The sequence below is a fragment of the Sulfuriferula nivalis genome, assembly GCF_009937995.1.
Taxonomy (GTDB): Bacteria; Pseudomonadota; Gammaproteobacteria; order Burkholderiales; family Sulfuriferulaceae; genus Sulfuriferula; species Sulfuriferula nivalis.
In genome coordinates, this window is the sequence record NZ_AP021881.1 from 567,370 (window position 1) to 1,490,115 (window position 922,746).

The 922,746-nt window shown below is 47.4% G+C and carries 875 protein-coding genes, 11 tRNA genes, 22 pseudogenes and 3 riboswitches (2 of these 911 cut by a window edge); of the genes and pseudogenes, 500 read left to right on the plus strand and 408 right to left on the minus strand.

Translation table 11 applies throughout. From position 1 onward, the window contains the following. From rplV to rplQ, 23 genes are all read left to right on the plus strand, one after another. A protein-coding gene (gene rplV, locus SFSGTM_RS03015; RefSeq protein WP_162086181.1) for a 50S ribosomal protein L22 crosses the window boundary here: on the plus strand, positions 1–173 show its 3' portion. The gene continues 160 nt to the left of window position 1, outside the view; 173 of the gene's 333 nt are visible here — the last part of the coding sequence; the start codon falls outside the window, past its left edge; the stop codon is at positions 171–173. A gap of 9 nt (positions 174–182) precedes the next feature. After that, entirely contained in the window at positions 183–893 is a 711-nt protein-coding gene (rpsC, locus tag SFSGTM_RS03020; RefSeq protein ID WP_162083868.1) for a 30S ribosomal protein S3, read from the plus strand. Beyond that, positions 877–1,293, plus strand: a complete 417-nt coding sequence (rplP, locus tag SFSGTM_RS03025; protein WP_162083869.1) for a 50S ribosomal protein L16 — start codon at positions 877–879, stop codon at positions 1,291–1,293. Before rpsC ends, rplP begins: the two co-directional genes overlap by 17 nt. Before the next feature lie 2 nt (positions 1,294–1,295). Beyond that, positions 1,296–1,499, plus strand: a complete 204-nt coding sequence (gene rpmC / locus SFSGTM_RS03030) for a 50S ribosomal protein L29 (protein ID WP_162086182.1) — start codon at positions 1,296–1,298, stop codon at positions 1,497–1,499. Continuing rightward, positions 1,496–1,765 carry a 30S ribosomal protein S17 gene (gene rpsQ, locus SFSGTM_RS03035; RefSeq protein WP_162083870.1) on the plus strand — a complete coding sequence of 90 codons (270 nt, stop codon included), beginning with the start codon at positions 1,496–1,498 and terminating at the stop codon, positions 1,763–1,765. Before rpmC ends, rpsQ begins: the two co-directional genes overlap by 4 nt. A 134-nt stretch (positions 1,766–1,899) precedes the next feature. After that, entirely contained in the window at positions 1,900–2,268 is a 369-nt protein-coding gene (gene rplN, locus SFSGTM_RS03040) for a 50S ribosomal protein L14 (protein ID WP_162083871.1), read from the plus strand. Positions 2,269–2,277: 9 nt separating this feature from the next. Then, entirely contained in the window at positions 2,278–2,595 is a 318-nt protein-coding gene (gene rplX, locus SFSGTM_RS03045; protein ID WP_162083872.1) for a 50S ribosomal protein L24, read from the plus strand. 9 nt (positions 2,596–2,604) lie between these two features. Continuing rightward, the gene (rplE, locus tag SFSGTM_RS03050) at positions 2,605–3,144 is read left to right on the plus strand and encodes a 50S ribosomal protein L5 (RefSeq protein WP_162083873.1); all 540 of its coding nucleotides are present in this window, start codon (positions 2,605–2,607) and stop codon (positions 3,142–3,144) included. Positions 3,145–3,151: 7 nt separating this feature from the next. Next, complete coding sequence (gene rpsN, locus SFSGTM_RS03055) at positions 3,152–3,457, plus strand: 30S ribosomal protein S14 (RefSeq protein WP_162083874.1); 306 nt, start codon at positions 3,152–3,154, stop codon at positions 3,455–3,457. A 15-nt stretch (positions 3,458–3,472) separates the two neighbouring features. Next, entirely contained in the window at positions 3,473–3,868 is a 396-nt protein-coding gene (rpsH, locus tag SFSGTM_RS03060) for a 30S ribosomal protein S8 (RefSeq protein ID WP_162083875.1), read from the plus strand. A gap of 12 nt (positions 3,869–3,880) precedes the next feature. Then, entirely contained in the window at positions 3,881–4,414 is a 534-nt protein-coding gene (rplF, locus tag SFSGTM_RS03065; RefSeq protein ID WP_162083876.1) for a 50S ribosomal protein L6, read from the plus strand. Positions 4,415–4,423: 9 nt separating this feature from the next. Next, positions 4,424–4,777, plus strand: a complete 354-nt coding sequence (gene rplR, locus SFSGTM_RS03070; protein WP_162083877.1) for a 50S ribosomal protein L18 — start codon at positions 4,424–4,426, stop codon at positions 4,775–4,777. A gap of 13 nt (positions 4,778–4,790) precedes the next feature. Further along, positions 4,791–5,300, plus strand: a complete 510-nt coding sequence (gene rpsE, locus SFSGTM_RS03075; protein WP_162083878.1) for a 30S ribosomal protein S5 — start codon at positions 4,791–4,793, stop codon at positions 5,298–5,300. A gap of 3 nt (positions 5,301–5,303) precedes the next feature. Beyond that, complete coding sequence (rpmD, locus tag SFSGTM_RS03080; protein WP_162083879.1) at positions 5,304–5,492, plus strand: 50S ribosomal protein L30; 189 nt, start codon at positions 5,304–5,306, stop codon at positions 5,490–5,492. A 1-nt stretch (position 5,493) separates the two neighbouring features. Beyond that, on the plus strand, positions 5,494–5,928 hold the full coding sequence (rplO, locus tag SFSGTM_RS03085) for a 50S ribosomal protein L15 (RefSeq protein ID WP_162083880.1): 435 nt from the start codon (positions 5,494–5,496) through the stop codon (positions 5,926–5,928). A 3-nt stretch (positions 5,929–5,931) separates the two neighbouring features. Continuing rightward, positions 5,932–7,257: a preprotein translocase subunit SecY gene (gene secY / locus SFSGTM_RS03090; protein ID WP_162083881.1), complete on the plus strand. Its 1,326-nt coding sequence runs from the start codon at positions 5,932–5,934 to the stop codon at positions 7,255–7,257. Positions 7,258–7,275: 18 nt separating this feature from the next. Further along, entirely contained in the window at positions 7,276–7,494 is a 219-nt protein-coding gene (infA, locus tag SFSGTM_RS03095; protein WP_162083882.1) for a translation initiation factor IF-1, read from the plus strand. Positions 7,495–7,533: 39 nt separating this feature from the next. Beyond that, positions 7,534–7,647, plus strand: a complete 114-nt coding sequence (rpmJ, locus tag SFSGTM_RS03100; protein ID WP_087447758.1) for a 50S ribosomal protein L36 — start codon at positions 7,534–7,536, stop codon at positions 7,645–7,647. A gap of 57 nt (positions 7,648–7,704) precedes the next feature. Next, positions 7,705–8,067 carry a 30S ribosomal protein S13 gene (rpsM, locus tag SFSGTM_RS03105; RefSeq protein WP_162083883.1) on the plus strand — a complete coding sequence of 121 codons (363 nt, stop codon included), beginning with the start codon at positions 7,705–7,707 and terminating at the stop codon, positions 8,065–8,067. A 12-nt stretch (positions 8,068–8,079) separates the two neighbouring features. Continuing rightward, positions 8,080–8,469 carry a 30S ribosomal protein S11 gene (rpsK, locus tag SFSGTM_RS03110; RefSeq protein ID WP_162083884.1) on the plus strand — a complete coding sequence of 130 codons (390 nt, stop codon included), beginning with the start codon at positions 8,080–8,082 and terminating at the stop codon, positions 8,467–8,469. Positions 8,470–8,483: 14 nt separating this feature from the next. After that, entirely contained in the window at positions 8,484–9,113 is a 630-nt protein-coding gene (gene rpsD, locus SFSGTM_RS03115) for a 30S ribosomal protein S4 (protein ID WP_162083885.1), read from the plus strand. Between the two features lie 29 nt (positions 9,114–9,142). Beyond that, positions 9,143–10,126: a DNA-directed RNA polymerase subunit alpha gene (locus tag SFSGTM_RS03120; protein ID WP_162083886.1), complete on the plus strand. Its 984-nt coding sequence runs from the start codon at positions 9,143–9,145 to the stop codon at positions 10,124–10,126. Positions 10,127–10,147: 21 nt separating this feature from the next. Then, complete coding sequence (rplQ, locus tag SFSGTM_RS03125; RefSeq protein ID WP_162083887.1) at positions 10,148–10,540, plus strand: 50S ribosomal protein L17; 393 nt, start codon at positions 10,148–10,150, stop codon at positions 10,538–10,540. 170 nt (positions 10,541–10,710) lie between these two features. Here rplQ and SFSGTM_RS03130 read toward each other — a convergent pair whose 3' ends face one another. After that, positions 10,711–14,058 carry a DEAD/DEAH box helicase gene (locus tag SFSGTM_RS03130; RefSeq protein WP_162083888.1) on the minus strand — a complete coding sequence of 1,116 codons (3,348 nt, stop codon included), beginning with the start codon at positions 14,056–14,058 and terminating at the stop codon, positions 10,711–10,713. A gap of 8 nt (positions 14,059–14,066) precedes the next feature. Then, the gene (uvrA, locus tag SFSGTM_RS03135) at positions 14,067–16,874 is read right to left on the minus strand and encodes an excinuclease ABC subunit UvrA (protein ID WP_162083889.1); all 2,808 of its coding nucleotides are present in this window, start codon (positions 16,872–16,874) and stop codon (positions 14,067–14,069) included. Between the two features lie 64 nt (positions 16,875–16,938). On the opposite strand from uvrA, the gene SFSGTM_RS03140 reads away from it, so the two are divergent. Both SFSGTM_RS03140 and ssb read left to right on the plus strand, forming a co-directional pair. Beyond that, complete coding sequence (locus SFSGTM_RS03140; protein ID WP_232526027.1) at positions 16,939–18,345, plus strand: MFS transporter; 1,407 nt, start codon at positions 16,939–16,941, stop codon at positions 18,343–18,345. Next, positions 18,329–18,805 (plus strand): single-stranded DNA-binding protein, encoded by a 477-nt coding sequence (gene ssb, locus SFSGTM_RS03145; RefSeq protein WP_162083890.1) that lies wholly within the window; start codon positions 18,329–18,331, stop codon positions 18,803–18,805. The genes SFSGTM_RS03140 and ssb overlap by 17 nt, the downstream gene beginning before the upstream one ends. Before the next feature lie 58 nt (positions 18,806–18,863). Here the strand turns inward: ssb and SFSGTM_RS17080 are convergent, their stop codons facing one another. The 3 genes from SFSGTM_RS17080 to SFSGTM_RS03160 form a co-directional block, all read right to left on the minus strand. Then, entirely contained in the window at positions 18,864–22,127 is a 3,264-nt protein-coding gene (locus SFSGTM_RS17080; RefSeq protein WP_162083891.1) for a bifunctional diguanylate cyclase/phosphodiesterase, read from the minus strand. A 156-nt stretch (positions 22,128–22,283) separates the two neighbouring features. Beyond that, positions 22,284–24,122 carry a polysaccharide biosynthesis protein gene (locus tag SFSGTM_RS03155; protein ID WP_162083892.1) on the minus strand — a complete coding sequence of 613 codons (1,839 nt, stop codon included), beginning with the start codon at positions 24,120–24,122 and terminating at the stop codon, positions 22,284–22,286. Positions 24,123–24,315: 193 nt separating this feature from the next. After that, positions 24,316–25,614, minus strand: a complete 1,299-nt coding sequence (locus SFSGTM_RS03160; protein ID WP_162083893.1) for a DEAD/DEAH box helicase — start codon at positions 25,612–25,614, stop codon at positions 24,316–24,318. 252 nt (positions 25,615–25,866) lie between these two features. Here SFSGTM_RS03160 and SFSGTM_RS03165 point away from each other — a divergent pair, with 252 nt between their 5' ends. Then, a complete protein-coding gene (locus SFSGTM_RS03165; protein WP_162083894.1) occupies positions 25,867–26,817 on the plus strand; it encodes a hypothetical protein in 951 nt (316 codons plus the stop codon). Between the two features lie 54 nt (positions 26,818–26,871). Further along, on the plus strand, positions 26,872–27,363 hold the full coding sequence (locus SFSGTM_RS03170) for a nuclear transport factor 2 family protein (RefSeq protein WP_162083895.1): 492 nt from the start codon (positions 26,872–26,874) through the stop codon (positions 27,361–27,363). A gap of 3 nt (positions 27,364–27,366) precedes the next feature. On the opposite strand, the gene mutL is transcribed toward SFSGTM_RS03170, so the two are convergent. The 5 genes from mutL to tsaE form a co-directional block, all read right to left on the minus strand. Then, positions 27,367–29,151 (minus strand): DNA mismatch repair endonuclease MutL, encoded by a 1,785-nt coding sequence (gene mutL / locus SFSGTM_RS03175; RefSeq protein ID WP_162083896.1) that lies wholly within the window; start codon positions 29,149–29,151, stop codon positions 27,367–27,369. Further along, on the minus strand, positions 29,151–29,552 hold the full coding sequence (locus tag SFSGTM_RS03180) for a type II toxin-antitoxin system VapC family toxin (RefSeq protein WP_162083897.1): 402 nt from the start codon (positions 29,550–29,552) through the stop codon (positions 29,151–29,153). Before SFSGTM_RS03180 ends, mutL begins: the two co-directional genes overlap by 1 nt. Next, positions 29,549–29,791: an AbrB/MazE/SpoVT family DNA-binding domain-containing protein gene (locus tag SFSGTM_RS03185; protein ID WP_162083898.1), complete on the minus strand. Its 243-nt coding sequence runs from the start codon at positions 29,789–29,791 to the stop codon at positions 29,549–29,551. Before SFSGTM_RS03185 ends, SFSGTM_RS03180 begins: the two co-directional genes overlap by 4 nt. 80 nt (positions 29,792–29,871) lie before the next feature. Then, positions 29,872–31,215: an N-acetylmuramoyl-L-alanine amidase gene (locus tag SFSGTM_RS03190; RefSeq protein ID WP_232526028.1), complete on the minus strand. Its 1,344-nt coding sequence runs from the start codon at positions 31,213–31,215 to the stop codon at positions 29,872–29,874. Beyond that, positions 31,173–31,679 (minus strand): tRNA (adenosine(37)-N6)-threonylcarbamoyltransferase complex ATPase subunit type 1 TsaE, encoded by a 507-nt coding sequence (gene tsaE / locus SFSGTM_RS03195; protein ID WP_232526029.1) that lies wholly within the window; start codon positions 31,677–31,679, stop codon positions 31,173–31,175. Before tsaE ends, SFSGTM_RS03190 begins: the two co-directional genes overlap by 43 nt. Here tsaE and queG point away from each other — a divergent pair. From queG to SFSGTM_RS03275, 16 genes are all read left to right on the plus strand, one after another. After that, entirely contained in the window at positions 31,668–32,723 is a 1,056-nt protein-coding gene (gene queG, locus SFSGTM_RS03200) for a tRNA epoxyqueuosine(34) reductase QueG (protein WP_174237389.1), read from the plus strand. The genes tsaE and queG overlap by 12 nt on opposite strands. 4 nt (positions 32,724–32,727) lie before the next feature. Beyond that, the gene (gene murI, locus SFSGTM_RS03205) at positions 32,728–33,534 is read left to right on the plus strand and encodes a glutamate racemase (RefSeq protein WP_162083900.1); all 807 of its coding nucleotides are present in this window, start codon (positions 32,728–32,730) and stop codon (positions 33,532–33,534) included. A gap of 45 nt (positions 33,535–33,579) precedes the next feature. Then, a tRNA-Thr gene (locus SFSGTM_RS03210) sits at positions 33,580–33,654 on the plus strand. A gap of 135 nt (positions 33,655–33,789) precedes the next feature. Further along, positions 33,790–34,557: a glucose-1-phosphate cytidylyltransferase gene (gene rfbF / locus SFSGTM_RS03215; RefSeq protein ID WP_162083901.1), complete on the plus strand. Its 768-nt coding sequence runs from the start codon at positions 33,790–33,792 to the stop codon at positions 34,555–34,557. After that, a complete protein-coding gene (rfbG, locus tag SFSGTM_RS03220; RefSeq protein ID WP_198420607.1) occupies positions 34,542–35,618 on the plus strand; it encodes a CDP-glucose 4,6-dehydratase in 1,077 nt (358 codons plus the stop codon). The genes rfbF and rfbG overlap by 16 nt, the downstream gene beginning before the upstream one ends. 39 nt (positions 35,619–35,657) lie before the next feature. After that, positions 35,658–36,971, plus strand: coding sequence for a lipopolysaccharide biosynthesis protein RfbH (gene rfbH / locus SFSGTM_RS03225; protein WP_162083902.1), 1,314 nt, complete (start codon positions 35,658–35,660; stop codon positions 36,969–36,971). Positions 36,972–37,090: 119 nt separating this feature from the next. Continuing rightward, the gene (locus SFSGTM_RS03230; RefSeq protein WP_162083903.1) at positions 37,091–37,426 is read left to right on the plus strand and encodes a MarR family EPS-associated transcriptional regulator; all 336 of its coding nucleotides are present in this window, start codon (positions 37,091–37,093) and stop codon (positions 37,424–37,426) included. After that, positions 37,423–38,505, plus strand: a complete 1,083-nt coding sequence (gene gmd / locus SFSGTM_RS03235) for a GDP-mannose 4,6-dehydratase (protein WP_162083904.1) — start codon at positions 37,423–37,425, stop codon at positions 38,503–38,505. The genes SFSGTM_RS03230 and gmd overlap by 4 nt, the downstream gene beginning before the upstream one ends. A 27-nt stretch (positions 38,506–38,532) precedes the next feature. Further along, positions 38,533–40,011 (plus strand): lipopolysaccharide biosynthesis protein, encoded by a 1,479-nt coding sequence (locus SFSGTM_RS03240; RefSeq protein WP_198420608.1) that lies wholly within the window; start codon positions 38,533–38,535, stop codon positions 40,009–40,011. A gap of 14 nt (positions 40,012–40,025) precedes the next feature. Further along, positions 40,026–40,874 carry an FkbM family methyltransferase gene (locus SFSGTM_RS03245; protein ID WP_162083906.1) on the plus strand — a complete coding sequence of 283 codons (849 nt, stop codon included), beginning with the start codon at positions 40,026–40,028 and terminating at the stop codon, positions 40,872–40,874. Positions 40,875–40,911: 37 nt separating this feature from the next. Beyond that, positions 40,912–41,808, plus strand: coding sequence for an FkbM family methyltransferase (locus SFSGTM_RS03250; RefSeq protein WP_162083907.1), 897 nt, complete (start codon positions 40,912–40,914; stop codon positions 41,806–41,808). 32 nt (positions 41,809–41,840) lie between these two features. Further along, positions 41,841–42,875, plus strand: a complete 1,035-nt coding sequence (locus SFSGTM_RS03255) for a glycosyltransferase family 2 protein (RefSeq protein ID WP_162083908.1) — start codon at positions 41,841–41,843, stop codon at positions 42,873–42,875. 1 nt (position 42,876) lies between these two features. Further along, complete coding sequence (locus SFSGTM_RS03260; protein WP_162083909.1) at positions 42,877–43,851, plus strand: GDP-mannose 4,6-dehydratase; 975 nt, start codon at positions 42,877–42,879, stop codon at positions 43,849–43,851. Between the two features lie 14 nt (positions 43,852–43,865). Continuing rightward, positions 43,866–45,107: a class I SAM-dependent methyltransferase gene (locus SFSGTM_RS03265; RefSeq protein WP_162083910.1), complete on the plus strand. Its 1,242-nt coding sequence runs from the start codon at positions 43,866–43,868 to the stop codon at positions 45,105–45,107. After that, positions 45,100–46,224 carry a glycosyltransferase WbsX family protein gene (locus SFSGTM_RS03270; RefSeq protein ID WP_232526030.1) on the plus strand — a complete coding sequence of 375 codons (1,125 nt, stop codon included), beginning with the start codon at positions 45,100–45,102 and terminating at the stop codon, positions 46,222–46,224. The genes SFSGTM_RS03265 and SFSGTM_RS03270 overlap by 8 nt, the downstream gene beginning before the upstream one ends. After that, the gene (locus SFSGTM_RS03275) at positions 46,221–47,186 is read left to right on the plus strand and encodes an NAD-dependent epimerase/dehydratase family protein (RefSeq protein WP_162083911.1); all 966 of its coding nucleotides are present in this window, start codon (positions 46,221–46,223) and stop codon (positions 47,184–47,186) included. Before SFSGTM_RS03270 ends, SFSGTM_RS03275 begins: the two co-directional genes overlap by 4 nt. 205 nt (positions 47,187–47,391) lie before the next feature. Here SFSGTM_RS03275 and SFSGTM_RS03280 read toward each other — a convergent pair. Next, positions 47,392–48,572: pseudogene (locus SFSGTM_RS03280) on the minus strand (IS3 family transposase); the annotation flags it as partial. A gap of 53 nt (positions 48,573–48,625) precedes the next feature. On the opposite strand from SFSGTM_RS03280, the gene SFSGTM_RS03285 reads away from it, so the two are divergent. From SFSGTM_RS03285 to SFSGTM_RS03360, 16 genes and pseudogenes are all read left to right on the plus strand, one after another. Continuing rightward, entirely contained in the window at positions 48,626–50,104 is a 1,479-nt protein-coding gene (locus tag SFSGTM_RS03285) for an MBOAT family O-acyltransferase (RefSeq protein WP_232526031.1), read from the plus strand. Next, positions 50,104–51,123, plus strand: a complete 1,020-nt coding sequence (locus SFSGTM_RS03290; protein ID WP_162083912.1) for an alginate O-acetyltransferase AlgX-related protein — start codon at positions 50,104–50,106, stop codon at positions 51,121–51,123. The genes SFSGTM_RS03285 and SFSGTM_RS03290 overlap by 1 nt, the downstream gene beginning before the upstream one ends. Then, positions 51,110–52,462: a hypothetical protein gene (locus tag SFSGTM_RS03295; protein ID WP_162083913.1), complete on the plus strand. Its 1,353-nt coding sequence runs from the start codon at positions 51,110–51,112 to the stop codon at positions 52,460–52,462. The genes SFSGTM_RS03290 and SFSGTM_RS03295 overlap by 14 nt, the downstream gene beginning before the upstream one ends. A 15-nt stretch (positions 52,463–52,477) precedes the next feature. After that, entirely contained in the window at positions 52,478–53,473 is a 996-nt protein-coding gene (locus SFSGTM_RS03300; protein WP_162083914.1) for a glycosyltransferase, read from the plus strand. 48 nt (positions 53,474–53,521) lie between these two features. Further along, entirely contained in the window at positions 53,522–54,628 is a 1,107-nt protein-coding gene (locus tag SFSGTM_RS03305; RefSeq protein ID WP_162083915.1) for an NAD(P)/FAD-dependent oxidoreductase, read from the plus strand. A 28-nt stretch (positions 54,629–54,656) separates the two neighbouring features. After that, positions 54,657–55,448, plus strand: a complete 792-nt coding sequence (locus tag SFSGTM_RS03310) for an NAD(P)-dependent oxidoreductase (RefSeq protein WP_162083916.1) — start codon at positions 54,657–54,659, stop codon at positions 55,446–55,448. After that, positions 55,448–56,293: a sugar phosphate isomerase/epimerase family protein gene (locus tag SFSGTM_RS03315; protein ID WP_162083917.1), complete on the plus strand. Its 846-nt coding sequence runs from the start codon at positions 55,448–55,450 to the stop codon at positions 56,291–56,293. Before SFSGTM_RS03310 ends, SFSGTM_RS03315 begins: the two co-directional genes overlap by 1 nt. Next, positions 56,290–56,646 (plus strand): SMR family transporter, encoded by a 357-nt coding sequence (locus SFSGTM_RS03320; protein ID WP_162083918.1) that lies wholly within the window; start codon positions 56,290–56,292, stop codon positions 56,644–56,646. The genes SFSGTM_RS03315 and SFSGTM_RS03320 overlap by 4 nt, the downstream gene beginning before the upstream one ends. Before the next feature lie 13 nt (positions 56,647–56,659). Further along, entirely contained in the window at positions 56,660–57,505 is an 846-nt protein-coding gene (locus tag SFSGTM_RS03325; protein ID WP_198420609.1) for a glycosyltransferase family 2 protein, read from the plus strand. Beyond that, positions 57,502–58,650: a glycosyltransferase gene (locus tag SFSGTM_RS03330; RefSeq protein WP_162083919.1), complete on the plus strand. Its 1,149-nt coding sequence runs from the start codon at positions 57,502–57,504 to the stop codon at positions 58,648–58,650. Before SFSGTM_RS03325 ends, SFSGTM_RS03330 begins: the two co-directional genes overlap by 4 nt. An 822-nt stretch (positions 58,651–59,472) precedes the next feature. Continuing rightward, positions 59,473–60,653, plus strand: a pseudogene (locus tag SFSGTM_RS03335) (IS3 family transposase); the annotation flags it as partial. 557 nt (positions 60,654–61,210) lie between these two features. Next, positions 61,211–62,431, plus strand: a complete 1,221-nt coding sequence (locus SFSGTM_RS03340) for a glycosyltransferase family 4 protein (protein WP_162083920.1) — start codon at positions 61,211–61,213, stop codon at positions 62,429–62,431. A 10-nt stretch (positions 62,432–62,441) separates the two neighbouring features. Beyond that, complete coding sequence (locus SFSGTM_RS03345) at positions 62,442–63,296, plus strand: dTDP-4-dehydrorhamnose reductase family protein (protein ID WP_162083921.1); 855 nt, start codon at positions 62,442–62,444, stop codon at positions 63,294–63,296. A 17-nt stretch (positions 63,297–63,313) separates the two neighbouring features. Continuing rightward, positions 63,314–64,324: a nucleoside-diphosphate sugar epimerase/dehydratase gene (locus SFSGTM_RS03350; protein WP_162083922.1), complete on the plus strand. Its 1,011-nt coding sequence runs from the start codon at positions 63,314–63,316 to the stop codon at positions 64,322–64,324. Beyond that, positions 64,317–65,447, plus strand: coding sequence for a non-hydrolyzing UDP-N-acetylglucosamine 2-epimerase (gene wecB, locus SFSGTM_RS03355; protein ID WP_162083923.1), 1,131 nt, complete (start codon positions 64,317–64,319; stop codon positions 65,445–65,447). The genes SFSGTM_RS03350 and wecB overlap by 8 nt, the downstream gene beginning before the upstream one ends. Positions 65,448–65,474: 27 nt before the next feature. After that, positions 65,475–66,440, plus strand: coding sequence for a UDP-glucose 4-epimerase family protein (locus tag SFSGTM_RS03360; RefSeq protein ID WP_162083924.1), 966 nt, complete (start codon positions 65,475–65,477; stop codon positions 66,438–66,440). Between the two features lie 80 nt (positions 66,441–66,520). On the opposite strand, the gene SFSGTM_RS03365 is transcribed toward SFSGTM_RS03360, so the two are convergent. The 4 genes from SFSGTM_RS03365 to SFSGTM_RS03380 form a co-directional block, all read right to left on the minus strand. Beyond that, the gene (locus SFSGTM_RS03365; RefSeq protein ID WP_232526033.1) at positions 66,521–67,501 is read right to left on the minus strand and encodes an OmpA family protein; all 981 of its coding nucleotides are present in this window, start codon (positions 67,499–67,501) and stop codon (positions 66,521–66,523) included. A 108-nt stretch (positions 67,502–67,609) separates the two neighbouring features. Beyond that, positions 67,610–68,161: a molybdopterin adenylyltransferase gene (gene mog, locus SFSGTM_RS03370; RefSeq protein WP_162083925.1), complete on the minus strand. Its 552-nt coding sequence runs from the start codon at positions 68,159–68,161 to the stop codon at positions 67,610–67,612. A gap of 6 nt (positions 68,162–68,167) precedes the next feature. Beyond that, positions 68,168–69,544: a phosphomannomutase/phosphoglucomutase gene (locus tag SFSGTM_RS03375; RefSeq protein ID WP_162083926.1), complete on the minus strand. Its 1,377-nt coding sequence runs from the start codon at positions 69,542–69,544 to the stop codon at positions 68,168–68,170. Between the two features lie 56 nt (positions 69,545–69,600). Next, the gene (locus SFSGTM_RS03380; RefSeq protein WP_162083927.1) at positions 69,601–70,563 is read right to left on the minus strand and encodes a hydrolase; all 963 of its coding nucleotides are present in this window, start codon (positions 70,561–70,563) and stop codon (positions 69,601–69,603) included. Between the two features lie 72 nt (positions 70,564–70,635). Here SFSGTM_RS03380 and ruvC point away from each other — a divergent pair, with 72 nt between their 5' ends. The 13 genes from ruvC to SFSGTM_RS03445 all read left to right on the plus strand — a co-directional run bounded on the left by ruvC (position 70,636) and on the right by SFSGTM_RS03445 (position 80,822). Further along, a complete protein-coding gene (gene ruvC, locus SFSGTM_RS03385) occupies positions 70,636–71,163 on the plus strand; it encodes a crossover junction endodeoxyribonuclease RuvC (protein ID WP_174237390.1) in 528 nt (175 codons plus the stop codon). Positions 71,164–71,312: 149 nt separating this feature from the next. Further along, on the plus strand, positions 71,313–71,894 hold the full coding sequence (gene ruvA, locus SFSGTM_RS03390) for a Holliday junction branch migration protein RuvA (protein WP_162083928.1): 582 nt from the start codon (positions 71,313–71,315) through the stop codon (positions 71,892–71,894). Continuing rightward, positions 71,891–72,919 (plus strand): Holliday junction branch migration DNA helicase RuvB, encoded by a 1,029-nt coding sequence (gene ruvB / locus SFSGTM_RS03395; protein ID WP_162083929.1) that lies wholly within the window; start codon positions 71,891–71,893, stop codon positions 72,917–72,919. The genes ruvA and ruvB overlap by 4 nt, the downstream gene beginning before the upstream one ends. A gap of 1 nt (position 72,920) precedes the next feature. Further along, positions 72,921–73,313: a tol-pal system-associated acyl-CoA thioesterase gene (gene ybgC, locus SFSGTM_RS03400; protein WP_198420610.1), complete on the plus strand. Its 393-nt coding sequence runs from the start codon at positions 72,921–72,923 to the stop codon at positions 73,311–73,313. A 10-nt stretch (positions 73,314–73,323) separates the two neighbouring features. After that, positions 73,324–74,001 (plus strand): protein TolQ, encoded by a 678-nt coding sequence (tolQ, locus tag SFSGTM_RS03405; RefSeq protein ID WP_162086192.1) that lies wholly within the window; start codon positions 73,324–73,326, stop codon positions 73,999–74,001. Beyond that, the gene (gene tolR, locus SFSGTM_RS03410) at positions 73,998–74,420 is read left to right on the plus strand and encodes a protein TolR (RefSeq protein ID WP_162083931.1); all 423 of its coding nucleotides are present in this window, start codon (positions 73,998–74,000) and stop codon (positions 74,418–74,420) included. The genes tolQ and tolR overlap by 4 nt, the downstream gene beginning before the upstream one ends. Next, positions 74,420–75,304 carry a cell envelope integrity protein TolA gene (gene tolA / locus SFSGTM_RS03415; RefSeq protein WP_162083932.1) on the plus strand — a complete coding sequence of 295 codons (885 nt, stop codon included), beginning with the start codon at positions 74,420–74,422 and terminating at the stop codon, positions 75,302–75,304. Before tolR ends, tolA begins: the two co-directional genes overlap by 1 nt. Further along, positions 75,304–76,572 carry a Tol-Pal system beta propeller repeat protein TolB gene (tolB, locus tag SFSGTM_RS03420; protein WP_162083933.1) on the plus strand — a complete coding sequence of 423 codons (1,269 nt, stop codon included), beginning with the start codon at positions 75,304–75,306 and terminating at the stop codon, positions 76,570–76,572. The genes tolA and tolB overlap by 1 nt, the downstream gene beginning before the upstream one ends. A 60-nt stretch (positions 76,573–76,632) precedes the next feature. After that, positions 76,633–77,190 (plus strand): peptidoglycan-associated lipoprotein Pal, encoded by a 558-nt coding sequence (pal, locus tag SFSGTM_RS03425; RefSeq protein ID WP_162083934.1) that lies wholly within the window; start codon positions 76,633–76,635, stop codon positions 77,188–77,190. 3 nt (positions 77,191–77,193) lie between these two features. Continuing rightward, positions 77,194–77,988 carry a tol-pal system protein YbgF gene (gene ybgF / locus SFSGTM_RS03430; RefSeq protein ID WP_162083935.1) on the plus strand — a complete coding sequence of 265 codons (795 nt, stop codon included), beginning with the start codon at positions 77,194–77,196 and terminating at the stop codon, positions 77,986–77,988. Further along, a complete protein-coding gene (gene queE / locus SFSGTM_RS03435; RefSeq protein WP_162083936.1) occupies positions 77,988–78,632 on the plus strand; it encodes a 7-carboxy-7-deazaguanine synthase QueE in 645 nt (214 codons plus the stop codon). The genes ybgF and queE overlap by 1 nt, the downstream gene beginning before the upstream one ends. A 104-nt stretch (positions 78,633–78,736) precedes the next feature. Beyond that, the gene (gene queC / locus SFSGTM_RS03440) at positions 78,737–79,408 is read left to right on the plus strand and encodes a 7-cyano-7-deazaguanine synthase QueC (protein WP_162083937.1); all 672 of its coding nucleotides are present in this window, start codon (positions 78,737–78,739) and stop codon (positions 79,406–79,408) included. A gap of 139 nt (positions 79,409–79,547) precedes the next feature. Then, positions 79,548–80,822: an HD-GYP domain-containing protein gene (locus SFSGTM_RS03445; RefSeq protein WP_162083938.1), complete on the plus strand. Its 1,275-nt coding sequence runs from the start codon at positions 79,548–79,550 to the stop codon at positions 80,820–80,822. A gap of 17 nt (positions 80,823–80,839) precedes the next feature. Here the strand turns inward: SFSGTM_RS03445 and SFSGTM_RS03450 are convergent, their stop codons facing one another. The 4 genes from SFSGTM_RS03450 to SFSGTM_RS03465 form a co-directional block, all read right to left on the minus strand. After that, entirely contained in the window at positions 80,840–81,571 is a 732-nt protein-coding gene (locus SFSGTM_RS03450; RefSeq protein WP_162083939.1) for a 3'-5' exonuclease, read from the minus strand. Between the two features lie 90 nt (positions 81,572–81,661). Next, a complete protein-coding gene (locus SFSGTM_RS03455; RefSeq protein WP_162083940.1) occupies positions 81,662–82,234 on the minus strand; it encodes a TetR/AcrR family transcriptional regulator in 573 nt (190 codons plus the stop codon). A gap of 30 nt (positions 82,235–82,264) precedes the next feature. Further along, entirely contained in the window at positions 82,265–82,825 is a 561-nt protein-coding gene (locus tag SFSGTM_RS03460) for a peroxiredoxin family protein (RefSeq protein WP_162083941.1), read from the minus strand. 1 nt (position 82,826) lies between these two features. Then, positions 82,827–83,834: an NAD-dependent epimerase/dehydratase family protein gene (locus SFSGTM_RS03465; RefSeq protein ID WP_162083942.1), complete on the minus strand. Its 1,008-nt coding sequence runs from the start codon at positions 83,832–83,834 to the stop codon at positions 82,827–82,829. 179 nt (positions 83,835–84,013) lie between these two features. On the opposite strand from SFSGTM_RS03465, the gene SFSGTM_RS03470 reads away from it, so the two are divergent. From SFSGTM_RS03470 to SFSGTM_RS03480, 3 genes are read left to right on the plus strand one after another with little or no spacing between them, the layout of a single operon-like run. Beyond that, positions 84,014–84,334 (plus strand): antitoxin, encoded by a 321-nt coding sequence (locus SFSGTM_RS03470; protein WP_198420612.1) that lies wholly within the window; start codon positions 84,014–84,016, stop codon positions 84,332–84,334. Beyond that, on the plus strand, positions 84,334–84,741 hold the full coding sequence (gene vapC / locus SFSGTM_RS03475) for a type II toxin-antitoxin system tRNA(fMet)-specific endonuclease VapC (protein WP_162083943.1): 408 nt from the start codon (positions 84,334–84,336) through the stop codon (positions 84,739–84,741). Before SFSGTM_RS03470 ends, vapC begins: the two co-directional genes overlap by 1 nt. Before the next feature lie 27 nt (positions 84,742–84,768). Further along, complete coding sequence (locus tag SFSGTM_RS03480; RefSeq protein WP_162083944.1) at positions 84,769–84,972, plus strand: hypothetical protein; 204 nt, start codon at positions 84,769–84,771, stop codon at positions 84,970–84,972. A 50-nt stretch (positions 84,973–85,022) separates the two neighbouring features. On the opposite strand, the gene rsgA is transcribed toward SFSGTM_RS03480, so the two are convergent. The 6 genes from rsgA to SFSGTM_RS03510 all read right to left on the minus strand — a co-directional run bounded on the left by rsgA (position 85,023) and on the right by SFSGTM_RS03510 (position 90,825). Beyond that, positions 85,023–85,901, minus strand: a complete 879-nt coding sequence (gene rsgA / locus SFSGTM_RS03485; RefSeq protein WP_162083945.1) for a ribosome small subunit-dependent GTPase A — start codon at positions 85,899–85,901, stop codon at positions 85,023–85,025. After that, positions 85,898–88,450, minus strand: a complete 2,553-nt coding sequence (gene mutS, locus SFSGTM_RS03490; protein ID WP_162083946.1) for a DNA mismatch repair protein MutS — start codon at positions 88,448–88,450, stop codon at positions 85,898–85,900. The genes rsgA and mutS overlap by 4 nt, the downstream gene beginning before the upstream one ends. Beyond that, positions 88,444–88,968 (minus strand): 1,6-anhydro-N-acetylmuramyl-L-alanine amidase AmpD, encoded by a 525-nt coding sequence (gene ampD, locus SFSGTM_RS03495; RefSeq protein ID WP_162083947.1) that lies wholly within the window; start codon positions 88,966–88,968, stop codon positions 88,444–88,446. Before ampD ends, mutS begins: the two co-directional genes overlap by 7 nt. Next, complete coding sequence (locus SFSGTM_RS03500) at positions 88,965–89,303, minus strand: thioredoxin family protein (RefSeq protein ID WP_162083948.1); 339 nt, start codon at positions 89,301–89,303, stop codon at positions 88,965–88,967. Before SFSGTM_RS03500 ends, ampD begins: the two co-directional genes overlap by 4 nt. Before the next feature lie 3 nt (positions 89,304–89,306). Continuing rightward, positions 89,307–90,374: a hypothetical protein gene (locus SFSGTM_RS03505; RefSeq protein ID WP_162083949.1), complete on the minus strand. Its 1,068-nt coding sequence runs from the start codon at positions 90,372–90,374 to the stop codon at positions 89,307–89,309. Positions 90,375–90,444: 70 nt separating this feature from the next. Further along, the gene (locus SFSGTM_RS03510) at positions 90,445–90,825 is read right to left on the minus strand and encodes a hypothetical protein (protein ID WP_162083950.1); all 381 of its coding nucleotides are present in this window, start codon (positions 90,823–90,825) and stop codon (positions 90,445–90,447) included. A 52-nt stretch (positions 90,826–90,877) separates the two neighbouring features. Here SFSGTM_RS03510 and SFSGTM_RS03515 point away from each other — a divergent pair, with 52 nt between their 5' ends. The 4 genes from SFSGTM_RS03515 to SFSGTM_RS03530 are packed head-to-tail and all read left to right on the plus strand — an operon-like array spanning position 90,878 to position 95,190. After that, complete coding sequence (locus tag SFSGTM_RS03515; protein WP_162083951.1) at positions 90,878–91,549, plus strand: ERCC4 domain-containing protein; 672 nt, start codon at positions 90,878–90,880, stop codon at positions 91,547–91,549. After that, positions 91,531–92,667 (plus strand): FIST signal transduction protein, encoded by a 1,137-nt coding sequence (locus tag SFSGTM_RS03520; protein ID WP_174237391.1) that lies wholly within the window; start codon positions 91,531–91,533, stop codon positions 92,665–92,667. Before SFSGTM_RS03515 ends, SFSGTM_RS03520 begins: the two co-directional genes overlap by 19 nt. A gap of 18 nt (positions 92,668–92,685) precedes the next feature. After that, positions 92,686–92,940 (plus strand): hypothetical protein, encoded by a 255-nt coding sequence (locus SFSGTM_RS03525; protein WP_162083952.1) that lies wholly within the window; start codon positions 92,686–92,688, stop codon positions 92,938–92,940. A gap of 15 nt (positions 92,941–92,955) precedes the next feature. Then, positions 92,956–95,190, plus strand: a complete 2,235-nt coding sequence (locus SFSGTM_RS03530; protein ID WP_162083953.1) for a putative bifunctional diguanylate cyclase/phosphodiesterase — start codon at positions 92,956–92,958, stop codon at positions 95,188–95,190. A 59-nt stretch (positions 95,191–95,249) separates the two neighbouring features. On the opposite strand, the gene clpA is transcribed toward SFSGTM_RS03530, so the two are convergent. After that, positions 95,250–97,502: an ATP-dependent Clp protease ATP-binding subunit ClpA gene (gene clpA, locus SFSGTM_RS03535; protein WP_162083954.1), complete on the minus strand. Its 2,253-nt coding sequence runs from the start codon at positions 97,500–97,502 to the stop codon at positions 95,250–95,252. Further along, positions 97,503–97,811 carry an ATP-dependent Clp protease adapter ClpS gene (gene clpS / locus SFSGTM_RS03540; RefSeq protein WP_162083955.1) on the minus strand — a complete coding sequence of 103 codons (309 nt, stop codon included), beginning with the start codon at positions 97,809–97,811 and terminating at the stop codon, positions 97,503–97,505. It abuts the gene before it with no gap. A 244-nt stretch (positions 97,812–98,055) separates the two neighbouring features. On the opposite strand from clpS, the gene SFSGTM_RS03545 reads away from it, so the two are divergent. After that, complete coding sequence (locus SFSGTM_RS03545) at positions 98,056–98,259, plus strand: cold-shock protein (RefSeq protein ID WP_162083956.1); 204 nt, start codon at positions 98,056–98,058, stop codon at positions 98,257–98,259. Positions 98,260–98,338: 79 nt separating this feature from the next. Here SFSGTM_RS03545 and icd read toward each other — a convergent pair whose 3' ends face one another. Next, positions 98,339–99,580: an NADP-dependent isocitrate dehydrogenase gene (icd, locus tag SFSGTM_RS03550; protein WP_162083957.1), complete on the minus strand. Its 1,242-nt coding sequence runs from the start codon at positions 99,578–99,580 to the stop codon at positions 98,339–98,341. A 36-nt stretch (positions 99,581–99,616) separates the two neighbouring features. Here icd and SFSGTM_RS03555 point away from each other — a divergent pair, with 36 nt between their 5' ends. From SFSGTM_RS03555 to mnmA, 5 genes are all read left to right on the plus strand, one after another. Further along, positions 99,617–100,177 (plus strand): pseudouridine synthase, encoded by a 561-nt coding sequence (locus SFSGTM_RS03555; RefSeq protein ID WP_162083958.1) that lies wholly within the window; start codon positions 99,617–99,619, stop codon positions 100,175–100,177. 101 nt (positions 100,178–100,278) lie between these two features. Next, positions 100,279–100,494, plus strand: coding sequence for a hypothetical protein (locus SFSGTM_RS03560; protein WP_162083959.1), 216 nt, complete (start codon positions 100,279–100,281; stop codon positions 100,492–100,494). A 126-nt stretch (positions 100,495–100,620) separates the two neighbouring features. Beyond that, on the plus strand, positions 100,621–101,064 hold the full coding sequence (locus SFSGTM_RS03565) for an NUDIX hydrolase (RefSeq protein ID WP_162083960.1): 444 nt from the start codon (positions 100,621–100,623) through the stop codon (positions 101,062–101,064). Then, positions 101,064–101,603, plus strand: a complete 540-nt coding sequence (locus SFSGTM_RS03570) for a hypothetical protein (protein WP_162083961.1) — start codon at positions 101,064–101,066, stop codon at positions 101,601–101,603. The genes SFSGTM_RS03565 and SFSGTM_RS03570 overlap by 1 nt, the downstream gene beginning before the upstream one ends. Continuing rightward, a complete protein-coding gene (gene mnmA, locus SFSGTM_RS03575; protein ID WP_162083962.1) occupies positions 101,596–102,663 on the plus strand; it encodes a tRNA 2-thiouridine(34) synthase MnmA in 1,068 nt (355 codons plus the stop codon). The genes SFSGTM_RS03570 and mnmA overlap by 8 nt, the downstream gene beginning before the upstream one ends. Before the next feature lie 34 nt (positions 102,664–102,697). On the opposite strand, the gene orn is transcribed toward mnmA, so the two are convergent. Continuing rightward, the gene (gene orn / locus SFSGTM_RS03580) at positions 102,698–103,246 is read right to left on the minus strand and encodes an oligoribonuclease (protein WP_162083963.1); all 549 of its coding nucleotides are present in this window, start codon (positions 103,244–103,246) and stop codon (positions 102,698–102,700) included. A gap of 46 nt (positions 103,247–103,292) precedes the next feature. Here orn and SFSGTM_RS03585 point away from each other — a divergent pair, with 46 nt between their 5' ends. Then, positions 103,293–104,540 (plus strand): M48 family metallopeptidase, encoded by a 1,248-nt coding sequence (locus SFSGTM_RS03585; RefSeq protein ID WP_162083964.1) that lies wholly within the window; start codon positions 103,293–103,295, stop codon positions 104,538–104,540. Positions 104,541–104,559: 19 nt separating this feature from the next. Then, the gene (locus SFSGTM_RS03590) at positions 104,560–104,868 is read left to right on the plus strand and encodes a c-type cytochrome (RefSeq protein ID WP_162083965.1); all 309 of its coding nucleotides are present in this window, start codon (positions 104,560–104,562) and stop codon (positions 104,866–104,868) included. A 15-nt stretch (positions 104,869–104,883) separates the two neighbouring features. Here the strand turns inward: SFSGTM_RS03590 and SFSGTM_RS03595 are convergent, their stop codons facing one another. Then, complete coding sequence (locus SFSGTM_RS03595) at positions 104,884–105,360, minus strand: DUF302 domain-containing protein (RefSeq protein ID WP_162083966.1); 477 nt, start codon at positions 105,358–105,360, stop codon at positions 104,884–104,886. Positions 105,361–105,376: 16 nt separating this feature from the next. On the opposite strand from SFSGTM_RS03595, the gene SFSGTM_RS03600 reads away from it, so the two are divergent. After that, the gene (locus SFSGTM_RS03600) at positions 105,377–105,727 is read left to right on the plus strand and encodes a winged helix-turn-helix domain-containing protein (protein WP_162083967.1); all 351 of its coding nucleotides are present in this window, start codon (positions 105,377–105,379) and stop codon (positions 105,725–105,727) included. On the opposite strand, the gene moaE is transcribed toward SFSGTM_RS03600, so the two are convergent. From moaE to efp, 4 genes are all read right to left on the minus strand, one after another. Next, positions 105,708–106,172: a molybdopterin synthase catalytic subunit MoaE gene (gene moaE / locus SFSGTM_RS03605; protein ID WP_162083968.1), complete on the minus strand. Its 465-nt coding sequence runs from the start codon at positions 106,170–106,172 to the stop codon at positions 105,708–105,710. The two genes, SFSGTM_RS03600 and moaE, sit on opposite strands and share 20 nt — an antisense overlap. Before the next feature lie 3 nt (positions 106,173–106,175). Next, the gene (gene moaD / locus SFSGTM_RS03610) at positions 106,176–106,433 is read right to left on the minus strand and encodes a molybdopterin converting factor subunit 1 (protein ID WP_162083969.1); all 258 of its coding nucleotides are present in this window, start codon (positions 106,431–106,433) and stop codon (positions 106,176–106,178) included. Position 106,434: 1 nt separating this feature from the next. After that, positions 106,435–107,634, minus strand: coding sequence for a molybdopterin molybdotransferase MoeA (locus SFSGTM_RS03615; protein WP_162083970.1), 1,200 nt, complete (start codon positions 107,632–107,634; stop codon positions 106,435–106,437). A gap of 62 nt (positions 107,635–107,696) precedes the next feature. Further along, on the minus strand, positions 107,697–108,254 hold the full coding sequence (gene efp, locus SFSGTM_RS03620) for an elongation factor P (protein WP_162083971.1): 558 nt from the start codon (positions 108,252–108,254) through the stop codon (positions 107,697–107,699). 125 nt (positions 108,255–108,379) lie between these two features. On the opposite strand from efp, the gene trhP reads away from it, so the two are divergent. The 11 genes from trhP (at position 108,380) to recX (ending at position 117,199) form a co-directional block, all read left to right on the plus strand. Beyond that, positions 108,380–109,732 (plus strand): prephenate-dependent tRNA uridine(34) hydroxylase TrhP, encoded by a 1,353-nt coding sequence (gene trhP / locus SFSGTM_RS03625; protein WP_162083972.1) that lies wholly within the window; start codon positions 108,380–108,382, stop codon positions 109,730–109,732. 550 nt (positions 109,733–110,282) lie between these two features. Further along, positions 110,283–111,008, plus strand: a complete 726-nt coding sequence (locus tag SFSGTM_RS03630) for a YebC/PmpR family DNA-binding transcriptional regulator (protein ID WP_162083973.1) — start codon at positions 110,283–110,285, stop codon at positions 111,006–111,008. Between the two features lie 14 nt (positions 111,009–111,022). Beyond that, a complete protein-coding gene (locus SFSGTM_RS03635; protein ID WP_162083974.1) occupies positions 111,023–111,619 on the plus strand; it encodes a riboflavin synthase in 597 nt (198 codons plus the stop codon). After that, complete coding sequence (ribBA, locus tag SFSGTM_RS03640; protein WP_162083975.1) at positions 111,616–112,704, plus strand: bifunctional 3,4-dihydroxy-2-butanone-4-phosphate synthase/GTP cyclohydrolase II; 1,089 nt, start codon at positions 111,616–111,618, stop codon at positions 112,702–112,704. Before SFSGTM_RS03635 ends, ribBA begins: the two co-directional genes overlap by 4 nt. 4 nt (positions 112,705–112,708) lie before the next feature. Then, the gene (gene ribH / locus SFSGTM_RS03645; protein WP_162083976.1) at positions 112,709–113,176 is read left to right on the plus strand and encodes a 6,7-dimethyl-8-ribityllumazine synthase; all 468 of its coding nucleotides are present in this window, start codon (positions 112,709–112,711) and stop codon (positions 113,174–113,176) included. Continuing rightward, positions 113,173–113,610, plus strand: a complete 438-nt coding sequence (gene nusB / locus SFSGTM_RS03650; RefSeq protein ID WP_162083977.1) for a transcription antitermination factor NusB — start codon at positions 113,173–113,175, stop codon at positions 113,608–113,610. Before ribH ends, nusB begins: the two co-directional genes overlap by 4 nt. A gap of 3 nt (positions 113,611–113,613) precedes the next feature. Beyond that, on the plus strand, positions 113,614–114,573 hold the full coding sequence (gene thiL, locus SFSGTM_RS03655; protein WP_162083978.1) for a thiamine-phosphate kinase: 960 nt from the start codon (positions 113,614–113,616) through the stop codon (positions 114,571–114,573). After that, on the plus strand, positions 114,554–115,042 hold the full coding sequence (locus SFSGTM_RS03660) for a phosphatidylglycerophosphatase A family protein (protein WP_162083979.1): 489 nt from the start codon (positions 114,554–114,556) through the stop codon (positions 115,040–115,042). The genes thiL and SFSGTM_RS03660 overlap by 20 nt, the downstream gene beginning before the upstream one ends. Beyond that, positions 115,039–115,533: a CinA family protein gene (locus tag SFSGTM_RS03665; protein ID WP_162083980.1), complete on the plus strand. Its 495-nt coding sequence runs from the start codon at positions 115,039–115,041 to the stop codon at positions 115,531–115,533. The genes SFSGTM_RS03660 and SFSGTM_RS03665 overlap by 4 nt, the downstream gene beginning before the upstream one ends. A gap of 96 nt (positions 115,534–115,629) precedes the next feature. Further along, positions 115,630–116,667, plus strand: a complete 1,038-nt coding sequence (gene recA, locus SFSGTM_RS03670) for a recombinase RecA (RefSeq protein WP_162083981.1) — start codon at positions 115,630–115,632, stop codon at positions 116,665–116,667. Positions 116,668–116,680: 13 nt separating this feature from the next. Then, a complete protein-coding gene (gene recX / locus SFSGTM_RS03675; protein WP_232526034.1) occupies positions 116,681–117,199 on the plus strand; it encodes a recombination regulator RecX in 519 nt (172 codons plus the stop codon). Between the two features lie 9 nt (positions 117,200–117,208). Here recX and SFSGTM_RS03680 read toward each other — a convergent pair whose 3' ends face one another. The 5 genes from SFSGTM_RS03680 to rnr all read right to left on the minus strand — a co-directional run bounded on the left by SFSGTM_RS03680 (position 117,209) and on the right by rnr (position 122,594). Continuing rightward, positions 117,209–117,958, minus strand: coding sequence for an S-methyl-5'-thioinosine phosphorylase (locus tag SFSGTM_RS03680; RefSeq protein WP_162083982.1), 750 nt, complete (start codon positions 117,956–117,958; stop codon positions 117,209–117,211). Positions 117,959–118,027: 69 nt separating this feature from the next. Continuing rightward, entirely contained in the window at positions 118,028–118,843 is an 816-nt protein-coding gene (locus tag SFSGTM_RS03685) for a Tim44 domain-containing protein (protein WP_162083983.1), read from the minus strand. 130 nt (positions 118,844–118,973) lie between these two features. After that, on the minus strand, positions 118,974–119,516 hold the full coding sequence (locus SFSGTM_RS03690) for a hypoxanthine-guanine phosphoribosyltransferase (protein WP_162083984.1): 543 nt from the start codon (positions 119,514–119,516) through the stop codon (positions 118,974–118,976). Then, positions 119,509–120,249, minus strand: coding sequence for a 23S rRNA (guanosine(2251)-2'-O)-methyltransferase RlmB (gene rlmB, locus SFSGTM_RS03695; RefSeq protein ID WP_162083985.1), 741 nt, complete (start codon positions 120,247–120,249; stop codon positions 119,509–119,511). Before rlmB ends, SFSGTM_RS03690 begins: the two co-directional genes overlap by 8 nt. Before the next feature lie 2 nt (positions 120,250–120,251). Continuing rightward, complete coding sequence (gene rnr / locus SFSGTM_RS03700; RefSeq protein WP_162083986.1) at positions 120,252–122,594, minus strand: ribonuclease R; 2,343 nt, start codon at positions 122,592–122,594, stop codon at positions 120,252–120,254. 38 nt (positions 122,595–122,632) lie between these two features. On the opposite strand from rnr, the gene SFSGTM_RS03705 reads away from it, so the two are divergent. Beyond that, a tRNA-Leu gene (locus SFSGTM_RS03705) sits at positions 122,633–122,717 on the plus strand. A 688-nt stretch (positions 122,718–123,405) separates the two neighbouring features. On the opposite strand, the pseudogene SFSGTM_RS03710 reads toward SFSGTM_RS03705, so the two are convergent. The 32 genes and pseudogenes from SFSGTM_RS03710 to SFSGTM_RS03865 form a co-directional block, all read right to left on the minus strand. Then, positions 123,406–123,702 (minus strand): annotated as a pseudogene (locus SFSGTM_RS03710) (contractile injection system protein, VgrG/Pvc8 family); the annotation flags it as partial. A gap of 535 nt (positions 123,703–124,237) precedes the next feature. After that, positions 124,238–125,203, minus strand: a complete 966-nt coding sequence (locus tag SFSGTM_RS03715; protein ID WP_162083988.1) for a T6SS immunity protein Tli4 family protein — start codon at positions 125,201–125,203, stop codon at positions 124,238–124,240. 143 nt (positions 125,204–125,346) lie between these two features. Continuing rightward, positions 125,347–126,063, minus strand: coding sequence for a phospholipase D-like domain-containing protein (locus SFSGTM_RS03720; RefSeq protein ID WP_269780094.1), 717 nt, complete (start codon positions 126,061–126,063; stop codon positions 125,347–125,349). 12 nt (positions 126,064–126,075) lie between these two features. After that, the gene (locus SFSGTM_RS03725; RefSeq protein WP_162083990.1) at positions 126,076–126,303 is read right to left on the minus strand and encodes a phospholipase D-like domain-containing protein; all 228 of its coding nucleotides are present in this window, start codon (positions 126,301–126,303) and stop codon (positions 126,076–126,078) included. Positions 126,304–126,308: 5 nt separating this feature from the next. Next, a complete protein-coding gene (locus tag SFSGTM_RS03730) occupies positions 126,309–127,421 on the minus strand; it encodes a T6SS immunity protein Tli4 family protein (RefSeq protein WP_162083991.1) in 1,113 nt (370 codons plus the stop codon). 2 nt (positions 127,422–127,423) lie between these two features. Beyond that, entirely contained in the window at positions 127,424–129,880 is a 2,457-nt protein-coding gene (locus tag SFSGTM_RS03735; RefSeq protein WP_162083992.1) for a phospholipase D-like domain-containing protein, read from the minus strand. A gap of 2 nt (positions 129,881–129,882) precedes the next feature. After that, a complete protein-coding gene (locus SFSGTM_RS03740; RefSeq protein WP_162083993.1) occupies positions 129,883–131,991 on the minus strand; it encodes a type VI secretion system Vgr family protein in 2,109 nt (702 codons plus the stop codon). 40 nt (positions 131,992–132,031) lie between these two features. Beyond that, the gene (locus tag SFSGTM_RS03745; protein ID WP_162083994.1) at positions 132,032–132,979 is read right to left on the minus strand and encodes a hypothetical protein; all 948 of its coding nucleotides are present in this window, start codon (positions 132,977–132,979) and stop codon (positions 132,032–132,034) included. A 6-nt stretch (positions 132,980–132,985) separates the two neighbouring features. Beyond that, on the minus strand, positions 132,986–134,644 hold the full coding sequence (locus tag SFSGTM_RS03750) for a T6SS phospholipase effector Tle1-like catalytic domain-containing protein (RefSeq protein WP_198420613.1): 1,659 nt from the start codon (positions 134,642–134,644) through the stop codon (positions 132,986–132,988). A gap of 2 nt (positions 134,645–134,646) precedes the next feature. Continuing rightward, positions 134,647–135,156, minus strand: coding sequence for a DUF3304 domain-containing protein (locus SFSGTM_RS03755; protein ID WP_162083995.1), 510 nt, complete (start codon positions 135,154–135,156; stop codon positions 134,647–134,649). Beyond that, the gene (locus SFSGTM_RS03760; RefSeq protein ID WP_162083996.1) at positions 135,153–135,338 is read right to left on the minus strand and encodes a hypothetical protein; all 186 of its coding nucleotides are present in this window, start codon (positions 135,336–135,338) and stop codon (positions 135,153–135,155) included. Before SFSGTM_RS03760 ends, SFSGTM_RS03755 begins: the two co-directional genes overlap by 4 nt. 2 nt (positions 135,339–135,340) lie before the next feature. Continuing rightward, complete coding sequence (locus tag SFSGTM_RS03765) at positions 135,341–135,670, minus strand: DUF3304 domain-containing protein (protein WP_162083997.1); 330 nt, start codon at positions 135,668–135,670, stop codon at positions 135,341–135,343. 142 nt (positions 135,671–135,812) lie between these two features. Continuing rightward, a pseudogene (locus SFSGTM_RS03770) lies at positions 135,813–136,993 on the minus strand (IS3 family transposase); the annotation flags it as partial. Between the two features lies 1 nt (position 136,994). Then, positions 136,995–137,231 carry a putative periplasmic lipoprotein gene (locus tag SFSGTM_RS03775; protein WP_162083998.1) on the minus strand — a complete coding sequence of 79 codons (237 nt, stop codon included), beginning with the start codon at positions 137,229–137,231 and terminating at the stop codon, positions 136,995–136,997. After that, a complete protein-coding gene (locus tag SFSGTM_RS03780; RefSeq protein WP_162083999.1) occupies positions 137,221–138,087 on the minus strand; it encodes a DUF4123 domain-containing protein in 867 nt (288 codons plus the stop codon). Before SFSGTM_RS03780 ends, SFSGTM_RS03775 begins: the two co-directional genes overlap by 11 nt. Before the next feature lie 11 nt (positions 138,088–138,098). After that, positions 138,099–139,571 carry a type VI secretion system Vgr family protein gene (locus SFSGTM_RS03785; RefSeq protein WP_162084000.1) on the minus strand — a complete coding sequence of 491 codons (1,473 nt, stop codon included), beginning with the start codon at positions 139,569–139,571 and terminating at the stop codon, positions 138,099–138,101. Positions 139,572–139,655: 84 nt separating this feature from the next. Further along, positions 139,656–140,720, minus strand: coding sequence for a T6SS immunity protein Tli4 family protein (locus SFSGTM_RS03790; RefSeq protein WP_162084001.1), 1,065 nt, complete (start codon positions 140,718–140,720; stop codon positions 139,656–139,658). A 1-nt stretch (position 140,721) separates the two neighbouring features. After that, complete coding sequence (locus SFSGTM_RS03795) at positions 140,722–142,380, minus strand: esterase/lipase family protein (RefSeq protein WP_162084002.1); 1,659 nt, start codon at positions 142,378–142,380, stop codon at positions 140,722–140,724. A gap of 3 nt (positions 142,381–142,383) precedes the next feature. Beyond that, positions 142,384–144,135 (minus strand): type VI secretion system Vgr family protein, encoded by a 1,752-nt coding sequence (locus SFSGTM_RS03800; RefSeq protein ID WP_162084003.1) that lies wholly within the window; start codon positions 144,133–144,135, stop codon positions 142,384–142,386. Positions 144,136–144,327: 192 nt separating this feature from the next. After that, positions 144,328–144,672 (minus strand): hypothetical protein, encoded by a 345-nt coding sequence (locus SFSGTM_RS03805; protein ID WP_162084004.1) that lies wholly within the window; start codon positions 144,670–144,672, stop codon positions 144,328–144,330. Positions 144,673–144,694: 22 nt separating this feature from the next. Further along, positions 144,695–146,074 carry a T6SS phospholipase effector Tle1-like catalytic domain-containing protein gene (locus SFSGTM_RS03810; protein ID WP_162084005.1) on the minus strand — a complete coding sequence of 460 codons (1,380 nt, stop codon included), beginning with the start codon at positions 146,072–146,074 and terminating at the stop codon, positions 144,695–144,697. 12 nt (positions 146,075–146,086) lie between these two features. Next, the gene (locus SFSGTM_RS03815) at positions 146,087–146,662 is read right to left on the minus strand and encodes a DUF3304 domain-containing protein (RefSeq protein ID WP_162084006.1); all 576 of its coding nucleotides are present in this window, start codon (positions 146,660–146,662) and stop codon (positions 146,087–146,089) included. A gap of 18 nt (positions 146,663–146,680) precedes the next feature. Continuing rightward, the gene (locus SFSGTM_RS03820) at positions 146,681–147,604 is read right to left on the minus strand and encodes a DUF4123 domain-containing protein (protein ID WP_162084007.1); all 924 of its coding nucleotides are present in this window, start codon (positions 147,602–147,604) and stop codon (positions 146,681–146,683) included. Between the two features lie 4 nt (positions 147,605–147,608). Further along, entirely contained in the window at positions 147,609–150,623 is a 3,015-nt protein-coding gene (locus tag SFSGTM_RS03825; protein ID WP_162084008.1) for a type VI secretion system Vgr family protein, read from the minus strand. A gap of 5 nt (positions 150,624–150,628) precedes the next feature. Continuing rightward, positions 150,629–151,471: a hypothetical protein gene (locus tag SFSGTM_RS03830; protein WP_162084009.1), complete on the minus strand. Its 843-nt coding sequence runs from the start codon at positions 151,469–151,471 to the stop codon at positions 150,629–150,631. Between the two features lie 48 nt (positions 151,472–151,519). Beyond that, positions 151,520–152,563 carry a type VI secretion system protein TssA gene (tssA, locus tag SFSGTM_RS03835; protein ID WP_162084010.1) on the minus strand — a complete coding sequence of 348 codons (1,044 nt, stop codon included), beginning with the start codon at positions 152,561–152,563 and terminating at the stop codon, positions 151,520–151,522. 15 nt (positions 152,564–152,578) lie between these two features. Further along, positions 152,579–153,343: an OmpA family protein gene (locus SFSGTM_RS03840; RefSeq protein WP_162084011.1), complete on the minus strand. Its 765-nt coding sequence runs from the start codon at positions 153,341–153,343 to the stop codon at positions 152,579–152,581. A 7-nt stretch (positions 153,344–153,350) separates the two neighbouring features. Then, on the minus strand, positions 153,351–154,337 hold the full coding sequence (gene tagF, locus SFSGTM_RS03845) for a type VI secretion system-associated protein TagF (protein WP_162084012.1): 987 nt from the start codon (positions 154,335–154,337) through the stop codon (positions 153,351–153,353). After that, positions 154,334–158,116, minus strand: coding sequence for a type VI secretion system membrane subunit TssM (gene tssM / locus SFSGTM_RS03850; RefSeq protein WP_162084013.1), 3,783 nt, complete (start codon positions 158,114–158,116; stop codon positions 154,334–154,336). Before tssM ends, tagF begins: the two co-directional genes overlap by 4 nt. Positions 158,117–158,195: 79 nt before the next feature. Then, positions 158,196–159,593, minus strand: a complete 1,398-nt coding sequence (locus SFSGTM_RS03855; RefSeq protein WP_162084014.1) for a hypothetical protein — start codon at positions 159,591–159,593, stop codon at positions 158,196–158,198. Positions 159,594–159,654: 61 nt separating this feature from the next. Next, a complete protein-coding gene (locus SFSGTM_RS03860) occupies positions 159,655–159,921 on the minus strand; it encodes a PAAR domain-containing protein (RefSeq protein ID WP_162084015.1) in 267 nt (88 codons plus the stop codon). A gap of 79 nt (positions 159,922–160,000) precedes the next feature. Continuing rightward, complete coding sequence (locus tag SFSGTM_RS03865; protein ID WP_232526035.1) at positions 160,001–160,729, minus strand: M15 family metallopeptidase; 729 nt, start codon at positions 160,727–160,729, stop codon at positions 160,001–160,003. A gap of 390 nt (positions 160,730–161,119) precedes the next feature. Here SFSGTM_RS03865 and mtnA point away from each other — a divergent pair, with 390 nt between their 5' ends. Together mtnA and SFSGTM_RS03875 are read left to right on the plus strand one after the other, a co-directional pair. Next, positions 161,120–162,199, plus strand: coding sequence for an S-methyl-5-thioribose-1-phosphate isomerase (gene mtnA / locus SFSGTM_RS03870; RefSeq protein WP_162084017.1), 1,080 nt, complete (start codon positions 161,120–161,122; stop codon positions 162,197–162,199). Next, positions 162,196–162,852 (plus strand): class II aldolase/adducin family protein, encoded by a 657-nt coding sequence (locus SFSGTM_RS03875; protein ID WP_232526036.1) that lies wholly within the window; start codon positions 162,196–162,198, stop codon positions 162,850–162,852. Before mtnA ends, SFSGTM_RS03875 begins: the two co-directional genes overlap by 4 nt. 15 nt (positions 162,853–162,867) lie before the next feature. On the opposite strand, the gene SFSGTM_RS03880 is transcribed toward SFSGTM_RS03875, so the two are convergent. After that, complete coding sequence (locus tag SFSGTM_RS03880) at positions 162,868–163,974, minus strand: S1C family serine protease (RefSeq protein WP_162084018.1); 1,107 nt, start codon at positions 163,972–163,974, stop codon at positions 162,868–162,870. Positions 163,975–164,148: 174 nt separating this feature from the next. Between SFSGTM_RS03880 and petA the strand changes: the two genes are divergently transcribed. From petA to SFSGTM_RS03925, 9 genes are all read left to right on the plus strand, one after another. Beyond that, on the plus strand, positions 164,149–164,742 hold the full coding sequence (gene petA / locus SFSGTM_RS03885) for a ubiquinol-cytochrome c reductase iron-sulfur subunit (protein WP_162084019.1): 594 nt from the start codon (positions 164,149–164,151) through the stop codon (positions 164,740–164,742). Positions 164,743–164,745: 3 nt separating this feature from the next. After that, entirely contained in the window at positions 164,746–165,969 is a 1,224-nt protein-coding gene (locus tag SFSGTM_RS03890) for a cytochrome b (protein WP_162084020.1), read from the plus strand. Next, complete coding sequence (locus SFSGTM_RS03895) at positions 165,969–166,688, plus strand: cytochrome c1 (RefSeq protein ID WP_162084021.1); 720 nt, start codon at positions 165,969–165,971, stop codon at positions 166,686–166,688. The genes SFSGTM_RS03890 and SFSGTM_RS03895 overlap by 1 nt, the downstream gene beginning before the upstream one ends. Positions 166,689–166,761: 73 nt before the next feature. Then, on the plus strand, positions 166,762–167,361 hold the full coding sequence (locus SFSGTM_RS03900) for a glutathione S-transferase N-terminal domain-containing protein (protein ID WP_162084022.1): 600 nt from the start codon (positions 166,762–166,764) through the stop codon (positions 167,359–167,361). Then, positions 167,361–167,756 (plus strand): ClpXP protease specificity-enhancing factor, encoded by a 396-nt coding sequence (locus SFSGTM_RS03905; protein WP_162084023.1) that lies wholly within the window; start codon positions 167,361–167,363, stop codon positions 167,754–167,756. Before SFSGTM_RS03900 ends, SFSGTM_RS03905 begins: the two co-directional genes overlap by 1 nt. A gap of 81 nt (positions 167,757–167,837) precedes the next feature. Beyond that, positions 167,838–167,913, plus strand: a tRNA-Thr gene (locus SFSGTM_RS03910). 134 nt (positions 167,914–168,047) lie between these two features. Then, positions 168,048–169,310: an ATP-grasp domain-containing protein gene (locus SFSGTM_RS03915; protein WP_232526037.1), complete on the plus strand. Its 1,263-nt coding sequence runs from the start codon at positions 168,048–168,050 to the stop codon at positions 169,308–169,310. A gap of 6 nt (positions 169,311–169,316) precedes the next feature. Next, positions 169,317–171,098 carry an N-acetylglutaminylglutamine amidotransferase gene (locus tag SFSGTM_RS03920; protein WP_162084025.1) on the plus strand — a complete coding sequence of 594 codons (1,782 nt, stop codon included), beginning with the start codon at positions 169,317–169,319 and terminating at the stop codon, positions 171,096–171,098. Continuing rightward, complete coding sequence (locus tag SFSGTM_RS03925; RefSeq protein WP_232526038.1) at positions 171,082–172,188, plus strand: molecular chaperone DnaJ; 1,107 nt, start codon at positions 171,082–171,084, stop codon at positions 172,186–172,188. The genes SFSGTM_RS03920 and SFSGTM_RS03925 overlap by 17 nt, the downstream gene beginning before the upstream one ends. Positions 172,189–172,231: 43 nt before the next feature. Here the strand turns inward: SFSGTM_RS03925 and SFSGTM_RS03930 are convergent, their stop codons facing one another. The 11 genes from SFSGTM_RS03930 to murJ all read right to left on the minus strand — a co-directional run bounded on the left by SFSGTM_RS03930 (position 172,232) and on the right by murJ (position 184,865). After that, the gene (locus tag SFSGTM_RS03930) at positions 172,232–172,663 is read right to left on the minus strand and encodes a phosphate-starvation-inducible protein PsiE (RefSeq protein WP_162084026.1); all 432 of its coding nucleotides are present in this window, start codon (positions 172,661–172,663) and stop codon (positions 172,232–172,234) included. Positions 172,664–172,680: 17 nt separating this feature from the next. Next, on the minus strand, positions 172,681–174,924 hold the full coding sequence (locus SFSGTM_RS03935) for a nitric oxide reductase activation protein NorD (RefSeq protein WP_162084027.1): 2,244 nt from the start codon (positions 174,922–174,924) through the stop codon (positions 172,681–172,683). Positions 174,925–174,942: 18 nt separating this feature from the next. Then, the gene (locus tag SFSGTM_RS03940; protein WP_162084028.1) at positions 174,943–175,755 is read right to left on the minus strand and encodes a CbbQ/NirQ/NorQ/GpvN family protein; all 813 of its coding nucleotides are present in this window, start codon (positions 175,753–175,755) and stop codon (positions 174,943–174,945) included. Between the two features lie 135 nt (positions 175,756–175,890). Beyond that, the gene (locus SFSGTM_RS03945; RefSeq protein WP_162084029.1) at positions 175,891–177,270 is read right to left on the minus strand and encodes a ribulose-bisphosphate carboxylase; all 1,380 of its coding nucleotides are present in this window, start codon (positions 177,268–177,270) and stop codon (positions 175,891–175,893) included. Positions 177,271–177,459: 189 nt separating this feature from the next. Next, positions 177,460–177,765 (minus strand): DUF167 domain-containing protein, encoded by a 306-nt coding sequence (locus SFSGTM_RS03950; RefSeq protein WP_162084030.1) that lies wholly within the window; start codon positions 177,763–177,765, stop codon positions 177,460–177,462. Further along, positions 177,758–178,687 carry a 4-hydroxy-3-methylbut-2-enyl diphosphate reductase gene (gene ispH / locus SFSGTM_RS03955; RefSeq protein WP_162084031.1) on the minus strand — a complete coding sequence of 310 codons (930 nt, stop codon included), beginning with the start codon at positions 178,685–178,687 and terminating at the stop codon, positions 177,758–177,760. Before ispH ends, SFSGTM_RS03950 begins: the two co-directional genes overlap by 8 nt. Continuing rightward, a complete protein-coding gene (locus SFSGTM_RS03960; protein WP_162084032.1) occupies positions 178,684–179,124 on the minus strand; it encodes an FKBP-type peptidyl-prolyl cis-trans isomerase in 441 nt (146 codons plus the stop codon). Before SFSGTM_RS03960 ends, ispH begins: the two co-directional genes overlap by 4 nt. Next, a complete protein-coding gene (gene lspA / locus SFSGTM_RS03965; RefSeq protein WP_162084033.1) occupies positions 179,121–179,582 on the minus strand; it encodes a signal peptidase II in 462 nt (153 codons plus the stop codon). Before lspA ends, SFSGTM_RS03960 begins: the two co-directional genes overlap by 4 nt. Beyond that, positions 179,575–182,352 carry an isoleucine--tRNA ligase gene (gene ileS, locus SFSGTM_RS03970; protein ID WP_162084034.1) on the minus strand — a complete coding sequence of 926 codons (2,778 nt, stop codon included), beginning with the start codon at positions 182,350–182,352 and terminating at the stop codon, positions 179,575–179,577. Before ileS ends, lspA begins: the two co-directional genes overlap by 8 nt. Further along, entirely contained in the window at positions 182,345–183,283 is a 939-nt protein-coding gene (locus tag SFSGTM_RS03975) for a bifunctional riboflavin kinase/FAD synthetase (RefSeq protein ID WP_162084035.1), read from the minus strand. Before SFSGTM_RS03975 ends, ileS begins: the two co-directional genes overlap by 8 nt. A 46-nt stretch (positions 183,284–183,329) precedes the next feature. Further along, entirely contained in the window at positions 183,330–184,865 is a 1,536-nt protein-coding gene (gene murJ / locus SFSGTM_RS03980) for a murein biosynthesis integral membrane protein MurJ (protein ID WP_162084036.1), read from the minus strand. Between the two features lie 137 nt (positions 184,866–185,002). Here murJ and rpsT point away from each other — a divergent pair, with 137 nt between their 5' ends. Beyond that, positions 185,003–185,266, plus strand: coding sequence for a 30S ribosomal protein S20 (gene rpsT / locus SFSGTM_RS03985; protein WP_162084037.1), 264 nt, complete (start codon positions 185,003–185,005; stop codon positions 185,264–185,266). Between the two features lie 98 nt (positions 185,267–185,364). Here rpsT and SFSGTM_RS03990 read toward each other — a convergent pair whose 3' ends face one another. Then, a complete protein-coding gene (locus tag SFSGTM_RS03990; protein WP_162084038.1) occupies positions 185,365–185,655 on the minus strand; it encodes a DUF3579 domain-containing protein in 291 nt (96 codons plus the stop codon). Between the two features lie 146 nt (positions 185,656–185,801). On the opposite strand from SFSGTM_RS03990, the gene SFSGTM_RS03995 reads away from it, so the two are divergent. From SFSGTM_RS03995 to SFSGTM_RS04035, 9 genes are all read left to right on the plus strand, one after another. After that, the gene (locus tag SFSGTM_RS03995; protein ID WP_162084039.1) at positions 185,802–186,383 is read left to right on the plus strand and encodes a superoxide dismutase; all 582 of its coding nucleotides are present in this window, start codon (positions 185,802–185,804) and stop codon (positions 186,381–186,383) included. Between the two features lie 70 nt (positions 186,384–186,453). Then, a complete protein-coding gene (locus SFSGTM_RS04000) occupies positions 186,454–187,623 on the plus strand; it encodes an acetylornithine transaminase (RefSeq protein ID WP_162084040.1) in 1,170 nt (389 codons plus the stop codon). 7 nt (positions 187,624–187,630) lie between these two features. Beyond that, entirely contained in the window at positions 187,631–188,551 is a 921-nt protein-coding gene (gene argF, locus SFSGTM_RS04005; protein ID WP_162084041.1) for an ornithine carbamoyltransferase, read from the plus strand. Beyond that, on the plus strand, positions 188,548–189,762 hold the full coding sequence (locus tag SFSGTM_RS04010) for an argininosuccinate synthase (protein ID WP_162084042.1): 1,215 nt from the start codon (positions 188,548–188,550) through the stop codon (positions 189,760–189,762). The genes argF and SFSGTM_RS04010 overlap by 4 nt, the downstream gene beginning before the upstream one ends. Positions 189,763–189,765: 3 nt before the next feature. Beyond that, complete coding sequence (ppnP, locus tag SFSGTM_RS04015; protein ID WP_162084043.1) at positions 189,766–190,083, plus strand: pyrimidine/purine nucleoside phosphorylase; 318 nt, start codon at positions 189,766–189,768, stop codon at positions 190,081–190,083. Positions 190,084–190,097: 14 nt separating this feature from the next. Then, the gene (locus tag SFSGTM_RS04020; protein ID WP_162084044.1) at positions 190,098–190,976 is read left to right on the plus strand and encodes a tetratricopeptide repeat protein; all 879 of its coding nucleotides are present in this window, start codon (positions 190,098–190,100) and stop codon (positions 190,974–190,976) included. 16 nt (positions 190,977–190,992) lie between these two features. Then, the gene (locus SFSGTM_RS04025) at positions 190,993–191,676 is read left to right on the plus strand and encodes a DUF599 domain-containing protein (RefSeq protein ID WP_162084045.1); all 684 of its coding nucleotides are present in this window, start codon (positions 190,993–190,995) and stop codon (positions 191,674–191,676) included. Positions 191,677–191,685: 9 nt separating this feature from the next. Continuing rightward, positions 191,686–192,171 carry a YajQ family cyclic di-GMP-binding protein gene (locus SFSGTM_RS04030; RefSeq protein ID WP_162084046.1) on the plus strand — a complete coding sequence of 162 codons (486 nt, stop codon included), beginning with the start codon at positions 191,686–191,688 and terminating at the stop codon, positions 192,169–192,171. Between the two features lie 70 nt (positions 192,172–192,241). Beyond that, positions 192,242–192,676, plus strand: coding sequence for a CBS domain-containing protein (locus SFSGTM_RS04035; protein WP_162084047.1), 435 nt, complete (start codon positions 192,242–192,244; stop codon positions 192,674–192,676). 72 nt (positions 192,677–192,748) lie between these two features. Here SFSGTM_RS04035 and SFSGTM_RS04040 read toward each other — a convergent pair whose 3' ends face one another. From SFSGTM_RS04040 to SFSGTM_RS04060, 5 genes are all read right to left on the minus strand, one after another. Beyond that, entirely contained in the window at positions 192,749–193,363 is a 615-nt protein-coding gene (locus SFSGTM_RS04040) for a phosphatase PAP2 family protein (RefSeq protein ID WP_162084048.1), read from the minus strand. Continuing rightward, a complete protein-coding gene (locus tag SFSGTM_RS04045) occupies positions 193,360–193,929 on the minus strand; it encodes a DUF4337 domain-containing protein (protein ID WP_232526039.1) in 570 nt (189 codons plus the stop codon). The genes SFSGTM_RS04040 and SFSGTM_RS04045 overlap by 4 nt, the downstream gene beginning before the upstream one ends. Positions 193,930–193,972: 43 nt before the next feature. Beyond that, positions 193,973–194,806 carry a tetratricopeptide repeat protein gene (locus SFSGTM_RS04050; protein WP_162084049.1) on the minus strand — a complete coding sequence of 278 codons (834 nt, stop codon included), beginning with the start codon at positions 194,804–194,806 and terminating at the stop codon, positions 193,973–193,975. Positions 194,807–195,083: 277 nt separating this feature from the next. After that, positions 195,084–195,159, minus strand: a tRNA-Ala gene (locus tag SFSGTM_RS04055). A 63-nt stretch (positions 195,160–195,222) separates the two neighbouring features. Further along, positions 195,223–196,611, minus strand: a complete 1,389-nt coding sequence (locus SFSGTM_RS04060; protein WP_162084050.1) for an FAD-binding oxidoreductase — start codon at positions 196,609–196,611, stop codon at positions 195,223–195,225. A gap of 104 nt (positions 196,612–196,715) precedes the next feature. On the opposite strand from SFSGTM_RS04060, the gene SFSGTM_RS04065 reads away from it, so the two are divergent. Further along, positions 196,716–197,051, plus strand: a complete 336-nt coding sequence (locus tag SFSGTM_RS04065) for an EF-hand domain-containing protein (protein WP_162084051.1) — start codon at positions 196,716–196,718, stop codon at positions 197,049–197,051. Positions 197,052–197,124: 73 nt separating this feature from the next. Here the strand turns inward: SFSGTM_RS04065 and SFSGTM_RS04070 are convergent, their stop codons facing one another. The 3 genes from SFSGTM_RS04070 to dapA all read right to left on the minus strand — a co-directional run bounded on the left by SFSGTM_RS04070 (position 197,125) and on the right by dapA (position 199,700). Further along, positions 197,125–197,511 (minus strand): translational machinery protein, encoded by a 387-nt coding sequence (locus SFSGTM_RS04070; protein WP_162084052.1) that lies wholly within the window; start codon positions 197,509–197,511, stop codon positions 197,125–197,127. A 162-nt stretch (positions 197,512–197,673) separates the two neighbouring features. After that, positions 197,674–198,816 carry an NlpB/DapX family lipoprotein gene (gene bamC, locus SFSGTM_RS04075; protein WP_162084053.1) on the minus strand — a complete coding sequence of 381 codons (1,143 nt, stop codon included), beginning with the start codon at positions 198,814–198,816 and terminating at the stop codon, positions 197,674–197,676. Between the two features lie 8 nt (positions 198,817–198,824). Further along, complete coding sequence (gene dapA / locus SFSGTM_RS04080; protein ID WP_162084054.1) at positions 198,825–199,700, minus strand: 4-hydroxy-tetrahydrodipicolinate synthase; 876 nt, start codon at positions 199,698–199,700, stop codon at positions 198,825–198,827. An 81-nt stretch (positions 199,701–199,781) separates the two neighbouring features. On the opposite strand from dapA, the gene SFSGTM_RS04085 reads away from it, so the two are divergent. From SFSGTM_RS04085 to hrpA, 10 genes are read left to right on the plus strand one after another with little or no spacing between them, the layout of a single operon-like run. Next, positions 199,782–200,816 carry a DUF484 family protein gene (locus SFSGTM_RS04085; RefSeq protein ID WP_162084055.1) on the plus strand — a complete coding sequence of 345 codons (1,035 nt, stop codon included), beginning with the start codon at positions 199,782–199,784 and terminating at the stop codon, positions 200,814–200,816. Beyond that, the gene (locus tag SFSGTM_RS04090) at positions 200,813–201,610 is read left to right on the plus strand and encodes a segregation and condensation protein A (protein WP_162084056.1); all 798 of its coding nucleotides are present in this window, start codon (positions 200,813–200,815) and stop codon (positions 201,608–201,610) included. The genes SFSGTM_RS04085 and SFSGTM_RS04090 overlap by 4 nt, the downstream gene beginning before the upstream one ends. Beyond that, positions 201,607–202,182 (plus strand): SMC-Scp complex subunit ScpB, encoded by a 576-nt coding sequence (gene scpB, locus SFSGTM_RS04095; RefSeq protein ID WP_162084057.1) that lies wholly within the window; start codon positions 201,607–201,609, stop codon positions 202,180–202,182. Before SFSGTM_RS04090 ends, scpB begins: the two co-directional genes overlap by 4 nt. A 38-nt stretch (positions 202,183–202,220) precedes the next feature. Next, positions 202,221–203,192 (plus strand): 23S rRNA pseudouridine(2605) synthase RluB, encoded by a 972-nt coding sequence (gene rluB / locus SFSGTM_RS04100; protein WP_162084058.1) that lies wholly within the window; start codon positions 202,221–202,223, stop codon positions 203,190–203,192. 5 nt (positions 203,193–203,197) lie between these two features. Beyond that, a complete protein-coding gene (locus SFSGTM_RS04105; protein WP_162084059.1) occupies positions 203,198–203,605 on the plus strand; it encodes a hypothetical protein in 408 nt (135 codons plus the stop codon). A gap of 2 nt (positions 203,606–203,607) precedes the next feature. Beyond that, positions 203,608–203,991: a fluoride efflux transporter CrcB gene (gene crcB / locus SFSGTM_RS04110; protein ID WP_162084060.1), complete on the plus strand. Its 384-nt coding sequence runs from the start codon at positions 203,608–203,610 to the stop codon at positions 203,989–203,991. A 2-nt stretch (positions 203,992–203,993) separates the two neighbouring features. Continuing rightward, complete coding sequence (locus SFSGTM_RS04115) at positions 203,994–204,308, plus strand: DUF190 domain-containing protein (RefSeq protein WP_162084061.1); 315 nt, start codon at positions 203,994–203,996, stop codon at positions 204,306–204,308. Continuing rightward, positions 204,305–205,054: a sulfite exporter TauE/SafE family protein gene (locus SFSGTM_RS04120; protein WP_162084062.1), complete on the plus strand. Its 750-nt coding sequence runs from the start codon at positions 204,305–204,307 to the stop codon at positions 205,052–205,054. Before SFSGTM_RS04115 ends, SFSGTM_RS04120 begins: the two co-directional genes overlap by 4 nt. 3 nt (positions 205,055–205,057) lie before the next feature. Further along, a complete protein-coding gene (locus tag SFSGTM_RS04125; RefSeq protein WP_162084063.1) occupies positions 205,058–205,720 on the plus strand; it encodes an energy-coupling factor ABC transporter permease in 663 nt (220 codons plus the stop codon). Continuing rightward, complete coding sequence (gene hrpA / locus SFSGTM_RS04130) at positions 205,717–209,448, plus strand: ATP-dependent RNA helicase HrpA (RefSeq protein ID WP_162084064.1); 3,732 nt, start codon at positions 205,717–205,719, stop codon at positions 209,446–209,448. Before SFSGTM_RS04125 ends, hrpA begins: the two co-directional genes overlap by 4 nt. A 5-nt stretch (positions 209,449–209,453) precedes the next feature. On the opposite strand, the gene SFSGTM_RS04135 is transcribed toward hrpA, so the two are convergent. The 4 genes from SFSGTM_RS04135 to hrcA form a co-directional block, all read right to left on the minus strand. Next, on the minus strand, positions 209,454–209,726 hold the full coding sequence (locus SFSGTM_RS04135) for a hypothetical protein (RefSeq protein ID WP_162084065.1): 273 nt from the start codon (positions 209,724–209,726) through the stop codon (positions 209,454–209,456). A gap of 20 nt (positions 209,727–209,746) precedes the next feature. Beyond that, entirely contained in the window at positions 209,747–210,145 is a 399-nt protein-coding gene (locus tag SFSGTM_RS04140) for a PilZ domain-containing protein (RefSeq protein WP_162084066.1), read from the minus strand. 104 nt (positions 210,146–210,249) lie between these two features. Further along, entirely contained in the window at positions 210,250–211,359 is a 1,110-nt protein-coding gene (gene hemH, locus SFSGTM_RS04145) for a ferrochelatase (protein WP_162084067.1), read from the minus strand. Between the two features lie 5 nt (positions 211,360–211,364). Continuing rightward, the gene (hrcA, locus tag SFSGTM_RS04150; protein ID WP_162084068.1) at positions 211,365–212,384 is read right to left on the minus strand and encodes a heat-inducible transcriptional repressor HrcA; all 1,020 of its coding nucleotides are present in this window, start codon (positions 212,382–212,384) and stop codon (positions 211,365–211,367) included. Between the two features lie 102 nt (positions 212,385–212,486). Between hrcA and SFSGTM_RS04155 the strand changes: the two genes are divergently transcribed. Next, entirely contained in the window at positions 212,487–213,359 is an 873-nt protein-coding gene (locus tag SFSGTM_RS04155) for an NAD kinase (protein ID WP_162084069.1), read from the plus strand. Then, positions 213,359–215,008, plus strand: a complete 1,650-nt coding sequence (gene recN / locus SFSGTM_RS04160) for a DNA repair protein RecN (protein ID WP_162084070.1) — start codon at positions 213,359–213,361, stop codon at positions 215,006–215,008. The genes SFSGTM_RS04155 and recN overlap by 1 nt, the downstream gene beginning before the upstream one ends. Here the strand turns inward: recN and trxC are convergent. From trxC to SFSGTM_RS04195, 7 genes are all read right to left on the minus strand, one after another. Next, positions 215,001–215,429, minus strand: coding sequence for a thioredoxin TrxC (gene trxC, locus SFSGTM_RS04165; RefSeq protein WP_162084071.1), 429 nt, complete (start codon positions 215,427–215,429; stop codon positions 215,001–215,003). The two genes, recN and trxC, sit on opposite strands and share 8 nt — an antisense overlap. A 67-nt stretch (positions 215,430–215,496) precedes the next feature. Then, on the minus strand, positions 215,497–215,751 hold the full coding sequence (grxC, locus tag SFSGTM_RS04170) for a glutaredoxin 3 (protein WP_162084072.1): 255 nt from the start codon (positions 215,749–215,751) through the stop codon (positions 215,497–215,499). Then, a complete protein-coding gene (locus tag SFSGTM_RS04175) occupies positions 215,752–216,165 on the minus strand; it encodes a rhodanese-like domain-containing protein (RefSeq protein ID WP_162084073.1) in 414 nt (137 codons plus the stop codon). Positions 216,166–216,174: 9 nt separating this feature from the next. After that, complete coding sequence (locus SFSGTM_RS04180) at positions 216,175–216,393, minus strand: YgaP family membrane protein (RefSeq protein ID WP_162084074.1); 219 nt, start codon at positions 216,391–216,393, stop codon at positions 216,175–216,177. Positions 216,394–216,425: 32 nt separating this feature from the next. Next, positions 216,426–219,710, minus strand: a complete 3,285-nt coding sequence (locus tag SFSGTM_RS04185; protein ID WP_162084075.1) for an efflux RND transporter permease subunit — start codon at positions 219,708–219,710, stop codon at positions 216,426–216,428. Further along, the gene (locus SFSGTM_RS04190; protein ID WP_162084076.1) at positions 219,703–220,794 is read right to left on the minus strand and encodes an efflux RND transporter periplasmic adaptor subunit; all 1,092 of its coding nucleotides are present in this window, start codon (positions 220,792–220,794) and stop codon (positions 219,703–219,705) included. Before SFSGTM_RS04190 ends, SFSGTM_RS04185 begins: the two co-directional genes overlap by 8 nt. 13 nt (positions 220,795–220,807) lie before the next feature. Beyond that, entirely contained in the window at positions 220,808–222,232 is a 1,425-nt protein-coding gene (locus tag SFSGTM_RS04195; RefSeq protein ID WP_162084077.1) for a TolC family protein, read from the minus strand. A gap of 187 nt (positions 222,233–222,419) precedes the next feature. On the opposite strand from SFSGTM_RS04195, the gene SFSGTM_RS04200 reads away from it, so the two are divergent. Together SFSGTM_RS04200 and SFSGTM_RS04205 are read left to right on the plus strand one after the other, a co-directional pair. Continuing rightward, positions 222,420–223,769 carry a DEAD/DEAH box helicase gene (locus SFSGTM_RS04200; protein WP_162084078.1) on the plus strand — a complete coding sequence of 450 codons (1,350 nt, stop codon included), beginning with the start codon at positions 222,420–222,422 and terminating at the stop codon, positions 223,767–223,769. A 3-nt stretch (positions 223,770–223,772) separates the two neighbouring features. Continuing rightward, positions 223,773–224,081 (plus strand): DUF3301 domain-containing protein, encoded by a 309-nt coding sequence (locus SFSGTM_RS04205; RefSeq protein WP_162084079.1) that lies wholly within the window; start codon positions 223,773–223,775, stop codon positions 224,079–224,081. On the opposite strand, the gene SFSGTM_RS04210 is transcribed toward SFSGTM_RS04205, so the two are convergent. The 3 genes from SFSGTM_RS04210 to msrB (SFSGTM_RS04220) all read right to left on the minus strand — a co-directional run bounded on the left by SFSGTM_RS04210 (position 224,074) and on the right by msrB (SFSGTM_RS04220) (position 226,193). Continuing rightward, positions 224,074–225,027 carry an MBL fold metallo-hydrolase gene (locus SFSGTM_RS04210; RefSeq protein ID WP_162084080.1) on the minus strand — a complete coding sequence of 318 codons (954 nt, stop codon included), beginning with the start codon at positions 225,025–225,027 and terminating at the stop codon, positions 224,074–224,076. The two genes, SFSGTM_RS04205 and SFSGTM_RS04210, sit on opposite strands and share 8 nt — an antisense overlap. Positions 225,028–225,096: 69 nt before the next feature. Continuing rightward, positions 225,097–225,795 (minus strand): ferredoxin--NADP reductase, encoded by a 699-nt coding sequence (locus SFSGTM_RS04215; protein WP_162084081.1) that lies wholly within the window; start codon positions 225,793–225,795, stop codon positions 225,097–225,099. Between the two features lie 2 nt (positions 225,796–225,797). Further along, positions 225,798–226,193, minus strand: a complete 396-nt coding sequence (gene msrB, locus SFSGTM_RS04220) for a peptide-methionine (R)-S-oxide reductase MsrB (protein WP_162084082.1) — start codon at positions 226,191–226,193, stop codon at positions 225,798–225,800. A 79-nt stretch (positions 226,194–226,272) separates the two neighbouring features. On the opposite strand from msrB (SFSGTM_RS04220), the gene SFSGTM_RS04225 reads away from it, so the two are divergent. Further along, positions 226,273–226,566 carry an encapsulin-associated ferritin-like protein gene (locus SFSGTM_RS04225; RefSeq protein WP_162084083.1) on the plus strand — a complete coding sequence of 98 codons (294 nt, stop codon included), beginning with the start codon at positions 226,273–226,275 and terminating at the stop codon, positions 226,564–226,566. Here the strand turns inward: SFSGTM_RS04225 and SFSGTM_RS04230 are convergent. Next, positions 226,563–227,324, minus strand: a complete 762-nt coding sequence (locus tag SFSGTM_RS04230) for an HAD family hydrolase (protein ID WP_162084084.1) — start codon at positions 227,322–227,324, stop codon at positions 226,563–226,565. The genes SFSGTM_RS04225 and SFSGTM_RS04230 overlap by 4 nt on opposite strands. 90 nt (positions 227,325–227,414) lie before the next feature. Here SFSGTM_RS04230 and dksA point away from each other — a divergent pair, with 90 nt between their 5' ends. Both dksA and SFSGTM_RS04240 read left to right on the plus strand, forming a co-directional pair. Beyond that, a complete protein-coding gene (gene dksA / locus SFSGTM_RS04235) occupies positions 227,415–227,834 on the plus strand; it encodes an RNA polymerase-binding protein DksA (RefSeq protein ID WP_162084085.1) in 420 nt (139 codons plus the stop codon). A gap of 27 nt (positions 227,835–227,861) precedes the next feature. Continuing rightward, a complete protein-coding gene (locus SFSGTM_RS04240; RefSeq protein WP_232526040.1) occupies positions 227,862–228,284 on the plus strand; it encodes a hypothetical protein in 423 nt (140 codons plus the stop codon). Positions 228,285–228,348: 64 nt separating this feature from the next. Here the strand turns inward: SFSGTM_RS04240 and pnp are convergent, their stop codons facing one another. From pnp to SFSGTM_RS04305, 13 genes and pseudogenes are all read right to left on the minus strand, one after another. Next, complete coding sequence (gene pnp, locus SFSGTM_RS04245) at positions 228,349–230,472, minus strand: polyribonucleotide nucleotidyltransferase (protein WP_162084086.1); 2,124 nt, start codon at positions 230,470–230,472, stop codon at positions 228,349–228,351. A gap of 107 nt (positions 230,473–230,579) precedes the next feature. Beyond that, a complete protein-coding gene (gene rpsO / locus SFSGTM_RS04250) occupies positions 230,580–230,849 on the minus strand; it encodes a 30S ribosomal protein S15 (RefSeq protein ID WP_162084087.1) in 270 nt (89 codons plus the stop codon). 91 nt (positions 230,850–230,940) lie between these two features. Next, positions 230,941–232,293 (minus strand): exodeoxyribonuclease VII large subunit, encoded by a 1,353-nt coding sequence (gene xseA / locus SFSGTM_RS04255; RefSeq protein WP_162084088.1) that lies wholly within the window; start codon positions 232,291–232,293, stop codon positions 230,941–230,943. Between the two features lie 496 nt (positions 232,294–232,789). Beyond that, entirely contained in the window at positions 232,790–233,995 is a 1,206-nt protein-coding gene (gene purT, locus SFSGTM_RS04260; protein WP_162084089.1) for a formate-dependent phosphoribosylglycinamide formyltransferase, read from the minus strand. Positions 233,996–234,005: 10 nt separating this feature from the next. Next, complete coding sequence (locus tag SFSGTM_RS04265) at positions 234,006–234,383, minus strand: tetratricopeptide repeat protein (protein WP_162084090.1); 378 nt, start codon at positions 234,381–234,383, stop codon at positions 234,006–234,008. Between the two features lie 235 nt (positions 234,384–234,618). Beyond that, on the minus strand, positions 234,619–237,192 hold the full coding sequence (locus SFSGTM_RS04270) for a chemotaxis protein CheW (protein ID WP_162084091.1): 2,574 nt from the start codon (positions 237,190–237,192) through the stop codon (positions 234,619–234,621). A 217-nt stretch (positions 237,193–237,409) separates the two neighbouring features. Beyond that, positions 237,410–237,808, minus strand: a complete 399-nt coding sequence (locus SFSGTM_RS04275; protein WP_162084092.1) for a hypothetical protein — start codon at positions 237,806–237,808, stop codon at positions 237,410–237,412. 25 nt (positions 237,809–237,833) lie between these two features. Next, a complete protein-coding gene (locus tag SFSGTM_RS04280) occupies positions 237,834–238,172 on the minus strand; it encodes a hypothetical protein (RefSeq protein ID WP_162084093.1) in 339 nt (112 codons plus the stop codon). 227 nt (positions 238,173–238,399) lie between these two features. Then, entirely contained in the window at positions 238,400–239,452 is a 1,053-nt protein-coding gene (locus SFSGTM_RS04285) for an amidohydrolase family protein (protein WP_162084094.1), read from the minus strand. A gap of 124 nt (positions 239,453–239,576) precedes the next feature. Beyond that, a complete protein-coding gene (locus SFSGTM_RS04290) occupies positions 239,577–239,870 on the minus strand; it encodes a type II toxin-antitoxin system RelE/ParE family toxin (RefSeq protein ID WP_162084095.1) in 294 nt (97 codons plus the stop codon). Continuing rightward, on the minus strand, positions 239,867–240,091 hold the full coding sequence (locus tag SFSGTM_RS04295; RefSeq protein WP_162084096.1) for an addiction module protein: 225 nt from the start codon (positions 240,089–240,091) through the stop codon (positions 239,867–239,869). Before SFSGTM_RS04295 ends, SFSGTM_RS04290 begins: the two co-directional genes overlap by 4 nt. A gap of 156 nt (positions 240,092–240,247) precedes the next feature. Further along, positions 240,248–240,628, minus strand: a pseudogene (locus SFSGTM_RS04300) (GNAT family N-acetyltransferase); the annotation flags it as partial. A gap of 255 nt (positions 240,629–240,883) precedes the next feature. Next, positions 240,884–241,381, minus strand: a complete 498-nt coding sequence (locus SFSGTM_RS04305) for a GNAT family N-acetyltransferase (RefSeq protein WP_162084098.1) — start codon at positions 241,379–241,381, stop codon at positions 240,884–240,886. Between the two features lie 495 nt (positions 241,382–241,876). On the opposite strand from SFSGTM_RS04305, the gene SFSGTM_RS04310 reads away from it, so the two are divergent. Then, positions 241,877–242,431 (plus strand): CDP-alcohol phosphatidyltransferase family protein, encoded by a 555-nt coding sequence (locus tag SFSGTM_RS04310; protein WP_162084099.1) that lies wholly within the window; start codon positions 241,877–241,879, stop codon positions 242,429–242,431. Positions 242,432–242,611: 180 nt separating this feature from the next. Next, positions 242,612–243,517 (plus strand): NAD(P)-dependent oxidoreductase, encoded by a 906-nt coding sequence (locus SFSGTM_RS04315; RefSeq protein WP_162084100.1) that lies wholly within the window; start codon positions 242,612–242,614, stop codon positions 243,515–243,517. A 151-nt stretch (positions 243,518–243,668) separates the two neighbouring features. Here SFSGTM_RS04315 and SFSGTM_RS04320 read toward each other — a convergent pair whose 3' ends face one another. Then, positions 243,669–244,226, minus strand: coding sequence for a DUF2934 domain-containing protein (locus tag SFSGTM_RS04320; RefSeq protein ID WP_162084101.1), 558 nt, complete (start codon positions 244,224–244,226; stop codon positions 243,669–243,671). Between the two features lie 317 nt (positions 244,227–244,543). After that, a complete protein-coding gene (locus SFSGTM_RS04325) occupies positions 244,544–245,617 on the minus strand; it encodes a hypothetical protein (RefSeq protein WP_162084102.1) in 1,074 nt (357 codons plus the stop codon). 180 nt (positions 245,618–245,797) lie between these two features. Here SFSGTM_RS04325 and SFSGTM_RS04330 point away from each other — a divergent pair. Both SFSGTM_RS04330 and SFSGTM_RS04340 read left to right on the plus strand, forming a co-directional pair. Further along, positions 245,798–246,711 (plus strand): annotated as a pseudogene (locus SFSGTM_RS04330) (tyrosine-type recombinase/integrase). After that, complete coding sequence (locus SFSGTM_RS04340; protein ID WP_162083488.1) at positions 246,708–247,823, plus strand: IS91 family transposase; 1,116 nt, start codon at positions 246,708–246,710, stop codon at positions 247,821–247,823. Before SFSGTM_RS04330 ends, SFSGTM_RS04340 begins: the two are co-directional and overlap by 4 nt. 344 nt (positions 247,824–248,167) lie before the next feature. On the opposite strand, the gene SFSGTM_RS04345 is transcribed toward SFSGTM_RS04340, so the two are convergent. From SFSGTM_RS04345 to SFSGTM_RS04360, 4 genes are all read right to left on the minus strand, one after another. Further along, positions 248,168–248,638 carry a hypothetical protein gene (locus SFSGTM_RS04345; protein WP_162084103.1) on the minus strand — a complete coding sequence of 157 codons (471 nt, stop codon included), beginning with the start codon at positions 248,636–248,638 and terminating at the stop codon, positions 248,168–248,170. Between the two features lie 287 nt (positions 248,639–248,925). Next, a complete protein-coding gene (locus tag SFSGTM_RS04350; protein WP_162084104.1) occupies positions 248,926–250,227 on the minus strand; it encodes a replication-associated recombination protein A in 1,302 nt (433 codons plus the stop codon). Then, positions 250,224–250,841, minus strand: coding sequence for an outer membrane lipoprotein periplasmic chaperone LolA (gene lolA, locus SFSGTM_RS04355; protein WP_162084105.1), 618 nt, complete (start codon positions 250,839–250,841; stop codon positions 250,224–250,226). Before lolA ends, SFSGTM_RS04350 begins: the two co-directional genes overlap by 4 nt. Then, positions 250,834–253,119 (minus strand): DNA translocase FtsK, encoded by a 2,286-nt coding sequence (locus tag SFSGTM_RS04360; RefSeq protein ID WP_162084106.1) that lies wholly within the window; start codon positions 253,117–253,119, stop codon positions 250,834–250,836. Before SFSGTM_RS04360 ends, lolA begins: the two co-directional genes overlap by 8 nt. 106 nt (positions 253,120–253,225) lie before the next feature. Here SFSGTM_RS04360 and trxB point away from each other — a divergent pair, with 106 nt between their 5' ends. The 6 genes from trxB to SFSGTM_RS04390 are packed head-to-tail and all read left to right on the plus strand — an operon-like array spanning position 253,226 to position 257,316. Then, the gene (trxB, locus tag SFSGTM_RS04365) at positions 253,226–254,182 is read left to right on the plus strand and encodes a thioredoxin-disulfide reductase (RefSeq protein WP_162084107.1); all 957 of its coding nucleotides are present in this window, start codon (positions 253,226–253,228) and stop codon (positions 254,180–254,182) included. A 2-nt stretch (positions 254,183–254,184) separates the two neighbouring features. Next, positions 254,185–254,748, plus strand: coding sequence for a Smr/MutS family protein (locus SFSGTM_RS04370; protein WP_162084108.1), 564 nt, complete (start codon positions 254,185–254,187; stop codon positions 254,746–254,748). Positions 254,749–254,758: 10 nt separating this feature from the next. Then, positions 254,759–255,205 (plus strand): peroxiredoxin, encoded by a 447-nt coding sequence (locus SFSGTM_RS04375; RefSeq protein ID WP_162084109.1) that lies wholly within the window; start codon positions 254,759–254,761, stop codon positions 255,203–255,205. A 10-nt stretch (positions 255,206–255,215) separates the two neighbouring features. After that, on the plus strand, positions 255,216–256,616 hold the full coding sequence (locus SFSGTM_RS04380) for a PhoH family protein (protein WP_162084110.1): 1,401 nt from the start codon (positions 255,216–255,218) through the stop codon (positions 256,614–256,616). Then, a complete protein-coding gene (locus tag SFSGTM_RS04385; RefSeq protein ID WP_174237392.1) occupies positions 256,613–257,053 on the plus strand; it encodes a ribonuclease domain-containing protein in 441 nt (146 codons plus the stop codon). Before SFSGTM_RS04380 ends, SFSGTM_RS04385 begins: the two co-directional genes overlap by 4 nt. Then, positions 257,050–257,316, plus strand: coding sequence for a barstar family protein (locus SFSGTM_RS04390; RefSeq protein WP_162084112.1), 267 nt, complete (start codon positions 257,050–257,052; stop codon positions 257,314–257,316). Before SFSGTM_RS04385 ends, SFSGTM_RS04390 begins: the two co-directional genes overlap by 4 nt. Before the next feature lie 89 nt (positions 257,317–257,405). Here the strand turns inward: SFSGTM_RS04390 and SFSGTM_RS04395 are convergent, their stop codons facing one another. Further along, complete coding sequence (locus tag SFSGTM_RS04395; protein ID WP_162084113.1) at positions 257,406–258,674, minus strand: NAD(P)/FAD-dependent oxidoreductase; 1,269 nt, start codon at positions 258,672–258,674, stop codon at positions 257,406–257,408. Between the two features lie 182 nt (positions 258,675–258,856). Here SFSGTM_RS04395 and SFSGTM_RS04400 point away from each other — a divergent pair, with 182 nt between their 5' ends. From SFSGTM_RS04400 to SFSGTM_RS04415, 4 genes are read left to right on the plus strand one after another with little or no spacing between them, the layout of a single operon-like run. Then, positions 258,857–260,218 (plus strand): sigma-54 interaction domain-containing protein, encoded by a 1,362-nt coding sequence (locus SFSGTM_RS04400; RefSeq protein ID WP_162084114.1) that lies wholly within the window; start codon positions 258,857–258,859, stop codon positions 260,216–260,218. A 9-nt stretch (positions 260,219–260,227) separates the two neighbouring features. Continuing rightward, positions 260,228–261,664: a pyridoxal phosphate-dependent decarboxylase family protein gene (locus tag SFSGTM_RS04405; RefSeq protein WP_198420614.1), complete on the plus strand. Its 1,437-nt coding sequence runs from the start codon at positions 260,228–260,230 to the stop codon at positions 261,662–261,664. Continuing rightward, positions 261,661–262,899 carry an ATP-grasp domain-containing protein gene (locus SFSGTM_RS04410; protein ID WP_232526042.1) on the plus strand — a complete coding sequence of 413 codons (1,239 nt, stop codon included), beginning with the start codon at positions 261,661–261,663 and terminating at the stop codon, positions 262,897–262,899. Before SFSGTM_RS04405 ends, SFSGTM_RS04410 begins: the two co-directional genes overlap by 4 nt. Further along, positions 262,896–264,257, plus strand: a complete 1,362-nt coding sequence (locus SFSGTM_RS04415) for an aminotransferase class V-fold PLP-dependent enzyme (RefSeq protein WP_162084115.1) — start codon at positions 262,896–262,898, stop codon at positions 264,255–264,257. The genes SFSGTM_RS04410 and SFSGTM_RS04415 overlap by 4 nt, the downstream gene beginning before the upstream one ends. On the opposite strand, the gene SFSGTM_RS04420 is transcribed toward SFSGTM_RS04415, so the two are convergent. The 15 genes from SFSGTM_RS04420 to SFSGTM_RS04490 form a co-directional block, all read right to left on the minus strand. Further along, positions 264,258–265,460, minus strand: coding sequence for an ammonium transporter (locus SFSGTM_RS04420; RefSeq protein ID WP_162084116.1), 1,203 nt, complete (start codon positions 265,458–265,460; stop codon positions 264,258–264,260). It abuts the gene before it with no gap. Between the two features lie 156 nt (positions 265,461–265,616). After that, a complete protein-coding gene (gene tatC / locus SFSGTM_RS04425; RefSeq protein ID WP_162084117.1) occupies positions 265,617–266,414 on the minus strand; it encodes a twin-arginine translocase subunit TatC in 798 nt (265 codons plus the stop codon). After that, on the minus strand, positions 266,401–266,811 hold the full coding sequence (gene tatB, locus SFSGTM_RS04430; RefSeq protein WP_162084118.1) for a Sec-independent protein translocase protein TatB: 411 nt from the start codon (positions 266,809–266,811) through the stop codon (positions 266,401–266,403). Before tatB ends, tatC begins: the two co-directional genes overlap by 14 nt. 1 nt (position 266,812) lies before the next feature. Further along, positions 266,813–267,025 carry a Sec-independent protein translocase subunit TatA gene (gene tatA / locus SFSGTM_RS04435; protein ID WP_162084119.1) on the minus strand — a complete coding sequence of 71 codons (213 nt, stop codon included), beginning with the start codon at positions 267,023–267,025 and terminating at the stop codon, positions 266,813–266,815. A 14-nt stretch (positions 267,026–267,039) separates the two neighbouring features. After that, a complete protein-coding gene (locus tag SFSGTM_RS04440; protein ID WP_174237393.1) occupies positions 267,040–267,378 on the minus strand; it encodes a histidine triad nucleotide-binding protein in 339 nt (112 codons plus the stop codon). Continuing rightward, positions 267,378–267,698 carry a phosphoribosyl-ATP diphosphatase gene (locus SFSGTM_RS04445; RefSeq protein ID WP_162084121.1) on the minus strand — a complete coding sequence of 107 codons (321 nt, stop codon included), beginning with the start codon at positions 267,696–267,698 and terminating at the stop codon, positions 267,378–267,380. The genes SFSGTM_RS04440 and SFSGTM_RS04445 overlap by 1 nt, the downstream gene beginning before the upstream one ends. Then, positions 267,695–268,090 carry a phosphoribosyl-AMP cyclohydrolase gene (gene hisI, locus SFSGTM_RS04450; RefSeq protein WP_162084122.1) on the minus strand — a complete coding sequence of 132 codons (396 nt, stop codon included), beginning with the start codon at positions 268,088–268,090 and terminating at the stop codon, positions 267,695–267,697. The genes SFSGTM_RS04445 and hisI overlap by 4 nt, the downstream gene beginning before the upstream one ends. Then, a complete protein-coding gene (hisF, locus tag SFSGTM_RS04455; RefSeq protein ID WP_162084123.1) occupies positions 268,087–268,848 on the minus strand; it encodes an imidazole glycerol phosphate synthase subunit HisF in 762 nt (253 codons plus the stop codon). The genes hisI and hisF overlap by 4 nt, the downstream gene beginning before the upstream one ends. Then, positions 268,848–269,591 carry a 1-(5-phosphoribosyl)-5-[(5-phosphoribosylamino)methylideneamino]imidazole-4-carboxamide isomerase gene (hisA, locus tag SFSGTM_RS04460; RefSeq protein ID WP_162084124.1) on the minus strand — a complete coding sequence of 248 codons (744 nt, stop codon included), beginning with the start codon at positions 269,589–269,591 and terminating at the stop codon, positions 268,848–268,850. The genes hisF and hisA overlap by 1 nt, the downstream gene beginning before the upstream one ends. A 26-nt stretch (positions 269,592–269,617) precedes the next feature. Next, entirely contained in the window at positions 269,618–270,307 is a 690-nt protein-coding gene (hisH, locus tag SFSGTM_RS04465) for an imidazole glycerol phosphate synthase subunit HisH (RefSeq protein ID WP_162084125.1), read from the minus strand. A gap of 1 nt (position 270,308) precedes the next feature. Beyond that, a complete protein-coding gene (gene hisB, locus SFSGTM_RS04470; RefSeq protein ID WP_162084126.1) occupies positions 270,309–270,896 on the minus strand; it encodes an imidazoleglycerol-phosphate dehydratase HisB in 588 nt (195 codons plus the stop codon). A 5-nt stretch (positions 270,897–270,901) separates the two neighbouring features. Continuing rightward, on the minus strand, positions 270,902–271,975 hold the full coding sequence (gene hisC, locus SFSGTM_RS04475) for a histidinol-phosphate transaminase (RefSeq protein WP_162084127.1): 1,074 nt from the start codon (positions 271,973–271,975) through the stop codon (positions 270,902–270,904). Further along, positions 271,972–273,276, minus strand: a complete 1,305-nt coding sequence (gene hisD / locus SFSGTM_RS04480) for a histidinol dehydrogenase (protein WP_162086203.1) — start codon at positions 273,274–273,276, stop codon at positions 271,972–271,974. The genes hisC (SFSGTM_RS04475) and hisD overlap by 4 nt, the downstream gene beginning before the upstream one ends. A 219-nt stretch (positions 273,277–273,495) precedes the next feature. Next, entirely contained in the window at positions 273,496–275,472 is a 1,977-nt protein-coding gene (locus tag SFSGTM_RS04485) for an O-antigen ligase family protein (protein WP_162084128.1), read from the minus strand. A 65-nt stretch (positions 275,473–275,537) separates the two neighbouring features. Further along, complete coding sequence (locus SFSGTM_RS04490) at positions 275,538–275,975, minus strand: pilin (RefSeq protein WP_162084129.1); 438 nt, start codon at positions 275,973–275,975, stop codon at positions 275,538–275,540. A gap of 321 nt (positions 275,976–276,296) precedes the next feature. Between SFSGTM_RS04490 and SFSGTM_RS04495 the strand changes: the two genes are divergently transcribed. Continuing rightward, entirely contained in the window at positions 276,297–277,871 is a 1,575-nt protein-coding gene (locus SFSGTM_RS04495; RefSeq protein ID WP_162084130.1) for a peptide chain release factor 3, read from the plus strand. A 67-nt stretch (positions 277,872–277,938) separates the two neighbouring features. On the opposite strand, the gene SFSGTM_RS04500 is transcribed toward SFSGTM_RS04495, so the two are convergent. Continuing rightward, entirely contained in the window at positions 277,939–278,538 is a 600-nt protein-coding gene (locus SFSGTM_RS04500) for a peroxiredoxin (RefSeq protein ID WP_162084131.1), read from the minus strand. Between the two features lie 94 nt (positions 278,539–278,632). Between SFSGTM_RS04500 and SFSGTM_RS04505 the strand changes: the two genes are divergently transcribed. The 11 genes from SFSGTM_RS04505 (at position 278,633) to SFSGTM_RS04555 (ending at position 290,976) form a co-directional block, all read left to right on the plus strand. Further along, complete coding sequence (locus SFSGTM_RS04505; protein ID WP_174237394.1) at positions 278,633–279,649, plus strand: AI-2E family transporter; 1,017 nt, start codon at positions 278,633–278,635, stop codon at positions 279,647–279,649. 59 nt (positions 279,650–279,708) lie between these two features. Then, the gene (locus tag SFSGTM_RS04510) at positions 279,709–281,364 is read left to right on the plus strand and encodes an ArnT family glycosyltransferase (protein WP_232526043.1); all 1,656 of its coding nucleotides are present in this window, start codon (positions 279,709–279,711) and stop codon (positions 281,362–281,364) included. After that, on the plus strand, positions 281,361–281,732 hold the full coding sequence (locus tag SFSGTM_RS04515; protein ID WP_162084133.1) for an SMR family transporter: 372 nt from the start codon (positions 281,361–281,363) through the stop codon (positions 281,730–281,732). Before SFSGTM_RS04510 ends, SFSGTM_RS04515 begins: the two co-directional genes overlap by 4 nt. Further along, positions 281,732–282,856: a DegT/DnrJ/EryC1/StrS family aminotransferase gene (locus tag SFSGTM_RS04520; RefSeq protein ID WP_162084134.1), complete on the plus strand. Its 1,125-nt coding sequence runs from the start codon at positions 281,732–281,734 to the stop codon at positions 282,854–282,856. The genes SFSGTM_RS04515 and SFSGTM_RS04520 overlap by 1 nt, the downstream gene beginning before the upstream one ends. Beyond that, complete coding sequence (locus SFSGTM_RS04525; protein WP_162084135.1) at positions 282,853–283,794, plus strand: glycosyltransferase; 942 nt, start codon at positions 282,853–282,855, stop codon at positions 283,792–283,794. The genes SFSGTM_RS04520 and SFSGTM_RS04525 overlap by 4 nt, the downstream gene beginning before the upstream one ends. A gap of 54 nt (positions 283,795–283,848) precedes the next feature. Further along, positions 283,849–285,165: a YjgN family protein gene (locus SFSGTM_RS04530; protein ID WP_162084136.1), complete on the plus strand. Its 1,317-nt coding sequence runs from the start codon at positions 283,849–283,851 to the stop codon at positions 285,163–285,165. 15 nt (positions 285,166–285,180) lie between these two features. Then, positions 285,181–286,329 carry a M48 family metallopeptidase gene (locus SFSGTM_RS04535; RefSeq protein ID WP_162084137.1) on the plus strand — a complete coding sequence of 383 codons (1,149 nt, stop codon included), beginning with the start codon at positions 285,181–285,183 and terminating at the stop codon, positions 286,327–286,329. Positions 286,330–286,365: 36 nt separating this feature from the next. Next, entirely contained in the window at positions 286,366–287,322 is a 957-nt protein-coding gene (locus SFSGTM_RS04540; protein WP_232526044.1) for a formyltransferase, read from the plus strand. 27 nt (positions 287,323–287,349) lie between these two features. After that, on the plus strand, positions 287,350–288,393 hold the full coding sequence (locus tag SFSGTM_RS04545; protein WP_162084138.1) for a bifunctional UDP-4-keto-pentose/UDP-xylose synthase: 1,044 nt from the start codon (positions 287,350–287,352) through the stop codon (positions 288,391–288,393). Positions 288,394–288,459: 66 nt separating this feature from the next. Continuing rightward, complete coding sequence (locus SFSGTM_RS04550; protein WP_162084139.1) at positions 288,460–289,356, plus strand: polysaccharide deacetylase family protein; 897 nt, start codon at positions 288,460–288,462, stop codon at positions 289,354–289,356. Beyond that, on the plus strand, positions 289,357–290,976 hold the full coding sequence (locus SFSGTM_RS04555) for an ArnT family glycosyltransferase (RefSeq protein WP_162084140.1): 1,620 nt from the start codon (positions 289,357–289,359) through the stop codon (positions 290,974–290,976). Here the strand turns inward: SFSGTM_RS04555 and SFSGTM_RS04560 are convergent. Next, positions 290,973–291,887 carry a LysR family transcriptional regulator gene (locus tag SFSGTM_RS04560; protein WP_162084141.1) on the minus strand — a complete coding sequence of 305 codons (915 nt, stop codon included), beginning with the start codon at positions 291,885–291,887 and terminating at the stop codon, positions 290,973–290,975. The two genes, SFSGTM_RS04555 and SFSGTM_RS04560, sit on opposite strands and share 4 nt — an antisense overlap. Before the next feature lie 130 nt (positions 291,888–292,017). On the opposite strand from SFSGTM_RS04560, the gene dsrE2 reads away from it, so the two are divergent. After that, positions 292,018–292,638 (plus strand): sulfur carrier protein DsrE2, encoded by a 621-nt coding sequence (gene dsrE2, locus SFSGTM_RS04565; protein ID WP_162084142.1) that lies wholly within the window; start codon positions 292,018–292,020, stop codon positions 292,636–292,638. Between the two features lie 112 nt (positions 292,639–292,750). On the opposite strand, the gene prmB is transcribed toward dsrE2, so the two are convergent. The 7 genes from prmB to SFSGTM_RS04600 all read right to left on the minus strand — a co-directional run bounded on the left by prmB (position 292,751) and on the right by SFSGTM_RS04600 (position 299,858). Further along, positions 292,751–293,659, minus strand: a complete 909-nt coding sequence (prmB, locus tag SFSGTM_RS04570; RefSeq protein ID WP_162084143.1) for a 50S ribosomal protein L3 N(5)-glutamine methyltransferase — start codon at positions 293,657–293,659, stop codon at positions 292,751–292,753. Further along, positions 293,656–294,786 (minus strand): succinyl-diaminopimelate desuccinylase, encoded by a 1,131-nt coding sequence (gene dapE / locus SFSGTM_RS04575; protein ID WP_162084144.1) that lies wholly within the window; start codon positions 294,784–294,786, stop codon positions 293,656–293,658. The genes prmB and dapE overlap by 4 nt, the downstream gene beginning before the upstream one ends. 1 nt (position 294,787) lies before the next feature. Then, positions 294,788–295,156 (minus strand): ArsC family reductase, encoded by a 369-nt coding sequence (locus SFSGTM_RS04580; protein ID WP_162084145.1) that lies wholly within the window; start codon positions 295,154–295,156, stop codon positions 294,788–294,790. Then, positions 295,132–295,563: a ferric iron uptake transcriptional regulator gene (gene fur, locus SFSGTM_RS04585; RefSeq protein WP_162084146.1), complete on the minus strand. Its 432-nt coding sequence runs from the start codon at positions 295,561–295,563 to the stop codon at positions 295,132–295,134. Before fur ends, SFSGTM_RS04580 begins: the two co-directional genes overlap by 25 nt. A 134-nt stretch (positions 295,564–295,697) precedes the next feature. Further along, positions 295,698–297,578 carry a potassium transporter Kup gene (locus tag SFSGTM_RS04590; RefSeq protein WP_162086206.1) on the minus strand — a complete coding sequence of 627 codons (1,881 nt, stop codon included), beginning with the start codon at positions 297,576–297,578 and terminating at the stop codon, positions 295,698–295,700. Positions 297,579–297,606: 28 nt separating this feature from the next. Continuing rightward, on the minus strand, positions 297,607–298,293 hold the full coding sequence (gene kdpE, locus SFSGTM_RS04595; protein ID WP_162084147.1) for a two-component system response regulator KdpE: 687 nt from the start codon (positions 298,291–298,293) through the stop codon (positions 297,607–297,609). Further along, a complete protein-coding gene (locus tag SFSGTM_RS04600) occupies positions 298,290–299,858 on the minus strand; it encodes a DUF4118 domain-containing protein (protein WP_162084148.1) in 1,569 nt (522 codons plus the stop codon). The genes kdpE (SFSGTM_RS04595) and SFSGTM_RS04600 overlap by 4 nt, the downstream gene beginning before the upstream one ends. A gap of 213 nt (positions 299,859–300,071) precedes the next feature. On the opposite strand from SFSGTM_RS04600, the gene SFSGTM_RS04605 reads away from it, so the two are divergent. The 3 genes from SFSGTM_RS04605 to SFSGTM_RS04615 all read left to right on the plus strand — a co-directional run bounded on the left by SFSGTM_RS04605 (position 300,072) and on the right by SFSGTM_RS04615 (position 301,816). After that, positions 300,072–300,545: an outer membrane protein assembly factor BamE gene (locus SFSGTM_RS04605; RefSeq protein WP_232526045.1), complete on the plus strand. Its 474-nt coding sequence runs from the start codon at positions 300,072–300,074 to the stop codon at positions 300,543–300,545. Continuing rightward, positions 300,546–301,346 carry a 4-hydroxy-tetrahydrodipicolinate reductase gene (dapB, locus tag SFSGTM_RS04610; RefSeq protein ID WP_162084149.1) on the plus strand — a complete coding sequence of 267 codons (801 nt, stop codon included), beginning with the start codon at positions 300,546–300,548 and terminating at the stop codon, positions 301,344–301,346. A 119-nt stretch (positions 301,347–301,465) separates the two neighbouring features. Then, on the plus strand, positions 301,466–301,816 hold the full coding sequence (locus SFSGTM_RS04615) for a hypothetical protein (RefSeq protein WP_162084150.1): 351 nt from the start codon (positions 301,466–301,468) through the stop codon (positions 301,814–301,816). Between the two features lie 57 nt (positions 301,817–301,873). Here SFSGTM_RS04615 and metE read toward each other — a convergent pair whose 3' ends face one another. After that, positions 301,874–304,180 (minus strand): 5-methyltetrahydropteroyltriglutamate--homocysteine S-methyltransferase, encoded by a 2,307-nt coding sequence (gene metE, locus SFSGTM_RS04620; protein WP_162084151.1) that lies wholly within the window; start codon positions 304,178–304,180, stop codon positions 301,874–301,876. A gap of 98 nt (positions 304,181–304,278) precedes the next feature. Between metE and SFSGTM_RS04625 the strand changes: the two genes are divergently transcribed. The 3 genes from SFSGTM_RS04625 to SFSGTM_RS04635 are packed head-to-tail and all read left to right on the plus strand — an operon-like array spanning position 304,279 to position 305,874. Next, positions 304,279–305,208: a LysR family transcriptional regulator gene (locus SFSGTM_RS04625; RefSeq protein ID WP_162084152.1), complete on the plus strand. Its 930-nt coding sequence runs from the start codon at positions 304,279–304,281 to the stop codon at positions 305,206–305,208. Further along, on the plus strand, positions 305,201–305,524 hold the full coding sequence (locus tag SFSGTM_RS04630; protein ID WP_162084153.1) for a VOC family protein: 324 nt from the start codon (positions 305,201–305,203) through the stop codon (positions 305,522–305,524). The genes SFSGTM_RS04625 and SFSGTM_RS04630 overlap by 8 nt, the downstream gene beginning before the upstream one ends. Further along, the gene (locus SFSGTM_RS04635; protein ID WP_162084154.1) at positions 305,524–305,874 is read left to right on the plus strand and encodes a nucleotide pyrophosphohydrolase; all 351 of its coding nucleotides are present in this window, start codon (positions 305,524–305,526) and stop codon (positions 305,872–305,874) included. Before SFSGTM_RS04630 ends, SFSGTM_RS04635 begins: the two co-directional genes overlap by 1 nt. Before the next feature lie 11 nt (positions 305,875–305,885). Here the strand turns inward: SFSGTM_RS04635 and SFSGTM_RS04640 are convergent. Beyond that, a tRNA-Val gene (locus SFSGTM_RS04640) sits at positions 305,886–305,961 on the minus strand. 191 nt (positions 305,962–306,152) lie between these two features. Here SFSGTM_RS04640 and SFSGTM_RS04645 point away from each other — a divergent pair. Beyond that, positions 306,153–307,442: a GGDEF domain-containing response regulator gene (locus tag SFSGTM_RS04645; protein WP_162084155.1), complete on the plus strand. Its 1,290-nt coding sequence runs from the start codon at positions 306,153–306,155 to the stop codon at positions 307,440–307,442. A gap of 8 nt (positions 307,443–307,450) precedes the next feature. On the opposite strand, the gene SFSGTM_RS04650 is transcribed toward SFSGTM_RS04645, so the two are convergent. The 12 genes from SFSGTM_RS04650 to tmpT form a co-directional block, all read right to left on the minus strand. Further along, a complete protein-coding gene (locus SFSGTM_RS04650) occupies positions 307,451–308,818 on the minus strand; it encodes an efflux transporter outer membrane subunit (protein ID WP_162084156.1) in 1,368 nt (455 codons plus the stop codon). Continuing rightward, the gene (locus SFSGTM_RS04655; protein WP_162084157.1) at positions 308,815–312,030 is read right to left on the minus strand and encodes an efflux RND transporter permease subunit; all 3,216 of its coding nucleotides are present in this window, start codon (positions 312,028–312,030) and stop codon (positions 308,815–308,817) included. The genes SFSGTM_RS04650 and SFSGTM_RS04655 overlap by 4 nt, the downstream gene beginning before the upstream one ends. 7 nt (positions 312,031–312,037) lie before the next feature. After that, on the minus strand, positions 312,038–315,163 hold the full coding sequence (locus tag SFSGTM_RS04660; RefSeq protein ID WP_162084158.1) for an MdtB/MuxB family multidrug efflux RND transporter permease subunit: 3,126 nt from the start codon (positions 315,161–315,163) through the stop codon (positions 312,038–312,040). Positions 315,164–315,181: 18 nt separating this feature from the next. Next, on the minus strand, positions 315,182–316,510 hold the full coding sequence (locus SFSGTM_RS04665; RefSeq protein ID WP_162084159.1) for an MdtA/MuxA family multidrug efflux RND transporter periplasmic adaptor subunit: 1,329 nt from the start codon (positions 316,508–316,510) through the stop codon (positions 315,182–315,184). A gap of 210 nt (positions 316,511–316,720) precedes the next feature. Then, positions 316,721–317,233 carry a Spy/CpxP family protein refolding chaperone gene (locus SFSGTM_RS04670; RefSeq protein ID WP_162084160.1) on the minus strand — a complete coding sequence of 171 codons (513 nt, stop codon included), beginning with the start codon at positions 317,231–317,233 and terminating at the stop codon, positions 316,721–316,723. A gap of 171 nt (positions 317,234–317,404) precedes the next feature. Continuing rightward, a complete protein-coding gene (locus SFSGTM_RS04675; RefSeq protein WP_174237395.1) occupies positions 317,405–319,456 on the minus strand; it encodes a thioredoxin domain-containing protein in 2,052 nt (683 codons plus the stop codon). Between the two features lie 86 nt (positions 319,457–319,542). Then, complete coding sequence (locus SFSGTM_RS04680; protein WP_162084161.1) at positions 319,543–320,043, minus strand: LapA family protein; 501 nt, start codon at positions 320,041–320,043, stop codon at positions 319,543–319,545. 155 nt (positions 320,044–320,198) lie between these two features. Then, positions 320,199–320,930, minus strand: a complete 732-nt coding sequence (locus tag SFSGTM_RS04685) for a GNAT family N-acetyltransferase (protein WP_232526046.1) — start codon at positions 320,928–320,930, stop codon at positions 320,199–320,201. After that, positions 320,923–321,264, minus strand: coding sequence for a YbjQ family protein (locus SFSGTM_RS04690; RefSeq protein ID WP_162084162.1), 342 nt, complete (start codon positions 321,262–321,264; stop codon positions 320,923–320,925). The genes SFSGTM_RS04685 and SFSGTM_RS04690 overlap by 8 nt, the downstream gene beginning before the upstream one ends. Positions 321,265–321,362: 98 nt before the next feature. Continuing rightward, on the minus strand, positions 321,363–321,767 hold the full coding sequence (locus SFSGTM_RS04695) for a hypothetical protein (RefSeq protein WP_162084163.1): 405 nt from the start codon (positions 321,765–321,767) through the stop codon (positions 321,363–321,365). An 80-nt stretch (positions 321,768–321,847) separates the two neighbouring features. Next, positions 321,848–322,867 carry a hypothetical protein gene (locus SFSGTM_RS04700; protein ID WP_162084164.1) on the minus strand — a complete coding sequence of 340 codons (1,020 nt, stop codon included), beginning with the start codon at positions 322,865–322,867 and terminating at the stop codon, positions 321,848–321,850. A 95-nt stretch (positions 322,868–322,962) separates the two neighbouring features. Then, positions 322,963–323,598 carry a thiopurine S-methyltransferase gene (tmpT, locus tag SFSGTM_RS04705; RefSeq protein ID WP_162084165.1) on the minus strand — a complete coding sequence of 212 codons (636 nt, stop codon included), beginning with the start codon at positions 323,596–323,598 and terminating at the stop codon, positions 322,963–322,965. A gap of 139 nt (positions 323,599–323,737) precedes the next feature. On the opposite strand from tmpT, the gene SFSGTM_RS04710 reads away from it, so the two are divergent. After that, positions 323,738–324,163 (plus strand): helix-turn-helix domain-containing protein, encoded by a 426-nt coding sequence (locus tag SFSGTM_RS04710; RefSeq protein WP_162084166.1) that lies wholly within the window; start codon positions 323,738–323,740, stop codon positions 324,161–324,163. Between the two features lie 67 nt (positions 324,164–324,230). On the opposite strand, the gene SFSGTM_RS04715 is transcribed toward SFSGTM_RS04710, so the two are convergent. From SFSGTM_RS04715 to SFSGTM_RS04735, 5 genes are all read right to left on the minus strand, one after another. After that, positions 324,231–325,157 (minus strand): MBL fold metallo-hydrolase, encoded by a 927-nt coding sequence (locus SFSGTM_RS04715; protein ID WP_162084167.1) that lies wholly within the window; start codon positions 325,155–325,157, stop codon positions 324,231–324,233. Between the two features lie 152 nt (positions 325,158–325,309). Continuing rightward, the gene (locus tag SFSGTM_RS04720; RefSeq protein WP_162084168.1) at positions 325,310–326,410 is read right to left on the minus strand and encodes a hypothetical protein; all 1,101 of its coding nucleotides are present in this window, start codon (positions 326,408–326,410) and stop codon (positions 325,310–325,312) included. Positions 326,411–326,484: 74 nt separating this feature from the next. Continuing rightward, positions 326,485–326,787, minus strand: coding sequence for a DUF2288 domain-containing protein (locus tag SFSGTM_RS04725; RefSeq protein WP_162084169.1), 303 nt, complete (start codon positions 326,785–326,787; stop codon positions 326,485–326,487). Positions 326,788–326,797: 10 nt separating this feature from the next. After that, complete coding sequence (locus SFSGTM_RS04730) at positions 326,798–328,249, minus strand: DNA recombination protein RmuC (RefSeq protein WP_162084170.1); 1,452 nt, start codon at positions 328,247–328,249, stop codon at positions 326,798–326,800. A 1-nt stretch (position 328,250) separates the two neighbouring features. Continuing rightward, positions 328,251–330,407 (minus strand): UvrD-helicase domain-containing protein, encoded by a 2,157-nt coding sequence (locus SFSGTM_RS04735; RefSeq protein WP_162084171.1) that lies wholly within the window; start codon positions 330,405–330,407, stop codon positions 328,251–328,253. A 51-nt stretch (positions 330,408–330,458) separates the two neighbouring features. Here SFSGTM_RS04735 and SFSGTM_RS04740 point away from each other — a divergent pair, with 51 nt between their 5' ends. After that, the gene (locus SFSGTM_RS04740) at positions 330,459–330,839 is read left to right on the plus strand and encodes a rhodanese-like domain-containing protein (RefSeq protein ID WP_162084172.1); all 381 of its coding nucleotides are present in this window, start codon (positions 330,459–330,461) and stop codon (positions 330,837–330,839) included. A gap of 55 nt (positions 330,840–330,894) precedes the next feature. Here the strand turns inward: SFSGTM_RS04740 and SFSGTM_RS04745 are convergent, their stop codons facing one another. The 9 genes from SFSGTM_RS04745 to SFSGTM_RS04785 form a co-directional block, all read right to left on the minus strand. Next, the gene (locus tag SFSGTM_RS04745; RefSeq protein ID WP_162084173.1) at positions 330,895–331,734 is read right to left on the minus strand and encodes a transporter; all 840 of its coding nucleotides are present in this window, start codon (positions 331,732–331,734) and stop codon (positions 330,895–330,897) included. Between the two features lie 99 nt (positions 331,735–331,833). Next, entirely contained in the window at positions 331,834–332,952 is a 1,119-nt protein-coding gene (locus tag SFSGTM_RS04750; RefSeq protein WP_162084174.1) for a M14 family metallopeptidase, read from the minus strand. A 54-nt stretch (positions 332,953–333,006) separates the two neighbouring features. Next, positions 333,007–333,744: a pyridoxine 5'-phosphate synthase gene (pdxJ, locus tag SFSGTM_RS04755; RefSeq protein ID WP_162084175.1), complete on the minus strand. Its 738-nt coding sequence runs from the start codon at positions 333,742–333,744 to the stop codon at positions 333,007–333,009. Beyond that, positions 333,741–334,493: a DNA repair protein RecO gene (recO, locus tag SFSGTM_RS04760; protein ID WP_162084176.1), complete on the minus strand. Its 753-nt coding sequence runs from the start codon at positions 334,491–334,493 to the stop codon at positions 333,741–333,743. The genes pdxJ and recO overlap by 4 nt, the downstream gene beginning before the upstream one ends. A 9-nt stretch (positions 334,494–334,502) precedes the next feature. Continuing rightward, a complete protein-coding gene (era, locus tag SFSGTM_RS04765; RefSeq protein ID WP_162084177.1) occupies positions 334,503–335,399 on the minus strand; it encodes a GTPase Era in 897 nt (298 codons plus the stop codon). Between the two features lie 93 nt (positions 335,400–335,492). Continuing rightward, a complete protein-coding gene (locus tag SFSGTM_RS04770) occupies positions 335,493–336,911 on the minus strand; it encodes a DUF4139 domain-containing protein (protein WP_162084178.1) in 1,419 nt (472 codons plus the stop codon). After that, positions 336,908–337,603 (minus strand): 6-phosphogluconolactonase, encoded by a 696-nt coding sequence (pgl, locus tag SFSGTM_RS04775; protein WP_162084179.1) that lies wholly within the window; start codon positions 337,601–337,603, stop codon positions 336,908–336,910. Before pgl ends, SFSGTM_RS04770 begins: the two co-directional genes overlap by 4 nt. A gap of 107 nt (positions 337,604–337,710) precedes the next feature. Further along, positions 337,711–338,799 carry an alkene reductase gene (locus SFSGTM_RS04780; protein WP_162084180.1) on the minus strand — a complete coding sequence of 363 codons (1,089 nt, stop codon included), beginning with the start codon at positions 338,797–338,799 and terminating at the stop codon, positions 337,711–337,713. Positions 338,800–338,817: 18 nt separating this feature from the next. Beyond that, a complete protein-coding gene (locus SFSGTM_RS04785; protein ID WP_162084181.1) occupies positions 338,818–339,516 on the minus strand; it encodes a pirin family protein in 699 nt (232 codons plus the stop codon). A 90-nt stretch (positions 339,517–339,606) separates the two neighbouring features. On the opposite strand from SFSGTM_RS04785, the gene SFSGTM_RS04790 reads away from it, so the two are divergent. Continuing rightward, the gene (locus tag SFSGTM_RS04790) at positions 339,607–340,509 is read left to right on the plus strand and encodes a LysR family transcriptional regulator (RefSeq protein WP_162084182.1); all 903 of its coding nucleotides are present in this window, start codon (positions 339,607–339,609) and stop codon (positions 340,507–340,509) included. Positions 340,510–340,525: 16 nt separating this feature from the next. On the opposite strand, the gene rnc is transcribed toward SFSGTM_RS04790, so the two are convergent. The 11 genes from rnc to SFSGTM_RS04845 form a co-directional block, all read right to left on the minus strand. After that, the gene (rnc, locus tag SFSGTM_RS04795) at positions 340,526–341,209 is read right to left on the minus strand and encodes a ribonuclease III (RefSeq protein ID WP_162084183.1); all 684 of its coding nucleotides are present in this window, start codon (positions 341,207–341,209) and stop codon (positions 340,526–340,528) included. Further along, the gene (locus SFSGTM_RS04800; protein ID WP_162084184.1) at positions 341,190–341,561 is read right to left on the minus strand and encodes a DUF4845 domain-containing protein; all 372 of its coding nucleotides are present in this window, start codon (positions 341,559–341,561) and stop codon (positions 341,190–341,192) included. The genes rnc and SFSGTM_RS04800 overlap by 20 nt, the downstream gene beginning before the upstream one ends. A 12-nt stretch (positions 341,562–341,573) precedes the next feature. Beyond that, positions 341,574–342,380, minus strand: a complete 807-nt coding sequence (gene lepB, locus SFSGTM_RS04805; protein WP_162084185.1) for a signal peptidase I — start codon at positions 342,378–342,380, stop codon at positions 341,574–341,576. A 12-nt stretch (positions 342,381–342,392) separates the two neighbouring features. Continuing rightward, positions 342,393–344,186 (minus strand): translation elongation factor 4, encoded by a 1,794-nt coding sequence (gene lepA, locus SFSGTM_RS04810; RefSeq protein ID WP_162084186.1) that lies wholly within the window; start codon positions 344,184–344,186, stop codon positions 342,393–342,395. A 51-nt stretch (positions 344,187–344,237) separates the two neighbouring features. Further along, positions 344,238–344,483 carry a glutaredoxin family protein gene (locus SFSGTM_RS04815; RefSeq protein ID WP_162084187.1) on the minus strand — a complete coding sequence of 82 codons (246 nt, stop codon included), beginning with the start codon at positions 344,481–344,483 and terminating at the stop codon, positions 344,238–344,240. A gap of 37 nt (positions 344,484–344,520) precedes the next feature. Next, a complete protein-coding gene (locus SFSGTM_RS04820; protein ID WP_162084188.1) occupies positions 344,521–345,906 on the minus strand; it encodes a DegQ family serine endoprotease in 1,386 nt (461 codons plus the stop codon). Then, entirely contained in the window at positions 345,903–346,394 is a 492-nt protein-coding gene (locus tag SFSGTM_RS04825; RefSeq protein ID WP_162084189.1) for a SoxR reducing system RseC family protein, read from the minus strand. The genes SFSGTM_RS04820 and SFSGTM_RS04825 overlap by 4 nt, the downstream gene beginning before the upstream one ends. Beyond that, a complete protein-coding gene (locus SFSGTM_RS04830; protein ID WP_162084190.1) occupies positions 346,391–347,344 on the minus strand; it encodes a MucB/RseB C-terminal domain-containing protein in 954 nt (317 codons plus the stop codon). The genes SFSGTM_RS04825 and SFSGTM_RS04830 overlap by 4 nt, the downstream gene beginning before the upstream one ends. Continuing rightward, positions 347,341–347,880 carry a sigma-E factor negative regulatory protein gene (locus tag SFSGTM_RS04835; protein WP_162084191.1) on the minus strand — a complete coding sequence of 180 codons (540 nt, stop codon included), beginning with the start codon at positions 347,878–347,880 and terminating at the stop codon, positions 347,341–347,343. Before SFSGTM_RS04835 ends, SFSGTM_RS04830 begins: the two co-directional genes overlap by 4 nt. A gap of 9 nt (positions 347,881–347,889) precedes the next feature. Next, positions 347,890–348,489 carry an RNA polymerase sigma factor RpoE gene (gene rpoE, locus SFSGTM_RS04840; protein WP_162084192.1) on the minus strand — a complete coding sequence of 200 codons (600 nt, stop codon included), beginning with the start codon at positions 348,487–348,489 and terminating at the stop codon, positions 347,890–347,892. A 159-nt stretch (positions 348,490–348,648) separates the two neighbouring features. Beyond that, on the minus strand, positions 348,649–349,017 hold the full coding sequence (locus tag SFSGTM_RS04845) for a DsrE family protein (RefSeq protein WP_162084193.1): 369 nt from the start codon (positions 349,015–349,017) through the stop codon (positions 348,649–348,651). A gap of 280 nt (positions 349,018–349,297) precedes the next feature. Between SFSGTM_RS04845 and rlmM the strand changes: the two genes are divergently transcribed. The 5 genes from rlmM to sucB all read left to right on the plus strand — a co-directional run bounded on the left by rlmM (position 349,298) and on the right by sucB (position 356,381). Continuing rightward, on the plus strand, positions 349,298–350,374 hold the full coding sequence (gene rlmM, locus SFSGTM_RS04850; protein WP_198420615.1) for a 23S rRNA (cytidine(2498)-2'-O)-methyltransferase RlmM: 1,077 nt from the start codon (positions 349,298–349,300) through the stop codon (positions 350,372–350,374). A 12-nt stretch (positions 350,375–350,386) separates the two neighbouring features. Beyond that, positions 350,387–351,001, plus strand: a complete 615-nt coding sequence (locus SFSGTM_RS04855; protein ID WP_174237396.1) for a DUF2238 domain-containing protein — start codon at positions 350,387–350,389, stop codon at positions 350,999–351,001. A gap of 305 nt (positions 351,002–351,306) precedes the next feature. After that, complete coding sequence (locus SFSGTM_RS04860) at positions 351,307–352,605, plus strand: citrate synthase (protein ID WP_162084195.1); 1,299 nt, start codon at positions 351,307–351,309, stop codon at positions 352,603–352,605. A gap of 3 nt (positions 352,606–352,608) precedes the next feature. Next, positions 352,609–355,311, plus strand: coding sequence for a 2-oxoglutarate dehydrogenase E1 component (locus SFSGTM_RS04865; protein WP_232526047.1), 2,703 nt, complete (start codon positions 352,609–352,611; stop codon positions 355,309–355,311). After that, positions 355,308–356,381 (plus strand): dihydrolipoyllysine-residue succinyltransferase, encoded by a 1,074-nt coding sequence (gene sucB / locus SFSGTM_RS04870; RefSeq protein WP_162084196.1) that lies wholly within the window; start codon positions 355,308–355,310, stop codon positions 356,379–356,381. The genes SFSGTM_RS04865 and sucB overlap by 4 nt, the downstream gene beginning before the upstream one ends. Before the next feature lie 10 nt (positions 356,382–356,391). On the opposite strand, the gene SFSGTM_RS04875 is transcribed toward sucB, so the two are convergent. Genes SFSGTM_RS04875 through hfq form a run of 7 tightly spaced genes read right to left on the minus strand, consistent with a single transcriptional unit; the run spans position 356,392 to position 362,555 of the window. Next, entirely contained in the window at positions 356,392–357,687 is a 1,296-nt protein-coding gene (locus tag SFSGTM_RS04875; RefSeq protein ID WP_162084197.1) for an adenylosuccinate synthase, read from the minus strand. Positions 357,688–357,737: 50 nt separating this feature from the next. Further along, complete coding sequence (locus SFSGTM_RS04880) at positions 357,738–358,895, minus strand: ATP phosphoribosyltransferase regulatory subunit (protein WP_198420616.1); 1,158 nt, start codon at positions 358,893–358,895, stop codon at positions 357,738–357,740. Further along, the gene (locus SFSGTM_RS04885) at positions 358,895–359,080 is read right to left on the minus strand and encodes a DUF2065 domain-containing protein (RefSeq protein ID WP_162084198.1); all 186 of its coding nucleotides are present in this window, start codon (positions 359,078–359,080) and stop codon (positions 358,895–358,897) included. Before SFSGTM_RS04885 ends, SFSGTM_RS04880 begins: the two co-directional genes overlap by 1 nt. Beyond that, positions 359,081–359,953, minus strand: coding sequence for a protease modulator HflC (gene hflC, locus SFSGTM_RS04890; RefSeq protein ID WP_162084199.1), 873 nt, complete (start codon positions 359,951–359,953; stop codon positions 359,081–359,083). It abuts the gene before it with no gap. Beyond that, the gene (gene hflK, locus SFSGTM_RS04895; protein WP_162084200.1) at positions 359,950–361,140 is read right to left on the minus strand and encodes an FtsH protease activity modulator HflK; all 1,191 of its coding nucleotides are present in this window, start codon (positions 361,138–361,140) and stop codon (positions 359,950–359,952) included. The genes hflC and hflK overlap by 4 nt, the downstream gene beginning before the upstream one ends. 2 nt (positions 361,141–361,142) lie before the next feature. Further along, positions 361,143–362,300, minus strand: a complete 1,158-nt coding sequence (gene hflX / locus SFSGTM_RS04900) for a GTPase HflX (RefSeq protein WP_162084201.1) — start codon at positions 362,298–362,300, stop codon at positions 361,143–361,145. A gap of 12 nt (positions 362,301–362,312) precedes the next feature. Continuing rightward, the gene (gene hfq, locus SFSGTM_RS04905; RefSeq protein WP_162084202.1) at positions 362,313–362,555 is read right to left on the minus strand and encodes an RNA chaperone Hfq; all 243 of its coding nucleotides are present in this window, start codon (positions 362,553–362,555) and stop codon (positions 362,313–362,315) included. A 233-nt stretch (positions 362,556–362,788) separates the two neighbouring features. On the opposite strand from hfq, the gene pgi reads away from it, so the two are divergent. Beyond that, the gene (pgi, locus tag SFSGTM_RS04910; RefSeq protein WP_162084203.1) at positions 362,789–364,438 is read left to right on the plus strand and encodes a glucose-6-phosphate isomerase; all 1,650 of its coding nucleotides are present in this window, start codon (positions 362,789–362,791) and stop codon (positions 364,436–364,438) included. A gap of 56 nt (positions 364,439–364,494) precedes the next feature. Here the strand turns inward: pgi and SFSGTM_RS04915 are convergent, their stop codons facing one another. From SFSGTM_RS04915 to SFSGTM_RS04925, 3 genes are all read right to left on the minus strand, one after another. After that, complete coding sequence (locus tag SFSGTM_RS04915) at positions 364,495–364,830, minus strand: FKBP-type peptidyl-prolyl cis-trans isomerase (RefSeq protein ID WP_162084204.1); 336 nt, start codon at positions 364,828–364,830, stop codon at positions 364,495–364,497. A 119-nt stretch (positions 364,831–364,949) separates the two neighbouring features. Then, complete coding sequence (locus SFSGTM_RS04920) at positions 364,950–365,624, minus strand: hypothetical protein (RefSeq protein WP_162084205.1); 675 nt, start codon at positions 365,622–365,624, stop codon at positions 364,950–364,952. After that, complete coding sequence (locus tag SFSGTM_RS04925; protein ID WP_162084206.1) at positions 365,621–367,084, minus strand: protein adenylyltransferase SelO; 1,464 nt, start codon at positions 367,082–367,084, stop codon at positions 365,621–365,623. Before SFSGTM_RS04925 ends, SFSGTM_RS04920 begins: the two co-directional genes overlap by 4 nt. Before the next feature lie 137 nt (positions 367,085–367,221). On the opposite strand from SFSGTM_RS04925, the gene SFSGTM_RS04930 reads away from it, so the two are divergent. The 13 genes from SFSGTM_RS04930 to SFSGTM_RS04990 all read left to right on the plus strand — a co-directional run bounded on the left by SFSGTM_RS04930 (position 367,222) and on the right by SFSGTM_RS04990 (position 382,571). Further along, positions 367,222–368,309 (plus strand): IS3 family transposase gene (locus tag SFSGTM_RS04930; RefSeq protein ID WP_162083368.1). Its coding sequence is split into 2 segments (ribosomal slippage): positions 367,222–367,474 and positions 367,474–368,309, totalling 1,089 coding nucleotides; the frame shifts between segments, so codons are not numbered across the junction. Between the two features lie 191 nt (positions 368,310–368,500). Beyond that, on the plus strand, positions 368,501–369,865 hold the full coding sequence (locus tag SFSGTM_RS04935; RefSeq protein ID WP_162084207.1) for a hypothetical protein: 1,365 nt from the start codon (positions 368,501–368,503) through the stop codon (positions 369,863–369,865). Between the two features lie 78 nt (positions 369,866–369,943). Beyond that, positions 369,944–372,250, plus strand: coding sequence for an efflux RND transporter permease subunit (locus tag SFSGTM_RS04940; protein WP_162084208.1), 2,307 nt, complete (start codon positions 369,944–369,946; stop codon positions 372,248–372,250). 16 nt (positions 372,251–372,266) lie between these two features. Next, positions 372,267–373,049, plus strand: a complete 783-nt coding sequence (locus SFSGTM_RS04945) for an outer membrane lipoprotein-sorting protein (protein ID WP_162084209.1) — start codon at positions 372,267–372,269, stop codon at positions 373,047–373,049. A 21-nt stretch (positions 373,050–373,070) separates the two neighbouring features. Next, entirely contained in the window at positions 373,071–374,885 is a 1,815-nt protein-coding gene (locus tag SFSGTM_RS04950; protein WP_162084210.1) for a bifunctional metallophosphatase/5'-nucleotidase, read from the plus strand. Positions 374,886–374,943: 58 nt separating this feature from the next. Beyond that, the gene (locus SFSGTM_RS04955) at positions 374,944–375,738 is read left to right on the plus strand and encodes a c-type cytochrome (protein ID WP_162084211.1); all 795 of its coding nucleotides are present in this window, start codon (positions 374,944–374,946) and stop codon (positions 375,736–375,738) included. 4 nt (positions 375,739–375,742) lie between these two features. After that, positions 375,743–376,657, plus strand: a complete 915-nt coding sequence (locus SFSGTM_RS04960; protein ID WP_162084212.1) for a c-type cytochrome — start codon at positions 375,743–375,745, stop codon at positions 376,655–376,657. Between the two features lie 6 nt (positions 376,658–376,663). After that, entirely contained in the window at positions 376,664–377,620 is a 957-nt protein-coding gene (locus SFSGTM_RS04965; protein ID WP_232526081.1) for a c-type cytochrome, read from the plus strand. Positions 377,621–377,622: 2 nt separating this feature from the next. After that, positions 377,623–379,362 (plus strand): SulP family inorganic anion transporter, encoded by a 1,740-nt coding sequence (locus SFSGTM_RS04970; RefSeq protein ID WP_162084213.1) that lies wholly within the window; start codon positions 377,623–377,625, stop codon positions 379,360–379,362. A 20-nt stretch (positions 379,363–379,382) separates the two neighbouring features. Then, positions 379,383–379,808 (plus strand): DsrE family protein, encoded by a 426-nt coding sequence (locus SFSGTM_RS04975; RefSeq protein WP_162084214.1) that lies wholly within the window; start codon positions 379,383–379,385, stop codon positions 379,806–379,808. Positions 379,809–379,850: 42 nt separating this feature from the next. Further along, the gene (locus SFSGTM_RS04980; RefSeq protein ID WP_162084215.1) at positions 379,851–381,611 is read left to right on the plus strand and encodes a bifunctional metallophosphatase/5'-nucleotidase; all 1,761 of its coding nucleotides are present in this window, start codon (positions 379,851–379,853) and stop codon (positions 381,609–381,611) included. 40 nt (positions 381,612–381,651) lie between these two features. Beyond that, on the plus strand, positions 381,652–382,152 hold the full coding sequence (locus SFSGTM_RS04985) for a YeeE/YedE family protein (protein ID WP_162084216.1): 501 nt from the start codon (positions 381,652–381,654) through the stop codon (positions 382,150–382,152). After that, the gene (locus SFSGTM_RS04990) at positions 382,149–382,571 is read left to right on the plus strand and encodes a DUF6691 family protein (RefSeq protein WP_162084217.1); all 423 of its coding nucleotides are present in this window, start codon (positions 382,149–382,151) and stop codon (positions 382,569–382,571) included. Before SFSGTM_RS04985 ends, SFSGTM_RS04990 begins: the two co-directional genes overlap by 4 nt. A gap of 21 nt (positions 382,572–382,592) precedes the next feature. Here SFSGTM_RS04990 and SFSGTM_RS04995 read toward each other — a convergent pair whose 3' ends face one another. The 11 genes from SFSGTM_RS04995 to pdhA all read right to left on the minus strand — a co-directional run bounded on the left by SFSGTM_RS04995 (position 382,593) and on the right by pdhA (position 395,470). After that, entirely contained in the window at positions 382,593–383,288 is a 696-nt protein-coding gene (locus SFSGTM_RS04995; RefSeq protein WP_162084218.1) for an electron transport complex subunit E, read from the minus strand. Then, positions 383,285–383,923, minus strand: a complete 639-nt coding sequence (rsxG, locus tag SFSGTM_RS05000; RefSeq protein ID WP_162084219.1) for an electron transport complex subunit RsxG — start codon at positions 383,921–383,923, stop codon at positions 383,285–383,287. Before rsxG ends, SFSGTM_RS04995 begins: the two co-directional genes overlap by 4 nt. Continuing rightward, on the minus strand, positions 383,920–384,942 hold the full coding sequence (gene rsxD, locus SFSGTM_RS05005) for an electron transport complex subunit RsxD (protein ID WP_162084220.1): 1,023 nt from the start codon (positions 384,940–384,942) through the stop codon (positions 383,920–383,922). Before rsxD ends, rsxG begins: the two co-directional genes overlap by 4 nt. Then, positions 384,939–386,495 carry an electron transport complex subunit RsxC gene (gene rsxC, locus SFSGTM_RS05010; RefSeq protein WP_162084221.1) on the minus strand — a complete coding sequence of 519 codons (1,557 nt, stop codon included), beginning with the start codon at positions 386,493–386,495 and terminating at the stop codon, positions 384,939–384,941. The genes rsxD and rsxC overlap by 4 nt, the downstream gene beginning before the upstream one ends. Next, a complete protein-coding gene (gene rsxB, locus SFSGTM_RS05015; protein ID WP_162084222.1) occupies positions 386,492–387,043 on the minus strand; it encodes an electron transport complex subunit RsxB in 552 nt (183 codons plus the stop codon). The genes rsxC and rsxB overlap by 4 nt, the downstream gene beginning before the upstream one ends. Then, positions 387,044–387,625: an electron transport complex subunit RsxA gene (rsxA, locus tag SFSGTM_RS05020; protein WP_162084223.1), complete on the minus strand. Its 582-nt coding sequence runs from the start codon at positions 387,623–387,625 to the stop codon at positions 387,044–387,046. It lies immediately after the preceding gene. 113 nt (positions 387,626–387,738) lie between these two features. Then, entirely contained in the window at positions 387,739–389,418 is a 1,680-nt protein-coding gene (locus SFSGTM_RS05025) for a transglycosylase domain-containing protein (protein WP_162084224.1), read from the minus strand. Then, the gene (locus SFSGTM_RS05030; RefSeq protein WP_162084225.1) at positions 389,391–390,407 is read right to left on the minus strand and encodes a quinone-dependent dihydroorotate dehydrogenase; all 1,017 of its coding nucleotides are present in this window, start codon (positions 390,405–390,407) and stop codon (positions 389,391–389,393) included. The genes SFSGTM_RS05025 and SFSGTM_RS05030 overlap by 28 nt, the downstream gene beginning before the upstream one ends. A 65-nt stretch (positions 390,408–390,472) precedes the next feature. Then, complete coding sequence (locus SFSGTM_RS05035; protein WP_162084226.1) at positions 390,473–393,418, minus strand: FAD-dependent oxidoreductase; 2,946 nt, start codon at positions 393,416–393,418, stop codon at positions 390,473–390,475. Positions 393,419–393,489: 71 nt separating this feature from the next. Continuing rightward, on the minus strand, positions 393,490–394,473 hold the full coding sequence (locus SFSGTM_RS05040; protein ID WP_162084227.1) for an alpha-ketoacid dehydrogenase subunit beta: 984 nt from the start codon (positions 394,471–394,473) through the stop codon (positions 393,490–393,492). A gap of 37 nt (positions 394,474–394,510) precedes the next feature. Next, on the minus strand, positions 394,511–395,470 hold the full coding sequence (pdhA, locus tag SFSGTM_RS05045) for a pyruvate dehydrogenase (acetyl-transferring) E1 component subunit alpha (protein ID WP_162084228.1): 960 nt from the start codon (positions 395,468–395,470) through the stop codon (positions 394,511–394,513). A gap of 176 nt (positions 395,471–395,646) precedes the next feature. Here pdhA and aroC point away from each other — a divergent pair, with 176 nt between their 5' ends. Continuing rightward, complete coding sequence (gene aroC / locus SFSGTM_RS05050) at positions 395,647–396,747, plus strand: chorismate synthase (protein ID WP_162084229.1); 1,101 nt, start codon at positions 395,647–395,649, stop codon at positions 396,745–396,747. A gap of 34 nt (positions 396,748–396,781) precedes the next feature. Here the strand turns inward: aroC and pelG are convergent, their stop codons facing one another. From pelG to SFSGTM_RS05090, 8 genes are all read right to left on the minus strand, one after another. Beyond that, positions 396,782–398,155, minus strand: coding sequence for an exopolysaccharide Pel transporter PelG (pelG, locus tag SFSGTM_RS05055; RefSeq protein ID WP_162084230.1), 1,374 nt, complete (start codon positions 398,153–398,155; stop codon positions 396,782–396,784). Then, positions 398,155–399,660 (minus strand): GT4 family glycosyltransferase PelF, encoded by a 1,506-nt coding sequence (pelF, locus tag SFSGTM_RS05060; RefSeq protein WP_162084231.1) that lies wholly within the window; start codon positions 399,658–399,660, stop codon positions 398,155–398,157. Before pelF ends, pelG begins: the two co-directional genes overlap by 1 nt. After that, positions 399,657–400,658 (minus strand): hypothetical protein, encoded by a 1,002-nt coding sequence (locus SFSGTM_RS05065; protein ID WP_162084232.1) that lies wholly within the window; start codon positions 400,656–400,658, stop codon positions 399,657–399,659. The genes pelF and SFSGTM_RS05065 overlap by 4 nt, the downstream gene beginning before the upstream one ends. Then, positions 400,645–401,979 carry a PelD GGDEF domain-containing protein gene (locus SFSGTM_RS05070; RefSeq protein WP_162084233.1) on the minus strand — a complete coding sequence of 445 codons (1,335 nt, stop codon included), beginning with the start codon at positions 401,977–401,979 and terminating at the stop codon, positions 400,645–400,647. The genes SFSGTM_RS05065 and SFSGTM_RS05070 overlap by 14 nt, the downstream gene beginning before the upstream one ends. Next, positions 401,976–402,488 (minus strand): penicillin-binding protein activator LpoB, encoded by a 513-nt coding sequence (locus SFSGTM_RS05075; protein ID WP_162084234.1) that lies wholly within the window; start codon positions 402,486–402,488, stop codon positions 401,976–401,978. Before SFSGTM_RS05075 ends, SFSGTM_RS05070 begins: the two co-directional genes overlap by 4 nt. A 17-nt stretch (positions 402,489–402,505) precedes the next feature. Continuing rightward, positions 402,506–406,177 (minus strand): tetratricopeptide repeat protein, encoded by a 3,672-nt coding sequence (locus SFSGTM_RS05080; protein ID WP_162084235.1) that lies wholly within the window; start codon positions 406,175–406,177, stop codon positions 402,506–402,508. After that, positions 406,089–407,690, minus strand: a complete 1,602-nt coding sequence (locus SFSGTM_RS05085) for a polysaccharide deacetylase family protein (protein ID WP_162084236.1) — start codon at positions 407,688–407,690, stop codon at positions 406,089–406,091. The genes SFSGTM_RS05080 and SFSGTM_RS05085 overlap by 89 nt, the downstream gene beginning before the upstream one ends. A 90-nt stretch (positions 407,691–407,780) precedes the next feature. Further along, positions 407,781–408,818, minus strand: a complete 1,038-nt coding sequence (locus SFSGTM_RS05090) for an endo alpha-1,4 polygalactosaminidase (RefSeq protein ID WP_162084237.1) — start codon at positions 408,816–408,818, stop codon at positions 407,781–407,783. Between the two features lie 146 nt (positions 408,819–408,964). On the opposite strand from SFSGTM_RS05090, the gene galE reads away from it, so the two are divergent. Together galE and SFSGTM_RS05100 are read left to right on the plus strand one after the other, a co-directional pair. Then, positions 408,965–409,972 (plus strand): UDP-glucose 4-epimerase GalE, encoded by a 1,008-nt coding sequence (gene galE / locus SFSGTM_RS05095; protein WP_162084238.1) that lies wholly within the window; start codon positions 408,965–408,967, stop codon positions 409,970–409,972. Further along, positions 409,969–410,430: a low molecular weight protein-tyrosine-phosphatase gene (locus SFSGTM_RS05100; protein ID WP_162084239.1), complete on the plus strand. Its 462-nt coding sequence runs from the start codon at positions 409,969–409,971 to the stop codon at positions 410,428–410,430. The genes galE and SFSGTM_RS05100 overlap by 4 nt, the downstream gene beginning before the upstream one ends. 129 nt (positions 410,431–410,559) lie before the next feature. On the opposite strand, the gene SFSGTM_RS05105 is transcribed toward SFSGTM_RS05100, so the two are convergent. Further along, positions 410,560–413,454 carry an Rne/Rng family ribonuclease gene (locus SFSGTM_RS05105; RefSeq protein WP_162084240.1) on the minus strand — a complete coding sequence of 965 codons (2,895 nt, stop codon included), beginning with the start codon at positions 413,452–413,454 and terminating at the stop codon, positions 410,560–410,562. Positions 413,455–413,995: 541 nt separating this feature from the next. Between SFSGTM_RS05105 and SFSGTM_RS05110 the strand changes: the two genes are divergently transcribed. The 7 genes from SFSGTM_RS05110 to SFSGTM_RS05140 are packed head-to-tail and all read left to right on the plus strand — an operon-like array spanning position 413,996 to position 418,184. Beyond that, entirely contained in the window at positions 413,996–414,940 is a 945-nt protein-coding gene (locus SFSGTM_RS05110; RefSeq protein WP_162084241.1) for an RluA family pseudouridine synthase, read from the plus strand. Beyond that, positions 414,937–415,593, plus strand: coding sequence for an HAD-IA family hydrolase (locus SFSGTM_RS05115; protein WP_162084242.1), 657 nt, complete (start codon positions 414,937–414,939; stop codon positions 415,591–415,593). Before SFSGTM_RS05110 ends, SFSGTM_RS05115 begins: the two co-directional genes overlap by 4 nt. A gap of 42 nt (positions 415,594–415,635) precedes the next feature. Beyond that, positions 415,636–416,583, plus strand: coding sequence for a S49 family peptidase (locus tag SFSGTM_RS05120; RefSeq protein ID WP_162084243.1), 948 nt, complete (start codon positions 415,636–415,638; stop codon positions 416,581–416,583). Then, a complete protein-coding gene (locus SFSGTM_RS05125) occupies positions 416,583–416,822 on the plus strand; it encodes a transcriptional antiterminator, Rof (RefSeq protein ID WP_179954406.1) in 240 nt (79 codons plus the stop codon). The genes SFSGTM_RS05120 and SFSGTM_RS05125 overlap by 1 nt, the downstream gene beginning before the upstream one ends. A 2-nt stretch (positions 416,823–416,824) precedes the next feature. After that, positions 416,825–417,379 (plus strand): RNA polymerase sigma factor, encoded by a 555-nt coding sequence (locus SFSGTM_RS05130; RefSeq protein ID WP_162084244.1) that lies wholly within the window; start codon positions 416,825–416,827, stop codon positions 417,377–417,379. A 2-nt stretch (positions 417,380–417,381) separates the two neighbouring features. Further along, positions 417,382–417,762: a DUF3619 family protein gene (locus tag SFSGTM_RS05135; protein WP_162084245.1), complete on the plus strand. Its 381-nt coding sequence runs from the start codon at positions 417,382–417,384 to the stop codon at positions 417,760–417,762. Next, positions 417,738–418,184, plus strand: coding sequence for a DUF3106 domain-containing protein (locus SFSGTM_RS05140; RefSeq protein WP_162084246.1), 447 nt, complete (start codon positions 417,738–417,740; stop codon positions 418,182–418,184). Before SFSGTM_RS05135 ends, SFSGTM_RS05140 begins: the two co-directional genes overlap by 25 nt. A gap of 26 nt (positions 418,185–418,210) precedes the next feature. On the opposite strand, the gene SFSGTM_RS05145 is transcribed toward SFSGTM_RS05140, so the two are convergent. Continuing rightward, entirely contained in the window at positions 418,211–418,651 is a 441-nt protein-coding gene (locus SFSGTM_RS05145) for a NifU family protein (RefSeq protein ID WP_162084247.1), read from the minus strand. After that, positions 418,652–422,611: a phosphoribosylformylglycinamidine synthase gene (gene purL, locus SFSGTM_RS05150; protein ID WP_162084248.1), complete on the minus strand. Its 3,960-nt coding sequence runs from the start codon at positions 422,609–422,611 to the stop codon at positions 418,652–418,654. Positions 422,612–422,838: 227 nt separating this feature from the next. Here purL and SFSGTM_RS05155 point away from each other — a divergent pair, with 227 nt between their 5' ends. Next, a complete protein-coding gene (locus SFSGTM_RS05155; protein WP_232526048.1) occupies positions 422,839–423,045 on the plus strand; it encodes a hypothetical protein in 207 nt (68 codons plus the stop codon). Between the two features lie 12 nt (positions 423,046–423,057). Continuing rightward, positions 423,058–424,797, plus strand: coding sequence for a gamma-glutamyltransferase (gene ggt, locus SFSGTM_RS05160; RefSeq protein ID WP_162084249.1), 1,740 nt, complete (start codon positions 423,058–423,060; stop codon positions 424,795–424,797). 5 nt (positions 424,798–424,802) lie between these two features. On the opposite strand, the gene SFSGTM_RS05165 is transcribed toward ggt, so the two are convergent. From SFSGTM_RS05165 to SFSGTM_RS05190, 6 genes are read right to left on the minus strand one after another with little or no spacing between them, the layout of a single operon-like run. Next, on the minus strand, positions 424,803–425,771 hold the full coding sequence (locus SFSGTM_RS05165; protein WP_162084250.1) for a cation diffusion facilitator family transporter: 969 nt from the start codon (positions 425,769–425,771) through the stop codon (positions 424,803–424,805). A gap of 10 nt (positions 425,772–425,781) precedes the next feature. Beyond that, a complete protein-coding gene (locus SFSGTM_RS05170; RefSeq protein ID WP_162084251.1) occupies positions 425,782–426,015 on the minus strand; it encodes a thioredoxin family protein in 234 nt (77 codons plus the stop codon). A gap of 13 nt (positions 426,016–426,028) precedes the next feature. Then, positions 426,029–426,271 carry a thioredoxin family protein gene (locus SFSGTM_RS05175; protein ID WP_162084252.1) on the minus strand — a complete coding sequence of 81 codons (243 nt, stop codon included), beginning with the start codon at positions 426,269–426,271 and terminating at the stop codon, positions 426,029–426,031. Positions 426,272–426,281: 10 nt separating this feature from the next. Then, entirely contained in the window at positions 426,282–426,587 is a 306-nt protein-coding gene (locus SFSGTM_RS05180; RefSeq protein ID WP_162084253.1) for a hypothetical protein, read from the minus strand. A gap of 12 nt (positions 426,588–426,599) precedes the next feature. Beyond that, positions 426,600–426,809 (minus strand): YgaP family membrane protein, encoded by a 210-nt coding sequence (locus SFSGTM_RS05185; protein WP_162084254.1) that lies wholly within the window; start codon positions 426,807–426,809, stop codon positions 426,600–426,602. Between the two features lie 13 nt (positions 426,810–426,822). Beyond that, positions 426,823–427,872 carry a permease gene (locus tag SFSGTM_RS05190; protein ID WP_162084255.1) on the minus strand — a complete coding sequence of 350 codons (1,050 nt, stop codon included), beginning with the start codon at positions 427,870–427,872 and terminating at the stop codon, positions 426,823–426,825. A gap of 173 nt (positions 427,873–428,045) precedes the next feature. Between SFSGTM_RS05190 and SFSGTM_RS05195 the strand changes: the two genes are divergently transcribed. Next, complete coding sequence (locus SFSGTM_RS05195; RefSeq protein WP_162084256.1) at positions 428,046–428,480, plus strand: OsmC family protein; 435 nt, start codon at positions 428,046–428,048, stop codon at positions 428,478–428,480. A 23-nt stretch (positions 428,481–428,503) separates the two neighbouring features. Here the strand turns inward: SFSGTM_RS05195 and SFSGTM_RS05200 are convergent. Further along, positions 428,504–428,593, minus strand: a tRNA-Ser gene (locus tag SFSGTM_RS05200). Positions 428,594–428,684: 91 nt separating this feature from the next. Here SFSGTM_RS05200 and mltF point away from each other — a divergent pair. The 5 genes from mltF to msrB (SFSGTM_RS05220) all read left to right on the plus strand — a co-directional run bounded on the left by mltF (position 428,685) and on the right by msrB (SFSGTM_RS05220) (position 434,017). Then, a complete protein-coding gene (gene mltF, locus SFSGTM_RS05205) occupies positions 428,685–430,070 on the plus strand; it encodes a membrane-bound lytic murein transglycosylase MltF (protein ID WP_162084257.1) in 1,386 nt (461 codons plus the stop codon). 33 nt (positions 430,071–430,103) lie between these two features. Then, positions 430,104–431,891, plus strand: coding sequence for an ABCB family ABC transporter ATP-binding protein/permease (locus SFSGTM_RS05210; protein WP_162084258.1), 1,788 nt, complete (start codon positions 430,104–430,106; stop codon positions 431,889–431,891). A gap of 12 nt (positions 431,892–431,903) precedes the next feature. Beyond that, on the plus strand, positions 431,904–432,791 hold the full coding sequence (locus SFSGTM_RS05215; RefSeq protein ID WP_162084259.1) for a D-hexose-6-phosphate mutarotase: 888 nt from the start codon (positions 431,904–431,906) through the stop codon (positions 432,789–432,791). Positions 432,792–432,892: 101 nt separating this feature from the next. Next, positions 432,893–433,063, plus strand: coding sequence for a hypothetical protein (locus tag SFSGTM_RS16985; RefSeq protein WP_174237397.1), 171 nt, complete (start codon positions 432,893–432,895; stop codon positions 433,061–433,063). A gap of 465 nt (positions 433,064–433,528) precedes the next feature. Then, positions 433,529–434,017: a peptide-methionine (R)-S-oxide reductase MsrB gene (gene msrB, locus SFSGTM_RS05220; RefSeq protein ID WP_162084260.1), complete on the plus strand. Its 489-nt coding sequence runs from the start codon at positions 433,529–433,531 to the stop codon at positions 434,015–434,017. A gap of 214 nt (positions 434,018–434,231) precedes the next feature. On the opposite strand, the gene SFSGTM_RS05225 is transcribed toward msrB (SFSGTM_RS05220), so the two are convergent. From SFSGTM_RS05225 to SFSGTM_RS05240, 4 genes are all read right to left on the minus strand, one after another. Beyond that, the gene (locus SFSGTM_RS05225; RefSeq protein WP_162084261.1) at positions 434,232–435,011 is read right to left on the minus strand and encodes a fatty acid desaturase; all 780 of its coding nucleotides are present in this window, start codon (positions 435,009–435,011) and stop codon (positions 434,232–434,234) included. Between the two features lie 77 nt (positions 435,012–435,088). Then, a complete protein-coding gene (locus SFSGTM_RS05230; protein ID WP_232526049.1) occupies positions 435,089–435,451 on the minus strand; it encodes a type II toxin-antitoxin system PemK/MazF family toxin in 363 nt (120 codons plus the stop codon). A gap of 8 nt (positions 435,452–435,459) precedes the next feature. Next, positions 435,460–435,714, minus strand: coding sequence for an AbrB/MazE/SpoVT family DNA-binding domain-containing protein (locus SFSGTM_RS05235; RefSeq protein ID WP_162084263.1), 255 nt, complete (start codon positions 435,712–435,714; stop codon positions 435,460–435,462). An 82-nt stretch (positions 435,715–435,796) separates the two neighbouring features. Continuing rightward, positions 435,797–436,558, minus strand: coding sequence for an IclR family transcriptional regulator (locus SFSGTM_RS05240; RefSeq protein WP_162084264.1), 762 nt, complete (start codon positions 436,556–436,558; stop codon positions 435,797–435,799). A 110-nt stretch (positions 436,559–436,668) separates the two neighbouring features. Between SFSGTM_RS05240 and SFSGTM_RS05245 the strand changes: the two genes are divergently transcribed. The 5 genes from SFSGTM_RS05245 to glcF are packed head-to-tail and all read left to right on the plus strand — an operon-like array spanning position 436,669 to position 443,976. Then, positions 436,669–438,861: a phosphoketolase family protein gene (locus SFSGTM_RS05245; protein WP_162084265.1), complete on the plus strand. Its 2,193-nt coding sequence runs from the start codon at positions 436,669–436,671 to the stop codon at positions 438,859–438,861. Positions 438,862–438,868: 7 nt separating this feature from the next. Next, the gene (locus SFSGTM_RS05250; protein WP_162084266.1) at positions 438,869–440,197 is read left to right on the plus strand and encodes a four-carbon acid sugar kinase family protein; all 1,329 of its coding nucleotides are present in this window, start codon (positions 438,869–438,871) and stop codon (positions 440,195–440,197) included. Further along, positions 440,197–441,687, plus strand: coding sequence for an FAD-linked oxidase C-terminal domain-containing protein (locus SFSGTM_RS05255; RefSeq protein ID WP_162084267.1), 1,491 nt, complete (start codon positions 440,197–440,199; stop codon positions 441,685–441,687). Before SFSGTM_RS05250 ends, SFSGTM_RS05255 begins: the two co-directional genes overlap by 1 nt. Then, a complete protein-coding gene (gene glcE / locus SFSGTM_RS05260; protein ID WP_162084268.1) occupies positions 441,687–442,760 on the plus strand; it encodes a glycolate oxidase subunit GlcE in 1,074 nt (357 codons plus the stop codon). The genes SFSGTM_RS05255 and glcE overlap by 1 nt, the downstream gene beginning before the upstream one ends. 1 nt (position 442,761) lies before the next feature. Further along, entirely contained in the window at positions 442,762–443,976 is a 1,215-nt protein-coding gene (gene glcF, locus SFSGTM_RS05265) for a glycolate oxidase subunit GlcF (RefSeq protein WP_162084269.1), read from the plus strand. A gap of 319 nt (positions 443,977–444,295) precedes the next feature. Here glcF and SFSGTM_RS05270 read toward each other — a convergent pair whose 3' ends face one another. Further along, the gene (locus SFSGTM_RS05270) at positions 444,296–444,691 is read right to left on the minus strand and encodes a hypothetical protein (protein ID WP_162084270.1); all 396 of its coding nucleotides are present in this window, start codon (positions 444,689–444,691) and stop codon (positions 444,296–444,298) included. Positions 444,692–445,483: 792 nt separating this feature from the next. On the opposite strand from SFSGTM_RS05270, the gene SFSGTM_RS05275 reads away from it, so the two are divergent. From SFSGTM_RS05275 to SFSGTM_RS05295, 5 genes are read left to right on the plus strand one after another with little or no spacing between them, the layout of a single operon-like run. Then, complete coding sequence (locus tag SFSGTM_RS05275) at positions 445,484–446,365, plus strand: helix-turn-helix transcriptional regulator (RefSeq protein ID WP_162084271.1); 882 nt, start codon at positions 445,484–445,486, stop codon at positions 446,363–446,365. 28 nt (positions 446,366–446,393) lie between these two features. Next, positions 446,394–447,950 carry a hypothetical protein gene (locus SFSGTM_RS05280; protein WP_162084272.1) on the plus strand — a complete coding sequence of 519 codons (1,557 nt, stop codon included), beginning with the start codon at positions 446,394–446,396 and terminating at the stop codon, positions 447,948–447,950. Between the two features lie 41 nt (positions 447,951–447,991). Then, positions 447,992–449,248: a pentapeptide repeat-containing protein gene (locus tag SFSGTM_RS05285; RefSeq protein WP_162084273.1), complete on the plus strand. Its 1,257-nt coding sequence runs from the start codon at positions 447,992–447,994 to the stop codon at positions 449,246–449,248. Then, positions 449,245–449,520: a hypothetical protein gene (locus SFSGTM_RS05290; protein ID WP_162084274.1), complete on the plus strand. Its 276-nt coding sequence runs from the start codon at positions 449,245–449,247 to the stop codon at positions 449,518–449,520. Before SFSGTM_RS05285 ends, SFSGTM_RS05290 begins: the two co-directional genes overlap by 4 nt. Positions 449,521–449,534: 14 nt before the next feature. Further along, positions 449,535–451,043: an AAA family ATPase gene (locus tag SFSGTM_RS05295; protein WP_162084275.1), complete on the plus strand. Its 1,509-nt coding sequence runs from the start codon at positions 449,535–449,537 to the stop codon at positions 451,041–451,043. Positions 451,044–451,366: 323 nt separating this feature from the next. On the opposite strand, the gene SFSGTM_RS05300 is transcribed toward SFSGTM_RS05295, so the two are convergent. From SFSGTM_RS05300 to SFSGTM_RS05325, 6 genes and pseudogenes are all read right to left on the minus strand, one after another. Next, positions 451,367–452,149 carry a hypothetical protein gene (locus SFSGTM_RS05300; protein WP_162084276.1) on the minus strand — a complete coding sequence of 261 codons (783 nt, stop codon included), beginning with the start codon at positions 452,147–452,149 and terminating at the stop codon, positions 451,367–451,369. A gap of 402 nt (positions 452,150–452,551) precedes the next feature. Continuing rightward, positions 452,552–453,010, minus strand: a complete 459-nt coding sequence (locus SFSGTM_RS05305; RefSeq protein ID WP_162084277.1) for a hypothetical protein — start codon at positions 453,008–453,010, stop codon at positions 452,552–452,554. 545 nt (positions 453,011–453,555) lie between these two features. Continuing rightward, positions 453,556–454,736 (minus strand): annotated as a pseudogene (locus SFSGTM_RS05310) (IS3 family transposase); the annotation flags it as partial. 6 nt (positions 454,737–454,742) lie between these two features. Continuing rightward, entirely contained in the window at positions 454,743–455,156 is a 414-nt protein-coding gene (locus SFSGTM_RS05315) for an RWP-RK domain-containing protein (protein ID WP_162083355.1), read from the minus strand. A 320-nt stretch (positions 455,157–455,476) separates the two neighbouring features. Continuing rightward, positions 455,477–457,576 (minus strand): AAA family ATPase, encoded by a 2,100-nt coding sequence (locus SFSGTM_RS05320; protein ID WP_162084278.1) that lies wholly within the window; start codon positions 457,574–457,576, stop codon positions 455,477–455,479. Positions 457,577–457,718: 142 nt separating this feature from the next. After that, positions 457,719–458,657 (minus strand): FtsZ/tubulin family protein, encoded by a 939-nt coding sequence (locus tag SFSGTM_RS05325; RefSeq protein WP_162084279.1) that lies wholly within the window; start codon positions 458,655–458,657, stop codon positions 457,719–457,721. A 198-nt stretch (positions 458,658–458,855) separates the two neighbouring features. On the opposite strand from SFSGTM_RS05325, the gene SFSGTM_RS05330 reads away from it, so the two are divergent. From SFSGTM_RS05330 to SFSGTM_RS05345, 4 genes are all read left to right on the plus strand, one after another. Next, positions 458,856–460,355 (plus strand): DUF2779 domain-containing protein, encoded by a 1,500-nt coding sequence (locus tag SFSGTM_RS05330; RefSeq protein WP_162084280.1) that lies wholly within the window; start codon positions 458,856–458,858, stop codon positions 460,353–460,355. Between the two features lie 3 nt (positions 460,356–460,358). Next, on the plus strand, positions 460,359–461,309 hold the full coding sequence (locus tag SFSGTM_RS05335) for a helix-turn-helix transcriptional regulator (RefSeq protein ID WP_162084281.1): 951 nt from the start codon (positions 460,359–460,361) through the stop codon (positions 461,307–461,309). Between the two features lie 14 nt (positions 461,310–461,323). Then, on the plus strand, positions 461,324–461,872 hold the full coding sequence (locus SFSGTM_RS05340) for a hypothetical protein (RefSeq protein ID WP_162084282.1): 549 nt from the start codon (positions 461,324–461,326) through the stop codon (positions 461,870–461,872). 64 nt (positions 461,873–461,936) lie between these two features. Beyond that, the gene (locus SFSGTM_RS05345; RefSeq protein ID WP_162084283.1) at positions 461,937–462,446 is read left to right on the plus strand and encodes a DUF1643 domain-containing protein; all 510 of its coding nucleotides are present in this window, start codon (positions 461,937–461,939) and stop codon (positions 462,444–462,446) included. A 69-nt stretch (positions 462,447–462,515) separates the two neighbouring features. Here the strand turns inward: SFSGTM_RS05345 and SFSGTM_RS05350 are convergent, their stop codons facing one another. Next, on the minus strand, positions 462,516–463,073 hold the full coding sequence (locus SFSGTM_RS05350) for a hypothetical protein (protein ID WP_162084284.1): 558 nt from the start codon (positions 463,071–463,073) through the stop codon (positions 462,516–462,518). Between the two features lie 111 nt (positions 463,074–463,184). Here SFSGTM_RS05350 and SFSGTM_RS05355 point away from each other — a divergent pair, with 111 nt between their 5' ends. The 8 genes and pseudogenes from SFSGTM_RS05355 to SFSGTM_RS17295 all read left to right on the plus strand — a co-directional run. After that, a complete protein-coding gene (locus tag SFSGTM_RS05355; RefSeq protein ID WP_162084285.1) occupies positions 463,185–464,087 on the plus strand; it encodes an arginase family protein in 903 nt (300 codons plus the stop codon). Positions 464,088–464,126: 39 nt separating this feature from the next. After that, a complete protein-coding gene (locus tag SFSGTM_RS05360) occupies positions 464,127–464,489 on the plus strand; it encodes a hypothetical protein (protein WP_162084286.1) in 363 nt (120 codons plus the stop codon). 5 nt (positions 464,490–464,494) lie between these two features. Next, positions 464,495–465,424, plus strand: a complete 930-nt coding sequence (locus SFSGTM_RS05365) for a 5'-nucleotidase (protein ID WP_162084287.1) — start codon at positions 464,495–464,497, stop codon at positions 465,422–465,424. Between the two features lie 838 nt (positions 465,425–466,262). After that, positions 466,263–467,774: an ATP-binding protein gene (locus SFSGTM_RS05370; protein ID WP_162084288.1), complete on the plus strand. Its 1,512-nt coding sequence runs from the start codon at positions 466,263–466,265 to the stop codon at positions 467,772–467,774. A gap of 21 nt (positions 467,775–467,795) precedes the next feature. Further along, positions 467,796–470,498 carry a Z1 domain-containing protein gene (locus SFSGTM_RS05375; protein WP_162084289.1) on the plus strand — a complete coding sequence of 901 codons (2,703 nt, stop codon included), beginning with the start codon at positions 467,796–467,798 and terminating at the stop codon, positions 470,496–470,498. Further along, positions 470,485–471,447 carry a PD-(D/E)XK motif protein gene (locus SFSGTM_RS05380; protein WP_162084290.1) on the plus strand — a complete coding sequence of 321 codons (963 nt, stop codon included), beginning with the start codon at positions 470,485–470,487 and terminating at the stop codon, positions 471,445–471,447. The genes SFSGTM_RS05375 and SFSGTM_RS05380 overlap by 14 nt, the downstream gene beginning before the upstream one ends. Then, positions 471,437–473,485, plus strand: a complete 2,049-nt coding sequence (locus SFSGTM_RS05385; RefSeq protein ID WP_162084291.1) for an AIPR family protein — start codon at positions 471,437–471,439, stop codon at positions 473,483–473,485. Before SFSGTM_RS05380 ends, SFSGTM_RS05385 begins: the two co-directional genes overlap by 11 nt. 100 nt (positions 473,486–473,585) lie before the next feature. Next, positions 473,586–473,756 (plus strand): annotated as a pseudogene (locus SFSGTM_RS17295) (hypothetical protein); the annotation flags it as partial. Here the strand turns inward: SFSGTM_RS17295 and SFSGTM_RS05395 are convergent. Next, positions 473,742–475,295, minus strand: a complete 1,554-nt coding sequence (locus SFSGTM_RS05395; protein WP_162084292.1) for a DNA cytosine methyltransferase — start codon at positions 475,293–475,295, stop codon at positions 473,742–473,744. The pseudogene SFSGTM_RS17295 and the gene SFSGTM_RS05395 sit on opposite strands and share 15 nt — an antisense overlap. Before the next feature lie 46 nt (positions 475,296–475,341). On the opposite strand from SFSGTM_RS05395, the gene SFSGTM_RS17300 reads away from it, so the two are divergent. The 3 genes from SFSGTM_RS17300 to SFSGTM_RS05410 all read left to right on the plus strand — a co-directional run bounded on the left by SFSGTM_RS17300 (position 475,342) and on the right by SFSGTM_RS05410 (position 477,012). After that, a complete protein-coding gene (locus SFSGTM_RS17300; RefSeq protein WP_162084293.1) occupies positions 475,342–475,791 on the plus strand; it encodes a very short patch repair endonuclease in 450 nt (149 codons plus the stop codon). Between the two features lie 326 nt (positions 475,792–476,117). Continuing rightward, positions 476,118–476,192 (plus strand) — tRNA-Arg (locus SFSGTM_RS05405). A gap of 289 nt (positions 476,193–476,481) precedes the next feature. Further along, on the plus strand, positions 476,482–477,012 hold the full coding sequence (locus tag SFSGTM_RS05410; protein WP_162084294.1) for a peroxiredoxin: 531 nt from the start codon (positions 476,482–476,484) through the stop codon (positions 477,010–477,012). Between the two features lie 18 nt (positions 477,013–477,030). On the opposite strand, the gene SFSGTM_RS05415 is transcribed toward SFSGTM_RS05410, so the two are convergent. After that, the gene (locus SFSGTM_RS05415; RefSeq protein ID WP_162084295.1) at positions 477,031–477,159 is read right to left on the minus strand and encodes a DUF3149 domain-containing protein; all 129 of its coding nucleotides are present in this window, start codon (positions 477,157–477,159) and stop codon (positions 477,031–477,033) included. An 85-nt stretch (positions 477,160–477,244) separates the two neighbouring features. Between SFSGTM_RS05415 and aat the strand changes: the two genes are divergently transcribed. From aat to SFSGTM_RS05465, 10 genes are read left to right on the plus strand one after another with little or no spacing between them, the layout of a single operon-like run. After that, positions 477,245–477,928 (plus strand): leucyl/phenylalanyl-tRNA--protein transferase, encoded by a 684-nt coding sequence (gene aat, locus SFSGTM_RS05420; RefSeq protein ID WP_162084296.1) that lies wholly within the window; start codon positions 477,245–477,247, stop codon positions 477,926–477,928. Beyond that, entirely contained in the window at positions 477,928–478,659 is a 732-nt protein-coding gene (locus tag SFSGTM_RS05425; protein ID WP_162084297.1) for an arginyltransferase, read from the plus strand. The genes aat and SFSGTM_RS05425 overlap by 1 nt, the downstream gene beginning before the upstream one ends. Then, the gene (locus SFSGTM_RS05430) at positions 478,622–479,029 is read left to right on the plus strand and encodes a group III truncated hemoglobin (protein WP_162084298.1); all 408 of its coding nucleotides are present in this window, start codon (positions 478,622–478,624) and stop codon (positions 479,027–479,029) included. The genes SFSGTM_RS05425 and SFSGTM_RS05430 overlap by 38 nt, the downstream gene beginning before the upstream one ends. Before the next feature lie 8 nt (positions 479,030–479,037). Next, complete coding sequence (locus SFSGTM_RS05435) at positions 479,038–479,832, plus strand: thymidylate synthase (protein ID WP_162084299.1); 795 nt, start codon at positions 479,038–479,040, stop codon at positions 479,830–479,832. After that, positions 479,829–481,454, plus strand: a complete 1,626-nt coding sequence (locus SFSGTM_RS05440; protein ID WP_162084300.1) for a response regulator — start codon at positions 479,829–479,831, stop codon at positions 481,452–481,454. The genes SFSGTM_RS05435 and SFSGTM_RS05440 overlap by 4 nt, the downstream gene beginning before the upstream one ends. Continuing rightward, complete coding sequence (locus SFSGTM_RS05445) at positions 481,451–482,107, plus strand: sensor histidine kinase (protein WP_162084301.1); 657 nt, start codon at positions 481,451–481,453, stop codon at positions 482,105–482,107. The genes SFSGTM_RS05440 and SFSGTM_RS05445 overlap by 4 nt, the downstream gene beginning before the upstream one ends. Before the next feature lie 32 nt (positions 482,108–482,139). Continuing rightward, entirely contained in the window at positions 482,140–483,315 is a 1,176-nt protein-coding gene (sucC, locus tag SFSGTM_RS05450; RefSeq protein ID WP_162084302.1) for an ADP-forming succinate--CoA ligase subunit beta, read from the plus strand. Further along, the gene (gene sucD, locus SFSGTM_RS05455) at positions 483,312–484,184 is read left to right on the plus strand and encodes a succinate--CoA ligase subunit alpha (protein ID WP_162084303.1); all 873 of its coding nucleotides are present in this window, start codon (positions 483,312–483,314) and stop codon (positions 484,182–484,184) included. Before sucC ends, sucD begins: the two co-directional genes overlap by 4 nt. Next, complete coding sequence (locus SFSGTM_RS05460) at positions 484,181–485,794, plus strand: NAD+ synthase (RefSeq protein ID WP_162084304.1); 1,614 nt, start codon at positions 484,181–484,183, stop codon at positions 485,792–485,794. Before sucD ends, SFSGTM_RS05460 begins: the two co-directional genes overlap by 4 nt. Next, positions 485,791–486,129: a P-II family nitrogen regulator gene (locus tag SFSGTM_RS05465; protein ID WP_162084305.1), complete on the plus strand. Its 339-nt coding sequence runs from the start codon at positions 485,791–485,793 to the stop codon at positions 486,127–486,129. Before SFSGTM_RS05460 ends, SFSGTM_RS05465 begins: the two co-directional genes overlap by 4 nt. On the opposite strand, the gene SFSGTM_RS05470 is transcribed toward SFSGTM_RS05465, so the two are convergent. Further along, the gene (locus SFSGTM_RS05470; protein ID WP_162084306.1) at positions 486,130–486,999 is read right to left on the minus strand and encodes a diiron oxygenase; all 870 of its coding nucleotides are present in this window, start codon (positions 486,997–486,999) and stop codon (positions 486,130–486,132) included. A gap of 162 nt (positions 487,000–487,161) precedes the next feature. On the opposite strand from SFSGTM_RS05470, the gene SFSGTM_RS05475 reads away from it, so the two are divergent. The 9 genes and pseudogenes from SFSGTM_RS05475 to SFSGTM_RS05520 all read left to right on the plus strand — a co-directional run bounded on the left by SFSGTM_RS05475 (position 487,162) and on the right by SFSGTM_RS05520 (position 493,042). Continuing rightward, a tRNA-Ser gene (locus SFSGTM_RS05475) sits at positions 487,162–487,251 on the plus strand. Positions 487,252–487,589: 338 nt separating this feature from the next. Continuing rightward, positions 487,590–487,991 carry a hypothetical protein gene (locus SFSGTM_RS05480; RefSeq protein WP_162084307.1) on the plus strand — a complete coding sequence of 134 codons (402 nt, stop codon included), beginning with the start codon at positions 487,590–487,592 and terminating at the stop codon, positions 487,989–487,991. Positions 487,992–488,052: 61 nt separating this feature from the next. Next, positions 488,053–488,376: a hypothetical protein gene (locus SFSGTM_RS05485; protein ID WP_162084308.1), complete on the plus strand. Its 324-nt coding sequence runs from the start codon at positions 488,053–488,055 to the stop codon at positions 488,374–488,376. Further along, positions 488,373–488,834 (plus strand): hypothetical protein, encoded by a 462-nt coding sequence (locus SFSGTM_RS05490; protein ID WP_162084309.1) that lies wholly within the window; start codon positions 488,373–488,375, stop codon positions 488,832–488,834. Before SFSGTM_RS05485 ends, SFSGTM_RS05490 begins: the two co-directional genes overlap by 4 nt. 1 nt (position 488,835) lies before the next feature. Further along, positions 488,836–489,798 carry a hypothetical protein gene (locus tag SFSGTM_RS05495; RefSeq protein WP_162084310.1) on the plus strand — a complete coding sequence of 321 codons (963 nt, stop codon included), beginning with the start codon at positions 488,836–488,838 and terminating at the stop codon, positions 489,796–489,798. After that, positions 489,788–490,623: pseudogene (locus SFSGTM_RS05500) on the plus strand (tyrosine-type recombinase/integrase). The gene SFSGTM_RS05495 and the pseudogene SFSGTM_RS05500 overlap by 11 nt, the downstream one beginning before the upstream one ends. Then, a complete protein-coding gene (locus tag SFSGTM_RS05510) occupies positions 490,620–491,735 on the plus strand; it encodes an IS91 family transposase (protein WP_162083488.1) in 1,116 nt (371 codons plus the stop codon). The pseudogene SFSGTM_RS05500 and the gene SFSGTM_RS05510 overlap by 4 nt, the downstream one beginning before the upstream one ends. Positions 491,736–492,070: 335 nt before the next feature. Next, positions 492,071–492,280 carry a hypothetical protein gene (locus tag SFSGTM_RS05515; RefSeq protein WP_162084311.1) on the plus strand — a complete coding sequence of 70 codons (210 nt, stop codon included), beginning with the start codon at positions 492,071–492,073 and terminating at the stop codon, positions 492,278–492,280. 15 nt (positions 492,281–492,295) lie between these two features. Continuing rightward, positions 492,296–493,042, plus strand: a complete 747-nt coding sequence (locus tag SFSGTM_RS05520) for a hypothetical protein (RefSeq protein WP_162084312.1) — start codon at positions 492,296–492,298, stop codon at positions 493,040–493,042. Between the two features lie 227 nt (positions 493,043–493,269). Here SFSGTM_RS05520 and SFSGTM_RS05525 read toward each other — a convergent pair whose 3' ends face one another. Further along, entirely contained in the window at positions 493,270–493,893 is a 624-nt protein-coding gene (locus tag SFSGTM_RS05525) for a YajG family lipoprotein (RefSeq protein WP_162084313.1), read from the minus strand. Between the two features lie 134 nt (positions 493,894–494,027). On the opposite strand from SFSGTM_RS05525, the gene SFSGTM_RS05530 reads away from it, so the two are divergent. The 5 genes from SFSGTM_RS05530 to SFSGTM_RS05550 all read left to right on the plus strand — a co-directional run bounded on the left by SFSGTM_RS05530 (position 494,028) and on the right by SFSGTM_RS05550 (position 497,540). Then, on the plus strand, positions 494,028–494,267 hold the full coding sequence (locus SFSGTM_RS05530; RefSeq protein ID WP_162084314.1) for a hypothetical protein: 240 nt from the start codon (positions 494,028–494,030) through the stop codon (positions 494,265–494,267). After that, a complete protein-coding gene (locus SFSGTM_RS05535) occupies positions 494,264–494,641 on the plus strand; it encodes a hypothetical protein (RefSeq protein WP_162084315.1) in 378 nt (125 codons plus the stop codon). Before SFSGTM_RS05530 ends, SFSGTM_RS05535 begins: the two co-directional genes overlap by 4 nt. A gap of 388 nt (positions 494,642–495,029) precedes the next feature. Further along, complete coding sequence (locus tag SFSGTM_RS05540) at positions 495,030–495,365, plus strand: hypothetical protein (RefSeq protein ID WP_162084316.1); 336 nt, start codon at positions 495,030–495,032, stop codon at positions 495,363–495,365. 23 nt (positions 495,366–495,388) lie between these two features. After that, positions 495,389–497,083 (plus strand): type IV secretion system DNA-binding domain-containing protein, encoded by a 1,695-nt coding sequence (locus SFSGTM_RS05545; protein WP_162084317.1) that lies wholly within the window; start codon positions 495,389–495,391, stop codon positions 497,081–497,083. A gap of 277 nt (positions 497,084–497,360) precedes the next feature. Next, entirely contained in the window at positions 497,361–497,540 is a 180-nt protein-coding gene (locus SFSGTM_RS05550; protein WP_162084318.1) for a hypothetical protein, read from the plus strand. Between the two features lie 70 nt (positions 497,541–497,610). On the opposite strand, the gene SFSGTM_RS05555 is transcribed toward SFSGTM_RS05550, so the two are convergent. The 6 genes from SFSGTM_RS05555 to SFSGTM_RS05570 all read right to left on the minus strand — a co-directional run bounded on the left by SFSGTM_RS05555 (position 497,611) and on the right by SFSGTM_RS05570 (position 499,048). Continuing rightward, a complete protein-coding gene (locus SFSGTM_RS05555; RefSeq protein WP_162084319.1) occupies positions 497,611–497,859 on the minus strand; it encodes a hypothetical protein in 249 nt (82 codons plus the stop codon). Positions 497,860–497,999: 140 nt separating this feature from the next. After that, on the minus strand, positions 498,000–498,146 hold the full coding sequence (locus tag SFSGTM_RS05560) for a hypothetical protein (protein WP_162084320.1): 147 nt from the start codon (positions 498,144–498,146) through the stop codon (positions 498,000–498,002). A 36-nt stretch (positions 498,147–498,182) separates the two neighbouring features. Next, positions 498,183–498,323 carry a hypothetical protein gene (locus SFSGTM_RS05565; RefSeq protein ID WP_162084321.1) on the minus strand — a complete coding sequence of 47 codons (141 nt, stop codon included), beginning with the start codon at positions 498,321–498,323 and terminating at the stop codon, positions 498,183–498,185. 140 nt (positions 498,324–498,463) lie between these two features. Further along, a complete protein-coding gene (locus SFSGTM_RS17170) occupies positions 498,464–498,589 on the minus strand; it encodes a hypothetical protein (protein ID WP_269780085.1) in 126 nt (41 codons plus the stop codon). A gap of 164 nt (positions 498,590–498,753) precedes the next feature. Next, positions 498,754–498,879 (minus strand): hypothetical protein, encoded by a 126-nt coding sequence (locus SFSGTM_RS17175; protein ID WP_269780086.1) that lies wholly within the window; start codon positions 498,877–498,879, stop codon positions 498,754–498,756. Continuing rightward, positions 498,866–499,048: a hypothetical protein gene (locus SFSGTM_RS05570; RefSeq protein ID WP_162084322.1), complete on the minus strand. Its 183-nt coding sequence runs from the start codon at positions 499,046–499,048 to the stop codon at positions 498,866–498,868. The genes SFSGTM_RS17175 and SFSGTM_RS05570 overlap by 14 nt, the downstream gene beginning before the upstream one ends. 500 nt (positions 499,049–499,548) lie before the next feature. On the opposite strand from SFSGTM_RS05570, the gene mobF reads away from it, so the two are divergent. The 7 genes from mobF (at position 499,549) to SFSGTM_RS05605 (ending at position 506,168) form a co-directional block, all read left to right on the plus strand. Next, entirely contained in the window at positions 499,549–502,965 is a 3,417-nt protein-coding gene (gene mobF, locus SFSGTM_RS05575) for a MobF family relaxase (protein WP_162084323.1), read from the plus strand. Positions 502,966–503,129: 164 nt separating this feature from the next. Then, entirely contained in the window at positions 503,130–503,585 is a 456-nt protein-coding gene (locus SFSGTM_RS05580; protein WP_162084324.1) for a hypothetical protein, read from the plus strand. Next, positions 503,567–503,821 (plus strand): hypothetical protein, encoded by a 255-nt coding sequence (locus tag SFSGTM_RS05585; protein WP_162084325.1) that lies wholly within the window; start codon positions 503,567–503,569, stop codon positions 503,819–503,821. The genes SFSGTM_RS05580 and SFSGTM_RS05585 overlap by 19 nt, the downstream gene beginning before the upstream one ends. Next, the gene (locus tag SFSGTM_RS05590; protein WP_162084326.1) at positions 503,818–504,267 is read left to right on the plus strand and encodes a hypothetical protein; all 450 of its coding nucleotides are present in this window, start codon (positions 503,818–503,820) and stop codon (positions 504,265–504,267) included. Before SFSGTM_RS05585 ends, SFSGTM_RS05590 begins: the two co-directional genes overlap by 4 nt. A gap of 11 nt (positions 504,268–504,278) precedes the next feature. Then, positions 504,279–504,782, plus strand: a complete 504-nt coding sequence (locus SFSGTM_RS05595; RefSeq protein ID WP_162084327.1) for an outer membrane lipoprotein — start codon at positions 504,279–504,281, stop codon at positions 504,780–504,782. Positions 504,783–505,477: 695 nt separating this feature from the next. After that, positions 505,478–505,855: a type II toxin-antitoxin system RelE/ParE family toxin gene (locus tag SFSGTM_RS05600; RefSeq protein WP_162084328.1), complete on the plus strand. Its 378-nt coding sequence runs from the start codon at positions 505,478–505,480 to the stop codon at positions 505,853–505,855. Beyond that, a complete protein-coding gene (locus tag SFSGTM_RS05605) occupies positions 505,845–506,168 on the plus strand; it encodes a helix-turn-helix domain-containing protein (protein ID WP_162084329.1) in 324 nt (107 codons plus the stop codon). Before SFSGTM_RS05600 ends, SFSGTM_RS05605 begins: the two co-directional genes overlap by 11 nt. A 241-nt stretch (positions 506,169–506,409) precedes the next feature. On the opposite strand, the gene SFSGTM_RS05610 is transcribed toward SFSGTM_RS05605, so the two are convergent. From SFSGTM_RS05610 to SFSGTM_RS05620, 3 genes are all read right to left on the minus strand, one after another. Next, positions 506,410–506,703 (minus strand): BrnA antitoxin family protein, encoded by a 294-nt coding sequence (locus SFSGTM_RS05610; RefSeq protein ID WP_162084330.1) that lies wholly within the window; start codon positions 506,701–506,703, stop codon positions 506,410–506,412. Continuing rightward, complete coding sequence (locus SFSGTM_RS05615) at positions 506,681–506,974, minus strand: BrnT family toxin (protein ID WP_232526050.1); 294 nt, start codon at positions 506,972–506,974, stop codon at positions 506,681–506,683. Before SFSGTM_RS05615 ends, SFSGTM_RS05610 begins: the two co-directional genes overlap by 23 nt. 142 nt (positions 506,975–507,116) lie before the next feature. Further along, positions 507,117–508,127 carry a site-specific integrase gene (locus SFSGTM_RS05620; protein ID WP_162084331.1) on the minus strand — a complete coding sequence of 337 codons (1,011 nt, stop codon included), beginning with the start codon at positions 508,125–508,127 and terminating at the stop codon, positions 507,117–507,119. A 564-nt stretch (positions 508,128–508,691) separates the two neighbouring features. Between SFSGTM_RS05620 and SFSGTM_RS05625 the strand changes: the two genes are divergently transcribed. From SFSGTM_RS05625 to SFSGTM_RS05665, 9 genes are all read left to right on the plus strand, one after another. After that, a complete protein-coding gene (locus SFSGTM_RS05625) occupies positions 508,692–508,964 on the plus strand; it encodes a type II toxin-antitoxin system TacA family antitoxin (protein ID WP_162084332.1) in 273 nt (90 codons plus the stop codon). Next, positions 508,961–509,455, plus strand: coding sequence for a GNAT family N-acetyltransferase (locus tag SFSGTM_RS05630; RefSeq protein ID WP_162084333.1), 495 nt, complete (start codon positions 508,961–508,963; stop codon positions 509,453–509,455). Before SFSGTM_RS05625 ends, SFSGTM_RS05630 begins: the two co-directional genes overlap by 4 nt. Positions 509,456–509,739: 284 nt before the next feature. Next, on the plus strand, positions 509,740–510,735 hold the full coding sequence (locus tag SFSGTM_RS05635; protein WP_162084334.1) for an ABC transporter substrate-binding protein: 996 nt from the start codon (positions 509,740–509,742) through the stop codon (positions 510,733–510,735). A 34-nt stretch (positions 510,736–510,769) separates the two neighbouring features. Beyond that, entirely contained in the window at positions 510,770–511,735 is a 966-nt protein-coding gene (locus tag SFSGTM_RS05640; protein WP_162084335.1) for an ABC transporter permease, read from the plus strand. A 23-nt stretch (positions 511,736–511,758) separates the two neighbouring features. Further along, complete coding sequence (locus SFSGTM_RS05645) at positions 511,759–512,670, plus strand: ABC transporter ATP-binding protein (RefSeq protein ID WP_162086217.1); 912 nt, start codon at positions 511,759–511,761, stop codon at positions 512,668–512,670. An 80-nt stretch (positions 512,671–512,750) separates the two neighbouring features. Then, the gene (gene glnT, locus SFSGTM_RS05650) at positions 512,751–514,112 is read left to right on the plus strand and encodes a type III glutamate--ammonia ligase (protein WP_162084336.1); all 1,362 of its coding nucleotides are present in this window, start codon (positions 512,751–512,753) and stop codon (positions 514,110–514,112) included. A 9-nt stretch (positions 514,113–514,121) separates the two neighbouring features. Further along, positions 514,122–514,577, plus strand: coding sequence for a nickel-responsive transcriptional regulator NikR (nikR, locus tag SFSGTM_RS05655; protein ID WP_162084337.1), 456 nt, complete (start codon positions 514,122–514,124; stop codon positions 514,575–514,577). A 98-nt stretch (positions 514,578–514,675) separates the two neighbouring features. Continuing rightward, positions 514,676–515,476, plus strand: a complete 801-nt coding sequence (locus tag SFSGTM_RS05660; RefSeq protein ID WP_232526051.1) for a dioxygenase family protein — start codon at positions 514,676–514,678, stop codon at positions 515,474–515,476. Between the two features lie 44 nt (positions 515,477–515,520). After that, positions 515,521–516,072, plus strand: coding sequence for an NADPH-dependent FMN reductase (locus SFSGTM_RS05665; RefSeq protein WP_162084338.1), 552 nt, complete (start codon positions 515,521–515,523; stop codon positions 516,070–516,072). Between the two features lie 83 nt (positions 516,073–516,155). Here the strand turns inward: SFSGTM_RS05665 and katG are convergent, their stop codons facing one another. Continuing rightward, positions 516,156–518,336 carry a catalase/peroxidase HPI gene (gene katG, locus SFSGTM_RS05670; RefSeq protein ID WP_162084339.1) on the minus strand — a complete coding sequence of 727 codons (2,181 nt, stop codon included), beginning with the start codon at positions 518,334–518,336 and terminating at the stop codon, positions 516,156–516,158. A 329-nt stretch (positions 518,337–518,665) separates the two neighbouring features. Between katG and SFSGTM_RS05675 the strand changes: the two genes are divergently transcribed. Next, positions 518,666–519,718 carry an ABC transporter substrate-binding protein gene (locus tag SFSGTM_RS05675; protein WP_162084340.1) on the plus strand — a complete coding sequence of 351 codons (1,053 nt, stop codon included), beginning with the start codon at positions 518,666–518,668 and terminating at the stop codon, positions 519,716–519,718. A 287-nt stretch (positions 519,719–520,005) separates the two neighbouring features. Here the strand turns inward: SFSGTM_RS05675 and SFSGTM_RS05680 are convergent, their stop codons facing one another. Beyond that, positions 520,006–521,358 (minus strand): EAL domain-containing protein, encoded by a 1,353-nt coding sequence (locus SFSGTM_RS05680; protein ID WP_269780096.1) that lies wholly within the window; start codon positions 521,356–521,358, stop codon positions 520,006–520,008. Between the two features lie 134 nt (positions 521,359–521,492). On the opposite strand from SFSGTM_RS05680, the pseudogene SFSGTM_RS05685 reads away from it, so the two are divergent. Both SFSGTM_RS05685 and SFSGTM_RS05695 read left to right on the plus strand, forming a co-directional pair. After that, positions 521,493–522,406 (plus strand): annotated as a pseudogene (locus tag SFSGTM_RS05685) (tyrosine-type recombinase/integrase). Further along, positions 522,403–523,518, plus strand: coding sequence for an IS91 family transposase (locus SFSGTM_RS05695; protein ID WP_162083488.1), 1,116 nt, complete (start codon positions 522,403–522,405; stop codon positions 523,516–523,518). The pseudogene SFSGTM_RS05685 and the gene SFSGTM_RS05695 overlap by 4 nt, the downstream one beginning before the upstream one ends. A 289-nt stretch (positions 523,519–523,807) precedes the next feature. Here the strand turns inward: SFSGTM_RS05695 and SFSGTM_RS05700 are convergent, their stop codons facing one another. The 5 genes from SFSGTM_RS05700 to SFSGTM_RS05720 form a co-directional block, all read right to left on the minus strand. Then, positions 523,808–525,682 (minus strand): bifunctional diguanylate cyclase/phosphodiesterase, encoded by a 1,875-nt coding sequence (locus SFSGTM_RS05700; RefSeq protein WP_162084342.1) that lies wholly within the window; start codon positions 525,680–525,682, stop codon positions 523,808–523,810. 735 nt (positions 525,683–526,417) lie between these two features. Continuing rightward, positions 526,418–527,101 carry a VIT1/CCC1 transporter family protein gene (locus SFSGTM_RS05705; protein WP_162084343.1) on the minus strand — a complete coding sequence of 228 codons (684 nt, stop codon included), beginning with the start codon at positions 527,099–527,101 and terminating at the stop codon, positions 526,418–526,420. A 206-nt stretch (positions 527,102–527,307) separates the two neighbouring features. Continuing rightward, positions 527,308–528,738, minus strand: a complete 1,431-nt coding sequence (locus SFSGTM_RS05710; RefSeq protein ID WP_162084344.1) for an efflux transporter outer membrane subunit — start codon at positions 528,736–528,738, stop codon at positions 527,308–527,310. Beyond that, positions 528,735–530,336: a DHA2 family efflux MFS transporter permease subunit gene (locus tag SFSGTM_RS05715; protein ID WP_162084345.1), complete on the minus strand. Its 1,602-nt coding sequence runs from the start codon at positions 530,334–530,336 to the stop codon at positions 528,735–528,737. The genes SFSGTM_RS05710 and SFSGTM_RS05715 overlap by 4 nt, the downstream gene beginning before the upstream one ends. A gap of 2 nt (positions 530,337–530,338) precedes the next feature. Then, positions 530,339–531,370, minus strand: a complete 1,032-nt coding sequence (locus SFSGTM_RS05720) for an HlyD family secretion protein (protein ID WP_162084346.1) — start codon at positions 531,368–531,370, stop codon at positions 530,339–530,341. Positions 531,371–531,522: 152 nt separating this feature from the next. Between SFSGTM_RS05720 and SFSGTM_RS05725 the strand changes: the two genes are divergently transcribed. Next, positions 531,523–532,422 (plus strand): LysR family transcriptional regulator, encoded by a 900-nt coding sequence (locus SFSGTM_RS05725; protein WP_162084347.1) that lies wholly within the window; start codon positions 531,523–531,525, stop codon positions 532,420–532,422. A 48-nt stretch (positions 532,423–532,470) separates the two neighbouring features. Here SFSGTM_RS05725 and SFSGTM_RS05730 read toward each other — a convergent pair whose 3' ends face one another. Beyond that, positions 532,471–533,346, minus strand: a complete 876-nt coding sequence (locus SFSGTM_RS05730) for a fatty acid desaturase (RefSeq protein ID WP_162084348.1) — start codon at positions 533,344–533,346, stop codon at positions 532,471–532,473. 55 nt (positions 533,347–533,401) lie between these two features. On the opposite strand from SFSGTM_RS05730, the pseudogene SFSGTM_RS05735 reads away from it, so the two are divergent. Together SFSGTM_RS05735 and SFSGTM_RS05745 are read left to right on the plus strand one after the other, a co-directional pair. Beyond that, positions 533,402–534,315: pseudogene (locus tag SFSGTM_RS05735) on the plus strand (tyrosine-type recombinase/integrase). Continuing rightward, complete coding sequence (locus SFSGTM_RS05745) at positions 534,312–535,427, plus strand: IS91 family transposase (protein WP_162083488.1); 1,116 nt, start codon at positions 534,312–534,314, stop codon at positions 535,425–535,427. Before SFSGTM_RS05735 ends, SFSGTM_RS05745 begins: the two are co-directional and overlap by 4 nt. Positions 535,428–535,729: 302 nt before the next feature. Here SFSGTM_RS05745 and SFSGTM_RS05750 read toward each other — a convergent pair whose 3' ends face one another. Next, a complete protein-coding gene (locus SFSGTM_RS05750) occupies positions 535,730–535,930 on the minus strand; it encodes a hypothetical protein (protein ID WP_162084349.1) in 201 nt (66 codons plus the stop codon). 104 nt (positions 535,931–536,034) lie between these two features. Continuing rightward, a complete protein-coding gene (locus SFSGTM_RS05755) occupies positions 536,035–536,877 on the minus strand; it encodes a sugar phosphate isomerase/epimerase family protein (protein WP_162084350.1) in 843 nt (280 codons plus the stop codon). 48 nt (positions 536,878–536,925) lie between these two features. Further along, positions 536,926–537,045, minus strand: a riboswitch (guanidine-I (ykkC/yxkD leader). A 278-nt stretch (positions 537,046–537,323) separates the two neighbouring features. On the opposite strand from SFSGTM_RS05755, the gene SFSGTM_RS05760 reads away from it, so the two are divergent. Genes SFSGTM_RS05760 through SFSGTM_RS05775 form a run of 4 tightly spaced genes read left to right on the plus strand, consistent with a single transcriptional unit; the run spans position 537,324 to position 542,060 of the window. After that, entirely contained in the window at positions 537,324–537,800 is a 477-nt protein-coding gene (locus SFSGTM_RS05760; protein ID WP_162084351.1) for a MarR family winged helix-turn-helix transcriptional regulator, read from the plus strand. Beyond that, positions 537,797–539,260 carry an efflux transporter outer membrane subunit gene (locus SFSGTM_RS05765; protein WP_162084352.1) on the plus strand — a complete coding sequence of 488 codons (1,464 nt, stop codon included), beginning with the start codon at positions 537,797–537,799 and terminating at the stop codon, positions 539,258–539,260. The genes SFSGTM_RS05760 and SFSGTM_RS05765 overlap by 4 nt, the downstream gene beginning before the upstream one ends. Further along, positions 539,257–540,495, plus strand: a complete 1,239-nt coding sequence (locus SFSGTM_RS05770; protein WP_162084353.1) for an HlyD family secretion protein — start codon at positions 539,257–539,259, stop codon at positions 540,493–540,495. The genes SFSGTM_RS05765 and SFSGTM_RS05770 overlap by 4 nt, the downstream gene beginning before the upstream one ends. Positions 540,496–540,497: 2 nt before the next feature. Next, positions 540,498–542,060 (plus strand): DHA2 family efflux MFS transporter permease subunit, encoded by a 1,563-nt coding sequence (locus tag SFSGTM_RS05775; RefSeq protein ID WP_162084354.1) that lies wholly within the window; start codon positions 540,498–540,500, stop codon positions 542,058–542,060. Positions 542,061–542,146: 86 nt separating this feature from the next. On the opposite strand, the gene SFSGTM_RS05780 is transcribed toward SFSGTM_RS05775, so the two are convergent. Together SFSGTM_RS05780 and SFSGTM_RS05785 are read right to left on the minus strand one after the other, a co-directional pair. Continuing rightward, positions 542,147–543,493: a sigma-54-dependent transcriptional regulator gene (locus SFSGTM_RS05780; protein ID WP_174237398.1), complete on the minus strand. Its 1,347-nt coding sequence runs from the start codon at positions 543,491–543,493 to the stop codon at positions 542,147–542,149. Continuing rightward, a complete protein-coding gene (locus SFSGTM_RS05785) occupies positions 543,490–545,292 on the minus strand; it encodes a PAS domain-containing sensor histidine kinase (RefSeq protein ID WP_162084355.1) in 1,803 nt (600 codons plus the stop codon). Before SFSGTM_RS05785 ends, SFSGTM_RS05780 begins: the two co-directional genes overlap by 4 nt. Here SFSGTM_RS05785 and SFSGTM_RS05790 point away from each other — a divergent pair. The 11 genes from SFSGTM_RS05790 to SFSGTM_RS05840 all read left to right on the plus strand — a co-directional run bounded on the left by SFSGTM_RS05790 (position 545,277) and on the right by SFSGTM_RS05840 (position 554,812). Then, on the plus strand, positions 545,277–546,374 hold the full coding sequence (locus SFSGTM_RS05790; protein ID WP_162084356.1) for a hypothetical protein: 1,098 nt from the start codon (positions 545,277–545,279) through the stop codon (positions 546,372–546,374). The genes SFSGTM_RS05785 and SFSGTM_RS05790 overlap by 16 nt on opposite strands. 68 nt (positions 546,375–546,442) lie before the next feature. Further along, positions 546,443–546,859: a type 2 periplasmic-binding domain-containing protein gene (locus SFSGTM_RS05795; protein WP_162084357.1), complete on the plus strand. Its 417-nt coding sequence runs from the start codon at positions 546,443–546,445 to the stop codon at positions 546,857–546,859. A 199-nt stretch (positions 546,860–547,058) separates the two neighbouring features. After that, positions 547,059–547,763 carry a thermostable hemolysin gene (locus SFSGTM_RS05800; RefSeq protein ID WP_162084358.1) on the plus strand — a complete coding sequence of 235 codons (705 nt, stop codon included), beginning with the start codon at positions 547,059–547,061 and terminating at the stop codon, positions 547,761–547,763. After that, the gene (locus SFSGTM_RS05805) at positions 547,756–549,252 is read left to right on the plus strand and encodes an AMP-binding protein (RefSeq protein ID WP_162084359.1); all 1,497 of its coding nucleotides are present in this window, start codon (positions 547,756–547,758) and stop codon (positions 549,250–549,252) included. The genes SFSGTM_RS05800 and SFSGTM_RS05805 overlap by 8 nt, the downstream gene beginning before the upstream one ends. Continuing rightward, positions 549,239–549,889 carry an iron-containing redox enzyme family protein gene (locus SFSGTM_RS05810; protein ID WP_162084360.1) on the plus strand — a complete coding sequence of 217 codons (651 nt, stop codon included), beginning with the start codon at positions 549,239–549,241 and terminating at the stop codon, positions 549,887–549,889. The genes SFSGTM_RS05805 and SFSGTM_RS05810 overlap by 14 nt, the downstream gene beginning before the upstream one ends. Then, a complete protein-coding gene (locus SFSGTM_RS05815; RefSeq protein WP_162084361.1) occupies positions 549,889–550,683 on the plus strand; it encodes an SDR family oxidoreductase in 795 nt (264 codons plus the stop codon). The genes SFSGTM_RS05810 and SFSGTM_RS05815 overlap by 1 nt, the downstream gene beginning before the upstream one ends. After that, entirely contained in the window at positions 550,667–551,380 is a 714-nt protein-coding gene (locus SFSGTM_RS05820) for a tetratricopeptide repeat protein (protein WP_232526052.1), read from the plus strand. The genes SFSGTM_RS05815 and SFSGTM_RS05820 overlap by 17 nt, the downstream gene beginning before the upstream one ends. Before the next feature lie 99 nt (positions 551,381–551,479). After that, the gene (locus SFSGTM_RS05825; protein WP_162084362.1) at positions 551,480–552,061 is read left to right on the plus strand and encodes a porin family protein; all 582 of its coding nucleotides are present in this window, start codon (positions 551,480–551,482) and stop codon (positions 552,059–552,061) included. Between the two features lie 61 nt (positions 552,062–552,122). Then, positions 552,123–552,398, plus strand: a complete 276-nt coding sequence (locus tag SFSGTM_RS05830; protein WP_162084363.1) for a high-potential iron-sulfur protein — start codon at positions 552,123–552,125, stop codon at positions 552,396–552,398. A 307-nt stretch (positions 552,399–552,705) separates the two neighbouring features. Continuing rightward, positions 552,706–554,076, plus strand: coding sequence for a cytochrome C (locus SFSGTM_RS05835; RefSeq protein ID WP_232526053.1), 1,371 nt, complete (start codon positions 552,706–552,708; stop codon positions 554,074–554,076). A gap of 94 nt (positions 554,077–554,170) precedes the next feature. Next, the gene (locus SFSGTM_RS05840; RefSeq protein WP_162084364.1) at positions 554,171–554,812 is read left to right on the plus strand and encodes a c-type cytochrome; all 642 of its coding nucleotides are present in this window, start codon (positions 554,171–554,173) and stop codon (positions 554,810–554,812) included. A gap of 97 nt (positions 554,813–554,909) precedes the next feature. Here the strand turns inward: SFSGTM_RS05840 and SFSGTM_RS05845 are convergent, their stop codons facing one another. Further along, complete coding sequence (locus SFSGTM_RS05845) at positions 554,910–555,524, minus strand: arylesterase (protein ID WP_162084365.1); 615 nt, start codon at positions 555,522–555,524, stop codon at positions 554,910–554,912. Here SFSGTM_RS05845 and SFSGTM_RS05850 point away from each other — a divergent pair. The 8 genes from SFSGTM_RS05850 (at position 555,523) to SFSGTM_RS05885 (ending at position 564,226) form a co-directional block, all read left to right on the plus strand. Continuing rightward, on the plus strand, positions 555,523–556,203 hold the full coding sequence (locus SFSGTM_RS05850; protein ID WP_162084366.1) for an ABC transporter ATP-binding protein: 681 nt from the start codon (positions 555,523–555,525) through the stop codon (positions 556,201–556,203). The two genes, SFSGTM_RS05845 and SFSGTM_RS05850, sit on opposite strands and share 2 nt — an antisense overlap. After that, positions 556,200–558,686 carry an ABC transporter permease gene (locus SFSGTM_RS05855; protein WP_162084367.1) on the plus strand — a complete coding sequence of 829 codons (2,487 nt, stop codon included), beginning with the start codon at positions 556,200–556,202 and terminating at the stop codon, positions 558,684–558,686. The genes SFSGTM_RS05850 and SFSGTM_RS05855 overlap by 4 nt, the downstream gene beginning before the upstream one ends. Before the next feature lie 129 nt (positions 558,687–558,815). Continuing rightward, positions 558,816–561,680: an EAL domain-containing protein gene (locus SFSGTM_RS05860; RefSeq protein WP_162084368.1), complete on the plus strand. Its 2,865-nt coding sequence runs from the start codon at positions 558,816–558,818 to the stop codon at positions 561,678–561,680. Positions 561,681–561,714: 34 nt separating this feature from the next. Next, the gene (locus tag SFSGTM_RS05865) at positions 561,715–562,092 is read left to right on the plus strand and encodes a DsrE family protein (protein WP_162084369.1); all 378 of its coding nucleotides are present in this window, start codon (positions 561,715–561,717) and stop codon (positions 562,090–562,092) included. Positions 562,093–562,094: 2 nt separating this feature from the next. Then, positions 562,095–562,469 carry an HIRAN domain-containing protein gene (locus SFSGTM_RS05870; RefSeq protein ID WP_162084370.1) on the plus strand — a complete coding sequence of 125 codons (375 nt, stop codon included), beginning with the start codon at positions 562,095–562,097 and terminating at the stop codon, positions 562,467–562,469. A gap of 215 nt (positions 562,470–562,684) precedes the next feature. Continuing rightward, on the plus strand, positions 562,685–563,353 hold the full coding sequence (tsaB, locus tag SFSGTM_RS05875) for a tRNA (adenosine(37)-N6)-threonylcarbamoyltransferase complex dimerization subunit type 1 TsaB (protein WP_162084371.1): 669 nt from the start codon (positions 562,685–562,687) through the stop codon (positions 563,351–563,353). Beyond that, complete coding sequence (rimI, locus tag SFSGTM_RS05880) at positions 563,350–563,823, plus strand: ribosomal protein S18-alanine N-acetyltransferase (protein ID WP_162084372.1); 474 nt, start codon at positions 563,350–563,352, stop codon at positions 563,821–563,823. The genes tsaB and rimI overlap by 4 nt, the downstream gene beginning before the upstream one ends. After that, positions 563,813–564,226, plus strand: coding sequence for a DNA polymerase III subunit psi (locus SFSGTM_RS05885; protein ID WP_162084373.1), 414 nt, complete (start codon positions 563,813–563,815; stop codon positions 564,224–564,226). Before rimI ends, SFSGTM_RS05885 begins: the two co-directional genes overlap by 11 nt. A 49-nt stretch (positions 564,227–564,275) precedes the next feature. On the opposite strand, the gene SFSGTM_RS05890 is transcribed toward SFSGTM_RS05885, so the two are convergent. Next, a complete protein-coding gene (locus SFSGTM_RS05890; protein ID WP_162084374.1) occupies positions 564,276–564,599 on the minus strand; it encodes a hypothetical protein in 324 nt (107 codons plus the stop codon). 103 nt (positions 564,600–564,702) lie between these two features. Between SFSGTM_RS05890 and SFSGTM_RS05895 the strand changes: the two genes are divergently transcribed. From SFSGTM_RS05895 to SFSGTM_RS05915, 5 genes are all read left to right on the plus strand, one after another. Then, positions 564,703–565,116: a hypothetical protein gene (locus SFSGTM_RS05895; RefSeq protein WP_162084375.1), complete on the plus strand. Its 414-nt coding sequence runs from the start codon at positions 564,703–564,705 to the stop codon at positions 565,114–565,116. Further along, positions 565,113–565,961, plus strand: a complete 849-nt coding sequence (locus SFSGTM_RS05900) for a CbbQ/NirQ/NorQ/GpvN family protein (protein ID WP_162084376.1) — start codon at positions 565,113–565,115, stop codon at positions 565,959–565,961. The genes SFSGTM_RS05895 and SFSGTM_RS05900 overlap by 4 nt, the downstream gene beginning before the upstream one ends. Positions 565,962–566,045: 84 nt before the next feature. Next, entirely contained in the window at positions 566,046–566,669 is a 624-nt protein-coding gene (gene eda / locus SFSGTM_RS05905; RefSeq protein WP_162084377.1) for a bifunctional 4-hydroxy-2-oxoglutarate aldolase/2-dehydro-3-deoxy-phosphogluconate aldolase, read from the plus strand. A gap of 37 nt (positions 566,670–566,706) precedes the next feature. Next, on the plus strand, positions 566,707–568,521 hold the full coding sequence (gene edd, locus SFSGTM_RS05910) for a phosphogluconate dehydratase (protein ID WP_162084378.1): 1,815 nt from the start codon (positions 566,707–566,709) through the stop codon (positions 568,519–568,521). 55 nt (positions 568,522–568,576) lie between these two features. Beyond that, positions 568,577–571,108 (plus strand): nitric oxide reductase activation protein NorD, encoded by a 2,532-nt coding sequence (locus tag SFSGTM_RS05915; protein ID WP_162084379.1) that lies wholly within the window; start codon positions 568,577–568,579, stop codon positions 571,106–571,108. Positions 571,109–571,161: 53 nt separating this feature from the next. Here the strand turns inward: SFSGTM_RS05915 and smpB are convergent, their stop codons facing one another. Continuing rightward, positions 571,162–571,641 (minus strand): SsrA-binding protein SmpB, encoded by a 480-nt coding sequence (smpB, locus tag SFSGTM_RS05920; protein WP_269780097.1) that lies wholly within the window; start codon positions 571,639–571,641, stop codon positions 571,162–571,164. A gap of 26 nt (positions 571,642–571,667) precedes the next feature. Between smpB and SFSGTM_RS05925 the strand changes: the two genes are divergently transcribed. Both SFSGTM_RS05925 and SFSGTM_RS05930 read left to right on the plus strand, forming a co-directional pair. Continuing rightward, positions 571,668–572,105: a type II toxin-antitoxin system RatA family toxin gene (locus SFSGTM_RS05925; RefSeq protein ID WP_162084381.1), complete on the plus strand. Its 438-nt coding sequence runs from the start codon at positions 571,668–571,670 to the stop codon at positions 572,103–572,105. After that, entirely contained in the window at positions 572,102–572,425 is a 324-nt protein-coding gene (locus SFSGTM_RS05930; RefSeq protein WP_162084382.1) for an RnfH family protein, read from the plus strand. Before SFSGTM_RS05925 ends, SFSGTM_RS05930 begins: the two co-directional genes overlap by 4 nt. A 44-nt stretch (positions 572,426–572,469) precedes the next feature. Here SFSGTM_RS05930 and SFSGTM_RS05935 read toward each other — a convergent pair whose 3' ends face one another. After that, entirely contained in the window at positions 572,470–572,835 is a 366-nt protein-coding gene (locus tag SFSGTM_RS05935) for a hypothetical protein (RefSeq protein WP_162084383.1), read from the minus strand. Between the two features lie 207 nt (positions 572,836–573,042). Further along, a complete protein-coding gene (locus tag SFSGTM_RS05940) occupies positions 573,043–573,978 on the minus strand; it encodes a LysR family transcriptional regulator (protein WP_162084384.1) in 936 nt (311 codons plus the stop codon). A gap of 169 nt (positions 573,979–574,147) precedes the next feature. Between SFSGTM_RS05940 and SFSGTM_RS05945 the strand changes: the two genes are divergently transcribed. The 5 genes from SFSGTM_RS05945 (at position 574,148) to SFSGTM_RS05965 (ending at position 579,615) form a co-directional block, all read left to right on the plus strand. Next, a complete protein-coding gene (locus SFSGTM_RS05945; RefSeq protein ID WP_162084385.1) occupies positions 574,148–575,569 on the plus strand; it encodes a form I ribulose bisphosphate carboxylase large subunit in 1,422 nt (473 codons plus the stop codon). A gap of 72 nt (positions 575,570–575,641) precedes the next feature. Beyond that, positions 575,642–575,998: a ribulose bisphosphate carboxylase small subunit gene (locus SFSGTM_RS05950; RefSeq protein ID WP_162084386.1), complete on the plus strand. Its 357-nt coding sequence runs from the start codon at positions 575,642–575,644 to the stop codon at positions 575,996–575,998. Between the two features lie 110 nt (positions 575,999–576,108). Further along, positions 576,109–576,912 carry a CbbQ/NirQ/NorQ/GpvN family protein gene (locus SFSGTM_RS05955; RefSeq protein WP_162084387.1) on the plus strand — a complete coding sequence of 268 codons (804 nt, stop codon included), beginning with the start codon at positions 576,109–576,111 and terminating at the stop codon, positions 576,910–576,912. Between the two features lie 76 nt (positions 576,913–576,988). Continuing rightward, on the plus strand, positions 576,989–579,316 hold the full coding sequence (locus SFSGTM_RS05960; RefSeq protein WP_162084388.1) for a nitric oxide reductase activation protein NorD: 2,328 nt from the start codon (positions 576,989–576,991) through the stop codon (positions 579,314–579,316). Further along, positions 579,313–579,615: a hypothetical protein gene (locus SFSGTM_RS05965; RefSeq protein WP_162084389.1), complete on the plus strand. Its 303-nt coding sequence runs from the start codon at positions 579,313–579,315 to the stop codon at positions 579,613–579,615. The genes SFSGTM_RS05960 and SFSGTM_RS05965 overlap by 4 nt, the downstream gene beginning before the upstream one ends. A 3-nt stretch (positions 579,616–579,618) precedes the next feature. On the opposite strand, the gene SFSGTM_RS05970 is transcribed toward SFSGTM_RS05965, so the two are convergent. Then, positions 579,619–580,020: a hypothetical protein gene (locus SFSGTM_RS05970; protein ID WP_162084390.1), complete on the minus strand. Its 402-nt coding sequence runs from the start codon at positions 580,018–580,020 to the stop codon at positions 579,619–579,621. A 39-nt stretch (positions 580,021–580,059) separates the two neighbouring features. Here SFSGTM_RS05970 and SFSGTM_RS05975 point away from each other — a divergent pair, with 39 nt between their 5' ends. Together SFSGTM_RS05975 and SFSGTM_RS05980 are read left to right on the plus strand one after the other, a co-directional pair. Beyond that, positions 580,060–580,959, plus strand: a complete 900-nt coding sequence (locus SFSGTM_RS05975) for a class II fructose-bisphosphate aldolase (protein ID WP_269780087.1) — start codon at positions 580,060–580,062, stop codon at positions 580,957–580,959. 391 nt (positions 580,960–581,350) lie between these two features. Further along, on the plus strand, positions 581,351–583,591 hold the full coding sequence (locus SFSGTM_RS05980; RefSeq protein ID WP_162084392.1) for a putative bifunctional diguanylate cyclase/phosphodiesterase: 2,241 nt from the start codon (positions 581,351–581,353) through the stop codon (positions 583,589–583,591). Positions 583,592–583,713: 122 nt separating this feature from the next. Here SFSGTM_RS05980 and yoaA read toward each other — a convergent pair whose 3' ends face one another. From yoaA to SFSGTM_RS05995, 3 genes are read right to left on the minus strand one after another with little or no spacing between them, the layout of a single operon-like run. Next, the gene (gene yoaA, locus SFSGTM_RS05985) at positions 583,714–585,657 is read right to left on the minus strand and encodes a DNA repair helicase YoaA (RefSeq protein ID WP_162084393.1); all 1,944 of its coding nucleotides are present in this window, start codon (positions 585,655–585,657) and stop codon (positions 583,714–583,716) included. Then, positions 585,650–586,876, minus strand: coding sequence for a lysophospholipid transporter LplT (lplT, locus tag SFSGTM_RS05990; protein ID WP_162084394.1), 1,227 nt, complete (start codon positions 586,874–586,876; stop codon positions 585,650–585,652). The genes yoaA and lplT overlap by 8 nt, the downstream gene beginning before the upstream one ends. Positions 586,877–586,884: 8 nt before the next feature. Continuing rightward, positions 586,885–587,436: a TM2 domain-containing protein gene (locus tag SFSGTM_RS05995; RefSeq protein WP_162084395.1), complete on the minus strand. Its 552-nt coding sequence runs from the start codon at positions 587,434–587,436 to the stop codon at positions 586,885–586,887. Between the two features lie 74 nt (positions 587,437–587,510). On the opposite strand from SFSGTM_RS05995, the gene SFSGTM_RS06000 reads away from it, so the two are divergent. From SFSGTM_RS06000 to SFSGTM_RS06020, 5 genes are read left to right on the plus strand one after another with little or no spacing between them, the layout of a single operon-like run. Beyond that, entirely contained in the window at positions 587,511–588,416 is a 906-nt protein-coding gene (locus SFSGTM_RS06000) for a selenium metabolism-associated LysR family transcriptional regulator (protein WP_162084396.1), read from the plus strand. Between the two features lie 4 nt (positions 588,417–588,420). Further along, on the plus strand, positions 588,421–589,161 hold the full coding sequence (locus SFSGTM_RS06005; RefSeq protein ID WP_162084397.1) for a type 1 glutamine amidotransferase: 741 nt from the start codon (positions 588,421–588,423) through the stop codon (positions 589,159–589,161). Positions 589,162–589,163: 2 nt separating this feature from the next. Beyond that, positions 589,164–589,523 carry a hypothetical protein gene (locus SFSGTM_RS06010; protein ID WP_162084398.1) on the plus strand — a complete coding sequence of 120 codons (360 nt, stop codon included), beginning with the start codon at positions 589,164–589,166 and terminating at the stop codon, positions 589,521–589,523. After that, positions 589,514–589,861: an ArsR/SmtB family transcription factor gene (locus tag SFSGTM_RS06015; RefSeq protein ID WP_162084399.1), complete on the plus strand. Its 348-nt coding sequence runs from the start codon at positions 589,514–589,516 to the stop codon at positions 589,859–589,861. The genes SFSGTM_RS06010 and SFSGTM_RS06015 overlap by 10 nt, the downstream gene beginning before the upstream one ends. A gap of 26 nt (positions 589,862–589,887) precedes the next feature. Next, complete coding sequence (locus tag SFSGTM_RS06020) at positions 589,888–590,088, plus strand: ArsB/NhaD family transporter (RefSeq protein ID WP_162084400.1); 201 nt, start codon at positions 589,888–589,890, stop codon at positions 590,086–590,088. Positions 590,089–590,111: 23 nt separating this feature from the next. On the opposite strand, the gene SFSGTM_RS06025 is transcribed toward SFSGTM_RS06020, so the two are convergent. Further along, positions 590,112–590,825 carry an autoinducer binding domain-containing protein gene (locus tag SFSGTM_RS06025; RefSeq protein WP_162084401.1) on the minus strand — a complete coding sequence of 238 codons (714 nt, stop codon included), beginning with the start codon at positions 590,823–590,825 and terminating at the stop codon, positions 590,112–590,114. A 169-nt stretch (positions 590,826–590,994) separates the two neighbouring features. Here SFSGTM_RS06025 and SFSGTM_RS06030 point away from each other — a divergent pair, with 169 nt between their 5' ends. The 13 genes from SFSGTM_RS06030 to SFSGTM_RS06090 all read left to right on the plus strand — a co-directional run bounded on the left by SFSGTM_RS06030 (position 590,995) and on the right by SFSGTM_RS06090 (position 605,002). Beyond that, complete coding sequence (locus SFSGTM_RS06030; protein ID WP_162084402.1) at positions 590,995–591,453, plus strand: DUF4902 domain-containing protein; 459 nt, start codon at positions 590,995–590,997, stop codon at positions 591,451–591,453. Positions 591,454–591,542: 89 nt separating this feature from the next. Next, positions 591,543–592,145, plus strand: a complete 603-nt coding sequence (locus SFSGTM_RS06035; RefSeq protein WP_162084403.1) for an acyl-homoserine-lactone synthase — start codon at positions 591,543–591,545, stop codon at positions 592,143–592,145. A 126-nt stretch (positions 592,146–592,271) separates the two neighbouring features. Further along, the gene (locus SFSGTM_RS06040) at positions 592,272–594,161 is read left to right on the plus strand and encodes a GMC family oxidoreductase (protein ID WP_162084404.1); all 1,890 of its coding nucleotides are present in this window, start codon (positions 592,272–592,274) and stop codon (positions 594,159–594,161) included. A gap of 80 nt (positions 594,162–594,241) precedes the next feature. Further along, positions 594,242–595,423 (plus strand): phenylacetate--CoA ligase family protein, encoded by a 1,182-nt coding sequence (locus SFSGTM_RS06045; RefSeq protein WP_162084405.1) that lies wholly within the window; start codon positions 594,242–594,244, stop codon positions 595,421–595,423. Positions 595,424–595,484: 61 nt separating this feature from the next. Further along, a complete protein-coding gene (locus SFSGTM_RS06050; RefSeq protein ID WP_162084406.1) occupies positions 595,485–596,825 on the plus strand; it encodes an aldehyde dehydrogenase family protein in 1,341 nt (446 codons plus the stop codon). A 66-nt stretch (positions 596,826–596,891) separates the two neighbouring features. Continuing rightward, positions 596,892–597,182 carry a DUF1330 domain-containing protein gene (locus SFSGTM_RS06055; RefSeq protein WP_162084407.1) on the plus strand — a complete coding sequence of 97 codons (291 nt, stop codon included), beginning with the start codon at positions 596,892–596,894 and terminating at the stop codon, positions 597,180–597,182. Between the two features lie 45 nt (positions 597,183–597,227). Beyond that, on the plus strand, positions 597,228–598,286 hold the full coding sequence (locus SFSGTM_RS06060; protein ID WP_162084408.1) for an IS701 family transposase: 1,059 nt from the start codon (positions 597,228–597,230) through the stop codon (positions 598,284–598,286). Positions 598,287–598,323: 37 nt separating this feature from the next. Further along, positions 598,324–599,241 carry a hydroxymethylglutaryl-CoA lyase-like TIM-barrel protein gene (locus tag SFSGTM_RS06065; RefSeq protein WP_162084409.1) on the plus strand — a complete coding sequence of 306 codons (918 nt, stop codon included), beginning with the start codon at positions 598,324–598,326 and terminating at the stop codon, positions 599,239–599,241. Between the two features lie 214 nt (positions 599,242–599,455). Next, a complete protein-coding gene (locus tag SFSGTM_RS06070) occupies positions 599,456–600,262 on the plus strand; it encodes an alpha/beta hydrolase (RefSeq protein ID WP_162084410.1) in 807 nt (268 codons plus the stop codon). Continuing rightward, a complete protein-coding gene (locus SFSGTM_RS06075) occupies positions 600,252–602,396 on the plus strand; it encodes an isocitrate/isopropylmalate family dehydrogenase (RefSeq protein WP_162084411.1) in 2,145 nt (714 codons plus the stop codon). Before SFSGTM_RS06070 ends, SFSGTM_RS06075 begins: the two co-directional genes overlap by 11 nt. 109 nt (positions 602,397–602,505) lie before the next feature. Next, entirely contained in the window at positions 602,506–603,180 is a 675-nt protein-coding gene (locus SFSGTM_RS06080; protein WP_162084412.1) for an RraA family protein, read from the plus strand. Continuing rightward, the gene (locus SFSGTM_RS06085; RefSeq protein WP_162084413.1) at positions 603,173–604,054 is read left to right on the plus strand and encodes a DUF6282 family protein; all 882 of its coding nucleotides are present in this window, start codon (positions 603,173–603,175) and stop codon (positions 604,052–604,054) included. The genes SFSGTM_RS06080 and SFSGTM_RS06085 overlap by 8 nt, the downstream gene beginning before the upstream one ends. 558 nt (positions 604,055–604,612) lie before the next feature. After that, positions 604,613–605,002, plus strand: coding sequence for a YbhB/YbcL family Raf kinase inhibitor-like protein (locus SFSGTM_RS06090; RefSeq protein WP_162084414.1), 390 nt, complete (start codon positions 604,613–604,615; stop codon positions 605,000–605,002). Positions 605,003–605,024: 22 nt separating this feature from the next. Here the strand turns inward: SFSGTM_RS06090 and SFSGTM_RS06095 are convergent, their stop codons facing one another. Genes SFSGTM_RS06095 through SFSGTM_RS06105 form a run of 3 tightly spaced genes read right to left on the minus strand, consistent with a single transcriptional unit; the run spans position 605,025 to position 607,661 of the window. Continuing rightward, on the minus strand, positions 605,025–606,170 hold the full coding sequence (locus SFSGTM_RS06095) for a methyltransferase (protein ID WP_162084415.1): 1,146 nt from the start codon (positions 606,168–606,170) through the stop codon (positions 605,025–605,027). After that, complete coding sequence (locus tag SFSGTM_RS06100) at positions 606,163–606,426, minus strand: hypothetical protein (protein ID WP_162084416.1); 264 nt, start codon at positions 606,424–606,426, stop codon at positions 606,163–606,165. Before SFSGTM_RS06100 ends, SFSGTM_RS06095 begins: the two co-directional genes overlap by 8 nt. A gap of 41 nt (positions 606,427–606,467) precedes the next feature. After that, a complete protein-coding gene (locus SFSGTM_RS06105; RefSeq protein WP_162084417.1) occupies positions 606,468–607,661 on the minus strand; it encodes a pyridoxal phosphate-dependent aminotransferase in 1,194 nt (397 codons plus the stop codon). Positions 607,662–607,741: 80 nt separating this feature from the next. Here SFSGTM_RS06105 and uvrB point away from each other — a divergent pair, with 80 nt between their 5' ends. The 11 genes and pseudogenes from uvrB to SFSGTM_RS06160 all read left to right on the plus strand — a co-directional run bounded on the left by uvrB (position 607,742) and on the right by SFSGTM_RS06160 (position 622,071). Next, complete coding sequence (gene uvrB, locus SFSGTM_RS06110) at positions 607,742–609,775, plus strand: excinuclease ABC subunit UvrB (RefSeq protein WP_162084418.1); 2,034 nt, start codon at positions 607,742–607,744, stop codon at positions 609,773–609,775. Positions 609,776–609,778: 3 nt separating this feature from the next. Continuing rightward, positions 609,779–612,142, plus strand: coding sequence for a DNA internalization-related competence protein ComEC/Rec2 (locus tag SFSGTM_RS06115; RefSeq protein WP_162084419.1), 2,364 nt, complete (start codon positions 609,779–609,781; stop codon positions 612,140–612,142). Next, positions 612,120–614,252, plus strand: coding sequence for a RelA/SpoT family protein (locus tag SFSGTM_RS06120; RefSeq protein WP_232526054.1), 2,133 nt, complete (start codon positions 612,120–612,122; stop codon positions 614,250–614,252). The genes SFSGTM_RS06115 and SFSGTM_RS06120 overlap by 23 nt, the downstream gene beginning before the upstream one ends. 2 nt (positions 614,253–614,254) lie before the next feature. Beyond that, a pseudogene (locus SFSGTM_RS06125) lies at positions 614,255–614,481 on the plus strand (RNA-binding S4 domain-containing protein). Positions 614,482–615,054: 573 nt separating this feature from the next. Beyond that, positions 615,055–615,372 carry a flagellar transcriptional regulator FlhD gene (flhD, locus tag SFSGTM_RS06130; RefSeq protein ID WP_162084420.1) on the plus strand — a complete coding sequence of 106 codons (318 nt, stop codon included), beginning with the start codon at positions 615,055–615,057 and terminating at the stop codon, positions 615,370–615,372. 36 nt (positions 615,373–615,408) lie between these two features. Then, positions 615,409–615,957, plus strand: a complete 549-nt coding sequence (gene flhC / locus SFSGTM_RS06135) for a flagellar transcriptional regulator FlhC (protein ID WP_162084421.1) — start codon at positions 615,409–615,411, stop codon at positions 615,955–615,957. Between the two features lie 5 nt (positions 615,958–615,962). Then, positions 615,963–616,751 (plus strand): class I SAM-dependent methyltransferase, encoded by a 789-nt coding sequence (locus SFSGTM_RS06140; RefSeq protein WP_162084422.1) that lies wholly within the window; start codon positions 615,963–615,965, stop codon positions 616,749–616,751. Between the two features lie 113 nt (positions 616,752–616,864). Next, on the plus strand, positions 616,865–617,725 hold the full coding sequence (motA, locus tag SFSGTM_RS06145) for a flagellar motor stator protein MotA (RefSeq protein ID WP_162084423.1): 861 nt from the start codon (positions 616,865–616,867) through the stop codon (positions 617,723–617,725). A gap of 11 nt (positions 617,726–617,736) precedes the next feature. After that, positions 617,737–618,705 carry a flagellar motor protein MotB gene (gene motB / locus SFSGTM_RS06150; RefSeq protein WP_162084424.1) on the plus strand — a complete coding sequence of 323 codons (969 nt, stop codon included), beginning with the start codon at positions 617,737–617,739 and terminating at the stop codon, positions 618,703–618,705. Between the two features lie 74 nt (positions 618,706–618,779). Next, on the plus strand, positions 618,780–620,048 hold the full coding sequence (locus SFSGTM_RS06155) for a YeeE/YedE family protein (protein WP_162084425.1): 1,269 nt from the start codon (positions 618,780–618,782) through the stop codon (positions 620,046–620,048). Between the two features lie 607 nt (positions 620,049–620,655). After that, on the plus strand, positions 620,656–622,071 hold the full coding sequence (locus tag SFSGTM_RS06160) for a hypothetical protein (protein WP_162084426.1): 1,416 nt from the start codon (positions 620,656–620,658) through the stop codon (positions 622,069–622,071). A gap of 250 nt (positions 622,072–622,321) precedes the next feature. Here SFSGTM_RS06160 and SFSGTM_RS06165 read toward each other — a convergent pair whose 3' ends face one another. After that, positions 622,322–623,377: a hypothetical protein gene (locus tag SFSGTM_RS06165; RefSeq protein WP_162084427.1), complete on the minus strand. Its 1,056-nt coding sequence runs from the start codon at positions 623,375–623,377 to the stop codon at positions 622,322–622,324. A gap of 65 nt (positions 623,378–623,442) precedes the next feature. Here SFSGTM_RS06165 and SFSGTM_RS06170 point away from each other — a divergent pair. From SFSGTM_RS06170 to SFSGTM_RS06185, 3 genes and pseudogenes are all read left to right on the plus strand, one after another. Then, positions 623,443–624,623 (plus strand): annotated as a pseudogene (locus SFSGTM_RS06170) (IS3 family transposase); the annotation flags it as partial. A 234-nt stretch (positions 624,624–624,857) separates the two neighbouring features. Next, positions 624,858–625,771: pseudogene (locus tag SFSGTM_RS06175) on the plus strand (tyrosine-type recombinase/integrase). After that, entirely contained in the window at positions 625,768–626,883 is a 1,116-nt protein-coding gene (locus SFSGTM_RS06185) for an IS91 family transposase (RefSeq protein ID WP_162083488.1), read from the plus strand. Before SFSGTM_RS06175 ends, SFSGTM_RS06185 begins: the two are co-directional and overlap by 4 nt. A 219-nt stretch (positions 626,884–627,102) precedes the next feature. Here SFSGTM_RS06185 and SFSGTM_RS06190 read toward each other — a convergent pair whose 3' ends face one another. Further along, entirely contained in the window at positions 627,103–628,308 is a 1,206-nt protein-coding gene (locus tag SFSGTM_RS06190; protein ID WP_162084428.1) for a hypothetical protein, read from the minus strand. After that, positions 628,295–629,479, minus strand: coding sequence for a DUF3142 domain-containing protein (locus tag SFSGTM_RS06195; protein WP_162084429.1), 1,185 nt, complete (start codon positions 629,477–629,479; stop codon positions 628,295–628,297). The genes SFSGTM_RS06190 and SFSGTM_RS06195 overlap by 14 nt, the downstream gene beginning before the upstream one ends. A gap of 55 nt (positions 629,480–629,534) precedes the next feature. Between SFSGTM_RS06195 and SFSGTM_RS06200 the strand changes: the two are divergent. Further along, positions 629,535–630,448: pseudogene (locus SFSGTM_RS06200) on the plus strand (tyrosine-type recombinase/integrase). Then, entirely contained in the window at positions 630,445–631,560 is a 1,116-nt protein-coding gene (locus tag SFSGTM_RS06210; protein WP_162083488.1) for an IS91 family transposase, read from the plus strand. Before SFSGTM_RS06200 ends, SFSGTM_RS06210 begins: the two are co-directional and overlap by 4 nt. A gap of 840 nt (positions 631,561–632,400) precedes the next feature. Here SFSGTM_RS06210 and SFSGTM_RS06215 read toward each other — a convergent pair. The 4 genes from SFSGTM_RS06215 to yjgA all read right to left on the minus strand — a co-directional run bounded on the left by SFSGTM_RS06215 (position 632,401) and on the right by yjgA (position 634,685). Next, the gene (locus SFSGTM_RS06215; RefSeq protein WP_162084430.1) at positions 632,401–633,063 is read right to left on the minus strand and encodes a cupin domain-containing protein; all 663 of its coding nucleotides are present in this window, start codon (positions 633,061–633,063) and stop codon (positions 632,401–632,403) included. Beyond that, on the minus strand, positions 633,060–633,524 hold the full coding sequence (locus tag SFSGTM_RS06220) for a phosphate-starvation-inducible PsiE family protein (RefSeq protein WP_162084431.1): 465 nt from the start codon (positions 633,522–633,524) through the stop codon (positions 633,060–633,062). Before SFSGTM_RS06220 ends, SFSGTM_RS06215 begins: the two co-directional genes overlap by 4 nt. 156 nt (positions 633,525–633,680) lie before the next feature. Next, entirely contained in the window at positions 633,681–634,067 is a 387-nt protein-coding gene (gene panD / locus SFSGTM_RS06225) for an aspartate 1-decarboxylase (protein ID WP_162084432.1), read from the minus strand. A gap of 72 nt (positions 634,068–634,139) precedes the next feature. Beyond that, the gene (gene yjgA, locus SFSGTM_RS06230; RefSeq protein ID WP_162084433.1) at positions 634,140–634,685 is read right to left on the minus strand and encodes a ribosome biogenesis factor YjgA; all 546 of its coding nucleotides are present in this window, start codon (positions 634,683–634,685) and stop codon (positions 634,140–634,142) included. A gap of 66 nt (positions 634,686–634,751) precedes the next feature. Between yjgA and pmbA the strand changes: the two genes are divergently transcribed. From pmbA to SFSGTM_RS06245, 3 genes are read left to right on the plus strand one after another with little or no spacing between them, the layout of a single operon-like run. Then, positions 634,752–636,089 (plus strand): metalloprotease PmbA, encoded by a 1,338-nt coding sequence (gene pmbA / locus SFSGTM_RS06235; protein WP_162084434.1) that lies wholly within the window; start codon positions 634,752–634,754, stop codon positions 636,087–636,089. Next, positions 636,089–636,604 (plus strand): TRAP transporter small permease subunit, encoded by a 516-nt coding sequence (locus tag SFSGTM_RS06240; protein ID WP_232526055.1) that lies wholly within the window; start codon positions 636,089–636,091, stop codon positions 636,602–636,604. Before pmbA ends, SFSGTM_RS06240 begins: the two co-directional genes overlap by 1 nt. Then, the gene (locus SFSGTM_RS06245; protein WP_198420618.1) at positions 636,601–638,004 is read left to right on the plus strand and encodes a TRAP transporter large permease; all 1,404 of its coding nucleotides are present in this window, start codon (positions 636,601–636,603) and stop codon (positions 638,002–638,004) included. The genes SFSGTM_RS06240 and SFSGTM_RS06245 overlap by 4 nt, the downstream gene beginning before the upstream one ends. A gap of 5 nt (positions 638,005–638,009) precedes the next feature. On the opposite strand, the gene trmL is transcribed toward SFSGTM_RS06245, so the two are convergent. Continuing rightward, on the minus strand, positions 638,010–638,474 hold the full coding sequence (gene trmL / locus SFSGTM_RS06250) for a tRNA (uridine(34)/cytosine(34)/5-carboxymethylaminomethyluridine(34)-2'-O)-methyltransferase TrmL (protein WP_162086225.1): 465 nt from the start codon (positions 638,472–638,474) through the stop codon (positions 638,010–638,012). 67 nt (positions 638,475–638,541) lie between these two features. Here trmL and gshA point away from each other — a divergent pair, with 67 nt between their 5' ends. The 7 genes from gshA (at position 638,542) to SFSGTM_RS06285 (ending at position 645,846) form a co-directional block, all read left to right on the plus strand. Then, the gene (gene gshA, locus SFSGTM_RS06255; RefSeq protein ID WP_162084435.1) at positions 638,542–639,804 is read left to right on the plus strand and encodes a glutamate--cysteine ligase; all 1,263 of its coding nucleotides are present in this window, start codon (positions 638,542–638,544) and stop codon (positions 639,802–639,804) included. Continuing rightward, positions 639,801–640,745: a glutathione synthase gene (gshB, locus tag SFSGTM_RS06260; protein WP_162084436.1), complete on the plus strand. Its 945-nt coding sequence runs from the start codon at positions 639,801–639,803 to the stop codon at positions 640,743–640,745. The genes gshA and gshB overlap by 4 nt, the downstream gene beginning before the upstream one ends. Beyond that, a complete protein-coding gene (locus SFSGTM_RS06265; protein WP_162084437.1) occupies positions 640,733–641,737 on the plus strand; it encodes an FAD:protein FMN transferase in 1,005 nt (334 codons plus the stop codon). The genes gshB and SFSGTM_RS06265 overlap by 13 nt, the downstream gene beginning before the upstream one ends. 9 nt (positions 641,738–641,746) lie before the next feature. After that, on the plus strand, positions 641,747–642,157 hold the full coding sequence (locus SFSGTM_RS06270; RefSeq protein WP_162084438.1) for a PTS sugar transporter subunit IIA: 411 nt from the start codon (positions 641,747–641,749) through the stop codon (positions 642,155–642,157). Next, a complete protein-coding gene (locus SFSGTM_RS06275) occupies positions 642,138–642,407 on the plus strand; it encodes an HPr family phosphocarrier protein (RefSeq protein WP_162084439.1) in 270 nt (89 codons plus the stop codon). Before SFSGTM_RS06270 ends, SFSGTM_RS06275 begins: the two co-directional genes overlap by 20 nt. Further along, positions 642,404–644,131 carry a phosphoenolpyruvate--protein phosphotransferase gene (ptsP, locus tag SFSGTM_RS06280; protein WP_162084440.1) on the plus strand — a complete coding sequence of 576 codons (1,728 nt, stop codon included), beginning with the start codon at positions 642,404–642,406 and terminating at the stop codon, positions 644,129–644,131. The genes SFSGTM_RS06275 and ptsP overlap by 4 nt, the downstream gene beginning before the upstream one ends. An 83-nt stretch (positions 644,132–644,214) precedes the next feature. Next, a complete protein-coding gene (locus SFSGTM_RS06285; RefSeq protein WP_162084441.1) occupies positions 644,215–645,846 on the plus strand; it encodes an alpha-D-glucose phosphate-specific phosphoglucomutase in 1,632 nt (543 codons plus the stop codon). Here SFSGTM_RS06285 and SFSGTM_RS06290 read toward each other — a convergent pair whose 3' ends face one another. Then, a complete protein-coding gene (locus SFSGTM_RS06290; protein ID WP_162084442.1) occupies positions 645,847–646,701 on the minus strand; it encodes a PA4780 family RIO1-like protein kinase in 855 nt (284 codons plus the stop codon). 150 nt (positions 646,702–646,851) lie between these two features. Here SFSGTM_RS06290 and guaB point away from each other — a divergent pair, with 150 nt between their 5' ends. The 9 genes from guaB (at position 646,852) to SFSGTM_RS06335 (ending at position 657,161) form a co-directional block, all read left to right on the plus strand. Further along, positions 646,852–648,312, plus strand: coding sequence for an IMP dehydrogenase (gene guaB / locus SFSGTM_RS06295; RefSeq protein WP_162084443.1), 1,461 nt, complete (start codon positions 646,852–646,854; stop codon positions 648,310–648,312). Between the two features lie 64 nt (positions 648,313–648,376). After that, positions 648,377–649,942 carry a glutamine-hydrolyzing GMP synthase gene (gene guaA, locus SFSGTM_RS06300; protein ID WP_162084444.1) on the plus strand — a complete coding sequence of 522 codons (1,566 nt, stop codon included), beginning with the start codon at positions 648,377–648,379 and terminating at the stop codon, positions 649,940–649,942. Between the two features lie 244 nt (positions 649,943–650,186). Next, positions 650,187–651,176, plus strand: coding sequence for an AAA family ATPase (locus SFSGTM_RS06305; RefSeq protein ID WP_174237400.1), 990 nt, complete (start codon positions 650,187–650,189; stop codon positions 651,174–651,176). After that, entirely contained in the window at positions 651,173–652,075 is a 903-nt protein-coding gene (locus SFSGTM_RS06310; RefSeq protein WP_162084445.1) for a DUF58 domain-containing protein, read from the plus strand. The genes SFSGTM_RS06305 and SFSGTM_RS06310 overlap by 4 nt, the downstream gene beginning before the upstream one ends. Further along, positions 652,063–652,524: a DUF4381 domain-containing protein gene (locus SFSGTM_RS06315; RefSeq protein ID WP_174237401.1), complete on the plus strand. Its 462-nt coding sequence runs from the start codon at positions 652,063–652,065 to the stop codon at positions 652,522–652,524. The genes SFSGTM_RS06310 and SFSGTM_RS06315 overlap by 13 nt, the downstream gene beginning before the upstream one ends. Beyond that, the gene (locus tag SFSGTM_RS06320) at positions 652,521–653,489 is read left to right on the plus strand and encodes a VWA domain-containing protein (RefSeq protein ID WP_162084446.1); all 969 of its coding nucleotides are present in this window, start codon (positions 652,521–652,523) and stop codon (positions 653,487–653,489) included. The genes SFSGTM_RS06315 and SFSGTM_RS06320 overlap by 4 nt, the downstream gene beginning before the upstream one ends. After that, positions 653,480–654,475 carry a vWA domain-containing protein gene (locus SFSGTM_RS06325; RefSeq protein WP_162084447.1) on the plus strand — a complete coding sequence of 332 codons (996 nt, stop codon included), beginning with the start codon at positions 653,480–653,482 and terminating at the stop codon, positions 654,473–654,475. The genes SFSGTM_RS06320 and SFSGTM_RS06325 overlap by 10 nt, the downstream gene beginning before the upstream one ends. Next, positions 654,472–655,404 (plus strand): tetratricopeptide repeat protein, encoded by a 933-nt coding sequence (locus tag SFSGTM_RS06330; RefSeq protein ID WP_162084448.1) that lies wholly within the window; start codon positions 654,472–654,474, stop codon positions 655,402–655,404. Before SFSGTM_RS06325 ends, SFSGTM_RS06330 begins: the two co-directional genes overlap by 4 nt. Continuing rightward, positions 655,401–657,161, plus strand: coding sequence for a BatD family protein (locus tag SFSGTM_RS06335; RefSeq protein ID WP_162084449.1), 1,761 nt, complete (start codon positions 655,401–655,403; stop codon positions 657,159–657,161). Before SFSGTM_RS06330 ends, SFSGTM_RS06335 begins: the two co-directional genes overlap by 4 nt. A gap of 47 nt (positions 657,162–657,208) precedes the next feature. On the opposite strand, the gene SFSGTM_RS06340 is transcribed toward SFSGTM_RS06335, so the two are convergent. After that, complete coding sequence (locus tag SFSGTM_RS06340; RefSeq protein ID WP_162084450.1) at positions 657,209–658,198, minus strand: NAD(P)-dependent oxidoreductase; 990 nt, start codon at positions 658,196–658,198, stop codon at positions 657,209–657,211. Positions 658,199–658,313: 115 nt separating this feature from the next. Continuing rightward, positions 658,314–660,017: an ABC transporter ATP-binding protein/permease gene (locus SFSGTM_RS06345; RefSeq protein WP_162084451.1), complete on the minus strand. Its 1,704-nt coding sequence runs from the start codon at positions 660,015–660,017 to the stop codon at positions 658,314–658,316. 270 nt (positions 660,018–660,287) lie between these two features. On the opposite strand from SFSGTM_RS06345, the gene SFSGTM_RS06350 reads away from it, so the two are divergent. Both SFSGTM_RS06350 and SFSGTM_RS06355 read left to right on the plus strand, forming a co-directional pair. Then, entirely contained in the window at positions 660,288–660,626 is a 339-nt protein-coding gene (locus SFSGTM_RS06350; RefSeq protein WP_162084452.1) for a thioredoxin family protein, read from the plus strand. 273 nt (positions 660,627–660,899) lie between these two features. Beyond that, positions 660,900–664,316 (plus strand): EAL domain-containing protein, encoded by a 3,417-nt coding sequence (locus SFSGTM_RS06355; protein WP_162084453.1) that lies wholly within the window; start codon positions 660,900–660,902, stop codon positions 664,314–664,316. Positions 664,317–664,336: 20 nt separating this feature from the next. Here the strand turns inward: SFSGTM_RS06355 and SFSGTM_RS06360 are convergent, their stop codons facing one another. The 4 genes from SFSGTM_RS06360 to SFSGTM_RS06375 all read right to left on the minus strand — a co-directional run bounded on the left by SFSGTM_RS06360 (position 664,337) and on the right by SFSGTM_RS06375 (position 669,306). Then, the gene (locus SFSGTM_RS06360) at positions 664,337–664,543 is read right to left on the minus strand and encodes a heavy-metal-associated domain-containing protein (protein ID WP_162084454.1); all 207 of its coding nucleotides are present in this window, start codon (positions 664,541–664,543) and stop codon (positions 664,337–664,339) included. A 3-nt stretch (positions 664,544–664,546) separates the two neighbouring features. After that, positions 664,547–665,395: a phosphoserine phosphatase SerB gene (gene serB / locus SFSGTM_RS06365; protein ID WP_162084455.1), complete on the minus strand. Its 849-nt coding sequence runs from the start codon at positions 665,393–665,395 to the stop codon at positions 664,547–664,549. A gap of 4 nt (positions 665,396–665,399) precedes the next feature. Next, positions 665,400–668,807 (minus strand): transcription-repair coupling factor, encoded by a 3,408-nt coding sequence (mfd, locus tag SFSGTM_RS06370; protein ID WP_162084456.1) that lies wholly within the window; start codon positions 668,805–668,807, stop codon positions 665,400–665,402. Positions 668,808–668,934: 127 nt separating this feature from the next. Further along, positions 668,935–669,306, minus strand: a complete 372-nt coding sequence (locus SFSGTM_RS06375) for a MarR family transcriptional regulator (protein WP_162084457.1) — start codon at positions 669,304–669,306, stop codon at positions 668,935–668,937. A gap of 159 nt (positions 669,307–669,465) precedes the next feature. Here SFSGTM_RS06375 and SFSGTM_RS06380 point away from each other — a divergent pair, with 159 nt between their 5' ends. The 3 genes from SFSGTM_RS06380 to SFSGTM_RS06390 are packed head-to-tail and all read left to right on the plus strand — an operon-like array spanning position 669,466 to position 672,047. Beyond that, positions 669,466–670,482: a fatty acid desaturase family protein gene (locus SFSGTM_RS06380; protein ID WP_162084458.1), complete on the plus strand. Its 1,017-nt coding sequence runs from the start codon at positions 669,466–669,468 to the stop codon at positions 670,480–670,482. Positions 670,483–670,495: 13 nt separating this feature from the next. Further along, positions 670,496–671,239, plus strand: a complete 744-nt coding sequence (locus SFSGTM_RS06385) for an SDR family NAD(P)-dependent oxidoreductase (protein WP_162084459.1) — start codon at positions 670,496–670,498, stop codon at positions 671,237–671,239. A gap of 22 nt (positions 671,240–671,261) precedes the next feature. Beyond that, positions 671,262–672,047 carry a creatininase gene (locus tag SFSGTM_RS06390; protein ID WP_162084460.1) on the plus strand — a complete coding sequence of 262 codons (786 nt, stop codon included), beginning with the start codon at positions 671,262–671,264 and terminating at the stop codon, positions 672,045–672,047. A 390-nt stretch (positions 672,048–672,437) separates the two neighbouring features. On the opposite strand, the gene SFSGTM_RS06395 is transcribed toward SFSGTM_RS06390, so the two are convergent. From SFSGTM_RS06395 to tnpA (SFSGTM_RS06425), 8 genes are all read right to left on the minus strand, one after another. Further along, positions 672,438–672,935, minus strand: a complete 498-nt coding sequence (locus tag SFSGTM_RS06395; RefSeq protein WP_162084461.1) for a hypothetical protein — start codon at positions 672,933–672,935, stop codon at positions 672,438–672,440. A gap of 66 nt (positions 672,936–673,001) precedes the next feature. Beyond that, entirely contained in the window at positions 673,002–673,571 is a 570-nt protein-coding gene (locus SFSGTM_RS06400; RefSeq protein ID WP_162084462.1) for a hypothetical protein, read from the minus strand. 248 nt (positions 673,572–673,819) lie between these two features. Next, complete coding sequence (locus tag SFSGTM_RS06405) at positions 673,820–675,013, minus strand: hypothetical protein (RefSeq protein WP_162084463.1); 1,194 nt, start codon at positions 675,011–675,013, stop codon at positions 673,820–673,822. 130 nt (positions 675,014–675,143) lie between these two features. Then, positions 675,144–675,377, minus strand: a complete 234-nt coding sequence (locus SFSGTM_RS17305) for a WD40 repeat domain-containing protein (protein ID WP_353545285.1) — start codon at positions 675,375–675,377, stop codon at positions 675,144–675,146. Positions 675,378–675,395: 18 nt separating this feature from the next. Continuing rightward, positions 675,396–676,127: a WD40 repeat domain-containing protein gene (locus tag SFSGTM_RS06410; RefSeq protein ID WP_162084464.1), complete on the minus strand. Its 732-nt coding sequence runs from the start codon at positions 676,125–676,127 to the stop codon at positions 675,396–675,398. Positions 676,128–676,306: 179 nt separating this feature from the next. Further along, on the minus strand, positions 676,307–677,935 hold the full coding sequence (gene tnpC, locus SFSGTM_RS06415; protein ID WP_162084465.1) for an IS66 family transposase: 1,629 nt from the start codon (positions 677,933–677,935) through the stop codon (positions 676,307–676,309). Between the two features lie 80 nt (positions 677,936–678,015). After that, on the minus strand, positions 678,016–678,375 hold the full coding sequence (gene tnpB, locus SFSGTM_RS06420) for an IS66 family insertion sequence element accessory protein TnpB (protein ID WP_162083704.1): 360 nt from the start codon (positions 678,373–678,375) through the stop codon (positions 678,016–678,018). Further along, on the minus strand, positions 678,372–678,677 hold the full coding sequence (gene tnpA, locus SFSGTM_RS06425; RefSeq protein ID WP_162083703.1) for an IS66 family insertion sequence element accessory protein TnpA: 306 nt from the start codon (positions 678,675–678,677) through the stop codon (positions 678,372–678,374). The genes tnpB (SFSGTM_RS06420) and tnpA (SFSGTM_RS06425) overlap by 4 nt, the downstream gene beginning before the upstream one ends. 1,932 nt (positions 678,678–680,609) lie before the next feature. Here tnpA (SFSGTM_RS06425) and SFSGTM_RS06430 point away from each other — a divergent pair. From SFSGTM_RS06430 to SFSGTM_RS06440, 3 genes are all read left to right on the plus strand, one after another. Further along, positions 680,610–681,299 carry a hypothetical protein gene (locus SFSGTM_RS06430; protein WP_162084466.1) on the plus strand — a complete coding sequence of 230 codons (690 nt, stop codon included), beginning with the start codon at positions 680,610–680,612 and terminating at the stop codon, positions 681,297–681,299. A gap of 150 nt (positions 681,300–681,449) precedes the next feature. Beyond that, positions 681,450–681,668 carry a hypothetical protein gene (locus SFSGTM_RS06435; RefSeq protein WP_162084467.1) on the plus strand — a complete coding sequence of 73 codons (219 nt, stop codon included), beginning with the start codon at positions 681,450–681,452 and terminating at the stop codon, positions 681,666–681,668. Positions 681,669–681,671: 3 nt separating this feature from the next. Next, positions 681,672–683,294, plus strand: coding sequence for a recombinase family protein (locus tag SFSGTM_RS06440; RefSeq protein ID WP_162084468.1), 1,623 nt, complete (start codon positions 681,672–681,674; stop codon positions 683,292–683,294). Here SFSGTM_RS06440 and SFSGTM_RS06445 read toward each other — a convergent pair. The 9 genes from SFSGTM_RS06445 to SFSGTM_RS06485 all read right to left on the minus strand — a co-directional run bounded on the left by SFSGTM_RS06445 (position 683,265) and on the right by SFSGTM_RS06485 (position 691,007). Further along, a tRNA-Arg gene (locus SFSGTM_RS06445) sits at positions 683,265–683,341 on the minus strand. The two genes, SFSGTM_RS06440 and SFSGTM_RS06445, sit on opposite strands and share 30 nt — an antisense overlap. Before the next feature lie 1,095 nt (positions 683,342–684,436). Further along, positions 684,437–685,630 (minus strand): hypothetical protein, encoded by a 1,194-nt coding sequence (locus SFSGTM_RS06450; protein WP_162084469.1) that lies wholly within the window; start codon positions 685,628–685,630, stop codon positions 684,437–684,439. 52 nt (positions 685,631–685,682) lie between these two features. After that, positions 685,683–686,273 carry an energy transducer TonB gene (locus SFSGTM_RS06455; RefSeq protein ID WP_162084470.1) on the minus strand — a complete coding sequence of 197 codons (591 nt, stop codon included), beginning with the start codon at positions 686,271–686,273 and terminating at the stop codon, positions 685,683–685,685. A gap of 99 nt (positions 686,274–686,372) precedes the next feature. After that, complete coding sequence (locus SFSGTM_RS06460; RefSeq protein ID WP_162084471.1) at positions 686,373–687,782, minus strand: alpha/beta hydrolase family protein; 1,410 nt, start codon at positions 687,780–687,782, stop codon at positions 686,373–686,375. 50 nt (positions 687,783–687,832) lie between these two features. Next, complete coding sequence (locus SFSGTM_RS17310) at positions 687,833–688,042, minus strand: TolC family protein (RefSeq protein WP_162086228.1); 210 nt, start codon at positions 688,040–688,042, stop codon at positions 687,833–687,835. 32 nt (positions 688,043–688,074) lie between these two features. Further along, entirely contained in the window at positions 688,075–688,440 is a 366-nt protein-coding gene (locus SFSGTM_RS06470) for a hypothetical protein (protein ID WP_162084472.1), read from the minus strand. 552 nt (positions 688,441–688,992) lie between these two features. Beyond that, a protein-coding gene (locus tag SFSGTM_RS06475) for an IS3 family transposase (RefSeq protein WP_162083368.1) occupies positions 688,993–690,080 on the minus strand; the annotation gives its coding sequence in 2 pieces (ribosomal slippage) (positions 688,993–689,828 and positions 689,828–690,080; 1,089 coding nt in all). Positions 690,081–690,187: 107 nt separating this feature from the next. Beyond that, entirely contained in the window at positions 690,188–690,733 is a 546-nt protein-coding gene (locus SFSGTM_RS06480) for a hypothetical protein (protein ID WP_162084473.1), read from the minus strand. A 100-nt stretch (positions 690,734–690,833) separates the two neighbouring features. After that, positions 690,834–691,007: a hypothetical protein gene (locus SFSGTM_RS06485; protein WP_162084474.1), complete on the minus strand. Its 174-nt coding sequence runs from the start codon at positions 691,005–691,007 to the stop codon at positions 690,834–690,836. 963 nt (positions 691,008–691,970) lie between these two features. Between SFSGTM_RS06485 and SFSGTM_RS06490 the strand changes: the two genes are divergently transcribed. The 6 genes and pseudogenes from SFSGTM_RS06490 to SFSGTM_RS06520 all read left to right on the plus strand — a co-directional run bounded on the left by SFSGTM_RS06490 (position 691,971) and on the right by SFSGTM_RS06520 (position 696,041). Beyond that, positions 691,971–692,381, plus strand: coding sequence for a hypothetical protein (locus tag SFSGTM_RS06490; RefSeq protein ID WP_162084475.1), 411 nt, complete (start codon positions 691,971–691,973; stop codon positions 692,379–692,381). A 93-nt stretch (positions 692,382–692,474) separates the two neighbouring features. Further along, the gene (locus SFSGTM_RS06495; RefSeq protein ID WP_162084476.1) at positions 692,475–692,981 is read left to right on the plus strand and encodes a hypothetical protein; all 507 of its coding nucleotides are present in this window, start codon (positions 692,475–692,477) and stop codon (positions 692,979–692,981) included. Positions 692,982–693,051: 70 nt separating this feature from the next. Then, positions 693,052–693,480: a hypothetical protein gene (locus tag SFSGTM_RS06500; protein WP_162084477.1), complete on the plus strand. Its 429-nt coding sequence runs from the start codon at positions 693,052–693,054 to the stop codon at positions 693,478–693,480. 321 nt (positions 693,481–693,801) lie between these two features. After that, positions 693,802–694,104, plus strand: a complete 303-nt coding sequence (locus SFSGTM_RS06505) for a hypothetical protein (RefSeq protein WP_162083356.1) — start codon at positions 693,802–693,804, stop codon at positions 694,102–694,104. Further along, positions 694,094–694,929, plus strand: a pseudogene (locus SFSGTM_RS06510) (tyrosine-type recombinase/integrase). The gene SFSGTM_RS06505 and the pseudogene SFSGTM_RS06510 overlap by 11 nt, the downstream one beginning before the upstream one ends. Then, entirely contained in the window at positions 694,926–696,041 is a 1,116-nt protein-coding gene (locus tag SFSGTM_RS06520) for an IS91 family transposase (RefSeq protein WP_162083488.1), read from the plus strand. Before SFSGTM_RS06510 ends, SFSGTM_RS06520 begins: the two are co-directional and overlap by 4 nt. Before the next feature lie 888 nt (positions 696,042–696,929). Here SFSGTM_RS06520 and SFSGTM_RS06525 read toward each other — a convergent pair. The 4 genes and pseudogenes from SFSGTM_RS06525 to SFSGTM_RS06545 all read right to left on the minus strand — a co-directional run bounded on the left by SFSGTM_RS06525 (position 696,930) and on the right by SFSGTM_RS06545 (position 702,299). Further along, positions 696,930–698,045, minus strand: a complete 1,116-nt coding sequence (locus SFSGTM_RS06525; RefSeq protein WP_162083488.1) for an IS91 family transposase — start codon at positions 698,043–698,045, stop codon at positions 696,930–696,932. Then, positions 698,042–698,955, minus strand: a pseudogene (locus SFSGTM_RS06535) (tyrosine-type recombinase/integrase). Before SFSGTM_RS06535 ends, SFSGTM_RS06525 begins: the two are co-directional and overlap by 4 nt. Before the next feature lie 754 nt (positions 698,956–699,709). Beyond that, positions 699,710–701,344 carry an electron transfer flavoprotein-ubiquinone oxidoreductase gene (locus SFSGTM_RS06540; protein ID WP_269780089.1) on the minus strand — a complete coding sequence of 545 codons (1,635 nt, stop codon included), beginning with the start codon at positions 701,342–701,344 and terminating at the stop codon, positions 699,710–699,712. 28 nt (positions 701,345–701,372) lie between these two features. Then, positions 701,373–702,299, minus strand: a complete 927-nt coding sequence (locus tag SFSGTM_RS06545) for a LysR family transcriptional regulator (RefSeq protein ID WP_162084479.1) — start codon at positions 702,297–702,299, stop codon at positions 701,373–701,375. A 101-nt stretch (positions 702,300–702,400) separates the two neighbouring features. On the opposite strand from SFSGTM_RS06545, the gene SFSGTM_RS06550 reads away from it, so the two are divergent. The 10 genes from SFSGTM_RS06550 (at position 702,401) to SFSGTM_RS06595 (ending at position 710,995) form a co-directional block, all read left to right on the plus strand. Then, a complete protein-coding gene (locus SFSGTM_RS06550) occupies positions 702,401–703,150 on the plus strand; it encodes an electron transfer flavoprotein subunit beta/FixA family protein (RefSeq protein ID WP_162084480.1) in 750 nt (249 codons plus the stop codon). Further along, entirely contained in the window at positions 703,150–704,094 is a 945-nt protein-coding gene (locus tag SFSGTM_RS06555) for an electron transfer flavoprotein subunit alpha/FixB family protein (RefSeq protein ID WP_162084481.1), read from the plus strand. Before SFSGTM_RS06550 ends, SFSGTM_RS06555 begins: the two co-directional genes overlap by 1 nt. A 12-nt stretch (positions 704,095–704,106) precedes the next feature. Continuing rightward, the gene (locus SFSGTM_RS06560; RefSeq protein WP_162084482.1) at positions 704,107–704,883 is read left to right on the plus strand and encodes a ferredoxin--NADP reductase; all 777 of its coding nucleotides are present in this window, start codon (positions 704,107–704,109) and stop codon (positions 704,881–704,883) included. 289 nt (positions 704,884–705,172) lie between these two features. Further along, positions 705,173–705,367 (plus strand): hypothetical protein, encoded by a 195-nt coding sequence (locus SFSGTM_RS06565; RefSeq protein ID WP_162084483.1) that lies wholly within the window; start codon positions 705,173–705,175, stop codon positions 705,365–705,367. A gap of 55 nt (positions 705,368–705,422) precedes the next feature. Next, positions 705,423–706,772 carry a magnesium and cobalt transport protein CorA gene (locus SFSGTM_RS06570; RefSeq protein ID WP_162084484.1) on the plus strand — a complete coding sequence of 450 codons (1,350 nt, stop codon included), beginning with the start codon at positions 705,423–705,425 and terminating at the stop codon, positions 706,770–706,772. A gap of 193 nt (positions 706,773–706,965) precedes the next feature. Further along, positions 706,966–707,181, plus strand: coding sequence for a hypothetical protein (locus tag SFSGTM_RS06575; RefSeq protein WP_162084485.1), 216 nt, complete (start codon positions 706,966–706,968; stop codon positions 707,179–707,181). A 213-nt stretch (positions 707,182–707,394) separates the two neighbouring features. Then, complete coding sequence (gene tnpA / locus SFSGTM_RS06580) at positions 707,395–707,700, plus strand: IS66 family insertion sequence element accessory protein TnpA (protein WP_162083703.1); 306 nt, start codon at positions 707,395–707,397, stop codon at positions 707,698–707,700. Between the two features lie 62 nt (positions 707,701–707,762). Further along, the gene (gene tnpB / locus SFSGTM_RS06585; RefSeq protein ID WP_232526076.1) at positions 707,763–708,056 is read left to right on the plus strand and encodes an IS66 family insertion sequence element accessory protein TnpB; all 294 of its coding nucleotides are present in this window, start codon (positions 707,763–707,765) and stop codon (positions 708,054–708,056) included. An 80-nt stretch (positions 708,057–708,136) separates the two neighbouring features. Further along, positions 708,137–709,765 (plus strand): IS66 family transposase, encoded by a 1,629-nt coding sequence (tnpC, locus tag SFSGTM_RS06590; RefSeq protein ID WP_162084465.1) that lies wholly within the window; start codon positions 708,137–708,139, stop codon positions 709,763–709,765. A 3-nt stretch (positions 709,766–709,768) separates the two neighbouring features. Further along, the gene (locus SFSGTM_RS06595; protein ID WP_198420620.1) at positions 709,769–710,995 is read left to right on the plus strand and encodes a DUF2252 domain-containing protein; all 1,227 of its coding nucleotides are present in this window, start codon (positions 709,769–709,771) and stop codon (positions 710,993–710,995) included. A 59-nt stretch (positions 710,996–711,054) separates the two neighbouring features. Here SFSGTM_RS06595 and SFSGTM_RS06600 read toward each other — a convergent pair whose 3' ends face one another. Next, on the minus strand, positions 711,055–711,447 hold the full coding sequence (locus tag SFSGTM_RS06600) for a DUF4337 family protein (RefSeq protein ID WP_162084486.1): 393 nt from the start codon (positions 711,445–711,447) through the stop codon (positions 711,055–711,057). 35 nt (positions 711,448–711,482) lie between these two features. Here SFSGTM_RS06600 and tnpA (SFSGTM_RS06605) point away from each other — a divergent pair, with 35 nt between their 5' ends. From tnpA (SFSGTM_RS06605) to tnpC (SFSGTM_RS06615), 3 genes are all read left to right on the plus strand, one after another. Next, a complete protein-coding gene (gene tnpA / locus SFSGTM_RS06605; RefSeq protein ID WP_162083703.1) occupies positions 711,483–711,788 on the plus strand; it encodes an IS66 family insertion sequence element accessory protein TnpA in 306 nt (101 codons plus the stop codon). 62 nt (positions 711,789–711,850) lie between these two features. After that, entirely contained in the window at positions 711,851–712,144 is a 294-nt protein-coding gene (gene tnpB / locus SFSGTM_RS06610; protein WP_232526076.1) for an IS66 family insertion sequence element accessory protein TnpB, read from the plus strand. Between the two features lie 80 nt (positions 712,145–712,224). Further along, positions 712,225–713,853 carry an IS66 family transposase gene (gene tnpC, locus SFSGTM_RS06615; protein ID WP_162084465.1) on the plus strand — a complete coding sequence of 543 codons (1,629 nt, stop codon included), beginning with the start codon at positions 712,225–712,227 and terminating at the stop codon, positions 713,851–713,853. Here the strand turns inward: tnpC (SFSGTM_RS06615) and SFSGTM_RS17085 are convergent. The 3 genes from SFSGTM_RS17085 to SFSGTM_RS06630 form a co-directional block, all read right to left on the minus strand. Continuing rightward, positions 713,845–714,186, minus strand: coding sequence for a DUF4337 family protein (locus SFSGTM_RS17085; RefSeq protein WP_232526056.1), 342 nt, complete (start codon positions 714,184–714,186; stop codon positions 713,845–713,847). The two genes, tnpC (SFSGTM_RS06615) and SFSGTM_RS17085, sit on opposite strands and share 9 nt — an antisense overlap. Before the next feature lie 109 nt (positions 714,187–714,295). Next, complete coding sequence (gene dmeF, locus SFSGTM_RS06625; RefSeq protein WP_162084487.1) at positions 714,296–715,564, minus strand: CDF family Co(II)/Ni(II) efflux transporter DmeF; 1,269 nt, start codon at positions 715,562–715,564, stop codon at positions 714,296–714,298. A 7-nt stretch (positions 715,565–715,571) separates the two neighbouring features. Continuing rightward, entirely contained in the window at positions 715,572–715,847 is a 276-nt protein-coding gene (locus tag SFSGTM_RS06630; RefSeq protein ID WP_162084488.1) for a metal/formaldehyde-sensitive transcriptional repressor, read from the minus strand. 383 nt (positions 715,848–716,230) lie between these two features. Between SFSGTM_RS06630 and SFSGTM_RS06635 the strand changes: the two genes are divergently transcribed. Together SFSGTM_RS06635 and SFSGTM_RS06640 are read left to right on the plus strand one after the other, a co-directional pair. Beyond that, complete coding sequence (locus SFSGTM_RS06635; protein ID WP_162084489.1) at positions 716,231–717,586, plus strand: carbohydrate porin; 1,356 nt, start codon at positions 716,231–716,233, stop codon at positions 717,584–717,586. 430 nt (positions 717,587–718,016) lie between these two features. After that, a complete protein-coding gene (locus SFSGTM_RS06640) occupies positions 718,017–718,667 on the plus strand; it encodes a hypothetical protein (RefSeq protein ID WP_162084490.1) in 651 nt (216 codons plus the stop codon). Between the two features lie 232 nt (positions 718,668–718,899). On the opposite strand, the gene SFSGTM_RS06645 is transcribed toward SFSGTM_RS06640, so the two are convergent. Beyond that, positions 718,900–719,472, minus strand: a complete 573-nt coding sequence (locus tag SFSGTM_RS06645) for a TetR/AcrR family transcriptional regulator (RefSeq protein WP_162084491.1) — start codon at positions 719,470–719,472, stop codon at positions 718,900–718,902. Between the two features lie 84 nt (positions 719,473–719,556). Here SFSGTM_RS06645 and SFSGTM_RS06650 point away from each other — a divergent pair, with 84 nt between their 5' ends. Next, positions 719,557–720,024, plus strand: a complete 468-nt coding sequence (locus tag SFSGTM_RS06650) for a nuclear transport factor 2 family protein (protein ID WP_162084492.1) — start codon at positions 719,557–719,559, stop codon at positions 720,022–720,024. 214 nt (positions 720,025–720,238) lie between these two features. On the opposite strand, the gene SFSGTM_RS06655 is transcribed toward SFSGTM_RS06650, so the two are convergent. The 9 genes from SFSGTM_RS06655 to SFSGTM_RS06695 all read right to left on the minus strand — a co-directional run bounded on the left by SFSGTM_RS06655 (position 720,239) and on the right by SFSGTM_RS06695 (position 728,135). Beyond that, positions 720,239–720,430, minus strand: coding sequence for a hypothetical protein (locus tag SFSGTM_RS06655; protein WP_162084493.1), 192 nt, complete (start codon positions 720,428–720,430; stop codon positions 720,239–720,241). Positions 720,431–720,887: 457 nt separating this feature from the next. Then, the gene (locus tag SFSGTM_RS06660; protein WP_162084494.1) at positions 720,888–722,186 is read right to left on the minus strand and encodes a type II toxin-antitoxin system HipA family toxin; all 1,299 of its coding nucleotides are present in this window, start codon (positions 722,184–722,186) and stop codon (positions 720,888–720,890) included. Continuing rightward, a complete protein-coding gene (locus tag SFSGTM_RS06665; protein ID WP_162084495.1) occupies positions 722,186–722,527 on the minus strand; it encodes a helix-turn-helix domain-containing protein in 342 nt (113 codons plus the stop codon). The genes SFSGTM_RS06660 and SFSGTM_RS06665 overlap by 1 nt, the downstream gene beginning before the upstream one ends. Before the next feature lie 599 nt (positions 722,528–723,126). After that, positions 723,127–723,921, minus strand: a complete 795-nt coding sequence (locus SFSGTM_RS06670; protein ID WP_162084496.1) for a hypothetical protein — start codon at positions 723,919–723,921, stop codon at positions 723,127–723,129. 80 nt (positions 723,922–724,001) lie between these two features. Further along, on the minus strand, positions 724,002–724,406 hold the full coding sequence (locus SFSGTM_RS06675; RefSeq protein WP_162084497.1) for a hypothetical protein: 405 nt from the start codon (positions 724,404–724,406) through the stop codon (positions 724,002–724,004). Positions 724,407–724,488: 82 nt separating this feature from the next. After that, on the minus strand, positions 724,489–726,117 hold the full coding sequence (gene tnpC, locus SFSGTM_RS06680; protein WP_162084465.1) for an IS66 family transposase: 1,629 nt from the start codon (positions 726,115–726,117) through the stop codon (positions 724,489–724,491). An 80-nt stretch (positions 726,118–726,197) separates the two neighbouring features. Further along, a complete protein-coding gene (gene tnpB / locus SFSGTM_RS06685) occupies positions 726,198–726,557 on the minus strand; it encodes an IS66 family insertion sequence element accessory protein TnpB (protein ID WP_162083704.1) in 360 nt (119 codons plus the stop codon). Beyond that, positions 726,554–726,859, minus strand: coding sequence for an IS66 family insertion sequence element accessory protein TnpA (gene tnpA / locus SFSGTM_RS06690; protein ID WP_162083703.1), 306 nt, complete (start codon positions 726,857–726,859; stop codon positions 726,554–726,556). The genes tnpB (SFSGTM_RS06685) and tnpA (SFSGTM_RS06690) overlap by 4 nt, the downstream gene beginning before the upstream one ends. Further along, on the minus strand, positions 726,837–728,135 hold the full coding sequence (locus SFSGTM_RS06695) for a recombinase family protein (RefSeq protein ID WP_162084498.1): 1,299 nt from the start codon (positions 728,133–728,135) through the stop codon (positions 726,837–726,839). Before SFSGTM_RS06695 ends, tnpA (SFSGTM_RS06690) begins: the two co-directional genes overlap by 23 nt. A 364-nt stretch (positions 728,136–728,499) precedes the next feature. On the opposite strand from SFSGTM_RS06695, the gene SFSGTM_RS06700 reads away from it, so the two are divergent. Then, positions 728,500–729,045: a hypothetical protein gene (locus tag SFSGTM_RS06700; RefSeq protein ID WP_162084499.1), complete on the plus strand. Its 546-nt coding sequence runs from the start codon at positions 728,500–728,502 to the stop codon at positions 729,043–729,045. Positions 729,046–729,285: 240 nt separating this feature from the next. Further along, a complete protein-coding gene (locus SFSGTM_RS06705; RefSeq protein WP_162084500.1) occupies positions 729,286–731,454 on the plus strand; it encodes an NHL domain-containing protein in 2,169 nt (722 codons plus the stop codon). A 433-nt stretch (positions 731,455–731,887) separates the two neighbouring features. Here SFSGTM_RS06705 and SFSGTM_RS06710 read toward each other — a convergent pair whose 3' ends face one another. Further along, positions 731,888–733,354, minus strand: a complete 1,467-nt coding sequence (locus tag SFSGTM_RS06710) for an alkaline phosphatase family protein (RefSeq protein ID WP_162084501.1) — start codon at positions 733,352–733,354, stop codon at positions 731,888–731,890. Positions 733,355–733,566: 212 nt separating this feature from the next. Next, positions 733,567–733,845 carry an alpha/beta hydrolase gene (locus tag SFSGTM_RS17180; RefSeq protein ID WP_162086230.1) on the minus strand — a complete coding sequence of 93 codons (279 nt, stop codon included), beginning with the start codon at positions 733,843–733,845 and terminating at the stop codon, positions 733,567–733,569. A 585-nt stretch (positions 733,846–734,430) separates the two neighbouring features. Between SFSGTM_RS17180 and SFSGTM_RS06720 the strand changes: the two genes are divergently transcribed. After that, positions 734,431–735,501, plus strand: a complete 1,071-nt coding sequence (locus SFSGTM_RS06720; RefSeq protein ID WP_162084502.1) for a hypothetical protein — start codon at positions 734,431–734,433, stop codon at positions 735,499–735,501. Between the two features lie 136 nt (positions 735,502–735,637). On the opposite strand, the gene tnpC (SFSGTM_RS06725) is transcribed toward SFSGTM_RS06720, so the two are convergent. From tnpC (SFSGTM_RS06725) to SFSGTM_RS06740, 4 genes are all read right to left on the minus strand, one after another. Further along, positions 735,638–737,266, minus strand: a complete 1,629-nt coding sequence (tnpC, locus tag SFSGTM_RS06725; RefSeq protein ID WP_162084465.1) for an IS66 family transposase — start codon at positions 737,264–737,266, stop codon at positions 735,638–735,640. Between the two features lie 80 nt (positions 737,267–737,346). Further along, the gene (gene tnpB / locus SFSGTM_RS06730) at positions 737,347–737,706 is read right to left on the minus strand and encodes an IS66 family insertion sequence element accessory protein TnpB (RefSeq protein WP_162083704.1); all 360 of its coding nucleotides are present in this window, start codon (positions 737,704–737,706) and stop codon (positions 737,347–737,349) included. Next, the gene (gene tnpA, locus SFSGTM_RS06735; RefSeq protein WP_162083703.1) at positions 737,703–738,008 is read right to left on the minus strand and encodes an IS66 family insertion sequence element accessory protein TnpA; all 306 of its coding nucleotides are present in this window, start codon (positions 738,006–738,008) and stop codon (positions 737,703–737,705) included. The genes tnpB (SFSGTM_RS06730) and tnpA (SFSGTM_RS06735) overlap by 4 nt, the downstream gene beginning before the upstream one ends. Positions 738,009–738,335: 327 nt before the next feature. Next, the gene (locus SFSGTM_RS06740; RefSeq protein WP_162084503.1) at positions 738,336–738,839 is read right to left on the minus strand and encodes a helix-turn-helix domain-containing protein; all 504 of its coding nucleotides are present in this window, start codon (positions 738,837–738,839) and stop codon (positions 738,336–738,338) included. 149 nt (positions 738,840–738,988) lie between these two features. Here SFSGTM_RS06740 and SFSGTM_RS06745 point away from each other — a divergent pair, with 149 nt between their 5' ends. Continuing rightward, positions 738,989–739,522 carry a hypothetical protein gene (locus tag SFSGTM_RS06745; RefSeq protein ID WP_162084504.1) on the plus strand — a complete coding sequence of 178 codons (534 nt, stop codon included), beginning with the start codon at positions 738,989–738,991 and terminating at the stop codon, positions 739,520–739,522. Between the two features lie 456 nt (positions 739,523–739,978). On the opposite strand, the gene kdpE (SFSGTM_RS06750) is transcribed toward SFSGTM_RS06745, so the two are convergent. From kdpE (SFSGTM_RS06750) to SFSGTM_RS06790, 9 genes are all read right to left on the minus strand, one after another. Beyond that, positions 739,979–740,674, minus strand: coding sequence for a two-component system response regulator KdpE (gene kdpE / locus SFSGTM_RS06750; RefSeq protein ID WP_162084505.1), 696 nt, complete (start codon positions 740,672–740,674; stop codon positions 739,979–739,981). Further along, on the minus strand, positions 740,671–743,382 hold the full coding sequence (gene kdpD, locus SFSGTM_RS06755) for a two-component system sensor histidine kinase KdpD (protein WP_162084506.1): 2,712 nt from the start codon (positions 743,380–743,382) through the stop codon (positions 740,671–740,673). The genes kdpE (SFSGTM_RS06750) and kdpD overlap by 4 nt, the downstream gene beginning before the upstream one ends. A 342-nt stretch (positions 743,383–743,724) precedes the next feature. Continuing rightward, on the minus strand, positions 743,725–744,564 hold the full coding sequence (locus tag SFSGTM_RS06760; protein WP_162084507.1) for a TorF family putative porin: 840 nt from the start codon (positions 744,562–744,564) through the stop codon (positions 743,725–743,727). Between the two features lie 26 nt (positions 744,565–744,590). Further along, positions 744,591–744,860: an AP2/ERF family transcription factor gene (locus tag SFSGTM_RS06765; RefSeq protein ID WP_162084508.1), complete on the minus strand. Its 270-nt coding sequence runs from the start codon at positions 744,858–744,860 to the stop codon at positions 744,591–744,593. A gap of 10 nt (positions 744,861–744,870) precedes the next feature. Further along, positions 744,871–745,446, minus strand: a complete 576-nt coding sequence (kdpC, locus tag SFSGTM_RS06770) for a potassium-transporting ATPase subunit KdpC (RefSeq protein ID WP_162084509.1) — start codon at positions 745,444–745,446, stop codon at positions 744,871–744,873. 15 nt (positions 745,447–745,461) lie between these two features. Next, a complete protein-coding gene (kdpB, locus tag SFSGTM_RS06775; protein WP_198420652.1) occupies positions 745,462–747,528 on the minus strand; it encodes a potassium-transporting ATPase subunit KdpB in 2,067 nt (688 codons plus the stop codon). 25 nt (positions 747,529–747,553) lie between these two features. Further along, positions 747,554–749,362, minus strand: coding sequence for a potassium-transporting ATPase subunit KdpA (gene kdpA, locus SFSGTM_RS06780; protein WP_162084511.1), 1,809 nt, complete (start codon positions 749,360–749,362; stop codon positions 747,554–747,556). Then, positions 749,362–749,451, minus strand: coding sequence for a K(+)-transporting ATPase subunit F (kdpF, locus tag SFSGTM_RS17315; RefSeq protein ID WP_162084512.1), 90 nt, complete (start codon positions 749,449–749,451; stop codon positions 749,362–749,364). Before kdpF ends, kdpA begins: the two co-directional genes overlap by 1 nt. A gap of 357 nt (positions 749,452–749,808) precedes the next feature. Next, complete coding sequence (locus tag SFSGTM_RS06790) at positions 749,809–750,054, minus strand: primase C-terminal domain-containing protein (protein ID WP_162084513.1); 246 nt, start codon at positions 750,052–750,054, stop codon at positions 749,809–749,811. Positions 750,055–750,235: 181 nt separating this feature from the next. Here SFSGTM_RS06790 and tnpA (SFSGTM_RS06795) point away from each other — a divergent pair, with 181 nt between their 5' ends. From tnpA (SFSGTM_RS06795) to tnpC (SFSGTM_RS06805), 3 genes are all read left to right on the plus strand, one after another. Beyond that, positions 750,236–750,541 (plus strand): IS66 family insertion sequence element accessory protein TnpA, encoded by a 306-nt coding sequence (gene tnpA / locus SFSGTM_RS06795; RefSeq protein ID WP_162083703.1) that lies wholly within the window; start codon positions 750,236–750,238, stop codon positions 750,539–750,541. Positions 750,542–750,603: 62 nt separating this feature from the next. Continuing rightward, positions 750,604–750,897, plus strand: coding sequence for an IS66 family insertion sequence element accessory protein TnpB (tnpB, locus tag SFSGTM_RS06800; RefSeq protein WP_232526076.1), 294 nt, complete (start codon positions 750,604–750,606; stop codon positions 750,895–750,897). 80 nt (positions 750,898–750,977) lie between these two features. Then, positions 750,978–752,606 (plus strand): IS66 family transposase, encoded by a 1,629-nt coding sequence (gene tnpC / locus SFSGTM_RS06805; protein WP_162084465.1) that lies wholly within the window; start codon positions 750,978–750,980, stop codon positions 752,604–752,606. Between the two features lie 34 nt (positions 752,607–752,640). Here tnpC (SFSGTM_RS06805) and SFSGTM_RS06810 read toward each other — a convergent pair whose 3' ends face one another. The 3 genes from SFSGTM_RS06810 to SFSGTM_RS06820 all read right to left on the minus strand — a co-directional run bounded on the left by SFSGTM_RS06810 (position 752,641) and on the right by SFSGTM_RS06820 (position 755,186). Then, positions 752,641–753,180 carry a replication initiation protein gene (locus SFSGTM_RS06810; protein WP_162084514.1) on the minus strand — a complete coding sequence of 180 codons (540 nt, stop codon included), beginning with the start codon at positions 753,178–753,180 and terminating at the stop codon, positions 752,641–752,643. A 97-nt stretch (positions 753,181–753,277) separates the two neighbouring features. After that, positions 753,278–754,129 carry a helicase RepA family protein gene (locus SFSGTM_RS06815; RefSeq protein WP_162084515.1) on the minus strand — a complete coding sequence of 284 codons (852 nt, stop codon included), beginning with the start codon at positions 754,127–754,129 and terminating at the stop codon, positions 753,278–753,280. A gap of 517 nt (positions 754,130–754,646) precedes the next feature. Further along, positions 754,647–755,186 carry a site-specific integrase gene (locus SFSGTM_RS06820; RefSeq protein WP_162084516.1) on the minus strand — a complete coding sequence of 180 codons (540 nt, stop codon included), beginning with the start codon at positions 755,184–755,186 and terminating at the stop codon, positions 754,647–754,649. Positions 755,187–755,221: 35 nt separating this feature from the next. On the opposite strand from SFSGTM_RS06820, the gene tnpA (SFSGTM_RS06825) reads away from it, so the two are divergent. From tnpA (SFSGTM_RS06825) to tnpC (SFSGTM_RS06835), 3 genes are all read left to right on the plus strand, one after another. Beyond that, positions 755,222–755,527, plus strand: a complete 306-nt coding sequence (gene tnpA, locus SFSGTM_RS06825) for an IS66 family insertion sequence element accessory protein TnpA (RefSeq protein ID WP_162083703.1) — start codon at positions 755,222–755,224, stop codon at positions 755,525–755,527. 62 nt (positions 755,528–755,589) lie between these two features. Continuing rightward, positions 755,590–755,883 carry an IS66 family insertion sequence element accessory protein TnpB gene (gene tnpB, locus SFSGTM_RS06830; protein ID WP_232526076.1) on the plus strand — a complete coding sequence of 98 codons (294 nt, stop codon included), beginning with the start codon at positions 755,590–755,592 and terminating at the stop codon, positions 755,881–755,883. An 80-nt stretch (positions 755,884–755,963) separates the two neighbouring features. Continuing rightward, entirely contained in the window at positions 755,964–757,592 is a 1,629-nt protein-coding gene (tnpC, locus tag SFSGTM_RS06835) for an IS66 family transposase (protein ID WP_162084465.1), read from the plus strand. Here the strand turns inward: tnpC (SFSGTM_RS06835) and SFSGTM_RS06840 are convergent. From SFSGTM_RS06840 to SFSGTM_RS06860, 5 genes are all read right to left on the minus strand, one after another. Further along, complete coding sequence (locus SFSGTM_RS06840) at positions 757,584–757,997, minus strand: site-specific integrase (protein ID WP_162084517.1); 414 nt, start codon at positions 757,995–757,997, stop codon at positions 757,584–757,586. The genes tnpC (SFSGTM_RS06835) and SFSGTM_RS06840 overlap by 9 nt on opposite strands. A 65-nt stretch (positions 757,998–758,062) precedes the next feature. Continuing rightward, positions 758,063–758,782 carry a hypothetical protein gene (locus tag SFSGTM_RS06845; RefSeq protein ID WP_162084518.1) on the minus strand — a complete coding sequence of 240 codons (720 nt, stop codon included), beginning with the start codon at positions 758,780–758,782 and terminating at the stop codon, positions 758,063–758,065. Between the two features lie 110 nt (positions 758,783–758,892). Continuing rightward, positions 758,893–758,985: transfer RNA gene (locus tag SFSGTM_RS06850), tRNA-Ser, on the minus strand. Between the two features lie 66 nt (positions 758,986–759,051). After that, positions 759,052–760,278 carry an aspartate kinase gene (locus tag SFSGTM_RS06855; RefSeq protein WP_162084519.1) on the minus strand — a complete coding sequence of 409 codons (1,227 nt, stop codon included), beginning with the start codon at positions 760,276–760,278 and terminating at the stop codon, positions 759,052–759,054. A 64-nt stretch (positions 760,279–760,342) separates the two neighbouring features. Next, the gene (locus SFSGTM_RS06860) at positions 760,343–761,140 is read right to left on the minus strand and encodes an inositol monophosphatase family protein (protein WP_162084520.1); all 798 of its coding nucleotides are present in this window, start codon (positions 761,138–761,140) and stop codon (positions 760,343–760,345) included. Positions 761,141–761,220: 80 nt separating this feature from the next. On the opposite strand from SFSGTM_RS06860, the gene SFSGTM_RS06865 reads away from it, so the two are divergent. The 17 genes and pseudogenes from SFSGTM_RS06865 (at position 761,221) to SFSGTM_RS06950 (ending at position 774,589) form a co-directional block, all read left to right on the plus strand. Further along, positions 761,221–761,961: an RNA methyltransferase gene (locus tag SFSGTM_RS06865; protein ID WP_162084521.1), complete on the plus strand. Its 741-nt coding sequence runs from the start codon at positions 761,221–761,223 to the stop codon at positions 761,959–761,961. 100 nt (positions 761,962–762,061) lie between these two features. Next, a complete protein-coding gene (gene cysE / locus SFSGTM_RS06870; protein WP_162084522.1) occupies positions 762,062–762,814 on the plus strand; it encodes a serine O-acetyltransferase in 753 nt (250 codons plus the stop codon). A gap of 52 nt (positions 762,815–762,866) precedes the next feature. Next, positions 762,867–763,346, plus strand: coding sequence for a Fe-S cluster assembly transcriptional regulator IscR (iscR, locus tag SFSGTM_RS06875; protein WP_162084523.1), 480 nt, complete (start codon positions 762,867–762,869; stop codon positions 763,344–763,346). Between the two features lie 17 nt (positions 763,347–763,363). Beyond that, positions 763,364–764,575, plus strand: coding sequence for an IscS subfamily cysteine desulfurase (locus tag SFSGTM_RS06880; protein WP_162084524.1), 1,212 nt, complete (start codon positions 763,364–763,366; stop codon positions 764,573–764,575). Between the two features lie 16 nt (positions 764,576–764,591). After that, positions 764,592–764,987, plus strand: a complete 396-nt coding sequence (gene iscU / locus SFSGTM_RS06885; RefSeq protein WP_162084525.1) for a Fe-S cluster assembly scaffold IscU — start codon at positions 764,592–764,594, stop codon at positions 764,985–764,987. Positions 764,988–764,997: 10 nt separating this feature from the next. Beyond that, positions 764,998–765,321 carry an iron-sulfur cluster assembly protein IscA gene (iscA, locus tag SFSGTM_RS06890; protein ID WP_162086231.1) on the plus strand — a complete coding sequence of 108 codons (324 nt, stop codon included), beginning with the start codon at positions 764,998–765,000 and terminating at the stop codon, positions 765,319–765,321. Between the two features lie 9 nt (positions 765,322–765,330). Continuing rightward, positions 765,331–765,867 (plus strand): Fe-S protein assembly co-chaperone HscB, encoded by a 537-nt coding sequence (gene hscB, locus SFSGTM_RS06895; RefSeq protein WP_232526058.1) that lies wholly within the window; start codon positions 765,331–765,333, stop codon positions 765,865–765,867. 3 nt (positions 765,868–765,870) lie between these two features. Continuing rightward, positions 765,871–767,733 (plus strand): Fe-S protein assembly chaperone HscA, encoded by a 1,863-nt coding sequence (gene hscA, locus SFSGTM_RS06900; protein WP_162084526.1) that lies wholly within the window; start codon positions 765,871–765,873, stop codon positions 767,731–767,733. Between the two features lie 10 nt (positions 767,734–767,743). Then, complete coding sequence (gene fdx / locus SFSGTM_RS06905) at positions 767,744–768,082, plus strand: ISC system 2Fe-2S type ferredoxin (RefSeq protein ID WP_162084527.1); 339 nt, start codon at positions 767,744–767,746, stop codon at positions 768,080–768,082. Position 768,083: 1 nt separating this feature from the next. Next, positions 768,084–768,278, plus strand: a complete 195-nt coding sequence (gene iscX, locus SFSGTM_RS06910) for a Fe-S cluster assembly protein IscX (protein WP_162084528.1) — start codon at positions 768,084–768,086, stop codon at positions 768,276–768,278. An 18-nt stretch (positions 768,279–768,296) separates the two neighbouring features. Further along, on the plus strand, positions 768,297–769,070 hold the full coding sequence (merB, locus tag SFSGTM_RS06915) for an organomercurial lyase (protein ID WP_162084529.1): 774 nt from the start codon (positions 768,297–768,299) through the stop codon (positions 769,068–769,070). After that, positions 769,060–769,895, plus strand: a pseudogene (locus tag SFSGTM_RS06920) (tyrosine-type recombinase/integrase). Before merB ends, SFSGTM_RS06920 begins: the two are co-directional and overlap by 11 nt. Next, complete coding sequence (locus tag SFSGTM_RS06930) at positions 769,892–771,007, plus strand: IS91 family transposase (protein ID WP_162083488.1); 1,116 nt, start codon at positions 769,892–769,894, stop codon at positions 771,005–771,007. Before SFSGTM_RS06920 ends, SFSGTM_RS06930 begins: the two are co-directional and overlap by 4 nt. Positions 771,008–771,474: 467 nt before the next feature. Beyond that, positions 771,475–771,879 (plus strand): putative iron-sulfur cluster-binding metallochaperone, encoded by a 405-nt coding sequence (locus SFSGTM_RS06935; RefSeq protein ID WP_162084530.1) that lies wholly within the window; start codon positions 771,475–771,477, stop codon positions 771,877–771,879. A gap of 212 nt (positions 771,880–772,091) precedes the next feature. Continuing rightward, positions 772,092–772,757: a hypothetical protein gene (locus SFSGTM_RS06940; protein WP_162084531.1), complete on the plus strand. Its 666-nt coding sequence runs from the start codon at positions 772,092–772,094 to the stop codon at positions 772,755–772,757. A gap of 155 nt (positions 772,758–772,912) precedes the next feature. After that, on the plus strand, positions 772,913–774,118 hold the full coding sequence (locus SFSGTM_RS06945) for an ATP-grasp domain-containing protein (RefSeq protein WP_162084532.1): 1,206 nt from the start codon (positions 772,913–772,915) through the stop codon (positions 774,116–774,118). Between the two features lie 84 nt (positions 774,119–774,202). Beyond that, the gene (locus SFSGTM_RS06950) at positions 774,203–774,589 is read left to right on the plus strand and encodes a glutaredoxin family protein (protein ID WP_162084533.1); all 387 of its coding nucleotides are present in this window, start codon (positions 774,203–774,205) and stop codon (positions 774,587–774,589) included. Here the strand turns inward: SFSGTM_RS06950 and SFSGTM_RS06955 are convergent. The 4 genes from SFSGTM_RS06955 to mnmH all read right to left on the minus strand — a co-directional run bounded on the left by SFSGTM_RS06955 (position 774,561) and on the right by mnmH (position 780,693). Continuing rightward, on the minus strand, positions 774,561–775,976 hold the full coding sequence (locus tag SFSGTM_RS06955; RefSeq protein WP_162084534.1) for an ATP-binding protein: 1,416 nt from the start codon (positions 775,974–775,976) through the stop codon (positions 774,561–774,563). The genes SFSGTM_RS06950 and SFSGTM_RS06955 overlap by 29 nt on opposite strands. Then, a complete protein-coding gene (locus SFSGTM_RS06960) occupies positions 775,973–776,704 on the minus strand; it encodes a response regulator (RefSeq protein ID WP_162084535.1) in 732 nt (243 codons plus the stop codon). Before SFSGTM_RS06960 ends, SFSGTM_RS06955 begins: the two co-directional genes overlap by 4 nt. A gap of 112 nt (positions 776,705–776,816) precedes the next feature. Continuing rightward, positions 776,817–779,549, minus strand: a complete 2,733-nt coding sequence (mgtA, locus tag SFSGTM_RS06965; RefSeq protein WP_162084536.1) for a magnesium-translocating P-type ATPase — start codon at positions 779,547–779,549, stop codon at positions 776,817–776,819. 94 nt (positions 779,550–779,643) lie between these two features. Beyond that, positions 779,644–780,693 carry a tRNA 2-selenouridine(34) synthase MnmH gene (gene mnmH / locus SFSGTM_RS06970; RefSeq protein WP_162084537.1) on the minus strand — a complete coding sequence of 350 codons (1,050 nt, stop codon included), beginning with the start codon at positions 780,691–780,693 and terminating at the stop codon, positions 779,644–779,646. A 12-nt stretch (positions 780,694–780,705) separates the two neighbouring features. Between mnmH and selD the strand changes: the two genes are divergently transcribed. The 7 genes from selD to gloA all read left to right on the plus strand — a co-directional run bounded on the left by selD (position 780,706) and on the right by gloA (position 786,649). Further along, positions 780,706–781,746 (plus strand): selenide, water dikinase SelD, encoded by a 1,041-nt coding sequence (selD, locus tag SFSGTM_RS06975; protein WP_162084538.1) that lies wholly within the window; start codon positions 780,706–780,708, stop codon positions 781,744–781,746. Between the two features lie 4 nt (positions 781,747–781,750). Continuing rightward, a complete protein-coding gene (locus tag SFSGTM_RS06980; protein WP_162084539.1) occupies positions 781,751–783,226 on the plus strand; it encodes a HAMP domain-containing sensor histidine kinase in 1,476 nt (491 codons plus the stop codon). A 14-nt stretch (positions 783,227–783,240) separates the two neighbouring features. Then, positions 783,241–783,795 (plus strand): hypothetical protein, encoded by a 555-nt coding sequence (locus tag SFSGTM_RS06985; RefSeq protein WP_162084540.1) that lies wholly within the window; start codon positions 783,241–783,243, stop codon positions 783,793–783,795. After that, positions 783,792–785,141: a sigma 54-interacting transcriptional regulator gene (locus SFSGTM_RS06990; protein WP_162084541.1), complete on the plus strand. Its 1,350-nt coding sequence runs from the start codon at positions 783,792–783,794 to the stop codon at positions 785,139–785,141. The genes SFSGTM_RS06985 and SFSGTM_RS06990 overlap by 4 nt, the downstream gene beginning before the upstream one ends. A 228-nt stretch (positions 785,142–785,369) precedes the next feature. After that, a complete protein-coding gene (locus SFSGTM_RS06995; RefSeq protein ID WP_162084542.1) occupies positions 785,370–785,861 on the plus strand; it encodes a BON domain-containing protein in 492 nt (163 codons plus the stop codon). A gap of 7 nt (positions 785,862–785,868) precedes the next feature. Then, positions 785,869–786,189: a hypothetical protein gene (locus SFSGTM_RS07000; protein ID WP_162084543.1), complete on the plus strand. Its 321-nt coding sequence runs from the start codon at positions 785,869–785,871 to the stop codon at positions 786,187–786,189. Between the two features lie 67 nt (positions 786,190–786,256). Then, entirely contained in the window at positions 786,257–786,649 is a 393-nt protein-coding gene (gene gloA / locus SFSGTM_RS07005) for a lactoylglutathione lyase (protein WP_162084544.1), read from the plus strand. Positions 786,650–786,673: 24 nt separating this feature from the next. Here gloA and SFSGTM_RS07010 read toward each other — a convergent pair whose 3' ends face one another. Both SFSGTM_RS07010 and SFSGTM_RS07015 read right to left on the minus strand, forming a co-directional pair. Beyond that, entirely contained in the window at positions 786,674–786,985 is a 312-nt protein-coding gene (locus SFSGTM_RS07010; RefSeq protein WP_162084545.1) for a hypothetical protein, read from the minus strand. Between the two features lie 265 nt (positions 786,986–787,250). Then, positions 787,251–788,654: an ammonium transporter gene (locus SFSGTM_RS07015; RefSeq protein ID WP_232526059.1), complete on the minus strand. Its 1,404-nt coding sequence runs from the start codon at positions 788,652–788,654 to the stop codon at positions 787,251–787,253. A 408-nt stretch (positions 788,655–789,062) separates the two neighbouring features. Here SFSGTM_RS07015 and SFSGTM_RS07020 point away from each other — a divergent pair, with 408 nt between their 5' ends. Both SFSGTM_RS07020 and SFSGTM_RS07025 read left to right on the plus strand, forming a co-directional pair. Then, positions 789,063–790,190: an HD domain-containing phosphohydrolase gene (locus SFSGTM_RS07020; RefSeq protein WP_162084546.1), complete on the plus strand. Its 1,128-nt coding sequence runs from the start codon at positions 789,063–789,065 to the stop codon at positions 790,188–790,190. 128 nt (positions 790,191–790,318) lie between these two features. Continuing rightward, the gene (locus tag SFSGTM_RS07025) at positions 790,319–790,552 is read left to right on the plus strand and encodes a sulfurtransferase TusA family protein (protein ID WP_162084547.1); all 234 of its coding nucleotides are present in this window, start codon (positions 790,319–790,321) and stop codon (positions 790,550–790,552) included. A gap of 434 nt (positions 790,553–790,986) precedes the next feature. On the opposite strand, the gene SFSGTM_RS07030 is transcribed toward SFSGTM_RS07025, so the two are convergent. Continuing rightward, a complete protein-coding gene (locus SFSGTM_RS07030) occupies positions 790,987–791,301 on the minus strand; it encodes an EF-hand domain-containing protein (protein WP_162084548.1) in 315 nt (104 codons plus the stop codon). Between the two features lie 521 nt (positions 791,302–791,822). On the opposite strand from SFSGTM_RS07030, the pseudogene SFSGTM_RS07035 reads away from it, so the two are divergent. The 5 genes and pseudogenes from SFSGTM_RS07035 to SFSGTM_RS07065 all read left to right on the plus strand — a co-directional run. Further along, positions 791,823–792,736, plus strand: a pseudogene (locus SFSGTM_RS07035) (tyrosine-type recombinase/integrase). After that, entirely contained in the window at positions 792,733–793,848 is a 1,116-nt protein-coding gene (locus SFSGTM_RS07045) for an IS91 family transposase (protein ID WP_162083488.1), read from the plus strand. Before SFSGTM_RS07035 ends, SFSGTM_RS07045 begins: the two are co-directional and overlap by 4 nt. 420 nt (positions 793,849–794,268) lie before the next feature. Then, positions 794,269–795,182: pseudogene (locus SFSGTM_RS07050) on the plus strand (tyrosine-type recombinase/integrase). Continuing rightward, the gene (locus SFSGTM_RS07060; RefSeq protein ID WP_162083488.1) at positions 795,179–796,294 is read left to right on the plus strand and encodes an IS91 family transposase; all 1,116 of its coding nucleotides are present in this window, start codon (positions 795,179–795,181) and stop codon (positions 796,292–796,294) included. The pseudogene SFSGTM_RS07050 and the gene SFSGTM_RS07060 overlap by 4 nt, the downstream one beginning before the upstream one ends. Before the next feature lie 311 nt (positions 796,295–796,605). Beyond that, positions 796,606–797,049, plus strand: a pseudogene (locus tag SFSGTM_RS07065) (transposase); the annotation flags it as partial. A 309-nt stretch (positions 797,050–797,358) separates the two neighbouring features. On the opposite strand, the gene SFSGTM_RS07070 reads toward SFSGTM_RS07065, so the two are convergent. The 11 genes from SFSGTM_RS07070 to SFSGTM_RS07120 form a co-directional block, all read right to left on the minus strand. Continuing rightward, the gene (locus SFSGTM_RS07070) at positions 797,359–797,823 is read right to left on the minus strand and encodes a protein tyrosine phosphatase family protein (RefSeq protein WP_162084550.1); all 465 of its coding nucleotides are present in this window, start codon (positions 797,821–797,823) and stop codon (positions 797,359–797,361) included. Positions 797,824–798,116: 293 nt separating this feature from the next. Beyond that, positions 798,117–799,511, minus strand: coding sequence for a glutamate--tRNA ligase (gene gltX / locus SFSGTM_RS07075; RefSeq protein WP_162084551.1), 1,395 nt, complete (start codon positions 799,509–799,511; stop codon positions 798,117–798,119). Between the two features lie 63 nt (positions 799,512–799,574). Beyond that, positions 799,575–801,044, minus strand: a complete 1,470-nt coding sequence (gene tldD, locus SFSGTM_RS07080) for a metalloprotease TldD (RefSeq protein ID WP_162084552.1) — start codon at positions 801,042–801,044, stop codon at positions 799,575–799,577. Beyond that, positions 801,041–801,949: a carbon-nitrogen hydrolase family protein gene (locus SFSGTM_RS07085; protein WP_162084553.1), complete on the minus strand. Its 909-nt coding sequence runs from the start codon at positions 801,947–801,949 to the stop codon at positions 801,041–801,043. Before SFSGTM_RS07085 ends, tldD begins: the two co-directional genes overlap by 4 nt. Beyond that, on the minus strand, positions 801,942–802,262 hold the full coding sequence (locus SFSGTM_RS07090) for a hypothetical protein (RefSeq protein WP_162084554.1): 321 nt from the start codon (positions 802,260–802,262) through the stop codon (positions 801,942–801,944). Before SFSGTM_RS07090 ends, SFSGTM_RS07085 begins: the two co-directional genes overlap by 8 nt. 1 nt (position 802,263) lies before the next feature. After that, positions 802,264–806,046, minus strand: a complete 3,783-nt coding sequence (locus SFSGTM_RS07095; protein WP_162084555.1) for a YhdP family protein — start codon at positions 806,044–806,046, stop codon at positions 802,264–802,266. Further along, positions 806,047–808,005, minus strand: a complete 1,959-nt coding sequence (gene acs / locus SFSGTM_RS07100; protein ID WP_162084556.1) for an acetate--CoA ligase — start codon at positions 808,003–808,005, stop codon at positions 806,047–806,049. Positions 808,006–808,157: 152 nt separating this feature from the next. Further along, the gene (locus SFSGTM_RS07105; RefSeq protein WP_232526060.1) at positions 808,158–810,185 is read right to left on the minus strand and encodes a solute symporter family protein; all 2,028 of its coding nucleotides are present in this window, start codon (positions 810,183–810,185) and stop codon (positions 808,158–808,160) included. A gap of 2 nt (positions 810,186–810,187) precedes the next feature. Further along, complete coding sequence (locus SFSGTM_RS07110; protein ID WP_162084557.1) at positions 810,188–810,508, minus strand: DUF485 domain-containing protein; 321 nt, start codon at positions 810,506–810,508, stop codon at positions 810,188–810,190. A 139-nt stretch (positions 810,509–810,647) separates the two neighbouring features. Further along, positions 810,648–811,262, minus strand: coding sequence for a DedA family protein (locus SFSGTM_RS07115; RefSeq protein ID WP_162084558.1), 615 nt, complete (start codon positions 811,260–811,262; stop codon positions 810,648–810,650). 8 nt (positions 811,263–811,270) lie between these two features. Further along, a complete protein-coding gene (locus SFSGTM_RS07120) occupies positions 811,271–812,593 on the minus strand; it encodes a TRZ/ATZ family hydrolase (protein ID WP_162084559.1) in 1,323 nt (440 codons plus the stop codon). A 134-nt stretch (positions 812,594–812,727) separates the two neighbouring features. Here SFSGTM_RS07120 and gyrA point away from each other — a divergent pair, with 134 nt between their 5' ends. From gyrA to SFSGTM_RS07190, 14 genes are all read left to right on the plus strand, one after another. Beyond that, positions 812,728–815,319 carry a DNA gyrase subunit A gene (gene gyrA / locus SFSGTM_RS07125; RefSeq protein ID WP_162084560.1) on the plus strand — a complete coding sequence of 864 codons (2,592 nt, stop codon included), beginning with the start codon at positions 812,728–812,730 and terminating at the stop codon, positions 815,317–815,319. A gap of 16 nt (positions 815,320–815,335) precedes the next feature. After that, positions 815,336–816,418, plus strand: a complete 1,083-nt coding sequence (serC, locus tag SFSGTM_RS07130; protein ID WP_162086235.1) for a 3-phosphoserine/phosphohydroxythreonine transaminase — start codon at positions 815,336–815,338, stop codon at positions 816,416–816,418. Between the two features lies 1 nt (position 816,419). Continuing rightward, complete coding sequence (pheA, locus tag SFSGTM_RS07135; RefSeq protein WP_162084561.1) at positions 816,420–817,484, plus strand: prephenate dehydratase; 1,065 nt, start codon at positions 816,420–816,422, stop codon at positions 817,482–817,484. Further along, positions 817,484–818,587, plus strand: a complete 1,104-nt coding sequence (hisC, locus tag SFSGTM_RS07140) for a histidinol-phosphate transaminase (RefSeq protein WP_162084562.1) — start codon at positions 817,484–817,486, stop codon at positions 818,585–818,587. The genes pheA and hisC (SFSGTM_RS07140) overlap by 1 nt, the downstream gene beginning before the upstream one ends. Before the next feature lie 2 nt (positions 818,588–818,589). Further along, the gene (aroF, locus tag SFSGTM_RS07145) at positions 818,590–819,606 is read left to right on the plus strand and encodes a 3-deoxy-7-phosphoheptulonate synthase (RefSeq protein ID WP_162084563.1); all 1,017 of its coding nucleotides are present in this window, start codon (positions 818,590–818,592) and stop codon (positions 819,604–819,606) included. Between the two features lie 73 nt (positions 819,607–819,679). Continuing rightward, complete coding sequence (locus SFSGTM_RS07150; RefSeq protein WP_162084564.1) at positions 819,680–820,558, plus strand: prephenate dehydrogenase; 879 nt, start codon at positions 819,680–819,682, stop codon at positions 820,556–820,558. Positions 820,559–820,747: 189 nt separating this feature from the next. Further along, a riboswitch (guanidine-I (ykkC/yxkD leader) is annotated at positions 820,748–820,852 on the plus strand. A 129-nt stretch (positions 820,853–820,981) separates the two neighbouring features. Further along, the gene (locus SFSGTM_RS07155; RefSeq protein WP_162084565.1) at positions 820,982–821,812 is read left to right on the plus strand and encodes an ABC transporter permease; all 831 of its coding nucleotides are present in this window, start codon (positions 820,982–820,984) and stop codon (positions 821,810–821,812) included. A gap of 9 nt (positions 821,813–821,821) precedes the next feature. Next, entirely contained in the window at positions 821,822–822,670 is an 849-nt protein-coding gene (locus SFSGTM_RS07160) for an ABC transporter ATP-binding protein (protein WP_162084566.1), read from the plus strand. 34 nt (positions 822,671–822,704) lie between these two features. Beyond that, the gene (locus SFSGTM_RS07165) at positions 822,705–823,442 is read left to right on the plus strand and encodes an urea amidolyase associated protein UAAP1 (protein ID WP_162084567.1); all 738 of its coding nucleotides are present in this window, start codon (positions 822,705–822,707) and stop codon (positions 823,440–823,442) included. A 13-nt stretch (positions 823,443–823,455) separates the two neighbouring features. Beyond that, positions 823,456–824,094, plus strand: a complete 639-nt coding sequence (locus SFSGTM_RS07170; protein WP_162084568.1) for an urea amidolyase associated protein UAAP2 — start codon at positions 823,456–823,458, stop codon at positions 824,092–824,094. 88 nt (positions 824,095–824,182) lie between these two features. Continuing rightward, positions 824,183–827,785, plus strand: coding sequence for an urea carboxylase (gene uca / locus SFSGTM_RS07175; protein WP_162084569.1), 3,603 nt, complete (start codon positions 824,183–824,185; stop codon positions 827,783–827,785). Position 827,786: 1 nt separating this feature from the next. Next, positions 827,787–829,592 (plus strand): allophanate hydrolase, encoded by a 1,806-nt coding sequence (atzF, locus tag SFSGTM_RS07180; protein WP_162084570.1) that lies wholly within the window; start codon positions 827,787–827,789, stop codon positions 829,590–829,592. A gap of 56 nt (positions 829,593–829,648) precedes the next feature. Then, a complete protein-coding gene (gene glnT / locus SFSGTM_RS07185; protein ID WP_162084571.1) occupies positions 829,649–831,013 on the plus strand; it encodes a type III glutamate--ammonia ligase in 1,365 nt (454 codons plus the stop codon). Positions 831,014–831,015: 2 nt separating this feature from the next. Further along, positions 831,016–832,020: an alpha/beta fold hydrolase gene (locus SFSGTM_RS07190; protein ID WP_174237402.1), complete on the plus strand. Its 1,005-nt coding sequence runs from the start codon at positions 831,016–831,018 to the stop codon at positions 832,018–832,020. Between the two features lie 235 nt (positions 832,021–832,255). Here the strand turns inward: SFSGTM_RS07190 and SFSGTM_RS07195 are convergent, their stop codons facing one another. Then, positions 832,256–832,780, minus strand: coding sequence for an AbiU2 domain-containing protein (locus SFSGTM_RS07195; RefSeq protein ID WP_162084572.1), 525 nt, complete (start codon positions 832,778–832,780; stop codon positions 832,256–832,258). A gap of 35 nt (positions 832,781–832,815) precedes the next feature. Between SFSGTM_RS07195 and tnpA (SFSGTM_RS07200) the strand changes: the two genes are divergently transcribed. From tnpA (SFSGTM_RS07200) to SFSGTM_RS07230, 5 genes and pseudogenes are all read left to right on the plus strand, one after another. After that, on the plus strand, positions 832,816–833,121 hold the full coding sequence (tnpA, locus tag SFSGTM_RS07200; protein ID WP_162083703.1) for an IS66 family insertion sequence element accessory protein TnpA: 306 nt from the start codon (positions 832,816–832,818) through the stop codon (positions 833,119–833,121). A 62-nt stretch (positions 833,122–833,183) separates the two neighbouring features. Beyond that, on the plus strand, positions 833,184–833,477 hold the full coding sequence (gene tnpB / locus SFSGTM_RS07205) for an IS66 family insertion sequence element accessory protein TnpB (RefSeq protein ID WP_232526076.1): 294 nt from the start codon (positions 833,184–833,186) through the stop codon (positions 833,475–833,477). Positions 833,478–833,557: 80 nt separating this feature from the next. Further along, a complete protein-coding gene (tnpC, locus tag SFSGTM_RS07210; RefSeq protein WP_162084465.1) occupies positions 833,558–835,186 on the plus strand; it encodes an IS66 family transposase in 1,629 nt (542 codons plus the stop codon). A 607-nt stretch (positions 835,187–835,793) separates the two neighbouring features. Continuing rightward, positions 835,794–836,707 (plus strand): annotated as a pseudogene (locus SFSGTM_RS07220) (tyrosine-type recombinase/integrase). Further along, complete coding sequence (locus SFSGTM_RS07230) at positions 836,704–837,819, plus strand: IS91 family transposase (protein WP_162083488.1); 1,116 nt, start codon at positions 836,704–836,706, stop codon at positions 837,817–837,819. The pseudogene SFSGTM_RS07220 and the gene SFSGTM_RS07230 overlap by 4 nt, the downstream one beginning before the upstream one ends. 947 nt (positions 837,820–838,766) lie before the next feature. Here the strand turns inward: SFSGTM_RS07230 and SFSGTM_RS07235 are convergent. Genes SFSGTM_RS07235 through SFSGTM_RS07280 form a run of 10 tightly spaced genes read right to left on the minus strand, consistent with a single transcriptional unit; the run spans position 838,767 to position 848,434 of the window. Then, positions 838,767–839,552, minus strand: coding sequence for a hypothetical protein (locus SFSGTM_RS07235; protein ID WP_162084574.1), 786 nt, complete (start codon positions 839,550–839,552; stop codon positions 838,767–838,769). Next, positions 839,549–841,696 (minus strand): bifunctional diguanylate cyclase/phosphodiesterase, encoded by a 2,148-nt coding sequence (locus SFSGTM_RS07240; protein ID WP_162084575.1) that lies wholly within the window; start codon positions 841,694–841,696, stop codon positions 839,549–839,551. Before SFSGTM_RS07240 ends, SFSGTM_RS07235 begins: the two co-directional genes overlap by 4 nt. Positions 841,697–841,703: 7 nt before the next feature. After that, the gene (locus tag SFSGTM_RS07245; protein WP_162084576.1) at positions 841,704–842,483 is read right to left on the minus strand and encodes an N-acyl homoserine lactonase family protein; all 780 of its coding nucleotides are present in this window, start codon (positions 842,481–842,483) and stop codon (positions 841,704–841,706) included. Beyond that, positions 842,473–843,150 (minus strand): cysteine hydrolase family protein, encoded by a 678-nt coding sequence (locus SFSGTM_RS07250; protein WP_162084577.1) that lies wholly within the window; start codon positions 843,148–843,150, stop codon positions 842,473–842,475. Before SFSGTM_RS07250 ends, SFSGTM_RS07245 begins: the two co-directional genes overlap by 11 nt. Positions 843,151–843,152: 2 nt before the next feature. Further along, positions 843,153–843,923 carry a creatininase gene (locus tag SFSGTM_RS07255; RefSeq protein WP_162084578.1) on the minus strand — a complete coding sequence of 257 codons (771 nt, stop codon included), beginning with the start codon at positions 843,921–843,923 and terminating at the stop codon, positions 843,153–843,155. 8 nt (positions 843,924–843,931) lie between these two features. Continuing rightward, positions 843,932–844,822: a DMT family transporter gene (locus SFSGTM_RS07260; RefSeq protein ID WP_162084579.1), complete on the minus strand. Its 891-nt coding sequence runs from the start codon at positions 844,820–844,822 to the stop codon at positions 843,932–843,934. Further along, the gene (locus SFSGTM_RS07265; RefSeq protein WP_162084580.1) at positions 844,819–845,559 is read right to left on the minus strand and encodes an SDR family NAD(P)-dependent oxidoreductase; all 741 of its coding nucleotides are present in this window, start codon (positions 845,557–845,559) and stop codon (positions 844,819–844,821) included. Before SFSGTM_RS07265 ends, SFSGTM_RS07260 begins: the two co-directional genes overlap by 4 nt. 8 nt (positions 845,560–845,567) lie before the next feature. Then, entirely contained in the window at positions 845,568–846,353 is a 786-nt protein-coding gene (locus SFSGTM_RS07270) for an SDR family NAD(P)-dependent oxidoreductase (RefSeq protein ID WP_162084581.1), read from the minus strand. Between the two features lies 1 nt (position 846,354). Then, positions 846,355–847,374: a fatty acid desaturase family protein gene (locus SFSGTM_RS07275; RefSeq protein WP_162084582.1), complete on the minus strand. Its 1,020-nt coding sequence runs from the start codon at positions 847,372–847,374 to the stop codon at positions 846,355–846,357. 52 nt (positions 847,375–847,426) lie between these two features. After that, the gene (locus SFSGTM_RS07280; RefSeq protein ID WP_162084583.1) at positions 847,427–848,434 is read right to left on the minus strand and encodes an ABC transporter substrate-binding protein; all 1,008 of its coding nucleotides are present in this window, start codon (positions 848,432–848,434) and stop codon (positions 847,427–847,429) included. A gap of 48 nt (positions 848,435–848,482) precedes the next feature. Then, a riboswitch (guanidine-I (ykkC/yxkD leader) is annotated at positions 848,483–848,583 on the minus strand. Between the two features lie 371 nt (positions 848,584–848,954). Here SFSGTM_RS07280 and SFSGTM_RS07285 point away from each other — a divergent pair. The 14 genes from SFSGTM_RS07285 to eutC all read left to right on the plus strand — a co-directional run bounded on the left by SFSGTM_RS07285 (position 848,955) and on the right by eutC (position 866,198). Continuing rightward, positions 848,955–851,048, plus strand: coding sequence for a TonB-dependent receptor (locus SFSGTM_RS07285; protein ID WP_232526061.1), 2,094 nt, complete (start codon positions 848,955–848,957; stop codon positions 851,046–851,048). 7 nt (positions 851,049–851,055) lie between these two features. Continuing rightward, positions 851,056–851,721 (plus strand): energy transducer TonB, encoded by a 666-nt coding sequence (locus tag SFSGTM_RS07290; RefSeq protein WP_162084584.1) that lies wholly within the window; start codon positions 851,056–851,058, stop codon positions 851,719–851,721. A gap of 311 nt (positions 851,722–852,032) precedes the next feature. Continuing rightward, positions 852,033–853,259: a formamidase gene (fmdA, locus tag SFSGTM_RS07295; protein WP_162084585.1), complete on the plus strand. Its 1,227-nt coding sequence runs from the start codon at positions 852,033–852,035 to the stop codon at positions 853,257–853,259. Between the two features lie 60 nt (positions 853,260–853,319). After that, positions 853,320–853,673 (plus strand): FmdB family zinc ribbon protein, encoded by a 354-nt coding sequence (locus SFSGTM_RS07300; protein WP_162084586.1) that lies wholly within the window; start codon positions 853,320–853,322, stop codon positions 853,671–853,673. A gap of 558 nt (positions 853,674–854,231) precedes the next feature. Then, on the plus strand, positions 854,232–855,482 hold the full coding sequence (gene urtA, locus SFSGTM_RS07305) for an urea ABC transporter substrate-binding protein (protein WP_162084587.1): 1,251 nt from the start codon (positions 854,232–854,234) through the stop codon (positions 855,480–855,482). Between the two features lie 95 nt (positions 855,483–855,577). After that, a complete protein-coding gene (urtB, locus tag SFSGTM_RS07310) occupies positions 855,578–856,495 on the plus strand; it encodes an urea ABC transporter permease subunit UrtB (RefSeq protein WP_162084588.1) in 918 nt (305 codons plus the stop codon). Positions 856,496–856,508: 13 nt separating this feature from the next. Further along, positions 856,509–857,696 carry an urea ABC transporter permease subunit UrtC gene (urtC, locus tag SFSGTM_RS07315; protein ID WP_162084589.1) on the plus strand — a complete coding sequence of 396 codons (1,188 nt, stop codon included), beginning with the start codon at positions 856,509–856,511 and terminating at the stop codon, positions 857,694–857,696. After that, positions 857,693–858,436 carry an urea ABC transporter ATP-binding protein UrtD gene (urtD, locus tag SFSGTM_RS07320; protein WP_162084590.1) on the plus strand — a complete coding sequence of 248 codons (744 nt, stop codon included), beginning with the start codon at positions 857,693–857,695 and terminating at the stop codon, positions 858,434–858,436. Before urtC ends, urtD begins: the two co-directional genes overlap by 4 nt. A 19-nt stretch (positions 858,437–858,455) precedes the next feature. Continuing rightward, positions 858,456–859,145 carry an urea ABC transporter ATP-binding subunit UrtE gene (gene urtE, locus SFSGTM_RS07325; RefSeq protein ID WP_162084591.1) on the plus strand — a complete coding sequence of 230 codons (690 nt, stop codon included), beginning with the start codon at positions 858,456–858,458 and terminating at the stop codon, positions 859,143–859,145. Between the two features lie 26 nt (positions 859,146–859,171). Further along, complete coding sequence (locus SFSGTM_RS07330; protein ID WP_162084592.1) at positions 859,172–860,212, plus strand: aliphatic amidase; 1,041 nt, start codon at positions 859,172–859,174, stop codon at positions 860,210–860,212. A 5-nt stretch (positions 860,213–860,217) separates the two neighbouring features. After that, entirely contained in the window at positions 860,218–862,461 is a 2,244-nt protein-coding gene (locus tag SFSGTM_RS07335) for a nitric oxide reductase activation protein NorD (RefSeq protein WP_162084593.1), read from the plus strand. Between the two features lie 129 nt (positions 862,462–862,590). Then, positions 862,591–863,973, plus strand: coding sequence for an ethanolamine permease (gene eat, locus SFSGTM_RS07340; RefSeq protein ID WP_162084594.1), 1,383 nt, complete (start codon positions 862,591–862,593; stop codon positions 863,971–863,973). A gap of 48 nt (positions 863,974–864,021) precedes the next feature. Next, positions 864,022–865,419, plus strand: coding sequence for an ethanolamine ammonia-lyase subunit EutB (locus SFSGTM_RS07345; protein ID WP_162084595.1), 1,398 nt, complete (start codon positions 864,022–864,024; stop codon positions 865,417–865,419). Continuing rightward, complete coding sequence (gene eutC, locus SFSGTM_RS07350) at positions 865,311–866,198, plus strand: ethanolamine ammonia-lyase subunit EutC (RefSeq protein ID WP_162084596.1); 888 nt, start codon at positions 865,311–865,313, stop codon at positions 866,196–866,198. The genes SFSGTM_RS07345 and eutC overlap by 109 nt, the downstream gene beginning before the upstream one ends. Here the strand turns inward: eutC and SFSGTM_RS07355 are convergent. Next, a complete protein-coding gene (locus SFSGTM_RS07355; RefSeq protein WP_162084597.1) occupies positions 866,191–867,171 on the minus strand; it encodes a helix-turn-helix domain-containing protein in 981 nt (326 codons plus the stop codon). The two genes, eutC and SFSGTM_RS07355, sit on opposite strands and share 8 nt — an antisense overlap. Positions 867,172–867,549: 378 nt before the next feature. Here SFSGTM_RS07355 and SFSGTM_RS17185 point away from each other — a divergent pair, with 378 nt between their 5' ends. After that, positions 867,550–869,208, plus strand: a complete 1,659-nt coding sequence (locus tag SFSGTM_RS17185; RefSeq protein ID WP_198420623.1) for a methyl-accepting chemotaxis protein — start codon at positions 867,550–867,552, stop codon at positions 869,206–869,208. 73 nt (positions 869,209–869,281) lie between these two features. On the opposite strand, the gene SFSGTM_RS07365 is transcribed toward SFSGTM_RS17185, so the two are convergent. Both SFSGTM_RS07365 and SFSGTM_RS07370 read right to left on the minus strand, forming a co-directional pair. After that, on the minus strand, positions 869,282–871,648 hold the full coding sequence (locus SFSGTM_RS07365) for a sensor domain-containing diguanylate cyclase (protein ID WP_162084599.1): 2,367 nt from the start codon (positions 871,646–871,648) through the stop codon (positions 869,282–869,284). A gap of 89 nt (positions 871,649–871,737) precedes the next feature. After that, positions 871,738–872,598: a type 2 periplasmic-binding domain-containing protein gene (locus SFSGTM_RS07370; protein WP_162084600.1), complete on the minus strand. Its 861-nt coding sequence runs from the start codon at positions 872,596–872,598 to the stop codon at positions 871,738–871,740. Positions 872,599–873,051: 453 nt separating this feature from the next. On the opposite strand from SFSGTM_RS07370, the gene SFSGTM_RS07375 reads away from it, so the two are divergent. The 10 genes from SFSGTM_RS07375 to SFSGTM_RS07420 all read left to right on the plus strand — a co-directional run bounded on the left by SFSGTM_RS07375 (position 873,052) and on the right by SFSGTM_RS07420 (position 880,791). After that, complete coding sequence (locus tag SFSGTM_RS07375; protein WP_198420624.1) at positions 873,052–873,888, plus strand: urease accessory protein UreD; 837 nt, start codon at positions 873,052–873,054, stop codon at positions 873,886–873,888. Between the two features lie 50 nt (positions 873,889–873,938). Beyond that, complete coding sequence (gene ureA / locus SFSGTM_RS07380; RefSeq protein WP_162084601.1) at positions 873,939–874,241, plus strand: urease subunit gamma; 303 nt, start codon at positions 873,939–873,941, stop codon at positions 874,239–874,241. A 9-nt stretch (positions 874,242–874,250) separates the two neighbouring features. Then, complete coding sequence (locus tag SFSGTM_RS07385) at positions 874,251–874,568, plus strand: urease subunit beta (protein ID WP_162084602.1); 318 nt, start codon at positions 874,251–874,253, stop codon at positions 874,566–874,568. Continuing rightward, complete coding sequence (gene ureC / locus SFSGTM_RS07390; protein ID WP_162084603.1) at positions 874,565–876,271, plus strand: urease subunit alpha; 1,707 nt, start codon at positions 874,565–874,567, stop codon at positions 876,269–876,271. Before SFSGTM_RS07385 ends, ureC begins: the two co-directional genes overlap by 4 nt. Positions 876,272–876,280: 9 nt before the next feature. Beyond that, positions 876,281–876,760 carry an urease accessory protein UreE gene (gene ureE / locus SFSGTM_RS07395; protein ID WP_162084604.1) on the plus strand — a complete coding sequence of 160 codons (480 nt, stop codon included), beginning with the start codon at positions 876,281–876,283 and terminating at the stop codon, positions 876,758–876,760. After that, on the plus strand, positions 876,702–877,433 hold the full coding sequence (locus SFSGTM_RS07400) for an urease accessory protein UreF (RefSeq protein WP_232526062.1): 732 nt from the start codon (positions 876,702–876,704) through the stop codon (positions 877,431–877,433). The genes ureE and SFSGTM_RS07400 overlap by 59 nt, the downstream gene beginning before the upstream one ends. A gap of 21 nt (positions 877,434–877,454) precedes the next feature. Beyond that, positions 877,455–878,069: an urease accessory protein UreG gene (ureG, locus tag SFSGTM_RS07405; protein ID WP_162084605.1), complete on the plus strand. Its 615-nt coding sequence runs from the start codon at positions 877,455–877,457 to the stop codon at positions 878,067–878,069. 3 nt (positions 878,070–878,072) lie between these two features. Beyond that, the gene (locus SFSGTM_RS07410; RefSeq protein WP_162084606.1) at positions 878,073–878,894 is read left to right on the plus strand and encodes a HoxN/HupN/NixA family nickel/cobalt transporter; all 822 of its coding nucleotides are present in this window, start codon (positions 878,073–878,075) and stop codon (positions 878,892–878,894) included. Positions 878,895–879,131: 237 nt separating this feature from the next. Beyond that, positions 879,132–879,470 carry a P-II family nitrogen regulator gene (glnK, locus tag SFSGTM_RS07415; protein WP_162084607.1) on the plus strand — a complete coding sequence of 113 codons (339 nt, stop codon included), beginning with the start codon at positions 879,132–879,134 and terminating at the stop codon, positions 879,468–879,470. Between the two features lie 73 nt (positions 879,471–879,543). Next, positions 879,544–880,791 carry an ammonium transporter gene (locus SFSGTM_RS07420; protein ID WP_269780100.1) on the plus strand — a complete coding sequence of 416 codons (1,248 nt, stop codon included), beginning with the start codon at positions 879,544–879,546 and terminating at the stop codon, positions 880,789–880,791. A gap of 58 nt (positions 880,792–880,849) precedes the next feature. On the opposite strand, the gene SFSGTM_RS07425 is transcribed toward SFSGTM_RS07420, so the two are convergent. Together SFSGTM_RS07425 and SFSGTM_RS07430 are read right to left on the minus strand one after the other, a co-directional pair. Further along, on the minus strand, positions 880,850–882,163 hold the full coding sequence (locus tag SFSGTM_RS07425) for a tetratricopeptide repeat protein (RefSeq protein ID WP_162084608.1): 1,314 nt from the start codon (positions 882,161–882,163) through the stop codon (positions 880,850–880,852). A 25-nt stretch (positions 882,164–882,188) separates the two neighbouring features. After that, positions 882,189–883,514, minus strand: a complete 1,326-nt coding sequence (locus SFSGTM_RS07430; protein WP_162084609.1) for a lytic murein transglycosylase — start codon at positions 883,512–883,514, stop codon at positions 882,189–882,191. A 190-nt stretch (positions 883,515–883,704) separates the two neighbouring features. Between SFSGTM_RS07430 and SFSGTM_RS07435 the strand changes: the two genes are divergently transcribed. The 3 genes from SFSGTM_RS07435 to SFSGTM_RS07445 all read left to right on the plus strand — a co-directional run bounded on the left by SFSGTM_RS07435 (position 883,705) and on the right by SFSGTM_RS07445 (position 886,043). Further along, on the plus strand, positions 883,705–884,304 hold the full coding sequence (locus SFSGTM_RS07435; protein ID WP_232526063.1) for a LexA family protein: 600 nt from the start codon (positions 883,705–883,707) through the stop codon (positions 884,302–884,304). Further along, positions 884,301–885,620, plus strand: a complete 1,320-nt coding sequence (locus tag SFSGTM_RS07440) for a Y-family DNA polymerase (RefSeq protein WP_162084610.1) — start codon at positions 884,301–884,303, stop codon at positions 885,618–885,620. The genes SFSGTM_RS07435 and SFSGTM_RS07440 overlap by 4 nt, the downstream gene beginning before the upstream one ends. Positions 885,621–885,854: 234 nt before the next feature. Further along, positions 885,855–886,043, plus strand: coding sequence for a hypothetical protein (locus SFSGTM_RS07445; RefSeq protein WP_198420625.1), 189 nt, complete (start codon positions 885,855–885,857; stop codon positions 886,041–886,043). A gap of 331 nt (positions 886,044–886,374) precedes the next feature. Here the strand turns inward: SFSGTM_RS07445 and SFSGTM_RS07450 are convergent, their stop codons facing one another. Further along, on the minus strand, positions 886,375–886,605 hold the full coding sequence (locus SFSGTM_RS07450; protein WP_162084611.1) for an outer membrane protein assembly factor BamD: 231 nt from the start codon (positions 886,603–886,605) through the stop codon (positions 886,375–886,377). 516 nt (positions 886,606–887,121) lie between these two features. Between SFSGTM_RS07450 and SFSGTM_RS07455 the strand changes: the two genes are divergently transcribed. Then, positions 887,122–888,209 (plus strand): IS3 family transposase gene (locus tag SFSGTM_RS07455; RefSeq protein WP_162083368.1). Its coding sequence is split into 2 segments (ribosomal slippage): positions 887,122–887,374 and positions 887,374–888,209, totalling 1,089 coding nucleotides; the frame shifts between segments, so codons are not numbered across the junction. A 56-nt stretch (positions 888,210–888,265) separates the two neighbouring features. Here the strand turns inward: SFSGTM_RS07455 and SFSGTM_RS17190 are convergent. Continuing rightward, on the minus strand, positions 888,266–888,622 hold the full coding sequence (locus tag SFSGTM_RS17190) for a tetratricopeptide repeat protein (protein ID WP_162084612.1): 357 nt from the start codon (positions 888,620–888,622) through the stop codon (positions 888,266–888,268). Positions 888,623–888,657: 35 nt separating this feature from the next. Here SFSGTM_RS17190 and tnpA (SFSGTM_RS07465) point away from each other — a divergent pair, with 35 nt between their 5' ends. The 3 genes from tnpA (SFSGTM_RS07465) (at position 888,658) to tnpC (SFSGTM_RS07475) (ending at position 891,028) form a co-directional block, all read left to right on the plus strand. Continuing rightward, positions 888,658–888,963: an IS66 family insertion sequence element accessory protein TnpA gene (gene tnpA / locus SFSGTM_RS07465; protein WP_162083703.1), complete on the plus strand. Its 306-nt coding sequence runs from the start codon at positions 888,658–888,660 to the stop codon at positions 888,961–888,963. Between the two features lie 62 nt (positions 888,964–889,025). Next, the gene (tnpB, locus tag SFSGTM_RS07470) at positions 889,026–889,319 is read left to right on the plus strand and encodes an IS66 family insertion sequence element accessory protein TnpB (RefSeq protein ID WP_232526076.1); all 294 of its coding nucleotides are present in this window, start codon (positions 889,026–889,028) and stop codon (positions 889,317–889,319) included. Positions 889,320–889,399: 80 nt separating this feature from the next. After that, positions 889,400–891,028, plus strand: a complete 1,629-nt coding sequence (gene tnpC / locus SFSGTM_RS07475) for an IS66 family transposase (RefSeq protein ID WP_162084465.1) — start codon at positions 889,400–889,402, stop codon at positions 891,026–891,028. 638 nt (positions 891,029–891,666) lie between these two features. Here the strand turns inward: tnpC (SFSGTM_RS07475) and SFSGTM_RS07480 are convergent. The 4 genes from SFSGTM_RS07480 to SFSGTM_RS17320 form a co-directional block, all read right to left on the minus strand. After that, on the minus strand, positions 891,667–892,191 hold the full coding sequence (locus SFSGTM_RS07480) for a hypothetical protein (protein WP_162084613.1): 525 nt from the start codon (positions 892,189–892,191) through the stop codon (positions 891,667–891,669). 101 nt (positions 892,192–892,292) lie between these two features. Then, entirely contained in the window at positions 892,293–892,559 is a 267-nt protein-coding gene (locus tag SFSGTM_RS07485; protein ID WP_162084614.1) for a FaeA/PapI family transcriptional regulator, read from the minus strand. 103 nt (positions 892,560–892,662) lie between these two features. Next, positions 892,663–892,738: transfer RNA gene (locus tag SFSGTM_RS07490), tRNA-Asn, on the minus strand. A 247-nt stretch (positions 892,739–892,985) separates the two neighbouring features. Then, positions 892,986–893,207, minus strand: a complete 222-nt coding sequence (locus SFSGTM_RS17320; RefSeq protein WP_162084615.1) for a helix-turn-helix domain-containing protein — start codon at positions 893,205–893,207, stop codon at positions 892,986–892,988. A 353-nt stretch (positions 893,208–893,560) separates the two neighbouring features. Between SFSGTM_RS17320 and SFSGTM_RS07500 the strand changes: the two genes are divergently transcribed. The 4 genes from SFSGTM_RS07500 to SFSGTM_RS07515 all read left to right on the plus strand — a co-directional run bounded on the left by SFSGTM_RS07500 (position 893,561) and on the right by SFSGTM_RS07515 (position 897,278). Then, positions 893,561–894,847, plus strand: a complete 1,287-nt coding sequence (locus SFSGTM_RS07500; RefSeq protein WP_162084616.1) for a site-specific integrase — start codon at positions 893,561–893,563, stop codon at positions 894,845–894,847. Further along, positions 894,840–895,160: a hypothetical protein gene (locus tag SFSGTM_RS07505; RefSeq protein WP_162084617.1), complete on the plus strand. Its 321-nt coding sequence runs from the start codon at positions 894,840–894,842 to the stop codon at positions 895,158–895,160. The genes SFSGTM_RS07500 and SFSGTM_RS07505 overlap by 8 nt, the downstream gene beginning before the upstream one ends. Next, a complete protein-coding gene (locus SFSGTM_RS07510; RefSeq protein ID WP_162084618.1) occupies positions 895,160–895,336 on the plus strand; it encodes a hypothetical protein in 177 nt (58 codons plus the stop codon). The genes SFSGTM_RS07505 and SFSGTM_RS07510 overlap by 1 nt, the downstream gene beginning before the upstream one ends. Before the next feature lie 115 nt (positions 895,337–895,451). After that, positions 895,452–897,278, plus strand: a complete 1,827-nt coding sequence (locus SFSGTM_RS07515; RefSeq protein ID WP_162084619.1) for an IS1634 family transposase — start codon at positions 895,452–895,454, stop codon at positions 897,276–897,278. A gap of 242 nt (positions 897,279–897,520) precedes the next feature. On the opposite strand, the gene SFSGTM_RS07520 is transcribed toward SFSGTM_RS07515, so the two are convergent. The 16 genes from SFSGTM_RS07520 to SFSGTM_RS07600 form a co-directional block, all read right to left on the minus strand. Beyond that, entirely contained in the window at positions 897,521–898,351 is an 831-nt protein-coding gene (locus tag SFSGTM_RS07520; RefSeq protein WP_162084620.1) for a 2-oxo acid dehydrogenase subunit E2, read from the minus strand. 2 nt (positions 898,352–898,353) lie between these two features. Further along, positions 898,354–899,697, minus strand: a complete 1,344-nt coding sequence (locus tag SFSGTM_RS07525; protein WP_162084621.1) for an aminotransferase class I/II-fold pyridoxal phosphate-dependent enzyme — start codon at positions 899,695–899,697, stop codon at positions 898,354–898,356. After that, positions 899,697–907,274, minus strand: coding sequence for a type I polyketide synthase (locus SFSGTM_RS07530; RefSeq protein ID WP_162084622.1), 7,578 nt, complete (start codon positions 907,272–907,274; stop codon positions 899,697–899,699). The genes SFSGTM_RS07525 and SFSGTM_RS07530 overlap by 1 nt, the downstream gene beginning before the upstream one ends. A gap of 217 nt (positions 907,275–907,491) precedes the next feature. Next, entirely contained in the window at positions 907,492–907,860 is a 369-nt protein-coding gene (locus tag SFSGTM_RS07535) for a type II toxin-antitoxin system PemK/MazF family toxin (protein WP_162084623.1), read from the minus strand. After that, entirely contained in the window at positions 907,847–908,077 is a 231-nt protein-coding gene (locus tag SFSGTM_RS07540; RefSeq protein ID WP_162084624.1) for an antitoxin of toxin-antitoxin stability system, read from the minus strand. The genes SFSGTM_RS07535 and SFSGTM_RS07540 overlap by 14 nt, the downstream gene beginning before the upstream one ends. Positions 908,078–908,408: 331 nt before the next feature. Continuing rightward, entirely contained in the window at positions 908,409–909,599 is a 1,191-nt protein-coding gene (locus SFSGTM_RS07550) for a polysaccharide biosynthesis/export family protein (RefSeq protein WP_232526064.1), read from the minus strand. A gap of 162 nt (positions 909,600–909,761) precedes the next feature. Next, positions 909,762–910,019, minus strand: coding sequence for a DUF2442 domain-containing protein (locus SFSGTM_RS07555; protein ID WP_162084626.1), 258 nt, complete (start codon positions 910,017–910,019; stop codon positions 909,762–909,764). Between the two features lie 5 nt (positions 910,020–910,024). Further along, the gene (locus SFSGTM_RS07560) at positions 910,025–910,282 is read right to left on the minus strand and encodes a DUF4160 domain-containing protein (protein WP_162084627.1); all 258 of its coding nucleotides are present in this window, start codon (positions 910,280–910,282) and stop codon (positions 910,025–910,027) included. Continuing rightward, the gene (rfbB, locus tag SFSGTM_RS07565; protein WP_162084628.1) at positions 910,275–911,345 is read right to left on the minus strand and encodes a dTDP-glucose 4,6-dehydratase; all 1,071 of its coding nucleotides are present in this window, start codon (positions 911,343–911,345) and stop codon (positions 910,275–910,277) included. The genes SFSGTM_RS07560 and rfbB overlap by 8 nt, the downstream gene beginning before the upstream one ends. A gap of 26 nt (positions 911,346–911,371) precedes the next feature. Then, the gene (locus SFSGTM_RS07570; RefSeq protein ID WP_162084629.1) at positions 911,372–913,747 is read right to left on the minus strand and encodes a glycosyltransferase family 2 protein; all 2,376 of its coding nucleotides are present in this window, start codon (positions 913,745–913,747) and stop codon (positions 911,372–911,374) included. Next, entirely contained in the window at positions 913,740–914,768 is a 1,029-nt protein-coding gene (locus SFSGTM_RS07575) for an NAD-dependent epimerase/dehydratase family protein (protein ID WP_232526066.1), read from the minus strand. Before SFSGTM_RS07575 ends, SFSGTM_RS07570 begins: the two co-directional genes overlap by 8 nt. Beyond that, positions 914,689–920,271 carry a glycosyltransferase gene (locus tag SFSGTM_RS07580; protein WP_162084630.1) on the minus strand — a complete coding sequence of 1,861 codons (5,583 nt, stop codon included), beginning with the start codon at positions 920,269–920,271 and terminating at the stop codon, positions 914,689–914,691. The genes SFSGTM_RS07575 and SFSGTM_RS07580 overlap by 80 nt, the downstream gene beginning before the upstream one ends. Beyond that, entirely contained in the window at positions 920,268–920,585 is a 318-nt protein-coding gene (locus tag SFSGTM_RS07585; RefSeq protein ID WP_162084631.1) for a BRO-N domain-containing protein, read from the minus strand. Before SFSGTM_RS07585 ends, SFSGTM_RS07580 begins: the two co-directional genes overlap by 4 nt. 78 nt (positions 920,586–920,663) lie before the next feature. Next, entirely contained in the window at positions 920,664–921,317 is a 654-nt protein-coding gene (locus SFSGTM_RS07590; RefSeq protein ID WP_162084632.1) for an ABC transporter ATP-binding protein, read from the minus strand. A gap of 7 nt (positions 921,318–921,324) precedes the next feature. Further along, positions 921,325–922,116, minus strand: coding sequence for an ABC transporter permease (locus SFSGTM_RS07595; RefSeq protein WP_162084633.1), 792 nt, complete (start codon positions 922,114–922,116; stop codon positions 921,325–921,327). Continuing rightward, positions 922,106–922,746, minus strand: the 3' portion of a protein-coding gene (locus tag SFSGTM_RS07600) for a KpsE/RkpR family capsule polysaccharide export protein (RefSeq protein ID WP_198420628.1). It continues 487 nt past the right edge of the window; 641 of the gene's 1,128 nt are visible here — the last part of the coding sequence; the start codon falls outside the window, past its right edge; the stop codon is at positions 922,106–922,108. Before SFSGTM_RS07600 ends, SFSGTM_RS07595 begins: the two co-directional genes overlap by 11 nt.

The window sequence follows — 922,746 nt, forward strand, 5'->3', positions numbered from 1 at the left end:
CTATTGCTAATGCTGAGCATAATGAAGGCGCTGATATCGACGAATTGAAAGTCGCGACTATCACAGTTGATGAGGGTCCTTCTATGAAGCGCTTCATGGCTCGTGCAAAGGGTCGTGGCAATCGTATTATTAAACAGACTTGTCATATTGCTGTGACAGTCGGCGACGAATAAGGAACGGTAATGGGACAGAAGATACATCCGATAGGTTTCCGTCTTCCAGTAACGCGCAACTGGAGTTCGAAGTGGTTTGCTAACAGCCATGACTTCGCAGCTACGCTAAACGAAGATATTAAAGTTCGCACATTTCTTAAAAAGAAATTAGCTAATGCATCAGTCAGTAAGATTGTGATTGAGCGTCCGGCTAAAAATGCACGCATCACCATACACAGCGCTAGACCTGGTGTTGTTATTGGTAAAAAAGGTGAAGACATCGAAGTGTTGAAAGCGCAACTGCAGAAAATGATGGCAGTTCCAGTGCATGTCAATATCGAAGAAGTTCGTAAACCTGAAATTGATGCTCAATTGATCGCGGCAAATATTGCTGGTCAGTTGGAAAAACGTATTATGTTCCGTCGTGCTATGAAACGTGCCATGCAGAATGCAATGCGTCTCGGCGCTCAGGGTATTAAAATCATGAGTTCTGGTCGTTTGAACGGTGCTGAAATCGCTCGTACTGAGTGGTATCGTGAAGGTCGAGTCCCTTTGCATACACTCCGTGCCGATATCGATTATGGTTTTTATGAAGCGTTAACTACTTATGGCATTATTGGCGTAAAAGTTTGGGTTTATAAAGGCGATATGTTAGCAAATGGTGAACAGCCAGTCGTTGTGCCAACCGAACCAGAGAAACGCGTAAGAAAGCCAGGAGCAAAACATGCTACAGCCAGCTAGAAGAAAGTACCGTAAAGAACAAAAGGGTCGCAATACTGGTATTGCTACCCGTGGTAACAAAGTCAGTTTTGGTGATTTTGGTTTGAAAGCTTTGGGTCGTGGTCGTTTGACAGCGCGCCAAATTGAAGCAGCACGTCGTGCAATGACTCGTTATATTAAGCGTGGCGGACGTATTTGGATTCGTGTTTTCCCTGACAAACCAATTTCAGAGAAACCAGCTGAAGTACGTATGGGTAACGGTAAAGGTAATCCAGAGTATTACGTTGCTGAGATTCAGCCAGGTAAAATGCTCTACGAAATGGACGGTGTTGATGAAGTAATTGCACGTGAGGCATTCCGTCTTGCTGCTGCTAAATTACCAATTCAGACTACTTTTGTAACTAGAATGATAGGTGGCTAATGATGATGGCGAGCGAATTGCGTGCTAAATCCACGGCAGATGTTAAATTGGAATTGATTGAATTGTTGCGTGCTCAGTTCAGCTTGCGTATGCAAGTTGCAACTCAGCAAACTAACAAAACCAGCGAGCTTGGTAAATTGCGTAAAAGTATTGCACGAGTCCGCACTGTGTTACGTGAGAATGAACTGAAAGCGGTGAATAAATGAGTGCAGCTGAAAACAAAGTTGTTCGTAGTATGACTGGTCGTGTAGTGAGCGACAAGATGGATAAAACAGTAACTGTGCTTGTTGAACGTAAAGTTAAACATCCGGTTCTTGGTAAAGTTATTCGTCGCTCTAAGAAATACCATGCTCATGACCAGAATAACGATTATCACGAAGGTGATTTAGTGATTATTGAGGAAAGTAAGCCAATATCCAAGACTAAAACTTGGATGGTTGCTAAATTAATATCTAAAGCGGCAGCTGTATAACACTTGCACTTTTAGTTAAGTGCTGTTATACTCTTTTGCTTTCGTCCTGCCGGTAACGGCATCTTCCCGTACGGGTCCAAAACTAGCTGTCTTGACAGGGAACCCTGGCTCGGCGGGTTAAGTTGGAGAGTTAAATGATACAAATGCAGTCTAGGTTGGATGTGGCTGACAATACAGGTGCGCGGTCTGTTATGTGCATCAAAGTGTTGGGTGGCTCAAAGCGTCGCTATGCAAGCATAGGCGACATTATTAAAGTTGCTATTAAAGATGCAGCCCCTCGCGGCCGTGTCAAAAAAGGCGATGTATATAATGCTGTCGTAGTGCGTACTGCTAAGGGTGTTCGTCGTCCTGATGGTTCTTTGGTTAAATTTGATAACAATGCCGCGGTATTGCTTAACAATAAACTCGAGCCAATTGGTACACGCATCTTTGGGCCAGTTACCCGCGAATTGCGCACTGAGCGATTTATGAAAATCGTTTCATTGGCACCAGAAGTGCTTTAAGGGGGTTGCGTGAACAAGATACGTAAAGGTGATAATGTTATTGTTATCACAGGAAAAGATAAGGGCAAGCGCGGTACTGTGCTGGCTGTAAAGAGCGATACTCATTTGTTGGTTGAGGGCGTTAATACTGTCAAGAAGCACGTAAAGCCTAATCCTGTTAAAGGTGATGCGGGTGGTATTCTTGTTAAAGAAATGCCTATGCAAATCTCGAACGTGGCTTTATTTAATTCCGCTACCCAGCGTGCTGATCGTGTTGGATTTAAGTTTTTAGAAGACGGACGTAAAGTTCGGATTTTTAAATCCTCCAACGAAGTCGTCGATATTTAAGGAATTATAATGGCTCGTTTACAAGAATTCTATAACACCACGGTTGTGCCTGAATTGGTTAAACAGTTCGGTTATAAGTCTGTGATGGAAGTCCCTATGATCGAAAAGATCACGCTCAATATGGGTGTTGGTGAGGCTGTTGCGGATAAGAAGGTGATGGACCACGCTGTTGGTGATATGCAGAAGATTGCAGGTCAAAAGCCGGTGGTGACAAAATCTCGTAAATCTATCGCGGGTTTCAAGATTCGTGATGATTATCCTGTAGGTTGTATGGTTACTTTGCGTCGTGAACGTATGTTTGAGTTTCTCGATCGTTTAGTTACCGTAGCAATCCCGCGTATTCGTGACTTCCGTGGTTTGTCAGGTAAGTCATTTGACGGTCGCGGTAACTACAACATGGGTGTGCGTGAGCAGATCATATTCCCAGAAATTGAATATGATAAAATCGATGCTTTGCGTGGTATGAATATTACCATTACTACAACCGCAAAAACTGATGCTGAAGCGCGTGCTTTGCTTGCTGCATTTAAGTTTCCATTTAAGAACTGAGGATGTCATGGCTAAACTAGCAGTGATTAATCGCGATTTAAAACGTCGCGCCACGGTAGAGAAATTTGCTGCAAAACGTGCTGAAATTATGGCAACAATTGCAAATACTGATTTGTCTGAAGAAGTGCGTTTCGAAGCGCGTCTGAAATTGCAAAAGTTACCACGCAATGCAAGTCCTGTTCGTTTGCGCAATCGTTGTGCGCTGACTGGGCGTCCGCGTGGTGTGTTCAGGAAGTTTGGTCTGGGTCGCATTAAATTGCGTGAACACGCTATGCGTGGTGAAGTGCCAGGCATGGTTAAGGCCAGCTGGTAAGCGGGAGAGTATCGAATGAGTATGAGTGATCCAATTGCAGATATGCTAACGCGTATACGCAATGCACAAAGTGTAGAGAAATCTACCGTTAAAATGCCTAGCTCTAAAGTCAAATTGGCTATTGCTAAAGTTTTAAAAGACGAAGGTTATGTCGATGATTTTTCAGTCGATGATAATTCTGGCAAACCCGAATTGCATATAGGTTTAAAATATTATGCAGGTCGTCCCGTTATTGAAAAAATTGAACGGGTAAGCCGTCCCGGACTGCGCATATATAAAAGCAGTCAGGAACTTCCAAAAGTGATGAATGGACTCGGTATTGCTATTATCTCCACCTCAGGTGGGTTAATGACTGACCGCAAAGCTCGCGCAAATGGCGTGGGTGGCGAAGTTCTTTGCATCGTAGCTTGATGAGGAAATGCAATGTCTCGTGTAGCTAAAAATCCAGTAGCAGTGCCTGCTGGTGTAGAAGTAACAATTAACGCGAATGTTGTCGCAATTAAAGGGCCTTTAGGTACTTTAGAGCAAGCAGCAAACGCAAATGTGGTAATTGCTCGTGAGGGTGACACTTTAACATTTGCGCCCGCTGATGATTCGATTCGTGCAAATGCAATGTCCGGTACTATGCGTGCTTTGTTAGCAAACATGGTTCAGGGTGTTACTAAAGGATTTGAGCGTAAATTACAATTGGTTGGTGTTGGTTATCGTGCGCAAGCTGCGGGCGATGTGCTTAACTTAACCTTGGGTTATTCGCATCCTATTGCACATAAAATGCCTGAAGGCATCAAGGTTGAAACGCCAAGCCAAACGGAAATACTTATTAAAGGTATGGATCGTCAAAAGGTTGGTCAAGTTGCTGCTGACGTTCGCGCATATCGTAAACCTGAGCCTTATAAAGGTAAAGGTGTGCGTTATTCCGATGAAGTGGTTGTGATTAAAGAAACCAAGAAAAAGTAAGGTTAAATCATGGATAAGAATACAGCGCGTCTGCGCAGAGCACGCAAAACCCGTGCCCGCATTGCAGATCAAAAAGCCACACGTTTGGTTGTTTATCGTTCAAATTGCAATATTTATGCGCAAATTATCGATGCAACGGGTGGTAAAGTTTTAGCAAGTGCATCTAGTGTTGAAGTCGATGTTCGTAAAGAATTGGCTAGCGGTGGTAACGTTGCTGCTGCGACTTTGGTAGGTAAGCGCATTGCAGAAAAAGCTAAACAGGCTGGTATTGTTGAAGTTGCTTTCGACCGTTCTGGTTTCCGTTATCATGGTCGCGTTAAAGCGTTGGCTGATGCCGCGCGTGAAAACGGTCTGAACTTCTAATTGGGGTGTACATATGGCAAAGATAGAAACTAACCAAGAGAGTAGTGATGGTTTGCGCGAGAAGATGGTCGCCGTTAATCGCGTTACTAAAGTGGTTAAAGGTGGACGTATTTTAGGTTTCGCTGCATTGACTGTTGTTGGTGATGGTGATGGCGGTATTGGTATGGGCAAGGGCAAGTCCCGTGAAGTGCCAGTTGCTGTACAAAAGGCTATGGATGAAGCTCGTCGTAAATTGACTAAAGTTAATTTAAAGAACGGAACCTTGCACCACGCAGTTATTGGTAAACATGGTGCTGCTGTAGTTTATATGCAGCCAGCGTCTGAAGGTACTGGTATCATTGCTGGTGGTCCGATGCGTGCTGTTTTCGAAGTGATGGGTGTTCATAACATTCTTGCTAAGTGCATAGGATCTACTAATCCTTACAACGTTGTTCGTGCAACGATTAACGGTCTAATGCAAATAAACTCTCCTTCAGAAATTGCTGCTAAGCGTGGTAAATCTGTTGCTGAAATTACGGAGTAAGCGATGACTGCTACTGCAAAAAAAATTAAAGTGACGTTGGTTAAAAGCGTTATTGGTACGAAGCAAGATCACCGTGCTTGTGTTAAAGGCTTGGGTCTGCGTCGCTTAAATCATACCGTAGAAGTGTTGGATACTCCTTCAAATCGCGGCATGATCAATAAAGTTTATTATCTCGTTAAATGCGAGGGTTGATATGGAATTAAATAATTTAAAGCCAGCTGCTGGTAGTAACAAACCTTGTCGTCGTGTTGGTCGCGGTATTGGTAGTGGTCTAGGGAAAACGGCTGGTCGTGGTCATAAGGGCCAAAAATCACGTACTGGTGGATTCCATAAGGTTGGTTTTGAAGGCGGTCAAATGCCTATTCAACGCCGTCTACCTAAACGTGGTTTCGTTTCATTGACAGCTGGTGATACTGCTGAAGTTTTGTTGAGCGTAATTGATAAGTTGCCTATTGATCAGATTGATATTCTGGTTTTGAAGCAAGCTGGTTTGATTTCAGCTAGAGCGAAAACTGCCAAAATTGTTATGACCGGTACTATTTCTCGTGCAGTAACGCTTCAAGGTTTAACTGCTACTAAAGCTGCTCGTGCTGCTATCGAAGCGGCAGGTGGAAGTTTTCAGGACTAAATCTTGACTGCTACTAAAGCTAAAGTTGGTGCTGCCAACAAATTCGGTGATCTAAAGCAACGTCTATGGTTTTTAATAGGTGCTTTGGTGGTATATCGTATTGGTGCTCATATACCTGTTCCAGGTATAGACCCGGTGGCACTAGAGCATTTATTTAAAGCGCAACAGGGTGGAATCTTAGGCATGTTTAACATGTTCTCAGGTGGTGCTTTGTCACGATTTACTGTTTTTGCTTTGGGAATAATGCCTTATATTTCCGCATCTATCATTATGCAATTGCTGACTGTAGTTTCACCGCAGCTAGAAGCTTTGAAGAAAGAGGGCGATTCGGGTCGTCGTAAAATTACACAATATACTCGTTATGGCACTGTAGCTTTGGCGCTGTTTCAAGGGTTAGGTATTGCAGTTGCATTGGAGTCACAGGCTGGTTTAGTTATAGATCCTGGCTTCTTGTTTCGAATTACCGCTGTAATGACTTTAGTTGCTGGCACGATGTTTCTAATGTGGCTGGGTGAGCAGATAACTGAACGCGGTATTGGTAATGGTATATCGATGATCATCTTTGCAGGTATAGTTGCAGGTTTGCCGCACGCAATCGGTGGTACTCTAGAGTTGACTAGTACTGGTGCATTTTCAATTCCTTTGGTGTTGATGTTGTTTGTCGCAGTTATTTTAGTAACGGCTTTGGTTGTATTTGTTGAGCGCGGTCAGCGTAAAGTACTTGTTAATTATGCCAAGCGACAAGTTGGTAATAAGGTTTATGGTGGTCAAAGTTCACATTTGCCTTTGAAGTTGAATATGGCTGGTGTAATCCCACCTATCTTTGCTTCTAGTATTATTTTGTTTCCTGCCACATTGGCAGGGTGGTTTGGTAGTCATGAAAGTATGAGTTGGTTGAAGGATGTGGGTTCTGCACTTTCACCTGGTCAGCCAATATACGTGATTCTTTATGCAACTGCTATTGTGTTCTTTTGTTTTTTCTACACTGCGTTGGTGTTCAATCCAAAAGAGACTGCAGATAATTTGAAGAAAAGTGGTGCATTTGTTCCAGGTATACGTCCTGGTGAGCAAACATCAAAGTACATAGATAAGATAATGACAAGGCTAACGTTGATAGGTGCAATTTACATTACCTTGGTTTGTTTACTACCTGAATTCTTGATAGTGAAGTTTAATGTGCCTTTTTACTTTGGCGGTACTTCATTGTTAATTATTGTGGTTGTAACTATGGATTTCATGGCGCAAGTTCAAGCCTATGTCATGTCGCAACAATATGAAGGTTTGCTCAAAAAGGCAAATTTTAAAGGTAATGGTTTTGTTTCACGTTAATTGTATGGTGGCTTAAGGATGTCTAAAGAAGATACCATCCAGATGCAGGGTGAAATTTTGGAGACGCTGCCTAATGCGACTTTCAAGGTTAAGCTTGAGAATGGGCACGTAGTATTAGGTCATATTTCTGGAAAAATGCGCATGCATTATATTCGTATTTTACCAGGTGATAAAGTAACGGTTGAACTTACGCCTTATGATTTATCTAAAGCTCGAATTACATTTCGAGCTAAGTAAGGTTTCTAACCGTTTAAGCAGTTTTGTTAAGGAGTTGTCATGAGAGTACAGGCATCGGTAAAGAAAATTTGCCGTAAATGTAAGATTGTTCGCCGTAAAGGTGTTGTTCGTGTGATCTGTGAGGATCCGCGTCACAAGCAACGTCAAGGATGATTGTCTTGACAGCGCATTGTATGTTAAAATTTAACGTTTTGATTCTGGAGTAAGCAGATGGCCCGTATTGCTGGGGTAAACATCCCGAACCACCAACATGCTGAAATTGCATTAACTTCAATTTACGGTATAGGTCGCACCACTGCACACATGATTTGTGTGAATGCGGGTGTTGGTACAACGACTAAGATTAAAGATCTTACTGATGCTGACATGGAAAAACTCCGTGAAGGTGTTGCTAAGCACACTGTAGAAGGTGACTTGCGTCGTGAAGTAACGATGAACATCAAGCGCTTGATGGATATGGGTTGTTATCGTGGTTTGCGTCATCGTCGTGGCTTGCCATTGCGTGGTCAACGCACCCGTACAAATGCTCGTACACGTAAAGGCCCTAAAAAAGCTGTTCGTGCATCGAAATAAAGGATAAATGATATGGCTAAAGCTAATATAAGAGTACGTAAAAAGGTTAAAAAGAATGTTGCTGAAGGTGTAGCACACATTCATGCTTCTTTTAACAATACCATCGTTACCATCACAGATCGTCAAGGCAATGCGTTGTCTTGGGCTACTTCTGGTGGTGCTGGTTTCAAAGGTTCACGTAAAAGTACACCATTTGCAGCACAGATTGCAGCTGAAAATGCAGGCAAACTAGCTCAAGAATGTGGTGTTAAGAATCTTGAAGTGCGTATTAAGGGTCCTGGACCTGGCCGTGAATCTGCGGTTCGTGCATTAAATAACGCTGGTTTTAAAATTACCAGTATCTCTGACGTGACGCCAGTGCCGCATAATGGTTGCCGTCCGCCTAAGAAACGTCGTATCTAAGCAGGAGTTGTAAAGTGGCCAGAAATTTAGATCCAAAATGCCGCCAGTGTCGTCGCGAAGGCGAGAAACTGTTCTTGAAGGCTGAAAAATGCTTCACTGATAAGTGTGCTATTGAGCGTCGTCCTTTCCCACCAGGTCAGCACGGTCAAAAGAAAAATAATCGCTTGTCTGATTATGGTGTGCAGTTGCGTGAAAAGCAAAAATTGCGTCGTACATACGGCGTTTTAGAGCGCCAATTCCGTGATTTGTACAAAGAAGCTGATCGTCAACGTGGTGTAACAGGTGAAACACTGTTGCAATTACTTGAAGGTCGTCTTGATACTGTTACTTATCGTATGGGCTTTGGCGGTTCACGTGCTGAATCACGTCAAGTAGTTCGTCATAACAGTATTTTAGTTAATGGCAAACGCGTAAATATTCCATCCTATGCTGTACAGCCTGGTGATGTGATTGAAGTAGCTGAGAAATCTAAGCAACAATTGCGTATTAAAGCAGCTTTAGCGGCTGCTGAACAACGTGGTTTCCCTGAGTGGATAGAAGTTAATGCCAAAGATATGAAAGGTACATACAAAGCGCGTCCACAACGTGCTGAATTGCCTGCAACTATCAATGAGCAACTTATTGTTGAATTGTATTCTAAATAATCCCGAAGCATTTAAGAGGGAAACCATTCATGCAAAGTAGCACTGCTGATTTATTAAAGCCACGAATTATAGATGTAGAAGCTGTAACACCAACACGTGCTCGTGTAATTATGGAGCCGTTTGAACGTGGTTATGGTCATACACTAGGCAATTCATTAAGACGTATTTTGTTGTCATCTATGCCTGGTGCAGCACCAACTGAAGTAAGTATCAGTGGTGTGTTGCACGAGTATTCAACCATTGAAGGCGTGCAAGAGGACGTTGTTGACATTCTTTTGAATCTTAAAGGTATCGCGCTTAAGCTTAACGATAGAAGCGAAGTTACGCTTAAATTGAGTAAGTCTGAGCAAGGTTTAGTGACTGCTGCTGATATTGAAGTGCCACACGATGTTGAAATAGTGAACCCGGATCACATTATTGCGCACCTTACCAAAGGTGGCAAGATTGAAATGGAGATCAAAGTTCAGCAAGGGCGTGGTTACCAACCAGTTTCTGCACGTCGTCAGGCTGAAGATACTCAAACTTTGGGTTCAATTAAAGTTGATTCATCATTCAGCCCAGTTCGTCGCGTGGCTTATGCTGTTGAAAGCGCCCGTGTAGAACAGCGTACTGATCTGGATAAGTTGATTTTAGATGTTGAAACCAATGGCACTATTGATCCAGAAGAAGCAGTTCGTTATGCTGCGCGTATTATGGTTGAGCAATTAGCATTGTTTGCTGACTTGAAGGGAACTCCTGTTGCTGCTGAAGCTCCAAAAGTTCCACAGGTTGATCCAACCTTGTTACGTCCAGTTGATGATTTGGAACTGACTGTGCGTTCGGCAAATTGCTTAAAAGCTGAAAACATTTTTTATATCGGTGATTTAATTCAGCGTAGTGAAAATGAATTGTTGAAAACACCAAATTTAGGCCGTAAATCTTTAAATGAAATTAAAGATGTTTTGGCTTCCAAGGGTCTCAGCTTGGGTATGAAACTCGAAAACTGGCCACCAGTTGGGCTTGAGAAGCCTTAATTAAGGATAAGGAATATAACGATGCGTCACCGTCTCGCCAATCGTAAATTAAATCGTACTAGTAGTCATCGCGCTGCTTTGTTACGTAACTTGACCAATGCTTTATTGCGTCATGAAGTTATTAAAACAACTTTGCCTAAAGCAAAGGAACTGCGTCGTTTTGCAGAGCCATTCATTACTTTAGGTAAAAAACCTAGTCTTGCTAATCGTCGTTTAGCTTTCAATCGTTTACGTGATCGTGAAATGGTTGTTAAGTTATTTGATGAATTGGGTCCTCGTTTTGCTACACGTAACGGTGGATACTTACGTATCTTAAAATTCGGTTTCCGTAATGGTGATAATGCACCTATGGCATTAATCGAAATGGTAGATCGTCCTGCAGACGCTGAATTAGTAGAAGATGTTGCTGCTTAAGGCATCCATACTTGTAAAAAAAGCCGATTTCATCGGCTTTTTTTATGTCTGTAATTTTTAGTGAGTATTAAGCAGCTAGAAATTTAATATTGTTTTATAGAATCGAGTAATATAAATCATCTGCGATTTTAAGTCATTCTTGCTTTAGCAAGAATGACTTTATTAATATTTTAATTTAGTGGTTCGAACAAGCTAATTAATTCGTCTGGACTGAATGCACTGACTCCGACACCTTCATCCCCAAGTATTCCTTGTGCTAACGCACGTTTTCTATCCTGCATTTTAATTATCTTTTCTTCAACGGTTCCAATTGTAGTCAGCTTGTATGCGAATACTGGGTTTAATTGACCAATTCGATGTGCGCGGCCTGTCGCTTGATCTTCAACGGCAGGATTCCACCACGGGTCGTAATGAATAACGGTATCTGCTGTAGTTAAATTAAGACCGACTCCACCGGCTTTCAAACTAATGAGAAATAATGGCACATCGCCATTCTGAAATTGCTGAACTGGTGTGGCTCTGTCTTGGGTGTCTCCAGTTAGGCGTACAAATGGGATTTTTAAACTATTGAGTTCAGGCTCGATTAAATCTAACATTGATGTGAACTGTGAGAATAGCAGCACGCGACGCCCTTCTTCTATCATGTCTGGTAACAATGAAGTTAGCATTTCAAGTTTTGCCGATTGCTGCACGCGATGTGCTGTGGGTAACTTAAGTAATCTCGGATCGCAGCAGACTTGGCGCAATTTTAATAATGCATCAAGAATAACAATCTGACTCTTTTTAAATCCCTTACTGTCAATTTCTCTGCGTATTTTATCTTGCATCACAGCACGTACAGACTCGTATAAGTCACGTTGTGCGCCTATCAGTTCACAGCTGCGAATGATGTCAGTTTTAGGCGGTAATTCGGTAACAACCTGTTGTTTGGTGCGTCGTAACATGAATGGCTTGACGCGTTGTGCGAGTGCAACACTACGTTGTTTATCTTCATGCTTCTCTATAGGGTTACGAAATTGGCGTTTGAACGTATCAGCGCTACCCAGTAATCCTGGTAGCAGAAAATGGAACAAAGACCATAGTTCACCCAGATGATTTTCCATCGGGGTACCCGTTAAAGCCAATCTATGACGCGCCTGAATTTGATGAACTATCTGAGTAGAAAGTGCCTTAGGATTTTTGATAGCATGTGCTTCATCAAGTATTAGCAGGTGAAAAGGTTGTGCGGTTAGAAATTCCTTATCGCGCGCCAATAAAGGATAGGTAGTCAACACTATGTCATATTGAGCTACAGATTCAAAATGTTGCTTACGCTCTTGCCCATGTAAAAGCAGTACTTTCAGATCTGGTGTGAACTTTGCTGCTTCCGCTTGCCAGTTAAACATTAAACTCGTTGGCGCAATGACCAGACTTGGGCGATCGGCGCGCCCTGCTTGTTTTTCAACCAGCACGTGTGCCAGCGTTTGTAGCGTTTTACCTAACCCCATGTCATCAGCTAGGATGCCACCCAGGTTATATTCCCTGAGAAACTGTAGCCAGTTCAGCCCCTCTTGTTGATATCCGCGCAATGTTGCATTTAATCCAGCCGGGATAGGCACAGGAACAATGCCAGTAAAGTCTTTTAGTTTTTGACCTAACGCCAGTAATCTTTCACCTCCTAACCATCTTGGTCGTGCATTGGCTTCCAGTTCGGCTAAACGTGTGGCATGGAGCGCACTTAATTCCAATTTCCCATCGACCGTGAGGCTGTGTTTGCCATCAAACAATTCCACGAGTACTGACAATATTCCTTGTAACCTTTGCAATGGCAACGCCAACATGCGTTTATCTGGCAACATGCAAACCAGTTTTCGTTTAGGGTCACAGTTAGGATTGGTGAGTTCACGAATTTGATCTGGGCTATATTGTTGGAAAGTTTGCGCTAGGATAGGTAATAAACTGATACGTTCACCATCGACATCTATACCCAGATCCAGACTAAACCAATCGTTGCCAGAGCTTTCTTCTATGTCTGCGCTGAATTCATCGCCCACTTCAGCAACGCTGTATGGAAACTCATCAGTCATTTCAACGGACCATCCAAGCTCTCGCAATCTGGGTACGTCTTCTATCATGAAATCTAGCCAATCGGATGGCTGCGCCAGGCTGAGAGTTGTCGCTTGTTCCTTTGTTAATGCCAGAGCAGGGAAGAGTAAATCAACTTGGGTTAAATCAGTGTGCGTCATGATGAGCTTGGAAAATTCACGCTCTTGCTGCAAATCACGGACGGTAGTGTAGCGTGTGTTATCTTTGCGACGGCTAATTGACGCGTTAGTTGAATAGTCATTGACTCGAATTCCATGATATTCAAAAGCGATTTGTGCACATGCGAGTAAGTGCACGCTGGTATCGTCACGTCGTTTCCAGTGATCATTCAGGTTTACTGCGATTTCCTGTAGGATCAGTATGGGGTTAGGTGGGACTTGATCCAAATGCGCAGTCGTTAGTGACTGCGGTTCAGGTAACGTAATGTTTGGTAGGCGCTGCTTTAATGTATGCGTAACTTCAGTTAATGCCTCGCTTGGAATTGCGGGAGAGTTTACCAGTATGCTGGCTAAGTGGTCGGGGATGCCTGTTGCCAGTTTCCCACATTGCATGGTGTGGGTGTTTAGCCACCAAGGTGGTGTGATCGGCAGTACGATTTCATTAGCATCTAGTGGCACACTGAGTTGCTGATTGCCTTCTTCGTCCGCGATCCAGTTAAGCTCACATTCACGCGTTTCGCCAAGAGATAATGTGGGTGATTCACTGTCTTGCCAGCAAGCGCGGCTGCTGCTTATGATGTCGTGGAGTAATTCGCCGCTATGCGCACCGGTAATCTTCGGATCTGATGGCGACAATGGGTTGGATTGAAATATGCGGGCGCATAACTTCCTGTCTAACTCGCTAGCCACGCTGCCACCGCGTCCTAAAGCAACCTCAAAAAACTGAGTGTAGCGCATTGCCTTGCCGAATCCACCATCCTTTTTAAGTCTGGAGCGCATCAGCCGCACAGTTAATCCTGATCCATACATTGCAGGAGCGAGAACGTAAATCAGTCGATATGCTTCGTGAGGTGGATATTCAGGGGCATCTACTTCTGCAAGGGCTTCATCAATTTGAGCTAACCAATTCTGCGCAGTATATGTCGATTTTTGCGCTGGTATGATGGACTTAAGCGTGATGGGTTGCAAGTCTTGTTCATTTGCTGGTGGTGTATGTAGCGTGTGTATGAGAGCCGCGATGACGTGTTTGCAATTACGTCCTATTGGGCAATCACATGCACCATCGATAATAAGTTTGCCATTGCGCATTTGCAGGCTGATACGTTGATGGTAAGGGAGTGCGCGACTTCCCTGAACTTCACCTAATAAAAGGTTGTTGTTGTCATCATAACCAACGTGCTGAACTTTATGTTGTTCATAAATGCTGAGTCCACGATCATAAAAGATGGTCGGGAAGGTTTTTTTAATGTCGGCAAGGGTATATCGAATGTGCATGGGTAGGCTTAAGCAAGTAGAGGTTTAAGATAGCGACCAGTGTGGCTATCCGGATGTTGAGCGATATGTTCGGGTGTGCCGCTGGCGACTATATAGCCGCCACCATCACCACCCTCAGGGCCAATATCGAGTACCCAATCGGCGGTTTTAATCACGTCTAAATTGTGTTCGATGACAACTACGGTATTGCCCTGGTCGGCCAGTTTATGTATCACCTTGAGCAGTAAAGCTATATCGGCGAAATGCAAGCCTGTGGTGGGTTCATCTAATATGTATAAGGTGCGGCCTGTGTCGCGTTTGGAAAGCTCTAGTGATAGCTTTACGCGTTGGGCTTCGCCACCTGATAGTGTTGTCGCTGCCTGACCGAGTTGTATATAACCCAGGCCAACATCCAGCAGTGTGCTGAGCTTGCGTGCGACAACCGGAACTGCGTTGAAGAATGCATATGCATCTTCGACTGTCATCGCCAGTACTTCGGCGATGGTTTTCCCCTTGTAATTAATCTCCAGTGTTTCACGGTTATAACGCTTGCCGTGGCACACGTCGCAAGGCACATAGACGTCGGGTAAGAAATGCATCTCGACTTTAATTACACCGTCGCCTTGGCATGCCTCGCAACGCCCACCTTTGACATTGAATGAGAAGCGGCCAGGACCATAACCACGTTCACGTGCAGCAGGCACGCCTGCGAACAGTTCACGGATAGGGGTAAATAATCCTGTGTAAGTTGCGGGGTTAGAGCGTGGCGTGCGACCGATAGGGCTCTGATCCACGTTAATCACTTTATCAAATAAAGCCAGCCCGTCGATTTGCGTGTAAGGTGCAGGTTCAGCAGACGAGCCGTACAAATGTCGCGCCATCGCGGCATAGAGGGTATCGTTGATTAACGTTGATTTGCCTGAGCCTGATACACCAGTGACGCATACCAGCAAACCCGCTGGCAATGTCAGCGTCACATTTTTCAGGTTATTACCCGTAGCGCCAGTGAGTACTAACTGACGTGTCGGATCAACTGCACGACGTTGTGCTGGAATGGCAATGCTGCGACGTCCTGATAAATAGGCTGCAGTGAGAGAGTCAGGGTGCTGCATAATTTGTTCTGGTGTTCCGCTGGCCACCACATGTCCGCCATGTACACCTGCGCCAGGGCCCATATCCACCACAAAATCTGCCATGCGTATGGCATCTTCGTCATGCTCGACCACGATGACGCTATTACCTAAATCGCGTAGCCGTCGTAATGTCGCCAATAAACGGTCGTTATCACGCTGATGCAAGCCGATAGAGGGTTCATCAAGCACATACATCACGCCGGTCAGACCTGAGCCTATTTGCGAAGCCAGACGTATGCGCTGTGCTTCACCACCAGAGAGTGTTTCTGCAGATCGGTCTAGCGATAAATACTCTAGCCCTACATTATTCAAGAACTGCAAACGTGCGGCAATTTCCTGAATGATGCGTTCAGCGATGGCTTGCTTATTGCCAGCTAATTGCAGATTCGTGAAAAAAGTAAGTGCCTGCTTCAACGGCAGTGCTGATAACTCATACAGCGTTTTGTTTGCCACATAAACATAGCGTGCTTCACGTCGGAGTCGGGTGCCGCCGCAACTTGGGCAGGGCTGGTTATTCAAATACTTGGAAAGCTCTTCGCGTATGGATTGTGAATCGGTTTCTTTATAACGTCGTGCTAAGGTATTTAAAATGCCTTCAAACGCATGCAGTTTAGGCCGACGTTCGCCTGGATAAGTAAAAGCTATTTGTTCTTTACCACTACCAGAAAGAATAATGGTTTTGACAGTGTCCGGCAGTTGTTCAAATGGCGTTTCCAAATCAAAGCCATAATGCAGTGCTAGGCTTTGCAGCAATTGAAAATAAAATGGATTGCGTTTATCCCAGCCTTTGATTGCACCTGCGGCTAGAGATAAATGTGGAAAGGCTACTACGCGCTTGGCATCAAAAAACTGGATGACGCCCAGGCCATCGCATTTGGGGCATGCACCGGCAGGATTGTTAAATGAAAATAAGCGAGGCTCAAGTTCGGTCAGTGCGTAATCGCAGACTGGGCAGGCATAGCGTGCTGAGAATAATGTTTCAGCATTGGTTTCCATATTCACCGCCAGCGCGCGGCCATCAGCATGACGTAACGCAGTTTCAAATGATTCGGCCAGTCGCTGTTTCACATCGGCACGGACTTTCAATCTATCAACGACCACCGCCAGCGTATGTTTTTTATTTTTATCGAGTTTGGGCAGTTCGTCCATTTCATAAACGTTGCCATCAATCCGTACACGAACAAAACCTTGTGCGCGCAACTCATCGAGTAAATCGACATGCTCACCTTTGCGGTCATTGATAATTGGTGCCAATATCATCAGTTTGGTATCTTCGGGCAAGGCCAGAACATGGTCGACCATTTGCGATACGGTTTGCGCGGTGAGTGGGATATGGTGTTCAGGACAATGTGGCTCACCTACGCGAGCGAATAGCAAGCGCAGATAATCATGAATTTCTGTCACTGTACCGACGGTCGAGCGTGGATTATGGCTGGTGGCTTTTTGCTCTATGGAAATCGCAGGCGATAAGCCTTCGATGGAATCCACGTCGGGTTTTTCCATTAACTGCAAAAATTGCCGCGCATACGCCGATAGCGATTCGACATAACGGCGTTGGCCTTCGGCGTAGAGCGTATCAAAAGCCAGGGAAGATTTGCCTGAGCCAGATAAGCCGGTAATCACCACCAGTTTATTGCGTGGTAAATCCAGCTGTATGTTCTTTAAATTATGCGTCCGTGCACCGCGTATGCGGATATTATCCATGCCTGTCATACTCTAGAAAGGGCTAACCTGTTAATATACCTTTTTTTACTCATGTTCCCAAGCAATGAATAAAACAGATGTCGATATCGACAAAATGAATGCCAGCGAAGTCCGTGCCAGCGTTGGTTTGGCGAGTATATTTGGCCTGCGTATGTTGGGTATGTTTTTGATCTTGCCCGTGTTCGCACTTTATGCCGAACACCTGCCGGGTGGTAGTGACCACACTATGGTTGGGTTGGCGCTAGGTGCATACGGACTGACTCAAGCAATGCTGCAACTACCATTCGGCATGGCATCAGACCATTTCGGGCGTAAGCGTGTAATTTATATTGGTTTGATACTGTTTGCTATAGGAAGCTTTGTTGCTGCCAACGCAACCACCATAGAAACGATAATTATCGGTCGTATTATTCAGGGTGCTGGTGCAATCTCAGCCGCGGTTACCGCATTACTGGCGGATTCTACGCGCGAGGAGCATCGTACCCATGCTATGGCGATGATAGGCGGTACCATAGGCGTGACTTTTGCCGTATCTCTGGTGCTTGGCCCCGCGCTTTATCAGTATATCGGGATGCATGGTATTTTTCTGCTTACTGCTGTGTTATCACTTACTGCTATAGCCGTTGTTAAATGGTATATCCCTGACCCTGCTCATAGCCAATTCCATCTTGATGCTGAGGCTAGTCCAGGTAAATTGCGTGAGGTGTTACGTAATACCCAATTATTGCGATTGAATTTCGGCATCTTTGCGCTGCATGCCGCACAAATGGCAATGTTTGTGGTTATTCCTTTCGCGCTGCGCAGCACTGGAAATCTGGATATCAATCATCACTGGGAAGTATATTTGCCTGTAGTGTTGGTAGCTTTTATCGTTATGGTTCCCGCTATTATCTACGGAGAGAAGAAGGCAAAATTAAAACAGGTTTTTGTTGCCGCTGTTGCACTCATGCTTATGGCGCAACTTGGTATGGCAGCCAGTATGCAACATTTCTGGGGCATCGTCGGCGCCTTGCTGGCGTATTTCATTGCTTTTAATGTGCTGGAAGCAACTTTACCCTCACTTATTTCAAAAATTGCACCTGTAGGTTCCAAGGGAACGGCGATAGGCGTTTATAATACCTCGCAGTCGATAGGTTTGTTTGTCGGTGGTGTGGTAGGTGGATGGTTATCGCAACATTATGGTTATGCTGCTGTATTCATGTTCAGTGCCGGCTTAATGGTGTTATGGTTGATTGCTGCAGTTGGGATGCGTACGCCACCCGCAGTTAAAACACGTATGTTCCGATTGGGCGTGTTAACTCCACATCAGGCTGATATTCTTAATCAAAAATTACGTGAAATTCAAGGTGTGCATGAATCCACAGTGATTGCTCAAGAGAGTATTGCAATTATGAAAGTAGCCCAACGGGGTTGGGATGAAGCAAGTGCGACCAAATTGATAGAGGAGAGCAAAAATGGCGTCAGTAAATAAAGTAATTTTAGTAGGCAACATCGGTAAAGATCCAGAAATTCGTTACATGCCTAGCGGCGATGCTATGGTTAATTTGACGTTGGCGACGACTGATAACTGGAAAGATAAAAATGGTGAAAAACAGGAACGTACTGAGTGGCATCGCGTTGCTATATTTGGCAAGCTAGCTGAAATTGCTGGGCAATATTTGAAAAAAGGTTCACAGGTTTATTTTGAAGGTAGCCTGAAAACACGCAAGTGGACAAACAAAGAAGGTCACGATCAATATACTACTGAAATTATCGCTGACAAAATGCAGATGCTGGGTGGGCGTAGTGGTGGCGGTTCGGCCAGTATGGATGACGGTGGCTATACAGAAAGCCGTCCAGCTCAACGCGCTAGTGCACCTGCACAGAATAGTGCACCTGCTAAATCCAGCAGTCCTAGCTTTGAAGACATGGATGATGATATTCCATTTTAATCAGTACATTCTAAAAAAAGTAGAAAATAATTAATAAAGGCCCGCATTAGCGGGCCTTTTATTTATCCTTAAGTGGTTGCCAGTCACGCACGAATGCTGAAAATTGTTCTGTATTAAGCGGCTTGCTGTAGTGATAGCCTTGTATTTCATCGCAACCTTGTATGCGGAGAAAATCAAGTTGTTCTGCGGTCTCCACGCCTTCAGCTATCGTTTGAAATCCTAAGCTGTGTGCCATGCTGATAATGGCTGTAACGATGGCTTTATCTTCTGGATCAGTATTGATGTCACGGATAAAAGACTGATCAATTTTGAGTTTGTATACTTTGAATTTTTTTAGATAATTCAGGGATGAATAGCCCGTTCCAAAGTCATCTATTGACATGCGTACGCCACGATTATGCAAGTTGTCCATGATTGCGATGGCTTCTAGTGGCTCGTCCATGGCTACACTTTCTGTGAGTTCCAATTCCAGATATTGCGCGGGCAGATCAATTTCATTGAGGAGTGATGTCACCAGATCAGGCAATCCTGTATGACGGAATTGTACAGCGGATAAATTGACTGCAATTATCATGGGCGGTAATCCAGCCTCTATCCAGGATTTGAGCTGCTGGATAGCGGTGCGTAATACCCATGCGCCAATTTGGTAGATTTGTCCGCTGTCTTCAGCGATCGGAATGAATTCTGCGGGTGAGATTAATCCAAGTTCAGGATGGTGCCAGCGTAACAATGTCTCTGCACCTACGAGTTTGCCTGTATCAGTGCTGATTTGTGGTTGATAATTGAGCACAAATTGCTGCTGGTCTAGGGCTCGACGTAGTGCATTTTCCAGTATGAGTATGCGTGCAGATTTGGCCTGCATTTCTTCAGTGTAATAGCGATAACTGTTACGTCCTGAGTTTTTGGCGCGGTACATAGCCACATCTGCATGTTTAATCAACGTATCAAAATCGTCGCCATTCTGTGGATAAATTGCAATACCTACCGAGGCGGTGAGGATAAGTTCATGTCCTTGAATTTGGTATGGGCGGGCAGTGGCGGCAAGCAGTTTTTCAGCCACGTGTGCAGCGGCATCAGGATGAGTGTCAGGTAACACAAAAATAAACTCATCTCCACCCAGACGGGATACAGTATCTTCATCACGTAGCAATGTTTTTAGGCGTTGAGCAAGTTGGATAAGTAATTCATCACCTATGCGATGACCAAGGTTATCGTTGATGTTTTTGAAGTGATCCAGGTCTAAGAACAGCACGGCAAGATTGCTGCCAGCACGTTGAGCAACACTGATAGATTGACGCGCGCGATCTTCAAGCAACAGGCGGTTGGGTAAGTCGGTCAATGGGTCAAAGTGAGCCAGATTATGGATATTAATCTCGTCCCGTTTACGTTCAATAGCGATAGCAATGAAATGTGCAAGCATCTCTATGAGTTGGATGTCATTCCTGTTAGGTGCTGTAGCAGTGTGTTGATAGAGTGCAAAAGTGCCTAATACTTTTTGTTGACTGCCAATGATGGGTTCTGACCAGCACGCCGCTAATTTTGCTTGTTGGGCTATAGCTCGATAATTTTTCCAGTAGGGGTGGTGGGCAATATCTTCAACAATAGTGCGCTGCTTTGTATATGCCGTATTACCACAAGAACCTGCATTCTCACCGATGGGTTCACCGTCAATCGCTGCATTAAAAAAATCAGGCAAGCTAGGTGCTGATGCAACGTGCAAGGTTTGTTTTTCTGCATCCAGCAATAATATGCTGCACATTACGTCTGGTTTCAGGCTTTCTACTCTATGGGTAATCGTCGTTAAAATTTCGTCTAGCGATTTGTCGCTGGTAATCAGCTCCAGCATAAAAACACGTTGATCAGTCATTAGCTGGTCGTGTTGCTGTTGAGTCCGTCGCTCGAAATTAGCCAGGGCAAAATCAATATCGGCGACCATTTCTTCCAGTAACCTTTGTGCTGCAGCGTCAAAGGCATGGATACGGCTGCTATACATATTAAAGGCGCCGACTACCTGATTATTTTGATGTATTGGTAGTGTGGCGGAAGAACCCCAGCCGTACTGTTTGCCTAATTCATGCCAAGGTGCTGTAGTGGGATCAGTGATGAAATCTTGACAATAATATGCTTGATCATTGCGGATAGCGATGGTGGTTGGGCCGTGAGCGCTGGTATCTTGACTGTTAGGAACAATATGGAGGTGATCGATATAATCTGTGCCTTCACCATATTGACTGACAGGTATTATTTGTTGGGTGGCGGTGTCTAACCAGCCTATCCAGGCCATTTTCATGCCACCATAAGTAACGCTGGCTTCACAAACTTTGGCAAATAATTCAGTTTGGTTTTTGCTACGCACTATGGCCTGGTTGCACTGACTTAATGCTGCATACAGGCTGGTCATGCGTAGCATTTGTGCCTGAGCAAGGTTTCTGGCGGTATCGATTTCATTGAGCTTGGTTTGAGTTGCGGCCAGCCAGCCGAGCACGCTGTTGTTCATGCCAGATGGTATGGAAATAAAAGGGTAGAATTTACCTTGAGCAAGGTTTTCTACCTGTTGGTATATCTCATGCAATGAGCCACCAAGCATACGCCGCATATTGCGATAAATACGCCAGAGTGCAAAGAATAGTGCCGCACCTAGTATTATAAATATCCAACGTAACTGGGTTGCTAATTGCTTGGCGGCTTCAACGCTAGCATTGGTGCGTAACTCCACCATTTGTTGAAACTGACTGATAGGCTGCATGATGGCAGCTTTGTCTTGATAATATGCTTGTGAGTGCAGCATCGCCAGTGCATCTGTATGTATACCTGACACAGGTTGTGCTACATCGTTTTCTACTCGCTGAAAGGCGGCAAATTCGGTATGGGTCAGTGCATCTGAGTTGGCTTTGGCAAGGGCTAACTTGGCAAATTCAGCATTAGTAAAATGCGCCTGCCGCATTAAATCCAGCAGGCTAATTGTTTGATTGCTGGATGGGCGCGGGCGCTGATCATCAAGCTGCACTAAATCCCAATAGATATTTTCATAATCTTCAGGACGTGGATGCTTGCCATTACGGATGTCGAGTATTTCCTGGTAATGCTGTTTGTAGATGGGATTGCCGGTGGCTGTATAAGCACGTGCCATACGGGTTAAGTCATCTGATGATTGACGTAGTTCATCAGCGAGTAGATAAGATTGCAAGCGTAAATCATTGGCCGTATCAATGGCTTTTTCGGCACGTACGTAGACGGCGAAAGCAATTATCAGTGCGATATAAATGGCTAATGTGAGCCATAAATAGGCTGAAAAACGACGGCCATTATGGGTAGGCTTCATAACCTTCAATACCAATCAGTAGAATAAGGTTATAGTATTAGACAGTGATTAAGTTAGGGCGTCAATTTAAGCTGACTGTTTGCTGATAAGGCCTGATAATTAGGTGGGTTATGGATGCTTGTTAAGTAGTAACGATATCGGTTATTAGCCTATATGTTATGTCTGCGTAGTGTACTCTGGTACCCATTTTTTTAGCATCTGTTTGACTTCAGCTTCGCTGACGATGTGCTCTTGCGTCAACCAAATGAGCGCTTGTGACAGCCATGCATCTTCTACAGTCCGCGCTTGCGCAATGCGCAGTTTAGGATGGGGCGTAGTGAGTGTGTGTTCGTCATCTGCTAATAATTCTTCATAAAGCTTTTCACCCGGGCGCAGACCAGAATAAACGATTTTGATGTCGTTTTCGCTAAAGCCAGACAGTTTAATCATATCGCGGGCGAGGTCGGCGATTTTGACGGGTTCTCCCATATCCAGCACAAATATTTCACCACCGTCACCCATTAGTCCCGCTTGCAACACTAACTGGCAAGCTTCAGGGATGGACATAAAATAACGAGTGATGTCTGGATGGGTGACGGTAATCGGTCCACCATGAGCGATTTGTTCCTGGAATTTTGGAATAACACTGCCTGAGCTTCCCAGCACATTGCCAAAACGCACTGCCACAAAGCGCGTACGTGACGTGTCCGTGGGTGCGGCGTGCAGACTTTGGCAAACCATTTCAGCCAGTCGTTTGGATGCGCCCATGACATTTGTCGGGTTGACCGCTTTATCGGTAGAAATGAGTACAAACTTGGCTACACCATGGCGTTGTGCGGCGTGCGCCAGCATATAAGTACCAAGCACGTTGTTACGCATAGCTTGCCAGGCATTGCTTTGTTCCATCAGTGGCACGTGCTTATAGGCTGCGGCGTGGAAAATTACGCTAGGCTGATGCTGGCTGAGTAAACTATCAATAACTGCCGCGTGTTTGACATCGCCTATCGCGCATAGAATATGAACATCGGGAAACTCAGTGTTAAATTCCTGTTCGATCTTGTACAGCGCGAATTCGCTCATTTCAAACAGAATAAGTAACTTAGGCTGGAAGCGTGCAATCTGGCGGCATAGCTCAGAGCCGATAGAGCCGCCTGCGCCGCTTACCATCACGACCTGATTGTGGATAAGCTGTTGTAAACCTGCATCGTCCAGTTGCACAGGATCACGTCCGAGTAAGTCATCCAGCTCAATTTTGCGTAACGCTGATACGGTGACCTTGCCGCTGGCGAGGTCATCAAATGCTGGCACGGTAAGGGCTGCAATACCCGCATCAGCACAAATTTGCGCAGCATGGCGGCGCACGCTGTGGCTGGTGGACGGCATTGCAATCACGGCATGTTGCACATTTAATTTTTCCGCATGACGCGCTAGGCTATCCAGCTTGCCGAGTACAGGTACACCATATAAATCTCGTCCTTGCTTGGTTGGCATGTCGTCAAGTAAACCTACGACACGCCATTCACGACTCTGCGCCAGTTCACGTACCAGTGATGCCGCTGCACCACCCGCGCCGAGAATAATAACAGGCTCACGCTCAGTCGCCAGTGCGCCAAAGCGGTGTTCCTTCCAGGCCCGGTAAGTCAGACGGCTGCCACCCATGATGAGGAGTAACAATATGGGATCAAGCACCAGCACTGAACGCGGCACAATAGCTTTGATTTGAAACATGAACAAAGCCAATGGAATCAACAAAGCGGCCACGCCCACAGCGAACAAAATCCGCCGCAAATCAGGCAAACTGGCAAATCGCCATATGCCACGATAAAGCCCAAAGCGCCAGAACGCCAACGCTTGCAACGGCATGACCCAGGCCAATGTGCTCAGTGCGCTAGGCCAATATTCGGCAGGAATGCTCAGGTTGAATCGCAACCAGTATGCAACCAGCCAAGCTAGTCCAGCAGCAGTTAAGTCGTGGAGGAATGCGAGCAGGATGCGAGTGTTAAAGCGAGAGACCATATTCAGCTTGGATAATTAAACTGCACAGATTATACCCTGATAGTTTGCAGGTGCGGTGTTTGTGGCGCTGGATCAAATTTAGCTGTTTACTTGAAATAAAAAACACGAAAATTTAGCGGGCGATTAGTGCCTTAAACTTTCGTGTTTTGTCTGAAGCTGGAAAATACTAGTGCGTTAAACGCAGAAAATGTAATTATTTTCCGCGCCCACCACTGCGATGTGGGCTGCTAGGTGCACGAGCTGCAGGTTTAGCTGCTGGGCGAGGACCGTTGCCAGAGGCTGGGCGGCGATTTTGACCACCTCCACCACCGCCACTACGTTGGCTGCCATTTAATATCGGCTCCGCTTTGATGCGTGGGTCTACTTCAAAGCCAGGAAATACTTCAGCGATGATTTGGGTTTTGGTCAGGCGTTCGATTGCGGTTAATAACTTTAATTCATCAACGCAGACCAATGAAGTGGCTTCACCTTCGCTACCTGCACGACCAGTACGGCCGATGCGGTGAACGTAATCTTCAGCGACGTTAGGCAGTTCAAAGTTGACGACGTGCGGCAATTCGCTGATGTCGATACCGCGTGCAGCGATGTCGGTGGCGACCAGTACTTGTAATGTGCCATCTTTGAATGTCTTGAGTGCACGAGTACGAGCAGCCTGGCTCTTGTTGCCGTGTATCGCCATGGCAGGAATGCCGTCTTTATCCAGATTTTCAGCCAGACGATTCGCAGCATGTTTGGTGCGGGTAAATACCAGCACTTGAAACCAGTTGTTGTCTTTAATCAGCAGGGTGAGCAATTCACGTTTGCGTTCACGGTCAACAGCGTAGGCTTTTTGTGAAATCAGCGTGTTGGTAGCATTGCGGCGTGCGACTTCTATTGTGGTTGGCTTGATAAGTAAACTATCGGCTAACGCTTTGATTTCATCGGAGAAGGTCGCTGAGAACAACAAGGTTTGGCGCTGTTTAGGAATAAGCGCCATGATTTTTTTGATGTCGCGGATAAAGCCCATGTCCAGCATGCGGTCAGCTTCGTCGAGCACAAGAATTTCAACTTGTGATAAATCTACGGTGCGCTGTTGCGCATGGTCAAGTAAACGGCCAGGAGTAGCAACCAGTATGTCTACGCGTCCGCGCAGTTTCTGGATTTGTGGGTTGATATTGACACCGCCAAACATCATCATTGATTTAAGTGGCAGATACTTGCCATACTCACGTACGCTTTCTTCTACTTGTGCGGCGAGTTCGCGCGTAGGCGTTAAAATCAAAGCGCGTATTGGTGCGCGATCAGATTTGGCGGGTATCGTGGATAAACGATGCAAAATTGGCAACACGAAACCTGCGGTTTTACCCGTACCAGTTTGTGCGCCACCAAGCAAATCACCCCCTGTCATAACGACGGGAATGGCTTGAGCCTGGATAGGGGTAGGTTCGGTATAACCGCGCTCAGTAACCGCGCGAACGATGGCTTCGGACAAGCCTAGGGTAGCAAATGACATAAATTTCCTGAAAACAGATCGGCCTGTCGTTACTTTAAGCGTAACGCCAGTCTAGGGCAGGCAGATGGAGAGAATAAACCAGAATTGTTAGCGCTAGGACTGGAGCAGGCTAATCAAGAGTGCACATTATAACAGATTAACAGGGGGATACCTGTCATGTTGTTGACGGTAAATTGCGTATGAATTACTCTCTCACTGTTGTCAGCTTTTGTCTTGGCAATAACGGGGGTTTTAAATAATGAGGGAGGGGATATGAGTTATAAATTGAATATGGTTATGGGTGCAGTCGCATTGAATTTGCTGGCTTTGCCAGCAGCCCATGCAGAGCTGATTCGCGGCGTGGCACAACAAATTACACATCAGCCTTGGGAAAATGACAACATGCCTACGGGTAAGGGCTGGGCGGTTAAAGCGCCTGCCGGTCAAGGGTATGCGGTTAGTACAGGACGGAAAACTACTGGGGCAAACGGAATAAACTATCATGGTGGCCCAGTGATGCTGGGCACGACCAATGTTTATTTTATCTGGTATGGTAATTGGGCTGGCAATACGGCATCCAGTATCTTGCCTGATTTGATAGGTGGTTTAAGTGGTTCGCCTTATTTCAATATCAACACAACTTATTATAACGCGAGTAACGTCGCTGTGACTAATGCTACATTGCTGAAAAAGACTGCAACGGACAATTACTCGCATGGCAAAGTATTAGCTGATACAGATGTTTCAGCCATCGTGAGTGGTGCGATAGCCAATGGCTCGCTGCCAGTAGATGCCAACGCAGTGTATTTTGTGCTGACTTCAGCGGATGTGACTGAAACTTCAGGTTTCTGTACGTCATATTGTGGCTGGCATACCCATGGAACTATCAGCGGACAAGATATTAAATATGCTTTCGTTGGTAATCCTGATCAATGTCCAAGTTCTTGTGCGGCACAAACAACCAGCCCTAACGGTAATGCAGGTGCAGATGGCATGGCGAGTGTGATGTCACATGAACTGGAAGAAGCGGTGACGGATCCGGATCTGAATGCATGGTATGACAGCACAGGTAAGGAGAATGCGGATAAGTGTGCGTGGAAATTTGGCAGCACTTATACCACCAGCAATGGTTCGATGGCGAATATGAAGTTAGGTACCCGTGATTACCTGATACAGCAGAACTGGTTAAATGCATCTGGCGGTTTGTGTACTTTGTCACATTGAGTGAGGGCTATCGGGTGTAGTGTGCGCCCGATAGTTACTTAGCGGAGGTGCGGTATGAAAATATTGACTGTATTGTTTTGGCTGGGACTTAGCTTAGGCTCAACGAGTTATGCGGCTGACAATGTAGTATCGGTAACGCGATTGGTCATGGTGTTTAACACATTAGAAGCGGAGTTAGATGTTGCTGCGCAACATAACAATGTAGAAGTTATAAATAAATTACTCGCGCCGAATTTTGAAATGCGGGTGGGCGCCATGCCCGGTAATCCTGTGCCACGTGCGGCCTGGCTGCATCAATTACAGACGGTTCCGTCTGCACCATTGATTCCTGAGCAAATGGCTGTGCATGATTATGATAACGTGGCTGTGGTCAGTTTTTTGAATAAACGCAGCACATCGGCAGGTGATATATATATTGTTGATGTATGGAAAAAGCTGGCGTTAAGCTGGCAATTAGCCGTGCGCTACGCAAGCCCTGCCGGACGTGCTGATTTTGTTATTCCGGGCGCTGCATTGAATGAGCCTGTGCTGGATAAACGTTACTAGAGCTTATTTCCCGCGCATAAACATCTTATCTAACTCCGTCAAACTGATTTGAAACCATGTTGGCCGACCGTGGTTACACTGGTTGGCTCGCTCGGTTTTTTCCATATCACGCAGTAACGCATTCATTTCAGTAATGCTTAATTGCCGATTAGCGCGAACTGCGCTGTGACATGCCAATGTGCTCAGGCGTTCATTACGCTGTTCGGTAAGTGCATTACTTGCGCCTGATGTACGCAATTCGCGTAATAAGTCACGTGTAAGCTGGGCGGGGTCAGCGGTCTGTAGTAGTTGTGGGATGGCGCGAATAGCGAGGCTGGTAGGCGATAGCGGCGCGATTTCGAAGCCCATCATATTCAGCGCATCAGCATGTTCAGCGGCGGTCGCAACGTCCAGTTCATCCACATTGACAGCTATCGGTATCAACAAAGGCTGGCTGGCTATGGTCTGCAGGTCGAGCGCGGTTTTGAATTTTTCATACATGATGCGTTCGTGCGCGGCGTGCATGTCAACGAGTACTAACCCCGCTTGATTTTGCGCCAGGATATAAATGCCGTGGAGTTGCCCCAGCGCGTAGCCTAACGGGTGGTTGTCAGTGTTAAACGCGGGTTGTGGTGCGGGCGCGGTGTCACGCGACATCAACTCATAATAATTGTCTGGTTGCGCTATACCCAAAGGCATTGCTGCCTGATATGACGGCGCATAACTGGGGCATGGTGCGTAGGTGGGCGTCGTGTTGCTGCTGATGTGGGTGGTGTCGGCGCTGGTTGTGCCGATTTGTACTGTTGCGGCAGGCGCTTGCCCTGCGCGACCTGCTAGTGACTTATTGATGGCATGGTAAATAAATTGATGCACAGCACGACTGTCGCGGAAACGCACTTCGGTCTTGGCAGGGTGGACGTTGACATCGACCAGCGCAGGGTCTAGTGTCAAAAACAGGCAATAAGCAGGATGACGGTCATGGTGCAAAATATCGTGGTAGGCTTGTTTGAGCGCGTGTGCCAGTAATTTGTCACGGACAAAGCGACCATTCACAAACATATATTGCGCATCGCGGCTGGCACGGGAATAGGCAGGTAATGCACTCATGCCGTGCACGCTAAGACCAGCCGTGGTTTCAGCAACATTTACCGCAGCTTGATTGAAGTCCGCACCTAGTACCGCACTAATTCGTTCCGCCATATCTTGTTCGCGCCAGAGTTGCACGGCACGATCATTGTGATGCAAGCTGAAACTGACATCGGGGCGGGCAAGGGCGATGCGCTGAAAAACATCGTTGCAATGGGCGTATTCTGTTGCGGCTGATTTGAGGAATTTACGCCGTGCAGGCGTGTTAAAAAACAAATCCCGCACTTCGATAGTCGTGCCTGTAGTGAGCGCCGTGGGTTGAACTTCACTGGGTGACGCACCATCGGCCTGTATTTGATACGCCAGTTCTGATCCGTGGGCGCGGCTGGCTAAACGCACTCGCGCAATCGATGCGATACTTGCCAAGGCTTCGCCTCGAAAACCTAAACTGGCAACGCATTCCAGATCTTCCAGGCTGCTGATTTTGCTGGTGGCGTGGCGGGCCAGGGCCAGATTCAATTGAGCCTCTTCTATCCCTACGCCATTATCCGCCACACGAATTAACTGTGTGCCACCCAATTCCAGATTTACGCGTATCTCGGTTGCCCCCGCATCCAGACTGTTTTCAAGCAACTCTTTAAGCGCAGCGGCAGGGCGCTCAACGACTTCACCAGCGGCAATCTGGCTGATGAGGATGTCAGGGAGCGGGTGGATAGTGGGCATTATTGTGTACCTAACAGTTTCATGCCGGTATGTTTGATAGCGTCTTTATCAAAGCTGACTGTATATTCGCATAGCGCTGCATGCCCTAATCGCTCTATAAGGCAATCAGAAAAGTCAGCTTTGGTATGGCTGAATAAGCGTAATGCTTGTGCAACAATGTCCGCTTGAGAGATAACTATTTCTTTTGTCTTGAGCAGGCTGTCAAGTGTGATGATGATGTCTTCCCGGGGAGCCTGGTAAGCACCTTGTAGTACCCATACTAATTCTATCAACGTAATGATGCTGATATAGCCTGGTTGTTCGGGAGATAACGATTCAATTAATGTTGTTGCTAGGGCTGATTGCCTTATATCGTCTTGTACAATGTAACGCACGATAACATTGGTATCCAAACCTATCATTTTGTACTCGCACCATATTGTGCAATGACTGCATTCATTTGTTCTATGGATACTGATTGTACAGGTTTGCGTATCAAGCCCTTGAGCGCGGTGACAGGGTGTGTGGCGGGTATGATGGCAAATTGTCCGTCATCCATTTCAACAAATTCGATTCGATCGCCCGCGTTCAAGCCCAGTGAGCTACGCACGTTGATGGGGATGGTGATTTGACCTTTAGAGGTGACAGTGGCTGTCGTCATGGCGCTTGCTCCATAAAAAACATTCCTTACTTTAGTGTAAGGAATGTTTTTTAGCAAGCATTTATTAGTTCATTTGTGTATTAGTCCCGAATTGCCATTTTTGACCTGGCCGTTGCCGGATTGCTGGCAAAGTAACGTTTGATACCGTCAACAATCGCGTTAGCGAGCTTGTCCTGATAGGCGTCATCTCCCAAGCGGGATTCTTCTTCAGGATTGGAGATAAATGCGGTTTCAACCAGTATGGAAGGAATATCGGGTGCCTTGAGCACAGCGAAGCCTGCTTCTTCTACCTCACCTTTATGCAGGCGGTTAACTTCTGACAGCTGGTTGAGTACCGAGCTGGCCAAACGGCGGCTGTCAGTGTTGGTAGCAGTTTGCGACAGGTCTATCAGCGTTTTGGCGAGGTTTTTGTCTTTTACGCCCACATTTACACCGCCAACCAGATCGGCATCGTTCTCGGATTTAGCCAGCCAGCGCGCAGCGGCACTGGTGGCGCCGTGTTCGGACAGGGTAAATACGCTAGAGCCGCGTGCATCTGGGCGGATAAACGCGTCGGCATGGATGGAAACAAATAGGTCGGCATTGAGTCGGCGTGCTTTATTGACGCGCTCGGCCAGCGGAATAAAGAAATCGCTGTCGCGGGTAAGCACTGCGCGCATATTATCAATCGCATCAATTTTAGCTTTGACACGTTTGGCTATGGCGAGGGTGACATTTTTTTCCAAAGTGCCATTTGCGCCATGGGCACCTGGATCTTCACCACCGTGACCTGCGTCAATGGCGACAGTGACCAGGCGAGTGATGACATAACTGGGTTTTTTGCCGGATTTATCAGATTTGTCCACAGGTTTCGGGGTTTTGTCGTCACTGGTGATATCTGTGTTCTCGGCGATTTTGGTGTCGGGTTTGAGCTCTGGCTTGATATCAGCCTTGATGTCTGGTTTTGGGTCTGTAATTGGCGCGGTGATAGCAGCATCCGTATCCGCTGGTTTTGCTGCGCCAGGCTTGGCGGGATAAACGTCCAGTACCAAACGGTTACCATAAGTGCCTACGGGCTTGAGTGTGAACAGGGTGGGTTTGACTTCTCCGCGAAGGTCTAGCACCAGGCGAAATACACCAGGACGATTTAAGCCCGCGCGTAATTTGGCTATCCAAGGGTCATTGGTACCAATTTTATTGGTGAGGTCAACAATCGCTTGGGCGCTGGTTACGTCTTCCAGATCAATAACTAAACGTGCCGGGTTTTCTAATGAAAATACTTTGTAATTAATAGGTGCAGCGGATTCTAAGGTTAGTCGGCTGTAATCATTGGCCGGCCAATAGCGCGCGTCGTTGATAGTATTTGCGGCAGTTGCCCACAGCGGAGCCATGCACAGTGCGGCTATGGCATAGGTGGCGATGCGGTTAGCAATTGATTGAGACATGTGCGACCTCCTGGCGTAATGGCGACCAGCTCGGCGTTACGAGCATCACCATCAGGCGTTAAATACAAACTTATATCGGGGGCGGGGAGTAATTCGGCAGCTTTTTCAGGCCACTCGACCAAGCACACGCTAGTATCATTAAAGTACTCTCTGAATCCCGCTTCCTCCCATTCTAACGCATCATTGAAACGATATAAATCAAAGTGATATAAATTTATTCTCGAAAGTTCATAAACTTCAACCAGCGCATAAGTCGGGCTCTTAACTTTTCCGTCAAAACCCAGTCCACGTAATATGCCTCGGCTCAGGGTGGTTTTGCCCACACCAAGATTGCCGTAAAGGTAAATTACCAGGCCAGGCGTGAGCTGGCGGGCGATAGCAGCACCGAAAGCCAGCGTGGCAGCTTCATCGGCGAGGTGTAAGGAATGGCGGAGCGGGGTATCATTCGCAGTATGGATCATCATCAACTCACATTATTGGCGCAGCAAATTAAATTCTGGGCAGCGGAACTGGGTTTGCACGGCGTGGGCATTACGGATTGCGATTTGAGCATGGCGGAAACAGAGCTGCTCAACTGGCTGGCGCAAGGCTATCACGGCGAAATGGATTATATGGCAAAACATGGCACTAAGCGCACTCGTCCTGCGGAATTGGTACCAGGTACGGTGCGAGTGATTTCGTTGCGGCTGAATTATCTGCCGCCTGATGCGCGTGATAGTTGGGAAGTGATGAATGATCCGCAAGCGGCATTTATTTCAAGATATGCATTAGGTCGCGATTATCACAAAGTCATGAGGACGCATTTGCAAAAGTTGGCAGAGCGTATACAGGCAGCGGTGGGTGAGTTTAATTATCGCGTATTTACTGATTCCGCTCCCGTGATGGAAGTGGCGCTGGCGACTAAAGCTGGACTGGGCTGGCGTGGTAAACATACCTTATTGCTTAACCGTGAGGCAGGGTCATGGTTTTTTCTGGGTGAAATCTACACTGATTTGCCCTTGCCTGTGGATGAGCCAGTTAGCGCCCACTGCGGCGTGTGCCAGGCGTGCATAGATATTTGCCCGACACAGGCCATCGTTGCGCCGTATGAACTGGATGCACGGCGGTGTATTTCCTACCTTACTATCGAGCACAGCGGTGCAATACCTGTGGAACTGCGCCCGTTAATGGGTAATCGGATTTACGGTTGTGATGATTGCCAGCTAATATGTCCGTGGAATCGTTTTGCACAGACTAGCAGCAGCGCAGATTTTACTGTGCGCAACGGTTTGGATAGTGTGCAGTTAGTGGCTTTGCTGGCATGGACTGAGGCTGAATTTGATCAGCGCCTGCAAGGTAGTGCAATTCGGCGTATCGGGCACGAGCGCTGGTTGCGCAATATTGCCGTGGCGCTGGGGAATGCGCCAGCAAGTGCCGAAATTATGACTGCGTTAAAATCTCGTGCTGAACACCCCTCAGAAATCGTGCGTGAGCATGTACAATGGGCGTTATCGCAACATCAAGTTTAATGAAATGCAAATCGACTCTAAACAGGCTATCGGCGTATTTGATTCGGGTATAGGTGGGTTAACCGTCGTGCGTGCGCTGATGGAGCGTCTGCCGTTTGAAAATATTGTGTACTTTGGTGACACCGCGCGAGTTCCGTATGGTGTGAAATCAGTGGAAACCATCGCCCATTACACCACGCAAATCGCCCAGTTTTTGCTGGAAAAAAACGTTAAGTTACTCATCATTGCCTGTAACACTATGGCGGCTGTTGCTGCGCAAACTGTGCGGGATATGTCGCCAGTACCAGTGCTTGATGTTATCGAGGCAGGCGCATGGGCGGCGGTACAAGCCAGCAAAACACATCAGATCGGCGTTATCGGCACCCCTACTACCGTTAACAGCAACACCTACGCACGTGCTATCCACGACTTGACGCAAGATGCGCGCATCTATTCTCAAGCTTGTCCATTATTCGTACCGCTGGTTGAAGAGGGGTGGCTAGATCATCCGGTTACTCGGCTTACTGCTCAGGAATACCTCAAGCCTGTCATCGCCGAACATATCGACACCCTCGTGCTGGGTTGCACTCACTACCCGCTGATTAAACCGCTGTTGCAAGAAGTCATGGGTGAAGGCGTAAAACTGGTCGATTCAGCCGAAGCCATGGCCAACCGAACCGCGGCCTTGCTTGCTGAACTCAATTTGGCTAATACCAGCCATGCACTGCCGCACTACGAATATTACGTCACCGACGTTCCGGTGAAGTTCCAGACCATAGGTGAGCGTTTCCTGGGTCGTTCGTTGAGCCATTTGCATGTGGTGAAATGGTAGGCTTGGTTGATGTAGGGGCGTGAGTCAGCTATAATGCGCGCGCTGGCCCGGTTAGTTCTAGTGGTAAAACAAGGCACTCGTAACGCTTAGTCGACAGTTCGATTCTGTCACCGGGCACCAGTCAGAATTAAGCAATATTAAAATCCCGTTAAACCCGTTAAGATAGGGTTTGCGGGTTTTTTTTCGCCTGATGTTCGGATGTCTGTTAGATTTGGTTTTATCCAGATTACGATTAACATTTTTAGATGTGAGCTTATGAAGGCAATCATACTTGCAGGTGGTTTGGGTACGAGGATTAGTGAAGAGACTTCTACGCGTCCTAAGCCTATGGTGGAAATTGGTGGCAAGCCTATTTTGTGGCACATCATGAAAAGCTATTCGGCGCATGGTATTCATGACTTCGTGATTTGTTGTGGTTATAAAGGCTACCTTATCAAGGAGTATTTCGCCAATTACTTTCTGCATATGTCCGATGTGACGTTTGATATGCGTAATAACAAAATGGAAGTGCATCATCGCAGCGCAGAGCCATGGCGGGTGACGTTGGTGGATACTGGTGAAAACACCATGACGGGTGGGCGTATCAAGCGCGTGGCCGAGCATATAGGGGATGAGGATTTTTGCTGTACGTATGGCGACGGGGTGAGTGATGTCAACATTACTGAGTTGATAGCTTTTCATCAGCAGCATGGAAAACTCGCTACATTAACTGCTACACAACCATCGGGGCGCTTTGGTGCAATCAATTTTGCAGGAAACAGCGTGACCAGTTTTCAGGAAAAACCTCAGGGCGATGGCGGCTGGATTAATGGTGGTTTTTTTGTGTTGTCGCCTAAAGTACTGGATTATCTTGTGGACGACAGCACCGTCTGGGAACGTGAGCCTATGGAGCAGATTGCCAGCGCAGGGCAAATGTCAGCTTATTTTCATACCGGATTTTGGCAGCCTATGGATACGCTGCGGGATAAAAACCATCTGGAAACCTTGTGGGCAAGTGGGAAGGCCCCATGGAAAACATGGTAGAGCCAGCGTTCTGGTCAGGTAAAACCGTATTAGTGACTGGACATACTGGTTTTAAAGGTGGCTGGCTGTCCTTATGGTTGCAGTCTATGGGTGCAAAAGTGGTTGGTTTTGCGTTAGCGCCGCCCACTCACCCTAGTCTGTTTTTGGCTGCGAATGTAGCGGACGGGATGGTCAGTATAGAGGGCGATATACGAGATTACGCCGCCGTGCTTGCAGTATTCAAACAACACCAGCCTGAGATAGTTATTCATATGGCAGCGCAGGCACTGGTGCGCTATTCTTACGCTAATCCTGTTGAAACCTATGCTACGAATGTGATGGGCACTGTGCATTTATTTGAAGCGGCACGGCAAACGGGTAGCGTCCGTGCGATAGTCAATGTGACCAGCGATAAATGTTATGAAAACCGTGAGTGGGTATGGGGTTATCGTGAAAATGAGCCTATGGGTGGCTATGATCCATACAGCAGCAGCAAAGGCTGCGCCGAATTAGTGACATCAGCCTACCGTAATTCATTTTTTAACCCACAGGATTATGCGCATCATGGCGTAGCAGTGGCATCGGCACGGGCTGGTAATGTCATCGGAGGTGGTGACTGGGCGGAAGACAGGTTGATACCTGACATCATACGTGCCATTACCCAAGGTGAGCCAGTACGCATTCGTAGTCCACATGCCATACGTCCATGGCAGCATGTGCTGGAGCCGCTATCGGGATATTTGGTGTTGGCGCAAAAATTGTATGAAGCTGGTGTGGCATATGCTGACGCCTGGAATTTTGGTCCGAATGAAACGGATGCCAAGCCCGTGCAATGGATAGTCGAGCAACTTACCCAGAATTGGGGTGAAGGTGCAAGCTGGGTACTTGATGAAGGTGAGCATCCACATGAGGCGCATTATCTTAAGCTGGATTGTTCAAAGGCGAAAGCGCGTCTGAATTGGCACCCTCGTTGGCAACTGGAAGATGCGTTGCAAGCGATTGTGGATTGGCAGCGAGCTTATCAGGCGGGGCGGGATATGCGTGTAGTAACTCTGCAGCAAATCGGCACTTATTGCGCTTAACTGATGCAATGGATTTTGGATTGAATAATTGAGGTTCATGTGAGTAAAGAAGCGCTAAGGCAGCAGATACTTGAGTTGGTCGAGCAATATAGTGCGCTGCAATATGCAGAGCAGCTATTTACTCCCGGAACTACTGTCGTTCCGCCAGCGGGTAAAGTTATTGGCGGTAGTGAGCTGAAGAATATGGTTGAAGCTTCGCTGGATGGCTGGCTAACAACAGGTCGTTTTAATGAGGCTTTTGAAAAGCGCTTTGCTGAATTCGTGGGCGTGCCTTACGCGCTGACCACTACGTCGGGTTCGTCTGCTAACTTGTTGGCCTTTACCGCACTGACTTCACCAAAACTGGGCGATCGTGCCTTGAAACCAGGGGATGAAGTGATTACCGTGGCAGCAGGTTTCCCAACCACAGTGAATCCCATGTTGCAGAATGGCATGGTGCCAGTTTTTGTAGATGTGGACATCCCCACTTACAACATCGATCCCCAAAAGATTGAGGCTGCAGTCAGTGATCGTACCCGTGCCATCATGATTGCGCATACATTGGGCAATCCATTCGATTTGGATGCCGTAATGGCAGTAGCGAAGAAATATAACCTCTGGGTCATAGAAGATTGCTGTGACGCTTTGGGTTCGCGTTATAAAGGCCAGCATGTAGGTACCTTCGGTCATATTGCCACCTGCAGTTTCTATCCCGCTCATCACATCACCATGGGCGAAGGGGGTATGGTGTTTACCAAAGATATTGAGTTGCGCAAAATTATCGAGTCGTTCCGCGACTGGGGGCGTGATTGCTATTGCCCAGCTGGTCATGACAACACATGCAGCAAGCGTTTTGGTTGGCAGTTTGGGTCATTACCAGCAGGGTATGATCATAAATACACCTATTCGCACCTGGGCTACAACCTCAAAATTACCGACATGCAAGCCGCTTGTGGTCTGGCACAAATGGATAGATTGCCTGAATTCATCGCTGCGCGTAAACATAATTTTGCTTTCCTCAAAGAGCGTCTGAAATCTTGTGAAGAATTTCTGATTCTGCCAGAGGCGACACCTGACAGCGAGCCATCCTGGTTTGGTTTCCCCATTACTATTCGTGATACAGCGGGTATTAATCGTGTGGATTTGCTGAAATACCTGGATCAAAACAAGATCGGCACGCGTTTGTTGTTTGCGGGAAATTTGACACGCCAGCCGTATTTTGAAGGTCGCACTTATCGTGTCAGTGGTGAGCTTGAACGAACTGATGAGGTGATGAGTAACACCTTCTGGATCGGCGTTTATCCGGGATTAGATGAAGAGATGCTGGGTTTTGTGGTCGAGAAAATTGAAGCGTTTCTGGGCGTGAATTTCTAAAGTGCTTGTTGAATAAATCATCATTCATGGCAGGTTATTTACCCAAGCTTGAAATTATGGTCGATAAATGATTAAATGTTCAGCTTGTGAACGCATGATTTTGTGACTTGCTTATCTAAATGTTAACAGACGAATATCGCTACAAAATACTCAGGAAATTAGAGGCTGAGCCTGAAACCAGTCAGCGTGAATTAGCACGTGAATTGGGTATCAGTTTGGGCAAGGTGAATTTTTGCCTGAATGCGTTGATAGAAAAAGGGCTGGTCAAGGCTAATAACTTTCGCCATAGTCAAAATAAAAAAGGCTATATCTATTTACTCACGCCCAGCGGGGTTGAGGAAAAAGCAAAAATAACCGTGCAGTTTTTGAAATACAAACTTGCGGAATACGAAGCAATCAAAGCTGAAATACAGCAGTTGCAGCATGATATTGAATCTAATGTGAGATCGAAATGAAAAAAGCACTTATTACCGGTGTGACCGGGCAGGATGGCGCCTATCTGGCTGAGTTTTTGTTGGAAAAAGGGTATGAAGTTCATGGCGTGAAGCGTCGGGCATCGCTGTTTAATACTTCCCGAATTGATCATTTGTATCGTGACCCTCATGAAGATGGAGTTCGTTTTTTTCTGCATCATGGGGATTTGACAGACTCTTCGAATTTGATCCGTCTTATTCAACAGATACAACCAGACGAAATATATAACCTTGCTGCGCAAAGCCATGTCGCAGTCAGCTTTGAAGAGCCTGAATATACAGCGAACTCTGATGCCCTTGGTGCTTTGCGTGTGCTTGAGGCAATTCGTATCCTTGGTCTGGAAAAGAAAACTCGTTATTACCAGGCCTCTACCTCTGAGCTTTATGGGCTAGTGCAAGAAACCCCGCAAAAAGAAACTACGCCATTCTATCCGCGCAGTCCTTATGCTGTTGCTAAACTCTACGCCTACTGGATTACCGTGAATTATCGGGAAGCGTATGGCATGTATGCCTGTAACGGTATTCTCTTTAATCACGAATCACCTATCCGTGGGGAAAACTTCGTTACCCGTAAGATTACGCGTGCTTTGGCCCGTATCAAGCTTGGTTTACAGGAACACCTCTATCTCGGGAATCTTAATGCACTACGTGATTGGGGGCATGCTAAGGACTATGTTGAAATGCAGTGGCTCATGCTGCAACAGGAACAGCCGGATGATTTTGTCATTGCGACGGGTGTGCAATACAGCGTACGTGATTTTGTAAATATCGCTGCCAGAGAGTTAGGTATTACTGTTCACTGGGATGGAGAAGGCCTGGATGAAAAAGGGTATGACGCATCAGGGAAATGTATTGTTTCAGTCGACCCTCGTTACTTCCGTCCAACTGAAGTTGAAACGCTCCTTGGTGACCCTTCCAAAGCCAAGGAAAAGCTCGGCTGGCAACCAAAAATCACCTTCGATGAGTTGGTTAAGGAAATGGTGCGCGAAGACCTTAAGGCTGCCGAACGCGATGAACTCGTGAAGCGGCACGGATATTATGCAAATAATTACCACGAGTAACTTGGTGTGAGGTTGAGGCGGAATCTGATGGCAGGGCTGGCAAACTCGGTTTGGTCAGCCCTGATTGGTTTGGCGGTGGTTCCGTTTTATCTGAAATATCTCGGAATAGAAGCTTATGGCTTGATAGGTTTTTTTGTGACGACTCAAACATTGCTCCAACTTCTGGATATGGGGATGGCACCAACCATTAATCGCGAAGTTGCGCGCTGTTCAGCGTCTGGTGATTTAAAAGAAGCAGGCAAGCTGCTGCACACTTTGGCCATAATTTATTGGTGTATGGCAGGGGTGATTGCTTTATTGATTCTGGCGCTTGCGCCTTGGATTGCAGAATACTGGCTGCAATCTAAACAGCTTTCACCCCAAATTATTTCACATGCCGTGATGTTAATAGGGCTGGTTGTTGCATGCCGCTGGCCAATTGGTTTGTATCAGGGGGCACTGATTGGAGCGCAACGGTTGACTGTATCAAGTGGTATCAATATGGCGATGGTGACAATCGGTAGTTTGGGCGCGGTAGCGGTGCTCGCTTTTATATCTCCAACGATTGAGGCTTTTTTCATTTGGCAGGCTTGCGTGGGTATTGTATATGCAATCACTATACGTGCGGCTGCTTGGCGAATAATAGGGGATACGAAAGCTAACCATTTTGATGCGGACTATATTAGACGTATCTTGAAATTTTCTTTAGGAGTGGGTGCTATTTCATTTTCTGGGATTGTTTTAACACAATTAGACAAGGTGATACTTAGTAAAACATTAGGATTGGAAAGTTTTGGGAAATATATGTTGGCCACAATGGTGGCCAATAGCCTCTATATTTTAATTGTTCCGATATTTAATACTGCTTATCCAAAGTTTTCCTCTTTGGTGGCGCAAGAAAAATTAGAAGAACTTTTTATGCAATACCGTACTGCTAGCCATTTACTTGCCACTATGTTGTTTCCTTTGGCAATGGTTATGGTATTGCTTTCACAGCAATTAATTCAATTATGGACGGGTAATGGTAGTCTTGCTGCTGATGTAGCCCCTTTGGCATCTCTACTGTTAATTGGTTATGCATTGCATGGTGTGATGCATATGCCATATGCATTGATGTTAGCGCAAGGTGAGACTAGATCAATGTTAAAAATATACGTTTCTCTAATTGTTATCATTGTGCCACTTACTGCAGTTCTTTCATTAATGTATGGTGCGGTTGGCGGGGCGCTGGCGCAGCTTCTGTTGTTTGTTTTTTATGTTTTGATGGGAACATGGATCACACATAAAAGATATTTTATAGGTTTTGCACGCGAATGGCTGTTGATAGATGTTGGCGTGCCTCTAGGTATTTCCTTGCTAATTGGCCTATTGGGGTTCTTTATTTTATCAATGCTAGGAGCTGAAGTGTATGTGAAGTTGATGGTGGGGTTGGTTCTTTGGGGTGTTGCAACTCTGTTAAGCATCTATTCGTCACAATTCTCGCGCTCGATTTTTGTTGGTTATTGGAACCAATTTCGTTATAGGTAGAAAAGGGGTGGGGTATGTTTGCAAGACTGTTTAATTACTTGTTAGATGTTCGTGATCGCCAGCGAATCAATATTGCATTGAGCAAGGGTGCGGCAATGATGCAGGCACGTGATATAGATTTTAAAAAACCTTCGACTTGGGAATTTTCCGGATTCAGCCAGAATGGTGAAGATGGGATTTTGGATGTTCTGCGGAAGAAACTGTTAAGTAGTAATCGATATTTTATCGAAATTGGTGCTGCAGATGGAATTGAGAACAATACTGGTTGGTTACTCGTAGCCGAAAAATATAATGGCATGCTGATCGAAGGTAGTGCCAAGCTTGTTGAAAGGGCGAGAAGAACTATCGTTGGTTATAGCATCGGGGCAGAGTGCCACAACATGTTTGTGACGAAAGAAAGTGTGTTGGAATTGAAGTCTATGGCATTTCATCTTGATCCTGATGTGTTTTCACTTGATATTGATGGAAATGATTACCATATAGCCAAAGCTATTTTGGATGGAGGGTTTAGACCTAAGATATTTGTAGTTGAGTACAATTCTGTTTATGGATTGGAGCGTAGTTTAACTATTGAATATCAACCCACCTTCGTATTTACTAAAGCACATCCAACTCACTTATATTATGGGGTGTCAATTTCAGGGTGGCGAAAATTTTTTGCGAACTACGGATATCGTTTTGTGACAGTAGATCGAAATGGGGTGAATGGTTTTTTTGTGGACCCTAAGTTTTTTGACAAGTCTTTTTTAGATGAAGTACAAGGGCTGATGTTTGCTGAGAACCAATCTCAATTTATAAAATTCAGGAAATCTAGTGAAGATCAATTTGAACTTATTGCGGATCAAAAATTTATCACAATTTGAAAGTATTCATCAACTGCTCACTGAACAAGGAAATTAAATGTCGATATTGCCACGCTGGTTGAAAGCTTTAGCTAAGCGTTCAAATACTTTAGTAAAGCTTAATGCGAGCTTGAGATGGAAATTCCATGTACTAACGGATTGGTGGGGAACAAAAGTCTGGACGAAAACTAGCGAGGTAGTGACGCCGCTAGGTTTTAAATTGACTTCGGGTTTGCACCCTGCATATGAGTTAATGCGAATTGGAAAGTTTGAAGTAGAGGAAACAGCAATAATCACGAAACTATTGCCTCAAGTGGATGTATTCGTGGATATAGGTGCCAATCTTGGTTATTACACTTGCCTTGCTCTGCAGTCTGGAAAACCTGTGATCGCTTTTGAGCCACAACAGCAGAACTTACAATGTTTATTTCAAAACCTAACAGCAAACGGATGGGAAAGTAGGACGGAAGTATTTCCCCTTGCGCTAAGTGATCGGCCTGGGTTGCTGACATTGTATGGGGCGTCAGGGCCATCAGCTTCTTTGGTTAAAAACTGGGCGGGTTATTCATCTCGCTTCAAGAAGATTGTTCCTGTTTCAACGTTGGATAATGTCTTGGCTGGACGTTTTATTGGTGAGCGTTTGTTTATTAAAATGGACGTAGAGGGGGCTGAATTTCAAGTGCTGAAAGGCGCATTGGCAACACTCCGTCTTGTACCTAAACCTATTTGGTTATTGGAGATATGTCTTGAAGAATTTCATCCTGATGGAAGAAACCCAGATTTCCAAGAAATATTTAAATTATTTTGGGACAATGGTTACCAAGCATTTACTGCAACTGGTATCCCAAAGTTAGTGAATCCTAGTGAAGTGGCAAATTGGATCGAAAAAGGCCATGCTGAATCTGGAACTTTTAATTATGTATTTTCCAAATCGGAAGAAATATTTACGCAGTAATTGAATGCCCAACGGTAAAAGACATCCAAATAATGTTTACAAAATTATCCATCTGCATTGCAACCTATAGCAGGGGAGCGTTTATTGGTGCGACGCTGGATTCTATCCTTGTTCAGATGGAGCCCGGCGTCGAGATTGTTGTTGTAGATGGCGCATCGCCGGACTCTACACCAGAAGTAATGGCACGATATGTGTTACAACATCCTGAAATCCGTTATTTTCGAGAGTCCATAAATTCTGGAGTTGATGCTGACTTCGATAAGGCAGTTGGTTATGCACGAGGAGAGTACTGCTGGCTAATGACCGATGATGATTTGCTCCGCTCTGGTGCATTAACAAAAGTCCTGTTAACGCTTAATGGTGAAGATGATTTAATTGTCGTTAATTCAGAAGTTAGAAATAAGGACATGTCTGTAGTATTCGAGAATCAAAGCTTAATGTTTGACGCTGACAAGGGCTACCATCAGGTGGATAGTGAGGCTTTTTTTGCTGAAATTGCTGCTTATCTTTCGTTTATAGGCTGTGTCATAATTCGGCGGACATGCTGGCTCTCTAGAGATCGCGCCACCTATTATGGAACATTGTTTATTCATGTGGGGGTGATTTTCCAAACCCCACCGATAGCGAATGTTCGCGTGATAGCCGAGCCTTTAATCGTTATTCGCTATGGCAATGCAATGTGGACGCCCCGGAGTTTCGAGATTTGGATGTTCAAGTGGCCAAAGCTAATCTGGTCATTTCCGGATTTTTCGGACGCAGTAAAAAGAAAGGTCTGCCGTCGTGAGCCGTGGCGAAGTGCCAAAGCACTTTTTCACAACCGGGCACTTGGGGCTTATTCAGTAGCAGAGTTCCGCAAGTTTTGGCCGAATGAAACCAGTAAAGTGGAGCGGGTAATCGCTTATGTCCTAAGTGTTTTCCCTGCTTCGGTGGCGAATTTTATCATGGTGTTTTATTTTGCTATTTTAGTTAAGCCAGCGCCGATGGCTTTGCATGATTTGTTGTGTAGTCGCAATGCGGGGTTGCTGAGCAGGCTTGTGACTCGGGTTTTGGGGGGCGTTCGTAAATAAAATGCCAACAGTACTCATTACAGGAATAACCGGACAGGATGGCTCGTATTTGGCAGAGTTGCTGCTAACCAAGAATTGCCGTGTCATTGGTGCAGTGAGAGATGTTCAAAATGCTAAGGTATTGCTTCCTGAGGGATTGCAAAATAGTGTTGAGTTGATTTCGTGGGATATGCTGGATCAGCATATCATGGTGGAAGTGTTGTCGGAATATCGCCCGGCACAAATTTACAACTTTGCGGCATATTCATCAGGGGCCGGAATGTTTGATGACCCCGTTGGGGTGGGAGAGGTGAATGGTCTGGCTGTAACACGCATATTGGAAGCAATGCGTGAGGTAGATACAAAAATACGATTTTGCCAAGCATCAAGCAGAGAGATTTTTGGTGAAGCGGTTGAAAGTCCTCAGACTGAATGTACGCTAGCTAATCCACGCAGCCCGTATGGTGCGGCTAAGCTTTACGCAGATTCCATGATACGAATTTACCGTCAACGCTACGACCTTTTTGCATGCTCAGCAATTTTGTTTAATCACGAGAGTCCGCGTCGTGGTTTGGGCTTTGTGACCAGAAAAATTACTCATGAAGCCGCGAAAATCAAGCTTGGTTTGGCCAAAGAGTTGCATCTCGGTAATCTGGACGCGCAACGAGATTGGGGTTTTGCAGGTGATTATGTGCGCGCTATGTGGTTAATGCTGCGACAGGAATGCGCAGAAGATTATATTGTGGCGACTGGAAAAGCGCATTCGGTTCGTGAATTATGTGACTTTGCTTTTAGCCGTCTAGGACTGGATTATCGTGATTATGTGCGTGAGGATGTATCGGCTTATCGGCCTGTTGAACCTGCGCTACTTGTTGGATGTGCAGCTAAGGCAAAGCTTAAATTAAAGTGGGAGCCAGAAGTGGGGTTTAGAGAACTAGTACACATGATGGTGGATGCAGATTTGCGAACCTTAAGTGCTAAGATTGAAAAAAATTGATAGGTTAAATGACGATGTACAAAAAAATTGAAAAATGCAGAATTTGTGGCAATACGCACTTAGAATGTGTATTGGATTTGGGCGAACAAATGCTCACAGGGGTGTTTCCGCGTGATAAAGATGCAAAGGTTACAACAGGCCCACTACGTTTGGTGAAATGTGTCGGCGGCGATGATGTATGTGGGTTGCTGCAGATGGAGCACTCCTACGATTTGGGTGAGATGTATGGTGAGAATTATGGTTATCGTTCTGGCCTTAATGCCAGTATGGTGGCGCACCTCAATGCCAAGGTAAAAAAAATCCTTGAGCAGGTTGAGTTGACTGATGGGGATATTGTTATCGATATTGGCAGCAATGACAGCACGACGTTGCAAGCGTATCCAGCTTCAGGGCCGGTTTTGGTTGGCGTAGATCCAACCGGTATCAAATTCCAAAGCTATTATCCTGCACATATTCAATTAATTCCTGATTTCTTTTCTTCTGCATTAGTGAACGAGCGCTTTCCAAACCAGAAAGCAAAGGTAATTACTTCATTCTCAATGTTCTATGATCTTGAAGATCCGATGAGTTTTATGCAGCAAGTGTATGACGTGCTTGCTGATGACGGTGTTTGGGTGTTTGAGCAAAGCTATATGCCGACCATGCTGGAAATGAATTCATACGACACGGTTTGCCATGAGCATCTCGAGTTTTATGCGTTGCATCAGATTAAATGGATGACAGATCGGGTGGGTTTTAAAATCATTGATGTAGAGTTCAATGATATCAATGGCGGGAGTTTTTCAGTCATGGTGTCGAAGGCAAATGGTGATTCAACCATTGCAGCGCCAGTGCAAAAAATTCTTGATGATGAATTGGGGGAACACTTAGATACACTTGTGCCATATCAAGCGTTTGCGCAACGGGTAGCTCAAACAAAGCGCAATTTGTTAAGATTTATTGAAAGTGCTCATGCGGAAAGCAAAACCGTGGCAGCATTAGGTGCCTCCACTAAGGGCAACGTGTTGTTGCAATATTGTGGTTTAACCACCAAAGAAATTGAATTTGTCGGTGAAGTGAATGCTGAGAAATTTGGTTGTTATACACCAGGTACATGGATACCGATTATTCCGGAAGATGAGTTGTTGGCTAAAAATCCAGATTATCTGATTGTGTTGCCTTGGCATTTCAAACATTTTTTTGTGGCGAACAAAAAGTTTTCTAAAATGAGTTTGGTTTTTCCATTGCCTGATGTTGAGGTAGTGAAAATTGATTAGTAACGCAACTAATGGAAAAGTGAAGGTTGATGAGTTAGCCAAGAAAAAAGCAGCTCGTGTCATCGCTTTTTATCTACCCCAATTTCATCCAACACCTGAAAATGATTTGTGGTGGGGGAAAGGTTTTACCGAGTGGACTAATGTCGCTAGCGCGAAGCCTTTGTTTAAGGGGCATGAGCAGCCAGTTATTCCTGCGGATTTAGGTTTTTATGACTTAAGGTTGCCTGAGACTAGGGTTGCGCAAGCAGAAATGGCCGCCGCTTTTGGGGTGGAGGGCTTTTGCTATTGGCATTACTGGTTTGCGGGTCGCCGCATGCTTGAGCGGCCTTTTGATGAAGTGCTTGCATCGGGATCGCCAGATTTCCCGTTTTGTCTGGGCTGGGCAAATCATTCATGGAGCGGGATCTGGAAGGACGAGCCGCATCGATTATTAATCGACCAGACTTATCCAGGGGAAGCTGACGACAGGGTTCACTTCGAATATCTGTTAAAAGCTTTTCGCGATCACCGTTATATGACTGTAGACGGCAAGCCGGTATTTGTAATTTTCAAACCGACAGATATGCCTGATGCCAAGAGGCGATTTGGTCTTTGGCGTGAGTTGGCAATAAAGGCTGGGCTTAAGGGTTTGCATATAGTAGGCATCAATATGCTGGACTTTAAAGATGCAGCGGTGCTTGGGTTGGATGCCGTTACGATATCGACTCTGGCCGTCACCAACACAGCGAATTCAGTGATTAACGAAGCGTCAAGAATTATATGGGGAATACGGCGGAGGTTGTCGCTGGGAGGGCCACGTATTGTTGAGTATAAGGATGCGATTAAACACCTTGTACCTGATCTCAACCAGTTTGATTGTGAAGCTTATCCTTGTGTTTATCCCAATTGGGATAACACGCCTCGCAAAGCTCGCAAAGGGCTGGTGCTGGCAAATTCGACCCCTGCGCTTTTTGAGGAGCATTTAAACGATGCTGTAAGTGCTTTGGATGGCCGTGTCGATGAGCACAAACTTGTCTTTTTAAAGTCATGGAATGAGTGGGCCGAAGGTAATCATCTGGAGCCAGATACGAAATGGGGCCTGCAGTATTTGCAGGCGCTTAAGCGAGTCATTGGATGAGCAGCAGCAACCTCTCATCTAATCGAACAACGTTAGTCATCATCGGTGCATCGGGTTTTATCGGAGAGCATTTGTTAAGTGTTCTTGCTGAGCGGAATGATATCGAGATTCGGGTGTTGGTGCATAGCAATAGGTCGAAGAATCATTCCAACTTGAGTTTCATTGAAGGGGATATGCTGAACTCGGATTCATTGGATGTGTTACTCAGTAAAAACTGTACCGTTATCAATTTGGCTTACCTTGTGCAGGATAATCTGGAAGCTATGGCTAATCTTGCTAATGCCTGCGTCAGGAACCAGATCCTGCGGTTGGTTCATTGCAGTACAGCAGTGGTGGCTGGAAGGGTTGATAGTGATTGGGTTACTGAAAGTACTCTATGTGTACCAATTTCAGAGTATGAACAAACCAAATTGCGGATGGAAGAAGTTTTGCTTGAACTAGCTATTGGAAAATTTGAGGTTACGATTCTTCGTCCAACTGCTGTGTTTGGTCCGGATGGCAAGAATTTACTCAAGATGGCGAATGAGCTAATGACGAAAAATTTGTTGATTAATTACGCCAAATCTTGCCTGTTTAATCGCAGGAGCATGAATCTTGTTTGTGTCGAGAATGTAGTTGCTGCATTGGTGTTTTTGCTAGATGCTGAAAAAGTAGATCGTGAAATTTTCATCATTGCTGATGATGACTCTCCAGTTAATAATTATCGCGATATAGAAAACAGATTGCTTACTAACTTCGGAAAATCTTATTTTGTTCCAAGGGTGTTCATTCCAAAATTCTGCCTTGGAGCATTGCTGCGTCTTGCAGGAAAGTCGAATATTAATCCATCCATAAAATACAGTGATCAGAAGCTCGTCCGATTGGGGTTTAAAAAACCACAAAATCTTGAAACGGCCATAGTCGCTTTTGCGGCATGGTATAAAAATTATCACACTAGCCAAAGTGTAGGGCATGTTATTTAATTCTTACGAATTTATATTTTTGTTTTTTCCAATCGCGTTTGCCGGATTTTTCTGGCTAGCACGCTATGGTTAAAGTGGACCCCTCCGTCAAGACAATAATACGTCGAGTTTAAGAGGGTAACCTTTCATATGCAGCTGCACGGCGCTGCCCCGGTTTTGTTTCTGGTTTTCGATCTTTTTCTAACAACGCTTTTCCTGACGTAGTGAACTTGTCCACGATGCTGGCACCACCGCCACTGGCTGTTCGATAAACCTCGTCTGGTGTTTTATAACCCAGTGACTGATGGATACGTTCAGCGTTATAAAACACAAAGTATTCCGTCAATCCTAGCAGCAGTGCTGGTAATGTAGCATAGCCTTTCAAATATACGTCTTCGTGCTTGACGCTACGCCAGAGCCGTTCCACAAAGATGTTATCCAATGCCCGTCCGCGACCATCCATGCTAATCGTAATGCCGTTTTCCTTGAGTGCACCCGTAAACGCGTCACTGGTGAACTGACTGCCCTGATCAGTGTTAAATAACTCAGGTATGCCGTGCGACTGTAGTGCCTGTTCCAGACAGTCCACACAGAAGCCACTGTCCATCGTATTCGATAATCGCCATGCCAGCACTTTGCGCGAGTACCAATCTATCACTGCCACCAAATACACGAATCCTCGTGGCAGGCGCAGGTAAGTGATATCCGTACTCCACACCTGATTGGGACGGGTCACTGCGACACCTCTGAGCAGGTAAGGATAAATCTTATGCTGCGGGTGCGCACGACTGGTGTTCGGTCCTGGCGCCATGCCAGCTAACCCCAGTGTGCGCATTAATCGTTGCACTCGTTTGCGATTGATGTGGTGTCCTATGCTACTCAGGTAATGCCTAATCTTGCGGCTGCCATAAAATGGATGCCGTGTGTATTCTGTGTCTATCAACGTCAGCAATGCCAATTCTTGTTCGTCAGTGGCTTTGATCAATCTGGGCGCATAAACGCTGGATCGCGCCACACCCGCCAATGCACACTGCTGACTGAGTGCTAAAGATGTGCATTGGCTAATCCACTGCTTGCGCAGTGCTATGGGTTGATCCCGGACTTTTTTTTAAGCCAGTCCAATTCCATTTTGAGTCTGCCAATCTCGGAATACAGTCGCTCTGGACTAGCAGAGAGATCCACTGGCTTCGGGCCGCGTTTGGCATTAAACAAGCCAGCAGCTTGTTCTTGCAACTCTTTCTTCCACAATCCAACCTGGGTCGGATGCACGCCAAATTCCTGACCTATTTCGTTAACCGTCTTGACACCACGAATCGCTTCCACTGCAACCTTGGCTTTAAACTCACCCGAAAAATGCTTACGATTTGTTTCACTCACAACCCGCTCCTTTTTACAGCAGGTTACCATCTTAATTCATTGTCCAGAAATCGGGGTCCACTTTAGGTCGTAATGTCAGTGCATTGTGGCTTGCATTTGCTTCGCTATTTTTCTACGGGTGGTGGTCGCCCAAGTATGTTGGCTTGCTCCTCGCTTCAGTTGTTATAAACTATGGTATCGGTTATGTGATCGGACATGCACGTAGTCGCACCCATGCAAAGCTGTTTCTCACATTCGCGATAACGACTAATCTTGTATTGCTGGGCTTCTACAAATACGCGAACTTTTTTATTGCCACTACAAACTGGTTGTCTGATGGGACATTGCCTTTGGTTGATATTATTTTGCCTCTGGGAATTTCCTTTTTTACCTTTACCCAAATTGCATTTTTGGTGGATGTGTATCGTGGAGTGGCTCGGGAATACAATTTCATCCACTATCTGCTGTTCGTTACGTATTTTCCTCATCTGATTGCTGGTCCCGTTCTTCATCATGAGCAGATGATGCCTCAATTTGCCAAGCCAGAAACATATCGTTTGCAATGGGACAATGTGGCGTTAGGGCTGAGTATTTTTACCATTGGCTTGGCAAAAAAAGTACTGCTGGCAGACAGCTTTAGTGATTATGTCGGGCCGGTTTTTTCAGCTACGGGTTTGGGAGTCCAGCCAGACTTTATTGAAGCATGGACCGGTGCGTTGGCTTATACACTGCAACTGTACTTTGATTTTTCAGGTTACTCCGACATGGCTATTGGCATATCCATGGTATTTGGTATCAAGTTGCCAATCAATTTTAATTCGCCATACAAGGCAGCGAACATTATTGATTTCTGGCGTCGTTGGCACATGACGCTTTCCAGATTTCTTCGTGACTATCTTTATATACCGTTAGGTGGAAACAGGAATGGAAAGTTAATGCGGTACATGAATCTTATGATTACGATGCTGCTGGGTGGTTTGTGGCACGGAGCTAATTGGACATTCGTAATTTGGGGTGGGTTGCATGGCCTCTACTTGGTTATTAATCACGCATGGCGATCCCTGGTTGCTGGTCGCATGCCTACGCAAGGTGTTCCTGCGCGTGTTTATTATTTGGCTGCAACGCTACTTACTTTTGTATGTGTAGTTGTTGCCTGGGTTTTTTTCCGTGCGGAATCTTTTTCATCAGCGATTTTGGTATTAAAAGGATGTTTCGGTTATGGGGGTATTTCCTTGCCTTCCAAATTAGGCATGTTAGCTGATGGTCTTGGTAATTTAAGTGGATTGCTGCCTGTAGGGGTTACTTTTGGTGGTGTTTTCCTTAATATCCCAGGTATGGGTTCCATGGGTGGGCTTGCTCCATTTGCCAGATTATTAATACTTGGTTTGTTTATCGTCTGGTTTGCGCCAAATAGTCAGCAGTTCTTCAACATAGTTGAGAATCTAAACAGAGAATCAAGGTTATTTAATTGGGCTGTTACTTGGCGGTTAAGACCAGCTATGGGGTTGTTTTTGGGTTGTGTATTCTGCTTGGCAGTGAGCAAGTTGGATAAGGTGAGCACTTTTCTTTATTATCAATTCTAATGAAATCTAATCGTATCTCAATTTCTTATCTGGTGTGGTTTGCTTTTCCCATAGTCGTGTATTTTGTGATCGCTGTTCCGTTATCAGTATTTTTTGAACATGTCTCAGGGGATTTAACTCGAATTGGACATTGGTCTGAGCGAGATTATGGGTGGAATCAGCCGCAGCCAGCTGTTTATGTGCGGTCGAATGGAGCTGGATTTGCCAACCCTCAGGTATTGGTTCTAGGGGATTCATTTTCGCATCCGAATATATGGCAGTCGTATCTTGCTGAGTCACGTAATCTTACTATCCTTTCTTTTCAGTATCAGGATGTCGGTTGCGTCGATAACTGGTTAAAGTGGGTGCTTAAACCTTCTTATTCAACAGTGAATACCGTAGTAATTCAAGTGGTTGAACGAAGTTTTGTCCCGTTGTTTCGCAATATCAATACATGTACTTACAGGCTTCCGAAACCGCTTGAGACCTCAGGAAAGGAGTTACTTGCAACACGATCACAGGTAGGTTTGACAATGGATGCTGCTTATCTTATTCCGACTGCTACAAATGCGACGCGTATGGCATGGGCTGGCGACAATATATCAATATCTTCAGGCGGAGTGATGAATGTTCCACTTGTTACTGGTAAACTTTTCTCGGATCGCAAATCTAATCGCCTTTTATACTATGAGGAAGATGAAACTAAATTAGCTTGGTCGAGAAAAGATATAATGGCCGCAGTAGTAAACCTTAAACGAATTCAGGGCAATCTTGCAACGAAGGGGTTGCATCTGGTGGTGATCGTGGTGCCAGATAAGTCTTCAGTCTATCGTATGTACATGGCTAATAAAGCAAGCGGAACTGGGTATCCGAATGTTTTTGAGCAATTGAAGACTGCCGGTGTTAATAATGTGAATTTACTGAGCTATTTTCAACAGGCTGCTGGCAATACTGTTGATCTTTATTTGCCTAATGATACCCACCTTAGCATTCAGGGATATAAGCTGATGGCCTCGAAAGTTGCAGATGAAATTTTCTAATTTATGGAAAATCGAGCACTCTCCTAGAACATTTCTATGGGTGATTATCGGTTTTGTTTTTTTTGTTATTGCCTGTTATCCAGGTTTTATGTCACCAGATTCACTTGAGCAATACAAGCAAGCACACACGTTGCAATTTGCAGATGGGCATCCGCCTGTCATGGCATGGCTTTGGTCAAAATTGAACTTGATTTTTGATGGACCACAAAGCTTATTATTCGTGCATTTGGGTATGCTTTGGATAGGGTTGTACATTTGGCACAGAAACGCTGGCGAGAATCACTCGGCCAAGTGGTTTATCCTGTTGGGCTTTTTTCCTTGGGTCGTCAATTTTGAAGGTGTCTTGTGGAAAGACGTGGGTATGGCATTCAGTATGCTACTTGCTATTGGTTTATTGAGTAGGAGCAAGATAACTTTCCCTCAGGGTTTTGTGGCAGTTAGCTTGTTATTGTATGCATTTATGGTGCGTAGCAATGCGCCTGCGGCATTGCTACCTATTGTTTGGTATGCGACTGGAAGATTGTTGCCTATGCTCTCAAATCGGATCAAAGTAGCTATTACTTCGCTATTGATGGTCATGATGTTCGTATTTTTGAATTTCTTTAACTACCAGCTGCTGAGTGCAGAAAAAAATCATATGGATAGCTATATGATGGTCGATGATCTTGTCCATTTATCCGAAGTCGCAGACAAAAGCCTTTTGCCACGAATCGATTACAAAACTGTCAAAGAATGCAGTCAAGAGACGATAGGGGATACGAAGTTGGTGGGGAGATTGTTTTGTCTGATTACTAAACCATCGTATCAGAATGTGGCGCCAATTCCGTATGAAGAAATTAAAAAAGCATGGGTTGCTGCAGTTAAAGTATATCCGCTTGAGTATGCGCAATTTCGTTTAAATGCTTATTTGTATTTACTGCGCGATCCATCGGAGAAACCATATATATATTGGTTTTCCGGAATTAGTACCAATGAAATAGGATTGGTGCAAAATGATAATGCTGCGACAATTTTATTGAAAGGTTATGTCTGGAGCGTGGCTCATTTGTTACCATTCCTATTTAAGCCTTATTGGTGGTTGACCATGGCTTCGTTGTTCTTGTGCGCAACGTTCATAATGCAGGGTGATGATAAAGATTCGTTGACGCTGATTAGAGTGCTTTTAATTTCAGGATTACTGTATATGTTTAGTTATATTCCAGTAACACCAATGGCGGATTTCAGGTATGTTTACTGGAGCACACTGGCAATCAGTTTGGCTGCAATTAAGTATGCAACATCATCCTTATATTTTAGATTTGAGTGGCAAGATTTGCGCACTAAACTTCATGTTGATTAGGTATATGTGATTTTTATGAGTTACCCTATTTTCTTGTCCATCGTTTTGGTTATGCGTAATCAGGCAGCTTCGATCGAATCTGTTTTGCATGAGATATCATTGCCCTTGGCTGAGCTGGTTAGTGACTATGAATTAATCATTGTGGATAATGCATCTGAAGATGACAGTATCTCGGTGTTGAAGAAGCTGACAAGGGAGGGTGGGCTGCCTAACCTTCAAGTATACGCGCTGACCAAAGAGGTGGACTCAGATACCGCATCTTGGGTTGGGCTGGAAAATGCATTGGGCGACTTTGTTGCCGTGATCGATGCTGCAGCAGATAGCATCAATTTTCTGCCAAGTTTGTTGGAGCAGGCATTAGAGGGGGCAGATGTTGTGTTCGCCTCTAATCAACAAAAACCTCGGCAAAGTTTGGCTTATCGAGCCTGTTATTCAGCCTTTAACAGTATTTATCAGACGTTCAATGGCATTCATCTAGCTAATGAAGCGCCGTCATATCGAGTGTTGAGCAAGCGGGTTGTGAATTTTATTCTGCAGCATCCTATGCCTTCGCTGACCTATCGTCATCTGCCTGCCACTGGCGGTTTTACCAAAGTTAATTTAAGTTACAGCGCCAAGACGCGACCATCGCAACCCAAACGTCTGAGTGAAAGTATTGATCGTGGTATGCGTTTGCTGGTTTCGACTACCCGTGGACCGATGCGTTTAGTGACGGCGCTCTCTTTGTTTGGTGCTGGTGCAAATTTATTTTATTCGTTTTATGTTATTGCAGTTGCTTTGCTAAAACCGGATGTTGCGCCTGGGTGGGTGACATTATCTCTACAACAGTCGGGTATGTTCTTTTTGATTTCGCTCGTTTTGTGGATGTTGGGTGAATACATTTTACATATGGCAAGCCTCTCTAATGAGGGGCCGATGTACCATGTGGCACAAGAGTTTACTAGTGCTGTTATAACTCGGCGCGAGAAACTGAATGTTGAAGAAATCCGTGCAAAAACTCATTTTTCATAATGATAAGCTATGCTTTATCGAATGAACCGGTGAAGGGTGGCTGTAATAATGTATGACGCAATAGTTATTGGCGGCGGTTTTTATGGTGCGGCAATTGCCGTCTACCTCAAGAAGCAGCGTGGGTTCTCGAATGTTTTGTTAATCGAGCGGGAGAATGAGTTATTGCAACGCGCCTCTTACAATAATCAGGCTCGTGTTCATAACGGTTACCACTACCCACGCAGCTTTACCACGGCTTACCGTAGCCGCATCAACCTGCCACGCTTCGTGCAGGAATATCCGCAGGCGATGAAAAGAGATTTCACCAAGCTTTATGCCATAGCCAAACGTAATTCTAAAGTTACGGCGCGGCAATTTGAACGGTTCTGTCGTGAAATAGGGGCTAAGTTAGAACCCGCACCTGATAACGTGCGTAGTTTGTTCGAGCCACGTTTGATAGAAGCGGTGTTTGTAGTCGAAGAATATGCCTTCGATGCTAACAAACTGGCCCAGTGGGCAAGGGATGAACTTAAGGAATGTGGCGTGGAAGTGCGTATGGGTACACGCGTTCAGTGCATAAAAAAAATGCAAAACGGCTTGTCGGTACAATGCGAAAACGACATGCCAGAGGCACTGAATACCCGTTATGTATTTAATTGCACATATAGCGGGCTTAATCAGTTTGGTGGGGATTTTCATGGTACGCAAACTGGGCTGAAGCATGAAATTTCTGAGATGGCTTTGATGCAAGTGCCGTCTGAATTGGCAGGTATGGGCATCACTGTGATGGATGGCCCTTTTTTCTCTATGATGCCGTTTCCGAGTAGGGGGTTGCACACGCTGTCGCATGTTCGATATACGCCTCATCTCAGCTGGGCTGATATGGAAGGAGTTGATCCCTATCAAAGGCTGGAGAGTTACCATCGGGCAACGCGAGTGGATCGGATGGTCAGGGATGTTATGCGGTACATGCCAGCAATAGCAGATGCCAGATATGTAGAGTCGTTATTTGAAGTGAAGACGGTATTGGTTAAGAACGAAGGCGATGATGGTAGGCCAATCTTATTTGAACGTCATGCTGAATTACCTAACTGCTATTCGATTCTCGGTGGAAAGATTGATAATATTTATGACGTACTTGAGAAGTTGGATGCGGAAGAATTTTTGCTCATTTAAAAGATAGATAATGAATTGTGGGGTGTAGATGTCTGATGCGTTGATTGGTTATACGGGATTTGTTGGTTCAACATTGCTTAAACAACATTCGTTTGAGTGCAGGTTTCGATCTGTGAATATCAATGAGATTGATGGGAGTGAATTTGATATGGTTGTGTGTGCGGCCGCTCCTGCTCAAAAATGGATCGCTAACCGCGAACCTGACTTGGATCGTCAAAAAATTGAAGGGTTGATTGCACATCTTAAGTCAATAAAATGTAAAACTTTTGTGCTGATTAGCACGGTTGATGTTTTTAAAGCGCCTGTTGGTGTTAAAGAAGATACGCAAGTTGATGAGGTGGATTTACATCCTTATGGTTTGCATCGCCGGTTGCTGGAAAAATTCGTTGAAGGCCATTTCCCGAATCATTTGATAGTCAGACTGCCTGGTTTGGTTGGACCTGGTTTGCGTAAGAACGTGATTTTTGATTTTCAGAACAATAATAATCTTCATGCAATTGAAAGTCGTGGCGTGTTCCAGTTTTATCCGATGGTTAATCTCTGGTCGGATATTCAGACTTCACTCAAAGCCGGGTTGAAGCTTGTCCATCTTACGGCCGAGCCTATCAGTGTGGCTGAGTTGTCAGTGGCGGGCTTTGGTAAAATGTTCAATCAGAATTTTGCTAATTTGCCCGCTACATATGATATGCAGTCTAACTATGCAAATTTGTTTGGTGGTAATAGCGTTTATCAGTACAGTAAACGAGAAACTATTCAGGCAGTTCGGGCTTATGCACAATCAGAGCCAATATCAGTTACAACAATGGGCGGGCAGGCTTGATGAGGATTGCGATTTCAAATATTGCCTGGAACGTTTCCGAAGATGAACAGGTGGCTTCTCTGCTAAATAGCTATGGCATCGATGCGATTGATATTGCGCCGGGTAAGTATTTTTCGGATCCGAAAAATACTAGTCCAGTTGATATTGTGCGGGTACGAGACTGGTGGCGGAGTCGCGGAATTGAGATTGCAGGAATGCAAGCGCTGCTGTTTGGTACCACAGGGTTGAATATGTTCGGTTCTGTTGATTCTCAGACTGCAATGCTGGCGCATCTGGAAGTGGTATGTCGAATTGGTGCTGGATTGGGTGCTACGAAGTTGGTGTTTGGTTCGCCTAAAAACCGTGATTGTTCAGCGCTACCAGATGAAGATGCGCGTGATATTGCGATTGGTTTTTTCAGGCAGTTGGGAGATATTGCCAGTCGACATGGTGTGGTGATATGTCTTGAGCCAAATCCACCCTGTTATGGTGCTAACTTCATGACTAATAGCGCCGATACGGCGAGTATTGTGACAGCGGTGGCGCATCCTTCTGTTCGCATGCAACTAGATACCGGTGCCCTTACCATAAACGGCGAGGATGCAGGGCAGGTCATTAAGGATTATGCGACCTTGATTGGTCATATTCATGCTAGCGAATCAAACCTTGTTACACTAGGCGACGGGGGGGCTGATCACAGTACAGTAGGCTTGCAATTGAGTGAGCGGCTACCTGAACTTATTGTAACCATTGAGATGTTGCTTGCCAAAAACGAATCCAATCTTGATGCAATAGAGCGAGCACTCGGAATAGCTATTCGTTATTATCGAGGCTCCTTTGTTGCCATAACAGGGGCTGTGATATGAAATGGTTGATTTTGATTATGGGCATACTGTCTAATGCTTCTGCAAGTGTATTGGTTAAGTTGGCCATGATGCCACCTCGAAAATTTCCGAGTTTGAATGATCCAATGGGAGCCTTGAGTAATTGGCCTTTCTGGTTGGGATTGGTGCTCTATGGGGTTGCATTTTTGCTTTATGCTGCTGCATTGGCTCGTCTACCTCTGAATGTAGCGCATCCTGTGCTGACTGCTGGGGCGGTGGCAACCGTGGCTACATGTTCATATGTAATATTTCGAGAACCTTTTTACTGGACAACCATTGTGGGGATATTGCTGGTGATCAGTGGCGTAGTATTGATTACAGTGCGTGTAGGTTAAGTAGGGATAGGTGATGATGAATTCAGATTTATCCGTAATTGAGCGCGCAAATTGGCAAGTACCTGAATTTGATACGCCATTGTGGCTTGGACGACGTCATCAATTCTGTGTGGTGATACCTGTTATCAATGAAGGCTCCCGGATCAAAAATTTACTAGATCGCATGAAAATGCACAAAATTTCTGAGGTTGCTGACATTATTATTGTGGATGGTGGCAGTACTGATGGATCGCTTGATCTCGATGTCCTAAAAGACAAAGATGTTCGAGGGCTTTTAGTAAAGAGGGGGCGTGGCAAGCTTAGTGCGCAATTGCGCTGTGCCTATGCTTTTGCGCTGGATCAAGGATACGATGGTATTGTCACGATTGACGGCAATGACAAAGATGACCCTGCCTCTATTCCGCAATTCATTGCTACGCTCAAAAATGGATATGACTTTGTGCAAGCTTCTCGTTTTATACCCGGCGGGGTAGCCGAAAACACGCCTAAATCGAGAGATTTCGCTATTCGGTTTATTCATGCACCAATGTTAAGTTTGTTTTCCGGTTTTTCATGGACGGATACAACCCAAGGTTTTAGAGCCTATAGTAGCAAGATGCTGTTGGATGTCAGAGTGGCACCGTTTCGGGATGTTTTTATCAGTTATGAACTGCTTGCTTATCTTTCTTATCGGGTTCCCAGGCTCGGTTATCGATGTGTCGAGTTGCCAACGATAAGGCGATATCCTCTGACGGGTGATATCCCGACTAAAATTAATGGCATCAAAGGGAATTTATCAGTGTTGCAGGTGCTTTTTAGAGCATGTTTTGGCGCCTACAATTTACCGGCTGACCATGCTGGGAAAAGGTGTCTTCAATGAAAATTTTGAATGTAAGTAATACGCTTGACCCCATAACAGGTGGTGGGGAAGCGGAAAGATCCTTTCAGATGAGTAAGTTTTTAGTTCGGTTAGGAGCTGACTGTCATGTATTGACTGTCGATACGGGATTGAGCGTTGAGAGAAAAGGTTTTCTTGGTAAAGGGGGGGTGATTGCGCTGCCGTGTCTTTTAAGAAGATTTTATATACCCAAATTTTCTTTTCGAGTAATCAATGAGCTTGTGCATGAAGCGGATATTGTGCATTTAATGGGTCATTGGACTATTCTAAATGCGTTGGTATATCTCGCGATTCGTAAAAAAAATAAACCTTATGTGGTTTGTCCTGCAGGAGCTTTGCCAATATTTGGACGCTCAAAACTGATCAAGATGTTTTACAATTTTGTTGTTGGTAAACAAATCATACGAAATGCTTCTATGTGCATAGCAGTGACGCCAGATGAGGAGAGAGCTTTTAAAGCTTATGGTGTGAGGCGCGAGGAGATTCAGGTGATTCCAAATGGGATTGCGGCTTCTGATTTTATGGCAGAAGATAATAAAAAATTTCGGGAAAAGTATGAACTTGGCATGCGACCCTTTATACTTTTTATGGGACGGTTGAATCTAATTAAGGGGCCCGATTTATTATTAGAGGCTTTTTGCAATGTAATGGAAAAATTTCCTGAATTCGATCTGGTATTCGTTGGTCCAGATGGTGGGATGCTTGCAGAATTACAAGTTATTGCAAAGTCTGCTGGTGCTGCAGGTCGCGTGCATTTTGTGGGTTACTTGGGGGGTGTTGATAAGTCGCATGCTTATCATGCTGCCGCTTTTTTGGCGATCCCATCACGGCATGAGGCTATGTCTATCGTGGCGCTTGAAGCCGGCATCTGTGGAACCCCCGTGTTGTTGACTGACCAGTGTGGCTTTAACCAAATCGCCGATGTTGGCGGAGGGTGGGTTGTGCCAGCCACAGTGGAAGGGATAGGTAAGGGATTGAATGAGGTTTTACGTGATGCGAGTGGAGTTGAGCGTGCATCTGTGAAAATTAAAGAATATGTAGCGGAGAGTTTTTCATGGGAGGTTGTTGTTCTTGAGTACTGTCAATTGTATTCAACTATATTAAAAGTCATTGATCATGCAAATTAATACGATAGAAATATTTTTTTGATAATCGCATTATGTTTTTTTAATAAAACGACATAGAGCTGTCACTACATTTATTACTGATTTTTTTCTATAGTTCCCTGCATTTCGGTTTTGTGATCATCTTGATTTTATTGCTGTAAAATTCTGTGAATTTATGGATGATGAAACCTTGGAGAGCAATGAAAGTTGAGATTTATATCTTAATGGTAATAGCGGCTATATTTTTTGGATTTGTTTTTAATATTTAGGTATGGCGATTGGCTACAATTAAAAAGCGTTATTTCAATTGAAATAACGCTTTTTCTTATACTGATTAGATATGTTGTCTTAGTTGGTGGCATCTGTATGAACAAGACGAATTTTATTTATTCGTGGGGTGTTGGTGGCTTGTTATATTGTTTGTTACTGATTGTGTTGCACTTTGATGAGGTCTTTACCCATAAATCACGGGTAGGCGCCCTTTTAGGGATTCTGGTGAAATCATTTACCTAGCCAATGCGCTTTTATTTATTCTGAATTTATTCTGAATTTATTGGATTTTTGAGTGTTAGTAGTCTACCTTGCGTATGCATATGATTTATATTTTTTTAAAAAAACGTGAAATTATGATGTTGGGGATGACTTTTGGATCAATCGTTATATATTCCTCTGGGCCTCGTAGTGAGGACTATCTTTTGCTGGTGGTGTTCTATCTTGTTATTGAATGGTCGGTTACGATGGATGGTTTTAACATGGTTTCCATTTGCACTATTTACAGTATCTGCAGGAACAAAATTTGCGGAAGGTGTAAAGTGGACCCCGATTTCTGGACAATGAATTAAGATGGTAACCTGCTGTAAAAAGGAGCGGGTTGTGAGTGAAACAAATCGTAAGCATTTTTCGGGTGAGTTTAAAGCCAAGGTTGCAGTGGAAGCGATTCGTGGTGTCAAGACGGTTAACGAAATAGGTCAGGAATTTGGCGTGCATCCGACCCAGGTTGGATTGTGGAAGAAAGAGTTGCAAGAACAAGCTGCTGGCTTGTTTAATGCCAAACGCGGCCCGAAGCCAGTGGATCTCTCTGCTAGTCCAGAGCGACTGTATTCCGAGATTGGCAGACTCAAAATGGAATTGGACTGGCTTAAAAAAAAGTCCGGGATCAACCCATAGCACTGCGCAAGCAGTGGATTAGCCAATGCACATCTTTAGCACTCAGTCAGCAGTGTGCATTGGCGGGTGTGGCGCGATCCAGCGTTTATGCGCCCAGATTGATCAAAGCCACTGACGAACAAGAATTGGCATTGCTGACGTTGATAGACACAGAATACACACGGCATCCATTTTATGGCAGCCGCAAGATTAGGCATTACCTGAGTAGCATAGGACACCACATCAATCGCAAACGAGTGCAACGATTAATGCGCACACTGGGGTTAGCTGGCATGGCGCCAGGACCGAACACCAGTCGTGCGCACCCGCAGCATAAGATTTATCCTTACCTGCTCAGAGGTGTCGCAGTGACCCGTCCCAATCAGGTGTGGAGTACGGATATCACTTACCTGCGCCTGCCACGAGGATTCGTGTATTTGGTGGCAGTGATAGATTGGTACTCGCGCAAAGTGCTGGCATGGCGATTATCGAATACGATGGACAGTGGCTTCTGTGTGGACTGTCTGGAACAGGCACTACAGTCGCACGGCATACCTGAGTTATTTAACACTGATCAGGGCAGTCAGTTCACCAGTGACGCGTTTACGGGTGCACTCAAGGAAAACGGCATTACGATTAGCATGGATGGTCGCGGACGGGCATTGGATAACATCTTTGTGGAACGGCTCTGGCGTAGCGTCAAGCACGAAGACGTATATTTGAAAGGCTATGCTACATTACCAGCACTGCTGCTAGGATTGACGGAATACTTTGTGTTTTATAACGCTGAACGTATCCATCAGTCACTGGGTTATAAAACACCAGACGAGGTTTATCGAACAGCCAGTGGCGGTGGTGCCAGCATCGTGGACAAGTTCACTACGTCAGGAAAAGCGTTGTTAGAAAAAGATCGAAAACCAGAAACAAAACCGGGGCAGCGCCGTGCAGCTGCATATGAAAGGTTACCCTCTTAAACTCGACGTATTATTGTCTTGACGGAGGGGTCCACTTTAGTGCTTTAGTTAATAGTTATTCAGGATGGCATTCAATTACTTTGCTAGGAGACAGATTTGTAGCTGCACCTATTACTCGGTTAAATTTTTGTTGCATCTTGCTGCAGGGTTCCGGTTGATATTAAGACGGCTATTGAGGGGCGTGATGCTGGATGGATGGTTTATAGTATGATGTTGGGTGGTTTGATAGTTCTTATTTTGGCGACTGTCATAATAATTTCGTGGGGTTTATGCGCGGATGCTGCGTGCCAAAATCGATCTAATGTATATGTGCTTGGTATGTTGTTATATTGTCTGTTAACAGGGGGTCGTCATGAGATCTCGGGTTTTTCCCGTTTGGTTGTTTACCAGTCTTGTTACCATTTTATGTTTAACATATTGGCGGCAGTTGGCTTTATCTCTTTTGCGCATAAGGAGCTGAATTGCGTGTTCTCATTGTAAGCCAATATTTCTGGCCGGAAAGCTTTCGCATCAACGAGGTTGCCAAAACATTACTGGAAAAGGGTGTTGAGGTCGAGGTGCTGACCGGCAAGCCGAATTACCCGCAAGGGGCGATATTTTCGGGGTATCGTGCGTGGGGATGTCAGCGAGAAACCTACAAAGATATTAACATTAACCGTATTCCGTTGTTGGCGAGAGGGGGGAGAGGGGGGTGGCGCTTGGCGTTGAACTACCTGTCCTTTGTTGTGTCTGGATTGATGTTCGCCCCTTGGATGTTGCGCAAGAAAAAATTTGATGTGGTCTTTGTCTACGCCCCTTCGCCGATACTGCAAGCTATTCCGGCGATTTTCCTTGGATGGCTGAAGGGGTGTCCGGTGGTGTTGTGGGTGCAAGATTTATGGCCGGAAAGTCTATCGGCGACGGGCTATGTGCGAAACCATGCGGTGCTCAAGATGGTCGAGTGGGTGGTGCGCTTTATCTACCAACATACTGATCTGCTCCTAGTACAGTCAAGAGCCTTCGAAGAGCCTGTTCGTATCTTGGCATCGAAAATACCCATAGCGTATTATCCCAATTCTGTGGATGAGGCTTTTTGCGTACCAACTGTTGTCGCTGTGCCCGACATCCCGGGATTGAGTAAGGGATTCTCGGTGATGTTTGCCGGTAATATTGGTGTAGCTCAAGCGGTAGATGTAATTGTTGAAGCGGCTACTTTATTAAAGGATCATACGGATATTGGTTTTGTCGTATTAGGGCAAGGGAGTCGTTGGGAATGGATGCGTCAGGAGGTAGAAACGCGGGGTTTGACTAACCTTGATCTTCCTGGGCGATTCCCAGTGGAGATGATGCCTGGTTTAATGCAGAAAGCATCAGCATTATTAGTGACATTAACCGACCAACCCATTTTTGCAGTAACAGTGCCGAATAAAGTGCAGGCATATATGGCGAGCGGTAAACCAATTCTTGCCTGTTTGAATGGTGAAGGCGCGCGAGTGGTAATTGAATCTGAAGCAGGTTTAACAGTGCCGGCAGAGGATGCGAAAGGCTTGGCAGTAGCCATATTGCGGTTGTATGAAATGAACCCCGTGGAGCGGGAGAAGCTAGGCTCGAATGGGCGGCATTACTATAAAACGCATTTCAATCATGACCAATTGGTCGATCAATTAATTGAACATTTTCAATTGGTGTCTCAGTCTATTTAAGAGGTGTGTAATGAGGGTATTAGTGTTGGGCGCCAGTGGCATGATTGGTAATGCCATGATCCGTGTGTTTAGTGAAAAGGAAAGTTGGGAAGTTTTTGGAACCGTTCGATCGGGTGAAGTGAAGCGATTTTTCATCCCCACGATTGCCGAGCGGCTGGTGACGGGGATAGATGTTGAAAATCACGATACACTGGTTAAAATTTTCGCCCAGTTACGTCCAGATGTGGTTATTAATTGTGCTGGTTTGACGAAACATTTGCCGGGCGCGGAAGATCATTTGGTGGCCATCCCCATTAATACGTTAATGCCCCACCGGTTGGCAGGGTTATGCGATCTCGTCGGTGCACGTTTGATCCATATCAGCACGGATTGTGTTTTTTCCGGCAAAAGGGGGGAGTATACAGAAGATGACCCTGCGGATGCAGTCGATGTGTATGGTAAATCAAAATTTCTGGGTGAAGTTAATTACCCGCATGCGATCACTCTACGTACATCAACCATCGGACATGAGTTGCAAAGCACACATGGCTTGCTCGACTGGTTTTTGTCACAGCATGAACAATGTAAAGGCTTTACTCGTGCGATTTTTTCTGGATTACCTACCGTTGTTTTTGCACAAGTTATTCGAGATATAGTGATACCTCGGACCGATCTGTTCGGACTGTACCATGTTGCTGGTAAACCTATCGCAAAATATGATTTGTTGAGGTTGATTGCTGAAGCTTATGGTAAATCTATCGAGATCGTGCAAGATGATCAGTTTACGATTGATCGTTCGTTGATTGCCGATCGTTTTCATGCAGCCACAGGTTATATCGCCCCCGATTGGCCTGAGCTGATAAAATCAATGCATTCCTATCAATAGTTTGGAATTACGAAATTATGTTTAAAAATAAAGTATTAATGATTACTGGGGGCACTGGCTCTTTTGGTAATACTGTTCTCAACCGTTTTTTGTCAACAGATGTATGTGAGATTCGTATTTTCAGTCGTGATGAGAAGAAACAGGAAGAGATGCGTATTGCGCTGAATAATGACAAGCTTAGGTTTTATATTGGCGATGTTCGAGACTACGAGAGTGTTTATCAAGCAATGAAGGGTGTGGATTATGTGTTCCATGCAGCCGCTTTGAAGCAGGTTCCATCATGTGAGTTCTACCCAATGGAAGCGGTACGAACAAATGTCATGGGCACTGAAAATGTGATGAATGCGGCTACTGCCAATTGTGTTAAACGTGTGGTGGTGCTTAGCACGGACAAAGCGGTATATCCCATTAATGCGATGGGTATATCTAAAGCGATGGCAGAAAAACTCATGGTGGCCAAATCTCGTATGCAGCGTGAAGGTGAGACAGTGTTCTGTGCAACGCGTTACGGCAATGTAATGGCTTCACGCGGTTCGGTCATTCCCTTATTCGTCGCGCAAATTAAAGAAGGTAAGCCACTTACGGTAACGGATCCCAATATGACTCGCTTTTTGATGTCACTTGAGGATTCCGTTGACTTGGTGCTGTATGCCTACGAGCATGGTCAGCAGGGTGACATTTTTGTACAAAAGGCACCCGCTTCGACTGTGGCAGATTTGGCACAAGCACTGACTGAATTATTTGGCGGTAAAGAAGATGCTAGGATAATTGGCACACGCCATGGCGAAAAATTGTATGAATCACTCATATCTAGAGAAGAGATGGCGCACGCTCAAGATATGGGTAACTATTATCGTATCCCAGCGGATAATCGCGATCTTAATTATGCTCAGTATTTTAGTGAGGGTGAGGAAAAGATTTCTCACTCTGAAGATTATACTTCGCACAATACTGAGCAATTAAATGTGGAACAGGTTAAAGAATTGTTGCTGAAACTGGATTATATTAAGGAAGAATTGAATGCTTAAGGTGATGACTATCGTGGGTACCCGCCCCGAGTTGATTAAGATGAGCCGTGTTATTACTGAGTTTGATCAGCACACGACACATATTCTGGTGCATACGGGGCAGAATTACGATTATGAGCTAAATCAGCTATTTTTTGAAAATCTGGGTATTCGTAAACCGGATTACTTTTTGGAAGCTGTCGGCGAAAATGCAGCTCAGACTATTGCACGCGTGATTGAAAAGTCCGATGAGGTGATGGCAAAAGAAAACCCTGATGCAGTTTTGTTGTACGGCGATACTAATTCATGTCTAGCGGTGATTTCGGCGAAACGACGCAAGATACCGGTATTCCATATGGAAGCTGGCAACCGCTGTTTTGATCAGCGTGTGCCGGAAGAGTTGAATCGTAAGGTGCTTGATCACCTGAGCGATATTAATCTGGTGTTAACCGAACATGCCCGTCGCTACTTGATCGCTGAGGGTATTCGTCCCGAGACTATCATCAAGACAGGTTCTCACATGCGCGAAGTGCTGGATTACTACATGCCCCAGATTGAGCAGTCCGAAGTATTGAAGCAAGTTGGCTTGGAAAAGAACAAATTCTTTATCGTCAGTGCTCATCGTGAAGAAAATGTGGATACGCCTGAGAACCTTCTGGATCTGGTTGAGACATTGAATGCTTTGGCTGAAACGTATAACTTTCCCGTCATTGTTTCCACTCATCCTCGCACCAGAAAACGTTTGGATGCATTGGAGCTAGGCGAACTTAATTCGCTGATTCAGTTTGCTAAACCATTCGGATTTTTTGATTATATCAAGCTGCAAATAGAAGCATATTGCGTTGTGTCGGATAGTGGGACTATTACCGAGGAAGCATCACTGCTAAATTTACCTGCGATCACCATACGCAATGCGCATGAGCGACCAGAAGGTATGGATGTGGGAACTTTGATTATGACTGGACTGAAAAAGGAGCGCGTGCTCGATGCGGTCAAGGTGATCATCTCGCAGCAAGATGAGAATAAGCGTGTAATGCATGCGGTAGAGGATTATGAAGCGGGGCCTGTGTCCAAACAGTTATTAAGAGTCGTGCTGAGTTATGTGGATTATATTAATCGTACAGTTTGGTCTAAATCAAGTTAATGAGTGCTGCGTGGTGATTGCTAGGTTATGACCTCTTTTCTTGTCACTGGGGCAAACGGGTTTGTTGGTAAAGCCCTATGTAAGGAACTTGTACATCGTAAAGTGCCAGTTCGAGGATCTGTACGTGAGCTACTAAGTTCTGTAGAGCGGCCAATTTTCGATCTTGTTGCGGTAGGTGATGTTGGTGCGGATACAGCTTGGACCGAAGCATTGCATGGAGTAGATGTAGTCATTCATCTCGCTGCACGTGTCCACGTCATGCGTGAAAATGCTGCAGATCCTTTGGCCGCATTTCGTGAAGTTAATGTGGCTGGAACAGAATGCCTTGCCCGTGCTGCCGCAAGCGGCGGGGTGCGGCGTATGGTGTACGTTAGTTCAATTAAGGTAAATGGCGAGCAGACTAGTGCGATTCCATTTGCTGAGACTGAGGCGCCCGCACCGCAAGATCCTTACGGTATATCGAAATATGAGGCTGAGTTGGCGTTGCATAATGTCGCGAAAGAAACTGGTTTGGAGGTAGTCATCGTGAGGCCCCCTTTGGTTTATGGTCCTGGTGTCGGTGGGAATTTTTTGAGGCTATTGAAATTGGTGTCTAAAGGCGTGCCGTTGCCGCTGGCGTCCATTCAGAATCAGCGCAGTATGGTTTATCTGGATAATTTTGTTGATGTTTTAATAATGTGCGCGACGCATCAGGCTGCTGCGGGTAAGACCTATTTGGTGAGTGATGGGGACGATATCTCGACACCATTACTGATATATAGTATTGCAAATCTAATGGGTAAGCATAGCCGGTTATGGCCATTGCCATCTACTCTATTGAAATTGGCGGGTGTCATGACGGGTAGATTACATGAAGTAGAGCGGCTGATTGGTTCGTTGCAAGTTGATAGTTCAAAAATTTGCAATGAGCTTGAGTGGGTGCCGCCATATACGGTGCAACAGGGTTTGTGTGAAACGGTGAATTGGTATGTTAATTTGTCTGTGCCAAAGTAAAAATTTTTAATTCAAGATTGATCAGTCAACAAAAAAGCCGCAGTATCTGCGGCTTTTTTGTTGTTCATTACAACGGCTAATTACTTAGCGTGTTCATCCAACTCAACACGGCGGTTTTCAGCACGACCTGCTTTGGTTTTATTGCTTGCAATTGGGTTAGCTTCGCCCATGCCCTTAGCGGTCATACGATCAGCGGCAATACCTTTAGCTTCCAGGTATTTTTTAACTGTCATAGCACGTTTTTCAGATAGTTTTTGGTTGTAAGCAGATGAGCCAACGCTGTCGGTGTAGCCAACGATGTCTATCATGATTTCTGGGTGCTCGTTCAATACAACAGCATTTGCATCCAGTTTTTCTTTACCTGCTGGACGTAATGTCGCTTTATCGAAATCGAAGTGTGTACCTTCCAGTTTGATGATAGTGTGCTCAACCGGAGCTGGTGCAGCAACTGGTGCTGGCGCCGGAGCTGGTTCAGCAACTGGCATAGGTGCAGCAACTGGTGCTGGTGCAACTGGTGCTGCGCCCAATGGGATTACCAAGCCAGCACTTACAATCCAGTCGCCTGGGTTGATGCTAGGATTGGAACCTACATTGTCAGTGTAGCGATAACGCACGTCTGAACGGAAACCTACGCCGCTGAACATTTTCATGAAACCAATACCAGCATTAGCTGCGAAGTTGGTTTCGTTCAAACCAGTAGCGCGGCTGCTTAAGCCACCAATGCCAGCCACTAAATATGGAGCGAAATCTGGATTGCGGTTGAAGAAGTACAATGCATCTACACTCAAACCTGTGTTGTCCAGTGATCCAGAACCACCCGAACCAACTTTAGCGCTATGTGATGCAAAGTTAGCGTTCAATTCTAGATTGAAACTTTCTGAAACTGGCTTACCAACAGCAACAGCAAAACCAATCGCATCATCAACACCCCAATCTTTGTCTGCAACTGTGTAATTAACACTAGGTGCAATGTAAGCACGTGTATCCATTTCGGTAGCGACGGCTGAGCCAGCCATCAAAGCACAAGAAACTGCAACTAAATTACGTAATGTAAGGGACATATGGTTCTCCATTCTAAAAGCATTGTTCAATAAAAGATTGAAACTAGCTTAATTGTACACAAAAATAGTTAGGTAAATTTATATGAATTGTTAAAAAGTGTAACTAAGCTAGGTGCTTGTTGCTTTTATGCTACTTTTTGGGCGAAAGGCTGTAATGACTTCTGTTCTGGTTTCGAGATAGGCGCCACCGATGAGGTCTATACAGTATGGAATCGCAGCAAATATTCCATCTAATGTTTCGGCAATCGCTTTGGGCTGGCCCGGCAAATTGATGATTAAACTGCTGCCCCGCACTACGCCAACCTGACGCGAGAGGATGGCGGTGGGGACGTACTTTAAACTGACAGCGCGCATGGATTCACCAAATCCAGGTAATACTTTATCTGCTACTGCAAGAGTTGCTTCTGGCGTGACATCGCGTGGTGCTGGGCCTGTGCCGCCGGTGGTGAGGATAAGGTCGCAGTGTTGCTCGTCAGCTAACTCGCGCAGTGTGGCTTCAATGACCGCTTGCTCATCGGGAATTAAACGCGCGTTGAATTCACAAGGGTTGAGTAGTGCATTTTGCAGCCAGGTTTGTAATGCGGGTAAGCCTTTATCTTCGTATACGCCTGTGGATGCGCGATCGGAGATCGATACAATGCCTATTTTTGCGATGTCCATATGGCCTCAGAATGGAAGCGCTAAATCAGGGGCCGCGGCGTGGAATACGCTGCGGAACTCATCCTGGATACGGTCTAAACCAGCCTGAGTTTCAGCCTCAAAGCGCAGCACGATGACTGGTGTGGTATTGGACGGGCGCGCCAGGCCAAAGCCATCGGCATATTCCACACGCAAACCATCGAGTTTGATAATGTCTTGTGATTGGGGGAATACGGCACTGTTTTGTAGCTTTTCCATGAGTTTGTAATGTTCACCTTCAGCTAAAGTAATGTTTAATTCAGGCGTATTTACAGTGTTAGGCAAGCCGTGCAGTGTGGCATCAATGTCAGGCTGCTTGCTTAAATATTCCAGCAAGCGAGCTCCCGCGTATAAGCCATCGTCAAAGCCGTACCAGCGTTCTTTAAAGAATACATGGCCGGACATTTCCCCTGCCAGCAATGCACCTGTTTCTTTCATTTTAGTTTTGATGAAGCTGTGACCTGTTTTCCATAATAATGGGCGGCCACCACGAGCGCGTATCCAGTCAAATAAGTTACGCGTAGATTTCACGTCAAAAATGATTTCTGCACCCGGATTGCGTGAGAGCACGTCATCGGCAAATAACATGAGCTGGCGGTCTGGGAAAATGATTGTGCCGTCTTTAGTGACTACGCCAAGTCTGTCACCGTCACCGTCAAACGCCAGACCTATTTCAGCATTGCTGGTCTTCAGGCGCGCGATCAAATCGACCAGGTTTTTAGGTTGTGATGGATCAGGATGGTGATTAGGGAAGTTGCCATCCACTTCACAGAACATTTCTTCCACTTCGCAACCTAAGCGGCGATAAAGTTCAGGGCCAAATGCCCCTGGCACGCCATTGCCTGCATCGACAATAATCCGCATAGGGCGGGCGAGTTTGATGTCGCCGACGATGCGATCCAGATATTCAGGGGCAATATCATGAGCACTGTAATTGCCAGCGCCATGGGTGAGATTGTTATCGACTATGCGCTGCCGCAGTGCCTGTATGGTATCGCCTGATAAGGTTTCACCGTCGATGACCATTTTCAGGCCATTGTAGTCAGGCGGGTTGTGTGAGCCCGTGACCATGACAGCGGAGTTGGTGTTGAGCTGATAGGCCGCAAAATAGGTCATGGGTGTGGCGACCATACCTAAATCTATCACGTCTATGCCAGATTTCTGTATGCCGCGCGCAAGTGCGGCGGCGAGTTCTTCGCCAGATAAACGGCCATCACGTCCGATGCAAATGGCAGTTTGGTTACGCGCGGCAGCTTCAGAGCCTATAGCGTGACCAATGGCTTCAACGATTTCAGGGGTGAGCGATTTACCAACGATGCCGCGTATGTCGTAGGCTTTAAAGATTTCTGTAGGCAAGTTTTGCATGGCGAAGTCCTAGGATAGGTGAGAGATGTAATTGGCTTTATATCATTGTAATAGAGTTATGTGACGTTTTTGAAATATTCGAGCACTGTGTTTGGCAGCCAATTGGCGTGTCCGGGAAATTTGCCGCTATGGAAACCGACGTGCCCACCGTGTTCGGGATAGCATAATTTAACGTGAGTGGAGACTTCGTGCTGTTGGGGTAGATATTGAGCTGGCAAAAACGGGTCGTTTTTAGCGTTGATAATCAGCGTAGGAATGCGGATATTGATTAATCCTGATTTGCTGGCAGCGCGTGACCAATAATCATCAGCATCTTTATAACCGTGTATGGGCGCAGTGACGACATCATCAAATTCGCGCAACGTGGTAGCAGCACGGACACGCTGTGCGTCATAACTATTAGGGAAACGTTTGAGTTTATCGAGCGCGGTGCGTTTGAGCGTGATGAGAAAGTGTCGCGTATACAGCCATTTATTGAGCCCCCTATCTAATGTATTGCCTGCTGCCGTTAAGTCGATAGGTGCGGAAATTGCGGCAGCGGCTTTTAATAATGGTGCATCGGTGCTGGACTGTTCGCCCAACCATTTCAGCAAGGCATTGCCACCAAGCGATACACCGACTGCATATAATTGCGGATAGTCCGGATGCAGGCGGTTGAGTACATAATTGATTTCTGCGCTATCACCTGCAAAATAAGCGCGTGCAAGTCGGTTAGGCTCGCCTGAACAACCACGAAAATGTACGACCACACCGCGCCAGCCGAGTTGCTGAATTTTTGCCATCAATGCCAGCGCATAGTAGCCGCGTGAGTTACCTTCCAGTCCGTGAAATAACACGACCAAAGGTGCGTCTGAGTTGCCATCTACCCAATCCAGATCAAGAAAGTCACCATCTGGTAACTCCCAGCGTTCACGACGATATTTTATGTGGGGTTTATGTGCGAAAAAATAGGGGAACAGGGTTTGTAAGTGACCATTAGGTAACCAGGCAGGACGATGATACGGTGTAATGTTAGGCATGATAGCGGTGATGGACTGAATAGGCGATAATGTAGCGATGAGTGTAATTTACTACAACATTGGGCAAACATCGTGACTATTCGTATATTAGGTATAGATCCGGGATTGCGTGTCACAGGATTTGGCGTCATCGATAAAATCGGCAATCGCCTTGTGTATGTAAGTAGTGGTTGTATTAAAAGCGGCGAGGGCGAATTGCCGCAACGCCTGAGTGTGATTTTAGAAGGACTGGGTGAAGTGATTGGCCTGCATCAGCCAAATCAGGCGGCGGTGGAAAAAGTGTTTGTGAATGTGAATCCGCAATCGACTTTGCTCCTAGGGCAAGCACGCGGTGCAGCGATATGTGCGGCAGTACTGCAGAAGCTGCCGGTGGCTGAATATACTGCGTTGCAGGTTAAACAAGCCGTGGTTGGTAATGGACATGCGGCAAAAGAACAAGTGCAGGAAATGGTTAAGCGACTGTTAAATCTGCCCGGCGTACCGAGCAGTGACGCGGCAGATGCATTGGCTTGTGCGATTTGCCATGCGCATGGTGGACAGGGTTTGGGTGCGCTGGCAACGGCGGGGTATAGAGTTAAGAATGGGCGATTGGTCGGGTGACGGAGATGTCTATAAATAGAAATCTCGTCGCAATACGGCGTTGCTCATGAAAAATGATTCCTTATATATTAGTTATATACTGCGTCATCATTTTTCATTCGCGCCTTGTCTTGCTTAGATATTTCAATTTATAGAGGTCCCCTAAATATATGATAGGCAGAATCACAGGCACGTTAATCGAAAAGCATCCGCCACAGATAGTAGTCGATGTTGCTGGCGTTGGCTACGAGCTGGATGTACCCATGAGCACGTTGTACCACTTGCCAGCCATTGGTGAGCGCGTGGCATTGCATACGCACATGGTGGTGCGTGAGGATGCGCAGTTGCTTTATGGTTTCGGTAGTGAAGCCGAGCGGGCGAGTTTCCGACAGCTGATTAAAATTACAGGGGTAGGGCCGAAAATGGCGTTAGCGGTATTGTCGGGCTTGAGCGCAGCAGATTTGGCGCAAGCAGTGGTGATGCAGGATGTGACGTTGTTGACCAAAATACCCGGCGTGGGCAAGAAAACTGCCGAACGTCTGTTGCTGGAATTGAAAGGCAAAATTGCTGATGCTTTGCCTGGTGGGGGTGCTGCGCCGCAGCAGGTTGCGTCAGTCAATAGCGATGTGCTTAATGCTTTGCTGGCACTGGGCTACAACGAGCGTGAGGCGAGCACTGCTGTACGTCAGATTGCCGTCAGCACAAGTGTGGAAGATGGCATCCGCTTGGCGTTGAAGTGGTTGTCTAAATGATAGAAGTTGATCGTTTAATCGCCCCCGCCCCGCAAAGTGCAGCGGAAGAACAAATTGAACGTGCGCTTCGTCCTAAGCAATTAGCAGAATATGTTGGACAGGAAAAAGCACGGGGTCAGTTGTCGATATTTATTGAAGCGGCGCGTAAGCGCAAAGAATCGTTAGATCACGTGCTGTTATTCGGTCCGCCTGGCTTGGGTAAAACCACGCTGGCGCATATTGTGGCGCGGGAAATGGGCGTGAATTTGCGCCAGACCTCAGGCCCTGTTTTGGAACGGGCAGGTGATTTGGCGGCGTTACTGACCAATCTTGAGCCTAATGATGTGTTGTTTATCGACGAAATTCATCGCCTGAGTCCTGTGGTTGAAGAGATACTTTATCCTGCACTGGAAGATTTTCAGCTCGATATCATGATAGGCGAAGGCCCCGCTGCGCGTTCGGTAAAACTCGACTTGCCGCCGTTTACCTTGGTGGGGGCGACGACGCGGGCGGGGATGTTGACTAATCCGCTGCGCGACCGTTTCGGTATTGTGGCGCGGCTGGAGTTTTATACCGCAGAAGAGCTTACCCGTATCGTCACCCGTTCAGCGCATTTGCTGGAAATGGAAATCGTACCCGAAGGTGCATTTGAAGTGGCGCGGCGTTCGCGTGGCACGCCGCGTATCGCAAATCGTTTATTGCGCCGTGTGCGTGATTACGCTGAAGTGCGTGCGGATGGGCGAGTTACCGCACAAGTGGCGGATGAGGCATTGCAAATGCTGGATGTGGATCATGCTGGGTTGGATGTAATGGACAGAAAGTTGCTGAGCGCGGTGCTGGAAAAATTTGATGGCGGTCCGGTTGGTCTGGATAACCTCGCTGCGGCGATAGGTGAGTCACGTGACACCATAGAAGATGTGCTGGAACCATATTTAATCCAGCAGGGTTATTTGCAACGCACGCCGCGTGGACGTATGGCGACGCTGATGGCATATAAGCATTTTGGACTGGGTGCGCCAGCGAAAAAAGACATGTGGGATGCGTGAAATGAACTTTGATTGGCCAGTGCGCGTCTATTATGAGGATACTGATGCAGCGGGTGTGGTTTATTACGCAAATTATCTGAAATTTATGGAGCGTGCGCGTACTGAGTGGTTGCGGGCATTGGGCGTGGAGCAGACCGACTTACTGGGTGAGCATGAGGTTGTTTTTGTGGTGCATCATGTCACGGCCAAATATCATCAGCCAGCACGATTTAATGATGCGTTATTGGTAGAAACACGTATTCAGCAATTGACGCCAGTGCGGATTAAATTCGCGCAACGAGTGATGCGCGATGGAGTGCAGTTGGTCAGCAGTGAAATAGCGGTGGTATGTGTCAACGCAATGACATTTAAGCCAGTTAAAATACCGCAACATATTATTGATTTATTGGAATAAAAAAGTGGATATAGGCGTTAATCAGGATTTATCTATGCTGGCATTGTTAGCCAGTGCGAGTTTAACCGTGAAATTAGTGATGGGTTTGTTGCTCGTTGCTTCGTTCATGTCATGGTGGTACATCTTTCTTAAGCTGTTCGCGATTAAGCGTGCGACCAAACTGGCGCAGGAATTTGAGCAGACTTTCTGGAATGGCGCAGATTTGCAGCAGCTGTTCCATCAGTTCAGCCCTGAACGTAGTGGAGAACTTGAGCGGATATTCGAAGCGGGTTTCCGTGAATTCATGAAGCTGAAAAAGCAGTCAAATATGGATGCTGCCACGATGACGGAAAGTGCGCGGCGTGCCATGCGGGCGGCTTATCAGCGCGAGATGGATAGTCTGGAATCACATCTGTCGTTTCTTGCTACGGTGGGTTCGGTCAGTCCATATGTGGGCTTATTTGGTACGGTGTGGGGAATTATGAACGCGTTCCGCGGCTTGGCGAACGTTGCGCAGGCAACTCTGGCACATGTTGCCCCTGGTATTGCCGAGGCGCTAATTGCCACCGCAATGGGTTTGTTTGCAGCCATCCCGGCGGTGGTTGCCTATAACCGATATACCTATGACATAGATCGATTGGCAAATCGTTATGAGAGCTTCATAGAGGAGTTTTCTAATATTCTGCAACGACAAGCGAACCAAAGATGAGTCAGCGTCGCCCTCGTAAACAAATGAATAACATTAACGTCGTGCCTTATATCGACGTGATGCTGGTGTTGCTGGTGATCTTCATGGTAACCGCACCTATGGTTAACCCTGGGCAGGTAGACTTGCCTAGTGTCGCGAAAACACAAACGGTTGCGTTACAGCCGCTGCAAATCACGATACATGCCAACGGTGAGCTGCGTGTACATGATCAGGCACAGGCGAATAGTGATGAGCAGACGGTAGATAATACTGAATTGGTGAATGTGATACGCCAAAAGCAGGCTGATCATCCTGATCAGGCAGTGGTGATCGCGGCAGATAAAAATGTGCGCTACGAAGACGTGATGAAAATCATGAGCTTAATGCAGCAAAATCAGGTTAAACGCGTCGGTTTGTTGGCGGCGATGGGCGATAAGTGATGCTCGTAACGATGCGTGAAGCACCGGGGCGTGTCCCTGCAGCAGTACTGGCAGTGCTAGTGCATGCGGTGTTTTTTGCATTGTTGGTGTATAGCCTGGACTGGAAGACGCATGCGCCTGAGCCGGTGATGGTGGAGTTGTGGCAACCACCGCCACCTGTTGTATCGAGTCAAGCACGGCCACGTCCAACCCCGCATGTTGAGAAAATCAGTAAACCTGAACCGGTGCAGCCTGACCCCGATATTGCGATAGCCGAGAAAAAACGCAAACTGGCAGAGCAGGCAGCACGTGAAGCGGAATTGGTTGCCCAGCAAGCCGCGAAAAAAGCTGCGCAGAAACTGGCCGAACAAAAACAAGCTGAGTTAGTGCAGCAACAGCAAGCTGAACAGAAAGCTATTGCGCAGAAACAAATGGAATTGGCTAAGTTAGCTGAACATCAAGCCAAGCTGGATGCGCAAAAACAATTAGCGCAAAAGCAGGCTGCATTGCGGCAAATGATTGCGCAGCAGACTCAAAGTGAGTTAAAAAATGAATCTGCAAGAGCGTTAACTGGACAAAAGCAGGCAGCAATTGCAAGCAAGCAGGCGGCAGAGATGTCCAAAATGCAAGATGAATATGTCGCGAAAATCAGAGCCAAAATTCGCGGTAAGACTATTTTGCCTGATAGCTTGCAGGGCAATCCACAGGCCAGATTTGCCGTTTCGGTATTACCGACGGGTGAGGTGTTGCAAGTGAAATTGCTGCATGGTAGTGGACAAAGCGCTTATGATGATGCGGTTGAACGGGCTATTTTGAAAGCATCGCCTTTGCCTATGCCACCGGATGCCAGTTTGATGAGTCAATTTAGAGATTTAGACCTGAATTTTTCGAGGAATGAAAAATAATGCAATTAATTAAGCGAGTCGTCAGCCTGATGCTGTTATGTTTGCCGCTAGTTTCACATGCGGCTATGACTATAGAAATTATTGGTGGTGCGGCGAGTAAGATTCCCGTGGCGATTTCCCCTTTTGCTGGGGCAGGAACTGCATATCAGACCATCACCGATGTGGTTTCCGCAGATTTAGCGCGTACGGGCGAGTTGAATTTAATTAATGTGGCAGATGTGACGCCGCCGATTACTGATCCGGGTGATCCTCGCTTTGGGCTCGCACAACAACGTGGTGCGGATGCAATAGTGCTGGGGCAAGTGAATGTCTTGCCAAATGCCCAAATTGAAGTGAAGTTCAGGTTGATGGATGCGGTAAAAAAAACGCAGCTGGCAGGGTATAGCTACACCACTGATATCAAGCAACTGCGAGTCATAGGGCACAAAATTGCAGATGTGGTGTATGAGAAGCTGATAGGCGTGCCTGGGATATTTTCTACGCATATTGCGTATGTGTTGAAACAAGGTAAGCGTTACGAATTGCAGGTGGCTGATGCAGATGGGCAAAACGCACAGACGGTACTGAAATCCACGGAGCCGTTGATTTCACCTGCCTGGTCACCTGATGGCAGTAAAATTGCGTATGTCTCGTTTGAAGCCAAAAAGCCAGTGATTTATGTGCAGTCCATGACCAATGGTGCTCGACATATATTGGCTAACTTCAAGGGCAGTAATAGTGCGCCAGCCTGGTCACCGGATGGCAGTAAGCTGGCGCTGGTGTTGACACGGGATAATAATGGTTCGCAGCTTTATGTGATGAATGCGGATGGTAGTGGCTTGCAGCGACTGACTTTTGGTGGTGGGATCGATACTGAACCGACATGGAGCCCTGATGGTCGGACTCTATTATTCACCTCGGATCGTGGTGGTAGTCCACAAATTTATCAAATGCCAGCTTCAGGTGGGGCAGCAAAGCGGGTGACGTTTGAGGGGAACTATAATGTTTCACCTAGCTGGAGTCCCGATGCTAAGCGGGTTGCTTTTGTACAGCGTAGTGAGGGTCGATTCCGTATTGCGGTGCAGGATTTGGCGACAGGTCAAGTACAAGTGCTGACAGACACGAATCTGGATGAGTCGCCTAGCTTTGCGGCGAATGGTAAGATGATCGTGTATGCCACAGAAATTAATGGCCATGGCGTGCTCGCAGCAGTTTCCTCAGATGGTAGAACGCAAGTGCGTTTGTCGGATCGTGCGGGTGACATGCGCGAGCCAAGTTGGGGTCGTTAGAGGCTATATTAGCCGTTGTTTTGTTTGATATTTTTGTGCAATTTTTAAGGAGTGATTTATATGAAAAAAACCGCTTTAAGTTTAATTCTGGTTGCCTTGTTGGCAGGTTGTTCAACTACAGCTACCCAGCCAGCACCTGTCGTTGATAATTCAGCACAAGATGCTGCTGCTCGTGCTGCTGCTGCAAAAGCTGCGGCGGATAAAGCTGCTGCTGAAGCTGCTGCTTTAGAACAAGCACGTTTGGCTAGCCAAATGAATCCATTGACAGACCCTAATAACATTTTGTCTAAACGTAATGTTTATTTCGATTTTGATAAATATGCGGTTAAGTCTGAATACACACCGATGATAGAAGCGCACGCAGCGTATTTAGTTAGCCACAAAGATGTAAAAGTTACTGTGCAAGGCAATACCGATGATCGCGGTAGCCGTGAATACAACTTGGCATTAGGTCAGCGTCGTGCAGATGCAGTGCGTAAGGCGATGAACCTGCTTAACGTGCCAGAAGCTCAAATGGAAGCAGTTAGTTTTGGTGAAGAAAAACCTAAGGCAGCTGGTGAAGATGAAGCTGCTTGGGCGCAAAACCGCCGCGCTGATATCGTTTATCAAGGCGAATAAAGCGTGCTGAATAAGTCTGTTTCCCGTTTTCTATGGTTGTGTTTGGCGGTGACATCGACGGCGTATGCTGCCGATGATGATACTGCCAAACGTCTGGCTGATATGCAGCAACAGCTTAATGCAGTTACCGCGCGATTGACTGTATTGGAGCAGCAGCCACAGGCGAGTTCGCTGTTAACCTTGCAATCACAAATTGATGCGTTGAAATCAGTGGTGGAAGGCTTGCGCGGACAGTCTGAGGTGCATGCACATGACATAGAAACTACACAAAAACGGCAAACTGACTTATATCAGGATTTGGATACCCGCTTACGTGACATGGCACGTACTGATGCGGCCGCTACGGCCGCAGCCAGTACGCCAACTACCACGTCTGGCGCAGCAACAAAAACTGATGCGAAGTCTGATACTAAAGTTGATAACGGCGCTGAAGAACATAGCTATCAAGCTGCTCTGACGTTATTTAAACAAGGTGATTACGCAGGTGCATCAACTGGATTCAAACAATTTCTAAAAACTTATCCTAAAAGTAACATGGCTGCCAGTGCACAATACTGGATAGGCAATGCTTACTTTTCTACCAAAGATTTCAAAAATGCGCTCAGCGCTCAACAGAAATTGGTCAGCACCTACCCTAACAGCCCAAAAGTGCCGGATGCCTTGTTAAATATATCGAGTGCGCAAATCGAACTGGGTGATATGGATGGGGCGCGCAAGACCTTGGAAACGATAGTTAGCAAATATTCGGCTACATCAGCGGCAGGATTGGCTAAAAAACGTCTGGCATTGTTCAAATAATGCTATCTGCAACTTTACGCATTACCGAGATTTTCTATTCTGTTCAGGGCGAAACCAGTCGCGTTGGATTGCCTACTGTATTTATCCGTTTAACGGGCTGTCCATTACGTTGCGGATATTGTGATACCGCTTATGCATTTCATGGTGGCGAAACGATGTCGCTGGAAACGATAATGGCGCGTGTTGCTGAGTTTCATCCCCACTATGTGACGGTAACCGGCGGTGAGCCACTCGCGCAAAAACATGCCCACACCTTGCTCAATGCATTGTGTGATGCAGGCTATGATGTCTCGCTGGAAACCAGTGGTGCTTTGGATGTCAGCGCAGTGGATAAGCGCGTATCGCGTATCGTCGATATTAAAACGCCAGGCTCGGGCGAAGTCAGCAAAAATCGATGGGAAAATATCGAGCATCTCACTAAACATGACGAAATCAAATTTGTTATTACTGATGAGGCTGATTATGTATGGGCAAAACAGATGTTGGTAGAGCATCAATTAAATAAAAATTGTCCTGTTTTATTTTCTCCTATACACGGTAGTGATGCACGTGATTTGGCGGAATGGATATTACGTGACCGTTTGCCAGTTCGCATGCAATTGCAATTACATAAAATTTTGTGGGCAGAATCTGCAGGGCGTTAGTCTGAGATGCTAAAATTGGCCAGTTGATGCAGCTTATCTTGCATCTTGGCTAATTTTTAGACTGTTTCTGCAATCGCAGGATTACGTCTTTTTGAGGTTCTGTTGTGACTAAACACGCTATCGTTTTACTTTCCGGTGGGCTGGATTCCGCCACCGTTCTTGCCATCGCTCAGCGCGAAGGATACATCTGTCATGCTTTAAGTTTTGATTACGGGCAACGTCATTATGCTGAACTCGCTGCTGCTGCGCGAGTTGCACAAGCACAAGGCGCAGCCGAACATCGTGTATTCAAAATGGATCTGACCATGTTTGGTGGTTCTTCACTCACCGATAATAATATCGCAGTTCCTGAAATGCCCAGTGAAGGTATCCCCTCTACCTATGTGCCTGCGCGTAATACCATCATGCTGTCGATCGCTTTGGCATGGGCTGAAGTGTTAAATAGTAAAGCCATTTTTATTGGTGTGAATGCTGTGGATTACTCTGGCTATCCTGATTGTCGCCCAGATTATATTGCTGCATTTGAACGTATGGCGAATCTGGCTACGAGAGCTGGTGTAGAGGGGCAGGATTTGCATATTCATGCGCCATTAATGCGCTTATCCAAAGCTGAAATCATACAATTAGGCACGCAATTGGGTGTGGATTACGCTTCCACAGTTTCCTGTTATCAGGCTGATGAACAAGGACGAGCTTGCGGTGTTTGTGATTCTTGTCGCTTGCGTCAGCAGGGGTTTGAGCAGGCTGGGATTGCGGATGCAACCCGATATCGCTAGTCATATGTGAATCGGATTTGGAAATAAATGATAAACTGAACACGTTGTTTTTCTGTGCTGAGTTCTAAGGTTCTCGTAATATCATGAGGACTATATGCGTAAATATATGAATTTTCCTGATGTTGATCCAAGTTAAAAAATGTTAACGCCATCCGAAGCGCAATATGTAACGCCTGAACAATTGTGTATCGGGCTTTATATCCACCTTGATTTAGGCTGGATGGATCATCCATTTACCTTTAGCAGCTTCAAAATTAAAAATCAGCAGCAAATTAATACGATACGTAAGCTCAAGTTGAAGCGGGTGCGCTATGACCAGGCATTGAGTGATGTGGAGCCAATGCTGATTGAAAATAGTCCGCCTCCACCGGTGATAGTGGAAGAGCTGGATGCGGAGGAGGAAGCAATTCTGGCTGGTAAAAAAGCCAGAATTGATCAGTTAAAAACCATACAAAACGATATTGCCCGTGTTGAGCAAGCATTTGTCAGATCTGTTGATGCAGTCAGAAGCATTACCCGCAATGTATATTCCAGACCTGCAGAAGCTTATGCAGACACTAACGCGCTGATTAATCAAATGTTAAAGAGTCTGGTGGAAAATGGTGATGTGCTTATACATGCGATGGGTAATCAGCTGGGTGAAGATCTTTATTTCCATTCATTGAACGTAACTGTGTTGAGTCTGATGCTGGCTAAATCATTAGACTTCAGTAATGCAGATATGCAAGATCTTGGTATGGCTGCAATGTTACATGATATTGGTAAGAACGATATCCCGCATAAAATATTGGCTAAAACCGACCCGCTTACCAAGGCGGAGCAAACGATAGTTGAGCAACATAGTGAAATCGGGGTGGCTGTCGCAAAAAAAATGGGCTTATCAAATGCAGCTTTGCTTGCTATTTTGCAGCACCATGAATATGTTGACGGAAGTGGTTATCCTCGGCATCTTACGGGGGATAAAATGTCCCCTATTTCACGTGTACTATCAATAGTGAATACTTACGATAATTTATGTAATCCAGGCCATGGTTTAGCCGGACTAACACCGGCAGAAGCATTGTCACGTATGTTTGCCAAGCGGCGTGCGCAATTTGATGATGAGATGCTTAAATCTTTTATCAAGGGGCTGGGTGTGTATCCACCAGGTAGTATAGTGCGACTGTCTAATGATTTTGTGGGGCTGGTGCTGTGTGTGAATGCGACCAACCCGATGAAACCCGATGTGTTGATTTATGATGCTGATACACCAAAAAATGAAGCGGTAATACTGCATCTTGCTGATGAAGCTGATATCAAAATAACCAAAAGCTTGCGTGTTGCTGAGTTATCACCTGAAGCCCATGCTTACCTCAATCCACGTAAGCATGTAACGTATAGCCTGGACTCAAAAGAAAAGCCCAGACCACGTTAGTCCGTAGCATTTGAGTTTCAAAACCGATCCAGTATTGTCAGATTAAAATCACAACTGGTTTGTAAGGCGGCGAGCTGATCTTCACGCACGCGTTTAACCCAGCATTTTTCATAGACTTTGCCACCATCCTGTTGCCAGCGGAATCCTTTTTCCTTTGCCATCTCACGTTCTTCGTAACCAACATTGGCTTGAACTATGAGCCACTTGCGCTGGCTGTTGGCGACGACTTCCGCTATGTCGTAGCGGGCGAGTATGGTGAGCATGGTGAGGACGTCGGTGACGGCACGGTGGGCAAAAGGATTGACTATGCCGTGATATCCCGCCAGATAAATCAGACTGCGGCTTCTGCAAGGGCGTGGGTAATCTACGTCGTACTGAGTATCCAACCAAGGTGTGGCGGGCATTTTAAGACCAAACTGGGTAAATGCAGCTTCCAGCAAGGGACGGTCAAAATCACGACCATTATGCGCCACGATGTAATCAGCTTTGTTCATCAACTTGGTGATGGGTTGTAAGGTGCGTATGTCCGCAGGATGGCCGTGTTGAGCTAATAGTTCGTCGCTGATTCCTGTGTATTCAACCGATTCGGGTGAGACAGGCTGGCCGGGTTTGATGAGTAGCGATAAAAAATCTACCGGCTGTGCAAATTCGGTATCCCATAACACCAGGCCGACTTCGGTAATGAAGTTGGTGTCCATGGGTGCGTTAAATGCGCCACCCGTTTCAAGATCTAGTCCTAGTAATAGCATGATGATATAGCTGGAATAATAATGCTTGGAGTTTAGCGTATTTTTGCGGCTAATACATTGGGATCAAGATGGCCGGTGTGTGAGTTGGTTTTATAATCCTGCTATCCAACTGTGTAGTGTATTGATTTCGTTCTGTAACAGTGTCGTATCGTGATAAACATGGGCGAGGAGGGTTATGCCCTGCGCCCGCCCGAGTAAATGGAGAGCCAGAGCTTGTGCTTCATTACCTTTACCCAGCTCACGAAAACAAACAGCCAGCCAATCACGAAATAAATCAAATAAAGCGCGGGCAGCTTGCTGTTGTTCGCGCTTGTGTTTCGCTAGTTCGGTGTTGAGTGTGCCTATAGGACAGCCATACTCAACCAGTTCCATTTTACGACCCGTAATCATGTCCACAAAAGCGGTTAATTTTGCTTTGGCGTCAGGTTGCGTCGTGTCCCAGAGATGGAGCCGTGTACTGAAGTCTTCGAGGTGCTGAGTAATCACGGCATCAAGGATGTCATCTTTAGTTTTGAAGTAGTGGTAAATATTGCCACGGTGCAATTTGGATGCATCGACAATATCCGTAAACGAGGTATCGGTATAGCCACGTTGGTAGAACAGTTGTTTAGCGCAAGCTACTATATCGGCGCGCGTTTTTTCGCCTTTGCGTATGAGTGTCATTTTGTGGTTTCTAATATGTGCGTGGTCGAATTAGTTGTGTGCAATGCTAGCATGGAGGTGCTGTCGAATTCTATCTATCGGCATGTGGTCACCAATATCTCGACCATAATATGCTTCTGCAATATGCCCATCTGGGCGAATGAGAAAGTCGGCCGGAATACGGTGTATGCCACCTTCTACAGTACCAGGTAAATACCGCTGACGAAATACTGCATGGCTGATTGTGGGCAGTCTTTTAATCCATGCAATGAGAAACCCCGCCCAGCTATGGATAACGCCATAACGTTTATAAAGTATCTGTTGTGGATCTGGGATAAGCGGGAAGGGTGGATGCTGGTTTCCAACGTAGGTGTCTATTTTTTCAGCAGGGGATTGGAATACCGCAAGCATATCTAGCCCATAAGCTTGCAACTCAGCATGTAACTTAGATAGCTCGTGTACTCGCAAATTACATAAGGGACAAGAAGCATAGCGGTAGAATGATAGTAGCAACCACCGCCCGTGAAAATTACTCAGGCTCATCATGTTGCCAAGCTGGTCAGTCGCCTGAAAGTCAGGGGCTATTTCTCCAGCTGTAAGTCTTTTTGACATGTCAAGCTATCGCCTTGGACATCGACATCGGATTTTTTTGATATTTCTGCATTTCATGCATCTGTGCGCGTACAGCTTCCTGCCATGTGTGAGTTGGTTTATAACCCAGTAAGTGCTCCGCTTTACTGTTGTCAGCACTGACTTCTTCCATGAGATGAATAATGCTGCGTGTCACCAGTGGTTCCCACGGCACAATAGCATCAAGTTTCTCCATCAGCCAGGTAAAAGGATATGCGATGGCAAACGGTACGCTAAAATGTGGGCTAGGTAAGTTAAATTCTTTACTAAGCAAAATAATGACTTCGCGTACAGTGGGTACTTGCGGGCCAACGATATTGAATCCTTCGTAGTCGGCCAGCCCATCAGTAATTGCAGCTAAGGCAAAAGCCTGGCCTATGTTGCGACCGTCAACTATCGGTAAACTGGTGCGACCACCTGCAACCCAGGGTACGAGATGTGTTTTCAGTCGTGGGGTAAGTATGGGTAATATACCCAGACCATATCGATGACCAGCAAAGATACCCAGTCTGAGGTTTATTACTTGAAAGTGTGTACTGGCTTGTTCACGTAAGGCATCTTCAATCGCAACGACATTGCAAAGATGTGGCCAAAATGTGCGCGGGATGCCGTGGCTCATGGCGTCAGATGAGTTTAGCGGTGATGATGCGCTGGTGGTGCTGGTATTGATAAAACGTTTAACACCGGCAGCACGGGCGGTTTCGATTAGTGCTAATGTGGGTTGCAGATATAACTCATTGGATGCCTGTGCGTGATCCCACAATGAAGTCCATGCCGCCGCATGACACAGGACATCAACTCCTTTTACCAGCGTTTCGCGGTAATCTTTATCACGCAAATCGCCTATGCGGATTTCACCTTTGTACCCCTTTGGCAGTTTTTCCGGGTCGCGACAGGCGGCGATAATATGAACATCATTTTGCATCTGTAATGCTTCTATGATGTGGCTACCAACAAATCCATTTGCACCTGTCACTAATACTGTTTTCATAGTCGCCCCTTATTTGTTGGATGATCGTCCTAATATATTAGGACGACTGTCCAATATTGTCAAACGGTATAATTAAGAGGTGAGGTTTTAAATTGATTTATATGCGATGACAGTACATATGGCGGGAATTCTGTATTGGATATGAATAACGCTGTAACGAAAATCAACAGTAGGATTTCATGAGTTATTTTCAAAAATTACTCTGGTTATTACTTGGGTTTAATGTAAATAAGTATATACTTAACGTATATCTTTTTGTGGGGTGGCTCATGATTTATGCACGGGTATTTCAATCAGGCAATAGTCAGGCAGTACGTTTGCCAAAGGAGTTTCGTTTTGATACTGATCGGGTAGAGATTTTTCGACGGGGTGATGAGGTTGTTTTACGTCATCGGCGGGGAGACGCACAAGTTATTTTTGATGCTTTGACAAGCCTGCCCGCTGATTTCATGGCGCAAGGACGTGATGATGATCAGCCGCAAGAGAGGCCGGCATTCTGATGGCAGTTCGTTATTTATTAGATACTAACATCTGTATTTATATTGCAAAAGACAATCCTCAGGCAGTGAGAGAGCGATTTGCGCAACATACGTTGGATGAGTTAGTCATGTCGGTTGTTACCTTAGGTGAATTACGTTTTGGCGCAGAGAAAAGCCAGTCACGAGACCGTGCAATTGCTGTAATTAATCAACTTGAGGCCAGTATGTGTATCGCCCCTTTGACCGAAGTGGTTGGTGAACACTATGGGAAAATTCGCGCTGCCCTACAGCGTCGCGGTGAGCTGATTGGTAATAATGATTTGTGGCTTGCCGCTCATGCCCGTGCTGAGGGCTGGGTGCTGGTGACCAATAATGAACGTGAATTTGTTCGTGTTGATGGTTTGCAAGTTGAGAATTGGGCTGTTTAGAATGGGTGAAATGGGAACCAATAGTCTATGTTAGATACGATATTAGAATTTATATTTTATTTGTTCATTGAGGTTATAAGTTTTAATGTTGGCCGTTTTTGTCTTAGGGTTTTGACACTGGGTCGCTTTAACTCAAGAATTGATGATCATCGTCAAGGTTGGGTAAGCCTTGTGGGTTTTCTGGTGATTTTAGTTCTTATAATTGGTTTTGGTGTATGGATGAACAATTAATTCTGTGTCTGTGAAATTGGGAAGCAGGGTCAGTTCTAACATTGCCATATTTAGCTTAATCCCCGCAATATATCCTGATAAGCTGACAGGCGTGCATCACTGATTTTGCCAGCTTCGTGCGCATTGAGCACAGCGCAGTTGGGTTCGTGAGTGTGGCGGCAGTTACTGTATTTGCAATGGCCTATGTAGGGGCGGAATTCGGTGAATAGTTGGTCTAGTTCGCCTGCGCGGATATGGTTGAGGCCGAATGCTTGCATCCCTGGTGAGTCGATGATGTGGCTGTTAGCGTTGAGGTGGTAGAGTGTGGCGCTGGTGGTTGTGTGTTTGCCTGAGTCTAACGCGCTGGAAACGTCACGGGTGGCGACGGCGGCTTCGGGGAGTAGTGCGTTGATCAAGCTGGATTTCCCCATGCCTGACTGGCCGACAAGGACGCTGGTTTTGCCTTGTAAATAGGGCGTGAGCTGGCTGATGTCATGTTTGGCGGAGACGCGTATGAGGTTGTAGCCGAGTTCGCGATAGCTGCATAGCTTAGTGTAGGCGGCATCGGCAACTTCACCCAGATCGGATTTGTTGAGGCAGATCAGGCTCTCTATGCCTGCGGCTTGTGCGGCAATGAGGCAGCGATTGACCAGCAAATCGTAATAACTGGGTACGGGCGAAACGACGATAACAGCAAGATCGACATTGGCGGCAATGAGTTTGCTGCGATGTTCGACGGAGCGGTAGAGCAGGCTGGTTCGGGTGATGATGGATTCAATTACGCCCTGATTGGGACTGGTGAGTTTGAGCCTGACCCAATCACCACATGCGACATTGCTTTGTTTGCCACGGGTTACGCAGTCAAGTACCTGCTGTTGGTCAACTTCAACTTGATAATGCCGACCATAGCTGGCAATGACGCGACCTTCGAGTAGAGGAATGGCGCTCATGGGTTGAGTGATTTCAAAGTGTAAAGTAACTCCAATGCGGCTTTGGGGGTGAGGTCGTCGGGATTAACGCCGTTCAATAATTCTATCGCGGGATGCGCTGGTGCAACAGCAACAGTGCTGAATAAATCAGGTTGCTGCGCATCATGGGTTGCGGCTTGTTCGAGTTCGGCTAATTTGCGTCGAGCCGCGCTGATGGTGGCGGGTGGCACGCCCGCTAGCGCGGCGACTTGCAGGCCGTAGCTCTGGCTGGCATGACCGTCTTTGATGCTGTGTAAAAATATGATGCGGTCTTTATGTTCGATAGCTTGCACATGCACGTTAGCTATCTGGCGCAGGCTATTGGGTAATTGGGTAAGCTCGAAATAATGGGTGGCGAATAGGGTGTAAGCGCGCGTTTTTTCAGCAAGCTGACGCGCAACTGCCCAGGCCAGTGCAAGCCCGTCAAAGGTTGACGTACCGCGCCCGATTTCATCCAGTAGCACCAGGCTGTGTTTGCTGGCATTGTGCAATATGTGCGCGGTTTCGGTCATTTCCACCATGAACGTGGAACGTCCACCTGCCAAGTCATCTGAGCTGCCGATGCGGGTAAATATCTGGTCTATGGTACCGATGCGGGCACTAGTGGCGGGTACCCAGCTACCGCAACATGCTAACAATGTAATCAGCGCAGTTTGGCGCATGTAGGTGGATTTACCACCCATATTCGGTCCCGTAATCAGCAGCATCTGGCGGCTGCGTGATAGATCGGTGTCGTTAGGGATAAATTCGGCGATGCGGCTTTCTACCACGGGGTGCCGTCCTGCGATGATGCTGATGACATTATCATCGACCAGCTCAGGCTGACAAAAATTCAGCGTACTGGCGCGTTCCGCCAGACAACACAAAGTGTCGATTTGCGCGAGTGCGGCGGCGAGGGTTTGCAGTGCCGGGACATGCGTGAGCAGGTCGGCCAGCAGCGCATCGTAGAGCATTTTTTCGCGAGCGAGGGCGCGGTCGGCAGCAGAGAGCGCTTTGTCTTCGAAGGCTTTGAGCTCGGGCGTGATATAGCGCTCGGCATTTTTCAGCGTTTGCCGACGGCGATAATCGTCAGGTACGTTGTCGGCCTGAGCGCGGCTGATTTCGATGTAGAAGCCGTGGACTTTGTTGTATTCGACGCGCAGTGTGGCTATCCCTGTGCGCTCACGTTCACGCGCTTCCAGGGCAATGAGGAATTCGCCGCTGTTGGTTTGCAAGCCACGCAGTTCATCTAGATCGGCATCGTAGCCATCGGCGATAACGCCGCCTTCGCGCAGCACTACCGCAGGTTCGGCACGTAATGCGGCAACCAGTTGCGTATGCAATGCGCTCTGCGGTGCACAATCGGCAGCGAGTTGTGTTAACAGCGGATTGTCGAGTTGTGCGAGTAGCGGTTGTAGTGCGGGTAATAGTGCCAAGCTGTCGCGTAAGCCTGATAAGTCGCGTGGACGCGCGCTCGACAGTGCGATGCGTGCGCTGATACGCTCGACGTCTCCGCAGTCACGTAACTGTTGATGCAGCTGTTCACGTTCGCGCGGTGCTGTGACTAATGTGGCAATTGCACTGGAACGCAAGCGTAAGGCGTCACGATCACGCAGTGGATGATGCAGCCAGTGACGCAATCGGCGTGTACCCATGTGCGTAGCGCAGGTGTTGAGCAGCGAGAGTAATGTGGGTGCAGCTTCGCCGCGTAGCGTTTCGCTGATTTCCAGATTGCGCCGTGTTGCTGCATCCATGCCGACAAATTCATTGTCACGTGCAACCTGCAAGCCATTGATATGCGGCAACTGTCCGCGTTGTGTGCTGTGGGCGTATTGCAATAATGCGCCTGCGGCTTGCAATGCGTTATCCATGTCGTCACAGCCATAGGCGCGTAAATCATGGGTGGCGAATTGCTGGCAGAGCAGTTCCTGCGCGCGTTTGCGGTCAAAATGCCAGGTGGGTAATCGGTGCAGGCTGATGCTGTCAGTGATGGCTGGATATTCGGCATCATCTGCAATCAATATTTCTGCAGGTGCGATGCGTTCCAGCGTGGCAGTGAGTTGCTGCGCAGGTATCTCGCTGATAAAGAATGCGCCACTGGATAAATTGAGCCAGGCCAGTCCGAGTATATCGTTGTTAGCGGGTGAGATGGTGAGCAGCAGGTTGTCCTTGTGCTCATCCAGTAACGCTGCATCAGTGACAGTACCCGGGGTGACGATGCGCGCAACACGGCGTTCTACCGGGCCTTTGCTGGTCGCAGGGTCGCCGACTTGTTCGCAGATGGCAATGGATAATCCTGACTTCACCAGCTTGGCTAGATATTGCTCGGCAGCATGGTAGGGCACACCTGCCATTTTAATCGGCTGACCTGCGGTTGCGCCGCGTGTGGTCAGGGTAATACCGAGTAACTGCGAAGCGCGTACCGCATCATCAAAAAACAGCTCGTAAAAATCACCCATGCGGTAAAACAGCAGTTTATCCGTGTGCTCGGCCTTGATGCGCAAATATTGCTGCATCATCGGCGTGTGCTGTTTGAGAGTGTCGTCTAGCATATCCGCTTCCAGTCAAAATAAGGTCCGGGATCGGTTTTGCGGGTGGGTGCGATGTCACTGTGGCCGGTAAGTGCGGTGTTGGGGTAGCGAAGTTGCAGGCCGCGGATCAGGGAGCTGAGTTTGGTATATTGGCTATCGGTGAATGCGCTAAAGTCGTCGCCTTCCAGCTCTATGCCTATGGAGAAATCGTTGCATCTGTCCCAGCCTTGCCAGTTGGAGGCGCCAGCGTGCCAGGCGCGTTTGCTGCAGGGCACAAATTGAATTAACTCTCCGTCACGACGTATCAAGAAATGTGAGGAAACGCGTAAATGGGCAATGTCAGCATAGTAGGGGTGGGCCTGAGCATCGAGTTTACCGGTGAATAGTTCGATGATGCCGTTGCCGCCAAATTGCCCTGGTGGTAATGAGATGTTGTGGATGACGATAAGGCGGATGTCGTTTTCACTGGCACGAAAGTCACAATGTGGTGAGGCGATAAAACGGGTGTGGCTGGCAACGCCGTACTGATCTATGTTCATGGTTCTTCGTGGGCGGGTGCGTTTAGTGCGTGCTGTATGGCAGCGACAACTGCGCTGGGCTGTGCTTCGGCCTGTAGCGGGGCATGGAAGCGCCCATCGACAAACAGAAACAGGCTGGGAAGATGAAACACGTCGTATTCGCGCGCCAGCGCGGTGGCGGTTTGCACATCGACACTGTAGGCGTGCTGGATGAGCGGGGTGGATAAGTTTTGCAATAATTGCACCCACACTCGACAACTGCCGCAATGCGGTGCGGTAAATAGCACCAGACTGACACCCGCGCTGTGACTTAAGCTGGGGTGAAAATCGAATTCATTGAGCGCAGTCAGGTACATGAATTATTGGATGTGATCCAGAACACGATTCATGGCTCCGACTTGTAGTTGCAGCCATGCCTGAGCCAGTTGTGCACGTTGCTGGCCTTGTTGCGGGGTGTCGATGATGGTTTTGATGTGGTTGAATATTTGCTCGTTGTCATCCCCTGTCCATACTACGCCAGCGGCGATGGCGGCAGCCAGTAATGGGTTCTCACGGTGCGCTGTGCCGACAATGACGGGGCGGTTGTGCAAGATGGGCGTGATGATGTCGGGTGCATTTTTGGCATTCTGGTTCAGAGTAGCGCCGACGACGACGAAATCGACGCAACCGTACAGGCTGGCGATAGGTTCGGCTTGTTCTATGTAATAGACACGCGTTTTCAGCGGCACAAACGAAGTTGAAAAACGTGCGTGACGTATGGTTTGCAAACGATATCGGATGGATTCGCGATAGACCGGTTCACAACGAGCCGGGTCGCGTGGGGCGAGCAGCATCATGCCCATTTTGTGGCGTATGGCGCGACTGAACAGCGCATAAGCCGTATCCTCTTCATCCTCACCGGTGGCGGCGAAGTAGCCCAGCCAGCGCTCACTTTCGTGCTGTTCTTTGAAACGCAGGCAGATTTCAGTGTCAGGTGTGATTTGTGGCAGGCTGGTTAAATCAGCTAGTGGGTCACCTAATGCGAGCGCACCATCAATCTTGATGCCGGCGCTACTGGTGCTTATAAGTTTGCAACCTGCTTGGGCTATGCCTGCATCCTGCGCGTTGATCCAGTAACGTGGGCTGGATGTGGCAAGCGCCAGTGGCAGATATTGTTCACCTAATCCCAGCATAATCACGCGTTGTGGCTGGGCTTTGGCTATGCGCTGTGCAGCAGTGGAGATGTCGCCAGGCAGTGTAAAGTGGGGCAAGGCTGGGGCAGGGTGACTGTGATCGACCAGCGCAATCGCAACGTTATGAAATTTGGTTTGTAGTGCTGTGATGAACAGGTCTGCGCGCGCGTACGTGGCTGCGTCAGTAATCACTAAAGTGCTATTGGTTACGCCTGTGGGCAGTTTATTGAACCCTAAAAAATCGAATAATCCCATGATGTGTAAACTGATATCAACAAACGACTAAGCATACCGCAAATGTCGTTGCCTAGCCATGGTTAGGCACCTAGTAATAGCGATTAAATGGGTCAAAAGGATCGTATCGCGGATAGCCATAATCAGAACGATATCTGCGTGGTGGCAGTGGTGCATCGGTGAGGCTGATTTGTGCCGCGGTAATGGTGACAGGTGTGGTGTCAGTTTGCAGCAGACCAGTCACTTTTAACCATTTACCCATGCCGTATTGTGTAGCATCATAGTAGCCATATACGCAGGTTTTGAATTTGGCAGGCATGGCGTTATGGCGGGTTAGCTCGAAACAGGTGTTGTCGCCATCGCGATATTGTTGTGTGACTTGTCCTGACCACTCAACTGCGTTACCACTGATGTCAGGATCTGCGTGTGCAGTGCAGGATAATAATAGAAAAATAAATAGCCGTAGGCGCATGGCAGCTAACTCCGTAGAATGAAGGTTCAACTTGAATAAGAGTATTTAGATTATGACTGATGTAATAACAACTATCACCTATCATCCACGTGAACAAAAATCAGCTGTTTTACAGCATTGGAATGAGTATCCAGCCAGTTGCAAGGGCTTGTCGTTACAAATGGCAGAGCTGGATAGTGGCGATTATGATTTGGGTGGCGGTGTTGTGGTTGAGCGTAAGTCGGCAACGGATTTTACTTTGGCGATTATGGATAAACGCTTGTTTAGCGAGGTGGGTAAGCTCAAGTCCAGTTATGATCAGGTGATTTATATCGTTGAAGGCGATATTTATGGTGGGCGTTTTCATACAGACCCTGTGGTAATACGTGAGGCGATTGCCTGGATGGCGGTGATGCAAAGCGTGCCCTTGGTACCAAGTCCGAGTGAAGGGTTTACAGCGGAAATACTTTATACCATGGCACATCAGGCACAGCATGGCATGGGGCATCCGGTGGTGATGCGTAATGGTAAGCCGTTTGATCCTGTGAATGGTCAGCGTTATCTGGTGGAAGGCTTGCCGGGTGTTAATGAGGTTATGGCTAAGGCATTGCTGAATCATTTTGGTGGTGCGGCAGCGGTTTTTGCAGCGGATGTGGAGGCGTTGGCGCAAGTGCCAGGTGTTAGCCCGCAGGCGGCAGCACGCATGCGTAAGGTGCTGGACGCGAAATGGACAAAGGCGGCGTAAATATGTCATTTGCTTATGCACACTCAAATATAGGGCAGTGGATGGAAGCGGTGCAGGATTGCGTGCGGCAGTTGCAGCCTGTATCAGCGACTGCAAACCTGGGTTTTGTTTATGTGACTGATTTATATGCGAACAGACTGAGTGATATGTTGGCGCAATTGCGTGAGCAGACAGGTATTGCGCAATGGGTAGGATCAGTGGGCATCGGTGTTTGCGTTACTGGGCATGAGTATCTGGATGAATCCGCCATAGTGGTGATGCTAGGTGAGTTTCCCGACAATGCATTTCGGGTGTTTGCACCAGTAACCGATGTGGCACGTGTGGCGGAAGAGCTGGATGGCTTTACGGTGCATGGACAGGCTGCGTATTATGCCTTGGTACATGGCGATGCCCGCAATGCAGAGATTCCTGAGCTGATAGAGGCGACGGCAGCTGGCATGGCAACTGGATTTATTACGGGTGGAATCAGTAGCTCACGTTTCCAGTCGTTGCAGGTGGCTGATGAGGTAGTGCATGGTGGTTTGTCGGGAGTGATGTTCACTGAAGCTGTAGCGGTAATGACCCGGTTGACACAGGGTGTGACACCAATAGGCCCGCGTCATGCGGTGACTGCCTGTCATGAAAATATCTTGATTACGCTGGATAATCGACCTGCTCTGGATGTGTTATATGAGGATATAGGTGAAATTCTGGCACGTGATTTAAGTCGGGCGGCAGGTTACATTTTTGCGGCTTTGAGTATCCCGGGCTGTGATAGTCGGGATTATCTGGTGCGTAATTTGATCGGTGCGGATACGACTGAGCGTCTGGTTGCGATTAGCGAAGAAATTCCTGCGGCGGCGGAGGTGTTGTTTTGTCGTCGTGATGCTGGTGCGGCGCAGGCGGATATGTTGGCGATGCTGGAAGATTTGCAAGGCCGTTTAACAACGCAACCACGCGGGGCGGTGTACTATTCATGCTTAGGTCGCGGTGAAAGCTTGTTTGGTGCAAAATCGGCTGAATTAGAATTGATACAGCAAGTCTTGGGAGATGTGCCTTTAGTGGGTTTTTTTGCTAATGGTGAAATTTCGCATGACCGTTTGTACGGCTATACAGGCGTACTGACTTTATTTTTATAGTTTTAAGGGGGAAGAAACATGCCACAAACACAACAAGAAGTCTCCATGTTACGTAACGAAGTTGAAATGCTTATGCGTGAGCGTGATGCATTGCTACGCGTATGTGGGTCAGCGGCAGTATTCGTGGCGGAGATGGATAGCGCACAATTGCCAGAGGCCAGTCTGATTGCGGCTGAAATGCTGGGTGAGTCATTAAATGAGTTGAGTGAAGATACATTGCAAGACGCGCTTACTGCGGTGCAGGCGCATATTGAGCAGCATGTAGCAAGTTAATAATAGTTAATCTTCATGATAGCAGTGCCACAATTCATCAAACAACCTAGATACTGGCTGGGTTTGTTAGTGCTTTGCTTGATAAATATGGCTTTGGCAAAGTTTGGCCTATGGATAGCACCATTCGTCAATGGCAGCATTAGTGCAATCTGGCCGGCGAGTGGGTTTGGGATCGCTACAGTGGTGTTGTTTGGGCCGCGTTATTTACCCAGCATATTGATAGGTAGTTTTTTTGCCAATCTGGGCATGATACCTGCACCACTTGCATTTATGTTTGGTGTGGGGAGTAGTGCTGCTGTGGTGATGGCCTGGTGGGTCGTGCATTTAGACGGAACGTTCCGCTGGCAGCTAGATCGCATTGTGGATGTGGTGAGGTTGTCATTTATCGCTGTACCTTTGGCAGCATTGATGAGTGCAGTACTTGGTGCAAGTGCGTTGGTCGCATTAGGGGCTATGCCAGGCGAAAATTGGCTAAATGCGCTGGGGGTGTGGTTGCTGGGCGATTTGGTGGGAGATTTAGTCGTAGCTCCTGCGGTGATGTCGTTATATGCGGCTTATGTTGTTAGACCTTCGCGTGGGCAGTTGGTTGAGGCGGTAATTTTGATAGTGCTGATGGTGTTGGTCATCGGGGGTACGCATTTGCAGTGGATGGGTACCCCTAATTTTGATCCGCAATTTCATTTGCTTTTCCCTTTCATCGTCTGGGCAGCGCTACGTTTGGGCGGCTTTGGACTTGCCATTTCGATATTGAGTGCGGCAGCTATGGTGGTGGCTCTGGTACTGGGCGAGCCCAGGTGGGTGGGTACTTCAGTACCCTATCTGGAAGTTGTAAACTTACAAACATTGCTGATTATTCTTAGTGTGCCAGGGTTTTTGATCGTGGCGGCATTGGCGGAGCATCGTCATGTTGAACGGCGTTATTTCGAAATTGCTTATCGAGACAGTTTGACAGGCTTGGCTAATCGTACGGCATTAGTTGAAAAATTGGAAAATGTGGTGAATACGGCCTATATGAACGGGCTTGATGTCGCGTTGCTGTTTATGGATTTAGACAGGTTTAAAAATATCAATGATACTTTGGGTCACGCCATGGGCGATTTGGTGTTGCAGGAATATGCCCGTCGGATTCAGCGTTGTTTACGTAATGATGATTTTGTGGCGCGCTTGGGTGGAGATGAGTTTACCGTATTGATTTCCGGGCATAATGCACGTGAAGCTGCCGCGGCAGTGGCACACAAGATTTTAGCTGCAATGCGTACACCGATTAAATTGGGTGGGCATGATTATGTGGTGTCGGGCAGCATAGGTATCGCAGCATTAGAATCCATGATGACGCTGAACTGGTCTGATACCAACAGAATTAATGTGGCTGAGGAATTGATGCGCCAGGCTGATACGGCAATGTATCGAGCAAAACGTAACGATTCCGGATTCATGCTCTTTAATAGTAGTATGGATAGTCATACCAAAATGCAATTGCAATTAGAAAGTGAATTGCGAGTGGCGTTGGCAGAGCATCAGTTTGAATTGTATTATCAGGCAAAAGTAGCAACTGCCAGTGAACAGATAGTAGGATGCGAAGCTCTGATACGCTGGCATCATCCTACGAAAGGTCTGATTGAGCCTGATAAGTTTCTGGAAGTGCTGGAGTCCATCGGGCTGATATTGCCTGTGGGTGCATGGAGCTTACGCGAGGTATGCGAACAGATGCGCCAGTGGCGTGAGCAGGGTTTGCCCGTGCAGAGGGTGGGTGTCAATCTATCCATGCGTCAGTTTTTGCAACCGGATTTGCTGGTGTTAATTGATCAGGTATTAGTTGAAACACAAATTCCAGCTGATTTACTGGAGTTGGAAATTACTGAGAGTGTTGCGATGAGCAATGCTAACCTTACCATTGATACCTTAATTGCGTTGAAGCAACGTGGTATATATATTTCCATAGATGATTTTGGTACAGGTTATTCCAGTTTGAGCTATTTGAAACGTTTCCCGATAGATGCGGTAAAAATTGATCGGTCATTTATTCAGGATTTGGAACATGAAAGCGATGATGCCGCGGCTATAGTGACCGCAACTATACGTCTGGCACACGCCATGAATTTGTCGGTGGTAGCGGAGGGGGTGGAAAATGCCCTGCAACGTGATTTCCTGATGAAATACGGCTGTGATGTGCTACAAGGTTATTATTACAGCAAGCCTGTATCTGCAGATGAATTTGCAACTATGTTGATGCGCGGACATTATCACTAAAGCATAACAACACGGACATTGAGTAGATCAATGCCCGTGTGTGTTTGTAGAGGCTAGCTTCAGGTGGTTACGGGTTCTTCTGCAAATTCCAGCTTCAGCGCGTCATTCTCATCTATATCCACGGTCACTGTGCCACCATTCGCCAAACGGCCGAACAATAATTCATCAGCCAGTGCGCGGCGTATCGTGTCTTGTATCAGACGAGCCATAGGGCGAGCACCCATTAATGGATCAAAGCCTTTTTTACCTAGATAGGCTTTCAATGCGTCGGTGAAATGCGCATCAACTTTTTTCTCATGCAGCTGGTCTTCCAGTTGCATAAGGAATTTATCTACCACACGCAAGATGATGTCTTGCGAAAGTGGTGCAAACGAGATAGTCGCATCCAACCGGTTGCGGAATTCGGGCGTGAACATGCGCTTAATTTCGGCCATCTCGTCACCAACCTGTTTCCCTAAAGTAAAGCCTATAGAGGATTTGCTTAGTGATTCTGCACCGGCATTGGTGGTCATGATAATAATAATGTTGCGAAAATCGGCTTTGCGTCCATTGTTATCCGTAAGCGTGCCGTGATCCATGACTTGCAACAGCACGTTGAATACGTCAGGGTGCGCCTTTTCGATTTCGTCGAGCAGTAGGACGGCGTAAGGCGTTTTGGTGATAGCTTCTGTCAGTAAACCACCTTGATCAAAACCTACATAACCTGGAGGCGCGCCGATTAAGCGCGATACAGCATGACGTTCCATGTATTCAGACATGTCAAAACGTATGAGACTGATACCCATGGTGTAGGCCAACTGTTTTGCCACTTCAGTTTTGCCGACACCTGTAGGGCCGGAGAACAGGAATGAGCCTATCGGTTTTTGTGGATTGCCTAAGCCACTGCGTGCCATTTTGATAGCCGCAGTAAGTGCAGCTATGGCGGGATCCTGACCAAATACGACGGTTTTCAAATCGCGATCTAAATGCTTGAGTGCATCTCTGTCATCAGTATTGACGTGTTTAGAAGGGATACGCGCAATTTTGGCGATAATTTCTTCAATTTCTTTTTTGGTGATGATTTTCTTTTGCTTGGATTTAGGCAAAATACGTTGCGCAGCACCCGCTTCATCAATGACATCAATGGCTTTATCAGGTAAATGTCTGTCATTGATATAGCGTGCTGATAATTCTGCTGCTGTAATCAGCGCAGAAGCGGTGTATTTCACGCTGTGGTGTGTTTCGAAGCGTGATTTCAAGCCGCGTAAAATGGCGATAGTCTGCTCTACGCTAGGCTCATTGACGTCTACTTTCTGGAAGCGGCGCGATAATGCATGGTCTTTTTCAAAGATGCCGCGATATTCAGTGTAAGTTGTCGCACCTATACATTTTAGTTGGCCAGATGACAACGCTGGTTTGAGTAGATTGGATGCATCCAGCGTGCCGCCCGAAGCTGCGCCTGCACCGATTAAGGTGTGGATTTCGTCAATAAACAGTATCGCTTTAGGATCGTCATTGAGTTGCTTCAGTACAGCTTTGAGGCGTTGTTCAAAATCGCCACGGTATTTTGTGCCTGCCAATAACGCACCCATGTCTAATGAGTAAACAGTGCTGTCTTCGAGCACATCCGGGATGTCACCTTCGACTATACGACGTGCCAAGCCTTCGGCTATCGCAGTTTTACCCACGCCAGCTTCACCGACTAATAACGGGTTATTTTTACGGCGACGACATAACGTCTGAATTACGCGTTCAAGTTCCTCGGCACGCCCAATAAGCGGATCAATTTTTCCGGCGAGTGCTTGCTCATTGAGGTTGCTGGTGTAACTGTCCAGTGCTGATGCGGTGTTTGACTCTTCGCTGTTACTGCTGGATTCGCTAGGCTGGGATTCGGGTTGCTCGTTTTTGCTAGTGCCGTGCGACAAGTAGTTGACCACATCCAGCCGTGTTAAACCTTGTTGAGTAAGGAAAAATACGGCATGTGCGTCTTTTTCGCCAAACAGCGCAACCAAGACATTCGCTCCAGTCACTTCTTTTTTGCCCGAGGACTGAACATGCAGAATTGCGCGCTGAATGACCCGTTGGAAACCGAGTGTAGGCTGCGTGTCAATTTCTTCTGTGCCTGCGACGGTAGGTGTGTGTTCAGCGATGAAGTCAGCAAGCTGCTGCCGTAGCGTGTCAATATTGACAGCACAAGCGCGCAGGACTTCAGATGCGGATGGGTTATCCAGCATCGCGTAAAGCAGATGCTCTACGGTGATAAATTCGTGGCGTTTCTGGCGTGCTTCCATAAACGCTAAATGTAGGCTGACTTCGAGCTCTTGGGCAATCATTTAATTTTCCTCCATCACGCAAAGTAGCGGATGTTGATGTTGGCGGGCAAAAGCCAAAACTTGTGCGACCTTGGTCGCCGCTAAATCAGCCGTATACAAACCGCAGATCCCACGCCCTTCTGTATGTACTTTGAGCATGATTTGTGTGGCTTGTTCATACGACTTATGAAAAAAATGTTGCAAAACGTGTACAACGAAGTCCATAGGTGTGTAATCGTCATTGAGCAATAATACTTTATACATAGGCGGTGATTTTAATTTCGCCTTACTGGGTGAGAGTACTGTACCTTCCCGCTGTTTTATCGCCATTTGATGCTATTACGCTATGAATTTACTAAGGCTTTATTTTGACGCTTTATGTAGATAATTCAAGCATTGATTAAAAAATAATAAAAAAAATATAAAATGCTTGCAAAGAAGATGTATCTAGCGTAAAAAGTTACTTGGAGTTTGGTATCAAGGTTTAAGCAAGTCTGGTATTGCCGTTGTGCAATCTTGGTTCTCAAATATTCCGTAGCCGTTTTTGGCGTATTTTTTATCAAGGAATGTAGCAATGGCAACTGGCACAGTTAAATGGTTCAACGATTCTAAAGGTTTTGGTTTTATTACTCCTGATGATGGTAGCGAAGATTTGTTTGCACACTTCTCTGCAATCAACATGGGTGGTTTCAAGACTCTTAAAGAAGGTCAAAAAGTTAGCTTTGAAGTATCGCAAGGTCCTAAAGGCAAACAAGCTTCAAACATCCAAGCTTCTTAATTAGTCGCTTGAATTGAAAAAGGGTGCGATTTATTCGCACCCTTTTTTATTGCCTGCTGTTTAAGCAGGCAAGCTGGCTTTACATATTTTCTATCATCTTGTCACCGAATGCTGAGCAAGATAATTTAGTTGCGCCATCCATGAGTCGCACGAAATCAGCAGTAACGGTTTTATTGGTAATCGCTGTTTGCATGGCAGCAACGATTAAATCAGCTGCTTCATCCCAGCCGATGTGACGTAACATCATGTCGGCAGACAAAATAGAGGCTAATGGGTTGGCCAGGTCTTTACCAGCGATGTCAGGGCCAGTGCCGTGAGTTGCTTCGAAAATAGCAACGCTGTCAGATAAGTTCGCGCCTGGTGCGATACCGATACCACCGACTTCCGCTGCCAAAGCATCTGAAATATAGTCGCCATTAAGGTTCAGTGTGGCGACTACATCATAATCAGCAGGTTTTAATAGAATTTGTTGTAGGAATGCATCAGCGATAACGTCCTTGATGACAATGCCATTCGGCAGTTTGCACCATGGGCCACCATCTATATCAACTGCACCAAATTCACGTTTAGCCAGTTCATAACCCCATTTTTTGAAACCACCTTCGGTGAATTTCATAATGTTGCCTTTGTGCACCAAGGTGACTGAGCTACGTTTGTGGTCGATTGCATATTGTATGGCTTTGCGGATCAGGCGCTCGCTACCTTCGATAGATACGGGTTTGATACCGATGGCAGATGTATCCGGGAAGCGAATTTTAGTGACGCCCATTTCTTCTTGCAGAAATTTGATGACCTTTTGTGCTTCTGGTGAGCCAGCTGGCCATTCTATACCTGCGTAGATGTCTTCTGTATTTTCACGGAATATCACCATATCTACTTTTTCTGGTGTTTTAACAGGGCTAGGTACGCCTTGGAAGTAGCGTACAGGACGCAAGCAAATATACAAATCCAGAGTTTGGCGCATCGCGACGTTTAATGATCGTATGCCGCCTGAAGTGGGCGTGGTTAACGGACCTTTGATGGAAACCACATAATCACGCATGGCATTGAGGGTTTCTTCAGGCAGCCAGCTATCATTGCCATAGACTTTAACTGCCTTTTCGCCAGCATAAATTTCCATCCATGCGATTTGGCGTTTACCTTGGTATGCCTTGGCAACGGCGGCATCAACCACTTTACACATGACTGGAGTAATATCAGCACCTGTACCATCGCCTTCAACAAATGGGATAATGGGCTGGTCAGGTACGTTAAGCGTGGTGTCGGCATTAACAGTGATTTTTTCGCCAAAGCTTGGCAGGTGTATGTGTTGGTAAGTCATGATTTTCCCTAATCCCTAAAATAAAGTTAATCCTGTATGCGGCAAGTTATATTATTTAATAAACCTTATGGTGTGGTGTGTCAGTTCAGTGCTGATGGCAAACACCCTACCTTAAAAGATTATATCCCTATTGCGGACGTCTACGCAGCGGGGCGACTAGATACCGATAGTGAAGGTTTGCTTATTTTAACTGATGATGGTCGTTTGCAGCATCAACTTGCACACCCCAAGCATAAATTACCTAAAACTTATTGGGTGCAAGTTGAGGGCGAAATGACTGAAGATGCGCTGGTGGCTTTGATGCGAGGCGTGGACTTGGGCGATTTTGTCACCGCACCTGCGCATGCGCAAAGCATTGCGGAGCCTGATGGGCTGTGGTCGCGTACGCCACCTGTACGTTTTCGCTTGTCAGTGCCCACAAGCTGGATTGCGCTCACGATTACCGAGGGTAAAAATCGTCAGGTTAGACGTATGACTGCAAAAGTTGGGTTTCCGACTTTACGATTAATTCGGGCGAAAATCGGTAATTGGACATTAGATAGCCTCGCTCCGGGACAATATCGGCAATTGTCTGTCATGGAATTGAAAAATATTTGAATATCGTGTCAACGGCATGAAAGCTTATGGCGTTACTTGCTATGACGACGATGAATTCGCGTCATATTAACTTACACTAATTTATTTTTAAGGATGTCAAAATGAGCAAATTATTATCCGCTTTGATCGTTGCTGCTTTCGCTGCTGTTTCTTTCTCTGCTGTTGCTGCTGACGCTCCTGCTGCAGCACCTGCTGCGACTGAAGCTGCTGCACCTGCTGCTGCTCCTATGAAAGCTAAAACTAAAAAGCACCACGCTAAGAAAAAAGCAGCTAAAAAAGTTGAAGCTGCACCAGCTGAAGCACCAGCTGCAAAATAATTAGCCACAAGCTAATTGTGATGCGATAAACGGGAGCTAGTCTCCCGTTTTTTATTGTCTGAGCGTTGTGAACCGATACGAAGTTGTCGTTTCTCAGTTAAAATTATGCTTTTGTGAGTTTATTCCATGGTGTGGAAGCCGCACGTCACCGTTGCTGCTGTCATTGAACAGCATGGCAAATTTTTACTGGTAGAGGAACATACTTCTGAAGGGGTATTGTTCAATCAACCTGCAGGTCATCTGGAACCAGGTGAGTCTTTGCTGGATGCAGTCATACGCGAGACGTTGGAAGAGTCCGCATATCATTTTCTGCCCACTGCGTTGGTGGGTATTTACCAATGGCATCAGCCCTTGCACGACCGGACTTATTTACGCTTTGCCTACACTGGTGAAATAACCGGACACGATGCTGAGCGTACGCTGGATACAGGTATTATTCGAGCATTGTGGCTAACACCCGAAGAAATAAGCGCGCAAATTCAATTGCATCGTAGTCCACTGGTAATGGATAGCCTGCAAGATTACATGCGCGGTGCGCGCTTTCCTTTAAACGTAGTTACGACTTACTGATGCGCGTCTGGTTGTTATTGCTGACGTTGTACACTGCACCAAGCTGGGCGGTGAATGTTGATATTTGTTATAACTATGACTGTGCTGTACATGCTAATGTACGTTTCACCAGCACGCAAATACGAGATATTCGTGAATTGTTTATCACGGTTACCACGTCACAACAGGAGCGTGATGCGATAGCCTTGGCTATGGGGCTGTTTGCAGGATATACGGCGCAACAGACACCGACCGGTAATGACAAAGGTGGTAATGTAAATGATGGTGATGTCGATGGGCGTATGGACTGTATGGACCACGCGCATAATACGACGGCCTATCTGCAATTATTAAAACGATTTGGTTTTTTGGCTTACCACGATGTGTTGTCACCTGTGGAGCGCGCACCATTGTTGGTGAATGTACATTGGGGGGCTCAAATTATGGAATATGCTAGCGGAGATAAATTTGTAGTGGATACCTGGTTTAGAGATAACGGCGCACCCGCGGTGATTTACCCATTGGAAGCATGGTTGCAGGGAGCATCACCTGATGAGTAATGCCAATACGCATATTGTAGTGGGCATGTCTGGTGGTGTTGATTCCGCGGTGACTGCATTGTTGTTGAAGCAGCAAGGTTATCGCGTGACCGGTGTGTTCATGAAAAACTGGGAGGACGATAACGATGATAATTGTCCTGCGCGCCAAGATTTTTTAGATGTGCTGGCAGTGGCCGATGTTATTGGGCTGGATATTGAATCGGTCAATTTCAGTGCTGAATATAAAGATCGTGTGTTCAGTTATTTCCTGCGTGAATATCAGGCGGGGCGCACACCTAACCCTGATGTATTGTGTAATGCCGAGATAAAATTTAAGGCATTTCTCGATTATGCGATGTCACTAGGTGCGGATAAAATTGCAACAGGGCACTATGCCCGTTTGTCTGAGCTAGATGGACAGTTTTATTTACGTAAAGCTGTGGATTTGAGCAAGGATCAAAGTTATTTTTTATACCGACTCAATCAGGCGCAGCTATCGAAAGCGATGTTTCCTTTAGGCGATATGCTTAAATCTGATGTGCGTAAACTTGCAGAGCAAGCGGGTTTGCCAAATGCGGCGAAAAAAGACAGTACAGGCATATGTTTTATTGGTGAGCGTCCGTTTACAGAGTTTCTGCAGCGCTATCTTCCCATCACGCCAGGCGCGATGCGTACGCCAGAAGGTAAAGTGATGGGGCAACATCAAGGTTTGACTTATCACACCATAGGTCAGCGCCAGGGTCTGGGCATCGGTGGCGCGGGTGAGCCGTGGTTTGTGGTAGCGAAAGATATGGCTAATAATGAATTGATTGTGGTGCAAGGGCATGATCACCCGTTGTTGTATCGTTCGCAATTGATAGCTGCGGACTTGAGCTGGGTGGCTGGTGCTGTGCCTGATGTGGCGCAAAGTTGCGCGGCGAAAACACGTTATCGGCAAGCTGATGCAGCATGTCATGTTGCAGCATTAAGTGCAGACACATGCGAATTTAATTTTGCTACGCCACAATGGGCAGTCACCCCTGGACAGTCAGTGGTAGCCTATCAGGGAGATATCTGCTTGGGCGGCGGGATCATTCAGTAAATGTGTCGGATTGGGTTCCGACACAGGCAGAATATCAATCCAGTTTAATAAACACTTCACGATAATGCTGCATTTCGGCGATCGAATCATAGATGTCCGACAAAGCTTCATGCTTGCTGTTTTTGGTGAAATTCTTTACTGCATCAGGTTTCCAGCGTTTTGCCAGTTCCTTGAGTGTGCTCACATCCAGATTGCGGTAGTGGAAGTAGTCTTCCAGTTTCGGCATGTAACGAGCCAAGAAACGTCTGTCCTGGCATATGGAATTGCCGCACATGGGTGAGATGCGATTAGGAACGTGTAGTTGCAAGAATGCGATCATTTCGGCTTCTACACTGGCTTCATCAAGAGTTGACGCTTTGACTTTGTCTATCAGACCGGACTTGCCATGCGTACCTTTGTTCCAGCTGTCCATACCATCTAATACGGCATCACTTTGGTGTACAACGAGTACAGGGGCCTCGGCGATGGTGTTGAGTTGCGAGTCGGTGATGACCAGCGCGACTTCTAAAATACGGTCGCTGTCGGGTTGCAAACCAGACATTTCCATGTCTATCCAGATGAGGTTGTTTTGATCTTGTGGCATTTTGCTTATTCAACGATTAAAAATGAGATTGTGGCATAATCTGACTATGAATACATTTACTTTAATTTTTATCTTGGCATTAAGTGCCACCACTTTATTGCGAGTTTGGTTAGCGTTACGTCAGATTCGTCATGTCCAACAACATCGTGATGCGGTACCGCAGGCTTTTGTTGGACAGATTAGTTTGGAACAACATCAGAAAGCGGCAGACTACACCGTGGCAAAAAGTCGTTTTTCGCTGTTTCAAATTGGTGTAGAGGTTATGTTGTTGCTGGCGTTTACGCTTGCGGGTGGTATTAATGTGGTGAGCGGTCTATGGGCTCAGTATGTGGATCAACCTTTGCTACGTAACGTGGCGTTGATTGCAAGCGTGCTGGTGCTGAGTAGCTTAGTAGAGTTGCCACTGGATATTTATCGAAAATTCAAACTGGAACAGCAGTTTGGATTTAATACCATGACGCCACGCCAGTACGTGCAAGACATGATTATGCAGTCGGTCGTGGGTGCAGTACTAGGGCTGCCATTGTTGTTTGCAGTATTGTGGATAATCGCCTCGATGGGTACGTATTGGTGGCTGTATGCCTGGCTGGTCTGGGTGAGTTTTAATTTGTTGATATTAGCGATCTACCCGAATTTTATCGCACCATTATTCAATAAATTTGAACCATTGCCTGATGGTGAGTTAAAGCAGGGAATTGCTAGTTTGTTGAATAAATGTGGTTTTACCGTGCAAGGTTTGTTTGTCATGGATGGCTCGAAACGTAGTCGTCATGGCAATGCGTATTTTACCGGCTTTGGCAAAACCAAGCGGATAGTGTTATTTGATACGCTGATTAAACATTTGCAAGGCGGGGAAATTGAAGCAGTGCTGGCGCATGAATTGGGGCATTTTCATCATCGTCATGTGGTCAAACGTATGGTATGGATATTCAGCATGAGTCTGGCGTTTTTGTGGGTGTTGAATTTACTGCTGACTAGCCCGTGGTTCTTTGCCGGATTAAATGTTCAGGAGATGAGTGCTGGTGCTGGTTTAATGTTGTTTTTCCTGGTGTTGCCTGTGTTCAGTTTGCCATTGCAGCCTTTGTCCAGTGTGTATTCGCGTAAGCATGAGTTTGAGGCAGATGCCTATGCTGCTGCGCATGCCGATGGTCGAGACCTGGTGAGTGCATTAATTAAACTGTATCGTGATAATGCCTCGACGTTGACACCTGATACATTGTATTCTTTGTTTTATGATTCACATCCTAATGCGCAGCAACGTGTTGCCCGTTTGCAAGTTGTGAAGCCCGCTTAAATGATTTGAAAGGTTTAAAATGAGAGCTGCTTTGTTAGTAATGTGTGTCGCAGGGGTAGCTTTGTCTGCCAGTGCGATGGCGTTTGATAAGGGTGATCCCAAGCTGGGTAAAGCCCTGGTGGATAAGTCTTGCGTGAGTTGTCATGCCTCGATGTATGGTGGTGATGGCTCGAAAATTTACACTCGCCCTGACCACAAAGTGAAAACGCCACAACAATTGGCAGCGCGTATCAGTGGCTGTAATGCCAATACTGGTGCGGGATGGTTCCCTGAGGAAGAAGCGCATGTGGCTGCATATTTGAATCAGCAGTATTACAAATTCAAATAGTCAGGCACAGCGAGATTATTTGCTGAGGTCTATACCTTCGGTAATGATGTCATTTAATAACTGCTCAACTTGTTTGAATATTTCGCGTGAACTGCGCGCTTTCACTACAGGTGGTTTGCGGTAGCTTACGTATATCATGTTGGGTTGGGCAGGCAGATTGTAAACCGCAATGCTGTATGGGCAGACCATAATGTTGGTAGGGTCTGCCTCCATCATGCTCCGAGACAGAGTGGCACTGCAAAATTCTATTTGTTCCGCGTTTAAATATACTTCCTTGCTCGCCCCTAAATCCTTGCCAGTGCGTGCCAGCATTTCGCTGATATGATTGATGTGGTTGATTTTCAAGCCGCGTCCTTCGACAGAACTGACGATCGAATCCCGTACTGTCTCAAAATCTCCTTGCGTTTGATAGATATGAGAAAATTCATTAGTGTCGGCAGCCATGCTGGCCGCGGAGTAACTGAGGAATAATGCTAGAATTAAATTTTTCATGTAGCACCTTGTGAATATGAATACAGAAATGCAAGTATGGGGGAGAGTCTGGGTAACGCGCAATGGTAATAATCTCATAGGGCGTGGTCGAGTGACCTTGTTGAAAAAAATTGCAGAAACCGGTTCAATTTCGCAAGCGGCGAAGTCCATGAAAATGAGCTACAAAGCGGCGTGGGATGCGGTTGATGCCATGGGTAAAACTTTAGGTGAGCCGCTTGTGGCGACCAGTACGGGCGGGCGTGGCGGTGGTGGTGCACAATTGACAGCTAAAGCACATTTGGTGATTGCTGCATTTGAAGCAATCGAAATTCGCCATCAGCAGATGTTACAAGATTTAGCAGCAGAGTTTAATGCGGCGCTGGTTTAGACCAGCGTTGTTGCGCTAACTCATCACTTTCTCGTGCATCGACCCAGTGCGCGCCATTGGGTGTGTGTTCTTTTTTCCAGAAAGGTGCGCGCGTTTTTAAATAATCCATGATAAATTCACACGCAGCAAAGGCATCACCTCGGTGCATGGATGCGATTGCTACCAGTACGATTTGATCGCAGGGTGAGAGCTTGCCGACACGATGGATGATGGTGGCGTCAATAATTTGCCAGCGCTGCTGTGCAGTGGTGATGATTTCTTGCAGCGATTTTTCTGTCATCGCTGGATAATGCTCCAGTTCCATGCAGCTGACGCTGTGGTCATGGTTAATGTCTCGCACTAGGCCGACAAAGCTGACCACTGCGCCGATTTGCGGCTGATTTTCTCGTAGTGCATTAACCTCGGTGGTTAAGTCAAAATCATCTGTGGTGACCAGAATTTTCATGAATTAACCACCCGTCACTGGTGGAAATATTGCTACTTCATCGCCGTCTTCGAGCGGCATCGTCATTTCAGCCAGTTCCTGATTGACGGCCACGCGGAAGCTTCCCCCCGCCGCGAGTGCTTCAGTCCAGACACCACCGCGTGCACGAAGTACATCCAGCAGCATCGCCACCATCGCTGCGCCATCCGGCAGATCCAGCGTTTCTGCGCTGACACCTAGCTTTTCGCGCAGTTTGGCAAAGTAGAGTACTTGGATATTCATATTAATGCAGTTCGTTAAACGGAATGAAGTTAATCATATCGCCTATCGCTATCGTTTGCCCAATTTCCAGATCTATAAAACCATTTGCCCAAGTGGTGGATGTGAGCACGCCTGAGCTTTGGTTGGGAAATAGTGTGGCTGCAAGTACGCCATCTGCACCCACTTGTGCACGTGCACGCAAGAACTCTCGGCGGTCACCAGCCTTGTTCCAGACGCTGGCTGCACGAACTTTGTAGATGATGGGGAGGCAATCTTTTGCGCCCATGCGTTTTAAAATGAATGGGCGAGCAAACAGACTGAAGGTGGCAAATGCGGAAACAGGATTGCCAGGTAAGCCGATAAAGTCAGCTTCGCCTATGCGGCCATAAGCCAGAGGTTTGCCCGGTTTCATGGCGACTTTCCATAAATCAATTTGCCCTAATTGTGCGACAGCCGCTTTGACGTGATCTTCTTCGCCGACAGATACGCCACCGCTGGTGATGATGAGGTCAGCCATTTGGCTGGATTGTTGTAATGCCTTTAAAGTCGCATCCAGTGTGTCAGGAATGCTGCCCAAGTCTATCCAGTCGCAGTCCAGCGTTTTAATGAGGCCGGCAATGGTGTATCGATTGGAGTTGTATATCCTTCCTGCGGTGAGGGGCGAGCCAGGCTGGACGAGTTCATCACCAGTAGAAAAGCTGGCAATTTTTAAGCGAGTATAGACTGGGAGTGTTGCGTAGCCCACGGAAGCGGCTAGACCCATGTGAGCTGCGCTTAGGCGCGTGCCTGCGGTTAGCACGGTGTCACCTGCTTTAATGTCTTCACCTGCACGGCGAATATTGTCACCTGAGTTGATTGTACGGTTAATGCGGATGCTGTCACCTTCTACGCTGCAATGTTCTTGCATGATGACGGCATCTGCATCAGCTGGTATAGGTGCGCCAGTGAAAATGCGAGCTGCAGTGCCTGCCAGCAAAGCCGTACCTACTTGTCCGGCAGGTATGCGCTGACTGACGGATAATAAAGCGCCAGCGACACATTCTGCTGCACGTACTGCGTAACCATCCATGGCGCTATTGTCTAGCGGTGGTACGGTAATGGCCGAGGTGAGGTCGGTGGCAAGAATACGACCCAGACTTGATTCGGTCGCTATCGTTTCCGTAGTCGTGAGCTCGCGTGCGCGCAGCAGTAGTTCAGCAAGTAGTTGGTCAGCGGTGAGCATGGCGTTCCTCTAAAAGAAAAAAGCAGCCGTAGCTGCTTTCGTCGTTTCAAACACAGCGTGTATTAGTTTACACGACGCTTGAATTCATTGGTGCGGGTGTCGATTTCGATTTTGTCGCCAATTTCCACGAATGCAGCAACCGGAATTTCAAAACCTGTAGCCAAGCGTGCAGGCTTCAACACTTTGCCTGATGTATCGCCACGAACCGCAGGTTCAGTGTAAATCACTTCGCGAACAACGGTGGTTGGCATTTCAACAGAAATTGCTTTGCCATTGTAGAACATAACTTCTAATGGCATTGCATCTTCCAGATAGTTGAGTGAGTCACCCATGTTGTCGGCTTCGATTTCGTACTGGTTGTACTCTTCATCCATGAATACATACATAGGATCTGCGAAGTAAGAATAAGTACAATCTTTATATTCTAATTGTACAGACTGGAATTTTTCGTCAGCTTTGTAAACTGCTTCTGCTGTTTGGCCTGTCAGCAAGTTTTTCATTTTCATTTTAACTACAGATGCATTGCGCCCGGATTTGCTGAATTCAGCTTTCTGCACCACCATCGGGTCGCTACCGACCATAAATACATTACCTGCGCGTAATTCTTGAGCTGTTTTCATCTGCGTTTTCCTACCAAATGGTTAAGATAATAAATAATCCCGCTATTTTAACCGAAACTGGCAAATTTCACCAAGCTGACGTACTGATATAATAGAGATTATTGAATAACAGAGAGATTTATAGCATGAGCCTACGCGCCCCTGAACTTTTGTTGCCTGCTGGTAGCCTGGATAAAATGCACACCGCGTTTCGCTTTGGCGCAGATGCGGTCTATGCCGGACAGCCGCGCTACAGCTTACGTGCTCGTAATAATGAATTTCAGCTGGATCAAATTGAGCTGGGCATTAATCAGGCGCGCGCATTGGGTAAAAAATTCTTTGTTGCCAGTAATTTGATGCCGCATAACGCTAAAGTTAAAACCTATATGGCGGATATGGAGCCCATCATCGCCATGCGCCCCGATGCACTAATTATGGCTGACCCTGGATTAATCATGATGGTGCGTGAAAAGTGGCCAGAAGTGCCTGTGCATTTATCGGTGCAAGCTAATACGGTGAACTATGCAACGGTTAAATTTTGGCAGGCATTAGGTTTGACCCGCATTATTTTGTCTCGTGAGTTGTCGCTGGATGAAATTGCCGAGATCCGTCAGCAGTGTCCTGATATGGAGTTGGAAGTGTTTGTTCATGGCGCGTTGTGCATTGCGTACTCTGGACGTTGTTTGTTGTCAGGTTATTTTAATCATCGTGACCCTAATCAAGGTACTTGTACCAATTCTTGTCGCTGGGATTATAAAGTTCATGATGCCGAAGAAAATCCGGCTGGTGATATTCAGAAGATTGATTTCAACTTTGGCAGCGCGCTTGAGCAGGCTGAAACCAGCTTTGCTGATTGCGGACAGCAGCAGCGTCATCCATTGGCAGATAAGGTTTATTTGATAGAGGAAAGTGCGCGGCCTGGAGATTTGATGCCCGTGCTGGAAGACGACCATGGCACTTATATCATGAACTCAAAAGACCTGCGTGCCATTGAACATGTGGCCAGATTGGTTGAGATGGGTATAGATTCACTGAAAGTCGAAGGTCGCACCAAATCTGCTTACTACGTTGCGCGTACTGCACAATCATACCGTCAAGCCATAGATGATGCCATGGCGGGCAAACAGTTTGATACCAATCTGTTGGCGACATTAGAAGGGTTGGCTAATCGCGGCTATACCGACGGTTTCTATGAGCGTCACCACACGCATGATTATCAAAATTACATGCGTGGTCATTCAGAATCTAACCGCAGCCAATATGTAGGTGATGTGACCGGATACGATGCGCAAACTGGTATGGCTGAGATTGCCGTGAAGAATAAATTCAGTGTAGGGGATAAGCTGGAAATTATTCACCCCACAGGCAATTTCGATGTGGTTATTGATGCCATGTGTATTAAAAATAAATCAGTCACGGTTGCACCAGGTACAGGCCATCTTGTGCAAGTAAAGGTCGGGCAGGACTGCCGTGATGGCATGGTCGCCCGCTACTTGTAATAGTAGCTCAGGCGTATGGTATCCGTTTAGCCGCAAACTTTCATCTGTAAGGTGAAACTGATAATACCCAAGCAGATAGCGGCAAGCGGTAGCCAGAGATCGTGAAAATTAAATTTTCGTTTTCTTAGCCAGTTATCTGCAATGACAAATAATGATCCTACACCCGCAATAGATGTAACTATAAATAAGAACCCAGATATCAATATGATAACCATGTTGGTATTGCTGGCGTTTGTGCATACCAGTCGATTAGGCATGCGAGAATCAAAACCATAAAGAAAAATCAACGCTGATATGGTAATGAAAATGATCACTGCCAAAATAATCAGCCAGGAAGCAGGTCGGCTGATGAATTTGTACAGGGTTTTCAAATCATAAAACTGTATGTGCATGAAACCTCCGTTATTTATTGATTTTTAAACAATAATAGCAGAAATTTAATAATGTTCATGGGTGATTTGCTGAAATGTAACTTAAGTCGTTAGGGTTATCGTAACGGGCGGCAAAGTGGTAAAATTATGGTTTTTCATACGCAAGCCAAGAGGATGTTATGGCAGGTCATAGTAAGTGGGCGAATATCAAGCATAAAAAAGCAGCAACGGATGCGAAGCGCGGCAAGATTTTTACGCGCCTGATTAAGGAAATTACGGTTGCAGCAAAGATGGGTGGTGGCGATGTTTCTACCAACCCGCGTTTGCGTCTGGCGATGGATAAAGCGTATGACAATAACATGCCGAAGGATAACGTAGAGCGTGCAATTAAGCGCGGTTGCGGTGATCTGGAAGGTGTGAATTATGAAGAGATACGTTACGAAGGTTATGGCATAGGCGGTGCAGCAGTCATGGTGGACTGTTTGACTGATAACAAGGTGCGTACTGTTGCGGATGTGCGACATGCTTTTAGCAAATTCGGTGGCAATATGGGAACAGATGGCTGCGTGGCTTTTCAGTTCCAGCATTGCGGTCAGTTGTTGTTTGCGCCGGGTGTGGATGAAGATGCGCTGATGGAAGCTGCACTTGATGCAGGTGCCGATGATGTGATGACGCACGAAGATGGTAGTATCGAGGTGATTACACCGCCGTACGAGTTGCACACGATTAAGCAAGCACTGGAAGCAGCCGGATTTAAGGCTGAGTTTGGTGAGGTGAGCATGAAGCCACAGAATGAGGTTGAGTTCACAGGTGATGATGCGGTCAAAATGCAAAAGCTGTTGGATGCACTGGAAGCGCTGGATGATGTGCAGGAGGTCTATACTTCTGCTGTACTTGACGAATAATTTTAAGGATAGCCGTGTTTACAGGAATTATTCAGGCAGTTGGTAAAGTCGCCGAAGTTGTACCCAGTAACGATGATGCGCGTTTATTGATAGACGCGACGACGCTGGATTTAAGCGACGTCGCGCTAGGTGACTCCATTGCCTGCAATGGTGTTTGTTTAACGGTGGTCGCGTTGTCGCCACAAGGTTTTAGTGTGGATGTGTCAGCTGAGACTTTCCGTTGTACGGTGGGCTTTCCCGCTGGCACATTGGTCAATCTGGAAAAAGCACTGCGCCTGGCGGATAGGCTGGGTGGGCACTTAGTTTCTGGGCATGTTGATGGTGTGGGGACAGTGGTTAGCTTTGCCCCTGTGGGCGATTGCTTTGAGCTGGTTATACGTGCACCTGGCGATATTGCGCGATTTATTGTAACCAAGGGTTCGGTCACTGTGAATGGCGTGAGTTTGACCGTTAATCGCGTGGCGGGTGATGAGTTTAGTATTAACTTGATTCCACACACACTTGCGAATACCAATTTACATATCTTAGCTACTGGTAGTCATGTCAATCTGGAAATCGATATGATGGCACGCTACGCTGAACGTATCCTCAATTATCAGGAATCTAAATGAGTTTAAGCCCTATAGAAGACATTATCGCTGATATCAAAGCTGGCAAAATGGTGGTGTTGGTTGATGAAGAAGATCGTGAAAACGAAGGCGATTTGGTGATGGCAGCTGAATTTGCTACACCTGAAGCTATTAATTTTATGGCGAAGTTTGGGCGCGGTCTGGTTTGTCTGACTTTGACGGATGAACGCTGCAAGCAACTCGGCTTACGCCAGATGGTGTCAGATAATCAATCACCTTACAGCACCGCGTTTACCATTTCTATAGAAGCGGCTGAAGGTGTGACCACTGGCATTTCAGCTGCAGATCGTGCGTGCACGATACAGGCTGCTGTAGCCAAGCATGCTAAAGCGACAGACATTATTCAGCCCGGACATGTTTTTCCATTACGTGCACAACCAGGTGGTGTATTGATACGTGCTGGCCATACTGAAGCTGGTTGCGACTTGGCGGCGATAGCTGGGCTGGAGCCTGCTGCGGTAATTTGCGAAATTTTGAAAGAAGATGGCGAGATGGCGCGTTTGCCAGATTTGCTGCCTTATGCCCAAGAGCATGGTTTGAAGATAGGTGCGATAGTTGATTTGATTCATTATCGCAACCAGAATGAAAGTCTGATAGAGCGCGTAGGTGAGCGGGCAATCACAACCGCATTTGGCGAATTCAAGTTGATAGCGTATCGCGAAAAAATCTCAGGTGCTGCGCATCTGGCATTGGTCAAAGGTGAAATTTACTCTGATAATGAAACCTTGGTGCGTGTGCATGAACCTGTTTCAGTGATGGATGTGCTGGAAATGGATAGCCCCTTGCATAGCTTCGGCGTTAACCGCGCGCTGGAAAAAATAAATATGATGGGTGCTGGTGTGCTAGTGTTGTTGCACAGACCTGAAACCGCTACTGAATTACTGGGGCATGCATTGCCTGATAATGAAGTTAAACCTGCCCAAAAATGGGATGTGCGCAATTACGGCATAGGTGCACAAATTTTGAAAGATGTCGGCGTGGGTAAAATGCGCTTAATGGCAAAACAACGCAAAATGCCATCGTTGGCAGGATTTGGGTTGGAAGTAGTCGGGTATAGCGAGGAATAATGGCATGGCAACATACAAAAATACACGCGAAGTAGATGCAAATATGGCCGGTGAAGCGTTATCCATCGCTATAGTGATGAGTCGTTTTAATCGTGATATCTGTGATGCATTATTGGCATCATGCGTTAATAAACTGGCGCAATTGGGTGTTAAGGCAGATAACACGGTGATTATTAACGTGCCTGGTGCGCTGGAAATCCCTGTAACCCTACGTAAACTAGCATTGAGTGGCAAATATGATGCACTCATCGCGATAGGGTCGGTAGTGAGGGGTGATACTTACCATTTTGAGGTGGTGTCCAACGAAATGGCGAGCGGGATTACGCGTGTGCAATTGGATACAGGCATCCCTGTCGCCAATGCCGTGCTAACTACCGATACTGACGAGCAAGCGCACATCCGTACCGCAGTTAAAGGTGCTGAAGCGGCAGAATGCGCAATAGAGATGGCTAACTTGTTGAAGGTGTTATGAGCGGAAATAGACGTAAGGCGCGTGAATTCGCGGTACAAGGGGTGTATTTGTGGTTGCTGAATCAGCAACCTGTGAATGATGTGATTAAACAGTTGCGTGAAGATGCAGCTTATCAAGAGATTGATGAAGCCATGTTTTCCAAATTGCTGCACGGTGTGGTTGCTAATGTGGCTGAGCTGGATCTGCGTATTGCGCACTTTGTAGATCGGCCTATGGCAGAATTGAGCCCTGTTGAACATGCTGTGTTGTTGCTGGGTACGCAAGAATTATTGCATAGCCTGGAAGTGCCTTATCGGGTCATTATTAATGAGGCAGTTGAATTGACTAAAACCTTCGGTGGCACTGATGGGCACAAATACGTCAATGGTGTAATGGATAAAATTGCTGCACAGGTGCGTAGTGCAGAAGTGAATAAGCCGCGCGCACCTAAATAACCTATGTCCAGTGAGTTTAGTCTCATACAGCAATACTTTTCTCGGCCTACGCCCGATGTAGTATTAGGTGTAGGCGATGATTGTGCGTTATTGCAATCCTCCCCAAACATGCATCTCGCGGTCTCGACCGACAGTCTGGTTGCTGGTGTGCATTTTTTTCACGATGCCGATCCTGCCTTGTTAGGCTGGAAAAGTCTGGCTGTTAATTTATCTGATCTGGCTGCAATGGGCGCAACTCCGCGCTGGTGCACATTGGCGATTAGCTTGCCTGAGGTAGATGAATCTTGGCTGGCTGCTTATGCCGATGGTTTGTACCATTGTGCAGATGCGCACCAGATACGACTGGTGGGTGGTGATACGACGCGCGGCCCACTCAATCTGAGTTTGACGGTGATGGGTGAAGTGCCCATTAATCAAGCACTGCGTCGGGATGGTGCGCAGGTCGGTGATGCGATTTGGGTATCTGGTGACTTGGGTGACGCTGCATTCGCCTTAGCCGCGATACAGGGGCAGTTGCAATTAAGCGAGGTTGATATGGCAAGCCTGGCACAACGCTTGCACGCACCTGTGCCTCGAGTTTCCCTGGGTCTGGCATTGCGCCAGATTGCCCATAGTGCGATTGATATTTCAGATGGATTGTTGGCTGATTTGGGACATATTCTTAGCCATAGTCGAGTCAGTGCTGTGCTGCACTATGCGGCCTTGCCGACTAGCGAGATTGTGGCTGATTTAGCTGCACATCCAGCTTATGATCGTTGTGTTTTGGCTGGTGGCGATGATTATGAATTGTGCTTTACCGCGCCAGTGGCGCACTCTGACGCTATATCTGCTATGGCTGAACAATTGGATGTGCGTTTAACCTGTATAGGTGAAATTGTTGCTGACGGTGGCATGCAACTTATGGACGCTGATGGCCAGCCCATGCAGATGGTGCAAATGGGGTATGATCATTTTGTCAGCTAATTGGCAATTTATTATCCGCCATCCTGCTCATTTTATTGCGTTTGGATTTGGTGCCGGTTTGGCACCGAAAGCGCCGGGGACGTGGGGTACGCTGGTAGCGTTGCCATTGTATTACGGCCTGATGCTATGGTTAAGTCAGCCACAAATGCTGATTTTGATTGCCTTGGCTTTCGTGATCGGTATAGGAATCTGTGATGTGACTGGCAAAAATCTGGGCATCTCAGATTATGGTGGCATCGTCTGGGATGAAATCGTAGCAATGTGGCTGGTGTTGGTGTTTGCGCCTGTACAACCTGTTTGGTGGGCGGTGGCATTCGGCCTGTTTCGTTTGTTTGATATCTGGAAGCCGTTCCCGATAAGCTGGTTTGATACCCATGTAAAGAACGGATTTGGGGTTATGCTGGACGATCTGTTAGCTGCTTTGTTTGCGATAGGCAGTCTGTATGTAATGTTGTGGGTGCTGAAATGAGGCCGACTGATGCAGAGCTATACCAATTAGCGGTAGCAGCGGGAAAGGCATTACACCATCGGGGTATGCGCTTAGCGACAGCAGAGTCCTGTACGGGTGGCTGGGTAGGTATGGTGATGACCGCAGTGCCCGGCAGTTCAGCCTGGTATGACCGTGGTTTTATCACCTATACCAACGAAGCTAAACACGCGCAATTGGGTGTGGCAGTGGCAACGATAGCAAGCACAGGTGCAGTCTCCGAAGCCACTGTACGCGAAATGGCCATGGGCGCGTTACAACACAGTTTGGCAGATATTGCTCTGTCGATTTCAGGTATAGCTGGACCAGGTGGCGGTACGCCGCATAAACCAGTGGGTACTGTATGTATAGGCTGGGCCATGCGTGATGGCACGACGTTGCAAACGACTTGCAGGTTAGATGGTGATCGAGAAGAAATACGCGCACGTGCGGTGGCTGCGGCATTGCGCGGTGTGATTGAGTTGCTGTCCTGAATCACGGATAATAACTGAAAAGGTCTCGAAAAAATAATGGCGGTGATGCACCGTATTTTGGCAACACTATTCAGCATCAATTTTTAAGGAACATACATGGACGATAATAGAAGCAAAGCCTTGGCTGCTGCACTGGCGCAAATCGAAAAAAGTTTTGGTAAAGGTTCCATCATGCGCCTGGGTGATGGTGAGGTGGTGAATGATGTACAGGTTGTGTCTACAGGCTCACTGGGCCTGGATATCGCGTTGGGTGTAGGCGGTTTGCCACGCGGCCGTGTGGTGGAAATCTATGGCCCTGAGTCATCTGGTAAAACTACGCTGACTTTGCAAGTAATTGCAGAAATGCAAAAGCTGGGCGGTACGGCAGCATTTATCGACGCGGAACATGCACTGGATCCACAATATGCACAGAAGCTGGGTGTGAATGTAGGTGAACTGTTGATTTCTCAGCCTGATACAGGTGAGCAGGCTTTGGAAATCGCTGACATGTTGGTTCGCTCAGGGTCAGTGGATATTGTGGTGGTCGATTCGGTTGCTGCATTAACCCCTAAAGCTGAAATTGAAGGCGAAATGGGCGATTCACACATGGGCTTGCAAGCGCGTTTGATGAGCCAGGCGTTGCGTAAACTCACAGGTAATATCAAGCGTACCAATACGCTGGTAATCTTCATTAACCAGATTCGTATGAAAATAGGTGTGATGTTTGGTAGCCCAGAAACCACCACGGGTGGTAATGCGTTGAAGTTTTATGCATCGGTGCGATTAGATATTCGACGTACTGGCGCGATTAAAAAGGGTGAAGAAGTCATTGGTTCAGAAACACGTGTCAAAGTGGTTAAGAACAAGGTTGCTCCACCGTTCAAGCAAGCTGAATTTGATATTTTGTATGGCGAAGGTATTTCACGTGAAGGTGAAATCATTGAGCTGGGTGTAGTGCATAAAATCGTTGATAAAGCGGGTGCATGGTATGCCTACAATGGTGAGAAAATTGGTCAGGGTAAAGATAATTCACGTGAATATTTGCGTGAACATCCGGAAATTGCACGTGAAATAGAAAATAAAGTTCGCGCAGCTGTTGGTATCGTACCTCACACCGTTCGTATTGGTGATTCAGTCATTAAAGACGAAGCCTGATTAGGTTATAGACTTGCGTAACAATCCTTTGGATGAGCCTTTTGTCGATGAACCGGATGCTCGTCCCAAGGTAGTCAAATCGCTCCGTGCCCGTGCCCTTGATGCGCTGGCCCGGCGTGAACATACGCGTCTGGAATTACAGCGTAAACTCAGTCCTCACTCTGAAGACCCTGAAATACTCAGTAGACTATTAGATGATTTTGAACAACGGGGCTGGCTTTCTGACGCGCGTTATGCGGAACAACGCGCCCATGCCAGTCAGTCACGCTATGGCAGTCGTAAAATCGAGTATGAGCTGCGTCAGCAAGGTGTTGCCGAATCGCTCATCAGCACTACATTAGATAATCTTAAAGCCAGTGAATTCGAACGGGCATTACAGGTTTGGCTAAAAAAATATGGCACACCCGCCAACACCCCCAAAGATCGTAACCAGCAGATGCGCTTTTTGCAGTCACGTGGATTTGAGATGGAGGTGATCTATCGTGTAGTGAATATGGATGAGCAGACTTTGGCGGAATGGATATCTCAGTAAGCAGCTAGTTCACTCACCATTGTGCAATGCAACCAAATGCGCAATGACATTGCGTACTCGTCCCATGCTGGCATTTAATGTGGTCTGTATTTCTTCACCATGTATTGCAATTTTGCTGGTGCCACGTCCTGCGGCGTGATTGATGACCACGCCTATCGCTGCATAACGTAAACCTAACTCACGTGCCAATACTGCCTCTGGCATGCCGGTCATGCCCACCATGGTCGCACCATCACGTTCTAAGCGGTTGATTTCGGCTGCTGTTTCCAGGCGTGGGCCTTGGGTGCAGGCATAGACACCCTGGTTTATGTAAGGCTCATGGGCACTTTCACATGCACGCATGATGTTCTGGCGTATTTCTTCGGAGTAAGGTTCGGTAAAGTCTATGTGGGTAACGGGCAGTCCAGCGCCATCAAAGTAGGTGTTTTTGCGACCATGGGTGTAATCAATAATTTGGTGGGGAACAGCCAGTGTGCCAGGTAGCAAATCAGGATGTATGCCGCCAACACTGGCAATCGAGACGATGTGGGTGGCGTCATGCTCGCGTAATGCCCAGATGTTTGCCAGATAATTGACGCGATGTGGAGGTATGGTATGACCATATCCGTGACGGGCAAGAAATATGACTTCATGACCGTTGATATTGCCGAAAGTCAGCGCCCCAGAGGCTTCGCCATAAGGTGTGCGTACCACCTTGCGATGGGTAATAGTGAGGTTGTCCAGTTGGGTTAGACCCGTACCGCCGATGATTGCAAGCATGCCACTTCCTTTTTATTCGAAAAAAAACGCCATCACCCAAAGAGTAATGGCGTTCGGATAGTGCTGAGTTTACTGTGCTTGCTGTATGCCTGCAATATGCCAAGGCGCATTGCGATCGTTGGCGGGTTTTTGTATATGCCAGATTTCGTTGAATGCCTCAGCAGGTGCGTTGGCAACTTCGCGAATTAGACCATGGAAACGGACGCTGACAGTGATGAAATCAGACTCGGTGACGACGTCAATGACATCGGCATTGAGCAAGGTAACTTCGGTCCTTTGTGGTTCATTGCCGCGTTCCTGTATCTGCATGCTGATTTCAGCAAATACTTCGGGTGTGGTGTACTCGCGGATATCTTGCAAATCACCCGCGTCATTGGCAGCCTGCAAGCGGATAAAGTGTGACTTTGCTTCGCGTACAAATGCGACATCGTCAAACCAGGCTGGGCGGGTGCTGTTTGGTGCTGTGTAACCACCACTACCCATCGCAGGAACAGCAACGGGGCCGCTGTAGGCTGTGTAAGCAGCTGCTTGGGGGGTTGAGATAGGGGTGCGGCGCAACATGCGGAACAAGAAGAGCAGTCCAGCAGCCAGACCCATGATCATCAAAATGTCCATGAATTTAATGCCGTCAAAACCATGCCCCATGAACATCGATGCCAGTAAGCCACCAGCAGCTAGTCCTGCTAAAGGGCCTAGCCAACGACTTGCACCAGAAGCAGGTGCAGCAGGAGCTGCTGTAGGCGCGCGGGCAGGTGCAGGCTGGCTGAAGCTGGTACGTTGCTTGCCAAAGCTGCTGCCACCACCAAAACGTTTGGCGTCGGCGGTGCCTGTTATTAAACTAAGACTGATGAATAAGGTTAATACGAGTGCGAGAAATTTTCGCATATGGTGCTCCATAAAAAATTAAAACAAATTCCCGCTAGCACGAGCACGAAAGGTAGTCATTGTTACGATGATAGCTTACCTGACAATAATGACAGGAATTAGTCAGCAAGTGGGGGGAATAAGTTCAATTTCAAGGCATCGCATAAATGGCGGGTAAATTACGCCATGCGCCTGATACATCCATACCGCACCCAAATACGTAACGGTTGGGCAGGGTCAGTCCAACATAATCAGCGGTGATAGGCTTCTCTTTATTGATGTCTTTGTTGGTGAGTACAGCGCATGCCACGCTGGCAGCACCCATGGTCAGTAGTTTTTGCTTAATGGCGGCAAGCGTGTGTCCTTCGTCGAGAATATCATCAAGCAGGATGATATGGCGGTTATTGACATCCGTTTGTGGCATGGCTATCCATGCCAGTTCACGACCATGCAGTGCCTGACCATAACGGCTGGCATGGAGATAATCACATTCCAGCGGGAAGCGTAACATGGGTAATAATTGACCTGCGAATATCATGCCACCGTTCATGACGGTAATGACGAGCGGATGTTTATCAGCGTAATCTTGTTGTATTGCTGCAGCCAGTGTCTGGATCGCAGTGTTTATTTCTTCTGCAGTGTAGATACAAACTGCATTATTCAATGTGTCCCAAGCGTTTGCCGTATTAGTCATGGTTACCTCGTTGACGACGTGTCTCGTATAAACATATGCCTGCGGAAACTGATACGTTCAGGCTTTCTACAGTGCCATACATAGGGATTTTGACCAGCGTATCGCAGTGCTCACGGGTGAGTCTGCGTATGCCTGTACCTTCGGCACCCAGTACCCAGGCCACTGAACCGCTGGCGTCAGTTTGTGCGATTTCCGACTCGGCTTCGCCATCTGTACCGATGATGAACACACCATATTCTTTGATCTCACGCATGGCACGAGCAAGGTTGGTGACGGTGAGATAAGGCACAGTGTCAGCCGCACCACACGCGACTTTAGCCACTGTGGGGGTGAGACCAACAGCACGGTCTTTAGGAGCGATGACCGCATTTGCACCCATGGCATCGGCCACACGTAAACATGCGCCAAGATTATGTGGGTCTTGCACGCCATCTAAAATCAGCAGCAATAAGTCACCTTGTAAATCACCTAATAAATCATCCACATGGCGTGGCTGATTTGCCATGGTGACGCGGGCAGCTACACCCTGATGGCGTGGGCCGCCAGCGATACCATCGAGACGTTTGCTATCTACTTGTAAAATGCGCAGGCCAAGCTGTTTGGCGGATTCGACTAAATCTCGTGCACGTGGGTCTTGTCTGGCAGCGTCTACAAAAACTTCTTCGACGCTGGCTGGGTTTTGGCGTAAACGCGCATTAACTGCGTGAAATCCATAAATTAAAATACTGGCCATGATTATCCTGGTTTATTGGTTTTGCGGCGACGCGGTTTTTTTGCTGGTGTAGCCGCAGGAGGCGTGGATTTTACGGCAGCACGTTTGCTTTGCGTAGCTTTTTTTGTGGTTTTTGTTTTAGTGGCGGTAACTGCTTTGGCAGTGCCGCTATCAGCCGTGATCAGGCTGAAGTCTATACGTGTGGTATCAAGGCTGACGCGCACTATTTTTACCTGGACACGGTCACCTAAGCGATAACGCACACCTGTGCGCTCACCCAGAATTTGATGACGGGTTTTATCAAAGTGGAAATAATCGCTGCCCAGTTCTGAAATATGCACCAAGCCTTCGACATAGATGTCGTCCAGGGCAACGAACAAGCCAAAGCCGGTGACGCTGGCAATCGTGCCGACGAATTCTTCGCCTACGCGGTCTTGCATGTAGTAGCACTTGAGCCATGCCTCGACATCGCGAGTCGCATCATCGGCACGACGCTCAGTCATAGAGCAATGTCCACCTAATTCCACCCAGTTGCCCGGTACATATTTTTGACCTTGTAACACCGCTTTTATTGAGCGATGTACAAGCAAATCAGGATAGCGGCGTATCGGTGAAGTGAAGTGGGTATAGGCTTCATAAGCCAGGCCGAAGTGCCCAACGTTATCCGGGCTGTAAACAGCTTGTTGCAATGACCGTAGCATCACGGTTTGCAATAGTTGTGCATCAGGGCGTGGTTTGATTTGTAGCAATAGTTTTGCGTAATCCTTGGCCGTTGGCGTATCGCCGCCACCCAGACCCATACCAAACTCTGATAGGAACTCACGAAGTGCAGTGAGTTTTTCGGGCGTTGGTCCTTCATGGATACGGTACAGGCAAGGATGCTTGTTCTTCTTTAACAAATCTGAAGCGCAGACGTTAGCGGATAACATGCATTCTTCAATGATGCGATGTGCATCATTGCGAGTAACAGCGACAATGCGGTCTATCTTTTTCTCGTCATTGAATATCATCTGCGTTTCGGTGGTTTCAAAGTCGATGGCGCCGCGAATTCCGCGTGCCTTGAGCAAGACCTTGAACAAGGTGTTCAAATTGTTCAATTGCGGTAGTAGGTGGCTTTTTTCTTCCGCATTTTCAGGATGTTGCAGCCAATCCCAAACCTGGTTGTAAGTCAGGCGTGCATGTGAATACATGACGGCTGGGTAAAAACGGTAGCTTTTTACTGAGCCTGTTGCGGTGATTTGCATGTCACACACCATGCACAGGCGTTCGACTTCAGGATTGAGCGAACATAAACCATTAGATAGTTCCTCAGGAAGCATAGGAATAACACGGCGAGGAAAGTACACGGAATTGCCGCGGCTATAGGCTTCGACATCAAGTGGATCGCCCGGTGCAACATAATGTGACACGTCTGCAATTGCCACTATCAGGCGGAAACCTTTACCTTGCGGTTCGCAATATACCGCATCATCAAAATCACGCGCAGTTTCGCCGTCTATGGTGACTAGCGGTAAATGACGGATGTCTTCGCGACCCTCATGATCTTTTTTCAATACTTTTTTCGGCAATTTCTTGGCGATAGCTTCTACAGTATCAGGGAAAATATATGGCAATGAATGCTTGCGCAGCGCAATTTCAATTTCCATACCTGGATCAGTATAACTACCGAGTATTTCGACTACACGGCCAACTGGTTTGCTGTTTTTGGCAATTTGATCAATTAATTCTACGTTGACGACTTCACCTGCTTTTGCCTTGCCCTGATTACCTGCGGGTATCAGTATGTCCTGAGTGATGCGCTTATTTTCAGGTGCAACCAGCATAATGCCGTGCTCGATAATCAAGCGGCCAACGATGTGGGTATTGGCGCGTTCCAATACTTCAACGATTTTTCCTTCACGCCGTCCGCGTCGGTCTGCCCCGATTTCGCGTCCCATGACGCGATCGCCGTGCATGACTTTTTGCATTTCACGCGGCGATAAAAATAAATCATCGGATTCATCTTCAGGATGCATAAAGCCAAAGCCATCAGGATGACCAATGATGCGGCCTTTGATTAAATCAAGTTTGTCTACCACGCATAAATCGCCCTTGCGATTTTGCATCAGTTCACCGTCGCGCTCCATGGCGCGCAGGCGGCGTGAGAATAGATCGGTTTCTTCTGGAACGATGCCCAGGAGTTGTGCAAGTTCATCAGCTAATAGTGGTGCACCATGTTGCTGCAATACCTCCATGATAAATTCACGGCTAGGCAGTGGATTGTCGTAGCGCTCGCGCTCACGTTCCAGATGCGGGTCTTGCCAGCGTAATGCTGTTTTTTTGGTTTTTTTTGTGCTTGGTGTTTTTGGTGGTGTGTTTGTTTTCATTGACAACTGTCCATGTTCATTTATAATCCCGACTCTTAGCCCAGATGGCGGAATTGGTAGACGCGCACGGTTCAGGTCCGTGTGCCGTAAGGTGTGGAGGTTCGAGTCCTCTTCTGGGCACCAAATTTTATTTCATAGATAAAATAAATTGACGCGGTGAGTTTTTATTCATGCGTCATTCTAACAGTATTTAATGTTAAAAAAATAAAAACCCCATTTGTGTGTTTTACACAGATGGGGTTTTTTATTGCCGGTCTGTATGGCTATTCAGCACTCAACGTTTTGGTGGATTCGTAAATGTACTTGATAAACGGATTTGTCAAAAACATATGGTAATTTGTATATTAATCACCTATAAATAACAATGTGAAGGTGTTTAAAAAATAAATGGAGTTGATTCGGTTGGTGGTACAGTGTCATATGTATTACCTAATACGGTTGTGATTATGCGAGATGGTTTCTGCCGTTGATGAGTCTGGATCGTGCGTGAGTCATGGACAGCATATATTGAGCACATTTGTCCTTTTTTAGAAAATGTAAGTCCGAAAATCGTGGTGGCTAATTATGTTTGTTAGTGGGCATATCACTGTTAATAGTGAAGGATCATTTGTAGATGTCAATGGTGTCATTCCTGACTATGACAAATTGCCAATCTATGAAGTTGAATTCATTCCAATTGAGCGCAGGATGATAGAACGATGTAGTCCGTTGCAAAGACTAAATAACCGAGCTCAATTTGGTGACCGCAGGTTCTCCCCTGGACGTCGTACCGTAGATACAGAGATGATATTTCAGATTTTCGTTTAAGTTATTAGTAAACTACGCAGTAAGTTGTATCCTGCGTACTGACCGCAAACAACACCAGCGTATGTCCATCAGGTGCATCCACGTCATCCTGATCTACTCGCCAGCTCAAGCCATCTTCAGCCAGCAACCGACCCACAAAATCCAGATCCGATTCACGATACTGCACGCAGTAGCTACGCACTGGCAGAGCAGACAACACTGACAGCGCATCATTGCTCCAGTGCCAGTAGGCGCGCGGGGCATAATCGGCAAAAACGCTATCGACGATAGCCTGCACCGACTGCTCCTGCCAGACTCGGCTATGGGTGACATGGCGCGTAGGTCATCCAGCCAGGGGGATAAACGCAACTGGTAGCGGGTTACGCCACCGTCGCTGCCTAGTTGCTGGATGTCGGTGATCAGCTGAGGCCGAGCGTCGTTTTAATGGTTGTCCCAATTGCTATTGTCTAATGGATGCTCAATACTACATCCGTGAACCTTGCGCGTTAAACTGGCTGCCGCCCAAGCAAATAGCCAAAAAACTAATAGTCAAAAAATACTCAGAAATTGCCAGCCGAATATAGTGAGTTCGAAATGAGACCAGCCATTACCATAAATTAGTCCAGGGATGCCTGCATCTGTGAAGACAAGACCCGAAAAAAGCAGCAGAATACTGTATCCATCCAATAGTGATGTAGGCTCCCCGGGAAGTGCACTATGTCGTCCAATAAAAAATAATATGGCTGTTAAATACACTAGGAATAAGGCAAGAAATTTAATTGTTTGTAGTTTTAGCATTGTCTGGGTACGCTGTAGGTTTTTTGTGTCTGTTGGTACTATTGCGGCTGTCTAATGATTCACTCAGGATGCCGTTTAATCGAAGCCATCATTTGCTCGGCGATATCTTTGATCTGTTCCTTGCTGACGGGTTGTATACCTTGGGCGATGGCGCGGCTGGCGGTACGGATGACATAAATCATTTGGCCTGGGGTGTTGGTCTTGGGGTCGCCGTTAACGATGGCGGCGTAGCCGTAATCGGTACTGCCGTCAGCGGGTGCGCCAAGTGAGATAGCGACATCCCCGTGGTAAGTACTACGGTCATAGCGCGTCAGCGTTACGAACAGCCCCGTGCCTTTATGATTATCTATGGTGATGTTGCGAAAACCTCGACTATCCATTGTGGCGGTTTTAGCATATCTGTTGTACATCATAGTCCAGAACCACTTGAGGTCATCTTCTGCCGTATCGTCTGCTTTGCCTATGTAATCAGAACTATCCTTAAAAAACACCTCCACATCAGGATGATCAATTAGCCTCATGGTCACAGCGACATTGCGCGGGGCTTTGCCATCGTCGGCAATGAAACCATAGGGGAAACACACCCCAGGCTGATTGGGGATTTCGTAGAGGGCGCGGGGGTGGAAATGGTTTAAGAATGATTTGGCGTATTGTAAACCAGATTGATTTTCTATCCAGCCAGATTGTTGATAAATCCTACTGTTACGATCCATATATATCCCTGCGCCTAACTTTGCGATCCAAACATAGGTATTTGGGAGTCCTGAATCATATATTTGGATAGCATCAGCTTCTGATCTGTTTCCTTGTTCAATCAATTCCTGTTTTCGATGATTGCGTTGTTGGCTAATAGTTTCTTTTAAATTTTCAAATATTTTAATATTCTGCTGAGCTGTTACATAAACGCCGCCATATTCCGTTAGAATGCCTGAAAATGCTGCAATCACCCTATCATTAAATCTATATTCATTCACAACATCATTTGGTTTAAACAGCTTTTCTGGGATTGTTAACGCCACCTCCACCTCCCCTGGCACCTCTACCTGATACCGCCCCACGCACTCAGTCTTCCAATCATTGGTAATGGCGGTTTGAGGTTGTACAGCGGGTTCAGCATGGCAAGCAGCTGAAAATATTGACAATATTAGCAATGACAGTAAACGGTTTGTCATGCTTTTTCCTCCGCGGTTGGAGTAAGCTTTATATCCTCTTGCGCCATTTCAGATGCGGTTTGCAACGGGTTGGCTGTTGGTTCCACTTTGGCAACAAGCGCGGTAGGATAGCCCAGATTATTGTTCTCGCCTTTGGTCCATTCTATGGGGAGCAGGGTGATAAAACCCTTGACCTCATTGAGCTTGGCTGCGGCGGTGGCATTAAATTGGCTGCTAATCCAGAAACTTGCTTCAAATGGCATAGCGGCTACTTGCTTATTGATTTTTGGATCACGATTCCAGCGTGGCCAAATAGAAGATGAGCTAGGTTCGGAGCCATCTACTGGGTAATATGGACATTTATTCCTCGGAATGAAATCAAACGCAGCCTCATACAGCGCTGTATTTTGCTTGGCACGTTTCTGTATCGCCTCCCAGCTAGCCTTGGCCCCTGGGCTCTCCACGGCGTCCTTGAGCTCGGTTGCTGCACGAACCCCACCTGCGGTTATTCCGAACAGCTTATTCCACACCGCCATGCGCAACTGTCTTGCATGGCCTCGGGTAGGCCGCAACTTGTTGTCACCACACAAATTCACGCTATCCACCTCACTGTCCATCACCAGCACCGCCAGCTCGCTGTCACGCGTGCCTAGCAGGCTGCGGTCGTTGATATTGGCGCTGCCGACGATAGCAAAGCGGTCATCCACAATCAGCATTTTGCTATGTACATAGATTTGTTTGGTGACTTAACGATCACCCAGTTTTTCATGATTACGCAGGTTGAGTAGTGTGACGTATTGTTCGCAATCCTGCACGCTGGTTGCGGTCAGGTATTCGCTGTTGTCGTCTTTATACGCACGCTTCCAGTTGGTGTCACCCTGATCAAACAGGCGCTTCGCCAGTATAGAACGGCGGATGCGGTTTAACAGGCTCTGGCTCCCAAAGCTGATGGTCTGCATGGTCCAGTCGCTCATTCAGCCTATTTGGGCGTCATTGGCTTAATCGATGCCATGATGGTTTCGGCCATGGCTTTTAATTCTGTTTCAGTTACTGGCTTACCGATAGCCCGGTCTGCGGTGCGGATGACGTAAACAGTAATGGTTGGTTTGGCTGGGTTGCCTTCTTCGCCTTCGGCTGATGCATACAGGCCAAAATCCTCTCTGCTGTTATAAATCCTATGACCATACGCATTAGGTGGCAAAGTATCTGCTTTGGTATAGTTCTGATAGTTTGCGAAAATGCCAGCACCTTCTCTGCCATCCAGCATGATGGATTGAGTGGAAGATGTTTTTATTTTCTTATACATGCCTGTGTAATTACGGCGACCCCAGAACTCCTCAAGTCGCTGATACAGGAAGTTATGCATTAACTTTGGGTTATTCCCATCTCCATTGTGATCAGCAATCTGAAAGCTAACCATAATCTCCACATCAGGATGTGCCAGCAGGCGCATGGTGACAGCAAGGCTATAATCTTCCTTACCATCATCAGGAATAAATTGATACGGCACACAGAGCCCTGGTTGGTTCGGCAATTCATATAATGCTCGGAACCGAAAAGAATCTCGCTTCTCCTTCACTAAAAAAATAGCTTTATTTTCATCATTTTTCACTGAGTTTGATTTATCAAAATTACTACCCAAGCTAAAGAATCGACCATTACGGTACACATATAACATAAACAATCCCGGCTCTACCCAAGCGAGATCAAGGTCGTGTTTATTATCATTAACTGATAGCCAATGTGAATTTAACCCTTCAACAAATCTCGGATTTCCAGTTTGTCCATCTCTAAGCAGTTTAAATTTTCGTATAAATGAATTAGCACTATCTTTATCCATATTTTCAAAAACAGAGTACCCGCTAGAGTATGACGCATTCGTTCCATCATTAAATTGATAGTCATTTTGTGTACTATTAAGGATATTTTTCGTCGATAGTGTTGCCACCTCCACCTCCCCCGGCAAGCTGACCTGATACCGACCCACACACTCAGTCTTCCAATCAGCAGGCGGTGGCTTTGGGGTGTCAGCTTGACAGCCGCTTACTGTTATCAGGCTGGCAAGGAGTAAAAGTCGTAATCGTGTTTTCATGTTTAGCCCTCCGCAGTCGTTGATGTTACTGCAGGTGGTGGGGGTGAGTCGTTCTCTGCCATCTGCTTGTCTGAGGTTGTTTCTAACGTGCCTATCAGCGCATGACTGTAACCAAAGTCATTATTCTCACCCATCGTCCATTCAATGGGCAACAGCGTGATATATCCCTTCACTTTTGCCAGTTCCGTTTCTGCCTGCGCTGTATGTTGCGGCTGTGCCCAGAAGTCGTTTTCAAAGGGCATGGGGCCAGAGAAAGTCCAATGTGATTTTGGATCATTTTTGTTTTGTGGGGCATGCCAGCGCGGCCAAATTGATGCTGATGGAATTTGATTGGTATTAGGATCCTTTATACCTTTCGCATCCTTATTCCTCGGAATAAAATCAAACGCAGCCTCATAAGCTGTCGTATTGGTTGCAGCACGGTCGCGTATTACTTCCCAGCTTGCTTTGGCACCGGGTTTGTTTATCGCATCCTTGAGCTCCTCTGCGGCGCTGCCCATGATCTTTTGCCAGATTGCCATGCGCAGGTTGCGGGCAAAGCCTCTGGTGGGAACCGGGATATCGGTGCCGCATACATCCACGTTTTCAACAGCATGATCCATCACCAACACAGCCAGCTCGCTGTCGCGCGTGCCTAGCAGGCTGCGGTCGTTGATGTTGGCACTGCCGATGATGGCAAAGCGGTCATCGGCTATCAGGCATTTGCTGTGGATGTAGATTTGCTCGGTGACATAGCGATCGCCTATTTTCTCATGATTACGCAGGTTGAGTAGTGTGACGTATTGTTCGCAATCCTGCACGCTGGTTGCGGTCAGGTATTCGCTGTTGTCGTCTTTATACGCACGCTTCCAGTTGGTGTCACCCTGATCAAACAGGCGCTTCGCCAGTATAGAGCGGCGGATGCGGTTTAACAGGCTCTGGCTCCCAAAGCTGATGGTCTGCATGGTCCAGTGGATGATGTTCATGATAGTTGGGTCGTTGAGCATGCCCTCGGGGTGAACCGGTATGGTGATGTAGGCATGGAACGGATCTCCCGCTTTAATCGCGTTGTCAATACGATCACTCAATGCCTGGACGATCACATTGGCGGGTGGATTGGTGGCCGTTGTGCCATCCGATATCAACTTGGTAAGGTATGCGTAGGTTGTATTGTCCAGGTCATTCTTTTTCGTATTCACATGTTGCGCAGGCCCAGATAATGGCTGACCCTCGGGGATGCTTGCACGTTTGAATCCTGAAATAAAATACTGGTTTTCAATATAAACAAAATGCTGGGATGCGATGATCAACCGCGCCATGGCGTGATGAATATCATTTTGCGCAGTCGTGGGTGTAAAAAACAGGTTGGCATTATTGGGATGATTCTCCCGGCTTTCAGTGCCTTTGGGCAATGCACGCCATTCTGCTCTGCGCAGGTTGAGCGGCGCACTACGCAGCACCTGTATTTCACAAGTGCCTGGCTTGCTGGCGATGCTGCTCGCCAAGGGTGCCTGCGCGAGCAGGGTGCACTGACCATATAGCCCCTTGACGACAGGTTTTTTGTTATAACTGCTGCATTGCGCATTCCAGCGCCACACGAAATTACGGGTCAGGTCGGCAACAGCTGGACCTTCTATCTGGCAATGTACGTCTTGCCATGGCATACGGGGCTGGCGGGCTGGGTCTAGTGTCTGCTGGATGGGGGTAAGCCGTGATCCAATGGTCTCACGGCCTATTGTGTCAGCGACATAAGGCGTTTGCCAACCACCCGAGAATATCTTGTCTATGCAATGTTTCGCCGTTTCGCCCGAAGACAAGTCTTGCGGATCGATTAATCCGCTTACGCTCCCCAGCCAGGGTATGCATGGGTTATATCGATTTAATGCCTGACGGTGATCACTGTCGCATTTGAGGGTGTATTTTTCGTCATCATAGCGGCCATAGGCCAGATCCATGCCGCCGACAAATGCTGTTTTACGATCAATAACCACCAGTTTCTGATGGTGCGCAAAAAAACTGCTAGATTCATCAGGCATAGCCTTGGCATTTAGCATTTGCACCATGCGCTTCTGTAATTTTGTGTTGATTAGCAGCATGACCTGAATTGTTTGCTCGTCAAAGGTTTGTAGCGGTGCACTGTCATCCCACGGCATAATATGTATCATCACACCACGTTCGGCAGCGGCATATAGAATATCAAATAATCGCTGATTTTCCCCGACCAGGACATCCCAGTTAACCTGCCAACCTAATATTAATATCTCACTGGCTGCTGCTTTAATCGCCTGTACCAGTGCCGCTGCATATTGTTTACCCGTTGTGAACGGTGTGGCTTTATTACCCATGGACGATGCGCTGAATACTTGATCATCCTTGTCTTGCCAGATATTGGCAGTGCACGCCGTATGCGTTCCAACCCCATCTTTATCAGCGATACTATGAGCGGTAATTTTCGGTTTCGTATCGGGTAGTGTATACATGATTAAGCTTTCAACGAATTTAACATGTCAGCTCCCAGTTTTTCTTGGGTGTGAGTTGTACTGCCATCATCCAGCATCGGTTTCGTGCCTGCATGTTCCAGGTTATCAAAATACCCCATTGCATCTTGCGCATGGTAGCGTTGATGCTGGTCTGTCCAGTCTGGATTATGCGCGGTGATGTTGAGCAAGCGGGCATGTGCGCCATACACTAGCCAGACTTGGCTAGGATGTAGTTTATACGCGTCAAACACGGTCGCATTCTGACTATCATCAAGAAGGACTTTACCTTCGGCATCACTTGTACCTGTTATAAGCGGTGTTTTTTGCATTAAGGCGTGATCAGCGTCTTTTGCCACTACCATACGCCAAGGGGTAAGCGGAATACGGGCTCCGAATGGGCCAGCCGCATCTGACAAATACAGGTTGAGTTTGGTAGGAACCAAATCGAGTGTGGAACTAGGCATCATCGGCAACGCATAATTCAAACTAGCCCCCCCCGTAAAACTCTTCTGTCCAGCCTGCACCAGTATCTTCCCCGGGCACTGCACCGTAATATTCCCCCCAGCAATCGTGATAGCCGCACCGCCTGCGGTACGCAGCGTAATGTCGGTCGCCGCAGCGAAATCTATACTCGCCTGCGCACTCTTCAACTCCAGATTGTTTTTGGCTTTTAAACTGATGATGTCGTTATGCGCCTGTATCGTCATATCGCCTTGTGCCGCAATCAACTGCATCCCCGCAATTGTGTTCTGCTTCAACCCTCCAGCCGTCAAGCCTATCGCCTGCCCACTATGAACACGGAACACCCCACCCGTGGTGAACTGACTATCTGCCGCATTCAGCACATTCAACGTCTCCCCCACATTCAACTGCACATCCTGCCTCGCCGTCATACTCAAATCGTTCTTCGCAATTACACTGATCACCGGATCCGTGTGGTGGGGCAGGTGCTGGTCGGTTGGCTGAGTGTTCTGTGCTGCCGCATCCCCATAAGCCGCATCCATCTCACTACTATCCACCATCCCCTGCATCACCTTGCCCAACGCAGGTATCGGTGCAGCTGACTCATTCAATGCACTCGCATCCGCCTTATAACTGCCCTTAAGTGCCGCAATAGATACACTCAAATGACTTTCCGCCAACTGACTCAGACTCGCCCCGAGACGATTAGCCGTATTCAACAACCCATACCCCGCAGGCACATCCCCAGCTGTTTGGCGTTGACTCGCGCTATGGCTCACCCCATAACTCGACACCAGCCAGCCCGACCCTGCACGCAACGCCCCCCAGGCATCCGTACGCAACTCAATACCATTGCCACGGAAACTGCCCCGATAGTTATCTGCCGTATGCACCAGATGCCCCAGATTCAACTCTGTTCCTGATTGCGTCGTCTTTAACTGTATCCGACCCGCACCATCACTGTCATCAAACACCAGCTGGTTATAACCATCCCCACCATAAGCCTGACTGCGAATACCCCACTGTGCGGCAGCATTATTATGCGCATCCGCACCCACCCCCGCACCATGCCACACCGGCGCATAGCCTGCGGTTAAATTGCCCTGAGCCGACACACTGTGATCAGTTGCCTGACTTAACGCACTCGTATCCGCATCCACCAACGATCCCGCAGGCGTTGCCGGCACACCCGCCTCACCCTGCCCAAAGTACAGCGCACCCACTATCACCGGGCGATTGATATCCCCCTCCATGAACTGCACCTGTACTTCTTGCCCGATACGCGGCAAAAACTGACTACCCATCCCCCCACCAGCTGAACGCTGCGCCACCCGTACCCAGCAACTGGCACGACTGCTGGCACTGTCCAGCGCATCCTGCCACTGGAAGCGGATACGCACCCGCCCCAGCGCATCACAACAAATCTCATCATTGCCCAACAGGGCAGGGGCGCTGCCAGATGCATCGCTGCCAGCAGCCGTATTATTCCCAGCATCATCAGCCCCATCAAACCCCACCACCCGCGCAGTCTGACTGCCCATGCCAGTTGGCAACATATGTAAATGCCGTGACTGCCAGGGTCGCCATGGACGAGTAACAGGCAACGCAGTAAACGCATTGCCATAACCCAGACGCTGGGCAGTCGCCACTAAGTCAGTCCGTGTATGACGGGAGAGAGGGGCAGACAGCTTATTTTGGTTTGCAATCTTTAACCGGCATGGCAAACCCCAAGGTATTTACTTGTTCAACCACGGCATTGCGCAGCGGTACTGATATTTGGTGCTTATCGCAGGGGCGATACAGAAATACCCGGTCAGCACTATATTCAATCAAATAGCCACGAGCGAGTTCTTTATTATTTTGCATTACAAGTAGGCAGCGTGCTTGTCGATCAGCATCCTGACTGTTCTTAACAAGGGGGAGTTTCAAGCAAGCAGAAGATGACAGTACTTCCTTTTCCGCCTGCTCTTTTCCTGAGGCAAAACCCCACATGGGAATGTAGGCAATACTTAATATTAAAAAAGCCACACCCAGATAAAATGTCAACCATGTTCCTGCGATTGATATTAGAAATAATGGAAATCCTAACCAGCCAGCGTAACCCCATCCACGGGCTGGGGCGTTGTGCCAATATTGTTGCCAATGTGTCGTAAATATATTGCGAGTGCCCTGAATTAATTGTATTGGCGCTTGTACATAACGTTTCTTTTTGTTGGTATAAAGCCATGCTCCAATAGCTGAAATCAACGGCAAAGACCACAATATCCAGAACATAGTTATCCAGGAGGATGCTAACCACTTCCAAAAGTTATCAACTGTAAATATTTTATTAAAATTAATTAGAACATAAGATAACGGACGCCAGCTTCGCATTAAAAAATCTAGCGGCGTGGATTGTAAATCCTCTGGATGAAGTCCAAACTGATCCAAAAATGTGAGTTCATGTCCATAGCCTAATAACGTTAAAAATAAAGTTGGGATTGTTAGAATCGTAAGCCATTTGGCAATTTTCTCAATTACCCCTGATTTCTCTATGGCTTTTGATATTTGCTCCTGTTCATTGTGGCGATATCGGCTTTGAGGTCGGAGTTGAGAATGGCGACGCAGCCGCAAGTTAGATACTCGTGAAATCTTCATGATTGCTTAATCATTCCCAAAAAACACATGGCGAAATTTCATGATACCCATGCTATTGAACGCTTCTTCGTTCATTATCCCTCTGTCCCAAACGGTCGCCATGCCGATAAATCCTGCCATGGAGTCATGTATATAGTCTTCACAAAGCTGTTCAATCGCAGGGGTAAGCTTTTTGATATTGATGGCGGCAGCGATTTTGTAGAGTTGCTGGGTTTTAAGGTCTTGTTCGTCGAATGCGATACCAGTGGCTTTAGCCATTGCAATAGCACGCGCTTTCGCCTGAGCGGCGGCTATAGCCGGATCAAAATCGGGTGAATTAGGGTCGCCAACCGCCAGCTCGCCGAGTCGGAAATGAATGGTGTTTTGGGTGGTCTGCAAATAACCCCGATCTGCTTTATTGGCGCGTTTGTAAAACATGCGCTCTGGTAGCGCATTGCGATATTTGAAACGGTAGCTGAGATACAGCGCCATATGCTGTTCCAGCATATGCTCTACCGCAGCTGAGCTGATTTTTGCGTCTTTGGCGTAGGTGTTGAAGGCGGCAATAGTAGCCTGTGTAGGCGTCAGGTCATCTTTGAAATTCTGAGCTAAATCTCTCCATGCCTTCAATGGCACCCCTGATTTCATAGCTTCATGGTACATGGTCATGCCAGGGATGATGCTCAAGTTATCATCAAGCGCAGGAATCAGCCCGAGTTCCGTGGGGGCGTAGCCGCCACCCAGATCGGAGTGCGAGCCAGGGTACACCACCTCTTTGGTATTGGCAGGGTATTGCTGTTTTATCCGCGTTGAATCCAGCGGAAAGGTTGCCCGCACTTCATGCCCCGCGACAAAATGCACGCAGCGTTCAATGGCAGGGTGGATTTGCAGGCTATTATCAGCCCATTGCTGATGCCCTGTTACCGAGTTGCCGCCCCATAAATTGGCAGCGCCTACTGATGCCACAGTATCGAATATTCCCAAAAAAGTAATGCATAGCGGAATGCCTGCAAATGTCCAGCCGCCATTTTCCTGTTTGCATACCGACATTAACCAATTGCAAAATACCCGCGCTTCGGCAGCCCCACGCGAGAAGCCGAAAACCGACAGATTGATTTGCTCAACGTGCGGTTTTTTGCCTGCCAGTGCGGCTTTGAGCTGATCCTGCCAGTGGTGTAAAACCTTGCGGTTTTCAGCATCGGCTGTCCACGCTTGCATATTGCTAATATCACCAGCCTGATTGTCAGGGATTAATGGCGCAGTTGTTACATAGCGATAAGGGGCATTCACTACTTGCAACAAACCCCAGATAATGCGGGCAGCACCGCCCGCCGCAGCGGCGGAGCCCATCGCGCTGGTGCTTTTTTCGCCTATCTCAGGGAAAGCCGTGCCGACACCGGGAATGTAATTGGCAATGTAACCCCTATCAGGTGCATCTGGATAAGCGTGAAAAAGCTTGACGATATTGCTGTGCTTACGTTTTTCTGGTGGCAAATCATCATAATCCGCTGTTTTATTATTACCTGTACCATCAAAAAACATGCCGACATGTACCTGACCCGAGCACTTGGGCTGGGTGTCTGTAGCCATGGTGCTGTTCATGGCCTGTGCGCGCTGCATGGTTTCCTTAGCAGATAATTTACGATAGCCGTCAGCTGGAAAAGGTTGTGGGGTTAATGCTGCCATGATTATTTTCCTTTGCAGTAATTATTAATGCCCCGCCAACAATGGTTGGGGTCTGGAACTGGATAGGGATAATTGGGAGAGCCTGGCCCCCATTTGGTTACCAACACCTTTACGTCATCATGCGGGAAGAAGTTAATCGCAACCGTATCTGCTTCCTTGTATTCGGGTATATCAACGGTTTTTTGTTTCCATGGGCCTTGGACGAGGACATTTTTGCCATTGCGGATGACCAGTTTGCCTTGGCTGTCTTTTAGCCACGTACCATCTATCTGCCATTTAATCGTGGCTTTTAGACCTGGGTGCCAGTGTTCGGGAATCACTACGCAACACATGCCACCTGCACCACCTGAGTGAGGGTCGACGCCGAGTATGCCGCCTTCGCCGTTGATGATGATGGAAACGATAGGCTCGTCGATATAACTGATTGCGCCATAGGAAACGGTCGCGGTGGGTTCTTCGAAGCAGCCTGCTAACGGCAGGCATAAGGCGATGATGAGGAGCAGGGTTTTCATAAAAATCCTGACGTGGTTAGATAAACGTGACGCAGGTTAATAACATGTACCTGACCCGAGCACTTGGGCTGGGTGTCTGTAGCCATGGTGCTGTTCATGGCCAGCGCACGTTGCATAGTTTCCTTGGCAGACAATCGACGATAGCCGTCAGCTGGAAAAGGTTGCGGAGTCAATGCTGTCATAATTATTTTCCTTTACACATGTTTTCAATACCATCCCAACAACGGTTGGGGTCTGGGTCTGGATAAGGGTAGCCAGGGTAGCCTGCACTTGAGTTCGTCACTAACACCTTCACCTCATCATGCGGGAAAAAATTAATCGCAACTGTACCTACTTCCTTGTATTCGGGTATATCGACGGTTTTTTGTTTCCATGGACCTTGGACGAGGACATTTTTGCCGTTGCGGATGACCAGCTTGCCTTGGCTGTCTTTTAGCCACGTACCATCCATTTGCCATTTAATCGTGGCTTTAAGGCCAGGATGCCAGTGCTCGGGAATCACTACGCAGCACATGCCGCCTTAAAGTGGACCCCTCCGTCAAGACAATAATACGTCGAGTTTAAGAGGGTAACCTTTCATATGCAGCTGCACGGCGCTGCCCCGGTTTTGTTTCTGGTTTTCGATCTTTTTCTAACAACGCTTTTCCTGACGTAGTGAACTTGTCCACGATGCTGGCACCACCGCCACTGGCTGTTCGATAAACCTCGTCTGGTGTTTTATAACCCAGTGACTGATGGATACGTTCAGCGTTATAAAACACAAAGTATTCCGTCAATCCTAGCAGCAGTGCTGGTAATGTAGCATAGCCTTTCAAATATACGTCTTCGTGCTTGACGCTACGCCAGAGCCGTTCCACAAAGATGTTATCCAATGCCCGTCCGCGACCATCCATGCTAATCGTAATGCCGTTTTCCTTGAGTGCACCCGTAAACGCGTCACTGGTGAACTGACTGCCCTGATCAGTGTTAAATAACTCAGGTATGCCGTGCGACTGTAGTGCCTGTTCCAGACAGTCCACACAGAAGCCACTGTCCATCGTATTCGATAATCGCCATGCCAGCACTTTGCGCGAGTACCAATCTATCACTGCCACCAAATACACGAATCCTCGTGGCAGGCGCAGGTAAGTGATATCCGTACTCCACACCTGATTGGGACGGGTCACTGCGACACCTCTGAGCAGGTAAGGATAAATCTTATGCTGCGGGTGCGCACGACTGGTGTTCGGTCCTGGCGCCATGCCAGCTAACCCCAGTGTGCGCATTAATCGTTGCACTCGTTTGCGATTGATGTGGTGTCCTATGCTACTCAGGTAATGCCTAATCTTGCGGCTGCCATAAAATGGATGCCGTGTGTATTCTGTGTCTATCAACGTCAGCAATGCCAATTCTTGTTCGTCAGTGGCTTTGATCAATCTGGGCGCATAAACGCTGGATCGCGCCACACCCGCCAATGCACACTGCTGACTGAGTGCTAAAGATGTGCATTGGCTAATCCACTGCTTGCGCAGTGCTATGGGTTGATCCCGGACTTTTTTTTAAGCCAGTCCAATTCCATTTTGAGTCTGCCAATCTCGGAATACAGTCGCTCTGGACTAGCAGAGAGATCCACTGGCTTCGGGCCGCGTTTGGCATTAAACAAGCCAGCAGCTTGTTCTTGCAACTCTTTCTTCCACAATCCAACCTGGGTCGGATGCACGCCAAATTCCTGACCTATTTCGTTAACCGTCTTGACACCACGAATCGCTTCCACTGCAACCTTGGCTTTAAACTCACCCGAAAAATGCTTACGATTTGTTTCACTCACAACCCGCTCCTTTTTACAGCAGGTTACCATCTTAATTCATTGTCCAGAAATCGGGGTCCACTTTACCTGCACCGCCTGAGTGAGGATAAACACCGAGTATGCCGCCTTCGCCGTTGATGATGATGGAAACGATAGGTTCGTCGATATAACTAATCGCACCATAGGAAACGGTCGCGGTAGGTTCTTCGAAGCAGCCTGCTAACGGCAGGCACAGGGCGAGGATGAGGAACAGGGTTTTCATTTTTTGTATCTGGGTTTTATTCAACATACACCTCCAATTCCGAGATGAGATTGCCTTGCTTCCACTTATGTTGTTGCAATAATTGTTGTAATTTCGGATTGGTCATAGCTTCATTATTTGTGACGCAAGCTAATATGGCGAGGGCGACAATGTCTTGGAATGACTCAACCCTATATTGTTTGGCATAGGCGCATATGTCAGTTATACGTTGGTAAAACTGTGCTCGCTGGGAGTCTGGTGCTAGATCAGGCATTTTCTCATGCAGCGCTGCTATCACCGCATCAGGCTGCCCCAAGTCCAGCATCATTGCAACCGCTTCTGCATCCAGTGTGATTTCATCAGGAATCTCTGCATCTGTTTCGGCTAGCGGGATATTTTCCAAATCGCCGCTACGATTAATGATGTACCAGGCTGCGAACTGATGGGTTAATCCATGCCATGCCGCTGGCGGTAGTGCCACGGCCAGCGCGGGTAACACCCGCGTATCAGCGAGGCGTAATATGAATGATTGCCCGTCGTCTGTTTTAACCTTCTGGTACGGACGCCAGGCCTTGGCAATTTCTGTTGCAGACTGTTCGCTGGCAATCAGACTCAACATGGGGCGTCCCTCGCAGTGTGCAAACAAGCTAATCAGTACTTTGCGTAAACGGTCTGGTTCATCTGTGGGTAGCGGTAGCAGTACTGGGCTAAGCTTGGCGAATTGCTGCATCAGGTCATTGTCATACAAATACACCGATTCGCTATGCCAGCGCAAAGGCGCTGCCTGATAATCAAATGCCTGATCGACGACGGCTATCCAATTCAGCGCAGGGCGTTCTGTAATAATGGGTAGTGCATGATCAAGTAATTCCAATGTGCCCAAATAGTCGTTAGCGAAATACATCAACACTCCTGTTAGACACTGGCTAATGCCGAGCCTGAATTAAGCGCCTTGAGCAAGCAAGGTATGCAAATAGTAGAAGTGGCAAACTGCGGCAACGCATACCCCAAACTAGTCCCACCCGTAAAGCTCTTCACCCCCGCCTGCACCAGAATCTTCCCCGGGCACTGCACCGTAATATTCCCCCCAGCAATCGTGATAGCCGCACCGCCTGCGGTACGCAGCGTAATGTCGGTCGCCGCAGCGAAATCTATACTCGCCTGCGCACTCTTCAACTCCAGATTGTTTTTGGCTTTTAAACTGATGATGTCGTTATGCGCCTGTATCGTCATATCGCCTTGTGCCGCAATCAACTGCATCCCCGCAATTGTGTTCTGCTTCAACCCTCCAGCCGTCAAGCCTATCGCCTGCCCACTATGAACACGGAACACCCCACCCGTGGTGAACTGACTATCTGCCGCATTCAGCACATTCAACGTCTCCCCCACATTCAACTGCACATCCTGCCTCGCCGTCATACTCAAATCGTTCTTCGCAATTACACTGATCACCGGATCCGTGTGGTGGGGCAGGTGCTGGTCGGTTGGCTGAGTGTTCTGTGCTGCCGCATCCCCATAAGCCGCATCCATCTCACTACTATCCACCATCCCCTGCATCACCTTGCCCAACGCAGGTATCGGTGCAGCTGACTCATTCAATGCACTCGCATCCGCCTTATAACTGCCCTTAAGTGCCGCAATAGATACACTCAAATGACTTTCCGCCAACTGACTCAGACTCGCCCCGAGACGATTAGCCGTATTCAACAACCCATACCCCGCAGGCACATCCCCAGCTGTTTGGCGTTGACTCGCGCTATGGCTCACCCCATAACTCGACACCAGCCAGCCCGACCCTGCACGCAACGCCCCCCAGGCATCGGTACGCAGCTCTATGCCGTTGCCACGGAAACTGCCCCGATAGTTATCTGCCGTATGCAGCAGATGCCCCAGATTCAACTCTGACCCTGATTGCGTCGTCTTCAACTGTATCCGACCCGCACCATCACTGTCATCAAACACCAGCTGGTTATAACCCGACCCACTGTATTCCTGACTACGGATACCAAACTGCGCAGCAGCGTTATTATGCGCATCCGCACCCACCCCCGCACCATGCCAGACAGGCGCATAGCCTGCGGTTAAATTGCCCTGAGCTGACACACTGTGATCAGATGCCTGACTTAACGCACTGGTATCCGCATCCACCAATGATCCCGCAGGGGTAGCGGGCACACCTGCCTCACCCTGACCAAAGTACAGCGCACCGACGATCACCGGGCGATTGATGTCGCCCTCCATGAACTGGACTTGTACTTCTTGCCCGATACGCGGCAGGAACTGACTGCCCATGCCGCCACCAGCCGAACGCTGCGCCACCCGTACCCAGCAACTGGCACGGCTGCCAGTCTGGTCTAGCGCATCCTGCCACTGGAACCGTATACGCACCCGTCCCAGCGCATCACAACAAATCTCATCATTGCCTAGCAGGGCAGGGCGGGGGCGTTTGTGTTGAGGGTGCTGAGCCTGATTCTAAATCGCGCCGGGTCTAAGCTTGATACCATCAAGTAGCGCATCCCACAATGCCAGAAACTCTTCCTTGGTCAGATTTTTGTTGTATGGTTTATGGGTATTGTCATCATGTGTTTGGTCGTTTAATGAGACAGTTATGATAGGTTTGTCCAATGTATTAGGTGCTGGATAAAATTCAGCGTCTGCACTTAATCTGGTTTCGCCATCTTTACTGAAGACGATGACCATCTCCTCACCTTTTTGACCGTTAAGAGTGCGTTTTCCCTTACGCAGGAAGGTGCTTGATGCACTAACTTCTTTCCCCATCCAATCACCCAAACCAAACGAATGATCGATACGTTGTATCATCGTTGGCCCATCATGTGGCTGACCAGATGTCCTAGTGGAAAATGAGAAAGTCACCCCTGGATACTGGTCGATACGACCCGATACGGCGACTTCTTCAGGTCTAACCGTACTGCCCATCATCATCCCTTTTTCTATACATAAGCCAGCGGGGAGATTGTTGATTTCTGTAGTCGGTATGGGAGCGAAGCTTTTCACTACATTGGTTATGCGTGCAACTCCTGTTTCTAGGTACTTATCTGTAGTACTCGTATGAAACTTAATTTCTAACGCAGGTTGCCAAAAAAATGCATCAAGATTATATAGAATGCCGCCAGATGCATATCTCGTACCAGAATCGTTATAGGAAGTAAGCAAATTACTGTCCTGTGTCAATTGGGTTTTATCCTTAAATGAATAGCCATCCGTCACGCTTGGTGAAGTCTTTAACGCCGCTATCTGTTGATCAGTTTTGGTATCGAAAGCCCGTTTATTAGTGCTAGGCGGTGTAATTATCTCGATTTTCGTGCGATCAACATTTTGATCCCACCCCTTGATTCTTGCCACGGTTGGGATTGCTATTACAAATCGGCCTACACAAACGGGTTGCATGTTTTTAGTCAGTTCAGTCATTTTGTTTTCACCTGCATGAGTTGGAGTGCTGTTGAGGGTGCAGCTGCTTAGGGCAACGGCAAAGAGGATGCCGATAAAGTGCCATCTGCTATGTTTGGGTTTATTCATCTTAAATATCTTTGGCAATACGGACTATGCTGTAGGTAGTCACGTCCTTAACATGTTGATTTTGATAACTGCCCTGATGGTCGTAACCCCTCATTTTGGCGGCGAATTTTGCCTTGGATGCTGAGGCTGCTCCTGAAACCTCGGGTACGGTGCCATCACCAGGCTTGTCGGGTGGTCTCATCTCAAAGTCCATTTCAACCCCGTCTGACGTAATGCTGATCTTGCCCAGCGCATTGCTACTGGCAGGTGGGGCAGTGAGCACATTGGTGGAGAAATGGGCTCTCTCTGCGGCATAACCACTCAATTTCCAGGTAAAGGTCGTCCAGGCTGAGTGTTTGTCATCTGCGCCATAGTGGGCGTGAGTGACGGGATGGTAATAATCACTGAGCTTGTCATGGAATTTTTCGACAGAGATTAGCCGCGTTATATATTTTTTCCATATATCATCCAAATCTTCTGGTGCACTTGGCGTGTTACTTGGGCTAATCCACTCAGGTGTCATCAATCGCCACCATTTATCCTTTTCCGCATAGATTTCCGCATAAGGATTGGCTACTGGCAATTGCATTTCAATTTTAGTATCAGATTGCACTTGCAGCCAGCCTGATGGGTATAATTTGGTAGGTAATAATTCCAGACCACCTGGCGCATTAGCAAGACATGCGGTGACTTCCCTGCCTGACCAGCCTAATGCACGGGCAATGATCGCATTCTTGAGACTAAAACCAGCTTCAAAACCTGAGTGCATGCGCTTGTAGGCGGCGGCTGCGCCGATCGCTGGTTGTTCACCATGTACTACACCTGCAATATAGGCCTCAGCGTTGCCCATATCGGCATGGCAAGCGGCACGTGCCGCCAGTCCGCCCATGGAGTGCGTGACTATGATGGCTTTTTCACAAGGAAAGCCGAGGTCGCGATAATGACTGATGATTTTCTGGACTCTTTGCGCGAGGTCCTTGCCTGCTTCCTCATTTGAGCGCAGCCAGTTGTAGCCTGCTGCATGCACAGGAAACCAGTATTCGTCGCCTACTTTTTCTTTCAAATCGGATTCGCTCAGTGCTTCGAATCCCGTCATTTCACCCCATGGGTGCGGGTTGTTACCCTCACCACTGGCTGCCGATTTGATTTCTAGTATGCTGTCCTGCCAGTAGCTGGATACTTTGTGCTCATCATCATAAATACTGTTGAGATTGAGTTCCAGACTGTACAGTATTTCACCATAACTGCTGAGCATCACCGTACCCCAGCCACGCCGGGCATATTCTTTTTTCCAGTTTTCACGGGTCTTTTTATCCACGGCTTTGAAGATGGGTAGCTTGCTGTCAGGTATGTTGGCACGCTCGTCTAGCTCGGTGTTTTCTGGATCAAGAATCAAGCGGCGCATCGCTGGATCGAGTTTCGCGAACACCTTAGCCGTGTACCACGCATCATCGGGTCGCCATGATATATCTGCACCACCATTGAAACCTTTGACTGGTTGCTTCAGTTTAAGATTTGAACCCATAATGCCAGGCACAAAGACCACTGGTAATACTTTCTCAGGTGGGACAATGCATGCTGCGCGTGTGGTATTTTCTGTAGGTGACAGGTGGGACATGCCCAGAGGAAAACCTTTGTCATCGTAAAGCATGGTCACTGCACGTAGTTTTTCTTGGCTCATGATTTAAGCATTCTTTGGTAAAATTTTAATAGCAAGCTGCTCAATTACCAGCCCTTTTTGTAGCCCCGTTTTCCCTTGGGCATCACTAACCCCCTTTATTTTTGTGCCATCTGCACGTGTAATCTCAAATTTACGGTTGGCGGCTAATTTACCGCTGGGTAGTTTCAGTACAAACTCTTCATCGCATTTCACGCTAGGCCAGGTATTCATTTCACGACTCAAACTCGTCCCGCCCGTAAAGCCCTTCTGCCCAGCCTGCACCAATATCTTCCCCGGGCACTGCACCGTAATATTGCCGCCAGCAATCTTGATCGAAGCACCCCCCGCAGTCCGCAGCGTAATGTTGGTAGCCGCTGCAAAGTCAATACTCGCCTGCGCACTCTTCATATCCAGATTGTTTTTAGCTTTTAAACTAATCATATCGTTATGCGCCTGTATCGTCGTATCGCCTTGTGCCGCAATCAACTGCATTCCTGCCGTTGTGTTCTGCTTCAACCCCCCAGCCGTCAAGCCTATCGCCTGCCCACTGTGAACACGGAACACCCCACCCGTGGTGAACTGACTATCTGCCGCATTCAGCACATTCAACGTCTCACCTGTGTTGAATTGCACATCTTGCCTGGCCGTCATACTCAAATCGTTCTTCGCAATCACACTGATCACTGGATCAGTATGGTGGGGCAAGTGCTGGTCATCTGCCTGCGTGTTCTGCGCTGCCGCATCCCCATAAGCCGCATCCACCTCACTACTATCCACCATCCCCTGCAACACCTTGCCCAAGGCAGGTATGGGCGCCGCCTGCTCATTCAGATAACTGGCGTTGGCTTTGCTACTGCCCTTGAGCGCCGCAATACCCACACTCAAATGACTGTCCGCCAACTGACTCAGAGTTGCCCCGAGCGTATTGGCCGTATTCAACAACCCATAGCCCGCAGGCACATCCCCAGCGGTTTGACGTTGACTCGCACTGTGGCTCACCCCATAACTCGACACCAGCCAGCCCGACCCTGCACGCAACGCCCCCCAGGCATCGGTACGCAGCTCTATGCCATTACCACGGAAACTGCCCCGATAGTTATCTGCCGTATGCAGCAGATGCCCCAGATTCAACTCTGTCCCTGATTGTGTTGTCTTCAACTGTATCCGACCCGCACCATCACTGTCATCAAACACCAGCTGGTTATAACCCGACCCACTGTATTCCTGACTACGGATACCAAACTGCGCAGCAGCGTTGTTATGCGCATCCGCACCCACCCCCGCACCATGCCAGGCAGGCGCATAGCCAGCGGTCAAATTACTCTGAGCCGACACACTGTGATCGGTTGCCTGACTTAACGCACTGGTATCCGCATCCACCAACGATCCCGCAGGGGTTGCCGGTACACCGGCCTCACCCTGACCAAAGTACAGCGCACCCACTATCACCGGGCGATTGATGTCGCCCTCCATGAACTGCACCTGGACTTCTTGCCCGATACGCGGCAGGAACTGACTGCCCATGCCGCCCCCTGCACTGCGCTGGGCGACGCGTACCCAGCAACTGGCACGGCTGCCAGTCTGGTCCAGTGCATCTTGCCACTGGAACCGTATCCGCACCCGCCCCAACGCATCACAACAAATCTCATCGTTGCCCAACAGGGCAGGGGTGCTGCCAGATGCATCACTGCCAGCAGCCGTATTATTCCCAGCATCATCAGCCCCATCAAACCCCACCACCCGTGCAGTCTGACTGCCCATGCCTGTTGGCAACATATGCAAATGCCGTGACTGCCAGGGTCGCCATGGGCGGTTGGCAGGTAATGCGATAAACGCATTGGCATAACCCAGACGCTGGGCAGTGTCACTGCCTAGTTGCTGGATGTCTATGATGTGGCCGTTGAGGTGAGTGCGGCTGGCGTTGGCTAGGTTGATGTGCAGGGTGGCTGCGCGGATTTTGGGTTTTTATTAGTGCCATTGATTAACAGAGCTGTCGACGTATGAATTAAAAAACATCGTAAGGAAAATAGTATTTGCTAGTAAAAAGCCTAGGCATAAGTCTGTAATGAGTTTTTTGAGAAATATCTTTTCGGGCTCCTTTGTTGGGCGGATAATGAACAAGAGTAATAGAATTATGCCTATCGGCGTAGTGAGGATGGCTACATACATACCCATATACATCGCGCCAACACTGGTAAGACCAAACCAGCCCATGACACCATCACCCAATAATAGAGAAGGCACCAAGCCTAAGAAAAAAAGCGCGGCACCGAGTATTTTTCCACCTGTTGATTGTTGATTTTGTGTAGTCATAAAAATTTGGCTCTATGTGATGTTATGAAGGTTGTTTAATGGTTCGTACATGGTAGTAATCGGCTACGGTTATATCCGTCTGAAGCGTTCCGCCAGTTGCTGAAAAGCCCTCAAATGAATCATGTATGTAATTGGAAAACAAGTCTGCCACTGGTGGGCTAACGGAAATGCTGCTCGTAGTGCTTGATCCGCGCCCAGCTGGGGTGCGTGCTAAGTTTTCTAAAAGCACGTGCATGGTTTTAAAACATTCGACATTATCTCCAGTTGCTGTTTTCTGCTTTTGATTGAGATCGGCAATGGCATGGCCTGAATCTATCCACGCCCAATAAGCCTTCATGTGCGCCGTAAAATGCTGGGGGACAGACCCGGCAGGTTTGACTTCGGCCATGTAGCTGCTCAAGGCAGCGGCGGCTTCAGCGGGGACGTCGAAACTTTGTTTATATTTGGTGCTCCATTGTTGATGCGCTTTCATTTCACCGACAGACAGCATTTTCAGTCCTGCCCCTCTGGCTTCATCCAGCATTTGCAGCAAGGCTATTCGCGCCAGTTTATTTTGTCGTCCCTGTTCGGTGGGTGTGTATCCGCCGCCTACATCCGAGTGTGCACCAGGGTAAACCACATGCCTGACATTGCCGTCACCAATAGTAAGCGGGAAGGCATGGCGCAGTTCGTGCGCGGCGACGATGTGAGTGCACTTTTCAACAAACGCGGGGATTTTAGTTTTGATGAGGTCGGTTTCCGTATTCTCGCCAGCATTACCCACGGATTCAACCGTATCGAAAATTCCCAGAAACTTCACGTTCAGCGGAATACCGTCATAACTGAGGCGGCTGCCTTCATTCTTGACCTTGCTATAACTCTTGAGCCAGTGCAGAAAGGCACGCGCTTCGGTCGCGCCGCGACTGAAGCCGAATACAGCCAGATTGATTTCATCAACGCGGCGCGATTTGCGCCAGTCTTCGACCTGATATGCAAATTCATATAAGGCTTTTTCTAATCGTTGCTGTATGCCTAATGCAAACCCTTTACCTGATGCTCTGTCAGAGTCTTCCTTATAGCCCTCTATTGCATAAGTTGGCGTTGTATAAGCGCCGCTCGTATATTTAACTTCTTCATAGCTATCCTTGAATTCAAAGGGTCGGCCAAGTCCTTCGTAATATAACGGTATTACACCATTTTTGGGGTCATTCACATGTGCATCAAACAACGCACCTATGTTTGAATGGTGTGATGGGAAATCCATATCCTTATGATTGCCTGTGCCATCAAAAAACAGGCTAATCCATAGCTTGATATGACAAACTGGACAGGCGGGGTGGGTTGATGTCCCATTGGTTTTGGCAATGGTTCGTTTCACCATGTTTTCTACAGAGTTGGCTTTGGGAGTGATGGCGTCAGTCATGATTTATCTCGCTTAATCTGGTTTGTAATAACCGGTATATTTTGGTCGTTCACTTCGCATATAACTGGAATCTGTTTCTACTTTTGTTAAGCCTAGCGCTTTAATTTGTGCATCCATTAAGTCTTGTCGTGGTCGAGATGGCCCAGGTGCAACTTCGAGAACGACTTTTCTACCGGGTAAAATGTGCACAACCAACGTACCCATAGAATCAGGAAAAGGCAGCTCAACTACGGCTTGGGTGGTGTAGGTTTCGATAATCACATCACCGCTTTTACCATTGGCAAATCTCACTGATTCCACAGTCACATTTGCAGTAGGCTTAATACTAGAAATCTCGCCACTACAACAAGAGCTGCCGCCACCCATCGCGCCACCGATTTTTGCGGCATCTGCACCATTCCTCACGATGTTCCCATTAATTTTTACATAATCAATCGCTTCCTGTGAATAATTCAACACCTCCACACTCAGCCCGCCTACCATCTCTGGATTTTTGGGCTTGCATGCCGTTAAAGTAAAAACGCTTAACAGCAACAGGCAAAGCAGCATGAAGCTGTGTCCTGTGAATTGCCCTTTATTAAAATGCATACGTTTCTCCATTTTTCGTTATTTATTGTCCAGCATTTGCCATTGGCTGGTTGTGATTTGATTTAATGCTGTGGGAAGTGAAACCAGTCCTTTTACGACACGCGCAATGGCTTCTGCAAAGGGCGGTCTGGTTTCAAACCCTTGCGGTAACTGCAAACTCAGTATCGCAAATAATGCCAGATCGGGTTTGCTTTTCAAGCCGATGGCGCTCCCCTGTGTTATTCGTTGTTGCAGTAGCGTTGTGATGGCGCAAGGGGTCTTGCCTGCCAATAATGTCGTATCTGTCTCATTCGCTTGTTGCTCAACGGTATGCACAAACAACGCATCATCCAGCGCTGTCATCTGTTTGTCGTTCAGTTTCAATTGTGTGTGTTTTGGTTGGCTGTGAGCATCAGCATATTGCCAACCATAGGCTTGCCCGCAAACATGCGGTACGAACCATGCTGTTGCTGCGCCCAGCAAGCTCACCGCCTGTTCGGGTTTTAGCAGCGGCATTAGCGCGGTAGCGACGCGCGTATCCTGATAACGGAATAATGCACGCATGCCATCTGGCAACACTATTTCCCTTAATTGGCGTAAGTGTGTTGCCAGTTCATGCTCGGATGTACTGACTAGCAGACTTAAACTCAACGAGGTAAATGCGGCATTACATGCCGCTGCAATGGCTTTGCTGGTTGCTTGCAAACTGATTAATCGCATACCAATGGCAACCATCTCAGGGGCTTCAAGATCGTCGTATATATTTAATGGTGGCTGTTGATTAATACGATAAGGTGCCAAATCTTTAAGCAAGCTAGTCAATATGTCGGCTTGGCTGGCATCAATCAACCCAAAAAGCTGCATGGGTTTCATCGCCTCTTTGGATTCTGTCTGCAATAGGGATACCAGCAAGGCTTCCAATGCAGCCTGATTGCTCAATTGTTGTAGAACTGGTTTAGCCATTGTTTTATGTCAACTTCACAAATGCGCTTCCGCTCGCCGCAGCTGCTTGCGCACATGGTAATTGCAAATCGGATTTTGACCATTGCGGCAACGGCCAGCTCAAACTCGTCCCCCCCGTAAAGCTCTTCTGTCCCGCCTGCACCAGTATCTTACCCGGGCACTGCACCGTAATATTCCCGCCAGCAATCTTGATCAAAGCCCCACCCGCGGTACGCAGCGTAATGTCGGTCGCCGCAGCGAAATCGATACTCGCCTGCGCACTCTTCATATCCAGATTATTTTTAGCTTTTAAACTGATGATGTCGTTATGCGCCTGTATCGTCGTATCGCCTTGTGCCGCAATCAACTGCATCCCAGCAATCCCATTCTGTTTCAATCCCCCAGCCGTCAAGCCTATCGCCTGCCCACTGTGAACACGGAACACCCCACCCGTCGTGAACTGACTATCTGCCGCATTGAGGATGTTCAGCGTTTCGCCTGCATGCAACTGCACACTTTGCCGTGCCGTCAGGCTCAAATCATTCTTGGCCATGATGCTGATGACAGGATCGGTATGGTGGGGCAAGTGCTGATCGGTTGGCTGTGTGTTCTGCGCTGCCGCATCCCCATAAGCCGCATCCACCTCACTACTATCCACCATCCCCTGCATCACCTTGCCCAATGCTGGTATGGGTGCCGCCTCGTCATTCAGATAACTGGCGTTGGCTTTGTTACTGCCCTTGAGTGCCGCGATACCCACACTCAAATGACTATCCGCCAACTGACTCAGACTCGCCCCGAGACGATTAGCCGTATTCAACAACCCATACCCCGCAGGCACATCCCCAGCTGTTTGGCGTTGACTCGCACTATGGCTCACCCCATAACTCGACACCAGCCAGCCCGACCCTGCACGCAACGCCCCCCAGGCATCCGTACGCAGCTCAATGCCATTGCCACGGAAACTGCCCCGATAGTTATCTGCCGTATGCAGCAGATGCCCCAGATTCAACTCTGTCCCTGATTGCGTTGTCTTCAACTGTATCCGACCCGCACCATCACTGTCATCAAACACCAGCTGGTTATAACCCGACCCACTGTATTCCTGACTACGGATACCAAACTGCGCAGCAGCATTATTATGCGCATCCGCACCCACCCCCGCACCATGCCAGGCAGGCGCATAGCCAGCGGTCAAATTACTCTGAGCCGACACACTGTGATCGGTTGCCTGACTTAACGCACTGGTATCCGCATCCACCAACGATCCCGCAGGGGTTGCCGGTACACCGGCCTCACCCTGACCAAAGTACAGCGCACCCACTATCACCGGGCGATTGATGTCGCCCTCCATGAACTGCACCTGGACTTCTTGCCCGATACGCGGCAGGAACTGACTGCCCATGCCGCCCCCTGCACTGCGCTGGGCGACGCGTACCCAGCAACTGGCACGGCTGCCAGTCTGGTCCAGTGCATCTTGCCACTGGAACCGTATCCGCACCCGCCCCAACGCATCACAACAAATCTCATCGTTGCCCAACAGGGCAGGGGCGCTGCCCGATGCATCGCTGCTAGCATAACGATCAGCACCACCATCAAACCCCACCACCCGCGCAGTCTGACTGCCCATGCTGGTGGGCACCGCATGCAACTGCCGCGACTGCCAGGGCCGCCAAGGGCGGTTGGTAGGCAGCGCGATAAAGGCATTGGCATAACCCAGCCGTTGCGCTGTTGCCACTAAGTCAGTACGCGCCTGCTGGTCAAGCGGGGCAGCGAGCAGATCCGCCTGGTCGCGCTGCCATGCCCTGTTGGGCTCGGTGTCTGCGCTGTCAGGCAGCGCTAACAGCGCCGCCAGCCAGTCCGTCAAAGACGGCACCAGCTCATTGCCAGAGGCATGCGCTGCATAAGGTAAATTATTAATCCCCACCTGCATCACCTGCGTACTCACCCAGCTATCCGGTGTACCTGGCACCCCCACCCGTGGATGCCCGTCTATGCCAAACTGCAACCCCGCCCGCAGACTGCGCACCGTACTCAAACCCGACCAAATCTGCTGGCGTGCCTCCAGCGCCTGCATCATCACCAGCGCATGGCGTTGTGCCTCATCCGCCTGACTAAAGGCAACCATCCCCGCATAGTCATAATGCTCTATCGGCGGCAACTGCTGGAACTGTGCGTCACCGATAGCCAGCTGCGTCGGCACCGAACCTGCCACCACCGACTTCGCCTTATCATCAAAACTCGCCAGCGTCACCCGTGCCGGTATCAACCGGTGAGCAGAAGATAATGCCGTAATACTATCCGCCTGCTGCTGAGAGCCTGTACCCGCAAAAGGCAACACCGACGCAAATGGCACAGGCGAACATGCACTGACTTGCGTACTGTCGGCAAACAATACCAGCGTATGCCCATCAGGTGCATCCACGTCATCCTGATCCACTCGCCAGCTCAAGCCATCCTCAGCGAGCAACCGACCCACAAAATCCAGATCCGATTCACGATACTGCACACAGTAGCTACGCACTGGCAGAGCAGACAACAGCGACAACGCATCATTGCTCCAGTGCCAGTAGGCACGCGGGGCATAATCAGCAAATACACTATCGACGATAGCCTGCACCGACTGCTCCTGCCAGACCCGGCTATGGGTGACATGGCGTAGGTCATCCAGCCAGGGGGACAAACGCAGCTGGTAGCGGGTTACGCCACCGTCGCTGCCTAGTTGCTGGATGTCGGTGATGTAGCCGTTGAGGTGAGTGCGGCTGGCGTTGGCTAGGCTGATGTGCAGGGTGGCGGCGCGGCCTGTGACTAGTTGCAGGGGCAGGTCTGGGCGGCGTGAGAGGACGAGGATGTCGGTGTAGGGCACCTGGTGCAGGCTGTCATTGCTGCTGAATGCGGCAACGAGCAGGCCGTTGTTGTCTAGCCAGGGGGTGAGTTCATCTGTATTGGCAAAGGTGAATTCATAAAGCCGGGTGTCGCTGCTGTATCCAGCCAATGCAAGCAGACTGTCTAGGGTGATGGAGTCAGTAAAGTTGGTCATGATGGTTACTGTGCAGGATTATCAGGCGTGCTGGATTTGACGTGCGCATTGACTTTGCATACGGGGTCGGTATCCCAGCGATCGGAACAGATGCGCCAGCGGCATAGCTCGCCTTCTATCATGCCCAGCTTTTTACAGCGAGCTAACAGGCTGGCAGTGCTATCCCCGGGTCTGCGTTCGACGACGTCACGGCTGTCGTCTTTAGGCGCGGGTTGTGTTTTAGTTGTGTTGTGTTTGGTTTTGGATGGATGGGCTTTTGCAGGCTCTTCTCTGGCGATAGGGCTGCTGGCGACCAAAGCGGTTAGCAATTTAACATCTCTGTCGTCTGGCTCGTTATCGTGTCTTTTGTCCATAGCCGTTTTTGTCGCTGCTGGTGAGATGGTGGATTTTATTGGTGCTGAAGACGCAGGATTTGCGGCCATCATTTTTGTAGGTACAGTCTGAGTTGTTGGTGCCGTGGATGAGATAGTTTGTGGTCCTGCCAGCGCATTAGTGAGGCGGTCATGCGGATTGTTGGTGACTGCGTCATTGATAATAGTGGCTGCCTGAATCGGTGCTGGTTCAGGCTTGGCTGCGACAGCGGGCGCAGCAGCAGGTTTGGTATTGACAGGGGTGTTGGTGCTAGCTGGGGTAGTGACACGGTCAGTTATTATGATTGCGGCAGCAACAACCATACTGATAAGTATGAGCGGTAGCAGTACAAACCAAAGCCAGGCGTGACTACGCTTTTTTGGGGGTGGTGGGGTGGTGCTGTTGCTTAAGCTTGCCAATAAACTGGGGCCCGTTTTTTTTGCTTGATAGGTGTCGGTATTATCTAATAAGCTGGGCTGTAAACTTGGTTTGGTCATGGTTAAAATTGGGCAGATATGATTAATCGGTGAGCATATAGTCAGTATTTAACGTGCTTCAGTATCGGTTTGGCTGTCCAAACCCAGTAGTTCTTCAATGTGAGATAGTGAGGCTTTGTCTTTGATAACAGTGCGTAGCCATTCGTCCAAAGGCAGGTTGCCCCATTGCGCGGCCTTGTCGGCAAGATAAGCAACTGGGCTGTGTGGCTCGGTTTCGCGGAAATAGCGGGCAACTTCGCGTAGTTGTGAAATTGCCTGGGCGCGGCTGTTGATGCCGGCTCGCGTTGGTGGAGTCGGGGTTTCAGGCATAGGTTCACCTATTTCAGTCGTGATGATTTTTTGATTGCTAACACCTTGGTCGTTGGCGAAACGGTTCAGGGTATGCATGACGTCGTCCAGACTTTGTCGTAGTGCTGCAAAGCCAGGACCTTCCATGCCAAGGCGTGCATCAACAGCTGTTTGCAAATGATTGATAGCTGCTGTACATTGTTGGGCATCGCTGAGTAGTTGCTGATAAAAGCTGTAACTGCTTTTGCGTCTGGCCTGTTCTATGATGTCCTGGGTGACTATAGGTTGGCTGTTGTCAGTTCGTGGGGTGTTGTGTTGTGCGCGGTTACGGGCATCCAGTATGTCGGCATAGCTGTAGGAAGTTCCACGACCTTCGGTTAGCGGGATGGTGCGTATCAGTTGTTCGGCGCGTTTGACTATCCAGCTGATGTTGCCCGTGCGTCGTTCCTGATCGCCATCTTCGGCTTCAGGGTAAAGTGTTTCCCAGAATTGTTCGCATAGACCCGCGATTAATTCACAGCCTTGTGCGAGTCCTGCGAAACCATGCTGGTAAGTGCTGGCTTCACTTAACCACACGGCCAGTCTTAAGTCCTTGCTTTGTTGTTCAAGCAGGATGGAGGTCAGTTTGATGACTTCACTCCAATTGGCCTCTTTGAGGTCGGTTTGCCATTCGCCTTGTTCTATACTTGGGTCGTCAAAACGGCGGGCTTCGGCAATGGCATCAAAGTCTCTGGAAAATGACAGGTCGCTACCTGAAGGCTGTTCTGGGCTGATGGGTTTGAGCAGGGTGATGGCTTGCCACATGAGGGTTTCCTTGATTTATTGAACTACGCGAAATTCGATGCGGCGATTACGCGCACGGCCTTCAGCGGTGTCATTGGTGGCAATAGGCTGGTCGGGGCCTAGGCCATAGGTGTTTATATTGTCTGGTTGGACTTGACGTTCTACCAGGTACGCCTTAACTGCGTTTGCACGTGCCTGTGAAAGGTTGATGTTGCTAAGTCGTATACCTTGATTGTCGGTATAGCCTGTTATATCAACATGCTTATTTTGTAATTTGATGAGTACGGTTGCGATGGTGTTGAGTATGTTTTTGCCTGACTCGGTGAGGTTGGCTGAGCCACTTTCAAATTCGATATTGCGGTTGGCGAGCGCATTGTCCACCAGGCTTTGATCTTGAGCTGCGACTTGCAGGCCATTGTGTATGGTGTATGTGGGATTGAGGCGAGTTGCCATGTCGCTGGCAATTTGTTGGCGTAATGCTTCGTTAGCAACTTCGCCGCGTACACTAATTAGGTTGCCTTCAACTTTGAGCTGTCCATGGCTGATCTGACGTAAGCTGGGGTCTAGCAGACGATTCAGGTGCTCAGTCCAGTTTGGGGGCAGGGTGACTTTGCCGATAACCATTTCGTCAACCACGCGGTCTGCACCATACAGCTCACGAACGCGTGCCACTAGTTTCGCGTGAGTGGCTTCGTCGGGTACGGTACCTGATACAACGATAGGTGGCTGGGGCAAGTTGGTGTCTGCCAGCAGGGGCAATGAATAAAGTAATCCAACAAGGGGTATCCAATAGTGACGCATGGGGTGTTTATCCTAGAAATATTTCTTTGAAATGAGAGACAGCGGTATCGAGTTGTAAACTGGGCTGGGCAAGGTAGCTGGAGAGACGTTCGAGACGATAATCTGCGCTAATCGCACCTTCAACCCAGCTGGTTTCTTCAAATCCGATGTGGTGTCCGGTTCCCGCTGGAGGGTCCATGGTGGCTTGTAATGTGCGCGGTGATGCACCGTCAAATCCGATAATAAGCACTTGGCGTTGATTATCCAGACGTGTGATGAGCAGGGTGAGCTCAAAATCTGCCTTGAGCAGGAATGGAGTGATAATCTTCATCCATAAGGCTGCGATCAGGTAACGCTGTTGTATGTCTCGGGGTAGAGGAAGTACCAAGCTTTTGTCCAGGCGGCTTGCACCACTCGCCATGACTGGGTGTAAAAGTAAGCCGAGGGCGAGGATGATTTGACGCACATCGCCTTGATAACCGCCAGCGGTTAGCATTTCATGCAATGTGTTTAAGGTATTGCTGGCCATGAACTCATCCAGAGTAACTGCATGGTTGGCAGCGCTGAAATCGAGCAGGATGTCATTGGTGCAAAGCTGTTGCAGTGCGCTACTGGCATCTTCGGCTTGCATAACCTGATTGGTTTGAATTTCCAGGCGGCTCCATAAACGACCTAGCATCAATGGTGTGTAGGGCAGCAGTTCGCTGGGTTGTCCAATTTGAAAGGCGCCAAAGCTGACAAAGGGGAAGCGTCTGTCGGCTTGATCGCGACTTGCTATGAGATGCCCGGCTAGTGCATGCTGGTTACGTGTTGCCAGAATTGCAAACTGCATAGGTGCTATATGGTCATAGATGCTTTTCCAGCGCGGTTCTGCGCTGAATAATTCCATGGCTCGTGTCAGCCATTCGTCTATCAAGGTTATCAGATTAGGGTTGTCCGTGGCTTTGATGAAATCGCCGCGAGTGGGAACCTTACCAAAATACCCTATGCTGACAAAGTCGTTCGGGTGGCTCATAGTTGGGCTCCCGCTGGCGTCGATGGGGTTGTTGGGGTATTTTGATTAACGTCAGGTACTGCTTCTGTTATGTTTTGCGGCAAGGTCATGCCCCGGTAACCGGTACTTGAGGTGCCTGATGGGGTTGCTGTGGTTGCTTGTGGGCTGCTGATTAGTTTCAGGTTGACTGCGACCGTAGTGCCGCCATTAACCCAGCTTAATTCAAATACCCCATCATCTTTACGCTTGCGGGTAGCGCTACTGAGTAATCGCTCCAAGCCAAATCGGCCTGGTTCGTTGACGACTTCGATACTGCGTCCATCAAAGGTGACGGCGACTATACGTGCGCCAGGTGTGCCTTGTGCGTTTGGCCAGACGAAATTGCTCCAGCCCGCTTGAGTATTGCGGTAGCGTAATTGTTGGCCGTCTATTTCTATGGTGTATTCCAGCACACCAGTTGCGGGCAATGGTTGGATTTGGAATATGGTTTGTGCCTCAGCTCCCGCACTGCTACCCGTCGCTACGCCGCCAGCACTAACTGGTGCGACCCAGCTAGCAAAGCTGTTGGTTGCTTGTGGTGACAGGTGTATGCCCAAATCTGCCCAAGTGCGTGCACTTACAGTATCACCCCGACGGACGATGAGTGATGCCATGTCAGTATTGAAGAATTTGGCTAAGCTGCCATCGGAACCAAATATCTGGCCTATTTCCTGACCGGATGCTTCGATATGTGCACTCGGTGCAAATGGATATTTGCTTGCCAAATTTGATTGGAATGGCTGATAAACTTGCGCTATCCAGGTTTTGTTGAGGTCGACTTCTGTTGGACGAATGATTGCTGCAAACGCTTGTATCAGCGGTCTGACCAGTAGTGGGCGCAGGGTCTGTTTTTGTTCGTCACTGATGCCCTGTAGCATTTGTTCATCTACGTATTTCAGTCCGTCTGCCAATTCTGAACCGCTGCCATCCAGTGTTTGCTGCATGAGCTGATGTGTGCCAGGGCCTACGTCACCTTGGTTATGTATCTGGTTAAAACGGCTACGTAGTTTTGACAATATGCTCATATAGCCATTCATCAGTGACTGATTCTGATCTCTGGCGATGACCAATTTGGCTATGCTTGCAAACCGTTGACCTACAGGTCCCATAGGAATGTCGCTGGCTGTTGCATTGATATTCAAGTTCACGTCCAGTTGACTTGGGGCTTGTCGCAAAATGGTTGTTTTGAACCAGTTGATGAACCCGCTTTGCGCCTGTTTCAATCCGGCGTTGACTAAGGATGGGTTATCCCATGAAGTTTGCTGGTATACCGTGGTCATGATTTTGTTGACTGGTGAGTTTTGTGGATCACCCAGTCGGTTCATGGCGACGACAGCCTGATCAAAGTTGCCTAAATCTGAAATGACTACGCCCTGCAGGAATTTTTGCCAGGCTAGTGCATATTCGGCTTTGTATTGGTCGGTTAGAGATTTTTGTATTTGTTCTGGGCTGCCTTCTAGCGTTAAGTCATCTGATGAGCTGGTTTTTAGTACCCAATCGGTGCTTTGTAATTGTTTGTTGGCAGCATCCTTGAATGCACCCTGGATGTAACCTTCCCATGCCTCACGGGTAAATGTGCCTGGGATAACATAGCTGCCAGCCATAATGGCTTTGTCTTGATCGCCGATAATGCGACCTACCGTCATGGATGTGTAACGAGTGGCTGCGCGCGCTTTTATGTCGGCGTAGATACGTTCGCGGGCAGGCATGCCATGTACGACTTTACGAAGTGACTCCCGCGATTGATCAACTAGCGCCAGTTTAGGTTCTATGGTTGGCCATGAAGGATCATTGATTTCTGCCAGGTAGAAATTTAAAATATTTTCAGCGCTACGTATCATTTCCTCTCTTGGCATTTGTCCTCGGTTGCTTTCCAGCCAACCGCGCCAGAAGCGTGTGATTTGATCATTTAAATGCCCAGCTTCAGCGTGACTGCGGTCACCAAGCATGATGTAAGTTTTCAGCGCGTTATAGGCGTCTTCTATTTTTGTGGTGGAAGCGTCCTGGTAGCGAGTTTCACTAATGGTGTTGGTTAAAGTAGTCGCTGGATTGGTGGGTGTAGTGTCTGTACCGAGTTTGTCGGCATTGTTGTTCATTTCGCTTAAATACGATTCCAGATTATTGGCGACAGGTTTAAGCATGACTTCGCGTACACCTGAAAAATACTCTTCTTTAAGTTTGCGTTCGAGCAAGTCGCCTTGGTACAGCCCAAAACTCAGACTTAGTGGATGGTCGGTGTGGTATTTTTTAAGTTGGTCAATACGGTCCTGGAGTAGTTGCAACGCATCTAATCGTGATTGCAAATCGGAATGCTGGTCTTGTAGCCTTATGGCTTGATTCATATCTGCTTGTATATTATTGATGAGCTGGATATTGGCCTGGTATGACCAGCTCCAACCAGCAAGTGCTACGCCCAGTGTGAGTGTCGCAAGCAGAAATGTTGCATAGCGTAATTTCAGTTTGTTTTTGTTGGCATATTGGGCTACGAGTCCTTTGTCAGCAAAGATGACTTTGCGGAAAAGGTTGAGCAGGAAAAAGCCGTTCCTTGAATGTATGGCGGTTTGCGCTTGTGGTCTTAAGCTTAAATCAAAACGATCTGCGACGCGTTCGCTAGAGGCGCCTAAGGACATGCCTTCTTGTAATGCACTGGTGAAATAGAAGCCGCGGAATACGGGGCGGAATTGGTAAGGATTGTCCTCAAATAGTGTGAGAATAAATGCGCGAAGTGAGGTTTTAATCGCGGCAAATTCAAGTGGGAATGTGAGTAATCCTGGTGGCATGTCGGCGCCATGGTGCATGGACATGTTAGCCAGGCTAAGGTTTTTCAGACCGTCATACAATTCGTCAAAACGTTCGTCAAAAAATGCCAAAATATCCTGATTTTTAGTGTTGGGGTTATAGACTTGTGTGGCACCCCAAACGCGAGAAACTTCTTCGCTGTCCATGTCGCGAAAGAATTCATTAAAGCCAGCAATCAAATCCACTTTGGTGAACATGATGTAGACAGGTGCGAAAACTTCCAGTCGTTCAGTGAGTTCTTGTACCCGTTGACGTAAATTTTTGGCCAGATTAATGCCGAATTCTGGTCGATTGCCGGTTAATTCAGCGATGCTGACTGCGATGATGATGCCGTTGATGGGTGCGCGTTTACGATATTTTTTTAATAGTCCCAGGAATCCAAACCATTCTTCTCGGTCTTCTTCATGTACCGCATAGCGACCTGCGGTGTCGAGCAGAATGCCGTCAGTAGTGAAGAACCAGTCGCAATTTCGGGTTCCGCCTATGCCTTGAATAATATTTCCATCTTTGTCAGCAAACGGAAATTGCAGGCCTGAATTGGCAATTGCAGAGCTTTTGCCAGCAGCAGGGTTGCCAATGATCATGTACCAGGGGAGTTCGTATAAAGCAGATGAGCCTGATGTGATACCGAGTTTGGATGATTTGATGGTGCTGATGGCTTCCACCATGCGCTTGCGGATAATGTCGATTTCATCATGTCGGCTGGATTGCGCCTTTGATGCAGCCTTGTTGGCCTGACTTTCAAGTATGTCACCCAGCTGTGCAGAGGAGCGTTTGGCTTGCCAGCGTTTATAAAACCAGAAAGCGCCCCAGATGATAAGCACGATAATGACAATTGCAATTATCCATTTGGCGGCGATTTCAAAAAATTGCGCTCCAAGAAACAAGAATCCAGCAATTGCAATAAATCCGATGACGACGAGGGTTTTTGTGTCAGTTAAAAACTGTATTATTCTGTTCATGATTGTGTTGGTTTGTTTTGGTATTTGTTAGGTGTAAGTATTGTTATGTATTGCTTATTAGTATTTTGTGTTGGTCAGACTATGTAATATTTATAACTATTGCTGACCGTTTAAGGCTGTCATTATTACATAGACATAAAGCGGCTTGTTCATTTTTTTGCACTTGATCGGCTGCAGAGATGACGGCTAATAGTGTTGATACGCTTCCGGTCTCGCCGCAGTGATAGGCGATTTGGAAGCAGTTTTCGGTTGGCTCTATGTCCGTTGTGCTGGTGTTTATTGCTTCGTATAGTTCCCCGATTCTTGTAGGACGGTCGTCTGAATCTGCTGTTATCGTCTTAACTGCTGCTTGGTCTATGTTTGCAATTGCTATTGCATTTTCTATTGTCTTTATTAAGGTTTCAGGATTTATTTTTCCTGCCTCATCAGCTGATTTTTCTCTGTTTAACTGGGCTATGCGGTGTATTTTAACTGGACTGGATAATGCCAGTGTTTCTGCCCATTTTGGGTCGGTCAATATTAAACCTGCTGCGGCTTCACCAGGAATTCGATGTGTTGTATTGTTTGCCAGGTTGGATTGATCTCCAATAAGTGAATGGCTGGCAATAATTATATGTAGACCTTGTGTAGGTTGTTGATTTATTTCAACATTGATGCTATCGATTAATAATAGTGGATCGTCAGGATTTGACGCGTTCAATGGATGTGATATTACGTTGTTACTGGGTAGTCCTTGGGTGCTTAATATGTTCAGTAGCCATAATTGGACTTGTTGTTTTTGTTGTTCTGTCCAGGATGACGGTAGGATGCTGGTCAAGTATATATTGGGGATATTTGCTTTCGGGGTTGTGTTATCAATTTTAACAATTAGCTTGTTTAAATTGGGGTTGGATAATAGTGCCTGTGATAAATCTTGGCATACGTTATGAGCTAAGGTGATGGTGCGTAGATCTTCTGTATGCCATGGCTGCTCAGGGAGTGCCTGCGAATTTATAAATTGTTTGAAATGGGCGACTGCATCATCCGTTTCCAAATCTTCAATACGCCCAGATAGCACGGGGTATCCATTTGTATCGGTTAATTGAGTATCTAATTCAAATTTGGTTTTCTTGTTTTTGATTGCGTCAATAATGTCGCTGGCTGTGGTTCCAAATCGGGTGTGTATGGCACTAGTGGTAATAAGTGCCGTCCAAGAACGCGCCGCTTCTTCTTCGGCTTGGGCTTTCAGAGTGGCGGCGTTTTCATTTGTATTGACAGTCTGATTTTCGGTTTTTGTGGTGAGTGCGAGTAGCCCATTACCTGCACGTTTAATGATATAGATTGACAAAAGCAGTGTGAGCGGCATGATGACCAGATAGGTTGCTACATCAATAGTTGATGGCATGTGCATGTTAGTGCGCCAGTATGCAATAACGAGTAACCAAATTGCGAGGGTTGCTAATGCCGCGAACAGCGCTCGTTTTAACCAAGGTTGCATATTGGTTTTTCCCTTCGTATTTTTATATTTTTCATGTGTATTCAGGCCGCGTTAGCGGTTTTTAGCCTACGGTTGTTGCACCTTGGCTGGCGATTAGCACAGCACCACATGCGGTTTTGTCGCCATCCCGTGCAACGGGCATGCCATCGATTATGACGCTGGGGTCGCCTGATACGATGGCACATGTGCCATGTCCTTTTTTTGGGCAGGTGACTTTGTCTCCCACTCTAGCAATTTTAATGTTGCCGCTAAAAGAGCTGCCTGATGCTTCTATAACGGTACCGCCATGTGATGTACGATCACCTATTACAATAAAACGTTGGCTCATTAATGTTCTCCATTATTGTGATAATTGTTATGCTGGTTCAGTTGGTTCTGAATTTCGTTGTTATATCTTGCAGGCGTGATTAAGTATGGCTTATGGTATGGGGCTTATGAAGCTCAATATGTCCAAAATCCATCATTTTCCAGCGCCCGCCCCAGTGTAAGCCTAACGATTCTGCAACTTCACCATAGAGTTGATAACCATGCATCGCCCACGGGTCTTTTTCAGTAATTACTAATTTCCCATCACGTTGGAAAGCGCAGTCAGCAGCAAGTCCAAACTGGTGATAGCTTTGGTATGCTGCGGCATTGGTTACGTTGGTTCCCATACTGGCTAGTTTGTTTTGGCGTTCTGGGCTACGGTAACCTTCTAATATGGTCATGTCGTATCCGTAGCGCTCTTTCATGATTTTGAAGGTTAGTAATAATCGCTGAGCAAAGTCATCATCTAACAATTGCCAGTTTCGACTTGCGTCAATCAGACTGGGCCGGATGAGCGTGACTTCTTTAGTGGTAAACATTTCTGGTGGCAAGGCGCTAGGTGGAACCAAATGTTCGCCTTGTAAAAGTTCGGTTACCTGATAATTTGATGCGCGTATCTGTGTGTCGTCAAATCCATCTAGTGTGTTTTTGCTGCTGGCTATCCATGCTAGTACGGGTGGTAGAATTGCACATAAACTGGCAATGGCAATTAAGCCCTTGTGTTTGTTTAGAAAATTAACGCTATGTTGTTTCAGTGTGCTCGTGGTGTTGCTGAGTGCAGCTGTTTGGTTGTATGCATGTTGTTGGTATTGGCTGCTTTTATTGGTCATGCGTAGATAACCGCTTCTAATCAAATCTAGAATGGTCTCTCTGAGAGCAGGAAATATGAGTAATCCAAGTGCAGAGCATATTGAACAATATGCCAACACGGCAAAATATAACGTCATTTCTTATTGATTAAATTGGGTATCATTGAAGTACGGATTTAGTGCTGTTTATGCGAGTATTCGTTGGTTTTTAAAATGGGCTGGAAAAAATGCTGACAATATATTAGGCATATAATCTTATTTGTAATGGAGTGTTGTCTTACGTAATTTTAGCAGAATTTTTACGAAAAATAATACAGATTTGCTGTGATCGCATTGTGATGTCGATGTAGGTATCAATTCGGTAGTTGTGATTGGCTTAATTGATTAATTTGTAAGGGTGGAAATATTGATATGAATATTAATGGTGTCCCATATCGTACGATTTGGCGGTCGTCTGATGGTAAGGCTGTGGAAGTTATAGATCAAACACGTTTGCCTCATGAATTTGTGACAGTGCGCCTGGAGAACGTAGCTGATGTGGCTAATGCCATTCGGGTGATGCAGGTGCGGGGTGCGCCGTTAATCGGTGTGACCGCGGCCTATGGTGTGGCACTGGCGATGCAGAGATGCGCTACAGATATTGAGCTGACCCAGGTTTGTCAGTTGTTGTTGGCAACGCGACCCACGGCGGTTAATTTACGTTGGGCTTTAGTGCGTATGCAGGAGAAATTAAGTGGCGTTGCGGAGTCGGATCGCAATGTGCAGGCTTGGCTGGAAGCTGAATCGATAGCTGATGAAGATGTGGTTATAAATCAGGCTATTGGTCAGCACGGTTTGGCACTGATACGTGCGGTATGGTCGAATAAGCTTGAGGTGGTGAATATTCTGACGCATTGTAATGCTGGATGGTTGGCTACAGTTGATCAGGGGACAGCGTTGGCACCTGTTTATGCTGCGCATGATGCGGGTATTCCTGTGCATGTGTGGGTTGATGAAACTCGTCCGCGTAATCAGGGGGCGAGTTTGACTGCCTGGGAGTTGCAGCAGCATGGCGTACCCTATACTTTAATCGTTGATAACGTAGGTGGACATTTGATGCAGCATGGTCAGGTGGATATGGTAATAGTCGGAACGGATCGTACTGCGGCAAATGGTGATGTGTGTAATAAAGTGGGTACGTACTTGAAAGCATTAGCTGCTTTTGATAACAATGTGCCATTTTATGTGTCATTACCAACGCCAACTATTGATTGGCAAATCAACGATGGCGTGAAAGATATTCCTATTGAACTGCGAGATGGAGATGAAGTTACATATATTCATGGGCGAACCAGAGAGGGTGAATTGGTGGCGGTGAGTATTGCACCTGAAGGTAGCGCGGTAGGTAATTATGCTTTTGATGTGACGCCAGCGCGGTTGGTTACAGGTTTAATTACGGAGCGTGGTGTCTGCGCGGCGACGAAGCACGGTTTGGCGGGGCTTTATTCATGAGTGCTACTTTTTCAGAAGATATGTTGCGGCAGCAAATGGTTGATACGGCATTGCAATTATCAAACAAGGGGCTAAATCGTGGTGCATCAGGCAATATTGGTGTGCGATTTGGTTCGGGTTTTCTAATTACCCCTACGGGTTTGCCTGCTGATGAAATGGTGGGTGGGGATATGGTGTTGATGGATTTTGATGGAAAGCATCAAGGTGCCCGTAGTCCTTCGAGTGAATGGCGTTTTCATCGTGATATTTTTGCTTCGCGCTCTGATGTAAATGCAATTGTTCATACGCATTCTACTTTTGCAACGACATTGGCCTGTATGGGGCGTGACGTACCAGCTTTTCATTATATGGTTGCTGCCGCCGGCGGGCGCTCTATACGATGCTCGCCTTATGCGACTTTTGGTACGCAATTACTGTCGGATTATGCTTTGAGTGCTTTGGAATCGCGCTTCGCTTGTTTGCTTGGTAATCACGGATTAATTGTTGTGGGTGGATCGCTTAAAAGAGCGTTGGCACTTACTGTGGAAGTGGAGTCGCTGTGTGAGCAGTATTGGCGGGTATTGCAAGCAGGTGAGGTGAATTTGTTGTCGGACGAAGAAATGGATCTTGTGCTACATAAGTTCAAGTCATATGGAAAGCCGGAGCAACAATGAACAGCGGCTTCCTTGTTATGAGGTTGCAACCTTAGGCCTTCTATCTATTTTTATGGTGGTGGTTAGCATTTTATTTTTATGTAGCAAGGTTACTTGAATGGTTGTGTTTGGCTTAAGTGCTGCAACCAGTTCCAGTAGTGCAAGAGAATCTTTGATAGGTTTGTGATCAGCGTCGAGAAGTATGTCGCCCGGATGAATTCCGGCTAAATCTGCTGGTCCATGTTGCAAGATACCAGAGATGAGCGCGCCGTTTGTGCTGGTTAATTGATATGACTCGGCTAATTCGGGGGTAATGTCTTGAACTTCCACTCCTATCCAGCCACGGATAACTTCACCGTGTTCAATTATCTGTTTCATGATTTTAGCTGCTAAATTGGACGGGATTGCAAAGCCTATACCTTGTGATCCGCCAGTGCGTGAATAAATCGCGCTATTGACACCAATTAAATGCCCATCTGTATTGACCAGTGCGCCACCTGAGTTTCCGGGGTTGATGGCGGCATCAGTCTGAATAAAGTCTTCAAATGTATTAATGCCTAAATGACTGCGTCCTAATGCGCTGATGATACCCATGGTGACAGTCTGGCCAACGCCGAATGGATTGCCTATGGCTAATGCTACGTCACCTATTGCGGCGCGATCAGATGGGGCGAAAGTAATTGCTGGCAGATTAGTTGCCTTGATCTTAAGTACTGCTAAATCCGTTTCAGGATCCGTGCCGACAATATTCGCGCTTAATGTACGCCCATCGTGGAGCATAACCTGAATTTCATCTGCGGCTTCAACTACATGCTGGTTGGTTAGTATGTAACCATCTGTACTAACGATGACGCCAGAACCTAAGTGATTGGTAGGGTCGGTGTTCGTGTCTGGTCTGCCACTAATAGATGGTGCGAGTGGAGTGCTATATGTTTTTTTACTGGTGAATACGTTGACTACGCTCGGTCTGGCAAGTTTGGCTGCGTTACGGAAACTAATCTGGGGTGAGAGTGATGTATTGTCACTAGTTTGAACTGGTGACGATGGTTTATTGATAAATGCTGGTGGAAATAATCTAAATACAAAAAGTATGCCCAATGCAATTGTTGTGCTTTGGGCAAAAAGTAACCAAAATTTACGCATTTTGAGATGGAATGAGTATCTAAATATTAAAGAAATTATACAGTAAGCCTGCTCAAATAAGAGTGTCAGCATTGAGAAAGTAAATAATGTGAAAATTAGGCTTTATGTTTTGCATGAAAATTAGGTAAAATAGTATAGTTTTTCAGTTCGCGTAACCTTTTGAGGGATGTATTTATGAGTAATCAGCAAGTGGATCGCAGCAAACGCCGCTTCCTCGTCGCTGCTACCACAGCAATGGGTGGCGTAGCGGGTGTGGCTGTTTTAACGCCTTTTGTGATGAGCATGTTACCTAGTGAACGTGCTAAAGCAGCAGGTGCGCCTGTAGAGGCGGATATTAGCAAGGTTGAGCCTGGTATGTTGTTGGCCATTGAGTGGCAAGGCAAACCTGTATGGATAGTCAATCGTACACCAGCTACATTGGCGACTCTGGCTAAAATCGGTGATAAATTGGTCGATCCAAATTCAGATGTGCCACAACAGCCTGCCTATTGTAAGAATACAGATCGCTCAATCAAGCCTGAATATTTGGTTGTAGTGGGTATTTGCACACATTTGGGATGTTCACCAACCTTCCGCCCTGAATTAGCGCCAGCAGATTTAGGTCCTGATTGGGTTGGCGGCTGGTTCTGCCCATGTCATGGTTCGCGTTATGATTTGGCTGCTCGTGTATACAAAAACGTGCCTGCGCCTATGAATATGCAAGTGCCACCTTATAAATACCTCACCGCCACTCGCATTATTGTTGGCGTTGATCAAAAAGGAGCTTAATTTATGAGCGCTATGAAAAATCTGGTTGGTTGGATTGATGACCGCTTTCCGCTCACTGCAAACTGGAAAGCTCATTTATCTGAGTACTATGCACCTAAGAATTTCAATTTCTGGTATTTCTTTGGTTCGTTAGCTTTGTTGGTTTTGGTTATCCAAATTCTGACAGGTATCTTTTTGACGATGAACTACAAGCCAGATTCAACTTTGGCATTCTTGTCAGTTGAATACATCATGCGTGATGTGGAATGGGGTTGGTTGATACGTTATATGCACTCAACTGGCGCGTCCATGTTCTTCGTGGTTGTGTATCTGCATATGTTCCGCGGGTTAATTTACGGTTCATATCGTAAGCCACGTGAATTAATTTGGATCTTCGGTATGATGATTTACTTGGCTTTGATGGCTGAGGCATTCATGGGCTATTTGTTGCCATGGGGTCAAATGTCATTCTGGGGCGCACAAGTTATTATTTCCCTGTTTGGTGCGATTCCTTTCGTAGGTGATGCATTGTCATTGTGGATCCGTGGTGACTTCGTTGTTTCAGATGCTACTTTGAATCGTTTCTTTGCGTTCCATGTGATTGCATTGCCGCTGGTGTTGGTTGGTTTGGTTGCCGCGCATATTATTGCGTTACACGAAGTCGGCTCAAATAACCCTGAAGGTATTGAAATCAAGAAGCACAAAGATCCAGTTACTCACATTCCTTTGGATGGTATTCCTTTCCACCCTTACTACTCTGTTAAAGATATCGTGGGTGTAATTGTGTTCCTGATGGTGTTTAGTGCAATTGTGTTCTTTGCACCTGAATTTGGTGGCTGGTTCCTTGAGCCTGATAACTTTATTCCTGCTAACCCATTTAAAACACCAGAGCATATTGTACCTTTATGGTATTTCACACCGTTCTACGCAATATTGCGTGCTGTACCTGATAAGTTTTTGGGTGTGGTAGGTATGGGTGCTGGTGTGGTAATTATGTTCTTCCTGCCTTGGTTGGATCGTTCTAAAGTGAAATCTATCCGTTATCGTGGTACGTTGTACAAAGCCATCTTGACCGTGTTTATTATCAGCTTTATTGGTTTGGGTTACTTGGGTACACAACCACCAACTCCAGGATTAACCATGCTGGCCCGTGTATTTAGTGTGATTTATTTTGGCTTCTTTGTATTGATGCCTTGGTATACCGCTATCGATAAAACCAAACCAGTGCCTGAAAGGATTCCTGAATAATGAAAAAATTTCTATTAGCTTTGTTTTTTGTACCTTTGACGGCTTTAGCATCTGAACATGTTTATCTGGATAAAGCGCCAGTAAATTTAGATGACTATGCTTCAATACAGCGGGGCGCAAAAATATTTACTAATTATTGCTTGAGCTGTCATAGTGCAAATGCAATGCGATACTCACGTTTAGAAGATGTGGGCTTGACCGAAGAGCAGATTAAGAACAACCTGCTTTTTGCAACTGATAAGGTTGGTAATACGATGAGTATTGCAATGCCCCCATTGGATGCAAAAAAATGGTTTGGTGCTGCACCACCTGATTTGTCAGTGGTTGCTCGTTCACGCAATCCTGACTGGCTTTATACTTATTTACGTAGTTTCTATCTGGATGATTCTCGTCCAACAGGTTGGAACAATACCGTATTTGAGAAAGTGGGCATGCCGCATGTGCTGTGGTCTTTGCAAGGTAAGCAAGCGCTAAAAGAGCCTGCTAGTGGTGAACGTGATCCACATGTCAAGCCGGAGTTTGAGTTGGTACAGCCTGGTTCATTAACACCTGCTGAATATGATGCAACGGTGGGTGACCTAGTTAACTACCTGACATGGATGGGTGAGCCAGCTAAAATGAAACGTATGGAATTAGGTGTGATGGTTCTGTTGTTCCTGTCTATATTCTTCGTACTTGCTTACTATATGAAAAAAGAGTTCTGGAAAGACATACATTAATTTAGCCTGTTTGGTAGATTGATTTTACGGCCGACGGTACCCCCGTCGGCCATATTATTTTGGGGTAATCACTATGATGACATTGTATTCGGGTAATACTTGCCCATACAGCCAACGCTGTCGTATCGTCCTGTTTGAAAAAGGCATGGATTTTGAAGTGATAGACGTGGATTTGCAAAACAAGCCTGACGATCTCGCGTTGATGAATCCTTATAATCGTGTACCAGTATTGGTAGAACGTGATTTGGTGCTTTATGAAGCTAATATCATCAACGAATACATTGATGAACGTTTCCCACACCCACAATTAATGCCTGCCGATCCAGTCATGCGAGCCCGAGCTCGATTATTTCTGTTTACGTTTGAACAAGATTTATTCAGTCATGTGAATGCAATTGAGCATGGCAGTAAGAGTGCAGCTGACAAGGCTCGCATAATAATTCGTGACAATCTAACGCAAATTTCTCCTATATTTGCAAAGCAACAGTACATGCTGAATGACGATTTCTCCATGTTGGATGTGGCTATTGCGCCGTTATTATGGCGTTTGGAGCATTACGACATACAATTGCCTAAGCAAGCTGTTAATTTGTTGAAATATGCCGAGCGATTATTTAGTCGTACTGCATTTATTGATGCTTTGACCCCTAATGAAAAGGCGATGCGTAAATAATGCCTGGCAATGGTACTAAACCTTATCTAATACGTGCTATTTATGAATGGTGTGTGGATAGCGGTTATACACCTTATTTATCTGTGGTTGTTGATGTTAATACCCGTGTGCCGATGGAGTATGTCAAGGATGGAAATATTGTCCTGAATTTATCACCATCGGCAACACATGGTTTGCTCATTGATAATCAATGGGTGCGTTTTTCTGCACGTTTTAATGGTGTGTCTCGGCAGTTGGAAGTCCCAATTACGGCCGTTGCGGGAATTTTTGCGCGTGAAAATGGTGAAGGACTGGGTTTTGAAGTAACGGTGTCAGCTACTGTTGATCAAGAGGATGAAACGCCACCTGAACCAACTAAACCGCCTTCCAAACCAAAGTTTCAAATTGTAAAATAAGCTCGTAATTTTGTGCTGTGTTATTTTTAGCATGAATTACTATTCACTTAGCTAGAAAGTTTAGGTATAATGTCGCCTCTTGCCCTCTTAGCTCATCCGGTAGAGCAACGGTTTTGTAAACCGTAGGTGGTCTGTTCGAGTCAGACAGAGGGCACCAAAATTAAAGCACCTGAACATCAGTTCAGGTGCTTTTTTTATTACCTGGCGTGGACGCCCTTTTAATTATGACAGGTGTAAAATAACCCTTTAGACTTTGTGAATATGGCGGGTAATATGGCATTGCAGCGAGTGATGGCTACTGCTCTAGATTTAAATCGCAGTTGTAACTGCCAAACACTAAACGCAGCAACTTTGTATCGTCAACTTTCAACTGACGTAGCTTGGGGTAATGTGCAAGCTGCCGTACTCGAGTCCCGCCCCTATTTATTCTCATCTACTGTCGTATTTGTATGTCCAAGTACTATGGATGCGATGGCGAAGATAGTCTCCGCTATTGAGGCAACCATTATGTTGCCAAGCTATCAGCAGCAGGCACTATCACTCGCTCCATCTATTGCAGTTGAATCGTTTGGTCCTTCAGGCGTTTTTATGGGTTACGATTTTCATCTGGGGGAGCATGGGCCACAACTAATAGAAATTAATACTAATGCGGGTGGTGCGTTGCTTAATGTTGTATTGGCACGAGCACAGCAGGTTTGTTGTGAAGAAATGGCATGGGCATTTAAACCCAGCACAGCGTTACCTGCAATAGAGCAGGAGTTTCTTGCCATGTTTCAACATGAGTGGGCATTGCAACGTGGGGATGCGCCTATGGGTCGCATTGCTATCGTTGATGATGATCCTGATAATCAATACCTGCATCCGGAATTTAAGCTCTTTCAACAGATGTTTGAACGAGCAGGTATAGCTGTTGTTATCGCTGATGCGCGCGAATTAACTTGGGTGGCTGATAAATTGCACTACGCTGGGCAAGTCATTGATATGGTCTACAATCGCTTAACGGATTTTTATTTGGCGGCAACTGAGCATGAAGCTTTGCGTGTTGCATATGAAGCTGGAGCAGTAGTGTTGACGCCAAATCCTCATGCTCATGCGTTGCATGCTGATAAACGAAATCTGGTTGCTTTGAGTGATGTTGTGCAACTAGGTGCTATGGGCGTAGCGCCATCTGAGCGTGATGTTTTATTAGCAGGTATCCCGCGTACGCAATTGGTGTCTGCGGACAATGCCGATAAGCTCTGGCATGATCGTCGTCATTTGTTTTTTAAACCCGCAACAGGCTACGGCAGCAAGGCTGCATATCGTGGTGATAAATTGACTAGGCGTGTCTGGCAGGAAATATTGCAAGGGGATTATGTCGCGCAGGCGATAGCACCGCCGAGTGAACGGTTAATTAATGTGGATGGTGTAGATGTTGCATTAAAACTGGATGTTAGGGTTTATACCTATCAGGGTGCCGTACAGCTAGTTGCGGCCAGGTTATATGCAGGGCAAACAACTAATTTCCGTACACCTGGTGGTGGTTTTGCCCCTGTTTTCGTTGTGCCTCAGTGAGTTATTATGTGTGGAATTTGTGGAGAATTAAGATTCGATGGCGCATCTGCAGATATGCTGGCAGTACAGCGCATGTCAGAAAAATTATCTCGTCGCGGTCCCGACGATGCAGGTGTTTATCAAGATGGGGTTGTGGCGTTTGGGCACAGGCGTCTAGCAGTAATTGATTTGTCACAGCATGCGCATCAGCCTATGGTCGATGCGGAGTTAAGGCTGTCCTTGGTGTTTAATGGAACGATTTATAACTATCGCGAATTGCGTGCGGAGTTAATTGCGTTAGGTTATAAATTCGTTTCAGATGGTGATACCGAGGTTATTATCAAAGCCTACCATGCCTGGGGCGAGCATTGTGTGAAGCGGTTTTATGGGATGTTTGTATTTGCTCTTTGGGATGCGCGTCATGCCAGCCTGTTTTTAGCGCGTGACCGCTTTGGGATGAAGCCGTTTTACTATAGCTTAGAAGGAACGTGGCTAAGGTTCGCATCCAGTGTGCAGGCATTGTTAGCAGCAGGTGATGTTGATGTTAGTATTAATTCCATTGCATTACATCACCATTTCACTCTGCATAGCTCTACTCCTGCCCCGCACACAATATTGAATGGGGTAAAGAAACTTCCGCCAGCGACGACCATGTTGTTTACAGCTCAAGGTCAGGTCACCCAGCGTCAATATTGGCATCTGAATGCCACTCGACCCAAACAGCCATTGACCGAAGAAGATTGGTTGCTTGCTACACGTAACGTGCTAACACGTGCAGTTGAACGACATAGGCTGGCGGCTGATGTGCCTGTGGGTGTGTTGTTATCAGGAGGCCTGGATTCCAGTTTGCTGGTTGGCTTGCTGGCTGATCATGTGCAAGATTTACGTACTTTTTCCATCGGTTTTGAGGATGTCGATGCTACTATCGAGCGAGCTGATGAATTTGAGTATTCAGATATCATTGCTCAGCATTTTCATACGCGCCATGAGCAATATCATATTCCCAATAGTGAAGTACTAGAACGCCTGCCTGAAGCGATTGCTGCGATGACTGAACCGATGGTGAGTCATGATGTCATTGCTTTTTATCTGCTCAGCGAACGTGTTTCGAAACAAGTCAAGGTTGTGTTGGCAGGGCAGGGTGCCGACGAGGTGTTTGGTGGTTATTTCTGGTATCCGCAGATGGATACCGCTATAGGTACGCCGTTAGAGAAATTCAGTCAGAATTATTTTGATCGAGATCATGCAGAGTATCTGGAGATGATAGCACCGTCCTGGCATGTGTCTGATGTGACTGCTGCATGGGTGAGCGAGCAATTGAATCAGCCTGAAGCCAGTGAATTTCTGGATCAGGTATTCCGTTTTGATGTGACTTCACTCATAGTCGATGATCCTGTTAAGCGTGTTGATAACATGCCCATGAGTTGGGGGTTAGAAGTGCGTGTGCCATTTTTGGATCACGAACTAGTCGAACTTGCAGCGCGTATGCCGCCTTCGCTCAAGCTTAAAAATGGTGGTAAATATCCGCTGAAGGCTGTTGCGCGTGGCGTCATTCCAGATGCGGTGATTGATAGGCCTAAAGGTTATTTTCCTGTACCTGCCTTGAAATACGTGCGTGGCGAGTTTTTTGCGCTAATGCGCGATATTTTAAATTCGCCCGCTTGTCGGCAACGTGGTTTGTATCAGCGGGAATATGTAGACAAGTTATTAGCTCAGCCAGAAGGTTACTTCACGCGTATTCGTGGCAGCAAGCTCTGGCATTTAGCGTTACTGGAATGGTGGTTGCAAATTAATGTTGATACATTGTGATGTGATGACAAAATCACAGCCTATACAAATTTCCACCGCACCTGAACAAGGGGTGTTATCACCAGCACAAAAGAAATTTAACGCCACACTTAAAAAAATTGAGGCGCAGAAGGCTTTACTGGCTGAGTGGCAAGCCGAGTTGCAGGCTTGTCAGCAAGCCAGTCACATTAAGCTGGAGCCATTGAGGCGGAGCTTGTACGAGCAACAGGCCATTATGCTGTTGTTGCTTGATAACTTATATAAAACAGAAAAATTTGCCCGTAATCAGCAGGAAAAAATCGCTAATCTGATTATGGAAATGTGTAATGAACTTATCACTGAGGCTGGACGGGCTGATTTGAAATCGTTGTATAACCAGTATAGTGAAACTGATTATGACGCTGAAGTCATCGCAGATAAGTTACTGGAAGCTGAGTTATTGCAGGATATGTTTGAGGCACAGTTCGGTGTAACGCTGGATGATAGTGATGAACTGGATTTTGCCGACCCTGACATGGTAGCGGCACGATTGCATGAAAAACACGCATCTATGCAGCGAGATGCGCAGGTACAAAGGAATGCGCGCAAAAAATCTGCCAAGCAATTAACACAAGAGGCGCGTGAACAAGAGGAGGCGGCTGGGATGAGTAAATCCATTCAGGCGGTATATCGACAATTGGTTACGGCACTGCATCCTGATCGTGAAACTGATCCCGTTGAACGTGAACGGAAAACTGAGCTGATGCAGCAGGTTAATGTGGCTTATACCAAAAAGGATTTGTTGCAGTTGTTGTCATTGCAATTGTCAGTAGAGCAAATTAGTCAGGACAATATTAATAATATTGCGGAAGATAGGCTCAAGCATTACAACAAGGTATTAGCGAATCAGTTGAATGAGTTGCAGCAAGAAGTGAGGACGTTAGAAATTCAGGTGAAGCAAATGGTAGGTGTTTCACCATACGAACCGCTATCACCAAAGAAATTGGTTTTGATATTAAAGCAGGATATGCAAGGTTTGCAATATGAGATCGCGCGAATAAAGCAGGATATTCGCGCATTCAAAAACGTGAAACACTTCAAAGACTGGTTAAAAGGCTACCAAATTTCCTGACCACAGTGCGGTAATGCCACCCTCGTGCTAAGGGTGGTACGGATTAATGTGTGTTTTCAGATTTATCAGTCGCATGTGCTGACTCGTCACTCAGGTACGGGTAACGGACATGTCCGTAACGTATCAATAAAATAGCCAGTGCCAGCAATAAAATAGAACTGGTTATGGCTATCAATCGCCATTCATCCATAGATTTCATGTCTAGTATCAGATAACGTGCCAGTGCTACGATACCGATATAGAGAGGGAAGCGTACAGGTAATTTCCCCGATGTGTAGTAGCGCTGTATCATCGCAACCACTTCAAGGTAGAGGAATAGCATCAGCAAATCAGTCAGTGTTACTGCTTTACTGGCAAGCATTGCCATGACCTCGCTACTCATTGCAAATACCGTGGCAATGGCAATGACAAGTAGTCCTATATGCTCTATTAGTGAGAGTGCTGAATGATTAAATTGCTGTATACTTTTTTTCATCGGTTTTGTTCACTTTGTTATTTCGTTAATGCCATAAACAACTTGGGCAATTGTTCAGGCAGCCTGGCAATATTATCTATCACCGCATAATGTTTGCCAAATATATCCCCTACATAATCACCTGCTTTTGGATCTAGCGTGATGCAATAGGTGTAAATGCCATCCTGATCCAGCTCGCGAACTGCCATTTTAGCGTCTTCGATGAGTAAGCGTGGATCTTTGGTATCGATATCGGCTGGTTCACCATCGGTTAAGATAAGCAGCAGTTTTTTATCCGCCTGTTGATGAGCGAGATAGTGTCCTGCATGGCGTATGGCAGCGCCCATGCGGGTAGAATAGCCTGCTTGCATCGCAGCAAGACGTGCTTTGACCGGCGTGTCCCAGTGCTCAGAATAACCTTTAATGTGCAAATAACGCACTTCGTGGCGGGTGTTGGAGTGAAAACCAGAAATAGAAAATTTGTCACCCATCTGCTCTATTGCCCAGCCCAGTAAGGTGACTGCCTCCTGGCTTAATTCCAGTTTGCTTTGTTGGCAGCCTTCAGGAATGTCGGCTAAAGAGGCGGATAAATCCAGCAGTAATGATACAGCAATATTGCGCCCGTCATGGCGATGGCTCATGTTGATACGTGGATCAGGCACGGCGCCACTTTTGTAATCTATTAACGATCGAATCGCGACATCCAAATCCAGCTCGGCACCTTCTTCCTGATATCGCAGCCGAACTTTGTTTTGCGGCTTGAGCAGGTCGATAATTTTTTTGAGCTGCTTGGCCAGACTGGCATGTTTCGCCAATATTTTGTCTATGTCATTAGCGTCACCGACTGGATGCAAATGCTCATACACGCTGGCCCAGTCAGGGCGGTAATGTTCTGCACTGTAATCCCATTCTGGATATAGGCGTGGTGGCATGCGGAATTCAGCTTGTTCTTCCGGTTGTGCTTTTTGGGGCTTTTCATCGTATTCTTCTTCATCACCCTCTTCGATAAATTTCCACATCAGTCGATTATCATCACGATAATCGACTTCGGTATCATCAAAAAAAGTTTTGGCACTGAGGTCGCTACCGACACGAGTTTTGGCAATAAATTGCACACCGAGTGTCACCATGTTTTTGGTGCTGCTAATGCCTGTAGCCATTTCAGCGTGAAAGCGAGCCACATAGTCCAGTATGTCTGCATTGGTATAGCCATGCTGTGGGTCGAGAAGTGCGCGTGACAGTGTGTACAGGCGATGTCGTATACATGCATGACCTTCAGGACATGCGCCTTCCTTCGGTGTCGGATGTATGGCTGCCCATAACTTGCGCAATCCTGGGTAGCGCTGCATGGCCAGAAATTCTACGCGTGAATCTTCAAAAACCTCCACCGCCATGCGTTGGAACGGACTCAGGTTGTCGGCAATAACGGGGGTGGTCCAGATGCGATGGGCACTGATATGTGCAAGCAGTGCTCGATAACGATCTATGCCACGCACACCTGTCATGTCATCGTACACGTCCGGTAAATGTACACCTAGTGCGTCAAAATAAGGGATGGGTTTGCGTATTTCATCAAATGCCAAAGAGTAAGGTACGAAATTGGCATCGGCTTGCCATAGGCCGCGCAAATATAAATCTAGTTGACGCTCGCTATCCGTAAATAGCGTGCCATGACGCTCGCGTTGCATTACGGCTCGGCTGTCAGCTGTTTTAAGCAGGAAGTATTCGCGCTGGCGGTCGGGGTCGTTAGCATAGGCTTTAATGCCATAATCTACCCAGTTACGTAGTCCACCAAAAGATAATGTGCCAAACAAAAATGGTGCTGTACTCAGAAATTCAACCAGGCAAACGCTTGTGTACATGGAGTCAATTCCGTGTACTTTGGGGCTGGTACGCTCCATGGTCAGCCAGACAAGGTGAAAATACTCATTGAAAAGTGCCCGGCTTTCCAGTGCGCGTGCTGCTGCTGCCAGGCTTTGCAAGAATGGCGCGATGGCTTTGCTGTTTGGGGTGCGGGTGAGCTTTTGTACAAAAGCGACTACATCATTAATGATTTCTTCACCCAGCAGTACTGCCACTTCTGGTGTTTCTTCCAGAAATGCTAGGACTGGCTCTTCACCGCGACCCATTTTACACAGCGTACGTGCGCCATCAATATAAGCAGTTAACGCAAGAGGTGAGAGTCGTTTCTGAGCATAAGCAAAGCAATCAGGAAATACACTTTGTACACGCGCAAAACCGCAGGACAATGCTTTGATTTCATCGATAAGCGTATCAGTCATGGCGTTGTCTGATTGGGCTTAGGCAAAAATTGCATCAATTGCGTGGTCTAGCGTATCGCGTATATCTTTGTCGTCAGTGATAGGGCGTACCAATGCCATGCGGCAAGCATCACGCGCTGGAATGCCGCCATTAATCAATGCTGCTGCATAAACCAGCAGACGGGTGGAAATGCCTTCATCCAGACCATGGCCTTTAAGTTTGCGCGCTGTTTCAGCAATGCGAACTAATTTATCGGCGATGTCGGTGCTAATGTTTGCTTCTTTGCTCACGATTTCTGTTTCTACTGAGCATAATGGGTAATCAAACTCCATTGCTGCAAAACGCTGTTTTGTTGATTGCTTCAGGTCTTTCATCAGGCTTTGGTAGCCAGGGTTGTATGAAATTACCAATTGAAAGTCTGGATGAGCAACGACTAATTCACCCTTTTTGTCCAAAGGCAGTGTGCGGCGGTGATCAGTTAATGGGTGAATAACAACAGTCGTATCCTGGCGTGCTTCTACGACTTCATCCAAATAGCAAATTGCACCATAGCGCGCTGCCAAGGTCAGCGGGCCATCAACCCAGCGTGTCCCGTTGGCATCGAGTAAATAGCGACCTACCAAGTCTGATGCGGTCATGTCTTCATTGCAGGCAACAGTGATGAGCGGCTTGTTTAGTTTCCATGCCATGTGCTCTACAAAGCGTGATTTACCACAACCGGTCGGGCCTTTGATCATTACTGGCAGGCGTGCATTGTAAGCCGCTTCGTACAGGGTGATTTCGTTGTTTTGCGCTTGGTAATATGGTTGTTCGGCGATTTGATATTGGGTAATGTCGAATTCGGTAGTCATTTTTGTGCTCGCTATGTGTGTGGATTATTCCACTAAATTCTGTGGTAAAACATACTGGAATAAAAAAGCCCCTGAATATCCCAGGGGCTTTCAACACGCTGCCGCATTAATGCAGCAGCTTGCCTGGGGTACTTATTACTTGTGTACGCCCAGTTTTTCACGCCAACCTGGGTAGATCTTGTCAGCATCGCCTGGGAATGACTCGAACGCGCGAGCGAATTCTTTGTGTTCTTTAGCGAACTCAATAGGATCAGCACCCGCTTTCCAGCATTCATAAGACTGACGCAGAGAAATCGCACCAGCAGCTGGGCTGTCAATGTGGCCATATGAACCACCACCAGAGGTATTGATAACGTTACCGTGACCCAAGTTCTCAAAGAAGCCTGGCAGACGCAATGCGTTCATACCGCCTGAAATAATTGGAGTGGTAGGTTTCATGCCATACCATTTTTGGAAGTAGACAGGACCTTGAGCTTCATCGCGTTCGATCATGTAAGCGATGTTTTTGTCTGAGTTCTCACCTTCCATTTTGCCGTATCCCATGGTGCCTACGTGGATACCTGAAGCACCTTGTAAACGTGAGATTTTAGCCAATACGAATGCGGTGTAACCACGTTTAGCTGAAGGTGATGTGATCATGCCGTGACCAGCGCGGTGGTAGTGCAGGTACTGGCTAGGGTATTGACGACGAGCAGTGGTGATCATACCTGGACCGCCAACGAAACCGTCAACCAGGAATGCCAGTTTGTCAGCATCCGGGCCAAATGTTTCCAGACCGAAATCAGCACGAGCACACATTTCGTAGTGGTCATCAGCCGTAATGTTCATGGAGAACAATTTAGCTTCGCCAGTTTCGTCTTGAGCGCGTTTCATTGCGTCATAAACTAAAGGCAATACTTTTTTCAGTGGGCAGAAAGTTTGGTTACCTTGTGGTTCATCGTTCTTGATGAAATCACCACCTAACCAGAACTGGTAAGCTGCAGCTGCAAATGGCTCAGGACGTAAACCTAATTTAGGCTTGATAATGGTACCTGCAATGTAACCGCCGTTTTGTATTGGACGGCCAAGGATGCGCCACATGTCGCTGATGTCTTTGGCAGGACCATCAAACAATTGGATAGCGCGTTCTGGTACATAGAAATCGTGGATTTTAGCGTGTTTAATATCGCCCATACCCTGGTTGTTACCGATAATCAATGTCAATACAGACACGATCATCATGCGGCCGTCGATAACGTTGCGATCAAACAATTCCATAGGATATGCAATACGCATATCTTCAGTTGCTTCGTCGATGTAGTAAACCAAAGCGTCAACGCCTTTGGTGAAATCATCAGTGGTTGAAACTTCTACGTTAGTACCTGTTGAAGATTCAGCTGCAAAGTGTGCAGCTGCTTCTAAGTAACCGTGGCCTGGGTTAGGGCACATTTTGTAAGCAACTAATATGTGCTTACCGCCTTTAATTAAATCTTCTTCTTTCAGACTAAGGTCTGAGTAACGTGCTGATTGATCCATATGATAACTCCAGTGGTTGTGGGGGCCTACCTAGGCTGCGTGGTGATGTTGCAACCCATGGACAGAACTATACATAGCAAAAAGCATAAGATATATTCAATTGTTATTGTTGTTTGTATAAGTTAATGCTTATGTATTTTTTAATTCTTATTCAGTTAGCGCAGGGAATGCAGTAATGCTGAGTTGTGGTTAGCACAACGTTGATTGCGCAATGACGCCAGGCAGTTTTTTTGGGGATTTGATGCGCAATTGTTTATTGATATTCATTTGTCCGAAGACAACTTCGATGTCTTTTACGCTAACGTCGAATTGTTTGGCAAGAAAACGCACCATGTGGTCGGTGGCTTTGCCATTGGTTGGTTCAGCAGTGACGCTGATTTTGAGCTGGTTGCCTTTGGGCTTGCCGATTTTGTCTTGTTTGGCACTGGGTGTGCCGAGCACGTTGAGGACGAGAACATCGCCCTCCCAGTAATAAAATGAGGTGTTGCTATTCACTCAAGGATTTTGGAATAGGGAAGGTGACGTTTTCTATAATGCCTTCGAGTTCGTTGACTGTTTCGGCTCCATATTGTTTTAACTGTGCTATCACTTCTTGCACCAGTACTTCAGGTGCGGATGCGCCAGCGGTGACGCCAATATTGGATTTTCCTGTTAACCAGTCGGCTTGCAACTGGCTGGCATTGTCCACCATATAGGCAGTCACACCTAAATTTTGCGCGACTTCGCGCAGGCGGTTGGAGTTGGAGCTGTTGGGTGAACCGACGACGACGACTAGATCGCAGTGTTGCGCCAAAGCCTTAACGGCATCCTGACGATTTTGGGTCGCATAGCAGATGTCGTCCTTCTTAGGTCCGACAATATTAGGGAAGCGCGCTTTAAGTGCGTTAATGACCCGCATTGCATCATCTACAGAAAGTGTAGTCTGAGTTACAAAAGCAAGTTTGTCTGGGTCAGCAACATTGAGTAAAGTAACATCCTCAGGCGTTTCTACCAGATACATGCCACCATTGCTTTGACCCATAGTGCCTTCAACTTCAGGGTGGCCCTTATGGCCTATCATGATGATTTCCATGCCTTTGTCGCGCATGCGCGCAACTTCCAGGTGCACTTTGGTGACCAGCGGGCAAGTTGCATCAAATACGGTTAGCCCACGTGCTTCGGCCTCGCGACGGACGGCCTGGGACACGCCATGCGCACTGTATATCAAAGTGTTACCAGTGGGTACATCATTCAAGTCTTCGATGAAAATGGCACCTTTGGCCTTGAGATTTTCGACTACAAATTTATTGTGTACCACCTCATGACGCACATAGATGGGTGCACCATAGCGTTCTAATGCACGTTCTACAATTTCAATTGCACGATCGACGCCGGCACAAAATCCGCGAGGGTTAGCAAGTTGTATGTGTATGGTCATGATGTCCTGCCATGTATGGTTAGTATTTCCACTTCAAACTCTATGGTTTTACCCGCAAGAATATGGTTGAAATCAATGCTGACGTCATGTTCGGCAATCGCCGCAATTCGGCCACCTAACGTTTCACCATCAGGAAGTTCGAATTCAACATAGTTATTGACGACAGGTGGTGCATCATGAAATTCATCTATAGGTACATTTTGCACTAATTGAGGATCATGCAAACCAAATGCCAAATCTGGTGTAAGGATAAAGACTTGTCGGCTGTTGAGTGGTACGTCAATTAACCAGCGTTCTAAATTAGGTTCCAGCGTTCCGTCGCCTAGAGTAATTGTCATAGGCTCATCATCAAATGTGCTGTCTATATCGTCTTCACCCTGAATACGGATGGCAAAATGCAGGGTTATCGTGTCGTTATTTTGTACTTGTAAGGTCATGGTTTTTTGAAGCTATCCCAAATTAAAAATATTGCACCTAGCGTAATGGCAGAGTCGGCTATGTTGAATGCAGGCCAGTAATAGCTGTTGATATGAAACGAGAGGAAATCAACTACATAACCGTGATTGAGACGATCAATCAAGTTACCAAGTGCGCCACCAAGTATAAGGCTGAGCGAGAGTTTGGATAGCACGCTACCGGTGTCGCGGCGTAGCAGGTAAATTATCACTATGCTGGCAATGCTGGCCACTGTGATAAAGAAACCCTGTTGCCATCCCGGCTGATTAGCAAACAAACTGAACGCCGCGCCAGTATTGTGAGCACGTACTAAGTCAAAAAATCCCGTAACCTTGAGCAAATCGCCCCACATAAAAACCTGCAAGATGATGTATTTGCTGATTTGATCCAGAGCGATAACGAGTGCAGCAACTATGAGCCCTTGTTTGAGTTTAGGCATGATGTCTAGGCTCTCCCGCACCGTATAAATTGCTGTGACAACGGGCGCATAAACTAGGATGGTCAGCAATGCTGCCTACGTCGGCGCGGTAATGCCAGCAACGTTCGCATTTTGCATGCGTGCTGGCGCGGGCTACATAGCGAGGCACGCTGGTGTCGGCCAGGTGGAGGTCCGCACTGGATGTGATCATCGCAAGACGTAAGTCGTCACCCAAACCGGCGAGGGCGGCATAGTGACTGGCATCAGCGTAAATTTCAATTTCAGCCTGTAATGAAGAGCCGATTTCCCCTGCTGCACGTAAAGGCTCCAGATCTTTGCGGACTTCTGCCAGTGTTTCACGTATGAGTGTCCACTGCTCATTAAGTGAGTGGCTATCAGCAGGTAATGGAATCTCATGCCAGAGCTGCAAAAAGACGCTGTCGTGGGCATTGTTACTTAATAGCATCCATACCTCTTCAGCGGTGAAGCTCAAGAACGGTGCCATGATACGGGTCAGCGCGTGGGTGATGTGGAATAGTGCATGTTGTGCAGAACGACGTGCAACTGAGTCTGGCGCACTGGTGTAGAGCCTGTCTTTAAGTATGTCCAGATAGAAACCGCCTAAATCTTCTGAGCAAAAATGATGCAGTTTTTGTACGATATGGTGGAATTCATACTGCTGATAATGCGTTAATACTTCTTGCTGAAACTCATTGAGCATCACCATGGCGTAGCGGTCTATGCTTAACCATTGATCCATAGGCAGTGCGTGCTGGTGAGCATCAAAGTCGGCCAAGTTGGCAAGCAAGAACCGTAAAGTGTTGCGTATGCGGCGATACGACTCCACAACTCGTTTCAAAATTTCATCAGAAATAGTGAGTTCGCCTGAATAGTCAGTTGACGCAGTCCACAGGCGCAAAATATCTGCACCATAGCTGTCCATGACTTTTTGCGGCGCGACTACGTTGCCTTTGGATTTGCTCATTTTGTGACCGTTGCCATCCACCACAAATCCATGCGTGAGCAAAGCGCGATAGGGTGCATAACCATCGGTCGCGCAGCCTGTGAGCAAGCTTGACTGGAACCAGCCGCGGTGCTGGTCTGAGCCTTCCAGATACAGATCAGCTGGATGTGCGAGTTCCGGGCGTTGCTTGAGTACGCATGCGTGAGTGACACCTGAGTCAAACCACACGTCTAGCGTATCGGTTACTTTCTTGTAATCTGCTGTATCGGTTCCCAGTAATTCTGCGGCTTCGAGTGAGAACCATGCTTCTATGCCGACTTTTTCGACTTTTTGCGCAACCGTTTCGATAAATTCAGCCGTGCGCGGGTGTAATTCGCCCGTTTCTTTGTGGATGAATAAAGGCATAGGCACGCCCCAGTTGCGCTGGCGTGATACACACCAGTCTGGGCGGTTTTTCATCATACCTTCCAGTCGTGCCCGTCCCCATGCTGGAAAAAACGCGGTATTCGCAACAGCTGCAGTGGCGTGCTCGCGTAAGCGAGTGCCGTTTTGATCCGTTTTATCCATGCCAATAAACCATTGGTGTGTGGCGCGGAAAATGATGGGGGTTTTATGCCGCCAGCAATGTGGATAGCTGTGTATGAGTTTGGCATTGGCTAAAAGGGCATCGCGTTCAGTTAATAATGTGATAACTGTTTTGTTGCCTTCCCATACGGTTTGACCGCCAACGTAAGGGATGCTGTCGAAAAATTTACCGTCGTCGCTGACTGGATTTTCCACTGGTAAATTATATTTTAATCCGACTTGATAATCGTCAACGCCATGTGCAGGGGCCGTGTGCACGAGCCCTGTACCGGCTTCTGCAGTGACATGCTCGCCACAGATGACAGGCACGACACGGGCCAGGAAAGGATGGAGCAGGCCTACATGTTCCAGTGCGCTACCTTTACATTGTCCTATCACTTCAACTGATTCAAAGCCGTAACGTTTGATAGCCGCTTCAGCTAAATCACGGGCTAGTATCAATATGCCTTTAGGCGTGAGTATGCAGTCATAGATGAAGTCGGGGTGTACGGAAACAGCCTGGTTAGCTGGTAGCGTCCATGGTGTTGTTGTCCAGATAACAGCGTATATAGGCTCGTTTGTCACCGGCAGGCCAAGTTTGGTGGCGAGCGCTGCGCTGTCTTCGACAGCAAATGCAACGTCAATAGCGGCTGAAGCTTTGTCTTCATATTCGACCTCGGCTTCGGCCAGTGCAGAGCCGCAGTCCACACACCAATGTACGGGTTTCGCACCCTGATACAGATACCCGTTTGCCAATATTTCGCCCAAGGTGCGCATGATGCCGGCTTCAAACGTAAAGTCCATGGTGCGATATGGGTGATCCCAGTCACCTAGTACTCCGAGGCGGATGAAGTCGGCTTTTTGCCGCTCAATCTGGCTTGCTGCGTATTCACGGCAAAGCTCACGGAACTTCGCGGCGGGTATGGCCTTGCCATGTTGCTTCTCGACTTGCAGTTCTATAGGTAAGCCATGGCAATCCCAGCCAGGTACGTAAGGCGCATCAAAGCCAGATAGCGTTTTGCTTTTGATTATGATGTCTTTGAGTATTTTGTTGACCGCATGGCCAATGTGAATGTCACCGTTAGCATAGGGTGGGCCATCATGCAGAATAAATTTTGGCCGACCAGCCGCGTGTTTGCGGATTTTTTCATAACGTTGCTGTTCTTGCCAGAAAGCTAACCATTTAGGTTCGCGTTTGGCCAGATCGCCGCGCATAGGGAACGGAGTGTCGGGAAGATTGAGCGTGTTTTTATAATCAGCCATGGGTATGTGAGTTTTGAAAGTAATCGTGAGTTTGTGCCACGTCTAGCGCAATTTGCTGCGTCAGCGTAGCGAGATCAGGGTATTTCGCTTCATCGCGTAGTTTAGCAAGAAAATCAACATGGATGATGCGACCATATAAATTTCCTGTGAAATTAAGTAGATGAATCTCAAGCAACGGTTGCGCACCTGTTTTAACTGTCGGGCGTACGCCCAGGCTGGCAACTGCCGGTAGTGCATGGTCACTAATGCCATGGATTTCAACAACGAATATGCCAGTAAGTGGCAGTTTGTTGCGGCGCATGCGGATATTTGCGGTGGGGAAGCCCAGCTCGCGTCCTAATTTATCGCCATGTGCAACTCGCCCGCTGATGCGGTAAGGATGACCTAGTAATTGTTTGGCAATGTCCAGTTCGCCGTTAGCAAGCGCAGCACGAACAGCTGTGCTGGAAACGCGAGTGGTGTTGTGGGTGACGCTATGCATTGCGGCTAATTCGTAACCATGTTGCGGCGCGAGCTGTTGCAGCAGTTCAAAGTTTCCAGCTCGTTTTGCACCAAAACGAAAATCGTCACCTATGAGTAAATAGCGTGTTTGCAGGCCATCAACCAAAATTTGTTGGACGAATTGTTCTGCAGGCATGTGTGCCAATGTGTTATTGAAATGGCAAATATGCGTGTGTTTCATTCCTGCTGCGGCTAAGTTCATGAGTTTGTCGCGCAGGTTGGACAGGCGTGCTGGTGCGGTCTCTGGCGTGAATAACTCACGTGGATGTGGTTCAAATGTTATTGCGCATGGTGTTAATTGTCGTATCCGAGCTGTATCCACCACGTGCTGTAGCATGGCTTGATGCCCTAGATGTACGCCGTCAAAGTTTCCAATAGTGACGGCGCTAGCATGGGATACGAGAGGATGATTGCCGTGAGTGATGCGCATAACCAGTTGTTAAATCAGAGAGTCGCTAATTTTAACCTAGAACGCTTTAGGCCGCACGGCGGATAAACTGTTTGGCATGTATGCCTAGTAGTCGCAAGGTGATGAAATAGGTTCCTGCACCAAGTATGACCAGGCCTGATAAGTGGATAATACGTTCATGGAAGTGGGTGTGTAACCAGTGTTCTTGCCCATTCATGCCGAACCACAGTGCGACTGCCATGATGATGGTGGCCAGACTGATTTTGGACATAAAAAGGTACCAGCCAGATTGCGGCTGAAAAACGCCTTGGCTACGCAGTTTCCATAACAACAGGCTGGCATTTAAGCATGCTCCCAACCCTATCGCCAGCGCCAGTCCTGCGTGTTGGAGTTTCCACACAAAAACCAGATTCATTAGTTGTGTCGCAACCAAGGTGATGATCGCTATTTTGACTGGGGTTTTGATATTTTGTCGGGCATAAAACCCAGGCGCCAGGATTTTTACCATAATCAGGCCTAGCAGTCCCAGACTATAGGCCATCAAAGCCTGACGTGTCATCCAGACATCATGAATCTGGAAATTGCCATATAAGAATAATGTACTTATCAGTGGCACCGCTAACACAGCTAGTGCAGCAGCGGCAGGTAACGCCAGCATCAGGGTGAGGCGTAAACCCCAATCCAGCAGTTGCGAATATTGCTGAGTGTCGTTATCAGCATAATGTTTGGACAGGCTGGGTAATAATATAGTGCCTAATGCTACACCCAGCATGCCTGTTGGGAATTCCATTAATCGATCAGCATAATACAGCCAGGATACGCTGCCAGTAGCAAGAAATGAGGCAAATATGGTGTTGATCAGCAACGAAATTTGGGCAATTGAAACACCGAATACAGCCGGCCCCATTAGCTTTAATACGCGCCATACGCCTTCGTCGTGCCAGCTAAAGCGGAAGCGGGGTAATAAACCCAGTTTATATAAAAATGGAATTTGCAGTGATAGTTGCAATATGCCGCCTAATGCTACTCCCCAGGCTAAAGCCATGGCGGGTGGGTTGACGTGCGGCGCTAGCCATAGTGTCGCCGCTATCATGGCGACATTGAGCAGAACCGGGGTGAATGCGGGGACACCAAAACGACTATAAGTATTGAGTATGCCGCCTGCGAGTGAAACCAGTGAAATGAATAGTATGTAAGGGAAAATAATCCGCAACATATTGACAGTCAAAGTAAATTTGTCTGGTTCATTGGCAAAACCGGGCGCGCTAATGTAAACCACTGCAGGCGCGGCGATAACACCTATTGCGGTGACAATGATGAGTGCAATGAATAATAGTGTGGCAACGTGATCAACGAGTAATTTAGTGTCGTCATGTCCACGGCGATTTTTGTATTCGGCGAGTATGGGTACAAATGCTTGGGCAAATGCACCTTCGGCAAACAGGCGACGTAACAAATTTGGAATTTTGAATGCAATAAAAAATGCATCGGTGTAAATGCCTGCGCCGAAGCTGCGGGCGATAATGGCATCGCGCATAAAACCTAGTATGCGGGACAATAAGGTCATGCTGCTCACTTTAGCGAGCGCGTGTAGCAAATTCATTTGCGTGGGTGGTGAGAAGGATAAAGAGCCGTAATAGTAGCGTTAAAGTGAATAATTCGCTAGCTAAGGCTTGCTATTTGAGTATGAGCAACTTATAATTGCGTGTTTTAAGTACCCCGATACAGGAGCCTCACAATATGGCAAATAGCGCACAAGCCAGAAAGCGTGCAAGACAAAACGACTCACAGCGTGCTCACAACGCTGCCCTGCGCTCAACGCTGCGCACCGCAATCAAGAAAGTACAGAAAGCGGTATTGGCTGGTGATAAAGCTGTTGCAACCACCACTTTTAGCGTTTCTATGAGTGTGATTGATCGTATTGCTGACAAGAAAATTATCCATAAAAATAAAGCAGCTCGTCATAAGAGCCGTTTGAATGCTGCTGTTAAAGCAATGGCATAAGCTGGATTAGTATATGAAAAAAGCCTTACGCGTTGCGTAAGGCTTTTTTTTGTCTGTTGATTGCGTGTTGAGCTTCGTCAGGTGTGAAATTGGGTGGTTTAAGTCGTTGGATTGGCAGGGTCGATGATATTCAGGTCGTTGGCTTGAGCGAAACCCATCAGAAAGCTGTATGTTGCGGGCTGAGCCTGTTGCAAAGCTCGATCGACAATTACGCATTTGATACCGTTGATCGTCATTGGGCGTACATATGGTGAATAGTTCATGCGGTGATCTTCACCAAATGTCGATAATGAACCAGACAGGCGCTCGGCCCAGTCGCTTGGGCGGAAAGTGCGGCCAGAAGTGGTAGTGCCTTGAATAATGATATCGTTATCGGTAAGTTCGGACATTTATGTTTACTTCACAAAAAAACAACATGGGCGGGATTTTAGCAGACTATCACGCAGTTGCGAATTGATGGAACAATTAGGCTAACACCTGCTAGAATATGGCTAAATAGTTTTTTAGTAAACCCTTAGTTGAAATGGAGCCCAGAATGATACATGAATTGCCAGCATTACCTTATGCAAAAGACGCGTTACAACCACATATTTCTGCTGAAACTATAGAGTACCATTATGGTAAACATCATCAGGCTTATGTAACCAACTTGAATAACCTGATTAAAGGTACAGAATTTGAAGCGCTGAATTTAGAAGACATTATTTTACAATCTGCAGGTGGTGTATTTAATAATGCAGCGCAAGTATGGAATCATACTTTTTACTGGAATTGCCTGAGCCCAAATGGTGGTGGTGCACCGACAGGCGCATTGGCTGATGCGATTAACGCTAAATGGGGTTCGTTTGACGCTTTTAAGGAAGCGTTCAGTAAAGCAGCTGTTGGCACATTTGGTTCTGGTTGGGCTTGGTTGGTTAAAAATACTGCGGGCGAACTGGAAATCGTATCAACCAGCAATGCAGCTACACCAATGACTAATGGTCAAACAGCATTAATGACTTGTGACGTTTGGGAGCATGCATATTATGTAGACTACCGTAATGCGCGTCCTAAGTATGTAGAGATATTCTGGAATCTGGTAAACTGGAACTTCGTAGCCGCTAATTTTTCTGCGTAATATCTGCTAAAATATCAAGCAAAGGGCGGCGTAAGCTGCCCTTATGTTTTTAACTCTACCGAAATCTATCATGTCCTATTTAATGAATACCTATGCTCGGCTTCCTGTGACTTTTGTTCGCGGTGAGGGTGTTTGGCTCATGGATGAAGCGGGCAACCGTTACCTTGATGCGTTAGCGGGAGTCGCCGTTAATGGCTTGGGGCATGCTCATCCTGCTTTAGTTAAGGCAGTATGTGAGCAAGCGCAGCAATTAATTCATACCTCTAATATCTATCAAGTTCAGCGTCAAGAACAGTTGGCTGAGAAGCTGTGCCAATTGTCAGGCATGGATAAGGTGTTTTTCTGTAATTCTGGGTGTGAAGCCAATGAGGCCGCAATTAAAATTGCGCGTTTATATGGGCATAGTAAGGGTATAGACACGCCTACTATCATCGTGATGGAAAAATCTTTCCATGGCCGCACGATGGCTACATTAACTGCGACAGGTAATCGCAAAGTTCAAGCTGGCTTTGAACCACTGTTGTCGGGTTTTGTGCGTGTGCCTTATAACGATGTCGAAGCTGTGCGCCAGGTGGCATTGCATAATCCTGATGTTGTGGCTGTGTTGGTTGAGCCAATTGAAGGTGAAGGTGGGATCGCGATTCCAGATGCGGCTTATTTAAAGCAGTTGCGTGAGATTTGTGATGCACATGGCTGGTTGCTGATGCTGGATGAAGTGCAAACAGGAATCGCGCGGACGGGTGCCTGGTTTGCTTTTCAGCACACTGATATCGTTCCTGATGTGATGTCACTTGCTAAAGGTCTGGGCTCTGGTGTTCCCATAGGCGCTTGCGTAGCGCGTGGTGTTGCAGCAGAAACATTCAAGCCAGGTAATCATGGTTCCACATTTGGCGGTAATCCGCTGGCATGTGCAGCAGGCTTGGCAACATTGCAAGCAGTGGCAGATCAGGATTTGTTAACGCATGTGCAGCAAATTGGCGCAGCTATAGTTACAGGGTTTGAGCGTGAATTAGCCGGTGTAGTGGGCATTAAATCTATACGTGGTTTGGGCATGATGATAGGTATAGAGCTGGATCGTCCTTGCGCTGAATTGGTGAAATTAGCTTTAGCACAGCATTTGTTGATTAATGTGACAGCAGATAGTGTGATACGTTTAGTACCACCATTGGTAATGAGTGCAGAAGAAGCTGCGCTGTTAGTGAGTAAATTAAGCGTGGTTATACGTGAATTTTTAAAGTGAGTTGCTTATGCAAGCCGTTAAACATTTCCTGCAATTCAAAGATTTAACCCGCGAGGAATTTGAGTATATTTTTGAACGCGCAAAATTCATCAAGGCGCGTTTTAAAAACTATCAAACTTATCACCCTTTGCTGGATCGTACTTTGGCAATGATATTCGAGAAGCAATCGACGCGGACGCGGTTGTCATTTGAAGCAGGTATGCATCAATTAGGTGGTTCGGCGATTTATTTGAATACGCGAGACACCCAGCTTGGTCGTGGTGAGCCAGTGGAAGACGCTGCTGAAGTAATTTCACGTATGGTTGATATTGTGATGATACGGACGTTTGAGCAAGACATCATCGAGCGTTTTGCACAACATTCCCGCGTTCCTGTGATTAATGGTTTGACTAATGAGTACCATCCTTGCCAAATCATGGCGGACATATTTACTTATATTGAGCGGCATGGCTGCATCAAGGGTAAAACAGTAGCATGGGTGGGTGACTCCAATAATATGTGTAATACCTGGCTGCAAGCTGCAGTAGTATTGGATTTCAATGTGCATGTGTCAACTCCGCCTGGGTATGAAGTTGAACCAGAACGCGCAGGTTTGTATGATACTAGCCATTATGAAAGCTTTGCAGATCCTATGGATGCCTGTCGTGGTGCGGATTTGGTGACTACCGACGTGTGGACCAGTATGGGTTTCGAGGCGGAAAATGAGGAACGTAAGCGTGACTTCCAGGATTGGCAAGTTGACGCTGAAATGATGGCGATAGCCGCTCCGGATGCGTTGTTTATGCATTGCTTGCCTGCGCATCGCGGCGAAGAAGTGGCGGCTGAAGTTATCGATGGATCACAAAGTGTAGTTTGGGATGAGGCGGAAAACCGGCTACATACACAAAAAGCATTAATGGAATATCTTTTGTTGGGAAAAATTGCATGAGCGACGTTAAAAAAGTAGTGCTCGCCTATTCTGGCGGGTTGGATACATCAGTCATTTTGAAATGGCTGCAAGATGAATATCAGTGCGAAGTAGTGACGTTTACTGCTGACATTGGCCAAGGTGAAGAGCTGGAACCAGCGCGTGAAAAAGCTGTTAAATTTGGCGTCAAAGAAATCTTTATTGATGATTTACGTGAAGAGTTTGTGCGTGACTTTGTGTTTCCAATGTTCCGTGCCAATACAGTTTACGAAGGTGAGTATCTGCTAGGTACATCTATCGCGCGTCCGCTGATTGCGAAACGTTTGATAGAGATTGCCAATATGACAGGCGCAGATGCGATTTCGCATGGTGCGACAGGTAAGGGTAATGATCAGGTACGGTTTGAATTAGGTGCATATGCATTGAAACCGGATATCAAAATTATTGCGCCTTGGCGTGAGTGGGATTTGCTGTCACGTGAAAAGCTGCTGGCTTATGCTGAAAAACATGGCATCCCTGTTGAGATGAAGCATAAAAATGGCGGTAGTCCTTACAGCATGGATGCAAATTTATTGCATATTTCCTATGAAGGTCGTGCACTTGAAAATCCAGCCATAGAAGCAGAAGCAGATATGTGGCGCTGGACAGTTTCCCCAGAAGCTGCACCAGATGCAGCTGAATATGTGGAACTGGAATATAAACATGGCGATATCGTTGCGGTTAACGGCGTGGCTATGAGTGCGGCAACGGTTCTGGCTGAACTTAACCGCTTGGGCGGTAAGCATGGCGTAGGTCGTCAGGATTTAGTGGAAAACCGTTATGTCGGCATGAAATCACGTGGTTGTTATGAAACGCCTGGCGGCACGATCATGCTCAGAGCGCATCGGGCGATAGAGTCAATCACGCTGGATCGTGAAGTGGCGCACTTAAAAGATGAACTTATGCCGCGTTATGCAAGTCTGGTTTATAACGGCTATTGGTGGAGTCCTGAGCGTCAAATGTTGCAAACCATGATAGATGCGTCGCAAGTCAACGTAAATGGCTGGGTACGCGTTAAGTTGTACAAGGGTAATGTAATCGTGGTCGGTCGTGATTCTAAAACTGACTCCTTATTCGATGCGAACATCTCCACTTTTGAAGACGACCAGGGCGCGTATAACCAAGCCGATGCCGGTGGTTTTATCAAACTTAACGCACTACGTTTGCGTATCGCAGCTAAATTAAGAAAGTAAAGTATGAGTCAATTTGATCAAGTTAGTGTAATTAAACAAGCCAACATCTATTTTGATGGTAAATGTGTATCGCACACAGTGTTATTTGCCGATGGAACCAAGAAAACCATAGGCGTGATATTCCCTAGTCAACTCGTGTTTAACACAGGTTTGCCAGAAATCATGGAAATCAATGCGGGTAAGTGTAAGGTTAAACTTGCAGGTGAATCCGAGTGGAAAACTTACCAGACTGGTGAGAAATTCAGCGTACCAGGTGATAGCCGTTTTGATATTGAAACACTGGAAACGCTGGATTACGTCTGCCACTTTGTTGTAGCTTAAAGTTAAGAGTAGATATGAAACGATCAATATTAGTAGGTGGTTTGTTGTTGGCGTTAGTAGCGGCAAATAGCTTTGCTATGTCTACCGATGAAGCAAAAATGGTCAGTGATGCCGCTGTGCGGGGTAGTGCAAGTGCACAGGTATTGTTGGCTGTGATGTATAAAAACGGCGACGGTGGTTATAGCAAAAATGAACAGCAGGCAGCTTACTGGTATGAAAAAGCTGCTGATCAAGGTAATCCCTATGCGCAAATGGCATTGGGTGACATGTATGAGCAAGGTTTAGGTGTTAATCAGAATCTGAAAGTTGCTGCAGATTGGCGTGAAAAATCTGCTAAACGCGGTAATGTGCAAGCACAGCTCAAATTGGGAAAAATGTATCTGACAGGTACGGGCGTTGTTAAAAATGTAAATCAGGCAGAATACTGGCTGAACCGTGCCGCTGTGGCGGGTGACAGCGAAGCACAATTTGAACTTAATAAACTCTACCGTGATCCTAATTGGGCTAAACATAACCCCGCCTTGGCGAATGACTGGTTGGCGAAGTCAGCTGCACAGGGATATGAGGATGCCGTTGCATTTGTGAATTTCTTTGAGCATCTAGGATTTGAAGCTAAAGAAGATTTAAGTCAACGGCCACCACATATACGTCAACTTGCAACTGATGGTGATGCTGAAGCGCAATATCAGTTAGCTATGCGTTATGAGCATGGTATAGGCGAAAAGCATGACAATGCACAAACCATGTATTGGTTAAAGCTTGCAGCCAACCAAGGCCATGTTATGGCTATCCAGAGTTTGATACATATTTATCAACAAGGTTTAGATGGTAATGCTGTTGATGCGGCTCAAGCACAGGTTTGGCAAGATAAATTAAACAGTTTAAAAAAGTAAGGTAGGAATGATAAGCATGATAGATTTTTTTAATGTGGCAGCAAATGATTTCATCAGTTTTTTTATTAGTGCAGCTTTGTTGGGACTTTACCAGGCATATTTAGCTTATAAGGTTAAAAAACGCCCGACTTACACAGTGCAAGCAGTTAATCGGATTGCACGGACAGCTTGGGTAGAAACCATAATGAATGAACGTCGTGATGTCTTGGCGGTACAGACTTTGCGTAATTCGACTATGGCCGCAACTTTTTTGGCATCTACCGCAGTGTTGTTGATCATCGGTGTGCTTAATTTGAGTGGAGAAGCAGAGAAATTAAATACGACCTGGCATGCATTAAATGCAGTAGGGGCAACTAATAATTCAATTTGGTTAATTAAATTGCTCGTGTTGTTGAGTGATTTATTCGTTGCATTCTTCTGTTTTTCTATGTCTATACGTCTTTATAATCATGTGGGTTTTATGATTAACGTGCCGCTAACTTTGAATCATAAAATGATTTCACCACCTCATGTTGCTTCACATTTGAATCGTGCTGGTAAGTTTTACAGTATCGGCATGCGTGCCTATTATTTCTCAGTTCCTATGGTGTTCTGGTTGTTTGGGCCACATTTCATGGTGGCTGCGACCATTTTGCTGATTTTTGTATTATATTTTATTGATCGTGCGCCTAAAGTGATGGCAGATGATTATGCTCAGTAAAGGTTAATTATGCCAAGTTTCGATATCGTTTCTGAAGTTGATAAGCAAGAAGTTAAAAATGCAGTAGAGCAGGCGAATAAAGAAGTGTCGACCCGCTTTGATTTCAAAGGTACCGATGCCCGTGTTGAACAAGCTGATTATGTATTAACGGTATATGCTGACAATGAATTCCAGCTTGATCAGGCGCAGGAAGTGCTGAATAACAAATTGATTAAGCGTACTGTAGATATCAAATGCCTGGAAATTGGTAAGGTTGAAAAGATTACAGGCAATAAAGTCAAACGTTCAGTTACTGTCAAAACGGGTGTCGAGATTGAATTAGCAAAAAAGATAGTTAAAGAGATCAAAGACAGTAAGCTTAAAGTCCAAGCTAGCATACAGGGCGAGACTGTGCGAGTAACCGGCGCCAAGCGTGATTTGCTGCAAGATGCTATTGCACTGGTTCGTAAACAGATTGCAGATTTCCCGTTGCAGTTTCAAAATTTTAGAGATTGATGCGGTTGCTGATGGCAAGCATAGTGTAGTATGCTTAGACTAGATTACTCACTGGCTTAAGGACGATAAAATGATAATTCGTGACATATTAACGGTTAAAAGTGACGAGATTTGTGACATTAGCCCGGTGCAAACGGTGGCAGATGCTGTTAGTCAAATGGTAGCGCATGATGTAGGTTCACTGGTTGTTCGTCAAGATGGTGTGATGGTTGGTTTATTGACTGAACGCGATGTGTTGCGTGGTATTAGTAAGTTGGGTGGTACTTTCGTTACGCATAAAGTAAGTGAAATGATGGTAACTGAGCCAATTATTGGTAGCCCGACAGATACGGTTGATTATGTACGCGGTGTGATGACAGAGAACAGGGTGAGTCATTTACCGGTCATGGAAGGTGATAATTTATTAGGGATTATTTCATTCCACGATGTTGCTCGTGCCTGTTTGAATGCTGCTGATTTTGAAAACCAGCTGCTGAAAAGATATATCAAGCATTGGCCTGAGTAAGGGTTGATTCTTTAATGCAAAACGCCACCTTCGAGGTGGCGTTTTGCATTAGAGCTGTTAATTGCTTTGCAACTATCGCGCTATGCATAGAGCTTTTGATTGTTTAAGTATCCACCATACCAATAATACGATCATCAGGCTCGATGCCCATCCTGCTAAGACGTCGGCTGGAAAGTGGGCTCCCAGACTGATGCGGGATATGCCGACCCATAATACAAAGCCGATACCTATCACCCTGTATTTATATTTCAACAGCGGCCAGATACTCGCGACGATCAGCATTGCGAATGATGAATGCCCACTTGGCAAACTATGGTGAAATTCGGGTTTGCCGATGACGTATACACTCGTGATCGGTAATGCCAATGGTGGGCGTGGAAAATCTAATAACGGTTTAAGCACGCCTAACAAATAGCCGTCTATTACATAAGCGATACTAAAAACAGCTACCGTATTTATCCATAATGCTGTGCGCTGCTGATAGATTATAACGTTGGTGGTGGGAGTGCTGCTGACTGTGATGACGGCAAGCCCGCTTAATATCGCCAGATATAGGGCAAATAACTGGTGATTAGCCAATGCCGTCCCTGCCAGCATCAGGTTATCCCAATAGTCCGTATGAAAGTTATTAATGACGTGGAATAAAGCTATATTCAGCCCGCCCCAGTCATAAAAAATTGCTTTCATATGATTGCAGTAACCCACAAACCTATCCCACCCGCGGCTGCGACTGCGGCCACTGAAAACAGCCATTTTTTCCGCGTGAGTACAGTGATAGAGGCCAAGGAGATAGCAATTTGTATCAGCGTCATTGACTGTGCCAAGCGATGGTGTGGGTGCATTACCAGATCGCTGTCAGCATTGGCCTTGGCAGATTCAGCCTCCAATGCTTCAGCCTTTTGTTTAATGGCTATTTTGTCTTGCGTATATTTATCAATTTGTTTTTGATAAAAAGCCTGTTTTTCAGTTGGTGCAATATCTGCAGCCAGCTCCATTAAATGCTGTTTGCTACTTTTGGATTCATAGAAATTCCATTGATCCGAGGCCTGTGTTTTTTTAAGCACGGCCTCATTTTTAAACATCATGGCTTCGTTTTGTGTCGCGCCTCCTTGATAACTAACCACTGCACCTAGCGATGCCAGAATTGCGGTAAAAATGGCAACATATTGACCTAAGCCTGCACCTTTTTCAGCTTCATGCTCGACGGCATGGTCATGCGCACCATGTACATGGAAATCGTGTCCTGACATCATTCATCCCTGATTATTAAAAATTATTAGTTTATGGTTTCCAGACTTACCAGCCATCGCCACCACTACTGGAGGTATCATCATCCCAAGATGAACTGTCTGCCAGACCGAAATCCGATCCGCCCATGTCGTATTGTGGTTCTGGAGTGGTCTGTGTTAACGGTGCATTATTAACGGATTCATTGTTATTTGTGCCATCGGTAAAATGATGCATCAATGCTTCACCAGCGACGATACCAGCACCAACAGCTGCTCCAGTAGCCAAACCCGAAACGATGCCACCACCAATGCCACTTCCAGCTTGAGGTGGATAGGTTGCGGCAGGTGATCCAGACCAATTGTTCGGACCGCCATTTGGCATAGGATAGCCTTGTCCTGGCATGCCATTGTTTCCGACGTTGCCTGTGTAAGTATCATTTCTACGCGATATCATTGACTTAACCAGCCATGTAATCAATACGATAGCGGCAAATCCAATGAAAAGTAACATCCATGGGAAAGTCTGTGTATTCGTGGGTGCAGGGTTGGTAGCTATATTACTCGTCATGCCTGATCGCTGGCTAATAGCAATACGCTGTTTTAAATTTTGGACTGCTTCGGGTTTAGCAAAGGGCAACCCAGGTGCCAACCGTTCAGCAGTTTCAAGTTCAGTCTTCGCATTCGGCAGAGCACCTTGCTTAGCCAGAATTTCTGCATCCACGAAATGCGCTTTTGCGCTCTCCGGATGGACTTGCAATACTTGTTCAACCATTTGATGTGCTTCATCCAATTTACCCGAATTAGCTGTTTGATAAATCTGATGTACCGTAGGTAAATTGTCTGCATAAGCGATATTACTTATGAAACTTAATGCGATGAAAAGTTTAATAATCGTGAACATACCTATTCCTTTAAGAAATTTATGTTGCTAAGACATCATAAGATGGCGGTGAGTTCGGAAATTTCAATCATATAGACTTTATGCGTGCCTTATGGTCACAATATGCCAGTATCCTTTAACGTCGGAACGCTTAGCATACTCATGTTAGATGACAATTTATGCAAATACATTCTAAATGCTGGGTTTTATTAGGTGGGGTAGCGGTGTCAAAGTGTACGCTTTGGTTCACAATTGAATTTCGCGGATAATGGGCTAAGCCATTTAAAAGTTGATGTCTTGGTGGAGGTAAGCGGGATCGAACCGCTGACCTCTTGCATGCCATGCAAGCGCTCTCCCAGCTGAGCTATACCCCCCACAAGGAAGCGCAATTATAGGCAGGCTGTGGGGTTTTGTAAACACTGCGGGTGGAATATGTTTTAAGGGAGCAGTTTTTCGGGATTAAGCAGGTTGTGTGGGTCAAATTGGTATTTTATTTGACGCATGATGCCTAAGCTGGCCGTATCGATTTCCATGGTGACATAAGGGCGCTTTTCACTACCTACACCGTGCTCTCCTGTCAGGGTGCCACCTAATGCCAATACTTGGCTAAATAGTTCATGTAGCGCCTGTTTGGCGCGTTGCATTTGGTCGTTATTGGCAGGGTCGACCATGATGTTGACGTGCAGGTTGCCATTGCCAGCATGGCCGAAGCTGACGATGGGGAGTTGATATGATTGGGCGAGGTGTTCGATGTGGATGACCAGTTCTGCCAGACGCGATACGGGCACAACGACATCTTCATTGATTTTAAGTGGAGCGATGGTTTTCACTGCATGTGAAAGGGCTTTACGTGCTGTCCATAATGCAGCAACCGCATTTTTATCACTCGCAATTTGCAAATCGAGCATGCCCGCACCCGTCAAAGCAGTCTGGAGAGCTAGAATTTGCCGTGGCAAGTCGTCAGCTGCACCATCGGCTTCTACCATGAGCAGGGCGTGGGTGCCTTTGGGTAAGTCGGTTGCAGCCCCTGCAGTCTGGATGGCCTGGATAGAGAAACTGTCCATGAACTCCAGTGCGCAGGGTATGACGGCCTGATTCATTACTCGGCTGACTGCGCGGCAGGCATCTGAATTGCTGGCATAGCATACCCTTAATGTGGCGCGGGCTTCAGGGATAGGGAGTAGTTTTAATGTGGCTTCGGTAATCAGTGCCAGCGTGCCTTCGGAGCCCACAAGCAAACGGGTGAGATCGTATCCCATCACGCCTTTGGTGGTGCGGCAGCCGCTGGTGAGGGTGGTGCCTGCGCCAGTGACTGCGCGTAATCCCATGACATAATCACGAGTGACCCCATATTTTACAGCGCGTGGTCCAGCGGCATTCATGGCGAGATTGCCGCCGATACGGCTGTATGCTGAACTGCCAGGATCTGGTGGATAGAATAGTCCATGTTCACGAGCGATGCGGTCAATTTCTGCAGTCACCACACCTGATTGGACAACGATATAGCGATCTTCAGGGTGGAATTCTAGCACCTGATTCATACATTCAAAGCTGACAACGATAGAGTTCGGACTCGGTAAAGCGCCACCAACGTTACCTGAACCAGCTCCCCGGGCAATTAGGACTATGCCAAATTCGATGGCAATTTGCATGATGGCGACAGTTTCATCATGGCTGTGAGGGAATACCACCGCAAGGGGTAAGCAGTGGCGTGGCGTTTCATCATGGCTGTAAATCTCACAAGTGCTGTTATCTGTCATAACGCGGTGTTCATCAAGCGCGGCAACGAGCGCAGTAACAGCGAGTGGATTAAGTACAGTAGTCATGTTTATGCCTTTGATACATTTTGTAACGGTTTAGTAATTTTTCGGTATGATAGTTTGGTTATTATGACTACATCCGTATTGGAATACGATTTTAGGAGCATACCATGAACAAAACACTAGTTTGTATTTTAGGTTTGGCATTAGTTACCCCCGTTTATGCAGCTACGTCTACACAGAACGTCCCTTTGGATAGTATAGGTGGTAAACCTCAGGGAATGAACCCAGCTGCTATGCAAGATATGATGATGCAACGTTTTAAACAGTCTGACGTTGATCATAATGGGGCATTAAGTCGTGATGAGGCACAGAACATGCCGATGTTGGCGCAACATTTTGATGAGCTGGATACCAACCATGATGGGCAAGTGAGTTTGCAAGAAGTCCAGGCAGCGTTTATGCAGCGTATGCAACAGCAATCAGCAAGTGTGACAAAGAATTAAGGCTCACAGTTATCAATAAAAACGGCAGGGTTTAAAACCTGCCGTTTTTTGTCGCTCAAATTAATAAAATAATTTAAGGTAACATTGCATCTGCAGCTTTGAAATAATCACGTGCATATGCAACTAATTGCTTATCAGATGGGTGATCTACTGTTTCCACCCCGATGATGCTGTTGACCAGATCATGGTCATGCGTATGTATGTGTTTAATCAACATTAACTTGGCATTTGATGGGCCAACAATGAGGATTTCCTTAGTGCCGCGCAACGCCTCTACAACTTCATGATAATAGTGTTGATCTTCAGGTGCATGACCTGAACCTATAGAGCCTCTTTTGTTATGTAAATGATGCGGGGCTTGGGATGGTTTGACGACTGACATCTCAATATCATCGGGATTGATGCTGATGATATGGGCTTCCACGTGGTCTATCCAAACAATTGCATGAGTATGTGACATAGTATGCTTTCAAAAAAGTTAACAGGATGTTTATGTCTTTATTATGGGGATGGTAAACCTAAATATCAAGTCTGGCTGGTTAAATATTTGGTGTTGAGAGTGAGTGTGATGTATAAGAAAACGAGCCTTGCAGATAAACCGCAAAGCCCGCTGTACTGAATATTATTTTACTTGTTCAAATAACAGTTTAATAATCTTATTGGCTGTTTCTGGTTGTGCAGCTTCACCTTTGGCGCTGAGGACTCGTACTGAAGTTGCCGTAGCAGCTGGATTCTCTGCCAGTTCTACCTGGTATTGCTCAGTACTCATCTTATTGCTGCTCTTCCAGAATGCCAATTTGCTTAAAAAGCCTTTTTTGTTGCCAGTTTCATTGTCAACTTCTGGATCAACATAACGTACAAAATATACGCCTTTTGCACGATCACGATCTTCAACAGTGAAGCCAACGCGATCCAGCGCCAGGCCAACACGCTGCCATGCGCGATCAAACGGGTCATTAACCGTCAGTGTGTTATTACCTTTGGTGTCTTTACCCATTTCAGCGCGTTGCGCCTGGCTGTTATTTGCCATCAAGGCAGCTGCGCGTGCTTTTTCAACACCGAATTTCACCATCAGGCGGCTCAGCATTTCAGCTTCCAGGCTAGGGTCTGCTGGACGTGGTTGCCAAACTGTATGTTTGCTGTCAGTTCCATCATAAACTTCTATCATGCCGCGATGGCTGATATAAATTTCTGTTTCTGGCGGATTGCCAGGTGTGCGTTCAATACGGGTGCGGAATTTGTCGCGTTCACCTGTTGAATACAGGCCATCCAGAACTTTACCTATGCTGTTACGAATGAAATCTTGTGGAATGTTGGCGCGGTTTTCTGCCCAGACCGTTTCCATAATCCCTGTTGTTGGATTTTCCTGATCAAGAGCAAGTCCATTTTCTTGCCAGAATTCTTTGATGACTGGCCAGACTTTGTCCGGTGCCTGATCAACTACCAGCCAGCGCTCACTACCTGCGCGCTCTAAACGTACTTTTGCTTGCGTAGGTAACACGGTGTTGTCGCTGGCGTTCTTATCACTGCGTTCAGCCGTGTATGCAGAATAAGTAGCTGTACCAGCAGGATTTAGGTCTGGTACTTTGTAGCGACCGTCAGTGGTTGGCGCAGTTAAATCCGGAGGTACTTCCAGTGTCGGGATTTTGCCTGCAGACTTGTAGTCAATTTTTTTGGTTTCGAGTATGTCCATGCTGCTGCAACCGCCTAAGCTAATGACGATGCCAGCACAGACAAGCGCTACGGGTAATGATTTGCGTTGCATAATAATCCTTAAATTGCGTGGGCGAGGCGCATTGCTACGCGCAGGGTTTCATGATGCTCTGGGGCTAGTTCAGTCAGTGGCAAGCGAATACCATTTGCCATCCGACCCATTTCAGCCAGCGCCCATTTAACAGGAATGGGATTGGCTTCAACGAATAGTTTACGATGCAAACCAAACAGGCTGTGGTTAATTTCACGACCTTGTTGTAGCTTGCCTTGAAATGCTGCCACGCATAACTCATGCATTGCGCGGGGGGCGACATTAGCGGTAACAGAGATGACACCATGTCCACCTAGGAGCATAAACGCGTATGCACTCGCATCATCACCAGTGTAAATTGCAAAATCAACGGGTGCACGCATAAACAAGTCGGTAGCGCGCTCCATGTTGCCGGTAGCATCTTTGATACCTACGATGTTGGGGATTTGAGCCAGTTGTAACACCGTGTCATTGCTGATGTCGCTGACAGTACGCCCTGGAACGTTATAGAGTATCAGTGGTAATTCCACCGCTTCAGCGATGGTTTTAAAATGTTGATACAAACCTGCTTGTCCAGGTTTGTTGTAATAAGGCGCAACAGACAGACCATAATCAGCACCTGCCGATAGTGCACATTGTGTCAGGGTAATGGCTTCTCGAGTCGAATTTGCACCTGTACCAGCAATCACTGGCACGCGTCCGGCTGTTTGATCAACGACGGCCCGGATTAAACTGCAATGTTCGTCAAAATCTACGGTAGGGGACTCACCCGTAGTACCCACTACGACGATGCCGTCGGTGCCTTCAGCAATATGCCAGTCAACCAGCGCGCGTAAACTCGGCAGGTCCAGACTGCCATCAGCGAACATGGGCGTGACTATAGCGACTAAACTACCTGTGAGCATGTTGTGTACCTAATTCAAACAATAATGATATTCTGTGAGTTTACCCGATAACTGATATTGAGAAAACTCAGGAGTGACAGATTGGAACATTTATTAGCTGTAGCACGCAATAATGAACTGAAGCTCAAACGGTTCGGTGAGTTAGAGCGTTTGCTGATGACGACGCGTGTGTTCTCACAATTAGTGATGATTATGCTGGTTGATTTTCGACGTTACTTCGATTTGGACGAAGTAAATTTAGTGCTGCTTGACGCTTCGGGTGACTGGCTGAATGCGCTGGGAGTAGTGCAAGCAGCTGACTTGGCCGCATTAGGCTTGACGCTAGTTGATGGTGAGCATACTTGGTATCAGCGCTATGCCGAGGATTTCAGGCCGTATCTGGGTAAGTATGATGCGGATATACATGCTGACTGTTTTACCAAAACGAGTCTGGCAAGTATTGCCTTAATCCCGCTGGCGCGCCAGGGAAATTTATATGGTGGTTTGCATCTGGCAAGTCGTGATCCTGATCGTTTTCAGGCAGGCGATGGTACTTATTTTCTGGAACGATTGGCCTCATTCTTGCTGATGTGTCTGGAGAATTCACAATATTTTGATAAATTAGAACGTTTTGGCTTAACCGATGCGCTTACTCAAGTAAATAATCGACGTTATTTTGATGCGCGATTGAAAGAAGCTGTCAGCCATGCACTGCGTCATCAGCAACCATTGGCGGCAATGATGTTTGATCTGGATCACTTTAAACAAGTGAATGATCAGCATGGACACCAAGGTGGCGATAGTGTGTTGCAGCAAGCAGCCAAACTGATACAAGATTGTCTGCGCGCAAGTGATAGTTTTGCGCGTTATGGCGGTGAGGAATTCGTTGCCTTATTGCCAGCAACAGATACTGCTGCATCCGTTGAAATTGCTGAACGTATACGTTCACGTATTGCAGAACATGATTTCATTTTGTCTAGCACGGTTACGTTAAAGTTGACGGTTTCCATAGGTGTTGCTGAGACGGAGCTGGATGGCATAGATGAGCTAGCTGCAGAACAAAACCTCGTACATGAAGCAGATGCAGCGTTGTACCGTGCTAAGCAGCAAGGACGCAACTGTGTGGTAGCGGCATGACAGTAGCAATTAATACGGATGTGCTGGCGCGTGTAAATGGCGCTGAGTTAACTGCTTTCCCGGATGATTTGTATATTCCACCTGAAGCATTGGCAGTCTATCTCGGCGCGTTTGAAGGTCCGCTGGATTTGCTGTTATATCTTATCCGCAAACATCATTTAGACGTACTCGACATTCCTATGGCGCGTTTGACTGCCCAATATATGGAATACGTGAATTTGATGCGCAAATCACAGCTCGAACTTGCGGCTGAATATTTGCTGATGGCCGCTTTGTTGATAGAGATTAAATCGCGCATGCTACTGCCGCGTCCTGCTGCAATTGATGACGATGAAGCTGATCTTGATCCGCGTGCGACGCTGGTGCGACGTTTGCTGGAATACGAGCAAATGAAACTGGCTGCGCAGCAAGTCGACGCATTGCCACGCATAGGACGAGACTTTGTGGTGGCGCACAGCTGGCAGGAGCAAGTTGTGCGATTGTTGCCGCAAGTAGATAGTAATGATTTGCGTGATGCATGGCTGGGGTTGGTCGCACGGGCGGGAACGCGACGTCATCATCAGGTGACGCAGCAAGTGCTGTCAGTTCGTGAAGCAATGGGGCAGATATTGAATACGCTGCAAGGTGACTTGTTTATGGAATTCACGAGTTTGTTTGAGCCAGAGTTAGGCGTCTCCCACGTGGTGGTAAAATTTCTGGCGATGCTGGAATTGGCGCGGGAACATAGGGTTGAGATCACCCAGAATATGGCATTTGCACCTATTTATGTGCGTTTGGCGGGTGCGGATGTATGAAAATCAATGAATTAAAAAATATCCTTGAAGTAATGCTGTTTGCGCATGGCGAACCGTTGACGATTAGTGAAATGCGTACGGCGTTAACAGAGGACTTAAGTGCGGAGCTGATCTATCGGGCGTTGAATGAATTGCGTGCCGATTGGGAAAATAAGGGATTGGCATTGGTCGTGGTGGCCGATGGCTGGCGATTTCAGACTCGCGCTGAATATCAGACCTATCTGCAACGTTTAAGCCCGGAACGCCCACCAAAATATTCACGCGCGGTGATGGAAACGCTGGCGGTGATTGCTTATAAACAGCCAGTCACACGGGGTGATATTGAGGAAATCCGTGGTGTTACCGTGAATACGCAAATCATCAAAACGCTGGAGCAGCGTGAATGGATTAAAACCGTAGGGCATCGAGAAGTGCCGGGGCGTCCCGCGCTGTATGTGACTACACCACAATTCCTGAGTGATTTAAATTTGCGTGCACTGGCAGAGTTGCCGCCATTAGCCGAGCTGGGACAATTAGTCGCACCGAATCCTTATACGCTGGACCTGGAATTATCATCAGATGCGGCGGAGTAACGTATAATTGAGCATTGTTAGTCAGCATCGGAATCACCATGGCCGTATCTCCTATTCGCCGTCCCAGTAAACCTTCCACTTCACCCAAGCCTGCGCGTCAAACGCAGGAGCCGGATGCGTCAAAAAACCGTCCAGATCGTCCTGCGCGTACAGCGCGACCTGCCGCGCCAGTGCGCCCAAAAGTACCTGAACCAGTTGAGTTGGTCGATGAGGAAGAAGTTGCACCAGCCGAAGGTCATAAATTGCAAAAAATGCTGGCGGCAGCGGGGTTAGGCTCGCGTCGTGAAATGGAAACATGGATAACTGCTGGGCGTGTGTCTGTTAATGGCGTCAATGCCACGCTGGGTGACCGTATCATGCCTGGTGACCGTGTGCTGGTAGATAAACGCCCGGTGAAGTTAAACTTTGAAGTTGAATTGCCGCGCATCCTGATATACCACAAACAAGAAGGTGAAATCGTCAGTCGTGATGATCCGAAAGCACGTAAAACGGTGTTTGATGCGTTACCGCGTGTGCGTAACGGCAAATGGATAGCTATAGGTCGACTGGATTTTAATACCGAAGGCTTGCTGATATTTACGACCAGCGGCGAACTTGCCAATCGTTTGATGCATCCCAGCTTTGAAGTTGAGCGTGAATATACTGTCCGTATCATGGGTGAACTGAGTCAGGAGCAAATGAAGCAGATGACAGCCGGCATAGAGCTGGAAGATGGTATGGCGTATTTTGAACGTATTGCTGAAATGGGTGGTGAAAGCTCGAATCGCTGGTATCAGGTGATTATCAAGGAAGGGCGTAACCGCGAAGTACGGCGTATGTTTGAAAAAATGGGCATGATGGTGAGCCGCCTTATCCGTGTGCGTTTTGGTATGGTGAATTTGCCGCCGCGGGTAAAACGTGGCCAAATGTTGGAATTGGAGACGGCGCAGGTCGCGTCTATATTGAACTGGGTGGCTTTGCCTGTGCCTGAGTTTTTGCCGCAAAACCGTCCGCAGGATAAAAAGAGATAGGTGAAATGAAGCTCGAATTTATATTCTTTGAAGCGGTGTTGCGTGATCGTTTTGTTGATTATCTGTCTGCCTTGAGTCTGACGAGTGAACAGCGTGATGACCATTTTGGCTGGATAGTTGCCGTACCGGAAGATCAGCTCGATGATACGTTGATGAATAAGCTCGAAGCTTATTACGAAATTTTGCAAGACGAACAAATGCAAATGGTGGAAGCTGCTGAAGGTGGGCTGGAAAAGCATGTGGCTGGATTCTGTGTAGATTTACCCGATGGCAATACTACAACGGTATCTATACCGCCTGAACTGGCTACACGCTTATTGGCCAATTTCAGCATAGAAGAGGTGCATACGATGTTTTCAGCTGTCGCCAAGAGCGCGTTGCAACCCTATAACGGTCCGGTTTGTAAGCTGTAATCATGGGCGCCATGACTTTTATTGCAATCGGTATTGGAGCGGCTTGTGGTGCATGGCTGCGCTGGGGGCTGGGTTTGTGGCTTAACCCAGTGTTTCCAACTTTGCCTATCGGTACGCTCACAGCAAATTTATTGGGTGGTTATTTAATCGGTTTGGCCATTGCTTTTTTTGCACAACAGCCTGGTTTATCGCCTGAATGGCGGTTGTTAATTATCACTGGTTTCCTTGGTGGACTAACGACTTTCTCAACTTTCTCCGCTGAAATCTTTACCTTGCTAAGTCGGCAGCAGTGGTCTTGGGGTGCATTGTCAGTGATGCTGCATATAGGGGGCTCAGTGTTAATGACGACATTGGGTGTATGGACTTATAAAGTGTTAAGGGGATGAGCATGACACAAGTATGTTTGCGTTTTTATAGCAGTGAAGGTCGGCAGCATCATGGCAAACTATTACACGTACGCTTGCTGGAAATCGCGCATGAGATGGAAGTGAGTGGTGGTACTGTTACTCGTGCCAGTGCTGGCTTCGGTCGGCATGGTATGGCTGAAGACAGCTTTTTTGAATTGGGTGGCGAACTGCCAGAGATTATTGAATTTATCGCCAATCAAGCGCAAGTCGATGAGTTAATCGCGTGGTGTCGTGAGCAGCAATTAAATCTGTTTTATACCGTCACTCCCGTTATTTCGGGATATACGGGGGAATGACCGAGCAACTGATCGTATTCGTCGCCTCATTTGCGGCAAACTGGTTTTCAGCATTATCTGGTGGTGGCGCGGGGTTGATACAGTTTCCCATGCTTATTTTTATGGGGTTGCCTTTTGCAGTAGCACTGGCTACACATAAAGTGGCTACCGTCGCGTTAGGGTTGGGGGCGACCTTGCGCCACTTTAAACATAACCAACTGGAATTTCGTTTCTCTGCCATTATCCTGTTGGCAGGCGTGCCTGGTGTCATATTGGGTGCATCAGTGATACTCGCTATTCCACCACAATTTGCACTGTTAAGTCTGGGTGTATTGACGCTGGGTTTGGGGCTGTATTCCGTATTCAAACCACAGCTGGGGATGACATATACCCCACAGAACCAGTCAGGCTCTGCGCTAATAGTTGGCATGCTGGGGTTGTTTATTATAGGTTTTTTAAATGGTTCGATAACATCGGGTACCGGGCTGTTTCTGACCATCTGGCTGATCCGATATTTCGGTCTGGATTACCAGCGTGCCGTTGCATATACGCTGGTGTTATGTGGGTTGGTATGGAACGGTACGGGTGCATTAGTGCTCGGCTATCTCGGCCATATTGCCTGGGGCTGGATGCCGGCACTATTGGCTGGTTCTATCCTCGGCGGCTACCTGGGCAGTCATGTTGCGATTAAAAAAGGCAATGTGTGGATTAAACGCGCATTCGAAGTGGTAACCATATTGATAGGTTTGAAACTCATATTCTGGTGAATTATGAATATCCCCGATAGTTTGATACTGGTGAATTATGACTGGCCGTGGCTGGTGCTCGCAGTCGTGCTGGGCTGGGCGATCTGGGCTGCACCCTGGCGCGTGCTGCGGATGCCTAATATCCTGAATATAATGATGGCAGCATGTGTGCTGGTGCTGGCTTTCTGGCAAATCAAAGCGGGCATACGTCCGGGATTGAATTTGCATATACTGGGCGCAACCTTATTGACGCTGCTGTTTGGTCCCTGGTTTGCGTTGCTCGGATTGCTGCTGGTGCTATTGCTGGCGAGCGCATGGGATGGTGGCGGTTGGCATGCGTTTGCGCTGAATGCCTTGTTGATGGGCGTGGTGCCCGTTATGGTGAGTTGGTCAGTTTATCGGCTGACTATCCGTTTTCTGCCTGCACATTTTTTTGTCTACATTTTCATTAATGGCTTTATCAGTGCTGGTCTGACTGTGGCGTTAACGGGAGTGGTGGCGACCTTTGCCCTGGCCGAGATGGGGGCTTATACACTGACTGATTTGGCACATACTTATTTACCCTATTACCTGCTAATGGCATGGTCAGAAGCAGTGACCACGGGCATGCTGATTACGATATTAGTCGTCTATCGCCCATTATGGGTGGCGACGTTTGATGACAAGCTTTACATACACGATAAATGACAGAATCCACACCTGTAGCACCGCGTTATTGGCAACCTCACCAGATTACCTATCCTGAGTCGCTCCCAGTATCTGCACGCCATGAGGAAATCAGCTTAGCCATACAACAGCATCAGGCGATCATAGTTTGCGGAGCGACTGGGTCGGGTAAAACAACGCAGTTGCCGAAGATATGTCTGGATGCTGGCCGTGGATTACTAGGGCGGATTGCGTGCACGCAACCACGGCGGATAGCGGCGCGTACTGTTGCCTCACGGGTCGCGCAGGAGCTGGGTACACGGGTGGGTGAGGGCGTAGGGTACAAGGTGCGTTTTAGCGATCAGGTGCGGGCAGACAGCGTGATTAAGGTGCTGACCGACGGTATGCTACTGGCGGAAACCACAGGCAACCGCGACTTGCGCGAATATGACACCATTATCATCGACGAGGCGCATGAGCGCAGCCTGAATATCGATTTTCTGTTGGGTTACTTGCGCCAGTTGATGACGCGTCGCCCTGAGCTGAAAATCATCATTACTTCGGCGACTATCGACGCAGACAGATTCTCCAAACATTTCAACAATGCCCCTGTTATAGAAGTGTCTGGACGAACCTATCCTGTAGAGATACGTTATCGTCCGATTACTGCACCCGAACGTATTGAAGAGAATGCCAAAGCACGCGAGACCGATGAAGAGCAGGTTACGCAGGCCATACTGGATGCGACCGATGAGTTAGTACGTCTGGGTGATGGTGACATACTTGTGTTCTTGCCGGGCGAACGCGAGATACGCGACACCGCAGAAGCCTTGCGTAAACACCATCCGCCGCATACCGAGATTTTGCCACTGTTTGCTCGGTTGTCAGTGAAGGAGCAGGAACGCATATTCCAGCCGACTAATGCGCGACGGATAGTGTTGGCGACCAATGTGGCGGAAACTTCGCTGACTGTACCAGGCATACGCTATGTGATTGACCCTGGCTATGCGCGAATATTGCGTTATTCGGCACGTAATAAAGTCGATCAATTGTTGACCGAGCCAGTGTCGCAAGCGTCAGCCAATCAACGCTCTGGGCGTTGTGGGCGCGTCGCGGCAGGTGTGTGCATACGGCTTTATTCCGAGCAGGAATATACTGCGCGTCCTGAATATACCGATCCTGAAATCCTGCGCACTTCACTGGCAGGGGTGATATTGCGCATGTCGGCACTGCGTCTGGGGCAGCCTGATGATTTCCCCTTTTTGGATGCGCCCGCACCACGCCTGATTGCTGACGGTTACCAGTTGCTGGAAGAGCTGAACGCAGTGGATGGTAATCGACGCTTAACGGCCATCGGCAAACAGTTAGCCAAGTTACCGCTAGACCCGAAAATTGGGCGGGTGGTGCTTGCGGCACAACAGTTTGGCTGTCTGCGCGAGGCATTGATATTGTGCGCGGCATTGTCGGTGCAAGATCCTCGTGACCGTCCACAAGCGCAGGCGGGTGCGGCGGATGACAGGCATCGCGCTTTTGCGGATGAGGCATCAGATTTCGCGGGTTTGCTTAAGTTGTGGGCGTTTTACGATGATGCGCTCAAGCACAAAAAATCTAATCGCAAATTACAGGAAACTTGCCGCGAGCATTTTCTTAATCCAACACGATTACGTGAATGGCGGGAAGTGCATGGGCAACTAGCCACCACTGCATCTGAGCTGGGCTTGCAAGAAAATGACCAGCCTGCGAATTATGAAGCCATCCATAAAGCCTTGTTAACTGGCTTCCTGGGTAATATTGGCGTGAAAATGGATGAGGGTGGTTTTCAGGGTGCGCGTGGCATCAAGTTCTATGTGCATCCTGGTTCAGCGTTGTCGAAAAAACCACCCAAGTGGGTGATGGCGGCAGAGTTGATAGAAACCACGCGGCTGTATGCACGTTCCGCTGCCAAGATAGAACCCGAATGGCTGGAAAGCATTGCGGCGCATTTGTTGCGGCGCAATTATTTTGACCCGCATTGGCAGAAGAAATCGGCACAGGTCAGTGCGTTTGAACAGGTGCAGTTGTTCGGGCTGATTATTATCCCGCGCCGTACGGTGCATTATGGTGTGATTGATGCGGTAGAGAGTCGTCGTATATTTATTCGTTCGGCGCTGGTCGCGGGTGAATTTGAAACGCGTGCGCCGTTTTTTGCGCATAACCAGCAATTGCTGGAGCAAGTCAGTGAGCTGGAGCACAAAGCGCGGCGGCAGGATGTGCTGGTCGATGAAGAGCGGCTGTTTGCTTTCTTCGATGCCCGTATTCCCGCAGGCATCGTCAATGGTAGTGGCTTCGAGCGCTGGCGGCGGGAGGCGGAACAGGCTAATCCAAAGCAGCTCTATCTGACGCGTGATGATGTGATGCGGCATGATGCAGGCAGTATTACCGAAGACTGGTTTCCGCAGACCTTGCAGTGGGATGGCGTGAGTCTGCCATTGCAATATCGGTTTGAGCCCGGCCATGTGCTGGATGGCGTCACTGTTACCATACCGCTGGCATTGTTGAATACCTTGCCCGCCTGGCGGTTTGACTGGCTGGTGCCCGGCATGTTGCGTGACAAATTAACCTGGTATGTCAAGGCACTACCCAAGCATTTGCGCCGTGTGTTTGTGCCCGTACCCGACGCAGTAACTGCGGCGATGAGTGCGCTGCAACCGACAGCGGCACTCACTGAATTACTGGCGGCATGGCTGGCGCAGCGTAGTGGGCTGAAAATTGCTGCGAGCGACTGGCATGATGCGCCACCCGCTCATTTGCAAATGAATTTCCGTGTCGTGGATGAGCGTGGTAAAGAGCTCGGCATGGGTAGAGATATCCATCCCTTGCGCCAGCAGTTGGGTGAGGCGGCACAGCTGACGTTTAGCGCGCCTGACAATAGTTTTGAACGTGCTGGTTTCAAGCGCTGGGAGTTCGGTGATGTGCCTTCTACGCTGCCGTTCCGTCGCGCGGGAGTGGAGGTCACGGGTTACCCCGCGCTGGTTGATGAGGGTGATAGCGTGGCATTGCGTTTGTTTGATACTGAACATGCCGCAAATCAGGCGCATAGAGCCGGTTTGGGGCGGCTGTTCCGTTTGTATCTGGTCGAGCAATTCAAGTTTCTGGAAAAAAATCTTCCCGATTTTACCAAGCTGGCGCTAGCTTATCGACCATTGGGCGATGCAGATACCTTGCGGGCAGAATTGCTGGCCGCGATTGCCGACAGAGCGTGCTTGGGTGATGAGCCTATGCCGCGCAGTCAGGCTGAATTCGAAGCGCAACTAGTCAAAGCACGAGCGCGGATTAAGCCGGTGGCCGATGCATTAACCAAGTCGCTGGGACAAATTCTGACCTTGAATCAACAATTGCAACCGCAGTTAAAAACACCATGGGCGCATGTGACTAAAGACATGGCGCAGCAACTGCAACAGTTGGTCTATCCACATTTTGTGCTCACTACGCCGTGGAGTGCTTTTCAACATTTGCCACGCTATTTACAGGGTATGGCTCAGCGTTTGCAAAAGCTGCCTGAGCGACTTGCACAAGATCAACAGCATACTGCCGCGCTGGCGAATTTCACTCTGCAATGGCAAACGCGAGAGCAACAGCACAGAAAAAAAGGTATAGTCGATCCGCAATTATCGGCATTCAGGTGGCAGTTGGAAGAGCTGCGTATTTCGTTATTCGCGCAGCAGTTAAAAACACCACAGCCTGTATCGATCAAGCGGTTGCAGAAATTGTGGGAGTCGGTGCAGGGATGATTTACTTAATGTCCCCGCACTACGAGTAACAGGATGGTGGGGATTAAGAATAACAGGGTAAATAATCTGATCAGTTTAGTGTTGCGGGGTTGCCTGATGAGGTTCTGAACCAGACCGATCAGCGCAGCGAGTGCGAATGGGTAAGCAAGTAATATCAGCCAGCGTGTTTGACTGTTTTTATTATCGACCGCTTGGTCTGTGTAATATTCAAAGCAGCCTATTCCAGGCATAAGTATCAATATCAGTATCAGCAGTGTTAGCTTGGGAATATGCTTCACGCCGTTTAATTTTGCAATTGCTACGACTGCGAGTTGCGGCGCTGGATACGTCGCATGATGACTAATTTTGCATCACCTACAAAATCAGTAATCTGCAAACCCATGCGATACATGTTCTGCGACAAGATGCTGTTGCGGATAATGGCATGAACCTGAATGACATCAGTTTCGTATTGTGGATCTTTGCTGGGTATCTCTATCATGATGTGTACAGGCTGAGTGGTAGCGATAGTCTGATCGCATTCTACCCTCATGCCTGAAAGAGAAATGTCCCTGACATAGCCGAAAACGCGGAGTGGCCCCTTAGCTGCTTTAAACATGATAGCTGCTCGCCAGTTAACCGCAATGCGAGGTTCTTGTCTGCGTTCTTCATTCAGTGCTTGAGGAACTACTTGATCAGTTGAGTCAGGTGTCGTCATAGCTTTTATATGCTCTAGGTTATTTTTTGTTAGTCATATGTTTAAAACTAGCCCTAGTATGCCATCCTTTTATGTCAGTAAGTGTATCAATGTGTATTTTTACGCTATTGTTTAGCGCCTAAAATAATCGCGCGTTGCTGGCTGGATGTCGCTGTTTGCTGGGCGGTTGATTTATCCCAGGCTGGGCTAACCCAGTCGCCTAAATGGGCTAATGTCATTTCACCTAATGCATTTATCCATGCACTGTTTTCGTTGAGTGCAGGAATATAATGGAATTCGCCACCACCTGCTTTGATGAAGTCAGCCTTAACTTCCATGGCGATTTCTTCCAGTGTTTCCAGACAATCAGCTACAAATCCAGGGCAGACGACATCGACTCTGCTGGTTTTGGCGTGACCAAGTTCTTCCAGTGTTGCAGCGGTATAAGGTTTAACCCATTCAGCACGGCCAAAACGTGATTGAAAGGTGACGCGATATTGGCTGCTGGATAATCCAAGTGATTCAGCTAATAGTCGACCTGTTTTCTGACATTCGCAGAAATAAGGGTCGCCTTTGTCCAGTGTGTAACGCGGTACGCCATGAAAACTCATGATAAGTATGTCGGGGCGGCCATGTTGCATCCAGTATTTATGAATGTTTTCAGTAAGCGCCTTAATGTAGCCAGCATCATCATGAAAGTGTTTGATCGTGCGTACCGCGGGCTGGTTACGTTTTCGCATAAGGTAGGCATACACTGCATCCATGGCCGAGGCGGTGCTGCTGGCGGCGTATTGTGGGTAGAGGGGTATGGTTAATATGCGGTCGCAGCCTTGTTCACTCATGCGATTGAGTGCGCTTTCCACGGATGGGTTGCCATAACGCATCGCATAATCCACTACAAAGGGCGATTGCACATGCTGACCTAGCCATCCTTGTAATAATTTGGCTTGCTTCTCAGTATGGAAACGCAGTGGCGAGCCCTCACGTTTGTCCCAGATACTGGCGTATTTTTCAGCGGATTTTTTGGGGCGGGTTTGCAGAATAATACCGTTGAGGATTAGCCACCAGATTGCTTTCGGGATTTCAACTACACGCGGGTCAGATAAAAATTGTTTCAGGTAGGGTTGGACTGCCTGCTTGGTGGGCGCGTCTGGTGTGCCCAGATTAAGTAATAATATGCCGGTTTTGGCTGTGCTGCTGTGAGTGTGTTCGGGTTCAGTCAGGTAGCGGGGCATAGAATTTAGTGAAATGAGAGTGCGTTGGAAAGGAGCTTGGCGGTGATGTCCACTATCGGGACGATACGTTCATACGCCATGCGAGTTGGGCCGACCACGCCTAGCGTGCCGACAATTTCACCATTGACCTGATAAGGCGAGGTAACGACGCTGCATTCATCAAGTGGTATAACTTCGGATTCGCTGCCTATGAATATTTGTACGCCTTCGGCTTGCTGACTTAAATCTAGTAACTGGATAAGTGATGTTTTTTGTTCAAATAGATCAAATAAATTACGCATCCGTTCCATGTTGGAAGATAAATCATTAACACGCAACAAGTTTCGCTCACCAGATAAAACCAGCGCTTCATTTTTTTGATTTAAAACGACTTCGCTGGCATTGAGTGCAAGATTCATTAATCCATTGATGTCTTGATGCAGAGATTGTAGCTCGGCTTGCATGCGTTGCCGTACTTTATCAAACGTCATGCCTGCATAATGCTGATTGAGCATCTGTGCGGCACGTGAGAGCTCGGCGCTGGTGTGATTGCGCTCGGTGGTGAGTACGCGATTTTGTACTTCTCCATCGGTAGTGACAATAATCAGCAGGACACGTTTTTCCGCTAATCGCATAAATTCAATTTGCTGAAATGCGGCATTACGACGGCGCGGTATCATGACTACGCCAGCAAATTGGGTGAGCTGAGATAATAGCTGTGAAGCGTTGGAGACAATGCGTTGTGGATCGTCAGGATGCAATTGCGCTTCAAGCTGGTCTATTTCAATATTGTTCAAGGGCTTGACGGTCATCAGGCTGTCGACAAATAATCGGTAGCCTTGTACGGTAGGAATACGCCCAGCTGAAGTGTGAGGACTGCATACTAGTCCCATGTCTTCTAAATCAGCCATTACATTGCGTATGGATGCCGAACTTAAATCCAGTGCAGCATATTGCGATAACGTACGCGAACCGACAGGTTGTCCATCGGCTATGTAGCGTTCGACCAAAGTTTTTAGTAGGATACGTGCGCGTTCGGTTAACATACTGTCATTGTACAAAAAAACAACTATGATTGCGCTAACTATGATTGCGCTCGGATAGATTTAACGGAAAATTCTTTACCCGCATGTATTAGGATTTTAACTATGTCGAAAAAGTTTAAAACAATTGCTTTGATTGGTAAGTATGACAGTCCAGAGATGGGCGTCAGTTTGCCACAGCTCGCTGATTATTTGCGTGAGTTGGGTTATGAGATATTGATAGCGCATAACACGGCGGATCAGTTGGGTTTGGTAAATCAGCCGACAGCAGAATTAACTGAAATCGGAGAACGTGCCGATGTGGCAGTCGTGTTGGGCGGTGATGGCACTATGCTGTCGATTGCACGGATGTTGGCAGTGCATGATATTCCGCTGGTGGGTGTTAACCAGGGGCGTTTGGGATTTTTGACTGATGTACCCGCAGAAACCATGCAAGAAGATCTGGCAGCCATTCTCGATGGTGATTATGTTACCGAGAAACGATTATTGTTGAATACGCAGATAGTGCGCCATGGTCAGGTCATATTTTCCGCTTGTGCATTTAACGATGTGGTGGTCAGTAAGGGCGGAATGGGGCGGTTAATCGAGTTTGAGGCGGTAATCGATGGCGAGTTTGTTTATAGCCAACGTTCTGATGGTCTGGTTATTGCTACGCCTACGGGTTCAACTGCTTATGCACTTTCGGCGGGAGGCCCTATATTGCATCCAACCTTGGAGGCCTTCGTGATGGTGCCTATTTGCGCACACACATTGGCTGCGCGTCCTATCGTTGTGAATAGCCATTCGGTGGTTGAGCTACAATTGATGCAGGCCGACGATGCTCGTGTGCATTTTGATGGTCAGCGTGCCTTTGATATACAAATTGGCGATGTGGTGCGTATTAGTCGTTCGCCTAAAGCAATTTGCTTGCTGCATCCTAGCGGTTATAGTTATTACAAAACCTTACGGGAAAAATTGTACTGGGGGAAGAAGCTCTAATGCTGCGCCAACTTGCTTTACGTGATTTTGTCATTGTTGATCAACTAGATCTGAGTTTTGAGCAGGGATTTACCGTACTGACAGGTGAGACTGGCGCTGGTAAATCCATACTCATCGATGCGTTGGCGCTGGCTTTGGGTGAGCGCGGTGATGCGGGAGTGGTGCGTGCAGGTGCGGCGCGTGCTGAAATCAGCGCGGATTTTGATGCATGGGCACTGCCATTGCTGCAAACATGGTTAGTGGATAATGAGCTGGATGATGAGGGTAATTGTCTGTTGCGACGCGTGATAGACAATAATGGTCGGTCACGCTGTTTTATTAATGGGCGTGCGGTAAGTGCGCAGCAATTGCGCGAAGCAGGTGAGTTTCTGGTTGATATACATGGTCAGCATGCACATCAGTCATTACTGAAATCAGCGACGCAACGTGAAATTCTCGATAGTTATGGAAATGCCAGTGAGCTGGCCGCACAGGTCGCGCAACACTACCGTCATTGGCAAAAATTAAATGATGCATTGTTAGCGCTACAGCAGGATAGTGGTGCAATCGCAGCAGAACGTGAGCAGCTGGAATGGAAAACACAGGATTTGAATGCGCTGCAATTTGATCTGGTTGATTGGCATGCTTTACAGGACGAACATAAGCGGCTGGCGAATGCAGTGAATTTGGGTGCTGGTATCGCTTTTGCACTGGATGCCCTGAGCGAAAGTGAATCGGCTACGCTCAGTCAAATTAATGTAGTCGCAGTAAAGTTACTCAGCTTGTTGGAGTATGACGCTGGTTTGCAAACGGCTTATGATTTAATCGAATCAGCGGGTGTGCAATTACAGGAAGCCAGTCATGATTTGCGGCGTTATGCCGACCAGATGGAAGCTGACCCAGCACGGTTATATGAAATTGAACAACGCATAGAGCAAGTGCTCGATGTTGCACGTAAGTATCGGGTGAAAGTAGAAACTTTGCCTGAATTACTTGCTGACGTGCAACAGCGTTATGCAGAACTCGTCCAAAGTGAAGACTCTGCTGCGCTTGCTGCCGAGGTCGCTGACGCGCATGCTGTTTGGCATGCTGCGGCAATCAAACTGAGTGAAATAAGGCAAGATACTGCGACCAAATTAGCCGATATTGTCAGCACCACGATGCAACAACTGGCTCTGGCAGGTGGGCAGTTTGCTATTGCGCTGACCGTGCTGGAAGTGGGTAATATGCATGGTTTAGAACAGATTGAGTTTCTGGTTGCACCTCATGCCGGCATTAGCCCTAAGCCACTTGCAAAAGTTGCATCAGGTGGTGAGTTGTCGCGTATCAGCCTGGCATTGCAAACCGCAATTAGTCAGGTTGCAGGTGTGCCGACTTTAATATTCGATGAAGTGGATGTCGGTATCGGTGGCGGTGTTGCAGAAATCGTGGGCCATTTGTTAAAAGGACTGAGCAGTAGCCGACAAATACTCTGTATTACCCATCTGCCGCAAGTCGCGGCGCAGGGAGAGTATCATTTACAAGTCAGTAAAGTTCAACATGAAAACCAAGTGGTGAGCCACATTCATACATTAGATGCAGTTGCACGGGTAGATGAAATCGCACGCATGTTGGGTGGAGTAACGATTACTGACACCACCCGTCAGCATGCACGTGAGATGCTCAGTTAACGTCTTGCGAGCGTAGCCACTGTTTCAAACCGTTTGCATCCAGCGCGCCGGACATGCGTGCATGTTCTTTGCCATCTTTGAATAAAACTAGTGTAGGGATGCTGCGGATTTGATAGCGAGCAGCAAGCGCTTGCTCAGCTTCTGTCTCAACCTTAGCAAAACGTACCCGGCTGGCAAGTTCAGTTCCGACTTGTTTGAAAGTGGGTGCCATCATTTTGCAGGGGCCGCACCAGCTAGCCCAGAAATCCACTAATACAGGAAGTTGATTGCGAGTAATGTAGCGATCAAATGTAGTGGTGGTTAAATCGACGGGTAGTCCAGTGTGCAATGCCTGACCGCATTTGCCACAATTGGGATTCTGGTTTAAACGGGCTTCGGGGATGCGGTTAATTGCGCTGCAGTGCGGACAAATAAGTTCCATTCTTGACTCCTGAAATAAAAAACCCACATACAAACTATATGTGGGTTTTTTTGGATTTTACAAGGGGTTAAGCGGCCAGTAACGGATCCAGGCCGCCAGCTTTATCAAGCGCAGACAAATCGTCAAAGCCACCAATGTGTTTATCACCGATGTAAATTTGTGGAACGGTACGGCGACCAGTACGCGTCATCATTTCTTCGCGACGACCCGGTTCCAGATCAACGCGAACTTTGGTGACTTCCACATCCTTGTTGAGTAACAGCTTTTCCGCCATGACGCAGTAGGGACAAGCTGCTGTGCAGTACATAATAATTTCAGGCATTTATTTCACCGTGGTTGGTAAATTTGCTTGTTGCCAAGCTGTGATACCACCTCTTAAATTGTAAACTTTAGTAAAACCATTTTTACGCAACACGCTGCACGCCATGGCAGAACGTCCACCTGAACGACAGTTAACTACGATGGTGAGTTCTTTGTGTTTTTCCAGTGTTTTAATACTGTCAGCAAGCTGCCCAACAGGTATGTGTTTGGCATTAGCAATATGACCTGCACTGAACTCGTTAAATTCACGTACGTCGAGCACGAGTGCATTTTCATGGTTAATCAGTTGTACTGCTTCTGTAGCATCAACTTCCTGACCACCACCCAGCTTGCTGCGCATATTTGGGAACAACAGCATGAAGCCAGAGAAAGCCGCTAAAATAATTAACCAGATATTACTTTGTACAAATTCCAAAATACGCTCCTATAAACCGCAGCTTGATTTTACTCCTGCACTTTTGAGCATCATGTCCATAGGGCAGAAACGGGTCAGGCCGCTTTGAAATAAATTAAATCCAACAAAGGCGGTAAACCACAGCCAGCTAGGTTGAGCCATATTGATGGCGCCTGACTGGTGGGCAAGCGCTAATGATAGCATGATGAATAAGCCAGCGATAATTCGGACTATACGTTCTACGGTCATAATGTTTCCTTTTTCTATCAAGTTTTAAAAAATTAAGCAGTTTTTTCCAGGCGTCGTTCCCACAAATAGTACATTAGCGGAATTACGACTAATGTAAGTACAGTGGAGGCGAAGGTGCCAAATATCAAGGATACGGCCAGTCCACCAAATACGGGGTCGGTAATCATGATGGCCGAGCCGAGGATAATTGCCAGCGCGGTGAGCATAATAGGGCGGAAACGTACTGCGCCTGCTTCTATCACGGCCTGTTCTAGTCCATAACCCTGTTTGCGATAATCAATGATGAAATCGATGAGTAATAGTGAGTTACGCACGACCACACCCGCCAGTGCAATCACACCTATCATCGATGTGGCGGTGAAGGCTTGTTGGGTAATCCAGTGGCCTGGGAAAACACCGACCAAAGTCAGTGGGATCGCACCCATCACGATGAGTGGCATCATGAAAGATTTGTAATAGCCTACCAGCATCAAATAAATGAAGACCAGCGCCACGATAAATGCGGAGCCGAGGTCACGGAATACATCTAGTGTCAGGCGCATTTCACCACCCCATAACAAGTGGTAATTAATCACATCGTCTGGTTGTGCTTCAACAAAACCGAGATTGCCAGTTTTGAATGTCACGCCATTGCTTAATTTTTTTCCATCAAGCATTTTATCCAGCGCTAATACAGCGTACACAGGGCTGGACTGGAGTAGTTCACCCCCTATCATAACCACGGGATGCTGATCACGGTCATAAATAGGCTTGTCCTGCGTTGCGCGTTCTATAGTGGCGATAGCTGACAATGGAATTTGCTGACCGCTCATGTTAGTGATGCGGATAGCCATAATCTGCTCTGGTGTCTGGCGTTGGCTACGCGGAATGCGAACTGTCAGGTTGATAGGTTCCAGACTGTTATCTATATGTACGGTGCCGATATTAAAGCCAGATACATAGTTGTGTAACAGCAGCGCTACCTGACCCACTGCAACACCGGACAAGGCGGCTTTTTGTCTATCCACTTTGATGTAGAAGCTGTCAACTGTGCTAGTGACCGAATTGTCGACGTTAATGATGCCGAATACTTTATCAAAATCATGGTTCACTTCATCAGCCGCACCACGTAGTTTGGTATAGTCCGGACCATATAGTTCCGCCAGTATCTGTGATTGCACAGGTGGTCCTGGTGGTGTTTCGTACAGTTTGATTTTGGCAGCAGGGTACGCTGTACGTACTTTGTTTAACGCAGCATCAAGGCGTTTTACAATTTCGTGTGAGGCAACTGAGCGATGGTGCTTGCTGGTTAAATTAACCCGAATTTGGGCAATATTGTCACCCCGTTTAAGCATGTCACCCCGAACCAGGGCGGCAAAATCTATCGGTGCAGTCATGCCCAGAAAAGTTTGATAGTCCGTCACAAATTCAGTTTTTGCCAAGACATCGCCAACTGCGCGAGCGACATTGTCGGTTTCTGCCAAAGTCGTGCCGGCAGGTGTATCCACTTGTAGCAAGAAGGTATTGGTGTTGTCGTTAGGCAGCATCTTCAATTCCACACCCAAAGCCGATAATGGGCCATTGATGCCTGATGGACGGATGAATTGCCAGGCTGGCTGTAGCATGGCTGCAACCAGTAAGGCGATGACGACAACGAACAATATGTTGCGTTTGCCGCTGTGTTTGATGAGTGGGGTGATAACCGCTACATAAGCACGATGCAGTGGATCTTTACTGTCAGCGTGATCAGCTTCCAGTGGCTTGTGTTCTATGAGTGATTTGGCCGCTTTGCCTGCAAGCCAGAGATTGGCTGCCCAAGGTACAACCATGTAGGCAATCAGCAACGACGCTATCATGGCGATAGGGACATTAAACGGGATAGGCTGCATGAAAGGCCCCATCATCCCTGTAACAAACGCCATAGGCACAAACGCAAGTATCACAGCTATAGTAGCGATATTGGTTGGATTGCCGATTTCATTCGTTGCTGCAACTAATGCGGTCTTAAAATCTTTGCCGCCGCCCTGATGCATGTGGCGGTGTATGTTTTCTATTACCACGATGGCCGCGTCGACTAATAAGCCCAGGGATAATATCAGGGCAAATAAGGTAATACGGTTAATCGTCTGGCCAGCAAACAGGCCTATGGTCAGGACTACAAATAAAATCAGTGGGACGGTGAGGGTGACGATAGCGGCTTCGCGCCAGCCGAGGAAAATCACCAGAATAACCACGACTGAACCGATGGCAATTGCCAAATGTTCCATCAAAGTATTTACTGCATCATCCGCTTTGGCGCCATCATCACGCGTGACGCTGACGGTAATGCCTTGTGGAATAGCGGCGCGTTTCAGTACTTCCAGTTTTTTCAGTACTGCATCCGCAACTACTACGGCATTTGTACCTGCTTTTTTAGCGATAGCGATGGTTACTGCAGGTGCTTCACCTGAGTGAGCCTGTTTATCGTTGCTAGACGCACCAAATGCAAAACGGCTAAGTTCATCAGTTTCAGCTGCGCCTTCTTGTATAGTGGCAACATCACGCAGGAATACTGCCTTGCCATTGGGGGCGCCAATAATGATTTTCCCCACTTCCTGGGCGTTACCGATGAAGCCTGACAAACGTAGTGGTTGATCGCGGTTGTTGTTGACCAAGGTGCCTACTGGGATAGAGACGTTTGCACCCATTAGCATCTTGTCAACCTGATCCAGACTCAGACCAGTTGCCGATAATTTGGTCGGGTCTATCCAGACATTGACGGCATGGCGCTCGCCACCGAGTATTTCGGTAAAGGATACACCTGCAACGTTGCGCAGCTGTTCCAGCACATGATTACCTACGTCACGCAGTTGCATGCCATTTAATTCGGCGGAACTGAGGGTGATGGTGATAATAGGTACATCATCGACGTTGATAGGTCGCACTATAGGTTGCATTGCGCCGGCTGGCATGCGATCCCAGTTTTGCGCGATCTGGTTGTAGAGCTTGACCATGCTGCGTTCCTGATCTTGCCCGACATCAAACTGTACTGTCACCACACCAAAATCAGCTGCCGCATAGCCATAGCTGTGCTTCACCCCCGATTGTGAGTTCATGATGGCTTCTAGTGGTTTAATGATGGTGTTTTCAATTTCAGTCGATGAAGCTCCTGGCTTGGCTACGATGATATTGGCAGCCGGGACGACAATCTGCGGATTATATTCGCGCGCAGTAACAAATAATGCCATTACCCCTGCAAGGGTGATGGCGAGCATTATCATTGCAGTGATTTTAGATTCAAGGAAAGTGCGTGCGATTTTCCCTGCAATGTTCAGGTCGCTAGGTTGGTGATCAGACATTACCCACCCCCGTGTTGATGACTTTGTCGCCTGATTCCAGATGGTCGGTATTGCTGGTTACTATTTGTTCACCGGTATTCAAGCCTGCCTGAATAGTAGTCATGTTATTTTGGGTGTCACCTACACGTACCATGCGGTAATGTGCAATCCCCTGGTTATCTACTACGAATACACCTGTTATGCCTGCGCGGTTCAGGATTGCGCTGGCAGGTACATTCAGGCCGGCGGCCATCCCCGTGGAGAAGCTCGCCTGGATGAACATACCACTTTGCAAACCATGACCTTCAGGCAGGGCGATTTTGACTAAATGGGTGTGACTCATAGGGTCAGCGGCCGTGACCAGATTTGAGACTTTGCCTGTGATATCTGTGTTGGTGCTGTCTATGTGCAGGCTGACTGGCGTGCCAATTTGCAAGTGTTTAAATATGTCTTCTGGGACTTGTGTCTGTACCAGCAGTTTGGCGGGGTTCTCCATGACCAGAATTGGACGTCCTGGTGCGGCGAGGTCGCCAACATTTGCCAGTTTTTGGGTGATCACGCCTGCAAATGGGGCAGTAGGTGTGGCGTAATTCATTTGTGCACCCGCGCTACCCAAGCCGGCTTTTGCTGCGGCAAATTGTTGTTGCGCGACTTGGTATTGCAGACGAATTTTATCCCATTGTGCTTTAGGAATGGCTTCTTCCTTATATAGCGTACCGAAGCGTTCATAATCATTTTTCGCGTCTGCCAATGCAGCCTGCGCTTGCGCCAATCCTGCATTGGCCTGGCTTACCTGACCCTGGATGTCACTAGGATCAATACGAAACAGATGCTGTCCCGCGCTGACTTTTTGACCTACTTCGACATTGATTTCACGAATGAAGCCCATGATGCGAGAGGCTATTTCTGCTTGCTGTTCTGCGACTACCGTGGCGGGTGCGTTGGCTATAATGGGCGCACTGCTGGTTTTAATGCTTATGACATTGGCTTTAATTGTGTTTGCCGTTGTGGTGCCAGCTGGTTCTGCCGGTTGTTTGCCGCAGCCTGTGAGTATGAGGGCGCTCAGAACTGCAATGATAAGTGGTTTTGCAATAGGGTGATTCACGGTTGGCTCCTGATTATAATTGTTCGGCTTCAAGCTGGCCGAGGACTAGCTTCAAATTGGCACGCTGGATGGCAACATCGTACTCAGCAGCAACGACATCAGCGCGGGCTTTGTCTAATTGTGCCTGGGCGGCGAGTTGTTCGGTAATTGTGGCAACACCATTGATATAACGCTTGTTTACCAGGCTGGCAGCCTCTGTTGCTTGTTCTTCTCCGAGATGTCTTGCACTCAGTCGTTGCTCGGCTTCACTTGCTTTGCGACGGGCATCCTCAACCTGATAAGCGACACCTGCCTCTGCTTGAGCCAGTTTGGCGGTGATTGCTGTTTGTGCAGCACGAGCACGGGCAACACCGGCTGAAGTGACGCCGCCATCAAATGCTGTCCATGACACAGTACCACCTACGGTATATGAATTAGCGCTGAATCCCAGAGTAGGGTCGTTCCAGTCCTGCCGTAACATCAGACCTACTTGTGGTTTGTATGCGGCTTTGGCCATGCCGATATTAGCCGCACTCGCTTCCACTTGCTGGCGGAGTGCATTCACGCCAGGATTGTTTGCAATCGCTGTTTGACGCAATGCTTCGGTAGTCATGGTGGTGGGTTTAATGTCAACCGATGCGCCAACATTTAGTGGTGCTGTTAATGGCATGCCCAGCAGCAGGTGAAGTTGATCAAGTGCGTTACTGACGGCATTTTCAGCCTGCATGCGTTGTATGCGTATATCTTGTAACCGGACTTGGCCTGAGAGTAAATCGCTTTTCACGATAACACCGCCTTTAACCAGTTTTTCCATCATGTTGACTTGTGAGTCTGCAGCAGCTTCTGCCTGTTTGCTAACGACCAGATAGGCGCGTGCGGTATGCACACCCTGGTAGGCTTGCAGCACATGGAAAATCACTTGTTGGCGTGCTGCAATATCGCCGTTGCGCGCGGCTTTGATATAAGCTTGAGCCTGTTTAATACCATTGCTGATCATGCCACCTGTGTAGACAGGTATTTGCACTTCCAGGCGAGTGTTTACGTTGGTGACAAAGCCTGGGTAGTTCAATGAAGTGGGGGCGACATTCAGATTGTTGGGATCGAATTGATTTGCACCAAAATCATTAAAAGTAGCGGTACGCTGTGATAGTTTCATGCCGAATGCATTCATGGCATCGTTAGAACCCATGGCGTTAATGGACGCGGTTAATTTTGGCATGCGGTTAGCTTGCGCCTGATCCAGCCCCGATTGTGCTTGATCGATTTGGGCACGGCTGGATATCAGGTCGAAGTTCTGTTTCAATGCGATTTCGACACATTCGTTAAAACTGAGCGGGGGGCTGAGGGTTTCTTCTTGGGTTAAATTGAGCGAGTCGGCGTGTGCTGGCGTGTATGGCAGCAGCGCGATCGCGAGTGCCACGGCTGACAAAACGGGTTGATACTTAATATGCAGGTTCATCGTTTATGTTCACCTAATGTGTATGTATCCCTTGAGGATATTACCAGCCTATTCTGGATTTTGCTGATGATGAATTATATTAGAATTTAATTATATTCTAATTAAGCTAATTAAAGCAAGATATAAACAGCAAACCGAGTTGGGGATGTTGTAAAATAGCGTTTTATGAATTGTTGAGAGGTAGTGCATGGCTTTTTCTGATCTCGGTCTCGTACCTGAGATACTACGTGCTGTGGAGGAGTGTGGTTACACTGAGCCTACACCAGTACAAGCGCAGGTTATTCCCGTTGTGTTGACGGGCTGTGATGTAATGGCGGGCGCACAAACGGGCACGGGGAAAACTGCGGGATTTACATTGCCGATGTTAAGCCGGTTAGCACAATATGCTACCAGCAGTCCATCTCCAGCACGTCATCCTATACGTGCCCTGATCTTGATACCTACGCGCGAATTGGCGATGCAGGTTGAAGAAAGCGTGCAGAAATATGGCAAGTATTTGCCTTTACGTGCCACTGTTGTTTATGGCGGCGTGAATATGAATGCGCAAATTGATATTCTGCGTGGTGGTATAGATATCCTTGTGGCGACACCTGGTCGTTTGCTTGATCACGTGCAAAATAAAACCGTTAATTTGTCGCAAGTGCAAATGCTCATCCTTGATGAGGCGGATCGTATGCTGGATATGGGCTTTATGCCTGACTTGCGTCGCATTATTGAATTGTTGCCTGAGGGGCGGCAAAATCTGATGTTCTCCGCGACTTTCTCGGGAGAGATTAAGAAGTTAGCAGACAGTATCATGAATCAGCCGCAACTCATTGAAGTGGCGAAACGTAATGCGACGGCAGAAACGGTGACTCAGATTGTGCATCCAGTGCACAAAACCCGTAAGCACGCTTTATTAACCCATTTGATAAAGTCCCGGCAGTTGCATCAGGTATTGGTGTTTTGTAGTACCAAGCTAGGCGCAAATCGATTAGCACAGCAATTAGGCCGCGATGGTATTCCAGCCAATGCGATACATGGTGACAAATCTCAGCAAGCACGAGTTGAAGCGTTAGACCAGTTCAAGCAAGGAACTATACAAGTACTAGTCGCCACCGACGTAGCTGCGCGTGGTATCGATATAGATCAGTTACCTGTGGTGGTGAACTTTGACTTGCCGCATGCGGCTGAAGATTATGTGCATCGTATCGGGCGTACAGGTCGTGCGGGCGCATCAGGTGCAGCAATTTCACTGGTGTCTGATGATGAGTTTCGTTATCTGAGTGATATTGAAAAGCTGCTTAATAAAAAAATTCCATCTGAAATTATTCCTGGTTACGCACCTGATGTTGCTGTCATGCCTGAGTTCTCACGACCAGTACGTAGCGAGCGTGGCAATAGCGAGCGGAATAGTAAACCATCCGAGCCAGCACCACCGGTAGCTAAACGTGAACGCGGTGATGTTGATGTGCCTGACATGCCTTTGATAGTTCGCCCCAATCAGCCTGCCCGTAGTAAGCAAGTCGCCGCTTTGTTCTTGCCACGTAAGGGTTGATACGTGGAGTGGTTGGTAATTGCGGTAGCGCTAGGTTTGGCCTGGTTCTGGCTGGACAGCATGAAATGCCATGACATTGCCGTCGCACGGGCAAAGCGTGAAACCGACAGCGAGAATGTACAATTGCTTGATGCGACAGTTGCGCTGGATAAATTGAGACTGGCGCGTGACGATGACGGGCGTATTGGTTTACAACGCAGTTATCGGTTTGAATTCAGTGATACGGGTGATAATCGGCGTACTGGCTGGATTATTATGCAAGGCAGTACCGTGTTGACGGTACGCCTCGCCCAGTTATGGGTTGTCAATTAGTCGCTTCGATTTCCAGTACAGCCAGGCTGATTTGTTTACCTAATTGCTCGGTAAAGCCCGGCAGATTGCGGAATTTCTTCAATTTTGCAGCGACAATGTCTTTCATTTCAAAATCAGCTTTGCCTGCATCGTGCTGTGCTTTGACGGTAGCGAGCAATGTAGATAAATAATCTCGATACCGTTTCACTATAGCAATCGAACCCGTCTGGCCATGTCCAGGCACATAGCGTTTGTCGTGCAAGCCTATGGCACGGTCGCAGGCAGCGATGCTGCCAGCAAAGGTGCCGTCGTCCACACGTCCAATATAATTGTTGAGTACATTGTCGCCGGTGAACAGTGTGGCATCTTCAACCACTTCTATCATGATATCGGTTTTACTGTGTGCATTTTCAGGTGCATAAATATGAAAGTGCATACCACCCGTGGTGATGGTTTGATCATCAATGACGGGAATAGTGGGGATAACGGCTTTGGTTGATGCGGTGTAATTGTCTGTGAGCTGGTTCATGCGATCCACCCATACCTCAGCTTCGCCCTGCTGCGCCAGTTTGATCATGTCCGGATGTGCGACTAATTTTGCATCAGGATAAGCATCGGTAATAGCCTCATTGCCTAACCAGTGATCGCCGTGAATGTGGGTGTCAAATACATAGGTTACTGGAAGTTTAGTCACTTTAGCGATTTGACGTAACACCATGCGTCCCGTTTCCAGGCTGGAGCCTGGATCAATCACTACCACACCATCTTGCGTGATAATAAAGCCAGGGTTGTTCATAAACCCTTGATTCTTGACTGAGGGCTGACCTAATGGGCCGTGTATTACATACGTATGGGCGGCAACTTTTTGTGCAGGATAGTTGCGAACTGGGTTGTCTGCGGCATTAGCCGTGATGGGGAGAAGGATGGCAATAAGTTGGCAAGCCAGGATACGTGGCAATATTTTCATTGGGTATTCCTAGATGATGGGTGGGATGTTGAATTATCCCTGTTGCGGTAGTGCTGGCAAGGTATAAATCTACCACCACTTCTCATAAATAATACGGCTGGCTGGCACGTCTATGCTGGTTAAAACCGCGCTCACATCCTCCACCATACCTTGTGGGCCGCACAGGTAATACAGCGTTTCATCACTCATTCCTGCCGCTTTAAATAACGCGGCATCTATGCGTCCAGTCTTTCCTTGCCATGTGTTATCAGCTTGGGTCAGAGTGACTATATGATGCATATTGGGCAGTTGGCTGATTTTTTCAATGTCTTCCTGGAATAAAAATTCATCAGTGCTTGGTATGCTATAAATTAATGTGGCATCCGTTTGCGGGAGTGATGCACCTATATAACGGAAAATACTGATAAGCGGGGTGACCCCGACTCCTGCACCGACAAGTACCACACGTGGGCTCATTTCGGCCTGATAGAAAAAAACACCCTGGCCATCAGAGATGCGTACCTGATCCCCAACCTGAGCTTGTTCGTGTAACCAGCGAGTGACTGGGTGACGTGTGCTGGATTTAATAGCTAGTTCCAGATGTCCGTGCGTAGTCGGCGTGGAGGTCATGGAGTAGCCGCCGACTTCCGTTTTCCCCTGTATATCTACGTATAAATCTATCCACTGACCAGCCAGGTAATGGAATGCTGAATCGGCATCATCCAGCTGAAAAATTTTAACTGTGGGGCTGGCTTGCTGAATAGCGCTAATGGTAACGGTGTGTATCATAATTAAGCAGGTATAAATTCTAGGGAGGCGGAGTTGATGCAATAGCGTAAGCCTGTAGGTGCAGGACCATCAGTGAAAACATGACCTAAATGGCTATGGCAGTGATTGCAAAGTACTTCTGTACGCGCCATCATCAGGCTGCGGTCTATACGTTCATCAATAGCCGTATCTGTTGCCGGTTGCCAGAAGCTGGGCCAGCCACTGCCTGAATCATATTTGGTATCCGAATTAAATAACAATGCGTCGCATACGGCGCAATGATAAGTGCCAGCAGCTTTCAGATCCCAATATTTGCCTGTAAAAGCGCGTTCAGTGCCGTGCTCTCGGCAAATATGGTATTGTTCAGGAGTTAATTTGCTGCGCAACTCGTCATCGGTAGGGATAGTTTTTGAGTTCATAAGTTCAGTGATGAATTTGAAATGACTGGTTGTATTAGGCTAACGAAATAAGGTTTTGTTCATTATAAGGTGAAACGACATGGCAAACGAAGGCTATCACGAAGCAATTGAAAAATTAAGTGACGCAACCCAAGATATGCATCGTGCAATTACCTCGTTAATGGAAGAGTTGGAAGCGGTGGACTGGTATAACCAGCGGGTTGATGCGTGTACTGATCCAGAGCTGAAAGCTATACTCGCGCACAATCGCGATGAGGAAAAAGAACATGCTGCGATGGTGCTGGAATGGATACGCCGCCGCGATCCAGTAATGGATCACGAGCTGCGCGATAACTTATTTAAAACAGGTGCTATAGCTGGCCAACATGGTTAGTTTGCTGCGTGCCAGGCACGAATAGCAGCCAGGTTAACGCAAGGCTGACCATGCAGACTGCCACACATGATTTGTGGACTGGCATCAGGTTCGCCCATGTCGCTTACTACTGCTGTGGCGCCAGTGAAATCATGAGTCAGCGTATAGTCATTCACTGTGACTAATGTTTTTATGCCTGCACCCAGGCTGGATTTAATGCCGTTTTCTGAGTCCTCGAACGCAAAACAGTCCTGCGCACTCAATCCCATTTGCTGTAACGCCCAGATATAAATATCGGCTGCTGGCTTTTTGGCCGGTACGATATCTCCTGCTGCAATGACTTCGAACCAGTCATTCGCATCATCAGCTAAACTGTATTTGAGTAAGGCCGTTACGTTTTCTGGTGTAGTGGTGGTGGCAATGGCTAAGCGTAAACCAGCGTCACGTGCTTCCTGAATTAAGCGTGTGGTGCCTGTGCGCATGGGGATGCCGCCTTGCTGGAGTAATTCGGTGTAATGTCTGGTCTTAGCTTTGTGTAGCGCAACCACTAAATCATTAAAATCGGCTGGTTGCTGGTAGCTGGTGTTGAATTTTTCTACATAATAGCGCATGCGTTCTTTGCCACCAGTGATGGCAAGTAATTCACCATAGAGTGAAACATCCCAGTTCCAATCCAATCCAAATTCGCGAAATGCGGCATTAAATGCAACACGATGACCATCGCGCTCAGTGTCGGCAAGTGTGCCATCTACGTCAAAAATTAGCGCTTGTAATGTCATTTATAGGGTTCCTTATTGCTCTAAGAGCATAATTCTGTTATTAAGTAGGTTTGCCTTTTTCAAGAACAAACGGAAGCGATATTAAATACCATGGGTACAGATTTCAAAAAATTTACGCCGTATACTCCTAAGCCAGATGAAGAGTACATGTCAGCTGCGCAACTAGCGCATTTTCGCAAAATATTGGAGGATTGGAAAGCGGAGTTATCTGAAGATATCGATGGCACTATTCATGCGATGCAAGAAGATGCCACTTTGTTTGCAGATCCTAACGACAGAGCCAGTCAGGAATCCGATATGGCGCTGGAGCTGCGTAACCGTGATCGTGAACGCAAACTGATCAAGAAGATAGAGCAGACTGTCGCTAAAATCGATGAACAAGATTATGGCTATTGTGATGCATGTGGTGTTGAAATCGGGTTAAAGCGGCTGGAAGCCCGTCCAACGGCTACTTTGTGCATAGATTGCAAAACACTGGATGAATTCAGAGAGCGTCAAGTAGCGCGTTAATCCCTGTGGTTTATAAGGAGTGTTGAGGTGAGTGCGTTTCAAGCTAAGTTGGATGGCATGTTGTACAGCTTGTTATCCTGGGACCAGTTAACTGCTTTCTGGCCGCGTATTGATACGGGTGCTGGTTGGTATCTTTATGCGGTAGGTCAGGAATTGCCTACAGCGGCAGCGAGTGCTGAGCAAGTGGCCGAATTTACCAAGCGTATTGATGCGCTGCTGCATAAAGAACATGAAGAGCGTTACTGCGGCATAGTCTATGCCGACGATACGCAAGCGCCTACTTTTGTCGTCATTTACGATCCAAATAATTTGGGTGTTTCATGTGGTTCGAGTAAGGACAGGGTGTTGCCAGGTTGGGTAATGAGTCAGATTCCTCCTGAAGCTATGGAGCCTAAAGTGGTGCCCAATAACCGCAAACATTGGTGGAATAGTTTCCTCGGTGGTGAATGATTTTAAATATTGCAGACAATAAAAAAGCAGCCTGGGCTGCTTTTTTATTGTCTGCTGTATAGGTTTATTCAGCAGCTGGTGCAGCTTCTGCTGATTCTTTAGCAGGTGCTTCTACCAAAGCCTTCATTGACAGGCGTAAACGGCCTTTCTCATCAGCTTCCAGTATCTTCACGGTAACGTGTTGACCTTCTTTCAGGTACTCTCCTACTGAGTTGACACGCTCATGGGCGATTTGAGAAATGTGCAACAAACCATCTTTGCCAGGTAATACGTTAACAATCGCACCAAAATCCAGCAGCTTGATAACAGTACCTTCGTAGGCTTTACCTACTTCAACTTCAGCAGTGATTTCTGCGATACGGCGTTTTGCGATTTCGCCAGATTCAGCACTGGTGCAAGCGATTTTAACAGTACCATCTTCACCGATGTCGATTTGTGTACCTGTTTCTTCGGTAAGCGCGCGGATAACAGCGCCGCCTTTACCGATAACGTCACGTATCTTTTCAGGGTTAATCTTCATGCTGATAATGCGTGGTGCATAAGCAGACATTTCGGTACTTGCACCGCCTACTGCTGTTTTCATCAAGCCCAGAATGTGCATACGGCCTTCTTTGGCTTGAGCAAGTGCGGCTTTCATGATTTCTTTGGTGATACCAGTAATCTTGATATCCATTTGCAATGCAGTGATACCAGCGTCAGTACCCGCTACTTTAAAGTCCATATCGCCTAAGTGATCTTCATCACCCAGAATATCGGTCAGTACAGCAAAACGGTTACCTTCTTTAATCAAGCCCATTGCGATACCTGCAACGTGAGCTTTCAATGGTACACCAGCGTCCATCAATGCCAGGCAACCACCGCAAACTGAAGCCATAGAAGATGAACCATTGGATTCGGTGATTTCGGAAACCACGCGCATGGTGTAGCCAAATTCTTCACGGCTAGGCAATACAGCTGCCAATGCACGTTTAGCTAAACGGCCGTGGCCGATTTCGCGACGCTTAGGTGTGCCTACGCGACCTGTTTCGCCAGTCGCGTACGGAGGCATGTTGTAATGCAGCATGAAGCGATCGCTGTACTCACCTTGCAATGCATCAATTTTTTGTTCGTCACGGCCTGTACCCAATGTTGCTACCACCATGGCTTGAGTTTCACCACGGGTAAACAACGATGAGCCATGTACGCGTGGCAATACGCTATTGCGGATGGTGATAGGGCGCACAGTGCGAGTATCACGACCGTCAATACGCGGTTGACCATTCAAAATTTGGTTACGAACGATTTTTGCTTCCAGGTTATGGAAAATGTCGTTAATTTCATTAACTGCCAATGTACCCATGTCGCTGGTAATCAATTGCTCAGCCATACGGCTGTGGATAGCTTTGATTTCTTTAGAACGTTCACGTTTTTGGCGAATTTCGTAAGCTTTGTTCAAGTCGGCTTCTGCAAACGCAGCTACCTTGCCAATGAGTTCTTCATTGGCGGCAGGTGCTTGCCAATCCCAAGGCTCAGGATTTACTTCGTCAGCTAGTTCGTTGATCGCGTTGATTACAGCTTGCATCTGTTGATGACCGTAAACGACAGCGCCCAACATGATTTCTTCAGATAATTGCTGAGCTTCAGATTCGACCATCAACACAGCCTGGCTGGTACCTGCAACAATCAAATCCATCGCTGAGTTAGGTAATTCGCTAGCGAGTGGGTTCAGCACGTATTCGTTGTTGATGAAACCCACGCGGGCAGCACCGACTGGACCAGCAAAAGGAATGCCAGATACAGCCAAGGCAGCTGATGAACCGATCAACGCCAAAATGTCTGAATCGACTTCTGGGTTGCTGGACATCACAGTCGCGATAATCTGGATTTCGTTGTAGAACGCTTCTGGGAATAATGGACGCAATGGGCGGTCGATTAAACGTGATGTCAGGGTTTCTTTTTCTGAAGGCTTGCCTTCGCGTTTGAAAAAGCCACCAGGGATTTTGCCTGCAGCATAAGTTTTTTCTTGGTAATCAACTGTCAGTGGGAAAAAGTCCTGACCAGCTTTAACATCGTGTTTGCCTACTACAGTGACTAATACGACTGTGTCATCAACGGTGACTAAAACTGCACCACTGGCTTGACGTGCGATTTCGCCTGTTTCCAGGGTGACGGTCTGGCGACCATATTGAAACGATTTAGTAATTTTCATTGTTTTCCTTTAGATTGCTATTTTTTAGCTTTAGCGTTCAAACAAAACCGCCCCGCGTTTATAGGGCGGGGCGGTATGTTATTTAGACAGTTATGATGTCCAATAGATTATTTACGTAAACCAAGTTTAGCTAACAGATTATGGTAGCTCGCGTTATTGGTACGCTTTAAGTAATCCAGTAATTTACGACGACGGCTAACCATACGCAATAAACCACGACGTGAGTGGTGATCTTTAGCGTTAGCTTTGAAGTGGCCGGTTAAGTCGTTGATGCGAGCAGTCAACAAAGCAACTTGTACTTCAGATGAGCCAGTATCGCCCGCAGCGTGTTGATATTCAGCAACTAATTGTGCTTTTAATTCGGTAGTAACAGCCATGGTGTTCTCCTAAATGGATTAAAAAATCGCGAGGTACTTCGGCTGAAGGATGCGCCTCGTTCGTGAAGCTGTGCATTATAACGAAAATAGCTTATTTTTTCAAACGATTAGTTGTATATAAACGACGTACCTGCGTATCAACACTATCTTTTGCAAAATGGATGCTGAGTTTGGCGTTGATGTCCAGTTGCGCAGTGTTGTGAACGATATCGCCTTGTTCATCGCTGACAATGGCATAGCCGCGTGTGAGCACAGCATTCGGACTTAGATGGTTTAATTCGTTACGCAAATGCTGCAAAGTAGATAAGCGCTGGCTTAATAAATGCTGCATCGTTAATTGCATACGGTTTCGATATTGCGTGAGCTGGCTGCGACGCGTTTCCATGTTCGGTCGTTTTAATCGGACTTTAAGTTGTGCCTGCTGCCAGATACGCTGTTGTAAATTGGCCTGCTGAGCAAGCCGCAGGCGGTTGGCGAATTGTTGCAATGTGATGCGCTGTGTTTGTATACGTTTACCTGGATGAACCAGACGGGCAGTCAGGTGTTGCAATTTTTGTTGTCGCTGTGCAATTTGTGATCGCAATTGACGACTTAGGCGTGCCTGTATCAAATCTAATGACTGTAAAAGTTGGTCACGATTGGGGCACGCCAGACTAGCAGCCGCAGTCGGTGTTGGCGCGCGCAAGTCGCTGACAAAGTCCGTAATGGTGAAATCAGTTTCATGCCCTACGCCACTGATTATGGGGATAGGGCTGGCAGTTACGGTACGCGCCACTTGCTCATCATTGAATGCCCATAAATCTTCTATGCTGCCACCACCTCGGCAAATAATCAGCACATCACACTCTGCACGCTGGTAGGCAAAATTAAGCGCATTAATAATTTGTGCAGGGGCTGTCGTACCTTGCACTTGGCACGGGTAAAGTATGACGGGCAAGCTGGGCATGAGCCGGTTAAGCGTAGTCAGTACGTCACGTAGCGCAGCTGCTTGCGGTGAAGTGATGATGCCGATTTGGCGTGGCATGGCAGGGATGGCGCGTTTGCGTGCGCTATCAAACAAACCTTCCAGTTCCAGTTTGCGCTTGAGTCGTTCAAAGGCCTCAAACAGTGCCCCGAGTCCGGCTCGGCGCAGATTTTCCACTTGTAATTGAAACTCACCGCGTGGCTCGTATAGCCCGGCAGTGGCGCGAACTTCAACCTGCATGCCGTTCTCGGGCTGCCAGTCAATAAATTGGTTACGTCCGCGGAACATCACACAGCGCACCTGTGCTTGCGCATCTTTCAACGAAAAATACCAATGACCGGATGCTGCACGAGTGAGGTTGGATATTTCACCCGCGACCCATGTGAGCGGTATCGTGCTGATAAGCGTCTGTTGTATCCAGCGGTTAAAGCTGGTTACAGTCAGGATAGATGCTGGCTGGTTTAACGGAGAATTTGTCAAGGATTTTCCACAGTGGTTACAAAACGAAACAAATTTAAAGTAAATAGCTTGACGTGGTCTAATTTTATTATCAATTTGATTATAAAGGATAAATTATAATGTCAAAATTTAGGCAATAGATAAAATTCCTTATGCGCGGGTCACTTAGCTACTTGATAAACATATTACCCACAAAGTTATCCACAGAAATTGTGGGTAATCTAAAAAAAGCCTTGTGTGTGATAGAGTTAGCGTATAAATCTATAAGCCAGTCTAATTTCATGATTTGCTTATATTGAATTCTCCACACGAAAAATAAAAGTTTCTAAAATCGCAAGAATTTACTTGACGTCGAGTAAAAAATATAACTACATGATTTTAAATGATATTTAATATGTCTAAAAAATGACCCGCAGGTAAAAAACCTTACCAGCAGGTAACTTAGCACTCAGACTAACACGCTATCCACAAAGTTATCCACAGAAACTGTGGGTAAGCACAAGCTTATTTCGTTATCTTAGTTTGCTACGGCCGATGGTATGACCTTGTTCGCAGCCAGTTTTGCCCGTTGTCTGGCTGTGTCGGTATCGTCCGCACAAGCCAGTGCAACCCCCATGCGCCGACGCACAAACGCTGTAGGTTTGCCAAATAACCGTATCTGGCTGCGGGGCACGCTGAGCGCATCGGCTACACCATTAAAGACGATACCATCAGCGTCCATACCCCCATAAATCACGGCGGAAGCTCCCGGTTCACGTAAGCGGGTATCAACAGGCAAGCCTAAAATCGCACGTGCATGCAGTTCAAATTCACTTTGATACTGGCTGCACATGGTGACCATGCCGGTGTCATGCGGGCGGGGTGAAACTTCTGAAAACCATACCATATCGCCTTTTACAAACAGTTCCACACCAAAAATACCGCGCCCACCCAAGTTTTCAGTGACGCGATGAGCGATGTCTTGCGCGCTTTTCAGTGCAGCTTCTGACATGGCTTGTGGCTGCCAGGATTCAACGTAGTCGCCTTGTACCTGAATATGACCTATAGGGTCGCAAAAGTGCGTTTCAACTTGACCTGATGTACCCAAAGCCCGCACAGTAAGCAAAGTGATTTCATAATCAAAATCGATTACACCTTCAACGATAATGCGTCCCTGTTTTACACGCCCTCCACTCGCAGCATATTCCCATGCAGGTAATACGTCAGTCGCCGATTTAATCATCGACTGGCCTTTGCCTGAAGACGACATGACCGGCTTGATGATGCATGGATAGCCGATTTGTTCATCTATCGCAGCTTGTAGTTCTTCCAGACTATCAGCAAACCGATAAGGTGATGTTGCCAGTCCGAGTGTTTCTGCGGCTAATCGGCGTATGCCTTCTCGGTTCATGGTGAGCTGGGTAGCACGTGCGGTAGGGATCACCTGGCTGATACCGGCTTGCTCGATGGCTAATAATTCATCAGTCGCAATGGCTTCAATTTCAGGCACAATAAAATGCGGGCGTTCGGCTTCAACCAAGGCACGTAGTTGGGCTGCGTCGGTCATGTCGATTACATGCGCACGGTGCGCAATCTGATGTCCGGGTGCATGGGCATAACGGTCAACGGCAATGACTTCTATCCCTAAACGTTGTAATTCAATAATGACTTCCTTGCCTAATTCACCGCTGCCTAGCAGCATGACACGCGTGGCAGAGGGTGATAATGGTGTACCTAATTGCATAATATGGGTCTCAGTTGAGGGTAGATTGACGAGTATTGATTTGATCGACGATAGCGGCTGGCGCTTCCGCGATGATGGCTTTCATGCCTTGTTGTGAGCGTTCGTCGCCCTGGCGTGCGGCGAGCTCAAATAACTCATAAGCATATAAATAATTTTGCTGTAGTCCGATGCCGCGATAGAACATCAAACCCAGATTGAATTGTGCCTGCTTATCGCCCTGATCTGCAGCTGCACCATACCATTTAGCCGCTTCTATATAATCTTGCGGCGCATCCTTGCCTTCGAAATACAGTACGCCCAGATTATATTGCGCATTCACATCGCCGTTTTGTGCGTCTTCAGTGAGTTTTTTCAGCGGCGCATAGCCAGCCAGTTCGAGTATATCCATGATATGTGGGAGTTATGCTAAGAGGCATGAAGTTTAATCAAAAGTGCTGGCTTAAACAAATAAAAAGCAGAGAAAATTGTAGCCAGACGCATGCAGCATGACATGTAAAGACTGGCAGATCAGTCCATGTGCTGTGTACATCAATCATAGACCCCATGGTTCATGTTACTGCAAATGTTGTATTTGTTTTTACGTGGTGTCGTTTTGTACATACACCACGTATTTCTGCACTATGTCAGGCGGCCTGCTGGATGACCAGCTCATCTGGCATGCTCGGCATTTCACCTGTTTTCAGGGTGCGGCAGATATAGCCGACATCCAGTACCTGTATCAATAAATTACCGTTGTTGGCTCTGATGACTTGCGAGACCAGCGCGCCCTCGGCACTTTTGGAAAATGGTGTGGAGGTGATGTGCTTATCGCTGAACTCAGGTACGCCATGCAAATCGTCAACCAGTAATCCAAAGCTTTTCTCTTCATTCTGTACCACGATGACCTGGCTGCTGGTGGTGATTTCGGTTGCCTTGCCGCGTATCATATAACCCAAATCAAATACCCAGACGAACTTCTTGTCTCCATTTTCCAGTTTGATTGCGAGCATGCCTATGCGTCCTTCGAATCCATTCATGGACATCGGCAGTATGGCTGAGGCGGATAGCGCTTCCAGTACCCGTTCGGCAGGAATTGCGAATAAATTGCTACCAATGAAGCAGGTGGCAAATTGTTTTCCGCCTAGTTCTGTAGAGTCAGCATCCAAGATAGTCGCGGTTTTATTGCGTATCGTGTTGCATTCGCGAACCCCGCCAAAATATTCGAACACTACGGCGATAACATCTTCCTTGTAGCCATCGCTCACCTTGAATTCACGATAGCCATTTGAGACGGTGCAGCCCATGCTGGTGTAGTGCTTGTCATGCACAGTGATAGTGGATGTACTCGTGCCATTCTCTTGCTTAAGTATTTCCGCATTGATGTCGAGTGCGGTGCCTACAGGACGCTCTGGGTCGGTGCTGGCAATAATATTTCCTGTACGGTCGATAAACAATGCTGTGGTATCAGCTTTGCCGTTCAGTCCACCATGCAGCATGGCGGAAAATTCGGGTGCTGCATCGAATACTATGCCGATGCCACCGACTATCTGATTGGGTTTTTCTGGATGACGGATGGCCGCGTGGTAGACATAAGTTGGTAAATTGTCGTACAGCGGTGTCGGTGCAAATGGGGTCACGTAATAAGCCTGCTCGTTAGCCAGTGCGAGTACAGATTGCAGAGTGGTGTAGTCGATATTGGTGCCAATCACTACGCTGTCTGCACCATGATAGGCTAACTTGGTGCTGGCGATGATGCGTCCGTTTGTGTCATAGACGAAGATGCGCGTGTAAACGGTGTAGAGGCCGTTGATATAAGCCAGTTTTTTAGTGATATTTTCCAGCATGGCACTGGTGCGTTCTGGCGCAGCCATGACGTCGCGCAACTCTGGAGTCAATGCCCACCAGCGGCAATCATCGGAACGTTCATACAGATTGCGATCGAGCAAATCTACCAGCAGATGTGACATAAATTCCGCACCACGCAGGCTAGAACCAAGTACGGTTTCGTACAGATTGCTAATAGACAGGGAAAACAATTCATTACTGCGGTTGCCGGTTTCGCTGATTTGTTCCAGGACGGATTTGAGTTGCAGTAAATGTTCGCTATGCCCCGCAGTCATCACCTGCCCATTCCATACTACACGCTGTATGGTTTCTGCAGCCTGCATGATTTTGTAGAGCGGGGGAGAAAAACTCTGGGCATGCGATAACAGACCATCGGCAATGGCAGGATCAAGCGAAGCCAGTCTGCTTTGGCTATTTTCCAGAAAAGCAATCTCTATGGGTATCATTACCTGCCCCTGCCATCCAGGTGGCCCCATGTAGCCTTGGTAACCCTCGGCAACAAAGGTTCGTACTAAATATCTGCGACCACCGAACATCATGAGACTGGTGCTCCTGCCACGATTGCTTGGCACAACGGCACCTAATGGTATCCATAACTCGTCGTCGCTGGCGATGACGCGATTTTCGCTATCAAGCAGTAGCATGTTGGAACGCTGCTCAGGATCGCGATGCGAATTGAAGATGCCGCGCATTTCTTTTTCAAAATCAAAGCACAAGCACAGTATTCCGACCACTTCATTGGTTAATGGATGCAGCATACGTTGCGAATAAATCAGAGATTTTTGATTGCCTGGGCGCAGGTCAGTTTCACGGAAAGTTTCAACATAGGTTTCCGATGCCAGCGTTTGCGCAATGAGTTTATCAGTGCTGCCTTCGACGTCAGAATGCTCGTTAATGTGCATCAGCACGCTGCCTTCTTTATCGAGCAACATGATTTCATCATATACAGTGTACTTGTTGCGATAGGCTAATAACCTGGTAAGAATCGCATCAGCATCATCATGCATGTCTGCGACAAAGGCACATAAGTCATGGTCAGTGGCGAGAAAGCCGATATCTGCCGTACGTTCATATAAATTACGCACAACGATATCAATGACATAGTGCGCTTTAGTGCCTATTTCCATCAGTACATTGGCGATTTTTTCATTGACCAGATTGGTAACCAGCTCCTGTTCCAGTTCGTCAAAACCAGCCCGTGTTGCCGACATGGTTTGCAGTATGGATTTGGTTTCTGGCAGATAATTCATTTTTGCGGAGGACTCTATCATCCGCCACATCAGATTCAACTCGCGCAATGATTGCTCGCTACGAACCACATCACGCATGTAAGGGAGAAATACGTCATTTTGTTGCAAGGCAGTATTAGGCATGTTGGTTTCGCTTTGAATTAAAGAGGTGATTGAATGAACGAAACTAAGCAGAATTCGAGCCAGATTTCGGCGTGTAATCCAATATCCAGCGGGCATGGGTAATGTTCAGGAAGCGGAAATAAGATGCGGGTATTAATTAAGAATTTACTGGAATTGTCAGACGGCCTCAGGCCAATTAATTTTTCCTGAAAAGTCGGCTCTTGCTATTGTCGATGCATCAGCGTTGCTGTGATGACATTTTGCTATTGATCCAGGCTCCCAGCTTTGCGGTGAAAATGCCGGGCAAGGATATGACGAGAAATAACAGCAAACCCAGTGGCCACAAATTGCCAAGCTCGCCATTCCGAATGGTCATAGCGATAAATTGACCGACGAATAGCGCAACTGGCCAACGCCAAGGACGGTGATTGAAAAAGTATCCAAGCACACCACAAGCAATGATGGCTCCTGGATAAGCCAGCGACCAATAATCAGGCGTGTCCCAGGCCTCACGCTTGCCACCAGATGCCGTAGCAGCAAACCACAGGCACATACCAATGCCTACGGCAATAACATAGGCGGTGAAGTCGGTTTTGCGCATGGTAATGCGCCGGCCGCTGGGATTTGTTTCAACCATAACTCAACATTGCCTGACTACAAGATCAGAGTACACGGATGACAAATTGTGCCGCTATGCTGAAAAACAAAGTAAGAAACAGAATGATATAAATCAGCAGGAAAGCGAGCATGATGTCAGATAGTTTTGAAAGATAGCTATCGCCCAGAACTTTGTGCTCACGCTTTAGCAGAAATTTGAGCATGGCTAAAGTACCCGCTAGCGTGTTGTGTAAAAACAAAGATGGTTTTCCCATGGCTTCGTACTGTGGCATATGTGATGACGCAAGACGTTTGTATAACATTCTTACGAATACAAACCAAAGTATCACCAACAAGAAAATGCTTGCGAATATGATGAGTAATAGCGTTTCGTCGATGTTCATTTATTATTCCCTGATAGTCAGACTGAGGTTCAAGCCGCTTTTTGCATGACTCATGCGCATGCAAAATTAGAGCACTATACATATAAATTTATCGTGATAACAGCGTTAACCCTGAAGCCGGAACTGCTGGATATGGATTTGCAGTGTTTTCACAAGAAGTGGCTGGCGTCAGGCTATAAAAGACGCAGGGATTATTCTACAAAGTTAACCATTCACCAATGCGCTACTCAGGCAAACTCTTCACCGAATAATAATGACCATGCGCTGCGATAGCCCACCTGATGCCGCGTTTCGCTTGGCAAACGTTGCAGGAAATCCCGATGCTTATGGTCGTATTCGACGATACGGTTAATGCGGTCTCCACCCAGATCCAGCGCCGATAGGAATCGTTGCGAATAAGCCACGATCAGGTCGCGCCATTCCGCTTTTAGTTCGCCATCGCTGCCCCACACACGCGCATGGTGCTGGCCGCTAAGTGGATATACCGAAGCCGCGTCGCCGAATGCCGTATCAAAATACAGATTGGGGTAGCGTTTGATCAAGCTTTCGACGTAGCTGGGCGAATAGCGCGTAGCGCGCTCGATATAGCGAACCTGCGCGAGATGGCACCAGATAACTTTGGCCTTCGGGTACTGCGCTAGCATCTTCTCCAGCGGTGCTAGCAACGCATCTTCGATTTCGTAATGGATCTGGAACGGCAAGCCGGTGCTTGCGCTCATGGCAAACAATCGATGTCCGATAGGCCCATCGATCGGGATGTTGGCATCGCGGTCCATTTCATTGCGTTTCACCTCTCTGGGTGAAGGGTAGTGGCGGAATTCGTATTCTCCCAGCAGCATGATTTGCTTCTTTTCGGCGGCAGCTGCCTGACCGTCGAGGAATTCGTCTGTAGCCTCTGTTAATACTGGGGATTGCCCGCCATTACCAACCGGGATGAAACGATCCGGATAACTGGCAAGCAAGCGCTCCGACAAGTTGTCGAAACGAACACCTTTGTTGAACTGTCCATTACCAATATCCGCCGAAAGCGCCATCAGACCGATGTTGAGGTCATCCATGCTCTTCGCAAAAGCAGCAATATCCAGTTTCGTGGAATTGCATGAGCTTTCTATATCGATATAAGGCAACTCACCCGCGGCCAGAATTCGCTTCAGACGCTGTGCGTATCCGCTTTTCAGTTTCGAGAAATCCACGATTTCCTGAGCGTTTCCAAGTTCCGGCATGCAGGCAACAAGTGGAAGTGCACAGAACGTCTTGAGCAACTGGCGTCTAGTAATCATATTGAAGCTAGGCCTCGTTGGGAGTTATAGGAATTTCGGGGTCAGAAGAGATGTAATTGGCAAAATTCATGCTATGTATCTAGATTTCCCCTTGCATTTGCGCCCTGATTCTTGGAGCTGATAACTATTGTCGACGGCGCCAATAGCCAGGACGGCGTCTTTGATGTGCAACGGCAATCACAAAAATATGGTCAGGAAAAAGACAATACACGATGTTGAAAGGGAAGCGACGCAAAATAAATCGGCGAGTGCCAGCACGCCATAGCGTGCTTAGTTCGGGATTTTCAGCTAACAGCAGCGCAGCGTTTTCAAATTCTGTAATTAACGCCAATCCCAATTGTTTACTTGCCTGCGAAGTGTAAAAATCAGCAGCATTATTAAGATCATCTGCGGCTGCAGGATGAACAACTACTTTCACTTGAGCGTGGCTCGGGCTTGTGCAATGACCTCTGCAAGTGGCGTACCAATAACCAAACCTCCTTCAACCTCGGCAATGCGGTTCTCAACTTCAGCAGCCCAAGCTGAATCAATTTCATTATCTCCATCAAGGCTGGCAATAATATGTTCTGCCAATAATGCACGCTCGGTAGGCACTAGCTTTAACACCTCGGCCTCAAGTATCTCAAATTGTGTTGTCATGGCATTTGCTCCCTATTGACTAGGTTTGAATTGTAGCGCGCGTCGAGTTGTAGGTAAATGTTAATGCACCTTACGTTCGGGGGATGGCATCGTATTTGACGTTTGGTTTGGTGAATTTGCGATAACGGATAAAAAGTAAGACCTGCCCCCGTGCATTTATGTAGTCACAGCATAAACGCAGGTGTTACGGAGATTACCATCAGGCGCTTTGCGCTCGTTGACCATGATACCCTCAAGCGAGAAGCCCGCGCGTTCTGCAACCAATCGGCTTGGCATATTGTCGGCATCTGTGATGCATTCAATGCGGCGCATGTTCAGGTAAGTAAGGGCAAGCAGGGTGATCCCTTTGACTGCTTGGGTGATTAATCCTCGTTTCAGGTAGCCACTGTGCCCCCAATAGCCAATCTCGCACTTTGGCGCTTCCCAGTTCAGGCGGTGGAGTCCAGTAGCGCCAACAAGAATATTTTCGTCTTTAAGAAAAATCAGCATAGGCATATCCGTGCGCGCCAAAAAAGCATGATGGCTTGCATGGCAATATTCTTCAGATTCACTCGGTTAAGGTTCTGGTATTGCCCAAGGTAAATATGCTGGCCACGCCCGAAGTTCAGACAAGGATACGGTTATAGCCTCATATACAGCTTCCCCGTCGTTAGGGCGTGGCGCACGAACAAGCAAACGTTCAGTTTCAAAGTGATCGGGAATATCGAGCAATATTGGCGTCATTTTTTGAACTCAGGTCGGGCTAAAAGCTAGACCTGTCTCCAGTGGCTAGCAGTGGTTCTAAGATTATGCTTAATTTTTCGTCAGCGCCTTGCCCAGGGACTGCGAACGAACCTCGTACCCAAGTTCCTCATATAGCCGCAATGCTGGCTGGTTGAATACCCAAACACTGAGTCGAATATCCACTGCGTCGTTATTAATGGCCCAATGCTCAGCCCGTGACATGAGTTCACGACCAATGCCCTGTCCGCGAAAGGCCATAGCAACACAAATTGACTCAACGCGTGCGAAGCGCATGGGTTGAAGTATCGTTTCGTTCTCCGTTATGACAATACGGACAGTAACGAAACCCACAATTTCGCCTGATGTTTCAGCGACGAATATAGTTGAACTGATGTTCCCGATACTTTTTTGCCAGTACTCATCGTCACGCTGTGGGTCTGATGCAGGTGAAAATAACTGTGGCCATGCCTCATGATGCAATAAATTAACTACCTGCCCAAGTACGCAGATGGCAGGAAGGTCAGCGGAAGTGGCTTCACGATAAATAGGCATAATTGAGTCAGACATGGCTAATGTTAAGTTGAGGAGTGCGTTCGCTGGGGTGGGCGTCTTCAGGTGAGGCGTGTGCTACTTGCAAGGCGACCAACCTCTAATAACCACCGAAATTAGTGCTCGTTTATTTGGTATATCGCTATGGTTTTTATACATAAATTTTATACGTCAGTATTAACACACTGATATGCCTAATTTGATAAATGCCTGATTTCGATGTCTCATGCGGATCAGTTTATCACTTGATTATTGCAGTAATTAGAAATTAGAGACATTAGAGTCAATCCTCGCAATAACACATTTAGCCATGATTTGGCACGACTAAATCGAGCGAAAATGCAAAATATTGGGTCGCAAGACTTACCCTCGTAAATGTTAATACACCTTACGTTCGGCTCGGTGAATTTACGATAGCTGGTAAAAGTAAGCCCCGACCCTGCGCTTGCTGTTTGGATGTGCTGCTAAGTGGCGTACTATCAGTTTCGTGCTTAACTATATAGCAAGGTCAATATGCCGAATTTGCCGAACATAATCAGCTTGCTGCGTTTGTTGCTGGTACCTGTAGTCATTTATCTGCTCGCATTATCAGCTTATGGTTATGCGCTGGCGGTGTTTTTGTTGGCGAGCGTGAGTGATGGTGTGGATGGCTGGATAGCTCGCCATTATCATTTGCAGACGAAATTCGGCGCGATGATGGATCCTGTAGCCGATAAACTGATTATTCTGTCCTGTTTGCTAATGTTGACCTGGCAGGGGTTGATACCGCTATGGCTGGCAGTGTTCATGCTGGTGCGCGATATGGTCATCGTACTTGGCGCATTCTCATATCAGCGCGTAACCGGTCACGTGGAAATCACGCCGACTTTTATGGGCAAAACCCACATATTTTTCGAGTTTTCGTTGTTATGCCTGGTGTTAGCCAACGCGGCAGCTATCGTCACAGTGACAAGCTGGTTGCCGGTACTGTTCCTGCTGGTATCCGCAACTGCGGTACTGTCAGGCGCGCAATACGTGTGGATATGGAGCCGCAGAACAGCACGTCATCTGGCTGAAAGAACGCATTGATTTGTGGCTCGCTCGACAGTATGGATTTGGCTAATCGTATCTGCTCTAGACCTGACTCTATTCTTTCTGTTACCTTTGTGTGATCGAGCGCAATGATTAAGCAATTCGGGTGACAAATAGCTTAGTGCAGACACATAACTGTATCAATCCTGCTGTAATTCATAATTAACGAGAAACTACATGAAACCAATTATCGGTTATATCGGCCTGGGCGTAATGGGAAACGCCTGTGCAAACAATCTGCTCAAAGCGGGTTACCCGCTGCACATCTATGCACGCCGCCCCGAACAAATGCAAGGGCTCATACAAGCAGGCGCCCAGCCCAGCACCAGCCCGCAAAACATGGCACAATGCTGCGACATCATCTTCACCAATGTTTCCGATACTTCCGATGTACAGCAGGTCATTCTGGGTGAACAGGGCGTGATACTCGGTGCAAAAGCGGGCAGCGTGGTCGTGGACATGAGCACCATACTGCCCTCCGCCTCGCGACAAATTGCCGCCGCGCTGGCAGAGAAAAATATCGAGATGCTCGATGCGCCGGTTTCCGGTGGCAGCCAGGGCGCGATCGACGGTACGCTCTCCATCATGGTGGGCGGCAAGGCGGAGGTGTTTCAGCGGATACTGCCCGTGCTGCAAGTGATGGGTAAAAATATTGTGCACATCGGCGACAGCGGTGCGGGACAAGTCGCAAAAGCCTGCAACCAGATCATCGTCACGCAAACGCTGGCAGCCATAGCAGAAGCCTTTACGCTGGCGACAGCCGCGGGCGTGGATGCGGGCAAAGTACGGCAGGCGTTGCTAGGTGGATTTGCCGGCAGTCGCATGCTGGATGTACATGGCCAGCGCATGTTAACGCGCAACTACACGCCAGGATTTAAAGCCCAGTTACATCAAAAAGACATGCAGATCGTGCAGCAATTCGCAGCCGAGCAGGGCGTCGATTTACCCAGCACCGATCTGGTGACGGCCTATATCAATGCGCTGGTTGAAGCAGGACTGGGAGAGCAGGATTCCGCAGCGATGGGCACACTGTTTGAGCAAAAGGCTGGCGTGAATTTCGGTTGTATAGGGAAGGATGGTTAGGCCGTAGATTGCATATTTCCCGTGTTTTCGGGTCGCTGCTTGCGTGGGACAAGCGAATCAGTTATTTCTTGACTCAATGACTGGGCGTTAGCAGGCATTGCAGCGCAACGAGTCGCATCGAGAGCCATGCCTGACTATAACTCTGGGCGAACTACTTTTTGAAGTGGGTCACAATGTTGTCAACGGTCTTCTGCATTTCGTCCCAAGTATTTTCAGCGCCTTTCTTCATATCCTCCCAAGCGCCTTCGCTGTGCTGACGCAAGCTTTTTAGTTTGTCCTTAGCCATCTCACGCTGTGTATGAAAAGCGGCCAACTGGGCTTGAACATCCTGATGAAGCTCAATTTGTGCCTTCTTAGCTTTGTTCGTTAGTGCGCTCAGCTTCTTGTCCCATTTTTTGAGCTGTGCTTCAAGTTGCGCTTGAAAATCCACCTGAGTTGTTATGTTTGTTATCGTGTTCCCGTATAACATGGCATCAATTTCAGCCTCAGCTTGCAGCCAGTCGCTAACAGAATCACCATTTTGAAATCCACGCTGCGCCGCTCGAAGATAGGCGGCTTCGGTAATCAAGAGGTGGCGTTGTTCTGGAGTACAGGGCTGATTGCCAGTTATGCACGCTTTATCTGCCACCTGTTGATGGGTCTGATCATGGCAGAACTGGTTGCCATCGGCCGTAGCATCGGAAACTATACTTTCACCTCGCTCATTCATGTTGCGCCTCCTTATTTAATGACTCGCATCAATCACTTATATCACAGAAATAGTATAGCGGATTCAATCGATAAAACAATAAGTTAATATGGTATGGGCGGTTGTAGGATGGCAGGATCAGATATTACATTGGTATTTTCTCCGTTGTGTTCGCGTGAAATGTAAGGCCTGCTCTCTGACCCAGAATTTCTTTTGCGCTACAAATCTAGACCTGACCCCGAAGTTTCTTTATGTGCAAGGAGGGAGTGTAAAATGTAAGGCCTGACCCCGTTGTTCGCGGCTTTTCGCGCAGGTCCGCTCGAACGCAGTATTAGATGTCATATGCATAGCAATTGCTTCAGGTCTAGTAGCTCGTCTTCACTGAGACGCGAGAATAGATCGCTGGTCAGGTCAAATGTGAATTCAATGGACCCATCCGGTGAACACTCTCCGCGTGCAGAAAGCGCTGACCACAGAAGAGCCATCGGTCTATCACAGGTACAGAGTGAGAAGGCGTCCTGCTTAAGGTAAGCTTGACCGGCGGCTGCCAACTCAATGTGGCGTAGGTCGCTGAGAGCGTTGAAGGCGTCAGCCTCTGAATATACCGACCTAGGCTTGAGTATTCGCCTCCCGATGGCAGGTTTTGTGCCGTGGATATCCTCATACAGGCATGAGAGAACCGCGAGGGTTGCTAGCGAGCCTCGGGTCAGTTCGAATTTGTCGGCGATTCTAACGATTGCTTCGGCTACCTCGACTTCCGTGCGGCGCGGGACACGCTGTATGACAAGAGGACAGGCTGTTTGTAGAAACTTGGTTTCGCGCTCGTTGCGCTCGTCGAAGGCTTCTAGTTGGGCATATGCAGCTCGGTAGTGGGTGTCCTCAAACCTCACAATGTGACATTCGGGTAGCGCATCTCTCAACTCGGATGATCCTTCGTCGAACGCCGACACGAACTCTGCCATCGTGGGCTTTCGCCGGAACCCGGCCTCAAACGCATACGGGAGAGGATTGAACATTCCCGTCCCCTCGGCAAAGAAGTTGGTCCACCACTGTAGTGCTTGAGCATTTGCCGCAACCTTGCCTTCGCGAATTTTGCGTAACGAAATGACAACATTGCGATCCACCAAGAAGCGCGCTGGTATTGAAAACGGCAAGGGCAGCCAACCGCCACGGACAAGCGCAAAGATCGTAGTTGGATTATTGAATGCCACCTTCGTCTTTACGGTGGCTCGGCCCGGCGACACGACTCCATCAACAATTGCATTTTCGCCTTCAAACGTCAGTTCGAAAGCTGAGGTGTCGTCTTCCTCCAGCTTGTGAATTTCCTCGACTCCACGCGGGTGAATGAATGTTGGAACGATATCAATGCTCCGGCCCTCTTCGAATTCGGCACGAAATGAAAACGGAGCCATGGGATGGGTGACCTCTAAAGTGGAGCTAAGGGGCTGCGCGCTTTTGCGCAGTTCCGCTTGAGCGTAGGGTTGAACGAAGCCGCTATCGCGGAGAAATATTCCCGAACCATCAAATTACGCAGCATAATTTCGTCTCCCCCAGCAATGGAATTTTGATTACTGTACCACGAGGAGACGACATTGACAGCCCCCACACCCATCCCCGCGCACTTCGAGCACAATCACCAGCGACTGCTGAATTGCCTCAAGCTCAGAGGCATGCAGCCTAAAACCATCGCCTTGTATTCACACGGCGTACGGCGCGCAGCGGTGTATTTTAATGACCAGATAGACGCGCTCACCAAGCCACAATTAACCGACTATTTTGTTCGCATCCTGGATACCCATTCATGGAGTACGCTCAAACATGATCTGTATGGACTGAAGTTCTATTATGCCCATGTACTCAGCCAACCCTGGCCAGGTGCGGATCTGGTTAAACCACCCAAGTCATATAGCCTGCCCGACATCATTACCGTCGCCCAGGCACAACAAATCTTCATGGCCACCCGCGTATTGAGCTACCGCGTATTCTTCTTCACCCTCTACAGCCTGGGCTTACGATTAGGCGAAGGCTTACGCTTGCAGGTAGGGGATATCGATGCGGATCGGATGCGGGTGCAAGTACGCAACGCCAAAGGCAACCGTGATCGATTGGTGCCGTTATCAGAGAACACCTTGCAGGTATTGCGCCGTTTCTGGCTCACCCATCGCAACCCAAGCTTGCTCTTTCCTAATCGACACGGCGGTCTTGCCAAATCGCACTTGGCACGCACCCCGCTGGATCGTGGTGGTATCCAGACCACCTTGGGTCAAGTGACCCGTGACTGTGGCTTAAAAAAAGAATTACACCACACAGCCTGCGCCACAGCTATGCCACCCACCTGATAGAAGCTGGCATCGATTTACTCGAAATTCAGCAGATACTCGGACACCAGTCCATCCTCACCACCATCCGCTACACCCACCTCACCGAACAACGCCATCAGAGCGCACACACTCGCCTTAATCAATTAATGGAGAAATTCCACATTCATTGGGGCAAAGTCAAATGATCAGACTGGCGCACATCGTAGCAACCTACGCAGCTAAACTGCTTGCACAACACGGTCATCACCTATTGCCCAGCCAGCAAGCTGCCTTAACCGCCTTTCAAACCTGCCGTAGCCAGATGAGCCCGAGGATGCAACTTGCCTGTGATGATTGTCAAACACCCAGCTACCTGCCACATTCCTGCGGTCATCGGCATTGCCCGCATTGCCAGGCGCACGAATCACAGCGCTGGATAGACCAGCAATTACACAAATCCATCCCCGCCAACTACTTCATGCTCACCTTCACCGTGCCCGCCCAGTTGCGCACACTGGCCTGGCAACATCAGCGCGTCATGTATGACTTGATCACACGCTGCGCGTGGGAAACAGTCAACACCTTCAGCCAAAACGACAACAAGCTGCGCGGCAGCGCAGGGGCGGTGACTGTACTGCATACCCATAACCGCCGACTGGACTATCACCCCCATGTGCATCTCGTCATGCCCGCTGTCGCCTTTAACCCCAAACAGCGACGCATGCGTCATAAACACGGCAACTACCTGTTTAACCACAAAGCCCTGGCCAAAGTATTTCGTGCCAAATTACTGGCAGGCATCAGACAAGCAGGACTCACCCTGCCAAACGATTACCCGACCGATTGGGTGGTGGATTGCAAAGCCGTCGGCACTGGACAGCACGCTCTGATCTACCTTGGGCGCTATCTGTATCGGGGGGTGATACAGGAGAAAGACATCCTCTCCGACCGGCATGGTCAGGTCACCTTCCGTTACCGGAACAGCCAAACCAAACAAATGGAAACCCGTACCTTGAGTGGTGTAGCCTTCCTGCGACTGATACTGCAACACATTCTGCCCAAAGGCTACCGCCGCGCCCGCAACTTTGGCTACCTGCATCCCAATAGCAAACTACTCACCCAGCTACAGCTGACCCACCTATGGCGACGGAACAATCCGCCGCCAGCGCAACCCAGACCAGCGATACGTTGCCAATGTTGCGGTGGGGTGATGAAGATAGTGCGCACACGTATCAAAGCGATACCGCTAGCCACATCAGCCCCATCTATAAAACGGGAACACAGAGCAGATGACACAGGGTGGGAGACCATGCGCTAAACCAGCCCACACCGCCCACCTGCCAGACTAGGCAGGTATGGCCGTGCTCGCCCTGAAGAAGGCTGAAATTGGGTTAACATGCCCGAAAAGCCGACTAAAAACGGTGAGTTGAATAGAATAAGTTGCTGCAATGGCAACGTGAAGGTCGTGAAATGGCGGGTGGGATGCGTAACGCGTCCAGTTATGCCAGCATAGTCAAAAAGATATTTCCATAAGCGCTCAAGCAACACCCGCCCCAGCCATGCCGGGCTTGTCCAACAAACGGTTCAGATTGTGGCTCGCTTCGCGATCACAATCTAACCTTATTCGTTAGAAGACGTTCTATCATGTAACCCTCATTCGGGTTAGCGCTTTCGTGTCTTGAGGACGAACTTAGGGTCATATATCTGCACCAAGATTGATATGAACTCCTTAGCTTGGGCGATTGCTGCCTGGGCCTCATCTTCGTTGCAGAACTCTCCCTGATGAGCAATTGCGTTGCGCTTGGTGTTGATTTCTCCTGCGACTTTCTTCAGCGTCTTCATCTTCTTGTACTTCGTTTTGTCCGTCTCACTCAGAGGAATGAGCAGACGGTCAAGCTTTCCAGCAAGACCATTAGCCCAACGAAGAAGACTGTCAACGAACTCCGAATCAAACTCGCTATTCAATTCAAATTCGCGCCGGATGGCAAAGTTGGCTGCAATTTCAGCGGCGGTAGCGGCGCGGACGATAGCAGCGGACCATTCCTCGCGTGTGTGTAGGCCAGACAACTTATGCCATTGCTTCTGTACCTTCTCAAGGTCAGTCAGTTCCTCATATGGTCTACGTGCGGTCATGAGTACTCCAAAGCGCTAACGTCTAATAGGCACCGAAATCGGTGCCTATTTTATTTGGTAAATCGGTGTATAACACTTTGTTCTCCCTGATATCTGTTTTTATTGATATGATTTTTATATGTAAATTTATAACATCTGAATTAAAACACACCGATTTTCCTAATTTATTAGTCACCTAATTTTGATGTGTCACGTAGTTCAGTCTAACATCTGAGTCTCGCTTAATGCTGACTAAATTGTCAAATTCACTGGCTACTTGGAACATGCGTTGGTGTTAAGCGTTTTTACTATTCTGCCGCATCCTCATCCAACCCACGCAAAAATGCCAGTTTCTCCGCAATTTTACTTTCCAGCCCACGCGCCACAGGCTGATACCAATTGATGTCTTCCATGCCTTCGGGCAGGTAGGTTTCGCCTGCTGCATAGGCATGAGGCTCGTTGTGGGCGTAGCGGTATTCGTGGCCGTAGCCCAGTTCTTTCATCAGTTTGGTGGGGGCGTTGCGCAAGTGGATGGGGACTTCGCGGGTTTTGTCCTGTTTGATGAATGCCATGGCCTGATTGTAGGCGTTGTAGCCTGCGTTGCTTTTGGCAGCGACGGCGAGGTAGATGACTGCTTGGGCGAGGGCTAGCTCGCCTTCGGGTGAGCCTAAACGCTCATAGGTGGTGGCGGCATCGTTGGCGATTTGCATGGCTTTGGGGTCGGCCAGGCCGATGTCTTCCCATGCCATGCGGATGATGCGGCGGGAGAGGTATTTTGCGTCTGCGCCGCCGTCCAGCATGCGGCATAGCCAGTAGAGCGCCGCGTCGGGATTAGAGCCGCGCACGGATTTGTGCAGGGCGGATATCTGGTCGTAAAAGTACTCGCCACCTTTGTCAAAGCGGCGAGTTTTGGTGTTCAGGATAGCGCTTAGAAATGCGCTGTCTATGGTGTCTGTGCCTGTAGTCTGGGCGGCGGTTTGGACTTGTTCGATAAGGTTGAGCAAGCGTCGCGCATCGCCATCAGCGTAGTTGATTAGTATGTCTATCGCTGCGGCATCCAGAGTCAGCTTTAAGTGTTCAGCTGCGCGGAGTGCGAGCTGGGTTAATTCATCGGCGCTGAGTGCTTGCAGCACATAGACCTGGGCACGAGACAGCAGCGCGTTGTTCAGCTCAAAGCTGGGGTTTTCGGTGGTTGCACCGATGAACGTCACTAGCCCTGATTCTATGAATGGGAGCAGGGCGTCTTGTTGCGATTTATTGAAACGATGAATTTCGTCGATAAACAACAGCGTGTGGCGTTGGCGCTGTTGATTGATGTCGGCCTGCTCCATTGCGCCGCGTATGTCTTTGACACCTGCGAATACGGCAGAAAGCGCGATAAATTCGCAGTCAAAAGCATCGGCAGTCAGGCGCGCCAGTGTGGTTTTGCCCACGCCGGGCGGCCCCCACAATATCATTGAGTGGGGTTTGCCTGAGGCGAAGGCCAGGTTCAGCGGCTTGCCTGCACCGAGCAGGTGGCTTTGCCCGATGACATCTGCGATATGGCGTGGGCGTAGCTGCTCTGCTAACGGGATTTGGCTGGAATTCGTCGCAAATAAATCTTGTGTCACTTGTTGTCCGAGATGACATCGACACCCGCAGGCGGGGTGAAGCTAAAGGTGCTGGCGGGTAACTTGGGGTTGCGTACCAATTGGCTGAGTTTGAGTTGTGTGGTGAGCCCAAAATTGTCGCGGATACGCATTTCCATCAGATTGCTTTGGCTAAAACCCATCTGGATTTGGCTGAAGCTGCTGTCTTTGTCCTTGGGTGTGGCGGTGAGCCAAGTCAGGCCATCGTGCGTGCCTGCTTCGCTGAGCGTGTAGAATTTTTCGATTTCGTTGTTACCCGCAAGCAAGGCGGCTGGGCTGCTGCCTAATGCCTGGTCGAGTTTTTTAATGGTGACCTGCGCTAAATCTACGTCGTAGAGATAGATTTTACTGCCATCGCCGACGATAAGCTGTTCGTACGGTTTGTCATAAGACCAGCGGAATTTACCGGGGCGTGAGAAAGCCATGGTGCCTTGAGTCTGTTGTTTGGCATTGCCGGCTTTGTCTAATACGACCTGGTTAAAGTGTGCCTGGGCTGTTTTGGTTTGCGAGATGAAAGCTTTTAGTTCGGAAACGCCAGTCGCAAAGCTGGTGACAGGGAGTATTGCTAATATCAAACTCAATAAGATTCTATTCACGGTTTTGTCCTATTACCTCTCGGTTACCATTGTGCTGCATAGGTGTGACCAGCCCCGCACTTTCCATCGCTTCGATGAGACGGGCAGCGCGGTTATAGCCTATGCGCAGATGGCGTTGTACGGCGGAAATGGATGGACGACGGGTGCGCAATACTAGTGCGACGGCTTCGTCATACAGTACGTCGGCTTCGGCATCACCTCCCCCGTTCTCGCCACCACCAGCGGCTTCTTTTTCCTCTGGCGTATCTAGGATGCCTTCGATGTAATTAGGTTCACCCATCTGTTTGAGATAGTCGACTACTTTGTGGACTTCGTGATCCGCTACAAATGCGCCGTGTACCCGTACTGGGTAGCCGGTGCCGGGTGGCATGTAGAGCATGTCGCCCTGTCCTAATAATGCTTCGGCGCCCATTTGGTCGAGGATAGTGCGCGAGTCTATTTTGCTGGAAACCTGGAAAGCAACACGCGTCGGCACGTTAGCTTTGATCAGGCCGGTAATCACATCAACTGATGGACGCTGGGTAGCGAGTATCAGGTGCACGCCAGCGGCACGCGCCTTTTGTGCCAGTCGCGCGATGAGTTGTTCTACAGATTTGCCGACGACCATCATCAAATCGGCCAGCTCGTCGATAACGACGACGATGAGTGGCAGATGTTCCAAAGGCTCGGGATCGGATGGGTTGAGGCTGAAAGGATGGGTGATAGGCGTGCCTGCCTTTTTCGCTTCGGCGATTTTCTGGTTGTAGCCAGCAATGTTACGTACGCCTAGTGCAGACATCAGTTTGTAACGACGTTCCATCTCGGCAACGCACCAGTTGAGCGCGGCAGCGGCCTGGCGCATATCAGTGACCACAGGTGCAAGCAGATGCGGTATGCCGTCGTAGATGGAGAGCTCCAGCATTTTTGGATCAACCAGTATCAGGCGTACCTGGGAAGCATCGGCTTTGTATAGCAGGCTTAATATCATGGCGTTGATGGCGACGGATTTACCTGAGCCTGTGGTACCGGCAACCAGTACGTGCGGCATTTTGGCCAGATCGGCGACCACGGGATTGCCGGCGATGTCTTTACCCATCGCCATCGTCAGCGGGCTGTGCATGTCGTGATACACCTTGGCTTCGAGGATTTCCGACAGCCGTACAATCTCACGTTTGGGGTTAGGGATTTCCAGCGCCATGGTGGTTTTGCCGGGGATAGTCTCGACGATACGGATGCTGACTACAGATAGCGCACGTGCCAGATCCTTGGCAAGATTGAGTACCTGACTGCCTTTAACCCCTGATGCGGGTTCGATTTCGTAGCGGGTGATGACAGGGCCAGGTAATGCAGCAACCACACGTGCTTGCACATTAAACTCATTCAGCTTGCGTTCGATAAGTCGTGAAGTGAATTCCAGCGTGTCGGCGGTCAGGCTTTCTACTGGCGGGCTGGCAGGGTCAAGTAAATGCAGCGGTGGTAATGGGGTGTCAGGCATCTCGGCAAACAGTGGTACTTGTTTTTCGATTTCTACGCGCTCGGATTTGATAATGGTCGGCGTCGGTGTTTCTATAATGATAGGGTCCTGATGTTCGAAGCGTTGTTTTTGTTCTTGTACGATTTCTTCACGTTGGCGAGTTGCAGTTACGCCGGCGCGTTTGATGCGCTGGTTAGCAATAAACTCACTGAGATTGAACCAGCCTGTTTCTAATTTTGCGCCTATGGATTCCGCAACAAACAACCAGGATATACCGGTGAATAAGCTCCAGCCAACCGCCATCATTACCAGCAGGAAGATGGTGCCACCAGTAAATCCGAGTAGCTGCGTAATATTATCGCCACCTAGTGTGCCGACGATACCACCTGCATGTTCAGGCAGGCTGGTGCCTAAACTGTGTAAACGAGCGGATTCCAGGCTGCAACTTGCAAGAAATAACGTGATAAAACCGAAATGCCTTATCCATTTAGACCGTGGATCAGTTTCGTGTTGCGTATCAAGCTGATAATAGCTGTGGTAGGTATTTGCACCCGCAAATATGACCAGCCACCAGGCTGAATAACCAAAAATGGTATATAGAATATCCGCTACATAAGCACCGAGACTCCCACCCAGATTAACGGTGGCAGCCGTGCTGCTATGCGACCAGCTGGGGTCGGTTGCTGAGTAGCTGGCAAGGGTAAGTGTGAGGCCAAAAGCTAATAATGCGCTGAATATCCAGCTGACTTCACGCAACAAGCCGCTGACTTTAGGCGGTAGCGGTTTGCGTGGCACGGCTGTGTTTTTGCGGGTGGGTGTGAACATAATCGTAACAGCTGACTCGAAGTTAAAATTATAACTGGAACTGGGTGTAGGTGGTTTAATCCTGTTAGAATCTGAATCAATTAATGTTGTTAATGGAGATGAAATCATGGCAGAAACAAAACATGCGCGTTTATTAATTCTGGGTTCAGGCCCTGCTGGTTATGCGGCTGCAGTCTATGCTGCGCGTGCGAATCTTAATCCAGTGCTGATCACAGGTATGGCGCAAGGTGGTCAATTGATGACCACGACTGAAGTGGATAACTGGCCAGCTGACGTTGATGGCGTGCAAGGTCCTGAATTGATGGAGCGTTTTGAAAAGCATGCGCGTCGTTTTAATACAGAAATCATTTTTGACCATATCCATACAGCGAAATTGACAGAAAAGCCTATGGTGCTGATCGGTGATCAAGCGACTTATACCTGTGATGCGTTGATTATTGCAACGGGTGCATCAGCGATGTACTTGGGTCTGGATTCTGAACAGGCGTTTATGGGTAAAGGCGTTTCGGGTTGTGCTACGTGTGATGGTTTCTTCTATCGCAATCAGGATGTGGCGGTGGTCGGTGGCGGTAATACTGCGGTTGAAGAAGCGCTGTATTTGTCTAACATTGCGCGTCATGTGACCGTGGTGCACAGACGTGATGTGTTCAAGTCCGAGAAAATCCTGATCGACCGTTTAATGGAAAAAGTCGCCGAAGGCAAAATCAGTCTGGCGCTGAATAGTCAGCTGGATGAAGTTCTGGGTGATAAAACTGGCGTGACGGGTATGCGTATCAAGTGTGTTACCGACGGTAGCACTAAGGATGTTGAGCTGACTGGCATATTTATCGCAATCGGGCATAAGCCGAATACGGATTTATTCACCGGACAGTTGGATATGGAAGGTGGATATCTGGTGACTAAGAGCGGTAACAAGGGCAATGCTACGGCAACCAATATTCCCGGTGTGTTTGCGGCGGGCGATGTGCAGGATCATATCTATCGTCAGGCTATTACCAGTGCGGGTACGGGCTGTATGGCGGCACTGGATGCTGATCGGTATCTTGAAAGTTTGACCAAGTAATCATGATGGCAGGTAAATCTACATTACCTGCTGCGATAGACCCTGATGACCTGGCTTTATTCCAGCAGGCCGTCAGCGGTGTTCAACCTATTGCCGATACGGGGCGCATTGCCCCTGCGGTAAATACGAATCCCCTTACCCCTAAAAGTTTTCTCCAAGACGAGCGTCAGGCGCTGCAGGATAGTTTATCTGACTATATCGGCTGGGACGATGGTATAGAAACAGGCGAGGAACTTGCTTATATCCGTACAGGCTTGCGTCGCGATACCTTACGCAAGCTGCGTCGAGGCCATTGGGTATTGCAGGCGGAATTGGATTTGCATGGGATGATTAGCGTAGAAGCGCGGCAGGCGGTCGCTGCGTTTTTGGCTGATTGCTGTAAACGTGGCAAACGCTGCGTGCGGATTATTCACGGCAAAGGGCTGGGGTCGAAAAACAAGGAACCTGTGTTGCGCACCAAGATAAAACATTGGTTGATGCAAAAGGATGAGGTATTGGCGTTCTGTCAGGCGCGCGCAGTTGATGGCGGTAGCGGCGCGGTAGTGGTTTTGTTAAAGTCGAGTTAAAGGAGTGTTTATGCAAATTGATGATTTCGTAGCAGCAGCAACCAGCGGTAAGACGGTTAAGTTAAGCGAGTTGCGTGGTAAAAGAGTGTTGGTATATTTTTATCCTAAGGATGATACGCCAGGCTGTACAGTTGAAGGCATGGATTTTAGTCGGTTGTATGCTGAATTTCAGGCGTTGAATTGCGAGATTTTTGGTGTGTCGCGCGACAGCTTGAGTTCACACGAGAAGTTTAAGTGTAAGTTAGAAATGCCATTTGAGCTGTTGAGTGATCCTGATGAAGTGCTGTGCAAACAGTTCGATGTCATGAAATTGAAGAATTCATATGGTAAAGAAGTAATGGGGGTGGAAAGAAGTACGTTCCTGTTTGATGAAGCTGGTCAATTATTACAAGCATGGCGTGGAGTGAAATCCGCTGAACATGCACAATCGGTGTTGGACTATTTGAAATCACTATAAGGAGTTGAGCATGGCTCGCAAAACCAAAACAGCAACTAAATTGTTTGTATTAGATACCAATGTATTGATGCATGACCCCACAAGTTTGTTTAGGTTTGAAGAGCATGATGTATTTTTGCCGATGGCAACGCTGGAAGAGCTGGATCAGCACAAAATTGGCATGACCGAAGTCGCGCGCAATGCGCGGCAGGCCAGTCGTTTTCTCGATGAAATCGTATCTGGCGGTGAGCAGAATATAGAAGAAGGTATTTCGCTCACCAGTCAATCGCGCAAAGGTGCAACTGGTCGTCTGTTCCTGCAGACCCGAGCGGTACAAGGCGGGTTGCCAGCCAGCTTGCCGTCGAGCAAGGTGGATAACCAAATCCTCGGCGTGATTCTAAGTTTGCGTCAGGAGCAGCCGAGTCGTCCTGTTATTTTAGTCACTAAAGATATCAACATGCGTATCAAGGCCCGTGCCTTGGGCTTGCCCGCTGAAGATTACTTTAATGACAAGGTGCTGGAAGATACCGATTTGCTGTATGCCGGCGTACGTGAATTACCCGCTGATTTTTGGGAAAAACATGGCAAAGGTATGGAATCCTGGCAGGTAGAAGGACGTACCTGGTATCGGGTTAAGGGTCCGTTAGTTTCAACTCTGCTGGTGAATGAGTTTGTCTATCAGGAAAGCGCAACTCCGTTTTACGCGATAGTTAAATCAGTGGATGGCAAGACTGCGGAATTGCAAACGGTGAAAGATTATACCCACGCCAAAAACAATGTCTGGGGTATCAATGCACGCAACCGTGAACAGAATTTTGCACTTAATGTCCTGATGGATCCAGAAGTGGATTTTGTAACGCTGCTTGGTCAGGCGGGTACAGGTAAGACCTTGCTGACGCTGGCTGCGGGGTTGATGCAGACGCTGGAACACAAGCGTTATACTGAAATCATCATGACACGGGTGACAGTGCCAGTGGGCGAAGATATTGGTTTCCTGCCGGGTACCGAAGAGGAGAAGATGAATCCGTGGATGGGTGCGCTGGAGGACAATCTGGATGTGCTTAATAAGAATGACGAAGCCACGGGTGAGTGGGGACGGGCGGCAACGCAGGATTTGATACGTACCCGTATCAAGGTTAAATCACTGAACTTCATGCGCGGGCGTACTTTCCTGAATAAATACCTCATCATTGATGAGGCGCAGAATCTCACGCCCAAACAGATGAAAACGTTGATTACCCGTGCTGGCCCTGGTACTAAGGTGGTGTGTTTAGGTAACATTTCACAAATAGATACGCCATACCTGACCGAAGGCAGTTCTGGTCTGACCTATGTGGTTGATAGGTTTAAAGGTTGGGAGCATGGCGGGCATATTACGCTGGCGCGTGGCGAGCGTTCGCGTCTGGCAGATTTTGCTGGGGAGACTTTGTGAGATTAATACTCACGCTATGTGCAGCATTGTTATCAACAACGGTGTATGCTGCACCATCATGCCAGTCCGTGGTGGTGCAGTTGAATACCCGTTTGCACCCCGGCGTGGATGTGTTTGAATTAACACAAATTTTGACCGCGTTGAATACGACGCATAACCTGCCGGACAAGTTTGTGACCAAGCGTGATGCGGTCAGTATGGGTTGGCAGCGTGGACATGATTTATGGGATGTGCCTGCATTGCGGGGTAAAAGTATAGGTGGTGACAGATTTTCCAACTATGAACGGCAGCTCCCTCGTGGCCAATGGCGTGAAGCTGATCTGGATTATCATGGCGGTCATCGTGGCGCAAAACGGCTCATTTTTTCTAGTATAGGGCAACGTTTTGTTAGCGTTGATCATTATCAAACTTACACAGAGGTGCCAGCGTGCTTATGAAAACTTGCCAACTAAATGGTGTGACCAGCCTGAGTAGTTTTTACGATCAAATTGCATTTGCTTTTGATTTTCCAGAACACTTTGGCAAGAATATGGATGCATTATGGGATGTGCTAACCGAGGTGGATGGTCCATTGGCGCTGGTCTGGGAAAAACCTGGTGTGAGCCGTGATGCGATGGGTGAAGATTATTGGTTGCTGCTGGAAATTATTGCTGACGCGGTGGCAGAGCGGGATGATTTCAGTTTTACCCTGAAGGGTTAGTAGCTAGATAAAAAGACACCTACCAATTAGCACGATACTTGGTAGGTGTTCGGAGAAAAGTTTAAATCTTTAGTGTTGGGTGTGGTGGGTTATTTCAGTTTTTTGATGCCTAATGCACTCAACATGTATTTTTCATATAACGGCTCTGATGTGCCGTTTTTCATTTTGCGGATGAAATATTTTTCAAACGCGATTTTGGCTAAGTGTACCCATTTACCTTCTTTGAACCAGTTGACATTGCGTGGTGGTATTTGCGGTAATGCCACAAATGCTGCGCCGCTATCGCCAAAGTCTGCCAGACAGATTGCATTCCAGGTTGCTTTCTCCGTAGGTTCTTCACCATCTAACAGGCTGCGTATGTTATGCGCGGTAGCCGTGACCATACTTTCTATCATGTAGCCCGTTTTTGGCGTGCCTGTCGGCACTGGTGTAACTTCTACCGGTGGTATTGCTACGCAAACACCAACTGAGAATATGTTTTTATATTTAGGATTGCGCTGGTAAGGATCAGCAACAATGAAGCCGCGTGGATTGGTTAATCCTTCAATCCCGAATACCGCATCTATACCTTTAAATGCAGGCAGCATCATCGAATAGTTAAATGGCAGTTCATGTTCTTTTTTCACAGTACCATCATCGTTGTGTTCGGTGACAAACATTTTGCCCGCTTCAACTTTGGTGACTTTGGCGTTGCATATCCACTTGATATGACGGTCACGCATACTGGATTCCAAGATACCTTTGGAATCGCCGACGCCACCGAGACCAAGATGACCTATGTAGGGTTCAGCAGTAACAAAAGTCATGGGGACTTTGTCACGAACTTTACGTTTACGTAAATCAGTTTCCATGATGAATGCATACTCATAAGCCGGGCCATAACAGGATGCACCTTGTACTGCGCCTACAACAATGGGGCCAGGGTTGGCACAGAATGCATCCCACTCATTACCTGATTTCGTTGCATGATCAACATGGCAGATGGAGTGAGTATGTCCATCAGGTCCCAAGCCTGGAATTTCATCAAATGCAAGTTTGGGTCCGGTGGCAATAATCAGGTAGTCATAGTTAACAATGTCACCGTTAGCTAATGCAATCTGGTTCTGTTCTGGATGTAATTTCGTCGCGCCATGAGGAATAAAGTTGATTCCCTTTTTGGCTAAGTACGGCGCAATCGGAAAGGTGATGTCACTGCGATCACGCCAGTTCACACCCACCCATGGATTGGATGGCGTGAATTGGAAGGTGTCTGAGTTGGAAATAACAGTGACGGTATCTTCTTTGCGCGCAAGTTCTTTCATTTCATAGGCCATGGGCATACCGCCTATACCTGCGCCTAAAATTACAATATGTGCCATGATGCGCTCCTTGTTGTGATTAATATGATTCTTATTAGCAGCTTCTGTGCCAGAATTTATATCCATGTTTTTAAAGGAATATTTAAAACTATTCTCGTGGATACTGATATTTGTCATGACATAATGGCGGGTGTCATATTATGATGTGGAGATTGTCATGACATTTTGTCAGGGAGGTCGCAGTGGACACTAAATTAAGCCCGGAGTTACTTTCTTTGCTGGAGGTACAATCTGCACCTTTCGTGCTGATTGATGAGCAATATCAGATAGTGGGTGCCAATCAGGCTTATTGTGAAAATTATGGTATCTCGCAGCAGGAAATAGTTGGCAAGCATTGCTATGAAGTCTCGCATCGTTCGGATGTGCCCTGTCACCAACATGGTGAAGATTGTCCTCATCAGGCGGTATTCAGTACTGCCAAGCAGCATGAGGTGATACATACTCATTTTGATCGTCATCATCGACCTGAATATGCTCGTATCAAAGGACATCCGATTATGGGTGAGGTGGGCGTGCGCTATCTGGGTGAATTGATCGTGCCTATCGCTAATCCTGATGAACTTAATTGTGACGAGATGCGCATGGTAGGGCATTCACCTGCATTTTTGCATTGTGTGGAAATGCTGGCGCGCGTGGCAGAGTCTGAAGCGTCAGTATTGCTGCTGGGTGAGAGCGGTGTTGGCAAGGAGCTGGCAGCGCAATATTTGCATAAACGCTCTAGCCGGCACGATAAGCCATTTGTGGCGATCAATTGTGCAGCGATTACAGAAACCATGTTTGAGGACGAGCTGTTTGGCCATGAGCGTGGTGCTTTTACCGGCTGTATCGGACGCAAGCAAGGTTTGTTTGAATTAGCGCATGGCGGTACCTTATTTCTGGATGAGGCAGGTGAAATACCGTTAACCATGCAGGCCAAGTTATTGCGAGTGCTGGAGAGCGGTGAGTATCGGCGCATGGGCGGTACGGAAACACTAACAGCAGATGTGCGCATCGTTGCCGCAACCAATCGTAATCTGCTGGATATGGCGGAGACGGGGCAATATCGTCTGGATTTATATTATCGTATTGCTGGAATAGATTTACGGTTACCCAGCTTGCGTGAGCGTCGTATAGATATTCCTGCATTGGCTGAAACCATGCTGAAACGCATTACCGAAGCCGGTGCGCCGCGTTGCAAGCTGACTGACAGAGCGCTGGATAAGCTGATGGCGTATGATTTTCCTGGCAACGTGCGTGAGTTGCGGAATATTCTGTTGCGTGCAGTGGCGATATGCAATAACAGCGTAATAGATGCGGAACAAATTGTGCTGGGTAGTTCATTGAATAACGCGCCGCAAATTGATGCTAGTCCCGTATTGCCCAACTCCGGTACGGTTCAGGAAATGCAGAAAGTGGTGGCTGGTATTCCTATTACCCAACTGGAAGCAGACTATATCGCTGAGTTACTAAAAATCCACCATGGACACAGGCGTAACGTGGCTGATATATTGGGGATGAGCGAGCGTACTTTATATCGCAAATTAAAACAGTATGGCTTGTCCTAGGAGTCGGTGTTGTCAAGTTTAGATCCACATAATAAAGAAGAGTGGCTGGCGTTGCGTCAGCAAGGTCATCGTATGCTCGATGACATGTTTGATTACCTGGAAAATTTACGTGAGCGCCCCGTGTGGCAGCCTGCGCCTGATGCTGTGCGTCATGAGTTTGATGCGGATATGCCCATAGAGGGACAGGATTTGGCGGTAGTTCACGATACCTTCATGCAGGCGATATTGCCTTATGCTATTGGCAACGCGCATCCGGGTTTTATGGGTTGGGTGCATGGCGCGGGTACACCAGTGGGCATGCTGGCAGAAATGCTGGCGGCAGGGTTGAACGCGAATGTGGGTGGACGTAATCAGGTTCCTGTGCTGGTTGAACAGCAGATATTGCACTGGGTGCGGGATTTGTTTGGCTTCCCCGAAACAGCCAGTGGTCTATTCGTGACCGGTACGTCGATGGCGAATTTTATTGCTGTGCTGGTGGCGCGGAAAACGGCATTGGGTGCGGCAGTGCGGAATGTGGGTGTGAATCAGGTGCAGCAGCGTTTGGTAGCTTACACCTCGGCGGGAGCGCATGGCTGCATTGCCCAAGCAATGGATTTATCCGGGCTGGGCATAGATGCGTTGCGTATCATTCCGCTGAACGCCGAGTTCTCTATGGATGTGGCGAAATTGCAAACTGCGATTGCTGAAGATTTGGCGCAAGGCTATGTGCCGTTCATGCTGATCGGTACTGCGGGTTCTGTTGATGTCGGCGCAATAGATGATTTGCCTGTGCTGGCAGATGTCGCGCAGCAACACCAGCTTTGGTTCCATATCGATGGCGCCTATGGTGCGCTGGCGATGTTGTCGCCGGGCTTGCGGCCGCGTTTACAGGGATTGGAGCGCGCTGATTCAGTGGCGTTCGATTTTCATAAGTGGGGGCAAGTGCCTTACGATGCCGGCTTTGTCATCGTGCGTGATGGTACGCAGCATTATGAGACGTTTGCTACTCCCGCAGCTTATTTACGTCGTGAAGCCTGTGGTATGGCGGCTGGCTCGCCGTGGCCGTGTGATTACGGTCCTGATTTATCGCGAGGATTTCGCGCACTAAAAACATGGTTTACGTTGCAAGTGTATGGTGCCGATAAGATCGGCGCCAGTATTGCCTATACCTGTGAGCTGGCGCAGTATCTGCAACAGCTTATTAAGGCGCAGCCACAATTGATTCTGGCAGCGCCCGTGTCATTGAATGTCGTGTGTTTTCGTTATGATGCCAGTGATGCTATCAATGCTGAGATAGTGACCCAATTACAATTAGCTGGTCATGTAGCCCCTTCCACGACTACTATCAATGGCAAATTGGTCATACGTGCTGCGCTGGTAAATCATCGGGCAGCGCAGCAAGATATGGATGCACTGGTTGCGGGTGTATTGAAATTCGGCGCGGAATTAACAGGAGCTGGTGTATGACACGAAATTGGCATGCGTTGATGCAGGTGTATGAATCTGACCCACCCAAGTTGATTGGATTGCCGACGCTGATGCGGATGGCGTTACATGGTGAAGACTTGACGCCGCTGGGCACAGATCTGCTAGCCTATGTTGCGGAATATCCTCAGGCAGCACATGCCTTGATGGATATGGCTACGTTATTTCAGTTGATGCATAACCCCGAGATGGGGCTGATGGCGCAAGCAGAAGCATTGAAAATACAACAGTTATACCAAGTTCAGGATAAGGCGGGTGACACACCGCTGCGCTTGTTGGTGATGATGGGGCCTGGCGATTTGATGTCGAATACACCGGTGGAGTTTCTGGTGGCCGACGAGAATGTCGAACTTAGTCTGTTGTATGTTGATACCAGTCTGCCCCTGCCTGAATGGGTGCCTGAGCACGATGTACTGTTTGTGGCTGTGGGTGAATCTGATAAAAATCAGGCATTGCTGGCATTTATCGACAGCTTTATCGGCATCTGGCCACGCCCGGTGCTGAACTTGCCTGCTGAAATTGCGGCTGTTGCCCGTGATCAAGTCAGTGCGGCGCTGCAATACGAGCCCAACATTGTTATGCCACAAACAGTGCGTGTGACCAGAGCGCAGTTGATGGATTTGGCGGCAGGCGTTCTGTCCCTGTCGGAATGGGTTGATGCGCTTGATTATCCTGTGATAGTTCGGCCGGTTGACTCCCATGCGGGGAGAGGGCTGGCGCGGATAACTACGGGTGATGAACTTGCCAAATATTTACTTGAACAGGCCGGTGATGATTTTTATCTGGCAAAGTTTGTTGATTACAGCGATGCAGCAGGGCGATATAGAAAATATCGCATTGTACTGATGCGTGGAAAACCTTACTTGTGTCATCTGGCGATTTCCAAGCATTGGATGGTGCATTATCTGAATGCGGAGATGACAGAAAATGCGGTAAATCGTGATGAAGAAGCGCAGGCAATGGCAAAGTTCGATGATGACTTTGCCGTGCGTCATGCACAAGCGCTAAGTGCGATTGCGGCGGCTACGGGGCTGGATTATGTCGGTATAGATTGCGCAGAAACAGCGCAAGGTGAACTTTTGATTTTTGAAATAGATAGCAATATGGTGGTGCATGCCATGGATGATGTGGAGATGTTTCCTTACAAACAGCCGCACATGCATAAAGTATTCCGGGCGTTCTATGATTTATTAGTCACTGCGAGTAGCGTGCATTGAAATTAACAACATCGCAATGGCTGGCCGCAGGTGGTGATAGGCGTATCGTACCCGACCCCGTAACAGGGCGGAATCAATATGGCTGTACAGTGCAGCCGGATGGTAATTTAATCGCCTTGGGTTCGTCTACCGCCTCGGTGATTTCTGCAGATGCATGGGATGAAGTCAATCGGTTGGCCAATCAGATCAGTGATGAGCAGGCGTGGAACGACATGCGTCAGCAGTTGCGTAATTTTGTTGGTGTGAATGATGATGTAGATGTGGTTTTTGCGGCTTCAGGTACGGATGCACATCATATCGTCGCGCAATATGTACAGGCCGTGAATCAGCAAGTATTGGCAACCATCATGGTTGCGCCAGAAGAAACTGGCAGTGGTGTGGCAGCAGCGTTAGTACATGACCGTCTGTTACTTGCGACCGTAGCGTTGCGTGAACAAAATGGTCATCCACGTGACAGTGCATTGATTGATGCTGATATAGACGCGGCAGCATCTGCCGCCATTGCCCAGCAGCAGCACGTATTGATCAATCTGATTGATGTGTCAAAAACGGGCATGATGGCGCCCAGCCTTGCGTGTGTTGCCAGCTTGCAAGCGCGATATCCTGAACAGATTACTGTGTTGGTCGATGCCAGCCAATTCCGATTAGCTCCTGCGACGCTGCAATCTTATTTGCAAAAAGACTACGTGGTAGTGGTGACGGGGTCTAAATTCATCACTGGCCCCTGTTTTTCTGGTGCGATATTGATTCCGCAAAATGTTGCACAGCAGTGGCAACGTTTTCCAGTTCCTGTTGGTTTACAGGCGACATCACATCCGCTCGATTGGCCGCGAGGATTTGATGTCAGTGGGCTTAATCAGCCAGCAAGTAATCATGGATTGTATTTGCGCTGGCGAGCAGCATTGTATGAAATGCATGCTTTTGCTAAGTTGGATAGCGGTGAAGTGCTAGCGTTTTTTGCTAATTTTTCGGCAGCAATACACAGCAAGCTTGTTCAGCATGCTGAATTTGAATTGTTGGCTGTGCCTAAACTGCAAAGAGATTGTGCAGCATGGGATAGTGAGCAAACTATCTTATCATTTGTACTTTATCGTGATGCGCAGCCATTGACGCAAGCTCAAACTCTATCCATTTATAAGCAATTATCGGAAACTTGCTCAAGTGGATTACGGTTTCAGCTTGGTCAGCCCGTTCCCTGTGGCTTACGAGATGATGTTGCAGTCAGTGCATTACGCATCAGTGCCAGCGCTCGCCTGGCTGTGGCTGCATTAGCCTCCGATGGATTGGGGCGAGATGCGGTCATAAGCTGGGCAATGCTGGCACTGGATGAGATTATAAAACTGGTAAATAACTCCTGATTACCAGTTTCCGTCATGTTCAGCAGTGGCAGAAATTTTATGTATGCTTAAATCCGCACCATTGAACTCTTCTTCCTGATCCAGACGTATCCCCACCAGTCGTTTTAGTGTGCCATAGACTATGAATCCGCCTGCGAGTCCCACGGCAATAGCGCCCAACGTGCCTATAAGCTGCGCCATGAAGGATACGCCACCTAGCCCACCCATAGCGGTTGAGCCGAATATGCCAGCCGCTAAACCACCCCAGGTGCCACATAAGCCGTGTAGTGGCCATACACCTAATACATCATCGATTTTCCACTTGTTTTGGGTGATAGTGAACATCCATACAAATAATGCACCAGCGACACCACCAGTGATTAAAGCACCAAGTGGATGCATTAAATCAGAACCTGCGCAGACGGCAACCAGACCCGCTAATGCGCCGTTATGCACAAAGCCAGGATCGTTACGACCCACCAGCAATGCAGTGAGCGTGCCACCAACCATGGCCATGAGTGAATTGATGGCAACCAGACCGCTGATTTTGTCTATGCTTTGCGCGGACATAACATTGAAACCAAACCAGCCAACGATGAGTATCCATGAGCCCAGTGCAAGGAAAGGGATGCTGGAAGGAGGGTGTGCCGCTACTTCGCCATTCTTGCGGTAACGTCCATGTCTGGCGCCTAGTAATAATACGGCGGCAAGTGCTATCCATCCGCCCATTGCGTGAACTACAACAGAGCCGGCGAAGTCGTGAAAGTTGGCGCCGAATTGTAGTTTCAGCCAGTCCTGTATACCGTAGTGATTGTTCCAAGCTATGCCTTCAAAAAATGGATAAACCAGACCAACCAGTATAAAGGTCGCTGCAAGTTGAGGGCCGAATTTCGCGCGTTCAGCTATGCCGCCTGAAATGATGGCGGGAATGGCGGCAGCGAAGGTAAGCAGAAAGAAAAATTTGACCAATTCATAGCCGTTTTTGGCTATGAGGATGTCTGATCCATGAAAAAAATGTACGCCATACGCAACCCCATAACCTATGAAAAAATAGGCAATAGTTGAAATGGAAAAATCAGCGAGGATTTTAACTAGTGCGTTAACCCGGTTTTTGCGGCGGACTGTACCCAGTTCAAGAAAAGCAAACCCGGCATGCATGGCGAGTACCATGATGGCACCGAGCAAAATAAATAAAACATCGTTACTGACTTTAAGATTTTCCATACTATCTCCTTGTGACAATGGGGATAGAAAAAAGCAAAAATCGAGCCAGAAAATTAATCGTTATTAATCAATGTTGTTTATTTTTATAATTGATAAATCGCACCTAAATAGTGAATTTATGAAAATAAAGCACTATTTATGTGCAATTGCACTGTGTTAGTGCTTATCCATATTATCTAGTTCTTGTTCCATTTCAGCCTCTGATAATGGCTGATACGTATCTTCATCTGCTGCTGGACGAGTAACGAGACTGGCGACGAGTATGCCCAACTCATACAGCAGCCATAAAGGTACGGCGAGCATGATTTGTGACACCATGTCAGGAGGGGTGAAAATTGCGCCTATGACAAAAGCACCGACGATGACGTAGGGTCGAATGTCACGCAATTTAGCGACACTGACAAAGCCAACCTTGACTAACAGTACTACCACGACAGGGACTTCAAATGTAATGCCGAATGCCATGAACATGGTCATGACAAAGTCTAAGTACTTGCCTATGTCGGTCATTACTGCAACACCAACAGGCGCTACCCCTGCAATAAATCCAAACACAACAGGGAATACCAGGAAGTAGGCAAATGACATGCCGCACAAGAACAAGACAACGCTGGCGATGATAAGCGGTATGCCAATTTTCTTTTCGTGTGAGTATAAACCAGGGGCGATGAATGCCCACATTTGGTAGAGTATGTAAGGAAGTGCAATAAGAAAAGCGGCCATCATAGTGACTTTGATAGGCACAAAGAATGGGGCAGTGACTTCGGTTGCGATTAGTTGACCGCCTTTAGGTAGTGCGTGTAATAACGGCTGTGCAAGTAGGGTGTAGATATTGTTCGCCCAGTGAAACAAACCTATAAAAACCAGAATGAATGCCAATAACGCACGAATGATGCGGTTTCGTAGTTCTATCAGATGTGAAATAAATGTATCTTGATTATCAGGCGTGGTCATGCGTTTTATGTGTAGTGGTGTTTGTATCGGCAGGGATATCTAGCGCTAGCTCGCCTTGTATTTGCTCTGGGACAATTTCAGCTGGCGTGTCTGTCTCAGCTACTGGCGTTTCATGATGGCTATAGTCCGCTGTTATTGCCTGTGTAGTATCGTGAATTTCATGGCTAATGTGTTGTTCTGTGTCGCTAAGGCTTTGTTTGAATGCTTCGCCGCTGCGCTTCAATTCATCAAGCTGGATTTCTTGACTGATATCAGCCTTGACTGAGGCCATGTAGCGTTGCATACGTCCAATTAATAATCCTGCAGTGCGTGCCACTTTAGGGAGTCGCTCTGGGCCTATAACGACTAAGGCGACTACCCCAATGAGAACAATTTCGGAAAAGCCTATGTCAAACATATCAGCTCTTAGTTTTTTCTTTCACTTCACCGTCTATGGTCTGCCCGGTGCGTGTGCTGTCGATCTGGCTTTGGTCGCCTTCTTTCATAGCGTCTTTGAAATTTTTCACTGCGCCGCCAACGTCGCTGCCAATGTTGCGCAGTTTTTTAGTACCAAATATGACCAAAACGATGGCCAATACGATTAACCAATGCCAAATGCTAAAGCTACCCATGATGTCTCCTTAAATTAAGTACGGGCGAGTTTGTCGCCGCCGCCAAAAATATGTATGTGTAGGTGGAATACTTCCTGACCACCACCACGACCTGTGTTGATCATGGTGCGGAAACCAGTTTCCAGGCCATGTTCACGTGCCAGTTGAGGTGCTAATAATAACATTCGTCCAAGCAAAGCTTGATGATTATTCTCGCATTCAGACAAAGATACTATGTGCGCCTTGGGAATAATTAAAATATGCACGGGTGCAATAGGATGAATATCATGGAATGCAATGATTTCATCATCTTCGTAAACTTTTTTACTAGGTAATGCACCAGCAACGATTTTGCAAAAAATACAATCGCTCATCAATTCTCCTTGCGTGCGGCTTTTTCAGTATGACCTGATACCCCTTCACGGCGTGCCAGTTCATTAAGTATGTCTTGAGGTCCCAAGCCTTGTTGCGCCAATAAGATCATCGTATGAAACCATAAATCGGCTACTTCATAAACGATGTGCTGCTTATCACCATCTTTCGCTGCCATGATGGTTTCTGCGGCCTCTTCTGCAACTTTCTTGAGTATGCTGTCCAGTCCTTTGGCGTATAAGCTGGCAACGTAAGAACTATCCGCTGTGCTGATTTTGCGTGCTTCCAGCGTAGCAGCAACTCGATTTAATATTTCGCTCATTTTTTGTAAATTTCCGCTGGGTCTTTTAATACAGGCTCAGTAATTTGCCATTCATGGTCAACCAATTTCTGGAAAAAACAATCATGTCTGCCAGTGTGACAACTAATGCCGCCGATTTGTTCGATTTTAATGAGTAATACGTCTTCATCACAATCCAGGCGGATTTCATGAACTTTCTGGATATGACCCGACTCTTCACCTTTATGCCAGAGTTTCTTGCGTGACCGTGACCAGTACACCACTTCACCTAGTTCCACGGTACGTTTAAGCGCTTCACGGTTCATCCATGCGACCATGAGTACTTCGTTGGTGTGCATATCCTGAGCAATGACTGGCACCAAGCCATCAGCTGACCAGTTAACTTTGCTTAAATAACTATCTTGTACGCTCATAGCCGGACTTCTATGCCATTTTGCATCATGTGCAATTTGGCTTCGTGTATGCTGTATTCGCCAAAGTGGAAAATGCTGGCAGCCAGCACCGCATCCGCATGGCCTTGTATGACACCATCTGCAAGATGTTGTAATGTGCCGACGCCGCCACTGGCGATAACGGGAATGTTGAGCGCATCTGATACAGCGCGAGTTAGTGCAAGATTAAAGCCGCTTTTGGTGCCGTCTCTGTCCATGCTGGTAAGCAGAATCTCCCCAGCTCCCAGCTCCTGCATTTTAAATGCCCACTCGACTACATCAAGGCCTGTGGCAGTACGTCCGCCATGAGTGAATACTTCCCAACGACCATCTGCATTGGTTTTTGCGTCAATCGCTACAACTATGCATTGCGAGCCAAAGCGCGCAGCAGCATCGGCTACCATTTGTGGGTTGTTGACTGCTGTAGTATTGATGCTGACTTTGTCCGCGCCAGCATTGAGCAGGCGGCGGACATCGTTGACTTCACGTACACCACCACCGACAGTCAGCGGTATAAACACTTCAGAAGCAACAGCTTCAATGATGGGGAGGATTAAATCGCGTTGATCTGAGCTGGCAGTAATATCGAGAAAGGTTAGCTCATCTGCACCTTCTCGGTCATAGCGGCGTGCGATTTCAACTGGATCGCCGGCATCACGTAAATCGACGAAATTGACCCCTTTGACCACGCGCCCCGCGTTAACATCCAGGCAGGGAATAATGCGTTTAGCGAGTCCCATCAGACACCTGACAATTCATCAGCCAATGCCTGCGCTGCTTGGAAATCTAGTGTGCCTTCGTAAATCGCACGTCCAGTGATAGCACCCATAATTCCCTCATGTTCTACTGCGCATAAATTACGGACATCGTCGAGGTTAGTGATGCCGCCACTGGCAATGATAGGGATAGTCAACGCTTGCGCTAACTTGACTGTGGCTTCGATGTTTACGCCGCTTAACATGCCATCCCGGCCTATATCGGTATAGATAACACCTTCGACACCATAATCCTGGAATTTTATCGCCAGATCAATGACATCATGCTGCGTCAGCTTAGACCAGCCATCCACTGCGACTTTGCCGTCCTTGGCATCCAGGCCAACGATGATTTGTCCTGGGAAAGCATTGCAGGCATCGTGCAGGAAGCCTGGGGTTTTCACGGCAGCAGTTCCGATAATGACATAGCGTATGCCGCTGTCCAAATAGGTCGAGATGGTATCCAGATCGCGTATGCCACCACCCAGTTGTACTGGGATATCGATGCCAACTGCATCAACGATGGAACGTATGGCTGCGCCATTTACAGGTTTTCCTGCAAATGCGCCATTCAAGTCAACCAGATGCAAGCGTTGTGCACCTTGTGCTAACCAGTGGCGTGCCATTTCGGCAGGGTCTTCGCTGAATACAGTAGACTCTTCCATTAAACCTTGTTTGAGGCGTACACAGTGACCGTCTTTTAGGTCTATCGCAGGGATAATTAACATGATGAAATAATATATAAATCAGTTGGTTAAAGGGCGCATTCAGTATTGAATGTGTCACATTGGTTGGGGGCAACATTGCCTTCCCAGGTTACAAAATTACCAAGCAGCGTTAAACCAGCCGCCTGGCTCTTTTCCGGGTGGAATTGCACCGCGAAAATATTGTTGTGCGCAACTGCGCAGGTAAATGGGAAAGGGTAGAGCGTGAACGCAGAAACCAGTTCGGGATTGCCCGCTTCTACATAATAGCTGTGTACAAAATAAAACCGTGCGCCATCAGTAATGCCATTCCACATTGGGTGTGGCACCGCTTGATGAACTTCGTTCCAGCCCATGTGCGGGACTTTCAGGCGCTCATTGCGATTATCAAACATGGCTTCAGCAGGGAAGCGCAATACGCGTCCAGGCAAAATACCCAAACCCGCGACATCACCTTCTTCGCTATGCTCAAACAGCATTTGCATGCCCAGACAAATTCCTAAAAAAGGCTTGCTGGCAGCGGCTTGTTTGACTACGTCGATCAAACCACGCTGATCCAATTCAGCCATGCAGTCACCCATTGCACCTACTCCTGGAAACACTACGCGCCCAGCGGTTAGGATCACTTCAGGGTCAGCAGTAACAGCAACGCTGGCAGCAGGGGCGACGTGTTCTAGTGCTTTTGAGACTGAGCGTAAATTGCCCATGCCATAATCGATTACTGCAATATCAACAGCCATGCTACAAACATCCTTTGGTAGAAGGCATTACACCGCCCATACGCGGATCTGGCTCAACCGCCATGCGCAATGCACGACCAAATGCCTTGAATATGGTTTCTGCTTGATGATGTGCGTTATTGCCACGCAAATTATCAATATGCAAGGTTACACCCGCATGGTTGATAAATCCCTGAAAAAACTCATGGAATAAGTCTACATCAAAGTCGCCTATGGAAGCACGAGTAAATGTAACGTGATATTCCAGTCCAGGTCGTCCTGATAAATCTAGAACTACACGGGATAGCGCCTCATCCAGCGGTACATAGGCGTGCCCATAACGGCGCACTCCTTTTTTGTCACCGATAGCCTTGGCAAATGCCTGTCCCAAGGTAATGCCGATATCCTCAACGGTATGGTGTGCATCTATATGCAAATCACCTACGGCATCTATGGCAATATCAATCACGCCGTGGCGGGCAATTTGATCCATCATGTGGTCTAAAAAAGGAACGCCAGTATTAAAACGGCTAACGCCTGTGCCATCTAGGTTAATGGCAACGCTAATCTGGGTTTCCAGCGTATTACGAGTCACTTCGGCTGTGCGCATGGTGGTTATTCAGTAGTTTGAGTGAGAATTTCAGTAAGTGCATTGATTAATATAGCACATTGTTCGTCTGTGCCCACCGTAATACGCATAAATGGCGCAATACGTTCAGGGTTGCGGAAATGTCTGACAATGATGCTGCGTTCACGCAGTTTGGCAGTGAGTGTTGCGCCATCGTGCTGTGGATGGCTGGCAAATACAAAGTTTGCGGCAGATGGCAGCACGTTAAAGCCCAGTATGATCAAATCCGTAATCATCTGTTCGCGGGTAGCTATAACTTGTTCGCAAGTAGATTCAAAATATTCGATATCTTGTATAGCTGCTGCTGAACCGATTTGTGCTAATTTGCCTAACGGATAGGAGTTGAAGCTGTCTTTGACGCGCGTTAGTCCGTCTATTAGCTCGCTATTGCCTACCGCATAACCCACACGTAACCCCGCCAAACCACGTGATTTGGAGAAGGTGTGGACGACTAATAGTTGCGGATATTTGGTAATTAAATTGACCGCGGAATCCGCGCCATAATCAACATAGGCTTCATCTATCACCACCACGCTATCGGGGTTGGCAATCAGCAAACGTTCAATATCAGCTAGAGCTACGGGGCATCCCGTTGGTGCATTCGGGTTAGGGAAAATAATGCCGCCATTAGGGCGCATATAATCATCCACCCGAATCTGGAAATCCTCAGTTAGCGGTACCAGTGTGTGCGCTATGTCATACAAGCCACAGTAGACGGGATAAAAGCTATAGGTAATGTCAGGGAATAATATTGGCGATTCATGTTTTAGCAATGCATGAAAAGCATGCGCTAAGACTTCATCTGAACCATTACCGACGAATACATTGCTTATGTCTACATTGTGATATTCAGCAATTGCTGTGCGCAATGCCGTGCTGTTAGGATCCGGATAGAGTTGCAATTGATTGGGGATGTTCTCATGAAATGCCTCCGTCACCCGCGGACTTGGCGGGTAGGGGCTTTCATTGGTGTTCAGCTTCACCAAATTGTCCAGCTTGGGTTGCTCACCCGGTACATACGGAGTGAGCTTGTGGGTAATCGCGCTCCAGTAACGACTCATGATTTTGTCGTCATGCGGTACTCGGCTGAACGTGCGTGTGCTTGCAGACCTTCGCCATACGCAAGCGTGGTTGCGATTTGTCCTAACGTGTTTGCACCTTGGGCAGAAACTTGAATGAGACTTGAACGTTTCTGGAAATCATACACACCCAGCGGGCTGGAGAACCGCGCTGTGCGTGAAGTAGGCAACACGTGGTTAGGCCCGGCGCAATAATCGCCAATGGCTTCGCAAGTGTTACGTCCCATGAATATCGCACCCGCGTGTTTGATTTTTTTTGCCCACACATCTGCATCATCCATGGATAATTCCAAATGCTCAGGTGCAATGTAATTGGCAATTTTCACGGCTTCGTCCAGATCTTGCACCTTGATTAAAATGCCGCGGTCACGCAACGAAGTGGCAATCACTTCATGGCGAGGCATTTCGGGTAATAATTTATTGATGCTGACCATCACTTGCTCGATATAGTCCGCATCAGGGCAAAGCAGAATAGACTGCGCAAGTTCGTCATGTTCGGCTTGCGAGAACAAATCCATCGCGATCCAGTCAGGATTGGTTTTGCCATCGCAAATAATCAGAATTTCGGATGGTCCTGCTACCATGTCTATGCCCACAGTGCCGAACACGCGGCGTTTTGCTGAGGCGACATAAGCATTACCAGGCCCTACGATTTTGTCCACCTGAGGGATGGTCGCCGTGCCATAAGCAAGTGCAGCTACAGCTTGCGCGCCACCGATAGTGAATACACGGGTGACACCTGCTACAGCTGCTGCTGCCAGTACCAACTCATTTTGTATGCCGTCTGGTGTAGGTACCACCATGATCAATTCAGCTACGCCCGCGACTTTGGCAGGGATCGCATTCATCAATACCGAGGATGGATAGGCTGCTTTACCACCCGGCACATACAAACCCACGCGATCCAGTGCAGTAATTTGTTGTCCCAGCACGGTGCCATCGGCTTCTTCGTATGTCCATGAAGTCATGACTTGATGCTCATGATAGCTGCGTACACGTTGCGCAGCCGCTTCAAGCGCGGTGCGTTGATCTGCCGGCAGATTGTCTAGCGCTGATTGCAAGCGCTCTACAGGCAATTCTAGTTCCGCCATGGTCGCGACATCCAGCCGGTCAAAGCGCTTGGTGTATTCCAGCACTGCCGCATCGCCTTCATGACGCACGTGGCGCAATATGTCCTCGACCGTACGCTCAATGGCCGTATCCTGTTCACTTTCAAACGCCAGCAGACGATCCAGTTCAGATTGAAATTCTGCGGTAAGTGTATCTAATTTTTTTATGTTCAACATGACAGTAATCCGTGACGAACGTATTAATTGAATTGTCATTATACCGATAAAATTAGTGGCGTTGAGATGTGATGAGGGAATGTTATGGGATGTTCACTGTTGTGAAGTGGGTAATTATAAGTATGACAAACCAATCTGCTGGAATGTTAGAACCGACCCCGAAGCTTTTGACTAGCGGTTTCTAGTGCGCTATTCAAAACGATGGCAATGATGAACTCATTTAGGGATTACGTTGAGCCCATTTGCAATTGCCTGCAGTTGTGCATCAATATCTTCGCTAAAGTGTGGTGCAAGAATAAGCGGCTTTCCAGTTTCTGAATCTGAACGTACGGCATGCAATTTTTTCTCGATAGCATCCAGTTCGGGAATGATCTTAGGTGCAGCGAGCTGGCGTAAGGTTTCTACGTTTAATAACTGATGGTCACGGCGGGTGAGAATGTGATGGGTTGCTTGTTGCAGGGTGTTGATGGCATCGGCACGGTGTCCTTCTGCAACTTGTAATCGAGCCAGCGCAATATAGCTATTCGCATGATAGGGATCAGCCTTTAGGTTGGCGGTAATGATGCTATGCGCTTTGGCATAAGCTACACCTGTTGGGAGTATTGATTGGTTTGCTACTAGTATCTTGACCTCACGCACGCCAATGTTGGGGTTGTTAGCGGTTTGGGCGCGAACCTGGTCAAAGCGGGCTAATGTTTCATTCAATAATTCCAGTTGAAAATTTCCTCCAGTCATACTAATACCATCACTATTAGCTAAACCAGCTTCGGTAATTTGCAGCATAACTTCCTGCGCAATGCCCTCTTGCGGATGAATGGCGGTAATCAGTTTGGCAATATCGTAAGCGTTAATGTTAGGTTTAACAACTTGCAATACCTTTAAACCAGGTTGTGATCCTGTTAAGCAGGCTTGTGCAATAAGGTGCAGGACAAATGGCGTGGCTGCGAGCAGGATAATAAATCCAGCCATTATGCGTTTTACGGGTTTACTGATTTGAGCCAGGCTGGGTAATGTGATTATACGGGGCGTTTCGGTGAGCTGGGCGGCACGGGCAAGGTATAGTCCTGCAATGATGTTCATGAACGCAAAATAGAAAATGAAATTTAAACCAGCATGAATAAAAATTGCTAACACACCTAATAGCAGCGCAGTGCTTTCCAGCCCTGCCGCTGTAATGCTGAGTTTAACGCTGCGGCGTAACTGCCATAGTATGCCGAGCAAAATAAGTAAGAGTAGTATTGGTGTGATCGCACCACCTTCAGTACCTAATTGTAAATAATCATTGTGGGCAAAAACGCCAGCAGTTGTGTTTTCCAGTGGTGAGCGAAAAGCGGGGTAAATTCCCGTAAACGTACCCCAGCCTGTGCCAGTAAAAGGGTGTGCCCACAACATATGTAGTGCGGATTGCCACATTAACAGCCGTGCGCCTGTGGATGCGTCCTGGCTGAGTGCGAAACTGCGATTGGCGATATTGGTATCGGAGCCTAAGTTCATGCTTGCGATATAAGCACCGAAGGCGATTAAAGGTATCGCGGCAACCCACCATTTTGCTTTTGTATAACCCCAGCCTGCCCATAGTAATACTGGTAGTAGTAATAGCCAAGTTACAATTCCTCCACGTGAAGCCGTGGCGAATAACGCCATATTAATAATGAATAATCCTGCTCCGTATATCGCTGCTTTGCTGCGAGAGTTGGTATTGGTTAAGAATAAATAAGTTGCTGGAAACCATAATAAATTCATGAGTGCGGCAAAAGCATTGCGATCCACAAGTGGGCCGACAGGAAAGCCATAACCAATTTTAGCAATTACTTGCCATAAACCCCACAGAGCTAAACCAATTGCACCGAGGAAAAGCATCATGCGTAATGGAGCCCATGTGCTAGATAAATGAGGGGAATTGCTTGCTGTGATGTAGATCACAGGTAAGCCTGCTAATACAGCAAGCGTTAGCATGCTGGGGTTAGGGATGTCGCTACTGAAAGTGACAATAAACAACCAAGCCAAATAAATCAGCATGAGCCAAGTTAATGCATGATTTTTCCATGTATGTCGTGCAAATGTGCTGCTGCCTGAGATGATGACGGCAATGATTATTAGTAAACCCGTTAGGGCGCTGCCTATATACCAAAAGCCAGAGAGAATTAAGCTAATAATGAATATTGGATAAACAACAGAGCGGATTGTATTCATAAGATGCTGGGCTTAAAAAAAGGAGCTCGAGAGAGCTCCTTTTTTAGTTTCAAAGTTGAATATTATTATTTGCAAATGCTAGCTGTTAGACAAGTACTTGTAGGATCAGTAGCCCATGTAATAGGTGATGCATCCGTTGTGGCAGTAGCTGCAGTATAAGAAGGGTTTAGAATGTAAGTTTCACCCGCAAGACCACCAGTTAAAGTGGCAGTAGCTTTGATTATGCCATTTGTAGTAGTAAGCGAAGCTAGGTATTTAGTTGCTGTTGTAATATTTTGCGGAACACCATTGCTACCGCCTGAACAGCCTGTCAATGTGTTCAAATCATTTGCACACATTTCAACACCAGTTTTAGCTGCAGCAGTTGCTTGAACAACTTCAGTAAATTTAGCTTTTTTCGTGTAGTTATTGTATGACGGAATCGCGATTGCAGCCAAAATACCGATAATCGCAACAACAATCATCAATTCGATCAAGGTAAAACCTTTTTGCATTTTGTTCATGGTGTTTCTCCTAAGTATGTAGTTGAATTTTACAAAACGTCAATAGAGCCGTTTGCAAACTAATATGCAATCGCTGTGCCAATTTCAATTTGCTGTAATTTTTTTTATAAATTATATATAAATCATATAATTAAATTAAACATTCTGTTTTTGGTTAAAGTGCTGTGGTATGTTGCTGGTTGGTTTAAGTGAGCGCAACATGGCGGGATGTGACGTTTTGCGTCAGTTTGCCTTGATGAGGGATGCTGGCTAATTTTTTCAGTCTGTTCCTTGTCTGCAATAAGATATAATTGCGCCTTTGCTGTTATCTCAATTTGCACCATGTCCATAGAATCCGAAATTCACCGTCGTCGCACTTTTGCGATTATTTCTCACCCTGATGCGGGTAAAACTACGCTGACTGAAAAACTGCTCTGGTTTGGTGGCGCGATACAGGTGGCGGGTGAAGTGCGGGCGCGTAAGGCTAGCCGTCACGCGACTTCGGACTGGATGGAGCTGGAGAAGCAGCGCGGAATTTCGGTGACGTCATCGGTGATGCAGTTCCCTTACCGCGACCATATTATCAATCTGCTGGACACGCCGGGGCACGAGGATTTCTCTGAAGATACCTATAGAACGCTGACTGCGGTTGACTCTGCGATCATGGTGATTGATTCAGTCAATGGTGTGGAGGCACAGACGATCAAGTTGCTGAATGTCTGCCGCATGCGTGATACGCCTATTATTACCTTCATCAACAAGCTAGACCGTGAGGGTCGTGAGCCTATTGAATTACTGGACGAAATCGAATCGGTGCTGGGTATGCAATGCGCGCCGATGACTTGGCCTATTGGCATGGGTAAGCGTTTCCGCGGCGTGTATCATTTGTATAACGACACCGTGCTGGTATTCGATCCGCAAGCGGACAAAGGCACCAGCGAAATCATACAGGGGCTGGATAATCCGCGATTGAATGAATTTATCGGCAAGGAACAGGCGGATGAGTTGCGTGTAGATATCGAACTGGTACGCGGTGCATCGCATACGTTTGATTCGGCGGCTTATCTGGCAGGTAAACAGACGCCAGTGTTATTTGGTTCTGCGGTTAATAACTTCGGTGTGCAAATGATGCTGGATGCAGTGGTTGATTTGTCGCCCGAACCTTTGGCGCGTGTAACGGAGAGTCGTCTGGTAGCACCTGCCGAAGCGAAATTCTCGGGTTTTGTATTCAAGATACAAGCCAATATGGATCCTAAACACCGTGACCGTATCGCGTTTCTGCGGGTATGTTCCGGGCGTTTTGATCGGGGAATGAAGATCAAGCAGATTTCGTCAGGTAAATTTATGGCGGTCAATAACGCCATTACCTTTATGGCGCAAGACCGTAATACTGCGGATGAAGCCTATGCAGGTGACATCATCGGGATTCCTAACCATGGCACGATACGTCTGGGCGACACATTCACCGAAAACGAAAACCTGAAATTTACCGGCATACCTTCATTTGCACCGGAGTTCTTCCGCAAAGCGCGAATTAAAAACCCGCTGAAAATGAAACAACTGCAAAAAGGTTTGCAACAGCTGGCCGAAGAAGGTGCAACCCAGCTATTCCGTCCGATTTCATCAAATGATTTGATATTGGGTGCGGTGGGTACGTTGCAGTTTGACGTAGTTGCACATCGTTTGCAGTTTGAATACGGCGTCGATGTGCTGTTTGAAGGTTGTGAGTTTGCTACGGCACGCTGGTTGCGTGGCTCTGAGCCTGATCTAAAACAGCTAGTTGATAAGTATGGTTTCAACGTCGCACTGGATGGCGCAGACCAATATGTTTATCTTGCACCTAATCGAGTGAATTTGAGTATGACGCAGGAACGTTTCCCTGATGTGAAATTCCTGGAGACGCGTGAGGTTTATTGATCTGATGCGGACGTAAAAAAAGCACGATGCGTATTAAGGCATCGTGCTTTTTTTGGCTGTAAATTAATTACAGTTTGTCAGCGTTTTCAGCCAGATATTTCGCTACGCCTTCAGTTGATGCACCCATACCTGCATCGCCTTTTTTCCAGCCAGCTGGGCAGACTTCGCCATGCTCTTCGGTGAATTGCAGTGCGTCGATCACGCGCAGCATTTCATCAATGTTGCGGCCTAGTGGCAAGTCGTTCACCACTTGATGACGCACAACACCACTACGGTCGATCAGGAATGAACCGCGCAATGCCACGCCGCCGTCCAGTTCTACGTCGTAGGCTTTAGCGATTTCGTGTTTGATGTCTGCTACTAATGTGTATTTAACTTGACCAATACCGCCGTTGTTGATTGGGGTGTTTTTCCATGCCAGGTGGGTGAATTGTGAATCAATCGATATACCCAGCACTTCAACGCCACGCGCAGAAAATTCAGCCAGACGGTGATCAAAAGCGATCAATTCTGATGGGCATACGAAAGTGAAGTCGAGTGGGTAGAAGAAGATGACCGCGTATTTGCCTTTGGTAAATTCAGAAAAAGTGATGTCTTTAATTTCGTTATTGCCCATTACTGCAGTTGCGGTAAAGTCAGGTGCTTGCTTACAAACTAAAACAGCCATGTGTATCTCCTAAAAAGTTAAGTTCAAATGGGGGTGACTACTGCTAGAATCTATCTATTGCTGCCTTGCTTGTCAATTGCCAAATGGAATGTTGATGGATAATTTAAATAAACGCCCTACAACGACAGAAATTGTTGCCTGGGTATGTTCTGCTGTACTGCTGATTTTTATATTGATTTTCCATTTACTACCCGCATTACTGGCTGGTTTGCTGGTATTCGAGTTGGTCCACATTATTTCTCCGCATGTAGCAAAACATCTGCCTGGGCAGCGGTCAAAATTCATTGCCTTGGGTTTGTTGGCATTTACGATTATCAGTTTGCTGACTTTGGCGGGTATCGGCCTGGTGACTTTTCTACGTTCGGATGCTGCCGGACTGACATTGCTATTTGATAAGATGGCAGAAATCATCGAAGGCTCGCGGGAAATGTCTCCTGCATGGTTGCTGAGTTATTTACCAGCTGATGCGGAGACGCTGCGCGTGTCAGTTACGGCCTGGTTACGTACCCATGCTGCCGAACTGCAGTTGGCGGGTAAAGAAATTGCACGACTTGCTGCACATATATTAGTGGGTATGATCATTGGTGGCATTTTGGCGGTGCGTGATATGGTGCCAACTCATAAATATAAACCACTGGCTCGTGCCATGGCAGAGCGGGCAGTACGGCTTAGTACGGCTTTCAGGCGTATCGTTTTTGCGCAAGTGCGTATTGCGAGTATTAATGCTGTTTTTACTGCCATTTATCTGGTGATTGTCTTGCCGGTGATGGGTGTGCATTTGCCGCTGACCAAAACCATGATCGCCATTACTTTTGTGGTGGGCTTGATTCCTGTGATCGGTAATCTGATGTCGAATACAGTCATCGTAATAGTCAGCCTTAGTCAATCCATCGATATTGCAATAGGCTCGTTGGTGTTTCTAATCCTGATTCATAAGCTGGAGTATTTTCTTAATGCGCGCATAGTCGGCAGTCAAATTCATGCGCGTGCCTGGGAGTTGTTGCTGGCGATGTTGCTGATGGAGTCGATATTCGGCATCGTCGGCGTGATTGCCGCACCGATATATTATGCCTATATCAAGGATGAATTGAGCGCGCGTGGTTGGGTGTGACCGTGTTGACTTGCATACTTTGCTATAATCCAGAATTCATTTAATTTGGTTTTCTCGTTTTGAATACTCAATCTGCCTTACCCAAATTCTTACTGTGGCTGATGTTGGCGCTCACCGCAGTGTTGTGGTTCGCCACACTTGATCACAACACGTTGGTTCGTCCTGACGAGGGGCGCTATGCTGAAATTCCACGTGAAATGGTAGCGACGGGGGATTGGACTACGCCACGCCTGAATGACCTCAAGTATTTTGAAAAGCCTGCACTGCAATACTGGGCGACGGCAACTGCTTATACCCTGTTTGGCGAACATCATTGGACTGCGCGTCTGTGGGCCGCGTTGACGGGATTTCTAGGTCTGTTGCTGGCGTATTACACAGGCATGCGTCTGTATGGGCAGCGCGCAGGCTATATGGCCGCGATGGTGCTGGCGAGCAGTTTCCTGTATTTCGCTATTGGCCATATTAATATCCTCGACATGGGTGTGAGTTTTTTCATGAACCTGAGTCTGGCGGCAATCTTGCTGGCGCAACGGCCACAAGCGACATCGACGGAAAATCGCTGGTGGATGTATGTGTGCTGGGTGGGGATGGGTTTGTCGATGTTGAGCAAGGGTTTAATCGGCGTAGCGATTCCTGGTGCGGTATTGATAATCTACACGCTGATACAGCGTGACTGGGCATTGTGGTCACGTTTGCATATTGTTGCTGGCTTGTTAATTTTCTCAGCGATTACGCTGCCCTGGTTTGTGCTGGTGTCGCAGGCCAACCCTGAATTTCTCTGGTTTTTCTTTATCCATGAGCACGTGTTGCGCTATTTAACGCCTATCGCTGGCCGTGTGCATCCCTGGTATACGTTTATTCCCGTGGTCATCGTTGGCATATTGCCCTGGCTGATGCCTATGCTGTCTGCATTGAAACATGGCTGGACTCGCAATGTGGCAGACAGTAAGGCATTTCAGGCCAATCGTATGCTGATAGTGTGGATAGTATTTATTTTTGTGTTTTTTTCTACTTCACATTCCAAACTAGTGCCTTATATCGTGCCGATATTTCCTGCTTTAGCTTTGTTGATGGGTGAACAAATCAGCAAAATGTCGGGCAAGGTATTCGCATGGCAAACCAGTGTGATGATACCGATTTCTATCGCAGTATGGTTTGCCGCACCGATGGCGTTGAAAGGGGCGAGCAGTGAAGTGCCTGCAGTGCTATTTGCGAATTTTGTACCCTGGATACAGGCAGCTGCCGCATGTTGGTTACTGGGCAGTATTATCGCTATCATGCTGGCTCGTCGTGAAAAGATAGTAAGCGCGGTGACAGTGTTGAGTGTTGCTGGTTTGCTCATGGGGCAGGCGATTTATCTGGGCTATAACGCACTCTCACCCGCGAGTGGCGCTTATGCTATTGCCCAGCAAGTTAAACCCTACCTTAAACCGGGTGTGCCGTTTTACAGTGTGGCGATGTATGAGCAAACTTTGCCGCCATATTTAGACCGTACCATGACGCTAGTGGCACATCCTGATGAAATGGAATTTGGCATAGCGCAAGAACCGAACAAATGGATAGCGGAAATTGCCACGTTCAAACAGGTCTGGCGCAAGCAGCCTTATGCGCTGGCGGTGATGTCGCCTGTGACTTATCAACAATTTAAAGATGAAGGATTACCCATGCGTGAAATAGCACGTGATACACGACGCGTAGTGGTGGTGACACCATGAGCGCGATTAGCTGGTTATTGATATTGTCAGGCGTGATGATTAATGCTGTCGCGCAATTGTTGCTTAAAGCTGGCACCAACAGCATAGGTACATTTGCTTACAGTGCCGAGAATATTTTGCCTATAGGCTGGAAGTTGGCGACAGAGCCCCATATTATCGGCGGGCTTGCCTGCTATGTGATTAGCGTAGTGATTTGGATTATGGCGTTATCACGCGTTGAGGTCAGCGTAGCGTATCCGATGTTGTCATTTGGCTATATTGTTAATGCGCTGGCGGCCTGGTGGCTGTTTGGCGAAGCGGTAAGCATAGAGCGCATGGCGGGCATTGCTGTGATTATTTTTGGCGTATTTTTGATTACGAGAAGTTAATGGAATTTATCCCTTTTACCCGCCCCACTATAGACGAGGCGACTATTGCGGCGGTGAGTGATGTGTTGCGTTCAGGCTGGCTGACTAGTGGTCCGAAAGTGCAAGCGTTTGAAGCGCAATTATCAGCCATGATGGACGGACGTACAGTACGCAGTCTGAATTCGGGCACGGCGGCACTGGAAATTGCGCTGGATTTGATAGGCATCCAGGCCGGTGATGAAATCATTACCACGCCGCTGTCCTGGGTAGCGACGGCCAATGTTATCGTGCTGGCGGGTGCCAAGCCAGTTTTTGTCGATATTGACCCTGTTACTCGCAATATTGATCTGGCTCAAATCAGCGCTGCCATCACGCCACGCACGCGTGCAATTATTGCGGTGGATCTGGCGGGTTTGCCAGTTGACAGGGATGCGCTCTACGCTCTTGCCCAACAACATCAATTGCGCGTGATCGAAGACGCCGCTCAATCGTTTGGTGCCAGCTGGAATGGTCGCGCAATTGGCAGTTTTGGTGATCTGGTGTGCTTTAGTTTTCATGCCAATAAGAATTTAACCACTGGCGAAGGAGGCTGTCTGGTATTGCCAGATCCAGCGCTCGCACCGCTCTGTGAAAAACTGCGGTTGCAAGGGGTGGTTCGCGCTGCTGATGGCACGATGGAAGTCGATGTGGCTGGGGGGAAATTTAATCTCACCGATATTGCTGCTGTGATTGGTCTGGGTCAATTGCCGCACTTAACCGAGTTCACCGAGAGTCGGCGTGCGTTAGCACGACATTATTTCGAGAAGTTTGATCGTGCGCTCGGTTGTGAGCTGCCTGTAGCTGATTTGGCTAATAGCAACTGGCACATGTTCCAGGTAGTTCTGCCGTTGGACAACATGAGTATTAGCCGTGGCGAATTTATTGCGCGCATGAAAGCGCAGGGTATCGCCATTGGTGTGCATTATCCACCTATCCACTTGTTCCAGCTGTATCGCGGCTTGGGTTACCAGGCGGGACAGTTCCCGCATGCCGAACATGTGGGCGCGGGTATTGTCACGCTGCCTTTATTCCCGACCATGACCACTGCTGATGTGGATCGTGTATGTGCCAGTATTAGCACTGTTTTAACCGAGGTATTATCTTGAGCAATCCACAATTATCTGTCGTCATCCCTGTTTATAACGAAGAACTGGGTTTGCAAGTGCTGTTTGATCGTCTTTATCCTGCACTGGATGCGCTCAACACAAGTTATGAAGTTATCTTTATTAACGACGGTAGTCGTGACCGTTCTGCTGCGATTTTGCGTGAGCAATATGGTCGTCGCCCTGACGTTACCCGCGTGATATTGCTGGCGGGTAATTTTGGTCAGCACATGGCGATATTGTCTGGATTTGAGCATTGCCGAGGTGAGCGCATCGTGACGCTGGATGCGGATTTGCAAAACCCGCCAGAAGAAATACGCAAATTACTGTCCAAAATGGATGAGGGTTACGATTATGTTGGCGGTGTGCGCCAGCAACGTCAAGATGTGTCCTGGCGCAGGCACGCGTCTTGGGCGATGAATCGTTTGCGCGAACGCATTACTCACGTGGTGATGTCAGATCAGGGCTGCATGTTACGCGCGTACAGTCGTGACATTATTCATGCCATCAATCACAGCAAGGAAGTTAATACTTTCATTCCAGCGTTAGCCTACACTTATGCGCGTCATCCAGGGGAAGTGGAAGTCGCGCATGAAGAACGTGCTGCGGGTGAATCCAAATATTCTTTGTATCAGCTGATACGTTTGAACTTTGATCTGGTCACGGGCTTCTCGTTGGTGCCCTTGCAAATGTTCTCGTTGATAGGCGTGGGTCTGTCGATATTGTCAGCGTTTTTTGTGGTTTATCTGGCTTTGCGTCGCATCTTTATCGGTCCTGAAGTAGATGGCGTGTTCACGCTGTTTGCTATTCTGTTTTTTCTGATGGGTGTAATGCTGTTCGGTATCGGTTTGCTGGGTGAATACGTGGGGCGTATTTATCAGCAAGTACGACAACGTCCGCGTTATTTGATACAAACGATATTGGGGAATGACGAAGTATGAGGTAGTGTGGCATAGTGTTAAAAAATATATAAAAATCATAGAGGGGAGCAACTGATGTCGAATGAAAAGTACGATGTACTGCTTGAAGGCGTGGCAGAAGGGCGGGATGCAGTTCAGGTTAAATCCGCATTTGCGCAGTTGTTTAAACTGGATGTCGATAAGGTTGAGCGGATATTCCAGGCTAAACAGGTAGTGTTGAAGGCTGGGGTGGATCTGGATACCGCAGTCAAATATATTGCCCGTCTGGCGAGTATTGGTGTGATTGTGAGTAAACGTGAGGCCAAAGCCGCATCAACTATTCCAGTTGCGACTCAGCCGCCCGCTATGATATTTACCAGCGCAGGTAGAAAAAATGAGGGAGTGCATCGCACTCCCTTTAAATTTACCGGTAAGGGTTTTGAGTATTTCAAAATCTGGATAGTTAATATCCTGTTGAATATTGTGACGCTTGGAATATATTCGGCCTGGGCCAAGGTGCGTAACAAACAGTATTTTTATGGCAATACCTTGCTGGATGGTGTCAGCTTTGAATATACGGCATCGCCATTAAAAATACTGAAAGGTCGTATTATCGCGGTTGTGTTTTATATTGCTTATTCGGTTGCTGTAAAACTTTCGCCTGTCGTGGCCGCGATTATGGGTTTGTCATTGTTTCTGTTAATTCCTTGGGTAGTGGTTAATTCATTAAGGTTTAACGCACGCCATTCCAGTTATCGTAATATTAATTTCCGATTTGCCGGCAGTATCGGTGGAGCAGTCAAGGCCTTTATTGGCTGGCCGCTGTTGGGATTATTGTCGTTAGGCTTGTTGCTGCCGTTTTCATGGAAAAAACAGACCAGCTATATAACGTCCAATCATTTATATGGTGGTTCACCGTTCACCTTTGATGTGAGTGTCAAAGCTTATTACAAGTTGCTGCTGATATTGATAGGCGGGGTGCTATTGTTTGGCGGGACGGTGGTGATTTACTTCAAAATGGCATCAGGTCTGATCATAGGTAAACCTTCACCGACTATTATGATTCCAGCTGCAATTGCGTATGTCGCGTTTTATTTGTCGGTGGGCGCGTACTATATGGTGTCTAAAACGAATATTCATTACAACAATACGCAACTGGCACCACATCGGTTTGAGTCTAACTGGAAGACGGGTTCTTATGCCATGCTGTTGCTTACAAATACGCTTGGTATATTGTTGACTCTGGGTTTGTTTATCCCTTTTGCGAAGGTGCGCACGGCTGCTTATAAGGCTGCTCATACAACCTTGGTAGTGACGGGTGACTTGGCTGGTTTCGTTGCGGTTGAACAGGAGATGTCAGGTTCACTTGGTGAGGGTGTGCATGACATTTTTGATATTGATATTGGTCTCTGATTTGTGCATACAGTAATGACAGTATTGCAGGGCTACTGGTTTGATGGCAAAACATCGGCGCGAGTTGCGGCTGAATTACGTGTCGATAATGCAGCGTTGTGTACTGTTATTAATATGGCTGATGGCAGCTTGCTGCATCAACAACCTGTTGCTGAGATCAAAATATCTTCACGCCTGGGCAATACATCTCGTTTCATCTATTTCTCGGCGGGTGAGAAATTTGAAACGCAGGATAATGCACAGGTAGATGTTTTACTAAAGCTGCATAAACCTTCGCGTTTTAACACGCTGGCGCATCAGCTCGAATCGCATAGTTACTTTGTAATGCTGACGCTGATTATCGTGGTCAGTCTGTCCTGGGCAGGGGTGAAATATGGTTTGCCTGCTGCCAGCAAGGCAATAGCCTATCAATTGCCAGCTAGCATCATGAATACCGCCGCAACGCAAACACTGGCATTACTAGATAAAACGCATTTGGCACCGACGCAGCTTGATAAAGCGACGCAGGCGCGCATACTCAAACATTTTCAGCCTGCATTGCAAGAGAATGCGGCGTTGCATGCGCGTGTGTATTTTCGTGCAGGCGGTGATATTGGTCCCAATGCATTTGCACTGCCTGATGGCAGTATCGTATTTACCGATGAAATGGTTAAACTTGCGCACAATGATGATGAGCTGGTTGCAGTATTGGCGCATGAGCTTGGCCATGTGAAATATCGTCATGGATTGCGTGCAGCGATACAAGGTTCGTCATTAAGCTTTTTTGTATCGATGCTGACAGGTGATTTGTCAGCGGTATCCAGCGCGTTGGCGGCCTTGCCTGTGTTTTTGACCACGATGTCATATTCTCGCGATTTTGAGCGCGAAGCGGATCAGAACGCATTAGAATATCTGGATGCACATCACATCGATCGTCATGTGTTTATTGATTTGATGGAACGTGTCACTTACGAAACGCACTGTGATGCATTATTGGCTGAAGATCGTGGGGTTCGTGTTTCGACCGACCTGAGTGTGCTTACCAAAGAACAGCTGGCAGCAAGAAAACTGCAGTGTGATGTGTTAATAGCCAAACATAGCCATGATAAATCGGTAGTCATGGATTATTTTGCCTCGCACCCGGCTACCGAAGAACGCTTGCAAAAATTCAGGCAAAATCACTGATCAAAATTCATAATAAATAATTTGTATGAGAGTTTAATGATGACTGCAACACCCTTGAATACCAAGTCAACTACGCGCGCTGTCGTTTTTGCCTATCATGATGTAGGCGTACGCTGTTTATCTGTCTTGCTGGATGCGGGCGTTGATGTTGCGCTGGTGGTGACACATGAGGACGCCGCAGGGGACTTAATCTGGTTTGATAGTGTGGCTGAACTGGCTGCGCGCCACGGCATCCCAACGATTACACCTGATGACCCGAATACGGATGCTGTCGTCGCGCAAATTGCTGCGCTTGCACCTGATTTCTTCTTTTCGTTTTACTACAAGCTGATGCTTAAAGCGCCGCTGCTGGAAATTCCCAGACGTGGTGCGTTGAATATGCATGGTTCGTTATTGCCATATTATCGCGGGCGTGTGCCGGTGAACTGGGCGATTATTCATGGTGAAACGCAAACGGGAGCGACTTTGCACTATATGACGGTGAAGCCGGATGCTGGGCATATCGTTGATCAAACCGCTGTGCCTATTTTGCAGGATGATACTGCGGGCGATGTATTCCGCAAGGTGACGTGTGCAGCCGAAATTACCTTGCATCGTGCATTGCCGCAACTTATCAATGGCACAGCTGCATCGCGGTCACAGGATTTATCATTGGGTGGATATTTTGGCGGTCGTCGTCCTGAACATGGTCGTATAGACTGGTCTTTGTCAGCAACACAGATACATAATCTGATACGTGCAGTGGCACCACCTTATCCCGGTACTTATACCACGCTGGATGGTAAGGAATTACGTTTGTTACGTAGTCGTGTGGTTAATCAACAAGTAAACAACCATGCCAAGTCTGTGTTTTTTTGCGATAATAGCGGCTGTTATGTGCATTGTGCAGGTGGTGGAACGTTGCAATTGTTCGCGCTGGAATATGCGGGCAAGCCTGTTCTGCCATCGGAATATTTAACGATATTTGGCACAAGTCAGCACACTTTAGATTAGATTCAATAACTTAACCAAGAGACTTTCATGAAAAAAATCCTCATTTTAGGTGTAAACGGTTTCATCGGTCATCATTTGTCCAAGCGCATTTTGGCAACCACAGACTGGGAAGTCTATGGCATGGACATGATGAAAGATAAAGTGACCGAATTTATGGATCACCCCCGTTTTCACTTTTTTGAGGGTGATATCACCATCAACAAAGAATGGATAGAGTATCACGTCAAAAAATGTGACGTGATTATCCCATTGGTTGCGATTGCTACGCCTTCAACCTACGTCAGCGATCCATTGCGCGTGTTTGAACTGGACTTTGAGGCTAATTTGCCTATCGTGCGTCAATGCGTGAAATACCATAAACGTTTGTTGTTCCCGTCGACTTCTGAAGTTTACGGCATGTGCCATGATGAGCAATTCGATCCTGAGAATTCAGAATTAGTGTTAGGCCCTATCAACAAGCCGCGCTGGATTTACTCTTGCTCCAAACAATTGATGGACCGCGTTATCTGGGCGTATGGCATGAAAGGTGAACTCGATTTCACCCTGTTCCGTCCGTTCAACTGGATAGGCCCAGGCTTGGACAGTATTTACACCACTAAAGAAGGTAGCTCACGCGTAATCAGCCAGTTCCTCGGTCATATCGTACGCGGTGAGAACATCAAACTGGTCGATGGTGGTGCGCAGAAACGTGCTTTCACCGATATCAATGATGGTATCAGTGCAATGATGAAAATAATCGATAACAAGGATGGCGTTGCATCAGGTCAAATTTACAATATTGGCAACCCGACCAACAATCATTCTATTCGTGAATTAGCGACGATGATGCTGGAGTTGGCGAAAAAATATCCTGAGTACAGTACCAGTGCCGCTAATGTGAATATCGTTGAAACTACCTCCGATGCCTATTATGGTAAAGGTTATCAGGACGTGCAGAACCGCGTGCCTAAAATCGACAATACCATGAAGGACTTGGACTGGAAGCCTGAGTACACCATGGCGCAAGCTTTGGAGCACGTATTTGAAGCTTATCGTGATCAAGTCGGCGCTGCTCGTGCGTTGATGGATTAAAAATTGTTCTACAGTACGGATAATGATTTATCCGTACTGCTCTCTTCCTCAGTTTCATCATAATCTATGCGCCTAATTGCCCTTAAAATCGACGTCGATACTTACCGTGGCACGCGTGAAGGTGTTCCTCAACTCGTCAATATGCTGCTGCAACATCAGGCTGGCGCAACTTTCCTATTTAGTCTCGGGCCAGACCACACGGGTCGCGCTGTACGTCGTGCCTTACGCCCAGGATTTATGAAAAAAGTTTCACGTACTTCGGTGCTGGAACATTACGGTCTCAAAACCTTGCTGTACGGCACGCTGTTGCCCGGCCCACATATCGGTCGGAAATGCGCACCTATCATGCGTGACGTTGCTGCTGCGGGCTTTGAAACTGGCATTCATACATATGACCACGTCAAATGGCAAGATAACGTAGCCAGCCAAACGCCAGCGTGGACGCAAGCGGAGATGGGCAAGGCTTATCAACAATATGTTGCGGTTTTCGGTCATCCTCCAAGCACGCATTGTGCGGCAGGCTGGCAGATGAATGACAGTGCTTATTTGCAGGAACAAACGTGGGGCATGCAATATTGTTCAGATGCTCGTGGCACACACCCATTTATTCCCGTGCTTGCAAATGGCGCAACCAGTTGCGTGCAATTGCCAACGACTTTGCCCACGCTGGATGAAATTATCGGCACAGATGGCATAGATACGCATAACGTCGCACAGGCGATTTTGGACATGACTGCCAGCGAGAATGAATATGGACATGTTTACACCTTGCATGCAGAGCTTGAAGGGCAGAAGCTTGCTCCTGTATTTGATGAGCTGCTCAGTGGCTGGAAACAGCAGGGTTACCAGTTAGTCAGTCTGGCTGATTATTATGCTGCACTCGATATTGCTCAACTTCCCAAACAGCGTGTGATCCAGGGTGAGATTCCCGGTCGTTCGGGTACGCTTGCACTGCAGGCTTAAATGCGTATTCCCTTGCCGTTCGTCATCGCGCTTGCAGCTGTCTATGTGCTGTTCGGCTTAATCGGCCATGATCCGTGGAAGCAGGACGAAACCTACATTTTCGGCATGGTCTACCACATGCTGCAAACGGGTGACTGGGTGTTGCCGCAAAATGCAGGCGAGCCATTTCTGGAAAAGCCACCGCTGTTTGATTGGGTAGCGGCAGGTCTGGCATTCATGCTGCAAAAATGGCTGCCGTTACATGATGGCGCACGCTTGGCATCCGGATTATTTACAGCATTGACCCTATGGTTCACCGCACTCGCCAGTCGTCAGTGGTGGGGTGTTGGTAATGGTCGTTATGCGGTATTAGCACTTATCGCCAGCTTTGGTCTGCTGTTCGAGAGTCACATCATGATTACCGATGTGCCTATGCTTACAGGTTTTGCCATTGCCAGTTATGGTTTCGCTCTCAGTCTCAGTCGTCCACGTTGGGCAGGATGGTGGTTGGGGGTAGGTACAGGAGTGGGATTCCTGTCTAAAGGTCTGCTCGTACCCGGAGCGATAGGCGTAATAGCGCTGCTATTGCCTGTGCTCTTTAGTAATTGGCGACGGCGTGAATATTTACACACCTTGATCATTGGTTGCATCGTGGCCCTGCCTTGGCTGCTGATCTGGCCTGTTGCACTGTATTTGCGCTCACCCGAGCAATTTTATGTGTGGTTCTGGCTTAACAATGTAGGACGTTTCCTCGGTTTTTCCGTGCCGCAGCTGGGCGCTGGTAACACCCGCTGGTTCTGGGCGAAGACTTTACCCTGGTTCGCTTTCCCCGTGCTGCCACTTGCATTGATCAGTTTATGGCGACAACGTCATCAGTTACATCAAAGTGCGCCGTTGCAATTTGGTCTCGTCGGTTTCATCGTTTATCTGGTAGTCATGCAAGTCTCCGCATCAGCCCGCACCGCGTATGGCTTGCCTATGCTGGTCAGCCTCACGTTGCTCGCAATCCCCGCGATAACTACGCTACCTGCCCAGCTTAATCGTTACACTGATTATTTCGCGCGTTTGCTATTTACACCGTTAGCACTGATTAGCTGGTATGTCTGGTTAATGATGGTGTTTGCCGGCCACCCCCCAGCGTGGCATGCGCTTACCAAGGGCTTGCCGATGGATTACGTCATGCCTGTTCATCCCTATGCTATCGGCATGGCGATAGCAGCGACAGTCATTTACTTTGTCAGCTGGTACTGGTTGCCACGTCTGCTCAGTCGCGCTGTCATGAGTTTAGCGTTAGGGATAACGTTGTTCTGGGTGTTGTTCAGCATGCTATGGATGCCGTGGGTAGATAACGCTAAAAGTTATCGCAGTGTGTATATTGCCATGCAGCCGCATATACCCGTACAACACGGCTGCATTGCCAGCCAGGGGTTAGGTGAGTCAACGCGACCGATGCTGGAGTATTATCTGGGTATACTCACACAGCGTCTTGAGCTAAATCCTCAGGCGCAGTGTAATGTCCTGATCATCGATGGTTGGCCAGCACAGAAACCTTCGCTTTCTTCTGAGTGGCAATTGCTATGGCAGGGCGCACGCCCGGGTGATGATGAGGAAATGTTTTGGTTGTATGCGAAACGTGTTTAGGGAAAATCCCAATAAGGTGTATCGCCAAAAGATTCGCAAAGCAGATCAATAAACGCTCTCACTTTCCGTGATAAGTATCGTCTGCTTGGGTATACGGCCTGTATATTGTATGAAGGATGGGTATATTCTGGGAGTAATACTTGTAAAGTTCCTGCTTCGATGTCTTTCCATACATCCCACAAGGGTCGCAATGCGATACCTGCATCAGCATAGATAGCAGCTCTTAATGCATCACAATTATTTGTTTCAAAATTGCCAGTCATTTTGATACTGTGTATTTTCCTATTTACATCAATGAATTGCCATTGATCTAAAGGTGCTGGGTTAGCAAATAGCAGCGCATTGTGATTAATCAGGTCATCAGGTGTTTTGGGATTGCCGAATTTCTTAAGATAAGAATGTGTCGCAACAACTTTGCGTCGATCTATGCCGAGATGTCTGGCCACCAAATTGGAATCTTTCATATCGCCAATTCGGACTGCGACATCATATCCCTCTTCAATAATATCAACTTTAGCGTCGGATAAATGTAGAGATAAACGCAGCTCTGGGTAGCGTTTGAGAAACTCAGGAACTAGGGGTGCAATATGCAAACGTCCGAATGCAGCTGGAACGGTGACGCGTAAGGTTCCTTTAGGCTGGCTATGCCCACTCGTTATTAGCGTTTCAGCTTCATCAAGCTCGGCCAGTACCCGCACACAATAGTCGTGATAACGACTGCCTTCCTCTGTTATGCACAGTTTTCTTGTCGAGCGACTAAGTAGTCGAACACCTAATTGCTCCTCTAAACGTTGTAACCGCTTGCTGACTACAGCACTGGAGAAGCCAAGTTCTCGTCCTGCTGCGGACAAACTCCCGGCTTTCACAACAGCGACAAAAACAACCAGATCATTGATGTTCTCAACCAGCATATTATTAACGAAATGAAGAAAGTGAATCAATTATATAAGTAATTATCAACTTAACGCGAATAGTAGATGATGATGACTCTGCCAGTCAGGATTTGGTTTTGGCGAAATTTAATAGGAAGGTGCATATTTTATGAACAGAACATCATTAGCGATCGTGAATGAAACTGATCAGTTTGAACGAGAAAGGTTCAACCTGTGGTTTAAAGAAGAGTTTGAAAAGGAAACAAATATACGTGCGGAAACGAAAGCCAATACCATGGCACTGATTGCAACTAAAGGCACATTGGATTGGGCATACCCACCCTTTATCCTGGCATCTACTGCATCAGCACTTGGCTGGGAAGTGTCTATCTTTTTTAGTTTCTATGGCTTGGAGTTATTGAAGAAGGATTTGCAGTTAGGTGTATCGCCCCTGGGGAACCCAGCTATGCCCATGAAAATGCCTATAGGGCCAGAATGGTTTCGTGGAATTGACTGGAAAATTCCTAATGCAATAAAAGGCAATGTCCCAGGATTTGAGTTAATGGCCAAATCGATGTTTAACAGTAACCTAAAACAGAAAGGTGTTGCTAGTATTGAAGAGCTACGTTCTGCCTGTATTGAAGCCGAGGTGAAAATGGTTGCATGTCAGATGACGGTAGATTTATTTGGATACGACAAGTCGGATTTTGTGCCAGAAGTATCTGAATGGGTCGGGGCAGCAAGTTTTCTTCCATTGGCAGCTAAAGCGGATGTTTGTTTATATATTTGATGAGACTTTAGACGGTGGCTCGACATTGATAAAGGCTGAATCGCTAGCTTGGCGATCTCTCGAAGGAGGACGATGAGGGTTTGCTACACCCTCATCCCACAGATTATGCAACCTACAATGCGCCTAGCTGTTCCTTGCTCAATATAAATACAAACTCATCACTACCATCTGTTTCCAGCCAGGTGAATGGCAGGTTGGGATAGGCGGCTTCAAGCTCTTCGCGGTTGTGGCCAATTTCGGCGATGAGCAGGCCTTTGGGGTAGAGATGGGTTGCGGCGTGTTGCAGGATGGTGCGGATGTGATCCAGTCCATCTTCGCCGCTGGCTAATGCTAATACAGGTTCCGCCTGATATTCAGCAGGAAGCTCGTCCATGCTGGGGGCGTTGACGTATGGTGGGTTGGTGATGATGACGTCGTATTGCTGACCCTCTAATGTGCTGTATAAATCTGATTGCACCAGGCGAATTTGTTCTTCCAGTCCGTAATCACTGACGTTACGTTTTGCGACTTCCAGCGCATCGGTGGAGATGTCTGCGGCGTCGATGTCGGCGTTAGGAAATGCTTCAGCCATAAGTATCGCCAGGCAACCTGAGCCCGTGCATAAATCCAGTGCGCTGGTTACACAGTCGGCGTCAGCTACCCATGGTTCCAGACGTTCGCGTAGCAGGTTGGCGATGAATGAGCGTGGAATCAGCACGCGTTCATCGACGTAAAAGCTGTATTCACCCAGCCAGGCCTCGTGCGTGAGGTAGGCGGCGGGGGTGCGCTTGTTTACGCGCTGGTCAAACACATTGAGTATGTCTTCACGTTCGACTTCGGTGAGGCAGGCATCTAAAAATGGTTCCAGCTGGTCTATCGGCAAGTGCAGGGTATGCAATATCAGATAGGCGGCTTCGTCCAGCGCGTTTGTGGTGCCGTGGCCAAAATGCAGTCCAGCTTCATTCATGCGGCTGATGCCGAAACGCAGCCAGTCGCGTACGGTAATGAGGGCATCGGTATCGAGGAAGTAGTTAGTCTTCATTTGGCGAGTATGTGTTCCAGTGTGGTTTGGTAAATGGCACGTAGCGGGTCTAAATCGGCGACAGCGACGTGTTCGTTGAGTTTGTGGATGCTGGCGTTGATCGGGCCAAATTCGACCACCTGTTCGGCGATGTCGGCGATAAAACGTCCGTCAGATGTGCCACCTGTGGTGGACAGTTCGGTATCCAGACCTGTCACTGTTTTAATCGCAGCACCGATGGCAGCGACCAGGCTGCCGCGTGGTGTCAGGTAGGGTTTGCCTGAGTTTTCCCAATCCAGATCGTATTCCAGACCGTGCTTGTCGAGTATGGCGTGAACGCGTGATTTCAAGTCTTCTTTGGTGCTGGCGGTGGAGTGGCGGAAGTTGAATTTGATTTCTACTGTGCCGGGCACGACGTTGGTCGCGCCTGTGCCGCCGTGTATATTGGAGATTTGCCAGCTGGTTGGCGGAAAGTACTCATTGCCTTCATCCCATACTGTTGCGGCTAGTTCGGCGATTGCCGGTGCGGCCTGATGGATAGGGTTACGTACCAAGTGCGGGTAAGCGATATGACCCTGGATGCCTTTCACGGTGAGCTTGCCGGACAGTGAGCCGCGTCTGCCGTTTTTGATCGTGTCGCCTAGTTGTGAGACGCAAGTCGGTTCACCGACGATACAGCAATCTATTTTTTCACCACGTGCAGCGAGTGCTTCTACAACTTTGATAGTGCCGTCGGTAGCTACACCTTCTTCATCGGAAGTGATGAGCAATGCGATGGAACCCTTGTGGTCAGGGTGTTGGACGACAAAGCCTTCGATAGAAGTAACAAAGGCAGCCAGCGAGGCTTTCATGTCCGCAGCGCCACGCCCGTACAACTGACCGTCACGGATAGTCGGGGTGAAAGGGTCAGATACCCATTTATCAATTGGGCCAGTTGGTACTACGTCGGTGTGGCCTGCGAAACATAGTAAAGGTGCAGTCGTGCCGCGCCGTGCCCACAGATTGGTCACACCATTGGAATTGATGTATTCAAATTTAAAACCGAGCGGGGCGAGGCGGTCTTGCATCAGGGTTTGGCAACCCGCGTCGTCTGGTGTGCTGGATTGGCGAATGATGAGATCTTGGGTGAGTTTGAGTGTGTCGTTCATATTATTTGGCTAATTGAGAATATTCGGTTTCGTTAAATCCTACCAGCAGAGTGGTGCCTGACATCAGTACGGGACGTTTAATACTGCTGGTTTTGCTGTGCATTAAGTCAATTGCACTGGCAGCATCAATAACACTGGCTTTGGTCTCCTCATCCAGCTGGCGCCAGGTTGTACCTTGCCGGTTCAGCAGCTTTTCCCAACCCGCCTGTTGTGCCCAAGCGCTCAGTTGTTCGATGCTGGCTCCCGTTTTTTTGAAGTCATGGAACTGGTAAGCAATTTGGTGCTGCTCCAGCCAGACGCGAGCTTTTTTTACAGTGGTGCAGTTAGGAATGCCATAGAGTTGAATTATTTGGTTTTGCGATGTGGGCATGGATTTTTATTGCAATCTACATATAAATGAAGGGAGTGCTCGTGGATGGTAAATCCGCGTTCGGCAGCGATGTTTTTTTGGCGACGTTCGATTTCTTCATCGAAGAATTCTTCAACCAGACCGCACTGCATACAAACCAGATGGTCGTGGTGCTCTTCGGCATTGAGTTCGTATACGGCTTTGTCACTGTCGAAATGATGGCGCAGTAATAAGCCAGCTTGTTCAAACTGAGTAAGTACGCGATAAACAGTAGCCAGCCCAATGTCGATTTCTTCGGCAATCAGCATGCGATAGATGTCTTCGGCAGTCAGGTGGCGTTTAGCACTATTTTCAAATAGCTCCAGCACTTTTAAACGAGGCAGTGTCGCTTTTAAGCCTATATTCTTTAAATCAGAGGGTGCGCTCATATGGGGCGTGTTGCTGGTAAATGATACCCACTATCATAGAGGCTTTATCTGATTTTGCAAACACTCGTTACCTGACGAAGTTTCATTGACGATGTGATGACGGGCTGAAATGGTTAATTCAGCCCGTTTACTGATTATAAAACGACTTGAGTCCCCATTTCGACTACGCAATTTGGTGGAATATTGAAAAATGTCACTGCGCTGCTGGCATTGCGATACATGGTTACAAACAGTTTTTCTCGCCACAAGGGCATGGCAGTCCCTGTTTTTGGTATCAGGGTCTCACGTCCAAGGAAATAGGAGGTTTCCATAGGATCCAGTATCAGTCCAAACTGATGCGTCATAGCAATTGCCTTGGGGATATCCGGTTCATCCTTAAAGCCGAAATTGATGATGACTCGATAAAAATTATTCGATAAGGCTTCGAATTCCAGCCGTTCTTCATTTGCAACATAGGGAATGTCGAGCATGTTTACCGACAGGATGACGACGTGTTCATGCAATACCTTGTTGTGTTTTAAATTGTGCAGCAGCGCGTGTGGCACATCATTGGGGTTGGCAGTCAAGAAGATTGCGCTACCGGCTACCCGAGTCACTGAGTCTGGTTGTATGGCGGCAATGAATGGAACCAGTGTTAATGCATTTTGCTGCATGCGATCACGCAATAATTGTCTTCCGCGTTTCCATGTGGTCATTAACAAAAATACACCGGAAGCAAACGCCAGTGGGAACCAGCCGCCTTCTTCTATTTTGATGATGTTTGCACTAAAAAAAGCCAGGTCTACGGAGAGCAGGGCGGCAATCAGTAATCCACCCTTGATCCAGCCCCATCCCCAGATTTTGCGCACGACGATAAAGGCGAGGATGGAGGTGATCGCCATCGTTCCCGTGACGGCTATGCCATAAGCGGAACCCAGATTGCTGGAGCTGTGAAAACCTATAACCAGCGCGACTACAGCAATGAATAGCGCCCAGTTGATACCTGGCAGATAAATCTGCCCATACTCTTGCTCCGACGTCTGCTGCGTGCTCATGCGTGGGGCATAGCCTAACTGCATGGCTTGGCGGGTGATGGAAAATGCACCCGAAATGACGGCTTGTGATGCGATGACAGTTGCAACGGTTGCCAGCATGATGAGCGGATAGAGTGCCCAATTCGGGGCAAGCAGATAAAAAGGATTTTCTATGGCTTTGGGTGTGTGTATCAATAATGCGCCCTGACCAAAATAATTAAGCAACAAGGCCGGGAGCACGAGGATAAACCATGCCAGTTGTACCGGACGTCTGCCAAAGTGACCCATGTCAGCATAGAGCGTTTCTGCCCCAGTTACTGCCAGTACTACACCACCAAGGGCGAGAAAACCTATCCATGGGGAATTGATGAGAAACCTGATGCCGTGTAGAGGATTCAGCGCATTCATGACTGACACTTCGCTCAGGATGTTAATTACGCCCAATGAAGCGAGAGTACCAAACCAGATCAGCATGACAGGACCAAATAATGCACCTACGCTGGCAGTGCCTCGGCGCTGAAACATAAATAATCCGAACAGCACTGCAATAGTGACAGGAATGATGTAGTTATGCAGTGCGGGACTGGCAACTTGTAGCCCTTCGACAGCAGACAGCACGGAGATGGCTGGCGTGATAACACCATCGCCGTAAAATAGCGCTGCGCCAAATATACCTAATAGCATGATGGTATTGCGCTGCTTGCTGTTCTTGTCGAGATGCTGCAAAGCCAGTGCCAGTAGCGCCATGATACCGCCTTCACCTCGGTTATCTGCACGCATGATGAAAACGACATATTTGAACGAAACGACGATCATAAGTGACCAGAAAATTAAGGACAGGATGCCAAGTATATTTTCCGGGTTTAGCGGCACGGGGGCTAATCCACCTGTAAAGATTGTACTTAATGTATAAAGCGGACTGGTGCCAATGTCGCCATAAACGACACCTAGTGCGGCGAGCGCGAGCGGTGCGATTTTTTTGGGATGTTGCATGTTTTCCATCATGAGTTTCCTCTGAGTTGATGACAGGTTAAAGCTGAAAACGGTAACCTACGCCGGTTTCCGTTAATATGTGTTCAGGCTGGGTCGGGTTGTCTTCCAGCTTCTGGCGCAGATGCCCGATGTAGATGCGCAGATAATGATTGCTCTCGATAAAAGCTGGTCCCCAGACTTCGCGTAATAAATAACGATGGGTGAGCACCTTGCTGGTATTGCTGACTAGTTGCGTGAGCAGTCGGTATTCAATTTGGGTAAGGTGCACAGGCTCGTGGTTGTGAGTGACGATGCGTTCGGCCAGGTTAATCTGATTGTTGCCAAAATGAATGATGTTACTTGCTGTGACTGGGTGACGCCGCCGCAACAGCGCGCGTACTCGTGCCAGCAGTTCGCCGACACCGAACGGCTTGGTCAGGTAATCATCCGCACCTGCGTCCAGCGCGATGATCTTGTCGTTTTCTGAAGAGCGGGCAGACAATATCAAAACAGGTGCAGTAGACCAGCTGCGGAAGTCGTGGATGAAGTTAACGCCGTCAAGATCGGGCAGTCCTAAATCAAGGATGATCAGGTCGGGCTTGCGTGTACCGGCTTCTATTAAACCTTGTCTGCCTGTTTCTGCCTCATATACCTGGCAGCCTTCTGCTTCCAGCGCAGTGCGGACAAATCTGCGGATTTGCTTTTCGTCTTCTACTACTATGACATGCGGGGCGAGTGTCGTCATTTTATGGCCGCTCCTTCATGGTAGTCGGGCTCTTCTTCAATTATTGGCGGGTTGCCTCTGGGGAGGGTGAAGGTGACAATGGCGCCGCCTGCAGGCAGGTTGGCGATAGTAAGGCTGCCGTGATGTGCCTGGATGATGGCATGGCAGATGGCCAGACCTAACCCCACGCCAGGTATCGAAGATTCGTGGGTGCCACGTGCAAACATCTCAAAACGGACTAGAGATTGCTGTTGTTCGAAACCGGGCCCCTGATCGGCAACAGAGATTTCAACAGAGTCTGTGTTGATCTTGGCACTGATGGTAATGACTGTGCCGACTGGGGCATATTTTGCAGCGTTTTCCAGCAAATTGCAGAAAACGCGTTCCAGCAGGACAGCATCATATTCCAGCAGAGGCAGGTTTTTTTCCAGATTGATCTGCAGGGTATGCTGCTGCAGGCTATGTTCGAGTAATTTGATGCTGGAACCGATGACTTCTTCCAGTAATTGCCATTCCTTGCGTAAGGTGACACGGCCTGCGTGCAGGCGTGCCATATCCAGCAGGTTTTCCAGCAGATTGTTTAAACGTAATGCCTGCTCATGAATAGCGACGGCAGATTCCAGGGTGGCTGCCGGGAGTGTGGTGCTGGTGAGGGGTAGTGATTCAGCGAGGCCTGCTAATGCTGTCAATGGTGTGCGTAAGTCATGTGACAGGGCGGAAAGTATGGAGCTGCGTAGTCGTTCTGAAGTCATTTCCAGTTGCGTGTCATAAGCCACAGTTACGTAATGTAATCGTTCGATGACGATGGCAATTAATGATGACAGGGTAGATAACAGGGCATGATGTTCTTGTAATGCACTGCTGTCATCGGTAGGCATGAAAACAACCACACCGCGAGTTTTCATGGGTGCTTGTAAAGGGAAGTAACTGGCGCCATGTCCTTCGCCCGATAATATGCTGTCTTCAATAACCTGCCCTTGCTCATAGGCAATCAGCGCGAAACGCTGATCTATCCTGAGATGTTTGTCGTCGTGGTTAATCGGTTGCAGTTGTTCTGCAGCATCGGGTAGTAACAGTACGGCATTCAGTTTGAAGCCCGTTAACAGGAAACGCTGCAGTATGGTTGCGACTTGTTCAACCTTGATGACACCCGCCAGTGCACTGGACATGTCATAAAGGTCGCGGGTTTGTTGTGCTTGTATGGCACTCAGCTGTGCTTGTCGGCGTAATCCAGTAGTTAATTGTCCGGTAATCAGTGCGACGGTGAGCATAACTGCAAATGTCACCAGATATTGCGCATCGTTGACGGCAAAGGTAAAACGCGGTGGGACAAAGAAAAAATCGAATAGCGCAACGCTGAGAAATGCAGCCAGAATGGCTGGGCCACGACTGAAGCGTGCAGCTATCAATAATACGGTCAAGAGAAATAGCATGACAATATTGACTAGATCCAAATATTGGCTTAACGGCGTGGCAATGATCGTCGTGACGATGCATCCTATGATGGCCCAGCCATAGCCTGCCGGTGAATTACGGATATTCAGAAGGTGGGTGCTTAAGTTTGATTTTGGTATATCCATGCTCATAGCCATCTTTCCTGCGCAAGGTTAAGTGCTCTGCCTGTGTACTTAGGCGGATTGTGAGCGCAAACATATAAAAATAGTGTAAAGATTTTGATACTGCGTGGATTGGTGTGGCGGGATGGGGGATGCAGAGAGTTTATGTATTTATCAAAATGGCAGCGTGCTGAAATAGGGCGTGTTGCTGGTAATTGATTTAAGCTATCATAGAGCCTTTATATGACTTTGCAAATGCCCGTTATGCGCGTACTCATTATTTCCAGTTTATTTGTAGTTGGTTTGGCAGGCTGTAGCCATTTGCCGTCCATGCCTAAAATCAATGCTCAGACCTTTTCACCTTACAAAATTGATATTCAGCAAGGTAATTATGTTGATGAATCTATGGTTGATAAGTTGAAATTGGGGATGACTCATACTCAAGTCAAATTTATTATGGGCACACCTCTGGTGTCTGATGTGTTTCATGCGAACCGTTGGGACTATATTTATACTTATCGTAAAGATGGCAAGCTCACCGAACAGCGTCGCGTGGTGTTGATTTTCAAGGATGATGCGCTCGAGAGTATTGATAAACACATGGGTGAAACGCCTGTAGATAAACCTGTGGAAGCGGTAAAACCAGTTGATGCTGCGGTTCAGCCTGTGAAAGCAGATGAGAAAAAAGATCTACCTGCGGCAGCGGGGGCGAAATAAATGCCTAATCGGTTAAGAATTGTTATTGCGGGCAGTGCAGGTCGTATGGGTCAGGTGTTGATAGAGGCGGTAAATAGTGCGCCAGATTGCGTGTTATATGGTGCGCTGGAACGTGTGGGTAGCCCTAATGTTGGTCGTCCTGCGGCGCTGATGGACGGTGTATTAATAACGGATGATATGGCCACTACACTGCGTGGTGCAGATGCATTGATAGACTTTACTCGTCCTGAAGGTACCTTGGCGCATCTGGCACTGTGCCGCGAGCTGGGGGTTAATATCATTATTGGTACGACAGGCTTCAGTGCCGAACAAAAACAGCAGATTGCCGACGCAGGTAAAGATATCGGTGTTGTGTTTGCCCCGAACATGAGTGTGGGCGTCAATCTCACGTTCAAGTTGCTGGAAATTGCTGCCAAAGTATTGAATGAAGGTTATGACATTGAAGTAGTGGAAGCGCATCATCGTCATAAAGTTGATGCGCCTTCAGGTACAGCATTGCGTATGGGCGAAGTGGTTGCTGAGGCGCTGGGGCGTGATTTGAGTGAGTGCGCGGTGTATGGTCGTGAAGGTGTAACGGGTGAACGTGACCCTTCTACTATTGGTTTTGCAACCGTACGTGGCGGTGACATCGTGGGTGATCATACGGTGATGTTCGCGGGTATAGGTGAGCGTGTTGAGATTACACATAAGGCATCCAGTCGTATGACCTTTGCGCAAGGTGCATTACGTGCAGCGCGATATTTGTCCACTAGTGGTGCTGGAGCGTTTGATATGCAGGATGTGTTAGGGCTACGGGGTTAGTCTGTAACGCTTTGTAACATTTTATTCTGCTTGTGAAATATTCTGTATGTATTTGATCGGCATAATATGCACGTCAGCCCGACAACTTATTAACTTTATTCAGTATTTAGGAGTCAGCAATGAAAAAATCCAGTTTAGTCTTATTAGTCTTGGCAGCAATGAGCGCTTCAGTGAGCTTTGCTGATGATACAACTCCCAGTATGGACAGTGCGCAGGCACGTGCACAAACATTCCAGAGTTTGACCCCTGAACAACAGCAAGCTGCAATCAATGCAGCTAAACAGCAAGGTCAGGCAACAGCACAACAAAAACAGGAAAACTGGAACAGCATGACGCCAGAACAACAACAAGCGCAAAAGCAAACCATGCAATCCAATATGCAAAGTAAAATGGGTGAAATGAAATCCAAAATGCAATCGCGTATGGGTAGCGGCGGTGGCGGTATGATGCGTAGCCGTATGGGTATGTAATTTACTCAGTCTTAACAAAAAAGCCCCAAGGATGACGACTTGGGGCTTTTTTGTTGCCTAGCGCATGGATTTTGCGGCAAGCACCATGTTTTGTAATGCAGTGCTGGTTTCTGCCCAGCCTCGGGTTTTTAGCCCGCAATCTGGGTTGACCCACAGGTGCTCGGCGGGGATGACTTCAGCGGCTTTTTTCAATAGGCGCACCATTTCATCGACTGATGGCACGCGTGGGCTGTGGATGTCATACACGCCCGGGCCGATTTCATTAGGATAATTAAAATCGCCGAAGCCGCGCAGTAGTTCCATATCCGAGCGCGAGGTTTCTATGGTAATCACGTCGGCATCGAGTGCGGCGATGGCGGGAAAAATGTCGTTGAATTCTGAATAGCACATATGCGTGTGGATTTGTGTGCTGTTATCAACGCCGGAGGCACTAATGCGGAAGGCGCGACCTGCCCAGTCCAGATAGGCATCCCAGTCACCACGCCGTAGCGGCAAGCCTTCGCGGATGGCTGGCTCATCTATTTGGATGATGCCTATATCGGCGTGTTCCAGATCCACTACTTCATCGCGGATAGCCAGTGCGATTTGTAACGCGGTATCACTGCGAGGCTGGTCGTCGCGCACGAATGACCATTGCAATATGGTGATAGGGCCAGTCAACATGCCTTTCATCGGCAAACTGGTGAGGCTTTGCGCGTATTGTGTCCATGCCACTGTCATGGCTAGAGGGCGTGATACGTCGCCGTAAATAATCGGCGGCTTGACGCAACGCGAGCCGTAGCTTTGCACCCAGCCGTTCTGACTGAATGCGAAGCCGTCGAGCTGTTCACCGAAGTATTCAACCATGTCGTTGCGCTCGGCTTCGCCGTGCACCAGCACATCCAGTCCCAGGCTGATTTGTTGTTCAACGGCGTATTTGATTTCTTGTTGCATCGCCAGCGTGTAGTCTGCCGCGCTGAGTTCGCCACGTTTATAGCGCGCACGTGCGGCGCGGATTTCCTTGGTTTGTGGGAACGATCCTATGGTGGTGGTCGGGTAAGCGGGCAAATTAAAACGGCTGCGTTGCGCGGCTTGGCGGGCTTGGAACGGCGCATGACGCTGGTCGGCATCAGCGGGTAAGCTGGCTAAACGTGCGTTGACAGCGGGATTGTGGATGCGCGGACTGGTGCGGCGCGAGGCGGCGGCAGTGCGGGATGCGCTGAATGCGGTTTCAGCGGCGGCTACGCCTGTGTCGAGTGCGGTTTTAATTGCGCCGAGTTCATCGAGTTTTTGCGTGGCGTAAGCCAGCCAGCTACGCAATTCGTCGTCAAAGGCAGTTTCCAGTGCTAAATCCACGGGGACGTGTTGCAATGAGCACGATGGGGCTATCCATAAACGGTCGCCGAGTTTTCCTTGTGCGGCGTGTGCGGTTGCCAATACTGCATCCAGATCGGCGCGCCAGATATTGCGTCCGTCTATCAAGCCTAGGGATAACACTTTGTAATGCGGCAAGCGGTCGATAACGCTGGTGATTTGTTGTGGCGCACGCACTGCGTCGATGTGCAAGCCTGCGACAGGCAGGTTGCAAGCCAGCACTAAATTATCATCCAATGTGCCAAAATACGTCGCTAATAGTAGCTTGATATTGGCACTGTTGAGGATGTTGTAAGTAGGTTCAAACGCGGCTTTCCATGCTGCGGGCAAGTCCAGACACAAGATAGGCTCGTCGATTTGTACCCATTCCACCCCTAGCTGTTTGAGTTGGCTGAGGATTTCGCCATAGACCACACGCAATTGTGGCAACAGGCTGAGGCGGTCGAAGTCGGCGGATTTTTCTTTACCTAAATACAGGAAAGTAATCGGGCCGATTAAGCTGACTTTAGGCGTGTGTCCCAAGGCAAGTGCTTCGCGTACTTCATCGAATAAACGCGTGGAATTGAGCCTGAATTGCGTGTCGGCGTTAAGTTCAGGTACGAGGTAATGGTAATTGGTGTCAAACCATTTGGTCATTTCCAGTGCCCAAGTGCCGTAGTTATCGTGTGGTCGTGCGCCGCAGCAACTGTCAGGGACTTCGTTGGCAACGCCACGGGCGAGGGTGAAATGGCGGTCTAGCTCGGATTCTGCGCCTGTGAAGCCGAAGCGGCCAGGCTCGCAACCTAGTAGTTGTATGTGGTTGAGCACTTGATCGTAATAAGCAAAATCGCCCACCGCGACAAAATCTAGCCCAGCATCGCGTTGCAATTGCCAATGGCGGGCGCGTAATTCGCTAGCTGTAGCTTCGAGGGCTGCATTGTCTATTTCGCCGCGCCAGAACTGTTCTAGTGCAAATTTCAGTTCGCGATGTTTACCTATGCGGGGGAAGCCTAAAGTGTGAATGGTGGTCATGTTATTACTCGTTTAATGAAGATGACGTGCATTTTGCGCCGACATGCTTTATGATACAAACGACTTAATTTTGACAAATTGATGAATTTTTTTCATATATGCTTGCGCTCAAACATTTACGTTTAATCGAGGTGCTGAATGAAGCGGGTAGTCTGACGCGGGCGGCAACGCGTCTGTTTCTCACTCAGTCTGCCCTTTCTCATCAACTGGTAGCGCTGGAGGCACATTACGGCCTGACGCTGTTTGTCCGAGCGCGACCGTTACGACTCACGCCTGCAGGTGAATATCTGCTCGGTCTGGCACAGGAAATATTGCCGCGTATAGAGACCGCCAAGCGTGATCTGGCAAGGTTGGCTGAAGATAATCAACCTGCAAAATTGCGCATCGCGGTCGAATGTCACACCTGCTACGACTGGCTGATGCCAGCCATGGACGCATATCGTGTGCACTGGCCTGAGGTGGAGATGGATCTGGTCGGTGGTTTTCATACCGATCCGCTTGCCCTGCTGGCGGAGGACAAAGCTGACTTGGTGATATTGTCTGAAATGCAGAACCAGAAGGATGTGGTGTTTAATCCGTTGTTCAGATACGAAATGCAGGCACTAATGGCGGCAGGGCATCCATTGGCGGATAAGTCTTATTTGAGCGCCAAGGATTTCAGCCAGGATACCTTGATTACCTATCCCGCCCCCGACCGATTGCTGGATCTGGTGCGGCGCGTGCTCAAGCCTTCGGGGGTCAACCCTGAACGGCGATTTGCGGAATTAACTATTGCCATTGTGCAGCTGGTTGCCAGTCGGAAAGGATTGGCGGCTTTGCCGGCCTGGGCGGTACAATCTTATCTGGAACGCGGTTATGTGGTGGCGCGCCCGATTACCAAACAAGGTTTATGGAGCGGTTTATATACCGCTGCGCGTAGCGATGATGCACAGCGCGCATTTCATAAGGATTTTGTGGCAACCCTGCAAGAACAGGCGTTCATGACCCTGCCTAGTATAGAACCTTTAGTGGAGATCGAACATGACTAAATCTGATGAGTTGGATGTAATCCATCATGCAGCAATTCCTGTAACTGATGTCGCTGCCAGTGTGATCTGGTATCAGCAGCATTTTCGATGTGTAGTCGCCTATCAGGATGCAACCTGGGCGCTGCTTAAATTTGCCAATGTCAGTCTGGCGCTGGTGACGCCAGGGCAGCATCCGCCGCATTTGGGCGTGTTGCATGAACATGCCGAGCAATTTGGCGCGTTGACCACCCACAGGGATAAAACCCGTTCAATCTATGTGCCTGATCCCGATGGCAATCAGATCGAAATTATGGATACACAGAGCGTAAAACGTTAATGGATATCATCGCATTGCAGCAAAAATTAACTGAGTTTGCCAACGAACGCGAGTGGAATGAATTCCATACACCGAAAAATCTGGCAATGGCACTGGCTGGCGAAGCAGGCGAGTTACTGGCTGAGTTTCAGTGGCTGAGTGCAGAACAATCATGCGCATTAACCACTCAGCAGTTGACTGCCGTTAAATATGAAATGGCGGATGTATTGCTGTATTTGTTACGACTGGCGGATAAGCTGGGTGTGGATCTGGAACAGGCTGCTTACGAAAAAATAGCGTTAAACGCAGAGAAATATACTATAGCCTTGGCCAAGGGAAATGCGCTTAAATATAATCAGCTAGAGGAGTGACGGGGAAAGGCTGGTGGGTGCTGAGGGGTTCGAACCCCCGACAATCGCCTTGTAAGGGCGGTGCTCTACCAACTGAGCTAAGCACCCATGCGGTTTAATGCTTGGGTCGTTGCTGTATTGTTACCGTGCAACGAGGCCGTAATTTAACCACAGCCGTGAGTTAAAGTCAACTCATTCTGTTGTTGAGCTTCGGATAGACTAAAATTGCCTGCATGAAATTGGCTGGTGCTGTGGTACAGTGGCAGGTTGATTTAAAAAATAATAATTAGGGAACGAGAATGTCCAAATCGAACAATACTCATCTGAATACGATAGTGTCGGATCATATTGCCCCAGAAATTTTGCTGATAGAAGATCAACATTCTCTGGCACATATGACGGCAGCGATGTTGTATGAGCGTTGGGATTTTGCGGTTACGATAGCGACTACCAAACAACAGGCTCAGGATATTATTCGGAAAAAGCCTGGAGTTTTTTTTCTGGCAGTGAGTGATTTGAACCTGCCAGATGCGCCTCATGGTGAGATTATTGATGTATTGACGGCTGCTAAACTGCCATTTATCGCCCTTACGGGTATGTTTAATGAGCAGATGCGCAACGACATTATGAGCCGTGGTGCAATTGACTATGTGTTGAAAGACACAATTAATGCCTATGAATATATCGTTGAGCTAGTCGGGCGTTTGCATAAAAACACCTTAACCAAGGTGCTGGTGATTGATGACTCCGCTTCTGTGCGAGCAATGTTGCAGGAAATGCTCAGAATACAGTTTATTCAGGTGGTAACAGCTGAAAATGGGCGTGAGGGTATTACCAAATTATGGCAGCAGCCGGATATTAAACTGGTACTGGTTGATCATGAAATGCCAGTCATGGATGGCTTTACCTTTTTATCTACGGTCAGGCGTAAGTTGAGTAAAGTACAACTTGCGGTAATAGGCATTTCGGGCAGCGAAAATAAACAGTTATCAGCGCAGTTCCTGAAGATGGGCGCGAATGATTTTATCGCCAAGCCTTTCAGTTATGAAGAACTGGCGTGTCGGGTTCGGCAGAATCTGGAAATGCAGGAGGGTATAGAAGCGGTGCGTTATATCGCCTTTCATGATTATTTGACTGGCTTATTAAATCGCCGTGCCTTTTTTGAGCAGGGTGCGGTTCTGTTTAATCAGAACATCAAGCATGCCAATCCACTTGCTGTAGCTGTTATCGATATAGATTTCTTCAAAAAGATTAATGATGCCTATGGGCATGATGCCGGTGATATTACGCTGAAACATTTTGCGGCTATTCTGGTGGAACACTTCGGCGCGAACCTGGTTGCCCGTATTGGTGGTGAAGAGTTTGCGGTGCTGATAGACGAGACCACTAATGTGGAAGCACGTTTTGAAGCGTTGCGACTCCACGTTGCCAGCGCTATCGTTGATTTTAACAATATGCAGATCGCTTACACTATTAGCATAGGGTTAACTCAGCAGTCACAGTCAGGTCTCAATGCCATGCTGAAACTGGCTGATACCAATTTGTATACGGCTAAAAATTCAGGACGTAACCAGCTGGTTGCGGTGTAAACGAGCTTTTATTGCCAGTCGCCACCCAGCGCGGCAGCCAGTTTGACGCTGGCGGCCATGCGCCGATTGGCTATGCTGAGTGCTGAATTTTCGGCGCTGAGTAGTGTTGTTTGCACCGTGATTACGTTGTTGTAATTGACCATCCCCGCCTTGTACTGATTAAGTACGAGTGTCACCGCCAGTTTTGCAGATTGTACAGTCTGGTCTTGAACCTGCGCCTCATTTTCCAGTATGCGTAATGTCGCCAAATTATCTTCTACCTCCTGAAAGCTGGTCAGTACGGTTTGTTTATATGCGGCCACACTGGCGTCATAGCTGGCGATGGCTTGCGCCGTTTGCGATTTACGCAGGCCGCCATCAAAAATGCTCTGTGCCAGCGCAGGGCCTATAGACCAGATGCGACTGGGGGCGGTAATCAGATCCGCCAGACTGCTGCTCTGGTATCCTCCAGATGCGCTCAGTGACAGGGTCGGAAAATATGCAGATTTGGCGATGCCGATTTGCGCGTTGGCTGCTGCCATACGTCGTTCGGCGGCGCTGATGTCGGGCCTACGTTCCAGTAAAGCGGATGGCAGTGTCGTGGGTATGGCAGGTACGGTTGCTGTATATGCTACTGGCGCAATTGAGAAGCTTGAAGCGGGTTGTCCGATTAACAGGGCTATGGCATGTTCGGTTTGCGCACGTAACACACCTAAATCTATTAATTGCGCTTGAGCCGCACGTAATTGAGTTTGCGCCTGGATTAAATCGGCCTTAGCTACCATGCCTACCGCATATTGATTTTGCGTCAGTTGTAATGAGCGTTGATAAGCTGCGACGGTATCAGTTAACGAATATTTTTGTGCATCGAGTATGCGTAATTGCCAGTAGTCCTGTGCAAGGGCAGCCTGTGCACTCAGCCTTGCTGCGCGTAAATCGGCGGCGCTGGCCTGTGCGCTGGCTTCGTTGGACTCTACAGTACGCCGCACACGCCCCCACAGATCAGGCTCCCAGCTGGCATTTAGCGACAGGTTCTTGATGTCAGGAGTGGTATTGCTGGAGCTACGTGTTGCGGAGGCATTTGCGCCTATGGTAGGGAAATAAGCCGCACGTGCCGACTGTATCAGTGCGCTGGCCTGACGATATCGCGCTTCAGCCTGTGCCAGATTCTGGTTGGATATATCAATCTGATCAATAAGCTGGTTCAGCAGCGTGTCGTTATAGATAGCCCACCAATGCTGCCCCAGCTCATTATCGTGTGGCTCGGCGACTTTCCAGTCTTTAGACTCTTTGTAAGCAGCAGGAATGTCCATAGTCGGGCGTACATAGTCGGGGCCAACGGCGCAGCCACCTAATAACGTTACAAGAATTAACAGGCTGATGGGCTTGATAGTCATATAGCTTCCAATGCAAGTGTGCCGGGTTCGCCACGGTGGAATTTTGTACGCCACCAGATACTGAAACGATCCAGATAAAGGTAAACAACAGGGGTGGTGTACAGCGTCAACAACTGGCTCATGATGAGTCCGCCAACGATGGAAATACCCAGCGGTGTGCGTAATTCTGCGCCATAGCCAGTGCCGAATGCGAGCGGCAGCGCCCCCAGCATCGCCGCCATAGTTGTCATCATGATCGGGCGGAAGCGCAAACTACATGCGGCGAAAATCGCGTCATGTGGCGATAAACCCTGATCGCGTTCAGCGGAGATGGCAAAGTCTATCATTAGTATGGCGTTCTTTTTGACGATACCGATAAGCAATATCACACCTATCATTGCCATCAGGCTGAAGTCGATTTTCATCAGCATCAAAGCCAGTAAAGCGCCTACACCTGCAGAGGGTAACGTAGACAGGATGGTAATCGGGTGGATATAGCTTTCATACAGTATGCCCAACACAATATAAATGGCGAGCAATGCCGTTAACATGAGCACAGGCATAGTAGCGAGTGAAGACTGGAAAGCGTTGGCCGTACCTGCAAACGTGCCATGTACATCGGTAGGGACACCTAATTTGCTCATTTCATTATTAATAGCGATGGTTGCCTGAGATAGCGATATGCCAGGGGCCAAGTTGAAGGAAATGGTTGCGGCGACAAACAGCCCCTGATGGCTAACCGACAATGCCGTGTTAGTCGAACTGAAATGGGCAAATGCTGACAGCGGGACTTGTGGTTCTGCGCTGGTAGACAGTGTTTGAGCCAATGTCGAATTCGTACTCAGCTTGCCGTTGGCAGTCAGTGACGGTGCAGTGCTTAATGCTGAACTGGTTGGCGACAGGCTGGTACTGCGAGTTGTCGCGCTGACATAGGTTTGATTGAGAATGTCGGAATTTTGTGTATAAGCAGGCGCAGCTTCCATGACTACGTGATATTGATTCATACCACTGTATATGGTTGAAATTTGGCGCTGGGCAAATAAATCATTCAGGGTGGCATCTATGGTTTGCGGCGTGACACCCATGCGCATTGCTGTATCTCGATCAATGATCAGGCTGGTTTGCAAGCCCTTGTTATTCTGGTCGCTGTTGACATCAGTGAGTTCAGGCAAGGTGCTGAGCGCGTTCTGGATGATGGGCTGCCAAGTACGCAATTGCTGGATGTCATCAGATTGCAAAGTGTATTGATAAGCTGCATCACTGGGGCGACCACCTACACGTATATCAGCCATAGGTTGTAAAAACAGCTTGGCGCCAGGTATATGATTGAGTTTGCGGCGCAGACGTGCAATGACCTGGTCAGCTGAGACTTTACGCTCTGTTAAGGGTTTGAGGACGATAAACATAGTGCCGCCTGAACCGCGGCCACCCCCACTGAATGCAATGACATTCGCGACCGCTGGGTCGGATTTGACGATGCTGACAAAAGTATTGAGTTTGTCGCGCAGGGCGGTAAAAGAAGTCGCCTGGTCAACCTGTATGCCACCCATGAGCCGCCCGGTATCTTGTTGCGGAAAGAAGCCTTTAGGAATGGTTTTATATAAGTGTATGTTGAGCGCTATCGTGCCCAGCAAGATGAGTATCATAAGTGGAGCAAATTTGAGCGCCCATGTCAGTGAGCGTTGATAGGCATGCAACACGCTGTTGAACATGCGTTCAGTTGCATTAAAAAAGCGCCCTTGCTTGTGTTCGGGTTCATATCTCAATAAGCGTGCGCACATCATCGGTGTGGTCGTTAACGACACCACCAGTGAAACCAATATTGCCGCAGAAAGGGTGATGGCAAATTCATGGAATAAACGCCCGACAATACCGCCCATAAGCAGCAGTGGAATAAACACCGCTATCAGTGACAAACTCATAGCAAGTACGGTAAAGCCGACTTCGCGTGCACCTTTGAGCGCAGCATCATAAGGTTTCATACCTGCCTCGATATGACGGGAAATGTTTTCCAGTACTACGATGGCATCGTCAACTACAAAGCCAGTGGCGATAGTCAGTGCCATTAACGACAAATTATCCAGGCTGTAACCAAATAAATACATGATGCCAAACGTACCGATCAGCGACACAGGTACGGCGACAGCAGGTATTAGCGCTGTCCGCCCATTACGCAGGAACATGAATACCACCATGATGACCAGCGCAATTGAGATTACCAGCGTATGCTCAGTATTAATGAGTGAAGCGCGTATGGTAGGGGTACGATCCATGACAATTTCAAGATTAATGGACGCGGGTATGGATGCCTGTAATTCCGGCATCAGCGCATGTACCTTATCGACTATCTGGATAATATTGGCACCTGCCTGCTGTCTTAAAACTAATAGGATTGCTGGCTTACCGTTGGATGATCCTGTGTTGTGGACATCGCTTACCGAGTCAGTCACCGTTGCCACGTCCTCTACCCGTACAGGTGCCCCATTGCGATAGGAAATGATTAAGGGCCTGTAATCAGCTGCGGTACTGGCCTGATCATTGGCGTAAATTTGCCAGTTTTTATCACCCGCTTCCAATATACCCTTGGGGCGATTGGCATTGGTGGCAGCAACCGCGGTACGCACGTCGGCACTGCCTATGCCGTATTTGTTCAGCGCCGTGGGGTTAAGCTCTATACGTACCGCAGGTTGTGAGCTGCCGCCTATGGTAACACTGGCTACGCCCGTAATTTGTGCCAGTTTCTGTGCCAGTATGGTATCGGCAATATCATACATTTTCCCCTTGCTCATGGTGTCGGAGGTGAGTGCCAGAATAATCACCGGGGCGTTGGCTGGGTTTTCTTTTTTATAGGTGGGATTGCTGGGCATGCCTGTGGGCAACAAAGTGCGTGCTGCGTTAATCGCAGCCTGTACGTCGCGTGCTGCACCATTGATGTCGCGGCTCAGATCGAATTGCAGGGTAACCTGCGTGCGACCTAATGAGCTTTGTGATGTCATTTCGGTGACGCCTGCTATGGTGCCAAGCGAGCGTTCCAGCGGTGTGGCGATGGTCGATGCCATAGTTTCCGGGCTGGCGCCTGGCATATTTGCATTAACTTCTATGGTCGGAAAATCTACCTGCGGCAATGGCGCAATTGGTAACAGTGTGAATCCGACCAGACCTGCCAGCACCACTGCGATAGTCAACAGTATGGTGGCAATAGGGCGTTCGATAAAAGGGCGCGAGATATTCATGCGCGAATTAAGGCTCGGTATGGGTCTGAGCCGTGGCGGTTTCCGCATCTGCACGCGGGAATTTAGCCCTGACATAGCGTGACCAGCGATCAAAAGTCAGATAGATAACAGGCGTAGTAAACAGCGTTAATACTTGCGAAACCAGCAGTCCACCGACCATGGTAATCCCCAGCGGCTGGCGCAGTTCTGCACCGATGCCGCCACCCAGCATGAGTGGCAGTGCACTCAGCAATGCTGCCATGGTGGTCATTAATATGGGTCGGAAACGCAGCAGGCAGGCCTGGTAAATAGCATCCCGTGGCGATAAGCCCTGATGCCGCTCAGCATCCAGCGCAAAGTCTATCATCATGATGGCGTTTTTCTTGACGATACCGATCAGCAAAATAATGCCGATGATGCCGATGATGCCCAGATCATTGCCCGAAATAATCAGCGCCAGTAAAGCACCTATGCCAGCAGATGGCAGTGTGGAGAGTATGGTAACAGGGTGTATGTAGCTCTCATACAACACGCCGAGCACGATATACATGGTGATAATAGCCGCGAGTATCAGCCACAGGGTGTTGCTCAATGACGCCTGAAAAGCCAGTGCCGCGCCCTGGAAAGTAGTCATGATGCTGATCGGTATGCCGATTTCCTGTTCCGCTGCAACGATGGCTTTCACCGCTGCGCCCAGCGAAGTGTTGGCAGCCAGATTAAATGAGATAGTCGCTGCCGAAAATTGGCCAATATGATTGACGACCAGCGGTGCGGTGCGCTCACTGACGCTGGCGATACTGGAAAGTGGAACCTGTCCGCCGCTGGCCGTGACCACGAAAATGCTGTCGAGAGCGGGTAATCCGGCACTGAATTCAGGTTTGACTTCCATCACCACACGATACTGGCTGGACTGAGTATAAATCGTTGAAATCAGCCGCTGGCCAAAAGCGTTGTATAAGGCATTGTCGATGGCTGCTGTGGTGATACCCAGACGCGAAGCCGAATTGCGGTCTATCTGGATATAAGCTTGCAAGCCTTGGTTTTGCAGGTTGCTGGCGACATCCGCCAGTTGCGGTAATTGCTGTAACTTGGTCACCAGCTTGGGAACCCAGGTAGCGAGTTCAGCCGCATTTACATCTTGTACGCTAAATTGGTACTGAGTGCGGCTGATACTGGATTCCAGTGTTAAATCCTGCACTGGCTGCATAAACAGTGTAATGCCCGGCACATTCTGGTTGAGCTTGGGTTGCAGGCGGCGGATGACTTCTGTGGCACTGACACTGCGCTGATCCTGAGGCTTGAGATTGATGAGGAAACGGCCGCTGTTCAGGGTGGTATTGGTGCCATCAACGCCTATAAAGGAAGACAGACTGGCAACAGCAGGATCTTGTAATACAGCATCGGCCAGCGCTTGCTGGCGTTGGGACATGGCTGCAAATGAAATGGATTGCGATGCTTCTGAAATGCCCTGAATAGCGCCTGTATCCTGAGTTGGGAAGAAACCTTTAGGCGTGAAAATATAGAGGACGACGGTGAGGGCGACCGTACCTGTTGCAACAGCCAGCGTCAGCGTTTGGCGGTTGAGTACCCATTGCAGCGCCTTGCCATACTGCGCAATGACCGCGTCAAACCACGCGCCGCTGCGGCGGTAGAATGCGCTTTGTTCTGCTTCCGGTGTATGGCGCAATAACTTGGCACACATCATCGGTGTGAGCGTGAGAGAAATAAAGGCGGATAACAAAATCGCCACTGCCAGGGTGATGGCGAATTCACGGAATAAGCGCCCGACGACATCACTCATAAACAGTAGTGGAATCAGTACAGCTATCAGCGAAAACGTCAGCGAAATAATGGTGAAACCGATTTGTTCCGCGCCTTTTAACGCTGCCTGCAGTGGTTTCATGCCTTGCTCAATGTAGCGGCTGATGTTTTCTATCATCACAATCGCATCATCGACGACGAAACCCGTGGCGATGGTCAGTGCCATCAGGGTCAGGTTGTTAATTGAAAAACCTATTAAATACATGATGCCGAATGTGCCTACCAGCGATAAAGGTACGGCTATACTGGGGATGAAGGTAGCGGGTACGTTGCGCAAAAAAAGGAATATCACCATCACCACCAGCACCACTGCCAGCATGAGCTCATGTTCGACATTGGTGACTGAGGCGCGAATGGTGGTGGTGCGGTCAGTCAGTAGTTTGACCTCGATAGCGCCGGGTAAGGACGCCTGCAAATCAGGTAATATTTTTTTGATTTCATCGACGACTTTAATGACATTGGCGCCAGGCTGGCGTTGAATATTCAGAATAATCGCAGGGGTTTTGTTAGCCCATGCTGCCAGCCTGATATTTTCCGCATCATCCACCACGTCGGCCACATCTGCAATGCGGATAGGTGCGCCATTTTTATAAGCGATAATCAGATTGCGATATTCATCCGCAGATTTGAGCTGGTCGTTGGCATCGATAGTTGAGGCCTGCGTTGCGCCATTGAAACCACCTTTGGCCTGATTGACGTTGGCATTGCCGATAGCGGTGCGGATATCGTCGAGATTCAAACCCAGTGCCGCAACTGCACGTGGATTAAGTTGCACACGTACAGCAGGGCGCTGCCCACCAGACATGCTGACCAGACCAACTCCCGCGACTTGTGAGAGTTTTTGTGCCAGACGGGTATCGATCAGATCATGCACTTGTGGCAAGGGTATGGTTTTGGAAGTAATTGCCAGGGTCAGTATCGGTGTGTCGGCTGGATTTACTTTGCTGTATATCGGTGGCGATGGCAGATCCGACGGTAATAAATTATTGGCAGCGTTGATTGCCGCCTGCACTTCCTGTTCGGCGATATCCAGACTCAGATCCAGACTGAATTGCAACGTAATCACCGAAGCCCCACCCGAACTGGTGGAGAGCATCTGATTCAGCCCTGGCATTTGCCCGAATTGCCGCTCCAATGGCGCAGTAATCGACGATGTCATCACATCCGGGCTGGCACCTGGATACAAGGTCACGACTTGAATAGTAGGGTAATCAACTTCAGGCAGTGCAGAAAGCGGCAGTTGCTTATAGCCAAGCAGACCCGCCAGCAAAATTGCCAGCATCAGTAAAGTGGTGGCAATAGGGCGGAGTATGAACGGGCGTGATGGATTCATGCTGAGGCTATGTGCCGATTATTGTTGTGGTGCAGATTTGTGCGTATTAGTAGTGGCACTCTCTTGGGTTGTTACACCTGCGTCATCATGTCGCTGATGCTTTTTGTGTCCCTGAGACAGTTTGGCAGAATCTGCCAGTGCACCCGCCGCACTGCGGGTTATCGGCTTCACTTTGCTGCCATCATGTAATTTATCCACGCCGTCTACAACGACAGTTTCACCTGTTGTGATGCCTTGATTAATGGCGGTGAGCTCGTTTTCTGATGGGCCAGCAGTGACAGGGCGTATGCTGATAGTGTTGTCTGCTTTGACTATGTAAACAAAATTGCCATTATTGCCACGTTGTATCGCTGCGGTAGGAATGACTATCGCGTCGTGACGGGTGTGGAGTAATACGCGGATATTGACGAACTGGTTAGGGAACAGCGCATAGTCGTTATTGGGAAATTTGGCTTTCAGTTTAACCGTGCCTGTGGTGCTGTCGACGACGTTATCCATGGTGACCAGTTCACCGTCGGCCAGTTTGTTTTGCTGATCTCTATCCCATGCTTCTACGCTCAGCGTTTTGCCAGCCTGTAGCTGTTTCATGACCGCAGGGATGTTGTCTTCAGGGATGCTGAATACCGAGGTGATCGGCTGAAGCTGGGTAATCACGACGATACCGTTGGCATCCGAAGCATGGACGATATTGCCCAGATCAACCTGACGCAAACCCAGACGACCACTGATGGGGGCGGTAATATGCGCGTAATCCAATTGCAGTTTGGCATTAGCTAGTACACCTTTGTCAGTCTGCACCGTGCCCATATACTGTTTGACCAGTGCGGCTTGCGTATCCACTTGCTGGCTGGCGATAGAGTCTTGTTTGATCAGTGTTTGATAGCGTTTCAGGTCTATTTGTGCGGCTTGCAGCAATGCGCTGTCACGTGCTGTCTGACCTTCAGCTTGCGCCAGTGTTGCCTGATAGGGGCGGGTATCCAGTTCAGCGAGAACAGCGCCGGCTTTGACGACTTGCCCTTCCTTGAAATTGATTTTCATTAATTGACCATCAACCCGACTTTTCACGGTAGTTGTTGCCTCGGGCGTGACACTGCCTAAACCAGATAAATAAATATGCACATCAGCTGTTTTTGCTTGGGCAACACCTACGGGTGTAGTCGCATTTTTGCCACCACCTTTGCCGAGCTCGGCGCTGTTGGTTTGCGCTGTTTTAGGTGTGCTATCCCGTCCCCAAATAAAATAAGCTGCTATACCCAATACGATAATAAGTATCCACCAGCGGCCAAATATGCCCGTGGATTTATGCGGCATGGTTTTATGATGTGTATCAGTATCGTCAGGGGTCATGTTGGGTCAGTATGCTGAAATCAGTTACAGGGATAGTTATTAATCGGCACTCAATCAAGTGCGTATAAGTACATTATGTCAAAACGATAAATGATGCATGAGAATTCTTACAGCTTGATGAAAACACAGCCTACGTGGCCGTATCACCGCAATTGTACGATAAATTATGCAAGTCTCAGCGTGCGGCATCTGAGACTTGCACTGGCTTACTTAGTTCTTGGTGCCGTTTGTCGGGCCATTGCCCATACCAGGTGCGTCACCATGATGACCAAAATGCTCATGCTGTTCATGGCTGAAATGCTGATCCATGATTTTTTGTTGTTCAGGCGTCAGCACTGCATAGAATTTTTTCAGATTGGCTGATTGCTCGGCCATCCGTTCCTGCATTTTTTTCATGAATTCCATGCGTTGATCCATACGTTCCGGCGCAGTCATTTTAGCCATGTCCTGCTTGTCTGGATGGTGCATGGCTGATTTGTCAAACATGGATTTTTCCTGGTCAGTAAAGGTTTTCCATGCGCCTTCCTGTGCAGGGGTAAGTTTGAGTTCGTCGTGCAGTTTGGCTTCGCGCTGTTGCATATGTGCTGCGAACTTGGCGCGTTGTTCTGCGGTTGGTGGTGAATAATCGTTGCTAAATGCGACACTGCTATAGCCAACGATGCCCATCGTACTAATACCTATGGCAGCGATACCCATTAATAATTGTTTATTGAGTTTGAACATGATAAATCCTTTCAACGATATGGTGATTGAGCAGAAAACCTGCACAGGATTGATTAAAGCGCACAGTTGTTTCAGCCATCTTTCAAGTTACTGTCAGTTTGTATCACTTTACCCTATCGCCGAGGCTGATTTGTATCGTAATGTATCGAGCGGGCTAGTTGATGAATTAAGTTACAAATCAAGCTGCTGATTATTGAAACAAAGCTCCAGCAATTCTCCGATATTGTTCACGGGTGGCGAGCATTGCGTACCCTGACAGATCCAGGCACTGATGTGTGGTAATAGCGGTTTTGCCAGTGCTGCTGGCAGCCCATCAATTTCGCCTTCCAGCGTGAGGATGAACTTGTCTGGTGCGTAGTGCTGGTATAGCTGGTGACGCCAGTCCTCGCTCAGGCCTGACGGGCTGCGCAAGATGATGATTTGCGGTGGTAATAAATGTTCCTGCAAGGTCATCAGCAGGCTGGAAAAGCCGCCGGGATGTCTGGCCAGTGCGGGGTAATATAGCTTCAGGGTGCGTTCAGCAGCATCCAGATAATTTACTTCGCCGAGCAGATACCCCAGACGTTGTAGCGCAAAAGCCGCAATGCCGTTACCTGATGGCATGGCGTTATCGTGGCCGGGCTTGGGGCGGTGGATGAGCTGTTCGTGATCATGGCTGGTGAAGTAAAAGCCACCTGATTGTTGATCCTCGAATTGTGCCAGCAGCGTGTCGGCAAGCTCGCGCGCAAATTCCAGATCACTCAGCCGGAATTCTGCCTGTAGTAATTCCAGTAGCGCATCAAGCAGAAATGCATAGTCGTCAAGATAAGCGTTCAGATGTACCTTATCGTCCTTGGCAGTCGCCAGCAGACGTCCGTTTTGCCACATTTTGCTATGGATGAAATCCACGGCCTGTTGTGCTGAAGCAATCCAGTCGGGCTGGTTCAGTATGCGTCCTGCATGTGCCATGCCCTTGATCATCAGCGCGTTCCAGCTGACCAGTATTTTTTCATCACGCCCAGGTCGTATTCGACTGGCACGTGCAGCAAGTAGTTTCTGCTGTGCGCTGGCAAGTAGCTGTTCAGCCTGTATTAACGGCATATCGAGTGCGCTGGCAATGCTGTCCAATGGCTGCGATACGACCAGATTCCAGTGTTTGCGCTCAAAATTGGGTGGCTGATCCAGTCCATAATACGGTGCGGCAATCGCGTATTCCTCCACGCTTAACAGGCTGGATACTTGCTGCGGTGTCCACACGTAAAACTTGCCTTCTTCGTGTTCGGAGTCCGCATCCAGACTGGAATAATAGCCGCCTTGTGGCGCCTGCATTTCGCGTATGACCCAGTCAGCTATGCCATGGACTGTGCGCTTAAATAGGGTTTCGTCGGTCAGCACACAGGCATCGGTATACAGCGTCAGCAGCGGGCCGTTGTCGTACAGCATCTTTTCAAAGTGGGGGATAGCCCAGTGGTCATCCACGCTGTAGCGGCAGAAGCCACCACCTAACTGATCATAAATGCCACCTTCAGCCATTTTGCGCAGGGTGTGCAGCGCCATGTGCTGCGCGCTGGTATCGCTGTTGCGTGCAGCGTGACGGAGTAAAAACTCCATATCGGTTGGATGCGGAAATTTGGGCGCTTTGCCGAAACCGCCATAGACACTATCGAATGATTTTTGTAAATCACCACAGGCAGCAACCATGGGTGCGGTGCTGAAGCTGACCTGACCCTGCGCGCTGGGCAGGGTGGTGTCGAATGCCTGTAACAGCGAAGCATTCTGTGCGGCAATATCCTGCTGGCGAGTGCTATATATATTCACGACCTGCTGCATCAGCGAAATAAATCCGGGCAGGTTGTGGCGTGCCTGCTTGGGGAAATAAGTGCCGCCGACGAATGGGGTCTGATCCGGCGTCAGAAATAGCGTCAGCGGCCAGCCGCCGTTGCGCTGGGTGAGCATGTAATGGGCGGTCTGATAAATTTGGTCGAGGTCAGGGCGCTCTTCGCGATCCACTTTGATATTGATGAAGTGCTCGTTCATCACTGCCGCGACTTCGGCATCCTCGAACGACTCATGCGCCATGACATGGCACCAGTGGCAGGCAGAGTAGCCGATAGACAGCAGTATCGGCTTGTTTTGCTCCCGCGCCAGTCGCAGTGCTTCTTCCCCCCACGGATACCAGTCGACCGGATTGTCGGCGTGCTGTTGTAAATACGGGCTGGTTTCCTGAGCAAGTCGGTTGGTCATGGTAGGCTCGATAATTGGAGATGAAAGGAATACGGTAGCAGTTTTCCCGGATTATTTCAGCAAGTCTTCATGTGGTTATATCCGGATCAAGGCGCTGACTGCGGGTTGAGTATATGCGTTCCACGTTCGACCCGGTCTTCCAGTTCGCCGATGTATGCCGCCAGTGTGTTTTCCGATTGCGCCAGTGCGGTATGGAAATCGGCATCCAGCCGTTCCAGTCTGGCCAGTACATCTGCCTTGGCTTCCGCATCCAGCTCTGCCTGCTGCTTGAGTGACATTTCCATGTAGCTGCGCAGTTCGGTGAAACGTGATGCCTCGGCCTGATCCGCCAGTTCGCGATTGGCATGCAGTTCTCGCGTGTGACGGCGGGTGTCGAGCAGTACCGTGGTCTGCAGATAGAGTATAAATATCAGGAACAAGACTGTGAGCAAGACCAGTAGCCCAAGCATGACCAGCCCCAGTGGCGCTTGCACGCTGGTGATACCGAGGGAGAGTTCCGTAGGTGTGACGAGGACATTCCAGTTGAGCGCGGCAAAAGCTGAAATGGCAAGCAGGACGATCAATAACAACAAGGTGCGGATTTTCATACTTGATCCAGTCTGTAGTGAGTGACGATAGAACTAGATGTTACTAGCTAACGTGCGGCAAAGATAATGCAATTTGCCTGATGATGGATATGGGTGTCAGGAATGTTCGACTCTGCCTGTTTCTCAAGGGTGAAACTGGTTATATGCCAGCAAGATTAGCCGCGCTGGTAAAGGATGGGGGCTGTTAGCGCAGACAACGTGATGCACTGCCGACCCTGAGCATCGAAGTTGGCAGGGTTGAGCCACTGCTGGAATGCTGCGTTGAGTGCAGGCCATTCCTGATCGATTGCGGCATACCATGCGGTATCGCGATTGTGGCCCTTGCTCACGGTAGCTTGGCGGAACACGCCTTCGAATGACAGGCCTAGACGCTGGGCGGCAGCACGTGAGGGTGCGTTAAGTGCGTTGCATTTCCATTCATAACGCCGGTAGCCCAGCGCAAAGGCTCGCTGCATCAGTAGGTACATGGCTTCGGTAGCGGCGGGGGTGCGTTGCAATAGTGGTGAATAATTGAGGTGGCCGACTTCGATGGAACCGCTGCTCGGGGTAATGCGCAAATAGCTGGCAACGCCGACAGCGGCTTCGGTGGCAAGATCGACAATGGCATAAAACTGCGGATCAGAGCTGCTGTAGTTGTGCTCCAGCCAGTTATGGTAGCTGGAAAAATCTGCAAACGGGCCATATGGCAGATAAGTCCAGTTGCGGCCATCAGCATCGAGCTGGTAGGCGGCAAACAGGCTGTGTGCGTGGCGTGCCGGGTTGAGCGGCTCCAGACGACAAAAGCGCCCGGTCATGATCTCGTGTGGCGGGTAGGGCGGCGGCTGCCAGTCAGGGACAGCGGCGCCCAGCGGCTGATCTAGATATGGTGAGGTGATGCTGTCAGCCACGGTTGTGTTCCGGCTCAACGATCACGGCGGTGCCATAGCACAGCACTTCGGTGAGACCGGGCATCAGCTCGGTCGCATCGTAACGCATGCCGATGATGGCGTTGGCGCCAAGTTGCGTAGCGTGCTGGCACATCAGGTGGTAAGTCTCGGCACGAGCTTGTTCGCACAGGTTGGTATAGATGGTGATATTGCCGCCAAATACCGATTGCAGACTGCCGAACAGACTGCCGACGATGGAACGCGAGCGCACCATGATGCCGCGTACTACCCCCAGATTGCGGACTGTGGTGTATCCGGGCAGCGTCAGTGCTGTGGTAACCATGGAATCTTGCATTTGTATCTCCTTGCTTGTTTGATTGCAGACGGTTGCCAGATCGCAGTCTATTTTATACGTTGAAATCGGAGGGGAGTAATTCCGATTCCGGTATTACGCTAGTAACAGCCATTCCCCTGTGCCGACCAGCTTTCAACGATGTTGGCCGCTGAAATCTTGAACAATACCTTGCAGAAATATTCGTAACTGGATAATGGCGTGGTTCGTTGTGTTGGTATTGACATCCAGCTGCCACCACCATTGGCACCGGGTACAAACATCGGCTGCATGGTTGTATACGAGTTACCACCGCGGGTCACGGACTGGCTGTTGGAATACTCGAATACTTTAGCACCGGTAGAGAGCGTAAAGGAACTGGTGGGCGGGCCTTTTGCCAGTACCAGATCATCGGCGTTCTTACCGACATATATATCCAGACTCTGGTTAAAGGTGGCTTTACGTTGCTCCATTGAAACGCAACCGGTCAGCATGGTGAACATCAGAATGGCAATTATCAGGCGCATGGCAGGGCTCATAATGTGTATAGATTGCAAGGCTATCAGTTTTCTCTTGATGGATGTGTATGCTACACCTTCAGCGTAATTTAGGTGGAAACGCTAATGCTGATATCAGTAGGTGCGCTGGTGTCTACGGCGGGGATGGTAGTGCTGGCTGTGTCAGCGTCATTTGCTGCTGCGTTATCCTGTACCGATGCTACTGTCGCAGCTATCTGCTCGATCGGATTGCCAGATTCGCTCAGGGAACGAGCCAGTTCAAGCATTTTGTTTTCAGTATCTTTTATATCCTTGTTGTGACTGCCTAGCTTGTTTTTGAGCAGAGCAAGCACGGCACGCAGCGATTTTAGCGCATCCTGTAATGCGGCTTTCAGTTCCTTGTCGGTAGCATTGCCAGTTTGACTGCCAGTGTGGTTGATGCGGCTGAACTCAGCTGCATAAGCAGCCAGAGCATGGCTAGTGTTGCGTGGTGATGCAGTTGAAGCAGATGGAGTGCCAGTAGCCATTCCAGTAGTGGCTGTCACCGATGCATCTGTCGTCGTGGTTGTAGATGCATTGGAGCTGGTGGCCGTGTCAGTTGTCGTGCTTGCAGTTGCTACGGCTGATGTTGATATATCAGTGTTGCTTGCTGTTACGCTGGCGGTGGTTGAATCAGTATTAGCCGCGCCGCCATTTTCTGCCAGTAGTTTTCCCAAAGCGGCCAGCTGTTTAGCGATGTCTTTTAGTTGAGCCGCCAGCGCCTTGGCCTGCGCTGGCGTGGCGCCTATTGCCATTTGTTTTAGCATATTCAGTATCTGCTTTAGCATGGCTGCCTTTTCAGTAGCCATGCGTTTTGACAAATCTTTGGCCGATGCTGGCATGGCGCGCATTGTAGCTATGGCGCTCTTCATTGCGTCCAGCTGTTTGGCCTGGTATGCGGTCGTGCTTGCGATGGCTGCGGCAAGGGTGACACTACTGGAGGATATATCTGCCCCAGCATAGGTGGTCGCCACGCTCGTATTAGCCGTACTCGGCGCCAGGCTGGCCGCACTTGTCTTTTGTAGCTGACTGGCGGCGAGGCTGGAAAAAGTAGCCTGCAACACAGTCTGGCTGGAAGAATATAGTTTCATTGGATAGATTCCTTAACCACATATACTTACAACGGCATTTTGGCGAAGGACTTGAGTTTTTATATCGGCTGTAACGATTTATGCAATGGTGAAAACTATGAATGCAACAGCCAGACAGTTTCAGTTGATGGCAGACGACCTTTAAATCCACCTGCAACCTCACCGCTTTCGATAGATTTCACTTGATAAGTAGAACCATAATGCAGGTTTACTTCGTCTGCGTTAACTGAAAAAGGTGGGCCATCTGCCAGCTGCTGATCATATTCATAAGTAATCAGCAATTGGGGTGCCGCTTTGGTGATCCCTATCAGGTGTGACGCATATCGCGCCCGCGTACCTGCAGGCAAGGCAACTAACGCAGCGCGATCATATATTGCGTTGACGGAACCCAGGTGTTCAGCGGTGACATCGAAAATATCCCCGACGAATATGGTTATATTTTCTGCACTGTAGTGGGTTAAATTCCCCACTTTGGCAATGTCTGGTGTCACTCCAAGTTCTTCAAACAATGCGTTAATGGCGAGTTCACTTAATTCCGCGCCAACAACCTGATAATCGTTGCCAAGCAGCCATGCTATATCCCGCGTCTTGCCACACAACGGCAGAAAGATGCGACTGCCCTGAGGCAGATTCAGTTTTGCTAAGTGTGCAGTGAGTAACGGATTCGCCTCTCCAGTATGAAAACCGATTTCACCGCGTTCCCATTTTTGATGCCAAAAACTTGCTTCCATGTAAGCTCCTTAAAGGGTTTCAGATATAAATAACATGACCACTACTTATTGTCCAAAGTGTTGAACATGGTCGTGTTATGAACTAGGATACAAGTTAAAGTCGACTTTAAGTCAAGCATTAATTAATACAGGTGAAATTATGGATATAGCCGAGGTCGCAAAGGCGACTGGATTAACTGCCGCTACCCTGCGGTTTTATGAAGAAAAAGGACTGATACAGTCAACTGGCAGGAAAGGTTTGCGTCGATTATTCAGCAGCAGCGTGACAGAGCGTCTGGCACTGATATCGCTGGGGCGCAGCGCCGGATTTTCGCTTGATGAGATAGCGGAAATGTTTACACCAGAAGGGGTGAATATTAATAGAGCGCTACTTTTAGCCAAGGCAGATGAGTTGGACAGAAAAATCAAGGAACTGACCGCTATGCGTGAAGGACTTCGCCATGCCGCCGTTTGCACAGCCCCCAACCATTTTGAATGCCCGAAATTTCTTCGTTTCCTGCGAGTGGCAGGTACAAATCGAATCAGGCAAACCAGCAAATTGAAAAGTGATGGAATTAAGAAATAGGTAGAGCTAGTTTTTGCATTTCAATAAATTGTTTGGATGTGCAAATTGAACTACATACCTTCCCTGATTACTCGCTTTCCACTTCCAGATAGGTTCGATTGGCATTGCCTCCGCTTAACAGCTGAAAGTTTTTCAAATAACTGTAAGCACTTTGATCTAGCGTATCGACTGCCGTCTGTAAATCAACTCCATCGTCAATTGCCTTGCGCATATGATTGCGCAATAGCAACAGATAATCCCTGGTGTCATGTTGCGCGCGGGCAATATCGCATACTTGTCCATGTCCCGGTACGATTATCAGCGGCTGGAGTTTTTCAATTTCTGCGAATGAGGCTAGCCAATCCCTGGTATTGCTGAATGGCCATATTCCCAGCATGCGATCGACGAAAATCAGATCACCACTAAACAGGATGCGTTTGCTTGGCAACCAGACCACGTTATCACCTGGTGTGTGCCCGCCATAGAAATATAATATCTGTATATCCTCACCACCCAGCTTCAGCGTTTCCATCTTGTTTATCAAATGTGTAGGATAGGTCGCTCGCGTACCAGTAAATTTGTCTTTTAACTCAGGCTGCAGTGCTGTCAGCTCCGCGGCACCTCGATCCTGCATATCTGCAAGCGCCTTACTGCTACTAATAATTTCTGCACCGATTTCCTTGAAATAGCTGTTACCCAACCAGCGATGGTCTTGTCCGCCAGTGTTGATCACGTACTTCACTGGCTGCGTCGTAATATGTTTAATTGCTTGGTGCATGGCTTTCGCCACCAGATAACTTGAGCCGCTATCCACTACCACTACCCCTTGCGCAGTGACAATAAAACCCGCATTGGCATTCATGCCTGCGTTTTCATAAGTACGCATCCCGGTATCGCCGATGAATGCATAAACATTGGGTGCCACCTTTTGTGGCGTAAAGACAAACGCATTGGCAGTCCCAGTCAGGAACCACAACGCGATAACCAGCAGTAAAATAGTATGCTTAATTTTCATACGCAATCTTTCTGTAATTTTGAAGTGCCCCTCACTTTATACTAAAAGCCAGTGAGTAATGGGTAGTGCAGAACGAAATTTATCGTGATGTTATCAATCAGTTGTGCACTGAAAATGCTGCTTTTCTAGACCTGACCTCGAAGTGGCATTGCTTAGTAATTATCACTAGAAAAATCATCAATATGCACACCATTTGGGTTGTTGGCACGATAAAGACTTAATTGGTTAACTGATATTCGATGTCTGGCACGGGGATTCAGGTACAGCCATGAGGGCATCTGATGGGCAATGCTCGAATCAGCATCTAATGGCCAGACATTTACAAAAAATATAGCAGACAATAGACACGAAGCGTCAGAAAGAGTTACGTCATCAGCTACGCTTGAACATACTGTGTTTGCGGGAGTCATGTCTGTCGAGAATTGCATGAAAGCACGGCGGGCAAGTGAACGAGTAAACGCTGTATCTATACCTGAAAAATCATTGTGAATGGCTAGTGAGTTAAACCAAGGGTGAATGACAAATATCAACACAAAAGGGGCGTTTTTTGTGAACTGCTTCGCATACTTAAATGGGTAAAGAGCATTTTCCTGTGCTAGGAGATAGGGATCAATAATACGGCTGGAAATGGAAACTGGAGATTTTTGAACCAGCCGGATCTTAAGTCTGCCAAACTGCATCATGTTTTTTTCTTTTAATTCAACAGCTATGCTTGATGCGGACTTAATTAATTCCTGGAGTTTTTCAGAAGAAATGTCCCATGATTCTTCGATTAAAATTTGTTCGTTTGGAATCAAGTCTTCAAGTAATTCCTTTAATCTCTGGACAAGATGCCCATTAAAGCCGAAAGCTTTTACATCAAAATAGGTTTCGTAAAGCTTTATCTTTCCATCAAGTGTTGACCCGTTTTTAGATAGAACCTCATTGGCTGGCATGTGAATTTGAGTATCTATAGTCGTATAGCAACGAGCAAGCCAGTCATATGCCGCAAGCTCAGCGAAAGCACCATAGGTGTTTTTGCCAATTAAATTGCAAAGAAGGTCGCTGGTATTTTTATTTGTTGAGAATCGTTTTTTTACCAACTCATCAGTAGCTCGGACAATTAAGTTGCAATGAGCGTCGCAACTGGCAAGATTTAATGCATTGTTATTTAGCTGGGAATTTTTGATAAGCGACTTTAGGTTCATTGCAGATATCACGTCACTTGCGGCTGCGAGTTTATCAATCCAATCACCAGTAGTACTTATTTGCATGATTTCCCTTTTATGCTTTAAATCAATTCAGCATGTTTGCTATTTCCAGTAATTCTGTTGTGTCATATTTGATTTCAATGACCCCGCTCCTGCACCAATATCCAAGGCGCGACCACCACTGTCCAGATCGCAGGCTTACGCTGTTCCCAGTCCATTGCAGTTTCGTCGTCGAGTTTGATGAGTTGGCCGCTGCTCATCCATGCATGAACGTTAGCAGTGTCGTTGGTGGCGATGTGGGCGGCGACTTCGACCAGGTCTAGCTGGCTACTGACCAGGATTAACTGGCCTTTGGCGAAGAACGGGAGTAGTTCTGCCCAGTCGGCTTTGGCGGTTTCGGTGTTGAGTTTGGCGCGCATTAATTCTAGTGGGGTGGTCATGCTGATTTCCTTATTCTTCTTCAGGCAGTAGCGGTGGTGTTGGGGCACGCAGGTGCTCGAGGTCGACTGCTTCTATCTGGCTGAAACGTTTGCTGATTTTCTGGCTGGTGATGTGGACATCTTCGGCGTCTTTGTTGGCCATGCGGATGTGGTCGGCGAGCTTTTTCATGCGTTCGTCGAAACGGATGAAGTCTTTGCCCAGCTTGGATAGTTCGTCCTTGATGATGTGTACCTGACGGCGGGTTTCGACGTCTTTGATGACGGCGCGGGCGGTGTTGAGTACCGCCATCAGCGTGGTCGGTGATACTATCCATACCCGGCGTGACATGGCGTATTCGACCAGGTCAACGTGGTAGGCGTGGATTTCGGCGAATACGGCTTCGGCGGGGATAAACATGACGGCGCCGTCTGAGGTCTCGCCTTCGATGATGTATTTGTTGGCGATGTCGTCTACGTGTTTTTTAATATCGGCTTTGAATGCGCGGGTGGCAATGGCGCGGTCGCCTTCGGCCATGTCACGGGCGAACATGCGGTTGTAGTTTTCCAGCGGGAATTTGGAATCGACGGCAACGCGACCAGTCGGCTCGGGCAATACCAGCATGCAATCGGCGCGGCTGCCGTTGGAGAGGGTGGCTTGGAATTCGTAGGCGTCGGGCGGCAGGATGTTGCGTACCAGACCTTCGAGTTGCACTTCGCCATAGGCACCGCGCGAGCGTTTGTCGCCTAGCAGTTCTTGCAGGGTAACGACGTTGCTGGTGAGGCCGTCGATTTTCTTCTGCGCTTCGTCTATGGTGGCGAGGCGCGCCATGACATTGGCAAAGGTTTCGTTGGTTTTCTTGAAGCCATCATCCAGGCGCTCGGTGACTTTGCCGGATATTTCCGCCAGCCGCGTGTCAACACCTTTGGCCAGTGTTTCAACGGCGGCGGCGAGCTGGGCGCTGGCCTGCTGCATGGTGGTCTGGATTAGCGTCTGTTCGGCGCGGGCTTGTTCGGCCAGCGTTTGCAGGGTTTTGCTGAGGAATTCGGCTTGTGCGGTTTGCAGACCTGCGGCAAATTCGCTCAGTTGCTGATTGAGTGCAGTGCGGCTGTTGGCCAGCTCGGTCGCTTGCGATTGCGCCAGCGCGTGCATGGCTGTGCTCATGGCTTCGCGGTTGGTGGCGAGCTGGGTGGATTGCTCCAGTTGCAACACCTGTACCGCGCTGCGCGTGCTTGCCAGCTCGGTGCTGATCTGGGTGCGCAGGCGGTCGGATACATCTAATAACACCGCCTGAGTGCGGTCAGATTGTGTGCCCAGACCTTGATGCAGATCACTCAGCATAGCGCGGTGGCGTTGTTCCAGACCCGAGTCGAGCTGGGCGGGGAGTTGCGCCAGTGTGCTTTGCAAGGTGTTGATGCGTAGCGCCAGCCAGATGAGGATGGCCAGGGCGATGAGTACAGCGATTAGGGTGAGTGTGATGAGCATGTCAGGCAGCTTCCAGTTTCGCGTATTCCAGTGACAACCATTTTACCCCATGCGCACCGCCGAAGTTGATTTGCACGCGGGTGTCGGTGCCTTGTCCTTCGACGTTGATGACTACGCCGACGCCAAATTTGGCATGGCGTACGTTCATCCCCATGCGCCATGGTGAGCTGCTGTGTTGCTTTGCTGTGCGTGGAGCGGGGGTGGCGTATTGTTCAACGGCTGGCGCGTAGCCCTTGTTGATGGGTTTTAATAGCTCGACGGGGATCTCATCGAGGAAACGCGAGGCGATGCCGTAGCGGGTCTGGCCATGCAACATGCGGCTTTGCGCGTGGCTGATGTACAGTCTGCGCCGTGCGCGGGTGATGGCGACATACATCAGGCGGCGCTCTTCTTCCAGCCCGTCTCTTTCGCTCATGGATTGTTCGCTGGGGAATAAGCCTTCTTCCAGCCCGGTCAAAAACACTGCGTGAAATTCCAGACCTTTGGCTGCGTGGACAGTCATTAATTGCAATGCGTCATGGCCTTCACCTGCCTGATGCGTACCTGCTTCCAGTGCAGCATGAGCGAGGAAGCTCGCCATCAAGCCGCCATTGTCTTCGGCGTTGGCGATGGCGTCGGCATCGTTGATGAACACAGTGGCGGCGTTGATGAGTTCGTTCAGGTTATCAACGCGATCTTGCCCGTCTTTTTCCGCGACGTAGTGCGCCATCAGTCCGCTGGCTTGCAAAATGTGCTCGATGGCTTCGGGCAAGGTCACGCCTAACGTAGCTTCCTGCATGGCGCGGATAAGGTGGACGAAGCCAGCCAATCCTTTGCCCGCGGGCGCATCAGCATATTTGGCATAAGCGGTTTTCCACAGGCTGGATGAACTTTGCTGCGCTGCGTCGATGAGCTGTTCCAGCGTGCGCGCGCCTATGCCTCGAGTGGGGAAATTGACCACGCGGGTAAATGCGCCGTCGTCGTCAGGGAAAGCCAGCAGGCGTAAATACGCCAGCGCGTGTTTGACTTCCTGCCGCTCAAAAAAGCGCAGGCCGCCATAGACTTTATAAGGCACGCCTGCGCTGAACAGAGCGTGTTCCAGCACGCGTGACTGCGCGTTGGATCGGTACAGCACGGCTATGTCGTTGAGGGCTATGCCCTCGCGGTGCAGGGCTTGTGCTTCTTCGGCGATAAAGCGTGCTTCTTCCTGATCGTTGTAAGCCAGGTAAACGCGGATGGGTTCACCTGCGTCGGCGGACGTCCACAAGTTTTTACCCAGCCGAGTTGGGTTCTTGCTAATGAGCGCATTGGCGGCGTCAAGGATATTGCCGTGGCTGCGATAGTTTTGTTCGAGCTTGATGATATTGTCATGCGCATAATCACGCTGAAACTCATTCATGTTGCCGGTGTGTGCGCCACGAAAAGCGTAGATGGACTGGTCGTCGTCACCCACCGCCATCAATGCGGAATCCATGCCGGCGAAATGCTTGAGCCAGCGATATTGCAGGCGGTTGGTGTCCTGAAATTCGTCCACCAAAATGTAGCGGAAACGTTGCTGATAATGGCGGCGGATGGCATCGCTGCGTGCCAGCAGTTCTTCGCTGCGCAACAGCAGTTCAGCAAAGTCCACAACGCCCTCGCGGTTGCATTGCTCGTCGTATGCGGCATAGAATTCAACCAGACGGCGCATGTAGGGGTCGTAAGATTCGACATGCTGCGCGCGCAGTCCCGCGTCTTTGTTGTTGTTGATGAAGTTCTGAACTTTTTTTGGCTCGAATTTATCCGTATCCACATTCATGGATTTGAGCAGGCGTTTAATCGCAGAAAGCTGATCGGCGCTGTCGAGAATCTGAAACACCTGCGGCAAACCAGCTTCATGGTGATGCGTGCGCAACAAACGATTTGCCAGGCCATGAAACGTGCCTATCCACATGCCGCGGGTGTTAATCGGTAACATCGCACCGAGACGAGTCTGCATTTCTTTTGCGGCTTTATTGGTAAACGTCACCGCTAAAATACCCAGAGGAGAGGTTTGTGCAGTTTGCAGCAACCAGGCAATACGCGTAGTCAGTACACGAGTTTTACCGCTGCCAGCACCTGCGAGGATGAGTGCGGATTGGTGTGGCAGGGTGACTGCGGCGAGTTGTTCTGGATTTAATCCATCGAGTAATTGAGGCATGATAGACTGGTCTCAGCGGGCAAAAAGCCCTAATCAAAAAGGAACATTATAATGGCTAAACAACTAGGATGCTTTGTTAAAGAGGCGCGCAGATACATTACCGAATGGGATGCGGAAAGCGCAGATGAAAAGCTGGCCGCAGGCGGTGTGCTGGTAATTGATGTGCGTGAGCCGGATGAATTTAACAGCGGACATATTGCAGGCGCGATCAATATTCCACGGGGCACGCTGGAAGCTTCGGCTGATGCGACGACCAAACACAGGCATCCTGACCTGTGCCATGCACAGGATAAACCGATATTGCTTTACTGCCACTCTGGTGCACGCTCCGCCATGGCTGCATATGTGCTCATGCAAATGGGTTTTAACCAGGCATATTCGCTTGCGGGTGGTCTTGAATGCTGGGAGGCCGAGGGGCTGGCGTTGGAATAGGGTGGTGCGGCAGAAACAGTGATGCTGGCTGTGTTCAGGTCAGTTCGAGTAATGATTACCACAAATAGATGTAAGACAAGGTGATGCTGTTCACCTTATTGGAAGTGTTGGTAGCCATGATGGTATCTTGATACAGTAATCGCAGATATTGATGCTTGTCAAAAGCATAACGTATGATGGTGCCGGTTGATAATGCGTTTTGTTGCAGATTGAGGTCGTGATTGTTCAGGCTGACATCACCGCCATGCAGATAAAAAGTATCCAGGCTAGCCCATATTCGTGGCGTAAATTTGTAACTGCTGTGTGTTTCAAAGTGGTAAAGATTATCTTGTGCTAATACATTGCCATGGTAATAATCATTGTTATCGCCATAATGGGTAAATCCACCCACCATCTCTAGTAGTAGTCCGTTATGTGCCCATCCCGCCTGGCACTCGCTTTTTTCTGTATAACGGTTACCCCCTGTATTCAGCATGTTGTTCGAATTATATGCACCTACAGGTAGTGTTACAAAAACGGCACATGCCGAAGTCCATCCGTTTTTATCATGAAGTGCGTATTGTTGTGGTGTCAGGGCGGGCATGTTGTACATCCCCCATGCAAACATAAGTACAGGGTCGCCATAGCCATTTGTTCGCGTTGATTGCTGCTTTAGACTTGTATATGGCACGATCAAACCGATAGCAGCTAAATCGCTACCGATGTTGAAATAATGCGTATGCCTGAGTAATTCTGTTTGGTTGTCAGTGTGTGTGCTTGGGGAGGTAATCTCGCTATAAGTTAGCCTGCCTTCAGTTACATCAGATCCCTCAGGCATGAGTATGTAATTTCGGGCATCAGTGGCAAAAGCGGGTGTCGCAAAAAACACAGACAGGATGATAACTGTATATCGCATGTCACCTCCACTAAACCATTAATTTATGGTCAGGTAGTTGAGTTTACTCCACCCCGTTTGTGCTTGTAAATTTGTTACAGGGTGTGAATAAAATACGCTTCAATTATTTTGCAGACTCAAACAATGCGCCAATATTGGTACACATAAATCTTTGCCTAATTGCTGGCTACGTATGGGACTCCAGCCATACGTGGTGTCGGGACGGTTGTTGTGGTCTTTGAATGGCATCTCCAGTGTGAGTGAGACACAGCCAAAGGTGTGGCCAACATACTTGGAGGCAAGAGTCAGCATTTCGTCTGAAAATCTGTCGGGTGCGTAGCCATATGCGGTCTGAAAATCAGGTGTGGTAGAGGCTAATAGCTGGGTAAAAGTCTGTTCCTGCGCGAGGCTGGCAGCAGGGTAGTCGGGGATCATGCCGCAGCCGTCGGTAAAGACATGTGGGATGGTTTCGTCGCCGTGGATGTCAAGAAACAGACTGACTCCGGTTGTGTGCATCTGGTTACGCACGTGATAGACCTCGGGGCTGTTATTCAAGCTGGGATACATCCATTCCCGATTCAGGTTGATACCTGCGGCATTGCTGCGCAGGTTGCCGTGAATTGCGCCATCCGGGTTCATATTAGGAATAATGTGCAGCGTAGCAAGTTGTGCGATTTGGCGTGCGATAACATCGTTATTGTTAAATAGCCGATTTATTAAGCCTTCTATCAGCCATTCGGTCATTGTTTCGCCAGGGTGCTGACGTGCGATTATCCAGATAGGTAATGGACCTGTACCCCACGTAACGCAATCTATGGGGCGGTCTTCTATCGTAGTGCCCAGGCTGCTGACGTGAGCATGGGTGTTGGCAAATGCGATTAAGTCGCGGTGGCGTTCGTAGGGGTAAGGCGCAAAATAGGCGATGAAAATATTATTGTGGATGGGGGTGTGCTGCAGAGTCAGCACTTGCCCGTCGTAGTCGGTTTGAATGCGAAACCATGTTTGGCGGTCATAGCTGGCAACAGCCTGATAACCTTCCCAACCTTGTGGATAGGTGCAGTTCCCAGCATTTTCCAGCCTGATTGTGAGTGGAGTGTTACGTACATCCTGAATGCGGAAATAAAACCATTGACGAAATTCGCAGGCATTGTCGGCGCGGATATTGAGGCGGATATTGTCGGGCTGGCCAGCATCGATAATGTCGATTGCGCCTGCATCAAATTGGCTGGTTATGTACATAGTTTGACTCGCAAGGCTGCATTCCCGTTTGCACGGGAAGGGTGAAAAAGTGAATTATACCGCGGGGTTAAGCGCTGCGGTCAGCATCAGTTGCTTCATATCGCGTATTGCAGCTTCCCAGCCTACAAATAGCGCCTGGGCAACAATGGCGTGACCAATGTTGAGCTCGGCGATATTGGGTATCGCGGCGATAGCTTGGACGTTGTGATAATGCAGGCCGTGTCCAGCGTTGACTTGCAGACCAAGCTGATGGGCATAGGCAACAGCATCTTTGATGCGTTGCAATTCTTCAGCCTGTTCGCTACGGCTGGTGGCGTCGGCAAATTTTCCAGTGTGAATTTCTATCACGGGCGCGCCACAGGCATGAGCAGCAGCAATCTGGCGTTCGTCTGCATCGATGAATAACGACACGCGTATGCCGGCATCGGCGAGTATGCCGCAAGCACGTTTAACTTTGTCTACTTGTCCAGCGACATCTAGCCCGCCTTCGGTGGTGAGTTCTTCACGACGTTCCGGTACTAAACATACATCTTGCGGTTTAACACGGCAGGCAATGGCCAGCATTTCATCAGTTACAGCCATTTCCAGATTCATGCGTGTGGTGAGGACGCGACTCAGGGTGTCGACATCATGATCCTGAATGTGGCGGCGGTCTTCACGCAGATGCAAAGTAATCGCATCCGCACCAGCAGATTCAGCAACCAGTGCGGCTTGTACGGGGCTAGGGTAACGTGTGCCACGTGCCTGACGTATAGTTACGATGTGATCAATGTTGACACCGAGTTGTATCATAGTTGTTGTAAATCCTTGAGTAGTTCCCGCGCATGCAAGGTTTGCCCTGCGAGGTGGTGGTTAATGATGTGGCGCATGAGCTGTTTGCCTTGTTGCAGACTGACTGGGTCGTCGTAATTGCCTTGTGCCAAGTCTAACAAGGTTTTGCCGCGCAGGGTAATGCCTGATTCGCTGTTAGGCTGACATACTGCACCGCGTTCGCAGATGTAGGTGTAATAATCATCGGCAAGAATTGCACTGTGGCTATCTGCAGTGTGTGTAAATGGCTGGGCATAACCCAGTTCGGCTAGCAGTTTTTGTTCAAACTGACGCAGAATAACAGCGTAGCCCGTTTGGGTTAAATGCGGCGTGGCGAGCGCGCGTAAGGTGGCGAGATAATGCTCAAATAAAGCAGGGTGCGGATCGTCGCGGGCGAGTAATTTGAGCAGCAGTTCGTTGATGTAAAAACCACACAATAAGCCCATGCCTTGCGGTATAGGTAGACCACCTTGCCATTCTGCGCTGTGCAGTGTGCGTAATTCGTTTTTACCCGCATAGGAAATTAATAACGGGGTAAACGACAGTATCAGTCCGCGTAATTGCGCCCGTGGGCGCCGTGCACCGCGCGCAACCATGGCAACACGGCCGTGTTCCTGAGTGAATACTTCAGCAATCAGGCTGGTTTCGCGGAAAGGGTAGCTATGCAACACCAGACCCAGCGTGTTATCCACGCGTCCGCGTTCATGTGTGCTGGGCAGACGTGCGTTCATACGACTATTTTAATCATAGCCCAGTTGTTTGAGTATGCGTTCGCTATCAGCCCAGCCACCTTTGACCTTGACCCATAGCTCCAGATAAACCTTGCCGCCGAACAGGCGCTCCATATCCAACCGTGCAGCCGTGCCGATTTCCTTGAGCTTGCTGCCCTGATGGCCGATGATAATGGCCTTCTGATTTTCCTTATCGACAAGGATGGTGGCGAAAACGCGGCGCATATCGCCTTCCTGTTCGAATTTTTCTATCATTACGCTGGCGGAGTAGGGCACTTCTTCACCTGACAAGCGGAATACTTTTTCACGCACCATTTCGGCAGCAAGAAAACGCTCGCTTTTATCGGTAATGTCGTCCTCGTCAAACATGGCTTCGGCTACGGGTAAATAGCTGCGGATGGTCGTCAGCAATCGCGGCACTTGCTCGCCATTGCGGGCGGAGATGGGCACGATGGCAGCGAATGGGAATATCTCATTCATCTCAGCCATAAATGGTAACAGGCTGTCTTTATCTTTAACCAGATCCTGCTTGTTAAGCACCAGAATCACGGGGATATCTTTAGGCAGTAAATCCACCACCTTCTGGTCACGGCTATCAAAGCGCGTACCTTCGATGACGAACAGTACTACGTCGGTCGAGTGCAAAGCATCCACTACGGTTTTATTCATACCGCGATTTAACGCGCTGTCGTATTGAGTCTGAAAGCCGGGAGTGTCGACAAAAATATACTGTGCGTCTGCATCAGTATATATGCCATGGATACGATGTCGCGTAGTCTGCGCCTTGCGCGAGGTAATGCTGACTTTCGCACCGACGATGTGATTGGTCAGTGTGGATTTGCCCACGTTAGGGCGACCAATAATGGCGATATAACCAGTGCGAAAATCGGGATTGCTGGGGTTCATGGTGTGGACCGTGTGGCTGTAAATATAGGTGTTATTTTACTCGCTTTCCTGATTGCTCGCCTGCTTTCTGGCTGTTTGGGTAAACAGCTGTGATTAGTATTTTACTCTGACACGGTATGTTAAGCTGGTTTGCCCCTCTGCAGGAATAATCACCGACCACATCGCTGTGTTGGCGTTTGCTTTGATGTGAGGTTGTGATTCACTGAGGATGCTCCAGTCGCCGGGAATGGGTTCAAATACGCTGACGGTAACAGCTGTCGCTTTGGCGTTATGCAGAATGATTTGGTAGGCCGATTCGTAGCTGTTGCGTGCGCCGGCAACTTTCTGGAAATCGGTCTGTTTTTTGTCGGCATAGACGTCGAACGCATCGCCCAATTTTAGTCGGACGGTGTCATTTTTTGCGGTGTGGTCTATGCTGTCTTCGCCTATAAACTGGGCGTTGCCAGCGTTGTCTTTCTGGTAGATACGCATGATGCCTTTAGGTAACGGCACACCCAGATTACCGCCTTTGTTGTCAAAGCTGATGTAGACGCTGGCTTTGAGTTTTTGTCCTAAATCACCTGTTGCTCCTTGATAATAATATTCTGCACCGCGTAGTTCCAGTGTTTTGCGTACGCTGATTTGTGGGGCGGTGAGCAGAGCAACTTGTTTGGTTTGCTGGTTGTTTAATGTGGTAGTGCGTCCCAGGCTGTAGAGGTGATATTCAAACAGCCCTTCCTGTGCCATGTTAGCACTATCCACTTTCGCCACGCTCATGGCTCCGCGTGCAACCATCTCTGGGCGTAGCTGTTCGCTGACTCGGTGGACGTCACCTGCAACAAATTGCAACTTGGCATTGGGGTAGCTGGTTCCGCTTTGGTTGTTGATAGTAACCCAGCCGTTCAAATCCATTTTTGTGTCATTGGCGCCGAGTTCGGCGACGTAATCGGCACGCCACGATAAGCCGCCCGTGAGGTAGGATAATTCCAGATTTTGACTGGCGGCTTTGTTGGCGATGACGGTCATGGTCAGCGTGGGTTGATCACGCAGATTATCGGGTACGCCTGCATAGACGATGCGCCCGTTGATGCCTGTTTCTACGCGGTCAGCATATTTCAGCACGACACCACTGTTGGCCGCCAGTATGGTGGCAGTTTCACGGGTTTCTGTACCTGTGACTGGGTTGGTTTTGACGACTGTAACGCTATTGCCGACATTTTTTTCCAGCAGTTTTTGTGGCGTAAGCAGGTCATAATCGAAATTCTGTTCCAGTAACCGTATGCCGGCGGCATCGTTGATGTTGCGTAGCAGGGCGGTTTCGGGACGTATGCGTGCGGATACATCGCGCCATGCCAAGCGGTTGGTGTCAGCAGACAGGCCGACTTTGCGCTGGTCTTTGACCAAGGCTAAATCATCATTGTAAATAGTGAGCGCCAGTTCGCGTTGATCGGCGAGGGTGGTGGTTTTTTCGTCCATCCCCGTAGCGTATGCGTGGCTGGCAAAAAGCAGGCTGATGATAAGCGCTAATTTCATACATTTTCCTTTACGCATACGGGTTCTAACAACACATCGACGCCTGTTTTTACTGCAATCGCAGCCGCCGGGATGGGGTCGCCACGCTGCCATGCTGCTACTGCATCACGCTTGCCAGCACCCGTTACCAGAAACAGTGCGGCGCGAGTGCCGTTCAGACAACGTACTGTGAGGCTCACTCTGTCTGCAGGTGGCTTGGGGGCATTGTGTACGGCGATGGCTGCTGCAGGGTTATCTGGATCAAACTGGTCTGGGAACAGGCTGGCGGTGTGGCCGTCTTCACCTAGGCCTAGTAGCACTAAGTCAAACATTTCCACTTGTTGTAGTTGTTCGGCGTAATCGGCCGCCGCTATTTCTGCGCCGCGTTCAGCATGGATGGTATGGATGTGAGTTGCAGGAATAGGGCAATTCGCCAGCCAGGCTTGTGTCGCCATGTGGCTGTTGCGGTTGATATCATCGGCGGGCAGGCAGCGCTCATCACCATACCAGATATGCCAGCATGACCAGTCGGTCTCCAGATTTGTCAGTCGTTCGTATAAGGCTTTGGGCGTGTTGCCACCTGCCAGCACGATGTGAAATTCACCTCGGATGCTGATGGCGCGTTCAGCGGCCTGGGCGACACCAACTAAGGCAGCGGTGACGACATCGGCGACAACTAGCCAGCGAGTTTTTGCTAAATTTTCTTGTGACATTACGGCGATTCCTGATGATGAGGTTTATCGTCGTAGCGTAACATATTTCACAGATAGACGGGATGATGCCACAGGGAACTGTGGCATCGGGATAGTGCAGAATTAACTTAGGCGGCTAGTGTCAGGCTAGGGTAGTCTGTATAGCCCGCTTCATTGCCACCGTAAAATGTGCTGGCATCAGGCGTATTGAGCGGCGCATTTTGGGCAAAACGCTCGGCGAGGTCAGGATTGGCAATGTAGAGGCTGCCAAATGCAACCAGGTCGGCTGTGCCTGAGCTAATCGCTGCATTTGCTTTATCTAACGTATAACCACCGTTGGTCATGTAAGTGCCCTGATAGGCGGCACGTAATTGTGCGAAATCGAATGCTGGTTTGGGCTGGCTGGCATCATGTCCTGCCCATTCTGTTACGTGCAGGTAAGCTAGCTGGAATGGACTGAGTGCTTGAGCCACGTAGTCGAATGTGGCTTGAGGGTTGCTGTCGCTCATGTCGTTAAATGGATTGATAGGGGATAAACGCACGCCGACTCGGTCTGCGCCCCATACGTTAACAACTGCCTGGGTGATTTCCAGTAAGAAACGTGCACGATTTGCAAGTGAACCGCCGTATTCGTCGGTGCGCTGATTGCTGCCGTCACGGATAAACTGGTCAATCAGATAACCGTTGGCACCATGGATTTCTACGCCATCAAAGCCGGCCTGCAATGCATTTTGTGCTGCCTGAGAAAATTCAGCGACGACGACTGCAATTTCGGCTGTCGTGAGTTCATGTGGGGTAACAAATGCCTGTACGCCTTCCATGGTGTGGGCATGACCTTCTGCACGTATAGCCGAAGGCGCAACTGGCTGCATGTTGTCTGGAAGCATGGATGGATGTGAGACGCGGCCACAATGCCAAAGTTGCAGAAAGATGCGACCACCGCGACTGTGTACGGCAGCCGTGACTTGCTGCCAGCCTGCGATTTGTGCATCGCTGTATATGCCTGGTGTGCCCAGATAGCCAACGGCTTTTGCCGTGATTTGTGAGCCTTCGCTGATGATTAGCCCTGCTGTAGCACGTTGGCGATAGTATTCAACGTTCATTGCGCGTGGCGCATTGTTTTCATCAGCACGACAACGGGTGAGCGGTGCCATGACGATGCGATTGGTAAGGGTATAGCGACCTAGTTTGATCGGGGTAAATACATTGGTAGTCATGGTGGTGTCCTTATTGTGTCACTGTGGGTGGATGTCAAAAAGCAATATTTCTGCCTGGTCCTGGGTGCTGATAGTGATGCTGGTGGTATCTTCTATAGTGATTGCATCCCCTGCGCTAAGGGTCAACTCGTTAATCATGATGCTGCCAGTTGCAACATGCAGATAACCAGAGCGAGCCGGCGCGAATTGATGGGTAAGCTCGCTGCCTGCTGACAGATTGGCTGCGTATAGCTTCAAGTCTTGATGCAATGGTATCGGTGCACCTTCGGGCGCAGCAATCAGCAAGAGCCTATCCTGCTTGTCCTGTACGCTAAAATTTTGTTGTGCATAGCTGGGTGTAATGCCGCGTTGAGCTGGTTGTATCCATATTTGTAGCAAGTGTACAGGTGTATCAGCCGATGGATTGAATTCACTATGCTGTATGCCTGTGCCTGCGCTCATCTTTTGTACATCACCTGCTTGTATTATCGAGCCGTTACCCATACTGTCTTTATGCGCGAGCGAGCCTGACAGCACATAAGTGATAATTTCCATGTCGCGATGAGGATGGGTCGGGAAGCCTGCGCTGGGCGCAATATAGTCATCATTGATCACGCGTAAGCTACCGAAGCCCATTTTTTTGGGGTCATAGTAGTCAGAAAAAGAAAAGCTATGCCAGCTTTCCAGCCAGCCATGTTGGGCGTGACCACGTTGATTTGCAGGGTATAGGGTAAGCATGATGATTTCTCCTGATGTTGATGCTATTTAGTTTAGTATTGAAATAATCTGAATGATAGCGAATAATTCTGCATATTATGTTCAATAAATTTGATAATGAAGCTAAATCTTGATCATTTAGTAGTCATTGATGCCATTGCAACCCACGGCAGTTTTGCGGCTGCTGCACAAATATTGCATAGGGTGCCGTCAGCGCTGACTTATAGCGTGCAGAAGCTGGAGCAGGATTTATCGGTGCAGCTATTTGACCGTAGTGGTCATCGTGCTGTGTTAACAGCGGCTGGTGTAACTTTGCTACGTGATGGGCGCTATCTGTTAGATGCCGCACGTGAGCTTGAGTCACGTGTGCAACGTATTGCTGCTGGCGTTGAAGTCGAGCTGCGTATTGCGGTTAGTGATTTGATAGATTGGCAGTTGTTATATGTTGGGCTGAATGCATTTTATGCGCAAGGATTCGGTACGCGATTGCGTGTAAGCACCGAGGTGTTTGGCGGTTGCTGGGATGCGCTGGTTGACGGACGGGCTGATCTGGTAATCGGCGCACCTAGTGATGGACCTGGGGGTGGTGGATATGTGACGCACGCGATGGGGGTAGTGGATTTTGTTTTTGCTGTTGCACCAGATCATCCGTTGGCAGATTATCCTGAACCATTGCAGGTTGTTGATATTGTCAAGTTTCGGGCAGTCTCGGCTGCAGATAGTTCTCGGCAATTACCTGCTCGTACATCAGGCCTGATTAATGGGCAGGATGTGCTGACCGTGCCCCATATGACGGCGAAATTGTTAGCTCAGGAAGCAGGTTTGGGTGTTGGTTATTTGCCTAAGGCTTTGGCCATGACGGCACAAGCTAATGGGCGTCTGGTAATTAAGACTGTAGCCGAACCTAAATCCAGTGCGCAGTTTTTTATGGCGTGGAACAGCCATCATCATGGCTTGGCACTGGCTTGGCTGGTTGATTATTGGAAGTCACATCCACTGTGGGAGAATGCTTAAGCGTTGGTTTGAGGCGTTATTTGCTAAGCGCTTCATACGCGCTCTGTGCAGCGGCTTGTTCAGCTGCTCGACGACTGTTTGCAGTGCCTGTGGTCAGGATAGAGAGTGCAGGTATGTTGCAACTGATGCTGAAAATTTGCTCATGCGCATGCCCCGTTGCATTGATGAGCTCATAGTGTGGCAGTGGCAAGTGTCTACTTTGCAAGGCTTCCTGTAGCAAGGTTTTAGGATCTTTAGCGGGTGTAGCAGGGTCGATAGCGGCGATACGTTTGGCATAGAGCTGTTGAATAATTAGCTGAGCCTGATCAAAATTACTATCGAGCAATATCGCACCAAATAATGATTCTACAGCGTCTGCCAGTATGGATGGGCGATTGCGTCCGCCGCTTTTAACTTCGCCGTCACCAAGACGTAAGTGCTCGCCGAGTGCCAGTGCGGTGGCAATTTCATGCAGGGTTTGCTGGCGTACAAGATTGGAGCGTAGTCGTGATAAAACACCTTCTGGTAAATCAGGGAAGTGACTATACAGTTGCTGGGCAATCGCACAGTTGAGGACGCTGTCACCCAAGAATTCGAGGCGCTCATTGTGCGGCGTACTAAAGCTACGGTGGGTGAGCGCCTGTACGAGTAGTTGCGGCTGCTTGAAGGTGTAGCCCAGCGCGCGTTCTACAGGGTGTAAATCAGGGTGCGCCATTGGCATCGGTTGTTGGTGCGAAGTCAATGTAGATACCAATGTTGTCAAATAGTGGTTTTTCTACGTGATATTTTGCACTGAGCGTGAGTTTGCCATTGTCACGGGAAATATCTACATCATCAGCTTTGACACTGGTGATATTGTCTATGCTGGAGCGACGGACATACGATTCACGAATTTGTGATGGCTTCGCATCCTGCATTTGTGGATCGGCAACCATAGCATTGAAGACTTTTTTTATTGAAACATATTCGATATATGGGGGGATGACTTTCATTACTACCAGAGCAATAAATACTAAACCCATAGCTACAAAAAACATCCCAAATAAACTGATACCACGTTGTTTGTTACGCATGTTATGCCCTCTTTATTCTATGAAATGACCAATACGTTTCAAATTATCAAAGTTAAACCAGATCATGAAAGCACGACCAACTATGTTGCGGTCTGGAACAAATCCCCAGTAGCGACTGTCATTGCTGCTGTCACGATTATCGCCCATCATGAAATAGTAGCCTTGCGGTACTTTGCAAGTGAATCCTTCGTCATTGTAATCGCAATTCTGGCGATGTGGGAATTGGCTGTTTACCTGGTCAACAAAGACGGTTGGTGTATCGGGAAGAATCAGGATTTTATGGGTATGTTCACCCAGTTTCTCGGTGTATTGGTTAGCACTGACAGCATTCAGGTTGCTATCGACATAGCTGAAAATGCCGTCACTCTCTTGTGAAATAGCCTTGCCATTGATAGTCAGTTTTTTATTGTAATAACGTACCGTGTCGCCCGGTACGCCTACCACACGTTTGATGTAGTCCAGACTGGGATCTTGTGGATAACGAAACACCATCACATCACCGTTTTTAGGTTGGCTGACTTCTAAAATTTTGGTGTTGATGACAGGGATGCGGATGCCGTAGGTGTATTTGTTCACCAGAATAAAATCGCCAACCAGCAAGGTAGAGAGCATAGAGCCGGACGGGATTTTGAACGGCTCTACCAGAAATGAGCGCAGCATGAAGACAGCGAGTATGACGGGGAAAAAGCTCTGGGCATATTCTGCTAAGACTGGCATTTTCGCGTCTTTAGTGCGCTTTGGTTTGAAGATAAGACTGTCAATTAGCCAGATTACGCCAGTGACAACCAATGCTACAAACATAATGAGTGCAAAATCCATGGGGTTAAATCCTTATTTATCGCCAACTTGCAGAATTGCGAGGAAGGCTTCTTGCGGAATTTCTACGTTACCTACTTGTTTCATGCGCTTCTTACCTGCTTTTTGTTTCTCCAGCAATTTACGCTTGCGACTGATATCGCCACCATAGCATTTTGCCAGCACATTCTTACGTAGTGCTTTCACATTTTCACGAGAGATGATTTGTGCACCAATGGCTGCCTGAATTGCTACGTCGAACATTTGACGTGGAATTAACTCACGCATTTTTGAAGCCAGCTCGCGTCCTTTGTATTGGCTGGTGGCACGGTGGACGATCAGCGAGAGCGCATCGACCTTTTCGTTGTTGACCAGGATATCCAGCTTCACCAAGTCCGCAGTGCGATATTCTTTGAAATCATAATCCAGTGAGGCATAGCCACGTGTAGCTGATTTAAGTCGGTCAAAGAAGTCCATCACGACTTCATTCATCGGCATGTCGTAATTGAGCATGACTTGACGTCCCATGTACTGCATATTTGTCTGCGTGCCGCGTTTTTGCGTACATAGCGTCATTACGCTGCCGAGATACTCCTCTGGTACGAGGATGGTCGCGGTAATCATGGGCTCACGTATTTCTTCGATTTTGGAGAGCTCAGGTAATTTTGATGGGTTTTCAATATGGATGACTTCGCCACCTTTCATCACTACCTCATAAATAACGGTAGGGGCAGTGGTGATGAGATCCATGTCGTACTCACGCTCTAAGCGTTCTTGTACGATTTCCATGTGCAGTAAGCCAAGGAAACCGCAACGGAAGCCAAAGCCTAATGCTTGAGAGACTTCTGGCTCATATTGCAAAGATGCATCGTTGAGCTTGAGTTTTTCCAATGCATCACGCAGTGCGTCGTAGTCATGTGATTCAACAGGGTATAGACCTGCAAAAACTTGCGGCTTGATTTCTTTGAAACCAGGCAGTGCTTCAGTGGCTGGATTGCCATCCAGAGTGACAGTGTCGCCAACTTTGGCAGCTTTGAGTTCTTTGATACCTGCGATGATAAAGCCTACGTCGCCAGCTGATAGCTCGGTAAGTTGACGTGCTTTCGGGGTGAATACGCCGACTTGTTCAACCAGATGGACCGTTTTGGTCGCCATTAAACGGATTCTTTGTTTAGGTTGTATGCGTCCATCAAATACACGCACCAACATTACTACGCCGACATAGTTATCAAACCAGGAGTCGATAATTAATGCTTTTAGCGGTGCATCAGGGTCACCTTGGGGTGGCGGGATTTTGCTAATAACGGCTTCGAGAATGTCTTCTATGCCTATGCCTGTTTTAGCAGATGCATGAACTGCATCACTGGCATCAATACCAATAATGTCTTCGATTTCCTGCATGACCCGTTCAGGTTCAGCGGCGGGGAGGTCGATTTTGTTGAGTACCGGAACGACTTCCATACCTAATTCGGTTGCGGTGTAGCAGTTTGCAACCGTTTGTGCCTCTACACCTTGGGATGCATCAACTACCAATAACGCGCCTTCACATGCTGATAGTGAACGGCTGACTTCGTAGGAGAAATCGACGTGACCTGGGGTGTCAATTAAGTGCAACTGATAAATCTGGCCGTCACGCGCCTTGTATTCCAATGCTGCAGTTTGCGCTTTGATGGTAATGCCACGTTCACGTTCCAAATCCATAGAATCGAGAACTTGTGCTTCCATTTCACGTGCAGATAACCCGCCGCAGAGTTGGATAATGCGATCTGCTAAGGTGGATTTGCCGTGGTCAATATGGGCAATAATGGAGAAATTTCGTATGTTTTTCATCAATAAAAAAGGCACACACGGTGCGCCTAGGGGCAATCTGAAGTCATGATTTTAACGGATTTTCGATAAATAATCTGTAAGCGCGGCTTCATCAAGGAAATAATGGCAAATTTCATTGTCATCAGCCCCTGTCAGGACAGGGATTAATGCGCCATAACGTTCTTCCAGTTCAGGGCTGGTGTCTATGTCTAATTCAATAATTTCGAATCCATAGCGTTGTTGATATGGGGCGAGTTTAGCCAGCAAATCATGGCATAAGTGACAGTAAGTGCGTAAATAGATTTTAAGTTGGGTCATGATATATTTGCGGCGGGGATTACCCCGCCTGTTAAGTTTATTCTATATGCACAGGAAGGTAGAGGCGTGACTCATCGCGCATAATTAATAGGGCAATACTGCTGCCTTTGTTGGTTTTATCTATGATTTTATTAAATTGAACCACGCTATCGATACTCGTGTTACCGACGGCCAAAATAATATCACCTGTCTGTATACCCGCACGTGCGGACATACCATCACTGTTTTGTACGACTATGCCATGGGTAATGCCGATTTGATCACGTTCTGCAGGAGTGATGTTGGCCACCATTAAACCGATTTTGTTGGCAGTATGATCAGTTTGTGCGTCACCATTTTTAGCGATGACATCTGACTTCATTTCGACAACGGTCACCGGGACTGTGATTAACTCACGATTTCGCCATATTTGTAGTTTAACTGTCGTGCCTGGTTTAGTCATTGACACCAGGTTAGGTAAATCGAGTGAGGTTTTTATGGGCTGGTCGTTAAGTTTGACGATAATGTCGCCAGATTTGAGCCCCGCTTTGGCAGCTGGACTGTCTTTCTCAACTTCAGATACTAGTGCGCCTTCAGCGGAATTGAGACCAAATGCACTGGCGTTACCCGCGTTCAGTTCCTGGATGACGACGCCGAGTTTGCTGCGCTGAACTTTGCCGTGAGTTTTGATCTGGTCCGCGACTTGCATCGCTACGTCAATTGGAATCGCAAATGAAAGTCCCATGTAACCGCCGGAGCGTGACAGGATTTGGGAGTTAATGCCGACCACTTCACCTTTCATGTTAAACAGAGGGCCACCTGAATTGCCTGGATTGATGGCAACGTCAGTTTGGATAAAGGGAACAAAATTCTCACTGGGTAGTGAGCGGCCTTTGGCGCTAACGATACCTGCGGTGACTGAATTTTCAAAGCCAAAGGGCGAGCCGATGGCCAATACCCATTCGCCAACTTGTAGTTGTTGTGGGTTGCCTATGGGTACTTTGGGGAGGTTGTTGGCTGCAATTTTTATTAATGCAATGTCGGAACGGCTGTCCGTGCCGATAACTTTAGCTTTTAGTTCACGTTTGTCAGTCAGTTTGACGATGACTTCATCTGCACCATCAACTACGTGTGCGTTAGTGAGTATGTAGCCATCACTGCTGATAATAAATCCAGAGCCGCTGGCCTTGATGGGGACTTCGTGGGATTTTCCGTGTGCACCCTGTGGTGGCATGAAACGACGGAAAAAATCGAACATTTCATCATTTGGCATGCCAGGCATGGTCTCAAAACCATTGCGTGTTATTACCAGCTGAGTCGTTGTAATATTTACTACTGACGCGCCATGATCTTTGACCAGTTCAGTAAAATCTGGAAGATCTTTCGCTTGCACATAAAAACTGAAATTCAATAAAAAAAACATAAAAAACAATACTCTTCTCATCGTTTGACCTCCTTCAGTATAAATGTGCCCGCATGGGCGTTACGTAAAATAACAGGCTGGTAATGAGGGTTGCGACTGGCGTGCTGATTGAAGCGGAAGAGCCATAGTGCGCTAATAGTGAATCCTGATGCCGCGCCTATGATGGACGCTAAATCTGCATTGATGTTGGGCATGAGATAATGTGCAGTGATCGCACCGATAAAGATCAGTATGAGTGGCAGCATATAGACGACAGCAGAACCTCGTAGTACTGCGCCGTCCTCTATGCCAATGATCACCTCGTCACCAATGCGGCTGGAAATAGCATTAATCACACGGTAGTTTTTTGTTTTGATAGTGAATATCTGGCCTATTTTGTCTGCACCACAACCTGCGCTGGGCGTTGAGCCTGCGCTGCTGCTGCAGCTGCTGCAAGAGCCTCCTGACATAGGTTCAACTAATGCCATACCGTCTTCGACTGCAACTACTCTGGCCTGCATTTCTATCATGGTGCGGTTTCTTGCGACAGGTTTTCGACCATAAACATGAGTGTGGCTGGTGGTACTTCACCTAATGCGGTTATCTGATACTGACCGATTTGGTGCGCATACAGGCTCATCAGACCTTGACTGGTCAAACCTGTCGGTGGTGGATTGCCGACTTGTTCTAGCGGTTCAATAAAAATGGATACAATGGAGAGTCCATCGCCATAAACTTGATGAATAACACTATGTTGTTTGCCTGGCAGTTCACGCAGGTTTTCTCTGATAAAAAGGTATCCAGAGGGCAATTTATGTACTCTCCAGTTGGATTTTGTCTCGACCTCCTTGCTTGGGATAGTGATGGCTTTTTTGCTTAAATAGCCGGCCTGAAATTGACTGCGTTCGGGTGCTTGTCCTATATCAACTTGTGAAAAAGTAAATTCGCCAGCATCCCTTAATTTACCGTCCAGTTTAATGAATTTAAGTAATAAACCTGTTTCTGCATCTGACCAAAGTTGGTATGCATATCGGTAGCCATCATTAGGCAGCAGGTTTAATCCTATACTGTTACGATTGGCAATGGTTGATGTGCCCAGGCTTTTAATGGTGTAGTTTTCGGTGATGCTGGTTGTGTTGATAGGTAGTAGTTCAGGGAAAAATTGATGATGTTGGCGGCGCTCCACCTTAACTTCATTACCATTTGGAATGTAGCAATAAACTGCATCATTCACGCGTACAAAAGCATGTGGTGGGCCTGATAATATGTCGAGCTTGGCTAATTCGCCTGCGCTATCTATACGATGTGCTATATGTGATATGTCTACGTGGCCATCGTGTTGATACATGAAAGTGCCGTCATAACTCAGCTGAGCTGTAGCTTTGGCAATGCGGCTCAGGGTAGCATTGAGGTTGTTGCTGTCTGTTGCTGCGGTGGCTGGTAAACAAAAACAAGTCAAGCAAATCAACAACCATTTCATCGATTGCGCTCCGCAGGGATTTCATAACTGGCATTAACGAATGGAGAGTTAACCCCCGCTGAATAATCGCGGTGGGCAGCTATGAATTCATTCAACTGAGTTGGGTCTATCTGTGCTGTTTGTATGACAGGTTGTTGGGCACTTGGGGTGTTGGCTGCCAATGTTGATGAGTGTATTGGATCAGAGGTTAAATTGAGTGCGCTCCAGCTCACCAGCATAACTGCGGCAACTGACGCAGCAACGGGCAGGGCATACTTATGCACCAGAGATTTACGTTGCGGTGCGAGTAGCGTGGGCTCATTAGCGAGTTGTGCACTGACGCGTTGTGCAATGCTAGACGCATGCATCGGTGTCTGGCGTAGGGCATCACCGATAAGATGATAGGTTTGCCATTGCGACTCAAGGTCATTGTCGCGTTTGTAATCGCGCAGAAAGGTATCGAACTGTGCTGAGTCCAATTCGCCATCAATTGCAGCGGAAGTAATGTCCGACTGTTCTGCTGCGCCAGTGCTGTCTAATTTAGCTGTATTTTGCATGATAAATCCTTACCATCGTGTGTCTGTATTAGTGCCCAAAATAGGGCGCAACCTTGCTGCAATTGCTTCGCGCGCACGAAATATGCGCGAACGTACTGTGCCTATCGGGCAGTTCATGGTTTCAGCTATTTCTTCATAACTTAGCCCTTCAATTTCGCGCAATGTGATTGCCGCGCGCAAATCTTCAGGTAATGCTGCCATTGCATCGTTAACCACTTGCCCGATTTCCTTGGACAGAAGCTCGCTTTCGGGCGTGTTGAGTTCCTGTAGTGCTTCTGCACCTTCGAATCCTTCTGATTCTTCAGCGTCAAATTCAGTTACCGTCGGCGCGCGACGACCGCGAGCCATTAAATAATTCTTTGCGGTATTGATGCCTATACGATATAGCCATGTATAAAAAGCGGCATCACCACGGAAACTGCTTAATGCTTTATACGCTTTGATGAAAGTCTCTTGTGCGATGTCCTCAACTTCGTGCGAATCGCGCACGAAGCGAGACAGCAGTCGCGCCAAACGACGTTCATATTTCACCACCAGTAAATCAAATGCGCGTTTGTCACCACGCTGCACTCGTTCCACTAGCTGTTGATCGAGTTCACGATCAGTCATTATGCGTATTCATCCCTGAATTCTTGTCATGATGGCAACGTCACCATCTTAATGTTATTTGTGAATAAAGACTGCTGTTGTGCTGGGAAAGTTCAGTAATTAAGTGATTAAAATAAAAAAAGCGGCGAAAACGCCGCTTTTTTTATTGAATCTTGATGCTTAGTAGCACAAGGTTACAACATCTTCATCCATAGCTTGCTGGATTACATATGCGCCACCAATTGTTTCTTCGATTTCTGGAATCAGATCGTGACCCCATAGTTCCAAGGTTGGGGTGCAAACCTTGAATTTTACGCCAGCTTCGTGTGCGTCTTTGATAAAGTCATACACGCTCTTAGGTGAGCCTTCTTGAACAAATAATTTTTCCGCGAAGCCTTTAACAGCCAATTCGCCAGAACGTGCAGTCAAGATTACTTCAACTTCATATTCCATCGCAGCCGCAACAGTTGCTTGGAAAAATGGTGCGCCCAATTCAGAAGGATTCGCTGGATCGGTGTTGACCATCATAATCATTAGCTTATCAGCCATGTGTTTCTCCATAAGTTAAATAAAAGTGATGCTTAATTACGTCAAAAAAAGCCTTTGGATTATAACAATAAATTCAACTTGTGACGATATTTTAATTAGCATCTGCTAATGCTCTGTTGCTATAAGTTGATGATTTTAGTTTCTTGTGGCATTGCAGGAGGCATATTGCGCGCCCCACGAGGAACTGGATTTTGTTATTACACAGGCCCAACTTAATTAATCAATTTTTAGCACCGCTCATTAGCCGTTATACTGTCGCTATTTTAGGAAAGTGTGTCGCATGAGCCAAATGGATGCATTGTTGTTATATTGTCGCGCGGGTTTTGAGAAAGAGTGTGCGGCTGAAATTATCGCGAATGCGGCGCAATTGGGTGTTCATGGTTATGTTAAGGCAGAGCCAGGTTCGGCGTGGGTGCTATTTCAATGTGCATCGGCTGAAGAGGTTAAGCTTTTGACGACGGAATTGCCCTTTTATCGTCAAATCTTTGCGCGTCAGTGGATATGTGTGTCACCTTTAATTGAAGGTCTGCCTGAAGGTGACAGACTGACAGCTGTGCGTGCACGTGTCGCCGAACTGGTGCCACGTTATAGTGAAATTTGGGTAGAAACACCTGATACTGATGCGGCTAAAACGCGTTTGGGTTTCTGTGGTCGTTTCACCAAACCCTTAACCAATGCGCTGGAGAAAAAGAATCAGTTGGCTTTGGGAAGCAGTGCGCCACGCTTGCATGTATGTTTTGTGGCGGATGATGCGGCCTTTGTCGGCGTAATTGATGCAGATAATTCTTCACCGTGGTTTATGGGTATCCCCCGTGTGCGCGTAGGTAAGGATGCACCTAGTCGTTCTGCCGGTAAGCTGGTTGAAGCGTTGATGGTGATGATACCGGAAGATCGTGCGCATGAATTGAAAGCTGGCATGCGTGCCGTGGATTTGGGAGCCGCACCTGGTGGTTGGTCGTGGGTGCTGGCTTTACGCGGTATTCGGGTCACAGCAGTTGATAATGGGCCGATGGCGGCAGTAGCGATGGCGACCGAAATGATAGAGCATGTGCGTGGTGATGGCTTTAGTTACCGCCCACATCGCCCAGTGAACTGGCTGGTATGTGACATGGTGGAAAGTCCTTCACGTATTGCGCAACTAGTCGCTGAATGGATAGCGCGTGGGCATGCGCGTCATGCGATCTTCAATTTGAAATTGCCGATGAAAAAGCGTTTGGAAGAGGTGCGTCGCTGTGCGGATATTATTGAACAGCGTCTGGCGCGTGAAGATATAAACTATAGTATCGAAATCAAACATCTGTATCACGACCGGGAAGAAGTAACAGTGTGTCTGATGCAGGATAAAGCGGTGCGCTAACAGGGGATGATCATGTTCGATACACGTACAATTGCATTTATTTTTGTATTGCTGGTGTTGGCATGGTCGGGTTACCAGCCACATGATTATTTCACATGGGTGCTGGAAGTTACACCAGTGTTTGTTGCAATACCTGTGTTGATTATGACACGCAAGCGTTTTCCATTGACGCCATTAAGCTATATGCTGATTGCGGTGCATGCCACGATATTAATGATAGGTGGTCACTATACCTATGCCGAAGTACCGTTATTTAACTGGCTGCGTGACACGTTCGATTTGTCTCGTAATCATTACGATAGATTGGGGCATTTGGCGCAAGGTTTCGTTCCCGCGATGATTGCACGGGAGATCCTGTTGCGTAAGACGCCGTTGCAAGCAGGGAAAATGCTGTTTTTCCTGGTGACTTGTGTATGTCTCGCAATTAGCGCCAGCTATGAATTGATAGAGTGGGCGGTTGCTGAGATGAGTGGCAGTGATGCAACTGCATTTTTAGCCACCCAAGGGGATGTCTGGGATACGCAAAATGATATGTTGATGGCGCTTATTGGGAGTGTGCTGGCGCAGTGGTGGCTGGCAGAAAAGCAGGCTCGGCAGTTGCATCAGTTGTTGCTGGTGCGTCAGTAAAAATCCCCAAAAGCTTCCTCAAGATTATCAGAATAATGCTGGGGATATTAAAGTGCATGCCACACCTACTTTACTTCATTTCGATTGATGTGATATTTAATCCACAAGCGGAATGGCTAATGCGAAAATAGGGACGTTAAGGCAAATGTTGGTGGTTCGATTTTTGCTTGTTTTTATGATGAGGCAATAGCTTAAATTGTACTCAGCGTGTGTGTCGCCCGTTGGAATGTGGTGCAACTGGGTGCGCATAAAATTATTGTGAAATATTTGCCGCGATTTATGCAATTGAATGTAAGGGAATAAACATGAGTGCACCAACTAAAGTAACGTTGACGTTTGATAATGGACAGCCGCCGATAGAATTACCTGTGACTGCAGGTACGCTGGGGCCGAATGTGATTGATATACGCAGTTTGAGTCAGCATGGTTATTTGACTTATGACCCGGGTTTTATGGCGACAGCAAGCTGTTCATCGCAAATTACCTATATCGATGGTGATGAGGGTTTGTTGTATTACCGGGGTTATCCGATAGAGCAATTAGCAGAGCACGCTGACTTTGTTGAAGTGTCCTATTTGCTTATATTTGGCGAGTTGCCTACACCTGAACAAAAACAGGCATTTGAACACGGTGTGCGTCGTCACACTATGTTGCATGATCAAGTGAATAACGTGTTTCGTGGTTTTCGTCGTGATGCGCACCCAATGGCGGTTATGGTGGGTGTTACTGGTGCATTGTCTGCGTTCTATCATGATGCAATGGATGCATTTGATGTGCATAGTCGCGAAATCTCAGCTTATCGGTTGATGGCAAAAGTACCCACAATTGCAGCGACATCATATAAATACAATATGGGTCAGCCATTTGCATACCCGCAAAATCATCTGGGTTATGCTGAAAACTTCCTATATATGATGTTCTCCACACCATGTGAGCCCTATGTGGTAAACCCTGTGTTGGCGCGGGCATTGGATAAGATATTGATTTTGCATGCTGATCATGAGCAAAATGCATCAACGTCGACCGTGCGTCTGGCGGGTTCTTCTGGTGCTAACCCATTTGCCTGTGTTGCGGCGGGGATGGCTTCATTGTGGGGGCCGTTACATGGTGGCGCGAATGAAGCGGTGCTGAAAATGCTGGAAGAAATAGGCGATGTGTCGCGTATTCCTGAATTTGTGGAACGCGCTAAAGACAGAACCAATCCGTTCCGTTTAATGGGTTTTGGACACAGGATTTATAAAAATATGGATCCGCGTGCGGCGGTGATGCGCCAGGCTTGCCATGAAGTGTTGGATGAATTGAATCTGAATGATGATCCGTTATTCAAAATCGCGATTGAATTGGAGAAAATTGCATTGCAGGATGAGTACTTCATTGCTAAGAAACTATACCCTAACGTGGATTTCTATTCAGGTATTGTGTTCCGTGCTCTAGGCATTCCAACGACCATGTTTACTGCAATTTTCGCGATGGCGCGAACTGTAGGCTGGGTTGCGCAGTGGAACGAAATGTTGTCGGATAAGGGGCATCGTATTGGCCGTCCACGTCAGCAATATACAGGTGTGGCGCGGCGTGATTATGTGCCTATAGATAAACGAGGATAAATCTTGGGGATACAGTCAAGTGCGCCTGATCAAGCCAATTGGCTGGAGTCACTCTATCAACAATACCTGCTTAATCCAGACTCGGTCAGTTCGGATTGGCAGGTTTATTTTAATAGTTTAAACGCAGTATCATTTAGTCCCAGTGTTACAGCATGTGACCGACGACAAGTCGATGTGCTCAGGTTAATCAATGCATACCGTTTCTTAGGTGTGCGTCTCGCGCAATTAGATCCATTACAGCGCTATCCATTACCCAATATTCCCGAATTAGACCCCGCTTATTATGGTTTGACAGCCGCGGATATGGCAATGCAGTTTGATACTGGCTCTTTAGTCGCGTCAGATCGCGCTAGTTTGGCTGAGATTCTAGAGATATTGCAACGTACCTATTGTGGCAGTTTGGGCGTTGAATATATGTATATCAGCGACATTGTGCGTAAACGCTGGTTACAACAACGCTTAGAAGGTTGTCTGGCTACGCCGCATCTGGATACGGCTACGCAGCAAACTATATTGGAAGACTTAACCACTGCGGAGACGCTGGAGCGTTTTCTTCATACACGTTACGTCGGACAAAAGCGATTTTCATTAGAAGGCGCCGAAACGCTAATTCCTATGTTGCAGCAGCTGATTTCGGGTGCGGCAGTGCATGGTGTTGAAGAGATTGTGCTGGGTATGGCGCATCGAGGCCGTATTAATGTGTTGGTTAATGTCTTGGGTAAGCCATTAATGCAAATATTTGATAGTCACCATCAAGATGCTGCGGCTTTGTCAGGCGACGTGAAATACCATCAGGGTTTTTCTACAGATGTCATTACACCCAATGGTAATGTGCATCTGGCATTGACTTTCAATCCATCCCATTTGGAAATCGTTCATCCTGTTGTGCGTGGGTCCGTTCGTGCGCGTCAACAGCGTCGAGGTGATGTGTTGGGCAATGAAGTGATGCCGGTGATTATTCATGGTGATGCGGCTTTCTCAGGGCAGGGCGTGGTGATGGAAAGCTTGAATATGTCCGAGACGCGTGGATATGATACTGGTGGAGCGGTTCATATCGTGATTAATAATCAAATTGGATTTACGACTTCTGACACACGGGACAGTCGTTCTTCATTATATTGTACCGATGTGGCCAAACTGATAGAAATGCCAGTGTTACATGTAAATGGTGATGACCCAGAGGCAGCTATTCTTGCAGTGCAAATCGCACTCGACTATCGGCGAGAGTTTCATAAAAATATACTTATCGATTTGGTGTGTTTTCGTCGTCATGGTCACAATGAGCAGGATGAACCTGCAGTGACGCAGCCATTGATGTATCAGAAAATAAATGCGCACTTGGGTGTGCGGCAATTGTATGCAGATAAATTGTTAGCAGCTGGTCTTGCACCTGAATTGCCAGCACAGTTGATAACTAACTACCGAGAACGGCTGGAAACTGAAGAACGCATAGTCGCACCCGCTGTATCGTTGTATAAGCGCAGCTATGCGGCGCATTGGGATTCTTATCGGCAACATGACTGGCGATCCCCGGCCGATACAGCTGTATCGGCTAATCAATTGGAGGAATTTGGAGAGAAGATTACTGCTGTGCCTGATGGCTTCACTTTACATCCTCGAGTAGAAAAAGTGGTTGTGGATAGACGTGCGATGGCGCATGGTGAGCAACTGGTTGACTGGGGGATGGCGGAAAATTTGGCTTATGCCAGTTTGTTGCGTGATGGCTATCCAATCCGGATTGCAGGTCAAGATAGTGGACGTGGCACATTTTTCCATAGGCATGCGGTATGGCACGATCAGCATCGGGAACGTTGGGATGCAGGGGAGTATCTCCCGTTGCAGCACATTTACCCCAATCAACCTCATTTTATAGTGATAGATACGCTGTTATCCGAGTTGGCTGTGCTGGCCTTTGAATATGGTTACGCCAGCGCTGAGCCAGATGAACTGGTGATTTGGGAAGCGCAGTTTGGCGATTTTGCTAACGGTGCTCAGGTGGTAATAGATCAGTTTATTGCGAGTGGTGAAGCTAAGTGGGGGCGCTTATGTGGACTGACCTTGTTGTTGCCCCATGGGCAAGAGGGGCAGGGGCCAGAACATTCATCTGCCCGGTTAGAGCGTTATCTGCAATTGTGTGCGAACGATAATATACAAGTATGTCAGCCCAGTAATGCAGGGCAAATGTTTCATTTGCTACGACGACAAATGCTACGGCCTTATCGTAAACCATTGATAGTGATGACGCCAAAAAGCTTGCTACGCGCCAAGCAGGCTAATGTACCGTTGGCTGCGTTAACAGATGGCGGCTTTGCAGCACTGATAGGTGAAACTCAAACGTTAGCTGATGTGCGGCGCATCGTTTTATGTAGTGGTAAAGTCTATTATGACTTGTTGGCCGGTCGTGAACAGCGTGGAATTAATGATGTTGCATTGGTACGGATTGAACAGCTTTATCCATTTCCACGTGTAGAGTTATCTGCATTACTGGCGGATTATGCTGTCGGTGTCGAGGTTGTCTGGGTACAAGAAGAGCCGCAAAATCAGGGCGCCTGGTTTGCGATCCAGCATCACATTCTGGCTTGTTTGCATCTTAATCAGACATTGCGTTATATCGGGCGAGATTTTTCTGCATCGCCTGCAGTGGGTTATCCCGATGTATATGAAGCACAAAAGCAAGCGTTTATCGAAGAGGTATTTGTTGCATGATTATTGATGTCAAAACACCTGAACTATCGGATTCCATCACTGAAGGTACTTTACTGGAATGGCATAAGCAGATCGGTGAACAGGTGCAGCGAGACGAAACCTTAATTGATTTGGAAACGGATAAGGTGATACTCGAAATTTCGGCACCTTGTTCTGGCACAGTAGTAGAGCTGCTGCGTGAAAATGGCGCAGTTGTGACTGCGGGTGAAGTAATTGCTCGTATCAATGATGGCGATGAACGGACTGCAATCGAAGTGCCGGTGGTAGTGACGCCACTCGTTGTACCTGTTCAGGTTGTGGCGCCTATTGTGCCGGTAGCTGTGGCGCAGCCAATCGTGACAACTGTAGTCATACCCCCCGCAGCACCACAGATTAAGTCGCACAGGCAGGCTATGAGTCGCTTACGTCAACGTATTGCCGAACGATTGGTAAGCGCGCAACATACAGCTGCAATTCTGACAACGTTCAATGAAGTCAATATGCAGCCAATTAAAGACCTGCGTGAACGTTTTCAGACTGAATTCGTGCGGGAGCACGGCGTAAAACTGGGTTTCATGTCGTTTTTTGTGAAAGCAGCAGTGTTAGCACTTAAACAGTTTCCAGTGATTAATGCAGCGATTGATGGCACAGATATTGTGTACTACGACGAATATCATTTAGGGATTGCGGTATCGACTACACGCGGGCTGGTGGTGCCTGTGCTACGTAATGTGGATCAATTGAGCTTTGCGCAGATAGAACAGGGTATTGCGGATTTGGCTCGACGAGCTGAAGCTATGCAATTAGATTTTGATGAGCTGCAAGGCGGTACTTTCTCGATTAGTAATGGAGGTGTATTTGGTTCGTTACTTTCTACACCAATTATTAATCCACCTCAGTCGGCTATTTTGGGTATGCATACGATACAAGAACGACCTATAGCAGAAAATGGACAAGTGGTGATTCGTCCTATGATGTATGTAGCATTGTCCTATGACCACAGATTGATTGATGGTCGTGATGCGGTGAAGTTTCTGGTGGAAATGAAAACCGCGCTGGAAGATCCAGCGCGGTTGATGTTAGCGTTGTAAACCGTCTGGGTTAAACGTTAAAAGGATGGCGTAAGACGATGGTTTCTTCGCGATCAGGTCCAGTGGATATCATGTCTATAGGCACTTCACATAATTCTTCCATGCGTTTCAAGTAAGCGCGAGCATTGGCTGGGAGTTGATCAAAATCTTTGATACCAACCGTGCTATCAGTCCAGCCGGGCATTTCTTCATACACAGGTTCGCAGCTGGATAGTGTTTCTGCCCCAACAGGCAGGATGTCTGAATAACCATCGGCTAATTTGTAACCTACGCAAATTTGCAGAGTTTCCATGCCATCCAGCACATCTAGTTTGGTCACGCATAAACCTGACACACCATTGATTTGTATGGAACGTTTTAACGCCGCTGCATCAAACCAGCCACAACGACGTGCGCGTCCCGTGGTGGAACCAAATTCGTGACCACGTTCGGCTAAATATTTGCCGTTATCGTCGAATAATTCAGTCGGGAATGGCCCAGAGCCGACACGAGTTGTATAGGCTTTGGTAATGCCTAAAACATAATGTAGTGTGTGTGGGCCTACACCGGCACCAGTTGCTGCACCACCTGATGTGCAGTTGCTGGATGTGACAAAAGGGTAAGTACCATGGTCGATATCAAGCAATGTGCCTTGAGCACCTTCAAATAACAGATTGCTGCCACCGCGATTTGCTTCATATAATAAACGTGGCACGTCGGCGACCATGGGTTTGATGCGTTCGGCCAGCAGCATGGTTTCGTCTAATACTTGATTAAAATCTACAATGTCAGTGTTGAAGTAATTTTTCAGTACAAAGTTGTGATAATCCAGTACCTCACCCAATTTAGCCGCAAAACGCTCACGGTGAAATACATCTTGCAGGCGGATAGCGCGACGTGCAACTTTATCTTCATAAGCCGGGCCGATACCGCGTCCTGTTGTGCCGATTTTTGCATTACCCTTGGCACGTTCGCGGGCTTGGTCTATAGCAATGTGATAACCCAGAATTAACGGGCAAGCTTCTGATATTTTCAAGCGTGATGCGACATCTACACCGTGAGTGGCGAGCATGTCCATCTCTTCTAATAGCGCAGCCGGGGAAACGACAACGCCGTTACCAATGTAGCAAGTCACATTGTCACGCAAGATACCTGATGGAATAAGGTGTAATACCGTTTTTTTACCGGCGACTACTAAAGTATGTCCAGCATTGTGACCGCCTTGAAAGCGAACCACGCCCTGAGCATGATCAGTTAGCCAATCGACTATCTTGCCTTTACCTTCATCACCCCACTGAGTGCCAATGACGACGACGTTTTTACTCATATTTATTTCCAATTTGTTCAATAATGATTTTTGCGATGTATGTGCGAAATTTATGCACGTGGTTTTACTACCCAGCTGCCATCAGGCTCTTGGGTGATGATGCGATCACACTCATATTCATGCTGAGTGTCTTCATGGCCGGGCAAGTCGGCTATGACTATCTCGCCTGCATTGCGCAGTTCAGCTATTTTTTCGTGCAATTTAGCATTTTTAGCATAGGGTGCAAGGATAGGTTTTGCGCCTGGTGCGCGCCAAAAACGAGTGGCAATTTCACGTAAATCCATACTGAAGCCAGTTGCTGGACGAGCGCGTCCGAAACTGATGCCGACTTCATCATAACGCCCGCCTTGTGCCAGCGGTACGGGATGGTTCTGGTGATAAACTGCAAAGATAACACCGCTATGATAGTGGTAGCCACGCAGTTCAGCCAAGTCGATGTTGATATTGGCGTCGCCTTTTAATTCGTTGGTGATAGCCTTGAGTTCCTCCAAAGCTTGGCTGATATCCAGCTGGCTGGGCAGGACACGGAAAGCCTCTTCCAATACTTCCACACCGCCATATAGGCGAGTTAATGCGCAGAATGCATCTTGTACTTGATTGTCCAAATGTGAAGTTAATTCGCGTATTGTGGTGATATCTTTGGCTTGTAATGCAGCGAATAATGCGGGAACCAACGCTTCATCAATATTGGCATAACTTAATAAGCCCCGAAATACACCAGCATGCCCGATATCTAAATGCAGGTCATTGATGCCCGCGATTTTGAGTGAGTTAAGCATGAGCTTCTGTATTTCTACGTCTGCCTCAAAACTGCTGTGTCCATATAACTCTGCCCCTAACTGCATGAGTTCACGGGAACGATTCGTACCGTCGGGCAGGGTGTGGAGAACTGAACCCGCATAACATAGACGTGTAACTCCCTGACGATTTAGCAGGTGAGAATCTATGCGCGCAACTTGAGGCGTGATGTCAGCACGAACGCCCATGGTTTTGCCAGTGATTTGGTCAACAAGTTTAAATGTTTTAAGGTCTAAATCACCACCTGCACCTGTTAACAGTGATTCGATATATTCAATCAGCGGCGGGGTGACTAATTCATAACCATGTACACGGAATAAATTGAGTATGCCTCGACGCAAATTTTCCATGCGTAATGCGGTTGGTGGAAGTAAATCTTCTATATATTCAGGGAGTAACCATTTATGCATCAGCGCACCATTATCAGTATCAGTAAGCCCATAATCATGGAGAAAAGACCAGCTATACGCAATTGGTCATTGTTTAAGTCTATCATTTTAGTGAAGGTTTCACGCCAAAAATTTGGTGCAATCAGCGGCAAAATGCCCTCGATGATAAATACGAGGGCAAATGCGCTGCCTAACTCAATCAGCATTTATTGATTAGCTTTCGGCGATTTCATATATTTAAAGAAAGCAGAATTTGGTTCCAAGACCAGTACGTCCGTTTTGTTCTTAAAGCTTTGGCGATAAGCATCCATGCTTCGATAGAAAGCATAAAACTCAGGATTCTGTGAGTATGCGGCAGCATAGATAGTGCTCGCTTTAGCATCTCCTTCACCTTTGACGTGTTGTGCATCGCGGTATGCTTCAGCAATAATAATTTCGCGTTGTCTATCGGCGTCTGCACGAATTTGTTCTGCTTCGGCGGAACCGGTAGAACGCAATTCATTGGCAACACGTTTACGTTCTGCTTCCATGCGGCGGTAAACAGAGTCGCTTACTTCTTGCGGTAAATCAACGTGCTTAATACGGACATCCATGACTTGTACGCCGATTTTGCGTGCATCCTGATCAGCTTTTAAACGCAGCGAAGCCATAATTTCATCACGTTCGCCAGATACAACTTCATGCACGGTGCGTTTACCGAATTCAGCACGCAGACTATCATTGATAGTCTGCTGCAACCTTGTTTGCGCACGGGTTTCGTCACCGCCAACGCTGACATAGTACTGTTCAGCGTCGATGATGCGCCATTTGGCAAAGTAATCAACCAAGACATTTTTCTTTTCTGACGTAATAAAACGATCCGGGTCTGCTGGATCTAACGTCAAAATGCGGGTATCAAAATAACGTACATTTTGTAGTATGGGCAGTTTAAAGTACAAACCTGGGGTTTTGTTGATAGTGACAACTTCACCTAACTGGAAAACCATTGCATTTTGACGTTGGTCTACAGTGTATATGGTCATGCTGGCAAGTATGAGTACACCCAGCAAGGTGGCAATAATAATATTGAAGTTTTTCATGGTCTATCCTCCCGATCACGACTGCGGAAGGCATCGCGTGAGCGCCCTGTTTCTGTCGTGCTAGGATCGCTGGCAGCGGGTTTGGTTATGTCTGGAACTGAGGTGGTGTTTGGAGCCGGAGCCGTGGTTGGAGCGGTTCCTGGCGCGCTTATTTGCATCAGTTTGTCGAGCGGCAAGTAAAGCAGGTTGTTACCTCCTTTGCTGCTGTCGACCAGTACCTTGCTGGTGCTGGTAAGTACTTGTTGCATCATGTCCATATACATACGGTCGCGAGTGACAGCAGGTGCTTTGCTATATTCAACCAGCACCTGTTTGAAGCGACTAGCCTCACCTTCAGCGTTAGCGATGATGGATTGTTTATAACCGTTGGATTCTTCACTTAAGCGTGCTGCCATGCCTCGTGCTTTAGGAATGACGTCGTTGGCATAAGCTTGCCCTTCGCTTTTTAAACGTTCGCGATCTTGACCGGCTTTAACTGCATCATCAAACGCAGCTTGTACTTCCTGTGGTGGTTGTGCATTTTGCAGAGTGACTTTACTGATGCTGATTCCCGTTTTATAGCGATCTAGTGCATCTTGTATGTTTTTAGTGGCGCGTGCAGCGACATCAGCTCGACCTTCGTAGAGCACATAATCCATTTTACTTTTGCCTACTATTTCACTCATGACGCTCTCGGCAACTTGACGTACAGCATCGTCAGGAGAGCGGTTGCTAAACAAATAGTCTTCTGGATTTTTTAGTGTGTATTGCACAGCAAATTGTATATCAACGATATTTTCATCATCGGTGAGCATGAGCGATTCTTTTAACATTTTGCTTTTGACATTATTGCGATAACCCACTTCGACAGTACGAACTTGTTCAATATTGACTACTTCTACTGATTCGATAGGCATAGGCAAATGCCAGTTTGGGCCTGGTTGTGTGGTTTCGACGAATTTTCCAAAGCGTAGTACAACACCTCGTTCACCAGTGTCTACGATGTAGAATCCAGAAGCCAGCCAGATTGCAACAATCACAGCTGCAATGATGCCTAATCCACCTGCATTAAATCCTGGTGTATTGTTTCCATTAGAAGGTTTACCACCGAATAGCGTGTTTAGTTTGGCGTTGAATTTTTTCCAAAGCTCATCTAAATCGGGTGGGCCTTCATTTTTTTTGCCCCATTGCGGGTCATTCCATGCCATGCTTAATCCAATTCTGGGTGATATTCGTTGTTTACAATGTTTGCTTGAGTGGTTCTTGCTGCAGGTAGCATAAAGTCTTGTTTGATTGCGGCTAAAGTTTCACGTAAGTATGCCACACCTAGTCCAGTTTTAGCACTGAGTCGAATTTCCTGAATTTTACCATATTCATCACGGGTCATGCCCGCTGTCGTGGCGCATAAGTCTATTTTGTTCATAATCAGAATCTGAGGTACGTTAGCCGCGCCGATTTCTGCCAGTACTTTATTGACTTCAATAATGTGTTTGTCGCGCATCGGGCTGGCTGCATCAACAACGTGTAATAGCAAATCTGCTTGTATTGTTTCTTCTAATGTTGCGCGGAAGCTTTCTACCAGTGTGTGAGGTAAGTGGGTGATAAATCCTACTGTGTCTGAAATGACTAGCTCACCAACGTCTGGCAGAAATAATTGACGTGTGGTGGTGTCCAACGTGGCAAATAACTGGTTGGCAGCATAGCTGTCGGCGTGAGTCAGTACGTTAAATAAACTTGATTTTCCTGCGTTGGTGTAACCTACCAATGATATCGACATCACACGGTTGCGACTTCGTGCACGACGTTGTATGGCTCGCTGCTGCTTGAGCTTAAATAATCTGTCTTTAAGTAGTTTAACGCGTTTGCCTATCAAACGTCGATCTGACTCTAGTTGAGTTTCGCCCGGTCCGCGTAATCCTATACCGCCCTTTTGTCTTTCCAGGTGTGTCCACCCTCGGATTAGACGAGTGGAAATGTGGGCAAGCTGGGCAAGTTCTACTTGTAATATGCCTTCTGAGCTTTTGGCGCGGCTGGCGAAGATGTCTAGTATGAGTGTGGTTCTATCTACTACGCGGCATTTTAACGCTGCTTCAAGATTGCGCTCTTGCGCTGGAGATAGGGCGTGATTGAATATCACCACGCCTGCTTCAGTTGCATTCACCATGCTTGCAATTTCTTCAACTTTGCCAGAGCCTGCAAATAAGGCAGGATCGGGGCGTGCGCGTTTGCCTTCGATTAAAGCTATGATGCTTAAGCCAGCACTTTCAGCGAGTCTGTGTAATTCCTCTACACTGTCTTGGTAATCGGCATCACCAAAATTTATGCTGACTAATAGTACGCGTTCGCTACCACTGTGTCGTTCAAACATCCGTTACCGAGCCTAAATTGTCGCTGCTTGCAATGGTACTGGGCGGGATGGCACGATGGTGGAGATAGCGTGTTTATATACCATTTGGGTGACCATGTTTTTGAGCAATATGATGTATTGATCATATGCTTCAATCTGGCCTTGTAACTTGATACCATTAACCAAATAAACTGACACAGGAACGTTATCAGTGCGTAAAGTTTCCAGAAAAGGGGTTTGTAATAGCAACCCTTTATTGTTTTTAACTGTGTTCATAAAATTTAGTTCTCCCTATACTTTTTGTAATGAATTAAGTGCTGTTACATATTAAAGACGTATTTTTAACTAACTGGTTCACTGTGAGAGTAATTAAATCTAATGTGCACGTGGATTTAAGGCATCCATATCCGAGTTTGTCTTTGCATTTTAATACCAATATCGTATGCTTGCATTGTAGCAGTTTGGTTGCATGGCTTAATTAAATTTAATAAATAATAGCGGAGATAATAATGAGTGATTGCACCCAGTTCCCAGCTTGGAAAGAATTGCGGGATCATAAAAGGGATATGGCTAAAATCCAGATGCGTTTTCTTTTTGCCGAGGATCCAAAGCGATTTAAGCGCTTTTCTATGGATGCTGTTGGCATACTGCTTGATTATTCAAAAAACAGAATTACCAATACAACGATGCGTTTGTTAACGCAGATTGCGTTGGATGCTGAATTGCCAAATGCAATTGAAGCCATGTTTGGTGGTGAAAAAATTAATCGAACTGAGGGTCGAGCGGTTTTGCACACGGCGTTACGTAATCAGTCAGGCAATCCGGTGCTGGTTGATGGTGAGGATGTGATGCCTTTGGTGCGAGGCGTATTGGCGCGTATGCGGGCTTTTACGGATGCGGTGCGAAGTGGTGAATGGCTGGGGCACACAGGTAAGCGAATTACTGATATTGTTAATATCGGTATTGGTGGTTCGGATTTGGGTCCAGTGATGGTAACTCAGGCGTTAACATACTATGCGCAAGCAGGTCTAAAAGCGCACTTTGTGTCTAATGTCGATCCTAGTCAGATGATGGAGACATTGGCAGTTGTTAATCCAGAAACGACTTTATTTATTGTTGCGTCCAAGACGTTCAGTACGCCTGAAACTTTGCTTAATGCTCAGGCTGCGCGGCGTTGGCTGGTAAAACAGCTTGGTACTGAAAAGGCTGTTGCCAAACATTTTGTGGCGGTTTCGACTAATACTAAAAAGGTTCAGGCATTCGGTATTGACACAGCTAATATGTTTGAGTTCTGGGATTGGGTGGGTGGACGTTATTCTATCTGGTCAGCAGTCGGTTTGCCTGTGGCGTTGATGATAGGCATGGATAATTTTGAGGAGCTGCAAGCCGGTGGTTATGCGATGGATGAGCATTTCCGTAGTGCGCCATTAGAGAAGAATATGCCTGTCATTATGGCATTGCTGGGAATTTGGCATAACGATTTCTGGAATGCGGATAGTCATGCAGTTTTTCCATATGATCAGTATTTAGGGCGTTTCCCTGCATATTTGCAGCAGCTTGATATGGAGAGTAATGGTAAAAGTGTTACGTTTGATGGCAAGCAGGTGCATTGCCAAACGGGACCGATTATTTGGGGTGAGCCGGGTTGTAATGGGCAGCATGCTTTCTTTCAATTGGTGCACCAAGGCACTCGTTTGGTGCCGGCAGATTTCTTGGTGGCGGTGGAGTCACACCATCCTGTGGAACATCAGCATGAAGTGTTGTTGTCCAACTGTTTCGCGCAGACTAAAGCGCTGATGCGGGGTAAAACGCGTGATGAGGCGCGTGTCGAATTGATTCGAGCGGGTATGACTGGTGATAGTCTCGAAGCGTTATTGCCGCATAAGGTTTTTCCAGGTAATCGGCCTTCGAGCACTTTGCTTTATCGTAAATTGACACCACGTACATTAGGTTCTTTGATCGCTTTGTATGAACATAAGGTGTTTGTGCAAGGGGTGATCTGGAATATAAACTCGTTTGATCAGTGGGGTGTGGAGTTGGGTAAACAGCTTGCGGGTGCTATCGAAAGTGGTCTGTTGTCAGATGAGCGTGTAACTGAACATGATAGCTCGACCAATGGCTTGATGAACGCGTGTAAGCGTATGCGTGCATCAAGCTAATCAAACGCAGGATTGAGGTAATTGCTACAATCCTGCAAACTTTGAAAATTTATTTCTTATTTTACGCCGAGCAATTCAACCTCAAATATTAAGGTGGCGTTAGGTGGTATTACGCCACCTGCACCGCGTGCACCGTAGCCTAATTGAGGTGGTATGGTTAACTTACGTACACCGCCGACTTGCATGCCTGCAACACCTTCATCCCATCCTCGTATTACCTGTCCTGCACCTAGATTGAAGTTGAACGGTTGGTTACGGTCTTTACTGGAATCAAATTTGGTGCCGTTGGTCAGCCAGCCAGTATAGTGTACGCTGACCATCTGACCTGCTTGCGCAGTTGCGCCAGTGCCCGTGGTGATGTCTTCATAGATGAGTCCTGATTCTGTAGTCATGGTTTTGTGTGCCTTAAGTGGTGTGGTTGCTGCTGTGGAAAATTGAGATGTGCTAGCTAGAATGATGGCCAAAGTAACGGCGTGTAAATACGATTTGTACAAAATGTCTCCTTAATAAATTAAAACGGCAAAAATACCATTCTACCGGCTGTTTGTGCAAGCCAGTTTATACTCCGATTGGTACGATCTGCAACGATGAACGCTAGCGTGTCTTGATCAGCGATAAGTTTACCTAGCTCTCGTTCAAAGCTTAAATTGTCAGGGGTGTTAGCAATTAAGTACGGCATGCCATTAGCGTCTTTGCTGGAATTTAATTTCCAAGCGGCTACTTCAATGTTTCTGGCGCTATTGTAAATTTTTTGTGCATCTAATTGATCAAAAGCATAAAACTCAGTCTGGTAGTTGTAGCTTGACATCACTATGCCTATCAGACCCTGCATGTAGGCATACACTCTATCGTCTGCATAATCTGTTTGAAAAGCCTTCATTAATATATCAATCGTTTGGCTGGATTGTTGCGTGGTTGCTTGTGCGAATAATTGATTTAAGCGAGTTGTTAAATCTAGTCCGGATTTTCTTAATTCGCGTGGATTGCGTTTGTAAAGTTTTTCGGCTAAATCATGTAAGTGTTTGATAGCGGCCTGTTGATGAAATTCAGCCACTGTGTCAAGGCTGGATTTGGCTATATTGCTAAGTTGATAATCCTTCTGTGGTATGACGTTACCATTTTTTTGAATAATAGGTGTGTTGCTGCAGGCGCAAAGTAACAGGCTGGCAACAACTGCTGATTTCATGATGAGCAGCTCACGCTAATATGTTTTGCCCAGTCTGGTGGGGCGGCAGCATAAGTTTCATGTTCCGGATGTTCATCGTAGGGGCTTTGTAATAAATGCATAAGTGTGTTTATTTCACTTATGTCATTGTGTTCGCGTGCGGCGACGATGGCATTCTCAGCTAGATAATTACGCAAAATGTATTTGGGGTTGACTTGGTTCATTTGTGCGGCGCGTACATCATCAACGCTGTGTTGTTCATTGAGTGTGACTTTATAGCGTTCGGCCCAGTTGTCAAATGCATTGCGGTCTATAAAAAGGTCGCGTAGCGTTTCATTGGTGGCATTTGGTGAGCTACTGAAATGAGCAAGTTGACGCATGAAAATAGTGTAGTCCACATGATTGGTTTTGAGGAGATCAAGCAATTGCATAATAAGCGGCACTGCGAGTTTATCCGCGTTAATACCTAACTTGGCGCACATCAGATTGATATAGGTGCTGGCAAATTGTGCAGGGTAAGTGCTCAATGCGGATTTTGCATCCTCTACACTGATGATGGGTGTGAGTGCCTGCGCCAGTCGAGTGAGATTCCAAGCTGCTACATCGGGCTGCTGGTCAAAAGCATATCTTCCGGCATGATCAGTATGGTTACAAATAAATTCAGGGTCGTAATTGTCTAAAAATCCAAATGGGCTGTAGTCCAGTGTGAGTCCAAGTATGGACATGTTGTCAGTGTTCATGACGCCATGTGCAAAGCCTATTGCTTGCCAGTGAGCCATTAATTTAGCTGTACTGGTTATGACTTGCTGTAAAAATAATGGGTATTTATTGGTCTCCTCAACAAGTTCTGGAAAATGGTGCGTAATAACATAGTCTGCAAGCGTGCGGACTTCATTTGCTTGTCCACGGTAAAAAAAGTATTCAAAAGAACCAAAGCGAATAAAGCTGGGTGAGATGCGCATCACTACCGCAGCGGTTTCAATCGTTTCGCGATAAACCGTTTGGCTGCTGCCAACCAAAGAGAGTGCGCGGGTGGTTGGAATGCCTAATCCATGCATTGCTTCCGAGCATAAATATTCACGGATGCTAGAGCGCAAAACTGCGCGCCCATCACTGTTACGTGAGTATGGTGTGGGTCCCGCTCCTTTTAGTTGTAATTCCCAGTGTTGCTGATTGTGTGTGATACCGCCTATGGAAATTGCGCGACCATCACCCAATTGTGCAACGTAGTGACCAAATTGATGCCCTGCATATACTGCGGCAATCGGTTTGGATTGGGAAGGTAATATATTTCCACATAAATATTCAGCGATGGTGTTATTTTCGAAATGGTCAGGTTCGATATCGATTAAGTTGGCGGCCGCAGAATTAAAATGTAACAGTTGAGCGTTTTCTAAAGGTGTTGGATTAATTTGGCTGTAAAAATGTTCAGGTAGGGTGGCGTAATTGGAAGTGAAGGTGCGGGTCTCGAAATTAGGCATGAGCAGTGGTGAAAATGTCCGTGAAATTCTGTTATGTAAGATTGATTCCGCTATGGTTTGATGCGATGGTAATCCCCCCAGCAAATAAGTGCATTTAAAAGTAGAATTTTCTTAATTAGGATTTGAGGATTTTTTACATGAAGACTACCCGATTTAGTGACAACCAGATTATGCAGATATTGAAGCTGGCGGAGGCAGGCACGCCAGTGCCTACACTATGCCGAGAGCACGGCATGAGTTCAGCGACATTTTACAAATGGCGCGCCAAATTTGGCGGCATGGATGCCTCCATGATGGCCAGGCTCAAAGAGCTGGAAGACGAGAACCGTCGGCTTAAAAAGATGTATGCTGAAGAACGCCTCAAAGCCGAAATCGTTTCAGAGGCGCTTGCAAAAAAGTGGTGAAGCCATCTCTGCGCCGCGAGATGGCTGTGTTGGTAGTGCAAACTAGGCAAATCAGCATCAGTACTGCCTGCGCTGCCTTTAATATCAGCGAAACCTGCTATCGCTATCAGGCTAAGCTGTCGTCAGAGAATGCCCTCATCGCCGACTGGCTGATACGTTTGACCACCAACCAACGCAACTGGGGGTTTGGCTTGTGTTATTTTTACCTGCGTAATACCAAACAGTTTCGTTGGAACCACAAGCGGGTTTACAGAATATATCGCGAGCTGGAATTGAACCTACGCATCAAACCCAGACGTCGTCTGGTACGGGAGAAACCAGAGGCGCTTGCCGTACCAACACAAATCAACGAAGTCTGGTCAATGGACTTCATGCACGACCAGTTAGCGGATGGCCGCTGTATCAGGCTATTCAACGTCATTGATGACTTTAATCGTGAAGGTTTGTGTATTGATGTGGATTTCTCGCTGCCGTCAGAACGTGTGATTCGGTCACTGGAACAAATCATCGAATGGCGTGGCGTACCCAAGGTGATTCGATGTGACAACGGCCCTGAGTACATCAGCAATATGACTAAGGAATGGGCTGAACAGCGGGGTATCAAACTTGACTTCATTCAGCCAGGCAACCCCCAGCAGAATGCTTATATCGAGCGCTATAACCGCACAGTGCGCTATGACTGGTTGGCGCATTACTTGTTCGATACCGTCGAGGAAGTGCAAAACTTTGCGACAGCTTGGTTATGGACTTACAATAACGAACGACCAAACACGGCGATTGGCGGTATCCCGCCTAAACACAAACTCGCTATGGCCGCTTAACCTCTACTTTTAACTGCGGTTATTAATGGGGGGATTACCCGATAATCCAAAAGTGTAACAATTTGTAACACTACTTACAATCCGCTTAAAGTGTAACGTATTTATTAAGTGGTGACTTTAATATTGGGTGGCGTGAATATTGCTTAACTTTAGCGCGTAATAATTCACAGCATGATTTGATTGGGATGGTAATGAACTATAAGTTGACTAAGGTTGCAGCGCTAGTTGTGTTGTCTGTTGAAATGATGGGTGTGGGTATTGCTTGCGCAGGCGAGTGGACAACTGAAGTGGATCTGGATTATCGGTATTTCCGTAAACCCGCTGCTGAAGCACCGACTGCGTCGAATGGTCAGTTGAATTTGGCAACTAGTTTCTATCTGTTTTTGTTGAATGCGGGGTTTACTCCAGCTCAGATCGCCAATATACCGCAAGCTGTTGCTGCCAATGCAACCTTAGCTGCTACATCTGCCGGTATGCAGGGTAATAACGAGCCATCTGTCGTGATACAGCCTAGCTATTATAATGATTGGGATAATAAGACTAATTCATTTTCTTTTAAACCTTTTTTCCGCTGGGACAACATGGATGATGTTCGTACCCATGCGGATATTCGTGAAATGGTATGGAAATCTAAGAGAGGTACTGAAAATAATCCTTGGGAATTGCGTGTCGGTATTGATAAGGTTTTCTGGGGAGCGGCTGAGTCACAGCATCTGGTTGATGTAATTAATCAGACTGACTCAGTGGAGAATATTAACAACGAAAGTAAGCTGGGTCAGCCTATGGTGCGGGCTACGATAGAGCGTAGCTGGGGCGTGCTGGATGCGTTTGTTTTGCCCTATTTCCGTGAGCGGACTTTCTCAGGTGTTGATGGTCGTTTACGCCCTTTGGTTTCTCTTGATACATTGCCAGTTGCTTACCAATCAAGTGATAAACAAAACCATGTTGATTTTGCATTACGCTGGTCCAAATCATTTGGTAGTACAGACGTTGGTATTTCTCAGTTTGTTGGAACCAATCGGGATCCAAGGGTTGCTCAGGCTACTCAATATGCAACTGCTGCAAACCCTGCGGGTTTGTATATTAGTTATGATCAGATGGAGCAGACCAGTATTGATGTTACGACATTGGTGGGTAACTGGATAGGTAAGCTGGAAGCGCTGCATAAGACGACTGATTTTGCGCATTATTATGCCTATGTTACTGGGGTGGAGTACACCTTTAATGGGGTGTTCAATACGGATTATGATGTTAATACTTTCCTTGAATATAACTATGATAGCCGTGGGCAAGGACAAGCGATTTATCAAAGTGACGTGTTTACAGGTTTGCGCTTGAATTTGAATGATGAGAAATCAACTCAAATTAAACTGGGTGTATTGACTGATACTAACGACAGTACTCGCAGTACTCGACTGCAAATGAGTCGTCGTTTGAACGATCATTGGACTGCGATGTTTGAAGGGCAGTGGTTCAACTCGGTAGATTCAGGTAACCCGTTGAATGCGTATCGTGAAGATAGCTATTTGCAAGCTACATTAGCACGGTATTTTTAAATAAAGAATGTTGGTGGGGTGGATGCTTCCTGTATTCATCCTTGCATAATTACAATACCGAACTGTTAGGGGATTTAAGTGAATTGGTTTGCTAGACGTTTTGCTGATTGGGTTGTTGCACACCGTTGGTTGATTATAGTTGGGACGTTGTTGCTCATAGTTGCTGCGGCAATGGGTATGAAACGACTGACTATGAGTGGTGATTATCGTATTTTCTTCAAACCCGATAATCCACAATTGCAATCATTTGACGCTATGCAGAAAATTTACACTAAAAGTGATAATGTGCTTTTGGTGCTTGCACCTAAAGATGAAAATGTTTTTACGCGTAAAAACTTATCAGCACTGATTGAATTAACTGACGCGGCATGGAAAACTCCTTATTCCAGTCGTGTTGACTCTGTTAGTAACTACCAAAATTCGGTTGCGGATGGTGACAATCTGAACGTTGCCGATTTGGTATCAAATCCAAATTCTCTTACTGATGAAGATTTGGCGCGAATACGTAATATTGCAGTTCATGATCCTTTGCTCGCGAAACGCTTAGTAGCAGAAGATGGTCGTGTAACGGGTATTAACATCACTTTGCAATTGCCAGGTAAAAATAAAGTTCAAGAAATTGAAAAAGTTGTGAAATTTGTTAACTCCTTACATGACCAGTTTGAACTTAAACATCCAGATGTCAAGCTGTACCTCAATGGTGCAGTGATGATGAATAATGCGTTCTTGGAAGCCACCCGCAATGACATGCGTCACTTAGTGCCATACATGATGGGGATCTTGGCGTTGGTGTTGATGTTGACTCTACGTAGTGCACCAGCTGTGGGTCTGATATTTTTTAATATTATGCTCTCCATTGCAGCTGCAATGGGAATAGCAGGTTGGTACGATGTGGTGTTGTCAGCACCTGTGGCAACTGCGCCACTGACTATATTGATTATGGCTATTGCCGATGGTGTCCACTTGCTGTCGCATTATGGTCATGGTTTGCGGCATGGGGAGTCCCGTGTTGAAGCAATGAAAGAAAGTATACGTTCAAGTTTTGCTCCGATGCTGTTTACTAACGTGACTTCGGCTTTGGGGTATCTGACTATGAATATGTCGGATGTGCCGCCATTCAATACATTAGGTAATGTGGTCGCAGTCGGTATTATGATTGCATTTGTCATAACTATGACTTTAATACCTGTTCTGATGTTGATTTTGCCTGCAGGTAAAATCAATTCGCAAGAGGATAGTAAAGTCAAATGGATGGAAATATATCAGGAGTTCTTTTTACGTAACCGCTACAAAATGCTTTTTGGCAGCGTGCTATTTACTATCATTGTTGGTTCGTTTGTAATGAACAACAAGTTTGACGATTCGTTTCATGAGTATTTCGATGAGTCGACGCAATTTCGCCAATCTACAGACTTTACTTTGAAAAATCTGACCGGTGTGTATTTAATGGATTTCTCCATTGAGGCAAATGAACCGGGTGGTATTAATGAACCAAAATTCCTTCAAAAGACAGATGAGTTTGCAGTCTGGTTACGTCAACAACCAGAAGTGTTGCATGTAAATACGTTCACGGACATCATGAAACGTTTGAATAAAAACATGCATGCGGATAATCCTGCAGAATACAAATTACCTGAATCTCGTGAATTGGCAGCGCAATATTTATTAACTTATGAATTGTCATTACCTTACGGATTGGATCTGACCAATCAGATTAATCTGGATAATTCAGCCACTAAGTTGACCGCGACTTTGCATGCAGTTCATTCAACTGAAATGATTGCTCTGGAAGAGCGTGCAAATAAATGGTTAAAAGATCATGGCGATGGCATCATTAAATCTACTGGTGGTACGGGTGCGGGTTTGATGTTCGCCCACGTGGGTCAGGAAAATGGCAAGAGCATGTTGCAGGGTGAAGTCATACAGATAATGCAAATTTCTGTATTGATTATGCTGGCAATACGTTCATTCAAATTGGGTATAGTCAGTATGGTACCTAATATTACGCCCGCATTGATAGCCTATGGTATTTGGGGTATGACCGTAGGACAAATCAATATGGGTGTGGCGATGGTGGGTATTATTTCACTGGGTATCGTCGTCGACGATACGATGCATTTCTTGAGTAAATATTTGAGTGCAAGGCGAGAAATGAAGAGGACACCAGAGGATGCATTGCGCTATGCATTTGATATGGCCGGAATTCCAATGTGGATATCAACTTTAACCTTGGTTTGTGGCTTCCTAGTACTGGCATCATCCCATTTCGCAATGAATTCAGATATGGGACTGGTGACGGCAATTACGATTACAGTGGCTGCACTGACGGAAGCATTTATGTTGCCAGGGCTAATACTGTTGGTTGATCGTGGTGAAAAAATCTAATATTTAAGGATGAAAAATGTATAAATTACTCGCAATATTGGCTTTGGTGATTCCTTTTAGTGTTCATGCTCAGACTACTCAAGAAAAAGGGTTGGCGATAGCTAAAGAGCAAGATGCAAAGAATAGTGGATTCAAAGACTATTCAAACGATATCGTCATGACTTTAAAAAATGCACAGGGTCAAGAAACGGTGAATTATTTGCATTCTTTGACTTTAGAAGTGCCTGTCACTGGTGAGGGTGATAAAAGTAAGTTGGTATTCGATAAGCCTATTGATGTAAAAGGCACGGCAATGTTGACTTTTAGTCATGGTCTGAAGCCTGATGATCAATGGCTGTTTTTGCCAGCTGTGAAACGGGTGAAACGACTTAACTCGAACAATAAATCTGGTCCATTTATGGGTAGTGAATTTTCTTATGAGGACTTAAGTGCGCCAGTTGTTGAAAAGTTTACTTACAACTGGTTGCGTGATGAGTCGTGTGGGGATTGGCAGTGCCACGTGGTAGAACGGGTTCCAGCATATGAATACTCTGGCTATACACGACAAGTTACATGGATAGATACTAAAGAGTTGCGTACAGTGAAAATTGATTACTATGAGCGTAAAGGTGAGCTGTTGAAAACTTTAACGCAGTCAGGATTTAAACTTTATAAGGGAAAATTCTGGCGTGCTGAGATCGGCAAAATGGTGAATCACATTAATGGTAAGAGTACTGTGATGGCATCAAGTAACTTCCAGTTTGGAACGGGTATTCCAGCTTCCGAATTTGAGGCTAATTCGCTTCAAGATTCACATTAATTATATTCAAGGCAAGTGAGCATGTTGGGTCGTTTTAAATTGAGATTGCTTACTTTAGTAACTGTCGTGTTGCTTGCTCAGCCAGCAATTGCTGTAGAAGCAGGGCAGGATGCCTCGACAAAAACGATCACATTTATACATTTAAATGACTTGCATGCTCATCTGACTACGCATCCTGAACTAGTTAGGTATGGCGAGAAATCCCAGCTTGAACAGCGGGGTGGTATGGCGAGGTTAGCGACATTAATCAAACAGTTACGGCAACAATATCCAAACAGTGTATTGATGAATATTGGAGATGCATTTCATGGGGGCGTAGAGGCGTTATTTACTAATGGCAACGCAATTATTGATCCAGTTAATGCATTAGGTGTCGATGTGGGTGTCGTTGGTAATTGGGATTACGCTTATGGTCCTATCGTTACCCGTAGTAGATTTGGAGCGTTGAAATCACAAGGTTTATTTACTGACGGTACGATACAGCGAGTCAACTATCCAACATTGGCAGCTAATCTCAAAATCACTTTGCCATTTTTTCGACGTGGTGATTATTTAATGCCGCCTACGATGCTAAAAGAGATTAATGGGGTGAAAATTGGATTTGTAGGAATCACCTCTGACATAGTCCCGCGTATGCATCCCATGCTGGCGTTTGGTTTGAAATTTCTTGATTTTGATACTAAAACATATGCTGAGTTGATTACTAAACATGCTTCAGATTTGCGTGCACAAGGCGCGCAGATCGTAGTGGTGATGAGTGAACTGGGTATACAAAAAGATTATTCGCTGGCAAATATCATATCCCCGAATTTAGTGGATGTGTTTTTTTCTGCGCATACACATGAAGTAGTACGTAAACCACTTACTACAAAAAGTGGTGCGTTAGTCGTTGAGGCTGGAGGAGATGGTGCGTACTTGGGGCGCATGAATATTGTTGTTAAGAATAATAAAGTTGTGAGTCGAGATTGGCATCTGTTTGATGTGACTACCAAGATACCTGAAGATGCTCATATGAAGGAATTAGTCACTGCAGCGCGTGCGCCATTCTTAGGTGACCATGTAAATATCAAACTACCGAGCATGGCAGCCAGCATTAAATTAACCCAATCAATCGACACTGTGGTTGGTTATACGTCAGTGCCATTGGATCGGCATAATGCTCTGGAAAGCACATTTAATGATGCAATGGCAGATGTGATGCGTAGAGTTGGCAAGACTCAAGTGGGAATAACGCCTGGATTTCGGTTCGATAGTCCTGTTTATGTTGCAGGCGCCGCGCTTGAAGATAATACCATCGCTGATGGTGCGATTACGCTTGAGGATGTTTACCGGTATTTTCCTGTGCCTTATATGGTGGCAACCGGAATGATTACTGGTGAGAAATTACGACAAGTGATTGAATACAATTTGACTAGTGTTTTTTCTCCAGATATGTCTTTGCAGTCTGGCGGTTGGGCAGATGGATGGTCGGGTTTGAAAATAAAACTGGATTTGGCGCGCCCAAATGGTAGTCGTGTTTTGGATATGCAATTAAAGGATGAGTCGCATGCATTGTTGCCAGATCAGATAGTGACAGTAACGGGATGTGCACGACCATTTGATACTAAGGCTGATACTACGTTATGTAGTTATGATGGGTTTGAATCGGTGGAGTCGCTTATAAATCCAGAAACATCTAAACCATGGACAGCAGCAGACTTATTTGTCTATGGGTTAAAAAATGGATTGATTGGCAAACAGAATCGACATGATGTCGAAGATGTTCATCAAACAAAAATGTGGCCAGCTGATCCCTTTGTACAACCCTTAAAAGGTGTAAGTGCCGGTGTTGAATGATACTTGTATAGGTTTCGGGTATAGGTTTTAAGATTATTTAATTTATTAAGTGATAGATATGAAAATTCAAACAGTAAATAAATATAGCTCCCTGTATAAACAGTTAGGTTGGTTGGTAATGGGTGTTGCAATGGTTACTTTGACTGGTTGTGGGAAAGCTAAGTCAATGGATCAAGGTGCAATAACGTCAGGACAGACTTTGGCTGAAAAGGGGCGTGGCAGTATACCAGGTTGTGTGGCTTGCCATGGTGCAAATGGTGAAGGTATAGAAGCAGCGGGTTATCCGCGCTTAGCCGGTTTAAATGTGGGTTATATTGAGAAGCAGTTGAAAGATCTGGCAAGAGAACTGCCACCCGCTGGCGTGGTGATTGAGTCAGTTTCCAAGGATTACAGTAAGACGCCACGGCTCTATTCTGATTTGACCGTATTTAGTCCAGGTCTCAGACATGACGCAATTATGAGTCCAATTGCTAAACAGCTAAGTAACACAGATATACATAATCTGGCGCTTTATTTTGCGAGTTTGCCATATACAGCCAAACCTGTTGCTGCAGATTATGAAGTGTTGGAACGTGGTCAAGATTTGGCATTAAGGGGTAAGGCGGAATATGGTTTGCCAGCATGTGTTTCATGTCATGCTCCAGATGGTGAAGGTTTTGGTGCCGATTTTCCACCGCTTGCCGGTCAGCCAGCTATCTATATCGTTAATCAAATCAATAAATGGCAGCAGGGTCTGCGCGACAATGATAATTTAGGGTTGATGAAAGCGGTTGCTGATCAATTAACTGATGCAGATAAAATCAATGCTGCAGCGTATTATGCAAATCGTTCATTGATTGTAAAAGGTCAATAAGCAGATGAAAAGATTAGTGATCTTGTTATTGCTCGGGTTGAGTAATATTGGTTTTGCGGCGGATACGCCACTGTCTCAGACAGAGGTGTATTCAACTAATTATGATGCACGTGCAAATATTCCTACGAGTTTAACGCGTGAAAAAGCGATACGCCAAATACCTGCAATCAGTCCTGGTGAGTACTTTGTGCCACCTGACGTTGGAGATATCCCAACTAGCAAATTTGGAGATATGGTCAAGTTAGGCCGTAATATTTTTATAGATACTCAGCATTATGCTAAACGATACGTGGGTAATGGTTTGAATTGTAGCAATTGCCATTTACAAGAGGGGCGTAAAGCCTATGCTGCACCGCTTTGGGCCGCTTATCCTATGTATCCAGCATTCCGTAACAAAACACGTGATGTGGTGACTTTTGAAGCGCGAGTTCAGGATTGTTTTCGCTATAGCATGAATGGTATAGCGCCGACATTGGATTCACCAGAAATTAAGGCAATTACGTCTTACGCGCAATGGTTATCAACTGGTGCACCTTTTAACAAGGAATTGCCTGGTCGAGGTTTTGCACGATTGGGTAAGCCGCGAGATCCTACCCCTGTGAATGGTGAAAAACTATACAAAGAAAATTGTGCAAGTTGCCATGGTTGGGATGGTAAGGGTCAGAAATTTAGCCATCGTGATGGTTATATGTTCCCGCCGTTGTGGGGAAGTGATTCTTTTAATCATGGTGCAGGTATGAGTACGGTTAAAAGTTGTGCACAGTTTTCTAAAGCAAATATGCCGCTAGGTAAAGGGTGGACTTTGACTGATATGGAAGCGTGGGATATTTGTACTTATATCTGGTTGCAAGACAGGCCATGGGATCCTCGTTTTGGTTGGTTCTTTAATATCTTCGCTCCGCCTACAGGTGGTAATTAAGTGAGCATGCAGATGAAATTGACACGATTACATAAATTTTTATTGGTATTGGGCGGTGCTGCTGGTTTGGCATATGGTACTTGGGTCGCGGCTGATACACATAGTGCAGATGATATTGGTGATGACTTACCCACGTTAGATAGTATCGAAGTTCGGGCAAGTATGCAGCGCCCGAAAATGACATTGCCAAGTGAACTTACTGTTGTGCCTGTAGTGAAATCAGGTGAGTATTTCGTACCACCTAAAATTGAAGATCTGGACGATAGTAAGTATGCTGATGAGGTACGTCTTGGTCGGAATATTTTCATCGACACACAACATTATGCGAAACGCTTTGTCGGAAATGGCATGAATTGTAGTAACTGCCATTTACAAGAGGGGCGTAAACCGAATGCTGCACCTTTGTGGGCTGCCTATCCGCTATATCCTATGTACAGAGATAAAAGCAGACAAGTCATCAGTTTTCAAGAGCGCTTGCAGAGCTGTTTTCGTTTTAGTATGAATGGCATGGCGCCTACTCTTGATTCTCGCGAAATTGAAGCATTAACAACCTACGCACAGTGGCTTTCGACAGGAATTCCAGTCGGAACAATAATGGCGGGTCGAGGATTCGCTCGAATCGACAAGACTGATGATCCTTCACCTTTCAATGGAGCGATACACTACAAGCAGTATTGCGCTAGCTGCCATGGCGAACATCTGGAGGGTAAGAAATTTACTAATCGCCCAGGTTATATGTTCCCACCATTAGCAGGACCAGATAGTTATAACAAGGGTGCTGGCATGCATAAAGTCAAAACATGTGCAGGTTTTGTGAAGGCTAATATGCCATTAGGTAGACCTTACACATTGACCGATGATCAAGCTTTAGATGTTTGTGTGCATATTTTTATGCAAGATCGTCCTTGGGATCCTCGTAAGGGGATTTTTATGAGTATCTTTATGCCTGTAACTGAGGGTTGAGTATGGTAAACCGTTTTTTCAAATCAACGCGTGTGCGTAATGCTGTATTCCCATTTATGGCATGGTGGTCGTTGTTAGATCGTGCTACGGTCAAGAATGATACGATTGCAGGTATTACAGCTGGTGTTTTAATTCTGCCACAAGCGATCGCTTTGGCAACGCTGGCAGGGTTGCCTCCTGAGTATGGTTTATATACTGCGATTTTCCCAGTTATTATTACTGCATTATATGGATCATCTTGGCATTCTTTGTCAGGACCTAATACAGCTTTGGCAGTATTAACTGCCATGACTATCGCGCCATTTGCAAATATAGGCTCTCCAGACTACATACAATATGCAATTACCTTGACCTTTATGGCGGGTGTGTTGCAGTTGGCATTTGGTGTTTTGAGACTAGGGGTGGTATTCAATTATTTCTCACATTCAGTGATGGTGGCCTTGGTAACAGGGGTTGGCATCATCATTGTGATCCAGCAGGTAGGTAACTTCCTAGGCGTGGTCATGAATTTGAATGAGACGTTAGATCAGGTTGTATATCAAATTTTCTTGGCAATACCACGCGCTAATCATTATGCCGTTATGGTCGGAGCCACTACAGTCATTTCTGGACTGTTAATTAAACGATTCCGTCCAAAATGGCCACATTACATTATGGCCGTTGCTATTGGCATGATTGCAGCATGGGTAATTGGTATGTTGGTTGGTAGTGGTACGGCACGTATTGATATGCTTGGTTTCATGAAATTTTCCGCTGTGCCATTCTCATCACCGGATTTTTCACCTGAAGATTTCGGGCCTTTTGCTAATTTCGCCTATCCAGCCGCAATCGGTATGGCTGTGCTGGGTTTGATGCAGTCTTCTGTGATTGCTCGATCTATGGCGGCTAAATCTGGTCAGCAAGGGCTGGATATGAATCAGGAAGTTATCGGTCAAGGTCTTTCTAATATACTGGGAAGCTTTTTGTCTTGTTTTACAAGTTGTGCATCATTTAACCGTAGTGCTGCAAATATCGAAGCTGGTGCTAAAACGCCATTGGCAGGATTGATCTCGGCATTCGCCCTAGCTTTGTTGGTGTTTGTTGCAGCCCCCGTGATTGCTTACTTGCCTGTATCAGTAATGGCTGGTGTGTTATTTCTGGTCGGGTCTGCCTTGGTAAAAGTCAAGGATATACGTCATTTACTCGCTATTAAGGATGGTGGCCGAGTTGTATTCTTGTTGGTGTTATTTACTACGTTGGGTAGTGGTGTAGACGATGGTGTTTATCTGGGGATATTTTTGTCTATTGTTGGTTATTTACGAAACGTATCCAAACCATCATTAGAACTCGTATTTGAACGAGAAAAGGCGTATTACTTATCAGCTGGCATGGAGTTAGATGACACGACCGCAATTGCGATTTCAGGCAGTTTATTCTTTGGCTCCAGTCATAATATAGAGCGTGCACTCATAAATGTGGCAAAAGACGATCATCGTCAAGCTAACTTAATTGTTATGGCTGAACATGCAACCAGTATTGATATATCGTCTGCAGAAGTCTTGGTGCAGGAAGCTCGTCGTCGTCAGGCTAATAAATATCGTATGTCATTGTGGGTAAGACCTGGTGCATTGGAAGATCCACAAGTAGTTAAAGTGTTGGAAGCTGCTTTGGGCGCAGAAAACATTTTCTGTAGTGGACGTGCGAAGAAGAGTATTGCTGAAACGGGTTTGATTAAGCCTGCTACGCGTGAAAAGTTAATTTAATTATTGATGGGGATGTTGTCATGTTGAAAATAAAATCTTGGGTATTAGCGTTATGTTTGACAGGTGCAAGTTTAGGTGTTCATGCCGCAGAAGAGGTTAAAGAGCATTTAATTATTCAGGTGAGTGAAGATAGTGTTGAACGTTTAAATGCCGCTTTGAATGCAGCAAAGTTTGTACAGGCGCAATATGGTGCTCCAAATGTGGAGATTGAAATTGTGGTGTTTGGACCGGGTGTACAAACTGTTAAATATTATGCACCTAAGCCATTACCTGAGCGTGTGAAACAGGAAAAATACAATGGAATACGCATCGTAGTCTGTGATTACTCCATGCGTGCTGCCAAGCTTCGCCCATCTGATATGTTACGTGATGTGAGTTACGTACCTTCAGGTGTGGTGGAAATTATGGAGAAGGAAAAGTTGGGCTGGTCTTACGTTCGTCCTTAATGGTGCATTGACTGCTAAGTAGGCTTGGGTATATTGGAAATAATGATGTTGAGACAGATTAAAACAAAAATATTTGGATTGTGCCTGACAGCATTAATGATGCCTGTCATCACCCATGCTGCGGGTAATGGTGATGTTACATTTATTCATATGGGTGATTTGCATGGACATTTGATTCCACGACCAAATATGCGGGAAGGCGACCCAGACCAAGGGCAGATGATGGGTGGTCTGGCGTATGTCTATGATGAAATTAAGAAAATTCGTAAGGAACATCCCAATTCATTGTTGGTGAATGGTGGCGATACAGTTCAGGGTTCAGCGGAGGCACTGTATACGAGCGGTCAGGCAATGGTGGATGTTTTGAATATGTTCAAGATTGATGCCTTTAATCCGGGGAACTGGGATTATCTGTATGGTACTGAACGTTTTAGAGAGCTGTTTGCAGGAGATAAGCCGCTTGCAAACTGGCATCCCGTTGCAGCTAACTTGTATTACTCAACTTTGTATAGCTTTCCAGAAACACGATATGTTAAACAGGCTGGACAGCGTGTGCTCAAGCCTTACCTTATTAAAGATGTTAACGGTATTAGGGTCGCAATTATTGGACTGACTGCGGATCGTGGTCCACAAGCTGTTAGTACTCGGGTGATGGAGGGTTTTACCCTGACGCCTGGTGAGTTTGAAGTGGCCGCAGCTGTGCCACTTTTACGAGAGAAGCATAAAGTTGATTTAATCGTGTTGATTTCAGAACGTGGTTTGGGTGCAAATTTGGAAATTGCTGAAACCATACCTGGTATAGATATTGTGTTGTCATCAGATATGCATGAAGAATCTCGTAAGGAGTTAGTGGCTAAAACTGGGACAGTATTGGTTGAAGAAGGTCAAGATGGCACCGTTCTAGGAGAGCTGAATGTCCACGTTAAAAATGGAAAAATGACTGGATATAAATGGACACAACACCGAATTACAACTAAAAATAATCAACCAGATCCAGTTATTGCTGCCAAAATCGAAGAGATACGCAGGCCTTTTGTAAAGGCTGGTTTTGTGACACATGTTAATCCTATTAACGGCGCTGTATTACGGACTCCGATTGATACTGTAATAGGTTTTACCAAGATACCACTGCATCGATCAAATTTCGCTGGTACTAGTAGTATGAATGCGGTGATAGAGGGATCTTCGCATGATTTTCTGGCGGATGCGTTTAAGGCATCTTGTGACTCAGATTTAGGGATGATACGTGGGTTTCGATATGGAACACATATAGCCCCTGGCCCCATCAAACTGGAAGATATTTATCACTACATTCCAATTGGACCACAAGTGGCTTGTGGAAAGATATCTGGTGATGATATCCATTGGATGTTAGAGCGTGGTGCCGATTCATCATTGTCACCCTATGTTGGCTGGTGGGGTGGTGGTTGGCAAATTGCATTTTCAGGATTGACGTATGATTTGGATCCTAAAAAACCATATGGGAACCGAGTTTCTAACATACGGATTAGTGGCAGTGATCCTATGGATATGGAAAAGCTCTATACCGTGGGTGGATATTGGTATGTGGATAATCCAAATATGATTAATCGTCATAAAGCTTGGGAAGTAAATGTTTTAAAGGATAAGGATGGTGGCATTTTAGATGCAACGGATATTGTGGCGTATTATTTGCATATGCTTCCTGACCATACCGTAGATCCAGAGATAAATCGGGTGCATTTGCTATCACCTTTGCCTCCACCTATATCTATGAGTAGGGAAATTCAGCCTTTGAAAGGTGTGCCGCAACCTAATTATTAGGGTCTGGTCGTTAAATAAAAAATAAATGAGGAGTGGTTTCATGCAAGAGGTAATTATTTGGCCCGCTTGGTTGGCAGGAGCAGGGATTGGGCTTTTAATGGTCTTGTTTTATTGGGTTACTGGTAAACAATTAGGTGTTTCCAGGGCTTATGGGAACATGCTGAGCTATATTTCGAAGTTGGCTTTTTTCCAGCAAAAGGACTATACCAGTAACAGTTGGAGATTATGGTTTATCCTTGGTATTGTTCTGGGCGGCTTTATAGCCGCTATGATCGCGCATCCTGGTGAATACCATGTGAGTTTTGACATGGGAAAAGCATATGATGAGTTATTGCCAACGAATATGCTATTGCGTGTAATCGTTTTATTCGTAGGTGGATTAGGCCTTGGATTTGGTGCACGGATTGCGGGTGGTTGTACCAGTGGTCACGTGATTACTGGTATCCCAATGCTGAATGTATCAAGTATTATTGCAGGCATGCTATTTTTTATCGGTGGAATAGTAATGATGCAAATTATGATGCGGATGGTCATGTTATGAATCAATTTATTTATTTGGTTTTGGGTACGATATTTGGAATGTTGCTGAGTTTAGCAGGTGCAACGACCTTTGATTTTTATGCGGAATTGTTTCAGTTTAAGAATATGCAGCTATCGCGAGTCATAGCTTCGGCTGTGGTTGTGGGTATGGTGGGTATATTTTTGATGAAGCGGTTAAAAGCTCGAGCCATAATGACTGGTGACGAAATCCACTTTGACATTAAAAAACCACCTAAGAATTGGGTGTGGGGTTCGTTACTCTTTGGGTCGGGTTGGGCATTAACTGGCTCATGCCCAGGTTCGGCACCAGCCATGCTGGGAGAAGGTAAGTTAATAATTATTCCAGTGTTGCTTGGCGTAATTGCTGGTACTTACCTTTATGCGTTAATTCAAAGCGCTAGTGACAAATGTGTTAAGTAAATATTGGTCGTAGTCTCTGATTTAGTTGTAATTTAGTGCCGCTGATGTTGTTGATTCAGTGGCTGTATTGCTTGTTTTAGGGGTTTTTGCTCGTTGATCCCACCAGTTACGTAAAGCAATTAGTAAACCTAGTCCAAAGAAGGCGCCGGGCGGTAATATAGCTATTAAAAAACCATGATAATCGGGAATGACGTGTAATACCCATGTTTTTGCTGAGTCACCGAATGCTAAATCTATTCCTGACAATAATGTCCCTTTACCAATTAATTCTCGTATAGCTCCGAGTAGCGTCAGTACACCAGTTAACCCTATACCCATCATTAGGCCATCTAACATAGCAGGTAACACTGGGTTTTTTGCGGCAAAAGCCTCAGTGCGAGCTAATACGATGCAGTTGGTAACAATCAGTGGGACAAAAATACCCAGCACTAAATACAGAGGGTGAATAAATGCATTCATTGCTAAGTCTATCACTGTGACTAATGATGCGATAACCAGGATAAATACAGGAATACGTATCTCATTTGAGACATGATTACGTATGGACGATACTGCGCCATTACTGAGTGACATTACTATCGTCGTTGCCAATCCCAGACCTATTGCGTTCACCATGTTGTTACTGATAGCCAGTAATGGACACAAGCCAAGTAGTTGAACTACACCAGGATTCTGCTTCCATAAACCGTTAATCATAATCTCGCGATAAGGATTCATGCTTTTACTCCTGGTTGGTTCGCAAATAATGTTGCGTGGTGTTTGTTCACATATTGTAGAGCATGATGGACAGCTTTAATGACCGCACGTGGAGTAATGGTTGCCCCTGCCATGTAATCAAACTGTCCTCCGTCTTTTTTAACTTTCCAGCCATTATCATCAGGCTGGGAGTTTGATTTCCCATTAAAATTGTATATCCACTTGCTTTTAGCAGTTTCGATATAGTCTCCCAAGCCCGGGGTTTCCTTGTGTGAGACAACGCGTACACCAGTTAGTTTCCCATCAGTATTGATGCCTATGAGTAATTCTATTTTTCCGCTATAGCCATCTGGCGCAGTTGCTTCTAGTACCACAGCAACTGGTACATTATTTAGGCGTGCTTGCCAGGCAAGACTAGGTTTGTCTGTGCCTAACAAGGTATCAGGTGATAGAGATAGCTGATTACTTAATAGATCGTTATTGAAGCTGGCTTCAGGTAATGTTTGTGCTACCAACTTACGCCTCACATCTTGTTCATTACTTTTGATATTAGGTTGTGCAAGATAATAGGTGTACGCAAGTGTCGCTGTAAGTGTGACGCTGAATACTAACAATACTCCAGCCGCACGTGCGGCTGCGCGTGCAATGGTGGTCATGATTGTTTATCCTTGTGCCCATATACTGCTGGCTGCGTGTAACTATCGATAAGTGGGACAGCTATATTCATGAGCAAAACTGCAAAAGCAACACCATCAGGATATGCCCCCATTATGCGTATCAGGTAAGTGAGTATGCCTATGCCTGCTCCAAATATTATTTTTCCTTTGGGTGTGGTCGCGCCTGAAACGGGATCGGTCGCGATAAAAAAAGCGCCCAACATCGCACCGCCAGTTGCTAAATGGAACCAGGGTGATGCGTAGTGTGTGGCATCCACAATATAAAAAATACCTGAAATAGTTGCTAACCCTGCTATGAATGCAACGGGAATATGCCAGGTAATTATTCGTGCCAGCCACATGTAGATGCCACCTAGCAGAATGAACAGTGCGATCATTTCACTGCCTTGTCCACCAAATGTGCCAAAAATAGGCATGTGAGTGATTTCACCTACGCTACGATTAAGATGCAATTGTGTACGTAGTGTATCGAGAGGCGTAGCCGTACTAATGGCATCGAGGGTGTCGGAGAGTGTGCCGTTAAAAATGTATTGTACTGACTCCATCAATCCTAGTTGGTGTCCTGCTAATATGGAAGGTGCTGCCCAATGCGTCATGGGTACTGGGAACGATATAATTAATATTGCATAGCCCACCATCGCGGGATTGAAGAGATTATTACCTAATCCACCATAAAGGTGTTTAGCGACAATAATCGCAAAAAATAATCCCACTACAATCAGCCACCATGGCGCGATAGATGGAATAGACAGTGCTAGTAGCCAGGCTGTGACAAGTGCGCTACCGTCCATGAGGTATGGTTTAACCGGCAGGCTGCGCAATTTGAGCGCGGCGGTTTCCAACACTAAAGCGGTGATGCTTGCTAAGGTTAAGCTGACTAAAATGGCTGGGCCAAAATACCAAACATAAGCAATGATGGCGGGAATGAGCGCCAGCATGACCTTGAGCATGATAATGGAAACGCTGGTCGGTTGCGTGATATAGGGTGATGATGTCATGTTGGCTCGTTTGGAGGTTGAGTTGCTGCTTGATTAGCCTTCGCACGCTCTATTGCGGCCTGAATCGCTGCCTTTTTTGCTGCAGCAGCAGGATCGTCAGCCGCCGTTTCTGTGGCTGGCTTGGCCGCGGCTTTTTGCGCCAGTTTCTCGGCACGCTCACGCTTTTCGCGCTCTATGCGTGCTAATCGGGTTTCATGTCGGTCACGGGCATGGTCTGCGGCCTTGTGCTCTGCCAAGTTGGCAGCAATTTCACTTTTGGCGTAGCGGTAATATTGCACCAGTGGAATATGGCTAGGGCATACATAACTACAGCAACCACATTCTATGCAATCAAAGAGGTTGTATTTTTGAGCTTTGTCGAAATTTTTTGCACGTGCGAACCAATACAGCTCTTGCGGTTGTAAATCTGCGGGGCAGGCATCGGCACAGCGTGTGCAACGTATGCAAGGTATAGCTGCTGGTGCAGGAGGGAACAGACTATCAGATTTAACCAGAACGCAGTTTGTTGCTTTAACTACGGGTACATCGATGCGAGCTAGTTCTATTCCCATCATAGGGCCACCCATGATATGCCCAGTAACTTTTTCTGGGTGACCTTGGCCAAGCTGAACTAATTCATTCATGGGTGTGCCAATTAATACATCAAAATTACGTGGTTGCTGAATATTGCCTGTTAATGTAACTACGCGTGAAATGAGCGGTTCACCATGATGTATAGCGCGATGTATGGCATATGCGGTACCGACATTAAAGGTGGCAACGCCAACATCGGTAGAGCGACCACCTGAAGGTACTTCTTTCCCGGTAATGACTTTGATCATTTGCTTTGCCCCACCACTGGGGTACAGCGTCGGAATGACGGCGATTTCGACAGGAAATGTGCATTGTGCAGCAGCTTGTTGCATAGCTGCGATGGCTTCAGGTTTATTATCTTCTATACCAATAATCACATTTTCAGCACGCAGCATAAAACGCATCACCTCAGCTCCGGCCATGATGCCGTTTGCGCGCTCCCGCATGGTCATGTCGTCGCAACTAATCCATGGCTCACATTCACCACCATTGAGTAGCAAGGTTTGAACCTTTTGTGGCACACCAGGATTGAGTTTGATAAAACTAGGGAAAACTGCACCACCTAATCCAGCTATACCCATGTCACGGAGCCTATTGCGTAACGCACTGGCGTTCAAATTGCGATAATCAATAGGCTGACGTTCACACCACTCATCTTTACCGTCAGTTTGGATGACGATTACAGTATCGACCAGACCTGATGGGTGAGGCATGGCGTGTGTGCCAATTTGGGTGACTGTACCTGAGCTAGGTGCATGTGTCGCAACAGAAATATAGCTGTCAGCGTGTGCAATAATCTGTCCTTTGCGTACATACTCACCTACGCTGACACATGGTTTGGAAGGATGCCCTATATGTTGGCGGGTAGGCACGATAAGTTGTGCAGGGACAGGCGCAACTGCGATTGGAAGTTGCGTAGAAATTTGCTTATGTTCTTCAGGATGTACGCCACCATGAAATTGGTAAAGGGTGCGACTCATGACACGGCTTTCAGTTCGACTATGGGATATTTCCATTTCCATGTGCTGACGGTTTCTTTGATCGGTTCCATGGTTATGCAGTCCACTGGGCACGGTGCAATGCACAATTCACAACCTGTACACTCCTTGGCTATGACAGTGTGCATTTGTTTGGCTGCACCTAAAATAGCATCGACTGGACAGGCTTGTATGCATAGGGTGCAGCCAATACATATGGCTTCATCAATAACTGCAACTGATTTTGGTTTGGGTTCGCCAAATTCCGCATTGAGCGGCTTGAATTCCACACCCATTAATTCGGCTAACTTACGCGCACCTTCATCTCCACCAGGGGGGCATTGGTTGATGTCAGCTTGCCCGCTGGCAATGGCTTCAGCATAGGGTTTGCAGCCAGGAAATCCGCATTGACCACATTGGGTTTGCGGGAGTATGGCATCTATTTTTTCAACTATAGGGTCTTCTTCTACCTTATATTTGATCGCGGCGAAGCCTAACGCCGCCCCTAGTGCGATGGCGAGACCCGCCATCACTAATAACGCAGCAATCATTTATTTCACCATGCCAGCGAAACCCATGAAGGCGATGCTCATAATGCCTGCCGTAATCATGGCGATACTGGTTCCGCGAAAAATAGTTGGCACATCAGCGCCATCTATCCGTTCACGCATGCCCGCGAACAAGATAAGAACCATAGAAAATCCAACGGCACCACCAAAACCAAAAAATAAGGATTCAATAAAATTATGGTTCGCCTGCACGTTGAGTAAAGGGATGCCTAATACCGCACAATTAGTGGTAATCAGTGGTAAGTAAATGCCGAGTACACGGAATAAAACAGGGCTGGATTTGCGTATATACATTTCTGTAAAGCCAACAATACCTGCAATCACGACGATAAATGATAGCGTACGCAAATAGCCTAGTTCTGTACCGAGTAAATAATGATTTATTAAATAACTGGAACCGGATGCCAGTGTTAAAACAAAGGTCGTGGCTGCGCCCATGCCAATAGCAGTTTCCAGGCTTTTAGAAACGCCCATAAAAGGGCATAAACCTAGTATTTTTGCCATCACAATATTGTTGACGAAAACGGTGCCAACTAAGATGAGTATGTAGCTTTGATAGTCCATAATTTCGGTGTTGTGGCGCAGATACAGGATTATCCGTCGCTAGCGATAGATTTTCAACCATATAACGTTAAAGGTCTAATTTATTTGATATTAGCTGACGTGTTGCTGACTGATTATGGTGTGAAAGAGGTAGTAATTGAGGTGGGTAGGGTGATAAAACTGCTGGCAGTATTAGGTAGAAATAACTCCGTACGAGGCGGCTCGATATCAGCTTCAAATTGTATGGATTGTTTTATCAGCTTATTGGGTAGCTTGGGTGCATAACTTGGTGTGTTAAGTGTTAGCTTGTCGTCTATTTGTTGCCATAAATTACGAATATTGTCAGATTTATCTGACCAAAGTGCAATGGTGTAGTGTGAGTCTGCTCCTATTGCCCAGTTATTGTCACTCAGCAAGGTGAAAAATGTCGTTCCATCATGATTGACAGTCAGTATGTCATTAATAATGCTGGTAGTGGTATCTGCATAAGCGTGGATGGGGGAATTGATCCCTCCAGGATAAAAGCTGGCAGGATAATACAAACCATGGTTTGCCAACATTTGATAGGCATTAGCAAGGTTAAGCAGTGTATTGGTATTTGGGTTAAGCTTGAGCAGCTGGAGTTGTTGGTTCCATTTCGTGTGATCCAATTGGCTTAGTATTTGCTGTGTAGGCAAAATTAAAGCATTTGCGAGTGCAGTGCGTACGCTGACCCAGTTACGGAGTACTTGGTTGTATGAGGCACTCGATAACTCCGTATTAAATGCTAATGGTGTGTTATCGAATAAACTTGCGGCTGTCAGCTGTTTTTGGCCGAGTGCTGTTGCGTAAATGTAGGGAAAAAGGGTGACACCATTATCATGTGGCGTAATGACCTGGTTTATGCTGCTATCGGTATTAACGTAAGCCAGTATTTCAGCAGTTTTGTTATTCAATATTATCGCTGCTGTGGGTGGTGTACGTGCAAGTTGCTGGGTGAGTTGAACTTGTAAATCGTAATCTAAACTAGACTGCATGTTTTCGTGGCTGTTGGTGAGTAATTGTTGAGCTACCTCTGGCGCTAGTTGTGGGTGTAGATTGAGTTTGGGGGATGTGCTGAGTTTGGCGAGGCTGGTTTTTTGTATATTTAGACAACTTGCGTGTTTGTGAGTTAATTGAAGTGCCACACCGCAGGCGCGTTCAGCAACTATGTTAGCTTGTGCGTTAGGTCCACGTAAGAGTGCTGCCAAGATGCTGGCCTGAGTTATGGTGATGTGTGCAGTTGAAGTGTCAAATAATGCATTGCTGGCAGCATGTATGCCGATGATATTGGCGCGAAAATCGACTAAATTGAGATAAGCTTCGAGTATCTGAGCTTTGCTCCAGTGCCTTTCTAATTGTTGAGCAGCTTTAATTTGTCGCCATTTTTGACTATAAGTTCTACCACCGGTAGCGCGGCTAAGACTCGGGTCGAGTAGTCCAGCTAGTTGCATAGTCAGTGTTGATGCTCCACGGTGAGTATTGTGGATTAAGTTTTCCCAAGCAGCGCCTGCTATCGCGCGCCAGTCTACGCCTTCGTGTTGATAGAATCGTTGATCTTCAGAGACTAATAGTGCTTTGAGTAGCGTGGGTGATAATTCATTAAGACTTACCCATGGCAATCGCTGTTCTTGTGGATAGATAATTTGTTGATTTAATACTATCCCATTTCTATCCAGTAAATTGACTACGCTGCTGGTATATTGCGCTCGAATTTTAGTAAAGCTAGGTAAATTCGCCGCATAACTGGTGGCGCTCAGTAGATAAATCAGGCAGAAGCAAGCGTATCGATACATTCTGATATGAGCTGTGGGCCGCGGTAAATGAGGCCTGTGTAAAGTTGTACTAAGTTTGCACCTGCGTTGATTTTGTCAAGTGCGTGTTGTCCTGCACTAATACCACCAACGCCAATGATGGGGATTTCACCAGCGAGTTGTGAACTTAGTTTCTGGATGATGCGAGTAGATGATATGCGCACGGGCTCACCTGATAATCCGCCAGCTTCATTGCCATGCGGCAGGTTACCTACGTCACGGCGGGATAATGTGGTATTGGTTGCTATCACGCCATCGAATTGGTGTTGCTTTAATAGTCGTGCAATATCATTAATTTGGGCGTCGTCTAAATCGGGTGCGATTTTCAGTGCAATAGGCACATAGCGTCCATGCGTATCACTTAAACGCAGCTGTTGTGCTTTGAGCTGACTCAATAAATTTGATAATGCATCTGCTGATTGCAAGTCACGCAAGTTTTTGGTGTTGGGGGAGGAAATGTTCACCGTAACATAGCTGGCATAAGGATAAACTGCGTTTAGGCAGGTTAAATAGTCTTCTGCTGCACGCTCTATGGGCGTATCAAAGTTTTTACCTATGTTAATTCCCAGTATGCCTTTGAATTGGGCCTTTTGTACATTATTAATGAGTCGTTCAACCCCATTATTGTTAAATCCCATGCGATTGATAATTGCTTTGGCTTCTGGAAGTCTGAATAAACGTGGCTGTGGATTACCGGGTTGAGGGCGTGGGGTGACTGTGCCTATCTCAATAGAGCCAAATCCGAGTGCGGCGAGTGCATCAATGTATGCACCATTTTTATCAAGACCTGCAGCTAAACCCACCTGGTTGGGGAAGCTAAGACCCATGACTTGAGCAGGTTTTCCTTGTTTGGCGGAGGTAAGTAGTGAAGTTAGATGTAACTTGTGTGCGATGGATAACGCATTTAAACCCGCATGGTGTGCGGTTTCTGCATCTAGCTGAAAGAATAATGGACGAAGTAGAGAGTACATGCTGGTATTGTAATCGTTAAACTTAAAATCGCCATGCAGAGATGGCGATTTTAAGTAAACGTTGTTTATTTTTTTGCTGTGCGACGCAAACGAGATAATAACCGTCGCGCTAACTCACCAAATAATTCGGTTTGCGTAGGGTGAGGATGAATTGCTTGCGCGACTTGTTTTAAGGTCATGCCTGCTGACACCATCATTACGGCTTCACCAATCAGGGTATCGGTATGCTCAGTGAGGAAATGCACGCCGATTATTTTTTGGGTGGCTTTATCAGCCACCAATTTAATCATGCCGTGTGTTTCACCAGTAATCATTGCTTTTGCATCTATGCTCATAGGCATTTTTGCTTCGACCGCATCAACACCACGTTCTTTAGCTTGAGCAGTAGACAGACCAACAAAACCTGCTTGTGGACGACTGAAAGTCACGCCGCAATCGAGATCCTGATTGTATTCGTGATCTTCACCGAGTAAGTTGCTTGCTGCGACGCGTCCTTGCGTTGCGGCGGTGTGAGCCAGCATGTAGCCACCTACCACATCACCCACCGCGTAGATATGCGGCACACTAGTCCGGCCACGTTTGTCCGCTTTGATTGCGGCGCCATCTAATTGCACACCTGCGCTGGCGAGATTGAGTCGGCTGGTATCTGGGCGTTTACCTGTTGCCATCAACACGTAATCGCAATCAAATACCTGTGCACTACCTTCGCTGTCTGCATAACTGACTTGCATAGCGCCAACTTTACCTGCGATTTGGCTGATTTTAGCGCTGGTTACAACAGTGAATTCTTGCTTGAGTATCTCAGTCAATTGCTTGGCGATTTCTTCTTCGACTTCAGCCAATATACGATCCTTGGCTTCCAACATCAGAATTTCGGTGCCAAAATCGCGGAAGATTTGTGCCATTTCTACGCCGATAACACCGCCACCAATAATGGCCATTTTCTTCGGTGGAGATGGCAAGTTCCAGATAGTGTCAGAAGTAATTACGCCGCCTGAAGTCAAACCATCCATTGCCCCTGGTATAGGCGGTACGAAAGGTGGCGCGCCTGTGGCGATAACTGCTGCGCCAAATTTCATTGTGTAAGCTTCACCTTGTGGTGGCTGGATGTGCAGGGTGTGGTTATCTACGAATGACGCATAGCCTTCGCGCACATCGATTTTTACACCCTTATCGGTTTTTAGCGCTAATTCACCGCGGGTTTGTAATATGGTTTTGCGATGAGTTTCTAGTGTTGCCCAATCAAGCTTGGATTGGTTGGTGCCATTTACACCTTTATCAGCATCATGGGCACGATCGCGAATAATATCGGCACTATGGCGCCAGGCTTTGGAAGGGATGCAACCACGCCACAGACACTCACCACCTGGTAGTGGTGCATTGTTGATCATGGCGACTTTAACCCCGTGTTCTATCAAGTCACGCGCGCAATCTTCACCGCCAGGGCCACCACCAATAACAATGACAGGGAAGTCCCATTCGCCGGCAGGAATCGGCGAAGTTGGTGCAACATCCATCCAGCTTTCTGGCTGTTCGATGATTTGTTTGAGGTCAGCTAAATACGCCGCCACGTGTGCACCATTGACAACGCGGTGGTCTGCAGTGATATTCACTGGCATACCATCAGTACCTGTTGCTGCAATAGCCATAATCGCGGCGATGCCAGGCGTTGGAATTGCGGTGAAATGGGTAACACCAAACATGCCCATATTTGATATGGTGAAAGTTGGGTTGGCATATTCTGCTGGCGCTAATTTACGTGTGCGCGCGCGCGGCATTAAATCAGTCCAGGCGGCTTGCAAGTCTTCCAATGATTTTTGTTCTATGCCACGTAATATCGGCACGACCAGACCACCGCCATCAGCAGCTACAGCAATACCAAAATCATGATTACTGCGTTCAACTATTTTATCGACAGGCTGATAGCAGTTGTTGAGTGTAGGATGCTTAAGCATGGCAATAGAGCAGGCTTTGGCAATAGCAACTGTTACTGATACTTTGCGTGCTTTAGCAGCGGCAATCAGCTTTTCCGGTTTGATATTGAAAGTTACGTCAAATGTAGGCAACGTAAGTGATGCGGTCATGGAATGCGATACCGCTTTTTCCATCGCGGTCATGTTGCGACCATTGCCCGGCACTTCAACCTGCGGCAATGAGTGTGCTACATCTTTCATGCTTGGGCGTGCTGAGAGTACGTCGTTAGCGACGATGACGCCTTGTGGACCCGAGCCACGGACTTTACTTAAATCTACGCCCATAGAACCGGCAACTTTGCGTGCATAAGGGCTGGCATATTGTCCAGCAACACGCGCAGCCGGGATTGCGCTTGGGTTCAAACTAGGTGCTGAAGCATTAACTGGTGTAGCAGCAGTAATAACAGATTTGTCTTTTTGGTGATGTGCTTCAACGACTTTGTGTGCTGCAGACAGAGTGACTTCGGTGTCGCTGACTAACGCGGCATCTGCAACGATAAATGCCATAGGATGCCCTACGACTATCGTGCTGCCTACGCCTGCTACTGGGCCTGAAAGAAAGCCTTCCTGAAATACTTCGACATCCATAATGGCTTTATCGGTTTCAACCGTTGCCACAATATCGCCACGCTTGATAGTGTCACCGACCTGTTTTTCCCAAGTGACGACGACGCCTTCAGTCATGGTGTCAGACAGTTGTGGCATAACGATGGCAATGCCGGCATTGTGCGGAACCATTTCGGTCGGTGCGATTTCAGTGACGGTTTCATTTACAGCAATATTCATATCGCCGAGCGTGTCGGTGATATAGCCCATTGCACCTGCAACAATAATGGTTGCACCTACATCGGCAAGTGGGCCAGCGAGATAACCCGCTTTGAATACTTCCACATCCATAATGGCTTTATCGGTTTCAACGGTAGCGACAATATCGCCACGTTCGACTTTATCACCGATATTTTTTTCCCAAGTAACCACGACGCCTTCGGTCATAGTGTCGGAAAGTTGTGGCATGGTGATGACGTAATGTGCAGACATGCTGAATTCCTTAACGCATAGCCCTGAGCCGCGAGCACGGTTCAGGGGGGATTTACGACAATAGTAGTGTATTAAGCCTTGCCAAACATCTTGAGCACCGCGTTGACTACGTCTTGGTGATCAGGAATGGCCGCTTTTTCCAGTGTGTGGTTGTAAGGTTGTGGTACTAAAGCCGAGTGCACGCGTACAGGTGCTGCATCGAGTTCAAAGAAGCATTCTTCGTTGATAATTGCGATGATTTCTGAGCCTACGCCTACAGGTGCTTCATCTTCTTCAGCAATCACGGCACGGTGGGTTTTGCTGATGGATTTTTTAATACCAGCGCGATCCAGTGGTGCAAGGGCGTATAAATCTACAACTTCAGCAGAAATCCCGTGTTGTTTTTCCAGAATCTCAGCCGCTTTCAAGCACCAGTGCACGGAAATGTTGTAACCAAATAATGTTACATCTGCACCTGAACGCGTTACTTCCGATCCTTCTAAAGGATGGAAATACTCTTCATCAGGTATTTCACCTTTCATGTTGTACATGAGTTCGTGTTCGTAAATGAAGACAGGGTCATCACTGCGTACCGCAGATTTGAGCATACCGTAGGCTTGTTTAGGGTTGGATGGTGTAACCACGCGCAAACCTGCTACACCCATAAATACTTTTTCCATACGGGCTGAGTGCTGCGCACCAAGTTGATGAGCTGCGCCACCTGCCGAGCGGAATACGCACGGTGCGGTCAACTGACCACCCGACATATAACGCACTTTAGCAGCAGAGTTGAACATTTGATCCATCGCCAGCCAGGCAAAGTTGACTGACATGATTTCGATAATCGGACGGATGCCAATGAACGAAGCGCCAATACCCAGACCAGTGTAGCCACCTTCGGAGATTGGTGTGTCCATTACGCGTTTTTCGCCAAATTTTTCGTACAAATCTTTGGTCGCTTTGTAAGTGCCGCCTGCAACACCGATGTCTTCACCCATACAGATAACGAGTGGGTCGCGCGTCATTTCTTCATCATGTGCGCGGCGCAAGCCTTCCCAATACATCATTTCAGCCATGTTGATTCCTTTAATCTTTTAAGCAATATGCCGGCAATTAAGCCAATACGTATTTTTCTAAATCAGCCACGTTAGGTTCGGGTGATTCTTCCGCAAATTTCATGACATCGTTCTCGATATAGTCATCGGTGGCTTTTTCAATGGCGGTGAACTCATCCATGCTCAATGCGCCAGCAGCGATGAGTTTGTCGCGCAGGATATTGATAGGGTCGCGCAGTTTCCATTCTTCTTCTTCTTCACGGCTACGGTAGCCACGTGAATCGGACATTGAGTGACCGCGATAACGATAAGTCATTAATTCAAGGAAATAAGGACCTTTGCCGCTACGTACGTAATCAACAGCGGTTTTGGCATATTCATAAACGGTGTCGATGTCTTGACCATCACATTGTGCGGCTTCGATGTTATAAGCACAGGCACGTTTGTACTGGTCAAGTACAGCAGTAGAACGTTGAATAGAAGTGCCAATGCCATACTGGTTGTTTTCACAAACAAACAGGACTGGTAAGTTCCAAACTTTTGCCATGTTCAGGGTTTCGTGGAATACACCTTGATTGTTAGCAGCATCACCCAGGAAGCAGATGGAAATTTCATCGCCACCTTTCATTTGTATGCCTTTGGCTATGCCTGCAGCCAATGGGAAAGGGCCACCAACCAGCGCGTAACCACCCATGAAGCGGTGCGCAACGTCAAATACGTGCATAGAACCGCCACGCCCTTTGGAGCAGCCTGTTTCTTTGCCGTACAGCTCAGCCATGACCACTTTCGGGTCAGTGCCGCACTTAATTGCATGAACGTGATCACGGTAGCCAGTAATCACGTAGTCGTGACCTGGACGTGCAGCCTCCATTACGCCGTTGCAACAAGCTTCTTGGCCAGGATAGAGGTGGAGGAATCCGCCAATTTTACGTTCTATATAAGCTTGATAGCAGCGCTCTTCAAAGCGGCGATGTAGCACCATTTCGCGCAACACGCGTTTTTTGTCGTCCAATGTCATTTATGTAATCCTTGCAAAAACCAGAGTTTAATATAACGCAAACCCTGTCATTATCTGATAAACCCAGTAACAGGTCAAAGTATCATCTGCATAATTGGGCAAAATAATTATGCCTATCACGGTTTTTTGGCTGAATAGGTTAAAATGTCAGGATTATTTCTTATTTGAAAGCGCTTATGTCAGGTAGCAGCATAGGTAATTTATTTTGTGTGACGTCTTTTGGTGAGTCGCATGGTGCAGCAATTGGGTGTGTGGTTGATGGTTGTCCACCAGGGATGGTATTGTCGACAGATGACATTCAAGCGGAGCTGGATAGACGTAAGCCGGGTACATCACGTCATGTTACACAGCGTCGTGAGTCGGATACAGTTGAAATTCTTTCGGGGGTATTTGAGGGTAAAACCACGGGCGCACCTATTGCCTTGTTGATACGCAATGAAGACCAGCGTAGTAAGGATTATGGCAATATTGCTGACACTTTTCGTCCAGGGCATGCTGATTATACGTATTGGCATAAATATGGCATACGTGATTATCGTGGCGGTGGGCGCTCATCTGCGCGCGAAACTGCGGTGCGTGTGGCCGCTGGCGCGATTGCGCGGAAATGGTTGTTAGAGCGCTATGGCGTCGTGATCCGTGGCTACATGTCACAATTAGGTCCGATCGAAATTCCATTCAAGTCATGGGATGCAGTAAGTGAAAATCCTTTTTTTGCCCCTAACACTGAGATTGTTCCTGAACTGGAAACTTATATGGATCAGCTGCGCAAATCAGGTGATTCTGTAGGTGCGAAAATTAGTGTGGTTGCAGAAAATGTGCCTGTGGGCTGGGGTGAGCCTGTTTATGACAGGCTGGATGCAGATTTGGCTTATGCGCTGATGAGTATCAATGCGGTAAAAGGTGTAGAAATAGGCGCGGGCTTTGATTCTGTTACGCAAAAGGGTTCTGAGCATGGTGATGAGTTAACCCCAGTGGGCTTTTTATCTAATCATGCTGGCGGCGTGTTGGGTGGTATTTCAACAGGTCAGGATATTATTGCGCATATTGCTATTAAGCCTACTTCCAGCATACGTCTACCCCGTAACTCTATAGATAAGGCAGGTAATCCTGTTCTGGTGGAAACGCATGGACGTCACGATCCGTGTGTGGGCATACGCGCAACGCCAATTGCTGAAGCTATGTTAGCTATCGTATTGATAGATCACGCTCTCAGACATCGCGGGCAATGCGCTGATGTGGTGGTTGATACGCCACGTATTGCAGGAAAGGTTAAGTAAGTAGTAAAGCACGATGGCATTTCTTGCCACCGTGCTATTTTTGTAGCATGAAAGTTTCGTATTCTAGAATAGCCATTTTTTTATCCAGCCAATACATCCCAGTCACGACACTGATAAGCAGTGATAACGCAAACCCGTATCCATACCATGTAGCGCCTAAATAGAGACTAATCAGACTGAATATTAAATTCAGTCCTGCAAACAGGGCGGTTAAAGCCAAAGCAATGTGGCGCTTGTCCAGATAAAACAACACATTCATGATGCCCAGAAAAACCACCTGTAAACCTGCTGCGACTACGTCTATATAAAGTAAAGACAAATAATATTGTGATATGCCTATCAGATTAAGGATGGCAGGTGCGGCAACAAAAATAATCAGTACGGCTATAGTCTGTATTTTAATGATTTCAAAAATGCCTAATCGCGCTGTTGATACCATTTCATCGCGCATTTCTTCTATGTAATTCAATGTGCCACCATCCCTGACTGCATCATAGAATTTTTGGTAGTACTCAACAAAGTCGGTTTCCATACGCACTAAAAACACAGCCATACCTGGAATAATCGACAAATATGCGAGGAAAATAGGTAAATCGTAGATCAGTGATGCATTAAATATGCCTATGACGTGTTGGCCTGTGGTTGGTGTGTACCAGAATAGATACTTGTCTATCCATACGCCCAAGTTAAAGAAGAACCCTGTCCAGATTAAAGACGTGAACATGCGTTTCTTGCGCAAAAAATCAAACTCTATAAATCGGTCAGATGGATAAGAGCTGATAATGAGTAATGCCATGCCACTGAATAAGACAAAGTGACCCAGTAATACCCCCATTAGTAATCCATTAAGTCCTGCGCCACGTAACAGGATGGCACCTAAAACAGCGATGCTGTACCCCAGTGTGTAGAGGACTAAAATGGCTTTATAATTTTTCATGCCGGATAGAAAGATTGTGGCTATCCATATGTTACATAGCACGACGAAGTTAGCGATGAGCAAAATTCGATAAATGGCATTTTGCTGTGGAAAAGCAAACAGGGCGAGTAATATGCCGACGATACCTGCTACCGCTGTTGTAACAAATAGCGCACCAATAAAGTTGGGCAGAATGACTGAAATGTCTTTTTCAAACAATCTATCGGCAATGTAACGGGTAAAACTGAGTTGTAAAAAGCCTGTGAGTATCAGGCTCATGGCAATGAGATGGGTGATGGTCACTTGAAATTGGGTGATGAGTACGTGAGGTAAAACCACACCTAAACTCATTAAACCAATAATGAGTACGCCCAGTATTGATAATACCCAGGGGCCAGAACCGATTATGCCAGCATAGGTATAGGCAGTGAACAGCGATAGATAACTGTCACGGCGTAATATTTTTTTAATTTCAAACCCTATGCCAGCCATTAAATCTCACCTAGCGCTTGTTGGTAAACTTGCTTGTAATCATTAAACATTAGTGTCTGTGTGTAATAGCGCTCCACTCGGGCAATGGCGGCTTGTTGTGCCGGGAACCAGTTTTCTGGGCGCAATAACTCGATTGCGGCTGCTGCCATGGCTTGTGGATCAGCAATGCGGACGACAGCACCTGAGGCACCCAAGGCTTGATCTTCAGGAGTCAAACCATAGATCAGTTGTCGGCATGAGCCAACGTCCGTGGTGAGTGCAGGCACACCCGCTGCGTAGCCTTCCAATAGCACTAAAGGTAAGGCTTCACTAATGGATGAGAGTACGACTAAGCCTACTTTTTCCAGGACGACTTCGACCTTTTGAAAACCAAGGAATTTGACTTTGTCGGTTAAACCTAAACTCGCACACAGGTTATGACATTCCTCGGCATAGCCCGGATCTTCATCTTCTGGACCAGCTATCCAGGCTTCCGCTTCAGGTATGCGGTTGACTACGCTGCGCATCATACGAATAAAAGTTTTAACATCTTTTATCGAGACCACCCGGCCAATTAAACATAATATGGGTGGTGGGACAGCAGGGCGCTTGGCACGTACTGGCTGGAAACGAGCTAAGTCGATACCGTTAGGAATGACCCGTGTACGCTCAGCGGGTGCGCCATCGAGAATTTGGCGCTGACGATTGGCTTCATATAGCGCGGTAATGATGTCGGCATGGTGATAACAAAGTTTTCCTAGTGAGGTATAAAAACGCATCCACAATTCGCGGAAATAACTGACTTCAGTAGGATCTTTTTCAAAAATGTTGCGATTGTCGGAAATCCATTCACTTTGGTATAAATCGATTTTACGTTCTTTGGTATAAATGCCATGTTCAGAGAGTATTAATGGTTTTCCCGTACGGTTTTTCAGCATCGCCCCGAGGAACCCTGCATAGCCTGTAGAAATGGTGTGATAAGCACGTACAGGTATAAGGTTGGCGGCAATGCGTGCCATGACCCAAATTGGCTCGTGCATGGCACGGACAGTCCAGAAATAGTCTATGAATGATGGATCAGTACAATGTTCACGATAATTGTGGGTGATAAACTGCCAGGCAGTCTGGCTGTAAAGGAAAAACTCCTCATCTATCTCACCCCGTTTCAGCAGTTCGGCTAATTGGCCGAAAGCGCATGCAGTATTGCCTTGGCTAGAGCGAAATACTTTATGCAAACTGGCGACTTGAGCGATAACGGCATCATTGCCAGCATTGGCCTGTACTAATGGTGGCGTATGGGTGCCATGCAGATAGTGGGCTTCGACATGCACGACATTGTCTGGCAGCGTATATTTCATATCGCCATAATCTTGAGGACGGCTGCCGAGGAATACCACGGCAAAACGATATTCAGGATATGCCCGGATAATCTGATTGACCCAACTTGATACGCCACCACTGACATAAGGAAAGGTGCCTTCGAGTAATAAGGCTATATCGGCGCTATCTGCTGTAGGAAAGCTCATGTTCGTGCTCCCTGCCAAAACTTGACAATGTTGGCAATCGGGCGAATTTGATTGTCTTGCTGTAATTCCGATAAATATTTACGTACTTGGGGATAGTTCTGTTTTAAAAATGCGAGTTCAGCAAGGTAAGGGGATATACGTGTTGCGGGGATGCCTAAACGCTGTGCATGTTTAAATGCTGCTTCTGCGGCTAATGCTTTCTCCTGCTTAACCAGTATTTGTGCCAATAATACCCATAAATCACCATCTTCTTTAATTTCCAACGCGGAAAGCGCATATTTTTCTGACTGATTAAGCATGTAAGTCCGCATGTCACCCTCGGCAAGCTGCTCGTAGACAAATGCCCAATATAGCTCGGTGAGTTGTTTTTGGTATAAGTGTTTTAAATCAGGACTATTGCAGGTAGACAATTTTTTTAATAAATCATGTATCAATGCGTTGAGTGTTTTTTCGCGATTATCAAGCATGCCGTAAGCCAGCAAACGTAAGTCATCTGCTTCGTCACCCAATAATGCTTTGAGCATGGGAATAGAGTAACGTGGGGACATAATATTTGCAGTTAATAATGCTTTCATACGTACTTCAGTTGATAAGCCAGGTGTATTTAAGCGCGTCTGGATGGCTGCCTCGCCCAGGGTATGGCGTATCCCCGCACTGCCCAAGGTGAATTGGGGTAATCCTATCTTAATAAATGGATAATAAATAACGGGTTTAGAGAAATACCGGGTGGTAATAATAATTGCGATAATAGTAATGATAGTCAGGAATGGCACTAAGAATGCGAACAGGAAAAAGAGGCCAATGACCGCTAATTTTGGCTGGCGGTACTGGCTAGGCAAAAACAATAAGGCCAGGTAGGCAACAATGAGAGAGGCCGCTGCATGCAAACTGACATAGCCAAAAAGTTGGAGGGGGACGCTGATATCCTGGTTTAGCACAGCGAGAGCTGCACTTTCCAGGCTGATTCCGGCAAGTATAAGTTTATTATTCAGCAGCATGTTGAACGGTCTGACTGGTCAGGCTGTGGATAAAATCGTCCAGTTTGGTAGCAATCGGGTCGATATCCAAAGTGGTTGATCGCGTTAATATATTGAGTTGTCCTGGGCGTGCGCCAAAGCGTTCTACAAAAAGATGTTCAATACGGTCTATGTAGCCAGTGAGTGCCGTATCCGCGGCTAATGGTAATAGCACCAGACAAATGCGAGTGTTGTTTTTGGTAAATGTCCAGGTCTCATCCAAACCTCGCACTGAGCTGGCAATAGTTTTTAATTGTTCAGCACTTTCCTGGGTATCGGCTGCGACAAAGCCTACGATGAGGCTGCTGATCTGCATATCTCGTTGCAGGCGTCTAAGCGTATTAATCGCCTTAAAGAAATCGATAGGGCAATCTTTTAACTCGTCTGTCAGGAATGGCAGGAATTCGCCAGCACTAATGGTGTCTGCATAATAGCTGGTCAATACGGCTAAAGTTTGCATGTTGGCAGTTTGTAATGCAAAGAACGGCATTTTTTCAACCGCGAGTATGGCAAGTATATTGCCATCAGACGTTTTGGCTGGAACAGCGACCAGATATCGACTGGGAATTTCGCTCAGGTTTTCTTCAGTGTTGATATGCACCAGTTCACCTGTTTGCAGGCAATGCGCTATCAGCGGATCTTGTGCATCAATTGGGGTGAAGTCACCAATGCTGGCGGCTACACTCGGCGTGATGGTGTTGTTGACAACCCTGTGTAAGCCGGCAACACTGAGGTTGCACTGACGCACAACCAAGTCCATGTATAGTTTGGCGCCAGCTAAACCATTCTCTGCGGGCAGGATGCGATTAAGCTCTTTCAGCCCTTCACGCAAACTGGCAGGGCGGCCAATTAAATCTTGCTCTAATCGGTCATGCGACAAGCTGAGCAAATACAGGCGTCGGGTAAGTAACTCAAGGCGCTCTTCTGTGTAGTGTTGCAATTCTTCAACACGACGTGCACGGGTAATCCAGACGCTGCTGTACTCTCCCGTCACCATCATCATGAGTGTGCCTCCCAGAAATGTTAATTTCGGGAAAAGCGCATAGTCGATGTGCTGAAAAGCGGCCCAGCCTAGCCACATTAGCAGAAAACTCAATACCGAAACGATCCCCATCAGCACGCCATAGCGTAATGCAATTAATACAGGTGCCATCCATACCCATGGAAACAGGTGAACATTGAGTGGGTCATTCGGTACTATGCTATAAGAAATAGCCAGTGCACCGAAGCTGATCACTAGTGTTTCTACCCACTGCCAGTATTGTCGGTAACCGTGGGGAAGCAGGTGTTGAGCAAGTTTCATTTTAGTGCACTGGTTAAATTGTCTATGAGTTTCTGAGCAACTGCACTGACAGCTTCACGTCCCCAGCCAGTGCGTGCACCTGCCGCATCCCAAAGCACTTGCTGGCTGGCTACATCAATGACTTTAATGGTTACGCCAACAGCGGGTTCACCGTCAACACCCGTTTTATAACGCCATTCGTTGACTGCGCCTGTTACCGCATACTTAGCTCCTGCTTGCTGTGCCCAGGTCATTGCTGCGGCAACAGCTTTGGCATCAGCAGGTTCAAACAGGCTGTCCTGAGTCATCGTATTTGGATACTTTTCCAACGATGTGATACCGCGGGTACGCAATATTGTTTCAGTGACTGCTTCGAAACGCAGTCCCGCCTGTGGCGTTTCAGTATGATTTTCCATGGGTAATAAAACCCATTTCGCTGTTTTATCAAATTGTGGTGCTTTGGTTCTGTCAGTAATTGCACAACCTGCAAGTAATAGTAGAGCGATGGCGGAAAGTAATAAGCGTTTCATATGTGTCCTTTCGATAATTAATAGTGTAAATGATAGCCTACACCAGCTTCCAGGGTTGATTTTCCTTGGCCGCTGGGAGCCTGGTCGTAACGGGTAAAAAGTTGCAAGCGATCAGCGCCAATAACACGGCCAGCAATGCCTGCATTAGCACGGATTCCAGTGCCGGCAATGTTGTTGTAAAACACGCCGATTTCAGCCATGTACTCAAAATCATGGGCGGGGGTACGGCTGTCTATGGCATCACCTAAGCTGGCGTAAGCGGCGATTTCACGCATGGACTGGGGCATGAAGTAGCTGGCTGTGCTGGCTTGATCTGCTGGAACCAGGCTGGCTGTTTTACCTGTGAGCTGGGTATTTGCAGTTTGATACTGGGCAATAGTCGCCACTAAGCGTGATCTTAATGCGGGATGTACTTCACTCAGGGTGTGACTGAGCGTGGTGGTTAATACTTGTCCGCTCCCCAAAGTTTGACCATCAACACTATGGTATTGATTATATTCGCCACGCAAATTAAGTTGTGTCCATCTATCAATTCGATAATTGCCATCCAGTGCAATTTGGTCACGTTTGCCGACTATGCGCATTGCGGCGGTTTCGGTTGCGATTTGATTAAAACTTAATTCTGTATCGAGCTGCAGGCGAGTACCAATCTGGTGCTGGTGATTAAAGCTTATACCTGCCAGGGTATTCAGGCCTTGGGTGAATTGCAATTTAAGCGTGTTGGTATAGCTGTTGCCTAGTTGACGTAACGCGATTTCACCGCCGACCTCATTGGGTGCTCTAGTGAGTACAGTGGTGTCTACTGCGGTACGGTCGATTTGATGCAGGCTTAAATCCAGCTTGAGTCCTCCGATATCATGATTGGTCGCTGTGATTTCATTGGTGACGGCGGTGTAGCTGCCATAATTGCTATAGGTGGTCATTACACCCGCAGTGCGTGAGTTTTCTACCAGCATGGGCGCAGCTTGTTGATATAGCGATTCATCTAATCGTGATCTGTCCATTGCGATGTATGCTAAATCAGCTGCGTTATCTATGCGTTTCGCCAGATAATTCAGATTCATTTTGTCGTAGAGTAATATGCCGTCATGTTCAAGTATGGCTGCTGCGGCTTGGTAATCCTGATTGGTGAGCGCATCCGAAATCTGTACGCCGAGTGGTGTGCTGAGCCAGTGCGCATATTGACGCATTAGCCATGTGCGTATGGCATCGTTCTGCTCTTTATCATTTAGCCAGACAGTTGCCAGTTCAACAAATTGGCTGTTTTGTTTGAGTGCATTTGAACCAGTACGTAATAATTTCCACAATACACTTTGCCCTAATTGGGGATCATTAAGTAGTAACAAGCGCAGGCGTTCTATGTCTTTTGCATTTGCTTGTGTATTTAGCCACTCTTTTGGCTGTTGTTGCGTTAATCGCTGTTGCCAGATTTGACGGCGTACTTGCCATGCGAGCTCAGGCTGTCCACCTGCTTCCAGGGTGACGGCATAATTCAGCATCCATAATTCATCTTGCAAGTGTGCTTTTGCCATGCGGTTGTATAAAGCCAGCGCCTGATTAGGCCGGCCTTGTGATAAATAGCCCGCTGCAAAGACATCCCACAGTGTTGGATGGTCCGGAATTAAGCTTGCCCATTGCTGCATTTGTATATCCAGCTGACCAAATTGTCTGGTGTCGAGTAATAACCACAAATAGGCTTCTTTGAGATTGTTGTCAGTGGGATAGCGTTTGATGAGATAGCGATAATCGCGTTCAGCTGCGCGGAAGTTGCCCGCGTGCTTATACATTTCAGCGCGTAGCGCAACAAAACGTAAGTCTTCGTCATAGCTGCGCCATTTTGCAGCCTCAGTCATGTGATAGAGGCGTTGCACTGCTGGCCAGTCATCCAGTTCAGCATAAGTATTAACGGCATCCATGAATAAACTTAAGCGTTCAGTTTTATGCCAATATTGTTCAGCAGTTTGTGCAGCCAGGCGTGGATTCAAATGTTTGGTGGCCTGGAATAAGCGTTCCTGTTCGGAAGCTCCTGCATCGGGCGCGTCACTCAGTACGCGATAGGCGATAACAGCTTGTTCATAATGGCGCAGACGCCAGGCAAGTTCACCAAAATTGAGCCAGAATAATTTATCGGCTGGGGTTGCCAGTTTGTAGGTGCGGTCAAGTATGCTGAAAGCTTCATCATATAACCCGGCACGTTGCATGAGTGCCGCGATATTGACGGCGACATCGGGCTGCACTTCATTATTCTTTAAATAACGTCGATAGCGGGTGATGGCATCCTGATCTTGTCCCATACGTACAGCCAAGTCAGCCGATAACAGCAATAATTCTGGCCTGTGTGTTTCATCACCATGATGATCCAGCCATGCGAGTGCAGCTTCTGGTTCATCTATATATTCATAAGTTTGAACTATCTTGCGGGCATATTGCTCATCTTGCTCGTGGCGTTGCCAGTCGTGTTCCAAGCCCAGGATTTGTGCAGCGTAGTCATATAGTCCGCCCGCTAATCGCATCCATGATTGCCAAGCTGATTCATTGCCTTGATGCAAGGCAAGCCAGCGCCATTGAACCAGTGCGAGTTTAGGTTGGTTAGACCACTCTGCAATATGTGCCAGACGTTCATGCCACATTGCGTTATTGGGTATGGTCGCCACAGCAAATTGCGAGAGTTTCAATGCATTTGCCAGGTCACCATTACCCAGAAAGGCGGTATAAGCCAAGTCTGCATACACAGGCACAAAACGGGGTGGGTGAGGGTTATCTAGTCCCATTAATTGCTGTGCATAGGCATCAGCTTGTGCTGGACGGTTAGACGCAAGAGCGAGTTTTGTGAGTTTATAAAGCATTTCGGGCGTTTGCCATTGTGCTGGGGGCAGTTGTTGTACCCAGGCTAACCCGAGATTCCCCATGCCACCAGATTGTAATGTGTCCAGTGTTTGTATCAGGTAGCGGCTTTTGTCAGCCGGGGACTTTGCTAATTGCATGGCTTGCCAGCTATATTGCGCGCTGGTGAGGTAATGACCATTGCCCAGTGCGAGCTGGGCCACATGGGAAAAGGTCGTGGTGTCACGCGTTGTACGCATGATTTTTGCCAGTATACGTTCAGCTATCGCCGTTTCGCCTGTACTTTCTGCGAGAGTGGCGAGGCTGAGCAGCGATGCGGTTTGGTAGATATGAGGTTCGGCTTGCTGGATGGCAAGTCTTAGCTGGCGTAGTTTTTCAGTACGTTGCAGGCTGTCAGGGGTAGTCGCAAATGTAATGCTGCGCAATATGGTTAGTTGTGCGATATAAGCTTCATCCCGCCGCTGCGCATTGGGTGCAGTGTATAGAGGTTGCAGTGTCGTGAGTGCATTAGCGTACTGACCGATTTGACTATACGCTAGCGCCAGTTGGAGTCGTAATGCGTAATTATCAGGTTCTGTGGTTAATAAGCTGCGCATGTATTGTAGTGAAACTGCGTCAACTTGATGATTTAGGCCGAGTTGCTTTTCGATACGCTGTTGCGGATATAGTAAAAATAAGACTGTACCTACAGCGACGACCAGACCAGCCAAATTAAGTGGCGTGATCAGGCGTGGTCGAGGTGGTGCCGTTAACCACTCAGCAGCTGAGTTTGTAGGTATGTTGTCCGGCAGCATTGGTCTGATAATGGTACTGTTGTTGGGTATGACTATCGGACTGTATAACATGTCCTTGTTCATCGTATAAATGACAGTTGTCGCTGTGATGCAGTGTGAAGTCGAGTTTGACGTAAGCCTTCAAAGTAAAGTCAGTCTGTAAGTTATGTTGATTCCAAGTTTGTAATGTGCCATTTGCATCGACTAGATACGGTACATCATTGATTTTGGATGCAAGCTGAATCTGATTTACATCTGTTTTGATCAAGTGCAAATACCTGTCCTGATTGAAATCTTGATAACCTGCGATGCTATTGTTGATCTGGGCATAGCCTGCAGTATTGCTAATACGCAGGGTGTCGAGTTGTCCGTCACCGTAAAACAGCCAGTTATTATCAGCGCGAGCCATGACACTATGATTAAAGTCCATTACTCGTCGGATGTAATCCGATGGATAAACAGGGTGATTGGGTTGTTTGAGTGCCCAGTCAAATACTTCTTCCAGTGCTTTGAGTGATGCGGGTTTGGATGCCGCGTAAGTGTGAAAGTAAATATCGACTGGTTTGAGTCGGCGAGGCTTGTCAGTCAGTTGATATGTTTCTATTACCCGACGAAATCCGTAAAAAGGACCTAACCAATTATTCGTGTAAACATTTTCATTTTGATTGGGTGCAAAAATCTGGAAGTGGGCGTCACGTGCAATGCCTAAAGGCGCAACCAGCGTAAGGCTAGGCTGGCTATTAGTGATAAGCGTGTCACCACCATTCATGTTAAGCAAACCTAAACTGTCAGTCTTGGCAATCGCGTCTGCACCTGGATTGCAATCACCTGTCCATAAGAAAATAGTACAAGTCTTTCCTGGTGGAGCGAGTCGCTGATTAATATATTCGACACTGCCCTGAGTTTCTTTGTCCAGGTTGAATTTGTAACCTGGTATGGTGAGGTTGTTACCTTCACCATCCGCATTTTCGCTTAATTGTTGCCATTTGAATGGGTGTGAATAAGAGTGGCTAGCAATTTCCACATGGGGAAGGCGATATATTTCTCGCGCAATCTGCTCCATTTCGGCTGATTTCTTGGGATATAAACCCCAAGGTGCGGTTTCAGCTTCTATGACGGAAACCGCGGTGGGGATGGTATATTTTTTGAATATTTTTTCCAGCATCACTCGTGGTGCTAAGGGTGAGCCAGGGAATTCTGCATTGCTGGCAAAACCATCGCCGTCCATGTGCGCCATGAGCAAGCGCCGGCCTGTGGAGGTGGTGACATCAGGTGCAGGCATATCAGGTAAATCGAGTGCGCGTTTGAAAAATACAAATGGGTTAATAATCCAGCGTGTACCTTGTTGATAGGGGATTTCATATATTGCATAGGGTGACAGGACATATCCACCCCAGGGTGTGTAAGCAGCGACATCCGTGATTTGATCACCAATTTTGAGTTGCAAGATGGGGATGCTGTCTTTGCTGGCCTGGATGATGTCGATATTGCTAGGGTGAGGTTGTGGTGGGTGCTCAAAACCTACTATCGCATCTTGTTTAATAATGCTGACATTGTCAGCGGCAACGCTGCCTTTAACAGTCAAGCCAAATGCTTGTAAGTTATCCTGGCTACGATCGAAACCAAATTCATTGACTACGGCTACATGGATGCCGAGCTTAATTTGTTTGAGCAGCTAGGGCTGGAGTTGTGGCACGCTGTTGTCAGCACTGCCTGACCATAAGATGATGCCCGCATATTGTCCTGCCAATTGTTGGCTGGGTAATGGCAGGGTGAGGTCATGGTATTCGGGGATATATCCCATGTATTGTAGAGGCATGGCACCAAATCTATGCATTTCGCTTTCGACCGGATCTTTGTCTTCACGGCCATCGTATAGCATCAAAATGCGACGTGGCTGTATCTCAGGGTATCCTACGCCAAGCATGTCTAATTCTGGATTGGTAATCCATGGTGTATAACCTGCGGCACGAATTTTCTGCGCAATTTGCCGTGCTTGCGATCGTTGCCTTGGTGCTACATAGTCTATGACGATCACGGGAAGTTTATATTCATTTTTTGCTCGATTGAGTTGAGCGATGAGCCAGTTCCTGTCGTTGTCGGTGACGGTGGTGTAGTGTTGTTTGCTGTTGTCCCATCCTTGAAATAAGGATTCTGCAACAACTGCGGTAATGTCAGCATGTACCTGTGGCAATATTTCAAAGCCACGATTGAGGATAATGCGGATTCCAGGGAAGCGTGATGTGAGTAATCGAATTGTATTGATCATTCCCGCTTCCTGAGCTGCACGAGCAGCTGGGGTTGTAGCTGCAAGTTGGTATGAGTCTAGCGTGTCAATAAAAATACCTCGGAAACCCCGCTTCCATAGCGGCGCGACGATGTTGTCCAGGTAAAAGTTTTGCCAGGCTAGGCTGGTTTGATCCATTACATCGGAAGACCATGCCGAATTGCGCGTCATTTTTGCAGTGGCTGGAATAGCTTTGGCGTAAGGTTTATCTGCGCCTACTTCACCTAAACTGGTGTAGGCGTAGAGTTTATTTTGTAAATTGGCAGGGATGTTGGCAAAGTCGGGCTGGTCTGGCTCAACGATGACAGCATCGTAGATGCGTAATTCTGGTATAAACGGTGTGCCATAGAAAAAAGCGGCATTGTAAGCATAAGCAGGAAATGCGGCTATGTATAATAGAAAAATCGTGATCAATCTCTTTGTCATGACATGATTATCGCATTTATTCTCTTATTTGTGGCATGTTATAGCATGTTTGCTATAGGGTTATTGTTGTGCAATTGCTAAGTTGTTATTCCGTGTTCGTTAGGTAACAGTTAGTATGTCGTAATTAAGTTAATTAGGGATTTGTTATGCAAGTTTTAGTGACGGGTGGTATGGGGTACATAGGAAGTCATACCAGTATTGAATTGTTGAAGGCAGGCCATGATGTGATTATTGTGGATAATTTGTGTAATAGTAAATTGCGTGTGTTAGAGCGTATACAAACTATCAGTGGTCACTCACCTGTTTTTCATAATTTAGATGTTCGAGATAAGGCCAAACTGAATGCCGTTTTTGCGCAGCACAAGATAGATGCAGTGATACATTTTGCGGGTCTAAAAGCAGTAGGTGAGTCCGTCACTATGCCGCTGGAATATTATGATAATAATGTTTATGGCACTTTGGTGTTGGCTGAAGTTATGGCTGATCATGGTGTGTTTAATCTGGTGTTCAGTTCGTCAGCGACAGTTTATGGTGACCCTGCAACTGTGCCCATCAACGAAAACTTCCCTTTGTCTGCCACTAATCCCTATGGGCGTTCAAAATTAATAGTTGAGGAAATGCTGCGTGACTTACCTGTAGCAAATGCGGATTGGCATATCGTGCTGTTGCGTTATTTTAATCCTGTAGGTGCGCATGAAAGTGGGTTGATAGGCGAGGATCCTAATGGCATTCCTAACAATCTCATGCCTTATGTCGCACAAGTTGCAGCAGGCAAATTGGCGCAATTGTCAGTATATGGCAATGATTATCCTACGCCTGACGGCACGGGTGTGCGCGATTATATTCATGTGGTCGATTTGGCTTTAGGACATGTGCATGCTTTAGCAGCATTAACCAAAAAAGAGGGCGTACAAACTTATAACTTGGGAACTGGACGCGGTTATAGTGTGCTGGAAATGGTGCAGGCGTTTGAGCGTGCCAGTGGCAAACCTGTATCCTATCGTATTGTTGGGCGGCGTCCTGGTGATATCGCCAGCTGTTATGCTGACCCTGGTCTTGCAGCGCGTGAATTGGGTTGGCAAGCACAGCGAGATATTGATGCTATGTGTCGGGATAGTTGGCACTGGCAGACTCATGGCGCGGTGATGTCATGAAGCAAACTTCAATTCTCTTCGTCTGCATGGGAAACATTTGCCGTTCACCGATGGCAGAAGGCGTGTTTACCCGTAAAGCACGAGCAGTGGGGGCTGAGCTGATCATCGATTCTGCTGGGACGCACGATTATCATATAGGCGAACCTCCTGACCAGCGTGCACAACATACGATGCGTCAGGCTGGTTATGATATTGCGTCGTTACGTGGTCGTCAGGTATGTCAGTCAGATTTTGAGAAATTTGATTATATTCTGGCGATGGATGAGGCGAATTTGCAAAACCTGCAAAAACTGGCAGGAGAGCATGCAAACAAGGTGCAACTGTACTTGAATTATAGTAACCAGTTCTTTGGTATGTCAGTGCCTGATCCTTATTATGGAGGCAATCAGGGTTTTGCTCAGGTGCTGGCTATGGTCGAAGATGCTGCGGATGGGTTGTTACAAAAAATAAAGCCCTGATCCGAGATTTGTTCGAATAAAGGCTTTATGTGATTGATGTTTTGTTAAATCACATCAGTTATTTTGCTATTAAAGTTGCAAGACTTCTGCTGCGGCATACTTTTTAACAGATATGCCGCAGTTTTCATGTTAAAGCTTGGTTTCAATTTGCACCAATGGCGCTTCTTCTTCATTGTTTTGTGCGCTTTGTTGTAAAGCTGTACGCACACGCGGTATCGCAGCTGTCATGGCTGCTGGCACAACTACTTCAGCTTTGGCTGCGGTTTCAACCTGCTGCAACGGCTCATCCAATACTACGGTTTCAATTGCTCTGACTCGCTGAACACGTGGTTTTGTGACAGGCTCGACAGCGCTTGCTGCTGGTTGTGCAGCAGCAGTTTCGACCATTTGTAAATTGGCAGCGTCAGCTGATGGCGCAAGTAATTCAGCTAACAGATTGTTTATATTCGCTGTATCCACTGTAGCTGGTTTGTCTTCCACAACGGGTTCAGCGATTGGTGGAGATAGCGGCTGAGCAGTTGCTGGCGCTGGCGCGAATATGTCCATCTGCGTTGCTGCAGTTGCTACAGGTGTAGTTGCCTCCATGGTGCTATTGCTAGCAATTGGGGTAGCCGTTACCACGACGGTTGGCTCAGCCTCAGCCTCAGCCTCAGCTGGTTTGACCTCGATGTGTTCAACAGGTGCAACTGTCTGAATTTCTTCAATGGTCGGCGTATTGCCAGTCTGTTCGACATTGGTGACTGACGGACTGGTTTCTATTGTTTCAGCAGCGCTGGAACCATCACTGTTAACCTGGTCAGGTCTGCGTTCACGACGACCGCCACGACGGCCACGGCGACTGCGTGGTTCGCCATTCGGCCTTGGTTCATTGCCAGTTGCGACATCGGTGTTAGCCGTTGATTCAGGTGTTGTGTTTTCTGTGGTTGCAGTCACTACTGCTACGTTACCATCAACTTCTGGGCGTGGCTGACGTGGTGGACGCGGTTTGCGTGTGTTTTCTGCCTTAGGCTTGTTGTCAGTGTTGCCATCTGCTGCAACGTTGGTCTGTGCTGGACGTGGCGCACGCTCCTGGCGGGGTGGTCTGTCATTGCGTTGCTCATTACGGGCTGGACGCTCTGCCATATTGTCGGTTTTGGCTTCGGTACGGCCTTCTTCAACGCGATTGTCCTTGCGTGGAGGACGTGGTTCGCCATTACGCTCACCGCCTCTGTCGTTGCGGTTGCGATTACGGTTACGTGATTCATTGTTTGATGGGCGGGTGCTGGCTTGAACTGCTACTGGTGCAGCTTCAACCGGTTTTTCATCACTAAATTTCTGTAACCAGCCAAAGATACGACCAATAAGTCCTGTTTTAGCTGCAGCGGTGGCATTTGCTTCAGATTCAGCTGTTTTTTGCTCAACGATAGGTGCGGGCTGCGCAGGTGTGATACCGCGTACAGCTGGCACTTGCGTTGAAGGCTTGGATTCTTTCTTATTGTTTTCAACTGGTGTGACTTCTTCGATAGTTTCGCTCAAACGATAACTAGGTGTGAGCATTTCTAACGGATTAATTTCGTCATGGCGCAAACGGGTAATCTTGTAATGCGGTGTAACTAAATGGATGTTAGGAATTAACACCACGCTGACTTTCAGACGTGATTCAATCGCAAAAATGTCAGCGCGTTTTTCGTTTAACAAGAAGGTGGCAACATCAACAGGGATTTGTGCATGTATCGCACCTGTTTGATCTTTCATTGCCTGTTCTTGAATGATGCGCAAAATGTGCAATGCGGTTGACTCTATACCGCGAATGAAACCAGTGCCGTTACAGCGTGGGCAAGGCAGATGGCTGGATTCACCGAGTGAAGGTTGCAGGCGTTGACGTGATAATTCCATCAAGCCAAATTTGGAGATTTTGCCTGTTTGGACGCGAGCTCGGTCAAAATGCAGTGCATCACGCAAACGGTTTTCAACATCACGTTGATTACGCTGGCTTTCCATATCGATAAAGTCGATTACAACCAGACCACCTAAGTCACGCAGACGTAACTGGCGGGCGACTTCTTCAGCAGCTTCCAGGTTAGTGTTGAAGGCGGTTTGTTCGATGTCTGTGCCACGTGTTGAGCGCGCTGAGTTTACGTCAACTGACACCAGTGCTTCTGTGTGGTCAATAACAATTGCGCCACCAGAAGGCAGAGACACTTCACGTGCAAATGCGGTTTCGATCTGATGTTCGATCTGGAAGCGCGAAAATAGTGGTACATCGTCTTTGTACAGTTTAACTTTGTGTACATTGCCAGGCATGACATGACTCATGAACTGATGTGCCTGTTCGTACACATCTTCAGTGTCAATCAGGATCTCGCCGATGTCAGGCTGGAAGTAGTCACGGATGGCACGTATGACCAGGCTGCTTTCCTGATAGATCAAGAAAGCGCCTTTTTGACTGTTGGCAGCACCATCGATTGCACTCCAGAGTTGGAGCAAATAGTTTAAATCCCACTGCAATTCTTCAACGCCACGACCGATACCTGCGGTGCGAGCAATGATGCTCATCCCCGCTGGGATAGCCAGTTGCGCCATCACATCACGCAGGTCATTGCGTTCTTCACCTTCGATACGACGTGATACGCCACCACCACGTGGGTTGTTAGGCATTAAGACAAGGTAGCGGCCTGCAAGGCTGATGTATGTAGTGAGTGCCGCACCTTTGTTGCCACGCTCATCTTTTTCGACCTGAACAATGAGTTCCTGGCCTTCACGCAATACGTCTTGTATGCGTGGGCGACCTGATTCAGCGGCTTCGCCAGAGTAACATGCTCGGGATAGTTCCTTGAACGGCAAAAAGCCATGACGGTCATTGCCGTAATCGATGAAAGCAGCTTCCAGACTGGGTTCTACACGGGTAACAATACCCTTGTAAATATTGCTTTTACGTTGTTCTTTGTTTGCAGATTCTATGTCCAGGTCAACTAATTTTTGACCATCAACAATAGCAACACGCAATTCCTCTGCCTGTGTTGCGTTAAATAACATGCGTTTCATTTTTGTTTCTCTCCTGCGCGCATTACACAGGACGAAGCATTATCAGCACGGTTTAGCGTGGATACACAAGGTGTTTATAGTCTGGTTGCAATCATAGTGGACATCCAGGTTAATTCAGTTGTGTGTGACTTCATGGTGCGTGATTGGATCTTCGTTAGGCTGACAGGTGAGCTCATCTTGAACTGTATCGGGTGCCGAGTATGCTGTGTGTCTGGCAAGGTTGTCGTGTTTCTTGTGTGCCAGTCAGTTGCTTTCGTGCTTTAACCCGAGAAGTTGGTTTGAGGTCAGTAGTCAGTATTGTGTTCGCGCGCTGTTAAATCTTTTATCGCTACTTACGTGGAACCCATGTGCAATGCATGCATGGTTTTCCGTATCAGGTATGTGGGGTGTATAATTGCCGCCTCATACTCGCTTGTGGTTCCGGTGAGCGATATTAACCGGTTAATTTTACTTTTTTGGCAGTGCTGCTGAAAAGATAATCTAAATCTTCTTTACTTCTTAAGTACTGCCTTTATAAAAAAGTAGTAACAGTATATTCAAAATGAATGATTTACGCAAAGAATCTGTCACTTTTGTGAAGGTAGACGAATCGTCCGAAGGTCAGCGTATCGATAATTTCCTTGCGCGCCACCTGAAGGGTGTACCCAAAAGTCACTTATACCGTATTTTGCGTAGTGGTGAGGTGCGTGTAAATAAGGGCAGGGTAGATGCCGCGCGTAAATTACAGTTGGGTGATGAAGTTCGCATTCCTCCTGTACGTGTTGCCGAACCTGAGCACAAGCCGGTTACGCATTTACCTAAAGGTGGTATGCGCCTAATGGATCAGGTGTTGTATCGTGATGATGCGTTGTTAATTATCAACAAACCTGCTGGCATGGCGGTACACGGTGGTAGTGGGGTTAGTTTGGGTGTGGTTGAGCAGTTACGGCTGGAATTGCCAGAATGTAAATTTCTGGAACTGGCGCACAGACTGGATAGAGAAACTTCTGGCGCATTGATACTGGCGACTAAGCGTAGTGCCCTAGTTAAATTGCATGACATGTTTCGTGATGGCGGTATGGATAAACGCTATTTGGCGCTGGTTTATGGGCAGTGGAAGAATCCAGTTCAACATATTAAATTGCCTTTGTACAAATATTTGAATGCCGATGGTGAACGTAGGGTCATGGTGCGTGAAGATGGCAAAGTTGCCCATACCATATTCAGACTGCAGAAATCTTGGTCCGAATTTAGTTTGTTGGAAGCGGAACTCAAAACGGGTCGAACGCATCAAATACGCGTGCATCTGGCACATAGTGGCTTTCCAATAGCGGGCGATGACAAATATGGTGATTTTCCGTTGAATAAGGATTTGGCTAGGCGCGGTTTGAAACGTATGTTTCTGCATGCATGGCAGCTGACGTTGCCGCATCCCTTGACCGATGAAGTTTTAACTATTAGTGTGCCGCTTCCTCCTGAATTGCAGAATTTCATCGACAAATTATGAGCAAACAGTTTGATTTACTGATATTTGACTGGGATGGCACGCTGATGGACTCGACTGCGGCGATAGCCAATTCCATCATTGCTTCCTGTGTTGATATGGGTTTGCCCGTGCCTAGTTTGGCTGAGGCGAGTCATATTATTGGCTTGGGATTGAGTGAGGCGATAGCGACTTTGTTGCCCGACCTGTCCGAAACTGATTACCCCGCGTTTACTGCCCGTTACAGACATCATTTTTTGGGGCAGGATCACTTATTGCCTTTGTTTGAGGGGGTTGCGCAAACGCTGCCATATTTGCATTCACAAGGCTACTGGATGACAGTTGCTACAGGCAAAAGCCGGCGTGGTCTGGACAGGGCGCTGGATCAAAGCCAGATGCGCCCCTATTTTCATGCGACACGTTGTGCTGATGAAGTTAATTCTAAACCACATCCGGATATGATATTGCAGTTGATGGATTATTGCGTCGTGCCACCCGAGCGCACGCTAATGATAGGTGATACCAGTCATGACTTATTAATGGCGCAAAATGCGGGTGTAGCAAGTGTCGGTGTTGGCTACGGTGCGCATGAAGAGGATAGTTTGCGAGCATTTAATCCGTTATATGTAGCACATAGTTTTAACGATTTGGCGCGGTGGTTAAGCTTGAATGCTTAAGCTTATAATGCGTTTCTTTTGAATGAATATTAAGGAATAACTATGTCTGATTCAGAAAATTCGGGTAATTGGGAACGTGGCGTGCTGGAAAAAGTGGCGCTGGCAGCAGTTAAAGAGCAGCGCGCTGCACGTCGCTGGAGCATATTGTTCAAAATTCTGGGTTTTGGCTATTTGTTTACCTTGCTGTTTTTATTCATGAGTTGGTCTGGTGACAATAAACTGGATATGGACGGCAAACATACTGCCCTGGTTGAGCTTAAAGGTACGATCTCGGCAAATGAAGTCAGTGCTGATCAAATTATTAGTGGTTTGCAGGATGCATTCAAGGACAAAGATACGCAAGGCGTGATCTTGCGGATTAATAGTCCTGGCGGCAGTCCAGTGCAGGCGGGGCAGATTTATGATGAAATCAAGCGTCTGCGTAGTAAATATCCCAAGATTCCATTGTATGTAGTGGTTGATGATTTGTGCGCGTCAGGTGGTTACTACGTTGCCGCAGCTGCGGATAAGATTTATGTGGATAAAGCCAGTCTGGTGGGGTCTATCGGTGTGTTAATGGATGGCTTCGGATTTACGGGTACGATGGATAAGCTCGGTGTAGAACGCAGATTGCTTACTGCTGGTGTAAACAAGGGATTTCTTGACCCATTCTCACCAGTAAATCCTCAACAGGAAGCTTACGCTAAAGTTATGCTGGAGCAAATTCATCAGCAGTTCATTCAAGCGGTGCGTGCTGGTCGCGGTACACGTTTGCATGAAACCCCAGATATGTTTAGCGGGTTAGTGTGGAGTGGTGAAGAGAGTGTGCGTTTAGGTTTGGCTGATGGTTTCGGCAGCGCTGAGTCTGTTGCCCGTGATGTGATACATGCTGACAAGATAGTTGATTTTTCTCCGCAAGAAGGCTTTGCGGATCGTTTTGCAAAGCGGTTCGGTGTTGAATTAGGTAAAAATATTAATCCCTTGGCAGCAATGAATACAGGTTTGCATTAATGACAGCGTATCAAGCTATTTCCTGCGTACAACATGAGCAATTAGAATTTGCGGTGTTGAAACGCAGGCATTTGCAGGTAAGTTATATAGATGAACAACAACAAAATGTTCATGCTGAGATTTTACCGTTGGATGTTTATACTGCAGATGCGGCGGAGTGGTTAAAGCTGGCACATATGGATGGGTGTGTTGAAATTGTCAGGTTGGATAATTTGCTTTCATTTAAAGAATTGAGTTAGACGTGGAAAACGCGCACGCTTTGGGGCGTTTTTTAGCGGATGTGGAACGTCGAGCTTATCGTCAAGCCGCATTCGCTGTGCGTGACGATCAAGCTGCGCTGGATATCGTGCAGGATGCCATGATGAAATTGGCAGAAAAATATGGTAACCAGCCGCCTGAAGAATTTCCTATGTTATTTCAGCGTATTTTGCAAAATACGATACGCGATTATTATCGTCGCCAGAAAGTTCGGAATTATTGGGTAACAGCAATTTCTTTTCTTACGCCTGGGCATGGCTCTGAAGGCGAAGATGAGCCATTGGAATATGATCAGGCGGCAGACGAAAAGGACAGCCCACTCAATAGCCTGATAACAGGCAAGAATCTTGCTTATATAGAAGCGGCAATAGAAAAATTGCCTGCACGTCAACGCGAAGCATTCCTGCTGCGTTATTGGGAAGACATGGATATAGCAGAAACAGCACAAGTGATGGGCTGCTCAGAAGGCAGCGTCAAAACGCACTGTTCGCGCGCCACACATGCACTGGCTGCGCTACTGAAAGATATGAAGGACTAACTATGAATAATAGTGATGATATATTGGCAAAAAAAATTATAGCCGAGCTAAATGCCGGACTGGATGACGTTCGTCCAGAGATATTGGAACGATTGCATTTAGCACGTGAGCGTGCCTGTGCGCACGCGCAGCACAAATCTGAAGCGCATGTGGGTGCAGGGCACAGCATGGCCTTGGTTGATAAATTGCGACAACATCGTATGGGTATATTGGGTGCAGTATTGATGATGTTGCTGCTTGCAAGTTTTGTAGTGATGCAGTCGAACATGGATGATGACGACGATACCGCAAGTGTCGACACGGCGTTGCTTACGGGCGATTTACCAGTTAACGCATATTTGGATGGGCATATAAGTAAATGGGTCAACAACGATTCAGAATAGTGGTGTTGCTGTGTGGATTGATGTGGTCTTTATTCGCATGGCCTGCAACTAAATTAGATGCCCCCGCACCTGCTTGGCATGCTTTAACGCCTGCGCAACAAAGTATACTCGCACCCGTATCAGATAATTGGGCAAGTATGTCGAATTTGCAGCGTCATCGTTTATTGGCTATTGCTGCTAAATATCCACAATTGAAGCCAGAAGAACAGGAGCGTTTTCAGAAGCGGTTAACCGCATGGACTTCGCTTACCCAAGAGCAGCGTGAGTTGGCGCGGCAAAACTATAAGAAATTAAAACAACTGCCACCGCAAAAACAACAAGCAGTGAAACAGAAGTTGTTGGAAAAACATCCGCCTATGGAATCATTGAATAAACCTGTTGTTACACAGCCAGCCATGTCTAACCAGCAAGTGGAGGAGTAAACGCTGGTAACTGCTCTTGTGCAGAGTCAATAAGTATTTTGTACGCTAGTGACTTGTGGAAAAGTACGGCGCACTATCTTCTCAACTACGTTTTTCAAATCCATCATCGAATTAGGGCAACCTACGCAGGCGCCCTTCAGTCTGACTTTTACTGTGGTATCTACAATGCTCACCAGTTCTAAATCGCCGCCATCGCGCAATAAAATGGCTCGCGCTTCTTCTAGTACGGTGGTCATGGCTTCAACTGTCAATGGTGGTGTTTCACCATTGACGATATAAGGGCGCAGTTTATCGATACGTGCCTGCTTTTGGGCAATACGTGTTGCCAGCAGCGGGTCGGTTTCTTCCAGTGCATCGAGTTCATCTTCGCTGTACCAGCGCGTTTCATCCAGTCCCATTTCCGCGTTACGCGCGGCGAGATCCTCAGCAGAAAAACGTACAATAGGAATGATTTTATCGGTAGTCACTTAACCTACCCACTTGCGCGCATTCTGGAATAAACGTAACCATGCTCCATTTTCCTGCTGTTGGTCTGGATACCAGCTATTTTGTACGGCACGGAATACGCGTTCAGGATGCGGCATCATGATACTGAAGCGGCCATCATCGTTGGTTACGGAAGTTAAACCTTGCGCTGAACCATTCGGGTTTAACGGATAGACTTCAGTCGCGTTGCCAGCGTGATCAACAAAGCGCATTGCGGTGTTCACTTGCTTCATGTCACCTGTTTGGCTGAAGTTGGCATAACCTTCACCATGCGCCACTACGACAGGCATACGGCTACCGACCATGCCATCGAACAGGATAGATGGGCTGTCGGTGATTTCTACCATGGCAAAGCGTGCTTCAAACTGCTCGGACTGGTTGCGGGTGAATTTAGGCCAGTGTTGCGCACCCGGGATGATGGACTTTAAATTACTCATCATCTGGCAGCCATTACATACACCAAGCGCGAAGCTATCGGTACGTTGGAAAAATGCTTCGAATTCGTCACGTGCGCGAGGGTTAAATAAGATGGACTTTGCCCAACCTTCACCCGCGCCGAGCACATCGCCATAAGAGAAACCACCACATGCAGCAAAGCCAGGGAAATCAGCCAGACTTACACGTCCAGCAATAATGTCACTCATATGCACATCGACTGCTAGGAAGCCTGCGCGGTCAAATGCTGCTGCCATTTCTACTTCACCGTTCACTCCCTGTTCGCGCAAGATGGCTATGCGTGGTTTATTGCCACCTATCACGATAGATTGTGCTGGGTCAAAGGTGAGGTTGACGGATAGTCCTGCATCATCACGTTCGGCTATCTGTGCATATTCGCTGTCTGCGCAGGCAGGGTTGTCACGCAGGCGCTGGATTTGACGGCTGGTAGCACTCCACAGCTGTTGGGCTGTGATTCTATCCATATCGAGTATGATTTTGTCATCACGGATAATCTGGATATTGTCAGTTTGATTAAGCGTACCAATGACATGAAATTCACTACGTAACCCAGCTTGGAAAAATGTTTGCATAACGGCTGGTGTGTGTTCACGTTTGACTTGTAGCACCGCGCCTAATTCTTCATTGAAGAGCACGCTAAAGACGCGTTCGTGGAATTCCTTACCTGCTGGAATTAGTGGTGCATCATCATCTTCAGCGGTTCCTTCTATTTCCACTTCCACGCGTACACGTTCTTGGCATAGCTCATCTGCATCTATGCTGATACCGCAATGTCCTGCAAAGGCCATTTCGCACATGGTTGCCCATAAGCCACCATCGGAACGATCATGGTAAGCCAGTATCTGCTGATTGGTATTGAGTGTCTGGATAGTTTCGAAGAAAGCCTGGAGCTGACGAGCTGAATTGACGTCAGGTGCTTTATCACCTATTTGTTTATAAACCTGTGCGAATGCAGAACCGCCCAGACGATTACGGCCGCAACCGAGATCAATCAAAATCAGATCGGTGTCGCCTGCATCAGTGCGTAATTGCGGTGTGAGCGTGGCGCGAGCATCAGGTGTGGGCGCAAATGCGGTAATAATTAGCGATAGTGGGGAAGTCACGGCTTTGTTTTCGCCATCCTCCTGCCAAGTGCTGCGCATGGATAAAGAATCTTTACCGACAGGGATGCTGATGCCGAGTGCAGGGCAAAGCTCTAGTCCGACGGCTTTTACAGTGTCGAACAATGCAGCATCTTCGCCAGGGAAACCCGCAGCAGCCATCCAGTTGGCTGATAATTTGATGTCGCCAATTTTTTCTACACGTGCGGCTGCCAGGTTGGTCAGTGCTTCGCCTATCGCCATACGGCCGGAAGCAGGGGCGTTAATCAGCGCCAGCGGTGTACGCTCGCCTAATGCAAAGGCTTCACCTTGGTAAGTGTCATAGCCCATGGTCGTTACTGCCACGTCGGCCACCGGGATTTGCCAAGGGCCGACGAACTGGTCGCGGGCGGTGTAGCCGCCCACGGTACGGTCACCAATGGTGATCAGGAATGATTTTGAGGCGACACTAGGCAGTTGTAATACGCGTTGTGCGGCTTCAAGTAGATTAATATTGCGGGTATCAATTGCAAGTAATTCATGGGTTACGCGACTGACATCGCGGGTCATGCGTGGTGGTTTGCCTAGAAGTATGGACATTTCCATATCGACTGGCATTTCTGGCAACAAGCTGTCTTCAACACGCAAATGCATGGCTTCCGTAGCGACCCCGACCACCGCAAACGGACAACGCTCACGCTCGCAGAATTGTTTGAATAAATCCAGTTGCTCAGGTGCAATTGCCAGCACATACCGCTCTTGCGATTCGTTAGACCAGATTTCACGTGGGGCCATGCCAGATTCTTCCAGCGGCACATCGCGCAATTGGAAAGTCGCGCCGCGGCCTGCACCATCGACCAGTTCAGGGAAAGCATTAGAGATGCCGCCTGCACCTACGTCGTGGATAGAAAGTATGGGATTGGCATCGCCAAGTTGCCAGCAGCGGTCGATAACTTCCTGCGCACGACGTTGCATTTCCGGGTTGCCGCGCTGGACAGAATCAAAGTCCAGGTTTTCAGCATTAGTGCCGGTATCCATACTCGAAGCCGCACCACCGCCCAAGCCGATGAGCATGCCAGGGCCACCTAATTGGATAAGTAGCGTGCCTGCTGGAAACATAGACTTGAAACAGTGTGATGCAGCAATGTTACCGACACCACCTGCCAGCATGATGGGCTTGTGATAGCCGCGCATTTCGCCAGCGCAACTTTCTTCAAATGTGCGGAAATAGCCCGCCAGATTAGGACGACCAAACTCATTGTTAAATGCCGCCGCGCCTAGCGGTCCTTCTATCATGATTTGCAAGGCCGATGCGACGCGCTCAGGCTTGCCATATTGTGCAGCGTTATCCTGATAGCGTTCCCACGGTTGGGTCAAAGCGGGAATATTCAAGTTGGAAACTGAGAACCCACATAAACCCGCTTTAGGCTTTGAACCTATGCCCGTCGCACCTTCATCACGGATCTCACCGCCTGAACCTGTTGCTGCGCCAGGAAAAGGTGATATAGCAGTCGGGTGATTATGTGTTTCAACTTTCATCAAAATATGAGTTTCAGCTTGGTGATATGCGTAGCTGCCATCAGGCGATGGATAAAAACGTGCAGTATCAAAGCCTTCGATGACTGATGAGTTGTCCGAATACGCCACCACCGTGCCTTCAGGATGTTGCGCGTGAGTTTCACGTATCATGCCAAATAAGGTATGAGGTTGCGCTTCGCCATCTATCACCCAGCTCGCATTAAAAATCTTGTGGCGGCAATGTTCAGAATTTGCCTGTGCGAACATCATCAGTTCTACATCAGTCGGGTTGCGTCCCAGACGGGTGAAATTTGTTACCAGATAATCAATTTCATCCGCAGACAATGCTAATCCCAATTCGCTATTGGCAGCCATCAGCGCTTCACGTCCACCCGCCAGAATATCCACTGTCGTCAGCGGTTTCGGTGGCAAATGGCGGAACAGTGCTTGTGCGGCATCCAGATCGCCAAATATGACTTCGGTCATGCGATCATGGATATGTGGTGCTATCAAGCTTAAATCAGCAGCAGTTAAGGCAGCGCCATCACGACGCTGGAAGGTATAGGCCGTACCGCGCTCTATGCGCGAAATTGCCGTCAGGCCGCAATGCTTGGCAATGTCAGTAGCTTTGGATGACCAGGGTGAAATCGTACCGGGTCGAGGCACTGCTAACATTATCGTGCCCTGAGTAGGGGAGGTTATCGGCGATCCATAAGTTAGCAAACTGGCCAGCGTCTTTTGAGCAGTATCATCCAGCGGTGCGCTAATCTCGGCAAAATGCCAAAACTGAGCTGCAATACATGTGTAATCAGGCAAAGCTTGCGCCAGTTTATCAAGACGAAATTGAGATAAGGCAGCAGAACCAGCTAAATGTATGATTTCGGACATAATGCAATGAGCGGGGCAAAGTAAAGGCTGAATTTTACCCGAAAATGGGTGGAGATAATGCGGAATATCGTCAGTAATGCGAATTTGATGTGTCGAATTTACTTAACTAATGATTGAGGAAATTTGCGCATTTATAGCTGCTGGGCGTTGTTCAACGAATATGTTTATTATAGAACTGGGGATGAATTCCAAGTATGCTGATGCGATAGTTACTGGAGATGAAAGCTATGATGAATATCGTGAAGTCTATGGTCTGGGTGTTGTTATTGTTATCAGCTGCTCAAGCCAGTGCCAATCCTGCACCTTGGTATCAATGGCGTAGCAAACTCACCGGTGAGCTTGTGTGTTGGCAAACGTCTCCTGGCCAAGGCTGGGAAAAGGCGACGGGGCCTTATAAAGACCCTCATTGTGCTTACCTGATTCGATATAAATGAAAGCGCGTCGTTATGTTTGAAAATTACCTGATTCGTCTATGTTGTGTTGTCGCTTTTAGCTGGGCGAGTTCTGCGGTAGCGGATCGGCTTGAAGCGCCTGAAGCAGCAACGGGTTTGCACACGCGTACTGCAGTGGTCAGGCAACATGCGCTGGTGGTGGCAGCGAATCCGCTGGCAGTGGCGGCTGGTGTGGAAATGCTCAAGCGTGGCGGCAATGCGATAGATGCGGCGATTGCGGTGGAGCTGGTGCTGGGATTGGTAGAGCCGCAGTCGTCGGGTATTGGTGGCGGCAGTTTTATGATGTATTACCAGCACAGTGATAAGCAGGTGCTGGCTTATGATGGACGTGAGACTGCGCCTGCTGCGGCGACTGCGGATATGTTTATGCTGGATGAAGATCAGCCCATGAGCTTTTATCAGGCAGTGGTGGGCGGCAGGTCGGTAGGTGTGCCCGGATTGTTACGGATGCTGGAGCTGGCGCATCAGCAGCATGGTCGTTTGCCTTGGCGGATATTGTTTACGCCAGCGATAAAATTGGCGAATAAGGGTTTTATCGTGTCGCCACGTTTACATAGTTTAGTCGCGAAGGATGCTTATTTGTCGTTGCAGCCAGCGGCACGCACTTATTTTTATCATGCTGATGGCACGCCTATTGCGGCGGGCGAACGTCTGGTGAATCGGGCTTATGCCAACGTTTTGCTGCGTGTGGCGAATGAAGGTGCTAAGGCTTTTTATACTGGCAAGATCGCGCAAGATATCGTGACCACAGTGCATATGCATCCTACTAATCCGGGTCGGATGCACATGGGAGATTTAGCGCAATATCAGGCTAAGTCACGTGCCCCATTGTGCGGTAGTTATCATGCCTATGTGTTGTGTGGGATGCCACCGCCAAGTTCAGGCGGCGTGGCGTTGTTGCAGATATTTGGAATATTGGGGCACTACGATGTGGCTGGATTGCAGCCTGATTCAGTGCAAGCGGTACATTTGATAAGTGAAGCTGAACGCCTGGCATTTGCTGATCGTAATATGTATTTGGCGGATGATGATTTCGTTGCTGTACCGATTGCGGGGTTGTTGGATCCAGCTTATTTGCGTCAGCGTGCAAGCTTGATTGATACCGAATTTTCCATGGGTGTAGCAACGGCAGGTGTGCCTGCGGGCGCGGTGAGCATGTCTAAGGATAATGCGCTGGAATTGCCGTCAACCAGTCATTTATCCATAGTCGATAAGTGGGGAAATGCAGTGTCCATGACCAGCTCTATTGAAGACGCGTTTGGTAGCCGGCATATGGTTGATGGTTTCTTGCTCAATAATGAGCTCACCGATTTTTCTTTTATGCCGGATCAAAATGGCAAGCTGGTGGCGAATCGTGTGCAGGCTAATAAGCGCCCACGGAGTTCAATGACACCGACACTGATATTGGATGGGCAACATGAATTAGTGGGGGCGATAGGCTCACCAGGTGGCAGTTCGATAATTAATTATGTTGCGAAAACACTGATAGGCGTACTGGACTGGCATCTGGATATGCAGCAAGCAGTGGCGTTGCCAAATTTTGGTAGCCGTAACGGTCCAACGGAGCTGGAAAGTGGTACTGGTTTAGTATCGTTGCAATCCGAATTGGAAATGATGGGGCATGACGTAAAAGTAGGTGAGGCCAACAGCGGTTTGCACGGCTTTATGCGCGTGCAAAATGGCTGGATGGGTGGGGTAGATCCACGTCGTGAAGGCTCGGCTGACGGGTATTAGCGAACTTATACGACGTCAGCTGGTGCCAGCTTGCATAGCACATCGTGCTCACCCAGTTCTATTTGAAAGGTTGCGTGCTGGATGCTGTGATGGTGAGACAGCTCTTCCGCGATTTTCGCCAGAAAACTATCGCCAGGATGGCCCGCAGGCGTGACCAGATGTGCGGTGAGGGCGTTTTCAGTCGTGCTCATGCCCCAGATGTGCAGGTCGTGAACTTCCTGTACTTCGGGCAGACTCTGTAAATATGCCAACACTTTGGCGGGATTAATCGCATCGGGAACGGCATGCAACGCCAGTTTGAGTGATTGTTTGAATAGCCCCCACGTGCCATACATAATGGCAGCTGCGATCAGCAAACTGATGGCAGGGTCTAGCCATAGCCAGCCTGTCCATAACATGAGCACACCAGCAATAGCCACACCTACGGATACTGCTGCATCAGCTATCATATGGATGAATGCGCCACGTAGATTGAGGTCTTCTTTGTGACCACGCATGAGCATCAATGCTGTTCCAACGTTAACGACTACTCCGACTAGCGCGACCCATATCATGACAGGTTCATTGACGGGCATAGGTTCGGTAAAGCGACGTATGGCTTCCCAGGAAATGCCGCCGACCGCTATGAGCAATAACATGGCGTTGGCGAGTGCAGCCAGGATGGTGGTGCTGCGCAGGCCATAAGTGTAATGCAGTGATGGCACACGTTTGGATAATATTAAGGCGCCCCAGGCAGCAAGCAGGCCGATCACATCACTGAAATTATGCCCAGCATCGGCTAATAGTGATAAGGAATCAGCGTATAAACCAAAGCCGATTTCGATGATGACAAAAGCAAGGTTGAGACCGACACCGACAGCAAATGCACGACTGGTAGTATCTACATGGCTATGATCATGATGATGGTGACCATGGCCGTGATGGTGGTCACAGCCATGACTATGCTCATGATGGTCGTCGTGCGTTGCGCTCATATTTTGCTTTCTAGGTTAACCAGCTATCAATTTTTTTGCGGTCAGGCACGCCGCCTGCATGGACGACTACACCATCTATCACCACACCTGGGGTGGACATGACGCCATATCCGAGTATGGCCGCGATGTCTTCCACTTTTTCCAATTGTATCGCAACACCTTTGGCTTGCGCGGCTTCTTCTATGAGTTTGGTTGTGGTTTTGCAATTAGCACAGCCTGTACCGAGAACTTTAATGTTTTTCATGATGCTTCCTTTCTTAGGTTAGCGATGGTGTGAGCCAGTTTTCTATGTCTATCCATTCAGGTACGCCACCAGCCAATACTACTTTGTCACCTATCATGATAGTTGGTGTGCGGGTAATGCCTTGGGCGATGATGTCGCTGAGATTGTTAATTTCTTCTAGTGTTATCTGAACATGCCTTGCCTCAGCAACTTCGCGTATGAGATTAGCTGTGGCGCGGCAGCTATTGCAGCCAGGGCAAATAACTTTGATCAGCATAGTTGCGTGATTAGCAACACGCTTTGCCAGTGCCGGTGCTGCTACAGCAACTGCTGGTTGCAGCGGGTGCTGATGCATCGGTCTCGTCAGATATTTTTTCATCATAGATAGCATCAAACTGTGCATCTATTTTTTGACCTGCTTCATCGCGAATATGGCGTGCAATATCTATCACTAAATCGATTTGTTCATCGCTCACGCCAAACTGCTTGAGTTTGTCTAGTTGGCATAAACCCTTGCCTGGATGATTAGCAGCGATGCTGGCGGCTAAGGATACGAGCGATACGATAGAAGGATGGAGTATTGCATGGGCCATATAAACCTCGCGTTATTTAATGGAGCAGGATGCATTTTTGCCAAATAGGCTAGAAGCAGGGCAGAAGCCAGTAAATGTGGCTTGAAATGCCATGATGCTCGCCATGCCTGCTATCCATAAAAAACTGGGGTGGAGTAAATCAAACTGACCTGATAAATGGGTCGCTGCCAGAGAAATCATCACCATCACTGACATCATGCGCATCATACGATTGCCTTTCATTGCATTACTCCTTTTACAATACTGCATTAAAAACATAACCAACGAACAAAATGCCCGCTGCTACTATACTAATAAATGTTGCGATTAATCTGGGCTTTAATACTTTGCGCAAAATAATCATTTCAGGAAAGGACAGTGCAGTCACGCTCATCATGAATGCCAGTACCGTCCCTAACGCTGCGCCTTTGCCTAATAATGCCTGTACTACAGGGATAATTCCTGCGGCATTGGAATACATGGGCACGCCGATTAATACTGCTGCAGGCACCGACCACCAGGCGCCTTTGCCCATGATACTCGCCATAAAGTTTTGTGGCACATAGCCGTGTATACCTGCGCCCACTGCAACGCCTAGAACGATATATGGCCAGACTTTGCCGACAATTTCTTTGAGGTGGGCAATACCCGCCTGGAAGCGTTCTGCCCAAGTCTGTTTATGATCAAGCGCGACATGAACAGCACCACCGTTTGCTTGTATAGCCTGTACCCAGTCTTCCAGATATTTTTCCATGCCGAGCTTGCCGATGATCAGGCCCGCTACAATTGCCACCGATAAACCTAAGCTTAAATATAGCAATGCGATTTTCCAGCCAAACAAGCCAAATAACAATCCTAGTGCAACTTCATTGACCATAGGTGCCGAAATCAAAAATGAAAATGTGACACCAAGTGGGACACCAGCCTGTAAAAATCCGATAAACAGAGGTACGGCCGAGCATGAGCAAAAGGGAGTGACTATACCCAGACTGGCTGCCATGACGTTACCTATGCCCAAGCGCCGACCTGACAAAATCTTGCGTGTGCGTTCAGGAGCGACAAAAGTCTGTATCACGCCCATGACAAACACTATCAGCGTCAATAACAGCAGTACTTTAGGTGTTTCAAATAGAAAGAAGTTGAGTGCTGAACCGAGATGAGTTTCTGCAGCAATGCCAGTGAGTGACATGATGTAATCAGCTACTGGTTGTAGTGAGTTATACAGCCATACCCACACTAAAACAGCCAGTATTACGCCTATTACCCATTTAAAGGTCTGATTATAGGACGGTGACGTCATTTCCATGTGTTAGCTCCTGAAACGTTGTGGGCAGGAAATACATTGATGGGTTGAAGTATATTCGAAAAATTGAATATACGCAAATTCGAATGTAAAATATTTTCATATGATTACGCTGTTTTATTTGTCATTGTGGGTGTAGGGTGAGGGTGTTGAATAGTAAAGGAGGCACTAACCAGATGATGAATTTTCCATACCAGTATCAAGCGAGCGTGACTGCCAATCAAGTGGGCGAAGTGATATTGCATAGTGAAGGATTGGCAGATATTGCATCTGCGGCGCCTAAGGACTTTGGTGGCCCAGGCGATCGCTGGTCACCGGAAACCTTGCTGGTTGCGGCATTGGGTGATTGCTATATTCTGACTTTTCGGGCAGTTGCCACAGCGATGAAAATCAATTGGGTCGCTATTGAATGTAATGTGCAGGGCACGTTGGCGCGGGTGGAAGGTAAAACTCGATTTACGGAATTTGTAATGCATATACAGTTGAAAGTGCCTGCTGAAGCTGATGAGGACAGAACACGCTTGGTGCTGCAAAAAGCTGAAGCGGGGTGTTTTGTTTCTAATTCTTTGTCAGCACAGATCAGATTTGAGTCTGAAATTTTATCTGAGTAGTACGAATAATCGCAGATTTATGATGGCGGAGAGGGAGGGATTTGAACCCTCGATAGACTTGCGTCTATGCCTGATTTCGAGTCAGGTACATTCAACCACTCTGCCACCTCTCCGTTTAGTCAGCCATTGTAGCCGTATATTGCTTAAATATGAAGCCAGTATTGTGGCTGGACAATTCGACTGAACTCAGTAAGACTACTGCCTATGCGAATTTTGCTTACCATTTTATTGTTGATGCTGGCGGCATGTGATATGCCGCATTTGCCTAAACTTCCTCCTGCGCCTATCGCTGCGCCTGCAAAGTCAGGCGAAATTGTTGTGCTTACGCATAATGGACCAACGACTTATTTTGAGGGGGATGACGGGAAATCCAGTGGTTTTGAGTATGATCTGGTGACGCGATTTGCTGAACAGAATGGTTATCGCGTGCGATTCATACAAGGGCAAAATTTGGGTGAAATGTTTGGATTGCTAGCGCAACATCAGGCGCATTTTATTGCTGCTGGCATTAGCGTGCTCGCCTCGCGTAAAGAAGTAATGCAATTTAGTCCACCATATATGAGCGTGACGCAGCAGGTAATTTATAACAAAGATGGTATAAAACCTAAGAACTTTGCTGATCTGGCGAAAATGCGGGTAGAGGTAGTGGCGGGTAGTAGTCATACTGAAACCTTACGCCTCGCAGCCAAGGCTGTGCCTCAGTTGAAATGGACAGCGTTGCCGGCTAAATGGGATGAGGAAGCGTTGAACAGGTTGGCGAGCGGCTTATCTGATGCGGTATTGACGGATTCTAATGAGTTTGATGTGGCACGTAAGTTTTACCCGAATTTGGATGTGGCTTTTGAATTACCTAAAGCGGATCCGCTGGCCTGGGCTTTTCCAAGAACGCCTGATCCTGTGCTGTTTAAGCAGGTGCAGCAATTTATGCAAAAAATCAAACAGGACGGCACGTTAAAGCGATTAATAGATAAATATTATGGTCATGCTGATCGTCTGGAAGAGGCCGATGTTTCTGGGTTTCTGGATAAAATGCATACCACCCTCCCAAAATATCGTAAATTTTTTTATGCAGCACAGGATGCAACAGGTATAGATTGGCGTTTGATCGCGGCAATCGGATATCAGGAATCGCACTGGGATCCTTATGCGACCTCCCCAACAGGTGTGCGGGGTCTGATGATGATGACAACCGCTACGGCGGATTCCATGGGTGTGGACGACCGTCTGGATCCGCAACAAAGTATCATGGGTGGGGCGAAATATCTGGCATTGATGATAGATCAGATGTCACCCAAGCTGATTGAGCCAGATAGAACCTGGATGGCACTGGCCGCGTATAATCAGGGAGAGGGGCATCTGGAAGATGCAAGGGTGCTGGCACAACGGTGTAAACTTAATCCGGTGGCTTGGAGTGATGTGAAAACAACGATGCCCATGTTGTCTAATTCCGAACAGGGTGGTGCCGCCAAACATGGTTTCTGTCGGGGTGGTGAGGGTGTTATTTTTGTGGAAAATATTCGGACTTATTACGATATTTTGCAAAAATTTGAGCGCCCATACAAACCTTTGTTAATGTCTAAAAACGATTGATTTATCAGTCTGTCTTAAATTTATCGAGTAAATATGCGTCATTTTAGTTCTGATGGTGGTCAGCCAGGTTCTGCCGATTGGCGGACTGTGCGTTTGTTGTTGCCGTACTTGTGGGAATACAAGTGGCGGGCGTTTATCGCTATCAGCTTCCTGATTGGTGCGAAGCTGGCAGTCGTGTCCATTCCGATTGTGCTCAAGCACATCGTCGATAATTTGAATCAACCCAAGGCATTGCTGGTGGTGCCGCTGGCCTTGCTATTCGGTTATGGATTGCTGCGGCTGGCAAGTACGGTGTTTTCAGATTTGCGCGATATTGTATTCGCCAAAGTCACGCAGCGCGCTATTCGTCGAGTGGGGCTGGAAGTATTCAAACATTTGCATAATCTATCCTTGCGGTTCCATTTGGAGCGTCAAACTGGCGGGGTGACACGCGATATTGAGCGTGGCGCGCGGGGGATTTCATCGCTCATTCATCTGACCTTGTTTTCGGTGTTGCCGACACTGATAGAAATCAGTCTGGTAGCGGGGATATTGTTCGCCAAGTTTGACTGGATCTATGCAGCGATTACGCTGGTAGTGTTGGTAATTTATATAGTGCTTACCATCAGCATTACTGAGTGGCGCACGCAGTTGCGTCGGCAAATGAATGAAATGGATTCGCAGGCGAATACCAAGGCTATCGACAGCTTGCTCAACTATGAAACGGTGAAGTACTTTGGTAACGAAGAGTTCGAAGCTAAACGTTATGACAGCAGCCTGCAAAACTGGGAAGTGGCAGCGGTCAAGAATCAGACTTCGTTGGGTATGCTCAATGCCGCGCAGGCAGCCATTATCGCCGTTGGTGTGACTATCATGCTTATCCGCGCATCGCGTGGTGTGGTAGCAGGACAGTTAACGGTGGGCGATCTGGTGATGATTAATGCATTCCTCATCCAGATGTTTATCCCGCTGAATTTTCTTGGTGTAATGTACAGGGAAATCAAGCAGTCGCTGACTGATATAGAACGTCTGTTCAAGTTGCTGAATGTGAATCGTGAAGTTGCCGATCAGGCCGATGCGCAGCCGCTACTGGTAAAAGGTGCTGAGGTGCAATTTGATGACGTTAAATTTGGCTATGACAGCAATCGGGGAATATTGCAGGGTGTGAGCTTTACCATAACGGCGGGGCATAATATTGCGGTAGTGGGGACGAGTGGTGCGGGTAAATCAACCTTGTCACGCTTGCTTTATCGCTTTTATGATGTGAATGATGGCGTTATTTATATTGATGGACAGGATATCCGGCAGGTGACTCAGACCAGTCTGCGTGCTGCTATTGGTATCGTACCGCAAGATACAGTGCTGTTTAATGACAGTATTTATTACAACGTCGCTTATGGGCGACCCACGGCCAGCCGTGAAGAAATCGTCGAGGCGGCGCGTGCTGCACATATTTTGCATTTTATTGAATCGTTGCCGAATGGCTGGGAAACGACGGTGGGTGAGCGCGGGCTAAAATTGTCCGGTGGTGAGAAGCAACGGGTAGCCATCGCCCGTACCATACTGAAGAATCCGCGCATCCTGATATTGGACGAGGCGACATCAGCGCTGGATACACAAACGGAAAAGATCATCCAGGCCGAACTCAAGGAAATCGCAAAAAATCGCACTACGCTGACCATTGCCCATCGACTTTCAACCATTGTTGATGCCGACCAGATCCTGGTGATGGAGCAGGGGCGTATCGTCGAGCGTGGAGATCACAGGGAATTACTTGCAGCCAACGGCGTTTATGCCAAGCTCTGGGCGCTGCAACAAGAAGAAGCAAAATCATCTACTTAATGAGGAGTCGAAATGTCAGTTAATGAATTAAACCAAAAATTTGCTATTGCTAATGTCTTGAATTTTGTTGAGGCTGCCGCAGATGTGCCAGTGATAGAAATTAAAACGGCTGATGCCAGCGCACGCATAGCGCTCATCGGCGCACAAGTGCTGGAATGGCAACCTGCTGGCGCCGAGCCAGTGCTGTGGGTGAGTCGTGCGGCTGTATATCAGGTTGGCAAAGGCGTACGCGGCGGCGTTCCGATATGCTGGCCGTGGTTTGGCGCTGGCGAAGCGGGCAAGCCTGCGCATGGCTTCGTGCGCACACGCATGTGGCAAGTGCGCAGCACAACGCAAACTGCAGATGGCGTAGTCGTCACTTTGGGTATTGCTGACAATGCTGAAACGCGTGCAATCTGGGATTATGCTTTTGATCTGGAGATGATAGTCACCGTAGGCAAAACCTTGACTATGGCACTGGTAACCAAAAATACCGGCGATGTGCCATTTACCATCACCGATGCGCTACATACCTATTTCCACATTGGCGATATTGCACAAACTATCGTACAAGGTCTGGATGGCACGAAATACCTCGATAAAGTGCTGGATTTCACCGAACACACTCAGCAAGGTGACGTCATATTTTCAGGCGAAACCGACCGCGTATATGTTGATACCAAGGCTACCTGCGTGATTAACGACACCGCCCAAAGTCGCGGTATACACATCGCCAAATCTGGCAGCGACACTACCGTAGTATGGAATCCGTGGATAGAAAAAGAAAAAGGCTTTGCCGACATGGCCGCGGGTGAATATCAGCAAATGGTGTGTGTGGAAACTTGTAACGCGGCTGATGACAAAATCACTATCGCGCCTAAGCAGATGCATAGCTTGGTAGCTGTGGTGTCGGTTGGTTGATTTGGGGGCTGGGCAATAGCTGGGTTGTTTGGTTAGGCAAATAATATAGCCACCGATTTTGGTGTTTATTAAATGTTAAACCTTGAATTAAGGAGAGTGAAATGCGTGTTATACAAAACAAAAAACGTAGCGGCTACCAGTTTATTATGGGGGGATGCATGTTTTTCGTAGCTGCGTTTGTTGGTAAGCAGGTAGCATTTTATGGTGTAGGTGCTATGTTCCTTGCTATTGGTGCCGCCTATTTACGTAAAGCCAAAGGCTTGCAGCCATAGCTTCCATCCTCAGAGCGTTGGGGTCTTGTTTTACAATTCGCACTACCGAATCTGATTTAATCCCCGCTTGCAGGTCGGGGGTTGCCCGACGGCAAGTTACTTTCTCTTGCTTGCCCAAAAGAAAGTAACCAAAGAGAAGGGCACCCGCTGTGCCAGTCCTGCGGACTTCCCACGTAGCGGCTAGCAAAGCGGGCGGCTGCGGAACTCGCGCATTGCGCTCAGACAATCCTCGCCGACTGCCCCCGCTTTGCTAACCACTAAGTGGTGGCACAGATAGGGATGTGTGGGAGTCTGGTTTTGCATTTTTCATAAATCTAAGGTGCGACTGTCAAATGTAAGATCAGGCCTCATGGTTTCAACGTCAGCATCAACATGTAACCTTTTCACACACCATTCCGAATAACCTGATAAGACGAACGCTGAGTCGTGGTTATTAACTGGTTGCAAATAATTGAGGTGAATGTGATGAATAGACGGCTGTTTCTTAAAATTGGTACTGGTCTGGTCGGTATTGTAGGTGCGCCGGTGATGTTTGCTATATCAAAGGCAAGCGCGGGTGATGTGATAGGTAAGCTGGTTAAAACCAACGCGGAATGGAAGAGGCTGCTCACGCCAGCGCAGTATGATGTGCTCAGGGAGGAAGGCACGGAAGCGCCTTACAGCAGTCCACTCAATGATGAAAAGAGAGTGGGTACCTTTGTTTGCGTTGCCTGTGAGTTACCTCTTTTTACATCCAAATTTAAGTTTGATAGTGGTACCGGTTGGCCTAGTTTCTACGACGCGCTACCGGGTAGTATCGCAACTCAAACTGATTACAAGCTCTTACTGCCGCGCACGGAATATCACTGTGCGCGTTGTGGCGGGCATCATGGGCATGTATTTAAGGACGGGCCTGCCCCAACAGGGCTGCGCTACTGCAATAATGGCGTGGCGTTGAAATTCATTGCAGGCTAGGGTTGATGTCTATACTGACGGCATTATTGCTTTATGTGCGTCTTTGCAGTCGCTTTGTGTTTGGAGGTGGTCCTCGTAGACTACCTGCGCTTTGCTAGTTACTTTGTGTAGCACAGAAGGGGATGGGTTGATTTACCAGTGGACCTCAAGATCGGGTTTTACATTCGGCATAAATTTAATCAAATGAAAATTGGATCCCGAAGTTCCCGAATTGTTACTGCAGTTTAAAAGCATCGTGCTTTTGTGCAACTGTCTTTAGATTCCATACTGCTATATTGGCATTGCCATGATGGATATCGTGGAACAATGTGGCATCAATGGTGTATTTGCCGTAAATAATCTTGGATATCCACTCCAGCCATTTTGGTAATGTCACGCGATACGTGCCATATTCTTTATGTTGGTAATGCAGGTAATGATTAAATATCCAGTCTTGGATTGCGTATGCTGTACGTAATCCTATCCAAAATTGAATGAATTCCCAGCCCGCCAGATAAAAAATACTCCAAAACAGAATGTTTCTGTAGAGCCACCAGCGGTTAAGTTTCCAGCCATTGGCTTTGAGATGATGGTATGCAGCACCTTCGGACACGAATAGGCAACCTAAAAAAGAACGCAGATGCCCGCCTCCTATTCGCCACCATTCTGGATCTTGAGGATTTGCTGTATGTTTGTGGTGGCCAAGATGTTCTGCCCGGTATTCGTCCCAGCCAACGTTGAATGGTGAGAAGGTAATTGGTAACGCTCTTACCCATAGTGGGTGCGGTCCAGGAATGTGGAATAGTTCGTGTGTCGCAATCGCCCATCTGCCCAATGGTGGGCCTATCAACAGCACAATCCAGTACCACGCTAAATCATAATGAACGCTGATTGCCAGTAATAAATAGATCAATGGCGGCATGAGTAGCGCGTAGAGATAAAAGGTCGCTGCGTCTCGTTGCGTGTAGTAATGTTCTTTTATCGCGCTCTGAATATTACGTAAGTTATCTTGCATTGACAGCTATCCTGTTTATTACCAACATAGGCAATTGTTCTAATATTTTTCCGTGTAATAACAACGGGGATGGCTGTTTAAGCCAGTTGAATAATTTGATTTAATACTTCACGCACTTGCTCAAAATACGGTTCGTGCAGTTGTCCTAGAGGGTGTGGTTTTGCGTCACGCATGCGCCAATCAAAAGACTTGGGTTGATGGCAAAGGATGTAGCTAGATTTGTCTGATTTCTTACCTGATGCTTTGCCCGCAGTTACTGCAAATGGATTGCTGGCATTGTATTCTGCTGTTGTCATGGGTAACCCGATTACCACTGATGTTTTGTCATTGAACACGCGTGGAGATAACACTAGAAAAGGATGGATGTCGCGCATTTCCTGGCCTGCTTGCGGGTTGCAGTTTATCCAGATGATGTCTTGTCGATCTGGTACCCAGTTCAATAGTGGCTTTACCAATTTTCAGCGCCTAATGTTTGTGAGGCAACCATCACTTCGCAGCCATGTTCAGCAGGATTAAATAACGCCAATCGCTGTTCTAAAGTTAGGGCAGTTGCTGCTATTGGCCTGATGATGATTTCTCCATTGAGGACGCTGATACGCACACGCTGATGCGCTTTCAAGTGCGATTCACGCGCAATCGCCGCGGGCAGGCGCACGCCCAAGTTATTACCCCATTGCTTAATATCCAATTCTACTTCTGTCATGACTAACTCCATCCATAATGTTTATACCAAAGTATAAACATTGCTATGTTTATGTCAAGGTTTGGAAGGGTGGTTATTGTGCTTACTTAGCTTCTGGGCTGAAATACCCCAATTTTTCTGATATTTGAGTGCCAGCCTGTTGCAGCGCACTGACCCATTCATCCTTGCGGCGCTCGCGGGGAGCGGAGATAGATAAGCCTGCAACTGCCTTGCCGCTGGCGTCGCGTATCAGTACACCGATGCAGCCTACGCCTAATTCTGCTTCTTCATTATCAAATGCATAAGCCTGTGCACGTGCAAGTTCAGCGCTGGTGCACAGATCATTGGCTTCTGTGATGGTGTTGGGGGTGTAGGCAGGGAGTTGTGTGCGTTTAGCGTAACTCAGACAAGCCGCTGCTGCATCTTCTCCCAGCATCAGTTTCCCTACAGCAGTGACGTGTAAAGGTGCACGGCTGCCAATCACCTGTTCTACACGCATCAGTCGGGTAGAGGTGACGCGTTCTATATATACCACTTCATCGTTTTCACGCAGGGTCAGATTGACAGTTTCACCTGTCTGGTCGCGTAATGCGGTCATGATGGGGAGGGCAATTTCACGCAAGTCTAGCTGTTGTTCAGCCTGGTTGGCATAGCGCATCAAGCCGCCACCTAGTTGATATGCTCCATTGCTGTCACGTGTTACCCAGTCGTGATGATGCAATGACGCGAGGATGCGAAAGGCGGTCGAGCTATGTAGGCCGGTCTCGGCAGCAAGCGTTTTCAGGCTGGCGTGTTCGTGCTTTGCCAAACTTTCCAGCAGACTGACCATGCGATCGATTACTTGGATATGGGTTTCATTTGTCATGAGATAATTCTACATCATTTCACATTATGAAATCAATTTTATATTGCGAAATATTTCATAGTTTGATATTGTGGTTACATCTTAAATCGCTGATGTGAAGGAGTAGTAAAATGAACGCACCTGTTTTCTGTGAAGGCATACAACATTTTGGTGAAAAATGGCTGGATTTCGATACACAAGCTGCTAGTCCGGTTATCGCGGCAGGTCAGCATGGTATTGCTGACTCAAGTGATAGTTCAGCGGTTTACCAAACTTTATTAGCGGCTGACGCGTTACGCTATCTGACTCTGCAAGTGACTGGTTCTAAAGGTTCTGGTCATCCAGGTGGTTACGCATCCAGCGCTGAAGCGCACGCGTCACTGATGATGTTAGGTCATACCAATATCGTGACTGAAGTCGGTCACCATGCACCAGGTTTTTATTCTTCCATGTTCCTGGATACTTCTTTAGAAGAAATGGGCATACGTACTGTTGCTGACATGATGGCGCGGTTCCGTGAGAAGCATGGTTTGTTGGGTCACTTGTCAGGCGCTATTCCTGGTCTGCTGGCTCCTGCTGGTCCGCTGGGTCAAGGTCAGCACTTCGCGATGGCGGGTGCTTTGTTGCATCCTGGTAAATTATTCCCTGTGACTATCGGTGACGGTGGTATGGGCGAGCCGTATGTGCTGAATAGCATGATGCACTTCAACACAGCTTATCCTGAAGTGACTAACTTCCTGCCTGTATTGGTATGGAATGGTTATTCGCAAGAACACCACTCCATGGTGTCACGCATGACTAACGATGAAATGGTGGCTTACTGGAAAGGTCATGGTTTCAAAAATGTGGTGTTGGTTGATGCCAAAGAATTTGATGATACTCATCAGGAATTGCCATATGTGGACAGCACCCAGTTCTCACTGGGTCAGCGTCTGGCATTCACCAAGGCGGTATTGCAAGGTGTGGATAAAGCATCACAATCTGCATTAAATGGCACGCTTACTGTATTTATTATTAAGCAATTAAAAGGTGCTGGTGTGCATACGGTAGGTGCGAAATCACATAACCTGTATCCCGCCGATACATTAGATCAGCCACATATTATTGCTGGTCTGCAACGCCGTGCATTGCCACCTGAAGCCTGGCAAATCGTTCGTGACAACTTGTCACGTGCTGGTGGTGGCGCAGCGGTTAAAACCGTAGTGACTGAAACCGAGCTGGATATTGTGGCTATGCCTAAGCTTGCGATGACTGAATTCAAGCAAGGCGACAAAGCCGTACCAGCGACAGCGATGGGAGCACTGGTTGCGCAAATGGGTAAGGCTGATCCACGTTATGTGGTAACCAACGCTGACGGTAACGAAGCATCTGCGATGAAGAACATCAATGATGCGCTGAAAGTGCGTCATCCGACAGTAGATCCATTGTATAACCAGGAGCCGAATGGTCAGGTTTACGAGCCGTTGAATGAAGATGCGTGCGCGGGTCTGGCTGCGGGTCTGGCATTGTTTGGTTCGCGTTCAATTTGGTTGTCATATGAATCATTTGCAATTAACGGCTGGCCAATTATCCAGACCGTAACGCAAGCTATGGCTGAATTGCGTCGTAAAACACCGTCTATCGTTTGTATGTTTACCGCAGGTGCATTGGAACAAGGTCGTAACGGCTGGACACATCAGCGTCCGGAGATCGAAAACTTCTTTGCAGCGATGATGCGCAATGGTAACGTTTTCCCACTGTTCCCATGCGATGCGAATGCGATGCAGGTCGCGTATGAATATGCGACTGACAGTGTGAATAAAGGTATGGTGATTATTGCTTCCAAGAGCCCATTACCTGTTTACATGACGCTGGCTGAATCCAAGCAAGCGATGGTGAATGGCGCGGCAACTATTTACGAAAGTGCTACAGGTGCGGGTGCTACCGTGGTGTTTGCAGTAACCGGTGACATGGTGCTGTTGCCAGTATTCAAGGCCAAAGACCAGCTCGAAGCCCAAGGTTATCGCGTACGTATCGTCGCAGCGGTGAATCCTCGTGCGCTGTATCGTCCAACTGATGTTGCGTGGGATACAGTATCGCAGCCAGACAATGGCTTTATGGATGATGATCATTTTAATGCGCTGTTTGACGGTGATGCGTTAATTGCAGTCAGTGGTGGTCCAAGCGCACCGTTAGAGCCAGTGCTGTTGCGTACACGCGCACCGAAACGTGATACTTTCTGCTGGAAACGTGGTGAAACCACAGCCAGCGCGGATGAAATCATGGCGTTTAATGGTATTACGGCTGAAGCAATGACAGCCCGTGTTAATGCCTTGTTAAAGTGAATTAAATATGACTCAGCTCACCAAAATTATCGTACTTGACGACGACCCTACGGGGTCACAAACGGTGCACGGCTGTCTGCTGTTGACGCGTTGGGATGTTGCGACGCTGGTTGAGGCATTGGCGGATAGCTCACCACTGTTTTTTGTGCTGACCAATACGCGCGGCATGTCTGCTGCGCGTGCTGATGCGGTGACGCGTGAAGTGTGCGTGAATCTGAAATCGGCACTGGCACAGACCGCAGCGGCAGGACAATCTATCAATCCGATATTGGTGAGTCGTTCGGATTCAACATTGCGTGGTCACTATCCGGTGGAAACCGATGTGATTGCGGAATTGCTGGGGCCATTTGATGCACATTTTCTGACACCAGCATTTTTTGAAGGTGGGCGTATCACCCGCGACAGCATACATTACCTGCTGGTCGATGGCGTGCATGTACCTGTTCATGAAACCGAGTTTGCTCGGGATTCAGTGTTTGGCTATAAGCACAGTTATTTGCCAGATTATGTGGCTGAGAAAACACAGCAACGGATTGCCGCCCATCAGGTTGAGCGCTTTACACTGGCAGATGTGCGTGCTGATATCACGCCAAGATTACTGGCGTTGCATGATAACGTTTGCTGCGTTGTGGATGCTGAACAGCAGAGCGATATGGATCAGTTTGCGGCGCAGATACAGACAGCGGCAGCAGCGGGCAAGCGCTTTTTGTTCCGCAGTGCGGCAAGTTTGCTGACCTCGCTCGCCAAGCTCGGCAAGCAACCTGTTGCCCCTGAGCAAATGGCACATTATGTGCGCGGTGGGCGTGCGGGTGCGGTGATAGTGGGTTCGCATGTTAAAAAAACCACGTCGCAATTGCAGGTGTTATTGCAGCAATCTGGTATCGCAGGGATAGAGATAGATGTACAGCGCATTGCTCAGGAACGTGATGCACTGTTGCAAGAGGTAATCCAGCTTGCGCAGGCTGCTCATGAGCAGAATCTGTCTTCAGTGGTTTACACCAGTCGGGTGGAAATCACCTTCGCTGATCAGGCGACCCGGTTAGCATTTGGTGAGCAGGTATCGGCATTCCTGATGGATGTGGTGCGTAACTTGCCAACGACTATTGGCTTCCTAATCAGTAAAGGTGGGATTACCTCGAATGACGTGTTGAGTGATGGGCTGGCACTGCGCACTTCGCGTGTGCTTGGGCAGATTTTGCCTGGTTGTTCAGTCGTGCGTTGCCCACCTGAGCATCCACGTTACCCAGATTTACCCGTGGTGATATTCCCAGGTAATGTGGGCGATGAAAATGCGCTGGCGACAGCCTATCAACGTTTGCGTGGCAAGGTGTCCTGATGCATACAGGCTGCGAACATGAGCATACGGCAACGATAAGCAAGGCTGACTTGGTCAAGCAATTGCTGGCGTTATTGCCCGCTGATTGCGTATTGTTCGAGGCCGAGGATTTGAACCCGTATGAGTGTGACGGCTTGTCGGCTTATCGCCAGTTGCCGTGGGTCACTGTATTACCGAATTCGGTGGAGCAGGTGCAGGCAGTCATGCGCTTGTGTCATCAATATCAGTTGCCAGTTGTGGCTCGCGGTGCTGGAACAGGACTATCGGGTGGGGCATTGCCACATCCTAATGGTGTGTTGCTGAGTCTGGCAAAACTCAAGTCTATATTGTCTGTAGATACACTGGGACGGACTGCGCGGGTACAACCTGGCGTGCGTAATCTGGCTATTTCACAGGCTGTCGCCGCACACGGTTTATATTACGCGCCAGATCCCTCATCGCAAATTGCCTGCACCATAGGCGGGAATGTGGCGGAGAATTCAGGCGGCGTACATTGTCTGAAATATGGTCTGACCATCCATAATATTTTGCAGGTGAAGCTGGTAGACGTGACCGGCGAATTGCTGGTGATAGGCAGTGAAGCCTTTGACAGCGCAGGTTATGATTTGCTGGCGCTGATAACCGGGTCGGAAGGTATGCTCGGCGTGATCGTTGAAGTGACCGTTCGGCTATTGCCTATGCCTGAGCAGGCGCAAGTGGTGCTGGCAGCGTTTAACGATGTGGAAAAAGCGGCAGCGGCGGTGGGCGATATCATTGCCGCAGGCATTATTCCAGCAGGTCTGGAAATGATGGATAAGCTGGCGATTAATGCCGCTGAAGATTATGCCCATGCGGGTTATCCGCGTGATGCAGAAGCTATTTTACTGTGCGAACTGGATGGTATGCGTGCCGATGTGGTTGATCAAATCACTCGTGTGCAGCTAATCCTGTCGCAAGGTGGTGCGACAGAAGTGCGATTGGCTGCAGACGATACCGCTCGTGCATTGTTGTGGAAAGGGCGGAAAGCTGCTTTTCCAGCTGTGGGGCGTTTATCGCCTGATTATTACTGCATGGATGGCACTATACCACGCCGCCATTTGCCGTTGGTGTTGCGGCGTATAGCGGAATTGTCACAGCAGTATGGATTAGCGGTGGCCAACGTGTTTCATGCGGGTGACGGTAATCTGCATCCGCTGATTTTGTATGATGCAAACAAACCCGGTGAGCTGGAGCAAGTAGAAGCCTTTGGTGGCAAGATCCTGGAGTTCTGTGTTGAAGTGGGCGGCAGTATCACTGGCGAACACGGTGTCGGTATGGAAAAAATCAATCAGATGTGCGTGCAGTTTGATGCGTTGGCACTGACGCAGTTTCACGCAATCAAACATGCATTTGACCCACAGGGCTTGCTCAATCCTGGTAAAGCTGTGCCGACTTTGCACCGCTGTGCTGAGTTTGGTGCGATGCACATACATCACGGCAAAACGCCATTCCCCGAATTGGAGCGGTTCTGATGGCACCAAACGAACAGGATATTTCAGCCGTTTTGCAGGAACAAGTGGAGCTAGCTTATGCTGCTAAAACCCCACTGAATATCTGTGCGGGTAATAGCAAAGCATTTTATGGGCGTGCTGCAACCGGGCAAACACTCGATGTGTCAGCGCATGCCGGCATAGTAAGTTATGAGCCGACTGAACTGGTGCTGACCGCACGCGCAGGTACGCCATTGCGCGATATTGAATCAGCACTGGCAGTGCACGGACAAATGCTGGCGTTTGAACCACCGCACTGGGGTGCGAGTGCGACCATAGGCGGCACGATAGCGTGTAATTTGTCTGGCCCGCGCCGTGTATATACAGGCTCTGGCAGAGATTTTTTGCTCGGTTGCCACATGATAAATGGCAAGGGTGAGCTGCTGCATTTCGGCGGTGAAGTGATGAAAAACGTGGCGGGCTACGATGTTGCGCGCTTAATGGCTGGCGCAATGGGGACATTGGGCGTGCTGCTTGATGTAAGCCTGAAAGTCTTGCCCCTGCCTCAGCATAAATTGACTTTAGTACGTTCTGGACTGAGTGCTACCAAGGCATTGAGTCTGATGAATCAGCTTGCGGGTCAGTCACTGCCGCTGTCGGCTTCAGCATGGGTAGATGGTGATTTGTATCTGCGCTTTTCGGGTGCTGAAAGTACTATCGAAGCAGTGCAGCACAGCCAGCAAGGTGAGGTGTTGCTTGATGACGAGAATTTCTGGATATCTATTCGTGAGTTGCAGCATCCGTATTTTGCCAGTTGTCAGCCGTTATGGCGTATAGCTTTGCCGCAAGTGGCTGCGCAGCCTGAGCTGACGGGTGACTGGTTAGTTGAGTGGGGTGGTGCGCAACGCTGGTTGCGCAGTGATGCGCCGGCAGAGGATATTCGTGCAAAAGTATCTGAATTGGGTGGTCACGCAACGTTGTTTCATGGTGGCGACAGATCTGGTGCAGTTTTCCAGCCGTTATCAGCAGGTGTGTGGCAGTTGCATCAACGCTTGAAGCAGGCATTCGATCCAGCCGGGATATTGAACCCAGGCCGTATGTACGAGAACCTATAACATGCAAACTAATCTGGCTGAACAATTCAAAAACACACCGCTAGGGCAGGAAGCTGATGCGATTTTGCGTAGCTGCGTGCATTGCGGATTCTGTACCGCGACCTGTCCAACCTATCAAATCCAGAGCGATGAACTGGATGGTCCGCGTGGTCGCATCTATTTGATCAAGCAGGTGTTGGAAGGCCAGCCTGCGACTGCCAAGACGCAGCTGCATCTGGATCGTTGTTTAACTTGCCGTTCCTGCGAATCGACTTGCCCATCTGGCGTGCAGTACGGGCATCTGGTTGATATCGGTCGTGCGGTGGTTGAGCAGCAAGTAGGCCGTACCTGGCGTGAAAAATTGTTGCGTGGCACGTTGCGTGCAGTGATCCCATATCGTCAGCGCTTCGGTGCTTTACTCAAGCTAGGTCGTTTGGTCAGTCCGTTACTCCCAGCGGCATTGCAACGCAAGATGCCTGCTGCACAAAATGCCGGACAGTGGCCAGCGCCACGTCATGAACGGAAAATGCTGGTGTTGCAAGGCTGCGCGCAGCCTGCAGCTACGCCGCTTACCAATGCAGCTGCCGCTCGTGTGCTGGATAAGCTGGGCGTGAGTCTGCTGGAAATCAGCACAGCAGGTTGCTGTGGTGCGTTAAGCCATCATCTGAATGCAGAGCAGGAAGCACTTGATTTTGCACGGCGTAATATCGATGCCTGGTGGCCACATATCGTGGCGGGAGCCGAAACCTTGGTGATGACTGCCAGCGGTTGTGGCGTCATGGTCAAAGATTATGGACACTTGTTACGTAATGATCCTGACTATGCCGAAAAAGCCCAGCGCGTATCAGCAATGACGCGTGATCTGGTAGAAGTGCTGCTGCAAGAAGATTTGTCGTCACTACAACCGTATCAGCATGAGCCAATTGCGGTGCATGCACCGTGCACGTTGCAACATGGTCAGAAACTGCCGGGTAGTCTGGAACAGCTGATGCGTCGCGCTGGTTTTATTTTGACCAGCGTACCTGATGCGCATTTGTGTTGTGGCTCTGCAGGGACTTATTCGATTTTGCAGCCCACACTGTCACAGCAACTCTTGCAACAAAAACTAACCGCTTTGAACAGTGGACAACCATCCTTAATTGTCACTGCCAATGTGGGGTGTCAGCTCCATCTGGCAAGTCAGTCAGCTATTCCTGTGCAGCATTGGATTACATTGTTTGATGTGGCTGGCAATTAGTTCGTCTAACTCTTTTCCTAATGCCTCACCTGCTGGTAACCTATAAATTTGATTTTATAGGTTATGATATCTGGTGCCCTCGACACGAATCGAACGTGTGACCCTCCCCTTAGGAGGGGGAAACGATATTATAAAAACATATATTATTCAATATGTTATATTGTAATTCCCTTTTTTTCCCTGAAATGGGACAAATTGGGACAATTTGAGTGGGTTTCCCCCACCTAGGTGCAAATAAGCACATTTAAAAAAGGGGGTTACCCTAGCGTCGCAACACCCACCAGTACATTCCAGAATTAGTGACTTCGCTTAAAGTACATTAATTACTTTTAGTCCTCTTGAACGATGAATTAGCAGGTTCAGTGAAGAGTTTATAAAGAGCGAAAACTTGCATCGCTGTTGTTATAACACCTGCAAATTCTTCTACTTTAGTGAGTTGGGGAGCAACGCCACCCAGCATTACAAGAATGCTTAGCGCTGTAATTACAGCAAGCATATAACGGGCGGCATTACTGCCTTGGCTAATTTTGTATGGAAAAATGCAGATAATGCCGTAAAGCACAATGTTTGACATGAAATGGTCAGCTGATACATTGCCAGCTACTTTGTCAGCTAGTGCTAATAACGCACCAAGTCCAATACTTGCCCAGATGAGATTAACTGGCGAGGTAATAAGTTTAGATTGTTCTTTGAATGCTTCTGTTTGTAAATCCATACTATCCCCTGATGTAATTTACTAATTATTTTTGCTGATTTTCAACAATTTAGCACAAGTTCCTTTCTGGCTAATTACATTTCTACGAATTTCTCAAATTGAGAGTGTAGTAAGTTATCTATAAGTCAGCCATCCGCACATGCATCAATATTGTTGATGCTCACCGAATAATGAGCATTTAAACACAATGATGCTCGTTGTACATTGATCGGATAAAATCAGCACCCTGCTCGAAGATATGTGCAAAAATTAAAATAATCGCCATGGACATACGATGTTAAATTGCATTCCAAATTGAGCTACTTTGTCTGAATGTTTGCATTAAATATTGACCCGACTCAAGAAATGCAACCTGTCGTGCTACATGACCAATTATCAAATTTGGTGGGTCAGACTAAAATACAAAGGATAGGTCAATCCGCGGCGCAATTTAACAATCGATCCCTCATTACAACAATGGCTCCATTTATATAGTGTTATTTTAGAATGTTAATGCCTGATCTACCCTAAGCGGAAGCTAAGGCTGAGCAACTTGATTGTTTTCTCGTCGGCCAAAATGGACATCAACGATACTTGAAAAACATAGAGGAAAATGGCCGCTTTGACCGGTTGCGGCACCCTGCACTAATGACCGCTCCACCTTCAATACCAGTCATACCATGGGGCTATCTGTGCAACAGACTTGAATGTCGGTTTCTTAAAAATATATACAATAAAAATATATGTCTACTTAGTTGACATATATAATGTTAAGTGTAAACTGGACATATCAACTCATGAAGGTTTTATGTTATGAACAATGTCACTGACAAAGCAACGACGGTCCAGATGAAATGGGATGTACGCCAACGCCTCATATTATTAGAAACCACCCTGCTCATGGTGGGATGGGTTCGTATTACATCCCTTATGGAAATGTTCAGTATTAGTCGTGCGCAGGCATCCAAAGATTTTCAGGGATATCAGTTATTGCGTCCAAACAACTTACGATATAACAAATCAGCAAAATACTATGAAATAAGTGATGGGTTTATGCCGCTGTTACTAACAGGCAAAACATCAGAATTGCTAAGCATCTTTCACACTCCACATACACCTAACCCTCCTGTACTTTCACTAACGGCTTATCAACCACACGCGAGTGCAATTAACCCATTGGATCGCGAAATTGATCTAACTATTTTTAGATTGATAAGTAATGCGGCATACAACCACCGTAAAGTTAAGATTTTGTATCAGTCACTTACTCAAGCTGACTCGCAAGAACGCATAATATCCCCACATACTTTGGTATATAGCGGATATCGTTGGCATATTCGTGCTTATAGTGAACATCATCAAGCATACCGAGATTTTGTGTTAGCTCGTATTAAGAACGTGCCTACGTTAATAGATGAGGTCGGTATCGATGATACAAATGATACCGAGTGGCATACACAGGTGCCCATTGTCATCGGCCCGCATCCAAATTTATCAGATAATCACAAGACAGTTATAGTTGATGATTATGGTATGTGTGACGATCAGATCACAGTTCAAATGAGGGGTGCTTTGGTTGGGTACTTCTTAAAATTAATGCACTTAGAGCCTAGTAGAGAACACCCAGACGCTAAGGTGCAGCAAATTGTTGTTTTAAATAAAGACGTTGTTAAGCATTGGGTATGGGGTGAGTAGGTTTTATTAAAATCAGAAAGGAAGTGTCATGGGACAAATGCATGAGAGAGAACTAGCTGTGCTAACTGAAGAAGAGTATCAGCAAGAACAAGCGGATAAGCTTAATGACGAGCTTAATCAAGATCAACAGATAGAAAAAACAGGCAGCTTAATTATTGATTTCGTATCTTCTTACGAAAAGCATAAAACTACCATGGCGCTAGATTTATGGCTAGTAACTGAATTTAAGCAACACAAAGACATTTGGAGTGATGACGCTGAAATCGAGGAAACCGCTAAAGAAATTATTGCAACAGTCAAAAGTAACAATGAATCCAAATCTTCGCTGTACGAACACCTAGACTATGGCAAAAGCCAGGCAAGTTGGGTGGCGAGTCATATTGAGCAAGGTGCAAAAGCAGCGGGTGTTGTTAATGTTGGGCGATATGCAGGACAAATAGAAGCGACAATAGGACAAGCCAATACTGATATGGCCCGCACTATATTTACTAAAGATGCAAATATCAGCCAGGCACTTAATCTAGACGGTTTTATTGCTGAACAACACCATGTTGATACATTTAATTTAGAAGCCGCCGCGCAAGGCAGTTCTTACCGTGCTAAAGCCTTGGTGCCTGATGGCACAGCCTATGGCAAAAACTCTATGGACATAGGTATCTATGACGAGAAAGGGCAATTGGTTAAACGTTATCAAGCAAAATATGGGCAACATGCCGATGCGACACAAGATTTATGGGAAAAAGGCGATTATCGTGGTCAGCGCAAATTAGTGCCTGCTGATCAGGTTAATGATATCAATGGTGCAACCGACAAGATAGAGCATGACGGCGTGCAATCCAAGCCTTTAACCAAGGCTGAAGCCAAAGAGTTACAGGACAAGGCGCAGCGACATGAGGAAAGTAAAACCTACGAATGGAATGATGTTTCACGCACGGAGATCGCCAAGCAAATTGGTAAGCAAGCGCTCGTAGGCGCGGCACTCACAGCGGGGTTTCATGGCGTTCGTGTATTCGGACGGCGTATATGGAACGACTTACTGGGCAAGAAGAACCCACCACTCAGTGCCGATTTACAAGATTTTTTTCAGAGTTCGGTTAAAAGTGCCGCGCATGTTGGCGTACAGGTTGCTGTTTCGGGTGCGATTGTTGTTTCTGCAAAGAATGGGTGGCTAGGGGCTGTGTTAAAGAACTCACCCGCTGGTCGCCTTGCGTCTATGGCATATCTGGGTATGGAAAATGCAAAAGTCTTATTCAAATTTGCAAAAGGTGAAATGACAGGGGAAGAAGCTGCTGATGCAATGGGAAAAACCACTACCAGCCTGGCAATCAGCATGGCTAGTGCCGCTCAAGGCGCGATGCTTGGCGCAGCATATGGCACGGTATTTGGTCCAGCAGGAACGATTGTTGGTGGCATTGTTGGTGGTATAGCGGCAGGCATGGCTGGCAGCAAAATAGGTGAAGCGGTTTATGAAGGCGGTAAAAACATCGTCAAAACAGCCGTGAAAGCGATTGGTAGCACTGTTTCGGCGGTGTATGAAGGCGTGAAAAACGTGAGCAGGGCAATTAATCCAATGAATTGGTTGTGACCAATGGTTGATATATCAATTTTTAAGTTAGAGGAAAAATTATGAAAATGATTAAATTTGACCTTCAAATGAAGGGCGTAAAAATAACCAGTGTTGAAGAATTGCAAGATAACTTCAGTGCCGATATTTTGCCTATTTTTCAATCAGGGCGATTAGCTAAATGGTTCAAATCGCGGGATATGCTAGATCAGGCACTTGCCATCGAAGCCATAGCCAAAGACAGTAGTGAATTACAACAACTCGGCAATATTTGTCGTGCACTGGATCTGGATGATGATGAAGAAGTATTGCGGTTTTTGTTGGATGATAGAGCCGCTCCTCAAATCACACCTGTTACACCGACAGTTGAAGTTGAAGAAGATACGATAATCATTACAAAGTCAGGGATAGATTGGAGCGGTCAGGATATGAGTGGTCGTCGTTTTATTGGTGAGGATTTGCGACATGCTAATTTAGCAGGTGCTAATTTAGCAGGTGCCGACTTGTCAGGAGCAAATCTGAGCCATTCTAATTTGAAGGGTGCTAATTTAACTGGAACTATAGTGAGTCAGGCAGACTTTACGTCTGCTAATTTGTCAAATGCGACTTTGAACTCTTTAAAAGCAGAAGCTGGAGTTTGCTTTATCCAAGCCAATCTTGAAAAAGCAATATTTAACGATGCCATTCTGCATGGTGCGGATTTTACTGAATCTTGCTTAAATGAGGTCAATTTTACAGGAACTCAATTTACTAACGTGAATTTTACACAAGCCAATTTGAATGCATCTGTTTTGAAAGCAGCGCATTTTTCAGGGATGATTAACTTGTTTAGAGCGGATTTATCATTTGCTGACTTAACTAATGTCGTGCTGCCATATGATGCTAACTTGGCTGAAATGAAGCTAACTGGTTCAATTGGATACATAGAAAACTATTTTCTTGGTTTAGACGTGCTAGACACTGAGGATGCCGAGGAAGTGAAAACAGCATTGATGGAAGCCACGGAAATGGCAGTAAAAGTCAATTTAGCAGAGCAAAATGTAAATGAACTTGAAAAAAAATTAGCCAATTATGTAGAGTATATGAAAGGGCGCGATATCTTCGACGGCGAGTCGGGTGAAAGTCTCAAAGAGATCGCCATAAATAAAATGACTACGGCTCTAAGACAGGCAAAAATTGAAAGAGAGGGGATAAGAGCGAATGCAGCCAGATTAATGGAGAAAGCTAAATTTATGTTTTCAAACATTAAAGAACCCATGCTCCAGGAAGAAGAGCCGCTTTCGAAGCGAATGCTTCGCTCATGGTATGTTAAATTATGATAAATAAAAATAGTTATTTTGACCGTATAGACGTTGTGTCGCCTGCTGGAATAGCAGTTTTAAAACTTTATGATGAGTTAACTGATACAAACTATATAGTGGAAAAACTTGATACATTGTCTTATGGCGGTGGGGATTTTGAAAAATGGAGTGTATTCATTACTTCAAACTCAAATACCAGATATGAATATCGTAAACGATTTGATACAAAAACAGCAACAGAGGAATATGTTAATGAAGTAAAAAATATGTTGAAAAATATTGAGGCATAAAAAGGGGCAATGAAATGACGACATCAGCATCAATACAAATAATCAATCATATCCGTAGTTATGTCGAATCCCGTTATCCCATGCTTTATTTGGTGACATCTGAAGATGCTGTGGCTGACGACATCATCTGCGCACTGACTGAAGGTCGAAAAATCACCGAATGGAATATGGCACTGGGTTTGGTTAACTTCGCGACTAAGCAACCCTATATGGAGGATGAATATAAAGATTTATCTGCCGCTTTATTGTGGATGCTGGAACAAGATTTTGAACAGCAGATTATAGTGATTCGGGATGTGCATTTAGGTTTGCGTGATAACGCGATTGCCGTGGCTAGGCTTAAAGCCTTGGTGATGCAAGTGCTAGGACGAGCGCATACGCATATCACTATTTTCTTAGTGGCTACTCAGGTTTATATTCCTGTTGAGTTGGAGAAATTTACCACATTATTCGATTTGCCATTGCCTGACGAAATAAGCATTCGTGGCTTAATTGAAGATGAGGCACTCATGCTTGATGTGTGTATTGACGAGGAAACGATTAGTCAATTGGCCACGTCATTCCAAGGGCTTACACATTACGAGATTAAGCAATTGCTCAAGCGTAGTTATCAAACTGAGGGGGAGATTGGTCGTCAGCATATAGAGCTAATTCATGATGAAAAAGCGCAGATTATCCAAAAAAATGGTGCGCTGGAATTGATTAAGACTAAAGAAAGTCTGGCGAGTATCGGTGGTTTGAAGAATCTTAAAACCTGGCTAAGACAAAAAGAAAAGATATTAGCGAACTGGTCTGATGCACGTAAATTCGGTGTAGAAACACCAAAGGGAATTATGGTTGTGGGTATGCCTGGTTGTGGCAAATCACTCACGGCTAAAGCGACTGCGAGCTTATTTAAGCTACCTTTGCTCAAGCTGGATATGGGTTCCATGATGGGTAAATATGTAGGTGAAAGCGAAGGTAATATGCGCCGCGCGTTAAAAGTGGCGGAAGCGGTTAGCCCATGCGTGCTATGGGTTGATGAAGTCGAAAAGGCATTTGTCGGCATCGGCAGTCAAGGAGCTGGATCAGAAGTAGCGACACGAATGTTTGGTTATTTCTTAACTTGGATGCAGGAAAAAACCAGCCAGGTATTTGTCATCGCCACAGCCAATGACATATCGGCTTTACCACCTGAATTGTTACGTAAAGGCCGTTTTGATGAGATTTTTTATGTAGATTTCCCTAACGAGATTGAGCGTAAAGACATTTTCAGCCTGCATCTTAAAAAACGCGGCAAACTCAATGAACATACCGACCTTGGGCAACTTGCGAAAGATACCATGGATTATTCGGGTGCTGACATCGAATCCGTTGTTAAAGATGCGATCGAAAGCGCATTTGTGGAAGGTAAAGCAGAGTTAGATACCGTGCGTTTGCAAAAAATCATTATCAACACCCAACCATTGGGCGCTGTGATGAAAGACAAGGTAAAAGAATATAAGGATAAATTTGAAAAGATGAAAATCAAAAAAGCCTCGTGAATATGAATGATGCTTGTGGATTTAGTATTAATTTTTGTGCCCTTGAAAAATGTTGCAAGTAAGCAGTGCGCATATCGTGGCCGCTTTGCAAAAATGTCTCAATTTTGAGCCCACGATCAATTATTGTTTATCACCTGATGCGTCTAGTCTCGCTGCGATTCTGGCTGAAATGAATTATTTTAAACAGGAAATTCGCACTATAGAATCGTTGTCCAGCGGGCAACAAGAAGTAGTTATGCGGTGGCTGTGATGATGTAAAAGTCTCAATGCGGCTGGTCAATGTGCATATTTTTGAGTTTTATTGTTTTTCACATGCCTTGTAGCTATTTAAACTTGGTGTTTAGTTGAAGATTGTGCAAATTCTCAGTCAGTCTGGCAATGTCTTGATCAAGGTTAAGTGTCTTTAACCCATCTGGAAAACTAAGCGCAAACAGGCGAATGGCAATCATTCCTGTCTCGACCGTAAATTTCATTGCATTGATTGAAACCAGATTCAGTGGATGAAGAGTAACTATTTTAATGGTGCTTACTCTATCCTTGTCATACTCATCATACTCAAGTGCCATATTTGAATAGAGTGCATCTTTGTTAGGATGCGCTCCAAAATCAATAGCAGTTTGATGAAGATATCTAGCCCAGTTAGCTAGTCCATCATTTATTTCGCTAAGTTTTTTCGTCAATGGTGAAAAGCTAAACTCATAGTTCCACTTTTTTCGTAACTCTTTATCTATTGGCTTGTTGTTCCAGTGAATCGTGGCTTGTTCGTTAATTGATAGGTACCAACCATAGAGAGCAAACTCAACAGTAGCACGTCCAGTCGGATATGCTGGTAAGCAATGCCCAGCCGAAACGGATCGAGCCGAAGCGAGGTATTGATTATTTGCTGATAAAAACAACAATATTGCGGATGGTTCATCTGTTTTAAGAACTTTGTTAATTGCATACGAAGAGCATTTATTGAAAACTGTTGCTACGTCGAGAAGAGCCTTTTGCCATTGGGGTGCGTTAGCAAAGGTTGCCAATTCGTTTTGATAGGCTATAGCTTGGAATTCAGACAAGAGGTCATCCCCCCAGCCTACAGGGTGAACAGTTTGGTTATTTTCCATAAATGAAGTGGTAGTGGCTTAGTATGATTTGTATTATGCAACAGATAGACGCTTTCCTGGGTAGGCCGTTGTTGTGCAGCAGTAATTTCATCAATATCAGCGATGGTTAGTAGTTTGACTATAGACTTGCCTACAAGATGCAATATGTTCAACGTTGTAATATTGGCTGGTCAATTTTAAGTGAGCGTCAAGGGTTGGCAAAATAAGGCAGCATTTCTGCACGTCTGACTTGCTTGCGCACTATAGTTTTGCCATGCTGGACATCATTCGAACTTACTGTATCTGGTGAAGAATTTCCATCTAGGAGCTCTGCGAAACGAATGAAGTTGATTTTATGTCCGATTAACTTTCTGTAAAAATTTCTCTTGAAAATATAGTCTGAGTTATTTTAGGCACATGTATTTACTCACGATTCATTGGTGATTTCCACGTTTTAAATCGTTCTAGAGCATCTAAAGTGCCTAATAACTCTCGAGCCTCCATCAAACGATGCTCAATAGTATGCCGGTTCTTTTCAGATAAATCTTGTGCACGAAGCTCCACGTCCTTAAAAAACTCATCAATTCGTTTAGTATCAGCCCAGGTCTCAATGATGCTAAGGAGCTCATTTTTACTATCTTTAACATTCTTGATTCGTTTTTTCTCATCCTCTTCACGACACCATTTTTGTTGCTGAATTTCCCATTCGTCGTGTCGGATTTTAGCTTGGCGCTCATCCTCTTCTACTAAATTGACGATATTTGAAGCTTCTTGCTCTAGCGCTTTAACAATTGATAAAAACTGACCTGGGAAGTCGCTAGATTTAGACTCTCGCCATTCATGTTTCCAAGATGTACCGGTATAAGGAGAATAGGCTTGCACACATAGACGTCCACTAGGGGTGTCACGCTTAGTTGTCAAAGGTTGAATAAACAGATTTGGCTTTATTTTGCGATTAGGTAACTCATCTACACGAATATATTCACTATTGACGTAATGATACTCAACTTCTTCACTCGTCTCGAAAATGGTCAGCCCAATTGCAACCGTGCCAATATAAACTACTGTGGGATGTCTCGGACTCCATAAATTGGTATGACGATTTCCATTCTGGATTTGTTCACGTTCATCAAAAGTTTCTCTTTGAAAGTGACGGCTTTGTGTAGCGATGACGACATGATGGCCAAAATCTTCTAGCAGTAAAAATAGTTCGTTTGTAATGTTTAGAGCATGGGAGAGTGTCTTGTCAGAAACAATTAAATCAAGTAAAAGCCTTTTTGCGGGTATTAGATTAAAGTGGACCCCTCCGTCAAGACAATAATACGTCGAGTTTAAGAGGGTAACCTTTCATATGCAGCTGCACGGCGCTGCCCCGGTTTTGTTTCTGGTTTTCGATCTTTTTCTAACAACGCTTTTCCTGACGTAGTGAACTTGTCCACGATGCTGGCACCACCGCCACTGGCTGTTCGATAAACCTCGTCTGGTGTTTTATAACCCAGTGACTGATGGATACGTTCAGCGTTATAAAACACAAAGTATTCCGTCAATCCTAGCAGCAGTGCTGGTAATGTAGCATAGCCTTTCAAATATACGTCTTCGTGCTTGACGCTACGCCAGAGCCGTTCCACAAAGATGTTATCCAATGCCCGTCCGCGACCATCCATGCTAATCGTAATGCCGTTTTCCTTGAGTGCACCCGTAAACGCGTCACTGGTGAACTGACTGCCCTGATCAGTGTTAAATAACTCAGGTATGCCGTGCGACTGTAGTGCCTGTTCCAGACAGTCCACACAGAAGCCACTGTCCATCGTATTCGATAATCGCCATGCCAGCACTTTGCGCGAGTACCAATCTATCACTGCCACCAAATACACGAATCCTCGTGGCAGGCGCAGGTAAGTGATATCCGTACTCCACACCTGATTGGGACGGGTCACTGCGACACCTCTGAGCAGGTAAGGATAAATCTTATGCTGCGGGTGCGCACGACTGGTGTTCGGTCCTGGCGCCATGCCAGCTAACCCCAGTGTGCGCATTAATCGTTGCACTCGTTTGCGATTGATGTGGTGTCCTATGCTACTCAGGTAATGCCTAATCTTGCGGCTGCCATAAAATGGATGCCGTGTGTATTCTGTGTCTATCAACGTCAGCAATGCCAATTCTTGTTCGTCAGTGGCTTTGATCAATCTGGGCGCATAAACGCTGGATCGCGCCACACCCGCCAATGCACACTGCTGACTGAGTGCTAAAGATGTGCATTGGCTAATCCACTGCTTGCGCAGTGCTATGGGTTGATCCCGGACTTTTTTTTAAGCCAGTCCAATTCCATTTTGAGTCTGCCAATCTCGGAATACAGTCGCTCTGGACTAGCAGAGAGATCCACTGGCTTCGGGCCGCGTTTGGCATTAAACAAGCCAGCAGCTTGTTCTTGCAACTCTTTCTTCCACAATCCAACCTGGGTCGGATGCACGCCAAATTCCTGACCTATTTCGTTAACCGTCTTGACACCACGAATCGCTTCCACTGCAACCTTGGCTTTAAACTCACCCGAAAAATGCTTACGATTTGTTTCACTCACAACCCGCTCCTTTTTACAGCAGGTTACCATCTTAATTCATTGTCCAGAAATCGGGGTCCACTTTAGATATCCATTGTCTGTTTGGGGAACATCTTTGAAATGCTGCGGCGCATCAGCTATCAACCTATGTTTAGAAGGTCTGCTTTTACGTTGCCTAATTCGCCTTGATTGGTTGTTTTCAGGGGCCTTAGGCATGGGATTGGGAGCTCTGTTGGTCATGCCGTCACGAGACCATTCAACCTCATCACCAGGCTTAGAGTCAGGAAGTAAGGCTTTGGGTGACGTTTTGCCTGCGGCACGTTTAGCCCAATAACCCATAGGCGGGCGTGGCACATTTAGACGTTTGCAAATGCGCACCAAAAAACTGTCTGACACCCCATAACGTTTTGCTACACTTGTTATGGGTTCAGCCCAGATTTCTTCATAAAGTTTTTCGCGTGAAACAGTCATGGTGTAAATTATTACTCAAAAACGTTTCGGAAGTTGAAAAATATGCATTAAGTCAGGTTTGTTAAATTGCATGCCGAATTGAGCTGCTTTGTCTAAATGTTTGCATTAAATATTGATCCGCCTCAAGAAATATAACCCGTTGTGCCAAATGGTCAGTTATCAAATTTGGTGGGTCAGACTAATATGCTAAAGATGGGTCAATCTGCGGCGCAATTTAACAACCTAGTGCATTTATTTGAAGATTAGTTTTTAACCCTCATATACAACTAGCTTTGATTGTTACTGTGCGATTGTGGATAGCAACATTTGCAATTTTTTATTCAGTAAGATGAAAAGCCAATAGCGCGTTTATTTGCATCTGGCTTAAGGGCGCATTCATCCGTTAACCGACTTAGCAAATCAGCGTCATCAGTAATTTTACGCAGCCGAGCCTGTCTACTAACCGTAGCGAAGTCACCAGGTGTCAGCATAGCGAGTGCAGCTACTGATTTTTGTAATGATTCATCGAGCGGCAAGCCTAGTTTGGCTATAGTGTCAGTAAACATAAGCCAGGCTTGTTCTGGCTTCAGATAATCAAATCGCAACTTTAAATCAAAACGTCTTAAAGCGGCTGGATCCAGGCTACTCATGAGGTTGGTTGAGGCAATAAATACACCATCAAAACTTTCCATTTGCGTGAGCATCTCGTTTACTTCACTGATTTCCCATGAACGCTGGGCATTTTTCCGATCTTGCAGATAGGTGTCAGCCTCATCTAGTAGCAACACGGCATTTTCGATTTCGGCTTCTCGGAACATTTTCGCCATGTTTATCTCAGCTTCACCAAGAAATGGTGAGAGTATGTCAGATGCACGCTTGATGAGCAGAGGACGATCCATACGGTCAGCAATATATCGGCCGAATGCAGATTTTCCTGTACCCGGCGGACCGTACAAACACAAGCGGCCTCGTTTTTCCGTTACCAAGTTATCGCAAATCTCTCCTACATTGCAGTCAGCATTGAGAATTCCTAGGCGATAGTTGGTATCCATGCCTAATGATGCCTTAGGCATACGGGGTAGATAAAGTGCTTCCAAGGTATTGCCCATCACCTTAGAAATAACCTTATCCATATCCTGTGTTGGAATGGTATGTTTAATGTGTCGTACAACTTTTGCTGCTCGTTCAATGACGGCGGGCACCAAATTTTCATGTTCTGACATTTGACGTTTCCAGTGCGTGGAAACTGGTAGGTCAATTAAATAATCATCAAGCATACGAGCACGAACACTGCGGGGAGGTGCATTCATTTCCAGTATGTAGTCAAACCTACGTACGACAGCGGGATCCAGTTGCGGCAAGTTGTTGGTAAGCCAGAAGGAGGGCACTGGGTTGGTTTCCAATAATCGATTTACCCATGCTTTAGTGCCACTTTGATTGTCTCTTTTACCTGATTTACTAAGTGACTCTTTGAACACATCCTCGATTTCATCGAACAGGATCAGCGTGTCATGACGCCGTTCCAGGATGGTTTGCGCTAATCTGAACGCGCGAAACCGTTCTGATCCTTCCAGCGCTTTAGCTTGGCGAGTTTCGGTGGCTATCTCGTATAGATGATGTCCTGTAACTTCAGCTATCATTCGTGCGTACTCGGTTTTTCCACTGCCAGGAGCACCATAAATAAGTATATTTATCCCTGTGTTTTTTGCTTGTCCGGCAGCGCCAAGATAGTGCTTGATGGTTGCGGTGTCTTCGGTAAGATGGGAATAATGCTCTGCACCCAGTTTGGCTTTAAAAGATGGGACGATGTGGTTATGGAATAAACTCAAAGGCTCATTCTGTTCACGCATGAGTTCAGTTGTTAAACCGTGCATGATGACTACTGTGTTTGAAAAGGTATAAACACTGTCCATATCAAGCCACAGGATACCTGTACGAAATAGGGTGCCTGATTCAGAGAGAGCTGTCCGGACATCAGTTATTCCAATTCCAAGGCAGATGCTGAATATTTTTTCTATGGACGCTATATTTAGGTTACCCATAGAATCAATAGCTTCTTCAAAATGATCTTCGGTTTTAACAGCGATGGCAAAAAAGAGAATCAGAATTTCAATATCATTCAGTTTAAGTGCTTGACCTAGCATGCCAAGGTTTTCCCATAGCCGTGATTCCGATTTTGCTTGGGGTGGATGCTTCTCAATGGTGGCTAAATTTTGACGTAGCTCAGTCAGAATTAAATCGCGGTTGTATGCACGTGGATTATCAACGTAATTGTCCAAACCTAGTTCACGTGCTATATCATCAAATCTAAATGCATGTTCATTCAAAAACCTTTTATGCGCTTCAAGTTTTAGAATGATACGTAAGAGCCATAAATGCTTTAGCTCTTTATTTAAGTTGTCAGTAAAGGTTGATTTATTTTTTTGAATATCGAGTTTCATAATCGTGTCCTTGATAAGTTTTGGGTAATGATCAGGCACACATGCGACATTTTGTGTCGTATTAAATGCGTTACGAATCCTAAGATTTATATCCGAGTCATTTATTAGCTATAGTGTTTCATTTAATTTGCAGATAATAGCCTCAATTCTCATCTGAAATACCACTTAACATGATTGTTACTCTGAAATCATGATTGATTTCTGGATTAAATATCGCACACCAAAACATGACCGTATCTGGTGGAAGTTGCGTTCGAAAGACGTTAAAACCATGACAGATTATTGGCATGATGGGATGATTCTGGTTGTTTATTTCAAAAGCAATCAGTGCGCTTGAGGCGAGTGGTAATTGACGTTGAGTGAGCAGTGGATGATCAATTGCTCGTTGTATTGCTGTTTCGATACTATTCTCTCCCGTTGCTGATCCATATCCAAAAGCAGTATTCCCATCGTTGCTCATGAAACTAGCCACATCCGCGAAATCAATACCGACGATACCAGGCTTTTCACTGGTATTTATGATGCATTGATAAAATTGAGCAAAGGCTAAAGATGCATGCTTAAGCAGAGGTACAGTACGGTGATTTTTATCTGCTGTGTTCGCAAATGTCTCATTGGATATTTGGAAAACACCATTAACATGAGGAGTGAGCGTTTTGACGCCATTTAATGCTATCTCTTTATGTTTTTCGCCTTCAAAATTGAAAGGCATAATGGCAACTGCTAGCCCAGCAATATTGTGATTTTGTAGAATTTCAGCAATGTTGGATGAAATGCTCGTTCCAGTTACGCCCCCCATTCCAGCAACAATAAACACTATATCAAGATCACTTACAGCATCAATAATTTGATGTATGTTGGTAATGGATAGTGTCGTGTTTGGAATAGTTTGGTTAGCTTGATTAGCGCCAACTAAAAGTTTTATGTCCGCTACTGCATCATGTAAAGCCGTAGGGTCGGTATCAATAGCAATGGTGCGATGAATATAGGGTAACGATTTGGCGTTGTCTGTAAGAACGTTACTTCCAGCGCCACCCACAGCAATGACGCCAAATTTGGTGTCCCATGTCGATTTATCCATTTTTCTTAATCAAGTATTCTTCGGAAAATAGCGATAAAGCAGCATAATCACCTCAGCGACGAAATGTGTCGTAATGGATTCAAAAAGTCTGATGTTTAAGGAAATTATTGTTTATGTAAAAAGTGCGACACAATATGTCGCATGCGTGCTTACAATAGAGTTAGTTTGTTTAATCTAGTAATTCTTAACGAGGAAGTTATGCGCACATTCTCAAAATCCAAGCTGCTCGCTTTACGACAATGTCCAAAACGGTTGTGGCTGGAAATCAATCGTCCTGATCTACGTGAGGATTCGGATGCAACTGAAGCCAGTTTTCAGATTGGATTCCAGGTCGGGGATATTGCTCAGCAAATATATGATCCGGATGGTTGTGGTGCGCTAATTGATATTCAGAGCGAAGGATTTAAGCGTGCATTTGAACGCAGCGCTGAATTACTGAATATTGCGCAACCCATTTTTGAGGCTGGTTTTTCAGCAGGTGGAGCGATGGCATTCGCCGATGTCATGTTACCTATACAAAATGAGGGCAAGCAAGCCTGGCGCATGGTGGAAGTTAAATCCTCTACTAGCGTTAAAGATTACCATCGCGACGATGTGGCGGTGCAAGCGTTTGTAACGCAGTCTGCAGGTGTGCCGTTGAAGTCTATTGCATTGGCGCACATTGACAGTTCCTGGGTTTATCCTGGCGACGATAATTATCACGGCCTTTTAAAAGAAAATGACCTTACAGCGGAAGCCTTTGCGCGGACAGAGGAAGTTCAAGGTTGGATAACCCAGGCGCAAAATATCGTTGCTGAAACTGATGAACCAGATATTAAAATTGGTAATCATTGCGATACGCCTTATGAGTGTGGCTTCTTCGCATATTGCAGTCAAAATGAGCCGAAACCTGAATACCCAATTAATTGGTTGCCACGTTTTCCTTCGGCCAAGAAGCGTGAACTGGCGGCTCAAGGGTTGTACGATATGACAGAAATACCCGATGACTTGCTTAATGATAAGCAACAACGAGTAAAAGATTACACGGTATCCAATACAGTATATTTTGATGCTGAAGGCGCATTGGCGGATCTGGCTGAGTATCCGCTTCCAGCCTATTTTCTTGATTTTGAGACTATTCAGTTTGCAGTACCTATCTGGAAAGGCACACGACCATATCAGCAGATTACCTTCCAGTTTAGCTTGCACACATTAACTGAATCAGGCGAGTTGGAACATAGTGACTTCCTTGATCTGTCTGGTAATAACCCATCCGAGGCATTTGCGTATGCGTTAATCGCAGCTTGTGGTCAGCAAGGCCCCGTTTATGTCTATAACGCAGGCTTTGAAATGGCACGTATCCGTGAATTGGCTGAACGTTATCCATCGATAAGTGTATCGCTGCTAGCCATTAACGAGCGTGTGGTTGATCTGCTGCCTATTGCACGTGAGCGTTATTATCACCCTAGTCAGCAAGGTAGCTGGAGCATTAAAAAAGTACTGCCTGCCGTAGTGCCTGAATTACGTTATGACGCGCTCGATGGTGTGCAAGATGGTGGCATGGCGATGGATGCTTTTCTTGAAGCTATTCATCCGAATACGAATACTGAACGCAAAGCTCAAGTCAAGCAGCAGCTTTTAGCGTATTGCAAGCTCGATACTTACGCCATGGTGCGCCTGTGGCAGGTATTTGCTGGTCGCACAGATATGAGGTTATAGACTATGCCAAAACGTCCAAATTCCGTTGAAGAACTCAATCTAACGCATGCAATATTACAGCGCATTCCCAAGGGACGTACGGTTACTGCATCGGAGTTGCGTCAGCAACTGGCTGATGCAGGTATTAATCGTGACTTGCGCACCCTGCAGCGCCAACTGGATATGCTTAGCGAAAACTATGACATTGATCGTGATGACAGCAGCAAGCCGTATCGTTACAAATGGAAAGAATTTGCCAAAGGGCTAAGCCTAGTTGGCCTTAGCCCACAGGAGTCGTTGTTGCTTACCCTTGCTGAACAGCATTTGAACAGCCTGTTGCCCGCCAAACTAATGAAATCAATGCAAGGCTTCTTTACCCAGGCACGCAGCCAGCTAGGAGATAAAAGTTCGACTAAACGTGAGCGGGAATGGCTGGAGAAAGTGCGTGTAGTCAGCACCACCCAACCGTTGCTGCCACCCAAGATTGACCCGCTAGTATTTGAACAGGTCAGCAATGCGCTCTACGCAAATCAGTGGCTGGAAGTAGACTACAAAAATGCCGCTGGCAAACGCACCGAGACTCGCGTCATGCCGCTGGGCTTGGCGCAACAGGGTCAACGCATGTACCTCGTTTGTCGATTTGATGGTTATGATAACGAGCGTAGCCTTGCGTTGAATCGCATCATCTCCGCAAAGGTTTCAACGCTAACGTTTGAACGCCCCAAAGACTTCGATCTTAAGCAATATGACGACGATGGCCGATTTGGTTATGGTAATGGCCAACACATTAAGCTGAGTTTCCGTATTGATAAGGATGCGGGACTGCATTTGCTTGAATCGCCTCTGTCGCTGGATCAGCGGGTAGTGGAGTTGGATGATGCCTACGAGATTACTGCGACGGTGGTGGATAGTGAGATGCTGGAGTGGTGGTTGCGGGGATTTGGGGATTCAGTAAGTATGGTAACTAAAAATTAAAGGACGGATTGTCAATGAAATATCAAAAAATTATAGATAAAGTTAAAAGTGGCACTATGTCTCGAGACGACCTTGATAAATTAAAACAAAATGCCGAAGAAAAAGTTGCAAAAGGTGATCTGGATGCGCAAGCAGTTATTTTGGCCATACAAATAGCAAAACCATCTGATTCTTATATTTTGTTTATGGGCTTCTGCCCAAATGCCGAGTTTGAAAATCGACTTGATATTGAATGGAAAGATAAGGGAATTTGTCGCTTTGATTATTTAGAAAGCGAATCTCAGTTAGAACGATTTAACACTATTCGCACTGGTGACTTGGTCATTTTGAAAAAAATTCAGCAGTTTGGTAAAACCATGAGATTGTTTGGGCATGGGCGAGTGAAAAGTATTGCATATGATGAAAATAACATTCGCTATCTTGTTATGGACTGGTCAGATCAGGCAGAAATAATTGAAGTTCCGCTTATGGGTTGCAACTCCACCGTTGACATTAAATCAATGAAAGCTGTTTATGATGAGATGCCAGACGAGTTTTATTCTTGGTTGGGGTTGGGTAAATAAAAGATGTAAGATTATTCAGATTGACCATTTTGTAATGGTGCTCAAGTAATGACGAGGGATATTCATGATTTACAACCACATTGATGATGTAACAGTAACCGCCCAGTTCGCATGGGAAAATGATCTGTACTATCGCTACCGACTAGAAATAGTCCTAAACGATGCCGCACCCACAGGTAAAACAGCCTGTGTAGTGATGCAAAACCCGAGTCGTGCTGGGGAGAACGTAGCTGACAAGTCCGTTCAATTCATGGAGAAAGTGGTATTCAAAAAGGAACTGGCGGAATTCGCAGGTGTGCGCCGGCTGATAGTAGTTAATCAGTTTGCATATATCCAGACTAATGATTTTCAGGGTTTGCCACACGAAATTGGCGCGCTCAATGATGCAACTATTAAGGACGCTCTGAATGAGTCTGATATTGTCATTTTAGGTTGGGGTGCGGCCAATCGTTTTACAGCACGCAAATCCTATGTGCTTGACCTGCTTGCTGACATGCCTCAGAAGGCGATTTACCAGACTAGGATGCATCCGTCACGTGGTCGGTATGATGGTTTTATTCAGCCATATCTATAATAAGCATACCCTTACTTTTAACATTGTTATCCCACTTTCCAAAGTCAACAATGGGGCAGACAGGGGGCACTATATGCGTGGGAACGGTTGTTCCCACGTCTGCTCATCAATTTTAATTTCCACGCAAACTGAGCCAATGCGAAGCAAATCAAGCCAGTCCAATCCGCAATGATCGTAAAGACAGTGATACAGATAACAATGCCACTCACCAACAAAATATGCAGGACAGTCACAATGATTTATATTCGTTATACCAAATCCCCATTCTTGATCAGTGTGGATACAGTCAAAAATATCCTCATGTAGCTCCATAAGGATGTTGTCATCGTTTTCTTCATATTCATAGTCGCTTTCATGTAAATAAAAGGTAATGACAAACTCAAGATTGAAATCTTGTATCCAGTCGTGATGATTTTTAACTCGTTCCTGCAGTTGTGTGTATTTGGTTTTTAAAATGGGCAAGTATTGCTTTTCAAGCAAAGTGAGGTGTTTATTTAATGCTTGTAGTTGACTACGTTCTGTTTCATTAAGCGATTGATAGTCGGTGAAATATGCTTCGGCATTTTGCCTATGCATATAACGTGCTTTTAGATTTTCAGAATAGTCTAGTTTGTGGTCGAATTTCATGATGTTCTGGTTTTTAATCGAAAGTACTAAGTTTATTTACGCATGCGTCACATAGTGTCGTATCAATGGGATTAAATACACCTTATTGGCAATGAATATAGGGCGAACAAAGTGGAACCAGTCTCGCAACTTACTGAATGTGTGAACGATGTACCTGTGTTTTTTACGCCTAGGATGGTTGCCCATTTCAGTAGTTCTTCACCCAGTGCCGCCAAGCCTGAAAAGGTGATGGATGCTTGGTTAAGATTGGATCTACCGATTGCTGTTATTGAGCCTGAACCAGTGACTGTTGATCAACTTAAGCAGGCACATAATCCAGATTATGTGGATCAAATTTTGGCATGCGAAATTAAAAATGGTTTTGGCAATAAATTACCCGAGGTAGCAGCTACTTTGCTTTATACAACAGGTGCTATGCTGGCGGCGGCACGAGAAGCTATTCGTAACGGGAAAGTAGCTGTTGCACCTTGCTCAGGATTTCACCATGCAAAGTATGCATCCGCGTTTGGGTATTGCACGTTCAATGGACTGGTAGTGACGGCGATGATTTTGAAGGTGAGTGGATTAGCCAACAAAGTGGGTATCCTGGACTTTGATATGCATTATGGGGATGGCACGGATAACTTAATTGAACAGCATCAATTGAAATGGATAGAACACTATACGGCTGGACGTGAATATGAAGCTACACATCAAACCCAGGAATTCTTGTTGAGTGTCTCTGAGAAAATTACAAAGATGCAAGACTGCGACATTATCCTGTACCAGGCTGGAGCAGACCCGCATATTAAAGATCCATTAGGTGGGTTTTTAACAACTGAGCAACTAAGGATACGAGACAAGATTGTATTTGAAACGGCAAATGCGCTTGGCATACCCATCGCGTGGAATCTGGCAGGTGGTTATCAAGTTGCTGACGATGGCAGCATTCCAGAAGTATTGACCATTCATAGCAACACTATGCTTGAATGTATTAGGGTATATGTATGTAAATATAAGCAAGTGCACCAATAGTTGGTTAATTTTTTATTGATTTTTTGAAGTGGAGTAGCTATGAAAGTTTATCTGGGTGATAGCAGCAGTAGTAGTAAATTGATTAGTTTGGATTGCAATATTGTAGGAAACAAAGTCTACCAAGGTAATCACACAAGCAGTAGTTATCTGCTATGTAATGTTAGAGAAGGTAAGGTCTATAAGGGGGATAGCGGCAGTAGTAGCAATATGCTGTTTAATATCAGAGATGATAAAGTTTACAAAGGCGAGAGCGGAAGTAGCAGTAATATGCTGTGCAATATTAAAGGCAATAAGGTCTATAAAGGTGATAGTAGTAGCAGTAGCAACATACTTTTTAATACTTCAGAGAGATTTAGCACCGAACAATTGGCCGCCATTTTATTTGCGATTGAATTAATTTGAAAACCATGACGGATTCAAGTTCGGATGGTATGTCTTTTAGCCATAAAAAGCTAATAGTCGCCATTTCCTCTCGTGCTCTTTTTAATCTTGATGAGAGCCATGCTGTTTTTGAAAAGGACGGTGTGGAAGCATATTGCAGATACCAAATTCAGCATGAGGATATACCGCTTGAAACTGGTGTGGCATTTAGTCTGGTGAGGAAATTGCTGGCATTAAATGAACGTGATCCTGAAAATCCGCGTGTTGAAGTGATTTTATTATCTCGTAATAGCGCAGATACTGGCTTGCGTATATTCAATTCGATAAAGCATCATGGGTTGAATATCAGTCGCGCTGCTTTTACACGGGGCGCAAGTACACATCCGTACATTTCAGCATTCGGTGCTCAGCTGTTTCTTTCTGCCGAAGCTAATGATGTGCGTAAGACGCTAGAGGCGGGATTTGCTGCGGCGACGATTTTACCTTCTGCTTCTGCAGCTGTTTCTGAAGTGGATCCATCGCAGTTGCGTATCGCCTTTGACGGGGATGCTGTCTTGTTCTCAGATGAGTCAGAACGTATTTATAAGCAGGATGGATTGGAGGCATTTGAAAGTAATGAAACATTAGCCGCGAAGCAGCCTTTGCCTGGTGGGCCATTTAAAAATTTTCTTGCATTGTTGCATCAGCTTCAATTGGAATTTCCAGCAGATACAGCACCTATCCGCACAGCCTTAATCACGGCGCGTGGTGCACCTGCCCATGAACGGGTTATTCGTACATTGCGCGCCTGGAATATCCGTATAGATGAAGCCTTTTTCTTACGCGGAAAAGACAAAGGGGAGTTTCTGAAAGCATTCAGAGCCGATATTTTCTTTGATGACCATCAAAAGCACTGCGAATCCGCGCGCCAGCACGTCGCCACTGGGCACGTTCCGCATGGTGTGGCTAATGAATAGCTAAGTTATTTAGGAAAACATTATCATTGACTATTCATCAAAAAATGGACACTTAGAGTGTCATCAATTCACTGCCTACCAAACACGCATGGGAACAGCTGGTGGTGATGTGTTAAATTCTATTCCGAATTGAGTCGCTTTGTCTGAATGTTTGCATGAAATATTGACCCGCCTCAAGAAATACAACCCGTTGTGCCAAATGGTCAATTATCAAATTTGGTGGGTCAGACTTAAATGCAAAGGATGGGTCAATCTGCGGCGCAATTTAACATTGGATGGTTATTTTCAATTAATCCTAGCGCAATCCCTTGGCTAGCCAAGCAGAACGTAAGTCAGAAAACAGTCAGCTAAACGGAATACCATTAGATTGTAGCGATTCTTTAATATTCTTTGCACGTCGATGAGGAAACCATTGAAGAAATGCTTAGTGTGATTATAAAGGCTGAAAAAGCAGCGCACGGAAGATCAGGCAATTGGTTTTCAATTGGTGTCAAGATTCAAGTAACTTTGCTGCATGAGTTCAGATTATCTGAATAACTGCTCTTCGCCGTATTGAGAACTTTTATTTCAGGTGGCTTATCTGATTGCTTATGGCACGTAGCGTCTATAGCTCACTATATTAAGCACAGATGTGGCCTTTGGATGCTTACTGCGATGGAATAAATTTTCTGTGCAATGATTGCCCAAGCAGGTTAGACTTAATCAGCGTGCTTGGACGCAGAAATGTTGGTGCGTCGAAAAGGTATGGTTGCCAATAAATAACGATATAGCTTTAAAAATTTAGTATTGCTGAAAAATTGGCAAGTTTCTGGAATTCCTATATGGCCATCCTAAGCTAATGAACACTTCTGCTCAAGCAACTGCTTCCAATATGATTACCCACCCTCTCGAGGAAAACCTTGATATTGTTGACCCAAATGCTTCCAGCATGGTCGAGGCTCTTCGAGATATCGGATACTCACTAGAATCTGCGGTTGCAGACGTCATTGATAACTCTATTACTGCCACTGCAACTCGAATAGATATACGATTTGGCTGGGAAGCTGGAGGTGCGCCATGGCTAGCTATTATTGACAATGGTTACGGAATGTCCGAATCTGAACTTGTCGAAGCGATGCGACCTGGCGGGAAAGATCCTCATGAATTCAGAGGCCCCAATGATCTGGGACGATTTGGATTGGGCCTGAAAACCGCATCATTTTCGCAATGTCGGAAAGTGACTGTAGTTACTACGTCAAATAAGACTCTGTTGGCAAGACAATGGGATCTTGATCTGGTGAGAGCAAGGAATAAATGGGTGCTAAAAACTCCAACCTCGTTGGAGCTTGAAGCTTTACCAGGGTTGTCAATGCTCGGGGTGAAAGGGACGATGGTGCTCTGGCAAGTACTTGATCGGCTTGATCTAGGGAATGCTCCTGAGAAGGTGCATCAAGTCATGAACGAAAGGGTTGCTTCAATTTGTGAACATGTCGCACTCGTCTTTCATAGATTTATTTCAGGGGAACCTAAATATCCAAAGGTGGTAATTGCGGTTAACAATAATCCAATCGAAGCTTTCGATCCATTTAATGCGAAGCATCCAGCAACGATGCATCTGGGAGAGGAGCCCTTGGATATAGAAAATGAAACTGTAACCTTCAGACCATATATTCTTCCTCATCATAGCAGGGTAAGCGCTGAAGAGTACGAGCGCCTCGGGGGAAGTGAAGGTTATCTGCGCGGGCAGGGGTTCTACATTTACCGTAATCGCCGACTAATTATCCACGGCACATGGTTCCGAATGGCACGACAGGATGAGATGACAAAGCTGGCCAGAGTGCAAGTAGATATACCGAATACTTTGGATCACCTTTGGACAATCGATGTAAGAAAATCCCGTGCCAAACCTCCAGAAGCAGTCAAGAAACGTCTTCGTTCAATTTTGGATCGCATTCGTGATACAGCCAAGCGACCATATAACCATCGTGGTACCAAATCTATAAGCTTACATGGTGAGCCCATTTGGCAACGCCTTTACCATAATGAACATGTTAGTTACCAGCCTAATAACAAACATGCGATTCTGGGAGAGTTCAGGTCTGATTTGCCAGCAGAAATGCGAATGAAATTCGATGGGATTCTGTTTGTGATTGGCAAGTCAATTCCATTTGCTGCGATATTTAATGATATGGCAACTAGGCCAAAAGAAACCGATTCAAATACTGATACTGCAGAGGCACTCGAAAAACTGGCAAACCTTCTATTTGAAGATATGGTCTCTATCAATCCTCAGTATGTGTCTAAAATGATGAGTAGCATTGAACCATTTGCCTCTAATCCAGATTTTATTTCCGCTTACATAAAGCGCTAAAGCATATAAGGAGTTTACCAATTGAGTCCTCAGGAGTTTGAAAATCAAGCCAAAGCGTCTTTAAACGCAATGACTTCAGTAACCCCTGAAAAAATCCGGTTGATCGTACGTCACTTGTTAGAAATGTATGGTGCAGACGCGCCTCATTTTGAAGAAAAAGAACAGTTTATTGAGCAGATATCCAAATCTCTTGAGTCTAAACTAGACCTCTCTATGCCAGATGCGACAGTTATTAAGCTTCCTTTTGAAGAATGGATAACTGAACGACGAGCAGATGAAGAACTGTTTTATTGGAGCCGTTATCGTCAGCATCTGCTTCAAGAAGGATTTTCAAAAGAAATGGTTGGAACGGTAGGAAGAGATACGGACAAAATTGTTGGTCTACTTGAAAACCCAAACAAGCCTGGTGGATGGAAACGTCGAGGACTGGTTGTTGGCCATGTTCAATCAGGGAAAACAGCAAACTATAGTGGCGTGATTTGTAAGGGTGCTGATTACGGCTACAAGATTATTATTCTGCTTGCTGGCATGCACAATAATCTGCGAAGTCAGACCCAGCAGCGATTGGAGGATGCATTCATTGGTGTTGATACAGATAAGCTTGAGAAAAATTTAACATTTAACGAGGCAAAGACTGGTGTAGGAAAAATATCTGATATTTCAAGAACACCTTTTAGCCTTACTTCCAGAGAGTATGATTTTAGAAAGAGCTCGAGGAGGGCAAGTACATTCACATTAGATTCTATAAAAGTACCTGTTGTATTTGTGATTAAAAAGCAAACCTCTGTTCTTAGGAATTTGATTGAATGGCTTACAAGCCTTAATGAAACAAAAGGCGGAAAGATACTATCTACCCCAATGCTATTGATTGATGATGAGGCTGATAACGCTTCAATAAATACATCAACAGATGAAAATGACCCAACTCGCATTAACAAGTTGATACGACAGCTTCTCGCTCTCTTTGAACAGACAAGCTATGTTGGATATACAGCTACGCCATTTGCAAATATCTTTATTGATCCAGAGTCTGAACATGAAATGGTCGAGGATGATCTTTTCCCGAAACATTTCATCGTGTCCCTGGAGGCGCCAGAAAATTATGTAAGCGCTTCAAGAATATTCGGTGATGACGGCGATCTTACCAACTTTGTTGTTCCTGTTTCTGACCACCTTGCAGCCTTTCCTGAAGTCCATAAAATCACTCACCCAGTTGGAGCGCTTCCTCCAAGTTTAATGGAAGCGGTCAGGCGTTTCATACTGGCCAGAGCTGTACGTATTCAACGAGGACGTGGCCAGGATCACTCATCTATGCTGGTAAACGTCTCGCGATTTAATAAAGTGCAAAATCAGGTTACATCTTTAATAAGTCACTATGTTGAGGAGTTACTTAATTCTGTTAAGTTGCATTCGTCACTCCCAGAGAAGGAGGCTTTAAAAGATCCTGGTATGCGTTCGCTGTATGAAACATGGAACGGGATGGAGATTGTAAATGGTGAGTCTTGGGAGCAGGTTAGGCGGAACCTGAATCAGGCAGTCAGTACAATTGTTGTCAAAACCATTAACAATAAATCACCAGATCGCCTTGACTATAAAAACTATAAAGAAAATGGGCTGCACGTCATAGCTGTTGGTGGATTAAGTTTGTCTCGTGGCTTTACCCTCGAAGGCCTGACAATCAGTTATTTCATTAGAAATTCAATTATGTATGACACATTGCTTCAAATGGGGCGATGGTTTGGCTACAGAGATGGATATCTGGATTTGTGCAGTCTTTATATGACTGAAGAAGCTGAGAGCTGGTATGCCCATATTTCATCTGCGCTTGACGAGTTGAGAGTTGAGTTTCGTATGATGGAAAAAATGAATAGAAGTCCTGAAGAATTTGGTTTGAAAGTACGAACACATCCAGACTCACTGATTGTAACGGCTCGTAATAAAATGCGAACAGGTAAAAAAGTAACACATTCTGTGACACTCAATGGACGACTGATAGAGACAGTACGTATTAAGTCCTCTAAAAAATCATTGGAAAATAATTTCAAAGCTGTAGTAAATCTGTCAGGCGAGCTCGAGAGTGTTTATGGTAAAAACAGAACCAAGGAATCAGGTTTAGGTTATATATGGAGAGATGTCAGTGCAGAAGTGGTGTGCTCGTTTTTATCTCAATTTGAATTTTTTGACAGTGAGCTCGACATCGCCAGGCAGCACCCGGTGATCAGTTTTATACAGAATGACCCTGAACGACTTGGTTTGTGGGATGTTTGTTTCTACAGTCTGAATGAGGGAAACGATGTAGATGTTGGACCAATCAAAATCCGGCCGCAGCAACGTGGTTGTCTCGATAAAGGTGACTTTTATGTAGTCAGCGGAACCAAGTCGCGAGTTGCTTCCAGGGGGGCTGAAAAGGCTGGGTTGTCGGCAGATCAGATTAAAGAGGCAAAGCTCTCCGCAGAGGGAAAGGACAATGTTCCGGATTATGCTTACAGAGTTTTTCGGTCGAAGCCTTTATTGATGATACACGTTCTGGATCTTGGCCTTAACAAGGCGAAAAGTGACATTCGCCTTGTTGATAAAGCATGCGCCTGGGGTATAAGCTTCCCAGGAGAAATAGGTAAGGGTAATGGTAAGTTAGTGGAATACCTGGTTAATACTGTTTGGTGGAAAGAGCAATTCGAGGATCAAAATGATGATTCGGAGGATGACAGTGATGTCCAGAGCTGATCCTTGGAGTGACATCGATCCCGATACGCTGCCGGGAACGCTTCATGCGCGAAGGGCTGATGCTACTCATCCTCATGATTTTTTCTGGGGCCGCGATGTGCAAGGTCACAGGCTCCTCATTTATAAGTCTATTAATCTCGTAACTGATCTTAAGCTCCCAAGTTTGCGTGGAGTGAATATTGAACTCAAGCCAGATAGCCTGATCCTCAGGCTTACCCAACATAGTGATCTCGAAATATTTGCTACATTATGCTGGAGTCTCATTGAGAGAACACGTGGAGCACAGCCTGGTAGCGAGGTACTTATTCGCATAATTGAACAACTTGAAAGATGGCAGAGGTTTCTTGGTAAGGGCAATGATCGGCTATTAAGCGATGAGCAAATTAGAGGGCTTTTTTGCGAATTAAAATTTCTTGCATGCGAATTAATCCCAAGGTTTAGTCAGTCTGCTATTGCGTATTGGCATGGTCCAGCTGGTGATCCACAAGACTTTGCAGTTGGTACTACGCTCTTTGAAATAAAAAGTCATACCGCAGGTTCAGCCCCTGTGCTGATGATTTCTTCGGCGGAACAGTTGTGGCATGAAGCTGGTGAACTGTTTCTGGTTGCATACACAATCGGAGAGTCTTCTGCAGAATCGTCTGATGCACAATCACTATCATTTTTGGTTTCACAGTTACGCACTTTGTTTAATACAGCGGATACATTAGATATTTTTGAAGATCGGCTCATGGAGGTCGGATACATAGATCACCCCGAATACGAGCGTAAATTCTTTACTGTATCTGCCCCAGAATCGTATCTGGTTGGTGATGACTTTCCACGCATCACTAAAAATGCAGTAATTCCCGGTGTGTGTCGTGTCAAATATGCCATCGAGCTATCAGCGTGTATTCCTTACAAAGCCATCCCAGATTGGGTATCTCTAGGTGCAACAAATGGACATTGATACATTTTTCACGGATCTGCAGCAAGACATTATTCTTCGAGCTGACTCTACTGAAAATTTCACGGATGAAGCGTTTGCCGAGGTTGTTACTGAGTATCTGGTTGATTCAGGTTCGATTGATGAGTTTGTGCCCTGCAAATTTATTCATCGAGGTATGCGTGTAGATGGCTACGCGCTGAAGTGGGATGAAGCGCTGTTGGAGCTTTTTGTTGTTGATTGCCGCCGAGGTGATGTAGCGGAAAAAATGACCAAAGCAGAAATGGGGCAGATTTTCAAAAAGGCAGAAACATTTTTCGAAAAATCATGTACAGCCAGTTTTGTCGAACAAATGGAAGTAGCTCACCCTGCTTTTGCGCTGGCTCGGACGATTCTTGACCAAGCTGATCAGATCAAACGAGTGCGCTTTTATCTGCTTACCAATGCCAGCCTTACAACCAGTGTCAAAGACTTACCCCCGAAAACAGAACAGCAGCGGGAATGGTCATATCGCGTATGGGATCTGGATCGTCTTGCAAGAACGATAGGTACAGGTGAGCCTGAGCCTATTTTAGTTGATTTTAAGGAAATGTTTGGCAGCAAGCTTGTTTGTCTTCCAGCAGATGATGGTGAGGGAGATATAAAGTCCTATATGGCAGTGATACCTGGGAGTTGGCTCGCCCAGCTATACGATATATATGGTGGGCGACTTCTCGAACAGAATGTCCGAACTTTTTTACAAGTACGCGGAAAAATAAACAAGGGAATTCGAAAAACAATACTTGAAGAACCCCGACGATTTTTTCCATACAACAACGGAATATCGGCAACAGCAGAGGAAATCGTTGAAGAACGATTAAATCGTGTCACATATGTAGTCTCTTTAAAAAATTTGCAAATAGTAAACGGTGGGCAGACTACAGCGTCAATTTTTAACGTCCTTAAAAAAGACAAAGGTGCTTCAGTCAAAGATGTATATGTGCAGATGAAACTTTCGGTTGTCAAGCCAGAGCTGGCATCAGAGATCGTGCCAAAAATATCAAGGTATGCAAATAGTCAGAACAAAATTAGCGATTCTGATTTCTTTTCGAACCATCCTTTTCATGTTGTTATTGAAAACATATCCCGACGACTTTCCGCACCAGCAAAGCAGGGTTCCCAGATCCTTACTCATTGGTTTTATGAGCGTGCAAAGGGACAATATGCCAATGCTACGGCATACCTTTCACCTTCAAAAAAGCGGGAGTTCCAAGCACGTAATCCAAAAGATCAGGTGATATCGAAGACTGATCTTGCCAAATATGTACAGACCTTCTTGGAGCTGCCTCATGAGGTTAGTCTTGGTGCCCAGAAGAATTTTGCAAAATTTGCCAATCATGTAAGTGGATTGTGGGAGCATCACGAGCATGATTTTAATGAGCTTTGGTTTCGACGAGCGATCACTGAAGCTATCATCTTCCGCAATGCTGAATTGTTGGTGCTAAGAGCGCCTTGGTATGCACAGGGTTACCGTGCCCAAGTCGTGACTTATGGGTTAGCATTTCTTATGCATAAGATACGTGATGCAGGATTTGAAGTGGATGTCCAACGTATTTGGCGAGAACAGTCTTTGCCGGATGTATTTGAAGAAACTATTCTGGAGTGCTGTCATCTAGCCCAAGACGAAATTATTAGTGGAGCCGCCATGAATAACGTAATTAACGTCACGGAATGGTGTAAACGCAAGCCTTGCTGGGATCAGGTTATCAATCTGCCTTACAACCTGTCGTCATCATTTATGCAACTACTAAGGGCACGGGATGAAGAGCAGGCAGATGTTCGTGATGCGCGGCGTGAACAAAAGGTGATCAGTGGTGCTGAAGCCCAAATTGCTGTGGTCAATGCAGGTGCTGCATATTGGGCCAAAATTCATCAGTGGGCGGATAATAATCCGGAAATCAAGCCTTCGGATCTCGTGATTTTGGACGTTGCATCTGCAATACCCAAAAAGCTGCCAAACGAGAAGCAGAGCGTTAGATTGATGGAGATACGAGTGTTGTATGAGGATATGGTTCTGCCATAATTGACACTCGGCAATTATGGCACTTAGTAAGTTAAAAAATACTCTTTAAAACAGATTTATTTGCTTTCAACATGCAGGACGCTAAAGTAAGAATAGTTACGATGCTGACGCAAACGAAGTCAAAGCCATTCTGGATCTCGAGAGTAGTTCAAAATCCAAGATTATTGTTAGCGACAATGGGTGTGACATGTCAATTGCAGACCTAGAGGAGAAATGGCTAGTTCTTGTTACGCACTCTACTTGTCCCGGAAACATTTCAATTTCCGAGTAAATGGAAGACTATTTTCGCAATTTTATTTGCAAGCAAAGGTGGTACGGCATTTCCAACTTGGTGAAATTGTTGTGTTCGGTTTCCCTGGAAAAAATAGTTGTCCGGGAAGGTCTGTAGGCGTGCAGCTTCCCGCACTGTCAAGCTACGACACTGTGCAGGGTCTGGATGGATAAAGTAATGCCCATCTTTCGAAATGTGACTGGTTACGGTTGTGGATGGTCGTCCTTTGAGTTGCACCCTGAAACGGTCAGAAAATTTCCCGCTTTCCCAGTTGTTATGGTTTGGTCGTAGTCCTTCCAGATCAAATTGTTGATGCCCCTTCGGGGAAAGTCCATAGGCTTCGGCATATGCGGCTGCATAAATATAACGTCTTAAGTCACTAGACATATGTCCTCTGGATTCATGATTCAGTATAACTTTCAGATTGTTATCACGGTACCACTCATCTAGTTTTGAGTTGAGTATCGCCGGTTGATTTTCAATATCTAACCTTAAGGCTCCAAAATCAAGATCAGAATCTATTGCATGTTTCAGCCTATCCAGAACGGCTGTTAATTCATGCAATTCTTTTCTTTTTGAGGCTTCTGCATGAAGTTCTTGCAAATGCTGTTTAACTGTTGTCGTCCATTTTTCGGCATTGTCACCCCCTTTGCTCAAACGGCTGCGTAAGCGGGGGAGTTTTCCTATCACATCCTGAACAGTGAATTCTGAAACTTTATCTAAAAGCTTGGGATTGACATTTATATCTTCCCGGATGCCAATAAGAATGACTCTATGACGGGCCTGCGGAATGCCAAATTCTTCAGTGCGAATGATGAAATCATGTGCGTTGATATCTTGTGGATCCATACCTTTTTCAAAGTAAGTAGGAACAGCCAGAGAGTGAATTTTGTAGCTTCGGCCTAGTGACTTTCCGAGCGCTAAGTTAGGGTCAGAAAGGTCTCGCAATATGGTATTAAAGATTTTCTGGCCATCAATTGTAGATGACAGAATACCTTTGACATTCTCCATCACAAAAACGGCAGGCTGATATTCCTGAATAATTCGAAGATACTCGCGGTAAAGATAATGTCGATGATCCTGTTCTGGACAATAATCGGTCTTTCCTCTGTTCCTTGAACGTCCTACCAGTGAATAAGCCTGACAGGGTGGTCCGCCAATCAATATCCATGGCTTTGAGGCGTTAATTTTTTCCTTATCTAGTATCGTGTCGAGTTCAAGATTGCCTGTGGTTGTCCCCAAAGTGATACGACGTGCCTCTTTATTGGCTTCTTCCCATGCAGGCAAGGATTTGTCATCATATTCTGTATCCGATTCACCATTACAGAACCGATAGTAACTTTCCAGTGATGAGCTGTCTTGCGTTTTCAAAATTCGGAAGAAAGATCGCAGTTTCAGAGTTTGATGCGCTGACGTCTCCATTTCCGCTGAAACTAATATTTTGAATGCGTTGCCATTATCAAGAGCTGAAAAGCCCTCTCCCAGACCGCCGGGGCCAGCGAAAAGATCAACTATGGGGATAGGTTCGTCTTGGGACATATGCTGCTATATTAACTTTAATTAGAGAGTGGCCAGGATACCAGGAATGACCGATATAGTCGATAGTAAAACACGATCTCGCATGATGGCTGGAATTAAAAGTAAAGATACTGCGCCGGAAATGGTAGTGCGACGATTCCTTCATAGGGCAGGTTTACGTTATCGGCTGCATGATTATACCCTGCCTAGGTGTCCTGATCTTGTTTTACCGCGCTATCGCACAGTGATATTCGTTAATGGCTGTTTCTGGCACCGACATCCAGGCTGTAAACTTGCCTATTCACCAAAGAGTAATTTTGAAATATGGCAGAAAAAATTTGATCGGAATGTTTTACGTGATCAACATAATATTGAAACGCTTATAAAGTCAGGGTGGCGGGTTATAGTCGTATGGGAGTGCGGATTACGTAAAAATCCTTATAACGTTCTGATAGCACTGGTTGATGAAGTCAGGTGTAAGCACACGTCGTCTATGGTTCAAATACCCTCTTCATGAACTTAAATGCGTTGATACTTACCCAAAATTGACTACCTGTGTTTGTTGAATGTTAATCAAATGTTTATTTGCAATTCTAATAGTGGAATGTTTCCGACGAAATACACGATGATGTTAACTGTGCACCACAGATTTTCCCATTTTTGCATTTTAGCTTGACCCACCTAATTTGATAATTGCTCATGTGGCACGATGGGTTGAAGTTCTTGAAGCGGGCAATATTTGATGAAAATATTTAGCCAAAGTGGCTCAATTCGGAATGCAATTTAACGTTTTGACTATCTAGATTGGCTCAGATTTTAAAAAATGGTAGTATAGAAGGCTGTGTCGCCATAGTTTAATGGATAAAACAAGGGTTTCCTAAACCTTAGCTCCAGGTTCGACTCCTGGTGGCGGCACCAAAACGCACATCATTCTTCTTTTCAAAAATCCCATCACAATTACCCACTAATAACTTACTATATGAGTATGAAAAATGGGACAAATTTGGGACAATTCTATACCGGATTAGAGGGGATTTGAACGGATTTGAGTGGATTTAAATGATTGATTTTATTGAAAAACATGTAAAATCTGTGTCCCTTGTGTCCACTTAGGAGGGGGATGCTCTATCCACTGAGCTACGAAGGCAAGCGCGCATTTTACCTTGAATAGCGTGATTTTAGAATTTTGATTTGTGGAATACTGTATATGAAACTGATAATTATATTGGTAGGGATAGTGCTTGCCATGTTATGGCTGCGCACTAGTCAGGCTGCTGATTTGCCTAAAATTGGGCAGGACGCACCTGATTTTGCTTTGCCTGACCAATCGGGCAAGGTGCAGCACTTGTCTGATTATCGTGGCCAATGGGTGGTGTTGTATTTTTACCCTAAGGACGATACGCCGCATTGTACAACCGAGGCGTGCCAGTTTCGTGATGATGCTTTTCAGCTACATCAACTCGGTGCGGTTGTGCTGGGTGTGAGTGTGGACGATACAGATAGCCATGCCGAGTTTGCAAAGAAGCATCATCTGGCATTTCCATTGCTGGCCGATCGGGGTGGCGTCGTGGCGGACAGTTATGGCTCTATCACTAACCTGTTAGTGATCAAGTTTGCTAAACGTAACACCTTTATTATTAATCCATCAGGAAAAATTGCTAAGGTTTACGTTTCTGTAGATGCGCAACAGCATGCTAAATCGGTGTTGCAAGATTTAACGGCTTTATCGGCTAAATAACCAATAAAGCCGATAGGTTTATTCGTGGCCGTAGGATTTTTTGATAAAGAACCATGTAAACCAGATCATCATGCCCAATGCAAAAGCTACAGTAAATGCGCTCATCAAGCCTACGGTTGAGTGGAATAATGTTGTGAATATGTTCATGGTAAACTCCTTTAATTAAGTTATGTGGATAAATATATCTTTTTATATTTACATGTGTCAACAATTTTTTTTATAAATTTTAAAAATGTTACCCTGGCTATCTTCTTGGACTGATTTTCCGCCTGTCAACCTGGCTTTACAGGAGCCCAATGGTTTGCTGGCCGCGGGTGGAGAGTTGCGCGCGGATTGGCTGTTAACGGCTTATCAGCGTGGAATTTTCCCTTGGTTTAATGAGGGGCAGCCAATATTGTGGTGGAGTCCTGATCCGCGCATGGTGTTGTTTCCGCAAGAATTGCATGTGCCAAAATCATTAGTACGGGTGATGCGTAAGGGCGGCTATGAAATACGTATTGATACTGCATTTGCGTCAGTAATGCAGGCGTGCAGTCAGCCGCGTCATGGTCAGGATGGCAGCTGGATTAGTCCCGAAATGGTGGCTGCCTATACGTCATTGCATCAGTTAGGCTGTGCTCACAGTATAGAAAACTGGCAAAACGGGGAATTAGTCGGTGGTTTGTATGGTGTTGCATTAGGTCGAGTATTCTATGGCGAATCTATGTTCGCCAAGGTAGATGATGCATCTAAAATCGCGTTTGTGCATTTAGTAAAAAAATTACAGCAATGGGGGTTTCAGGTGATTGATTGTCAGATGAATACGGCACATTTGGCTCGTTTTGGCGCGCGTGAGATACCCAGGGCTGATTTTATGCAGATTTTGCAGCATAATGTAGATGTGCCTAATGCCCCTTGGGGTTCCGCGGAGATGTGATGACGCATTTACATGAAATTCCGATACAGCTGCAGTTTTATATTACATCGCCATATCCGTGCAGTTATATACCTAATCTGACCGCACGCTCACAAGTTGCGACTCCTGCACACTTAGTGGATACACTGGTTTATAGTGAATTAATCCGTAATGGTTTCAGACGCAGTGGGTTTTATACCTACCGGCCGCAGTGTGGTGAGTGTAGTGCATGCGTGCCTGTGCGTGTAGTTGTCGATGAATTTGCACCCAATCGCACTCAGCGTCGTGTGTTGAAAGCAAATGCAGGGATGACGGTGAGCATAGAGTCGCCGCATTATGACCCTGAGCATTTCGCCCTATATCAGCGTTACCAGGCAGAGCGTCATGCTGGTGGGGGCATGGATCATGATGATAAAGATCAATATACTCACTTTTTAGTCGCCAGCCAGGTCGAGAGTTATTTGCTGGTTTTCCGCGAGAATGACAAGGTGCAGATGGTGAGCTTGATAGACAGGGTGGCAGATGGATTATCTGCGGTGTATACGTTCTTTAATCCGGATTTATCCAAGCGTAGTCTGGGTGTGTATAACGTGCTTTGGCAGATTGATTTGGCGCATCAATTGGGTGTACCTTACCTCTATTTAGGTTATTGGGTCGCAGATAGTCGTAAAATGGCTTACAAACAACAATATCAACCATTACAAGGATTTATAGATGCAGATTGGCGAACCTACTCCACGGCGCAAACTTGAGCCGTTATGCGATAAGATAGGTCGCGATAATGTGGAGCGTGTGGTGCATGATTTTTATGGGCGATTGCAGGCGAATGAAATGATGCGTCCGTTTTTTGCAAATATGGGAGATTTCGCATCACATGAGTCATTGATTGCGGATTACTGGTGGACGGTAATGGGCGGTAAAGTAGATGGCCCGCGCCCATTTGATATGCTCGGCAAACATCAGGCGCTGAATCTGCATGGAGCGGCTTTTGACACTTGGTTACGTATATTTGAGGAGACGTTGTTAACGTATCTGCCACCTGAACTGGCGCAACGCTGGTTGCAAATGGCATTGGGAATAGGGGATACGATGAAACGGCATTTGGGGTTGCAAAATAATTAAGGATAACTATGCGTCAATATTTGGATTTAATGCGGCATGTTGCAGAGCATGGGGTGAAAAAATCTGATCGTACAGGGACGGGGACAGTGTCTGTATTTGGTCATCAAATGCGTTTTGATTTAAGTCAGGGCTTTCCTTTGGTGACAACTAAAAAATGCCATCTGCGGTCTATCATTCACGAGTTGCTGTGGTTTCTTAAAGGCGAAACTAATATTGCCTATCTTAAAGCCAACGGTGTGAGTATTTGGGATGAGTGGGCGGATGAAAATGGTGAGTTAGGTCCGGTATACGGAAAGCAGTGGCGTAGCTGGCCGACACCAGATGGCGGGCATATCGATCAAATCGCACGCGTCATACATGACCTGAAAAACAACCCCGATTCGCGTCGTATTATCGTTTCTGCATGGAATGTGGCGGAGCTGGATCAGATGGCATTGGCGCCTTGTCATGCTTTTTTCCAGTTTTATGTGGCGGACGGCAAGTTGAGCTGTCAGCTTTATCAACGCAGCGCCGATATATTCCTTGGCGTGCCATTTAATATTGCCAGTTATGCACTGTTAACCATGATGGTGGCGCAGGTGACAGGATTGCAAGTAGGCGATTTTGTTCATACGCTAGGTGATGCGCATTTGTATAGCAATCATCTTGAGCAGACTCAAGAACAATTGAGCCGAACACCGCGTGCATTACCGACCATGCGTTTGAATCCAGCAGTTAAAGATTTGTTTGCATTCACCTTCGAAGATTTTGAGCTGGTTGACTATGATCCTTATCCTGCGATTAAGGCGCCAGTTGCGATATGATGGATTTCAGCAAAAAACGTGTATTGATTATCGATGATAGTCCAGCTATGTGTTCTTCGTTGAAGAATACGCTGAGTAATTTCGGCATTAGCAAATGTGAGACTTCGAACTCTGGTAACGAAGCTGTTTTCAGAATACGGCAGCGTTCATTCGACATTATCGTATGTGATTATTGCCTAGGTGAAGGCAGTGATGGGCAACAAATACTAGAGCAATTGCGTCGCGGTGGTCTGATTGCGCCTAGTGTGGCCTTTCTGATGGTGACCGCAGAGCGTGGTTATGAAAAGGTCGTATCCTGCGCAGAACTGGCGCCAGATGATTATTTGCTCAAGCCGTTTACTGCAGAAACCATGCGCTTGCGGTTAGAACGTGTGTTTGAGAAAAAAGAAACTTTTGCTGTCATTTATGAATTGCTGGAAAAGGGTAATGCAGTAGAAGCTATCCTTGAATGTGATCGGTTGCTGGCATTAAAAAGTAAATTCACCATAGATCTGATACGCATGAAAGGCGAATTGCTGATTTCGCTCGACAGGCATGAAGAGGCGCGTGTCTTGTATGAACAAGTGATTGCTGCGCGTGCGATTCCTTGGGCGCGTATAGGTTTGGCCAAGACTCTGAGTATGGCTGGCCTGGATGATGAAGCAATTGAGACATTGGAGTTGGCAATTGAGGACAACCCGCAATATCTTGAGGCCTATGACTTGTTGGCTAAGGAGTATGAGGCCAAAGGCAATGCTGAATTAGCGCAAACCATATTGGAAAAGGCCGTCGAAATTTCACCAGAAACCTTGTCGCGCCAGACACGTGTGGGTGAAATTGCGTACCGTAATGGCGATTTAACCAAGGCTAAGCGTGCATTTGGCATTGTTGTTGATAAAGGACGTTTTTCTTTTTTCCGTTCACCCAGCGATTTTATTAGTTTATCCAGAGTGCATCTGGATGAAGGTCAGCATGATAAAGCGTTGTCTCTGGTGACCGATGCAAAGAAATCATTTGATAAGACACCTGAATTAGAAATGGCGACATCAGTGATGGAGAGTTTGATTCATCATAGTGCTAAAAATGAAGCTGCTGCCAAGTTGGCTTTGCAAAAAGCGTTGGATGTACAAGAAAAAACCGGTATCGCAATTCCAGATGCGTCAAAACTGGATTTGGCAAAAAGCTGTTTCCTGAATGACAAAGTTGAGGAAGGCCGCGCTTTAGTAAAAGATATGGTCAGTAACTTTTACGATGATGAAAAAGTACAAAGCATGGTGCGTCAGATGTTGGAGAAAGTAGGGCGTGCTGATGAAGTGGGTAGTCTGGTTGATAACAGCGTTCGCGATGTGATTAAACTTAATAACGAAGGTGTGTTGTTAGCGAAAAAAGGCGATTTGGCTGGTGCGATAGCATTGCTGGTGAGTGCTGCCAAACGGATGCCACAGAATGTGCAGGTTGCACTGAATGCAACACACGCCATGATTGTAGATAGTGACAGAAATGGCTGGAATGAAGAAAACATGGATCTGGCGCGTCATTTTTTACGTGAGCATGAGGCCAAGTATGGAAATCTTGAGAAATATAAAAAAATCAATGCATTGATGAAAGATGTCAGCTTAAAATTCGGAGTAAAAATAACATGAGCTTAATCGAAACTGCTGATATTGATGTTAAAACCATCATCGCGCTCAATGTGCACGAAGTGAAAAATTTAATGGCGTTGTTGGTATTTAAGTTGGATGAGGTGCAATCAACTGAAGCCGCAATTACTGATTCCCGTCTGCTCTGTCATCGTGTGAATGACTGCATGGAACGCATGATATTGCTGTTTAATCTGGAATCTGAGCGCTTGCGCCCTAATATCGCGGATTATTCACCTGCTGATTTTGTTGATGAGTTTGTGCGTAATGCACAAGTGTTGGCGGGTGACAAAATAAATATAGTCAAAGACGTTGATCAGGCACCAAGTTATTGGTTTTTTGATCGCGATCTGGTGGAAATGGCGATGATGAATGCGATACATAATTCGTTACGTTTTGCGCGTCATGAAATCAAAATCAGTGCGTATGAAGCTGATCAAATGCTGGTGCTGGAAGTCACTGATGATGGTGAAGGTTACTCAGACAGTTTGCTGAAAGATCCCGTTGCTTCAATTATGCAAACCAGTCAGGGATTAGGTTTGTATCTTGCCAATGCGATCGCTCAGTTGCATGTAAATAAAGACCGTAAGGGTCAATTATTATTGCATAATAATGAACACCCGCGCGGTGCGGTTTTTACACTGCAACTACCTTAATTACATCCCCGTATTTATAAGAAACGATAGAAATGAATTTACACGAATACCAAGCAAAACAATTATTACGCGAATTTAGTATTAACACGCCACGAGGTATTGTGGTTGAAGATGCTACTCATGCTGAACTAGCAGCGACAGGCTATCTGGGCGGTGAAGCATGGGTGGTCAAAGCACAGATACATGCAGGTGGCCGTGGTAAGGCTGGTGGTGTGCGTTTAGTGCGTTCATTGGATGATTTGCGTGCTGCAGCAGCGGCATTGTTGGGTTCACAATTGGTGACTTATCAAAATGCACCTGAAGGGCAGCTAGTAGGACGTTTGTTAGTGGAAGAAACGTTGTCAATTGCACGTGAGTTATATTTGAGTGTGCTGGTTGATAGAGAGACAGAACGCGTCGCAGTAGTGGCATCCAGTGCGGGTGGGATGGAAATTGAAGAGGTTGCGCAGACGCATCCTGAACAAATTTTGCGTGAATATTGTGATCCTATATTGGGACTGCAGGATTTTCAATGTCGTAATTTAGCTTTTGGCTTGGGTTTGTCAGGTGCGCATGTTGGTGATTTGACGCGCATGTTGAGGGCTTTGTATAAGCTGTTTATTGAGTCTGATCTGAGCTTGTTGGAGATTAATCCACTTGTCATCACTGAAGATGGCCGTATGGTGGCGCTGGATTGCAAAATGGCGATAGACGACAATGCGCTGGCTCGCCAAAAAAAGTTTGCTGATATGGCAGACACAACGCAAATTGACAGCAAAGAAGTTGCCGCGCAGGCAGCGGGTCTGAATTACATCGCGCTTAACGGCAATATTGGCTGCATGGTCAATGGCGCAGGTTTGGCAATGGCGACTATGGACCTGATTAAATTGCATGGCGGTGCACCTGCGAATTTCCTGGATGTAGGCGGTGGTGCAACAGCAGAAACAGTGGCGCGCGCGTTCAAAATTATTTTGTCGGATAGTCAGGTTAAAGCTGTTCTGGTGAATATTTTCGGTGGCATTATGCGCTGCGATATTATCGCTGATGGCATTATTACTGCGGTGAAGGAAGTGGGCGTAAGTGTCCCTGTCATCGTACGTTTAGAAGGTACAAATGTGGCGTTGGGTAAACAAAAATTACTGGAAAGTGGCCTGGATATTATTACTGCTGACAATTTGACTGATGCCGCGCAGCGTGCCGTGGCCGCCGTGCAAGGAGTGTCTGCATGAGTATCCTGATCGATAAAAATACTAAAGTTATTTGCCAGGGCTTTACCGGTAAACAAGGTAGCTTCCATTCTGAACAAGCCATTGCTTATGGCACCCAAATGGTGGGTGGGGTGACGCCGAGTAAAGGTGGACAAATTCATTTAGGTTTACCTGTATTCAATACCGTACGTGATGCGGTACGTGAAACTGGTGCAGATGCCAGTGTGATTTATGTACCAGCCAATTATGCTGCTGATTCTATTATGGAAGCCGCTGATGCGGGCATCGCGCTGATTGTTTGTATTACCGAAGGCATTCCAGTCTTGGATATGCTTAATGTTAAAGCCGCATTGCGTGCCAATGGCGCGCGTTTAATCGGGCCAAATTGTCCGGGCATTATTACGCCTGATGCTTGCAAAATTGGCATCATGCCTGGCTTTATCCACCAACGTGGAAAAATCGGGATCGTTTCGCGTTCAGGTACGTTGACTTACGAGGCGGTGCATCAAACTACGCAATTAGGTTTAGGACAAACCACCTGTGTAGGTATCGGCGGTGATCCGATTAAAGGTCTGGATTTTATAGATTGCCTGGCATTGTTTGAAGCGGATAGCGAAACTGAAGCGATTATCATGGTTGGCGAGATTGGTGGTACGCGTGAAGAAGAAGCCGCTGACTATATTAAGCATCATGTGACTAAGCCAGTTGCAGCTTACATTGCCGGTCAAACTGCACCCAAGGGTAAACGCATGGGGCATGCTGGTGCAATTATCGCGGGTGGTAGTGGTACGGCGGAGGCGAAAATTCGTGCACTGAGTGATGCTGGTGTATCAGTTGCTGCATCGCCTGCGGAGATGGGAATAGCGGTGCAAAAAGCGATGCAGCGATGAAAATTGCGCTCGCTCAGTTCAATGCCTGTGTAGGTGATATAGCAGGCAACACTGCGAAGATAATTGATGCGCTTACTGAGGCTAAACTCGAACGGGCGGATATGGTGCTCACGCCAGAACTGGCGCTGTCTGGATATCCACCTGAGGATTTATTGTTTCGTGAAGATTTTCATCTTCAAATTGATGCGGCATTAGTTGAGTTAAAGTGTGCCACGAAAGGGATTACGTTAGTTGTTGGACATCCGGCGGAAGCTGATGGGCATCTTTATAACGCGGCGAGCGTTATTCGTGATGGCAAGGTTATCGCCACTTATCGCAAACAAAGCTTACCTAATCACACCGTTTTTGATGAGGTGCGGTATTTTACTGCTGGAACCGACGCCTGTGTATTTGAGCAGGGTGGGGTGAAGTTTGGCGTCAATATTTGTGCTGATGTCTGGCATGATGCCGCGCCTTATTGCGCGGCGGACGCAGGGGCAGAAGTGCTGCTGGTGTTGAATGCCTCGCCATTTCATATTGATAAATTAAGCGAACGTCATGCGGTAGTGCGTGAGCGTATCGCTGAAAACAACTTTGCTGTGCTGTATTGCAATTTGGTAGGTGGGCAAGATGAGTTGGTGTTTGATGGTGGTTCATTTGCGATGGATGCTAATGGTAAGTTAACCCAGCAATGCCCAGCCATGGTTGAGGACGTGTACTATGTGATGCTAGATGGTGTCTCGCCAACTGCTTCAACGATTGCACCGGAATTATCCATGCACGCTAGTGTTTATCAGGCATTGGTATTAGGTTTGCGGGATTATGTGCGTAAGAATGGTTTTCCTGGGGTATTGTTAGGATTGTCGGGTGGTATAGATTCGGCATTGACCTTGGCAATAGCCGTCGATGCATTGGGTGTGGATAAAATACATGCCGTGATGATGCCTTCCGAGTTCACTGCGGATATCAGTGTGACCGATTCCCGCGAGATGGTTGCGGGGTTGGGTGTGGAATACTCAGAGCTAGCCATTAATCCTGTTTATCAGCAGTTTTTGGAAAGTTTGAAAGCGAGTTTTGCTGGTAAGCCATTTGATTTGACAGAAGAAAATCTGCAAGCACGTGTGCGTGGAACACTGTTGATGGCGTTGTCGAATAAGTTTGGTAAGCTGGTGATTACGACGGGGAATAAATCTGAAATGGCAGTAGGTTATGCTACGTTATATGGTGATATGGCCGGGGGATTTGCTGTTCTGCGTGATGTACCCAAAACCTTGGTCTATCAGTTATCAGAATATCGTAATCAAATCAGTCCGATTATTCCGCAACGGATTATAGATAGACCACCGTCAGCCGAATTGCGCCCAGATCAAACTGATCAGGATTCATTGCCTGAATATGCAATACTCGATACCATAATAGAACGATATGTTGAGCAGGATGATAGTATAGCCGATATGATTGCTGCAGGTCTGGATGCAAATGATGTGATACGTGTTGTACGTATGATAGATCGTAGCGAATATAAACGCAGGCAAGCGGCAGTGGGAACCCGCATTACCTCGCGAGCATTTGGCAAAGACAGACGTTACCCCATTACCAATCGTTTTAACCCTGACAGGATGATGAAATGAAAAAAATAGATGCAATAATTAAGCCATTCAAGCTGGATGAAGTTCGCGAAGCGCTATCTGGTGTGGGTGTAACAGGCTTGACCGTGACTGAAGTTAAAGGCTTCGGTCGGCAAAAGGGACACACCGAACTTTATCGTGGTGCAGAGTATGTAGTTGATTTCTTGCCTAAGGTGAAAATAGAATTGGTGGTTGCAGATAATCTGGTTGAATTGGCAATTGAAACCATAGTCACTGCAGCACGTACAGGCAAGATAGGCGACGGCAAGATTTTTGTGACTAACGTCGAGCAAGTGGTACGTATACGTACTGGCGAGCAGGGCGACGAAGCGATTTAATTAGAGTTGCGGGTCGCGGACAGCAAAGCCGTGGCTACGCAACATATGTAACGTCGGATTCAGGCATTTCAAAATAAAAGCGCGTCGGGCAGGATTACGGCGCGCCATTTCACGCCACTGCTTGCCGTGGCTCAAACCCGCAAGTTCATAGACATCCGCACTTGGTAAGTAGAATGTGCGGACAAATTGTTGTATCAACAAGTTGATAAGCGGTGTCAGTAATTTGCGTTGCAGTGTACTGCAATGCTTGAGGCTGGCTTCCAGCGCGCTGCGTGCATGAGCAATGTGTCGCGCTTCATCGATAATGTGCAAAGTACACATTTGACGGATGACATTGTCGACTTTATCTTTTCCTTCAGTACGGACATAGCGATTTAAGCGGTCAGGCACTTCTTCGCCTATAGTTACAGCCAGCCAGAATAATGTGGTATTCAACGGTGTGTGACGACCGAGAAAATCAGCTACAAAAGGACGATGCCGCCATACGCCAGGCAGACGTAAGCCACTCTTCTCCATCAGTTTCAGGAACATCAGACTGTGCCCCGATTCTTCACGGATTTCGTGTAGATAATAAGCAAGTTCTTGTGTTGACTGTGTATGTCTGAGGTTTTTTGATAAACGCTCTATGAATATGGCTTCCAGCCAAATGCCAGCCTGGATAAAACCAGTAAATTCGTACTGTGATAAGCGAACTTTTAGGGCGTTAGATAATTCGTCATATTCTGGTAAACCAAACAACGAAACCGCCTCATCAGGTAACCAGGGACGATTAGCATCCAGACTCTGCCAATCCAGGCGAGTCAATGGATCAGAATAATGAGCACTATTGGTTGATAGTTGTTCTAGCAGCGATAATTCAGCATGCGCCATGAGCAGTCATCGTGAATGATTATTAGGAATAGCTAATCATACCAATTTTTGGCTTGATTAGACAGTCGGCTAGGGTGCGAATTGATTAAATCTTGCTCAAAATAAGTGAATACGGTATCCTTGCGCACTTTCTTGACTAGTGCAATGCTGGTTAAGAATTACGGAGAGGTGGATGAGTGGTTTAAGTCGCACGCCTGGAAAGCGTGTTTGGGGTCATTCCCAACGGGGGTTCGAATCCCCCTCTCTCCGCCAAAAGTAATTATAAATCATCACGTTGCAAGCAATTCAGAGCATTCATAAAATCTTGTCAAGCAGCCAAAAACACCGCTTTTGTCTACGCAGTGTCCCCGTTTTGTCCCCGAAAATAATTTAATATCATTCTGCATAATCGCGCAATTGTCCCCGAAGTGTCCCTGGAATAAGTATAGAAAATAATTGAGATATTGAAGCTGCTTGAACATGTTTGTTTGCAGGGGTTGCGACACCCAATAATAAATGGTTATTACAACACATTGATTTAATTGAAAATAATTGTAAATTATGTTGATTAATTATTGATGGTGATTTATAATTATCAAATGGGACTTAATTTGATCAACAAAGGAAAGAAAGACACGCGGGGCGACATTATGCCGATCCTCCTGCTCGTCCTGACTTTCAGCGCGGTTTTGCTGATTCATTTTTTACCTATCTTTGGTTCGATTTTTCTTGCGTATTGTTCGGCTCTTTGGTGTTTCGCGCTGAGAGAAAACAACATTCAATTAGACGATGGTGTGCCCGCCGCCAAGGTAGCTAAAATTGAGAAAAGTCACGAGTTTGAAGAAAATAGACTTGCGGCTCAGGCTAATTTCAGCAAGGCGATCAGCAAAGATAGTGCTGATTATGTTTCTCATTTCGCTTCACGCCTCGTTCCACCCCCAGCACCAACCCGCCACACTGTCCAAATCACCCTGACCCCACGCTTGGTGCAATCTCCTAATTTTTCTGCTTAAAATTCAATAACTTATACCGCTTTGCGGCTTGGATTTGTAGCAAAAAATTAGGAGTAGGTGCATGTTCATCGAAAATTTTATCAAAAATAATTTTGCGGGCTTATTGACTGTCCCACTATCGAAAGCTTGCGCAGTATTTGAGTTCAATACAAAAACGGCTAGAAACCAAATATCGGCTGGCACTTTCCCTCTTCCAACTCTCGTCCAATGTGGGCGGAGAGTAGTAAAAGTTGAAGAAATAATCAATTATTACAACAGCTTGCGGTCAGATAAAGAGCCAGCTTCCAAAGTCGAAAAAATGAAAATGATGGAGATCGCGCCCGCAAAACGAGCCCGAGGCCGTGGTCGCCCACCAAAAAATAAAAATGGGGGTGCAACAAAATGAACACCTCCACTTCAAAAATTTTAGCTGCCCTTCCAAAAATCTGCGGCGATTTTTACGCTAAAAACACGCCATTTATCCATCAAATTATAAGACTAAACCTATCATCAAGTGATGATATTTTGTCTGACATCTATGTGCTGTATGCAGAACATAGATTAACCCTGCCCGAGCTTTCGAAGATTTATAACGTCCGCAAAATCAACAACGTTTGGCACGCGGTTGACCCGCTAGGTCACGCTCAAAGCCTTGCTGTGCTTGAATCGCAAGGTTTTGATGTGGTGGATGAAAGAGAAGAATATGTTGAAGAACCACGGCCAGAATTGCCTGTTTGTGTAATTACATCAACCCGCGAATTCTCGGACAAACTTCATATCACGATGCGACGGGCGCAGCAAATTTACAAGGCCCAAATCCAAGATTTGGCGGCAGGCAACGACCTGTTTGGGATGGGGGTGTGAGATGAATGAGTACGAGATTTTTAAAAAAATCAATGGCTTGCATGTTTCCATCCCCCTAGCTGTGATACAAAAAATAGGGGGAATTGAAGCGGCTGGATTTCTACAGCAGTGTGTTTTTTTATCGGCGGTCTGTGAAAAAGCAGATGGCTGGTTTTTTCTTAACCAGGTTGATCCGATTTCGCCGAGTGAAGAAAATGATGATGAAAATCAAAAAATTTTTCGGCGGCTCAAAAGCTTTGAAAATTGCCTCGGAATCACGAAGCATTCGCAAAATTGTATCAGAAAAAAATTAAGGGACATAGGGCTGCTCGCGGAAAAGCAAATGGGCTTGCCAAAGCGAAATTATTACAAGATTGACCTCAAAAAATACATGGAATGGCTCTCAAGCCCAATAGATTCAACAGACGGCTGTTTTCAGACTTCTAGAAGGCTGAAATTGGAGAGCAAGAGGGACGAAAACGAACATAAAGAAGTTAAAAAAATGGACGTCAAGAGAGCCGAAAACGAACGTGAGACAAATATAAATACAAATACAAATACAAACATAAATACAACTACTACCCACACCCACTCCCCACAGATTATGGATATGGAGAGTGAGAGTAGTAGTAATTTCTCAAATCAGCTTCAGCCCTACTCAAGCCAAATTATTAAGCTAACTTCTTGTTTACAGACAGATTTAGCCCAGCAGGTAGTGGATGAACTAGTGGCTGGGATGGCTGACAAAAGCATTAAAAATCCAATGAGCTGGCTGGCAGGGGTAGTTGAACGAAGCCGCTATCGCGGAGAAATATTCCCGAACCATCAAATTACGCAGCATAATTTCGTCTCCCCCAGCAATGGAATTTTGATTACTGTACCACGAGGAGACGACATTGACAGCCCCCACACCCATCCCCGCGCACTTCGAGCACAATCACCAGCGACTGCTGAATTGCCTCAAGCTCAGAGGCATGCAGCCTAAAACCATCGCCTTGTATTCACACGGCGTACGGCGCGCAGCGGTGTATTTTAATGACCAGATAGACGCGCTCACCAAGCCACAATTAACCGACTATTTTGTTCGCATCCTGGATACCCATTCATGGAGTACGCTCAAACATGATCTGTATGGACTGAAGTTCTATTATGCCCATGTACTCAGCCAACCCTGGCCAGGTGCGGATCTGGTTAAACCACCCAAGTCATATAGCCTGCCCGACATCATTACCGTCGCCCAGGCACAACAAATCTTCATGGCCACCCGCGTATTGAGCTACCGCGTATTCTTCTTCACCCTCTACAGCCTGGGCTTACGATTAGGCGAAGGCTTACGCTTGCAGGTAGGGGATATCGATGCGGATCGGATGCGGGTGCAAGTACGCAACGCCAAAGGCAACCGTGATCGATTGGTGCCGTTATCAGAGAACACCTTGCAGGTATTGCGCCGTTTCTGGCTCACCCATCGCAACCCAAGCTTGCTCTTTCCTAATCGACACGGCGGTCTTGCCAAATCGCACTTGGCACGCACCCCGCTGGATCGTGGTGGTATCCAGACCACCTTGGGTCAAGTGACCCGTGACTGTGGCTTAAAAAAAGAATTACACCACACAGCCTGCGCCACAGCTATGCCACCCACCTGATAGAAGCTGGCATCGATTTACTCGAAATTCAGCAGATACTCGGACACCAGTCCATCCTCACCACCATCCGCTACACCCACCTCACCGAACAACGCCATCAGAGCGCACACACTCGCCTTAATCAATTAATGGAGAAATTCCACATTCATTGGGGCAAAGTCAAATGATCAGACTGGCGCACATCGTAGCAACCTACGCAGCTAAACTGCTTGCACAACACGGTCATCACCTATTGCCCAGCCAGCAAGCTGCCTTAACCGCCTTTCAAACCTGCCGTAGCCAGATGAGCCCGAGGATGCAACTTGCCTGTGATGATTGTCAAACACCCAGCTACCTGCCACATTCCTGCGGTCATCGGCATTGCCCGCATTGCCAGGCGCACGAATCACAGCGCTGGATAGACCAGCAATTACACAAATCCATCCCCGCCAACTACTTCATGCTCACCTTCACCGTGCCCGCCCAGTTGCGCACACTGGCCTGGCAACATCAGCGCGTCATGTATGACTTGATCACACGCTGCGCGTGGGAAACAGTCAACACCTTCAGCCAAAACGACAACAAGCTGCGCGGCAGCGCAGGGGCGGTGACTGTACTGCATACCCATAACCGCCGACTGGACTATCACCCCCATGTGCATCTCGTCATGCCCGCTGTCGCCTTTAACCCCAAACAGCGACGCATGCGTCATAAACACGGCAACTACCTGTTTAACCACAAAGCCCTGGCCAAAGTATTTCGTGCCAAATTACTGGCAGGCATCAGACAAGCAGGACTCACCCTGCCAAACGATTACCCGACCGATTGGGTGGTGGATTGCAAAGCCGTCGGCACTGGACAGCACGCTCTGATCTACCTTGGGCGCTATCTGTATCGGGGGGTGATACAGGAGAAAGACATCCTCTCCGACCGGCATGGTCAGGTCACCTTCCGTTACCGGAACAGCCAAACCAAACAAATGGAAACCCGTACCTTGAGTGGTGTAGCCTTCCTGCGACTGATACTGCAACACATTCTGCCCAAAGGCTACCGCCGCGCCCGCAACTTTGGCTACCTGCATCCCAATAGCAAACTACTCACCCAGCTACAGCTGACCCACCTATGGCGACGGAACAATCCGCCGCCAGCGCAACCCAGACCAGCGATACGTTGCCAATGTTGCGGTGGGGTGATGAAGATAGTGCGCACACGTATCAAAGCGATACCGCTAGCCACATCAGCCCCATCTATAAAACGGGAACACAGAGCAGATGACACAGGGTGGGAGACCATGCGCTAAACCAGCCCACACCGCCCACCTGCCAGACTAGGCAGGTATGGCCGTGCTCGCCCTGAAGAAGGCTGAAATTGGGTTAACATGCCCGAAAAGCCGACTAAAAACGGTGAGTTGAATAGAATAAGTTGCTGCAATGGCAACGTGAAGGTCGTGAAATGGCGGGTGGGATGCGTAACGCGTCCAGTTATGCCAGCATAGTCAAAAAGATATTTCCATAAGCGCTCAAGCAACACCCGCCCCAGCCATGCCGGGCTTGTCCAACAAACGGTTCAGATTGTGGCTCGCTTCGCGATCACAATCTAACCTTATTCGTTAAAAAAGCGAAAAATGGCGAATTTGTGCAGGCTAAATCATTGATAAAAAAGGAAAAAGAGAGACTCGAAAAAGAGCGAAAGCAAAAAAAAGAAGCAGCAGATTTGCAATTTTTAAGCAAAATAAGCGCAAGTTCTGCGGCAAGTTCTGCGGCGATAGCGATAGATTCGATAGCGCGAAAAAAATTCATTGAAAATCAGAAAGAAAGTTCTAAATATATGCCCAGATACCGTTAAATAAATGTGGAAGCGATGGAAGCAGGTTGGGTAGGTGGTGAGACAGGGCAGATATGTGCCAATTCAACCGCAGGGGTAACCACAACGTCTTGTGACGATCCAGCCCATGTCGCCATAGCAGGGGTGATGTTTGAACGCTGGAAGGGGGGTAATATGCCTGCCAATGAGGACTTGATGTACCAGTGGGTGGATTCGCAATCGAGCTTTACTGTGTTTTTCTTTGCGCTGATTTTGGCTGTGGTTACGTTTGGTGTGGGCTTGGCAATGCTGCCGATGATGACGGCTTTATATGCAGCTATTGCGGTTGGTATAGCTTATGCCGTTATATCAGGGGGCGACCTAACCGCTGCACAACAAGGTTTCTTCGGGCAAACGGGCAATGGATGGGTGCAGGCAACCGTAGCCAGTTCACAACAACAGCAAGGCTTAATGACTTCGGTGGTAAATAACATGGTGAATCCTGTAACTGGAACTGGCGGGATGACTGGTGAGGACAGCCTGTATCGAGGTAATTGCGGCTTGGGATTCTCGGTAAGCCAGTGCAAGGCGATGGGGCAAGACCCTGGCACGACATGGAGACCAGATAGTTACGCTCAATACAACAGCACCTATGCCATGCGCCAGCGCTTGAAATCATGCACTACGCCTACTGCGCAAGGCGGGATGGGGTATGCGGTGGGAAGCATACAAGCGGAGCAATGCGCCGCGCCAGTGGTTGCGCCTATGCAACCGATAAATAACGCGCCTATGGGTACTCAGTGATGTGCAATTTTAAAGAAGCGCTAGAATTGCTTGGGTATAAAGATTCCCAAGCCGCAAACATTAAATCCAATTTGGTGAGTGCGATATTTGTGTATGCACAAGCTTCTGAGCAACCAAATTTGGAAAAGGCTTGCCAGTTAGAGTTGCTACATATTCGTGACAAGTCACTTAACAGCTAAAAAAAGCCCTAGATTTCGGTCTAGGGCTTTTGTTTTGTACGGTACTATTTAGTTTGCTGCGGTTTGTGCAGGTGCGATAGAGGTCAAGGCTAGAGTAAATGCTGGATCGTTGAATAAATCAGCCATAGCCTTTTCTAAGGCTTTTTCTAAATTTTCTTTAGTTGCACCAGTTGTAAATACTGGCGCAAGGTGGTTTGAGCCAGAAAGATTTTTTGAATAAACAAATCTTTCTTTTGAATAAACTGAAATTGATATGTTCACATCACCATCTGCGCTGGCATAAATCGGGTTGATGTGGTATTCGTTGTAGAATTTAGTAACATCAGCAGTGATTTTTAATTCGGTATTTTTGGAGATATTGAATCCACGACTTTTCAACTCTTGCTCAAGAGCTTTGTCAACGGTAACTTCAACTGGCTCACTAGCAGAAATGCCAGCCAATTCCATTCCAAACCCGTTTTTTTTATGGCTAATCGCCTTATCCACCCGACTATCCGTAGTAACCACATTAACGGTCACATTCTCAGCATGAGCGACGTGCGCCATGCCTGTTTGAGCTTGATAGTTGAGGGATTCGGTTGCAGGCGTCAAAGCACAGCCTGTTAAGCTCAAGGTGAGCAATGCGGCGGCGAGGATGGCTTTGTTGTTGGTGATGATTTGTTTTGCGTTCATTTTGTTTCTCCTAAAGTGTGTTGTGGCGTTTGCCGTGTTGTCCGTTTGTTATTTTTGTTGGTGCTTAAAATTTCGCATGGTTGCCATATCAGGTTGAGCGTGTGCTCACTCGACTTAAAAAAGGAACTTGCACCATGAGCGTAAATGTACTTATCAAAAAACGTGACCAGCTAAATCAAAAAATCGCTGATTATCAAAAAATAGAAAAACGTAAAATCACTGTTGCAGATATTGCGCATAAAGCAAAAATCCTAAACTTGCCCGACGAGTTTTTGAAAACTGCATTTGAACAGATTGCGTTATCGTATCAAAACGGAGTTAGCACAGAATCGCAAAACGCTAATTCTCAATTTCCCCAAGGCGGTCAATCATGATTAAAGTTGATCACGTAAATAACTTAAAACTGAATATTAAAATTCTAGCCTGGCTTATTTTTGTCGGATATTGCGCAGGGGTGTTTATTGGTTTTACTGTCGAAGCCTATAAGCATAATTTCAACTTTGACTTGTTCGCTGCATCGTTGTTTTTTTATTTGCCAGTGGATGGAAATTTGACATATTGGCTTGCGCAACATTTACCAGATTCAATACATGCCATGTTGCTAAATTTCAATCTTCACTTGTTGGCAGATTATCAATTTGAGCACCAGCTCATATTCATCATTTACCCACTCGTTACTATCATCATTTTCACATTTACGTTTTTAACAGCATCAAGAAACAGATTAGCCAGCAACATCAAAACCTAAATCAGGTCGTTCCGTTTCACTACACTTTCCCGCCTCCCCAAAAATCACGGGGAAGCGGGCACACATTACGCATGTGTATGCAAACCATTCAAACCCTCGCCAGCACTGGCTTACAGCCTGTCCGCACCCATACCGTAAATCCGTCCGCGACACCTGCAAAAACAGCATCGTAAGCCAGATTTTATAACAGTCCGCTGGTGCGGACAATAAACAATTTATGCGGCGTATATTTCGCCGTTTGTGTGCCGTTTCAACCGCGCCGTACAGAGTGCAAAAACCACCGAAGCCAACTTGCGCGTATTGCCGTTTTTGCATTGCAAGCCGTGTGCAAATTTCGCATCCCTGCCATATAGGGTAGCGATATTGCTAAAAAATGAGGTATTAAAAAATGAGTGAAAGACTTTCCATCAGGTTGCAAAAAGACGAACTCGATCAAATTAAAAACCTGGCAAATTCGAGCGGTTTGCCATTAAGCACTTATACAAAAATGATGCTAATTTCATCATTACAAAATCTAAAAAACGATGAAAACTTTGCTATGCAAATGCTAATAAATCGTGAGCTTTTCAGATTGGCGGCAACGAGTACCCACGTTCTTTACCAACTACTTCCAGCAGATAAGCGAGATGAGATATTAGAAAAAGCCAAGCAACGCGCTTTCACACAAACTGCAAAATTCTTCGACGGCGACATCGAAGAAAACGAACAACTAATGAACGAGTAATTTCAAAAAACAGGAGAAACAAAATGTACGATTCTATCTATGCCATCATTTTCATAATCGCGGTTTTGTCATTAATCGCTGCGCGGATTTATATCTATTCTGGCAATGATGCTAAATTCAAATTGTTAATTATCCCGACGGTTGCAAGTGTGGTTTTGAGTATCAACCCAGCAAACCATGATGCGTTTTTAAGTAGTTTGCTCAGTTACTTCGCAGGCGTGTTTGTCGTAATGAGCATATGGGAATTTGCAGCAAAGGAACATATTGCGAATTGGTTTAATGCCATAGACGACGATCCAAACCATGTGCGGGGTTCGTCAGTTGCCAGCCACGGCAAAGTGATCAAGCAAATGCGTAAAGCGGGTGTTACGGCTGATTTAAGCCTCGCTGGTTTGCCCGTGCCTAATAAACTTGAACCCTATCACTTTCTGTTTGCAGGTGCGACGGGCACGGGTAAATCGGTGGCGTTCATCGAAATGATGGACAAGATAATCAAGCGGGCAAACCCAGAAGAAAAGGTAATCGTAGTTGATGCGGGTGGTGGTTTCTATAGCCGATATGCGAACAACCTACCCACCCCGCCTGTATTGTTCAATGTGTTTGATAAGCGAAGCGTGGACTGGTCACCGTTTGCAGAAATGCGTTACCCATGGGATGCGGATAGTTTAGCTACATCAATAATACCCAGCATGGAGGGCGAAGCAGGGCAATTTAACGGTTTTGCGCAAACATTTCTATCAGTCATATTGCTCAGACTATTTGAATCAGGGCGGGCAACAAACGGCGATTTGTTTCATTATGTTTGCGTTGCTTCAGTCGAGGAATTGCGAGTTATCACCGCAGGCACGGCAGCCGCGCCACTCGTTGAAGAGGGTAATGAGCGTTTGTTTGGCAGTGTTAAATTTGTTGCATCCAATGCACTCAAACCGTTTTCCTATCTTAGCAAAAGTGCGGGGCGTGAAGCCTTTAGCTTTCGCCGCTATGCCGAAGGCGAGGGCAACCAGTGGGCTTTCATTACTTTTCAGGATGATCAACTTGCAGCGTTGAAGCCTATCGTTTCAACGATTCTGGACGTTGTGAGTAAAGTTGTCTTATCGCAGAAACCCAGCCAAACCCGCCGCACCTGGCTGATCATAGACGAGTGCGCGAGCCTCAACAAAATAACGTCACTTGCGGATTTCCTCACCAAAGCCCGCAAATCAGGGGGTTGTGCAGTGATAGGCTTGCAGAACATCGACCAATTCCGCCAAAACTACGGACACCAAGGGGCTAACGTACTTCTATCCTGTCTATCGAGTTGGCTGATTCTGCGTGTAGGCGATGGTGATACCGCTGAGTATATGTCCAAAACCTTAGGTGATCAGGAAGTATGGCGCACGTCCACAGGCAAAAACCACGCCACAGGCTTAGAGTTCGAGGACAAGACTAGCGAGAACACCAGCATCCAACGCCAGCGCACCGTTTTGGCGAGCGAGATTCAGCATTTAACCGAACGCGAGGGTTACCTAATGATTGGTGGTGCTTACGATATTGTAAAAATTTCGCTGGACATACCTGTTACATTGCCAAACCCCGCAGAGCCGATTGAGGCTATCGAGTACACGCCGCAAGCCCATAAGCAAGAGGAAGAAGCCATACCTGCGCCAGCTACGATCAGCAATGCGTATTTGCCGTTTGACCTGCCCGAAGATGAGGAAGATCACGAGCCAGAAGTCTAACTGCATGTGAAACACCAATACTTCGGGAGTGAAACACCAATAGGTGATACCTGCCGAAAATGGTGGGTATCTTCCAAATTTCGCCTCATCGCCATATAGGGTAAGGCGACTTGCCTTGCTCATCTAAAGGGGTTCTGAAATGGAAAACTACGACAATGGATTATTGAAAATGCTACCAACTATCGCTTTCTTCTTCGCAGTTTTCGCCTTCATTGGCTGGCTGTTTGGTTTGTGAGCCGCAGCATCAAAACTATTAATTTTTATTGAAAGGAAAACCATGTTTAAAATTGAAATGCCAGATTACATGCCTGCCAAAGGCGAATGGGGCAAGAACAAGAAAACCGCATTATTCTTTGTTAAGTTTAGCGCGCATCTTGCCTTGCGTCTGGGGCTGTTGATTTTTCTTACCCCGTTTTATATGCTCAAGTACTTTTTAATTCTTATCTCGAAAAGGTAAGCAAATGCGCTCAAACCGTCCGTTTTGCCAAAATTGCACCGATGTCATTTACGCTGGCATTGCCATAGCATTAATCGTTGGTGCGATCATCAAGATTGCTGATTTTTTCGGTTATTTCAAGTAGCGTAGGTGCGTCCGTGCTGGTAACGGCACGGACATTCTCGTTTTTTATCGCAGCTTTAGGGCGACCCCGCAGGCTGGTTAGCTTTAATTGCAAATATGCTGAAAGCATCGAAAATGGCTTGGCATCATGGTAATCACCCTGCACCAATTCACGGACTTCCCCGTTTTCGTCAGTCAATGGTTTGCGCTTTTTCATGTCTGTTAGCTTTTCGTGCGTACGCCTTGCAAAAAGTGATTACGCGCCTTCTTGAAAGCGCAGCCACAAAACGAAACCCGCAAGCCCAACACCACCAAAACCAACAATTGCGAATGTTGCTACCAATCCATATTCAAGGCTCATTTTTGTTCCCCAGATTGAACGTGACTACCTGGCAAATCTGCCCCATCGTCGTGACTGCGAATCCAAAGTGCAAGCGCAACAATTGCAATCACGCCGATAATTGAAACCACATTAGCCATTATCAATCCAGTTTCTAAGCTCATTTTTCAATCCATAAATACGGTAAAAATTCCGAATGATTACAAATCGGGATGAGTGCCGCTTGATTTGTCGTTAGCGGGATGACGCAACTTATATGCCTTCGCCTCTGCTAGCGCTTTTAGTCCAAGAAGAAAACCAGCAAGCCCAATAACAAGCAGTATGATGTGATCTACAGCCATAATCAGTCCTTCAATAGAGACAAAATGAGGTGAACAATAAATACAATAAATACAATAAATACAATAAATACAATAAATACAATAAATACAATAAATACAATAAATACAATAAATACAATAAATACAATTACGCCGCGGGCTTATTCCTTATCTTTGCCTTGTTTGTCTTTTTTGTGATCTTCAGCTCGATGTTTGTTTGCATAGATAGAAATCACAAGCAGGACAAGGGTTGCAGCACCAAACGCAATTAAGGATTCAATCGCCATTTTCGATCTCCTGTTTATCGGCGTGCCTATTGTTTAGTTAGCCTTCTTCACTAATATTGCGTCTATAGACCTGCCAAGAAACTTCCAAAGCATTATTGCTGGCATGAAAAAGTCGCGTGGCGCTTCTTGAGCGCCTTTAATGAAGCCGTCTAAAAAGCTTTTCATCATGATTGTTGCCTATGTGCTTTCCACACAGCAGAAACAGCACGCGCAAAACCTACGAATGGCGACCAGAAAACAAACCAGCCTTCGTAAAACCCAATTAGAAACTCATCTTTAAGTGTTTTCATCGGTAGATTCCTTGGTTTGTTGATGATCATTTTTCACAGGTACAGCCAAACAAGACTGGTCAAAATTGCGCAATGTTGTGCTGTCTATAGCACCAACTTCAAATAGAGCATTTGCTGATGTATAGATGGCTTTGAAAACGTCACTTTTGTATTTGGGTTCGGTGGTCATGGACATCTCCGAAAGGGATTTTTTCTTCAGTCGCCATCAATATACTAGCACTTAGTCAGGCCATATTCCAGATTTTTGAAAGCCTTTCCTGGTAAGGGTTTGCGGTGTTTCGGGAGTGATACCCCAATAGCTGCATGTGAAACCCCAATAGTTTTTTGTTAGCGTATGGCATGTCAATGGCGAAAGCAGAAGCCGCACGCGGAGCGCAACGTAGTGAGCACCGAACGGGTGAGCATTTCGGCGTAGCGCACCATTGACAGGACAGGAGCGGAATAAGCTCTGGTGAGGGTGTGGGGTTGTTGTTTAACCCCGCACCCTTGCCTATCGGCGAGATTGGGGTTTGGGGCAAAGCCCCAAGGTGTTAATGCTTTGTTTAACCGCTACTGCATGTGATAACCCAATAGTTCGGGAGTGAAACACCAATAGTTATACCCGCCAAATTTCGCATGGCTTCCATAGGTAATAAGCAAAATCGCTTATTACCTTATGAGGCACACATCATGATCAGTTGCACATTCTTCCAGTCCGCCAAAGGGGCTGCGGGTTACTTAACAAAAGAACAAAACGGCACACAACCAGATAAAGCGCGAGGCGAATATTACGCCGACGACCAGGTTAGAAGTGAATGGGGCGGCGAAGGCGCAGCTATAGCGGGCTATGAGATTGGTGGTAGTGTTTCCGCCACTGATCTGCATAAAGTTTTGTCTGGTCAATTTCGTGAGCCTGCAAACAACAACGCCGAGCGACAACTTGGCAGAATCGACGCAGAAGGCAAGATAGACCACCGCGCAGGCATGGACTTCACCTTTAGCGCACCTAAATCCATCTCAATAGCAGCGGAAATCTACGACAACGTAGGTATTCGCGCTGCGCATGAAGCCGCAGTTCAGGCAGCCTTGAATTACTTGGAATCCAACTGCGCATGGACGCGGGTAAACGGGCAGAAAGTTCAAACGCAAAATCTTGTTTATGCCAAGTTTGAGCACTCATTGACTCGCGAGCTTGACCCTAGCACACATACCCATGTTGCCATTGCCAACGTAACCTATCACGCTGGCAAGGCGTACAGTTTGTCAAATGAGGCATTATTGACACATCGCATGACGGCAGACCGAATTTATAAGAATGAATTGGCAGCTGAGCTACAAATGCGAGGTTATCAAATTGAATTTGATAAGTTCGGCATTCCAGAGCTGGCAGGCATCACAAATGAACAAAGGGCAGAATTCAGCGAACGCTCAAAACAAATAGATGCGTATCTAGTATCCAAGGGCATTAATCCTGATACAGCCACCAGTAAACAGCGAGAAATTGCTTGCTTAGAAACACGTGCTGGTAAAAATGCACCTGAATCATCAGCACAACAACGCGCACAATGGTTGGAACGCGCCGAGCGCATCAACATGAAAGAACCGTTACCGCACCACAGCCGCGAGCAGGCATACAGCGTAAACGCAGGCAAAGAAGCCCTTTCTGCGTCAATTTCGCACCTGTCAGAACGCGAAGCCGCATTTAATCTAAAGGAAGTCTATACCTACGCCGCCAAATTCAGCGAAGGACGGGCAACCTATAGCCAGATACGTGCAGCCGTTATCAAGGCAGAACGCAGCGGCGAGCTTATTCGTCGCGCTGATGGTGAGTTCACCACGCTTGCAGCAGCAGCCTCAGAACAAGCATTAGCTGCACGCCTTGAGGCTGGCAAAGGCGCACATCAGGCTGTTATGACAGCGCAGGCCTTCGATAAAGCATTAGCCAGTTTTGAACGCAGCAAAGGCTTTAACCTCACCGAAGAACAACGTGCAGCCGCCAGCATGATCTTGACTGGCAAGGATGTACATGCAGGCGTACAAGGTTTGGCAGGCACAGGTAAGACCACTATGCTGGAATTTGTACGCGAGGCAGCAGAAAGCCAAGGTTGGACGGTGACAGGGTTTTCCAATGGCGCGAATCAGGCGCAGAAGATGGAACAGGAAAGTGGCATTAAAACCACCACGACAGCCAGCCACTTACTATCAGAAGCCAAGGTGCAGCGTGACCAGCAACGCGCCGCAGAAGCACTTGCTACCTTTGAGGCAGGCATCAAGCCTAATCTGACTAAGCTGGAAGAACAGGTGGCCCAAGGCGAGGCTGTCAAAGAGTATGACAGTGCGGGCAATGCCTACATCATCGACAAGGCGGGCAACACCCATGCGCTTGCCTTGCACGCAGCCAGCAACAGCACTTCCAGTCGCAACATCAACCATCTAGGTTTAACCCAAAGCAAATACCTGATAGTTAAAAGCAAAGGGCTGGCGGGCATTGTGGGAATGACTACCGTGGTCAAAACAGGCGGCAGCTTGAAGAATGAAGCCGCAGGCGCAATCAAGGACGGCATCAAGTCGCACAATTTCGCCGCACGACTAGCAAAAAGCGTAATCAGCAGAGCCGAAGGCTGGAAACAGGCAGGCATGTTGGAGAGCACAGCCACACGTATCAAAATTGCGCTGGAAAATCGTGCGCAACATAGCCAAGCCCTTGCCGACCTCAAACAACAGGCAGAAATCAAACCTATGCGCGAATTGCGCATCATGGATGAAGCGTCTATGAGTGGACAGAAAGAATTTGCCAACGTAGCACAGACCGCAGACAACGCAGGCGCAAAGCAAATCTATCTGGGTGACAAGTTGCAGCACCAATCCGTTGAAGCAGGCACAGCTTTTGAACAAGCGCAGAAGCACATGCCCGTATCCAACCTGGAGCAAATCAGCCGCCAAAAAACCGAACATGCCAAGGCTACGGTAAAGCACATCCTGGACAACAAACACGCAGAGGCAATCCAGAGTTTGCCCGCACATGAAATCAGAAGAACGCAAATCAGGGCAAGAATCGAGTATCAGAACAAACACCGCATATCGGACACGATAGCCAAAGCCGAGCGCATCAACAACGCCAGAATAGCCAAAACAAAAACAACTGAAAAGCTAACCGACCGTGAAAAATCCACCTTGCGCAGCTATAAGGACGATCTAAAGCAAGCTGCACAAAAAGACAATGCGGCTGTTATCAAAGACCTTGCCAAGGATTACGCTGCGCTATCACCCAATGAACGCGCTGAAACCATCGTGATAACTGCGACCAATGCAGACCGCGCCAGCATTAATAATGAAATCCGTGACAACCTGAAAGCCGCAGGTGAAATCAAGGACAGCCGCGCCGTGCTTGTCCTTGAAAGCAAAAGCATGACCACCGCAGAAGCCAACCGCGCCGCCAATTATGCGCCAGGTGATATTGTGAAGTTCAGCAAGGATTACAAAAATCTAGGCATGAAGCGAGGCGGCACGCTCACTGTATTAAAAACCGACCACCGCGCGAACACAGTGACCGCCATGACTACCGACGGCAGGACGATAACCTATCAGCCAGACCGACAGAAAGCGCAGGCATACACGCCTAAAACGCGCGAGTTCGGGGTGGGTGACAAAATTAAATTTATGGAAAACAACCGTGATTTTGATTTGAAGAACGGGCAAGGCGCAACCATCGAGCGCATAAACGGCGCAAGCCTTACCGTCAGTCTGGATAACGGCAGGACTAAAACCATTGACATGCAAAAATATCAACATCTTGATCATGGCTACGCCTCGACCAGCCAAGCCGCGCAAGGGCAGACGGTCAACAGAACGTGGATACACCACAACACGGAGGCAGGCAAGCACGGACAGCGTGAAGCATATGTGAATGCGACCCGCGCACGGATGAGCACAAAGCTATATACCCAAGACAAAGCCAAGGCAGCAGAACAAGCGGGTGTACGCATAGATAAAACTTTCGCGATGCCAGACGTTGGCATTTCGCCAGCTAAACCCCAGCCTACGGCAGAAATGAAACAGGCAGAACCTGACAAAACGAGAAGCCGAGATAACGATTACGGCTTGTAACCCACTTACCCGCCTCATCAGCGGGTTTTTTTCGCATGGGTGATGCAGATTATCAACCCGCAAAAAATAACCGCTCAAATCGCCGCAAATTTCGCACCCCTGCCATATAGGGTGTAAGGCAAATCTGCTTTGCAATTTAACTTAATCTTAAAAGGACTTTTATCATGGCTTTTCCATTCTTGATGTTGTTTTTCCCATTGGCTTTGGCAGCAAAGGTTGCACAAGAACCCCCTACAGCGGCAGACCTTGGCGGCGCAGCTAACGCACCAGTCGTATGCCAGACCACCACGCTCAAAAAAGAAGACTTCACCACCTTGCGTAACTTTGCCGAGGCGCAGGGTGTTGATGTGCCTGATGTGAAAATTCCTGCCACAGCTTGGCTAACTCTAAGCATGTATTCGCCTATGCCAGGCTTGCTCTCGCTGCCAACGGTTGCCATTGACACGCTCAACCCGTTTGCATGGGCGACCCTGTTTCAAATCAAAGGTGACGGCGCAGGCTTGAAATGGACGGTCAATGACAAAGACGTTAAGCACAAGATCAGTTTCCGCGTGCTGGGTGATACCAACGTGGACGGTCAGCAGTTTGTGAACATCAACACATGCAAACTGGCGAACTAACCCAACTACGCGCCTACACAGTCCGCCCGAAAGGGCGGGTTGTGTATCAGTCAGACATCGAGGCTGAGAATCATGCAAGCGTTTATCTGATACATGCCAACGGCGAAGAAGAGCTGGTATTTGCAGGCTTCCAGCGCAAGGCTGAATTAGTGGAACACGAAGCACGATTGGCACAGAAAGCAGCGGGTAACACCAAATCCCCTATTGTGTTTTTAATCTCAGGAGCAGAAAAATGAGTAAAGAATTTGAAGCAATGACAGACACGCTAACCAATGCGGAGTTTATAACCGACCCATTGCCACCAACTCCCACAGCCAGCAGAAAACGCGCTTGGCTATGGGCTTTAATGATATGCGGTAGTGCAGTAGCGGTATCCGCCTATTTCCATCATCTACATAATGCACCAGTAGCACCAGTACCAGCAGCAGCCCCCGCACAGCAAAAATTCACCCTGTTGGCTGGCGATACAGTGGCAATTGTGCCTTTTGCTACTGAGGATGAAGGCTGGCGCGTTTTGCTAGTGCCAACACGCGGACAGATAGAAACGATTTATTACGGTGACAGCGAACAAGCAACGCGCATTTATGCGCTTGCCGATGCAATGCAGCGTAAAGCCAATGATACGGGCAAAGCGCAAGTATTCACCGTTCCAAACGACATTAACCAACCATCAAAAAATTAAGGATAGATAACATGAAAACATACCCACTAAAAAAATCAATCGCGGTTTTTGCATTGTTGACCGCAACCGCACTAACCGCAGGCTGTGCAAGTACATATGGCACAAACGGCGTAGGCAGCGGTGATTACAACAGCCAGCAGGCACGGCAAAGTCAGGATGTGCAGCTTGGCACTGTGTTAAGCACTCGTGCCGTAAACATCAACACCACGACCAATACCAGCCAGACCGCAGGGGCAGGCATAGGTGCGCTCTTAGGCGGCTTGGCAGGTAATCAGGTAGGCAATGGCACAGGCAAGACGATAGCAACTGTCCTGGGTGCGTTAGGTGGTGGTGTGGCTGGTAATGCAGTAGAACACCAGATCAGTAATCAACGCGGCATTGAAATTACTGTGAAGCTGGACAACGGGCAGCTAAGAGCTATTAGCCAGGCTGTTGACGGTGAAACATTCCGTGTTGGCGATCATGTGCAGGTGATCGGCGGAATGTGGGGTGGTGTGATGCGAGTAACTCACTAGCCATAGTCTATAGGGCAGCCTATGGCTGCCCGTCATTACAAAAATGAAAATGTAAAGAAGTTGCTGGCAACTGATATATGATAAGTATCATATATTATATGAATAATATATTATTTGCTCTCGTTCACGCTGTTGCTAAACAGCACCACCAACCAGCCAAACCCCATACAGGATAAGGATTTTAAGCAATCAGCCTGCCAAATATGGCGGGCTGTGCTGCTTATCATATATGAATAATATAATATATGATAAGTTTCATATATTATATTATTCATATACTATTTGAGCCTGAATAAGTCATCATGGCGACGTACTGCATGAAGCCGCAGAACGTCACCACCAAGCATAAAGGCATGGTCAGCATATCGCATGAAGCCGCGAAATGCAGACCACCAACACAACACCTTGGGGCGTTGCCCCAAACCCCAATATTCGCCATATAGGCAAGGGTGCGGGGTTAAACAACAACCCCACACCCTCACCAGAGCTTATGCCGTTACTGTCGCATCAATGGTGCGCGCTACGCGCCGAAATGCTCACCCGTTCGGTGCTCACTTCGTTGCGCTCCGCATGCGGCTTCTGCTTTCGCCATTGACCCGCCATTCACTCACAAACCAAACACCCAGCCTATCAGTGCGAAGCCTGGTACGAGGTTTTATGCTTGACGCTATACCCCTTAGTGATACAATACTGATATGAAACGTGTACTAAAAACTCAACACTTTAATCGCTGGATGCGCAAAACGGAACTAACCGATGCGCTGTTGTGCGCTGCTGTCAACGAAATGAAACGCGGTTTGGTAGATGCGCATCTTGGTGGATGCGTAGTAAAGAAAAGAGTTGCTATGTCAGGTCGCGGCAAAAGCAGTGGTGCTAGAACGCTATTGGCAACCAATTTGAAAAACCGTTGGTTCTTTGTATATGGTTTTGAGAAGAATGTTCGCGCCAATATTAGTGAAAATGAATTGGAAGCTTTGCAGGCTATAGCATCTGATTTACTGGCGTTGGACTTGATTCAGATTGATGCCGCAGTTAACCGAGGAACATTATTGGAGATTTGTCATGAGCGCTAAACAAAATGCAAAAAGCAGTATCCTGCAATCCGTGCATGAAACGGCTTTGGATTTGCAGGATTTAGGATTTATCGACAAACACAAAATGCAGAAATATGATGCGCTGTGTTTGGATGCCGTCCCTGTTTACGATAGCCAGAAAATTAAGGGTTTACGTGAACGCTACCGTATTAGCCAGGCGGTATTAGCTGCCATGCTCAACACCAGCCTTTCTACTGTTCGCCAATGGGAAATTGGCGATAAACATCCTAGTGGCCCATCACTAAAACTGCTTAATCTTCTAGATCGTAAGGGTATGGAAGTGCTAATCTGATTATTCGGATATTGTATGCCAATCAGATTAGCAACCAAATCCTATTCACTCACAAACCAAACATCCAGCCCATGAGCACAAACCCGCCGATGAATACAGCCAAGGTAGGCAGCATTGAGATAAAGCCGTTATCGTAGTTTTCCATTTTGAACCCCTTGTTTAGTGAATAAGCAAAGTTGCTTACCCTATATGGCAGGGATGCGAAATTGGCGTGTCATGGCTTCAAAATGGAACTAAGTGATTACCGTCCTTGATGCTCAGTGATGAATTGGCGAAGGGCAGAGTCTATTCGAGTTTGCCAGCCGTCACCCTCTGATTTGAAATATTCGACAACCTCGTGTGACAGTCGAATGTTGATGCGCTCTTTTGGATGCTCGGCACGAGGACGACCGCGAGGCTTGAGCATTTCATGAGCAACTTTTGCGCCGAAAATTTGCGGCAGCACCTCATTGGCAGGGCGTGCTTCGGTGAAGTCTGCTGCTGTCCATTCGGGGTTCTCGTCGTCAATCAGTTCAGGGTTTGGTTTTTTGCTCATAATATTTCACCTCTCGTTGATTCGCCTTACGCAAACTGATGACATGCACCTTGTCTGCGCGAGGCGTGAACACCACGGCATACAGCCGATCACCGATAATCCCAAGCGCAAGATAGCGGCGTTCACCATAGTTTTTACGGACATCCTCTTTGATCACTGCGTCTGACCATTCCATTTGTTCAACAAGCGTGAATGGCAGACCGCGTTCAGATACGTTGTGCTCACTCTTGCCAGGGTCAAAGCTGATTTCCATATTAATTATTGTACTCACAAAAATAGGGTTGTCAAATTATTTGTGGCGACAGAAAAGCTGTCATGAAGCTAGTAAATTATGCTATCCCACAAATTCAAAAGCCGCTATATCTGAACTTTTTAATGCATACAGTGCATAATTAAGCTCGGATATGTGGAAATTACCCAAGTTTTTTTGCGAGTTTTTCAGCGTCCAAATGGGTATACCTCTTCAGCATCTGCAAGGTCTTGTGTCCGCTAATGCTTGCCAGTTCAATAATCGACATATCTCCACGCTCGCCTAGTCGTGACATCGCTTCGTGTCGCAAATCATGCCACGTGTAATCGTCAATGCCTGCTCGTTCGCAAGCCGCATGAAAAGCGTGATACAGGGTCATCCGCTCCACTGGAATCAATAGTCCGCCTAGGCTGCGTGGTAGGCTCTCAATCACAGCCAAAGCGGTGCTAGACAGCGGCACGGCTCTTGGTTCTTCCGTTTTAATTTTGTCAGGGTCAAGCAACAAGGCTAAATGCCGTTTTTTGTCTATCATTGACCAGGTTAATTGCAGAAGTTCACCTTGACGCATAGCTGTTTCAACTGAAATTACAAGCGCAGGCAAAAGCCATTTGTTACGTGAAGCCTTACATTGCTCAATCAGCTTATTCAACTCCGATTCGCTCAATCGTCTATCCCTGCTATTGTTTTCCTTGGGCTTCCTGATATTTTTGACTGGGTTGCCCATTGGCAATGTGATTCCAAATTCTTGGTTTGCAACGGTCAGTATCTTGGAAAGCATATAAATTTCTTTCCTCACCGTTGAGCCAGAGACTAGCTCGCTCCGTGCATCTCGGTAGCTGGTCACGACTTGCGGTGTGATTGCAGCTAAAGAATATTCACCAAGCGCATTTTCTAGGTGATTGCACTGAAAACGCCAAGCCTCCTTCTTGTCATCGCGGATACGATAATGAAAAGGAGCAAATTCTTTCATGAATCTACTGACAACATCGGCAAACGTTGTTTTTTCTGCGAGCGAAGCGGATATATAAGAGCCCTTATCAAGCGCGGTTTCAACTGATCTAGCCCACGCCTCGGCTTCCGTTTTGGTTCTGAAGGTCTTGCTTTCTTGCGGATAGCCTTTGCGCCGTATCTTAGCCTGCCACCATCCTGATTCACGTTGTTCGAAAGTCGCCATTTTTAATCTTAGTGTCCCCGTTTTGTCCCCGAAAATCCATATTAAAGATTACGCTGGCTTGAAAGCCTTGTCAATAAAGGGTTTGACTAATTAAAATAACACGTCTGGAAAGCGTGTTTGGGATAATATCCCAACGCGGGTTCGAATCCCGCCTTCTCCGCCAAATCAATGGCTTACGGTTACTGTGCGCAACTGCAAGGTACCATAAATAATCGTAAATGATAGCTTTGACACAATTCAGTGTGGCAAAAATCCCCTTTATTTAAACAAGTGTAACCAGACGTAATTGGTGCATTTGTTGCATCTTGTTTCCATCAAACTGTTGTAATGTTGGGTATGTGCTAGTTTTCAGATGTTTTAATACCCCACTAGTTGCTTCAACTCGGAGGCACAAAACGTCTAACAGTGCGATTTTCTGGGGTGGATTCAGAATATTCTATCTTGATCGTGCCATATGCATATTCATGTGAACTCAATTTTTGAAGGCGCGGTGCGTATTGACAACGGCTACACGTCCGGCTATGCTTCGTATATCTAATGTGTATACATTAAAAGGAGAAGGTCATGCGCGACGCCGCTATTAATTTACGGGCATTGCCCGAGCAGCGAGACTTGATTGATCATGCTGCAACGCTGTTAGGTAAGAATCGCTCGGATTTCATGCTCGAGGCTGCCTGCGACAAAGCACAGGCGGTAGTGCTTGATCAGGTTTTTTTTCGCCTGAATGCCGACAAGTTCCAGCAGTTCACGGCAATGCTTGATGCCCCGCCTAGTCATAATCCAGGGCTTGAACGCCTCATGGCGGTAGCTGCTCCCTGGAACAAAGCCAAGGAGTGAGCTTGCAACTCAATGCTCCTCAACCGCTAGCGGCTACCCACATTTTGGATGGGTTTGAGTGCGGTGAGGCCGTTCTTGATGAATGGCTCAAGCGCCGCGCAATGACCAACCAATTGAGCGGAGCCAGTCGCACGTTTGTAGTGGCGGATCAGAACGGCCGTGTTTTTGGCTACTACGCCATGGCTGCGGGCGCAGTCGCGCACCAGATGGCAACGAGCTCGGTGCGTAGAAACATGCCCGATCCAGTTCCGGTGATGGTGCTGGCCCGATTGGCAGTTGATCATCAAGCGCAGGGCATCAAGCTTGGCGCATCCCTACTCCAAGACGCCGTCAACCGGGCTGTTGTGGTTGCGCAGAACGCGGGTGTTCGAGCGTTGCTGGTGCATGCGCTTCATGACCGCGCCAAGGAATTCTACGAAAAATATGGTTTTCAGTGGTCGCCATTGCATCCATTGACGCTGATGCTGAGATTGAGTACCAGCAAGCCATGAGTAATACGCGTGTTAAATAACTCGCACATTTGCGATAGGTGAAAACAAACACAGCTCTGTATGTCTTAAGGCAACAAAATTCATCTTTAAGAAAATTCTATTCTTAAATGTACTTTTCGCACTAAGTTATGGCTGCCGCACTGCTGCAGTGCATAAATGTCAATCTTCATATTGGAACAAACTCAATAAAAACAACAAGATGATGTTTGGTACGTATTTTGCTTTTTAAAATACTGTATTACCTTTTTTAAACTTAGTATTACTGGACATGAACGGAGAGTACGATGATTGCAAAAAAAGTGAGTGGCAAATTGAAGCGTTTGGTTGCGGCGTCAGTTATTCCGCTGGCGATGATGTGTGCGCAGACTAGCCATGCGGCGCCTTTGAAAATTGGTTATAGCGATTGGCCTGGTTTTGTGGCTTGGCAAGTAGCGATAGAAAAGGGCTGGTTCAAGGAAGCGGGTGTTGCGGTTGATTTTGAGTGGTTTGATTATTCAGCTTCGATGGATGCATATGCAGCAGGCAAGTTGGATGCTGTTGGTATGACCAACGGTGATGCATTAGTCACAGGTGCTGGTGGTGCCAAGAGCGAGATGATCATGCTGACAGATTACTCCAATGGTAACGACATGATTATTGGTAAGCCGGGTATCAAGAGCCTGAAAGATCTCAAGGGTAAAAAAGTAGCGGTGGAAGTCGGTTTGGTTGAGCATTTGTTGTTGCTTGATGGCCTGAAAAAATTGGGTATGAAAGAATCTGATGTGACATTGGTTAATGCGAAAACCAATGAAATGCCACAAGTACTGTCTTCTGGCGATGTTTCTGCTGTGGGTGCATGGCAACCTGTTGCTGGTCAGGCGATGAAAGGTTTACCTGGTTCACGTCCATTGTTTACCTCTGCTAACGAGCCAGGTTTGATCTACGATGGTTTTGCTGTAAATCCAGCCAGTCTTGCCGCGCATCGTGCTGAATGGCAAAAGTTTGTGAAGGTATGGGATCGTGTAGTCAGTTATATCAATGATCCTAAAACTCAGCCTGATGCGGTGAAAATCATGTCAGCTCGTGTGGGTCTTACACCACAAGCATACTTGCCTTTCTTGAAGGGTACAAAATTGCTGAGTCTGGCTGAAAGTAAAAAGGCTTATGTGAAAGCTGATGGATTTAGTTCTTTGTATGGTTCTTCCAAAATTGCTGATGACTTTAACGTAAGTAATGCTGTTTATAAAGATCATCAGAATGTTGATAACTACATCGATCCATCTTTTGTAAATGGCAAGTAATTTTAGGTAGGTAATAAATGAGTCGGGAGCAGGTATGAGTAAGGCACGATGGTTTTCAGTCAGAGCAGGGTTATCGCAGCGCAGGCGGATGATTCTGGGTGTGTTCTCATTCTTGCTGCCGCTCCTGATATGGTCGGTAGTGAGTTATGTACCCTTTGTATGGCATCCCAAGGTACTGATTACCAACCCTGGGGATGTGGATTATCTGCAAGTCGATATGTATGTCGACAAGGCTGTGTTTGCAGATGAGTTAAAGAATATGCGTACGGAAGGCAAGGCGGTACCGGAAGGTATTCCTGTCAATCCGGTTTATTTGCCAGCGCCAGACCAGGTTGCCAAGGCATTTTATACCGCATTCACGACAGCACCCGAGCAGAAGGATATGCCGTGGTTGCATGAAAGTTTGTGGCACAGCATCAAGATTATTTTCTGGAGTTTTTTGTTGTCTTCGCTTATCGGTGTGCCGCTGGGAATAGTCTGTGGTGCTTACGTACCGATATCGAGGTTAATTGAACCATTTGTCGAATTTTTTCGTTACCTGCCAGCACCTGCTTTCGGTGCGCTGGCAGTAGCCATACTTGGTATTTACGACGGGCCGAAGATTGCCATTATCGTGATCGGTACGCTGTTCCAGCAAATCCTGATTATTGCCAATACCACGCGCAAGATTGATTTTACTTTGCTGGAAGCAGCGATGACCTTGGGAACGACACCGTTCAAACTGATTACCAAAGTAGTAATACCCGGCGTGTTACCTGACTTATACCGAGATCAGCGCATTTTGCTGGGCTGGGCCTGGACTTACCTGATTGTGGCTGAATTGATCGGTACCAGTTCCGGTATTACCTGGTTCATCACACAACAGGCGCGCTATCAGCATTTCGATAACGTATATGCCGCCATCATGATGATAGGCATACTCGGCTTGGGTATGGACTTGCTGCTGGCTCGGTTGGGGCGCAAGTTGTTCCCATGGGATCAGTCGCAGAACAAAAACTGATGGCTAAGGATGAAATGGAAGGAATGGATGTGAGTACAGAACAATTGCCCAGTTATTTGCAGCAGTCAGATGCCGTGCGCGAACGCTTTGCCAAGATACAGCAACGTGAGGTCATACTTGAAGTTAAGCAGCTGGGTAAAACCTATGAGTCGGCACAGGGCAAGGTGGTTGCGCTACGTGATGTGAATTTCAGTATACATCGGCGCGAACTGGTCTGTGTGATCGGCCCTTCGGGTTGTGGTAAGTCGACTCTGATACGTATGCTGGCAGGGCTGGAGCCGCATACATCAGGCGAGGTATTGCTGGACGGTAAACCTGTTGATGGCCCGGGCAGCGATCGTGGCATGGTGTTTCAGGGTTACACGTTGTTCCCCTGGCTGACGGTAAAAAAGAACGTCATGTTCGGCCCGGAAATGAATAACCACGGCAAGCTCGAAGCCGAGCGAAATGCACTGATGTGGCTGGATCTGGTGGGCTTGAGTAAGTTTGCTGATGCATATCCGCATCAGTTATCTGGTGGTATGAAACAGCGTGTGGCTATTGCCCGGGCGCTGGTTAATCAGCCACGGATATTGTTGATGGATGAACCGTTTGGCGCGCTGGACGCACAGACCCGGATCAAAATGCAGACGCATCTGCTGGATATCTGGAAGAACATCGATGTCACCATCCTGTTCATTACCCATGATCTGGATGAGGCAATATTTCTGGCGGATCGCATTCTGGTGTTAAAAGCGCATCCGGGCGAAGTGCAGGAGTTTATCGAAGTACCGGTACCGCGCCCACGCCATCCAGGGCAAATTAGTTCGGCTGAGTATCTGGCTACCAAAGCCAGACTGGAAGAACTGATACATCCCCCGGTAGAAGTGAGTGAAGATGATGAGGTCAAGCCACATATGATACGTTTTACCAACATTGTCGATAATGTTGAATAAGTAGGTGTGGTTAAGCAGTAACTGTGTAGTCGGGTAATGAAAACTCATTTAATCAATTCAGGGTGTACAAGGGAAATAGTATGAAATCCAAGGCAGAAGTAGCAGCAATACAACAGGAGTTGAAGGATAAAGGTGTCAAGTATTGCATAGGTGCTTATGTTGATATTCATGGCGTGCAGAAAGCCAAGGTCGTACCACTGGATCATTTGCCACAAATGGCAGCCGGTTCCGAACGTTATACGGGCTATGCGCTGGATGGTCTTGGGCAGGAGCCGAATGATGACGAACTGACTTCCGTACCCGATCTGGATCATATTATTCAGTTGCCTTGGGAACCTAAAATCGCGTGGATGCCGGCTGATAACCATTTTCAGGGCAAGCCATATGCGCTGAATACACGCGTGGCACTGAAGAACCAGTTGGCCAAGGCTGCGGAAATGGGCTACGGTATGAATCTGGGTATCGAATGTGAAATCTACCTGCTGAAAGAAGAAGCCGACGGCAGCCTGTCTGTGCCGAATCCGGAAGATAATCTGGCCAAACCATGCTACGACGTGCGTGGTTTTGTGGATAGTTTCAGCTGGCTGGATAAAGTTGCAACTTGCATCAACGATCTGGGCTGGGATTTGTATTCATTTGATCATGAAGATGGTCACAGCCAGTTTGAGTTCGACTTCAATTACGCCGATGCGCTGACCATGTGTGATCGCCTGACGTTCTTCCGCTTCATGGCCAAGCATTACGCCAAGGAGGAAGGCCTGATTGCTACCATGATGCCCAAGCCATTCGCCGACAAGACTGGTACCGGCGCGCACTTCAATATGTCGCTGTATGATCTGGAAACCGGCAAGAACTTGTTTGCCTGCGATCCTGAAGACGACCCGCGCGGCATTGGCCTGACGCCGCTGGGTTATCACTTCATCGCCGGTATCCTCAAGCATGGCCGCGCGCTGTGCGCGGTGTTTGCACCGACGGTGAACAGCTACAAGCGTCTGGTGCGTCGCGGCGCGATGAACTACTTCTCCTGGGCGCCGGTATTTAACTCCTATGGATCGAATAACCGTACCAACTCGGTACGCGTGCCAGCAGGTGGTGGTCGTTGTGAGTCACGCAATGCCGACGGTTCGGTGAATCCGTATCTGGCGGCAACGCTGGTATTGGCAGCAGGTCTGGAAGGCGTACGCGAAGCGATGAATCCGGGCGAACCGAACGAAGATAATCTGTATGCCATTTCCGATGAAGAGCGTAGCGCCCGTGGCATAGAGTTCCTGCCGCAGACGCTACAGGAAGCCGTCGCTGCATTTGCCGAAGATCCATTAGTTGAGCAGGTGCTGGGCAAGGAATTGCGTGATGAATTTATCAAGTATAAGACTGCGGAATGGGAAGCCTACCACCTCACTGTAAGTCAGTGGGAAATCAAACGTTACAGCCAAATGTTCTAGGAGTAGATCATGAGTCAGCCTGCGTATAAGCCTAATCATCTGGTCAGCCGTATTAGTGTTTCCTTGTCACAGGAGTTACTGGCTGATTTGGATGACATGGTCGAATGTCGAGGGTTTGACAGCCGTTCGCAAGCCATCAGTGACATGATCAACCAGCAGCTGGTCGAGCATAAGCGTCAGCTGGGTGATGAAGTGATGGCGGGTACGATTACGGTGTTTTATGATCATTCTGTGCCTGGGCTGCAAAAGAAACTGTCGGATCTGCAGTTCAAGCATATCGACGAAGTGATTAGTTCTCTGCATGTGCATCTGGCTGAACATAAAATGATGGAAGTCATCCTGGTGCAGGGGCCAGCACGGCGCCTGCAAGCCATCGCCAATGAAATCATCACGTTGCGAGGTGTGATTACTGGCAGGTTGCAACTCATGGCAGCGGTTATGCCGCCACTTTATTCGTTGACATAATTTTACTTAGGTCACGCGTTCATTAGTTTGGTACAACCCATTGAACGATTTTTCCAGCGATTAATCTAATCTGTTTGGAGAAAGTAAAGGTTCTCAATATGCTTCATCGCATGCCTGTCGTTTTTGTATCCCACGGTGCCCCAGATGCATTATTGAATGCGCCGGATGCGGTATCTTGCTGGCGTGAACTTGGTCAGCAGATTCCTCAGCCTGAGGCGATACTTGTGATTTCTGCACATTGGGAAGCACAGCGGCCAACAGCCAGTCTGGCGAATCCGCCCGTTACCATACATGATTTCTCTGGCTTTCCACCTGCACTATATCGTATGCAATATTCAGCACCTGGTGCGCCAGCACTGGCCGAACGTGCCGTGTCGCTGTTGTCTGCTGCGGGTCTGGTATCTGAACTTCATCCCAGTCGGGGACTGGACCATGGTGCCTGGGCACCCTTGTCCGCGATGTATCCGCAGGCCAATATCCCCATTACCCAGTTGTCGCTGGTACACAATGCCAGTGCGGCAGCGCATGTTGCGTTGGGGCGAGCGTTAGTGCCCTTGCGTGATGAGGGCGTGCTCATCCTCGCATCTGGTGCAATTACGCATAATTTTGGCTGGCTGGATATTCATGCGCAAGCCGATGCCGCTCCTTTGCCGGAGGCTCAGCAATTTACCGACTGGGTTGCGAAGCGGGTGGCAGCACAGGATGTTGATGGCTTATTAGCCTATCGTTCCGCACCTCATGGTGCGGATGCGCATCCATCCGAAGAACATTTTCTGCCGTTTTTTGTTGCCTTGGGTGCAGCGAACGGTGATATTCCTCTGCGTTTCCGCCCGCGTTTTACCTACGGTGCACTGGCTATGGATGCTTATCTATGGCAAGGTGTGGAGCAGGGTTTCTGATTTTTCTGGTTTTAATGTAGCAATCTTTCTGCAAGGAGATCGTCATGATTCAATACCAAATCGCTGTCGTCGTTGGTAGCCTGCGCCAGGATTCATTTAATCGCAAACTGGCCAGCGCCATAGTGAAACTGGCGCCGTCCGCATTTGCATTCCAGCAGGTACAAATCGGCGATTTGCCACTTTATAATCAGGATGATGACGCCAGTCCCGCTGAGACCGTGCAGCGTTTTAAAGCTGAAATCGCGGCTGCGGATGGAGTATTGTTCGTCACGCCTGAATACAACCGCTCTATACCTGGCGTGCTGAAAAATGCGCTTGATCATGGCTCGCGTCCATATGGACAGAGTGTTTGGGCGGGCAAACCTGCGGGGGTGCTGGGGGTTTCGAGTGGCGCCATCGGTACGGCTATGGCACAACAGCATTTACGCAATATCATTTCCTATCTGGATATGCCGACTATGACGCAACCCGAAGCCTATATCCATGCCAGAGAAGGCTTGTTTGATGAGGTGGGTAATATCGGTGAAGGAAGCAAGAAATTATTGCAGAACTGGATGGATCATTATGTGGCGTGGGTGCAGAAGCACGTGGTCTGAAGCGTGTTTTCAGTTATGCCCAACTTCAGCTTGATTTGGCTGCATTCAAACTGAAGCTGGGCGATAGGGTTTATCCTCGCCGATTATGCAAGGTCAAAGCGATCCAGATTCATCACTTTATTCCAGGCCGCAACAAAGTCCTGCACGAATTTCCCCTGTGCGTCAGCGCTGCCATAGACTTCTGCCAGGGCGCGTAGCTGGGAGTTTGAACCGAAAACCAGATCAACACGAGTGCCGACCCATTTGATTGCACCGGTCTTGCGGTCGCGTCCCTCGAATACATCATCAGCGCCAGCAACAGGTATCCACGTTGTACTCATGTCGAGCAGATTGATGAAAAAGTCGTTGGTGAGCACCTCCGGCTGCTTGGTGAAAATACCGTGGTTGGACTCGCCGACATTTGCATTCAGTGCGCGCATGCCACCGATCAGCACCGTCATTTCAGGTGCGGTGAGCGTCAACAATTGCGCCTTGTCCAGCAACAGTTCCTCGGCTGAAACGGAATACTTGGCTTTTTGATAATTGCGGAAACCATCCGCAATCGGTTCAAGCACGTCAAAAGCAGCCACGTCAGTCTGCTCTTGCGTGGCATCCATACGGCCCGGCGTGAACGGCACTGTCACCACCTGACCTGCCTTGCTTACAGCGGCTTCGACAGCAGCACAACCCGCCAGCACGATAAGGTCGGCCATCGAAACTTTCTTGCCACCTGATTGCGCTTTATTAAACTCAGTCTGAATGGTCTCAAGCTTGGCTAGCACCTTCGCCAGTTGCTGGGGCTGGTTGGCTGCCCAGTCTTTTTGCGGCGCGAGGCGGATACGTGCGCCGTTGGCACCACCACGTTTGTCGGAACCACGGAATGTCGATGCTGATGCCCATGCGGTAGATACCAGCTCCGCAATGCTCAGCCCGGATGCCAGCACTTTCGCTTTGAGCGCGGCGACATCCTGATCGCTGATCAGCGGGTGATCAACAGCGGGGATGGGGTCTTGCCAGATCAGTGCTTCCTTGGGTACTTCGGCTCCGAGATAGCGTGAATGAGGTCCCATGTCGCGGTGGGTCAGCTTGAACCAGGCGCGGGCAAAAGCGTCGGCAAATTCTGCTGGGTTTTTGTGGAAGCGGCGTGCGATTGGCTCATAGATAGGATCCATGCGCATCGCCATATCCGCAGCAGTCATGATGATGGGGACGCGCTTAGTTGCATCGTTGGCGGCAGGTGCCATATTGCTGTCGGTGGCCTGTTTCGGTGTCCACTGATGCGCGCCAGCCGGGCTTTTGCTCAGCTCCCACTCGTTGCCAAATAACACATCCAGATAGCTCATGTCCCATGTAGTCGGAGTGGGTGTCCATGAACCTTCCAGACCACTGCCGATCTGGTCGCCACCCTTGCCACTGGCGTAGCTGCTCTTCCAGCCCAGGCCCATTTGTTCGATAGGTGCGGCTTCTGGTTCAGGACCTACATGGGTTGGTGAACCTGCACCGTGGCATTTACCGAAAGTGTGTCCGCCGCAGGTGAGTGCAACCGTTTCTTCGTCGTTCATCGCCATGCGTGCAAAGGTCTCGCGCACGTCACGACCAGACCCGATCGGATCAGGGTTGCCGCCGGGGCCTTCCGGATTGACATAGATCAGCCCCATTTGCACAGCAGCTAGCGGATTTTCCAGGTCGCGTTCGCCGGAATAGCGAGTTTTGTCATCGAGCCATTTTTGTTCATTGCCCCAATAGACATCAATCTCTGGCGCCCAGATATCCTCGCGGCCACCAGCAAATCCGAAAGTTTTGAAACCCATAGACTCCATGGCCACGTTGCCCGCGAGGATGATGAGGTCAGCCCATGAAATTTTCTTGCCATACTTCTGTTTGATCGGCCATAGCAGTCTGCGCGCCTTGTCGAGGTTGACGTTATCGGGCCAGCTGTTAAGTGGTGCAAACCGCTGGTTGCCGTGACCCGCGCCGCCACGGCCATCGCCAGTGCGGTAGGTGCCGGCGCTGTGCCAGGCCATGCGGATGAAGAAAGGGCCATAGTGGCCGTAGTCTGCAGGCCACCACTCCTGTGAGTCTGTCATGAGCGCAGTCAGGTCTTGCTTGACGGCTGCGAGATCGAGTTTTTTGAATTCTTCTGCGTAGTTAAAGCCTTCACCCATAGGGCTAGATTCAGGGGTGTGCTGGTGCAGAATGCCAAGGTTAAGTTGGTTAGGCCACCAATCTTGGTTAGTGGTGCCGCTACCGGCCTTGTGTACAAATGGGCATTTACTTTCAGACATGGTTTTCTCCTCGTAATTAGTGTTATGCACTCTGAATAACCGAATGCTGTTTTCAGTGTAGATAGTGGAAATCGATTACGCTAATTGAATTTAGCAATCCATCTGATAGGTTTTGGCAATGAGCTTTAGTGGAAGTTCACATTTAAGTTTGCGGTAATGGTTCTGTCATGCCCATGCTAACTTCATGTATTTTTGAGCATATGTGTGCTGACGTACGGAACTAATCGGGACGGACGAGAACAATACCAATATGTGGTTTCGGCATTTGTAATGCATGTAGACTAACGCACTATTAATCTTAAATTTCAAAATGATGGAGTACGATGTTTATGTTTAAAATAATTGTCATACTGAGCTGTGCATTTTCTTTTGCCTTACCTGCTGTTGCGCAAGACAAACTCAGGATAGCTGCCACGCCCAATCCAAACATTTTCCCGCTATTGGTTGCCATGGCAGATGATCCAACCTTGCCTGTTGAAATTGTGCCAGTCGCAGACAGCAAGGAAATTGATACTGTATTTCAGCAGGGTAAGGCGGATGGCTTGCTGGCAATGACTTACACGATAGCCAAGAAGGTTACGTCAGATAAGATTCCTGATCTGCGTTTGGTGTATGTCGGATTGTGGAAAGGCTTTAGTGAGGTCACGTACAAAAAAGACGAGATCAAAAATTTCAGCGATTTACGTGGTAAAGGCCTGATTGTCTCAGGACCAACCGGAGGCGGAAAAAATGGTGGGCCAGACTTTATTTTTCAGGCAGCACTAAAGCGTAGCGGTATGACGACAGCTGATGTGCATGTTTGTTATTTGCCAGTGATGGAGGCTGTGAAATTGCTGAAGGAACAAGCGCCACTTAATTCCAATTCGCACTGTGATCCCTCGTTTTCTATGCCAGCGTCAGGGATATCTCTAGTTGAGCCTGCGGCAACAGGCTTGATTATGGATAGCATAATGTCGAGTTTTAGTGTCTCAGGTATGGAGCGGGGTATTTCATATCAACCGCTCTTCACTGGTTATACAGCTTGGCCAAATGATCAGTTACCGCATGGCGGCCTGGCAATATTAGGTTCGGTTCTTGACAACCCAGAGCAGGCGAAATTAGTCAGCAAAGTGTTGGCTGCTTATAAAAAAGCGGCAGAGAAGATCAACACAGCGCGACGATTCCGTGCAATGGGCGTGGCAAAAGTAATCAGCGCTGGCATCGAGCAAAATTTCCATGCCTATAAGCTCGAGCTTCCCGCTATGGTGGTAATGGCTGCTATGGTACGAGGAAATATGGAGTTTCGATCTGATGCCCCAGTCACTATTCAAGATGATTTGAATCGATTCCTTACCGAAGTGGTTGGCACTGCACCACCAAAGAGTTTTTATGCTTTGCAATAAGCGACAAACTGCAAACTGTTGCGCAATGACAAGCAGTATTTTGGAGTTTTAATAAATACACGTCTGTGTCGAAAACATGAAGAACTTCTGTGTCAGAGTAATGATCATGAAGGTCTGTTGTTCGGCCAAACCGGACGGTCACAATTTCTTCATCGAGGTTAGGAATACGAGCAACAGCGGCCACTTGGAATGATGATCTTCCCCGACAATCCCTCCATTAATAACAGAGACTAAAAGTAGAGGTTAAACGGCCATAGCGAGTTTGTTTAGGCGAGATACCGCCGACTTTATTTGTTATGAACTAATTTTATTGCTTTTTGTAACCGCGCAAGCTGCGCAAGAATATCATCCTTGGCGATCAGTAATGTTGCGCACAACATCTTCGCCATTTCCTTATCCCCGTTTTTACATGTCTGTACAATAGCTACTCCAATCTCATGCACTTTATTATGTAACGGTTCAATTGCAATAAACTCGCTCACTTGACCATAACGTTCCATGCCATAGTCATAATACCAATGACCAAATCGACATTGATGGGTATCAATTATTTCTGCTTGGTTTAGCCGAACATTCGGACGCTCAACTGATAGTATCAAGCGTTTAATCCATTTTAGATGGTCATGTTGCGCCACTAATAATGGAAAATCATCAAGTTCCCACTGCGTATCAGCCCACATAGACCAAGCTGGGTCTGCCACATATGTATTTGCCCAGGCCACTACTTGCATCTCAGGCATGGGCTTGGCAATGCCATAACCTTGCGCAAAGTCACAACCTAGTCGCATTAGCAGAACCCCATGCTCCGCTGTTTCTACCCCTTCAGCGATTATTCTACGATTAAATACCTTGCCCATGTTGATGATCGCTTCGATCATGATTAAATCATCATTATCATCCAGAATGTCACGTACAAAAGATTGATCTATTTTAAGTGTTTCAGCAGGCAGCCGTTTTAAGTAATTTAGCGAAGAGTATCCTGTCCCAAAATCATCTAAAGCGAAGCTCACACCCAGCGCTTGGCAATCACGTATCAGCTGACTAACCTCGTTAATATCACCTAGAGCAACAGATTCCAGCAGTTCGATTTCCAGCAAATTAGGTGGTACATTAGGGTGGCGCACCAGTGCATCTTTCAGATGTTGCAAAAAATCAATTCTCTGGAAGTGTAATGCCGCAATATTGATACTGATTACCCATGACTTGCCTGCCTTTACCCAAATCGATATTTGCTGCATAGCTTGATTCATTACCCACACACCGATATCAACAATCAACTCAGTTTTTTCTATGTGAGGCAAAAAATCTAACGGCCGTATCATACCTTTCGTAGGATGCTGCCAACGCAACAGTGCTTCCATGCCCACAATTACACCCGTACGCATGTTAACCTTGGGTTGATAATGCAAAACGAACTCATTCGCCTGCAATGCTTTCTTAATACGATTTATCGTTTGGTGATTAGATGTAATTTGTTGATCCAGAGAAGGGTCAAACAATTGATATTGATTGCGACCATGCTGTTTCGCTTGGTACATCGCCTGATCTGCGTGGCGTAACAAGGTATCGGCATCAGCCTCATCAAGTGGATATACTGTGGTGCCAATGCTGGCAGAAAGTAAGATGTGTTTACCGTTGATGACATAACGCGCTGATAGTGATGTTGAACGAAGCCGCTATCGCGGAGAAATATTCCCGAACCATCAAATTACGCAGCATAATTTCGTCTCCCCCAGCAATGGAATTTTGATTACTGTACCACGAGGAGACGACATTGACAGCCCCCACACCCATCCCCGCGCACTTCGAGCACAATCACCAGCGACTGCTGAATTGCCTCAAGCTCAGAGGCATGCAGCCTAAAACCATCGCCTTGTATTCACACGGCGTACGGCGCGCAGCGGTGTATTTTAATGACCAGATAGACGCGCTCACCAAGCCACAATTAACCGACTATTTTGTTCGCATCCTGGATACCCATTCATGGAGTACGCTCAAACATGATCTGTATGGACTGAAGTTCTATTATGCCCATGTACTCAGCCAACCCTGGCCAGGTGCGGATCTGGTTAAACCACCCAAGTCATATAGCCTGCCCGACATCATTACCGTCGCCCAGGCACAACAAATCTTCATGGCCACCCGCGTATTGAGCTACCGCGTATTCTTCTTCACCCTCTACAGCCTGGGCTTACGATTAGGCGAAGGCTTACGCTTGCAGGTAGGGGATATCGATGCGGATCGGATGCGGGTGCAAGTACGCAACGCCAAAGGCAACCGTGATCGATTGGTGCCGTTATCAGAGAACACCTTGCAGGTATTGCGCCGTTTCTGGCTCACCCATCGCAACCCAAGCTTGCTCTTTCCTAATCGACACGGCGGTCTTGCCAAATCGCACTTGGCACGCACCCCGCTGGATCGTGGTGGTATCCAGACCACCTTGGGTCAAGTGACCCGTGACTGTGGCTTAAAAAAAGAATTACACCACACAGCCTGCGCCACAGCTATGCCACCCACCTGATAGAAGCTGGCATCGATTTACTCGAAATTCAGCAGATACTCGGACACCAGTCCATCCTCACCACCATCCGCTACACCCACCTCACCGAACAACGCCATCAGAGCGCACACACTCGCCTTAATCAATTAATGGAGAAATTCCACATTCATTGGGGCAAAGTCAAATGATCAGACTGGCGCACATCGTAGCAACCTACGCAGCTAAACTGCTTGCACAACACGGTCATCACCTATTGCCCAGCCAGCAAGCTGCCTTAACCGCCTTTCAAACCTGCCGTAGCCAGATGAGCCCGAGGATGCAACTTGCCTGTGATGATTGTCAAACACCCAGCTACCTGCCACATTCCTGCGGTCATCGGCATTGCCCGCATTGCCAGGCGCACGAATCACAGCGCTGGATAGACCAGCAATTACACAAATCCATCCCCGCCAACTACTTCATGCTCACCTTCACCGTGCCCGCCCAGTTGCGCACACTGGCCTGGCAACATCAGCGCGTCATGTATGACTTGATCACACGCTGCGCGTGGGAAACAGTCAACACCTTCAGCCAAAACGACAACAAGCTGCGCGGCAGCGCAGGGGCGGTGACTGTACTGCATACCCATAACCGCCGACTGGACTATCACCCCCATGTGCATCTCGTCATGCCCGCTGTCGCCTTTAACCCCAAACAGCGACGCATGCGTCATAAACACGGCAACTACCTGTTTAACCACAAAGCCCTGGCCAAAGTATTTCGTGCCAAATTACTGGCAGGCATCAGACAAGCAGGACTCACCCTGCCAAACGATTACCCGACCGATTGGGTGGTGGATTGCAAAGCCGTCGGCACTGGACAGCACGCTCTGATCTACCTTGGGCGCTATCTGTATCGGGGGGTGATACAGGAGAAAGACATCCTCTCCGACCGGCATGGTCAGGTCACCTTCCGTTACCGGAACAGCCAAACCAAACAAATGGAAACCCGTACCTTGAGTGGTGTAGCCTTCCTGCGACTGATACTGCAACACATTCTGCCCAAAGGCTACCGCCGCGCCCGCAACTTTGGCTACCTGCATCCCAATAGCAAACTACTCACCCAGCTACAGCTGACCCACCTATGGCGACGGAACAATCCGCCGCCAGCGCAACCCAGACCAGCGATACGTTGCCAATGTTGCGGTGGGGTGATGAAGATAGTGCGCACACGTATCAAAGCGATACCGCTAGCCACATCAGCCCCATCTATAAAACGGGAACACAGAGCAGATGACACAGGGTGGGAGACCATGCGCTAAACCAGCCCACACCGCCCACCTGCCAGACTAGGCAGGTATGGCCGTGCTCGCCCTGAAGAAGGCTGAAATTGGGTTAACATGCCCGAAAAGCCGACTAAAAACGGTGAGTTGAATAGAATAAGTTGCTGCAATGGCAACGTGAAGGTCGTGAAATGGCGGGTGGGATGCGTAACGCGTCCAGTTATGCCAGCATAGTCAAAAAGATATTTCCATAAGCGCTCAAGCAACACCCGCCCCAGCCATGCCGGGCTTGTCCAACAAACGGTTCAGATTGTGGCTCGCTTCGCGATCACAATCTAACCTTATTCGTTAGAACTCGAGTCATAACCAACTCAAGTTCATCCATATCGGCAATATCGTTTAATAGTAATACAAATTCATCACCACCTAAACGTGCCGCAGTATCATCACCTCGGATAATGGCATTTAACCGACTAGCCACTTCCATCAACAGGCTGTCGCCTACATCATGTCCATAATGATCATTGACAGGTTTGAATTCATCTAAATCTATCATACAAACGGCAAGCAGTGCATTTTGTCGTTTTGCGCGAGCAATTGCGCTGTTAAAACGGTCACTGAGCAATATACGATTAGGCAAATTAGTAAGCGCATCATGTGTTGCCTGCCAACGTACCGAGTGAAGTAAACGATGTTTTTCTGTTACATCATGGAACACCAACACACACCCCAGCAAGGTGCCATCGGGCTTAAATATAGGCGATGCTGAGTCTTCAATATTATATTCTGCGCCATCTCTAGAGATCAAAAGAGTGCGACTGTTTAGCGTTACCATTTTGCCATCACGCAAAACCAAATCCACTGGGCTTTCTACTTTGTGGCGAGAACTCTCATCGATGATATTGAAGACGCTTGACAAGGGTTTGTCACGCGCTTCATCCAATGTACAACCAACCAAACCCTCCGCGACCAAGTTCATGAATATCACCAGACCTTTCATATCGGTCGTGATAACCGCATCACCAATTGAGGCTAGCGTTACTTCAGCGAGTTCTTTGGCTAAATACAAGCTTTGTTCGAGTGTTTTTTGACTAGTGACATTTTTGACGTTTATAAGTATATGTTGCTCGTCTGGCAATAGCGCTAATGACATATTAACAATCACGCGTTGTCCAGTTTTATCTATGCAAGTTTTTTCGTAAGTATCTACATAACCTGTAGCTAAAACTTGCTGCAATACGGCCATTGAGCGCAATACGTCTTCTGGGGCACTCATTGCAATACATGACGTTTTAAGCAATTCTTCTTTGCTTAGCCCAGTCATGCGCTCATAGGCAGGATTAACCGCTAAAAAATTAGATTCCAAGTCCAATACCGCAATACCATCTCTGGCGATGTTATAGAGGGTTTCAAATTTCTCTTTTTGTTGCTGAAGAGCGACTTCAAGTAGTTTTCTATCCGTAATGTCACGTACTGCCATGTGGAGTAGTAACTCTCCGTTTACGGTAATAGCAGTAAGTGATATGTCAGCATTAAATTGGCTACCATCCTTACGTAAGAATAACCACTCATAATGGTAATTGCCGTTTCGTAAAGCCAATGAATTTATCTCAGAGAACTGTTCCTGAGAGCATTTAGCATCTGCTTGATAGGGTGGCGACAATTGATACACACTCTTACCAACCATATTAGTCTTGTCATTACAGCGAAACTGACGAAGTGCAGCCGAATTGCAGTGCACAATACGTCCGCGTTTGAGTATCATCGCAGGATCAGTCGTTTCCTCAAAAAATGCCTCAAATTGTTTGTTTTGTGTAAGTAGTGTCTGTGCCTGTAACTTTTCTTTAGTAATGTCGGTACGAATAGATATATATTGTATCGGTAAGCCCGTATCATCAAGAATCGGTTTAATCGAAGCTCGTACCCAATAAATATCACCATTCTTACGTTTATTGCACAACTCTCCTAACCATGTTTGACCGCTTAATAACGTATCCCACATTCCTTGATAAAAAGAATCTGGATGTACACCAGATTTCAGTATTCGATGATTGCGACCCAGCAATTCTGATCTGGTGTAGCCCGAAATATCGAGAAAATGTTGGTTAACATAGGTGATGTTTCCTGCAGCATCCGCCATGCTCACAATTGCATGATCGTTTAGCGCAGACTCAAGAAGTTCTAAGTGAATTGATGCGTTCATTAGCATAACTCCTCTACTTTATGGATGAAGATTTGCTATATTTTATATGGCGTTAGATTGCGCAGATTGCAGCATGTATAAACATCCATACAACCCATAATAGCTTATTTTACTGGTTGTGAATGTTGTGTATTATCTTATGATAAGTTTTGTGTTCTTTTGTCGACAATTCACTACACTATGTACAAAAAATCAGGCAAGTGTTTCATCTTTATGCGTACTTTTAACGTCAAATAGTAAGATGCAAAAAATTTCACACTCAGCTCACAGACATAATTCCCCGTATCCTTACTCAAATTCAAACAACCCATCATCAAGCAGGATAATACTGCTTGATATACCGTCAAACTCAGATACCAAAGAATCTCAGCCATATATAACTCCAATGTGGATACCCAACGCCACGCCTCACTTAAAACTTCATTTTTCCATTTAACTCAACTTAATCCAAGGCACACATGCGTTTAAAGCATGTATGTCACCACTTTCATAAGGAGTAATACCATGGCAATCTCATGCCCACAGTGTCAATCAACCTGTATCGAAACTAAAAACTACGGTCGTAAAACTGGTCATGCAATCGGTTCTGTTTTGGTGGGGGGATTACCATTCCGAGTGACCACTATTGTACGTATCACGGATCTTTGATGATGAGATTATGACCATCCGGCTTGGCCGAAAAACAGTCGTTCGATATAACTTGTGCACGTCGTCACCCCGATGTTCAGTGGTATTTCATACTGATGTATTAAACAGCATACCTATGCCCGCAGTAATCGCCATAGCCAACACTCCCCACAAGGTAACTCGCCATATTCCCTTGAGTATGCTGGCACCACCTGTGTGGGCAGCCAGCCCGCCTAATAGTATAAGAAAAAGTAACGAAGTCACGCCAACTATCCAGGTAAGGTATAGCCCAGGTGCAAGCCATGCACATATCAGCGGCAATCCTGCACCGACAGTGAATGATAGTGCCGAGGTAATGGCTGCCTGTAGCGGATTCGCGCTCATGATTGCGGAAATACCTAATTCGTCTCGGGTATGCGCACCCAGAGCATCTTTAGCCATCAACTGAACCGCAACCTGTTTGGCTAACGGCATATCCAGCCCTCGTTGTACGTAAATCGCAGTGAGTTCAGCGACTTCGTGTTCGGGGTCGGTTGCCAGCTCTATCCGTTCGCGCGCAATGTCGGCTTGCTCGGTGTCGAATTGGGAGCTGACGGAAACATATTCACCCGCAGCCATCGACATCGCACCAGCAACCAAGCCCGCCACGCCGGCTATTAATATGCTGTTGTGACTGGCGTTCGATGCTGCTACCCCCATAATCAAACTGGCGGTAGATACGATGCCGTCATTTGCGCCCAGTACGGCAGCGCGTAGCCAGCCTATGTGTTGAGTTTTATGATTTTCTGACATGGGTAGTCTTTCAAAAAAATTGGCGCTGTTATGGGTATTGTCGTGGTTAGTGCATGAGTTTCAGGTTAACATCATTTAACCATTATTTAATTGTAAGCGTATGAAATATGCAGCACGGAGTGGCCTGTAAATGCATATTTGTTACAGTACCTCAGCTCAAATTATTTGAAACGAGTTCGGCTGTGATACCCGCAAACCTGGACAGGCTATTTCTGGCTTGCGATGGGAGAGCCGCCGAGTGCAACAAGCAGTCGTGCGCTATCTGCATAGCGCTGATGCTGGGCGCGTATCATGTCCAGTTGGGCTTTTGCCAGGATACGTTGTGCGTCCTGTAATGGTAATAGCCCGATAGCACCTGCCTGATAACGGCTGTGCGCCATATCCAGTGAGCTATAGGCGTTGTTTAGTGCCTGGTTTGTGATGGTTAATGTTTCGTCATCATGTGCCAGTGCGGTCAGTCCATCTGCGACTTGTCTGAAAGCAACCAGTATGGTTTGCTGATATTGTGCCAGCGCGGCTTGATAAGCCTGCTCGGCTTCGCGTTTTTGGGCGTTTAGCGTACCACCGTTGAATAGCGGCGCTGTTAGCCCAGCGGCAATAGACCAGGCATTGTTCGCTGTGTTGAATAGTCCGGCAGGTGTTAGTGCTTCCTGCATCATGTTTGCGCTCAATGTCAGTTGCGGATACAGATTTCCTGTGGCGACGCCGATGGCTGCGCTGGCGGCATGCAGATTGGCTTCTGCTGCCAGTATGTCTGGTCGTCTTTTAATCAGTTCGGATGGCAGGCTGACTGGCAATGTCTGTGGCAATGTTAGCCGATTAAAATCCACCTCTGGAGGTGTCCAGTTGGCGGGCGTTTTGCCGACGAAAATGGCAAGAGCGTGGCGGCTGATGCTGATGCGTTGTGCTATTGGTGGCAGCAGGGCTTGATCGGTGTTGAGCTGATCTTTGGCATTGAGTATATCCAGCTTGGTCATTGCGCCGGCGGCGTATGCTTCCTCAACCAGCGTCAGGGTTTTGTGGTCTTCGGCAAGCATACGTTCGATGGCGGCACTTTCTGCATGGCCAGCAGCCATTTCCAGTGTGGTGGCGACGGCGTCGCCAGTCAGGGTCATATAGGTGGCGTTGACTTCATGTGCCTGATAATTCGTCAGTGCCTGCTGCCGCTCAAGGGCGCGGTGTTTGCTGCCTGATAAATCCAGTGTCCAGCTGATAGTTGGTCCTACTTCGTAGTAGCTGAATGGCGGGATGACAAAATTGCTGGGGCCGAACAGCGCTACACCATATTTTTGTCGTCCAGCTGTGGCGCCCAGAGTCGCCTGGGGTAAAAGGCTGCCGCTGGTTGCACGCACGGTTTCCTCTGCCTGTGCCAGTGTGGCTTTGGCCGCCGCCAGGTCGTAATTATTGGCGATAGTCTGGTGGATGATGTCATTCAATGGCGCCGACGCAAATAGTGACCACCATTCCGTTTCCAGCTGTTTTCCCATCGCGATGCGCTGACTCAGTGGTGCGGATTCATTGCTGGCGATATAGGTATCTGCTTGCGGCGAGGTCGGGCTTTTGAAATCAGGGCCGACGCTGCATGCGGACAGCAACAACAGGGCGGTTAGGTATAGGCCGTATTTTTGTATGTTCATTCCATTACCGCCGTTTCTTCAGGACTTTGCGAACGTGCCGCCGGGCGTAAAAATACCAGCAGTGGAATCACCGCCAGCGTCAGCACCATCATTAATTTGTAGTCGTTGAGGTAGGCGATCATTGCCGCCTGATTGGTGATCATGTGGTTCAGTGCCGCAAGCCCTGCGGGTGTGTGGGGGGCGATATGGCTGGAGAGGAAAGCTGGGTTGTCCAGATTGTATGGCGTGATATGTTCCACCAGCCTTGCGTGCATGATCTGGGTGTTTTGTGTCAGCAGCGCGACCACGGCGGAGATGCCGATGGCGCTTCCGAGATTACGCTGCAAGTTGAAGAAAGCCGTGCCTTCATTGCGCAGTGCCGCCGGCAGTGTGCCGAATGCAATGGTGGATAGCGGTACATAAACCAGACCGACGCCAAAGCCTTGAATAATGCCGGAGATAACGATGAGGCGCTCGTCCATCAGCAGGTCGAAATTCGTCATCTGCCATAGCGAAAATGCAGTTAATCCCAATCCTGTTGCCATGATCATCCGCGCATCAAACCTGCCTATCAGCCTGCCGACCACCATCATCCCCAGCATCGTCCCCGCACCACGTGGGGCGGTGACCAATCCACTGACGATAACGGGATAATTCATTTCGTTTTGCAGCATGGGCGGAATTAACGCTAATGTGGCGAACAACACTACGCCGATGAGAAAGATAAAAATGTTGGCCATGACGAAATTGCGGTCAGTAAACAGGGCGAGACTGAGAAAAGGGTGCGGGTGGGTAAAACTGTGCACCACAAAATAATATAGCGCGATGCCTGCTACCATGGCTTCCAGGATGATTTCTCTGGAATTAAACCAGTCGTTGATACCGCCACGGTCGAGCATTAATTGCAGAGCGCCTATGCACAGGCTCAAGGTCACGAAGCCGAAGAAATCGAATTGCTTTAACAGCTTTTTTGTTTCTGGCATGGAAGCTGACAAGCCGAGGAAGGCGATGATGCCAACGGGCACGTTGATGAAAAATACCCAGCGCCAGCTGTAGTCGGCGGTCAGCCATCCACCCAGTATCGGGCCAAGTACGGGACCCAGCGTCACCCCTATACCCCACATGGCCATGGCTTTGCCGTGGTTTTCTGGCGGGTTGATGTCAAACAGAACTGCCTGCGACAGTGGCACTAGTGCCGCGCCAGACATGCCTTGTAGCAGTCGGAACAATACGATTTCCGGCAGGCTGGTGGCGATGCCGCATAACGCTGAGGTCACGGTGAAACCGACGATGGAAATCAGAAAGACTTTTTTACGGCCAAAGCGTCCGGCCAGCCAGCCTGTCAGTGGGATCATGATGGCGGTGGCGATGATGTAGGAGGTCAGCACCCAGCCCATTTGATCCTGCGTGGCAGATAGCTCGCCCTGCATTTGCGGCAGGGCGACGTTGGCGATGGTCGAGTCCAGTGCCTGCATGATGGTCGCCGCCATGATGGAAAAGGTGATGAGCGGGCGATTTAATTTGGCAGTGGCAATATCCGCATGGGGCGGATGGGGGACTGCTGAGCCTTCGCCAGCTTCTGCGCTGATTTCCTCCAGCGGAGTTGATTGCGTTTCCATGACTATAGCGCTTGCAAGCGACTGTGCTGGGTGTCTACATCGACTATAGCACTGAGCCCGGAACGTAATGGACGTTTGGGATCAAGGTCGTCTATGCTGATGCGTACTGGCAGTCGTTGTACGACTTTGACCCAGTTGCCAGTGGCATTTTCGGGTGGTAGCAGTGCAAAACTCGCACCAGTGCCTGAACTCAGGCTGGTGACGCTGCCGTGGAAACTGTGGTCTGGATAGGCATCAACGTCTATGGTGACTTTTTGTCCTGGGTGCATGTTAGTAAGCTGGGTTTCCTTGAAATTCGCCTCTATCCAGATGATTTTGCTGGAGATCAGTGAAAATACGGGTGTGGCTGCATTGATGTACTTGCCGGGCTGGAGTTGATCTACTTTGGATACGATGCCGTCCATCGGGGCTTTGATGATGGTGTATGACAGGTTTAATTGCGCGCGTTCCAATACAGCTTGTGCTTGCTGCACGTCTGGATGCGCGTTGATATCGGTTGTAACTGCGTTGCCCAGCAGCGCATGAATATTATTCTGTTCTTGCCTTGTTGCGTTCAGTTTCTGCGTAGCATCATCTACTGCGTGTTGTGCCATTTCCAGCTGTTCCTGGGACGAAATGCCTTTGCCCGCCAGTATTTTTTGACGATCTAGTTCGCGTGTCTGGTAGCGTAGCGTAGCCACTGCGGCCTGTGTATCTGCCTGACGCTGGGTGTAGGTGGCTTGCAGCGCTGCGGTTTGCAGGCGGGCATTAGCCAGTTTAGCGTTTGCGTCCTGGATGGCGATGAGATAGTCGCGGTTATCCAGTGCAAATAGCGGGTCGCCCTGATGTACCTGCTGGTTTTCTTTCACGAAAACCTGGGTGACGCGGCCGGCAATATTGGCGCTAATGTCGACATGGGCAGCTTGCACATAAGCATTGTCAGTAGAAACGATGCGTCCACCGGTGAAATAAAATATCACGGCAAGTGTCAGGAACAGTATTCCGCCAGCGATAAACAGGGGGCGACGCAGTTTGTTGGGTGCTGGATTGTTCATGTGTGTGCCTGTGCTATAGACCATTTCGATAATGGCATTGTAGTTGAGTCTGATTGTGATGATAATGCCTGATAATGCATATACATTATGTGGTTTAAGCGAACAATCAACTGCTTGCCGGACGGGTGGCTGTTATAGACAGGAAATGAAAAATGCGTGGATCTGAATTTGCTGAATTGCGTGCTTTTATTGAGGTGGTGGAGCATGGCAATTTTTCTCGTGCGGCGAGTGCATTGGGGTTGGCACCGTCAACACTGAGTCAGACTATACGGGTACTGGAACAGCGGTTGGGTGTGCGATTATTGCAACGGACTACGCGTAGCGTATCGCTGACGGAGGCGGGAGAGCATTTGCTGGCACGGATACAACCTGCTTTTGAAACACTGGATGCAGCAGTGGAATCTATCAATGATTTTCGGGATATGCCCATGGGTACATTGCGGCTGAGTGTGTCGCATATACCCGCGCAAATGATATTGGCGCCGATGTTGAAAGGTTTTCTGGCAGCTTATCCCGCTATCAATCTGGATATCAGCGTCGATAATGCCAATGTCGATATCGTTAAGGGGCGATATGATGCGGGCATCCGTCACGGCAGTATGATTGCTCAGGATATGGTCATGGTAAAGGCCAGCGCACCCTCGCGCATGATAGCTGTGGCCTCACCAGAATATCTGGCCAAACACGCCATGCCCGAATCGCCGCAAGATTTACAGCATCACGCTTGTGTCTGTTTCCGGCGTGGTAATCAGCAAATGTTGTTATGGGAATTCGAGAAAGCGCACAAAAAAATCGAGGTCGGCGTTAATGGTCCATTAATCGTCAACGAAGTGGATTTGATGGTAAAGGCGGCATGTGACGGCATCGGCATAGGCTACATGGCAGAAACGTATATGAGTCAATACATAGCGCAAGGCCGACTCATACCCATACTGACCGATTGGTCGCCGACTTATGACAGCTGGTACTTGTATTACAGTAGTCGTCATCATCTATCGGCGCCACTTAAGGCATTCATACAGTTTTTACGCGACTCCTTGAGTAAAAATTAAGCGTATAAGTTGGCGCTTCATGTTACTTAAAATTGCGAGTCTCATACATTAAAATGCAGTCAGAAATGAAACTGCATTAATGCCGGTGGCTAGCCCCTGGCTGGCGTCCTTCATATACTCTGCGCCATTGCCTTCCTGTTCATATGTCATCACCCGCGCCACGCGGAATCGTGAGTAACATTTGAGTTGGGCGGCAAAGGGGATTACGTCATCAGGGTTTTCACCAAATAGTTCGCGGTGTAAGGCTGGCAACTGGAACCAGGGGGTGGTGGGTCTGGCGTGGTGTGCATTGTGAAAACCAAAATTCAGCACTATCAAATTAGGCCATTTGTACTTCAGCGATATTGGGTTGCTGAAAGTGTGGGCTTGTTCGTATACGCGGTCACTTTTGTGAGGTAAGGGTGTTTTGTCGAACAAAGTATGTGTGCCAGCATAGTCATGCTGTAAATTATCCATGAAGCGCAGCACTATCAGCATGAGCATGTAGGCGACTGCATACAGTACGGCGACACGTGGATAGAACCAGAGCAGTGTGCCGTATAAGCTACCTCGAATCACGATAGCCGTGAGATTGTAGAGGCGTTGGGATTTGCGCTGCGGGATGATAAATGAGCCAAATACCAGCATGCCATGCATGATAACTTCATGCGCAGGTATGTACAGCCACTCCAGCGCAAGTACTAGCTTCAATATCAAAGGGTGACGTTTGAACCATGCTTGGTAGTCGAACCAGCACAGGTCACCATTATCGACGTGATGACGAAAGTGCTTGAAACGCACATCCTCGTATGTGCCATAGCAGCTGCCGTTCACCCACATCAGCATGCGGCCTAATCTGGCATTGTGTTCGTTGCTCTTGAATATCGTGTTGAACGAAGCCGCTATCGCGGAGAAATATTCCCGAACCATCAAATTACGCAGCATAATTTCGTCTCCCCCAGCAATGGAATTTTGATTACTGTACCACGAGGAGACGACATTGACAGCCCCCACACCCATCCCCGCGCACTTCGAGCACAATCACCAGCGACTGCTGAATTGCCTCAAGCTCAGAGGCATGCAGCCTAAAACCATCGCCTTGTATTCACACGGCGTACGGCGCGCAGCGGTGTATTTTAATGACCAGATAGACGCGCTCACCAAGCCACAATTAACCGACTATTTTGTTCGCATCCTGGATACCCATTCATGGAGTACGCTCAAACATGATCTGTATGGACTGAAGTTCTATTATGCCCATGTACTCAGCCAACCCTGGCCAGGTGCGGATCTGGTTAAACCACCCAAGTCATATAGCCTGCCCGACATCATTACCGTCGCCCAGGCACAACAAATCTTCATGGCCACCCGCGTATTGAGCTACCGCGTATTCTTCTTCACCCTCTACAGCCTGGGCTTACGATTAGGCGAAGGCTTACGCTTGCAGGTAGGGGATATCGATGCGGATCGGATGCGGGTGCAAGTACGCAACGCCAAAGGCAACCGTGATCGATTGGTGCCGTTATCAGAGAACACCTTGCAGGTATTGCGCCGTTTCTGGCTCACCCATCGCAACCCAAGCTTGCTCTTTCCTAATCGACACGGCGGTCTTGCCAAATCGCACTTGGCACGCACCCCGCTGGATCGTGGTGGTATCCAGACCACCTTGGGTCAAGTGACCCGTGACTGTGGCTTAAAAAAAGAATTACACCACACAGCCTGCGCCACAGCTATGCCACCCACCTGATAGAAGCTGGCATCGATTTACTCGAAATTCAGCAGATACTCGGACACCAGTCCATCCTCACCACCATCCGCTACACCCACCTCACCGAACAACGCCATCAGAGCGCACACACTCGCCTTAATCAATTAATGGAGAAATTCCACATTCATTGGGGCAAAGTCAAATGATCAGACTGGCGCACATCGTAGCAACCTACGCAGCTAAACTGCTTGCACAACACGGTCATCACCTATTGCCCAGCCAGCAAGCTGCCTTAACCGCCTTTCAAACCTGCCGTAGCCAGATGAGCCCGAGGATGCAACTTGCCTGTGATGATTGTCAAACACCCAGCTACCTGCCACATTCCTGCGGTCATCGGCATTGCCCGCATTGCCAGGCGCACGAATCACAGCGCTGGATAGACCAGCAATTACACAAATCCATCCCCGCCAACTACTTCATGCTCACCTTCACCGTGCCCGCCCAGTTGCGCACACTGGCCTGGCAACATCAGCGCGTCATGTATGACTTGATCACACGCTGCGCGTGGGAAACAGTCAACACCTTCAGCCAAAACGACAACAAGCTGCGCGGCAGCGCAGGGGCGGTGACTGTACTGCATACCCATAACCGCCGACTGGACTATCACCCCCATGTGCATCTCGTCATGCCCGCTGTCGCCTTTAACCCCAAACAGCGACGCATGCGTCATAAACACGGCAACTACCTGTTTAACCACAAAGCCCTGGCCAAAGTATTTCGTGCCAAATTACTGGCAGGCATCAGACAAGCAGGACTCACCCTGCCAAACGATTACCCGACCGATTGGGTGGTGGATTGCAAAGCCGTCGGCACTGGACAGCACGCTCTGATCTACCTTGGGCGCTATCTGTATCGGGGGGTGATACAGGAGAAAGACATCCTCTCCGACCGGCATGGTCAGGTCACCTTCCGTTACCGGAACAGCCAAACCAAACAAATGGAAACCCGTACCTTGAGTGGTGTAGCCTTCCTGCGACTGATACTGCAACACATTCTGCCCAAAGGCTACCGCCGCGCCCGCAACTTTGGCTACCTGCATCCCAATAGCAAACTACTCACCCAGCTACAGCTGACCCACCTATGGCGACGGAACAATCCGCCGCCAGCGCAACCCAGACCAGCGATACGTTGCCAATGTTGCGGTGGGGTGATGAAGATAGTGCGCACACGTATCAAAGCGATACCGCTAGCCACATCAGCCCCATCTATAAAACGGGAACACAGAGCAGATGACACAGGGTGGGAGACCATGCGCTAAACCAGCCCACACCGCCCACCTGCCAGACTAGGCAGGTATGGCCGTGCTCGCCCTGAAGAAGGCTGAAATTGGGTTAACATGCCCGAAAAGCCGACTAAAAACGGTGAGTTGAATAGAATAAGTTGCTGCAATGGCAACGTGAAGGTCGTGAAATGGCGGGTGGGATGCGTAACGCGTCCAGTTATGCCAGCATAGTCAAAAAGATATTTCCATAAGCGCTCAAGCAACACCCGCCCCAGCCATGCCGGGCTTGTCCAACAAACGGTTCAGATTGTGGCTCGCTTCGCGATCACAATCTAACCTTATTCGTTATGCGCGCATTCATGCAGCATGTAGCCAGAAATGATCATGCCATGTGCCAGCAGTAACGTGCCCAATATATTGATGAGCCAATGATTGCTGAACAGTCCGGTAAGTCCCAGGCCATAGGCTAGTATGACGTAGGTTAGCGCCAGACTGTGATAGATGAGCCCGGATTTATCCTTGAAAAACGGTATCGTCATCGTGCATCCTTTCCTGATAATCAAGCTGGGTCGTCCCAGCTGTTCATGAAATTTACAAGGGTCGTCCCAAGCTGTTTTATACGTCTAACCTGAATTAACGCTAATTATTCAGCAATCAGTTTCTGAAAGCGTAGTCTTTCTTCGTGGGCAATCCAGCGATTCAAAGCAGCAAAATCGTCGATAGGTTCACTGGTAAATGGCATGCGCATGGTGTAACCATCCGGGCCACATTCGGGCGTGAAGGTCGACACGTCCAGCCCTTGCAGTTTCTGGTGTTGCCATACAGCTTCCCAGCAGCGTCGGTGTACTTCTACAAAGTAGGCATAAGCTGGATCGGCTGGATGTGGTACTTGCGCACCCTGGTCATAGCCGAAGCGCCCCTGGACATGCTGAACATGTGGCACCAGCTCTTCGATGATGTCCCATTCCGTGTCTATCGCCCGTTCCAACACCACTGTCCAGTGGCTGATATCGAAAGTGAGTCGCAATGCCGGAAATCTGCGCACCATATCTAGCGTAATCCACGGGTTGTAGAAAGAACGCCCACGGTGAGTTTCGAAGCTGCAGATCACTTCGTGACGGTCTGCGATTTCCAGTGCGCGTGCAAAAAAGTCGATTTGTGTTTCCACTGGCCAGGCATCGCAGCCACCCATGACGTTATGAAAGAGGGGAGATAGCGGTTTTGCGTGGATGATCTTGGCTTCCAGTTCGTCAAGATGCTGCTGCGGTGTTGCCTTGCGATCGGGGATGGCGTAGCCGGTAGTGGAGATTTCGCTAATGTAATCCAGTCCTTCTTCACGCAAGCGCTCAGCCAGCAGTGCGCGTTCATTCAAGTCGCGTGGGGCGGGTGCTTCGAGGCCGTTGAAGCCAAATGCGAGCAGGTCATCTACTATCGCGGAGTAATCTGACTTCCAACCCCAGTAGGTTTTAAAAACTTTGAGTTCCATGCTGTATTCCTTAAAGGTAAATAGGCGCAGGTCGAGACGAAATACGTCTTCTCCCGGGCTTTTATCCCTCCGTGGAACGCCGATGTTGTCAACATCGAGGTCGGTGCACTCTTGGACCAGTCATTGGTAAAGTTAAATTTATCAATCGGAACCCTAGTGCCCCTCAGTAGAAACGAATGAGTTGCTCTACCTGCATAATAATTAAAGCAAGCAATATGCCAAACGTGCGTATGGCCTGAGTGCTGGGCAGTCGGGAATTTGCAATGAGTGTGAGTAAGCGTAGTGCATGATGTGAGTGCATGGCTATGAAATATTGCATCAAATTGTGGCGCGGTTTTTTTTGTGCGATTCAAGAGATTGTCAGGAAGTTGGATTAATATCATGCCTTGACAGTAATTGCCTAGGCATGTAATTTTATAGTAAGTCATAAATTTAAAGTGAAAACGATGAACGCCAGTCAAAAAGATTTTTATACCGAAGGAAATTACACACCCGGCGAGTCAGTCGGTTATCTGATGCGCGGTGCGTGGCAATCGTTTCTTAAAAATATTGATACCGAAATGCAGACGCTGGATCTTACCGGGATGCAGTGGGGGCCTTTGTTGCTGATAGCCAAAGGGTGCTGTGACACGGTGGCGACTTGCGCGCGTGCAAGTTATAGCGATAGTGGTGCTATGACCCGTATGCTGGACAGGCTGGAGGCTAAGGGTTTGGTGTGTCGAGTACGGAATGAGACGGATCGGCGGGTGGTTAATCTGGCTTTGACTGAAAATGGGCAAGCCGTTACGCAACAGATTCCAGCGCATCTGGTCAAAGTGCTGAATCAGCATTTGCAGGGGTTTAGTGATGCTGAATTTGAGGTATTCAAAAACTTGCTGCGCCGGTTTACTGATAACGGCAATAGTTCTATGGAGGCGTTGTGAACCTGGATCAACACTTAATCAAGTTACCGCTGGTTACGGCATTGTTGTTGACACTGGCAGGCTGCGCGGATTTCTCTGGCATTGCGCCGCAATCGAAATTGCTGACACCACATGCACTGAGCGCAAGTAATCAGGCTGATGCGACAGTGTTCCCGCAACAGCACTGGTGGCAGGCATATGGCGATACCCAGCTGGACGATCTGATTGCGCAGGCGATTGCGCATAATCCAAGTTTGAAAATTGCGCAAAGTCGTATGTTACAGGCGCAAGCTGCTGCATCAGTGGCGGACAGTGCGCTTTATCCACAAGTGAATGCTGCAGCTCAATCAACACGCGAGCGCTTGAGTGCGAACAGCATTTATCCACCACCACTGGGTGGCAGTACGGTGTGGATGAATTCAGCTACAGTCTCGGCATCATGGCAATTTGACTGGTTTGGTAAACAGCATGCGGCGCTGGAGGCAGCGCTCGGGCAAGTGCGGGCAGCGCAGGCGGATACACAAGCTGCGCAGGTGGTATTGGCGGCAAATGTTGCACAGCAATATTTCAGTCTGGCTCGCTTGCAAGCACAGCAGCAGATCACCAAACGTATGCTGCAGCATGGCGAACAGCATGAACAGTTGATTAGTCAGCGTGCAGCTGCAGGTCTGGATAATGCATTGGTACAGCATCAGTCACAGGCGCAAGTAACACAAATTCAACGTGATCTGGCTGCACTGGATGAGCAGGTTGCTATTGCCAGGCATGCGCTCGCGGTGCTGACGGGTGCAGAGCCTGATGCGACAGCGCAATTGACAGCACGATTGCCGCTTAATATTCAAGCTGATGTTCCTCATGCAATTCCAGCTGAACTGTTGGGGCATCGTGCAGATGTGGTTGCAGCGCGTTGGCGAGTTGAGAGTGAATTGCAAAGCGTACACGAAGCTAAGGCAGCTTTTTATCCCAATATTAATCTTACGGCGTTCGTTGGCTTAGAGGCAATCGGACTTTCGCAATGGTTGGCGGCTGATAGCCGTACGCTAGGTGCTGGCCCGGCCATCAGTTTGCCGATTTTTGATGCAGGTCGCTTGCGCGCCCAGCTGCAGGGACGAACCGCACAGACTGATGTCGCCATAGAAAGTTATAACACAACAGTATTGAATGCATTGCGTGAGGTGGCCGACAAGCTGGCATCAGGTCAGGCGTTACAAACTCAGTTACAGGCTCAAACGAACACTATGACGCAACTAAATGCGGCATATGATCTGGCTTTGGCGCGGTATCGTGGCGGTCTGAGCAATTATCTGGTCGTGCTGGATGCAGATAATGCCGTGTTGCAACAACACAGCGCGCTGATCGACCTGCTGGCACGCGCCTGTGATGTGCATGCAGGGCTGATGCTGGCGCTGGGTGGTGGTTATATTGAACCTCAACAATCGAATAAATCTGCAGATGACAAGATAGCGAAGGTATTGAAATGAGCGAACAAAATAAATCAGATATATCGCCAGTAACGGCTAATGCTGCTGCGCGCAAAAAATGGATGCTGGTGCTGGTAGTTGTATTCGTCCTGGTCGCACTTGCCTACCTTGTGCACTGGTATGTGCATGGCCGCAATTATGAATACAGTGATGACGCCTATGTGGCAGCAAATATCGTGCAGATTACGCCGCAAGTGGCGGGCACTGCCGTCGGCATTGCGGTGAATGAAACCGATTTTGTCCGTGCTGGTGAAGTGCTGGTGACTTTGGATAGCACCAATGCCCAGGTTGCATTGCGGGATGCAGAGGCGCAACTGGCGCAAACGGTGCGTGAAGTGCGTACGCTATATGCCGCTAATAACAGCCTGACTTCAACGTTGGCGCAACATCGTGCCGAGCTGGATCAGGCGCGTACGGATATGAGTAATGCGCAGGAGGATCTGGTTCGACGCCAGCCTTTGGTAGCTACTGGTGCAGTGTCACGGGAAGAGTTGCAACATGCGCAAACAGCGGTTGATGCTATGCGTAGCCATGTGGCGGCGTTGACTGCGGCGTTAAACACAGCGCAGCAACAGTTGCTGGCTAATCAGGCGCTGACCGGTGGTGTTGCAGTGCGTAATCATCCTCGTGTGCTGGCGGCGGCGGTTAAAGTGCAGCAGGCCTATCTGGATCTGCATCGCGTTGCGATACTGGCGCCTGTGGATGGCTATGTCGGTAAACGTAATGTGCAGCTGGGACAGCGTGTGGCGATTGGTGTGCCGTTGTTGACTATTATTCCGCTCAAGCAAATCTGGGTAGATGCAAATTACAAGGAATCGCAACTGCGCCGTATTCGCATTGGCCAGCCTGTTGCACTGACGGCTGACGTGTATGGTGACAAAGTCGATTATCACGGTCGTGTCGCTGGTATAGGGTCAGGTACGGGTGCAGCATTTGCCTTGTTACCTGCGCAGAATGCAACGGGTAACTGGATCAAAGTGGTGCAGCGTGTGCCTGTGCGGATAGCGCTGGATGCCAAAGAGGTGGCTGTGCATCCGTTACGGGTAGGCATGTCTATGGAGGCCACGGTGGATTTGTCCGTACAGGATGGCGCCGTGCTGGCGGATGCTGCTACGCCACGTGATGCTGCACAAACGCAAGTTTATAGTGGTGCAGATAATTCGGCAGATACGCTTATCAACAAGATTATCGACAGCAATCTTGGTGAGCAGTCATTGCCGGTAGTTAAGCCTTAACCATGGCTACACCCAATTCAGTACAGGCTGTGCCGCCACCACTGCACGGCGCCATGCTGGTGTTGGCTAGTATGGCTTTGGCGCTGGCGACATTCATGAATGTGCTGGATGTTTCTATTGCCAACGTGTCGATACAGGCTATGTCAGGTGATCTCGGCGTGAGTGTCAGTCAGGGAACCTGGGTGATTACCTCGTTTGCGGTGGCGAATGCGATAGCAGTGCCGCTGACCGGATTTCTGACTCAGCGTTTCGGCGCGGTGCGGTTGTTTGTATCCAGTATCGTGCTGTTTGTGATTGCATCCTGGCTGTGCGGCATGTCGACCAGTCTGGGTATGCTGATCGTGTTTCGGGTGATACAGGGTGCAGTAGCGGGGCCGATGATACCGCTATCACAGTCGTTGCTGCTGTCTAGCTACCCTAAAGAAAAGACCGGGCTGGCATTGACCATCTGGTCAATGACAACACTGGTCGCGCCGGTGGCGGGGCCACTACTGGGTGGGTGGATTACCGATAATATTTCCTGGCCATGGATTTTCTATATCAATATTCCCATAGGCTTGCTTGCTGCTGGCGTGACCTGGGCGCTGTACCGTCATCGTGAAACGCCTACCCGTAAAGTGCCTATTGATTATGTCGGGCTGGGCTTGCTCATCGTCTGGGTAGGGGCGTTGCAGATATTGCTGGATAAGGGTAATGAGCTGGATTGGTTTCATTCCACTCAGATTGTGTCGCTGGCTGTGGTTTCATTGGTCGCATTCTGTTTTTTCCTGGTGTGGGAGTTGACGGATAAGCATCCGGTAGTCGATTTGAGTTTGTTCCGCAGGCGTAATTTCTGGTCAGGCACCTTGGCACTATCCGTTGGTTATGGCGTGTTTTTTGGTAATGTGGTGCTGATGCCATTGTGGTTGCAACAGGACATGGGCTATACCGCAACCATAGCAGGTGCAGTGCTGGCACCTGTTGGCCTGTTGGCAATTTTGTTCTCGCCGTTTGTGGGGAAAAATATTAACAAGTATGACCCCCGCTGGTTCGCAACGATAGCATTCAGTGTGTTTGCGCTGATTTTATGGATGCGTTCACAGTTTACGGTGCAGACTGATTTTGTCACGATCATGATACCGTCGCTGATACAGGGGATTGCGATGGCAACTTTCTTTGTGCCGCTGGTAACACTGATATTTTCTGGGCTGTCACCCGACAAAATTCCCGCCGCTTCAGGCTTGTCTAATTTTGCCCGTATCATGGCAGGTGGCTTCGGCGCATCGATTTACACCAGCGTATGGGTCAATCGTACAGCTGCCCATCATGCTGTACTTGCAGAACATATTAATTTTGCCAATCCAGTGAGTCAGTCAACTATGAATATGCTGATCAATATGGGCATGAGTGAGCAGCAAGCGTTGGCGTTTGTGAATAATCTGATGAATCAACAGGCCGCGACACTGGCAGTGAATGATTTGAGCTGGCTTTCTGCAATATTGTTTGTCGCTTTGATAGGCATCATTTGGCTGGCGCGGCCTATTAAAACGGTTGCTAAACCTGCGGAGTCTGCTGGTGCACATTGATTTGTAGGTTAGTACAGATAGTGTTCGTAATGCGCATTCAAGTATTATCAACACCTTTTTTTGAAGCTCATTAGGTTATTGCCGCATCATTCAAGTTTTTTAATCTTGTACCACAATGCCCGTTCGCTGATATCAAGTAATCTGGCTGCTTTGCTTTTGTTGTTACCTGTTTGCTCAAGTGCTGCTCGTATCATAGTTGCTTCAAGTCGTTCTATTGCAGGATTTAATTCCAAGGTGGGTGAATCAGCGTATTGCTCAGAAATATCTAATGTTGTTTTGAGATTATTCAACTCTTGCGGGAAATCCTGTATCTCAATTATGCCGCCGTGAGCCAGTACAGCAGCGCGCTCTATAATATTCTGCAATTCACGTACGTTGCCTGGCCAAGGATAGTTTTGTAAACTGTCCATGGCTGCTTTTGATATGCTGTAGGATTTGTTCTGATTTGCGAGATGGCTGGCTGCAAGTGCTGGAATGTCCTCCTTTCGTTCACGCAAAGCAGGTAAGTCAATGTTGAATACATTCACGCGGTAATATAAATCTTCTCGTAACTTCCCATCGCTGATTGCTTGTCGTGGATTGCGATTCGTGGCTGCAATGATGCGAACATCAATTGGAATGCTGCGATTACTACCTAATCGTTCGATAATATTTTCCTGAAGTACACGTAGCAGTTTTGCCTGTAGCGGCATTGGCATTTCGGTTAGCTCGTCAAGGAATAGTGTGCCACCGTCAGCTAACTCAAATTTGCCAACACGATCTTTAATCGCACCAGTAAAGGCGCCCCTGACATAACCGAATAATTCACTTTCTAAAATGTCGGCTGGGATAGCTGCGCAATTAATGGGTACAAATAATGCCGAATGGCGTGGGGATGTTCGATGAATAGCACGTGCTACCAGTTCTTTTCCAGTTCCAGTTTCTCCAGTAATGAGTACGGTTGTCTTGCTTGGCGCTACTTGACGAATGTGGTTGTAAACTTGTTGCATAGGCTCGCTGCTACCAACAAACTCTCCCCATCCTTTTTCCACTTCCTGGCGTAAGAAAGTGTTCTGTTGACGGATGCGACCTTCAGTTAGTATGCGGGCTATGACAAGTTCCAGTGCCTCAACATCGAAGGGTCGTACAATATATTCGCAGGCCCCAAGTTTCATGGCTTCAACTGCAGTTTCTATGGTGCCATAAGCGGTCATGATGATCACTGGTACTTCGTTATCTTCATCACGTAAGGTTTTTAACAGTTCAGTTCCGCTCATGCCCGGCATGCGTAGATCGCTAATAATTAGGTCAGCAGGAGCTGATTTCATAATTTGCAAAGCTGCTTTGCCATCGCTGGCGCAGGAAACTTCATAGCCCATACGTTGTAGCATGATTTCAAGTACGCGCTGCATTTTAGGCTCATCATCAACTACCAGAACTCGCTGACTGATCATGTGTTTTCTTCCATAGGTAAAGTAATGGTAAATATTGCACCGCCTGTAGTACGGTTTCCAGCATGAATTTCGCCACCATGCGCAATGATGATTTGCTGTACCACAGCTAATCCTAGTCCCACACCACCTTCGCGTTTAGTAAAAAATGGGTCAAAAACCCTGGTAAGTGCATCTTGTGGAATTCCCGGCCCATTATCAGAAATTTCAATTACTAACTTTTTTGATGTTTCATGGGATGTAATGGTCACCTGCCCATGATCAGGTAATATTTGTAGCGCGTTCAGTATCAAATTAAGCAACACTTGTGTTATTTGTTCGGCGTCAGCCATGACGACTGTACTTTTAGTCTCAAGATGCAAACTGATATCAATGCTTTTTTTGAGCGCCTGCGACGCAAGCAAATCGACACTGTGATGGATGACGGGTTGTAAATCAACGGGTTGCAATTTTGGTGGGCGAGTACGAGCGCTATCGAGTAACGTTGAAACCAATCGATTAAGCCGCTCAGTTTCACTTTCAATAAATCCAGTTAACTCCTGAGCTTCACTACTCAAACCAGGCTCACGCGACAGCATCTGCGCTGATGATCGCAAAATGCCAATTGGTGTGCGAATTTCATGCGCCATCACAGCGGCAAGCTCACCTAGCACTGCAAGTTTTGAAGCGCGAACCAAGTTTGCCTGAGATTGTTCCAGCTCAGTCACCGTTTGGACAAAAGCTTTAGTAAGCTCACCAACTTCACCTTCTGCCAGATGAGGCGCTTCAGGCAATTTCTTATCGCGCATAAAATGGCGGGTAAATGCCGTGAGTGCGGTAATGGGGCGGGCGATACGACCAGCAACCAGCATTGAAAATCCAATTGCGAAAGCACTGGTGAGTACCAGCAGCAGGATGAATACTATGGCTATTTGGCGTACAGGGATAAATGCATGCTGACTATTTTCTATGACCAGTGTAGTCCAATTAAAGCCAGGGAATTGTTGAAATCCAGGAGAGTGGTCATACCCGACCATCACTTCCTTATAGTGTAATAATGAGCCATCGTGAGTGCCAATGCCGCTCTGTCCACCTGACGACCACGAAGCTGGGGTTTTCTTCAATAATGCGCCGTTGTTACGCAGTTCAGCGGATGCGGCAATGATACGTCCATCCTTATCCAGTAATATCAGTGCATGCCCACTTTGGGCGGCTTGATCCAGAATATGATAAATCTGGGTCCAGTTGAACATCAAATACATCTCACCAAGCTGCCCTTGATCAAATGTTGAAGGTACTGTGGCAGCAATGGGTAAAATAGTAGTCCCATTGCTTCTGCTAATTTGCAAGGGTTCTAACTGGATTGGAGATGCGCCACTCCCATTTCGATTTAAAAAAGCGCTTTTAGTCTGGTATTTTTTTGTACCTATGCTGGCTGGATTGCTGCTGGCAACAACAGTTCCAAAACTGTCGGTACAAAGCAATTCTTGATACATATCATGATAGCCAGTTTTTAGTCCTGACAAGAAATTGGACAGCCGTTTGTCAATATCGTTGACTCTTATGTCTTGTGTGACCTCAAGTTGACGCCAGGTTTGCGCATTCTGCAAACGTTCAAATAACATTTTGTCGATGTCTTGAGATACGGTCGCTGCCTGAATTTGCAAACTCTGTTTAATTTCATTGCGCATGGCTTCTCCTGCAACCTGAAACGCCAGGAACGTGAGCAGTATTGAAGGCAATAAGCTGACTAGCAGGAATGCGACCAAGAGTGTTTTGCGTATAGTCACGGTAGTAAGTATTAGATGTGAATGCTCAGGCATTATATGGCACAATCGGTTTTTTTCTATTCCGGTATCAAATTATGATTCCGCTGAAGTATTTTTTATTGCTGCATGCGTTATTGTTGCTATTTGGAAATATGCCTGTGTGGGCAAGCGATTCTGAAATTAATTTTGATTATCAACCAGGTAAGGGTTTGCAAATCCCAGGTACAGGATTAAATTTTGGAGGTTATGCTGATTTTGGTATTCAAAATGATAGACAGCATCCAACGTCAATTAGTATTAATAATCTGAGTATTTTTTTGCATTGGGATAATGACGGTAAAGTTCGAGTTTTCTCAGAATTAGATTTGGAAAATGCATTAGCATGGGAAAGTGCTAATGGCGTCACTACAAATCATGCATATCTTGGTTTGGAGCGGCTTTATGCTGATTATTTGTATTCAGAAAAGCTCAATTTACGTGCGGGTAAGTTCCTTACACCTATTGGTCGCTGGAATGTTATCCATGCGGCACCTTTAGTTTGGACCACCTCTCGGCCCTTAGTCACAGAACGCTCTTTCCCAACTAATGCGACCGGGGGGATGGCTTATGGCACCATTCCGATTTGGAATTCAGCAATTGATTATTCAATTTATGCAGCGATGACTCAGGATTGGCGCTCTGATCCCAAGCTTGATCCATTTGAAGAAGCTTATGGTTTTCATTTGACACTACCTACATCTCATTTAGGCGAAATTGGCGTATCGTACGCAAATTTTGAGCAGAAAAGCTCAATTGGTGACCGTAAAAATCTGGTTGGAATAGATTATTTTTGGTCTAAAAATCGCTATGAAATTAGCTCTGAAGGAGTGTACCGACGTTCTGAAAATGCTGCTTACCGAGATACAAAAGGGATTTTTATTCAAGGCGTGGCGCCTATTTCTCAAAGTTGGTATGGTATTGGACGCTATGAATTTTATGATAATGGTGACCCTGGTGCAGCAATGAATTTATGGCTAGGTGGTGTAGCGAAACGGGTTTCACCTGCAATGATATTTAAAGCTGAATTCAGTCACGCCGACAATAATCGCATTAAGGCGCCTGAAGGATTTTTTACTTCTCTTGCCATATTGTTCTGATGCGGTTATCTCTTATTGTGCGTCTACTTACCGCATTTTTGCTGTTAATGAACTTGTCAATGTGGTCCATGGCTGCTGAAGAGCCGCTCGCAGTCATTATGGCGGCAGGGCACGTTAAAAGTTTAAATAAGGAAGATCTTGTATTAATCTTTAAACGTAAAAAAATGTTTTGGGATGATGGAAGTAAGATTCAACCAGTCAATTTACCCGCTTCGAATCAATCTCGCCGTGCGTTTTCACAAACGGTATTGGGTGCTAATCCAGAAGAGTTAGAGAAATTCTGGAATGATATGTATTTCAATGGGATTTCTCCGCCTTTTGTGCTTTTATCTGATCAGGCTGTTTTGCAGTTTGTAGCAGAAACGCCCAATGCAATTGGTTACGTGCCTTACTGCAAGCTCAATAATCATGTAGAAGCAGTCCTGTTTATTACCGCAGCGGGTCACATCAGCAATGATGCCAATTCAGTAACCTGTTCAAAATAACCCTGCAAAAATTGTTGTGAAAATTTGCGTGATTTGCAATTAATGCAGGGTTAAATAAACCTTAAGCCACATTTACCATTCCTTAATAATGTTTTTTTATCAATTAAAATCAATTAGTTAATAAATAAAATACTATCTGTCGGTGCTTGGCACGGCATTTGCGATATACCTTTTGAAGACTTACCTAAAAGGGAATCGCATGAACACCATACCAGCACAAGCGAATGATAGTTCTGAAACTGCTTTTGCTTGCGATCAGGAAACATTAGCTTTTAACCATCGTCTGACATCCATATTCGATTTGCTGGAACAGTCTGTCCATGGTCGTGAAGAGATTGAGTGTTTTATCAAACAATGTTTTGCTAAAGCATATGGTACAGAGGTCAATCATTTCATGCCGCGCTTACTTAGTCTACGTAGCAAGCGAGGTGACTTAATTGCTGCGTTTGGGTTGCGCCCTGCTTTAAATTCACGACTGTTTCTGGAATCTTATTTTGAACAATCAATTGAAGACATTCTGCGATTAAAACTTGGTGTAGCCGTACAACGCAAGGACATTATTGAGGTAGGTAATCTGTCCGTGCTTTATCCTGGCGCAGCACGCTGGTTAATCGTAGCACTAACAGCAAGGTTGTTTAATGAAGGTTACAAGTGGGTTGTTTTTACTGGCACTTCAGCATTACGTAACGGTTTCAAGCGGTTAGGTTTAAGCCCAGTTGAACTTGGCGCAGCTAGGTTAACTCATTTGCCATTATTGGACAGAGCGAGTTGGGGTAGTTATTACGACCATGCTCCAATGGTAATGGCAGGCAATATCGCTGATGGATTCAATTCTTTATTAAAGCAGCGTGATCTTGCTGCGCTCTTGCGTGCAGGCATGGGAGGGGTTGACTCGCATGAGTAAAATGCTGACACGGTTACGTCAGGCCGCCTCCGATTATCCTGAGCGCATTGCATTTGAGGGCAGTGACGCATCTTTGTCTTATGGTGCTCTGTATCAGGTTATCACCGAACTTACTTATGATCTGAGCGCTCAGCGAATTCGCGCTCTGGGACTGTTGGCTAATAATGGTTTGCCTTGGGCGTTAGTCGATGTATCCGCCATGATAGCGGGCATTCCAATAGTGCCATTGCCATTATTCTTCTCATCACAACAAATCTTGCATGCGATCAATGATGCTGGTTTGAATGCCATCTTAACAGATCAACCTATGCAGCTTGAATCACTGTTGCAAGATGCAAATATTCAATTTCATAAAGCGGGTGACTTAGGTGGACTACATCTGATCAGACTGCAAGGTGTGATTCCTCAGAATCTCCCGCACGGAACGGCAAAAATTTCTTACACCTCTGGTACAACAGGCGAACCTAAGGGGGTTTGTCTAAGCCTTGCGCAAATCGAAACAGTAGCTACTTCACTGATGGAAGCCAGTCAGGCGCAATTCTCGGATCGGCATCTTTGTTTAACGCCACTATCTACCTTACTAGAAAATATAGGTGGTATTTATACCCCCTTATTAGCTGGGGCTTGTTCTTGTTTGCTTCCGTTGCAACAGGTTGGATTGATCGGGGCGGTTGGTCTCGATGTGGCGCGCATGTTAAAAGCGTTGCATACATATAGGGCTAGCAGCACCATTTTTGCGCCGCAAATGTTACAAGCTCTTGTTGTGGCTGGAGAAGATGGCGCATCTATGCCTGCCAACTTGCGATTTATTGCAGTTGGCGGCGCGCCTGTGTCTCTAGAACTTTTGCAACGTGCGCGTCAAATAAATCTTCCTGTGTTTGAGGGTTATGGACTATCCGAATGCGGTTCGGTCGTATCGCTTAATACGCCTGATGCATATTGTGTTGGCAGTGTTGGACGCCCTCTGCCACACGTTGCCATCAGCTTCTCGGATATTGGCGAAGTTTTGGTAAGTGGTTCGAATTTTCTCGGCTATCTGGGACGTGAATCCCCATCTCAACATTGGCCAACTGGTGATATCGGATATTTAGATACTGAAGGTTTTTTGCATATTACCGGACGTCGTAAAAGCCTGTTTATTACCTCGTTTGGTCGTAATGTTGCGCCGGAATGGATAGAACGTGAATTGACTATGCACCCCGCTATCGCGCAAGTCGCTGTTTATGGGGAAGCTAAACCATTTTCTGTGGCTGTCATTGTGGCTCGACTGGGATACTCAAAGGAGCAAGTTGACATGGCTGTTCAAGCAACTAACAAAGTGTTACCGGACTATGCTCGTATCAAATCATGGGTGCTTGCAGCCATACCCTTTATGCCAGTTAACCAACAGTTAACTACCAATGGTCGATTAAAACGAGATGCCATATTGATGGTTTATAGCGACGCACTCGAACGTCTTTATCAGGAGGAAGTAAATGTCATTTTTTGAACAATTGCAACAACTAACACATGCTGAACAGCTTGAACTGCAATCTATTCCTGTTATTCAGAACGCAATGACAGGGCAGGTTACGTTGAACCAATATGTTGCTTTTCTTACCCAGGCTTATCATCACGTCAAACATACGGTGCCGCTATTAATGGCTTGTGGTTCGCGCCTGTCTGATGAAAAGGAATGGTTACGTGAAGCTATTGCTCATTACATAGAGGAGGAAATTGGGCATCAGGAATGGATACTAAACGACATCACGGCTTGTGGTGCGGATGCTGACGCAGTGCGTTATGGTCAACCAGGTTTTGCTGCCGAGTTAATGGTTGCCTATGCCTACGACACCATCGCGCGGGTTAATCCAGTGGGCTTTTTGGGGATGGTGTATGTCTTGGAGAGCACCAGCGTCCAGTTAGCAACGCATGCTGCCAGTTCATTACATGGATCGCTTAATTTGCCCAAGAATGCGTTTAGCTATCTTGATAGCCATGGAACGCTCGATCTGGCACATGTGGACTTTTTCAGAGACTTGGTTAATCGATTGGATTTGTTTGAGGACAAAGCGTGTTTGGTACATTGCGCCAAATCTGTGTTCAGTCTGTATGGCGACATTTTTCGTACGCTGGAGTCAGTGTAATGAATATTGTTGATCAACGTATTTTGATTACGGGTGCGACAGGCGGTATTGGTAGTGAACTGGCTATGAATCTGGGCGTTAAAGGTGCCAAACTGATCTTGGTTGGTACGGATGTGAATAAACTCAATGATTTAAAGAAAGCCGTATTGGTACAAGGAGGTAAAGCACAAATATATGCTTGTGATTTCTCTATTCCTAATGCGCCCGAGAAGCTGGCCGACCAGGTGATTAATCAGGCAGGTGGTATTGATATATTGATCAATTGTGCCGGGGTGACGCATTTTGGACTATTTGATAAACAAACAGCAGAAAGTCTGGAAATGCTGTGGCGTATCAACGTGGTTTCTCCTATGCAGCTTACGCGTTTGCTGTTGCCTACTATGGTTTCAGCTCGTCATGGCCAGATTGTTAATATTGGCTCGATCTTCGGCAGTATAGGATTCGCCTATTTTGCTACTTACTCTGCAAGCAAGTTTGCTATACGGGGCTTTTCAGAAGCGCTCAGACGGGAACTAGAAGGGTCTGGTGTCGGTGTTACTTATGTTGCTCCTCGCTATACAAAGACACCTCTTAATAACAGCGTGATTAGCAAAATGGCAGTCGCAGTCGGTATGAATACCGATGAGCCATTTGTCGTGGCTCAACATGTGGTGCGTGCCATCGAAAAAGATAGTGATGATTATTATATTGGTTGGCCAGAAAGTCTATTCGTGCGCATCAACGCCATCTTTCCTCGGTTAATAGATAACGCACTACGTAAACAGAATACAAAAACTCGTGAATTTACTCTTTAACAATGGCTTTAATAAGGAAATGATGATGCATAAATCGTTTAAACGTTATCTTCCAAGTGCTTTGACTGCGATTGCTCTCTTAAGCACTGTGCTGCTTGGAAACAACATCGCGTTTGCCGACAGTCTTGGCGATAGTATTGCCGAACTTCAGCATGGGTGGGCTAAGGCTTATTACCTGACGCCTGAACCACAAAAAATTTCTGCTTTTGAAAATCTTGCCACCAAATCACATCAGATCGAAATAGCAAATCCTGGTCGAGCTGAACCATTAGTTTGGGAGGCTATTGTGCTTAGTAGCTATGCGAAATTTGAAGGCGGTTTAGGTGCGCTGAATAAAGTAAAAGCGGCGCGTGATTTGCTGGTTCGTGCTGAAAAAATCCAACCAGATGTGCTTGGTGGCTCAATTTATACATCTCTCGGCAGCCTCTATTATAAAGTTCCTCATTGGCCTATTAGTTTTGGGGATAAGGACAAGGCACGTGAATACTTAGTAAAAGCTATAAAAATCAATCCAAATGGTATTGATGCCAACTATTTTTACGGCGATTTTCTATTAGAACAAGGTGATTATACTCAAGCCAAAATCTATCTTGAAAAGGCGATGTCTGCATCACCCAGACCAGGTCGCGAAGATGCAGATCAAGGACGTCGTATCGAAGTCAGCCAGTTGCTCGAAAAATTAAAGTTGCATAGCTGATTTTAGGAGGGGATTTTATGTCTTATCACTATATTTTTGTTTGTATTACTTTGGGCACTTTTGTATCACTTTTTAGTTACTACCTTTGGAGTTTAAATCATGATTAAAATCAATAAAATCACCTTTTCCAATTTCAACAAAGGCATTGCGATTCCTTTAATATTGATTGGAGTAACAACTACCGCATTTGCTGCAGATGACGGTTTTTACGCAGGCTTAAGTTTGGGAAATGGCAAACCGAATATTACCTCTACGACTAGCTTGAGCAAAAACTCCTCGTTTATTTATGGTGGTATTGTTGGTTACCAGTTTAATAAAAACTTTGCTACTGAAGGGCAATATACGGGTGTTGGCCAAGTGACTGATACCGCTGGAAATACGGCTAAAGCCGATGCATTCAGCGTATCGGCTGTGGGTATACTTCCACTGAACGAAAGTTTTAATCTGTATGGAAAGCTAGGAATTGCAAGCGCTAAGACAACCACGTCAGCAGGGTATTCTGCTTTTGGTACTAGCCGTACAGCGCTAACTTACGGTGTCGGTGTGCAATACAATGCCACTACTAATATTGGTGTGCGTCTGGGATGGGATCGTTATGGTATTGCCACTGCCAGTGCGACAGGGGTCAAAAGCAATTTTAATTCCGATGTGCTGAATGTGAGTGCAATATATACGTTCTAATTTCGACCAATGTGATGTCGCTGCTAGTCACTGTATTTAATATTGTTATCAGGAGAAAGTTATGAAAAAGATTGCAAATCAATCGGTATCACGTCGCTTATTTTTAAAGGGGGCGACATTAGTAGCGGGTATTTCTGTTATTCCGACTTTAATTGTTAGCGGCAATGCAACTGCTGCAAAGATGGCTAAAGTTATGATGCAGTATCAGGATATGCCTAAGAACGGCAGTCAATGTGACACTTGCGTGCAATTCATCCCTGGCGCTAAACCTCAATGTAAAATTGTCGAAGGGGACGTAAGTCCTAAAGGCTGGTGTTTAGCCTATGCTAAGGCTTAATTTGGGGTCATGAAACTGGTGAATTGCACTGTTTTTAGGTGAATTGTTTGATATTTGATTTAGAAATTCAAATGGCGGGGCAGTTATGATGAATGTAACTCAAAAGACTTTCTAGCTGGCTCGCTTTAATTGCATAACTTGTAAGCATTGGGTCAGTATAGTGTGCGTATTCTGCACTTACGCCCTTGTCATTTGTAAGGGTAAGGGTTTGTACCTTTAGCTCTTATAGTGGAGGGGGTGTTTTTTTGCAATATAAAAACACATCATTATCTTTATATACGAAATTTTAAAGAAATAAGGAGCTGACATGAAAGCGAATTGGGCAGGTGGGGTGTTTTTGAAGCAGATGGGAGTCAGGCTGGCAAATGCTGGCTATGCATTCAGGCGATTACAGTCAGGTCGTTTTATAACATACCTGATTACGATCATGACGGGGCTCATTTCAATTGATGCTCATGCGGTACCTGCGTTTGCTCGGCAGACGGGGCAGAACTGTCTGGCCTGTCACGCTGGCGGACAGTTTCCTGAATTGACGCCCTATGGTCGGATGTTTAAATTAACTGCTTATTCTATCGGTGAGCGCACGGTACCACTGGCTATGATGGCTGTGATGGGCTCAACTAACGTCAAGGGGCCAGCTGCAACGGGGCCAGGTCATACAGCAACTGATGGCACGCTGACGTTCAATACGGGTAGTTTATTTGTGGCGGGTAAAATCACAGATAAATCAGGTGTGTTTGCACAGCTGACTTACGATAACTATGGTGGTGATACTGGTGCTTCCGGGCATGTGGCTTCGGATAATGCTGATTTCCGCTATGCGGATCGCCTCATCAGCAATGGTTCAGATTTGATCTATGGCTTTACCCTAAATAACAATCCTGGTGTTCAGGATGTGTGGGGTAGTACGCCAGCATGGGGTTATGGGGTAGTGCCTATCAGTACCGGTACTGGTGTCGCTACTAATCCTATTTTTCATGGTGCCCTAGGCTCACAAGTAGTAGGCGCGGGTGCATATCTTTACTGGAATAAAATGGTTTACGCAGAAGTCAGTGCTTATCGTACTGGGGATGGCGTATTTTCATTCTTGACCCAGGGCAATGGTGGGCAAACGGTGATCAAGGGTGAAAATCCTTATTTACGTCTGGCATTAACCCGCGAGTGGGGTGCACATAATGTCATGCTGGGCTATTCCTATTTTGATGTTCGGCAATATCCAGATCCTACACTGCCAGCAACTGACCATTATCGTGACAACACCATAGACTTGCAGTATCAATACTTGCTGGATCCGCATACGTTTACCGCGACACTGACGCGTACCAATGAAACAGTAGATTATGGTGCGCCTGGGTCGTTGCAGGACACAGTCAATGCTTTCCGAGCTAAAGCTTCTTACACCTATAAAGCGCAGTATGGTACTTCATTGTCATACTTTAACGTCAGCAACAGTTCTAACAACGCAGCGAGTCTTTCCGGAAATATGTTCGCTAGTCAAACGGGAACTGAGGGATGGACACCAGAAATATACTGGATGCCAGTACAGAATATCCGTACTGGAGTGCAGTACACCATGTTTAGCAAAGTTGATGGTGTGTCCACAGGTGCCGTAGATACGTACAACGGTAAGGCCAGCGGTGCTAATCAAGTAGTGTTCTACATCTGGGGAGCATACTGATGATTCAGCTAACTCAACTATCATTTGGTCTTATCGCTTATGTTAGCGATCATGATGAAAAGCTAACACGTGAAAACAGCATGGGAGTATTGAAATGAAGAAGATTGCGATTGGTTTGGTGCTGGCATCAATGACTATGGTTGCCGGTTGTACTACAACAGAAAGCTCACGTAATCTGAATGATCCCAGTGTGTCTGGCAAAGATCTGGCGCAACAGGTTTGCTCAACTTGTCACGGTGTGGACGGGAATTCTACAAATCCGACTTTTCCTAAATTAGCGTCACAGCAGAGTGAATATATCATCTCTCAGTTAAAGGTATTCAGGAGCCATGACCGCTCTGATCCGGCTGGCTCTCAATATATGTGGGGAATAGCCAGACATTTGACTGATGCGCAAATCACTGAGCTGGCGACTTACTTTAACCAGCAGAAAATGATTCCTGATCAAGTGGAACATGCAAATGCTGATTTGGTGGCAAAAGGTAAACTTATTTTTAATAATGGGGTGCCTGCACAAAATACACCAGCCTGTGCATCTTGTCATGGTGCGAATGGTGAAGGGAATAGTTCATTTCCCCGTATTGCTGGGCAACATGCAGACTATATTGAGAAACAGTTAGGTGTGTTTAAGGACACTGACGGGCGTCCTGACGGTGCGGTGATGAAGGTGATTACTTATGACATTACTCCAAGTGAAGTCAGAGCTGTCGCTGCTTATCTTTCTGTTTCGTCTTAAGGTATTTACTGCGCTGCATTTGAACTCAAGGTCGTAATTTAGACAATTGCAACAGAGTTAAGATATCTCCTGATTTCTGCCTCTGTTGCTTATTCCTTTAATATTTACCGTGTTTAAGTAACGGTAATAATCCATCCAGAACGGCATCTAATACCAGTGGTTCTGCCACGGCGATCGGGTGTAACCCATCTGCCTGGAACAACTCGCGTTTATTCTCTACATTAGCCAGTAATGACGGTAAATAGGCAACATGGTGTTGCTGCGCGAGTTTGGTGTAAACCTGCTGGAACTTTTCGGTATAGGCTATGCCATAATTGGGCGGCAGATGTACGCCCACTAATAAAATAACTGCGCCTGTGTTTCTGATTTGTTGCATCATGTTGTTCAGGTTGTCATACATCGCAGCCATGGATAATCCACGCAGGCCATCGTTTGCACCGAGTGCGAGTATGACTATCTTGGGGTGATGTTGTGCCAGTGTGTCCGGTAAACGAGCAAGACCACCCGCTGTGGTTTCGCCGCTGATGCTGGCATTGATGATTTGCCAGTTCTTTGTGGTCAGGCGTTGTTGTAACAAGTCTGGCCAGGCCTGATGCGCAGCTAGTCCATAGCCTGCAGAAAGGCTGTCACCATATACAAGTATCACAGGGGCGGCGTGTGCTATGCCTGTGATTAATAACCATCCTATAACCAGTAAACTTTTCCAGCCCATGACTATTCCTGTCGATAATTTGATTTTTCGTGTTGTAGATTTGGCCAAGCAGGTTCAAGTGAACGATGCTACGTTGACTATATTGCATCCTAGCAGCTTTGACATAGAACGGGGTGCTTCGGTTGCGATTGTTGGCGCTTCGGGTTCAGGCAAGTCTACGTTGTTGGGTTTGCTGGCGGGTCTGGATACACCGAGTCAGGGAGCGGTGTGGCTGGCTGGGCAATCGCTGACAGCTTTGGATGAAGATGGACGGGCGCAGTTACGGGGTGAGCTGATCGGCTTTGTCTTCCAGTCTTTTCAATTATTGCCTAATCTGACTGCGTTGGAAAATGTGATGCTGCCATTGGAGTTAAATGGGGTAAAGCAGGCCAGGCAACAGGCACAGGAATGGTTGACCCGCGTGGGTCTTGCGCGCAGGCAACATCATCGTGCGCAGCAGTTGTCTGGCGGGGAGCAACAACGTGTGGCAATTGCACGGGCATTTGTTGTGCAACCTGCGGTGTTGCTGGCTGATGAGCCGACGGGGAATCTGGATGCGGAAACAGGTGCGCGGATTATAGATTTACTGTTTGAATTGAATCGAGAGCAAGGCACGACTTTAGTATTGGTTACGCATGATAGTCAGTTGGCAGCACGCTGTAGTCAGCGCTTGACGCTGGATGCCGGGCATTTGGCATGAATTTGCTGAAATTGGCTTTGCGTTTGTTGCTACGCGATAGTCGTGCGGGTGAACTGCGGGTGTTGGTGCTGGCGGTGATGTTGTCTGTGGCAGGATTGGCTGCTGTGCATGGGTTTGGTGAGCGCATGCAAGCTGCATTGACGCTGGAAAGCAATCGTTTGCTGGGTGCGGATCTGGTGTTAGTGTCAGATCATGCAATTGATCTGGAACGTATGGCGACTGCGCAAGCACGAGGCTTGGTGACCGCGAAGACTATGCAATTCCCTAGCATGATCAGTACTGCTGATAATAATCAACTGGCTGATATCAAGGCGGTAAGCACAGGGTACCCGTTGCGTGGACAATTGCGTATTGCTGACAGTTTGTCGAGTGCCGATAAGCCCGTCGCCGAAATACCGCAAGCAGGCACGGTGTGGCTGGCACCGCGTTTGGCAAATGCGCTCAATGTGCGAGTTGGTGATAGTGTGACCGTGGGTTATCGTCAGTTGCGGGTGGCGGCGTTGTTGATCGATGAACCTGATCGTGGTGGCGATTTCTTTAATCTGGCGCCTCGATTGTTGATGAATCAGGCTGATATAGCGACGACAGGTTTGGTGACGACAGGCAGTCGGGCGACTTATCGTTTGCTGTTAGCTGGGGCTAGTCAAGCGCTAACGTCATATCAGGCTGTGCTCGCAAAGAATTTGACGCGAGGCCAGCGTTTAATGACAGCGGGTGATGCACGACCCGAGTTGCGAGATGTGCTGGATAAAGCCGAGCGTTATTTGGGATTGTCGGTGTTGCTGGCTGTGATGTTGGCAGCGGTGGCGATTTTACTGGCAGCGCGGCATTTTTTACACAGGCATCTGGATACCTGCGCGTTGCTGCGATGCTTTGGCGCGAGTCAGACAACGATAGTTAAACTGTATATGTGGCAACTGGCACTATTGGGTATATTCGCGGCATTCGCAGGTGTATTGCTGGGTTATGCTGGACAGGCAGTTCTGGCTGAAATTTTAGGAAAACTAGCTAATTTAACGCTCCCGCCAGTAGGTGTATTGCCATTTTTACAGGCTATATTGGCGGGCTGGGTATTATTGGCGGGATTCAGCTTACCGACACTTTTGATGCTGCGACATACGCCTGCCATGCATATTTTGCGAAAAGATGTGATTGCGCTGGATAAGTTGGGCGTATTCGCATATGTGGCTGGTTTGGCTGCGCTCGTTGCATTACTGTTTTGGCAAGTGCAGGATGTAAAGATGACGGGTGTGGTATTGCTGGGTTTGGCTGCGGTGTTATTAGTCACCGTAGCGTTTTCAGGACTGCTGGTGCTGGCTGCAGGCTGGTTAGCTGCACGTAGTACTGGCAGCTGGCGCTATGGATTGCTGAACCTGCGGCGGCGTGCTGCGGGTAGTGTGATACAGATTAGTGCTTTTACTTTAGGGTTGTTGGCATTGCTACTGCTGACCATCGTACGGGGTGATTTGCTGGACAGCTGGCATGCGACTATCCCAGCGCAAGCACCTAACCGTTTTGTGATTAACATACAGGCCAATCAAGTCGTGCCATTGCGTGCATTTTTGCGCCAGCATCATATCGAGCAAGCGCAGCTATATCCGATGATACGTGGGCGACTGACTGCAATTAATGGGCAAGAAGTGCATAGTGCAAACTATGCTGATCAGCAAACGCAGCGGCTGTTGGACAGGGAATTTAATCTGTCTTATGCGCAAGCGTTGTCGGCAGATACGCAGCTAACAGCGGGGCAATCTTGGCGAGTGGACGTTACGCAAAATCAATTTTCTGTGGAACAGGGCATTGCTGATAAATTGCATTTGAAACTGGGTGACAGTCTGCAATTTGATATGGCAGGTACGCCGGTAATCGCGAAAATCACAAGCTTGCGTAAAGTTAATTGGGATAGTTTTAAAGTAAATTTCTTTGTAATTGCCAACACATCACTGTTGCAAGCGATACCTGCAAGTTATATCACCAGTTTCTATTTGCCACCGACGTCGAGTTCGTTGTTAAACGAGATGGTGCGTACATATCCTAATCTGACAGTGATCGACGTTTCAACCATCATGCAGACTGTGCAAGATATGCTGAGCCGCGTCACGACAGCGGTGCAGTTTGTGTTCTTTTTCAGTCTGATTGCCGGGTTATTAGTGCTGTATGCCGCACTTGCAGCGACTCGGGATGAGCGTGCAGTAGAAACAGCATTGTGGCGAGTGTTGGGCGCAAAAAAACGGCAGTTATGGCAAGTGCAAATTACTGAATTCATGGCGATAGGCATGCTTGCTGGCATGTTGGCGGCAACTGGTGCCAGTGGGGTTGCCTGGGGGTTAAGTACCTATGTGTTCAAGTTGGAATATCACCTGAACCCGGCATTATGGCTAATAGCGATTAGCGTGGGAGGCGTCGGCGTCAGTGTTGCCGGCGTACTCGGTTTATGGCGTGTTAGTCGGGTAGCCCCATTGGTGACTTTGCGCGGAGATTAAATGCTGATTTGTGATGGCTGAAATTAGCTGAAACTGCTTGCTAAGTTCTGAGAATTACGCTAATTTCTGAGTGCTGACAAATATAATCAATATAATAAAATTAGCGCCAAGTGAGCGCGGAGGACTGGTGTGAATGCAATTTTAATTCCAGGTTTTTGGATACTTGCGGGCATATGTATTTATGCCACAGTCGTGCATGCATCAATTGCGTTTCGTCAGACTAAAGTCAATTACACACATCTGTTTTTTTCGGGGATGTGTCTGCTTGCTGTTCCCTTTATTATTACTCATACGCTGGTTTTTCATGCAGTTCAAGTGACTGATTATATTGAAGCACTTCGCTGGAATATCGCGGTTGTCGCACTGCAGTTAATTTTGCTGGTATGGTTTATTGCGCTGTATAGCCGTGTTCGCCCAAATTGGCTATTGTATGGACTCAGCATGATTTTTTTAATTATGTTTGCAGCAAATTGGATGCAACCATACACCTTGCAATATATAACATTTGAGGGCATTCGGCCCTACTCTTTGCCTTGGGGTGAAGGTGTGAGTTTGCCAACAGGTAAAAATGGGAATTGGTTTAAATTTGGAGTGGCGGCAGTATTGTTTGCTTATAGCTATACCATTTATGCACTTGGAGTCAGTTATCGGCGAGAAGGCGAACGCGCCACGTTGGTTATGTTGTTTGCGGTTGTCATTTATCTTGTTCTATCTATACAGGGGATACTGGTGCGGTTTGGGGTGATAGATTTTGTACCCTTAGGATCATTTGGTTATTTAGGCATGATCATAGTCATGGGTAGTGTGCTGGCCTATGAAACAAGAAAACAGGGTGAGCGTTTGCAAGCCATACTGGATCACGTCCCTGCAGTGGTTTATATGAAGGATTTGTCCGGTCGCTATTTAATGATTAATCGTCATTATGAAGAATTGTTTAATGTGACCAATGATGATTTGGTTGGCAAATATGATACCGGACTGTTCCCGCAAGCGCAGGTCGATATCTTTCGTGCAAATGAACGGCGCGTAATCGATGAGCGTACCTCACTGACGTTTGAAGAGGTTGCCGATAAGCACGGTGTGCCACATACTTATTTTTCGCAAAAATTCCCCTTGTTTAATGCTGATGGATCACCTTATGCAATATGCGGTATTGCAACAGATATTACTGAGCGTAAGCAAATGGAAACGGCGATTCGCTATATTGCCGAAGGAGTAGGTGCTGAAACAGGCGTGCAGTTTTTTCAACATTTGGTGCAAAGTTTATATCAGTTATTTCATGCTGATTATGTGTTGATTGGACAGTTGGATGAAGTTAGTGCATTGCGAGTACAAACGCTCGCAGTGTGTGAGCAGGGTCAGATAATTGATAATTTGAATTATTCATTGGTGGATACGCCTTGTGAGCAGGTGATGCAACTTGGCACGTGTGTATTCCCTAGCGCTGTTTATGCAGCGTTTCCTAAAGATAAGTTTTTGGCAGATCATGCAATTGAAGCCTATATAGGTACGCCATTGCTGGATGGGCGTTTGACAACACCAGTAGGCGTGGTGGTGATGTTGAGTCGTCATGCAATGTTACAAGAAATGCGTCAGGTTAAAGAAATCCTGGAAATTTTTGCCGCACGAGCTGGTGCTGAACTGGCGCGGCTAAAATCAGAAGAAAAAATGCGAGATATGGCATATCAGGATTATTTAACTCGTTTGCCTAATCGTGCTTTATTGCATGCGCAGCTTGCACAACTATTACGTCGAGTTAATCTGGACAATAAAATTGGTGTGATGTTAATGCTGGATCTGGATCATTTTAAAACCATTAATAACGCATTAAGTCATGACGTGGGTGATGATGTGTTGCGTGAAGTAGCTCGACGCTTGGTAGATATGGCTGCTAAGGATTGCTTTGTGGCGCGTTTAGGTGGGGATGAGTTTGTGGTGCTGGCGCAGTCAGGTTTGCCTACGTTAGCACAAGCAGAGGGATATGCGCGTAATGTGGCGGGTAAAATTATGCAGCAATTCGAGCACACTTTGAGTATCGGTGAGCATGAACTTAATGTAGGGGCGAGTGTAGGTATTGTGTTGTTTGATGGGTTGCAAGAATCAAGTCTGGACGTGTTGCGTCATGCTGAAATGGCCCTTTACAGAGCGAAAGGCATGGGGCGTAATAATGTGCAATTTTATTTGGATGAATTACAAGCCGGTGCGGAAGAAAAATTAAGGCTGGAAGATGGTTTGCGTATAGCGATAGTTAATCGCGAATTTGAATTGCATTTTCAACCCCAGGTTAATGGGCAGGGGCGCATGATAGGTGCTGAAGCACTGCTGCGCTGGCGTCATCCTGAAATGGGTAATATCCCACCTTCCATATTTATTCCCGTTGCAGAAGAGGCTGGGATTATACATAGCATAGGCTCATGGGTGTTGGATGATGCTGTGGCTAAGTTAGCAAGCTGGTTGAATACGGACGTGCCATATGCGGGACACTTATCGGTGAATGTCAGTGCCTGGCAATTCGCACGTGTTGATTTTGTTGAGCAAGTACGGAAAGTGTTGGAGAAGTATCAGGTATCGCCTGAACGCTTAATGTTGGAAGTGACTGAAACGGCTTTGCTGTATGACTTTGACCAGACGGTGAGCAAATTAAGAGAGTTGCGTGAACTGGGTGTGCAGATTTCCCTGGATGATTTTGGAACGGGTTACTCTTCTTTGGCATATCTCAAAGATTTGCCTTTGGATGAACTGAAAATTGATAAAGCATTTATTGATGAGATGCTGCTGAATCAAGATCACACTTTGGTGGAAAGTATAATGGCAATTGGTGGTTGTATGAAGCTAAAGGTTATTGCCGAAGGTGTAGAATCAGCAATGCAGCGAGATGCATTGCTAAATTTAGGGTGCACACAGTTTCAAGGCTATTTGTTTTCCAAGCCATTACCTGAAATTGAGTTTTTGAAGTGGGTAACATTGCAGCAGTCCGAGCTCAATGATAAATAGAAAATGTTTTTAAAATAAATTAAGGAGAATAACGATGGCCGATAAATTAGTAATGATGTTGTTAACTATTAGTCCAGATCAGCCTCATCTATGTGGCACGCCTTTTTTTCAGGCGGCATCTGCGGCAGCGATGGATGTGGAAGTTGAGATTTTTTTTGCCAGTGCGGCTACGCGATTATTGGCGAAAGGCGTGTCAGAGCGCATTTTTCCTTCCGAGAATAAAGTGAAATCAGTGTATGAGTTTATGCAGGATGCGGCTGAACTGGGCGTGAAATTTTATGCCTGTGGTGGCGCATTATCTGCTTATGCTATTACCCCTGACCGGTTAATTCCGGAGTGTACAGGAGTTGCCGGTGGCGCTATGTATATCAGCCGAGTGATGGATGATGATTGGCGGTCTATCAGTTATTAAAGATGCGATGGCTGCTTGTTATATCGGCGTTAGTCTGGAGTGCTCAGGCACGCGCTGTAGATGTGCAGTCGCAGATATTGGTGCAAGCCTCACCATTGGCGGGTTTTCAGTATTACGATGGAAAATCGGTTTGGGGTGAGTTGCACGAAGGGGATACGCTCATACTCGTGCGTGAACCTGAGAATGCGTATGATGGCAACGCGGTGCGAGTGGAGTGGCATGGACATAAACTAGGCTATGTACCGAGACGTGATAATGCCGCTGTTGCACGTATGTTGGACCGAGCCGAGCCGTTAAATGCTAAAATTACACGTCTGTTAAAAACAAGGAATCCATGGCAACGACTGCTGTTTGAAGTTTATCTGCCGTTGCAATAATCCTAGAAACGGCAGTTGGACACGTTGAAGTGTGCGCACATCAGGGTGCGGAGCGACGCCGCCATGTGCCGTGAGGGGTGTGCAATTCAACGTGTAGCGCAGTCACCAAACGGGTGATAGGTAAATTACGAAAATGAGCCTTAAGGATGATGATGTTAACTCAATCAATTAGCGGTCAATTGCCGTTTCTAGGATAATTTCTATCTAAGATTTTCATGAAGATACTCGCTTTTGATGCATCAACTGAATATTGCTCCACCGCGCTATGGATAGATGGGGTGGTGTCATCACGTGAGCAGCATGCAGGAATTACGCATTCACAGTTGTTGTTACCACAGTGTCAGGATGTGCTGGCTGAGGCCGGTTTAAGCTTTGCTGATCTGGATGGTATCGCATTTGGTATGGGGCCCGGCTCATTTACTGGATTACGTATCGCTTGTGCAGTAGCGCAAGGTCTGGCATTCGCGGCAGATGTGCCTGTGGTCGGGGTAAGTGGATTGCAGGCATTAGCGCTGGCGACTGGCGCAGACAAGGTTATTGCATGTTTAGATGCGCGTATGGGGGAAATTTACCATGCTGCATATGTGCGTGATGATGATGTTCAATTATTAGGGGATATCAGCGTTTGTCATCCTACTGATGCGCCTCTAGTGACTGGGAATGGCTGGGTAGGTTGCGGTACTGGTTTTGCAGTTTATGCTGAGGTATTAGCAGCACGTTATGGTGATGCGCTGCAGCGGGTTGATGCTGCGGTTTATCCACGTGCGGGTGATATTGCAACATTGGCTGCACGGCAGTTGGCTCTGGGTTTGGGGCAAGCTGCTGAACTGGCTGCGCCATTGTATATACGAGACAAAGTTGCTTTGAAGATTTGCGAAAGATGAGTGCCGTTTTGCAAATAGATCCGATTGTGCGGCCGATGACACTGGCAGATTTGCCCGTGATTGCAGCGTTGGATGCGCAATGTTATGCATTTCCCTGGACCTTGGGTAATTTCGCTGACTCTTTGCATTCGGGTTATCGTTGTTGCGTCTATGAATATAATCAGACCATTATCGGCTATGCGGTCATGATGTTGATTATCGATGAAGCGCACTTGTTGAATATTACGATTGCACCTGATAGTCAGGGGCAGGGTTGGGGGCGAAAGTTGATGGATCATGTCATCATGCGTGCGCAACAAGATCATGTGCATTGGTTATGGCTGGAAGTGCGTCCGTCTAATGGTGTCGCCAAAAAGCTTTATGAAAGTATGAAATTTGAATTTGTTGCCGTGCGAAAAAATTATTATCCCGCTGTTGATGGCCGGGAAGACGCAGTCATTATGCGGTTGGCATTAAATCATGATGCGTGAAGCCATATTAGCCGAATTGGGTTTAATGCCATTATGGCAAATTCGTGCTGAGCAGCCTCAAGCTGCGATGGAGTATGCTGCTATTGTTTTGCAGCGTGATGATGGCATAACGGGTTTATTCGTGACAGATGCTTCTTGGGCTGATGATGTTGAGATTTTGTTTACGAATGTCTGTGATGCGCTACGAGTGCAGAAGCTAGTTGATCCACAAACTGTCTCAAATGATTTAACGTTGTCATCGGGTGATGTGGGTTGGCTGTGGTTGGCTGGTGTGCAGAAAGATGAGTGCGTGATCTCAGCAGACATGCCTGTATTTACGAGTGTGAAAATGGGCGAGCTGGTTGGAAATGCAGAGCTTAAAGCTGGGTTATGGTCGGACTGGTGTAACTGGCGATTGCTATAGACATTAAAAAAGCCCGTACATAACGGGCTTTTTGATTGGGACGGTTAAATTAACCGTGCCAAGCGTGTTCCATAACATCCAAACGGATGTCTAAAGCGAATTTTTCGCCTTGACCTTCAACATTCAGGGTCACGATACGTGCGCCTGGTGTTGGGAAACTCACCTCGTGGGTGTAGGTATTTGGTGCGGTTACTGTTTGTTCATTAAGTACTTTACCGGTCACATCGGTCAATGTGCATTTAACTGCGCCTTCACCATTCAATAACGCTTGAACGCGGAAATTTTCATTAGCGCAACGGCGATAAACTGCTGGATCACGGTTGACGTTATATTCGAGGTTGTTGACCTTGACGAGCTTAACCAGCTTTTTCATATCAGCATTCCAATTTATAGTAAAGTTGAGTAAAATAATCGGGTATTGCGTAAATCACAATTCCGTAATTTTATTCTTAAACTTCTATTCGGTCTAGTCAGAAATGGATCATCAAGCACTTATTAACGCATTTGACCAAGTTGATGAACAAATTGTCGACCTCGAACGCATTTTAAACGAACGTCAGTCTTTGCCATTATTAGCAACCGTAGAGCACGCTATGGCATTGACTAAGCAATTAATTATTGCGTACATCGATGATGTCGGTGTTAAGGAAATTCCTGCTGCCGACGCGGATTTGCTGGAGGTATTTAAAGTCCTGGTAAAAAGCGATCCGTCGTGGAATACCATACGTGATAATTGTCGTGAACTGGTGTATTACTACAATTGCATTACCATGGACAGGATGGATGCATTGCCTGAACACCCTGAAAAAATGGCGGTACGTACATTGCGGCACCTGTATTTATTTATGAAAACACGCTGTATGCGTGAAGAACGTTTGGAGATGGCATGAAAGGATTTTTGAACCGTTTACGCGGCGTTGAACGTGATATTGTCCAGCAACCTGCGGCTGAAGGTGCTGATACACCCTATTACGAGCCTCAGCATAATGAAGTGGAGATTTTCGAGGCTGCATATAAACGTCGATTACCTGTAATGCTTAAAGGGCCTACTGGTTGCGGTAAAACACGGTTTCTGGAATATATGGCGAGTCGTTTACAGCGTCCGCTGGTGACGGTTTCCTGTCATGAAGATTTAACCAGTTCGGATCTGGTTGGGCGATTTTTGCTGGAAGGTGAACAAACCGTCTGGCAGGATGGGCCGCTGACACGCGCAGTTAAAGCCGGTGCAATTTGTTATCTGGATGAAATTGTAGAGGCACGTACGGATAGTACGGTGATCATACATCCGCTGACTGACCACCGTCGACAATTGCCACTGGAGAAAAAAGGGCAGGAAATCGAGGCGCATGAAGATTTCATGCTGGTGATTTCATATAACCCTGGCTATCAGACTGTTTTGAAGGATTTGAAGCCTTCCACCAAACAGCGTTTTATCGGTATCAATTTCGATTATCCACGTGAAGAAATTGAACGCAAAATTATCAAGAACGAAGTGCCTGAGCTTGATGATGCGCAAGTAGAAAAACTGGTCGCCGCTGGTCGTCGTGCCCGTACCCTTAAAGATCATGGCCTGGAAGAAGCTACTTCCACTCGCGCACTGGTTTACGCTGGCAATATGATAGCTGCTGGTGTGGAACCACTGGAAGCGTGTCGCGCTGCATTGATTAATCCAGTGACCGATGATCCTGAATTGTCCGAAGCTTTATTGGAAATTTTCCGCGCACATTTTGCGTAATTCTGTAGTTCTGGTTTGAACCTGCATAACTGTGCACGCGTTTTGCTTTATAGTGGGTATTCAATCTAAAAACGGCAGGAAAATATGGATACATTATCATTAGCAAGTTACGGTCCAGTGATACCAGTGATCGTTATCAATCGGCTGGAAGATGCTGTGCCTATGGCAGAAGCGTTGCTAGCGGGTGGCATCAGGGTGTTAGAAGTGACGTTGCGTACACCCTGTGCTTTGTCTGCTATGGCATTGATTGCCAAAGCGGTGCCTGATGCCATTTTAGGCGCAGGAACGGTGCGTAGTGTGGCGGATGCACAGGCAGCTAAAGATGTGGGTTGTACTTTCGCAGTGAGTCCCGGTTATACCAGTCAGCTCGGGCTGGCTTGTAATGATATGGGTTTGCCCTTATTGCCCGGCGTGTCAACAGGCTCCGAAATCATGACAGCGAATGCTGATGGTTATTATTTTCTCAAGCTGTTCCCAGCAGTGGCTGTAGGTGGGATTAATCTTCTCAAAGGTTTTGCAGGGCCGTTTGGTGATGTGAAGTTTTGTCCCACTGGCGGCGTTACTGTAGAGACTGCGCCACAATTCCTTGCGCTACCTAATGTTGCTGTCTGTGGCGGTACATGGTTAACACCTGCTGATGCTGTAGCAGCAGGTGATTGGGCGCGGATTACCAAACTGGCGCGTGAGGCGAGTGCAATTAGCGTTTAGCAATGGCTGTTGAGAATTTAAGCAAGGGGCACACTGAATGAAGAACGTACTGAACGAAGTTACTGAGCGCATCCGTGAGCGCAGCATACCTACCCGCAAGGCTTATTTGCAAAGAGTGGAACATATGTTACACCGTCCACGCGGCGATGAGCGTATGGGCTGCGCTAACATTGCTCATGCATTTGCCGCCATGCCAGCCAGTGATAAATTGCGGATATTTGAAGAAAAAAAACCTCATATTGCTATTGTTACGGCTTATAACGATATGTTGTCCGCACATCAACCCTATCAACATTATCCCGACATTATTAAAAACGAAGCCTGGAAACAGGGGGCGACAGCTCAAGTAGCGGGTGGTGTACCAGCTATGTGTGACGGTATTACCCAGGGTGAACCCGGTATGGAACTTAGTCTGTTCTCTCGCGATACTATTGCGATGAGTACGGCGATTGCGTTGTCGCATGATGTGTTTGATGCGGCTTTGCTGCTAGGTGTGTGTGACAAAATAGTGCCCGGTTTGCTCATCGGGGCACTGCAATTTGGTCATTTGCCTTGTATATTCGTACCAGCTGGACCCATGAGTACAGGGCTGGATAACACATCGAAATCTAAAGTTCGGGAAAAATACGCGCAGGGTGTGGTTGGGCGTGATGTATTGCAAGCATCCGAATCAGCTGCTTATCATGGCCCTGGTACTTGTACTTTTTATGGTACGGCTAATAGTAATCAAATGCTGCTGGAAGCGATGGGCTTGCATGTGCCAGGTTCCGCATTCGTGCATCCCAATGATGTAACGCGGGAAATGCTGACACGTGAGGCGGTACGTGCCGTGCTTGCTAATGTGAATGCCCAGCAGCGCATGCCCATAGGCAAGCTGGTGGATGAACGAGTTATCGTTAATGCTATCGTGGCTTTGTTGGCAACCGGTGGCAGTACGAATCATTGCATCCATTGGGTTGCTATTGCACGAGCTGCAGGTATTTTAATTGACTGGTCTGATTTTTCTGATTTATCGCAGGCAACCCCGTTGCTGGCACGTGTTTACCCGAATGGTGCGGCTGACGTGAATCAGTTCCAGAAGACTGGTGGAGCAGGTTTTGTTATTCGCGAATTGATAGCTGGTGGATATATGCATGCGGATGTGCCGTCGGTAATGGCTGATGGGTTAAGTGATTATTGTAAACATCCGGTGAGTCAGGATGAAGCTATTGTCTGGAAGGATTTGCCTGCCAAGTCTAGTGATGAAACGATATTACGTACTCATGATCATCCTTTCAGTGATACAGGTGGATTGCAGTTGCTGACAGGTAATTTAGGTCGTTCAGTGATCAAAACGGCCTCTGTGCCCGATGACAGGCAGATTATTGAAGCGCCCGCTATCGTTTTTAATAGTCAGGAAGAATTGTTGGCAGCTTTTAAACGTGGTGAGTTGGAGCGGGATTTTGTGGCAGTGGTGCGTTTCCAGGGGCCTCGTGCCAATGGTATGCCAGAGTTGCATAAACTGACTCCGCCGCTTTCGGTATTGCAAAATCAAGGCTTTAAGGTGGCGATAGTCACTGATGGTCGTATGAGTGGTGCATCAGGTAAAGTGCCTGCAGCGATACATTTAACGCCAGAAGCATTAGCAGATGGCCCTATAGGTAAGATTATGGACGGTGACATCGTACGGCTTAATGCAACCATAGGTACTTTGAATGTGCTGGTTGATGAAGAAGTATGGTCTGCTCGGTCACAAGCGCATTTGACCGAAGCGCAACGACTAAATAATAGCCATGGTATGGGTCGTGAACTGTTTGGTGGTATGCGCAGGAATGTACATAGTGCCGAAGAGGGTGCAGTTACCTGGCTATAAATAATTTAAATAAATGGATGAATTCATTGGGAAGCAAAAATGATAAAAGGTTTTTATGGCTGATTTAGAAACGCTTGCTGCGATACAGCAAGCGCTGGTTGATCTGGAACAAATAAGTTTTGTTGCGCATCGTGATACGCAAGCAGCGTTGGCTGTCGTCCAGCCTTTTGGTGATAAGGTTGCGCTGCAATGGGTAATGGCGTGCAAGGCGTTGTTTGAGCATGATCGAGATGCCGGCAAAGCATTTATTCGTGGCAGCGAAGCGGCGTGTGTCGCGAGCCAGACCGTTTTACCCTGGACTCAACAAGCCTTGCAATTTTTGGCGTGGAGAGGCTCATGGAAGGCTGTAGATGGCTTTATGCAGCAACTGCCTGATGCGTATCAGAGCATGGGTGCAGAAGGCGAAGCGCGCTGGGCGACATTAGGTTTAGCCTGGTGTGAGCGGCATCTGGATTCGGGTGTGGCTTACTTCCGTTGCCCAGTGCTGGATTTAGAGGGCGGGCACGGTATTGCGGGTGTTGAAGAGATGCTGGCACCTAGTGAAGAGCTATTTAGCAAGCGTCGTCTGGCATTGGGTACTTATTTATGCGGCGCGATACGTGTACGTAATTTGCTTGGTATAGATGCAGTATTGCCATGGGCGAAACGCGGTGCAGACATTTTGCAGGCTGGGCGTTTGCGTGGTGAGTCGTTTTTCAAGCTTGAGTCTGAAGAAAGTCTGGCACTTTTATTGGAAAATTTGCCAGGCTTCCGCACGCCTGAGCACCAGCGTTTATTGCAATTAATCTTGTTTGCCTGGTATGGACAACCGTTTGATTTGCTGGAAGGTAACTGGTCCCCTGACAAGGGGCGTGCATTTATAGAAACTGATGGTGATGCATTGTACTTGCCCATGGCATTGCCTAATCGTGAAGAGGCGATGTTAGGTGTATTACATGCAGCAGGGCATCTGGTATTTCATTCATTTGAGCGGCGTTATATCGAGGCGCTGTTCCGCGAAGTCGGGCGTGATCATCCGCCTTTGGATGAACATCAGCGTATCACCTGGCGACCATTATTCGCGGCTTTCGGCGATGACATGATACGATTTCAGCTGATTTTTGATTTATGTGAAGATACGCGTGTAGATGCCCAGATAGGTTCACTTGTTCCTAATTATTTGGCTCGTTTAGCTGCATTGGCGGCTACAACAGTTACGCCAGCAGGTGAAGCAGCTGCTTATTTCGATTGGTCGCGTGCGGTATTGAACTGGATGGTGCTAGGTGTACCAGAGCAGGCAGAATTTGAGATATTACGCCCGTTACTGCGTCCTGATGCAACCATAGTAGATGCTTTTATTATTGCCAATGAAATTTATAAAAACAATGAATTGCCACGTATATCTCTAGTTGATCGTGAGCATGCTTACATACCTGCCCGCGCGCCTAATGCAGCACGTCCGGTTTATCCGAGACGAGTGTTAGATCAGGCTGAATTTGGCACTGGCACGGAGGATAAAGATGATGTGGTTAAAAATAACGATATCAAGCCCAATCCAGAACAGAAACAAATTCCCAAGCATGCCGCTGGGGAAGATCCAGACTTTGATATCCCGCCTGAAGAAACAACAGGATCTGGTGGGCGTGTCGGTGTAGGTATACCACAGCAGGCGCACGTGGTAGGTTATGCCAAGGGCGCAGAATATAGTGAGAAGGGTAAACCTTATGCCGAATGGGATTACCGCGATAATCGCTATAAACGTAACTGGGCCTGGGTACAGGAAAAGGAACTCACTGAACTGGACGCTAATGAAGCTAGTAAAATACTGACTCAATATGCACCTGCGTTAAAACGTCTGAAACGCGCAATTCAGACCCAAAAACCATCTCGTATGGCACCATTACGTCGACAGTTTGATGGTGATGAACTGGATCTGGAAGCGACTATTTCCTATATTGCAGAGAAGCGTGCAGGCATGTCGCCGAAAGCGAATATTTACAAGCAACGCGTTGTTCAGCACAGAGACACAGCCGTGACATTGCTCGCAGATATTTCCACGTCGATTATGCAGGCGAACGCAGAAGGCGGTGGGCGTGTTGTGGATAGTTTGCGTGCTGGGATGTTGTTGTTTGCTGAAAGTATGGAGGAGGTCGGTGATCCCTACAGTCTGGCTGGATTTGCATCCAAATATCGTGACAATGTGAGTTACTACACGATTAAAGGTTTCAACGATAAGCTTACTATGCACACACGGGCAGTTCTGGGTGGGTTGTCAGGACGTTTGGCTACACGTATGGGTGCGGCGATACGTCATGCAGTTGAGGGTTTTGATCTGGCGCCTTCACAGCGTCGCTTGTTGTTGATCTTGTCCGATGGTCGACCTGCGGATTATGATGATGGCGGCGATGAGCGCTATTTGCATGAAGATACGCGTATGGCGGTAAAAGAAGCTGTCGATAAGGGCGTGCATCCGTTTTGTATTACCTTGGATGCTGCCGGTAGCCAGTATCTGCCGCAGATATTCGGCCCTGGGCATTATTTGGTACTGGATCACATCAACGAATTACCGAAAAAATTGCCTGAGATCTATTTACGCTTGCGTAAATAGTTATTGAAAAAATTTGTAGTGGCTATGCCTAGGTAAATTTGTTATGACTACGCCTAGGCAAATTTATTATGGCTACGCATGGCACGTTGAACTTCCAGATTGCCTTCACGGGTTTTTTCAGACTGACGTTTGTCGTGCTGTTTCTTGCCTTTAGCAAGTCCGACAGTCAGCTTAATGCGGCCTTTGGTGTAGTGCAAGTCTATAGGTACTAAGGTATAACCTGAGCGATCTACCTTACCTATGAGTTTGCTGATTTCTTCAGCGTGCAGTAGCAATTTGCGTGAACGAGTGGCATCGGGGTGTACGTGGGTAGAGGCTGTAGCGAGCGGACTGATGTGCGCGCCGATTAAAAATACCTCACCATTTTTAATGACTACATAGGCTTCTTTGAGCTGTACACGCGATGCGCGTATGGCTTTGACTTCCCAGCCCGCGAGCATGATGCCTGCTTCGTATTTTTCCTCAACGAAGTAATCGTGGTATGCTTTTTTGTTTTGTGCAATGCTCATAGCTTTAATCCTATTTCCATCCATCATTTTAACAGTTTTATAGGCGGTATATGGCACTCGTTAACAAAAGTGTTTTAGTTGGACACAGCGCGCAGCAAATGTTTGATTTGGTTGATCAGGTAGAGCACTATCCGGAGTTTTTACCATGGTGTGGCGGCAGCGAGATTAAAAGTCGCGAGGGCGATGAAATGGTCGCTGCGATACACATAGATTATATGCACATTAAACAAAGCTTTAGTACTAGAAATATCAATACACCACCCAACCTGATTCAAATGCAGTTATTGGATGGTCCATTTAAACAGTTGGATGGTGAGTGGCGTTTTAAAGTATTGAATGAAGAGGCATGCAAGATAGAATTTGTTTTACATTACGAATTTTCCAGTAAATTGCTGGATACAGTGTTGGGGCCTGTATTTAGTTATATTGCAAATAGTTTTGTGGAGGCATTTATACAGCGTGCAGAAAAAGTTTACGGAGCATCATGATGAGTCAGGGTATGGTAGAAGTGGCTTATGCGAAGCCAGAAGAGCAAATCATTATTCCTGTGGTGGCACAAGAAGGGATGACAGTTGCAGCTGCGATTGAAGCATCGGGGATATTAAACAAATTCCCTGAGATAGATTTAAAACTGAATAAAGTGGGTATATTTGGAAAGCTGGTAAAGGCTGACACCATATTGCGAGATAAAGATCGGGTGGAAATTTACCGTAAGCTGATTGCCGACCCAAAAGAAGTCAGACGCCAACGTGCAGATGAAGGTAAAGCGATGAAAAAGGGTGGTGGTGATTTAGAGAAAGCTGAATAAACAGGTGGAAAGCGCGATAAAGCAGTCTTTATCGCGCCAGGATATTATTTTTTGAAATGTTCTGTGGATGGCAAGCTTAGTTGTTCTATGCTTACCTGAGCAGTTTCAGTAGCAAATTTTGCATTTTTAATCACTTCTGCATCGTTTACTTCTTTCGCTGCAGCTTCAGCTGCTTTTAATGCATCTGCAGTTTTTGTCCAGAGTGCATTTTTGGCTTGTGCTGCAGCTACATAAGATTTAGCTTCTGCAAGCGCAGCTTGAGCATCAACGCTTAACGTTGGAGCTGGTTTTGCTACTGGCGCGACGGCTGCTGCAACAGCGGGCGCTGGTGCTGTGGTTTTAGCGGTGGTCGCGCAACCACTTGTCAAAACTGCCGAAGTTGCCAATAAAGCGATAAATAATTTATGCATGTTTAAATCCCCTCAAAACGTTAGTTAGTTTCATCTACTAGTACTGTGGTGCTGGACTAGATTGCATAAACATAACGATTTTGGCTGGCTGCGTCAAACGTTTTCATGGTAATTGGTAGCTTAATACTAGTGTGAATAGTAATAAGCTGTATTGACTAGTGCCTATGTGGGATCGTTGGCTTATTCTCTAGACTAAAAACGATGGGCTTAACTATGATAGTTCGGCAGTCCCTGCATATAGCGTTCAGCCATCGGTTTACTTTCAGTGCGCAGGAAATCCAGAAAAGTATTGGCAACGATAGATAGCTGTTTACCCGTAGGATAGGCGACATACCAATTGCGTTTAAGCGGGAAGCCTTCTACATCAAGTACAGTTAATTCATCAGTATTCTTTTCTAATGCCAAGGTATGTGCTGAAAGTACTGCAATACCCAACCCCCCTGCAACTGCCTGTTTGATAGCTTCATTACTGCCTAATTCCATACGGACATTGATGCTGAGTTGCTGTTTTTTGAAAAACTTTTCTGTAGCCAGGCGCGTACCTGAGCCTGATTCCCGTATTAGAAATGGTTCTTCAGCGATGCGGGCTGCACTGATGTTCTTGTGTCCTGACAATGGATGGTTATGTGGCGCCAAAACAATTAAAGGGTTTTCAAGAAATGGTTCTAATTTAATATCCATGTGTTCAGGTGGTTGTCCGAGGATATATAAATCATCCTCGTTGTTGCTTAAACGTTGTAATAACCGTTCCCGATTGGTGACCTTGAGTGAAATTTCTATGCCGGGAAATCGCGCATAGAACGGGCCTAATAAACGAGGAACGAAATATTTGCTGGTACTAATCGCTGCAATTCTGAGCTTGCCTGCCTTAACGCCTTTCATATCTGAAGTCATCATTTCAAAGTTTGCAATGCCTTCAAAGATGTTGTGACATACCTTGAGTAATTCATGCCCAGCATCAGTTAAAAATATTCTTTTTCCGACTTGATCGAGTAGCGATAATCCAACAATATCAGTGAGTTGCTTCAACTGTATAGAGACGGTTGGTTGCGTCAGGTGCAACTCTTCGGCAGCGCGTGTGTAGCTTAAATTACGGGCAACGACTTCAAAAATTTTGAGCTGGTGTAGTGTGGCGTGACGCATCTTGTTGGACTCCTGAGATTTTAATCATTGATATTAATCTATCATAAGCATACGAAATTACAATTATTATTTATCGTTCAGGCTTGATATAGTTTCAACCAGCTCATCTGAGCCACACGCTTTCTGTAACAGGAAAGTATATTGTTTCATCCTTGAAAGGAGCTTTTCAATGGCTGTAAAATCGTACAACGCTGGTGTTAAAGAATATCGCCAGACCTACTGGACTCCAGAATACACACCGCTGGATACTGACATTCTTGCTTGCTTCAAAATCACACCACAAGCTGGTGTAGACCGTGAAGAAGTTGCTGCTGCTGTGGCTGCTGAATCATCAACCGGTACATGGACCACTGTGTGGACCGACTTGTTGACCGACTTGGATTACTACAAAGGTCGTGCATATCGTATAGAAGACGTGCCAGGTGATGATACCTGCTTCTACGCTTTCGTTGCTTATCCTATCGACTTGTTCGAAGAAGGTTCTGTTGTTAACGTTCTGACTTCTTTAGTTGGTAACGTATTCGGTTTCAAAGCATTGCGCGCATTGCGTCTGGAAGACATTCGTTTCCCTATCGCTTATGTTAAAACCTGTGGCGGACCTCCTGCTGGTATCCAGGTTGAACGTGACCGCATGAACAAGTATGGCCGTCCTTTGTTGGGTTGCACCATCAAGCCTAAATTGGGGCTGTCTGCTAAAAACTACGGTCGTGCAGTATACGAGTGCTTGCGTGGTGGTCTGGATTTCACCAAAGACGATGAAAACGTTAACAGCCAACCATTCATGCGCTGGCGTGATCGTTTCGAATTCGTCCATGAAGCTACAATGAAAGCTGAACGTGAAACTGGCGAGCGTAAAGGTCACTACCTGAACGTTACCGCTCCTACACCGGAAGAAATGTACAAACGTGCTGAATTTGCTAAAGAAATCGGCGCACCTATCATTATGCATGACTACCTGACCGGTGGTTTGACTGCTAATACAGGTTTGGCTAACTGGTGTCGTGATAACGGTATGCTGTTGCACATTCACCGTGCTATGCACGCTGTGTTAGACCGTAACCCGCACCACGGTATTCACTTCCGTGTATTGACCAAAGTATTGCGTCTGTCTGGTGGTGATCACCTGCACTCAGGTACTGTGGTTGGTAAACTGGAAGGCGATCGTGAAGCAACTTTGGGCTGGATTGACACTATGCGTGACGATTTCATCAAAGAAGATCGTAGCCGTGGTCTGTTCTTCGATCAAGACTGGGGTTCTATGCCTGGAGTGATTCCTGTTGCTTCTGGTGGTATCCACGTTTGGCACATGCCAGCACTGGTTAACATCTTCGGTGATGACTCAGTGTTGCAATTCGGTGGCGGTACATTAGGTCACCCATGGGGCAATGCGGCAGGTGCTGCAGCTAACCGTGTAGCGTTGGAAGCTTGTGTGGAAGCGCGTAACAAGGGTGTTCAGATTGAAAAAGAAGGTAAAGACATCCTGACTAAAGCAGCTGCAAGCAGCCCAGAACTGAAAATCGCTATGGAAACATGGAAAGAAATCAAGTTCGAATTCGACACAGTTGATAAGTTGGACGTTGCTCACAAGTAAAACCAATCTGGTTTTGTGACGGCAGCTTGTCGTCACAAAATTTAATGAACTAATTGTTTAAAAGGATAAATCATGTCTGAAGTTATGGATTACAAATCGCGTTTAAGCGATCCTGCTAGCCGTAAGTTTGAAACTTTCTCTTACTTGCCAGCGATGTCTGATGAGGACATTAAAAAGCAAGTTGAGTATTTGATTTCTAAAGGCTGGAACCCAGCGATTGAACACATCGAGCCACAATACTTGATGGACTCATACTGGTACATGTGGAAGCTGCCTATGTTCGGGGAAACTGATGCGAACGTAGTGATAGCAGAAGCATTGGCTTGCCACAAAGCTAACCCTGACAACCATGTACGTTTGATTGGTTATAACAACTTCAATCAATCACAGGGTGCTTCTATGGTTATCTATCGCGGCAAAACAGTTTAATTATTAAATTAATTAACGTTTAGCAGCGCGGGTTACCCGTGATAAGCCCTCCGTTGCCCGAAAGTAACGGGGGGTTTTTTCTAAAATCGTTCTATGTATAGGAATAAAACATGAATGACATCATCAAACAGTATGTAATTGAAAAAGAACCCTATTATCGTCCTGTTGCGGACGAAGTTGAGCTGTATGAAGCCACTTATGCCGTGCGTATGCCGATGATGTTAAAGGGCCCGACAGGCTGCGGTAAAACGCGTTTTGTAGAGCACATGGCATGGAAATTAAACAAGCCGCTGATTACTGTGGCATGTAACGAAGATATGACAGCTTCCGATTTGGTCGGACGCTTTTTACTGGATGCATCTGGCACCCGTTGGCAAGATGGTCCCCTCGCAATAGCAGCACGTCATGGCGCGATTTGTTACCTCGATGAAGTGGTTGAAGCACGTCAGGATACCACCGTGGTAATTCACCCATTAACTGATGCGCGTCGTGTACTGCCATTGGAAAAGAAAGGCGAGCTGATCCAAGCGCACCCTGATTTCCAATTGGTAATTTCATATAACCCAGGCTACCAAAGTCTGATGAAAGATTTGAAGCAGTCTACTAAACAGCGTTTTGGTGCTTTGGACTTTAATTACCCTAACCATGAGATTGAGACCGAAATTGTTACTCACGAAACTGGGGTGTCTGGTGAAGTGGCCAGCAAATTAGTATCAATTGCTGAGCGTGCGCGTAATTTGAAGGGCCACGGCCTGGATGAAGGTATCTCTACCCGTATGTTGATCTACGCAGGGTCATTGATTGCGACAGGTGTGAACCCACACGCAGCTTGCCGTGTAGCATTAGTTCGTCCGATTACCGATGATCCTGACATGCGTGATGCACTGGATGCTGCTGTAACCACCTTCTTTTAATGCATACTTTAAGGCGGGTGAGGGCGTGTGCCCTTGCTCGATTATATTGACAGCTTAAATAGGGTTAAAACCAACGATGAGCATTAACCTCGAAGACTATCAAGACATATTAGGCGAACTTTCGGAATCCTCGCAAAGCATACTAGAAGCGTCATGGCATGAAGCCACCAAAGTGTTTAGTTCGCAAGGCTTGAGCCATTATTTGCAAGGTGCCCGCTCGCTCAAAAACTTGGGGCGCGGCTGTGATCTGGTCGCTACCTATATACAAGAAGCACCGCGCGTTGCTAAAGAGATAGGCGAAGACATTATTCCTGAGCTAGTACATACCGGCATGATGATGGCTTCCAAAACCAGTGGCGCAGTGATAGAGCGGATTTTTGCGACCGCAGCAACTGCTGCTAATCGTCTGGGTGATGAACAAGTATTTCGTAGCTATCTGCAATTACTGAATGTGTTGATTTCGCAAGCCCCGCGCGGTATGCGGCCGATGCTGGATAACCTTGAACCGCTGTTGGCGCAATTAACACTGGGTGGATTACGTCGCTGGGCGATGTGGGGTGCGCAGGCGCATCGTACTGATTACCCTGAACAAGTACGTTACTTTGGCCTGGAGAGCAAAGAATCGCAGGCCATGTTGCAAAAAGAGCGTAAAGGCACGCTATTTGTTGATATGCAGCGCCGTATCAATATGTATTTACGCGCATTATGGGCACGTGATTTTTTCATGCGCCCGACTTCAGGCGATTTTGAAAATCGTGAAGGCTACAAACCTTACATCGAAAATTATTTGATGTTCTTGCCAGATGCGGTGGACGACTGCGAAGGTGTTGCTGGTATAGAAATCTATCGGGCGACTGCTGCACATTGCGCTGCGCATCTGGTTTATACGCAAAAACCTATTTCTGCAGAAAGTCTGAACCCCATGCAAATGGCGGTGATCTCGGTGATAGAAGATGCACGGGTAGAGCAGCTATCGATTAACGCTTTCCCGGGTATGCGTCAATTATGGGCCTCATTGCATTTTGCTCAGCCTACACAAGCAAAAACCATGGGCGATTATTTGAATCGTATCGCACGCGCATTGCTGGATCCGCAGTACGAAGATACGCACCCGATTATTGTGAAAGCACGTGAATTGTTTGCGGCTGAGCAACATCGTCTGGCAGATAACCAGATGGCGTGGGATATAGGGGTGACTTTAGCGCACGAATTATCTTTATTACGCATGTCATTCCAGCCGCGTACGGATTTATTAAGCTCACCTTACCGTGACGATAATCGTTATTTCTGGGAATTTGAGGAATTCGATTTCAACCAGGCTCAAGCAGCGGGTTATGAATCGATTAAGCAAGTGCGTAAATACGTCAGCGTCATGGAAATGGTCAATGAAATAGACTGTGAACTTGCCGGCGACGACGCGCAGGAAATATGGGTATTGGGTACGGAATTGCACCCGTACGAAGAAACGGGCAAGAGCTACAATGAAACTGAAGGTAAAGAACCTGTTTCAGATCCATATCACTATTCCGAGTGGGATTACCAGATTCAGCTGGAGCGTCCAGCTTGGGCGACAGTAATCGAGAAGCGTGCCAAAACGGGCGATATGCAGATTATTGATGATATCGTTTCTCAGCATAAGCGTACTATCGGGCGGCTTAAATTCCTGCTCGATGCGATGCAGCCGCAAGGTGTGACACGTATACGTAAACTGGAAGATGGTGACGAGGTGGATGTCAATGCTGCGATCCGTTCGATGATAGACATACGCATGAATCTGCAGCCTGATACTCGCATCATGATGCGCTCAGTACGTAAAGTGCGCGATATTTCAGTGATGGTACTGATAGATTTGTCTGAATCTACCAATGAAAAGGTAGCAGGACAGGATTTCAGTGTGCTTGATCTGACTCGTCAGGCGGCTGTGTTGTTGGGTGATGCGATAAACAAAGTAGGCGATCCATTTGCGATACATGGCTTCTGTTCGGATGGGCGTCATAATGTTGAGTACCAGCGCTTCAAGGATTTTGACCAGCCTTACAACGATACGGCGAAGTCGAAATTGGCAGGGATGACAGGGCAGTTGTCGACCCGTATGGGCGCGGCAATACGCCATGCTGGACATTATCTGAAGCAGCAGAAATCATCTAAGAAGTTACTTTTGGTGATAACCGACGGCGAGCCAGCAGATATAGATGTACGTGATCCTCAGTATTTACGCTTTGATACCAAGAAAGCGGTAGAAGAAGTTGCACGGTCTGGGGTTGTGACTTATTGTATGAGCCTTGATCCGAGAGCGGATCAATATGTTTCACGCATTTTCGGTGCGCGTAATTTCATGGTCGTAGACCATGTAGAACGTTTGCCCGAAAAATTACCAGCACTTTACGCAGGACTCACAAGATGACACAACAATTCTATGTCGGTATCAACAACGATGATAAAGGTGGTTTAACCCATTTAGGGCGCATGGTGCGCGATGCCTGGGTGTTTGGCATTATTCCTGATGATGAAACCTGTGAAGGTTGGGATGGTGCGCGTATGCAAGGGCTGTACGAAAAGGTATATGCCGCATGGGAACCCTATGCGCATATTCCTAGCCGTTTACCTGATGATTTGCGTGCTAAGCATACTGCGCTTTATGAGCAGGCTATCGTCAAAGCGCGTGATACCGGCTGGGATGCTGAGTTGGGCGAGGACGAATAAGATTTAAGGTGCTGGCAATTTAATAATTTTGCCAGCTTCGGTTGGGCGTGATTTGTTTGCCAAAGCTTTGAGTGCATTGGGTAGCTCATGTTGTAGTCGGTTCATTAATTGTGCTGACTCAGTTTGATAATACACAGCCTGATAAGCAACGGCGTCAGTTAAACTAGTGCGTTGCCGGGGTTGAAAGTGCTGCCAGGCAATATCGACCCAGCATTTGCGTACACCGTCCAGAAATACCCATTCTTCGTCGTCTAACACGGCAAGATATTGCATCGCACGTATGGGTACGAAAAGTACATGCTGATTGGTTTTGTGCAGCAAGGTTAACGCAAGATTGTAGGTTTCAGCAGGCAGTGTTCGCGCTTCCTGTGCATAAATAGCATCTCGGTAACAGGTGATTTCCATGATTTCATCATCATTAAATATATAATTCGGATAATACACATGCCGTTAGTAAACACAACAGACATGCTGAACCACGCGTACCGCCACGGTTACGCTGTCTGCGCATTTAATCTGATTAATCTGGAATTTCTTGATGGCGTTTTGTCCGCTGCCGAGTCTTGCCGTGCGCCTATTATTTTGAGCTTTTCGGAACCGCATCAGGCGTATTACAACGTTGATTTGCTGGTTGCGGCGGCTATCGCGGGTGCACAACGGGCATCAATTCCGATTGCGCTCTCATTTGATAACCTCACCACTATCGATAAATCACAAGCCGCAATTTCATTGGGCTGCAATAGTGTCATGCTGGATGTTTCCGGCTTGCCTCTGGATGAAAATATCCGTGAAACCCGTGAGTTTGCCAAGGTTGCACATGCCAATGGCGTAACGGTCGAAGGTAAATTAGGATACGCACCCACCAGCCTTAACGAAGATGCCAATGTTACCGTCGATGCTGAAATTAGCATGACCTTGCCTGCTGAAGCAAAAGCCTATGTTGAGCGCACCGAGGTTGACAGTTTGGCTATCACCATAGGTACACATCAGGGTATCTTGCGCAGCACACCCAAACTGGATATACAGCGCCTAAGCAAGATCAACGAGGCGGTGGGCATCCCCTTGGTGATACATGGCGGCACAGGGCTGACCGACGATCAGTTCAGAAAGCTAGTGGCAAATGGTGTTGCTAAAGTTACGTATTACACGACGCTGGCCGATGTGGCTGTTACAGCAATACGCAATCAGCTCGCAGCGCACAAAAACAGCAGTTATCTCGCCTTGAATGGGGTTGCACGTGCAGCTATCAGTGCGGAGTCTGAACGTATTTTCAAATTGTTAGGTAGCGGTGGCAGAGCCGCAGAAGTGCTGACCCAGTGTCGCCCTTGTGCGTTGAACAATTAAAAACATAATGCATAGAAGAATTGATTCATGGAATTTTAAGCAATTAATGTCGCACTCAACTTTAGTAACGTTTTAATTTATTCTTGATGCTTACTGTATCTCGACAGAATTTGTAGAAAGCTATCCCTGCAAATATCCAAATACCAGGCTCATAGTCCTTAATTTATAAGTGTTGTGAAAAAACCTTAATTAATGCAATATGACCACGATAACAAGTCCTATTGTGACGCAAAATAATGTTAATGTGGGGGACGATATGCCAGCAAATATTGATTCTAGATTAGCCATTGTGAAATTGCTTAAACCTAGACAACTCCTTGAAATTACAGTCTATGATCTGATTTTTAAATCAGCTGTTTGTCAGCACATGAACCAGATTAATTAATTCAAAATGATTGAGCTTCCTGATGCGAATTTTCAGTCGGACTTAACTCGTGAAGAGCTAAGCCTGTTGCTCAATCTCGGCGAACGCCTGAATTCCGAACTTGACCCGAATAATATACTGTCGTTGGTTGCCGAGTTGGCCTGCAAAATAATTGGAGCTGAAACGCTCGCTTTGCCTATGGTTGACTTGGATGAGAAGACATACACATATCGCGCGGCTTATGGAAAACATGCCGAACTGTTGCAAGAAAAAACATTTCCGACATTCGACGGTGCATGTGGCTGGGTGATTAAGCATCAGCGGCCACTTCTTTTTGGCGCAGGTGGTGATTTTGAAATGCGCATGGATGCGCATTGGTTACCAGGCCAAGCTTCCAGTTTGCTGGTGCCACTGATGTGTCGTGGTGCTATCATCGGCGGTTTGTCTGCAATGGGAAAAATCGGTAACGTCCCATTCGATCAGCACGATCAAACGATGTTGACATTGATTGCCAATCAGGCCGGTATTGCAATCGACAATGCCAGATTATTTCAAAAACTGAGTTTGGAAGAATCGCGTTTAAGGCTCGTTCTAGATTCGGCCGGTGAGGCAATTTATGGCGTCGATTTGGATGGATTGTGCATATTTGCCAATCCTTCATGTTTGCGTTTGTTGGGCTATGAACGCCAAGAAGATCTTGCGGGTAAGTTGATGCACAACTTGATCCATCATACATACCCTGATGGCAGGCCATTCCCTGTAGCCGAATGCAAAGTTCGGCTGTCAGTTAGGAATGGGGAGTATGTTCATGTCGAAAATGAATTGCACTGGCGTGCTGATGGTACTGCCTTTCCTGTTGAATACTGGTCTCGCCCTATATATCGCGATGGTAAACTCGATGGTGCCGTGGTAACTTTTATTGATATCACCGAGCGTAAACTGACTGAGGAGAAAATTTTACGGCTGGCGTATTTCGACCCGCTTACTAATCTGCCCAATCGGCGCCTTTTAATGGACCGTTTTAAACAGGCACTCATTGCCAGTGATAGGAGCAAAGAGCTTGGCGCATTGATTATTCTGGATCTCGACAATTTTAAAACTATCAATGATACGCTAGGCCATGATATTGGCGATCAGCTTTTGATCCTTGTCGCTCAGAGAATTTTAGATAATATTCGTCAAGAAGATACTGTTTCTCGATTAGGCGGAGACGAATATGTAGTAATGCTGGAAAATATGGGCACGGATCCGATTACAGCTTCTAATCAGGCTGAGATGATAGCTGAAAAAATTCGCAATGCCCTTGCGCTTCCCTATATGTTATCTGACAAACTGCAGGCACATTACAGCACATGTAGCTTTGGAATTACTCTGTTTCAAGGACACAAAGTCCCTATTGAGACTTTATTTAAGCAGGCAGACGTTGCTCTGTATCAAGCCAAAGATGCTGGACGTAACGCTATACGATTTTTCAGTCCTGAGATGCAGGCAGCCATTGATTCTCGTTCGGAAATGGAAACGACGATGCGCAATGGTCTGCTGCATAATGAGTTTCAACTTTTTTACCAACCCCAGATCGATATCGATGGGGAAATAATTGGCGCCGAAGCATTGCTGCGTTGGTTTCCCCGTGATCAAGAATCTGTGTTGCCTATTCAGTTTATTCCCGTTGCGGAGGAGGTTGGGCTCATTATTCCGCTTGGTTTATGGGTCATGGAGACTGCTTGTGCTCAACTGAAGGCATGGGAAAATGATCCTCGTACACGACATCTTAAAATAGCGGTAAATGTGAGCGCTCGACAGCTTCGCCAACTCGAATTTGTGAAGCAAGTTCAGGATGCTCTGGAGTTTTCGGGTGCCAATCCGAGTCTGCTTAAACTGGAACTGACTGAAAGTGTGCTGCTTGAAGATGTTGATGATATTGTCGAGCGCATGCAGCAGATCAAGTTATTTGGCGTGACTTTTTCGTTGGATGATTTTGGGACAGGGTTCTCCTCACTTTCATATCTGAAAAGATTACCATTGGATCAGGTCAAAATAGATCAGTCTTTTGTTCGTGATATTCATACGGATCCAAACGATGCAGCTATCGTGAGAGCCATCATCGCAATGAGTCATTCTCTAGGATTAAAGGTTATCGCTGAAGGTGTGGAAACAAAATCACAATTGAATTTTTTAAAAAACTATGGCTGCGCACATTTCCAGGGTTATCTATTTGGCAAACCTATGCCTATTGAAGAGTTTGAGAAGCTATTAAAACGTATTTAATAGTTAGAAATAGTTTGCATCCTGCTAGTAGCAGACTTTTGTGTTTATTCAGGTTTATTTGCAGATGGGATGTGTTGAACAACACATCAGTTTGCAATTTTTATCGTCTAAATATATTCCGCTTACTCATCTGACAGATGTCTGATCTGCTCAAAAAATGCAACCACTTCGCCTTCAATACGGCTACGTTTCATGGGTGGCAGGCTTTGCCAGATGCGGCGGCCATAAGGTTTGGTGACTAATCTGGGATCGCAGATCATGAGTACGCCGTGATCAGTTTCATCGCGGATTAACCTGCCTGCGCCTTGTTTGAGGGTGATAACGGCGTGGGGGAGCTGGTATTCCATGAATGCGTTGCCGCCGTTCTGGTTGATTTGCTGCAGGCGCGCGGCGAGCACAGGGTCGTCTGGTGGCGAGAATGGGAGTTTGTCGATAATCACTAAAGACAAAGCTTCGCCTTTGACGTCTATGCCTTCCCAGAAGCTCTGGCTGCCGAGTAATACCGCGTTGCCTAACTCTCTGAATCGGGTTAATAGCTCGGTACGTGAGCTATCACCTTGCATGAGGATGGGGTAGTCGAGTTGTTGTGCCTCAAATGCAGCAGTTAACAAATCCCTGGCTTCACGCATGGCTCGCAGCGCGGTGAACAGCATGAAAGCGCGCCCGCCACTGGCTTTGATTAATGGTAAGGCCGCCTCGACGACGGCTTTAGTGTAATTGGGTGTGTTCGGCTCAGGGATGTTGCTGGGCAGGTAGAACATAGCCTGGGAGGCGTATTCAAACGGACTTTCCCAACTCTGGCTCGCACTATTTAACAGCCCAAGTTGTGAGCGATAGTGACTGAAATCGCCTTTGACCGAGAGTGTGGCCGAAGTAAATATCCAGGCACGGGCATTGTCTTCTATTTGTTTGGTGAAAATGTCTGCAACCGAGAGCGGGGTAGTGTTGAGCGTGAGCGCATGGCTGAACGCTTCTATCCAGCGTACGCTGTCGGCAGGGACGGGCTGCTGCCATTTGGCAAGTAGTGTGGCTATTTCTACGCCGCGCTGCCATACGCTTTCCAGCCCCGGTGAACGTTGTGCCTGACTCTCCAGATGTTGGTTGAGTGTTTGCAATGCGAGCTCACAGGCGTCGAGTGCGTCGCTGTAGCCATCACGCTGGGCGACTTTGTCTAATGCCCAGCGTCCGCTGTCTTCCTGAAAAACCAGGCGTAAGTCACGGGCAGCCTTGTCCAGTGCCACGGCTGCATCGGGCAGGGGTAGATAATCCTTGCAGCCGGCTACGGCTTCCATGCGTGCGTCACGGGCAAGTTCGATGATTTGCCCCGTGGAAATTGTGACGCCAAAGAATAGCCCTGCTGTTTCGGGGAGTTGATGCGCTTCGTCGAATACCACCGTGTTGCAGGCAGGCAATAATTCTGCGACACCCTCATCACGTAACCATACATCAGCAAAGAACAGATGATGATTAACGACGATGATGTCGGCTTCCATTGCTTTCTTGCGGGCTTCGAGTACGAAACATTGTTTGTGATGCGGGCAATCGCTGCCTAAACAATTATCCCGGCTGGAAGTGACATAACGCCAGATTGGCGCGTCTTCAGGAACGCCAGATAATTCAGCCTTGTCGCCAGTTTTGCTGTGTTCGGCAAAGACCCGTACTTGTTCCAAGTGGACAACATCTTCACGATTCATGAAGCGGCCATCTTCACGAGCGCGTTCGAGATGATAATGGCAGACGTAATTGGCGCGGCCTTTGAGTAACGCAATAATCGCAGGTACTCCCAAAGCGCCGCGTACCGCTGGCAAGTCACGGTGAAATAACTGGTCTTGCAGGTTTTTTGTGCCAGTGGAAATGATGACTTTGCCGCCATGCAATAGGGCAGGGGTCAGATATGCCAGTGTTTTGCCTGTGCCTGTACCTGCTTCGGCAATCAGTGTGGTTTGATTGGCGATGGCCTCATGTACGGCACGTGCCATTTCAATTTGTTGGGTGCGTGCACGAAAACCAGGTATGACAGCAGCTAGTGGCCCATCAGGTGAAAATGCAACTTCTATATCAACCATGTTGTTCAGGATCGATATGTCGATAATGAATTTGGATGATTAACATGGACAAACTGATAAATACACCAAAGACGATGGTAATGGCATTAATCGACCAGTTTGCATGATCAAGTATGGCGTACAGACCCAGCATGAGCAAAATTGACAGGTTCTCGTTAAAGTTCTGCACCGCAATCGAATGCCCCGCACCCATTAGTAAATGGCCGCGATGTTGTAGCAGGGCATTCATGGGGACGACAAAGAAACCACCCAACATGCCGATTACCCCTAATAAAATTGCAGCAATAATTGGTGAGGTAACAAATATCATACTAATTACTACCAGACCCATGATGATACCCGCCGGGATGACTTTAATGGCCTGATTGAGTGAGACGTAACGTCCTGCGATGACAGCGCCAATGGCTATGCCTATGGCGACGGTTGCGGTGAGCTGAGTGGCTTGCTGGATATCGAATTTTAATACCAGCACTGCCCAGGTTAAGATGACAAGTCGTAATGTCGCACCTGCGCCCCAAAACAGGGTGGTGACTGCCAAGGAAACCTCGCCTAATGGGTCACGCCACAGTTGTAAAAAACTTTGCCAGAAATCACGTACCAGCGAAATCGGATCGCGTTTTGTGGGCTTGTGATCGGGTGCGGTTTTAGGAATAAGCAGATTACATGCGGCAGCTGATATATATAAACCGATAATGAGGACGATGGCGAATTTGGCAACATCGAATCCAGCAAGCATCGGCAGCTCAAGAGATATGGTCTGTAATAATGTTGGGTTAAGCATCACACCACCAATAATGGCGCCCAATATAATTGCTAACACGGTTGCACCTTCCATCCATGCGTTGGCAACGACTAATTGATCGGCAGCTAAATATTCGGTCAAGATGCCGTATTTTGCAGGTGAGTATGCAGCAGCACCCAGTCCGACAATGCCATAGGCAAAAAGCGGGTTGAGCCCGAGCAACATGCCAATACAGCCGAGCAGTTTAATATTGTTGCTGATAAACATGACTCGCCCTTTAGGCAGAGCATCTGAGAACGCACCAACAAAAGGAGCCAGTACGATGTAGGAGAATACAAAAAACTCTTGCAGGACTGGGGTGTGCCAGCTGGGCGCATTCAGTTCAACCAGCAGGGCAATTGCAGCAAACAACAGTGCGTTGTCCGCTAGCGCAGATAAAAACTGCGCGATTAAAATAATGTAAAAGCCAAAATTCATGTATGGGTTTATTGTGGACTGGAATCAGATTTTGATTTAGCCATGGCTTTAAGCATGGCTTCTTGTTCAGCAAATGAGGGCGCGCGGCTACGGCTATTGAGTGCAGGATCTTTACCCGGTGCAACATGTCCACCACGCTCTTGTTCCTTGAGTTGCAGGTACTCGTCCAGACCTTCATCGGTATAGCGTCCGCGATAGTTCTTAGGCATTTGAGCTGCTGGCTTGTTTTTATAAGCCTGTATGCGCAGAGCTTTATTTATAGAAGCAACGCGATCTTCTATCCAGCGTATATCATAAGCAGCAAAGGTGGCGATTGCTGCAAATATTGCCAAACCTATCATGCCGTGCCCCATTATAACTAAAGCAATTATCGCAATTGTTGATAAGCGATAAACCCATGCACCACGCACTTCATCTAAATAGTCACGATGGAGTCCGGACGGGAAAATAGCCAGCAATTGATAAGCTAATTTGCGCTGCTTCATTTGCTCAACCAGCTTTAAATTCGTGGTTTGCAGCCCTTCACCTTCTAAATTGAGCTTTTTCCATGCATTACTCATTATTTGCACCTATCTTCATCACTCTAAATATGATTGAATGTGACTGTTATTGTCATTTTTAACGTAAACCCGATATGGCCGATCGTCGACTTCAAGTATTCTACACCGTCGCCAAGCAATTGAGCTTTACTAAAGCTGCAGAATGTTTATGTATGACCCAACCTGCAGTGACTTTTCAGGTTAAACAACTGGAGGCGCAGCTTAATATCAGCCTGTTTGAACGCAGTCCCAGTAAGATTACTTTGACGCCAGCTGGCGAGTTGGCGATGCATTATGCTGAAAATATTTTGAATCTGACTACTGAAATGGAAAGTCGTCTTGCGGAAATGAGCGAAGCGACGAGTGGTACGCTCACCATAGGCGCATCAACTACAATAGCAGACTATATGTTACCGCAAATGTTGGGTTTGTTTAAGGCACGTTTTCCGCAGGTGCAATTGCGCTTGAGTGTGGCAAACTCACAAAATATCGAAAATCGTGTGATTGATCATAGTCTGGATGTGGGTTTGGTTGAGTCACCTTCGCATCATGTAAGCCTGGTAACGCAAGTGTTATATCAGGATGATCTGGTGGTCATTTGTGCGGCAAATCATCCATGGGCAGGGATGGCGAGCATACATCCCGAACAATTAAGCCAGGAGCCGTATATTGGTCGCGAGTTGGGTTCAGGTACGCGTGAAGTGGTTGATCAATATTTGCGTGAGCATAAAATCCAGCCGGAATCACTGGATGTGGTGATGGAGTTAGGTAGTCCAGAAGCCATTAAAGGTGCAGTAGAAGCTGGCTTGGGTGTTGCCATCGTTTCCAGAATTACGGTGATGAAAGAACAAAAGCTGGGCAAGCTTATCGCCATCCCGTTGATTCCTGTATTGCGGCGTGATTTGACGCTGGTTTATACACAGGAAAAATTTCGTTCCAAGTTATTACAATCCTTTATCGATTTAATTATTGATATACCTCAATCATCATCTATAGGTTAATGTTATGAAGCGTTTTATGTTAGTGCAGCACTCGTATTCTGAATTTTTGGGTATGGTAGAAAAACAACTGGAATCACGTAATATCGGTTTCCAATATCAACGCCCATTTTTAGGGGTGGATTTACCCAGTACCGCAACACAGCATGATGCATTATGGCTGCTGGGTGGTGCTTATCCCATCACAGATGAAGAAGCTTGCCCTTGGGTAGAGCAAGAACTGCGTTTATTGACCAATTTCAAAAAAATGAACCGTCCTGTAGTGGGCATAGGTTTCGGCGCGTTGGTGATGATATTGCAAGCAGGTGGTGAAGTGACGGATGAGCCTTATTTCAACGCATACTGGACGACTTGCCATAAAACTGAAGCCGGTAAGGATGATTTGTTAGCCAATGCTGTGGATGGTAAAAAGCTATTGGTAATGTATAACGGCGATGCCACCTTGCCAGAAGGTATGGAACCTATTGTCGTTGATGATAATGGGCACTGGCTGGCGGTGCGTACTGATGATTTGAGCTATGCGATGCTATTCCGCCCAGAAATCAAACCTGGCATGATAGAAGATATGCTGATGGAAGATAACCGTCCATTGCCTGATAATATCGGTGAAATTTTAGCTGAGGCGCGCGAGCGTTGGCCTGTTAATCAGCAAATTTCAGCCGATATTTGTTTGGCATTGGTGACGGCGTTGGATTTGATGACCGAGCGTCATAAAATGCCTGTTTTTAATTTGAACGTAGTGAAGTAAATATGGTTGCGACAGAAAAAGATTTACTTAAACATTTTCGTGCGCTAGACCCTGTGCAACAGCAAAGTGCGTTGGATTATCTGGCCTTTCTGGCAAGTCGTCCGTCGCAGCTTGCTGCTGTGGATTTGCCGCAACCTGTGGATATTCCCCGTCCAGAAGAAGAATCAGTCGTCAAGGCAATCAAACGTCTGCGTGCGACTTATCCTATGCTGGAGCCAAATAAGTTACTCAATGACACTTCGAATCAGATGACGCGTCATATGTTACATAGCGTGCCGGCAGTGGAAGTGGTTGATGAACTGGAGCGCGTGTTTCGTCAGCACTATGAAACTTATATTGCAAAATTTAATACATGTACTTAGAAGCTGATTTTTTCGATGCGCTTGCCGACGATACGCGTCGTCGGATGTTGGCACTGATCACGCGCGAAGGGGAGTTGTGCGTGTGTGAATTGCATTATGCGCTGGATGTGCTGCAGCCTAAAGTGTCGCGTCATCTCGCGATATTGCGTGATGCCGGGGTGTTGAGCATGCGGCGAGATGGAACCTGGATTTTTTACCGCATCAACTCAGCGTTGCCTGCCTGGGCGCTGACTATTCTGGATACTATGAATCCTGTTTGGCAGTCCATGCCAAATTGTCAACAAGATCATCAACGTCTGATGGTGATGATTAATCGTCCTGTGCGCTGTTGTGGTTGATAGTCTCATACTGTAGATAGCTGACTATGCTATTGGTTGCCATCGTCATTTTTCTGGTTACTTTGGCTTTGGTGATCAAGCAGCCTGCTGGCTTGGGTATTGGCACGTCGGCATGGCTGGGTGCTGGTGCGGCGCTGCTTGTGGGTGTGGTTACTGTTCAGGATATACCCGTAGTGTGGGCCATCGTCTGGGATGCGACATTTACGCTTATCTCACACAAGACCTAATTTCTCTAATCGCAAGAACTGCCTTATGTCAACAAACCCAGCATTGCTGCTCGAATTACTGCTGTAGTTTTGTTAGGTGTATTTAGCTTGGTGATAGTATTGTTAATATGAAAATTGACAGTACGCTCTGAGATATTCAAAATGTATGAAATTTCGTTTGAGGTCTTGCCGTCCCCGGTCCATTTCAATACCTCGATTTCTCTAGGTGTTAGTTGTACCAAAGATTCCGGTAACATTTTTGGTGTAAGTCGCTGTGCCATTGTCATGTGCGCTAATTGAGCAAGCCATGACATTTTGCATCCGTTAACCTGGATCTCATCATCGGAGATTAGTGTATCCGCGCGAGCTAGCGACAACAATCCCCTTACACCGTTTATATCTCGGCTTGATTGAGCCCAGCCAACCTCTAATCCAAACGACCGAGCCTCTTCCCAAAGTTCATGAGTAGTAGAAAATAAATCTTCCGACCAAATAAACGGCAATGTTGAATGCATCCCACGCTGCACAGTTGGGTCAGTAGCAATATAGTTATGCTCTTCATATTGTTTTTGCCATACGAGCGGATAATTGCTAAACATGGCAACTTTTGGCCGTGTTAATGGGATGGGCATGCGAACACCGTAGGCGCAATGGTCAAATCCAAGATCACGTGCAAACGAAGTTACCATTTTAAACAATTCGTGCTCACATTTAATGGAAAGTAGAGCGTGAATTTTATCCTCTTGCCAAGTTATCATCTAATGCCCTCATTCGATAAATGTGTCACACACACTAAGTGAAAAATATACTAAATTACCATATTTTCTAATATTTATGTAGGATTGATTCGTATTTTATATTGGATTTAATCTTCCTGTTAGCTTTCGCATTAGCTTGTTATGTTTCTGACATGTTACTGTCAATTTTATGACATTTAATAATTCAGGTAGCTTCAATCAATCCGATAATGAAGTGCAGCTTGGTGATTCTTCCCATATGAACAGGATATCCACAGATAGTTACGTGCGTATGACACACAAATCATTGTTATCACTCTCGTTGGTGCATTTATTATCTGGGGTTGATCTTGATAGTCTAGATGTGAATGTGCGTGAAGGAGCTAGTTTTACCAATATATCAGGCTATACGGAATGGGTTAGCATCACAACGCCACTCATTAGCATAGGATGGGATTGGTGGCTAGATACACAGCAAAACGGATTTGTTTTAAGACGTATTGGCGCACCACGCAGCAATATTATGATAGTCGATAGCATGCAGAAAGATTTAGATTACACCAGCGTTTCCATGCTCTTGGAGGACGTTATTGATAACTTTAACTGGAATGGAAGAGTTCTCGCGCACATTGCAATTTGTTGTAGTTAGTCTGTCAACCTGTAAGTGTTTACAGTTACTTAAAAATCCAAAAAAACGTCTAATCATATTCCATTACAACATGTTTTGGAGTGGTGCTAATGCAAGTTATTTCTGGCGTATCGGAAGCGTTTTCAGCTGGAGTGTTTCCTGGTATTTTGCGCTATCGTCACAAAGTTTTCGTTGAACAGCTTGGCTGGGAGCTGTTTACGGAAAATGGGATGGAGCAAGATCAATTTGATCGTCCAGATACTATGTACGTTGTTGCTCAAGATGAAACGGGAGATATTTCAGGATGCGCAAGGTTGCTTCCGACCACTCATCCCTATCTATTGGGAGAAGTTTTCCCTCAGCTTCTTAATGGTTTGACACCACCACGTTCCTCTGATGTTTGGGAATTATCACGATTCGCAGCAGTTGATTTCAACAGTCAAAATTCTTCGGCATTAGGTCAATTTTCATCACCTATTGCTATCCAGTTACTTAAAGAATCAATTGCTTGTGCTGCAAAAAGTGGTGCAAAGCGCATCATCACTGTATCACCAATTGGGGTCGAAAGGCTTTTGCGTAAGGCAGGTTTCCAGGCGCATCGAGCTGGCCCGCCGATGGTAATTGATGGACATCCCATATTTGCGTGTTGGATTGAGCTAAATCAATCATGTCATGCTCGTCTGAAATTGGGTGAAAACAGGTTGAATGGATAAATGGAATGTAAAAAATTGTCATTTTATAACGTAAGAGCTATGGGTCCCATGCAAGAGTATTCCGATGAAAACAGATGCTTATTCCGATCTCAAGTAGATAAGATGACAAATATTAAGGAAGATAAGATGACAAATATTAAGGAAGATAAAATGACTGATTCAGGTAAGCGCGCAGACCGTGTCTATGACTATATCGTAGTTGGTGCTGGTCCGGGTGGGGGGCCATTGGCGGCGAACCTCGCTAAAGCGGGCTTCACGGTCGCGCTTTTGGAGGCGGGTCTAGATCCACTGTCGCTGGAAGCTGCCGCCCAGGATCCGAATGCTAAGGCAGCATATGAGGTCCCGGGATTTTTTGGTGCATCTGCGGAAAACCCGCTGTTGAGCTGGGAGATCTATGTTAGTCACTACGCCAATGTCGAGCAGCAGCGCAAAGACAAGAAGTACGTAGAGGGCAAGGGGGTGCTCTACCCGCGGGGCTCGTGTCTCGGTGGTTCGGTGTCTCACAATGCCCTTATCTGGGTCTATCCGCATGATGGCGACTTCGACGCCATCGCGCGCACTACCGACGATGTGTCCTGGGCTGCCGAAAAGATGCGTGGATATTACGAGCGTATCGAGAACTGTCAGTATTGCGGCCCCGCCCAGGAGGGTCACGGCTTCGCCGGCTACATTCCAACGTCCATGAACGAAGAGGAGGGGTACGCCGCCGCTATTCCTCAACACACCGACATCGCCACCGCTGGCGTCGAAACGCCGCCCGAGGTTGTGAAAATCAACCCCACTCTGGACGTGAACCACCCGTCGGTCGCCAAGGGAGCAACCGGCTATTTCCATACACCGATGCACATGCTCAATAAGAAGCGGGTGGGCATTCGAGAATACTTGGTAGCGGTCCAATCTGCGCATCCGGATAAGCTGGACATCATCACCAACGCGCTCGCGACTCAGGTCATGTTCGAAAAGGAAGGAGGAGCCCTGCGCGCAGTCGGCATAGAGTACATGCACGGCGGTGGTCAGAGCTACAAGGCTCACAAACTCAGTAAGGATGCGTCGCGTGGCGAGAAAAGGGTTCTATTCGCCCGTCGCGAAGTTATCCTGTCTGGTGGAGCCTTCAATACGCCGCAGCTGCTCAAGCTGTCTGGCATCGGTCCGAAGGAGGAGCTGCGCCAGCTCGGAATCGACGTGCGGGTCGATCTCCCTGGCGTCGGCGCAAATCTCCAAGACCGCTACGAGGTGCCAGTGGTGCTCAAGCTGAAAGGCGGCGACACCAATCCGTTGTGGGGTCGCTGCACGTTCCAGGGCGGCGACCCGGCTATGCAGAGCTACGAGTCGGGGCGCTGGATCGATGACAAGGGCGTCGAACATGCCTTTTCTGGACCATATGCCGGCAACAACCTTTCGGGAACGAGGATCGCCAAGTCCAGCTACGCAAAGGGCGACCCGGACCTGTTTTTCGTTGGTCTGCCTGTCGCCTTCTACGGTTACTTCCCGGGCTTTTCCACCCAGCAGGCAACCAATCATTTTAGCTGGAACGTGCTGAAGGCACATACCGAAAATACGGCCGGCACGGTCACTTTGCGCTCCGCGGATCCGGCCGATGTGCCAGAGATCATCTTCAGGTTCTTCGAAGAGGGCAACGCCGGGGATGCCGACATGAAGGCAACCATAGAAGGCGTGCGTATGATTCGGCGGGCCATGGCCGAACCGGCGGCTCAGCAGCACATCGAGGAGGAGACTGCACCAGGCAGCAATGTCACGAGTCAGGCCGATCTCGAGGAGTTTGCGCGCAACACCGCCAGGGGACATCACGCGTCCTGTACGGCCAAGATCGGCGCCGTCGACGACCCAATGGCTGTGTTGGACAGCAGGTTCCGGGTGCGCGGCGTGAACGGATTGCGTGTCGTTGATGCGTGTGTTTTTCCCAAGACTCCGGGCTTCTTTCCGACCGCGGCGATCATCATGATTAGTGAGAAGGCATCCGATGTGATCCTGGAAGATGCGCGCAGGAATGGTTAATACTGATGGTGCAAACTATCGGCCGTCTCCAAGTGTACGGTCCTATTTTGTATATTTATATTAAATTTTTAAGGATGATAATGTCAGAAAATGTAACTCTACTCCGAAAAGTATTACGCTTCGGGGATGAAGAAATCGATATCAGCAACAGTGAGCTGGATCAACATCCCTATCCAGAGCAATATCGGCGGGTCCTGTATGCTTTTGTACGCGATACCGTAAATCAATGTGAATTTTACCGCGACCGTATGGCGCGTGTCGGTATCAAGGCCGAACAGGTTACAACACAAGAAGTGTTTAATGCCATTCCACCACTCTCCAGTGGTGAAGTGAGTGCCCTGAACGATAGCACTTTATTGACCGACCAGGCTCGTGAACATCTGAAAACCGGGTTTTATGGCGTCCCGCTGGAGCAAAAATTGTGGCGTAAGTTTACTTCCAGTGGATCAAGCGGCCTGCGCCCCAAGGTCTCCTACTACACACGGGAAGACTGGGAGGTACTCACCACCACTGCGGCCAGATTGCATTCAAAGTTTCTGCCGTTGAATAAAGTGTCGCGCATGTTCAATTGTTTCAATGCCGCGCATGTCGGTGCCAAATTTCAGGAAGACAGTTTTTCCTTGCTGGGGATGTCGGTTGAAGGTTCACATTTGACACGCACCACACCAGAAGCGGTTTTGGATCAAATGGTGACCAGCGGTGCCAGTGAATTCGGCGGTTTTAACGCACTGGCAATCACACCAGGCATGCCAGCAGGTGTAAAAGGTATCAGCAAGGGAACAAATCTAGATTCCATGTTGAACTTGGATATGGATAATTTCATCGGCAAGAATATTCGCGTCATTATTACCAGTGGTTCCGCACGCGATGTGGCTGGACTGAATTTGAAAGAACGGGTTTGGGAAGGCAATGAAATGGCTGGCGTGGAAAAGACCAAGTTCTTTGAAATGTATGGTTATTCGGAAAGCTTGCCAAATGCCATGGATTGCGAATTCAACCAAGGCTTGCATTTGGCGGTTGGCCCGACATTCACCGAAGTGCTGGACGAAAAAACCGGCAAGCACGTTCAGAATGGGGAACGCGGTCTGGTCGTCATTACGGGGATCAGGCATGGCTCACGCTTTATCCGTTATGCCGTCGGCGATGAGGCAACTTATGTTACCGACACATGCCGCTGCGGTAGAGCATCGCCACGTCTGGTTAATATCCAGCGAGTAGAAGACATGGAACGCCTTCAGCAAGGTTGTGCTGGGGGTCTTTAATTGCAAGTCCCTATGGATTTTCGATTCACTGAATTTGGAGGACAATATGAGTGAAGTAGTAATGCTGCAAAACATTATTCGCGGCCAACTGCTCGAGCCGACCGAACGAAAAATCGTTGGACGTTTCAGTTTTCCTGTAACAACGGCGCAGGATGTCGCATCAGCGATGAAATTTGCCCGTTTTCAGCAAGCTGAGCCACTTGACAAGGTACTGCGTGTTTTGTCAAAAATTGGCCGGGATGCAAGCTGGATCGGTGATGAAGATCTGAAGGTACAAGCTGAACTAAGTGGCAGCCCGATCAAACATATGCGCAATTCGATCCAGGCGGTCAATCACTGGCTGGCCAATATTGAAGAGTATGTCAAGCGCAATGGCACACTGAAAGAAATCGGCGACGCTGATCAGCGCAAAACAGTTTTGCTGGATCGCAATGGCATGCTGTGTCAGGGCGGCCTGACCACCATGTTTATTTTGGCGGGGGATGAAATCTCGATTGCGCCTTGGAATATCGCACAGGCATTGCTGGCGGGTACCAAAGCCGTTGTCAAACCCAGTCGGATTGAACCATTGAGCGCCTTTCTGTTTACCAAGGCACTGATTGCTGAAGGCGTGCAACCGCCTGCCTTGCTGTATATCAGCCGTGATTCGGATGAAGAGCAATGTTTTGTTGGAACGCTGATCAAACAAACCCAGCAGTCGGTGATGTATGGTGAAGACAATACGGTTAATACCATTTGCCAGCCGTTCGGTTTCCGTGCCGAACACAAGTACCTGGCTTACCTGACTGGCCGCTCTGGTGCGGTGGTCTATCCTGATGCCGACGTCAACCTTGCAGCCGAAATGATCATTCGCGGCGCATGTGATGACCGTGGCAATCGCTGCAACTCGACCAAAAAAGTATTCGTGGCGCGCCAGTTGGCAAAGGATATGGAACTGGCCATGGTTCGCGAAGCCGATAAATTGGTGCGTGGCGAACCCACCGATGAAGCAACCGATATCGGCAGGAATGATCCTCAAGCTAGGGTGTTTGCCCAGCAGTGGGCCAGTTCTGCGCAGGTATTTTATGACAAGGATATGTTCTTGATGTCGGTGCCGCAAACAGCACCAGTGCTCAAAGAAGAACTACCCTACCCAAGCGTTGCTGTCTGTTATTACGATGAAGGGCAGGATCCTGTTGAACTCATGAATAACAGTGTCAGCAATACCTATCTTGGGGCGGCGGTTGCCGTATCGGTGTTTACTCGCAGCCTAGATCAGTTCAACCTAGCGTCTTCCCGCATGCATTGCTGCAAAACCCTGTTGAATTTGCCCTCTACCGCCTATGATTTCTGGACTGCACACCAACGCTGGCACCTGTTCACAGAACTGATGCGAAAAGTCGAAATAGTGGTCGCAACTTAATCCAACACCCGTTCAACCAGGGCAAGCAGGTTTGCCCTATTCCTACAAATTTTTGGAGAAATAATCATGACAGCATTAATCGTAATTGAATTAACAGTAAAAAATGGTGACAAACTGAAAGAATATTCGGCACAAACCCCTGCAATCTTGAAAAAATTTAATGGGGAATTATTAATTAAAGGCAAGACTTCACAATTACATGATAGCGCAAACCTGTCTCCAGCCTATGACACCATGGTGGTATTCCAGTTTCCTTCAAAAGAAGATGCATCAGCTTGGTATAACTCTCCGGAATATCAGGAATTGTTAGGTCTGAGAGATGAAGCAATGAGCAGCACCTTTAAATTGCTTGCTTAATTTCTCACTGATGTTACGCAGCTGCGCATCTGATAGTCTCGCCGGATGAAAAAAGTCGACCTTGATTTATACACCGACTATTTGCTGAGCGCCTTTGGTGCGGCGACTGCGACTGGGCTGTCCGCCATGGTTGACGGCGACGTGAGTCATGACAAGATCACGCGATTTTTGTCGGAGCAAGACTACACGACCAAGGACTTGTGGCAGCAGGTCAAATCGACCGTGAGAATGGTTGAGCGCGATGATGGGGGGGTGATTTTTGACGACACGATTCAAGAAAAAGCCTGGACGGATGAAAGCGAGTTGATGTGCTGGCACTTTGACCATTGCAGCGGACGCAACATCAGGGGGATCAACCTGCTCAATGCGCTATATCACAGTAACGGGACATCGATTCCGGTGGCATTTGAATTGGTGAAAAAGCCGTTTCAATACTGTGACCAGAAGACCCAGCAAATCAAACGTAAAGGTGAGGTGACGAAAAACGAGATGATGCGCCAAATGATAGACACCTGTATTCGCAACACCTTGAAATTTCGCTTCGTGCTGATGGTCAGTTGGTTTTCTTCAGATGAGAACTTAGATTTCATTGGGGGCAAGGGTCGGCATTTCATTGCCGCACTCAAGGACAACCGGCTGGTGGCATTAACCGAAGAAGACAGGAAAAAGAAGCGTTTCGTCCGAGTAGATGAGCTTGATTTTCCGGAGCAAACAGCAGTGCAAGGCTGGCTCAAGGGTTATGCGAAAGCAGTCCTTTTAGTTCGCGAGGTCTTTACAAACAAAGATGGCAGCACTGGGGTATTGCATCTGGTTTGCAGTGACTTGACTTGCGACTATGACGCCATCACCACGACCTACAAAAAACGGTGGAAAGTGGAGGTGTTTCACAAATCCTTGAAGTCCAACGCCAACTTGGCAATGTCTCCTACCCGAACGGTGAGAACCCAAAGCAACCACATCTTCATGTCTATTTGCGCCGCCTTCAAGCTCGAATGCCTGAGTATTAAAAGCAAGCCCAATCCCTTTGCACTTTGTCGCAAGCTATTCATCAACGCATCACGTACCGCCTATGACGAACTTCAGCAATTTCGCGCGGTTGCTTAACATCAGTTAAAAATAAAGAATTTTAAATGAGACTACCATGAAAAATATTGGCGATTTGAAATTAATTGACGTAACTTTACGCGATGGTGGATATAGAAATAATTTTGGTTTTTGCATGGATTATATCCTGGAGCATGCGCGCCTGATTCAATCATCCGGCGTTGAGTATATTGAGATTGCTTATCGTAATGGCTCTATCGTTCATTATGAAAACATGGGGGTGACTGCATATGGTAGCAATGAATACATTAAAACCCTGAAGCACGAACTGCCAGACATGAATTTGGTGGTTATTGCTCATGCCGCTAATATCACGGATGCCGATATCTATGAAATGGCGGAACACGGTGTTGCGATGTTACGTTTTTGCACGAGCACAAAGAATGTGCAAGAAACCTTGCGCCTAGCACGTCTGGCCAAGCAATGCGGTATGCAGACCAGTATCAATATTGTCCGAATCAGTTCGATCGACATGCCAACACTGGCTAGCTTGGTCTCGGCTGTAAACAATTATCGCGACGTAATTGATGTCATTTATTTTGCTGATTCCAACGGCAACCTAACCCCGGAATCGGTACGTAATATTTCCGAAGAAATTCTGCGTGGCACATCGATTGAACTCGGTTTCCATGCACACGATAACATCGGCCTGGCGATGTCCAACTCGATTGCAGCCGTTGTGCAGGGCGCGTCCTTTATCGATGCCAGCTTGCTGGGCATGGGCAAAGGGATTGGTAATCTGAAACTGGAAAAATTGGTTGCTTATTTGATTATGAATGGCAGCGACAAGTATTCGATCGTTCCACTTTTGCAGATGGCAAGCAAGCTGCGCTCTTATTCCGGCTTTTCGGAAGATCTGGACGAATATGGTGTTGACATCCTGTGCGGCTTGTTTAATTTCCCGTTCACTGAGCGCAGCAAGGCTGAAGTAATTCTGAAGTACAGTGCAGACTAACAGCCTGTCGGACTCAGGAATTCAAAAATCTGACCGATTTTTTAAATTGCTTAAAAAATAGGCACTTTGGACTGAATTTTCGGGATTTTTGGTCTTTCCACGGCATTTCCTCCCCTTATCCAACTTTTAGACGTAGTAGGGGGCGTCGCAGAATTTGGAAAAAATCGTACGATAACATTTCTTTGTACTTGAAATACAATGGGTGGCTGAAATTATGAATTTACTGAAACACACTGAAATCGGAGACGGGATGAGGGAGTGTTGCTATGAGTATGGTAATGCCGACTGGAGCGGTCATATTCTTATATTGGGGGCGGTGAGTCCGGTCTGGCATGGGGGAGATTTTTGTCAATTTTTGCTGGATTTTTTTCTTCAAGAAAAGCAACGAGTCTTCGTGCTCGATACGATTCCATTTATCGAGCATGGCAATGGTGCCGATCAGGGCGAAGCCAGTATCCGGAAATTGGCGCGCTTTATTCGTGATAATTTGCCAAAAATTGACCTGATTAGCGGGTATGCTCTGGGTGGCACGATGGCACTCAAACTGGCGAACCACCTGCCAGCGATCCCAAAAATCCTGTGCTTGTCCGGCCCTGGCTTCATTGATGCAGCACTGCGCGGCAAGTTGCAAGCATTGATTGATCTGCTGGCCGAAGGCGACCTAGAAGGCTGTCTGACCCGCTTGTCAGCATTTGTTGCGGCTGAAGGAAAGATACCCGGCCTCCAGCATCGGGATCGTATTGCACAGAACGACGTCGAACCGGGTTGTCGCAGAATGCTCAAGGGTTTCAGGTTTTTGTTGACGCTGGATGCACGGCAAAATCTGGCAACTTATCAGGGTGAAATTTTGTGCCTGCTGGGCCAACATTCACAACTGGCGACCACTGCCAACCTGGCAATAGCAGCTTCAAGCAAACACCATAAGCTGGTGCAGGTTCCTGATGCAGGCATGCGTATCTTGCTCGACAATAGAGAATTTACGGTATCTATAATTAATGACTGGTTAAAAAATGGCGAATAAAAAAGTGTTGGTGCTGCCGGGTGACGGCATTGGACAAGAAGTCTGTGATGCTGCGATTCCAGTTCTGGATCTACTCAAGCTGCCGATCGACTTGATTTACGGTGATATCGGTTGGGAATGCTGGATCAAAGAAGGCAATCCGGTGCCTCAGGACACCTGGGACAAAATCGAACAGGTGGATGCAGTGTTACTTGGCGCAATCACCAGTAAGGCTAAAAAACAGGCTGAGCAGGAATTGCCACAAGCGTTGCAAGGCAAGAATCACAAATATGTTTCGCCAGTCATCCAATTGCGTCAGCGCCTGGGTTTGTATGCGAATGTGCGCCCATCGATGTACATCGCTGGCAATGGCAAGCCCTACCGCATGAGTGTGATTCGGGAAAATACGGAAGGTTTATATGCAGGTTTTGACTATCGTGGCGTGCCGGAACCATTCCGCCCCCTGATCAAACACCCGAATCTCGACAAATATGGCTATGATGCCGCATCCTGCACTTTACGGCTGCAAACCAAATTGGGTTTGCAGCGTCTGTTTGAATTTGCCTTCGAGCATGCGCTCAAACAAGGCTTTGACAAAGTAACCTTTGCAGACAAGCCGAATGTGATGCGTGAAAGCGGTGATTTTGGACAGGAAATCTTTTTTGACATCGCGGCGCATTATCCTGCTATCGAAGCGGATATTCAGAACGTGGATGCTGTGGCGCTCTGGTTGGTCACACGCCCGGAAAAATTTGGCGTGATCGTGGCTGAAAACATGTTTGGCGACATCCTTTCCGATCTGGCTGGCGGGGTAATGGGTGGTTTGGGCCTGGCGCCCAGTGCGAATTATGGCGAACGCGTGGCGTACTTTGAGCCAGTGCATGGTAGTGCGCCCGGCATGGCTGGCAAGAAAAAAGCCAATCCCATCGCAATGTTCCTGAGTATTGCCATGATGCTGGATTATCTGGGCTTTTCTGAAGCCGCCACAAGGATCCAAACTGCGGTTCGGGAAGCGGTCAGAAAGTCTCCGAACCTGACTTATGATTTTGGCGGCAGTGCCAGTACAGCTTCCTTCGCCAGCCAGGTCATCGCGCTCATCAAAGGCCAGCAACTGAAAAAAACGGCGGCAATTCTAACGATCGGCGACGAGTTGGTGAGTGGCGAATACCAAAATACCAATATCACTGAAATTAGCATTCACCTCAATGGTCTGGGCTACAAGGTGAAAGAACATGCGGTTTGTACCGATCAAAGTCACCTGATTTCCCGTGCACTGTCGCGCTTTCTCGGTGAATATGATTTGGTCGTGGTCAGCGGTGGACTGGGGCCGACCTCCGATGATGTCACCCGCTTTGCGGTAGCCGCCGCAACCAATACGGCGCTGGAATTCCGCGACGAATGCTGGGATCATATCGTCAACCGGATGCAGTCATACAATCTGCAAGTGCGTGAACAAGACAAGGTGCAAGCCTATATTCCGGTCGGCGCCACCGTGTTGAAAAACACCTGTGGTCTGGCCAGTGGTTTCATGCTGGAAAAAGATGGAACCACGCTTGTGGTACTGCCAGGTCCGCCGGCCGAAATGCGCGCAATGTTACTCAACACCTTCGATATGGAACCGATGACCGCTGGCCAGGTTCAGAAATTTGAATGGAAAACCATCGGAACGATGGAAACCGAGGCGCATGTTTTTGTCAGCACACTGGCGGCCAGTTTTGCCGAAAAAATCAAGTATTTGTGGCGCTATCCCCATCTGAATATTTCGGTGGAAGTGGAAGGTGACGATCAGTCCGATATGCAGTGCATCAAGGCGTTGGATGAGTTCTTGCGCAAAGCGACGGTCAGCAAAGACGGTCGTTCGGCAATCGAGTTGCTCGGCGCTGAACCCAACGTCAGTTGGCAGAGTAATGATGCGGAACTGGATAAATTGCTCTCCAGCTTGCCGTCAAGGCTGGGCGCGCCGCCATATATGCTTGAAACCGTACCAAAATTTTCACAAATCGGCGCGCAACTGCCTTATTCCGGCAGTCTTGAAATTACTTGTACTAGCCCCCTAGGGCAGAAATTTAAAATTGCAATCCCGCTGCGCGATGCCAATGTGCGTGACTACGTGAAAGAATTTTCTGCCTGGAGTTTCTTGCGCAGCGAAATGTAAATCTCCCGGCTGGCACCGCACCACAGGCACAGACAAGTTTTATTTGGGGCGGCGCGATGGCCTGTCAAGCGCCAGCGTTACCCGTCACAATTTTTGAAGGATTTTTGAAATGGATGCAATCGAAATGCAATGGAAAGAACGGCTGTTACAACTGGATACCGCAGCAATTTCCGATGCGATGGACAGTTTTAACATCAATCGAGCCCTGTTTGGAATTTTGCCACGGGTGGAAGGTGCCAAAATCGCAGGCCCAGCCTTTACTGTCCAATACGAAGCACTCTCGAGTGTACCATCGGGTTTTCAAAATGCCGCCAATTATATTGACGAAGTTCCGCCGCATGCGGTGGTGGTGGTCAATAATGATGGCAATACCTCATGCACCAATTGGGGCGACATCCTGACGCGCAAGGCACTGCGGCAAGGTATTGCCGGTACCATTATCAACGGCTCTGCACGCGATATTGAAACCATCCGCAAACTGGGCTATCCCTTGTACAGCAAGGGCATCTATATGGTCTCAGGAAAAAACCGGGTGCGCTTGAAAGCCAGCAATGTCGCAATCGAAATCGCTGGCGTGGTTGTCAATCCGGGTGACTGGATTTTTGCCGATGACAATGGCGTCGTGGTGATTGCGCCGGAAAATCTGCATGCGGTAATCGAACGCGCTGAAAATGTCAACCATACCGAGATCGAAATCGTGCGTGCCATTGAATCGGGCGAATCGCTGGTCACTGCGCGCCAAAATTTTGGCTATTCGACGCCATGGGAAATAAGAAATGTCTAGTGATTTTATTTCTTACTGGCAGGAGCGTTTGGTCTTTCTTGATGTGCATTATCATGCCAGCCCGGACGCCTATAAAAGAAAATTCAATGCAATTGAGGCTGGCACAGCGTATCAGGCGATCCGTGGCGGAGTCTTGCTCAAGAGCCATCTTGGTTGCACCAGTGCAGTAGCGGCTACGGCACAAAGCATGGGCCTGCCGGTATTTGGTTCTGTAGCACTAAACAGTATCGCTGGCGGGCTGGATCTACGTAGCATCAAGCAATCCTTGTGCTATTACAATGGCAATGCGCATTGCGGGCGGCTGGTAGTCGATTTGCCGACCGTCGTTGCAAGCCAGCATCTCAGCAAGCTGCAACGCGCTTATGCCAATGATGCGGTCAAGCGCTTTGCACAAGAACCGTGTTTTCTGGGCGACGATCAACAAGTACTTTTTCCATGCATTGAAGAAGTGCTCGATTTTTGTAATCACGAAAGCGTGGTCTTGACAACCGGCCATGCTACTCGCGCCCAACTTGAAGCCCTGGTGAATCTGTGCGTTAAAAAAGGTGGCGTGCGCCTGTTGTTGAATCAGCCCGCCAATCCCATGACCAAGATGGATGCAACTGCTTTGAAGAGTCTTGGACAGTATGACTGGTTGTATGTGGAGCAGACCGCGCTGACCTTGTTGCTGGGTTATCAGACACAGCAAGACTTTGACGAAGTATTGGCCAATGTCCACAATGTGGTGTATAGCTCGGATCTGGGGCAGCTTGATCAATTGTCCCCGCAACAATGGCTCAATCAGTCACAAACATGGTTCGACAGCGCCAAGCTGTCAGCTGCGCGCGTGCAAGCCATTACCTTACTGAATCCATTGCAAATGCTCACGCCGTAAATGTAGGGAGCTGGGATTGCCGCACCGAAAAGTTAGCGGAAAGCCTAAGCTGGCCGAGCTCCGAATGCCTTGTCATGGCGTTGTTGAATAAATCGATTATTCGGCAAATTAACCGCCGATAAGGCATCATTCGGCAAGGGGTAGTCTCAGAATTCGGAATTTATCGTACGCTAACGTTTTTTTGCACTTGAAATTCAATGGCTTATGCGTGCCAAACTTTCATTGCGGGCCAATCACTTTACGTGAAATAAATTACTTAAAAATCAACGCTATGAACATTTTTACCATACGATTTTTCCGTTTTCTGAAGCGATCCCAGCAAGAATTCATGTTGAGAGAAATCCATGCCGCAAGTATAACGAAAGTCGTCGCCACCTTATCAAGAAAAATCACTATAAAGTGACAAATTGGCACGACTATAACAACGCATTAGGGGATCGAGGTGATTTCACGTTCTATTTTACCGATGAGGCGATAGCCGAATGGCGTCCAGCGAAGACGGGGGACGCGGTCGCCCACAAGAATATTCCGACGTTGCGATAGAAACCGGCGTATGCATTGAACTGGAAAAATGCACCCGCAGGTACGAAGAGTTTTGCAGTCATGGTGCATGATCCTGATGCACCCACAGGCGGTGCGGGTTTCTGGCATTGGGTGGTGATAAATTTGCCAGCAACGCTGACGGGTCTGGCGCAGGGTGATGGCGGTGTAGATAGTAAAAACCTGCCTCAAGGCGCAAGCCAGATTCATAATGATTATGGTATGGCTGGTTGGGGTGGCCCATGTCCGCCTGTGGGCAATAAACCGCACCACTACAACTTTACCGTCTATGCGTTAAAAGTCGATAAGCTGGCCATTCCTGATGGTGCCAGCACTGCTGTAGTGGGCTTTATGGTCAATCAGAATGCCCTGGCTAAGGCAACTTTAACAGCCAGGTATGGCCGTTAATTTGACAATATTTGTTTGAGGCTTAATCAGGCTGACTTATGTCTGATTTGAGCTTTAGTCGCCACAGCGAAGTAATTTCTGCTGACCTGGCCTGATAGAGCGGGTCAGTTGGGTCGTTGGCTTTGGGGTGGTGAGGCTTGGTTTGTAAGCGATCGATTACCGCCAAACCCGCGCTGTTTATCCATTCGAGTAGTGTTTCCCGACTGCGTAATTCCAGGTGTTCTGCAAGATCTGAAAGGATAAGCCAGGCTTCGCCATCTGCAGTCAGATGTGCGCTTAGTCCATTAAGGAAGTTGCGTAGCATTTGGCTGTCAAAGTCATAAATGGCATGTTCTATCGGTGTGTTAGGACGTGCAGGCAGCCACGGTGGATTGCACACGATAAGCGGTGCGCGACCTGTAGGGAATAAATCAGCTGCTATGATCTCGACTTGCGTATTTAGCCCGAGTTGATCGATATTCTCCTGTGCGCACTTTATTGCGCGCGGATCTTGTTCAGTTGCGATGATCTGTTTTACGCCACGGCGTGCGAGCACTGCAGCGAGTACGCCTGTACCAGTACCAATATCAAATGCGAGTTCTGTGCTGGGTAAGGGGGCTTTGGCAACGAGTGAAATATATTCTCCACGTATGGGTGAAAACACGCCGTAGTGCGGATAAATACGGCCGCTTATCTCAGGGATTTCCACACCTTTTTTACGCCATTCATATGCGCTGATGACGCTGAGTAATTCACGTAATGAGGTTACAAAAGCAGGGTGATGTTCACCAAGAACCTGGGTATAGGCGGCTTTAACATCAGGGGCGCGGCGTAAGGGGATGCGGTAGTCAGCTTCTAATTCAATGAGCACCATGCCGAGTACGCGGGCGCGCAAGGATTGTGATTGGCGGTTCAGATGGAATGCTTGCGCAGGGGATTCGGCTTTTTTAGCGGGTTTTTTGCGAGGGCGATCTATGCGTCGTGCTAACGCTTGCAATAATAGCCGTGCGTTGTTGAAGTCACCACGGTAGAGCAAGCCATTACCTTCACAAGCAAGTCGATGGGCGGTGTCGGCATTCAATGTGTCGTCAACAATGATGACGCGTTTAGGCGGTGGCGTGCCATTTTCGGCGTGCCATGGTGCGCTATGTTCGATGTCGGCTTCTAGCCAGTTTAAGGTGTTAGTCATGATGTTTACGTAAGCTCATTTGCGCGCTGGGTTTGTCGATATGAATATGCACTTCGCAATAATCATGCGTGGTGCTGGGGTCGTCATTGCAATTACAACCTGCGGTAATTTCGTCGAAGAAAATGCCAATATGCGCTGTCAATTTATCCGTTTGATCGGTGCAGCTAATGATGCGTAGCTGTTGTGGGTAAAGTTGGCCGCCTTGGGTGCCAGCATGGCTATGCTGAAGGATGTTGGGGAGATATGTCGTTAGCACGTCGGGTAACGTGCTAACGCTCGGTATGCAAGCGAGTTTGATTACGCCATCCAAGTCTGTAAACGGCTCAAAGCGGCTTCGAGATTGGCCATTGATGTGGCGAATGATAAGCGGATATACCCTTCGCTACCAAACGCTGATCCAGGGACAACCGCAACTCCCGCTTTTTCTAGCAGGTATTCACTCAGGGCAATGTCGGTGGTCGCGCTGATTTTACCCGCTGCGTGCAGGCGGGCGATGGCCTTGCTAGCATCGGGGAATGCATAGAAAGCGCCACCTGCGTAAATACATTGCAGCCCGTCGATTTTATTTAATTCTGCGACGACAAATTCATGACGTTCACGGAACGCCGCGATCATTGGTACGATGCAGTTTTGATCGCCATTCAACGCAGCTTCAGCTGCCACTTGCGAGATGGATGTTGGATTGGAAGTCGATTGTGACTGTACGTTTTCCATCGCTGTAATGAGTTTTTCTGGACCAGCGCAGTAACCTATGCGCCAGCCTGTCATCGCATAAGCCTTGGAGACGCCGTTCAATACCATGGTGCGGTCATAGAGGTCAGGGCAGGCATTAAGGATGTTGTCGAATTTGCTATCTTGTAAGCGGATGTGTTCATACATATCGTCGGTCGCGATAATGATATTTGGATATGCGCGTAGCACTGCACCTAATGCGGCTAATTCTTCCAGACTGTAAACCGCACCGCTAGGATTGCTAGGACTGTTGATGACAACTAATTTAGTGCGTGGCGTAATCGCGGCTTGCAATTGTGCCGGGGTGATTTTGAATCCTTGGGAAATACCAGCTTCAACGATAACAGGTACGCCACCTGCTAAAATCACGATATCAGGATACGAAACCCAATAAGGTGCGGGAATAATGACTTCGTCGCCTGGATTAATCAGTGCTTGCGCAAGGTTGAAGAAGCTTTGTTTGCCGCCACAAGATACTAAGACTTGTTTGGCAGTGTAATCCAGACCATTGTCACGCTTGAATTTAGCGATGACCGCCTGTTTTAATGAAGGCGTGCCACCGACGGCGGTGTATTTAGTAAAACCGTTATTAATCGCTGTAATTGCAGCATCTTTAATGTGTTGCGGTGTATCAAAATCAGGTTCACCTGCACCCAGGCCGATAATGTCGTTGCCCTCGGCTTTGAGTTTGGCTGCACGTGCGGTGACGGCAAGGGTAGGTGAGGGTTTGATGGCTTGAACGCGATTTGAGAGTTCCAACTTAAACATCCTTGAATGAGGCTAAGGCGATATCGCCAGCGTGGTAAGATTAACGGGTTAAAAACAGTGAGATTTTACTCGTGATTGCTACATTTCCCAATAGCCCATTTCGATTGCATCAGCCTTTTTTACCTGATGGCGATCAACCTCAGGCAATTGCCAAGCTGGTAGAGGGAATAAACGATGGTTTAGCCTTCCAGACGCTGCTCGGTGTGACCGGCTCGGGCAAAACTTATACCATGGCACATGTGATTGCACAGCTAGGGCGCCCGGCCATGATCATGGCACCGAATAAAACCCTGGCGGCACAGATTTATGCGGAAATGCGTGAGTTTTTCCCGGAAAATTCGGTCGAGTATTTTGTATCTTATTACGATTACTATCAGCCCGAAGCTTATGTACCTGCGCGGGATTTGTTTATCGAAAAAGATTCCAGTATCAACGAGCATATTGAGCAAATGCGTTTGTCAGCAACTAAAGCTTTGCTGGAGCGTAAAGACAGCATTATCGTAGCGACAGTTTCGGCAATTTACGGTATTGGCGACCCTAGTGATTATCATCAGATGATATTGCACTTGCATCAGGGTGAAAAGTTGTCGCAGCGCGAGGCCATCCAGCGGCTGATTGCCATGCAATATGACAGGAACGAATTCGAATTTAAACGTGGTGTATTTCGTGTGCGTGGTGATGTGCTGGATATTTTTCCTGCTGAAAACGCGGAACATGCGGTTCGGGTGAGTTTATTTGATGATGAGGTCGAAAGCATTCGGCTATTTGACCCGCTGACAGGGCATCTGCTGCAAAAACTGCCACGTTGCACGATATATCCCTCCAGTCATTATGTTACCCCGCGCAGTACAACCTTACGGGCGATAGAGCAGATCAAGGTGGAATTGCGTGAGCGACTGGAAGAGTATTACCGCGACAATAAACTGGTTGAAGCGCAACGGCTGGAACAACGTACCCGTTTTGATCTGGAAATGATGAACGAAATGGGCTTCTGCAAGGGCATCGAGAATTACTCGCGGCATTTGTCAGGGCGTAAGCCGGGTGAGCCGCCACCGACATTGATCGATTATTTGCCTGCCCATGCGTTGATGATTATCGACGAGTCGCACGTCACGATTCCACAGATAGGCGGGATGTATAAAGGGGACAGGGCGCGCAAGGAAAATCTGGTGAATTATGGTTTTCGTTTGCCTTCAGCGATGGATAATCGTCCGCTACGATTTGACGAATTTGAACGCATTATGCGCCAGACTGTGTTTGTTTCCGCTACGCCAGCTGACTATGAGGCACAACATCAGGGGCAAGTGGTGGAGCAGGTGGTGCGTCCTACTGGATTGGTCGACCCTGAAATTGAGGTGCGTCCGGTGGCAACACAGGTTGATGATGTGTTGTCGGAAATTACCAAGCGTACCGCCATCAATGAGCGCGTGCTGGTGACGACGCTGACTAAACGTATGTCTGAAGATTTGACGGATTATTTGTCAGAGCATGGTGTGAAGGTGCGCTATTTGCATTCGGATGTGGATACGGTAGAGCGTGTCGAGATTATTCGTGATCTGCGACTGGGCGTGTTTGACGTGCTGGTCGGGATTAACTTGCTGCGAGAAGGGCTTGATATACCAGAAGTATCGCTGGTGGCGATACTGGATGCTGATAAAGAAGGCTTTTTGCGCTCAGAGCGCTCATTGATACAGACTATAGGTCGCGCCGCACGACACATTAATGGACGTGCGATTTTGTACGGTGATCGTATTACCAATTCCATGCGTAAGGCGATGGATGAAACTGAACGCCGTCGTATCAAGCAAACTGCGTACAACGTAGAGCACGGGATTACGCCGCGCGGTGTGGTCAGGGGTATTAAAGACATCATCGAGGGTGCGTACGATATGGAAAGCGCACAGGCCAACCACAAAGTCGCACAAAAAATGGCGAGTTATCATGCCAAAGATGAAAAAACGCTGACTAGGGAATTGAAGCAGGTGGAAAAAGACATGCTCACCGCTGCGAAGAATTTGGAATTCGAACGTGCAGCGGAATTGCGTGACGAGTTAAAGCGTTTGAAGTCAGTGCTGTTTGGCGCAGCTGGGCATGACGAGATTTAAATTTTGAGTCTTGCCATACTTGTTTTTGTTATTGGTGTGTTGGGTTTGCAGTTGCAGGCACACTTGCCCGATATGGCCTGGATATGGGCGCTGCCGTTGCTGGCATCCGCGTGGGGCTTGCCTCGGGCTGGGCGTTGGTCAATGTTGCGACGCGCGTTGCTGCTGGTTTTCTTCTTTGTATCAGGGTTTTTCTATGCAGCCTTTAGTGCGGAGCAACGTTTAGCCGAACAATTGCCGAAAGCCTGGGAAGGCGTGGATATCAATATGGTGGGCGTGGTGGCGAGCCTGCCTGTGGCAGCAGAGCGTGGGCAACGCTTTGAATTTGATGTGGAGCGTGTGCTGACGCCAGGTGCAGTTGTGCCATCTCATGTGCAATTATCGACTTATACGCGTGATTTTGTCGGGCAGCCTTTGCCTGATGCGATTAACGTACACGCGGGGCAACGCTGGCAATTGACGGTGCGGTTGCGTCGGCCACATGCTAATCAGAACCCACATGTGATGGATATGGAAGCAGTGTGGTTCTCTCGTGATATACGGGCGTTGGGTTCGGTACGTGAGCGTAGCCCGCACACCTTGTTAAGTGATCAAGTTTGGCAGTTTCCCTATGTCATAGACATGATGCGTGAGCAAATCGCAACACGTTTTGATACCGTGTTGGCACAACAGCCTTATGTCGGCGTGCTCAAAGCGCTGGCTATAGGTGATCAATCGGCCATACCTGCGGCGCAATGGCAGTTGTATCAGCGTACTGGAATTACCCACATCATTTCGATTTCAGGTTCACATGTGACTATGTTGGCAGGGCTGATGTTTGCCTTAGTGTATTTTATCTGGCGGCGCAGTGCACGATTGACGCTATCTCTGCCTGCACGCAGGGCGGCGGTGCTGGCTGGTGCAGTTACTGCGACTGGCTATGTATTATTGGCAGGTTTTGGTGTGCCAGCGCAGCGTACTTTATATATGTTGTGGGTAGTGGCGTTGCTGTTATGGTCGGGACGAACCTTGGCGCCGGCGCGGATACTGGCGTGGGCGTTGCTGGTAGTGGTGTTGCTAGACCCCTGGGCTGTACTGGCAGCGGGGTTCTGGTTGTCGTTTGGTGCGGTGGGTGTGTTGCTATATGCAACAGGTGCGCGAGTGGGTGATGTGCATTGGTTACGTGCCTGGTGGCAGTCACAATGGGCAGTGACGCTGGCGTTAGCGCCTGTTTTATTATTGTTGTTTGGTCAGGTTTCTACCGTTTCTCCTTTAGCAAACGCAGTAGCAATACCGTTGGTGAGTTTTTTGATCACACCATTGGCGCTACTGGGTAGTATTCCCTATATGGACTGGGCATTGTATAGCGCACATGCACTGATGGCCGCCTGCGTGTGGAGTTTGCAGCAATTTGCTGCTTTGCCGATGTGGACACAAGCCCAGCCAGCAGTTTGGCAGGTGTTGTTAGCGTTGGCTGGTGCGTTATGGATGTTGCTGCCGCGTGGATTTCCTGCACGATGGCTGGGTGCAGTATGGATGTTGCCTGCGTTGTTGGTTACACCGCAGCAACCCAGACTGGGCGAATTATGGGTGGATGCAATAGATGTAGGGCAGGGGTTGTCAGTGCTGGTGCGTACAGCGCATCATGCGCTGTTGTTTGATGCTGGTCCACAATATACCAGTACGGCCGATACTGGAAATCGCATACTGGCACCTTATTTGCGTGGTGAGGGCGTAACTCAGTTAGACGTGCTGGTGTTGTCGCATGATGATAACGATCACACGGGCGGTGCTGCATCGCTGTTGCAAAGTGTACCAGTTGCCCACATCTACACTTCATTACCCGATACGCATATTATTTTTTCGGGCGCCATTTCGCATATAAGTCAGTGCCTGCCCGGACAGGGCTGGCAGTGGGATGGCGTAACATTTGAAATGTTGTATCCGACCTCTGAAAGTTATGGCGAGGTAAATCGCAAGGATAATCATCGCAGTTGTGTGATGAAAGTGAGTAGTGCGGGTGGTAGTGTATTATTGACGGCAGATATAGAAGCAGGTGATGAGCGTTACTTATTGGACAATGAGCGCAGCGAGTTGGCAGCGACATTGTTAATTGCACCACATCACGGCAGCAGAACGTCTTCAACACCCGACTTTATTAATGTGGTGCAGCCAAGATTAACTGTGTTTACCGTGGGTTATCAGAATCGTTTTGGGCATCCGCGAGGCGATGTGGTGGCACGTTATGCGCAAATGGGTAGCGCATTAGCGCGTTCGGATAGGGATGGTCTGGTTGCGATTAAATTCGCGCCTGATCAAGTTATGCAAGTGCAATATTGGCGACAACAGCAACAGCATTATTGGTGGGATGATGGTTACGACAAACAATAACATAACGCAAGACAGTGACGCAGCGATGGCGCATTTACGGGCGGGATTGTCCGAGGAAGATGCAGACTTGGTATCGCAGGTGGCAATCTGGGCACGCCCCCTGATGGACGATACACAGTGGGAATATGCTGTAGGCACTGCGTTGCAGGTGCGTGATTTACAACTTGATGCACATAGTATTGCTGCTGCATTGCTGGTGGGTTTGCCGTTGCCTGATGATGCCGGTGTGCCTGATGCAGTGCTACGTTTGGCACAGGGCGTGGCCAAAATGGATAGCGTGGCGCAACTGGTCACGGGGCGAGATGACGGCCGGCATCAGGTTGAAAATTTGCGGCAAATGTTATTGGCTATGGTGGAAGATGTGCGTGTGGTGCTGATCAAATTGGCAGAGCGCGCTTATGCTTTACGGATAGCAACAACCAGTGATGATGAAGATGCGCGTTGGCAAGTCGCACAAGAGGTTCGTGAGCTGTTTGCGCCATTGGCAAATCGTTTGGGTGTATGGCAAATAAAATGGGAAATGGAAGATCTATCCTACCGAATTTTAGAGCCGGAACATTATAAGCAAATTGCTAAATTATTAGATGAAAAGCGACTGGACAGAGAGCGCTATATTGAAGATGTGCTGGCTATTCTGCGTCAGGAACTGACTGCAGTTGGTATTGCTGCAGATGTAACAGGACGCCCAAAACATATCGTTAGTATCATTAACAAGATGAAGCGTAAGCATCTGGCATTTGAGCAGCTGTATGACATTCGTGCTGTGCGTATCCTGGTGCCCGAGCTGAAAGATTGTTACACCGCATTGGGGCTAGTTCATCATTTGTGGCAGCCTATTTCAGGTGAGTTTGATGATTATATTGCTCACCCCAAAGCAAATAATTACCGTTCTTTGCACACTGGTGTAATCGGGCCTGAAAACAAGGCGCTAGAAGTACAGATACGTACGGTTGAAATGCATAATCATGCGGAATTAGGTGTGGCAGCGCATTGGCGTTATAAAGAGGGGGCGGCCAAACCTTCTGGTGGTGAGGACAAGATTAGTTGGCTACGGCAGATTTTGCAGTGGAAAGATGATTTAGCCGATGGTCAGGCATTGGCAGATTTATTTAAAAATGAATTATTTCAGGACCGGATTTATGTACTTACGCCACAGGGACGCGTAGTGGATATGGCTGCTGGAGCAAGTCCTGTAGATTTTGCTTATCATTTGCATACTGATTTAGGTCATCGTTGTCGGGGCGCAAAAGTTGATGGTGCGATAGTGCCATTGAACACACCATTAAAAAATGGGCAGCGTGTTGAGATTCTGACTGCGAAGCAGGGTACGCCAAGTCGTGACTGGCTGAATCCAACGCTAGGATATCTGGTCACTCCCAGAGCTCGAGCAAAAGTAAGGCATTGGTTCCGCTATCAATATTTCACTGAAAATATAGCGCAAGGTCGGGATATTCTGGATCGTGAACTGCGCCGCATGGGCGCTACCGATATTAGCATCGATAAAATCGCACAAAAATTAAATGAACCTAAAGGTGATGAGTTTTTTGCGGCAGTTGGTCGTGGGGATATAAGTATTAAGCAATTAAGTGATGCGATTATCTCTCTGCGTGCTCCTGTGCCCGTGGTTCCACAAGTTAAGCGTGGCTTGCCTAATGCTTCCAGGTACAAACCGGATGAGGTGTTAATTGAAGGGGTAAGCGGTTTGCCCATAACGTTGGCGCGTTGCTGCCAACCGCTTCCGCCAGCAGCTATTGTGGGATATATGACTCAAGGTCGTGGCGTAACGGTACACAGGGCGGATTGCAGTAATGTGTTAAGGGTGCAGGGTGAGCGTAAAGCCCGCTTGTTAGCTGCGAGCTGGGCAGGCGATATGGAGCAATTTAGTTGTGATATTTTAGTGGTCGCTTATGATCGGCATGGTTTGTTGCGTGATATATCGGATATCTTCACTAAGGCGCAGATGGCGGTGACTCGCGTGAATACTGAAACTCAAGGTGAAATGGCAACTATGGCATTTCGTGTTCTAGTGAGCCAGTCCCAGCAAGTTCAACGCGCGTTAGAGAAAATTTCAAAGCTTGCTAATGTAGTGAGCGCAATAGAGAGAGAATAAAAATGCAAAATAGTCAGCAGGTGATATTTGAGTTGCAGGGTGAGTTTGTTGAGTTGAATCAATTGTTGAAATTGGTTGGCGTCGTGGATAGCGGGGGGCAGGTAAGCATTTGGTGGCCGAGGGTGTGGTGCAAGTTGATGGTCAACAAGAGTTGCGTAAAACCTGCAAAATCCGTGCTGGTCAGGTCGTTACTTTAGGTGATGTGTGTATACAGGTCATAAAATCTTAACGTCATGTGTAATTTAATGCGTTTTGTCTACCAAGAAGCCGGTGCTGAATATTGTTGTTAAATATTAAGCTGTTTCGCGTGTTGTTTATTTACAACAAGAATTCTGCGAAATAATGGCTGTTCGTGTGAATAAATAATAATTTAAATTTATTTAAAAATAAATATTATTATTAATCAAATAGTTAGTATCTATTTAAGAATTTATTTAAAATTTTTTCAAAATAACCCTAAAGTTTTACTAAATCCTGCCGATAACATAAATAAGATGATAAATATTATTGCCTACGCTCTAATATTTGCCAGCTTTCGTCTTACTTGCTGTTGTTTGTTTTTAGTGTTTTAAAAAAATAAACGCGGCTTATTCAATAAGTTACATCTCTGCAGAATCTATTTTAGATTCTGCTTTTGCACGTCTGTCAGACAGTATCATGCGGTTTTGCTCCCCTCTTTATTACCTAAAAAACAGTGTAAGCCTGCTTTTCGTTTTGTTCGTATCGTTTCAATATGCAATCACTAACAGGGGAAACAGTAGTTTCCATACGAAGATTAGCGATGTTGTTGAGGAGAATTAAAATGAATATAGACGATATGTTGGCTGAAATCCGTGATGCTAATTTAAATTATTTGATGTTGGCACAGCAGTTAATTCGTGCTGATAAACCAGCCGCAATTTTTCGTTTGGGCATTGATGTTCAAATTGCAGACTTGCTGGAAAGTTTAAGTAATGCGCAGGTACTTAAACTTGCAAGTAATAATATGATGCTGACTCGTTTTCGCTTTGACGACAGCGCGATTTTGGGTATGCTTACAAATTATACGAAAGATCGTGCTTTAGGGCATTCTCATGCAGCTATATTAATGGCTGGCCAATCTGTTGAGGAGCTTGTTTAAGCACGTTGATGCAATTACTGCGGAGGTGTGTGTATCATGGCCAAAAAAAGTGTCCTCAATGAAGCCCAGGACATACAGCTTGCAACAGAACTCATCAAATTGGGTGCGCGTTGTCAGTTGTTAGAGTCGGAAACATCGCTGTCACGTGAGCGTATCTTGGCTTTATACAAAGAGGTCAAAGGGGTTTCTCCTCCTAAGGGTATGTTGCCATTTTCTACGGATTGGTTTCTGACATGGCAGCCCAATATTCATTCCTCAATATTTTTAAATATTTATCGATATTTAATTCAGCATGCTGAAATACATGGCGTACAGGCCATGATGAAAGCATATCAGTTGTATCTTGAACAAATCGAAATGAAATCTGAAGAAGAAGCCGTGTTGTCTTTGATGCGTGCTTGGACACTAATCAGGTTTATTGATAACAAAATGTTGGCTTCTACTGCATGCTCTCAATGTGGGGGGAATTTTGTGATTGATAAATATGATTTGAATCAGCACTATGTTTGTGGTTTGTGCCACTTGCCTTCTCGGGCAGGAAAAACCAACAAAAAGGCTCATGACGTCGATAATATTGTTCAGTAGTACATATGGCGTTATCTGGTTTTTCTGTAGCGCGTTCATTGCTGACATTGCCTGCTATTAAAGCATTAATGATCCAGTTGTTGACGGCTGGATTTGTTGTTTTAGTATTTCAGTTTTGGGTACGTTGGTTACACGTTCCGTTTTTAAATATATATGAGATCGCATTGTCGCAAGGGATAATTGCTGCACTATGGTCAAAAAAAATAAAATTGGCTGTGTGGTGGTGGTTGATTCAGTTTCTGATGCCATTTGCTTTGCTTGCCGCGCTAAGCTGGCATTTGTCGGCTACTATTTATTTGTCGGCATTTTTGTTTTTTGTGGTGTTTTATGGCCACACTTTTCGTACTCAGGTGCCATATTATCCGTCAAGTAAATCCACTTGGTATGGCGTTGAAAGTACATTGCCCAAAGATCGTCCTTTATATATCATTGACGTAGGTAGTGGTTTGGGTGGTTTAGTTTTACATTTAGCTAAAAATTACCCGAATTGTCAGGTAGTTGGAGTGGAATTGTCTTGGTTGCCTTGGTTGTTCAGTTGGTTGCGAGGATATTTCAGTCATAGTAATGCTCGATTTTTGCGTGTTGATTATATGACACTGGATTTTGCTCAGTTTGATGTGGTATTTGCTTACTTGTCACCAGCGGCGATGCCAGCATTATGGTATAAAGCTCGTGCTGAAATGCGACCAGGTGCTATTTTATTGAGTAATGAATTTGTTGTACCAGAACATCCAGCAGACATAACAATTCAGACGGAACAGATGCGCACGCCACTTTATGCGTGGTATATTTGACAACAATTGTAGTGTGGACGTTTGCAAAAGATTGATACTGGGTGCGATATTGTGAAATGCACCTTCATAATAATGAAGCTGAATAATTTTCCCAAAATGGGAGGGAGCAGCAAATGTTAGTGATTGTTGGCTATGTGGTTGTGCTCGGTGCCGTTTTTGGTGGTTTCGCCATGGCCGGTGGTCATTTGGCAGCGTTGTTTCAGCCCTTGGAATTGCTGATGATAGGTGGCGGTGCTGGTGGCGCTTTTTTTGTAGGTAATAACGCAAAATCAGTGAAGGCAACATTAAAAGCACTGCCTGATATCTTTAAAGGTTCTAAGTACAATAAAGCGCTGTATATGGATTTGCTTGCGCTTTTGTTTGAGATTTTAAGCAAAGTGCGCAAGGAAGGTCTGATGTCGATTGAAGGTGATATCGAAACCCCAGATGCCAGTCCGTTGTTTAGTAAATACCCATCTATCGTCCATGATCATCATCTTATCGAATTCATGACTGACTATTTGCGTTTAATGGTGTCTGGAAATATGGACGCATTACAGATTGAAAATTTGATGGATAACGAATTAGAAACTCATCATCATGAAGGTGCAGTAGCAGCGCATTGTATTGCCAAACTTGGTGATGGTCTGCCTGCATTTGGTATCGTTGCTGCGGTAATGGGGGTTGTGCATACGATGGAGTCTGTTGGCGCACCACCGGCTGAATTGGGAATGCTGATTGCACATGCGCTGGTTGGTACCTTCTTGGGTATTCTGTTGGCTTATGGGTTCGTAGGGCCGCTTTCTGGTTTGCTCGAGCAGAAACTGGATGAGGCAAGTAAAACGTTCCAATGTACAAAAATTACTTTACTAGCCAGTTTAAATGGATATGCTCCGGCGCTCGCTGTTGAATTCGGGCGTAAAGTTTTATATTCCACTGAGCGTCCAACCTTCCTCGAGCTTGAAGAGCATGTCAAACAAGCTAAATCTAAGTAAGCGGGGCTGATATGGCTGAAGTGCGCCCCATAGTTATTAAGCGGATTAAGAAGGTCGCTGGTGGACATCACGGTGGTGCTTGGAAAATCGCCTATGCTGACTTTGTTACGGCTATGATGGCGTTCTTTTTGTTGATGTGGTTGTTGGGATCAACAGCAAAGGGCGATTTGAAGGGGATTTCGGATTATTTTTCTACGCCGCTAAAAGTGGCGATGCAAGGCGGTTCGGGTAGTGGTGATAGTTCGAGTGTGATTCAAGGTGGTGGCAAAGACTTGACCCGAAAAGATGGGCAAGTAAGTAAAGCTTCTGATCCAAAACAGAAAAAAACTTATGATTTAAAAGCTGCGCAGGCAGATATGGCAAAATTAGAAGAGGCACGACTAAAAGCGTTAAAGTCCAGTATTGAAGCATCAATTGATGCTAATCCGTTATTAAAACAATTTAAGAAGCAACTATTGCTGGATATTACATCCGAAGGGTTGCGTATCCAAATTGTAGATGAGAAAAATCGCCCAATGTTTGCTTCTGCAAAGGCTGAGTTGCAGCCTTATACAAAAGAAATATTGCATGAAATTGGCAAAACTTTGAATGAAGTTCCAAATAAAATAACTTTGTCTGGTCATACAGATTCTACACCTTATGCAAATGGTGGTACTGCATATAGCAATTGGGAACTGTCAACTGATAGAGCCAATGCATCCCGCCGTGAGTTAATTGCTGGTGGTATGGATGAAAGCAAAATGTTGCGTGTTGTGGGGTTGGGTTCGGCGATACCATTTGATAAAGATAATCCCATGAATCCAATTAATCGACGTATTAGCATCATTGTAATGAATAAAAAAACAGAAGATGCCGTGATTAAGGATGGTGGTGTGTTGAGTGCCAAGGATGCTGCGGATGTTAAAACTGGATTGGATAGTTCACTCCCAGCCCCAGTCCCATCTTTATCCCCAGCTCTACCTCCAGTTCCAGCTCACTAGTACATATCGCTTATTGTTCGAACTGTATATTCGACATACCATCGGCAAAACTTTTTGGGATCAGGAGATAAACAATGTTATTTGAAAGCTTTGCTCAAGCGCAATCTGTTTTGTTGTGGTCGACCTTCGCTTTGGCTTTGGTTTTGGGGCTAGTCGCAAACAAAACCAATTTCTGTACTATGGGTGCAGTGTCTGACTGGGTGAATATGGGCGATATGGGGCGGATGCGTGCATGGTTGCTGGCGATCGCAGTTGCTATGCTAGGTGTGTCTGTATTGGAATATCTGGGATTGGCTAATATTGATGCTTCATTCCCCCCGTATCGTGGTGCACAGTTGATTTGGGCGGAAAATATTTTCGGTGGTGTTTTGTTCGGTATCGGTATGACTTTCGCTTCAGGTTGCGGCAACAAGACCTTGATTCGTATTGGTGGCGGCAATATCAAATCCATATTTGTTTTGCTGATTATTTCAGTGATAGCTTATTTTATGGTTAATCCTTTCCCCGGAACAGATAAGACATTGTTTACTGTTTTGTTTAATGGCTGGCTGCGTCCTTTAGCTATTAATGTGGGTACGCATCAAGATTTGGCTTCATTCTTAGTGAACGATGCGAGTCTGAAACAGGCTCGTTTAGTGTTGGGTGTATTAATCGCATTATTCATTGCGATTTTCGTTTTTAAGTCCAAAGATTTTCGTGCCAGCAAAGATAATATTATTGGTGGTTTGGTAGTGGGCCTGGTTGTGTTGGGTGCTTGGTATATCAGTACTGTAGTCGGCGTGAAAGCCTCTGATGGAACGGTTTATACTCTGCAGTCGTATGTTCAAGAGTGGGATTTTGCTGCTGGACCTAACGATATCAAGCCAGCAGACAGTCGTCCATTAAGTCCACAATCTTTTACGTTTATTAATCCTATGGGTCAAACTTTGGGCTATGCAATAGCTAAATTTGATGGCAGCTTTCTGACGTTTGGTGTAATGGCACTTGCGGGTGTTATTGCGGGTTCGTTGCTTTGGTCACTGTTGAGTCGTAATTTCCGTATCGAATGGTTTGCATCGTTTGCGGATTTTCGTAATCATGTATTTGGTGCCGTTCTAATGGGATTTGGTGGTGTTTTAGCGATGGGGTGCACTATAGGTCAGGGCATTACGGGTATGTCTACTTTAGCATTAGGTTCATTTTTGGCATTGATTAGTATTGTATTTGGCAGCGCTATGACTATGCGTATGCAATATTACAAATTGGTGTATGAAGCTGATGCAAGTTTTATGAAATCATTATTTAGTAGTTTGGTTGATTTCAAATTGTTGCCAGCATTTATGCGTAAGCTCGAAGCAGTTTAAGTTAGATATTTCAAAATTAAAAACCCTTTGCATTATCACAACTAGGGCGTGTAATATCGTGTTGATAACTTCAGCATAATTCAACTACAATGCTCCTTGAGTCTACGATTCAGGGGGCATTACTTTGGCGAAAAAATCTTCTTCAGGCTATCGGCTACCACCACCGCATGACGGGTTGAACGTCAATTTCTGCAAAAACCCAAAATGTGCTAATTTCGGCGTGCCAGAAATACCTGGCAGGGGATACCGACCAAAAGGATCTGCACCTTTACCCGGGTTTTATATCCTTAACAGTAAGGGTAACAATAATCCGAAACTGGAATGCAGCATATGCGAAGACAATCAACCGATACGGAACAATGCTTCGATACTTGAAGACCTAGATCGAATATCTGCTTACCTCAAATACACTCCCGAAGCATCTTGCCCTAATTCAGCATGCACGATGCATGGAGTTTCCTTATCTCAGGGTGGGAACAATTACGCAGCTTTCGGCGTTACAGCAGCGGGAACGCCGCGCTGGCGATGTAACGTTTGTCGAAAGACGTTTACCGTTGGCGGCAAATCTACGCGTAAACACAAAGTCCCTCATAAGAATCGTGAGGTTATGTTACTGCTGATGAACAAGGTGCCACTAAGCCGGATTGCGGAAATCACTGGTCTGGATCGTAAATCACTATATGGGAAGATTGCTTTTATTCACCGGCAATGCCTGCTGTTAGCTCAAAGTCGGGAAAAGCTACTACTGGAAGACTTCCCACTACCAAAGATGTATGTCGCAGTGGATCGACAAATGCATATTGTGAACTGGAACAGCCGTAAGGACAGGCGCAACATTCAACTAAATGCAATCGGCACAGCGGATATTAAAACCGGCTATGTTTTCGGTATGCATCTAAATTTCGACGAAACTATCAATCCAGATCAACTAAAGCTTTTGGCGAAAGAGGCAGGAGATTACAACTTAACACAGCCATTTCGAAAATATGCCAGGTTTTGGTTAAAACCCGACTATGCGGCTGCGTTAATCAAGGGGTCATCCACAGCTAAGAGGAGAATTACGCGTGCACTTCAGATTGCGCGTGGCGCTGACACACTGACCGCAGAAATCATGGGCGAATATGAAGCAGCAAAAGATCGTGATGATATTGAGGATAGTGATGAAAAAAACAGCAACATTATGCTTCCAACTAATGGAGTGCAGGTACGGGAACAATACACCATGCAGGCCCATTTCTTGTTGATGGCAAAAATGCTAGCAAATGCGCCTAAAGTCCGTTTTTTTCTAGATCAGGATTCAGGATTCCGTGCAGCTTTTTTAGCAGCCTTCCATGATAGAGTGACTGCTAGAACTGCCGATGCCTGGTATGTAAAAGTATTGAAAGAGGCAACTATCGACGAGAAAGACCAAGCAATCGCCGCAAGCTTACGTGTGTTCAGGGCAGTAAAAGCCGCGAATCCCGGACTCACTGATTTTGAAATTAAGGTATTAATGACAAAGGCCGAGATGCAGCGCGCAGTGTCGTTGGGATACCCAGATGACTGGTGGTTGGTGCACCCATTGCCAAATAAGAGCGAACCTGCCAAACACATATGCTGGCTTACAAATATAAGCACATATTCCGACGATCATGCAGCGAGACTGTATCTGAAAGCATCATTACACCCAATCGATCGATTCTTTATGCTGGTGCGACGTAGACTTTCTTTTGCAGAGCGGGCTTACGGATCTGCCAATCAAGCAGGCCGGAAGTGGTATGGCTATAACGCGTATCGCCCAGATAACTTAGCAAAGCTACTGGATATCTTTCGTGTGTTCTATAACTACTCGCTCAAAGGATCGGATGGCAAGACGCCCGCAATGAAATTAGGCTTGGCACGCGGACCTGTGGCACCAGAGGATATTCTTTATTTCGAGCCCCTTACCTCAACTCGAAAACCGAGAACTAAGCGCCCCGCTGATATCGATAAGCATTCTGATTGGGTTGCTGACGATAAAACACTGCCACCATGGGCATTTTAAGACTTGGTTGCTGATAATTTGGCTGGGTGCTGAAGGTATCCATTGTGCCTGAAGTAGTCTTTCCATTCATACAAGCATGACCGTCTCTTGTTCGGCCCTACCGGACAGTGACGTTCCAACCCTGAATGGCTGTTGTATATACTAGACTGAACTGTGGTTACTCGCCAAATCCCACTTTCAGACTCAGTAAAAGTGCAGTGGATTACCCTTACACCCACGTCAATTTATACACCACGCAGCGTAAATAGCGTCACGTACGTCCCGTTTGCAAAGCCGTAAAATCTGGTTCTGGACACTTATGCCCAAAATGTGCCGCCCAAGGGAACTGAGCGCCGTGTTTCACGTATTGATGGTATAGCGACTGCGCTAACTTATCATCGCCAGACAGTATCCAACCTGTCGCATTACACAACACCGATGCATATGCTTGAGACTTTACGGGCAATAATGCTGCGGTCTTTTGCGCCTCTTGCACGGCGATATAACGATAATGAAAACGTTTGTCGATGGTGGGCGTAGTTGACGCAAAACGCTGGCGTTCGGATGGGCTGACTAAATTAAAACCTTGAAACCGTTTCTGCTCTACTTTCGACAAAGCATCTACCTTGTTAAGGTATTCACCCGCAAAAAAAACAAATGCATTTTTTGGCACAAAACTTGTGTAGTCAAGCTGATAACTACCATCCGCAAAAGCATCATCCGGATCAAGTTCATATCCCAAAATTTCCATGCCATGCTCACGTGCCATGTTCGCAGCAGCATACCAAGCTCGTGCTTTTTCAAGTTTGTCATGTGTATGCTGAGCCAAGATTAAAGATGCCATATAGGCTTTTGCCCATTGCGAGGGGTTCCCCTTCACAGGATTTCCCAATTCATCTTGAGCCATAGGCCCTGCATAAAAATATGGGATTGCTTGCGCGAATTTCCCCTCGCGCATCAATCGTCGCGCCAATAACTCACGTAGACCTTCTGCAGGCGTACGTCGATAAGCCACAACACCCTGTATTTTCTCTTCGTCCGATACAACAGGAATGGTCGCGGCATGTTGATCGACATAGGCTTGCAATTCCTCAGTGGAAAAAATACGTTCCGCCAAATAAGCCGCATCTAACCACGACGTTTCAGACAGAATTTGTAACGCCTGATCAAAGTCTCCACGACCTACAGAAAATACGGCAAATTCATCCCGTAAAAGCGCTTCTGGCGGAACTGTAGTCCAGTCATAGTCTTCGGCATACGTATATTCAAGCGAAGTAGTTTTAGTGGCGCCCTCAGCTTGAGGATGTTCTTGCGCATAAGCGGTCAAAGCTTGATGATATTGTTGAACGAAGCCGCTTAAAGTGGACCCCGATTTCTGGACAATGAATTAAGATGGTAACCTGCTGTAAAAAGGAGCGGGTTGTGAGTGAAACAAATCGTAAGCATTTTTCGGGTGAGTTTAAAGCCAAGGTTGCAGTGGAAGCGATTCGTGGTGTCAAGACGGTTAACGAAATAGGTCAGGAATTTGGCGTGCATCCGACCCAGGTTGGATTGTGGAAGAAAGAGTTGCAAGAACAAGCTGCTGGCTTGTTTAATGCCAAACGCGGCCCGAAGCCAGTGGATCTCTCTGCTAGTCCAGAGCGACTGTATTCCGAGATTGGCAGACTCAAAATGGAATTGGACTGGCTTAAAAAAAAGTCCGGGATCAACCCATAGCACTGCGCAAGCAGTGGATTAGCCAATGCACATCTTTAGCACTCAGTCAGCAGTGTGCATTGGCGGGTGTGGCGCGATCCAGCGTTTATGCGCCCAGATTGATCAAAGCCACTGACGAACAAGAATTGGCATTGCTGACGTTGATAGACACAGAATACACACGGCATCCATTTTATGGCAGCCGCAAGATTAGGCATTACCTGAGTAGCATAGGACACCACATCAATCGCAAACGAGTGCAACGATTAATGCGCACACTGGGGTTAGCTGGCATGGCGCCAGGACCGAACACCAGTCGTGCGCACCCGCAGCATAAGATTTATCCTTACCTGCTCAGAGGTGTCGCAGTGACCCGTCCCAATCAGGTGTGGAGTACGGATATCACTTACCTGCGCCTGCCACGAGGATTCGTGTATTTGGTGGCAGTGATAGATTGGTACTCGCGCAAAGTGCTGGCATGGCGATTATCGAATACGATGGACAGTGGCTTCTGTGTGGACTGTCTGGAACAGGCACTACAGTCGCACGGCATACCTGAGTTATTTAACACTGATCAGGGCAGTCAGTTCACCAGTGACGCGTTTACGGGTGCACTCAAGGAAAACGGCATTACGATTAGCATGGATGGTCGCGGACGGGCATTGGATAACATCTTTGTGGAACGGCTCTGGCGTAGCGTCAAGCACGAAGACGTATATTTGAAAGGCTATGCTACATTACCAGCACTGCTGCTAGGATTGACGGAATACTTTGTGTTTTATAACGCTGAACGTATCCATCAGTCACTGGGTTATAAAACACCAGACGAGGTTTATCGAACAGCCAGTGGCGGTGGTGCCAGCATCGTGGACAAGTTCACTACGTCAGGAAAAGCGTTGTTAGAAAAAGATCGAAAACCAGAAACAAAACCGGGGCAGCGCCGTGCAGCTGCATATGAAAGGTTACCCTCTTAAACTCGACGTATTATTGTCTTGACGGAGGGGTCCACTTTAGCTATCGCGGAGAAATATTCCCGAACCATCAAATTACGCAGCATAATTTCGTCTCCCCCAGCAATGGAATTTTGATTACTGTACCACGAGGAGACGACATTGACAGCCCCCACACCCATCCCCGCGCACTTCGAGCACAATCACCAGCGACTGCTGAATTGCCTCAAGCTCAGAGGCATGCAGCCTAAAACCATCGCCTTGTATTCACACGGCGTACGGCGCGCAGCGGTGTATTTTAATGACCAGATAGACGCGCTCACCAAGCCACAATTAACCGACTATTTTGTTCGCATCCTGGATACCCATTCATGGAGTACGCTCAAACATGATCTGTATGGACTGAAGTTCTATTATGCCCATGTACTCAGCCAACCCTGGCCAGGTGCGGATCTGGTTAAACCACCCAAGTCATATAGCCTGCCCGACATCATTACCGTCGCCCAGGCACAACAAATCTTCATGGCCACCCGCGTATTGAGCTACCGCGTATTCTTCTTCACCCTCTACAGCCTGGGCTTACGATTAGGCGAAGGCTTACGCTTGCAGGTAGGGGATATCGATGCGGATCGGATGCGGGTGCAAGTACGCAACGCCAAAGGCAACCGTGATCGATTGGTGCCGTTATCAGAGAACACCTTGCAGGTATTGCGCCGTTTCTGGCTCACCCATCGCAACCCAAGCTTGCTCTTTCCTAATCGACACGGCGGTCTTGCCAAATCGCACTTGGCACGCACCCCGCTGGATCGTGGTGGTATCCAGACCACCTTGGGTCAAGTGACCCGTGACTGTGGCTTAAAAAAAGAATTACACCACACAGCCTGCGCCACAGCTATGCCACCCACCTGATAGAAGCTGGCATCGATTTACTCGAAATTCAGCAGATACTCGGACACCAGTCCATCCTCACCACCATCCGCTACACCCACCTCACCGAACAACGCCATCAGAGCGCACACACTCGCCTTAATCAATTAATGGAGAAATTCCACATTCATTGGGGCAAAGTCAAATGATCAGACTGGCGCACATCGTAGCAACCTACGCAGCTAAACTGCTTGCACAACACGGTCATCACCTATTGCCCAGCCAGCAAGCTGCCTTAACCGCCTTTCAAACCTGCCGTAGCCAGATGAGCCCGAGGATGCAACTTGCCTGTGATGATTGTCAAACACCCAGCTACCTGCCACATTCCTGCGGTCATCGGCATTGCCCGCATTGCCAGGCGCACGAATCACAGCGCTGGATAGACCAGCAATTACACAAATCCATCCCCGCCAACTACTTCATGCTCACCTTCACCGTGCCCGCCCAGTTGCGCACACTGGCCTGGCAACATCAGCGCGTCATGTATGACTTGATCACACGCTGCGCGTGGGAAACAGTCAACACCTTCAGCCAAAACGACAACAAGCTGCGCGGCAGCGCAGGGGCGGTGACTGTACTGCATACCCATAACCGCCGACTGGACTATCACCCCCATGTGCATCTCGTCATGCCCGCTGTCGCCTTTAACCCCAAACAGCGACGCATGCGTCATAAACACGGCAACTACCTGTTTAACCACAAAGCCCTGGCCAAAGTATTTCGTGCCAAATTACTGGCAGGCATCAGACAAGCAGGACTCACCCTGCCAAACGATTACCCGACCGATTGGGTGGTGGATTGCAAAGCCGTCGGCACTGGACAGCACGCTCTGATCTACCTTGGGCGCTATCTGTATCGGGGGGTGATACAGGAGAAAGACATCCTCTCCGACCGGCATGGTCAGGTCACCTTCCGTTACCGGAACAGCCAAACCAAACAAATGGAAACCCGTACCTTGAGTGGTGTAGCCTTCCTGCGACTGATACTGCAACACATTCTGCCCAAAGGCTACCGCCGCGCCCGCAACTTTGGCTACCTGCATCCCAATAGCAAACTACTCACCCAGCTACAGCTGACCCACCTATGGCGACGGAACAATCCGCCGCCAGCGCAACCCAGACCAGCGATACGTTGCCAATGTTGCGGTGGGGTGATGAAGATAGTGCGCACACGTATCAAAGCGATACCGCTAGCCACATCAGCCCCATCTATAAAACGGGAACACAGAGCAGATGACACAGGGTGGGAGACCATGCGCTAAACCAGCCCACACCGCCCACCTGCCAGACTAGGCAGGTATGGCCGTGCTCGCCCTGAAGAAGGCTGAAATTGGGTTAACATGCCCGAAAAGCCGACTAAAAACGGTGAGTTGAATAGAATAAGTTGCTGCAATGGCAACGTGAAGGTCGTGAAATGGCGGGTGGGATGCGTAACGCGTCCAGTTATGCCAGCATAGTCAAAAAGATATTTCCATAAGCGCTCAAGCAACACCCGCCCCAGCCATGCCGGGCTTGTCCAACAAACGGTTCAGATTGTGGCTCGCTTCGCGATCACAATCTAACCTTATTCGTTGTGCAGCGGCATCCATATCACCTCGTTGGATGGCCAGTTTTGCCTTCAACCATTCTGCGCGAGGCGAATTGGCGTGCTTTGCAAACTTTGCCGCATCTTCGTAGCGACCCATGGCATAGGCCATAACGGCTAAATTATCCGCCCCATCAAAATTTTTCTGACGGAGTTGCTGCTCACTTATTTCCAATAAAGCACTCATCTTGTCAGCTTGTTCAGGTTTTGCCGTCTCTCTACCAAAGGCATCCCCCGGTTCAACAAAATCCACCACATAACTAATCAACAGTTTACGGGTTTCGTTATCTTCTGCCGTCAACGACAACAAGTTTTGATTTTTAAATAACCACCGCGAAACGTCTCTCAACGATAATATTCCATCACCACCCAGACGGCTCTGCATCGAGTATAGATGCACGGCCTGAACCACATTCGCAGCGACTTCTTTTGATGAGCCGTCCGCCAGACTGGGGTAACCTGCGGTCAGTAAGTGAGTGCGCGCCTGTTCCCCATAACTCTCCAGTGCCAATTGCAGAGGATCAGCTTTACCTTGGCTAGCAAGTTTGCGAGTCATAACAAAATACTGATCTGCCTGTAACAGCAATTGTGAGTCAGGCTTGATATCACGGATTTGTACCAAAGCAATCCGTCCTAGCATAAATGCCGCCCATACCACACGTGAATCGCCCGACTTATCAGGCAGGTTCAAAATCTTATGGAAACGTTCGGCAGCAGATGTGTAATGCTGAAGATGAAAATCTGTTGCTGCAGCAGCATACAAACGATCTGCTTCGGGTTTGTCAGCCAATTTACGATAGGTTTCATCCCCGCTGGCATCCAGAATTTTCTCAGATTGAGGATTTGGCTGCTCATCCGTTGTAGTAGAATTTTCGCTTGAACTGACTTCATTTGTGCCTGTAACGGGCGGTAAGTTTTTTGTCGAATCCGTACCATCCAACAAATGCATGGCGTCTGCATAAAAATTTCCACCGGTTGCTGGATCGGCTAACACAGCTGCTCGCCCCGGCAATAAAAGTTTGAAATCTGGGCCGCAGGCTAAAGCGGTCAGCACCAAAGTACTGGCCAGCACCGCAATTAAAGTCAGTTCAATTTTCCGCATATGTTTTCATCCCCGTTGTAGCACAACGAATCCAGCCAATCACGCGTTGTGCATGTCCATGTAATAAGCCTTCCTGCTGTCGCGAAAAAGATGCTTTGTCTGGATTAAAGACATAAGCATTCGCACCATCCCCTACTTCGCAAGCATGATTCAGTACAAGCAATCTTGGTAATTCCACATCCATATCATTTGGATTATTTAACACCACGGTCAACATCCCGTTAGTATGTGATTGTAGTTCCGGCAACAAAGGCACCGCATGATAACGGTCATCCATCACAGCTACCCAAGTTTGGTATGACCAAGTTCTGCGATCCCCACTCACAGGGAGGCGGAACCAAACTACACCTTGTAAATGCGCTGGTGGATCAGTGTGTAATTTACGCAAAAACGCGGTCAGCACAGCTGGTTGAGCCATTAATTCTTGTGTTTGTTGTGCAGAGGCCAATATAGGCATCTCGCTTTCAACGGCTAGTAATTTACCTTGCGTGTTACTTAAAATTCGGGAACCGTAATTAGGTAATGCCAATTCAAAAGGGGTGCTGGATAAATGGGAAAATTCTTGCGCCCAAGTCTCTGCTAACGAGGAATCAAACAGCCCTTGACGTGGATTGCTGACTGCGTGAACTTGCAAAGTGTAACGCGACACCTGATGCAATAAAGACGAAATGCTGCTTGAATGCCGCCAATCAGGCAGCGCCGTAATATTCAGGGATATGTCTTTAGGTAAGCTATCACGCAATTGACGTAGAAAATGTTCGTAAACAGGTAATTGCTGAGTCGCGCAGTCATAATCTATTTCCAGTGCAGAAACATGTACCCCATGTGACTGCCATTGTTGCCGAACTTGCGTCAAACGATCGATGAGCATATTTCCATCCAAGTGCCGCATCTGTCCATCAATACGAAATACCATCACCACAGGATGTTTTAAGCGAGGCAGTACGGAAAATGAAACTTGAGCAGGGCTAAAAGATTGCGCATCATGATCAAATTCACCCGCCAACACATGCCAACGATCCACATGACTCGATGCCTCTGCTTGTTGAAGTGCAGCAACCACCGAGGAGGTCCAAGCACGTTGCCAAACGTATGCGCCCTGCTGAAAGTCTTTGTTGAACGAAGCCGCTATCGCGGAGAAATATTCCCGAACCATCAAATTACGCAGCATAATTTCGTCTCCCCCAGCAATGGAATTTTGATTACTGTACCACGAGGAGACGACATTGACAGCCCCCACACCCATCCCCGCGCACTTCGAGCACAATCACCAGCGACTGCTGAATTGCCTCAAGCTCAGAGGCATGCAGCCTAAAACCATCGCCTTGTATTCACACGGCGTACGGCGCGCAGCGGTGTATTTTAATGACCAGATAGACGCGCTCACCAAGCCACAATTAACCGACTATTTTGTTCGCATCCTGGATACCCATTCATGGAGTACGCTCAAACATGATCTGTATGGACTGAAGTTCTATTATGCCCATGTACTCAGCCAACCCTGGCCAGGTGCGGATCTGGTTAAACCACCCAAGTCATATAGCCTGCCCGACATCATTACCGTCGCCCAGGCACAACAAATCTTCATGGCCACCCGCGTATTGAGCTACCGCGTATTCTTCTTCACCCTCTACAGCCTGGGCTTACGATTAGGCGAAGGCTTACGCTTGCAGGTAGGGGATATCGATGCGGATCGGATGCGGGTGCAAGTACGCAACGCCAAAGGCAACCGTGATCGATTGGTGCCGTTATCAGAGAACACCTTGCAGGTATTGCGCCGTTTCTGGCTCACCCATCGCAACCCAAGCTTGCTCTTTCCTAATCGACACGGCGGTCTTGCCAAATCGCACTTGGCACGCACCCCGCTGGATCGTGGTGGTATCCAGACCACCTTGGGTCAAGTGACCCGTGACTGTGGCTTAAAAAAAGAATTACACCACACAGCCTGCGCCACAGCTATGCCACCCACCTGATAGAAGCTGGCATCGATTTACTCGAAATTCAGCAGATACTCGGACACCAGTCCATCCTCACCACCATCCGCTACACCCACCTCACCGAACAACGCCATCAGAGCGCACACACTCGCCTTAATCAATTAATGGAGAAATTCCACATTCATTGGGGCAAAGTCAAATGATCAGACTGGCGCACATCGTAGCAACCTACGCAGCTAAACTGCTTGCACAACACGGTCATCACCTATTGCCCAGCCAGCAAGCTGCCTTAACCGCCTTTCAAACCTGCCGTAGCCAGATGAGCCCGAGGATGCAACTTGCCTGTGATGATTGTCAAACACCCAGCTACCTGCCACATTCCTGCGGTCATCGGCATTGCCCGCATTGCCAGGCGCACGAATCACAGCGCTGGATAGACCAGCAATTACACAAATCCATCCCCGCCAACTACTTCATGCTCACCTTCACCGTGCCCGCCCAGTTGCGCACACTGGCCTGGCAACATCAGCGCGTCATGTATGACTTGATCACACGCTGCGCGTGGGAAACAGTCAACACCTTCAGCCAAAACGACAACAAGCTGCGCGGCAGCGCAGGGGCGGTGACTGTACTGCATACCCATAACCGCCGACTGGACTATCACCCCCATGTGCATCTCGTCATGCCCGCTGTCGCCTTTAACCCCAAACAGCGACGCATGCGTCATAAACACGGCAACTACCTGTTTAACCACAAAGCCCTGGCCAAAGTATTTCGTGCCAAATTACTGGCAGGCATCAGACAAGCAGGACTCACCCTGCCAAACGATTACCCGACCGATTGGGTGGTGGATTGCAAAGCCGTCGGCACTGGACAGCACGCTCTGATCTACCTTGGGCGCTATCTGTATCGGGGGGTGATACAGGAGAAAGACATCCTCTCCGACCGGCATGGTCAGGTCACCTTCCGTTACCGGAACAGCCAAACCAAACAAATGGAAACCCGTACCTTGAGTGGTGTAGCCTTCCTGCGACTGATACTGCAACACATTCTGCCCAAAGGCTACCGCCGCGCCCGCAACTTTGGCTACCTGCATCCCAATAGCAAACTACTCACCCAGCTACAGCTGACCCACCTATGGCGACGGAACAATCCGCCGCCAGCGCAACCCAGACCAGCGATACGTTGCCAATGTTGCGGTGGGGTGATGAAGATAGTGCGCACACGTATCAAAGCGATACCGCTAGCCACATCAGCCCCATCTATAAAACGGGAACACAGAGCAGATGACACAGGGTGGGAGACCATGCGCTAAACCAGCCCACACCGCCCACCTGCCAGACTAGGCAGGTATGGCCGTGCTCGCCCTGAAGAAGGCTGAAATTGGGTTAACATGCCCGAAAAGCCGACTAAAAACGGTGAGTTGAATAGAATAAGTTGCTGCAATGGCAACGTGAAGGTCGTGAAATGGCGGGTGGGATGCGTAACGCGTCCAGTTATGCCAGCATAGTCAAAAAGATATTTCCATAAGCGCTCAAGCAACACCCGCCCCAGCCATGCCGGGCTTGTCCAACAAACGGTTCAGATTGTGGCTCGCTTCGCGATCACAATCTAACCTTATTCGTTATGTTTTGTACAAGCTGATAATGCAAGAAAAGCAATGATCAAGACTAGGTTTCTCAAAGCAATTAAAAACGACCTTTTATGGTTTAGCGTGTTGCTCAATTCTATTCCAACAATGTGCGTTATATTATAGTTAGTATGAATGATCCGCAGTTTGATTTTCGCTTGCCCCTTAATGAAAAACGAATACACTTAAGCTGGTATTTCAGTCCGTTGTGGTTATTTTACCTGTCATTGTAACCTTTTATGATTAGACTGGGACCGTCCGATTTGGCCGAGCAGCTGACGTTAAACTCGACCTGGAATGCATATTGGCTGACAATTGGCACCTCGCGCAACCAATCGGATGTAGAAACAAAAAAGTGGAGCTCTGTTAAGAGCTCCACTTTGAATGTTAATACTTTAAAACCAAAATGTCATTACTCACTTAAATTCAGTAAGTATGCGTTCATGCTATACGCTAATGGGTTAATTACCACTTTCGATATCAACACGATATTACACTCCCTAGTTATCACAATGCAAAGGGTTTTTATTTGGTGGAGATATCTAGATGTCCCACTTTTACCAATATGGTGCAGCCTGATTTGCTAAATGGCTGATGTGTACTCATATGTGGGCTACGTAACCATGTATCCGCTGGATAGTCACCATATTCATCTTGAAAAGTACCTTCTAACACCAGAATTTCTTCACCACCATGATGTCGATGTGTCTGAAAATAAGTGTCAGGTTGCCAGCGTACCAACGCGGTATGCTCGCCTTGGAACTCACTCAAGGGCATGACACTTAAGCCGTCAATTAAGCCTGGTGACCACGACGTGGTGCTAGTATTAATGACAATACGTTGTGTGTCATTCTGTTGCATATAACCTGATTTTAGAAAAAATGTGCAGCCCGTTTCGCTTGATGGGTTGTGGCTTGAGCCAGGTGGATTTCGAATGTAAGTACCAGCAGAATAAGTACCATATTCATCCGTTAGTGTTCCTTCAAGTACAAATATTTCTTCACCTGACTCATGAAAGTGCTTACTGAATTGGATCCCTGCACTATAACGAACAATCGAGGTCGTACGGGCTTGTTCTAAGCCATTATGTTCTAACAGACGTTGTTCTGTACCAGTGGGAGAGGCTGTCCAGGGCAGCGATGCCAGATTGATTTGTACTACTTGGCTGTGATCAGCGTTGACGATCATGTGGGCTTGTCCAAATTACGGTTAATTGCAATCGATGCACCACCCACCAACCAATGTAAGATGCCTATCACCAGTAAGGCAGCAAGGATTAGGCCGAAGTGTAGCGGGTCAAACTCATCTCCAGTCGATGGTGTAGCGCCTGCCATTTGTACAGGTGCGACTAGTAATTGGCGTAATAAAGTAATAATTACGACTTCAATAAATACCCGTACATGTAGTATGCCATTTTGCAGGAAGCTTATTTCAGCGGAAATCAGGCTGGATAGTGTCCATACTAAAAATAATGTACCTAAAGATTGCAGAAAGCCTTTTATAAGATACCCATGTGTAATTGCGTGAAAGACGTCCACGCTAAATTGCCAAATGACCATGACACTGGCAATTGCCAGCGCGACAGTCAGTGCCATATGTAACAGGTTATTGAATTGTGAAAGTAATTGTATGAGTTTTTTTTCAAACATGGTGGGTTCTATGGGAATGCCAAATAGATATATCTACCGTTGGTAAATATCATACGCGGAATAAAGTTGGTTAGTGCAGCGTGATTGAAATTATGTGCAAGAATGTTTTTATGCTAAACCGTGGCTAGATGAGTTTGAATGGCTTGTCGTTGGTAATCAAGCGGCTGCCATTTGCACTGGGATGTGATGACGTGTGTTATTGATGCGGTTGTGTGCATCGACATAGACTAACTGCGGCGCAAATTTTTCTAATTCAACTTCATTATAGTTTGCATAGGTAGCGATGATTAAAATGTCACCTGGGTTGGCTTTGTGTGCAGCTGCGCCATTGACAGAAATAGTGCCTGAGTCACGCTCAGCGCGTATAGCATAGGTAGTAAAGCGCTCGCCATTGCTTACATTGTAAATGTCGATTTGCTGATATTCATGTATATCAGCTGCCTCAAGCAACGTATCATCTATCGCACATGAACCTTCGTAATGCAGTTCGGATTGTGTGACTGTGACACGATGTAGCTTGGATTTCAACATGATTATTTGCATCTAATTCGACCTTAGTGTGGTGCATATCAGCCGCGCATTATAAATCTAAACGGCTGAGTATGCATGCCTAAGCTATTCGTCTTCGGGCTCTTCTTCATCCACTGCAGCCAGTTCAGGGTGTGCAGTCTCGATAATGCCGCGTATTAATTTAAATAAAGCTCGGCTGCTTTTCGGTGGTTGCAGCAAACTGGCTTCTTTACGCGCATTGCGTATTAGCGTGCGTAATTGTTGTACGTCAACATCTGGAAAATCTGCAATAAATAATGTGACCGAATTGTCATCATTAATCAAACTTGTACGCCATTGTTCCATTTGGTGAAATACTACATTTTCATCACTATGATGATTGCGCCACTTCTCCAGTTGTTCAGCAATGGGCTGTGCATCAATGATGCGCATTAGTCGACCTATGTACTGTTTTTGTCGACTAAGTGCACCATGTGCAGTGATACGCTTGGCATCATCAATAGCGTCACGCAAATTTTCAGGCAAATCGAGTTTGTTGAGTTTGCTTTTAGGCAACGCTATGAGTTCTTCACCCAGTTTTTGTAATGCCGTCATTTGCCGCTTAATTTCGCTTTTGCTTATGACGGGGATTTCGTCTTCAATTTCTTCCATGGTACTCAGATATGCTGTAAATGTTGTTATGATAACGGTTTTCGCTTTACTTAGTCTGGAGTTTTCGTGTCTGATCAATTTAGCCATACTAAAAACGAGTTGCAATCCCTCGTACAAGAAATGTTGGATTATGCCAAACAGCAGGGTGCAAGTGCATGTGCTGCCGAGGCTTCAGAGGGAATGGGGCAGTCTGTTACGGTGCGTAAGGGCGAAGTTGAAACCATAGAATATAATCGCGACAAAGGGATAGGCGTTACGGTTTATATAGGGCAGCGACGTGGTAATGCTTCCACGTCTGATTTTAGTCGCACCGCATTGCGTGATACTGTTGATAAAGCACTGACCATCGCACGCTACACCGCAGAAGACAGTTTTGCAGGGTTGCCTGACGCGGATCGCTTGGCGACTGATTTGCCAGAGCTGGATTTATATCACCCTTGGACACAATCTATCGAAGATGCGATTGCGATGGCAGCTGAGTGCGAGGCGGCGGCATTGGCCGCGGATGCGCGTGTGAATAATTCCGAAGGCGGTAGTGTCAATACGCAAAACTCTTTATTTGTATATGGTAACAGCTTGGGCTTTTTGGCGGGTTATCCAACTTCCAGACATGGCATTAGCTGTGCGGTTATAGCCGAGTCTGAGCAGGGCATGCAGCGTGATTACTGGTACACCTCAGCGAGACGTGCTGCAGATTTAATATCGGCAGCCGAAGTCGGTCGACGCGCAGGTGAACGTACAGTGCGACGCTTGGATGGGCGCAAGGTTAAAACTTGTCAAGTTCCGGTATTGTTTGAGGCCCCAATCGCTGCGGGCTTAATTGGGAGTTTTGTATCTGCGACCAGTGGTAGCAGCTTGTATCGGAAATCTTCTTTCTTGATGGATAGCTTGGGTCAAACGTTGTTTCCCGAGTGGTTGCAAATCAGTGAGCGTCCGCACTTGTTACGAGGACTGGCGAGCAGCCCATTTGATAATGAAGGCGTGGCAACTGTAGATAGAGAAATTATCAAAGATGGTGTATTGCAAGGTTATTTCTTGAGCAGTTACAGCGCTCGTAAATTAGGTATGCAAACGACAGGTAATGCGGGTGGTAGCCATAATTTGCTGGTAAATTCGACTGGTGAGGATTTCGCGGGGCTGCTGAAAAAAATGGGTACTGGCTTGTTGGTTACTGAATTGCTCGGGCATGGTACAAATATGGTAACTGGTGATTACTCACGTGGCGCTGCGGGTTTTTGGGTAGAGAATGGCGTGATTCAATATCCAGTAGAAGAAATTACTATCGCAGGAAATCTCAAGCAAATGTACCAGGATATAGTCGCGATTGGCACAGATACTGAAACGCGTGGCTCCAAGCAGACTGGTTCTATACTCATAGCTCAAATGACCGTGGCTGGAGAGTAATGGTGCGTGTTTTATTGAGATTTGCGCATGCTGTTGATGCATTGAACGACAGGGTGGGGCGTAGCGTGAAATGGTTAATATTGCTGGTGACGCTCATTTCTGCTGTTAATGCATTGTGGCGCTACACATTTGGTGAAAGCTCTAATGCGGGTCTGGAGATGCAATGGTATTTGTTTGGTGCGGTATTTCTGTTAGCAGCAGGTGATACGCTCAAACATAATGGGCATGTACGTATTGATTTTATATATGGGCGATTGTCCAGACGTGGGCAGTTACTCATTGATATTTTTGGTACTGTGCTGTTTTTATTGCCTTTCTGTGCATTAATAATCTGGTTTTCCTGGCCCATGTTCATGCTGGCCTGGCAGTCGGGCGAGATGTCACCTGATGCGGGTGGCTTGCTGCGTTGGCCAGTTAAATTATTGATACCAGTTGGATTTGGTTTATTGGGTTTGCAAGGTATAGCTGAACTGATTAAGCATGCTGCAGCGCTATGTGAGGAGCCGTCGGCATGAGCATGGAGTGGATGGCACCCGCTATGTTTGCGGGATTGGTTTTGGTGTTGTTATTGGGTTATCCCGTTGCATTTTCGTTGGCAGCCAATGGCTTGATTTTTGGCATCATAGGCTTAAAGCTTGGCTTCATAGATTTGAGTCTGATGCAGGCTTTGCCTGAACGTGTGCTGGGTATCATGGCGAACCAAACTTTATTGGCGATACCGTTTTTTACTTTTATGGGGTTGATCCTTGAGCGTAGCGGGATGGCTGAGGATTTGCTGGAAAGTGTCGGGCAGTTGTTTGGTGCGATACGCGGTGGTTTGGCTTATGCGGTGATTTTAGTAGGCGCATTGTTGGCGGCAACCACGGGTGTGGTGGCGGCTTCGGTAATTGCAATGGGATTGATATCGTTGCCGATTATGATGCGCTATGGTTATGATGCCAGATTGGCGACTGGGGTAATTGCAGCATCGGGTACGCTAGCGCAGATTATTCCGCCTAGTCTGGTATTGATAGTTCTGGCGGATCAGCTTGGGATTTCTGTTGGTGCTTTATATCAGGGTGCTCTGGTGCCGAGTTTGGTGTTGACTGGATTGTATGTGCTGTTTGTATGGCTGGTTACAATATTTAAACCTGCTGCTGCACCCGCTTTGCCACTGTCTGCCAGACCCTTGCGCGGAAAAGCATTGTGGGGCAGTGCACTGCGCGCTATTGTGCCACCGTTGTTACTGATTTTCCTGGTGCTGGGGACAATATTTTTGGGCTGGGCGACGCCAACCGAAGGTGGCGCGATGGGTGCGACTGGGGCACTGCTGCTTGCATGGGTGCGTAGACGTTTGCCACTGGCGCTGCTCAAACAAGCTTTGGATACCACGACACGCTTGTCTAGTTTCGTCATGTTCATACTTATCGGCTCTACGGTATTCAGTTTGGTATTTCGTGGTCTGAATGGTGATTTATGGGTTGAGAACTTGCTGACAGGGTTACCGGGTGGTGCATTGGGGTTTCTCATCGTGGTCAATTTGCTAGTATTTGTGCTGGCATTTTTCCTCGATTTTTTTGAAATCGCGTTTATTATTATTCCGTTATTAGCACCTGTTGCACAAAAACTAGGTATCGATTTGGTATGGTTTGGTGTGTTGATCGGGATTAACATGCAAACGTCATTCATGCATCCACCATTCGGCTTTGCCCTGTTTTATTTACGTAGCGTTGCGCCCAAGGAAATTAAAACCACGGATATTTACCGTGGTGCAATTCCTTTTGTGTTGATACAGTTGGTGATGGTGGTGTTGGTGATTGCGTTCCCTAATATTGCCAGCAGTGCCAAACCTAAAGCTTTATCCAGCGGGGTGATTGAAATACCGATGGAGCAGGATGGTTATGGCGATTATTATTTACCTAAAGAGTGGCGTTGACGGTTTTATGCGCCACCCAAATAGCCGTTTTGCCGCCAGGCATCAAATACAACCACGGCGACGGTATTGGATAGGTTAAGGCTGCGATTGTTGGGCATCATTGGTAGACGCACACGTTGTTCAGTGCTGAGGCTGTCCAGGATGACGGCAGGTAAGCCACGTGTTTCCGGGCCAAAGACAAATACGTCTTCAGCTCGAAATTCGCATTGCGCAATGCTGGTTGCACCTTTGGTAGTGAGTGCAAAAATGCGGCGATCACCTAGCGCAGTTAGGCAGGCTGCCCAGTTGGCATGAACATGCAAGTTGGCGTATTCGTGATAATCTAGCCCAGCACGGCGTAAGTGTTTGTCTTCGAGCTTGAAGCCCAGTGGCTCGACCAGATGCAAGGTGCAGCCAGTATTCGCAGCAAGACGAATGACATTGCCAGTATTCGGTGGTATTTCAGGTTCAAAGAGTACGATATGAAACATAACATTATTAATTTGGTATAGCGCGAAAGCGTCATTATGACAGGTTAAATAAAATAAGAGGTATCGCATGGTTCCCCATTTAACGACTGCTTTAACGGGTCCGTTGCTCGAATTAGAGCAGCATATCTTAAGTAATACAGCAAAAATTGAACGTTGGTTTCGCAGCCAATGGCATGCGCATGAAGCGCCATTTTATACGTCGGTTGATTTGCGCAATAGTGGCTTCAAGTTGGCACCTGTTGATACCAATTTATTTCCTGGCGGATTTAACAATCTGAACACCGACTTCATACCACTTGCCGTACAGGCAGCAATGAGCGCGGTTGAGAAAATATGCCCTGAAGCGCAACAACTATTATTAATTCCTGAGAATCACACCCGTAATGTTTTTTATTTGCAAAATGTTGCCCGTCTAGCCAGTATTCTGCGGCAAACGGGTTTGGAAGTGCGCATAGGTAGCCTGATACCAGATTTGACTGAGCCTCTCACGTTAGATATTGGTGACGATGAGCATTTGACATTAGAACCCGTGATACGTCGAGGTAACCGTATAGGATTGGCAGATTATGATCCCTGTGCTGTGTTATTGAATAATGATTTGTCTGCGGGTGTTCCAGCAATTTTGCAGGGAATCGAGCAGAAGTTGTTACCACCATTACATGCGGGATGGCACGTGCGTCGGAAATCGCAGCACTTTACTGCCTATGAACGGGTGGCGCAGGAATTTGCGAAACTAATTGATATTGATCCATGGTTCATTAATCCGTATTTTGCAACTTGCGGTGAAATCGATTTTCATGCGCGACAAGGCGAAGCCTGTCTGGAAAAACATGTGGAATTCATGTTGGAGCAAATCAGCGAAAAATATAAGCAGTACGGCATAGAATCTGATCCATTTGTTATTGTCAAAGCTGATGCAGGGACATATGGCATGGGGATTATGACGGTGAAAAGCCCTGCTGATGTGCGCGATCTGAACCGTAAACAGCGCAATAAAATGGCGGTGGGCAAGGAAGGTTTGCAGGTGTCGGAAGTGATCATACAAGAAGGTGTTTATACCTTTGAGAGTATCAATGATGCCATTGCTGAGCCAGTGGTGTATATGATGGATCACTTTGTGATAGGTGGGTTTTATCGTGTACATACAGGACGTGGTGTGGATGAAAATCTGAATGCGCCCGGTATGCATTTCGTCCCATTAGCGTTTGAAACGCCTTGTTGTACCCCCAACCAAATGGCAAATCCGGATGCGACGCCGAATCGTTTTTATACCTATGGTGTAGTGGCACGTTTGGCCATGCTTGCGGCAGCAATAGAGTTAGAGCAATGAAATTTTTATTTATTATAGACTCCATCAGCACGCTTAAAGCTTACAAAGATAGTACCGTCGCTATGTTGCATGAAACTGGACGACGTGGTCATGAGCTTGCGGTAGTGCGGCCTGCTGATATGCTGCTACGTGATGGGGTGGTGCAGGCGGACGTGAAATCTGTACAAGTCAGTGTGGATGACGATGCCTGGTATGCGCTGGGGGTGAAGACAAGGTTGTGCTTGTATGATGTGGATGCGGTCATCATGCGCAAAGACCCGCCATTTGATACCGAATATTTATACACTACGCATTTGCTCAGTCTGGCCGAGCAGCAGGGTGCGCGAGTATTTAATAAGCCTGGCATGCTGCGTGAGTTTAACGAAAAACTGGCGATTGCTAAATTTCCACAATTTACCGTGCCCACCTTGGTGAGTCGCCGCATGGACGAGATTAAATCGTTTATTGCTGAACATGGCGATGTGATACTAAAACCATTAGATGGCATGGGGGGCAGCAGTATATTCCGCGTATGCCCAGATGAGATGAATTTGAATGTCATACTGGAAGTCATGACTCAGCTTGGTACTCGAACCATCATGGCGCAACGTTATATTCCTGCGATTAGTGCAGGGGATAAACGGATATTGCTGATAGATGGTGTACCCGTGCCTTATGCACTGGCGCGGATTCCTGCCGCTGGTGAAACGCGTGGTAATTTAGCAGCCGGTGGGCGTGGCGTGGCTCAGCTACTAACAGAACGTGATAAGGAAATTGCTAATACATTAGCTCCAGTATTGCGAGATTTGGGGTTGTTTCTGGTAGGGTTGGATGTTATCGGTGAATATCTGACCGAAATCAACGTCACTAGTCCAACAGGTTTTGTTGAAATTAGTCAGCAGACTGATATCAACGTGGCTAGTATTTTTGTTGATGCATTGGAACGTCAATGCGCTGGCTGATATTGCTGGTAGTGTTTGTCTTGGCTGGTTGTGGTCAGCCACAAACTTATAGTCAGGAAAGCTATGTTTTTGGCACGCGGGTTGAGGTGACGATATACGGCGCGCCACAGGCGCTGGCTGAGCGAGTCACGGCGCAAGTGTTGCGTGATTTTGATGTGATGCATCATAGTTTACATGCTTGGGAGCCTGGCACCTTATCGCGGATGAATGGCATCTTTGCGTTAGCGCCTGCACAAGCTGCGATCGCGCCGGGCATGATTCCTATTATTCAAGATGCCACACGCTATTCGATACAATCTGGTGGGTTATTCAATCCTGCGATTGGTAATTTGATTAAACTATGGGGATTTCAGTCTGATCATTTTGAAGCAAAGCTACCTGATCCTGCACTGATAAAACAGCTGGTTGCAGAAAATCCAAAAATGCAGGATATTGTTGTCGATGGCATTATGTTTCATAGTACCAACCCGGCTGTACGTGTGGATCTGGGTGGTTATGCCAAAGGCTATGCGTTGGATATGGCTGCTGCCTACTTACGTTCGCAGGGGATTAAAAATGCATTGATTAATATTGGTGGTAACATTATTGCCATAGGGCAGCATGGTGACAGGCCTTGGCGTGTAGGCATACAGCATCCACGTAAACCTGCACCGATTGCATTGCTTGATTTGCGTGATGGTGAAGCTGTCGGGACTTCTGGTGATTATCAACGGTACTTCGAGCTGAATGGACAGCGTTATTGCCATATCATCGATCCTCGTACAGGATGGCCAGCACAAGGCGTGCAGGCGGTGACTGTATTGATATCGCCGGGGCCACATGCAGGAACATTATCGGATGTGGCTAGCAAGCCAATATTTATTGCAGGGGTCGCAGGTTGGCAAGCAGCCGCCCAGAAAATGGGTGTGGATAAAGCTATGCTGATTGATGCTAATGGAAAAGTGCACATGACTGCAGCAATGCAGCAGCGACTGAACTTCAAAGTTAATTAGGGAGCGGCAATGATAGGCATACTCATCGTGGCTCACGGTACCTTGGGCGAAAGCCTGATACAGTGTGCAACGCACGTTCTGGGTAATCGTCCAGAGCAAGTGGTGGCTTTGGATGTCACTGCACAAACGCAATTGTGTATGCTGGATGATGCCCAGCAATTAATACAAGATATGGATCAAGGTGAAGGTGTGTTGCTGCTATCCGATATCTATGGCGCTACGCCTTGTAATACCATGTGTCGCGTATTGGAACCTGGGCGAGTAGAAGGGATAGCAGGAGTGAATTTGCCTATGCTGATGCGCGCCATTACCTATCGACATTTGCCTCTGTCAGAACTTATTACTAAAACCGTGACAGGTGGGCAAGAAGGCATTTTATATATCACCACGGAGTTTTGCGATGCTGCAACAGGACATTGAAATTACCAATAAATTAGGTTTGCACGCACGAGCGTCAGCCAAACTGACACAAACTGCCAGTCAGTTCCAAAGTGAAATCTGGATAACCCGCAATCAGCGTCGCGTCAATGCGAAAAGCATTATGGGGGTGATGATGTTAGCTGCGGCAAAAGGTTCGACCGTTATCCTCGATGCCGATGGCGTAGACGAGCATACTGCAATGACGGCGTTAGTTGCGCTTATCAATGATAAGTTTGGAGAAGGTGAGTGAGCTTTACGCTACACGGCATAGGTGTTTCCCCCGGTATCGCAATAGGTGTTGCGCGGCTGGCTTCGCATAGCCATATCGAAGTGGCGCACTATGTTTTGCCTACTCAATACGTCGATAAGGAAATTGCGCGTTTTGAGGATGCCGTTAATACCGTGCGTCTGGAAATGCAAACCTTACGTGGTCAGATTCCTGAAAATGCACCTGCTGAAATGCCTGCGTTTTTGGATATGCATTTGATGATACTAGATGATTCTATGTTATCAGCGGTTCCAAAACAGCTTATACAGAGTCAGCAATGCAATGCGGAATGGGCGTTGACGCAACAGATGGAGCAATTGGTCGCACAATTTGAGTCCATTGATGATCCTTATTTGCGCGAGCGAAAAACAGATGTGGTGCAAGTTGTTGAGCGTGTGCTGAAAGTGTTGATGGGCCATCGGGATAATTTGCCTTCAAATGAAAGTAATTTAGCGGACTGTATTTTAGTCGCGCATGATTTGTCACCAGCTGACATGATTAATTTTAAGCGTCAGCGCTATGCTGCGTTTATTACTGATGTGGGTGGTACGACCTCACACGCAGCCATTCTGGCGCGGAGTATGAATATCACTTCGGTGATGGCGTTGCATAATGCGCTGGGTTTGATGCGTGACAACGAGATCATCATTGTTGATGGTGAAAATGGTGTAGTCATCGTTGATCCGGATGATGCGGAGCTGGAAGAATATCAGCTGCGCCAAAGTCAATGGCTCATTGAACACCAGAAATTAAAACGTATTACTACCAGTCGTGCGGCGACCCTGGATAATGTAGAAATTGAACTGCATGCAAATATCGAATTGCCGCAAGATATTCCAGCCGTAAAATTATCGGGTGCGACAGGAATAGGATTGTTCCGTAGTGAATTTCTGTTTATGAATCGTGCCGATTTACCGACCGAGGACGAGCAGTTTGAAGCCTATAAAGAGGTAGCTGCGGCTATGAACGGACAGCCTGTGACTATCCGTACTCTGGACGTAGGCGCTGATAAGCCATTAGGTGATTTAACGGATCATACCCTCAACCCGGCATTGGGACGACGCGCAATCCGTTTGTGTTTGTCTGAACTTGCATTATTTCATACCCAACTTCGTGCCATTTTGCGTGCATCGCATTATGGCAAAGTTCAGATTCTCATCCCCATGTTGTGTAATTTGACCGAGCTTCAACAAACTTTTGCTGCGATAGAACGCGCCAAGGGGACATTAAGCGCAGATAATATTCCATACGATGCCAACATCGCTGTTGGCGGCATGATAGAGATTCCTGCCGCTGCGTTAATGGCGCAGGCGTTTGCTGAACGGCTGGATTTTTTATCCATAGGTACAAACGACCTGATTCAATACACGTTAGCCATAGATCGTGCAGATGACAGTGTAAGTTATTTGTATAACCCATTACATCCGGCAATTTTGCATTTGATATCACAGACTTTACGCGCTGGTGAGAAAACAGGAAAGCCGGTTTCGGTATGCGGTGAAATGGCTGGTGATCCTAAACTGACACGCTTATTGATCGGTTTGGGCTTGCGTAAATTTTCGATGCAGTCCGCAAGCTTATTGAGCGTAAAACAACAAGTCTTACAAACACACAGTAGTGAAATTTACGCACTTACTCAAAAAATCCTTAAAACCAGTGATGCTGACAAAATAGACGGATTGATGGCGCGATTGAATCAATCATAGTGGAATACTAATTGCATTATTTATATGGTTTTTACAGATGGTGCCATGCCATCATAATTTAATGAAACCCTATTAGGAACAACATGAGCACACTTACTATTGCTACACATGCCTTTACTGACCAAAAGCCGGGAACATCAGGTTTACGTAAAAAAGTCAGCGTATTTCAACAGCCGCATTATTTAGAAAATTTCGTTCAGGCGATTTTTGATAGTATTGATGCACCTAAAGGGGCGACATTGGTTTTGGGTGGCGATGGACGCTATTACAATCGCACCGCAATACAGATTATTTTGAAAATGGCTGCGGCAAATGGCTTTGGCAAAGTGTTGGTTGGGCAGGGTGGCATATTATCGACGCCTGCTGCCTCCTGCGTGATACGCAAATACAAAACCTTTGGTGGTATTATTTTATCTGCCAGCCATAACCCAGGTGGCGTTGATGGCGATTTCGGCATTAAATTCAATAGCAGTAATGGCGGCCCTGCAACTGAAACGGTGACCGATGCGATTTTTGCAGCAAGTAAAACGATCACCCAATATCAGTTGCTTGATGCACCTGATGTCGCATTGGATATTCAAGGTGTCAGTCAGCTGGGAGAGATGACCGTTGAGGTGATAGATTCGGTGAGTGACTATGCCGAGTTGATGGAGTCGTTATTTGATTTTTCTGCCATTCGGGAATTATTAGCAGGTGGGTTCCGTATTAAATTTGATGCGATGCACGCGGTGACTGGTCCTTATGCGACCGAAATATTGCAGCGTCGTCTTGGGGCATCAGCTGATAGTTTGATGAACGCTGTGCCGTTGGAAGATTTCGGCGGCGGTCATCCAGATCCTAATCTTACCTATGCACCTGATTTGGTGAAGATAATGTTTGCGGATGATGCGCCGGATTTTGGCGCCGCGTCGGATGGCGATGGTGATCGCAACATGATCTTGGGTAAGCGGTTTTTCGTTACACCATCAGACAGTTTGGCGTTACTTGCCGCAAATGCGACGCTGATACCTGCTTACAAGGCAGGCCTGGCAGGTGTTGCGCGCTCTATGCCGACCAGTGCTGCGGTGGATCGCGTTGCGCACGCTCTGAATATTCCTTGTTATGAAACACCAACAGGCTGGAAATTCTTTGGTAATTTAATGGATGCAGGCAAAGTTACCTTGTGCGGCGAAGAAAGTTTCGGTACGGGTTCCAATCACATACGTGAAAAAGATGGTTTATGGGCAGTGCTGTTCTGGCTAAATCTCATTGCGGCTCGTCGGCAGCCCGTTGCTGAAATTGTACGTGAACATTGGGCGAAATATGGGCGTAATGTATATTCGCGCTATGATTATGAAGCATTGCCCACTGCGGATGCTCAGGCAGTAATGCATCATGTGCAGGGAAATTTTGGCAGTTTGGTTGGCGCGACATTCGGTTCGTACACAGTGCAGCATTGTGACGATTTCAGCTACACCGACCCTGTTGATGGTAGCGTCAGCACAGGGCAGGGTATACGCGTCTTGTTCAGTGATGGTTCACGCATTATTGTGCGTTTGTCCGGCACAGGTACAGAAGGTGCAACCCTGCGTGTATATCTTGAAGCTTACGATGCTAATGTGGCTAATCATCATTTGGATGCACAACAGGCATTAGCAGAGTTGATACAGGTGGCGTTGCAAATCACTCAGTTAAAACAGCTAACTGGTCGTGAACAGCCGACGGTGATTACCTGATCAGGGTAGTTTGGCTTCCAGCATACGTAATTGACGCGCAGCTTCTTCTGCTAGCGCGTCATCAATTTCACGCATTACACTAGGTAAATCAACTGGCTTGTCGCTGGCAACAAAATTCCCCGTGAGTACGCTGCTTGGTAATAATTCGCCTTGCTCATACAAAGACCAGATTTCTTTGCCATACTGCGTTTGCAGTAATTCAGGTGCGAATTGTCCGAAATATTGGGTCAGGTTATTCACGTCACGCTCCAGCATGCTCTGGGCGTGATTGTTTCCTGCTGCATCGACCGCTTGTGGTAAATCAATAATGACCGGGCCGTGATCGCTGAGCAGGATGTTGTATTCCGACAAGTCCCCATGTATCACACCAGCACAGAGCATGAGTACCACTTGATGCAGCAGCATTTGAAAATATTCACGTGCCTGTTCAGGTGTTAGCTCAATATCATTCAGCCGTGGCGCAGCGTTGCCCTCTGCATCGGTGACCAGTTCCATCAGCAACACGCCTTCGTGGAAGTTGTAGGGTTTTGGCACACAAACCCCAGCTGCCGCGAGGCGATACAAAGCATCGACTTCAGCATTTTGCCAGGCTTCTTCTTGCGCCTCACGCCCGTAACGTGACCCCTTGGCCATTGCGCGCGCCATACGGCTGTTTTTTACTTTACGATTTTCGGTGTAATCGACGCTTTGGCGGAAACTGCGCTTATTCGCTTCTTTGTATACTTTGGCGCAACGGACTTCATCACCACAGCGCACGACAAAAACCATCGCCTCCTTGCCGCTCATCAACTGACGAATTACGTCATCGATCAAGCCGTCTTCAAGCAGGGGGATTAGTCTTTTTGGGATTTTCATTGGGGAAGTTTAGTCTATATCGTAAGTTGATGAGCAATACTCAGCTTAGTTATTTTAACTTAGAAAGAGCCGTTGAACGAATCCGCAGTTACAAATTGGCGGCCAATTAAACTTTACCGTATAATGTTGCTTTGCTCTGGAACAATAGCTATGCGCGTGATTCAAAAAGCACTGACCTTTGATGACGTTCTGCTCGTCCCCGCTCACTCCGATATTCTGCCCCGTGACGTGAGTTTACAAACTCGATTAACGCGCGACATCACATTAAATATTCCATTGCTGTCTGCCGCGATGGATACCGTTACTGAAGCCAAACTTGCCATTGCGCTAGCGCAAGAAGGTGGTATTGGTATCGTTCACAAAAACATGACAATAGAAATGCAGGCCGCCGAAGTAGCTCGGGTCAAGCGTTTTGAGTCAGGCGTAGTTAAAGATCCTATTACCGTTACACCCGATATGTCTGTACGTGATGTACAGGCGACGACACGTAAATATCGCATTTCTGGTCTGCCTGTAGTAACAGCTGATGGACAAATTGCCGGTATCGTAACCAATCGTGATTTGCGTTTTGAGACCAATTTAGATGTGCCGGTTAGCCAAATCATGACGCCGCGTGAGCGTTTGGTGACGGTGAAAGAAGGCGCTAGTCGTACTGAAGTCCTGAGCTTGTTGCATAAATATCGTATTGAACGTGTATTGGTCGTTAACGACGCATTTCAGTTGTGTGGTTTGATTACTGTTAAAGATATACAGAAATCATCAGAACATCCAAATGCTTGTAAAGACAGTCAAGGTCGTTTGCGCGTAGGCGCTGCAGTGGGTGTTGGTGCTGGTACTGAAGAACGAGTTGCAGCATTAGCGCACGCAGGTGTGGATGTGATCGTGGTGGATACCGCGCATGGACATTCCAAAGGTGTGTTGGACCGCGTGAAGTGGGTGAAAACTAATTTTCCGCATATACAAGTTATCGGCGGTAATATTGCTACAGCTGCTGCGGCATTGGCTCTGGTTGAACATGGCGCTGACGCAGTGAAAGTAGGGATAGGTCCTGGTTCTATTTGCACTACACGTATCGTTGCGGGTGTGGGCGTGCCACAAATTACTGCAATCCAGAATGTTGCTAATGCCTTGCGTAGTCTCGGCGTGCCGCTGATTGCTGACGGTGGCGTGCGTTATTCTGGTGACATCGCCAAGGCGATTGCTGCGGGTGCGAATACAGTGATGTTGGGTGGTCTTTTTGCTGGTACGGAAGAAGCGCCAGGTGAGATTGAGTTATATCAAGGCCGTTCATACAAATCCTATCGCGGTATGGGTTCTTTAGGTGCGATGCAAAAGGGTTCCAGTGACCGTTATTTCCAGGATAACGAAGCGGCTGACAAGTTTGTACCTGAGGGTATAGAAGGTCGTGTACCTTATAAAGGCAGCATGTTGGCAGTGATACATCAGTTGATGGGTGGTTTGCGCTCCAGCATGGGTTATCTGGGCTGTGCAACCATAGTTGATATGCAGGAGCGTGCTGAGTTTGTGGAGATTACCTCCGCAGGCGTGCGCGAGTCACACGTACATGACGTACAGATTACGAAAGAAGCGCCAAATTATCATTTAGATTAAGTTTTGGTTAGTTAGATTAAGACACAGCAGGTTTATGCCTGCTGTTTTTTTATATGGTGAAAGAATGGCACATCAGAAAATATTAATACTGGATTTCGGCTCGCAATACACTCAACTGATAGCGCGCCGTGTGCGTGAGGCGAATGTGTATTGTGAATTACATTCGTTTGATGTGGATGCTGAGTTTATCCGCGAATTTAATCCAGTGGGGATTATCCTGTCGGGCGGCCCAGCTTCCGTGACTGAAGATGAAACCCCGCGTGCGCCGCAGATCGTGTTTGAATTAGGCGTGCCTGTGTTGGGTATCTGCTACGGTATGCAGACCATGGCATCGCAGTTGGGTGGCACAGTGGAAAACGCGCTACATCGTGAATTTGGCTATGCAGAAGTACGGGCGCAAGGCCACTCGGCGTTGTTGCGTGATATACAAGATCGCGCGAATGAACAGGGTCATGGTTTGTTAGATGTATGGATGAGCCATGGCGATAAAGTGACTGCACTGCCAGAAGGTTTCAAAGTAATAGCCAGCAATGCCGCGACAGCGATTGCAGGGATGGCAGATGAAGCCCGTCGGTTTTATGCTTTGCAATTCCACCCGGAAGTTACTCACAGCAAACAGGGTAAAGCGATTATTTCGCGTTTTGTTCATGAGATTTGCGGCGCAGCGGCGGATTGGACTATGCCTAACTATGTAGACGAAGCCGTTGCACGTGTGCGTGAACAAGTTGGCAACGACGAAGTGATACTGGGATTGTCGGGCGGTGTGGATTCTTCCGTAGTTGCAGCACTATTGCACAAGGCGATAGGTACACAATTGACCTGTGTGTTTGTTGACAATGGCCTGTTGCGCTTAAATGAAGCGGAGCAGGTGATGGACACATTTGCGCGCAATCTGGGCGTTAAAGTTATTCATGTCGACGCCAGTGCTGAATTTATGAAACATCTGGGTGGTGTGACTGACCCCGAGCAAAAGCGCAAAATTATCGGACGTGAATTCGTCGAAGTGTTCCAGCGTGAATCAGCAAAATTGCCTAATGCAAAATGGTTGGCACAAGGCACGATTTATCCTGATGTGATTGAATCGGCTGGTGCAAAAACCAAGAAAGCTCACGCGATCAAGTCGCATCATAATGTGGGCGGTTTACCCGATACCTTGCATTTGAAACTGTTAGAGCCACTGCGTGAATTGTTCAAGGATGAAGTCCGTGAACTGGGCGTGGCATTAGGCTTGCCGCATGAGATGGTCTATCGTCATCCGTTCCCAGGTCCTGGCTTGGGTGTGCGTATACTGGGTGAAGTGAAAGCAGAATTCGCTGATTTATTGCGTCGTGCAGATGCGATTTTCATAGAAGAATTGCGTGCAAGTGGCTGGTATGAAAAGACTTCTCAGGCATTCGCTGTGTTCTTGCCAGTGAAATCGGTTGGCGTAATGGGTGATGGGCGTACTTATGAATATGTAGTGGCGTTGCGTGCAATACAAACGCAAGATTTCATGACCGCGCATTGGGCTGAGTTGCCGTATAGCTTGTTGGGCAAAGTATCTAACCGTATTATCAATGAAGTGCGTGGTATCAATCGCGTTGTTTATGATATTTCAGGTAAACCACCTGCGACGATAGAGTGGGAATAATATAGCCTTCACTCGTGTGGCAAAGTAAAAAAAACCCATTGCTAGTCAATGGGTTTTTTATGTGCTGCTGTGGTTCTCTCAGAAATAAGTTCCATTAAAGTTTGTCCTGCGCGTTTATCCATTTCAATTAAAAATTCGTGCTGTACATTTTGTTACATTTCACAAAATGAGCAAGTTGAACTTTTGGCGCTCTCACTTTTCTATCTGATGTAGCAAAAATAATAATTGTGGAAAGGAATCATCAATGGATGTCGTCACTCAGCCTGCTGACACAATCTTGTCAGCATTCTATGCACTACGTGCCTATCTTAATGAACAAATACTCGGTCAGGAAAATCTTGTAGAGCGCTTATTGGTTGCACTGTTGGCAGATGGTCACTTGCTGGTTGAAGGGCCGCCTGGACTGGCTAAAACACGAGCGATCAAAGCCTTGGCGCAAGGCATAGAGGCCGACTTCCAGCGTGTGCAGTTTACGCCGGACTTATTACCTTCTGATTTGACTGGATCCGATATTTACCGTCCTGAGCAAGGCAGTTTTCATTTTCAGGCAGGACCACTGTTCCATAATTTGATACTGGTGGATGAGATCAATCGTGCACCAGCCAAGGTGCAGTCGGCATTGCTGGAAGCCATGGCAGAACATCAAATCAGCGTAGGTGCTGCAACTTATCCGCTGCCACGTATGTTTCTAGTGATGGCGACCCAGAATCCTATCGAGCATGAGGGAACTTATCCGCTACCTGAAGCGCAGCTGGACAGATTCATGCTACATACTTTGGTCGACTATCCTGATCGCGCTACCACTTTACGTATTATGGAATTGTCGCGGCGTGAGGCCAGAAAGGAGACTGAACTGACGCCTCCGCATATCGCATTGACGCAAGCGCAAGTCTTTGCTGCACGGCACGCGGTATTGGAAATTACCTTGGCAGATTCCGTTGCGGAATACATTGCAGCTTTGGTCGAAGCAACCCGTATCCCCAAACAATATAGTCCGAAATTAGCCGAGTGGTTGCGCTGGGGTGCGAGCCCACGTGCAGCTATTGCTATGGAGCGTTGTGCCCGAGCTCTGGCATGGCTGGATGGTCGTGATTATGTGACGCCAGAGGATGTTCAAGCCATTGCGCCTGATGTGTTAAGGCACCGTTTGTTGCTGAATTACACCGCACAGGCACACGGTGTTACGACCAATGAGTGCGTGCTGGAACTGTTGCGTCAGGTTCCTATGCCATGATACAGCCGGATCTCGTAGAACTGGTTGCATTACGAGGTGCCGCACATGATATCGCTTTGCATGCGCGTAAGCCGGTACTGGCGCGCTTGCAGGGTGCACATCGTAGTGCTCAGCGCGGCCGTGGCCTGGAGTTTGAAGAAGTCAGGTTGTATACCCCTGGTGATGATGCCAGAAACATCGATTGGCGGGTGACGGCCAGACGTGGGCAAGCGCATACCAAATTGTTTCGTGAAGAACGTGAACGTCCGGTGTGGATAGTTGCGGATCTGCACGTTGGTCTTTATTTTGGCAGCCGTTTGCAACTCAAGTCAGCGCTTTTGTTGCGTGCCGCAGCTATCCTGGCGTGGGTCGCAACGATGGATGGTGATCGGCTGGGTGCAGTTATTTCTGATGCAAACAATCAAGTGAGCATATTCCCACCACGTTCTCGTGAAGCAGGCGTGTTACCCGTGCTTGAAGGACTGGTCCAAGCACAGCCAAAACAGCCTGGTGAGGAGAGTTTTAATAATCTGAATAAATTGTTGACTACGTTAAAACCACTGCTACAACCAGGAAGTCTGGTTTTGGTGTTGTCTGATTTTAGTGCTTTGGATGATAACAGCGAGACATTGCTGGCAAATATTTCACTACATAATGATATTCGGTTGATAGGCTTAGTCGATCCACTTGAATACACAGGATTGCCGGATGGCAGTTACCGTGCTGGATTGCCGGGACGGCTTTGGTGGCTGGATGGCAATCGCACACGGCGGCTTTGGCAAGAAAAATGGGCTGCCCGAAAAAAGTATGTGGATGATATGGCAAATCGTTTGAATCTGCCTGTAATCCGTCTGGATACTGCCAACCCAGTGACGGAGGCGCTGCCACAATTGCTAAGAGAACCCTCATGGCAAATCTGAACGCGGAGTGGCTCAAACAACTGGCACCCGATCATGCGCCACCTCCTTCTGGCTGGTGGCCTCTGGCACCGGGTTGGTGGGTATTGTTGGTGCTATTGATCGCGATACTGGCAATCTGGATTTATCGTTATCGGCGTAAACCCAGTGTCCTTAGTCGAGCTGCATTGCGAGAACTTCAATTACTGGAAAGTAAAGGCGGCGATGATGCAAGTTTTTCGCGAGAACTGCAAAATCTACTGCGTCGATACGCGTTAGCGAAATATGGTCACGCCATAGTAGCCAATCTGAGTGGCAAGGAATGGCTGGCGTTTGTAATTGATCATGGTGGTAAAGCATTTGCTGGTGAGACCGGCGCAAGTTTTTTGCGCATTGCTTATGGTGGACAGGCGCAATCGGAGCGTGAGAGTTGGCTGAATGGCGCCAGAGCATTTTTGAGGTGGCGTAAATGATGCATATAGACTGGCCCTGGATGTTGCTGTTGTTGCCGTTGCCCTGGTTGATATCGCGCTGGGTACCTGCGGCGCAACCCATAGGCGATGCGGTTTTTTTGCCATTTGTCAGTGGTTTGAATGCAGACTCGCTTCCTGCTACACACAGCCCTTCACGTATATACAAGGCTTTGCTGGTATTGATTTGGGTATTACTGGTGCTGGCAGCAATCCGGCCACAGTGGCTGGGTGAGCCTGAACCAGTCCCCAGTACTGGACGACGCCTGTTGTTAGCTGTGGATGTTTCCGGCTCTATGGGGACGCAAGACATGGCGGGTGATGCGAGTCGTTTACAGGTTGTGCAGAAGGTTGCTGGCGATTTCATTCAACATCGTCGTGGCGATCAGGTGGGCCTCATATTGTTTGGTACACGTCCTTATTTGCAAGCGCCACTTACCAGTGATTTGCATACGGTAACTGAATTTCTTGATGAGACCATGATAGGTATAGCGGGGACACAAACTGCCATTGGTGATGCGATTGGGTTTGCGATTAAACGCTTGCGTGATGATACTCATAAAAACCAGCATAAAGGCGATACTGTATTGATACTGCTTACTGACGGCAGTAATGATGCGGGTATTATGCCGCCAATTGAGGCAGCTAAGATGGCGGCTGCCGAAAAACTGCGCATCTATACCATAGGTGTTGGTTCAGTTGCACAACCGGGTTTTTTCGGTACCGGTGGAAATAGCGATTTGGACGAAGACACACTCAAGCAGATTGCACAAATTACCGGCGGCGAGTATTTCCGCGCGGCCGATGCGAGTTCGCTGCAACAGGTGTATGAACGTATCGATCAGTTAGAACCCAGTGCCGCACGCCAGCAGTGGTATCGCCCTCGAGCAGAGTGGTTTCCGTGGCCGTTGGGTCTGGCTTTGTTCTTAAGTGTACCAGCAGTGTTATGGAGTCGAAGATGGCACTGATACAGCATTTCCAATTTTTGCGTCCGTTATGGTTGTTGCTGCTGCCGGTGTGGTGGGGATTAAGTATCTGGCTGGCACGCCGACACGCTACAGAAGGTGGCTGGTCACAACTGATAGACAGTGCGTTATTACCCAGCCTGCGATTGGCTGGGGGCGGTAAGCCTGCCGGTTCGCCATGGCCGTGGGTGGCAGTGGCCTGGACGCTGGCAACCGTGGCGCTGGCAGGACCGAGCTGGCAGCAGGTATCCTCTGCAGCGTTTCGTGGCAATAGTACCTGGCTGCTGGTGCTGGATTTGTCACCGTCGATGTTAGCGAAAGATGTAAGCCCCGATCGGGTCACCCGTGCCCGTTATGCGCTGGATGATCTGCTTGAAGCGGCTCAGGATACGCGAGTGGGATTAGTCGCGTTTAGCGACGAAGCCTATACGGTGACACCCATTACTGATGATGTGGCGACGATACGTACATTGTTGCCTTCACTGACGCCAGGGATTATGCCTAGCGCAGGTGACAATCTTGCACCAGCGCTAGAACAGGCAGGTAATTTGCTGAAACAGGGCGGGGTGAAAAACGCCCAGATCGTAGTGTTGACCGATGGCTTTAGCGATTCAACTGCCGCTTTCCCCATCGCGAAAAAACTTCAGTCACAAGGAATATCCATTAATGTTGTCGGTATTGGTACGCAAGCGGGTGCGCCGGTCAGTCAGCAAGCCGGTGGCTTTGCTCAAAACGGGCAAGGTGGGCTGCAACTTAACCGGCTGGATATTGCGCAATTGCAGCAACTGGCGACTACAGGTGGTGGCAGCTATGCAAATTTGGCGCAGTTGCCAGACCTGATTCAGGCACTGAAAAACCGGGCAGATCACAGCAAACTCGCTACTGAGAATAAGGAAATGCGACTCGAACACAGGCTGGATGGTGGTATCTGGTTGCTTCCATTGCTGTTGCTGGTCGCAGCATTGCTGGCACGGCGGGGTTGGTTATGAAACGTGTCCTGTTCTTAACTGTCGCGTTGTTGCTTGTAACTGAACAGGCTATGGCCAGCGAGTTGTGGGATAGTTTGTGGCTAAACGCTAATCAGCGTGCTGAAAAAATGCTCAGTCATGGAGATGCCGCTGGCGCTGCAAAATTTTATCAAGATTCGCGACATAAAGCTTATGCGCAACTGAAGGCGGGTGATTTTGCCAATGCTGCGCAAGGGTTTTCTCGATTTGATGATAGTGATGGTAACTACAACAGAGGCAATGCTCTGGCTCGGGCCGGCAAGCTGCAAGATGCCATTAAAGCCTATGATGCAGCATTGGCGCATGATCCAAAAAACAAGGATGCTAAACATAATCGCGATTTGCTTGAAAAACTCAAGCAGCAACAACCACCTCAGTCAAAAGACGGCAATAAGCAATCTGGTCAGTCAGATGGAAAGCAGGGCAAGCAACAGGACAACAATGCAAAAGGTTCAGGCGACAGGCAGGGTCAGAATAATTCATCCCAAAATGGGAAGGATCAGCAAGCTAAGTCGGCGCAGAGCAAGCCAGGGGGCGATGCAAAGCAATCAGCAGGTCAGCAACCATCACCGCAGAATCAGCCCGCTGATATAGCTAAATCAAATGCTCAGGCCAATTCGCAAGCCCAGCCGAATCAATCTCAGTCTAAGCAGGGGCAGGCTCAACCAGCTTCCTCAGCAAATCCGCAAAAGGCTGCTGATGACGCTGCTCAGGCACAACGGGATGCATCGGCAGCACTTGGTAAGTCATCAGATAAAAACACTGTGCCAGCGGCTGCTGATGTTCCCGGCAGCGAAAAACAGCTTGCTCAAGAGCAGTGGCTACGACAAATCCCTGATGATCCGAGTGGACTATTAAGACGTAAATTTTTGATTGAACATATGTTGCGACAACAAGGTGGACAACAATGAAGACCGCATACATTATTTTTATTTCATTGCTATTTTCCAGCATGAGCATGCCTGTTATGGCGGCTATTAATGCAAGTCTGGATCAGAATCAAATTGCACCTGGTGAATCTGTGCAGCTGACTTTGCAACATGACGGGCAGACTAATTCTCAGCCTGATCTTAGCCCGCTTAAACAGGATTTTGAGGTTGCCGGGCAAAGCTCGGGTAGCAGCGTGCAGATTATCAACGGCAAGGTCAATTCCAAGGTTGAGTTGATTCTGATGCTGATACCCAAGCATAGCGGCAAGTTGCAAATTCCTGCTTTATCTTGGGATGGGCAGCATACTCCTGTGCTTGATTTAACCGTGGTGGCAGGCGCTCCTGGACAGGCGGGTAATACCTCAGGCGCAGTAACCGCGCATCCCTTTATCACGACTAAACTGGATCAGCAGCAGCCCTACGTGCAGGCTGCGGCAACTTTGGTAATTAAGATTTATGTCGATCAGCCTTTGTTGCAGGCATCTTTGAATTTTCAGCCTGGCAACGATGTGTTGATCCAACAGCTGGGGGATGATCAGCAAAGTAGCGAGGTGTATAAAGGCAAGAATTATCAGGTTATCCAGCGTAAGTATTTATTATTCCCGCAACGTAGTGGTCAGATACGTCTGGATGGCCCTGTGTTGAACACACAGGTGCAAGTGCAGGACAATACCGTGTCTGCAAATGACCCGTTTTTTGGTAATAGTCCGTTCGGTGGCATGATGAGTGCGACTCGTCCGCTGCGAATTCAGGCAGATCCTGTTGTGCTTAATGTGCAACCTCGACCCGCCAACGGCAGTGCTCACGACTGGCTGCCAGCGCAAAACGTGACGCTGAATGAAACCTGGAAGCCGGATAGTGGCAAGATACACGCGGGTGAGCCAGTGACCTTGCATCTGCATTTGGGTGCAATCGGGTTAACTGCCGCACAATTGCCTGATCTGAGCCAGGCTATACAGCTTCCGCAAGGTTTACGTGCTTATCCAGATCAGGCCAAGTTAAATAACAGTGTGCAAAGTGACAGCGTTTTTGCCAGTCGAGATCAGGATATTGCCATTATCGCCAGTAGTGCCGGGCATTACCAAGTACCAGAGCTGCATCTGTACTGGTGGGATACCAGCAAGAATCAGCAAAAAGAGATAGTGTTGCCAGCCCATACGCTGGATGCGTTGCCTGGCGTCGTTACGTCATCAACAGGTGTCACGCCGCTTCCTCAAGGTGCCTCAAATAGTGATACTTCATCTTCAGCCAGCCTGAGTAGTCCGCGTGCTGGCAGTGTATTTGCTGGGGATTTCTGGAAATGGCTGAGTCTGTTGTTTGCCTGTATGTGGCTGGTGACGCTGATTATCTGGTGGCGTGTCAGGAAGAATCAATCCACCAGCAAGGCAGTAACGGTGAAAGAACCATTTATCCCGCCCGTATTGGCACCCCATGCCGAAAAATCACGACAGGCATTCCAGCAGGCATGTACTGAGAATGATAAACAAGCCGCCAGACAAAGTTTGTTGGATTGGGCGCGTGCGACATGGCCGCAAGATCCACCGGTTGGACTGCAAGCCTTATCCAGACGCTTGGATAATCCTGTCTCACAACAGTTGATTATGCAGCTGGACCGAGCCTGTTATGTCGATGAGAACTGGCAGGGTTCAGCATTGCGTGATGCATTAGAGCAATTAAATAATGGCGTTAATAAGGCTGCGCTGGCAGAGACCAAGCTACCGGGTCTTTACCCCAAATAATTGCTGGCTCATCTGGAGTAAATGACCAAAAGTCGTGTTTGCGGGGATTAAAGAAAATTCCCGCTACGTCGTCCAGCAGAATAGTCTGTCAGATTCTGTACAGTCGCGGCAGCGATTGCTTCCAGTGCTTCAATGGTGAAGAATGCCTGATGAGGAGTGAGTAACACATTAGGCAGAGTTAGCAGCTCTTTCAGTAAAGTATCTTCATATCCAGTTATTGAACAGTCTCGGAAAAACAAACAGGATTCATTTTCGTAAACATCTGCCCCGTAGGCAGCGAGATGTCCCTGCTTTAGCGCAGCTAATACAGCAGCCGTATCAACCACCGCACCTCGGCTGGTATTGATCAGGATAGTATCAGGATGGCAATTTTCCAACATGGCAGCATTGATGATGTGTCGAGTTTCAGGCAATAGCGGGCAGTGCAGGGAAATAATTCTGGCGCGTGCAATGCCATCAGCCAGCTCATCGATATACTCAATCTGAGGGATTCTATGCGCCACCGGCATGGCTGGATCGTATGCCAATACTACACAACCAAATCCTTGCATGATGCGTGTAAATGCCTGACCTATACGACCTGTGCCGACAACCAGTACAGTTTTGCCATGCAGATCGAAACCCCTTAAGCCTTGCAGTGAAAAGTTGCCATGTAGTACTCGCTGGTAAGCGTGAGGTATATGTCGATTCAAGGATAACAGCAGCGCAACTGCCTGTTCAGCTACGGCATAAGGTGAATAGGCCGGAATACGGGCAATCTGTATGCCCGCCTGATGTGCTGCAGCAAGATCGATGTTGTCGACGCCAGCTGCACGCTGGGCTATCAGTTTTACACCTGCGGCTGCCAATGCGTTGATGACCGCGGCAGATAAATCGTCACAAACGAAAGTTACTACCGCTTCAAACCCTTGCGCACGCTGGACTGTTTGCAAACTGAGCATATCGGATGTGGTTTCTATATCATGACCTGCCTTGGTCAGTGCAGGGATTAGCGTATCCAGATCATGCTGTGCGACGCCGGTAACAAGAATTTTCATATGCTGTACCTTTGGATGTGGAAAAATCAGTATTTCATCTCGAATTATAGTTACGCTCTGTGTATGTTATTCCACTATATTGTGAGTGTTTTATTTTGCGCTATTAGGCGTGATCTTATTGCTTAAAACAGTAATCTTTAGCCGCATATAACTGCCAACCTCCATTTCCATCGAGTTCCAGTACTTGTGGGTGATATTTTAGTATGGAAGGGCGATGGCCGACGCTGACCATGGTGGTGGCGCTGCCGGCTAATTGCTGATACAGATTATCTTCGTTATCGATATCCAGCGCGCTCGTTGCTTCGTCGAGTATGACGTATTTAGGAGCGGCGAGCAGTACACGAGCAAAGGCCACACGTTGTTGTTCGCCGACTGACAATACTTTTGCCCAATCCAGTTCGGCATCCAGCCCGCCCAATCGCGCAGCGATATCTGGCAGGTTGACGCGTTTCAGTAACTGCAGCAGCTCTTCGTCTGTTACTTTTTTGTCCTGCTGAGGATAGAGTAATTGAGTACGCAGGGTGCCCAGCAACATGTAGGGGCGCTGTGGTAAGAACAACATCTCATCGGTATCCGGATGGATAATGCAGCCGCTGCCAGCATGCCATAGACCAGCAATAGCGCGCAATAATGAGCTTTTCCCACAACCGCTGGCACCTACGATCAACACACCTTCACCTGGGTTAATTGTCAGCGATAGTTCTTTGATCAGGGTGCGCTCATGATTTGGCGTCTCCAGCGTGAGATTTTCGATGACCAGTTTGGAGTCCTGAACTAGCGCGATGCTGTCCTCAGTCTGTGGTGAGTTGTCGCCATTGCTGGTCAGGTACTTGGCGAAGCTGTCGAGACGATCTATGCCTGCGGCAAATCGGCTGAAACTCTCAAAGTTATCTACTATGATGGTGAGTGCGCTCAATATCGCTGCAAAAGCACCTGCCGCCTGAATCGCGCGCCCAACTTCCAGCTCGCCTGAAAGCACTCTTCCGGCGATGATCGCGCTGGGCAGGATGATGGTCAGAAAACTATAACCATACTGGAACAGATTCAGATGCATTTGGGATTTAATGAGTTTGTTGTAATTGGTGAAAGCTTCATTGAAATGCTGACTGACCTGCCGTGATTCCTGTTCCTCGCCACGATAGAAAGCGATGGCCTCAGCATTCTCGCGTATGCGCACCAGACTGAAACGGAAATTGGCTTCACGCTTGAGTTGGTAAAAATTCAGTCCGATCAGCACTTTACCAAATACCAGTACGGTAACTGCCGTGCCGATAATGGCATATACGATCAAAAAATAGACCAGATCCGTGGAAATCGACCAGAGCACGCCAGAGAAAGCCATGAGTTGCAGTAACGCGCCTATGATTATCAGTAGAAAATAGAGAGAACGCTGGGTGAAGGTGTTGATGTCTTCAGCAATACGCTGATCAGGGTTGTCGATCTCGGTATTGCCATTCAGCGCATAGTACGCACGGTTGCTGAAATAACTGCCAAGGAAATTTCGGGTCAGCCAGCGTCGCCAGTATATGCCCAGCTTGTCGCGCACGTAGTAGTAAAACGCATAAATCGGTACGGCGATAACCAGAATGGCGAAGCACTCTCTGATCGCAGTCCAGAACCTGTCCCCATCTTTTGCTGCCAGCGCCGAAGTGAATTCCCCAGTGAGCTGATTGAATAGTACGGCGAATCCGGTCTGCCCCAGTAACAGTATCACCAGTAGAAACAGCATGCTTCGCGCCTGCCATTTTTCTTCCCCCAGCCAGTATGGAGCCGCGATTACTTTGAAACGCCGCCACAAGTGAAGATCAAATTGAATCATGCTTCACTTAGCCGATTATTTATAACTATGTCATTACCCATGTTGGACATTGCTTTCTCCTGACTATAACCATAGTCTGTCATTTTGATATTGAGTGCAGGGCAAAGCCTGGCTAATTGTATGAAGGCTGGCAGGCGAGCACAAGTTTAATAGAATAATTGAGTGTCATCAGTTCGTTTGCGTACATAATTCCATTTTTGATAGAAATATAGAGTCGATTGAAGTAAGGCTTATTATGGATTTTATAGTAATGTTTACGGAGTCAATGCAATGTGCCCAATAAACTCCCCTGATAGTGTAATTGCACAACTGACTCGCGCTGATATAGATAAATTGCCTGGTTCAGTAGTCATTGAGTTTGGTGCAGGCTGGTGTGGTTATTGTAAAGCCGCTCGCCCATTGATACTTGCCGCTTTGGCCGATTATCCTCGGGTACGTCACGTGATGATAGAGGATGGCAAAGGTCGTCGATTAGGACGGACATTTGCCGTGAAACTCTGGCCGACGTTGATATTTCTTCAGGATGGGCAGGAGCTTGGTCGATTGGTCAGGCCAGATAATATGGCAGAACTATCCAAGTTGTTGGCTATGTTGCAGGATGGGGATTGAGATCGATAATATCTGCTCTTGCCAACTTTAGAGGTTTACATATACTTGTTAAATAGCAAATCATTAATAATAAGATATTAGCATCTTCTTATTCTTGTAGTGTATTATACATTCGCAATTCTGAATATAGGCTGCCAAAACATTTTTTACAGATGATAGTAATTATTTAATATGCGATCGATCAAATCACGGATCATGTTGTTTACTTTGGCCATTTACCTGATAAGTATATGGTCATTGGTTTTTTACGCCAGTCAGACATTGCAGGGCATTATGCAACAAGGTTTATGGCTAATTGCTGCATTACTGACTTTGTTGAGCAGCGGTCTGATTTGGTGGGTATTAGGCCGAGAATTATCATCATTATTTACTGCAATTAAGACCTTGGCGGCAGTCACTGATATACGACAGTCGTTGCAGCCTTTGCCAATTAATGGCGATGATGAGATTGGTGAACTGATTGGTGAAGTCAATCGGTTGTTGATCATCCTGGCACAACGTGAAATCGCAATAGCTGAAAACCGCAATTTATTACTGACCATTATCAATACTACCCAGATACGTGTGTTCTGGAAGGATAGAGATCTGCGTTATCTGGGGTGTAACATCGTATTTGCCAAAGATGCGGGGGTGGATGATCCACAATCGATAGTAGGTATAGATGATTTTCAGCTAGTGTGGGCGGATCAGGCTGAATTATATCGTGCTGATGATCGTGCAGTTATTACAACGGGTATTCCCAAGTTGTTTTATGAAGAGCCACAAACAACCTCTGATGGGCATATAACCTGGTTGCGTACGTCGAAGGTGCCACTTAGAAATGCCGATAATCAAATTATTGGCATTTTAGGTATGTACGAAGATATTACTGAACGCAAACTTGCTGAGCAAAAAATAGTCGAAAGCGAATCAAGGTTGCGCACCATCATAGAGAATGATCCTGAGTGTGTGAAAATTGTTGATACTTATGGGTTGTTGAGGCAAATGAATCCCGCTGGGTTAGCAATGATAGAGGCAGACTCATTAACGCAAGTAATGAATAAACCAATATTGGATATTATTGCGCCTGAGTACCATCAGCTTTACAGTGAATCCCACAAGCAGGTGCTTGCAGGGAAAGCCATGGAGCTTCAGTATGAAACGATAGGGTTGAAAGGAACGCGCCGCTGGATGGAAAGCCACGCTGTGCCCATACTGGACAATGGTGCACCAGCTTATCTTGCTGTTACGCGTGATGTTACAGTACGTAAGCAGACTGACGAGAAATTGAGATTAAGCGACCTTGCGCTGAAAACAGTATCACAGGGCATCATTATTAGTGATATTCATCAAGAGATTATTTGGGTGAATGACGCGTTTACAACAATTACGGGATACGATCGTCATGAGGTGGTGGGTCGGAATTGTCGGTTTATGCAAGGTGTGCTAACTGAGCCGAAAACCCTTTGTGCCATACATCAGGCTATTGAGAGCGCGACTGAATTTACGGGTGAAATCTTGAATTATCGTAAAGATGGTAGCGTGTTCTGGAATGAGTTAACTGTCGCGCCGATGTGTAATGAGCATAGTCAGGTGACGCACTTTGTTGGTATCGCACGTGATATCTCTGAACGCAAACAAGTAGAACATAAGCTCCAGCTGGCTGCCAGTGTGTTTTCTCATGCGCGTGAAGGCATACTGATTACAAATCCTGCTGGAGAGATAGTCGACGTTAATGATATGTTTACGCATATTACTGGTTACAGTCGTGAAGATGTATTAGGGCAGAATCCACGTATTTTGAGCTCTGGGCGTCAGAGTAAGGATTTTTATATATCCATGTGGCAGGATATTTATCAAGATGGCCACTGGTATGGTGAAGTTTGGAATCGCCGTAAGAATGGCGAGGTTTATGCTGAAATGCTCACTATTAGTGCGGTATATGATGCAGATGGGAACCCTGCTCAATTTGTTGGATTGTTTTCTGATATTACTACACTGAAAGAGCATGAGCATCAGCTGGAACATATAGCTCACTATGATGCCTTGACTGACTTGCCTAACCGGATACTGTTGGCGGATCGATTGCATCAGGGTATGGTGCAGGCGCAGCGACATGGTCAGAAATTGGTGTTGGTTTATCTTGATCTGGATGGCTTCAAGGCGGTTAATGATACTTATGGGCATGAAGTAGGGGATCAGCTACTTATCGAGTTAGCAAAGCGTATGAAGCAGGTGCTGCGTGAAGAAGATACTCTGGCGCGTCTTGGCGGTGATGAGTTTGTTGCGATATTGCTTAATTTGAGTGATGTTGAGAATTGTATGCCATTGTTAAATCGTCTGCTTGCTGTGACGGCTGATCCATTAGTCATAGGAGACCGTGCGTTACAAGTTTCTGCCAGTCTTGGTGTTACCTTTTACCCACAAGCGGAAGATGCTGATGCTGATCAGTTGTTACGGCAGGCAGACCATGCCATGTATCAGGCAAAATTAGCCGGGAAAAATCGGTATCATATTTTTGATGCTGCGCTGGATTTGAATATTCGTAACCATCATGAGAGCTTGGAGCGTATTCGTCATGCTTTGGTTAATGATGAGTTTGTGTTGTACTACCAGCCTAAAGTGAATATGCGTACAGGTGTCGTCACTGGTGCAGAAGCATTGATACGTTGGCAACATCCTGAACTTGGGCTGGTGCCACCAGCCGATTTCTTGTCGATTATTGAAGACCACCCATTGGCAGTTGAGCTGGGTGAATGGGTAATAAAAGCTGCTTTGTCACAAATGTCCGATTGGCATGATGTTGGGTTGGATATAACAGTTAGTGTGAATATCAGCGCACGTCAGTTACAGCAGAGTGATTTTGTCGAGCGATTGACTGCATTAATGTTGGCGTACCCACAGATGACACCAGGTTGCATAGAACTGGAAATACTGGAAACCAGTGCACTAGAAGATATGCTGCACGTTACTCAAGTTATCGAAACATGTCAGAAAATCGGCTTCAAATTTGCCCTTGACGATTTTGGTACAGGCTATTCATCGTTGACTTATTTAAAACATCTGCCTGCGAATATGCTCAAAATTGATCAGAGTTTTGTTCGCGGTATGCTGGATAATCCTGATGATGTTGCGATTCTGGATGGTGTATTGGGGTTGGCTAAGGCATTCCGGCGTCAAGTGATAGCCGAGGGTGTTGAGACGATTGCACATGGTGCAATGTTGTTGCAACTCGGTTGTGATCTGGCCCAAGGTTATGCAATTGCACGTCCTATGCCAGCGATAGATTTTCATGTTTGGTCAACAACTTGGCGTCCTGATATTGCATGGCAGGATTTGCACGTGCTTAGTCGTGATGATTTGCCTTTATTGTTTGCTGGTGTTGAACACCGAGCCTGGATAGCTAGTGTCTCTGCTTATTTAAGGGAAGAAAGTAATGTATTGCCGCCGATGGATCATCATCAGTGTTTCTTCGGTATCTGGCTGGATACTAAACATCCAGCCAAATATGAATTACAACCGGTTTTTCAGCATATTCTGGTATTACACCAGCAGGTGCATGCTTTGGCGAGGGAGTTGTTGGCGCTCTATGCAGACAATCAGCAACTGGTCAGCCTGACTAGATTAGATGAGTTATATGCGCAACGTGATGCATTGCTTGCAGCATTGCGGGATTTATTGCAGGGTAATTTGTCAGCGTATGACAGATAGTCACACGTGCTGATGAAAAACTAACCTACTTCAAACCCCGCCCCATCAATCACTTTGTGCATTGCTTCGAGTGTCGTTTTGTCGGGGTCAAAAGTTACTTCAGCATTGGCGTGTTCCAGAGATACGTTGACTTCGCTAACCCCTGAGATTGCGCTGAGGACGCGGGTCACACTGCTGGTGCAGCCGCCACAGGTCATGCCTTTGATGTTGATGATGGTATGTTGCATGGTTTACTCCTTACCTAGTAGAGGGATGACCGCACTTAGATCATTATAATTGAGTGCGTAGCTGGCTTGTTCACGTACGATGGGTTTGGCGTGGTAGGCGACTGAGCTGCCTGCTGCAGCCATCATTAACAGATCATTGGCGCCATCGCCAATGGCGAGGGTTTGTTTTTGGGTGCAGTCGATTTCATTTCGGATTTTATTGAGCCAGTCGGCTTTGCCTTGTGCGTCAAGTATTGTGCCTAATATACGACCGGTGAGTTTTCCATCTACGATTTCCAGCTCATTGGATGCTGCATAGTCCAGATTGAGTCTGGCTTTGAGTTTGTCCGTGAAGAAAGTAAATCCACCAGAAACCAGCAGGGTTTTGATGCCGTTTTTTTGGAAAGTGGCGATGAGTTTTTCTGCGCCTGGTGTGAGTTGCAGGCGTTCGTCATAGACGCGTTGTAGTGCATCGGCATCCAGTCCGGCGAGCAGTGCGACACGGCGAGTCAGGCTTTCGGCAAAGACGATTTCACCGCGCATGGCGGCTTCGGTGATGGCAGCAACTTCGGTTTTGACGCCTATCATATCGGCGATTTCGTCTATGCATTCGATAGTAATCAGGGTGGAATCCATATCCATTACTGCCAGTTTGAAATCCTTGATGTAGCGGTGGAAAGGGATGAAAGCGAAATCCAGTTGTTGCTCTGCACACATAGCAGCGATGGCTGCAGCTTGGCTATTGTCGGCCTGGCTCAGGCAAAATGCCTGCTGGTTGATGGCGTCGATTGCACCGACATTGGCAAGCTTGGCGATTTGTTTCAGACTTTGGGTGGGGACGTGTTGTCCCTGAATAATTAAGTTATAAAGCATGATCTTAGCTCAGTTCTTTCAATAAGTTTCTAACATTTTTTACGCGGTCAGCGAGGTCTTTGCTGGTTAGGGTGACGCGCAATTTGTCGGGGCCGGCCAGTTTGTAATGACGACGGGTCTGGATTAATTCTATCAGGCGCATCGGGTCGATAGGTGGTTTGGGAATAAATTGCAGGCCGATAGCCTCGTTGGATGCATCCAGTTTGGCGATGCCAAGTGGTTTGGCGAGCAACCGCAGACGATGCGATTCGAGCAGGGCCAGGGCGGGCTCAGGCAACAAACCAAAGCGGTCAACCAGTTCGGCATGCAGATCATCAAGTGCATCTTGTTCAGTGCAATTGGCGAGGCGTTTGTATAACACCAGACGTTCATGGATGTCACCACAGTAGTTGGTAGGAAGCAGGGCAGGGGTGTGCAGATTGATTTCCGTAGTCACACCCAGCGGCTGGTTCATGTCCGGCTCCAGCCCTTTCTTTAGTGCTGCGACAGCGTGGTTGAGCATGTCGTTATACATGCTGAAGCCGATTTCCTGCATGCTGCCGCTCTGTGAGTCACCCAGTACTTCACCTGCGCCACGTATCTCCAGATCGTGCATGGCGAGATGGAAACCAGCACCCAGATCTTCCATCATTTGCAACGCTTCCAGACGTTTCTTTGCCGCAGGGGTAATCGCGTCTTCCTCAGGCGTGAGCAGGTAGGCGTAGGCCTGATGATGCGAGCGTCCGACCCGTCCACGCAACTGATGCAACTGCGCCAGACCGAATTTGTCGGCGCGGTTCATGATGATGGTGTTGGCGGTGGGGATGTCGATACCTGTCTCGATAATCGTGGTGCAAAGTAGCAGATTGACCTGTTGCTGATGGAAGTCACGCATGACATGTTCCAGTTCACGCTCAGGCATTTGACCATGGGCGACGCGAATACGCGCTTCGGGTAGCAGTTTTGCCAGTCGTGCTTCCATGTTGTAGATGGTATCGACTTCGTTGTGCAGGAAGTATATTTGCCCACCGCGCTTGAGTTCACGCAGTACGGCTTCACGTATCACGCCATCGGAATAACGGGAAACAAACGTTTTAATCGACAGGCGTTTCTGTGGTGGTGTGGTGATGACAGAGAAGTCACGTATACCTTCCAGCGACATCGCCAAGGTGCGAGGTATCGGCGTAGCGGTAAGGGTAAGCATATCGACTTCTGCTCGCAGTACTTTCATTTGCTCTTTCTGCCGTACGCCAAAGCGATGTTCTTCGTCGATGATGACCAGCCCCAGATTTTTGAAGACGACATCTTTTTGCAATAATTTATGAGTGCCGATGACGATATCGATGGTACCTGCTGCCAGTCCTGCCATGGCTTGTGTTTGTTCCTTGGCGGAGCGGAAACGGGATAATTCGGCGATACGCACGGGCCAATCGGCAAAGCGGTCGGAGAAATTCTGGAAATGTTGTTCTGCTAGCAAGGTCGTAGGAACCAGTACGGCGACTTGCTTTCCATCCATCAGCGCAACAAAAGCAGCACGGAGTGCAACTTCGGTTTTGCCAAAGCCGACATCACCACATACCAGCCTGTCCATGGGACGTGCCGAGCACAGGTCGTCGATTACGGCGGTAATTGCGCTGGCCTGATCTATGGTTTCTTCAAAGCCAAAGCCTTCGACGAAAGCCTCATAGTCATGCTGCTTGAGCGTAAATGCATGTCCTTGACGGGCAGCACGGCGAGCGTAGAGATTAAGTAATTCTGCTGCGGTATCGCGTGCTTGCTCCATCGCGCGGCGTTTGGCTTTTTCCCAGTTGCCGCTGCCTAATTTGGATAACGCAATTGATTCTGGCGCACCGCCGCTATAACGACCAATTAGGTGCAGTTGCGACACCGGCACATAGAGCTTGTCGTCACCTGCATATTCCAGCAACAGAAATTCGGTTTCGCCTTCGCCGAGATCCATGCTGACTAAACCCAGATAACGCCCGATACCGTGGTCGGCGTGAACTACGGGGTCACCCACTTTGACTTCAGATAAATCACGCAGCATGCCGTCAACCTGGCTGCGGCGATGGCTGTTACGCCCACGCGTGCGTACTGTAGTGGCGTAGAGCTCGGCTTCGGTTACAAACGCAACGGGTGGGTCGGATTGCAAAATGAAACCGTGTGCGAGTGGCGCTACGCCTAATCTGGGCTGGTTCAGGTCTGCGGTACATGTGGTGTAATCTTCACACAAGGCCAGTTTGATGCCATGTTCAGCAAAATACTGCGCCATGGTTTCGCGTCGCCCCAGACTTTCAGCGAAAATCAGCACATGACCAGGAAAGGTGTCCAGGAAATGATGAATGCGGTGCAGTGGTTCGTCTTCACGGCGTTCGACGTTGAGTGTAGGCAGCGGCGCTGTATGTGGGTTGTTGACGGTTGCTGTATCAATTTCAACGCGGGCATAGCGTTTGAGGTTGCCAAATAACACGTCGGTGGCTAAAAACAAATCTGCGGGTGGCATGATTGGGCGTTGGGGGTCGCCACGCATCAGTTTATAGCGGGTTTCTGTATCCTGCCAGAATGTTTGTGTGGCGGTTTCAATATCACCATGCAGGCAAATCAATGCGTTTTCCGGCACATAGTCAAACAAGGTTGCAGTCTGTTCAAAAAACAGTGGTAAGTAATATTCTATCCCCGCTGGCGCGAGACCATTGCTGACGTCTTTATATATCTGACGCTTGGACGCATCACCTTCAAAACAGTCACGGAAATTTTGGCGGAACAAGGCCATGCCGGCTTCATCCAATGGGAATTCACGTGCAGGCAGTAAACGGATTTCTTTTACGGGATAGATACTGCGCTGCGTATCGACGTCAAACGTGCGTATGCTTTCTATTTCGTCATCAAATAAATCGATTCGATAGGGTAGTGCGCTGCCCATAGGGAACAAATCGAGCAAACCGCCACGTACACTGAATTCGCCAGGCGATAATACCTGACTCACCGCTGTATAACCTGACGTCGCCATTTGTTTACGTAGCGCATCCAGATCAAGTTTTTGGCCTTGGATCAGAAAGAAAGTATAAGCACCTAAATAGCTAGGTGGGGCAAGTCGGTACAGTGCTGTAGTGACCGGCACGATGGCGATATCACACTGACTTTGGGAAATTTGGTATAGCGTGGCCAGACGTTCAGAAATTAAATCCTGATGTGGCGAAAAGTGATCGTAGGGTAGTGTTTCCCAGTCGGGCAATAAGCTGACTGTTAACTTGGGTGCGAACCAGCGCATTTCATCCAGCAACCGCTGAGCATCCAGTGCATTTGCGGTGAGCACAACTATAGGTCGCTGTGGTGTGGCGAGTTCGCTAATCGCTAAGGCATCAGCCGATCCGACTAAGCCCCCTATGCTTAAACGTTGACCAGCAGGGGGTATGGGTTGGTTAATCAGCATGGAAAAATAATGCGCCTAAATAAACAATGTATTTTAGCTTATTTTGGGCAGGGTGTAGGCAATCTGGTCTGGTGTAAATGAAAAAGGACTAGCTCAAGCCAGTATTTCTTGATTGTGGACGCCATATTTAAGTCTTAACTGCTTCTCGAAATAAGTTAATAGCGTGATCAAAAAACTCTTCCAGCCAGGATTTTAATTCCGGGGATAAGGTGATTAATTTTGCTCTGCCATCACTTGGGTCGGGCAACTCTATGAGCAGACCAATCATTATTGCTTTATCCAAATATTTTTTGGCGGTTTGGGGCCCCAGATGGCGCATGTATAAAAGCGCTTCTTGTTTTCGCACTGGCTCCTGTTTAGCCCATAGACCGGTATATAAATCGGAATAGTTAATATCGAAGACATCCTTGTCTTGCAAAAACTCCATCCAGGCAGAATCCATCCGATTTAGCGCTTCTACAAATCTTAAACGTTGTTGATGTTTTTTTACTGCACCCATTTTTCTGACCTGTTTTAAATTCATTGAATATCGAAGACCTTATTATATTTTAGTAAAGCTGTCAAAATTACAAGTAAATTTACCGGTAATTTTACTTGTAATAACCATTTCAACTGATTACAATTTACTCAAGTGCTTTTTAATTGAGGTGGTTAAGTCATGAAATCGAAATTTCAATTGTGGCGACATGCCGATGGGGTTATGCCTAATTCAATAGCATTTCTCTATGTTTTTGGAATGCAGGTATTAGGTATCTATTTATTAACGTCGACAGATCTGATTTCTTGGCTCATCGGTGTATTGGCCTTGGCTCATTCTCTTGTGATTGCGGCTTACTTAATTCACGAAATTGCACATCAGTGTTTATTCCAGGATAGAAAGATAAATGTGCTAGTTGGCGAGGTGTTGTCGTGGATTTGTGGTGCAGCATATGCGCCTATCACTCGTATTCAACGTATGCACATGCGCCATCATGGTGATCGAGCTGACGTGACTCTTTATGACCCGCGACCGGATTTTAAGCGTGTGCCAAACATCCTTAGAAAATTAATCTATATTCTGGAGTGGTGTTACATCCCGGCAGTGGAACTCGTTATGCATTTCCATGTAATGTTCCGACCTTTCTTTAATAAAAGATACAAGCAAGAAAGACCGCGTGTCATTTTGATGGGATTAAGTCGAGTTGCTTTATTTACCTGGATATATATACAAAATCCATGGGGTGTAGTTGGATTTGCTATCGCATACTTAATATTTCTGATGGCTTTGTTTATTGCCGATGCTTATGCACACACTTATGAATTCTTTGTAGTTACAGATGTGAATGAGAAAGTAGCAAGGAATGGTCGTAATCATGCCTATGATCTGCAACATACCTGGTCCAACTTGATTTCTGAGCGCTGGCCGCTGCTTAATTTATTAAATCTGAACTTCGGTTATCACACTGCTCATCATGCCAAACCAGCAGAACCATGGTATCGCTTACCAGAATTGCATCAGGAATTATTCTCTCCGGATTCGCCTCAGGTATTACCTATGAAGGAAGTTTGGCGGTCATTTCGGATAAACCGCCTTAAACGCATTGAAGCCGAAGAGGGTGGAGATGTAGGAACAGGGGTAGGTCGTGCAGATGAGTTTCTGGGCGTACACGGTGTTTCATTTTTGAGTATTGTTTAAAGGGGGAACTGGTATGGAATTTACAGGGAAAACGGTATTGATCACCGGTGCCGCTAGCGGGATTGGCCGAGCAGCAGCCGTAGCGTTTTTAAGAGAGGGGGCAACTGTTGGTATTAATCATATCAATCAATCACACTTATTTGCAGAACTGCAAGCAACCCATGCCGATTGTGCAGACCGACTAATTGAACTTGAAGCCGACGTGCGTAATGGAAGCGAAGTAAAGACAATGGTTGATACACTGATTGCACACACAGGCAGACTTGACGTGCTTGTGAACAATGCAGGTGTTTCACAAATTAAACCCTTTCTCGAAACCACCGAGGAGGATTGGGATTTCATTATAAATACCGATCTGAAATCAGTTTTTTTGTGTAGTAAAGCGGCTATTCCCTATTTAAAAATCAATCATGGCGCTATTGTGAATATAGCTTCTGAGTTGGCGCTGAGTGGTCGTGCACAGTATGGTCCTTATACTGCGGCCAAGGGTGGGATTATTAGTCTGACCCGTTCGCTTGCGCGTGAATTTGCACCAGAAATTCGCGTAAATGCCGTTGCTCCAGGGCCAACCATGACACCGATGCTGGAAAAAGAAGCGTTAGTGCCAGGCCATAAGGAAGATCTTGGCGCTATTCCTATGGGACGTTATGCCGAAGCGAAGGAAATTGCCGAAAGCATCCTGTTCTTGGCATCTACTCGTGCAAGCATTTTTTGTGGCGATATTATTAGCCCCAATGGCGGCGCAGTCATGCGCTGAATGATGAAGAAATGAGATTGATATGACAGAGACAAATTTTATCCATAGAAAAATTGGACGTATTACCTGGACAGCCTACCAAAAACATTTAACGAGAGAGCCCATTATTTTCTTACCCGTAGGCGCATTAGAACAACATGGTCCACATTTACCTATGGGATGTGATGCGATTTTTTCTGAGGAGGTCTCATTAAGAGTGGCAGAAGCATTGAATGGATTGGTATTGCCTCCTTTAACTTACGGCTACAAATCCCAGGCTCGTAGTGGTGGTGGGCAATTGTTCCCGGGTACGACAAGCCTGGATGGACAAACGTTAACGTCGATGGTGCAAGATATATTGCGAGAAGTGGCCCGCCATGGTGTAAAGCGAGTCGCTGTTATAAATGGTCATGTCGAAAATCAATGGTTTCTTACCGAGGGCATTGACCTGGCCCTTCGTGAAGCGAAAAGCAATGGCAATCAAATGCAGATTGTTCGTTGTGAATATTGGAATTTCACACCACAGGATGTGCTTGAAAGTCTGTTCGAAGGTGCTTTCCCCGGCGTGGATCTTGAGCATGCCGCGCTGATCGAAACATCCATGATGCTTGCACTTTACCCTTCGTTTGTGGATTTAGATAATCTACCCGTGGATGCCTATGGCCAGTTTCCAAATTATGACAGTTACCCGCAGAACGGGCATGGGGTACCTGCTTCCGGTGTGCTTGCGCCTGCTAGTCAATCTTCTGCTGAAAAGGGGAATTTGCTGATAAATAGCACCGTGAATGCCATGGTAAGTGCATTACAGAATGAATTTTTAATATCATGATTTGGCGCGATGGGCCTAATTTCTTGATGCGGGTCAATATTGAATGCAAACATCCAGCCAACTTGGCCCAATTCGGAATGCTTTTTAACAATTTGATGTATAGAGGGTAGGGTATTTATGCATTTCCATAGTGACTAAGTTAGTCTGAATTAATGCGTACTCAAAAGTAATACTTTTGGAGCCGCAGTATGCCAAGGCAGTTTAACTTGTCAAATCGGTTCCCATTGCGCTGCTTTAATGGGTATGCAGTATCTCTGTGGTGTAATTCTGGAAAGGTAGCTTGAAGAATAGGATGTTAATTAAGATTAATCAACATCCTATTTGAATTGGTGGTGCGCCCGAGGTGATCAATCGGGGCACTGGGTTGAGGTGATTCCAGTAGGCAGATAACTATGAGAACTGGACTTCACCCTCAGGCCTACTCGCTTCGTAGCCAGCCGCAACCACTAGCACCGCAGCGACCCCAACCGCCACCTCTTCTGGCAAGCCAAAAATTCCGACTGCAACACCTGCCATCTCTTCCAGTGTGGGTGCCGCTACGGTAGCAGCTGCCCATGAACCCGTTAATGCGCTCATATCGCGAAGAAATCCAAATGTGCCAGCGTCTTGTGCACCAGCCCCAACGCCTGGCAATCCAGCCGCAACATTCATAGCAACATCGCTAGGCTGATACAACTTCCCAGCTGCAGCAGCTTCCGCCTCAGATAAACCATAAGCAGCGGCTCTCGCGAACCCATAACTTGCAAAAGCACCAGCAGCAGCAACCATATCTGGCACTGTAGGACTCGAAGATGAATTTAACCAATTCTGTAACCACAGCCCTACAAAAGACTGATCTGGTGAAACATTCGGACTTGAACCATCCCCAACTGTAAGAACATCAGACATACATACTCCCAAAAAAATATATCAAAAGGATTAATTTAAATTCTTAACATGAGTAACTCAACACGGTTACTGATCTTTTGCCCGCCACCTAATCAATAGCTTTTTCAATTGCACTGCGTCAAATGCCAATAATGAAATCTGCCCTGCGACGAATACAGGAAGCGAATAGCCCATGAAACTTGTCGTCACGAGCACAACCAGCGCCCCAATGTCGCCTGGATGAAATGTCACTGCACCAGAGAATCCGAGCCAGAAGAACCCATAACTCGCGACTATAAAAAACAGAACCGAAAAGCGAGCCACCAAACCAGCACGAGAATACAGCGAGTACCCCAACCTCTCCTCAGCATGCCTGGCATTAAAAGTCAGATCGCTCAGAAAATGATAAGATTTGATGAAAGCCAATAGATTCACAGTACCCGCCAGACAACTAAACCAAACACCTATCCCAGTCATCGCATAGCAAATATCCGCGGCGATAGGTCCATCGGCCAAGCCTGGACGCAACGGAATACCTAAATAACGAACCAATTCCAAGTAAGGGATCAATAGCTTCGCTATACGAAGCGCAGATTCTGGGGTATATTTTCCTGCGATCGCCAAGGCAATCACACAAACCAGCGCAATCCCGCCCATCCAATACACCACTCGACTGGCCTGTAGTAAAAGGGGGGGGAGCGGCACCCGTCTTGCCCCATTTCGAGTTTGCAAATTAAAATCTTGGAACACAACACCCTCCAATTCTCGGAACATAACGTGGCAGTATTATCCACCATCTTGTGCTAATCACATCATCGTGCTAATAATGCTGAACTCGTGCTGTCATCAATCCCTACTTCATATTAAAAATAAAGCAGTGACTAGAGCAATACACAGACATTCATTCACCCATCATCAGATTTTAATTGGCAAATTATCCAGCCTATTAAAAAGGTTGGAATAATCGCATAAACAACCATTTCAAGTATTGATGCTAGAGCAACTGCAAAACCCATATAAAATCGATTTACCGTTTCAAATGCAAACATCCCATTACCAGAGAATGGCCCAAAATAGGGCATTCCAATTGGCAGCAGACTAGCATCAGATAAGATGACCCACGAAATGAAGAGAAGTACGATTACATTAAAGCGCATTCTAGACATTGCTTTAGGTTTTGGACGGTTATGCAAGATTGCTTGAATTTCTCTTTCCTTATTACCTGCGTCACGACTATTGGCGTAAAGCTGCAGGCAAAAAGATTTCTTTGCTCTCCACAAAGGAATAAGAATATAAGGCCATAAAGCCGGTATTACTATAAACAGGAAAGACCACATCAACGCATTCACCGTCGCTGCCAGCTGCCCATAATGATTGTTCATGGCATTATATTTAGCCACTGCTGGCACGATACCTGACATCCAGTCCACATAAGCGCGCAACATTGCCAAAGACTCCAAGACATGCAATGGCATAAGCCAGGATAGCAACAATGGGAACACCACCGTGAATAACGTGGCATAGGTCATATAGCGCTTAGCCTGTTTACTAGCTTGGAAAATACCAAAGCTTTCTGTTCTATGTGCAATGGCTTTTAGTTCCTGCTGCGCTACAACCAATTGCTCTTGTCTAGTAGGTGTATTTTGTGTGACATCCATGGCGTTGTTACTGCTTTGAAGACGCGTAGACACACGTGCAATTACATTTACTGAAATGGTGCCATACGCCACACCAATAAACGCCGCAATCATGACAACACCGGGTTGATAAGGACCCAGTATAAAAACAAACAAAATAAACAAGGTAAACACAGCTGCATGCCAATTTATCCAACGGCTATAAGTAAAGCTTCGCATATCCAATTGCTGGAATGTCCACCACAACCCAAGTAAACCCGCTATGCTGAAGCTGGATAAGATCAGCAACCAATGAGGATAATAAATTATGCCGTTTGGTAACGTGATTTGTGTCATCTCACCATTATTTGGCCGGATGAAACCGAATCCAGCGATCAATAAAATGACTGTTTGCGCCCATGTCAGCTGCTGGAGCTTTTGTAATTGACGAGAAATTGCATTGGTTGTTTCAGTGAGTTGCATACATCCCCCAAAAATTATTATTTTTCACTTCCCCGTTATAACCAATAAAGGCAGGAACAGGCCATCTACTAAGACTATTGCAACGCTACCCATAACATGTAAGACCCTACACTTAAAAAAACGGCTCACTTCATTTATCATTTACGTTCAATATCAGCAAATCCCATCCACCGCATGCCGCTAGACTTGTCCCATCTGGAGAAAATGCCATGGAAAGAGGTGCACCAAATCTGCCCGTGGTTTCAACCTGTTGCACGAGTTCATTCGTGCTTAATTTCCAAACTTGGATCGTTTTACGCGTACGGATATTGTTGTTCCCAGAAACCAGATACTGGTCGTCATGACTAAAAGCCAGTGACAACACGGTTGAATCAACAGGCAATTATTTGACTAATTTACCTGTTTCTATATCCCAAATTCGTATTGGATCTTTATTCACAAACGTACTGGATTTATTAGTTTTTATATTCTTTATGCCATCAGTGACACCCGTGCTAGTGCCAGTTGCAGCAAATCTCCCATCATGACTTATGGCAAGGGCTGTTGGCATATCCATATGAATATTATCTATTGATTGCTGCAGCATCCCTGTTTTGGCATCGAGCATGACTAGGCTGGATTTTCTTTCTGGGTACTCTTGGGCAAAATCAGTCTCCCCCATGCCATATACAAGACTTTTCCCGTTCGCACTAAAAATTAGTGGGGTATTTACCATAGGCCTACCAAGGGTTCCCTCAATAGCTACAAGAGGCTTGTTCCAAACAACCTCACCCGTGCCAACCTGATAAAGCACAATTGCACTCATAAACTGATGCTTATCATCCTTGTCTTTAATACCTATGTTTTTATCAACACCCCAGTAAATGACTGCCAATGTTTTACTGTCGGGAGAAAAAGCTATTGACTGGGCCTGAAGTGGTTGTAAATGGGACATGTCCACATACGGACCGATAATAGTGCGTATTAAGGTGCCGTCTTTAACATCCATAATACTAACGGGTCTTACACCCAATGCGAGATAGCGCCCATCGGGACTATAAGCAACCTTGCCGATACCACGCGGCCCATCAAATGTTCTAATCACCTGATGAGTTTGGCTGTCAATAATATTCATATGGCCACCATCAACTGCAAACACCCATTACCAGAGAATGGCCCAAAATAGGGCATTCCTATAGGTAATAAACTTGCATCAGACATCGACTCTCGTATCAATATCGTCTGGAAATGGATCATAAGGCTCAGCTCGTTTAATGTAAGCGTCCAGCCCAGCCACTCCAATCCCTTCACTACTTATGGTAGTTCATTTTTAAACGGCAGCAATTCATCAATCTGGCTATTAGGCCAGACCGGTAATTTTTCCAACGTATCTTTGAGCCATGCATAGGGTTCCAAGCCATTGAGCTTGGCGGTAGCCAACAAACTCTGAATCGCTGCAGCGCGTTTGCCTGCACGTTCTGAGCCTGCGAACAGCCAATTCTTTTTGCCGATGGCAATGGGTCGTATCGCATTTTCGACTGGGTTGTTATCAATAGGCAAGATGCCGCTGTCCGCATAGCGTATCAGTGCTGGCCAACGCTTGATGCTGTAATCCAACGCGCGGGCTGTGCCGCTGCCATCGGCCACTTTGACGCGAGTCTGGATTAACCAGTCATGCAGTTCGCCCAATAACGGTTTTGCCTGAGTCTGGCGCAACTGCAAACGACCTGCCGCATCCAGCTTGTCCGCAGCCTGCTCAATGGCATAGAGTGCCGCGATACGCTGCAGCGCAGCCGCTGCAATTGGACTTTGGTTGGCCGCATGCAAATCAAAGAACTTCCGACGTGCATGTGCGAAGCATGCCAGCTCAGTGATGCCTTGGGTAAATAACGCTTTATAACCAGCGTAATCGTCAACCATCAAGTGTCCTTGCCAACCTGCCAGAAAGTGCCGCGCATGCAATCCCTGTCGCCCTGGCTGATAGTCAAACACCACGATAGGCGGTGCGGATGAAGGGGATGCCAAATCACCCGTGCGGTAAGCCCACAGATAAGCTTTCTTGGTTTTGCCCGCCCCGGGGTCTAATTGTGGCACTGGCGTTTCATCCGCATGCAATACACTGCGTGCCAGCAGTAATTCAGTGAGCCTGTCGACCAACGGTTGCAACGCTACCCCCACACGTCCGACCCACTCCGCCAAGGTGGAACGCGCCAGGGTCACCTGGCTGCGCTGGGCAATGTGTTCTATACGGTAGAGCGGTAAATGATCAACGAATTTACTGATCATCACCCACGCCAGCAAACCTGATGTCGCCACGCCGCCGTCGATGACGGCAGCTGGAATGGGGGCGGCAGCAACGGTTTCGCAGTGGCGACAAGCATACTGTGGACGGATGTGTTGATGCACGGTGAACTGGGCAGGTTCGACATCCAGTTGTTCGCTGATGTCTTCACCGATTTTGATTAACGCACCACCACACGCACCGCACTGGCAAGATGCAGGCTCATGGCGATGAATGATGCGGGGCAGATGGTCAGGCAGTGGCTGACGACCTGCGCGTGGACGCGCAGGCTTGGGGATAGCGGTTGTCGCATCTTCGGTATTAGGTGTATCTGGCTGCCCGATTTGGGCTTCAATGGCCGTGATGTCGGCTGCCCAGCACTCATCAAACAACGCACGCTGCTCAGGCGAGAGCTGCTCGCTCTTGTTGGCGAAGCGGATGCGGCGGTAATAGGCAAGTTCCAGTACCAAAGCCTGGTTCTTGAGTTCGGCGTGCTGGATTTGCTTAGTCAGCGTGAGGATTTGTGCGGTGTTTTGCTGGAGTAATACTGTGTTTTGTTGAATGAGTTCAGCATCCTGTTTAACCTGCGCCAACAGCTTATCCACATACGCCGCCAAGGCGGGATCGGGGATAAATTGGGCAAGTTGTTGGGCTGAATCCATGCTTGAATTATACCATTTCACCCCGCCTGAAACCAGCAATAATGCGGGTTTCAGGCATGTTTTTACTGAATCATGAGTGGCTACACCTGCCAGTGGGCAGGGGCTGGGGCACTGAGTCTTTGCCAGTCGATACCTGTGATCAGCCAGTCCCACTGTGTGGGGGTTAAAGGATGGGTGATGGCAGCGATGTCTGGCCAGGTGAAGTGACCACGATGCAGTCGGCGTTGGCACAACCAGACCCCTGTGCCATCCCAGACCAGGAGCTTGACCCGCGTTTGGCGACGATTACGGAAGGCGTAGGCGGCGCCGTCGCAGGGACTGCGACCCAGGCGGTGCTGGATGCGCTGGGAAAGGCCATCTATGCCGATGCGCATGTCCACGGGTTCGATGACTAGCCAGACCTGGGTGGCGATGGGGCTGATGGGATGGGCAGATATCATGGCAGTTGCCGCAACAAGTCAATTAGCCAGGGCGTGCTAGCAATGGGAAGCTCTACCCGCCAGCCAGTGGGGCTGTGGAGCTGGAGCGTGCCCGTGACAGGCGCAGGTTGAACACTGACGGGGATGAGGGTTAGCGGTGGCTGGCGCGTGAGATTGGGCGCTGTTGTCAGCTGGCTGCGCCAGCGATAAAAGGTCTTGGCACATAAGCCGTGCTGGGTGCAATAAGCTGTGACGGTCAGTTTGGTTTGTTGCCAAGCGGTAAGGTGCGTTTGCCAAAAATCAGGCGTGTGTCGAGTAGCCATCTAGCGTGCCTTTCATAAAAAAGCAGCTAGATTGCATGAGTTTGGCGGGCAATGACAGGTGGATGGGCTGGACGCTTACCGTTTAATCAGCGCAATGGCTGCTTCATCAAGTATGATACTGCCAGACGACTCTATTGTTTCTTGGGTTACCTGTGGACAATATTCTTTTTATCTGTCACCCCGTAAAGCTGGCTGAATCAATATGGGAGTTTTATGACATTTTGCCATTTGCCGCTTACAAATTCATGACTGCTGCCGTGTATTAAGGATTAGTAACCATCTTCTAAATGAAGTTAATATTTAAGCAGGTATCAACAATCCCTATTTCATTAGGTAGTTGGACAGATACTTAAGGTGAAGCCGCATTGGTACTGGATGCCAAATTTTTCTAAAGCAGACGCTTTTTAATACATTTTACAAGCCTTACTGAGTGACTCCTTTGGCTAAACAAGAGATCGTTGTATCAGTATGAATAGAAGATTGCTTATGGCATATCTGCGCAGTTCAGCATGCAAGCTTAAACCTACCCTAAGAAGTTATTGCGCACTTGGATGAATTCATAGTTAGGCATCAATATAATCGGCATGCACTATAAGTCAGTGCAAAAGAAAGCCCGACACAAAAAGTGTCGGGCCGAATGATAAATATGATTCCTCCTTAAAATCACTTTTAATGGCATTAATCTAAGCGTCGCCAAACACCTAAATTCATACCACCGACCTGCACCGCAGGCCGTAATCAATAATGAAGCGTGCAATACTCACGCTTCCCGGACGAACCTACCCCGCCAAGGGTGAGTTCGTTCTGCAAACTACCGCCAAGTAGTTTGCGATTTTCGCTTGCTGTCCGGCTACCAACCGGACTCGTCTACTTCTCGTCGTGTCGTTTCCCCAACTCGGTTTGGCTTTCGACCAAACGTCAACATCGAAGAAACACGCTCATACGCGTCACAGATTTTTCGGATTCGTTACATCCGCCGCCCCAGGTGCCACCCTGGTGCGCTGTTCGGCGCATTTCGCACCACTTAGACCAACTTCTTACGTTCATGCAGGAACGCCGCTGGCTCACGCCATGGCAACGGTAAGGGGCTGGATACCCTGTTTCAGACGGGAGAACCGGGAGAAGACCCTGTCTTACTTCTAAAACCGTTGTACTCCATGACGCTTCCACCAAATTGCAGGCACTATAGGCCCTATACGGCTTCTGCACTTTCCAGACGGCACCCTGTTTAAGGGCGCTGTTACAGGTTTAAGCTCTCAGCGCGGCTTGCAGCTTCCCAGGCGCAACCCTGGTTCACCACACGCTCGCCCGAACAGTCCAACGCACTCGCGTTGTCCATCCGATGTGCACATCACTGTGCACGATTACGCAGCCATCCTGTCTGGCACACGTTATGCGGTTTTCCCGCATCGCCGTGGTTGAGACTCACACTCAATTTCCAGATGATCAGGTACACTGGGGCATTTGCTCCCCGGGCCCGTTTCGTGTTCGCACCAGTCCCACCTTCTCAGGTGATTGGCATGGGATAAAGCAGCGGGATTACGCTGTCTGTAGTAAACAGACAGGATTACTCCGCTACCTCCCCCTCGCACCGTGCAAGCTCCATTACGAGCACACGGCGCCACACGACTTGCCCTTGGCAAGGCTACCGACACAGTCGGTATAGACGAAACAGCTTGGGCGTTGGCGCGCCCTTGCTGCTAATAAGCAGGTGTTGGCGCACCGGAACGCATCCGCAATTTCTATCGAAGAATTTTGTCCTTACTCTGTATAGTCACTGACGCGCAGTTTTCATCTTTTTATTTTCCCAGTTCAGTATTGAATTCATCAGCATTCTCATTGAATAGCAGTCATGCAGGTATGAGAGATGTTTTTGTCTAATCCAATGAACAGTAGCTATACAAGGTTCCATCACTATAAAAGGAGCCTGTCATGGCAAACCTATCGATCAAAGCACCACGTAACATGACCGCGCTGATGCAGCATATGCAGCGACTCGTCACAACTGGACACCATTACTGGACAGGGGGTCGTATCGCCATGCGCCACATCCTCAAGCTCATTGATAAATACCCTGACTTTGCCTTACAGGCGGATGCGCCAGCACGGGCATACCGCAAACGTACTGGGCGCGCCTCAGTACATCTTGTACTTCATCCTGTGGTAAGTACGAATGATATGGATATCCCGTGGTGGATGTTGTCAACCGGCGGGAAGCTGGGGCTCACTAGTGACATTAATTTGCCCGGAAAGGTACATGATGCACGCACCCTGGAAGGGCGTCTGTGGAGCGATGATTACGAACTGATGCAGTTGGAGAAGAACTATATTGCTGGCAAACCAAAAACCATGACCTGGACCTGGCGCATGACGCCGGCACGTTTCCGGGAATGGCAGGCATTACTCATTGAACGAGTAAAGGCACGTGACATTAAGTCAGTCATGGCTGTCTTTGATCTGCTACGAGAAATGCCGCAATTTGCCGGGGTGCGGTCACAGGTGTTGCGCCTGCATTTCGATGCAAGTCGTATGCTGGTGAAATTGGGTATGCCGGGACTGGTGCCGTTGGATTTACCCGTCATGCGTATGCAGAAGTTGTGGCATGAGGATTTTGAAGTGTGAATTGCAAAACGGTGACTATACTGTCAGATGCCCATCATATTGGGCAGTATCATTTTTTAATATCCCATCGTTCAAATTAATTAGGATATTGGATTAGCAGTAAAGCACAGAGGACAAGTAAAGAACGACGGGCTTTCCGTGAGAGAGTCCATGAAAACCTCGACTGCGCAAATTATTGCGCCACATGTTTCCCACGTTATTGTGGAAACGCTATCCTTGTCATTGAAGCAAAACGTAGATGTATCCGTTACACTAACGCTGAATAAAGATTTCTGCAGAAACTCACCAGTCAATGCCGAGTTGATGCTGACACGCAAGATGCTTGATGATATTTTTGCAAGCATGCCGCTAGATTGTTCTGAGGAGTAAGCCATGTCTGTTGCTTTATACGCTCGTGTTTCAACGGTTCGTCAGGCGCAGGCCGATCTGTCAATTCCCGATCAACTAAACCGCATGCGGGAATGGTGCAAACAGAATGGTTTAGTTGTTGCAAAAGAATATGTGGAACCTGGTGCATCAGCCACCGATGATAAGAGGCCCGTGTTTCAGCAGATGATAGATGAGGCAACAAAGAAACCGCACCCTTTTGAAGCAATTATTGTCCATTCACGCTCACGTTTCTTCCGTGACCTGTATGGTTCGCTGCATTATGGGCGCAAACTCAGCCAGGTAGGAACCAGACTCATTTCTATCACCCAACCTACACCAGACGACGCAAGTGGCGAGATGATGGTGAACATGATTTCCATGATGGATGACTACAGCTCTAAGGAGAATGCAAAGCACACGAGTCGTGCGATGATGGAAAATGCCAGTAGAGGCTTCTTTAATGGATCTCGTGCCCCATTTGGTTACCAAGTGGTGGATACTGACGTGCCAGGACATAAGGGTAAGGTCAGGAAAAAGCTTGCTATTGATGACAAGGAAGCATTCATCGTGCGCAAGATCTACGGCTGGTATTTGAATGGCCTGAATGGACACTTGCTTGGCATAAAAAAGATTGCACAGGAATTAAATGAGCAGGGCCTGCTAATGCGCGGAGGCTTATGGCGGTCACAGAAAATCCATGATGTTCTCTCAGACCCGACCTATCGGGGTGAATATAGCTACAACATGCGGGATTCCAAGAAATGCATTATGCGCCCCGAAAGCGAATGGATCCGCTGCCAGGTAGAACCTATTGTTGAAGAGAAGGTTTTTGATGATGTTAGGCGTAAACGCGAGGCGCAAGATCCAAAAAAGGTTGCGCTGGGTAAGGCAGTTCCCCATGCATTGACTTCGCCAATACTGCTTACAGGATTGCTAAAGTGCAGCCAATGTAATGCTGGGATGACGCTGGCGACTGGAAAAAGCGGGCGCTACAAATATTACAAGTGCTGTAAAAAAATGAGTATTTCACCCCATGTCTGCGATACACCCAACTTGCCGATGGATCGGATGGATAAACTCATACTGGAACGCCTGATAGAAAAGGTGCTAGCACCGGATCGTGTGACTTTGATGATCAAGGATTGGCTTAAGCATCAGGAAAAAATGCAAGGTAGTGATGATAAGACGGTTCAGGAATTGACTAGGTCTTTGAAGGTGACAGAAGATGGTTTGAATAATCTATATAGTGCAATCGAAAAGGGCATCATTGCACTGGATTCCAGTCTGCAAAGTAGGGTAAACCAATTAAAAGATACCCGGGAAAAGATAGTAACAGAAATGGCTTTATTGAAGCGAGACAAACCATCATTTCGAAAAATATCGCCCAAACAGGTGGCTTATGCGACGCAACGGATGAAGGAAATCTTGTTGGATACTGAGTCTGGGTACGGTAAACAGTTGTTGAATCTTCTTGTAGAAGACATAAGAGTCGATGGTAAACAGGCAACTGTACGGGGTAACTATGCGGCACTTGATCTTGCCGTTGATGGAATGAAAATGGGCACTCCGATTGGAGTGCCCAGATTCGTCAATGATTGGTGCGCCCGAAGAGATTCGAACTCCTGACCACTCGGTTCGTAGCCGAGTACTCTATCCAGCTGAGCTACGGGCGCATCGATGAAGCGTGAAATTGTAACATTACTGCTTACTAAAATCAACTTCAAATCAACATTTCTGCTGATATGGGGAGTTTGGCGGAGAGAGAGGGATTCGATTAAATAACATCAAAATCTCAATTAAATCAAGCCATTGCCACAAAATCAAGTTGGTTGCTAGTTACAGTTATTAGCTACAGTGCTAGTTACAAACATAATGCGGAGCGAAGTGTATCATGCTGAGTGTAAGAGCGCTAGTTCTTTCGATAAAACACAGTTTGATCGCTACATAATGAACCTAATCCGCCTCTCATAACAAGGCCGTGTAATGTCGAGTTGATATTGAACAGACACTTTTATCCTTGTAATGTTGGTTGCAAATATGGGCTATTGAGATGCATCCTAAATCGAACTAGTAGGTTTTAATTTGACGGAACACTATTATTAAGTTCATTGGTATATGGCTTAGTTTCTTCAGTGTTATAAAATGATATACCGCAAGTTTATAATTATAACGATGCGTTATAATTATTTATAATAGGGTGCGTTCAAAAGCTAAGTACAACATTTTTAGAGGAAAATGTTGTATTGAAAAATATATAAGTAGATGTGCCCAGTAACGGTGCGACAGCTCACACTGCGTATTCTGGTGAAATCCGCCACTCATAATGCTTGCAAAACCGCCACCTATAAGGTTTCAAAAGCGCCCCCCATAATGCTCGCAAACCAGCCACCGGAAATGGTTTAAAAGCGCTACCTACTTTTCGTGAGTTTTTGAATGGATGTTTCTGGTTGGCATAGCAGCCGTTAGTTTCGATGCAAGGTCAGACTGACCGCTTGCAACTGCGGATTCAACCGGTCGGAGATGGTGTGTTGAATGCACACTACTCGGCCTTAGCGGACTATCCTCCAGTTTGTCCTGGGTTAACTACAGGCGTCCGTTTTGTGGCATGCAGTTACATTGCCCATAGTGACGTTCGCTAAATAAGCAACGCTCTTAATCCATCTTCTGATGTTCAACGGCGCCATCAACATATCCCCATGCGGAGAATAATGTTATGAAATGGAATAACAAAGCAGAGGCAGATTCATTATAGGAAAATCAGCATTCATTCAACCGTCATCAGATTTTAATTGGCAAATTATCCAGCCTATTAAAAAGGTTGGAATAATCGCATAAACAACCATTTCAAGTATTGATGCTAGAGCAACTGCAAAACCCATATAAAATCGATTTACCGTTTCAAATGCAAACATCCCATTACCAGAGAATGGCCCAAAATAGGGCATTCCAATTGGCAGCAGACTAGCATCAGATAAGATGACCCACGAAATGAAGAGAAGTACGATTACATTAAAGCGCATTCTAGACATTGCTTTAGGTTTTGGACGGTTATGCAAGATTGCTTGAATTTCTCTTTCCTTATTACCTGCGTCACGACTATTGGCGTAAAGCTGCAGGCAAAAAGATTTCTTTGCTCTCCACAAAGGAATAAGAATATAAGGCCATAAAGCCGGTATTACTATAAACAGGAAAGACCACATCAACGCATTCACCGTCGCTGCCAGCTGCCCATAATGATTGTTCATGGCATTATATTTAGCCACTGCTGGCACGATACCTGACATCCAGTCCACATAAGCGCGCAACATTGCCAAAGACTCCAAGACATGCAATGGCATAAGCCAGGATAGCAACAATGGGAACACCACCGTGAATAACGTGGCATAGGTCATATAGCGCTTAGCCTGTTTACTAGCTTGGAAAATACCAAAGCTTTCTGTTCTATGTGCAATGGCTTTTAGTTCCTGCTGCGCTACAACCAATTGCTCTTGTCTAGTAGGTGTATTTTGTGTGACATCCATGGCGTTGTTACTGCTTTGAAGACGCGTAGACACACGTGCAATTACATTTACTGAAATGGTGCCATACGCCACACCAATAAACGCCGCAATCATGACAACACCGGGTTGATAAGGACCCAGTATAAAAACAAACAAAATAAACAAGGTAAACACAGCTGCATGCCAATTTATCCAACGGCTATAAGTAAAGCTTCGCATATCCAATTGCTGGAATGTCCACCACAACCCAAGTAGACCCGCTATGCTGAAGCTGGATAAGATCAACAGCCAATGTGGATAATGAATTATCCCGTTTGGTAACGTGATTTGTGTCATCTCACCATTATTTGGCCGGATGAAACCGAATCCAGCGATCAATAAAATGACTGTTTGCGCCCATGTCAGCTGCTGGAGCTTTTGTAATTGACGAGAAATTGCATTGGTTGTTTCGGTTAATTGCATTAATCCCCCTCCCGGAAAACGGCTTAGATCCAGCTTTGATTATTAAACGTCGTTATTCTTTTTTTATACTTACCGAATGACTACTCGGAAATATCAAAGTTCTGGTGATAACAATCGCATCGACTCTCGCATCTATATCCTCTGGGAATGGATCATAAGGCTCAGCTCGTTTAATCAGCACAATGGCTGCTTCATCAAGTCTGATACTGCCAGACGATTTTATTAGTTTGACGTATGCCAAAGTACCATCAGGTTTAATGAATATGCTCAACTGCACTTGACCGGATAGCTTTAGCCGACGAATTTCTTCTGGATAATCTTGGTCACCTATTTTCTTAACCTTGGTTTCCCAATCCGCCATGTATTTCGCGTATTTTGGATCCCGTGGCGTGGCGCCTAGATATAACTTGCGCGTTTTATAAACAGTATTCTCTAGAGTACTATGTTCTTGTAACTTGGGTGTTTCCAAACTCTGCTGTAATAACAGGGGCTTGTCTAATTGGTCAGGTGGCTGAGGCTGCACGATATTCGGCTGGTCAGACTTGGCTGCTTGAGAAATCGATTTTACCAAAGGTAAATCGTCTGCATAAGCAGACGCTCCCATATAGCTTAGTACAATCAATATTTTTATGAAAGTGTGCATAAATGTCTATTCAGTGATGATGTCGTTCGTTACTAAAAAACAGAAATTGTGCAACAGCCTTAAAAACCAATTGTGTGTAATGACTCACTGGAACACCCATCACTTCACTGGCCACACCACACTGTCATCCACTGCATAGTATTGACAATGTTGATGGGTTTTTTTGCATGTTAGCATCGCGCTTAATATGGGGTCATCGCCTTGAGTGGAAGCTGTCCATGCCCCATCGGGTGCGACCACAAAAGCTTTTGGCTTATTGAGCGTCAGGTATTTCTCATAACCTATGCGTCCAGCAGGCGTTAAATAGGGCACCGCACTTTCATCACTAATTGGTGCAAAATTTGTCGGTATGGGTGCAGGGGTTGGACGCACCCAGGTTACATCATTATCAGCGGCATATACCTGACATATTTGCCTGTGTTGTTGACAGGCTCTTAATGCTCTTCCTAGTGGATCAAAACCACCAACGAAGGAGGCTGCCAGCCCTTTTGTAGAAAACACAAATACCTTAGGCAGCGGTTCGGTAAGGTACTTTTGATAGGTTTGCCTTCCTGCATCATTTAAATAAGGAACCGCATTCACGTCATCAATCGCGGCATAGTGTGATGCTGGGGGAAACTCTACAGGCAGATATTCTGGATGCGTAATTGCATTTGGCATGCCTATACTGGATAGGAAGCTATCAACCTTGGGAACCCATATCCGCATACCTTCTGGAAATCCAAGCAGATTATGCGAGTCGGTCATGAAGCGTCCAAAGGCAACAAGCTGGGCTCGTCCACCTGCAGAAGTATAATGATCAAACATACCTTGCCATACAGGTGGTGAGAACTTTGAGTCATTGTCACCATAAAACCACAGTGAAGGAACTGAAGTTTTCGTGGCGTAACGCTCGGCACTTTGCGCTAAAACGAACTGTGTTGCTGTGCAATTGGATACGGCAATCCCTCCAACAAAATTAATCAGTCCTTTTACACCAGGGTAATTAAGGGTGCCAAAAGCAAGGGTATTCCATCCACCAAAACTTTGCCCCGCAACGACAATCTGATTGCGGTCGATATAAGGTTTTGTCACCATGTAGTCAATGACGGCACGAATATCCTTTGCATTGCTAAGGCCAAGCTCTTCTTGGACACAACCGTCAGCTCTTTGTTTTCCCTGAGAACCAGAGAACCCGCGCATCATAGGCAGAACCACGGCATATCCCCTAGAGAGGAAATAGTATGCGGAGTTGGTGTGGTAGTAACGAGGCTCAAGTTCGGGGTGGGTTGTACCAGATGCACCATGATTCATTACTGCCAATGGAAACGGGCCTGGGCCATCAGGCTTTAGTATAGTTACAACCAACATGGCAGGGGATTGCGCATCTCCTGGTACATTGACTACCTCCTCATTCAAGGAAGCAATTGGCGCTATATTGCTCTCATCGGCACTAGCCAGGGCGGCATTTAATCCAATAGTGTAAATAAATGCACTGAGTATCAACCGAAGTATTGCAGGGTGTGTCATATAACCAAGTTCCAATGTTTAAAATTTATGAAATTAATTTGCCAAATCCACTATGGATTAACAGCGCTACGCCCCATTAGGCCGGTACTTGCAAGCAACCGTAATCGAGCGGAACGCCATTCTGCCATGCAACGTATTTGTTCCTGTTGTGCATCAGAGAGTGCTGTTTGTGTGTTAAGAATTTCCAGAATATCAGCCGCACCTTTTTCATACTTCCGCTTCGAACTATTGAGCGATTCTTGAGCAGCCAGATAACTGATTTACTGCTGAAGAAATTGCAGCGGACATAGAATTACCCCCTAAAAATAATGGAAATTACAACGAAGCCCAGCATGTGCCCTAAAACAACAAATAAAACAGGAAATAGTTTACTAAAGACTTTTATATCCTTTTTCCTTATATGACGATCAAATATTCCTATCCCTATGCACTTCCTATATATAAACAACGCTACAAAGAACAAATTTATAAACAATATTGAGTAATTCTTTACAAGACGATCAGTATTCTGATATTCACCAAAAATTAAAAAAGTAAAAATAGAAATAACCAACCCTAGCAAGAAATAATTCCTAATTGGCTTCAACGAATATGCATCTACTGGAAAAACCAATTCATCTTGCAAAGAATTATTCTTATCTTCTAAACTATCGGTCATCAAAATACCTCATATTAAAAATCCGATACTAATCCAACAAGTTTCGATTCAAATCTATGGCACTTAAGTGCCTTTTTTGCATGTGTCCGGTTAAATTCGGATCCCATCAATGTCGTTCAACGCTCCGCTTTTGCCTGACGTGCTTACAATTCCACCCGTTGCTGTGGTAACCCCCCATTAATAACCATAGTTAAAAGTAGAGGTTAAGCGGCCATAGCGAGTTTGTGTTTAGGCGGGATTTCGCCAATCGTGGCTATATCCACCATAGCATCCCCGTAATCTAATGACATAAAAGTTTCGGTAAAATGCCAGCCATTACTGAACCCACAAAAACAAACACAAAAAGCAAAAACAAACCTAATATCCTCGACCCAAGTGTGTTGGCAACTTTGACGGTAAATACCGCCATTGATATAGCCGACAATGCGCCAATAGTGGCAACACCCAAACCAATACAGGCTGCCTTATTACCACGCCACTCTTGCATGCCTACGAAGTCACAACCACTAGCCAGGTAATCCCCCCATTAATAACCGCAGTTAAAAGTAGAGGTTAAGCGGCCATAGCGAGTTTGTGTTTAGGCGGGATACCGCCAATCGCCGTGTTTGGTCGTTCGTTATTGTAAGTCCATAACCAAGCTGTCGCAAAGTTTTGCACTTCCTCGACGGTATCGAACAAGTAATGCGCCAACCAGTCATAGCGCACTGTGCGGTTATAGCGCTCGATATAAGCATTCTGCTGGGGGTTGCCTGGCTGAATGAAGTCAAGTTTGATACCCCGCTGTTCAGCCCATTCCTTAGTCATATTGCTGATGTACTCAGGGCCGTTGTCACATCGAATCACCTTGGGTACGCCACGCCATTCGATGATTTGTTCCAGTGACCGAATCACACGTTCTGACGGCAGCGAGAAATCCACATCAATACACAAACCTTCACGATTAAAGTCATCAATGACGTTGAATAGCCTGATACAGCGGCCATCCGCTAACTGGTCGTGCATGAAGTCCATTGACCAGACTTCGTTGATTTGTGTTGGTACGGCAAGCGCCTCTGGTTTCTCCCGTACCAGACGACGTCTGGGTTTGATGCGTAGGTTCAATTCCAGCTCGCGATATATTCTGTAAACCCGCTTGTGGTTCCAACGAAACTGTTTGGTATTACGCAGGTAAAAATAACACAAGCCAAACCCCCAGTTGCGTTGGTTGGTGGTCAAACGTATCAGCCAGTCGGCGATGAGGGCATTCTCTGACGACAGCTTAGCCTGATAGCGATAGCAGGTTTCGCTGATATTAAAGGCAGCGCAGGCAGTACTGATGCTGATTTGCCTAGTTTGCACTACCAACACAGCCATCTCGCGGCGCAGAGATGGCTTCACCACTTTTTTGCAAGCGCCTCTGAAACGATTTCGGCTTTGAGGCGTTCTTCAGCATACATCTTTTTAAGCCGACGGTTCTCGTCTTCCAGCTCTTTGAGCCTGGCCATCATGGAGGCATCCATGCCGCCAAATTTGGCGCGCCATTTGTAAAATGTCGCTGAACTCATGCCGTGCTCTCGGCATAGTGTAGGCACTGGCGTGCCTGCCTCCGCCAGCTTCAATATCTGCATAATCTGGTTGTCACTAAATCGGGTAGTCTTCATGTAAAAAATCCTCAAATCCTAATTAAGAAAATTCTACTTTTAAATGCACTTATTTGCTGGGGGGATTACCAATTTAGCGCCCCTATAGATTTAAATTAATAAATATTTCATTTATAGACACACTCAATACTGAGCATAGATAACAAAAACATAACAAAGAATCCAACTGTTTCTATAAGTCCCTGCAGTGGATCTGAATCAATGCGATAGACAAATATCGCTCTATCATAAGAAAGTACGTTATATTGATTAATATCGACTTTCCAAACTTGCCTTAAAGGATTATCTGGATACAACCATAGATAAGCCACTGGTTGATTGTGTAACTTATCAACCAAACTTGAAATTGAACGTTCATCAGGATTATTAAAGTTAATAATGCGTTGCATATACCCCACCCCTGCAGCAACAGGCTTAAAACGGATCCAGGCACCACGATGGGGTACATTTACGACTTGCATAAAATAGGGTCCTGATCGAACCAATTGACTCTCTTTTGGAATGATAGAGTCCCCAAATCGGTAGTTCGCAAAATATCCTGACCCTGTCATTGTTGTATAAAACATGATCAGAATTAGCCCTAAAAAAACCAACGTCAGTGGGTTTGTTCTCAAGGAAGGATTTATTTGAATTTCGAAACCAAAAAGTGTCATGTTAATCCTTGTTAATAATTGGCTTTATATGGGATTTTTGCTGGGGGGATTACCCGTTAACCCAACAGTCTTATAGTGGCAAAGGTTAAATTGACATGGATTAATGACACAGCATATTGAGTAATGCACGTTCTGGAATTGCAACAACGAACACGAAAACAAAAAAAAGCCCCACTGTTTTTGCCCAAAAAGCCTCAAAACCTTTTATCACTAAAGCCATCATAAATATGATGGCTATAACCTTACCCATAATCACAAATACAATAAAATCCACTACCGCACTAGAGGGCTAACTTGCCATCATTGCAAAATGACAGTTTGGAACTTGTGCCAGTACCGAGAATATTAGAGCCCCAAAGGCTGATACCAATAGCCGTGTATATAATTTTATTTTTGTCATATCTGATTTTTGCTTTCCACCAATCTAACTGCAAATGGCTTACCGAAAAACACGTCTCCTATTGTTGATTTTAGGTGAAATCCCCTTGCTTACTTTCTTACTTAAGCAAGTTTGCCTTGGTAAAAGGTGGGGGAAGCTTCACTCTCTTTATTATTTTGATGGTGCGCGCTAAACTAATCATGGCGAACATCATTAATTAAGAGTGATGCGTAAGGACAATATTATTTTTATTTGTCGCACCGCAAAACCAGCTGAATCAACATGGAAAGTGTCTTACATTTTATCGTTATTTACTTACAAATTCATGACTGTGGTAGTGCATTCAAGATTGGGAACAACCATTTTCCAAGAAGTCAATATTCAAGCTGGCTATCCATGTCAACGAAGAAATCCAGCCAATATTTGAGGTGGAGCAGTCATTAGTACTGGATGTCGAAATTTGTTAAAGCAGACGCTCATTCACACATTTTTCAAGCCTTACTGAATGCCGCTTTGGCCGAGATTCAGACGTTTGCATCAATGACAGCGATAGTCAGGAATTCGGCCTAAGCTGACATCCGACTAACCTTGTTTGGATGTCAGCAATCAACCCAATAACATTCGGTCATAACTCCATCATCAAAGATCCATAATGCGATCAACAGCCGCTACTCTGATTGATAATTTCACCGATTTCATTCCAATCAATCAAGCGTTATTAATTTAACGTATGATTACATCATATACGGACAGGGAAATTTATTGGGCAATTATGAATCAACAAATTACCAGAAAACAGCACGCCTTATTATTAACGATAGTACGGATCGCTAGGTTAGCATAAAGAATGTTAGTCATATGAAATCGCTTATATCACTCACTTTGCTCTGTGTAGTCTTTCTTTCCGGCTGCAAACATGAAATTCCCCCACTTATTGCTGGTGAGGTTCGAGTTTCAAACTCAGGCAAAGTAATACAAATGAGCCCTGAGCAATTGAAGTTACTGCAGGCGTGGCTAGAAAAAAACCTGTCAAATTGGGGGCGTTGCCTGTACACGCCTCCAGCCCCGTCTGTCATAATTTTATTGCACTATGCTGATGGTTCACAAAGCGCCATGTCATTACTTAAATTTCCTGCAGAAATAAAACAAACCACACTGCTCGCCTCGCATCTAATTGGCAGCAACCTAAGTGAACAGCCGTGCGCTGTTCAATCGTTCTCAGAAAATGAAGTTGGTGCACTTATGTCCATCACTGGAGTGTCGCAGTGAATATGGCAAACTCGACAGTCAAGAGAGTCTGCACAATAGCGCCAGCCCATTGCTTTTGCGTCGGGCATCATAATAAATTTCGAGGGAGTATCTATGCATAACAAAAATAGTTCACTTTTTTTACTTACGCCTTTCACTGCGTTAGCGTTTATATTTATTGCGCTTCTTGCTCCATTAACTACTTTTGCTGCCGAAACATATGATGTTGCTCTTTCGATGGTTAAGACGTTACAACTAGGAAATAATTTGGAGCCTATGAGTTATCGCGTTGCAACAACAACCCAAACGTATCTTATGATTGTTCAAAAAGCGGGAACCTTAACTGCACAGTCTCTTACAAAAGACGAGCTACACCGATTGCAACCTAAGTATCAGGAACAATGGAATACAAACCTTGCTCGCTCATATGCGGAATTTTTTGATTCTACCGAGATGCAATCTATCACTAACGAACAAAAATCGTCAAAATATGTCGGGAAATTTTTATCAAAGCAGAATGATGTTGGCAGAAGTATGCAATTAAAATCAACAAAACTTTTAACTGATTTTGTATCCGAGGCTATGCTTAATGTATTCACTAAAGTTAATGGTGGAAAATGATGCCCAGTCGATCATTCAAGCGTGACGCCGCAGGAGCGTCAAGCCCCTTAACTTTACATAGAATTGTCAAATGAAAATGCTTAAATGGTTACTAGTTCCAGTCATCGCTTTTGCAGCTTTTATATCCTATGGCTTCATACTGGATTATTTATCACAACTAATTCCTGTCCCAGACAAAACAAATATGCCATTTCTGCTGATGGCGCTTATTCTGCCTCAATTCCTTGCCTCTGCATCAACAGCAGTTTTCTGCGCCTATCTCTTAACTGCCCTTTATAATCGCAAAGCTATTTGGGTATCTTTTATTGTGGCTTTACCTGTACTTGTAGTTTCGTTACCGGAACTATCAAACATTGGTAACTTAAAATCTAGTACGTTAGTTTTATTGTACGAAATGGTTGCGTATCTATCCCTTATGCTAGGTTGCTCCTTAATACTTTCAAAGCAAACTAAAGTGCTAAATCGGCATTCAAGCGAGATGCCTAACTGTGCCATTTAATTCTAGGTTAGGATGCAACCCAAGATGCTTGATGCTATTTTTGATTTTCTATCCGAAGTCGTAACCTTTCAACTTGGAAGGTTTTATATCGTAATCATTACGTTCGGACGTTGCAAGCCGAAGATTGGTGACACCAGCCAACCTCTTGTGAGTTTATTTGGTGGAACACTAACGATCATTCTCATAGTTGGAATCTTTGCATGGATAAACCACTCCTAAACTCGCCAGCTACTCCGTGCTTTAACCCGACGCTCAACCTCATTCCCGTTGGTCGCTGGACAGTGCTAAGGTACCGCCGGCTAGCCCCACGCTGGAGGTTCAATGTCTGAAGATGATTTCGAGCCAGTAGTTCTCGAAGACCCGAAGGATCGTCGGTTGCGCCCGTTGTTTGTCGGGCGATTCGCTGATCTACTCGACTTAATTGTTGAACGAAGCCGCTATCGCGGAGAAATATTCCCGAACCATCAAATTACGCAGCATAATTTCGTCTCCCCCAGCAATGGAATTTTGATTACTGTACCACGAGGAGACGACATTGACAGCCCCCACACCCATCCCCGCGCACTTCGAGCACAATCACCAGCGACTGCTGAATTGCCTCAAGCTCAGAGGCATGCAGCCTAAAACCATCGCCTTGTATTCACACGGCGTACGGCGCGCAGCGGTGTATTTTAATGACCAGATAGACGCGCTCACCAAGCCACAATTAACCGACTATTTTGTTCGCATCCTGGATACCCATTCATGGAGTACGCTCAAACATGATCTGTATGGACTGAAGTTCTATTATGCCCATGTACTCAGCCAACCCTGGCCAGGTGCGGATCTGGTTAAACCACCCAAGTCATATAGCCTGCCCGACATCATTACCGTCGCCCAGGCACAACAAATCTTCATGGCCACCCGCGTATTGAGCTACCGCGTATTCTTCTTCACCCTCTACAGCCTGGGCTTACGATTAGGCGAAGGCTTACGCTTGCAGGTAGGGGATATCGATGCGGATCGGATGCGGGTGCAAGTACGCAACGCCAAAGGCAACCGTGATCGATTGGTGCCGTTATCAGAGAACACCTTGCAGGTATTGCGCCGTTTCTGGCTCACCCATCGCAACCCAAGCTTGCTCTTTCCTAATCGACACGGCGGTCTTGCCAAATCGCACTTGGCACGCACCCCGCTGGATCGTGGTGGTATCCAGACCACCTTGGGTCAAGTGACCCGTGACTGTGGCTTAAAAAAAGAATTACACCACACAGCCTGCGCCACAGCTATGCCACCCACCTGATAGAAGCTGGCATCGATTTACTCGAAATTCAGCAGATACTCGGACACCAGTCCATCCTCACCACCATCCGCTACACCCACCTCACCGAACAACGCCATCAGAGCGCACACACTCGCCTTAATCAATTAATGGAGAAATTCCACATTCATTGGGGCAAAGTCAAATGATCAGACTGGCGCACATCGTAGCAACCTACGCAGCTAAACTGCTTGCACAACACGGTCATCACCTATTGCCCAGCCAGCAAGCTGCCTTAACCGCCTTTCAAACCTGCCGTAGCCAGATGAGCCCGAGGATGCAACTTGCCTGTGATGATTGTCAAACACCCAGCTACCTGCCACATTCCTGCGGTCATCGGCATTGCCCGCATTGCCAGGCGCACGAATCACAGCGCTGGATAGACCAGCAATTACACAAATCCATCCCCGCCAACTACTTCATGCTCACCTTCACCGTGCCCGCCCAGTTGCGCACACTGGCCTGGCAACATCAGCGCGTCATGTATGACTTGATCACACGCTGCGCGTGGGAAACAGTCAACACCTTCAGCCAAAACGACAACAAGCTGCGCGGCAGCGCAGGGGCGGTGACTGTACTGCATACCCATAACCGCCGACTGGACTATCACCCCCATGTGCATCTCGTCATGCCCGCTGTCGCCTTTAACCCCAAACAGCGACGCATGCGTCATAAACACGGCAACTACCTGTTTAACCACAAAGCCCTGGCCAAAGTATTTCGTGCCAAATTACTGGCAGGCATCAGACAAGCAGGACTCACCCTGCCAAACGATTACCCGACCGATTGGGTGGTGGATTGCAAAGCCGTCGGCACTGGACAGCACGCTCTGATCTACCTTGGGCGCTATCTGTATCGGGGGGTGATACAGGAGAAAGACATCCTCTCCGACCGGCATGGTCAGGTCACCTTCCGTTACCGGAACAGCCAAACCAAACAAATGGAAACCCGTACCTTGAGTGGTGTAGCCTTCCTGCGACTGATACTGCAACACATTCTGCCCAAAGGCTACCGCCGCGCCCGCAACTTTGGCTACCTGCATCCCAATAGCAAACTACTCACCCAGCTACAGCTGACCCACCTATGGCGACGGAACAATCCGCCGCCAGCGCAACCCAGACCAGCGATACGTTGCCAATGTTGCGGTGGGGTGATGAAGATAGTGCGCACACGTATCAAAGCGATACCGCTAGCCACATCAGCCCCATCTATAAAACGGGAACACAGAGCAGATGACACAGGGTGGGAGACCATGCGCTAAACCAGCCCACACCGCCCACCTGCCAGACTAGGCAGGTATGGCCGTGCTCGCCCTGAAGAAGGCTGAAATTGGGTTAACATGCCCGAAAAGCCGACTAAAAACGGTGAGTTGAATAGAATAAGTTGCTGCAATGGCAACGTGAAGGTCGTGAAATGGCGGGTGGGATGCGTAACGCGTCCAGTTATGCCAGCATAGTCAAAAAGATATTTCCATAAGCGCTCAAGCAACACCCGCCCCAGCCATGCCGGGCTTGTCCAACAAACGGTTCAGATTGTGGCTCGCTTCGCGATCACAATCTAACCTTATTCGTTGGGTTCGGGTCCTCAATACTTTTCGTCGTCTTTGTAGTCGGCGGCATCAGTCTTTTTGTTTACAACCTTTATTTAATCGCTGTGGTTCTTGCCTCGCGTGGTTCTTGGTTGTCACTTACCTTTGAGGTCGCTCTAGTGATCGCTGTTATGCTGTACATCTGGATTTCGCCATTCATTAGGCAGTTGATAGTGGTCGCCATACTTGTCATTATTTCCATGGGTATGTCGCCATTCGTTGAAAGGCTGATCAGTTGACCTCCACACCTAACGAATAAGGTTAGATTGTGATCGCGAAGCGAGCCACAATCTGAACCGTTTGTTGGACAAGCCCGGCATGGCTGGGGCGGGTGTTGCTTGAGCGCTTATGGAAATATCTTTTTGACTATGCTGGCATAACTGGACGCGTTACGCATCCCACCCGCCATTTCACGACCTTCACGTTGCCATTGCAGCAACTTATTCTATTCAACTCACCGTTTTTAGTCGGCTTTTCGGGCATGTTAACCCAATTTCAGCCTTCTTCAGGGCGAGCACGGCCATACCTGCCTAGTCTGGCAGGTGGGCGGTGTGGGCTGGTTTAGCGCATGGTCTCCCACCCTGTGTCATCTGCTCTGTGTTCCCGTTTTATAGATGGGGCTGATGTGGCTAGCGGTATCGCTTTGATACGTGTGCGCACTATCTTCATCACCCCACCGCAACATTGGCAACGTATCGCTGGTCTGGGTTGCGCTGGCGGCGGATTGTTCCGTCGCCATAGGTGGGTCAGCTGTAGCTGGGTGAGTAGTTTGCTATTGGGATGCAGGTAGCCAAAGTTGCGGGCGCGGCGGTAGCCTTTGGGCAGAATGTGTTGCAGTATCAGTCGCAGGAAGGCTACACCACTCAAGGTACGGGTTTCCATTTGTTTGGTTTGGCTGTTCCGGTAACGGAAGGTGACCTGACCATGCCGGTCGGAGAGGATGTCTTTCTCCTGTATCACCCCCCGATACAGATAGCGCCCAAGGTAGATCAGAGCGTGCTGTCCAGTGCCGACGGCTTTGCAATCCACCACCCAATCGGTCGGGTAATCGTTTGGCAGGGTGAGTCCTGCTTGTCTGATGCCTGCCAGTAATTTGGCACGAAATACTTTGGCCAGGGCTTTGTGGTTAAACAGGTAGTTGCCGTGTTTATGACGCATGCGTCGCTGTTTGGGGTTAAAGGCGACAGCGGGCATGACGAGATGCACATGGGGGTGATAGTCCAGTCGGCGGTTATGGGTATGCAGTACAGTCACCGCCCCTGCGCTGCCGCGCAGCTTGTTGTCGTTTTGGCTGAAGGTGTTGACTGTTTCCCACGCGCAGCGTGTGATCAAGTCATACATGACGCGCTGATGTTGCCAGGCCAGTGTGCGCAACTGGGCGGGCACGGTGAAGGTGAGCATGAAGTAGTTGGCGGGGATGGATTTGTGTAATTGCTGGTCTATCCAGCGCTGTGATTCGTGCGCCTGGCAATGCGGGCAATGCCGATGACCGCAGGAATGTGGCAGGTAGCTGGGTGTTTGACAATCATCACAGGCAAGTTGCATCCTCGGGCTCATCTGGCTACGGCAGGTTTGAAAGGCGGTTAAGGCAGCTTGCTGGCTGGGCAATAGGTGATGACCGTGTTGTGCAAGCAGTTTAGCTGCGTAGGTTGCTACGATGTGCGCCAGTCTGATCATTTGACTTTGCCCCAATGAATGTGGAATTTCTCCATTAATTGATTAAGGCGAGTGTGTGCGCTCTGATGGCGTTGTTCGGTGAGGTGGGTGTAGCGGATGGTGGTGAGGATGGACTGGTGTCCGAGTATCTGCTGAATTTCGAGTAAATCGATGCCAGCTTCTATCAGGTGGGTGGCATAGCTGTGGCGCAGGCTGTGTGGTGTAATTCTTTTTTTAAGCCACAGTCACGGGTCACTTGACCCAAGGTGGTCTGGATACCACCACGATCCAGCGGGGTGCGTGCCAAGTGCGATTTGGCAAGACCGCCGTGTCGATTAGGAAAGAGCAAGCTTGGGTTGCGATGGGTGAGCCAGAAACGGCGCAATACCTGCAAGGTGTTCTCTGATAACGGCACCAATCGATCACGGTTGCCTTTGGCGTTGCGTACTTGCACCCGCATCCGATCCGCATCGATATCCCCTACCTGCAAGCGTAAGCCTTCGCCTAATCGTAAGCCCAGGCTGTAGAGGGTGAAGAAGAATACGCGGTAGCTCAATACGCGGGTGGCCATGAAGATTTGTTGTGCCTGGGCGACGGTAATGATGTCGGGCAGGCTATATGACTTGGGTGGTTTAACCAGATCCGCACCTGGCCAGGGTTGGCTGAGTACATGGGCATAATAGAACTTCAGTCCATACAGATCATGTTTGAGCGTACTCCATGAATGGGTATCCAGGATGCGAACAAAATAGTCGGTTAATTGTGGCTTGGTGAGCGCGTCTATCTGGTCATTAAAATACACCGCTGCGCGCCGTACGCCGTGTGAATACAAGGCGATGGTTTTAGGCTGCATGCCTCTGAGCTTGAGGCAATTCAGCAGTCGCTGGTGATTGTGCTCGAAGTGCGCGGGGATGGGTGTGGGGGCTGTCAATGTCGTCTCCTCGTGGTACAGTAATCAAAATTCCATTGCTGGGGGAGACGAAATTATGCTGCGTAATTTGATGGTTCGGGAATATTTCTCCGCGATAGCGGCTTCGTTCAACTAATGGTTCCATTCTTGAAAAAATCCCAGTCTCCTGGATTTTGCTTATATTTCTCGCTATTAACTAAGGACCATAATCTGGTTGGCATTTTTTTGCCACTTACAGTCACAAAGGTATTGGTTCCGAGGGGAGTGGAGGCTTGCGAATTGGGTAGGTATTGGCCTTGAGGCTCACCGGCGAATGAAAAGGTCACGGTTGATATTAAAGATACCAGAAAGAACCACGCTAGCGGTTTCATGTTTTCTCTTTTTTTGGGTTAGCATTAGGATAAAAGACCACCTGTGCTGGTTTAAAATTGACCAAATCCTATGATGGTACAGCGTACTACACGGCTGTTGATAAGTCGATCCGACTGTAGTTGGTTTTGATCTCTAGTTTGAGTAGTTAATGATATTTCTCTAGAAGCTTGATGATTGTATGGTTATCGGATTTCTGTTTTAGAATAGCTCTCCTACCACAAGCGCTCATTGGCGAACCACTTCTGTCTAGCGACGGGAATGTCCGCTAAGGCCGAGATCCGGACAGTTGCGCCAATAACAGCGATGGTCAGTAATTCGGCCTTTGCGTACTGTGGCAATTTCCTGAAAAGGCAGTAAGATCAGTTTGCAGGAATGTCCGCTTCCAACTGAACCATCATGGGCTCTACATTTGACTGTATATTGGTCCCGACCCACCTTCGGGCGGCACCCAATTAATATTCTGCCTCGGGTCCTTAATGTCACAGGTTTTGCAGTGTATGCAATTTTGAGCATTGATTTGAAGCTTCGAACCTTCAGGGATAGAAATGACTTCATATACACCGGCCGGACAATAAAGTTGCTCAGGAGCACCAAAGTATTTGAGGTTATATTGAATCGGAACCTGCTCGTTTTTTAATTTAAGATGACAAGGCTGATTATGTTCATGGGCTATGTTCGACAGGGCAATCGAACTAAGCCGGTCAAAACTTAATTTGTTATCAGGTTTCTCGTAATAAATCGGCTCAGATTCAGTTGTGAGCTTTGTGCATAGGTGATCGGGTTGCTTATGCTTTATCGTCCAAGGCAAATTGAGCCCGATTGATGTGAGCCACAATTCCGCAACAGAAAAAAATCCCCCAACGAATGTCCCCAGTCGTGAAATCCACGGCTTGGCATTTCGGACACGATACAAGTCTTTCCATACCCAAGAGGATTGAAGCTTTGCCATGTAGCCATCCAGTCGATCATTTGCACGCCCAGATTCCATAGCTTCAAATGCAGCTTCAGCGGCCAGCATCCCTGACTTCATAGCATTATGACTGCCTTTTATGCGCGGGACATTCACCATGCCTGCACTGCAACCAATGAGTACGCCCCCAGCGAACACCAGCTCAGGAAGAGACTGAATTCCGCCTTCACTAATTGCACGTGCACCATAAGAAATACGACGCCCCCCCTCCAGAACCGACCGGACTTGAGGATGCTTTTTGAATCGCTGAAACTCTTCAAACGGCGATAGATAAGGATTTTGATAATCTAAATGGACTATGAAGCCGATAGAAACAAGATTTTTACCGTAGTGATATAGAAATGATCCTCCACCAGTATTATTAGTCAAAGGCCAACCAACGGAGTGCTCAACTAATCCGAGTTGATGCTTATCGGGGGAGACCTCCCAAATCTCCTTGAGGCCGATTCCGTATTTCTGAAAATTATCAGGACCTCTTAGCTGGAAATGATCTTCTGCTTTCTTGGTGAGTGAGCCCCTCGTCCCCTCCGCAAAAAACGTATAACTAGCATGAATCTCGATCCCGGGAGAAAATTCGGCTTTCTGCGCTCCCGTAGCGTCTAACCCTAGATCTCCAGTTACAACGCCCTTCAGTGCACCAGTCTCAGTAAAGATCACATCGACAGCAGAGAATCCGGGATAAATTTCAACACCAAGCGACTCAGCTTGAATTGCTAACCACTGACAAAGCTCGCCCAGACTTCCAATATAGTTGCCATCATTAAGCATTAATGGAGGAAGAAACCTCATGGGAAATTTGTATTTATTTTCTGCAGTTAGCCAGTAGAAGTGCTCTTGCTTCACTTCAGTTGTAAGTGGGGCACCAAGCTGATGCCATTCGGGGATCAACTCATCAAGCGCCTTCGGATCAATTACTGCTCCGGAGAGAATATGTGCACCAACTTGCGCACCTTTTTCCAGAACGCAAACACTGAGTTCTTTACTGGCATCATTCGCTAACTGTTTAAAACGAATGGCTGCAGAAAGCCCAGCTGGGCCTGCACCAACAATGAGCAAGTCATAAGTCATTACATCTCTTTGTGTGTCCATTTCGCTCTCAGGGAATGTAGGGTAATTGAATAATATCTGTGGTCGCAGCACCAGCTGTAAAGGCTCGGCATTCTTTCAGAAAGTCGCGAATGCCCGCTGTTTGAAACTTCTGCTTATGCATAACGAAGTGAAAAACCCTGCGCAGATTCAGCTTAGGCATTTCCACAGGAACAAGGCTGCCACGCCTGAAAGCATCGCGTAGTGCGAGCCGAGAAATACATCCGACCCCTAATCCAGACTCGACTGCACGCTTAATGGCCTCTGTGTGTTCTAACTCGAGTCTGATTTTAGGGTAGACGTACTGTTTGGCGAGCGCCTGTTCAATTAACTCTCGGGTTCCGGAACCTTTTTCGCGCATGATCCACGGCTCTTGCATCAGGTCTTTTAATGAAACCTTATCCAATGCAGCCAGTCGATGTCCGGGCGCACAGAACACAACCAGTTCATCCTCTAACCAGGGTTCTACCAGCAAATCAGGATGCGAACAGCTGCTTTCTACCATCCCAAGGTCCAAGTTGAAACCTAGTAATCCCTCGACCATAGAGGCGGTGTTGTGCACAGACAGGTTGATCTTGCTCTCGGGATAAGTCTGCAAAAAATTGACAGCAATCAAGGGCGCGAGGTAGTTCCCAATAGTCAGCGTTGCACCGATACTTAAATTCCCATATCCCAGACGACCAGATAGCAAATCCTCAACGCCATGAGCTCGATCAAGCAGATCTACGGCCTGAGGTAGTAGCCCTCTGCCCATGTCATTAAGCCGAAGGCTTTTACCTACTCTGTCAAAGAGAGGGGTGCCAAACTGCTTTTCAATTTCAGCCAAGGATGTGCTTGTCGCAGATTGTGAGAGTGATAGCGCCTCTGTTGCTCGAGAGATGCTCTCTACTCGGGCAACAGCAACAAAAATCTCTATTTGGCGGAGAGTGAATCTCATAATCTATTAAATCGAACAATATTATCCAAACAATCAATTATGCAGATATTATATGCGCCTTTAGAATGCATGTGCAACGTAAACATTAAAGGTGTTTCAAGGTGAAAATTCTAGTCCCGATTAAACGTGTAGTTGATTACAACGTCCAGGTTCGACCAACTGATGATGGAAGGCAAGTTGAGCTTGCGGGCGTAAAGATGTCGCCCAATCCTTTCGATGAAAATGCGCTTGAAGAGGCGCTTCGTCTAAAAGAAGCAGGATTAGCAACGGAAATCGTTGCCGTGACTTTTGGGAACAGCATGAACCAGGATGTACTCCGGCATGCTTTGGCCATGGGGGTGGACCGCGCTATCTTGGTTGATGTAGATAAACAGCCTGATTCATTGGGGGTGGCTAAGTTGCTTAAAGCCATTGTTAAGCGTGAGACGCCGCAACTTGTGTTGATGGGCAAACAAGCCATTGACTACGACGCTGGCCAGACACCACAAATGCTTGCCGGACTGCTAGGGTGGCCACAAGGAACCTTTGTTTCAAAGGTTGAATTCAAGGGTGAGCAAGTTGAGGTGACCCGTGAAATTGATGGTGGAACGGAAACGCTAAAACTGCAATTACCTGTGGTGATTAGTGTTGACCTGCGTTTAAACTCCCCAAGATTTGTAAAGCTTCCCAACCTGATGATGGCAAAGAAAAAGCCGATTGAAACTTTGAGCGCCAGTGAACTGGTTCCAAACTGCGAATCGAAGCTTAAAACACTAGGTATTTCCTACCCGCCCTCCAGAAAGCCCGCACAGATGCTTACAAGTGTTGACGAGCTGATTGGCAAACTTAAAAACGAGGCAGGAGTTTTATAATGAGCATACTCGTTTTAGCAGAACACGATGGTCAGAAAATAAAAATCTCTACGCTGCAAGCGATAGGCGCTGCAAAGCAAATGGGCTCTCCAGTTCATCTGTTGATTGTGGGCAACCAAATCAGAGAGGTTGTCGCAGATGCTCAGAGCTTAGAGAATGTAGATAAAGTCTTGGTCGCTGAAGCCAGCCGCTTCAATCATCTGTTGGCCGAAGACGTAGCTCCGCTTGTGGCAATGATTGCAACGGACTATCAGGCACTGGTTGCCGCACATACCTCCTTTGCAAGAGACGTGTTACCACGTACGGCAGCTTTACTTGATGTGGCAATGATTTCCGATGTTCTTGAAATTCATTCCCCTAAAACATTTAGCCGTCCGATTTATGCAGGCAATCTGGTTGCAATGGTTCAGAGTGAAGAGTCCATTCAGGTGCTGACCATACGCGGCAACCGCTTCTCTCCAGTCAATAATAGCGATTCACATATCGCTGTTATTGAGGCCATTGATATACCGGACTTACCCATTAATACCATCTGGATTTCTGAGGACAAGCAGGCTTCTGATCGCCCTGCGTTATCAACAGCAAAGGTCGTTGTGTCAGGTGGTCGTTCATTGGGCAGCAAAGAGCAATTTGAAAGTACCTTGGGACCTTTGGCTGCGAATCTAGGTGCGGCAATTGGCGCAACTCGGGCTGCGGTCGATTCTGGTTATGCCTCGAATGAATCACAGGTAGGGCAAACAGGCACACAGGTGGCTCCTGACCTCTATATTGCTTTAGGCATTTCAGGCTCGATTCAACATACAGCTGGCATGAAAGATAGCAAAGTCATCGTCGCTGTGAATCTGGATCCCGATGCTCTAATTTTTCAAGTGGCTGATTATGGGTTAGTTGCTGACTTGTTTGACGTGGTACCGCAACTAAACAATGCACTAGCCAAAAATTAAGAAGGGACGATCATGAGCAAGTTCACATATGAAACAGTTAGCCACGTTCACCATTGGAACGATACTCTTTTTAGCTTCAAAACAACCCGTGACCAGGGCCTTCGTTTTGAAAATGGGCAGTTTGTAATGATTGGTCTTGAAGTTGATGGCAAGCCATTGCTTCGTGCCTATAGTATCGCCAGTCCTAACTATGAAGAGCATCTGGAGTTTTTTAGTATCAAGGTGTTGAATGGGCCGCTCACCTCACTTTTGCAGCACCTTAAAGTTGGCGATAAAGTTTTGGTGAGTAAAAAGCCTACGGGCACCCTTGTCCTAGCAGACTTACTTCCTGGAAAACGTCTCTTTATGTTTTCTACAGGAACTGGACTGGCTCCGTTCATGAGTCTTATTCAAGACCCAGAGGCATATGAGCAGTATGAAAAGATTATTCTCATTCACGGCGTTAGAACAGTTAGTGAACTGGCTTATGAAGACTTCATAAGCAAAGTTCTTCCTGAAAATGAGTTTTTTGGTGAAGAAATTCGCCAAAAGTTACTTTACTACCCGACGGTAACTCGTGAGGCATATCGTAATCAAGGCAGACTTACCGACCTAATCGAATCGGGAAAGCTTTTCGAGGACTTGGGTATCGAACCTCTCAACCCTGAAACAGATCGAGGAATGATTTGCGGCAGTCCAGCAATGCTCGATGACACGAGTGAGATGCTGAACCGCCGTGGGTTTGTTATTTCTCCAAGGACGGGGGTGCCAGGGCATTATGTGATCGAAAGAGCATTTGTTGAGAAATGATTGGCGCGACAACCTAAAGTCCGGGAAGTTTTTCACCACCAATGCTAGCTTTCTGGCGTCATATTCTGACACGAGACCATCAAGCATGCTTGGTCGAATGACCGCTACGGTAGAGTAGGGAGGCATTTCGAGAATGGCAATTGTTGTCGTCAGCCACTATTGGTGAATGGTATTATCAGTTGATCGTCAATATTGTAGATGTACAATACTGGCAAAAGGCTGGTAAAGATTTATCACGGCATTATGATGAAACCAGGTTGTTGATACTTCATTTGAGGTCTTGAAAGAAATGTTCATTTCGAAGTTTGTTAACTGGTTGACGGAGAAAAAACTGCTTCATCAATCTCGCCGCTGGCGTCGCGAAAAACTTGTGAATTTGTTTGAAGTAACGTATTCATCAGAGCAACCAAAACAACAAGCGCTAGTGGAAGAAGCCACTGTTAGCCCCAAGCTTCCAACACCGAAGACCATTAAACAAAAATAAATAAGGTGATTTTGAACTGAAATTACCACGACCTTAACAGCGGGATAGTGCTGACATGAACATAGAATCTCCTATACACCAACCTACCAATCAGGAAGTTCTGCTGCAATTATTGCAAAAGCATAAACTTGTCACAGATATGCTGCATAAACAGGAGATGCCACGTCATGAGCTCGTTGAGTCATTGGTGCGCAAGCAGAGCCTAGTACAAATGCAGCAGATTCTGAAAAAGATAGATCCTGTTGAGATCGCCCATTTTCTGGAAGACCTGCCTTCAGAGGATCAATTATATATTTGGGATCAGGTGGCTGAGGACAAAAAAGAAGCTGTCTTACGAGAAGTGACATTTGATGTTTTACAAGCATTAGGATATCGAGAATTCAAAAAAGAACGATCAGGTATCAAAGCCTTTGACCTAAACGAAGGACGCTTGCGTGAAATCGCCATCAATAGCCGGGAAGGTCTAGTCGAGACTAAACCAATCTGGATTGACCTGGTTAATCCCTCGTTCGAAGAGCGCGTTTGGCTAGGCGATTTTTTCGGTATCGACTTGCCTGATCCAGATGGGTTGGGTGACTTGGAATCAAGTGCTCGTTTCTATGTTGAGGAAAACGGTGAAATTCACCTGCATTCTGACTTTTTGCTCGACCGCGAGGATGTGTCCCGTAACGTAGGTGTTGGATTCATTTTGCACAAAGACATTTTGTTTTCAGTACGCAAAGAGGAACTGCCCGTTTTCAGGTTACAGCGTTTGCGTGCACTTTCGCAACCTAATTATGTGACGAATGCACGCGATGTTTTACTGGACCTCTATGCGGCTGATGCGGAATATTCAGCTGAGGCGCTTGAGGATGTATATCGCGGCCTGGAAACTGTTGGCAAGCATGTACTCAGCAAGCAAATGAGCGATGAAGATGCCGCTGCCATGTTAACAGCGATCGCACATGAAGAAATTCTGAATGGGTTAATTCGTAGAAATGTGCTGGATACACGACGTGCTGTTTCCTTCCTTATGCGCAGCCGCTTTTTAGACAAACAACAACTGGATGATGCCCAACAAATCCTACGGGATATCGAATCACTCGATGGGCATACTACTTTTTTGTTCGGCAAAATCAATTTTTTGATGGATGCGACAGTCGGCTTTATCAACATCAACCAGAACAAAGTCATTAAACAACTGACGGTGCTCAGCGTCGTATTTATGCCACTTAATATTATTGCGGGTATGGGTGGAATGTCAGAATTCTCAATGATGACCCATGGAATTCCTTGGCCTATTTCATATGGGGCCTTCACCATAGGGATGGGTATCGTTGCTTGGATTACCTTTTTACTGTTACGATTCTTTGAAAAACGTAAGTTGCGTAGCACTTCGGCAGCTGGCAGCAACACATCAGTTTGAGCTGTTAAACAACATGCTGATGCCCCACACACCTTTCTAGTTAAAATACAGGTGAATACAAAAATTAAGTGAAATATGCAAACATCCTGCAAAGGCTGTCAACACACTGACTCCTGCCGCGTTATTTGCTATGACGGTGATGATTTTTCATCCTGATCAACCAACCACCGATTTTTACTTTGAGGATTCCAAAATGAACAAATTATTATCCGCTATTATCGTTGCAGCTTTTGCTGCTGTTTCCTTCTCTGCTGTTGCTGCTGATGCACCTGCACCAGCTGCTGAAGCTGCTAAAACCGAAATGGCTGCACCAGTAAAGCATAAAACCAAAAAACATCACGCCAAGAAAAAAGCCGCCGCTAAAAAAGAAACCGCTGCACCAGCTGCTGAAGCACCAGCTGCCAAGTAATTAGTTCTGGGTAGTATTAAGAGGCAGGGATATCCCTGCCTTTTTTATGGGTGGAATTCGCCTCACCAAAGCGGGTAATTTGCATACTAATGCAGTCTGCTAATTTTACGAGCACTCAGTAATGGACATAATCCGTAAGCGTCCAGCCCATCCACCTGTCATTGCCCGCCAAACTCATGCAATCTAGCTGCTTTTTTATGAAAGGCACGCTAGATGGCTACTCGACACACGCCTGATTTTTGGCAAACGCACCTTACCGCTTGGCAACAAACCAAACTGACCGTCACAGCTTATTGCACCCAGCACGGCTTATGTGCCAAGACCTTTTATCGCTGGCGCAGCCAGCTGACAACAGCGCCCAATCTCACGCGCCAGCCACCGCTAACCCTCATCCCCGTCAGTGTTCAACCTGCGCCTGTCACGGGCACGCTCCAGCTCCACAGCCCCACTGGCTGGCGGGTAGAGCTTCCCATTGCTAGCACGCCCTGGCTAATTGACTTGTTGCGGCAACTGCCATGATATCTGCCCATCCCATCAGCCCCATCGCCACCCAGGTCTGGCTAGTCATCGAACCCGTGGACATGCGCATCGGCATAGATGGCCTTTCCCAGCGCATCCAGCACCGCCTGGGTCGCAGTCCCTGCGACGGCGCCGCCTACGCCTTCCGTAATCGTCGCCAAACGCGGGTCAAGCTCCTGGTCTGGGATGGCACAGGGGTCTGGTTGTGCCAACGCCGACTGCATCGTGGTCACTTCACCTGGCCAGACATCGCTGCCATCACCCATCCTTTAACCCCCACACAGTGGGACTGGCTGATCACAGGTATCGACTGGCAAAGACTCAGTGCCCCAGCCCCTGCCCACTGGCAGGTGTAGCCACTCATGATTCAGTAAAAACATGCCTGAAACCCGCATTATTGCTGGTTTCAGGCGGGGTGAAATGGTATAATTCAAGCATGGATTCAGCCCAACAACTTGCCCAATTTATCCCCGATCCCGCCTTGGCGGCGTATGTGGATAAGCTGTTGGCGCAGGTTAAACAGGATGCTGAACTCATTCAACAAAACACAGTATTACTCCAGCAAAACACCGCACAAATCCTCACGCTGACTAAGCAAATCCAGCACGCCGAACTCAAGAACCAGGCTTTGGTACTGGAACTTGCCTATTACCGCCGCATCCGCTTCGCCAACAAGAGCGAGCAGCTCTCGCCTGAGCAGCGTGCGTTGTTTGATGAGTGCTGGGCAGCCGACATCACGGCCATTGAAGCCCAAATCGGGCAGCCAGATACACCTAATACCGAAGATGCGACAACCGCTATCCCCAAGCCTGCGCGTCCACGCGCAGGTCGTCAGCCACTGCCTGACCATCTGCCCCGCATCATTCATCGCCATGAGCCTGCATCTTGCCAGTGCGGTGCGTGTGGTGGTGCGTTAATCAAAATCGGTGAAGACATCAGCGAACAACTGGATGTCGAACCTGCCCAGTTCACCGTGCATCAACACATCCGTCCACAGTATGCTTGTCGCCACTGCGAAACCGTTGCTGCCGCCCCCATTCCAGCTGCCGTCATCGACGGCGGCGTGGCGACATCAGGTTTGCTGGCGTGGGTGATGATCAGTAAATTCGTTGATCATTTACCGCTCTACCGTATAGAACACATTGCCCAGCGCAGCCAGGTGACCCTGGCGCGTTCCACCTTGGCGGAGTGGGTCGGACGTGTGGGGGTAGCGTTGCAACCGTTGGTCGACAGGCTCACTGAATTACTGCTGGCACGCAGTGTATTGCATGCGGATGAAACGCCAGTGCCACAATTAGACCCCGGGGCGGGCAAAACCAAGAAAGCTTATCTGTGGGCTTACCGCACGGGTGATTTGGCATCCCCTTCATCCGCACCGCCTATCGTGGTGTTTGACTATCAGCCAGGGCGACAGGGATTGCATGCGCGGCACTTTCTGGCAGGTTGGCAAGGACACTTGATGGTTGACGATTACGCTGGTTATAAAGCGTTATTTACCCAAGGCATCACTGAGCTGGCATGCTTCGCACATGCACGTCGGAAGTTCTTTGATTTGCATGCGGCCAACCAAAGTCCAATTGCAGCGGCTGCGCTGCAGCGTATCGCGGCACTCTATGCCATTGAGCAGGCTGCGGACAAGCTGGATGCGGCAGGTCGTTTGCAGTTGCGCCAGACTCAGGCAAAACCGTTATTGGGCGAACTGCATGACTGGTTAATCCAGACTCGCGTCAAAGTGGCCGATGGCAGCGGCACAGCCCGCGCGTTGGATTACAGCATCAAGCGTTGGCCAGCACTGATACGCTATGCGGACAGCGGCATCTTGCCTATTGATAACAACCCAGTCGAAAATGCGATACGACCCATTGCCATCGGCAAAAAGAATTGGCTGTTCGCAGGCTCAGAACGTGCAGGCAAACGCGCTGCAGCGATTCAGAGTTTGTTGGCTACCGCCAAGCTCAATGGCTTGGAACCCTATGCATGGCTCAAAGATACGTTGGAAAAATTACCGGTCTGGCCTAATAGCCAGATTGATGAATTGCTGCCGTTTAAAAATGAACTACCATAAGTAGTGAAGGGATTGGAGTGGCTGGGCTGGACGCTTACCATAATCCGCAATATTCAGGCTTTCAATGCAGGTCGTGACCCTGAGCGCCTTGTCATTAAGTATCGCAATATGCGATCAAGTCCTTTCATATTTTTACGCGGAACGTGTCATCTGTTTTACGATCGCTTACCACATGAACAAATGCTGGATCGTGCGCCACTGACTTGGTTATGTGGTGATTTGCATATTGAGAATTTTGGTAGTTATAAGGGCGATAATCGCCTCGTATATTTTGATATCAACGACTTCGATGAAGCAGTGCTGGCACCGTGCAGCTGGGATCTGATTCGCTGCCTGAGCAGCATTCTGGTTGGCGCCAAGAGCATGGCAGTCAAACGGCCAGACGCCTTGGTGTTGTGCCGAAAATTCCTTGATGGATATGTAGCAGCTTTGACCAATGGTAAAGCGCGCTGGATTGAGCGCGACACCGCTGTCGGTCTGGTCCAAAATCTGCTGGATAACCAGCGCAATCGGTCACGTACCCAATTTTTGGATAGCCGCACTGAGCGTAAGGGAAAACAGCGCCTGATACGGGTTGATGGAAAAAAAGCATTGCCAGTGAGTGATAAGCAACGTAACAAAATTATCACGTTTATGGACAGCTTTGCCAGTCAGCAGCCCAATCCTGAATTTTACCAAGTACATGATGTTGCACGTCGTATTGCTGGCACGGGTAGTCTGGGTGTAGATCGCTACATAATTCTGGTTGAGGGAAAAGGGTCACCTGATCGCAATTATTTACTGGATTTGAAGCAGGCATTACCTTCCTCGTTATCCTCGCATCTGACCATTAAACAACCCAACTGGCAAACTGAAGCCCACCGCATTGTAGCATTACAACAACGAATACAAGCGGTTGCAATGGCGTTTCTGCACCCAGTGGTGATCGGTAAGAAGTCCTATGTATTGCGTGGTTTGCAACCCAGCGAGGACAGAGTTACGTTGAATGGCACGAAGCAATTTCATCTTGTTGAAGGGGTGATGCAAACCATGGGTGAACTTGTTGCCTGGAGTCAATTGCGTAGTAGTGGTCGCAACAACTCGGCAACCAGTGACGTGCTAATCGATTTTGCGCATGAAAAGAAGTGGCAACAGTCGCTAATGGATGTTGCCGAAGAATGCGCTGCACAGGTGGAGCAAGATTGGCATATTTATGCAGAGGCATTTGATGATGGTGCATTTACGAACTAGCTCATAGCAGTTCGCAGTTAATTTATCGACCTTCATAGCGCCGGTCAAATCACTAACGTTTACATGAATAAGAGAAATCCATCGGCAAAATAAACCAGCCCTAACGCGCCAAACATTAAACTAAAATACCAAACAGGTTTCTTCTTCAAGAGGCCAGCAATAGAAGATAGCAAAATTGTAATTTGCAAGAAGATCACGGCCATGCCGAATTTCTTGGAGTTGACTTGGGCAGAATCCCTGATTTGCTCTAATTTTTTAGCTTCCTGTTTAATATCTTCCTTCTCTTTTTCGTACTTTTTAACTTTCATTTCATAATCTGCAATCTTTTCCTTGTATGCGATTAAAGCCGATCCCTGGTTTTTATTGGTCAAAGCAAGCATATCCATTTCAAGCTTTTCCGCTTGCATCGTAAGCGTCCAGCCCATCCACCTGTCATTGCCCGCCAAACTCATGCAATCTAGCTGCTTTTTTATGAAAGGCACGCTAGATGGCTACTCGACACACGCCTGATTTTTGGCAAACGCACCTTACCGCTTGGCAACAAACCAAACTGACCGTCACAGCTTATTGCACCCAGCACGGCTTATGTGCCAAGACCTTTTATCGCTGGCGCAGCCAGCTGACAACAGCGCCCAATCTCACGCGCCAGCCACCGCTAACCCTCATCCCCGTCAGTGTTCAACCTGCGCCTGTCACGGGCACGCTCCAGCTCCACAGCCCCACTGGCTGGCGGGTAGAGCTTCCCATTGCTAGCACGCCCTGGCTAATTGACTTGTTGCGGCAACTGCCATGATATCTGCCCATCCCATCAGCCCCATCGCCACCCAGGTCTGGCTAGTCATCGAACCCGTGGACATGCGCATCGGCATAGATGGCCTTTCCCAGCGCATCCAGCACCGCCTGGGTCGCAGTCCCTGCGACGGCGCCGCCTACGCCTTCCGTAATCGTCGCCAAACGCGGGTCAAGCTCCTGGTCTGGGATGGCACAGGGGTCTGGTTGTGCCAACGCCGACTGCATCGTGGTCACTTCACCTGGCCAGACATCGCTGCCATCACCCATCCTTTAACCCCCACACAGTGGGACTGGCTGATCACAGGTATCGACTGGCAAAGACTCAGTGCCCCAGCCCCTGCCCACTGGCAGGTGTAGCCACTCATGATTCAGTAAAAACATGCCTGAAACCCGCATTATTGCTGGTTTCAGGCGGGGTGAAATGGTATAATTCAAGCATGGATTCAGCCCAACAACTTGCCCAATTTATCCCCGATCCCGCCTTGGCGGCGTATGTGGATAAGCTGTTGGCGCAGGTTAAACAGGATGCTGAACTCATTCAACAAAACACAGTATTACTCCAGCAAAACACCGCACAAATCCTCACGCTGACTAAGCAAATCCAGCACGCCGAACTCAAGAACCAGGCTTTGGTACTGGAACTTGCCTATTACCGCCGCATCCGCTTCGCCAACAAGAGCGAGCAGCTCTCGCCTGAGCAGCGTGCGTTGTTTGATGAGTGCTGGGCAGCCGACATCACGGCCATTGAAGCCCAAATCGGGCAGCCAGATACACCTAATACCGAAGATGCGACAACCGCTATCCCCAAGCCTGCGCGTCCACGCGCAGGTCGTCAGCCACTGCCTGACCATCTGCCCCGCATCATTCATCGCCATGAGCCTGCATCTTGCCAGTGCGGTGCGTGTGGTGGTGCGTTAATCAAAATCGGTGAAGACATCAGCGAACAACTGGATGTCGAACCTGCCCAGTTCACCGTGCATCAACACATCCGTCCACAGTATGCTTGTCGCCACTGCGAAACCGTTGCTGCCGCCCCCATTCCAGCTGCCGTCATCGACGGCGGCGTGGCGACATCAGGTTTGCTGGCGTGGGTGATGATCAGTAAATTCGTTGATCATTTACCGCTCTACCGTATAGAACACATTGCCCAGCGCAGCCAGGTGACCCTGGCGCGTTCCACCTTGGCGGAGTGGGTCGGACGTGTGGGGGTAGCGTTGCAACCGTTGGTCGACAGGCTCACTGAATTACTGCTGGCACGCAGTGTATTGCATGCGGATGAAACGCCAGTGCCACAATTAGACCCCGGGGCGGGCAAAACCAAGAAAGCTTATCTGTGGGCTTACCGCACGGGTGATTTGGCATCCCCTTCATCCGCACCGCCTATCGTGGTGTTTGACTATCAGCCAGGGCGACAGGGATTGCATGCGCGGCACTTTCTGGCAGGTTGGCAAGGACACTTGATGGTTGACGATTACGCTGGTTATAAAGCGTTATTTACCCAAGGCATCACTGAGCTGGCATGCTTCGCACATGCACGTCGGAAGTTCTTTGATTTGCATGCGGCCAACCAAAGTCCAATTGCAGCGGCTGCGCTGCAGCGTATCGCGGCACTCTATGCCATTGAGCAGGCTGCGGACAAGCTGGATGCGGCAGGTCGTTTGCAGTTGCGCCAGACTCAGGCAAAACCGTTATTGGGCGAACTGCATGACTGGTTAATCCAGACTCGCGTCAAAGTGGCCGATGGCAGCGGCACAGCCCGCGCGTTGGATTACAGCATCAAGCGTTGGCCAGCACTGATACGCTATGCGGACAGCGGCATCTTGCCTATTGATAACAACCCAGTCGAAAATGCGATACGACCCATTGCCATCGGCAAAAAGAATTGGCTGTTCGCAGGCTCAGAACGTGCAGGCAAACGCGCTGCAGCGATTCAGAGTTTGTTGGCTACCGCCAAGCTCAATGGCTTGGAACCCTATGCATGGCTCAAAGATACGTTGGAAAAATTACCGGTCTGGCCTAATAGCCAGATTGATGAATTGCTGCCGTTTAAAAATGAACTACCATAAGTAGTGAAGGGATTGGAGTGGCTGGGCTGGACGCTTACCTTGCATCTGGTACAAGTAAGACTTGATTGCCTTGGCCTGATAAAAAGCCCACTGATCAGAAGCCTGGGTCTGGCTCAAGACAGAACGGGTAGAAAATCCACCCCCCTTAAATGTTGCAAGTGTTGCACACACAGCAAATATCACCGTCGTTAGTGCTAAGTAATTTAACCAGGGTTCTTTTATATCTTCAGCCATTTTCTTTTCTCCATTCAAGGCGGCATGATTATCAAACAGCGTCCAAATTTTTTCGGTTTCGATGATTTTCAGCGTCAGTGGAACAGCTAAAAAAGCCATACCAATTCTGGATTAGCTAAAAACAGGTGGTAAATTTAGGTGCTGATTGGTGGGAATTATTGGTTGCTGTTTAACAGTCCTCGGTGTAGAGAGCGCTAATACTCATATGTCAGACTACCTGAAGCGTGTGAACCTCGACCGAGATATGCGATAGCCCTTGGAATCGTCGCAGTTGTGCGTGGTAAAAGGCCGGTCCACGGAGCGTTTCTTTGGTAGATACTGAAACCACTGCGCCAAGGTGGCCGGGACCAAGACGCCATACATGCAAATCGACTAGCTTGTCACCTGCCATTTCGACAGTTTCCCGTATCTTGTTTGCCATCGTATCATTGGGACTCATGTCCATCAGAATCGCGCCAGTATCGCGCATCAGGCCATACGACCAGTTTGCGATGACCAGTGCACCGACAATACCGGCCAGCGGATCCATCCACAGCCAACCAAACATCTGAGCCAAGAGTAAACCAATGATCGCCAACACCGAAACAGCCGCATCGGCAATGACGTGCATATAGGCGGCGCGCATGTTGTGGTCGCGAGTGTCAACACTATGAGTATCATGTCCATGCTCTTCGAATTGAACAGCGTGTACACCATCAGGCAATGTAACTACTGCTTTAAATGCATGCGGCTCGGGAATGTCAGTAGTTGACTCCAGAAAATCAGATGTTCGCGAGAATGCGAAGACTTGACGCGTACCATCTGGCCGAATGGTTGTGACCGTCATGTCTTGCGCTGACAACTCGGCACCTTCGGTACTTACCTTCATACGAAAGACAGGTGGAACACCATCTTCGAAAATAGAGAGCGCAAACACGCCGGAAGGTGTCTTAATGAGTTGCATTTCTTCACCGTGCTCGTGCTCAGCATGTTGATCGTGGGTATGGTCATGACCGTGGCTGTGTCCATGATGATCATCGCCACTTAATAACCATGCGCTGACGATATTGACAAGCAAACCGACGACCGCAATAGGAATTGCTTCACTGAAATGTATCGGTATCGGTGCAAGCAATCGCGCAATCGCTTCGTACCCGATGAGCAAAGCCATCATTGCTAGAATGATAGCGCTGGTAAATCCCGCGAGGTCACCTAGTTTGCCTGTTCCAAAAACAAAGTGTGGGTCGTTGGCATGCTTGCGTGCATAAGAGTAGGCAAGTGCCGCGATCAGCATCGCACCGGCATGGGTGGACATATGCAGACCATCAGCTACAAGTGCCAACGAACCAAATAGACTGCCTCCGATAATCTCGGCAACCATCATTACGCTACATAGCGCAATCACGGCCCATGTCTTGCGCCCGTTCTTGTCATGATCGTTTCCTAGAAAAACGTGGTCATGGTCAGCTAAAAATGGTTTTTCATAAAATGTATTCATTGCAGACTCACTTGAAATAGCTGTGGATAATATCAATCAATTGTTCCTTGGCATCACCTTGCTCTCCCTCATGCGGCTCGACATCGATTAAGTGTGTCCGGATGTGATCCTCAAGCACGACGGCCAACAAGCCCGTCATAGCACCTCTACAACTGGTGATTTGCTGCAATACGTTGATGCAGCTACTTTCCTCAAGCAGTGCGCGTTCGATGGCCTCGATTTGTCCTCGGATGCGCCGCACGCGGTTCAGCAGTTTTTGTTTGTTGTGAATTATGTGAGACATATCTCATCTTTAAATATAGGATAGGGGACTATACCATAATTAAATACTCTTCTTTAATCAGTTAAAGAAGCCGTTGAATTATTTAACCGATTGCCACCGTTTTTTTATAAGAATTGTCATCCTGATTTGACTACGCTAGAATGCGCGGGTCTTTATTAATGGAGTTCCATCTGTGGATAGTTACTGTAGTCGATCTTGCATTGACCACGCACAGGTGAGGTAACAGCTGTCATATTCTGCTGCTATCTTGCCCAAAATGGCAGGTAGTAGCATTGAGCAACCGGTTCTCGGTTGCTTTCGTTTCTTCCTATTAGTTCTGTAATGTGCCGCTAAAGCGGTTCGAGTTTGCTTGAGCATGATTGCGTGCTCACCAAGGAGTACGTATGAGTTTCAAATTTACCAAATTGCGCCATTCGGCATTCATTAACCAAGGGGTAGTTGCGCTCATCGGCACGCTATTACCTGTTATTAGCTTAGCGCAAGCGCCTGAAGATGCAAACTGGGATGCCAAATTCCAGACCACATACGTCTGGCAGAGCAAGCTTCCCTTTTCTGCCGCCTATTCTGGCCCTAACAGTTTTTCGCCAGACAAAGCGGAAAGCTATACCTTCTCAACCACCGCCTATCTCGGGCTTCGCCTGTGGCAAGGCGGTGAGTTCTATGTCACTCCTGAAATCACCCAAGGTGTGGCTTTTTCCAACTTGACGGGACTGGGTGGTTTCACAAATGGAGAAATTACCCGAGCATCGGGAAGTACCCCGACAATCTATCGACAAAAGCTTTTTTTGCGGCAAACTTGGAATCAAGGTGGTGGGACAGAGCATGTTGAAGCTGATCTTAATCAACTGGCCGGCAGTCAGGATAAGAATCGGTTCGTGCTGACTGTTGGTAACTTTTCCACTCTTGATGTCTTTGACCACAATGAATACGCTAGCGATCCCCGTACTCAGTTCATGAACTGGGGCAATATGACCTATGCAGCATACGACTATGCGGCAGATGCGCGTGGTTTCGGTTGGGGATTTGCTGGAGAATGGTATAAAAATGATTGGGTATTTCGCTTTGGGCGCATGACGGGTCCGAAAGAACCCAACATGCTCCCTGTTGATACAGCTATCGGTCAGCATTATGGCGATCAAATCGAGGTGGAACATGTTCATATCCTAGGTGGGCAACCCGGTAAAGTCCGTATTCTAGCTTGGCGTAATCGTGCCAGACTGGCGAGTTTTGCCGATGCGCTTGCTTATCTTGAAGCGCACCCGGGCGCGGATCAGCAAACCATTTTCAATGTACGTTCAGGTGAAAAGATTAAATATGGTATAGGTGTCAATATCGAGCAAGCTATCAATGATAATCTGGGATTTTTCTTGCGCGCTATGAAGGCCGATGGCCGTACTGAAACTTATGCGTTTACTGAAGTGGATGGATCTTTCGCCACAGGTTTAGTGTTTTCGGGGGCAAAGTGGGGGCGTGCCAATGATGTGCTTGGTCTGTCATTGATGGAAAACACTTTGTCCGCAGAGCGACGCCGCTATCTGGAAGCGGGGGGGATATCCTTCTTCATTGGTGATGGGGCATTACGCTACCAGCCGGAACAAATATTCGAGTCTTATTACAGTTTGAATGTGTGGAAAAAAACCTCAGTTACTGCGGACTACCAGCACATCTGGAATCCGGCCTATAACGCTGACCGAGGTCCGGTCAATATTATTTCCGCGCGACTACACACAGAATTTTAATATATCCAATATAAATTACCTGACTCAATAGGCATGAATTAGGATGTAAATGAAGCCTACTTCATGCCAAAGAAAAGGCATCCATTAATTAATCAGCAATCGACGTTAATGGTACGCAGCGGCAGTAGCACTAGTAAATAGCCTGCCACAAAGCGGTCATAGTCGAACGACTTTCGTCAAGTCGAGGGGAAGGGTCGCTTAAGCCATAAAGCGTGCATACATGGTATATTTAACCAGCATTTTGATGTCCGCTGTGTGGTGCTGCGGGCTAGCGTCCACAGTGTGCCACAAGCGGAACGTTGTGTGAACAAGTTTGACGTTCAGCTTTCAAGCGCTTAGCGGAAATTCAATTTTATATTACTTTTAGTTTACGTCACGGCACGATGTGAATATTGAGACATTTTATTCTATGATTTCATTGGGTTTCTAAATGCGTATAGTGAATATTCTTGTGATTTTCTTTGGTTTTGGAATGTTACCTCTAGCTAACGCTCAGTCAGATAGTTATAAGTCTGTCCAAGCATTCGTAGCTTCGATGCCTGGGGCAACTCTTGAGTTAGAGGCGACAGGCGATTTAAATGACGATGAGCACCCAGACAGTATTGTTTCAATACTAAGAGGCGCTACCCCAAACCAAACGCGCCAGATTTATATTCTTTTTGGGTCTGATCTTGGCACTTACAAAGTTGCAGATAACTCTGGTGAAGAAATTGCCTGTTGCGGCACTACAGATGTTGAATTTGGTGATATGGAGATAACTGAGCACAGTGTTTTTTTTAGCTATCACAGACGCTGGCATAACTGTGTGAACGATACACAGTATCAATATAAACTCAATAAAAATACGTTTAAGCTAATAGAGGTCTTATATAGCTCAACACTGTATAAAGAAGACGATGACAGTATGAAAGCGTCCGTTGAAATAAATAAAAATTTGGTAACTGGTCGTATGGTCATAACCAAATCAAAAAATAATAAAAAAAGTCAAAAGACTATTATTAAAGGCAAACCAGAGTTATTTTATTTAAAAGATGGGGGCGGGCTTGATGCCGCTGACTATAAATACGATCCATGCCAATGAATAACAAGCACTAGTATTCTGAATACTAAACATTGAACTTCCGCTTACTGTCGTATAGCAGTCGTTCAGATAAGCTACTTTTAATATCCGCTTCGTCTCGGTTGGAGCCTTGTTCAGATGTCCGCAACCGAGACACAGCGGTAATATTAGCACATCAGCATGAAAGACAGCTTAGGCCGAATTCCTGACCATCGATGTTATTGATGCAACCCTCTTAAAACTTAAGACTATTTCACTTACTCATGCCCAATAGTGCCTTCTGGATTCTGTCTATGGAAGATAACGCAGCTTCTGGAGTTCGATCGAACTGTGCTCTGATAATGGCGCCATCAACGGCGACCGCCAAAGCTTGAGCATCATACTTTTGGTTTTGAGATACTGGCAGTAAGCTGGCAATGACGTCAGTCATGTCCTGTTTGTGCCGTTGTGAGATATCGACTACTTCGGGCATGGTTTCCCCAAGTTCCCCAACGCTATTGATGAAGGCACATCCTCGAAAGTTCTTATCGTGAAACCACTCAGCCAAAGTTGGCACGAGTGCTTTGCTATCCCCACTGTGCCGAACAAGCGCATCAATGAACCACGCCATCCAACGTTGGTGTCTATACTCCAAAAATTCAAGGATAAGATGCTTCTTACTAGGAAAGTGGCGATAGAAGGTGACTTTCGTAACCCCCGATTTCGAAATCAGACGGTCAATTCCGGTTGCGCGTATTCCTTCTTGGTAGAAGAGGTCATGGGCAGTCAGAAGAATACGCTCACGCGCACTGGGTGCCTGTTGAGGTGCGGGATTAATAGTTTCCATATATGCATTGTAGACAACTCGGTCTACATCGCATAGACTTATTTATATAGACAGTCCTGTCTACCAACTTCCGAGGAGCCAAATATGGAAACCAAGCCACCTATTCCACCATTTACAAAAGAAACGGCAACCCACAAAGTACGCATGGCTGAAGACGCATGGAATACCCGTGATCCAGATCGTGTCGTACTCGTTTACACAGAAGACACCCGCTGGCGAAACCGCGTCGAATTTCCCATCGGACGTGAGCAAGTGCGAGAGTTTCTTGTCCGTAAATGGGCCAAAGAGTTGGACTATCGATTAATCAAGGAGTTGTGGGGATGCTCAGGTGATCGTATCGCAGTACGCTTCGCCTATGAATATCATGATGATTCCAGCCAATGGTTCCGTGCTTATGGCAACGAAAATTGGGAATTCAATGAGTTTGGTTTCATGATGCGTCGTTTTGCCAGTATTAACGAACTTCCAATCAAGGAAACAGAACGAAAATTCTTCTGGCCTATTGGGCGGCGCCCAGACGAGCATCTGGGATTGAGTGATTTAGGGTTATGAAAATGTTTCAGCGCTGGATTTCTGATTAGCACGAAGTCAGCGGTTGGGTCCGGATTGCGGATAGTTGTTCAATATGGACAGCTATTTATACATAGTTTATTAAGTCTAGTGTCCGAAAACATAAGAGATTTGTGTCAATGTTCTGATCGTACCCAATAATCAAGACTTAGCCAACAAGCAACGAAGAGTCACTTGTTGCACTAATGTATTAGCATTAAGCACTGGTGTTGATTTTATTCCCTATAGTGGATGAGCCGCTAGATTGGCTGCTAGCTTTTTCTACTTCACCCACTTTGCTTTTGTCATTATCACCGTCGCTATCTTGCCGAACTGGCGCTTTCTGCGTTTGTAGTTGAGTTGGGGCGATATTATGATGTGTAGTACTTGAGATTCCGTTGATAGACATTTTAATCTCCATGCTGTAATTAAATGGGAAATACCCATATTAAGGTTAGCGACAACAAAAGTCGGAACTTAAATATTGATTTATATTATCTTTGTTAAAGCCCACTTAAAAGTGGCTCGCTTCGGTATGGCATTTAACAAAGTAGTTAATTTCGAATGCAGGTCTACAGATTTAGGTACCAAAACCTCAAGAAAATATCATTAATTCAGCAATTAGTAAGTCATTTGTTGTAATTGCGTCAGTTGTATTGAGTACTCTTTCACCATTAGCACTGATGAACCATTCAACAATGGATTCCGGTTGGAATGTATACCATGCGGAATTATTGATGATCAGGTCAATAACTTCATGTGTATGTTGACTAAATGGGTTGTTACTAGTGTTTATTAAAGCAAGAGAAGCGCAAGGAAATTTACCCGCGTATCCTTTGTAGAAGAGTCCGCGATGCCAATATTTGTTAAAGTTGTTTGCGCAACTCTGGACTGGACACGTCATCGATATGCCGAAATGCTGGAGAAATACGTGCTATCTGTTCTGCCGATACGCCGAAACTCTCAAAGTGAAGCTTCCATTGCCGCACCACTCTCCAAACCCGATCTATGATTTCGCATGCATTAGGGCCCAGCAACCCGAATCGTTCTTTAGCCGAATAAGCGTTGTCTAAATCGGCGAACCTACCATTCAGTCCAACACCCAGATGTAAGAACCGCTCGCTTGCCAAAGTGGCTCGAGGCATCACATCGTATAGGGGGCTAAGTTTCCATCCGCCTGAGGTGGTGTCCCACAGGAATGCATGGTTTCGCAGATGGTCATCGTCATTGCTTACCAGAATATTGAATACCATGCGGCCGTATAGTTCAGCTATATCTACCTTAAGGAAGTTTGTCCCGCAGTAGCGGCGCATGGCGCTGACAATGTCCATATAACTCTTATTTGGCGAATCCAGTTCCTCGCACGCAAGCAGAGTTAACGCACTGACCATGTGGTGCCTGAGCTCCATTGGCTTGTTTGTCATCGTCCAAGACCGATCAAAGCGGCGTATCAACATCACATTCTTGTCCAGCACCTCAATCACTTGTGTTTCTGGCACGTTTAAACCGGCAAGTGCAGCGAGTCGGAGGGTGGCATGTTCGATCAGTGGGATATCAATCAGGTTGTCGCTCAGACTGGGAAACTTGGCGAGCCAGAGAAGATGCTCATTATCGCGAACACTAACTTTAGGGCGCATCCCACCCAAGCCGGTGCCGGCAATGAATATGTCTGATAATCTGTCTGGGATTGGCAGCCCAGCTTCAACTCTTTCGGCAGCCTCCAATAGGTATTGCAGTGATGGAGGAGGTTCTTGTGTGTGCTGAGCGGGTGCATCAAGTGAAGTACGGACATCTAAAGCACCAACGCGGTTGCTGCCGGCCTCCAAAAGGTAAGTAGATTCTGGCAGGCTATTTGCGGGTACTCGAAGTCGAGCCTCAATCAGTCGACGACCCCAGGCATCAGGGGCTGCATCGCGAATACCCCCAAAAAACGATAACCCGTTGGGAGGCGTAAGTAACTTACCCTTTACACTTTCTTTTGGTTGTAACGCTAGGCCAATGGGATCTATCTCGATTGCATTGGGGCGCTCGATGTAGCGCTGCCCATAGGCAAACGTTGAGGCTACTGTTTGCTGATCCTGTTCAGTGAGGTTCAGTTTCCCAGCAGGTGAAAATTCACCGTTAATATGCGCGAAAGCATAAAGATTGGTTGTGGAAATGGCCATTAAAAGTCTAATTCCTTTAGTTCGGCAGCTGTGAGTCCATGCACACGCTGAGTACGTAATCGATGTTCCATAGCAGCCAGAGAGGGATCCTCTCCTGTGAGCAATTTGAGTAAGGTTAAGCCTGGGGCAATAGCGTCGAGATAACGCAAGATGCCTCCTAATGAGACGCCAGGATCTCCGCGTTCTAAACGTTGTGCGGTAGCGCGCGAAATGCCTGCACGCAAGGCGGCATCTGATTGTTTAACCTGACGTGCATGGCGTAGATGTTGCAAAGCCTCGCCAATTTGGGCAGCTTGCTTGGTTAATGGAGGTGACAGGGTGGCTGATTGAGTTACACGCATGATTTATAAATGATGCTTTAAGTGGATTAAAGAGCTATTTAAGCTTCATCTTAAATTGTGTGAATAGTGATTGTCAACCAATATGATGCATAAATAACGCTTTAAATGAAATAAGGTCATTTTTATGAGTCGCATGCAATCTGTTGTTGTATCTCCAGGCGTGTGTGCGTATTCTGGTGAAACTCGCCATGTTAGATTGCACCACAAATTGACCCATCTTTTGTATTTTAGTCTGACCCAACAAATTTGATAACTGGTCATGCAGCATGACGGTTTGCGTTTCTTGAGGTGGGTCAATATTTAAGGCAAACACTCAATCAAAGTGGCTCAATTCGGAATGCAACTTAACACCGGTTGATTTCTGGTCACATCTTGGTATTCTTGCTGAGCAAAAATTAGTAGTCCCCGACAAAGATACACAGGAACGTCTCGCCGTTGCATATCGAAAAATGCAGTCATTGAAACAATCCTTGATCGCCCATGAGCAAATTGCTCATGGGATGCTTTCTAGCATCAGCGAACGTTTTTTTAAATGATAAAGGATGCCAAATTTTTCTAAAGTGGACGCTCATCCACATGTTTTTCAAGTCTTGGGTGACTTACTTGTAATAAGTAGTAAGCGCAATATATGAAACAAGAGCACCGCGTTCATCAGCTAAGTCTGATTTAACTTGCATAGCGTCAGCTAACTGCTGCGCATGTGCAAGAAGACGATGAGCATAAGAAACATCAGTAGCAGTGCAACGAAAATCAGCATCGTCAAGAAGCTGCTCAAACACTTTAACGCGCAAACCAAACACAGTAGCATAACCACGAACATACACATTGCGCCAAATCCCCCAGCGGCGGCCACCGCTGGAACCCGCGAGATGCTCTACAACATACTCAACATGAGAAGAAGCTTCAGTAAATGAAAAGTCTTGAGCAACAACGTGATAAGCAATCACGTCAGTAGATAGTGTTGAAGAAAAGCATAGTTCAAGTAACGGTAAAACATCATGGGTGACACGAGTCTTGCGTAAATTACGAAGCAAACGAGCAAAGCGACGAGCTTCATGAGTACGGTAAGCTGCTGGCATAGCAGAAAGTTGATTAGATAACATGGTAAAACTCCTTATTAGTATTGTTGTTGTTTTAAAGGTATGAAGCATTTTTGTCTTCATAACATGTATAGCTACAGCTGCCTGGATTTGCGCATTTATTTTCAATTTAAGGGTGGGGCGTACCTGAGGAGGCGAGGCGAGGAGGCGAGGGAGGCTATAAACAACTCTGTATAAGCATCGTCCATTTTTTAGTGGCTGCTTATATTTGCCGTTACTATTATTGAATGTTGTGTTCCCATAACATTCAATAATAAGAATCGCTCCATTCAGTGGGTATTCTTCAATTCGCATGACAATAGCAGCATCTGATCAGGTCGCGTAACATAAAAAAGTGGGGCAACTTTCGTTGCCCCACCTCTTCAGAATAATGTTCAAATTTCCTCTATAACCCAACGTGTCGGTCTTGAATGCGTTGTGCTCAATTTAATATTGAATACAGTTTTAACTTTATCAAGTTCTTGTGTACTGGTGAGCTCTGCTGCAATGACACCGGGCACGATTTCTATATTAAATACGCTAGTGTATGGTTCAGGTTTTCCCATAAAGCGAATCGCTGTAAAGACTCTTGTTAACACAGCACGCGTTCTTTCCGTTGAAACATCACTGTCAAATAGCTGAAGCAATATATCTTCAAAGTTCACATTGATCTGTTGTTCAATAGCCTGTTTGTCCAGTGCCATAATGCCTGCCTCAACGCGCTTTAGTTCCTTTTCTGCCTGACGCCGCTCGTCTAAAGTTGCGCGATATTGCTGCTCTAACTGATCGTCATCCGGCACATCGCGTATTAGCTGTAATAAGCGCTCAGTTGCGCGACTTAATCGTAAGCGTCCAGCCCAGCCACTCCAATCCCTTCACTACTTATGGTAGTTCATTTTTAAACGGCAGCAATTCATCAATCTGGCTATTAGGCCAGACCGGTAATTTTTCCAACGTATCTTTGAGCCATGCATAGGGTTCCAAGCCATTGAGCTTGGCGGTAGCCAACAAACTCTGAATCGCTGCAGCGCGTTTGCCTGCACGTTCTGAGCCTGCGAACAGCCAATTCTTTTTGCCGATGGCAATGGGTCGTATCGCATTTTCGACTGGGTTGTTATCAATAGGCAAGATGCCGCTGTCCGCATAGCGTATCAGTGCTGGCCAACGCTTGATGCTGTAATCCAACGCGCGGGCTGTGCCGCTGCCATCGGCCACTTTGACGCGAGTCTGGATTAACCAGTCATGCAGTTCGCCCAATAACGGTTTTGCCTGAGTCTGGCGCAACTGCAAACGACCTGCCGCATCCAGCTTGTCCGCAGCCTGCTCAATGGCATAGAGTGCCGCGATACGCTGCAGCGCAGCCGCTGCAATTGGACTTTGGTTGGCCGCATGCAAATCAAAGAACTTCCGACGTGCATGTGCGAAGCATGCCAGCTCAGTGATGCCTTGGGTAAATAACGCTTTATAACCAGCGTAATCGTCAACCATCAAGTGTCCTTGCCAACCTGCCAGAAAGTGCCGCGCATGCAATCCCTGTCGCCCTGGCTGATAGTCAAACACCACGATAGGCGGTGCGGATGAAGGGGATGCCAAATCACCCGTGCGGTAAGCCCACAGATAAGCTTTCTTGGTTTTGCCCGCCCCGGGGTCTAATTGTGGCACTGGCGTTTCATCCGCATGCAATACACTGCGTGCCAGCAGTAATTCAGTGAGCCTGTCGACCAACGGTTGCAACGCTACCCCCACACGTCCGACCCACTCCGCCAAGGTGGAACGCGCCAGGGTCACCTGGCTGCGCTGGGCAATGTGTTCTATACGGTAGAGCGGTAAATGATCAACGAATTTACTGATCATCACCCACGCCAGCAAACCTGATGTCGCCACGCCGCCGTCGATGACGGCAGCTGGAATGGGGGCGGCAGCAACGGTTTCGCAGTGGCGACAAGCATACTGTGGACGGATGTGTTGATGCACGGTGAACTGGGCAGGTTCGACATCCAGTTGTTCGCTGATGTCTTCACCGATTTTGATTAACGCACCACCACACGCACCGCACTGGCAAGATGCAGGCTCATGGCGATGAATGATGCGGGGCAGATGGTCAGGCAGTGGCTGACGACCTGCGCGTGGACGCGCAGGCTTGGGGATAGCGGTTGTCGCATCTTCGGTATTAGGTGTATCTGGCTGCCCGATTTGGGCTTCAATGGCCGTGATGTCGGCTGCCCAGCACTCATCAAACAACGCACGCTGCTCAGGCGAGAGCTGCTCGCTCTTGTTGGCGAAGCGGATGCGGCGGTAATAGGCAAGTTCCAGTACCAAAGCCTGGTTCTTGAGTTCGGCGTGCTGGATTTGCTTAGTCAGCGTGAGGATTTGTGCGGTGTTTTGCTGGAGTAATACTGTGTTTTGTTGAATGAGTTCAGCATCCTGTTTAACCTGCGCCAACAGCTTATCCACATACGCCGCCAAGGCGGGATCGGGGATAAATTGGGCAAGTTGTTGGGCTGAATCCATGCTTGAATTATACCATTTCACCCCGCCTGAAACCAGCAATAATGCGGGTTTCAGGCATGTTTTTACTGAATCATGAGTGGCTACACCTGCCAGTGGGCAGGGGCTGGGGCACTGAGTCTTTGCCAGTCGATACCTGTGATCAGCCAGTCCCACTGTGTGGGGGTTAAAGGATGGGTGATGGCAGCGATGTCTGGCCAGGTGAAGTGACCACGATGCAGTCGGCGTTGGCACAACCAGACCCCTGTGCCATCCCAGACCAGGAGCTTGACCCGCGTTTGGCGACGATTACGGAAGGCGTAGGCGGCGCCGTCGCAGGGACTGCGACCCAGGCGGTGCTGGATGCGCTGGGAAAGGCCATCTATGCCGATGCGCATGTCCACGGGTTCGATGACTAGCCAGACCTGGGTGGCGATGGGGCTGATGGGATGGGCAGATATCATGGCAGTTGCCGCAACAAGTCAATTAGCCAGGGCGTGCTAGCAATGGGAAGCTCTACCCGCCAGCCAGTGGGGCTGTGGAGCTGGAGCGTGCCCGTGACAGGCGCAGGTTGAACACTGACGGGGATGAGGGTTAGCGGTGGCTGGCGCGTGAGATTGGGCGCTGTTGTCAGCTGGCTGCGCCAGCGATAAAAGGTCTTGGCACATAAGCCGTGCTGGGTGCAATAAGCTGTGACGGTCAGTTTGGTTTGTTGCCAAGCGGTAAGGTGCGTTTGCCAAAAATCAGGCGTGTGTCGAGTAGCCATCTAGCGTGCCTTTCATAAAAAAGCAGCTAGATTGCATGAGTTTGGCGGGCAATGACAGGTGGATGGGCTGGACGCTTACACTTAATCTCGCAATGCTCATCTTAATTTCACCTAATTCATTTTCATTATGACCCTCAAGTCGTTTGCGCAATCTGTCACGAAATGCATCGATATGCGCTTGCGTAAATTGCTGCTTCAGTACGTATAGCAGTACCTCTTTCGTACCTGCAGTTGACACATACGAGCCCTTACGATTCGGGACACCAACTCTTCCTGCTTGACCGCATTGTGCACATATCAATGCAGGAGCTGAACCACTTGTTGCCACGCTTAACGTCGCGCTGCAAACACCGCATGTCACTAAACCCGAAAATAAATGCTTGCTGCTTGAGCGACCAGATCGACTGAACCGGCTTTTGTTACAAACAGTCCAGATTTCATCACTGACAAGCCGCAAATGGGGTCGTTCATATACAATTTCAGCATTTAAGGGTTTGTTTTCTCGTTTATTTTTAGCTTTAATACGAGCGCTACCATTCCATACAAATTCACCTTTATATATGTGATTGTGTAACATCTGTCTTACTGTACCTGGACGCCAATAGGCTATTGCCTCTTTTCGTGGTTTGCGTGGACAATGTATTCCCGCCTGATTCATTTGTTGTGCTATTCCGCCTAATGCCATCCCATTCTGACGCCAATCGAATATTTTTCTGACCCAAATTGCTTCTTCCTCGAATATTTCCCAGCGGGTACCGCCACTGTGTTCACCACCCTCACGTATGCACTTATACCCAAAAGGTGGGCTTGCAATCATATAGCCGCGCTCCAACTGGCCGATCATGCCACGAATGACACGATGTCGAGTGTCACGTACAAACTGTGCTGCAGCAGCACCCAAAACGGCATATTGAAATTGCCAATTCGGAATGTTGGAATCGACACCGTTTGTAGTAACGAGCCTTACTCCGGAATGTTCAATGCGGTCTTCCAGTTTTGCCAGTTCCATTGGCCCCCTAGCGAGACGGGAGACTTCATCAACGACTAATGCGTCAAACTCCTTGTTATCCCAGGCTTTCATTAATCTTGCGTAACCTACGCGTTTTGACAGTGCGTAAGACTGCCCTGAAACGGCCGCGTCACTGAAAATCAATTCATCGACCACTTCATAACCCAGTGCTATTGCGTGTTCCCTTGTTCTTCTGATTTGATCATCGATTGAAGTAGCTCGCTGCTCTTCATCTGAGTATCTTGCGTATATTGCTGCTCGTTGCATGTGTCTGCTCCCGAATTTTGATTATTAATATCTGCGATAGCTATATCAACTAGCAGATCGATCAAGCTTTCCATTTCGCTTGAATAAGCCATGCTGTCCTCACTTTCTAAAATATGTCCTGTGCCTAATTGCTTGGCATTAACGTATAGCAACAACTTGCCGAATCTGACGATTATTTTTTAATGCATTGATACATGCACTGAACTAGCGCTGAACCCAATTAATGTAAGAAATCGTGCTGATCTAAGTTAGATAATAAAAATCAAAATAAATGACAAATCTACGGATTCGGTAGCTATACGTAATAAGAGTTGAATGATTTAGCTCTTAAATGCTTTTTATTAATAACTGTGAGGAATGTGAAATGAGTAAGGAAAATGGCGTTACGGAAAGTAGCAGAATTGGCTTGGTGGCTGGTTTGGATAGAAGTGAACTTGAGCGGCCTGGATCAGCGTTATTAGTCATGCTGCTTGATGCCGCAATACACAAGCAGATGCAGTTGCAACAACTGGCAGCTGAGCTTGGAGTGACGTACAGTTATTTGTCACAATTGCGTTCCGGATATCGCGAGATTATTAATGTTTCGGAACACTTTCTGTCACGTGCAGCGGTGTTTTTGGAAGTGCCTAGACTAGCAGTGCTTTTGGCAGCTGGGCGCATCAAGATCAGTGACTTTTATGCTGTTAGTAGTATCGAGTCGAAAATCGAACCAGCGTTACGATTTATTAAATCAGATGGCGAGCTCGGTGCCAGTATGCCTGTTTCGATTTTTGTGGCGGATCAAGATATTCAGTTATTCATTATCGATCTCTATCAAAAACTGACACATAGAAACTTGCTTGGGCAGCCCGTGGCTTATCAGGAACTAAACGAATATGCTGCACTTGCTGTATTAAATTTAAATGAGTAACCATATATTTGATTAATTGTGACCTCCCCTTTATGGGGAGGTTTCTTATTAATAGCCACCTTTGAATGGTGGCTGTTATCTGATATGGCTTTTGTCTCAATGCTGAAGGGCCTGCTACCCGGCCTAAGTCGTCTTTCATGCTGTTATGCTAATATGACCGCTGCGTGCTAATTTGCGACAGTCGCGGTTGCCTTCCAATTCGAATGTTCACCACCCAATTTCATCGCCATAGGGAGCGGAATGAAACGAATCACTTGTAATAGCTTTTTCTTGTTAATTGTATTTTTTTCAGCGTCAACATGTTTTGCTGGACTTGATGAAGGACTGGCAGCATATAAAAACCACGATTTTGAAACAGCACTTCGCGAACTGAAGCCATTGGCTGAACAAGGCAATACCATTGCACAGCTTAGGCTGGGCGATATGTACGCCATAGGTGAAGTCGTTAAGGTTGATAACGAACAGGCGTTAATCTGGTGGACAAAAGCTGCCGAGAATGGAAATCCGGAAGCACAGTTGCAATTAGGCAATGCTTTTAATGCTGGTGATCGAGTAAAGCGGAACTATGCTCAGGCAATCACTTGGTATCGAATGGCAGCCGAACATGGATATGTCCCCGCCCAGTTTAATCTTGCCAATATGTACACTGGTAACTATTCAGGTATTCCCAAAGATGATGCGCAAACTATTTACTGGTGGCAAAAAATAGCTGACGAAGGTAGCCCTGATTCAGCATCAATGTTAGCAGAGCGCTATTCAACTGGCACGGGAGTACCTAAAGATGATGTAAAGGCAGTGCATTTCTGGCGAATAGCTGCCGAAAATAATACTGTGAGCAAGTACGAGGCGGCTAAACAATTAGGCGACAGTTACTATAATGGTCGTGGAATTGCACAAAATTATGTGCAAGCTGCCAATTGGTATCGAAAGGCCGCAAAGAAATTTAATGGTACTCCGGCGATGAAGGCGCTTGGAAACATGTATTATCATGGCATTGGAGTTCCGCAGGATTATGCCCAAGCAATTACATGGTATGGGGAAGCCGCAAAGGCAAATGATTCTGATGCTCAGATGATGATGGGCAATATGTATGAGCGCGGCGAGGGAGTGCCAAAAAATCTTGTGATAGCGTGTGCTTGGTACGATGTCGTGGCTCTTTATGCAACAAAGCAATTACTTATCCCCGCACTTCTTGGTAACGCCTTACCACTGGATATGCAGAAACTACTGAAGCAATCGCTATCAAGTTTAATTCAAAATCAAAAGGACGCCAAGGAACGAGTTGCAAAACAACTAACAGCGGATCAGCTTCTTCAAGCAAAAGATTTGGCCAAGGCATGGACCATCGGTGATTTGATTCCTGGAATTCAGACCACGCGTTTAGCAAAAGATAGTGCTGGTGAAGGCTGCGGTCAGACTGGACTTTTTAGCGACAAACTTCAAGAAATTGATGGACCAAAAGGCGTGGCGAAAGTTGGTTCTGTCGCAGATATGACTTTTGACAGCAATGGGAATTTGTTTTTTACAGATCAGGCCTACCATACGATTCGTGAAATTAAAGTTAATGGCGAGGTAGTTAAAGTTGCGGGGCAAAGTGGCGAATATGGTTGTAATGACGGTAAAAGAAGTGAGGCACATCTGTTTAATCCTTATGGGATTGCGGTAGATAAAAATGGCATAGTTTATTTCTATGACCATAACATGATACGCAAGGTTGATTTGGACGGAAGTGTTACCACACTTGCTGGAGTATCCAAAAACCAGGACGTTAAAGATGGCAAAGGCAAGGATGCCAGTTTCTGGGGCTATCAAGTAAAAATAACGCTAGGCCGCGACGATAATTTATACGTCGGTGATCAAAGCGGTGTCAGAAAAGTCACACCTGATGGTGTTGTTACGACTATTGCAGGCCTTGTTAATAGAGAACAATCAATTAAGGATGGGAATGGGGTAAATGCTAGGTTCAATTTAATTCGTTCTATAACCGTTGATCAACAAAATAATATCTACGTTTTAGATGAGGGTGCTATTCGCAAAATAGGCAAAAACGGTGACGTGACCACTATAGCAAACTCAGATCCGCGCGCACATGATAGTAAAGGCTCAGACTGGGTAGCAAAGCACTGCTCTGCAGCGAGTTTGGCTATCGACCAAAAAGACAATATTTTTGTTAGCAGCGTTGGAACAATTCGTAAAATAGACCCCGCAGGTAAAGTAAATGCTCTTGTTGATTTTAAATTAGATTGTTATGTCAGGGAGAGTTCTGATACTGGGTATTTCAGCATGCCAAGATCCATGGCAATAGACAAAGAAGGAAATGTTTATGGATTTGGAATAAACGGGCTGTTCAAGGTCAGTCCTATAGGTAAGGTAAGTCTAGTACTTGACCTAGCCCAGAACATAAAATAAGCATAATTAAAACAGAAAATGACCGGCAGCTTTGGAACAAGTTGACCGTCGCTTACGGGTTGTCTTGAGAAATTAGACTTGCCAAATTACTTACCCGAAGCGGTCGTTTGCCAAGGGCTACAAAGTCTCGGTTGCAGACATCTGATCAAGGTTAGTCGGATGTCCGCTTAGGCCCGCGGATTCAACCGGTCGATGCAATTATTAGACCGACAGCTCAGTGCAGTTGTGTGAGTTCACCAATGTCCGCTGTCGGGTTGTTCAGTTGTGTTCCCTTAGGAAAATTATCACGCTCTGAAGCAAACGTCTGCCAATCGTTACTTACGACCCACAAATCACAGCCACCACTTAACGGTGAGAGTTCATTCAGTCAGCGGAACCTGTCATTTGAATTTTTTCCATCGATGAAAACTCACCAATCTAACAATTTAATGATTTATTTCCCGAGAAATGCAGCTAGTTTATCCTTAATAAAAGGAAGTGCTTCGGCAGGTGTTTTATGATTCGGCACCTCAGCCATGGTGCCATTCACTAGATTTTCAATATGATCCTCAATGCACGCACATACATTCTCCGTGTTTTCAGCAAGAGCTAATGGAGGAAGATGAGTGGCCGCCTCATGCAAAGCTTTCTGGAATCCGTTAAGCGGAGCATTGAGTGCAGCCTGAAGCTCGCTGTCAGATATGGTATACGGCAAAGGGGTTACAGTTGCTGGCCCGTCATTACTGGGGCTATCCAGATTCAGAACGCTTTCTAAGTCGGGTGCGACTGCATCTCGATTAGTAAGCGAACCACCAAGATTAAAACAATTTCGCACGGTTGCGATGATGGAGGTGTGGTCAAATGGATAAGGTGGCCCATTGTGGGGGAGGTTGTCATTCGGAGCGGCCCGCAATATTGTACCTTGCTTAATATAGGGCGAAACCAGTACTGCGGGCACACGCACTCCATAGCGATCAAACCCAAATGGTTGTGCATTGGTATTGTCAGGAGGGACAGCCGTAGGTGGTGGCACATGATCATAGCAACCCCCATGTTCGTCATATGTAATGATGAGTAAGGTTTTATGCCAAGTTGGTGAGTTTCTAACGGCATTGTAAACGTCGGCAATCAGCTCCTCTCCCATCCCGACGTTGTGAGGTGGGTGCTGGTCATTTGGCAGCTTCACATCAGGAAAGTAGCGGGGTTCGATGAACGAATACGCAGGAAGCCTCCCGTTTTTAGCATCCTCCTTGAAGTCATCAAAAGAATGAAAGTTTTCAAGGTGGGGCCACAAATTACTCAAGGTAAGCGTCTGTGGAAAATCGTGGAAATAAATTCCCCAATGTTTATTGGCTTCATTCAGCCTATTGAAAATCGTGTTCATTAAGTATGGGAAATGGCTAGGTGAATTGTTTTCATATCCGTTAGCCGTCCCTGTATGCAGAAAAAATCGATTCGGCCATGTTTGGCAAGGTGCGGAAGCGAACCACTGGTCACATACGGCAAATTGTTTTGCTAACTGGCTTATAACTGGAACTTGAGCCTGTGTGTAATGATGCATGATAGGTTTGGGTTTGTAATTTGCCGCAGGCTCGGCGTTTTGCCTGACATAGTTGTTAACAAACCCATTCATGGATGGAGGCTGGTTTCCGGGCTTGCCATTAAGGCCAAACAATTGCATATTTATGTCCACCCAAAGCTCCCCTGGATCGGGGGTTGGGATAGACATAGATTCAGAATCAGTTGCAAGGCTACTCCACACAGGGATATCAGGCTGATCCTGAAGTGGATTTGATTCGTCTCCATTCAGCCCATCGAATGTATTATTTGAGGGGTAAAGTTTCCCAAGCATGCTGTCAAACGAGCGATTCTCAAGCATAAGAACAACGATGTGTTCAATTTTGCTAGATAAATTTCCCATGTTTATTCCTTTATGATTAAAAATGGCTTATGCCATTAAGCCGCGATATCATATTAAACAACTAAACCATTGCTTTTGCTGACGGAAGTCGGATGAGGTATAAAAAAGGCCTGTATTTCTTCAATGCTTGGAATGTTTTCACTTGCCAGCGGTAAATCTTAACGTCTGCCGCAGCCAATGCCTTATCCTTCTTGGCATCTTCGTCGTAATCATCACCCAAGTGCTAATTTAACTTCACGACCAATTTCATCAAGCAGCGCTTTCGACTGATCCAGAATACCGGACATCCAGGCGAATCCGTGAATCGTGCCAGTGTACAGGCGGAATTTCACCGGAACACCGCTGTTCATCAGCCTGTCAGCATAGTTACGGCCATCATCTGAAAATGGATCAAACTCTGCCGAAATTATGAATGCTGGTTGTTGAGGCTCATCGAAAATCGAACCAGTACTACGATTTATTAAATCGGATGGCGAGCTTGGTGCCAGTATGCCTGTTTCGGCTTTTGTGGCTGATCAGGAGCTTCAGTGATTCATTATTGATCTCTATCAAAAACTGACACATAGAAATTTGCTGGGGCAGCCTGTGGCTTATCAGGATCTAAATGAATATGCTGCACTTGCTGTAAGAAATTTGGATGAGTGAATATATATTTGATTAATTGTGACCTCCCCTTTATGGGGAGGTTTCTTATTAATAGCCCCCTTTGAATGGGGCTATTATCTGATATGGCTTGAAAGGTCTGCTACTGTTTAATATCGCCACGTGCGTATTCTGGTGAAAACCGCCACCTGTAATGCTCTCAAACCTGCCACTCATTATTTTCCAAAGCAGCCACTTGAAATGACTCACCTAGCCAGCAGTAAAAGCTGATTGGCAATGGAGCATGGGTGTGTCTGGTAATATGTCGAAAGCAGTCGTAGAATGGCTCTGGAATCTGAAGTTTTTAATGTCGCTTACGTGCCTTCAGCGGCAGGTCGAGGTGTAAAATATACAGCATGAAAGCAGACGGTTGTGACTGACAACCTGACTCAGAGCGACCATTTAGAAATTTTCCGCATAGTAGACAGTCATTAATGAATTTAATCGCCAAAAAGATAAAAATGAAGCAAGTCGCCTGTGTTATTTTTGGATGGTTGGTCCTGCTTATTAGCAATGCTCAAGGCGCAGATGAAGTGTTTCCGTCAGGTAGTTTCCCCTGTGACTTACTCTCCGATCAGCTCCATTCAGGTGAATCCTTACCTGGTCATCAATTGATTTCGACTGATATCGCATTGAAGAATGACAGTCATTTGCGCTTGGACAAAGACGTGGGCAACGGATGGTCATTGGAGAGCGTTGTCAACGGGAACCTGCACTGCCAAATTCCAACTCTTTATCATGCAACCAGCAGTGGACGGGAGAAAATCGCAATGCCACAAGAATTTGCTGGAGGAGAGGGCGAACTTTGCCAAGGATATGTCGTCCGCCTTGCAAGCCTGAACGAAGTTCCGGCATTGCTTGAAGAAACGATCTGGGGTAGCAACTCTATTGACAAGACAGTTATCCACCTCACATTAAAGACAAATACGGGATGGGCTCGAACTTGTTCAATTACTATCTTGGCGAAGCGTCGCTATACTGTGATGGATCAATTCTGCGATGGGAACTATTGTGATGCCTTGGCAAGTATTGCTCCAAATCTCTCCGATCTTCGACACGCCAATGAAAATGGCGTAGACCAGCCTAGCAATCCAAGCGATCTGGATTTGAGAGGCACTAAACGAGACACTTTCATGAATATGGTGCGGATAGCCGAGAAACAAGGGATTAAGCAAGATTTTGAAATACCGACTCTCGGTAAAAAACACGTACCTAGCATCTACAGCGATCGCACGTTTGTAGGATGGGACACGCAGCTTGTTCCTATTGTTTTAGATGGACACATATTTCTTGGCAAGATAGGTACGGCAGGATTTGGCACCCACTATGGTTCCGCAGATGTGCTTGCAGTCTACAAACTTTCTGGTGATCACCTTAAACCGGTTGCAGGATTCTGTCTCGATGTTGCAAGCAAAATTGTTGATAAAGTTATTGTGAATAATTCACCCGATTCAGTATCTTCAAAAACTCCCCTTATGAGACATAAAAATCCTAAAGCTCATTGATTGGTTTGGGTTGTATAGGAGAAATTTGTTTCACTTAATTGGCTTCCCTATTACGGACGTTCGCCAAGGGCAGCAATGTCTCGGTATGCGACAGTCTCGTAAGCGTCCAGCCCAGCCACTCCAATCCCTTCACTACTTATGGTAGTTCATTTTTAAACGGCAGCAATTCATCAATCTGGCTATTAGGCCAGACCGGTAATTTTTCCAACGTATCTTTGAGCCATGCATAGGGTTCCAAGCCATTGAGCTTGGCGGTAGCCAACAAACTCTGAATCGCTGCAGCGCGTTTGCCTGCACGTTCTGAGCCTGCGAACAGCCAATTCTTTTTGCCGATGGCAATGGGTCGTATCGCATTTTCGACTGGGTTGTTATCAATAGGCAAGATGCCGCTGTCCGCATAGCGTATCAGTGCTGGCCAACGCTTGATGCTGTAATCCAACGCGCGGGCTGTGCCGCTGCCATCGGCCACTTTGACGCGAGTCTGGATTAACCAGTCATGCAGTTCGCCCAATAACGGTTTTGCCTGAGTCTGGCGCAACTGCAAACGACCTGCCGCATCCAGCTTGTCCGCAGCCTGCTCAATGGCATAGAGTGCCGCGATACGCTGCAGCGCAGCCGCTGCAATTGGACTTTGGTTGGCCGCATGCAAATCAAAGAACTTCCGACGTGCATGTGCGAAGCATGCCAGCTCAGTGATGCCTTGGGTAAATAACGCTTTATAACCAGCGTAATCGTCAACCATCAAGTGTCCTTGCCAACCTGCCAGAAAGTGCCGCGCATGCAATCCCTGTCGCCCTGGCTGATAGTCAAACACCACGATAGGCGGTGCGGATGAAGGGGATGCCAAATCACCCGTGCGGTAAGCCCACAGATAAGCTTTCTTGGTTTTGCCCGCCCCGGGGTCTAATTGTGGCACTGGCGTTTCATCCGCATGCAATACACTGCGTGCCAGCAGTAATTCAGTGAGCCTGTCGACCAACGGTTGCAACGCTACCCCCACACGTCCGACCCACTCCGCCAAGGTGGAACGCGCCAGGGTCACCTGGCTGCGCTGGGCAATGTGTTCTATACGGTAGAGCGGTAAATGATCAACGAATTTACTGATCATCACCCACGCCAGCAAACCTGATGTCGCCACGCCGCCGTCGATGACGGCAGCTGGAATGGGGGCGGCAGCAACGGTTTCGCAGTGGCGACAAGCATACTGTGGACGGATGTGTTGATGCACGGTGAACTGGGCAGGTTCGACATCCAGTTGTTCGCTGATGTCTTCACCGATTTTGATTAACGCACCACCACACGCACCGCACTGGCAAGATGCAGGCTCATGGCGATGAATGATGCGGGGCAGATGGTCAGGCAGTGGCTGACGACCTGCGCGTGGACGCGCAGGCTTGGGGATAGCGGTTGTCGCATCTTCGGTATTAGGTGTATCTGGCTGCCCGATTTGGGCTTCAATGGCCGTGATGTCGGCTGCCCAGCACTCATCAAACAACGCACGCTGCTCAGGCGAGAGCTGCTCGCTCTTGTTGGCGAAGCGGATGCGGCGGTAATAGGCAAGTTCCAGTACCAAAGCCTGGTTCTTGAGTTCGGCGTGCTGGATTTGCTTAGTCAGCGTGAGGATTTGTGCGGTGTTTTGCTGGAGTAATACTGTGTTTTGTTGAATGAGTTCAGCATCCTGTTTAACCTGCGCCAACAGCTTATCCACATACGCCGCCAAGGCGGGATCGGGGATAAATTGGGCAAGTTGTTGGGCTGAATCCATGCTTGAATTATACCATTTCACCCCGCCTGAAACCAGCAATAATGCGGGTTTCAGGCATGTTTTTACTGAATCATGAGTGGCTACACCTGCCAGTGGGCAGGGGCTGGGGCACTGAGTCTTTGCCAGTCGATACCTGTGATCAGCCAGTCCCACTGTGTGGGGGTTAAAGGATGGGTGATGGCAGCGATGTCTGGCCAGGTGAAGTGACCACGATGCAGTCGGCGTTGGCACAACCAGACCCCTGTGCCATCCCAGACCAGGAGCTTGACCCGCGTTTGGCGACGATTACGGAAGGCGTAGGCGGCGCCGTCGCAGGGACTGCGACCCAGGCGGTGCTGGATGCGCTGGGAAAGGCCATCTATGCCGATGCGCATGTCCACGGGTTCGATGACTAGCCAGACCTGGGTGGCGATGGGGCTGATGGGATGGGCAGATATCATGGCAGTTGCCGCAACAAGTCAATTAGCCAGGGCGTGCTAGCAATGGGAAGCTCTACCCGCCAGCCAGTGGGGCTGTGGAGCTGGAGCGTGCCCGTGACAGGCGCAGGTTGAACACTGACGGGGATGAGGGTTAGCGGTGGCTGGCGCGTGAGATTGGGCGCTGTTGTCAGCTGGCTGCGCCAGCGATAAAAGGTCTTGGCACATAAGCCGTGCTGGGTGCAATAAGCTGTGACGGTCAGTTTGGTTTGTTGCCAAGCGGTAAGGTGCGTTTGCCAAAAATCAGGCGTGTGTCGAGTAGCCATCTAGCGTGCCTTTCATAAAAAAGCAGCTAGATTGCATGAGTTTGGCGGGCAATGACAGGTGGATGGGCTGGACGCTTACACAGTCTCCCCGCATCAGGCTCAAAGTCTGCTATGCAACCAGAAACCGCCATTAAAAATTTCAAACAGCAGGTGTCGCTTTTACACCATTTTCGGTGGCAGGTTTGCGAGCATTACAGGTGGCGCTTTTCAAGCATTTTGGGTGGTGGGTTTGGAGCATTAAACGCACACGCTAATCACTCCTGTTTACTCCGCTCATGTAATGGGCAGAACAGTACTTATACGTGGGTTAAATTTAAATGCAATTTATTACTCTAAGTGGGTCAGTTTTAGATGCAATTTAACAGTTAAGTCTTGAGTCGAGAATCTCTCCCCCAGTAGCACTTTTCCTGTTGCTTTCTCATAAAGCAACACAACAAACTGCTGAATCACGGGATCAGCCTCAGCATTAAGTAGCTGATAAGGAAAATAAGGCCCCCAGTCGGTATCGGCTTTAATAAAATCCAACGCTTTCCAAACATTTAGTCTGAATTCGTCTTCACTAGCAACTTCATAAAAATCAGATGCTGTTATCTTACCCGCACTTAATAAAACTTTGATCCTCGGCACTCCCAAAAATCTGGCACACTGTTCTGCGAATGAATCGCTGATTTGCTTGGTATCTCTCAAGCCGCTTTTGAGCTGCGCATAATAACTGTATGTCACCCCTAAAGCTAGGGCAAGCTGCTGCTTATTAAGTCCTTTTCTTTTCGCGGCTTCTTCAAGCACTTCAATGAGGGATGGGTTTGATGGTGTTGTTGTCAATTCATTCATATGTCGATTCTATTCTATATGTCTATTTTATGCAACCAGCAGTGTTGACAATTGCATAAACATAGAGTATCATTATATACACTGCCAGAGCATGTTAAGTGGCGGTAAATAACCCCCTTGAAACAAAACTACTACAGGAGATTCAAAAAATGGTTACAACCATCAGCAAAACAACCTATCAAATCACTGCTTCCTGCGAAAGCAATTACAAAGCAGACCAAGATGACATTTACTTTAATAACCAAGATTATTGGTCTAGCGTTATACAAACCCGAGTCAGTCGAAACGTTAATCCCAATTCCGTTGCAAAGCAGGTAATTGAGCGATATGGCATCATGATCAAAACTACACTCGAGAGTATGGCTGGTATGTTAGATGAGGCCGAACTACTTATGTTGCTGAATGCCAATCCCACACCATTCTGGAAGTACAGAGATGCAATTGATCTTGCTACAATGCTTGTAGAATCACATGGTGGTTGCGAGTCACTAGAAGAGTCGTCACCCCAAATCATACTAGCTGACAAACTTGTAGTACTCAGCATATCTCAACAGGTCGCTCTCACAGATTTATTAGAGCGCATTTTGCGGAACAGCGAATATGAAAAATATTTCACAGAGCAAGTCAAGGAAGCTGGTCTTCTCCTTAAGGAGCATATCTCGCATCTGGATAAGACGGCTTAACACTTAACCATATCCAAACAAAACGCCGTCAGTTTATACTGACGGCGTTTTGTTTCCATTCAGCCAAAATTAATTTCAAGTAAAGACTATGGGAGCCTAGCATAGGAATGTTGCCAGCCAAATACAGCATTGACAGTGGAAATATTGACTTACTCTCAGCATAAGGTGCGTAGTGGCATGTCTGACTCGGCTATCTTCAATATCTACATAACTTAGTAGTCACTAAATCACGTAGACTTCATGTCAACAGTTTTTAAAGCCAAATTAAGAAAATGCTACTTCTAGATGTAATTATTGGTTGGGGTATTACCGGACATCCAGCACCAATGATCGATACTCTTTGCTAGTGAATATATGGTCAACCACAGAAAACCAATATTCATTAGTTAGGCTTTAGTCAGCACAATTTCCACACTGTGGTTCATAAAACTGTAGGAAAGCGGCACTTCTTTGATTTTAGTCAATGACCAGTCTAAATCCAACCCCAGCTTCTGTAAGTAAGCAGCATGGCTGAGCTGGATTTTTTTCCAATTTCTGCCGTAGTTGGCTCATGTAGATGCGAAGGTAGTGGGCATGCTCGACATGAGAGGGCCCCCATACCTCTAATAACATCTGACGATGAGTCATTACTCTTCCAGCATTCCGTACGAGCAGCATAAGCAAACGGTATTCAATTGGTGTAAGGTGTATAGGCTGCTGATCGCGCTTGACGGTTCGGTTCGCCATATCAACTGTTATTCCGCAAAACTCGACTACTGAAATATCATCTCCTTGCGTTCTGTCACGTCGACGCAATGCAACCCGCACCCTTGCCAGTAACTCACCGACTCCGAAAGGTTTGGTCAGATAGTCATCCGCACCTGCATCAAGCGCAGCAATTTTGTTAGCCTCATCAGACCTTGCCGACAATATGATTATGGGTAATTTAGACCAACTGCGCAGGTCACGGATAAACACGATACCGTCTTCATCTGGCAACCCAAGGTCGAGAATCACGATGTCTGGTTGGCGTGTCCCCGCTTCAACGAGTCCTTGATGTACCGTTCCAGCTTCGTATACTTGAAACCCTTCTTCTTCGAGTGCAACTCGGACGAAACGCCTGATCTGTTTTTCGTCTTCGACGATGAGGACGATAGGGGCATTAGTAATCATTCGACATTTGACTCCATGTTTTCAAGCAATGTGGGAAGCGATGGTGGTGTACCAAGCGGCAGTGTAAACACAAATCGGGCTCCTCCAGTTGGCACATTCTCCGCCCAGATACGTCCCTTATGCGCTTCAACGATAGCTCGGCAAATAGCCAGTCCCAGCCCGACACCTGGCTTTGTTGATTCTTTCTCACCGCGTGTAAATTTCTCGAATATAGTTTCTTCGCCACCATGTGGTAGCCCTGGTCCGTTATCAGTTACCGAAATTTGAGCTTCACCATCACGGACCGCAGCGGCAATGTGGATATCACTGTCTGGCGGGGTGTACTTTGCCGCATTTTCAAGCAAATTGCATAATACGCGCTCTATCAACACCGCATCGAATTCCAACAAGGGGAAGTCTGCTGGCAGGGCAGCATGAACTCGATGATCTGCGAGTTGATGTTCCCGTGCTTTTTGTGCACTGCCTACAACTTCTTCAAGTGGCTGCCATTGCATATTGAGTTTGATGTTACCAGACTGCAAACGTGCCATATCCAGCAGGTTGTTGACCAGCGCATTCATGCGAAACGCTTGATCCTGTAATGCGTTGGCTAGATTAAGTTGTGCCTCACTCAATGTGGGAGGGGTCCGGATAAGTGTATCGGCTAGCCCGACGAGCGCAGTCAATGGCGTGCGTAAGTCGTGGGAAAGCGCAGAAAGTACTGAGTTACGTAACCGTTCGGATTCAATTCTGACAACCGCATCCTGCGCTACGTCTATGTAATGCACACGCTCCAGTGCAGTAGCGATTAATGCAGCAAAGCCATCCATCTGGCGGCGTTGTTCTGGGATCAGTAACCAGCGTGGGTTGGCAGATTCAATAGCCAGTATCCCACGCATACGCATCGGTGCACGTAATGGCAGATACAGAATAGCGCTGCCTGGCAATGTATCGGTACCAAAACCAGCTGGTTCATTATGGTCGAACGACCATTGGGCGATACTTGCATCTACAGTAGGCGCTGGATTGGTATTACGCATTGCGGGCTGCAATTTGTCATGATCGTCTGCCAACAATATGGCAATTTGAACGCCAAAAGTAGCCTCGATAAATTTATGGCTGAGGTCTATGATCTGCTCTGGTAGTAGCACTCCAGACAAATCTCGTGCCATTTCATAAAGCGCACGTAAGCGAGTTTCACGCTGGGAGGCAATCTGCGCTTGATAGCGCAAATTGGTAGTCAGATGACCGATGACCAATGCAACTGCAAACATGATAGCGAAGGTGACTAGATACTGAGCGTCGCTGACAGCAAAAGAAAAGCGCGGCGGAACCAGAAAAAAATCGAACATGATGACGCTGAGAAAAGCCGCCATTACAGATGGACCTCTATCGTATTTGACCCCAACTAGCACTACAGCAAGCAGGAACACCATGACGATGTTAGCTAACTCGAAATAGGGTCGCATAACTGTACCAACTAGGGTTGCGACAGCACAAGCCACGATAGACCAGGCATAGGGTTGCCAAGTTCGTTTAACGCGTTCTTCATGCTTGACCATCCGAGCACTGTACTGTTTACCACGAATATCCGATGTGTCGCGCACTACTTGGATAATATCCAGATCCGCAGACAAGCGCCCGATACGCTCGGCAAAAGAACGTCGCCAAGGCCTCCAACCTTTGTAATCCCGTCCAATAACTAATTTTGTTAGATTTCGGCTATAAGCATATTCCACCACGGTTTCGGCTTCATCCTGCCCAGACAGCGTGGCAGTTTGTGCGCCCAGTTCATGCGCGAGTCTCAAGGTGTGCAGAATGCGGTCACGTTCAGCACTCGGCAAGCGTTGCAGATCTGGTGTTTCCACATATACTGCATGCCATTCGACATCAAGTTCTGATGCCAGGCGGCTGGCACGGCGGACAACTTTTTCAGCGCCAGACTGCGGCCCCACGCAAACCAGTAGATTCTCCTTAGTCTGCCAAACCTTATCAATTGATCGTTCCTGGCGGTATGTCCGCATCTGGTCATCGACGCGGTCAGCTGTACGACGTAGCGAAAGCTCGCGCAGTGCAATCAAATTTCCCTTGCGGAAAAAATTGCGTATAGCTTCTTGAGCCTGTTGAGGTATATAGACTTTACCGTCATGCAATCGCTGCAACAATTCATCAGGGGTGATATCAACCAAGACCACTTCATCGGCCTGATCGAACACCTTATCAGGCACTGTCTCCCAGACACGAATACCTGTGATCGCCCCAATAATATCGTTGAGACTTTCCAGATGCTGCACATTCAGCGTAGTGTAAACATCAATACCAGCCGCAAGCAACTCCTCCAAATCTTGCCAGCGCTTTGGATGGCGGGATCCTTGTACATTCGTATGAGCCAGTTCATCGACCAGAATAAGCGTCGGATGGCGTTGCAGTGCCGCATCAAGATCAAACTCATGCAATATTTTGCCGCGATATTCGATTTCCTTAAGCGGCAATATTACCGAGCCTTCAAGCAAGGCCATAGTTTCGGCTCTGCCATGGGTTTCGACTAGACCTACCAGGACGTCGAGACCCTGATTGCGCAATTGTCGCGCAGCAGAGAGCATGGCAAAGGTTTTGCCCACGCCAGCAGAAGCACCGAAAAAAACCTTGAGTTTACCTCGGCGCGCCTTTTCCTCGTCACGCTGCACGCGCTCGAGCAATTCGTCAGGATTGGGGCGCTGGTCATTCATGTTGATCAATATATGACATCATATTATCCTTGTGAAACACCAGTAATTTAATGCTCATAACATTTCCACGCTTTCCTTTTTCTTGATTCGCACTCACAGCTACAAGTCAATTGTCTGCCATATGCCACGTTGTGTCGTGCATCATTTACCTCATGCAATTGTCTGCAAATAGGACAACGGTGAACATGGCAAAAACCATGCTGCATTTCCCTATTAACTGACTCATTCATATTTCCGCTGTGATTTTGGTGAGTACACCATTCGAGCAGCGCGTAAATCAGCCCGAGCGGTGCAATAATGACCAGTAGTGCCAGTAATGGTCCGACTATACTTTCCATTTTTTTAGAAAGTACGTCCCGCTTGCAGTATGACCACACCCTTATTCAAATCACGCGTTTCGGTAGTTGCCAGTGAAGCGCCGCCCACAGGTGGTCTGAAGAAGGTGTTGTTGGATGCGGCAACATAAGCCAGGGATGCGTTCCAGCCACTAGTGAAGGTCTTAGCAAGCCCCAGTTTGTAATCAGTGTAATCCGCACTAACGTTACCACTGCCAGTAATGTAATCTGCTTTGACATCAGTGCGACCCACGTGTATGCCCAGCGTCAGATCATCCATCAAAGGGTAATTGACTGAAAGATCGTGATACATGGTTCCTTTGGTATCACCCGTATAGCCAGTATTGGTGTTGGCACCGAAATAATCTGTGGTAGCGACAGACAGCTTGTAACTGATCCATTTCCACGACAACCCAGCATTCAATTCGAAATTGTCGAAACTCTGGGATGGATAGACAAATTGCGAACTCTTGTTGTAATTGGCACCAGGATAATAATAACCATAACCACCAAGCGTAAAGCCGAAATCGTCATTGATTTTGCCATTGTAGCCAGCATAGTAGTCCACTTCTAGATTGCCACCAGCATAGCTATTGCTACTTACATTGGAACCCCAGAGTCCCGCGTAAAATCCGCTAGTGTGTGTGTAGTCAACCCCGCCTTGCAGGGCAGGCTGGCCCCAGGTTTGGTCAATACCGCGAAAACGGTAATCGCTGACCAAGTTGATATTGGACGTAAGGGTATTGGAGGATGCTGGTGCAACAGCTGCATCTTCGGCACAAGCGACATGAGAAACAGCCGTTAATAAAGTGACAGCAGCGAGTGTTGATAAACGAATTTGATGCATGGTATTTTCCTTATAGTATTTTCAAGTTATTCAATATGTTGTATGCGACCGATTTCGGCCTCAGGTAAACTCAGCACTATTGCGCTCATGGCGGCTAGCTGGGCAGATTCAAACAAACCCAGCCAGACGCGCATCAGTGTGCTGTGTGCTACAGGCTGGACACGCATGAACTCCAGCCATTTGCCGCAAGCAGTGGTGACCGCATTGCGCAGCTGCGCCACGTATTCTGCTTCTACAGTAATGAGCATCATGACTCTATGTTCGTTTGGCTTAATAGTGACGACAGCAGATTTCATTTCATACTCCTTATTGGTGCAAACTATCCAGGGCAAGATTAAGTTGCAGCACGTTAACGCCAGGCTCACCCAAGATGCCAAATTGACGTTGCTCAGTATATTTATTAACCAGTTGCTGAACACTTGTTGTATCTATGCCACGCAAACGTGCGACGCGGTTAATCTGATACGCTGCTGCTGCCGGGCTGATGTGTGGATCCAGTCCGCTACCTGAAGCGGTGACCAGATCCACTGGCACTGGCGCAGTGTTACCAGGGTCAGCATCATGCAAAGCTTGTATCCTGCCCTTGACCGCATCAATTAGCGCTGGATTAGTCGGGCCCAGATTGGAACCGCCAGAAGCAGCTGCGTTGTCAGGCATAGGCCCAGTCGCTGATGGACGGCTCCAGAAATACTTAGGGTCGCTGAATGACTGACCAATCAGCCTGGAGCCAATAGCTTTACCATCTTTGATAATCAGGCTGCCATTGGCCTGATCTGGCATGAACACCTGAGCAATGCCAGTCACGGCAAGCGGGTAAGCGATTCCTGTCACTAAAGTCAGTAGCAGAAAGCTGATAACTGCAGGGCGAAGTTCTTTTAACATGTGATACTCCTTAAATTAAACCCAACCAAAGGTGGACAGCATCAGGTCGATCAGCTTGATCCCAATAAAGGGAACAATGACGCCACCAACGCCATAGACCAGCAGATTGTTGCGTAATAATACGTTTGCACCGATAGCGCGGTATTTCACCCCTGTGAGTGCGAGCGGAATCAGCGCGACGATGATCAGTGCATTAAAGATGACCGCAGAGAGGATTGCGCTGGCTGGGGTGGACAGATGCATAACATTGAGTGCGGCCAGTGCTGGATAAGTAGATACGAAAGCAGCCGGGATGATGGCAAAATACTTGGCCACATCGTTGGCAATACTGAAAGTGGTCAAAGCGCCACGTGTCATCAGCATCTGTTTGCCGGTTTCCACGATTTCGATCAGCTTGGTGGGGTTGGAATCCAAGTCCACCATATTGCCTGCTTCCTTGGCAGCTTGCGTACCAGAATTCATCGCCACGGCAACATCGGCTTGCGCCAAAGCGGGTGCATCGTTGGTACCATCACCAGTCATTGCCACCAGTCGGCCTTGCGCCTGATGGTCGCGGATGAGCTTGAGTTTTGCCTCTGGTGTCGCTTCTGCCAGAAAATCGTCCACACCTGCCTCAGCAGCAATTGCAGCTGCGGTAAGGCGGTTGTCACCTGTAATCATGATGGTTTTGATACCCATGCGACGCAGCTCGGCAAAGCGTTCCTTGATACCACCCTTGACGATATCCTTGAGCTCCACCACACCAAGCACTTTGCTGCCGTCAGCAACGACTAGCGGGGTGCTGCCGCGGCGGGCGGCGTCGTCAACCAGTGTTTGCACATTGGCAGGAAAATCCCCACCCATGCTTCTTACATGGTCACGGATCGAATCGGATGCCCCTTTGCGTATCTGCCGGGTGTCCAGATCGACCCCACTCATGCGGGTATGTGCGCTGAAATGTACGAATGTCGCGCCAAGTGCATGAATATCGCGCTCACGCATGTCAAATTTCTGCTTGGCTAGCACTACGATGCTACGACCTTCAGGTGTTTCGTCTGCAAGTGAAGCAAGTTGAGCAGCATCAGCAAGTTCACGTTCAGTGACACCGCTGGCAGGAAGAAACTGCGAAGCCTGACGATTACCCAGCGTAATAGTGCCGGTCTTGTCCAACAGCAGCACATCCACGTCCCCTGCCGCTTCAACAGCGCGACCCGATGTGGCGATCACATTTTTCTGCATCATGCGCCCCATCCCTGCCACGCCGATAGCAGAAAGCAAACCACCGATAGTGGTAGGGATCAGACATACCAGTAACGCCACCAAGGTGGTAATCGTAACGGGTTGCCCAGCTTTGGCAGCATCCACACTGTATAGTGAATAAGGCAGCAGCGTCACGGTAGCCAGCAGGAAAATAATGGTCATCGCCACTAATAGGATAGTCAGTGCGATTTCATTCGGCGTTTTCTGCCGTTTGGCGCCTTCCACCATTGCTATCATACGGTCAATAAAAGCCTCGCCAGGATTTACCGTAACACGGACTATCAGCCAGTCGGACAGCACGGTTGTACCACCAGTGACGGCATTAAAGTCTCCGCCCGATTCACGAATTACGGGTGCGGACTCACCCGTGATGGCGGATTCATTCACCGACGCGACGCCTTCGATTACTTCACCGTCAGCCGGTATCATATCGCCTGCTTCCACCAGCACCACGTCACCACGCCGTAAGTCGGTGCCAGGTAAGAGATCCACCTTGGCATCATGGCGAGGTTCGCGCAGCTTTTTGGCCAATACTGTTTTCTTGGCTGCACGCAGTGACGCTGCCTGAGCCTTACTACGACCCTCGGCCAATGCTTCGGCGAAATTGGCAAACAGCACCGTGAACCACAGCCACAATGTGATTGCTAAGATGAAACCAGTAGGTGCTTCGCCTTCGCCGCCCAACGCCTGAAAGAACAGGATAGTGGTCAGTATGCTCCCTACCCACACCACGAACATGACTGGGTTTTTAATTTGGCTCTGCGGGGTCAACTTCTTAAATGAATCCCACAGTGCCTGTGTCGCGATTGCGCGATCAAACAATGCGAAAGATTTAGTTCTCATATTCATATCTATTCTCCTAGGCGACTTAGTGTGTGCCTATCATGGTCAAGTGCTCGATTATCGGACCGAGTCCAAGCGCTGGCACAAAGGTCAATGCGCCAACCAGAATTACCGTACCAATCAGCAGTCCGACAAATAACGGGGTATGGGTGTGCATGGTGCCTGCACCTACTGGAATGCGTTTCTTGGCAGCCATAGCGCCAGCCAAGGCCAGCACTGGGATCATTAACCAGATACGGCCGAAGAACATGGCAAAGCCGAGTGCGATGTTATAGAAAGGCGTATTTGCAGAAATGCCCGCAAACGCACTGCCGTTGTTACCTACAGCCGAAGTGAAGGCATACAGCACCTCACTGAAACCATGCGCGCCAGGATTGAAAATACTGCTCTTTCCTACATCCAGCATGACTGCTAACGCTGTGCCTCCCAAGATGATCAAAGGTGGGATCAGGATTACCAGCGAGGCCATCTTGATATCGAAGCTCTCGATTTTCTTACCCAGATATTCCGGCGTACGACCTATCATCAGACCAGCAATGAATACCGCGATTACGACGTAGATCAGCATGCCATATAGACCTGAGCCTACCCCGCCGAACACGACTTCACCGAGTTGGATTTGCGCCAACGGCACCATTCCGCCGAGTGGTGTGAACGAATCGTGCATGCTGTTCACCGCGCCACAGGATGCGGCTGTGGTAATGGTCGCGAACAGGGCAGAGTTGACGATGCCGAAGCGAGTCTCCTTGCCTTCCATATTGCCACCTGACTGGCTTACCGAAACAGTTTGATCGGCACCAAGCGCAGTAAGCGCAGGATTACCCTGCAGCTCGGCATATTCAGCCACAGCGAGGAAGCCAACGAACAGCACGGTCATGGCTGCAAGTATCGCCCAACCCTGGCGGGTATCACCCACCATTTTGCCAAAGGTGTAGCACAGTGCACCAGGTATCAGGAAAATCGCCAGCATGGCCAGGAAATTACTGAGCGGTGTTGGATTCTCAAAAGGATGCGCTGAGTTAGCGTTAAAGAAACCACCACCGTTAGTACCGATTTGCTTGATCGCTTCTTGCGACGCAACAGGTCCCATGGCAATGGTCTGCTCCTGGGTGGTTACTTTTTCGGTAACCGGGTTACCTGCCGCGTCTTTCAGCGGGTTGCCAGCAGCATCCAGTTTCGGCGTATCGTAGGTCATGGCCTCAACTGTAGGCACAGTCTGGTAGGGTGAGAAGTTTTGCACCACGCCTTGACCCACCAGCACCAGTGCCAGCAACATCGACAGCGGCAGCAGGATGTACAGCGTACCGCGTGTTATGTCCACCCAGAAATTACCTATGGTTTCCACCGTATGCCGCGCAAAACCACGTATCAGTGCGATGGCAACTGCCATACCGATGGCAGCAGAGAAGAAATTCTGCACCGCCAGCCCCAGCATCTGGGTGAGATAGCTCATGGTGCCTTCACCGACATAACCCTGCCAGTTAGTGTTGGTCATGAAACTGATCGCCGTATTGAAAGATGAATCTGGACTGACGGCGCCGAAACTTTGCGGATTCAACGGCAACATACCCTGCAACCGCTGCAGGCCGTACACGGCGAGTACGCCGAGCAGGCTGAACCAGAGCATGGCAAGCGCATAACGCGTCCAACGCATTTCCTGATCGGGATTTACACCACAGATACGATAAAAAATATTCTCTACAGGCTTCATCCAGCGCGCGAACGCGGGTAAGTCGCCTTCGTAGACTCGCGCCATATACCCACCCAGCGGTTTCACCAGGGTGAGCAGTACCACAAGGTACAAGCCAATTTGTAACAGTCCGTTGTTAGTCATTAGAATAGCTCCGGTTTAAATAAAGCGACGACAAGATATACCAGCAATCCAAGAGACACGATGCCTCCCAATACGTAGAGCCAGGTCATGATGGTCTCCTTAGTTTTTCAAAACCGTAAACAATAAGTACTGACAGTCCGAAAAAGGCTGTAATCAGTGCAAGATAAAATAAATCCATGTGATGTCCTCCATGTGTAACTTCACACTACGCATTCTAGTAACTTACTAATTAAAAGCTTGTAAAGGTTACGTGTTGAATTGTAAGGATTTCGTAAAGAGAACGAATTACTACACGATGGTAGTGGGTGACAATGCTTTCATGGATTCAAACTTGGCACCTCCTGCATGCATTGCAGCGTTAGACGAACAATGTAACTCCCTTACAGGAAAGTTTCATATTAATAGCCCCCTCTGAATGGGGGCTGTTATCTGATATGGCTTTTGTCTCAATGCTGATCTGGGATCAATAAGCCTGATTTCAGACGACGGTAATAAGTCGCACGGCTTAAACCCAGGGTTTTCCATGGCTCACCCTCTTTGGTTGTCGATTTTGGTCTGCCACCACGTTTGCCGCGGACTGATTGAAGTGCTGAAAAATGACGTTCAGTGAATCGTTGCCACACCCATTTTGCGACAGATTTAGATATTGCCTGCACTTCAGCAAACATGAGTGGTGGATCAAATTGGTTCAAGTTCTCTGCCTGGGACAGTACAGCTGTATGCCACTGAGCAGCATTTGCACCATTCTTTTTGTATATCCTGATCCATTGATAGGACCATGACCTAATTTCATCGTAAGCGTCCAGCCCATCCACCTGTCATTGCCCGCCAAACTCATGCAATCTAGCTGCTTTTTTATGAAAGGCACGCTAGATGGCTACTCGACACACGCCTGATTTTTGGCAAACGCACCTTACCGCTTGGCAACAAACCAAACTGACCGTCACAGCTTATTGCACCCAGCACGGCTTATGTGCCAAGACCTTTTATCGCTGGCGCAGCCAGCTGACAACAGCGCCCAATCTCACGCGCCAGCCACCGCTAACCCTCATCCCCGTCAGTGTTCAACCTGCGCCTGTCACGGGCACGCTCCAGCTCCACAGCCCCACTGGCTGGCGGGTAGAGCTTCCCATTGCTAGCACGCCCTGGCTAATTGACTTGTTGCGGCAACTGCCATGATATCTGCCCATCCCATCAGCCCCATCGCCACCCAGGTCTGGCTAGTCATCGAACCCGTGGACATGCGCATCGGCATAGATGGCCTTTCCCAGCGCATCCAGCACCGCCTGGGTCGCAGTCCCTGCGACGGCGCCGCCTACGCCTTCCGTAATCGTCGCCAAACGCGGGTCAAGCTCCTGGTCTGGGATGGCACAGGGGTCTGGTTGTGCCAACGCCGACTGCATCGTGGTCACTTCACCTGGCCAGACATCGCTGCCATCACCCATCCTTTAACCCCCACACAGTGGGACTGGCTGATCACAGGTATCGACTGGCAAAGACTCAGTGCCCCAGCCCCTGCCCACTGGCAGGTGTAGCCACTCATGATTCAGTAAAAACATGCCTGAAACCCGCATTATTGCTGGTTTCAGGCGGGGTGAAATGGTATAATTCAAGCATGGATTCAGCCCAACAACTTGCCCAATTTATCCCCGATCCCGCCTTGGCGGCGTATGTGGATAAGCTGTTGGCGCAGGTTAAACAGGATGCTGAACTCATTCAACAAAACACAGTATTACTCCAGCAAAACACCGCACAAATCCTCACGCTGACTAAGCAAATCCAGCACGCCGAACTCAAGAACCAGGCTTTGGTACTGGAACTTGCCTATTACCGCCGCATCCGCTTCGCCAACAAGAGCGAGCAGCTCTCGCCTGAGCAGCGTGCGTTGTTTGATGAGTGCTGGGCAGCCGACATCACGGCCATTGAAGCCCAAATCGGGCAGCCAGATACACCTAATACCGAAGATGCGACAACCGCTATCCCCAAGCCTGCGCGTCCACGCGCAGGTCGTCAGCCACTGCCTGACCATCTGCCCCGCATCATTCATCGCCATGAGCCTGCATCTTGCCAGTGCGGTGCGTGTGGTGGTGCGTTAATCAAAATCGGTGAAGACATCAGCGAACAACTGGATGTCGAACCTGCCCAGTTCACCGTGCATCAACACATCCGTCCACAGTATGCTTGTCGCCACTGCGAAACCGTTGCTGCCGCCCCCATTCCAGCTGCCGTCATCGACGGCGGCGTGGCGACATCAGGTTTGCTGGCGTGGGTGATGATCAGTAAATTCGTTGATCATTTACCGCTCTACCGTATAGAACACATTGCCCAGCGCAGCCAGGTGACCCTGGCGCGTTCCACCTTGGCGGAGTGGGTCGGACGTGTGGGGGTAGCGTTGCAACCGTTGGTCGACAGGCTCACTGAATTACTGCTGGCACGCAGTGTATTGCATGCGGATGAAACGCCAGTGCCACAATTAGACCCCGGGGCGGGCAAAACCAAGAAAGCTTATCTGTGGGCTTACCGCACGGGTGATTTGGCATCCCCTTCATCCGCACCGCCTATCGTGGTGTTTGACTATCAGCCAGGGCGACAGGGATTGCATGCGCGGCACTTTCTGGCAGGTTGGCAAGGACACTTGATGGTTGACGATTACGCTGGTTATAAAGCGTTATTTACCCAAGGCATCACTGAGCTGGCATGCTTCGCACATGCACGTCGGAAGTTCTTTGATTTGCATGCGGCCAACCAAAGTCCAATTGCAGCGGCTGCGCTGCAGCGTATCGCGGCACTCTATGCCATTGAGCAGGCTGCGGACAAGCTGGATGCGGCAGGTCGTTTGCAGTTGCGCCAGACTCAGGCAAAACCGTTATTGGGCGAACTGCATGACTGGTTAATCCAGACTCGCGTCAAAGTGGCCGATGGCAGCGGCACAGCCCGCGCGTTGGATTACAGCATCAAGCGTTGGCCAGCACTGATACGCTATGCGGACAGCGGCATCTTGCCTATTGATAACAACCCAGTCGAAAATGCGATACGACCCATTGCCATCGGCAAAAAGAATTGGCTGTTCGCAGGCTCAGAACGTGCAGGCAAACGCGCTGCAGCGATTCAGAGTTTGTTGGCTACCGCCAAGCTCAATGGCTTGGAACCCTATGCATGGCTCAAAGATACGTTGGAAAAATTACCGGTCTGGCCTAATAGCCAGATTGATGAATTGCTGCCGTTTAAAAATGAACTACCATAAGTAGTGAAGGGATTGGAGTGGCTGGGCTGGACGCTTACATTTCATCGAACAGAGTGCAATTTCGACCCAATCCAGCAGATGTATTTGTGGGCAGTCGCTTAGGCAGCGTGACATATTCAGCTAATTCGCCCAGGTCGTAAAGTTTATTGACCCACTGTACGCGCCAGAATGGATGAAATGGATTTTTGGCAATGAGTCCGGCATAGCCAGTATCAGCTTTTAATCTGGCTCTAAAAGCCGCTTGAATTGCTGCTGCATAACGTATCGGATTATTTCGAGCAGTATCGCCCATCGCAATAGACGTACTTAGCCCATAGAAAAGATGAGCGTGGCTATTAATTGGATTGACTACGCATATAGTTGGGGGAGGGAGGTTAGCATTCTCCCAGCCAAGAGCCGCTAGTTCGTAATCCAGATCAAATACCAGCCAAGACACCGCAAGTGGTGCATTCGGCTGGATGTGAAGGTGCTGCAAAGCCGTTTTTACGGCGCGAATGCGTAATCCTGTATCAAAAGAATCAGTGCAGTAGGGGCGGTGTGGCAGTCGTTCAATATAAGTTGTTTGTGCAAACATCGGGGCTTACGCCCCGGCGTGAATTATTTAATTTCCCTTCTTTAATACTGCTTCACTAACCCGATGTCCTCATATCAGCCGGGACTCTCCATAATCGTTAAAAGATAAGGTGTGCTCCACCTACCGTTTTGCCTTTTGGCTGTGATTTGTTTAAAGTCACAAGTTTCAACGAGCCATTTGGATCGCGTTTGAGCCAACTGCGGGGTCTGGGTGAGAAATAGTTGCCTTTAACAAAGTCGAGCGCGACAAAGTTGTGTCGGTCTTCATTTGACTTGCCACAAACAGCAGCCGTTTTTTCATTCATCGTCGAGAGATTAATTTGCCAGCGCGCACCATCAACGAGTGCAGATGAGCCGCGAGAAGCATGTTGCGAGCTGGCGTCCTCGACCGATGCACGGTTCGTATGATGCAGACCAATAACCGCAGCGCCTGTTTTCTTTGCCAGGGATTCCAGTGCGATAACAAACTGTGTCATCGCAGCACTGTCATTTTCATCACCGTCATGAAGTCTGCGAATCGGATCTAAGATGATCAGGCGTGCGCCTTGTGCAACGTTTTCAAGCTCGTTTAATAAGCTCGTAGGTTGCCCCCTCGACACTAATAAACAGTCATTGCCACTCATGGCTAGCAAAATTAGATTTTGTAGCGTAGGTAGTTCTCGTTCTCTTTTAGTTAGCATGCAGCGTAGTCTTTCTGCTAAAAGCCGATCACTTTCTTCGCCTGCAAGATAAACTACCTTGTGTTGATTTGTTGATGGGAACAACCCATCCGCAACTGGACGTCCGATAACTTGTGAAATGGCAATGTCTAGTGCAAGAAACGATTTGCCAGTGCCACCTGAGGCCACAAGCAGTCCAACAGAGCCTGCCAGGAGCCCTGGTAATACAAAATCCAGTAGGGGAAGGTTGGGCTGCAGCGCCCAACAAAGATCAAGCGTTTTGAGTCGCATATACTTATTTCTGTAGTTGAGGAAACAGGTATAGCGACATGTTGATTAAAGCGGCATTATTTTTTAGTGCTTGAACGTGTTGTTTTGCGATACTGGTTCTAGCACAAGATTACTTACCGTTTTCTAAAACACCTAAATTAAGGCATTGTTTGATGTGTGCAGTTTTTTCCGAACTTACTATATGTGCTAGTTGATTAATGGCACACTATGGTCATCACGTTAATCTAGCTTTTCAAGCAATTCCTCAAGTTGCGGATGTAGTGGAAATGTAAATGCGATGTGTCGGTATAATCTATGTGTGAATTGGATGTAATTGAATACACCAAATTTACACAACAGATTTTTATTACATTGCGTTTACAGAGTTGTATAGCAATGCCCAGTCACAATTGATATTTTTATTTTTGATTAGTTACTTGTATTGATAATGCACAAGTAATCGAATGATGATAAAGAGGATGACCGCACGCTTCATACGGTACGGTCCCATTTGTCATGGGAAGATTGTGATTGTTAGCTAATTTTTTTTCTGGGTTCGGTTGCGTCCTGCAATCCTACGCCGTTCTGCATCCGCTGCTATCGCTTTTATTTCAGCAACTGTAGCCACAGGTGGTGAAGTCAGTACAACATTGGGGTAACAAATTTTGTCAATCTCGCGCTTCAATGTCTTGACCCCTGCCGTAGAGCCATATTGGCTACCAACCCCTGGGGTTGTATGTCCCGTAATTGCATCATGAATTTCAGTGGAGAGTGGAACGTTCCGTGCTGCCGTTTTGAATGTATGTCGGAAACTATGCAGGTCTTGCAAGAAGCCGGTTACACCGATTCGATTTTTGACATGCGGGATAAACCAGTCCCCGAAGCCGTCAGAGCGAACTAATCCTGGAAACAGCTCTTCAGCGCCAGAAGCCTTTACAGCAGATACGTAATTTTGAAAACCTAGGCGCATTAATTCAGAATGAACGGGTGTTTTTCGTTCGCTTGCATCATTCTTTAGTTTGCGCCGTTTATTGGTAAGCGTCCAGCCCATCCACCTGTCATTGCCCGCCAAACTCATGCAATCTAGCTGCTTTTTTATGAAAGGCACGCTAGATGGCTACTCGACACACGCCTGATTTTTGGCAAACGCACCTTACCGCTTGGCAACAAACCAAACTGACCGTCACAGCTTATTGCACCCAGCACGGCTTATGTGCCAAGACCTTTTATCGCTGGCGCAGCCAGCTGACAACAGCGCCCAATCTCACGCGCCAGCCACCGCTAACCCTCATCCCCGTCAGTGTTCAACCTGCGCCTGTCACGGGCACGCTCCAGCTCCACAGCCCCACTGGCTGGCGGGTAGAGCTTCCCATTGCTAGCACGCCCTGGCTAATTGACTTGTTGCGGCAACTGCCATGATATCTGCCCATCCCATCAGCCCCATCGCCACCCAGGTCTGGCTAGTCATCGAACCCGTGGACATGCGCATCGGCATAGATGGCCTTTCCCAGCGCATCCAGCACCGCCTGGGTCGCAGTCCCTGCGACGGCGCCGCCTACGCCTTCCGTAATCGTCGCCAAACGCGGGTCAAGCTCCTGGTCTGGGATGGCACAGGGGTCTGGTTGTGCCAACGCCGACTGCATCGTGGTCACTTCACCTGGCCAGACATCGCTGCCATCACCCATCCTTTAACCCCCACACAGTGGGACTGGCTGATCACAGGTATCGACTGGCAAAGACTCAGTGCCCCAGCCCCTGCCCACTGGCAGGTGTAGCCACTCATGATTCAGTAAAAACATGCCTGAAACCCGCATTATTGCTGGTTTCAGGCGGGGTGAAATGGTATAATTCAAGCATGGATTCAGCCCAACAACTTGCCCAATTTATCCCCGATCCCGCCTTGGCGGCGTATGTGGATAAGCTGTTGGCGCAGGTTAAACAGGATGCTGAACTCATTCAACAAAACACAGTATTACTCCAGCAAAACACCGCACAAATCCTCACGCTGACTAAGCAAATCCAGCACGCCGAACTCAAGAACCAGGCTTTGGTACTGGAACTTGCCTATTACCGCCGCATCCGCTTCGCCAACAAGAGCGAGCAGCTCTCGCCTGAGCAGCGTGCGTTGTTTGATGAGTGCTGGGCAGCCGACATCACGGCCATTGAAGCCCAAATCGGGCAGCCAGATACACCTAATACCGAAGATGCGACAACCGCTATCCCCAAGCCTGCGCGTCCACGCGCAGGTCGTCAGCCACTGCCTGACCATCTGCCCCGCATCATTCATCGCCATGAGCCTGCATCTTGCCAGTGCGGTGCGTGTGGTGGTGCGTTAATCAAAATCGGTGAAGACATCAGCGAACAACTGGATGTCGAACCTGCCCAGTTCACCGTGCATCAACACATCCGTCCACAGTATGCTTGTCGCCACTGCGAAACCGTTGCTGCCGCCCCCATTCCAGCTGCCGTCATCGACGGCGGCGTGGCGACATCAGGTTTGCTGGCGTGGGTGATGATCAGTAAATTCGTTGATCATTTACCGCTCTACCGTATAGAACACATTGCCCAGCGCAGCCAGGTGACCCTGGCGCGTTCCACCTTGGCGGAGTGGGTCGGACGTGTGGGGGTAGCGTTGCAACCGTTGGTCGACAGGCTCACTGAATTACTGCTGGCACGCAGTGTATTGCATGCGGATGAAACGCCAGTGCCACAATTAGACCCCGGGGCGGGCAAAACCAAGAAAGCTTATCTGTGGGCTTACCGCACGGGTGATTTGGCATCCCCTTCATCCGCACCGCCTATCGTGGTGTTTGACTATCAGCCAGGGCGACAGGGATTGCATGCGCGGCACTTTCTGGCAGGTTGGCAAGGACACTTGATGGTTGACGATTACGCTGGTTATAAAGCGTTATTTACCCAAGGCATCACTGAGCTGGCATGCTTCGCACATGCACGTCGGAAGTTCTTTGATTTGCATGCGGCCAACCAAAGTCCAATTGCAGCGGCTGCGCTGCAGCGTATCGCGGCACTCTATGCCATTGAGCAGGCTGCGGACAAGCTGGATGCGGCAGGTCGTTTGCAGTTGCGCCAGACTCAGGCAAAACCGTTATTGGGCGAACTGCATGACTGGTTAATCCAGACTCGCGTCAAAGTGGCCGATGGCAGCGGCACAGCCCGCGCGTTGGATTACAGCATCAAGCGTTGGCCAGCACTGATACGCTATGCGGACAGCGGCATCTTGCCTATTGATAACAACCCAGTCGAAAATGCGATACGACCCATTGCCATCGGCAAAAAGAATTGGCTGTTCGCAGGCTCAGAACGTGCAGGCAAACGCGCTGCAGCGATTCAGAGTTTGTTGGCTACCGCCAAGCTCAATGGCTTGGAACCCTATGCATGGCTCAAAGATACGTTGGAAAAATTACCGGTCTGGCCTAATAGCCAGATTGATGAATTGCTGCCGTTTAAAAATGAACTACCATAAGTAGTGAAGGGATTGGAGTGGCTGGGCTGGACGCTTACGTTTATTGTCCTTGAAGTCTAAGAAAAGGGTTCCGTCAACATCACCCACTTCCTCTATTAGCAGACCCGCAAGCTCTTCGCGTCGAGCGCCGGTAAAAAGTGCAAGTAAAGGTATCCAGAGTGCGGCATGTTTGCCAGCTGAAGCTGGGATTTCATCAAGTGATGGCGGGTCGCGGAAGATTTCCTGTAATGCATCAAGGCTATATTCTTTACGGCTGCTTTTCGCCGTTTTTGCACCTGCTACGGTGATTCCATCAAAAGCATCTCTATGCTCACCAAGTCTCTCATTGCGAAGGCCGTATAAGTAAACGGTGTGTGCCGCATTTAGACGAGTTAGCGCGGTTTTTAGCGCAAGCTTCTCAAGCAACTGGTCGCGCCATGCGACCGTTTGTTGTCGCGTGAGTGCGGCGGGAGGGCAGTTAGCAGATGACGCTATGTCGTGAATCGCTCTTTTGTATAAGTGTATTGTGCTGATTGATAAATCTTTTGATGATTTAAATAATATTCTAGCAGGTCATCCCAAGTGCAAGTTTTGGTGTTTACATTAGTTATGGTGGGAGGGGGAGGTGTTGGTATTGATTTTCCTTGAGCTCGTTTTGCGAGACTGTCAGCAACTTGTCGAAAAGCTGTCACGAAGGGAAAATAGCTTGCAGTTACTGCACCTTCTGCCACCTTGCCAGTGCTTTTTAGCATATAAAGAGGAATAAGTGCGCGCAGTTGCAGTAATAACTCGGCATCACCTTTCACTCCCGGCGGAGGTAAATCGTCTGCGAGGTTTGCTTCTCTGTCTGGAGCGCGATCTATATCATTGCCAGCTAAGGTATCCTCTAATGCTTTTGCGTGCACTGATTCGTCTGCTGCGAGCAGTGATCGCTGCATGGCGTCCGCAGCAAGTTGTATATCTTCTGCAGTAATTGGTTGATCTGACGCTTTCTGTGTGTGTTCAAGCTGAGTTAATGCATCATCAACTTCAACTGCAAAACGACGTGCTAAGCGTTCTGCTTCGCGTTTGTTACTTGTATTGAGAGAAAAACGAAGATAGCCATTTTTGCCTACTGTCCGATATCCGGAAGCGAGCTGTATAGATTGACCGATTAGTTGTTCGAGTTTCCGGGAGAACCAGAATACTGGAGTACGATATATCAAGTACATTGTCTTTGAGTCCTTGGTTACGCATTTAGCTACAGTATTAGCCACAACGATTAGCCACAACTCATTGATTTAATATATACTTTCCATCAATTCAAACAGTTAAGTGTGTTTGGCGGAGAGAGAGGGATTCGAACCCTCGGTAAGGCTATAAACCCTACGCTCCCTTAGCAGGGGAGTACCTTCGACCACTCGGCCATCTCTCCTAATTGCTACAGTTCCGCAATTCCAAACAGCGCGCATCATAGCTGATGGCGCTGCGTTAGTCAACTTTATCCTGCGTTTTCCAGATTAAATGCTTTGTGCAATACGCGTACGGCAAGCTCCAGATATTTCTCGTCGATAACGACCGAAATTTTGATTTCTGAGGTGGAAATCATTTGGATGTTGATACCTTCTTCTGCCAATGTTTTGAACATGGTGCTAGCAATACCTACGTGTGAACGCATGCCTACGCCGACTATGGAAACTTTGGTGATTTTGTCGTCACCAACGATTTCCAGTGCACCAATAGTGGGTTGCAAGCTGTTTAGCAATTGCAAGGTGCGGTTGTAGTCGTTGCGATGAACGGTAAAGGTGAAGTCGGTTGTCTTGTTGGCGCCGACGTTCTGGATAATCATATCTACGTCGATGTTGGCATCAGCAACAGGGCCTAGGATTTGGTAGGCGATGCCTGGGGTGTCCGGTACGCCGAGCACGGTAATCTTGGCTTCGTCACGGTTAAAGGCGATGCCAGAGATAATCGCTTGTTCCATGTTGTTTTCTTCCTCAAAGGTGATGAGTGTACCTTCGCCTTCTTCTTGAAAGCTGGAGAGTACACGTAATTTAACTTTATATTTGCCCGCAAATTCAACAGAACGGATTTGCAATACTTTGGAGCCCAGACTTGCCATTTCCAGCATTTCTTCAAAAGTGATGCTGGTAAGGCGGCGAGCTTCAGGTACGACGCGTGGGTCGGTAGTGTATACACCGTCTACGTCAGTATATATTTGGCATTCATCGGCTTTAAGTGCAGCAGCTAGCGCAACACCTGTGGTATCTGAACCGCCGCGACCCAAAGTGGTGATATTGCCTTTTTCATCAGCGCCCTGGAAACCTGCAACCACGACTACCTTACCTGCGTCCAAATCAGCACGAATATTTGCCTCGTCTATGTCGAGTATGCGTGCCTTGGTGTGTGCGTCATCGGTAAGTATGCGCACTTGCGTGCCTGTATAGCTTTTGGCTTTAAGACCTAAGTCTTTTAATGCCATGGCTAAAAGCGCAATCGTAACCTGCTCGCCTGTGGCGACGAGCACGTCAAGTTCACGTGGATCTGGTTCTGATTGCACTGCTTTGGCTAATGCGATCAAGCGGTTAGTTTCTCCGCTCATCGCGGAAAGCACTACAACCACTTGATGTCCTAGCATTTTGAATTTGGCTACGCGTTCTGCAACTTGTTTGATGCGTTCTACGCTGCCGACTGAGGTGCCGCCGTATTTCTGTACGATGAGTGCCATAAAGTTTGGTTAATGTTGCAAAAATAAATTGTAACTGAGAGTGAGTGAATTGGCGAGCGTGGTGCTATGCTTTTAGCGCATCAGTAACATGCGGTGCCAGTGTTTGCAACAGTTGCGCAAAAACTTTTGGTGTGCCTGCGACGATGTTGCCGCTGTCTATATAACTGTCGTCACCCTGGAAATCACCTACTAATCCACCGGCTTCTTTTACGAGTAAACAACCGGCAGCGATGTCCCATTTGTTTAAGCCGATTTCCCAGAAACCATCAAAACGGCCTGCCGCGACATAGGCTAAATCGAGTGCCGCTGAACCTGGGCGGCGTACGCCTGCGGATTTTTGCAGGACATCTCGCAACATGCCCATATAGGTGTCGAGATGAGTGAAGTCACGATAAGGGAAGCCAGTACCGATGAGTGCATCGGCTAATTTCAGAGCTTTGGACACGCGGATACGTCGGTCGTTCAGAAAAGCGCCTTGCCCGCGCGATGCGGTGAATAAGTCATTACGGGTAGGGTCGTAAATAACGCCTTGCTCAAGTTGTCCGTTGTGCACGAGCGCAATGGAAATGCAGTACTGAGGGAATCCATGCAAGAAATTAGTGGTGCCATCTAGCGGATCAATGATCCATTGATATTCAGAATCGCCTTGTTGACCACTCTCTTCTGCTAAAATAGCATGATTTGGGTAGGCGTCGAGTAGCGTTTCTATAATGGTTGCTTCGGCTGCACGATCTACCTCAGTGACGAAGTCATTGTGATCTTTGTGTTGTATTTGCAGTAAATTAGTGTCTTGTGACGCGCGGGTAATAATATTGGCTGCGCGTCGTGCGGCTTTAACCGCTGTGGAAAGCATAGGTTGCATGGCTATATGTCAATGAGCAGAAAATATTTGTATTTTAACCCAAATAACCATTTTTTCCCTAGGAAAAACAGTGAAATCTTATGTCCGTATCGTTAAATAATATCCGTATCGTATTAAGTCATACTAGCCACCCTGGCAATATAGGTTCTGCTGCGCGTGCTATGAAAACGATGGGCTTGATTGATATGCGTTTGGTGCAGCCTAAGCAGTTTCCTGATCCAGTTGCCGTGGCGATGTCTGCGGGATCTACCGATGTGCTGGATGCTGCGCAAGTGACTGAGGATCTGGCTACTGCGTTGCAAGGAGCGACACTGGTGGTGGGATGTACGGCGCGGAGACGCGACCTGTCGCATAAAATGGTAAGCGCACGTGAATTAGCGCCGCTGCTTATGGCGCAAGCGCAAACAAATCCAGTGGCTTTGGTGTTTGGTACTGAAATGTCGGGACTGACTAATGCCGAATTGGAGCAATGCCAGCTGCTGGTGCATATTCCCGCAAACCCTGAGTACAGCTCTTTGAATCTGGCATCAGCCGTGCAGATTTTGTGTTATGAGTTGCGTTGCGCAATCATTGATATGCCAGCTGCGGCGCCTGTGGAGTTGGCACGGCATGAGGATTTGGAGCTGTTTTATCAGGAACTTGAGCAGTCGCTGATAGCTATAGGTTTTCTTAATCTGGCAGCGCCTCGTCGTCTGATGACAAGATTTAGGCGTTTATACTCGCGTGCTCAGCTGGAAAAAGAAGAGTTGAATATATTAATGGGGATGGTGAAGTTGATTCGTAATCCTGCGCAGATTAATCAAGCTGCTAAACTTGACTAATTTAGTCGGGTATTGCATAATTCAGACTAATGATGCAGTGAGGTGTGTGAAGTATTCACACAAAAATCTGTAAGCGGCAGCCATCATACTAGAGGTTAATGTGTTTAATCAATTGCGCGAAGATATATCGGTAGTGTTTGATCGTGACCCGGCGGCACGTTCGGTATGGGAGGTGTTAACTACTTACCCAGGTATACATGCGATCTTGTTGCATAGACTGGCTGCGAAATTCTGGGGTTGGGGCTGGAAATGGCTGGCACGCTTTACCGCGTATTTCGGCCGTTGGGCGACTGGCATAGAAATACATCCTGGAGCGCAAATCGGCAGACGGGTGTTTATTGATCATGGCATGGGTGTGGTCATTGGTGAAACTGCAGTAATTGGCGACGATTGCACGCTTTATCATCAAGTAACACTGGGTGGGACTTCGTGGAATAAAGGTAAGCGCCATCCGACACTAGGTAATGGTGTGGTGGTAGGGGCCGGTGCAAAAATACTTGGTCCGTTAACTGTGGGTGAGGGTGCAAAAATAGGCTCTAACGCAGTGGTGGTTAAGGATGTTCCAGCAGGCGCAACGGCGGTGGGGATTCCCGCACGAATTTTGACTGATGCTCCCGCGACTGATGCAGGCACGACGGTTAAGAAGCTGGGCTTTACTGCTTATGCGATTAGTGCCGACATGAATGACCCTATGGTTAAAGCCATGCATGGCTTGATAGATCATTCTGTGGATATGGATGATCGTATAGTTTGGATCATGTCGCAGTTAAAAACACTGGGTGTAGAGACGACTTGTCCTGCATCACAAACCCCTGAATTTGATGCAGAGTACTTGAATAAAATAGTTGACTGAATTAATCGGGTATTGTATTGTCCAACCCACGTAAGGTAGAGGGAGTTTAGCAATGCGCTTAACGACTAAAGGACGATTTGCAGTTACCGCGATGATAGATCTGGCGCTGAATGATGAGCACGGGCCAGTGACGTTGGCGGCAATTAGTGAACGGCAGAAAATTTCGTTGTCATATTTAGAACAGTTGTTCGGTAAATTACGCCGTCGTGAACTGGTGGAGAGTGTGCGTGGGCCCGGTGGTGGTTATCGCGTCGCACCGGAATTGTCTGCGATATCCGTAGCGCAGATAGTGCAAGCGGTAGATGAACCATTGGACGCAACACAGTGTGGCGGTCAGCAGAATTGTAAAGATGACAGGCGTTGCATGACGCATGAGCTTTGGACTAATTTGAATTCTTGTATACAGGATTATTTGTCTACGGTGACATTGGCGAGTCTGGTAAAGCAGCAACAGGCAAAGCTTGCTGTTACTGCTGTGGTAGGCGATTGTCGAGTGAAAAAAGAAACAGCAATAGCGACAGCTAGTCGTTAAATATTTGGAGTAATAGTATGTTAAAACAACCGATTTATTTGGATTATTCAGCAACCACACCGGTGGATCAACGTGTGGCAGCTAAAATGATACCGTATTTGACTGAACAGTACGGTAACCCGGCTAGCCGTTCACATTTCTACGGTTGGGAAGCAGATAAAGCGGTTGAAACAGCGCGTGAGCAAGTGGCGGCATTGGTAAATGCGGATGCTAAAGAAATTGTGTGGACATCTGGCGCGACGGAATCCATTAATCTGGCTTTAAAAGGTTCAGCGCATTTTTATAAAGGCAAAGGTAAACATCTGATTACCCTGCAAACCGAACATAAGGCAACACTGGACACCATGCGCGAGTTAGAGCGTGAAGGCTATGAAGTTACTTATCTCAAGCCAGAAACGGATGGTTTATTAGATATCGAAAAGCTGAAAGCAGCGATACGTCCAGATACCATCGTTATTTCTATTTTGTTTGTGAATAACGAAATTGGCGTCATTCAGGATATCGCCGCTATTGGTGATATGTGTCGTGAAAAAGGTATTATTTTTCATGTGGATGCAGCGCAAGCTACAGGTAAAGTCGATATTGATTTGAGCAAGCTCAAGGTTGATTTGATGTCTTTTTCAGCCCACAAAACTTATGGTCCTAAGGGTGTAGGTGCATTGTATGTACGTCGCAAACCGCGTGTCCGTATCGAAGCACAAATGCACGGTGGTGGGCATGAGCGTGGCATGCGTTCGGGCACGCTGGCAACTCACCAGATCGTAGGTATGGGTGAAGCTTTCCGCATTGCGCGTGAAGAAATGGCAGTTGAGAACGTCCGTATTCGTGCGTTGCGTGATCGTTTGTTAAAAGGTTTGTCAGACATTGAAGAAGTACATATCAACGGTGATATGGAAAAGCGTGTGCCACACAATTTGAATATCAGTTTTAACTTTGTTGAAGGCGAATCGTTGTTAATGGCGATTAAAGATTTGGCGGTTTCGTCAGGTTCCGCATGTACTTCAGCGAGTCTGGAGCCGTCTTATGTGCTGCGTGCATTGGGACGTTCTGACGAATTGGCACATAGTTCGATACGCTTTTCTATTGGGCGTTTTACCACTGAACAAGAAGTGGATTACGCAATTGAATTGTTGCACCAAAAAATCGGCAAGTTGCGCGAATTGTCACCGTTGTGGGAAATGTTCCAGGACGGCATAGATTTGAATACCGTTAAGTGGGCAGCGCACTAATTTTAGGAGAAATATCATGGCATACAGCGATAAAGTTTTAGATCATTACGAAAATCCACGCAACGTTGGTTCATTTGCGAAGGATGATGATGAAGTAGGTACTGGTATGGTTGGTGCGCCTGCTTGCGGTGACGTGATGAAACTGCAAATTAAAGTTAATAAAGATGGCATTATTGAAGATGCTAAATTTAAAACATATGGCTGCGGTTCAGCTATCGCTTCCAGTTCTTTAGTGACCGAATGGGTCAAAGGTAAGACCCTGGATCAAGCAATGGAAATCAAAAACACTGCGATTGCCGAAGAGTTAGCTTTACCACCAGTTAAAATTCACTGCTCTATTCTGGCAGAAGATGCAATCAAAGCGGCTGTAGAAGATTACAAAACCAGACATGGTGAAGTAGTCGCGCATTAAGGAGCTTATGATGAGTATAACAGTGACTGAAAGTGCGGCTAAACACATTGCAAATTTTCTGGCTAAGCGCGGTAAAGGCGTAGGTCTGCGTTTAGGCGTGCGTACCAGTGGTTGTTCAGGTATGGCATATAAGCTGGAATTCGCTGACGTGTTGGATGAAGATGATTTAACGTTTGAGCAATTCGGCGTTACAGTGATCGTTGATCCGAAAAGTCTGCCTTACATAGATGGCATGGAGCTGGATTTCACCCGTGAGGGGCTGAATGAAGGTTTCAAATTCAACAACCCTAATGTAAAAGACGCATGTGGTTGTGGTGAAAGCTTTAATGTCTAAAGTGTCCGCATGATAGGTCTGGATTTTAATCATAACCATTTCGAACTATTTGGACTCACGCCTCGCTATGAAGTAGATGTGGCGGAGCTGGAGTCCACTTTCCGCAGTCTACAAAGTCAAGTCCACCCTGATAAGTTTGCTCATTTGTCTGAAGCTGAAAAGCGCGTTTCCATGCAATGGTCAACTCGGGTCAATGAAGCTTATCAAACGTTAAAATCGCCATTAAACCGTGCTGTTTATATTTTGCAATTGCAGGGTATAGATGCATTAGCGCAAACAAATACACAGTTACCTATGGCATTTTTGATGCAGCAAATTGAATGGCGAGAAGCCATACAAGATGCGCAACAAGCGCGTGATGTGGATGGTTTACAGCTAGTTGAGACTGATGTTGCTGCGCATAGCAAGCAATGGCGCGAGCAGTTAATGAAACAACTGGATCAGGATCAAGACTGGCGTGCCGCAACTGACTCAGTGCGCCAACTCAAATTCGTAGAAAAAATCATGAGCGAAATAGACGACGCTTATGCAGCACTGGACGTTTAAGCTATGGCATTATTGCAAATTTCAGAACCTGGTATGAGTACCGCTCCACACCAGCATAGACTGGCTGTGGGGATAGATTTGGGCACGACTAACTCCTTGGTAGCAAGTGTGCGCAATGGCGTGGCTGTAGTATTGAATGACGAAAATGGCAGGGCGTTGTTGCCTTCTGTTGTCCATTATCAGCCAGAGACGCCTGCATTGGTGGGTTATGCCGCTCAAAACTTACAAAGTACGGATCCGCACAATACGATAGTTTCGGTAAAACGTTTCATGGGACGAGGCTTGGCAGACATTGCCGATGTAGCCACACTTCCATACCATTTTGTGGATGCACCAGGTATGGTGCAGCTAAAAACCTGTGTGGGTGTCAAAAGCCCAGTTGAAATTTCAGCAGATATTCTGCATGTGTTGCGTGATCGTGCCGAGCGTTCATTAGGTGATGAACTTATCGGTGCAGTTATTACTGTGCCTGCTTATTTTGATGATGCGCAACGCCAGGCAACTAAAGATGCGGCAAAATTAGCTGGCTTGAATGTGTTGCGCCTGCTTAATGAACCGACCGCGGCAGCAATCGCATATGGTCTGGATAATGCCAGTGAGGGTGTGTACGCCGTATATGACTTAGGTGGTGGTACGTTCGATATTTCTATATTGAAGTTATCACAAGGTGTGTTTGAAGTGCTGGCGACAAATGGCGACTCGGCGCTCGGCGGTGATGATTTTGACCACCGTATTTACTGCTGGATGCTGGAGCAGGCTAAATTTCCCCAGCTGACTGTTAACGATACGCGTTTGCTTTTAACCAAGGCACGCGAAGCCAAAGAGACCTTAACTGAGCATCCACAAGTCAATATCACTGCGATGTTGGCCTCGGGTGAAATGCTCAACGTCGAGCTGACTACCAGTATATTCAATGATATTACTGCCAGCTTGGTTAATAAAACCTTGTTGCCTACGCGTAAAGCGTTACGTGATGCAGGATTGACTGTGGAAGAAGTCAAAGGTGTAGTGATGGTGGGCGGTTCTACACGTATGCCACGTATACAATCTGCTGTAGCTGAATTTTTCCATCAAACGCCTTTGACCAATCTGGATCCTGATAAGGTCGTTGCATTAGGTGCTGCCATTCAGGCGAATGTGCTGGCGGGTAACCGTGCAGCTGATGACTGGTTGTTGCTGGATGTGATCCCATTGTCGCTAGGTATAGAAACCATGGGTGGATTGGCAGAAAAAATTATTCCGCGTAATACCACTATCCCCGCAGGGCGTGCACAAGAATTTACGACTTACAAAGATGGCCAAACTGCCATGAGCATCCACGTGGTGCAAGGTGAGCGTGAACTGGTCAGTGATTGTCGTTCGCTTGCTAAATTTGAACTGCGTGGTATCCCGCCTATGGTTGCAGGTGCTGCGCGCATACGCGTAACTTTCCAGGTTGATGCTGATGGTTTGCTCTCAGTGTCAGCAGAAGAACTTAAAAGTGGTGTGCAAGCGACTATTACCGTCAAGCCTGCTTATGGTCTGGCTGATGAAGATATCACACGCATGCTTAAATCATCTTATGAAAATGCCAGTCTGGACATGCAATTGCGTGCCTTGCAGGAGGCTCGCGTAGAAGCGCAACGCTTGCTGGAAGCGACACAAACGGCTTTGGATGAAAATGGTGCCGTTCTGTTGGATGATGATGAACTCAGCCATATCAGCTCCATGATGCAGCAACTGAGTTCACTCATTGCAGGTGATGAACACCATGCCATCATAGATGCGACCGAATCACTTAATCAAGCAACCGGTGACTTTGCCGCACGACGTATGGATAATAGCGTCAAGCAAGCCTTAGCCGGTCAGCGTATCGACAACCTATAACGAGAACACTATGCCTCAACTTATCGTACTTCCGCATCCTGAATTGTGTCCTGATGGCGCTGTGATAGAAGCTGCCGCAGGAACTAGTATTTGCGATGTGTTACTAACCAACGACATCGAAATTGAGCACGCGTGTGAGAAATCCTGTGCTTGCACGACTTGTCACGTCATAGTGCGTGAAGGTTTTAATTCATTGGCGCCGTCTGATGAATTGGAAGACGACATGCTTGATAAGGCATGGGGCTTAGAACCCAACTCACGCCTGTCGTGTCAAGCCATGGTCACCGATCAGAATCTGGTTATCGAGATTCCTAAATACACCATCAACATGGTTAAAGAGGGGCACTAACATGAAATGGACTGACACTCTAGATATTGCTATTGAGCTTTACGAAACTCACCCTGATGTCGATCCGCAATATATTCGTTTCACAGATCTGCATAATTGGGTCACTGCGCTCCCTGAATTTGATGATGATCCTGAGCGTTCAAACGAAAAAATATTGGAAGCGATACAGCTAGCCTGGATAGATGAGGCTGAGTAAGTCTGGCAGGAATAAAAAATGATCGCAACTAGCCACGCGCTTAAAAATTTGCATCGTTTGCGCATAGAATTTCCGTTACAAGCCAGAATTGAAACTGCAGATAGGGCGATTCGCGATGCTTATGCGGTTGTGCTGTTAGCTTGGTTGCGGGGTGGTATTGCACCTCAATTCGATATAATTCCACAGTCTCAAGTAGATCAATTGACTGCTCTGGACGCCGTAGTAGTTACTGATGCTGGTCTGGGTTGCTATCCATTTAGCGCTGTCAAAACAGAGATAGAGGTTGAATTCGGTGGGCATTGCTTGTCAGCGATGTGCGCAATTGATGCGTTGGCTATTCCATTTCTTGCTCGATTACCAGTTATCATCCGCTCACGTTGTCATAGTTGTCAAACACCACTGGCGATAGCAATGGATACTTCTGGAACCATTACCTCAGTCAGTCCAGTTGGTACTTGTGTTGAATATCGTCAACTGGCAAATGAGCATGTCAGTTGCTGTAGTGACCTTTGCCCGGGTATCGGATTTCTGTGCACATCATGTGCTGAAATGGTATGTGGCTCGGAAGATATAATGCCTCTTGAAGATGCAGTTGAACGAAGCCGCTATCGCGGAGAAATATTCCCGAACCATCAAATTACGCAGCATAATTTCGTCTCCCCCAGCAATGGAATTTTGATTACTGTACCACGAGGAGACGACATTGACAGCCCCCACACCCATCCCCGCGCACTTCGAGCACAATCACCAGCGACTGCTGAATTGCCTCAAGCTCAGAGGCATGCAGCCTAAAACCATCGCCTTGTATTCACACGGCGTACGGCGCGCAGCGGTGTATTTTAATGACCAGATAGACGCGCTCACCAAGCCACAATTAACCGACTATTTTGTTCGCATCCTGGATACCCATTCATGGAGTACGCTCAAACATGATCTGTATGGACTGAAGTTCTATTATGCCCATGTACTCAGCCAACCCTGGCCAGGTGCGGATCTGGTTAAACCACCCAAGTCATATAGCCTGCCCGACATCATTACCGTCGCCCAGGCACAACAAATCTTCATGGCCACCCGCGTATTGAGCTACCGCGTATTCTTCTTCACCCTCTACAGCCTGGGCTTACGATTAGGCGAAGGCTTACGCTTGCAGGTAGGGGATATCGATGCGGATCGGATGCGGGTGCAAGTACGCAACGCCAAAGGCAACCGTGATCGATTGGTGCCGTTATCAGAGAACACCTTGCAGGTATTGCGCCGTTTCTGGCTCACCCATCGCAACCCAAGCTTGCTCTTTCCTAATCGACACGGCGGTCTTGCCAAATCGCACTTGGCACGCACCCCGCTGGATCGTGGTGGTATCCAGACCACCTTGGGTCAAGTGACCCGTGACTGTGGCTTAAAAAAAGAATTACACCACACAGCCTGCGCCACAGCTATGCCACCCACCTGATAGAAGCTGGCATCGATTTACTCGAAATTCAGCAGATACTCGGACACCAGTCCATCCTCACCACCATCCGCTACACCCACCTCACCGAACAACGCCATCAGAGCGCACACACTCGCCTTAATCAATTAATGGAGAAATTCCACATTCATTGGGGCAAAGTCAAATGATCAGACTGGCGCACATCGTAGCAACCTACGCAGCTAAACTGCTTGCACAACACGGTCATCACCTATTGCCCAGCCAGCAAGCTGCCTTAACCGCCTTTCAAACCTGCCGTAGCCAGATGAGCCCGAGGATGCAACTTGCCTGTGATGATTGTCAAACACCCAGCTACCTGCCACATTCCTGCGGTCATCGGCATTGCCCGCATTGCCAGGCGCACGAATCACAGCGCTGGATAGACCAGCAATTACACAAATCCATCCCCGCCAACTACTTCATGCTCACCTTCACCGTGCCCGCCCAGTTGCGCACACTGGCCTGGCAACATCAGCGCGTCATGTATGACTTGATCACACGCTGCGCGTGGGAAACAGTCAACACCTTCAGCCAAAACGACAACAAGCTGCGCGGCAGCGCAGGGGCGGTGACTGTACTGCATACCCATAACCGCCGACTGGACTATCACCCCCATGTGCATCTCGTCATGCCCGCTGTCGCCTTTAACCCCAAACAGCGACGCATGCGTCATAAACACGGCAACTACCTGTTTAACCACAAAGCCCTGGCCAAAGTATTTCGTGCCAAATTACTGGCAGGCATCAGACAAGCAGGACTCACCCTGCCAAACGATTACCCGACCGATTGGGTGGTGGATTGCAAAGCCGTCGGCACTGGACAGCACGCTCTGATCTACCTTGGGCGCTATCTGTATCGGGGGGTGATACAGGAGAAAGACATCCTCTCCGACCGGCATGGTCAGGTCACCTTCCGTTACCGGAACAGCCAAACCAAACAAATGGAAACCCGTACCTTGAGTGGTGTAGCCTTCCTGCGACTGATACTGCAACACATTCTGCCCAAAGGCTACCGCCGCGCCCGCAACTTTGGCTACCTGCATCCCAATAGCAAACTACTCACCCAGCTACAGCTGACCCACCTATGGCGACGGAACAATCCGCCGCCAGCGCAACCCAGACCAGCGATACGTTGCCAATGTTGCGGTGGGGTGATGAAGATAGTGCGCACACGTATCAAAGCGATACCGCTAGCCACATCAGCCCCATCTATAAAACGGGAACACAGAGCAGATGACACAGGGTGGGAGACCATGCGCTAAACCAGCCCACACCGCCCACCTGCCAGACTAGGCAGGTATGGCCGTGCTCGCCCTGAAGAAGGCTGAAATTGGGTTAACATGCCCGAAAAGCCGACTAAAAACGGTGAGTTGAATAGAATAAGTTGCTGCAATGGCAACGTGAAGGTCGTGAAATGGCGGGTGGGATGCGTAACGCGTCCAGTTATGCCAGCATAGTCAAAAAGATATTTCCATAAGCGCTCAAGCAACACCCGCCCCAGCCATGCCGGGCTTGTCCAACAAACGGTTCAGATTGTGGCTCGCTTCGCGATCACAATCTAACCTTATTCGTTGTCGTTGGGCGTGATTTTTTTGCTTTCCAGTCCAGACTACCCCTCATTTCGGATAGTATTCCTCAAGCTTAGTTGTAGAGTGAATACGTTTGACACTTGGCAGGAAAATAACCTAGCGCAATCGTGTAAAAAATTCAGTGCATCAGGAGAACGATAATGAGCGAATGTTGCGCAACATCACGATCACATAAACTAGACTGTCCATACTGCCAGCAACCATGCAGTGCGGTGGGTGTGGAAACGCTATGCTATCACTTAAAGCAACCCTGGCAATGGCAGGCTAATGAGCATGTAAGTTATTACTTCTGTGACCATAAAGATTGCGCAGTGATTTATTTTAGTGATAAGGGTGAGACGTGGCAGCAGGCTGAGCTACGTACGCATGTAGGTGTGAAACAACCAGAACCCGACGCACTGGTTTGTTACTGTTTCGGTGTCCACTATGCTGAAGCTAATGTTGCTGCACGTGATTATGTCATTGCCCAAACCAAATCAGGTTCATGTGCATGCACCACACATAATCCTTCTGGACGCTGTTGTTTAAAAGATTTCCCACGGTAACAGGTGAAGCCAATGTGTAAGTGCAGCCGTGATGGAAAAATATGGGAATAGATAGGTTTTCAATACGATAGCGCTCTTGTTACACTGAGTTACAAAACTCTCGGAAAAATCCGCTTAATCATTTGATTAAGTCGTCGTTAACCCCTCTATAAAGAGTGTATGGCAATATTTATCGAGCCATATTATTTCGATTATCAACTGGAGGGAATGACATGTCTATTTCATCAATCAATGGAAACAATACCGCAATTAATACGCAATTCATGAATTTATCTGCGGTAAATGGTCAGGGGCAGGATAGTGACGGTGATGGGGATGGAAGCTCAGGTAATAAGGTCAAAGGCAGTGGTAAATTTGCTTCTGCAATTGAACAGGCCTTATCGCAACTAGGCATCAGTACTAGTGGTAGCAGTACTACAGCTGCATCAGGTACAACAGCTACATCTGCTACACAAGATCCACAACAGGCGCTGGGTTCATTTATGCAAAGTCTGTTTGCTGCAATGCAGGCTCAGGCTGGTAGTCAGTCTTCATCCTCAAGCTCATCGCCTAGCAGTACCGATAGTAGTGCGACTAGTGCAGTTGCCAGTACAGCAACTTCCGGACATCATCATCACGGTGGCGGTATGAGTAAAATAGAGGCGGGTTTGCAAAATTTGATGCAGCAGCTTTCGGCTTCTTCCAGTCAATCCTTATCTGGTTCCAGCTCTGGTTCTTCAAACTCAACTTTAGATAATTTACAGCAGAGTTTTAGTAACTTATTGTCTGCTGATGGTGCGTCTGGTAGTGGCGCATCGTTGAGCAGTTTTTTACAAGCGCTATCGCAAAATATGCAAGGCGCTACGCCTACAGGCAACAACGTTAGTACTCAAGTTTGATTTATTCATTAAAAACCCGCTATTATGCGGGTTTTTAATGTCTTACTGCTTTTCTGTCAGCATGGATTCAGTCTACTCCCGCATAATGTTGTGCACGTCTATCGAATTTGCACAATCCATCCCCTATGCATATCACCTTGAATAGAATTTAAGACATGCAATCATTTGAACTAACAGATATGGCATTGGATACCATTGCTTCATTTGCTTCGCTGGGGCGTGTGAAGCTTGGGGAAATGCCAGATTTGATAGCAAAAATGCATGAGCATCCTAGTGATGCAGCCAGATTTTATATGGGGCTGTTCCAGTTGTTTACTATTACTGGCAATAATGATTTTGCGCAAAGTATGCAGGCACGAGCCTTGGCGTTAAATACTATCTATCGGGTGGAAGGGTCATCACAACCATCGATTCGACTGCTTGCATTCATGGTTGCAGGCACCATTACTGATAATACGCCACTTGATTATTTGATCGAAAATTCCGATATTCAGCTTGATGTGGTTTACCTCGTTCCGGGTGAGCCACTGCCAGACCTATTGCCTGAACATGATGTGGCTATTATCGCGTTTGGTGAGTCGGATAAGGATTTGTCATCGCTGGAGATGATGAAAGCGATAGTGGATGATTGGCCGCGACCAATACTGAATCGACCACAGCGCGTTTTGTTCTGCGCCAGAGATAAACTTTATGCGTTAATCAGGGATATTCCTGATTTGCTGATTATGCCTACTCTGCGCGTAGATAGAGCATCGTTGGAAAATATTACAGTTGCTAATGCAACCATTAGTGCAGTGCTGGGTGGTGGGACATATCCTATTACCGTCAGACCGTTGGTATCTCACGGTGGTAAGGGTCTGAGTAAAATTGAAAACGTGATGGAGTTACAGAATTATTTAGCAAATGCCCCAGAATCAGAATTTTTTGTTTCGTTTTTTTCAGAATACCGTAGCGTAGATGGCTATTATCGCAAGGTCAGAATTGCACTTATCGATGGTGTTCCTTATGTTTGCCACTTGGCGATAGGTGAGCATTGGATAGTACATTATCAAACGGCCAATATGGCTGACAGCATTGAAAAACGGGAAGAAGAAGCACGATTTATGCGCGAATTTGATACTGATTTTGCGCGACGTCATCAGGTTGCGTTATCTACTCTCGCAGAGCGCTTAGGTCTGGATTACGTGGTGATAGATTGTGCTGAAACGATAGCAGGGGAATTACTTATCTTCGAAATTGATAACCGTGGCTGGATACATGCAACGGATGATATCAATGTATTCGGTTACAAACAGGCTGTTATGAATAAAGCGTTCGCTGCTTTTCGCGCTATGCTGGTCAAAGCCATGCATGCTTGCTAAATAGAAATGTAACTGTGTTTATGTGATCTGATACAAGCCAAGTACAATGTAGCCATTCCTTTTAATTAGATGTGAGCATGCAAAATGAAATTTTTCTTTAGAATATTCTTCAAGACGTTACGACTGGTGCTGACTCCTTTTATGTTGCTTTGGGAAAAGATGACTACACCGAAGGGTGTAGTTCGGCAGCCAGAGGTGCAACAGCGTATCGATCAACAATGTAAAAATATGGCGATTTATCAGTTTAAGACTTGTCCATTTTGTATTAAGGTCAGGCGTGAACTGGCACGCTTGTCGCTGAGTATTCCATTGCTGGATGCGCAACATGACTCGCAGAATAAGGAAGCCTTATTGCAGGGTGGTGGTCGTGTACAAGTACCATGTTTGCGCATTATGGATGAGCAAGGTAAAACGGTGTGGATTTACGAGTCTTCTGAAATTATTAAGTACCTGCATGAACATTTTGCTTAACATTATGTGGCGCTGGGAAACGCAGGGTTACGACCAATCCACCCTCTGGGTGATTCGCTAAGGTCAATGTGGCATTGTGGTTTTCAGCAATATTTCGTGCAATTGTCAGGCCTAATCCTGTCCCGCCTGTCTCGCGTGATCGGGACGTTTCTAGTCTGACAAATGGCTCAAATACCATAGCGAGTTGATCTTCTGGTATGCCTTTTCCCGCGTCACGTATAGTAATGACCACGTGACTTTGAATACCATTATTCTCAGCTACAATCTGTAGCCGTGCATGTTGCCCATATTTCACCGCATTATCAATCAAATTGGTCAGGCAGCGGCGCAGCGCATGAGGCTGTGCCATAACCGATGTGTAGGCATGACCTTGCAAAGTTACATCCTGACCCGCTTCAATTGCATCGGCGCAAATGCTATCAAGCAGGGAATCTATATCCAGCAGTTGCATTTTTTCTGCCGAATCCATGCTGCGCGCCAAATCCAGTCCCTCACGCACCATATCTTGCATACCTGCCAAATCATTGATTAGTTTCTGGCGTAAATCAGCTTCATCTACCTTTTCCATGCGCAGCCGTAATCGAGTCAGCGGGGTTTGCAAGTCATGGGTAATGGCGGCCAGCATGTGTGTGCGGTGCTGGATTTGTCGTTTTATTCTGGATTGCATTGCGTTAAATGCACGCGCTGCCTGGCGTATTTCTATCGGACCTGTCTCTGGCAAAGGAGGTTGATCAATATTGCCGCCCAGATCACTCGCTGCTGCTGCCAGGTGCTTAATCGGGCGTGTCGACATTTGTGCAACCACATAGGCCAGCGTGGCAATTAGTATTAAAAACAGAGCAAAGTAAGGTGGCAGAAATGGGCTGCCAGGTGGGTGTTGATGTATACCTCCAAATTCAGGTGGCAGGTGTAATTGCAGTCTTAACAACACCCCATCTCTCAGGCTGATATAGACAATATTGCAATCACTACTACGAGGCTGCCAGATAAGCTCTTTTGCTGGCGCTAATGGGATGGCAGGGAGAACACAATCATGTTGACTGGTAATAAGTATGTTGTGGTTATCCCCCAGTCGGGATGCCAACAGTGCGGCAAGTTCGGAATTCTGTGTCTGTGTCTGCGCCTGCGCCATGTTCGATACCAGGCTGGCTTGCAAGCCAAAATTTTTATTGACCTGCAACAATACTTCACGCATTTCAGGGGTGGATACATCTAATGATAAAACGATTTGTTCAATACGTTCGGCCATGCGCAAATTATAAAACTCGCGTAAATTTTTACGATGTTCTTTGTCGGCAAGCCAACTGGTAATGCCTGCTGCAAATAACATCCCGATTAACAGGATGACAAATACGCGATTAGCAATCGAATCAAAATATTTTTTCATGGTTCGACTGTTACATTAGCAGTTAACACATAGCCTTCGTTGCGTACGGTCTTGATGATGCTTGGGGTGCGTGCATCATCACCTAATTTTTGTCGTAATCGACTGATTTGTATGTCGATGGAACGGTCGAAAGGATCTGATTCTCGTCCCTGAGTGAGTTCCATGAGTTGATCGCGATTTAATATGCTATGGGGGTGATCAAGAAATATTTTTAGCATGCGGTATTCCGCGCCCGATAAGGTAATTACCACACCATCACGATTTAATAGGTGGCGTGCGACCAAGTCCAATGTTAAACCAGCAAAATGCATCTTATTGGCTTCAGCTGTCAGCATATTGGGCGGTAATGCCTGGGTGCGTCTTAATACACTACGGATACGCGCAAACAATTCACGGGGTTCAAAGGGTTTGGATAAATAATCGTCCGCACCCATTTCTAGCCCGATTATCCTGTCCAAAGGCTCACCACGCGCGGTGAGCATAATGACTGGAATACCTGAATATAGAGGGTGTACACGTAAATTTCGACACAAAGTGAGACCATCCTCACCTGGCAGGGTTAAATCCAGCACAATCAAATCAATGCGTACCTGTTCCAGCACGTGCCGCATTTCATTCCCGTTTTGGGCAGTTAAGGCGCGCAAACCATTGACTTCCAGATATTCTGCTAACAAAGTGCGAATTTCGCGGTCATCGTCGACTATCAGAATTTGATCGATATTATCCATATTAGAATTATGTCCGTAACCTGCTATATAACGTAGTTTTTTCTTGTAAATTAATCTAACAATTCCATCTGCCGGATACACGCTGTTACAAAGATACGTGCGCTAGCCGTTGCTATTGCCATCCATAGCGCTTTGCATAGTAACCTTTCATTAGCTGCGTTAGCCCAATATAACTTAGCAAAATAGCAATGAGATAGGGAAAGTAGCTCAATGGTAGCGCTTGCAATTTGAAGTAATGGGCGACAGGTCCCATGACTATAAATAAGCCAAATAGTACAACCGTAGTGGTCATGAATAACAGAAATGCACTGGGGCGGCTTTGGATGAATGGGATTTTTCGGGTGCGTATCATATGCACGATAAGGGTTTGTGAGAGCAGTCCTTCGATAAACCAGCCTGATTGAAATAGAGTCTGATTTGCTGCGCTGTCAGCGTGGAAGACAAACCACATGAGAGCAAAAGTGGCTATGTCGAATATTGAGCTGATGGGGCCGAAAAATATCATAAAGCGGCTGATTTCAGTGGGGTGCCAGTGTTGCGGCTGTTTTAGTAGTTCTTCATCGACGTTGTCGAATGGTATGGATGTTTGCGAAAAATCGTAGAGCAGATTTTGCACCAGCAAATGCAAGGGCAGCATGGGCAAGAAAGGCAGGAAGGCGCTGGCAACAAGGACAGAAAAGACATTGCCGAAGTTGGAACTGGCCGTCATTTTGATGTATTTGAGCATGTTGATAAACGTTTTACGTCCTTCAATGACCCCGTGTTCCAAGACCATCAAACTTTTTTCCAACAAAATAATATCAGCAGCTTCTTTGGCAATATCGACGGCAGTATCCACTGAAATACCGATGTCGGCAGCATGCAGTGCCGGCGCATCATTAATGCCATCTCCCATGAAGCCGACGACATGACCATTAGCCTTGAGTGCGCGGACTATGCGTTCCTTGTGCATGGGTGATAGCTTGGCGTAAATGTTATGTGTTTCAACCACCAGTGCTAATTGGGCGTCATTTAACTCTTCTATCTGGGAGCCAAGTAGTATGCCAGTGATGGGTAAGCCTACGTCGTAACAAATTTTACGGGTAACCAGTTCGTTATCCCCAGTTAACACTTTTACGCTAATGCCATGGGTGTTAAGTGCAGCCAGTGCAGGGGCAGTTGTTTCTTTGGGGGGATCCAGAAAAGCGATAAAGCCGATGAGTGTTAAATCATTTTCATCCGCAATGCTGTAAGTATCTTGAGTAGGCGGAATTTCTTTCATTGCCACCGCGACCACACGCAGTCCATCACTGTTCATTTTGGTGGTGAGTTCTGCGATGTTTGCCAATAACACAGAGTCAACAGCTATACGCTGACCATCTTGCTGGATACTGGTACAGATGCTTAACACCTCTTCTATTGCACCTTTGCAGATTAATTCGTGGTGGTCATCGTGTTCGGATACGACGACGGACATGCGCCGTCTATGAAAATCAAATGGAATTTCGTCAACTTTGCTATATTGCTGCGAGATTTGCAGGTTGCGGGCGATATCTACATGTTCCAGAACAGCGACGTCAAGCAGGTTCTTTAATCCTGTTTGATAGTAACTATTCAAATACGCAAAAGTGAGAACGTCATCCGAAGGGGCACCATTGACGTCTATGTGTTGCGCCAGCACTATTTTGTCTTGTGTGAGTGTGCCCGTTTTGTCGGTGCAGAGCACATCCATCGCGCCGAAATTTTGTATGGCATCCAGGCGCTTGACGATAACTTTTTGCTTCGACAGTTTTACTGCACCTTTGGCCAGAGTTGAAGTCACTATCATGGGTAACATTTCTGGTGTCAGCCCGACTGCAACAGAAATAGCAAACAGAAATGCTTCCAGCCAGTCATGTTTGGTGTAGCCATTAATCAGAAATACCAGTGGCACCATGACCAGCATAAAGCGTATTAGTAACCAGCTTACTTTATTTACGCCGGATTGAAATGCGGTAGGCGCCCGGTCGGTAGTGACAACACGTTCTGCCAGTGTGCCGAAATAGGTGCGCTTCCCTGTTGTAACTACTAGTGCTGTAGCAGAGCCACTGATGACGTTGGTGCCCATGAACAAGATGTTGTCGAGGTCCAGTGGGTTGTTCATGGTTGGGTTCGATAATTGTGCGTATTTTTCTACTGGTAGTGACTCACCAGTCATCGCGGATTGGCTCAAAAATAAATCTTTGGCAATCAATACACGGCAGTCTGCAGGTATCATGTCGCCCGCAGATAGCAGTACGATATCGCCGGGTACTAGATCTTTTATGGGGATTTCAGTGCGATTATTTGCATTTGGATAAGGGGATGGTGTGCTATTCACCAACAAGTCACGTCTTAGCACAGTAGCCGTGTTGCTTACCATGGCCTTGAGTTCATCGGCGGCCTGATTAGATTTTGATTCTTGCCAGAAACGCAGCAGGGTAGACAGCGCAATCATGCTGGAAATGACAATGGTAGCCTTTGCGTCCCCCGTTAAATACGATACTAATGCGAGCAGTGACAGCAGTAAGTTAAAAGGATTGCGGTAACTGTGCCATAAATGCAACCAGGCTGAAGGCGGCTTTTCTTGTCCGATTTCATTGAGACCAATCTGAGCACGTAGCGCGCGTACTTCTGATTCAGTGAGTCCGTTATCACTGCTGTGGAATGATCGCAGTAATAATGTGGCATCGGTGTGTGCGGCTTCATTGAGCGTTTTCGCCAGTGCAGCGGGGACTTCTTTGTTTACACCTGTTGCAACGACAGGCCCCAGCAATGTCAATCGTCGAAATAGACGATGGATTTGACGTGGTCGTGTTAAGCGGACAATAGTGCGAAAAATATCCATAGTGATGTTCCGTTAGCGGCAAACTGGTCGGTGATTATGCTGGTGCAGGGTTGCATGCAGCTGACGAAACATTCTAATGGTGATAAATGACAGCTCAGTTAATTAAAATTTGTTGTGCCATGCGCGACCAGCCATCTGCGCTAATGTCATTCACAGTCAGACAGCGCGCTACCATATAGTCGGGATAATGCAGGCCTATGGATTTGCTGTAATGTGGGTCGTAATGGCGTACTAGCAAGTCTTGAACTAATTCGTTCCACAAGCTAGCATCTATTAAGCTTTGCCATTGTTCTATCTGTGCGTGACCATAACGTTGGGTAAGGTAAGTGAGTTTAAGTTTCAGGCTGTCAGGATCATTCAAATAGTGTTCATAATCAGCTTTGAGCAACTCAACACGTAACGCATCGCTGATATCAAGGCGTAAACACTGTCCCTTTTGCCACATGGCCGCAACGACTGCTTCCGGCACACGGAGTTTGCCGACCTTTTTGCTTTCAGCTTCGATATACACGGGACGGCTAGGATCGAACTGGCGCAGTTGCCACCATATTTGGCTATCAAACATTTTTTGACTGGGTTGCGGTGCATCAGGGATGTTGCCTAGTATTGAGCCGCGATGTTGTGCAATCTGCTCAAGATCCAGCACTTGCGCACCTTGTTGTTGCAAAGCTTGTAATAAACGGCTTTTGCCAGAACCGGTCATGCCACAAACCACGATAAATTGCAGTGTGGCAGGAATGCTGGCCAAGTCTGCCAAGACGCTGCGTCTATAGGTCTTGTAGCCACCATCGAATTTACTTGCACGCCAACCCACCTGATTGAGTATGTGAGCCATCGCACCGCTACGACTACCACCGCGCCAGCAATAAATGAGCGGGCGCCAATTTTTGGGTTTGCTGGCAAAGTGGGCTTCGAGATGATGCGCAATATTGCGAGCGATGAGCGCAGCGCCTACCTTTTTAGCCTCAAAATCGGACACCTGTTTGTATAATGTGCCGACGATAGCGCGCTCTTCGTTGTTCAAGACAGGATAGCTGACTGCACCGGGGATATGATCTTCAGCAAATTCAGCGGGTGAGCGCACGTCGATAATCTCGTCAAAGTCGGCCAATTGTGCTACGGTAATGGGGTCTATTTTTCTCACTTTGGTTTCCGCATGAATAATATTAAATTAACGCAATACTCTCACGGTGGTGGCTGTGGTTGCAAAATCGCACCGTCAGTGTTGAGTGAAATTTTGGCAAAAATGCCTAGCCGTGTAATCAGCAAAGATCTGCTTGTGGGCACTGAGTCTAGCGATGATGCAGCAGTATATCGCTTGAATGATACACAAGCCATTATCGCAACGACTGATTTCTTTATGCCTATCGTTGATGATCCATTTGAATTTGGCCGAATTGCTGCCACAAATGCCATATCTGATATTTATGCGATGGGGGGTACACCCATTATGGCATTGGCGGTGGTAGGGATGCCTATAGATAAGTTATCGGTTGAAGTCATTCAAGCTATTCTGGCAGGGGGTGAGTCGGTTTGTGCTGATGTGGGTATACCTATCGCAGGCGGGCACTCTATAGACTCACCTGAGCCCATCTATGGACTGGTCGCATTAGGCTTGGTGCACCCTGATAAAGTGAAGCGTAACAGTCAGGCACGTGCAGGGGATGTGTTGATATTAGGTAAGGCTCTGGGTGTGGGCATTATGAGTGCGGCACTGAAAAAAGGTGAGTTGTCCGAATTAGGTTATGAGCAAATGCTTGCCAGTACCACCAAGCTCAATACGCCTGGTTCCACCTTGGTTGATATGCCTGATGTGCATGGTTTGACTGATGTGACCGGGTTTGCGTTGTTAGGGCATTTATTGGAAATCTGCCGTGGTTCACATTTAGCAGCGGAGATAGATTTTGCCGCTGTGCCGGTATGGTCTGAGGCATTGGTATTGGCTAAGCAAGGTTATACACCAGGTGCGGCAGCACGTAACTGGAAAAGCTACGGCCATGATGTAACTTTGCCAGCTGACATGGAAGATTGGCAGAAAAATTTATTATGTGATCCACAAACCAGTGGCGGTTTGCTAGTCAGTTGCGCACCTGAAGCGGTAGATGCTGTATTGCAAGTATTCCATGCACAAGGCTTTGCTGACGTGAGTGTGATCGGCAGTTTGCAAGCGGGTGTAGCCAAGGTCACAGTACGTTAGTGTGATGAAGAAGGACATCGACGAACCTGCAAATGGCGCGGAGGCAACTTATACGCGCTTGCTGCAGCATAACCCTAAATCATTCTTAAAACTGATACTGATAGGGTTTTCGTTGGTGGTTCTGCCTTTGATTATTGCCTTGATTGATAGTGCAATTACCATTAATCAACTGGCTGAGCAAAGTCGTCAGGCGGTATATCAGGCTACGCAGATTGCCCACAGCAGTCGCGTATTGGCCGATGAAATCACAACAATGGAACGTAGTGTGCGTCAGGCTGTGATTCTGGATGATGCTAGTTTGTTGGAGGCTTATTTTCATGCTCATGATAAATTCGTAAGTGCTGCGCATGATTTGTCGATATTGAATCTAAGTTTTGTACAGAAAGCATCGTTATTAAAGTTGCAGCAGGATGAGCTCACGATTTTTACTCAAGTGAGTAATCGTGCGTTGTCTGCTGGGTTAAAAGACAGGGTGGAGGATTTTTCGCCATTGTTAGATGCAGCACATGCCTTTTCAACAGAAGGCTATGCGTTAATCGAACGTGAGGCAAATGCGCTGCAAGTTAAGGCAAATCGAGCACGCAGGCGAGTTGTGTTGCAATTGCTGGCACTTATCCCGTTCGCGGTCATTCTGGCTTTAGGGTTTTCGGTGGTGATTACGCGTCCTATCCAACAGATAGAACTGGCTATCAGGCGTATGGGGCAGGGTCAGCTGCAACATGAAGTTCGGGTAGAAGGGCCTGAAGATCTTAGAAATCTTGGCGACAGACTAGACTGGATGCGTAGACAGTTATTGGCTGTTGAAACGCAGAAGCTGGAGTTTTTGCAGCATGTGTCACATGAATTAAAAACACCCCTCACCGCGATACGCGAAGGGGCTGATTTGCTCAGCGAAGGTGTGCTTGGCGAATTAAATCCTAAACAGCACCAGGTAGCTGGTATTCTGCATACCAATAGCTTGCAGTTGCAGCGTCGTATCGAAGATTTGCTCAACTATAGTGCGATACAGCAACAACAATCTAATTTGATAAAGTCACCGTTCAGCCTGAAAAATGCAGTAGATGCTGTGTTACAAGATCAGGCTTTGGCTGTGATGAATAAGGCCTTGCAGCTGGCTGTCTCTATTCCTGACTTGCAGATAGCGGGTGATGAAGCCAAGATTAAAACAGTGCTGGATAATATGCTTTCCAACGCGATAAAATTTTCACCACAGTCATCCACTATAACGATCCATGCACAACAAGATGCTGATAATTTGCAGCTGGATGTGATTGACGCTGGTGCGGGGATAGATGAGGTTGACCTTGCCCGGGTATTTGAACCATTTTATCAAGGCCGGCGAGTTGCACAAGGTTATACTAAAGGAACAGGTTTGGGTTTAGCTATCGCCCGCGAATATGCTCAGGCACACGGTGGAAGTTTGGCCGTTATGCCAAGTGAAATGGGTGCGCATTTTCGACTCATTTTGCCTTTAAATTAAAGAAATGGTTAGTAATGTACATACGTAATATTGTGGTTTTAATAGTGACGAGCATCATGCTGGGGGCATGTAATACTCTGCCCGTTGGATCAAATTCATGGTCGCCAGGTTTGCCAGTCAGACAGACAGATAATTTGTTGGCTTACTTTGCTGTAGTGCGTGCTCAGTCTGCGGCTGAATTGGATGTGGAGCACGATAAAGCCATGCAGCAACTTGCGCAATATGGCACGAATCCATATCGTGTGCGACTGGCGTTGTTGTTGATGCTACCCAATAGTCGTTTTCATAGTGACGCAGCAGCAATTGCATTGTTAAATGATGTGCTCAAAGAAACGCATGCTGAGCCGACCCCGATGCAGAATTTTGCAAGTTTTTTGTTGATTAAATTGAACGAACAGCAGCGTGCAGTGGATGAGCAGATGCAACGAGTTCGTAACGAGCAGAAACGAAATGAGGAACTGGCGCAGAAACTCAAAGATGAACAAAAACACAGCGATGATTTGCAAATCAAAGTGGATGCAATTAAAAATATGGAAAAAAATATGATGCATAGAGATAAGCATCTATGAGTACGTTAACACCGAAAGTACTCGTCGTTGATGATGATACGGATTTGTTGGCGTTGCTGTCGATGCGCCTGGAAGCTGCTGGTTATACTGTAGAAACGGCTACAAGTGCAGAAATCGCATTGAGTAAGCTGGATGTATCACGCCCGCAATTAATTATTACCGATATGCGTATGAGTGGCATGGATGGTATGGCATTGTTTGAGCAAATCCACCGTGCTATGCCTACTTTACCCGTGATTATACTGACTGCGCACGGCAGCATACCTGATGCAGTTGCCGCGACACAGCAGGGGGTGTTTGGTTATCTGGCCAAGCCGTTTGACAGTAAAATTCTGTTAACCCAGGTGGCTCAGGCAATTGCCTTATCTCCTCAGATAGAAGCGGATTCCGAGCATGCCAATGCAGCATGGCGCTCAACCATAATTACTCAGAGTGCCGCGATGGAAGATGTGCTTAACAAGGCACATCTGGTCGCCATGGGTGATGCCAGCGTACTGATACATGGAGAAAGCGGTACTGGTAAAGAGTTGTTGGCTCAGGCTATTCATCAGGCCAGTCCACGCCGTCGTCGCCCCTTTGTAGCGATTAACTGTGCAGCGATACCTGAGCAGTTGCTGGAGTCTGAGTTGTTCGGTCATGTTAAGGGTGCATTCACCGGCGCAGTTCGGGATCATAAGGGCTTATTTCAGGCAGCAGAAGGCGGAACGCTGTTGCTGGATGAAATTGGGGATATGCCAGCATTGTTACAGGTTAAGCTTCTGCGGGTGTTGCAGGAACGACAAGTCAGGCCAGTTGGCGCTACTCAGCCTATTCCTGTTGATGTGCGCATTATTTCGGCTACACATAGAGATTTGCATGCGGAAGTTGCTGCCGGTAATTTTCGTGAAGATTTGTACTATCGATTGCATGTCGTAGCGCTGACCATACCTGCATTAGCTCAGCGGCGTGAAGACGTACCTTTATTGGCTAATCATTTTGCCCATACCCTGGCAGATAAATATCATAAAACGATTAATGGCTATGCACCCGAAGCGATGGCGCTGCTGGTTAATGCAGCTTGGCCGGGTAATGTACGTCAGTTGATGAATGTTGTAGAGCAGTGCGTAGTGTTATCTACGACGCCGTTAATTACCACAGCACTCGTACTTGATGCCTTGCATAAGACTGAAGATCAATTAACCTCATTTGAAGATGCGCGTAAACAGTTTGAACGTACTTATCTGGTTTGTGTATTAAAAATTGCCGGAGGTAATGTCACTCAGGCAGCTAAATTAGCGCAGCGTAATCGTACTGAATTTTATAAGTTGCTGCAGCGGCATAATTTAGACCCATCAGTGTTCAAATAATTGATTAATAAGGATTGTCGTTAATTGGCGACAAGGCCTATTCTATTGTTTTCAATGAGTTAGCTGTATTCCTTGACGAGCCGTGGATTATTGGCGACAAATTATACGTTTTTTAATATAAAATAATACATAACATATTGTTTTATAATAATATTATTTAGTGGCATGGATTGTGCTGATATGTTGGTAGCGTAGTGAATTAACTACTTTCAACATAGGAGCATCATCATGACTAAATTTCAGAAAATGATAGCGATCGGTAGCGTGTTAGTGACTGCCGGTGCATCTAACGTATTTGCGGCGGCCGGATCGAATGCTGATAGCATCGCGCAATATGACACCAACCACGATCACAAAATCAGTGTGCAAGAAGCTATGGTTAGAGGGATGCCGATTAAAGCCTTTGAAGCAGCTGACGTCAACCATGATGCTTATCTAAGTGCCTCGGAGTTGAGAGGGGCGCTCGCGGCTCAACATAAAATGCAATTCGCAATAAATGACGATGCTGTTACCCTGAAAGTGAAATCTGCATTATTGCAGAACGCTTTGGTCAGAGACTTGAATGTTCAAGTTATGACTGAAAACGGTGTTGTGAAACTTACTGGGTTTGTAACTCATCATGATGAGTTTGCTACTGCACAAATCATGACCGCAGGCCAAATTGCGGCCAATGTTGTCGGTGTTGAGCGTGTTATTAATAATCTGGAAATAACAGGTTAAATATGGCATGGATGATTATCTAGCTATGTATACGCCTACACGTTTGTTATATCCCATTCTGGTGTTGGCCGGTATTCTGGTCACTGTGTTGAGTTTATATAGCATATCGACATCAGCTGGTGAGCTGATATCTAGCCATGTTAACGAAACACTCATGGATAAGCCTGTTCAGTCACAGTCATATACTGGACAGGATATACCGTATGGTGAGGCAAGCAATGAACAACGTAAGAAAATGCTGGCTACACAACATATAGAGAAATCACGCAAATGTGATGGTTGTAATGTGAGTTCAAACCAGACCGCTCATGACAGCATTTGGCACTGAATTCCTCTGTTTAGCAGTTTGTTGATTGTGATAGACTCAACCGATTGCTAATCTACAGGGAAGTGTTATGCGTCTCCTCCATACTATGTTGCGCACTGGTAACCTTGATCGTGCTATAACTTTTTATACCAATATTCTTGGTATGAAGCTGCTGCGTCGTAATGATTATCCGGAAGGGAAATTCACTTTGGCTTTTGTCGGCTATGGTGATGAAATTGATCATACGGTGATAGAGCTGACTTATAACTGGGGTGTAGACAGCTATGAGTTGGGAAGCGCTTTTGGGCATCTTGCAATCGAGGTGGATGATGCTTACGCTGCCTGCGAGGAAATTAAACGGCATGGCGGCACCGTCACCCGCGAAGCTGGGCCGATGAAGCATGGCACTACTGTGATCGCATTTGTTGCAGATCCTGATGGTTATAAAATCGAATTAATCCAGAAAAAGACGAGGGCGTAGATAAGCAGATGTCATTGTCCGCTGTTAACCTCGTGTTCCATATAGGTAACGACTGGTTTCAACCTCCGGTGCTGGTTCTGGTTTGACTTTAGCTGGTTCAAAAAACGGCTTCTTAACTACACTGGGTTTTTTCCCTAACCAGCCAAATTGACCCGCTATCTGTAAAGAATAAAGTATCAGATCTTCATCGTCAGATTCATCGGCAAGTTGTAGCATTTGTTTTGCATAATCCCTGTCGACCATAAATTGTCGAATATCCATTTTGATATTCAGTTGCCGTTTCAGTTGGAGTTTAAGACGAGTTATTAATTGCAATTGTACAAAGTCTGCATCCATTGGCGAGCCTCTTAGGTTTTATTGGTTACTATGATCACAGCAAAAACCATACCACTATATAATAATTTTATTATATAGCGATTTTTTGAATTTTATATAAACAATCAATTAGTTATAATTATTTTTTGTGTGTTCATGCAAAGTCAAACATTATAGAAATGTCATAAAACAGAGCAAACTTATCTAGTAAGCCCTGATTTCGTGCCTAATTGTCAGGTTCGATGCCGCTTATGGCGCAATGCGATATGCCATAAACGGCTTGTCCTTATTCTAGTCGTTCACCATGCAAGCTGACATCAAGACCATCTTCTTCCTGGCTCTCTGTTACCCGCAAGCCGATGACTGCATCAACTATTTTCAAGATGAGATAGGTAATCGCTGCATCATAAACAATGGTTACGCCAACGCCTGTTGCCTGGATGAATAATTGATCCGTATTGCCCTCGAGTACGCCAGCAGTACCGCCTATTGCTTTGACAGCAAATATACCAGTCAATAACGCACCCAAAATGCCGCCGATGGCATGTACACCAAATACGTCCAGCGAGTCGTCATAACCCATCATGCGCTTTAGATACACAGCACCCCAATAACATGTGATACCAGCAGCCAGTCCAATAAACAGCGCACCTGAAGGACCGACAAAACCAGAAGCGGGGGTAATGGCAACCAGACCCGAGACGGCACCTGAACAAATTCCTAACAGACTTGGCTTGCCTCTGCCCATCCATTCAATAAACATCCAGCTTAATGCGGCACTTGCTGTAGCAATCTGAGTCACTGCCATCGCCATGCCAGCGCGATCACTGGCAGCACCTGCCGAACCCGCATTGAAACCAAACCAGCCCACCCATAATAGGGATGCACCTATCATAGCCAACGCCAGATTATGCGGTGGCATAGGCTCAGTACCATAACCAACCCGTTTGCCTATGACTAATGCAGCCACCAGCCCTGCGACACCAGCATTAGTGTGAACTACCGTACCACCCGCATAATCGAGCACGCCATCAGCACCCAGCCAGCCACCTGGACCCCAGACCATATGGGCAATCGGGGCATAGACAGCAAGTAACCATGCAGTGATGAATACGATAAGCGCAGAAAATTTCATGCGGTCAGCAAATGCACCCACTATCAGTGCCGGCGTGATGATGGCAAACGTCATCTGGAACGTCATATAGGTACTCTCGGGTATAGTAGGAGCCAAGGGATTTGCATTGTCCAGGCCCATGCCAATCAGGAACATTCTACTCATGCCACCAATAAAACTATTGCCCGCTGTAAATGCCATGCTATAACCAAACATCATCCATAGCACTGTAACCAGGCAAGTGATAGCAAATACCTGCATTAACGTAGCCAGCGCATTCTTCTTGCGCACCATACCACCGTAGAACAACGCCAGACCAGGAATAGTCATCATCAATACCAAAGCGGTTGAGGTCAACATCCATGCATTGTCACCAGCATTAATAAATGCAGCAGGGTTTGGTGCTGTTGCTGCATCTGCTGCCGGTGTGGCTGGTGGGGTTTCGGCTGTGTTAGCTGATGTGGCCGCTGCTGGGTCAGTTGGTATGGTGACATCGTCAGCCATGCTCATGCCAGAGAAACTCAAGAGACATAACAAGCCTAGTGAGATAAACCATTTCTTCATATTGATTTTCATGTACATACCTTCTGGTTGGAGTTGCTAATACGAATGCGTATGATTTTTTCAGGGTGAATATAGAAACTGTGCCATTGTCGAACTTAACTGCTGATACATAGGTGCTGATTGTTGTTTAGGTTTTGCAGTGGGTGGTAAGCAATACTCATGCCAATGGTATAGGCAATGTAAGTGTTGGATAGGGTTGATTTTTTAGGATTGTGAGCTGATAAACAATATGCAAGCGGTGCAAGTGGCGCGCCAAAACTGTGCGATATGGCGGCTTCCATCGGCATAGATACCGTAAAAGTTAATATTTTGGTGATTTTTTATGCGCGAAATTAGCGTGCAGCATCCATGTTTGAGCTGGCTTACTGCATGCTTTAATGTGATAGCATACAAGCATGTTCTGACTAAATGGTTTTGTTCATGTTTGAATATATAGACAGTCTTTCCGCGCTAAATACTAACTCCCCATTGCTGGAAAAGCTGCAAAAAATCCATGCCATGTTGCAGGTGCGCTTTGATTCAATTAGTCGTATTGCGGTAGCCTTATACGATCCAAAAACTGACCTGCTTAAGACATATCTACACAGTAGTGGTGAAGATAAACCACTTAATCATTATCAGGCGCTATTGCATGAAACCCCGTCTTTGATGGATATAGTCACAACAGGGAAGCCTCGCGTGGTGAATGATTTGTCTATCTTTGCCGAGGGTGAGCGTGAACATACCAGGCGAATTGCTGCTCAAGGCTACGGCTCCAGCTATACCTTGCCGATGTACATGAATGGATCTTTATTCGGCTTTGTCTTTTTCGACTCTTACCAGAAAAATGTTCTGAATGAAGAAGCGCTGCATTTTCTGGATGTGATCGGACACTTGGTTTCTCTGCTGGTTATGAATGAAATCGCTGCTGTCAGGACGCTAGTTTCTACCGTTCAGGCGGCACGAGATATGGCGAATTTGCGCGATCAGGAAACTGGTGCGCATATTGATCGCATGTCCCATTTTTCTCGGATAATTGCCCGGGAACTGGCACCAACATATGGATTTAATGATGAGTTCATCGAGCACGTATTCCTGTTTTCTCCGCTGCACGATATCGGCAAAATTGGTATTCCAGACAGTATTTTGCTAAAAACAGGCATTCTGACTGACGCAGAGTTTGAAATCATGAAATCGCATACGCTTAAGGGTAGAGAAATAGTTGATACTATCCTCAAAGGGTTTGCGCTGGATGGGTTTGAGCATATTGATATGCTCAGGAATATTGCTGAATTCCACCATGAAACGCTGGATGGTAAGGGTTATCCGCATGGATTAAGAGGGGACGCAATCCCCATAGAAGCTCGAATTATTGCTGTAGCCGATGTGTTCGACGCATTGACAAGTCGCAGGCCTTATAAGCCAGCCTGGAGTAATGAACAGGCTTTTCAGAATTTACTTTCCCTGGCAGACATCAAACTCGATCGACAGTGTATCGAAGCGTTGCTGAATAATCGTGCTGAAGTTGAGGTGATACAGGAAAAATTCAAAGAAGATGTGTTTGCATGAAGTCCAGTACGAGGTAACTGATAATGATTCTGTAGTTTGCAATGTTATAATTAACCCTGATCTTGATAAGATCAGATGATTGAATTTTATCTTATCAATCAGATAAATTTACATACCCAGGAGAACCTATGACTGTTGACTATGATGTGTTGCTTGATGCCACGTTGCAAGACTGCCCTTTGCCAACCATACAAACAAAAGATGCATTAGATTTGATGTCATCAGGACAAATCTTGAAAGTTATTACCAGTAAAGAAGGCTCTGTGAGAAATATTAGAACGTTTGTCGCTAATAATCACTGTGAGTTATTAAGCGAGTTTAATGCGAACGAAGGCTACATTTTCATGATAAAGAAGTTGTAAACCAATGATATCGGGGCTGATTTAAAGTCCCGAATTTGTTTCAAGTAATTTCCCCACCCAATCTTCGTTGCTGATTATTCAGCCTGCAATAGTCAGCTAGTTTCGATAATCGATCTATCTGGTTCATTACATTTCATCATGATAGCCTTATATTTGACATGCTTGCCTTTGAAATTATGTGAAATGTAATGCTTGCCCCTGGCTTTCCCATTTTTCGGGGGCTACATTGTTATTAAGATAACGCTTCTACCTACACTGCTTGGCAGGGAACATACTGTGATGGCGGATCAACTACCGTTTTAAGATTAGACGCTGTCATTACAATAGAGTTACTCAGTTGCACGCCGCTGGTAATAATATCTCGCTGCAAACCTCACAGCACAACATTCCTGAGCAGCTCTATTTTCCTACTAAACTATCTTCGAGATGGCTGGTTAATTTGCGGAAGGGGTCTTAGCGCTGTTATTAGTGGTAGCCACTTTGTCAAACTCGCTCTGACTCAATTTGCCATCATGATTAGTGTCAGCAGCTTCGAAGGTTTTGGTCGACACAGCCTGTGCAGTAGCCTCAGCACGGTCTATCATACCGTCATGATTGGTATCATATAGCCCAAATCCTTGATCCTGTGCTGCAGCAGGCGCAGGTGCATCGGCACGCGCAATCGCGGTTGAGCCGATTGCTAGCACAAAACCTAACGCGACAGTTTGCGCTACTTTATTGAGCATGGCGGTATATGTAACATTTTTCATAGTAATAATTCCTCGTTCAAAAATGCAGCAAAATTGCTTGCACTTAACAATGAGCAAATTCCATACCATAAAAAATTATACCAATAAAACAATGAGTTATAAATAAAATAACAGGAAACTTCTCAAAATAATGTCGCTACACAACAACATAATATTAGCCTGAAAATTGTAATGCATTGAAAATTATAGGATTTATGTAGTTGTTGGATGACGACAAATAGAGGGGGAGGGTCAAAATTCACATTTGTCAGAGCGTAACCCTGAATCGGATGTGAAACATAGAGCCTGAAACTTGGTTTGTTTTGGACTTTGAATGTTGTATTGGAAGACCTGACACCCATGACCGTTTTCATGATGCCTAACGTTTGACTTAAGCGGCCTGCCGTAGGCAGGTCCGCTTGAAGGAAGAGTTGAACGAAGCCGCTATCGCGGAGAAATATTCCCGAACCATCAAATTACGCAGCATAATTTCGTCTCCCCCAGCAATGGAATTTTGATTACTGTACCACGAGGAGACGACATTGACAGCCCCCACACCCATCCCCGCGCACTTCGAGCACAATCACCAGCGACTGCTGAATTGCCTCAAGCTCAGAGGCATGCAGCCTAAAACCATCGCCTTGTATTCACACGGCGTACGGCGCGCAGCGGTGTATTTTAATGACCAGATAGACGCGCTCACCAAGCCACAATTAACCGACTATTTTGTTCGCATCCTGGATACCCATTCATGGAGTACGCTCAAACATGATCTGTATGGACTGAAGTTCTATTATGCCCATGTACTCAGCCAACCCTGGCCAGGTGCGGATCTGGTTAAACCACCCAAGTCATATAGCCTGCCCGACATCATTACCGTCGCCCAGGCACAACAAATCTTCATGGCCACCCGCGTATTGAGCTACCGCGTATTCTTCTTCACCCTCTACAGCCTGGGCTTACGATTAGGCGAAGGCTTACGCTTGCAGGTAGGGGATATCGATGCGGATCGGATGCGGGTGCAAGTACGCAACGCCAAAGGCAACCGTGATCGATTGGTGCCGTTATCAGAGAACACCTTGCAGGTATTGCGCCGTTTCTGGCTCACCCATCGCAACCCAAGCTTGCTCTTTCCTAATCGACACGGCGGTCTTGCCAAATCGCACTTGGCACGCACCCCGCTGGATCGTGGTGGTATCCAGACCACCTTGGGTCAAGTGACCCGTGACTGTGGCTTAAAAAAAGAATTACACCACACAGCCTGCGCCACAGCTATGCCACCCACCTGATAGAAGCTGGCATCGATTTACTCGAAATTCAGCAGATACTCGGACACCAGTCCATCCTCACCACCATCCGCTACACCCACCTCACCGAACAACGCCATCAGAGCGCACACACTCGCCTTAATCAATTAATGGAGAAATTCCACATTCATTGGGGCAAAGTCAAATGATCAGACTGGCGCACATCGTAGCAACCTACGCAGCTAAACTGCTTGCACAACACGGTCATCACCTATTGCCCAGCCAGCAAGCTGCCTTAACCGCCTTTCAAACCTGCCGTAGCCAGATGAGCCCGAGGATGCAACTTGCCTGTGATGATTGTCAAACACCCAGCTACCTGCCACATTCCTGCGGTCATCGGCATTGCCCGCATTGCCAGGCGCACGAATCACAGCGCTGGATAGACCAGCAATTACACAAATCCATCCCCGCCAACTACTTCATGCTCACCTTCACCGTGCCCGCCCAGTTGCGCACACTGGCCTGGCAACATCAGCGCGTCATGTATGACTTGATCACACGCTGCGCGTGGGAAACAGTCAACACCTTCAGCCAAAACGACAACAAGCTGCGCGGCAGCGCAGGGGCGGTGACTGTACTGCATACCCATAACCGCCGACTGGACTATCACCCCCATGTGCATCTCGTCATGCCCGCTGTCGCCTTTAACCCCAAACAGCGACGCATGCGTCATAAACACGGCAACTACCTGTTTAACCACAAAGCCCTGGCCAAAGTATTTCGTGCCAAATTACTGGCAGGCATCAGACAAGCAGGACTCACCCTGCCAAACGATTACCCGACCGATTGGGTGGTGGATTGCAAAGCCGTCGGCACTGGACAGCACGCTCTGATCTACCTTGGGCGCTATCTGTATCGGGGGGTGATACAGGAGAAAGACATCCTCTCCGACCGGCATGGTCAGGTCACCTTCCGTTACCGGAACAGCCAAACCAAACAAATGGAAACCCGTACCTTGAGTGGTGTAGCCTTCCTGCGACTGATACTGCAACACATTCTGCCCAAAGGCTACCGCCGCGCCCGCAACTTTGGCTACCTGCATCCCAATAGCAAACTACTCACCCAGCTACAGCTGACCCACCTATGGCGACGGAACAATCCGCCGCCAGCGCAACCCAGACCAGCGATACGTTGCCAATGTTGCGGTGGGGTGATGAAGATAGTGCGCACACGTATCAAAGCGATACCGCTAGCCACATCAGCCCCATCTATAAAACGGGAACACAGAGCAGATGACACAGGGTGGGAGACCATGCGCTAAACCAGCCCACACCGCCCACCTGCCAGACTAGGCAGGTATGGCCGTGCTCGCCCTGAAGAAGGCTGAAATTGGGTTAACATGCCCGAAAAGCCGACTAAAAACGGTGAGTTGAATAGAATAAGTTGCTGCAATGGCAACGTGAAGGTCGTGAAATGGCGGGTGGGATGCGTAACGCGTCCAGTTATGCCAGCATAGTCAAAAAGATATTTCCATAAGCGCTCAAGCAACACCCGCCCCAGCCATGCCGGGCTTGTCCAACAAACGGTTCAGATTGTGGCTCGCTTCGCGATCACAATCTAACCTTATTCGTTGAACGAAGCCGCTATCGCGGAGAAATATTCCCGAACCATCAAATTACGCAGCATAATTTCGTCTCCCCCAGCAATGGAATTTTGATTACTGTACCACGAGGAGACGACATTGACAGCCCCCACACCCATCCCCGCGCACTTCGAGCACAATCACCAGCGACTGCTGAATTGCCTCAAGCTCAGAGGCATGCAGCCTAAAACCATCGCCTTGTATTCACACGGCGTACGGCGCGCAGCGGTGTATTTTAATGACCAGATAGACGCGCTCACCAAGCCACAATTAACCGACTATTTTGTTCGCATCCTGGATACCCATTCATGGAGTACGCTCAAACATGATCTGTATGGACTGAAGTTCTATTATGCCCATGTACTCAGCCAACCCTGGCCAAGTGCGGATCTGGTTAAACCACCCAAGTCATATAGCCTGCCCGACATCATTACCGTCGCCCAGGCACAACAAATCTTCATGGCCACCCGCGTATTGAGCTACCGCGTATTCTTCTTCACCCTCTACAGCCTGGGCTTACGATTAGGCGAAGGCTTACGCTTGCAGGTAGGGGATATCGATGCGGATCGGATGCGGGTGCAAGTACGCAACGCCAAAGGCAACCGTGATCGATTGGTGCCGTTATCAGAGAACACCTTGCAGGTATTGCGCCGTTTCTGGCTCACCCATCGCAACCCAAGCTTGCTCTTTCCTAATCGACACGGCGGTCTTGCCAAATCGCACTTGGCACGCACCCCGCTGGATCGTGGTGGTATCCAGACCACCTTGGGTCAAGTGACCCGTGACTGTGGCTTAAAAAAAGAATTACACCACACAGCCTGCGCCACAGCTATGCCACCCACCTGATAGAAGCTGGCATCGATTTACTCGAAATTCAGCAGATACTCGGACACCAGTCCATCCTCACCACCATCCGCTACACCCACCTCACCGAACAACGCCATCAGAGCGCACACACTCGCCTTAATCAATTAATGGAGAAATTCCACATTCATTGGGGCAAAGTCAAATGATCAGACTGGCGCACATCGTAGCAACCTACGCAGCTAAACTGCTTGCACAACACGGTCATCACCTATTGCCCAGCCAGCAAGCTGCCTTAACCGCCTTTCAAACCTGCCGTAGCCAGATGAGCCCGAGGATGCAACTTGCCTGTGATGATTGTCAAACACCCAGCTACCTGCCACATTCCTGCGGTCATCGGCATTGCCCGCATTGCCAGGCGCACGAATCACAGCGCTGGATAGACCAGCAATTACACAAATCCATCCCCGCCAACTACTTCATGCTCACCTTCACCGTGCCCGCCCAGTTGCGCACACTGGCCTGGCAACATCAGCGCGTCATGTATGACTTGATCACACGCTGCGCGTGGGAAACAGTCAACACCTTCAGCCAAAACGACAACAAGCTGCGCGGCAGCGCAGGGGCGGTGACTGTACTGCATACCCATAACCGCCGACTGGACTATCACCCCCATGTGCATCTCGTCATGCCCGCTGTCGCCTTTAACCCCAAACAGCGACGCATGCGTCATAAACACGGCAACTACCTGTTTAACCACAAAGCCCTGGCCAAAGTATTTCGTGCCAAATTACTGGCAGGCATCAGACAAGCAGGACTCACCCTGCCAAACGATTACCCGACCGATTGGGTGGTGGATTGCAAAGCCGTCGGCACTGGACAGCACGCTCTGATCTACCTTGGGCGCTATCTGTATCGGGGGGTGATACAGGAGAAAGACATCCTCTCCGACCGGCATGGTCAGGTCACCTTCCGTTACCGGAACAGCCAAACCAAACAAATGGAAACCCGTACCTTGAGTGGTGTAGCCTTCCTGCGACTGATACTGCAACACATTCTGCCCAAAGGCTACCGCCGCGCCCGCAACTTTGGCTACCTGCATCCCAATAGCAAACTACTCACCCAGCTACAGCTGACCCACCTATGGCGACGGAACAATCCGCCGCCAGCGCAACCCAGACCAGCGATACGTTGCCAATGTTGCGGTGGGGTGATGAAGATAGTGCGCACACGTATCAAAGCGATACCGCTAGCCACATCAGCCCCATCTATAAAACGGGAACACAGAGCAGATGACACAGGGTGGGAGACCATGCGCTAAACCAGCCCACACCGCCCACCTGCCAGACTAGGCAGGTATGGCCGTGCTCGCCCTGAAGAAGGCTGAAATTGGGTTAACATGCCCGAAAAGCCGACTAAAAACGGTGAGTTGAATAGAATAAGTTGCTGCAATGGCAACGTGAAGGTCGTGAAATGGCGGGTGGGATGCGTAACGCGTCCAGTTATGCCAGCATAGTCAAAAAGATATTTCCATAAGCGCTCAAGCAACACCCGCCCCAGCCATGCCGGGCTTGTCCAACAAACGGTTCAGATTGTGGCTCGCTTCGCGATCACAATCTAACCTTATTCGTTGGACAGCACGCTCTGATCTACCTTGGGCGCTATCTGTATCGGGGGGTGGTACAGGAGAAAGACATCCTCTCCGACCGGCATGGTCAGGTCACCTTCCGTTACCGGAACAGCCAAACCAAACAAATGGAAACCCGTACCTTGAGTGGTGTAGCCTTCCTGCGACTGATACTGCAACACATTCTGCCCAAAGGCTACCGCCGCGCCCGCAACTTTGGCTACCTGCATCCCAATAGCAAACTACTCACCCAGCTACAGCTGACCCACCTATGGCGACGGAACAATCCGCCGCCAGCGCAACCCAGACCAGCGATACGTTGCCAATGTTGCGGTGGGGTGATGAAGATAGTGCGCACACGTATCAAAGCGATACCGCTAGCCACATCAGCCCCATCTATAAAACGGGAACACAGAGCAGATGACACAGGGTGGGAGACCATGCGCTAAACCAGCCCACACCGCCCACCTGCCAGACTAGGCAGGTATGGCCGTGCTCGCCCTGAAGAAGGCTGAAATTGGGTTAACATGCCCGAAAAGCCGACTAAAAACGGTGAGTTGAATAGAATAAGTTGCTGCAATGGCAACGTGAAGGTCGTGAAATGGCGGGTGGGATGCGTAACGCGTCCAGTTATGCCAGCATAGTCAAAAAGATATTTCCATAAGCGCTCAAGCAACACCCGCCCCAGCCATGCCGGGCTTGTCCAACAAACGGTTCAGATTGTGGCTCGCTTCGCGATCACAATCTAACCTTATTCGTTAGCCATTTGGTGACTCGAGCGCCGACTCGATGAACGCCGACCACACTTGGTCTGGTTCCCAGACTTCGCTCAGCTGGGCGAATGCTACGTCTCGCTCCCACCGCTGCTCGATGATGCGGTAGAGGCCCAGAAAGACGGAGACCCGAATGTTTGCTGCACAGTGAACCCAGACCTCTTGACCTTCATGTGCCTTCATTGCGGCGAAGAACTCGGCAAGATCATTCTTCGTAGGCGCTGAGAATTGAACGGGAATGTGGACGTAGCCCATACCGAGTGATCTTACGGTTCCGGCTTCGTCTGGCAGGGAGTAACGCGGATCATCGTGCAGCGCAAGGTTGATGACGGCCTTGAAACCCGCCGCCGCGATCTCCTGCAGCTGGGCTACCGTTGGTTGCCCCGATGTGCACAGCGACTCGTCAATGGCGCGGATCTTGTAGATACCGGACAGAGCGGGATCGATCATGGCTGAAATGGCTAACGTCTAATAGGCACCGATTTCGGTGCCTATTTTATTTGATAAATCGGTGTATAACACTTCGTATCTCCTTAATTAATACTTCTAACTATAAGATTATTATTAATAAATTTAAAAAAACGTAATTTATATACACCGATTTCCAAAATTTATTAGACACCTAATTTTGAGGTGTCAGGCGATTCAGTCTAACATCTGAATATTTCATAAACAATCGATCTGATCGAAACTCGCAACTATGCTCAGCATAGGTCAAAAATCAGTCCTAGACTATTCAACAATCAAGCGCCCAACATCCCCCGCAACCTCTCCAACACAGTCTCACGCCCAATCAACAACAAAGTTGCATCTATGCTAGGTGTTTGCGTCACACCGGCAACGATGATGCGTAGTGGCATGGCAATTTTTGGCATTTTCAGTCCAGATGTTGTGACTGTGGCTTTGATGGCGTCGTGGATTGCTTCTTTGTTCCAGTCAATTTCGGCTAGCTGTTCAGTGAGTTGCTGCAATGCTGTTGTGGCTTCCGGGCTTAGATGCTGTGCAAGCAGTTCGGCATCGGGGGTAATGTATTTGTAGAATAAATGGGCAGCATCTGCGAGCTCGACTAGGGTGCTAACGCGATCTTTGAGTAGCGCCATGACATCAGCGAGGGCAGGAGTGGTGGCGAGTGGGCCGATTTGTTTTTCCATGAATGGACGCACTAAATCAGCCAGTCTGTCATTGTCAGCTGCTTTGATGTATTGCTGATTCACCCAGTTTAATTTTTCTGGATTGAATTTTGCGGGTGAGCGGCTGATGGATTCGAGATTGAACCACTCGGTAAATTGATCCATGTTGAAAATCTCTTCGTCACCGTGCGCCCAGCCCAGACGTGCCAGATAATTGAGCAGGGCTTCTGGGAGGTAGCCTTCGTCGAGGTATTGCATGACGCCGACTGCGCCGTGACGCTTGGACAGGCGTTCGCCGTCTGCACCCAGTATCATGGGGACGTGACCGTATTGTGGCAATGTTGCGCCCAGTGCCTTGAGGATGTTGATTTGGCGCGGGGTGTTGTTGACGTGATCATCACCACGGATTACGTGGGTGATGTTCATGTCCCAGTCATCAACAACGACGCAGAAATTATAGGTGGGCGTGCCATCTGGTCGTGCAATGATTAAGTCATCCAGCTCGGCATTGCCAATTTCTATCGTGCCTTTGACTACGTCATTCCAGACTACACTACCATCAATCGGATTTTTGAAGCGTACTACAGGCTGGATATCCGCTGGGACAGGTGGCAAAATTTTGCCTGGTTCTGGACGCCAACGACCATCGTAGCGAGGTTTCAAGCCTGCTTCGCGTTGCTGTTCACGCATGATTTCGACTTCTTCTTTGCTTGCGTAGCAGTAGTAAGCATGACCAGAGGCGATAAGTTGCGCCAGTACTTCCTTGTAGCGAGGCATGCGTTGCATTTGATAAAACGGACCTTCGTCGTAATCCAGATTCAGCCAGCTCATACCTTGCAGGATGGCATCGACAGAGGCGGGAGTGGAGCGTTCCAGATCGGTATCTTCGATACGCAGCACAAACGTGCCTTTATGGTGGCGGGCATATGCCCAGGAAAACAGCGCTGTACGTGCGCCGCCTATGTGTAGATAACCTGTGGGGCTGGGAGCGAATCGAGTGCGTATCATAATCGTGTATAAATATCAGAGTGTGAAATGTTAAACGTGGTTAGTTATTAACCACGCTGTTTGCTAGCTGGTTCCGCCTACAGTGAGGCCATCTATGCGTAGTGTGGGTTGGCCGACGCCTACTGGGACGCTTTGGCCTTCTTTGCCGCAGGTGCCAACACCGGGGTCGAGTGACATGTCGTTACCTATCATGGAAACGCGAGTAAGTACATCTGGACCATTGCCGATCAAGGTTGCACCTTTGACGGGGTAAGTGATTTTGCCATTTTCTATCATGTAGGCTTCGGCAGCGGAGAAGACGAATTTGCCACTGGTAATATCGACCTGTCCACCGCCAAAGTTCGCAGCGTAAAGTCCATGCTTGACTGAAGCAATGATCTCTTTTGGATCCTTGTCACCGTTAAGCATGTATGTGTTGGTCATGCGTGGCATGGGAATATGGGCAAATGACTCACGGCGCGCATTGCCGGTGACTGGCACACCCATCAGACGTGCATTCAATGTGTCTTGCATATAGCCTTTGAGGATGCCGTTTTCAATGAGGGTGGTGCATTCAGTCGGATTGCCTTCGTCGTCGATATTGAGCGAGCCACGACGGTTGGCGATAGTGCCGTCATCAACAACGGTCACGCCTGTTGCTGCAACGCGTTCACCAATACGCCCACTGAACGCAGAGCTGCCTTTACGATTAAAGTCGCCTTCCAGACCATGTCCTATCGCTTCGTGGAGCAATATGCCGGGCCAGCCTGAGCCGAGTACGACAGTCATAGTACCAGCGGGTGCGGGTTTTGCTGAGAGATTAGTCAGCGCCTGATGCACGGCCTGCTCAGCATAATGCTTGAGCATGGCATCGGTGAAGTATTCATAGCTAAAACGACCACCACCACCTGCTGAACCTTGTTCGCGTCGTCCATCCTGTTCGGTGATGACTTGTAACGATAAGCGTACCAGCGGGCGCACATCTGCAGCCTGGTGGCCGTCAGAGCGAGCTACGAATACAACATCATATTCAGCAGCAAGGCTGGCCATGACTTGAGTGACGCGGTTGTCAGCAGCACGCGCATAACGTTCAAGTTTTTCCAGTAGCGCAACTTTATCTGCATCTTTCAGGCTGGTAAGCGGGTCTAGTGGTTGATAAAGGGCGCGGTCATTTTTACGAGTGACAGCATGGTGTGTGTGGCTGGCACCACTCTTGGCGATTGCGCGCGTCGCATCGCTGGCAGCAATCAGTGCGGCATTGCTGATATCGTCAGAATAGGCAAATGCAGTTTTTTCCCCTGAAACCGCACGCACACCCACGCCTTGTTCAATATTGAAGCTGCCTGATTTAACTTGGCCTTCTTCCAGACTCCAGCCTTCTGAGCGGGTGTATTGGAAATACAGATCCGCATAATCAAGCTGGTGGCTCATTAATCGACCGAATATGCTGTCGAGTTTCCCCGGTTCCAGGTTGTTTGGCACGAATAAGGTCTCATGCGCAGTTTGTAACAGTGTATCGGCGTTGGGGATATAGATACCTGTTTGCGTGCTCATTTTTCTGCCTTAGGAGATAGGTTGATTTTCAAGCGTGAACAATCCAGTGTGCGGTGTTTGAGTGCTGGTAAGCTGGCACGCAGGCTGGCTTGATAATCGCGGTTAATACCTGCCATGACAACGCCTGAGCCACGTGGCAGACGGTCAAGTATGACACCCCAAGGGTCAACTACCATGGAGTCGCCGTGTGTTTCACGACCTGATAAGTGGTAACCGCCTTGTGCAGGGGCGATAACGTAAGCCAGGTTTTCAATTGCCCGAGCGCGTATGAGCGTCTCAAAGTGTGCTTTACCCGTGGTCGCAGTAAAAGCTGCAGGTACGACGATGATGTCGACATCTGGCATGGCGCGGAATAGCTCAGGGAAACGTAAGTCATAGCAGATAGACAAGCCGACACGACCAAACGGCGTATCAACTACAACGATTTCATTGCCCGGTTCTATGGTGTTTTCTTCCTGATAATGTTCTGCACCTAAATCCAGACCAAACAAATGGATTTTGTCATAACGGGCAACTTGTTTACCTTTGTCATCATAGACCAGGCAACTATTGCGGACTTTATCGACATTGTCACAGGCGAGAGGAATAGAACCACCGATAAGCCAGATTTTGTGTTGTTTGGCTATGCGCGAGAGGAATGCCTGGATAGGGCCTTTGCCTTCGTTTTCTTTGGCAGATAACTTGTCAGTGTCTTTCAGACCCATGATGGCAAAGTATTCAGGCAGTGCGACTAATTTTGCACCTTGTTTGACAGCAGAAGCGATCAAACGCTCGGCTTCAGCCAGATTGGCTGCAACATTCGGACCTGATGCCATCTGTATCGCGGCGACACGTATTACCCCACTAGGAACGATTTTTTTATTGGCTTTGGATTTTGCAAAGCTCGAAGTGCTGTTTTTAGTCATGATAATTCTCCAGGCGGATAGAGTCAGTCGTGTTGGTCTTATTTAAGGTGATATTTGCTGCAGGTAAGCCTAATGCCAGTAACCACTGGCGAAGTTCGTTCGCATGTATGCTGGCATCATCAGTATCAGCATAGATGATTTTCATTTTTTCACCAGTCAGCATGGCATTCATGCAAGGTGCAATGTCAGTGTTGTCTCGAATAATGACACCAGTACGAGGTTGTAACCACAGGGCATCGTCTACGATGCAAGATTGCGCATGTGCAGCTAATGGGGCTAGCAGGGTGATGAATAGTAGTATCTTGTGTTTCATATTATTTGCTAATTTTAGTCACCGTTGGGTCGGTCCACGAACCCGTAATCATGTATTCAAATTTAACGGCTTGTCCAAATGGGTCTTTAAATAATTTCTGTGCAACATATACCCCCAAGCCTACCACGGGACCGCCGACTAATCCACTCGCCAGCGCAACGCTTTCGCTTAATTTTGGATTGATTTCTGCACGCAGTTGCTGAGTTTGCAGATTTAAATCTACAGAACCTGACATTTTGACTGCGGCAGCAGGACCTTGCATCTTAAAATCAGTGCTGTAAATCACACCGTGATTCAAGTTCATGTTGGCAGAAATTTCATCAAACGCAAAGCCGCTGCTAAATACATCTCTAAAATCCAGCCCTATATGTCGGGGTAGTGATTGTAAACTGAGCACACCCAGTAATTTGGCCGCGCCTGGATCGGCTTTGAGGAATTGGCCATTTTTCGCTAGCAGGTTAAAGTTACCCGCTAATGTTTTTATGGTCATATCTACAGGTGTTCCATCCCAGCTTGCTTGACCATCAATCACCGCTGTACCACGTTTAATGGTGTCGTTATGGTCAAATCGACTGAGGAACTGCCCTACATCATTAACTTCGAAATGTATTTTTGCATTGGTTTCAGGTGATGTGTGAGGCCGCCAGATTGCAGACATCAATAATTTGCTGTCTTTGTGTGTAAGCGCAATACGTTCGAAGTTTAATCCGTCAGGGATGGGGGATGCGCTGACTTCGAGTTTGCCTAAATTGCGTTCGCCTAATTGTAAGTCATCTACATTGAGATTCAGTTTGGGCCAGTCCGAGTTGCTCTCACTGCCATTGGAATCGCTATTGCTATTCGGTGTGCTGGGCAGTTGCAAGTGTTTGAAACTGGCTTCCAGCATATTAAAACCTGTCGCGCTGGTTTTGGGTGTCCAGGTAAGGTCGCCCTGCATGGCAGTGCTGTTCACATTGGCATGCCAATTGTCGGGACTGGCTTTGGCGTGGATCGCGACGTTATTAAAACGGCGATTGAATATGTCGAATTGATCAATGATCACATCGATCCCGGTGATGGGTAGCGTTGCGGCACTCGTGCTGGTGCCAACGTTGGCTATCCAGCCATCAATATCTGATGCGGCAAGTTTGCCTGTTACCCAGATTCCTTTTTGTTCAGGCAAGACAGCGTCACCATTGAAACGTATTGCGCCACGCTCGATTTGACTGCCTTTGCCTGCGGGGACTTCTAGCAGCAGTGCGTGAGCGATTTTGCCATAGCGTGCGCTAATGAGTGTGGTGTTAATTTTGTTGGGGTGGGTGCTAATGCTTAAAGCTTGGGGTTGACTGGCGATTTTTTGCAGTGGTGCCGGGAGTGTTGAAGCCATGCCGGTGAGATCGCTGGAAAACTCACTACTCAGTAATTTTCCATGATTTAAAACTATGCTGCCAGACCAGTTGCTGTTGCCGCTGATGTGTTTGAGTATATTGCTATTGAAATAAGGCTTTAGCCCTGTGGCATTCATCACGCCTGCCAGATTGATACGGGTCATGCCGCCATTTATCGTTTGTGCAGACAAGGTGGCTGGACCATCAAGCAGGCGCAGTTTCAATGTGGGCGCGCTGATGCCTGACTGGGTGAAATTAAGTTTGCCAGTGACGGCTGCAAGCGGCGGGATAGGTGGTGCAGGCGTAATATTGTTGTTAGTAAAGCTCAAGACGCCGGCTACGGTGCTGTCTATGCTGTGACGCAACGGTATGTTGAGTGATAACTGTAATTGCGCATCACCCGTTGCTGTCGCACCAAGGGTGAGCTGGTCTAATGCGGCAGCAATTGGGCTGTTGTTGGTGAAGTTGATGAAGTCATTTAAACCACCATTGGCAGTTCCAGTTACGCTGAGAATTTCGTCCGGATCATATAAGTCAGGGAGCTCGGCAGTTACATGACTCAGTTTGGCACCATAGAGGTTACCTTGTTGCGCAGTAACTGTCATACGTGTGCCAGTAAAGTGAACATCAGCATTGATGTGATCTATGGCTGGATAGGTGGGAGCAGGGCGGAGTACGCCATTGGTGACTTTAATATTGATGTCAAGTAGACCGTTTTTGTCATTATGGAACGGGTAGCGAGATAAATCTCCTACGATACGAAATTTAACATCATTGGCTTGACCGTCAAGCAGATTGGTTCTGATCCAGTCGTAGGTATGTTGTTTCGCGGCCAGTGGTATATAGTGAGGAACGGCCTTGCCATTGCCTCGTGATAGTCCACCTGTGATGTCGATGACGCCACGTTGCCCTGCTTGCCACTGATATTCACCAAAAGCCTTTCCTGCCAAGTCAGCATTGGCATAAGTAGCTTCACTAAGCTTAAAAGTATAACGACTTGCCTTTCGTTGCCATTTTAATTGTGCGGTGAGCGTGTCAAGATTAATGTTGGGTTCAAATAGTATCGATGGAAGGTTAAATTGCGCGCCAGGGCTGGCAATGGCTAGCGTGCCACTGTCCTGATCTACATCCAGTTGTCCGCTGAGACGGTTGAAGCTAGTGCCGTTGTCTGCCGTCACCATCCCCAATTGGTAAAATTTACCTTGTACGTGATATTTGTCGGGTGCCGTAATGACACCTTGCCAAGTTGCGCTAAATTGTTGTAGTCGACCTTGTGGTCGATGGAGTCCGAGTTTGGAACGTTGCAATGGTGTGAGTGGTACATAAGGAGCCATACGGGCGAAGGATTGCAGCCATAGATTATTAGCTGTGAGTTTTCCTGATGCAGGTGTTTTAGCCGTGGCAGGAGCGTAGCGTAAATAAAAATCGAATGGGGCAATGTAGGCTAGGTCGGTGGTGCGCAGACTGATGTGTTGTAAATCTAACGACTGCGCGCTCCCCAGTTGCTTCCATTTCATTAGGCCAGATAAACTGAGTAAATTAAGCCGAGGTAAGTTCGGTTTGGTTTGTAGTGAAAGCTGCTGCAAATTGGTGTTGGCGTTGATGGCAATGATCTGTTTCTGGGCTATCTGGAGTTGTAGTGCTAAATTACCAAAGCCACGGTTTAGTCCGATAGGGAGTGTTACCCAAGGTTGCCACTGTGCCAGATTGACTTGTTTAAGATCCAGAGCTATCAGCCCTTGCCATGCGCTTAAGTCGGCTAAAGTTGTACCGCTGAACTGACCCGTGACAACCAGCGGTTGTGCAAGTGACTCAGGTGGCGTGGCAGTCAGACGAAATTGGTGATTGCGGCCTCGATTGTGTAAATCAAAATTGACTTCGCGTACCAGCAATAATGGTGCTGGGCGCATATCATCTTGCCAGGCCAGCGTGGCGTGGCTGACGATGATTTCGCGCTGCTTGAGCAGCCAGTCAGTAAATTGGCTGTTATTTGTTTTGCGGTTGAGATTGATGCCCGCTAAGTAGAGTGTGCCATCTTGTGTGCGGTGTATGTTTAAAGTTAAATCGTCAACTGCCAGTTTGGCCAAACGCAATTCGCCATGAAACAGTGAAGTCCACGATAACGTGGTTTCTATGTTCATGAGTTGTAATGCGGGGCGATTGTTTACATCGTAAACGCGTAATTGTTGGATACGTAAATGCGGATGCCAGCCTTGCCAATCGGCGGTGAGTTTTCCTAGCGTTATTTTCTGTTTTGCTGCAGTGCTGATGGATTGGGCGATATCATCGCGCCAGTCGTCGAGATGCGGCAATAGCCACAACCGCAAACTCGCTATCAATATGACAATAGCGAGTATGAGCGGTAATGCAATATAGCGGAGGCTAAAGCTGATCCAGCGACGGCTTGTAGCCAGCATCTATTTGAGTTGATCCAAAATCGCAGGGTTTTCCAATGTTGATACGTCTTGGGTAATGGTTTCGCCTTTCGCCAGCGCACGCAATAAACGACGCATGATTTTGCCTGAACGGGTTTTAGGTAAATTGTCACCAAAACGAATTTCATCAGGTTTAGCGATAGCACCAATTTCCTGACCTACCCAGTTGCGCAGGGTGTCAGAAATTTCTTTGGCAGCCGCACCCTGAGGACGTTCGCCTTTGAGTACGACAAAAGCTACGATGGCTTCACCTTTGATGTCGTGGGGTTTGCCTACAATAGCCGCTTCTGCAACCAGTGGGTGCGACACTAATGCCGATTCGATTTCCATCGTGCCCAAGCGGTGTCCTGAGACATTCAGCACATCGTCTATGCGTCCCATAATCCAGTAATAGCCATCGGTATCGCGTTGAGCCGAATCACCAGCAAGATAAACTTTGCCACCTAGCTCTTCGGGGAAGTAAGATTTTTTGTAACGCTCGGGATTATTCCACAGGGTACGTAACAATGATGGGAAAGGGCGCGTGATCACTAAATATCCGCCTTGACCAAAGGGCAGGGAAGCGCCATGTTCATCAACCACATCTGCGATGATGCCAGGTATGGGCAGCGTGCACGAACCTGGTTTGGTGGCTACCGCGCCAGGTAAGGGGGCGATCATATTAGAGCCGGTTTCGGTCTGCCACCAGGTGTCGACTATAGGGCAGCGTGATTGTCCGACTTCCTGGTGGTACCACATCCATGCTTCAGGATTGATGGGCTCTCCCACCGAACCTAATAAACGCAGGCTGGAAAGGTCATATTGACGTGGCAATTCACCACCCAATTTGATGAGTGAACGTATCGCGGTAGGTGCTGTATAGAATGTAGTTACACGGTGATCCTGTATCATTTTCCAGAATCGTCCTGCGTCAGGATACGTTGGTACGCCTTCAAATATGACTTGTGTCATGCCCATCGCTAATGGACCGTAAGTCACATAAGTATGTCCTGTTATCCAGCCCACATCTGCGGTGCACCAAAATACATCGGTATCGGCTTTTGCATCAAAAACCATATTCATGGTCACGATGGCGCCGAGTAAATAGCCTGCGCTGCTGTGCTGTACACCTTTTGGCGTTCCAGTGGAACCTGATGTGTAGAGGATGAATAATGGGTCTTCAGCATTCATACGCGCTGGTTCGCAGGTGTTGGGCATGTCTGCGACGCTATCATGCCACCATAAATCGCGTGATTCATGCCAGTTCACTTCTTGTCCTGTGCGCTGATAAACGATGACACGGCTAATACATTCGGTTCCGCCTAAAGTCAGCGCTTCGTCTACTGCAGATTTTAAAGATGTCGCCCGACCACCGCGCATCCCGGCATCTGCAGTAATCACTAATTTGGCCTGTGCATCAACGATGCGCTCATGTAATGATTTAGCGGAGAAACCACCAAATACCACTGAGTGTATCGCGCCTATACGTGCGCAGGCCTGCATGGCAATGACGGCCTCTGCGCTCATGGGCATGTAAATGACAACACGGTCACCTTTTGTCACGCCTTGTGCAATCAGGGCGTTGGCAAATGCGCATACCCTGTCGTGTAATTGCTGGTAACTTATACGAGTTACCAGACCATCATCAGCCTCAAAAATTAATGCGGTTTTGTCCGCTTTGGCAGGTAGATGGCGGTCTATACAGTTATATGAAACATTCAAATAACCATCATCGAACCAGCGATAGAATGGTGCATTGGTTTCATCGAGTATACGGGTAAATGGTGTTTCCCAAGATATGTGTTGGCGTGCTAAATCAGCCCAGTAGCCTTCATAGTCTGTCGCGGCTTTTGTGGTTAAAGCTTGATAGGCGGCAATTCCAGATACATTTGCCTGGGCTGTAAATTCGCTGCTGGGAGGGAAAGAACGGTTTTCATGTAAAACAGATTCGATGTGTGACATGTAAGGCTCCGTACGGGCTAAATTAAGGTTTTAGTAATAGGGTATTTTAATCTAAATCGACACAGGTATCAGGATTAGATTGTCGTATAAATGCAAAAAATCCTTTGACTTTTAACGGTCAAAGGATTTTTGATGGACTAAGTAATTAGCATTTAGGCTGCGTGTATTCCAGTATTCTGACGTACATACAGTTCCTCCCACATATCTTCAGCGCGTTGATCACGGTAGAGTAACGAGCCCAGGATAACCATGAGGAAGCCTAGTGGTATAGAAATCAGACCAGGATTCTTGAGGAGGAAGAATGGTTTTTCTAACCCGACTATGCTCTTGGTTTGGCCAGCGTACTGTTTAACATCATCCTGCGCTTTTTTGATGTCCTTATTCAGTTTGCCTATTTCTTTTTTAGTTTTGGCAAGCTCTGCTGGATCAGTCAATATTGCCAGTGTTGCATTAAGCGTTGCCAGCTTTTCAATAGCACTTGGCTGAGCTGATTTTGCAGGTGTTGCAGGTTTGGCGACTTCACTTTTAGCGCATACTGCAAACAGTTCGCAAATGAAGCCTTCGCCAGCCTTAGCTGCCACTGCGGGTTTGGCTTCTACAGCGGGTTCGCCTTGCAGCACTTTATTAGCCCCTTTTATAACTTCTGTCGGGTAGGTCATGTTAGGTGAAACCATGACGAGTGCAATTGCTGCTGTTGCACCTGTAATCATGCCTAATATGACGCCGCCAGTGTTACAACGTTTCCAGTATAAAGTCAGGAATACTGCAGGCAGATTGCTGGAAGCTGCTACGGCAAATGCCATACCGACAAGATGTGCAACGTTCTGACCTTTAGCCATAATGCCAATGAAAATAGCGACTATGCCAACGATAACCGAAGCAATTCTCGCTGCATTTACTTGCTCCTTAGGTGTTGCACGGTCACCACGGATTACGCCGACATAAATATCATGAGCCATTGCTGAAGCTGATGCCAATACCAGTCCGGCAACGACAGCAACGATAGTTGCGAAAGCGACTGCAGATACGAAGGCAAGGAAAAAGTTACCCATAATGGAATCTGCACCACCACCCAGGTATTGAGCCAGGATAGGCGCGGCCATATTGCCGCCTTTATCTAGTCCGCTGATATTTGCTGCGCCTACGTGAGTCGCTGCACCCAAACCTAAAAATAACGTAATGACGTAAAAGCCGCCAATAATGGCCATCGCCCAGATTACTGATTTACGTGCCTCTTTTGCGTTTGGAACAGTGAAGAATCTCATCAGTATGTGGGGGAGTCCGGCTGTACCTAGTACCAATGCCATACCTAATGATATTTGGTCTATCGGGTTCTTGAGGAATAAACCAGGTTCCAGGAAGCGCTGCCCTAATTCTTCAGGAGTCATGCCAACGGCTGCATTGCCTAATAATTTGGCAACCTGTTTCTGTACACCTTCGTTATGTACTACGCTGTCCAGAAAGGCGGGCAGAGAGAAGCCATAAGGTACCCAGACCAGTACGACTAATACCAGAGATGCAATAACCAGCAGAGCAGCTTTAACGATTTGTACCCAGGTCGTTGCTACCATGCCGCCGAATACGACATAGGCCAGCATCAGAATACCTACGCCAATTACTGAGATTTCGTAATCAATGCCGATCAGCGTTTTGATTAATACACCTCCACCGACCATTTGTGCGGTCAAGTAGAAAATGGATACCGTGATTGTGGAAATGGCTGCGACAGTTTTGGTTTTTTTGGGATCGTTGCGGAAAGCCAGAATATCCCCCAGTGTGTACTTACCAATATTGCGGCAAGGTTCGGCGATCACGAGTAACACAGTAATGTAGGCTACGAGAAAACCTACTGAATACATGAAGCCATCGTAACCATAAAGAGAAATCAGACCAGCTATGCCGAGAAAAGAAGCGGCTGAAAGATAATCACCTGCAATTGCCCAGCCATTTTGCATGCCGGAAATGCTGCGTCCTGCTGCATAAAACTCGGATGTCGTATGCGTTTTCTTTGCTGCCCAGTATGTAATACCAACGGTTAGCGCAATAATTACACTAAATACGCCAAACGTCATGAATTTGTATTCGTCGGCTACAGCCCCTTCGCCCGCCCAGCTGGTCGAGCTCAACGTTGCTAACGCAGCCATAGCGAGCCATGTTTTGAGATGGTTAGTCATGTGCATGATCAGGATCCTATGTTATGTGCGTCATTAATGATTTCTTGAGCCATGCTGTCGAATTCAGCATTTGCGCGGCGTGAATAAATCACAGCAATAAACCATGCGACCACAAATTCAGAGAGTGCGAAGAGTATGCCAATATTGACGGGACCCCATACTTTAATTTTGAAAATATCAGTGAAATAAGCCGCACCGATGGGTAACAGGAAATAATAGATGATGGAAAAAACCATCAGTCCCCATAAGAAAAATGTTTTTTTGCGGTGCAGGGCTTGGAAACGCGGATCAGCATCAATTGCGCGCCAGTTCATAACAGGTGTAGTCATAGTGACTCCTTTAATAAGTATTAGTTACGTGCAATGAATGGTGATGCTATGTAATTGTTTTTGTGATTCTTATACGACACGTGCGCCCCAAATATTGGGTGCCGTGTCTTTTATGATGAGCATTGTATAGTGGATTTTGTCATGACATGTTTTTTTTTGTGATACTGCGTTGCCACCAGATGTATACAGTCACAATAATGATGACGGCAACGACCAGACCAATAATCAGTATGTGTAAGTATTCATTAATTAAACTGAGGTTGTTGCCGATGAAATAACCGATAAGGGTCAGGGTGCTTGCCCAAATACCTGCACCCAGTATGGTGTACATGGCAAATGCAGCAGGGTTCATGTGGGCAAGCCCTGCTGGCAGGGAAATCAGGTGGCGTATGCCGGGAATCAGGCGTCCTGTGAAAGTGGATATCTTCCCATGGCGGGCAAAAAACTCATCGGTTTTATGAAGTAGTGGCTGACGTACGAAAAAATATTTCCCCCAGCGTTCTAAAAATGGACGGCCAACCCATAGTGCAAATGCGTAGTTTATTGATGCGCCGACCAGGCTGCCAGTGGTGGCGGATAATATAACCAGCGCCAGGTTCATTTTGCCTTGGTATGCCAGGTATCCTGCAGGAATAACAACCAGTTCTGAGGGGATGGGCAGTACCGTTGATTCTAGTGCCATGAGGATGAATATGCCCGCGTAGCCCCAGCTGTGTACGGTGGTAAGTAGCCAGTTAATAAATTCATGTAGCATGCTATTCCTTAAGCAGTAATGCGGTTTTGCCATACTCTGGCGGTCATTTTGAGTGTGCGTTCATCAAGCTGAGTGTATTGATGATTATCAATTAACAGCTTGCCATTAATCCAGACATGGCTTACTTGATCTCGCCCTGCACTATAAACCAGCGCAGAGGCAGGGTCAAAAGTAGGCAGGGTATTGATTTGAGCTAAATCAACAGCAATGAGGTCGGCATATTTGCCTGGAATGAGTGAGCCGATTTTTTCATCAAGCGCTAATGCACGTGCGCCATTGATGGTTGCCATTTGCAATGCCTGGTGTGCAGGTATTGCTGAAGCGTCCTGTGCCACACCTTTAGCCAGTAACGCTGCCAGACGCATTTCGCTGAACATGTCGAGTTTGTTATTGCTGGCGGCGCCATCTGTGCCTATGCCAATATTCAAGCCATACTCAGCCATAGTTGCGACGGGAGTGAAACCACTGGCGAGTTTAAGGTTGGATGCCGGGCAGTGCGCAATATGGCAGCCATGTTGCGCGAGTAATGCGATTTCCTCTGTGTTCATGTGTACCGCATGCACTGCAATCAGGCCAGGGCTGGTTAAACCTAGGTCATGTAAGCGGGCTAGGGGACGTTGTTTATATTGTGTCAGACTTTGAGTAATTTCATCTGTGGTTTCGTGCAAATGGATATGTATAGGTAAATCAAGTTGGTTAGACAAGATGTTGATTTTGGCGAAGGTGTCGTCGCTGACGGTGTAGGGTGCGTGCGGGGCGAGGGTAAAGTTTAACAGTGGCTCGTGCTGCCAGCGATCGCGCATAGCGCAGCCCTTGGCTAGATAGTCATCTGGATCGGTGGCGTAGGCAGTTGGGAACTCTATAACCACCATGCCCATGGCCGCGCGTATGCCTGTGTCGACTGCAGCTTCCGCAACCGCTTCAGGAAAGAAATACATGTCGTTAAAGCAGGTTGTTCCACCCTTGAGCATCTCTGCACATGCCAGTCGTGCACCATCGCGTACAAATTCGGTAGAAACATGGCGTGCTTCGGCTGGCCAGATGTGTCCTTTTAGCCATTCCATTAACGGCAAATCATCTGCATAACCACGCAGTAAGGTCATCGCTGCATGTGTATGTAAATTGACCAGGCCAGGCATGAGTACGTGGTCAGTAAGTTGATGGTAATTATCCGCAATAAAGTGTTGTCGGGCTTCGCTTGTTGGGAGGATGGCAACTATGCGTTCACCATCAATTGCAATGCTGTGGTCGTGTAAAACAGTGTTGACTGGTTCTATCGGGATAATCCAGCGTGCGGAGATTAATGTGTCAATGACGGTTGGGGTAGGCATAGTTCAGTGATATAGGTGAGATGACCCCACTATAATTGACGTTAACACCAGCGACAAGTACTCAGATGTTTCAATGCCCCCCTTGGCCGTGCTAGAATCACAGGATTATTCGTTCCTATAAAAATCATTACGCAATGGAATCATTCGCTAAAGAAACGCTACCCGTCAGTCTAGAAGATGAAATGCGCCGTTCCTACCTTGATTACGCGATGAGCGTGATTGTAGGACGTGCCTTACCTGATGTTCGTGATGGTTTGAAACCTGTGCATAGGCGTGTGTTATTCGCCATGCACGAGTTGTCTAACGATTGGAATAAAGCTTATAAAAAATCGGCGCGTATCGTCGGTGACGTAATCGGTAAATATCACCCGCATGGTGATACGGCTGTGTATGACACCATCGTTCGTATGGCGCAGGATTTCTCTTTGCGTTATCCGTTGGTCGACGGTCAGGGTAACTTTGGTTCGGTGGACGGTGATAATGCGGCAGCGATGCGTTATACCGAAATCCGTATGTCCAAGATCGCGCATGAGTTGCTGGCGGATCTGGATAAAGAAACGGTAGATTTCGGCCCTAACTATGATGGTTCAGAACACGAACCGCTGATATTCCCTGCGAAAATTCCGAATCTGTTGATTAATGGTTCGTCAGGTATTGCTGTGGGTATGGCAACGAATATTCCGCCGCATAATTTAACTGATGTATGTGACGCATGTTTAACATTGCTGCATGAACCAGAAACAGACATTGAGGCTTTAATTGATATCGTTAAAGCGCCTGATTTCCCTACCGCAGGGATAATCTATGGTCTGACTGGCGTGCGTGATGGTTATCGTACTGGTCGTGGCCGGGTGGTAATCCGCTCACGTACTCACTTTGAAGATATGGATAAGCAGGGTAATCGTCAGGCGATTATTGTTGATGAGCTGCCATACCAAGTTAATAAAGCTAATTTGCTGATTAAAATCGGTGAATTGGTGCGCGAGAAAAAAATCGAAGGTATTTCTGATCTGCGTGATGAGTCCGATAAATCGGGCATGCGTATGGTCATCGAGCTTAAACGCGGTGAAGTTGCTGAGGTGGTGTTAAATAACCTCTACAAACAGACTCAGCTGCAAGACAGCTTTGGTATGAACATGGTGGCCTTGGTAGATAACCAGCCACGTTTGCTCAACCTTAAACAAATGCTGTCTGCTTTCTTGCGTCATCGTCGTGAAGTGGTGACGCGCCGTACTGTATTTGAGCTGAAGAAAGCCCGTGAACGTGGCCATATTTTAGAAGGTCTGGCGGTTGCATTATCTAACGTGGATGACATCATCGCGTTGATTAAAGCTGCACCTACACCAGCAGTGGCGAAAGAAAGTCTGATGGGTCAGACTTGGCGTTCACAGTTGGTTGAGGAAATGTTATCACGTGCGGTAGCCGATGCCAATGCATTCCGTCCTGAAGGTTTGGCTGTAGAGTTTGGTTTCTCGGAATCTGGTTATCGTTTGTCCGATGCGCAAGCGCAAGCAATATTGGAACTGCGTCTGCAACGCTTGACTGGGCTGGAACAAGATAAAATCCTTAATGAATACAAGGAAGTGGTCGCCAAAATTGCTGATTTGCTGGATATTCTGGCACGTCCAGAGCGAGTGACGGCGATTATCAACGACGAAATTAATTTGGTGAAACAGCAGTTTGGCGACAAGCGTCGTTCTGAAATCGTAGCATTCGCTCAAGATTTGAGCCGTGAAGATTTGATCACACCACAGGACATGGTGGTGACTTTATCTCACGGTGGCTATATGAAGTCACAACCACTGGATGATTACCGTGCACAAAAACGCGGTGGTCGCGGCAAATCTGCAGCGCCGACTAAAGATGATGACTTTATTGAACGTCTGTTTATCGCAAATAGCCATGATTACATCTTGTGCTTCTCTAACTTTGGCCGTGTGTATTGGGTTAAAGTTTATGAAGTGCCACAAGGTAGCCGTATTTCACGTGGCAAGCCGATAGTGAACTTGCTGTCGATGTCAGAAGGTGAAAAGATTAACGCTATCTTGCCAGTTAAAGCGTTCGTTGATAATCGTTACATCTTTATGGCGACGGCGCATGGTGTAGTGAAGAAAACAGCATTGTCCGAATTCGGTAATCCACGTCGTGCTGGTATTATTGCTGTAGGTCTGGACGAAGGTGATTATCTGGTTGGTGTAGATATTACTGAGGGTGATCATGATGTGATGCTGTTCTCTGATGGCGGTAAAGCGGTACGCTTTGATGAGAACGATGTGCGCGCTATGGGTCGTGGTGCTCGCGGTGTACGCGGTATGAAGCTGGCACCAGGACAAAAAGTCATTTCTCTGTTGGTTGCCGCGAATGAACAACAGTCTGTATTGACAGCTACTGAGAATGGTTATGGCAAGCGTACCAATATCGCCGAATACACGCGTCATGGTCGAGGTACACAAGGGATGATTGCAATACAAACCACTAAGCGTAATGGCCGTGTGGTGGCTGCAACCCTGGTTGAACCAGATGATGAAATCATGCTGATTACAGATGGTGGTGTGCTGATACGTACTCGTGTTAAAGAAATGCGTGAGATGGGTCGTGCAACTCAAGGCGTAACCTTGATTAACCTCGATGACGATCAGAAACTCATAGGCGTAGAGCGCGTAATGGAACGTGAAGATGATGATGCGTTACCAGAAGTTAGTCCTAATGGTCAGCTAGATTTGTAATAGTCAGAGAGGCATGATGAGCACGATTTATAATTTCAGCGCAGGTCCAGCCGTATTGCCAAAATCTGTGCTGGAACAGGCACGGGATGAAATGGTGGATTGGCATGGCACCGGCATGTCCATTATGGAGATGAGTCATCGTGGTAAAGACTTTACTGCGATAGCGCATCAAGCTGAAGCTGATTTGCGTGAGCTATTAGCGATACCTGAGAATTATAAAGTGCTGTTTTTGCAAGGGGGAGCAACGGCGCAATTCGCCATGGTTCCCATGAATTTGTTGCGCGGCAAAGCTGGCGCAGATTATATCGACACGGGCATATGGTCGGATAAAGCGATCAAGGAAGCGCGGCGTTATGCGCAGGTTAATGTAGCCGCGAGTAGTGCCGATCACGCTTATACCTATGCGCCTGGACAAACTGCCTGGCAACTTGATAGCAATGCCGCGTATGTGCATTACACGCCGAATGAAACCATAGGTGGGGTGGAGTTTCACTGGACACCTGAAGTAGGTAATGTGCCATTAGTTGCTGATATGTCGTCCAACGTTTTATCCAAGCCGATTGATGTTAGTCGTTTTGGAGTGATATATGCTGGTGCTCAAAAAAACATAGGCCCAGCAGGGCTGACAATTGCCATAGTACGTGAAGATTTGATGGGCGAGGCGATGCCACGTACACCGACTTTATATGATTATAAAGTGCAGGCTGATAATGGCTCGATGTATAACACGCCACCTACATATGCAATTTACATAGCTGGTTTGGTGTTTCAGTTGTTGAAACGCGAGGGCGGTCTGGCGGCAATGGAACAACGCAATATTGCTAAAGCCAAGTTGCTATATGATTATCTGGATGCCAGCGATTTTTATCATAATCCTGTTGCCCCTGAAAATCGTTCACGCATGAATGTGCCGTTTACCTTAAGTAATCCCGCATTGGATGCGGCTTTCCTGCAAGGTGCGCAACAGCAGGGTTTGTTGCAGTTGAAAGGACATGCGTTAGTGGGTGGAATGCGTGCGTCTATTTACAATGCAATGCCGTTGGAAGGTGTACAAGCATTAGTTAATTACATGCAAGACTTTGTGAAAAAGCAGGGCTGAGATGGCAGAAGATATACAAGCTATACGCATGGAAATTGATGCGATTGATGAACAGGTGCTGGCGCTTATCAATCAGCGTGCTCAACATGCACAAACCATAGGCCGTCTGAAAAACGGTACGGTATATCGCCCAGAGCGTGAAGCGCAGGTGTTGCGACGGATTAAGGAAATGAATACTGGTCCGCTGGCAGATGAAACTGCAGCGCGCTTATTCCGCGAAATCATGTCTGCATGCCTGGCATTAGAAAAGCCCTTGTCTGTGGCTTATTTAGGGCCACAAGGTACATTCAGCCAAGCTGCGGCAGTTAAACAATTTGGTCACGCCGCGAACACAACCCCATGCGCATCGATAGATGAAGTATTCCGTGTGGTGAATGCAGGTGCTGTAGATTACGGCATAGTGCCGGTAGAAAACTCTACTGAGGGTGCTGTGAATCGCACGCTGGACTTATTGCAAGACACGCCGCTTAAAATTTGTGGTGAAGTCGATCTGCGTATCCACCATTATTTGTTGCGTAAAGTTACAGGTTTGGACGATGTTAAAGTGGTTTATTCCCATGGACAGTCTTTAGCGCAATGTCATGAGTGGCTTAATCGTCATTTGCCCAGCGTACCCCGTGTGCAGGTCTCCAGTAATGCCGAGGCTGCGCAAATGGCTGCTGCAGATGAGTCGGCATTAGCCATTGCTGGTGACCTGGCGGCTGAAATTTATGGTTTGCAATGTTTGTTTGAACACATTGAAGATGAGCCTGACAATACGACTCGTTTTTTAGTGCTGGGTTTGCATGATGCAGGTGCCTCTGGGCACGATAAAACCTCGCTGCTGATGTCTGCACGGAATTTACCAGGTGCTATTCTGGAACTTCTACAGCCATTTGCGCGTCATGGTGTTTCACTGACTAAGTTAGAATCGCGTCCAGCGCGCTCGGGTTTGTGGGAGTACGTATTTTTTGTAGATGTAGAAGGGCACAGAGATGACCCTGCTGTTGCTGCGGCTTTGGTTGAATTAAAAGACAAAGCCGCTTTATTGAAATTATTGGGTTCTTACCCTATTGGTGTTTTGTAATGACGAATGTGTGTGACTTGGCGCCTGATTACATCCGCGCCATTGCCCCTTATCAACCAGGTAAGCCAATAGACGAGTTGGCGCGAGAATTAGGCTTGGATGCGTCACGTATCGTGAAATTGGCGTCTAACGAAAATCCATTAGGTGCAAGTCCTAAAGCTTTGATTGCCATTGATGCTGCGATGGATACTATTGCACGTTATCCTGATGGCAGCGGCTTTGATTTGAAAGCAGCATTGGCTGACAAGTTTAATGTAGATGCAGCGCAAGTTGTATTAGGTAATGGTTCTAATGATGTGCTGGAAATGGCCGCACGGGCTTTTTTGTCGTCGGCAACATCAGCAGTATTTTCAGAGCACGCATTTGCAGTTTATCCGTTGGCGACTTTGGCAGTGGGGGCAACCGGTATTACAGCGCCAGCAAAAGATTACGGTCATGATTTGGCTGCGATGTTAGCGGCAATTCGTGCTGATACTCGTATGGTGTTCATTGCTAATCCGAACAATCCTACGGGTACATTGTTAAGCAATGCGGATATGTTGGCGTTTTTAGAACAAGTGCCTAGTCAGGTAATTGTGGTGCTGGATGAGGCTTACGGTGAATATTTGCCTCAAGAGCTGCAATCCGATGCGCTGATATGGTTAGCTCGCTTCCCCAATTTAATCGTAACCCGTACTTTTTCCAAGGCTTATGGTCTGGCAGGATTGCGTGTAGGTTATGCTTTAGCAAGTGCAGCGGTAGCGGATATGCTGAATCGTGTGCGTCAGCCGTTTAACGTTAACAGCCTGGCGCTAGTGGCAGCAACTGCAGCATTGAATGATGATGAGTTTATCGCACGCAGCTATGCGCTGAATCAATTGGGTATGCGTCAATTGACACAAGGCCTGCATTTGTTGAATATAGACTATATTCCGTCGTATGCTAATTTCCTGGCGATTCGTATCGGCAATGCTACCGCGATGTACCGACGCTTACTTGAACACGGCGTTATCGTAAGACCCATAGGTAACTATGGCATGCCAGAATATTTGCGCGTCAGCATAGGGCTGGCAGCAGAAAACAATCAATTTTTACAAGCGTTAGAAGACGCAATTAAGGACTAAATATGATAATCGTAATGAGCCCAGGTGCAACTGAACAACACATAGATGGCGTTGTGAAAAAAATCAAGGAATATGGCTGCGAAGCGAATATTTCACGTGGTGTAGAGCGTACCATAATTGGTGCAATTGGCGACGAGCGTGCAATAGACCAAGAACTTATTGATGCATTGCCAGGTGTGGAACAATCCATGCATGTGGTTAAACCATACAAAATTGTCGCGCGTGAATGGCACAAGGAAAATACCATTGTCGATATTAAAGGTGTGCCATTAGGTGGTAATACCGTGCAGGTTATTGCAGGACCTTGTTCTGTTGAAACCCAGCAGCAAATGGACGATTCTGCAAAATACGTTAAGGAAGCGGGCTGCCGTTTAATGCGTGGTGGTGCATTCAAGCCTCGCACCAGTCCTTATTCCTTCCAGGGTAAGGGCGTGGAAGGTCTGGAAATGTTCCGTAAAGCGGCAGATGCTAAAGGTTTGCCTATCGTTACCGAATTGATGGATGTGCGTATGCTGGATACATTCATGGAATGGGACGTGGATGTTATTCAAATCGGTACGCGTAACATGCAAAACTTTGATTTGTTGAAAGAAGTAGGGCGTGTTAAAAAGCCAGTTATTCTCAAACGTGGTATGTCAGCAACTATTTCAGAATGGTTGATGGCTGCTGAATACATTGCTGCAGCGGGTAACCACAACATTATTTTCTGTGAACGTGGTATTCGTACTTTTGAAACTTACTACCGTAATGTGTTGGATGTGACTGCAATTCCAGTGCTGAAAAAAGAAACTCATTTACCTGTTATTGTTGACCCATCTCATGCAGGTGGTAAGGCATGGATGGTGCCAGCATTATCACGTGCCGCAGTAGCTGCAGGTGCTGATGGTCTGTTGATAGAAATGCATCCAACGCCTTGTGAAGCATGGTGTGATGCAGATCAGGCATTAACACCAGGTGAACTGAAAACGCTGATGGCAGAGTTAGGTGGTATTGCGAAGATATTAGGTCGCGATATTTAAGCACTTGCTTGCAGTTGTTGAATTGATACTAAACGGGCTGCTATTTGGCAGCCCGTTTCTTTGGTGAGGCCTCATGACACAAATTCTATGTAACAAACTGGCTGTATTTGGCGTCGGACTGATCGGTGGTTCATTTGCACTCGCGCTTAAGCAGGCTGGGGCAGTCGGTGAAGTCGTGGGAGTGGGGCGTAGTCACGCTAATCTCGAACAGGCGTTGGGGTTGGGTATTATTGATCGCATAGCTATAGATGCCGTGGACGCTGTGCAGGGTGCCGATATTGTTGTGCTAGCCGTACCTGTAGGGCAGATGGCGGCGATTATGCAGTCGATTGCGCCGCACTTGTCCAGCAATACTGTTGTTACCGATGCAGGTAGTACCAAGCAGGATGTTGTTGCGTTGATGCGGCAGTATTTACCTGCTCAATTAGAGCTATGCGTACCTGCACACCCTATTGCTGGTGCGGAATTAAGTGGTGCTACAGCTGCACGGGTTAATTTATATCAGGATAAGAATCTCATACTGACAGCGCTGCCAGAGACTACGATGGAATCGGTACAGCGTGTGCGCCAACTGTGGCAGCTTTGTGGAGCCAAAGTCAGTGCTATGCAGGCTGCCGAACATGATGCGATTTTTGCCACGGTGAGTCATCTGCCGCATTTGTTGGCATATGCGTTGGTGGACATGATAGTTCAGAGAGAAAATGCAGATGTTTTGTTTAACTTTGCTGCCAGTGGTTTTCGAGATTTCACACGTATTGCCGCCAGCAGTCCTGAAATGTGGCGAGATATTGCCTTGGCGAATCAAGTTGCATTGCTGGCTGAACTGGATGCATATCAGGCAAAGCTAAATCAGTTGCGTGATGCCTTAGCGACTAATAATGGTGATGCGTTAGCTGATATTTTCAGTCGTGCACAGGCTGCACGGCAGGCGTGGCAGGCAAGGTTGGTATAAGGTGCTCAGTTAATTTAGCGATTATTCCATTTTGGTGCATTTTTTTATATACGCACTGTTTTGGTGTGCGTGAGTATGGCGTGATTGTGTCTCTATTTCGATAATTCTTTGATAATAATACATTAATTTATTGGCACGTAATTTGCTGATTAGTTCTACAGAGAGGTGCGGTTGTTACTGTAGCCTTTATATCAGGGCATCTAGGGTTCCGATTCCAGCAATGGAGTGTCTGGACCGAGAGTTGTCCGGTCTCAGTTAGCTGAGATTCCACGGAGGGATAAAAGCCCGGGAGGTTGCGATCATTTGTCGCTTCAGCCTCTCGCTATTTTACTTTCAAGGAGTCACAGTTATGTCATTACAACATTGGTTCAGTCACATGCTGATCGTATTTCTCCTGCCGTTAATTAAACGCTAGGGGTCGATATGTCAGCGACTAAACAAACTCCTTCATTAACATCAGTACGCAAGCGCAAGTTGTGGACCATTCGAGGTCATTTGAACCACAAAGAATTCCTGTTCTTTGCTGCTGTCGGCATGCTTGTTCCATTCATTGGTTGGTGGTTGATGGCCAATAGTGGCATGATGGATAAGGTCTTCCTGCCCAGCCCTATGGACGTACTAACACGAGTTTATCATTGGTATGAAGATGATGATCTGATCGGGGATGCCTGGATCAGTATTTATCGTGTAACGATTGGTTTCTTGTTATCCGCTATTCTTGCTGTGCCTCTGGGGGTAATGATAGGTACCTATCGCCCAATGCAAGCCTTGTTTGAGCCATTGACGGACTTTATTCGTTATATGCCTGCGGTTGCATTCATTCCTCTGGTTATGTTGTGGGTGGGGATAGATGAGGGTTCGAAAATCGCCATTATCTGGATAGGTACATTTTTCCAGATGGTGTTGATGGTGGCCGAGGATATACGCCGTGTGCCCATGGCACAAATAGAAGCAGCTCAGACTATGGGCGCGGGCAGTGAAGAGATAGTTTCCATGGTGATTTTGCAGTCGGCCAAGCCGGCGTTGCTCGATACTATGCGCGTTACCATGGGCTGGGCCTGGACTTATCTGGTGGTGGCGGAAATGGTAGCGGCGAACTCGGGCTTAGGCTACGCCATTCTTAAAGCACAACGTTTCTTGCAAACAGACAAAATTTTCGCGGGCATTATTTTGATTGGACTGATAGGTTTGATCATGGATCAATTGTTCCGCTTTGCGCATCGCAAGAGTTTCCCCTGGTTGTATAACAAATAGGTGTATCTCATGGATAACAAAATACAAATTAATTCAGCAGGTAAGATTTTTACCACTGACAAGCAGGATGTTGTAGCGTTGCAGGACGTTAACTTATCCGTTGGTGCTAATGAGTTTATTACCTTTGTCGGCGCATCTGGCTGTGGTAAATCGACCTTGTTGCGCTGTATCGGTGGCCTGGAAACACTTAGCTCCGGCGAAATCACCGTGAATGGTCGCGCAGTACAGGGTCCTGGTGTAGACAGAGCGATGGTGTTCCAGAATTACAGTCTGTATCCATGGCTATCAGTAGTCGATAACATCAAATTCAGCCGCCGTTTGAAAGTAAACCGCGAAGGTGCGACTTCTGCTGAAGTTGAAGTAGCCTCGGGGCGTGCGGATGCGCTGCTATCGCTGATGGGGTTGGCACATGCTGCCAAGGCGTATCCTAACCAGCTTTCTGGCGGTATGCAGCAGCGCGTGGCGATTGCACGTGCTTTATTGCCTAAGCCGGAAATACTGCTGATGGATGAGCCGTTTGGTGCGCTGGATGCGCAGACCCGAGAAGTCATGCACGATCTGATTCTGCACCTGTTCAATCTGGAGAAAACCACCATCGTGTTTGTGACCCACGATGTGGAAGAAGCTATCTATCTTGGTCAGCGTATCGTGCTGATGGCACCGCGCCCGGGGCGTATCGACACGATTTATGAGGTGCCGTTGCCGGATAAGCGTAATCAGGAAATGAAACTGTCACCTGAGTTTATAGCGTTAAAGAAGGAAATTCTGACCCGCATTCGGGAAACGTCTGGTATGCATACAGATACGGATTTGCTGGAGCAAATGACTCGGCAAGCCGAAGGTAGCGAAGCAGTTTAGTGGTAAGTATTAATCAGCATAAGAGGATAGCAATATGAAATCAGAAAATACAACATACAGCCCGGATAGTGTGATGTGGGAAGAAGTTATTCCCGGTGGCGCGCATTGGTCATTTAATGTGAAACGTGGCACCACGTTGCGCGTTACTGATATCGGAGGCGGTGCCAACCTGTCGGTGCTGTTTTACAGCCAGGATGAAAAACTGGAGCGTTACAACATGGCCGATACGCTCAAGGCACAGCATACCGCACACCTGACCAAGGGCTTTGTGTGTTATTCAGACATGGGACGCGTGCTGTGTTCCATTACCGAAGATAGTTGCGGCTGGCATGACACCGTGTGCGGGATGACTGATGCTGCGCAGATGCTGGCTAAATACGGTGAAGCGCGTTACCAGACTCACCTTAATGCCATGTACCGTAACGGACGTGACAGCTTTTTGATTGAGCTTGGTAAATGGGGCCTGGGTAAGCGCGACATCGTGGCAAATATTAATTTGTTCAGTAAAGTCAGCGCTGACGAAGACGGCAACTTGATGTTCCAACCAGATAACTCAGTAGCAGGTGATTACATTGATCTGCGCTTTGAAATGGATACGCTGGTTGTGCTTGCCGCTACTCAGCATCCACTCGATCCGAATCCGCAATATCAGCCTAAACCAGTAAAACTCACCGCATGGCATTCCGAACTGCCAGGAGCTGACGATTATTGCCGCAATTTCCGTCCGGAAAACCAGCGCGGCTTCTATAACACTGAATTGTTGTACCGTTGAGAGGGGCTCTAAAATGGCTATCGTAGAAAGTAAATTTGATCCTAAAGACGCGGTGTACGACGAAATCGTACCAGCGGGCGAACCCTGGCTGCATGAGGTCAAAAAGGGGCAAACATTCCGCATTCTGGATCTGGAAGGTAATCAGGCAGTTGATACATTGTTCTATAACGCACATGAGTCCACTGACCGTTACAGCGCGGTTGATACCATACGCGCGCAGGGCAATCTCTATCTGACCGCTGGCTCCAAGCTATTGTCCAGTGAGGGTAACGTGCTGGTAACTATTACTGCGGATACCTGTGGTCGCCACGATACGCTGGGTGGCGCTTGCGCTGCGGAAAGTAACAGCGTGCGTTATGAAACTGGCAAGAAATTCATGCACAGCTGTCGTGATAGTTTTTTGCATGCGCTGGGTCACTGTGATTGTCATATGGACAAGCGTGATCTGACCAGCAATGTCAATTTTTTTATGAACGTGCCAGTGACCCCAGAAGGCAAACTGACGTTTGAAGACGGCATTTCCGCTCCGGGTAAATACGTGGAAATGCAAGCCGAGATGGATGTGATGGTGCTGATTTCTAACTGCCCGCAGTTAAATAACCCATGTAATGGCTATAACCCGACACCCGTTCAGTTATTGATCTGGAATTAACGAGCTGATATTAATTAAGGTGCTGCAGGACGACCTGCAATAACAAAAATAATGATGGGACGCCCCGTCATGGAATGGGAAAAAGATCATGTTTGATAAAGTACTGATAGCCAATCGTGGTGCCATTGCGTGCCGCATTATCCGCACACTGAAAAAGCTGGGGATACGCTCGGTCGCCGTATATTCGGAAGCCGATGCACACTCGCTGCATGTGGCACAAGCTGATGAAGCCGTGTGCATAGGACCCGCACCTGCTGCAGAAAGCTATCTGCGAGCAGAAAAAATACTGGAAGTCGCCAAACAGACGGGTGCACAAGCCATCCATCCTGGTTACGGCTTTCTGTCCGAAAATGCCGCATTTGCCGAATCCTGTGCCGAGTCCGGTATTGTATTCATGGGCCCGACACCAGATCAGATGCGTCGTTTCGGCCTCAAGCATACTGCTCGTGAAATCGCCGAGCAGAATCAGGTGCCTTTGTTGCCAGGTAGCGGACTGCTGGCTGACGCTGGACATGCTCAGGCTGAAGCCGCACGCATCGGTTATCCGGTGATGCTCAAAAGCACAGCAGGTGGCGGCGGCATCGGTATGCGCCTGATCTGGAGTGCGGATGAGCTGGTTGAGGCATTTCAATCGGTAGCACGTCTCGCCAGTGCCAACTTTAAGGATGCCGGTATTTATCTGGAAAAATATGTCGAGCAGGCGCGTCACATTGAAGTACAGATTTTTGGCGATGGTAAGGGTAATGTGGTCGCACTCGGCGAGCGTGATTGTTCAGTGCAGCGCCGTAACCAGAAGGTGATAGAAGAAACTCCTGCGCCAGGTTTAACCGACGTCCAGCGTGCGCGTTTGCTGGCGACAGCAGTGCAATTGGGCAAGGCAGTGAATTATCAGTCGGCCGGTACCGTCGAGTTTGTCTACGATGCGCAGAATGGCGAGTTTTACTTCCTCGAAGTGAATACACGTCTGCAGGTAGAGCATGGTGTTACCGAACAGGTAACGGGTATAGATCTGGTGGAATGGATGGTACGTCAGGCTGCGGATGATCTGCCAGCGCTGGGCAGTATGACCATTAATCCGCAAGGCGCGTCTATCCAGGTGCGCCTGTATGCTGAAGATCCGGGCAAGAATTTTCAGCCTTCCAGCGGCGTGCTGACGGAAGCGGTTTTCCCAGACAGCGCCCGTGTTGACACCTGGGTAGAGCGGGGCAGCACGATACCACCGTACTATGACCCTATGGTGGCAAAAATCATCGTCACTGCTGATGACCGGGAACAGGCGATAGCCAAGATGCAAGACGCGCTGGACGCGACCCATATAGCTGGTATCGAATGCAATCTGGATTACCTGCGTCAGATCATCCGAGATCATGTGTTTGTTGAAGGTAAACAGACCACGCGCTACCTGAATGCCTTACATTATCTGGCAGCGACTATCGACGTGCTGGAGCCCGGCGTGCAGAGCAGCATCCAGGATTATCCTGGGCGCCAGGGTTACTGGGATGTGGGTGTGCCGCCTTCAGGGCCTATGGATGCACTGGCATTTCAATTGGGCAACCGTTTGTTAGGTAATGATGATAATGCCGCTGGCTTGGAATTGACTGTGGCGGGTCCTACATTGCGCTTTAACCGCGACAGCGTGATAGCGCTGACGGGTGCAGCTATGACTGCGGAACTGGATGGCGAGTCGCTGACATTCTGGCGTGCGTTACCAGTCAAGGCTGGTAGCGTATTGCGTCTGGGCAGCATACAGGGCGACGGCTGCCGCAGCTATCTGACGGTGGCGGGTGGTTTCGACGTGCCGGATTATCTGGGCAGTAAATCGACATTTACTCTGGGGCAGTTCGGTGGCCATGCTGGCCGTACATTAAGGGTAGGCGATGTGTTGCATCTGGGTTCAGCACCAGCCGCTGCGCAAGCGGAGGTCGTACTGGATACCGCATTGGTGCCTGAGTATCACAGCCACTGGGAAATCGGTGTGTTATATGGCCCGCATGGTGCACCGGATTTCTTTACCGATGCTGATATCGATATGTTTTTTTCTACCGACTGGGAAGTGCATTACAACTCCAGTCGTACCGGCGTGCGCCTGATCGGACCCAAGCCACAATGGGCACGGACCGATGGCGGCGAAGCGGGCTTGCATCCTTCCAATATTCACGACAATGCCTATGCAATTGGCGCGGTCGACTTTACTGGCGATATGCCGGTCATACTGGGGCCGGATGGTCCTAGTCTGGGTGGTTTCGTTTGCCCTGCAACCATAGTGCAAGCTGAATTGTGGAAAATGGGACAATTGCGTCCAGGCAATACTGTGCGCTTCAAGCGTATCGGGCTTGCTGAGGCTATGCAGCGTGAGCTGGCTCAGGACTCAGCTATCAAGACTTTGGCAGTGACAGTAACAGCTGATGTCACCGACTTGGCAACATCTACCCCAGTATTACATCGTGTTGAAGAACAGGACGGCCAGGTTGCTGTGACCTATCGTCCTGCTGGCGACAAATACCTGCTGGTGGAATACGGCCCGCTGGTGCTGGATATTAACCTGCGCTTCCGCGTGCATGCGCTAATGACCTGGCTGCAACAGAAGAATGTGCCAGGCATCATTGATCTGACCCCAGGTATTCGTTCGCTGCAGGTGCATTACAACAATCAGCTACTGCCGCTGCCACAGCTGATGGCGGCACTGTCCGAAGCAGAATCGGCTCTCGCCAACATCGAAGATCTGGTAGTGCCAGCCCGTATCGTGCATCTGCCATTGTCTTGGGATGACCCGTCCACTCGTTTGGCCATTGAAAAGTACATGCAATCGGTGCGTAAAGATGCGCCATGGTGCCCAAGCAATATCGAGTTCATTCAGCGTATGAACGGGCTGGACAGCATCGAACAGGTGAAAGAAATCGTATTCAACGCCAGCTATCTGGTAATGGGGCTGGGCGACGTCTACCTCGGCGCGCCAGTAGCAACACCGCTGGATCCGCGGCATAGACTGGTAACGACCAAGTACAACCCAGCGCGTACATGGACGCCGGAAAACGCAGTGGGTATCGGTGGCGCCTACATGTGTGTGTATGGCATGGAAGGTCCTGGCGGCTACCAGTTTGTCGGCCGCACCATCCAGATGTGGAATCGTTACAAGCAGACTGCCGATTTCATTGACGGCAAGCCATGGCTGCTGCGCTTCTTTGACCAGATTCGTTTTTATCCTGTGTCGGAAGATGAACTGCTGAAACTGCGCGAAGACTTTGTCGCGGGTACGTTCAAGCTCAAGGTGGAAGAAACCACATTCAGCCTGCGTGAATACAACACATTCTTGCAGGATAACGATGCCGATATTGCAGCGTTTCGGGAGAAGCAGCAGATCGCTTTCAACGCCGAGCGTGAGCGCTGGAAGGCAAATGGACAGGCTGATTATGCCTCTGATGCCACTGTGGCCGAAGCGTCAACCGATAGCGAACTGGATTTGCCGCCTAACAGCCGTGCAGTGGCAGGTCATGTGGCCGGAAATATCTGGAAGATAGAAGTAGCCGAGGGCGATATGGTTGAGGCGGGCGACACTTTGCTGATTATTGAATCTATGAAAATGGAAATCAACGTGGTCGCACCATCTGCTGGCAAAGTAATACGCCTGTACTGTCGTGAAGGTAGTCAGATATCGGCAGGTCAAGACTTACTGGTGATACAGGGGGAATAATATGGAAAATTTGAGTCTGGATATTGCCAATTTACGAGCGCTGTACAACAGCGGCGCGTTGACACCGCGTGGTCTGATCGACGTGGTGCTGGCACGTACTGCCGGGAATAATGAAGACCATGCCTGGATCTATCAATTATCCGCTGAGCAACTCTATGCGTATGCGGATGCGCTGGCAGACAAGGATCCAACACAGTTGCCGCTATATGGTATTCCGTTTGCGATTAAGGACAATATTGATCTGGCTGGCGTGCCGACAACGGCAGCGTGCCCGGAATTTGCCTATACGCCTGAGCAAAGTGCTGCAGTCGTAAAACGACTGATCGATGCAGGCGCCATTCCTATAGGCAAGACCAATCTTGACCAGTTTGCAACTGGACTCAATGGCACACGTTCACCTTATGGTGCTTGTCGCAATTCTTTTAATCCGGAATATATCTCTGGTGGTTCCAGTGCTGGTTCAGCAGTATCCGTCGCCAAAGGCTGGGTCAGTTTCAGTCTGGGCACAGATACCGCCGGCTCAGGACGAGTGCCTGCAGCATTTAATAATCTGGTCGGGCATAAACCTACCTGTGGCTGGCTATCGACGACTGGGATGTTGCCAGCTTGCCGTTCACTGGATGTGGTATCGGTATTCGCGCTGACTGCAGAAGATGCGGAAAGAGTAGTAGCGGCTGCAGCCAGTGCCGATGAAACCGATATTTATTCACGTAAAGTTGAAGCGCATGGATTCGATTTTGGTAGAGCAGCAGTATTCAATTTCGGCGTGCCGCGGGCAGATCAGTTAAAGTTTTTTGGCAACGTTGAAGCTGAGCGACTGTTTGGTGAAGCGGTAGTACGGTTACAGTCGCTGGGTGGACAGGTGGTAGAGATTGATTTGGACCCTTTTCTGGAAGCGGCACGATTGCTATACGATGGCCCATGGGTAGCAGAGCGCTATGTAGCACTCAAGGATTTCTTTGATGCACATGCCGATAAAGTGTTTCCACCAGTGCGGGAAATCATCGGCGGCGCCGCACGCTATTCCGCAGCGGATGCTTTTGCCGGCCAATACCGTTTGCGTGAACTGAAGCAGCAGGCTAATAAGGTCTGGGATGTAGTGGACTGTCTGATAACACCGACGGCAGGGACAATATATACCATAGCCGAGATGCAGGCCGACCCGATCAAGTTAAACTCAAATCTTGGTTATTACACTAACTTCATGAATCTGTTTGATTATGCGGCGGTGTCAGTGCCTGCTGGATTCCAGCAGGATGGGCTGCCATTTGGTGTAACGCTGGTCGCGCCCGCACATCAGGATGCGCCATTGCTGCATCTGGCAGCGCGTTGCCAGCAGGCAGTAGCAACGCCGTTAGGGGCGACTGGCATCGCTCAGCCAGTACCTGCAGAATTACCAGCGTTATTGCCATCGGGACAGATACGCGTTGCCGTATGTGGTGCACATTTATCCGGCTTACCGTTGAATTGGCAGCTCACTCAGCGTGGCGCACGATTGGTGCAGACTACGACCAGTTCACCAGACTACAAATTCTATGCGCTACCTGGCGGACCTCCATATCGTCCTGGCATGGTACGCGTCAAACCGGGCGAGCAGGGTGGTGCAATTGTAGTTGAGGTGTGGGAAATGCCGGCGCGCGAATTCGGTTCATTTGTCGCTGGGATACCTGCGCCATTAGGCATAGGTACGATTACACTGGCGAGTGGCGAGTCAGTATTAAGCTTTATCTGCGAAAGTTATGCGGTAGTGGATGCGGTGGATATTACCCACCTAGGCAGCTGGCGTGAGTATCTGAATACAAAATAAATGTTGCCGTGCTGCATATGCGGTTCTTACTTTAAGTTGTGAAAGGGAGCGAAATAATGACTGTACTTACTCAGCCGGCAAATATTGGCTATGACGTAGAAGCATTGGCCGCTGCTGGTGTGGAATTCATGCTGGCTAGCTATGTGGATATCCATGGTGTATCCAAATCTAAAATGGTACCGATCGCGCATTACAAGCGCATGATGTCCGGTTCTGAGTTATGCACGGGTGCAGCGCTGGAAGGTGTGCCGCAGGATGTCAGTGATGAGGAAGTTGCCTCACATCCAGATCCTGCTTCGTGCAAAATTCTGCCGTGGGATAAGGATATTGCCTGGTTTGCCAGTGACTTATGGACGAAAGGTAAACCTTTCTCAGCGTGTAGCCGCACCATATTGAAGAATGTAGTGGCTAAGGCTGATGCCATGGGCTATCGCATGAATCTGGGTATGGAAGCTGAATTCTTTGTGCTGAAAGACGACGCTGATGGTGGCTACTCGCCATTGTCGACACGCAACCATCTGGAAAAACCAGCCTACGATGTTTCGCGCTTGCTGGATAACATGGACTGGATGCGCGAACTGGTTAAATCCATGAACCAGTTCGGCTGGGACGTGTATTCGCTGGACCATGAAGATGGTATTGGTCAATTTGAAATTGATTTCAAATATTTCGATGCACTAACCATGGCGGATAATTTTGTGTTCTTCCGCCTGATGGCGAATGAAATTGCGCGCCGTCACGGTGGTTTCGCCAGTTTCATGCCCAAGCCTTATGGCGACCGAGCTGGCAGTGGTGCACATTTCAATATGTCGCTTGCGGATAAAGTAACTGGCAAGAATCTGTTTGAAGCTGAAGACGATCCACGTGGCTGCAATTTATCCAAACTGGGTTATCAGTTTATGGCGGGTGTGCTGAAGCATTTGCCGGCAATATGCGCAGTGGTTGCGCCGACGGTGAATAGCTACAAACGTCTGGTGTTGCGCGGCAGCATGTCTGGATTTACCTGGGCGCCGGTGTTTGCCTGCTATGGTGATAACAACCGTACCAACACACTGCGCATCCCCAAAGGCGGTGGCCGTATCGAACTGCGCGCGGCAGACAGTGCCTGCAATCCATATCTGGGTGCAGCCATGGTGCTGGCGGCTGGGCTGGAAGGTATAGAGCAGCAGCTGGATCCGGGTGAACCGCATACCGAAAACATGTATCTGAAAACCCCGCAAGAACTGGATGCTATGGGCGTGAAGATGTTGCCGCAGTCGTTGAAAGAGGCGATAGACATGTTCCAGCAGGACGAACTGTCCAAAGCGGTATTCGGGGAAAGCATGTTTACTACCTGGATAGATTACAAGAGCGAAGAATGGATACGCTATAACAACCACGTCAGTGATTGGGAAAAAGCGCGTTATTTGAAACTGTTCTGATTATGGACGTCCAGCAATTCCATATTGGCGATGTCGTCCTGCAAAGTGGCGAGACCCTGCATGACGCCTGGCTCAGCTACGCCACTTGGGGCAAGTTGAATGAGCAGGGTGATAATTGCATCCTGTTCCCCACCTATTACACCGGGACGCATCTATCCAATGCTCGCATCATCGGCGAACAGCGTGCGCTGGATCCGGAAAAATGGTTTATCGTCGTGCCTAATCTTATAGGTAACGGTTTGTCCATTTCCCCCAGCAACACGCTGGAACGTTATCAGGGTGGTGGGTTTCCCAAGGTGACGGTTTACGATAACGTGGCCTGTCAGAAACTGTTGCTGGACAAGCTCGGGGTCAGCACGCTGAAGCTGGTGCTAGGTTGGTCTATGGGTGCGGTGCAAGCCTGGCATTGGGCGGTGTTGTACCCGCACATGGTGCAGAATCTGTTGCCAGTCTGCGGTGCCACCCGGTGCTGGCCATACAATCAGCTGTTTCTGAAAGGGGTGAGGGCTGCACTGGAAATGGATCCCACCTTTGCCGGTGGTTATTATGTAGAACCGCCAGCCAAAGGTCTCAGGGCGTTTGGTCGGGTGTATATGCCTTGGGCCTACTCCGCCGAGTTCTTTCGCGAGCAGCGCTACAAGGAGATCGGTTTTGCAACACAAGATGACCTGCTGGAAGACTGGGAGCTGGATCACCTGAGCTGGGATGCCAATAATCTGCTAGCCAAGCTGTGGGCTTGGGAGCATGCAGATGTCAGCGCACATGAGAAATTTGGCGGTGATCTGGCGTTGGCATTGTCGCAAGTAACAGCGAAGACCATCGTCATGCCATGTGACCACGATCAATATTTCACCCTGGCAGAAAACACTATCGAGGCCGGATTTACCCGCGATGCGGAGCTGCGTCCGATTTATTCTTCCGCCGGTCATTGTGCTGGCTCGCCTGGCCGGTTTGTTGAAGAAAGTGCCTATATTGAAGCTGCGATCAAGGAGTTGTTGAGTCGGTAGTAACTGCATGAATTATGTGAGAGTTTTGCACGATTTAGCGTGTGATGGGAATCAGCGAAAAAGCGCAGTAATCGTGCAAAATTCTCTAAGGGATTTGGAGACAGAGGCATCAGCAATGCTACAAAGCTAGACCTGCCACCGTTTTTGCAGGTGGCTAGGCTAAAAAGCTAGACCTGTACCCGTGGTTTTACAGGGGCGCGCCGCCGATAGGCGGAGCGTCCCTTGCAACGCCGGGTTAGGTCTGCGATGTCCACGGACGACGTGCTTCCTCAACTTTTTCCTCGACGCACTTAAAGATGTATTCGAAGTCATCGTGCCCAATCACTTTAGTTGAGTAGACGGACGCTGCGAACATATAGCTATATCGATTCACAATGGTTTTCGCCCGCTCAAGTAATGTACGTATATCATCGAAAGTCAGCCCATATCTTTCGCCGATGTCGCCTGGGGAAAGAAGTGCTTTGGCATTCCGGTGAGCAATCCGACTGCTGCGGTAGACCGTCAACTTCTTAACAATCTGATCAGTACTCGAACATGCTGCGATATCATCTGCCAGCGTCGCAGTATCTGGTTTTTGTGAGTCTTGCGCTAGGCTTGCGACGTATGGGTTTCCCTTTAGTCGTTCGCGAAACGACTCATCATCGAACAAATACAGATTCTCTTGAATCGTCGTTAGCCAACTGCGCAAGTGCAAAGCCCTTGTGTCTTGGTCGTACGTAAGCGTCCAGCCCATCCACCTGTCATTGCCCGCCAAACTCATGCAATCTAGCTGCTTTTTTATGAAAGGCACGCTAGATGGCTACTCGACACACGCCTGATTTTTGGCAAACGCACCTTACCGCTTGGCAACAAACCAAACTGACCGTCACAGCTTATTGCACCCAGCACGGCTTATGTGCCAAGACCTTTTATCGCTGGCGCAGCCAGCTGACAACAGCGCCCAATCTCACGCGCCAGCCACCGCTAACCCTCATCCCCGTCAGTGTTCAACCTGCGCCTGTCACGGGCACGCTCCAGCTCCACAGCCCCACTGGCTGGCGGGTAGAGCTTCCCATTGCTAGCACGCCCTGGCTAATTGACTTGTTGCGGCAACTGCCATGATATCTGCCCATCCCATCAGCCCCATCGCCACCCAGGTCTGGCTAGTCATCGAACCCGTGGACATGCGCATCGGCATAGATGGCCTTTCCCAGCGCATCCAGCACCGCCTGGGTCGCAGTCCCTGCGACGGCGCCGCCTACGCCTTCCGTAATCGTCGCCAAACGCGGGTCAAGCTCCTGGTCTGGGATGGCACAGGGGTCTGGTTGTGCCAACGCCGACTGCATCGTGGTCACTTCACCTGGCCAGACATCGCTGCCATCACCCATCCTTTAACCCCCACACAGTGGGACTGGCTGATCACAGGTATCGACTGGCAAAGACTCAGTGCCCCAGCCCCTGCCCACTGGCAGGTGTAGCCACTCATGATTCAGTAAAAACATGCCTGAAACCCGCATTATTGCTGGTTTCAGGCGGGGTGAAATGGTATAATTCAAGCATGGATTCAGCCCAACAACTTGCCCAATTTATCCCCGATCCCGCCTTGGCGGCGTATGTGGATAAGCTGTTGGCGCAGGTTAAACAGGATGCTGAACTCATTCAACAAAACACAGTATTACTCCAGCAAAACACCGCACAAATCCTCACGCTGACTAAGCAAATCCAGCACGCCGAACTCAAGAACCAGGCTTTGGTACTGGAACTTGCCTATTACCGCCGCATCCGCTTCGCCAACAAGAGCGAGCAGCTCTCGCCTGAGCAGCGTGCGTTGTTTGATGAGTGCTGGGCAGCCGACATCACGGCCATTGAAGCCCAAATCGGGCAGCCAGATACACCTAATACCGAAGATGCGACAACCGCTATCCCCAAGCCTGCGCGTCCACGCGCAGGTCGTCAGCCACTGCCTGACCATCTGCCCCGCATCATTCATCGCCATGAGCCTGCATCTTGCCAGTGCGGTGCGTGTGGTGGTGCGTTAATCAAAATCGGTGAAGACATCAGCGAACAACTGGATGTCGAACCTGCCCAGTTCACCGTGCATCAACACATCCGTCCACAGTATGCTTGTCGCCACTGCGAAACCGTTGCTGCCGCCCCCATTCCAGCTGCCGTCATCGACGGCGGCGTGGCGACATCAGGTTTGCTGGCGTGGGTGATGATCAGTAAATTCGTTGATCATTTACCGCTCTACCGTATAGAACACATTGCCCAGCGCAGCCAGGTGACCCTGGCGCGTTCCACCTTGGCGGAGTGGGTCGGACGTGTGGGGGTAGCGTTGCAACCGTTGGTCGACAGGCTCACTGAATTACTGCTGGCACGCAGTGTATTGCATGCGGATGAAACGCCAGTGCCACAATTAGACCCCGGGGCGGGCAAAACCAAGAAAGCTTATCTGTGGGCTTACCGCACGGGTGATTTGGCATCCCCTTCATCCGCACCGCCTATCGTGGTGTTTGACTATCAGCCAGGGCGACAGGGATTGCATGCGCGGCACTTTCTGGCAGGTTGGCAAGGACACTTGATGGTTGACGATTACGCTGGTTATAAAGCGTTATTTACCCAAGGCATCACTGAGCTGGCATGCTTCGCACATGCACGTCGGAAGTTCTTTGATTTGCATGCGGCCAACCAAAGTCCAATTGCAGCGGCTGCGCTGCAGCGTATCGCGGCACTCTATGCCATTGAGCAGGCTGCGGACAAGCTGGATGCGGCAGGTCGTTTGCAGTTGCGCCAGACTCAGGCAAAACCGTTATTGGGCGAACTGCATGACTGGTTAATCCAGACTCGCGTCAAAGTGGCCGATGGCAGCGGCACAGCCCGCGCGTTGGATTACAGCATCAAGCGTTGGCCAGCACTGATACGCTATGCGGACAGCGGCATCTTGCCTATTGATAACAACCCAGTCGAAAATGCGATACGACCCATTGCCATCGGCAAAAAGAATTGGCTGTTCGCAGGCTCAGAACGTGCAGGCAAACGCGCTGCAGCGATTCAGAGTTTGTTGGCTACCGCCAAGCTCAATGGCTTGGAACCCTATGCATGGCTCAAAGATACGTTGGAAAAATTACCGGTCTGGCCTAATAGCCAGATTGATGAATTGCTGCCGTTTAAAAATGAACTACCATAAGTAGTGAAGGGATTGGAGTGGCTGGGCTGGACGCTTACGGTCGTACGCTCGAAACAACGCATACACAGAGGAATTCAAATGGGCTTGGAGCGTAAATGTCCAGAACGTGTTCGATTGGTGGACAACTAGAGGATGCTTGACGATGGCCTCAATAAGATCCTCGTACATTTGAAAGTGAATATACGCATCGACTACGTCGTCAGACAGCGCCTTCAGCAACTGTTTGAATTCCTCGGCATCCTTGATGTTGATCATCGAAGACCTAACGAGGCTGTTGAAAAACTAATTGTATGGTCGTGCGTATCTTATTTTGAGGGTCTTCAAACCCTTCCAGACTAGACGGTTGTCGAATACAGGGCATTTTGAAAGGTCGAATTTTGCTCATAATTATTCCAGTTTCTAAAAAGTAGTTTTTCTACAGCCTCAACGTCGAAGGTAACGGGCGGCAAAATAGGCGGCGAAGCCGGCTGTTTTGGCGTCCCTGTTGACCGAAGTGTTGAACGAAGCCGCTATCGCGGAGAAATATTCCCGAACCATCAAATTACGCAGCATAATTTCGTCTCCCCCAGCAATGGAATTTTGATTACTGTACCACGAGGAGACGACATTGACAGCCCCCACACCCATCCCCGCGCACTTCGAGCACAATCACCAGCGACTGCTGAATTGCCTCAAGCTCAGAGGCATGCAGCCTAAAACCATCGCCTTGTATTCACACGGCGTACGGCGCGCAGCGGTGTATTTTAATGACCAGATAGACGCGCTCACCAAGCCACAATTAACCGACTATTTTGTTCGCATCCTGGATACCCATTCATGGAGTACGCTCAAACATGATCTGTATGGACTGAAGTTCTATTATGCCCATGTACTCAGCCAACCCTGGCCAGGTGCGGATCTGGTTAAACCACCCAAGTCATATAGCCTGCCCGACATCATTACCGTCGCCCAGGCACAACAAATCTTCATGGCCACCCGCGTATTGAGCTACCGCGTATTCTTCTTCACCCTCTACAGCCTGGGCTTACGATTAGGCGAAGGCTTACGCTTGCAGGTAGGGGATATCGATGCGGATCGGATGCGGGTGCAAGTACGCAACGCCAAAGGCAACCGTGATCGATTGGTGCCGTTATCAGAGAACACCTTGCAGGTATTGCGCCGTTTCTGGCTCACCCATCGCAACCCAAGCTTGCTCTTTCCTAATCGACACGGCGGTCTTGCCAAATCGCACTTGGCACGCACCCCGCTGGATCGTGGTGGTATCCAGACCACCTTGGGTCAAGTGACCCGTGACTGTGGCTTAAAAAAAGAATTACACCACACAGCCTGCGCCACAGCTATGCCACCCACCTGATAGAAGCTGGCATCGATTTACTCGAAATTCAGCAGATACTCGGACACCAGTCCATCCTCACCACCATCCGCTACACCCACCTCACCGAACAACGCCATCAGAGCGCACACACTCGCCTTAATCAATTAATGGAGAAATTCCACATTCATTGGGGCAAAGTCAAATGATCAGACTGGCGCACATCGTAGCAACCTACGCAGCTAAACTGCTTGCACAACACGGTCATCACCTATTGCCCAGCCAGCAAGCTGCCTTAACCGCCTTTCAAACCTGCCGTAGCCAGATGAGCCCGAGGATGCAACTTGCCTGTGATGATTGTCAAACACCCAGCTACCTGCCACATTCCTGCGGTCATCGGCATTGCCCGCATTGCCAGGCGCACGAATCACAGCGCTGGATAGACCAGCAATTACACAAATCCATCCCCGCCAACTACTTCATGCTCACCTTCACCGTGCCCGCCCAGTTGCGCACACTGGCCTGGCAACATCAGCGCGTCATGTATGACTTGATCACACGCTGCGCGTGGGAAACAGTCAACACCTTCAGCCAAAACGACAACAAGCTGCGCGGCAGCGCAGGGGCGGTGACTGTACTGCATACCCATAACCGCCGACTGGACTATCACCCCCATGTGCATCTCGTCATGCCCGCTGTCGCCTTTAACCCCAAACAGCGACGCATGCGTCATAAACACGGCAACTACCTGTTTAACCACAAAGCCCTGGCCAAAGTATTTCGTGCCAAATTACTGGCAGGCATCAGACAAGCAGGACTCACCCTGCCAAACGATTACCCGACCGATTGGGTGGTGGATTGCAAAGCCGTCGGCACTGGACAGCACGCTCTGATCTACCTTGGGCGCTATCTGTATCGGGGGGTGATACAGGAGAAAGACATCCTCTCCGACCGGCATGGTCAGGTCACCTTCCGTTACCGGAACAGCCAAACCAAACAAATGGAAACCCGTACCTTGAGTGGTGTAGCCTTCCTGCGACTGATACTGCAACACATTCTGCCCAAAGGCTACCGCCGCGCCCGCAACTTTGGCTACCTGCATCCCAATAGCAAACTACTCACCCAGCTACAGCTGACCCACCTATGGCGACGGAACAATCCGCCGCCAGCGCAACCCAGACCAGCGATACGTTGCCAATGTTGCGGTGGGGTGATGAAGATAGTGCGCACACGTATCAAAGCGATACCGCTAGCCACATCAGCCCCATCTATAAAACGGGAACACAGAGCAGATGACACAGGGTGGGAGACCATGCGCTAAACCAGCCCACACCGCCCACCTGCCAGACTAGGCAGGTATGGCCGTGCTCGCCCTGAAGAAGGCTGAAATTGGGTTAACATGCCCGAAAAGCCGACTAAAAACGGTGAGTTGAATAGAATAAGTTGCTGCAATGGCAACGTGAAGGTCGTGAAATGGCGGGTGGGATGCGTAACGCGTCCAGTTATGCCAGCATAGTCAAAAAGATATTTCCATAAGCGCTCAAGCAACACCCGCCCCAGCCATGCCGGGCTTGTCCAACAAACGGTTCAGATTGTGGCTCGCTTCGCGATCACAATCTAACCTTATTCGTTAGATGTGAACAGCGCTTCTGCTACGGCATAAGCCATAAAATGCCCCCAGCACACGAATACACCACCACGCACAACAATGCTTGTTTTCTTAAATGATCATGCTCTGGTGGTAGTAAGTTGTTATTAAACAGCCACCCTGGGGATAGGATGGCGTACTGCTTTGACCATTTCTCGATGCCAACCACGTGCTGGTATGCGATTGCCCAAATGATCAAATAAACGCCAACTGCCATTATGGCGATTATAAGGAGAGAAACTTTTGCTATTATCTCCATAAAGCGTCATCTAACGTCTAATAGGCACCGTAATCGGTGCCTATTTTATTTGGTAAAACGGTGTATAACACTTTTCATCTCTTTGGATAATGAGTCTAACTATAAGATTATTATTAATAAGTCAAAACAATCTAATTTATATACACCGATTTCCACAATTTATTAGACACCTGATTCTAGTGTGCGATTTGATTCAGTCTAACACTAGATTTTTGCTTTAACAATTACGCAGATCGGAAATTATGAGGTCTATAAAAGATGCATCAAAATGCTACAAAGCCAGACCCGGCAGCGAGCTCTCGAAAGCACTTATATTGAAACGGTCATTAAGGAATTACTGAGTCTGTAGTGTTAGTATGGATTAAGTAATAAACCAGTGGCGACTGATTATGCCATTTACTGTCTGTACATCCTGAATATATTCGGCCTTAGTCTGTGAAATTTCAGCCCAGTCAGATGTGGTGAATAACGGTGTGCCTTCACGAAATGGCAAAGTTGAGAGTTGAATTTCCCATGGCAGGCTGCCTTGTGTCAGACGTCCGAATGAGATTTCGAAATCCAGCATGGCAATAAGTTGTGGGTGAGTGTAACTCGTATCGTCCAACAGGGCGGTTAGTGAGGTTGCATGTGGTAAGGGGTGACTGCGGTCGCGTACGAAAATGAAATAGTCACCACTGACTACCAAGATTCCCGCTTGTGACTGTTCGGGGCTGCGTGTTGTATTTTTCTCCGTAAAGCGTAGGGCAAAGGTAGCACCTTGGCTGTCGGGTAATTTTTCCCAGATTTCAGTGTAATCACGCGCTATGCCTGATTCTATTAAGTGATTATCATTGAATTGCATGCGGCCGATATCCAGATCAGTTCTGGCTGGCTGATAATCGAGTTGGCGTATCCATTGGCATGTATCATCAACGACACGGGTTACTCCTGCAAATCCTAGCTGGCGCGCTAATTGTTTTAATTCGGTTAATGAAAAATCCTGTAGTGATGCCTTCCCGCTAAAATCTGGGCGATCTGCTGGGATACGTATATCTGCGTGTAATGATGGTGTTTGCAGCCAGTACACCTGAGTTGTGTTGTCTATACCTGCAGGGCTTTCAAGCTGCTTGCGTTGCCATACCCCCAGATATTGTTCGGGGACTGTCATGTGATATTCAATCCGTTGCGCAGTAGCGATTCCATTTCTGGCGCAGGAACTGGGCGGCTGAAGTAATAACCTTGGATTTCGTCGCAATGGTGCTGTTTTAAAAATTCATAATTGGCCTGAGTCTCTACGCCTTCAGCAACTACTTTTAGCCCTAGTTCATGCCCCAGTGTGATGATGGCGCGGACGATGGCTTCATCGTCGGAGTTGGTATCTATTTCCTGCACAAAACTTTTATCTATTTTCAGATGGTTAACCGGGAAGCGCTTGAGATAACTCAGGCTGGAATAGCCAGTACCAAAATCATCTATAGCCAGTGCGACACCAAGCTTTTTCAGGCTCGTGATCGCTACGTTAATGCGTTCCGCATCCTGCATGAAAAATGATTCTGTCAGCTCCAGTTCGAGGTATTGCGCATCCAGACCTGATTGCAAGAGGGTATTGGTAACCAAGTCAATCAGCGTAGGCTGGCGGAACTGGATAGGTGACAGGTTTACCGAAATGCTAATCGGTGTCAGTCCTGCATCTTGCCAGCTGCGGTTCTGGCGACAGGCCTCTTCCAGTACCCATTGTCCGATAGGAATAATCAGACCTGTTTCTTCGGCAATAGGTATGAATTTATCGGGTGGAATCAGTCCTTTTTCCGGATGTAGCCACCGTACCAGTGCTTCTGCACCTATGATGTTGCCATTGGCGGCATCGATACGGGGTTGATAGTAGACGCGGAACTCGAAATTTTCTATTGCGTGGCGTAATTCGTTAATGAGCTCCAGTCGGCCTGTCGCTGCCACACTGAGTTCAGGTTGATACAGATGGAAGGTGTTTCTGCCTGCGTCTTTTGCCTTATACATAGCGGCATCTGCACACTGCAAGAGTGCCTCGGCAGTGTCGCCATCCTTGGGAAAGCAGCTGATGCCTACACTACAGCTGAGTGTATATTCATGCTGGTCATTAATCCAGGGTTGAGATATAGATTCGAGTAAGCGCTGGATGATATTGCCGACATGGTGTTCATCAATCTGCTCGGTCAGCACTAGTATGAATTCGTCACCACCAAGCCGGGCAACGGTGTCTTGACTGCGAATACAGTTACTGAGGCGGGACGAAACTTCGAGCAGCAGGCGGTCACCGACATGGTGGCCGAGACTGTCGTTAATCAGTTTAAAGTGATCCAGATCAACAAAGACAATGGCGACTTTTTCATGTTCATATTTGGCTCTGCTGATGGCACGTTCTATTCTGTCCATCAGCAATATGCGATTGGGCAGGTTGGTTAGTGTGTCATGGCTAGCCTGATGCTGTAAGGCTTCTTCATGATTTTTACGTTCGGTGATATCCACCACCGTACCTTCGTAGAATTCGACTTCGCCGTTTTCATTAGTGACTGCGCGGGCATTCTCGGATATCCAGATGATACTGCCGTCTTGTCGATAGACTTGAGACTCAAAATTGCGTACATAGCCAGACATCGACATGATGCGTACGAAATCATCTCGGCGTGATGGGTCGACATAGAGCTGATGCTGGATGTCCTGCAATGCAGCGATCATACTTTCGGGAGAGGGGTAACGATAGATCCGAGCCAGTGCTGGATTAGCGTCAATGTAGCAACCATCGGGTGCGGTTTGAAAGATTCCTTCAGTAGCGTGTTCAAAAATACTGCGGTAGCGCCTGAGTACTTCGTGCAGGGCTTTGTGGGTGGAGACGCGATCGGTAATGTCCTGAATAAATCCTTCTACAGCTACTGCTTTGCCATGTTTATCGACTATACCCAGTCCACGTTCAGATACCCAGCGTATGGCACCATCGCGGCGGATAATGCGGTATTCGATGTTGTAACTGGTGTTGGCAATCAGTGCATTTTGTATTGTTATATAGACCAGATGCAGGTCGTCAGGATGGGTGATTTTCTCATATGAGATGACATCGTCCCGTATCAGGTCGTTGGGTTGGTAGCCAGTGAGTTCCACACAGCCCGCGCTGACAAACTCCATCGTGCCGAAAGCCTTGGCTTTACAGCGGAATAGCATCCCGACCAGATTTTTGGTGATAGCATTAATCAATCCGGCTGAATCAAGTTCACTCGACGATTCTGGCGTGAATTGACAGAATTTGGCTTTAATTATGCTGGTTGCGGGCAGTTTCATAAGTATCCTATTCGTGGAATTCGGGGAACTGCCGCAGCGTTCTCCAGAAACTGATATCGTGATTAGGCCAGAGTATTGCTTTTTCTTCTGCCGCCAGTGTTTTAAGTTTACGTATGCTGGCGATAGCCTGATCCTCCTGATCTTGCCAGCATAGCCCAGGTGGGACTTCGTCCATAATGTTCTCAGTCAGATCGGCCGCATCACCACATAAAATCACGGGTGCGCCCTTGGGTAATTCTATCCACAGCGACATGTGTCCAGCAGTATGGCCAGGCGTGGATATGGCGCGTACACCTGGTGCTACATCATATTCACCCTCCATTACTTTCCAAGGGTAATCACCAGAAAAGTCATCAGGGAAATAGCCTATGTCCTGACCTGTTTGTGCTGCTTCCATTTCAGCCTTTTGTACATGTACTTCTGTGCCACACACATCACATAATCCTCCTGCGTGGTCAAAATGCAAATGGCCTATAAATACTACGTCCACATCGGCAGGAGTCAGTCCCATGCGTGCCAGATGGGCAGGCAGTCGCTGACTCTCATCCATTTCGGGTGCACCGAACGGAAATATTTCAGGGTCATAGTAATGTTGACGCTGAGTTGAATCGGCTATCTTGTTATAGTCGCAACCAACGTCATAGAGTATACGTCCGTTTGCTGTTTCAATCAGATAGGCGAGGATAGGGGCCTCGATGATTTGTCCTTGCCCGCGGTGTCGCGTGGAGAGGGACTTGTCATAGTGATGGGTTGCCGTCAGTAATGGCCAGAGTTTTTTAACTTGCATGACTGGTCTGATCCTCTGTAGTTGTGTCTGCTATCAGTTGTAACATTGCATCGGTATTGAGTACTTTGCCAAATATGCCACCTTCAACCTCTATCATGGACAGGCTGGCTTGATGTAATTCCGGATATGCTGAGCCACAGGCATCGCTGATGGTGATGCAATCCCATCCATTTTCTACAGCTGCTCTCAGCGTAGATTGCACACAAATCTCAGTCGTTACACCAGTGATAATGAGCTGGGTTATCTGCTGGCTGCGCAGGATAATTTCGAGATCGGTTTGATGAAATGCGCTATAGCCGGGTTTGTCGATAATGACTTCACCTGCAATCGGCGTCAGCTCATCTATGAAATCATGGCCATATTCACCACGTATAAGCAGTTTACCCATAGGTCCATCAGAACCTATGGCTGCTGCGGCACGAGCGCTACGTGCCTTTTTACTTGGCATACAATCCAGCATGTCACTGTGATGACCTTCGCGTGTGTGGATGACCAGCATGCCTAGTGCACGTGCAGTATTGAGCAGTTGTTGAATCTGCGGGATAGGCTTGCGCAGATTAGATATGTCGAGGCCTGCCATCTCTGCGTAACCGCCAGCTGCACAAAAATCGCGCTGCATATCAATAATAATCAGGGCTGTACGGTTTAATGGATATGGCAAATTCATGGTTAAGTCTGATTAAATTCTGCGACTACGGCTTGCGCAATACGAGCGGCTAGCTCTTTCGCCATGATTTCACCTTTTTCCGCATCGGCACCTAGCGCAGAAGAAAGTACGCCTGATGGAGGAACCCAGTCAGGGTTGGCGGGATAAATGTCGTAGGGTGGAAAATCAGCGGGACCATCGTCAGGGATTAAATCAAGCCGTACCAAATCAGGATGGTAATGCAGCATCAGTGAGGTTTCGATTATGGCTGCATGTTCCAGTGCATAGCCTGGGAAACCATTTGGGAATACGCTATGTAATGTGGTTTCAGTCAGGAAATCCCAGTATTCCAGGCGCATCACGCGCAACTTGGCACCTGGCTGGATATCACGCATGGCCAGATCGATGCCTTCGGTGATAAACCACTGATTTTCAAAATGACCATTGACGATCACCAGTTTTTCTACTCCATGACGTGCAAATTCACGTACCGTGTCGCGAACCAGGCCAATCAGTGTTTGTGCATCAACTGAAGTAGTGCCGCAGAAATGTTGCCCGCCGCCGCATTTTGGTTGAGATTTGTAACCATATGACAGTGCTGGTGCAACGATGCCGTTGATTAATTCTGCTGTGCTGGCTGCTACAGCAGCAGACAATAGGGCATCCGTTCCCAATGGCAGGTGCGGACCATGTTGTTCGAGCGCCCCAACGGGTAAGAACACGGGTGGGTTGGTGGTTTTGATCTGGGCACAATAAGCAACCCAACTCATTTTGTTCATGTTGACGGTATTCATAATTTTTCCTATTGTGATTCAGCAGAAGTATCTGTTGCCTCAATGACAGCAGCGCAAGCAATAAGTATGCCGCCTATCATTTCGCGGGGCATAATTTTTTCACCGCCGATGACCATAGCTGAAATAACAGCGGCTAGTAATTCAACGATGAGGATAATGCCGGCGCGTCCCGTTTCAATATGGGTTACGCCGTATTGAGTGGTGAAAGTCGCCAGTGCCAGCCAGCCAAAGCCAAAAGCGAGTAGTGCAATGATTAGATTGGGTGACCAGTCTGGCTGGATCGCATGTTGCTGTAACACCAGTAACCCGGAAACTATGCCACATCCAACGAATACGGCTATGGTTTTTGATACCATGGGGATGGTATGCGCAGCACGGGTCACCAGATTGTTTGAAGCGAATGCCAGACCAGCGGATAATGCCAGCACATCGGCAACCGATAATGGCGTAGCAAACGCCGCCGTGCCACCGATTACTAAAAATGCTCCCAGAACGGATATAAATACCGCTAACATGCGACGTCTGGTAACGGTTTCATGCAGAAACACGCGCCCGCCGATGACTGACCAAACTGGTGCCAGATAAAACAGCAGCATGACGCGTACTACGTCACCTGTGAGTAACGCCTGGACGATGGATGCATTAGCCCAGCCGCCAAACAATCCAAGCAGCAACAATAATCTGGTTTGCCCTTGCCAGATACGGCGTTCACGCAACAGAAAAGGCAAGCCTACCAAGCCGACCAGACCGTAACTGACAAATGAAATTAACGGACCTGATAATCCAGCTGCACCAAACTGTTTAAGTGGCCACCAGATGATGCCCCACATGCCAGCTGAAAGTGTCAGGACAGTGAGTGGCAACCATGCTTGTGGAGAAGTGCGTGTCAGGTTGCTCATGGCATGACGGACCCGCCATTGGGACCCAGTACCTGGCCACAATAGAACCGGGCGTAATCAGACACGAGAAATAGCACTGTGGTAGCAATTTCATCAGGTTCTGCAAAGCGTTGATAGGGGATGTCCTTTTCTTTCTCTATACACTCTTCAGACATGTATTCTGTTGTCATCATGGCCGTGTTGACTGGGCCAGGCGCAACGGCATTGATGCGGATATGGGGTGCAAACTCTCGTGCCAGAGAGCGGGTCAGGCCGATTACACCTGCTTTTGCTGCACAATAAGATGAATAATCTTCACGTCCAAGATAAGCCAGATCGGAACTGATATTGACGATAATGCCGTTGTCCCGTTTCGCCATCTCGCTGAGAACAGCCTGGCTGCATAGAAATACTGATTTAAGGTCGCTGTTTATGACGTGATCCCAATCTGCTTCGGTAATCTCCAGAAATGGTTTTTCTGCAATGACGCCAGCATTATTTACCAGTATGTCTATTTGACCGCAGCTTGCTACCATTTGCCGTACCTGGTGAGCGTTGGTGACATCGGCCTCAACTGCATGGGCATGACCACCTTTGGATGTGATGATTTGTACTACTTGTTCAGCCTCACGGGCACGATTAAGGTGATTTACGATAACCGTTGCACCTGCATCGGCAAGCATGATGGCGATAGCACGACCTATCCCGGTGGCAGCGCCAGTAACAATTGCTGTTTTATTGTGTAATGTTATATTCATGATGGTCATCAATGCATGACCTCACCATTACTTACGACGATAGCTTGACCAGTAATCGCGCGCGCATAAGGTGAGGCGAGGAAAAGGAAAGTGCCAGCAATATCTGCTGGCATGAGTAACTCGGGTATAGCTTGCTGCGCCAGAATTTCAGCTATCATTTCTGATTCGGATTTATCTGCTGTTTCTGCCATTGCACGCATGGAACGCATTGCTGCCTCAGTCGCAACCCAGCCTGGACAAACTGCATTGACACGAATTTTTAGTTTGCCTAATTCCCATGCCAGCGAACGCGTCAGACCAATAACCGCATGCTTGCTGGTGACATAGGCGGAAAAGTCAGCCACAGCACTCATACCCCAGATAGAAGACTGATTGATGACGCAGCCTGAAGAAGATATGAAAGGCAATAGTGCACGTGTCAGCAGATACATACTGCTGACGTTGTTGTGCAACAGGCTTTGCCAGCGCTGCTCGGCATCGGTTGCTGCATCGTTCAATGGCGTCGGGTATTCCATGCCTGCATTGTTGATCAGTGCGTGGATGGTGATCTGCCGTTGTTTGAAGTTGTCAGCTAAAGCATGGATCTGTTCTGCATTGGTTAAATCCAGCGCATGTGTCGTAACTTTTGCATGTTTAGCCAGTCGTTGTGCAGCAGCTTCCAGCGCATCTGGATTGCGGTCTATCAGTTCTAGGTTTGCCCCGTGCTCGGCAAATGCCTCTGCAATAGCCAGCCCGATGCCGCTGGCGGCCCCCGTAATGACTATCGTATGATCAGTAAAGTCGAGATTTGCCATATCAAACTGCCGTCAGAAATGACACGCCTACAGCGCCATAGAATGCAGAAGGATCCAGATGTCCAGGTGATGTTTCCGGCACGTCACCATAATCATCCGACAGTATGCGCTTCACCCGATAGCGGTGATGGGCAGCCAGTAACGTGCTCATAGGTAATACTTGCTGATACTCCGCTGCAAATAATTTGGCATGTAATGCTGGCAAACGATACCAGGGTTCGATAGGGCGCTCATGATGGGCGTTGTGATAGGAAAAATTCAACAGCATCAAGTTTAATAGTGGATGTGCAACTGAAACCAGATTGGAGTAGGTGTTGCGTTGTTCGTAAGTGCGGTCACGTATTTTGTCATTGGGAACCTCACCACCTTGCAGGATGGCAAAAGCATCATAGGTGTGCTGGTAGGCATCGGCAAAACGCAGCACGTGCAGCATGATTAAATATGCGATGGCGTAACCCAGTAAACCCGCGGGTGAGAACCAGCCTAGCGCAGCAAATGCGATAGCGCGTACAACAAGTATGGTCAGTACGCGAGCGCGGTTCTGTTTTTTCTCGGCAGCCACAAACGGCAAGACCATGACATAGCCGTGCATGATTAACTCTACTGCTGGTATGTATGCCCACTCCAGCATCAGTACCAGACGACGTACCCAGGCTGGTGATTTGAGCAGAAAAGCCTTGAAATCGAAGGTGATGACGTCGGCACGGTCAACATGGTGACGTACATGCTTGCGTCTAAGATCATTAAATGTGGCATAGCAAGAGCCGTTAATCCAGGTCATTAACGTGCCCCAGCGAGCATTATCCTCAGCCGTTTTGAATATAGAGTTGTGTGCAAATTCGTGGAAAAAATATCCGGATAAAATCAGTGCGTGGGCAACCAGCAAGGTGCCGATAATCTGTCCCCAGATGGGTGCCAATATAAGTAACAGCAGGCCGCCAACATAGGCACCTAATGTATAGGATAAGGCAAGCACATTCGGCACAACGCCGTCGGCATAGCGAAATTTTTGATTCAACATGAATAACTCCTCAAGCAAGGTCACGCCTGTATTCAGGCGCGACCTGCCTTACTTACTTAACTAAGGATTTGACGAACTGACTGTCAATAGTGGTTTCAGTAGCAGGGATGGTCGTAATTTGACCTTTACTTTTCAGAATGTTGCCGATGACTTCGCCACTTGCGAAGTAGGAAGTGGTTTCTGCGGATTTGATGAACGCTTTAGGCATTTCAGCAAGTGGTATGTTGTAAACACCTGACATCTGATCCATGGCTTCTTTTCCGCTTACACCCATAGCTTTACCGATAATTTTGGCTGATTCGTCAGGGTGGGCTTTCATGTAGTTCAAACCATCTACGTAGGCTGCGATCAGACCAGTGATTTCTTTTGGATGTGCCTGGATATATTTCTGATCAAATACTAAAACGTCAGCAATCAGACCAGGCGCATTTTTGGAGGAAAACACTACATGGAATTTTTTGCCATTACCCTGACTCAGGATTTGGGACAGGCTAGGCTCATAGGTAACGCCGACAGGAATGCTATTGGACGCCATGGCAGCGGGTACAGCTTCAGGCGACATAGGTACGGCTTCAAAGTCTTTTTCGGACAAGCCATTCTTTTTCAGTGCGTAAGAGAGCAGGAAGTCAGAAGGTGATAATGGGTTGAAACCAATTTTCTTACCTTTGAAGTCAGCCACTTTAGTAATGGCTGTGCTGGCAACAATTGCATCACCACCATTGGAATAGTCGATAGGCATAACAACTTTTTGTGACAGACCTTTAGCATCAGATCCGATTACCTGGTCATAAGTCAACATGCCGCCGTCAACAGAGTGGCTGGCTATTGCAGTTGGAATGAGTGCAGGGTCAGTGAACATTTGCAACGTGACTTTGAGGTCATGTTTCTTGTAGAAATCTTTGGCATCAGCAACGAAAAAAGGACCGTAGCCTACCCATACCACGGTACCAATTTTCATGCTGGTAGTGGCGTGCGCAGCTATAGGGCTCATGCTGGCTGTCGCGAGCATCACTGAGGCAAGACAAACTTTTTTAAGCGATTTGGAATGTAATATTGACATGACTAGCTCCTAAGAAGGTTAAAAATAAAACGGGAAAGCAACTGTGCTCTCTCCCGGGCTTTTATCCCTCCGTGGAACCTCTAGCGAGGCCGGACTGCTCTCGGACCAGACATCCCATTGCTGGAACCGGAACCCTAGCTATCCTAATACAGACATGAGTGTGAAAGGGCTGTGTAGAGCAGCCACTTTCCCGTCTTGCACTTAGTTATGCAAAGCCCGTGCCAATTAGAAATATTTAATAACAATTAAAAATAAATATATAAATTTCAATAAGTTAGTCGTTATATTTGTGTTGTTTGGTAGTGATGGTTGAGCTAAGTAAACCGTGTTGTTGATGTCAGGCGAGGGCGATATGAGTGCAATACGATAGTGAGCCGCTCTGTTTTGGTGCGTCTTATTAATTGCATGCGTATCATCGTTTTGGTAGCCTGATGAGTTAATTTGCATTCGCTTATGTACATGACTTAGACTGAAAAAAGGTCTCACAATTTTAGTTGCTCAGGTGATTTAAGAAATGCTTATGTATCAAACTAGCTGCACGCACAAACGGTCAATGGGGGCTTGCCTGAATAAATGGTACAGCGCCACATTATTGCTGGCAGTATTAGTCAGCTTGAGTGGATCATCTCTGGCTGGCGGTATTCAGACTTTGGATACAGTTGATGTCGTAGGTGTAACAGATGATTTAGTCGGCGTGGCTGATTCTGCTTCGCAAGGTACTGTAGTTGCAGATCAGATTGATGGACGGCCTTTGTTGCGGCCAGGCGAGCTGCTGGAAACCATCCCCGGTTTAATAGTTACGCAGCATTCTGGTTCGGGTAAGGCTAATCAGTATTTTTTGCGTGGTTTTAATCTTGATCATGGCACTGATTTTTCTGTTTTCGTGGATGATATGCCGGTCAATTTCCCGACGCACGCGCATGGACAGGGTTATGCCGATGCCAATTTTTTGATTCCTGAGCTGGTTGATAGTATTCAATATCGCAAGGGGCCATATTCGGTAGAAGATGGCGATTTTTCTGCTGCGGGTAGTGCACGAGTGAAGCTGCGCGATACGCTGAGTTCCTCATTTGTGGACATGGGGGTGGGTGGAAATGGTTATCGCCGTATGCTGACAGCAGGTTCACCGACGCTAGCCAGTGGGCATTTGCTTTATGCGTTGGAGGTGTCGCAATACGATGGCCCCTGGGATGTGCCGGAGAATGGCAAAAAATATAATGGCCTGCTGCGCTATACCCAGGGAACGGATAATGATGGTTGGAGTTTGACGGGGATGGCGTATAGCAATGACTTTACCGCTACCGATCAGGTCGCACAGCGTGCTATAGATAGCGGTTTGATTGACCGTTATGGCAGTCTTAACCCTAGTGATGGTGGGCATACGCATCGATACAGTCTGTCTGGACGATGGGCGAATACGGGGGCAGGCAGTAATACCCACGCCAATTTTTATGTGATTGATTACCGGCTCGATTTGTTTTCTGATTTTACCTACTATATGAATGATCCCGTACATGGCGATCAGTTTGAACAGCTGGATGACAGAACTGTTATCGGCGGGGCGACCAGCCATAGCTGGCTGTCCAGATTTGCCGGTTATGATGTGGAGCACACGATAGGCAGCGGGCTGCGTTTTGATGATATCCGTGCACTGGGCTTGTTCAATACCGAGCAGCGCCAGCGTTTGTCTACGGTGTCGCTGGATAGTGTGCAGCAAGCCAGTGTTAATTTGTATTATCAGGAAGCAGTGCAATGGAATTCATGGCTGCGGAGTATCGCAGGTGTGCGTGCCGATCAGTATAGCTTTGATGTTGCCAGTGATACAGCAGTCAATTCTGGGCGTGCCAGTGCGGGGATATTGTCGCCCAAGCTGTCACTCGTATTCGGGCCGTGGGATAACACTGAGTATTATCTGAACATAGGTCGAGGATTTCATTCCAACGATGGGCGTGGTGCTACGTTAACTGTTGATCCATCTACCGGACTACCTGCACAGAAGGTGAACCCGCTGGTACCTGCCATGGGATATGAAGTAGGGGTGCGTAGTGTGCCTATGCGTGGATTACAAACGAGTCTGGCTTTGTTTGTACTGGATATTGATTCCGAACTGGTTTTTGCTGGTGATGCGGGAAGTACCGAACCTAGCCGGCCGAGTCGACGTATAGGGTTGGAATGGGCAAATTTTTATAAACCCAATGATCAGCTGACGCTGGATGCAGATGTGAGTTTATCGCACTCACGTTTTCGTGTGAGTGACCCTGTTGGCGACTATATCCCCGGCTCAATAGAGCAGGCTGCTTCAATAGGGGCAAAACTGGAACAGGGACGCTGGTTTGGTAGTTTGCGACTGCGTTATTTTGGACCGCGTCCATTAATAGAAGATAACTCTGTACGCTCCAGCGCTTCAACTATTGTTAATCTGGCAAGTGGGGTCAAACTGGATAAACATATGCAAGTCAATTTTGAGGTGCTGAATTTGTTTAATGCTCAAGTTTCGGATATTAATTATTACTATGCTTCTCAGCTGGCGGGCGAGGCGGCGCCAGTAAACGATATTCATACTCACCCAGCTGAGCCGCTTACAGTCAGGGTGGGTTTGCGAGTGAAATTTTAGCGCGAATATGCGGCTTATTTATAGTGCATTAGCGTTATCTATCGTTGCGCATGCCGTAGTGGCCACCTGGGTGTCTACGGTGCCTGGGACACAGCAAGAGTTGGCTGTGCCTGTGCTGCAAGTTCAACTATCCCAAAAGACAGAAGAGATATCAGGGCTAGTGAATCATCCGGCAATACCCCTGTCATCTGATATCAAAGTATCTCACCAGATCACTCATATTCAGACTAGGAGAACGCCGGTGATACGTTCTGAACCTGAGGCTGCAATGCGCGCACCCTCAGTTGAACAAGCTGGATTGCCTGCTGTAGCCCCTGTTTTGGCAGTAAGTAATGCTTCAACAGCAATTCCGCTGCCCGTGCCCGTGCAACCTCAAGCTGTATCAATTTACCATGCACCCGAATATGCAGTTGCGTATCTGCAAAACCCTGCACCAGTCTATCCGCCATTAGCACGTCGTATGAAATTGACGGGTACGGTTTTACTGCGTGTCAAAGTCGATGAAAATGGTTATCCGTTAGATATTGCGATACAGCAAACTTGTGGCAGCGACATGCTTGATCAAGCCGCACTTGATGCCGTACATCACTGGAAGTTTGTACCTGCGCGTCAAGGCAATACTGCTGTTAGTGCATGGGTAGATGTGCCTGTACGCTTTCGTATGGATATGTGAATTAGGGCTGTCAGTGCTGGGAATGCACTTCGATGCACTTCTCTGTGGCTATTTGGTGAAAATGCGTGATAAGCGTGCATGACTAAGTCGTTCTGCTTGGTTCTGGTGCATGCAGGTCTGTCAGGTTTATTGAAATGGTTTTTTCATGACCGCCATATAACCATATGAAACTTAATTAATAGGTAGTAAATTTCCTTGGTCTTAAAAATTGGCATATTAAATGCTAAGTAAATATCAACCAGGCAGCCTTTGACTGTTCGGTTAGTACTTGTATGCATTTATTTTGACTATATGACTGTTAGGAGATTGCTGTGCCAAAAACCTTGATTAAAGTGGATATTAATAAGTCACCTGAAGAACAATCTGACGTGTTGCATAATCGTTGGCACCCGGATATTCCTATGGTAGCGATGGTTAAGCCTGGTGATGAGTTCCGTGTAGAGTGTATAGACTGGACGGGCGGACAGATTGGCAACAACGATAGCGCGAATGATATACGCGATGTCGATTTGACCAAGGTTCACTATTTGAGCGGTCCTATTGGTGTTGAAGGTGCTGAGCCTGGTGATTTGCTGGTGGTCGATATTCTGGATGTTGGTGCATTTCAAGAATCTGAATGGGGCTTCACCGGGCTGTTTGATAAAGCCAATGGTGGTGGCTTTCTGACCGATCATTATCCTGATGCGCGTAAAGCTTGCTGGGATTTCCATGGTATCTACACCACTTCAAGACATATTCCTAATGTCAGATTCGCTGGCATTATGCATCCTGGCTTGATCGGATGCCTGCCTTCACGTGAACTGTTGAATGAATGGAATAAGCGCGAAGCTGCGCTGGTGAGCACCGACCCAGATCGCGTGCCGCCATTGGCTGCACTGCCTTATGCAGAAACTGCATTGATGGGGCGCATGACCGGCGAGGCTGCTAAAGAAGCTGCTAAAGAAGGTGCACGTACTGTTCCTCCACGTGAGCACGGCGGTAACTGTGATATTAAAAACCTTTCCAAAGGCTCACGTGTCTTTTTCCCTGTCTATGTAAAGAACGCAGGTCTATCCATGGGCGATTTGCATTTCTCCCAGGGTGACGGTGAAATCACATTTTGCGGCGCGATCGAAATGGCTGGTTACCTGGATATCCATGTTTCAGTTATTAAAGGCGGTATGGAAAAGTATGGTGTCAAAAACCCTATATTCCAGCCTAGCCCTATGGAACCTAGATACAACGACTATCTGATTTTTGAAGGTATCTCAGTTGATGAACAAGGTAAGCAATATTACCTCGATGCGCATGTTGCTTATCGTCAAGCATGTCTGAACGCAATTGAATATCTGAAGAAATTTGGTTACAGCGGTGAGCAGGCTTATGCAATTCTGGGTACGGCACCAGTTGAAGGTCATATCAGCGGTATTGTTGATATTCCGAATGCTTGCGCTACATTGTGGCTACCGACTGAAATCTTTGATTTCAATTTGAAGCCAGATGCGGAAGGACCGAAAATCATGGTGACCAGTAAGGTTGACCTAGCTTCGACTTCTTAATGTGTGTTGATGCTCGCCTCTGGTTATTCAGAGGTGAGCATTTTTGAGTGAGGAATTGAAATGCCTTTATATGATTATCACTGTGAAGAATGTGGCTCATTTACTGAAATACGAAAAATGAGTGAATCGGATCTTAATATGGAATGCCCGAGTTGTGGTGCTTCCAGTGAACGCGTAATAACTGCACCTCAGTTAGCTATACTGGGTAAAGCGCAACGCAGTGCATACGAACGTAATGAGAAATCAGCGCATGAGCCAAAAATGGCACGGCGTAGTAGTTGTGGCTGCAATGGTACCCACACTTGTTCGACATCGGGTAAGTCATCCAAGTCGAAGGAAAAAACGGCAGCTAAAACAAATGGTTTTGAAATGCAGACTAAAAAAACTGCCAGACCCTGGATGTTGGGTCATTAAACTGTAATTTCGGCGAATCTATGTATTAGCATGGGTTCGCCGCATCACTTCTGCATTAACAACTCTCGTATTATTCATTGTAATAGTTCCCTGAACATCCTGATCTTGTTTGAAAAAATGTCAATAGATTTTATTTATAATCATATTGATGTTTCTATTAGTTAATCTAATTTCTTTATTTAATGATAGTCAAATATTTCACTTTGTATACAGGTTATGCACTCAAATGGAGCATGTATACAACAATGTGCACCCATTTCTAGAGATTCAACTATCGTCTGCCTTTTTTCAAAAAAATCTGTGTTAATCAAGAAATGCGGCCAAGTGAAAAAATAAATTTATCTGCCACTAACAATATGAAAAATTGGACAAAAAAATTTGTTTATTAATCGTTCAACTTGACCATGCCTGTTGTGGCACATGAATTGCTAGTAGTTGAACACCGATCTAAAAATGTGCATGTACAGAAACCTGATGGTATGTGTTGCGGAGTGGACGGTTAGCTCTTCTGCAGGGAGGAGTGTTAATTGCATGCAATCTTAATTTAAGGAGCAACAGATGAGTAAATATGATAGACGTCAATTTATGAAGACCGCCGGTGCGGTAGTTGGTGCTTCACTGGCCTTGGGTATGACCGCTAGTGCAAGTAATGTATTCGCAGCTGATTTTCCAACTGCAAAAGTGAATACAACTGGTCTGGCCGTTACTGATAAGACCGTAAAGGTAGGTATCTTGCATTCGTCTACAGGTACCATGGCGATCAGCGAAACTGGCTCGATTCAAGCTGAAAAGCTGGCGATTGCCCAGATTAATGCTGCGGGTGGTGTTTTAGGCCGCAAGATCGAAATTATTCAGGAAGATGGTGCCAGTGACTGGCCTACGTTTGCTGAAAAATCTAAGAAGCTGCTAGAAAATGACCACACTGCTGCAGTGTTCGGTTGCTGGACTTCAGCTTCACGTAAAGCTGCTCTGCCAGTGTTTGAAAAAGACAATGGTCTGTTGTTCTACCCAACTTTCTATGAAGGTCTTGAGCAATCCAAGAACGTGTTCTACACAGGTCAGGAAGCAACACAACAAATTCTGGCTGGCCTGGATTGGGTAGCTAAAGAGAAAAAAGCCAAAACATACTATTTGATTGGTTCTGATTACATCTGGCCACGTACTGCAATGAAGATTGCACGTAAACAAATCGAGCAGCACTTAGGTGGTAAGGTCGTAGGTGAAGAATATGTTGCATTGGGCGATACACAATTTGGTTCTGTGATTAACAAAATCAAACTGAAAAAACCTGACGTGATTTATGCGGCTGTGGTGGGTGGTAGTAACGTTGCATGGTTCAAGCAATTGAATGCAGCAGGTATTAACGCTAAGAAACAGACTTTGTTGACTATCTCTGTGACTGAAGATGAAGTTCTGGGTATTGGCGGTGAAAACTTGCAAGGTTTCTACTCTGCAATGAAGTATTTCCAAAGCCTTAAGAATCCTAACAACGAAAAATTCGTTGCTGAATTCAAAAAAATGTGGGGTCCTAAATCAGTTATTGGTGACGTGACTCAGGCTGCATATGAAGGTCCATGGTTATGGAAAGCAGGCGTTGAACGTGCAGGTAGTTTCGACGTAGATAAAGTGGTTGCTGCTTTACCTGGCTATGAATTGAAAACCGCACCTGAAGGTTATGTCAAGGTCGATCCTAACCATCACTTGTGGAGCAAACTGCGCGTAGGTGAATGGCGTGCAGATGGTCAGGCAGATGTGGTTTATGAGTCTCCTCTGATCAAACCAGATCCATTCCCTAAAGGTTATCAATAAGCGTTTGACTTACTCGCAGCACCATCCGGTGCTGCGAGTATTTTAGTAAGCAATTTTGTGCGTTATAACCCGTTAGTATAAGTGGAGTGTTAATCATGTTTGGATATTCGATGGCGGATATAGGTAACATCTTGGTAATGCAGGGCTTTTCAGGCTTGAGCCTGTTTAGCGTGTTACTTTTGATGGCACTGGGTTTAGCAATTATTTTCGGTCAAATGGGCGTGATTAATATGGCTCATGGTGAATTTATGACCATCGGGGCTTATACAACAGTATTTTTATCAAAACTGGCAGTGAAATACGACATTGTGAATTACTACTTTGTGTTCGCAATTGTTGCTGCATTTATTATCGCATTTGCCATAGGCTATCTTGTTGAATTTGTACTGATAAGGCATTTATATAAGCGGCCGCTGGATACGCTGTTAGCGACCTGGGGCTTGAGCTTAGTGATGCAACAGATTTTCAGGTCAACTTTCGGCGCTAAAGAAGTGAGCGCGGAGTTACCGCAATGGTTGTTAGGCGCGTTCCAGCCTACGCCAGACATAGAAATCCCTATCAATGGTGTGTTTGTGATGGGGTTAGCAGCAGTCGTGACATTCGGTGTGTTCCTGTTCATGTTCCGCTCACGCTGGGGTTTGAATGTCAGAGCTACGGTACAAAACCGGGTGATGGCAGGTGCAGTGGGTATTAATACTAAAAAGGTAGACCGAGTCACATTTGCACTGGGTTGTGGTATCGCGGGTGTGGCAGGGGCTGCGTTTACAACGATCGCTTCTACCGGACCGACAACGGGCTCGCTATACATCGTTGACAGCTTCATGGTGGTGGTATTTGGAGGTGCAGCGAGTTTGATGGGAACGATAGCTTCTGCGTTCGGTATTGCTCAGGCACAGTCCATCCTTCAGTTCTTCATGACCAGCTCGATGGGTAAGGTGTCAACCTTGTTAGTCATCGTGATTATCTTGATGATGAAGCCAGAAGGTTTGTTCGCAGCCAAAGTCCGTAAGTAATCAGGAGATATACATGAATACATTTACTAACAAGCTATTGGGTGGGAAGCAGGGGGCAATCGGGCTGGCTGTTCTGGCCGCGATTATCCTGGTTGTCCTGCCGTTGGGACTGGATCCGTTTCGTATCGGTATGGTAGGCAAATATCTGACGTATGCCTTTGTGGCGGTCAGTCTGGTGATGCTGTGGGGTTATGGCGGTATTCTGAGTCTGGGTCAGGGGATATTCTTCGGTCTGGGGGGCTATTGCATGGCCATGTTCCTCAAACTGGAAGCGTCTGATCCCATCAGTACCAAGATACAGACAACGCCAGGCATACCGGACTTTATGGACTGGAACCAGATTACGGCTTTACCCATGATGTGGCAGCCATTTCATAGCTTTACTTTGACATTGCTGGCAGTCGTTCTGGTGCCGACATTGTTTGCTTACATTATCGGTTTTGCGATGTTCAAGCGTCGTGTGGGGGGGGTGTATTTCGCCATTATTACTCAGGCAATTGCGCTGATATTGAGTATCCTGATAGTCGGACAGCAAGGCTATACGGGTGGTGTGAATGGTATTACCGACTTGAGAACCCTTCTGGGCTGGGATATTCGTACCGATCATGCCAAGTACATACTTTATTACATCAATGCGTTCTTGCTAATCGCAGTAATTCTGGTGTCTCGTTACATCCTGTCCAGTAAATTCGGTATGTTGTTGCTGGCGATGCGTGATAAGGAAGAGCGGGTGCGTTTCTCTGGTTACGACGTGTCCAACTTCAAGATATTCATCTTCTGTTTTGCCGCGCTTATATCTGCACTGGGCGGCGCAATGTTTACGCTACAGGTGGGTTTCATGTCGCCAAGCTTCATCGGTATCGTGCCTTCCATAGAAATGGTGATTTTCGCAGCCGTAGGTGGACGCATGTCACTGATAGGTGCGGTGTATGGCGCGTTGCTGGTGAACTATGGCAAGAGCGTATTCTCGGAAACCTATCCGGAGCTGTGGTTATACCTGATGGGCGGTCTGTTTATTGCTGTGGTGATGTTCTTCCCGAATGGATTAGCAGGTATTTACACTGATCTGATGAAGAAGTTTCAATCACGTAAAGCTAAGCCTTTACCAGCTAAAGTCGAGGTTGAGGCAGTAGCTGTCGTAGTGGAAAAAACCGAATCTGAGCCAATTATCACTAGCGAACCAGCAGGAGCAAAAGCATGAGTAATACTGACTTTGTACTTGCCATAGAGGATTTGACAGTGTCTTTCGATGGCTTCAAGGCTGTTGATGCATTGACCTTGTATGTAGACAAAAATGAGTTGCGCGTTGTTATTGGGCCGAATGGTGCGGGTAAAACGACTGTGCTGGATCTGATCTGCGGTAAAACCAAATCGACTTCAGGTTCAATTAAATTCAAGAACAAGGAGCTGACCAAGCTGTCAGAACACGAGATAGTGCGGACAGGGGTAGGGCGCAAGTTTCAGACGCCATCGATTTATGAAAACCTGTCTGTCTACCAGAATCTGGAAGTGTCTTATCCCAAAGGCAGGAATGTGTGGGGTAGCCTGACTTTTAAACGTACCGATGCAGTGCTGGAGCAGGTACACAAGATTGCCAAGGACATTATGCTTGAAGACCACCTCGAGATGGAGGCGGCTTTATTGAGCCATGGTCAGAAACAGTGGCTGGAGATCGGTATGTTGTTGATGCAGGAGCCAGAGTTATTGATGCTGGATGAGCCAGTGGCAGGAATGAGTGCCAAGGAACGCGACCAGACCGCTGATCTGCTGAATCGTATTTGTGAGAATCGTTCGGTTCTGGTGATAGAACATGACATGGAATTCGTCAAAAAAATTGCCCATAAGGTCACCGTGTTGCATCAGGGCAAGATATTGGCTGAGGGCACGATGGAACAAGTGCAGGCCGACGAACGCGTTATCGAAGTTTATCTAGGTCACTAACAGGTTAAGGGGAAATAGCATGTTCGAAATAGCAGACTTGCAGGTGAGCTACGGGCAAAGCCAGGTTATTCATGGCTTAAGCTTTAAAGCAGAAAAAAATGAAACCGTGGCCATTATGGGGCGTAATGGTATGGGTAAAACCACATTGTTCAAATCCCTGATGGGCATATTGCCGAGTAAATGCGCAAAAGCGACTGTTGATGGCGAAGATTTGAGCGGCAATGAAAGTTATCAGCGTGTTGCTAAGGGACTGGCTTATGTGCCTCAGGGTCGTATGATATTTTCTAATATGACGGTTCAGGAAAATATTGAAACGGGCTTGGGAAAATCGAAGTCCAGACATATTCCTGAAGATATATTTGCGCTGTTTCCAGTTTTATACGACATGCGTCATCGTAAAGGCGGTAATCTGTCCGGTGGTCAACAACAGCAACTGGCGATTGCCCGTGCGCTAGTGACCAATCCTAAAGTGCTACTGCTGGATGAGCCTACCGAAGGTATACAGCCATCCATCATTAAGGATATCGCAAAAGTACTGAATGAAATCAGGAAGATGCGTGAGATTACTATTATCGTTTCTGAGCAGGTTTTGAGTTTTACCATGGAAATTGCTGATCGTATCATTGTGATTGATAAGGGTAAGTTCATCCACGAAGATAAACGTGGGGATGTGGATGCAGCCAAGATCAAGGGTTATTTGTCAGTCTGAGCAATGTATATAGAAACGGGTGAATTATGAGACATGGTGATATTTCCAGTAGTAATGATTGTGTAGGTGTAGCAGTAGTCAACTACAAGATGCCACGTTTACATACCAAGGCTGAGGTGCTGGATAACGCGCGCAAGATAGGTGAAATGCTGGTAGGCATGAAGCTTGGGTTGCCTGGTATGGATCTGGTTGTTTTCCCTGAATACAGCACGCATGGCATCATGTATGACAGTCAGGAGATGTATGACACTGCTGCAAGCATACCTGGTGAAGAAACCGAGATATTCGCTGAAGCTTGCCGCAAAGCCAACGTATGGGGCGTGTTTTCACTCACGGGTGAGCGTCATGAAGAGCATCCAAATAAGGCGCCGTACAATACCCTGATTTTGATGAACAACAAGGGCGAAATCGTACAGAAATATCGCAAAATCATGCCGTGGTGTCCGATAGAAGGCTGGTATCCGGGTGATCGCACCTATATGTCTGAAGGTCCTAAGGGCATGAAGATTAGTCTGATCATTTGCGATGATGGCAACTACCCGGAAATCTGGCGTGACTGCGCAATGAAAGGGGCTGAGCTGATAGTGCGTTGCCAAGGTTATATGTACCCAGCTAAAGATCAGCAAGTACTGGTTGCCAAGGCTATGGCATTCATGAATAACGTTTATGTTGCAGTTGCTAATGCATCAGGCTTTGACGGTGTGTATTCGTATTTTGGTCATTCCGCCATTGTTGGTTTTGATGGTCGTACTTTGGGCGAATGTGGTGAAGAGGATTACGGTATTCAGTATGCCGAGCTGTCAACCTCACAGATCCGCGATGCGCGCAAGAATGGTCAATCTCAGAACCATCTGTTCAAGCTGTTGCACCGTGGTTATACCGGGAAAATCAACTCGGGTGAAGGCGATAAGGGCGTGGCGGAAATTCCTTACGAGTTCTACAAGAAATGGGTCATGGATCCTGAATCTGCTCGTGAGCAGGTCGAGTCGTTCACTCGTACTACGGTAGGTACAGCGGAATGTCCGATTCCTGGCATTCCAAATGAAAGTGATACTCCGCATAAATAATCTGTATGGCGAATATCGGGCTAGTGACAGGCGCTAGCCCGAATCGCTTAATTGAACCAGTGAACCAGTATGAATCTGCGGTGCATGGTGAGCTCACGCATGCAGGACTGAGTAAGACATCACTGGGTTTGTTCAGAGATGCTGAGCCTGATCTGATTAGTTTGCTCGGACAGCAATCGGTCGTTTATCTGACCGCGACTATCATTAATATTTATCCCAAGACGAGTGCTTCAGTCGTCGATCTGATCATAACCTCCAGTCTTCAGGCTGCTCGTACACTCGGCAACCCTCACGCATACAAGTCTTATCTATCGTTGCTGGAAGAATTGGTGATGCTGGCGCCACGCGGACTACGTCCTATGCTGGCTAAGCAGGACGTTTTGTTGGAACGGATGACTATTGCAGGCCTGCAGCGTTGGGTACGGAATGGTATCGCGCGCTATAGTCGGGATTTTGCCAGACTCGCGCAATATTTTGCATTGGAGAGTACGGCTTCCTGGCATGCGCTCAATCTGGAGAGTGGCAATACGCTGTTTATTCACGAACGGCGACGTATAGCACTGTACTTGCGTGCGCTATGGGGACGAGAATTTAAACTCCAGCAGTTCCCGGTGTTAACCGATGCCAATGAAGGTCTGGCACGCAGTTTTGTGGATGAACATCATGTAATTCATTTGCCAGACACATATGCAGGTGTCTCCAGCAGGTCGAGCAGAGATGTGTATCGGGCTGCTGCAGTGCATGCAGTGGCACACATCATCTACTCCAGGCAGACATTCCTGCGCCGAAAAATCAATCCCATGCAAAACACCTTGATAGGGTTGATAGAAGACGCACGAGTAGAGGCCTTGGTGATGCGTGATTTCCCCGGCTTGCGCAATTTGTGGCGAGATTTGTACCCACCAACAAATTTTCTTAATACCGATTTTCTGTCGTTGGCACGCAGGTTGACGCGTGCGCTGCTAGATCCTGATTATGTTGATAACAACGGCTGGGTGAAAAAGGGTCGTAAGCTGTTTTTCGAACAACCGCATAGTTGGGATGATCCGCAAATCTCCATCCGGCTTGGCTTGTTGCTGGCTAATGACATGGGGCAAATGCGGGTTAAGTTCAATGCGCCCGCATATCTGGTTGAGCCGTCATATCGTGACGATAACCGTATGCTGTGGGAGCGTCAGGAGGTGGAAGTGCCATTGCCTGATCCGACGCAACCGGAGCAGAACCGCGGTGACAGCAAGCAGACGTTTACCCGCAATATAGATACGACACGGCAGCGAGCGACTGATATAACCGATGCAAGCACGGAAACATTACAGCTGCCTGCGCCACCAACGCCAGATGATTTCCCAGTGAAATCCGTATTCCATTATCCAGAATGGGATTATCGCATGGGCATGGAACGACCAAATGTGGCAAGCGTTATCGAGCAGCCATGCCCTGCGGGTGAGTTAAGTACTATCACTGAGATTGAGGATAGCACCCAGGCTGTACTCTCCAGACTTAAACGTATTAATCAGGCAGTGCGCCCCAACTTGCTGTATCGGCAAAAGAAACATGAGGAGGGAGATGATCTCGATCTCGAAGCAGTTATTCGCGCTGCTACGGATATCAGACAGCAACGTACGCCAGATATGCGTATTAACAGCCGATACATCAGAAATGCGCAGCAGGTATCAGTATTGTTATTGCTGGATTTGTCTCAGTCGACCAATCAGCATGTTCCGAATACGGATAAGACTGTCCTCGACCTGACCAGAGAAACGGCAGTGCTTTTTGCTGGTGCAGTTACTGATCTCGGTGATGATTTTGCCATACATGGCTTCTCTTCGAATGGCCGTCATCAGGTTGAGTATTATCGTTTGCAGGATTTTTCTGAAAGTTTCGATGACCACATTAAACAACGTCTGGCAGGTATGACTGGCAAGTTGTCGACCCGATTAGGTGCGGCAACCAGACATGCGGGGCACTACCTGGCACAGCAGCCGGGTAGTCGTAAGATATTATTAATTATCAGCGATGGTGAGCCTGCCGATATTGACGTCACTGACGCAAACTATCTGGTGCATGACGCGGCACATGCAGTCAGGCAATTGCGTCGTTCAGGGTTGGATTGCTTCGGGCTTAATCTGAATATACATACAGAAGCTCAGTCAGCACAAATTTTCGGGAAAAGGGGTTATCGTATGCTGGATGATATATCTCGTTTGCCGGAAATTTTACCTGCTATTTATTTAAGATTGCGGCGTTAATATTGAAATATATTGCTGAAAATTTAAGTTTTTTAATCATCATCTTAACTTTTGCCAAAATGGGATAGTGCAGTTTTCTAATCCTCCTAAAATCGAGCTGAGCAGTTTACTTTTTAAAGGGGAATGGTTATGGAAACTGGAGCAAGTAATACACTCAAACCCACACTGAATGTCTGGCATATGTGGGGTTTGGCAGTCGGACTAGTGATTTCGGGTGAATATTTTGGCTGGAGTTATGGCTGGGATAAAGCTGGAACGCTGGGTTTTATGGTGACGTCGGTGATGATTGCGGTGATGTACACCACTTTCATTTTCAGTTTTACCGAATTAACGACATCTATTCCTCACGCGGGTGGGCCATTTGCCTATGCGCGTCGAGCGTTTGGTGACAAGGCGGCGTTTATTGCAGGTTTTGCTACGTTGGTGGAGTTTGTATTTGCGCCGCCAGCGATTGCCATGGCCATAGGGGCATATCTGAATGTGCAGTTTCCTGGTGTGGACGTTAAAGTGATGGCAGCAGGTGCTTATGTCATCTTCATCGGATTGAATATTATCGGGGTGCGGATTGCTGCAACCTTTGAACTGTTTGTGACCATACTGGCAATCCTGGAGCTGCTGGTATTTATGGGTGTGGTGTCACCTGCATTTTCTGTAGCAAATTTTGTTGCGCATGGCTGGTCTGGGCAAGATGGTTTCAGCGTGGCAGCCATCCCCGGAATAGTTGCGGCGATTCCTTTTGCCATCTGGTTTTTCCTTGCTATTGAAGGCGTGGCCATGGCAGCAGAAGAAGCTGAGAATCCTAAGCGCACTGTACCAGTTGCCTACATTGCCGGGATATTAACGCTGGTGGTGCTGGCGATGGGGGTGATGGTGTTTGCAGGTGGTACGGGTGACTGGAAAGCGCTGTCAAATATCAACGATCCGTTACCACAGGCGATGAAGCTGGTGGTGGGTGCGAACAGTGGCTGGCTGCATATGCTGGTGTGGATAGGCTTATTCGGGCTTATAGCATCATTCCACGGCATTATTCTGGGTTATTCACGACAAATATTTGCACTGGCACGCGCGGGTTACATGCCGCAGTATTTCGCTGCAGTACATCCAAAATTCAAAACACCTCATCGTGCCATTATCGCAGGCGGTATCGTTGGCGTGGCGGCGATATTCAGCGATGATCTGATTTCATTTGGTGGGCAGACATTGACAGCCAATCTGATTACTATGGCCGTATTCGGTGCGATTGTCATGTATATCATTTCCATGCTTAGTCTGTTTGCGTTGCGTAAGAATGAGCCTAATATGAGTCGTCCATTCCCCGCAATGGTTTATCCGTTATTCCCTGCGATTGCTTTGATATTGGCGGCGATTAGTCTGGTTACTATGATCTACTATAATCAACTGTTGGCTGAGTTGTTCGTGGCATTGATGGCGATTGCCTATGGCTACTTTCTACTTACCAAGCATCATCGGGATGCGGCCATCGATAATCAACAGATACCTGTTGTTGGGTAAGTTAAGCGTGACGCTAGATAAGGGCTGAGCGCTGTCGGGAGAAATGCAATGCAGTATCGTCATAGCGTTGGGATGCAAACCTGGCAGTTTAATGATTTGAAAGATTTGCTGGCTAAAGCAACACCTGAGCGCTCAGGCGATTATCTGGCGGGTGTTGCTGCCGGGTCTTACGTAGAACGTATGGCAGCAAAATTGTGTCTGGCCGATGTACCGCTGCAGCGATTTCTGGAGGAGCTGGTAATTCCTTATGAAGATGATGAGGTTACACGGCTTATCATTGACAGTCATGATAAGCAGGCCTTTGCGGAAATTAGTCATCTGACAGTAGGCGATTTCCGTAACTGGTTATTGTCTGATGTGGCAGATACGGCTACTTTGCAGCGCGTAGCGCGGGGTATTACGCCAGAAATGGCTGCGGCTGTTAGCAAATTGATGCGCAATCAGGATTTGATACTGGTGGCGCGTAAATGCAGTGTGGTGACTGCTTTCCGTGACACCATAGGCTTGCCTGGACGCATGGCTACGCGCTTGCAACCGAATCACCCCACTGATGATCCTCGCGGTATTGCAGCCTCTATTGTGGATGGCCTGTTGTATGGTTCGGGTGATGCGGTAATCGGCATTAATCCAGCCACAGATAGCATCCCTGCATTAATGGATATTTATTATCTGGTGGATGAGGTGATCAATGAGTTTGAGATTCCGACACAGTCTTGCATATTGACCCACGTTACCAATCAGATCCAGTTGATAGAAAGAGGTGCACCAGTTGATCTGGTGTTTCAGTCTATAGCAGGTACGGAAAAAGCCAACCGCAGTTTTGGTATTGATATTGCCATTTTGCAAGAAGCACAGCAGGCAGCGCTTTCATTGCAGCGCGGGACTGTGGGTAATAACGTAATGTACTTTGAGACGGGGCAGGGTACAGCGTTGTCATCCAGCGCCAATTTCGGAGTTGATCAGCAAACCTGCGAAGCACGGGCTTATGCCATCGCTCGTCATTTTTCACCGTTACTCAGCAATACTGTAGTTGGCTTTATCGGCCCCGAGTATTTGTATAACGGTAAACAGATTATTCGCGCGGGGCTAGAAGATCATTTCTGCGGCAAGTTGCTGGGCGTGCCCTTGGGTTGTGACGTGTGTTACACCAATCATGCCGAGGCGGATCAGGACGATATGGATAATCTGATGACATTGCTGGCAGCTGCAGAGGTGACTTTCATCATGGGCATACCAGGTGCGGATGATATCATGCTTAACTATCAGAGCACGTCTTTTCATGATGCGCTTTATTTGCGTAATGTGATGGGGCTAAAACCAGCGCCGGAGTTTGAATTATGGTTGAAAAAAATGAATATTACCGACCAAGCGGGACGGATGCGGCCAGTGGAAGCGACGCATCATCTGTTGCAAGCCATGCCCAAACAGTTGCTGGCAGTGAATTAAGTTCCGTTGTTGCCGATCCATGGCAACAGCTCCGACAATTTACCCAGGCACGCATCGCTTTGGGGCGGGTCGGTACCAGTCTGCCTACTGAAGAAGTATTGAATTTCGGCTATGCACACGCTATGGCACGGGATGCAGTGCATTTGCCGCTGGATGTCGATATGCTGGAACGGGAGTGCGCTACTGCTGGCTGGACTGTGGTGCATGTGCAAAGTCGTGCCGCAGATCGTACCAGCTATCTGTTACGTCCTGATCTTGGCAGGCGTGTGGATGCGGCTGGATTGGAGAAATTGCAATCCATCAAATCACAGCATCCGCAACCAGATTTGGTTTTTGTAGTCGGGGATGGGCTGTCTGCCTTAGCAATACATAAACACGCGATACCCTTGATGGCAGAAGTTCGTCGAAGTGCGCCCGTAGAATGGCAATTGGGTACTGTGGTGATGGCCAGTCAGGCGCGGGTAGCTATTGGTGATGAAATTGGTGAGGCATTGGGTGCGCGGGTGGTGGCTGTGCTCATAGGCGAACGACCTGGGCTGAGTTCACCAGACAGTCTGGGAATCTATCTGACATATGATCCTAAAGTGGGGCGAAATGATGCTGAACGTAACTGTATTTCCAATGTGCGGCTGGAGGGTTTGAGTTATGCGGTAGCGGCTAAAAAACTAGTATGGCTGGCTCAGCAAGCTATGCGGTTGCAATTGTCTGGTGTGGATTTGAAAGATGAAAGCGATATGGTGCAGATTGCTGATGCTACTCCACTAAGCTTGCCTAGTTAAGAGAGTGCAGGCGTTTGAAGGTGGTGGACGGTAATTCGCCAAACATTTTTTTATATTCCTGTGAAAAATGTCCGAAATGCCAGAAACCCCAATGCGTCGCCGCTTCGGTAACGGAGTTGGCATCTTTTAACATGTGTCGCACTGCATTTAACCGTTCCGCCCGTAAATAAGCTACAGGGTTAGTCGCAAGCATGTTGTGAAAGCAGTATTGCAGGCTGCGACGGCTGATGCCGAAGTGTTGACACAGATCCGCTACGCTGATGGCATTTTCCGATTGAGTCAGTGCGAGTTCACGTGACTCTGCTACGATATGCCAGCATCTGCTGGTCGATAACTGTATGCCGACGTCATCATTGCCATGTATGAGATTGTCAGCCAGAAAAGCTAAGATCGTCGTACGTAATGACTTAATGTATAAATCGTTTTGCAGTAGATCGGGCATCGCCTGAACTGTCTGGAAAATTTCTGAGATAAATTTACGTATGCCATCCAGCCGTGCAGAGCTCATGGTGAAAATATGCGCCTGTCCGCAGTTTCGTTGTATCGCTGCTTGTTCTTCGGGCATTAACATCTCAAATAACGCAGTACGATTAACCGATATGCCCGCCATGACTAATCCATTGGGGGAGAAAAACTCAAATCCGTTACCACCAGAAAACACATGTATGCAATCGCTGGTGCTCGGTGTGCCGCAGAATACACCGTGATTATTTGCTGCCAGTGGCACGCCTATTGCGATAACATCGTTGCCTAATTGACCATGTTGAAACAAGGCCTGGTTGGTGTACTCAAGAAACAGGTGTACATCTTTAAATTTGATGTCAGATACATAGCCATTAAACCGACCAGAGGACATCTGCAGATAATCCTGATTCCATCCTCTTAATAAATCAGCTTGCTCATCAAAATCATACGATACCCAATGATTAAACGAACCGGTGGGCACAAGTTCGAGATTCGTCAGAGATGGCATGGCTTTATTCCGAAACAAGAGAGTACATGTTAATCAGCAACAATCGTGCCTATTGTCAAAGCCTGAGTTTATCTATAATTGAGCGAGGTTAGGGATGTAGTGCAAGCTCGGTTTGGTGCGTTTACATATTAAAATGGTGCGTAGCATGTAGCTTAAAGAATTAACTGGTATTGCCTAGGGTAATATTTATAGTTTGGATAGTTAAAAAAGATAGCCAGCTATTATCATAAGTTATATGATTTGAACCAGCATGGATGACGCGAGTATGCTGGCCACTATAATAATTATATAAAATTAATATTAGGACGGAGAGGACCCAGAATGAATCTACATAATTTAAAAATTAGCATCCGGCTTGGTTTCCTGGCGGGATTTCTTATGTTGACAATGTTAGTGGTAGGTACCGAGGGGTGGTACACGTTCGCTGATATTAATGCGAATCACGTCGAGGCCATGCGTACAGCCGCGTTGCTGGAATCATCTGTCGATACTGCACGTAGTGCACAAGTCAATTTCAAAAAGCAGGTGCAGGAATGGAAAGATACTTTGCTGCGTGGCAATGACCCTGCTGCTTTTGACAAATATAGTAAAGCATTTAGTAAGCGGGGTGAGGAAACGCACGCCGACTTGCAAAAACTCAAAGATTTGTTTGTTCAGCTAGGCCTAGATACAAAACAAGTTGATGAGGCGCTGCAAACGCATGAAGAACTGGGTGGGAAATATTTGGAGGCGCTTAAGCAATATGACGTGAAAAATCCGAATAGTTCACATATAGTGGATGCGCTGGTAAAAGGTATGGATAGGCCACCTACGCAAAAAATCGAGGATATAGTCACTTATGTTCGTACCCAATCTTCTGCCATGGTTCTGGCTGCGAATAAGAAATCAGACGCCAGTTATCAAACAGGTAAATGGATATTATTAGTTACAACATTTTTGGCGGTGGTAATCGGTGTCATGGTCACCATCTGGCTAATCCGCAGCATAGTGGTGCCATTGAGAGTCGCCATCGGTGTTGCGGAGACGGTCGCATCAGGAGATCTTACCAGTCATATTGATGTATCCAGTGAAGATGAAACAGGTGAGTTAATGCGGGCTTTACGGAAAATGAATGATAGTCTGGTGGCTATTGTTGGTGAAGTTCGTATGGGGACTGAATCTATTGCTTCTGCTTCTGCTCAGATCGCTTCTGGTAATCTTGATCTTTCTAATCGTACTGAAGCGCAAGCCGGTTCACTGGAAGAAACTGCTTCCGCGATGGAAGAGCTCACTAGTACCGTGAAGCAGAATGCTGATAACGCTCGTCAGGCGAATCAGCTGGCAGCAACTGCTTCGGAAGTGGCTTCCAGAGGCGGTGTTGTCGTCGCTGAAGTGGTGAGTACGATGGGTGAGATTAACGATTCGGCTCGCAAAATTGCCGATATTATCGGTGTCATTGATGGCATTGCGTTTCAGACTAATATTCTGGCATTGAATGCAGCCGTTGAAGCTGCCCGAGCAGGTGAGCAAGGGCGTGGTTTTGCTGTAGTTGCAACGGAAGTACGTAGTCTCGCACAACGTAGTGCCGCTGCTGCAAAAGAAATCAAACTGTTGATAGATGACTCGGTTGATAAGGTGGAACAGGGTAACAAACAGGTTGCACAGGCAGGAACGACTATGGGTGAGGTGGTCTCTAGTGTTCAGCGTGTGACTGACATTATGGGTGAAATCAGTGCGGCCAGTCGTGAACAGAGTCAGGGTATAGAAGAAATTAATCAGGCTATCACCCAGATGGATGAAACGACACAACAGAATGCGGCGTTGGTTGAAGAAGCCGCTGCGGCAGCAAAATCGTTACAGGATCAGGCAAGCAACCTGGAAAATGTAGTTGACCGCTTTGAATTAGGGGCACAGCGTCGATCGCAACAGCCCCGTGCCGCAATTAAACATATTGGTGGTAATCAAACTAAACAGCCTGTCAGAACCATTAGTAAAGTTCATAAACCTGCAGCAAAAGTTGTGGCAAATGCAAGCAGTGAAGGCTGGGAAGAATTCTGATCTGTGTTATTGGTATAGTTTGCTTACTCAAACACCCCATACGTTGGGGTGTTTTGCTATGTGCTGCTTATGATTATTCTGGAATTAACCATGCAGAGGGTTCATAAAAATAATAGCCTTGCGATGCATCAATACCCATGTCGAGTACCATTTGATAAATAGCTTCGTTAGCGACAAATTCAGCCACGGTATTAATACCCATCTCTCTCGCGAAATCGCTGATATGCTTCACAATAATCTGAGCATTTCTATCATGTGGCAGATTTTTGATCAGGCTGCTGTCAATTTTCAATGTGTCTATGTTGAGTTTGAGCAGATGGTCAAAATTGGAGTAGCCAGAGCCGAAATCATCTATAGCAAAGCGGCATCCAATTGACTTGAATCGGTCAACAAATGCGCTGACTTCGGTGTAATTATCTATGCCTTCACTTTCCAGGATTTCGAAAATCAATCGATTGCCGATTTGATGTGAGAGTATGGTCTGCTCCAGATAATCAGCCAGTTCGCTATTGAGCAAGTCTTCAGTAGAAAGATTGATACTGACAGGAACACTGCTGTTGTGAAATTGTTGTACAACTTTATCGAACATGATTTTGGTCAGCTGACCATATTGTCTGGTCTTTTTGGAAATAGCTAAGAATTGATAAGGACTGATGACGTTGCCATCTTTTTCAATCAGCCTGACGAGCGCTTCATATTTGATGATGCGCTGAGTTTTATTATCAACTATGGGTTGGAAGTAGGGGGCGATACGGGAATCTTCAACGGCATCCTTAATGCGCTTGTACCAGGCGATATTATTTTCCTGGTCCTTTTGAATACTGGCAAATTCGTAAATTTGCATATTTTTATGCGTGAGTTTGGCTTGTTTAAGTGCCGTGGTGGCATGTTCTAATAGTTTGTCAGATGCCACCACCATACCTACAGTGATGGTTAGCATGACTTCTATTTCACCAATGACGAACAATTCTTTAGCGCTCATGGCAATGATTTGTTCAAGCAACTCTTTGTGCTGAGCAACCGCACTCGGTTCAGTGAAGAGCAGCGCATATTCATCATTACCCATTTTGAACAGGGTAACGCCATTAAATGGTGCGATGAACTTGGCTAGCCATTGTCCATACTGAGCCAGTATGCCATCACCTATAGTGACGCCATATACGCTGTTGATGTCACTGAAACGATCTATATTGATAAGCGCTAAAGATACCTCGGGGTTAATTATGAGTTGGTCGACCAGTGATGTGCGGTTGGGTAAGTCAGTAATAGCATCTGTCGTGAGGTGACGTTTCAGCTGTTCACGTTGCTTGAATGCCTGAATTGCAAAACCGATATCACCCGCTAACTCTTCCAGCATGGCAATTTCTTTGGGGTTAAACCCATCATCCTTTTGTGCGTATAAACCAAGCACCCCTATGGGTTGTTCATACAGGCTGGGCAACAGTGGTAGCGCGATAAATGAACCATAGCCGCCGTGTTCGGCAACCTGCCGCCAAGGCAAGTTTGATGTGTGGGTAGATAAGTGTGTAATGACGACGGTTTTGCTTAGAATACAAGCCTGAACAACTGGGTCATCACTTTGTTCATCTATATTGTGGGTGATAGTTAAGGCGAGTTGAAGCAGTCCTGTTGGGTCGGGAGAATATGCCTGGATAGGCAAGCTGTTATTGGATTTTAATGTGAGCCAGCATAACGTATAACCTGAATGGCCTGCTAGCCGATTAACACTTTTGCTTATTAATTCATCAATATTGTTGGCGGAAATGAGTAGTTGATTGATATCCGCAACAGTGCGAAGTATGCCATCCAGATATTTTGTTTCATCATATGCAAGTTGAAGCTCATGTTGTTGGTGATGCATGGACTGAAATGTCTCACTGAGGGTGTGAGCCAGCTCTGAAAATTCCTTAATGAAATAGCGATGGGTTGACGTACTGCCTGTATGTGCATGCTGTGTGATTTTCCCCAATGGTTTAATGGCTAAGCGTTGAATGACGGTGAATAGCAGCAGGCTGAGTAGGCTAAGTACTGTCAGTATGCCGATGCCATACAATATAGCGATTTGATTGGATCTTCCAAAAACATAGCCTTTGTCTATACGTATCAACATGTATGCAGTATGTTTTTGGCTGCCTTCAAAGTAATAAAATTTAATTTTATAAGCTGTATGTTGGTGATTAAGCAGACCCTCATGGAGTTGTGAAAAAGGGATGTAGTCATTCGCAATCGGTTTGTTTATGAGGGTGCGGGATGAAGATGCATAGATAGTTTGGCCATCTTTGGAGATGGATATTTCGGCAATCACATCATTGAGCGCGAAAGTTTGGTCTAATATTGCCTGTAATTCATTATCTCGACCATTCTGCAGAGATCTGCGGGCATTTTCTTCAAGTAAAAAGGTGTTCTGATTAAGCTCGTCAGCGATAGTGCGCAATATCATCGATCGCTCCATCTGGTAAAAACCAGTAGATAGAACAATGGCGGTGATCCCAAGTAATAACATGGCGCTCAGAACGAGCCTGTTAATGTTCACGGTAATAACCTGTCTGTTTTAAGGTGCTGGGCTTGTAGCTGTTGTACGATAGCAGGACTGGCAGTGTGATCTAGCCATTCTATGTCGTTAACTGATGCCATGAATTCTTCATAACTCTGGCCTTCCAGATAAGGTTGCACTGTGTTGTAATATTCGCGTGGATTGATGCGGAGTTGATTTACAGCGCGATGAAAAATAGCCTTGAGTGCTTGAAATTCGGCTTCCTGGCCAGGAATAAATTTATCATTCACAAACAATGCGTCAATTACAAAAAATGATTTTAGTGTTCGGGTGGAAGCGACAGTTACAAAACCGCTTCTGATAAGTTCGCTGATATATGGGGCGTAGGAAATCAGGATGACGGGAGCACCATTGCTATTAACCGATGTCATCGATTTTACTGCTTTGTTGGTGAGGATGAATTGCAGGTGTTGCAGTCCATTTTCTTGCACAAAAGCTTTAAAAAAATCATCTTGTAACCAACCTCTTTCCAGAAAGACCGTAACGGGTTCGTGAGTATCACGTAATGCCGCCAGCGTACGATTGGAAAGTATGGCATCAGACCCATTCGAACGGTCAATCAGGAACACAGGTTTAATTTGACTGGCATCCATGAAATTGACAGGATCATATTGAGTTGCAGTAAAGCCTTGTGTCAGTCCGCGTTCGTAGAGTTGATTGCCTTCCGTTAGGTCCACATGCCAGACAAATCGAAAAGGTGTCTGTTCCAGCCAGCCTTTTTCCTGTGCATAGCTGAAAGGCGTGAAGCCAACCCACGGATTGATAGAAATTCGTATTTTATCCTGCGTCAGATGCGTGGCATAACGGTATCCGAAAAAACCGCCTATCCCCAGCATGAGCAGTACACTTATGAATATCGTTTTTCTCATTGTTAGTTTTGAGTGTTTTGGATACATAACGTGTTGTGATAATAACTGAATTTCAGTAATGATGCGGATTTGTTAGCTACATTCAATAAGATAAATGGCGCTGTTGCGGCATTTGCTGCATGCTTATGTTTCATTGGGGAAGTCGCCGTGTTGAGTTCTCCATTTTGGTGCGTTTGTGCACCAAAAAGTTATGTCATTAATCAGTAAATGAAGAGAATGTGAGTTTGCTTTTTATAAGCATTTGAAATGTATAAATAAGATATTTTGGCGTGAAAATTGCTGTTGTCTTCTAACGTCTAGTTGTTTATGACGACAATTTCAGCATGAATGATCTTTTGAAATGATTAAGGGGAGTGTTTGTATAACGATAACCTCATAGCGTGTCGAGACTCAGAGCAAATGTCGCTTGATGTTCCATGCATGGTAAAAAATACTGGCTGGGATGCTTTGTTATCTTTGGGTTATGTGCATGAATCTGGCAAGACAACGTTGCTACACAGGCAGCATCATGGGCCATTACGGGTGCAAAAAGCGTTGTATCCTGAAGGCAGTGCAGTGTGTCACAGTATAGTTTTGCATCCTCCTGGCGGTATTGCTGGTGGTGATACGCTGGAAATTCGGGTGGTGCTGGAACATGGTAGTCAGGCATTGCTGACTTCGCCTGGTGCGGGCAAGTGGTATCGCTCCAGTGGCAGTTATGCCAGCCAGCAATTACGCTTTACTGTGGCTGAAAATGCGGTGCTGGAATGGCTGCCACAAGAAACTATATTGTTCGATGGCGCATTGGCGCGCATGAATATGGAGGTTGAGCTGGCTCAGGGTGCGGTATTTATGGGCTGGGAAATCGTGTGTCTGGGGCGTGCTGCATCTGGGGAAAAATTTAATCACGGGCATCTTAATCAGCGTGTGCGCATCAAATTTGCTGGCAAGCCGATATGGCAGGAATTTGGTAATTTGCAAGGCGGAGATGCCTTAATGAATTCGCCAGCAGGGCTGGCAGGTTGCACGGTAACGGCTACGCTGGTTCTGGCAGGGAAGGCGATACCTGCAGATTTACTTAATCAGTGTCGTGAGGTTGCAGTGGATGGCATGGCGGGTGAGCATTGCGGTATTACTGTATTGCCAGATGTGCTGATTGTACGTTATTTAGGGAACAAATCTGAAGCGGCTAAACGATATTTCACTGCGCTGTGGACGATACTGCGACCTTATGCGGCAGGCAGGCAGGCGGTTATCCCGCGTATCTGGCAGACTTAAAGTTTAATTTATGTTTATGTTGTAACTTGTTGAATAGAAAAGAGCATGATATGGAATTGACGCCAAGAGAAAAAGACAAATTGCTGATTTTTACTGCGGCATTGCTGGCCGAGCGGCGCAAGGATAGGGGGCTGAAATTGAATTATCCTGAAGCGGTAGCCTACATTTCTGCTGCCATTATGGAAGGTGCACGTGATGGCAAAACGGTCGCTGAACTCATGGGCTACGGCACCACATTATTAAAGCGCAGTGATGTGATGGAAGGTATTGCTGAAATGATTCCTGATATACAAGTTGAAGCGACCTTCCCAGATGGTACCAAGCTGGTCACTGTACATAACCCGATTGCGTAAGGAGTGCAAATGATACCTGGTGAATTAGAAGCTATGGATGGTGAGATTGAGCTGAATGTAGGCATGGCTACCTGTACGATAAGTGTTGCCAATACCGGTGACAGACCGATACAAGTTGGCTCGCATTACCATTTTTTTGAAACCAATACCGCGCTGGCGTTTGACCGTGACGCTGCTTATGGATTTCGTCTGAATATCCCGGCAGGTACAGCTGTGCGTTTTGAGCCTGGTCAGGATCGTACTGTGGAATTGGTGGCATTGGGCGGCGACCGTATCGTTTACGGCTTTAATGCGCAAGTCATGGGTAAATTGAAGGAGCAAGCATGAGTCTGAAGATAGGGCGCGCGGCTTATGCCGAAATGTATGGGCCTACCGTGGGTGATCGACTGCGTCTGGCGGATACTGAGCTGTGGATAGAAGTGGAAAAAGACTTCACGATCTATGGTGAGGAAGTGAAATTTGGTGGCGGTAAGGTTATCCGTGACGGCATGGGGCAAAGCCAGCGAACTTACGCACACGTGGTAGATACGGTGATTACCAATGCGCTGATTGTCGATCACTGGGGCATAGTCAAAGCGGATATTGGCCTTAAATCTGGGCGTATAGTCGGTATAGGTAAAGCGGGTAATCCAGATATTCAAACAGGAGTCGACATAGTTATTGGCGCCAGTACTGAAGTGATAGCCGGTGAAGGTTTGATCGTAACGGCAGGTGGTATCGATTCACATATCCACTTCATTTGTCCGCAACAGATAGAAGAGGCTTTGATGTCAGGTGTGACCACCATGCTCGGTGGCGGAACTGGCCCTGCAACGGGTACTAATGCTACGACTTGTACGTCAGGGCCCTGGTATATGCATCGCATGCTGCAGGCCGCAGACAGTTTCCCAATGAATCTGGGTTTTCTGGGCAAGGGTAACGCCAGCCTGCCAGAGCCGTTGCGTGAACAGGTCGAGGCAGGTGCAATAGGCTTGAAATTGCATGAAGATTGGGGCACAACCCCGGCATCTATAGATAACTGCCTGACGGTCGCAGAAGAACTCGATGTACAAGTGGCGATTCATACCGATACTTTGAATGAGTCTGGCTTTGTGGAGACTACGCTGGCAGCCTTTAAGGGCAGGGCTATTCATACTTACCATACCGAAGGTGCTGGTGGCGGACATGCGCCTGACATCATCAAGGCCTGTGGTGAGCTGAATGTGTTGCCATCTTCGACTAATCCGACACGTCCATACACCGTTAATACCATAGACGAACATCTGGACATGTTGATGGTGTGTCACCATCTTGATCCGAATATTGCTGAAGACGTGGCGTTTGCCGAATCCCGCATCCGTCGCGAAACCATAGCGGCTGAAGATATCCTGCATGATCTGGGTGCTTTCAGCATGATATCCAGCGATTCGCAGGCAATGGGACGAGTGGGTGAAGTGATCATGCGTACCTGGCAAACCGCACATAAAATGAAAGTTCAGCGCGGCGCATTGCCGGAAGATCATGCCAAAAAGGACAACCAGCGCGTCAAACGGTACATTGCAAAATACACTATCAATCCTGCGATTACTCACGGTATCGCACATGAAGTTGGCTCGATAGAAGTCGGTAAGCTGGCTGATCTGGTGTTATGGCGTCCAGCATTTTTTGGCGTCAAACCGTCCATTATTATTAAGGGTGGCATGATAGCTGCAGCGGCGATGGGCGATCCTAATGCATCTATTCCTACACCGCAGCCTGTGCATTATCGGCAGATGTTTGGCGCTTATGGTAAGGCCTGTACCGCAACGTCAGTAACCTTTGTATCTGGTCTGGCCGCGCGTAGTGACTTGGCTGCGCAGCTCGGGCTGGACAAGCGTCTGGTCGCAGTCAGCGGTACGCGTACGGTGACCAAACGCGACATGGTGCATAACGACTATATGCCTAAAATTGAAGTGGATCCTGAAACTTATGAAGTGCGTGCTGATGGCCAGTTGTTGACCTGTGAACCTGCTGAAGTGCTGCCGATGGCGCAGCGTTATTTCCTGTTTTGAAGTGAGTTTATGTTATTAGTTGAGCAATTTTGTAGTACCGAGCAGCCAGCCGATGAACAATTGGTGTTGCCGTTTGAACGCAGGCAGAAGAGCCGTTTGCGTACCAAGCTGGCGACAGGGGAAGAAGTAGGTTTGTTCCTGCCGCGTGGCACCATATTGCGTGGTGGTGACCGCTTACAGGGCAGCGATGGTCGTGTGGTGCTGGTGGTTGCTGCGCCTGAACCGAGCTTGCTGGTGACCGCAGCCAGCGAACGCGAATTGGCGCGTGCCGCATATCATTTGGGCAATCGTCATGTGCCGTTGCAAGTGGGTGATGGCTGGTTGCGACTCGGCGCAGATTACGTACTGAGGGATATGCTGGACGGTCTGGGCGTGCAGGTGCGTGAAGAGGCGGCGCCGTTTGAACCTGAAGCGGGCGCTTATGGTGGTCATGCCCATCGTCACGGTGATGAAGAAGGACATTCAGGCATTATTCATGAATTTAGCTGATCTATCATTGATGCGATTGCTGCAACTGGCTAGCCCGATGCTGCCAGTGGGCGCGTATAGTTATTCGCAGGGTCAGGAGTGGGTAGTCGATCAGCATATCGTGCATGATCGTGACTCGGCACGCACCTGGATAGGAGATGTGTTGCAGTTTAATGTGGCGAGATTCGAAGCGCCGCTGTTACTGCGTCTGTATCGTGCATGGGAACAGCATGATTTTGCACAGGTTGCACACTGGAATGAAGTATTCTGCGTGTCACGAGAAGCTGCTGAGCTGCGTGCAGAGACTGAGCAAATGGGTTATTCCATGCGCCGTCTGATGCAGGAAATGGGTGGTTTTGATGAGGCTAAGCTGGCGCAGCTGTTAAAACTTGAGCCGCTAAGTTTTCCTGCGGCGTTCAGTTGTGCCGCAGTGAACTGGGAGATTCCAGCCGAGGCAACCGTTTCCGCCTATTTATGGTCATGGGTAGAAAATCAGGTGAGCGCTGCGATGAAAACCATACCCGTTGGACAAGTGGCGGGACAGCAGATACTGGCTGATCTTGCGGCCAAATTGCCGGGGCTGGTGAGTGCGGTGATGACGATGGCTGATGATGAAATCAGTAATTATGGGCCGATGTTTGCAATCGCATGCAGCCAGCATGAGACCCAGTACAGTAGACTATTTAGATCATAATTTAATAAAAGGATAATCATAATGAGCAATACTCAACCTTTACGTGTAGGTATTGGTGGTCCAGTGGGTTCTGGCAAGACCGCGCTGACGCTGGCACTGTGTAAAAATTTGCGTGAGAAGTATCAGCTGGGTGTAGTCACCAATGATATTTACACACAAGAAGATGCGCAGTTTCTGGTTCGCAATGAAGCCTTGCTGCCAGATCGCATTATCGGTGTGGAAACCGGTGGCTGCCCGCACACTGCGATACGTGAAGATGCCTCGATTAATCTGGAAGCAGTTGCGCGTTTGTCGCGTAAATTCACTGATCTTGATATCATCTTTGTGGAAAGTGGCGGCGATAACTTGTCCGCGACGTTCAGCCCTGAGCTGTCAGATTTGACGTTATATGTGATTGATGTAGCCGCAGGTGATAAGATTCCACGTAAAGGTGGTCCGGGCATTACTAAATCCGATTTGCTCATTATTAATAAAGTCGATTTAGCACCGATGGTGGGCGCATCATTGGAAGTGATGGACAGGGATGCCAAAAAAATGCGCGGCGAACGACCTTTTGTATTCAGTAACCTGAAGACTGGGCAAGGACTGGACGAGATTATTCAGTTCATCGAGAAGAAGGGTTTGATGAAGGACTAAAATATGCCAGTTTCTGTACCCGACAGTTTGATAGGAATGATATTTTTGGTATTTATGCTGGGTCTGCGGCATGGCATGGATCCCGATCATCTGGCAACGATAGATGGGATGGCCCGCGCTAACAGCGTGGTGAGGCCTCGTCTGGCAAGATGGGCGGGGCTGTTGTTCTCGCTTGGTCACGGCTTGACGGTGATATTAACAGCGGGCATGATTAGTTTACTGGCGCAGACTTGGCAAGTGCCAGTCTGGTTTGAAGCGTTAGGTGCCTGGATCTCCATTTTCTTTTTACTGGCGCTAGGCTTGACTAACCTTTATGTGGTGTTTCGTGTGCCGTCTGGTGAAGTGGTCAAAATCACCGGAGCCAAAAGCCGAATATTCAGATTTTTGTTTGCGCGTATACAGCATCCGGGCTGGATGGTGTTGGTGGGTGTGCTGTTTGCACTGTCGTTTGATACCATGAGTCAGGTCGCATTTTTTTCTATCAGCGTACAGACAGGGCACAGTTGGATGTCTCCGATGTTGCTTGGCCTAGTATTCATGCTTGGCATGATAGTGACTGACGGACTTAACGGCTACTGGGTGGCCAAAATGATACTGCGTACGGATAAGCTCGCGCTGGTTTCTTCTCGGGTGTTGGGATTGACCGTGGCTGGATTAAGTCTGGTTGTTGGTGGTATGGGTCTATCTCGACAACTCTTTCCTGATGTTGATATTCTGACGAATATCAGCCCATTACATCAGGGCATAGGCCTCATCGCTTTTATCGCCACAAGTTATGTAGTTGCCTTATGGCTGTCGCGTCCCAAAAATATATTCTCGATTTAAGCATCTTCATCGTTTTACACGAGCACTTTTATAGCGCATCGCCCATCATTTATCGCACCAAATCAGACTGTATCTCCGTGCTGTAACGCGTACATATCGCGTCAACATCCCATTAAAGTCGTAAATCTCATCCTTAGTAGTAACTGGCATTAATATTGCTTTTTTCGTTTCCATACAATCAATTTAGATTCATATGAATTAACTTTTTTGATGTTGTCTTAATGGAGAGGAGACGTAATGAAACTGGTAACTGCCATTATTAAGCCGTTCAAACTAGAGGAACTACGTGATGTGTTATCCACTATTGGAATTCAGGGGATTACTGTCACCGAGGTAAAGGGGTTCGGTCGTCAGAAAGGGCATGCCGAGTTTTATCGGGGTGCTGAGTATTTAGTGCAATTCGTTCCTAAGATCAAAATCGAAATTGCTATCACTGATGAGATGCTGACTAAAGTCGTAGACAGCATAGAAAAAACAGCAAAAACGGGAGCGATAGGTGATGGCAAGATTTTTGTCATGGACCTTGAGCAAGTAGTTCGTATTCGCACTGGTGAAACTGATACTGACGCACTTTAAGGGAGTTGAGATGAACAACAAGCTATTAATGAATCGCATTCTGCCAGCAGTTGGCTTGCTGGGATACAGCACCATGAGTTTTGCAGCCGATGAGGCGCCTAAAATGGATGGTGCCAGCACTGCATGGATGATCACTGCAACGGTATTGGTTATATTGATGACTATACCTGGGTTGGGGTTATTTTATGGTGGTTTGGTACGCACAAAAAATATGCTGTCGATACTGACTCAAGTATTTGTAACTTTTTCCATGTTATCTGTATTGTGGGCCTTGTATGGGTACAGTCTGGCATTTACTCCTGGCGGAGAGCTGAATTCGGTAGTGGGTGGACTGAGTAAGTCGTTTTTGTCTGGTGTAGGCAAGGATTCGCTCACTGGCGTTATTCCTGAATACGTCTATCTGACCTTCCAGATGACTTTTGCGGCGATTACCCCAGCACTCATTATCGGTGGCTTTGCTGAGCGTATGAAGTTCTCTGCGATATTGCTGTTCATGGCAGGCTGGCTGACTTTGGTTTACGCGCCTATTGCTCATATGGTATGGGGTGGTGGATGGTTGCAAGGTCTCGGTACTATGGACTTCGCTGGCGGTACAGTTGTTCATATTAACGCGGGTATTGCTGCGCTGGTGGGTGCACTGGTACTTGGCAAACGTGTCGGTTTCGGTCGTGAATCCATGTCCCCGCACAGCCTGACCATGACCATGATCGGCGCTTCGCTGCTGTGGGTAGGCTGGTTCGGTTTCAACGTAGGTAGTGAGCTGGCTGTCGACAGTACCGCAGGTATGGTGTTGCTCAATACTCAGCTGGCAACAGCGGCTGCTGCGATGGGCTGGTTGTTCGTTGAATGGATCATTAAAGGCAAACCTAGCATGCTGGGTGGTGTTTCTGGTGCGATTACTGGTCTGGTGGCGATCACCCCAGCTTGCGGTTTTGTCGGCCCTATGGGCAGTATCGTACTGGGTATCGTTGCAGCGGCTATCTGCTTCTGGTCAACTTCCGGTCTGAAACACTGGCTGGGCTACGACGACTCGCTGGATGTATTTGGTATTCACGGTGTTGGCGGTATCGTTGGTGCAATCGGTACTGGTTTTCTGGCATCTACTACCTTCGGTGGAGTCGGCTATGCTGCCGGTGTCACCATGGGCGACCAAGTGCTCAAGCAATTGATGGCAACGGGCACCACACTGGTATGGTCTGGCGTGATCAGCTACATTTTGTTCAAAGCTATCGACATGGCTATCGGCTTGCGCGTTACTGAGGATGAAGAACGTGAAGGGCTGGACATTGTTGATCATGGTGAAAAGGCTTATAACCACTAGGCTTGTGGTCTGACTTGAAAAAGGGGCGCACTTGGTGCGCCCCTTTTTTATGGGAATCTTAATTCGAGCTGAGTTCCCCTTTTGTATAAGGGCTTGCGCAAATGAATTGCCCATCAATTTGACAACCTGCTTCAGTTCTTATGGGTACATCTCGAATATAGTCGATCTGGAAACCTGTTTTTGTAAGTGAACTAACCAGATAATCAGCGTGATGGCTGTATCGGCCACTGATATTCAATTTGTAACCCAGGTCGTTTACTACTGCCAGCTTTTCGGTGCTGACAATCAGCATGCCATCTGGCTTGAGTCGGCGATGTATGAGGGCAAAAATTTCATCCAGATGTCCCAGATAAATCAACGTGTCCATGCAGGTAATTAAGTCAAACTGTTCATCAGTGGATGCCAGATAAGCAGTGATATCGGCTTTGTGCAGCTGATGATAAATTTGCTTAGTCGCGGCCTGATTCAACATGGCCTGACTCAGGTCAACACCTGTCAGCCTGTGTGCATAGGGTTGCAAAACGGTACCTACCAGACCTGTGCCACAGCCTAAATCGAGTACATTAAGATTTTTTGAAGGTGGATAGTATGAAGCTATGTGTTCCTGTACTAATTGCGGTCCGCAATATCTCAGTCTGCCCAGCACATTTTCAAAGCTGTTGGCAAACGTATCAAAAGTTTGTTCGATGTACTGGCTGGTACATTGTGGTTGCGCTTGTTGACCACGGTAAGCGTTCAACATATGCGTTGCGACGGGGTTGTCTGGTTCTGCACGTAGCCATGTTTCAAAGACGGCAATGGCTTCCTCTGCACGACCTAATTCATAATAGGCCTGACCTAAAACAATACGGGAATTGACTTTGGTCGGATCAACTATGATGCCGCAGTGATTATTGTGTCTGGCTTCTGAGTAGCGCTCTTGACCAAGATACAGCACTGATAGTAAATAAAATGCATCTGGACAGTTGGGGTCGATTTTCGTAGCAACGATGTAACAATGTTCGGCCTTATCCAGTTCCTGATTGGCTTCAAACGCCGCGCCGAGATTCGTCCAGTAGAAATACTTGTCTCTATCCAGCGTAATGGCGCTGGTGTACGCATCTATTGCAGGTTCAAATAGCCCTTGTCGTGAGAGTACTATGCCCAAATTAAAATACCATTCGGCGTGGGTATTATCCAGCGCGATAGCCGCAGTGATTTGCTCAAAAGCTTCAGCTAATCGGTCGGTCTGTTGTAACAAAAATCCCAGATAATGCATGGCATCAGGGTTTTCTGGCGCTGTCAGAATGATTTCTCGATAAAGCTGCTCTGCCGTAACCAGATCACCATTTTGGTGATGACGTAGGGCCTGTGTGTATAGAGAGTTCATCATCTTGATAAGCGGGGTTCCGGAATGTTTATTTACTGGCCTCGGCAGCCATCACCTTGGCAAATGCAGATGATCCGACATAGCCATCGGCATCAAGTGCATGTGCTCGTTGAAAGTCACGTAAGGCGCGACGGGTAGCGGCACCCGCTAAGCCGTCGGATTGCCCTGCATGGTATCCCTGTGCATTCAATGCAGCCTGTAATTCCCGAGTTTGTGTGCGTGTCAGTGGCACATCGTCTTTGGGCCATGCGCCGATAATAGTGCCACCTCCTGCAATACGTTCAGCAAGATAACTAACACCGAGCGCATATGCGCTGGAATTATTGTAGTGCCTGATAACTTCAAAATTCTGGAAAGTTAAAAAACCGGGGCCGCTGCGGCCAGCAGGCAGGAGTAATCGGGCAGGGCGGGGTAGCGCATCATTTGCCCAAGGCGTTGCGTCTATCGGATTAATACCCATTTTCGCCCATTCGCTCACTGGACGAGTGCGTTCAGGCTCCCATAGCCTTAAGTCAAATCCATCAGGAATGACCACTTCCTGAATAACAGGCGCATTGCTCTGCCAGCCAGCCTGCGCAAGTAAATTGGCAGCGGAAGCCAAAGCATCAAATTCATCCGTCCATATGTCGCGGCGACCATCACCATCCCAGTCCACGGCAATTTCCAGATAAGTCGTGGGGATGAACTGAGTCTGCCCCATTGCACCCGCCCAGGAGCCCGTGAGTTGTTCACGTGTGGCAAAGCCGCGATCTATCATCTGAGCAGCCGCGATAAGTTGTTGTTCAGCCCAGCTACGACGGCGACCCTCCCAGGCTAATGTAGCCAATGAGCGTACAATATCTTTGTTGCCAGCGCTCTTGCCATAGGCGCTTTCCAGTCCCCAGATGGCAATCAGTATCTCGGCACGTACACCATAATGCTGGGCAATTGCATCGATGGTTTCACGATGTAATGCATAAGCTTTCTGCCCATTGGTTACCCGTAAATCGGATGCCGCAGTGTCAAGATAAGACCAGATTGGACGCACAAACTCAGGCTGGCTCTGATCGCGTTGGATAATGCTCATGTCCGGTTCCAGATCATCCAGCATAGCTGCGATAGTTTCAGGCTTGGCACCCGACAGGGTTAAGCGGGTACGAAAACCAGCCAGCCATTCAGCAAAACTGGTGTTGGCTGGTTTGGGTGGGCTAACGGCTTCCAGATCACTGCTGACAGGTGTTGTAGTGACTACTGGCGGGTTTGCAACAGGGGTAGGCGCAGGTGTGATTGGATTATTAGTAGCGCAACCCTGTATGAATATCACACATGTCAGTGCGACCACTGTTGTAATGTTAGCTAAACTATTTTTATTCATCCGTCTTGTTCTCAAAAAGTGCAGCGTAAAAATCGTAATATTGGATTTAACGCTTAGTGTAACGGTCTAGTTTACTATGGCTGGGTGAGAATAAATACCTTGTTGCATTGAGTTAGAAGTTTTTAACTTAAAACGCCTATCGTGAACCGTGTTATGATAGTCTTGATTTTGTAACTATATTCAAGATGACATGATGACTGACATATCCAGCCACGGCGGCAAACGATCAGGTGCGGGCCGCAAAACCGCGTATGGCGAGCCAACCAAACAGGTTCGCATCCCTGCTAGTCAGGTACCTGTGGTGCTGGATTATCTTAATGCGCTACGTCACCAGCAGCCTGTTGTCCCTCCGCTAGTATCCGGCATGATCACCCACATCAGCCCTATGCTGATGGAAACGCCGCGCTGGGCTGTTCCGGTGATGTCGCACACTATCCCCGCGGGCTTTCCCAGTCCGGCTGATGACTATGTTGAAGACCGTATTGATCTCAACACCCACCTTATCCATCACCGTGAAGCGACGTTTATATTGCGGGTATCAGGCTGGTCTATGATTAATGCAGGCATACATGACGGCGATGAAATCATCGTTGATCGCGCCCTTAATGCAGTACACGGCAACGTCGTGGTCGCTATCATCAACAATGAACTCACCGTTAAGCGTTTGCATAAAACTGGTACTGAAATCCGTCTTGTGCCAGAAAACCCCGAATTCAAAGACATCATCATCGGCGCAGAAGAAGAGCTGATTATCTGGGGTGTCGTCACCCGTGTTTTACACAAGGTATGACATTCGCTGAATCACAGTCTGCTTTGCCTAAGCGCATTGCGCTGATAGACGTGAATAACTGCTATGTATCCTGTGAGCGCCTGTTTCGCCCTGATCTCATCGGCAAACCTGTGGTCGTGCTTTCCAATAATGATGGCTGCGTGGTAGCGCGCTCAGCTGAAGTCAAAGCCTTGGGTGTGCCGATGGCGGCGCCATGGTTCAAACTGAAAGCGCTGGCAAAACAGCATGGCATTATTGCCCTGTCGAGCAACTATCCGCTGTACGCGGACATGAGCAACCGCATCATGTCCATGCTGGCAAGGTTTAGCCCGTATCAGGAAATTTATTCCATAGATGAATGCTTTCTGGACCTGACGGGTTATACCCATTTTGACCTCACAGACTACGCCCAAACCATGCGTCAACAAATACGGCAATGGCTGAGCTTGCCTGTCTGTGTCGGCATTGCCTCAACCAAAACACTAGCCAAACTTGCTAACCATATCGCCAAGAAAAATGATGTCTGGAATGGGGTTTGTGATTTGACAACGCTGGATGCAAAAGCGCTACGCCATACTCTGACCCAGATAGATGTGTCAGAAGTATGGGGGGTAGGTCGCCAGCATACGGCTGCACTCCACGCGGTGGGAATCAAGACCGTACAAGACCTGCGTGATGCAGACGCCAACATGATCCGTAAACGCTATTCCGTGGTGCTGGAGCGTACTGTGCAAGAACTGCAAGGGATTTCATGCATGGTAATGGACGACGTCGCACCAGCAAAACAGCAGATCATGTCGAGCCGCTCGTTTGGTCAGGCAGTCTACACCTTGAATGACCTGGCAGAAGCCGTCACCCTTTACGTATCTCGCGCGGCAGAAAAACTGCGCAGACAACATAGCGTGGCGGGTGCGATACAAATCCATCTCAAAACCAACCCACACAAACCCAAAGAACCACAGTACCACCCCAGCATCATTATTCCGCTGACAGAAGCAACATCGGACACCCTGACACTTAACGCAGCCGCGTTGCGCGGGTTAAAGCAGATATTCCGCTCTGGCTATGCCTACAGCAAGGCCGGCGTCATGTTGATGGAGCTGTCATCAGGGCATCAGGCCACCGCGAACCTGTTCACCGATATGGCGCAACAGCAAAAGCGCACATCGCTGATGCAAACGTTGGATGCAGTCAATCTCAGATTCGGCAAAAATAGTCTGGGGGCGGGCATCGTCGGCATCACAACTCGGCGTGACTGGTCTATGAAACAGGGCGGTAAATCGCCTAACTACACAACGAGATGGGATGAGCTGGCTGTGGTGAGTGCGTTGGGCTAATAAGTTATTGGGGTGTGGCTATTTTTGCAGAAAATAAAAATGGCTACATGCTGAACTATACCGTTATGTGATATTGGATTATGACTTGCTCATTTTAATGAATCCAGTAACTGGCTCAATTTGATATTCATGAAAATATTATTTTTGGTGTTGAAACAAGGTAATTTAAGTTTCAAGATTTAATGTCGTTAATCTAGACAAGAGGAGCTTCCTCTTACCTTCATGGAGATTATTATGTCTATCAGCAGCGTATCAAGCGCAACGCAACACGTTACTCAAGTCCAAGCCAATACTCAACAAGTAAAAACTCAACGTGATAGTGATGGGGATAACGATAAGAGTCGAGCTGGGGAAGTGGAAAAATCTAAAGTTAATGTCCCCACTACGGCTACCGTAGGAAATAATATTAACACTTCAGCTTAATTTCATTTTTGAAGTAGTCTTTCATTTTGATGATGTGATAAAAAAGCCGTGCTTTAACGGCTTTTTTACTGCGTGTTTACTTGATATATTGAGAGTTGTATCGTTGTATCCATGATTGGCCTGCCATTTGTATATTTAAATGACCCGTCAAACAAGGCATCCATTTCGATAATATATTATTAATTTGCAATCACTGAAATTGATATATTAAATGCAAGTTTCAAAGCTGGCTACATCACTAACAATGAGCTGATACACCCAATGGTGGGCTTCTTGATGGAGCATGTTTTTCTTGTTGTATAGTGGTGTCTTTTATCATTAGACCACTACATTATTGTGAATATTGTGAACTTTTCTTAGCATTGTTTTTATTTTTTTCAAAACTTTGTCTTTCAGCAGCCGAAGATTGCTCATACTCTTTAATTGCTTTCTCTGTGTCCTCCTTCATTTTATTAGCAGCGGCGATTCCATCTTCTTTTTGTTTTTCTTCCTTTGAAGTACATCCAGATATAACAAGACCTGTAATTAACATAACCAATATCGATAATAAAATTTTTTTCATTTTCTAGATTCCTGTGATTAAAAAACAACCTGCTATATTAATTGTCCATAACTGCGATTCAAAGTAAGGATTGTAACTTATTAATTATGATATATTTTTGTATATAATACTTGGGGCTAACCTCTCTTGCAGGTCTCCATTAGAAAGTAATATATATTGTGAAATAATTTTCCCGATCTCTTCTTCTCGGTCTTTCCCTTTGAGTTGACGGTCAACTGTTCCTTTACAGGTTGAGCCCTTTTGTAATCAGCTGATTTAATTATTGTCATTTAGGTATTGCCTGATTTAGATTTGACAGAAAGTTTGTAATTCCTTGCAATGGATTAATTATCGGTTGGCCAGCATTTGCCTCGCCTGATCTGCTAGTATTTGATGTTGAATCGCTTAATTTATTTAAATACTCTTTTGGGTTTTGTAACATACCTACAATTTCATTGCACGGACCGGGTAATCCCCCCAGCAAATAAGTGCATTTAAAAGTAGAATTTTCTTAATTAGGATTTGAGGATTTTTTACATGAAGACTACCCGATTTAGTGACAACCAGATTATGCAGATATTGAAGCTGGCGGAGGCAGGCACGCCAGTGCCTACACTATGCCGAGAGCACGGCATGAGTTCAGCGACATTTTACAAATGGCGCGCCAAATTTGGCGGCATGGATGCCTCCATGATGGCCAGGCTCAAAGAGCTGGAAGACGAGAACCGTCGGCTTAAAAAGATGTATGCTGAAGAACGCCTCAAAGCCGAAATCGTTTCAGAGGCGCTTGCAAAAAAGTGGTGAAGCCATCTCTGCGCCGCGAGATGGCTGTGTTGGTAGTGCAAACTAGGCAAATCAGCATCAGTACTGCCTGCGCTGCCTTTAATATCAGCGAAACCTGCTATCGCTATCAGGCTAAGCTGTCGTCAGAGAATGCCCTCATCGCCGACTGGCTGATACGTTTGACCACCAACCAACGCAACTGGGGGTTTGGCTTGTGTTATTTTTACCTGCGTAATACCAAACAGTTTCGTTGGAACCACAAGCGGGTTTACAGAATATATCGCGAGCTGGAATTGAACCTACGCATCAAACCCAGACGTCGTCTGGTACGGGAGAAACCAGAGGCGCTTGCCGTACCAACACAAATCAACGAAGTCTGGTCAATGGACTTCATGCACGACCAGTTAGCGGATGGCCGCTGTATCAGGCTATTCAACGTCATTGATGACTTTAATCGTGAAGGTTTGTGTATTGATGTGGATTTCTCGCTGCCGTCAGAACGTGTGATTCGGTCACTGGAACAAATCATCGAATGGCGTGGCGTACCCAAGGTGATTCGATGTGACAACGGCCCTGAGTACATCAGCAATATGACTAAGGAATGGGCTGAACAGCGGGGTATCAAACTTGACTTCATTCAGCCAGGCAACCCCCAGCAGAATGCTTATATCGAGCGCTATAACCGCACAGTGCGCTATGACTGGTTGGCGCATTACTTGTTCGATACCGTCGAGGAAGTGCAAAACTTTGCGACAGCTTGGTTATGGACTTACAATAACGAACGACCAAACACGGCGATTGGCGGTATCCCGCCTAAACACAAACTCGCTATGGCCGCTTAACCTCTACTTTTAACTGCGGTTATTAATGGGGGGATTACCGGACGGCTTAACGTACTTTAAATTCCGTTTTCTACAGCGACCCCAAGTTGCTTTATGTTCTGCATATTCTGCATAGCGGGAGTAAAACCATTGTTTACGGCTAACATGTACCACTTCATAGCCTGAATATAATCTTGTGGCACGCCTTTCCCCTTGGCGTATATGAAGCCTAAGTTGTTTTGCGCCCCTGCAATACCTTGATCAGCAGCCTTTTGGTACCAATTCATAGCTTTTACATAATCTTGCTGAACGCCTTTACCAAAGTCGTACATAATCCCTAGTTGAAATTGTGCAGGTGCATAACCTTGAGTGGCAGATTGTTGGTATAACGTAAGCGTCCAGCCCATCCACCTGTCATTGCCCGCCAAACTCATGCAATCTAGCTGCTTTTTTATGAAAGGCACGCTAGATGGCTACTCGACACACGCCTGATTTTTGGCAAACGCACCTTACCGCTTGGCAACAAACCAAACTGACCGTCACAGCTTATTGCACCCAGCACGGCTTATGTGCCAAGACCTTTTATCGCTGGCGCAGCCAGCTGACAACAGCGCCCAATCTCACGCGCCAGCCACCGCTAACCCTCATCCCCGTCAGTGTTCAACCTGCGCCTGTCACGGGCACGCTCCAGCTCCACAGCCCCACTGGCTGGCGGGTAGAGCTTCCCATTGCTAGCACGCCCTGGCTAATTGACTTGTTGCGGCAACTGCCATGATATCTGCCCATCCCATCAGCCCCATCGCCACCCAGGTCTGGCTAGTCATCGAACCCGTGGACATGCGCATCGGCATAGATGGCCTTTCCCAGCGCATCCAGCACCGCCTGGGTCGCAGTCCCTGCGACGGCGCCGCCTACGCCTTCCGTAATCGTCGCCAAACGCGGGTCAAGCTCCTGGTCTGGGATGGCACAGGGGTCTGGTTGTGCCAACGCCGACTGCATCGTGGTCACTTCACCTGGCCAGACATCGCTGCCATCACCCATCCTTTAACCCCCACACAGTGGGACTGGCTGATCACAGGTATCGACTGGCAAAGACTCAGTGCCCCAGCCCCTGCCCACTGGCAGGTGTAGCCACTCATGATTCAGTAAAAACATGCCTGAAACCCGCATTATTGCTGGTTTCAGGCGGGGTGAAATGGTATAATTCAAGCATGGATTCAGCCCAACAACTTGCCCAATTTATCCCCGATCCCGCCTTGGCGGCGTATGTGGATAAGCTGTTGGCGCAGGTTAAACAGGATGCTGAACTCATTCAACAAAACACAGTATTACTCCAGCAAAACACCGCACAAATCCTCACGCTGACTAAGCAAATCCAGCACGCCGAACTCAAGAACCAGGCTTTGGTACTGGAACTTGCCTATTACCGCCGCATCCGCTTCGCCAACAAGAGCGAGCAGCTCTCGCCTGAGCAGCGTGCGTTGTTTGATGAGTGCTGGGCAGCCGACATCACGGCCATTGAAGCCCAAATCGGGCAGCCAGATACACCTAATACCGAAGATGCGACAACCGCTATCCCCAAGCCTGCGCGTCCACGCGCAGGTCGTCAGCCACTGCCTGACCATCTGCCCCGCATCATTCATCGCCATGAGCCTGCATCTTGCCAGTGCGGTGCGTGTGGTGGTGCGTTAATCAAAATCGGTGAAGACATCAGCGAACAACTGGATGTCGAACCTGCCCAGTTCACCGTGCATCAACACATCCGTCCACAGTATGCTTGTCGCCACTGCGAAACCGTTGCTGCCGCCCCCATTCCAGCTGCCGTCATCGACGGCGGCGTGGCGACATCAGGTTTGCTGGCGTGGGTGATGATCAGTAAATTCGTTGATCATTTACCGCTCTACCGTATAGAACACATTGCCCAGCGCAGCCAGGTGACCCTGGCGCGTTCCACCTTGGCGGAGTGGGTCGGACGTGTGGGGGTAGCGTTGCAACCGTTGGTCGACAGGCTCACTGAATTACTGCTGGCACGCAGTGTATTGCATGCGGATGAAACGCCAGTGCCACAATTAGACCCCGGGGCGGGCAAAACCAAGAAAGCTTATCTGTGGGCTTACCGCACGGGTGATTTGGCATCCCCTTCATCCGCACCGCCTATCGTGGTGTTTGACTATCAGCCAGGGCGACAGGGATTGCATGCGCGGCACTTTCTGGCAGGTTGGCAAGGACACTTGATGGTTGACGATTACGCTGGTTATAAAGCGTTATTTACCCAAGGCATCACTGAGCTGGCATGCTTCGCACATGCACGTCGGAAGTTCTTTGATTTGCATGCGGCCAACCAAAGTCCAATTGCAGCGGCTGCGCTGCAGCGTATCGCGGCACTCTATGCCATTGAGCAGGCTGCGGACAAGCTGGATGCGGCAGGTCGTTTGCAGTTGCGCCAGACTCAGGCAAAACCGTTATTGGGCGAACTGCATGACTGGTTAATCCAGACTCGCGTCAAAGTGGCCGATGGCAGCGGCACAGCCCGCGCGTTGGATTACAGCATCAAGCGTTGGCCAGCACTGATACGCTATGCGGACAGCGGCATCTTGCCTATTGATAACAACCCAGTCGAAAATGCGATACGACCCATTGCCATCGGCAAAAAGAATTGGCTGTTCGCAGGCTCAGAACGTGCAGGCAAACGCGCTGCAGCGATTCAGAGTTTGTTGGCTACCGCCAAGCTCAATGGCTTGGAACCCTATGCATGGCTCAAAGATACGTTGGAAAAATTACCGGTCTGGCCTAATAGCCAGATTGATGAATTGCTGCCGTTTAAAAATGAACTACCATAAGTAGTGAAGGGATTGGAGTGGCTGGGCTGGACGCTTACGGTATAACTTCAATGCAGTGGTATAGCTTTGCACTACACCTCGGCCTGTGTCATATAAAACCCCTAAATTGTATTGTGCGGAGGCTGATCCTCGCTCTGCGGATTGTCGATATTCTCCAATCAGTTTAGTGAGGTTTTCACTATTATCCTGACTGTTGATGCGTAGAACCACACTGTTATTTGTTATGTCACTTCCAAATGTATTTGTTGGTGAGTATGCGGAAGCCACAAATGTCAGTGTCGCTATGTATGTTAGAAATTGCAAAATAAAGTATGTGCTTTTCATGGCTATCACCTACATATCTCTCTTCGCGATTTTATTGAGATATACCATTGTTATTAAGCCCATAGTATTCTAGGGTATATTTTAATGGGATATTTAGTAGTTGATAGCAGGCTATTATTAAAAATTGTAATTTTTAGCGAAATACTCACCTCAACACTTAGTTCTGCAACGCAGAGAAGCCATTCAGAAGAATGATTTAATGCCTGTTTATACAAGGGAGGATAGTGAAGTATTGTAATATTCCATATTAATAAAAAACCCACCGGGTAGGGGGTGGGTTTATGGGGTAGAACTCGGTCAGGCTGCAGTATAGATTACTGACTCGCTGCACGCATCCTGTCCAGCTTCTCGACAACAGCCTGATAAAGATCATGGTCGGCATCAGCATTGTTACGGTCTGGGTGGTGAGCGCTACGGATCTTTTTCAATGCAGTCGCATCGTCTGGCAGGTCATGCACCTTAGTTACACGGTCGCCATTTTTGACCATCTCGCGCTGAAGCTCAGCCTCTGCACCTTCGCGTGTGTCATATAACTGCTTGCTGCCTAGACGCCAGCCATCCTGATTCTTACGCGGGGACTGATTTTCTTTACCATCAAACCATATCCATTTGCCTGTCTCAGGATCCAGATCAAACTCCACAGTAATGATGTTGTAGGTGTGAGCAGGCGGCTTGTGCTCTTTGGCAAACAGATTGATCGTGGTGCCAACCTCATCCACATTGATAAGGTAATACTCGCCTGCCTCATGAGGACAGAACGTGCTGCTGGACGTTGGTATTGGTGTGCTGCCATTCAATTCAGCCATACGGGCTGCTGCTCTGCGTTGTGCGTTGGTCATTGGTGTTACTCCTTATATTGGTTGAAACCCACTGAAATCACCCCTCGTGGAAGGGATCATTCGCTGGATTCCTGAACTGCCGAGGCAGCTTAATAGTAAAACTAATCTGATGCGCCGTCTTTGGTAGGTCCTGCTTTTCTACCCGGTGCAACAGGCGGTACATAACCTGAAATCCTGCACTGAAAACCATCAATGCGTTTATCGCCATTGAAGTGAGTAACGCTGCACTGGGAGATTTCACCCCGTGACGTTAAATCAGCCAGTGATTTGCGTACTTGATCTATCGCAAGACCTGTTGCTGACGCTATCTCCAAATCGAGAAGCTGCCCATGTTTTTTCAAATGGTTAAGAACTTGGTCTACTGACATGTCGATTCCTTTGACGTGTGGATGAGCATATGGCTCAAATTAATCCAGAACACTTGGAAAAACAAAAAAGGCCACCTCGAAAGATGGCCTGCTTGTTATGTCTTGGCTCCCCGACCTGGACTCGAACCAGGGACCTGCGGATTAACAGTCCGTCGCTCTACCAACTGAGCTATCAGGGAATTGAAGATACGCATTATAAAGATTACTGGATAAAACGCAAGTGGTTTTGCTAAATAAAAACCCACAGATGCCTATTTGATGAGGTTTGCGGGGTGTATTACATATTTTGTTGCAATTGAAATTGATACTATCTTGATGCGCAATAATGTTTAGCTTCGTTTGGCCTTTATCCTGTAGAGACAAATTAGGGACAAATCTGAGACAAGTTATTAAAACGTTTGAATAACAGACAAAATGAATAAAAGACTAAATAATACCTGATGGATCATCAGGTTTGTACTCAAATAAATCTCCTATCCCACATTCAAAATACACACAGAGGCTATTCATTACTTCAATGTCAATTCGGGTAATGGTTTCTTTATATAACCGCGTCAACGTGCCTCTATTTATATTCGTCGCCATAGCTAGATCAGAAATCTTTAGTTTTTTTTCGCCCATCATTCGAGATAAATGGCACTTAATCATTAAAAATAACCTCCTGTAGATTAAATTGCTTTACAAATGCTATTTTATTGATTAATATGTTCTACAGGAGATTAAAAAAATCCTGAGAAGAACTAAAGTCATTCATTTTATACAAGAAGGAGTTGATATGTCACTAACATACTTAACAACAGAAGAATTATCACAACGAATCAAGTACAACCCAAGAACAATTCGTCAAGTGTTAATGAACAGCGTTCTAATTGAAGGTCGGCACTATGTTCGACCATTCAGCCAACGTAAAATTTTGTTTATATGGGAGCACATAGAAGAAGATATGGCGCAGCACATGCCAGTTCACAACAGCATTCCTATGAGTAATGGAGGTGTATGTTATGGCTAATGTTCGTGTAAAAAAAGACACAGGAAATCTATATTTTGATTTTCAGTTTATGAAATTGCGCTGCAGAGAATATACATCATTAACAGACACGCCCGTTAATCGTAAAAAGCTTAGTGTAGTCATGACCAAGATTGAAGCTGAAATTGCTTCTGGTAAATTTGACTACGCGCGTTACTTTCCAAACAGTCCTATGTTGAATCGATTGCAGGAAATCAATACTGTGGTGGTTCAGCCCATTGTATCAACGGATATTCCTGTGATTCCTACGACACCTTATTTTAAGGATTTTGCTGCACAATGGTTTGATGAGTTACGGCCTACATGGCGCAGTAGTACAGCCAAGGGTTATCAGGCTTATATTGATAATCGACTGAATCCCTATTTTGGGGAAATGATGGTTGGCTGCATCGGCAAAGCCGATATCCTTAAATTCCGCTCAATGATCGCCAAATCTGCAAACGGAAAATTAAAGCCTAAGACCATCAATAAATTCCTGAAATTATTCAAGATGATTATTGACGAAGCAGCCATCCGCTATGATTTTAACACGCCTTATCGTGGTATCAAGCCACTTAAAGAGGATAAAGTACATATAGAGCCGTTCACGGTGGAAGAGGTAAATAAAATAATCAGTCATGTACGGGCTGATTGGCGGGCTTATTTAATTGTTCGCTTTTTTACCGGTATGCGTACAGGTGAAATCGATGGTTTAAAGTGGAAATATGTTGATTTTGATAAGCGCCAGATACTCGTGCGTGAAACACATAGCTATGGACAGTGGGAATATACCAAAAACGATGGTTCTCAGCGTGAAATTGAGATGAACCAGTTGGTTTATGATGCCCTAATGGCACATAAACAAGCACAGGGGGGCCTGTATGAATGCGTATTTGTAACGCGAGATGGGCAACCCATTAGCAATTCTAATTTCTTGCATCGAGTATGGACACCGTTGCTAGCGTATTTGGGTATTCCTTATCGACGCCCCTATGAGACTCGCCATACATCGGCGACATTGTGGTTGGGAGCAGGGGAGAATCCGACCTGGATTGCTAAACAAATGGGGCATAGCAATACTGAAATGTTGTTTACCGTTTATACCCGCTATGTACCCAATTTAACACGGCAAGATGGATCAGCTATGGAGCGCCTGATAGCCGCTAGCATACAAATTACACCACCCACCTCAGGGATAGCACTCAGCCCTGAACGAGTAGCGACAGAAGTACATCATTGGGATCAGTTATTAACTAGCGATGAGGTGGCTCAACATGGATAAAATCACGCGAACATCTGTGGTGTCATTAAAGCAACCATCCTATAAGTACAGCATAGATGACATTAATTTAACCGACCCACAAGTCATGGCACGATTGGTAGAAAGCCTGAAGTATGTATTCCAAATACATCATGGGATAGAGCTACCATTTGTACTGGGTTGTTCCCAGTGTAAAAACAATGAAGAAGCCTTGATTGTATGGATAACACGTACACTTAAACAAACTGAATGGGTGGGTGCAGATGATTTGTTCAATTATTTAATCATGAAACTTAAAGCGCGTTTAGCTCAATACCATGAGGGGTGGATGTAATGACAATATCTACCACCACTCATGTCAGTATGCAGGAAATTAAACGCAACATAACTTCATTCAACCCACCCATCCCATTGGACGTGGATTATTTATATAGATTAGCTAACCCAACTTTAACGCCAATTCCCAAAAAAACGTCGGATTTGCATTTTGATTTTGATATATCCGTTTGATTTTTATAGGTTGTCATTTTTTGTGTTTCAGAAAACCGTTTTGTAGTGCCATAATATTTTATTCAAGCCTGTTAAAAAGTGGTTTTCCCCCTTGTTTTTCTGGTACGCTCGCGGCATGTTTATTCGACGAACCCAAACCAACAACAAAACGACAGGTGAATCCTACTTCACTCACCGACTCGTTCGCTCTGAACGAGTCGGTGGCAAAGTACGGCAAGTCACTTTGTTGAATCTGGGGCGGCACTTTCCGATTGAGCAGCATGATTGGCCATTGCTGTGTCAACGAATTGACGAATTGAACGGCAGCCAGGCTGTGTTACTGCCAGGGTCTGTACCGGAATCCCTCGAAAAAGCCGCACAACGTTATGCGGCACGACTGCTGGAAAGCATACCGCAACAAGTTGCTGCTGACTTGGGGGGTGTCACTGAACCTGCGCAGGATATTCACGAGGTAGATGTTGATACCCTGCAACTGACGAAACCCCGTGCTGTAGGGATAGAGCATCTCGGACTGTATGCGTTGTCTGAAGTCGGTTTCGTTGAGAAATTAACCGAATTGGGCATCAACGGTGTGATGCGAGCGGCGATTCTGGGCAATGTCATTGGACGTATGGCGAGACCCGCATCGGAATGGTCGACATGGAAATGGTTACGAGCGGAAAGCGCGCTGGGTGAGCTGATCGATTTCGATTACGAAGCCATGCCCCATACGCGCATGTATCAGGCTTCTGACGTACTCATCAAACACCGCGAATGCCTGGAGCAGCATATTTATGCTGCGGTCAACTCACTGTTCTGTTTGGATGAAACAGTCACATTATATGACTTGACCAACACCTATTTCGAAGGTGACGCTGCGGATAACGAGCAAGCCAAACGAGGACGTTCCAAAGAAAAGCGCAGTGATTGCCCCTTGGTCACATTGGGTGCAGTATTGGACGGGAGCGGCTTTCTCAAACGAACGAAACTGTTTGATGGCAATGTAGCCGAATGCACCACCCTGCAAGGCATGCTGGATGGATTGAACGCACCGACAGGTGCATTGGTCATTATGGACCGAGGCATTGCGACCGAAGCGAATCTGGTTTGGCTGGTTGAACACGGTTACCGGTATTTGGTAGTCAGTCGGCGTGGTGCACGGCAATTTGATGAATTGCGTGCCATCGACATTGAAACCAGGCAGGGCGAAGCGTTACAGATTCAGCGTGAACTCAGCGAAGATGGGCGGGAAGTTCGTTTGTACTGTCACTCCGTCGGGAGGGAGAAGAAAGAGAGTGCCATGCTCGCACGATTTGCTGCAGGATACGAAGCGGGATTGCAAAAACTGGCAGATGGCCTTGTCAAGCCGCGAGGGGAAAAGCGTTACGACAAACTCATGGAGCGCATCGGGCGACTCAAGGAAAAAAGCCGGGGTGCCAGCCAGCATTACCAGATTGAGCTCACGGCAAATGAATCGGGCAAGCAAGCTACCCAGTTGACGTGGACAAAGATGCCCATAGACGGCACCATGATGACCCACCCTGGCGTGTATTGCCTGCGCAGCAACGAAACGGATTGGGATGCAGAAAAGTTGTGGCGTACCTATACGATGCTGACCGATCTGGAAAGCGTGTTTCGCACCCTGAAAAGTGAATTGGGGTTGCGCCCTGTACACCACTCGAAACAAGCGCGTGTCGATGGGCATTTGTTCATTACCGCACTGGCGTATCAAGCGGTACAAATCATACGCACGAAACTCAAAACAGCCAGCATTCACCTGTCGTGGACAGGATTGCGCGCCACACTCGGCGTACAGCGCCGGGTAACTGCCACATTCAAACGCAGTGATGGCAGCACATTGCATGTGCGCAAAACCACCGTCGCTGAACCAGACCTGATGAATATCTACAAAATACTGGGAGTAACTCCTGCACCTGGCGGCATTAAAAAAATGATCATTTGACCAAAATGACGAGCTTGTAGTGCCACTCCGATTTTTTTATCAATACAACATGTTGATAATAAAGTGAATATTTTTTAGTGTGTTAAAGTTGGGTTAAGTAGCGGTGGGGTGCCAGATCAAGTTAACCTGCAGACTGATACGAAGCCCAGTTAAATTGCTGCCTACATCGCCTGAATTCGGAGCGTGACCTTATGTTGCCGATAACATTGGAGGTCGTTGAAAATTTTGATGCGACCCAAGGACTACAGTACGGAACCATCCTGCAGTTTTTGCTTGAAACGATCAGCAAAGCGCATCAGAGGCGCGCCGTCTATGATGTCGTGATCGGCACCTAAATTCATCTGGATGAAATCACGCTCCACTGCTACACCGTCATCCAATACAACTTTACTGTAACTTGCGCCTATGGACAAAGTCAGGGTCATAGGGGTGATGGGTATAATCACTGCAGGGCCTGTTGCGTTCATACCCATAGACGTAATACCTACTGTACCCGCAACCTGTTTGAATGAATGTGGGTTACGCCGGATTTCTATCCAGACGAGTTTGCGTAGCCAGGTGGGTAGTGAGAAAAACAACTTTTCCAATGCTGTCATAGGTCCCGTCTCACCAACAGGGGCTGTTTTTGCCACGTGAATTTCCTGAGCGATGACGTCAATTGATTTTTGATTAGCGTTGCGTATTAGTTGTGTGATGGGCATGGTGTGACCATCTACCTCGCGCTCGACCATGATTGCCAGGTCTACCTCATCAAAGATGACCAGTCTGGATTTCCCATGTCGATATGCCTGTATGGATTTGTCTTCATTGATTGCGCAGGCCAGTGTTTTGGCGATGTAAGTCGTCATGGAAATACGCATACCCTGCTGTGTATTATGCTTTTCCAGATGTGTACGTATTTTTGCGAGATCGGCTTCAAACAATAAATTAATTGTGTTCTTACGACGTCCTTCTGCCATGACGTCGAGTATGAAGTGACGTAATTTTGGATAGGGGCGATGTGTTACAGGATAAGGCGGTTGTTTGAACAGGGCAATTAACTGGGAAAATGCCTGGGCAAAATTAATTGCCATGTTTATAGCCGTCCAAGTTCCGTCGCCAGCACTTCGACGGTGTGGGCGATTTGTGCTTCGGTATGTTCACTTGAGACGAAAAACCGTAGTCGCGCTGATTTTTCAGGAACTGCTGGATAGAGTATGGGTTGCGCGTTAATACCGTGCTGGAATAAAGCAGCAGATAGTCGTGCAGCTTTGATAGAGCTACCAACAATAGCAGGAATGACGGCATAGCCTGCGCTGGTGCCTGTGTTAATGCCTGCTGCTTTGGTCAGTTGCAGGAAATATTGCCCGCGTGCCTGCAGTGTGGTGACCCTTGCTGGTTCATCCAGCATGCACTGCAATGCGGCTAATGATGCTGCCGCAACGGGTGGTGGCATACCAACACTGTAGAGAAAGCCTGGCGCGAGAAACTTCAAGTGTTCGACCAATGCAGTTTCTCCAGCAATATAACCGCCACAGCCTGCCAGTGACTTACTCAGCGTGCCCATCCAGATATCGACATCCTTGCCATTAATGCCGAAATGTTCGCGTATACCTAAACCGCGCGTGCCCATGACGCCGAACGAGTGCGCCTCATCTACCATCAGAAATGCCCGATAACGTTGCTTTAGCTCAACAAACTTGGGCAAGTCAGGGTAATCGCCATCCATGCTGTAGATGCCCTCAATTACGATCAGCACACGCTCGAAATGGTGACGCTGTTCGCCCAGGATTTTTTCCAGCGCCTGCCAGTCATTGTGTGGGAATGACAGACGCTTTGCACCGGACAGCACCATGCCTTGTAAGGCACTATTGTGAATGAATTCATCGTGCAGGATGAGGTCTTTGGCGTTGAATAAATAGCCTATGGTCGTGACGTTGGTAGCGTGGCCGCTGACAAACACGATTGCGTCATCTACATCATAAACTTCAGCAATAGCGTGTTCCAGCTCACGATGTATCGGACGTTCGCCTGACACCGGGCGGCTGGCAGAAACAGATGTGCCGTATTGGTCTATCGCCTGTTTGGCAGCATCGGCTACACGGGCATCACCAGACAAACCAAGGTAGTTATAGCTGGCATAGTTGATATAGTCACGACCGCCAATTTTAGTGGTGGCGCCAGCAATACCCTCATGTAATTTGAAAAATGGATTGCTGATCCCCATGCGTGCTGCACCATCATTGATGATGCGCAGTTGTTGATAGCCTGGATGAAGGTAAAAACGGTAGTGTTGCTCAGGGATATTGTCAGCCTGGGTTGATTTGGCTAACGGTGCATCTGTCTGCTGCTCAACCTGACGCAGCTTGCGTTCGAGTGCCTGCTGTATCAGTTTGTCCTTGATCTGTGCGGTAAGTCCAGTTATCCCTTTGCTTGCCATCAGCTTATCATCCGTTTGTTGGTAGCTGTGCTGTTGGTCTGAACATCACGCATTAGATTATTCACTGATTCTGCAGTCATTTCTGTCCCATGCTGTGCGGCAACTTGCTCAACCTGCTGTTGTACCGCACTGGCTTCTACTTTATCGCTACCTTTTAATTGTGTGATCAGACGTTCAGCTAATTTGGCTATGGTTGGGCTGGTGCTCAATGCCATCACCGACAGGCGTATGCCAAATCGAGATTCCAATGCAACGACCAACTCCACACCCATTAATGAATCCAGACCCATGTCGTAGATAGAGCGGTTGGCATCGATCTTATCGGGCGCAACGCGCAGAATCTCGCCAACTTCCTGTTTGAGCATGGCTATGATAGCGATCTGCAATTCATCATCGGTTAGCTCGGCCAGTAATCGCTGCATATCTGCACCGTTATCTGTATTTGCATTGTTGTCCTGATCTTGTTGTGCCATCTCACTGAATTTGGCCGAGTTGGCACTGGGCAAGAAACGCGCGAGCGCTTTCCAATCTAGTTCCAGTATGCCTAACCCAGAACGGTCAGCAATTAAGATACTTTCTAGCGCGTCTAGGGCAACAGCAGAGTTGAGTGCACCACCACCCATACGACCTTGCAGTGCATCCTTGATTTCTTCATTACGGGCGAGGAAGCCTACGTCGTCAATTGCACCCCAGCGTACACAAGTTGCGGCCAATCCAGCAGCTCTGCGATTGCGGGCGAGTGCTTCCAGCGTGGCATTGGCGGCCACATAGTTACCTTGCCCAGGATTACCAAATAACGTGGTTGCTGACGAAAACATTATAAAATAATCCAGTGCTAATGCTTCAGTCAGTTGATGTAAGTGCAATGCGCCGAGTACTTTTGGTGCAAGTACACGCTGGATCTGTGCAGCATCCATGTTGCGGATTAAACCGTCTGCAATTACCATCGCCGCATGGACTATGCCTTTAAGTGGTGGCATGGTGCTGGCGATGTGTTGCAATAACATGCTCAGTGCTTGATAGTCGGTGACATCACAAGCAGTAGCATATACTTGCACACCTTGTTCCTTCAGCTGCGCAATACTGGCCAGTGTTTCGACTGATTGAGGCCCTCTACGGCTAATCAATACTAAATGCCGTGCACCTTTGGCAGCCAGCCATTCGGCGGTTTTTAGACCAAACCCATTGACTCCACCTGTGACAAGATAAGTCGCATTGGCATTGAGTTGGAGTTGTGGTTTTGCGGGTTTGATAGAGCAATGGTGCTGATGTATAGGTTGATGATATGTGACGACTATCTTGCCGATTTGTTTGGCTTGTTGCATATAACGGAAAGCGTCAACAATGTCGTTGGCTTCAAATACGGTATAGGGCAGTGGATGCAGAGTGCCATCAACAAACAGATTCATCACTTCAGCAAATAGTTTGCGGGTAAAATCTGGGCGGACTTGCATGAGCTGATCAGCATCAACACCAAAATAGCTGATGTTGTTGCGGAATGGTCGCAAGCCTATTTTGGTATTTTCGTAGAAATCGCGCTTACCTAACTCGATGAAACGTCCAAACGGTTTTAGCACGCGGAAATTGCGGTTGATAGCTTCGCCCGCCAGTGAGTTGAGCACAACATCCACGCCAGCACCCGCTGTGTCGGTGAGTATCTCATCAGCAAAAGCCAGTGAACGTGAATCATAAATGTGCTCAACCCCAGCCAGTCGTAAGAAATCACGCTTTTCATCGGATCCTGCTGTGGCGTAGATTTCCGCGCCTATCCATTTAGCAATTTGTATTGCGGCTATGCCTACACCGCCTGCCGCACCGTGTATCAGCAATTTTTCGCCAGGTTGTAGCTGGGCAAGTTGATGTAGCGAGTAGTAAACCGTTAAAAAGGTACTAGGTATAGTTGCTGCAGCTGCAAATGAGATGGCTTCAGGTATCAGTGAAATGGCGCTGGACTGAGTAATTACGCGGTTACTGAAGCTAGACGGGCCAAAGCCAACAACACGGTCACCCACAGCGTAACCATTGGCTTGCATACCTACATTGGTCACGACACCAGCAAATTCCAGTCCCAGTGTCGGGCCAGCGAATCCGTTTTCTATGGCCTCATCAGAGAGCATGCCGAGCGCATACATGATGTCTCTGAAATTTAGACCCGTGGCATGGATTTCGACTTCGATTTCGTGTGCAGCAGGTGGGACGCGAGGGTGAGCTTCCCAACGTAAATTACGTAGCTGTCCCGGTGTCTGGAAAGCCAGGCGTAAAGTGGGCGTGGTAAGTGGTGCTACTGTAGCTGCAACTGGGCGCGGTTCAAGTCGCAGGCGTGGCGCGTAACGTGCACCGTGTGCATTGAGTATAACCTCGGTTTCCTTATCAGCCAGCATGAATTCTTGACTCAATGCGTTGGCAACAGTTTCCAGTTTATCTGGAGCATGCAGATCAACCATGCGTATCGCGTAATTGGATTGCTCATTCATCAAAGTGCGGCCAAATCCCCACAATGTAGCATCTGGCAGCGAAGCGGTTGAAGAGCTAGTCTGCTCAAACTCGGAAAGCAGATCAGTGCTTACATTGGCAGTAATTAACCAGCAAGTGGTATTGATCTGGGTCGATTCACATGCCTGGATAATGGCTACGGCGTTGGCGCAACGTTCAACCTGCAAGTCGAGCAGGGTTACAGGAGTATCAGTCACCGTATTAAGACCCGCTAGATAGATGATACCGTCAAGCTGAGCTGTGGTGTCGAGCAATAAGGATGCAATGTGCGCACTATCGCCTGCACGGGCGATGCGGACTTGGGCATCATAGGCTGACAATTTTTTTGTTAGCAAGTTGGCTAGTTGTGCGGAATAGCCTGTTTTATCAGCCAGTATTAGCCAGTTGCGTGCCAGAGTAGAGGGTGTGGCCGAAATTGGTTTGGCTGCGGTTTGTGCTATCAGCAAATAGGGACCAGCATGTGCATCGGGTATTAAATCCAGGTGTTCGGCATTGATAAAATTCAATGTTTGCAACTGCTGCTGCCAAAATTGCGCAGAATGTTGTGCAGAATGCCAGGCTGTATCTGTTGCTATCGCTTTGGCCTGGCAACCAAACACAAAATCCATCCAGCGTGATGGATGTTGACCTATCAATAACAGGCTGCCACCCTCAATCAATTGCGAATTCGCATATTTGAGCGCGCGTATGGCTTCTTCAGGGGTACTAAAATCAAGTTGCACGATAGCCAGTTGGCAAAATGCGGGGGTAGTCGTGGCAGCGTCGATCAGACTGGTATTGAAGCGAGGATAATGTTCTTGTAATGAGGCAACCTCTTCCAGTGCCGATTCAGAAGGGCTGGCAAACGTGTAATCACTGCGGTTGAAATCCAGTTGTGCACAAATATCAGTGGCAAACAGTGGTGTACTTGCGCTGATTTCCAGTACACCCAGACGCTGACCCGCAGGCAATAGCTTTAAGCTGTAAGTAATCCAGTCACGTACATTGGCCGTGAGTTGTTGTTTGCCTAATTTGCCTAGTGCCAGACGGGTTAATGCCGCAAGTGAGGATGCATCAGAAGCCAGTTTTGCTGGATTAATGTCGCCAGTAAGTAAGGCTGGCAAATGTAAGCCTATACGTCCTACACTGTGTATGATTTGAAAGTAATCAGGGTAATCTGCTACCAGACTATTCCAAATATCTATCGGCAATATGCTATCAGCCTGGCTGACTGGAATGTCCCAGCCATTCTTGCTAACAGTAATGGCCTGATCCTGTTCTGCCATTGTTAACAAATGCGTGAAATAGGGCGCCGCTTGTGGTGCGGATTGCTGATATGTTGTGACTGCCTTACTGGTGAGCACACCAGTCTTATCCGCTAATTGTTGCAATGCCTGCACAGTGAAGCCGCTGCATAAGCTATCGAGTAATGGTTCAACCTCAAAGGCATAACGATCAAATAGCTGCTGTTGTGTGCATTGTTGCACCACGCCCTTTAGTGCGGTACGTATTTCAGCAAAACTAATGCTGGCTGTAATCGGTGTGAGTGGATGGGGTACCGGTGTTGCGTGAAAATCAAGGAAACGCAAATGATCCGCTGCCTGTTTTTGTAAACGCACACTACGGAAGCGAGCTTCCTTGACAACCGCAATGGCGATACCGTTTTGATCAAAAACCGTAAACTCAGCTGTTAGTGAATGCGGTGAACGGTTCAATAAAGTTACTTGGGCGCTATGAGGTGCCGCACCGGTTTGCCGGAAAGCGATGCGACCCATTTTAACGGGAACAAACGCAATGCCTTCAAATAGCGCCAAATCATCTTTCAGTAATTGAATAATCAGCTGGAAAGTGCAATCCAATATAGCGGGGTGGAGGTGTGTTTGGGCTAAATCAGATGCAGACAGGGCAGGGGAAAAGACTGCAAATGCAGTCACGCCATCGATCCAGCCATGCGCTATACGTTGAAATTCAGCGCCATAATTCAGTCCTGCAGCACGGGTCAGCGCATCATGGCTGATATGATCAAAGTCAGGTTGGCGGGTTGGAATATCTGGCGCAATCTGCGTTAGCAGAATATCACCGGGTTCGCTCAATATGCGCGCTACCGCATGTGTAGTCCACGGTTCTGTACCCGCCTGATCGCGTCCAACAATGCTGACACTGCCATCTTGTGTGGCGATACTTATGCGTATGGTTTTGGCGTGTTCGTCGCTTAGTATCAGCGGTGAACGGATTTCCAACTCTTCAATTTCAGCTAATTCGGAGGGTTTCCATGCCAGTGCTGCTGCCAGCATCAGCTCTGCAAAACCAGTACCAGGAAACACCGTTGCTTCGCCGACTACGTGATCTGCCAAACTAGGTAGAATAAGTGTATCGAGTTGATTTTCCCAAGTGAGCACATGTTGTTGCAGCGCATAACCTAATAACGGATGAACCTTATGTCGACTCAACAAGCCCATCGATGCAGCTGATACGGGATGCCAGTGACGCTCACGCTGCCACGGGTAATTAGGTAAGCTGATGAATTTGCCTGATACAGGGAACAAGCTAGTCCAGTCTATGCATGCACCAGCAATGATGGCCGAATTAACTGCTGCCCAGACGCGATCTGCAGCATCATCCTGACGGGTTAATGTGGTAATCACACATCCTTCAGTATTGCTGTCTTTCATGGCGTCATTAAGATAACCACGCATCACTGCATGAGGGCCGACTTCGATAAAAATATTTGTGCCCGTGGCTAGTATTTGCTTACTGGCTTGTTCAAATAAGACAGGTTTGCGTATGTTGTGCCACCAATACTCAGCATCAAGTTTACGTCCATCCAGCAATTGGCCTGTTACCGTTGAGTAAAACGGTATAGTTGATGCGACAGGCTTGACATGCTTAAGCGTATGTTTAATATCGGTTTCTATCGCATCCATGGCTGGGCTGTGGAAAGCATAATCCAGTGGTAGACGTTTGTAAGGAATGCCTCGAGCTGATAAAGCGGATTCGAGTTGGGTAAGTTGGTCCGCATTACCAGCAACGGTGATACCGCGAGAACTGTTAATCCCCGCTATTGCCAATGTGCTTTTGATTGATGTTAATAATGCTTGTGCATCGGCAATTCCGCAGCCTACCGCTGTCATCTGACCCTCGCCCTTGGTTGTACCCTGGGCATGGCTACGGTGATAGATCACGGCTACGGCATCAGCTAACGATAATGCGCCACACGCCCAAGCCGCCGCCACTTCGCCAACGCTGTGACCAGCTACGGCAACAGGCGTAATACCCCGTTGTACCAACATACGGGTAATGCCGACTTGTAATGCGAATAAGGCGGGTTGCGCAATTTCAGTTAATTCATAGCGGTCGTCGCCGTGTTTGCCAGCTAACTCATCTTCCAGCGAAAAATCAGCATACAGGCGGAAGAGTGCGTCAATTTCACGGATAGTTGTACGGAATAGGGCGGATTCTTGTAGCAATAGCTTACCCATGCCCGCCCACTGCGAACCATTACCTGAATAGATGAAGGCTGGGCCAGCAGGTTTGGTTAATGCAATGCCAGTTTGTACTTCGCTGTTGTTAGCTGCGTCATTGGCAAAGGCAAGTAAAGATTTGGCAATGGCAGCAGGTGTCGTACCCGTTAGCACAACGCGATGGCTATGCGCTTCGCGGTTAAAAATCGTGTTGTAACTGATGTCGTAAAGCGCTGTCCTGGACTGTGAATTCAGGAATGCCGCAAACTCACTCGCAGCTTGTTTGAGTCCGGCATTGTCCTTTGCCGAGAGCATGATGGGCAGGTCGGTGTTTTTCGGGGAAGCGGGTGCTTTGGCTTTGGGGACTTCATGGCTTTCCAGAATGACGTGAGCGTTAGCACCGCCAAAACCGAACGAATTGATACCGATAATAATTTTGCCGGATTTTTTTAATGGGCGATTTTCAGTGACGACTTCCACATTCAAATCATTAAAATCAATGTTGGGATTGAGTGTCTTCACGCCAATTGTTGCAGGTATAACGCGGTGCTGGATGCAATGCAACGCCTTGGCCAGGCCAGCAATGCCTGAGGCTGCTTCCATATGACCGAGATTGCTTTTAATCGACCCAATAAGCAAAGGTTTATTTTTGGCGCGGCGTTTGCCTAATGCTTCACCAATTGCGCGCGTTTCTATCGGGTCACCGACAGCGGTACCCGTGCCGTGTGCTTCAAGATAATCAATAGTTGCAGGATCGATGCCTGCTTTTGCATAAGCGTGTGTGAGCAACTCAGCTTGTACCTTCGCGCTAGGCACGGTCAGGCCAGATTTACGACCATCGGTGTTGACTGCTGAACTTGCCACTACCGCCAGAATTCGATCACCGTCAGCAATCGCCTGATCATAATCCTTAAGCAGGAATACACCGCCACCCTCAGAGCGCACATAGCCATCACCTGCAGCATCAAATACCTGACAGCGTCCGCGTTTGGACAGCATGGATGCTTTAGAGAAGGTGATAAAACCATAAGGATGTAAATGCAGACTGACGCCGCCTGCGAGTGCCTGTATGCTTTCACCTGAAAGTATAGACTGACATGCTTGATGAAACGCCACCATAGACGACGAGCAGGCGGTATCTATCGCCATACTCGGGCCACGCAAATCCAGCACATAGGAAATGCGGTTGGCCGCGATACTGCTGGTATTGCCTGTGGCGGTGGTGGAATCGACGGTATTCAGGTCATCAGCCAAACGATAAGCATAGTCGTTGCTGGCGATACCGATATACACGCCACAGCGACTTCCGCGTAGAGAAGACGGCTTCACGCCCGCGTTTTCCAGCGCCTCCCAGCTCATTTCCAGCAGCAAACGTTGCTGCGGATCCATCAGTGCAGCTTCGCGCGGGGAAATGCCGAAAAATCCAGCATCAAATTGAGATACATCACCTACTGAACCCGCTGCAAAGGTATAGCTGGTGCCAGGATGGGTTTTATCAGGATGACGATAAGTATCCAACGCCCAACGTTCGGCATCCACCTCAGTTACCAAATCGCGCCCAGCTAGCAGGTCATCCCAATAGTGAGCGTTGTTGGTGCTGGGAAAACGAAAAGCCATTCCAATAATTGCTACTTTTTTTGCCATTCGATTCGATCTTCTGTTAGTGATATATTGCTCATCGCCAATGTTTAATAAAGGCAAACGTCGCGTTCCATAGTATGCCTGTCAGCTCATGCATTGTGCTGAAATGATTTGCGGTTTTTGCATCAGCTATTTTGTAGTCGTGAGCGGCTAGGGTGCGTGCTGTCCTGAGTCATTGCCAGGAATCCATTGCTCAAATCAGCAGCCTATCCACCCCTCTTTACCTACCAATTAGCAGCTTAAGCGCCTCCTCAACACGCTTCAGGTGGTTAGTGCTCAGCATCGCCAGCGGTTTATCGCCCATAAAACGCTGGTTTGAAATGGCGCGGATTTGATCGATGAGCAAATCCGTGTCCTGAGTTAGTCCTGGTTGATTTATCAAAGCAATACGAATCGGAAAGTAGTCTTTGTCTCGCTTCACGTTAGTGGTTCCCATCACAACAATAGTAGTTGGATGGCCATTCGCATTTAAAAGGTCGGTCTGAATGACCAAGGCTGGGCGATTACGTTTGCCTGGTTCTTCTTTGTGCGTTTGCGGTTCGAAGTTGACCTCCCAGACCTGTCCCCGCAAAACATTAGTCAAGGCCATCTGCCAGTGAGCCTTCGAGTGATTCATTAAAAGAGAGGTGTTCGGCGGCAAGTTCTCTCGACAGCATGGCAATATGCTCAGCCATCACCCGTTCGTTTTTCTCATTAACCGCCTGGCGGATATAATCTGAACTCTTTAGGCCGATGGCGTTAGCCATAGAGCGTGTTTGTTGGGCGAATTCATCGCCAGCTCGAAATGAAAGCGTCGTGGCATGCATGCAAATCTCCTTGTGTATGAAAGTAATACCTAATATTAGCACAAAAATGTAATACGTTTATCTGCCAGCGTTAGACAAATAACTTGACATCCTCCCCTCCCAGAAGGAAGGGGATTCCTACGGCGCTACGCGGTGATTTGCGAGGTCGCTTCGGTGGGTTCCTGCTTCATCGAGCGACCTGACTGCGCCGACTCTCCACAGGCTAACAAGCGGTATCCCCGCTCTAAAACATTGATCGCGCCGACCACATCGGCGTTATTTTCGTAGCCACAATCTACGCACAGAAACTTTGCCTGTGTGAGCCGATTGTCTTTTGATACGTGACCGCTGATCAAAATTTAATCGTACCCACGTTCACAATCGGATAAATCACCGACACCACAATATTCAAGAATTTCTGCAAATCAGCACCTGGCGCATTGGATACATACAATACATCTTTGTTATCAATCGGGAAGCTTTGTGCGACAAAAAAGCTCGCTGGGTCTTTCAGATTAAGTTGGTAAACCACAGGCACTTTACCATCTGGCGTAGTTTTAGGCGGTGTTTTCCAGTTCAATGCTTTACTATCTTCCAAACGGAAAATGAACACCGCGCGCGCATCAGCGCGTGAATCTTGTAAACCACCTGCTCGTGCCAATGCCTGCGCCAGTGAAATCCCTTGCGCCTCAAAATTGATTTCTTCGTTTTTGCCTGTTGCGCCCAGTACCGTAAAGCTCAGTGGCTGGAATAACGCCGTGACCACGTCACCCGGCTGCAAAACGATATTTTGCTTCGGGTCGCGAATAATCGTATCCAGCGGTAATGCTTGCACTTTATCGCCACGCGTTACTTGCAGCGTCATCTTGTTCACTGACTGACGCACGCCACCAGCAGCAGCAAGCGCATCCAGTAACCGCTCGCCACGCGCGGTAAGTGGCATCCGCGTACTCGCGCCGACCTCGCCGACCACGGTAACATTGGCCGTATTGTTGCGGATAATACGTACCAGCACCTGTGGTTGATTTGCCTTGCTTTTTAAGCGCTGTACGACTTCAGCTTCAATTTGTTGTGGCGTTTTGCCTGCGGATGCGATTTGCCCAGCAAAAGGAATATTAATCATCCCGTTACTGCCCACCATTTGCTCAGGGAAAGTCGTTACTCGCGTGGTTGAAGGCCCCATGCGTGGATCAATTGCCGCGCCACCAAATAACATCGCGGGCGGCGCCTCCCAAATAGATACCTCAATGACATCACCAGCACCAATGACATAGCCTAGGTGGTTTGTGTTGTCGAATGCTTCAGAAAACAAGGCCTTTTTTTGATCCGCGAGCAACTTGCGCGCAACGGCATCATCAATATCAACGATTTGTATGCCCTCTACACGTGGGCTATCGGTACTCTCTAATACTTGCTGACGGCTAGGGCCAGATGATGGCAGCCAGTCTGGATAGGAAGCGCAGCCACTAAGACTGGACGCAATAATCAACGAGCTGAGTAAGGTGCGTACTAAAGGATAATTAACTGAGGTAATTGGTTTCAATGGGGGTAATCCAAGTAAATGAAATTTAAATTTTGCCGCAAGCATAGTGCAGACATGCTGCAATTATGTATGCGTCGCTATTAAGCAGGTGCAAGGCTGCGCTGTAGCTTCCAGCCAACTTGTCCGTTCTCTTGCCCAAGAGTAAAATGTTCAAAAAATATCCTATGCAGCCAAGCCAGATTGTTGTGTATATAACTCAAATAAATACTCAGGTGCGAAATCAGCGCCGTTATCCCAAACCACCGTGCCCATGATGGCATCCTGTTTAGCGGTCATAAATAAACGTTCATCATGCAGTGGTTCAAAAACATCGCCCCATAGTGCATTGGATAAATCAATTTCGCCCGAAGTACCATTGTTAAATTGGACAAATAATTTATAACCTAAACGTGGCTCAACATATTCTGTATGTAAAAACATAATAATTACTCCAAAGGGGCAATGGGTTTTAATGGTTTGCGCGTTTGTGCTAATTGCCAATCTTCCATCAACTCAGCCTGATGCAAATCTAACCATTCAAGTGTCGCCCGTAACGCACGCTTAGGGAATGTGCCACGGACTACACCCGTTTGAATTTCAACTGTAATTTCATAGTCACCATAACGCGCATGGAAATGCGGTAATGGGTGATCAACCCAGTTCATAAAAATAATAATACCAAGAAAACGGCTTAATTCAGGCACTCGTCACCTCGCCATAGTGTTTACCTACCCAATCCCGATATTCACCCGATTGCACATTCGCCACCCAGTCGGCATTATCCAAATACCATTGTACGGTTTTGCGTATTCCTGTGGCGAAAGTTTCTGCGGGTCGCCAGCCTAGTTCACGTTCGATTTTGCTCGCGTCAATTGCATAGCGGCGATCATGGCCGAGGCGGTCGGCTACATAAGTTACTTGCTCGTTATAAGGTTTGCCATCGGAGCGTGGGCGTAGCTCGTCAAGCAAGGCGCATACGGTCTTCACAATCTCGATATTCGGCATTTCATTCCAGCCCCCGATGTTATATACCTCGCCTGGTTGTCCGGCTTCCAGCACCCGCCGTATCGCGCTGCAATGGTCTTTGACATATAGCCAGTCGCGTATCTGCATACCATCTCCGTACACCGGCAATGACTTGCCTGCCAATGCGTTGACTATCATCAATGGGATGAGTTTTTCCGGGAAATGGAACGGCCCGTAGTTATTGGAGCAGTTAGTCGTTAACACGGGCAAGCCGTAGGTATGATGATAAGCCCGTACCAAATGGTCAGACGCGGCTTTAGAAGCAGAATATGGACTATTCGGTTCATAGCGATGCATTTCGGTAAAAGCAGGCTCATCCTTGGCTAGCGAACCGTAAACCTCATCGGTAGAAACGTGCAGGAAACGAAAATTCGCCTTGTCCTCGCCTGTTAGCATATTCCAATAACCGCGCACAGCTTCGAGCAAGTGGAAAGTGCCGACGATATTGGTTTGAATGAAATCTTCTGGGCCATGAATCGAACGATCAACGTGCGATTCAGCAGCAAAATTCACCACTGCACGCGGCGCGTGACGCTTGAGCAAATCCGCAACCAGCGCGCTATCGCCAATATCGCCGTGAACAAATATGTGCCGCGCATCGCCCTGCAAGCTGTCCAGGTTTTTAAGATTGCCCGCGTAGGTGAGATTATCCAGATTGATGACAGGCTCATCGCATTGTGCGAGCCAGTCGAGAACAAAGTTAGAGCCAATAAAACCGGCTGAACCAGTGACTAAAATCATAAGGTTATTTCCTTCGGTAAGTGGTTCTAATTTATTTTTAATGGATATCCATGATGCGGTGATTTGACATCATGGTTACCTAACCCAAAATCCTCGGTGGTTAGCGTTAAATTAGGGTTGTAATAGGGGTCAGTTTTTAGCAAATCGCCCCATTTTTTTTGCATAAAGGTGAATTCGCTTAAAAATCTGGCTTGTTTCTCCGGGGTGTTTTCTTGCCCTCGGCTTATCGATTCGTGGTGGTACAGCGTGGCATACGGGGTATAAATATTGCGGTAGCCTGCTTCCCGTAATTTAATACAAAAATCCACATCATTAAAAGATACGGTCAGATTTTCTTCATCCAAACCATTTACTTGCGCATACACTGACTTTCTCACTAACAGGCAGGCGGCAGTCACAGCGGAAAGAGTTTGAGTGAGCTTTGCGCGACCGAAATAACCCCAATCATTGCCATCAAAAAATTTATGCGCGTGGCTTATGAAACCACCTATCCCTAAAATTACTCCAGCGTGTTGTATTGTGCCATCGAAATATAGTAATCTCGCCCCCACTGCACCCACTTCTGGGCGCAGTACATGGCTGACCATTTCATGCAGCCAGTCGGCGTGTATCGCTTCAATGTCATTGTTCACCAAGCCGATGATTTCACCTTTGGCCAAAGTCACCGCGTAATTATTGATGGCCGAGTAATTAAACGGCGCATCATATCGGATAACCTTAAAGCGGCTGTCCTTGCCCAATGCAGCTAGATATTTCAGCGTAGCAGGGTCGCTGCTTTGGTTATCCAACACCAGCACTTCAAAATTAGGATAGTCGGTTTTGGTTTGCAGGCTCTCTATACATTTCCTCAGCACATCCACTTGATCGCGGGTGGGGATAATCAGCGTTACCAAGGGTAGCTGATCAGGCAGGGCGTAACGTACACGGTAACCATATACAATCAGCTCTGCTTTGGCATTTACACCTTGGCGTTCGAAGTGTGCATTAATTGCACGTTCACCCGCAATCATGGCATAAGGCTTGGCATCTGACGATGATGCTGTACTTTCTGCATGCACGCGCCAGTGGTAAAGTATGCGGGGGATATGCCGAATCTGCTTAGGGTTGTTGATGCGTTCAATACAGCGCAACGCCAAATCATAATCCTGTGCACCCTCAAACCCTAGCCTGAAACCACCCACCTCATGCATCAGCGATGTTCGGTAAACGCCCAGATGCGAGAACATATTTTGCGAATAAAATAAATCAGGATTCCAGTCTGATTTGAAATACGGCTCAGAACGGTATCCCAATTCATCTATCTTGTCTTCATCCGAATAAATCAGAGCCACATCAGGGTAACGGTTAATCTCCACCGCGACATGATACAAAGCCTGGGCTGGCAATACATCATCCTGATCCATCAACACCACAAACTCACCTGTTGCTAATGCCAGTGCACTGTTCGATGCGGCAGATATGTGGCCATTTACAGGGCGAAATACCGTTTTGATACGCTTATCTTTGGCAACATAAGCGGCTATCATTTCGTGGGTATGGCTATCTGTCGAGGCATCATCGGCAATACATAGCTCCCAATAAGGGTAGTGCTGTGCCAGCACCGAATCCAAAGCCGCAATGAAAAAATCCACAGGCGGGTTAAATACCGGCATAAGGATAGACAACACGGGCTTAAGTGCTAATCGCGGAATGTGTTGATTGATCGCAATCACATCATCCGCCGTGAGCGTGTCGTTACGTTGAATACAGCTGGCGTAATCTGTCGTACTTGAATTCGCGCGGCGCAAATCGGCACTCCATGCATACGCGGCTGATAGATTTACCAAGGGGCGATACCAGCTAACCTGTTTGCGTTCGATAAGCGATAAATGCCGTAAGCGCCAGCTATCCGACCACACCCGCCAGGCACGCCGAAAAAAACTCTCTAACGCAGTAATGCGATGAAAAATCAGTGCGCTTTGGGTAAATCGCCCATTGCTTTCCATTGGTGACCAGCGTACATTGTTTAAGCCCTGCGGCAGATAAACCACCTCGGTGATGGAACCCCTGCGATTTGAAGGGATAAAAATACTGTCGTCCTCAATATAACCACACCCCAAATCAACATACAGCTTTGCAATACGGTTGCCGCCGTGCCGCACCAATGCTGCTTCAAGCAAAAACCAGCCAGCAGAGGGGGGGGGCGATTCAGGGATTAGTTGAAAGCACGGATGATCGGTAGCGGCATAATAATCACCATTGTCTGCATTAATGACCACGACATCGTTAACGGGCAATGGCTGGACGGGGTGGAATTGGCTAGGCAGTAGCCGCAACACCCGCTCCAGCCATTGCACGAATGGCGGTGGGGGAGGCAAGAGTGTTTTTCTGACGTCGTTGATTAATTGTTTTTGATTAATCATTTTTTACAATATGGGTCAGCCCTTTTAACATCCATTCTGAGGTGAGTTTAATGCCCTCACGAAGTGATACTGCGGGAGCCCATCCCATCTCTTGTCGCGCTAGATTATTGCATAGCACGCTTATCGGTACATCACAATTACGAGCTGGGAGATAACGCTTTTCAATTGTATGGCCCAAAATTTCCTCAATAATACCAACAAGCTCATTCAGGCTGGTACCTACACCTTGACTAACATTGAAAATGCTTTTTGAACCATTGTAACTAACTGCGTGAGCGAATATTTCAGCTACATCATCGATATAAATATAATCCCGAATAACGCGACCATCACCCCATATCTCAATCGGCTGTCCGTTCATAGCTCTATGCAAGAATACGCTAACAGCACCCTGAGCGGTTTCGACCCGTTGCCGCTTACCAAAAGGATTGGCAACCCGAAGAGTAACTGTTTTAATTCCGTAAATTTTTTCGTATAAATTTAGATATTTTTCTATAGCGAGTTTAGTAATGCCGTAAGAAACCTGTGGTTCACAAGGATGAACCTCGTCAATAGGTAAGTATTGTGGTGCCCCATATACTGTACCTCCAGACGAAATGAATATGATTTTTCGTATGTTCATTGCGACCATAGCATTCAGTATTTGTAGCGTTCCAACTAAATTGCTCTGGACATCATAAATAGGGTCGTCGTTTGAGCCTTTTGGGAGAGTGGTTGAAACAAGATGGATAACTAATTCCATGTCTTCTAATGCATGACTTATGTCGTGTACACTAAGTATGTCACCAGTTGTCCATTCAACTTGCTCAGTTCCAGAAAACTGACGATACGGTTCGACTCTCGGGCGTTCAAATATACGTAAATGATGTCCATCAAGTAGTAATCGATCTGCAATCGCAGATCCAATAAAGCCACCTCCACCCAAAATTACAATATTCATCCTAATTAATGTCACATGCATTAAAAAAAGCAGCAGTAAAAGCTGAAACAGAAAATTCCAAATCAAATACTTTCCGGCCATTTAATGCAATAGCATCTAACTCAGACATGCGATCTATGGCTTCTCGCAAAACCAAGGCGATTGCGTATGGCTCAGGTGATGAAGAGACAAAACCTGAGACTCCATGCTCAATATATGATGAGGTTCCTGTAGTGTTCGTACACATCAACACTTTGCCTGCACCAAGGGCATCAATGGAAACAAAGGGTAATGTGTCATCTCTAGATGCTACAAGCACGACATGCGAGGCTAATAATTCTTCAATGTATCGTTCATAAGGTATCTCGGTTTTTAAGGTAACCTCATGAAGATCGCGTGATGAAAGGGCAACCATTTGATATAGATTTTCATCAAGAATCCGACCAAATAGATTCAAACGAAGTTTATTTCTGTACTCGGGCGGTAATGTTGCAAAGGCAGCAATTGCAATATCCTGTCCTTTTCGCTGCTCATAGGAACCGAAGAGTGATACGCGTAAGGGTAGTCGGATGGCAGGCAGTTCATTTTCAGCGGTGTATAGCGGATTAACACCATATTTGAGTATAACTGTGTCTGGGCGATACGGAATAGTTAGTGCTGCCGCATGGTCGCTACCGACCCATACCTTTTTGGCGTGTTGAAAAGCTTCTTTAATTTCTGGTTGAATATTAAAAAGATGTTGGAGTAAAGATATTTCATGTATATACCAAAATGTGTCAACTATGCCCCCGAGCTGTTTTACTGCAGGCCAAGTAACTGCCGTATTTGCAATTACCAGATCGAAATTTATTGCTAATTTTTCAAGTGATGCATGTCGCCGCAATAACAACTCATCAATAATAACCGGAACACCAAGAGCATTGAGCTGTTCTCGAAAAACCCCATCTTCTGGTGATGCCACTACAACAAAATGTCCGGCGTCACGTAATACTCGCGCCATTTCAAAAACAATCCGAGGCGCGCCACTACCCGATAAGTCGTGAGAAATTAACAATACATCTTTCCCACCAGCAGGTGCTGGCGGAACATTAGCATGTAATTGCCAAAGTTCCGGTGAGTCATGATAAAGAATGTCTCGCATTGCGGGCGGAAAATAAGGATCATAGGAGGTATATTTCCCCCACTGCCGTAAGAGAAAAATATCAGATTTGTCTTTTTTCTGAATAATGGGTTTTGATTTTTTTTCCGCCTCACCGATTGACATATGTCCAATATGAATTAGAGTGGCATGAGGAGTGTACAAACAAGCGTATCCAGCCTCACGCACCCTAAAACACAAATCAACATCTGAGTGGGAAATGGGGGCATTAACCGCATCGAATCCATTTATGATATTGAATACATTTCGCTTAATGGCGAGGCAAGCTCCACATATCAATGAAACCTCTCTTAAGGAAAGTGCGGCATTGAAATGCTTACTCGTTTCATGAGGTAGGCAGTGAAAAGCAGTTCCAACTAAACCACGAACACCAGTGACCATGCCAGCGTGTTGAATTAGGTAGTTTTCATATAGAAGTTTTGGTCCGACAATACCTACGTTCGTATGAATGAAGCATTCCAAGATCATTTCAATCCAATTTTTGCTTACCACTCTGACATCATCATTATAAAAAACGATAATGTCACCCGATGCCTGCTCAGCACCTACGTTGCATTTTTCTGAAAAATTAAATTCCTTATCATATGACACCCACAAAACATCTGAAGACCAATCAACTTTTCGGCATGAATTAACTATGCCTGAGTTAGTCACTACTATAATTTCGAAATTATTATATATTGTGTTTTCTTTAATTGAGTTTACTGTGTTTTGGATGTTTTTCAAATTGTCCGATGGAATAACAATAGATACCATTTGTTCCATACATACAGGGGCGGCTCTAAAATGATTTGCACTCGGTTCTGCGACTGCTTCACCGGAAAAGCCTCGCCGTTCAGTAGCATTTTGTAGCGCTGCAATGTTTGTAGCTCGTGCATAAGGTTTGTCACCTTGCGCGCCAGATCCAGCAATCATCCGCCACCCGTAGAGTATTCTTGCTATATGACGTACATTATTCGTTAACTCTGAAACACGCAGTGCCAAATCATAGTCTTGAGAGAAATCATATGCGGAACGCATGAGACCAGCTTGCTCTAGAACCTTTTTCCTATAGATAGATAGATGACCCGTGTACATGCAGTTAAATAGTGCGATTGGACTCCAGTCTGGTTTGGTGAACAGTTCAACTGGTACATCATGCTCATCCATTTTACACTCATCAGAGTAGATGTAGTCTACATCTGGGTATGATTGGATTTCAGATGCAATCCAATACAATGCATCGTTTGTTAGCATATCGTCATTATCAAGTAATGCAATAAACTCACCCGTTGACATTGAGATGGCGGCATTTGTTGCGCTTGCGATACCTCTATTATTGCTAGCTATTTCCAGTTTTATCCTACTGTCTTTATGCGCAACCTCATTTAAATATTTGGTTAAATTTATATCATTAGAACCATCGTCTACGATACATAATTCCCAATTGGTATAAGTTTGATATTGAACTGATTCAATAGCTTTCGTGAGAAAAGGTAACGGTACTTTGTAGACAGGCATAAGAATAGATATCTTTACCTTTTCCATAGACCTGTTTGATGTGCCACTATCAGGTGTTCTAAGACGTGAGCTAATTTCAGACAAAGTTGCATGATATCTATCATTAATTGGATCGTACGGTTTGGAGTTCATTTCAGTGGGATAGGTAAAGATACTATCGTCGTCTAAATCTGGCACCAAATTTTTTGTCTCTTTCATTACGTCTTCACAAGGAATCTCTATTTGTTGCAATCGATTCAATGAGCGGCTTACCTCCGACAACCCCTGCCGTATCTGTATATTAAGCGCGTAGAGTTTATTCTCAACTGCACGCAAGCTTTGATCTGCATTACCCAATTCGCTCACCCCAGAGACCCGTAATAATGAACCAAGTAAAGGTGTTTTCAATTGTTTGTGGCGTCGAATTGCTTTATCCAACCCAGTGATTTTTAACTGCCGCGATTTCCCTTCCGTACCCAAGCGAAGTTGAGTCAGTATTTCTACTTTACTCACACCTGACCGTACACGAGCCAAGTAATAACGTAACCCCTCTGCATCGGGTGCTCTTCCCAATAGTGTTTGGTATGCGTAATGAACAAACTCTTCATCGTAATAAGAAAGAAGTTCAACAATACTTTGAGCGATACGTGGGGTTCGGTTTGCTGACATATTTGATCCTGATGTTGGCGCTGAGTTGTTCATGGTCAATTGTTCGTGAATATCCACTTGTGGACTTGACTGAAGCGGATTGATGACTGTTCCGTCTTGCATCAAGCTCAGTGTGTGCGGGACCATATCATTACTGTCGTGCAGGTCTTCTTGCAAACTTGCGTCACTTTTAATAAATAGTTGGGCAAAAGACCGTAATGGTGCCGTCCAGCGCCATATATAGCTGGTGCGCATAGTTTGTAATTGTTGTTCAAGTTGGCTCACGGATTGCGTATAAGCTTGTTGTGCATCTAACCAGCGTTGGCTAAGTTGTGTCAATTCATCCTGCTTTGCGAGCAATTGCGTATTGAGCGTTTGTTCATGCTCCGCGCGCTGGCGTTGATTTGCCTCAATTTGTGTTTGATACTGTTGGCTTAATTCGTCTTTGTCTGCGTCGGCTTGCTGTTGTATGGTGAGTAATTGTGCGGCAAATTCTTGTTCGCGCTGTGCCTGTTGTTGCGTTTGGGCGGTTAGTTCACGGTGTAATGTGGTGAGGGTTGCTGTATGGGTTTGTTCTCGTGTGATTTGTTCTGTTTGTAAATGATGAAGTTGCTGATTTAAGATTTGGATGCGTTCAACGGTGAGCCATTCATGTTCTGCTTGCTGGCGTTGATTTGCCTCAATTTGTGTTTGATACTGTTGGCTTAATTCGTCTTTGTCTGCGTCGGCTTGTTGCTGGATGGCGAGTAGTTGTGTGGCAAATTCTTGTTCGCGTTGAGCCTGTTGTTGCGCCTGTTCTTGAGCTTGAGCGGTCAGTTCACGGTGCAATGCGGTGAGGGTTGCTGTATGGGTTTGTTCTCGTGTGATTTGTTCTGTTTGTAAATGATGAATTTGCTGATTTAAGAGTTGGATGCGTTCAGCGGCGAGCCATTCATGTTCTGCTTGTTGGCGTTGTATTGTCTCAATTCGTGTTTGATACTGTTGGCTTAATTCGTTTTTGTCTGCGTCGGCTTGTTGCTGGATGGCGAGTAGTTGTGTGGCAAATTCTTGTTCGCGTTGAGCGCGCGCTTGTTCCAAGTGGTGCAACTCTTGATGTATCGCTTGCAGTTGCTGACTGAGGCTTTGCTCGTGCTCGGTGTATGTTTTTTCTTGTTCTACCAGCTGGCGCTGTTGGGCTTCGGCTTGTTGCTTGGCTTGATTGGATTGGGCGTGAAGCTCACCCAATCGCGCTAGCAGTCCGTTGCGAACAAAGCCAGCAAGGTCGGCGGAGGGTATGCGTCTTTCCATTATGCCGTAATGGATGTAGTGTTGATAGGGGTCAACTATCGCTGGATCAATATCAGGATATTTTTTTACATACCATACCGCGTCAAATGTTTTCTGAAAAACATTTTGATCTTGCGCTAATACGGTCTTGATTAGGTCGGCGGTTTCCCCGTCGCGCTCGGACATGGTTTGATTGAGACTGGTGATCTCCTGGATACGTACTGTTAACTCTTCTTCGATGGACATTTCTCTTGCTGTCCATGGGTTGGCACTTTGGTCCGGATGTGTGCAACTGCTGCTATTAATCTGTAGAGCACCGTCCCATACCAGCGCATGACTGCCTGCTATAAAACGTTGCCCCAACACGTTATCGGCAGGTATCGCTTTGCGAACTACACACATTGAATTGATGAACTCGATGGAGTGGATATGCGCGAGGGATGCTTCATCAAGCCGAGTGTTGTATTGGCGATTAAAGCTGCGCAACAACTCAGTGCGGGTTTTATCAATACCCCAGTGCTCATGGTTGATGGTGTCGGCAAGCTGCTTGAAAAAAGCAATGGATGAGTAGGGCTGGAATAGGCCACCTTCAAAATCCTGCCAATAGCTGCAATGCAGATCCTCGGCGATGTACAGCCCGCCGTCATTAAGATGGGTAAAGTAACGTGCAAACGAACGGACAATATCACCGGATTGATGCGAGCCATCATCAATAATCAGGTCGAAATCTGGTGATAGCTTTAATATATGTTGCTGGGTTTCATCGGTATTGGCGTCGGCCACGACCACTGTGATTCTTGGGTCGTCAAATTGCAGCTGTGCGCAATCCGGGTTGATGTCGCAGCCGATAAATTTAGCCGCTTTGGTGAAATATTTACTCCAAATTTCCAGTGAGCCGCCATTCTGTATGCCGATCTCAAGCAGACGAACAGGCTGGCTGCGATAGGGCTGGAATAGCCGATCGTATTCGGAGATATAGATAGTCCATTTATCTGATACTTTGCCGCTGTGTTCTGCGAATAGTTTGGCGAGGGTAGGGAGTTGGCTGGTCATGTTTTACTCTCATGGCAGAAGTGAAACGCATCAACCTGATCAAAGTTGCGTAGCAAGGTTTCGGTGTCGGCGCAGTCTGTTACACGTGATTTGCCATCTTGTGCCACGAGTTTCAACTGTACGATTTTTTCGTACAGTTGGCCGGAGCCAGATTCTTGTGTTAATTTGCGTTTGAGATCAGTCCAGTAGCGACGCGGTGTTGTCGAACCAGAAAGCACACCCACCACATCGATGACACTAAAAAACCAGGCTTGCTGTTCTTTATCCCATAGGGAACGTATCTGATTATTTTCAAATAATTTTAGCGTGCTCATCTTCTACTCACAAGGTTTGCTGATGCTGAGTGTTTGTGAATCATCACTGCTCTCTGGGATGTAATGCTGGTGTTGAATTTATAAGGCATTATATATCCCTATGGCTTCTTCAACTGTGCCATATACGGTGAGCTCGCCGTTATGCAGCACGGCGGCGCGGTCGCAATGCGCGCGGATGAGATCCATTTGGTGCGCGACGATTATCATGGCGCGGTCGCCGCGTTTTTCAAACAACTCATTGTTGCACTTTTGGTGGAAGCGGTAGTCACCCACCGACATGCCTTCATCAATCAGAAAGCAATCAAATTCCACTGACATGGATATGGCAAATGCCAAGCGTGAAGCCATGCCTGAAGAATAGCTTTTGACGGGTTCACGCAGGTAGGCACCCAGCTCGGCGAATTCTTCGACGAAGGCGATGCAGGTTTCAAAGTCGATGTTATATACGCGACAGATGAGTTTGACATTATCCCGCCCTGTGAGGCTGCCCTGGAAGGTGCCACCAAACGCAAGTGGCCAGGAGATGGTCATGTCGCGGGTGATGTGACCCGAGCGCGGAAATTCTGCGCCGCTGATGAGGCGGATCATGGTGGATTTGCCTGCGCCGTTTCTGCCCAGGATGCCCCATTTCTCGCCTTTTTCTACGCGCAGGTTGATGTTTTTCAGCACCATGCGCTCAGACTTGCCGTGGTGTATGGGGTAGCTTTTATAGACGTTGGTGAGCTGGAACATGGCTATCTCACAACTTCACGCGCCGTATGGCGATGTTGACCAATAACAAGCCTGCAAATGTCATCAGCAAGTTGATGGACATGGTGTAGGGGATGGAATAGTAAGTGACCATGCGGTCACCAAAATAGCCTGCGTGGAACATTTCGACAGTGTTGATGAGCGGTGTGAGTAAGAGCAGGTCTCTGTATTGATCTGGCACGAGGTGTGCAGGCATGAATATCCCTGAGAACGGTAGCATGAGGTACAGGATGATGTGTGATACCCGATCAATGGTCTCGCTTAATTCGGAGAGTGCGCCCATGATGAGTACAAAACCAAACGAGAACCATGCCACCATAAAGTAACCGAATGTCATGAGCAATACGTTGTCTGGCCATTGGCAAATGCCGATGGCGACGAAGACAAGGTAGAGAATCAGGAAGCTGGCGATGGCACCTGAAAATTCAAGTACTATGCGCGAATAAAATAAATCAACCGGGCGGATGGGGTTGAGGTGTAACAGTGCGGCATTAGCCTCAAGTGCTTTGGCGACACGCCCTGTGGTATTGCGCCATAAAATGATGGTGGGGTAGCTTACTGCGAGGTATTCGGCTACGGAGATGCCGCCGTGAGCTTGGTCAACCAGGGAAAAAATGATCATGACGCCCACAATAAACATTGCAGGCTCGCCTACCAGCCACAATACGCCCAAGCCCTCACGACCAAAGCGGGTGATCATTTCACGCATCACCAGCGCCCAGATGACGCGACGCTGTATGCCGAGTTGATACCAGAAGCTGGTTTTGGGTCTAGCGATCATGGTGCTCTCTTACACCCGCTATAACGATGGTTAATATGCCCCATACGATAAGCGATACCAAGAGTGTGGCTAATATATTCTGAAAACGCTTGGGTTCCTGCGAGGCATCGGGCAAATTGGGCTGGCTGATGGTTTCTAAGTAGAATTCTTGTTTTTGCGAGGTGATTTTGGCTTGCTCAAATGAGGTGACGGCTGCTTCAAGTAGTTTTTGTGCAATCACTTGATCAACTTGTAAACCGGTGTATTTGACATCTTTGCTAGCCATGGATTGGCTTGAGCCACTCACTTTGCCTGTTTGTTCGTTGATCTGGCTTTCTAATAAACGAACATTACCTTCAAGTGATGATATTTGTGGATTATTGGGGGCGCGGCTGCGGATAGCTTCGAGCTGGCTTTTGCTTGCAAGAAGCTGATCTTGCAATTTGGCTACCATGGTCAGTTGTAGCGCTGACTGTTCGGGTGGGCTGTAGATTTTTTGTGCGTTTCTGTATTGGGCGAGGTTGATGGTTGCATTGCGCAAATTCTGTTTGGCTATATCGACCTGATTTTGTGCATAGAGCACGGCTTTTTGTCGGGCATCGGTATTGAGCTGATTGACAAGATTTTGGCTTTTTTGTAACAGGAATGTGT

Excerpts from the sequence above, each read along its gene's own strand:
- rpsC (WP_162083868.1), top strand. The coding sequence starts at position 183 with ATGGGACAGAAGATACATCCGATAGGTTTCCGTCTTCCAGTAACGCGC.
- rplP (WP_162083869.1), top strand. The coding sequence starts at position 877 with ATGCTACAGCCAGCTAGAAGAAAGTACCGTAAAGAACAAAAGGGTCGC.
- rpmC (WP_162086182.1), top strand. The coding sequence starts at position 1,296 with ATGATGGCGAGCGAATTGCGTGCTAAATCCACGGCAGATGTTAAATTG.
- rpsQ (WP_162083870.1), top strand. The coding sequence starts at position 1,496 with ATGAGTGCAGCTGAAAACAAAGTTGTTCGTAGTATGACTGGTCGTGTA.
- rplN (WP_162083871.1), top strand. The coding sequence starts at position 1,900 with ATGATACAAATGCAGTCTAGGTTGGATGTGGCTGACAATACAGGTGCG.
- rplE (WP_162083873.1), top strand. The coding sequence starts at position 2,605 with ATGGCTCGTTTACAAGAATTCTATAACACCACGGTTGTGCCTGAATTG.
- rpsN (WP_162083874.1), top strand. The coding sequence starts at position 3,152 with ATGGCTAAACTAGCAGTGATTAATCGCGATTTAAAACGTCGCGCCACG.
- rpsH (WP_162083875.1), top strand. The coding sequence starts at position 3,473 with ATGAGTATGAGTGATCCAATTGCAGATATGCTAACGCGTATACGCAAT.
- rplF (WP_162083876.1), top strand. The coding sequence starts at position 3,881 with ATGTCTCGTGTAGCTAAAAATCCAGTAGCAGTGCCTGCTGGTGTAGAA.
- rplR (WP_162083877.1), top strand. The coding sequence starts at position 4,424 with ATGGATAAGAATACAGCGCGTCTGCGCAGAGCACGCAAAACCCGTGCC.
- rpsE (WP_162083878.1), top strand. The coding sequence starts at position 4,791 with ATGGCAAAGATAGAAACTAACCAAGAGAGTAGTGATGGTTTGCGCGAG.
- rpmD (WP_162083879.1), top strand. The coding sequence starts at position 5,304 with ATGACTGCTACTGCAAAAAAAATTAAAGTGACGTTGGTTAAAAGCGTT.
- rplO (WP_162083880.1), top strand. The coding sequence starts at position 5,494 with ATGGAATTAAATAATTTAAAGCCAGCTGCTGGTAGTAACAAACCTTGT.
- infA (WP_162083882.1), top strand. The coding sequence starts at position 7,276 with ATGTCTAAAGAAGATACCATCCAGATGCAGGGTGAAATTTTGGAGACG.
- rpmJ (WP_087447758.1), top strand. The coding sequence starts at position 7,534 with ATGAGAGTACAGGCATCGGTAAAGAAAATTTGCCGTAAATGTAAGATT.
- rpsM (WP_162083883.1), top strand. The coding sequence starts at position 7,705 with ATGGCCCGTATTGCTGGGGTAAACATCCCGAACCACCAACATGCTGAA.
- rpsK (WP_162083884.1), top strand. The coding sequence starts at position 8,080 with ATGGCTAAAGCTAATATAAGAGTACGTAAAAAGGTTAAAAAGAATGTT.
- SFSGTM_RS03120 (WP_162083886.1), top strand. The coding sequence starts at position 9,143 with ATGCAAAGTAGCACTGCTGATTTATTAAAGCCACGAATTATAGATGTA.
- rplQ (WP_162083887.1), top strand. The coding sequence starts at position 10,148 with ATGCGTCACCGTCTCGCCAATCGTAAATTAAATCGTACTAGTAGTCAT.
- SFSGTM_RS03130 (WP_162083888.1), bottom strand. The coding sequence starts at position 14,058 with ATGCACATTCGATATACCCTTGCCGACATTAAAAAAACCTTCCCGACC.
- uvrA (WP_162083889.1), bottom strand. The coding sequence starts at position 16,874 with ATGGATAATATCCGCATACGCGGTGCACGGACGCATAATTTAAAGAAC.
- SFSGTM_RS03140 (WP_232526027.1), top strand. The coding sequence starts at position 16,939 with ATGAATAAAACAGATGTCGATATCGACAAAATGAATGCCAGCGAAGTC.
- ssb (WP_162083890.1), top strand. The coding sequence starts at position 18,329 with ATGGCGTCAGTAAATAAAGTAATTTTAGTAGGCAACATCGGTAAAGAT.
- SFSGTM_RS17080 (WP_162083891.1), bottom strand. The coding sequence starts at position 22,127 with ATGAAGCCTACCCATAATGGCCGTCGTTTTTCAGCCTATTTATGGCTC.
- SFSGTM_RS03155 (WP_162083892.1), bottom strand. The coding sequence starts at position 24,122 with ATGGTCTCTCGCTTTAACACTCGCATCCTGCTCGCATTCCTCCACGAC.
- SFSGTM_RS03160 (WP_162083893.1), bottom strand. The coding sequence starts at position 25,614 with ATGTCATTTGCTACCCTAGGCTTGTCCGAAGCCATCGTTCGCGCGGTT.
- SFSGTM_RS03165 (WP_162083894.1), top strand. The coding sequence starts at position 25,867 with ATGAGTTATAAATTGAATATGGTTATGGGTGCAGTCGCATTGAATTTG.
- SFSGTM_RS03170 (WP_162083895.1), top strand. The coding sequence starts at position 26,872 with ATGAAAATATTGACTGTATTGTTTTGGCTGGGACTTAGCTTAGGCTCA.
- mutL (WP_162083896.1), bottom strand. The coding sequence starts at position 29,151 with ATGCCCACTATCCACCCGCTCCCTGACATCCTCATCAGCCAGATTGCC.
- SFSGTM_RS03180 (WP_162083897.1), bottom strand. The coding sequence starts at position 29,552 with ATGATAGGTTTGGATACCAATGTTATCGTGCGTTACATTGTACAAGAC.
- SFSGTM_RS03185 (WP_162083898.1), bottom strand. The coding sequence starts at position 29,791 with ATGACGACAGCCACTGTCACCTCTAAAGGTCAAATCACCATCCCCATC.
- SFSGTM_RS03190 (WP_232526028.1), bottom strand. The coding sequence starts at position 31,215 with ATGTCTCAATCAATTGCTAACCGCATCGCCACCTATGCCATAGCCGCA.
- queG (WP_174237389.1), top strand. The coding sequence starts at position 31,668 with ATGGATCATCATCAACTCACATTATTGGCGCAGCAAATTAAATTCTGG.
- tsaE (WP_232526029.1), bottom strand. The coding sequence starts at position 31,679 with ATGATGATCCATACTGCGAATGATACCCCGCTCCGCCATTCCTTACAC.
- murI (WP_162083900.1), top strand. The coding sequence starts at position 32,728 with ATGCAAATCGACTCTAAACAGGCTATCGGCGTATTTGATTCGGGTATA.
- rfbF (WP_162083901.1), top strand. The coding sequence starts at position 33,790 with ATGAAGGCAATCATACTTGCAGGTGGTTTGGGTACGAGGATTAGTGAA.
- rfbG (WP_198420607.1), top strand. The coding sequence starts at position 34,542 with ATGGAAAACATGGTAGAGCCAGCGTTCTGGTCAGGTAAAACCGTATTA.
- SFSGTM_RS03230 (WP_162083903.1), top strand. The coding sequence starts at position 37,091 with ATGTTAACAGACGAATATCGCTACAAAATACTCAGGAAATTAGAGGCT.
- gmd (WP_162083904.1), top strand. The coding sequence starts at position 37,423 with ATGAAAAAAGCACTTATTACCGGTGTGACCGGGCAGGATGGCGCCTAT.
- SFSGTM_RS03240 (WP_198420608.1), top strand. The coding sequence starts at position 38,533 with ATGGCAGGGCTGGCAAACTCGGTTTGGTCAGCCCTGATTGGTTTGGCG.
- SFSGTM_RS03245 (WP_162083906.1), top strand. The coding sequence starts at position 40,026 with ATGTTTGCAAGACTGTTTAATTACTTGTTAGATGTTCGTGATCGCCAG.
- SFSGTM_RS03250 (WP_162083907.1), top strand. The coding sequence starts at position 40,912 with ATGTCGATATTGCCACGCTGGTTGAAAGCTTTAGCTAAGCGTTCAAAT.
- SFSGTM_RS03255 (WP_162083908.1), top strand. The coding sequence starts at position 41,841 with ATGTTTACAAAATTATCCATCTGCATTGCAACCTATAGCAGGGGAGCG.
- SFSGTM_RS03260 (WP_162083909.1), top strand. The coding sequence starts at position 42,877 with ATGCCAACAGTACTCATTACAGGAATAACCGGACAGGATGGCTCGTAT.
- SFSGTM_RS03265 (WP_162083910.1), top strand. The coding sequence starts at position 43,866 with ATGTACAAAAAAATTGAAAAATGCAGAATTTGTGGCAATACGCACTTA.
- SFSGTM_RS03275 (WP_162083911.1), top strand. The coding sequence starts at position 46,221 with ATGAGCAGCAGCAACCTCTCATCTAATCGAACAACGTTAGTCATCATC.
- SFSGTM_RS03290 (WP_162083912.1), top strand. The coding sequence starts at position 50,104 with ATGAAATCTAATCGTATCTCAATTTCTTATCTGGTGTGGTTTGCTTTT.
- SFSGTM_RS03295 (WP_162083913.1), top strand. The coding sequence starts at position 51,110 with ATGAAATTTTCTAATTTATGGAAAATCGAGCACTCTCCTAGAACATTT.
- SFSGTM_RS03300 (WP_162083914.1), top strand. The coding sequence starts at position 52,478 with ATGAGTTACCCTATTTTCTTGTCCATCGTTTTGGTTATGCGTAATCAG.
- SFSGTM_RS03305 (WP_162083915.1), top strand. The coding sequence starts at position 53,522 with ATGTATGACGCAATAGTTATTGGCGGCGGTTTTTATGGTGCGGCAATT.
- SFSGTM_RS03310 (WP_162083916.1), top strand. The coding sequence starts at position 54,657 with ATGTCTGATGCGTTGATTGGTTATACGGGATTTGTTGGTTCAACATTG.
- SFSGTM_RS03315 (WP_162083917.1), top strand. The coding sequence starts at position 55,448 with ATGAGGATTGCGATTTCAAATATTGCCTGGAACGTTTCCGAAGATGAA.
- SFSGTM_RS03320 (WP_162083918.1), top strand. The coding sequence starts at position 56,290 with ATGAAATGGTTGATTTTGATTATGGGCATACTGTCTAATGCTTCTGCA.
- SFSGTM_RS03325 (WP_198420609.1), top strand. The coding sequence starts at position 56,660 with ATGATGAATTCAGATTTATCCGTAATTGAGCGCGCAAATTGGCAAGTA.
- SFSGTM_RS03330 (WP_162083919.1), top strand. The coding sequence starts at position 57,502 with ATGAAAATTTTGAATGTAAGTAATACGCTTGACCCCATAACAGGTGGT.
- SFSGTM_RS03345 (WP_162083921.1), top strand. The coding sequence starts at position 62,442 with ATGAGGGTATTAGTGTTGGGCGCCAGTGGCATGATTGGTAATGCCATG.
- SFSGTM_RS03350 (WP_162083922.1), top strand. The coding sequence starts at position 63,314 with ATGTTTAAAAATAAAGTATTAATGATTACTGGGGGCACTGGCTCTTTT.
- wecB (WP_162083923.1), top strand. The coding sequence starts at position 64,317 with ATGCTTAAGGTGATGACTATCGTGGGTACCCGCCCCGAGTTGATTAAG.
- SFSGTM_RS03360 (WP_162083924.1), top strand. The coding sequence starts at position 65,475 with ATGACCTCTTTTCTTGTCACTGGGGCAAACGGGTTTGTTGGTAAAGCC.
- SFSGTM_RS03365 (WP_232526033.1), bottom strand. The coding sequence starts at position 67,501 with ATGTCCCTTACATTACGTAATTTAGTTGCAGTTTCTTGTGCTTTGATG.
- mog (WP_162083925.1), bottom strand. The coding sequence starts at position 68,161 with ATGGACATCGCAAAAATAGGCATTGTATCGATCTCCGATCGCGCATCC.
- SFSGTM_RS03375 (WP_162083926.1), bottom strand. The coding sequence starts at position 69,544 with ATGCAAAACTTGCCTACAGAAATCTTTAAAGCCTACGACATACGCGGC.
- SFSGTM_RS03380 (WP_162083927.1), bottom strand. The coding sequence starts at position 70,563 with ATGCCTAACATTACACCGTATCATCGTCCTGCCTGGTTACCTAATGGT.
- ruvA (WP_162083928.1), top strand. The coding sequence starts at position 71,313 with ATGATAGGCAGAATCACAGGCACGTTAATCGAAAAGCATCCGCCACAG.
- ruvB (WP_162083929.1), top strand. The coding sequence starts at position 71,891 with ATGATAGAAGTTGATCGTTTAATCGCCCCCGCCCCGCAAAGTGCAGCG.
- ybgC (WP_198420610.1), top strand. The coding sequence starts at position 72,921 with ATGAACTTTGATTGGCCAGTGCGCGTCTATTATGAGGATACTGATGCA.
- tolR (WP_162083931.1), top strand. The coding sequence starts at position 73,998 with ATGAGTCAGCGTCGCCCTCGTAAACAAATGAATAACATTAACGTCGTG.
- tolA (WP_162083932.1), top strand. The coding sequence starts at position 74,420 with ATGCTCGTAACGATGCGTGAAGCACCGGGGCGTGTCCCTGCAGCAGTA.
- tolB (WP_162083933.1), top strand. The coding sequence starts at position 75,304 with ATGCAATTAATTAAGCGAGTCGTCAGCCTGATGCTGTTATGTTTGCCG.
- pal (WP_162083934.1), top strand. The coding sequence starts at position 76,633 with ATGAAAAAAACCGCTTTAAGTTTAATTCTGGTTGCCTTGTTGGCAGGT.
- queE (WP_162083936.1), top strand. The coding sequence starts at position 77,988 with ATGCTATCTGCAACTTTACGCATTACCGAGATTTTCTATTCTGTTCAG.
- SFSGTM_RS03445 (WP_162083938.1), top strand. The coding sequence starts at position 79,548 with ATGTTAACGCCATCCGAAGCGCAATATGTAACGCCTGAACAATTGTGT.
- SFSGTM_RS03450 (WP_162083939.1), bottom strand. The coding sequence starts at position 81,571 with ATGCTATTACTAGGACTAGATCTTGAAACGGGTGGCGCATTTAACGCA.
- SFSGTM_RS03455 (WP_162083940.1), bottom strand. The coding sequence starts at position 82,234 with ATGACACTCATACGCAAAGGCGAAAAAACGCGCGCCGATATAGTAGCT.
- SFSGTM_RS03460 (WP_162083941.1), bottom strand. The coding sequence starts at position 82,825 with ATGTCAAAAAGACTTACAGCTGGAGAAATAGCCCCTGACTTTCAGGCG.
- SFSGTM_RS03465 (WP_162083942.1), bottom strand. The coding sequence starts at position 83,834 with ATGAAAACAGTATTAGTGACAGGTGCAAATGGATTTGTTGGTAGCCAC.
- SFSGTM_RS03470 (WP_198420612.1), top strand. The coding sequence starts at position 84,014 with ATGAGTTATTTTCAAAAATTACTCTGGTTATTACTTGGGTTTAATGTA.
- vapC (WP_162083943.1), top strand. The coding sequence starts at position 84,334 with ATGGCAGTTCGTTATTTATTAGATACTAACATCTGTATTTATATTGCA.
- SFSGTM_RS03480 (WP_162083944.1), top strand. The coding sequence starts at position 84,769 with ATGTTAGATACGATATTAGAATTTATATTTTATTTGTTCATTGAGGTT.
- rsgA (WP_162083945.1), bottom strand. The coding sequence starts at position 85,901 with ATGAGCGCCATTCCTCTACTCGAAGGTCGCGTCATTGCCAGCTATGGT.
- mutS (WP_162083946.1), bottom strand. The coding sequence starts at position 88,450 with ATGCTAGACGACACTCTCAAACAGCACACGCCGATGATGCAGCAATAT.
- ampD (WP_162083947.1), bottom strand. The coding sequence starts at position 88,968 with ATGAACATAGATCAGTACGGCGTTGCCAGCCACACCCGTTTTATCGCC.
- SFSGTM_RS03500 (WP_162083948.1), bottom strand. The coding sequence starts at position 89,303 with ATGTACCTGACTGCGCTCAATGAATTCGATTTTCACCCCAGCTTAAGT.
- SFSGTM_RS03505 (WP_162083949.1), bottom strand. The coding sequence starts at position 90,374 with ATGGGATTATTCGATTTTTTAGGGTTCAATAAACTGCCCACAGGCGTA.
- SFSGTM_RS03510 (WP_162083950.1), bottom strand. The coding sequence starts at position 90,825 with ATGCGCCTACGGCTATTTATTTTTCTATTATTATCCTGCACTGCACAC.
- SFSGTM_RS03515 (WP_162083951.1), top strand. The coding sequence starts at position 90,878 with ATGACTGATGTAATAACAACTATCACCTATCATCCACGTGAACAAAAA.
- SFSGTM_RS03520 (WP_174237391.1), top strand. The coding sequence starts at position 91,531 with ATGGACAAAGGCGGCGTAAATATGTCATTTGCTTATGCACACTCAAAT.
- SFSGTM_RS03525 (WP_162083952.1), top strand. The coding sequence starts at position 92,686 with ATGCCACAAACACAACAAGAAGTCTCCATGTTACGTAACGAAGTTGAA.
- SFSGTM_RS03530 (WP_162083953.1), top strand. The coding sequence starts at position 92,956 with ATGATAGCAGTGCCACAATTCATCAAACAACCTAGATACTGGCTGGGT.
- clpA (WP_162083954.1), bottom strand. The coding sequence starts at position 97,502 with ATGATTGCCCAAGAGCTCGAAGTCAGCCTACATTTAGCGTTTATGGAA.
- clpS (WP_162083955.1), bottom strand. The coding sequence starts at position 97,811 with ATGGCGATAAAACAGCGGGAAGGTACAGTACTCTCACCCAGTAAGGCG.
- SFSGTM_RS03545 (WP_162083956.1), top strand. The coding sequence starts at position 98,056 with ATGGCAACTGGCACAGTTAAATGGTTCAACGATTCTAAAGGTTTTGGT.
- icd (WP_162083957.1), bottom strand. The coding sequence starts at position 99,580 with ATGACTTACCAACACATACACCTGCCAAGCTTTGGCGAAAAAATCACT.
- SFSGTM_RS03555 (WP_162083958.1), top strand. The coding sequence starts at position 99,617 with ATGCGGCAAGTTATATTATTTAATAAACCTTATGGTGTGGTGTGTCAG.
- SFSGTM_RS03560 (WP_162083959.1), top strand. The coding sequence starts at position 100,279 with ATGAGCAAATTATTATCCGCTTTGATCGTTGCTGCTTTCGCTGCTGTT.
- SFSGTM_RS03565 (WP_162083960.1), top strand. The coding sequence starts at position 100,621 with ATGGTGTGGAAGCCGCACGTCACCGTTGCTGCTGTCATTGAACAGCAT.
- SFSGTM_RS03570 (WP_162083961.1), top strand. The coding sequence starts at position 101,064 with ATGCGCGTCTGGTTGTTATTGCTGACGTTGTACACTGCACCAAGCTGG.
- mnmA (WP_162083962.1), top strand. The coding sequence starts at position 101,596 with ATGAGTAATGCCAATACGCATATTGTAGTGGGCATGTCTGGTGGTGTT.
- orn (WP_162083963.1), bottom strand. The coding sequence starts at position 103,246 with ATGCCACAAGATCAAAACAACCTCATCTGGATAGACATGGAAATGTCT.
- SFSGTM_RS03585 (WP_162083964.1), top strand. The coding sequence starts at position 103,293 with ATGAATACATTTACTTTAATTTTTATCTTGGCATTAAGTGCCACCACT.
- SFSGTM_RS03590 (WP_162083965.1), top strand. The coding sequence starts at position 104,560 with ATGAGAGCTGCTTTGTTAGTAATGTGTGTCGCAGGGGTAGCTTTGTCT.
- SFSGTM_RS03595 (WP_162083966.1), bottom strand. The coding sequence starts at position 105,360 with ATGAAAAATTTAATTCTAGCATTATTCCTCAGTTACTCCGCGGCCAGC.
- SFSGTM_RS03600 (WP_162083967.1), top strand. The coding sequence starts at position 105,377 with ATGAATACAGAAATGCAAGTATGGGGGAGAGTCTGGGTAACGCGCAAT.
- moaE (WP_162083968.1), bottom strand. The coding sequence starts at position 106,172 with ATGAAAATTCTGGTCACCACAGATGATTTTGACTTAACCACCGAGGTT.
- moaD (WP_162083969.1), bottom strand. The coding sequence starts at position 106,433 with ATGAATATCCAAGTACTCTACTTTGCCAAACTGCGCGAAAAGCTAGGT.
- SFSGTM_RS03615 (WP_162083970.1), bottom strand. The coding sequence starts at position 107,634 with ATGCTCACCGCTGACCAACTACTTGCTGAACTACTGCTGCGCGCACGC.
- efp (WP_162083971.1), bottom strand. The coding sequence starts at position 108,254 with ATGAAAACAGCTCAAGAATTACGCGCAGGTAATGTATTTATGGTCGGT.
- trhP (WP_162083972.1), top strand. The coding sequence starts at position 108,380 with ATGAGCCTACGCGCCCCTGAACTTTTGTTGCCTGCTGGTAGCCTGGAT.
- SFSGTM_RS03630 (WP_162083973.1), top strand. The coding sequence starts at position 110,283 with ATGGCAGGTCATAGTAAGTGGGCGAATATCAAGCATAAAAAAGCAGCA.
- ribBA (WP_162083975.1), top strand. The coding sequence starts at position 111,616 with ATGAGTTTAAGCCCTATAGAAGACATTATCGCTGATATCAAAGCTGGC.
- ribH (WP_162083976.1), top strand. The coding sequence starts at position 112,709 with ATGGCAACATACAAAAATACACGCGAAGTAGATGCAAATATGGCCGGT.
- nusB (WP_162083977.1), top strand. The coding sequence starts at position 113,173 with ATGAGCGGAAATAGACGTAAGGCGCGTGAATTCGCGGTACAAGGGGTG.
- thiL (WP_162083978.1), top strand. The coding sequence starts at position 113,614 with ATGTCCAGTGAGTTTAGTCTCATACAGCAATACTTTTCTCGGCCTACG.
- SFSGTM_RS03660 (WP_162083979.1), top strand. The coding sequence starts at position 114,554 with ATGATCATTTTGTCAGCTAATTGGCAATTTATTATCCGCCATCCTGCT.
- SFSGTM_RS03665 (WP_162083980.1), top strand. The coding sequence starts at position 115,039 with ATGAGGCCGACTGATGCAGAGCTATACCAATTAGCGGTAGCAGCGGGA.
- recA (WP_162083981.1), top strand. The coding sequence starts at position 115,630 with ATGGACGATAATAGAAGCAAAGCCTTGGCTGCTGCACTGGCGCAAATC.
- SFSGTM_RS03680 (WP_162083982.1), bottom strand. The coding sequence starts at position 117,958 with ATGCTTGCAATCATCGGCGGTACGGGTCTAACCCAACTGGACAACCTC.
- SFSGTM_RS03685 (WP_162083983.1), bottom strand. The coding sequence starts at position 118,843 with ATGCGAAAATTTCTCGCACTCGTATTAACCTTATTCATCAGTCTTAGT.
- SFSGTM_RS03690 (WP_162083984.1), bottom strand. The coding sequence starts at position 119,516 with ATGACTAATACGGCAAACGCTTGGGACACATTGAATAATGCAGTTTGT.
- rlmB (WP_162083985.1), bottom strand. The coding sequence starts at position 120,249 with ATGGCCAGTATTTTAATTTATGGATTTCACGCAGTTAATGCGCGTTTA.
- rnr (WP_162083986.1), bottom strand. The coding sequence starts at position 122,594 with ATGAAAACAAACACACCACCAAAAACACCAAGCACAAAAAAAACCAAA.
- SFSGTM_RS03725 (WP_162083990.1), bottom strand. The coding sequence starts at position 126,303 with ATGAGCGACTGGACCATGCAGACCATCAGCTTTGGGAGCCAGAGCCTG.
- SFSGTM_RS03730 (WP_162083991.1), bottom strand. The coding sequence starts at position 127,421 with ATGAAAACACGATTACGACTTTTACTCCTTGCCAGCCTGATAACAGTA.
- SFSGTM_RS03735 (WP_162083992.1), bottom strand. The coding sequence starts at position 129,880 with ATGTATACACTACCCGATACGAAACCGAAAATTACCGCTCATAGTATC.
- SFSGTM_RS03745 (WP_162083994.1), bottom strand. The coding sequence starts at position 132,979 with ATGAAGATTTCACGAGTATCTAACTTGCGGCTGCGTCGCCATTCTCAA.
- SFSGTM_RS03750 (WP_198420613.1), bottom strand. The coding sequence starts at position 134,644 with ATGGCAGCATTAACCCCACAACCTTTTCCAGCTGACGGCTATCGTAAA.
- SFSGTM_RS03755 (WP_162083995.1), bottom strand. The coding sequence starts at position 135,156 with ATGAAAACCCTGCTCCTCATCATCGCCTTATGCCTGCCGTTAGCAGGC.
- SFSGTM_RS03760 (WP_162083996.1), bottom strand. The coding sequence starts at position 135,338 with ATGACAGCATTGACTCCGCAACCTTTTCCAGCTGACGGCTATCGTCGA.
- SFSGTM_RS03765 (WP_162083997.1), bottom strand. The coding sequence starts at position 135,670 with ATGTGCTGCGTAGTGATTCCCGAGCACTGGCATCCTGGCCTTAAAGCC.
- SFSGTM_RS03775 (WP_162083998.1), bottom strand. The coding sequence starts at position 137,231 with ATGTTGAATAAAACCCAGATACAAAAAATGAAAACCCTGTTCCTCATC.
- SFSGTM_RS03780 (WP_162083999.1), bottom strand. The coding sequence starts at position 138,087 with ATGTATTTCGCTAACGACTATTTGGGCACATTGGAATTACTTGATCAT.
- SFSGTM_RS03790 (WP_162084001.1), bottom strand. The coding sequence starts at position 140,720 with ATGAATAAACCCAAACATAGCAGATGGCACTTTATCGGCATCCTCTTT.
- SFSGTM_RS03795 (WP_162084002.1), bottom strand. The coding sequence starts at position 142,380 with ATGAGCCAAGAAAAACTACGTGCAGTGACCATGCTTTACGATGACAAA.
- SFSGTM_RS03800 (WP_162084003.1), bottom strand. The coding sequence starts at position 144,135 with ATGTTGCCAACAGGCATGGGCAGTCAGACTGCACGGGTGGTGGGGTTT.
- SFSGTM_RS03805 (WP_162084004.1), bottom strand. The coding sequence starts at position 144,672 with ATGACTACACAAAATCAACAATCAACAGGTGGAAAAATACTCGGTGCC.
- SFSGTM_RS03810 (WP_162084005.1), bottom strand. The coding sequence starts at position 146,074 with ATGACTGACGCCATCACTCCCAAAGCCAACTCTGTAGAAAACATGGTG.
- SFSGTM_RS03815 (WP_162084006.1), bottom strand. The coding sequence starts at position 146,662 with ATGCATTTTAATAAAGGGCAATTCACAGGACACAGCTTCATGCTGCTT.
- SFSGTM_RS03820 (WP_162084007.1), bottom strand. The coding sequence starts at position 147,604 with ATGGCTAAACCAGTTCTACAACAATTGAGCAATCAGGCTGCATTGGAA.
- SFSGTM_RS03825 (WP_162084008.1), bottom strand. The coding sequence starts at position 150,623 with ATGACCAACTTTACTGACTCCATCACCCTAGACAGTCTGCTTGCATTG.
- SFSGTM_RS03830 (WP_162084009.1), bottom strand. The coding sequence starts at position 151,471 with ATGACCAAACCAAGTTTACAGCCCAGCTTATTAGATAATACCGACACC.
- tssA (WP_162084010.1), bottom strand. The coding sequence starts at position 152,563 with ATGTGGCAAGCCATCACCCTGCTCAAACCCATCAGCCCAGAACAGCCT.
- SFSGTM_RS03840 (WP_162084011.1), bottom strand. The coding sequence starts at position 153,343 with ATGCGTCACTATTGGATACCCCTTGTTGGATTACTTTATTCATTGCCC.
- tagF (WP_162084012.1), bottom strand. The coding sequence starts at position 154,337 with ATGAGCCACCCGAACGACTTTGTCAGCATAGGGTATTTTGGTAAGGTT.
- tssM (WP_162084013.1), bottom strand. The coding sequence starts at position 158,116 with ATGAACAGAATAATACAGTTTTTAACTGACACAAAAACCCTCGTCGTC.
- SFSGTM_RS03855 (WP_162084014.1), bottom strand. The coding sequence starts at position 159,593 with ATGCAACCTTGGTTAAAACGAGCGCTGTTCGCGGCATTAGCAACCCTC.
- SFSGTM_RS03860 (WP_162084015.1), bottom strand. The coding sequence starts at position 159,921 with ATGAGCCAACGTTTTATTGTAATAGGTGATCGTACATCACATGGCGGT.
- SFSGTM_RS03865 (WP_232526035.1), bottom strand. The coding sequence starts at position 160,729 with ATGACCAATAAAAGCAGCCAATACCAACAACATGCATACAACCAAACA.
- mtnA (WP_162084017.1), top strand. The coding sequence starts at position 161,120 with ATGAATATTAATGGTGTCCCATATCGTACGATTTGGCGGTCGTCTGAT.
- SFSGTM_RS03875 (WP_232526036.1), top strand. The coding sequence starts at position 162,196 with ATGAGTGCTACTTTTTCAGAAGATATGTTGCGGCAGCAAATGGTTGAT.
- SFSGTM_RS03880 (WP_162084018.1), bottom strand. The coding sequence starts at position 163,974 with ATGCGTAAATTTTGGTTACTTTTTGCCCAAAGCACAACAATTGCATTG.
- petA (WP_162084019.1), top strand. The coding sequence starts at position 164,149 with ATGAGTAATCAGCAAGTGGATCGCAGCAAACGCCGCTTCCTCGTCGCT.
- SFSGTM_RS03890 (WP_162084020.1), top strand. The coding sequence starts at position 164,746 with ATGAGCGCTATGAAAAATCTGGTTGGTTGGATTGATGACCGCTTTCCG.
- SFSGTM_RS03895 (WP_162084021.1), top strand. The coding sequence starts at position 165,969 with ATGAAAAAATTTCTATTAGCTTTGTTTTTTGTACCTTTGACGGCTTTA.
- SFSGTM_RS03900 (WP_162084022.1), top strand. The coding sequence starts at position 166,762 with ATGATGACATTGTATTCGGGTAATACTTGCCCATACAGCCAACGCTGT.
- SFSGTM_RS03905 (WP_162084023.1), top strand. The coding sequence starts at position 167,361 with ATGCCTGGCAATGGTACTAAACCTTATCTAATACGTGCTATTTATGAA.
- SFSGTM_RS03915 (WP_232526037.1), top strand. The coding sequence starts at position 168,048 with ATGGCTACTGCTCTAGATTTAAATCGCAGTTGTAACTGCCAAACACTA.
- SFSGTM_RS03920 (WP_162084025.1), top strand. The coding sequence starts at position 169,317 with ATGTGTGGAATTTGTGGAGAATTAAGATTCGATGGCGCATCTGCAGAT.
- SFSGTM_RS03925 (WP_232526038.1), top strand. The coding sequence starts at position 171,082 with ATGTTGATACATTGTGATGTGATGACAAAATCACAGCCTATACAAATT.
- SFSGTM_RS03930 (WP_162084026.1), bottom strand. The coding sequence starts at position 172,663 with ATGAAAAAAAGTATACAGCAATTTAATCATTCAGCACTCTCACTAATA.
- SFSGTM_RS03935 (WP_162084027.1), bottom strand. The coding sequence starts at position 174,924 with ATGACTGATACGCTTATCGATGAAATCAAAGCATTGTCCTGCGGTTTT.
- SFSGTM_RS03940 (WP_162084028.1), bottom strand. The coding sequence starts at position 175,755 with ATGACTACCGAATTCGACATTACCCAATATCAAATCGCCGAACAACCA.
- SFSGTM_RS03945 (WP_162084029.1), bottom strand. The coding sequence starts at position 177,270 with ATGGATCAATCAGCACGTTACTCAGACCTTAGTCTGAAAGAAGAAGAT.
- ispH (WP_162084031.1), bottom strand. The coding sequence starts at position 178,687 with ATGACCATACACATACAACTTGCTAACCCTCGCGGATTTTGTGCCGGC.
- SFSGTM_RS03960 (WP_162084032.1), bottom strand. The coding sequence starts at position 179,124 with ATGACCTTACAAGTACAAAATAACGACACGATAACCCTGCATTTTGCC.
- lspA (WP_162084033.1), bottom strand. The coding sequence starts at position 179,582 with ATGCCTAAACTCAAACAAGGGCTCATAGTTGCTGCACTCGTTATCGCT.
- ileS (WP_162084034.1), bottom strand. The coding sequence starts at position 182,352 with ATGGCTGATTATAAAAACACGCTCAATCTTCCCGACACTCCGTTCCCT.
- SFSGTM_RS03975 (WP_162084035.1), bottom strand. The coding sequence starts at position 183,283 with ATGCGCATCACTCACGGCAATCATCCTCTCGTATCCCATGCTAGCGCC.
- murJ (WP_162084036.1), bottom strand. The coding sequence starts at position 184,865 with ATGAATTTGCTACACGCGCTCGCTAAAGTGAGCAGCATGACCTTATTG.
- rpsT (WP_162084037.1), top strand. The coding sequence starts at position 185,003 with ATGGCAAATAGCGCACAAGCCAGAAAGCGTGCAAGACAAAACGACTCA.
- SFSGTM_RS03990 (WP_162084038.1), bottom strand. The coding sequence starts at position 185,655 with ATGTCCGAACTTACCGATAACGATATCATTATTCAAGGCACTACCACT.
- SFSGTM_RS03995 (WP_162084039.1), top strand. The coding sequence starts at position 185,802 with ATGATACATGAATTGCCAGCATTACCTTATGCAAAAGACGCGTTACAA.
- SFSGTM_RS04000 (WP_162084040.1), top strand. The coding sequence starts at position 186,454 with ATGTCCTATTTAATGAATACCTATGCTCGGCTTCCTGTGACTTTTGTT.
- argF (WP_162084041.1), top strand. The coding sequence starts at position 187,631 with ATGCAAGCCGTTAAACATTTCCTGCAATTCAAAGATTTAACCCGCGAG.
- SFSGTM_RS04010 (WP_162084042.1), top strand. The coding sequence starts at position 188,548 with ATGAGCGACGTTAAAAAAGTAGTGCTCGCCTATTCTGGCGGGTTGGAT.
- ppnP (WP_162084043.1), top strand. The coding sequence starts at position 189,766 with ATGAGTCAATTTGATCAAGTTAGTGTAATTAAACAAGCCAACATCTAT.
- SFSGTM_RS04020 (WP_162084044.1), top strand. The coding sequence starts at position 190,098 with ATGAAACGATCAATATTAGTAGGTGGTTTGTTGTTGGCGTTAGTAGCG.
- SFSGTM_RS04025 (WP_162084045.1), top strand. The coding sequence starts at position 190,993 with ATGATAGATTTTTTTAATGTGGCAGCAAATGATTTCATCAGTTTTTTT.
- SFSGTM_RS04030 (WP_162084046.1), top strand. The coding sequence starts at position 191,686 with ATGCCAAGTTTCGATATCGTTTCTGAAGTTGATAAGCAAGAAGTTAAA.
- SFSGTM_RS04035 (WP_162084047.1), top strand. The coding sequence starts at position 192,242 with ATGATAATTCGTGACATATTAACGGTTAAAAGTGACGAGATTTGTGAC.
- SFSGTM_RS04040 (WP_162084048.1), bottom strand. The coding sequence starts at position 193,363 with ATGAAAGCAATTTTTTATGACTGGGGCGGGCTGAATATAGCTTTATTC.
- SFSGTM_RS04045 (WP_232526039.1), bottom strand. The coding sequence starts at position 193,929 with ATGATGTCAGGACACGATTTCCATGTACATGGTGCGCATGACCATGCC.
- SFSGTM_RS04050 (WP_162084049.1), bottom strand. The coding sequence starts at position 194,806 with ATGTTCACGATTATTAAACTTTTCATCGCATTAAGTTTCATAAGTAAT.
- SFSGTM_RS04060 (WP_162084050.1), bottom strand. The coding sequence starts at position 196,611 with ATGACTACTGTACTTAATCCACTCGCTGTTACTGCGCTCGTTGCCGCG.
- SFSGTM_RS04065 (WP_162084051.1), top strand. The coding sequence starts at position 196,716 with ATGAACAAAACACTAGTTTGTATTTTAGGTTTGGCATTAGTTACCCCC.
- SFSGTM_RS04070 (WP_162084052.1), bottom strand. The coding sequence starts at position 197,511 with ATGTCACATACTCATGCAATTGTTTGGATAGACCACGTGGAAGCCCAT.
- bamC (WP_162084053.1), bottom strand. The coding sequence starts at position 198,816 with ATGCAACGCAAATCATTACCCGTAGCGCTTGTCTGTGCTGGCATCGTC.
- dapA (WP_162084054.1), bottom strand. The coding sequence starts at position 199,700 with ATGCTCACAGGTAGTTTAGTCGCTATAGTCACGCCCATGTTCGCTGAT.
- SFSGTM_RS04090 (WP_162084056.1), top strand. The coding sequence starts at position 200,813 with ATGACAGTAGCAATTAATACGGATGTGCTGGCGCGTGTAAATGGCGCT.
- scpB (WP_162084057.1), top strand. The coding sequence starts at position 201,607 with ATGAAAATCAATGAATTAAAAAATATCCTTGAAGTAATGCTGTTTGCG.
- rluB (WP_162084058.1), top strand. The coding sequence starts at position 202,221 with ATGGCCGTATCTCCTATTCGCCGTCCCAGTAAACCTTCCACTTCACCC.
- SFSGTM_RS04105 (WP_162084059.1), top strand. The coding sequence starts at position 203,198 with ATGAAGCTCGAATTTATATTCTTTGAAGCGGTGTTGCGTGATCGTTTT.
- crcB (WP_162084060.1), top strand. The coding sequence starts at position 203,608 with ATGGGCGCCATGACTTTTATTGCAATCGGTATTGGAGCGGCTTGTGGT.
- SFSGTM_RS04115 (WP_162084061.1), top strand. The coding sequence starts at position 203,994 with ATGACACAAGTATGTTTGCGTTTTTATAGCAGTGAAGGTCGGCAGCAT.
- SFSGTM_RS04120 (WP_162084062.1), top strand. The coding sequence starts at position 204,305 with ATGACCGAGCAACTGATCGTATTCGTCGCCTCATTTGCGGCAAACTGG.
- SFSGTM_RS04125 (WP_162084063.1), top strand. The coding sequence starts at position 205,058 with ATGAATATCCCCGATAGTTTGATACTGGTGAATTATGACTGGCCGTGG.
- hrpA (WP_162084064.1), top strand. The coding sequence starts at position 205,717 with ATGACAGAATCCACACCTGTAGCACCGCGTTATTGGCAACCTCACCAG.
- SFSGTM_RS04140 (WP_162084066.1), bottom strand. The coding sequence starts at position 210,145 with ATGACGACACCTGACTCAACTGATCAAGTAGTTCCTCAAGCACTGAAT.
- hemH (WP_162084067.1), bottom strand. The coding sequence starts at position 211,359 with ATGCCCCGCTACCTGACTGAACCCGAACACACTCACAGCAGCACAGCC.
- hrcA (WP_162084068.1), bottom strand. The coding sequence starts at position 212,384 with ATGTTAACCGAACGCGCACGTATCCTACTAAAAACTTTGGTCGAACGC.
- SFSGTM_RS04155 (WP_162084069.1), top strand. The coding sequence starts at position 212,487 with ATGTCGAAAAAGTTTAAAACAATTGCTTTGATTGGTAAGTATGACAGT.
- recN (WP_162084070.1), top strand. The coding sequence starts at position 213,359 with ATGCTGCGCCAACTTGCTTTACGTGATTTTGTCATTGTTGATCAACTA.
- trxC (WP_162084071.1), bottom strand. The coding sequence starts at position 215,429 with ATGGAACTTATTTGTCCGCACTGCAGCGCAATTAACCGCATCCCCGAA.
- grxC (WP_162084072.1), bottom strand. The coding sequence starts at position 215,751 with ATGCCTGAAATTATTATGTACTGCACAGCAGCTTGTCCCTACTGCGTC.
- SFSGTM_RS04180 (WP_162084074.1), bottom strand. The coding sequence starts at position 216,393 with ATGACCGTAGAACGTATAGTCCGAATTATCGCTGGCTTATTCATCATG.
- SFSGTM_RS04185 (WP_162084075.1), bottom strand. The coding sequence starts at position 219,710 with ATGTCTGATCACCAACCTAGCGACCTGAACATTGCAGGGAAAATCGCA.
- SFSGTM_RS04195 (WP_162084077.1), bottom strand. The coding sequence starts at position 222,232 with ATGAACCTGCATATTAAGTATCAACCCGTTTTGTCAGCCGTGGCACTC.
- SFSGTM_RS04200 (WP_162084078.1), top strand. The coding sequence starts at position 222,420 with ATGGCTTTTTCTGATCTCGGTCTCGTACCTGAGATACTACGTGCTGTG.
- SFSGTM_RS04210 (WP_162084080.1), bottom strand. The coding sequence starts at position 225,027 with ATGAAAATATTGCCACGTATCCTGGCTTGCCAACTTATTGCCATCCTT.
- SFSGTM_RS04215 (WP_162084081.1), bottom strand. The coding sequence starts at position 225,795 with ATGATACACACCGTTACCATTAGCGCTATTCAGCAAGCCAGCCCCACA.
- msrB (WP_162084082.1), bottom strand. The coding sequence starts at position 226,193 with ATGAACTCAAAAACTATCCCTACCGATGACGAGTTGCGCAGCAAATTA.
- SFSGTM_RS04225 (WP_162084083.1), top strand. The coding sequence starts at position 226,273 with ATGGCAAACGAAGGCTATCACGAAGCAATTGAAAAATTAAGTGACGCA.
- SFSGTM_RS04230 (WP_162084084.1), bottom strand. The coding sequence starts at position 227,324 with ATGACATTACAAGCGCTAATTTTTGACGTAGATGGCACACTTGCCGAC.
- dksA (WP_162084085.1), top strand. The coding sequence starts at position 227,415 with ATGGGTACAGATTTCAAAAAATTTACGCCGTATACTCCTAAGCCAGAT.
- pnp (WP_162084086.1), bottom strand. The coding sequence starts at position 230,472 with ATGAAAATTACTAAATCGTTTCAATATGGTCGCCAGACCGTCACCCTG.
- rpsO (WP_162084087.1), bottom strand. The coding sequence starts at position 230,849 with ATGGCTGTTACTACCGAATTAAAAGCACAATTAGTTGCTGAATATCAA.
- purT (WP_162084089.1), bottom strand. The coding sequence starts at position 233,995 with ATGCAATTAGGTACACCATTATCACCCTCTGCCACGCGTGTCATGCTG.
- SFSGTM_RS04265 (WP_162084090.1), bottom strand. The coding sequence starts at position 234,383 with ATGGATATACTCGAACTGGCTGGCTATGCGCCGCTGAAAAAACTCACT.
- SFSGTM_RS04270 (WP_162084091.1), bottom strand. The coding sequence starts at position 237,192 with ATGCCTAATACTGCCTTGCAACAAAATGACGTATTTCTCCCTTACATG.
- SFSGTM_RS04275 (WP_162084092.1), bottom strand. The coding sequence starts at position 237,808 with ATGGTTGAAACAAATCCCAGCGGCCGGCGCATTACCATGCGCAAAACC.
- SFSGTM_RS04280 (WP_162084093.1), bottom strand. The coding sequence starts at position 238,172 with ATGAACATCGACGAAACGCTATTACTCATCATATTCGCAAGCATTTTC.
- SFSGTM_RS04285 (WP_162084094.1), bottom strand. The coding sequence starts at position 239,452 with ATGATTACTAGACGCCAGTTGCTCAAGACGTTCTGTGCACTTCCACTT.
- SFSGTM_RS04295 (WP_162084096.1), bottom strand. The coding sequence starts at position 240,091 with ATGACAACACAATTTGAGATACTTGAGGCCGAGGTGTTAAAGCTAGTG.
- SFSGTM_RS04305 (WP_162084098.1), bottom strand. The coding sequence starts at position 241,381 with ATGTCTGACTCAATTATGCCTATTTATCGTGAAGCCACTTCCGCTGAC.
- SFSGTM_RS04310 (WP_162084099.1), top strand. The coding sequence starts at position 241,877 with ATGCCGAATTTGCCGAACATAATCAGCTTGCTGCGTTTGTTGCTGGTA.
- SFSGTM_RS04315 (WP_162084100.1), top strand. The coding sequence starts at position 242,612 with ATGAAACCAATTATCGGTTATATCGGCCTGGGCGTAATGGGAAACGCC.
- SFSGTM_RS04320 (WP_162084101.1), bottom strand. The coding sequence starts at position 244,226 with ATGAATGAGCGAGGTGAAAGTATAGTTTCCGATGCTACGGCCGATGGC.
- SFSGTM_RS04325 (WP_162084102.1), bottom strand. The coding sequence starts at position 245,617 with ATGGCTCCGTTTTCATTTCGTGCCGAATTCGAAGAGGGCCGGAGCATT.
- SFSGTM_RS04340 (WP_162083488.1), top strand. The coding sequence starts at position 246,708 with ATGATCAGACTGGCGCACATCGTAGCAACCTACGCAGCTAAACTGCTT.
- SFSGTM_RS04345 (WP_162084103.1), bottom strand. The coding sequence starts at position 248,638 with ATGACCGCACGTAGACCATATGAGGAACTGACTGACCTTGAGAAGGTA.
- SFSGTM_RS04360 (WP_162084106.1), bottom strand. The coding sequence starts at position 253,119 with ATGTTCACACCCACCCGCAAAAACACAGCCGTGCCACGCAAACCGCTA.
- trxB (WP_162084107.1), top strand. The coding sequence starts at position 253,226 with ATGGCAGAAACAAAACATGCGCGTTTATTAATTCTGGGTTCAGGCCCT.
- SFSGTM_RS04370 (WP_162084108.1), top strand. The coding sequence starts at position 254,185 with ATGATGGCAGGTAAATCTACATTACCTGCTGCGATAGACCCTGATGAC.
- SFSGTM_RS04375 (WP_162084109.1), top strand. The coding sequence starts at position 254,759 with ATGCAAATTGATGATTTCGTAGCAGCAGCAACCAGCGGTAAGACGGTT.
- SFSGTM_RS04380 (WP_162084110.1), top strand. The coding sequence starts at position 255,216 with ATGGCTCGCAAAACCAAAACAGCAACTAAATTGTTTGTATTAGATACC.
- SFSGTM_RS04390 (WP_162084112.1), top strand. The coding sequence starts at position 257,050 with ATGAAAACTTGCCAACTAAATGGTGTGACCAGCCTGAGTAGTTTTTAC.
- SFSGTM_RS04395 (WP_162084113.1), bottom strand. The coding sequence starts at position 258,674 with ATGGCACATATTGTAATTTTAGGCGCAGGTATAGGCGGTATGCCCATG.
- SFSGTM_RS04410 (WP_232526042.1), top strand. The coding sequence starts at position 261,661 with ATGACACGAAATTGGCATGCGTTGATGCAGGTGTATGAATCTGACCCA.
- SFSGTM_RS04420 (WP_162084116.1), bottom strand. The coding sequence starts at position 265,460 with ATGGAAAATCTTAAAGTCAGTAACGATGTTTTATTTATTTTGCTCGGT.
- tatC (WP_162084117.1), bottom strand. The coding sequence starts at position 266,414 with ATGACCACGCCTGATAATCAAGATACATTTATTTCACATCTGATAGAA.
- tatB (WP_162084118.1), bottom strand. The coding sequence starts at position 266,811 with ATGTTTGACATAGGCTTTTCCGAAATTGTTCTCATTGGGGTAGTCGCC.
- tatA (WP_162084119.1), bottom strand. The coding sequence starts at position 267,025 with ATGGGTAGCTTTAGCATTTGGCATTGGTTAATCGTATTGGCCATCGTT.
- SFSGTM_RS04440 (WP_174237393.1), bottom strand. The coding sequence starts at position 267,378 with ATGAGCGATTGTATTTTTTGCAAAATCGTTGCTGGTGCATTACCTAGT.
- SFSGTM_RS04445 (WP_162084121.1), bottom strand. The coding sequence starts at position 267,698 with ATGAGCGAAATATTAAATCGAGTTGCTGCTACGCTGGAAGCACGCAAA.
- hisI (WP_162084122.1), bottom strand. The coding sequence starts at position 268,090 with ATGAGCGTACAAGATAGTTATTTAAGCAAAGTTAACTGGTCAGCTGAT.
- hisF (WP_162084123.1), bottom strand. The coding sequence starts at position 268,848 with ATGGGACTCGCTAAACGCATTATTCCCTGCCTGGATGTTAACGCGGGG.
- hisA (WP_162084124.1), bottom strand. The coding sequence starts at position 269,591 with ATGTTAATTATCCCTGCGATAGACCTAAAAGACGGTCACTGTGTACGC.
- hisH (WP_162084125.1), bottom strand. The coding sequence starts at position 270,307 with ATGGCTGTTGATATTGCAGTAATCGATTATGGCATGGGCAATTTACGC.
- hisB (WP_162084126.1), bottom strand. The coding sequence starts at position 270,896 with ATGCGCACAGCCGAAGTGACTCGTAATACGCTGGAAACCCAGATTAGC.
- hisC (WP_162084127.1), bottom strand. The coding sequence starts at position 271,975 with ATGAGTCGTTACTGGAGCGCGATTACCCACAAGCTCACTCCGTATGTA.
- SFSGTM_RS04485 (WP_162084128.1), bottom strand. The coding sequence starts at position 275,472 with ATGAATACAATCCGCTCTGTTGTTTATCCAATATTCATTATTAGCTTA.
- SFSGTM_RS04490 (WP_162084129.1), bottom strand. The coding sequence starts at position 275,975 with ATGAACAAAATGCAAAAAGGTTTTACCTTGATCGAATTGATGATTGTT.
- SFSGTM_RS04495 (WP_162084130.1), top strand. The coding sequence starts at position 276,297 with ATGTCCATAGAATCCGAAATTCACCGTCGTCGCACTTTTGCGATTATT.
- SFSGTM_RS04500 (WP_162084131.1), bottom strand. The coding sequence starts at position 278,538 with ATGGCTGTTTTAGTTTGTAAGCAAGCACCTGACTTTACCGCAACTGCA.
- SFSGTM_RS04505 (WP_174237394.1), top strand. The coding sequence starts at position 278,633 with ATGGATAATTTAAATAAACGCCCTACAACGACAGAAATTGTTGCCTGG.
- SFSGTM_RS04515 (WP_162084133.1), top strand. The coding sequence starts at position 281,361 with ATGAGCGCGATTAGCTGGTTATTGATATTGTCAGGCGTGATGATTAAT.
- SFSGTM_RS04520 (WP_162084134.1), top strand. The coding sequence starts at position 281,732 with ATGGAATTTATCCCTTTTACCCGCCCCACTATAGACGAGGCGACTATT.
- SFSGTM_RS04530 (WP_162084136.1), top strand. The coding sequence starts at position 283,849 with ATGTCGAATGAAAAGTACGATGTACTGCTTGAAGGCGTGGCAGAAGGG.
- SFSGTM_RS04535 (WP_162084137.1), top strand. The coding sequence starts at position 285,181 with ATGACAGTATTGCAGGGCTACTGGTTTGATGGCAAAACATCGGCGCGA.
- SFSGTM_RS04540 (WP_232526044.1), top strand. The coding sequence starts at position 286,366 with ATGATGACTGCAACACCCTTGAATACCAAGTCAACTACGCGCGCTGTC.
- SFSGTM_RS04545 (WP_162084138.1), top strand. The coding sequence starts at position 287,350 with ATGAAAAAAATCCTCATTTTAGGTGTAAACGGTTTCATCGGTCATCAT.
- SFSGTM_RS04550 (WP_162084139.1), top strand. The coding sequence starts at position 288,460 with ATGCGCCTAATTGCCCTTAAAATCGACGTCGATACTTACCGTGGCACG.
- SFSGTM_RS04555 (WP_162084140.1), top strand. The coding sequence starts at position 289,357 with ATGCGTATTCCCTTGCCGTTCGTCATCGCGCTTGCAGCTGTCTATGTG.
- SFSGTM_RS04560 (WP_162084141.1), bottom strand. The coding sequence starts at position 291,887 with ATGCTGGTTGAGAACATCAATGATCTGGTTGTTTTTGTCGCTGTTGTG.
- dsrE2 (WP_162084142.1), top strand. The coding sequence starts at position 292,018 with ATGAACAGAACATCATTAGCGATCGTGAATGAAACTGATCAGTTTGAA.
- prmB (WP_162084143.1), bottom strand. The coding sequence starts at position 293,659 with ATGAAGACTAACTACTTCCTCGATACCGATGCCCTCATTACCGTACGC.
- dapE (WP_162084144.1), bottom strand. The coding sequence starts at position 294,786 with ATGAACGACACACTCAAACTCACCCAAGATCTCATCATTCGCCAATCC.
- SFSGTM_RS04580 (WP_162084145.1), bottom strand. The coding sequence starts at position 295,156 with ATGCCCACATCGCAAAACCAAATAATTCAACTCTATGGCATTCCTAAC.
- fur (WP_162084146.1), bottom strand. The coding sequence starts at position 295,563 with ATGAGCGCACCCTCTGATTTAAAGAATATAGGCTTAAAAGCGACACTG.
- SFSGTM_RS04590 (WP_162086206.1), bottom strand. The coding sequence starts at position 297,578 with ATGGAAAACATGCAACATCCCAAAAAAATCGCACCGCTCGCGCTCGCC.
- kdpE (WP_162084147.1), bottom strand. The coding sequence starts at position 298,293 with ATGACGACACTCGCCCCGCATGTCATAGTAGTAGAAGACGAAAAGCAA.
- SFSGTM_RS04600 (WP_162084148.1), bottom strand. The coding sequence starts at position 299,858 with ATGAGCATGGATATACCAAAATCAAACTTAAGCACCCACCTTCTGAAT.
- SFSGTM_RS04605 (WP_232526045.1), top strand. The coding sequence starts at position 300,072 with ATGACTTTGCAAATGCCCGTTATGCGCGTACTCATTATTTCCAGTTTA.
- dapB (WP_162084149.1), top strand. The coding sequence starts at position 300,546 with ATGCCTAATCGGTTAAGAATTGTTATTGCGGGCAGTGCAGGTCGTATG.
- SFSGTM_RS04615 (WP_162084150.1), top strand. The coding sequence starts at position 301,466 with ATGAAAAAATCCAGTTTAGTCTTATTAGTCTTGGCAGCAATGAGCGCT.
- metE (WP_162084151.1), bottom strand. The coding sequence starts at position 304,180 with ATGACCACCATTCACACTTTAGGCTTCCCCCGCATAGGTAAACATCGC.
- SFSGTM_RS04625 (WP_162084152.1), top strand. The coding sequence starts at position 304,279 with ATGCTTGCGCTCAAACATTTACGTTTAATCGAGGTGCTGAATGAAGCG.
- SFSGTM_RS04630 (WP_162084153.1), top strand. The coding sequence starts at position 305,201 with ATGACTAAATCTGATGAGTTGGATGTAATCCATCATGCAGCAATTCCT.
- SFSGTM_RS04635 (WP_162084154.1), top strand. The coding sequence starts at position 305,524 with ATGGATATCATCGCATTGCAGCAAAAATTAACTGAGTTTGCCAACGAA.
- SFSGTM_RS04645 (WP_162084155.1), top strand. The coding sequence starts at position 306,153 with ATGTCCAAATCGAACAATACTCATCTGAATACGATAGTGTCGGATCAT.
- SFSGTM_RS04650 (WP_162084156.1), bottom strand. The coding sequence starts at position 308,818 with ATGACTATCAAGCCCATCAGCCTGTTAATTCTTGTAACGTTATTAGGT.
- SFSGTM_RS04655 (WP_162084157.1), bottom strand. The coding sequence starts at position 312,030 with ATGAATATCTCGCGCCCTTTTATCGAACGCCCTATTGCCACCATACTG.
- SFSGTM_RS04660 (WP_162084158.1), bottom strand. The coding sequence starts at position 315,163 with ATGAATCCATCACGCCCGTTCATACTCCGCCCTATTGCCACCACTTTA.
- SFSGTM_RS04665 (WP_162084159.1), bottom strand. The coding sequence starts at position 316,510 with ATGACCCCTGACGATACTGATACACATCATAAAACCATGCCGCATAAA.
- SFSGTM_RS04670 (WP_162084160.1), bottom strand. The coding sequence starts at position 317,233 with ATGTTCAAACTCAATAAACAATTATTAATGGGTATCGCTGCCATAGGT.
- SFSGTM_RS04675 (WP_174237395.1), bottom strand. The coding sequence starts at position 319,456 with ATGACCAACCGACTTGCTCAGGAAACCAGCCCGTATTTACAACAGCAC.
- SFSGTM_RS04680 (WP_162084161.1), bottom strand. The coding sequence starts at position 320,043 with ATGAAAATCCGCACCTTGTTGTTATTGATCGTCCTGCTTGCCATTTCA.
- SFSGTM_RS04690 (WP_162084162.1), bottom strand. The coding sequence starts at position 321,264 with ATGCAAGATTCCATGGTTACCACAGCACTGACGCTGCCCGGATACACC.
- SFSGTM_RS04695 (WP_162084163.1), bottom strand. The coding sequence starts at position 321,767 with ATGCGCCTGATAATTGCCATTCTGATGTTCACCATGCTGACCGGTTGC.
- SFSGTM_RS04700 (WP_162084164.1), bottom strand. The coding sequence starts at position 322,867 with ATGAAACTATATTCTTCCAGCCAGACTGTGTTGCAGGCTACTTTTTCC.
- tmpT (WP_162084165.1), bottom strand. The coding sequence starts at position 323,598 with ATGGAAGCAAGTTTTTGGCATCAAAAATGGGAACGCGGTGAAATCGGT.
- SFSGTM_RS04710 (WP_162084166.1), top strand. The coding sequence starts at position 323,738 with ATGGATATAGCCGAGGTCGCAAAGGCGACTGGATTAACTGCCGCTACC.
- SFSGTM_RS04715 (WP_162084167.1), bottom strand. The coding sequence starts at position 325,157 with ATGAAAATTAAGCATACTATTTTACTGCTGGTTATCGCGTTGTGGTTC.
- SFSGTM_RS04720 (WP_162084168.1), bottom strand. The coding sequence starts at position 326,410 with ATGCAAATAAGTACTACTGGTGATTGGATTGATAAACTCGCAGCCGCA.
- SFSGTM_RS04725 (WP_162084169.1), bottom strand. The coding sequence starts at position 326,787 with ATGACCACCCCACTAGAATTAATGCGCGCCAAACTCAACACCGAAACC.
- SFSGTM_RS04730 (WP_162084170.1), bottom strand. The coding sequence starts at position 328,249 with ATGCTCATCACACTCACCCTAATCGCTGTACTCATCGCCCTGGCCATC.
- SFSGTM_RS04735 (WP_162084171.1), bottom strand. The coding sequence starts at position 330,407 with ATGCCTCAATTACTCGATGGATTAAATCCAGAACAACTCGCCGCAGTC.
- SFSGTM_RS04740 (WP_162084172.1), top strand. The coding sequence starts at position 330,459 with ATGGCTAAACAACTAGGATGCTTTGTTAAAGAGGCGCGCAGATACATT.
- SFSGTM_RS04745 (WP_162084173.1), bottom strand. The coding sequence starts at position 331,734 with ATGCGATATACAGTTATCATCCTGTCTGTGTTTTTTGCGACACCCGCT.
- SFSGTM_RS04750 (WP_162084174.1), bottom strand. The coding sequence starts at position 332,952 with ATGTACATAACCAGCCAATTTGATGCAGGCGCAATCGACATTATCGAT.
- pdxJ (WP_162084175.1), bottom strand. The coding sequence starts at position 333,744 with ATGATACAACTCGGTGTCAACATTGATCACATCGTAACTATACGTCAG.
- recO (WP_162084176.1), bottom strand. The coding sequence starts at position 334,493 with ATGAACGCACGTCTGCCCAGCACACATGAACGCGGACGCGTGGATAAC.
- era (WP_162084177.1), bottom strand. The coding sequence starts at position 335,399 with ATGAACCCCAGCAATCCCGATTTTCGCACTGGTTATATCGCCATTATT.
- SFSGTM_RS04770 (WP_162084178.1), bottom strand. The coding sequence starts at position 336,911 with ATGAAATTAGCGCTTATCATCAGCCTGCTTTTTGCCAGCCACGCATAC.
- pgl (WP_162084179.1), bottom strand. The coding sequence starts at position 337,603 with ATGTCACAAGAAAATTTAGCAAAAACTCGCTGGCTAGTTGTCGCCGAT.
- SFSGTM_RS04780 (WP_162084180.1), bottom strand. The coding sequence starts at position 338,799 with ATGACTACCAATGTATTTACCCCGATCAAACTAGGTCGCTATACCCTT.
- SFSGTM_RS04785 (WP_162084181.1), bottom strand. The coding sequence starts at position 339,516 with ATGCTTACCCTATACCCTGCAAATCAACGTGGTCACGCCCAACATGGC.
- rnc (WP_162084183.1), bottom strand. The coding sequence starts at position 341,209 with ATGCCAATGGCGCACCCTGATTTACACCCTGTAGAACGCGCGCTGGGC.
- SFSGTM_RS04800 (WP_162084184.1), bottom strand. The coding sequence starts at position 341,561 with ATGCGTAACAAACAACGTGGTATCAGTTTATTTGGGATGTTTTTTGTA.
- lepB (WP_162084185.1), bottom strand. The coding sequence starts at position 342,380 with ATGGATTTTGCACTCATTATGTTTGTAGCATTGGTTGTCACTGGCGTA.
- lepA (WP_162084186.1), bottom strand. The coding sequence starts at position 344,186 with ATGAAAAACATACGAAATTTCTCCATTATTGCCCATATTGACCACGGC.
- SFSGTM_RS04815 (WP_162084187.1), bottom strand. The coding sequence starts at position 344,483 with ATGACCCAACTTAAAATCTATTTACGCACTTACTGTCACTTATGCCAT.
- SFSGTM_RS04820 (WP_162084188.1), bottom strand. The coding sequence starts at position 345,906 with ATGAGAAGAGTATTGTTTTTTATGTTTTTTTTATTGAATTTCAGTTTT.
- SFSGTM_RS04825 (WP_162084189.1), bottom strand. The coding sequence starts at position 346,394 with ATGATAGAAATGCAGGCCAGAGTAGTTGCAGTCGAAGACGGTATGGCA.
- SFSGTM_RS04830 (WP_162084190.1), bottom strand. The coding sequence starts at position 347,344 with ATGAAATGGTTGTTGATTTGCTTGACTTGTTTTTGTTTACCAGCCACC.
- SFSGTM_RS04835 (WP_162084191.1), bottom strand. The coding sequence starts at position 347,880 with ATGCAAAATACAGCTAAATTAGACAGCACTGGCGCAGCAGAACAGTCG.
- rpoE (WP_162084192.1), bottom strand. The coding sequence starts at position 348,489 with ATGACTGATCGTGAACTCGATCAACAGCTAGTGGAACGAGTGCAGCGT.
- SFSGTM_RS04845 (WP_162084193.1), bottom strand. The coding sequence starts at position 349,017 with ATGGCTGATAAGCTAATGATTATGATGGTCAACACCGATCCAGCGAAT.
- rlmM (WP_198420615.1), top strand. The coding sequence starts at position 349,298 with ATGAGCCAAATGGATGCATTGTTGTTATATTGTCGCGCGGGTTTTGAG.
- SFSGTM_RS04855 (WP_174237396.1), top strand. The coding sequence starts at position 350,387 with ATGTTCGATACACGTACAATTGCATTTATTTTTGTATTGCTGGTGTTG.
- SFSGTM_RS04860 (WP_162084195.1), top strand. The coding sequence starts at position 351,307 with ATGAGTGCACCAACTAAAGTAACGTTGACGTTTGATAATGGACAGCCG.
- sucB (WP_162084196.1), top strand. The coding sequence starts at position 355,308 with ATGATTATTGATGTCAAAACACCTGAACTATCGGATTCCATCACTGAA.
- SFSGTM_RS04875 (WP_162084197.1), bottom strand. The coding sequence starts at position 357,687 with ATGAGTAAAAACGTCGTCGTCATTGGCACTCAGTGGGGTGATGAAGGT.
- SFSGTM_RS04880 (WP_198420616.1), bottom strand. The coding sequence starts at position 358,895 with ATGCATAAATGGTTACTCCCTGAATATATAGAAGATTTACTTCCACCA.
- SFSGTM_RS04885 (WP_162084198.1), bottom strand. The coding sequence starts at position 359,080 with ATGCTGATTGAGTTAGGCAGCGCATTTGCCCTCGTATTTATCATCGAG.
- hflC (WP_162084199.1), bottom strand. The coding sequence starts at position 359,953 with ATGAAAAACTTCAATATTATTATTGCCACCTTGCTGGGTGTACTCATA.
- hflK (WP_162084200.1), bottom strand. The coding sequence starts at position 361,140 with ATGGCATGGAATGACCCGCAATGGGGCAAAAAAAATGAAGGCCCACCC.
- hflX (WP_162084201.1), bottom strand. The coding sequence starts at position 362,300 with ATGTTTGAACGACACAGTGGTAGCGAACGCGTACTATTAGTCAGCATA.
- hfq (WP_162084202.1), bottom strand. The coding sequence starts at position 362,555 with ATGAACACAGTTAAAAACAATAAAGGGTTGCTATTACAAACCCCTTTT.
- pgi (WP_162084203.1), top strand. The coding sequence starts at position 362,789 with ATGAGTGATTGCACCCAGTTCCCAGCTTGGAAAGAATTGCGGGATCAT.
- SFSGTM_RS04915 (WP_162084204.1), bottom strand. The coding sequence starts at position 364,830 with ATGACTACAGAATCAGGACTCATCTATGAAGACATCACCACGGGCACT.
- SFSGTM_RS04920 (WP_162084205.1), bottom strand. The coding sequence starts at position 365,624 with ATGAAATCAGCAGTTGTTGCCAGCCTGTTACTTTGCGCCTGCAGCAAC.
- SFSGTM_RS04925 (WP_162084206.1), bottom strand. The coding sequence starts at position 367,084 with ATGCCTAATTTCGAGACCCGCACCTTCACTTCCAATTACGCCACCCTA.
- SFSGTM_RS04935 (WP_162084207.1), top strand. The coding sequence starts at position 368,501 with ATGAACTATAAGTTGACTAAGGTTGCAGCGCTAGTTGTGTTGTCTGTT.
- SFSGTM_RS04945 (WP_162084209.1), top strand. The coding sequence starts at position 372,267 with ATGTATAAATTACTCGCAATATTGGCTTTGGTGATTCCTTTTAGTGTT.
- SFSGTM_RS04950 (WP_162084210.1), top strand. The coding sequence starts at position 373,071 with ATGTTGGGTCGTTTTAAATTGAGATTGCTTACTTTAGTAACTGTCGTG.
- SFSGTM_RS04955 (WP_162084211.1), top strand. The coding sequence starts at position 374,944 with ATGAAAATTCAAACAGTAAATAAATATAGCTCCCTGTATAAACAGTTA.
- SFSGTM_RS04960 (WP_162084212.1), top strand. The coding sequence starts at position 375,743 with ATGAAAAGATTAGTGATCTTGTTATTGCTCGGGTTGAGTAATATTGGT.
- SFSGTM_RS04965 (WP_232526081.1), top strand. The coding sequence starts at position 376,664 with ATGCAGATGAAATTGACACGATTACATAAATTTTTATTGGTATTGGGC.
- SFSGTM_RS04970 (WP_162084213.1), top strand. The coding sequence starts at position 377,623 with ATGGTAAACCGTTTTTTCAAATCAACGCGTGTGCGTAATGCTGTATTC.
- SFSGTM_RS04975 (WP_162084214.1), top strand. The coding sequence starts at position 379,383 with ATGTTGAAAATAAAATCTTGGGTATTAGCGTTATGTTTGACAGGTGCA.
- SFSGTM_RS04980 (WP_162084215.1), top strand. The coding sequence starts at position 379,851 with ATGATGTTGAGACAGATTAAAACAAAAATATTTGGATTGTGCCTGACA.
- SFSGTM_RS04985 (WP_162084216.1), top strand. The coding sequence starts at position 381,652 with ATGCAAGAGGTAATTATTTGGCCCGCTTGGTTGGCAGGAGCAGGGATT.
- SFSGTM_RS04990 (WP_162084217.1), top strand. The coding sequence starts at position 382,149 with ATGAATCAATTTATTTATTTGGTTTTGGGTACGATATTTGGAATGTTG.
- SFSGTM_RS04995 (WP_162084218.1), bottom strand. The coding sequence starts at position 383,288 with ATGAATCCTTATCGCGAGATTATGATTAACGGTTTATGGAAGCAGAAT.
- rsxG (WP_162084219.1), bottom strand. The coding sequence starts at position 383,923 with ATGACCACCATTGCACGCGCAGCCGCACGTGCGGCTGGAGTATTGTTA.
- rsxD (WP_162084220.1), bottom strand. The coding sequence starts at position 384,942 with ATGACATCATCACCCTATATCACGCAACCGACCAGCGTTTCCATTATC.
- rsxC (WP_162084221.1), bottom strand. The coding sequence starts at position 386,495 with ATGAGTCGCACCCTTTACCAATTTCATGGTGGCGTACATCCTGAAGAA.
- rsxB (WP_162084222.1), bottom strand. The coding sequence starts at position 387,043 with ATGATTGCTGCGTTATTAGTGATGGCGGGTCTCGCCATCGCACTAGGG.
- rsxA (WP_162084223.1), bottom strand. The coding sequence starts at position 387,625 with ATGGACTATCAAAGCTACATACTCATCTTAGTTGGCACCGTTTTCGTC.
- SFSGTM_RS05025 (WP_162084224.1), bottom strand. The coding sequence starts at position 389,418 with ATGTATCGATACGCTTGCTTCTGCCTGATTTATCTACTGAGCGCCACC.
- SFSGTM_RS05030 (WP_162084225.1), bottom strand. The coding sequence starts at position 390,407 with ATGTACTCTCTACTTCGTCCATTATTCTTTCAGCTAGATGCAGAAACC.
- SFSGTM_RS05035 (WP_162084226.1), bottom strand. The coding sequence starts at position 393,418 with ATGTCTGCACATTACGTCATCACCATGCCACAACTTTCCGACACTATG.
- SFSGTM_RS05040 (WP_162084227.1), bottom strand. The coding sequence starts at position 394,473 with ATGGCTGAAATGATGTATTGGGAAGGCTTGCGCCGCGCACATGATGAA.
- pdhA (WP_162084228.1), bottom strand. The coding sequence starts at position 395,470 with ATGACATTGGACGACAAAAAACGCGTGTTGCGCGAAATGGTGCTACAT.
- aroC (WP_162084229.1), top strand. The coding sequence starts at position 395,647 with ATGTCAGGTAGCAGCATAGGTAATTTATTTTGTGTGACGTCTTTTGGT.
- pelG (WP_162084230.1), bottom strand. The coding sequence starts at position 398,155 with ATGGCTGGCATAGGGTTTGAAATTAAAAAAATATTACGCCGTGACAGT.
- pelF (WP_162084231.1), bottom strand. The coding sequence starts at position 399,660 with ATGAGCTTTCCTACAGCAGATAGCGCCGATATAGCCTTATTACTCGAA.
- SFSGTM_RS05065 (WP_162084232.1), bottom strand. The coding sequence starts at position 400,658 with ATGCTGCTGAATAATAAACTTATACTTGCCGGAATCAGCCTGGAAAGT.
- SFSGTM_RS05070 (WP_162084233.1), bottom strand. The coding sequence starts at position 401,979 with ATGAAACTTGCTCAACACCTGCTTCCCCACGGTTACCGACAATACTGG.
- SFSGTM_RS05075 (WP_162084234.1), bottom strand. The coding sequence starts at position 402,488 with ATGAAACGCTTATTACTTTCCGCCATCGCTCTACTATTACTTGCAGGT.
- SFSGTM_RS05080 (WP_162084235.1), bottom strand. The coding sequence starts at position 406,177 with ATGTTATACAGTCCGATAGTCATACCCAACAACAGTACCATTATCAGA.
- SFSGTM_RS05090 (WP_162084237.1), bottom strand. The coding sequence starts at position 408,818 with ATGACAAAGAGATTGATCACGATTTTTCTATTATACATAGCCGCATTT.
- galE (WP_162084238.1), top strand. The coding sequence starts at position 408,965 with ATGCAAGTTTTAGTGACGGGTGGTATGGGGTACATAGGAAGTCATACC.
- SFSGTM_RS05100 (WP_162084239.1), top strand. The coding sequence starts at position 409,969 with ATGAAGCAAACTTCAATTCTCTTCGTCTGCATGGGAAACATTTGCCGT.
- SFSGTM_RS05105 (WP_162084240.1), bottom strand. The coding sequence starts at position 413,454 with ATGAAACGCATGTTATTTAACGCAACACAGGCAGAGGAATTGCGTGTT.
- SFSGTM_RS05110 (WP_162084241.1), top strand. The coding sequence starts at position 413,996 with ATGAATGATTTACGCAAAGAATCTGTCACTTTTGTGAAGGTAGACGAA.
- SFSGTM_RS05115 (WP_162084242.1), top strand. The coding sequence starts at position 414,937 with ATGAGCAAACAGTTTGATTTACTGATATTTGACTGGGATGGCACGCTG.
- SFSGTM_RS05120 (WP_162084243.1), top strand. The coding sequence starts at position 415,636 with ATGTCTGATTCAGAAAATTCGGGTAATTGGGAACGTGGCGTGCTGGAA.
- SFSGTM_RS05125 (WP_179954406.1), top strand. The coding sequence starts at position 416,583 with ATGACAGCGTATCAAGCTATTTCCTGCGTACAACATGAGCAATTAGAA.
- SFSGTM_RS05135 (WP_162084245.1), top strand. The coding sequence starts at position 417,382 with ATGAATAATAGTGATGATATATTGGCAAAAAAAATTATAGCCGAGCTA.
- SFSGTM_RS05140 (WP_162084246.1), top strand. The coding sequence starts at position 417,738 with ATGGGTCAACAACGATTCAGAATAGTGGTGTTGCTGTGTGGATTGATG.
- purL (WP_162084248.1), bottom strand. The coding sequence starts at position 422,611 with ATGTCCGAAATCATACATTTAGCTGGTTCTGCTGCCTTATCTCAATTT.
- SFSGTM_RS05155 (WP_232526048.1), top strand. The coding sequence starts at position 422,839 with ATGATGAATATCGTGAAGTCTATGGTCTGGGTGTTGTTATTGTTATCA.
- ggt (WP_162084249.1), top strand. The coding sequence starts at position 423,058 with ATGTTTGAAAATTACCTGATTCGTCTATGTTGTGTTGTCGCTTTTAGC.
- SFSGTM_RS05165 (WP_162084250.1), bottom strand. The coding sequence starts at position 425,771 with ATGAGCGCAACGCACGACGACCATCATGAGCATAGTCATGGCTGTGAC.
- SFSGTM_RS05170 (WP_162084251.1), bottom strand. The coding sequence starts at position 426,015 with ATGAAAAACATTAAAGTTCTCGGTACAGGCTGTGCTAATTGCAAAACC.
- SFSGTM_RS05175 (WP_162084252.1), bottom strand. The coding sequence starts at position 426,271 with ATGCTGATCAAAGTTATTTGCCCTGGCTGCAATAGCTGCCGCGCCACA.
- SFSGTM_RS05180 (WP_162084253.1), bottom strand. The coding sequence starts at position 426,587 with ATGGCCCATGCAATACTCCATCCTTCTATCGTATCGCTCGTATCCTTA.
- SFSGTM_RS05185 (WP_162084254.1), bottom strand. The coding sequence starts at position 426,809 with ATGAAAGGCAATCGTATGATGCGCATGATGTCAGTGATGGTGATGATT.
- SFSGTM_RS05190 (WP_162084255.1), bottom strand. The coding sequence starts at position 427,872 with ATGGAAATGACGTCACCGTCCTATAATCAGACCTTTAAATGGGTAATA.
- SFSGTM_RS05195 (WP_162084256.1), top strand. The coding sequence starts at position 428,046 with ATGATGAATTTTCCATACCAGTATCAAGCGAGCGTGACTGCCAATCAA.
- mltF (WP_162084257.1), top strand. The coding sequence starts at position 428,685 with ATGCGAATTTTGCTTACCATTTTATTGTTGATGCTGGCGGCATGTGAT.
- SFSGTM_RS05210 (WP_162084258.1), top strand. The coding sequence starts at position 430,104 with ATGCGTCATTTTAGTTCTGATGGTGGTCAGCCAGGTTCTGCCGATTGG.
- SFSGTM_RS05215 (WP_162084259.1), top strand. The coding sequence starts at position 431,904 with ATGTCAGTTAATGAATTAAACCAAAAATTTGCTATTGCTAATGTCTTG.
- SFSGTM_RS16985 (WP_174237397.1), top strand. The coding sequence starts at position 432,893 with ATGCGTGTTATACAAAACAAAAAACGTAGCGGCTACCAGTTTATTATG.
- msrB (WP_162084260.1), top strand. The coding sequence starts at position 433,529 with ATGAATAGACGGCTGTTTCTTAAAATTGGTACTGGTCTGGTCGGTATT.
- SFSGTM_RS05225 (WP_162084261.1), bottom strand. The coding sequence starts at position 435,011 with ATGCAAGATAACTTACGTAATATTCAGAGCGCGATAAAAGAACATTAC.
- SFSGTM_RS05235 (WP_162084263.1), bottom strand. The coding sequence starts at position 435,714 with ATGACAGAAGTAGAATTGGATATTAAGCAATGGGGTAATAACTTGGGC.
- SFSGTM_RS05240 (WP_162084264.1), bottom strand. The coding sequence starts at position 436,558 with ATGACAAATGAAACCCATATCCAAGTAATCGATCGCATGGTCAGTCTG.
- SFSGTM_RS05245 (WP_162084265.1), top strand. The coding sequence starts at position 436,669 with ATGAACGCACCTGTTTTCTGTGAAGGCATACAACATTTTGGTGAAAAA.
- SFSGTM_RS05250 (WP_162084266.1), top strand. The coding sequence starts at position 438,869 with ATGACTCAGCTCACCAAAATTATCGTACTTGACGACGACCCTACGGGG.
- SFSGTM_RS05255 (WP_162084267.1), top strand. The coding sequence starts at position 440,197 with ATGCATACAGGCTGCGAACATGAGCATACGGCAACGATAAGCAAGGCT.
- glcE (WP_162084268.1), top strand. The coding sequence starts at position 441,687 with ATGGCACCAAACGAACAGGATATTTCAGCCGTTTTGCAGGAACAAGTG.
- glcF (WP_162084269.1), top strand. The coding sequence starts at position 442,762 with ATGCAAACTAATCTGGCTGAACAATTCAAAAACACACCGCTAGGGCAG.
- SFSGTM_RS05270 (WP_162084270.1), bottom strand. The coding sequence starts at position 444,691 with ATGGATTTACAAACAGAAGCATTCAAAGAACAATCTAAACTTATTACC.
- SFSGTM_RS05275 (WP_162084271.1), top strand. The coding sequence starts at position 445,484 with ATGAACAATGTCACTGACAAAGCAACGACGGTCCAGATGAAATGGGAT.
- SFSGTM_RS05280 (WP_162084272.1), top strand. The coding sequence starts at position 446,394 with ATGGGACAAATGCATGAGAGAGAACTAGCTGTGCTAACTGAAGAAGAG.
- SFSGTM_RS05285 (WP_162084273.1), top strand. The coding sequence starts at position 447,992 with ATGAAAATGATTAAATTTGACCTTCAAATGAAGGGCGTAAAAATAACC.
- SFSGTM_RS05290 (WP_162084274.1), top strand. The coding sequence starts at position 449,245 with ATGATAAATAAAAATAGTTATTTTGACCGTATAGACGTTGTGTCGCCT.
- SFSGTM_RS05295 (WP_162084275.1), top strand. The coding sequence starts at position 449,535 with ATGACGACATCAGCATCAATACAAATAATCAATCATATCCGTAGTTAT.
- SFSGTM_RS05300 (WP_162084276.1), bottom strand. The coding sequence starts at position 452,149 with ATGGAAAATAACCAAACTGTTCACCCTGTAGGCTGGGGGGATGACCTC.
- SFSGTM_RS05315 (WP_162083355.1), bottom strand. The coding sequence starts at position 455,156 with ATGACTGTTTCACGCGAAAAACTTTATGAAGAAATCTGGGCTGAACCC.
- SFSGTM_RS05320 (WP_162084278.1), bottom strand. The coding sequence starts at position 457,576 with ATGAAACTCGATATTCAAAAAAATAAATCAACCTTTACTGACAACTTA.
- SFSGTM_RS05325 (WP_162084279.1), bottom strand. The coding sequence starts at position 458,657 with ATGGATAAATCGACATGGGACACCAAATTTGGCGTCATTGCTGTGGGT.
- SFSGTM_RS05330 (WP_162084280.1), top strand. The coding sequence starts at position 458,856 with ATGCGCACATTCTCAAAATCCAAGCTGCTCGCTTTACGACAATGTCCA.
- SFSGTM_RS05335 (WP_162084281.1), top strand. The coding sequence starts at position 460,359 with ATGCCAAAACGTCCAAATTCCGTTGAAGAACTCAATCTAACGCATGCA.
- SFSGTM_RS05340 (WP_162084282.1), top strand. The coding sequence starts at position 461,324 with ATGAAATATCAAAAAATTATAGATAAAGTTAAAAGTGGCACTATGTCT.
- SFSGTM_RS05345 (WP_162084283.1), top strand. The coding sequence starts at position 461,937 with ATGATTTACAACCACATTGATGATGTAACAGTAACCGCCCAGTTCGCA.
- SFSGTM_RS05350 (WP_162084284.1), bottom strand. The coding sequence starts at position 463,073 with ATGAAATTCGACCACAAACTAGACTATTCTGAAAATCTAAAAGCACGT.
- SFSGTM_RS05360 (WP_162084286.1), top strand. The coding sequence starts at position 464,127 with ATGAAAGTTTATCTGGGTGATAGCAGCAGTAGTAGTAAATTGATTAGT.
- SFSGTM_RS05365 (WP_162084287.1), top strand. The coding sequence starts at position 464,495 with ATGACGGATTCAAGTTCGGATGGTATGTCTTTTAGCCATAAAAAGCTA.
- SFSGTM_RS05370 (WP_162084288.1), top strand. The coding sequence starts at position 466,263 with ATGAACACTTCTGCTCAAGCAACTGCTTCCAATATGATTACCCACCCT.
- SFSGTM_RS05380 (WP_162084290.1), top strand. The coding sequence starts at position 470,485 with ATGTCCAGAGCTGATCCTTGGAGTGACATCGATCCCGATACGCTGCCG.
- SFSGTM_RS05385 (WP_162084291.1), top strand. The coding sequence starts at position 471,437 with ATGGACATTGATACATTTTTCACGGATCTGCAGCAAGACATTATTCTT.
- SFSGTM_RS05395 (WP_162084292.1), bottom strand. The coding sequence starts at position 475,295 with ATGTCCCAAGACGAACCTATCCCCATAGTTGATCTTTTCGCTGGCCCC.
- SFSGTM_RS17300 (WP_162084293.1), top strand. The coding sequence starts at position 475,342 with ATGACCGATATAGTCGATAGTAAAACACGATCTCGCATGATGGCTGGA.
- SFSGTM_RS05410 (WP_162084294.1), top strand. The coding sequence starts at position 476,482 with ATGAAACTGATAATTATATTGGTAGGGATAGTGCTTGCCATGTTATGG.
- SFSGTM_RS05415 (WP_162084295.1), bottom strand. The coding sequence starts at position 477,159 with ATGAACATATTCACAACATTATTCCACTCAACCGTAGGCTTGATGAGC.
- aat (WP_162084296.1), top strand. The coding sequence starts at position 477,245 with ATGTTACCCTGGCTATCTTCTTGGACTGATTTTCCGCCTGTCAACCTG.
- SFSGTM_RS05425 (WP_162084297.1), top strand. The coding sequence starts at position 477,928 with ATGACGCATTTACATGAAATTCCGATACAGCTGCAGTTTTATATTACA.
- SFSGTM_RS05430 (WP_162084298.1), top strand. The coding sequence starts at position 478,622 with ATGCAGATTGGCGAACCTACTCCACGGCGCAAACTTGAGCCGTTATGC.
- SFSGTM_RS05435 (WP_162084299.1), top strand. The coding sequence starts at position 479,038 with ATGCGTCAATATTTGGATTTAATGCGGCATGTTGCAGAGCATGGGGTG.
- SFSGTM_RS05440 (WP_162084300.1), top strand. The coding sequence starts at position 479,829 with ATGATGGATTTCAGCAAAAAACGTGTATTGATTATCGATGATAGTCCA.
- SFSGTM_RS05445 (WP_162084301.1), top strand. The coding sequence starts at position 481,451 with ATGAGCTTAATCGAAACTGCTGATATTGATGTTAAAACCATCATCGCG.
- sucC (WP_162084302.1), top strand. The coding sequence starts at position 482,140 with ATGAATTTACACGAATACCAAGCAAAACAATTATTACGCGAATTTAGT.
- sucD (WP_162084303.1), top strand. The coding sequence starts at position 483,312 with ATGAGTATCCTGATCGATAAAAATACTAAAGTTATTTGCCAGGGCTTT.
- SFSGTM_RS05460 (WP_162084304.1), top strand. The coding sequence starts at position 484,181 with ATGAAAATTGCGCTCGCTCAGTTCAATGCCTGTGTAGGTGATATAGCA.
- SFSGTM_RS05465 (WP_162084305.1), top strand. The coding sequence starts at position 485,791 with ATGAAAAAAATAGATGCAATAATTAAGCCATTCAAGCTGGATGAAGTT.
- SFSGTM_RS05470 (WP_162084306.1), bottom strand. The coding sequence starts at position 486,999 with ATGGCGCATGCTGAATTATCGCTGCTAGAACAACTATCAACCAATAGT.
- SFSGTM_RS05485 (WP_162084308.1), top strand. The coding sequence starts at position 488,053 with ATGTTCATCGAAAATTTTATCAAAAATAATTTTGCGGGCTTATTGACT.
- SFSGTM_RS05490 (WP_162084309.1), top strand. The coding sequence starts at position 488,373 with ATGAACACCTCCACTTCAAAAATTTTAGCTGCCCTTCCAAAAATCTGC.
- SFSGTM_RS05495 (WP_162084310.1), top strand. The coding sequence starts at position 488,836 with ATGAATGAGTACGAGATTTTTAAAAAAATCAATGGCTTGCATGTTTCC.
- SFSGTM_RS05510 (WP_162083488.1), top strand. The coding sequence starts at position 490,620 with ATGATCAGACTGGCGCACATCGTAGCAACCTACGCAGCTAAACTGCTT.
- SFSGTM_RS05520 (WP_162084312.1), top strand. The coding sequence starts at position 492,296 with ATGGAAGCAGGTTGGGTAGGTGGTGAGACAGGGCAGATATGTGCCAAT.
- SFSGTM_RS05525 (WP_162084313.1), bottom strand. The coding sequence starts at position 493,893 with ATGAACGCAAAACAAATCATCACCAACAACAAAGCCATCCTCGCCGCC.
- SFSGTM_RS05530 (WP_162084314.1), top strand. The coding sequence starts at position 494,028 with ATGAGCGTAAATGTACTTATCAAAAAACGTGACCAGCTAAATCAAAAA.
- SFSGTM_RS05535 (WP_162084315.1), top strand. The coding sequence starts at position 494,264 with ATGATTAAAGTTGATCACGTAAATAACTTAAAACTGAATATTAAAATT.
- SFSGTM_RS05540 (WP_162084316.1), top strand. The coding sequence starts at position 495,030 with ATGAGTGAAAGACTTTCCATCAGGTTGCAAAAAGACGAACTCGATCAA.
- SFSGTM_RS05545 (WP_162084317.1), top strand. The coding sequence starts at position 495,389 with ATGTACGATTCTATCTATGCCATCATTTTCATAATCGCGGTTTTGTCA.
- SFSGTM_RS05550 (WP_162084318.1), top strand. The coding sequence starts at position 497,361 with ATGTTTAAAATTGAAATGCCAGATTACATGCCTGCCAAAGGCGAATGG.
- SFSGTM_RS05555 (WP_162084319.1), bottom strand. The coding sequence starts at position 497,859 with ATGAAAAAGCGCAAACCATTGACTGACGAAAACGGGGAAGTCCGTGAA.
- SFSGTM_RS05560 (WP_162084320.1), bottom strand. The coding sequence starts at position 498,146 with ATGAGCTTAGAAACTGGATTGATAATGGCTAATGTGGTTTCAATTATC.
- SFSGTM_RS05565 (WP_162084321.1), bottom strand. The coding sequence starts at position 498,323 with ATGGCTGTAGATCACATCATACTGCTTGTTATTGGGCTTGCTGGTTTT.
- SFSGTM_RS17170 (WP_269780085.1), bottom strand. The coding sequence starts at position 498,589 with ATGGCGATTGAATCCTTAATTGCGTTTGGTGCTGCAACCCTTGTCCTG.
- SFSGTM_RS17175 (WP_269780086.1), bottom strand. The coding sequence starts at position 498,879 with ATGAAAACACTTAAAGATGAGTTTCTAATTGGGTTTTACGAAGGCTGG.
- SFSGTM_RS05570 (WP_162084322.1), bottom strand. The coding sequence starts at position 499,048 with ATGACCACCGAACCCAAATACAAAAGTGACGTTTTCAAAGCCATCTAT.
- mobF (WP_162084323.1), top strand. The coding sequence starts at position 499,549 with ATGATCAGTTGCACATTCTTCCAGTCCGCCAAAGGGGCTGCGGGTTAC.
- SFSGTM_RS05580 (WP_162084324.1), top strand. The coding sequence starts at position 503,130 with ATGGCTTTTCCATTCTTGATGTTGTTTTTCCCATTGGCTTTGGCAGCA.
- SFSGTM_RS05585 (WP_162084325.1), top strand. The coding sequence starts at position 503,567 with ATGCAAACTGGCGAACTAACCCAACTACGCGCCTACACAGTCCGCCCG.
- SFSGTM_RS05590 (WP_162084326.1), top strand. The coding sequence starts at position 503,818 with ATGAGTAAAGAATTTGAAGCAATGACAGACACGCTAACCAATGCGGAG.
- SFSGTM_RS05595 (WP_162084327.1), top strand. The coding sequence starts at position 504,279 with ATGAAAACATACCCACTAAAAAAATCAATCGCGGTTTTTGCATTGTTG.
- SFSGTM_RS05600 (WP_162084328.1), top strand. The coding sequence starts at position 505,478 with ATGAAACGTGTACTAAAAACTCAACACTTTAATCGCTGGATGCGCAAA.
- SFSGTM_RS05605 (WP_162084329.1), top strand. The coding sequence starts at position 505,845 with ATGAGCGCTAAACAAAATGCAAAAAGCAGTATCCTGCAATCCGTGCAT.
- SFSGTM_RS05610 (WP_162084330.1), bottom strand. The coding sequence starts at position 506,703 with ATGAGCAAAAAACCAAACCCTGAACTGATTGACGACGAGAACCCCGAA.
- SFSGTM_RS05620 (WP_162084331.1), bottom strand. The coding sequence starts at position 508,127 with ATGGCGACTTTCGAACAACGTGAATCAGGATGGTGGCAGGCTAAGATA.
- SFSGTM_RS05625 (WP_162084332.1), top strand. The coding sequence starts at position 508,692 with ATGCGCGACGCCGCTATTAATTTACGGGCATTGCCCGAGCAGCGAGAC.
- SFSGTM_RS05635 (WP_162084334.1), top strand. The coding sequence starts at position 509,740 with ATGATTGCAAAAAAAGTGAGTGGCAAATTGAAGCGTTTGGTTGCGGCG.
- SFSGTM_RS05640 (WP_162084335.1), top strand. The coding sequence starts at position 510,770 with ATGAGTAAGGCACGATGGTTTTCAGTCAGAGCAGGGTTATCGCAGCGC.
- SFSGTM_RS05645 (WP_162086217.1), top strand. The coding sequence starts at position 511,759 with ATGGATGTGAGTACAGAACAATTGCCCAGTTATTTGCAGCAGTCAGAT.
- glnT (WP_162084336.1), top strand. The coding sequence starts at position 512,751 with ATGAAATCCAAGGCAGAAGTAGCAGCAATACAACAGGAGTTGAAGGAT.
- nikR (WP_162084337.1), top strand. The coding sequence starts at position 514,122 with ATGAGTCAGCCTGCGTATAAGCCTAATCATCTGGTCAGCCGTATTAGT.
- SFSGTM_RS05660 (WP_232526051.1), top strand. The coding sequence starts at position 514,676 with ATGCTTCATCGCATGCCTGTCGTTTTTGTATCCCACGGTGCCCCAGAT.
- SFSGTM_RS05665 (WP_162084338.1), top strand. The coding sequence starts at position 515,521 with ATGATTCAATACCAAATCGCTGTCGTCGTTGGTAGCCTGCGCCAGGAT.
- katG (WP_162084339.1), bottom strand. The coding sequence starts at position 518,336 with ATGTCTGAAAGTAAATGCCCATTTGTACACAAGGCCGGTAGCGGCACC.
- SFSGTM_RS05675 (WP_162084340.1), top strand. The coding sequence starts at position 518,666 with ATGTTTAAAATAATTGTCATACTGAGCTGTGCATTTTCTTTTGCCTTA.
- SFSGTM_RS05695 (WP_162083488.1), top strand. The coding sequence starts at position 522,403 with ATGATCAGACTGGCGCACATCGTAGCAACCTACGCAGCTAAACTGCTT.
- SFSGTM_RS05700 (WP_162084342.1), bottom strand. The coding sequence starts at position 525,682 with ATGAACGCATCAATTCACTTAGAACTTCTTGAGTCTGCGCTAAACGAT.
- SFSGTM_RS05705 (WP_162084343.1), bottom strand. The coding sequence starts at position 527,101 with ATGTCAGAAAATCATAAAACTCAACACATAGGCTGGCTACGCGCTGCC.
- SFSGTM_RS05710 (WP_162084344.1), bottom strand. The coding sequence starts at position 528,738 with ATGAACATACAAAAATACGGCCTATACCTAACCGCCCTGTTGTTGCTG.
- SFSGTM_RS05715 (WP_162084345.1), bottom strand. The coding sequence starts at position 530,336 with ATGGAAACGCAATCAACTCCGCTGGAGGAAATCAGCGCAGAAGCTGGC.
- SFSGTM_RS05720 (WP_162084346.1), bottom strand. The coding sequence starts at position 531,370 with ATGAACAATCCAGCACCCAACAAACTGCGTCGCCCCCTGTTTATCGCT.
- SFSGTM_RS05725 (WP_162084347.1), top strand. The coding sequence starts at position 531,523 with ATGCGTGGATCTGAATTTGCTGAATTGCGTGCTTTTATTGAGGTGGTG.
- SFSGTM_RS05730 (WP_162084348.1), bottom strand. The coding sequence starts at position 533,346 with ATGCTGCGTAATTTGATGGTTCGGGAATATTTCTCCGCGATAGCGGCT.
- SFSGTM_RS05745 (WP_162083488.1), top strand. The coding sequence starts at position 534,312 with ATGATCAGACTGGCGCACATCGTAGCAACCTACGCAGCTAAACTGCTT.
- SFSGTM_RS05750 (WP_162084349.1), bottom strand. The coding sequence starts at position 535,930 with ATGACGATACCGTTTTTCAAGGATAAATCCGGGCTCATCTATCACAGT.
- SFSGTM_RS05755 (WP_162084350.1), bottom strand. The coding sequence starts at position 536,877 with ATGGAACTCAAAGTTTTTAAAACCTACTGGGGTTGGAAGTCAGATTAC.
- SFSGTM_RS05760 (WP_162084351.1), top strand. The coding sequence starts at position 537,324 with ATGAACGCCAGTCAAAAAGATTTTTATACCGAAGGAAATTACACACCC.
- SFSGTM_RS05770 (WP_162084353.1), top strand. The coding sequence starts at position 539,257 with ATGAGCGAACAAAATAAATCAGATATATCGCCAGTAACGGCTAATGCT.
- SFSGTM_RS05775 (WP_162084354.1), top strand. The coding sequence starts at position 540,498 with ATGGCTACACCCAATTCAGTACAGGCTGTGCCGCCACCACTGCACGGC.
- SFSGTM_RS05780 (WP_174237398.1), bottom strand. The coding sequence starts at position 543,493 with ATGATCAGTCAGCGAGTTCTGGTAGTTGATGATGAGCCTAAAATGCAG.
- SFSGTM_RS05785 (WP_162084355.1), bottom strand. The coding sequence starts at position 545,292 with ATGCCTGAGCATTCACATCTAATACTTACTACCGTGACTATACGCAAA.
- SFSGTM_RS05795 (WP_162084357.1), top strand. The coding sequence starts at position 546,443 with ATGGCTGCTGAAGAGCCGCTCGCAGTCATTATGGCGGCAGGGCACGTT.
- SFSGTM_RS05800 (WP_162084358.1), top strand. The coding sequence starts at position 547,059 with ATGAACACCATACCAGCACAAGCGAATGATAGTTCTGAAACTGCTTTT.
- SFSGTM_RS05805 (WP_162084359.1), top strand. The coding sequence starts at position 547,756 with ATGAGTAAAATGCTGACACGGTTACGTCAGGCCGCCTCCGATTATCCT.
- SFSGTM_RS05810 (WP_162084360.1), top strand. The coding sequence starts at position 549,239 with ATGTCATTTTTTGAACAATTGCAACAACTAACACATGCTGAACAGCTT.
- SFSGTM_RS05815 (WP_162084361.1), top strand. The coding sequence starts at position 549,889 with ATGAATATTGTTGATCAACGTATTTTGATTACGGGTGCGACAGGCGGT.
- SFSGTM_RS05825 (WP_162084362.1), top strand. The coding sequence starts at position 551,480 with ATGATTAAAATCAATAAAATCACCTTTTCCAATTTCAACAAAGGCATT.
- SFSGTM_RS05830 (WP_162084363.1), top strand. The coding sequence starts at position 552,123 with ATGAAAAAGATTGCAAATCAATCGGTATCACGTCGCTTATTTTTAAAG.
- SFSGTM_RS05835 (WP_232526053.1), top strand. The coding sequence starts at position 552,706 with ATGAAAGCGAATTGGGCAGGTGGGGTGTTTTTGAAGCAGATGGGAGTC.
- SFSGTM_RS05840 (WP_162084364.1), top strand. The coding sequence starts at position 554,171 with ATGAAGAAGATTGCGATTGGTTTGGTGCTGGCATCAATGACTATGGTT.
- SFSGTM_RS05850 (WP_162084366.1), top strand. The coding sequence starts at position 555,523 with ATGACTATTCCTGTCGATAATTTGATTTTTCGTGTTGTAGATTTGGCC.
- SFSGTM_RS05845 (WP_162084365.1), bottom strand. The coding sequence starts at position 555,524 with ATGGGCTGGAAAAGTTTACTGGTTATAGGATGGTTATTAATCACAGGC.
- SFSGTM_RS05855 (WP_162084367.1), top strand. The coding sequence starts at position 556,200 with ATGAATTTGCTGAAATTGGCTTTGCGTTTGTTGCTACGCGATAGTCGT.
- SFSGTM_RS05865 (WP_162084369.1), top strand. The coding sequence starts at position 561,715 with ATGGCCGATAAATTAGTAATGATGTTGTTAACTATTAGTCCAGATCAG.
- SFSGTM_RS05870 (WP_162084370.1), top strand. The coding sequence starts at position 562,095 with ATGCGATGGCTGCTTGTTATATCGGCGTTAGTCTGGAGTGCTCAGGCA.
- tsaB (WP_162084371.1), top strand. The coding sequence starts at position 562,685 with ATGAAGATACTCGCTTTTGATGCATCAACTGAATATTGCTCCACCGCG.
- rimI (WP_162084372.1), top strand. The coding sequence starts at position 563,350 with ATGAGTGCCGTTTTGCAAATAGATCCGATTGTGCGGCCGATGACACTG.
- SFSGTM_RS05885 (WP_162084373.1), top strand. The coding sequence starts at position 563,813 with ATGATGCGTGAAGCCATATTAGCCGAATTGGGTTTAATGCCATTATGG.
- SFSGTM_RS05890 (WP_162084374.1), bottom strand. The coding sequence starts at position 564,599 with ATGAAAAAGCTGGTTAAGCTCGTCAAGGTCAACAACCTCGAATATAAC.
- SFSGTM_RS05895 (WP_162084375.1), top strand. The coding sequence starts at position 564,703 with ATGGATCATCAAGCACTTATTAACGCATTTGACCAAGTTGATGAACAA.
- SFSGTM_RS05900 (WP_162084376.1), top strand. The coding sequence starts at position 565,113 with ATGAAAGGATTTTTGAACCGTTTACGCGGCGTTGAACGTGATATTGTC.
- eda (WP_162084377.1), top strand. The coding sequence starts at position 566,046 with ATGGATACATTATCATTAGCAAGTTACGGTCCAGTGATACCAGTGATC.
- edd (WP_162084378.1), top strand. The coding sequence starts at position 566,707 with ATGAAGAACGTACTGAACGAAGTTACTGAGCGCATCCGTGAGCGCAGC.
- SFSGTM_RS05915 (WP_162084379.1), top strand. The coding sequence starts at position 568,577 with ATGGCTGATTTAGAAACGCTTGCTGCGATACAGCAAGCGCTGGTTGAT.
- smpB (WP_269780097.1), bottom strand. The coding sequence starts at position 571,641 with ATGGATGGAAATAGGATTAAAGCTATGAGCATTGCACAAAACAAAAAA.
- SFSGTM_RS05925 (WP_162084381.1), top strand. The coding sequence starts at position 571,668 with ATGGCACTCGTTAACAAAAGTGTTTTAGTTGGACACAGCGCGCAGCAA.
- SFSGTM_RS05930 (WP_162084382.1), top strand. The coding sequence starts at position 572,102 with ATGATGAGTCAGGGTATGGTAGAAGTGGCTTATGCGAAGCCAGAAGAG.
- SFSGTM_RS05935 (WP_162084383.1), bottom strand. The coding sequence starts at position 572,835 with ATGCATAAATTATTTATCGCTTTATTGGCAACTTCGGCAGTTTTGACA.
- SFSGTM_RS05940 (WP_162084384.1), bottom strand. The coding sequence starts at position 573,978 with ATGCGTCACGCCACACTACACCAGCTCAAAATTTTTGAAGTCGTTGCC.
- SFSGTM_RS05945 (WP_162084385.1), top strand. The coding sequence starts at position 574,148 with ATGGCTGTAAAATCGTACAACGCTGGTGTTAAAGAATATCGCCAGACC.
- SFSGTM_RS05950 (WP_162084386.1), top strand. The coding sequence starts at position 575,642 with ATGTCTGAAGTTATGGATTACAAATCGCGTTTAAGCGATCCTGCTAGC.
- SFSGTM_RS05955 (WP_162084387.1), top strand. The coding sequence starts at position 576,109 with ATGAATGACATCATCAAACAGTATGTAATTGAAAAAGAACCCTATTAT.
- SFSGTM_RS05960 (WP_162084388.1), top strand. The coding sequence starts at position 576,989 with ATGAGCATTAACCTCGAAGACTATCAAGACATATTAGGCGAACTTTCG.
- SFSGTM_RS05965 (WP_162084389.1), top strand. The coding sequence starts at position 579,313 with ATGACACAACAATTCTATGTCGGTATCAACAACGATGATAAAGGTGGT.
- SFSGTM_RS05970 (WP_162084390.1), bottom strand. The coding sequence starts at position 580,020 with ATGGAAATCACCTGTTACCGAGATGCTATTTATGCACAGGAAGCGCGA.
- SFSGTM_RS05975 (WP_269780087.1), top strand. The coding sequence starts at position 580,060 with ATGCCGTTAGTAAACACAACAGACATGCTGAACCACGCGTACCGCCAC.
- SFSGTM_RS05980 (WP_162084392.1), top strand. The coding sequence starts at position 581,351 with ATGATTGAGCTTCCTGATGCGAATTTTCAGTCGGACTTAACTCGTGAA.
- yoaA (WP_162084393.1), bottom strand. The coding sequence starts at position 585,657 with ATGGTTGATATAGAAGTTGCATTTTCACCTGATGGGCCACTAGCTGCT.
- lplT (WP_162084394.1), bottom strand. The coding sequence starts at position 586,876 with ATGAATTTTGGCTTTTACATTATTTTAATCGCGCAGTTTTTATCTGCG.
- SFSGTM_RS05995 (WP_162084395.1), bottom strand. The coding sequence starts at position 587,436 with ATGAGTAATGCATGGAAAAAGCTCAATTTAGAAGGTGAAGGGCTGCAA.
- SFSGTM_RS06000 (WP_162084396.1), top strand. The coding sequence starts at position 587,511 with ATGGCCGATCGTCGACTTCAAGTATTCTACACCGTCGCCAAGCAATTG.
- SFSGTM_RS06005 (WP_162084397.1), top strand. The coding sequence starts at position 588,421 with ATGAAGCGTTTTATGTTAGTGCAGCACTCGTATTCTGAATTTTTGGGT.
- SFSGTM_RS06010 (WP_162084398.1), top strand. The coding sequence starts at position 589,164 with ATGGTTGCGACAGAAAAAGATTTACTTAAACATTTTCGTGCGCTAGAC.
- SFSGTM_RS06015 (WP_162084399.1), top strand. The coding sequence starts at position 589,514 with ATGTACTTAGAAGCTGATTTTTTCGATGCGCTTGCCGACGATACGCGT.
- SFSGTM_RS06020 (WP_162084400.1), top strand. The coding sequence starts at position 589,888 with ATGCTATTGGTTGCCATCGTCATTTTTCTGGTTACTTTGGCTTTGGTG.
- SFSGTM_RS06025 (WP_162084401.1), bottom strand. The coding sequence starts at position 590,825 with ATGATAACTTGGCAAGAGGATAAAATTCACGCTCTACTTTCCATTAAA.
- SFSGTM_RS06030 (WP_162084402.1), top strand. The coding sequence starts at position 590,995 with ATGACATTTAATAATTCAGGTAGCTTCAATCAATCCGATAATGAAGTG.
- SFSGTM_RS06035 (WP_162084403.1), top strand. The coding sequence starts at position 591,543 with ATGCAAGTTATTTCTGGCGTATCGGAAGCGTTTTCAGCTGGAGTGTTT.
- SFSGTM_RS06040 (WP_162084404.1), top strand. The coding sequence starts at position 592,272 with ATGACAAATATTAAGGAAGATAAAATGACTGATTCAGGTAAGCGCGCA.
- SFSGTM_RS06045 (WP_162084405.1), top strand. The coding sequence starts at position 594,242 with ATGTCAGAAAATGTAACTCTACTCCGAAAAGTATTACGCTTCGGGGAT.
- SFSGTM_RS06050 (WP_162084406.1), top strand. The coding sequence starts at position 595,485 with ATGCTGCAAAACATTATTCGCGGCCAACTGCTCGAGCCGACCGAACGA.
- SFSGTM_RS06055 (WP_162084407.1), top strand. The coding sequence starts at position 596,892 with ATGACAGCATTAATCGTAATTGAATTAACAGTAAAAAATGGTGACAAA.
- SFSGTM_RS06060 (WP_162084408.1), top strand. The coding sequence starts at position 597,228 with ATGAAAAAAGTCGACCTTGATTTATACACCGACTATTTGCTGAGCGCC.
- SFSGTM_RS06065 (WP_162084409.1), top strand. The coding sequence starts at position 598,324 with ATGAAAAATATTGGCGATTTGAAATTAATTGACGTAACTTTACGCGAT.
- SFSGTM_RS06070 (WP_162084410.1), top strand. The coding sequence starts at position 599,456 with ATGAATTTACTGAAACACACTGAAATCGGAGACGGGATGAGGGAGTGT.
- SFSGTM_RS06075 (WP_162084411.1), top strand. The coding sequence starts at position 600,252 with ATGGCGAATAAAAAAGTGTTGGTGCTGCCGGGTGACGGCATTGGACAA.
- SFSGTM_RS06080 (WP_162084412.1), top strand. The coding sequence starts at position 602,506 with ATGGATGCAATCGAAATGCAATGGAAAGAACGGCTGTTACAACTGGAT.
- SFSGTM_RS06085 (WP_162084413.1), top strand. The coding sequence starts at position 603,173 with ATGTCTAGTGATTTTATTTCTTACTGGCAGGAGCGTTTGGTCTTTCTT.
- SFSGTM_RS06095 (WP_162084415.1), bottom strand. The coding sequence starts at position 606,170 with ATGACTAACACCTTAAACTGGCTAGAAGCCGACATCGAACATAGCGCA.
- SFSGTM_RS06120 (WP_232526054.1), top strand. The coding sequence starts at position 612,120 with ATGATGGTTACGACAAACAATAACATAACGCAAGACAGTGACGCAGCG.
- flhD (WP_162084420.1), top strand. The coding sequence starts at position 615,055 with ATGAATATAGACGATATGTTGGCTGAAATCCGTGATGCTAATTTAAAT.
- flhC (WP_162084421.1), top strand. The coding sequence starts at position 615,409 with ATGGCCAAAAAAAGTGTCCTCAATGAAGCCCAGGACATACAGCTTGCA.
- SFSGTM_RS06140 (WP_162084422.1), top strand. The coding sequence starts at position 615,963 with ATGGCGTTATCTGGTTTTTCTGTAGCGCGTTCATTGCTGACATTGCCT.
- motA (WP_162084423.1), top strand. The coding sequence starts at position 616,865 with ATGTTAGTGATTGTTGGCTATGTGGTTGTGCTCGGTGCCGTTTTTGGT.
- motB (WP_162084424.1), top strand. The coding sequence starts at position 617,737 with ATGGCTGAAGTGCGCCCCATAGTTATTAAGCGGATTAAGAAGGTCGCT.
- SFSGTM_RS06155 (WP_162084425.1), top strand. The coding sequence starts at position 618,780 with ATGTTATTTGAAAGCTTTGCTCAAGCGCAATCTGTTTTGTTGTGGTCG.
- SFSGTM_RS06160 (WP_162084426.1), top strand. The coding sequence starts at position 620,656 with ATGTTACTGCTGATGAACAAGGTGCCACTAAGCCGGATTGCGGAAATC.
- SFSGTM_RS06185 (WP_162083488.1), top strand. The coding sequence starts at position 625,768 with ATGATCAGACTGGCGCACATCGTAGCAACCTACGCAGCTAAACTGCTT.
- SFSGTM_RS06190 (WP_162084428.1), bottom strand. The coding sequence starts at position 628,308 with ATGCGGAAAATTGAACTGACTTTAATTGCGGTGCTGGCCAGTACTTTG.
- SFSGTM_RS06195 (WP_162084429.1), bottom strand. The coding sequence starts at position 629,479 with ATGCTGCGTAATTTGATGGTTCGGGAATATTTCTCCGCGATAGCGGCT.
- SFSGTM_RS06210 (WP_162083488.1), top strand. The coding sequence starts at position 630,445 with ATGATCAGACTGGCGCACATCGTAGCAACCTACGCAGCTAAACTGCTT.
- SFSGTM_RS06215 (WP_162084430.1), bottom strand. The coding sequence starts at position 633,063 with ATGATCGTCAACGCTGATCACAGCCAAGTAGTACAAATCAATCTGGCA.
- SFSGTM_RS06220 (WP_162084431.1), bottom strand. The coding sequence starts at position 633,524 with ATGTTTGAAAAAAAACTCATACAATTACTTTCACAATTCAATAACCTG.
- panD (WP_162084432.1), bottom strand. The coding sequence starts at position 634,067 with ATGCAAATAATCATGTTGAAATCCAAGCTACATCGTGTCACAGTCACA.
- yjgA (WP_162084433.1), bottom strand. The coding sequence starts at position 634,685 with ATGGAAGAAATTGAAGACGAAATCCCCGTCATAAGCAAAAGCGAAATT.
- SFSGTM_RS06240 (WP_232526055.1), top strand. The coding sequence starts at position 636,089 with ATGGTGCGTGTTTTATTGAGATTTGCGCATGCTGTTGATGCATTGAAC.
- SFSGTM_RS06245 (WP_198420618.1), top strand. The coding sequence starts at position 636,601 with ATGAGCATGGAGTGGATGGCACCCGCTATGTTTGCGGGATTGGTTTTG.
- trmL (WP_162086225.1), bottom strand. The coding sequence starts at position 638,474 with ATGTTTCATATCGTACTCTTTGAACCTGAAATACCACCGAATACTGGC.
- gshA (WP_162084435.1), top strand. The coding sequence starts at position 638,542 with ATGGTTCCCCATTTAACGACTGCTTTAACGGGTCCGTTGCTCGAATTA.
- gshB (WP_162084436.1), top strand. The coding sequence starts at position 639,801 with ATGAAATTTTTATTTATTATAGACTCCATCAGCACGCTTAAAGCTTAC.
- SFSGTM_RS06265 (WP_162084437.1), top strand. The coding sequence starts at position 640,733 with ATGCGCTGGCTGATATTGCTGGTAGTGTTTGTCTTGGCTGGTTGTGGT.
- SFSGTM_RS06270 (WP_162084438.1), top strand. The coding sequence starts at position 641,747 with ATGATAGGCATACTCATCGTGGCTCACGGTACCTTGGGCGAAAGCCTG.
- SFSGTM_RS06275 (WP_162084439.1), top strand. The coding sequence starts at position 642,138 with ATGCTGCAACAGGACATTGAAATTACCAATAAATTAGGTTTGCACGCA.
- SFSGTM_RS06285 (WP_162084441.1), top strand. The coding sequence starts at position 644,215 with ATGAGCACACTTACTATTGCTACACATGCCTTTACTGACCAAAAGCCG.
- SFSGTM_RS06290 (WP_162084442.1), bottom strand. The coding sequence starts at position 646,701 with ATGAAAATCCCAAAAAGACTAATCCCCCTGCTTGAAGACGGCTTGATC.
- guaB (WP_162084443.1), top strand. The coding sequence starts at position 646,852 with ATGCGCGTGATTCAAAAAGCACTGACCTTTGATGACGTTCTGCTCGTC.
- guaA (WP_162084444.1), top strand. The coding sequence starts at position 648,377 with ATGGCACATCAGAAAATATTAATACTGGATTTCGGCTCGCAATACACT.
- SFSGTM_RS06305 (WP_174237400.1), top strand. The coding sequence starts at position 650,187 with ATGGATGTCGTCACTCAGCCTGCTGACACAATCTTGTCAGCATTCTAT.
- SFSGTM_RS06310 (WP_162084445.1), top strand. The coding sequence starts at position 651,173 with ATGATACAGCCGGATCTCGTAGAACTGGTTGCATTACGAGGTGCCGCA.
- SFSGTM_RS06315 (WP_174237401.1), top strand. The coding sequence starts at position 652,063 with ATGGCAAATCTGAACGCGGAGTGGCTCAAACAACTGGCACCCGATCAT.
- SFSGTM_RS06320 (WP_162084446.1), top strand. The coding sequence starts at position 652,521 with ATGATGCATATAGACTGGCCCTGGATGTTGCTGTTGTTGCCGTTGCCC.
- SFSGTM_RS06325 (WP_162084447.1), top strand. The coding sequence starts at position 653,480 with ATGGCACTGATACAGCATTTCCAATTTTTGCGTCCGTTATGGTTGTTG.
- SFSGTM_RS06330 (WP_162084448.1), top strand. The coding sequence starts at position 654,472 with ATGAAACGTGTCCTGTTCTTAACTGTCGCGTTGTTGCTTGTAACTGAA.
- SFSGTM_RS06335 (WP_162084449.1), top strand. The coding sequence starts at position 655,401 with ATGAAGACCGCATACATTATTTTTATTTCATTGCTATTTTCCAGCATG.
- SFSGTM_RS06340 (WP_162084450.1), bottom strand. The coding sequence starts at position 658,198 with ATGAAAATTCTTGTTACCGGCGTCGCACAGCATGATCTGGATACGCTA.
- SFSGTM_RS06345 (WP_162084451.1), bottom strand. The coding sequence starts at position 660,017 with ATGATTCAATTTGATCTTCACTTGTGGCGGCGTTTCAAAGTAATCGCG.
- SFSGTM_RS06350 (WP_162084452.1), top strand. The coding sequence starts at position 660,288 with ATGTGCCCAATAAACTCCCCTGATAGTGTAATTGCACAACTGACTCGC.
- SFSGTM_RS06355 (WP_162084453.1), top strand. The coding sequence starts at position 660,900 with ATGCAACAAGGTTTATGGCTAATTGCTGCATTACTGACTTTGTTGAGC.
- SFSGTM_RS06360 (WP_162084454.1), bottom strand. The coding sequence starts at position 664,543 with ATGCAACATACCATCATCAACATCAAAGGCATGACCTGTGGCGGCTGC.
- serB (WP_162084455.1), bottom strand. The coding sequence starts at position 665,395 with ATGCTTTATAACTTAATTATTCAGGGACAACACGTCCCCACCCAAAGT.
- mfd (WP_162084456.1), bottom strand. The coding sequence starts at position 668,807 with ATGCTGATTAACCAACCCATACCCCCTGCTGGTCAACGTTTAAGCATA.
- SFSGTM_RS06375 (WP_162084457.1), bottom strand. The coding sequence starts at position 669,306 with ATGGGTGCAGTAAAAAAACATCAACAACGTTTAAGATTTGTAGAAGCG.
- SFSGTM_RS06380 (WP_162084458.1), top strand. The coding sequence starts at position 669,466 with ATGAAATCGAAATTTCAATTGTGGCGACATGCCGATGGGGTTATGCCT.
- SFSGTM_RS06385 (WP_162084459.1), top strand. The coding sequence starts at position 670,496 with ATGGAATTTACAGGGAAAACGGTATTGATCACCGGTGCCGCTAGCGGG.
- SFSGTM_RS06390 (WP_162084460.1), top strand. The coding sequence starts at position 671,262 with ATGACAGAGACAAATTTTATCCATAGAAAAATTGGACGTATTACCTGG.
- SFSGTM_RS06395 (WP_162084461.1), bottom strand. The coding sequence starts at position 672,935 with ATGTCTGATGTTCTTACAGTTGGGGATGGTTCAAGTCCGAATGTTTCA.
- SFSGTM_RS06400 (WP_162084462.1), bottom strand. The coding sequence starts at position 673,571 with ATGGGCGGGATTGCGCTGGTTTGTGTGATTGCCTTGGCGATCGCAGGA.
- SFSGTM_RS06405 (WP_162084463.1), bottom strand. The coding sequence starts at position 675,013 with ATGCAACTCACTGAAACAACCAATGCAATTTCTCGTCAATTACAAAAG.
- SFSGTM_RS06410 (WP_162084464.1), bottom strand. The coding sequence starts at position 676,127 with ATGAATATTATTGACAGCCAAACTCATCAGGTGATTAGAACATTTGAT.
- tnpC (WP_162084465.1), bottom strand. The coding sequence starts at position 677,935 with ATGGATTCAGCCCAACAACTTGCCCAATTTATCCCCGATCCCGCCTTG.
- tnpB (WP_162083704.1), bottom strand. The coding sequence starts at position 678,375 with ATGATATCTGCCCATCCCATCAGCCCCATCGCCACCCAGGTCTGGCTA.
- tnpA (WP_162083703.1), bottom strand. The coding sequence starts at position 678,677 with ATGGCTACTCGACACACGCCTGATTTTTGGCAAACGCACCTTACCGCT.
- SFSGTM_RS06430 (WP_162084466.1), top strand. The coding sequence starts at position 680,610 with ATGGCAAACCTATCGATCAAAGCACCACGTAACATGACCGCGCTGATG.
- SFSGTM_RS06435 (WP_162084467.1), top strand. The coding sequence starts at position 681,450 with ATGAAAACCTCGACTGCGCAAATTATTGCGCCACATGTTTCCCACGTT.
- SFSGTM_RS06440 (WP_162084468.1), top strand. The coding sequence starts at position 681,672 with ATGTCTGTTGCTTTATACGCTCGTGTTTCAACGGTTCGTCAGGCGCAG.
- SFSGTM_RS06450 (WP_162084469.1), bottom strand. The coding sequence starts at position 685,630 with ATGCAATTAACCGAAACAACCAATGCAATTTCTCGTCAATTACAAAAG.
- SFSGTM_RS06455 (WP_162084470.1), bottom strand. The coding sequence starts at position 686,273 with ATGCACACTTTCATAAAAATATTGATTGTACTAAGCTATATGGGAGCG.
- SFSGTM_RS06460 (WP_162084471.1), bottom strand. The coding sequence starts at position 687,782 with ATGACACACCCTGCAATACTTCGGTTGATACTCAGTGCATTTATTTAC.
- SFSGTM_RS06470 (WP_162084472.1), bottom strand. The coding sequence starts at position 688,440 with ATGACCGATAGTTTAGAAGATAAGAATAATTCTTTGCAAGATGAATTG.
- SFSGTM_RS06480 (WP_162084473.1), bottom strand. The coding sequence starts at position 690,733 with ATGACACTTTTTGGTTTCGAAATTCAAATAAATCCTTCCTTGAGAACA.
- SFSGTM_RS06490 (WP_162084475.1), top strand. The coding sequence starts at position 691,971 with ATGAAATCGCTTATATCACTCACTTTGCTCTGTGTAGTCTTTCTTTCC.
- SFSGTM_RS06495 (WP_162084476.1), top strand. The coding sequence starts at position 692,475 with ATGCATAACAAAAATAGTTCACTTTTTTTACTTACGCCTTTCACTGCG.
- SFSGTM_RS06500 (WP_162084477.1), top strand. The coding sequence starts at position 693,052 with ATGAAAATGCTTAAATGGTTACTAGTTCCAGTCATCGCTTTTGCAGCT.
- SFSGTM_RS06505 (WP_162083356.1), top strand. The coding sequence starts at position 693,802 with ATGTCTGAAGATGATTTCGAGCCAGTAGTTCTCGAAGACCCGAAGGAT.
- SFSGTM_RS06520 (WP_162083488.1), top strand. The coding sequence starts at position 694,926 with ATGATCAGACTGGCGCACATCGTAGCAACCTACGCAGCTAAACTGCTT.
- SFSGTM_RS06525 (WP_162083488.1), bottom strand. The coding sequence starts at position 698,045 with ATGATCAGACTGGCGCACATCGTAGCAACCTACGCAGCTAAACTGCTT.
- SFSGTM_RS06540 (WP_269780089.1), bottom strand. The coding sequence starts at position 701,344 with ATGACTTATGACTTGCTCATTGTTGGTGCAGGCCCAGCTGGGCTTTCT.
- SFSGTM_RS06545 (WP_162084479.1), bottom strand. The coding sequence starts at position 702,299 with ATGAGATTCACTCTCCGCCAAATAGAGATTTTTGTTGCTGTTGCCCGA.
- SFSGTM_RS06555 (WP_162084481.1), top strand. The coding sequence starts at position 703,150 with ATGAGCATACTCGTTTTAGCAGAACACGATGGTCAGAAAATAAAAATC.
- SFSGTM_RS06560 (WP_162084482.1), top strand. The coding sequence starts at position 704,107 with ATGAGCAAGTTCACATATGAAACAGTTAGCCACGTTCACCATTGGAAC.
- SFSGTM_RS06565 (WP_162084483.1), top strand. The coding sequence starts at position 705,173 with ATGTTCATTTCGAAGTTTGTTAACTGGTTGACGGAGAAAAAACTGCTT.
- SFSGTM_RS06570 (WP_162084484.1), top strand. The coding sequence starts at position 705,423 with ATGAACATAGAATCTCCTATACACCAACCTACCAATCAGGAAGTTCTG.
- SFSGTM_RS06575 (WP_162084485.1), top strand. The coding sequence starts at position 706,966 with ATGAACAAATTATTATCCGCTATTATCGTTGCAGCTTTTGCTGCTGTT.
- tnpA (WP_162083703.1), top strand. The coding sequence starts at position 707,395 with ATGGCTACTCGACACACGCCTGATTTTTGGCAAACGCACCTTACCGCT.
- tnpB (WP_232526076.1), top strand. The coding sequence starts at position 707,763 with ATGCGCATCGGCATAGATGGCCTTTCCCAGCGCATCCAGCACCGCCTG.
- tnpC (WP_162084465.1), top strand. The coding sequence starts at position 708,137 with ATGGATTCAGCCCAACAACTTGCCCAATTTATCCCCGATCCCGCCTTG.
- SFSGTM_RS06600 (WP_162084486.1), bottom strand. The coding sequence starts at position 711,447 with ATGAGTTTGGCGGGCAATGACAGGTGGATGGGCTGGACGCTTACGATG.
- tnpA (WP_162083703.1), top strand. The coding sequence starts at position 711,483 with ATGGCTACTCGACACACGCCTGATTTTTGGCAAACGCACCTTACCGCT.
- tnpB (WP_232526076.1), top strand. The coding sequence starts at position 711,851 with ATGCGCATCGGCATAGATGGCCTTTCCCAGCGCATCCAGCACCGCCTG.
- tnpC (WP_162084465.1), top strand. The coding sequence starts at position 712,225 with ATGGATTCAGCCCAACAACTTGCCCAATTTATCCCCGATCCCGCCTTG.
- SFSGTM_RS17085 (WP_232526056.1), bottom strand. The coding sequence starts at position 714,186 with ATGGCTTTTTTAGCTGTTCCACTGACGCTGAAAATCATCGAAACCGAA.
- dmeF (WP_162084487.1), bottom strand. The coding sequence starts at position 715,564 with ATGAATACATTTTATGAAAAACCATTTTTAGCTGACCATGACCACGTT.
- SFSGTM_RS06630 (WP_162084488.1), bottom strand. The coding sequence starts at position 715,847 with ATGTCTCACATAATTCACAACAAACAAAAACTGCTGAACCGCGTGCGG.
- SFSGTM_RS06635 (WP_162084489.1), top strand. The coding sequence starts at position 716,231 with ATGAGTTTCAAATTTACCAAATTGCGCCATTCGGCATTCATTAACCAA.
- SFSGTM_RS06640 (WP_162084490.1), top strand. The coding sequence starts at position 718,017 with ATGCGTATAGTGAATATTCTTGTGATTTTCTTTGGTTTTGGAATGTTA.
- SFSGTM_RS06645 (WP_162084491.1), bottom strand. The coding sequence starts at position 719,472 with ATGGAAACTATTAATCCCGCACCTCAACAGGCACCCAGTGCGCGTGAG.
- SFSGTM_RS06650 (WP_162084492.1), top strand. The coding sequence starts at position 719,557 with ATGGAAACCAAGCCACCTATTCCACCATTTACAAAAGAAACGGCAACC.
- SFSGTM_RS06655 (WP_162084493.1), bottom strand. The coding sequence starts at position 720,430 with ATGTCTATCAACGGAATCTCAAGTACTACACATCATAATATCGCCCCA.
- SFSGTM_RS06660 (WP_162084494.1), bottom strand. The coding sequence starts at position 722,186 with ATGGCCATTTCCACAACCAATCTTTATGCTTTCGCGCATATTAACGGT.
- SFSGTM_RS06665 (WP_162084495.1), bottom strand. The coding sequence starts at position 722,527 with ATGCGTGTAACTCAATCAGCCACCCTGTCACCTCCATTAACCAAGCAA.
- SFSGTM_RS06670 (WP_162084496.1), bottom strand. The coding sequence starts at position 723,921 with ATGCGAATTGAAGAATACCCACTGAATGGAGCGATTCTTATTATTGAA.
- tnpC (WP_162084465.1), bottom strand. The coding sequence starts at position 726,117 with ATGGATTCAGCCCAACAACTTGCCCAATTTATCCCCGATCCCGCCTTG.
- tnpB (WP_162083704.1), bottom strand. The coding sequence starts at position 726,557 with ATGATATCTGCCCATCCCATCAGCCCCATCGCCACCCAGGTCTGGCTA.
- tnpA (WP_162083703.1), bottom strand. The coding sequence starts at position 726,859 with ATGGCTACTCGACACACGCCTGATTTTTGGCAAACGCACCTTACCGCT.
- SFSGTM_RS06695 (WP_162084498.1), bottom strand. The coding sequence starts at position 728,135 with ATGCAACGAGCAGCAATATACGCAAGATACTCAGATGAAGAGCAGCGA.
- SFSGTM_RS06700 (WP_162084499.1), top strand. The coding sequence starts at position 728,500 with ATGAGTAAGGAAAATGGCGTTACGGAAAGTAGCAGAATTGGCTTGGTG.
- SFSGTM_RS06705 (WP_162084500.1), top strand. The coding sequence starts at position 729,286 with ATGAAACGAATCACTTGTAATAGCTTTTTCTTGTTAATTGTATTTTTT.
- SFSGTM_RS06710 (WP_162084501.1), bottom strand. The coding sequence starts at position 733,354 with ATGGGAAATTTATCTAGCAAAATTGAACACATCGTTGTTCTTATGCTT.
- SFSGTM_RS06720 (WP_162084502.1), top strand. The coding sequence starts at position 734,431 with ATGAATTTAATCGCCAAAAAGATAAAAATGAAGCAAGTCGCCTGTGTT.
- tnpC (WP_162084465.1), bottom strand. The coding sequence starts at position 737,266 with ATGGATTCAGCCCAACAACTTGCCCAATTTATCCCCGATCCCGCCTTG.
- tnpB (WP_162083704.1), bottom strand. The coding sequence starts at position 737,706 with ATGATATCTGCCCATCCCATCAGCCCCATCGCCACCCAGGTCTGGCTA.
- tnpA (WP_162083703.1), bottom strand. The coding sequence starts at position 738,008 with ATGGCTACTCGACACACGCCTGATTTTTGGCAAACGCACCTTACCGCT.
- SFSGTM_RS06740 (WP_162084503.1), bottom strand. The coding sequence starts at position 738,839 with ATGAATGAATTGACAACAACACCATCAAACCCATCCCTCATTGAAGTG.
- SFSGTM_RS06745 (WP_162084504.1), top strand. The coding sequence starts at position 738,989 with ATGGTTACAACCATCAGCAAAACAACCTATCAAATCACTGCTTCCTGC.
- kdpE (WP_162084505.1), bottom strand. The coding sequence starts at position 740,674 with ATGATTACTAATGCCCCTATCGTCCTCATCGTCGAAGACGAAAAACAG.
- kdpD (WP_162084506.1), bottom strand. The coding sequence starts at position 743,382 with ATGAATGACCAGCGCCCCAATCCTGACGAATTGCTCGAGCGCGTGCAG.
- SFSGTM_RS06760 (WP_162084507.1), bottom strand. The coding sequence starts at position 744,564 with ATGCATCAAATTCGTTTATCAACACTCGCTGCTGTCACTTTATTAACG.
- SFSGTM_RS06765 (WP_162084508.1), bottom strand. The coding sequence starts at position 744,860 with ATGAAATCTGCTGTCGTCACTATTAAGCCAAACGAACATAGAGTCATG.
- kdpC (WP_162084509.1), bottom strand. The coding sequence starts at position 745,446 with ATGTTAAAAGAACTTCGCCCTGCAGTTATCAGCTTTCTGCTACTGACT.
- kdpB (WP_198420652.1), bottom strand. The coding sequence starts at position 747,528 with ATGAGAACTAAATCTTTCGCATTGTTTGATCGCGCAATCGCGACACAG.
- kdpA (WP_162084511.1), bottom strand. The coding sequence starts at position 749,362 with ATGACTAACAACGGACTGTTACAAATTGGCTTGTACCTTGTGGTACTG.
- kdpF (WP_162084512.1), bottom strand. The coding sequence starts at position 749,451 with ATGACCTGGCTCTACGTATTGGGAGGCATCGTGTCTCTTGGATTGCTG.
- tnpA (WP_162083703.1), top strand. The coding sequence starts at position 750,236 with ATGGCTACTCGACACACGCCTGATTTTTGGCAAACGCACCTTACCGCT.
- tnpB (WP_232526076.1), top strand. The coding sequence starts at position 750,604 with ATGCGCATCGGCATAGATGGCCTTTCCCAGCGCATCCAGCACCGCCTG.
- tnpC (WP_162084465.1), top strand. The coding sequence starts at position 750,978 with ATGGATTCAGCCCAACAACTTGCCCAATTTATCCCCGATCCCGCCTTG.
- SFSGTM_RS06810 (WP_162084514.1), bottom strand. The coding sequence starts at position 753,180 with ATGTTTGCACAAACAACTTATATTGAACGACTGCCACACCGCCCCTAC.
- SFSGTM_RS06815 (WP_162084515.1), bottom strand. The coding sequence starts at position 754,129 with ATGCGACTCAAAACGCTTGATCTTTGTTGGGCGCTGCAGCCCAACCTT.
- SFSGTM_RS06820 (WP_162084516.1), bottom strand. The coding sequence starts at position 755,186 with ATGAGTTTGGCGGGCAATGACAGGTGGATGGGCTGGACGCTTACCAAT.
- tnpA (WP_162083703.1), top strand. The coding sequence starts at position 755,222 with ATGGCTACTCGACACACGCCTGATTTTTGGCAAACGCACCTTACCGCT.
- tnpB (WP_232526076.1), top strand. The coding sequence starts at position 755,590 with ATGCGCATCGGCATAGATGGCCTTTCCCAGCGCATCCAGCACCGCCTG.
- tnpC (WP_162084465.1), top strand. The coding sequence starts at position 755,964 with ATGGATTCAGCCCAACAACTTGCCCAATTTATCCCCGATCCCGCCTTG.
- SFSGTM_RS06845 (WP_162084518.1), bottom strand. The coding sequence starts at position 758,782 with ATGTACTTGATATATCGTACTCCAGTATTCTGGTTCTCCCGGAAACTC.
- SFSGTM_RS06855 (WP_162084519.1), bottom strand. The coding sequence starts at position 760,278 with ATGGCACTCATCGTACAGAAATACGGCGGCACCTCAGTCGGCAGCGTA.
- SFSGTM_RS06860 (WP_162084520.1), bottom strand. The coding sequence starts at position 761,140 with ATGCAACCTATGCTTTCCACAGCGGTTAAAGCCGCACGACGCGCAGCC.
- SFSGTM_RS06865 (WP_162084521.1), top strand. The coding sequence starts at position 761,221 with ATGTCCGTATCGTTAAATAATATCCGTATCGTATTAAGTCATACTAGC.
- iscR (WP_162084523.1), top strand. The coding sequence starts at position 762,867 with ATGCGCTTAACGACTAAAGGACGATTTGCAGTTACCGCGATGATAGAT.
- SFSGTM_RS06880 (WP_162084524.1), top strand. The coding sequence starts at position 763,364 with ATGTTAAAACAACCGATTTATTTGGATTATTCAGCAACCACACCGGTG.
- iscU (WP_162084525.1), top strand. The coding sequence starts at position 764,592 with ATGGCATACAGCGATAAAGTTTTAGATCATTACGAAAATCCACGCAAC.
- iscA (WP_162086231.1), top strand. The coding sequence starts at position 764,998 with ATGAGTATAACAGTGACTGAAAGTGCGGCTAAACACATTGCAAATTTT.
- hscB (WP_232526058.1), top strand. The coding sequence starts at position 765,331 with ATGATAGGTCTGGATTTTAATCATAACCATTTCGAACTATTTGGACTC.
- hscA (WP_162084526.1), top strand. The coding sequence starts at position 765,871 with ATGGCATTATTGCAAATTTCAGAACCTGGTATGAGTACCGCTCCACAC.
- fdx (WP_162084527.1), top strand. The coding sequence starts at position 767,744 with ATGCCTCAACTTATCGTACTTCCGCATCCTGAATTGTGTCCTGATGGC.
- iscX (WP_162084528.1), top strand. The coding sequence starts at position 768,084 with ATGAAATGGACTGACACTCTAGATATTGCTATTGAGCTTTACGAAACT.
- merB (WP_162084529.1), top strand. The coding sequence starts at position 768,297 with ATGATCGCAACTAGCCACGCGCTTAAAAATTTGCATCGTTTGCGCATA.
- SFSGTM_RS06930 (WP_162083488.1), top strand. The coding sequence starts at position 769,892 with ATGATCAGACTGGCGCACATCGTAGCAACCTACGCAGCTAAACTGCTT.
- SFSGTM_RS06935 (WP_162084530.1), top strand. The coding sequence starts at position 771,475 with ATGAGCGAATGTTGCGCAACATCACGATCACATAAACTAGACTGTCCA.
- SFSGTM_RS06940 (WP_162084531.1), top strand. The coding sequence starts at position 772,092 with ATGTCTATTTCATCAATCAATGGAAACAATACCGCAATTAATACGCAA.
- SFSGTM_RS06945 (WP_162084532.1), top strand. The coding sequence starts at position 772,913 with ATGCAATCATTTGAACTAACAGATATGGCATTGGATACCATTGCTTCA.
- SFSGTM_RS06950 (WP_162084533.1), top strand. The coding sequence starts at position 774,203 with ATGAAATTTTTCTTTAGAATATTCTTCAAGACGTTACGACTGGTGCTG.
- SFSGTM_RS06955 (WP_162084534.1), bottom strand. The coding sequence starts at position 775,976 with ATGAAAAAATATTTTGATTCGATTGCTAATCGCGTATTTGTCATCCTG.
- SFSGTM_RS06960 (WP_162084535.1), bottom strand. The coding sequence starts at position 776,704 with ATGGATAATATCGATCAAATTCTGATAGTCGACGATGACCGCGAAATT.
- mgtA (WP_162084536.1), bottom strand. The coding sequence starts at position 779,549 with ATGGATATTTTTCGCACTATTGTCCGCTTAACACGACCACGTCAAATC.
- selD (WP_162084538.1), top strand. The coding sequence starts at position 780,706 with ATGAATAATATTAAATTAACGCAATACTCTCACGGTGGTGGCTGTGGT.
- SFSGTM_RS06980 (WP_162084539.1), top strand. The coding sequence starts at position 781,751 with ATGAAGAAGGACATCGACGAACCTGCAAATGGCGCGGAGGCAACTTAT.
- SFSGTM_RS06985 (WP_162084540.1), top strand. The coding sequence starts at position 783,241 with ATGTACATACGTAATATTGTGGTTTTAATAGTGACGAGCATCATGCTG.
- SFSGTM_RS06990 (WP_162084541.1), top strand. The coding sequence starts at position 783,792 with ATGAGTACGTTAACACCGAAAGTACTCGTCGTTGATGATGATACGGAT.
- SFSGTM_RS06995 (WP_162084542.1), top strand. The coding sequence starts at position 785,370 with ATGACTAAATTTCAGAAAATGATAGCGATCGGTAGCGTGTTAGTGACT.
- SFSGTM_RS07000 (WP_162084543.1), top strand. The coding sequence starts at position 785,869 with ATGGATGATTATCTAGCTATGTATACGCCTACACGTTTGTTATATCCC.
- gloA (WP_162084544.1), top strand. The coding sequence starts at position 786,257 with ATGCGTCTCCTCCATACTATGTTGCGCACTGGTAACCTTGATCGTGCT.
- SFSGTM_RS07010 (WP_162084545.1), bottom strand. The coding sequence starts at position 786,985 with ATGGATGCAGACTTTGTACAATTGCAATTAATAACTCGTCTTAAACTC.
- SFSGTM_RS07015 (WP_232526059.1), bottom strand. The coding sequence starts at position 788,654 with ATGAAAATCAATATGAAGAAATGGTTTATCTCACTAGGCTTGTTATGT.
- SFSGTM_RS07020 (WP_162084546.1), top strand. The coding sequence starts at position 789,063 with ATGTTTGAATATATAGACAGTCTTTCCGCGCTAAATACTAACTCCCCA.
- SFSGTM_RS07025 (WP_162084547.1), top strand. The coding sequence starts at position 790,319 with ATGACTGTTGACTATGATGTGTTGCTTGATGCCACGTTGCAAGACTGC.
- SFSGTM_RS07030 (WP_162084548.1), bottom strand. The coding sequence starts at position 791,301 with ATGAAAAATGTTACATATACCGCCATGCTCAATAAAGTAGCGCAAACT.
- SFSGTM_RS07045 (WP_162083488.1), top strand. The coding sequence starts at position 792,733 with ATGATCAGACTGGCGCACATCGTAGCAACCTACGCAGCTAAACTGCTT.
- SFSGTM_RS07060 (WP_162083488.1), top strand. The coding sequence starts at position 795,179 with ATGATCAGACTGGCGCACATCGTAGCAACCTACGCAGCTAAACTGCTT.
- SFSGTM_RS07070 (WP_162084550.1), bottom strand. The coding sequence starts at position 797,823 with ATGATCGATCCCGCTCTGTCCGGTATCTACAAGATCCGCGCCATTGAC.
- gltX (WP_162084551.1), bottom strand. The coding sequence starts at position 799,511 with ATGATACGCACTCGATTCGCTCCCAGCCCCACAGGTTATCTACACATA.
- tldD (WP_162084552.1), bottom strand. The coding sequence starts at position 801,044 with ATGAGCACGCAAACAGGTATCTATATCCCCAACGCCGATACACTGTTA.
- SFSGTM_RS07085 (WP_162084553.1), bottom strand. The coding sequence starts at position 801,949 with ATGACTAAAAACAGCACTTCGAGCTTTGCAAAATCCAAAGCCAATAAA.
- SFSGTM_RS07090 (WP_162084554.1), bottom strand. The coding sequence starts at position 802,262 with ATGAAACACAAGATACTACTATTCATCACCCTGCTAGCCCCATTAGCT.
- SFSGTM_RS07095 (WP_162084555.1), bottom strand. The coding sequence starts at position 806,046 with ATGCTGGCTACAAGCCGTCGCTGGATCAGCTTTAGCCTCCGCTATATT.
- acs (WP_162084556.1), bottom strand. The coding sequence starts at position 808,005 with ATGTCACACATCGAATCTGTTTTACATGAAAACCGTTCTTTCCCTCCC.
- SFSGTM_RS07105 (WP_232526060.1), bottom strand. The coding sequence starts at position 810,185 with ATGCACATGACTAACCATCTCAAAACATGGCTCGCTATGGCTGCGTTA.
- SFSGTM_RS07110 (WP_162084557.1), bottom strand. The coding sequence starts at position 810,508 with ATGACTACACCTGTTATGAACTGGCGCGCAATTGATGCTGATCCGCGT.
- SFSGTM_RS07115 (WP_162084558.1), bottom strand. The coding sequence starts at position 811,262 with ATGCTACATGAATTTATTAACTGGCTACTTACCACCGTACACAGCTGG.
- SFSGTM_RS07120 (WP_162084559.1), bottom strand. The coding sequence starts at position 812,593 with ATGCCTACCCCAACCGTCATTGACACATTAATCTCCGCACGCTGGATT.
- gyrA (WP_162084560.1), top strand. The coding sequence starts at position 812,728 with ATGGAATCATTCGCTAAAGAAACGCTACCCGTCAGTCTAGAAGATGAA.
- serC (WP_162086235.1), top strand. The coding sequence starts at position 815,336 with ATGAGCACGATTTATAATTTCAGCGCAGGTCCAGCCGTATTGCCAAAA.
- pheA (WP_162084561.1), top strand. The coding sequence starts at position 816,420 with ATGGCAGAAGATATACAAGCTATACGCATGGAAATTGATGCGATTGAT.
- hisC (WP_162084562.1), top strand. The coding sequence starts at position 817,484 with ATGACGAATGTGTGTGACTTGGCGCCTGATTACATCCGCGCCATTGCC.
- aroF (WP_162084563.1), top strand. The coding sequence starts at position 818,590 with ATGATAATCGTAATGAGCCCAGGTGCAACTGAACAACACATAGATGGC.
- SFSGTM_RS07150 (WP_162084564.1), top strand. The coding sequence starts at position 819,680 with ATGACACAAATTCTATGTAACAAACTGGCTGTATTTGGCGTCGGACTG.
- SFSGTM_RS07155 (WP_162084565.1), top strand. The coding sequence starts at position 820,982 with ATGTCAGCGACTAAACAAACTCCTTCATTAACATCAGTACGCAAGCGC.
- SFSGTM_RS07160 (WP_162084566.1), top strand. The coding sequence starts at position 821,822 with ATGGATAACAAAATACAAATTAATTCAGCAGGTAAGATTTTTACCACT.
- SFSGTM_RS07165 (WP_162084567.1), top strand. The coding sequence starts at position 822,705 with ATGAAATCAGAAAATACAACATACAGCCCGGATAGTGTGATGTGGGAA.
- SFSGTM_RS07170 (WP_162084568.1), top strand. The coding sequence starts at position 823,456 with ATGGCTATCGTAGAAAGTAAATTTGATCCTAAAGACGCGGTGTACGAC.
- uca (WP_162084569.1), top strand. The coding sequence starts at position 824,183 with ATGTTTGATAAAGTACTGATAGCCAATCGTGGTGCCATTGCGTGCCGC.
- atzF (WP_162084570.1), top strand. The coding sequence starts at position 827,787 with ATGGAAAATTTGAGTCTGGATATTGCCAATTTACGAGCGCTGTACAAC.
- glnT (WP_162084571.1), top strand. The coding sequence starts at position 829,649 with ATGACTGTACTTACTCAGCCGGCAAATATTGGCTATGACGTAGAAGCA.
- SFSGTM_RS07190 (WP_174237402.1), top strand. The coding sequence starts at position 831,016 with ATGGACGTCCAGCAATTCCATATTGGCGATGTCGTCCTGCAAAGTGGC.
- SFSGTM_RS07195 (WP_162084572.1), bottom strand. The coding sequence starts at position 832,780 with ATGAGTTTGGCGGGCAATGACAGGTGGATGGGCTGGACGCTTACGTAC.
- tnpA (WP_162083703.1), top strand. The coding sequence starts at position 832,816 with ATGGCTACTCGACACACGCCTGATTTTTGGCAAACGCACCTTACCGCT.
- tnpB (WP_232526076.1), top strand. The coding sequence starts at position 833,184 with ATGCGCATCGGCATAGATGGCCTTTCCCAGCGCATCCAGCACCGCCTG.
- tnpC (WP_162084465.1), top strand. The coding sequence starts at position 833,558 with ATGGATTCAGCCCAACAACTTGCCCAATTTATCCCCGATCCCGCCTTG.
- SFSGTM_RS07230 (WP_162083488.1), top strand. The coding sequence starts at position 836,704 with ATGATCAGACTGGCGCACATCGTAGCAACCTACGCAGCTAAACTGCTT.
- SFSGTM_RS07235 (WP_162084574.1), bottom strand. The coding sequence starts at position 839,552 with ATGACAGTCCCCGAACAATATCTGGGGGTATGGCAACGCAAGCAGCTT.
- SFSGTM_RS07240 (WP_162084575.1), bottom strand. The coding sequence starts at position 841,696 with ATGAAACTGCCCGCAACCAGCATAATTAAAGCCAAATTCTGTCAATTC.
- SFSGTM_RS07245 (WP_162084576.1), bottom strand. The coding sequence starts at position 842,483 with ATGCAAGTTAAAAAACTCTGGCCATTACTGACGGCAACCCATCACTAT.
- SFSGTM_RS07250 (WP_162084577.1), bottom strand. The coding sequence starts at position 843,150 with ATGAATTTGCCATATCCATTAAACCGTACAGCCCTGATTATTATTGAT.
- SFSGTM_RS07255 (WP_162084578.1), bottom strand. The coding sequence starts at position 843,923 with ATGAATACCGTCAACATGAACAAAATGAGTTGGGTTGCTTATTGTGCC.
- SFSGTM_RS07260 (WP_162084579.1), bottom strand. The coding sequence starts at position 844,822 with ATGAGCAACCTGACACGCACTTCTCCACAAGCATGGTTGCCACTCACT.
- SFSGTM_RS07265 (WP_162084580.1), bottom strand. The coding sequence starts at position 845,559 with ATGAATATAACATTACACAATAAAACAGCAATTGTTACTGGCGCTGCC.
- SFSGTM_RS07270 (WP_162084581.1), bottom strand. The coding sequence starts at position 846,353 with ATGGCAAATCTCGACTTTACTGATCATACGATAGTCATTACGGGGGCC.
- SFSGTM_RS07275 (WP_162084582.1), bottom strand. The coding sequence starts at position 847,374 with ATGTTGAATCAAAAATTTCGCTATGCCGACGGCGTTGTGCCGAATGTG.
- SFSGTM_RS07280 (WP_162084583.1), bottom strand. The coding sequence starts at position 848,434 with ATGTCAATATTACATTCCAAATCGCTTAAAAAAGTTTGTCTTGCCTCA.
- SFSGTM_RS07285 (WP_232526061.1), top strand. The coding sequence starts at position 848,955 with ATGTATCAAACTAGCTGCACGCACAAACGGTCAATGGGGGCTTGCCTG.
- SFSGTM_RS07290 (WP_162084584.1), top strand. The coding sequence starts at position 851,056 with ATGCGGCTTATTTATAGTGCATTAGCGTTATCTATCGTTGCGCATGCC.
- SFSGTM_RS07300 (WP_162084586.1), top strand. The coding sequence starts at position 853,320 with ATGCCTTTATATGATTATCACTGTGAAGAATGTGGCTCATTTACTGAA.
- urtA (WP_162084587.1), top strand. The coding sequence starts at position 854,232 with ATGAGTAAATATGATAGACGTCAATTTATGAAGACCGCCGGTGCGGTA.
- urtB (WP_162084588.1), top strand. The coding sequence starts at position 855,578 with ATGTTTGGATATTCGATGGCGGATATAGGTAACATCTTGGTAATGCAG.
- urtC (WP_162084589.1), top strand. The coding sequence starts at position 856,509 with ATGAATACATTTACTAACAAGCTATTGGGTGGGAAGCAGGGGGCAATC.
- urtD (WP_162084590.1), top strand. The coding sequence starts at position 857,693 with ATGAGTAATACTGACTTTGTACTTGCCATAGAGGATTTGACAGTGTCT.
- urtE (WP_162084591.1), top strand. The coding sequence starts at position 858,456 with ATGTTCGAAATAGCAGACTTGCAGGTGAGCTACGGGCAAAGCCAGGTT.
- SFSGTM_RS07330 (WP_162084592.1), top strand. The coding sequence starts at position 859,172 with ATGAGACATGGTGATATTTCCAGTAGTAATGATTGTGTAGGTGTAGCA.
- SFSGTM_RS07335 (WP_162084593.1), top strand. The coding sequence starts at position 860,218 with ATGGCGAATATCGGGCTAGTGACAGGCGCTAGCCCGAATCGCTTAATT.
- eat (WP_162084594.1), top strand. The coding sequence starts at position 862,591 with ATGGAAACTGGAGCAAGTAATACACTCAAACCCACACTGAATGTCTGG.
- SFSGTM_RS07345 (WP_162084595.1), top strand. The coding sequence starts at position 864,022 with ATGCAGTATCGTCATAGCGTTGGGATGCAAACCTGGCAGTTTAATGAT.
- eutC (WP_162084596.1), top strand. The coding sequence starts at position 865,311 with ATGGTTGAAAAAAATGAATATTACCGACCAAGCGGGACGGATGCGGCC.
- SFSGTM_RS07355 (WP_162084597.1), bottom strand. The coding sequence starts at position 867,171 with ATGCCATCTCTGACGAATCTCGAACTTGTGCCCACCGGTTCGTTTAAT.
- SFSGTM_RS17185 (WP_198420623.1), top strand. The coding sequence starts at position 867,550 with ATGTTGACAATGTTAGTGGTAGGTACCGAGGGGTGGTACACGTTCGCT.
- SFSGTM_RS07365 (WP_162084599.1), bottom strand. The coding sequence starts at position 871,648 with ATGATATTGCGCACTATCGCTGACGAGCTTAATCAGAACACCTTTTTA.
- SFSGTM_RS07370 (WP_162084600.1), bottom strand. The coding sequence starts at position 872,598 with ATGCTGGGGATAGGCGGTTTTTTCGGATACCGTTATGCCACGCATCTG.
- SFSGTM_RS07375 (WP_198420624.1), top strand. The coding sequence starts at position 873,052 with ATGGTAAAAAATACTGGCTGGGATGCTTTGTTATCTTTGGGTTATGTG.
- ureA (WP_162084601.1), top strand. The coding sequence starts at position 873,939 with ATGGAATTGACGCCAAGAGAAAAAGACAAATTGCTGATTTTTACTGCG.
- SFSGTM_RS07385 (WP_162084602.1), top strand. The coding sequence starts at position 874,251 with ATGATACCTGGTGAATTAGAAGCTATGGATGGTGAGATTGAGCTGAAT.
- ureC (WP_162084603.1), top strand. The coding sequence starts at position 874,565 with ATGAGTCTGAAGATAGGGCGCGCGGCTTATGCCGAAATGTATGGGCCT.
- ureE (WP_162084604.1), top strand. The coding sequence starts at position 876,281 with ATGTTATTAGTTGAGCAATTTTGTAGTACCGAGCAGCCAGCCGATGAA.
- SFSGTM_RS07400 (WP_232526062.1), top strand. The coding sequence starts at position 876,702 with ATGCCCATCGTCACGGTGATGAAGAAGGACATTCAGGCATTATTCATG.
- ureG (WP_162084605.1), top strand. The coding sequence starts at position 877,455 with ATGAGCAATACTCAACCTTTACGTGTAGGTATTGGTGGTCCAGTGGGT.
- SFSGTM_RS07410 (WP_162084606.1), top strand. The coding sequence starts at position 878,073 with ATGCCAGTTTCTGTACCCGACAGTTTGATAGGAATGATATTTTTGGTA.
- glnK (WP_162084607.1), top strand. The coding sequence starts at position 879,132 with ATGAAACTGGTAACTGCCATTATTAAGCCGTTCAAACTAGAGGAACTA.
- SFSGTM_RS07420 (WP_269780100.1), top strand. The coding sequence starts at position 879,544 with ATGAGTTTTGCAGCCGATGAGGCGCCTAAAATGGATGGTGCCAGCACT.
- SFSGTM_RS07425 (WP_162084608.1), bottom strand. The coding sequence starts at position 882,163 with ATGATGAACTCTCTATACACACAGGCCCTACGTCATCACCAAAATGGT.
- SFSGTM_RS07430 (WP_162084609.1), bottom strand. The coding sequence starts at position 883,514 with ATGAATAAAAATAGTTTAGCTAACATTACAACAGTGGTCGCACTGACA.
- SFSGTM_RS07435 (WP_232526063.1), top strand. The coding sequence starts at position 883,705 with ATGATGACTGACATATCCAGCCACGGCGGCAAACGATCAGGTGCGGGC.
- SFSGTM_RS07440 (WP_162084610.1), top strand. The coding sequence starts at position 884,301 with ATGACATTCGCTGAATCACAGTCTGCTTTGCCTAAGCGCATTGCGCTG.
- SFSGTM_RS07445 (WP_198420625.1), top strand. The coding sequence starts at position 885,855 with ATGTCTATCAGCAGCGTATCAAGCGCAACGCAACACGTTACTCAAGTC.
- SFSGTM_RS07450 (WP_162084611.1), bottom strand. The coding sequence starts at position 886,605 with ATGAAAAAAATTTTATTATCGATATTGGTTATGTTAATTACAGGTCTT.
- SFSGTM_RS17190 (WP_162084612.1), bottom strand. The coding sequence starts at position 888,622 with ATGAGTTTGGCGGGCAATGACAGGTGGATGGGCTGGACGCTTACGTTA.
- tnpA (WP_162083703.1), top strand. The coding sequence starts at position 888,658 with ATGGCTACTCGACACACGCCTGATTTTTGGCAAACGCACCTTACCGCT.
- tnpB (WP_232526076.1), top strand. The coding sequence starts at position 889,026 with ATGCGCATCGGCATAGATGGCCTTTCCCAGCGCATCCAGCACCGCCTG.
- tnpC (WP_162084465.1), top strand. The coding sequence starts at position 889,400 with ATGGATTCAGCCCAACAACTTGCCCAATTTATCCCCGATCCCGCCTTG.
- SFSGTM_RS07480 (WP_162084613.1), bottom strand. The coding sequence starts at position 892,191 with ATGACCAACGCACAACGCAGAGCAGCAGCCCGTATGGCTGAATTGAAT.
- SFSGTM_RS07485 (WP_162084614.1), bottom strand. The coding sequence starts at position 892,559 with ATGTCAGTAGACCAAGTTCTTAACCATTTGAAAAAACATGGGCAGCTT.
- SFSGTM_RS17320 (WP_162084615.1), bottom strand. The coding sequence starts at position 893,207 with ATGATTAAGTGCCATTTATCTCGAATGATGGGCGAAAAAAAACTAAAG.
- SFSGTM_RS07500 (WP_162084616.1), top strand. The coding sequence starts at position 893,561 with ATGGCTAATGTTCGTGTAAAAAAAGACACAGGAAATCTATATTTTGAT.
- SFSGTM_RS07505 (WP_162084617.1), top strand. The coding sequence starts at position 894,840 with ATGGATAAAATCACGCGAACATCTGTGGTGTCATTAAAGCAACCATCC.
- SFSGTM_RS07510 (WP_162084618.1), top strand. The coding sequence starts at position 895,160 with ATGACAATATCTACCACCACTCATGTCAGTATGCAGGAAATTAAACGC.
- SFSGTM_RS07515 (WP_162084619.1), top strand. The coding sequence starts at position 895,452 with ATGTTTATTCGACGAACCCAAACCAACAACAAAACGACAGGTGAATCC.
- SFSGTM_RS07520 (WP_162084620.1), bottom strand. The coding sequence starts at position 898,351 with ATGGCAATTAATTTTGCCCAGGCATTTTCCCAGTTAATTGCCCTGTTC.
- SFSGTM_RS07525 (WP_162084621.1), bottom strand. The coding sequence starts at position 899,697 with ATGGCAAGCAAAGGGATAACTGGACTTACCGCACAGATCAAGGACAAA.
- SFSGTM_RS07530 (WP_162084622.1), bottom strand. The coding sequence starts at position 907,274 with ATGGCAAAAAAAGTAGCAATTATTGGAATGGCTTTTCGTTTTCCCAGC.
- SFSGTM_RS07535 (WP_162084623.1), bottom strand. The coding sequence starts at position 907,860 with ATGGCCTTGACTAATGTTTTGCGGGGACAGGTCTGGGAGGTCAACTTC.
- SFSGTM_RS07540 (WP_162084624.1), bottom strand. The coding sequence starts at position 908,077 with ATGCATGCCACGACGCTTTCATTTCGAGCTGGCGATGAATTCGCCCAA.
- SFSGTM_RS07555 (WP_162084626.1), bottom strand. The coding sequence starts at position 910,019 with ATGTTTTTACATACAGAATATGTTGAGCCACGTTTAGGTTATAAATTA.
- rfbB (WP_162084628.1), bottom strand. The coding sequence starts at position 911,345 with ATGATTTTAGTCACTGGTTCAGCCGGTTTTATTGGCTCTAACTTTGTT.
- SFSGTM_RS07570 (WP_162084629.1), bottom strand. The coding sequence starts at position 913,747 with ATGATTAATCAAAAACAATTAATCAACGACGTCAGAAAAACACTCTTG.
- SFSGTM_RS07575 (WP_232526066.1), bottom strand. The coding sequence starts at position 914,768 with ATGGCCGGAAAGTATTTGATTTGGAATTTTCTGTTTCAGCTTTTACTG.
- SFSGTM_RS07580 (WP_162084630.1), bottom strand. The coding sequence starts at position 920,271 with ATGACCAGCCAACTCCCTACCCTCGCCAAACTATTCGCAGAACACAGC.
- SFSGTM_RS07585 (WP_162084631.1), bottom strand. The coding sequence starts at position 920,585 with ATGAGCACGCTAAAATTATTTGAAAATAATCAGATACGTTCCCTATGG.
- SFSGTM_RS07590 (WP_162084632.1), bottom strand. The coding sequence starts at position 921,317 with ATGTTCCAGCTCACCAACGTCTATAAAAGCTACCCCATACACCACGGC.
- SFSGTM_RS07595 (WP_162084633.1), bottom strand. The coding sequence starts at position 922,116 with ATGATCGCTAGACCCAAAACCAGCTTCTGGTATCAACTCGGCATACAG.